The 922,746-nt window shown below is 71.6% G+C and carries 806 protein-coding genes, 9 tRNA genes, 3 rRNA genes, 3 pseudogenes and 4 riboswitches (1 of these 825 only partly in view); of the genes and pseudogenes, 304 read left to right on the forward strand and 517 right to left on the reverse strand.

The genetic code is table 11. The annotated features are described in order from the left end of the window. Positions 1-111: 111 nt before the first annotated feature. The 5 genes from OG357_RS09385 to OG357_RS09405 form a co-directional block, all read right to left on the reverse strand. Positions 112-807: a GntR family transcriptional regulator gene (locus tag OG357_RS09385; protein WP_329620727.1), complete on the reverse strand. Its 696-nt coding sequence runs from the start codon at positions 805-807 to the stop codon at positions 112-114. Between the two features lie 61 nt (positions 808-868). Next, on the reverse strand, positions 869-1,873 hold the full coding sequence (locus OG357_RS09390) for a proline racemase family protein (RefSeq protein ID WP_329620728.1): 1,005 nt from the start codon (positions 1,871-1,873) through the stop codon (positions 869-871). A 48-nt stretch (positions 1,874-1,921) separates the two neighbouring features. After that, complete coding sequence (locus OG357_RS09395; protein ID WP_329620729.1) at positions 1,922-2,836, reverse strand: dihydrodipicolinate synthase family protein; 915 nt, start codon at positions 2,834-2,836, stop codon at positions 1,922-1,924. 133 nt (positions 2,837-2,969) lie between these two features. Further along, a complete protein-coding gene (locus OG357_RS09400; RefSeq protein WP_329620730.1) occupies positions 2,970-3,818 on the reverse strand; it encodes a metallophosphoesterase family protein in 849 nt (282 codons plus the stop codon). Between the two features lie 80 nt (positions 3,819-3,898). Beyond that, positions 3,899-4,696 (reverse strand): putative protein N(5)-glutamine methyltransferase, encoded by a 798-nt coding sequence (locus OG357_RS09405; protein WP_329620731.1) that lies wholly within the window; start codon positions 4,694-4,696, stop codon positions 3,899-3,901. Positions 4,697-4,895: 199 nt separating this feature from the next. On the opposite strand from OG357_RS09405, the gene OG357_RS09410 reads away from it, so the two are divergent. After that, positions 4,896-6,716 (forward strand): hypothetical protein, encoded by a 1,821-nt coding sequence (locus OG357_RS09410; RefSeq protein ID WP_329620732.1) that lies wholly within the window; start codon positions 4,896-4,898, stop codon positions 6,714-6,716. Here the strand turns inward: OG357_RS09410 and OG357_RS09415 are convergent. The 4 genes from OG357_RS09415 to OG357_RS38835 all read right to left on the reverse strand — a co-directional run bounded on the left by OG357_RS09415 (position 6,643) and on the right by OG357_RS38835 (position 11,363). Continuing rightward, positions 6,643-8,778 carry an ATP-binding protein gene (locus OG357_RS09415; RefSeq protein WP_329620733.1) on the reverse strand — a complete coding sequence of 712 codons (2,136 nt, stop codon included), beginning with the start codon at positions 8,776-8,778 and terminating at the stop codon, positions 6,643-6,645. The genes OG357_RS09410 and OG357_RS09415 overlap by 74 nt on opposite strands. 216 nt (positions 8,779-8,994) lie before the next feature. Next, on the reverse strand, positions 8,995-10,284 hold the full coding sequence (locus OG357_RS09420; RefSeq protein ID WP_329620734.1) for an MAB_1171c family putative transporter: 1,290 nt from the start codon (positions 10,282-10,284) through the stop codon (positions 8,995-8,997). Then, positions 10,281-10,820, reverse strand: a complete 540-nt coding sequence (locus tag OG357_RS09425) for a hypothetical protein (RefSeq protein WP_329620735.1) — start codon at positions 10,818-10,820, stop codon at positions 10,281-10,283. The genes OG357_RS09420 and OG357_RS09425 overlap by 4 nt, the downstream gene beginning before the upstream one ends. Positions 10,821-10,904: 84 nt before the next feature. Continuing rightward, the gene (locus OG357_RS38835; RefSeq protein ID WP_443066650.1) at positions 10,905-11,363 is read right to left on the reverse strand and encodes a helix-turn-helix domain-containing protein; all 459 of its coding nucleotides are present in this window, start codon (positions 11,361-11,363) and stop codon (positions 10,905-10,907) included. Positions 11,364-11,724: 361 nt separating this feature from the next. Here OG357_RS38835 and OG357_RS09440 point away from each other — a divergent pair, with 361 nt between their 5' ends. Then, positions 11,725-12,201, forward strand: coding sequence for a helix-turn-helix domain-containing protein (locus OG357_RS09440; protein ID WP_329620736.1), 477 nt, complete (start codon positions 11,725-11,727; stop codon positions 12,199-12,201). 70 nt (positions 12,202-12,271) lie between these two features. Here the strand turns inward: OG357_RS09440 and OG357_RS09445 are convergent, their stop codons facing one another. Next, positions 12,272-13,282, reverse strand: a complete 1,011-nt coding sequence (locus tag OG357_RS09445; RefSeq protein WP_329620737.1) for a beta-ketoacyl-ACP synthase III — start codon at positions 13,280-13,282, stop codon at positions 12,272-12,274. Positions 13,283-13,484: 202 nt separating this feature from the next. Between OG357_RS09445 and OG357_RS09450 the strand changes: the two genes are divergently transcribed. Together OG357_RS09450 and OG357_RS09455 are read left to right on the forward strand one after the other, a co-directional pair. Further along, positions 13,485-14,033 (forward strand): PaaI family thioesterase, encoded by a 549-nt coding sequence (locus OG357_RS09450; RefSeq protein ID WP_329620738.1) that lies wholly within the window; start codon positions 13,485-13,487, stop codon positions 14,031-14,033. Beyond that, entirely contained in the window at positions 14,030-14,434 is a 405-nt protein-coding gene (locus OG357_RS09455) for a hypothetical protein (RefSeq protein ID WP_329620739.1), read from the forward strand. Before OG357_RS09450 ends, OG357_RS09455 begins: the two co-directional genes overlap by 4 nt. A 123-nt stretch (positions 14,435-14,557) precedes the next feature. Here the strand turns inward: OG357_RS09455 and OG357_RS09460 are convergent, their stop codons facing one another. The 8 genes from OG357_RS09460 to OG357_RS09495 form a co-directional block, all read right to left on the reverse strand. Next, positions 14,558-15,316 (reverse strand): 4'-phosphopantetheinyl transferase family protein, encoded by a 759-nt coding sequence (locus OG357_RS09460; RefSeq protein WP_329620740.1) that lies wholly within the window; start codon positions 15,314-15,316, stop codon positions 14,558-14,560. A 13-nt stretch (positions 15,317-15,329) separates the two neighbouring features. Next, positions 15,330-16,181, reverse strand: a complete 852-nt coding sequence (locus tag OG357_RS09465; RefSeq protein WP_329620741.1) for an acyl-ACP desaturase — start codon at positions 16,179-16,181, stop codon at positions 15,330-15,332. Position 16,182: 1 nt separating this feature from the next. Further along, positions 16,183-17,109, reverse strand: coding sequence for an SAM-dependent methyltransferase (locus tag OG357_RS09470; protein ID WP_329620742.1), 927 nt, complete (start codon positions 17,107-17,109; stop codon positions 16,183-16,185). A gap of 1 nt (position 17,110) precedes the next feature. Beyond that, the gene (locus OG357_RS09475; protein WP_329620743.1) at positions 17,111-17,401 is read right to left on the reverse strand and encodes an acyl carrier protein; all 291 of its coding nucleotides are present in this window, start codon (positions 17,399-17,401) and stop codon (positions 17,111-17,113) included. Then, on the reverse strand, positions 17,398-17,913 hold the full coding sequence (locus tag OG357_RS09480; RefSeq protein WP_329620744.1) for a PaaI family thioesterase: 516 nt from the start codon (positions 17,911-17,913) through the stop codon (positions 17,398-17,400). Before OG357_RS09480 ends, OG357_RS09475 begins: the two co-directional genes overlap by 4 nt. Continuing rightward, the gene (locus OG357_RS09485) at positions 17,910-18,767 is read right to left on the reverse strand and encodes a ferritin-like domain-containing protein (RefSeq protein WP_329620745.1); all 858 of its coding nucleotides are present in this window, start codon (positions 18,765-18,767) and stop codon (positions 17,910-17,912) included. Before OG357_RS09485 ends, OG357_RS09480 begins: the two co-directional genes overlap by 4 nt. After that, positions 18,764-20,473: an AMP-binding protein gene (locus tag OG357_RS09490; RefSeq protein ID WP_329620746.1), complete on the reverse strand. Its 1,710-nt coding sequence runs from the start codon at positions 20,471-20,473 to the stop codon at positions 18,764-18,766. The genes OG357_RS09485 and OG357_RS09490 overlap by 4 nt, the downstream gene beginning before the upstream one ends. A 91-nt stretch (positions 20,474-20,564) precedes the next feature. After that, positions 20,565-21,779 (reverse strand): cytochrome P450, encoded by a 1,215-nt coding sequence (locus OG357_RS09495; RefSeq protein WP_329620747.1) that lies wholly within the window; start codon positions 21,777-21,779, stop codon positions 20,565-20,567. 294 nt (positions 21,780-22,073) lie between these two features. Here OG357_RS09495 and OG357_RS09500 point away from each other — a divergent pair, with 294 nt between their 5' ends. The 3 genes from OG357_RS09500 (at position 22,074) to solA (ending at position 24,492) form a co-directional block, all read left to right on the forward strand. Next, positions 22,074-22,433: a GNAT family N-acetyltransferase gene (locus tag OG357_RS09500; protein ID WP_329620748.1), complete on the forward strand. Its 360-nt coding sequence runs from the start codon at positions 22,074-22,076 to the stop codon at positions 22,431-22,433. Next, on the forward strand, positions 22,420-23,262 hold the full coding sequence (locus tag OG357_RS09505; protein WP_329620749.1) for a TauD/TfdA dioxygenase family protein: 843 nt from the start codon (positions 22,420-22,422) through the stop codon (positions 23,260-23,262). Before OG357_RS09500 ends, OG357_RS09505 begins: the two co-directional genes overlap by 14 nt. An 84-nt stretch (positions 23,263-23,346) precedes the next feature. Then, positions 23,347-24,492 carry an N-methyl-L-tryptophan oxidase gene (gene solA, locus OG357_RS09510; RefSeq protein WP_329620750.1) on the forward strand — a complete coding sequence of 382 codons (1,146 nt, stop codon included), beginning with the start codon at positions 23,347-23,349 and terminating at the stop codon, positions 24,490-24,492. A 137-nt stretch (positions 24,493-24,629) separates the two neighbouring features. On the opposite strand, the gene OG357_RS09515 is transcribed toward solA, so the two are convergent. Next, positions 24,630-25,163 carry a TetR-like C-terminal domain-containing protein gene (locus OG357_RS09515; protein WP_329620751.1) on the reverse strand — a complete coding sequence of 178 codons (534 nt, stop codon included), beginning with the start codon at positions 25,161-25,163 and terminating at the stop codon, positions 24,630-24,632. A 26-nt stretch (positions 25,164-25,189) separates the two neighbouring features. Between OG357_RS09515 and OG357_RS09520 the strand changes: the two genes are divergently transcribed. After that, positions 25,190-25,882 carry an alpha/beta hydrolase gene (locus OG357_RS09520; protein ID WP_329620752.1) on the forward strand — a complete coding sequence of 231 codons (693 nt, stop codon included), beginning with the start codon at positions 25,190-25,192 and terminating at the stop codon, positions 25,880-25,882. Positions 25,883-26,172: 290 nt separating this feature from the next. Here OG357_RS09520 and OG357_RS09525 read toward each other — a convergent pair whose 3' ends face one another. Continuing rightward, positions 26,173-27,501 carry a class I SAM-dependent RNA methyltransferase gene (locus tag OG357_RS09525; RefSeq protein WP_329620753.1) on the reverse strand — a complete coding sequence of 443 codons (1,329 nt, stop codon included), beginning with the start codon at positions 27,499-27,501 and terminating at the stop codon, positions 26,173-26,175. Between the two features lie 105 nt (positions 27,502-27,606). Then, positions 27,607-29,664 carry an APC family permease gene (locus OG357_RS09530; RefSeq protein WP_329620754.1) on the reverse strand — a complete coding sequence of 686 codons (2,058 nt, stop codon included), beginning with the start codon at positions 29,662-29,664 and terminating at the stop codon, positions 27,607-27,609. Between the two features lie 234 nt (positions 29,665-29,898). Between OG357_RS09530 and OG357_RS09535 the strand changes: the two genes are divergently transcribed. Next, positions 29,899-30,567, forward strand: coding sequence for a potassium channel family protein (locus OG357_RS09535; RefSeq protein WP_317599953.1), 669 nt, complete (start codon positions 29,899-29,901; stop codon positions 30,565-30,567). Beyond that, positions 30,567-31,244 carry a potassium channel family protein gene (locus tag OG357_RS09540; RefSeq protein ID WP_329620755.1) on the forward strand — a complete coding sequence of 226 codons (678 nt, stop codon included), beginning with the start codon at positions 30,567-30,569 and terminating at the stop codon, positions 31,242-31,244. The genes OG357_RS09535 and OG357_RS09540 overlap by 1 nt, the downstream gene beginning before the upstream one ends. A gap of 64 nt (positions 31,245-31,308) precedes the next feature. Here the strand turns inward: OG357_RS09540 and OG357_RS09545 are convergent, their stop codons facing one another. From OG357_RS09545 to OG357_RS09580, 8 genes are all read right to left on the reverse strand, one after another. Then, positions 31,309-32,061, reverse strand: a complete 753-nt coding sequence (locus tag OG357_RS09545; protein WP_329620756.1) for a DUF3159 domain-containing protein — start codon at positions 32,059-32,061, stop codon at positions 31,309-31,311. 3 nt (positions 32,062-32,064) lie between these two features. After that, on the reverse strand, positions 32,065-32,463 hold the full coding sequence (locus OG357_RS09550) for an OB-fold nucleic acid binding domain-containing protein (RefSeq protein WP_078627107.1): 399 nt from the start codon (positions 32,461-32,463) through the stop codon (positions 32,065-32,067). A gap of 58 nt (positions 32,464-32,521) precedes the next feature. Continuing rightward, entirely contained in the window at positions 32,522-33,208 is a 687-nt protein-coding gene (locus OG357_RS09555; RefSeq protein WP_329620757.1) for a response regulator, read from the reverse strand. Positions 33,209-33,332: 124 nt separating this feature from the next. Then, positions 33,333-35,879, reverse strand: a complete 2,547-nt coding sequence (locus OG357_RS09560; protein ID WP_329620758.1) for a sensor histidine kinase KdpD — start codon at positions 35,877-35,879, stop codon at positions 33,333-33,335. A 124-nt stretch (positions 35,880-36,003) separates the two neighbouring features. Beyond that, positions 36,004-36,756 carry an ABC transporter ATP-binding protein gene (locus tag OG357_RS09565; protein WP_443066651.1) on the reverse strand — a complete coding sequence of 251 codons (753 nt, stop codon included), beginning with the start codon at positions 36,754-36,756 and terminating at the stop codon, positions 36,004-36,006. A gap of 237 nt (positions 36,757-36,993) precedes the next feature. Next, positions 36,994-37,755, reverse strand: coding sequence for a DUF3710 domain-containing protein (locus OG357_RS09570; protein ID WP_329620759.1), 762 nt, complete (start codon positions 37,753-37,755; stop codon positions 36,994-36,996). Between the two features lies 1 nt (position 37,756). Further along, positions 37,757-38,269 carry a dUTP diphosphatase gene (gene dut, locus OG357_RS09575; protein WP_024758522.1) on the reverse strand — a complete coding sequence of 171 codons (513 nt, stop codon included), beginning with the start codon at positions 38,267-38,269 and terminating at the stop codon, positions 37,757-37,759. Further along, positions 38,269-38,853 (reverse strand): PaaI family thioesterase, encoded by a 585-nt coding sequence (locus OG357_RS09580; protein ID WP_317599941.1) that lies wholly within the window; start codon positions 38,851-38,853, stop codon positions 38,269-38,271. The genes dut and OG357_RS09580 overlap by 1 nt, the downstream gene beginning before the upstream one ends. 58 nt (positions 38,854-38,911) lie before the next feature. Between OG357_RS09580 and OG357_RS09585 the strand changes: the two genes are divergently transcribed. Next, positions 38,912-39,478: a DUF3093 domain-containing protein gene (locus OG357_RS09585; RefSeq protein ID WP_329620760.1), complete on the forward strand. Its 567-nt coding sequence runs from the start codon at positions 38,912-38,914 to the stop codon at positions 39,476-39,478. 58 nt (positions 39,479-39,536) lie between these two features. Here the strand turns inward: OG357_RS09585 and OG357_RS09590 are convergent, their stop codons facing one another. The 4 genes from OG357_RS09590 to OG357_RS09605 form a co-directional block, all read right to left on the reverse strand. Continuing rightward, entirely contained in the window at positions 39,537-40,613 is a 1,077-nt protein-coding gene (locus OG357_RS09590) for a hypothetical protein (RefSeq protein WP_329620761.1), read from the reverse strand. Positions 40,614-40,625: 12 nt separating this feature from the next. Further along, on the reverse strand, positions 40,626-40,922 hold the full coding sequence (locus OG357_RS09595) for a DUF4193 domain-containing protein (protein WP_003955561.1): 297 nt from the start codon (positions 40,920-40,922) through the stop codon (positions 40,626-40,628). A 395-nt stretch (positions 40,923-41,317) separates the two neighbouring features. Continuing rightward, positions 41,318-42,556 carry a sensor histidine kinase gene (locus OG357_RS09600; protein WP_329620762.1) on the reverse strand — a complete coding sequence of 413 codons (1,239 nt, stop codon included), beginning with the start codon at positions 42,554-42,556 and terminating at the stop codon, positions 41,318-41,320. A 4-nt stretch (positions 42,557-42,560) separates the two neighbouring features. Then, complete coding sequence (locus tag OG357_RS09605; protein WP_024758527.1) at positions 42,561-43,214, reverse strand: response regulator transcription factor; 654 nt, start codon at positions 43,212-43,214, stop codon at positions 42,561-42,563. Between the two features lie 384 nt (positions 43,215-43,598). Between OG357_RS09605 and OG357_RS09610 the strand changes: the two genes are divergently transcribed. Beyond that, positions 43,599-43,772, forward strand: coding sequence for a hypothetical protein (locus OG357_RS09610; protein WP_329620763.1), 174 nt, complete (start codon positions 43,599-43,601; stop codon positions 43,770-43,772). Between the two features lie 77 nt (positions 43,773-43,849). On the opposite strand, the gene OG357_RS09615 is transcribed toward OG357_RS09610, so the two are convergent. Beyond that, positions 43,850-44,650, reverse strand: coding sequence for an inositol monophosphatase family protein (locus OG357_RS09615; RefSeq protein WP_329625542.1), 801 nt, complete (start codon positions 44,648-44,650; stop codon positions 43,850-43,852). A 37-nt stretch (positions 44,651-44,687) separates the two neighbouring features. Next, positions 44,688-45,815, reverse strand: a complete 1,128-nt coding sequence (locus OG357_RS09620; RefSeq protein ID WP_329620764.1) for a ferrochelatase — start codon at positions 45,813-45,815, stop codon at positions 44,688-44,690. Between the two features lie 207 nt (positions 45,816-46,022). On the opposite strand from OG357_RS09620, the gene OG357_RS09625 reads away from it, so the two are divergent. Both OG357_RS09625 and OG357_RS09630 read left to right on the forward strand, forming a co-directional pair. After that, the gene (locus tag OG357_RS09625; RefSeq protein WP_329620765.1) at positions 46,023-47,288 is read left to right on the forward strand and encodes an MFS transporter; all 1,266 of its coding nucleotides are present in this window, start codon (positions 46,023-46,025) and stop codon (positions 47,286-47,288) included. Continuing rightward, positions 47,227-48,567 carry a D-arabinono-1,4-lactone oxidase gene (locus OG357_RS09630; protein ID WP_329620766.1) on the forward strand — a complete coding sequence of 447 codons (1,341 nt, stop codon included), beginning with the start codon at positions 47,227-47,229 and terminating at the stop codon, positions 48,565-48,567. The genes OG357_RS09625 and OG357_RS09630 overlap by 62 nt, the downstream gene beginning before the upstream one ends. A gap of 3 nt (positions 48,568-48,570) precedes the next feature. Here OG357_RS09630 and OG357_RS09635 read toward each other — a convergent pair whose 3' ends face one another. After that, complete coding sequence (locus OG357_RS09635) at positions 48,571-49,584, reverse strand: hypothetical protein (protein WP_329620767.1); 1,014 nt, start codon at positions 49,582-49,584, stop codon at positions 48,571-48,573. 450 nt (positions 49,585-50,034) lie between these two features. Here OG357_RS09635 and sepH point away from each other — a divergent pair, with 450 nt between their 5' ends. Next, positions 50,035-51,099 carry a septation protein SepH gene (sepH, locus tag OG357_RS09640; protein WP_329620768.1) on the forward strand — a complete coding sequence of 355 codons (1,065 nt, stop codon included), beginning with the start codon at positions 50,035-50,037 and terminating at the stop codon, positions 51,097-51,099. Between the two features lie 133 nt (positions 51,100-51,232). Here sepH and OG357_RS09645 read toward each other — a convergent pair whose 3' ends face one another. Then, positions 51,233-52,060 carry a sulfurtransferase gene (locus OG357_RS09645; RefSeq protein WP_329620769.1) on the reverse strand — a complete coding sequence of 276 codons (828 nt, stop codon included), beginning with the start codon at positions 52,058-52,060 and terminating at the stop codon, positions 51,233-51,235. A 175-nt stretch (positions 52,061-52,235) separates the two neighbouring features. Here OG357_RS09645 and OG357_RS09650 point away from each other — a divergent pair, with 175 nt between their 5' ends. After that, positions 52,236-53,015: a VOC family protein gene (locus OG357_RS09650; protein ID WP_329620770.1), complete on the forward strand. Its 780-nt coding sequence runs from the start codon at positions 52,236-52,238 to the stop codon at positions 53,013-53,015. 9 nt (positions 53,016-53,024) lie between these two features. Here the strand turns inward: OG357_RS09650 and OG357_RS09655 are convergent, their stop codons facing one another. From OG357_RS09655 to OG357_RS09675, 5 genes are all read right to left on the reverse strand, one after another. Next, entirely contained in the window at positions 53,025-54,473 is a 1,449-nt protein-coding gene (locus OG357_RS09655; RefSeq protein WP_329620771.1) for a polysialyltransferase family glycosyltransferase, read from the reverse strand. Between the two features lie 3 nt (positions 54,474-54,476). Beyond that, entirely contained in the window at positions 54,477-55,442 is a 966-nt protein-coding gene (locus tag OG357_RS09660; protein ID WP_329620772.1) for a glycosyltransferase family 2 protein, read from the reverse strand. A 128-nt stretch (positions 55,443-55,570) separates the two neighbouring features. Continuing rightward, positions 55,571-58,156, reverse strand: a complete 2,586-nt coding sequence (locus OG357_RS09665) for a YfhO family protein (RefSeq protein ID WP_329620773.1) — start codon at positions 58,154-58,156, stop codon at positions 55,571-55,573. Positions 58,157-58,311: 155 nt separating this feature from the next. Beyond that, the gene (locus tag OG357_RS09670) at positions 58,312-58,935 is read right to left on the reverse strand and encodes an isochorismatase family protein (RefSeq protein WP_329620774.1); all 624 of its coding nucleotides are present in this window, start codon (positions 58,933-58,935) and stop codon (positions 58,312-58,314) included. A 44-nt stretch (positions 58,936-58,979) separates the two neighbouring features. Further along, on the reverse strand, positions 58,980-59,894 hold the full coding sequence (locus OG357_RS09675; protein WP_329620775.1) for an MBL fold metallo-hydrolase: 915 nt from the start codon (positions 59,892-59,894) through the stop codon (positions 58,980-58,982). A gap of 181 nt (positions 59,895-60,075) precedes the next feature. On the opposite strand from OG357_RS09675, the gene OG357_RS09680 reads away from it, so the two are divergent. After that, entirely contained in the window at positions 60,076-60,765 is a 690-nt protein-coding gene (locus OG357_RS09680) for a TetR/AcrR family transcriptional regulator (protein WP_329620776.1), read from the forward strand. Here OG357_RS09680 and OG357_RS09685 read toward each other — a convergent pair. Beyond that, entirely contained in the window at positions 60,743-61,732 is a 990-nt protein-coding gene (locus OG357_RS09685; RefSeq protein ID WP_329620777.1) for a helix-turn-helix domain-containing protein, read from the reverse strand. The two genes, OG357_RS09680 and OG357_RS09685, sit on opposite strands and share 23 nt — an antisense overlap. Positions 61,733-61,835: 103 nt before the next feature. Here OG357_RS09685 and OG357_RS09690 point away from each other — a divergent pair, with 103 nt between their 5' ends. Continuing rightward, a complete protein-coding gene (locus OG357_RS09690; RefSeq protein ID WP_329620778.1) occupies positions 61,836-62,873 on the forward strand; it encodes a saccharopine dehydrogenase family protein in 1,038 nt (345 codons plus the stop codon). An 8-nt stretch (positions 62,874-62,881) separates the two neighbouring features. On the opposite strand, the gene OG357_RS09695 is transcribed toward OG357_RS09690, so the two are convergent. The 8 genes from OG357_RS09695 to OG357_RS09730 form a co-directional block, all read right to left on the reverse strand. Continuing rightward, positions 62,882-63,073: a Trm112 family protein gene (locus OG357_RS09695; protein WP_443066652.1), complete on the reverse strand. Its 192-nt coding sequence runs from the start codon at positions 63,071-63,073 to the stop codon at positions 62,882-62,884. Further along, entirely contained in the window at positions 63,070-63,975 is a 906-nt protein-coding gene (locus tag OG357_RS09700) for a DMT family transporter (protein ID WP_329620779.1), read from the reverse strand. The genes OG357_RS09695 and OG357_RS09700 overlap by 4 nt, the downstream gene beginning before the upstream one ends. 3 nt (positions 63,976-63,978) lie before the next feature. After that, positions 63,979-64,773: a class I SAM-dependent methyltransferase gene (locus tag OG357_RS09705; RefSeq protein WP_329620780.1), complete on the reverse strand. Its 795-nt coding sequence runs from the start codon at positions 64,771-64,773 to the stop codon at positions 63,979-63,981. After that, complete coding sequence (locus OG357_RS09710) at positions 64,770-66,287, reverse strand: condensation protein (protein WP_443066653.1); 1,518 nt, start codon at positions 66,285-66,287, stop codon at positions 64,770-64,772. Before OG357_RS09710 ends, OG357_RS09705 begins: the two co-directional genes overlap by 4 nt. Then, positions 66,284-70,621 carry an alpha-(1->3)-arabinofuranosyltransferase domain-containing protein gene (locus OG357_RS09715; protein WP_329620782.1) on the reverse strand — a complete coding sequence of 1,446 codons (4,338 nt, stop codon included), beginning with the start codon at positions 70,619-70,621 and terminating at the stop codon, positions 66,284-66,286. Before OG357_RS09715 ends, OG357_RS09710 begins: the two co-directional genes overlap by 4 nt. Before the next feature lie 22 nt (positions 70,622-70,643). Continuing rightward, the gene (locus OG357_RS09720) at positions 70,644-71,399 is read right to left on the reverse strand and encodes a class I SAM-dependent methyltransferase (protein ID WP_443066654.1); all 756 of its coding nucleotides are present in this window, start codon (positions 71,397-71,399) and stop codon (positions 70,644-70,646) included. Next, positions 71,386-72,612 (reverse strand): glycosyltransferase family 4 protein, encoded by a 1,227-nt coding sequence (locus OG357_RS09725; protein ID WP_329620783.1) that lies wholly within the window; start codon positions 72,610-72,612, stop codon positions 71,386-71,388. Before OG357_RS09725 ends, OG357_RS09720 begins: the two co-directional genes overlap by 14 nt. A gap of 261 nt (positions 72,613-72,873) precedes the next feature. Continuing rightward, positions 72,874-73,830: a DUF3068 domain-containing protein gene (locus OG357_RS09730; RefSeq protein ID WP_329620784.1), complete on the reverse strand. Its 957-nt coding sequence runs from the start codon at positions 73,828-73,830 to the stop codon at positions 72,874-72,876. A gap of 213 nt (positions 73,831-74,043) precedes the next feature. On the opposite strand from OG357_RS09730, the gene OG357_RS09735 reads away from it, so the two are divergent. Together OG357_RS09735 and OG357_RS09740 are read left to right on the forward strand one after the other, a co-directional pair. Then, complete coding sequence (locus tag OG357_RS09735; RefSeq protein ID WP_443066655.1) at positions 74,044-74,250, forward strand: hypothetical protein; 207 nt, start codon at positions 74,044-74,046, stop codon at positions 74,248-74,250. Between the two features lie 86 nt (positions 74,251-74,336). After that, the gene (locus OG357_RS09740) at positions 74,337-75,524 is read left to right on the forward strand and encodes a PucR family transcriptional regulator (protein ID WP_329620785.1); all 1,188 of its coding nucleotides are present in this window, start codon (positions 74,337-74,339) and stop codon (positions 75,522-75,524) included. Between the two features lie 7 nt (positions 75,525-75,531). Here the strand turns inward: OG357_RS09740 and OG357_RS09745 are convergent, their stop codons facing one another. The 4 genes from OG357_RS09745 to OG357_RS09760 are packed head-to-tail and all read right to left on the reverse strand — an operon-like array spanning position 75,532 to position 81,095. After that, positions 75,532-76,182 (reverse strand): thymidine kinase, encoded by a 651-nt coding sequence (locus OG357_RS09745; RefSeq protein WP_329620786.1) that lies wholly within the window; start codon positions 76,180-76,182, stop codon positions 75,532-75,534. Positions 76,183-76,231: 49 nt separating this feature from the next. Next, positions 76,232-77,437, reverse strand: a complete 1,206-nt coding sequence (locus tag OG357_RS09750; RefSeq protein ID WP_329620787.1) for an alkaline phosphatase family protein — start codon at positions 77,435-77,437, stop codon at positions 76,232-76,234. Then, positions 77,437-78,033, reverse strand: coding sequence for a DUF5998 family protein (locus OG357_RS09755; protein WP_329620788.1), 597 nt, complete (start codon positions 78,031-78,033; stop codon positions 77,437-77,439). The genes OG357_RS09750 and OG357_RS09755 overlap by 1 nt, the downstream gene beginning before the upstream one ends. A gap of 38 nt (positions 78,034-78,071) precedes the next feature. Beyond that, positions 78,072-81,095 carry a bifunctional acetate--CoA ligase family protein/GNAT family N-acetyltransferase gene (locus OG357_RS09760; protein WP_329620789.1) on the reverse strand — a complete coding sequence of 1,008 codons (3,024 nt, stop codon included), beginning with the start codon at positions 81,093-81,095 and terminating at the stop codon, positions 78,072-78,074. A 175-nt stretch (positions 81,096-81,270) separates the two neighbouring features. Here OG357_RS09760 and OG357_RS09765 point away from each other — a divergent pair, with 175 nt between their 5' ends. Next, on the forward strand, positions 81,271-81,552 hold the full coding sequence (locus tag OG357_RS09765) for an HPr family phosphocarrier protein (RefSeq protein WP_267046286.1): 282 nt from the start codon (positions 81,271-81,273) through the stop codon (positions 81,550-81,552). A gap of 168 nt (positions 81,553-81,720) precedes the next feature. On the opposite strand, the gene OG357_RS09770 is transcribed toward OG357_RS09765, so the two are convergent. The 4 genes from OG357_RS09770 to OG357_RS09785 all read right to left on the reverse strand — a co-directional run bounded on the left by OG357_RS09770 (position 81,721) and on the right by OG357_RS09785 (position 86,506). Beyond that, positions 81,721-82,404, reverse strand: coding sequence for a GntR family transcriptional regulator (locus OG357_RS09770; RefSeq protein WP_317599879.1), 684 nt, complete (start codon positions 82,402-82,404; stop codon positions 81,721-81,723). 195 nt (positions 82,405-82,599) lie between these two features. Then, a complete protein-coding gene (locus tag OG357_RS09775; protein ID WP_329620790.1) occupies positions 82,600-83,382 on the reverse strand; it encodes a M23 family metallopeptidase in 783 nt (260 codons plus the stop codon). Between the two features lie 12 nt (positions 83,383-83,394). Continuing rightward, positions 83,395-83,558: riboswitch (cyclic di-AMP (ydaO/yuaA leader) on the reverse strand. 201 nt (positions 83,559-83,759) lie between these two features. Next, positions 83,760-85,127: a M16 family metallopeptidase gene (locus OG357_RS09780; protein ID WP_329625546.1), complete on the reverse strand. Its 1,368-nt coding sequence runs from the start codon at positions 85,125-85,127 to the stop codon at positions 83,760-83,762. A gap of 26 nt (positions 85,128-85,153) precedes the next feature. Further along, entirely contained in the window at positions 85,154-86,506 is a 1,353-nt protein-coding gene (locus OG357_RS09785) for a M16 family metallopeptidase (protein ID WP_329620791.1), read from the reverse strand. A 181-nt stretch (positions 86,507-86,687) separates the two neighbouring features. On the opposite strand from OG357_RS09785, the gene OG357_RS09790 reads away from it, so the two are divergent. Beyond that, entirely contained in the window at positions 86,688-89,144 is a 2,457-nt protein-coding gene (locus tag OG357_RS09790) for a DNA gyrase/topoisomerase IV subunit A (protein ID WP_329620792.1), read from the forward strand. Positions 89,145-89,284: 140 nt separating this feature from the next. Here the strand turns inward: OG357_RS09790 and OG357_RS09795 are convergent, their stop codons facing one another. Next, positions 89,285-90,349, reverse strand: coding sequence for a CobW family GTP-binding protein (locus OG357_RS09795; protein WP_329620793.1), 1,065 nt, complete (start codon positions 90,347-90,349; stop codon positions 89,285-89,287). 195 nt (positions 90,350-90,544) lie between these two features. On the opposite strand from OG357_RS09795, the gene OG357_RS09800 reads away from it, so the two are divergent. Both OG357_RS09800 and OG357_RS09805 read left to right on the forward strand, forming a co-directional pair. After that, positions 90,545-92,224 carry a sensor histidine kinase gene (locus OG357_RS09800; protein ID WP_329620794.1) on the forward strand — a complete coding sequence of 560 codons (1,680 nt, stop codon included), beginning with the start codon at positions 90,545-90,547 and terminating at the stop codon, positions 92,222-92,224. Then, positions 92,221-92,910: a DUF7342 family protein gene (locus OG357_RS09805; RefSeq protein WP_329620795.1), complete on the forward strand. Its 690-nt coding sequence runs from the start codon at positions 92,221-92,223 to the stop codon at positions 92,908-92,910. The genes OG357_RS09800 and OG357_RS09805 overlap by 4 nt, the downstream gene beginning before the upstream one ends. Positions 92,911-92,943: 33 nt before the next feature. Here the strand turns inward: OG357_RS09805 and OG357_RS09810 are convergent, their stop codons facing one another. From OG357_RS09810 to OG357_RS09820, 3 genes are all read right to left on the reverse strand, one after another. Further along, positions 92,944-94,539 carry a solute symporter family protein gene (locus OG357_RS09810; RefSeq protein ID WP_329620796.1) on the reverse strand — a complete coding sequence of 532 codons (1,596 nt, stop codon included), beginning with the start codon at positions 94,537-94,539 and terminating at the stop codon, positions 92,944-92,946. Continuing rightward, the gene (locus OG357_RS09815) at positions 94,536-94,925 is read right to left on the reverse strand and encodes a DUF485 domain-containing protein (protein WP_329625547.1); all 390 of its coding nucleotides are present in this window, start codon (positions 94,923-94,925) and stop codon (positions 94,536-94,538) included. The genes OG357_RS09810 and OG357_RS09815 overlap by 4 nt, the downstream gene beginning before the upstream one ends. Before the next feature lie 160 nt (positions 94,926-95,085). Continuing rightward, the gene (locus OG357_RS09820) at positions 95,086-97,203 is read right to left on the reverse strand and encodes a DNA gyrase/topoisomerase IV subunit B (RefSeq protein ID WP_329620797.1); all 2,118 of its coding nucleotides are present in this window, start codon (positions 97,201-97,203) and stop codon (positions 95,086-95,088) included. Between the two features lie 433 nt (positions 97,204-97,636). On the opposite strand from OG357_RS09820, the gene OG357_RS09825 reads away from it, so the two are divergent. Continuing rightward, positions 97,637-97,867, forward strand: a complete 231-nt coding sequence (locus tag OG357_RS09825; RefSeq protein ID WP_024754955.1) for a DUF7455 domain-containing protein — start codon at positions 97,637-97,639, stop codon at positions 97,865-97,867. Between the two features lie 231 nt (positions 97,868-98,098). On the opposite strand, the gene OG357_RS09830 is transcribed toward OG357_RS09825, so the two are convergent. The 8 genes from OG357_RS09830 to OG357_RS09865 all read right to left on the reverse strand — a co-directional run bounded on the left by OG357_RS09830 (position 98,099) and on the right by OG357_RS09865 (position 110,698). Continuing rightward, on the reverse strand, positions 98,099-98,917 hold the full coding sequence (locus OG357_RS09830; protein WP_329620798.1) for a S1 family serine peptidase: 819 nt from the start codon (positions 98,915-98,917) through the stop codon (positions 98,099-98,101). 144 nt (positions 98,918-99,061) lie between these two features. Then, the gene (locus OG357_RS09835; protein WP_329620799.1) at positions 99,062-100,606 is read right to left on the reverse strand and encodes an RNA polymerase sigma factor; all 1,545 of its coding nucleotides are present in this window, start codon (positions 100,604-100,606) and stop codon (positions 99,062-99,064) included. Between the two features lie 377 nt (positions 100,607-100,983). Beyond that, positions 100,984-101,871, reverse strand: a complete 888-nt coding sequence (locus OG357_RS09840; protein ID WP_317599857.1) for a FadR/GntR family transcriptional regulator — start codon at positions 101,869-101,871, stop codon at positions 100,984-100,986. Between the two features lie 160 nt (positions 101,872-102,031). After that, positions 102,032-103,789, reverse strand: a complete 1,758-nt coding sequence (locus tag OG357_RS09845) for an ABC transporter ATP-binding protein (RefSeq protein WP_329620800.1) — start codon at positions 103,787-103,789, stop codon at positions 102,032-102,034. Positions 103,790-103,910: 121 nt separating this feature from the next. Next, positions 103,911-104,705, reverse strand: a complete 795-nt coding sequence (locus tag OG357_RS09850) for an NUDIX hydrolase (RefSeq protein WP_329620801.1) — start codon at positions 104,703-104,705, stop codon at positions 103,911-103,913. 109 nt (positions 104,706-104,814) lie between these two features. Beyond that, entirely contained in the window at positions 104,815-106,890 is a 2,076-nt protein-coding gene (locus tag OG357_RS09855) for a glycogen debranching N-terminal domain-containing protein (protein ID WP_329620802.1), read from the reverse strand. A 112-nt stretch (positions 106,891-107,002) separates the two neighbouring features. After that, positions 107,003-108,376 carry a DUF4192 domain-containing protein gene (locus OG357_RS09860; RefSeq protein WP_329620803.1) on the reverse strand — a complete coding sequence of 458 codons (1,374 nt, stop codon included), beginning with the start codon at positions 108,374-108,376 and terminating at the stop codon, positions 107,003-107,005. Between the two features lie 162 nt (positions 108,377-108,538). After that, positions 108,539-110,698, reverse strand: a complete 2,160-nt coding sequence (locus OG357_RS09865; protein WP_329620804.1) for a RecQ family ATP-dependent DNA helicase — start codon at positions 110,696-110,698, stop codon at positions 108,539-108,541. 392 nt (positions 110,699-111,090) lie between these two features. Between OG357_RS09865 and OG357_RS09870 the strand changes: the two genes are divergently transcribed. Continuing rightward, positions 111,091-111,720 (forward strand): hypothetical protein, encoded by a 630-nt coding sequence (locus OG357_RS09870; RefSeq protein WP_329620805.1) that lies wholly within the window; start codon positions 111,091-111,093, stop codon positions 111,718-111,720. Positions 111,721-111,848: 128 nt separating this feature from the next. Here OG357_RS09870 and OG357_RS09875 read toward each other — a convergent pair whose 3' ends face one another. The 3 genes from OG357_RS09875 to OG357_RS09885 form a co-directional block, all read right to left on the reverse strand. Then, positions 111,849-112,481, reverse strand: a complete 633-nt coding sequence (locus OG357_RS09875) for a hypothetical protein (RefSeq protein WP_329620806.1) — start codon at positions 112,479-112,481, stop codon at positions 111,849-111,851. Positions 112,482-112,587: 106 nt separating this feature from the next. Then, complete coding sequence (locus OG357_RS09880) at positions 112,588-113,298, reverse strand: ribonuclease HII (protein WP_317599844.1); 711 nt, start codon at positions 113,296-113,298, stop codon at positions 112,588-112,590. A gap of 96 nt (positions 113,299-113,394) precedes the next feature. After that, the gene (locus OG357_RS09885) at positions 113,395-114,021 is read right to left on the reverse strand and encodes a TetR/AcrR family transcriptional regulator (protein ID WP_329620807.1); all 627 of its coding nucleotides are present in this window, start codon (positions 114,019-114,021) and stop codon (positions 113,395-113,397) included. Between the two features lie 144 nt (positions 114,022-114,165). Here OG357_RS09885 and OG357_RS09890 point away from each other — a divergent pair, with 144 nt between their 5' ends. Further along, positions 114,166-115,719 (forward strand): MFS transporter, encoded by a 1,554-nt coding sequence (locus OG357_RS09890; RefSeq protein WP_329620808.1) that lies wholly within the window; start codon positions 114,166-114,168, stop codon positions 115,717-115,719. 146 nt (positions 115,720-115,865) lie between these two features. Here OG357_RS09890 and OG357_RS09895 read toward each other — a convergent pair whose 3' ends face one another. The 4 genes from OG357_RS09895 to OG357_RS09910 form a co-directional block, all read right to left on the reverse strand. Then, the gene (locus OG357_RS09895) at positions 115,866-116,777 is read right to left on the reverse strand and encodes an ADP-ribosylglycohydrolase family protein (protein ID WP_329620809.1); all 912 of its coding nucleotides are present in this window, start codon (positions 116,775-116,777) and stop codon (positions 115,866-115,868) included. Between the two features lie 12 nt (positions 116,778-116,789). Beyond that, on the reverse strand, positions 116,790-117,449 hold the full coding sequence (locus OG357_RS09900) for a histidine phosphatase family protein (protein ID WP_329620810.1): 660 nt from the start codon (positions 117,447-117,449) through the stop codon (positions 116,790-116,792). A gap of 103 nt (positions 117,450-117,552) precedes the next feature. Then, positions 117,553-118,158, reverse strand: a complete 606-nt coding sequence (locus OG357_RS09905) for a YdbC family protein (protein WP_329620811.1) — start codon at positions 118,156-118,158, stop codon at positions 117,553-117,555. Between the two features lie 42 nt (positions 118,159-118,200). Then, complete coding sequence (locus OG357_RS09910) at positions 118,201-119,067, reverse strand: arylamine N-acetyltransferase family protein (RefSeq protein ID WP_329620812.1); 867 nt, start codon at positions 119,065-119,067, stop codon at positions 118,201-118,203. 110 nt (positions 119,068-119,177) lie between these two features. Between OG357_RS09910 and OG357_RS09915 the strand changes: the two genes are divergently transcribed. Next, positions 119,178-119,708, forward strand: a complete 531-nt coding sequence (locus tag OG357_RS09915; RefSeq protein WP_329620813.1) for a TerD family protein — start codon at positions 119,178-119,180, stop codon at positions 119,706-119,708. Positions 119,709-119,792: 84 nt separating this feature from the next. On the opposite strand, the gene OG357_RS09920 is transcribed toward OG357_RS09915, so the two are convergent. Further along, complete coding sequence (locus OG357_RS09920) at positions 119,793-122,693, reverse strand: vitamin B12-dependent ribonucleotide reductase (RefSeq protein WP_329620814.1); 2,901 nt, start codon at positions 122,691-122,693, stop codon at positions 119,793-119,795. A 174-nt stretch (positions 122,694-122,867) separates the two neighbouring features. Continuing rightward, the gene (nrdR, locus tag OG357_RS09925; RefSeq protein WP_329620815.1) at positions 122,868-123,377 is read right to left on the reverse strand and encodes a transcriptional regulator NrdR; all 510 of its coding nucleotides are present in this window, start codon (positions 123,375-123,377) and stop codon (positions 122,868-122,870) included. A 449-nt stretch (positions 123,378-123,826) separates the two neighbouring features. On the opposite strand from nrdR, the gene lexA reads away from it, so the two are divergent. Then, positions 123,827-124,615 carry a transcriptional repressor LexA gene (lexA, locus tag OG357_RS09930; RefSeq protein ID WP_024754934.1) on the forward strand — a complete coding sequence of 263 codons (789 nt, stop codon included), beginning with the start codon at positions 123,827-123,829 and terminating at the stop codon, positions 124,613-124,615. Positions 124,616-124,699: 84 nt separating this feature from the next. Here lexA and OG357_RS09935 read toward each other — a convergent pair whose 3' ends face one another. The 5 genes from OG357_RS09935 to OG357_RS09955 form a co-directional block, all read right to left on the reverse strand. Then, a complete protein-coding gene (locus OG357_RS09935; RefSeq protein ID WP_329620816.1) occupies positions 124,700-126,688 on the reverse strand; it encodes an ATP-dependent DNA helicase in 1,989 nt (662 codons plus the stop codon). A 50-nt stretch (positions 126,689-126,738) separates the two neighbouring features. After that, a complete protein-coding gene (locus OG357_RS09940; protein ID WP_443066656.1) occupies positions 126,739-128,568 on the reverse strand; it encodes an IucA/IucC family protein in 1,830 nt (609 codons plus the stop codon). 61 nt (positions 128,569-128,629) lie between these two features. Further along, entirely contained in the window at positions 128,630-129,355 is a 726-nt protein-coding gene (locus OG357_RS09945) for a GNAT family N-acetyltransferase (protein WP_329620817.1), read from the reverse strand. A gap of 55 nt (positions 129,356-129,410) precedes the next feature. Further along, positions 129,411-131,264, reverse strand: a complete 1,854-nt coding sequence (locus OG357_RS09950) for an IucA/IucC family protein (protein ID WP_329620818.1) — start codon at positions 131,262-131,264, stop codon at positions 129,411-129,413. Positions 131,265-131,302: 38 nt separating this feature from the next. Beyond that, positions 131,303-132,739 (reverse strand): diaminobutyrate--2-oxoglutarate transaminase family protein, encoded by a 1,437-nt coding sequence (locus OG357_RS09955; protein ID WP_329620819.1) that lies wholly within the window; start codon positions 132,737-132,739, stop codon positions 131,303-131,305. Between the two features lie 322 nt (positions 132,740-133,061). On the opposite strand from OG357_RS09955, the gene OG357_RS09960 reads away from it, so the two are divergent. Further along, positions 133,062-134,237, forward strand: coding sequence for a trypsin-like serine peptidase (locus tag OG357_RS09960; RefSeq protein ID WP_329620820.1), 1,176 nt, complete (start codon positions 133,062-133,064; stop codon positions 134,235-134,237). Between the two features lie 100 nt (positions 134,238-134,337). Next, the gene (locus OG357_RS09965) at positions 134,338-135,510 is read left to right on the forward strand and encodes a trypsin-like serine peptidase (RefSeq protein ID WP_329620821.1); all 1,173 of its coding nucleotides are present in this window, start codon (positions 134,338-134,340) and stop codon (positions 135,508-135,510) included. 99 nt (positions 135,511-135,609) lie between these two features. Here OG357_RS09965 and hflX read toward each other — a convergent pair whose 3' ends face one another. From hflX to miaA, 6 genes are all read right to left on the reverse strand, one after another. Beyond that, positions 135,610-137,103, reverse strand: a complete 1,494-nt coding sequence (hflX, locus tag OG357_RS09970) for a GTPase HflX (RefSeq protein ID WP_329620822.1) — start codon at positions 137,101-137,103, stop codon at positions 135,610-135,612. A 140-nt stretch (positions 137,104-137,243) separates the two neighbouring features. Next, complete coding sequence (locus tag OG357_RS09975) at positions 137,244-138,734, reverse strand: M1 family metallopeptidase (RefSeq protein ID WP_329620823.1); 1,491 nt, start codon at positions 138,732-138,734, stop codon at positions 137,244-137,246. A 111-nt stretch (positions 138,735-138,845) separates the two neighbouring features. After that, the gene (locus OG357_RS09980) at positions 138,846-141,050 is read right to left on the reverse strand and encodes a RelA/SpoT family protein (protein WP_329620824.1); all 2,205 of its coding nucleotides are present in this window, start codon (positions 141,048-141,050) and stop codon (positions 138,846-138,848) included. 140 nt (positions 141,051-141,190) lie between these two features. Continuing rightward, entirely contained in the window at positions 141,191-142,129 is a 939-nt protein-coding gene (dapF, locus tag OG357_RS09985) for a diaminopimelate epimerase (protein ID WP_329620825.1), read from the reverse strand. Positions 142,130-142,195: 66 nt separating this feature from the next. Then, positions 142,196-142,672, reverse strand: a complete 477-nt coding sequence (locus OG357_RS09990; protein ID WP_329625549.1) for a hypothetical protein — start codon at positions 142,670-142,672, stop codon at positions 142,196-142,198. 108 nt (positions 142,673-142,780) lie between these two features. Further along, positions 142,781-143,719: a tRNA (adenosine(37)-N6)-dimethylallyltransferase MiaA gene (miaA, locus tag OG357_RS09995; RefSeq protein ID WP_329620826.1), complete on the reverse strand. Its 939-nt coding sequence runs from the start codon at positions 143,717-143,719 to the stop codon at positions 142,781-142,783. A 139-nt stretch (positions 143,720-143,858) separates the two neighbouring features. Between miaA and OG357_RS10000 the strand changes: the two genes are divergently transcribed. Both OG357_RS10000 and OG357_RS10005 read left to right on the forward strand, forming a co-directional pair. After that, positions 143,859-144,248: a hypothetical protein gene (locus tag OG357_RS10000; protein WP_329620827.1), complete on the forward strand. Its 390-nt coding sequence runs from the start codon at positions 143,859-143,861 to the stop codon at positions 144,246-144,248. Between the two features lie 77 nt (positions 144,249-144,325). Then, complete coding sequence (locus OG357_RS10005) at positions 144,326-144,583, forward strand: antitoxin (protein ID WP_329620828.1); 258 nt, start codon at positions 144,326-144,328, stop codon at positions 144,581-144,583. A 113-nt stretch (positions 144,584-144,696) separates the two neighbouring features. Here the strand turns inward: OG357_RS10005 and OG357_RS10010 are convergent, their stop codons facing one another. After that, the gene (locus OG357_RS10010; protein ID WP_329620829.1) at positions 144,697-145,404 is read right to left on the reverse strand and encodes a class III extradiol dioxygenase subunit B-like domain-containing protein; all 708 of its coding nucleotides are present in this window, start codon (positions 145,402-145,404) and stop codon (positions 144,697-144,699) included. 178 nt (positions 145,405-145,582) lie between these two features. Continuing rightward, on the reverse strand, positions 145,583-147,112 hold the full coding sequence (miaB, locus tag OG357_RS10015; RefSeq protein ID WP_329620830.1) for a tRNA (N6-isopentenyl adenosine(37)-C2)-methylthiotransferase MiaB: 1,530 nt from the start codon (positions 147,110-147,112) through the stop codon (positions 145,583-145,585). Between the two features lie 103 nt (positions 147,113-147,215). Between miaB and OG357_RS10020 the strand changes: the two genes are divergently transcribed. From OG357_RS10020 to OG357_RS10045, 6 genes are all read left to right on the forward strand, one after another. Continuing rightward, a complete protein-coding gene (locus OG357_RS10020) occupies positions 147,216-148,001 on the forward strand; it encodes a DeoR/GlpR family DNA-binding transcription regulator (RefSeq protein WP_329620831.1) in 786 nt (261 codons plus the stop codon). Between the two features lie 133 nt (positions 148,002-148,134). After that, positions 148,135-148,503 (forward strand): DUF4406 domain-containing protein, encoded by a 369-nt coding sequence (locus tag OG357_RS10025; protein WP_329625550.1) that lies wholly within the window; start codon positions 148,135-148,137, stop codon positions 148,501-148,503. After that, positions 148,500-149,159, forward strand: coding sequence for an NUDIX domain-containing protein (locus OG357_RS10030; protein WP_329620832.1), 660 nt, complete (start codon positions 148,500-148,502; stop codon positions 149,157-149,159). The genes OG357_RS10025 and OG357_RS10030 overlap by 4 nt, the downstream gene beginning before the upstream one ends. 127 nt (positions 149,160-149,286) lie before the next feature. Then, a complete protein-coding gene (locus tag OG357_RS10035) occupies positions 149,287-149,961 on the forward strand; it encodes a DedA family protein (RefSeq protein WP_329620833.1) in 675 nt (224 codons plus the stop codon). 71 nt (positions 149,962-150,032) lie between these two features. Then, positions 150,033-151,220 (forward strand): sensor histidine kinase, encoded by a 1,188-nt coding sequence (locus OG357_RS10040; RefSeq protein ID WP_329620834.1) that lies wholly within the window; start codon positions 150,033-150,035, stop codon positions 151,218-151,220. Further along, positions 151,211-151,855 carry a response regulator transcription factor gene (locus OG357_RS10045; protein WP_329620835.1) on the forward strand — a complete coding sequence of 215 codons (645 nt, stop codon included), beginning with the start codon at positions 151,211-151,213 and terminating at the stop codon, positions 151,853-151,855. The genes OG357_RS10040 and OG357_RS10045 overlap by 10 nt, the downstream gene beginning before the upstream one ends. Before the next feature lie 91 nt (positions 151,856-151,946). Here the strand turns inward: OG357_RS10045 and OG357_RS10050 are convergent, their stop codons facing one another. The 6 genes from OG357_RS10050 to OG357_RS10075 all read right to left on the reverse strand — a co-directional run bounded on the left by OG357_RS10050 (position 151,947) and on the right by OG357_RS10075 (position 157,536). Next, positions 151,947-152,459 (reverse strand): LuxR C-terminal-related transcriptional regulator, encoded by a 513-nt coding sequence (locus OG357_RS10050; RefSeq protein ID WP_329620836.1) that lies wholly within the window; start codon positions 152,457-152,459, stop codon positions 151,947-151,949. Next, a complete protein-coding gene (locus OG357_RS10055) occupies positions 152,422-153,408 on the reverse strand; it encodes a DMT family transporter (RefSeq protein WP_329620837.1) in 987 nt (328 codons plus the stop codon). Before OG357_RS10055 ends, OG357_RS10050 begins: the two co-directional genes overlap by 38 nt. 171 nt (positions 153,409-153,579) lie before the next feature. After that, entirely contained in the window at positions 153,580-154,512 is a 933-nt protein-coding gene (locus tag OG357_RS10060; protein WP_329620838.1) for a LysR family transcriptional regulator, read from the reverse strand. A gap of 126 nt (positions 154,513-154,638) precedes the next feature. Next, positions 154,639-156,015: a hypothetical protein gene (locus OG357_RS10065; RefSeq protein ID WP_329620839.1), complete on the reverse strand. Its 1,377-nt coding sequence runs from the start codon at positions 156,013-156,015 to the stop codon at positions 154,639-154,641. Between the two features lie 20 nt (positions 156,016-156,035). Further along, positions 156,036-156,998: a hypothetical protein gene (locus OG357_RS10070; RefSeq protein ID WP_329620840.1), complete on the reverse strand. Its 963-nt coding sequence runs from the start codon at positions 156,996-156,998 to the stop codon at positions 156,036-156,038. 55 nt (positions 156,999-157,053) lie between these two features. Continuing rightward, positions 157,054-157,536, reverse strand: a complete 483-nt coding sequence (locus tag OG357_RS10075; RefSeq protein ID WP_329620841.1) for a hypothetical protein — start codon at positions 157,534-157,536, stop codon at positions 157,054-157,056. A 670-nt stretch (positions 157,537-158,206) separates the two neighbouring features. Here OG357_RS10075 and OG357_RS10080 point away from each other — a divergent pair. From OG357_RS10080 to OG357_RS10095, 4 genes are all read left to right on the forward strand, one after another. Further along, a complete protein-coding gene (locus tag OG357_RS10080; RefSeq protein ID WP_329620842.1) occupies positions 158,207-159,466 on the forward strand; it encodes an RCC1-like domain-containing protein in 1,260 nt (419 codons plus the stop codon). Between the two features lie 16 nt (positions 159,467-159,482). After that, positions 159,483-160,664 carry an RCC1 domain-containing protein gene (locus tag OG357_RS10085; protein ID WP_329620843.1) on the forward strand — a complete coding sequence of 394 codons (1,182 nt, stop codon included), beginning with the start codon at positions 159,483-159,485 and terminating at the stop codon, positions 160,662-160,664. 14 nt (positions 160,665-160,678) lie between these two features. Next, a complete protein-coding gene (locus OG357_RS10090; RefSeq protein ID WP_329620844.1) occupies positions 160,679-161,872 on the forward strand; it encodes an RCC1 domain-containing protein in 1,194 nt (397 codons plus the stop codon). 104 nt (positions 161,873-161,976) lie between these two features. Next, positions 161,977-162,975, forward strand: coding sequence for a TAXI family TRAP transporter solute-binding subunit (locus tag OG357_RS10095; protein ID WP_329620845.1), 999 nt, complete (start codon positions 161,977-161,979; stop codon positions 162,973-162,975). A gap of 75 nt (positions 162,976-163,050) precedes the next feature. Here the strand turns inward: OG357_RS10095 and OG357_RS10100 are convergent, their stop codons facing one another. Together OG357_RS10100 and OG357_RS10105 are read right to left on the reverse strand one after the other, a co-directional pair. After that, a complete protein-coding gene (locus OG357_RS10100; RefSeq protein ID WP_329620846.1) occupies positions 163,051-164,451 on the reverse strand; it encodes a sensor histidine kinase in 1,401 nt (466 codons plus the stop codon). Positions 164,452-164,469: 18 nt separating this feature from the next. After that, entirely contained in the window at positions 164,470-165,186 is a 717-nt protein-coding gene (locus OG357_RS10105; RefSeq protein ID WP_329620847.1) for a response regulator transcription factor, read from the reverse strand. Between the two features lie 305 nt (positions 165,187-165,491). Between OG357_RS10105 and OG357_RS10110 the strand changes: the two genes are divergently transcribed. The 8 genes from OG357_RS10110 (at position 165,492) to OG357_RS10145 (ending at position 171,987) form a co-directional block, all read left to right on the forward strand. Then, the gene (locus OG357_RS10110; RefSeq protein WP_329620848.1) at positions 165,492-166,277 is read left to right on the forward strand and encodes an amino acid ABC transporter ATP-binding protein; all 786 of its coding nucleotides are present in this window, start codon (positions 165,492-165,494) and stop codon (positions 166,275-166,277) included. A gap of 53 nt (positions 166,278-166,330) precedes the next feature. After that, positions 166,331-167,152, forward strand: coding sequence for a glutamate ABC transporter substrate-binding protein (locus OG357_RS10115; RefSeq protein WP_329620849.1), 822 nt, complete (start codon positions 166,331-166,333; stop codon positions 167,150-167,152). 120 nt (positions 167,153-167,272) lie between these two features. After that, positions 167,273-167,947 (forward strand): amino acid ABC transporter permease, encoded by a 675-nt coding sequence (locus tag OG357_RS10120; RefSeq protein ID WP_329620850.1) that lies wholly within the window; start codon positions 167,273-167,275, stop codon positions 167,945-167,947. Continuing rightward, positions 167,944-168,834: an amino acid ABC transporter permease gene (locus OG357_RS10125; protein WP_329620851.1), complete on the forward strand. Its 891-nt coding sequence runs from the start codon at positions 167,944-167,946 to the stop codon at positions 168,832-168,834. The genes OG357_RS10120 and OG357_RS10125 overlap by 4 nt, the downstream gene beginning before the upstream one ends. A gap of 192 nt (positions 168,835-169,026) precedes the next feature. Continuing rightward, positions 169,027-170,823 (forward strand): FAD-dependent monooxygenase, encoded by a 1,797-nt coding sequence (locus tag OG357_RS10130; protein WP_329620852.1) that lies wholly within the window; start codon positions 169,027-169,029, stop codon positions 170,821-170,823. A gap of 48 nt (positions 170,824-170,871) precedes the next feature. Continuing rightward, a complete protein-coding gene (locus OG357_RS10135) occupies positions 170,872-170,943 on the forward strand; it encodes a putative leader peptide (RefSeq protein WP_317852217.1) in 72 nt (23 codons plus the stop codon). A 127-nt stretch (positions 170,944-171,070) separates the two neighbouring features. Continuing rightward, a complete protein-coding gene (locus OG357_RS10140) occupies positions 171,071-171,583 on the forward strand; it encodes a cysteine dioxygenase (RefSeq protein ID WP_443066657.1) in 513 nt (170 codons plus the stop codon). Then, the gene (locus OG357_RS10145) at positions 171,580-171,987 is read left to right on the forward strand and encodes a rhodanese-like domain-containing protein (RefSeq protein ID WP_329620854.1); all 408 of its coding nucleotides are present in this window, start codon (positions 171,580-171,582) and stop codon (positions 171,985-171,987) included. Before OG357_RS10140 ends, OG357_RS10145 begins: the two co-directional genes overlap by 4 nt. A gap of 60 nt (positions 171,988-172,047) precedes the next feature. Here OG357_RS10145 and recX read toward each other — a convergent pair whose 3' ends face one another. From recX to OG357_RS10165, 4 genes are all read right to left on the reverse strand, one after another. Then, on the reverse strand, positions 172,048-172,614 hold the full coding sequence (gene recX, locus OG357_RS10150; RefSeq protein WP_317599767.1) for a recombination regulator RecX: 567 nt from the start codon (positions 172,612-172,614) through the stop codon (positions 172,048-172,050). A gap of 4 nt (positions 172,615-172,618) precedes the next feature. Next, the gene (gene recA / locus OG357_RS10155) at positions 172,619-173,755 is read right to left on the reverse strand and encodes a recombinase RecA (protein ID WP_317599766.1); all 1,137 of its coding nucleotides are present in this window, start codon (positions 173,753-173,755) and stop codon (positions 172,619-172,621) included. A gap of 288 nt (positions 173,756-174,043) precedes the next feature. After that, positions 174,044-174,739: a hypothetical protein gene (locus OG357_RS10160; RefSeq protein ID WP_329620855.1), complete on the reverse strand. Its 696-nt coding sequence runs from the start codon at positions 174,737-174,739 to the stop codon at positions 174,044-174,046. Between the two features lie 102 nt (positions 174,740-174,841). Continuing rightward, positions 174,842-175,663: an SGNH/GDSL hydrolase family protein gene (locus OG357_RS10165; RefSeq protein WP_329620856.1), complete on the reverse strand. Its 822-nt coding sequence runs from the start codon at positions 175,661-175,663 to the stop codon at positions 174,842-174,844. 127 nt (positions 175,664-175,790) lie between these two features. On the opposite strand from OG357_RS10165, the gene OG357_RS10170 reads away from it, so the two are divergent. The 4 genes from OG357_RS10170 to OG357_RS10185 all read left to right on the forward strand — a co-directional run bounded on the left by OG357_RS10170 (position 175,791) and on the right by OG357_RS10185 (position 180,133). After that, the gene (locus OG357_RS10170) at positions 175,791-177,107 is read left to right on the forward strand and encodes a sensor histidine kinase (protein WP_329620857.1); all 1,317 of its coding nucleotides are present in this window, start codon (positions 175,791-175,793) and stop codon (positions 177,105-177,107) included. Further along, entirely contained in the window at positions 177,104-177,781 is a 678-nt protein-coding gene (locus OG357_RS10175) for a response regulator transcription factor (protein ID WP_329620858.1), read from the forward strand. Before OG357_RS10170 ends, OG357_RS10175 begins: the two co-directional genes overlap by 4 nt. A gap of 131 nt (positions 177,782-177,912) precedes the next feature. After that, on the forward strand, positions 177,913-179,274 hold the full coding sequence (locus OG357_RS10180; protein WP_329620859.1) for a cytochrome ubiquinol oxidase subunit I: 1,362 nt from the start codon (positions 177,913-177,915) through the stop codon (positions 179,272-179,274). A gap of 79 nt (positions 179,275-179,353) precedes the next feature. Next, complete coding sequence (locus OG357_RS10185; RefSeq protein ID WP_329620860.1) at positions 179,354-180,133, forward strand: cytochrome d ubiquinol oxidase subunit II; 780 nt, start codon at positions 179,354-179,356, stop codon at positions 180,131-180,133. Between the two features lie 76 nt (positions 180,134-180,209). On the opposite strand, the gene OG357_RS10190 is transcribed toward OG357_RS10185, so the two are convergent. Together OG357_RS10190 and OG357_RS10195 are read right to left on the reverse strand one after the other, a co-directional pair. Next, positions 180,210-181,340: an AI-2E family transporter gene (locus OG357_RS10190; RefSeq protein ID WP_329625551.1), complete on the reverse strand. Its 1,131-nt coding sequence runs from the start codon at positions 181,338-181,340 to the stop codon at positions 180,210-180,212. A gap of 218 nt (positions 181,341-181,558) precedes the next feature. Then, entirely contained in the window at positions 181,559-181,753 is a 195-nt protein-coding gene (locus tag OG357_RS10195) for a DUF3046 domain-containing protein (protein ID WP_189511946.1), read from the reverse strand. Positions 181,754-181,832: 79 nt separating this feature from the next. Between OG357_RS10195 and OG357_RS10200 the strand changes: the two genes are divergently transcribed. Then, on the forward strand, positions 181,833-182,762 hold the full coding sequence (locus OG357_RS10200; RefSeq protein ID WP_329620861.1) for a hypothetical protein: 930 nt from the start codon (positions 181,833-181,835) through the stop codon (positions 182,760-182,762). Positions 182,763-182,774: 12 nt separating this feature from the next. Here the strand turns inward: OG357_RS10200 and OG357_RS10205 are convergent, their stop codons facing one another. Further along, a complete protein-coding gene (locus OG357_RS10205; protein ID WP_329620862.1) occupies positions 182,775-183,989 on the reverse strand; it encodes a PucR family transcriptional regulator in 1,215 nt (404 codons plus the stop codon). A 137-nt stretch (positions 183,990-184,126) separates the two neighbouring features. Between OG357_RS10205 and OG357_RS10210 the strand changes: the two genes are divergently transcribed. Next, positions 184,127-185,491, forward strand: coding sequence for an alkyl sulfatase dimerization domain-containing protein (locus tag OG357_RS10210; protein ID WP_329620863.1), 1,365 nt, complete (start codon positions 184,127-184,129; stop codon positions 185,489-185,491). Then, the gene (locus OG357_RS10215) at positions 185,488-186,828 is read left to right on the forward strand and encodes an MFS transporter (protein WP_329620864.1); all 1,341 of its coding nucleotides are present in this window, start codon (positions 185,488-185,490) and stop codon (positions 186,826-186,828) included. Before OG357_RS10210 ends, OG357_RS10215 begins: the two co-directional genes overlap by 4 nt. Before the next feature lie 97 nt (positions 186,829-186,925). Here OG357_RS10215 and OG357_RS10220 read toward each other — a convergent pair whose 3' ends face one another. From OG357_RS10220 to OG357_RS10230, 3 genes are read right to left on the reverse strand one after another with little or no spacing between them, the layout of a single operon-like run. Continuing rightward, positions 186,926-187,243, reverse strand: a complete 318-nt coding sequence (locus OG357_RS10220) for an AzlD domain-containing protein (protein ID WP_329620865.1) — start codon at positions 187,241-187,243, stop codon at positions 186,926-186,928. After that, positions 187,240-187,983, reverse strand: a complete 744-nt coding sequence (locus tag OG357_RS10225) for an AzlC family ABC transporter permease (protein WP_329620866.1) — start codon at positions 187,981-187,983, stop codon at positions 187,240-187,242. Before OG357_RS10225 ends, OG357_RS10220 begins: the two co-directional genes overlap by 4 nt. Positions 187,984-187,993: 10 nt before the next feature. Then, positions 187,994-188,905 (reverse strand): AraC family transcriptional regulator, encoded by a 912-nt coding sequence (locus OG357_RS10230; protein WP_329620867.1) that lies wholly within the window; start codon positions 188,903-188,905, stop codon positions 187,994-187,996. A 109-nt stretch (positions 188,906-189,014) separates the two neighbouring features. Between OG357_RS10230 and OG357_RS10235 the strand changes: the two genes are divergently transcribed. From OG357_RS10235 to OG357_RS10245, 3 genes are read left to right on the forward strand one after another with little or no spacing between them, the layout of a single operon-like run. After that, on the forward strand, positions 189,015-193,664 hold the full coding sequence (locus tag OG357_RS10235) for an Lhr family ATP-dependent helicase (RefSeq protein ID WP_329620868.1): 4,650 nt from the start codon (positions 189,015-189,017) through the stop codon (positions 193,662-193,664). A gap of 39 nt (positions 193,665-193,703) precedes the next feature. After that, complete coding sequence (locus OG357_RS10240) at positions 193,704-194,492, forward strand: Fpg/Nei family DNA glycosylase (RefSeq protein WP_329620869.1); 789 nt, start codon at positions 193,704-193,706, stop codon at positions 194,490-194,492. Positions 194,493-194,524: 32 nt separating this feature from the next. Next, a complete protein-coding gene (locus OG357_RS10245; RefSeq protein ID WP_329620870.1) occupies positions 194,525-195,289 on the forward strand; it encodes an SDR family NAD(P)-dependent oxidoreductase in 765 nt (254 codons plus the stop codon). On the opposite strand, the gene OG357_RS10250 is transcribed toward OG357_RS10245, so the two are convergent. The 10 genes from OG357_RS10250 to OG357_RS10295 form a co-directional block, all read right to left on the reverse strand. Next, the gene (locus OG357_RS10250; protein WP_329620871.1) at positions 195,237-195,506 is read right to left on the reverse strand and encodes a hypothetical protein; all 270 of its coding nucleotides are present in this window, start codon (positions 195,504-195,506) and stop codon (positions 195,237-195,239) included. The genes OG357_RS10245 and OG357_RS10250 overlap by 53 nt on opposite strands. Positions 195,507-195,602: 96 nt before the next feature. Continuing rightward, the gene (locus OG357_RS10255) at positions 195,603-196,073 is read right to left on the reverse strand and encodes a Dps family protein (RefSeq protein WP_317599731.1); all 471 of its coding nucleotides are present in this window, start codon (positions 196,071-196,073) and stop codon (positions 195,603-195,605) included. Between the two features lie 164 nt (positions 196,074-196,237). Next, positions 196,238-196,621, reverse strand: coding sequence for a helix-turn-helix domain-containing protein (locus OG357_RS10260; protein ID WP_056648474.1), 384 nt, complete (start codon positions 196,619-196,621; stop codon positions 196,238-196,240). A gap of 109 nt (positions 196,622-196,730) precedes the next feature. Beyond that, a complete protein-coding gene (locus tag OG357_RS10265) occupies positions 196,731-197,252 on the reverse strand; it encodes a CinA family protein (RefSeq protein ID WP_329620872.1) in 522 nt (173 codons plus the stop codon). Further along, positions 197,249-197,923, reverse strand: coding sequence for a CDP-diacylglycerol--glycerol-3-phosphate 3-phosphatidyltransferase (gene pgsA, locus OG357_RS10270; protein ID WP_329620873.1), 675 nt, complete (start codon positions 197,921-197,923; stop codon positions 197,249-197,251). Before pgsA ends, OG357_RS10265 begins: the two co-directional genes overlap by 4 nt. Beyond that, positions 197,920-199,413, reverse strand: a complete 1,494-nt coding sequence (gene rimO, locus OG357_RS10275) for a 30S ribosomal protein S12 methylthiotransferase RimO (protein ID WP_329620874.1) — start codon at positions 199,411-199,413, stop codon at positions 197,920-197,922. Before rimO ends, pgsA begins: the two co-directional genes overlap by 4 nt. Positions 199,414-199,509: 96 nt before the next feature. After that, positions 199,510-200,334 carry a helix-turn-helix domain-containing protein gene (locus OG357_RS10280; RefSeq protein ID WP_329620875.1) on the reverse strand — a complete coding sequence of 275 codons (825 nt, stop codon included), beginning with the start codon at positions 200,332-200,334 and terminating at the stop codon, positions 199,510-199,512. Between the two features lie 258 nt (positions 200,335-200,592). After that, a complete protein-coding gene (locus tag OG357_RS10285) occupies positions 200,593-203,409 on the reverse strand; it encodes a DNA translocase FtsK (protein ID WP_329620876.1) in 2,817 nt (938 codons plus the stop codon). A 207-nt stretch (positions 203,410-203,616) separates the two neighbouring features. Then, a complete protein-coding gene (locus OG357_RS10290; RefSeq protein WP_317599720.1) occupies positions 203,617-204,291 on the reverse strand; it encodes a response regulator in 675 nt (224 codons plus the stop codon). 294 nt (positions 204,292-204,585) lie between these two features. Next, positions 204,586-210,063 carry a HAMP domain-containing protein gene (locus OG357_RS10295; RefSeq protein ID WP_443066658.1) on the reverse strand — a complete coding sequence of 1,826 codons (5,478 nt, stop codon included), beginning with the start codon at positions 210,061-210,063 and terminating at the stop codon, positions 204,586-204,588. A gap of 269 nt (positions 210,064-210,332) precedes the next feature. On the opposite strand from OG357_RS10295, the gene OG357_RS10300 reads away from it, so the two are divergent. Further along, positions 210,333-212,975, forward strand: coding sequence for a SpoIIE family protein phosphatase (locus OG357_RS10300; RefSeq protein WP_329620877.1), 2,643 nt, complete (start codon positions 210,333-210,335; stop codon positions 212,973-212,975). 98 nt (positions 212,976-213,073) lie between these two features. On the opposite strand, the gene OG357_RS10305 is transcribed toward OG357_RS10300, so the two are convergent. From OG357_RS10305 to thyX, 7 genes are all read right to left on the reverse strand, one after another. Then, a tRNA-Thr gene (locus OG357_RS10305) sits at positions 213,074-213,149 on the reverse strand. Between the two features lie 5 nt (positions 213,150-213,154). Continuing rightward, positions 213,155-213,271 (reverse strand): 5S ribosomal RNA (gene rrf / locus OG357_RS10310). An 83-nt stretch (positions 213,272-213,354) separates the two neighbouring features. Next, positions 213,355-216,475 (reverse strand): 23S ribosomal RNA (locus OG357_RS10315). A gap of 289 nt (positions 216,476-216,764) precedes the next feature. Beyond that, a 16S ribosomal RNA gene (locus tag OG357_RS10320) occupies positions 216,765-218,290 on the reverse strand. The 16S, 23S and 5S rRNA genes sit together here with 1 tRNA gene alongside, the layout of an rRNA operon. Positions 218,291-218,811: 521 nt before the next feature. Next, entirely contained in the window at positions 218,812-220,497 is a 1,686-nt protein-coding gene (locus tag OG357_RS10325; RefSeq protein ID WP_317599716.1) for a ribonuclease J, read from the reverse strand. 100 nt (positions 220,498-220,597) lie between these two features. Continuing rightward, positions 220,598-221,497 carry a 4-hydroxy-tetrahydrodipicolinate synthase gene (gene dapA, locus OG357_RS10330; protein WP_329620878.1) on the reverse strand — a complete coding sequence of 300 codons (900 nt, stop codon included), beginning with the start codon at positions 221,495-221,497 and terminating at the stop codon, positions 220,598-220,600. Between the two features lie 180 nt (positions 221,498-221,677). Continuing rightward, entirely contained in the window at positions 221,678-222,418 is a 741-nt protein-coding gene (gene thyX, locus OG357_RS10335) for an FAD-dependent thymidylate synthase (protein WP_317599712.1), read from the reverse strand. A gap of 176 nt (positions 222,419-222,594) precedes the next feature. Between thyX and OG357_RS10340 the strand changes: the two genes are divergently transcribed. Together OG357_RS10340 and OG357_RS10345 are read left to right on the forward strand one after the other, a co-directional pair. Beyond that, on the forward strand, positions 222,595-222,834 hold the full coding sequence (locus tag OG357_RS10340) for a hypothetical protein (protein WP_317599711.1): 240 nt from the start codon (positions 222,595-222,597) through the stop codon (positions 222,832-222,834). Between the two features lie 54 nt (positions 222,835-222,888). Further along, entirely contained in the window at positions 222,889-223,449 is a 561-nt protein-coding gene (locus OG357_RS10345) for a hypothetical protein (RefSeq protein WP_329620879.1), read from the forward strand. Here the strand turns inward: OG357_RS10345 and OG357_RS10350 are convergent. From OG357_RS10350 to eccD, 6 genes are all read right to left on the reverse strand, one after another. Continuing rightward, positions 223,439-223,891: a hypothetical protein gene (locus OG357_RS10350; RefSeq protein ID WP_267046171.1), complete on the reverse strand. Its 453-nt coding sequence runs from the start codon at positions 223,889-223,891 to the stop codon at positions 223,439-223,441. The two genes, OG357_RS10345 and OG357_RS10350, sit on opposite strands and share 11 nt — an antisense overlap. A gap of 5 nt (positions 223,892-223,896) precedes the next feature. Continuing rightward, positions 223,897-224,649 carry a 4-hydroxy-tetrahydrodipicolinate reductase gene (gene dapB, locus OG357_RS10355; protein ID WP_329620880.1) on the reverse strand — a complete coding sequence of 251 codons (753 nt, stop codon included), beginning with the start codon at positions 224,647-224,649 and terminating at the stop codon, positions 223,897-223,899. A 29-nt stretch (positions 224,650-224,678) separates the two neighbouring features. Further along, on the reverse strand, positions 224,679-226,058 hold the full coding sequence (locus OG357_RS10360) for a M16 family metallopeptidase (protein ID WP_329620881.1): 1,380 nt from the start codon (positions 226,056-226,058) through the stop codon (positions 224,679-224,681). Next, complete coding sequence (locus OG357_RS10365) at positions 226,055-228,271, reverse strand: polyribonucleotide nucleotidyltransferase (protein WP_329620882.1); 2,217 nt, start codon at positions 228,269-228,271, stop codon at positions 226,055-226,057. The genes OG357_RS10360 and OG357_RS10365 overlap by 4 nt, the downstream gene beginning before the upstream one ends. 281 nt (positions 228,272-228,552) lie before the next feature. Further along, positions 228,553-228,843 (reverse strand): 30S ribosomal protein S15, encoded by a 291-nt coding sequence (gene rpsO / locus OG357_RS10370; protein ID WP_024758243.1) that lies wholly within the window; start codon positions 228,841-228,843, stop codon positions 228,553-228,555. Positions 228,844-229,046: 203 nt separating this feature from the next. After that, positions 229,047-230,525 (reverse strand): type VII secretion integral membrane protein EccD, encoded by a 1,479-nt coding sequence (eccD, locus tag OG357_RS10375; RefSeq protein WP_329620883.1) that lies wholly within the window; start codon positions 230,523-230,525, stop codon positions 229,047-229,049. A 184-nt stretch (positions 230,526-230,709) separates the two neighbouring features. On the opposite strand from eccD, the gene eccCa reads away from it, so the two are divergent. Then, positions 230,710-234,663: a type VII secretion protein EccCa gene (gene eccCa, locus OG357_RS10380; protein WP_329620884.1), complete on the forward strand. Its 3,954-nt coding sequence runs from the start codon at positions 230,710-230,712 to the stop codon at positions 234,661-234,663. A gap of 78 nt (positions 234,664-234,741) precedes the next feature. Beyond that, entirely contained in the window at positions 234,742-235,041 is a 300-nt protein-coding gene (locus OG357_RS10385; RefSeq protein ID WP_443066659.1) for a DUF397 domain-containing protein, read from the forward strand. Positions 235,042-235,107: 66 nt separating this feature from the next. Here the strand turns inward: OG357_RS10385 and OG357_RS10390 are convergent, their stop codons facing one another. The 4 genes from OG357_RS10390 to eccB form a co-directional block, all read right to left on the reverse strand. Continuing rightward, positions 235,108-235,395: a WXG100 family type VII secretion target gene (locus tag OG357_RS10390; protein ID WP_317599698.1), complete on the reverse strand. Its 288-nt coding sequence runs from the start codon at positions 235,393-235,395 to the stop codon at positions 235,108-235,110. Positions 235,396-235,442: 47 nt separating this feature from the next. Next, positions 235,443-235,790 (reverse strand): WXG100 family type VII secretion target, encoded by a 348-nt coding sequence (locus OG357_RS10395; RefSeq protein WP_329620885.1) that lies wholly within the window; start codon positions 235,788-235,790, stop codon positions 235,443-235,445. A gap of 190 nt (positions 235,791-235,980) precedes the next feature. Next, positions 235,981-237,240 carry a type VII secretion-associated serine protease mycosin gene (gene mycP / locus OG357_RS10400; RefSeq protein ID WP_329620886.1) on the reverse strand — a complete coding sequence of 420 codons (1,260 nt, stop codon included), beginning with the start codon at positions 237,238-237,240 and terminating at the stop codon, positions 235,981-235,983. A gap of 12 nt (positions 237,241-237,252) precedes the next feature. Next, positions 237,253-238,809, reverse strand: a complete 1,557-nt coding sequence (gene eccB / locus OG357_RS10405; RefSeq protein WP_329620887.1) for a type VII secretion protein EccB — start codon at positions 238,807-238,809, stop codon at positions 237,253-237,255. Positions 238,810-238,999: 190 nt separating this feature from the next. On the opposite strand from eccB, the gene eccE reads away from it, so the two are divergent. The 8 genes from eccE to OG357_RS10445 all read left to right on the forward strand — a co-directional run bounded on the left by eccE (position 239,000) and on the right by OG357_RS10445 (position 250,620). Then, positions 239,000-240,304 carry a type VII secretion protein EccE gene (eccE, locus tag OG357_RS10410; RefSeq protein ID WP_329625554.1) on the forward strand — a complete coding sequence of 435 codons (1,305 nt, stop codon included), beginning with the start codon at positions 239,000-239,002 and terminating at the stop codon, positions 240,302-240,304. Further along, entirely contained in the window at positions 240,304-241,110 is an 807-nt protein-coding gene (locus OG357_RS10415; protein ID WP_329620888.1) for a hypothetical protein, read from the forward strand. The genes eccE and OG357_RS10415 overlap by 1 nt, the downstream gene beginning before the upstream one ends. A gap of 216 nt (positions 241,111-241,326) precedes the next feature. Beyond that, a complete protein-coding gene (locus OG357_RS10420; protein WP_329620889.1) occupies positions 241,327-244,572 on the forward strand; it encodes an SCO5717 family growth-regulating ATPase in 3,246 nt (1,081 codons plus the stop codon). Positions 244,573-244,752: 180 nt separating this feature from the next. Next, positions 244,753-246,609 carry an ABC transporter substrate-binding protein gene (locus tag OG357_RS10425; protein WP_329620890.1) on the forward strand — a complete coding sequence of 619 codons (1,857 nt, stop codon included), beginning with the start codon at positions 244,753-244,755 and terminating at the stop codon, positions 246,607-246,609. Between the two features lie 3 nt (positions 246,610-246,612). After that, complete coding sequence (locus OG357_RS10430) at positions 246,613-247,674, forward strand: ABC transporter permease (protein ID WP_329620891.1); 1,062 nt, start codon at positions 246,613-246,615, stop codon at positions 247,672-247,674. Then, positions 247,671-248,645: an ABC transporter permease gene (locus tag OG357_RS10435; RefSeq protein WP_329620892.1), complete on the forward strand. Its 975-nt coding sequence runs from the start codon at positions 247,671-247,673 to the stop codon at positions 248,643-248,645. The genes OG357_RS10430 and OG357_RS10435 overlap by 4 nt, the downstream gene beginning before the upstream one ends. Next, positions 248,642-249,607 (forward strand): ABC transporter ATP-binding protein, encoded by a 966-nt coding sequence (locus OG357_RS10440; RefSeq protein WP_329620893.1) that lies wholly within the window; start codon positions 248,642-248,644, stop codon positions 249,605-249,607. The genes OG357_RS10435 and OG357_RS10440 overlap by 4 nt, the downstream gene beginning before the upstream one ends. Beyond that, on the forward strand, positions 249,604-250,620 hold the full coding sequence (locus OG357_RS10445; RefSeq protein WP_329620894.1) for an ABC transporter ATP-binding protein: 1,017 nt from the start codon (positions 249,604-249,606) through the stop codon (positions 250,618-250,620). The genes OG357_RS10440 and OG357_RS10445 overlap by 4 nt, the downstream gene beginning before the upstream one ends. Positions 250,621-250,687: 67 nt before the next feature. On the opposite strand, the gene OG357_RS10450 is transcribed toward OG357_RS10445, so the two are convergent. Further along, positions 250,688-251,566: a hypothetical protein gene (locus OG357_RS10450; RefSeq protein WP_329620895.1), complete on the reverse strand. Its 879-nt coding sequence runs from the start codon at positions 251,564-251,566 to the stop codon at positions 250,688-250,690. Between the two features lie 131 nt (positions 251,567-251,697). Here OG357_RS10450 and OG357_RS10455 point away from each other — a divergent pair, with 131 nt between their 5' ends. Next, positions 251,698-252,447 (forward strand): cytochrome P450, encoded by a 750-nt coding sequence (locus OG357_RS10455; RefSeq protein ID WP_329620896.1) that lies wholly within the window; start codon positions 251,698-251,700, stop codon positions 252,445-252,447. A 19-nt stretch (positions 252,448-252,466) separates the two neighbouring features. Here the strand turns inward: OG357_RS10455 and OG357_RS10460 are convergent, their stop codons facing one another. The 9 genes from OG357_RS10460 to rimP form a co-directional block, all read right to left on the reverse strand. Further along, positions 252,467-253,432 (reverse strand): bifunctional riboflavin kinase/FAD synthetase, encoded by a 966-nt coding sequence (locus OG357_RS10460; RefSeq protein WP_329620897.1) that lies wholly within the window; start codon positions 253,430-253,432, stop codon positions 252,467-252,469. Between the two features lie 31 nt (positions 253,433-253,463). Beyond that, entirely contained in the window at positions 253,464-257,429 is a 3,966-nt protein-coding gene (locus tag OG357_RS10465) for a trypsin-like peptidase domain-containing protein (protein ID WP_329620898.1), read from the reverse strand. A 185-nt stretch (positions 257,430-257,614) separates the two neighbouring features. Further along, positions 257,615-258,514, reverse strand: coding sequence for a tRNA pseudouridine(55) synthase TruB (truB, locus tag OG357_RS10470; RefSeq protein WP_329620899.1), 900 nt, complete (start codon positions 258,512-258,514; stop codon positions 257,615-257,617). After that, positions 258,511-258,951 (reverse strand): 30S ribosome-binding factor RbfA, encoded by a 441-nt coding sequence (gene rbfA / locus OG357_RS10475; RefSeq protein ID WP_024759616.1) that lies wholly within the window; start codon positions 258,949-258,951, stop codon positions 258,511-258,513. The genes truB and rbfA overlap by 4 nt, the downstream gene beginning before the upstream one ends. Positions 258,952-258,980: 29 nt before the next feature. Then, positions 258,981-259,274: a DUF503 domain-containing protein gene (locus OG357_RS10480; RefSeq protein ID WP_317599667.1), complete on the reverse strand. Its 294-nt coding sequence runs from the start codon at positions 259,272-259,274 to the stop codon at positions 258,981-258,983. Between the two features lie 150 nt (positions 259,275-259,424). Continuing rightward, on the reverse strand, positions 259,425-262,532 hold the full coding sequence (infB, locus tag OG357_RS10485) for a translation initiation factor IF-2 (RefSeq protein ID WP_329620900.1): 3,108 nt from the start codon (positions 262,530-262,532) through the stop codon (positions 259,425-259,427). A gap of 145 nt (positions 262,533-262,677) precedes the next feature. Next, positions 262,678-262,959, reverse strand: coding sequence for a YlxR family protein (locus OG357_RS10490; RefSeq protein ID WP_329620901.1), 282 nt, complete (start codon positions 262,957-262,959; stop codon positions 262,678-262,680). A gap of 75 nt (positions 262,960-263,034) precedes the next feature. Continuing rightward, positions 263,035-264,030 carry a transcription termination factor NusA gene (gene nusA, locus OG357_RS10495; RefSeq protein WP_329620902.1) on the reverse strand — a complete coding sequence of 332 codons (996 nt, stop codon included), beginning with the start codon at positions 264,028-264,030 and terminating at the stop codon, positions 263,035-263,037. A gap of 2 nt (positions 264,031-264,032) precedes the next feature. Further along, a complete protein-coding gene (rimP, locus tag OG357_RS10500) occupies positions 264,033-264,530 on the reverse strand; it encodes a ribosome maturation factor RimP (protein ID WP_317599660.1) in 498 nt (165 codons plus the stop codon). Positions 264,531-264,708: 178 nt separating this feature from the next. Between rimP and OG357_RS10505 the strand changes: the two genes are divergently transcribed. From OG357_RS10505 to OG357_RS10520, 4 genes are all read left to right on the forward strand, one after another. Continuing rightward, a complete protein-coding gene (locus OG357_RS10505) occupies positions 264,709-265,278 on the forward strand; it encodes a hypothetical protein (protein ID WP_329620903.1) in 570 nt (189 codons plus the stop codon). Then, positions 265,275-265,691, forward strand: coding sequence for a ferritin-like domain-containing protein (locus tag OG357_RS10510; protein WP_329620904.1), 417 nt, complete (start codon positions 265,275-265,277; stop codon positions 265,689-265,691). Before OG357_RS10505 ends, OG357_RS10510 begins: the two co-directional genes overlap by 4 nt. A gap of 59 nt (positions 265,692-265,750) precedes the next feature. Beyond that, on the forward strand, positions 265,751-266,650 hold the full coding sequence (locus OG357_RS10515) for an aminoglycoside phosphotransferase family protein (protein WP_329620905.1): 900 nt from the start codon (positions 265,751-265,753) through the stop codon (positions 266,648-266,650). 67 nt (positions 266,651-266,717) lie between these two features. Then, positions 266,718-267,638, forward strand: a complete 921-nt coding sequence (locus tag OG357_RS10520; RefSeq protein WP_329620906.1) for a slipin family protein — start codon at positions 266,718-266,720, stop codon at positions 267,636-267,638. An 81-nt stretch (positions 267,639-267,719) separates the two neighbouring features. Here the strand turns inward: OG357_RS10520 and OG357_RS10525 are convergent, their stop codons facing one another. The 8 genes from OG357_RS10525 to OG357_RS10560 all read right to left on the reverse strand — a co-directional run bounded on the left by OG357_RS10525 (position 267,720) and on the right by OG357_RS10560 (position 278,156). Next, positions 267,720-269,420, reverse strand: a complete 1,701-nt coding sequence (locus OG357_RS10525) for a proline--tRNA ligase (RefSeq protein ID WP_329620907.1) — start codon at positions 269,418-269,420, stop codon at positions 267,720-267,722. 69 nt (positions 269,421-269,489) lie between these two features. Next, entirely contained in the window at positions 269,490-270,035 is a 546-nt protein-coding gene (locus tag OG357_RS10530) for a GNAT family N-acetyltransferase (RefSeq protein WP_329620908.1), read from the reverse strand. A gap of 21 nt (positions 270,036-270,056) precedes the next feature. Beyond that, positions 270,057-270,902, reverse strand: a complete 846-nt coding sequence (locus OG357_RS10535; protein WP_329620909.1) for a GNAT family N-acetyltransferase — start codon at positions 270,900-270,902, stop codon at positions 270,057-270,059. Between the two features lie 129 nt (positions 270,903-271,031). Then, a complete protein-coding gene (ispG, locus tag OG357_RS10540; protein WP_317599647.1) occupies positions 271,032-272,189 on the reverse strand; it encodes a flavodoxin-dependent (E)-4-hydroxy-3-methylbut-2-enyl-diphosphate synthase in 1,158 nt (385 codons plus the stop codon). A gap of 115 nt (positions 272,190-272,304) precedes the next feature. Beyond that, entirely contained in the window at positions 272,305-273,612 is a 1,308-nt protein-coding gene (locus OG357_RS10545) for a M50 family metallopeptidase (protein WP_329620910.1), read from the reverse strand. Continuing rightward, positions 273,609-274,859 (reverse strand): 1-deoxy-D-xylulose-5-phosphate reductoisomerase, encoded by a 1,251-nt coding sequence (dxr, locus tag OG357_RS10550; protein ID WP_329620911.1) that lies wholly within the window; start codon positions 274,857-274,859, stop codon positions 273,609-273,611. Before dxr ends, OG357_RS10545 begins: the two co-directional genes overlap by 4 nt. Positions 274,860-274,893: 34 nt before the next feature. Then, positions 274,894-276,129: a 3-phosphoshikimate 1-carboxyvinyltransferase gene (aroA, locus tag OG357_RS10555; RefSeq protein ID WP_329620912.1), complete on the reverse strand. Its 1,236-nt coding sequence runs from the start codon at positions 276,127-276,129 to the stop codon at positions 274,894-274,896. 92 nt (positions 276,130-276,221) lie between these two features. Beyond that, positions 276,222-278,156, reverse strand: coding sequence for an acyl-CoA dehydrogenase family protein (locus tag OG357_RS10560; protein ID WP_329620913.1), 1,935 nt, complete (start codon positions 278,154-278,156; stop codon positions 276,222-276,224). 135 nt (positions 278,157-278,291) lie between these two features. Here OG357_RS10560 and OG357_RS10565 point away from each other — a divergent pair, with 135 nt between their 5' ends. Then, positions 278,292-278,594, forward strand: coding sequence for a putative quinol monooxygenase (locus tag OG357_RS10565; RefSeq protein ID WP_329620914.1), 303 nt, complete (start codon positions 278,292-278,294; stop codon positions 278,592-278,594). A gap of 61 nt (positions 278,595-278,655) precedes the next feature. Here OG357_RS10565 and OG357_RS10570 read toward each other — a convergent pair whose 3' ends face one another. Next, the gene (locus OG357_RS10570; protein WP_329620915.1) at positions 278,656-280,101 is read right to left on the reverse strand and encodes an aldehyde dehydrogenase family protein; all 1,446 of its coding nucleotides are present in this window, start codon (positions 280,099-280,101) and stop codon (positions 278,656-278,658) included. Between the two features lie 193 nt (positions 280,102-280,294). Next, entirely contained in the window at positions 280,295-281,281 is a 987-nt protein-coding gene (locus tag OG357_RS10575) for an EamA family transporter (RefSeq protein ID WP_329620916.1), read from the reverse strand. Positions 281,282-281,446: 165 nt separating this feature from the next. On the opposite strand from OG357_RS10575, the gene OG357_RS10580 reads away from it, so the two are divergent. Continuing rightward, a complete protein-coding gene (locus OG357_RS10580; protein ID WP_329620917.1) occupies positions 281,447-281,641 on the forward strand; it encodes a hypothetical protein in 195 nt (64 codons plus the stop codon). Between the two features lie 25 nt (positions 281,642-281,666). Here the strand turns inward: OG357_RS10580 and OG357_RS10585 are convergent, their stop codons facing one another. Both OG357_RS10585 and OG357_RS10590 read right to left on the reverse strand, forming a co-directional pair. Next, complete coding sequence (locus OG357_RS10585) at positions 281,667-283,220, reverse strand: PucR family transcriptional regulator (RefSeq protein ID WP_329620918.1); 1,554 nt, start codon at positions 283,218-283,220, stop codon at positions 281,667-281,669. 83 nt (positions 283,221-283,303) lie between these two features. Further along, on the reverse strand, positions 283,304-285,799 hold the full coding sequence (locus OG357_RS10590; RefSeq protein ID WP_329620919.1) for an ATP/GTP-binding protein: 2,496 nt from the start codon (positions 285,797-285,799) through the stop codon (positions 283,304-283,306). A 278-nt stretch (positions 285,800-286,077) separates the two neighbouring features. On the opposite strand from OG357_RS10590, the gene gabT reads away from it, so the two are divergent. Together gabT and OG357_RS10600 are read left to right on the forward strand one after the other, a co-directional pair. After that, a complete protein-coding gene (gabT, locus tag OG357_RS10595) occupies positions 286,078-287,412 on the forward strand; it encodes a 4-aminobutyrate--2-oxoglutarate transaminase (RefSeq protein WP_329620920.1) in 1,335 nt (444 codons plus the stop codon). A 124-nt stretch (positions 287,413-287,536) separates the two neighbouring features. Continuing rightward, the gene (locus OG357_RS10600; RefSeq protein ID WP_329620921.1) at positions 287,537-288,301 is read left to right on the forward strand and encodes a phosphatase PAP2 family protein; all 765 of its coding nucleotides are present in this window, start codon (positions 287,537-287,539) and stop codon (positions 288,299-288,301) included. Here OG357_RS10600 and OG357_RS10605 read toward each other — a convergent pair. Next, positions 288,237-289,982: a chitinase gene (locus tag OG357_RS10605; RefSeq protein ID WP_329625555.1), complete on the reverse strand. Its 1,746-nt coding sequence runs from the start codon at positions 289,980-289,982 to the stop codon at positions 288,237-288,239. The two genes, OG357_RS10600 and OG357_RS10605, sit on opposite strands and share 65 nt — an antisense overlap. 168 nt (positions 289,983-290,150) lie before the next feature. Beyond that, positions 290,151-290,630 carry a hypothetical protein gene (locus OG357_RS10610; RefSeq protein ID WP_329620922.1) on the reverse strand — a complete coding sequence of 160 codons (480 nt, stop codon included), beginning with the start codon at positions 290,628-290,630 and terminating at the stop codon, positions 290,151-290,153. A gap of 228 nt (positions 290,631-290,858) precedes the next feature. On the opposite strand from OG357_RS10610, the gene OG357_RS10615 reads away from it, so the two are divergent. Next, positions 290,859-293,171, forward strand: a complete 2,313-nt coding sequence (locus OG357_RS10615; RefSeq protein WP_329620923.1) for an MMPL family transporter — start codon at positions 290,859-290,861, stop codon at positions 293,169-293,171. Between the two features lie 33 nt (positions 293,172-293,204). On the opposite strand, the gene OG357_RS10620 is transcribed toward OG357_RS10615, so the two are convergent. From OG357_RS10620 to OG357_RS10645, 6 genes are read right to left on the reverse strand one after another with little or no spacing between them, the layout of a single operon-like run. Next, positions 293,205-294,623, reverse strand: coding sequence for an NAD(P)/FAD-dependent oxidoreductase (locus OG357_RS10620; RefSeq protein WP_329620924.1), 1,419 nt, complete (start codon positions 294,621-294,623; stop codon positions 293,205-293,207). Positions 294,624-294,660: 37 nt separating this feature from the next. Beyond that, a complete protein-coding gene (locus OG357_RS10625; RefSeq protein ID WP_329620925.1) occupies positions 294,661-295,464 on the reverse strand; it encodes an ABC transporter permease in 804 nt (267 codons plus the stop codon). Then, a complete protein-coding gene (locus OG357_RS10630) occupies positions 295,464-296,399 on the reverse strand; it encodes an ABC transporter permease (protein ID WP_329620926.1) in 936 nt (311 codons plus the stop codon). Before OG357_RS10630 ends, OG357_RS10625 begins: the two co-directional genes overlap by 1 nt. Continuing rightward, the gene (locus OG357_RS10635) at positions 296,396-297,568 is read right to left on the reverse strand and encodes an ABC transporter ATP-binding protein (protein WP_329620927.1); all 1,173 of its coding nucleotides are present in this window, start codon (positions 297,566-297,568) and stop codon (positions 296,396-296,398) included. The genes OG357_RS10630 and OG357_RS10635 overlap by 4 nt, the downstream gene beginning before the upstream one ends. A gap of 44 nt (positions 297,569-297,612) precedes the next feature. Beyond that, a complete protein-coding gene (locus OG357_RS10640; RefSeq protein WP_329620928.1) occupies positions 297,613-298,860 on the reverse strand; it encodes a polyamine ABC transporter substrate-binding protein in 1,248 nt (415 codons plus the stop codon). A 50-nt stretch (positions 298,861-298,910) separates the two neighbouring features. Next, positions 298,911-300,425, reverse strand: coding sequence for a gamma-aminobutyraldehyde dehydrogenase (locus OG357_RS10645; protein ID WP_329620929.1), 1,515 nt, complete (start codon positions 300,423-300,425; stop codon positions 298,911-298,913). Between the two features lie 175 nt (positions 300,426-300,600). Here OG357_RS10645 and OG357_RS10650 point away from each other — a divergent pair, with 175 nt between their 5' ends. Further along, positions 300,601-301,149 (forward strand): NADAR family protein, encoded by a 549-nt coding sequence (locus OG357_RS10650; RefSeq protein WP_329620930.1) that lies wholly within the window; start codon positions 300,601-300,603, stop codon positions 301,147-301,149. Between the two features lie 125 nt (positions 301,150-301,274). Here OG357_RS10650 and OG357_RS10655 read toward each other — a convergent pair whose 3' ends face one another. Continuing rightward, positions 301,275-301,961 carry a DUF4190 domain-containing protein gene (locus OG357_RS10655; RefSeq protein WP_329620931.1) on the reverse strand — a complete coding sequence of 229 codons (687 nt, stop codon included), beginning with the start codon at positions 301,959-301,961 and terminating at the stop codon, positions 301,275-301,277. Positions 301,962-302,036: 75 nt separating this feature from the next. Here OG357_RS10655 and OG357_RS10660 point away from each other — a divergent pair, with 75 nt between their 5' ends. The 6 genes from OG357_RS10660 to OG357_RS10685 all read left to right on the forward strand — a co-directional run bounded on the left by OG357_RS10660 (position 302,037) and on the right by OG357_RS10685 (position 307,722). Further along, on the forward strand, positions 302,037-303,068 hold the full coding sequence (locus tag OG357_RS10660; protein WP_329620932.1) for an adenosine deaminase: 1,032 nt from the start codon (positions 302,037-302,039) through the stop codon (positions 303,066-303,068). A gap of 19 nt (positions 303,069-303,087) precedes the next feature. Beyond that, complete coding sequence (locus OG357_RS10665) at positions 303,088-303,777, forward strand: glycerophosphodiester phosphodiesterase (RefSeq protein ID WP_329620933.1); 690 nt, start codon at positions 303,088-303,090, stop codon at positions 303,775-303,777. Then, complete coding sequence (locus tag OG357_RS10670; protein WP_329620934.1) at positions 303,774-304,553, forward strand: SAM-dependent methyltransferase; 780 nt, start codon at positions 303,774-303,776, stop codon at positions 304,551-304,553. The genes OG357_RS10665 and OG357_RS10670 overlap by 4 nt, the downstream gene beginning before the upstream one ends. Further along, on the forward strand, positions 304,553-305,737 hold the full coding sequence (locus OG357_RS10675) for a sensor histidine kinase (RefSeq protein ID WP_329620935.1): 1,185 nt from the start codon (positions 304,553-304,555) through the stop codon (positions 305,735-305,737). Before OG357_RS10670 ends, OG357_RS10675 begins: the two co-directional genes overlap by 1 nt. Then, complete coding sequence (locus OG357_RS10680) at positions 305,734-306,450, forward strand: response regulator transcription factor (RefSeq protein ID WP_329620936.1); 717 nt, start codon at positions 305,734-305,736, stop codon at positions 306,448-306,450. The genes OG357_RS10675 and OG357_RS10680 overlap by 4 nt, the downstream gene beginning before the upstream one ends. 96 nt (positions 306,451-306,546) lie before the next feature. Beyond that, on the forward strand, positions 306,547-307,722 hold the full coding sequence (locus tag OG357_RS10685) for a serine hydrolase domain-containing protein (RefSeq protein ID WP_329620937.1): 1,176 nt from the start codon (positions 306,547-306,549) through the stop codon (positions 307,720-307,722). Here OG357_RS10685 and OG357_RS10690 read toward each other — a convergent pair whose 3' ends face one another. Beyond that, a complete protein-coding gene (locus OG357_RS10690) occupies positions 307,723-308,373 on the reverse strand; it encodes a nitroreductase family protein (protein WP_329620938.1) in 651 nt (216 codons plus the stop codon). Positions 308,374-308,446: 73 nt separating this feature from the next. Here OG357_RS10690 and OG357_RS10695 point away from each other — a divergent pair, with 73 nt between their 5' ends. Continuing rightward, entirely contained in the window at positions 308,447-309,124 is a 678-nt protein-coding gene (locus OG357_RS10695; RefSeq protein WP_329620939.1) for an IclR family transcriptional regulator, read from the forward strand. Here OG357_RS10695 and OG357_RS10700 read toward each other — a convergent pair. The 3 genes from OG357_RS10700 to OG357_RS10710 all read right to left on the reverse strand — a co-directional run bounded on the left by OG357_RS10700 (position 309,096) and on the right by OG357_RS10710 (position 312,458). Beyond that, positions 309,096-309,632, reverse strand: a complete 537-nt coding sequence (locus OG357_RS10700; RefSeq protein ID WP_329620940.1) for a hypothetical protein — start codon at positions 309,630-309,632, stop codon at positions 309,096-309,098. The two genes, OG357_RS10695 and OG357_RS10700, sit on opposite strands and share 29 nt — an antisense overlap. An 80-nt stretch (positions 309,633-309,712) precedes the next feature. Further along, positions 309,713-310,876 (reverse strand): polyamine ABC transporter substrate-binding protein, encoded by a 1,164-nt coding sequence (locus OG357_RS10705; protein WP_329620941.1) that lies wholly within the window; start codon positions 310,874-310,876, stop codon positions 309,713-309,715. Between the two features lie 145 nt (positions 310,877-311,021). Further along, positions 311,022-312,458 carry a gamma-aminobutyraldehyde dehydrogenase gene (locus OG357_RS10710; protein ID WP_329620942.1) on the reverse strand — a complete coding sequence of 479 codons (1,437 nt, stop codon included), beginning with the start codon at positions 312,456-312,458 and terminating at the stop codon, positions 311,022-311,024. A 190-nt stretch (positions 312,459-312,648) separates the two neighbouring features. Here OG357_RS10710 and OG357_RS10715 point away from each other — a divergent pair, with 190 nt between their 5' ends. The 6 genes from OG357_RS10715 to OG357_RS10740 all read left to right on the forward strand — a co-directional run bounded on the left by OG357_RS10715 (position 312,649) and on the right by OG357_RS10740 (position 318,978). After that, positions 312,649-313,155, forward strand: a complete 507-nt coding sequence (locus OG357_RS10715) for an Lrp/AsnC family transcriptional regulator (protein ID WP_037641878.1) — start codon at positions 312,649-312,651, stop codon at positions 313,153-313,155. Then, positions 313,140-314,519: an aspartate aminotransferase family protein gene (locus tag OG357_RS10720; RefSeq protein WP_024755662.1), complete on the forward strand. Its 1,380-nt coding sequence runs from the start codon at positions 313,140-313,142 to the stop codon at positions 314,517-314,519. The genes OG357_RS10715 and OG357_RS10720 overlap by 16 nt, the downstream gene beginning before the upstream one ends. Positions 314,520-314,780: 261 nt before the next feature. Further along, positions 314,781-315,509 carry an ABC transporter ATP-binding protein gene (locus OG357_RS10725; RefSeq protein WP_329620943.1) on the forward strand — a complete coding sequence of 243 codons (729 nt, stop codon included), beginning with the start codon at positions 314,781-314,783 and terminating at the stop codon, positions 315,507-315,509. Further along, positions 315,491-316,642, forward strand: a complete 1,152-nt coding sequence (locus OG357_RS10730) for a hypothetical protein (RefSeq protein WP_329620944.1) — start codon at positions 315,491-315,493, stop codon at positions 316,640-316,642. The genes OG357_RS10725 and OG357_RS10730 overlap by 19 nt, the downstream gene beginning before the upstream one ends. Positions 316,643-316,690: 48 nt before the next feature. After that, complete coding sequence (locus OG357_RS10735; RefSeq protein WP_329620945.1) at positions 316,691-317,830, forward strand: LOG family protein; 1,140 nt, start codon at positions 316,691-316,693, stop codon at positions 317,828-317,830. Positions 317,831-317,925: 95 nt separating this feature from the next. Beyond that, positions 317,926-318,978, forward strand: coding sequence for a hypothetical protein (locus OG357_RS10740; protein WP_329620946.1), 1,053 nt, complete (start codon positions 317,926-317,928; stop codon positions 318,976-318,978). A gap of 6 nt (positions 318,979-318,984) precedes the next feature. Here OG357_RS10740 and OG357_RS10745 read toward each other — a convergent pair whose 3' ends face one another. The 9 genes from OG357_RS10745 to rpsB form a co-directional block, all read right to left on the reverse strand. Continuing rightward, positions 318,985-320,001 (reverse strand): ABC transporter ATP-binding protein, encoded by a 1,017-nt coding sequence (locus tag OG357_RS10745; RefSeq protein ID WP_329620947.1) that lies wholly within the window; start codon positions 319,999-320,001, stop codon positions 318,985-318,987. Then, complete coding sequence (locus OG357_RS10750) at positions 320,001-321,614, reverse strand: ABC transporter permease (RefSeq protein WP_329625556.1); 1,614 nt, start codon at positions 321,612-321,614, stop codon at positions 320,001-320,003. The genes OG357_RS10745 and OG357_RS10750 overlap by 1 nt, the downstream gene beginning before the upstream one ends. A 44-nt stretch (positions 321,615-321,658) precedes the next feature. Beyond that, on the reverse strand, positions 321,659-322,741 hold the full coding sequence (locus tag OG357_RS10755; protein WP_329625557.1) for a thiamine ABC transporter substrate-binding protein: 1,083 nt from the start codon (positions 322,739-322,741) through the stop codon (positions 321,659-321,661). A gap of 257 nt (positions 322,742-322,998) precedes the next feature. Beyond that, positions 322,999-324,111, reverse strand: a complete 1,113-nt coding sequence (gene rlmN, locus OG357_RS10760) for a 23S rRNA (adenine(2503)-C(2))-methyltransferase RlmN (RefSeq protein WP_329620948.1) — start codon at positions 324,109-324,111, stop codon at positions 322,999-323,001. A gap of 209 nt (positions 324,112-324,320) precedes the next feature. Further along, positions 324,321-325,424 carry a phosphatidate cytidylyltransferase gene (locus OG357_RS10765; protein ID WP_329620949.1) on the reverse strand — a complete coding sequence of 368 codons (1,104 nt, stop codon included), beginning with the start codon at positions 325,422-325,424 and terminating at the stop codon, positions 324,321-324,323. After that, positions 325,424-325,981: a ribosome recycling factor gene (frr, locus tag OG357_RS10770; RefSeq protein WP_317599582.1), complete on the reverse strand. Its 558-nt coding sequence runs from the start codon at positions 325,979-325,981 to the stop codon at positions 325,424-325,426. Before frr ends, OG357_RS10765 begins: the two co-directional genes overlap by 1 nt. A gap of 97 nt (positions 325,982-326,078) precedes the next feature. Beyond that, on the reverse strand, positions 326,079-326,843 hold the full coding sequence (pyrH, locus tag OG357_RS10775; RefSeq protein ID WP_024755673.1) for a UMP kinase: 765 nt from the start codon (positions 326,841-326,843) through the stop codon (positions 326,079-326,081). A 163-nt stretch (positions 326,844-327,006) separates the two neighbouring features. Next, a complete protein-coding gene (gene tsf / locus OG357_RS10780) occupies positions 327,007-327,843 on the reverse strand; it encodes a translation elongation factor Ts (RefSeq protein WP_329620950.1) in 837 nt (278 codons plus the stop codon). A 102-nt stretch (positions 327,844-327,945) separates the two neighbouring features. Beyond that, the gene (gene rpsB / locus OG357_RS10785; protein ID WP_329620951.1) at positions 327,946-328,899 is read right to left on the reverse strand and encodes a 30S ribosomal protein S2; all 954 of its coding nucleotides are present in this window, start codon (positions 328,897-328,899) and stop codon (positions 327,946-327,948) included. A gap of 255 nt (positions 328,900-329,154) precedes the next feature. Between rpsB and OG357_RS10790 the strand changes: the two genes are divergently transcribed. Beyond that, a complete protein-coding gene (locus OG357_RS10790) occupies positions 329,155-329,604 on the forward strand; it encodes a murein hydrolase activator EnvC family protein (protein WP_329620952.1) in 450 nt (149 codons plus the stop codon). Positions 329,605-329,614: 10 nt separating this feature from the next. On the opposite strand, the gene OG357_RS10795 is transcribed toward OG357_RS10790, so the two are convergent. From OG357_RS10795 to OG357_RS10875, 17 genes are all read right to left on the reverse strand, one after another. Continuing rightward, positions 329,615-330,181 carry a TetR/AcrR family transcriptional regulator gene (locus tag OG357_RS10795; protein ID WP_329625558.1) on the reverse strand — a complete coding sequence of 189 codons (567 nt, stop codon included), beginning with the start codon at positions 330,179-330,181 and terminating at the stop codon, positions 329,615-329,617. Positions 330,182-330,235: 54 nt separating this feature from the next. Next, positions 330,236-331,072 carry an RNA polymerase sigma factor WhiG gene (whiG, locus tag OG357_RS10800; RefSeq protein WP_329620953.1) on the reverse strand — a complete coding sequence of 279 codons (837 nt, stop codon included), beginning with the start codon at positions 331,070-331,072 and terminating at the stop codon, positions 330,236-330,238. A 251-nt stretch (positions 331,073-331,323) separates the two neighbouring features. Further along, positions 331,324-332,502 carry a DNA-processing protein DprA gene (gene dprA / locus OG357_RS10805; RefSeq protein WP_329620954.1) on the reverse strand — a complete coding sequence of 393 codons (1,179 nt, stop codon included), beginning with the start codon at positions 332,500-332,502 and terminating at the stop codon, positions 331,324-331,326. Then, on the reverse strand, positions 332,499-334,112 hold the full coding sequence (locus OG357_RS10810) for a YifB family Mg chelatase-like AAA ATPase (RefSeq protein WP_329620955.1): 1,614 nt from the start codon (positions 334,110-334,112) through the stop codon (positions 332,499-332,501). Before OG357_RS10810 ends, dprA begins: the two co-directional genes overlap by 4 nt. After that, positions 334,112-334,477, reverse strand: a complete 366-nt coding sequence (locus tag OG357_RS10815; RefSeq protein ID WP_317599566.1) for a YraN family protein — start codon at positions 334,475-334,477, stop codon at positions 334,112-334,114. Before OG357_RS10815 ends, OG357_RS10810 begins: the two co-directional genes overlap by 1 nt. A 140-nt stretch (positions 334,478-334,617) precedes the next feature. After that, positions 334,618-334,926 (reverse strand): DUF2469 domain-containing protein, encoded by a 309-nt coding sequence (locus OG357_RS10820; RefSeq protein ID WP_005311352.1) that lies wholly within the window; start codon positions 334,924-334,926, stop codon positions 334,618-334,620. Positions 334,927-334,981: 55 nt separating this feature from the next. Beyond that, complete coding sequence (locus tag OG357_RS10825; protein WP_329620956.1) at positions 334,982-335,509, reverse strand: NUDIX hydrolase; 528 nt, start codon at positions 335,507-335,509, stop codon at positions 334,982-334,984. After that, on the reverse strand, positions 335,506-336,288 hold the full coding sequence (lepB, locus tag OG357_RS10830) for a signal peptidase I (protein WP_329620957.1): 783 nt from the start codon (positions 336,286-336,288) through the stop codon (positions 335,506-335,508). Before lepB (OG357_RS10830) ends, OG357_RS10825 begins: the two co-directional genes overlap by 4 nt. A 53-nt stretch (positions 336,289-336,341) precedes the next feature. Beyond that, positions 336,342-337,253 carry a signal peptidase I gene (lepB, locus tag OG357_RS10835; RefSeq protein WP_329625559.1) on the reverse strand — a complete coding sequence of 304 codons (912 nt, stop codon included), beginning with the start codon at positions 337,251-337,253 and terminating at the stop codon, positions 336,342-336,344. A 10-nt stretch (positions 337,254-337,263) separates the two neighbouring features. Beyond that, entirely contained in the window at positions 337,264-338,214 is a 951-nt protein-coding gene (lepB, locus tag OG357_RS10840) for a signal peptidase I (protein WP_443066660.1), read from the reverse strand. After that, positions 338,207-338,962 carry a signal peptidase I gene (gene lepB / locus OG357_RS10845; RefSeq protein WP_329620959.1) on the reverse strand — a complete coding sequence of 252 codons (756 nt, stop codon included), beginning with the start codon at positions 338,960-338,962 and terminating at the stop codon, positions 338,207-338,209. Before lepB (OG357_RS10845) ends, lepB (OG357_RS10840) begins: the two co-directional genes overlap by 8 nt. 68 nt (positions 338,963-339,030) lie before the next feature. Then, positions 339,031-339,381 carry a 50S ribosomal protein L19 gene (rplS, locus tag OG357_RS10850; RefSeq protein ID WP_189510914.1) on the reverse strand — a complete coding sequence of 117 codons (351 nt, stop codon included), beginning with the start codon at positions 339,379-339,381 and terminating at the stop codon, positions 339,031-339,033. Between the two features lie 127 nt (positions 339,382-339,508). Beyond that, positions 339,509-340,330 (reverse strand): tRNA (guanosine(37)-N1)-methyltransferase TrmD, encoded by an 822-nt coding sequence (trmD, locus tag OG357_RS10855; RefSeq protein ID WP_329620960.1) that lies wholly within the window; start codon positions 340,328-340,330, stop codon positions 339,509-339,511. Beyond that, positions 340,327-340,902 carry a ribosome maturation factor RimM gene (rimM, locus tag OG357_RS10860; protein ID WP_329620961.1) on the reverse strand — a complete coding sequence of 192 codons (576 nt, stop codon included), beginning with the start codon at positions 340,900-340,902 and terminating at the stop codon, positions 340,327-340,329. The genes trmD and rimM overlap by 4 nt, the downstream gene beginning before the upstream one ends. A gap of 116 nt (positions 340,903-341,018) precedes the next feature. Continuing rightward, on the reverse strand, positions 341,019-341,258 hold the full coding sequence (locus OG357_RS10865) for an RNA-binding protein (RefSeq protein ID WP_005311361.1): 240 nt from the start codon (positions 341,256-341,258) through the stop codon (positions 341,019-341,021). Positions 341,259-341,260: 2 nt separating this feature from the next. Continuing rightward, on the reverse strand, positions 341,261-341,704 hold the full coding sequence (rpsP, locus tag OG357_RS10870) for a 30S ribosomal protein S16 (RefSeq protein ID WP_329620962.1): 444 nt from the start codon (positions 341,702-341,704) through the stop codon (positions 341,261-341,263). 178 nt (positions 341,705-341,882) lie between these two features. After that, entirely contained in the window at positions 341,883-342,476 is a 594-nt protein-coding gene (locus OG357_RS10875) for a hypothetical protein (protein ID WP_024755886.1), read from the reverse strand. A gap of 389 nt (positions 342,477-342,865) precedes the next feature. Between OG357_RS10875 and OG357_RS10880 the strand changes: the two genes are divergently transcribed. Next, entirely contained in the window at positions 342,866-343,603 is a 738-nt protein-coding gene (locus tag OG357_RS10880; RefSeq protein WP_329620963.1) for a methyltransferase domain-containing protein, read from the forward strand. A gap of 63 nt (positions 343,604-343,666) precedes the next feature. Here the strand turns inward: OG357_RS10880 and ftsH are convergent, their stop codons facing one another. From ftsH to nsdA, 6 genes are all read right to left on the reverse strand, one after another. Then, complete coding sequence (gene ftsH / locus OG357_RS10885; protein ID WP_329620964.1) at positions 343,667-345,616, reverse strand: ATP-dependent zinc metalloprotease FtsH; 1,950 nt, start codon at positions 345,614-345,616, stop codon at positions 343,667-343,669. A 132-nt stretch (positions 345,617-345,748) separates the two neighbouring features. Continuing rightward, positions 345,749-347,302 (reverse strand): signal recognition particle protein, encoded by a 1,554-nt coding sequence (gene ffh, locus OG357_RS10890; RefSeq protein ID WP_317599552.1) that lies wholly within the window; start codon positions 347,300-347,302, stop codon positions 345,749-345,751. A gap of 120 nt (positions 347,303-347,422) precedes the next feature. Then, positions 347,423-349,912, reverse strand: coding sequence for a [protein-PII] uridylyltransferase (locus tag OG357_RS10895; RefSeq protein ID WP_329620965.1), 2,490 nt, complete (start codon positions 349,910-349,912; stop codon positions 347,423-347,425). 20 nt (positions 349,913-349,932) lie between these two features. Then, complete coding sequence (locus OG357_RS10900; RefSeq protein ID WP_015036464.1) at positions 349,933-350,271, reverse strand: P-II family nitrogen regulator; 339 nt, start codon at positions 350,269-350,271, stop codon at positions 349,933-349,935. After that, positions 350,268-351,614, reverse strand: a complete 1,347-nt coding sequence (locus tag OG357_RS10905) for an ammonium transporter (RefSeq protein ID WP_329620966.1) — start codon at positions 351,612-351,614, stop codon at positions 350,268-350,270. The genes OG357_RS10900 and OG357_RS10905 overlap by 4 nt, the downstream gene beginning before the upstream one ends. Before the next feature lie 344 nt (positions 351,615-351,958). Then, entirely contained in the window at positions 351,959-353,434 is a 1,476-nt protein-coding gene (nsdA, locus tag OG357_RS10910) for a transcriptional repressor NsdA (protein WP_329625560.1), read from the reverse strand. Between the two features lie 428 nt (positions 353,435-353,862). On the opposite strand from nsdA, the gene OG357_RS10915 reads away from it, so the two are divergent. Further along, on the forward strand, positions 353,863-354,516 hold the full coding sequence (locus tag OG357_RS10915; RefSeq protein ID WP_329620967.1) for a bifunctional DNA primase/polymerase: 654 nt from the start codon (positions 353,863-353,865) through the stop codon (positions 354,514-354,516). A gap of 69 nt (positions 354,517-354,585) precedes the next feature. Here the strand turns inward: OG357_RS10915 and ftsY are convergent, their stop codons facing one another. Further along, complete coding sequence (ftsY, locus tag OG357_RS10920; protein ID WP_317599542.1) at positions 354,586-355,812, reverse strand: signal recognition particle-docking protein FtsY; 1,227 nt, start codon at positions 355,810-355,812, stop codon at positions 354,586-354,588. A gap of 85 nt (positions 355,813-355,897) precedes the next feature. Here ftsY and OG357_RS10925 point away from each other — a divergent pair, with 85 nt between their 5' ends. Beyond that, positions 355,898-357,355: a cytosine permease gene (locus OG357_RS10925; protein ID WP_329620968.1), complete on the forward strand. Its 1,458-nt coding sequence runs from the start codon at positions 355,898-355,900 to the stop codon at positions 357,353-357,355. A gap of 57 nt (positions 357,356-357,412) precedes the next feature. Then, positions 357,413-358,384 carry an LLM class flavin-dependent oxidoreductase gene (locus tag OG357_RS10930; RefSeq protein ID WP_329620969.1) on the forward strand — a complete coding sequence of 324 codons (972 nt, stop codon included), beginning with the start codon at positions 357,413-357,415 and terminating at the stop codon, positions 358,382-358,384. A 48-nt stretch (positions 358,385-358,432) separates the two neighbouring features. Here the strand turns inward: OG357_RS10930 and OG357_RS10935 are convergent, their stop codons facing one another. The 4 genes from OG357_RS10935 to OG357_RS10950 form a co-directional block, all read right to left on the reverse strand. After that, on the reverse strand, positions 358,433-359,866 hold the full coding sequence (locus OG357_RS10935; protein WP_329620970.1) for a sugar porter family MFS transporter: 1,434 nt from the start codon (positions 359,864-359,866) through the stop codon (positions 358,433-358,435). Between the two features lie 181 nt (positions 359,867-360,047). Beyond that, on the reverse strand, positions 360,048-363,626 hold the full coding sequence (gene smc, locus OG357_RS10940) for a chromosome segregation protein SMC (protein ID WP_329620971.1): 3,579 nt from the start codon (positions 363,624-363,626) through the stop codon (positions 360,048-360,050). 243 nt (positions 363,627-363,869) lie between these two features. Continuing rightward, positions 363,870-364,088, reverse strand: a complete 219-nt coding sequence (locus OG357_RS10945; protein WP_024755899.1) for a hypothetical protein — start codon at positions 364,086-364,088, stop codon at positions 363,870-363,872. A 386-nt stretch (positions 364,089-364,474) separates the two neighbouring features. Then, positions 364,475-364,756, reverse strand: coding sequence for an acylphosphatase (locus OG357_RS10950; RefSeq protein WP_329620972.1), 282 nt, complete (start codon positions 364,754-364,756; stop codon positions 364,475-364,477). A 203-nt stretch (positions 364,757-364,959) separates the two neighbouring features. Between OG357_RS10950 and OG357_RS10955 the strand changes: the two genes are divergently transcribed. From OG357_RS10955 to OG357_RS10965, 3 genes are all read left to right on the forward strand, one after another. Then, on the forward strand, positions 364,960-365,964 hold the full coding sequence (locus OG357_RS10955; protein WP_329620973.1) for a CAP domain-containing protein: 1,005 nt from the start codon (positions 364,960-364,962) through the stop codon (positions 365,962-365,964). Positions 365,965-366,146: 182 nt separating this feature from the next. Continuing rightward, positions 366,147-367,763 carry an MFS transporter gene (locus OG357_RS10960; protein ID WP_329620974.1) on the forward strand — a complete coding sequence of 539 codons (1,617 nt, stop codon included), beginning with the start codon at positions 366,147-366,149 and terminating at the stop codon, positions 367,761-367,763. An 82-nt stretch (positions 367,764-367,845) separates the two neighbouring features. After that, on the forward strand, positions 367,846-368,232 hold the full coding sequence (locus OG357_RS10965; RefSeq protein ID WP_329620975.1) for a winged helix-turn-helix transcriptional regulator: 387 nt from the start codon (positions 367,846-367,848) through the stop codon (positions 368,230-368,232). 62 nt (positions 368,233-368,294) lie between these two features. On the opposite strand, the gene mutM is transcribed toward OG357_RS10965, so the two are convergent. The 9 genes from mutM to OG357_RS11010 form a co-directional block, all read right to left on the reverse strand. Continuing rightward, positions 368,295-369,155, reverse strand: a complete 861-nt coding sequence (gene mutM / locus OG357_RS10970) for a bifunctional DNA-formamidopyrimidine glycosylase/DNA-(apurinic or apyrimidinic site) lyase (RefSeq protein ID WP_329620976.1) — start codon at positions 369,153-369,155, stop codon at positions 368,295-368,297. 119 nt (positions 369,156-369,274) lie between these two features. Further along, on the reverse strand, positions 369,275-370,087 hold the full coding sequence (gene rnc, locus OG357_RS10975; RefSeq protein ID WP_329620977.1) for a ribonuclease III: 813 nt from the start codon (positions 370,085-370,087) through the stop codon (positions 369,275-369,277). A 20-nt stretch (positions 370,088-370,107) separates the two neighbouring features. Then, positions 370,108-370,281, reverse strand: a complete 174-nt coding sequence (gene rpmF, locus OG357_RS10980; RefSeq protein WP_015036448.1) for a 50S ribosomal protein L32 — start codon at positions 370,279-370,281, stop codon at positions 370,108-370,110. Positions 370,282-370,283: 2 nt separating this feature from the next. After that, positions 370,284-370,991: a YceD family protein gene (locus OG357_RS10985; RefSeq protein ID WP_443066801.1), complete on the reverse strand. Its 708-nt coding sequence runs from the start codon at positions 370,989-370,991 to the stop codon at positions 370,284-370,286. 73 nt (positions 370,992-371,064) lie between these two features. Then, positions 371,065-372,114 carry an ATP synthase F0 subunit B gene (locus tag OG357_RS10990; RefSeq protein WP_329620978.1) on the reverse strand — a complete coding sequence of 350 codons (1,050 nt, stop codon included), beginning with the start codon at positions 372,112-372,114 and terminating at the stop codon, positions 371,065-371,067. 110 nt (positions 372,115-372,224) lie between these two features. Further along, positions 372,225-372,704 (reverse strand): pantetheine-phosphate adenylyltransferase, encoded by a 480-nt coding sequence (gene coaD, locus OG357_RS10995; RefSeq protein WP_314620756.1) that lies wholly within the window; start codon positions 372,702-372,704, stop codon positions 372,225-372,227. A 26-nt stretch (positions 372,705-372,730) separates the two neighbouring features. Further along, complete coding sequence (rsmD, locus tag OG357_RS11000; protein ID WP_329620979.1) at positions 372,731-373,315, reverse strand: 16S rRNA (guanine(966)-N(2))-methyltransferase RsmD; 585 nt, start codon at positions 373,313-373,315, stop codon at positions 372,731-372,733. A gap of 67 nt (positions 373,316-373,382) precedes the next feature. After that, the gene (recG, locus tag OG357_RS11005; RefSeq protein ID WP_329620980.1) at positions 373,383-375,614 is read right to left on the reverse strand and encodes an ATP-dependent DNA helicase RecG; all 2,232 of its coding nucleotides are present in this window, start codon (positions 375,612-375,614) and stop codon (positions 373,383-373,385) included. A gap of 242 nt (positions 375,615-375,856) precedes the next feature. After that, positions 375,857-377,491, reverse strand: coding sequence for a DAK2 domain-containing protein (locus tag OG357_RS11010; RefSeq protein ID WP_329620981.1), 1,635 nt, complete (start codon positions 377,489-377,491; stop codon positions 375,857-375,859). Between the two features lie 236 nt (positions 377,492-377,727). Here OG357_RS11010 and rpmB point away from each other — a divergent pair, with 236 nt between their 5' ends. After that, positions 377,728-377,913, forward strand: coding sequence for a 50S ribosomal protein L28 (gene rpmB / locus OG357_RS11015; protein WP_003957616.1), 186 nt, complete (start codon positions 377,728-377,730; stop codon positions 377,911-377,913). Between the two features lie 105 nt (positions 377,914-378,018). Here the strand turns inward: rpmB and thiD are convergent, their stop codons facing one another. Both thiD and OG357_RS11025 read right to left on the reverse strand, forming a co-directional pair. Then, entirely contained in the window at positions 378,019-378,822 is an 804-nt protein-coding gene (gene thiD / locus OG357_RS11020) for a bifunctional hydroxymethylpyrimidine kinase/phosphomethylpyrimidine kinase (RefSeq protein WP_329620982.1), read from the reverse strand. A 23-nt stretch (positions 378,823-378,845) separates the two neighbouring features. After that, the gene (locus OG357_RS11025; RefSeq protein WP_317599510.1) at positions 378,846-379,808 is read right to left on the reverse strand and encodes a thiamine-phosphate kinase; all 963 of its coding nucleotides are present in this window, start codon (positions 379,806-379,808) and stop codon (positions 378,846-378,848) included. Positions 379,809-380,041: 233 nt separating this feature from the next. Between OG357_RS11025 and OG357_RS11030 the strand changes: the two genes are divergently transcribed. Continuing rightward, entirely contained in the window at positions 380,042-380,275 is a 234-nt protein-coding gene (locus tag OG357_RS11030) for an Lrp/AsnC family transcriptional regulator (RefSeq protein ID WP_015036438.1), read from the forward strand. Positions 380,276-380,295: 20 nt separating this feature from the next. After that, positions 380,296-380,793, forward strand: coding sequence for a DUF3515 domain-containing protein (locus OG357_RS11035; RefSeq protein ID WP_329620983.1), 498 nt, complete (start codon positions 380,296-380,298; stop codon positions 380,791-380,793). A 63-nt stretch (positions 380,794-380,856) separates the two neighbouring features. On the opposite strand, the gene OG357_RS11040 is transcribed toward OG357_RS11035, so the two are convergent. The 3 genes from OG357_RS11040 to OG357_RS11050 all read right to left on the reverse strand — a co-directional run bounded on the left by OG357_RS11040 (position 380,857) and on the right by OG357_RS11050 (position 383,822). Next, on the reverse strand, positions 380,857-381,996 hold the full coding sequence (locus tag OG357_RS11040) for a D-alanine--D-alanine ligase family protein (protein WP_329620984.1): 1,140 nt from the start codon (positions 381,994-381,996) through the stop codon (positions 380,857-380,859). Positions 381,997-382,071: 75 nt separating this feature from the next. Next, positions 382,072-383,073, reverse strand: coding sequence for an NAD(P)H-dependent glycerol-3-phosphate dehydrogenase (locus OG357_RS11045; protein ID WP_329620985.1), 1,002 nt, complete (start codon positions 383,071-383,073; stop codon positions 382,072-382,074). Next, positions 383,070-383,822, reverse strand: coding sequence for a lysophospholipid acyltransferase family protein (locus tag OG357_RS11050; RefSeq protein WP_329620986.1), 753 nt, complete (start codon positions 383,820-383,822; stop codon positions 383,070-383,072). The genes OG357_RS11045 and OG357_RS11050 overlap by 4 nt, the downstream gene beginning before the upstream one ends. A gap of 126 nt (positions 383,823-383,948) precedes the next feature. Here OG357_RS11050 and cofC point away from each other — a divergent pair, with 126 nt between their 5' ends. Next, positions 383,949-384,596 (forward strand): 2-phospho-L-lactate guanylyltransferase, encoded by a 648-nt coding sequence (gene cofC / locus OG357_RS11055; RefSeq protein ID WP_329620987.1) that lies wholly within the window; start codon positions 383,949-383,951, stop codon positions 384,594-384,596. Between the two features lie 10 nt (positions 384,597-384,606). Continuing rightward, complete coding sequence (locus tag OG357_RS11060; RefSeq protein ID WP_329620988.1) at positions 384,607-384,816, forward strand: hypothetical protein; 210 nt, start codon at positions 384,607-384,609, stop codon at positions 384,814-384,816. Positions 384,817-384,888: 72 nt separating this feature from the next. Here the strand turns inward: OG357_RS11060 and OG357_RS11065 are convergent, their stop codons facing one another. The 4 genes from OG357_RS11065 to leuC all read right to left on the reverse strand — a co-directional run bounded on the left by OG357_RS11065 (position 384,889) and on the right by leuC (position 388,096). Beyond that, positions 384,889-385,596: an HU family DNA-binding protein gene (locus OG357_RS11065; protein ID WP_329620989.1), complete on the reverse strand. Its 708-nt coding sequence runs from the start codon at positions 385,594-385,596 to the stop codon at positions 384,889-384,891. Between the two features lie 143 nt (positions 385,597-385,739). Next, complete coding sequence (locus OG357_RS11070; protein WP_030325570.1) at positions 385,740-385,967, reverse strand: hypothetical protein; 228 nt, start codon at positions 385,965-385,967, stop codon at positions 385,740-385,742. Positions 385,968-386,071: 104 nt separating this feature from the next. Next, positions 386,072-386,665, reverse strand: a complete 594-nt coding sequence (leuD, locus tag OG357_RS11075; protein ID WP_030206236.1) for a 3-isopropylmalate dehydratase small subunit — start codon at positions 386,663-386,665, stop codon at positions 386,072-386,074. 6 nt (positions 386,666-386,671) lie between these two features. After that, entirely contained in the window at positions 386,672-388,096 is a 1,425-nt protein-coding gene (gene leuC / locus OG357_RS11080; protein ID WP_317599486.1) for a 3-isopropylmalate dehydratase large subunit, read from the reverse strand. Positions 388,097-388,236: 140 nt separating this feature from the next. Between leuC and ndgR the strand changes: the two genes are divergently transcribed. Continuing rightward, a complete protein-coding gene (gene ndgR, locus OG357_RS11085) occupies positions 388,237-388,953 on the forward strand; it encodes an IclR family transcriptional regulator NdgR (protein ID WP_017235973.1) in 717 nt (238 codons plus the stop codon). A gap of 167 nt (positions 388,954-389,120) precedes the next feature. Here the strand turns inward: ndgR and OG357_RS11090 are convergent. From OG357_RS11090 to OG357_RS11130, 9 genes are all read right to left on the reverse strand, one after another. Continuing rightward, positions 389,121-389,193 (reverse strand) — tRNA-Glu (locus OG357_RS11090). A 41-nt stretch (positions 389,194-389,234) separates the two neighbouring features. Next, positions 389,235-389,306 (reverse strand) — tRNA-Gln (locus OG357_RS11095). A 14-nt stretch (positions 389,307-389,320) separates the two neighbouring features. After that, a tRNA-Glu gene (locus OG357_RS11100) sits at positions 389,321-389,393 on the reverse strand. A gap of 84 nt (positions 389,394-389,477) precedes the next feature. Continuing rightward, positions 389,478-389,550: transfer RNA gene (locus tag OG357_RS11105), tRNA-Glu, on the reverse strand. Positions 389,551-389,591: 41 nt separating this feature from the next. Next, positions 389,592-389,663: transfer RNA gene (locus OG357_RS11110), tRNA-Gln, on the reverse strand. Positions 389,664-389,756: 93 nt separating this feature from the next. After that, on the reverse strand, positions 389,757-390,479 hold the full coding sequence (locus OG357_RS11115) for an HAD family hydrolase (protein ID WP_329620990.1): 723 nt from the start codon (positions 390,477-390,479) through the stop codon (positions 389,757-389,759). 117 nt (positions 390,480-390,596) lie between these two features. Beyond that, a complete protein-coding gene (gene gltX / locus OG357_RS11120; protein WP_329620991.1) occupies positions 390,597-392,072 on the reverse strand; it encodes a glutamate--tRNA ligase in 1,476 nt (491 codons plus the stop codon). Continuing rightward, positions 392,065-392,859: a fumarylacetoacetate hydrolase family protein gene (locus tag OG357_RS11125; protein WP_329620992.1), complete on the reverse strand. Its 795-nt coding sequence runs from the start codon at positions 392,857-392,859 to the stop codon at positions 392,065-392,067. Before OG357_RS11125 ends, gltX begins: the two co-directional genes overlap by 8 nt. 90 nt (positions 392,860-392,949) lie before the next feature. Beyond that, positions 392,950-393,162, reverse strand: a complete 213-nt coding sequence (locus OG357_RS11130) for a hypothetical protein (protein WP_329620993.1) — start codon at positions 393,160-393,162, stop codon at positions 392,950-392,952. Between the two features lie 571 nt (positions 393,163-393,733). Between OG357_RS11130 and OG357_RS11135 the strand changes: the two genes are divergently transcribed. The 8 genes from OG357_RS11135 to OG357_RS11170 all read left to right on the forward strand — a co-directional run bounded on the left by OG357_RS11135 (position 393,734) and on the right by OG357_RS11170 (position 404,400). After that, positions 393,734-397,561 carry a sensor histidine kinase gene (locus tag OG357_RS11135; RefSeq protein ID WP_329620994.1) on the forward strand — a complete coding sequence of 1,276 codons (3,828 nt, stop codon included), beginning with the start codon at positions 393,734-393,736 and terminating at the stop codon, positions 397,559-397,561. 9 nt (positions 397,562-397,570) lie between these two features. Next, positions 397,571-397,984, forward strand: a complete 414-nt coding sequence (locus tag OG357_RS11140) for a roadblock/LC7 domain-containing protein (protein WP_015036421.1) — start codon at positions 397,571-397,573, stop codon at positions 397,982-397,984. A 132-nt stretch (positions 397,985-398,116) separates the two neighbouring features. Further along, entirely contained in the window at positions 398,117-398,521 is a 405-nt protein-coding gene (locus OG357_RS11145) for a DUF742 domain-containing protein (RefSeq protein ID WP_024756254.1), read from the forward strand. Beyond that, entirely contained in the window at positions 398,502-399,092 is a 591-nt protein-coding gene (locus OG357_RS11150; protein WP_317599476.1) for a GTP-binding protein, read from the forward strand. Before OG357_RS11145 ends, OG357_RS11150 begins: the two co-directional genes overlap by 20 nt. Before the next feature lie 371 nt (positions 399,093-399,463). Continuing rightward, a complete protein-coding gene (locus OG357_RS11155; protein ID WP_329620995.1) occupies positions 399,464-402,775 on the forward strand; it encodes a sensor histidine kinase in 3,312 nt (1,103 codons plus the stop codon). Positions 402,776-402,782: 7 nt separating this feature from the next. Continuing rightward, on the forward strand, positions 402,783-403,196 hold the full coding sequence (locus tag OG357_RS11160; RefSeq protein WP_053725133.1) for a roadblock/LC7 domain-containing protein: 414 nt from the start codon (positions 402,783-402,785) through the stop codon (positions 403,194-403,196). 93 nt (positions 403,197-403,289) lie between these two features. Next, positions 403,290-403,838: a DUF742 domain-containing protein gene (locus tag OG357_RS11165; RefSeq protein WP_329620996.1), complete on the forward strand. Its 549-nt coding sequence runs from the start codon at positions 403,290-403,292 to the stop codon at positions 403,836-403,838. Beyond that, the gene (locus OG357_RS11170; RefSeq protein ID WP_024756258.1) at positions 403,819-404,400 is read left to right on the forward strand and encodes a GTP-binding protein; all 582 of its coding nucleotides are present in this window, start codon (positions 403,819-403,821) and stop codon (positions 404,398-404,400) included. Before OG357_RS11165 ends, OG357_RS11170 begins: the two co-directional genes overlap by 20 nt. A gap of 199 nt (positions 404,401-404,599) precedes the next feature. Here the strand turns inward: OG357_RS11170 and OG357_RS11175 are convergent, their stop codons facing one another. From OG357_RS11175 to OG357_RS11195, 5 genes are all read right to left on the reverse strand, one after another. Beyond that, complete coding sequence (locus tag OG357_RS11175; RefSeq protein ID WP_329620997.1) at positions 404,600-404,803, reverse strand: acyl-CoA carboxylase subunit epsilon; 204 nt, start codon at positions 404,801-404,803, stop codon at positions 404,600-404,602. Positions 404,804-404,818: 15 nt separating this feature from the next. Continuing rightward, the gene (locus OG357_RS11180; RefSeq protein ID WP_317599469.1) at positions 404,819-406,402 is read right to left on the reverse strand and encodes an acyl-CoA carboxylase subunit beta; all 1,584 of its coding nucleotides are present in this window, start codon (positions 406,400-406,402) and stop codon (positions 404,819-404,821) included. Positions 406,403-406,565: 163 nt separating this feature from the next. Further along, on the reverse strand, positions 406,566-408,887 hold the full coding sequence (locus OG357_RS11185; RefSeq protein ID WP_329620998.1) for a polysaccharide lyase 8 family protein: 2,322 nt from the start codon (positions 408,885-408,887) through the stop codon (positions 406,566-406,568). A 151-nt stretch (positions 408,888-409,038) separates the two neighbouring features. Then, positions 409,039-412,899 carry an endo-alpha-N-acetylgalactosaminidase family protein gene (locus OG357_RS11190; RefSeq protein ID WP_329620999.1) on the reverse strand — a complete coding sequence of 1,287 codons (3,861 nt, stop codon included), beginning with the start codon at positions 412,897-412,899 and terminating at the stop codon, positions 409,039-409,041. A 131-nt stretch (positions 412,900-413,030) separates the two neighbouring features. Next, entirely contained in the window at positions 413,031-413,540 is a 510-nt protein-coding gene (locus OG357_RS11195; protein ID WP_329621000.1) for a hypothetical protein, read from the reverse strand. Positions 413,541-413,833: 293 nt separating this feature from the next. Between OG357_RS11195 and OG357_RS11200 the strand changes: the two genes are divergently transcribed. Continuing rightward, the gene (locus tag OG357_RS11200; protein WP_329625562.1) at positions 413,834-414,445 is read left to right on the forward strand and encodes a YceI family protein; all 612 of its coding nucleotides are present in this window, start codon (positions 413,834-413,836) and stop codon (positions 414,443-414,445) included. A gap of 86 nt (positions 414,446-414,531) precedes the next feature. Here OG357_RS11200 and OG357_RS11205 read toward each other — a convergent pair whose 3' ends face one another. Together OG357_RS11205 and OG357_RS11210 are read right to left on the reverse strand one after the other, a co-directional pair. Beyond that, positions 414,532-415,689 carry a serine hydrolase domain-containing protein gene (locus tag OG357_RS11205; protein WP_329621001.1) on the reverse strand — a complete coding sequence of 386 codons (1,158 nt, stop codon included), beginning with the start codon at positions 415,687-415,689 and terminating at the stop codon, positions 414,532-414,534. A gap of 43 nt (positions 415,690-415,732) precedes the next feature. Beyond that, positions 415,733-416,179: a DUF4267 domain-containing protein gene (locus tag OG357_RS11210; protein ID WP_329621002.1), complete on the reverse strand. Its 447-nt coding sequence runs from the start codon at positions 416,177-416,179 to the stop codon at positions 415,733-415,735. A 209-nt stretch (positions 416,180-416,388) separates the two neighbouring features. Here OG357_RS11210 and OG357_RS11215 point away from each other — a divergent pair, with 209 nt between their 5' ends. Then, the gene (locus tag OG357_RS11215) at positions 416,389-416,640 is read left to right on the forward strand and encodes a DUF7660 family protein (protein WP_329619722.1); all 252 of its coding nucleotides are present in this window, start codon (positions 416,389-416,391) and stop codon (positions 416,638-416,640) included. A gap of 17 nt (positions 416,641-416,657) precedes the next feature. Here the strand turns inward: OG357_RS11215 and OG357_RS11220 are convergent, their stop codons facing one another. Then, complete coding sequence (locus tag OG357_RS11220; protein ID WP_329619721.1) at positions 416,658-417,872, reverse strand: IS110 family transposase; 1,215 nt, start codon at positions 417,870-417,872, stop codon at positions 416,658-416,660. 245 nt (positions 417,873-418,117) lie between these two features. On the opposite strand from OG357_RS11220, the gene dnaN reads away from it, so the two are divergent. Beyond that, positions 418,118-419,257 (forward strand): DNA polymerase III subunit beta, encoded by a 1,140-nt coding sequence (gene dnaN / locus OG357_RS11225; RefSeq protein ID WP_329621003.1) that lies wholly within the window; start codon positions 418,118-418,120, stop codon positions 419,255-419,257. Between the two features lie 134 nt (positions 419,258-419,391). Here dnaN and OG357_RS11230 read toward each other — a convergent pair whose 3' ends face one another. The 8 genes from OG357_RS11230 to sigJ all read right to left on the reverse strand — a co-directional run bounded on the left by OG357_RS11230 (position 419,392) and on the right by sigJ (position 429,273). Beyond that, positions 419,392-420,756, reverse strand: a complete 1,365-nt coding sequence (locus tag OG357_RS11230) for a hypothetical protein (protein WP_329621004.1) — start codon at positions 420,754-420,756, stop codon at positions 419,392-419,394. Between the two features lie 49 nt (positions 420,757-420,805). Then, positions 420,806-421,810, reverse strand: coding sequence for a beta-ketoacyl-ACP synthase 3 (locus OG357_RS11235; protein WP_329621005.1), 1,005 nt, complete (start codon positions 421,808-421,810; stop codon positions 420,806-420,808). A gap of 2 nt (positions 421,811-421,812) precedes the next feature. Next, a complete protein-coding gene (locus tag OG357_RS11240; RefSeq protein WP_329621006.1) occupies positions 421,813-422,766 on the reverse strand; it encodes a hypothetical protein in 954 nt (317 codons plus the stop codon). Positions 422,767-422,903: 137 nt separating this feature from the next. Continuing rightward, a complete protein-coding gene (locus OG357_RS11245) occupies positions 422,904-424,256 on the reverse strand; it encodes a hypothetical protein (RefSeq protein WP_329621007.1) in 1,353 nt (450 codons plus the stop codon). 96 nt (positions 424,257-424,352) lie between these two features. Then, positions 424,353-425,984, reverse strand: coding sequence for a citramalate synthase (gene cimA / locus OG357_RS11250; protein ID WP_329621008.1), 1,632 nt, complete (start codon positions 425,982-425,984; stop codon positions 424,353-424,355). A 283-nt stretch (positions 425,985-426,267) separates the two neighbouring features. Then, positions 426,268-427,608, reverse strand: coding sequence for an MFS transporter (locus OG357_RS11255; RefSeq protein WP_329621009.1), 1,341 nt, complete (start codon positions 427,606-427,608; stop codon positions 426,268-426,270). 75 nt (positions 427,609-427,683) lie between these two features. Further along, a complete protein-coding gene (locus tag OG357_RS11260) occupies positions 427,684-428,229 on the reverse strand; it encodes a TetR/AcrR family transcriptional regulator (protein ID WP_329625563.1) in 546 nt (181 codons plus the stop codon). A gap of 96 nt (positions 428,230-428,325) precedes the next feature. After that, positions 428,326-429,273 carry an RNA polymerase sigma factor SigJ gene (gene sigJ / locus OG357_RS11265; protein ID WP_329621010.1) on the reverse strand — a complete coding sequence of 316 codons (948 nt, stop codon included), beginning with the start codon at positions 429,271-429,273 and terminating at the stop codon, positions 428,326-428,328. Positions 429,274-429,397: 124 nt separating this feature from the next. On the opposite strand from sigJ, the gene OG357_RS11270 reads away from it, so the two are divergent. Beyond that, positions 429,398-429,793: a hypothetical protein gene (locus tag OG357_RS11270; RefSeq protein WP_329621011.1), complete on the forward strand. Its 396-nt coding sequence runs from the start codon at positions 429,398-429,400 to the stop codon at positions 429,791-429,793. Here the strand turns inward: OG357_RS11270 and OG357_RS11275 are convergent. From OG357_RS11275 to ureA, 3 genes are read right to left on the reverse strand one after another with little or no spacing between them, the layout of a single operon-like run. Next, the gene (locus tag OG357_RS11275; RefSeq protein ID WP_329621012.1) at positions 429,768-430,784 is read right to left on the reverse strand and encodes an agmatine deiminase family protein; all 1,017 of its coding nucleotides are present in this window, start codon (positions 430,782-430,784) and stop codon (positions 429,768-429,770) included. The two genes, OG357_RS11270 and OG357_RS11275, sit on opposite strands and share 26 nt — an antisense overlap. 9 nt (positions 430,785-430,793) lie before the next feature. Beyond that, complete coding sequence (locus OG357_RS11280; protein ID WP_329621013.1) at positions 430,794-432,476, reverse strand: urease subunit alpha; 1,683 nt, start codon at positions 432,474-432,476, stop codon at positions 430,794-430,796. After that, entirely contained in the window at positions 432,476-433,162 is a 687-nt protein-coding gene (gene ureA / locus OG357_RS11285; RefSeq protein ID WP_329621014.1) for an urease subunit gamma, read from the reverse strand. The genes OG357_RS11280 and ureA overlap by 1 nt, the downstream gene beginning before the upstream one ends. Positions 433,163-433,305: 143 nt before the next feature. Here ureA and OG357_RS11290 point away from each other — a divergent pair, with 143 nt between their 5' ends. After that, positions 433,306-434,730, forward strand: coding sequence for a cytosine permease (locus tag OG357_RS11290; RefSeq protein ID WP_329621015.1), 1,425 nt, complete (start codon positions 433,306-433,308; stop codon positions 434,728-434,730). A gap of 3 nt (positions 434,731-434,733) precedes the next feature. Here the strand turns inward: OG357_RS11290 and OG357_RS11295 are convergent, their stop codons facing one another. From OG357_RS11295 to OG357_RS11310, 4 genes are all read right to left on the reverse strand, one after another. Next, entirely contained in the window at positions 434,734-435,822 is a 1,089-nt protein-coding gene (locus OG357_RS11295; RefSeq protein ID WP_329621016.1) for a branched-chain amino acid aminotransferase, read from the reverse strand. Between the two features lie 259 nt (positions 435,823-436,081). Then, positions 436,082-437,122: a 3-isopropylmalate dehydrogenase gene (locus tag OG357_RS11300; RefSeq protein WP_317599419.1), complete on the reverse strand. Its 1,041-nt coding sequence runs from the start codon at positions 437,120-437,122 to the stop codon at positions 436,082-436,084. A gap of 80 nt (positions 437,123-437,202) precedes the next feature. Beyond that, a complete protein-coding gene (locus tag OG357_RS11305; RefSeq protein WP_329621017.1) occupies positions 437,203-437,334 on the reverse strand; it encodes a hypothetical protein in 132 nt (43 codons plus the stop codon). Between the two features lie 252 nt (positions 437,335-437,586). Further along, the gene (locus OG357_RS11310; protein ID WP_329621018.1) at positions 437,587-438,507 is read right to left on the reverse strand and encodes a LysR family transcriptional regulator; all 921 of its coding nucleotides are present in this window, start codon (positions 438,505-438,507) and stop codon (positions 437,587-437,589) included. A gap of 101 nt (positions 438,508-438,608) precedes the next feature. Here OG357_RS11310 and OG357_RS11315 point away from each other — a divergent pair, with 101 nt between their 5' ends. Genes OG357_RS11315 through OG357_RS11325 form a run of 3 tightly spaced genes read left to right on the forward strand, consistent with a single transcriptional unit; the run spans position 438,609 to position 440,750 of the window. Continuing rightward, a complete protein-coding gene (locus OG357_RS11315; RefSeq protein WP_329621019.1) occupies positions 438,609-439,610 on the forward strand; it encodes an NADP-dependent oxidoreductase in 1,002 nt (333 codons plus the stop codon). Between the two features lie 55 nt (positions 439,611-439,665). Continuing rightward, entirely contained in the window at positions 439,666-440,007 is a 342-nt protein-coding gene (locus OG357_RS11320) for a PadR family transcriptional regulator (RefSeq protein WP_317599414.1), read from the forward strand. Next, positions 440,004-440,750: a hypothetical protein gene (locus OG357_RS11325; RefSeq protein ID WP_329621020.1), complete on the forward strand. Its 747-nt coding sequence runs from the start codon at positions 440,004-440,006 to the stop codon at positions 440,748-440,750. Before OG357_RS11320 ends, OG357_RS11325 begins: the two co-directional genes overlap by 4 nt. A 16-nt stretch (positions 440,751-440,766) precedes the next feature. On the opposite strand, the gene OG357_RS11330 is transcribed toward OG357_RS11325, so the two are convergent. Further along, positions 440,767-441,306, reverse strand: a complete 540-nt coding sequence (locus tag OG357_RS11330; RefSeq protein ID WP_329621021.1) for a GNAT family N-acetyltransferase — start codon at positions 441,304-441,306, stop codon at positions 440,767-440,769. Positions 441,307-441,426: 120 nt separating this feature from the next. Between OG357_RS11330 and OG357_RS11335 the strand changes: the two genes are divergently transcribed. Continuing rightward, positions 441,427-442,308: an alpha/beta fold hydrolase gene (locus OG357_RS11335; RefSeq protein WP_329621022.1), complete on the forward strand. Its 882-nt coding sequence runs from the start codon at positions 441,427-441,429 to the stop codon at positions 442,306-442,308. Between the two features lie 78 nt (positions 442,309-442,386). Here the strand turns inward: OG357_RS11335 and pruA are convergent, their stop codons facing one another. Both pruA and OG357_RS11345 read right to left on the reverse strand, forming a co-directional pair. Further along, positions 442,387-444,018, reverse strand: coding sequence for an L-glutamate gamma-semialdehyde dehydrogenase (pruA, locus tag OG357_RS11340; RefSeq protein WP_329621023.1), 1,632 nt, complete (start codon positions 444,016-444,018; stop codon positions 442,387-442,389). A gap of 33 nt (positions 444,019-444,051) precedes the next feature. Further along, positions 444,052-444,978, reverse strand: coding sequence for a proline dehydrogenase family protein (locus OG357_RS11345; RefSeq protein WP_329621024.1), 927 nt, complete (start codon positions 444,976-444,978; stop codon positions 444,052-444,054). 184 nt (positions 444,979-445,162) lie between these two features. Between OG357_RS11345 and OG357_RS11350 the strand changes: the two genes are divergently transcribed. Further along, complete coding sequence (locus OG357_RS11350) at positions 445,163-446,275, forward strand: PucR family transcriptional regulator (protein ID WP_329621025.1); 1,113 nt, start codon at positions 445,163-445,165, stop codon at positions 446,273-446,275. A gap of 15 nt (positions 446,276-446,290) precedes the next feature. Here OG357_RS11350 and OG357_RS11355 read toward each other — a convergent pair whose 3' ends face one another. The 7 genes from OG357_RS11355 to OG357_RS11385 all read right to left on the reverse strand — a co-directional run bounded on the left by OG357_RS11355 (position 446,291) and on the right by OG357_RS11385 (position 456,849). Then, positions 446,291-446,872: a TetR/AcrR family transcriptional regulator gene (locus OG357_RS11355; RefSeq protein WP_329621026.1), complete on the reverse strand. Its 582-nt coding sequence runs from the start codon at positions 446,870-446,872 to the stop codon at positions 446,291-446,293. A gap of 88 nt (positions 446,873-446,960) precedes the next feature. Then, positions 446,961-448,550 carry a phosphoglycerate dehydrogenase gene (gene serA, locus OG357_RS11360; protein WP_329621027.1) on the reverse strand — a complete coding sequence of 530 codons (1,590 nt, stop codon included), beginning with the start codon at positions 448,548-448,550 and terminating at the stop codon, positions 446,961-446,963. A 237-nt stretch (positions 448,551-448,787) separates the two neighbouring features. Beyond that, entirely contained in the window at positions 448,788-449,789 is a 1,002-nt protein-coding gene (ilvC, locus tag OG357_RS11365) for a ketol-acid reductoisomerase (RefSeq protein WP_317599396.1), read from the reverse strand. Positions 449,790-449,908: 119 nt separating this feature from the next. Then, positions 449,909-450,436, reverse strand: coding sequence for an acetolactate synthase small subunit (gene ilvN, locus OG357_RS11370; RefSeq protein WP_121833425.1), 528 nt, complete (start codon positions 450,434-450,436; stop codon positions 449,909-449,911). Between the two features lie 31 nt (positions 450,437-450,467). Then, on the reverse strand, positions 450,468-452,318 hold the full coding sequence (locus tag OG357_RS11375) for an acetolactate synthase large subunit (RefSeq protein ID WP_329621028.1): 1,851 nt from the start codon (positions 452,316-452,318) through the stop codon (positions 450,468-450,470). A gap of 229 nt (positions 452,319-452,547) precedes the next feature. Beyond that, the gene (locus OG357_RS11380) at positions 452,548-455,442 is read right to left on the reverse strand and encodes a putative bifunctional diguanylate cyclase/phosphodiesterase (protein WP_443066661.1); all 2,895 of its coding nucleotides are present in this window, start codon (positions 455,440-455,442) and stop codon (positions 452,548-452,550) included. A 441-nt stretch (positions 455,443-455,883) separates the two neighbouring features. Then, positions 455,884-456,849 carry a 2-hydroxyacid dehydrogenase gene (locus tag OG357_RS11385; protein WP_329621029.1) on the reverse strand — a complete coding sequence of 322 codons (966 nt, stop codon included), beginning with the start codon at positions 456,847-456,849 and terminating at the stop codon, positions 455,884-455,886. A 75-nt stretch (positions 456,850-456,924) separates the two neighbouring features. On the opposite strand from OG357_RS11385, the gene OG357_RS11390 reads away from it, so the two are divergent. The 3 genes from OG357_RS11390 to OG357_RS11400 all read left to right on the forward strand — a co-directional run bounded on the left by OG357_RS11390 (position 456,925) and on the right by OG357_RS11400 (position 459,524). Further along, positions 456,925-457,947, forward strand: a complete 1,023-nt coding sequence (locus tag OG357_RS11390) for an aldo/keto reductase (protein ID WP_329621030.1) — start codon at positions 456,925-456,927, stop codon at positions 457,945-457,947. A 102-nt stretch (positions 457,948-458,049) separates the two neighbouring features. Further along, a complete protein-coding gene (locus tag OG357_RS11395) occupies positions 458,050-459,204 on the forward strand; it encodes a PQQ-dependent sugar dehydrogenase (protein WP_329621031.1) in 1,155 nt (384 codons plus the stop codon). A 14-nt stretch (positions 459,205-459,218) separates the two neighbouring features. Further along, positions 459,219-459,524 carry a DUF6191 domain-containing protein gene (locus OG357_RS11400; RefSeq protein ID WP_329621032.1) on the forward strand — a complete coding sequence of 102 codons (306 nt, stop codon included), beginning with the start codon at positions 459,219-459,221 and terminating at the stop codon, positions 459,522-459,524. Here OG357_RS11400 and OG357_RS11405 read toward each other — a convergent pair. The 6 genes from OG357_RS11405 to OG357_RS11430 form a co-directional block, all read right to left on the reverse strand. Then, positions 459,408-462,464: a helix-turn-helix transcriptional regulator gene (locus OG357_RS11405; protein WP_329621033.1), complete on the reverse strand. Its 3,057-nt coding sequence runs from the start codon at positions 462,462-462,464 to the stop codon at positions 459,408-459,410. The genes OG357_RS11400 and OG357_RS11405 overlap by 117 nt on opposite strands. A gap of 7 nt (positions 462,465-462,471) precedes the next feature. Further along, entirely contained in the window at positions 462,472-462,669 is a 198-nt protein-coding gene (locus OG357_RS11410) for a hypothetical protein (RefSeq protein WP_329621034.1), read from the reverse strand. Positions 462,670-462,830: 161 nt separating this feature from the next. Next, entirely contained in the window at positions 462,831-463,436 is a 606-nt protein-coding gene (locus OG357_RS11415) for a hypothetical protein (RefSeq protein WP_329621035.1), read from the reverse strand. A 35-nt stretch (positions 463,437-463,471) separates the two neighbouring features. After that, entirely contained in the window at positions 463,472-464,047 is a 576-nt protein-coding gene (locus OG357_RS11420; RefSeq protein WP_329621036.1) for a GNAT family N-acetyltransferase, read from the reverse strand. Further along, a complete protein-coding gene (locus OG357_RS11425) occupies positions 464,025-466,262 on the reverse strand; it encodes an MMPL family transporter (protein WP_329621037.1) in 2,238 nt (745 codons plus the stop codon). The genes OG357_RS11420 and OG357_RS11425 overlap by 23 nt, the downstream gene beginning before the upstream one ends. A gap of 201 nt (positions 466,263-466,463) precedes the next feature. Beyond that, a complete protein-coding gene (locus OG357_RS11430; protein WP_329621038.1) occupies positions 466,464-468,566 on the reverse strand; it encodes a phosphocholine-specific phospholipase C in 2,103 nt (700 codons plus the stop codon). A gap of 280 nt (positions 468,567-468,846) precedes the next feature. Here OG357_RS11430 and OG357_RS11435 point away from each other — a divergent pair, with 280 nt between their 5' ends. Next, positions 468,847-470,796, forward strand: coding sequence for a protein kinase domain-containing protein (locus tag OG357_RS11435; RefSeq protein ID WP_329621039.1), 1,950 nt, complete (start codon positions 468,847-468,849; stop codon positions 470,794-470,796). 74 nt (positions 470,797-470,870) lie between these two features. Here OG357_RS11435 and gatB read toward each other — a convergent pair whose 3' ends face one another. The 10 genes from gatB to mnmA all read right to left on the reverse strand — a co-directional run bounded on the left by gatB (position 470,871) and on the right by mnmA (position 482,659). After that, positions 470,871-472,382, reverse strand: a complete 1,512-nt coding sequence (gatB, locus tag OG357_RS11440) for an Asp-tRNA(Asn)/Glu-tRNA(Gln) amidotransferase subunit GatB (RefSeq protein ID WP_329621040.1) — start codon at positions 472,380-472,382, stop codon at positions 470,871-470,873. A 28-nt stretch (positions 472,383-472,410) separates the two neighbouring features. Continuing rightward, complete coding sequence (locus OG357_RS11445) at positions 472,411-472,656, reverse strand: hypothetical protein (RefSeq protein WP_267045990.1); 246 nt, start codon at positions 472,654-472,656, stop codon at positions 472,411-472,413. Then, a complete protein-coding gene (gene gatA / locus OG357_RS11450) occupies positions 472,653-474,152 on the reverse strand; it encodes an Asp-tRNA(Asn)/Glu-tRNA(Gln) amidotransferase subunit GatA (protein ID WP_329621041.1) in 1,500 nt (499 codons plus the stop codon). The genes OG357_RS11445 and gatA overlap by 4 nt, the downstream gene beginning before the upstream one ends. Before the next feature lie 6 nt (positions 474,153-474,158). After that, complete coding sequence (gene gatC, locus OG357_RS11455) at positions 474,159-474,455, reverse strand: Asp-tRNA(Asn)/Glu-tRNA(Gln) amidotransferase subunit GatC (protein WP_015036350.1); 297 nt, start codon at positions 474,453-474,455, stop codon at positions 474,159-474,161. Positions 474,456-474,549: 94 nt separating this feature from the next. Further along, entirely contained in the window at positions 474,550-476,760 is a 2,211-nt protein-coding gene (locus tag OG357_RS11460; protein ID WP_443066662.1) for a putative bifunctional diguanylate cyclase/phosphodiesterase, read from the reverse strand. Positions 476,761-476,988: 228 nt separating this feature from the next. Then, positions 476,989-479,208 (reverse strand): NAD-dependent DNA ligase LigA, encoded by a 2,220-nt coding sequence (ligA, locus tag OG357_RS11465; protein ID WP_329621043.1) that lies wholly within the window; start codon positions 479,206-479,208, stop codon positions 476,989-476,991. A 32-nt stretch (positions 479,209-479,240) separates the two neighbouring features. Next, on the reverse strand, positions 479,241-480,239 hold the full coding sequence (locus tag OG357_RS11470) for a methionine synthase (RefSeq protein ID WP_329621044.1): 999 nt from the start codon (positions 480,237-480,239) through the stop codon (positions 479,241-479,243). A 10-nt stretch (positions 480,240-480,249) separates the two neighbouring features. Beyond that, on the reverse strand, positions 480,250-480,948 hold the full coding sequence (locus OG357_RS11475; RefSeq protein ID WP_329621045.1) for an SDR family oxidoreductase: 699 nt from the start codon (positions 480,946-480,948) through the stop codon (positions 480,250-480,252). Positions 480,949-480,955: 7 nt separating this feature from the next. Continuing rightward, positions 480,956-481,495, reverse strand: coding sequence for a TIGR00730 family Rossman fold protein (locus tag OG357_RS11480; RefSeq protein ID WP_329621046.1), 540 nt, complete (start codon positions 481,493-481,495; stop codon positions 480,956-480,958). 30 nt (positions 481,496-481,525) lie between these two features. Beyond that, positions 481,526-482,659: a tRNA 2-thiouridine(34) synthase MnmA gene (gene mnmA / locus OG357_RS11485; protein WP_329621047.1), complete on the reverse strand. Its 1,134-nt coding sequence runs from the start codon at positions 482,657-482,659 to the stop codon at positions 481,526-481,528. A 60-nt stretch (positions 482,660-482,719) separates the two neighbouring features. Here mnmA and OG357_RS11490 point away from each other — a divergent pair, with 60 nt between their 5' ends. Continuing rightward, positions 482,720-483,379 (forward strand): N-acetylmuramoyl-L-alanine amidase, encoded by a 660-nt coding sequence (locus OG357_RS11490; RefSeq protein ID WP_329621048.1) that lies wholly within the window; start codon positions 482,720-482,722, stop codon positions 483,377-483,379. 15 nt (positions 483,380-483,394) lie between these two features. On the opposite strand, the gene OG357_RS11495 is transcribed toward OG357_RS11490, so the two are convergent. The 11 genes from OG357_RS11495 to OG357_RS11545 form a co-directional block, all read right to left on the reverse strand. Next, positions 483,395-484,558, reverse strand: coding sequence for a cysteine desulfurase family protein (locus OG357_RS11495; protein ID WP_329621049.1), 1,164 nt, complete (start codon positions 484,556-484,558; stop codon positions 483,395-483,397). Positions 484,559-484,699: 141 nt separating this feature from the next. Then, a complete protein-coding gene (locus OG357_RS11500; RefSeq protein ID WP_329621050.1) occupies positions 484,700-485,569 on the reverse strand; it encodes a thioesterase family protein in 870 nt (289 codons plus the stop codon). Positions 485,570-485,592: 23 nt separating this feature from the next. Continuing rightward, complete coding sequence (locus tag OG357_RS11505; protein WP_329621051.1) at positions 485,593-486,270, reverse strand: trimeric intracellular cation channel family protein; 678 nt, start codon at positions 486,268-486,270, stop codon at positions 485,593-485,595. A gap of 75 nt (positions 486,271-486,345) precedes the next feature. Further along, the gene (locus OG357_RS11510; RefSeq protein ID WP_329625565.1) at positions 486,346-487,509 is read right to left on the reverse strand and encodes an ABC transporter ATP-binding protein; all 1,164 of its coding nucleotides are present in this window, start codon (positions 487,507-487,509) and stop codon (positions 486,346-486,348) included. A gap of 8 nt (positions 487,510-487,517) precedes the next feature. After that, positions 487,518-488,624 (reverse strand): ABC transporter ATP-binding protein, encoded by a 1,107-nt coding sequence (locus OG357_RS11515; protein ID WP_329621052.1) that lies wholly within the window; start codon positions 488,622-488,624, stop codon positions 487,518-487,520. Further along, positions 488,621-489,619, reverse strand: coding sequence for an ABC transporter permease (locus tag OG357_RS11520; protein ID WP_329621053.1), 999 nt, complete (start codon positions 489,617-489,619; stop codon positions 488,621-488,623). Before OG357_RS11520 ends, OG357_RS11515 begins: the two co-directional genes overlap by 4 nt. A 114-nt stretch (positions 489,620-489,733) precedes the next feature. Then, the gene (locus OG357_RS11525) at positions 489,734-491,509 is read right to left on the reverse strand and encodes an ABC transporter substrate-binding protein (protein WP_329621054.1); all 1,776 of its coding nucleotides are present in this window, start codon (positions 491,507-491,509) and stop codon (positions 489,734-489,736) included. A 119-nt stretch (positions 491,510-491,628) separates the two neighbouring features. Next, positions 491,629-492,666 (reverse strand): ABC transporter permease, encoded by a 1,038-nt coding sequence (locus tag OG357_RS11530; RefSeq protein ID WP_329621055.1) that lies wholly within the window; start codon positions 492,664-492,666, stop codon positions 491,629-491,631. A gap of 363 nt (positions 492,667-493,029) precedes the next feature. Continuing rightward, positions 493,030-493,821 (reverse strand): enhanced serine sensitivity protein SseB C-terminal domain-containing protein, encoded by a 792-nt coding sequence (locus OG357_RS11535; protein WP_329621056.1) that lies wholly within the window; start codon positions 493,819-493,821, stop codon positions 493,030-493,032. An 89-nt stretch (positions 493,822-493,910) separates the two neighbouring features. Beyond that, a complete protein-coding gene (locus tag OG357_RS11540; protein WP_329621057.1) occupies positions 493,911-494,651 on the reverse strand; it encodes an enhanced serine sensitivity protein SseB in 741 nt (246 codons plus the stop codon). A 140-nt stretch (positions 494,652-494,791) separates the two neighbouring features. Further along, a complete protein-coding gene (locus OG357_RS11545) occupies positions 494,792-495,466 on the reverse strand; it encodes an AAA family ATPase (protein WP_329621058.1) in 675 nt (224 codons plus the stop codon). A gap of 151 nt (positions 495,467-495,617) precedes the next feature. Continuing rightward, positions 495,618-495,716, forward strand: a riboswitch (glycine riboswitch). 1 nt (position 495,717) lies between these two features. Further along, positions 495,718-495,830, forward strand: a riboswitch (glycine riboswitch). 59 nt (positions 495,831-495,889) lie between these two features. On the opposite strand from OG357_RS11545, the gene gcvT reads away from it, so the two are divergent. The 5 genes from gcvT (at position 495,890) to OG357_RS11570 (ending at position 500,951) form a co-directional block, all read left to right on the forward strand. Further along, positions 495,890-497,014 carry a glycine cleavage system aminomethyltransferase GcvT gene (gcvT, locus tag OG357_RS11550; protein ID WP_329621059.1) on the forward strand — a complete coding sequence of 375 codons (1,125 nt, stop codon included), beginning with the start codon at positions 495,890-495,892 and terminating at the stop codon, positions 497,012-497,014. Between the two features lie 77 nt (positions 497,015-497,091). Then, positions 497,092-497,469, forward strand: coding sequence for a glycine cleavage system protein GcvH (gene gcvH, locus OG357_RS11555; RefSeq protein WP_329621060.1), 378 nt, complete (start codon positions 497,092-497,094; stop codon positions 497,467-497,469). Between the two features lie 31 nt (positions 497,470-497,500). Then, positions 497,501-498,769, forward strand: coding sequence for a serine hydroxymethyltransferase (gene glyA / locus OG357_RS11560; RefSeq protein ID WP_329621061.1), 1,269 nt, complete (start codon positions 497,501-497,503; stop codon positions 498,767-498,769). A 158-nt stretch (positions 498,770-498,927) separates the two neighbouring features. Beyond that, on the forward strand, positions 498,928-500,298 hold the full coding sequence (locus tag OG357_RS11565) for an L-serine ammonia-lyase (protein WP_329621062.1): 1,371 nt from the start codon (positions 498,928-498,930) through the stop codon (positions 500,296-500,298). A gap of 77 nt (positions 500,299-500,375) precedes the next feature. Then, positions 500,376-500,951: a DUF7010 family protein gene (locus OG357_RS11570; protein ID WP_329621063.1), complete on the forward strand. Its 576-nt coding sequence runs from the start codon at positions 500,376-500,378 to the stop codon at positions 500,949-500,951. A 15-nt stretch (positions 500,952-500,966) separates the two neighbouring features. Here the strand turns inward: OG357_RS11570 and OG357_RS11575 are convergent, their stop codons facing one another. The 8 genes from OG357_RS11575 to OG357_RS11610 form a co-directional block, all read right to left on the reverse strand. After that, positions 500,967-501,884: a CopD family protein gene (locus OG357_RS11575; RefSeq protein ID WP_329621064.1), complete on the reverse strand. Its 918-nt coding sequence runs from the start codon at positions 501,882-501,884 to the stop codon at positions 500,967-500,969. 68 nt (positions 501,885-501,952) lie between these two features. Beyond that, positions 501,953-502,168, reverse strand: a complete 216-nt coding sequence (locus tag OG357_RS11580; RefSeq protein ID WP_329621065.1) for an EF-hand domain-containing protein — start codon at positions 502,166-502,168, stop codon at positions 501,953-501,955. Positions 502,169-502,258: 90 nt separating this feature from the next. Continuing rightward, positions 502,259-503,443 (reverse strand): YncE family protein, encoded by a 1,185-nt coding sequence (locus OG357_RS11585; protein WP_329621066.1) that lies wholly within the window; start codon positions 503,441-503,443, stop codon positions 502,259-502,261. Continuing rightward, complete coding sequence (locus OG357_RS11590; RefSeq protein ID WP_329621067.1) at positions 503,443-504,240, reverse strand: polysaccharide deacetylase family protein; 798 nt, start codon at positions 504,238-504,240, stop codon at positions 503,443-503,445. The genes OG357_RS11585 and OG357_RS11590 overlap by 1 nt, the downstream gene beginning before the upstream one ends. A 371-nt stretch (positions 504,241-504,611) precedes the next feature. Further along, positions 504,612-505,118 carry an ATP-binding protein gene (locus OG357_RS11595; protein ID WP_329621068.1) on the reverse strand — a complete coding sequence of 169 codons (507 nt, stop codon included), beginning with the start codon at positions 505,116-505,118 and terminating at the stop codon, positions 504,612-504,614. Between the two features lie 81 nt (positions 505,119-505,199). Next, positions 505,200-505,967: an enoyl-CoA hydratase/isomerase family protein gene (locus tag OG357_RS11600; protein WP_329621069.1), complete on the reverse strand. Its 768-nt coding sequence runs from the start codon at positions 505,965-505,967 to the stop codon at positions 505,200-505,202. Between the two features lie 76 nt (positions 505,968-506,043). Next, entirely contained in the window at positions 506,044-507,312 is a 1,269-nt protein-coding gene (locus tag OG357_RS11605) for a L,D-transpeptidase (RefSeq protein WP_329621070.1), read from the reverse strand. A gap of 234 nt (positions 507,313-507,546) precedes the next feature. Beyond that, complete coding sequence (locus OG357_RS11610; RefSeq protein WP_329621071.1) at positions 507,547-508,764, reverse strand: L,D-transpeptidase; 1,218 nt, start codon at positions 508,762-508,764, stop codon at positions 507,547-507,549. 175 nt (positions 508,765-508,939) lie between these two features. Between OG357_RS11610 and glgX the strand changes: the two genes are divergently transcribed. Next, complete coding sequence (glgX, locus tag OG357_RS11615) at positions 508,940-511,165, forward strand: glycogen debranching protein GlgX (protein ID WP_329621072.1); 2,226 nt, start codon at positions 508,940-508,942, stop codon at positions 511,163-511,165. Between the two features lie 9 nt (positions 511,166-511,174). Here the strand turns inward: glgX and OG357_RS11620 are convergent, their stop codons facing one another. From OG357_RS11620 to OG357_RS11635, 4 genes are all read right to left on the reverse strand, one after another. Then, on the reverse strand, positions 511,175-511,834 hold the full coding sequence (locus OG357_RS11620) for a response regulator transcription factor (RefSeq protein ID WP_329621073.1): 660 nt from the start codon (positions 511,832-511,834) through the stop codon (positions 511,175-511,177). After that, positions 511,831-513,162: a sensor histidine kinase gene (locus OG357_RS11625; protein ID WP_329621074.1), complete on the reverse strand. Its 1,332-nt coding sequence runs from the start codon at positions 513,160-513,162 to the stop codon at positions 511,831-511,833. The genes OG357_RS11620 and OG357_RS11625 overlap by 4 nt, the downstream gene beginning before the upstream one ends. A 79-nt stretch (positions 513,163-513,241) precedes the next feature. Further along, a complete protein-coding gene (locus OG357_RS11630) occupies positions 513,242-513,994 on the reverse strand; it encodes an ABC transporter permease (RefSeq protein ID WP_329621075.1) in 753 nt (250 codons plus the stop codon). Beyond that, complete coding sequence (locus OG357_RS11635) at positions 513,991-514,896, reverse strand: ABC transporter ATP-binding protein (RefSeq protein WP_329621076.1); 906 nt, start codon at positions 514,894-514,896, stop codon at positions 513,991-513,993. Before OG357_RS11635 ends, OG357_RS11630 begins: the two co-directional genes overlap by 4 nt. A gap of 155 nt (positions 514,897-515,051) precedes the next feature. Here OG357_RS11635 and OG357_RS38840 point away from each other — a divergent pair. Next, positions 515,052-518,692, forward strand: a pseudogene (locus OG357_RS38840) (ATP-binding cassette domain-containing protein); the annotation flags it as partial. Positions 518,693-518,878: 186 nt separating this feature from the next. Here the strand turns inward: OG357_RS38840 and OG357_RS11650 are convergent. Next, positions 518,879-520,372 (reverse strand): MFS transporter, encoded by a 1,494-nt coding sequence (locus OG357_RS11650; RefSeq protein ID WP_329621079.1) that lies wholly within the window; start codon positions 520,370-520,372, stop codon positions 518,879-518,881. A gap of 124 nt (positions 520,373-520,496) precedes the next feature. Between OG357_RS11650 and OG357_RS11655 the strand changes: the two genes are divergently transcribed. From OG357_RS11655 to OG357_RS11670, 4 genes are all read left to right on the forward strand, one after another. Beyond that, entirely contained in the window at positions 520,497-521,405 is a 909-nt protein-coding gene (locus tag OG357_RS11655) for a TetR/AcrR family transcriptional regulator C-terminal domain-containing protein (RefSeq protein ID WP_329621080.1), read from the forward strand. A 259-nt stretch (positions 521,406-521,664) separates the two neighbouring features. Beyond that, positions 521,665-523,704 (forward strand): M4 family metallopeptidase, encoded by a 2,040-nt coding sequence (locus tag OG357_RS11660; RefSeq protein WP_329621081.1) that lies wholly within the window; start codon positions 521,665-521,667, stop codon positions 523,702-523,704. A gap of 119 nt (positions 523,705-523,823) precedes the next feature. After that, the gene (locus OG357_RS11665) at positions 523,824-524,480 is read left to right on the forward strand and encodes a response regulator transcription factor (RefSeq protein WP_329621082.1); all 657 of its coding nucleotides are present in this window, start codon (positions 523,824-523,826) and stop codon (positions 524,478-524,480) included. Beyond that, positions 524,473-525,993 carry a sensor histidine kinase gene (locus tag OG357_RS11670; protein WP_329621083.1) on the forward strand — a complete coding sequence of 507 codons (1,521 nt, stop codon included), beginning with the start codon at positions 524,473-524,475 and terminating at the stop codon, positions 525,991-525,993. Before OG357_RS11665 ends, OG357_RS11670 begins: the two co-directional genes overlap by 8 nt. 6 nt (positions 525,994-525,999) lie before the next feature. On the opposite strand, the gene glgP is transcribed toward OG357_RS11670, so the two are convergent. From glgP to OG357_RS11700, 6 genes are all read right to left on the reverse strand, one after another. Continuing rightward, entirely contained in the window at positions 526,000-528,555 is a 2,556-nt protein-coding gene (gene glgP / locus OG357_RS11675) for an alpha-glucan family phosphorylase (protein ID WP_329621084.1), read from the reverse strand. Between the two features lie 133 nt (positions 528,556-528,688). Further along, positions 528,689-530,050, reverse strand: a complete 1,362-nt coding sequence (locus tag OG357_RS11680; protein WP_329621085.1) for an FAD-dependent monooxygenase — start codon at positions 530,048-530,050, stop codon at positions 528,689-528,691. A gap of 22 nt (positions 530,051-530,072) precedes the next feature. Further along, a complete protein-coding gene (locus OG357_RS11685) occupies positions 530,073-531,182 on the reverse strand; it encodes a monodechloroaminopyrrolnitrin synthase PrnB family protein (protein ID WP_329621086.1) in 1,110 nt (369 codons plus the stop codon). A 92-nt stretch (positions 531,183-531,274) separates the two neighbouring features. After that, on the reverse strand, positions 531,275-532,708 hold the full coding sequence (locus tag OG357_RS11690; RefSeq protein ID WP_329621087.1) for an MFS transporter: 1,434 nt from the start codon (positions 532,706-532,708) through the stop codon (positions 531,275-531,277). Further along, positions 532,705-534,135 (reverse strand): 4-hydroxyphenylacetate 3-hydroxylase family protein, encoded by a 1,431-nt coding sequence (locus OG357_RS11695; RefSeq protein WP_329621088.1) that lies wholly within the window; start codon positions 534,133-534,135, stop codon positions 532,705-532,707. The genes OG357_RS11690 and OG357_RS11695 overlap by 4 nt, the downstream gene beginning before the upstream one ends. Positions 534,136-534,288: 153 nt before the next feature. Further along, on the reverse strand, positions 534,289-535,290 hold the full coding sequence (locus tag OG357_RS11700; protein WP_329621089.1) for an AraC family transcriptional regulator: 1,002 nt from the start codon (positions 535,288-535,290) through the stop codon (positions 534,289-534,291). Between the two features lie 118 nt (positions 535,291-535,408). Here OG357_RS11700 and OG357_RS11705 point away from each other — a divergent pair, with 118 nt between their 5' ends. The 5 genes from OG357_RS11705 to glgB all read left to right on the forward strand — a co-directional run bounded on the left by OG357_RS11705 (position 535,409) and on the right by glgB (position 544,636). Continuing rightward, the gene (locus OG357_RS11705; RefSeq protein WP_329621090.1) at positions 535,409-536,365 is read left to right on the forward strand and encodes an SDR family oxidoreductase; all 957 of its coding nucleotides are present in this window, start codon (positions 535,409-535,411) and stop codon (positions 536,363-536,365) included. 314 nt (positions 536,366-536,679) lie between these two features. Continuing rightward, positions 536,680-538,665, forward strand: a complete 1,986-nt coding sequence (locus OG357_RS11710; RefSeq protein ID WP_329621091.1) for an alpha-1,4-glucan--maltose-1-phosphate maltosyltransferase — start codon at positions 536,680-536,682, stop codon at positions 538,663-538,665. Continuing rightward, positions 538,662-540,356 (forward strand): maltose alpha-D-glucosyltransferase, encoded by a 1,695-nt coding sequence (treS, locus tag OG357_RS11715; RefSeq protein WP_329621092.1) that lies wholly within the window; start codon positions 538,662-538,664, stop codon positions 540,354-540,356. Before OG357_RS11710 ends, treS begins: the two co-directional genes overlap by 4 nt. A 233-nt stretch (positions 540,357-540,589) precedes the next feature. Then, positions 540,590-541,939, forward strand: coding sequence for a maltokinase N-terminal cap-like domain-containing protein (locus OG357_RS11720; RefSeq protein WP_329621093.1), 1,350 nt, complete (start codon positions 540,590-540,592; stop codon positions 541,937-541,939). A 429-nt stretch (positions 541,940-542,368) separates the two neighbouring features. After that, positions 542,369-544,636, forward strand: coding sequence for a 1,4-alpha-glucan branching enzyme (gene glgB / locus OG357_RS11725; RefSeq protein WP_329621094.1), 2,268 nt, complete (start codon positions 542,369-542,371; stop codon positions 544,634-544,636). Here the strand turns inward: glgB and OG357_RS11730 are convergent. Continuing rightward, positions 544,623-546,857, reverse strand: a complete 2,235-nt coding sequence (locus tag OG357_RS11730; protein WP_329621095.1) for a HelD family protein — start codon at positions 546,855-546,857, stop codon at positions 544,623-544,625. The two genes, glgB and OG357_RS11730, sit on opposite strands and share 14 nt — an antisense overlap. 108 nt (positions 546,858-546,965) lie before the next feature. Next, positions 546,966-547,634 carry a DUF4386 domain-containing protein gene (locus OG357_RS11735; protein WP_329621096.1) on the reverse strand — a complete coding sequence of 223 codons (669 nt, stop codon included), beginning with the start codon at positions 547,632-547,634 and terminating at the stop codon, positions 546,966-546,968. Positions 547,635-547,718: 84 nt separating this feature from the next. On the opposite strand from OG357_RS11735, the gene OG357_RS11740 reads away from it, so the two are divergent. Further along, complete coding sequence (locus OG357_RS11740) at positions 547,719-548,420, forward strand: TetR/AcrR family transcriptional regulator (RefSeq protein ID WP_329621097.1); 702 nt, start codon at positions 547,719-547,721, stop codon at positions 548,418-548,420. A 13-nt stretch (positions 548,421-548,433) separates the two neighbouring features. On the opposite strand, the gene OG357_RS11745 is transcribed toward OG357_RS11740, so the two are convergent. Genes OG357_RS11745 through OG357_RS11755 form a run of 3 tightly spaced genes read right to left on the reverse strand, consistent with a single transcriptional unit; the run spans position 548,434 to position 549,796 of the window. Next, positions 548,434-548,775, reverse strand: a complete 342-nt coding sequence (locus OG357_RS11745; protein ID WP_329621098.1) for a thioredoxin family protein — start codon at positions 548,773-548,775, stop codon at positions 548,434-548,436. A 5-nt stretch (positions 548,776-548,780) separates the two neighbouring features. After that, positions 548,781-549,200 (reverse strand): MerR family transcriptional regulator, encoded by a 420-nt coding sequence (locus tag OG357_RS11750; protein WP_329621099.1) that lies wholly within the window; start codon positions 549,198-549,200, stop codon positions 548,781-548,783. A 53-nt stretch (positions 549,201-549,253) separates the two neighbouring features. Further along, positions 549,254-549,796: an Lrp/AsnC family transcriptional regulator gene (locus tag OG357_RS11755; protein WP_329621100.1), complete on the reverse strand. Its 543-nt coding sequence runs from the start codon at positions 549,794-549,796 to the stop codon at positions 549,254-549,256. A gap of 67 nt (positions 549,797-549,863) precedes the next feature. Between OG357_RS11755 and OG357_RS11760 the strand changes: the two genes are divergently transcribed. From OG357_RS11760 to OG357_RS11775, 4 genes are all read left to right on the forward strand, one after another. Beyond that, positions 549,864-550,766 carry an NAD-dependent epimerase/dehydratase family protein gene (locus OG357_RS11760; protein WP_329621101.1) on the forward strand — a complete coding sequence of 301 codons (903 nt, stop codon included), beginning with the start codon at positions 549,864-549,866 and terminating at the stop codon, positions 550,764-550,766. Continuing rightward, positions 550,766-551,647: an aldo/keto reductase gene (locus tag OG357_RS11765; protein WP_329621102.1), complete on the forward strand. Its 882-nt coding sequence runs from the start codon at positions 550,766-550,768 to the stop codon at positions 551,645-551,647. Before OG357_RS11760 ends, OG357_RS11765 begins: the two co-directional genes overlap by 1 nt. Before the next feature lie 129 nt (positions 551,648-551,776). Next, positions 551,777-553,288, forward strand: coding sequence for a glycoside hydrolase family 16 protein (locus tag OG357_RS11770; RefSeq protein WP_329621103.1), 1,512 nt, complete (start codon positions 551,777-551,779; stop codon positions 553,286-553,288). A 14-nt stretch (positions 553,289-553,302) separates the two neighbouring features. Then, complete coding sequence (locus tag OG357_RS11775) at positions 553,303-554,235, forward strand: DUF1996 domain-containing protein (protein ID WP_329621104.1); 933 nt, start codon at positions 553,303-553,305, stop codon at positions 554,233-554,235. Positions 554,236-554,345: 110 nt separating this feature from the next. Here the strand turns inward: OG357_RS11775 and OG357_RS11780 are convergent, their stop codons facing one another. Beyond that, entirely contained in the window at positions 554,346-555,758 is a 1,413-nt protein-coding gene (locus tag OG357_RS11780; RefSeq protein WP_443066663.1) for a cation:dicarboxylate symporter family transporter, read from the reverse strand. A gap of 128 nt (positions 555,759-555,886) precedes the next feature. Here OG357_RS11780 and OG357_RS11785 point away from each other — a divergent pair, with 128 nt between their 5' ends. The 4 genes from OG357_RS11785 to OG357_RS11800 all read left to right on the forward strand — a co-directional run bounded on the left by OG357_RS11785 (position 555,887) and on the right by OG357_RS11800 (position 559,887). Continuing rightward, positions 555,887-557,614, forward strand: coding sequence for a sensor histidine kinase (locus tag OG357_RS11785; protein WP_329621106.1), 1,728 nt, complete (start codon positions 555,887-555,889; stop codon positions 557,612-557,614). Beyond that, positions 557,611-558,306, forward strand: coding sequence for a response regulator (locus OG357_RS11790; protein ID WP_329621107.1), 696 nt, complete (start codon positions 557,611-557,613; stop codon positions 558,304-558,306). Before OG357_RS11785 ends, OG357_RS11790 begins: the two co-directional genes overlap by 4 nt. Positions 558,307-558,451: 145 nt before the next feature. Then, positions 558,452-559,060: a helix-turn-helix domain-containing protein gene (locus OG357_RS11795; protein ID WP_443066802.1), complete on the forward strand. Its 609-nt coding sequence runs from the start codon at positions 558,452-558,454 to the stop codon at positions 559,058-559,060. 86 nt (positions 559,061-559,146) lie between these two features. Further along, positions 559,147-559,887, forward strand: coding sequence for a tyrosine-protein phosphatase (locus tag OG357_RS11800; protein ID WP_329621109.1), 741 nt, complete (start codon positions 559,147-559,149; stop codon positions 559,885-559,887). On the opposite strand, the gene OG357_RS11805 is transcribed toward OG357_RS11800, so the two are convergent. The 7 genes from OG357_RS11805 to OG357_RS11835 all read right to left on the reverse strand — a co-directional run bounded on the left by OG357_RS11805 (position 559,884) and on the right by OG357_RS11835 (position 568,120). Then, positions 559,884-561,182, reverse strand: a complete 1,299-nt coding sequence (locus OG357_RS11805; protein WP_329621110.1) for a benzoate/H(+) symporter BenE family transporter — start codon at positions 561,180-561,182, stop codon at positions 559,884-559,886. The genes OG357_RS11800 and OG357_RS11805 overlap by 4 nt on opposite strands. Before the next feature lie 59 nt (positions 561,183-561,241). Beyond that, positions 561,242-562,366 (reverse strand): aminotransferase-like domain-containing protein, encoded by a 1,125-nt coding sequence (locus tag OG357_RS11810; protein ID WP_329621111.1) that lies wholly within the window; start codon positions 562,364-562,366, stop codon positions 561,242-561,244. A gap of 33 nt (positions 562,367-562,399) precedes the next feature. Then, positions 562,400-563,473: an alpha-hydroxy acid oxidase gene (locus OG357_RS11815; RefSeq protein WP_329621112.1), complete on the reverse strand. Its 1,074-nt coding sequence runs from the start codon at positions 563,471-563,473 to the stop codon at positions 562,400-562,402. A gap of 32 nt (positions 563,474-563,505) precedes the next feature. Beyond that, positions 563,506-564,273 (reverse strand): sulfite exporter TauE/SafE family protein, encoded by a 768-nt coding sequence (locus tag OG357_RS11820; RefSeq protein WP_317599253.1) that lies wholly within the window; start codon positions 564,271-564,273, stop codon positions 563,506-563,508. A gap of 68 nt (positions 564,274-564,341) precedes the next feature. Further along, positions 564,342-565,151 carry a TauD/TfdA family dioxygenase gene (locus OG357_RS11825; RefSeq protein ID WP_329621113.1) on the reverse strand — a complete coding sequence of 270 codons (810 nt, stop codon included), beginning with the start codon at positions 565,149-565,151 and terminating at the stop codon, positions 564,342-564,344. 608 nt (positions 565,152-565,759) lie between these two features. Then, complete coding sequence (locus OG357_RS11830; protein WP_329621114.1) at positions 565,760-566,818, reverse strand: helix-turn-helix domain-containing protein; 1,059 nt, start codon at positions 566,816-566,818, stop codon at positions 565,760-565,762. Positions 566,819-567,094: 276 nt separating this feature from the next. After that, positions 567,095-568,120, reverse strand: a complete 1,026-nt coding sequence (locus OG357_RS11835) for an ATP-dependent 6-phosphofructokinase (RefSeq protein WP_329621115.1) — start codon at positions 568,118-568,120, stop codon at positions 567,095-567,097. 331 nt (positions 568,121-568,451) lie between these two features. Here OG357_RS11835 and pta point away from each other — a divergent pair, with 331 nt between their 5' ends. The 4 genes from pta (at position 568,452) to OG357_RS11855 (ending at position 573,912) form a co-directional block, all read left to right on the forward strand. Continuing rightward, on the forward strand, positions 568,452-570,545 hold the full coding sequence (pta, locus tag OG357_RS11840) for a phosphate acetyltransferase (protein ID WP_329621116.1): 2,094 nt from the start codon (positions 568,452-568,454) through the stop codon (positions 570,543-570,545). Then, on the forward strand, positions 570,542-571,786 hold the full coding sequence (locus OG357_RS11845) for an acetate kinase (RefSeq protein ID WP_329621117.1): 1,245 nt from the start codon (positions 570,542-570,544) through the stop codon (positions 571,784-571,786). Before pta ends, OG357_RS11845 begins: the two co-directional genes overlap by 4 nt. 82 nt (positions 571,787-571,868) lie before the next feature. Beyond that, the gene (gene pyk, locus OG357_RS11850; RefSeq protein ID WP_125745870.1) at positions 571,869-573,299 is read left to right on the forward strand and encodes a pyruvate kinase; all 1,431 of its coding nucleotides are present in this window, start codon (positions 571,869-571,871) and stop codon (positions 573,297-573,299) included. Between the two features lie 133 nt (positions 573,300-573,432). Continuing rightward, the gene (locus OG357_RS11855; protein WP_329621118.1) at positions 573,433-573,912 is read left to right on the forward strand and encodes a hypothetical protein; all 480 of its coding nucleotides are present in this window, start codon (positions 573,433-573,435) and stop codon (positions 573,910-573,912) included. A gap of 78 nt (positions 573,913-573,990) precedes the next feature. Here the strand turns inward: OG357_RS11855 and OG357_RS11860 are convergent, their stop codons facing one another. The 4 genes from OG357_RS11860 to OG357_RS11875 all read right to left on the reverse strand — a co-directional run bounded on the left by OG357_RS11860 (position 573,991) and on the right by OG357_RS11875 (position 578,299). After that, positions 573,991-575,358: a hypothetical protein gene (locus OG357_RS11860; protein WP_443066664.1), complete on the reverse strand. Its 1,368-nt coding sequence runs from the start codon at positions 575,356-575,358 to the stop codon at positions 573,991-573,993. After that, positions 575,348-575,923: a DUF6114 domain-containing protein gene (locus OG357_RS11865; protein WP_329621120.1), complete on the reverse strand. Its 576-nt coding sequence runs from the start codon at positions 575,921-575,923 to the stop codon at positions 575,348-575,350. The genes OG357_RS11860 and OG357_RS11865 overlap by 11 nt, the downstream gene beginning before the upstream one ends. Positions 575,924-576,038: 115 nt before the next feature. Continuing rightward, positions 576,039-576,716 carry a DUF6230 family protein gene (locus OG357_RS11870; RefSeq protein WP_329621121.1) on the reverse strand — a complete coding sequence of 226 codons (678 nt, stop codon included), beginning with the start codon at positions 576,714-576,716 and terminating at the stop codon, positions 576,039-576,041. Between the two features lie 605 nt (positions 576,717-577,321). Continuing rightward, a complete protein-coding gene (locus OG357_RS11875) occupies positions 577,322-578,299 on the reverse strand; it encodes a tetratricopeptide repeat protein (protein ID WP_329621122.1) in 978 nt (325 codons plus the stop codon). 321 nt (positions 578,300-578,620) lie between these two features. Between OG357_RS11875 and OG357_RS11880 the strand changes: the two genes are divergently transcribed. The 3 genes from OG357_RS11880 (at position 578,621) to OG357_RS11890 (ending at position 582,019) form a co-directional block, all read left to right on the forward strand. Further along, positions 578,621-579,250: a TetR/AcrR family transcriptional regulator gene (locus tag OG357_RS11880; RefSeq protein WP_329621123.1), complete on the forward strand. Its 630-nt coding sequence runs from the start codon at positions 578,621-578,623 to the stop codon at positions 579,248-579,250. A 44-nt stretch (positions 579,251-579,294) separates the two neighbouring features. Continuing rightward, positions 579,295-579,705, forward strand: coding sequence for a PPOX class F420-dependent oxidoreductase (locus OG357_RS11885; RefSeq protein ID WP_329621124.1), 411 nt, complete (start codon positions 579,295-579,297; stop codon positions 579,703-579,705). 283 nt (positions 579,706-579,988) lie between these two features. Further along, a complete protein-coding gene (locus OG357_RS11890) occupies positions 579,989-582,019 on the forward strand; it encodes a zinc ribbon domain-containing protein (RefSeq protein WP_329621125.1) in 2,031 nt (676 codons plus the stop codon). On the opposite strand, the gene OG357_RS11895 is transcribed toward OG357_RS11890, so the two are convergent. The 4 genes from OG357_RS11895 to OG357_RS11910 all read right to left on the reverse strand — a co-directional run bounded on the left by OG357_RS11895 (position 582,016) and on the right by OG357_RS11910 (position 585,945). Further along, positions 582,016-583,716 carry an acyl-CoA mutase large subunit family protein gene (locus OG357_RS11895; RefSeq protein WP_329621126.1) on the reverse strand — a complete coding sequence of 567 codons (1,701 nt, stop codon included), beginning with the start codon at positions 583,714-583,716 and terminating at the stop codon, positions 582,016-582,018. The genes OG357_RS11890 and OG357_RS11895 overlap by 4 nt on opposite strands. An 84-nt stretch (positions 583,717-583,800) precedes the next feature. Next, entirely contained in the window at positions 583,801-584,133 is a 333-nt protein-coding gene (locus tag OG357_RS11900) for a DUF3817 domain-containing protein (protein WP_329621127.1), read from the reverse strand. A gap of 87 nt (positions 584,134-584,220) precedes the next feature. Then, positions 584,221-584,730: a MarR family winged helix-turn-helix transcriptional regulator gene (locus OG357_RS11905; protein WP_317599229.1), complete on the reverse strand. Its 510-nt coding sequence runs from the start codon at positions 584,728-584,730 to the stop codon at positions 584,221-584,223. A 42-nt stretch (positions 584,731-584,772) separates the two neighbouring features. Continuing rightward, positions 584,773-585,945: an MFS transporter gene (locus OG357_RS11910; RefSeq protein ID WP_443066803.1), complete on the reverse strand. Its 1,173-nt coding sequence runs from the start codon at positions 585,943-585,945 to the stop codon at positions 584,773-584,775. A gap of 285 nt (positions 585,946-586,230) precedes the next feature. Between OG357_RS11910 and OG357_RS11915 the strand changes: the two genes are divergently transcribed. After that, positions 586,231-587,223 carry an ArsR/SmtB family transcription factor gene (locus OG357_RS11915; protein WP_329621129.1) on the forward strand — a complete coding sequence of 331 codons (993 nt, stop codon included), beginning with the start codon at positions 586,231-586,233 and terminating at the stop codon, positions 587,221-587,223. A 13-nt stretch (positions 587,224-587,236) separates the two neighbouring features. After that, the gene (locus OG357_RS11920; RefSeq protein WP_443066665.1) at positions 587,237-588,328 is read left to right on the forward strand and encodes a glycoside hydrolase family 6 protein; all 1,092 of its coding nucleotides are present in this window, start codon (positions 587,237-587,239) and stop codon (positions 588,326-588,328) included. Positions 588,329-588,340: 12 nt separating this feature from the next. Here OG357_RS11920 and OG357_RS11925 read toward each other — a convergent pair whose 3' ends face one another. The 7 genes and pseudogenes from OG357_RS11925 to OG357_RS11955 form a co-directional block, all read right to left on the reverse strand. Continuing rightward, positions 588,341-590,302, reverse strand: a complete 1,962-nt coding sequence (locus tag OG357_RS11925) for a kelch motif-containing protein (protein ID WP_329621130.1) — start codon at positions 590,300-590,302, stop codon at positions 588,341-588,343. Between the two features lie 3 nt (positions 590,303-590,305). Then, on the reverse strand, positions 590,306-592,171 hold the full coding sequence (locus OG357_RS11930) for a glycosyltransferase family 2 protein (protein WP_443066666.1): 1,866 nt from the start codon (positions 592,169-592,171) through the stop codon (positions 590,306-590,308). A 39-nt stretch (positions 592,172-592,210) separates the two neighbouring features. Next, positions 592,211-592,891 (reverse strand): TetR/AcrR family transcriptional regulator, encoded by a 681-nt coding sequence (locus OG357_RS11935; RefSeq protein WP_329625567.1) that lies wholly within the window; start codon positions 592,889-592,891, stop codon positions 592,211-592,213. Between the two features lie 11 nt (positions 592,892-592,902). Beyond that, a complete protein-coding gene (locus OG357_RS11940) occupies positions 592,903-593,562 on the reverse strand; it encodes a DUF4166 domain-containing protein (protein ID WP_329625568.1) in 660 nt (219 codons plus the stop codon). A 32-nt stretch (positions 593,563-593,594) separates the two neighbouring features. After that, positions 593,595-594,317 carry a hypothetical protein gene (locus OG357_RS11945; RefSeq protein WP_329621132.1) on the reverse strand — a complete coding sequence of 241 codons (723 nt, stop codon included), beginning with the start codon at positions 594,315-594,317 and terminating at the stop codon, positions 593,595-593,597. Between the two features lie 154 nt (positions 594,318-594,471). Next, positions 594,472-594,728: pseudogene (locus tag OG357_RS11950) on the reverse strand (thiamine-binding protein); the annotation flags it as partial. Positions 594,729-594,806: 78 nt separating this feature from the next. Continuing rightward, complete coding sequence (locus OG357_RS11955; protein ID WP_329621133.1) at positions 594,807-595,619, reverse strand: class I SAM-dependent methyltransferase; 813 nt, start codon at positions 595,617-595,619, stop codon at positions 594,807-594,809. A gap of 87 nt (positions 595,620-595,706) precedes the next feature. Here OG357_RS11955 and OG357_RS11960 point away from each other — a divergent pair, with 87 nt between their 5' ends. Together OG357_RS11960 and OG357_RS11965 are read left to right on the forward strand one after the other, a co-directional pair. Next, positions 595,707-596,435, forward strand: a complete 729-nt coding sequence (locus OG357_RS11960) for a GntR family transcriptional regulator (protein ID WP_329621134.1) — start codon at positions 595,707-595,709, stop codon at positions 596,433-596,435. A gap of 82 nt (positions 596,436-596,517) precedes the next feature. Further along, positions 596,518-596,868, forward strand: a complete 351-nt coding sequence (locus OG357_RS11965) for a hypothetical protein (protein ID WP_329621135.1) — start codon at positions 596,518-596,520, stop codon at positions 596,866-596,868. A 9-nt stretch (positions 596,869-596,877) separates the two neighbouring features. Here OG357_RS11965 and OG357_RS11970 read toward each other — a convergent pair whose 3' ends face one another. After that, the gene (locus tag OG357_RS11970) at positions 596,878-597,174 is read right to left on the reverse strand and encodes an MTH1187 family thiamine-binding protein (protein WP_329621136.1); all 297 of its coding nucleotides are present in this window, start codon (positions 597,172-597,174) and stop codon (positions 596,878-596,880) included. Then, complete coding sequence (locus OG357_RS11975) at positions 597,171-597,515, reverse strand: DUF3817 domain-containing protein (protein ID WP_329621137.1); 345 nt, start codon at positions 597,513-597,515, stop codon at positions 597,171-597,173. The genes OG357_RS11970 and OG357_RS11975 overlap by 4 nt, the downstream gene beginning before the upstream one ends. Positions 597,516-597,665: 150 nt before the next feature. Between OG357_RS11975 and OG357_RS11980 the strand changes: the two genes are divergently transcribed. The 5 genes from OG357_RS11980 to OG357_RS12000 all read left to right on the forward strand — a co-directional run bounded on the left by OG357_RS11980 (position 597,666) and on the right by OG357_RS12000 (position 601,647). After that, positions 597,666-598,874 (forward strand): RNA-guided endonuclease InsQ/TnpB family protein, encoded by a 1,209-nt coding sequence (locus OG357_RS11980; RefSeq protein ID WP_329621138.1) that lies wholly within the window; start codon positions 597,666-597,668, stop codon positions 598,872-598,874. 97 nt (positions 598,875-598,971) lie between these two features. Then, a complete protein-coding gene (locus OG357_RS11985) occupies positions 598,972-599,610 on the forward strand; it encodes an AIM24 family protein (RefSeq protein ID WP_317599220.1) in 639 nt (212 codons plus the stop codon). After that, positions 599,610-600,260, forward strand: coding sequence for an AIM24 family protein (locus OG357_RS11990; RefSeq protein ID WP_329621139.1), 651 nt, complete (start codon positions 599,610-599,612; stop codon positions 600,258-600,260). The genes OG357_RS11985 and OG357_RS11990 overlap by 1 nt, the downstream gene beginning before the upstream one ends. Further along, positions 600,257-601,042, forward strand: a complete 786-nt coding sequence (locus tag OG357_RS11995; protein ID WP_317599216.1) for an AIM24 family protein — start codon at positions 600,257-600,259, stop codon at positions 601,040-601,042. Before OG357_RS11990 ends, OG357_RS11995 begins: the two co-directional genes overlap by 4 nt. 128 nt (positions 601,043-601,170) lie before the next feature. Then, positions 601,171-601,647, forward strand: coding sequence for a MarR family winged helix-turn-helix transcriptional regulator (locus OG357_RS12000; protein ID WP_329621140.1), 477 nt, complete (start codon positions 601,171-601,173; stop codon positions 601,645-601,647). 62 nt (positions 601,648-601,709) lie between these two features. Here OG357_RS12000 and meaB read toward each other — a convergent pair whose 3' ends face one another. Then, positions 601,710-602,666, reverse strand: coding sequence for a methylmalonyl Co-A mutase-associated GTPase MeaB (gene meaB, locus OG357_RS12005; RefSeq protein WP_329621141.1), 957 nt, complete (start codon positions 602,664-602,666; stop codon positions 601,710-601,712). A 50-nt stretch (positions 602,667-602,716) separates the two neighbouring features. After that, complete coding sequence (locus OG357_RS12010) at positions 602,717-603,919, reverse strand: acetyl-CoA C-acetyltransferase (protein ID WP_329621142.1); 1,203 nt, start codon at positions 603,917-603,919, stop codon at positions 602,717-602,719. Positions 603,920-604,057: 138 nt separating this feature from the next. Between OG357_RS12010 and mce the strand changes: the two genes are divergently transcribed. From mce to OG357_RS12045, 7 genes are all read left to right on the forward strand, one after another. Further along, positions 604,058-604,510, forward strand: a complete 453-nt coding sequence (gene mce / locus OG357_RS12015) for a methylmalonyl-CoA epimerase (RefSeq protein WP_189509294.1) — start codon at positions 604,058-604,060, stop codon at positions 604,508-604,510. Positions 604,511-604,723: 213 nt separating this feature from the next. Further along, positions 604,724-609,256: a polarized growth protein Scy gene (gene scy / locus OG357_RS12020; RefSeq protein ID WP_443066804.1), complete on the forward strand. Its 4,533-nt coding sequence runs from the start codon at positions 604,724-604,726 to the stop codon at positions 609,254-609,256. A gap of 114 nt (positions 609,257-609,370) precedes the next feature. Beyond that, a complete protein-coding gene (locus OG357_RS12025) occupies positions 609,371-610,306 on the forward strand; it encodes a cellulose-binding protein (protein WP_329621144.1) in 936 nt (311 codons plus the stop codon). Positions 610,307-610,395: 89 nt separating this feature from the next. Next, entirely contained in the window at positions 610,396-611,364 is a 969-nt protein-coding gene (locus OG357_RS12030; protein WP_329621145.1) for an ABC transporter ATP-binding protein, read from the forward strand. Between the two features lie 3 nt (positions 611,365-611,367). Beyond that, entirely contained in the window at positions 611,368-612,147 is a 780-nt protein-coding gene (locus OG357_RS12035) for an ABC transporter permease (protein WP_329621146.1), read from the forward strand. Between the two features lie 132 nt (positions 612,148-612,279). Beyond that, the gene (locus OG357_RS12040) at positions 612,280-613,434 is read left to right on the forward strand and encodes an ABC transporter ATP-binding protein (RefSeq protein ID WP_329621147.1); all 1,155 of its coding nucleotides are present in this window, start codon (positions 612,280-612,282) and stop codon (positions 613,432-613,434) included. After that, the gene (locus OG357_RS12045; RefSeq protein ID WP_329621148.1) at positions 613,431-614,264 is read left to right on the forward strand and encodes an ABC transporter permease; all 834 of its coding nucleotides are present in this window, start codon (positions 613,431-613,433) and stop codon (positions 614,262-614,264) included. The genes OG357_RS12040 and OG357_RS12045 overlap by 4 nt, the downstream gene beginning before the upstream one ends. A gap of 36 nt (positions 614,265-614,300) precedes the next feature. On the opposite strand, the gene OG357_RS12050 is transcribed toward OG357_RS12045, so the two are convergent. Further along, complete coding sequence (locus tag OG357_RS12050) at positions 614,301-614,633, reverse strand: ATP/GTP-binding protein (RefSeq protein ID WP_317599198.1); 333 nt, start codon at positions 614,631-614,633, stop codon at positions 614,301-614,303. A gap of 199 nt (positions 614,634-614,832) precedes the next feature. On the opposite strand from OG357_RS12050, the gene OG357_RS12055 reads away from it, so the two are divergent. Continuing rightward, positions 614,833-615,867: an LLM class flavin-dependent oxidoreductase gene (locus tag OG357_RS12055; protein ID WP_329621149.1), complete on the forward strand. Its 1,035-nt coding sequence runs from the start codon at positions 614,833-614,835 to the stop codon at positions 615,865-615,867. 106 nt (positions 615,868-615,973) lie between these two features. Here the strand turns inward: OG357_RS12055 and OG357_RS12060 are convergent, their stop codons facing one another. Next, positions 615,974-616,366, reverse strand: coding sequence for an SCO5389 family protein (locus OG357_RS12060; RefSeq protein ID WP_329621150.1), 393 nt, complete (start codon positions 616,364-616,366; stop codon positions 615,974-615,976). Between the two features lie 228 nt (positions 616,367-616,594). On the opposite strand from OG357_RS12060, the gene nucS reads away from it, so the two are divergent. Beyond that, positions 616,595-617,266, forward strand: a complete 672-nt coding sequence (gene nucS, locus OG357_RS12065; protein ID WP_329621151.1) for an endonuclease NucS — start codon at positions 616,595-616,597, stop codon at positions 617,264-617,266. Positions 617,267-617,365: 99 nt separating this feature from the next. Here the strand turns inward: nucS and OG357_RS12070 are convergent, their stop codons facing one another. The 4 genes from OG357_RS12070 to OG357_RS12085 all read right to left on the reverse strand — a co-directional run bounded on the left by OG357_RS12070 (position 617,366) and on the right by OG357_RS12085 (position 622,517). Beyond that, entirely contained in the window at positions 617,366-620,083 is a 2,718-nt protein-coding gene (locus OG357_RS12070) for an ATP-binding protein (RefSeq protein ID WP_329621152.1), read from the reverse strand. Positions 620,084-620,440: 357 nt separating this feature from the next. Continuing rightward, on the reverse strand, positions 620,441-620,764 hold the full coding sequence (locus OG357_RS12075; RefSeq protein ID WP_024761898.1) for an STAS domain-containing protein: 324 nt from the start codon (positions 620,762-620,764) through the stop codon (positions 620,441-620,443). 126 nt (positions 620,765-620,890) lie between these two features. Continuing rightward, a complete protein-coding gene (locus OG357_RS12080; RefSeq protein WP_317599187.1) occupies positions 620,891-621,739 on the reverse strand; it encodes a 3-hydroxyacyl-CoA dehydrogenase family protein in 849 nt (282 codons plus the stop codon). A gap of 139 nt (positions 621,740-621,878) precedes the next feature. After that, positions 621,879-622,517 (reverse strand): TetR/AcrR family transcriptional regulator, encoded by a 639-nt coding sequence (locus OG357_RS12085; RefSeq protein ID WP_329621153.1) that lies wholly within the window; start codon positions 622,515-622,517, stop codon positions 621,879-621,881. 88 nt (positions 622,518-622,605) lie between these two features. Here OG357_RS12085 and OG357_RS12090 point away from each other — a divergent pair, with 88 nt between their 5' ends. The 3 genes from OG357_RS12090 to OG357_RS12100 are packed head-to-tail and all read left to right on the forward strand — an operon-like array spanning position 622,606 to position 624,723. Further along, positions 622,606-623,379 (forward strand): ABC transporter ATP-binding protein, encoded by a 774-nt coding sequence (locus OG357_RS12090; protein WP_329621154.1) that lies wholly within the window; start codon positions 622,606-622,608, stop codon positions 623,377-623,379. An 8-nt stretch (positions 623,380-623,387) separates the two neighbouring features. Beyond that, positions 623,388-624,137, forward strand: coding sequence for an ABC transporter permease (locus OG357_RS12095; protein ID WP_329621155.1), 750 nt, complete (start codon positions 623,388-623,390; stop codon positions 624,135-624,137). A gap of 13 nt (positions 624,138-624,150) precedes the next feature. Beyond that, the gene (locus tag OG357_RS12100; RefSeq protein ID WP_329621156.1) at positions 624,151-624,723 is read left to right on the forward strand and encodes a cob(I)yrinic acid a,c-diamide adenosyltransferase; all 573 of its coding nucleotides are present in this window, start codon (positions 624,151-624,153) and stop codon (positions 624,721-624,723) included. Here the strand turns inward: OG357_RS12100 and OG357_RS12105 are convergent. Then, entirely contained in the window at positions 624,720-625,394 is a 675-nt protein-coding gene (locus OG357_RS12105; protein ID WP_329621157.1) for a hypothetical protein, read from the reverse strand. The two genes, OG357_RS12100 and OG357_RS12105, sit on opposite strands and share 4 nt — an antisense overlap. A 151-nt stretch (positions 625,395-625,545) precedes the next feature. Here OG357_RS12105 and OG357_RS12110 point away from each other — a divergent pair, with 151 nt between their 5' ends. The 3 genes from OG357_RS12110 (at position 625,546) to OG357_RS12120 (ending at position 629,360) form a co-directional block, all read left to right on the forward strand. Further along, a complete protein-coding gene (locus OG357_RS12110) occupies positions 625,546-626,742 on the forward strand; it encodes a sensor histidine kinase (protein WP_329621158.1) in 1,197 nt (398 codons plus the stop codon). Continuing rightward, entirely contained in the window at positions 626,739-627,392 is a 654-nt protein-coding gene (locus OG357_RS12115) for a response regulator transcription factor (RefSeq protein ID WP_329621159.1), read from the forward strand. The genes OG357_RS12110 and OG357_RS12115 overlap by 4 nt, the downstream gene beginning before the upstream one ends. A 123-nt stretch (positions 627,393-627,515) precedes the next feature. Beyond that, positions 627,516-629,360: a glycosyl hydrolase family 18 protein gene (locus OG357_RS12120; protein ID WP_443066667.1), complete on the forward strand. Its 1,845-nt coding sequence runs from the start codon at positions 627,516-627,518 to the stop codon at positions 629,358-629,360. A 61-nt stretch (positions 629,361-629,421) separates the two neighbouring features. On the opposite strand, the gene OG357_RS12125 is transcribed toward OG357_RS12120, so the two are convergent. The 25 genes from OG357_RS12125 to OG357_RS12245 form a co-directional block, all read right to left on the reverse strand. Further along, positions 629,422-629,868, reverse strand: a complete 447-nt coding sequence (locus tag OG357_RS12125; RefSeq protein ID WP_317599173.1) for a DUF2550 domain-containing protein — start codon at positions 629,866-629,868, stop codon at positions 629,422-629,424. 146 nt (positions 629,869-630,014) lie between these two features. Then, positions 630,015-630,389 carry a F0F1 ATP synthase subunit epsilon gene (locus OG357_RS12130; protein ID WP_024761909.1) on the reverse strand — a complete coding sequence of 125 codons (375 nt, stop codon included), beginning with the start codon at positions 630,387-630,389 and terminating at the stop codon, positions 630,015-630,017. A gap of 110 nt (positions 630,390-630,499) precedes the next feature. Then, positions 630,500-631,942, reverse strand: a complete 1,443-nt coding sequence (gene atpD / locus OG357_RS12135) for a F0F1 ATP synthase subunit beta (protein ID WP_317599169.1) — start codon at positions 631,940-631,942, stop codon at positions 630,500-630,502. Then, positions 631,942-632,859, reverse strand: coding sequence for a F0F1 ATP synthase subunit gamma (locus OG357_RS12140; RefSeq protein WP_329621160.1), 918 nt, complete (start codon positions 632,857-632,859; stop codon positions 631,942-631,944). The genes atpD and OG357_RS12140 overlap by 1 nt, the downstream gene beginning before the upstream one ends. 20 nt (positions 632,860-632,879) lie before the next feature. Beyond that, positions 632,880-634,478, reverse strand: a complete 1,599-nt coding sequence (gene atpA / locus OG357_RS12145; protein ID WP_024761912.1) for a F0F1 ATP synthase subunit alpha — start codon at positions 634,476-634,478, stop codon at positions 632,880-632,882. Between the two features lie 143 nt (positions 634,479-634,621). Continuing rightward, positions 634,622-635,437 (reverse strand): F0F1 ATP synthase subunit delta, encoded by an 816-nt coding sequence (locus OG357_RS12150; RefSeq protein WP_317599164.1) that lies wholly within the window; start codon positions 635,435-635,437, stop codon positions 634,622-634,624. Continuing rightward, a complete protein-coding gene (locus OG357_RS12155; protein ID WP_329621161.1) occupies positions 635,434-635,979 on the reverse strand; it encodes a F0F1 ATP synthase subunit B in 546 nt (181 codons plus the stop codon). The genes OG357_RS12150 and OG357_RS12155 overlap by 4 nt, the downstream gene beginning before the upstream one ends. 40 nt (positions 635,980-636,019) lie before the next feature. Beyond that, positions 636,020-636,286: an ATP synthase F0 subunit C gene (gene atpE / locus OG357_RS12160; RefSeq protein ID WP_055599282.1), complete on the reverse strand. Its 267-nt coding sequence runs from the start codon at positions 636,284-636,286 to the stop codon at positions 636,020-636,022. A 93-nt stretch (positions 636,287-636,379) separates the two neighbouring features. Further along, positions 636,380-637,189: a F0F1 ATP synthase subunit A gene (gene atpB / locus OG357_RS12165; protein WP_055641315.1), complete on the reverse strand. Its 810-nt coding sequence runs from the start codon at positions 637,187-637,189 to the stop codon at positions 636,380-636,382. A gap of 222 nt (positions 637,190-637,411) precedes the next feature. Next, positions 637,412-637,825 (reverse strand): hypothetical protein, encoded by a 414-nt coding sequence (locus OG357_RS12170; protein ID WP_329621162.1) that lies wholly within the window; start codon positions 637,823-637,825, stop codon positions 637,412-637,414. Positions 637,826-638,087: 262 nt separating this feature from the next. Continuing rightward, positions 638,088-639,416: an MraY family glycosyltransferase gene (locus tag OG357_RS12175; RefSeq protein WP_329621163.1), complete on the reverse strand. Its 1,329-nt coding sequence runs from the start codon at positions 639,414-639,416 to the stop codon at positions 638,088-638,090. A gap of 107 nt (positions 639,417-639,523) precedes the next feature. Then, positions 639,524-640,771 carry a serine hydroxymethyltransferase gene (gene glyA, locus OG357_RS12180; protein ID WP_329621164.1) on the reverse strand — a complete coding sequence of 416 codons (1,248 nt, stop codon included), beginning with the start codon at positions 640,769-640,771 and terminating at the stop codon, positions 639,524-639,526. Between the two features lie 223 nt (positions 640,772-640,994). Then, the gene (locus tag OG357_RS12185; RefSeq protein ID WP_189509319.1) at positions 640,995-641,642 is read right to left on the reverse strand and encodes an arsenate reductase/protein-tyrosine-phosphatase family protein; all 648 of its coding nucleotides are present in this window, start codon (positions 641,640-641,642) and stop codon (positions 640,995-640,997) included. Next, complete coding sequence (locus OG357_RS12190; RefSeq protein ID WP_024761921.1) at positions 641,639-642,286, reverse strand: L-threonylcarbamoyladenylate synthase; 648 nt, start codon at positions 642,284-642,286, stop codon at positions 641,639-641,641. Before OG357_RS12190 ends, OG357_RS12185 begins: the two co-directional genes overlap by 4 nt. Before the next feature lie 49 nt (positions 642,287-642,335). Next, positions 642,336-643,181, reverse strand: coding sequence for a peptide chain release factor N(5)-glutamine methyltransferase (gene prmC / locus OG357_RS12195; protein WP_024761922.1), 846 nt, complete (start codon positions 643,179-643,181; stop codon positions 642,336-642,338). Positions 643,182-643,218: 37 nt separating this feature from the next. Next, positions 643,219-644,295 carry a peptide chain release factor 1 gene (gene prfA / locus OG357_RS12200; RefSeq protein ID WP_329621165.1) on the reverse strand — a complete coding sequence of 359 codons (1,077 nt, stop codon included), beginning with the start codon at positions 644,293-644,295 and terminating at the stop codon, positions 643,219-643,221. Between the two features lie 96 nt (positions 644,296-644,391). Next, positions 644,392-644,613, reverse strand: coding sequence for a 50S ribosomal protein L31 (gene rpmE / locus OG357_RS12205; RefSeq protein WP_317599147.1), 222 nt, complete (start codon positions 644,611-644,613; stop codon positions 644,392-644,394). 146 nt (positions 644,614-644,759) lie between these two features. Next, entirely contained in the window at positions 644,760-645,857 is a 1,098-nt protein-coding gene (locus tag OG357_RS12210; protein ID WP_329621166.1) for an LCP family glycopolymer transferase, read from the reverse strand. A 206-nt stretch (positions 645,858-646,063) separates the two neighbouring features. Beyond that, a complete protein-coding gene (gene rho / locus OG357_RS12215) occupies positions 646,064-648,115 on the reverse strand; it encodes a transcription termination factor Rho (RefSeq protein WP_443066668.1) in 2,052 nt (683 codons plus the stop codon). A gap of 428 nt (positions 648,116-648,543) precedes the next feature. Beyond that, complete coding sequence (thrB, locus tag OG357_RS12220; protein WP_150502986.1) at positions 648,544-649,461, reverse strand: homoserine kinase; 918 nt, start codon at positions 649,459-649,461, stop codon at positions 648,544-648,546. A 358-nt stretch (positions 649,462-649,819) separates the two neighbouring features. After that, a complete protein-coding gene (gene thrC, locus OG357_RS12225) occupies positions 649,820-650,890 on the reverse strand; it encodes a threonine synthase (RefSeq protein WP_329621168.1) in 1,071 nt (356 codons plus the stop codon). A gap of 7 nt (positions 650,891-650,897) precedes the next feature. Continuing rightward, positions 650,898-652,190, reverse strand: a complete 1,293-nt coding sequence (locus OG357_RS12230) for a homoserine dehydrogenase (protein WP_317599141.1) — start codon at positions 652,188-652,190, stop codon at positions 650,898-650,900. 147 nt (positions 652,191-652,337) lie between these two features. Continuing rightward, on the reverse strand, positions 652,338-653,729 hold the full coding sequence (gene lysA / locus OG357_RS12235) for a diaminopimelate decarboxylase (RefSeq protein ID WP_329621169.1): 1,392 nt from the start codon (positions 653,727-653,729) through the stop codon (positions 652,338-652,340). Positions 653,730-653,747: 18 nt separating this feature from the next. Further along, positions 653,748-654,710, reverse strand: coding sequence for an ArgS-related anticodon-binding protein NrtL (gene nrtL, locus OG357_RS12240; protein ID WP_329621170.1), 963 nt, complete (start codon positions 654,708-654,710; stop codon positions 653,748-653,750). An 81-nt stretch (positions 654,711-654,791) separates the two neighbouring features. Next, positions 654,792-655,322 (reverse strand): response regulator, encoded by a 531-nt coding sequence (locus OG357_RS12245; protein ID WP_329621171.1) that lies wholly within the window; start codon positions 655,320-655,322, stop codon positions 654,792-654,794. 160 nt (positions 655,323-655,482) lie between these two features. Here OG357_RS12245 and OG357_RS12250 point away from each other — a divergent pair. Further along, positions 655,483-655,554: transfer RNA gene (locus OG357_RS12250), tRNA-Arg, on the forward strand. Positions 655,555-655,783: 229 nt separating this feature from the next. Next, positions 655,784-657,286: a restriction endonuclease gene (locus tag OG357_RS12255; protein WP_329621172.1), complete on the forward strand. Its 1,503-nt coding sequence runs from the start codon at positions 655,784-655,786 to the stop codon at positions 657,284-657,286. Between the two features lie 303 nt (positions 657,287-657,589). Here the strand turns inward: OG357_RS12255 and OG357_RS12260 are convergent, their stop codons facing one another. Continuing rightward, positions 657,590-659,089 carry a M4 family metallopeptidase gene (locus OG357_RS12260; protein ID WP_329625570.1) on the reverse strand — a complete coding sequence of 500 codons (1,500 nt, stop codon included), beginning with the start codon at positions 659,087-659,089 and terminating at the stop codon, positions 657,590-657,592. Between the two features lie 311 nt (positions 659,090-659,400). Further along, a complete protein-coding gene (gene ku, locus OG357_RS12265) occupies positions 659,401-660,348 on the reverse strand; it encodes a non-homologous end joining protein Ku (protein WP_329621173.1) in 948 nt (315 codons plus the stop codon). A 53-nt stretch (positions 660,349-660,401) separates the two neighbouring features. Here ku and ligD point away from each other — a divergent pair, with 53 nt between their 5' ends. From ligD to OG357_RS12280, 3 genes are all read left to right on the forward strand, one after another. Then, complete coding sequence (gene ligD, locus OG357_RS12270; RefSeq protein WP_329621174.1) at positions 660,402-661,298, forward strand: non-homologous end-joining DNA ligase; 897 nt, start codon at positions 660,402-660,404, stop codon at positions 661,296-661,298. Then, a complete protein-coding gene (locus tag OG357_RS12275) occupies positions 661,295-662,224 on the forward strand; it encodes an ATP-dependent DNA ligase (protein WP_329621175.1) in 930 nt (309 codons plus the stop codon). Before ligD ends, OG357_RS12275 begins: the two co-directional genes overlap by 4 nt. A gap of 176 nt (positions 662,225-662,400) precedes the next feature. Beyond that, on the forward strand, positions 662,401-664,617 hold the full coding sequence (locus tag OG357_RS12280; RefSeq protein WP_329621176.1) for a PBS lyase: 2,217 nt from the start codon (positions 662,401-662,403) through the stop codon (positions 664,615-664,617). A 22-nt stretch (positions 664,618-664,639) separates the two neighbouring features. On the opposite strand, the gene OG357_RS12285 is transcribed toward OG357_RS12280, so the two are convergent. Beyond that, positions 664,640-665,176: a CPBP family intramembrane glutamic endopeptidase gene (locus OG357_RS12285; protein ID WP_329621177.1), complete on the reverse strand. Its 537-nt coding sequence runs from the start codon at positions 665,174-665,176 to the stop codon at positions 664,640-664,642. A 175-nt stretch (positions 665,177-665,351) separates the two neighbouring features. On the opposite strand from OG357_RS12285, the gene OG357_RS12290 reads away from it, so the two are divergent. From OG357_RS12290 to OG357_RS12305, 4 genes are all read left to right on the forward strand, one after another. Next, a complete protein-coding gene (locus OG357_RS12290; protein ID WP_443066669.1) occupies positions 665,352-666,155 on the forward strand; it encodes a hypothetical protein in 804 nt (267 codons plus the stop codon). After that, positions 666,152-667,438, forward strand: a complete 1,287-nt coding sequence (locus tag OG357_RS12295; protein ID WP_329621178.1) for a HAMP domain-containing sensor histidine kinase — start codon at positions 666,152-666,154, stop codon at positions 667,436-667,438. Before OG357_RS12290 ends, OG357_RS12295 begins: the two co-directional genes overlap by 4 nt. A gap of 67 nt (positions 667,439-667,505) precedes the next feature. Continuing rightward, the gene (locus OG357_RS12300; RefSeq protein WP_329621179.1) at positions 667,506-668,906 is read left to right on the forward strand and encodes an FtsW/RodA/SpoVE family cell cycle protein; all 1,401 of its coding nucleotides are present in this window, start codon (positions 667,506-667,508) and stop codon (positions 668,904-668,906) included. Positions 668,907-668,931: 25 nt separating this feature from the next. Next, the gene (locus OG357_RS12305; protein ID WP_329621180.1) at positions 668,932-670,407 is read left to right on the forward strand and encodes a penicillin-binding transpeptidase domain-containing protein; all 1,476 of its coding nucleotides are present in this window, start codon (positions 668,932-668,934) and stop codon (positions 670,405-670,407) included. A 16-nt stretch (positions 670,408-670,423) separates the two neighbouring features. Here OG357_RS12305 and OG357_RS12310 read toward each other — a convergent pair whose 3' ends face one another. The 4 genes from OG357_RS12310 to OG357_RS12325 all read right to left on the reverse strand — a co-directional run bounded on the left by OG357_RS12310 (position 670,424) and on the right by OG357_RS12325 (position 672,932). Next, positions 670,424-671,533 (reverse strand): ferritin-like domain-containing protein, encoded by a 1,110-nt coding sequence (locus OG357_RS12310; protein WP_329621181.1) that lies wholly within the window; start codon positions 671,531-671,533, stop codon positions 670,424-670,426. Positions 671,534-671,781: 248 nt separating this feature from the next. Next, the gene (locus OG357_RS12315; RefSeq protein ID WP_329621182.1) at positions 671,782-672,375 is read right to left on the reverse strand and encodes a hypothetical protein; all 594 of its coding nucleotides are present in this window, start codon (positions 672,373-672,375) and stop codon (positions 671,782-671,784) included. A 103-nt stretch (positions 672,376-672,478) separates the two neighbouring features. Further along, positions 672,479-672,709 carry a mycothiol transferase gene (locus OG357_RS12320; protein WP_443066670.1) on the reverse strand — a complete coding sequence of 77 codons (231 nt, stop codon included), beginning with the start codon at positions 672,707-672,709 and terminating at the stop codon, positions 672,479-672,481. A 55-nt stretch (positions 672,710-672,764) separates the two neighbouring features. Next, entirely contained in the window at positions 672,765-672,932 is a 168-nt protein-coding gene (locus OG357_RS12325) for a hypothetical protein (RefSeq protein WP_329621183.1), read from the reverse strand. A 428-nt stretch (positions 672,933-673,360) separates the two neighbouring features. Between OG357_RS12325 and OG357_RS12330 the strand changes: the two genes are divergently transcribed. From OG357_RS12330 to OG357_RS12345, 4 genes and pseudogenes are all read left to right on the forward strand, one after another. Continuing rightward, positions 673,361-674,083 carry a TetR/AcrR family transcriptional regulator gene (locus tag OG357_RS12330; protein WP_329625573.1) on the forward strand — a complete coding sequence of 241 codons (723 nt, stop codon included), beginning with the start codon at positions 673,361-673,363 and terminating at the stop codon, positions 674,081-674,083. A gap of 27 nt (positions 674,084-674,110) precedes the next feature. Next, positions 674,111-674,437, forward strand: a complete 327-nt coding sequence (locus OG357_RS12335) for a hypothetical protein (RefSeq protein WP_329621184.1) — start codon at positions 674,111-674,113, stop codon at positions 674,435-674,437. A gap of 74 nt (positions 674,438-674,511) precedes the next feature. Continuing rightward, positions 674,512-675,885, forward strand: a complete 1,374-nt coding sequence (locus OG357_RS12340; protein WP_329621185.1) for a C40 family peptidase — start codon at positions 674,512-674,514, stop codon at positions 675,883-675,885. A 95-nt stretch (positions 675,886-675,980) separates the two neighbouring features. After that, a pseudogene (locus tag OG357_RS12345) lies at positions 675,981-676,889 on the forward strand (MFS transporter); the annotation flags it as partial. 293 nt (positions 676,890-677,182) lie between these two features. Here OG357_RS12345 and OG357_RS12350 read toward each other — a convergent pair. Further along, the gene (locus tag OG357_RS12350) at positions 677,183-677,707 is read right to left on the reverse strand and encodes a DUF6584 family protein (protein ID WP_329621186.1); all 525 of its coding nucleotides are present in this window, start codon (positions 677,705-677,707) and stop codon (positions 677,183-677,185) included. 137 nt (positions 677,708-677,844) lie between these two features. Between OG357_RS12350 and OG357_RS12355 the strand changes: the two genes are divergently transcribed. Further along, a complete protein-coding gene (locus OG357_RS12355) occupies positions 677,845-678,822 on the forward strand; it encodes a hypothetical protein (protein WP_329621187.1) in 978 nt (325 codons plus the stop codon). A 24-nt stretch (positions 678,823-678,846) separates the two neighbouring features. On the opposite strand, the gene OG357_RS12360 is transcribed toward OG357_RS12355, so the two are convergent. From OG357_RS12360 to OG357_RS12380, 5 genes are read right to left on the reverse strand one after another with little or no spacing between them, the layout of a single operon-like run. Beyond that, positions 678,847-680,082, reverse strand: a complete 1,236-nt coding sequence (locus OG357_RS12360; protein WP_329621188.1) for a styrene monooxygenase/indole monooxygenase family protein — start codon at positions 680,080-680,082, stop codon at positions 678,847-678,849. A 34-nt stretch (positions 680,083-680,116) separates the two neighbouring features. Then, entirely contained in the window at positions 680,117-680,749 is a 633-nt protein-coding gene (locus OG357_RS12365; protein WP_443066805.1) for a GTP-binding protein, read from the reverse strand. Positions 680,750-680,798: 49 nt separating this feature from the next. Continuing rightward, the gene (locus OG357_RS12370) at positions 680,799-681,221 is read right to left on the reverse strand and encodes a DUF742 domain-containing protein (RefSeq protein WP_317599112.1); all 423 of its coding nucleotides are present in this window, start codon (positions 681,219-681,221) and stop codon (positions 680,799-680,801) included. 13 nt (positions 681,222-681,234) lie between these two features. Beyond that, the gene (locus OG357_RS12375) at positions 681,235-681,726 is read right to left on the reverse strand and encodes a roadblock/LC7 domain-containing protein (RefSeq protein ID WP_329621190.1); all 492 of its coding nucleotides are present in this window, start codon (positions 681,724-681,726) and stop codon (positions 681,235-681,237) included. After that, complete coding sequence (locus OG357_RS12380) at positions 681,723-684,689, reverse strand: sensor histidine kinase (RefSeq protein ID WP_329621191.1); 2,967 nt, start codon at positions 684,687-684,689, stop codon at positions 681,723-681,725. Before OG357_RS12380 ends, OG357_RS12375 begins: the two co-directional genes overlap by 4 nt. A gap of 358 nt (positions 684,690-685,047) precedes the next feature. Between OG357_RS12380 and OG357_RS12385 the strand changes: the two genes are divergently transcribed. Continuing rightward, a complete protein-coding gene (locus tag OG357_RS12385; protein ID WP_329621192.1) occupies positions 685,048-685,830 on the forward strand; it encodes a hypothetical protein in 783 nt (260 codons plus the stop codon). Between the two features lie 138 nt (positions 685,831-685,968). Here the strand turns inward: OG357_RS12385 and OG357_RS12390 are convergent, their stop codons facing one another. Then, the gene (locus OG357_RS12390) at positions 685,969-686,451 is read right to left on the reverse strand and encodes a MarR family winged helix-turn-helix transcriptional regulator (RefSeq protein WP_329621193.1); all 483 of its coding nucleotides are present in this window, start codon (positions 686,449-686,451) and stop codon (positions 685,969-685,971) included. A 259-nt stretch (positions 686,452-686,710) separates the two neighbouring features. On the opposite strand from OG357_RS12390, the gene OG357_RS12395 reads away from it, so the two are divergent. After that, the gene (locus tag OG357_RS12395) at positions 686,711-687,541 is read left to right on the forward strand and encodes a lysozyme (protein WP_329621194.1); all 831 of its coding nucleotides are present in this window, start codon (positions 686,711-686,713) and stop codon (positions 687,539-687,541) included. A gap of 200 nt (positions 687,542-687,741) precedes the next feature. Further along, the gene (locus tag OG357_RS12400) at positions 687,742-688,626 is read left to right on the forward strand and encodes a lytic polysaccharide monooxygenase auxiliary activity family 9 protein (RefSeq protein WP_329621195.1); all 885 of its coding nucleotides are present in this window, start codon (positions 687,742-687,744) and stop codon (positions 688,624-688,626) included. Here the strand turns inward: OG357_RS12400 and OG357_RS12405 are convergent. Beyond that, complete coding sequence (locus OG357_RS12405; RefSeq protein ID WP_329621196.1) at positions 688,623-689,216, reverse strand: DUF4240 domain-containing protein; 594 nt, start codon at positions 689,214-689,216, stop codon at positions 688,623-688,625. The genes OG357_RS12400 and OG357_RS12405 overlap by 4 nt on opposite strands. A 121-nt stretch (positions 689,217-689,337) precedes the next feature. Next, entirely contained in the window at positions 689,338-691,755 is a 2,418-nt protein-coding gene (gene lon / locus OG357_RS12410; protein ID WP_329621197.1) for an endopeptidase La, read from the reverse strand. Positions 691,756-691,886: 131 nt separating this feature from the next. On the opposite strand from lon, the gene OG357_RS12415 reads away from it, so the two are divergent. The 8 genes from OG357_RS12415 to OG357_RS12450 are packed head-to-tail and all read left to right on the forward strand — an operon-like array spanning position 691,887 to position 697,634. Further along, the gene (locus OG357_RS12415; RefSeq protein ID WP_329621198.1) at positions 691,887-692,525 is read left to right on the forward strand and encodes a GNAT family N-acetyltransferase; all 639 of its coding nucleotides are present in this window, start codon (positions 691,887-691,889) and stop codon (positions 692,523-692,525) included. Positions 692,526-692,569: 44 nt separating this feature from the next. Next, positions 692,570-693,157, forward strand: coding sequence for a hypothetical protein (locus OG357_RS12420; RefSeq protein WP_329621199.1), 588 nt, complete (start codon positions 692,570-692,572; stop codon positions 693,155-693,157). A gap of 57 nt (positions 693,158-693,214) precedes the next feature. Further along, positions 693,215-693,826 carry an RNA polymerase sigma factor gene (locus OG357_RS12425; RefSeq protein ID WP_329621200.1) on the forward strand — a complete coding sequence of 204 codons (612 nt, stop codon included), beginning with the start codon at positions 693,215-693,217 and terminating at the stop codon, positions 693,824-693,826. After that, on the forward strand, positions 693,823-694,743 hold the full coding sequence (locus OG357_RS12430; RefSeq protein ID WP_329621201.1) for a zf-HC2 domain-containing protein: 921 nt from the start codon (positions 693,823-693,825) through the stop codon (positions 694,741-694,743). The genes OG357_RS12425 and OG357_RS12430 overlap by 4 nt, the downstream gene beginning before the upstream one ends. Continuing rightward, positions 694,740-695,555: an ATP-binding cassette domain-containing protein gene (locus OG357_RS12435; RefSeq protein WP_329621202.1), complete on the forward strand. Its 816-nt coding sequence runs from the start codon at positions 694,740-694,742 to the stop codon at positions 695,553-695,555. The genes OG357_RS12430 and OG357_RS12435 overlap by 4 nt, the downstream gene beginning before the upstream one ends. Further along, a complete protein-coding gene (locus tag OG357_RS12440) occupies positions 695,552-695,716 on the forward strand; it encodes a hypothetical protein (protein WP_329621203.1) in 165 nt (54 codons plus the stop codon). The genes OG357_RS12435 and OG357_RS12440 overlap by 4 nt, the downstream gene beginning before the upstream one ends. Beyond that, positions 695,713-697,038 carry a hypothetical protein gene (locus OG357_RS12445; RefSeq protein ID WP_329621204.1) on the forward strand — a complete coding sequence of 442 codons (1,326 nt, stop codon included), beginning with the start codon at positions 695,713-695,715 and terminating at the stop codon, positions 697,036-697,038. The genes OG357_RS12440 and OG357_RS12445 overlap by 4 nt, the downstream gene beginning before the upstream one ends. After that, a complete protein-coding gene (locus tag OG357_RS12450) occupies positions 697,035-697,634 on the forward strand; it encodes a hypothetical protein (protein WP_329621205.1) in 600 nt (199 codons plus the stop codon). The genes OG357_RS12445 and OG357_RS12450 overlap by 4 nt, the downstream gene beginning before the upstream one ends. Before the next feature lie 20 nt (positions 697,635-697,654). On the opposite strand, the gene OG357_RS12455 is transcribed toward OG357_RS12450, so the two are convergent. Beyond that, entirely contained in the window at positions 697,655-698,215 is a 561-nt protein-coding gene (locus OG357_RS12455; RefSeq protein WP_329621206.1) for a TetR/AcrR family transcriptional regulator, read from the reverse strand. A 134-nt stretch (positions 698,216-698,349) separates the two neighbouring features. Between OG357_RS12455 and OG357_RS12460 the strand changes: the two genes are divergently transcribed. Next, a complete protein-coding gene (locus OG357_RS12460; RefSeq protein WP_329621207.1) occupies positions 698,350-698,958 on the forward strand; it encodes a DUF2867 domain-containing protein in 609 nt (202 codons plus the stop codon). Positions 698,959-699,009: 51 nt separating this feature from the next. Here OG357_RS12460 and OG357_RS12465 read toward each other — a convergent pair whose 3' ends face one another. Continuing rightward, positions 699,010-699,651 (reverse strand): TetR/AcrR family transcriptional regulator, encoded by a 642-nt coding sequence (locus OG357_RS12465; protein WP_329621208.1) that lies wholly within the window; start codon positions 699,649-699,651, stop codon positions 699,010-699,012. Between the two features lie 161 nt (positions 699,652-699,812). Here OG357_RS12465 and OG357_RS12470 point away from each other — a divergent pair, with 161 nt between their 5' ends. From OG357_RS12470 to OG357_RS12505, 8 genes are all read left to right on the forward strand, one after another. Then, complete coding sequence (locus OG357_RS12470) at positions 699,813-701,099, forward strand: MFS transporter (RefSeq protein WP_329621209.1); 1,287 nt, start codon at positions 699,813-699,815, stop codon at positions 701,097-701,099. A gap of 49 nt (positions 701,100-701,148) precedes the next feature. Continuing rightward, positions 701,149-702,894 carry a glycoside hydrolase family 3 protein gene (locus OG357_RS12475; RefSeq protein WP_329621210.1) on the forward strand — a complete coding sequence of 582 codons (1,746 nt, stop codon included), beginning with the start codon at positions 701,149-701,151 and terminating at the stop codon, positions 702,892-702,894. Positions 702,895-703,020: 126 nt separating this feature from the next. Then, on the forward strand, positions 703,021-704,082 hold the full coding sequence (surE, locus tag OG357_RS12480) for a 5'/3'-nucleotidase SurE (RefSeq protein WP_329621211.1): 1,062 nt from the start codon (positions 703,021-703,023) through the stop codon (positions 704,080-704,082). Positions 704,083-704,193: 111 nt separating this feature from the next. After that, positions 704,194-704,865 carry a spermidine synthase gene (locus OG357_RS12485; protein WP_329621212.1) on the forward strand — a complete coding sequence of 224 codons (672 nt, stop codon included), beginning with the start codon at positions 704,194-704,196 and terminating at the stop codon, positions 704,863-704,865. A 71-nt stretch (positions 704,866-704,936) separates the two neighbouring features. After that, positions 704,937-705,674 (forward strand): response regulator transcription factor, encoded by a 738-nt coding sequence (locus OG357_RS12490; RefSeq protein ID WP_056644011.1) that lies wholly within the window; start codon positions 704,937-704,939, stop codon positions 705,672-705,674. Then, positions 705,671-706,747: a HAMP domain-containing sensor histidine kinase gene (locus tag OG357_RS12495; protein ID WP_329621213.1), complete on the forward strand. Its 1,077-nt coding sequence runs from the start codon at positions 705,671-705,673 to the stop codon at positions 706,745-706,747. Before OG357_RS12490 ends, OG357_RS12495 begins: the two co-directional genes overlap by 4 nt. Positions 706,748-707,037: 290 nt before the next feature. After that, positions 707,038-710,874, forward strand: a complete 3,837-nt coding sequence (locus tag OG357_RS12500) for a multifunctional oxoglutarate decarboxylase/oxoglutarate dehydrogenase thiamine pyrophosphate-binding subunit/dihydrolipoyllysine-residue succinyltransferase subunit (RefSeq protein WP_329621214.1) — start codon at positions 707,038-707,040, stop codon at positions 710,872-710,874. 105 nt (positions 710,875-710,979) lie between these two features. Beyond that, positions 710,980-711,165, forward strand: a complete 186-nt coding sequence (locus OG357_RS12505) for a DUF6104 family protein (protein ID WP_007266501.1) — start codon at positions 710,980-710,982, stop codon at positions 711,163-711,165. 33 nt (positions 711,166-711,198) lie between these two features. On the opposite strand, the gene OG357_RS12510 is transcribed toward OG357_RS12505, so the two are convergent. Next, positions 711,199-712,014, reverse strand: coding sequence for a hypothetical protein (locus OG357_RS12510; protein WP_329621215.1), 816 nt, complete (start codon positions 712,012-712,014; stop codon positions 711,199-711,201). 148 nt (positions 712,015-712,162) lie between these two features. Between OG357_RS12510 and OG357_RS12515 the strand changes: the two genes are divergently transcribed. Both OG357_RS12515 and OG357_RS12520 read left to right on the forward strand, forming a co-directional pair. Continuing rightward, a complete protein-coding gene (locus OG357_RS12515) occupies positions 712,163-713,023 on the forward strand; it encodes a DUF4097 family beta strand repeat-containing protein (protein WP_329621216.1) in 861 nt (286 codons plus the stop codon). 1 nt (position 713,024) lies between these two features. Then, positions 713,025-713,978: a helix-turn-helix transcriptional regulator gene (locus OG357_RS12520; RefSeq protein ID WP_329621217.1), complete on the forward strand. Its 954-nt coding sequence runs from the start codon at positions 713,025-713,027 to the stop codon at positions 713,976-713,978. A 13-nt stretch (positions 713,979-713,991) separates the two neighbouring features. On the opposite strand, the gene OG357_RS12525 is transcribed toward OG357_RS12520, so the two are convergent. The 3 genes from OG357_RS12525 to OG357_RS12535 all read right to left on the reverse strand — a co-directional run bounded on the left by OG357_RS12525 (position 713,992) and on the right by OG357_RS12535 (position 717,800). Beyond that, positions 713,992-715,368 (reverse strand): cellulase family glycosylhydrolase, encoded by a 1,377-nt coding sequence (locus OG357_RS12525; RefSeq protein ID WP_443066671.1) that lies wholly within the window; start codon positions 715,366-715,368, stop codon positions 713,992-713,994. An 82-nt stretch (positions 715,369-715,450) separates the two neighbouring features. Continuing rightward, entirely contained in the window at positions 715,451-716,416 is a 966-nt protein-coding gene (locus OG357_RS12530) for a zinc-binding dehydrogenase (protein ID WP_317599072.1), read from the reverse strand. 175 nt (positions 716,417-716,591) lie between these two features. Further along, entirely contained in the window at positions 716,592-717,800 is a 1,209-nt protein-coding gene (locus tag OG357_RS12535; protein ID WP_329621218.1) for an NAD(P)-dependent malic enzyme, read from the reverse strand. 537 nt (positions 717,801-718,337) lie between these two features. Between OG357_RS12535 and OG357_RS12540 the strand changes: the two genes are divergently transcribed. From OG357_RS12540 to OG357_RS12550, 3 genes are read left to right on the forward strand one after another with little or no spacing between them, the layout of a single operon-like run. Then, the gene (locus OG357_RS12540; protein ID WP_329621219.1) at positions 718,338-719,312 is read left to right on the forward strand and encodes an ABC transporter substrate-binding protein; all 975 of its coding nucleotides are present in this window, start codon (positions 718,338-718,340) and stop codon (positions 719,310-719,312) included. 31 nt (positions 719,313-719,343) lie between these two features. Then, entirely contained in the window at positions 719,344-720,282 is a 939-nt protein-coding gene (locus OG357_RS12545) for an amino acid ABC transporter permease (RefSeq protein WP_329621220.1), read from the forward strand. Further along, positions 720,279-721,040: an amino acid ABC transporter ATP-binding protein gene (locus OG357_RS12550; protein ID WP_329621221.1), complete on the forward strand. Its 762-nt coding sequence runs from the start codon at positions 720,279-720,281 to the stop codon at positions 721,038-721,040. Before OG357_RS12545 ends, OG357_RS12550 begins: the two co-directional genes overlap by 4 nt. 65 nt (positions 721,041-721,105) lie before the next feature. Here OG357_RS12550 and OG357_RS12555 read toward each other — a convergent pair whose 3' ends face one another. Continuing rightward, entirely contained in the window at positions 721,106-721,855 is a 750-nt protein-coding gene (locus OG357_RS12555) for a class I SAM-dependent methyltransferase (protein ID WP_329621222.1), read from the reverse strand. Positions 721,856-721,949: 94 nt separating this feature from the next. On the opposite strand from OG357_RS12555, the gene OG357_RS12560 reads away from it, so the two are divergent. Then, positions 721,950-722,579 (forward strand): CGNR zinc finger domain-containing protein, encoded by a 630-nt coding sequence (locus OG357_RS12560; protein ID WP_329621223.1) that lies wholly within the window; start codon positions 721,950-721,952, stop codon positions 722,577-722,579. On the opposite strand, the gene sodX is transcribed toward OG357_RS12560, so the two are convergent. Further along, on the reverse strand, positions 722,483-722,917 hold the full coding sequence (gene sodX, locus OG357_RS12565; RefSeq protein ID WP_329621224.1) for a nickel-type superoxide dismutase maturation protease: 435 nt from the start codon (positions 722,915-722,917) through the stop codon (positions 722,483-722,485). The two genes, OG357_RS12560 and sodX, sit on opposite strands and share 97 nt — an antisense overlap. Before the next feature lie 174 nt (positions 722,918-723,091). Here sodX and sodN point away from each other — a divergent pair, with 174 nt between their 5' ends. Both sodN and OG357_RS12575 read left to right on the forward strand, forming a co-directional pair. Then, positions 723,092-723,487: a superoxide dismutase, Ni gene (sodN, locus tag OG357_RS12570; protein WP_015036129.1), complete on the forward strand. Its 396-nt coding sequence runs from the start codon at positions 723,092-723,094 to the stop codon at positions 723,485-723,487. A gap of 174 nt (positions 723,488-723,661) precedes the next feature. After that, on the forward strand, positions 723,662-724,117 hold the full coding sequence (locus tag OG357_RS12575; protein ID WP_329621225.1) for a hypothetical protein: 456 nt from the start codon (positions 723,662-723,664) through the stop codon (positions 724,115-724,117). Between the two features lie 52 nt (positions 724,118-724,169). On the opposite strand, the gene OG357_RS12580 is transcribed toward OG357_RS12575, so the two are convergent. After that, a complete protein-coding gene (locus tag OG357_RS12580; RefSeq protein ID WP_329621226.1) occupies positions 724,170-724,697 on the reverse strand; it encodes a GNAT family N-acetyltransferase in 528 nt (175 codons plus the stop codon). After that, the gene (locus OG357_RS12585; protein ID WP_329621227.1) at positions 724,694-725,662 is read right to left on the reverse strand and encodes a LysR family transcriptional regulator; all 969 of its coding nucleotides are present in this window, start codon (positions 725,660-725,662) and stop codon (positions 724,694-724,696) included. The genes OG357_RS12580 and OG357_RS12585 overlap by 4 nt, the downstream gene beginning before the upstream one ends. A 185-nt stretch (positions 725,663-725,847) precedes the next feature. Between OG357_RS12585 and snpA the strand changes: the two genes are divergently transcribed. Further along, positions 725,848-726,498: a snapalysin gene (gene snpA, locus OG357_RS12590; protein ID WP_329621228.1), complete on the forward strand. Its 651-nt coding sequence runs from the start codon at positions 725,848-725,850 to the stop codon at positions 726,496-726,498. A 111-nt stretch (positions 726,499-726,609) separates the two neighbouring features. Here the strand turns inward: snpA and OG357_RS12595 are convergent, their stop codons facing one another. From OG357_RS12595 to OG357_RS12605, 3 genes are read right to left on the reverse strand one after another with little or no spacing between them, the layout of a single operon-like run. Continuing rightward, positions 726,610-727,029 (reverse strand): DUF6304 family protein, encoded by a 420-nt coding sequence (locus OG357_RS12595; protein ID WP_317599024.1) that lies wholly within the window; start codon positions 727,027-727,029, stop codon positions 726,610-726,612. Between the two features lie 42 nt (positions 727,030-727,071). Next, entirely contained in the window at positions 727,072-727,347 is a 276-nt protein-coding gene (locus OG357_RS12600; RefSeq protein ID WP_329621229.1) for a hypothetical protein, read from the reverse strand. A gap of 42 nt (positions 727,348-727,389) precedes the next feature. Next, a complete protein-coding gene (locus tag OG357_RS12605) occupies positions 727,390-727,971 on the reverse strand; it encodes a dihydrofolate reductase family protein (RefSeq protein ID WP_329625575.1) in 582 nt (193 codons plus the stop codon). 112 nt (positions 727,972-728,083) lie between these two features. On the opposite strand from OG357_RS12605, the gene OG357_RS12610 reads away from it, so the two are divergent. Further along, positions 728,084-728,659, forward strand: coding sequence for a TetR/AcrR family transcriptional regulator (locus tag OG357_RS12610; protein WP_329621230.1), 576 nt, complete (start codon positions 728,084-728,086; stop codon positions 728,657-728,659). A 45-nt stretch (positions 728,660-728,704) separates the two neighbouring features. On the opposite strand, the gene OG357_RS12615 is transcribed toward OG357_RS12610, so the two are convergent. Next, the gene (locus tag OG357_RS12615; RefSeq protein ID WP_329625576.1) at positions 728,705-729,748 is read right to left on the reverse strand and encodes a family 2 encapsulin nanocompartment cargo protein polyprenyl transferase; all 1,044 of its coding nucleotides are present in this window, start codon (positions 729,746-729,748) and stop codon (positions 728,705-728,707) included. Between the two features lie 94 nt (positions 729,749-729,842). Beyond that, a complete protein-coding gene (locus tag OG357_RS12620) occupies positions 729,843-731,255 on the reverse strand; it encodes a family 2B encapsulin nanocompartment shell protein (RefSeq protein WP_329621231.1) in 1,413 nt (470 codons plus the stop codon). Positions 731,256-731,509: 254 nt separating this feature from the next. Here OG357_RS12620 and OG357_RS12625 point away from each other — a divergent pair, with 254 nt between their 5' ends. Both OG357_RS12625 and OG357_RS12630 read left to right on the forward strand, forming a co-directional pair. After that, positions 731,510-732,100: an N-acetylmuramoyl-L-alanine amidase gene (locus OG357_RS12625; RefSeq protein WP_329621232.1), complete on the forward strand. Its 591-nt coding sequence runs from the start codon at positions 731,510-731,512 to the stop codon at positions 732,098-732,100. 34 nt (positions 732,101-732,134) lie between these two features. Further along, positions 732,135-733,043 carry a 1-aminocyclopropane-1-carboxylate deaminase/D-cysteine desulfhydrase gene (locus OG357_RS12630; protein ID WP_329621233.1) on the forward strand — a complete coding sequence of 303 codons (909 nt, stop codon included), beginning with the start codon at positions 732,135-732,137 and terminating at the stop codon, positions 733,041-733,043. On the opposite strand, the gene OG357_RS12635 is transcribed toward OG357_RS12630, so the two are convergent. Beyond that, positions 733,040-734,638 (reverse strand): Na+/H+ antiporter, encoded by a 1,599-nt coding sequence (locus tag OG357_RS12635; RefSeq protein ID WP_329621234.1) that lies wholly within the window; start codon positions 734,636-734,638, stop codon positions 733,040-733,042. The genes OG357_RS12630 and OG357_RS12635 overlap by 4 nt on opposite strands. A 47-nt stretch (positions 734,639-734,685) precedes the next feature. On the opposite strand from OG357_RS12635, the gene OG357_RS12640 reads away from it, so the two are divergent. The 3 genes from OG357_RS12640 (at position 734,686) to OG357_RS12650 (ending at position 736,722) form a co-directional block, all read left to right on the forward strand. Further along, positions 734,686-734,946 (forward strand): UBP-type zinc finger domain-containing protein, encoded by a 261-nt coding sequence (locus OG357_RS12640; RefSeq protein WP_329621235.1) that lies wholly within the window; start codon positions 734,686-734,688, stop codon positions 734,944-734,946. A 295-nt stretch (positions 734,947-735,241) separates the two neighbouring features. Next, positions 735,242-735,655, forward strand: a complete 414-nt coding sequence (locus OG357_RS12645) for an anti-sigma regulatory factor (protein ID WP_024761155.1) — start codon at positions 735,242-735,244, stop codon at positions 735,653-735,655. Then, entirely contained in the window at positions 735,652-736,722 is a 1,071-nt protein-coding gene (locus OG357_RS12650; protein ID WP_443066672.1) for an RNA polymerase sigma factor SigF, read from the forward strand. The genes OG357_RS12645 and OG357_RS12650 overlap by 4 nt, the downstream gene beginning before the upstream one ends. An 11-nt stretch (positions 736,723-736,733) precedes the next feature. On the opposite strand, the gene OG357_RS12655 is transcribed toward OG357_RS12650, so the two are convergent. Next, positions 736,734-737,156: a hypothetical protein gene (locus OG357_RS12655; RefSeq protein ID WP_329621237.1), complete on the reverse strand. Its 423-nt coding sequence runs from the start codon at positions 737,154-737,156 to the stop codon at positions 736,734-736,736. 122 nt (positions 737,157-737,278) lie between these two features. Here OG357_RS12655 and OG357_RS12660 point away from each other — a divergent pair, with 122 nt between their 5' ends. Together OG357_RS12660 and OG357_RS12665 are read left to right on the forward strand one after the other, a co-directional pair. Next, positions 737,279-738,247: a diacylglycerol/lipid kinase family protein gene (locus OG357_RS12660; protein ID WP_329621238.1), complete on the forward strand. Its 969-nt coding sequence runs from the start codon at positions 737,279-737,281 to the stop codon at positions 738,245-738,247. A gap of 318 nt (positions 738,248-738,565) precedes the next feature. Continuing rightward, positions 738,566-738,823, forward strand: coding sequence for a WhiB family transcriptional regulator (locus tag OG357_RS12665; protein ID WP_004937597.1), 258 nt, complete (start codon positions 738,566-738,568; stop codon positions 738,821-738,823). Positions 738,824-738,974: 151 nt separating this feature from the next. Here OG357_RS12665 and OG357_RS12670 read toward each other — a convergent pair whose 3' ends face one another. Both OG357_RS12670 and OG357_RS12675 read right to left on the reverse strand, forming a co-directional pair. Further along, complete coding sequence (locus OG357_RS12670; protein WP_317599001.1) at positions 738,975-740,441, reverse strand: sensor histidine kinase; 1,467 nt, start codon at positions 740,439-740,441, stop codon at positions 738,975-738,977. A 292-nt stretch (positions 740,442-740,733) separates the two neighbouring features. Further along, on the reverse strand, positions 740,734-741,399 hold the full coding sequence (locus OG357_RS12675; protein WP_329621239.1) for a TetR/AcrR family transcriptional regulator: 666 nt from the start codon (positions 741,397-741,399) through the stop codon (positions 740,734-740,736). A gap of 84 nt (positions 741,400-741,483) precedes the next feature. On the opposite strand from OG357_RS12675, the gene OG357_RS12680 reads away from it, so the two are divergent. Both OG357_RS12680 and nagB read left to right on the forward strand, forming a co-directional pair. Further along, the gene (locus OG357_RS12680) at positions 741,484-742,236 is read left to right on the forward strand and encodes an SDR family oxidoreductase (protein ID WP_329621240.1); all 753 of its coding nucleotides are present in this window, start codon (positions 741,484-741,486) and stop codon (positions 742,234-742,236) included. 231 nt (positions 742,237-742,467) lie between these two features. After that, positions 742,468-743,253, forward strand: a complete 786-nt coding sequence (gene nagB / locus OG357_RS12685) for a glucosamine-6-phosphate deaminase (protein WP_317602051.1) — start codon at positions 742,468-742,470, stop codon at positions 743,251-743,253. A 73-nt stretch (positions 743,254-743,326) separates the two neighbouring features. Here nagB and OG357_RS12690 read toward each other — a convergent pair whose 3' ends face one another. The 6 genes from OG357_RS12690 to OG357_RS12715 all read right to left on the reverse strand — a co-directional run bounded on the left by OG357_RS12690 (position 743,327) and on the right by OG357_RS12715 (position 749,024). Continuing rightward, on the reverse strand, positions 743,327-744,850 hold the full coding sequence (locus tag OG357_RS12690) for a glycoside hydrolase family 3 protein (RefSeq protein WP_329621241.1): 1,524 nt from the start codon (positions 744,848-744,850) through the stop codon (positions 743,327-743,329). 8 nt (positions 744,851-744,858) lie between these two features. Beyond that, positions 744,859-745,740 carry a carbohydrate ABC transporter permease gene (locus OG357_RS12695; RefSeq protein WP_329621242.1) on the reverse strand — a complete coding sequence of 294 codons (882 nt, stop codon included), beginning with the start codon at positions 745,738-745,740 and terminating at the stop codon, positions 744,859-744,861. Next, entirely contained in the window at positions 745,737-746,729 is a 993-nt protein-coding gene (locus tag OG357_RS12700; protein WP_329621243.1) for a carbohydrate ABC transporter permease, read from the reverse strand. Before OG357_RS12700 ends, OG357_RS12695 begins: the two co-directional genes overlap by 4 nt. A 75-nt stretch (positions 746,730-746,804) precedes the next feature. Then, positions 746,805-748,082 carry an extracellular solute-binding protein gene (locus tag OG357_RS12705; RefSeq protein ID WP_329621244.1) on the reverse strand — a complete coding sequence of 426 codons (1,278 nt, stop codon included), beginning with the start codon at positions 748,080-748,082 and terminating at the stop codon, positions 746,805-746,807. A 284-nt stretch (positions 748,083-748,366) separates the two neighbouring features. Next, the gene (locus tag OG357_RS12710) at positions 748,367-748,690 is read right to left on the reverse strand and encodes a hypothetical protein (RefSeq protein ID WP_329621245.1); all 324 of its coding nucleotides are present in this window, start codon (positions 748,688-748,690) and stop codon (positions 748,367-748,369) included. 70 nt (positions 748,691-748,760) lie between these two features. Then, complete coding sequence (locus OG357_RS12715; protein ID WP_329621246.1) at positions 748,761-749,024, reverse strand: hypothetical protein; 264 nt, start codon at positions 749,022-749,024, stop codon at positions 748,761-748,763. Between the two features lie 395 nt (positions 749,025-749,419). On the opposite strand from OG357_RS12715, the gene OG357_RS12720 reads away from it, so the two are divergent. The 7 genes from OG357_RS12720 (at position 749,420) to OG357_RS12750 (ending at position 757,020) form a co-directional block, all read left to right on the forward strand. Beyond that, positions 749,420-750,184: a GntR family transcriptional regulator gene (locus OG357_RS12720; RefSeq protein ID WP_317602049.1), complete on the forward strand. Its 765-nt coding sequence runs from the start codon at positions 749,420-749,422 to the stop codon at positions 750,182-750,184. A 169-nt stretch (positions 750,185-750,353) separates the two neighbouring features. After that, entirely contained in the window at positions 750,354-750,635 is a 282-nt protein-coding gene (locus OG357_RS12725) for a DUF3311 domain-containing protein (RefSeq protein WP_329621247.1), read from the forward strand. Then, complete coding sequence (mctP, locus tag OG357_RS12730; protein ID WP_329621248.1) at positions 750,632-752,278, forward strand: monocarboxylate uptake permease MctP; 1,647 nt, start codon at positions 750,632-750,634, stop codon at positions 752,276-752,278. The genes OG357_RS12725 and mctP overlap by 4 nt, the downstream gene beginning before the upstream one ends. An 83-nt stretch (positions 752,279-752,361) precedes the next feature. Continuing rightward, complete coding sequence (locus tag OG357_RS12735) at positions 752,362-752,862, forward strand: GNAT family N-acetyltransferase (RefSeq protein WP_329621249.1); 501 nt, start codon at positions 752,362-752,364, stop codon at positions 752,860-752,862. Between the two features lie 64 nt (positions 752,863-752,926). Then, positions 752,927-753,053: riboswitch (cobalamin riboswitch) on the forward strand. 132 nt (positions 753,054-753,185) lie between these two features. Then, positions 753,186-755,552 carry a ribonucleoside-diphosphate reductase subunit alpha gene (locus OG357_RS12740; protein ID WP_329621250.1) on the forward strand — a complete coding sequence of 789 codons (2,367 nt, stop codon included), beginning with the start codon at positions 753,186-753,188 and terminating at the stop codon, positions 755,550-755,552. After that, on the forward strand, positions 755,552-756,565 hold the full coding sequence (locus tag OG357_RS12745) for a ribonucleotide-diphosphate reductase subunit beta (RefSeq protein WP_267045766.1): 1,014 nt from the start codon (positions 755,552-755,554) through the stop codon (positions 756,563-756,565). Before OG357_RS12740 ends, OG357_RS12745 begins: the two co-directional genes overlap by 1 nt. Positions 756,566-756,615: 50 nt before the next feature. After that, complete coding sequence (locus tag OG357_RS12750; RefSeq protein WP_329621251.1) at positions 756,616-757,020, forward strand: ribosomal maturation YjgA family protein; 405 nt, start codon at positions 756,616-756,618, stop codon at positions 757,018-757,020. Here the strand turns inward: OG357_RS12750 and def are convergent. The 8 genes from def to OG357_RS12790 all read right to left on the reverse strand — a co-directional run bounded on the left by def (position 756,996) and on the right by OG357_RS12790 (position 764,339). After that, a complete protein-coding gene (gene def, locus OG357_RS12755) occupies positions 756,996-757,634 on the reverse strand; it encodes a peptide deformylase (RefSeq protein ID WP_329621252.1) in 639 nt (212 codons plus the stop codon). The genes OG357_RS12750 and def overlap by 25 nt on opposite strands. A 61-nt stretch (positions 757,635-757,695) precedes the next feature. Further along, positions 757,696-758,676, reverse strand: a complete 981-nt coding sequence (locus tag OG357_RS12760) for a tetratricopeptide repeat protein (RefSeq protein ID WP_329621253.1) — start codon at positions 758,674-758,676, stop codon at positions 757,696-757,698. 80 nt (positions 758,677-758,756) lie between these two features. After that, positions 758,757-760,046, reverse strand: a complete 1,290-nt coding sequence (locus OG357_RS12765; RefSeq protein ID WP_329621254.1) for an HD-GYP domain-containing protein — start codon at positions 760,044-760,046, stop codon at positions 758,757-758,759. Beyond that, positions 760,043-761,479 (reverse strand): HD-GYP domain-containing protein, encoded by a 1,437-nt coding sequence (locus tag OG357_RS12770; protein WP_329621255.1) that lies wholly within the window; start codon positions 761,477-761,479, stop codon positions 760,043-760,045. The genes OG357_RS12765 and OG357_RS12770 overlap by 4 nt, the downstream gene beginning before the upstream one ends. Before the next feature lie 152 nt (positions 761,480-761,631). Continuing rightward, entirely contained in the window at positions 761,632-761,943 is a 312-nt protein-coding gene (rsrA, locus tag OG357_RS12775) for a mycothiol system anti-sigma-R factor (RefSeq protein ID WP_317598973.1), read from the reverse strand. Continuing rightward, positions 761,940-762,596, reverse strand: a complete 657-nt coding sequence (locus tag OG357_RS12780; RefSeq protein WP_055641410.1) for a sigma-70 family RNA polymerase sigma factor — start codon at positions 762,594-762,596, stop codon at positions 761,940-761,942. Before OG357_RS12780 ends, rsrA begins: the two co-directional genes overlap by 4 nt. A 252-nt stretch (positions 762,597-762,848) precedes the next feature. Further along, entirely contained in the window at positions 762,849-763,481 is a 633-nt protein-coding gene (locus OG357_RS12785) for an alpha/beta hydrolase family protein (RefSeq protein WP_329625577.1), read from the reverse strand. 42 nt (positions 763,482-763,523) lie between these two features. Continuing rightward, positions 763,524-764,339 carry an SOS response-associated peptidase gene (locus tag OG357_RS12790; RefSeq protein ID WP_329621256.1) on the reverse strand — a complete coding sequence of 272 codons (816 nt, stop codon included), beginning with the start codon at positions 764,337-764,339 and terminating at the stop codon, positions 763,524-763,526. A 49-nt stretch (positions 764,340-764,388) separates the two neighbouring features. Here OG357_RS12790 and OG357_RS12795 point away from each other — a divergent pair, with 49 nt between their 5' ends. The 4 genes from OG357_RS12795 to OG357_RS12810 all read left to right on the forward strand — a co-directional run bounded on the left by OG357_RS12795 (position 764,389) and on the right by OG357_RS12810 (position 767,857). Continuing rightward, a complete protein-coding gene (locus OG357_RS12795; RefSeq protein WP_329621257.1) occupies positions 764,389-765,072 on the forward strand; it encodes a M50 family metallopeptidase in 684 nt (227 codons plus the stop codon). Positions 765,073-765,092: 20 nt separating this feature from the next. Then, on the forward strand, positions 765,093-766,424 hold the full coding sequence (aroA, locus tag OG357_RS12800; protein ID WP_329621258.1) for a 3-phosphoshikimate 1-carboxyvinyltransferase: 1,332 nt from the start codon (positions 765,093-765,095) through the stop codon (positions 766,422-766,424). A 3-nt stretch (positions 766,425-766,427) separates the two neighbouring features. Beyond that, positions 766,428-767,441, forward strand: coding sequence for a ribosome small subunit-dependent GTPase A (gene rsgA / locus OG357_RS12805; RefSeq protein WP_329621259.1), 1,014 nt, complete (start codon positions 766,428-766,430; stop codon positions 767,439-767,441). Between the two features lie 92 nt (positions 767,442-767,533). Continuing rightward, complete coding sequence (locus tag OG357_RS12810) at positions 767,534-767,857, forward strand: DMT family transporter (RefSeq protein ID WP_329621260.1); 324 nt, start codon at positions 767,534-767,536, stop codon at positions 767,855-767,857. Here OG357_RS12810 and OG357_RS12815 read toward each other — a convergent pair. Further along, positions 767,749-768,411, reverse strand: a complete 663-nt coding sequence (locus OG357_RS12815; protein ID WP_329621261.1) for a TetR/AcrR family transcriptional regulator — start codon at positions 768,409-768,411, stop codon at positions 767,749-767,751. The two genes, OG357_RS12810 and OG357_RS12815, sit on opposite strands and share 109 nt — an antisense overlap. Before the next feature lie 165 nt (positions 768,412-768,576). Here OG357_RS12815 and hisN point away from each other — a divergent pair, with 165 nt between their 5' ends. Together hisN and OG357_RS12825 are read left to right on the forward strand one after the other, a co-directional pair. Further along, a complete protein-coding gene (hisN, locus tag OG357_RS12820; RefSeq protein WP_329621262.1) occupies positions 768,577-769,386 on the forward strand; it encodes a histidinol-phosphatase in 810 nt (269 codons plus the stop codon). A 166-nt stretch (positions 769,387-769,552) separates the two neighbouring features. Then, entirely contained in the window at positions 769,553-769,945 is a 393-nt protein-coding gene (locus OG357_RS12825; RefSeq protein ID WP_055641419.1) for a CBS domain-containing protein, read from the forward strand. A 60-nt stretch (positions 769,946-770,005) separates the two neighbouring features. On the opposite strand, the gene OG357_RS12830 is transcribed toward OG357_RS12825, so the two are convergent. Further along, a complete protein-coding gene (locus tag OG357_RS12830; RefSeq protein WP_329625578.1) occupies positions 770,006-771,475 on the reverse strand; it encodes a catalase in 1,470 nt (489 codons plus the stop codon). A 152-nt stretch (positions 771,476-771,627) separates the two neighbouring features. On the opposite strand from OG357_RS12830, the gene OG357_RS12835 reads away from it, so the two are divergent. After that, entirely contained in the window at positions 771,628-772,047 is a 420-nt protein-coding gene (locus OG357_RS12835; protein WP_056643907.1) for a Fur family transcriptional regulator, read from the forward strand. Positions 772,048-772,174: 127 nt separating this feature from the next. Here the strand turns inward: OG357_RS12835 and OG357_RS12840 are convergent. The 4 genes from OG357_RS12840 to OG357_RS12855 all read right to left on the reverse strand — a co-directional run bounded on the left by OG357_RS12840 (position 772,175) and on the right by OG357_RS12855 (position 777,554). Then, positions 772,175-772,248 (reverse strand) — tRNA-Met (locus OG357_RS12840). A gap of 83 nt (positions 772,249-772,331) precedes the next feature. Further along, positions 772,332-774,341, reverse strand: coding sequence for a tetratricopeptide repeat protein (locus OG357_RS12845; RefSeq protein WP_329621263.1), 2,010 nt, complete (start codon positions 774,339-774,341; stop codon positions 772,332-772,334). A gap of 202 nt (positions 774,342-774,543) precedes the next feature. Then, positions 774,544-774,617, reverse strand: a tRNA-Met gene (locus OG357_RS12850). 45 nt (positions 774,618-774,662) lie between these two features. Beyond that, entirely contained in the window at positions 774,663-777,554 is a 2,892-nt protein-coding gene (locus OG357_RS12855; RefSeq protein ID WP_329625579.1) for a UPF0182 family membrane protein, read from the reverse strand. A gap of 135 nt (positions 777,555-777,689) precedes the next feature. Here OG357_RS12855 and OG357_RS12860 point away from each other — a divergent pair, with 135 nt between their 5' ends. After that, complete coding sequence (locus OG357_RS12860; RefSeq protein WP_329621264.1) at positions 777,690-778,241, forward strand: PPA1309 family protein; 552 nt, start codon at positions 777,690-777,692, stop codon at positions 778,239-778,241. 107 nt (positions 778,242-778,348) lie between these two features. Here the strand turns inward: OG357_RS12860 and OG357_RS12865 are convergent, their stop codons facing one another. The 4 genes from OG357_RS12865 to OG357_RS12880 form a co-directional block, all read right to left on the reverse strand. Continuing rightward, positions 778,349-779,437 carry a YlbL family protein gene (locus OG357_RS12865; protein ID WP_329621265.1) on the reverse strand — a complete coding sequence of 363 codons (1,089 nt, stop codon included), beginning with the start codon at positions 779,435-779,437 and terminating at the stop codon, positions 778,349-778,351. A gap of 72 nt (positions 779,438-779,509) precedes the next feature. Next, positions 779,510-779,641 carry a hypothetical protein gene (locus tag OG357_RS12870; protein ID WP_329625834.1) on the reverse strand — a complete coding sequence of 44 codons (132 nt, stop codon included), beginning with the start codon at positions 779,639-779,641 and terminating at the stop codon, positions 779,510-779,512. Positions 779,642-779,886: 245 nt separating this feature from the next. Further along, complete coding sequence (locus tag OG357_RS12875; RefSeq protein ID WP_329621266.1) at positions 779,887-780,348, reverse strand: molybdenum cofactor biosynthesis protein MoaE; 462 nt, start codon at positions 780,346-780,348, stop codon at positions 779,887-779,889. Between the two features lie 115 nt (positions 780,349-780,463). Beyond that, a complete protein-coding gene (locus OG357_RS12880) occupies positions 780,464-781,573 on the reverse strand; it encodes an SDR family oxidoreductase (RefSeq protein WP_329621267.1) in 1,110 nt (369 codons plus the stop codon). Positions 781,574-781,785: 212 nt separating this feature from the next. Here OG357_RS12880 and OG357_RS12885 point away from each other — a divergent pair, with 212 nt between their 5' ends. Both OG357_RS12885 and OG357_RS12890 read left to right on the forward strand, forming a co-directional pair. After that, positions 781,786-783,228, forward strand: coding sequence for a zinc-dependent metalloprotease (locus OG357_RS12885; protein ID WP_317598944.1), 1,443 nt, complete (start codon positions 781,786-781,788; stop codon positions 783,226-783,228). Beyond that, complete coding sequence (locus OG357_RS12890) at positions 783,225-783,746, forward strand: NUDIX hydrolase (protein WP_329621268.1); 522 nt, start codon at positions 783,225-783,227, stop codon at positions 783,744-783,746. Before OG357_RS12885 ends, OG357_RS12890 begins: the two co-directional genes overlap by 4 nt. A gap of 57 nt (positions 783,747-783,803) precedes the next feature. On the opposite strand, the gene OG357_RS12895 is transcribed toward OG357_RS12890, so the two are convergent. The 4 genes from OG357_RS12895 to OG357_RS12910 form a co-directional block, all read right to left on the reverse strand. Further along, a complete protein-coding gene (locus OG357_RS12895) occupies positions 783,804-784,559 on the reverse strand; it encodes an AIM24 family protein (RefSeq protein ID WP_329621269.1) in 756 nt (251 codons plus the stop codon). A gap of 19 nt (positions 784,560-784,578) precedes the next feature. Then, complete coding sequence (locus tag OG357_RS12900; RefSeq protein ID WP_329621270.1) at positions 784,579-785,259, reverse strand: AIM24 family protein; 681 nt, start codon at positions 785,257-785,259, stop codon at positions 784,579-784,581. A 14-nt stretch (positions 785,260-785,273) separates the two neighbouring features. After that, the gene (locus tag OG357_RS12905) at positions 785,274-786,971 is read right to left on the reverse strand and encodes a TerD family protein (protein ID WP_329621271.1); all 1,698 of its coding nucleotides are present in this window, start codon (positions 786,969-786,971) and stop codon (positions 785,274-785,276) included. Positions 786,972-787,102: 131 nt separating this feature from the next. Next, complete coding sequence (locus OG357_RS12910) at positions 787,103-787,678, reverse strand: M48 metallopeptidase family protein (protein WP_329621272.1); 576 nt, start codon at positions 787,676-787,678, stop codon at positions 787,103-787,105. 221 nt (positions 787,679-787,899) lie between these two features. Here OG357_RS12910 and OG357_RS12915 point away from each other — a divergent pair, with 221 nt between their 5' ends. After that, on the forward strand, positions 787,900-789,051 hold the full coding sequence (locus OG357_RS12915; protein WP_329621273.1) for a TOMM precursor leader peptide-binding protein: 1,152 nt from the start codon (positions 787,900-787,902) through the stop codon (positions 789,049-789,051). Positions 789,052-789,092: 41 nt separating this feature from the next. After that, positions 789,093-790,442 (forward strand): ABC1 kinase family protein, encoded by a 1,350-nt coding sequence (locus OG357_RS12920; protein ID WP_329621274.1) that lies wholly within the window; start codon positions 789,093-789,095, stop codon positions 790,440-790,442. 19 nt (positions 790,443-790,461) lie between these two features. On the opposite strand, the gene OG357_RS12925 is transcribed toward OG357_RS12920, so the two are convergent. The 5 genes from OG357_RS12925 to OG357_RS12945 form a co-directional block, all read right to left on the reverse strand. Beyond that, positions 790,462-790,644, reverse strand: a complete 183-nt coding sequence (locus tag OG357_RS12925) for a hypothetical protein (RefSeq protein ID WP_024758716.1) — start codon at positions 790,642-790,644, stop codon at positions 790,462-790,464. Positions 790,645-790,758: 114 nt separating this feature from the next. Next, positions 790,759-791,082 carry a hypothetical protein gene (locus tag OG357_RS12930; RefSeq protein ID WP_329621275.1) on the reverse strand — a complete coding sequence of 108 codons (324 nt, stop codon included), beginning with the start codon at positions 791,080-791,082 and terminating at the stop codon, positions 790,759-790,761. Next, entirely contained in the window at positions 791,079-791,447 is a 369-nt protein-coding gene (locus tag OG357_RS12935) for a WhiB family transcriptional regulator (RefSeq protein WP_317598925.1), read from the reverse strand. The genes OG357_RS12930 and OG357_RS12935 overlap by 4 nt, the downstream gene beginning before the upstream one ends. A 172-nt stretch (positions 791,448-791,619) precedes the next feature. Further along, positions 791,620-791,949 (reverse strand): hypothetical protein, encoded by a 330-nt coding sequence (locus OG357_RS12940; protein WP_443066673.1) that lies wholly within the window; start codon positions 791,947-791,949, stop codon positions 791,620-791,622. 171 nt (positions 791,950-792,120) lie between these two features. Then, positions 792,121-794,301 carry an ATP-dependent DNA helicase UvrD2 gene (locus OG357_RS12945; RefSeq protein WP_329621276.1) on the reverse strand — a complete coding sequence of 727 codons (2,181 nt, stop codon included), beginning with the start codon at positions 794,299-794,301 and terminating at the stop codon, positions 792,121-792,123. 162 nt (positions 794,302-794,463) lie between these two features. Here OG357_RS12945 and OG357_RS12950 point away from each other — a divergent pair, with 162 nt between their 5' ends. Beyond that, positions 794,464-794,721: a mycoredoxin gene (locus tag OG357_RS12950; RefSeq protein ID WP_317598921.1), complete on the forward strand. Its 258-nt coding sequence runs from the start codon at positions 794,464-794,466 to the stop codon at positions 794,719-794,721. 108 nt (positions 794,722-794,829) lie between these two features. On the opposite strand, the gene nudC is transcribed toward OG357_RS12950, so the two are convergent. From nudC to OG357_RS12985, 7 genes are all read right to left on the reverse strand, one after another. Next, positions 794,830-795,786: an NAD(+) diphosphatase gene (gene nudC / locus OG357_RS12955; protein ID WP_329621277.1), complete on the reverse strand. Its 957-nt coding sequence runs from the start codon at positions 795,784-795,786 to the stop codon at positions 794,830-794,832. Between the two features lie 68 nt (positions 795,787-795,854). Continuing rightward, on the reverse strand, positions 795,855-797,273 hold the full coding sequence (locus tag OG357_RS12960) for a dipeptidase (RefSeq protein ID WP_329621278.1): 1,419 nt from the start codon (positions 797,271-797,273) through the stop codon (positions 795,855-795,857). A 10-nt stretch (positions 797,274-797,283) separates the two neighbouring features. Further along, positions 797,284-800,706, reverse strand: coding sequence for an ATP-dependent DNA helicase (locus OG357_RS12965; protein ID WP_329621279.1), 3,423 nt, complete (start codon positions 800,704-800,706; stop codon positions 797,284-797,286). Positions 800,707-800,778: 72 nt separating this feature from the next. Continuing rightward, complete coding sequence (locus OG357_RS12970) at positions 800,779-801,615, reverse strand: hypothetical protein (protein ID WP_329621280.1); 837 nt, start codon at positions 801,613-801,615, stop codon at positions 800,779-800,781. A 111-nt stretch (positions 801,616-801,726) separates the two neighbouring features. Continuing rightward, positions 801,727-802,485 carry a hypothetical protein gene (locus tag OG357_RS12975; RefSeq protein WP_329621281.1) on the reverse strand — a complete coding sequence of 253 codons (759 nt, stop codon included), beginning with the start codon at positions 802,483-802,485 and terminating at the stop codon, positions 801,727-801,729. Between the two features lie 138 nt (positions 802,486-802,623). Further along, positions 802,624-806,097, reverse strand: a complete 3,474-nt coding sequence (locus tag OG357_RS12980) for an ATP-dependent helicase (RefSeq protein ID WP_329621282.1) — start codon at positions 806,095-806,097, stop codon at positions 802,624-802,626. A 224-nt stretch (positions 806,098-806,321) separates the two neighbouring features. Next, complete coding sequence (locus tag OG357_RS12985; protein WP_317598911.1) at positions 806,322-806,687, reverse strand: MGMT family protein; 366 nt, start codon at positions 806,685-806,687, stop codon at positions 806,322-806,324. Between the two features lie 168 nt (positions 806,688-806,855). Between OG357_RS12985 and OG357_RS12990 the strand changes: the two genes are divergently transcribed. The 3 genes from OG357_RS12990 to OG357_RS13000 all read left to right on the forward strand — a co-directional run bounded on the left by OG357_RS12990 (position 806,856) and on the right by OG357_RS13000 (position 812,801). Further along, positions 806,856-809,522, forward strand: a complete 2,667-nt coding sequence (locus tag OG357_RS12990; protein WP_443066674.1) for a lysylphosphatidylglycerol synthase domain-containing protein — start codon at positions 806,856-806,858, stop codon at positions 809,520-809,522. A 70-nt stretch (positions 809,523-809,592) separates the two neighbouring features. After that, on the forward strand, positions 809,593-811,167 hold the full coding sequence (locus OG357_RS12995; protein WP_329621284.1) for an alpha/beta hydrolase: 1,575 nt from the start codon (positions 809,593-809,595) through the stop codon (positions 811,165-811,167). A gap of 59 nt (positions 811,168-811,226) precedes the next feature. Beyond that, positions 811,227-812,801: an alpha/beta hydrolase gene (locus OG357_RS13000; RefSeq protein ID WP_329621285.1), complete on the forward strand. Its 1,575-nt coding sequence runs from the start codon at positions 811,227-811,229 to the stop codon at positions 812,799-812,801. Between the two features lie 53 nt (positions 812,802-812,854). Here the strand turns inward: OG357_RS13000 and moeZ are convergent, their stop codons facing one another. From moeZ to OG357_RS13060, 12 genes are all read right to left on the reverse strand, one after another. Beyond that, positions 812,855-814,033, reverse strand: coding sequence for an adenylyltransferase/sulfurtransferase MoeZ (gene moeZ, locus OG357_RS13005; protein WP_329621286.1), 1,179 nt, complete (start codon positions 814,031-814,033; stop codon positions 812,855-812,857). Between the two features lie 63 nt (positions 814,034-814,096). Then, positions 814,097-814,843: a spherulation-specific family 4 protein gene (locus OG357_RS13010; protein ID WP_329621287.1), complete on the reverse strand. Its 747-nt coding sequence runs from the start codon at positions 814,841-814,843 to the stop codon at positions 814,097-814,099. Then, complete coding sequence (locus OG357_RS13015; protein WP_329621288.1) at positions 814,831-815,802, reverse strand: NAD-dependent epimerase/dehydratase family protein; 972 nt, start codon at positions 815,800-815,802, stop codon at positions 814,831-814,833. Before OG357_RS13015 ends, OG357_RS13010 begins: the two co-directional genes overlap by 13 nt. A 130-nt stretch (positions 815,803-815,932) precedes the next feature. Then, a complete protein-coding gene (locus OG357_RS13020) occupies positions 815,933-817,384 on the reverse strand; it encodes a hypothetical protein (RefSeq protein WP_329621289.1) in 1,452 nt (483 codons plus the stop codon). Then, positions 817,377-819,023, reverse strand: coding sequence for a glycosyltransferase (locus tag OG357_RS13025; RefSeq protein ID WP_329621290.1), 1,647 nt, complete (start codon positions 819,021-819,023; stop codon positions 817,377-817,379). Before OG357_RS13025 ends, OG357_RS13020 begins: the two co-directional genes overlap by 8 nt. Positions 819,024-819,213: 190 nt before the next feature. Continuing rightward, a complete protein-coding gene (locus OG357_RS13030) occupies positions 819,214-820,866 on the reverse strand; it encodes an ABC transporter ATP-binding protein (RefSeq protein WP_329621291.1) in 1,653 nt (550 codons plus the stop codon). Further along, the gene (locus OG357_RS13035; protein WP_329621292.1) at positions 820,863-821,852 is read right to left on the reverse strand and encodes an ABC transporter permease; all 990 of its coding nucleotides are present in this window, start codon (positions 821,850-821,852) and stop codon (positions 820,863-820,865) included. Before OG357_RS13035 ends, OG357_RS13030 begins: the two co-directional genes overlap by 4 nt. Next, positions 821,849-822,841, reverse strand: coding sequence for an ABC transporter permease (locus OG357_RS13040; protein ID WP_443066675.1), 993 nt, complete (start codon positions 822,839-822,841; stop codon positions 821,849-821,851). The genes OG357_RS13035 and OG357_RS13040 overlap by 4 nt, the downstream gene beginning before the upstream one ends. After that, positions 822,838-824,571 (reverse strand): ABC transporter substrate-binding protein, encoded by a 1,734-nt coding sequence (locus OG357_RS13045; protein WP_329621293.1) that lies wholly within the window; start codon positions 824,569-824,571, stop codon positions 822,838-822,840. The genes OG357_RS13040 and OG357_RS13045 overlap by 4 nt, the downstream gene beginning before the upstream one ends. Before the next feature lie 201 nt (positions 824,572-824,772). After that, positions 824,773-824,868 carry an Ms4533A family Cys-rich leader peptide gene (locus tag OG357_RS13050; protein WP_317598890.1) on the reverse strand — a complete coding sequence of 32 codons (96 nt, stop codon included), beginning with the start codon at positions 824,866-824,868 and terminating at the stop codon, positions 824,773-824,775. Positions 824,869-824,969: 101 nt separating this feature from the next. Further along, positions 824,970-826,517, reverse strand: coding sequence for a DUF3152 domain-containing protein (locus OG357_RS13055; RefSeq protein WP_329621294.1), 1,548 nt, complete (start codon positions 826,515-826,517; stop codon positions 824,970-824,972). An 8-nt stretch (positions 826,518-826,525) separates the two neighbouring features. Further along, entirely contained in the window at positions 826,526-827,491 is a 966-nt protein-coding gene (locus OG357_RS13060; protein ID WP_329621295.1) for an alpha/beta fold hydrolase, read from the reverse strand. Positions 827,492-827,633: 142 nt separating this feature from the next. Between OG357_RS13060 and OG357_RS13065 the strand changes: the two genes are divergently transcribed. The 4 genes from OG357_RS13065 to OG357_RS13080 all read left to right on the forward strand — a co-directional run bounded on the left by OG357_RS13065 (position 827,634) and on the right by OG357_RS13080 (position 829,455). Next, positions 827,634-827,849 carry a hypothetical protein gene (locus OG357_RS13065; protein WP_329621296.1) on the forward strand — a complete coding sequence of 72 codons (216 nt, stop codon included), beginning with the start codon at positions 827,634-827,636 and terminating at the stop codon, positions 827,847-827,849. 146 nt (positions 827,850-827,995) lie between these two features. Further along, positions 827,996-828,655: a TetR/AcrR family transcriptional regulator gene (locus tag OG357_RS13070; protein WP_329621297.1), complete on the forward strand. Its 660-nt coding sequence runs from the start codon at positions 827,996-827,998 to the stop codon at positions 828,653-828,655. Between the two features lie 137 nt (positions 828,656-828,792). Continuing rightward, entirely contained in the window at positions 828,793-829,020 is a 228-nt protein-coding gene (locus OG357_RS13075; protein ID WP_329621298.1) for a DUF3107 domain-containing protein, read from the forward strand. A gap of 165 nt (positions 829,021-829,185) precedes the next feature. Continuing rightward, positions 829,186-829,455 carry a hypothetical protein gene (locus OG357_RS13080; protein ID WP_317598880.1) on the forward strand — a complete coding sequence of 90 codons (270 nt, stop codon included), beginning with the start codon at positions 829,186-829,188 and terminating at the stop codon, positions 829,453-829,455. A 46-nt stretch (positions 829,456-829,501) separates the two neighbouring features. Here OG357_RS13080 and OG357_RS13085 read toward each other — a convergent pair whose 3' ends face one another. Beyond that, positions 829,502-830,215 (reverse strand): ferritin-like fold-containing protein, encoded by a 714-nt coding sequence (locus tag OG357_RS13085; protein ID WP_329621299.1) that lies wholly within the window; start codon positions 830,213-830,215, stop codon positions 829,502-829,504. A gap of 622 nt (positions 830,216-830,837) precedes the next feature. On the opposite strand from OG357_RS13085, the gene OG357_RS13090 reads away from it, so the two are divergent. Both OG357_RS13090 and OG357_RS13095 read left to right on the forward strand, forming a co-directional pair. Beyond that, complete coding sequence (locus OG357_RS13090) at positions 830,838-833,477, forward strand: DEAD/DEAH box helicase (RefSeq protein ID WP_329621300.1); 2,640 nt, start codon at positions 830,838-830,840, stop codon at positions 833,475-833,477. 113 nt (positions 833,478-833,590) lie between these two features. After that, positions 833,591-834,481 (forward strand): alpha/beta fold hydrolase, encoded by an 891-nt coding sequence (locus OG357_RS13095; RefSeq protein WP_329621301.1) that lies wholly within the window; start codon positions 833,591-833,593, stop codon positions 834,479-834,481. A gap of 5 nt (positions 834,482-834,486) precedes the next feature. On the opposite strand, the gene OG357_RS13100 is transcribed toward OG357_RS13095, so the two are convergent. Beyond that, entirely contained in the window at positions 834,487-835,440 is a 954-nt protein-coding gene (locus tag OG357_RS13100; protein ID WP_329621302.1) for an NYN domain-containing protein, read from the reverse strand. A gap of 174 nt (positions 835,441-835,614) precedes the next feature. Between OG357_RS13100 and OG357_RS13105 the strand changes: the two genes are divergently transcribed. Continuing rightward, complete coding sequence (locus OG357_RS13105; protein WP_099054331.1) at positions 835,615-835,767, forward strand: hypothetical protein; 153 nt, start codon at positions 835,615-835,617, stop codon at positions 835,765-835,767. Between the two features lie 102 nt (positions 835,768-835,869). On the opposite strand, the gene OG357_RS13110 is transcribed toward OG357_RS13105, so the two are convergent. The 4 genes from OG357_RS13110 to OG357_RS13125 all read right to left on the reverse strand — a co-directional run bounded on the left by OG357_RS13110 (position 835,870) and on the right by OG357_RS13125 (position 839,171). Further along, on the reverse strand, positions 835,870-836,475 hold the full coding sequence (locus OG357_RS13110) for a MarC family protein (protein WP_329621303.1): 606 nt from the start codon (positions 836,473-836,475) through the stop codon (positions 835,870-835,872). 369 nt (positions 836,476-836,844) lie between these two features. Next, positions 836,845-837,705, reverse strand: a complete 861-nt coding sequence (locus tag OG357_RS13115) for a PHP domain-containing protein (protein WP_329621304.1) — start codon at positions 837,703-837,705, stop codon at positions 836,845-836,847. 96 nt (positions 837,706-837,801) lie between these two features. Beyond that, positions 837,802-838,440, reverse strand: a complete 639-nt coding sequence (locus OG357_RS13120) for a DUF6758 family protein (RefSeq protein ID WP_329621305.1) — start codon at positions 838,438-838,440, stop codon at positions 837,802-837,804. A gap of 146 nt (positions 838,441-838,586) precedes the next feature. Next, complete coding sequence (locus OG357_RS13125) at positions 838,587-839,171, reverse strand: suppressor of fused domain protein (RefSeq protein ID WP_329621306.1); 585 nt, start codon at positions 839,169-839,171, stop codon at positions 838,587-838,589. A gap of 441 nt (positions 839,172-839,612) precedes the next feature. Here OG357_RS13125 and OG357_RS13130 point away from each other — a divergent pair, with 441 nt between their 5' ends. Both OG357_RS13130 and OG357_RS13135 read left to right on the forward strand, forming a co-directional pair. Beyond that, positions 839,613-840,740 (forward strand): magnesium and cobalt transport protein CorA, encoded by a 1,128-nt coding sequence (locus tag OG357_RS13130; RefSeq protein ID WP_329621307.1) that lies wholly within the window; start codon positions 839,613-839,615, stop codon positions 840,738-840,740. 25 nt (positions 840,741-840,765) lie between these two features. After that, the gene (locus OG357_RS13135; RefSeq protein WP_329621308.1) at positions 840,766-841,272 is read left to right on the forward strand and encodes a hypothetical protein; all 507 of its coding nucleotides are present in this window, start codon (positions 840,766-840,768) and stop codon (positions 841,270-841,272) included. On the opposite strand, the gene OG357_RS13140 is transcribed toward OG357_RS13135, so the two are convergent. Continuing rightward, positions 841,273-842,031, reverse strand: coding sequence for a hypothetical protein (locus OG357_RS13140; protein ID WP_329621309.1), 759 nt, complete (start codon positions 842,029-842,031; stop codon positions 841,273-841,275). 293 nt (positions 842,032-842,324) lie between these two features. Here OG357_RS13140 and OG357_RS13145 point away from each other — a divergent pair, with 293 nt between their 5' ends. The 3 genes from OG357_RS13145 to OG357_RS13155 are packed head-to-tail and all read left to right on the forward strand — an operon-like array spanning position 842,325 to position 845,354. Next, positions 842,325-843,608 (forward strand): magnesium transporter MgtE N-terminal domain-containing protein, encoded by a 1,284-nt coding sequence (locus tag OG357_RS13145; protein ID WP_329621310.1) that lies wholly within the window; start codon positions 842,325-842,327, stop codon positions 843,606-843,608. Continuing rightward, positions 843,598-844,176: a DUF1003 domain-containing protein gene (locus OG357_RS13150; RefSeq protein WP_329621311.1), complete on the forward strand. Its 579-nt coding sequence runs from the start codon at positions 843,598-843,600 to the stop codon at positions 844,174-844,176. The genes OG357_RS13145 and OG357_RS13150 overlap by 11 nt, the downstream gene beginning before the upstream one ends. Before the next feature lie 44 nt (positions 844,177-844,220). Continuing rightward, positions 844,221-845,354 (forward strand): Mrp/NBP35 family ATP-binding protein, encoded by a 1,134-nt coding sequence (locus OG357_RS13155; protein ID WP_267045698.1) that lies wholly within the window; start codon positions 844,221-844,223, stop codon positions 845,352-845,354. A gap of 58 nt (positions 845,355-845,412) precedes the next feature. Here the strand turns inward: OG357_RS13155 and OG357_RS13160 are convergent, their stop codons facing one another. From OG357_RS13160 to sigE, 5 genes are all read right to left on the reverse strand, one after another. Continuing rightward, positions 845,413-846,039 (reverse strand): hypothetical protein, encoded by a 627-nt coding sequence (locus OG357_RS13160; RefSeq protein WP_329621312.1) that lies wholly within the window; start codon positions 846,037-846,039, stop codon positions 845,413-845,415. A 74-nt stretch (positions 846,040-846,113) separates the two neighbouring features. Continuing rightward, positions 846,114-846,569 (reverse strand): sec-independent translocase, encoded by a 456-nt coding sequence (locus OG357_RS13165; RefSeq protein WP_329621313.1) that lies wholly within the window; start codon positions 846,567-846,569, stop codon positions 846,114-846,116. 91 nt (positions 846,570-846,660) lie between these two features. Continuing rightward, on the reverse strand, positions 846,661-848,400 hold the full coding sequence (locus OG357_RS13170) for a trypsin-like peptidase domain-containing protein (protein WP_329621314.1): 1,740 nt from the start codon (positions 848,398-848,400) through the stop codon (positions 846,661-846,663). Between the two features lie 75 nt (positions 848,401-848,475). Further along, the gene (locus OG357_RS13175) at positions 848,476-849,396 is read right to left on the reverse strand and encodes an anti-sigma factor family protein (protein WP_329621315.1); all 921 of its coding nucleotides are present in this window, start codon (positions 849,394-849,396) and stop codon (positions 848,476-848,478) included. Further along, positions 849,393-850,151 (reverse strand): RNA polymerase sigma factor SigE, encoded by a 759-nt coding sequence (gene sigE / locus OG357_RS13180; protein WP_329621316.1) that lies wholly within the window; start codon positions 850,149-850,151, stop codon positions 849,393-849,395. The genes OG357_RS13175 and sigE overlap by 4 nt, the downstream gene beginning before the upstream one ends. Before the next feature lie 143 nt (positions 850,152-850,294). Between sigE and OG357_RS13185 the strand changes: the two genes are divergently transcribed. After that, positions 850,295-850,960, forward strand: coding sequence for an O-methyltransferase (locus tag OG357_RS13185; RefSeq protein WP_024759307.1), 666 nt, complete (start codon positions 850,295-850,297; stop codon positions 850,958-850,960). Between the two features lie 196 nt (positions 850,961-851,156). On the opposite strand, the gene OG357_RS13190 is transcribed toward OG357_RS13185, so the two are convergent. Further along, positions 851,157-851,324: a DUF3117 domain-containing protein gene (locus OG357_RS13190; protein WP_017239934.1), complete on the reverse strand. Its 168-nt coding sequence runs from the start codon at positions 851,322-851,324 to the stop codon at positions 851,157-851,159. Between the two features lie 312 nt (positions 851,325-851,636). Here OG357_RS13190 and OG357_RS13195 point away from each other — a divergent pair, with 312 nt between their 5' ends. Next, positions 851,637-852,440: an enoyl-CoA hydratase/isomerase family protein gene (locus OG357_RS13195; protein WP_329621317.1), complete on the forward strand. Its 804-nt coding sequence runs from the start codon at positions 851,637-851,639 to the stop codon at positions 852,438-852,440. A gap of 20 nt (positions 852,441-852,460) precedes the next feature. On the opposite strand, the gene OG357_RS13200 is transcribed toward OG357_RS13195, so the two are convergent. Together OG357_RS13200 and OG357_RS13205 are read right to left on the reverse strand one after the other, a co-directional pair. Beyond that, positions 852,461-853,048, reverse strand: a complete 588-nt coding sequence (locus OG357_RS13200; protein WP_329621318.1) for a DNA-3-methyladenine glycosylase I — start codon at positions 853,046-853,048, stop codon at positions 852,461-852,463. Further along, positions 853,045-853,368, reverse strand: coding sequence for a hypothetical protein (locus OG357_RS13205; RefSeq protein WP_317598843.1), 324 nt, complete (start codon positions 853,366-853,368; stop codon positions 853,045-853,047). Before OG357_RS13205 ends, OG357_RS13200 begins: the two co-directional genes overlap by 4 nt. A 102-nt stretch (positions 853,369-853,470) precedes the next feature. On the opposite strand from OG357_RS13205, the gene folP reads away from it, so the two are divergent. Next, positions 853,471-854,331: a dihydropteroate synthase gene (gene folP / locus OG357_RS13210; protein ID WP_329621319.1), complete on the forward strand. Its 861-nt coding sequence runs from the start codon at positions 853,471-853,473 to the stop codon at positions 854,329-854,331. 46 nt (positions 854,332-854,377) lie between these two features. On the opposite strand, the gene OG357_RS13215 is transcribed toward folP, so the two are convergent. Together OG357_RS13215 and dapE are read right to left on the reverse strand one after the other, a co-directional pair. Further along, positions 854,378-855,127, reverse strand: coding sequence for a TIGR00730 family Rossman fold protein (locus OG357_RS13215; RefSeq protein ID WP_329621320.1), 750 nt, complete (start codon positions 855,125-855,127; stop codon positions 854,378-854,380). An 84-nt stretch (positions 855,128-855,211) separates the two neighbouring features. Next, positions 855,212-856,306, reverse strand: coding sequence for a succinyl-diaminopimelate desuccinylase (gene dapE, locus OG357_RS13220; RefSeq protein ID WP_329621321.1), 1,095 nt, complete (start codon positions 856,304-856,306; stop codon positions 855,212-855,214). A 29-nt stretch (positions 856,307-856,335) separates the two neighbouring features. Here dapE and OG357_RS13225 point away from each other — a divergent pair, with 29 nt between their 5' ends. Together OG357_RS13225 and OG357_RS13230 are read left to right on the forward strand one after the other, a co-directional pair. Continuing rightward, a complete protein-coding gene (locus OG357_RS13225) occupies positions 856,336-857,334 on the forward strand; it encodes a hypothetical protein (protein WP_443066676.1) in 999 nt (332 codons plus the stop codon). Between the two features lie 303 nt (positions 857,335-857,637). Beyond that, on the forward strand, positions 857,638-858,087 hold the full coding sequence (locus OG357_RS13230) for an ATP-binding protein (protein WP_329621323.1): 450 nt from the start codon (positions 857,638-857,640) through the stop codon (positions 858,085-858,087). 66 nt (positions 858,088-858,153) lie between these two features. Here OG357_RS13230 and OG357_RS13235 read toward each other — a convergent pair whose 3' ends face one another. Together OG357_RS13235 and fdxA are read right to left on the reverse strand one after the other, a co-directional pair. Beyond that, on the reverse strand, positions 858,154-859,248 hold the full coding sequence (locus OG357_RS13235) for a bifunctional succinyldiaminopimelate transaminase/glutamate-prephenate aminotransferase (protein ID WP_329621324.1): 1,095 nt from the start codon (positions 859,246-859,248) through the stop codon (positions 858,154-858,156). Between the two features lie 84 nt (positions 859,249-859,332). Beyond that, positions 859,333-859,653 carry a ferredoxin gene (gene fdxA, locus OG357_RS13240; RefSeq protein ID WP_015035968.1) on the reverse strand — a complete coding sequence of 107 codons (321 nt, stop codon included), beginning with the start codon at positions 859,651-859,653 and terminating at the stop codon, positions 859,333-859,335. Between the two features lie 112 nt (positions 859,654-859,765). On the opposite strand from fdxA, the gene OG357_RS13245 reads away from it, so the two are divergent. The 4 genes from OG357_RS13245 to OG357_RS13260 all read left to right on the forward strand — a co-directional run bounded on the left by OG357_RS13245 (position 859,766) and on the right by OG357_RS13260 (position 864,893). Then, the gene (locus OG357_RS13245) at positions 859,766-860,767 is read left to right on the forward strand and encodes a GNAT family N-acetyltransferase (protein WP_329621325.1); all 1,002 of its coding nucleotides are present in this window, start codon (positions 859,766-859,768) and stop codon (positions 860,765-860,767) included. A gap of 73 nt (positions 860,768-860,840) precedes the next feature. Continuing rightward, positions 860,841-861,659: a transglutaminase-like domain-containing protein gene (locus OG357_RS13250; RefSeq protein WP_329625582.1), complete on the forward strand. Its 819-nt coding sequence runs from the start codon at positions 860,841-860,843 to the stop codon at positions 861,657-861,659. Positions 861,660-861,759: 100 nt separating this feature from the next. Then, on the forward strand, positions 861,760-863,325 hold the full coding sequence (locus OG357_RS13255) for a serine/threonine-protein kinase (RefSeq protein WP_329621326.1): 1,566 nt from the start codon (positions 861,760-861,762) through the stop codon (positions 863,323-863,325). After that, positions 863,322-864,893, forward strand: a complete 1,572-nt coding sequence (locus OG357_RS13260; RefSeq protein ID WP_329621327.1) for a serine/threonine-protein kinase — start codon at positions 863,322-863,324, stop codon at positions 864,891-864,893. The genes OG357_RS13255 and OG357_RS13260 overlap by 4 nt, the downstream gene beginning before the upstream one ends. Positions 864,894-865,482: 589 nt before the next feature. Here the strand turns inward: OG357_RS13260 and OG357_RS13265 are convergent. The 5 genes from OG357_RS13265 to OG357_RS13285 all read right to left on the reverse strand — a co-directional run bounded on the left by OG357_RS13265 (position 865,483) and on the right by OG357_RS13285 (position 870,067). Continuing rightward, complete coding sequence (locus OG357_RS13265; RefSeq protein WP_329621328.1) at positions 865,483-866,019, reverse strand: GNAT family N-acetyltransferase; 537 nt, start codon at positions 866,017-866,019, stop codon at positions 865,483-865,485. Between the two features lie 129 nt (positions 866,020-866,148). Further along, a complete protein-coding gene (locus tag OG357_RS13270) occupies positions 866,149-868,332 on the reverse strand; it encodes a hypothetical protein (RefSeq protein WP_443066677.1) in 2,184 nt (727 codons plus the stop codon). A 175-nt stretch (positions 868,333-868,507) separates the two neighbouring features. Then, complete coding sequence (locus OG357_RS13275) at positions 868,508-868,933, reverse strand: DUF6113 family protein (protein WP_329621330.1); 426 nt, start codon at positions 868,931-868,933, stop codon at positions 868,508-868,510. Beyond that, the gene (gene mshB, locus OG357_RS13280; RefSeq protein WP_329621331.1) at positions 868,930-869,820 is read right to left on the reverse strand and encodes an N-acetyl-1-D-myo-inositol-2-amino-2-deoxy-alpha-D-glucopyranoside deacetylase; all 891 of its coding nucleotides are present in this window, start codon (positions 869,818-869,820) and stop codon (positions 868,930-868,932) included. Before mshB ends, OG357_RS13275 begins: the two co-directional genes overlap by 4 nt. 52 nt (positions 869,821-869,872) lie before the next feature. Then, positions 869,873-870,067: a hypothetical protein gene (locus OG357_RS13285; protein ID WP_317598810.1), complete on the reverse strand. Its 195-nt coding sequence runs from the start codon at positions 870,065-870,067 to the stop codon at positions 869,873-869,875. 169 nt (positions 870,068-870,236) lie between these two features. On the opposite strand from OG357_RS13285, the gene OG357_RS13290 reads away from it, so the two are divergent. Continuing rightward, positions 870,237-872,420 (forward strand): S9 family peptidase, encoded by a 2,184-nt coding sequence (locus OG357_RS13290; protein WP_329621332.1) that lies wholly within the window; start codon positions 870,237-870,239, stop codon positions 872,418-872,420. Position 872,421: 1 nt separating this feature from the next. Here the strand turns inward: OG357_RS13290 and OG357_RS13295 are convergent, their stop codons facing one another. From OG357_RS13295 to OG357_RS13345, 11 genes are all read right to left on the reverse strand, one after another. Beyond that, complete coding sequence (locus tag OG357_RS13295) at positions 872,422-873,297, reverse strand: hypothetical protein (RefSeq protein ID WP_329621333.1); 876 nt, start codon at positions 873,295-873,297, stop codon at positions 872,422-872,424. Positions 873,298-873,559: 262 nt separating this feature from the next. Then, positions 873,560-874,645, reverse strand: coding sequence for an ABC transporter ATP-binding protein (locus OG357_RS13300; protein WP_329621334.1), 1,086 nt, complete (start codon positions 874,643-874,645; stop codon positions 873,560-873,562). Continuing rightward, a complete protein-coding gene (locus tag OG357_RS13305) occupies positions 874,638-875,621 on the reverse strand; it encodes an ABC transporter ATP-binding protein (protein WP_329621335.1) in 984 nt (327 codons plus the stop codon). The genes OG357_RS13300 and OG357_RS13305 overlap by 8 nt, the downstream gene beginning before the upstream one ends. Positions 875,622-875,627: 6 nt before the next feature. Beyond that, on the reverse strand, positions 875,628-876,614 hold the full coding sequence (locus OG357_RS13310) for an ABC transporter permease (RefSeq protein ID WP_329621336.1): 987 nt from the start codon (positions 876,612-876,614) through the stop codon (positions 875,628-875,630). Beyond that, positions 876,607-877,530: an ABC transporter permease gene (locus tag OG357_RS13315; RefSeq protein WP_317598801.1), complete on the reverse strand. Its 924-nt coding sequence runs from the start codon at positions 877,528-877,530 to the stop codon at positions 876,607-876,609. The genes OG357_RS13310 and OG357_RS13315 overlap by 8 nt, the downstream gene beginning before the upstream one ends. A 103-nt stretch (positions 877,531-877,633) precedes the next feature. Beyond that, positions 877,634-879,259 (reverse strand): peptide ABC transporter substrate-binding protein, encoded by a 1,626-nt coding sequence (locus OG357_RS13320; protein ID WP_329621337.1) that lies wholly within the window; start codon positions 879,257-879,259, stop codon positions 877,634-877,636. Between the two features lie 248 nt (positions 879,260-879,507). Beyond that, positions 879,508-880,617, reverse strand: coding sequence for an ABC transporter ATP-binding protein (locus OG357_RS13325; protein WP_329621338.1), 1,110 nt, complete (start codon positions 880,615-880,617; stop codon positions 879,508-879,510). After that, complete coding sequence (locus tag OG357_RS13330) at positions 880,610-881,668, reverse strand: ABC transporter ATP-binding protein (RefSeq protein ID WP_329621339.1); 1,059 nt, start codon at positions 881,666-881,668, stop codon at positions 880,610-880,612. The genes OG357_RS13325 and OG357_RS13330 overlap by 8 nt, the downstream gene beginning before the upstream one ends. Before the next feature lie 17 nt (positions 881,669-881,685). Further along, the gene (locus OG357_RS13335; RefSeq protein WP_329621340.1) at positions 881,686-882,636 is read right to left on the reverse strand and encodes an ABC transporter permease; all 951 of its coding nucleotides are present in this window, start codon (positions 882,634-882,636) and stop codon (positions 881,686-881,688) included. Then, on the reverse strand, positions 882,629-883,555 hold the full coding sequence (locus tag OG357_RS13340; RefSeq protein WP_329621341.1) for an ABC transporter permease: 927 nt from the start codon (positions 883,553-883,555) through the stop codon (positions 882,629-882,631). The genes OG357_RS13335 and OG357_RS13340 overlap by 8 nt, the downstream gene beginning before the upstream one ends. 89 nt (positions 883,556-883,644) lie before the next feature. Continuing rightward, on the reverse strand, positions 883,645-885,288 hold the full coding sequence (locus OG357_RS13345; protein WP_329621342.1) for a peptide ABC transporter substrate-binding protein: 1,644 nt from the start codon (positions 885,286-885,288) through the stop codon (positions 883,645-883,647). A 578-nt stretch (positions 885,289-885,866) separates the two neighbouring features. Between OG357_RS13345 and OG357_RS13350 the strand changes: the two genes are divergently transcribed. Next, positions 885,867-886,451, forward strand: a complete 585-nt coding sequence (locus tag OG357_RS13350; RefSeq protein WP_329621343.1) for a hypothetical protein — start codon at positions 885,867-885,869, stop codon at positions 886,449-886,451. Positions 886,452-886,684: 233 nt separating this feature from the next. On the opposite strand, the gene typA is transcribed toward OG357_RS13350, so the two are convergent. Together typA and OG357_RS13360 are read right to left on the reverse strand one after the other, a co-directional pair. Next, the gene (typA, locus tag OG357_RS13355) at positions 886,685-888,586 is read right to left on the reverse strand and encodes a translational GTPase TypA (protein WP_329621344.1); all 1,902 of its coding nucleotides are present in this window, start codon (positions 888,584-888,586) and stop codon (positions 886,685-886,687) included. A gap of 343 nt (positions 888,587-888,929) precedes the next feature. Beyond that, complete coding sequence (locus OG357_RS13360; RefSeq protein WP_329621345.1) at positions 888,930-891,374, reverse strand: ABC transporter family substrate-binding protein; 2,445 nt, start codon at positions 891,372-891,374, stop codon at positions 888,930-888,932. Between the two features lie 248 nt (positions 891,375-891,622). Between OG357_RS13360 and OG357_RS13365 the strand changes: the two genes are divergently transcribed. From OG357_RS13365 to OG357_RS13380, 4 genes are all read left to right on the forward strand, one after another. Then, positions 891,623-891,850 (forward strand): hypothetical protein, encoded by a 228-nt coding sequence (locus tag OG357_RS13365; protein ID WP_329621346.1) that lies wholly within the window; start codon positions 891,623-891,625, stop codon positions 891,848-891,850. A gap of 64 nt (positions 891,851-891,914) precedes the next feature. After that, positions 891,915-892,736 carry a hypothetical protein gene (locus OG357_RS13370; protein WP_329621347.1) on the forward strand — a complete coding sequence of 274 codons (822 nt, stop codon included), beginning with the start codon at positions 891,915-891,917 and terminating at the stop codon, positions 892,734-892,736. A 17-nt stretch (positions 892,737-892,753) separates the two neighbouring features. Then, positions 892,754-894,667 carry a fumarate reductase/succinate dehydrogenase flavoprotein subunit gene (locus OG357_RS13375; protein ID WP_329621348.1) on the forward strand — a complete coding sequence of 638 codons (1,914 nt, stop codon included), beginning with the start codon at positions 892,754-892,756 and terminating at the stop codon, positions 894,665-894,667. Beyond that, the gene (locus OG357_RS13380) at positions 894,664-895,434 is read left to right on the forward strand and encodes a succinate dehydrogenase/fumarate reductase iron-sulfur subunit (RefSeq protein WP_329621349.1); all 771 of its coding nucleotides are present in this window, start codon (positions 894,664-894,666) and stop codon (positions 895,432-895,434) included. The genes OG357_RS13375 and OG357_RS13380 overlap by 4 nt, the downstream gene beginning before the upstream one ends. A gap of 34 nt (positions 895,435-895,468) precedes the next feature. On the opposite strand, the gene OG357_RS13385 is transcribed toward OG357_RS13380, so the two are convergent. Next, complete coding sequence (locus OG357_RS13385; protein ID WP_329621350.1) at positions 895,469-896,257, reverse strand: transglutaminase domain-containing protein; 789 nt, start codon at positions 896,255-896,257, stop codon at positions 895,469-895,471. A gap of 164 nt (positions 896,258-896,421) precedes the next feature. On the opposite strand from OG357_RS13385, the gene OG357_RS13390 reads away from it, so the two are divergent. Next, the gene (locus OG357_RS13390; protein ID WP_329621351.1) at positions 896,422-897,471 is read left to right on the forward strand and encodes a LacI family DNA-binding transcriptional regulator; all 1,050 of its coding nucleotides are present in this window, start codon (positions 896,422-896,424) and stop codon (positions 897,469-897,471) included. A 54-nt stretch (positions 897,472-897,525) separates the two neighbouring features. Here the strand turns inward: OG357_RS13390 and OG357_RS13395 are convergent, their stop codons facing one another. Beyond that, positions 897,526-898,527 (reverse strand): acetylxylan esterase, encoded by a 1,002-nt coding sequence (locus tag OG357_RS13395; RefSeq protein ID WP_329621352.1) that lies wholly within the window; start codon positions 898,525-898,527, stop codon positions 897,526-897,528. Positions 898,528-898,751: 224 nt separating this feature from the next. Here OG357_RS13395 and OG357_RS13400 point away from each other — a divergent pair, with 224 nt between their 5' ends. The 5 genes from OG357_RS13400 (at position 898,752) to OG357_RS13420 (ending at position 904,707) form a co-directional block, all read left to right on the forward strand. Further along, positions 898,752-899,996 (forward strand): sugar ABC transporter substrate-binding protein, encoded by a 1,245-nt coding sequence (locus OG357_RS13400; RefSeq protein ID WP_329621353.1) that lies wholly within the window; start codon positions 898,752-898,754, stop codon positions 899,994-899,996. Positions 899,997-900,001: 5 nt separating this feature from the next. Next, complete coding sequence (locus tag OG357_RS13405) at positions 900,002-901,015, forward strand: carbohydrate ABC transporter permease (protein ID WP_329621354.1); 1,014 nt, start codon at positions 900,002-900,004, stop codon at positions 901,013-901,015. Then, positions 901,012-901,857 carry a carbohydrate ABC transporter permease gene (locus tag OG357_RS13410; protein WP_329621355.1) on the forward strand — a complete coding sequence of 282 codons (846 nt, stop codon included), beginning with the start codon at positions 901,012-901,014 and terminating at the stop codon, positions 901,855-901,857. Before OG357_RS13405 ends, OG357_RS13410 begins: the two co-directional genes overlap by 4 nt. A 57-nt stretch (positions 901,858-901,914) precedes the next feature. Continuing rightward, positions 901,915-903,123, forward strand: a complete 1,209-nt coding sequence (locus OG357_RS13415) for a glycoside hydrolase family 1 protein (RefSeq protein WP_329621356.1) — start codon at positions 901,915-901,917, stop codon at positions 903,121-903,123. A 153-nt stretch (positions 903,124-903,276) separates the two neighbouring features. Continuing rightward, positions 903,277-904,707, forward strand: coding sequence for a glucoamylase family protein (locus OG357_RS13420; RefSeq protein WP_329621357.1), 1,431 nt, complete (start codon positions 903,277-903,279; stop codon positions 904,705-904,707). A gap of 26 nt (positions 904,708-904,733) precedes the next feature. Here the strand turns inward: OG357_RS13420 and OG357_RS13425 are convergent, their stop codons facing one another. Further along, positions 904,734-905,741 (reverse strand): hypothetical protein, encoded by a 1,008-nt coding sequence (locus OG357_RS13425; protein ID WP_329621358.1) that lies wholly within the window; start codon positions 905,739-905,741, stop codon positions 904,734-904,736. Between the two features lie 151 nt (positions 905,742-905,892). Here OG357_RS13425 and OG357_RS13430 point away from each other — a divergent pair, with 151 nt between their 5' ends. Further along, complete coding sequence (locus OG357_RS13430) at positions 905,893-908,001, forward strand: TPM domain-containing protein (protein ID WP_329621359.1); 2,109 nt, start codon at positions 905,893-905,895, stop codon at positions 907,999-908,001. 50 nt (positions 908,002-908,051) lie between these two features. Beyond that, on the forward strand, positions 908,052-908,759 hold the full coding sequence (locus tag OG357_RS13435) for a PspA/IM30 family protein (protein ID WP_329621360.1): 708 nt from the start codon (positions 908,052-908,054) through the stop codon (positions 908,757-908,759). 56 nt (positions 908,760-908,815) lie between these two features. Here OG357_RS13435 and OG357_RS13440 read toward each other — a convergent pair whose 3' ends face one another. The 6 genes from OG357_RS13440 to OG357_RS13465 form a co-directional block, all read right to left on the reverse strand. Then, a complete protein-coding gene (locus tag OG357_RS13440) occupies positions 908,816-911,383 on the reverse strand; it encodes a SpoIIE family protein phosphatase (protein ID WP_329621361.1) in 2,568 nt (855 codons plus the stop codon). A 144-nt stretch (positions 911,384-911,527) separates the two neighbouring features. Then, complete coding sequence (locus tag OG357_RS13445; RefSeq protein WP_329621362.1) at positions 911,528-911,950, reverse strand: ATP-binding protein; 423 nt, start codon at positions 911,948-911,950, stop codon at positions 911,528-911,530. Positions 911,951-912,093: 143 nt separating this feature from the next. After that, entirely contained in the window at positions 912,094-912,567 is a 474-nt protein-coding gene (locus OG357_RS13450; protein WP_329621363.1) for a (deoxy)nucleoside triphosphate pyrophosphohydrolase, read from the reverse strand. A gap of 40 nt (positions 912,568-912,607) precedes the next feature. Then, positions 912,608-912,787 carry an SPOR domain-containing protein gene (locus OG357_RS13455; protein WP_329621364.1) on the reverse strand — a complete coding sequence of 60 codons (180 nt, stop codon included), beginning with the start codon at positions 912,785-912,787 and terminating at the stop codon, positions 912,608-912,610. Between the two features lie 155 nt (positions 912,788-912,942). Beyond that, positions 912,943-914,700 (reverse strand): purine-cytosine permease family protein, encoded by a 1,758-nt coding sequence (locus OG357_RS13460; RefSeq protein ID WP_329621365.1) that lies wholly within the window; start codon positions 914,698-914,700, stop codon positions 912,943-912,945. A 205-nt stretch (positions 914,701-914,905) separates the two neighbouring features. Continuing rightward, positions 914,906-915,658 (reverse strand): GntR family transcriptional regulator, encoded by a 753-nt coding sequence (locus tag OG357_RS13465; protein ID WP_329621366.1) that lies wholly within the window; start codon positions 915,656-915,658, stop codon positions 914,906-914,908. 276 nt (positions 915,659-915,934) lie between these two features. Here OG357_RS13465 and OG357_RS13470 point away from each other — a divergent pair, with 276 nt between their 5' ends. After that, a complete protein-coding gene (locus OG357_RS13470) occupies positions 915,935-917,266 on the forward strand; it encodes a glycoside hydrolase family 18 protein (protein ID WP_329621367.1) in 1,332 nt (443 codons plus the stop codon). A gap of 77 nt (positions 917,267-917,343) precedes the next feature. Here the strand turns inward: OG357_RS13470 and OG357_RS13475 are convergent, their stop codons facing one another. Together OG357_RS13475 and OG357_RS13480 are read right to left on the reverse strand one after the other, a co-directional pair. After that, positions 917,344-918,405, reverse strand: a complete 1,062-nt coding sequence (locus OG357_RS13475) for a DUF4190 domain-containing protein (protein ID WP_329621368.1) — start codon at positions 918,403-918,405, stop codon at positions 917,344-917,346. 344 nt (positions 918,406-918,749) lie between these two features. After that, positions 918,750-920,324 (reverse strand): S8 family peptidase, encoded by a 1,575-nt coding sequence (locus tag OG357_RS13480; protein ID WP_329621369.1) that lies wholly within the window; start codon positions 920,322-920,324, stop codon positions 918,750-918,752. Positions 920,325-920,512: 188 nt separating this feature from the next. On the opposite strand from OG357_RS13480, the gene OG357_RS13485 reads away from it, so the two are divergent. Then, complete coding sequence (locus OG357_RS13485) at positions 920,513-921,634, forward strand: pyridoxal-phosphate dependent enzyme (RefSeq protein ID WP_329621370.1); 1,122 nt, start codon at positions 920,513-920,515, stop codon at positions 921,632-921,634. A 25-nt stretch (positions 921,635-921,659) separates the two neighbouring features. Here the strand turns inward: OG357_RS13485 and OG357_RS13490 are convergent, their stop codons facing one another. Both OG357_RS13490 and OG357_RS13495 read right to left on the reverse strand, forming a co-directional pair. Then, positions 921,660-922,496: a DUF4232 domain-containing protein gene (locus OG357_RS13490; protein WP_329621371.1), complete on the reverse strand. Its 837-nt coding sequence runs from the start codon at positions 922,494-922,496 to the stop codon at positions 921,660-921,662. A gap of 102 nt (positions 922,497-922,598) precedes the next feature. Further along, positions 922,599-922,746, reverse strand: partial view of an AfsR/SARP family transcriptional regulator gene (locus OG357_RS13495; protein ID WP_329621372.1) — the final stretch only. The gene runs 2,513 nt beyond the window's last position; only the last 148 of its 2,661 coding nucleotides appear in the window; its start codon lies off the right edge, out of view; its stop codon occupies positions 922,599-922,601.

Consider the following 922,746-nt stretch of genomic DNA (forward strand, 5'->3'; position numbering starts at 1 on the left):
AGACAGCCCGCACGCTGTCCAGATGCTTCGGAATCCCTCTGGACGCACCCGAGTTGGCACTCTCCCCCACGCTCTTCGACGAGCCGGATCACGCCACCCCGCCGCCCCTCCCTACCGAACCGCGGCCCGCCCGGCCGGTACGTCGCGGCCGTCGGCCCAGAGGGAGCGCACATGGCCGAGGTGGCGGCGCATGCAGGCCTCGGCGCCCCGGGCGTCACCGGCCAGCATCAGGTCGAGGAGTTCGAGGTGTTCCTCGGCGGAGGAGACGAGCTTGCCCGCCTCGTCCAGGCCGGTCAGGCCGTAGAGGCGGGAGCGCTTGCGCAGTTCCCCCACCGTCTCGACGAGTCGCTCGTTTCCGGACAGCGAGAGCAGGGCGAGATGGAAGCGTCGGTCGGCCTCCAGGTAGCCGATGAGGTCGTGTTCCCTGGCGCGGGAGACGATCTCCTCGGCCACCGGCCGGAGTTCCTCCAGCTCGTCCCGGGAGGCCTTCCGTGTGACGCGGCCGATGGTGGGGACCTCGATGAGGGTCCGCAGTTCGGTGAACTGGTCGAGGTCCCGTTCGCTGACCTCGGTGATACGGAATCCCTTGTTGCGTACGGGCTCGACCAGGCCCTCGCGGGCCAGGTCGAGCATCGCCTCGCGGACCGGGGTCGCGGAGACGCCGAGGTCGGCGGCGAGCCCGGGGGCCGAGTAGACCTGACCGGGGCGGAGTTCGCCGGCGATCAGGGCGGCCCGGAGGGCGTGCCCGACCTGGTCGCGGAGCCGTTCCTGCGCTCTCACGAGGCCGTACTGTTTCAGGTCACCCATCGTGCGCCCTCCGAGAAGTCACGGAGGAGCATCGTACAATGTCACGTTTCCCTGGCGCGTCTCAGAGGAGGAACCCGGCGGGGAAGGGGTCGTCGGGGTCGAGGAAGTACTGCGCGGTGCCGGTGATCCAGGCGCGTCCCGTGACCGTCGGGATGACCGCGGACACCCCGCCCACCTCGGTCTCGCCGACGAGCCGCCCGGTGAACTCCGTACCGATGAAGGATTCGTTGACGAAGTCGGTGTCGAGCGGAAGCCTGCCCCGGGCGTGCAGCTGGGCCATGCGGGCGCTGGTCCCGGTGCCGCAGGGGGAACGGTCGAACCAGCCCGGGTGGATGGCCATGGCGTGCCGCGAGCGGGTCGCGTCCGAGCCGGGCGCGGCCAGGTAGACGTGCTTCACACCGGCGAAGGCCGGGTCGAGGGGGTGGACCGGCCGGTCGGGGCCCGAGTTGATCGAGTCCATGACGGCGAGGCCGGCCGCGAGGAGGTCGTCCTTGCGGTCGCGGTCGAACGGCAGGCTCAGGGAGTCGAGTTCGACGAACGCGTAGAAGTTGCCGCCGTAGGCGAGGTCGTAGGTGACGGTGCCGAGGCCGGGCACCTCCGTCTTGAGGTCGAGCCCGACGGAGAACGCGGGCACGTTGGTGAAGGTGACGGAGCACGCCCGGCCGTCCTCGACGCGGACGTCGACGCTGACGAGTCCGGCGGGGGTGTCGAGGCGGACGGTGGTGACGGGCTCGACGACCGGCACCATCCCGGTCTCGACGAGGACGGTCGCGACACCGATCGTGCCGTGACCGCACATCGGAAGCAGCCCGGACACCTCGATGTAGAGCACGCCGTAGTCCGCGTCCGGCCGGGTGGGCGGCTGGAGGATCGCACCGCTCATCGCCGCGTGACCGCGCGGCTCGAACATGAGCAGGGTACGGAGATGGTCCAGGTGCTCGATGAAGTGCAGCCGGCGGTCGGCCATCGTGGCGCCGGGAATGACCCCGACACCACCGGTGATCACGCGCGTGGGCATGCCCTCGGTGTGCGAGTCGACGGCGTGGAAGACGTGACGCGTACGCATGGAGTCCCTTTCAGACGTACGGACGGATGGAGGGTCGTGCGTCGGAGCTCACGCGTGCCCCTCGGCGAGGGCCTTCTCGGTCGCGGCGCGCACGGCGGCGTCCTGCGCGGGCGCCAGCGGCGGACGGGGCGCCCGGGTGGCTCCCCCATGACGTCCGGCGAGGTCCATGGAGAGCTTGATCGCCTGGACGAACTCGACCTTGGAGTCCCAGCGCAGGAGCGGGTGAAGGGACTTGTAGAGCGGGAGCGCGACGCCGAGATCGCCGGCGACGGCGGCCCGGTAGAGCGTGGCGCAACTGCGGGGCAGGGCGTTCGGATAGCCGGCGATCCAGCCGACCGCACCGGCGAGCGCCAGCTCCAGGAGGACGTCGTCGGCACCGATCAGCAGGTCGAGTTCCGGGGCGAGTTCGGCGATCTCGTACGCCCTGCGGACGTCACCGCTGAACTCCTTGACCGCGACGATGCTGCCGTCGCCGTGCAGGCGCGCCAGCACGTCGGGCGTGAGGTCGACCTTGGTGTCGAGCGGGTTGTTGTACGCGACGACGGGCAGGCCGACGGCGGCGACCTCGGCGAAGTGGGCGCGTACGGCCCGTTCGTCGGCGCGGTACGCGTTCGGCGGCAGGAGCAGAACCGACGCGGCCCCGGCCTCGGCGGCCTGCTCGGCCCAGCGACGGGACTCGGCACTCCCGTACGCGGAGACGCCGGGCATGACCCGCGCCCCGTCACCCGCGGCCTCGACGGCGGTACGGACGACCCGGCCGCGCTCCTCGTCGGTCAGGGTCTGGTACTCACCGAGGGAGCCGTTCGGGACGACGCCGTCGCACCCGTTGGCGATCAGCCAGGCCACATGCTCGGCGTACGCGTCGTAGTCGACGGAACGGTCGTCACGCAGGGGGAGGGCGGTGGCGACCATGATGCCGCGCCATGGGTGGGCACGGTGCGCCGGGGCATGCTCGTGGGCCATGAAGAGACTCCCTTAAATGGTGTGTGACATTTTACCGATCTGCGGTAGCGCCACAAGGGGGTGACTGCCATGGTCAGACGGGCGTGCCCTCAGGGAATGGTCGGCCCGTTCACGGACCGATGCGCGCACCGACTCACGGCGTGAGGACCGGGCGCGGCACGTTCCTGGGGTGGCCCGGGCGCTTCCACTCCCTCGGGTAGCCGACCGACACCTCCTCGAAGCGCACGCCGTCGTGCACGGTGGTCCGGGGGATGTGGAGGTGGCCGTAGACGGCCACCGCGGTGTTGAACCGGCGGTGCCAGTCCGCCGTCCGCTCCGTCCCGCACCACTGGGCGAACTCCGGATAGTGCAGGATCCGCGTGGGTTCACGAAGCAGGGGCCAGTGGTTGACCAGGACAAGCGGGACGTCGGGGTCGCACTCCGCGAGGCGCCGCTCGGTGAGGGCCACCCGCGCCGCGCACCAGTCCTCGCGGCCCGCGTACGGGTCAGGGTGCAGGTAGAACTCGTCGGTGCACACCACCCCCGCCTCGTAGGCCTGCTCGAGCGACTCCGTCTTGTTCGCGGCCGTCGGCGTGCGGAAGGTGTAGTCGTACAGCAGGAAGAGGGGCGCGACGCGGACCGGGCCGCCGTCGCCCTCCCACAGCGCGTACGGATCCTCCGGGGTGAGCACGCCCAGGCCGCGGCAGACGTCCACCAGGTACTCGTACCGCTCGACGCCCCGCAGCTGGACCGGATCCTCGTTCGGCGTCCACAGCTCGTGGTTGCCCGGACTCCAGATCACCCGGGCGAACCGCTCACTGAGCGTCCGCAGGGCCCAGATGATCTGCTCGGACATCTCGCCCACGTCACCGGCGACGATCAGCCAGTCGCCGTCCGACGAGGGGCGGAGCTCTTCGACGATCCGCCGGTTCTCCTCGTGGGCGACGTGCAGGTCGCTGATGGCGAGGAGCTGCGGCCGGCGATGAGAAGAGTTGCTCTCCATGGATGACCTCTTTCCCTTTTCACTCAGGCGGTGACAGGCGGCTACAGGCGGTGCCGGGCGATGTGCGGTGTCGAGCGATGTCAGGCGGTGTCGGGGCGGCTCGCGATGATCACGGTGGCGTCCAGCTCGTCGTCGGTGGCCACCCGCGCGACCAGACCGGCGGCGGAGACCGCGGCCACGGCCTCGCCGGCCTGCCGCTCGCTCGCCTCGAACAGCAGGACACCGCCCGGAGCCAGCCACTCGGCCGCCTCGGCGACGACCCGCCGAAGGACCTCCAGACCGTCCGCACCCCCGTCGAGAGCCACGCGCGCCTCGTAGTCGCGGGCCTCGGCCGGCAGGAGCTCGATCTCCACGGTGGGCACGTACGGGACGTTGGACAGCAGGACGTCGACCCGGCCCTTCAGCCCGGCGGGGAGCGGCTCGAAGAGGTCACCCTCGTAGACCTCGCCCCCGGCCGGAGTCACATTGCGCCGGGCGCAGCGGACGGCGGCCGGGTCGACGTCGGCTGCGTACAGCTCGACCTCGTCCAGGGCCGCGGCAAGGGCGACTCCCAGCGCACCGGAGCCGCAGCACAGGTCGACGACGACCGCACGCGCCGGAGCGAGCTCCGCCGCCTGCCGGACGAGCGCCTCCGTACGCCGCCGGGGCACGAAGACCTCGGCGTCGACCTGGATCCGCAGGCCGCAGAATTCCGCGTAGCCGACGACGTGCTCCAGCGGCAGACCGACGACGCGCCGCTCGACCATGTCCTCCAGCTCAGCGACGTCACCGGCCGCGGACATGATCATCTCGGCCTCGTCCTCGGCGAAGACGCACCCCGCGGTCCGGAGCCGGGAGACGATGGCGGATACGGAGTGGTCCAGCGAAGGAATCGACATGTAGGCCTTTCGACGACAGAGATCACGAAGCAAAGGCCTCAACATTATCCGACGGACTCATCTCGCCCTTCGCCCAGACCAGTTGCGGATCGGACGAAACGCACCCGTCGACCGCACGCCAGGCTCCGCTTCCGGGCCGGTCCGCCGCCCACGGCTAAGGTGATCCGCGACGACGCCACGCCCGCCCAGGAGGTCACGAGTGGGGACAGCCCAACCCCTCCCGATACGGGTACCGGTCGGGGAGGGATCCCAGCGATGGACGAGCCGTACCGTCCAGCGCCGGGTGCTGCTGGTCGTCCACAACGTCACCTCGGCCGGACGCCTGTCGGACCTGCTGCCGCTGTTCCACGACGACTTCCGCGTCCAGCTGCTGGTCACGTCGACGGGATCCTCCGCGTTCCAGGGCGGGCTCCGGGAGCTCTTCGCCGACCTGGAGCTTCCCGTGCTGCCGTGGGAACAGGCGCTTTCGACGCCGGTCGACCTCGCGATCTCCGCCAGCTTCGGTGGCGAACTCGCCCAGATCCCAGGCAATTTGTCCGTGATGTCACATGGTGTCGGATACACTAAGAGGCTGCACGAGCCACGAGCCACGAGCCACGAGCCACGAGCCACGAGCCACGAGCCGACGTTCGGACTGTCGCCGGAGTGGCTTCTGGCCGAGGGCAAACCGTTCGTCGACGGCCTCGTCCTGTCCCACCCGGAACAACTGGAGCGGCTGACCCGGGTATGTCCCGAGGCCGTGCCCTCGGCCGTACTCGCCGGTGACCCCTGCTTCGACCGCATGCTCGCCGCCCGTCCCCACAGGGACCGGTTCAGGCGCGCCCTGGGCGTACGCCGCGGGCAGCGGCTCGTCGTCCTGAACTCCACCTGGAACCCGGAGGGTCTCTTCGGGAGCGGCGGAGGACAGGACGTCCTGCCCGGCCTGCTCCCCCGGCTCGCCGCCGAACTCCCCGCCGATGAGTACCGGCTGGCCGCCGTGCTCCACCCGAACGTCTGGCACGGGCACGGACCCGGCCAGATCCGGGCCTGGCTGGACCGGGCCCGTCGCGGCGGGCTGAACCTGATCGACCCCGTCCACGCGTGGCGGCAGGCGCTCCTCGCCGCGGACCTGGTCCTCGGGGACTTCGGAGCGGTGACCTACTACGCCGCCGCGCTCGGAACCCCCGTGCTGCTGGCGGCGGACGGCAAGGGGAAACTCGACCCCGAGGCGCCGCTCGCGGGGTTCGTCCGGCACGCACCCCGGCTCGATCCGAACGCCCCCCTGCGCCCCCGGATGGAGCAGGTCCTGAGCGCTCATCGTCCGGACGCCGCCGCCGCGGACTTCGTCACCTCGGACCCGGGCCGCTCGGCCGCGCTGCTGCGCCGGCACTTCTACACGCTGATGGAACTCCCCGAGCCCGAAGCGCCCGCGTCCCTGGAGCCGCTGCCGCTCCCGCCGTACGACCCCCCGAAGCTGACGGCCCCCTTGCGCGTACGGACGCGGGTCCAGGGACCGGAGATCGCGATCGAGCGTTCCGCGGAGCACCCCTACGACCACTCCGGTACGTACGCGTCGCACCTCGCCGTGCACGAGGACACCCGCCACGCCGGAGATCTGGAACTGGCGGATGTGATCACGCGCGACGGCCGACCGGACGATCCGCGCCTGGGCGGTCCCGACCGGTGGACCGAGGAGGTCCTGCGGCTCCATCCGCACTGCGCGGCAGCCGTGTACGTGACGGGGCCGGACACCTGCACCGTACGCACCCGGGAGCACGGCGTGTTCCGGCTGACCGGCGACGTCGGCGCCGGGGCGGACGCGGATCCGGCGGCGTACGCGTCGTCGCTGTACACCTGGCTGGCGCACGGCGGGACGGTCCCCGAGCGAGGCGTCACCCTCCGGATGCGTACGGCAGCCGGGACGCACCCGTTCACCGCCACCGCCTCGTCGGGCCGTACCGGGAGTCTCACCGAACGGCGGCCTCACAACGCCGCCGCAGACCCGCCAGGTATGTCAGGTGCGGACGCGCGGCAGGGCTGAGCAGAGCCTCCGCCGCGGCGATCCTCGTCAGCGCCGCCGCGTCGTCACCGCTGTCGTGAAGCGTCTCCGCGAGGTCCGTGAGCGCACGGGCCTGGTTGTACGCCTCGGCCGGCCGCTCCCCTGTCCCGGCGAAGAAGTCCACGGCGCCCTCCAGCCGGCGGCGGGACTCGTCCAGCCGTCCCAGGCCGCGCAGGGCCCGGCCCTGGTGGCGCTCGGCGAGCGCCAGGGCGCGCGGCACGTCCGCCGCGCCCTCCTGTCCCGGAGCGATCCTCCGGTAGAGGTGCTCGGCTTCGACGAACCGCTCGAGCGCCTCCTCGTACAGCCACCGGTTCAGGCTCAACAGACCGAGCAGCTCCACGGACGACGCCTCGCCCCTGAGGTGCTCCGCCGCTCGTTCGCACGCGACGGCGGACCGCGCCGCACGGTCGGCCTGCTCCCAGCGGCCCAGCTCGCCCAGGCAGTGGGCCAGTTGGAAGTACAGCGCCCCGGCCGTCCGGGAGTCCGCGTGGTTCTCCTCGGCGCACCGGGTCGCGTCGCGCAGCGCCGGGAGCACCTCGTCCCCGTACCCGGCCTTCAGCTGGAGCGGCCAGAGGGCTCGGGCCAGACGCAGCGCGGTGGTGAACTGTCGATGCTCCTCGGCCACGGATACGGCGCGGACCACATTGGCCACCTCGGCCGCCAGCACCGCGACACCGTCGGACTCGTTCCGTCGAGCGCCCGAGGGGTCCGGTGCCCGCTCCGTCCGCCAGCTCTGCGGCAGGGCGGCGTCCGCCGCGTGCAGTACGCGCTTCAGGAGAGCGTCGAGCACCCGCCCCACGGCGTCCGAACACTCCCGGACGCCGTACTCCGACGCCGCGGCGTCGGCCAACTGCCGCCTGACCTCGGGCCGGAAGCGATAGCGCGAGCCGGGAAGGGACTCCATCAGCCCCACGTCCGCGGCTTCGGCAAGCATCCGAGTAGCCCGGTCCTCGTCGTCGCCGAACCCCGCGGCGGCTGCGGCGAGTTCGGCGCTGACGGCCGGCCACCCGCCCAACGCCGTGAGCCGGCAGAGCCGAACGGCCTCCGAACCGATCCGAAGGGAAGCGTGCTGCACGGTGCCACGCACCGGATCCTGCCGCCACGCCTCGGCCCCTGACCCCGGAGCGACCGCCTCCCCGGCCAGCAGACGCGCCTCGGTGTGGAGGGCGTAGGCGTTGCCCTGGCAACGGTCGAGCAGCCCCGGCAACTGCGCCGAGACCCGCGCCGCGTGTTCCGGCCCGGCCACCTTCCGGACGAGCTTCTTCGCGTACCGGTCGCTCAACGGCGGCACGGCGACACGCTCCGCTTCCAGGAGAAGGGGCGGGCCGGACACGACAACGAGCAGAAAGACATCGGGGGTGGCCGGTACGAGGTTTCGGACCTGGGCAAGCGAGGTGACGTGGTCGATCACCACGAGCGCCTTGCGACCCACGGTGAGCCGCCGGTAGAGCCGCTCCCGCTCCGCCTCGGTGGTGGGCATCTGCTCGGGGTCGACGTCCATCTCGCGCAGCAACCGCAGCAGCACCGCGGCCGGTTCGGGCCCGTTCTCCCCGGCCGCGTCGCGCAGATCGACATAGAACTGCCCGTCGGGAAACCGGTCACGGCATTCGGCTCCGAGCCGGAGGGCCACCGAGGTCGTACCGCTCCCGGGGGCCCCGGAGAGCAACGAGACCCGAGGCCGCCCGCCCCAAGGACGGGTCGCTTCCCGCGTCAGCCGCTTCAGCACTTTCTGCCGGTTGGTGAACGCCCACGGGGCAGGAGGCATGCCACCGCCGGCCGGCGCCGCGTCCTGATCCGGCCCGCTCTCCATGAGGAGGGCCCACTCCCCGGCCTCCCGCGGATCACGACTCAGCCGCGCGTACACCCGCCCCGCCAGCGCCTGCCTGTCCTCCGCACCGGCAGGCAGAGGCGTCTCCCGCCCAAGGGCCCGTCTCACCAGAGCGCCTGTCGAGAGGGTCATCGCCTTGCCGATCTCCCCCGCGGCACCGTTCCCCACGCCCAACAGGAACGTGGTGAGCGCACTGAGCGCCACAACCTCCAACACGCCTGTCCCCCTGGTTCCCCATCCGACTCTGGCCGGACTGTATCCCCGCGACTGCGGATCAAGAAAACACCCGGATCTCCGTAACTGCCCTGCCTGGCGCGATACATGCACCAGCCGGAATATCCCCAGCTGCCAGCCGTCGCGGATCGCATGGTGAAGGACGGTCAGCAGCGTCCAGCGATCCGGTCCGAACCGTGCGAGCCGGAAACGGTGAGGTCAGGTCACTGAGGTCGGTGGCGTCGAGGAGCCCGCCGCCGGCCGAAGGCGCGGCGCCAGTGTGCAGCCGCAGTCGTGGACGTCGGGCAGGAGGTCACGGTCCGCCGAGGCGCGCGTATACGCCTCCGCCACCTGCCGCAGCCAGGTCAGTTCGTCGCCGAACTCACTGCCGGACTGGCGCGATCCGAGGCCGGACGGCTGTCCGGAGGGCTCTCGGCCCGCCCGTCTGCGCCGTATCGCCAGGGAGAGGATCGCCGCCTCCAGAAGGAGATCGGCGTTGTCGCCCCGCATCGAGGCCGACTTCCTCAGCCCGGCCCGCAGCCGCGCCTCACAGGCGTCGCACACATAAGGGCGCAGCAGCCGCTGGCCGTCCCTGATCTCGATGACCGTCCGGTAGAGCCGGGTGTGCAGGTCCCTCGTGCAGAGAGCGAGGCCCGGGGAGCGGGGCTTGAAGAGGGCGATGCCGGGGACGGCCTCGCAGAGAGCGGCCCAGAGGGGGTGGAGGGTGCGGTAGGAGCGGTGATGGTCGAGGCGGGTGGAGAGTGCCGCGCCCCAGCCCGGCAGGGTGTAGCCCACGACGATGACCAGGGAGCCGGCACTGGCCATGAGCGGGCTCCACAGGATGGCGGCCTGGTCCCAGCCGGTCTGCCCGCACCAGCGGCCCACGACTCCGATCAGCTTTCCCGCGATGAACCCCAGGACGAAGACGGACCCCAGGGCGGCGAGCCGCAGCGACTGTCCGAGCCACGGCCTGCCCACGTGGCGGGAGGACGGCCAGGCGTGCCGCGCCGTGTTGGCGAGATTCAGGCCGTAGATGACGAGGAAGACGACCACGTAGGCTCCCGCGGTCGGATGGGTGGCGAAGTGGACCTCGAAGTCGACGGGGTGAGCGCCGGGCAGTGGGGCCGCGAAGAAGAGGGCGGCCATGACGGCGATGGCCAGGAAGTAGGGTGCGGCCACCTTCGGGAGGCGGCGTCTGGCCACGTCCGGCGAGCTGAACCAGCCCGTCACCATCACGTGTGCCGACAGGGCCGCCAGCACGATGGAGGTGTGGCCGAGGAGTGTGCCGAGGTTGGGGATCCCGGTCAGCTGCCCGATCCAGAGGTACGTCATCGGTGCGAGGGCCAGATAGGCGAGGCCGTTGAAGAGGCGTGTGGCACACAGCGCGCGCAGAGCGAGGTTGTCCGGATCGCGCCTGAGATCACGCCACTTGTATCCGAAGGCGCTCAGGCTGACGAGTCCGGAGAGCGTGTGGGTGATGGTGAAGACGTCCTCGAGGGTCGCGGTCACTTCCGGGGACCGCCACCGTGCTGCAGCGAGCGTTCGAGCCGGGTCACGAGGTCGCCCATGCCGAGCGGGACGGCGGCGGTGTCGAGGGGTGGGCCGCTGACCAGCCGGAGCACCCGGGTCGCGAAATACTCGGCGGCGTACTCCTCGGGCCTGCTGTATTGGGTGCGTCCCAGCATGTGCTCGATGAGGGCGGGGTCGATGTCGTCGGGGATGAGGGAGCTTCCCTGGCCGTGGCGGTCGTCCTCGCCGGGGCCGAGGGAGGAGTGCCCCCACAGGAGGTGGCCCAGCTCGTGGACGACGACATGGGTCTGATGGGTGGTCGTGGTGTGCGCCTCGTAGAACACGTAGTCGACGGCGGCGGTGGAGACGAGGAGGCCGGCGGGCCCACTGGCGGGGAACGCCAATGGCGCCAGCCGGATTCCGCGCTGCCGTCGCTCGGCGATCTGCCGACAGAGGTCCTCCACGGAGAAGGGAACGGTCAGATGGAGGCCCTGTATCAGGTCGCCGCATTTTCGCCGTATGTGACGACGCTTCATGGCTCCCCCTCTGCATGGAACTGCCTCAGGGATCCATCATGTGGCAGGGATGTCCGCAGAGAAAGATCCCCGCGCCACAGCCGCTCACGCGGCGAGGCCCACGCGCTGGGCGTAGAGCGCGGCCTGCGTACGATCAGCCGCGCCGATCTTGGGATATATGCCGCTCAGATGGTTCTTGACGGTCTTCTCGGAGATCTCGAGCCGACGGGCGATGAGCCGGTTGCTCAACCCCCGGGCCAGCAGGCGCAGTACACCCCGCTCGCGCGCGGTGAGGGCCGGGTCGGTGGGAGGCGCCGCACGGGTGGCGACGGCGGAGGGCGTCGCCTCGTAGGGCTCGGTCAGACCCACGCGCTGGGCGTAGAGCGCGGCCTGCGTACGATCAGCCGCGCCGATCTTGGGATATATGCCGCTCAGATGGTTCTTGACGGTCTTTTCGGAGATCTCGAGCCGACGGGCGATGAGCCGGTTGCTCAACCCCCGGGCCAGCAGGCGCAGTACACCTAACTCCCGGCAGGTGAGTTTCACGGCCGGCGCTTCTTCCACGTCTTATCTCTCCTTTCCTCTTGCGAAGGGAACGAGAAAACAGCTGCCCAGCGAATGCGCGTGAACGAAGAGAGCTCCCGCGAACAACAGCATGAGCGCCGGTCGAAAGTCGCACGGTTCCTCGGGGATTCACCTGCCGACCATCCCGGCCACAGGACTCGTGCACGCTCAACGAGAAGTGCGAGCACGGACATTGAGGGAGCAGATGCGTTGCAGTAACCTCGGTGCCCTGGCACCTTGAAAGGTCCATCAACCCCTTGTGGACACTACGTTGCCGCCACAGCCCCGTCAACTGGCGTGGTCGCCACCGCCCCCCCGAGCATGCCTCCAGTTGTCAGCAAGATCAGAGGAGTAGGGAAATATGGGGACACAACCACCCGGATTGCTTGCCCAGCGGCTGAACCGGCTGTTCGAGACCGTCCACCCGCGTGGGCGCGGACCGTTCAGCAACGAGGAGGTCGCCGGAGCCGTACGGGATCAGGGCGGTGACATTTCCAAGCAGTACATCGCCTACCTCCGCAAAGGCGAGCGAGGAAACCCGCGCCTCCATCACCTCGAAGCCCTCGCCAAATTCTTCGGCGTACCGACCTCATATTTTTTCGACGACGCGTCGGCCGCACACACAGAGAAAAGACTCGAAGAGCTCGCGGCCTGGCGCGACGCCGGTCTGACACGGCAGGATCTGCAATCCCTTGAGCACGCGGGTGTCACGAGTGTGGCCATGCGCGCGGTGGGACTGTCCCCCAAGGGCCTGGAATTCGCGAAGGCGATACTCGACCAGCTCCGTGAGATGGAGGGGCTCGGCCCCGGGCCGGACGGGCCGCGGCCGAGCCCCTGACGCCACCCACGAGCACGCGTACGGGCCGGCCCCTCCGGAGAGGGAGCCGGCCCTCGTGGTCTGCCCGGTGTCAGGGAGCGACGACGACCTGCGCCGAGTAGCTGAGGCCCGAACCGAAGCCAGCCGTCAGGACGAGCGCCCCGGGCCTGACCCGGCCGGACGCGATCAGTGCGTCGAGCGCGAGCGGGATCGAGGCGCCGGACACGTTCCCGTCCTCCCGGACCGTCCGCGCCACCTCGACCGAGGACGGCAGCCCCATCGACTTCACTGCCGCGTCGATGATGCGCAGATTGGCCTGATGCGGCACGAACGCCTCGATGTCGTCCACCGTGACACCGGCCGCCCGCAAGGCCTGTCCGCACACCTCGGCGACCGCGCCGATGGCCCACCGGAAGATCTCCGGACCAGCCATCTCCAGGAAGGGCCAGCGCCCCATGGGGTCGCGCCGCAGTTCCGCGAACGACCGGCTCTGCTCGATGGCTCGCAGGTGCTCCGTGTCGGTCCCCCACACGGCGCGCCCGATACCGGGCTCGTCCGACGGGCCGACCACGGCCGCACCCGCCCCGTCTCCGAAGATGAAGGCCGTCGAACGGTCGTGGGGGTCGACGATGTCGCTCATCCGCTCCGCCCCGACGACCAGGACATGCTCCGCCTGACGGCCCGCCACCAGACTGCTTGCCACGGCCAGGCCGTGCGAGAACCCGGCACACGCAGCGCCGAGATCGAAGGCGGCTGCCCCGCGGGCGCCCAGCTCGGCGGCGCAGGCCGCCGCGGCCGGCGGCGCCTGATGCAGGTAGGACATCGTGGAGAGGATCACGCAGGAGACGTCCGCGGGGGTCAGGCCGGCCGCGCTCAGCGCCTTCTCCGCGGCCCTCGCCCCCATCACGGGAATGGTCTCCTCGGCATCGGCGAAATGCCGTGTCAGAATTCCCGACCGTGCCTCTATCCATGCGCTGTCGGAATCGATGAACCTGCATATCTCTTCGTTGCCGACCACTCGCCCAGGGCGATACGAACCCACCCCCAGAAGGCGGGCGAACCGGTAGGGCGAGGATTGAATTTCAGTTGCCATCGACGTCATCAACCCAATCGCGGATCAGTGCACCCGGATGATATTCAATCAAACGGCCACCGGTCGCAGACTGTCAAGGAAGCAACCACTAGGACGTTTGGCCCATTGATCGAAGAATCGTCAACTAGCAGTGAGACAACGCATGTTGCGGCTGGTCGGGGGTGCTGCCAGACTGACGTCCTCATGTCCGGCGCCCACATGGAGGAGCGAAGTGTCAGAGGTCCATGTCCCCAGCACGCACACCGCCACGCTCGAATGGCGGGACCAGGGGCCACTTTTCGCCACCCAGGCCGACGCAACGGGTCTGACATATCTGCGAGGGCTGATCTCCGGAGATATCGTCGCGCCCCCTGTCGCACAGGTTCTCGGTATCGCCGTCGTCAAAGCCGACCCGGGCACTGTGCAGTTCACGATGCCGGTCAAGAACTTCTTCACGAATCACCTCGGCCTGCTCGCCGGGGGCATCCTGTCGACGCTCATCGACTCCGCCCTCGGGTGTGCGATCCTCTCCGCGATCCCCGAGGACAAGGACATCGTCACCCTCGATCTGAACGTGGACTTCCTGCGTCCGGTGCGCGAGGCGTCGGGTCTGATCACGGTCGACGCCGAGGTCGTGCACATCGGGCGCAATCGCGGCCTGGCGAGCTGTCAGGTCGTGGACTCGGAAGGCAGGCTCTGCGCCGTGGGCAAGAGCAGCTGCCTGGTGCGGAGCAAGGCACCCACCGCACCCTCCCCGGCGGCCACGGCGGCATCCCGATGAGCGGGACGCCCGACGACGGGCCCACGCCGCCCGACCTCGCGGTCGGCCAGGTGCTGCGCGAGCGGCGCGTCATCACCGCCGAGGACATCACCGCCTTCGCCGACCTCGCCGGGGACCGCGGCCGGCACCATCTGCCCGACCAGGGCCGGGCCATGGCCCATGGACTGCTCACCGCCTCGCTCGCCACGAAGATCGGCGGCCGGCTGAACTTCATCGCACGCCGCATGGGCTGGGAGTTCCTCCGTCCCGTCTGGTCGGGCGACACCATCACCGCCGAGGTGACCGTGCGCGCCCTGCATGAAGTCCGCTCGGGCACGGGCGTGGAGTTCGACATCGAGATCCTCAACCAGGACGGGGAGACGGTGCTGCGCGGCGACAGCTCGGGCGTGATCCGCGGCTAGCTCGGGCGTCCCGTCAGCCGCCGTCGACGTGACCACTCGTCCTGGCCCGGTGGGCCCAGAGGCGTACGAGCACCGAGACGGCGGCGCCCACCCACAGGCCGGTGAGCGCCATGACCGCGATGGTCACCGGTCATTCCTTGAAGTCGCTCGTGCTGCGGTTCGGTCGGGGTCACCGACCAGCGCCGCGATGACGCGGTCGGCGGCGACGGTTCGGTGCTCCGGCGACCGTCGGCCGGTACCGCAGACAGCGATCACGCGGCCCGCTCGGCAGGACCACCACACGCGCAGTTCGCCGTGGGGGGTGTCCACGGCCCGTACCCGGAGCCCGCCGTCGGGACCCCGGTGCAGCCGGTAGTCCCGCAGGGCCGGCGAGGGACGCCGGTACGCCTTGAGGGCGGCCTCCTTGCAGGCCACCAGCACCGTGGCGAGGAATCCGGGCGGCAGCGGCTCCCGCCGGGATCCCGGACCGGCGCGGGACGGTCCGACGCAGGGCGGTTCGTCCGGGCCGAGCAGCCTCGGCAGCAGGATGTCGTTGCGGGCGTCGACGGGTTCGACGTCCACTCCGAGCGGGTGGGCGGGTGCCCCGCCCGTGACCGCGCCGACGGCGAACTCCCGGCTGTGGGCGAGGGAGACAGCCGCCCCGGAGAACGTGTCCCAGACCCGTGGCGCGCCGTCGGGCTCCGGCAGGATCTGGGCTCCTCGGTCCCCGGTGGCCCAGTGGACCGCGGCCTTGGCCGTGAGCCGGGTGCGGACCCATTCGGCCCGCCGGGGCCCGGTCAGGCCCCCGGCGTAGGCCTGTTCGCGCGAACCGAGGAGTTCCGCGGGCGCGGACCGTCCGGACCAGTCGCAGCTGACGACCAGGACGCGGGCGCCCTCGCTCAATGCTCGCCCCGGCTCACCGTACGCGCCGGATGGCCTGGACGAAGGCGCCGAGGTCCTCGACGCTTGGCTCGCCCGGGGTGTCGACGAAGCCCCGGACCAGGCGCACCACCGCGTCGTACGCCTCGGTGTGGTCGTAGGAGGTGTCGTCGGCGACCTTCAGGGACCAGCGCCAGTATCCCTTCATGGTGTCGGCGAGCGGCATCCGGAAGGTCGCGATGACGTCCTTGAGGCCGGGGACGGCCGCGGCGCCGTCCCGGGCGACGTAGGCGCCGACGAGATTGCTGTAGAAGGCGAAGTGGCGGGCCTCGTCACGGGCGAGCCGGCCGAGCAGCTCCTTGAGGAAGGGTTCGCTGACCGTCTCTCGGAAGCGCTGGTAGAACAGCTGTGTCGCCTTCTCCTGGACCAGGGTGTACGTGAAGGACTGGACGGGGTGCTCGTAGGGCAGCACGAACTCCTTGCGTCCCTCCTCGGCCAGGTCGGCGAGCAGTTGCTCCCGGGTCGCCATGCCGGTCTCGACCTGGTAGCGGGCGAGGGCCGAGGCATGCCGCTCCTCGTCGCCGGCCCAGGCGACCAGGAAGCGGAAGTACTCGCGGTTGAACCCGAAGCGCTCCAGCTCCTGTTCGGCGTCGGCGACCGGGAACGCCTCCAGGAAGTGGGAGAGGTAGCCGGGGATGTGGTCCTCGACGAAGGTGATGAACCGCACCGCGGAGCGGTCCGCCTCGGTGAGCCGCTCGGGGCGCAGAGAGTCCCAGTCCAACTCGGCGAGGGTCCAGGAACGCTCCCCCGCGCGGGTCACCGCCTGGTCGACGAGCTCGTGCATCGCGAGGGCGGGCAGCAGGGGGTCGAGGGCGGCTGTCTCGGTCATGTCAGCCCACCGTCTTGGGGCCGAGCCGCGACTTGGCGGCCGTGAGGGCGTAATGCTTGGAGGTGTAGCCCCAGCCGGCGTTGGCGGTGCGCAGATACCGTACGAGCGGCTCGGCCATGCCGGGGGCGACGGACTCGATCCGGTCGCGGTTGGCCTCGGCCCTGCGCTCCCACTCCTCGATGGTGCGGTGGTAGTGGGCGGTGAGGTCGTCGAGCCGGTCCAGGCTGAAGCCGGCCGACTCGGTGGCCTCGACGAGGTGGGAGAAGGGCACCATGTCGGCGAAGCCGAAGATGGTCTCGGTGACGTGCCTGGTGCCGGGCCGGGCGGCGAACTCCCGGTAGACCTCGACGCTGCGGAAGCAGCTCTCGGAGAGGTAGAGGCGGCCCTGGCGGCGCAGCGACGCGTACACCTTGCGCAGCACGGCCACCCGGTCCGGCATGTGGATGACGGAACCGAGCATCGTGGCCGCGTCGTAGCGTCCGTCGATCTCCAGGTCGCTGTAGGAGCCGACCCGGATGTCGACCCGGTCGGCCACCTTGAGCCGGAGCGCCTGCTCCCTGATGTACTCGGCCTGTGGGGCGGAGGGGGTGACGCCGGTGACCTCGCAGCCGTACTCCTGTGCCATGAACAGCGTGAGGCTGCCCCAGCCGCAGCCGATGTCGAGCAGACACTCGCCGCCGCGCAGGGCGAGGCGTTCGGCGACGAAGTGCAGTTTGGCCGTCTGCGCCTCCTCAAGCGTGGCGTCCGGGGTGCGGTAGAGGGCGGAGCTGTATTTGACGCGCTCGTCGAGGAAGGCCCGGAAGACCTCCGGGGGCAGCTCGTAATGCTCGTTGGTGGCGCGCCTCGCCTCTTCCGGAGGCAGTGCGAGGTCGCCGTCGCGCCCGGCGTGCAGCTCCGGGCCGGTGTCCGCCTGTGCGTGGGTGGTCATCTCAGCCCTCCACGCGGGCCTGGGCGAGAACGAGGTCGGCGAGCTGGCGCGGGGTACTGACGTCGAAGATGTCCTCGTCCTCGAACTCGACGTCGTAGACGCGCTCGATCTGCGCGACGATCCGCAGCAGACGCACCGAGTCCGCGCCGGACAGCTGCTTGAGTACGGTGTCCTCGGCGATCTCGCCGACGTCGATGCCGAGCTCCTTCGCGGTCTGAGCGCGGACCTCGTCGAGGACGGCAGACTCCTGGAGGGACGAGGAGCGCGGGTCGGTCTGCTGGGACATGGTCATCCAATCGCGTGGTCGAAGTAGTGTGCGAGGCGGTCGCGGTCGGCACCGATCAGGCCCATATGGCCCTCGGCCTGCTCCGAACTGATGGGCTGATAGGCGGAGTTCGCCATGACGTGCGGCGTACCGTCGAGGTCGAGGACATCGGCTTCCGCGTGCACGACGCCGCCGCCCTGCCGGGTGACACGGGCCACGGCCCGGTAGGGCGTGCCGGTCCGCAGCGGGCGCAGGAACTTGGTGCGCAGGGTGACGGAGAAGGCCAGCAGACCGTGGTCGAGGGCGATCAGATCGCCCATCAGCTCGTCCACGAGCACGCTGACGATGCCTCCGTGGACGACCCCGGGGTAGGAGGCGTACTCGTCGGAGAAGGTGATGTCGGTGGCGAGCCGGCCGTCGGCGAGGCGGAACATCTGCAGGGCCAGGCCGATCTTGTTCCGGGGTGAGCAGCCGAAGCAGTGGAAGCGGGGTTCGTCGAGCCACGGCAGGTCGACCGGGGTGCCGTCCTCGGTCGTCATGCGCCGGCCTCGGGTCGGGGCAGCTCGGCGAGGATGCGACGGATGTCGCGGAGCTTCTCCACGGGGCGGCCGGTGAGTTCGGCGAGCGTGTTGAACAGCTGCCGGTGAATGCGGTCCCACTCGGTGCCGTCGTCGACCTCGCCGAAGTGGCGGAAGACCTCGTCGATGGTGACGTGGCCGTCGAGCTCGGGGAGGTTGCCCTTGAACTTGCTCACCGGATGGTTGTAACGGCCCTTGGGGTCGGCCATGTAGACGTAGAAGGTCTCCAGGACCGAGGACAGCTCCTCGGGGTGGGTGACCAGCCGACGGGCGGTGTAGTGGATGAACTCCCTTGCGTGGCGGGCTTCGTCGCCGCTCGCCCGTTTCATGATCTTGGCGATCACCGGTTCCTCGGTAACCCTGCTCACGCACTTGTACATGTGGTTGGTGGCGATCTCGGAGATGATGTTGGTGGCGAGGGTCGCCGACGGGGTGATGCCCGGCGGGTACGGCGCTCGCATCGCGTTGATCTGGTCGTAGCCGACGTCGGTACCGGCGAGCCGCAGCCATTTCTTGAACGCCAGGTGGTGCTGGAGTTCCTGGTAGCCCCACAGGCAGACGAAGGCCGAGAAGTCGTAGTCGTCGACGAACTCGTTGAAGAAGCCGTGCTGCGCGGCGATCGAGTTGGACTCGCCCATGACGGCGCCCATGGCGAAGGCGATGTGCTCGGGGCGCACCAGGTCGGGGCGGAACTCGTCCCACGGGATGTCGCTCATCTCCCACGAGGCGTTCTGGTACACGGCGAAGACGTCGTAGCTGTGCAGGGGCTCCGCGCCGGTGTCGCGTGCGGTCTCCAGCTTGTGCGGGGTGGTCACGGGGTGTCCTCCGGTTCGGTTCGGTCGGCGGCCCGGGGGCCGGCTGCGGTGGCGTCGGCGAGCTCCGCCAGCAGGTCGCGGGTGCGGGAGCGCTGCCACTTGCCGCTGGTGGTACGCGGAATCCAGCGCGGCTTGACCAGGTGCACACGCAGGTCGGTGAAGTCCATCTCCCGGACGACCCGGGCGGCGATCTCGGCCTCGAGGCCGGCGTCGGCCTTCTTCGGGTCCGCCTCGGCCACCACCCGGACCACCTCGCGGCCGTCCTCGGTCACGTCGGAGAAGGCGACGCAGCGCTTGCGGTAGACGCCGGGCACCTCGCGGGCGACGGCCTCGATGTCGTCGGGGAAGTAGTTCTGTCCCCGGACGATGACCATGTCCTTGGTGCGGCCGGTGACGAACAGGTCACCGTCGTGGCGGAACCCGACGTCGCCGGTGCGGAACCAGCGTCCGTCGAAGGCGGCCGCCGTGGCTTCGGGGGCGTTGTAGTAGCCCGAGGTCACGGCCGGTCCCGCGATCTGCACCTCGCCCAGCTCGCCCGGCCCGCAGCGCCGGCCGCCGTCGGCGACCAGCCGCATCTCGATGCCGTGCACGGGGCCGCCGAGCGCCACCACGTCCTTGGAGCCACGGGTGCCGCGCGCCACGGGGACGACCCGTCCGGTGGCGGCCAGTTCGGCCCGGTCGAGGGAGAGGGTCCGTACCGGGCTGCCGGGCGTGGGGAAGGTGATGCCGAGGGTCGCCTCGGCCATGCCGTACACCGGGTACATCACGGTGTCCCGCAGGCCCGCGGGTGCCAGGTGGGCGCTGAAGCGTTCGACGGTCTCGGCGCTCACCGGCTCCGCCCCGTTGAAGGCGAGCCGCCAGGCCGAGAGGTCGAGCTCCTTGACGAGCTCCGGAGGGGTGGCGTCCACGAACTGGTCGTACGAGAAGTTCGGTCCGGTGATGACGGTGCCGCGGTGCTCGGCGAAGTACTCCAGGAGCTTGGCGGGGCGGCGCAGGAACGCGGTCGGCGTGAACACATGCACGTCGGCGCCGTTGAGCAGGTGCGAGAAGAGTCCGACCAGGCCCATGTCGTGGAAGGTCGGCACCCACTGCATGAAGACGTCGTCCGGGCTGAACTCCCCGGAGACCACACAGGCCCGCACGCCGGCGGCCATCGCGCTCTGGGTGAGCATCACGCCCTTGGGGGCACTGGTGCTGCCGGAGGTGAACTGCACGACGGACAGGGCGTCCGGGTCGACGGAGGGCAGCCGGTGCGCACCGCCGGCGGCGGACACCGCGGAGTCGATGAGGACGAGGCCCGGGATCTGCTCGGCGAGGAGGGCGCCCAGGCTCTCGAAGGCGGTGCCGAGGACCAGGTGGCGGATGCCGGCGACGCGCAGGATGCGGGCCAGCCTGCGGGCGGTGCCCTGCTCGTCGCCGAAGCCGGCGGGCAGGGGCAGGACGCTGCACGCGGCCCCGGTGCGCTGCGCCCCGAAGAACAGGCTCAGAAAGCGGGCGTCGGTGGGGACGAGGAGGCCGACAACGGCACCGGGGCCGACGCCGTGCTCCATCAGTCCGAGCGCGCAGCGCAGCGAGGACTCGGCGAGCTGGGCGCCCGTCATGCGCTCCTCGCTGCCGGGGAAGACGGTCACGGCGTCCGGTGCGACCTGGGTGTGGTGAAGGAAACACTCGGTGAGGGTGTCACCGGACAACAGGGGGCTACGCAAGGGATCGGGTCCTTTCATCGCCTTCTCACGGTCTGTGCCGCAATGACAATGCGCGGGCCGCTCGGCGTGCTGCCGATAAATCTGATCGAGGTCACGGAACCAGGTTGACCCGCAACTCACTCAGCCCGCGGAAATTCACATGCGGGCGCCACACGACGTTCTCCGTGGTGAGCGAGATGTCCCGATAACGCCGCAACAGCTCGTCGAACACGAGCCGGCCCTCGATCTTGCCGAGCAGCGCGCCGATGCAGTAATGCGGTCCACCGCCGAAGGCCAATGGCTTGATATCGGTGCGCGTCATGTCCAGCGTGTCCGGATGTGCGTACCGGCGCGGATCCCGGTTGGCGGCTCCGAGCAGGATCATGAGTTTCGATCCGGCCGGAATGATCTTTCCACCGACCTCGACATCCGCGGTGGTGATACGGGCGACGAGTTGTACCGGGGCGTCGTACCTGACGAATTCGTCGACGCCTTCTTCGATCAGTCCCGGATTCTCCCGCAGGGCCCGAAGCTGGTCCGGGTGGCGCAGCAGGGCCAGCATGCCGTTGCCGATGAGGTTGACCGTCGTCTCGTGTCCGGCGTTGAAAAGCAGGAGGACGTTGGCGATGATCTCGTCGTCGGAGAGTCGCTCACCGTCCACCTCCGCGAGCATCAGCCGCGACAGAATGTCGTCCTGCGGTTCGCTCCGCCGCTTGGCCAGGTGCTCCCCGATGTAGGCGCGGAACTCCACCACCGAGCTGTTCATCGCCTGTTGGGTCGCGTCGTCCAGGGCGGGGTCGACCACGTGCCCGATGGCCTCGGTCCACTGCCGGCACTGGTCCCGGTCCTCGACCGGGAGGCCGACGAGACCGCAGATCACCGTCACCGGCAGGGGCAGCGCGAGGGCGTCGATGAGGTCGATTCCCTCCCCCTCCCCCATGTCGTCAAGGACTCTTTCCAAGATCTTGGAAATGCGGGGACGCATGTCCTGCACGGAACGCGCGTTGAACACAGGGTTGACCAGGCCGCGGATACGACGGTGGGCACTGCCGTCCAACATGAGCATCCACAGCCGGGTGTCGTCCACCACCGGGCTGTTCCAGCCACCCCGGTGCTCCGCCCACTTCGCATCCCGGTGGAATTCGCTGGTGAGCCGGGGGTCCCGGAGAAGCTGTGCGGCCTCTTCATATCCGGAAACAACCCAGAAGCCGAATGGCGTCCGGTGGACCGGTTCTGTCTCACGCAGTCGTGCGTAGAAGGGATACGGGTCGCTGCGCATCTTCGGATCACGGGGGTTGTAGAGAATTTCCGGTTTCGCTGCGTCCATGGTGGGACAGCGTGTCAGGGCCGCTCGTTCCCGATCAATAGGACCAAGGTCCCACGCCGGCCCTGCTGATATCCGGCGGATGCTGCGGTGTAATGCATCGGTGCCGGGCTCGACGGGAGGGACGTCATGGTAAGGAATGCGTCAGATGGCGAATTCGACGCGTTCGCGGTACGGCCCGTGACCCCGGCCGACGGGCCCGTCCTCCGTCTCATGTACGGCCGGTGTACACCGCTCACGCGCTATCACCGATTCCTGACCACGCGCCCGGAGCTCCCGGCGGACCATCTCCGCGCGGTGCTGTCGCGGACCGCGGGCACGGACGCCCTGCTGGTCACCCCCGCCGCCGAGCCGGAGCGTGCGATCGCGCTGGGCAGCACCCATCCGCACAGCCCCGGCGTGGCGGAGATCGGGGTACTGGTGGAGGACACATGGCAGCGCAGAGGAGTGGGCCGGCTCCTGCTTCGCCGGCTCACGGAACGGTGCAGGCTGCAGGGCGTGGCCGCACTGACCGCCCAGACCCTGTCCGGACGGCGCGCCCTCCTGGGTGTGGTGCGTGAGGAGGCGGCCGGGCCCTTGGAGTACGGGCCCCTGTCCGACACGGTACGGATGACGGCGACACTGGCGGCGAGGAGCTCCGCGGATGCTCAGCTGTAAACCCCTGAACGGGTCGTTCGGCGTGGAGGTGTTCGACGTCGCCCTCGGCACCCCGGAGGCCGAGGAGTGCGCCGCGGAACTCGTCGAGGCCCTGCACAGCCACCAGTTGCTGCTCTTCTCCGGCCAGGACCTGCCGGTAGCCGCCCAGTTGTGGGTCACCTCCCTCTTCGGAAGGCCCGTGGCGCCGTGGGACCCGACGCACGCGCACCCCCGCAGTCCGTACGTGGAGGTGTTCCGCGAGTCGCCGCCCCGCGCGTACAAGCGGCCCGCCGAGCACTGGCACAGCGACGCCTCCTTCCGGGCAGAGCCCACCGACGCCACCCTCCTGTACGGGGTGACGGTGCCGGCGGAGGGTGGGCGCACCCACTTCAACGACACGCGCGGGCCGCTGGCCGCGCTGCCGGAGAGTCTGCGGGAGCGCATAGCCCCGCTGCGCGCCGTACACGACTTCGGGCGGAACTTCTCGACCCTGCGGCGGGCCTCGTCGCGGATATCGGATGAGGAGGCGCGGGCCGAGCTCGTGGCCTTCCCGCCGGTGACACACCCGCTGGTCCGCCTCCACCCGGTCACCGGGGAACCGGCCCTGTACCTCAACGAGATGTGTCTGGACCGGATCGACGGTCTGCCCGAGGTCGAGAGCCGCGCCCTGGCCGAGGAGCTGTACGCGCACACCCTGCACCCCCGATGGCAGTACGTGCACCTCTGGCGCCCCGGCGACCTCCTCGTGTGGGACAACCCCTCGCTGCTCCACCGCGGCGAGGGCGTCCCGCCGGGGCAGCGCCGGCTCGTCCACCGGACAACCGCCCGGTACACGGGACGGACTCGTTGAGCAAGATTGCGCGATGGCGCGGTTCGGCGCCGATGAAGGATCCACGGGCGAATCCGAAGGCACATCCGAGGGAGGAACCGACTGATGGAACGCTACGACGTCGCTGTCGTGGGCCTGGGTGGGCTCGGCAGCGCCGCCTGCCACTCACTGGCCGCGGCCGGACTGCGGGTACTCGGCCTGGAACGCTTCGGTCCCGTTCACGACCAGGGAGCAAGTCATGGCGAGTCCCGCGGAGTCTGGCAGGCCTACTTCATGGGTCCCTCCTATGTGCCGTACCTGCGCCGCTCCTACACCTTGTGGTCCGATCTGGAGGAGGCGTGCGGCGAGACCTTGTTCCACCGGACGGGGGGACTGTGCATCGGGCCGGTCGACGGCGCGCTGGTCCCGGCGGCCCGGAACAGTGCCGAGCAATGCGGGCTCGAACACGAGTATCTGACGGCCGACGAGGTGCGCTACCGCTACCCGCAGTTCACCCCTGACGAGGAGTGCGCGGCCGTATTCGACCCCGGTTCCGGCTACGTCCAGCCGGAGCAGACCGTCCGCGTCCAGTTGGAGCTCGCCCGGAAACACTCCGCGGAGCTGCGCTTCGACGAGGAGGTGCGTGAGATCGCGGAGAGCGCGGGTGGGGTGCGTGTGCTCACCTCTCGCGCGACCTACGAGGTCGGGCATGTCGTGGTCACGGCGGGTTGCTGGACGCCGGGGCTGCTGCCGGCACTCGACCTGCCGGTGCAGGTGCTGCGCAAGGTGATGCTCTGGTTCGAACCGACGGGCGGCGCCGACGACTTCCAGCCGGGTCGCTTCCCGTACTGGATCTGGGAGGGCGACGGCATGGTCGGATACGGCCATCCGGCGGCGAACGGCAGGCACGGCGGGGTGAAGGCGGGCGTACACAGCGGCGGCACCCCTACCGACCCCGACCGGGTGGACCGCCTCGTGCGTCCGGAGGAGATCGCGGAGGTTCAGGACTTCCTGCGGACCCGCATCCCACGGCTCGGGGTGGGCGGCCGCTACCGCAAGAGCTCGGTGTGCCTCTACGACAACACCCCGGACCAGGCGTTCGTCATCGGCCGAGCCTCGGAGCACGGCCGGATCACCGTTGCCGCCGGCACCTCGGGCCACGCCTTCAAGTTCGTCCCGGCCATCGGAGAGTCGCTGCGGGAGCTGGTCACCGAGGGAGTGGCGAGCCAGGACCTTTCACTGTTCTCGCCCGACCGGTTCGGTGCCGCGTAGCCGAGCCGGAACGACCCGAGCGGTGGATGCGCTACGGGCGCCCGCACGTATGACGGCGGGCCGAGCCGTGCCCCGGGGAGGTACCGGGATCAGGGCCATCACTCGGCTCCCCCGGGGTTGCCGCACTCGACCGTGGGTCAGGCGCGTGCGCCGTCGAGGATCAGGTCGACCAGGCGGGGGACCAGGGTGTCCTCCAATGGTTCGCCGGTGAGCAGTACGCGGGCGAGGAGGGGGCCTGTGACGGCCTCGACCAGGAGATGGGGGTCGGTTTCGGCCGGCAGTTCTCCTCGGTCGATGCCGCGCCGGACGAGTGCTTCGGCGCGCTCCAGGCGGGCGTTCCAGTAGGAGCGCCTCCCCTCCTCCAGGTCGTTCTCGCCGCGCACCGTGCCGAGGTGCAGCAGTGCGGCGCCGGCCGGCGTCGAGAGGTACCGGGCGAGCGCCGTGAACAGCTGGGACAGGTCCTCGCGGACGTCTCCTGTGTCCGGAGCCGGGAGTGCCGTGTCGGAATGGGTGGCCAGCGCGTCGAAGACCAGATTCTCGCGGGTCTTCCAGCGCCGGTACACGGAGGTCTCGTGGACGCCGGCCGCGCGCGCGACTGCGGCCACGGTGGTCGCGGCCAGCCCTTCCGAGGTGAGCAGGTCGACGGTGGCGGCCAGGACCGCCTGCCGCATCCGCTCACCGCGACGCCTGAGCGGCGGTGCTTCACGGCGGCGGCTGGCTCACCGGCGACCTCGACACCCATGACGATGTCACCCGGCGGATGTGCCGCGACGTGAACGCCGTGGTCGTGGCCGTCGACTACCGCCTGGCCCCCGAGCATCCCTTCCCCGCCGCCTACGACGACTGCCTCGCCGCCGCCCACCAGGTGGCCGACCGCATCGACGACTACGGCGGCCGCCGCGACCGCCTCGCCGTGGCCGGCGACAGCGCCGGAGGCAACCTGGCCGCCGCCGTCGCCCTCACCTTCCGCGACGAAGGCCGACCGCTCGCCGCCCAACTCCTGGTCTACCCCGCCACCGACTTCGTCGGCGACCACCCCTCACGCACCGAGAACGCCACGGGCTACGTCCTCGGCACCCAGGACGTCCTGGACCTCCAACACCTCTACGCAGGCGACGACCCCGCCGTCCGCGGCTCCTTCCAGGTCTCCCCGCTGCGCGCCGAGAAGTTCACCGGCCTCGCCCCCGCGGTCATCGGCACCGCCCAGTACGACCCCCTCCGCGACGAGGGCAACGCCTACGCCGAAGCCCTCACCGACGCCGGCGTGGACGTCTTCGCCCGCACCTACGACGGCCTGATCCACACCTTCCTCAACCTCTTCCCCATCTCCCCGGCCGCCGACGCCGCCGTCACCGAGCTGTACGCCCGACTCGAGGAACGACTCGGCTGACCTCGCCCGCACCGGTGGGGATCGCGCACCCGGTGCACACGGCGCCAACGGCGAGAACGTACCGGCCCTGACGCCCGGCCGGTCGGCTGCCGACAAGGAGTGCGTTCCGCGCTCCCTGCCGGTGGGATGGCTGTTACCTCCGCAGTGGGATGCGGCGCCCTCGGCGCAGGCGCTCTCGACCGCGCCTCGTGGTCGCCGGGGACCCGAACAGTCCGAGGAGACGCGAACCGGGCACGACGGGCACGACCATTGGCCGTAGGGCCGTCACCGGCATCCGCGACGACCGGAGGTCAGGCGTCCTTCTTCACCGGCTCCAGGATCGCCACGCACTCCACGTGGTGCGTCATCGGGAAGAGGTCGAAGGCGCGGAGGGTGCGGACGCGGTAGCCGCGGTCGGCGAAGTAGGAGATGTCGCGGGCCAGGGCCGCCGGGTCGCAGGCGACGTAGGCGATGCGGCGGGCGCCGAGGCCGGCCAGGTGGTGGACGGTCTGCTTGCCCGCGCCGGCGCGGGGCGGGTCCAGGACGATGAGGTCGACCTCCGTGATGCCCGTGCGCGGGAGGACCGACTCGACCTTGCCCTGCTCGATGCGGACGCGCGGGAACCCGGCCAGGTTGTGGCGGGCGTCCTCGACGGCGCGCTTGCCCGACTCGATGCCGAGGACCGCGCCCCGCTCGCCGACGCGGTCGGCGATGGCGCCCGCGAAGAGGCCGACGCCGCAGTAGAGGTCGAGGGCGCTGTCGCCCTTGCGGGGGGTGAGGCCCTGCATGACGGCGAGCATGAGGGTCTGGGCGGCCTGCGGGTGGACCTGCCAGAAGCCGCCGTTGCCGACGCGGTAGGTGCGCTCGTCGGCCCGCTCGCGCACGAAGGCGCGGCCGTGGACGCGGTGGACTCCGCCGTCCTTCTCGTCGACGCGGAGGACGGAGACCGGCTTGTCGAGTTCCACGAGCGGGAGGCGGCCGCCGGGCTTCGGGGTCAGGATGACCTGGCGGTCGTTCGAGCCGGAGGCGGCGATGGCCTCGACCGTGGCCATGCCTTCCCAGGTGCGCTTCTCGACGCCGAGTTCCGAGACGCCCTCGGCGGCGATCATGCAGTGGTCGATGATCTCGACCTCGTGCGAGCGGTGCTTGCGGAGGCCCGCGTGGCCTTCGGCGTCGACCGCGTACTGGACGCGGGTGCGCCACTGCGGGACCTCGCCCGGCGGCAGCTTGTCGCCCTCGGCCGGCATGACGGTGCCGTCCCAGCCGGCTTCCTCCGGGGTGAGCCCGGCGAGCCGCAGGAGCTGCTCGGCGATGACCTCGCCCTTGAGGCGGCGCTGGGCGCCGGGCTTGGCGTGCTGCCAGTCGCAGCCGCCGCACTTGCCGGGGCCCGCGAAGGGGCAGGGGGCCTCGACGCGGTCCTTGGACGGGTCGAGGATCGTGACCGCGTCGGCGCGCAGGAAGCGGGAGGTCTCCTCGCCCTCGGTGACGCGGGCGACGACCTTCTCACCGGGCAGCGCGTGGCGGACGAAGAGGACGCGGCCCTCTTCGGTGCGGGCGATGCAGTGCCCGCCGTGGGCCACCGGGCCGACCTCGACCTCGTACTCTTCCCCGACCAACGACGAAACAGGGGTGTTCTGCATGGCGGGGGGACTCCAAGAGGAAGTGACGGTGGGCCGTCGTCCGGATACTTCGGACGGCAGCCCACCAGTCTAGTTGTTCTTTTCCGGTTGTTCTTTGCGACCGGTTCAGGTCTGGGTGTTCTTCGCGGCCGATTCCTTCTGGCGCTTCTCGACCGGGCCGCGGCGCACCGAGCCCGGCGCGTTCCAGTCCTGGCGCTTCCTGGCCCGCTTCCTCGCGGCCTCGGAGGACTGGAGCTGGTACGGGACGGAGGTCACCATGACGCCCGGGGTGAAGAGCAGCCTGCCCTTGAGCCGCAGGGCGCTCTGGTTGTGGAGCAGGTGCTCGTACCAGTGGCCGACGACGTACTCGGGGATGTAGACGGAGACGGCCTCGCGGGGGCTCTCGCGGCGGATGCTCTTGACGTACTCGATCACCGGGCGGGTGATCTCGCGGTACGGCGAGTCGAGGATCTTGAGCGGGACGTTGATGCCGCGCCGCTCCCACTCCTCCCTGAGCGCCTTCGTCTCGACCGGGTCGACGTTGACGGTCAGCGCCTCCAGCTCGTGCGCGTGCATGAGCTTGGCGTAGGCCAGGGCGCGGAGGGTGGGCTTGTGGAGCTTGGAGACGAGGACGATGGAGCGGACCCGGGAGGGGCGTACGTACTCGTCGGGGCGTTCCTCGGCGGCGGCGATCTCCGCGGAGACGGAGTCGTAGTGCCGGCGGATCGCGCTCATCGTCCCGTAGAAGATCACCATGCCGAGCAGGGCGACCCACGCGCCGTGGGTGAACTTGGTGGCGAGGACGACGACGAGGACGAGGCCGGTGAAGAAGGCGCCGAACGTGTTGATCGCGCGGGAGCGGAACATGTGGCGGCGCTTGGCCTGGTCCTTCTCCGTCTTCAGGTGCCGGTTCCAGTGCCGGACCATGCCGATCTGGCTCAGCGTGAAGGAGACGAAGACGCCGACGATGTAGAGCTGGATGAGCTTCGTCGAGTCGGCCCCGTAGACCCAGACGAGGAGTGCGGCGGCGCCCGCGAGGAGCACGATGCCGTTGGAGAAGGTGAGGCGGTCGCCGCGGGTGTGCAGCTGGCGCGGCAGGTACCGGTCCTGGGCGAGGATCGAGCCGAGGAGCGGGAAGCCGTTGTAGGCGGTGTTGGCCGCCAGGAAGAGGACGAGCGCGGTGGCGGCGGCGAGCACGATGAAGAGGAACGTCCCGTCGCCGAAGACGGCGGCCGCGACCTGCGAGATGACCGGGTCCTGGACGTAGCCCTCGCCGACCGGCTCGCCGTTGAGCAGCAGGTCCTGGGCGGGCTTCTCGGCCATTCGCACGTCGGTGGCCATGGCCAGGAAGATGATGCCGCAGAACATGGTGACGGCCAGGCCGCCCATGAGGGCGAGCGTCGTGGCGGCGTTCTTCGACTTCGGCTTCCGGAAGGCGGGAACGCCGTTGGAGATGGCCTCGACGCCGGTGAGCGCGGCACAGCCGGAGGAGAAGGCGCGGAGCAGCAGGAAGACCAGTGCGAAACCGGCGAGTCCCTCGTGCTCGGGCTTGATCTCGAAGTCGGCGGTGGGGGCCTTCATGGGCTCGTCGAGGACGATCCCCTTGTACGCGCCCCAGGCGATCATGATGAAGACGCCGGCGACGAAGACGTACGTCGGGATGGCGAAGAGGCTGCCCGACTCCTTGACCCCGCGCAGGTTCATCAGCGTCAGGAGCACGATGACGGCGACCGCGCAGGCCACCTTGTGCTCGACGACGAACGGGATCGCGGATCCCAGGTTCTCGATGCCCGAGGAGATCGACACGGCCACGGTGAGGACGTAGTCGACGAGCAGGGCGCTCGCCACGGTGAGTCCGGCCTTCGGCCCGAGGTTGGTGTTGGCGACCTCGTAGTCGCCGCCGCCGCTCGGGTACGCGTGCACGTTCTGGCGGTACGAGGCGACGACCGTGAACATCAGGACGACGACCGCGAGCGCGATCCACGGGCTGAAGTGGTAGGCCGACAGTCCCGCGACGGAGAGGACGAGCAGTACCTCGCCTGGCGCGTACGCCACCGAGGACAGCGGGTCGGAGGCGAAGACGGGGAGGGCGATCCGCTTCGGGAGAAGGGTTTCCCCGAGCTTGTCGCTGCGCAGGGCCCGCCCGATCAGGATCCGTTTGGGCACGTCGGTCAGTTTGGACACGGAGAGGATCGTAAGCGTTCGAAATCCGCCATGCTCACCGGCACCCCCGATCGGCACGGAATCTCCCTGAGTACCACCTCGGATGCGGTCCCCGCCAGCGTTGCCGCATAAGCTCGGACCGGGCAACCCGGCAGGGCGTTGTCCGCCGCGGCCCGGGCGGATCGGGCGAGGAAAGTTGTGGGCAGGGTGTTTTCGCAGGTCAGTAGGGCGATCAGGAGTGCGGGGTAAGGGGACGTGCACATCGTCATCATGGGCTGCGGGCGAGTGGGAGCCGCTCTCGCGCAGACCCTCGAACAGCAGGGGCACACCGTCGCGGTCGTCGACCAGGACCCGACGGCTTTCCGTCGTCTGGGGTCCGGTTTCGGCGGACGGCGCGTCACGGGTGTGGGCTTCGACCAGGACACGCTGCGCGAGGCCGGGATCGAGGACGCCGGTGCCTTCGCCGCGGTGAGCAGCGGCGACAACTCGAACATCATCGCGGCGCGCGTCGCCCGCGAGATGTTCGGCATCGAGAACGTGGCGGCGCGGATCTACGACCCGCGCCGTGCCGAGGTCTACCAGCGCCTCGGGATCCCGACGGTCGCGACGGTCCGCTGGACCGCCGACCAGATGCTGCGGCGGCTGCTGCCCTCCGGCGCGGAGCCGCTGTGGAGGGACCCGAGCGGCGGCGTGCAGCTCGCGGAGGTGCACACCTCCCCCGCCTGGATCGGCCACAAGGTGAGCCGTCTCCAGGAGGAGACCGGCGTCCGTGTCGCCTTCCTCACCCGCCTGGGCGAAGCGATTCTGCCGACCTCGCAGACGGTGCTCCAGGAGGGTGACCTGGTGCACGTGATGATGCGTACGGACGACATCGCGAATGTCGAGGAGGCCTTCGCCGAGGGTCCTGAGGAGGGCGGTCACTGATGCGTGTCGCTATTGCGGGCGCGGGTGCGGTGGGCCGTTCCATCGCGGGCGAGCTCCTGGAGAACGGGCACGAGGTCCTGCTGATCGACAAGGCGCCGACCGCCATCTCGGTGGAGCGGGTGCCGCAGGCGGAGTGGCTGCTCGCCGACGCCTGCGAGATCACGTCCCTCGACGAGGCGGCGCTCCAGCGCTGCAACGTGGTGATCGCGGCGACCGGCGACGACAAGGTGAACCTGGTCGTCTCGCTCCTCGCCAAGACCGAGTACGGCGTGCCGCGGGTCGTCGCCCGGGTGAACAACCCGAAGAACGAGTGGCTGTTCAACGAGGCGTGGGGCGTGGACGTCGCCGTCTCGACGCCGCGCCTCATGTCGGCCCTGGTCGAGGAGGCGGTGAGCGTCGGCGACCTCGTCCGGCTGCTCCGCTTCAGCCACGGCGACGCGAACCTCGTCGAGCTGACGCTCCCGCCGGAGTCTGCGGTCGCCGGCACCTCGGTCGGGGACGTGGCCTGGCCCGAGGACACCTCGCTGGTGACGATCATCCGCGGTTCGCGGGTGCTGACGCCGAGCCCGGAGGAGACTCTGGAGGCCGGCGACGAGCTGCTGTTCGTTGCCGCGCAGGCCCGCGAGGAGCAGCTGGAGGACCTGTTGCAGGTCCGCCGCGAGGCCACCGAGTCCTGATCACGCGTGGTACGCGGGAGGGCCCGGACCTGTACGTCAGGTCCGGGCCCTCCTCCGTGCCGCCTCAGGCCTCCGGGTGGCTCTGCGCGGCGGCGGCCGCCTTGCGCTCCTTCTCGGCGCGCTCCTCGGCCTCCATCTCGGCGAAGACGTCGATCGGCGGCGGCGCCTTCGCGAGGAACATCCAGGTGAGGTAGACCGCGAGCAGGAACGGCGGGATCTTCAGGGCGACGAGGACCCAGCCGAACTTGGTGGTGTCGGCCCACCAGTACATGGGGAAGAGGATCGCGCACTTGGCGAGCAGGATGAAACCCCAGGCCAGGCTGGCCTTCGCGTAGGCCTTCTTGCGGCCGGGGTTGCGGGTGCGCCAGGAGAGGTTCTCCTTGAACACCGGGCCGAGGATCAGGCCGATCAGCGGGACGCCCGCGACCGTGGTGATGATGTACGCGAGGGCGAGGCCCAGCGTGTAGAGCATGCCCGGCAGGTAGAAGTCCTTGGCGTTGCCCGTCATCATCGCGAAGACGACACCGAAGGCGACACCGAAGACGCCGCTGAAGGCGTGCTTGACGGTGTCGCGGCGGATCAGCCGGACGGCGACCAGGACCAGCGAGACCGCGAGCGCGGCGATCGCCGAGATGTGCAGGTCCTTGTTGATCGTGAAGATCGTGACGAACAGCAGGCCGGGCACGACCGTCTCGATCATGCCCCGCAGGCCGCCGAAGGCCTCGAACAGCGCGGCCTCGGTGACCTCCTTCGAGGCCTGGGCGTCCTGCGGGGCCTGGGCGCCCTGATCCGTGGTCGGCTTGTCGAGGGACGTCACCGGCTACTCCTGTCCGAGCGGTCGGAGCTCGTATTTGGGGTTGAAGAGGACCCGTCGGCCGTGGCTCATGGAGATCCGGCCGGAGGCGATCAGCTTGCGGCCCGGTTCGATGCCCACGATGGAGCGGCGGCCCAGCCAGACGACGTCCAGCGGTGCCGTGCCGTCGAAGAGCTCGGCCTCCAGCGCGGGCACACCGGCCCTGGGACGCAGCGTGACCGTGCGCAAGGTACCAGTCACCTTGACTATCTGGCGGTCGGAGCAGTCACAGATGCGGGTGCACCCCGTGGCCTCGGCGTCCTCCTGGAGCTCCTCCGACTCCAGGTCCTCCGGGGTGGAGGAGAGCCGGTCGAGCATCCGGCGGAACCTACCGGCCGGCTTCTCTGTACGCGGTGCAGCACTCATACAGAAAGCGTACCGGCCTCCACTGCCACCAGGACCGGCTGTACACACGACGTTCGCTTCACCGTTCGAAGCGGTAGCCCATGCCCGGTTCGGTGACGAAATGGCGGGGGTGCGAGGGGTCGGCCTCCAGCTTGCGCCGCAGTTGCGCCATGTACACGCGGAGGTAGTTGGTCTCCGTGCCGTACGAGGGCCCCCAGACCTCCTGGAGCAGCTGCTTCTGGCTGACCAGCCGGCCGCCGTTGCGGACGAGGACCTCCAGGAGGTGCCATTCGGTGGGGGTGAGCCGGACGTCCCGGCCGTCGCGGTGGACCTTCTTCGCCGCCAGGTCGACGGTGAAGCCCTCGGTCGCGACGACCACCACACCGTCCTCGGCACCGCCGACCGGCTCGGCGCGGCGCACGGCCGCGCGCAGCCGCGCGAGCAGCTCGTCCATGCCGAAGGGCTTGGTGACGTAGTCGTCGGCGCCGGCGTCGAGCGCCTCGACCTTCTCGTCGGAGGTCTGGCGGGCGGAGAGGACCAGGATCGGCACCCTCGTCCAGCCGCGCAGGCCCTTGATGACCTCGACGCCGTCCATGTCGGGCAGGCCGAGGTCGAGGACGACGACGTCGGGGTGGCGCTCGGCGGCCAGCCGGAGGGCGCTGGCACCGTCGGGTGCGGCATCGACCTCGTACTTCCGCGCCTTGAGGTTGATCACCAGGGCGCGGACGATCTGTGGCTCGTCGTCGACCACGAGGACCCGGGTCATGGAGGGGGACCTACCTTCTTCGGTGCCCGTTGCGGGCGGCTTGGGTGAGTGGGGTGACTCTTGCTGATGTGTACGAGAGCGGGCGCGGTACGCGAGCGCACGCGGGACGAAAGCCGCCGCCCGCTCAGCTCACGGCATGCGCCGGAAGCTCCACGGCCGGATCCGGGGGCCCGCCCTGCACGGCCCTGAGGGTGAGCACCATGGTCAGCCCGCCGCCCGGGGTGTCCTCGGCGGCGAGGGTGCCGCCCATGGCCTCGACGAAGCCGCGGGCGACCGCGAGGCCGAGCCCGACACCGGCGCCGCGGGGGGCGTCGCCGAAGCGCTGGAACGGCTCGAAGATGCCGTCCTTGCTCTCGTCGGGCACTCCGGGGCCGTGGTCCACGACGCGCAGTTCGACGCGTTCTCCCAGGGTGCTGGCCGCGACCCAGACGGGTTCGCCGTCGGGGCTGTACTTCACGGCGTTCTCGACGATGTTGGCGACGGCCCGCTCCAACAGGCCCTTGTCGACCTCGACCATCGGCAGCGTCTCGGGGATGTCGAGTTCGGCGCTGCCGTCGGGCACTCCCCCAAGGGCCATCGGCACGACCTCGTCGAGGTCCACGACGCGGATCAGCGGCGTGACGGTCCCGGTCTGGAGGCGGGACATGTCGAGGAGGTTGCCGACGAGGTGGTCGAGCCGGTCGGCGCCCGCCTCGATGCCTTCGAGGAGTTCGGCGCGGTCCTCCTCGGACCATTCGACGTCGTCGGAGCGGAGGGAGGAGACGGAGGCCTTGATGCTCGCGAGCGGGGTCCGCAGGTCGTGGCTGACGGCGGCGAGCAGGGACGTACGGATCTTGTTGCCCTCGGCCTGCTTCCTGGCCTCCTCGGCCTCGCCGACGAGCCGCTGCCGGTCCAGGACGACCGCCGCCTGCGCGGCGAAGGCACCGAGGACGCGCCGGTCCTCGGCGGGCAGGACCCGGCCGGTCAGCGCCAGCGCCAAGCGGTCGCCGACCGGCATGTCCACGTCCGCGTCCTCCGGCCGTGCGACCGGGTGGGGGCCCACGCTCGCCGCCCGGGTCCAGGGCTCGACCTCGTCCGCCCGCTCCAGCAGGGTCACCGACTCCATCGAGAAGGTCTCGCGGACCCGTTCGAGGAGTGCGTCCAGGCTGGTCTCGCCGCGCAGCACGCTGCCCGCGAGGTACGAGAGCACCTCGGACTCGGCGCGGAGCCGGGCCGCCTGGTGGGTGCGCCGGGCCGCCAGGTCCACCACCGAGGCGACGGCCATCGCGACGCCGAGGAAGACGGCGAGGGCGACGATGTTCTTGGGGTCGGCGATGGTGATCCGGTGGACGGGCGGGGTGAAGAACCAGTTCAGGAGGAAGGAGCCGACCGCCGCCGACGCGAGCGCGGGCAGGAACCCGCCGAGCATCGCGGCGGCGACGGTCAGCGCGAGGAACAGCAGCATGTCGTTGGCGAGGCCGAGGTCGGCGTCGACATGGGTGAGGAGCAGGGCCAGGGCTGCGGGTCCGCCGACGCCGACCAGCCAGCCGCCGAGGATCCGGGACCGGCCGAGCCGCGCCCCGCGCGCGACGGGCAGCCCCCGCCCCTTGGCGACCTCGCTGTGGGTGACGATGTGGACGTCGAGGTCGGGACCGGACTCGCGGGCCACGGTCTGGCCGACGCCGGGGCCGAACACGTACTGCCAGGTGCGGCGGCGGCTGGAGCCGAGGACGATCTGGGACGCGTTGACCCCGCGGGCGAACTCCAGGAGCGCGGAGGGAACGTCGTCGCCGATGACGTGGTGGAACGTTCCGCCGAGGTCCTCGACGAGGGTCCGCTGGACGGCCAGTTCCTTCGGCGAGGCGGCGGTGAGGCCGTCGCTGCGGGCGATGTACACGGCGAGGACCTCGCCGCCCGCGCCCTTCTCGGCCAGCCGGGTGGCCCGCCGTATGAGCGTGCGGCCCTCGGGGCCGCCGGTCAGGCCCACGACGATGCGCTCACGGGCCTGCCAGGTGGAGCGGATGTTGTGCTCGCCGCGGTACTGCTGGAGGTACTCGTCGACCCGGTCGGCCGTCCACAGCAGCGCGAGCTCGCGCAGGGCGGTGAGGTTGCCGGGGCGGAAGTAGTTGGAGAGGGCCGCGTCGACCTTGTCGGACGTGTAGATGTTGCCGTGGGCCATGCGGCGGCGCAGGGCCTGGGGCGACATGTCGACCAGTTCGATCTGGTCGGCGCGGCGGACGATCTCGTCGGGGACGGTCTCGCGCTGCCGTACCCCGGTGATCGACTCGACGACGTCGCCCAGCGACTCCAGGTGCTGGATGTTGACCGTCGACACGACGTCGATTCCGGCCGCGAGGAGCTCGGCGACGTCCTGCCAGCGCTTGGGGTTCCGGGAGCCGGGGACGTTCGTGTGGGCGAGCTCGTCGACGAGGGCGACGGCCGGCTTCCTGGCCAGGACCGCGTCGACGTCCATCTCGGTGAAGGTGGCGCCCCGGTAGTCCAGGGTCCGGCGCGGGACCTGCTCCAGGCCGTGCAGCATCACCTCCGTACGCGGCCGTCCGTGGTGCTCCACGAAGGCGACGACGCAGTCCGTACCGCGCTCGATGCGGCGGTGTCCCTCGGAGAGCATCGCGTACGTCTTGCCGACGCCCGGCGCAGCGCCGAGGTAGATCCGAAGCTTGCCGCGTCCCATGGCACGACCATACGTCCAGCCAATCGGACATTCCGCACGCGAGCGGAGCCCGCGGTGCGGTATTGACGTGATTCTGATGTCGGGACGGCTGTCGGGGCGGCACCGCAGGAAACCGCCCCGGCCCTCAGTGCTCGATGATCTCGCCGTCGCTGAGCTCCAGGACCCGGTCCGCCAGGCCAAGGAGCTGGGGGTCGTGCGTGGCGACCAGGGCCGTGCAGCCCTCGCTGCGCACCACCGCGCGCAGCAGCTCCATGACGGCGAGCCCGGTCTCCGCGTCCAGCTGGCCGGTCGGCTCGTCGGCGATCAGCAGGGCCGGCTTGTTGGCGAGGGCGCGGGCGATGGCGACCCGCTGCTGCTGGCCGCCGGAGAGCTCGCCGGGTCGCTGGGCCGCGTGGTCGGCGAGGCCCACGAGGGAGAGCATCAGCGCGACCCGCTCCTCGCGCTCCTTCGGGTCGGCCTTCCGCAGCCGGAGGGGCACGCCGACGTTCTCGGCGGCGGAGAGGATCGGGAGCAGCCCGAAGGACTGGAAGATGAAGCCGATCCGGTCGCGGCGCAGCTCCAGCAGCCCGTTCTCGCCGAGCGTGGAGAGGTCGGTGCCGTCGATGACGATCCGGCCCCCGTCGGCGCTGTCGAGTCCGCCCACGAGGTTGAGCAGGGTCGTCTTGCCGGAGCCCGAGCGGCCCTTGAGGGCGACGAGCTCGCCGCGCGGGATGTCGAAGGAGACCCCGCGCAGGGCGTGGACCGCGGCCTCGCCCGTGCCGTACGAACGCCGGAGGCCCTCGACCCGGACCATCGGCAGGCCGGCCGGGTCCTCGGCGACGGCCGTTGCGGACCGCGTGCTGCTCTCACTCACCGTGTGCTCCCCCTCCTCGAACATGTGCGCCCGCCAGTATGGTCCGCCGCCGGATCCCAGGGCCAGAGCCCGCGACCGTACTGGGGGGTGTCCTGCCGATCAAGCCGGACACCCCCCGGGGCCTGTCCGACCCTGATCCGCCGGGCAGGCCCGGACCCCGGCCATGATCCGCCGGGCAGGCCCTAGGGGAAAACGGCCGGTGGGCCGCTCCCCGTACATCGCGTACGGGGAGCGGCCCACCGCTCGTGTCTCGATCGCGGCTCAGCGGATCTCGGTGACCTCCGGGCCGCGCTGGAGCTGGCCCATGCCGCCGGAGAAGCGCGACTCCGCCTGCTCCTCCTGCTGGACACCGTCCGGCACCATCTGCGCGTCGTTCGGCAGCTTGAGGACGATCGGGTCGCGCGGGGCCATCGGGCCCTCGCCGCGGACGACCACGGTGTCCCGCACGATCTGCTCCAGGAGCCCGGCCGCGTCCGGCTGCACCGCGCCCTGCCCGGAGATCACTCCGCGCAGGAACCAGCGGGGTCCGTCGACGCCCACGAAGCGCACGAGCTGCACGCCGCGGTTGCCGTCGGGCAGCTGTACGGGGACCTGGGCCCGCAGCTCCCAGCCGAGGGGGCCCTCGACCTCGTCGATGACACCGCCCTGCTGGATGATGCCCGTGGCGATCTCGTCACGGACCTCGCCCCAGATGCCCTCGTTCTTGGGGGCGGCGAAGGCCTGCAGCTGCACGGCGCTGTCGCGCAGCACGACGGTGGCCGCGACGATCGCGTCGCCCGCCACCTCGACCCGCAGCTCCATGCCCTCGACTCCGGGCACGAAAACGCCCCCGAGGTCGACGCGGCCGTCCTCCGGCGTGGTGACCTCGGAGAGGTCCCACGGTCCGTCGGGCCGGGGCGCCGGCGGAAGGTTCACCCGACGCGGCGCGTCGGCCGATTCGTCGGTGCCGACCTCGTCGACGACCTGCTCGGCCTCGCCCGCTGCGTCCTCAGCGGCACCGCTCTTCTTGCGACGTCCGAACACGTCACTGTCCTTCCCGGTCGGATACGACCGAAGCGTATCGATTCCCACCCGTTGAGCCGTCCACGGCGGCATGGCCGCCGGTGGACCCGAAGCCCCCCTCGGCCCGCGCCGAGCCGGGAAGCTCCGCCACCTCGTGGAAGCGAACCTTCTCGACCTGCTGGACGACCAGTTGGGCAATCCGGTCGAACCGCTCGAACCGCACGCTCTCGCGCGGGTCGAGATTGACCACGATCACTTTGATCTCTCCACGGTACCCGGCATCCACCGTCCCCGGGGCATTCACGAGGGCGACTCCGCAGCGGGCGGCCAGGCCGGAGCGCGGGTGCACGAAGGCCGCGTACCCGTCCGGCAGCGCGATGGAGACGCCGGTGGGCAGCACGGCGCGCTCCCCGGGGGCGAGGACGGCGGCCTCGGTGGTCACGAGGTCGGCGCCGGCGTCGCCGGGGTGCCCGTAGGCCGGGATCGGCACCTCCGGGTCCACTCGCCGGATCAGTACGTCGACAGGGTTGCGCATCAGGGGTTCACCTCGAAGGCGCGGGCGCGCCGGACCTGGTCGGGGTCGGACATGGCTGCCTGGATCTCCTCCGGGCGGCCGTTGTCGATGAAATGGTCGACCTTGACCTCTATGAAGAGTGCCTCGGCGCGGACGGCGACGGGGCCCTCGGGCCCGCCGATCCGGCCGACGGCGGTCGAGAAGATCTTGCGGCCGTGTACGGCGGTGACCGCGGCCTCCAGGTGGAGCACGGTGCCGACCGGGACGGGCCGGGCGAAGTCGGTCTCCAGTCTGCCGGTCACGGCGATGACCCGCAGCAGCCAGTTCAGGGAGCCGAGGGTCTCGTCGAGCGCGGTGGCGAGGACGCCGCCGTGCGCGAGGCCGGGGGCGCCCTGGTGGTCGGGGGTCACCGTGAACTCGGCGGTGACGGTCACGCCCTCGCCCGCCCGCGCCTCCAGGTGCAGGCCGTGGGGCTGCCCGCCGCCGCACCCGAAGCAGTACGCGTAGTGCGAACCGAGCAGCTCGCCGGGGGCCGGGGCGTCGGGGTGGCGTACCGGCGGTATGGCGTCGGCCGGCGGGGTGAGGGCGGCAGATGTTGCAGTCACAGGCGCAGACCTTACCCGCGCGGCCGGGCGCGGGTCGCGCCGTGCCAAGCTTGGACGCATGCAGCCTTCCGTGCCGTCCCCCGCCCCCTCCTCCGAGCCTTCGCCCGTGCCGTCCGCCGAGTCGCCCACCGGGACGCCCGTCGCGTCTTCCCCGGTGACGGCCTCGGCGGCGACCGCGCCACGCTTCGACGAGCGGCTGACGGCGCCCCGCTCGTGGTGGGTCATCGCGGGCCTGCTCGGCGTCTCCGGCGGCCTGGTCATGTTCCCGCTGGGGAACGTCCCGATGCTGGGCGGTCTGATCGTGGCGGCGGTGCTCGCCGGCGCGGCGGTCTCCTCGTACGGCTCCGCCCGGGTCCGGGTGGTCGCCGGTTCACTGGTGGCGGGCGACGCGCGGATCCCGGTCTCGGCGCTCGGGGCGGCCGAGGTGCTGGACGCGGAGGAGGCGCGCGCCTGGCGCACCTACAAGGCCGACCCGCGCGCCTTCATGCTGATGCGCAGCTATGTGCCGCGGGCGGTACGGGTCGAGGTCACGGACGCGGCAGACCCGACGCCCTACGTGTACCTGTCCAGCCGCGAGCCGGAGGCCCTGGTGGCCGCCCTGGAGTCCGTACGCGCCGAGGCCTGACCCCGCGCCGCCGCGCCGGGCGGCCGGGTCTCCTCGTCCGGCCCGGCCAGGGGCACGGCTAGAAGCCGAGCTCCTTGGGGTTCTCGGGCTGGTCCAGTGGGGGCAGCCCGCGGAGGGCGTCCCAGGGGACCTGGCGGGCGCGCAGGTCCTTGCGGATGTGTGCGGCGAGCTTCTTGGTGTCGCGCCGGTTCATGACCGCTCCGACGGCGGCGCCGACCATGAAGGGCGTGAGGTTCGGCAGGTTGCGCACCATGCGCTTCATGATCTGCTGGCGCAGTTCGCGCTTGAGCTGACCTCCGAGCGCCGCGTTGACCGTGGTGGGCTTGGAGGGGTCGATGCCCCGCTCCTCGGCCCAGGAGGTCAGATAGGCCATCGAGCGCTGGGTGATCCGGCCCGGTGGGCGCAGTCCGTACACCTCGTGCAGTTCGGCGATGAGTTTGAGTTCCACGGCGGCGACGCCGGTGATCTCGGCCGCCAGTTCGGCCGGCATGGCCGGCGGTACGGGAAGCATGGCGGCGGCGCCGACGCCCGCGCCGACGGTCGAGCTCGCGTTCGCCGCGCCCGTGACGAGCTTGTCGGCGATCTGCTCGGGTCCGAGCCCGGGGAACTGTTTGCGCAGGGTCGCCAGGTCGCGGACCGGGATCCGCGGGGCGAGATCGATCAGCCGGTCGGCCAGATGACCGATGCCGGCCTTGGCGCTGTCGCCGCCGCGCTTCACGCCGTCCTTGACGCTCTGCGCGACGCCGCGCCGGACGGCGTCGATCCGGTCGCTGTCGATCTTGATCTTGTCGAGTTGTGCCCGCGCCGGGTTGGCCAGCCGCCTGACGGCGTCCAGACGCCCGTGGCGTGCTTCGCCACGGCCCTCGCTCAGCTCGGCGGGGAGCCGTGTCGCATCCGGCCCGGCGGCCGGTTCGACGCGCACACCGGTCACCGCCTCGATGTCCGCGACGACGGCTTCGAGCGAGGCCGAAGGGCCCCGCTCGTCGTCACGCGCACCGAGGGAGGGCAGGGAAGCGGCCTGCTCGGCGTCAGGGGCCGTCTGGGCACCCTCCGCCGGGCTCATGCCGCCCTTGTACGTCTCCGAGCTCCCAGGGAGCCGGAGACGCCGCTTCCGGGACGGTGTCTCGCCTGCCACGGCCGGGCGATCTCAGTCGCAGTCGCGGCAGATCGGCTGGCCGTTCTTCTCCCGGGCCAGCTGGCTGCGGTGGTGCACGAGGAAGCAGCTCATGCACGTGAACTCGTCGGCCTGCTTCGGCAGGACCCGGACGGCCAGCTCTTCGTTCGAGAGGTCCGCGCCGGGCAGTTCCAGGCCTTCGGCGGCCTCGAACTCGTCGACGTCGACGGTCGAGGTCGACTTGTCGTTCCGGCGGGCCTTCAGTTCTTCAAGGCTGTCCGAGTCGACGTCGTCGTCGGTCTTGCGTGGGGTGTCGTAATCCGTTGCCATGTCGCTCTCCCCCTCTGGGTAGTTGCGGTGTCTCCAGCGCACGTAACGCGTGAGAGGTCGGACTTGTGCCCGACCTGAGGCGGAGATTTTGCCTCACATCAAGGTCTGTTACTCAATCGACACCCGTCGAGCGCTCTCACGAGTGATCGGCTTGGGGTGGCGAACCGGACCGTACACGGTCCTACGGGTGCCCTTCACAGGCGCCACCCCGTGTACTTCCCGTCATTCCGGGCCCCGGAAACCCGGACTTTTCCTGGTTTTCCGAGGGATTTCTCGGTCACGGAGAGTGGAGGTCCGGACACCCTCTCCTGTGATCGATCACACATGAGCGTCTCAGAATCGGGGCCCGAGAATTCCGCGCAAAGCGAACGGAACCGGTCGGCTCGTGCAGTGTGTCAGATCGGCAGAGTGACACGCATCACGAGACCACCGCCCTCGCGGGGCTCCGCGATGATACGGCCGCCATGGGCGCGAGCCACGGACCGGGCGATCGACAGGCCGAGACCGACCCCCTTGTCGCTGCCGGTGCGCTCCTGCCGGAGTCTCCGGAACGGCTCGAAGAGGTTGTCGATCTCGTACGCGGGGACCACCGGTCCCGTGTTCGAGACGACCAGGACAGCCTGGCCGTGCTGGACCTCCGTGGTGACCTCCACCCAGCCTCCTTCCGGCACGTTGTACCGCACGGCGTTCTGGAGCAGGTTCAGTGCGATCCGCTCCAGCAGGACGCCGTTGCCCTGGACCACCGCCGGAGCGCGCTCGCCCCGGATCTCGACGCCCTTGGCCACGGCCTCCGCGTGCGTCTGGTCGACCGCCCGGGAGGCGACCTCGGCGAGGTCGACGGCCTTGCGCTCGATGATCTGATTGTCGCTCCTGGCGAGCAGCAGCAGGCCCTCGACGAGCTGCTCGCTGCGCTCGTTGGTGGCGAGCAGGGTCTTGCCCAGCTGCTGGAGCGCCAGCGGGGCCTCGGGGTCCGAGGCGTGGATCTCCAGGAGCGTGCGGTTGATCGCGAGCGGGGTCCGCAGCTCGTGCGAGGCGTTCGCGACGAACCGCTGCTGGGCGGTGAAGGCCCGCTCCAGGCGCTCCAGCATCTCGTCGAAGGTGTCGGCGAGCTCCTTGAGCTCGTCGTCGGGGCCGTCCAGCTCGATCCGCCGGGACAGGTCGGAACCGGCCACCTGGCGGGCGGTCCGGGTGATGCGACCGAGCGGGGAGAGCACCCGCCCCGCCATGGCGTAGCCGAAGGCGAAGGCGATGATGCTCAGGCCGAGCAGGGCGAAGAGCGAGCGCCGCAGGAGGTCCTCCAGGGCCTGGTCGCTCTGGTATCGCAGACAGACCGACACGGCGTCGTTGAACTGCTTGCCACTGCCCTGGACGGGCAGCTCGCACCAGGAGGTGGTGGGCTGCACCTTGCCCTCGACGATCTCGAACGGCAGTTTGGCCGCGCTCTCGCCCAGCGTCTGCGCCGTGAAGAGGTAGATGATCGAGAGCAGCAGTACACCGGCGATCAGGAACATCCCGCCGTACAGCAGTGTGAGCCGTATCCGGATGGTCGGGCGCAGCAGCGGCCGGACGGGGTCCCTGGGGTCCCAGGTCGGCTTCGGCGGCGCCTGGGGGTGCGGCACTGAGGTGGTGGGCATCGGGTCAGATCCGGTACCCGGAGCCGGGCACGGTGACGATGACCGGGGGCTCGCCGAGCTTGCGGCGCAGGGTCATGACGGTGACGCGCACGACGTTGGTGAAGGGGTCGGTGTTCTCGTCCCAGGCCTTCTCCAGGAGCTGCTCGGCCGAGACGACGGCGCCCTCGCTGCGCATGAGGACCTCCAGGACGGCGAACTCCTTCGGCGCGAGCTGGACCTCCTTGCCCTCGCGGAAGACCTCGCGGCGGTTCGGGTCGAGCTTGATGCCGGCGCGCTCCAGGACGGGCGGCAGCGGCACCGTGGTGCGCCGGCCGAGCGCGCGCACGCGGGCGGTGAGCTCGGTGAAGGCGAACGGCTTGGGGAGGTAGTCGTCCGCGCCGAGCTCCAGGCCCTCGACGCGGTCGCTGACGTCGCCGGACGCGGTGAGCATCAGCACGCGCGTGGGCATGCCGAGCTCGACGATCTTGCGGCAGACATCGTCGCCGTGGACGAGCGGGAGGTCGCGGTCGAGGACGACGACGTCGTAGTCGTTCACCCCGATGCGCTCCAGCGCCGCGGCGCCGTCGTACACGACGTCGACGGCCATGGCCTCCCGGCGCAGTCCGGTGGCCACCGCATCGGCGAGCAGCTGCTCGTCCTCGACGACGAGTACGCGCACGTCGTAGTCCTTCCCTTGAGCCGCGGCCCGAAGGCGGACCGGCTGAAACCTGAGCACTGACTGTGCGTGTCCATCCTGCCCCGAACGCGCGTAAACCGGCTGTAAGACGGGTGTGCAAGGGCCGGGGCGCGGGGGTGGTGCGGAGGGGGCGTGCGGTGGGGCGCGTGACTCCGTCCGCGGTGGCCCGCGAAGAATTCACCTGATTCACGGGCCAGTTGAGGTTTCTATGAGGAAGGGGGTGGGGAGGACGTCTGCACACCCCGTGATCACGCCCTGTATGTGGCGCGCCACCTACCGCCTTCTGTCCCCCAGAGGCAGCAGTGTGTGATCCATCCACCCTCGGCACACCCCCGTGCCACCGGACCCACGACGAGGGGGCGCACGATGGACGCTTTCACCGCAGGACTGCTGCACCGGATCAGGGCCGCGCAAACCGACCTCACGCGTGCTCGTGAGACGGGCGACGACTTCCTCGCGGACGTCGAGCAGGCCGAGCTGGACGACCTGCACCGCCTGGCCGCCGAGCACGGCGTGGAGGTCGCGGTGCCGGGCGTCTGACCGGCCCGGCCCGTACGTACACGCGTCGAGGGCCCCGGAGCCGTACCGGCTCCGGGGCCCTCGCACGTCCGGTCTCGCTAGTCGTGCCAGGCTCCGAGCTCCTCCAGGAGCTCCTGGAGGGGCGCGAAGACGCCCGCGGAGGCCGCCAGGGTCAGCTCACCGGACTCCGGCTCCCCGGGTCGGCCGCCGGTCAGCGCGCCCGCCTCGCGGGCGATGAGCGCCCCCGCGGCGAGGTCCCAGGGATTGAGTCCGCGCTCGTAGTACGCGTCGAGGCGGCCCGCCGCGACGTCGCAGAGGTCGATCGCGGCCGAACCGCCCCGGCGGATGTCGCGGACGCGCGGGATCACGCGCTGGGCGACGTCGGCCTGATGGGCGCGACGGGACTGCACGTATCCGAAGCCCGTGCCCACGAGGGCCTGGTCGAGCTCGGGCGACGGGCGGACGGCGAGGCGCCGCTCCCCCGCGTACGCGCCGCCGCCGAGGACCGCCCGGTACGTCTCGCCGCGCATCGGCGCCTCGACCACGCCGACCACGGTCTCGCCGTCCCGCTCGGCGGCGATCGAGACCGCCCAGGTGGGCAGGCCGTAGAGGTAGTTCACGGTGCCGTCGAGCGGGTCGATCACCCAGCGGATCCCGCTCGTGCCGGGGCTCGACGCGCCCTCCTCGCCGAGGAAGCCGTCCTGCGGGCGGTGCTCGGAGAGGAAGCCGGTGATCAGCTTCTCGGCGGCGATGTCCATCTCGGTGACGACGTCGATGGGGCTCGACTTGGTCATCGCCACGGCCAGGTCGTCCGGCCGGCCGTCGCGCAGCAGCGCGCCGGCCCGCCGTGCGGCCTCCAGGCCGAGGTCGAGCAGTTCGGCGAGTAGCGGGTCGCTCACGTCGTTCACGCCGTTCAGGTCGGTCACAGGGGGCTCCTTACGCGTACGGGCTGTCGGCACCGGCCGCCGCCGGCCGCTCCGCCCTGGCCGGGCAGCAACCGATCGGGCACAGGTCGTGGGAGGCGCCGAGAGCGCCCAGGGCACACCGCTCCACCCGGGTGCCCCGCTCGCCCGCGGCACGCTCCAGGACGAGGTCGCGGACGGCCGCGGCGAAGCGCGGGTCGGCCCCGACGGTCGCCGAGCGCCGGACGGGCAGGACGAGCTCGGCCGCCTTGGCCGTGGCCTCCGTGTCGAGGTCGTAGAGGACCTCCATGTGGTCGGAGACGAAGCCGATGGGGACCATCACGGCCGCGGGCACCCCGGCGCCGTGCAGCTCCTCCAGGTGGTCGCAGATGTCGGGCTCCAGCCACGGGATGTGCGGTGCGCCGCTGCGGGACTGGTAGACGAGCTTCCAGGGGTACGCGACGCCGGTCGCCTCACGGACCGCCTCGACGATCACCCGTGCCACGTCGAGGTGCTGCCGCACGTAGGCACCGCCCTCGCCGTGCTCGGCGACCGGCCCGGAGCTGTCGGCGGCGGAGTCGGGGATGGAGTGCGTGGTGAGGGCGAGGTGGGCCCCGTCGCGCACGGACGGGTCGAGGTCGGCGAGGGAGGCGAGGACGCCCTCGACCATGGGCTCGACGAAGCCGGGGTGGTTGAAGTAGTGCCGGAGCTTGTCGACGCGGGGCAGCGGGAGCCCCTCCGCCTCCAGGGTGGCGAGCGCGTCGGCGAGGTTCTCGCGGTACTGGCGGCAGCCGGAGTAGGAGGCGTACGCGCTGGTGGTGAGGACGGCGATGTGGCGCCGGCCGTCGGTGATCATCTCGCGGAGCGTGTCGGTGAGGTACGGCGCCCAGTTCCGGTTTCCCCAGTAGACCGGGAGGCCGAGGCCGGCCTCCGCGAAGTCCGTCCGCAGCGCGTCGAGCAGCGCGCGGTTCTGGTCGTTGATCGGGCTGACGCCGCCGAACAGGAAGTAGTGCTGCCCCACTTCCTTGAGCCGTTCCTTCGGAATGCCGCGGCCGCGCGTCACGTTCTCCAGGAACGGGACCACGTCGTCCGGGCCCTCGGGGCCGCCGAACGAGAGCAGCAGCAGGGCGTCGTACGGGGCGGGATCGTGCTGATCGGACATGGCACCGATCCTCCCACCCGCCTCCGGCGGTGGGGGGCTCGGCCCGACCGACGGCGTCCGGCGGCGGGTACTCGTCCTGATTCAGGGTGCTCGTCCGAAAAAGGGGGATGACCGATCGACTTCAACACCGTAGGCTTTAGCTATTAATTACACGTGTTGAGTCGTCGCGCGGAGCCCGCTCCGGAGCACGGAGATCCGGAGAGCCTCTTGCCCAGCCCCTACCGCGCGATCTTCGCAGCGCCCGGAACGACCTCGTTCTCCGTCGCCGGTCTCCTCGGCCGCATGCCGCTGTCCATGATGGGCATCGGCGTCGTCACCATGATTTCCCAGGTCACCGGCAGGTACGGCCTCGCCGGCGCGCTCTCGGCGATGCTCGCGATGTCCGCCGCCGTCCTCGGCCCCCTGGTCTCGCGGCTGGTCGACCGCCACGGACAGCGCAAGGTGCTCCGCCCTGTGACGCTGATCTCGCTCGCCGGTGCCGCCGGACTCCTCGTCTGCGTCCAGCAGAAGAGCCCGGACTGGACGCTCTTCGTCTTCACGGCCGTCATCGGCGTCGTGCCGAGCATCGGGGCGATGACCCGGTCCCGGTGGGCGGAGATCTACCGGGGCGACGAGCGGCGCCTGCACACCGCGTACTCGTGGGAGTCGATCGTCGACGAGGTGTGCTTCATCTTCGGTCCGATCATCTCCATCGGCCTTTCGACGACCTGGTTCCCCGAGGCCGGCCCGCTGTTCGCCGGGGTGTTCCTGGCCATCGGCGTCTTCTGGCTGACCTCGCAGCGCGCGACGGAGCCCGTGCCGCACCCGCGGGAGAGCGGCGAGAAGAGCGTGTCCGCGCTCCGTTCCCCCGGCCTCCAGGTCCTGGCCCTCGCCTTCGTCGCCACCGGAGCCATCTTCGGCTCCGTGGACGTGGTGACCGTGGCCTTCGCCGAGGAGCAGGGGCACAAGGCGGCCGCGAGCCTCGTCCTGGCCGTCTACGCGCTGGGCTCCTGCCTCGCCGGCGCCGTCTTCGGCCTCCTGCACCTCAAGGGCGAGCCGTCCCGGCGCTGGCTCCTGGGCGTCTGCGCGATGGCCGTGAGTATGATCCCCCTCCTACTGGCCGGGAACTTGCCGTTGCTGGCCGTGGCGCTCTTTGTCGCGGGCCTGTCCATCGCACCGACGATGGTGACCACGATGGCCCTCGTCGAAGCGCACGTACCGCGCACCAAGCTGACCGAGGGCATGACCTGGACGGGTACCGGGCTCGCGGTCGGCGTGGCGCTCGGCTCCTCGGCCGCCGGCTGGGTGGTCGACGCGTCCGGGGCCGAAGCGGGGTACGTGGTGCCCGTCGTCTCGGGTGCGGTCGCGGTCGCGGTGGGTCTCCTCGGACACCGCCGGCTGCGCAAGCCGGCACCGGACCGGGAGGGGAAGCGTGAGCGGGACGACAACAGCGGGCTCGGGGAGCACCAGGACGGCGAGCAGCCCGTGGCGTAACTGGGCGGGGAACGTCACCTCCCGTCCGGTACGGGAGGTGAGCCCGGCCTCGGCCGAGGAGCTCGCCGAGGTGGTGCGCAAGGCGGCCGCGGACGGCCTGCGCGTGAAGACGGTCGGTACCGGCCATTCCTTCACCTCGATCGCGGCCACCGACGGCGTGCTGATCCGGCCGGGGCTGCTGACCGGGATCCGGCGGCTCGACCGCGAGGCGATGACCGTCACGGTCGAATCGGGCACTCCGCTCAAGCGGCTCAACGTGGCGCTGGCCCGGGAGGGCCTGTCGCTCACGAACATGGGCGACATCATGGAGCAGACCGTCGCCGGGGCCACCTCCACGGGCACGCACGGCACGGGCCGCGACTCCGCCTCGATAGCGGCGCAGATCCGCGAGCTGGAGCTGGTCACGGCGGACGGGCAGCTGCTGACGTGCTCGGAGAAGGAGAATCCGGAGGTCTTCGCGGCCGCCCGGATCGGGCTCGGCGCCCTCGGTGTGGTCACGGCGATCACCTTCGCGGTGGAGCCGGTCTTCCTGCTCACCGCGCGCGAGGAGCCGATGACCTTCGACCGGGTCGCCTCGGAGTTCGACGCGCTGCACGCGGAGAACGAGCACTTCGAGTTCTACTGGTTCCCTCACACGGACAACTGCAACACCAAGCGCAACAACCGCAGCGCGGGCCCCGCCGCCCCTCCCGGGAAGGTGAGCGGCTGGATCGAGGACGAGCTCCTCTCCAACGGGCTGTTCCAGGTGGCCTGCTCGGTGGGCCGCGCGGTCCCGCCGGTCATCCCGTCGATCGCCAAGGTCTCCAGCCGGGCCCTGTCGGCCCGTACCTACACCGACATCCCGTACAAGGTCTTCACCTCGCCGCGCCGGGTGCGCTTCCTGGAGATGGAGTACGCGCTGCCGCGTGAGGCCGCGGTCGACGCGCTGCGCGAGGTCAAGGAGATGGTCGAGCGCTCACCGCTCAAGGTGAGCTTCCCGGTGGAGGTGCGCACCGCCCCCTCGGACGACATCGCGCTGTCCACGGCCTCCGGGCGGGAGACCGCCTACATCGCCGTGCACCTCTACAAGGGGACGCCCCACCGCGCGTACTTCACCGCGGTGGAGCGCATCATGACGGCGCACGGGGGGCGTCCCCACTGGGGCAAGGTCCACACCCGTGACGCCGCCTACTTCTCCGAGGTCTACCCGCGCTTCGCCGAGTTCACGGCGCTGCGCGACCGGCTGGACCCGGACCGGCTCTTCGCCAACGACTATCTGCGCCGGGTCCTGGGCGACTGACGGTCACCCGGCGGCGCCCGTGGCGGGCGCCGACGGCGTCCCCGGATCGGCGGCGCCGGTGGTCGGGGCCTCGGTCGGCGCGGTCGGCGGCGCGGCAGGATCCGTGGGCTCCGTCGGGGCCGTGGGCTCGGCCGGCTCCGTCGGGTCGGTCGGGTCGGTCGTGGGGCCGGTCGGCGTCGGGGTGGGCGTCGACCCGCCGTCGGTGGAGCCCCCGGTCGTCGACTCCGGGTCGGGCGTCGCGGTGCCGGTCCCGCCGGTGCCCGGGTCGCCCGGGTCCGGTGTGGCGCCCGTCGCGGGGGTGCCGTCGCCGCCCTCCCGCTGTCCGGTGTCGCCGGCGGATCCGGACGGCGTCGGCGCGGGGTTCTCGTCCCGGTCCGGCGCGTCCTGCCCGGAGCTCCCGCCACGGCTGACGACGGAGCCGAAGGTGGTGGTCCCCTGGGTGCCGCTGAAGTCCTGGCCGGAGACCAGCTCGTAGGCCGTGATGCCGCCCATGGTGACGCCGAAGACCAGGGCCGCGGCGATCATCGGGCGCTTCCAGCCGCGGACGCGGGTGCCGTGCGTGGTCGCCGCGCCGAACTCCTCGTCGGCCTGCTCGCCGCCCGGGACCGCGTACGCCCCGGGGCGCGTGATCGTGCCGAGCATCATCGTCTGCCGGTCCCCGTCCCCCGCCGTACGCGCGGCCGGGAACGGCACCTGACGGGCCTTGGGCTTGGCGGCGGCGGTCGCGTCGCGCACCTGCTCGCCCGTGCGCTTGAACAGGTGCTGGAACAGCGGACCGCCGCAGGTGGCGATGATGCTGATCATGCCGGCGCCGACGATCGTGCCGTACACGCCGAGGGTGGAGGCGAGCTTGGCGGCGATGACCGCGGCCAGGGCACTGCCCGAGACCTGGGCCACGCTCAGGTCGATCCTTCTCCTGCCGCGATCGCTCTCCCCCGTGATGCTCGTCCCCTGTCCCACCTCCGTCTTCTCCGGATTCTCCGGCTCGTCCGTGTCGGTCTCCGGCCTGTGACGCATCTCCGACCCCTGATGACTCATCCGTTCGCCTTGCACTCAGAAGGGACAAATGGGCGGAGGTAATAGTTCCGCTTCTGCCGGTTCTGTGAAGAGGGACACGTAAGGGGGAAGATCGCGGAGACTCAACTCCCGTACCGCCCGAGAAGTTGGGCGGCGCGCCGGTCCACCCAAGTGGCCCGAATGGAGTACATTGGCGAACCCTGGGTCCGGACGCCTTCACGGGTGCCCGGGATCGGGGAGGGGGCCGAACGCGGCACTCGAACCGGCGGCGTCGCGCACCGCACGGAGACCCGCTGCACAGCGTGACCGTCAGTCACTCTGAGTGGCGAACAGGTAACCGTGCCATAACGACGCCCCAGGGTCCATGCCCGACACGCCGGGCAACTCGGCAAGGTAGTGGCAGGCTGCACCCGGGCAGGCCACACTCGACTAGCGGAAGCAGCGACGCACGTGACGTCGGCAGGCACCACCCGGGAGGTCCCCATGCCCGAACTGCGTGTCGTGGCCGTCTCCAACGACGGCACACGACTGGTGCTGAAGGCTGCTGACAGCACGGAGTACACACTTCCGATCGACGAGCGGCTCCGCGCCGCCGTGCGCAACGACCGCGCGCGTCTCGGTCAGATCGAGATCGAGGTGGAGAGCCACCTCCGCCCCCGTGACATCCAGGCGCGGATACGTGCCGGTGCCTCCGCCGAGGAGGTCGCCCAGATGGCCGGCATCCCCGTCGACCGCGTACGCCGCTTCGAGGGCCCCGTCCTCGCGGAGCGCGCCTTCATGGCGGAGCGGGCCCGCAAGACCCCGGTCCGCAGGCCCGGCGAGAACAGCGGCCCGCAGCTCGGCGAGGCGGTGCAGGAGCGGCTGCTCCTGCGCGGCGCCGACAAGGACACCGTGCAGTGGGACTCGTGGCGGCGTGACGACGGCACCTGGGAGGTGCTGCTTGTCTACCGCGTCGCGGGCGAGGTCCACACGGCCAGCTGGACGTACGACCCGCCCAGGCGGCTCGTCCAGGCCGTGGACGACGAGGCACGGGCGCTGATCGGCGAGACGGACGACACGATCGCCGCCGCGCCGGAGCCGAGCTTCCCCTTCGTGCCGCGCATCGCCCGGCTGCCCCGGGACAGGCCCCTGGACCGGGCGCTCGACCGCCAGATGGACCGGCTGGAGCGGACGCCCGCCCCGGCGCCCGAGCCGGAGGAGGAGCGCGACACGCTGACGAGCCTCCTGGAGGCCGTCCCGAGCTTCCGCGGCGACATGGTCGTGCCCGAGCCTCCGGACACGGAGCCCTCGGAGGAGCCGGAGGCGGAGGAGCCGCCGGCCCCGGCCGCCTCGGCGGGCGCGGGTTCCGCGTACGCCGACGTCCTCATGCCGCGCGCCGTATCGGGTCACCGTGACCGCCTCACCGGCACCACCGACCGCCAGGCCGAGGCCGACGGCGTCCGCCCCGGCCGCCGCGCCGCCGTGCCCAGCTGGGACGAGATCGTCTTCGGCACCCGGCGCAAGAAGCAGGAGTGACCGGCGTACGCGCCGGTACGTGAAAGGCCCGCGCCGGGCAGATCGCCGGCGCGGGCCTTTCGCGTGGGGCTTCCGCGTGGAGCGCGGCCCGGTGCTCGTGGGGCGCGCGGTCCTCGTGGGGCGCGGCCCGGTGTTACTGCGGGTCCGGTCCGGTGGCCACCGGACGGGCGGGGTCCCCCGACCACTCCGACCAGGAGCCGGCGTAGAGCGCCGCGGGGATGCCCGCGATCTCCAGGGCCAGGACCTCATGGGCACCGGAGACACCGGAGCCGCAGTAGACCGCGACCGGGGTGCCCTCGGTCGCGCCCAGGGCGGTGAAACGGTCCCGCAGGGCGTCGGCACCCAGGAACCGGCCGTCCGCGTCCACGTTCTCCGTCGTCGGGGCCGAGACCGCGCCCGGGATGTGCCCGCCGACCCGGTCGATCGGCTCCACGTCGCCCCGGTAGCGCTCCGCCGCCCGGGCGTCCAGGAGCAGCCCTGCGCGGGCCAGCTCCGCCGCCGCGTCGGCGTCGAGCAGTCCGAGCGCGCCCGGCTCGGGCCGGAAGTCCCCCGGCTCCGGCTCGGGGGTCTTCTCGGAGAGCTCCCCCGTCCAGGCCGCGAGGCCGCCGTCCAGGACCCGCACGTCCGGGTGCCCCGACCAGCGGAGCAGCCACCAGGCGCGGGCCGCGCCCCAGCCGAGACCGCCGTCGTAGACGACGACGGGCCGTCCCGCCGAGACACCCGCTCGGCGCATCGCGGCCCCGAAGGCCGCCACGTCGGGCAGCGGGTGCCGCCCGCCACTCCCGGGCGGTCCGGCGAGTTCCGTGTCCAGGTCGACGTAGACCGCGCCGGGGAGGTGACCAGCGTCGTACGCGGGCCGTCCGGGCGGGCCGCCGAGCGTCCAGCGGACGTCCAGGAGGACCGGCGGCCGCGCTCCGGCCGACTCGCTCAGAAGTTCGCTTGCGGAGATGATGGGCTTCATGGGTGCCATCCTCGCGCAGCCGGCATGGCCGCGGAGGGACACCCCGGCGTCATCGCGCGCCAACGCGCCCCCCGAATGGCGGTGCGGCCGGGACGCGCCGCCCGCCCGTCGGTGCGACCATCGGCCACAAGGCCACGCGGCACGGCCACGACGATGGTCCGAGGAGAGAGTGACGATGACCGAGGCGACTCGGCGCACCCCCGGCACGCCCTGCTGGGTGAGCCTGATGGTGCACGGGCTTGACGGGACGCAGGAGTTCTACAACGCGCTCTTCGGCTGGGAGTTCGTGCCCGGCCCGCAGCACCTCGGCCCGTACGTCCGGGCACTGCTGGACGGCAAGGAGGTGGCGGGCATCGGCCAGCTGCCGCCCGACCGGCACCTGCCCATCGCCTGGACCACCTATCTGGCGACCGACGACGCCGACGAGACCGCCGAGACGATCCGCTGCTGCGGCGGCACGGTCGCGGTCGGCCCGCTGGACGCGGGCGAGGCCGGCCGTCTGGCGATCTGCTCCGACCCCGTCGGCGCGGTCTTCGGCGTCTGGCAGGCGGAGGCGCACCACGGCACGGCGACCGCGGGGCCGCCGGGGACCCCGGTGTGGAACGAGCTCCTCACGTACGAGACGTCCTCGGTCGGCAAGTTCTACCGGTCGATCTTCGGCTACGAGGTGGAGCCGGTCGTCTCCGCCGACTTCGACTTCGCCACGCTCCACCTGGACGGACGCCCGGTGGCCTCCCTGCACGGCGTCGGGAACGCGCTGCCCAGGGACCGGGGCGCGCACTGGATGACGTACTTCGAGGTCGAGGACACGGACGGCGCCGCCCGGCTCGTCGCGGAGCTCGGCGGGCATGTGCTGAGGCCGCCGAGGAACGGCACGGCGGGGCGGCAGGCCCTGGTGACGGACCCGGAGGGCGCGGTGTTCACGCTCGTCAGGTCCGTCGACCACGGGTCCTGATCGGACGGATCAGGCCTTGCGGGCCCTGGCGAGGCCGCGGCGGAACCGCGACGTGCCGGTGGCGGCGACGGCCGGCTCCGGGAGGGCGGCCTCCGCCGCGCCCGGCAGGCCGAGCTGGGTCAGCCGCAGCCCCGTGAAGTGGTGCGCGATGCCCGGCTCCGCGTGGTGCTCGGCCAGGAAGCGGGTGGCCTCCTCGCGGAGCCCCGGGTGGCTCTTGTGCCGCATGCAGTAGCCGACGGCCCGTACCAGGGGTGCGAGAGAGTCCGGGGCCACTCCGGGGACCGCGGGCTCCTCTCCCTCTTCCAGGTCCGCGACCAGGTGGTCGACGACGGTGAGCGGGATCCGGTTGCTGTTCTCGAAGGGGGTGAGCCGTTCGAGGACCTCGACCGTGCCCACGCGGGCGATCGGGATGCCGTAGTAGACGGCGGCGGTGAGCATCGCCGTGGAGAAGCAGCCGACGACGAGCCGCGGCCTGCACCGCTCGTAGAAGGTCTCGGCGAGCAGCGGACCGTCGAGGACCGTCAGCCGTACGCCGAGCTCCGCCGCCTCCTCGTCGAGGGCCTGGGAGTAGCGGACGGGTGCGGTCGGGTGCGGCTTGAAGACCACCGAGGTGTGACCGGCCGCGGCCGCTCCGCGCAGCATCCGGACGTGCAGCTCCTCTTCCTCCTCGGCGGTGAGGAGGTTGAGGGCGGCGAGGTACTGGCCGAGCAGGAGGGCCGTCGGCTCGGCGGCCACGGCCCGCGCGATCGGCGAACCCCCGTCCGCGTCCGCCCGCTCGTCCGTCCGCTCGTCGGCACGCTCGTCGGCACGGGAGGCTTCGGCGATCTCGGCGAGCACCGCGCGGAAGGCGCTGTCGGGGACGAGCTCGGGCTCGACCCCGTACTCGCTCAAGAGCAGGGGCCGCAGTCCCGGCACCAGGTCGAGGTGGAGGACCCGGCGGATGCGGATGGCGATCGACTGGGCGAGGTCGGAGCGCGTCGGGCCGTAGCTCATCAGGCCGTCCGCGTAGACGTCGACCGAGCTCTCGGGGAATGCGGCGGCGAGGGCCTTGGCCGGGTTGACCTGGATGGATTCGACGATCAGCTCGACCCGGGCGGTGCCGAGGTCCCAGGCGCTCCGCAGCACGCGCTGCCAGAGCGGGGACTCCTCGGGTCGGGGCGCCCAGGCGGCGGGGTGGTACGGGTGGATCGTCTCGTTCCAGTCGAGGGTGCCGTCGAAGCGGGCGGCGATCCGCTCGTAGCCGGTCATCGTCTCCAGGCGCAGCGCCGTCTCCGGGATCTCGGCGTTGTGCGAGATCAGCAGGAGCCGGCGGGCGTCCTCGCGGGGGCCGAACTGTCCGGCGTCCAGCGCGGCCGCGAGGGTGGCCGCGCCGTAGAGGGTGGACACCTGGAAGATCTGCACCGGGCGGGGGTCGTGGGCCGTGCCGGAGGCCATGGCGGAGTGCGTGTCGTGAGCCATGGGTCAGGCGGTCCTTCCGGTTTCGCGCAGGCTCCGGAGGAGGGTACTGCGCGGGGTGTCCATGGTGGTGAGGGTCTCGTCGAGGACCTGCTGCGGCATGCGGCGCAGGGCATCGCCGACGTCGGTGCGCAGCCGTGCGGCGACCTCGGGCTCGTACTTCCCGACCTTGCCCATGTGAAAGGCGATCATCGCGCAGTAGGTGCGGACGGCCTTCGGCAGGAAGCGGTCCGCCTCGGCGTCCCGGGAGACGTCGTCGAGCAGGAGGTCGTACGAGGTGATGAAGTCCAGCTGCCGGTTGTCGGTGATCTGGGTGAGCGAGGTGGTGACGCCCCGGCGGTAGAAGACACCGTGCAGGGAAAGCGCCGCGAACGTCCGGGCCTTGAGGTGGAGGCGCCAGATCCAGAGGCGGTCCTCGGCTGTTTTCAGTGAGGTCTCGAAACGCGAGGCACCGTTCTCGAAGAGCCGTCCGCTGTAAATGCCGAAGGGGACGAAGGGATAGTCGACCATCGTCACCATGCTGGCGGGCGAGATGCCGTCCCTGGGGTCCATCACCGCGTCGCGGACCTTGGCGGGGGCGTACTTGATCTGTCGCTTCCGGCCTTCCGCGAGGACGTGGTCGGTACGGGCGAAATCGCAGTCCAGGGCGGAGATTCCGGCCACGGCGGCGCTCAGGTGGCCGGGCGCGTACCAGTCGTCGCCGTCCAGGAAGGTGAGGTAGTCGCCCTTCGCCGCGTCGATTCCGGTGTTTCGTGCCTGGGCTACGCCGAGATTCGTCTCGTGCCGGATGACGGTGGCGTTCGGCAGGCGGTCGCGCCAGCGGTCGAGGATTTCCGGGGTGTCGTCCGTCGAGCAGTCGTCGATCAGCAGGAACTCGAATTCCGGGTTCGCGTTGTTCGCGAGACTGCGCAGGGTGTCGGGCGCATAGGGCCCGACATTGTGGAACGGGACGACGACGGACAGCTTTGGCACTCGGAATCCCCACACTGAATCGAACAATTAAACGCCGGTACGGCGGGCACAGTAGCCGTCCACATTTCCGCCCGAACGATCCACGGGTGCACTCCGGGTGAACTCTTGTCTTCCCTGAGGGAAACCCGTCAGGTCCGGGCGCGGAGGGTCCTGCGCTGCGACCGGCGGTGCAGGAGCGCCGTCGCGGCCAGGGCGAGGAGCGCGCCCCCTCCGACGGCGCCGCCGAGACGGAGACCAGGTGGCCGGAAGGAGCAGCCGACCGTGGTCGCCCGCCCGTCGAGGGGGACGGCGACGAGGCCCTGGTAGGCGCGGGCCGGAGCGGCTTCCGCGGCGCCGGCGGCGCAGCGCCAGCCGGAGACGCGCGGTACGGCGAGCACGGCGACGCCCGTGCTGCCCGGGGGCAGTTCGGCCGAGACGCTGTGGCCCCCGGCGCTGACGCGGGTGGCGCCGGTGGCGGTGAGCTGTCGTACGGCGGCGTCGAGCCGCGCCCGGTCGAGGCAGCCGACGGGTTGTCCGGGCAGCCGGATCCCGGCCTTGGGCAGCAGGTCGATCCGCACCTCACCGGAGGCGGGCACGGTCCCGAGGGCCCGCATGGGGGCGCGTACGGCGGGCGGCTTGCCCTCGAACTCGACGGCGCCCTCCCCCGCCAAGGCCGCCGAGCCCTTGTACTCGGGCGCCCAGAACCAGACGTCGGAGCCCGCCGGGCAGCGGGCGGTGAGGGTGCGTCCGGTGCGGCGCGTGTCCCGCGGCAGCTCGTACACCGAGGAGCCGAGGAGGAGTTCCTGTCGGACGAAGGCGGAGTCCCCCGGGCGCGGGGCACGTGCCGCGCGCGGACGGACGGTCACCAGGGGCGGCACGGGGGTCGTGGTGACGGTGACCGTGGCCCGGGGCAGGGCGTCCTGACGTACCGGCTCCGTGGGCTCCGAACGGATCCGGGCACCGATGGAGAACAGGGCGTCGGTCACGGGGTTGTCGAGGGTGACCGGGTGCCGGCCCTTGGCATACGAGCCGAAGCCCAGCGCGGAGAGGGTGGAGGACGTCACCTCGGCGGTGAGGCTGCTGTAGACCTCGGCGCCCTGGCCGCCGACGATCAGGACGTCGTTGCCGCCGGGCACCTCGCCGGGGTCCGTGCGGTAGCGGGGCCAGGCGTCGACGCGGGCCGCCTCGCGGGCGGCGGCGGTGTGCCAGGGGCCGATCCGGGGCGACCAGGCGACCTCGCTCCGCTGCTGCTCCTCGATCCGCTTGCCGGCGACGGCCGTCTCGCCCGCCTGGGCGCCGACGAAGAGGGCCAGGGCGAGGACGGGCAGGACGCGGGCGGACAGGGCGCCGGCCGGGTTCGGTCGGGTGCCCTGCCAGGCCAGGAGGGCCGCCACGAGTGCCACGGCCGCGGCGGCGAGGAAGGCGGGGAAGGTCCATGCGTCGATCTCGACGCTCCCCCGGGCCGCCCAGGCCAGGGCGGCGAGCAGCGCGCCGCCCGCGAGGAGCGCACTCGGCCGGGGCACGCCCTGGGCGACGGAGAACCAGGCGGCGATGAGCAACAGCCCGCACAGGACGAAGGTCTGACGGTACGGAGCGCCGTTGGGCGAGGCCCCCGCGTGCCAGAGCAGATGGGTGGGGTCCCACTGGAGGGAGAGTGTCACCAGGACGACCGCCGCCGTCCAGCCGGCCCGGACGCGCGGGGCGACGGCCCCGTTGAACGGCAGCGTCAGGGCGAGCGCGAGGGCGGGCGTACCGATGAAGAGGGCGGGGCTCGTGACGCTCGCCGTGCCGGGCAGGAACCGGGCGAGGACGTCCGTCCAGGGGACGGGCGCGAAGGTGGTCACGGGGGTCGGGTCGGCGACCTTGGTGGCGAGGAAGACGATCACGACGAGCGGCGCGGCGAGCCCGATGCCGATGAGCACGCCGCGGGCGGCGCGGAGCGCGCCGGCGATCCGCTGCCGGGCGGTCGCGCTCTCCTCGGCGGTGAGGAGCCGGACGGCGAGGAAGACGGCCGCGCCGAGGGTGGCCATGTAGGCGGTGTAGAAGTTGGCGATCCAGGCCAGGGCGACGACGACGGGGCCGAGGACGGGACGGCGGCCGGTGCGGGCCCACTCGCCGACCAGGCAGAGCAGCGGGAAGGCGACGAGCCCGTCGAGCCACATCGGGACGGTGGCGCCGAGGTTGAGGGTCCAGCCGCAGAGCGCGTACGCGGTGCCGAGCGCGGCGGCGACCGGCCAGGGACCGGGGCGCAGCCGCAGGAGCAGCAGCGCCGCCGCGCCTCCCGCGGCGCTGATCTTGACGGCCGTGACGACGTAGAGGGCGAGCTCGATCCGGTCCGCCGGGAAGAGGACGACGAGCAGGTCGAAGGGGCTGCTCAGGTAGGTGCCGATGTCGCCGAGGAACGGGGAGCCGAAGCCGGAGTTCCAGTTGAGGAAGGCGTCGCCGTGCGTCTCGCCGAGGAGGAGGGCGCGCCAGTAGGCGTGGTACGGCAGGTACTGCTGGCCGAGATCGACGACGTTCCTGGTCACGGGCCCGAAGGGGTACGTACGGGACAGCGCGGTCGCGAGGCAGAACAGCGCGGCGGAGAGCAGGGAGGCGGCGAGCGGGGCGGCGGCGGCCGGGGCGAGCGGGCCCCGCAGCCGGAGAACCGACCGCAGACCCGACCGGCGCCGGGTCCCGCCGCCCCCCTCCTCGCCGTCGACCTCGTCGAGCACGGTCTCGGCGGCGGGGGGCACACGTCCTCCAGGGGGCGCACGGAGCGGGAACGCCCGGAGGTGGAGTCGTCACGGGCCGACCGCCATTACCGCCGAGGCGGGCGACCCGTAACCGATCATCAGGCGGTGTTCCGGTACACCCCGGGTGAACACCCGGTGCCGTGAGGGTGGGTGGCTCAGCCGTTCGAGGCCACGAGCTCGTCGACCGTGCGGGCGACGGTGCCGAACAGATCGGAGACCGTCGTCAGGCTCGCGACCTGGAGCGCGTCCGACGCGACGACCGTGCCCGTGCCGTCCGGCGCCGCCAGGGGGCGGGTGGCGGTGGCCTCGGCGACCACGCTCGGGCGGTAGCCGAGGTTGAAGGCGCCCTGCGCGGTGAAGAGGACGCACATGTGCGTCATGAACCCGGCGATGACGAGGTCGCCGCCGGCGCCGCCGGCGAGGCCCTTGAGGGTCTCCTCCAGGTCCGTGCCGTGGAAGGCGTTCGGGACCTGCTTGACGACGACCTTCTCGCCCGCGATCGGGGCGACTTCGGCACTGATCGAGCCGATCTCGGCCCGGATGTCGTACGGAGTGCCCTCGCCGCCGTCGTTCACGACGTGCACGACGGGCGCGCCGGCGGCACGGGCGGCCGCGAGCAGGCGCGCGCCGGCGGCCACGGCCTCCTCGGCCCCGTCGAGCCGCATGACGCCGGTGCGGTAGGTGTTCTGGAAGTCGATCATGATCAGGGTGGACTCGCCCAGGCGCGGGAGCTCCTGGGGCAGGCCGATCACATCGCGCAGGGTGGTGGACGCGGTCATGGTGGTTCCTTTCGATGCGTTACGGGGCGGGGGGCGTCGCGCGCCTAGGAGAGGTCCTTCTTGGCGCCGTCGGGCGCGAGGTCGACGAGCTTCCCGTCGATGCCCTGCTCCTTGAACGCCGTCACCAGGGACTTCAGGTCTTCGGAGTAGATGTTCCAGCTGTCGGTGTGGACCGGGACGACCTTGCGGGGGTCGAGGTCCTTCGCCACCAGGGCCGCGTTCTTCGAGGTGAGGGTCAGCGGCGCGTTGTCGAGGATCGCGGGGGTGCGGGCGGCGCCGGCGAAGAGGACGGCCGTGTCGATGGGGCCGATCTCCTTCCTGACGCGGTCCCCTACCTGCTTCGCGACCTTGACCGAGGCGTTGTCGCCGGAGATGTAGGTGGTGGGGACGCCGTCGCCGCTGAGGACGAAGCCGGTGACCTCGCCGTCCGCCCCGCGGTCCACTCCGTCCGGCCCGTGCAGGGCGGGCACCGCGGTGACGGTGACGCTGCCGCCGGAGGTCTTCAGCTCGTGGGTGGCCCAGGCCTTCATGCCCGTGACGTGGTCGCCGAGGCGCTGCCGCGCGCCGGGCGTGGAGAGGACGACGGGCACGGTCTTGAGCAGCTCGCGGCCCTTGTCGTCGAGGTTGTCGTCGTGCTGGTCGTGCGAGAGCAGGACGGCGTCGATCTCGCCGACCGCGCCGGCGTCGACCGCCGGGGCCTGGATCTTCTCCAGGCCGCTCTTGTACTTCTTCGGCGCGTCGAAGGTCGGGTCGAGCAGGATGCGCAGGCCGGCGATCTCCAGGATCGTGGTCGGCCCGCCGACGTGCGTGGCGGTGAACGCGGGCTTGTCGCCCTCGGGCGTGGCCGATGCCTTCGCGCCGTCGGCGGTGTCCTTGCCGCCACAGGCGGCGAGGAGGGCCACGCCCGTGGTGGCTGCGACGGCGCCGGTGGCGACACGGAGGACAGTCGAACGGTTCATCGGGGATTACCAGCTCTCTCGTTGCGAACGAGCGACGTCCCGGAGGACGGATCGGAGGACGTCTCGGAGGACGTCTCGGAGGACGTCTCGGAGGCGGCCACCCCCCGGGGACGTTCATCACGCTAACACATCACGTAATCATCGATAACACCGTCTTGTTAGCGCTGTTATCGTGGGAGCCATGTCGACGGCACGAGAGCGCATCCTGGAAGCCACCGAGGAACTGCTCGCCACCAAGGACGCCCTGGCGATCTCGACCCGGGCCATCTGCGACCGGGCGAAGGTCGGCATGCCCGAGATCTATCGCCAGTTCGGCGACAAGCAGGGGCTGCTCACCGCGGTCGCCGACATCGGCTTCGAGCGGTTCCTCGCGGCCAAGAGGCGCAATCCGCTCACCGGCGATCCCGTGGCGGACCTGCGGACGGCCTGGGACAGCCACGTCGCGTTCGCGCTGCGCAACCCGTACCTGTACCGCTTGATGTTCACGCCGACGGGCGACGCCAAGCCGCAGGCGATCAAGGAGGCGCAGGCCATCCTCCTGACGGCCGTGGAGCGCTGCCGGGACGCCGGGCGGCTGCGCATGACCCCCGAGCTGGCCGGGCAGTCGATCCTCTCCGCCAACGTGGGCGTGTGCATGATGGCGCTGTCGTTCCCCGAACTGTTCGCGGGCGACGAGATCTCCTACGCGGTGCGCGACGCCGTCATCGGCAAGGCCACCGGGGACGAGCGCGAGGACTCCAGGATCGGCACGGCGACGGTCCTCGCCCAGGCGTTGGTCGGCACCCTCACGGGCACGTCACCCGTCAGCGGCGCCGCCCTCGACCACCTGACTCGCTCGCTCCGCCCGCCTACCGCGCCCCCGGAGGCGTAACGGCTTCGCGGCCGGGCCCTTCGGGGCGGGACCGCGAGCGGAAGGTGCGGCGGTACGCGTCCGGGGGCACGCCGACCGTGCGATGGAAGTGCCGGCGCAGCGTCGTGGCGGTGCCCATGCCGGTCGCCGTCGCGATGGCCTCGACGCTGTCGTCGGTGGCTTCCAGCAACTCCTGGGCGCGGCGGATGCGTTGCGTCAGCAGCCACTGGAGCGGGGTCGTGCCGGTCGCCGCCCTGAAATGGCGGCCCAGGTGGCGCGAGCTCATCCGCGCCTGACGGGCCAGGTCCTCCACGGTCAGCGGCCGGTCGAGGCGTTCGACGATCCAGGGGAGCAGGCCGGTGAGCGGGTGGTCGTCCTGGGCGGGTACCGGGGCGGTGACGAACTGGGCCTGGCCACCGGCCCGGTGCGGGGGCACCACCAGGCGGCGGGCGACCGTGTTGGCGATCGCCGGACCGTGGTCGAGGCGGACCAGATGCAGGCACAGGTCCATCGCTGCGGCCTTGCCGGCGGAGGTGAGCACGCTGCCGTTGTCCACGTAGAGCACGTCCGGATCGACCTCGACCCCGGGGTAGCGGTCGGCCAGGACCCGCGTGTGCGCCCAGTGCGTGGTCGCGCGCCGCCCGTCGAGGAGCCCTGCGGCGGCCAGGACGAACGCGCCCGTGCACAGGGAGACCACCCGCGCGCCCGCCTCGTGGGCCGCGCGCACGGCGTCGACCAGCTCGGCGGGCGGGTCCACGTCGACGTCGGCCCAGCCGGGGACGATCACCGTGTCGGCGTACGGGAGCCGGTCGAGCCCGTGGTCGGGCTCCAGGTGGAACCTGCCGACCCGCACGGCGCCGGGCCCGTGGACGGCGAACTCGTACCAGGGGTCGACCAGGTGGGTCAGGTCGGCGCCGAAAACCTCGTACGCCACGGAGAGTTCGAAGTGCAGCATTCCGTCGGTGACGGCCAACGCGACTGTCTTCATGTCCGAAATTGTACGCACCACGTCGTTCCAGACACTCACGTCGCTCGATCACCACCCCGCAAGATGTTCATAGTTGAACAACTCGGAGCGACAGGAGAAGTCGATGACTGCAGGTCAGGCGGTAGCGGTGTTCGGTGCTTACGGGCACACCGGGCGGTTCGTGGTGGCGGAGCTGCTGAACCGGGGCTTCGCGCCGGTCCTGACCGGACGCGACACGGACAAGCTGGAGGCGCTCGGCGCGTCCCACCCGGGGCTCGCCGTCCGGCCGGCCACGGTCGACGACGCGGCCTCGCTGGACCGCGCCCTGGCCGGCGTGGCCGCCGTGATCAACGTCGCCGGACCCTTCGCCTCGACGGCCGCCCCGGTGATCGAGGCGGCGCTGCGCGCCGGGATCCCGTACGTGGACGTGGCCGCCGAGCTGGAGGCCAACGCCGACACCTTCGAGCGGTTCGCGGACCGCGCCGCCGACGCAGGAACGGTCGTGATCCCGGCGATGGCCTTCTTCGGCGGCCTCGGCGACCTGCTGGTCACCGCGGCGATGGGCGACTGGACCTCGGCCGACGAGGCCCATGTCGCGTACGCGCTGAGCAGCTGGCACCCCACCGCCGGAACCCGGAGCGCGGGCACCGTCTCCCGGGAGCGCAGGGAGGGCCGGCGCGTCGTGTTCAGCGAGGGCCGGATGCAGTACCGCGACGACGCTCCGCCGACGACGAAGTGGTCCTTCCCCGACCCGACCGGCGTCCGGTCCGTCATCGGCGAGTTCACGATGGCCGACGTCGTCACCGTCCCGAGCCACCTGGCCATCCCCGAGGTGCGCACCTACATGACGGTGGAGGCGGCCAGGGACGTGGTGGCGCCGGAGACGCCGGCGCCGACCGCGGTCGACGAAAGCGGTCGCTCGGACCAGACCTTCGTCGTCGACGTCGTCGTGCGCTCCGGCGACGAGGAACGGCGTGCCACGGCGAGCGGCCAGGACATCTACGCCTTCAGCGCGCCGCTCGCGGTGGAAGCGGTCCACCGCGTCCTCACGGGGCAGGTCAGGACGGTCGGCGTCGCCTCCGCCGGTGCGATCTTCGACGCACCGGACTTCCTCCGCGCGCTGTCCGAGCGGACGTCGCTGTCCGTCGGACCGCGTGGGTGAGGAGCTCGTCAGCGGGCGGCGGGTTCGTCGGCGACGGCGGGCTCACCCGAGGAGGGAAGCAGTTGCGGGACGCCGTCGACGATCGGATAGCGCCGGCGCAGGCGCGGGTTGTAGAGAGCGCCCCGGAGCTCGTCCAGGATCAGCGGCCCCTTGTCGAGCGGGCAGGCGAGAATCTTCAGCAGCGGGCTGTCGGGCTTCATGACCGGGTTCCTTCGGGTGTGGGGGTGTTCGTCTCGTGTCGCGGCAGGGTGAGCAGGACCGTCAGCGCCAGTACGGTGCCGCCGAGACGCAGTAACAGCCGCAACGGGTCGTCGGGGAGCGGCTCGTCGAACGCGATCGTGCCGCTCACGATGGAGAACACGCAGCTCACCGTCGAGCACACCGGGACGATCAGGGACGCCCGGCAGCGCTGCAGGGCGGTCTGCGACAGCACCAGTCCGCTGACGCCTGTCAGCAGCAGGAGGTACGGGTACGGGGAGGCCAGCACGGCGGGCACGGAGCCCATGAGGTCCTCGGTGTCCAGGTGCCCGGAGACGCCCTTGATCGCGAGCGAGCTGACGCCGTAGATCAGACCGACGGCGACCGCGTAGGCCACTCCGGTGGTCGGCTGCCGATGCCGTCGGCGGGCACGCCGCTCCGCGGCCGCGTAGAGCACGAGACCGGCCGCGAGGGTCGGCAGGCACAGGGCCAGCAGGATTCCGGTGGGAGCGGTACGGCTGATCTCCTCGCTGGTCTCGTAGAGCGAGGCCACCACCATCACAAGGGCCAGACCGATGACGGCCACCGCACGCCGCTCGCGGCCGGAGGGCCGCTCGCCGAGCACCACCGACGAGAGCACGAGCAGGAGGACGAGACCGGACAGGAACAGACCCTGGGCAGCGGCGATCGGCAGGGTGCGGTACACGGCCAGCTGCGCGGCGAACCCCAGGGCCAGCGCCACCGCCCCGCAGATCCACAAGGGCCGGCCGGCCAGCAGCAGGAGGGCCCGTCCCGGCTGTGCGGCGCTCAACGGCGGCATGCCGGCCAGCGCCCGCTTCTCCAGGACGAAGCCGGTGCTGTACAGGACGTTCGCCACCAGCGCGGCGGCCACACCCCACACCACGGGCTACTCCCTTCTCGCGTGCACGAGGAGGATGGACGCGAGCGACGGCGCCCCGCAGGCCAGCCGGTCCAGCGGGCGGAGCGGGCGCGGGACTCCGTGGAACGGCGCACCGGCGACCTTCACCACCTCGAACCCGGACGCCGCCACGAACTCGCGCAACGCGCGGGCCGTGTACAGCCGCAGATGGCCCACGACCTCGCTGCCCGGCCTGCCGTGGATACGACGCAGGCTCACCTCGGAGAACACCGGCTGGACTCCGGCGAGCAGCAGCGCGCGGTTGTACCAGGCACCGAGGTTCGGAGTGGAGAGCATGAGATGCCCGCCGGGCCGCAGGACCCTCCGCAGTTCGTCGAGGGCACTGTCGGGGTCGACAAGGTGCTCGACGACCTCGCTGAACAGCACGGCGTCGGCACTGCCGGAGGCGAACGGCAGCCCGCTGCCGGTCAGCTCGCCGCGGACGACCTGGCTGAGGCGCGGGGCCGCCCGGCGCAGGGCGTCCTGCGACCAGTCGATTCCCACGATGCGGTGCCCGTCGAGTACGCGGGCCGCGATCGCGCCCGCCGAGCCGTCCCCGCAGCCCACGTCGAGCACGGTCGCGGCCGGGCGGCCGGGCCCCACGGGGCCGAGCGCGTCGGCCAGCATCCGGGCCTGCCGCAGTGTCCGGGCTTCCCCGGAGGCGACGGGAACGGTGGGGTTCTCGTAGAAGTCCCGCAGCCCGGGGGTGCGCGGGCCCGACGAAGTCGCCGCCGTCTCGGGCGGCTTGCCGGTTGCTGCCGAGCCGGTGGCTGAACTGGTCATGACGGCCTCTTGTGGTTGTCCTGGGGGAAGCGGGATCCGGCCGGCGTCGTGTCCGGATGCGGTGTGCCGGGGTGGGACGGCCCGGCCGTGGCGTCCTCCTCGGCTTCCCCGGCCGGAGCGTCCGAGGCCTGGGCATCCTCGGCCTGGGTGAGAGACGTCGTCGACAGCGACTCCGCGAACAGGCCCGCCAGTTCCGCACCTGCCGCGTCGCCGAGCAGCGCCCGCGACCAGCGCAACGTCACATGCAGTCGCCCGCCGGTGGAAGCCGCCGCCACGCTCAGCCCGCGCGGCATCCGCGCCGGTGCGGAGAACCACACGGCCGTCGCCCGGCCCGCGTCGCCGAAGTCCAGCGCGTACGGCACACGTCCGATGTTGGTGACCAGAGCCGTCGACGTCCAGGAGGCAGCCGCCCGCCGTGCACCACGGGTGAGCACGCCCCGGACACCGACCGGCAGCAGCGGTGCGGTCAGCAGACTCGCCCCGGCGCCCATGGGGGCGCCTTGGGCCGACTTCAGCGCGCGGGTGCGCCGGGCGGTGGTGCGCAGCAGCCGGGCCACGGCCTCCGGGTCCGGCCACGCACCGAGCAGCAGCTCCGTGTCGAGAGGGTCCTCGGAGGTCATGGCCACCTCGACGAGCCGGGTTCCGTTGCCCATCGGCATCTCCGTGCCGCGCGGACGGTCGTCCACGGGCATCGTGAGCCGTACCGGACCGGCCGACCGGCCTTGCGAGACGTTCCAGCGACCCACCATCAGTGACGTGGCGACAAGCAGTTGGTCGTTGACGGTCCAGGGCGGAAGACGTCCGTTCCGCCCTGCGCGCCGCGGAACGGGCAGGTCCACCTGCACCATGCCGTTGCCCACGGCACGGGCGCGTGCCGGCCCGGGGCGGGAGTCCGGCGCGACCCGTACGGGCCGCTCCCGTACGGTGCGGCCGGTGGCGCGGGCCCCGCTCGGAGCCGAACCCGAGCGCCCGGGCCGGACCCGCCCGGGAACCGGGAGGGCTGCCGTGCCGCCGTACTGTTCGGCGGTCGTGGCGAGCACCCGCAGCCCCGACCCTGCGTCGAGGGCCGTGTGATGCATCGTCAGCAGCAATACGGTCGCGCTCTCTTCCACCTGGACGACTTCCAGGCGCATCGGCGGCGCCAGGGTGAGCGGCGGGCATTCCGTCAGGGCCCGGGTCCGGGCCCGGGCCAGGGCGTCAGGGCCCCGCCCCGCGAAACTCACCGGATCGCTGTCCGGCCGACCGGTCAGTTCCCACGCGAAGGACCGCCGGTGCCCACGGTCGGGCACTTCCCGGGCCAGCACCCTGGGGTGTGTCAGCAGCGCCCGCTGGAACGCGGCCCGCAGCCGTACCGGGTCCGGCCTTCCGGGCAGATGGACCTCGATGTGCACGCTCTCCGGCTCGTCGTCACTGAGGCAGTGCCGCGACACCTCGTCGACGGTCGGAAAGGGAATCCGAACCCTGCCGGGAGGGGTGGCGGTACCCCTCCCGGCGGCGGTCCACGGCGCGGTCACGAGGGGCCACCGCCTTCCGGCCGCCAGAGGGGCGGCTCGGGCCGGCGCCCGTCGCCGGTGCTTCGCGGCCTGGCCGTGACCACCGGTCCTGCTTCCGGCGCGCCGGAACCGTCGTCGTCGTGCCCGTCGCCGTCCTCCCACCCGGCGTCTCCTCCGTGCCCGGCGTCTCCTCCGTGCCCGGCGTCATCACCGCGCTCGGCGGCCGCGGACGTCGGCCTCACCGCCGTCACCAGCGCGGCGGACAGGGCCACCAGCGTGAGCACCTGCGCCAAACCGCTGAACGCGCCGGTCCCGTCGGCGACCGGATCCCCGGCGCCCAGGGCCGTGACAAGCCCGGCGCCGGCCATCGCCGCCGCCGCTGTCGGCACCAGCACGCCCGGCCGGAACCGCGCCGCCACGGCGAGTACGGGCACGACCAGGGCCAGCGGCCCCGCCACCACCGCGACGACCGCGGTCAGCGCGAGCGTTCCGAGCAGCATCCCCGGGGCCGCCGGTTCGGGCAGCTGCTCGTCGGTGCCGTCGTCGTCGCGCCGGCGGCCGGCGAAGGCCAGGGCGGCCAGTGCGACGAGCGCGAGCGCACCGCCGATCAGGGCTGTCCGGTACGTCCCGGAGGGCTCGAACTCCATGGTCACCGTGCCGGACGCCCCGGCCGGGATCACCCAGGCCTGCTGCCAGCCGTCGAGGCGCACCGCCTCCAGCTCCGTGCCGTCCAGGGTCGCTTTCCAGCCGTCGTTGGCGTTCTCGTAGGTCCGCAGGTAGGCGGCCTCGCCGTCGCCCGCCGACACCGAGACGGTCCGGCTGTCGTCGGTCCACCTGGTGACGGTGGCCTCACGACCCGCCGCTCCCTCCAGGGCCCGCGGGGTGCCGCGGGTCAGCGTGACGTCGGTGATCGCCAGCGGGCCCGCGTCGGCCGCCTCCACCTCGTGATCGCCGGACGGGAGCTCCAGGGTGCCGTCCTTCTCCTCGCCCGCGCAGAGGGTGACGGTGACGGGACGCCGCTCGGTGAGGTCCCGGACGAGTCCGGAGGCCTTCGTCTTGTGCAGGACACCGCCCACGGCGAGGTCCGGGCCCTCACCGCACGGCAGCGAGAAGCGCGCGGACGCCTTCGGTCGCGGCACCAGCAGATCGGCCAGTGCGGGGACGTGCACCTCGCTCAGCCCGACGGGCAGCTGCAACTGCGCGTCCGCCACCGGGTTGTGGACGGTGAGCGGCGCGACCCGGGTGATGGTGATGTCGAGCCGGTTCGTCTCGATCTCCGGGAAGCGGACCCGCCCGTTCTCGTCCACGTCGGCCACCGCGGCGCCGTGCGGGGAGCTGATCATCACCTGCTCCGGCCGGGTGGACACCCCGCCCGCCGGCGCGAGGATGATCTCGTCGATCTTCTTCATGCCGGGCCAGCTCAGGTGGACGACCGGCCGGTCACCCGCGATCCAGGCGGTCGTCAGATCGCCGTCGACCAGGTTGCGGGCGCCGAGCGACGTGCCGTTGCGGCTGGTGGAGTCCACGGCGGCCGTCAGCCGGTTCTTCGGTCCGGAGGCCGAACGGTCGAGCAGTTCGTCCAGGGCGCCCCCGGGTACGGCGACGGCTCGCGCCGACACCTGGTACTCGCCCGATTCCTCGGTGCTGAACCGCCGGTGCAGTCCCACCTCGGCCGACGCGGGCGACAAGCCGCCCGCGTCGGTACCGCGGTGCAGGGAGTACACGGTCGCCGCCGCGTCGGTGCGCGCCGCGTCGGCGGGCAGCACCAGCATGCGCGTCACCTGCACGTCCGGAACCGACACCTCGGAGAATCCGGCACCGGAGAGGCCCGGGCGCGCCTGTTGCGCGGCAAGGACGGTGATCTTCATCCAGGAGGCCTCGCCGACGGGAGCCTTGACGGTCTGCGGCAGGCCGTTCGTCTTCAAAGGGCTGTCGGCCGAACCTCGGTCGGTCTCGATCCGCACCTGTGTGGGCGCCGCGCGCATGGCGTCGCCCGGCAGGGGCGTCAGCTGGAGGGAGGCCGGGATGTCGGTCGGCTGGGAGAAGTCCACTCGGAGCCACTGTCCGACCGGCTCGCCGGGGCTGCCCTCGGCCCACGCGGTGTCCGGGTTGCCGTCGAAGGCGTTCACCGGGTCGTACTGCGGCAGGTGGAACAGCCAGTTGCCACTGCTGGAAGCCGTCACGGACGCGGCGCCGCGCAGCACCGCCGTCGTCTGGTGCTCGGTGCCCTCCGACGGCAGGATCTGCTTGGGCTTCTCACCCGGGTTCTGCAGGCTGCCGGAGTGATTGCGCTCGTCCGCGGTGTAGGTGTACGAGGTGTTGTTGTTGACCAGGCCGAACCGGGTGTCGGCTCGGCGCAGCCCGTCCGCGACCGCCTTCACCGGTGCGACGACGCCCTTGGGAAGCGTGTCCCCGGCCAGTACGGCCGGCCGCCCGGCCATCGAGGGATCGGCGGACAGCTGGAGCAGCGCCTCCGGTCCGCCACTGACCACGGCCGTGTCGGCCACGGCCGAGACACCGACCCGGCCGGGCTTCCCGTCGCTGTCCTGCGGCTGGTAGATCTCCACGGCCTGGAGCCGCGGATAGAGCCCCTGCACCTGGAGCGGGGTGTCGGCGGCGATGCGTCCACCGGTCACCAGCGGGCCGAACCCGGTGACCTTGCGGTAGCCGGACGCTTCCAGGGTCCGTTTCACCGTCTGCGGCGGGACGTAGCCGATCTGGTCGGGGTCGAGGTCGTTGCGGACGACGACCTCGTGCATGCCGGCCCGGGCGAGGTACGCGCGAAGGCCCGGAACCTCGGCGCCGGACAGCAGCGCCTGCTCGACGGCGTCCGTCATGCGGCGTGCTCCGGGAGTGCCGAAGGGGACGAAGTCCCGCTGCGCCCAGGGGGTTTCGGCCAGCACGTCGAACGGCTGGTCGATGGGGGAACCCCAGGTGTAGATGCCGTGCGCCGTCGCCGGGACGACCAGGGCCCGGCTGTGCCGGGCGTGGTCCTTGAGCCAGCCGGCGGCCTTCTCCCAGTGGGTGGGCAGCTTGGTGAACGCCCCGGGCTGGAGGATCGAGCCGTTGACGTACGGGAGCAGCAGACCGGGCAGTACCAGCACCGCCGCGGTCGCGGGCACCCAGCGGCGACCGCGGAGTGCGCGAGAACCTCTGTTCTCGGACAGCACGGCTGTCAGATGGGTCAGTCCGAGGACGAGCGCGAGGGCCAGTCCCGGCTGGAACTTGTAGATGTTGCGGAACGGCTTCAACGGACCGTTCAGCCAGTCCTGGACGGCACCGTGGAACGGACCGCCGAAGGCTCCGCCGTACCCGGCGAGCGCGATCAGGACGACGGCCAGCACGGTCAGGAGCAGCCAGCGGCGCTCCGGCAGGTCCCGCCGGGCAAGGCCCGCGAGGCCCAGCGCCGCGGCGAACGCCGAACCGAGAACGGTGATGACGGAGGTCGCGACGGTCCAGCCGGCCGGCAGCCACGCCTCGCCGAAGTGCAGATAGGCCACCCAGTTGCCGGCGCCGCGCAGCAGCTCGGCCGCGGACATGGTGGCGGTGGTGGTGTCGGCCTGCTCGACGTACGGCATGAAGTTCTCGCCGTACGTGCCGAGCAGGAGCAGCGGCACCACCCACCACACGGTGGCGAGGACGACGCCCGGTATCCACCAGCCGAGGAGCGCGCGTCGGCGCCGGCCGGGCGGGCGGCTGAGGAGGTACAAGCCCACGGGCAGCAGCGCGGCCAGTGTCGAGGCGGCGTTCACGCCGCCCATGAAGGGGATCAGCAGGGCCGAACGGGCGGCGGCCTTCCGGGGGCTCGACGCCGAGGAGGTCAGCGGCAGCAGCACCCAGGGCAGCAGGGCGCCGGGCAGCGCGGCGGCGGAAGTCGATCCGATGACGATCGTGAAGGTGGGCCACAGCGCGTAGACCACGGCGCCGAGGACCCGGGACGCGGGCGTACCCACGCGCAGCCGCTCGGCGAGCCTGAGCGCGCCCCAGAAGGCGGCGGTCACGATGACCGAGAGCCAGAGGCGTTCGGCCAGCCAGACCGGCACCTGCAGCAGGTCCATGAACGCGTAGTAGGGAAGTGCCGGGAAGGCGTAGCCGACGTACTGGTTGGCTATGCCGCCGAGGCCGACGTTCCCGTTCCAGAGCGAACCGAGGTCGCCGAGGAAACGCCAGGGGTCGAGGGCGACGCCGAGTTTGGTCTCGAACGTCATCTTCCCGGGTGACACCGCGAGGAACGCCGCCAGGACGACGGCCCAGAAGCCGAACAGCAGGCGTCGTCCGCGCGGTTCGCCGGACGCCGCCGACGGCGTCGGGCCGGGCTGCGGCACCCAGGTGGGCGCCTGGACCGTAGTGGTCATGACCGTTCCTCGCTTCGCATGCTCATGGGCTTCGCCTGAGAATCAGCAGCAGATTCCAGGTGGCGATCTCGCGGAGTCCCGGCACCCGGGTGATCGTGCTCGCGAGGAACGGCCAGTAGCGGGACCGCGCTGTCACGACCTGCACGTCGTCGCGACCGCGGACGTGCCGCAGGGTGGAACCGATGTGGACGGGGAAGAGGTTCTCCCCGAGCGTGTGCTTGGCCGCGCGGCCGGTGCGCCGTTCGTAGCGCGCGCGGGCCCGGTCGGCCCCGAGGTAGTGCCACGGCGCGGTCTCATGACCGCCCCAGGGCGAGAGCCAGTTGGTGAACGACAGGTAGATCAGCCCGCCGGGGCGGGTGACCCGTGCCATTTCGCTGATGAACGTCTGCGGGTCCGACACGTGCTCGAGCACGTTGGACGAGAAGCACACGTCCGCGGCGCCGTCGGCGAGCGGCAGGAGATACCCGTCGGCGAGGACCGCGTCCTCGGCGGTACGGCCGCGGGCGTTCAGCTCCCGCGGGTCGGGCTCGAACAGGTAGCTCTGCGCGCCACGGCGGCGGAACTCCTCGGTGAAGTGGCCGCTGCCGCCGCCGACATCGACGACGATCTTGTCGGTCAGGTCGACATGGCGTGCCACCTGTGCGACCGAGTCACGCGCCAGCAAGGTGTAGCACCGCTCGGGATCGCTGGGTTCGCGCATGAACGCCCGGAAGAGGGCGGCCGATCGCCTCAGCGACGGATCCTTGAATCCGTGTTCGGTGGTCTCAGCCACGGACATTCCTCCCGCGTCCCGGGGGCGCGGTGCGGGCCACGGCCTCGGCGGCGACCGCCTGGAACTGACGGACCGTCGCGCTCCAGCGGAAGCGCTCGGCGCGCTGCGCGGCGGAACGCCCCATGGCCGCGCGCCGGTCGGCACTGAGGGACAGGGCGCACCACGCGGCGGCGAACGAACTCTCGCCCCGGGCGAGCACCCCGGTCTCCCCGTCCTCGATGGAGTCGCGCAGGCCGGGTATGTCGAATCCGATCGCGGGGGTGGCCCGCGCGGCCGCCTCGGTGACGACCAGCCCCCAGCCTTCGACGAGGGAGGGGTGCAGCAGCAGCCACGCCTCGCACATCAGCCGGTGCTTCTCGGCTTCCGACACCCGGCCGGCGAACGTCACGGAGGGGCCGGCCATCGCTTCGAGCCGCTCCCGTTCGGGGCCGTCACCCACGATGACGAGGCGGCCGCCGGTGACGGGGCGCACCCGCTCCCACAGCCGGAGGAGCAGGTCGACGCGCTTGTACTCCACCAGTCGTCCGACGGCCAGGAACAGCGGTTCCTTCGCCTCCGGCAGCAGGGGGCCGGGTTCCTCGACACCGTTGTTGACGATCCGGATGCGGTCCGCGGCCACGCCGATGGCGCGCAGCTCGGAGGCGGTCGACTCGGAGACGGCCACCATCAGGTTGTCGCGGTGGATCCCGGTCAGTGCCCAGTGCTCCAGCCTGCGTCCGAGGCGTGCCGCCGGGCCCGGGTAGCGCATCTGCCACAGATCGGTGTGTACGTGGTTGACCAGGCACAACGTCGCTCCGCGGTGCCACAGCGGCGCCAGGTACGGCATGCCGTTGCACACTTCGACCAACAGGTCGCAGGTGCCGACCTCGCGGGCGAAGGTCGCCTTGGCGCGCGGGAAGTGACTTGCGTCGCCTCCCGCGGAGACCACCCGGTAGTCGCGTGCGGCGGCCGGGCCGCCGCACACGAGCGTGACCTCATGACCGTCGGCGGTCAGACCGTCGGCTATCCGGTCGATGAGCAGTTCTGAGCCGCCAGCGGCCTGGTTGGCCAGATCGCGGCGGGCGAGGAAGGTGATCCGACGCGGCACGGGCGCCCCGGAGGACGCGACGTGCGGGTCGAGAGCGAGCGGGTCGGTGAGATGGCTGCCGGTGCGGGCTTGAGCGGGGACGGAACGTGAGTCCTTCTGGCCCGGGGCCAGAGCGGACGAGCGCTGGGGCATAGAGGTGCTCCAACTCGGCGGCTGCGGGTGGGATGCGCATGGGGATGCGCATGTCGGTCTGCCGGGCTTCCGGGGATGAAGCGCTGGGCTGGCTCGTACGGGGGTACTGCGGGCGCTGCGGTGGGCGGGCTGCCGAGGGCGGCAGCCGGTACGAACGGAAACGTTGGCCTTACCGCGGGGTAACATCAGTGTTCGTTCAAGCATTCGTTCCGGCTACTCACACCGATGACAATTTCGGGACTTCGGGCGACCCCGTTTTCCTCACTCCGGTGAGTGCTCGCCCCGCCGGGAGCCGCGGATCAGCAGCACGGCGCCGGCGATGGCCAGCAGACCGCCCGCGACGCCGCCCGCGAGGGGCGCGGTCTCGCCGAGCAGCTTCAGTCGGCCGCTGTCCTCGGAGGCCAGCTCGACCTGCTCGCGCCGGGTCGCGTCCGTGAACTCCAGCCGCTCGCTGGCCAGCAGGGTGACCGCGTCCTTCTCGGAACCCGGGGCCCGCAGCGTCTTCCTCGGCGCGATCAGCGCGTTCATGATCCGCCCCGTGCGCTGGTCCACGGTCAGCTCGATCCTCGCGTTCGAGTACCACTCCTCCGCCGCCACCTGGCCCGGCTTCGAGCTGCCCACCAGCACCCCGGGCACCAGACGGGTGCCGGTCGGGGTGGCCTTGACGCTGCCGACGAAGCGGTAGCCCTCGCGCCCGCCGACCCTGGCGACCTCCTGGAACTCCAGCGGCACGGTGGCGCCCAGGGTGCTGTCCCACCAGGAGTAGGAGCGCTTCTCGACGTCGAACGGGAACTTCAGGTAGGCCTCGCCCTCGAACGCGGGCTTCTCGTCGCAGCAGCGCACCGGCAGGTTCGTCCGGCGGTCGGTCACCCAGCGCTCGGTGGTCCACTGCAGGGATTTCCGCGGGTCGCCCAGCGCAAGCGTCTTCGGCGAGTCGATCTGCGTCGAAACGTCCCAGATCGCGTTTCCGCTGCGCTCGCCGCCCGCGACGTCCCCCAGCACCCGGCGGGTGATCGTGATCGTCTGGCCGTCCACCGTGGAGACGGACCCGGTGTCGAAGTAGCTGCCCCGACCGCTGAAGACCGTCGTGGAATCCACATCGGTCGGTGTGCGCTTGGCGCGCGGCTCCACGTACCAGACCAGCAGTTGGGTGAGCACCAGCAGGAAGACACCGACACCCAGCAGAATCAGGGACAAAGGTGATATTGAACGACGCATACGGGTACTCCAATACGGGCGCGGCGTGCGGGGGGCTCGTGGGCCGTGCGGGAAGGAGGCGCACACACGGGGTGCAGCCTGTCCGGGGCGAGAGTGCGTACCCGGGAGTAACAGTCCTGTGGCGGCGAAATTAGGCGGCTCTTGACCACCTGTCAATGCGCCTCCCATACTGGCGGCGCCGGACCGGGCCGGCGCGCTGGGTGACAGACCTCGATGACCGAGAGGCCGATCATCCTCATGTCCAGACTGCTCGCCGCCTTCCTGACCTGCGCCGCCTCCGCCCTCCTGGCCGCCGGCGCCGCCTTCGGAATCGTCACCGCTCTCGACGCCACACCCGAGCAGCCGAATGTGCCGCTCGTCACGTTCCCCGAACCGCCCGCGGACGGCACGTCCGGCACGGCGGGCTCCGGCGCGGGCTAGGTTGGGACATGAAGCCCGCAGACCGAGCGCGTACGGACCGGACACCCAGGAGCGGTGCGGTGGAAGCCTCGTCAGCGTGGCACGACGTGCCACGACAACGGATTCAGCAGTTCGCCGACCGCGCCTTGGAGCAGGTCCCCGAACTGGCCCAGGACATCCTCGCCGAGATCCGGCGGGAGTATCCGAGCCTGGTGCTCCTCCCCGACGAGTCCGGGGAGCCGAAGGCTCTGGTGGCGATCCGGCACGCCCTCGAGCTCTTCGTGGAACAGATGACCACGGGGTCGAACCGGCCGCGCGCCCTCCCGGAGCTGTTCCGGGACTTCGGGCGCGGCGAGGTCTCGCAAGGGCGCAGCCTGGACTCCCTGCAGGGGATCTACCGGCTGGGCGTCCGCCTCTCTTGGCGGCGGATGGCGGAGATCGGCCAGCAGGTCGACATCCCGCCTTCGGCCATGTACGAACTCGCCGAGTCCGCGTTCGAGTACCTCGACGTCATGGTGGCCCAGTCGGTACGCGGCTACGCCGAGGCCGTCGCCCGCCAGGCCGGGGAGCGCCTGCGCCTGCAACGGCTGCTCGTCGATCTCCTGCTCACCGAACACCGCACGGATCCGACCGCCTTGCTCGCCGACCGCGCGGCCGACCTGGGATGGCAGCTGCCCGGGAGGGTGGCGGTGGCGGTGCTGCTCCGTCCCGCCCAGGAGGCCGTCGCCCCTGCCGTGGGCGACGAGATGCTGCTCGACATGGAGGGCGTGCGGCCGCGCCTGGTCGTACCGGACCCGGACGCCCCCGGACGCGCGGAGTTGCTGGACCGGGCGGTGGCCGGCTGGTCCGGGGCGCTCGGCCCGTCGGTTCCCCTGGCGGAGGCTGCCACGTCGCTGCGCTGGGCGGAGGCCGCCGTCGGAATGATCGAGCAGGGTCTGCTGCCGCGAGGGCGGCTCCTGCACTGCGGCGAGCACGTCGAAGCCTTGGTGCTGCTGCCCGCGGGTGAGCTGATCGACGATCTGGCGCGGCGGCGGCTGGCGCGGCTCGACGAGGCCGGCGGCCCGGCACACGCCAACCGACTCGCCGAGACACTGCTGGCCTGGCTGGAGACGCGAGGTGGTGCTCCGGAGGTGGCCGCCCGGCTCGGAGTCCACCCCCAGACCGTGCGCTACCGGCTGAGACAGCTCCGTGAGTTGTGGGGCGACGACCTGGACGACCCGGACCGCCGCTTCGAACTGGAGCTGGCGCTTCGCACCCGGCGGCTGCGGGGAGATCTCTCCCCACCGCCTGACTGACCCCGGGTCAGGCGTTGTTGACCGGAAGGACGTCCGGCGAGAGCGCGCCCGCGTGGGCCGCGGCCGAGGTCATGAGGCGGCGGTGGTGACGGCGGCAGAGGACCTCGTAACCGACCTCCCCCGCCGGCCGGTTCACGTCCCCGACCACCACCTGGGCGCCCTCGACGACCATCTGGCCGCCCACCGTACGGGCGTTGTGCGTCGCCCGGGCCCCGCACCAGCACAGCGCCTCGACCTGGAGCTGCTCGATCCGGTCCGCCAGTTCGATCAGCCGCTGCGAGCCGGGGAACAGCTTGGTCCGGAAGTCGGTGGTGATGCCGAAGGCGAAGACGTCCAGGCCGAGGTCGTCGACGATACGGGCGAGCTGGTCGATCTGTTCCGGCGCGAGGAACTGCGCCTCGTCGACGATCACGTAGTCGGCCTTGCCGCCCTGGGACAGCTGGGTGACGAGGTACGCGTACAGGTCCATGCCCTGCGGAGCCTCGACCGCCTCCGTCACCAGGCCGAGCCGGGAGGACAGCTTGCCCTCGCCCGCCCGGTCGTCACGGGTGAAGATCACGCCCTGGAGCCCGCGCGCGTCGCGGTTGTGGGCGATCTGGAGGGCCAGGGTGCTCTTCCCGCAATCCATGGTTCCGGAGAAGAAGACCAGCTCGGGCATGACGGGTCAGGGACCTTTCAGGTCGTGAGGGGGTGTGCGGCGCGTAGGTTCAGGAACGGACTTCGAGCAGCGGGACGAGCTGCTCGGCGGGGGTCATGGACCCGTGCATGCCGGCCATCGCCGACTCGTGGGGCTCGTTGACCGACGCGGTGATCGCGACGTCGTCGTGGGCCGCGGCGACCACGTCGCCGATCCTGCCGTACACGCGCTCGTCGATCTCGTCGCCGAACCAGCCGAGGGCGATGGCCTCGTCCCGGCTCGCCACCCAGAACTGCTCGCCGATCACCTCGCGCCAGCAGGTGAGGACGTCCGCCTCGGCGCCGGGGACGGCGTACACATGACGGGCCCGGCCTTCGCCGCCGAGCAGGGCCACGCCCGCGCGCAGCTCCCAGTCCTCGTCGAAGTCGATGCGGTGCTGCTCGTCGAAGGGGATGTCGACCATGCCGTGGTCGGCCGTGACGTACAGCGCGGAGCGGGGCGGGAGCTGCTCGGCGAGACGCTGCACGAGCCGGTCGACGAACATCAGCTGTCCGCGCCAGGCGTCGGAGTCGATGCCGAAGCGGTGTCCCGCGCCGTCGAGTTCGCTGTAGTACGTGTAGACGAGCGAGCGGTCGCCGGCGGCGAGCTGCTCGGCGGCGAAGTCCATGCGCTCCTCGCCGGTCAGACGCCCGTGAAACGTTCCGCCGCTGAGCGCGACCTGGGTGAGGGGGGTCTGCTCGAAGATCGGGGAGGACACCTGGGCGGTGTGGATCCCGGCCGCGTGCGCGAGCTGGAAGACGGTGGGGTACGGCTGCCAGACACGCGGTTCGGTCCACGGCCTCCAGCGCAGCTGGTTCATCAGCTCGCCGGTGTCGGGGTTGCGCACGGTGTAGCCGGGCAGCCCGTGCGTACCGGGGTAGCGGCCGGTGCCGACGGAGGCGAGCGAGGTCGCGGTGGTGGCGGGGAAGCCGGCGGTGACGGGGCGGCCCGTGCCGCCGCGCGAGGTGCCGAGGAGCGAGGTCAGGTACGGGGCCTCGTCCGGATGGGCCTTGATCTGCTCCCAGCCGAGTCCGTCGATCAGGAAGACGCAGTTCCGGTCGGCCGGGGTCAGCTCGGCGATCCTCGCGTCGAAGCCGGGCACGCCCTGGCCCGCGACGAGCGTCGGGAGCAGGTCGCCGAGGGAGCCGAAGGTGTACTCGGGCACCGGCGCGGTGTCCAGGGACAGCGGGACCGGGTCGTCGGGCCAGCCGTGGGACACGGCGGTGGGCTGGACCATCAGCGCGTGGTGGCGGCGGTGGCCGCGATGGATTCGGAGAGCGCCTGGGCGAAGGCGAGGGTCTGCCGGACGGTGTCCGGGCCGTCGCCGGCCTCGCTCACCCGCAGGCTGAGGTCGTCGGCGGTGGCGTTGCCCGTGTAGCCGTGGTCGGCGTCGCAGTTGGCGTCGCCGCAGGCGGCGGGCTCCAGGTCGATGCGGGAGACGGCGCCCCAGCCGATGGTGAGCACCACCTCGCGGGGCAGCGTGCCCGGGGTGTACGACTCGGGGTTGGCGACGACACGGCTGACGACGACCGAGGAGATCCGGTCGAGCTTCACGGACTCGGTGGACGTCGTGGCGTACGGCGTCGGGGAGCTGGTGTCGGCGGCCTGCTCGTCGGTGTGGCTCACGATGAAGCGGTGGGCCGTCAGGACGAGGACGGTGACGTGGCGCCGGACCTCGTTCGCGTCGAACGTGGTCTCCTGGTGCACCACGTACGACGCCACGGCCTCGCCGCCGACGGCGGCCTCCACCGCCTCGGCCACGAGGGCCGGGTAGTAGCCGCTGCGCTCGATCGCCGCGCGCAGCCCCTGGGTCGTCGTACCGCTCTTCGCCATGGACTCCATCCTACGGGGCCCTGGGCCCCCTCAGAGCCTCAGTAACTCGGCAGGCGGCGCGGGCCGAGGTCGGTCCGGGGCGGGGGCGGGGCCAGCCGGACGGTTGCTCCGAGGACGGACAGTCCGCCGGGGGCCACGACCACCGGCTCCAGGGAGACCGCCACCACCTCCGGGTGGTCGTCGACGAGCCGGGAGACCCTGAGCAGGAGTTCCTCCAGGGCAGGGGTGTCGACCGGGGCGGATCCGCGCCAGCCGAAGAGCAGCGGGGCGGTGCGGATGGAACGGACGAGTTCGGCGGCGTCCCGGTCGGTGGCCGGGACCAGCCGGTGGGCCGTGTCGCCGAGGAGCTCGGAGGCCGCGCCGGAGAGCCCGAAGGAGAGGACGGCTCCGACGGCGGGGTCGATGGCGGAGCGGACGAGGGTGTCGACGCCCCGGGGCACCATCGCCTGGACGACGGGCTGGAGCTCCTCGGGCTTGCCGAGGACCTCGGTCAGCTCGGCGTAGGCGGTACGGAGCTGCTCCTCGGTGGCCAGGTCCAGCCGGACACCGCCGAGGTCGGGGCGGTGACGCAGGTGGGGCGCGGTCGTCTTGAGCGCGACGGGGTAGCCGAGCCGGCGGGCGGCGGCGACGGCCTCGTCGGGGGTGGGCGCGGGGAGGGTGGGCAGGACGGTGATCCCGTACCGCGAGAGCAGCTCCCCCGCGTCCGCGGTGTCGAGGGTCACACCTCGCGTGTCCGTTTCGCCGCCGTCGCCGCCGTCGCCGAGCACCCGCTCGATGAGCGCGGCGGCCCCTGGCTCGTCGATGTCCTCGTACTCGGGCACCCGTCCGGGCTCGGCGGCCTGCCGCCGCCACTGCCCGTACCGCACGGCCTCGGCCAGGGCCCGCACGGCGCGCTCGGCGGCGGGATAGGCGGGGATGGTGGCCTGCCGGCCGGGGGCCGCGTCGGCGGCGACGGCAGCGGTCTCGGCGGCGGCAGGGTCGGTGGCGGCGGGATCGGTGCTCGGGGCGGAGCCCCGGGCGGCGGTCTCCCCGGCGGCCGGGTCGGCGGCGGGACCGGCGACCGGGGCGGCGGTCCCCGTGATGGCTGCCGCCGCGGGCCGGACCGGAGCCGATGCCGTACGGGTCCCCGCCGGCGCCGGCCTCGTGCTCGTCGCGACCGCGAGGGCCTCCGCGAGGCCGCCCATCTCGACGTGGACGACGACGACGGGCTTCGCCGGGGCGGGTACGGACGCGACGGCCTCGCGCAGGGAGGCCGCGAGGACCTCCCCGTCGCCGGACTCGGTGGCGCCGTTCTCCCCGACCCAGGGGATCGCGGTCACCACGACCGCGTCGGACGTCTCGTCCGCGAGCGCCGCGGCCAGCGCGTCCCGGAAGTCCGCCGGGCCCGCCGCGGTCGTCAGGTCGAGCGGCCGCAGCGGGCGCAGTCCCTCGGTCAGGCAGGCGTCGTACGTGAGGAGGCCGAGCGACTCGGAGTTGCCGAGGATCGCGACCCTGGGCCCGGCGGGAAGCGGCTGGGCGGCGAGGAGCAGTCCGGCGTCCACGAGTTCGGTGACGGTGTCGACGCGGATCACCCCGGCCTGGCGCAGCAGCGCGGAGACCGTGGCGTGCGGGATGCGGGTGACGGGCACCCGGTGGCCGGGCGGCGCGCTGCCGCTGTGCCGGGCGCCCTTGACGACCACGACCGGTTTGACCGCGGCGGTGCGGCGGGCCAGCCGGGTGAACTTCCTGGGGTTGCCGATCGACTCCAGATAGAGGAGGACGACGTCCGTACCCGGGTCGTCGTACCAGTGCTGGAGGAAGTCGTTCCCGGACACGTCGGCGCGGTTGCCGGCCGAGATGAAGGAGGAGAGCCCCGCGCCGTGCCGGTGGAGGCCGGCGAGGAGCGCGATCCCGATCGCGCCGGACTGGGTGAAGAGCCCGATCCGCCCGGCGGCCGGCATGTGGGGGGCGAGCGAGGCGTTGAGCCGGACGTCCTCGGCGGTGTTGATGATCCCGAACGCGTTCGGCCCGATGATCCGCATCCCGTACGAGCGGGCCTGTCGTACGAGCTGGCGCTGCCGCTCCCGGCCGGCCGGACCGCTCTCCGCGTATCCGGCGGAAAGGACGACGAGGCCCAGCACTCCGTGCTCGCCGCAGTCGGCGACGACCTCCGGCACGCGCTCGGCGGGGACGGCGACGATCGCCAGGTCCACGGGCTCGCCGATGGCCGCGACGGAGGGGTGGGCGGGGACTCCGTCGAGCTCCGCCGGACCGTCGGTGAGCGCGGCGTTCACCGCGTGGACGCGGCCGGTGAAGCCGGAGCCGAGGAGATTGCGGAGGACGGTCCGGCCGACGCCGCCGGGTGCGCGCCCGGCGCCGACGACGGCGACGGAGCGGGGCGTGAGGAGCCGCTGGACGGATCGCGCCTCTGCCCGCTGCTCCCGCGCGCGCTGGACGGCGAGGGAGCGGACGGTCGGTTCGAGGTCGAGGTGGAGCCGGACGGAGCCGTCCTCGAAGCTCCGCTTCTGGGTGTAGCCCGCGTCCGTGAAGACCTTGATCATCTTGTTGTTGGCGGGGAGCACCTCCGCGGCGAAGCGCCGGATGTCCCGCTCGCGCGCGACCGCCGCGATGTGTTCGAGGAGGGCGGAGGCGACGCCGCGCCCCTGGTGCGCGTCCTGGACGAGGAAGGCGACCTCGGCCTCGTCGGCCGGTCCAGAGGCGGGCATGCCGCGGTCGTCGATGCGGTCGTAGCGGACGGTGGCGATGAACTCGCCGCCCACGGTCGCGGCGAGGCCCACCCGGTCGACGAAGTCGTGGTGGGTGAACCGGTGGACGTCCTTCGCGGAGAGCCGTGGGTACGGCGCGAAGAAGCGGTAGTACTTCGACTCGTCCGACACCTGCTCGTAGAAGCTGACCAGCCGGTCGGCGTCGTCGGCCGTGATGGGCCTGATGCGCGCGGTGCCGCCGTCCCGGAGCACCACGTCGGCCTCCCAGTGATCGGGATAGGCGTGCTCCGGCGATGAGGCAGGTGCCGGTGGTGCCGGTCGATCCGCCGCTTCCGACTGCTCCGACGCGCTCTGCATGGGGCCAGCCTACGGCCGGTGTACGACACCGGCACCGGTCGCGCGGCGGATGCCTGCCGTGCAAGGTGGGGAGGACCGAAAGTCGGTCCGGTCCGGGTCGAACGTCGGCACGAGCACCGCGCATCACATGAGAGACTGGTCTAGACAACCCGCTTGAGACTTGAAGGGCAACACCATGGCTGAGCGCCGCGTCAACGTCGGCTGGGCCGAGGGCCTCCACGCCCGCCCCGCGTCCATCTTCGTCCGTGCCGCCACGGCTTCCGGCGTTCCGGTGACGATCGCCAAGTCCGACGGCACCCCCGTGAACGCCGCCTCGATGCTCGCGGTGCTCGGCCTGGGCGCGCAGGGCGGCGAGGAGATCGTCCTCGCTTCGGAGGCCGACGGCGCCGAGATCGCGCTCGACCGTCTCGCCAAGCTGGTCGCCGAGGGTCTCGACGAGCTCCCCGAGACCGTCTGACCCCGCATTCCCCGCACGACGCGTTCCCCGCACGACGCGTTCCCCGTACGACGAAACCGCGACTCCCGGAATTCCGGCGGTCGCGGTTTTCGCTTTTCCGGAGCCGGCGTTTCCGGGCAGCACAAATCAGCTCCGTCGAATTCCTATTCTTTGTATACGGTGCGCGCGTTAATTCCGGCCGCTCGCCGTGTTGACGACATGTTGCGAAACCCTCACACGGCCGCGCTCCGGCCTTTTGAGCCGGTGCAGCCCCAGCGAGCGCTCCGCGTGCAGCGCCGTCAGCGCCCTGGCCCTCTCGGCGTCGCCGCGCGCGACGGCGTCCACGATGGCGCCGTGCTCGGACCAGGCCTCCACGGGGTGGGCGGGCTGGTCGACCGCGTACATCCAGGCGATCTTGTGGCGTAGCTGGGTGAGCAGCGCGGTCAGGGCCGGACTGCCGGAGGCCTGCGCCAGCGTCTCGTGGAACCAGCCCCCGAGCGAGCGCAGATCCTCGCCCTGGCCGCGCCTGGCCCGCTCCTGCCCCAGCCTGACCAGGCCGCGCAGGACCTTCAGATGCGCCTCGGTACGCCGCTGCGCGGCGCGGGCGGCGCCCAGCGGTTCGAGCAGGGCCCGCATGTCGAGCAGATCGGCCGCCTCCTGCTCGGTGGGCTCGGCGACATGGGCGCCGGCGTGGCGGCGGGTGACGACGAAGCCCTCGGACTCCAGGGTGCGCAGGGCCTCACGGACCGGGACACGGGAGACCCCGTAGCGGCGCGCGAGCTGCTCCTCGGTCAGCCGCCCGCCCCGCTCGAAGACACCGGAGACGATGTCGTCCCGGATCGCCGTGCATACCGATTGCGCGGGTACGCGCATGTCCGACCTCCGCCTTGGTCCGCGAGAGACAATTCGAGCGACGCCTGTTCTGCGTCCCTTCTGCGTCTGTTCCGCGACTCTATTGCAGCAGGCCGGAATTTCCGATGCCCCCGTGGAATCCAGCGATATGTTTCGGTCAGCGAAAAGCCCCGGCTCAGTACGAGCCGGGGCTTTTGCGACGCGATCCGCGTGGTGTCAGAGGCTGACGCCGCGAGCGCGGAGGTAGGAGATGGGGTTCAGGTCCGAGCCGTAGTCGGAGCCCGTCCGCGCCTCGAAGTGGAGGTGCGGGCCGGTCGAGTTGCCCGACGAGCCCGAGATGCCTATCTGCTGGCCCGGCTCGACGGTCTGGCCGACGTAGACCCCGATGGACGAGAGGTGACCGTACTGGGTGTACGTGCCGTCGTTCATCTGGATCACGATGTTGTTGCCGTACGCGCCGCCCCAGCCGGCCTCGACGACGGTGCCGGAGCCGACGGAGACGACCGAGCTGCCGTAGGAGGCGTGGAAGTCGATGCCGGAGTGGCTGCCGGAGGACCAGAGCGAGCCGCCGGTCTTGTAGCCGGTGGTGACGTACGAGCCGGCCACGGGGAGCTGGAAGGAGGCGAGGCGGCGGCGCTCGGCCTCGCGGGCGGCGCGCTCGCGCTCCTCGCGGACCTCCTTGGCGCGGGCCTCGGCCTTGCGCTTCGCCTCGGCGCGGGCCTCGGCCTGGGCCTTCGCCTTGACGATGGCCTCGAAGGCCTCCTGCTCCTGGGCGGCGGCCTGGGCGTCGATCCGGTCCGCGAGGGAGTCCTCGGTGATCACCTGCGTGAGGCCGGTGTCCTCGGGGGAGCGGTTGTCCGTGTCGGTGGCGAGCGCCGGGGAGGCGAAGCCTCCGATGACGCCGGTGGTGGCGAGCGTCGCCACGCCGGCGATGCCCACGCTGCGGCGCGCCATCCGGCTCGGACCACGATGCTTCCCGGTGGCACGGGTGAACGCCATGTAGGGGCTGATCCTTTCCTTCCTTCTCGCCTACCGGGTTAGCTGACGGGTTCGGAGCAGGAAGGTCTCCTACGAGCCCCTCCGTACGTGACGAAGGCGCCCGATTCACCCCAGGGACTGTGTGGGTCCCCGGCTCCCCAGGCTCGCGCCTGACGGGGACTCGGCGATGACTGTCCGTTGCCGCGAATGCGGCACGTGCAACTGACGAACAGCCGCACCGACGCTATGGGATCGTCTGTCAATCACCAAACAGACACGCCCGTTTGTAAGACATGCCACAGGGCAGACAGCCACTCTTGCCCTCAATTCGGGCAAAGCGGAAGGCCTCGACGAAATCATGACGTCGAGGCCTTCCGTCGCCGGGTCGGCGCGTGCGATCAGCCGGTCACCACGGTGACTTCGCCGATGCCGAGTGCGCGCACCGGCTCCGCGATCTGTGCCGCGTCGCCCACGAGCACGGTCACGAGCCGGTCCACGGGGAAGGCGTTGACGACGGCCGCGGTCGCCTCGACCGTGCCCGTCTCGGCCAGCCGCGCGTACAACTGGGCCTGGTAGTCGTCCGGGAGGTGCTGCTCGACCTGGTCGGCGAGCGTCCCGGCGACCGAGGCGGCCGTCTCGTACTTGAGCGGTGCCACGCCCACCAGGTTCTGCACGGCCGTCTCGCGCTCGGCGTCGGTGAGACCCTCGGCGGCGAGGGTCCGCAGCACCTTCCACAGGTCGTCAAGTGCGGGGCCGGTGTTCGGGGTGTCGATCGAGCCGCTGATGGCGAGCATCGAGGCGCCGTTCCCCTCGGCGTCGGAGCGGAGCACCTGCCCGAAGGCCCGCACGCCGTACGTGTAGCCCTTCTCCTCGCGCAGGACCCGGTCGAGCCGCGAGGTCAGCGTCCCACCGAGGCAGTACGTGCCCAGGGCCTGGGCCGCCCAGACATTGTCGTGCCGGTCGGCGCCGATCCGGCCGATCAGCAACTGGGTCTGGACCGCGCCGGGGCGGTCGACGATGACGACCCGTCCGGTGTCGTCGGCGGTGATCGGCGGCATCGGGAGCGGCTCGGCCGACTCGCCGGTCCAGGCGCCCAGGGTCTCGGCGAGGACCTTGTCCAGGTCGACGCCGGTCAGGTCGCCGACGACCACGGCGGTGGCCGTGGCGGGCCGGACGTACGCCTCGTAGAAGGCGCGGACCGCGGCGGCGTCGATGGCCTCGACGGTCTCCTCGGTGCCCTGACGCGGCCGGGACATCCGGACCTCGGCCGGGAAGAGCTCCTTGGAGAGCTGCTTGGCGGCGCGGCGGGCCGGGTTGGCCGTCTCGTGCGGGATCTCGTCGAGGCGGTTGCGCACGAGGCGCTCGATCTCGGTGTCCAGGAAGGCCGGCGCGATCAGCGCTTCGGAGAGCAGCCCGAGTGCCTTGGGCAGCCGGGAGACGGGCACCTCGAGGGAGACCCGTACGCCCGGGTGGTCCGCGTGCGCGTCGAGCGTGGCGCCGCAGCGCTCCAGCTCGGCCGCGAACTCCTCGGCGTCGCGCTGGTCCGTGCCCTCGGAGAGCGCGCGGGCCATGATCGTGGCGACGCCGTCGAGCCCGGCCGGCTCGGCGTCCAGCGGGGCCGGCAGGAAGAGCTCCACGGCCACGACCTGCTGGCCGGGGCGGTGGCTGGTCAGCAGGGTCAGGCCGTTGGCCAGGGAGCCGCGGTCCGGGGCCGGGAACGCCCAGGGCCTGGCGACGCCCGGCTCGGGCTGCGGGTGGAAGTCCATGCTCGTCAAAGACACGGCAGCGTCGGTCACTGGTCCGCTCCCTCTTCCTCGTCGCTGTCGCTCTCGCTCTGTTCGGTGGCCACCGGCTCGTAGACGAGCACCGCGCGGTTGTCGGGGCGCAGCTTGGCCTTCGCGGCCGCCTGCACCTCCTCGGCGGTGATGTCGAGGACCCGGTCGACGGCCGTGAGGGCGAGCTGCGGGTCGCCGAACAGCACGGCGAACCGGCACAGTTCGTCGGCGCGGCCCGCGACGGTGCCGAGCCGGTCGAGCCACTCGCGCTCCAACTGGGCCTGCGCGCGCTCCATCTCCTCGGGCGTCGGGCCCTCGGCGGCGAAGCGGGCGAGCTCCTCGTCGACGGCGGCCTCGATCTGCGGGACCTCGACACCGCCGGAGGTCTTGACGTCCAGCCAGCCCAGCGAGGGCGCCCCGGCGAGCCGCAGCAGGCCGAAACCGGCGGCGACGGCCGTCCGGTCCCGGCGGACCAGGCGGTTGTGCAGCCGGGAGGACTCGCCACCGCCGAGGACCGTCAGGGCCAGGTCGGCGGCGTCGCACTCGCGCGTGCCGTCGTGCGGCAGCCGGTAGGCGGCCATCAGCGCGCGCGCCGGGACCTCCTCGACGAGGACCACACGCTGCTCGGAGCCCATGACGTCGGGCAGCGAGCCGTCGCGCGGGGGCCGCTTGCCGTCGTGGGAGGGGATGGAGCCGAAGTACTTCTCGACCCAGGCGAGGGTCTCCGCCGGGTCGATGTCGCCGACGACCGACAGCACCGCGTTGTTCGGCGCGTAGTACGTGCGGAAGAAGTTCCGCGCGTCCTCCAGCGTGGCGGCGTCCAGGTCCGCCATGGAGCCGATCGGCGTGTGGTGGTACGGGTGGCCCTCCGGGTAGGCCAGCGCGGTCAGCTTCTCGAAGGCCGTGCCGTACGGCACGTTGTCGTACCGCTGGCGGCGCTCGTTCTTGACGACGTCCCGCTGGTTCTCCATGGACTCGTCGTCCAGGGCCGCGAGCAGCGAGCCCATGCGGTCGGCCTCCAGCCAGAGCGCGAGCTCCACCTGGTGGGTGGGCATGGTCTCGAAGTAGTTGGTGCGCTCGAAGCTCGTCGTGCCGTTGAGCGAGCCGCCCGCACCCTGCACCAGCTCGAAGTGCCCGTTCCCGTGGACCTGCTTCGAGCCCTGGAACATCAGGTGCTCGAAGAGGTGGGCGAGGCCCGTGCGGCCCTCGACCTCGTGACGCGAACCGACGTCGTACCAGAGGCAGACCGCGGCGACCGGGGTCAGGTGGTCCTCCGAGAGCACCACGCGCAGGCCGTTCGCCAACCGGTGCTCGGTCGCTGTCAGGCCGCCGGAGCCGGCCTCGGCCGTGGCCGTGTGACCCATGGGCATGTACGTCCCTTCGATCGCGATGTGAAAAAGTCCTGCCACTGTATGCAAGCGCGCCGACACCTCGCGAAGTTCCCGCCCCTTCCGGATGTCCCTCTTCCGGGTCGCGGTCGGCGTTGTCGGTGGCACAGTCCACAATGGTCCGCGTCAGATCAACCTTGTTGGTGAAGGAGCCGCAGCCGCGATGGCCCGCCGCAGCACGAAGACACCGCCGCCGGACGACGCGTACGAGGAGAGGATCCTCGACATCGACGTCGTCGACGAGATGCAGGGCTCCTTCCTCGAGTACGCGTACTCGGTGATCTACTCGCGCGCTCTCCCCGACGCCCGCGACGGCATGAAGCCCGTCCAGCGCCGCATCGTCTACCAGATGGGCGAGATGGGGCTCCGGCCCGATCGCGGGTTCGTGAAGTGCGCCCGTGTCGTCGGCGAGGTGATGGGCAAGCTCCACCCGCACGGCGACGCGTCGATCTACGACGCCATGGTCCGCATGGCACAGCCCTTCTCCATGCGGCTGCCCCTCGTCGACGGTCACGGCAACTTCGGCTCCCTCGGCAACGACGACCCGCCCGCCGCCATGCGGTACACGGAGTCGCGGATGGCGCCGGCCGCGCTGCTGATGACCGATTCCATCGACGAGGACACGGTCGACTTCACGCCGAACTACGACGGCCAGGAGCAGGAGCCGGTGGCACTGCCCGCCGCCTATCCGAACCTGCTGGTCAACGGCGCGTCGGGGATCGCGGTCGGCATGGCGACCAACATGCCGCCGCACAACCTCGGCGAGGTGATCGCGGCGGCCCGCCACCTGATCCGCCACCCGGGCGCCGACCTCGAGACGCTGATGCGCTTCGTGCCCGGCCCCGACCTGCCGACCGGCGGCCGGATCGTCGGCCTGTCCGGCATCAAGGACGCGTACGAGAACGGCCGCGGCACGTTCAAGATCCGCGCCACGGCCACCGTGGACAACGTGACGGCACGCCGCAAGGGCATCGTCGTGACCGAGCTGCCCTTCACGGTCGGCCCCGAGAAGGTCATCTCCAAGATCAAGGACCTCGTCGGCTCCAAGAAGCTCCAGGGCATCGCGGACGTCAAGGACCTCACCGACCGCAGCCACGGCCTGCGTCTGGTCATCGAGATCAAGAACGGCTTCGTGCCGGAGGCGGTCCTGGAGCAGCTCTACAAACTGACGCCGATGGAGGAGTCCTTCGGCATCAACAACGTGGCGCTGGTGGACGGTCAGCCGCTGACGCTCGGCCTGAAGGAGCTCCTGGAGGTCTACCTCGACCACCGCTTCGAGGTCGTCCGCCGCCGCTCCGAGTTCCGCCGGACCAAGAAGCGCGACCGGCTGCACCTCGTGGAGGGCCTGCTCGTCGCGCTCCTCGACATCGACGAGGTCATCCGGATCATCCGGGAGAGCGACAACTCCGCTCAGGCCAAGGAGCGCCTGATGGAGCGCTTCTCGCTGAGCGAGATCCAGACGCAGTACATCCTGGACACCCCGCTGCGCCGCCTCACCAAGTTCGACCGCATCGAGCTGGAGACCGAGCGCGACCGGCTCACCGGCGAGATCGACGAGCTGACCGGGATCCTCGACTCCGACGCGGAGCTGCGGAAGCTGGTCTCGGCGGAACTGGCCGCGGTCGCCAAGAAGTTCGCCACCGACCGGCGGACGGTCCTGCTCGAATCGGCGGGCGCGCCCGTCGCGGCCGTCCCCCTCGAGGTCGCGGACGACCCGTGCCGCGTGCTGCTCTCCTCGACGGGTCTGCTGGCCCGTACGGCGACGGCGGAGCTGCCGCCCGCCGACCCGGACGCGCCGCGCACCAAGCACGACCTGATCGTGTCCGCGGTGGCCGCCACCCAGCGCGGTGACGTCGGCGCGGTGACCTCGGACGGCCGGCTGCTGCGGATCGCGGTCATCGACCTGCCGCAGCTCCCGGACACCCACGCCACGCCCAATCTCGCGGGCGGCGCGCAGCTCTCGGAGTTCCTGTCCCTGGAGGCGGACGAGTCGGTGGTCTGCCTGACCACGCTCGACGAGTCGTCGCCGGGTCTCGCGATCGGCACGCTGCAGGGCGTGGTGAAGCGCGTGGTGCCGGACTACCCGGCGAACAAGGACGAGCTGGAGGTCATCACCCTCAAGGACGGTGACCGGATCGTCGGCGCGACCGAGCTGCGGACGGGTGAGGAGGACCTGGTCTTCATCACCTCCGACGCCCAGCTGCTCCGCTACCCGGCCGCGCAGGTACGGCCCCAGGGCCGGCCGGCCGGCGGCATGGCGGGCGTCAAGCTGACCGCGGGCGCCGAGGTGCTCTCGTTCACGGCCGTGGACCCGGCGGCGGAAGCCGTGGTCTTCACCGTCGCGAGCTCCACCGGCACCCTCGACGCCTCGGCGGGTACGTCGGCGAAGCTGACCCCCTTCGACCAGTACCCGCGCAAGGGCCGCGCGACGGGCGGTGTCCGCTGCCAGCGGTTCCTGAAGGGCGAGGACGTCCTGATCCTGGCCTGGGCGGGTGCCACCCCGGCACGGGCCGCGCAGAAGAACGGCACCCCGGTGCCACTGCCGGACGTGGACCCGCGCCGCGACGGCTCGGGCGTCCCGCTGGCCCAGCCGGTCGACGCACTGGCCGGCCCCGCCTGACCGTCCGGACGTCACGAAGGGACCCCCTTGGGGCCGGCCGCAAGGCCGGCCCCAAGGGGGTCTTCCCCTACCCACGGGTCTCGGTCCACGAGCTCGCCGGACCCGCCCGAAGCCGGCCGGCCGGCCGGGCCGGCGGGAGGTCAGGAGAGTGTGGCGTCCTGGTCCGGGCTCTCGTCGGCGCGCGGCACGTACCGCAGGACGCCCCACATGCTGTGCTCGTCGGGGGCGTCCTGCGGACCGTTCTGCTCGCACGCGGCGAGCTCCTTGCGCAGGGCGGCGGCGTCGATGCCGGAGCCGATCAGGACGAGCTGGGTGAGCCGCTCCTCGCCGGCGGGCCAGGGCTCGGGGTAGAAGCGCAGGAAGCGGCCGACCGCGTGCACGGCGTAACGGTTGTCCGGGTCGGCGGCGCCGAAGTCGACGAACCCCTTGATCCGGTAGAGCCCCTCGGGCCTGGAGTCCAGGAAGGTCATCAGCCGGCGCGGGTGCAGCGGGACGGAGGCCGTCAGCGAGAGCGTCTCGTAGGCCGCGTGCGGGTGGACGTGGGTGTCGTCGCCGGGGCCGTACAGGATGTCCTCGATCGACATCTGGCCCTCGATCTCGTCCTCGGGGACGACCCGGTCGAAGAGCAGCTCCGGCTCGATCCGGCCGTGGGAGGCCTCGACCACGGCGGCGCGCCCCGCGAGGCCGGCCACGGTGTCCCGGACGGCCCGGAGGCGGTCCTCCGGGACCCGGTCGGCCTTGTTGACGACCACGAGGTCGGCGAGGGCGAGGTGCCGGTCGGTCTCGGGGTGGAACCGCCGGGTGGCGTCGAACTCGGCCGCGTCGACGAGCTGGACGAGCCCTCCGTAGACGATCCGCCCGTTCTCGCTGGCCAGCACCATGCGGACCAGTTCCTGCGGCTCGGCGAGGCCGCTCGCCTCGATGACGATCACGTCGAGCCGGGACTCGGGCCGGGTCAGGACCTCCAGGTACTCGTCGAGCTCGCTCGCGTCGACCGCGCAGCACAGGCAGCCGTTGCCGAGGGAGACGGTGGAGCCCACCTGTCCGGCGACGGTCATCGCGTCGATGCCGATGTCCCCGAAATCGTTGACCATGACCCCGATACGGGTACCCCGGGCGCTGCGCAGCAGATGGTTGAGGAGCGTCGTCTTCCCTGCCCCGAGAAACCCGGCGAGGACGACGACGGGAATCTGCTGCGTGCTCAAGGGTCGTGCCTCCGGTCGCGGGTTCCTTCCCACAGCGGTGGGAAGGCCCCAGGATAGGCGTGATCGTCCGAGGACGACCGAAACCACCGGCCGATCCGCCGCAGGGACACCGGGACAGCCCGGCGATACGGGCCCAGCGGGGGAACCGGGGCCGGCATTTCCGGTCGTGGGGCTCGGACGCTTACCTTTTCTGGCATGAGCCCCGCACAGACCAGCCCCGCGCGGCCCCTCGCGCGCCGTCGGCGGTTCGGGTGGCCCCGGCGGGTGTTCGCGCAGGTCCTGCTGATGCAGCTGGCCATCGCGACCGGTGTGACCGTCCTCGCCACCGGTCTCTTCCTCGCCCCCCTCAGCGCACAGCTCGACGACCAGGCCATGCGGCGGGCCCTGGCCATCGCCGAGACCACCGCCTCCCCGGGGCTCGCCGCCGGCCTCGTCGGCACCCCGCCCTCGGCGCGGGGCCCCGTGCAGACGGAGGCCGAACGGATCCGGGTGTCCACGGGCGCCGAGTACGTCGTCGTCATGGACACCCGCGGGGTGCGCTGGTCGCACACCGACCCCGCCCAGATCGGCCGGCGCGTCTCCACCGACCCGAGCGCCGTCCTCGCGGGGCGGGAGGTGATGGAGATCGACAGCGGCACGCTCGGCCGCTCGGCACGCGGCAAGGCTCCGCTGCGCGACGCGGACGGCCGGATCATCGGCGCGGTCTCCGTCGGCATCGAGTACGACAGCGTCCGCGACCGGCTCCTCGCCGCGATCCCGGGCCTCCTCGCTTATGCGGGCGGGGCGCTCGCGGTCGGGGCCCTCGCCGCGTACCTGATCTCCCGACGGCTCCAGCGCCAGACACACGACCTGGCCTTCTCCGACATCTCCGCGCTGCTCGCCGAGCGCGAGGCCATGCTGCACGGCATCCGGGAGGGTGTCGTGGCCATCGACCGCACCGGCTCCGTACGGCTCGTGAACGACGAGGCACAGCGCCTGCTCGGCGTCGGCCCCGAGGCCGCGGGCCGGCCCGTGGACGAGGTCCTCGGCCAGGGCCGTACCGCCGACGTCCTCACGGGCCGGGTCACGGGCGAGGATCTCGTCACCGTCCAGGGCCACCGGGTCCTGATCGCCAACCGGATGCCCACGGACGACGGCGGCGCCGTCGCTACCTTGCGCGACCGCACCGAGCTGGAGCGCCTCGGGCGCGAGCTCGACTCGACGCGGGGCCTGATCGACGCCCTCCGCGCTCAGGACCACGAGCACGCCAACCGGCTGCACACGCTCCTCGGCCTCCTGGAGCTGGACATGCACGAGGAGGCGGTCGAGTTCGTCACCGAGGTGGTCGGAGTGCACCGGGCGACCGCAGAGCAGGTCACGGAGAAGGTCCACGACCCGCTGCTCGCCGCGCTCCTGGTCGGCAAGGCGACCGTCGCCGCCGAGCGCGGCGTATCACTGCGGATCTCCCCGGAGTCCCTGCTGCCGGACCGGCTCGTCGACCCTCGTGAGCTGGTCACGGTCGTCGGCAATCTGGTCGACAACGCCCTGGACGCCGTCGCGGGCACGCCGGGCGCCCGGATCGAGGTCGCGTTCCGCACCGACGGCCGTACGGTCGTGCTGCGGGTCACGGACAGCGGCCCCGGCGTCCCCGAGGAGCGCCGCGAGCTGATCTTCACCGAGGGCTGGTCGACGAAGGAGCCGCCGCCCCACGGCAGGCGCGGGCTCGGTCTCGCCTTCGTGCGCCGGCTGGCCGAGCGCCGGGGCGGCACGGCCCGTGTGGCCGGGGCCGCGGACGGGGGCGCGGAGTTCACCGTCGTCCTCCCCGACGCCCTGACCGAACCGGAGCCCGGCGGAGCCGCCCTCTCGCCGGAGCCCGCCGGGGAGGCGGCGCGATGATCGACGTGCTCGTGGTGGACGACGACGTACTGGTGGCGCGGATCAACGCCGCGTACGTCGCCAAGGTCCCCGGCTTCCGGGTGTCCGCCACCGCCCACTCGACCGCCGAGGCGCTGACCGCCCTGGCCGAGCACCCCGTGGACCTGATCCTCCTCGACCACTACTTGCCGGACGAGAACGGCCTCGCCGCCGTACGGGAGCTCCGCGCGCGCGGCCACCAGTGCGACGTGATCATGGTGACCGCCGCCCGGGACGTGGCCACCGTGCAGGCGGCGATGCGCCACGGCGCGCTCCAGTACCTGGTCAAGCCGTTCAACTTCGCCGGGCTGCGCTCCAAGCTGGAGGCGTACGCGGCACTCCGGCGCGCCCTGGGAGCGGGCGGCGAGGCGGAGCAGGCCGAGGTGGACCGGATCTTCGGGGTCCTGGCGGCGGGCACCGTCTCCCCTGACTTGCCGAAGGGGCACTCCCCCACCACGGCCGAGCTGGTCCGGCAGGTCCTGCTCGCCGCCGGCGGCCCGCTCTCCGCTCAGGAGATCGCCGAGCGGTCCGGCGTGAGCCGCCAGACCGCCCAGCGCTACCTCAAACTCCTCGAACGCACCGGCCGGGTGAGCCTCTCCCTCCGGTACGGCGAGACGGGCCGTCCCGAGCACCGGTACGCCTGGGCGTCCTCACCGCCCGCTCCCTGAGGCGCGCTCCCGCTCGCAGGGGGGCTCTCCCCCTCAGACGGCCCCGGCCCCGGTCAGCGCCCGGACCTCGGCCTCGGCGTGCCGTGCCTCGTCGGGCGGCTCGGTCGAGGTGACCGTACCGATCCAGCCCGCGAGGAACCCGAGCGGGATGGAGACCACGCCGGGGTTCTGCAGCGGGAAGACGTGGAAGTCGACACCGGGGAACAGCGCCTCCGGGCTGCCCGAGACGACCGGCGACAGCAGGACGAGCAGAACCGCGGGGACCAGCCCGCCGTACACCGACCAGACCGCGCCCCGGGTGGTGAACTTCCGCCAGAACAGCGAGTAGAGCAGGACGGGCAGGTTGGCCGAGGCGGCGACCGCGAAGGCGAGGCCGACGAGGAAGGCCACGTTGAGATCGCGGGCGAGCAGGCCGAGTCCGATGGCGGCGGCGCCGATCCCGGCGGCCGCGAACCGCGCCACGGTCACCTCGCTGTACTGCTTCTTCGCGTGCCGGCGGCGCAGCGAGCTGTACAGGTCGTGGGCGACGGAGGCCGAGGAGGCGAGGGTGATCCCGGCGACGACGGCGAGGATGGTCGCGAAGGCGACGGCGGCCACGATAGCGAAGAGCACGGTGCCGCCGGTGGACCCCGCGCCGCCGCCGAGGTCGAGGGCGAGCAGCGGGATGGCGGTGTTCCCCGACGCGCTGGAGGCGCGGACCTCGGCGGGTCCGATCAGGGCGGCGGCGCCGAAGCCGAGCACGATGGTCATCAGGTAGAAGCTGCCGATGAGGCCGATGGACCAGACGACGGACCGGCGGGCGGCGCGGGCGGTGGGCACGGTGTAGAAGCGCGACAGGATGTGCGGCAGTCCCGCGGTGCCCAGGACCAGGGCGATGCCGAGGCTGATGAAGTCGAGGCGTGCGGTCCAGTCGCCGCCGTAACGCAGCCCCGGGGCGAGGAAGTCCCGTCCGTGGCCGCTGCGGTCGGCCGCGGTGGCCAGGAGGCTGTTCACGTCGCCGTGGAAGCGGAGCACGACGAGGACGGTGAGCGCGATCGTGCCCGCCATGAGCAGGACCGCCTTGACGATCTGGATCCAGGTGGTGGCCCGCATGCCGCCGAGCGACACGTAGATGACCATCAGCGCCCCCACGCCGATCACGGTCCAGGAGCGGGCCGCCTCGCTCGTGCCGCCGAGCAGGAGCGCGACCAGGCTTCCGGCGCCGACCATCTGGGCCACGAGGTAGAGCACGGAGACGGCCACGGAGGAGGTTCCGGCGGCGATCCGCACCGGCCGCTCGGACATCCGCGCGGCGACGACGTCCGCGAGCGTGAACCGCCCGCAGTTGCGGACGAGTTCCGCGACGAGCAGGAGGACGACCAGCCAGGCGACGAGGAAGCCGACGGAGTACAGCATGCCGTCGTAGCCGTAGAGCGCGATCAGCCCGGAGATGCCGAGGAAGGAGGCCGCGGACATGTAGTCGCCGGCGATGGCGAAACCGTTCTCCATGGGCGAGAACAGCCTGCCCCCGGCGTAGAACTCCTCCGCCGATCCGTGCCGGTTGCGGCTCACCCAGGTGGTGATCCCCAGGGTGACGGCGATGAAGACGCTGAAGAGCACGAGCGCCAGGGTCTGATGGTCTCCGGTCACCGCTGCGCCACCCCTCTGGTCATCTCCTGCGTGTCCCAGCGGAGTTCGAGGGCCGCCCGGTCCCGGCGCAGCCGCGCGTGGCGCGCGTAGGCCCAGGTCAGCAGGAAGGTGGTGAGGAACTGGCCGAGCCCCGCGACCATGGCCACGTTCACCGCGCCGGCGACGGGCCGTGCCATGAGCCCGGGCGCCGCGGTCGCCGCGACGACGTAGGCGAGGTACCAGAGCAGGAACGCGAGGGCGGCCGGGAAGACGAACCGGCGGTAGCGGCGGCGCACTTCCTGGAACGCGGGGCTCCGCTGGACCTCCAGGTAGACCTCCGCCGCGCTGGGATCGCGCTGTCGCGGCACTGCCGAGTCGTACTGCTCCACCGGCCAACTCCTTGTCAGCGAACCGTTTCGGTCGCGTGCCCAAGGATGGACAGAGCGGGAAGATCCCGGACTCTTCTCCTCCCCCTCTTCACCCCATCAGGTGACAGATGCCCCCTGTGGCCTGACCGGGCCGTGCTGATATGCGTACCGCACGGCCCGGTCCTGTCCGTGGCCTCTGTCAGGCGTCGATGCGCGAGCGGTCGAGCGTCGCCGCCGAGCTGGTGATGAACTCCTTGCGGGGCGCCACGTCGTTGCCCATGAGGAGGTCGAAGACCTGCTCCGCCGAGTCCAGGTCGCCGATGTTGATCCGGCGCAGGGTGCGGTGGCGCGGGTCCATCGTGGTCTCCGCGAGCTGGTCGGCGTCCATCTCGCCGAGACCCTTGTAGCGCTGGATGGAGTCCTTGTAGCGGACCCCCTTGCGCTGGAACTCCAGCAGGGTCTGCCGCAGCTCGCCGTCCGAGTACGTGTAGACGTACTTGTCCTGGCCCTTCTTGGGCTGGACGAGCTCGATCCGGTGCAGCGGAGGCACGGCGGCGAAGACGCGTCCGGCCTCGACCATGGGCCGCATGTAGCGCTGGAAGAGCGTCAGCAGCAGACAGCGGATGTGCGCGCCGTCGACATCGGCGTCGACCAGCAGGACGATCTTCCCGTAGCGGGCCGCGTCGATGTCGAAGGTGCGGCCCGAGCCCGCTCCTATGACCTGGATGATCGCCCCGCACTCGGCGTTCTTGAGCATGTCCGAGACCGAGGACTTCTGGACGTTGAGGATCTTGCCGCGGATCGGCAGCAGGGCCTGGAACTCGCTGTTGCGCGCGAGCTTGGCCGTACCGAGGGCGGAGTCCCCCTCGACGATGAAGAGCTCGCTGCGCTCCACGTCGTCGCTGCGGCAGTCGGCGAGCTTGGCCGGCAGGGAGGACGACTCGAGCGCGGTCTTCCTGCGCTGCGCGTCCTTGTGCTGACGGGCCGCGATCCGGGTCCTGGCGGCGGCGACGGCCTTGTCCAGGACGGCGCGGGCCTGCGCCTTCGCGTCGCGCTTGGTGGAGGTCAGGAAGGCCTTGAGCTCCTTGGCGACCACGTTCGCCACGATCCGGCGGGCGGCGGAGGTGCCCAGGACCTCCTTCGTCTGCCCCTCGAACTGCGGCTCGGCGAGGCGGACCGTCACGACGGCCGTGAGCCCCTCCAGGGCGTCGTCCTTGACGATGTCGTCCTCGGCGACGCGCAGCATCTTGGCCGAGCGGAGCACTTCGTTCACCGTCTTGGTGATGGCCTGCTCGAAGCCGGAGACGTGGGTGCCGCCCTTGGGGGTGGCGATGATGTTGACGAAGGACTTGACCGTGCTGTCGTAGCCGGTGCCCCAGCGCAGCGCGACGTCGACGGCGAGCTCGCGGGTGACCTCGGTCGGGGTCATGTGGCCGCGCTCGTCGAGGACCGGGACGGTCTCCTTGAAGGTCCCCGTGCCGGTGAGGCGCTGGATGTCGCAGACGGCCTTGTCCTGCGCGAGGTACTCGCAGAACTCGCTGATGCCTCCGTCGAAGCGGAAGGTCTCCTCGCTCTTGCCGATCCCGGCCAGGTCCCGCTCGTCGCGGACGACGATCGTGAGGCCGGGCACGAGGAAGGCGGTCTGCCGGGCGCGCTGGTGGAGCGTCTCCAGCGAGAGCTTGGCGTCCTTGAGGAAGATCTGCCGGTCCGCCCAGTAGCGGACCCGCGTGCCCGTGCGCGTCTTGGGGACGCGCTTGCCCTTCCGCAGGCCGTTGCCCGGGTCGAAGGGGCTGTCGGGGCCCTGCTCCGTGAAGATGCCGGGCACGCCGCGGCGGAAGCTGATGGAGTGCGTGGAGCTGTTCCGGTCGACCTCGACGTCGAGGCGGGCCGACAGGGCGTTGACCACGGAGGCGCCGACGCCGTGCAGACCGCCGGAGGCGGCGTACGAGCCGCCGCCGAACTTTCCGCCGGCGTGCAGCTTGGTCATGACGACCTCGACGCCGGAGAGCCCGGTCTTCGGCTCGACGTCGACCGGGATGCCCCGGCCGTTGTCCCGGACCTCGACGGAGCCGTCGTCGTGGAGGATGACGTCGATGTGGTCGCAGTAGCCACCGAGGGCCTCGTCGACCGAGTTGTCGATGATCTCCCAGATGCAGTGCATCAGGCCGCGGCTGTCGGTGGACCCGATGTACATACCGGGGCGCTTGCGGACCGCTTCGAGCCCTTCGAGTACGAGCAGGTGCCGCGCGGTGTAGTTGGAAGCGTCACGGTCTGCGGTCAGCAGCGCACTGGACGGCACGGACGTTTCGGCGGTCACGCGGTTCGCTCCTCGCTGAATTTGAAAACTGGCCCGGTGGGGTAAGGCCCGGCGTCGTTCACCGGTCAGAGGGTACCGATGCCTGGTAGAGCCGTTGTCACGCCACCCTCCCCGTTTCCTCATGCTAGTCCAGAGTCGTATGGATGTTCGATCCCTCGAAGGGGTGACGCGAACATCACGTTCCCTTCCAGGCATGAACCATTTAGGCTCCGGGCACGTCCTCATCAACAACCGGCAACCACGCCGGGAGGACGCACCGACACAAGCAACGCGAAATCCGTAGAGCGATGCAATACGGCTCATTCGCCGCCAACCGGCAGCAGACAGCCACCTTGGGAAAAAGTTTCGAGGAAAAGCCACGAGCGGGAACGTTTCCGGCCTGGTTGGATGTTGACCCTGGTACGACAGCTCGTCGAGCTAGAGAAGAGGCGACGTGACTACTGTTCTGACCCCCGCGAGCCCCCTGACGGCCGCTGACCGCTGCGACCGCTGCGGCGCCCAGGCGTACCTGCGCGTCGTCCTGACCAGCGGAGGTGACTTGCTCTTCTGCGCCCACCACGGCCGCAAGTTCGAGCCGGAACTCAAGAAGATCGCCGCTGAGATACAGGATGAGACGGACCGGCTCACCGACGTGCCGGCGCGCACGACGGGCGACGAGCACTGACGCCTCGCACACCCGACGAGCCCAGAGCCGGTCGCTGACCGGACGGCGGGCGGCCACCCCCGCAAGCCAGGGGGGTGGCCGCCCGTTCTCGTACGCGCTCCCAGCCGCCCGTAGCCGGCCCAGGCCCGCCCGGTAGCCGACCCAGGCCCCGCCCATGGCCGCCCGGACCCGGCTCCGTGCCCGCCCACGCCGCCCGTACCAGCTCGTAGCCACGGGCGCCGGGCGCACTCGTCAGATCCGCTCCGGCAGCACCGCCGAGACCCTCGTGTAGACCCCCGGGTTCTCCGCCTGCCCGCAGCCGCTCCCCCAGGACACCAGGCCGACGAGAAGCCCCTCGGCCACCAGGGGTCCGCCACTGTCCCCCTGGCACGCGTCCCTGCCGCCCTGCGGGTCGCCCGCGCACAGCATCGTGTCGCTGCGGTACGGGACGCCGAAACCGCCCGGGTACGCCCGCTCGCACGCCGTGTCCGGCAGCACCTGGACGCGGGCCGTCCGCAGCGTGGAGGCGTAGGTCCCGTTGCCGGTCGTGTCACCCCAGCCGTAGACGTCCGCCTCCGTACCGGGCGTGTACGCCGGATCCCCCGCGCGGGCGACGCCGATCACATACGACTGCGGCAGCGCGCTCGCCAGTGTCAGCACCGCGAGATCGCCCGAGTTCGTCGTCGGGTCGTAGTCGGGATTGATCCAGGTGTCCGCGATCCCGACCTCCTGCCCGCCCTGCCCTCGCAGCGCGGCACGGCCGGCGATGACCACGAAGTCGCGCACCTCCCACGGCTCGCCCCCGAGGACCTCTCGGCCCAGGCAGTGGGCCGCCGTGAGCACCTTGGTCGGCGCGACGACGACGCCGCCGCAGAACTGCCCCGCCCGGGTACCCCCGAACCGGTCACGACTGGACAGCGCCACGACCCACGGCGCGTCCGCGATCAGGGCCTGCCGGCCGCCCACGACGACACTGTCGGCGGCCGCGGGGGCGGCGGTGGCGACCTGCCCCGCCGCCGCCGTGATCAGGCCCAGGGCACCCGTCAAGGCACGGGTGAAGGGACCATGCATGGAGCCTCCTGACTCTCCGGTGATGTCGGTTCACCCAGCGTCCTGCACGCGTCCGTCCCGTGCACCCGCGCACACGCGAAGGGCCCGGTTCCTCCCTTTCGGGGAACCGGGCCCTTCGTGTGTCGCTCTGTGCCTCGAAACGGATCAGTCGAGGTAGTCGCGCAGGACCTGCGAACGCGACGGGTGGCGCAGCTTCGACATCGTCTTCGACTCGATCTGACGGATCCGCTCGCGCGTCACGCCGTAGACCTTGCCGATCTCGTCCAGCGTCTTCGGCTGGCCGTCGGTGAGGCCGAAGCGCATCGAGACGACACCCGCCTCACGCTCGGAGAGCGTGTCGAGCACGGAGTGCAGCTGCTCCTGGAGGAGCGTGAAGCTCACCGCATCGGCCGGCACGACCGCCTCGGAGTCCTCGATGAGGTCACCGAACTCGCTGTCTCCGTCCTCACCCAGCGGGGTGTGGAGGGAGATCGGCTCACGGCCGTACTTCTGGACCTCGATGACCTTCTCAGGGGTCATGTCGAGCTCCTTGGCCAGCTCCTCCGGGGTGGGCTCACGGCCCAGGTCCTGGAGCATCTGGCGCTGCACGCGCGCGAGCTTGTTGATGACCTCGACCATGTGCACCGGGATACGGATGGTGCGGGCCTGGTCGGCCATGGCGCGGGTGATCGCCTGACGGATCCACCAGGTGGCGTACGTGGAGAACTTGTAGCCCTTGGTGTAGTCGAACTTCTCGACCGCACGGATCAGACCCAGGTTGCCCTCCTGGATCAGGTCCAGGAACAGCATGCCGCGGCCGGTGTAGCGCTTGGCCAGCGAGACCACCAGACGGAGGTTGGCCTCCAGGAGGTGGTTCTTGGCCCGACGGCCGTCCTCGGCGATGATCTCCAGCTCGCGCTTGAGCTTCGGAGCGAGCTTGTCCGAGTTCGCCAGCTTGTCCTCGGCGAACAGACCGGCCTCGATGCGCTTGGCGAGCTCGACCTCCTGCTCGGCGTTGAGCAGCGGGACCTTGCCGATCTGCTTGAGGTAGTCCTTGACCGGGTCGGCGGTGGCACCGGCGACGGCGACCTGCTGCGCCGGAGCGTCGTCCTCGTCCTCATCGGACAGGACGAAGCCCTTGCTCTCGCCCTCGGTCTCTTCCTCCTCGCCCTTGCCGGGCGCGGCGTCGTCGAGCAGCTCCTCGCCCTCGGCGTCGTCGGCGTCCTTCTTGGACGTGGCCTTCTTGGCCGTCGTCTTCTTGGCGACGGTCTTCTTGGCCGTCGTCTTCTTGGCGACGGTCTTCTTCGCGGCCGCCTTCTTGGCGGGCGATCCGGCCTCGTCGGCCAGGTCGTCACTGTCCGCCGCAGGAGCCGTTGCGGCCGAGACGGTGGTCTTCGTCACGGTCGTCCTGGCAGTGACGGTCTTGGTGGCGGTGCGCTTGGCCGGGCTCTTCGCAGCGACGCTCTTGCGGGCGCGCTTCGGCGACTCCGCTGCACTGACCATCAGCGTCACACCCTCTTCCTCGAGGATCTGATTGAGGCTGCGCAGAACATTCTTCCACTGGGTTGGCGGAATCTGGTCGGCTTCGAAGGCCCGACGCACGTCATCGCCGGCGATCTGCCCATCAGCCTTTCCCCGCTCGATGAGCGCCATCACAGACTCGGACTCGGCGATCTCCGGCGGGAGCGTACGGGATGTGCTGGCCGACACGAACAACCTCTCGGAACGATGGAAACGGCTTCCGGCCCCGCCCTGGATAGGGCCGGAGCCGACGACCGTCGACGGGGAATGTGCCGACGGCGCGGGCTGGGCCGGGGAACTGCACAGCGCCTCGAACGGCTGCTGTATTCCTTCCTCGGCTGTCACCTCTTAGGTCATCGCACGGCTCGGAGGAGTGTTACGCCCAATCTTCGTGGCCCGAGTCACACCTCATATGCGGCGAAACAGCCGAAGCGGTAGATGATGGCACATTCGCGCCGCCGGAACCCTGGCGCCATCCGGGGAGACCCGACCGGGCTCCCCGGAACGCGCTCGGACCCGGCGGCGCGCGATGCGTGCGCCTCCGTGCTCCCGGCCACGACCCGCGGTCAGTGTTCGCGGGGGGCGGGAACGACGCGCTCCACCTCGGGGTGGACGGTCAGCAGCTGCCGCATGGCGGCTTCGGCGCCCTGCGCGTCCCCCTCGGCCAGGGCGTCGACGATCCGGGCGTGGTGCCCGAGGCACGCCTCGCTCGGGCGGTCGCAGCCCGTGACGGGACCCCCGGAGACCTGGAGCGCCGAGCCGACGATGCCGGAGAGGTGCTCCAGCATGCGGTTCCCTGCGAGCTGGATGAGCAGGGAGTGGAACTCGGTGTCCGCGCGGGAGAAGGTGATCGCGTCGCCCTGGGCGTACGCGTGCCCCATGATCTCGACCATGTCGGAGAGGCGCTGCTGGACGTCCTCGCGGCCGTGTCCGGCGGCGAGGCGGGCGGCCAGGGGCTCGATGGTCCAGCGCAGCTCGTTCAGCTCGCGGCGCTGGTCGTCGCGCTGCGGGCCGAAGGCGCGCCACTCGATGATGTCGGGGTCGAGGAGGTTCCAGTCGCTGACGGGCCTGACGCGCGTGCCGACGTTGGGGCGGGCGCTGACGAGACCCTTGGCCTCCAGCACGCGCAGCGACTCGCGCACGACGGTGCGTGAGACCTCGAAGCGCTGGCCGATCTCCTCGGGGACGAGGGGGCGGTCGGCCCCGAGGTCGCCGGAGACGATCATCTGGCCGAGCTGCTGGACGAGCTGGCCATGGAGCCCCCGGCCCCGGCTGCCGGTGCTGCGGCGGCCGACGCGGCCCAGGTCGGTGTCCACGCCCTCCCAGGAGGGCGGACCCACGCGGCCGGCGCCGGGCGCCTCCGCGTAGGGGTAGCGGTCGAGATCGCCCGGGGCGCCGAGGCCGGACTCGACGGGACGGGCGGCGGTCATCATGGTGTGCGCAAGGGTACTCACGCATCCTTTGTCGGCGTTGCTTCCGTGACCCTTGAGGTCTTTGGTGAAAAGCACACGAAAGGGTGATCGGCACCCCCTACACAATTGACGATTATTCGGACATAGAGGGCAATTTTTAAGGGAGTTGCCCGAAAACCGGAATCTTTCGATCCGCAAGTGATCACCAACGGGCCCTCCGGCGAAGCCCGGTGAACACATAGGCGCACAGCAAGCCGGTCAACATCAGCGAGAGCCCCACCCCTGCGGGCTGTCCGACCACCCGCACCACCCCCGCCAACCACCGGTCCACACCCGGGGACCACTGCGGACCGGCGATCTCGCGCAACCGCGCCGGCAGCCCGGCGACCGAACGCACCGACGGGCCCGTGAGCACCAGCTGCAGGAGCGGAACGAAAGCGACGGGTACGGCGAGGACCGCGGCCACACCTGCGGCGGCGGCCCGGAACACCCCGGCGCCCAGCACCCCCGCCCAGGCGCATCCGACGAGCAGCCCCAGCCAACTCGCGCAGAGCGAAGACCAGTTCTCCGGAACGGGGATCAACTCGCCTCCGTAGACGAGCCTCAGGGCCCCCAGGTCGGCCGCCACGACGAGCGCACCGAGGCCGAGGGCCACGGCCGCCGCCACGACGAGTTTGGCGAGCAGCAGACCGAGCCGCCGGGGCACGGCGCCGCGGCCCGCGGTGAGCGCGGGGTAGCGGTACTCCTCACCGAAGGAGAAGGCGCCGATCAGCCCGGCCCCGAGGGCGGCGGGCGGCAGCGGGGAGATCGCGGGCCACCCGGCGAGGACGACGGGCAGCGCGGTCGAACCCCCGCGCGCGAGGAGCAGGGCGAGGGTCACGGAGACGAGCAGGACCACCGCCACGACGAGCGAGGTACTCGGCACGCCGACAAGCCGGCGGAGCTCGTACCGCAGCGGGCGGGAGGGCGAGCGGGCCGGCCTCCGGGCGCGGGGCCTCTCCTCGGTCGAGTCGCCACGAGCGGGGGTACCCGACACCGGCTCGGCGTCCCGCCCGGGCGCACCGCCTTCCGTCGTTCGGGGCGCGGGCGCCGTGTCGCCGGTCTCGTCGGCGAGCCGGTGGACGACCACGCCGTGCCGGAACGCGGTGTCTCCGACGGCGGCGCAGTCACTGCCGTAGACCGACAGCAGGTTGCCGTCCTCCGCGACCACCTCGACCGGCCGGCGGGCGGCTCGGGCCTCCTGGGTCACCGCGGCGGCCAGTCGCGCTACGTGCGGGGTGCGGACCGCGACGCGGGGCCGCAGCCGGGTGCGCGCGAACTCGGTCGCGTCCTGGTCGGCGACGACGCGGCCGCCGTCGAGGGTGACGACCCGGTCGGCGTTGCGGGCCGCGTCCTTGGGGTCCTGGGTCGTGTAGAGCACCGTCCCCCCGCCGGCCGCGTGTGCACGCAGGAGCTCGTACACCCCCGCGCTCTCGGTGACGGAGAGACCGGCACCCGGTTCGTCGAGCAGCAGGGCGTGCGGGGTGCCCAACAGGGCGCATGCCAGGCCGAGTCGGCGCTCCGCACCGAGCGGAAGGGTGCCGATCCGTCGCCCGTCGAGGCCCGCCAGACCGACGGACCGCAGCACTTCACCGGCCCGGGCGACGGGAGTTCCGGAAGCGGCGCAGAGCATCCGCAGCTGCCCGCGGACCGTGCGGGAGGGGTGCCCGGGGACGTCGCCGAGGAACACGCCGACCTCGCGCGACGGATGGGCCACGCCGTGCAGAGGGCGGCCCCGGAAGTACGTGATCCCGCGGCCCGGATCGAGGTCGAGCATGAGCCGGAGCGTGGTGGTCTTGCCGGAGCCCGGGGGACCGAGGAGCGCGGTCACGGCACCGGGCCGCGCCTCGAAGGTCAGATCGTCCACGGCGGGCGGGCGATCGCGGCGGGGAGTGCTGGTCAGTCCGATTGCCTGGAGCATCGCTTCTCTCGCGGTAGGTGACACCGCTCCGCGGCAGGGCGGCGCTACCGCAGCAAGATAACGCTACATTTCGGACTTTCGGTGCAGGGTGGGCGCCCTGGGGGCCGGACAGCCGGGTCGATCAGACCTCGGGGCGCAGCATCGGCGGGTTGAGGAGAGTGGCTCCACCTGCCCTGAAGAGCTGGGCGGGACGGCCTCCCTGACGGGTCGTGGTGCCGCCTGCGGGAACCAGGAAGCCGGGCGTGCCGGTCACCTTGCGGTGGAAGTTCCGCGGGTCGAGGGCGACGCCCCAGACGGCCTCGTACACGCGCCGCAGCTCTCCGACGGTGAACTCCGGCGGACAGAACGCCGTGGCCAGGGAGGAGTACTCGATCTTGGAGCGGGCCCGCTCCACCCCGTCGGCGAGGATCTGCGCATGGTCGAAGGCGAGGGGCTCGGCTCCGCCACCCGGGACTCCCCTGCCCGCCGCTCCCGCGTCCCCGGCCGGCACGTCCTCGCCGAGCAGCTCCCCGACCGGCTCCCAGCGGGCGCTGTTCGCGTCGCCGCCCGCCCGCGGCGCGGGAAGGTCGGGTGCCAGCGCCAGGTGTGCGACGCTGACCACCCGCATCCGCGGGTCGCGGTCGGGAGCCCCGTACGTGGCCAGCTGCTCCAGGTGCGCACCGTTGCCCGGTACGGGCGGCGGGTCGCCCGGGTCGTGGGCGTGGAGTCCGGTCTCCTCGACCAGCTCACGGGCGGCCGCGGCACCGAGGTCCTCCCCCTCCCGGACGAAGCCGCCGGGGAGCGCCCACCGTCCCTGGAACGGCGGTTCCCCTCTTCTCACGATCAAGGTGCACAGCGCGTGGCGCCGCACGGTGAGCACGACCAGATCGACGGTGACAGCGAAAGGCGGAAAGGCCGACGGGTCGTAGGGAGACATGCCGCGATCATAGTCGTCTCCCTGACGATAAACACGCGTCGCGGAAGGATCGGCGACGACTTCTTCGCCGCGCCGCGAAGCTTCCGTCGTGTCTGCGCCCGACATCCCGTCACACCCCCAGTTGAAGGCCCTCTGCGGCCTCCTCGACCATACCGAGACCGAGCCGGCCGACCCGCACGGCGAAGGGCTCGCCCGCCACCACGAGTCCCGAAAGGCGGATCGCTCCCAGCGGGGCCGACGGCATCGGGTGCACCGCCACCGAGCGCCCCGGCGCGTCGGGGCGGATCCCGGCGAGGGCGACGAGCGCCTGGACCGCTCCGGCCGCCGCGACGGCCGCCGGTCTGCACGCGGCCGGGTGCGGCACCGGGCGCCCTCCCGCCGTCCGCTGCTCCCCCGCGTACATCTCGGGGAGTCGGTAGTCGAAGGCCGCCGCGGCGTCGAGCAGCCCGCGGAGCAGGGACGCGGCCTCCTTCTCGTGGCCGGCGGCGGCGAGGCCGGCCACGGCGACCGACGTCTCGTGCACCCGGACCGCGCCGGCCCGGTGGCCGAAGGGGTTGTGGCCGGGTTCCTTGGTGCCCAGGCCACGCAGCCCCCAGCCGGAGTCGAGGGCCGGGGTGGCGAGCAGTCGGGCCACCTGCTCCGTCTCCGCCCGGTCGAGCATGCCGTGCGCGTACCGGCCGCCGCCCAGCAGTCCGGTGTCGAGCAGGTGTGCGGCCCAGCCACCCAGCTGGGACCAGGTCCGGCCGTCCGGCGCGCGGGCGACGGCGGGCCGGCCACCCGCCCGGTCGTCGAGCCAGAACTCGCGCCGGAACCCCTCGCGCAGTGTCCGTGCCCCCTCGCGCAGGTCGTCGCCCCCGGGCCTCCCACAGGCGTCGAGCAGGTCGGCGCCGAGCAGGGCCGCACGGTGCGCGTGGGCCTGCGTCTCCGCCCGCCAGGGCCCGGCGGGCCCCGGGTCGGGCACGAAGCCGCTGTGGCCGAGCCTGCGGCGCAGCCAGCCCAGGCATCGCTCCGCCACCGGAAGAAGCTCCTCCAGGTCCGCGGCGGGAAGCCCCCAGCGACGGGCCTCCGCGAGCACGACGGGAAAGGCGAGCGTGGCCTCGATGCCCGTGCAGCGGGGCGGAAGGTGCGGGCCGGCGTCCCTGAGGGGGCCGGGGAGGCGGCCGGACTCGCTCCCTGTTCCCTGGAGTTGGGCGCGGCCCAGCGCGCGGAGCGTGGTCGCGGCAAGCCGGGTCCCGAGAGGCAGGACCATGCGGGCTGCCCAGAGTGCCTCGGCGGTGACCGGTCCGCAGCGCCAGGGGACGCCGGCCGCGAGATGGACGTCGGCGGGGTGGGCGGGGTCCCGCTGGAGCAGGGCCCGCAGATCCTCGACGGAAGCGCGCAGCAGCTCCCCCGGACGCGGGTCGTCGCCCTCGGCCCACGCCTCGGCGATGAGGTGACCGCCGGGTCGCCCTCCGCCGGATCCCGTGGAGGCCGCGGGCCCGGCAGCCCGGTCGCCGCGCACCTGAAGCCGGATGGTGAACGGCGCTCCGGGAGCCAGTTCGGCCTCCCATCGCAGGACGCCCGCCGCCGCCAGGGAATCCATGGGAGGCGGGTCCGCGGTGACGGCGACGGACCGTCCGTCGCCCGCGGTCCAGCGCAGTCCGGTGCCGTGGACGCTCGCGGCGAGTTCGGGTCCCGTCCTGCCGGACGCCACCGCGCCCAGGTCCGCGAGATCCGTGCCCAGAGCGATCTCCACGGGGAGTCGGAGGAGGCGGGCGGTCGCGTTGCGCAGGGTGATGCGCTCGGCTCCGTCGGCGCCTCGCGAGCGCTCGACGCCGAGCCCGGGATCGGGCCCCGCGTCCCCGGGGACGCGCAGGACTCCGAGGAAGACGGCCCGGTCGGCGGTCGCCATCCGCCCCTGGAGCGGGAGGGGTTCGCGCCCCGCCACCCGCAGGACGCAGCGGGACAGGAGCCGTCGGCCCGCCGCGTACACGCCCTCGGGTCCGTCTCCGGTGAGCTGGCCGTGCTCGGCGCAGACGGCGAGGGCGGGCAGGGCGACGCAGAGGAGCGCGCCGTGCACCGAGGGCAGTTCGCCCGGCCGCGTCGCGGGCGGGGGCGCGGCGCCCACGCCGGACGCGGGTCCGTGCGCGGGTCCCTTCGGGTGTCCTGCGGGGCGTCCGGGGGCCGGGACGGGGCTGAGGGCCATGGCGGGTGTGGGGTGCTCTCTGTGCGGTCCGGGCGGCCGGCGGGGCGTCGGCGGCACGGTGCGTCCGCCGCCAGAGAGCTGAACGCGCGCGCGGGCGGCCGGGTCACGGTCGTCATCGGCCGCTCCTGCTGCCGCGCTGCCCGCCGTGGCGCGGGGCGCTGGTCCTCGGCCTGCCCGTGGCCGGGCCGCTCGGCCGGACTCCGGCCGGTGCCCCGCGGTCCCCTCCGGTCTGCCGGCCGGGCTTCCTGAGGCTCTGCCGGGCGCTCTGGGGGCGGGCGGCGGTCCGGGTCCTGACCCGCCGGGTGGACGCGGGAACGGCCTGCTCCGTCGCGGCGCGGGTGTCCCGCTCGCTCCTCAGGCAGGAGCGCAGCGACTCGGGGTCCAGTCCTTCGTTACACGCCTGGTGCAGCAGTCGGGCGAAGACGTACTCGGGATCGGCGTCGAGGGCGAGCCCCAGGGCGACCCGGGCGGTCGGTTCGTCGCCGGTGGACCAGGCCGCCCAGCCCGCGAGGGTGAGCGGCGCGGCGGCGTGCTCCTGGTACGGGGTGACGCAGCGGCGGGCCAGGACGCGCCAGAGCCGTAGGGCGGCGGTGCCCTCCCAACCCTCCATCCATTCGGCCGCGCGGTCCCGGGTGGCCCGGTCCTGGAGGCCCAGGATGAGCGCGGCCGCCTCCTCCGTACCGATCAGGGCGTCGTCGGCCGCGTCGGCCGCCGCCACCCCGTCGGAAGGCTGCGTGCGGGCGGCCGGGTCGGCGAACCGCCGGAGGATCTCGCGGGCGGTGCGCAGCGTCGTCTCGCGCACCTCTTCACGTCCCTGGCCGGGCGGACCTTCGAGGATCCGGGGCACGATCGCAGCGGCGGCCGCGTCGAGGGCGGCACGCTGCGGTTCGTCTCCGGGCGTGCCGTGCGGCTTGAGCCGGGCCTCCATGTCCCGGAGCGAGCCGCGGACCCGGATTCCGGCGTAGGCGGCGGTCGCCGCCGTCACCGAGGTGCCGGTGAGCCCCATGGGCGTGCCGCCGGGCGGGCAGCACCGGTCGTTCGGGCAGCAGTAGGAGAAGTAGAGCCCGTCGGAGATGCAGAGGGCTTCGAAGACGGGGATGTCGAGGGCGCCGCAGGCGGTGCGCAGCCGCTGCGCGAAGGGGCGCAGCCGCTCCATGACCCTGCTGCCCGTCTCGCCGGGCTCCGGGTCCTGGCACAGGAAGACGACGATCCCGTCCGGTCGGTCGCCGTTCCGGTCGCCGCTCTCGACGAGGCATTCGGCGAGGTGTTCCGCGGTGGACGCCCATTCGTGGGGTGAGCGCGGGATACCGAGCCTGACCCGGCCGCCGAAGCGGCCGCGCTCGCCGTGGAGGCCGACCAGGACGACGGAGTCGGTGGGGTGGAAGCCCAGCATGTAGGGCAGGGCGTCGGCCAGTTCCGCCGGGCCGCGCAGGGTGATCCGCTGGGGACGGGAGGGGACGCTGGATTCGTGGTGATTCGCGTTCATGGTCACGACGGTCTCGTGATCTCCCGAATCCCGAAACCCCTGTGGATAACTCCGGAGCGTGACGCCCGCGGCCCCGTGGAGTTGTCCACAGGGCCGACGTCGTGGCGGCTCCGAAACCCCTATGCTCGTGACCGTTTGACGGTGCGTGAGGGGTTCGCGGGGTCAGCCCGAGGCGGCGAGGACCAGCGGGAGCACCTGTTCGGCGCCGGCCTGGCGGAGCAGGCGGGCGGCGACCGCGAGGGTCCAGCCGGAGTCGGTGCAGTCGTCCACGAGCAGGACGGGGCCGGGAGTTGCCGCCAGCGCGCCCGCCAGGTCCTCCGGGACGGCGAGGGCGCCGGAGAGTGCCCTGAGGCGTTGGGCCGAGTTGCTGCGGCGTGCCGCGTGCGCGCCGTCCGGCCCGGTGTACGTCAGGGTGCCCAGGAGGGGGAGCCGCCCGATGGTCGCGATGCCCTGCGCGAGGGAGCCGACCAGCTGCGGGCGGGTCAGGGACGGCAGGGCGACGACGCCCACCGGCCGGGCGGAGGCGTCCGGGACGTTCGGCGCCCAGCCGCCCGGGGAGCGCGCCCAGTCGGCGAGGACGGCCACCGCGGCCTTGAGGACGTCATCGGGGACCGGACCGTCGGGTGTGGCGTCGGCGAGCAGCGGGCGCAGCCGGTTGCCCCAGCCGATGTCCGAGAGCCGCCCCAGGGCGCGGCCGGTGGAGCACTGCTCTCCGGCGGGGATGCGCCCCTTGAGGTTGACGCCCAGCGCGGGCATGCCCGTCGGCCACATCCGGCGCGGCTCGACCTCCACGCCCGGGCGGTCCAGCTCCTTCGCCGCTCCGGTCAGCGTCTCGGCGGAGACGGAGGAATCCGCCCACGGCCCCGCGCAGTTGTCGCAGCGGCCGCACGGGACGGCCCCTTCGTCGTCCAGCTGGCGGCGCAGGAACTCCATCCGGCACCCGGAGGTGCTCACGTAGTCACGCATGGCCTGCTGCTCGGCTGCCCGCTGCCGGGCCACCCACGCGTACCGCTCGGCGTCGTAGGTCCACTGCCGGCCGGTGGAGGTCCAGCCGCCCTTCACCCGCTTGACGGCCCCGTCCACGTCCAGGACCTTCAGCATGGTCTCCAGCCGGGTGCGGCGAAGATCCACCGCCGCCTCCAGAGCCGGTACGGACAGCGGCCGTCCGGCGTCGGCGAGGGCCGAGAGGGTCTGCCGGACCTGGGCCTCGGGCGGGAAGGCGGTATCGGCGAAGTAGCGCCAGATGGCCTCGTCCTCCTTGCCCGGCAGCAGGAGGACGTCGGCGTGCTCGACACCGCGTCCCGCTCGGCCGACCTGCTGGTAGTAGGCGATGGGGGACGACGGCGACCCCAGGTGCACCACGAATCCGAGGTCGGGCTTGTCGAAGCCCATGCCCAGCGCCGAGGTCGCAACCAGTGCCTTGACCCGGTTCTCCTGGAGGTCGACCTCGGCCTGCAGCCGGTCGGCGTTCTCCGTCCGCCCCGTGTAGGAGGCCACCGTGAAGCCGCGCTGGCGCAGGAAGGCGGTCGCCTCCTCGGCGGCGGCCACGGTGAGGGCGTAGATGATCCCCGACCCCTGGAGCTCGTCCAGGTGCTCGGCGAGCCAGGCCAGGCGGTGCGCGGCGTCGGGGAGCCGGACCACGCCCAGGCGCAGGCTCTCCCGGTCCAGCGGACCGCGCAGCACGAGGGCCTCGCCGGCACCGGTGCCCAGCTGCTCGGCCACGTCCGCGGTCACGCGCGCGTTGGCCGTCGCGGTGGTGGCGAGTACCGGCACTCCGGGGGCGAGCTCGGCGAGCATCGCCCGCAGCCGGCGGTAGTCGGGCCGGAAATCGTGCCCCCAGTCCGAGATGCAGTGCGCCTCGTCGACCACGAGGAGACCCGTCGTGGCCGCGAGCTTGGGCAGCACCTGCTCCCGGAAGTCCACGGAGTTGAGGCGCTCCGGGCTGACGAGGAGAACGTCGGTCTCGCCGCGCTCGACCTCCTCGTAGATGGTGTCCCACTCCTCCGGGTTGGCCGAGTTGATCGTGCGCGCCTGGATGCCGGCACGCGCCGCCGACTCGACCTGGTTGCGCATCAGGGCCAGCAGTGGCGAGATGATCACCGTGGGGCCCGAACCGCGCCGCCGCAGCAGAGCGGTGGCGACGAAGTACACCGCCGACTTGCCCCAGCCGGTCCGCTGCACCACCAGCGCCCGCCGGCGCTCCTCCACCAGGGCCGCCACCGCCTGCCACTGGTCTTCCCGCAGCCGCGCCGAGCTCCCCGGCGCACCGACGAGCTCAGCGAGGATGGCATCGGCTTCGGCACGGAGCTCCTGGTTGTCCATGCCCCCATGCAACCCGATGGCACGGACAATCGCCCAACTCACTCAGCGTGATACTCCGCTCGCACGCTGCTCGACCGCCGTGCGAGCGGTCGGGGGCAGTCTTCGTGGGCGGCTCCAGAGACGGAAGGAACGTTTCCGCCGAGGCTCTCGCCCCCGGGTGTGAAACAGGAGGGGAAACGGGGAGTGAACAATGGGCAACTGGGCAGGGATATGAAAGGCATACCGTCGCATTCCCGTCAGTGACCTCAATTGCTCATTGCCGCTCGCGCACGGGCCAAGCAAGAATTGGGAAACCGCCCCGCACGGCCCGTCAGCGGCCTGGAAGGACCGTGCCGTGGTGCGCCCTCACCCGACCTTGCCCGCCGCGCGGGCGCGTATCCGAAGGGAGGACCGTGACCCTCGGATTCGCTCCGTCCACAGCCGCCTCGACCACATCGTCGTCCGGGTCCGCCAGCCGCCTCTCACGGACGCTCGAACCGGCCGAGTGGGCCGCGGCGGGAATCCCCCTGCTCGGCAACCCGCGTGAGGTCGTCAGCGGCCTGCACTCACGCCACACCCCCACGCCCTCGACGGCGGTCGTGGCGGTCCTGGACCACGAGGAGCGGCTCACCGCCAGCGCCTCGTTCGTCCGCCGTGCCATGCCCGCCGACGGCTGGGAGTTCCGCAACGCGCTCCTGGCGCACCTGCGGCGCGTCCTTCCGCACGATCTCCGTCGCCGGGCCCCGGTGCGGACAGCGGTCCTGCTGTACTGCCGCGAGGGCGACGAGCGCTGGACGGAGGAGGACGGAGCCTGGATGTGGGGGCTCCGGGACGCCTGCACGTTGCACGGACTCCGCTGCGGCGCGTACATCACGCTGACCCGCGGGGGCTGGCAGGTGCTGGGCGAAGGCCGGGGGGGCCGTCGGCCCAGCTCCGACTCGCGCCCGGTGCCTCTCGGGAGCGAGTCGGCCGAACTGGGCCATCTCACGCCGAGAACGGCGAGCGGCGCGTCCGAACCTCTGCGCCGGGCCGCCGCACGCTGACGACCTCGCACGTCGCCGTACGACGAGGTACGACGACGTACGGCGACGTACAACGCCGTAGTGGACGCCTGCCCGCCGGGCCGGTGTTCGGTCCGGCGGCAGGGGTGGTCGGGCAGCGGACGGGACGGTCAGACGCCGGCGCCGACGATCGCCGCGACGCGCTCCGGATCGCCACAGACGATCAGCAGCGCACCCGCACGGACCATGGCCGACGGCAGCGCCTGGGCAGCGATCTCGTCGCTGTCGCCGTTGACGGCGACGATCACCACGGGCCGGACGGCAGCCCGCTCGACGGCGGCCGCGTCCGCGAAGAACACGTCGTCGCCGGTGTCCTGCTGGGCCCAGTAGGCGGCCTCGCCGAAGGACAGCTCGTGCGCCGCCCACGGGTGCTGGTCGCCGGTGGTCAGCACCAGGACGTCACCGGGCGCCCGGCCGCTCTCCAGGAGCATGTCCAGGGCCTCCTCGGCGGCGTCCAGCGCACCGTCGGCCGGGGCCGGGATCACCTGGAGCTGCGGAGTGGACCGCTGGTCGGAACGATTCTCCGGACCGGTGGCCGGGGACTGCCCGGCACCGGGGTGCGGACGCGGGGCCGGCGGAGCGGGCCTGGCCGGGCCGGGGCCCGGGTGTCCGGGACGCGGAGAGGCCGCGGAACGCGGGCCGGGTACGGGACGGGGGGTCGACGCGGGACGGCCGGCGGCCGTGGTGGCGCGGGGACCCTGGGCGCTCTCGTGAATCTGAGGCTCCTCGGGGGTGAGAGGCATGGGTGGATGTCTATCAAACGCCGCTGCGCGGGGCATCGGCGGGTGGGCACACAGGTGCGCCCCGGCTGCTCGGACGGCCATGGAGAAGCGTTCGGCAGCCGGAAGTTCAGAAGTCGAAGCCGAGTTGGCCCCCGCTTTCCAGCGCGGCCGCCTCCGCGGAGAGACGGACCTTTTTGAGGTGGCGCCACTGCGGCAACGCGTCCAGGTACGACCAGGAGAGACGGTGGTACGGGGTGGGCCCCAGCTCCTCCAGCGCGGCCTTGTGGACCGGCGAAGGGTAGCCCGCGTTCGCCGCGAAGCCGAACGCGGCGCAGCCCTCGGCTCCGGTCTCGAGCTCCGCCATGACGGTGTCCCGCCGGACCTTGGCGATGACGGAGGCGGCGGCCACGGCGACACAGGACTGGTCGCCCTTGATCACCGTGCGGACCTGCCAAGGGCTGCCGAGGTAGTCGTGCTTGCCGTCGAGGATCACGGCATCCGGCCTGACGGGAAGCCCTTCGAGGGCCCGGACCGCCGCGAGCCGGAGCGCCGCGGTCATCCCGAGTTCGTCGATCTCTTCCGGGGAGGCGTCGCCGAGCGCGTACGCCGTGACCCACTGCTCCAGCTCCGCGGCCAGCGCGGTACGGCGCTTGGGGGTGATCAGCTTGGAGTCGGTGAGTCCGGTGGGCGGCCGGCGCAGCCCTGTGACGGCGGCGCACACCGTGACGGGACCGGCCCACGCCCCGCGCCCGACCTCGTCGACTCCGGCGACGATCCTGGCGCCGGTGGTCGCTCGGAGCGATCGCTCGACAGTGTGGGTGGGAGGTTCGTACGGCATGGCGCCAGCCAGGTTACGCCGCCTGGTGCCGCCCGCGATACCCGGATTCCCCTCAGGCCGACCCCGGGCCGAACTCAGGCCGACCTCGGGCCGATCTCAGACCGCCCCGAGGCGGAGCAGCGGCACCATGACCCGGTCGATCATGTCGGCGATCTCGCGGTCCGACCATTCGCTCCCGCACACCTTGGAGCGGTACATCATCAGGGCGGGGACCACATCGAGCACCAGGTCGTCGATCGCGTCGGCCCGCACGTCACCGCGCTCGATTCCGCGCCGCAGCACGTCCTTGAAGAGCCGGGTCGAGGGCTCGGTCACCCCCGCGACGATCAGCTCGTGGAACCTCCCAGCGGATTCCGCGTCGCATTCGTGAAGGACCGCGCGCAGGGCGAGGCCGGGCTTGGAGAACATCACGTCGCGGACCCGGAGACACAGCGCGTACAGGTCCTCGCGGACGCTCCCGCGGTCCGGCGCCTCGTCGAGCGTCGGCAGCCCGGCCTGGAGGGCGTCCGCGACGAGGTCTTCTTTCGACGGCCAGCGCCGGTACACCGCGGCTTTGCCCGTCTGCGCGCCGACCGCGACACCCTCCATCGTCAGACCGTTCCAGCCGACGCTGCCCAGCTGTTCGAGCGTGGCCTCCAGAATGGCCCGTTCCAGCACGGGGCCACGGCGTCGCAGAGACGCCCCCTCCGGCCGGGCGGCGGCCGCGGAGCGCGAAGTAACCATCAGGATCTCTCCGTTGAGCAAGTCGATCGGGGCGAGTCGGGACGTGGCAGTGCCCAGTGAACGGTTGCGTTCACTGAGGGGGACTCACTACCGTGGAGAACAGTGAACGGGCGCGTTCACTAATTCTTCCGTGGGGGATCCATAGTGACAACTTCTCCGGTGGACACACAGTCCAAGAACGGCCCTGCTCGCGCCGGAGGCCGGCCGGGCATCGCCCTGGCCGTCATCGCCGCCTGCCAGCTCATGGTCGTTCTCGACGCCACCATCGTGAACATCGCGCTGCCGCACATCCAGGACGCGCTCTCCTTCTCGACCACCGACCTCTCCTGGGTGCTCAGTGCCTACACGCTCACCTTCGGCGGGCTGCTGCTCCTCGGCGGGCGCGCGGGAGACATCCTGGGGCGCCGCCGGGTGTTCATGGCCGGCATCCTCGTCTTCACCTTCGCCTCGCTGCTCGGCGGCTTCGCCCAGGAGCCCTGGCAGCTGCTCGCCGCACGCGCCCTGCAGGGTGTCGGCGGCGCCATCGCCTCGCCGACCTCGCTCGCGCTGATCACCACGACGTTCCCCGAAGGGCCGGAGCGCAACCGCGCGTTCGGCGTGTTCGCCGCCGTGTCCGCCGGTGGTGGCGCGATCGGGCTGCTCGCCGGCGGCATGCTCACCGAGTGGCTCGACTGGCGCTGGGTCCTCTTCGTCAATGTCCCGATCGGCCTGCTGATCGCCTACCTCGCCCCGCGCTACATCGCGGAGTCCGAGCGTCACCCAGGCCGTTTCGACATCGCGGGCGCCATGACCTCGACGCTCGGCATGGCGGCCCTGGTCTACGGGTTCATCAGCGCGTCCGAGAAGGGCTGGAAGGACTCGCTGACCGTCGGCTCCTTCGTCGCGGCCGTGGTCCTGCTCGTGGCCTTCGGTGTCGTGGAGTCGAGGGCCAAGGAGCCGATCACCCCGCTCAGGATGTTCGCCGAGCGCAACCGCTCGGGCACGTACGTCATCATGCTCAGCCTGTCGGCCGCCATGTTCGGCATGTTCTTCTTCATCGTCCTGTGGGTCCAGGACGTCCTCGGGTACAGCCCGATCCAGTCCGGACTCGCCTTCCTGCCGGTGACGGTCGCGATCGTCACGGGCGCGGGGCTCGCGCAGCGGCTGCTGCCGGTCCTCGGGCCGAAACCGTTCATGGTGGGCGGCTCGGCGATCACCGGCATCGGCCTCTTCTGGCTGACGTTCATCACCTCGGACAGCAGTTACGCCGGCGCCGTCCTCGGCCCGATGGCCCTGTTCGGCTTCGGCATGGGCCTCAACTTCGTGACGCTCACACTCACGGCCGTCTCCGGGGTGGCCCCGTACGAGGCGGGCGCCGCGTCGGGCCTGCTCAACGCCACCCAGCAGGTCGGCGGTTCGCTCGGCCTGTCCATCCTGGTCACGGTCTTCGGCACGGCGAGCCGCGAGGAGGGCGAGAAGCAGGCGCCGGGCTTCCTGGCGAACGCGACGCCCGAGCAGCAGGCGGAGTTCGCGAAGACGCACGAGCTCCCCGCGCCCTGGGGCCATGAGGTGCTGACCTCGGGCATCGCCTCGGCCTTCACCGCCGCCGTCGCGATGGTGCTGATCGCGCTGGTCACGGCAGTCCTGGTGATCAGGGTCCGCAAGAGCGACCTGGAGGCGCTGAGCGGCCGGGCCGAGGCGGCCGGACCAATGGCCTGAGCCGGCGCCGTACGCCCGCCCGACCCAGGCCGTACGCCCGCCCGCCCATGGCCGCACGCCCGCCCAAGCGGGGTCCGTACGCCTCCGAGTACGCCGATGTCCCCCGGGCCCCGCCACGGGGCCCGGGGGACATCCCACCTCACACGTCAGACAGCCGTCCCGTCCGGGACCCACCCCGGAAGGTCCTCGGTCTGCCGCAGCCACTCGGCAGGCGGAGCCCCGTGCGCCGCGGAGGCCACGACGCCGCCGGCGATGGCGCAGGTCGTGTCGACGTCGCCGCCGACCTGCGCGGTCGTCCAGAACATCCGCTCGAAGTCGCCCAGGGCTCGCGCCGCCGACCAGAGGGCGAAGGGCACGGTGTCGTGCGCGCTGGTCCGCCGGCCGCTGCCGAGCACCGCGGCGACCGTGCCCGCGTCCCCGTAGTCGAGCATGTCGCGCGCCCGGCGCAGGCCCGCCCCCACCGCGCTGCGCGGCACCAGCGCGACGACGCCGTCGAGCAGCGCCTCGGGTGTGGGCGGTCCTGCCGGGGCGGCGGCGAGGGCTGCGGCGGCCGCCACGGCCATCGCGCCCACGACGGCCTCGCGGTGCTGGTGTGTCGTGTACGCGGAAATCTCGGCCTGGTGCGTCGCCTGCTCCGGGTCGTCCGCGTACCAGGCGCCGAGCGGGGCGATCCGCATCGCGGCGCCGTTGCCCCAGGAGCCCTGCCCGTTGAAGAGCGCGGCGGACAGCTCCCGCCAGTCTCCGCCCTCCCTGATGAGCCGGAGCATCCGGTTGACCGCCGGACCGTAGCCCCGGTCGAAGTCGTGGTGGTTCGCGAAGGACAGGGCGAGGGCGTCCTGGTCGATGCGGTCATGGCCGACGAGGACGGCGAGGACGGAGCAGGCCATCTCGGTGTCGTCGGTCCACTGCCAGGGGCCGGGCGGCAGCTCGCGCCGCTTCAGCAGGGGGTAGTGGGCGGGTACGAAGAACTGGGAGCCCAGGGCGTCTCCCACGGACAGCCCGCGCAGGCTGGCCAGGGCGCGGTCGAAGCGCCGGTCGAGTGAGGAGTCAGCGGTCATCGCTCAACCACTCTATCCGGTGTGCCCGTACGGTTCCGGGGTACGCCAGCGTGCGAACGGCCTGTCCAGCCGGTATCTCCCGTCCTCGCCCAGCAGGAGCGTGCGGGTCTCGGCGTTGCCGGGGTTCGACAGGGACTCGAAGTCCGCGACCGTCCAGTGGAACCAGCGCATGCAGAACAGCCGCATGGTCAGTCCATGGGTGACGAGGAGGACGTTCGGCGGGTGGTCGGGGGCCTCGAAGCTGCGGTAGAGGCTCTCCAGGAAGGCCCCGACCCGGTCGTAGACGTCCGCCCCGGACTCGCCCTGGGCGAAGCGGTAGAAGAAGTGCCCGTACGCGTCCCGGTACGCCTTCTGCAGGCGTACGTCCTCCCGCTCCTGCCAGTTGCCCCAGTCCTGCTCCCGCAGGCGCGGCTCCTCCCGCACCCTCATCTGCTCCCTGGGCAGCCTGAAGGCCCGGAGGGTCTCATGGGTGCGGCGGTACGGCGACACGTAGACGCTGACCTGTTCGTCCCCGAACAGCTCCCGCAGCCCCTCCCCCGTCTCCTCCGCCTGCCGCCACCCGGTCTCCGTGAGCCGGAGCGCGTGATCGGGCTCGCGTTCGTACACCGTGTCATCGGCATTGCCCTCGGACTCTCCGTGCCGTACGAGAACGATGCGCCGCGGTCGTGCCATACCCCGACCCTAGATCGAGGGCCCGTGGCGGGCTCGGCCGAGTCCCCTGTCGGAGCCCATCCGGCGTAGGTCCGACGTGCGGATCCGACGGAACAGCCCGCCCTCAGACCGTCCAGGCCGCGTCGAGCTGCACCACGTCGCCGGTCAGCGCCGCCACGTCGGCATCGGTCTTGGCACGCAGACCGAGCCGCTCGATGCGCTCCACCCGGTACTTGCCGTGCTCCGCGGCGGACCTCCACATCGAAAGCACCAGGAACTCACTGCCCGGCGCCTCGCCGAACAGGCCCCGCAGCATGCCGGGGGACCCGGCCATCGCCGGGTTCCACACCTTCTCCTGCATGAGCGCGAAGTGCTCGGCACGCTCCTCGTGGACGCGGCAGTGCGCCACCCGCGCCACGTCGGCGTCGCCGAACTTCGGCTCGAACCCCGTCTTCACGTCGAAGCGGTGGTCGAACAGCTTGACCTGGATGTCCTTGTACGTGCCCACCTGCGAGGCCGCCAGGCGATCGTGCGACCGCGCCATGAACGAGTCGTAGAACGCCCGGCTCTCCCAGAACGCGAAGATGTGGGCGACGTCCGGCCGAGCCCGGCTCCACCCGCCGCCCTGGCCCCGGAATCCCGGCTCACCGAGCAGCCCCGCCCATTTCCGCTGTCCCCGCTCGAACCCTCGACGGTCCACCACGGTGCAGCGAATCCACTTGACCAGCACCGCGCCATCGTACGGGCCCGGGGAGTGCCCCGGCAGTGCGCGTCAGACACCCACCGGGTGCAGTCGCTCCAGCCCGGCGCGCTCCTCGTCGTCGATCTCGATGCCGAAGTCGTCCTCCAAGGTCGCCGCCAACTCTCCGACGGTCACCACCCGTTCCTCGGTGACACCGTCCGTACGGACGCTCGTCAGCGTCTCGCGCACGAGCGCCCTCCGCACCTCGGCCCCGGGCCGCTGCGCCACGACCTGGCCGAGAAAGCGCGACTCGGGATGGCTGGAGCTGAAGTGGTTCATGACCGTGAAGTCACCCGGGTACAGGGTCTGCGGAGAGAACGCGTACAGATCGGTCCAGCCGTGCGGACGCAGGGAACGCAGTACGTGGATGCCCTCGCCCTCGGTCCCGATCCCGAACGTCCAGCCGTCCTGCTCCACGCGCGCGCCGTCCCGCAGGGGAACCGGCTCCAACGGCCCCTGCCAGCCGAACCCCACGTCGGCGAGCCACTGTTCGCCCTCCGCCTCGACGACCAGCAACGCGTGGGTGACGGGCAGCAGCGCCCCGCCGCGCGTACGGTTGCGGGCCCCGCGCCCGGCCACCCGGAAGCCGATCCGCTCCAGTGCGGCCGCGAGGAGCGAGTTCTGTTCGTAGCAGTAGCCACCCCTGCGGCGGCGGACGAGCTTGGCCTGAAGGCTCTTCAGGTCCAGAGGGACCTGCCGCCCGAGGGCCACATCGAGGTTCTCGAACGGAATGGACCGGACATGCGCCCGGTGTACCGCGGTCAACGTCCGGCGATCGGCGGCGAGTTCCCCGTCCCGTCCGATGTCGTAGCCGATTCGAGCCAGATAAGCGTCGAGATCCAGCTCGTCACCACTCCACAAACCGCTCTCCCCCTCCACCGTCGGGTCCACTGTCACAGGCCCATGACACCATGAGCAATCTCCCCGCGACCACGGGCTTTTGAGGGTGGCGGGGCGACGGTCGAGGCGAGGCGTACGCGGGGGCGTGCGTGGAGAGGGGAAGCACCGTGAGCGGACTCAACAAGGGCGTGGCGAGGGTCGAGGTGACGCTCAAGTGGGACCCTGCCCCGAGCGGTGCGCCGGCCCACGACCTGGATCTCGTCGCCGGCGTCTTCGCGGCCGACGACCCTCACGGGTCCCCGGTCTACCTGGTGCACTTCGGCAGCCGCTCCCCCGACGGCACGATCACGCTCCACCGTGACAGCCGTACGGGGCAGGGCTTCGGCTACGACGAGGCGATGACGCTGGAGCTGGACCGACTGGCACCCCGCTACGCGCGCGTGGTGGTGGGCGTGACCGTGCAACAGACCGGCGGCAGGCTGACTTTCGGCGCCATAGCGAACACCGGCATACGGGTCCGCGAGGGGTACACCGACCTCCTGACCCACGACTTCGCGGACGTACCGGGCGCCCTGTCGGCGACGGTCGTGGAGTTCACCCGGGACGGCGCGGACGGCTGGTCGTACCGCGCGATCAGCCGAGGCTTCGACGCCGACCCTGGATCCTTCGCGACGGTGCTCGGCTCCACACCGGTCTGACGTCACAAACGCCGAGGGCGGTGGCTCCGGGAAACCGGAACCACCGCCCTGACCGGGGATGTCACCCCTGGGTTATGCCGTGGATCAGCTGCAGCCGCTGGTGGAGCCGCAGCCCTCGCAGATGTAGCAGGAGCCGGCGCGCTGCATCTTCGTCCCGCAGGAGAAGCAGAGCGGGGCGTCGGCGCTGATGCCGAGCTGCATCTCGACGAGCTCCGCCGAGGTGTGCGCCGTCTTCGGGGCCGGGATCTCGGCCTGCGGGGCCGGGACCGGGGCCGGGACGGCCTTCAGTTCCTGGGCGCGGGGCGCGGACTGGGCCAGGGCCTCGACGTCGACCTCGTCGTCCTCGGCCTGCTCGTACGAGCCGGTGTCGAGGTGGCGCTGACGCTCCTCGGCCGAGTGGATGCCGAGGGCGGAACGCGTCTCGAAGGGCAGGAAGTCGAGCGCCAGGCGGCGGAAGATGTAGTCGACGATCGACTGCGCCATCCGCACGTCCGGGTCGTCCGTCATGCCGGCCGGCTCGAAGCGCATGTTCGTGAACTTCGAGACGTAGGTCTCCAGCGGCACGCCGTACTGCAGACCGACGGAGACGGCGATGGAGAAGGCGTCCATCATGCCGGCGAGGGTCGAGCCCTGCTTGGACATCTTGAGGAAGACCTCGCCGAGACCGTCGTCCGGGTAGGAGTTGGCGGTCATGTAGCCCTCGGCGCCACCCACGGTGAAGGAGGTGGTGATCCCCGGACGGCCCTTGGGCAGACGCTTGCGGACCGGACGGTACTCGACGACCTTCTCGACGGCCTCGCGGATCGTCGCCTCGGACTTCGCGGTGACCTCGACCTTCTCCGCTTCCTTCTTCTTGGCGGAGAGGGGCTGGCCTACCTTGCAGTTGTCGCGGTAGATCGCGAGCGCCTTGACGCCCATCTTCCAGGCCTCGTAGTAGACCTCCTCGACGTCCTCGACCGTGGCCGTCTCCGGCAGGTTCACGGTCTTGGAGAGGGCGCCCGAGATCCACGGCTGGATGGCGGCCATCATGCGGACGTGGCCCATCGCGGAGATGGAGCGCTCACCCATCGCGCAGTCGAAGACCTCGTAGTGCTCGGCCTTCAGGCCGGGGGCGTCGATCACATTGCCGTGCTCGGCGATGTGGGCGACGATCGCCTCGATCTGCTCCTCCTGGTAGCCCAGGCGGCGCAGGGCCTGCGGGACGGTGCCGTTGACGATCTGCATCGAGCCGCCGCCGACCAGCTTCTTGAACTTGACCAGGGCGAGGTCGGGCTCGAGGCCGGTGGTGTCGCAGGACATCGCGAGACCGATGGTGCCGGTCGGGGCGATGACCGACGCCTGGGCGTTGCGGAAGCCGTTCTTGGCGCCGAGGCGGACGACGTCCTGCCAGGCCTCCGTCGCGGCGGCCCAGATCGGCGAGTCCAGGTCGTCGAAGCGGACGGCCTTGGTGTTCTCGTCGGCGTGCTGCTGCATGACGCGCTGGTGCGGCTCGGCGTTGCGGGCGTAGCCGTCGTACGCGCCGACGACCGCGGCGAGCTCGGCGGAGCGCTTGTACGAGGTGCCGGTCATCAGGGAGGTGATCGCACCGGCGAGGGCGCGGCCGCCGTCGGAGTCGTACGCGTGGCCGGTCGCCATCAGCAGGGCGCCGAGGTTGGCGTAGCCGATGCCGAGCTGGCGGTAGGCGCGGGTGTTCTCGCCGATCTTCTCCGTGGGGAAGTCGGCGAAGCAGATGGAGATGTCCATCGCGGTGATGACGAGCTCGACGACCTTGGCGAAGCGGTCGATCTCGAAGGACTGGTTGCCCTTGCCGTCGTCCTTGAGGAACTTCATGAGGTTCAGCGAGGCGAGGTTGCAGGACGTGTTGTCCAGGTGCATGTACTCGCTGCACGGGTTCGAGCCGTTGATGCGGCCGGACTCGGGGCAGGTGTGCCAGTGGTTGATCGTGTCGTCGTACTGGATGCCCGGGTCGGCGCAGGCCCAGGCGGCCTCGGCCATCTTGCGGAAGAGCGACTTGGCGTCGACCTCCTCGATGACCTCGCCGGTCATGCGGGACGTGAGGCCGAAGGTGCCACCGGACTCGACGGCCTTCATGAACGTGTCGTTCACGCGGACGGAGTTGTTGGCGTTCTGGTACTGGACGGACGTGATGTCGTCGCCGCCCAGGTCCATGTCGAAGCCCGCGTCACGGAGGGCGCGGATCTTCTCCTCCTCCTTGACCTTGGTCTCGATGAAGTCCTCGATGTCGGGGTGGTCGACGTCGAGGATGACCATCTTGGCCGCGCGACGGGTCGCACCGCCCGACTTGATCGTTCCCGCGGAGGCGTCGGCGCCGCGCATGAAGGAGACCGGGCCGGAGGCGTTGCCTCCGGAGGAGAGCAGCTCCTTGGAGGAGCGGATGCGGGAGAGGTTCAGGCCGGCGCCGGAGCCGCCCTTGAAGATCATGCCCTCTTCCTTGTACCAGTCGAGGATGGACTCCATGGAGTCGTCGACGGCCAGGATGAAGCAGGCGGAGACCTGCTGGGGCTGCGGGGTGCCGACGTTGAACCAGACCGGCGAGTTGAAGCTGAAGATCTGGTGCAGGAGGGCGTAGGCCAGCTCGTGCTCGAAGATCTCGGCGTCGGCGGGGGACGCGAAGTAGCCGTACTCCTCACCGGCCTTGGTGTACGTCTTCACGATCCGGTCGATGAGCTGCTTGAGACCGGTCTCGCGCTGCGGGGTGCCGACGGCCCCGCGGAAGTACTTGCTGGTGACGATGTTGACCGCGTTCACCGACCAGAAGTCGGGGAACTCGACGCCACGCTGCTCGAAGTTGATCGAGCCGTCGCGCCAGTTGGTCATGACGACGTCACGACGCTCCCAGGACACCTCGTCGTACGGATGCACGCCAGGGGTGGTGTGGATGCGCTCGATACGCAGGCCCTTGCTCGCCGACTTGGCTCCCTTGTTGCGGGAACCACGTGCCGGGCCGCTCGCCGTCTCTGTCATGCCGCCTCCCATATACGGGCAAAACACACTTTGGCACCCAGAAAGTCCCAGGGCACCGTCTTCTGTACGTCTTTCGGTACTACTGCCACGAGGACCGGAAACAGGTCACCCGGGGCACGTCTGTCAGGCCGCTCGGCGGCCGATCGCCGGGCCGTGGTCGGCCCGGACCGCCGATCAGTCGGCGGCGGTGGCGGGAACGGGGACCTCAGGGGTCGCACCGATCCCGCGGTTCTCAGCGGGAGACCGCTCGCGGAGTTCCGCGATGGCGGCCTCGAAGTCTTCGAGGCTGTCGAAGGCCTTGTACACGGACGCGAAGCGCAGGTACGCGACGAGGTCGAGCTCCTGCAAGGGGCCGAGGATGGCCAGACCCACGTCATGGGTGGTCAGCTCGGCGCTCCCGGTGGCGCGCACCGCCTCCTCGACCCGCTGGCCGAGCTTGGCGAGGGCGTCCTCGGTGACCGGTCGCCCCTGGCACGCCTTGCGCACACCGGAGATGACCTTGGTACGGCTGAAGGGCTCGGTGACACCGGACCGCTTCACCACCATGAGCGAACACGTCTCCACCGTGGTGAAACGGCGGGAGCAGTCGGGGCACTGGCGACGGCGTCGGATCGACGTCCCGTCGTCGGTGGTGCGACTGTCGACGACACGGCTGTCGGGGTGCCTGCAGAAGGGGCAGTGCATAGCTTCCGACCCTCCCTCACGGCACGACTGATGAGCCTCGCCCGGCCGTCAAGACCCTGCGAAGCGACCTCCAGCATAGGCGATGCGAACGCCCCCGGCAGACCGGGGACCACTACCCCTGGGCGGTCGATGCCATCCAACCACTAGATCTTGGGTTGGGGGCGATTCTGCCCCTTGCGCGTGTCGCGGATCGCCCGCTCCCGCGCTTCCGCCCTCCCGGGTGCGACACTGGGAGGGCACACCCGATGCCCGCGGCCCAGCGGCGAAGGCTACCGTAATGACCGAATTGGGTTCGCGGGGTGCTGCGGAGTGACGGTACTCATACACCCCCATGCGTACCCACGTAAGGCAATCTGCGAATTTTCACTCGAACGTGTGTTTGGCGCAACCTTTCGAAAGCCACTACCGTTGTGCCAGCCAGGGAGACAAATTCGAGAGGGGCCGACGACGTGACCACCACCGCAGACAGTGCCACCATCACCGCCCAGGACCGCTCCCAGGGCCGACTCGAGCCGGTGCATGCCATGAATGACGCAGCCATGAACGGCGAGGAGCCCGGGCGCCCCGCCCGAGCCCTTCCCGGGCGACCTCCAGGCATCAGGGCCGACAGTTCCGGCCTCACCGACCGGCAGCGCCGGGTGATCGAGGTCATCCGCGACTCGGTCCAGCGGCGCGGCTACCCGCCGTCGATGCGCGAGATCGGCCAGGCCGTGGGGCTGTCCAGCACGTCGTCGGTGGCTCACCAGCTCATGGCCCTGGAGCGCAAGGGCTTCCTCCGCCGCGACCCGCACCGCCCCCGGGCGTACGAGGTGCGCGGCTCGGACCAGCCGAGCACGCAGCCGACGGACACCACGGGCAAGCCCGCCGCGTCGTACGTTCCCCTGGTCGGCCGGATCGCGGCCGGTGGCCCGATCCTGGCCGAGGAGTCCGTCGAGGACGTCTTCCCGCTGCCCCGGCAGCTGGTCGGCGACGGCGAGCTGTTCGTCCTGAAGGTCGTCGGCGACTCGATGATCGAGGCCGCCATCTGTGACGGCGACTGGGTCACCGTCCGCCGCCAGCCCGTCGCGGAGAACGGCGACATCGTCGCCGCCATGCTCGACGGCGAGGCCACGGTCAAGCGCTTCAAGCGCGAGGACGGGCACGTCTGGCTCCTCCCGCACAACGCGGCGTACCAGCCCATCCCCGGCGACGAGGCCACCATCCTCGGCAAGGTCGTGGCGGTGCTCCGGCGGGTGTGACACTCACCGCCGGCTCTGACCGGGCCCCGGGACCCACTGCGCCGGTCCCGGGGCCTGCCGTGCGTCGAGACGCACGGCAGGGGGTCAGCCGCTCGCCGCCGCCTTCGCCGCCGCCTTCGACGCCGCGTCGATCGCCGCCAGCGACTTCCGCACCTGGTTGCGGTCCGTGGTGTACCAGAAGTCGGGCAGCGAGGCCTTGAGGTAGCTGCCGTACCGCGCCGTGGCCAGTCGGGGGTCGAGCACCGCGACGACACCCCGGTCGCCCGTCGCCCGCACGAGCCGACCGGCGCCCTGGGCCATCAGCAGAGCCGCGTGCGTGGCCGCGACCGCCATGAAGCCGTTGCCTCCGGCCTCCTCGACCGCCTTCTGGCGCGCGCTCATCAGCGGGTCGTCCGGCCGCGGGAACGGGATCTTGTCCATGACCACCAGCTGGCAGCTGGCACCCGGAACGTCCACGCCCTGCCAGAGCGACAGCGTGCCGAAGAGGCAGGTCTTCGGATCGGCGGCGAAGTTCTTGATCAGCTCGCCGAGGGTGTCCTCGCCCTGGAGCAGGATCGGCAGCTCGGGATTCCTGCTCCGCAGCTCCTCCGCCGCCTGCTGCGCCGCCCGCATCGAGGAGAAGAGGCCGAGCGTACGACCGCCGGCCGCCTCCATCAGCTCGGCGAGCTCGTCGAGCATGTCGCCCCGCTCACCGTCCCGCGCGGGACGGGACAGGTGCTTGGCGACGTACAGGATGCCCTGCTTCGGGTAGTCGAACGGGGAGCCGACGTCGAGGCCCTTCCAGACGGGCAGGTCGTCCCCCGTGGTGCCCTCGGGCGCGAGGCCGAGCGAGGCTCCGACCCCGTTGAAGTCGCCGCCGAGCTTGAGGGTGGCCGAGGCCAGGACCACGGACCGCTCGGTGAAGAGCTTCTCCCGGAGGAGGCCGGAGACGCTCAGGGGCGCGACCCGCAGCGAGGCACCGAAGCGGTCGTGCCGCTCGTACCAGACGACGTCCCACTCCGATCCCTGGGTGATCCGCTCCGCCACGCCGTGCACGGTCTCCACGGAGGCCATGGCCTGCTTGCGGACGGCGTCCTCGTCCTGCACGGACCGGTCCCGGGTCGAGCCCAGGGCCGTGATCACCGCGCGGGCCGCGTCGCGCAGCGCCATCAGCGCGTAGGCGAGATCCTCCGGGATCGTCTCCAGGCGGCCCGGCAGCGCGAGCTCCATGACCCGCTCGAAGCCCTCGGCGGCGGTCTGCAGCTGGTCGGCGACCTTCTCGTCGACGAGCTTCGCGGACCGGCGCACGGCGCGGTTGACCTGCCCGGGGGTGAGCTCGCCAGTGGCGACACCGGTGACCCGGGAGACCAGCTCATGGGCCTCGTCGACGATCAGCACCTCGTGCTGCGGGAGCACCGGGGCGCCCTCGATGGCGTCGATGGCGAGCAGGGCGTGGTTGGTGACGACGACATCGGCGAGCTTGGCGCGCTCGCGGGCCGCCTCGGCGAAGCACTCCGCCCCGTACGCGCACTTGCTCGCGCCCAGGCACTCCCGGGAGGAGACGGAGACCTGGGCCCAGGCCTTGTCGGAGACGCCCGGGGTCAGGTCGTCCCGGTCGCCGGTCTCGGTCTCGTCGGACCAGTCGCGGAGGCGCAGCAGGTCCTGGCCCAGCTTGCTGGTGGGCGCGGCCGCCTCGAAGGGGTCGAAGAGGCCGTCCTCCTCGTCCTGCGGGACGCCTTCGTGGAGCCGGTGCAGGCAGAGGTAGTTCGACCGGCCCTTGAGCATGGCGAACTGCGGGCGGCGGCGCAGCTGCGGATGCAGCGCGTCGACCGTCCGGGGAAGGTCGCGCTCGACGAGCTGGCGCTGGAGCGCCAGGGTGGCGGTGGCGACCACGACCCGCTCCCCCTGGGCCAGCGCCGGCACGAGATAGCCGAGCGACTTGCCCGTGCCGGTTCCGGCCTGGACGAGGAGGTGGGAATTGTCGTCGATGGCCTCGGCCACGGCCTCGGCCATGGCGACCTGGCCGGGGCGCTCCGTGCCGCCGACGGCGGAGACGGCGGCGTGGAGGAGGTCGGGGAGGGATGGCTTCGTCATAGCGCTTCCAGCCTACGGGGCGACACTGACAGCCCGGTCACACGCACGCCTCACGCGAGCGGGTTGGGGACGGTCCCGTGGACGGCGGCGTGCGGGCGCTCGGGCCGGTCGCGGTAACCGTCCAGGTGCAGACGGTTGCGGTTGAGGCAGAGCCGCTCGATCCGGGGCGTGAGGAGGTCGAAGAGCTCGAACCGTTCCTTCAGCTCGGGGAAGCGGGCCTGGTGGCGCAGGATCTCCGCACGGACCAGGGCCCAGAATTCCGTCTCGGGGACGCCGAGTTGTTCCTCGCAGAGCGGTGCCAGATAGCGGAAGACGCCGATGAAGAGCCCCGAATGGATGAACTGGGTGAGGAAGTCGGGCTCCTCGGTGAGCAGCACCGAGCGGACGTCGGCCGGCATCGTGTCGTGCTCGGGAAGCGGCAGGGCGCTGATGTTCACGTCGTCGACGAAGTCCTTGATCGCCAGACGTACGGGCACGTCCTCGTCGTCGTAGACGACGATCGCGTTCTCGCCGTGCGGCGAGAAGACCGTGCCGTACCGGTAGAGGAAGTGCAGCAGCGGGGGCAGCAGGGCGCCGAAGAGGTGCCGGAGCCAGACGGCGGGGGCGAGTCCGGACCGCTCGACGAGCTCCGCGACGAAGGCCCGCCCGTTCGGGTCGGTGTGGAGCAGCGAGGCGAGGGTGCGGGCGCGCTCGCCGGGGGGCAGCCGGAGCGGCTCGCGCCAGATCGCGCCGAGGAGTTCCTTGTACTGGTACGGGACTTCGGGCAGCCGGTCGTACAGGGGGTGCTCGACGGTGACGGAGGCGACCTCGCCGAGGAGGATCACTCCGCACTCGTCCCGCAGGAACGCGTCGCCGTCGCGGAGCCCGTGGACCCAGGCGGTCACGGCGGGGGCGGCGACGGTCCGTTCGGTCGGCAGTCCGCGCCAGACGAGGGTGTTGAGGACCGACAGCGGGAGTTTGACGGTGCGCCGGTCGGGGCGGCTGGTGTTGAGGAACGTACGGACGGACTGTTGCGGCAGGCGGAGGTCGCCGTCGGCGGAGAGTGGGACGACGGTGCCGGCGGCCACGGCCGGGGCGTAGAGCGGGAGCAGGACCTCGTCCCACTGCCAGGGGTGGACGGGCAGCAGGAGGTAGCCGTCGGGTTCGTGGCCGCGGGCGGTGAGTTCGGCGCGGAAGGCGGCGTGGACCTCGGGGTCCAGCTCCTGGTCGTAGAGGCGGTCGGGGGTTTGGAGGCCGGCGACGCCCCGGTAGGCGGCGATGCGGTTGCTGACGGCGATCCACGGCAGTCGGGTGGCGCGGCGTGCCTCGGGGGCCCAGCGGGCGGCGTCGGTGGCGGAGAAGCCGATGCGGCCCTTGTTGAGGACGAGCCAGGGGTGGCCGGTCTGGTGGCCTTCGAGTTCGGCGTAGGAGAGCTCGGCGAGCCGGTCGGCGGTGAGGGCCGTGCGGTCGAGGCGGGCGTCGGCGGCGAGGGTGGCGGAGAGTTCGCGGATGAGGTGGCCGAGAGTGGCGCCGTCGAGCCGGAGGAGGCTCCGGGCGCGGACCAGGAAGTCGAGGGGGTCGGTCATGGGCCGGCCCTCGTGGGCGATCGAGTCGGCGGCGACCCGCCAGCCGCCGTAGGCGCCGCGGCGGGCACGGAAGGTGAGTGTGGTGCCGTCGTCGAGCCGGAGTGCGTGGTGGTCGGGCTCGCCGTCGTCGGCCGGGACGGGTTCGACGATCTCCTCGTAGGCGAACTCGGCGAGTGCCTTGGCGAGGAGGCGGGAGGAGACCCGGGTCCAGGTGTCGGAGGTCAGCTCGGGGGGCGCGAGCAGTTCGGGTTCCGGGGTGGTGGCGAGGGGCGTGGCGGGCTGTGCGGAGTCGTGGGGTGCAGGGGACGTCGACACGAGGACTCCTCGGGGTGGGAACCGCTGTGGGTCGAGCGGTGTATGTAAGGCAGAGGGGTGTTCACAGGGCGTGACGCAGGGAGCGGTCGCGGATCATGAGCGCGGCTCGTTTGTCGGGGAGGTCGAGTTCCGCCGCGTAGCGGAAGCCGGCTCCGAGGAAGGCCGAGACGGAAGGAGTGTTGCGGATGTCGGGTTCGGCGACGACCCGGGTGCATCGGGGGCGGTGGTCGAGGACGAGCTCGGCGACGGCGTGCAGGAGGGCCGTGCCGACACCCCGGCCTCGGTCGGTGACGCCTCCGACGAGGAGATGGATACCGGTGTCGTGGGGGCGGGCCGGATAGTGCCGGGCGAGCGGGTCGAGGTCGGCGCGGTAGAGCTCGAAGTAGCTCATGGGCACGTCGTCGAGGACGCCTAGGCAGGGGACGCTCCGGCCGTCGCCCTGGAGCTGGGCGCGGAGGTGCTCGGCGGTCACGGTCTCGGGGCCGGCGAGTTCCCAGAAGGCGGCGACCGCTGGGTCGTTCATCCACCGGGTGAGGAGTGGCAGGTCGCGGTCGAGGTGTACGGGGAGGAGCTGGAAGGCGCCGAATCGGGTGGTGGCCGGTTCCCAGTCGGCGACGGAGTCGAGGAGGTCTCCGCCGGAGGAGCCGCCGCCCGGGACGGCGGGTGTCGGGGCGGATGACGGGGCGGATGACGGGGCTCCGGCGGCGAGGAGGGCGACGAGGTCGTCGACCCTGAGGTCGAGGGTGTCGTCCCCGGGCGGTTCTACCGGGGGTCTGGTGGGTGGCACGGTGTCGCTCTCCTCTCGGCGGTGCGCTCGGGGCGTGGGTGCTCCGGCGACGGGTTCAGGTGCGGAGGGGGTTGGTGACGGTGACGTAGACGGACTGGGTGTCGACCGGCCCGACGAGTTCGTCGAGGCCGTGCAGGCGGGTGAGGAGGTTGGCCTTGCTGCGCAGGGTCGCGGCCTCCAGGAGCCGGTGCGGAAGGGGTGAGCCCAGGCTCGTGGCGGAGGTGAGGAAGCTGCGGAGGGCGGCGAGGAGGACGCGCTCGTCGGCGAGGTACTGGGCGCCGAAGGCGCCGATCAGACCGAGGATGTTGTTGATGCCGAGGTAGTAGGCGAAGCGCTCGTCGGTGACCTGGTCGGAGACGAAGGTGTCGCTGTGGGCGCCGATGCCGGGCAGCCGGTTCTCCAGCTCGCCGCGGTGGGATTCGCGGAAGTAGTAGCCCTGGTTGTCGCGGTAGCGGCCGCCGACGGGCCAGCCTTCGGGGTCCAGGAGCACCAGGGTGTTCTGCTGGTGGGCCTCCAGAGCGATGCCGGCGTGTCCGTCGAGCCAGAGGATGGGCCGGACGACCTGGTCGAGGTAGCGCAGGAACCACTCGGCGGCGACGGCCGTGGTGGGGCGGCCGGTGCGGGCGGAAAGCCTGCCGATGACGTCGGCGAGCCGGGAGCGCATGGTGGTGGCCCCGGGCCAGGGGCGGGGGGTGGTGAGGGAGGCGATGCAGACGGCGTCGTCGCCGGACCCGAAGGGGTTGTGGCGGATCATGACGTCGAGTCCGGGGACGGGGGTGCCGTCCGCCGTGTCCACGGCGAGCCAGGCGGGGTCGCGGACGATGTCGAAGCCGGGGTGGGCCGCCTGCCACTCGTCGACGAGGCCGGTGCGCAGGAGCCGGTGGACCTCGACGCCGCGGTGGAGTTCCTTGCGGAGGTTCTCGCGGCGGGAGTTGGTGATGCGCAGGCCGAGGGAGAGCTTGAGCATCGCCCGTGCGCCGGGGCGGTGGACGGTGCGGACGGACGAGGTGGGGTGCCAGGGGCTGCCGTGGAGACCGAGGTCGTGGAGGAGGCCGGCGTCGAGGAGTTCGCGGACCTCGGGGCGGTGCAGGAGTTCGCGGGCCTGCCAGGGGTGCAGGGGCAGGGGTGCGGTGCCGGCGGGGAGGGTGAGCCCCTCGGCGAGGCCGGAGGTGAGCTGTTCCGCGGTGACGTGGCGGCCCTGCTCGGTCCAGGCGGAGTCGGCGGCCAGGACCGTGGGGTCGACGGCGACCCAGTGGAGGGGGAAGGAGCCGTGGAGTTCGGGTGAGTAGAGCCGTGCTTCGGCCTCGGAGAGTCCTTCGCGGCTCTTGGGGGTGGGGTGCAGGGGGTGGCCGAGCAGCAGGGCCTGTTCTGCGGCGAGGAAGAGGTCGGCGTCCGGATGGGGGTGGGGGCTGCGGCGGCGTTCGGTGAGGAAGTCGGCGGTGCGCCGGGCGGAGTCGGCGACCCGGCCGACGAGTTCGGTGCCCTCGGGGCGGCCGGTCTCGCGGCTGAGCAGGGCGGCGACCGTGACGGCGTCGACGGTCGGAGCGGAGGCCGGGAGGCCTTCGAGCGAGGGGGCGCCGAAGCGGTGCCAGCCGGTGGCCGACCAGTAGCGGACGGGGACGAGGAGGGCGGTGCCGCTGGCGTCGAGGGGGACGCGCAGGGTGGTGGAGTCGGGGGCGGGCAGGTTCTTCTCCCGGATCCAGCAGCGGAGCAGGTTCTCGATGGTCGCCACGTCGGCGGCGCGCTGCGGGTCGGGGTCGTCGAGGGGGTCGGGCGCGGTGGCTCCGGCGGCGGCCGGGCGGGTCGGCCGCGGGTCGTACGGTCCGGCGTGCTGGCGCGGGACGGTGGGCTCCTCGACGGCGACGGGCGCTGCGGTCTCGGTCGCCTGGGAGGTGGGGGTGGCGTTCACGGGGCTTCCTTGGGGTGGGGCCGGGGGCGGGTCCGGGGTCAGTGGGACGGTCCGGGGGTGGTCCGGGGTGCGCCCGTCGTGGGGGTGTGGGCCCGTTCGGCCGCGGCCAGGGCGTCGGCGAAGCGGTCGAGGACCGCGGTGGCCTGCTCGTCGGTGAGGGTGAGCGGGGGCAGGAGCCGGACCACTGCGGAGTGGCGGCCGCCGAGTTCGACGATGAGTCCGCGGGCGAGGCACTCCTGCTGGACGGCGCGGGCCAGGGCGGGGGCGGCGGGCGGGACGAGGTCGTCCGGGCCGGCCGCGTCGGGGTCGACGAGTTCGACGCCGATCATCAGGCCCCGGCCGCGGACGTCGCCGACGCAGGGGTGGGCGGCGGCGAGGCCCTGGAGCCGACCGAGGATACGGGCGCCGAGGATGCCGGCCCGTTCGGCGAGCTTGTTCTCGCGGACGTACGCGAGGGTGGCCGTTCCGGCGGCCATGGCGAGCTGGTTGCCGCGGAACGTGCCGGCGTGTGCGCCGGGTTCCCAGGCGTCGAGCTCGGACCTGTAGACGATGACGGCGAGCGGGAGGGAGCCGCCGATGGCCTTGGAGAGGACCATCACGTCGGGCACGACACCGCTGTGCTCGACGGCCCAGAACGCGCCGGTGCGGCCGACGCCGGTCTGGACCTCGTCGACGACGAGCGGGACGGAGCGGTCGGCGGTGATCCGGCGCATCCGGCGCATCCAGTCGTCGGGGGCGGGGATGACACCGCCCTCGCCCTGGACGGCCTCGACGATCATTCCGGCGGGGGTGGTGACCCCGCTCTTGGGGTCGTCGAGGAGGTTCTCGGTCCAGCGGGCGGCGAGTTCGGCGCCGCGGTCGCCGCCGACGCCGAAGGGGCAGCGGTAGTGCTGCGGGTAGGGAAGCCGGGTCACGCGGACATCGGTCGCTCCGCCGGAGGCGGAGAGGGCACCGGCCGTCATGCCGTGGTAGGCACCGGTGAAGGCGAGGAGGCCGTCGCGGCCGGTGGCGGTGCGGACGAGTTTGAGGGCCGCTTCGACGGCGTCCGTGCCGGCCGGTCCGCAGAACTGGATGCGGGCGTTGTCGGCGAGTTCGCCCGGCAGGGTGGCGAACAGCTCCGAGGTGAAGGCGTCCTTGAGGGGGGTGGCGAGGTCGAGGACGTGGAGCGGTGCGCCCGAGTCGAGGACCTTCCTGATCGCTTCCAGGACCACGGGGTGGTTGTGTCCCAGGGCGAGGGTCCCGGCACCGGAGAGGCAGTCCAGGTAACGGCGGCCGTCCGCACCCTCGATGGTCAGGCCGCGGGCCCGCACGGGGACGATCGGCAGGGACCGGGCGTAGGTGCGGGCGGCGGACTCGCGCTGCGCCTGGCGACGCAGGATCGCCTCGTGCCCGCCCCCTTGGTCCGTCGCGTCGCCCGTCGGGTTCCGCACCTGCGCCGCCGGTGCGACGGCAGGAGCTGATTCGGTCACGGCCACGGCTCGGTGTCCTCCCGCTGTAACGGTTGCGTTGCACATCGGGGCGTCGCGGAGCCGCCGCAAGGGCCGTCCTGAACGCCGCCGTTGTGTCCCCCGTACGTACCAACGACGGGAACTGCCGGGGATCACGGGCCGGGTGACAACAACTTGGCGTGTCCCGGATCACGGCACGGCAACGGCTGAACGGCATCCGGAACCGGCGGCGGGGCAGGTACCGTCCCCTCCGGCACCGGCATAGTTGGGGGCCGTCGGTCGCCGTCCGCGAGGACGCGGCCGCCGTTCGCCCATGCACACATTGATGTAGTCCCAGGGGGATCACGAGATGCGATCGATTCGTCCGCTGCTGATGGCGGCTTCCGCCGTCGCGGCGCTGACGCTCACCGCGACGGCCTGCGGCCCGACCGAGGAGAACGCGGGAGACAAGCCCAGCGCGCCCGCGAGCCAGAACCCGGCCGACAAGATCCAGATTCCGGAGGACCTGAAGGACCGTCTGAAGGAACACGGGATCGACCTCGACAAGTGGCGCGACGGCGAGTGGAAGAACTGGGACCGCGACAAGTGGCTCCGTGAGGCCAAGGACTTCGTCAATCCGATCATCGAGGACCTCTGGGACCCGGACCGGATGCGGGAGGCCGAACGCCCCGACAAGCCGGTCGAGGAGGAGGACATCTCGGGTGACGAGGGTGTCACCGACCCGACTCCCGCCGCGGTGAAGGCGAAGGCCGTCGCCCCGAAGTACCACGGCAACGCGCCGGAGGCCGGGAAGGTCTTCTTCGACGGCCCCGAGGGCTCGCTGGTCTGCTCGGCCACCGTGGTGCAGGACCCGGCCCACCCGGGCAAGTCCAACCTGGTCTGGACGGCCGGGCACTGCGTGCACAAGGGCAAGCAGGGCGGCTGGTACCGCAACATCGCCTTCGTGCCCTCGTACAACGACTCCGCGCTGCCGACCTCCGCCCTGGAGAACGCGACGCGGGAGCAGATCGCGCCGTACGGCGTGTGGTGGGCGGACTGGGTCAAGACCTCCGACCAGTGGATCGCCCAGGGCGCGTCCACGGGCGGCGCCGGCGCCCCGTACGACTTCGCGGTCATCCAGGTGACCCCGGAGAAGGGCGGGTCGGGCAAGTCGCTGGAGGAGACGGTCGGTTCGGCCCTCCCGGTCGAGTTCAACGCGCCTGCCGTGCCGAAGATCGCGAGCCTGACGGCGACCGGTTACCCGGCGGCGCCGCCGTTCGACGGCCAGAAGATGTTCCAGTGCCAGGACAAGCCGGGCCGGCTGTCGCTGAAGGCGGAGCAGCCGACGATGTACCGGATCGGCTGCACCATGACCGGTGGTTCGTCCGGCGGTGGCTGGGTGGCCGACGGCAGTGACGGCAAGCCGGCGCTGGTGTCGAACACCTCGATCGGCCCGGCGACGGCCGGCTGGCTCGCGGGTCCGCGTCTCGGACCCGAGGCCAAGGCCATCTTCGACGAGGTCAGCAAGAAGTACGCCGGGCAGTAGGCACGGCACGGAGGCGGGGCCCTGGGGTCCCGCCTCCACCCATGTCCGGTCGACGGCCCGCGTCCCGGACGCGGAACACATCACAGGGGGAATGCACATCATGCGTTCTGTACGACTCATACCCGCCGTCCTCGGCCTGGCCACGGCGCTCGCGCTGACCGCCACGGCCTGCGGCCCCACCGAGACCCCGGCCGCCGACAAGCCGGCCGCGGGGGCGAGCAGCTCCACGCCCGCCGCCGACGGCGCCGGTGGCGGCGATGATCTCGCCAAAGACCTCGCCGACAAGCTCAAGAAGCACGGCGTCGACCTGGACAAGTGGAAGGACGGCGAGTGGAAGAACTGGGATGAGGCGACCTGGCTCCGTGAGGCCGAGGACTTCGTCAATCCGGTGATCGACGGCCTCTGGGACCCGACGCGTATGCAGTCGGCGAAGAGCCCGGACCAGACGATCACCGCGCAGGCCGGCACGGGAGGCACGGATCCGACGCCCCGGCCCGTCAAGGCGCAGCGCGAGAAGACGCCGTACCACCGCAACGCGGCCCCGGTCGGGAAGATCTTCTTCGACTCGCCCGAGGGTCACATGGTCTGCTCCGGCACCATCGTGAAGGACCCGCGCCGGCCCGGGAAGTCCAACATGGTCTGGACGGCCGGGCACTGCGTCCACGCGGGCAAGCGCGGCGGCTGGTACCGCAACATCACCTTCGTGCCGGCCTACAACGACCTCGGCAAGTCGCCCTCCGCCCTGCGCAACGCGCAGCCGCACGAGGTCGCGCCCTACGGCCAGTACTGGGCCGACTGGGCGGTGACCTCGGGCGACTGGATCCAGCGCGGTGGTACGAACCAGGCCTGGCCGTACGACTACGCCGTCCTGCACGTGCAGCCCGAGCGGGGCCGCAAGTCGCTGGAGGAGACCGTCGGTGCCGCGCTGCCGGTCGACTTCTCCGCGCCGACGGCCGCGCAGGCCGGGACGATGGGCGCCTGGGGCTACCCGCAGGCGGCGCCGTACAACGGGCTGATCATGCACAAGTGCCTCGACCGCGCGACGCGGCTCACCACGGCCCCGGCCACGCCGACGATGTACCGGATCGGCTGCACGATGACGGCCGGTTCCTCGGGCGGCGGCTGGTTCCGTGTGCTGCCGAACGGGAAGACGGCGCTCGTGTCGAACACCTCGATCGGCCCCGCCGGCAGCAACGGCTGGCTCGCCGGACCGCAGCTGGGCAAGGGGGCCAAGGCGGCCCACGAGATGGTCAGCAAGAAGTTCGCGCGCTGATCCGAGCCGTCGCACGGCACCGCACCGCATCACGACGGAGGGCGCTGTCCTCCTCCCCGAACGGGAGGAGGACAGCGCCCTCCGTGGTCGTGCCGTGGATCAGTGCGCGGCGGGAACGTACGGCGCGAGCACCGCCGCCAGTTCCTCGTGCACCCGGGCCTTGAGCAGGGTGCCCTCCGGGGTGTGCTCCTCGGACTGCACCTCGCCCTCGGCGTGCACCCGCGAGACGAGACCGCCCTGCGTGTACGGCACGAGGGCTTCGAGCTCGACCTCGGGGCGCGGCAGTTCGGCGTCGATGAGCGCGAGCAGCTGCTCGATGCCCTGGCCCGAACGGGCCGAGACCGCGATGGAGTGCTTCTCCATCCGCAGCAGGCGCTGGAGGACCAGCGGGTCCGCCGCGTCCGCCTTGTTGACGACGACGATCTCCTTGACGTTCACCGCGCCGACGTCCCGGAAGACCTCGCGCACGGCGGCCAGCTGCTCCTCCGGAGCCGGGTGGGAGCCGTCCACCACGTGCAGGATGAGGTCGGAGTCACCGACCTCCTCCATGGTGGAGCGGAACGCCTCGACCAGGTGGTGCGGCAGGTGCCGGACGAAGCCGACGGTGTCGGCCAGGGTGTAGACCCGGCCGGTGGGCGTCTCGGCCCGGCGCACGGTCGGGTCGAGGGTGGCGAACAGGGCGTTCTCCACGAGGACGCCCGCGCCGGTGAGGCGGTTGAGCAGGGAGGACTTGCCCGCGTTGGTGTATCCGGCGATGGCGACCGACGGCACCTTGTTGCGGCGGCGCTCCTGCCGCTTGATGTCGCGGCCGGTCTTCATCTCCGCGATCTCCCGGCGCATCTTCGCCATCTTCTCGCGGATGCGGCGCCGGTCGGTCTCGATCTTGGTCTCACCGGGACCGCGGGTGGCCATGCCGCCACCGCCGCCGCCACCCATCTGACGGGACAGCGACTGACCCCAGCCTCGCAGCCGCGGCAGCATGTACTGCATCTGCGCGAGTGCGACCTGCGCCTTGCCCTCTCGGGACTTGGCGTGCTGGGCGAAGATGTCGAGGATGAGGGCGGTCCGGTCGACCACCTTCACCTTGACGACGTCTTCGAGGGCGATGAGCTGGCCGGGGCTGAGCTCGCCGTCGCAGACGACGGTGTCGGCGCCGGTCTCGACCACGATGTCGCGCAGTTCGCGCGCCTTGCCGGAACCGATGAAGGTCGCCGGGTCCGGCTTGTCACGGCGCTGGATCACGCCGTCGAGCACGAGGGCGCCCGCCGTCTCGGCGAGGGCCGCGAGCTCCGCCAGGGAGTTCTCCGCGTCCTGCACGGTCCCCGAGGTCCAGACGCCGACCAGCACGACGCGCTCCAGGCGCAGCTGGCGGTACTCGACCTCGGTGACGTCCTCGAGCTCGGTGGAGAGGCCGGCGACGCGCCGCAGGGCCGCGCGCTCGGAGCGGTCGAACTGCTCGCCGTCCCGCTCTCCGTCGATGTCGTGGCTCCAGGCGACGTCCTCTTCCATCAGGGCATCGGCCCGAAGGCTCTCGGTACGGTTCGTCTCCGCGAAGCGCTGCTCGTCCTGGGAAGGGGAAGAAGAGGAGGTCATTGGGTCCTTACGTCGAATGACGTCGCCTGACAGCGACGAAGCTGGTTCTGTATCCGTCGCAACGCGTGACGGCACCGGAAGATTCCCGGTTCCGGCCGCGTCGCCGACCTGACGATGGTGGCACGGCCCGGCCGGGCCCGTCACCCGGATTTCGGCGCGGTCCCGGCGGCCTCGGCCGGGCGGGTGCGCCAGTCGGGGTGCCCGGGCATGGGCGGGGTCTTCGCCGCGTACAGCCACTCGCGGAAGAAGGCGGTGAGGTCCCGTCCCGCGATCTCGCCGGCCAGGGCCGTGAAGTCGGCGGTGGTGGCGGTGGAGTCCCGGTGGTCGGCGACCCAGCGGCGCTCCAGGTGCCGGAAGGCCTCGGTGCCGATCTCCTGCCGGAGGGCGTAGAGGACGAGGGCGCTGCCGTCGTAGACGACGGGCCGGAAGAGGCTGATCTTGTGGCCGGGCGAGGGCGGCTCGGGCGCGGCGGGCGGGCCGCCGTCGGCCCGCCACTCGTCGGAGGCCGCGTAGGCCGCCTTCATGCGCCGCTCCAGGGACTTGCCGGCCTTCTCCTCCGCGTACAGCGCCTCGTACCAGCTCGCGTGGCCCTCGTTGAGCCAGAGGTCGGACCACCTGCGGGGCGTGACGCTGTCGCCGAACCACTGGTGGGCCAGCTCGTGCACCATGATCGAGTCGACGTACCACTCGGGGTAGCCGGGCTCCGTGAAGAGACCCCGCTCGAAGAGGGAGAGGGTCTGCGTCTCCAGCTCGAAGCCCGTTTCGGCGTCGGCGACGAGCACGCCGTACGTCTCGAAGGGGTACGGGCCGACCTGCCGCTCCATCCACTCCAGCTGGCCGGGGGTCTTGCGGAGCCAGGGCTCCATCAGCTCCCGGTCGGCGGTCCGCACCACGTCCCGTACGGGCAGGCCTCCGGGGCCGCTCCGGTGCACGACGGTGGAGCTGCCGATGGAGACCTGGGCGAGCTCCGTGGCCATGGGGTGGCGCGTGCGGTAGGTCCAGGTGGTGGTGGCGCCGTGGTCGACGCGTCCGGCGGGCAGGCCGTTGGCGACGGCGGTGAGCGCGCTGGGGGCGGTGATCCGGAAGGTGAAGTGCGCCTTGTCGGCGGGGTGGTCGTTGGAGGGGAAGACGCGGTGGGCGGCGTCCGCCTGGTTGGCCATGGCGAGGCCGTCGCCGGTCCGGACCCAGCCGCCGGTGTCGGCGGGGCCTGTGGGGTCGCTGGTGTGCGTGACGGTGATCTCGACGGGTTCGCCGGCGTCGATCGGCACGGCGGGGGTGACGATCAGGTCCTCGCCGCTGCTCGTGTACGAGGCCGGCAGGTCGTCGACGGTCACGGCGGAGACGGTCCCGTGGGTGAAGTCGAGGTTGAGCCGCTCCAGGTCCTCGGTGGCGAGGGCGTCGATCCGGGTCACGGCGGCGAGCGGCTTCGTGTTGACCCCCGGGTAGGTGAGGTCGAGGTCGTACGCGAGGACGTCGTAGCCGGGGTTGCCGAGGTGCGGGAAGAGCGGGTCGCCGATGCCGAGCGGCGCCGGTGCGGGCAGCGCGGCGGCGACGAGCCCGGTCGAGGCGGCGACGAGGACGGCTGCGCGCAGCCACCGCGCGCGGGGCAGGGGGTTTCGGACGAGCGGCATGGGCCAGGCCTTTCCGGAGGACTGGCCCTACGGCTACCAGGGGTTTCCCCGCTCCTCCGGGCGGCGCGCTCGCCCGCCACCCGAAGGGGGGTCATGTCGGGTCGCGTCGGTTCACGCCGTGCCGTGCCCTGTCCTGCCGCTGCGGCGGGCGCGGGTCACGTCGTACACCCCCGGTACGTCCCGCATGGCCCGCATCAGGGCGGGGAGCCCGGCCGCGTCGGGGAGGTGGAGCGTGTACGTGTGGCGGACGCGCTGTTCGCTGGGCGGCTCGACGGTCGCGGAGACGACGGCTGCCCCGGCGGTGGCGATGGCCTCGGTGAGGTCGGCGAGGAGGCGCGGCCTGCCGAAGGACTCGGCGACGAGGGTGACCCGGCACTGGGCGGTGTCGCCCCAGCGGACGGTGACGGGCTCGCGGCCCACCCCGCGCATGGTCTCGACGGCCGCGCAGCCGGCCCGGTGGACGGTGACCGAGCCGCCGCGGACACGGAATCCGGTGATCTCGTCGGGCGGTACGGGGGTGCAGCAGCCGGCGGGGCGGACGGCGGTGGGCGGCTCGCCGTCCAGGTCGGCGTGGAGCACGGCGCCGGACCGCCGGTCGGCGGGGACGTTGACCTGGGGCCGGGGGCCTGCGTCGGCGGGGGCGGTGGCCGCTTCGGGGTGGGCCTGGAGCCAGCCGGTGATCGCGATCCGCGCGGCGGCGGTACGGGCGTGGTCGAGCCACTCGGGAGAGGGCCCGGACACGGTGTCCTGGGCGAGCAGCAGCTGGACGGTGTCCCCGTCGCCGAGGACGGTGCTCAGGGGGGCGAGGCGGCCGTTGACCCGGGCGCCGAGGCAGCCGTGGGCGGCCTCGCCGTGCTGGGCGTAGGCGGCGTCGACGCAGCTGGCTCCGGCGGGCAGGCTGAGGGTGCCGGGCGCGCTGCCGTCGGCGCTGAAGACGGTGATCTCGTCGTCCTCGGCGAGGTGGGCGCGGAGCGAGCTCCAGAACGTGTCGGGGTCGGGGGCGGACTGCTGCCAGTCGAGGAGCCGGGAGAGCCAGCCGGGGCGGGTCGGGTCGACGCGCTCGCCGTCCTCGGGCTGCGGGTCGGGGGTGAGGGCGGGGGCGGGCTGCCCCGGGGGCGGCGTCGGGCCTGGGCAGGGTTCCTGGCCCGTGTACGGATTGCCGAGGGCGACGACTCCGGCCTCGGCGACCGTGTGCATCCGGTGGGTCCTGATGAGGATCTCGGCCACGGCCCCGTCGGGGGCGGCGATCGCGGTGTGCAGGGACTGGTACAGGTTGAACTTGGGGGTCGCGATGAAGTCCTTGAACTCGGAGATCACCGGGGTGAAGCAGGTGTGGAGCTCGCCGAGGACCCCGTAACAGTCGGCGTCCTCGGCGACGAGGACGAGGAGCCGCCCGAAGTCACAGCCGCGCAGCTCGCCGCGCTTGAGGCGGACGCGGTGCACGGAGACGAAGTGCCGGGGCCGGACGAGGACCTCGGCGCCGATGCCGGCCTCGCGGAGGACCGCGCCGAGCTGTTCGGCCACGGCGTCGAGGGCATCGCCCGCGTGGGAGTTCTCGGCGATGAGGGCGCGGGTGTTCTCGTACTCCTCGGGGTGGAGGATCGCGAAGACGAGGTCCTCCAGCTCGGTCTTGAGGGCCTGGACCCCGAGCCGTTCGGCGAGGGGGATGAGGAAGTCCCGGGTGACCTTGGCGATCCTGGCCTGTTTCTCGGGCCGCATCACGCCGAGGGTGCGCATGTTGTGGAGGCGGTCGGCGAGTTTGATCGACATGACCCGGACGTCGTTGCCGGTGGCGACGAGCATCTTGCGGAAGGTCTCGGGTTCGGCGGCGGCGCCGTAGTCGATCTTCTCCACCTTGGTGACGCCGTCGACGAGGTAGGCGACCTCGTCGCCGAACTCCCGGCGCACTTGGTCGAGCGTCACCTCGGTGTCCTCGACGGTGTCGTGGAGGAGCGAGGCGGTCAGGGTGGTGGTCTCCGCGCCGAGTTCGGCGAGGATGAGCGTGACCGCGAGCGGGTGCGTGATGTACGGCTCGCCGCTCTTGCGGAACTGGCCGCGGTGCGAGGACTCGGCGAGGACGTAGGCCCGGCGGAGCACCGCGAGGTCGGCGTCGGGGTGGTGGGCCCGGTGCGCCTCGGCGACATGGCTGATGGCGTCGGGCAGCCGGTCACGGGGGGCGGGTCCCGCGGTGGCACCCAGCAGGGCGGCGCGGCCGAGGCGGCGCAGGTCGATCCGGGCGCGTCCGCGTCTGCGGACGGTCGTGTCGGTGACGGCGGCGTCGGCCGCGCTCACAGGGTTGGTGGCCTCTGCGCTCATGGGGCACCTCCGGCAACATCGACCGGCGGTGGGCGGGCCAGGCGTGCCCTGGGGGCCGGTGCTTGATGCTACCGACCCCACCACGTGGCGCAGTCACGCTCTCGCTCAGCGTGAATCGGATCACCCATTCGAGCGACAAATCAGTCGTTGACTGTTTCGATTCCCTGGATTCCCGTGGGATTCGACCCCGTGGGAACGGCCCCCGTGGGAACGGACAGCCACGCCGGGTCGACGGTGCCCTCGGCGACGATGACGGCGGGTCCGGTCATCTCGATCTCGCCGTCGGGGTGCTCGGTGATGACGAGGGTCCCGCCGAGGACGTCGACGGTGTACGTGACGGGGGTGCCGCTCACGGTCGGGTCGGCGCCGTCGCGGCGGGCCGTGGCGACGGCGACGGCGCACGCGCCCGTGCCGCAGGAGCGGGTCTCGGCGGCGCCGCGCTCGTGGACCCGCATGGCGACGTGCCGGGGGCCGCGGTCGGCGACGAACTCGATGTTCACCCCGTCCGGGTAGACCGCGGCGGGCTCGTAGGGCGGCTCCGTGAAGAGGTTGCCCGCGTGGCCGAGGTCCTCGACGAAGGCGACCGCGTGCGGATTGCCCATGTTCACGTTCCGCGCGGGCCAGCTGCGGCCGTCGACGGTGACGGTGACTCCGGCCTCGGACAGGACCGCGCGCCCCATGGAGACGGTGACGGAGCCGTCCTTGTCGAGGTGGACGCGCTTGACCCCGCCGCGGGTGGCGACGGCGACCTCGCCCGCGGTGACGTGCCCGGCGTGCTGGAGGTAGCGCGCGAAGACCCGGACGCCGTTGCCGCACATCTCGGCGACCGAGCCGTCGGCGTTCCGGTAGTCCATGAACCATTCGGCCTCGTCGGCCAGGTGCCGCGCCTCGGGGTGGGCCGCGCTGCGCACGACGTGCAGCAGCCCGTCCCCGCCGACGCCGGCCCGTCGGTCGCAGAGCCGGGCGACGGAGGCCGGGCTCAGCTCGACGGTGTTGTCCGCGTCGGGGACGATCACGAAGTCGTTCTCGGTGCCGTGGCCCTTGAGGAAGGGGAGCGGGGAGGTCTGCGTGCTGGTCACGAGATCAACTGTACGGGGCGGGTCCGGCAGCCGGCGCGGCCGTCCGTCACGAGACGTACGGAGAGATCAGCGGAGGCGGGCGACGCGCCAGACGGCCAGGGCGACCAGGACCGCGATCGTCGCCACGTACAGGGCGAGGACGCGCCAGTCGGGGCGCTCGCCCGAGCCGCGCTGCGGAAGGCCGGGCCACGTGTAGCCGACCTTGCGGGCGGCCATCATGCCCCAGCCCGCCGCGCAGGAACTGATGAGCAGTCCGAGCATGGCGAGGACGGCGCCGCCGTCGCCCGAACCGAAGGCGAGCGGGAACGCGAACATCAGGGAGCCGACGGCGGCGAGGCAGACGATCGGGGCGAGCTGCCAGATCCGCAGGCGCCGCTGCGGCCTGAGCTCGACCTCCACCTCGTCGGCGTCCACCTCGACGGCGGTACCTTCCGCGTCGTCAGGACCGTCCGGTGTCAGGCCCGGGGCCCCGACCGGGGCATCGCCCGTCGAGTCGCCCAGGACCGCTTCCTGCGGTTCTCTGTCGCGAGGGCCGGCCTCCATCGCCACGCGCCCTCCCCACTCGGACTCCACTTGGTCGATCGATGCTCGATGATGGCACGCTCCTGACCGCCGAACTGACGGGCAGGGCGTCCCGATGCCATCACGTGATCAGGCTGTAACCGCTCGTTCGACCAACGACAGCGCCTCTCGCGGGAGTTCCCCGCGGTGATCGGCGGCTCCGCTGAGCCAGTGGACGCGCGGGTCGCGGCGGAACCAGGAGTCCTGGCGACGGGCGAAGCGCTTGGTGGCGCGTACGGTCTCCGCGCGCGCCTCGTCCTCGGTGCACTCCCCCGCCAGCGCGGCGAGGACCTGCTGGTAGCCGAGGGCGCGGGCGGCGGTGCGGCCCTCGCGCAGGCCCCGCGCCTCCAGGGTGCGCACCTCGTCGACGAGGCCGGCCTCCCACATCCGGTCCACGCGCGTGGCGATCCGCTCGTCCAGTTCGGGGCGGGCGACGTCGACGCCGATCTGGACGGTGTCGTAGACGGAGTCGTGTCCGGGCAGGTTGGCGGTGAAGGGCTTGCCTGTGATCTCGATGACTTCGAGCGCGCGGACGATGCGGCGTCCGTTGCTGGGCAGGATCGCGCGGGCCGCTTCGGGGTCGGCCTCGGCGAGCCGGGCGTGCAGGACGCCGGAGCCCCGCTCTTCCAGCTCGGCTTCCAGCCGGGCCCGGACGGCGGGGTCGGTGCCGGGGAACTCCAGGGCGTCGACGGCCCCCCGTACGTACAGGCCGGAACCGCCGACGAGGACGGGGGTGCGGCCGGCCGCGAGCAGCCGGTCGATCTCGGCGCGGGCCAGCCGCTGGTACTCGGCGACGCTGGCGGCCTCGGTCACGTCCCAGATGTCGAGGAGGTGGTGCGGGACGCCGTCCCGTTCCTCCAGCGTCAGTTTGGCGGTCCCGATGTCCATCCCCCGGTAGAGCTGCATCGAGTCGGCGTTGACGACCTCGCCGCCGAGCTGCTGGGCCAGAAATACACCCAGATCGGACTTTCCGGCCGCAGTGGGACCGACGACGGCGATGACCCGCGGGGCGGGAGCTGCGCTTCTCACTGGACCAGTCTCGCAAACCTCAGGGCCCGTCCCCGAACGAGCTACGTGACGACCCCCATCCGGGTTCGTTGCCTGTTGCGAGGTTCCGGCCGTCGATCACCGCCGAGCCCCTCCCATCCGAGTACGCTATGGAGTGAATATGGGCGTTTTTGCAGTCTTTCGCCGTAAGAAGAAGGATGTGGTCGAGGCCTCGCCGGAGGAGACCGGGGCCGTCGTGGCGTCGCAGGACGACGAGGTGACGGAGGCGAAGTCGAAGGCTGGGACGGAGACGGAGACGACGGAGGCCGCGGAGATCCGCGCGGGAATCGACGCTGATGCCCACGCCGACACCGATGTCGAGGAAGACGTCGATGGCGGTGCCGGTGCCGGTGTCGATGCCGATGCCCGCGTCGACGTGGATGTCGACGCCGATGCCGATCTCGATGTCGCCGACAAGGCCGAGGGTGCCTCCGACGTCGTGGAGATCCCGAAGCAGCAGTCGGCCGAGGCCGCCGCGGACAACGAGGCAGGCGAAGGCGCCCGCAAGTAGGCCCCCGGGGTTCCTGGGGGCGATACATCGCATACGGAACACGGATCCCCCGGGGGTCCGCGGAGGGAAGGTGCCCCATGGGTCTCCTGGATTCGCTGAAGGCCAAGCTCGCCCCTGCCAAGGACAAGGTGGCCGACCTCGCGCAGCAGCACGGGGGCAAGATCGACCACGGTCTCGACAAGGCGGCGAAACTGGTCGACGAGAAGACCAAGGGCAAGTACAGCGACAAGATCCAGTCCGGTACGGGCAAGGCCAAGGACGTAGTGGACCGGATCGGCCACAAGGACGACGGCACGCCCGGGAGCGGCGGCGCGACCCCGCCGCCGGCCGCCTGACGACCGGCGTCACCCGCAGACGACAGTTCCCCTCCGCACGGCGGACGGCCGCGGAGCATCATGCTCCGCGGCCGTCCGCCGTTCTCGCGTCACGCGTCTCGCGTGTCGTCCTGTCAGGACCAGGCGGCGACGATGTACTCCACGCCGTACGGGGCGTCCTCGTGGAGGAGCCGGCCTTCCAGCCCCGCTCCCTCGGCGGCGCCCGCCAGGACCTGCCACGGCGCGCGGCCGGCCGCCTTCAGCTCGTACGCGAGGTCCTCGTCCAGCGCGAGCAGCGCGGCCACGTCGGCCGTGCCCAGCGCGCGGGCGGCCCCGGCGTCGAAACCGGCCGCCCGCTCGTCCAGGTAGCCGGGCGCCTTCACGGTCCGGCAGGCGCTGCCGTCACCCATCACGAGGAGCGCGACCCGCCCGGCGGAGGCGGCGAGTTCACGGCCGGTCGCGGCGCAGGCCTCCGCCGTCTCCCGCTCGCCCACGCCCCGGCCCTCGACGGGCGCGTCGGCCCAGTCGGCGCGGCCGAGCAGCCAGGCGCCGACGGCGAGGCTCGCGGGCAGGGGACGGTCGGCGGCGGGCCCGTCACCGAGCCGTACGGAGAGGTCGACGCCGAAGCCGGCGAAGGAACCCGTCGAACCGGCCGGGAAGACGCCGGCGGTGTCCGCGGCGGCGGGGCCGACGACGTACAGCCGGTCGGGGCGCGAGGCGGCGAGCAGTCCGACGGCGTCGGCGCAGGCGGTGCGCGCGGCGTCCAGCTCGGGGACGGCGCCGGTCGCGACCTCGGGCAGGAGGAGCGGCGGACAGGGGCAGACGGCTGCGGCGACAAGCATGATCCGCACCCTACTGCGCGGCCACGCCCGCTCCCCCGCCGACGCCGGGCGCCGTGCCCTCACGGTCACCGGGCGCCGCACCCCATGGCCGCCGGGCGCCGCGCCGTGATGGCCGGCCCCGGAGTGCCGCGCCCTCGACGTCCCTGGACGCGCGCGCCCTCACGCGCGCGCCCTCGTGTCAGTGGCTCCCGCAGGCCGGGGCGTCGGCTGCCGGGAGCGGCTCCGGGACGCCGATCTTCGGGAGGCCGAGGAGCACGCCCGCCGGCTTCGCGGCGGCCGCCGTGGTGCGCTTCTCCCAGGCGTCACCGGCGCGGGTACGGCGTACCGACTCCGTCGGGCCCTCGGCGAGCAGGTGGTGCGGGGCGGCGTAGGTGATCTCGACGGTCACGACGTCGCCGGGCCGGACGTCCTGCTCCGGCTTGGTGAAGTGGACGAGCCGGTTGTCGGGGGCGCGGCCGGAGAGGCGGTGCGTGGCGCCGTCCTTGCGGCCCTCGCCCTCGGCGACCATGACCTCCAGGGTGCGGCCGACCTGCTTCTTGTTCTCCTCCCAGGAGATCTCCTCCTGGAGCGCGACGAGGCGCATGTAGCGCTCCTGCACGACGTCCTTGGGGATCTGGCCGTCCATCTCGGCGGCCGGAGTGCCGGGGCGCTTGGAGTACTGGAAGGTGAAGGCGTTCGCGAAGCGGGCCTCGCGGACGGCGTGCATCGTCTGCTCGAAGTCCTCCTCGGTCTCGCCGGGGAAGCCCACGATGATGTCGGTGGAGATGGCGGCGTGCGGAATGGCCGCGCGGACCTTCTCGATGATCCCGAGGAAACGCTCCTGCCGGTACGAGCGGCGCATCGCCTTGAGGATCGAGTCCGAGCCGGACTGCATCGGCATGTGCAGCTGCGGCATCACGTTCGGCGTCTCGGCCATCGCCGCGATCACGTCGTCGGTGAAGTCCCGGGGGTGCGGGGAGGTGAAGCGGACCCGCTCCAGGCCCTCGATCTGGCCGCAGGCCCGCAGCAGCTTGGAGAAGGCCTCGCGGTCGCCCAGGTCCGATCCGTACGCGTTGACGTTCTGGCCGAGCAGGGTGATCTCGGAGACGCCCTCGGCGACCAGGGCCTCGATCTCGGCGAGGATGTCGCCGGGACGGCGGTCCTCCTCCTTGCCGCGCAGCGCCGGGACGATGCAGAAGGTGCAGGTGTTGTTGCAGCCGACGGAGATCGAGACCCAGGCGGCGTAGGCGGACTCGCGCCGGGTCGGCAGCGTGGAGGGGAAGGCCTCCAGCGACTCGGCGATCTCGATCTGCGCCTCCTCCTGGATGCGGGCGCGCTCCAGGAGCACCGGCAGCTTGCCGATGTTGTGCGTACCGAAGACCACGTCGACCCAGGGGGCCCTCTTGACGATGGTGTCGCGGTCCTTCTGGGCGAGGCAGCCGCCGACGGCGATCTGCATGCCCGGGCGCGTGGTCTTCATCGGGGCGAGCCGGCCGAGGTTGCCGTACAGCTTGTTGTCGGCGTTCTCCCGCACCGCGCAGGTGTTGAAGACCACGACGTCGGCGTCGCCGTCGGACCCGCGGGGGGCCTTGACGTAGCCCGCCTCTTCCAGCAGACCGGAGAGCCGCTCGGAGTCGTGCACGTTCATCTGGCACCCGTAGGTACGAATCTCGTAGGTCTTGGATCCTTCAACGCTCACTGCGGGACTCCGGTCGCTGCTGCTGGTCATGAGTCACCAGGGTAGGCGGTCCGGGGAGTGCCCCCGCTGGTTCTCGTCGACCCGTTCACACACAGGCATGTTCGTTCGAACATCATCGTGATAGAAATGGGTCATGGGTGTCGCCAATCGTCTGGACCTGACCCTGCGATTGGTGCAGGGCTCCGACCGGGTTTCCGTGTCGGAGCTCTCCCGTCGACTGGGCGTATCGGAGATGACCGTCCGCAGGGACCTCGACGCGCTGGAGCGTCAGGGCCTCGTGCGCCGGGTGCACGGCGGCGCCGTCGCCACCCGCGTACGCGACGAACACGCCGGCTTCTCGGCGCGCGAGCCGTGGCAGGCCGCCACCAAGGACCGCCTGGGCGCGGCAGCGGCCGCGCTGGTCGAGCCGGGGTCACGCGTCCTCCTGGACGCGGGGACCACGACCGTGCACGTGGCCGAGCACCTGGCCGCCCGGGGCCCGCTGACGGTCGCCGTGCTCAGCATCCAGGCGGCGGTGGTCCTGGCCGACAGACCGGGGATCGACCTCCTGCTCGTCGGCGGCCGGTCGCGTCCCGGCGAGCGGTCCCTCGTCGGCCCGCTCGCGCTGCGCACGCTGGAATCGCTGGCCTTCGACTGCTTCCTGATGTCCATCGGCGGGGTGCACGCCGAACACGGCTGGTCGGAGTTCTCCCTGGACGACGCGGCCGTCAAGCAGGCCGGACTCGCCCGGGCCGACCGTACGGTCGCGGTGGCGGACGCCACCAAGCTCGGCGTGCGGGCGTTCAGCCGGGTCGCCGAGCTGGACGTGGCGCACCACTTCGTCACCGACCGGGCCGCCGAGGACGCCGCCACGCACCCCGGTGGCCCCCAGACGCTGGACGCGCTGCGGGACGCGGGCGTCGACGTACACCTGGCCTGAAACAGCCCACCGCACCGGCGCCTGGGCCCGTACCTGGGCCGGTGCTGCGCACTCCGTGCTCGTACCCCGTGCTTCGTACCCCGTGCTCGTACCGAGGAGTGATCCGCTCGTGACCACCGTTCCCCGCCCGCTGATGATCCTCGTCGCCGGCCCCTACCGCTCGGGCACCGGCGACGACCCCCTCAAGCTCGAAGCCAACGTGCGGGCGATGAACGAGGTCGCTCTCGTCCTCTTCCGCGCCGGGCACCTGCCCGTCACCGGCGAGGCCCTCGCCCTCCCGCTCCTGGAGACGGCCGGCGGCGCCCGCCCCGGCGACGCGCTCTTCGACGAGATCTTCCACCCGGTCGCCGAGCGGCTGCTCTCCCGCTGCGACGCGGTCCTGCGGATCGGCGGGCCCTCCGCGGGGGCGGACATGATGGTCGACCAGGCCCGCGCGCAGGGCAAGGACGTCTACGGTTCCGTGGCAGCGATCCCGTCCGTCGTCCCGGCCGACGCCCGATGACCGCCGGCGTCGACACCCCCGACCGCCGCGGCCGCACCGGCCTCGACCGGCAGGGCCGCGACCTGACCGGCAACCCGCGCGTGCGGATCCGTGACGTGGAGGTGCTCTCCTGCGACTGGTACGTGCTGCGCAAGACGACCTTCGACTACCGGCACAGCGACGGGCACTGGAGCCGCGAGCAGCGCGAGACCCACGACCGCGGCGACGGCGCGACCGTCCTCCTCCACAACAGCGCACGCCGTACGGTGCTGCTGACCCGTCAGTTCCGCCTCCCCGCCTACGTCAACGGGCACCCCGACGGCATGCTGCTCGAAACCGCCGCCGGACTCCTGGACGACGAGAGCCCGGAGGAGGCGATCCGGCGGGAGGCCGCCGAGGAGACCGGGCACACCATCGGGGCCGCCGAGCACGTCTTCGACGTCTACATGAGCCCCGGCTCGGTCACCGAGCGGCTGCACTTCTTCGCCGCCCCCTACGACGCGGCGGAGTTCGCCGGCGGTGGCGGCGGAATCGCCGCCGAGGGCGAGGACATCACGACCGTGGAGCTCCCCTTCGCCGAGGCGCTCGCCATGGTCCGTGACGGCCGGATCGCCGACGCCAAGACCATCATGCTGCTCCAGTGGGCGGCGCTCGACGGACCGTTCCGGCCGGAGTGACGACCCTGCGGTTTTCCGCAGGAAGCCGGGTGGGAAGCCCCATACCGGGGCTGAGCTGGGATTTCTAGGTTGGAGGTGTGCCGGGGAGATCGCCCCGGCGCCTCCCTCGCCGCTTGGAGACCCCGTCATGCCGCTCGCCCACCAGCTCCTTCCGGCCCAGGCCGCCCAGGAACCCGCCGGCGGTGTCGCCGGGTGGGCCGCCGGCCTCGTCGAGACGATGGGCGGGCCCGGGGCCGGGCTCGCCATCGCGCTGGAGAACCTGTTCCCGCCGCTGCCCAGCGAGGTGATCCTGCCGCTGACCGGCTTCGCCGCCGGGCAGGGGGTGATCAGCCTGGCCTCGGCGCTGTTCTGGACGACCCTGGGCTCGGTCGTCGGGGCGGTGGCCCTCTACTGGATCGGTGCGCTGTTCGGGCGGCGGCGCATGCACGCGCTCTGGGCGCGGCTGCCCCTCGTGAAGGTCTCCGATCTGGAGCGCACCGAGGAGTGGTTCGCGCGGCACGGCACCAAGGCGGTGCTCCTGGGGCGGATGGTGCCGATCTTCCGCAGTCTGATCTCCGTGCCGGCCGGCGTCGAGCGGATGCCGGTGCCTCTCTTCCTCCTCCTCACGACGGTCGGCAGCCTCGTCTGGAACAGCGTGCTCGTGATGGCCGGTTACTGGCTCGGGGACCGCTGGGACCTGGTCGAGGGGTACGTCGGCGTGCTGTCCAAGGCCGTCCTCGTACTGGCGCTCGTGGCCCTGGCCGCGTATCTGGCCGTACGGCTCCGGGGGCGCGGGCGCGCCCAGCACCGCCGCACCTCGTGACCGGCGGGCGCGGACACGTACCCTCCGGACGATCTTGTACGGCCCCGGGGCCGGCACTAGCCTCGGGAACCGTGCGAGGGGACGAACGGAAGGACGGGCAGGGCGACACGCTGCCCGGATCGGCGCGCCGTCTGGCCGGGTCTCTCCTCGGCTGCCCGACCGCCCTGCTCGGCGTCCTGTTCTTCCTGGTCTCCGCGGTCGCCCTCGGGCCCTTCCTGCTGTGGCCCCGCACCCGGCCACGGGCCGGTGAGGTCCTGACGGCCGGCGCGCGGCGCCTCGCGGCACTGGAGCGGAGCCGCCGCTCCGTCTTCTTCGGGGACCGCTTCCCCGGCCCGTACACCGTCTCCGACCGGCGGCTCCTGCGCTATCTCGCGGCCCGTACCTGGGCGGGCGTGGTGTACGGGATCGTCCTCGGGCTCCTCGGCTTCGGCGCCGTCCTGGCCGGGCTGCTCGTCGGGGGCGTCGTGCGCGGCACGCTCGGCTGGGCCGAACTGTCCGCGCAACTGCTCCTCGGCGGTGTCCTGCTCTTCCTCGACGTGCAGGGCCTGTACGCGCTCGCCGCCCTGGACGCCCGGCTCGCCCGTGCGTGCTTCGGGCCCTCCGAGAGCGAGCTGCTGCGGCGCCGGATCGACGAACTCGCCGTCAGCCGGGCGGCCGTCGTGCAGGCCGTGGACGCCGAGCGCCGGCGCATCGAGCGCGATCTCCACGACGGCGTGCAGCAGCGGCTCGTGGCGCTCGCGATGCTGCTCGGGCGGGCGCGCCGGAGCCGGGACCGCGACCCGGAGCAGGCGGAGGCTCTGCTCCTCCAGGCGCACGAGGAGGCCGGCGACGTGCTGGCCGAGCTGCGGGACGTGGCCTGGCGGGTGTACCCCTCCGCGCTGGACAGCCTGGGTCTCGAAGAGGCGCTGGGCGGGGTGGCGCAGCGGTGCTCCGTCCCGCTGCGCATCCGGTTCGAGGTCGCCGGGCCGCTGCCCCGGCCCGTGGAGACGGCCGCCTACTTCGTGGTCTCCGAAGCCGTCACGAACGCCGCCAAGCATGCCTCGGCCTCCGCCGTCTCCGTCCACGTCTCGCTCGGCGGCCCGCCCGGAGGACCGCTGCTCACGCTGCGGATCGAGGACGACGGGCGGGGCGGCGCCGACCCGGCCGGCAGCGGGCTGACCGGCCTGCGGAGCCGGGTCGCCGCGCTCGACGGCGTCCTGCGTGTCGACAGCCCCCTCGGGGGACCCACCACTCTTGTCGCGGAGCTGCCGTGCGCGTGATCCTTGCCGAGGACTCGACCCTGCTGAGGGAGGGGCTCGTCCGCCTGCTCACCGAGGAGGGCCACGAGGTCGTGGCCGCGCTCGGCGACGCCGTGACCCTGGTCGCGGAGGTCGGGGCCCTGCGCCCGGACGTCGCGGTCGTCGACATCCGGATGCCTCCGACGCATACCGACGAGGGGTTGCGGGCCGCCGTGGAGATCCGCGAGCGGTGGCCGGAGACGGGTGTCCTCGTCCTCTCGCAGCACGTCGAGCGGAGCTACGCGGCCCGGCTGCTCGCCGCCGGGGCGGAGCGGGTCGGCTATCTGCTCAAGGACCGGGTGGCGCAGGTCGAGGAGTTCCTCGACGCGCTGGAGCGGGTCCACGCGGGCGGGGCGGCGATCGACCCGGAGGTCGTACGGCAGTTGGTCGTCCGCAGCACGCACGGCGATCCGCTGGCCGGGCTGACCCCGCGCGAGCGCGAGGTCCTGGAGGTGCTGGCCCAGGGATACACGAACGCCGCCATCGCGCGGCAACTGCACCTCTCCCTCAGTGCGGTGGAGAAGTACCTCAACGCCGTCTTCGACAAACTGGAGCTGCGCAGGGCCGACGGCTACAGTCGCCGGATCCTCGCCGTGCTGCGCTATCTGGAGTCCTGATGCCCGTCGCCCGGATTCCTGATGCCCGCCATCCGGATTCCTGATGCTCGCCGTCGGGAGTCCTGTTGCCCGCCATCGGGAGTCCTGTTGCTCATTTCACCGATCCGCGCGGAGCTCCGCGGCCGATGACGGCGGCCAGTTGGGCCCGTCGGCGAATGTCGAGCTTGCGGTAGATGCGGGTGATGTGCAATTCCACGGCGCGGGTCGACACCGTGAAGGATTCGGCTATCTGCTTGTTGGTGAGGCCGTCCAGCATCATCGTGGCGATGCGCCGCTCGTGCGCGGTCAGGACGGCGACGGAGGCAGGAAGGGACCGCTCGGGACGGGCGGGCGCCATGTGGCCCGGCAGTGCGTTCCATTCCCGGATCCGCGGCTCCTCGACGACCTGCGCCTGCGCGTACGGATCTGCCTGGAGCACCCGTAAGAGCGTCCGGCGGTCGTGGGCCTCGCAGAGGAGGAGTTCTCCGGTGCCGTCCCGCCACGGGCCGCCTCCGAGGAGAATTCCGCGCGCCGCCATTCTCTTCCAGTACGTGCGGTGCGCCTCTCCGAAACGCGACCGGTCCGACTCATTTCCGCGGAAGACGAGTTCGACCACGAAAGCCACGCGCGCCTCCCCCATGAGTCCCGGGCGTTTCCGCTTTCGACGCTACCACCGGCCCACCGCCCGTTGAATGAACGGCATGTTGCGGCCGGCGCCGGAGGAGGCCGGTGGCGACGAGCACCGCGACCGCCCCGAGCCACACCGGCGGGCCGAGCGGTTCGCGGAGCGCCACGGCGCCCAGGGCGACGGCCACCGCGGTCATCAGGTACGTCACGGTCGAGGCCACCGTGGGACCGTCCTTGGCGATCAGCTCGAAGTTGAGCAACGCGGCGAAGCCGGTGCAGACCACGCCGAGGACGAGCACCGCGATCACCGAGTCGGCACGCCAGGTGACGGCCTGGAGACCCAGGAAGGGGAAGGCGGCGAGCAGCAGGACGGTGGCCGCGCTCAGCTGTCCGCCCGCCAGGACGAGCGGCGGAATGCCCCTGCCGACAAGGAACTTGCCCGCGTAAGCGAAGCTCGCGCCGAAGCTGATCGAGCCGAGGACGAAGCAGAGGATGCTCCAACCCGTCCCGGCTGAGGCGGAGTTCCACGGGGACGCGATGAGTGCCGTGCCTCCGAGGCCGAGGAGCACACCGCCCGCGGTGAAGCGGGAGACCCGCTTCACCTGACCGAGCAGCAGGGCCGCGGCCAGGGTCCAGATCGGCGCGCTGCCGTTGACGACGGCGGCGACGCCGCTGGAGCCGGCGACCTCGCCCTCGGCGTACAGGGTCCACGGCACGGCGTTGCCGAGCAGCGCGGCGACGGTCAAGTGCCCCCAGATCGCGGGATCCCTGGGCAGCCGGAGCCCCTTCGCGTACACGAGGGCGAGGATCACGACGGCGCCGAGCGCGAGCCGGATCAGGACCATCTGCACGGGGGAGAATCCGTAACCCGCGATCTTGATCCACAGGAAGACGGAGCCCCAGACGAGACTCAGCGCGGCCAGCCGTGTGGAGGTGGCTCTGGACATGGGTGTTCCCGCTCTGCAGAGGTGGCGTGCGGAGCTCTCCGGCAGGGGCGTGCGGAGCACTCCGCGGTACGGGAACGAGCCTCGCGGCAGCGTCCGGGCCGGTCCATCAACGTCTGCTGGACGGTACCGTCCACGAGCCGTGACGCTTCGGGAAGCGGGGTACGCGGTCGCTCAGCCGGCGACGGCCGCCCCGGCCACCGTGCGCAGCGCGTCCAGGACGGCGGCGATCTCCGGCGAGGTCTGGCTGCCCTCCCGTACGGCGGCGAAGACCGTGCGCGAGGGCGCCCCTTCACTGAACGCGCGCACCGTCACCTCGGGCCTCGGCGCCGGTCCGGCCGTCCGCGGGACCAGCGCGACCCCCAGGCCGAGCCGGACCGCCGCGAGCGTGGCGTCCCAGTCGCCGATGGCGTGGGAGGCCCGCGGGGTGAACCCGGCCGCCTTGCACGCGGCGACGCCGATGTCGTGGCACATCCCCGTCGTGGCGAAGATCCATGTCTCCCGCGCCAGGTCGGCGAGGACGAGGCGGCGGCTGTCGAGGAGCCGGTGCCCGTCGGGCAGGGCGACGTCGAAGGGGTCCTCGCAGAGCGGGACCCGGTGGAAGCGCGCGTCGAACCGGCCGTCCTCGTCCGCCGGTCCCGGGTGCAGCGGGGTGTCCGCGGAGATGACGACGTCGGTCTCACCGCGATGCAGGAGGGAGAAGCTCTCCGGCGGGTCGACCTCGGCCACCGAGGTCCGCAGCAGCGGCCGGGTCTCCCGCAGCCGCGCCACGGCGGGCAGGATCAGCGCCGAGAGGGTGGTGGAGAAGCCGGCCACCGCCACCTCGCCCCGCTCGCCGCTCCCGTGCGCGGCGAGTTCCGCGCGCATCCGCTCGACCTGGGTGAAGACGGCGTCGGCGTGCCGGAGCACGATCCGCGCCGCCCCGGTGAGCCGCAGCCTGCGTCCGGACGGTTCGGTGAGCGGGACGCCCAACTCCCGCCCCAGCGCGCTGATCTGCTGCGAGACGGCCTGTGGGGTGAGGTGGAGCGCCCGGGCGGCCGCGCTGACGGTGCCGCGTTCGCTGAGTTCCCTCAGCACCCGCAGCTTCCGCAGATCCGGATCGGCCACGGCCCGTACCCCCTCCCGCCTCGGTCATCGTACGCAGCCGTCGCCCACGGCACGTCGATGACCTCCTCGGTCAGGGGTACGGGATCAAACGTCACGGATCACGGATCACGGGTCATGGATCACGGGTCACCCCAGCGGCACGCTCCGGTCCACGGACCGCGCCCCGGGGGCCGCGGGCGCCGAGGTCCTGAGGAGGCCCTTGTCGCTGGTGCTCGCGGGTGCGTCCGCGCCCACCGGCGTGGTGGTCATCGGCCGGGCGGCGGCACAACGCTGCTTCTCCGCCTCGGACATGGGCCCGGTGCGCTGGAGCAGCCGGTCGGGGACGGCGCGCGAGGGCCCGTCGATCACGGCGTGCAGCCGGTAGTCGTCCTTCTTGCTGACGAACCAGCCCTCGACCCGCTCGCGGCTCGGCTGGAGCTCGACCCAACTCACCTCGCCGGGCTGGATCTTCTCCACGACGGTCCGCTCATCACTGCTGAACCACTGCCAGGGCCGCTGCCAGCCCTTCTCGTAGGCCAGGGACAGCTGGGTGGCCATTGGCCGCTCCTTCACCCGCTTCTCGTCCTCCACCCGCACCCCCGAAGTGGGCAGTTTGGCCACCTCGTTGAGCGGGAGGTTGGCGGCCGCGTACGTCTGGGCGATGCTGTCGTGCCCGCGCTCGGAGTAGGAGAGCCGCCGGGAGTGCTCCAGTGTGTTGCGGGTGCAGTTGACGTACGCCTCGCCGACGACCCGGGCCCGGTCGTAGTACCGGAAGGACATGCGGGTGTCCGGCCGGAAGGTGCAGGCGTTCTCCCCGTTGCAGGCGGCGGCCGCGTTGTGGAGGGTGCTCTCCCGTTCGTTGCCCTTGTACGCCTCGGAGGTGCCGAGCGCTGTCTTGTCGACGGTCTTGTCGAGGGCCGGCGGCACCTCGACGGCCCGGATGCGGGCGATCATCGGCGAACAGGTCACATGGGTACGGGAGTCGGTGACCCGGGTGGTGAAGGTGAGCAGCGGCTCGTTCTCCCCGGCGGTGAACTCGTAGCTGCGGGCGGTCCACTGACCGGTACCGGGTCTGCCCTTCGCCCGGTCGGGATCTCCCGCGGTGGTGACCTCGCGTACCGGGCCGCCGGAGCCGGTGACCGCGTACGGCTGGCCGTTGACGACCTGTTCGCCGGTGCACTCCTTGGAGACGGCGGGGCTGTCCTCGTAGCTGACGGTGACCCTGGCCCCCGCGCGGACTCCGCGCAGCCGCTGCTGGAGGGTGTTGCCGTCCTTCTGGAGGGCGACGGCGTGGGAGCCGTCGGTGCGGCCCGAAGCAGTGGGCGAGTAGCGCTGGTTGAGGCCTGTCCAGTTGTCGATGCCGACGGTGGTCGGGCCGTCTCCCCGCATGACGGGGTCGGCGAAGTCACCGTTGAGGACGGGGACGGCCTGCGCGGCGGGCGCGGCCGAGGCGGCGAGCGGGGCGACGGGGAGGAGCAGGCCGGCGGCGCCGAGGACGGAGAGAGCGGCGAGTGAGCGGTTCATGGCGGGGAACTCCTCCGGATTCAGGAACCGTGGGACGACAGGACGACTTCGCGCTTCGGTTCGGCTCCCCGGGGCACCGCCCGGGCGGCCGGCACCTCGCGCACGGAGCGCACCATGCCGGGCGGCGGAGTGGTGTTGTCGCCGTCGCCCGCGGTGTCACCCGCGGGGCGCTTGCGGCCGCAGAGCTTGTCGGGAACGGCGTACGTCTGGGCGACGAAGGTGCTGCTGTTGACCATGGAGGGGCTGTCCACGCTCACGTTGAGGATCTTCTGCCCGGTGTCCGTGACGAGGTTGCCGACGACGCGGCGCATGGAGGCGCTGGCGCCGAAGACGAGCATGTCGTACGGCTTGACGGTGGTCTTGTAGACCGTCTCCTCGGTGTTCTCGATCGTCCAGGACTTCGAGTAGGTGGCCTTGAAGGCGGCCTCGAAGGCGAGTTTCGCGCTCAGCGAGCCGGCCACCTTGCCGCCACCGCCGACGGTGGTCTTGGTGCCCGCCTCGGAGGTGGGTCCCTTGCTGAGGTCCGGCGTCTTGTGGGTGCTGCTGATCTCTTGGGAGAGGTTGGTGGTGACCTCGCCGGAGGCGCTGACCGTGCCCTCGGCGGTGATCGTGCCGGAGATCTCGCCGCCGATGTTGTCGGTGCTGCTGGTCTTCAGGGTGACCGTCCGGTCGACCCCCATGTCGCTCGTGGTGCAGTTGACGACCGCGTTGCCGAGGGACTTGACGGCGGTGGCGTACTCGCGGCCGGCCTTGGGGTCGATCGCGAACGAGCAGGCCGTGCGCTTCGTCCCGCAGTGCTTCAGGACGTCGGCGATCTTCGCCGGGCGGCCGTCGGCGGTGACGGCGCGGGCGACAGGAGCGGCGGAGATCTCTCCGGGCGCCTCTTCCGCGACGGCGGGCGGGGCGAGGAGCGCGAGGGGTGCGGTGAGTCCGAGCCCGAGGGCGAGGGCGGACAGGCGGGCGCGGGGACGGCGCGGAGACATGACGAGGGGACCCTTTCGCTGGCGCTTCTGGGGGGGCGGGACGAGCAGGGGCTGGTCAGGAGCCGAGCATCGAGCAGAGCTCAGAGGCCGGGAACGGGGACTGTCCCGGATCGCTCGAACCCTGCGGGAGGGAGGCCGGGAAAGCCGTGCAGGTGGACTCGACGGCCTGGGAGGCGTTGTCGGCGGGCTCCGGCTCGTTCGTGGAGATGGTGGTGCTCATGTCCGTCAGGCCGTCCTCCTCGCGACCGCCCTTGCCGGCCAGCTTCTCCATGCAGGAGCTGGAGCCGGGCGGGCACTCCTCCAGGTCCTTGCCGATCTTCTTGATGTCCTTGTCGGCCTGACCGGCCGCCTCCTTGGTCTTCTTCTGCTGCTCCTCGACCTCCTTCGCCTCCGCGGCGTTGTTCTCCTTGTCCAGGCAGGCCTGGTCCTCCGGCTGGCACTCGGCGCCGTACGCGACGGGGGCCAGGGTGAGGGCGAGGGCGGAGGCGAGGACGGCGGCGCTCAGCGCACGACGCGGCGAAGCCTTGGATACGGGCATGCGAACTCCCTTGGGACAGGGGTGATTTGGTGTGCTCGGAAGGGGACGCCAGGGGCGGACAGGGGACTGTCCTCAAGATCACCGAGCGCTTTCCGACGCTAACCGGCAGGGCCCCGGCGCCACGGCAGGACACACGGCGCGGCGCGCAGCCCGGGGCCCGCTCACCGCTTCGGCGGAGCGCACTCGGGACCTCCCGGCGGGGGTGCCGGCGGGCAGTTCGCGGGCCGCCGGCCGGGCCCGCCGGTCCACCCGTTCGCAGGGAATCCGCGGCGTACACGAGAGGGCATCCGGCCGTACACGACGCGGTCCCTCACTCCCCCGGCCGCCGCCGTTCGGCGGCCCGCCGTGACCCCTCTCCGGCGCCTCCCGCAGAGTGCGCGCCACAGGCGAGTGCGCCCCCGGAACACGACCCCGAACGGGCGTCCGTCAGACGGGTGTTTCAGCCGTTCCGGCTCGCCCCGGTGATCATTCTCGGACAGTCTGCTCATGTGCCCGACGGCCCGTCCCGGTCGTCGCACCGGCCGTGGGCGTCCCATGCCCAAGGGCCCGGCACCCCGTGTTCGCATGACCCGCGCCCGGCCCCCGTACGCCTCCGCCCACCCCCGCGGACGCGGACGGCACCCGCCGGACGCCGCGCTCCCGTATGTCCCCGTCGAAGGAGAGCAGAGCCATGTCCCGTTCACGACGCGATCCCGCGCGCACGCCGCTGCGCGCCCCCCGCTCCGTACCCACCCTGCTGCGCGGCCGGCCGCTCACCGCGGCCGTGCTCACGGCCGCCGCCGCCCTCACCGCCGTACCGGCACTGGCCCCGGCGGCCACCGCCAACGAGGGGAATCCGACCGTACTGAGCTGGGGCGCGGGCCGTACCGGCCAGCTCGGCAACGGCACCCTGAGCGACAGCCTCAGCCCGGCCTCGGTCACCAGTCTCTTCCGAGGCGACGTCGACCAGCTCTCGGCCGGCGGCACCTCCTCGTCCGACTCCTTCGCCCTCGCCCGGACGGACAAGACGGTCAAGTCCTGGGGCCACAACTCCTCGGGCCAGCTCGGCAACGGCGGCAACGCCAACCAGACCGTGCCCACCACCGTCCCGCGCCTGAACAACATCAAGGACGTGGCGGCGGGCGGAAAGCACGCCCTCGCCCTCAACACCTCCGGTCAGGTCTACTCCTGGGGCGACAACTCCTACGGCCAGCTCGGAAACAACCGCACCGGCGACAGCCGCACCGTCCCCGACCGCGTCCAGGGCATGCCCAGGGTCAAGCAGATCTCGGCCGGCTGCGACTTCAGCCTCGCCCTCCTGGAGAACGGCAAGGTGTACGCCTGGGGCCGCGGCATCCACGGCCAGCTCGGCACCGGCAACCGCGCCACCAGCTCCGTGCCCCGGCAGGTGCTGGGTCTGGAGAACATCGTGGAGATCGACGCCGGCTGCCACCACGCCCTCGCGCTGACCGCCGACGACACGGTCAAGTCCTGGGGCTACAACCTCTACGGCCAGCTCGGCAACTCCTCCACCAAGTCCTCCACCCTCCCCGTCGACGTCGACTGGGTGGAAGGCGTCTCCGACATCGAGGCGGGCGCGCACCACAACTACGTGCGGACGAGCGACAGCCACGTCTGGGGCTGGGGCAACAACCAGTACGGCCAGCTCCTGGAGAGCGACGTGGCCTCCGACGCCAACGTCTCCCGCACCAACCGCACGGCCCCCGTCGAGATCCCGCGTCTGGAAGGAGTCCAGCACCTCGCAGCGGGTGCCCGGCACGGCGTCGCGGTCACCGCTGACGACGTCTTCACCTGGGGCCACAACGGCGAGGGCCAGCTCGGCAACGGCACGACGGACTCGCAGTACGAGCTGGTGAGGATCCTCACCGAGGGCTCGGCGATCAAGGCGATGGCCGTCTCATTGGGCGGCAACACGACGTACGCGTACTGAGCGGGGGCGTGCTCCCATGACGTACACGTACGTACGGGCTCACGCTCGCGGTGTCGCCACGATCCTCGCCCTGGCGGCACTCATCGTGCCCCGCGCCGAAACCGCCGTCGCCGCCGAACCCCGGGACCCGTGGGTGCGGGCCTGGGGCGCGAACGCGGGCGGTCAGCTCGGCAACGGCACCACGGCCGACCAGCAGACCCCTGCGGCCGTCCAGGGACTCGCCCGCGCCTCCGTGCGCGAGCTGTCCGGCGGTGGGAACAACAGTGCCAACGCCTTCGCCGTGGCGCTCCTCTCCGACGGCACGGTCCAGTCCTGGGGCGGGAACCTCGCGGGCCAGCTCGGCGACGGCACGACCGTGAACCGGTCGTTCCCCGCCGCCGTGGCCGGACTCTCCGGGGTCACCGAGGTCTCCGCCGGTTTCCAGGCCGGCTACGCCGTCCGCGGCGGGCGGGTCCTCGCCTGGGGCGACAACACCTACGGCCAGCTCGGCGACGGCGGCACGACGTCGGCCACGCGACCCGTGCGGGTCCAGAGCCTGGACAAGGTGAAGGACGTCGCGGCCGGTTGCCAACACGCGGTCGCCCTCCGGGAGGACGGCACCGTCTGGACCTGGGGCCGTGCCAACAACGGCCAGCTCGGCCTGGGCGACACCACCGACCGGAACACCCCGAAACGGGTACCCGGCCTGACGGACGTCGTCGAGATCGCGACCGGCTGCAACCACGTGCTCGCCCGGCTCGCCGACGGCACCCTGCGGGCCTGGGGCTACAACGCCCACGGCCAGCTCGGCAACGGCAGCACCGAGGCCGGACCCTCGCCGGTCGAAGTACACCATCTCGACGACGTGGCCCGGGTCTACGGCTGCGGCCACCACAGCTTCGCCGTGCTCGACGACGGCTCGGTCCGCACCTGGGGCTGGAACGGCCACGGCCAGCTCGGCGACGGCTCCACCACCTCCCGCACCACCCCGGTCCCCGTACCCGGTCTGGACGAGGTCACCGACATGGCCGGCGGCTGGGCGCACACCGTTGCCGCCCGCTCCGACGGCTCCGTCCTCGCCTGGGGCGAGAACGCGGCCGGCCAGCTCGGCGACGCCACCACCACCGGCTCCCCCACCCCGGTCACCGCGCTGCCCCCGGGCAGCGGCGCGACCCGCGTCTCGGCTACCGCCAACGGCAAGTCGAGCTACGCCTACTGACCTGGAAGGTCCCCATGCACCACAGCAAGCGCATCACCCTGCTCACAGCTCTCACGGCGGCCACCGCCCTCGCCGCCCCCTGCCTCTCCGCCCACGCCGCCGCCGGCACCGACCCCTGGGTCCGCGCCTGGGGCGAGAACGCCCAGGGCCAGCTCGGCAACGGCGCCGTCCTCGCCCAGCAGACCCCCACCGCCGTCACCGGCATCACCCGCGACGACGTCCGCGAGCTCTCCGGAGGCGGTGGTGGCGTCGCCGCGGCCGCCAACCCCTTCGCCGTCGCCCTCCTCAAGGACGGCACCGTCAAGAGCTGGGGCTCCAACACCACCGGCCAGCTCGGCAACGGCACCCTCACCGCCCAGAGCTTCCCGGCCACCGTCGCCGGTCTCTCCGGGGTGAGCGAGATCTCCGCCGGCTCCAACCACGTCCTCGCAGTCAAGGGCGGCCGCGTCCTGGCCTGGGGCAGCAACGCCTCGAAGCAGCTGGGCACCGGCCTGGACGCCACCAACCCGTACAGGACACCGATCCCCGTGCAGAGCCTGGACCAGGTCAAGGACGTCGGCGCGGGCTGCGACTTCAGCGTCGCCCTGCGTCAGGACGGCACGGTCTGGACCTGGGGCGCCTTCGCCAACGGGCGGCTCGGCACCGGCAGCACCGCCAACCGCGAGACGCCGCAGAAGGTCGCCGACCTCGAGAACGTCGAAGCGATCGCGGTGGGCTGCGACCACGTCCTCGCGCTGACCGCCGACAACACGATCAAGGCCTGGGGCAAGAACACCGAGGGCCAGGTCGGCAACGACTCCGTCACCGAGGCGCCCAGGCCCGTCGACGTCGCCTACCTGGACGCGGTGGCCCGGATCTTCGCCACCTCGGGGTCCTCCTTCGCCGTCCTCGACGACGGCAGTGTGGCCGGCTGGGGCAAGAACACCGACCGGCAGCTCGGCGACGGCACGAACGCCAACCGCACCACCCCGGTCGTCCTGGACAGCCTCAGGGGCGTGCAGGACATCGCGGGCGGCGCCGACTTCACCCTGGCCGCGCTGGACGACGGTTCGGTGATCGGCTGGGGCGCCAACGCGGCCGCCCAGCTGGGCGACGGCTCCACCACCGCGCCCGCCTCGCCCCCCGGCACCACCGTCGCCCTCCCGCCGGGCAGTGGCATCACCCACGTCACGACGACGAAGACGGGCAAGTCCGGCTTCGCCTACTGACACCGGGTGACACCTCGCGCGGGGGCCCTCGCCGGCCCCCGCGCGAATGCCTCACACCGCCCGTCCCTGGCCAGCGGCGGCGGTGAGCTGGCAGGATCGCCCCCATGCCCGCCTCCCTCTCCCGTGCCGCCCGCCGCCGACTGACGGCGCTCTCGGCCGCACTGCTCGTGGTGTGCGGAGTGCTCGTGTGGTGGCTGGTTCCTTTCGGCTCCCCCGTCCCGAGCGGCTCGGTCACCTTCAGTACGGGTGTCCCCACCGGCGTCTACCAGCAGTACGGAGAGCTCCTCAAGAAGGCCCTCGCGGAGGATCTTCCCGAGGTGTCGATACGGCTCACGGACAGCGAGGGATCCCAGCAGAACCTGGCCCGCGTGGCCTCGGGCGAGGCGGACTTCACGGTCGCGACGGCCGACGCGGTCGCCCAGTACCAGCGCGAGCGCAAGCCCGGCTTCGAGCGGCTGCGTGGCTGCGCCCGGCTGTACGACGACTACGTCCAGCTGGTGGTGCGCGAGGGCTCGACGATCCGGACGGTGCAGGACCTGCGCGGGCTGCGGGTCGGGGTCGGCCAGGACGGGTCCGGCGTGCGACTGATCGCCGACCGGGTCCTCGCGGCGGCCGGCCTCACTCCCGCACGGGACGTCGAAGCGGTCTCGGCGGGCATCGACACGATGCCGGGGCACCTGGAGAGCGGCGACCTGGACGCCTTCTTCTGGTCCGGCGGCCTGCCCACCCATGCCGTGCAGGCTCTGTCCGAGCGCTTCGCGATCCGGCTGATCCCGCTGGACACGGCCCTGGTCGACCGGCTGCACGACGTCGGCGAGTCGACCCGCCACTACCGGTCGGCGGTAATACCGGCCGACGCGTACGCGAAGGCGCAGGACGGTCAGCCGGTCGGGACACTGGCCGTGGCGAACCTCCTGGTCACGACGGTCGAGGCCGATCCGGACCTGGTGGAGGGCTTCACCCGTACGGTGATCAGGAGCCGCGACGTGATCGGCGGCCAGGTCCACCCGGCCCAGCTGGTGGACCTGCGGACCGCCGTCTACACGGAACCCCTGCCCCTCCACGAGGGCGCCCGCCGCTACTACCGCTCGGTGAAACCCTGACCTCGGCAGGCCTCAGGGCTGTCCCGTAAATGGTCTGGGCACCGGACCGTATCCGAAACGCCGGCGCACCATGCTTCAGGCACCGCGAAGGATGCGCGGAACGGTGACCGTCACCCGCAGGCCGTGGGGTTCGTTCGGGGCGAACGCGATGCCGCCGCCGCCCGCTGTGAGCAGGACGCGGGTGATCGAGAGGCCGAGGCCCGATCCCTTGACGTTCTGGTGCCGGCCGGAGCGCCAGAAACGGTCGCCGACCCGGCCGAGCTCTTCCTCCGTGAGGCCGGGCCCGTGGTCGGCGACGACGACGGCGACGCCCTCCCCGCCGGACACGACCGAAACCGTGACCGAGACCTCTTCCCCGGCCGGGGTGAACTTCAGCGCGTTGTCGATCACCGCGTCCAGCGCGCTGGAGAGCGCCACCGGGTCCGCCCAGGCCGTGGCCGCCCCGCACTCCCCGGTCAGCCGGACGCCCTTGTCGTCGGCGACCGGCCGCCAGGACGCGACCCGCTCCGCCGCGAGCGCGCCGACGTCGGTGAGCCGCAGCTCGGCCGCCACGTGCTCGGCGAGCGCCAGGTCGAGGAGGTCGTCGAGGACCTGCGCGAGGCGCTTGCCCTCGGTCCGTACGGAGGCGATCTCCTCGTTGCCCTCGGGGAGTTCGAGGGCGAGGAGCTCGATCCGCAGCAGCAGCGCGGCCAGTGGGTTGCGCAACTGGTGGGAGGCGTCGGCGACGAAGGCCCGCTGCTGTTCGAGCGCCTCCTCGACGTTGTCGGCCATCTCGTTGAACGAGTCGGCGAGACGCCGTAGTTCCGGAGGTCCACCGGCCGCGGCGACCCGCGAGTTCATCCGTCCGGTCGCGATGTCGTGGGTGACGGAGTCGAGGACGCGGACCGGCCGCAGGACCCAGCCGGTGAGCCGGAAGGCGGCGCCGATGGCCACCAGCATCGCCACCGCCTCGCCCGCGAAGATCAGCAGCCAGCCGCGCAGGATGCGGGAGCGGAGCTGCCCGGTGGGCGAGTCGGTGACGACGACGGCGACGACGTCTCCGTCCCGGACGACCGGGGAGGCGATGGTGAGCCGTGCGTCGCCCTGCCAGGGCCAGACCTGCGGCGGGTTGTGACTGCGGCGCCCGAGCAGCGCCTCCCGGAAGGCGCGGCGGCCCTCCCCCTCGTACGGGACGACCCAGTCCTCGGGGGCGGCGGCCATGGAGCGGTCGTCGCGGTAGAAGATGCCGGCACGGATGCCGTACACGTCGTGGTAGCTGGCGAGTTCGCCGTTGAGGGTGGTGCGCCGCTCGTCGGTGCCGGGGCTGCTCTCGCTGACGAACTGGGCGAGGGCGGCGAAGCGGGCGGCGTCGTCGAGCCGGTCGACGACGACCCGCTGCTGCTCGGAGGCGGCGAGGCTGGCGGCGAGCGGGAAGCCGAGAGCGAGCAGGACCCCGGCCATCAGGATGATGAGGAGCGGAAGGAGTCGGGTGCGCACGGGTGGACCGGCCGGGGGTTACGCGGCGGGGGCGACCAGGCGGTAGCCGACGCCCCGCACGGTCTCGATCAGGGCGGGCATCCGCAGCTTGGAGCGCAGGGAGGCGACGTGCACCTCCAGGGTGCGGCCGGTCCCCTCCCAGCTGGTGCGCCAGACCTCGCTGATGATCTGCTCGCGGCGGAAGACGACCCCGGGACGCTGGGCGAGGAGCGCGAGCAGATCGAACTCCTTGCGGGTCAGGGGGACGGCCTCGCCCTCGACGCTGACCCGTCGGGTGGGCAGCTCGATGGTGACGGAGCCGAGCCGCAGCAGGGTCCCCTCGGCGGCTCCGGCGCCGCTCGCCGCCGTCTCCTCGGTTCCGGCGTTGCGGCGGCTTACGGCATGGATGCGGGCGAGGAGTTCGCCGGTGTCGTAGGGCTTGACGACGTAGTCGTCGGCGCCGAGGTTGAGGCCGTGGATCCGGGAACGCACGTCGCCGCGGGCCGTCACCATGATCACCGGGGTGGTGGTGAGCTTCCGGATGCGGCCGCAGACCTGGTAGCCGTCCTGGTCGGGGAGGCCGAGGTCGAGCAGGATCACCCCGAACGAGGGCCGCTCGCCCTGCGCGGTGGGCAGGACGGCCTGGAGCGCCTCCTCGCCGTTGCGGGCATGGGTGACGGTGAAGCCGTGCCGGGCCAGGATGGCGGAGAGGGCGGCGGCGACGTGGTCGTCGTCCTCCACGAGCAGCAGTCGCATGCGTACCTCCTCCGTGATCTTCTTCCGGGATCTTCATCCGCGATCTTCTTGCGCGCCTCGGCGGCGGCTCTCTGTGTACCAGGTGGTACCAGGGCATGAACGCCGATCACCGGTGTCACAGTCAAGTCTCCCCCTGTTACACCGACGTTTCTGTTATCCACCCGGTACGCCCGGGGCGTCGCGTTCACACGGTGTGTCCGTTTGCGACCGGATCGTTATCCTCAATTTCCGCTCAGATGTGATGACGGTCGTCTCATCGGGTCTCTAGTGTCCTCCCCAACCGAGCAGGACGGAGCAAGAGGCCCATGAGCGGAGTGTCAGTGTCCAAGGGTCCCGAGGACGCCCCGCGCAACGCGGACGACCTGGTCGTCCTGTCCGAGGTCAACAAGCACTTCGGCGCGTTGCACGTCCTCCAGGACATCGACCTGACGATCACCCGCGGCGAAGTCGTGGTCGTCATCGGACCTTCCGGGTCCGGCAAGTCGACGCTGTGCCGAACGATCAACCGGCTGGAGAGCATCGACTCCGGCACCATCACCATCGACGGCAAGCCGCTGCCCGCGGAGGGCAAGGAGCTCGCCCGACTGCGTTCCGATGTCGGCATGGTCTTCCAGTCGTTCAACCTCTTCGCGCACAAGACGGTGCTCGAGAACGTGATGCTGGGACAGATCAAGGTCCGGAAGACGGAGAAGAAGGCCGCAGAGACCAAGGCCCGCGCCCTGCTCGACCGTGTCGGGGTGGGCACCCAGGCGGACAAGTACCCGGCGCAGCTCTCCGGTGGCCAGCAGCAGCGCGTGGCGATCGCCCGTGCGCTCGCGATGGGCCCGAAGGTCATGCTGTTCGACGAGCCGACCTCCGCCCTCGACCCCGAGATGATCAACGAGGTCCTGGAGGTCATGCAGCAACTGGCCCAGGAGGGAATGACGATGGTCGTCGTCACCCACGAGATGGGCTTCGCCCGTTCCGCGGCGAACCGGGTCGTCTTCATGGCCGACGGACGCATCGTCGAGGAGGCGTCACCCGAGGAGTTCTTCAGCAACCCGCGCAGCGACCGGGCCAAGGATTTCCTCTCCAAGATCCTTCACCACTGAGCGAGTTCGGACCTATTCTTCCCAACTCACGCCTACTCAAGGGACGTTCCACCATGAAGCTTCGCACCACCTCCGCCGCCGCCGCGGCCGCCGTCGTCCTCGCCCTGACCGCCACCGCCTGTGGCACCGGTTCCGACTCCGGCAGCAACGGCGACAAGATCAACGTCGGCATCAAGTTCGACCAGCCCGGCCTCGGCCTGAAGACCCCGGACGGCAAGTACGCCGGCTTCGACGTCGACGTCGCCCGCTACGTCGCCAAGGAGCTCGGCTACGCCGAGGACAAGATCAACTTCAAGCAGTCGCCGAGTGCCGAGCGCGAGAACCTGATCAAGAACGGTGACGTCAAGTTCATCGTCGCCAGCTACTCGATCAACGACAAGCGCAAGAAGGAGGTCGACTTCGCCGGCCCGTACTTCCTGGCCCACCAGGACCTGCTCGTGCGCTCCGACGACAGCTCGATCACCAAGGTCGGGGACCTCAACGCCAAGAAGCTCTGCTCGGTCACCGGCTCGACCTCCGCGCAGAACGTCAAGGAGAAGCTCGCTCCGAAGGCCGACCTCAAGCAGCTCGGCGGCTACTCCGAGTGCCTGACGGGCCTTGAGAACAAGTCCGTCGACGCCCTGACCACCGACGACTCCATCCTCGCGGGCTACGCCTCGCAGAAGGAGCACGCGGGCAAGTTCAAGCTCGCCGGTCTCCGGATGACTGACGAGAAGTACGGCATCGGCCTCAAGAAGGGCGACGACGAGCTGCGCGGCAAGATCAACAAGGCGCTGGAGAAGATGGTCTCCGACGGCACCTGGGAGAAGCTCGTCAAGGAGCACTTCGGGCCGTCCGGCTACAAGTACGAGCCCGCGCCCGCGGTCGAGAACTGACCTGACCCGCTCCGGCCGTGACGGCCGACCCCGCACAGGGGCGGCCGTCACACCGGCACCGGCCGCTGCCCACGCACCGGCCTTCACACCGACCGACCACCAGGGGAGAGCGCGGGCATCGTGTTCGACTTTCTTGATTCCGGGCAGTACGACCTGCTCGGCGCCTTCTGGGTGACGGCGAAGCTCGCCCTCTACTCGGCGATCGGCTCACTGATCTGGGGCACCGCCCTGGTCGGCATGCGGGTCAGCCCGGTCCCCATGATGCGCGCCTTCGGCACCGCGTACGTCAACCTCGTCCGCAACACCCCGCTGACCGTGGTCCTCGTGGCGTGCTCGTTCGTCCTCAACCAGACGCTCGGCGTCACGCTCGGCGGCGGGCGCTCCGAAGACGTCGGCTTCCGCCTCGCGGTGCTCGGACTCGTCGCGTACACGGGCACGTTCGTCTGCGAGGCGCTGCGCTCGGGCATCAACACCGTCCCGCCGGGCCAGGCCGAGGCCGCCCGCGCCCTGGGCCTGAGCTTCACTCAGGTCCTCACCCTGGTGGTGCTCCCGCAGGCCTTCCGCGCGGTGGTGACCCCGCTCGCGAACGTCCTCATCGCCCTCACCAAGAACACCACGGTGGCCTCGGCCATCAGCGCCGCCGAGGCGGCCCTCCTGATGAAGGAGATGGTCGAGAACGAGGCCGACGCGCTCTTCGCCGTCTTCGCCGTCTTCGCGTTCGGCTTCATCCTCCTCACCCTCCCCACCGGCCTGTTCCTGGGCTGGGCGGCCAAGCGTCTGGCGGTGAAGCGATGAGTTCCGTCCTGTACGACACTCCCGGGCCCCGCGCCAAGCGGCGGAACGTCCTCTACACGATCGGCTTCCTGGCCGTCCTCGGCCTGGTGGCGTGGTGGGTCCTGTCCGCCATGGCCGACAAGAACCAACTGGCAGCCGAGAAGTGGAGCCCGTTCGTCACGGACTCCCAGGTCTGGACGACGTACCTGCTGCCCGGCCTGATGGAGACCCTCAAGGCCGCCGCGCTCTCGATCGTGATCGCGCTGCCGCTCGGCGCCCTCCTCGGCATCGGCCGGCTCTCCGACCACCGCTGGGTACGGGTACCCGCCGGCACGGTCGTGGAGTTCTTCCGCGCCATCCCGGTTCTGCTCCTGATGATGTTCGCGGCCGCCCTGTACCGGGAGTTCACGACCATCAGCTCGGACTTCCGCCCGCTGTACGCGGTCGTCACCGCCCTGGTGCTCTACAACGCCTCGGTGATCGCCGAGGTCGTCCGGGCCGGGGTGCTCTCGCTGCCCCGGGGTCAGGGCGACGCGGCCGAGGCGCTCGGCATGCGCAAGAGCCAGACCATGACGTACGTCCTGCTGCCGCAGGCCGTGACCGTCATGCTCCCGGCCCTGGTCAGCCAGCTCGTCGTGATCGTCAAGGACACCGCGCTCGGCGGCGCCATGCTCGGCTACGCGGAGCTGCTCAGCCAGAACCGGCAGATCACGGCCAACTACGGCGCCAACACGATCGCCACCTTCACGGTCATCGCGCTGATCTACATCGTCATCAACGCGATCCTCACCAGCCTCGCCGGACGCCTGGAGAAGCGTCTGCGGCGGGGCAAGAAGTCCGGCGCGGTGATCGTCCCGGCCCAGGGGGGCGCCCCCGCCATGGAGACGGCGACGGTCAACGAATCCTGACCCGACAGGGTCCCACGGGACAACAGGGGTGGGCCGGAGCGGTACTGACTTCATGTCAACCGCACCGCGCCCACCCCGTCGCTTGACGCAAGCACCCTCAGTGGGTTGCATACGGTCTGTGATCAACCACCGGGCTCGTGCCACACTCAGCTGTGCTGCCCTCATGACCGTCCGGCCTTCAGGAGCCGCGCCATGGACCCGGTGATCATCGTGGGCGCTGGGCCGGTCGGCCTCGCGCTCTCCCTCGCGCTCGCCGCGCAGGGCGTACCCAGCGTCGTCCTCGACGAGGGCTCCGGCAAGGAGGAACCGCGCCCCGCGCGGACCGCCGTCCTGCGCGCCGACATGGCCGCCATGGTCGAGCGCCTCGGCTGCACCACCCTCCGCGACGAGGGCGTGCGCTGGGTCGGCTGGCGCAGCATGCGCCGCCGTCAGCTGACCCGCCACACCCCGCTCGACCTGGGACTCAGCGGTACGGAGGAGTGGTCCGAGGACCCCGACGCCCCCTCCGAACCGGCCGCCCCCCTCCACATCCCCCAGCACGCCCTGGCACGCGGGCTGCGCGACGCGATCGCCCACCAGAAGCTCGTCCGGCTCGTCACCGACGCCCGGCTCGACACGATCGAGCAGGACCGGGACGGGGTCGTCGCCCACACCAGGGGCCCGGAGGGCACGTGGTGGCGCGGCAGCCACCTCGTCGGCTGCGACGGGGCCCGGTCCACCGTGCGCAAGCTGCTCGGCATCCGTTTCCCCGGCCGTACGGCGGTGGAGCGGCACGCGGTCGCCGCGCTGCGCACCGAACTTCCCTGGCCCGGCGAGGCCCTGCTGCACCGTCAGCCCCCGTGGCGGGGCGCCGGTGAGGAGATCGCCGCCCGCCCGCTGCCCGACGGGGTGTGGCGGATCGACTGGCTGCTGCCGCCCCGCGGCGAGCTCGTCACCCCGGACGCGCTGGTCACCCGCATCCGCGAGACCCTGGCCGGCTGGTGCGACGGGGTGACACCCCCGTACGAACTCATCGACACCGGCGTCCACACTCTGCACCACCGGCTCGCCCGCCGCTGGCGCGTGGACCGGGTGCTGCTCGCCGGCGACGCGGCGCATCTGCTCGGCGCGGTCGGCACCCAGGGCCTCGACGAGGGGCTCAGGGACGTGGACAACCTCGCCTGGAAACTCGCCCATACCTGGCACCACGGCGCCTCGGAGCGACTGCTCGACAGCTACCAGAGCGAGCGGCGGACGGCGATCGCCTCCCGACTGCGCGCGGCGGACCAGTCGCTGCCCGCGCTGCGCGGCGGCGGTGGCCTGCGGACGTACCTCCTCGGGGCCGCCCGCGTCCACGACACCCTGCTGACCGACGGCCATGTGGGGCGAGGCCCGCTCGGCGCGCCCCCCGCGTACCCGCACTCCCCCCTCGCACCTCCGAGCGCCGACGGGCAGACCCCGGTGGGCACTCCGACCGGCGCCCCGGTCGAGGACGTCCGTGTGACCGCCCCGGACGGCACGACCGTACGGCTCCGGGACCGGCTCGGTCAGGGCCGGCTCCTGGTCCTCCTCGTCGCCCCCGGAACCGGCGTGTGGGACCGCCGTCACTGGCGGAGCGCCGGCATGATGCCCCGGCTCGAAGAGGCCGTCCGCGCCCTCCCGGCGAAGGCCGAGGTTCTGGTGACCGAGGCGTATCCGGGTGCTCCGGCCCACGCCGTCCTGCTCGTCCGGCCCGACGGGCACCTCGTCGCCTCCTTCGCGGGGGTCCGCCCGGAGGAGCTGTACGCGGCGGCCGACGCGGCCCGCGGCGGGTCCGCCACCGCGGACGCGCCGTCCGAGGAGCCCGCAGGGGGGTCCGCCGCTATCTCCGCCAAGGTTCCGGCCAAGGTGCCGACCAAGCTCCCTGCCGACGTTCCTGTCGGGGTTCCTGTGGAGGTTGCCGCCGAGTTGTCCGTCGAGATCTCCGTCGAGATGCCTGCCGACAGTGACCACACGGTGGACATCCATTGATTCCGCGCGGGCGCGCATGGTGTACTCCGGAGCGTGACCGACACCGATGTGCGCCTGTGGCGGAGGGTCCATATGGACCTCGTCCGCTATGCGGGCTGCATGTGTCGCCCGTCCTGCTGACTTCGCCCCCTTCCCCGCGCGCGCCCCGCCACTGACGTCCGTCCGTGTGCCCGGTGCCGTCGCGCGCTCGTCGCGAACCTCAGGACGGTCATCCGTGCCCCAGCGTGTCCCCGCTCCCTCCCCTGTCGTGTCCACGCCCCCCGCCGCCGCCCCGACGGCGGCCGAACTCCTCGACTTCGTCCGCCGGACGGCCGCCGACCGGGACCTCGTCGACTCCCTGCCGCTCGACCCCGAGGGCCGTACGTGGGTACGGCTCGACGGCCCCGGCGGCAGCGAGGCCTGGCTCATCGGCTGGCCGCCCGGGACGGGCACCGGCTGGCACGACCACGCCGAGTCGCTGGGCGCCTTCGCCACCGCGCGCGGGGCCCTGACCGAGAACGCCCTCGCGGTCCGGCTGCCGGCGAGCGGCTGGAAGACCCTGGAGCTGGCCGACGGCCTCGATCGCTCCCGCCGGCTGGCGGACGGGGACGGCCGGGCCTTCGGCCGCCACCACGTGCACGAGGTGCTCAACGAATCCCCGGACACCCACGCGGTGTCGGTGCACGCGTACTATCCGCCGCTCCCCCTGATCCGGCGGTTCAGCCGAGCGGGCGCGGTACTCCGCCTGGAGCAGGTCGAGCGCCCGGAGGACTGGCAGTGAGCACGGAACGAGTGGGCATCGACGAACTGCTCGAGCGGGTCAGGGCGGGCATCGACCGCATCGAGCCCCGCGCCGCCCACGAGGCGTACGAGGCGGGTGACGCCCTCCTGGTGGACACCCGCTACGCGGCCCTGCGGCAACGGGACGGGCTGATCCCGGGCGCGCTGGTCGTGGAGCGCAACGAGCTGGAATGGCGGCTCGACCCCCTGGGCAGCCACCGCGCCCCGGAGGCGGACAGCCATGACCTGCGGGTGGTCGTGCTCTGCAACGAGGGATACGCCTCCTCCCTCGCGGTCGAGTCCCTCCGCCGCCTGGGGCTGCACCGCGCGACCGACCTCGTCGGCGGCTTCCAGGCCTGGAAGGCAGCGGGCCTCCCGGTCCTGCTCCCGACTCCCCGCGCCTGACCGAGACGGACGGACGAGTCCTTCTGACGGACGGACGAGTCCTTCTCTCCCCCCCCAGGGTCAGAAGGACTCGTCCAGCCCGTCCGTGGACTCGCCCTCGGCCTCCAGCGCCTGGCGGACGACGCGGAGGGCCATGCCCTCGGGGTACCCCTTGCGGGCGAGCATCCCGGCGAGGCGGCGCAGGCGCCGGTCTCTCTCCAGGCCTCGGGTGGCGCGCAGCTTGCGGTCGACGAGCTCGCGCGCCCTGGCCTCCTCCTGCTCGGAGTCGAGCTGGTCGACCGCCTCCTGGATCAGCGCCGGTTCGACGCCCTTGGTCCGCAGCTCGCGGGCGAGGGCCCGGCGGGCGAGGCCCCGGCCGTGGTGGCGGGACTCCACCCAGGCCCCCGCGAAGGCGGCGTCGTCGATGAGCCCGACGTCCTCGAAGCGGGAGAGGATCTCCTCCGCCACGTCGTCGGGGATCTCCCGCTTGCGCAGGGCGTCGGCCAGCTGCTTGCGCGTGCGGGGGGTCCCGGTGAGCAGGCGCAGGCAGATCGCGCGCGCCCGCTCAGCCGGATCCTGGGGTGACGGCTCCTTCTCGGCCCTCGACGAGTCGGGGCCGTCACCCGGCCATTCGGTGCGACCGGTCACCGGTTCAGCTCTTGGCCGCGGTGGCCTTGGTCGCCTTCGCGGTCTTGGTCGCGGGCGCCGGGACGGTCTTGGCGGCGTCGTCCGCGCCGGCCGCGTCGGCACTGGTCGCCGCGTCCGCACCGGGCTCGGCCGTCGGAGCCTGGGGCTTGACGCCGACGCCCAGCTTCTCCTTGATCTTCTTCTCGATCTCGTCGGCGAGGTCGGGGTTGTCCTTCAGGAAGTTACGGGCGTTCTCCTTGCCCTGGCCGAGCTGGTCGCCCTCGTACGTGTACCAGGCACCCGCCTTGCGCACGAAGCCGTGCTCCACGCCCATGTCGATCAGGCCGCCCTCACGGCTGATGCCCTGGCCGTAGAGGATGTCGAACTCGGCCTGCTTGAACGGCGGCGCGACCTTGTTCTTGACGACCTTGACGCGGGTGCGGTTGCCGACCGCGTCCGTGCCGTCCTTGAGGGTCTCGATGCGACGGATGTCGAGGCGCACCGAGGCGTAGAACTTCAGGGCGCGGCCACCGGTCGTGGTCTCCGGCGAGCCGAACATCACGCCGATCTTCTCGCGGAGCTGGTTGATGAAGATCGCGGTGGTCTTGGACTGGTTGAGCGCACCGGTGATCTTCCGGAGCGCCTGGCTCATCAGACGGGCCTGCAGACCGACGTGCGAGTCGCCCATCTCGCCCTCGATCTCCGCACGCGGGACGAGCGCGGCGACGGAGTCGATGACGATCAGGTCGAGGGCGCCGGAGCGGACCAGCATGTCGACGATCTCGAGGGCCTGCTCGCCGCTGTCCGGCTGGGACAGGATGAGGTTGTCGATGTCGACGCCGAGCTTCTTGGCGTACTCGGGGTCGAGGGCGTGTTCGGCGTCCACGAAGGCGACCTGGCCGCCGGCCTTCTGCGCGTTGGCCACGGCGTGCAGCGTCAGGGTCGTCTTACCGGAGGACTCCGGTCCGTAGACCTCCACGACACGGCCGCGAGGCAGGCCGCCGACACCGAGCGCGATGTCGAGCGCGGTCGATCCGGTGGAGATCACCTCGATCGGCTCCTGGACGCGGTCACCCATGCGCATCACGGCGCCCTTGCCGAATTGGCGTTCAATCTGTGCGAGCGCGGCGTCGAGCGCCTTCTCGCGGTCGGTTCCTGCCATGGGTTCCACCCGGTTTGCTTGAGTCGATCGCTTCATGTGAAAGACGCTAACCCCTGCCACTGACAATGGGCCCCGGCGTCCCCTCCGACCTGTGGACAACTCGCCGACAAGCCCGCGATTCCTGGGGCCGGACCTCCATCAGAATGGATGTTCGATTTCAATGTCAAGCGTGCCACGCGAGCCGACACACCCCTCCCCGTCCACGCCTTCGAGGAGGGTGACCTCCCCCGCCGCCTGTGGCGCGTCACCCGGACCCTGCCCCGCCGAGCGGCGGGCCGACACCGGGGATCACGGCCACGGGCGGCGGAGGCGCTCTCCCAGTTCGGCCGCCTCGGACTCGTACGTGCCGTCGTCCCGCTCGGACGCGAGGGCGAGAGCCGCGGTGAGCAGCTCGGGCGTGGCGCGGCGGTCCGCGAGGACCGCCCGGAGGAGTGCCGGCACGGGCATCGGCGTCAGCCGGTACTTCCAGGCCAGGTGGCCGTGGGCCGCCGCGTACCGGGCCGTCAGGAGCTCCGCGGGGGCGAGCGGGACCCGCATGCGCTTCAGGAACCACGCGAGGCCCGGCGTGGCCACCAGGTCACAGATCCGGGCGTCCGCGACCCGGTTGGCGCGCGCGTTGTCGTGGGCCTCGTAGACCACCGCGTAGACCAGCGCGCGCTCCCGCTCGGTGGAGGGCCGCGGGGACGGCACGTCGTACCAGAGCCGTTCCACTGCCTCGGGGGTGATCCGCGGCCGGACGCCCGGCGCGCCCTCCGTCGCCAGCCGTACGGCGCCGAGGGCGACGGTCTCTTCCGAGAGCAGACGCCGGCAGCGCGCCCCCTCCCCCTCCGGTCCGAGCTCTCTCAGCACCTGCTCGACCGTCGGTCCGTCGGTCCACACCAGCGTCCACGCGTGGTCGTCCGCGCCGCGCTCGGCCCGGCACGGCCCGTGCCCGTCGACGTCGAGTCCGAACCGCTCGGTGACCACCCGGGCGAGCGCGCCCACACGAGCCTCTCGGCCGTCACCCGGTTCCCGGTTCGTCCCGCTCACCCGCCACCCCCGGTCACTCACGCCTCACCGGCCGGAACTCACCGACGACGCCCGAACCTACTGACGACCGCCCTCCACCGGCAACGACCGGCCTCCGGCCGCCGTCACCGGCGACAGCTCCGGGCGCTTGGCCCGGCGGCCGTCGCCGGACGAGCGGCCACGGAGGCGCCGGCCCAGCCAGGGACCGAGGAAGGCCCCGGCCCAGCGCAGTTCGGCGCCCGCCGCACGCACACCCGTGCGCGCGGGGAGCGGGGGTCCGGACAGCGGCCGGGTCCAGGAGTCGTCGCTGCCGGGCAGGTCGAGCGCCTGGGCGACCGCGGCGGCGATCCGCGCGTGGCCGAGCGGGCCGGCGTGCAGCCGGTCCGCACTCCACAGCCGGGGGTCGGTGACGACCGGGTGGTGCGAGGTCTCGACGACCGTGACGCCATGCCGGCCTCCGGCCTCCCGGATGCGCTCGTTGAGGTCCCGCACCCGGGACGCGACCGGGCGGGCCGCCGGGATCAGCCGACCGATGTCGGGGAACGTGAGGGTCGCGACCCGGGCCCCCTGGCCGGCCAGGGCGGCGAACATCGCCTCCAGGTGCCCGGCCGTCTCGTCCGCGTCGAAGCCGGGACGCAGCAGGTCGTTGACCCCCGCGACGACCGTGGCCAGGTCGGGCCGCAGCGCGAGCGCCGGGGCCAGCTGCTCGGCGCGCACCTGGCCCGCGAGGCGTCCGCGCACGGCCAGGTTGGCGTACCGCGCGTCCGGGGCGTCGCGGGCGAGCAGCTCGGCGAGCCGGTCCGCCCAGCCGCGCAGGCCGACGGTGTCGTCGCCGTCGCCGACCCCTTCGGTCTGACTGTCGCCCAGGGCGACGTACCGCAGAAACGTGCCGTCCGACATGTGGCCTCCACCTTCCCCCCACTTACTCACTTTTTTGACTATACAACTCAACCCCCATCGCGCGGCTGAAGGGCGCCGGGACGGCGAGCACGGGCCCCGCGACCGCCCGCCGCCTATCCTTCGACGCATGCCCGTCCCCCTCCGCGCCCGCCCCGGCGGCCGCCTGCCGCCGCGGACCGCCGACGCGCTCGTGGCATGCGTCGTCCTGGTCGTCGTGGCGATCTGGACGCTCGTCTCCGGGCGGTACGCGAGTGAACCGGCGCTCCGCACGGTGCTCGGCTGGGCGCTCGTCCTGATCGGCTGCGGGTCCCTCTACTTCCGGCGACGGCAGCCGGTCGCCGTCGCCGTCGTCACGCTGCTCGCCTGCGTCGTCTACTACCCGCTGTCCGCCCAGGACGGCCCCCTCATGATCGCCTTCGCGCTCGCGCTCTACACGACCGCCGCCGAGGGCCGGTTCGCCGCCGCCGTCGCGCTCGCCGCCGTCACCCTCCTCGCGGTCGGCCTCGGCGAGATCCGGCAGCAGCCGGGGCACCGGCAGATCGACGACACCTCGCTCGCCATGCTGGCCGGCTGGCTGATCAGCCTCGTCGCCGTGGGCCGCGCCCAGCGCACCCGGCTCGCGTATCTGCACGAGGTCGAGCAGCGCGCGCTCGCCGCGGAGCGGGAGCAGGAGGCCCGGGCCCGGCAGAGCGCCACCGAGGAGCGGCTGCGGATCGCCCGGGAGCTGCACGACATCCTCGGCCACAGCGTCTCGCTCATCAACGTCCAGTCCGGCGCCGCGCTGCACCGGCTGAGCAAGAATCCGGCCCCCGAGGCCGGGCTCGCCACCGCCGCCGAGGCGCTGGAGGCGGTGAAGTCCACGAGCAAGGACGCGCTGCGCGAGCTCCGGGCCACGCTCGGCGTGCTGCGCCGGGCCGACGAGGCCACGCCCACCTCCCCCGCCTCCGGCCTCGCTCTCCTGGGCGATCTCACGGAGCGGGCCCGGAGCGCGGGACTCGACGTCCGTACGAGCATCACGGGCACGCCCGTACCGCTCCCGCCGCCGGTCGACCTCGCCGCGTACCGGATCGTGCAGGAGTCGCTGACGAACGTGACCCGGCACGCCGGGGCCCGTACGGTACGGATCACCCTCGTCTGGGACGCGGAACCGGACGTGGCCTCGGACGACTCCGACGACCTCGACGACTCCGCCGCCCTCGACACGGCCACGCGTACGCGCGCGGGCACGCGCGTGCTGCGGTTGCGCATCGCCGACGACGGCGGGGGCGCGCCCGAGGGCGGACCCGCGGGCAGCGGCATCCAGGGCATGGCGGAACGGGCCCGCGCGCTCGGCGGCGAGCTCACCGCCCGGAACACGGACGACGGCTTCCTCGTGGACGCCCGACTCCCGCTCACCGCCCCCACCGCACCCACAACACCCGCTCCCGAAGGGGACCCCCGATGATCCGTGTCGTGCTCGCCGACGACCAGACCCTGGTCCGGGCCGGCTTCCGGTCGATCCTGTCCGACGAGGACGACATCGAGGTCGTCGGCGAGGCCGGGGACGGCGAGCAGGCCATCGCCCTCGCCCGCGAACTCCTCCCGGACGTGGTCCTGATGGACATCCGCATGCCGGTGCTCGACGGTCTTGAGGCCACGCGGCGGATCTCTTCCGACGAGCGACTCGAAGGCGTCCGGGTGGTCGTCCTGACCACGTTCGACGCCGACGACCACGTGTACGGGGCGCTGCGCGCGGGCGCGTCGGGTTTCCTGGTCAAGGACACCGAGCCGATGGAACTCCTGCACGCCGTACGGGTGGTGGCGCGCGGTGACGCCCTGATCGCCCCCGCCGTGACCCGCCGGCTCATCGCCGAGTTCGCCGAACGCGCCGGTGGCGCCGGGCGGCAGCCGGACCCGAGCCCCCGCCTGACCGCCCTCACCGAGCGGGAGCGCGAGGTGCTCGGCCTCGTGGGCGCGGGGCTCTCCAACGACGAGATCGCCGGCCGCCTCGTCCTCTCTCCCGCCACCGCCAAGACCCACGTCAGCCGGATCATGACCAAGCTGGCCGTACGCGACCGCGCGCAGCTGGTCGTCCTGGCGTACGAGTCGGGGATGATCACCCCGGGCTGGCTGGCCTGACCCTTAGGGGTCAGGGGCCGGAGCCACAACTCCCGGGGTACGCGCGCGTGGGCCGGCACAACCCGTGGGGTACGCCAGGTGTCCTCCCCGGGCCGACGCCAAGCTCGTGACCGTACACGGACACTGGCGGGGTGAATCAGGACGTACTCGATCTCGCACGGCTGCAGTTCGCGCTCACCGCCGGCGGCCACTTCCTCTTCGTCGCCCTCACCCTGGGCCTCGTCACCGTGGTGGCCGCGCTCCAGACCCGGGCCACGATCAGCGGCAAGCCGCAGGACGCCCGGATGGTGCGCTTCTGGGGCCAGCTGTACGTGATCAATTACGCGGTGGGGATCGTCACCGGTCTGGTGATGGAGTTCCAGTTCGGCATGGCCTGGAGCGGGCTCACCCACGAGGCGGGCAACATCCTCGGCGCCTCGCTCGCGGTGGAGACCATCGTGGCCTTCTTCGTCGAGTCGACCTTCCTCGGCCTGTGGATCTTCGGCTGGCACCGGCTCAACCGCTGGGCCCATCTGGCGGCCATCTGGATCGTCGCCCTCACCGCCTACCTCTCGGCGTACTGGATCCTCGTCTCCAACGGCTTCCTGAACCATCCCGTGGGGTACTCCTCCGAGAACGGCGAGCTCGTCCTGGACGACCCGGTCGCGGTCCTCACGAACCCCTCGGCGCTCCTCGCCTTCGGGCACGTCCTCGCGGGGGCGCTGCTCACCGCAGGGTTCTTCATGGCCGGGGTGAGCGCGTACCACCTCTTCCGCCGCAGCCCCGAGTGGGAGTTCTTCGGGCGCAGTCTGCGGATCGGGGTGTTCGTCTCCGTGCCCGCGCTGATGGCCGCCGCGGTCTTCGGCGGGATCCAGTTCGCCACCCTCACCACCTTCCAGCCGATGAAGTCGGCCGTCTTCAGCGGAAAGGCGGCCGAGATCGCACGGCTCCAGGCGGAGCTGTCGGCCCGGTTCGGGCCTGGTGACTACGTGCCGTCGGAGGCCTGGACCCGGGGCGGCGGTCTGGTGATGCTGATCAGCTTCGCCCTGATGATGTACCTGTGCTTCGCCGGCGCGATCCTGGCCTGCTTCAAGAAGGTCGTCTTCCGGTTCAGGTTGTGGCATCTCGTCCTGATGGCCGCCGTACCGCTGCCGTACCTCGCGATGATCAGTGGCTGGGTCTTCCGGGAGTCCGGCCGGCAGCCCTGGGTCGTCTACGGGCTGCTGAAGACGGAGGACGCCGTCTCGGACCTCTCCCCCGGCACCATGCGGCTCTCCCTCACCGTCTTCACCACGGTCTTCGTCCTGCTCGCCCTCCTCAACGCCTGGCTCCTCGCCCGGCACGCCCGCCGCGGTCCCGTGGAATCCGGGCTCGGCCACGACGAACGGCCGGAACGCGACGGCCCGGAACCGGACGGCGCCGACGAGGGGAAGGGGCCGCCGCCGTCATCGTCGGACCCGTCGGCCGACCCGCCGTCCGACCCCGCGGACGCCCTGCCGGCCCCCCGCTACTGAGCCCCCGCCGCAGCCCCGCGCTACAGACCGATCACCGCCAGACCGACCACCGCCGCCGCCGCCGACCCGAGGAGCCCCCGTGGAGACCCTGGCCATCGTCCTGCTCGCCTTCTTCGCCGCGGGCTGGTTCGTGCTCGCCGGGGCGGACATCGGCACCGGCATGCTCACCCCCTGGCTCGGCCGCGGGGACCGTGAGCGGCGCCTCGTCCTCACCTCCTTCGCGCCCTTCTTCCTCGGCAACGAGGTCTGGCTCGTCGCCACCGCGGGCGTGCTCGTCGGCTGTTTCCCCGCCCTCGAAGGGGAGCTTCTGAGCGGCCAGGCCCCGGTGCTCGTCGCCCTGCTGACCAGCTGGATCGTCCGGGACACCGGGCTCTGGTCGCGCGGCCGGGGCCCGGGGCCGCGCTGGCGGGCCGGCTGCGACACCGCCGTGACGTGCGGGAGCTGGGCAGTCGCCCTCTCCTGGGGCTGGCTGCTCGCGGCCCTGCTCACCGGGCGGCCTTACGCACCGGCGACCGGCGCGACGGCCGTACTCACCGCCCTGGCCGTGGCCGCCCTGTTCGCCGCGCACGGGCTGGGGTTCGCCACGCTCCGGCTCACGGGACTCCCGTACGAGCGGGCCCGCAGGCTCGTCGGACGCGCCGGACGCCCGTGGCAGTCCTTCGCCCTCACCGGCGTCCTCCTCGGCGGGCTGCCGCTCTGGGCGGGCACGGCCCTCCCGCTGGCCGACAAGGCCGCCTCCCCCGCCACGCTGACCCTGCTCGTCCCCGCCCTCCTCGTCGTCACCCCGCTCCTCGTGGCGGTCCAGGCCTGGACGTGGCATGCCTTCCGGCACCGGGTCACCCGCCCGTCGTACCTCTGAGCCAGGGCGACTCACTGAGCCAGGGCGACGCTCTGAGCCAGGGCGACCCTCTGAGCCAGGGCGACGCTCCCCTGGGTCAGGAGTCCTCCGGCGAGGCCTCCTTCTTGTGGTGCAGGGCCTTCTGCAGCCGGGCCACCACCGCCTCGCCGTACCTCCGGTGGCCGTGGACGCGCGGGTCGTCCGTCACGTCGTACCGCTTCACATAGGCACCGAGGAAGGCCTGCAAGGTGGCCACGGCCGGAATCGCGATCAGCGCGCCGACGGCGCCGAGCAGCGCAGTCCCCGCGATCACCGAACCGAAGGCCACCGCCGGGTGGATGTCCACCGTCTTCGAGGTGAGCTTCGGCTGGAGTACGTAGTTCTCGAACTGCTGGTAGATCACGACGAAGCCGAGCACCCACAGCGCGTACCAGGGGTTGACGGTGAAGGCGATGAGCATCGGCAGGGCGCCGGCCAGGTAGGTGCCGATGGTCGGGATGAACTGCGACACAAGCCCGACCCAGACCGCGAGCGCCGGCGCGTACGGCACGTCCAGGATCTCGAAGAGGACGAAGTGGGCGACGCCGGAGATGAGGGCCATCAGGCCGCGCGAGTAGAGGTAGCCGCCGGTCTTGTCGACCGCGATCTCCCAGGCACGCAGTACCTCGGTCTGCCGGGCGGGCGGCAGGACGGAGCAGAGCGCGCGCCGCAGCCGGGGCCCGTCGGCCGCGAAGTAGAACGCGAAGAGGAAGATCATCAGGAGTCGGAACAGACCGCCGAGGACGGTGGCCGAGACGTCGAGCACGCCGGACGCGCTGTTCTGTACGTACTTCTGCAGCCAGTCGGAGCTCAGGATGTTGTCCTGGACCTCGACCCGCGACAGCTCCGTGTGGAAGGTCTGGTTGATCCAGTTGATCACCGAGTCGAGGTACTTGGGGAAGTTCTCGACCATGTCCACGATCTGCCCGGCGAGCATCGAGCCGAGGAGGACGACGAAGCCGACGCTGAAGACCAGGACGCCGAAGAAGACGAGGAAGGTCGCGAGACCTCGGCGCATCCCGCGCGCCGCCATGCGCCCGACCGCCGGTTCGATGGCGAGGGCGAGGAAGAACGCGAGCAGGATGTTGACGAGCAGGCCGACGAGCTGGTGGAAGGCCCAGCTGCCCAGCAGGAAACAGGCGTAGAGCGCGAGGGCCAGGACGATCGCACGGGGCAGCCAGCGGGGCATCCGCGCGGCGGCCTGCCATAGAGCCGCCGGGGGGACGGTCGAGTCCCCGGACCCGGACGCCGCGGTGCGGTCGGTCGGCTGGGTCGGCGCGGTCGGCTGGGTCAGGTCTGTCTTTTCGGTGTCGTCAGTCGGGGCCACCCCGCCAGTCTCGCGCACCGCACGGACATTCCACCCGGGACCCCGTACATCCTCCGCCGGCCCCGTCGGTTACCGGCCGCTCACCGCTTGTCGGCCGGTACGTCGACGGCGGCGCAGACGGCCCGCCACACGTCCTTGGCCTCCCAGCCGGCGTCCAGGGCGTCCTGCACCGTCCGCCCGCCGAGCTCCGCCATCACATGGTCACGCGCGAAGGAATCCGCGTAGGACGCACCGAAGTGGTCCGCCATCCGCTCCCAGAAAATCGTCAACCGCATGACGCCAGTATCCCGCTCCCAAGAGTGCAGCCCGCTCCGCAGGCCTTGTCACCGCGACTTTCCGCCCTACGGTCGGAGCATGGCCGAAAAACCCCTCTCCTCGCCGCCCCCGACTCCGCTGGCCCGTGCCGAGCGCTTCGTCTGGCTGACGGCCCGTGTCCTCGAACAGCGCCGGTTCGCCTACCACTTCCTGCGCGGTGGCGCGGACCAGGTGGAAACGGCTCTCACGGCGTACCTGAACGCGGACGGCGGCTACGGGCACGCCCTCGAACCCGATCTGCGCGGACCGGTCAGCCAGCCCCTCCACACCGCGCACGCCCTCCGGGTCCTGGAGTCGATCGGCCGCTGCGGCGGCATGCGCGTGGAACGGATCTGCCGCTACCTCACCGACATCTCGACGCACGAGGGCGCCCTCCCGGCGATCCACCCGTCCCAGCGGGGCTACCCCTCGGCGCCGTTCGTCCCGGTCGTCGACTCCCCGCCGAGCGCGCTGCTCACGACCGGCCCGATCGTCGGGCTGCTCCACCGCAACCAGGTGTGGCACGCGTGGCTGTTCCGGGCCACCGAGTACTGCTGGGCCGCCGTGGAGGCGCTGGAGAAGTCCCATCCGTACGAGGTCCAGGCCGCTGTCGCCTTCCTGGACGGGGCCCCGGACCGCCCGCGCGCGGAGGCGGCCGCCGACCGGCTGGGGAGGCTGGTGCGCGAGCAGGGGCTCGCCGTCCTGGATCCGGACCGGCCGGACGACTACCCGGTCCCGGACGGGTACGCGCCCGGCGAGCACCACTTCCCGCACGACTACGCGCGCGTGCCGCATTCGCTGGCGGCCGGCTGGTTCACGGACGAGGAGATGGCCCGTTCGCTGGACCGGCTCGCGGCCGACCAGGAGGAGGACGGCGGCTGGCCGATCCGCTGGCGGGCCTGGGCCCCGGGGTCGGCCCTGGAATGGCGGCCGATCGTCACCGTCGAGGCACTGCGCACCCTCCGCGCGCACGGCCGCCCGGTCGACTGACCGTGCCCTCTGCTACCCCTCCGGCGCCTCGCGCAGCAGCAGAGCCGCGAGGGCCGTCGCCGTGCCCCTCGGCGTCGCCAGGTCGATGCCGGTGCGCTCGGCGATCCGGGCGAGCCGGTTGTCGACGGTGTTGGGGTGCAGCCCGAGCGCGGTGGCCGTGGCGCGCCGGTCCTGCCCGTGGGCGAGGTGGGCGCGGAGGGTGTCGAGAAGCTCCGGCCGGTCGGCGACGGGGTCGAGGAGGGCCGCGATCCGCCGGCCGCTCTCCCCGGGCCGTGACAGGTGGTACTCCAGGAGTACGTCGTCGAGCCGGTGCAGCCCGGGCGGCAGTCCGCATCCGGCGGCGACCCGAAGGACCTCCCCCGCCGTACGGGACGCCTCCGGCACCTCCCCCGGGCCCTCGGCGGGCACGACGGCGACCCGCAGCGTGGCGCCCGCGGCCCGGGAGAGCCGCCGCGCCAGATCCTCCGGTGGTTCGGGTGCGCCGGGGACGATCGCCCGCCCCGGCTCCGTACCGACGTCGAGGAGGGCGGGCACCTCCACGCCGAAGCAGTGGTCCAAGGCCGTCTGGACGCGGCGCAGCCGTCTGCGGGCCGCCACGTCCCCCTCGCCGGGATCGGCCACGGGAGCAGGGGCGCCCGCTCCGTCGACGCCGACGGCGAGCACGAGGCAGGGCCCGTCGATCCCGAAGGGCGCCGCCGCGAGCCGGTCCGGGGGCAGCGTCCCGTCGAGGAGCCCGCGAAGCAGGGAGCGGCGCTGGGCCCGCCGCTCGGTCTCCAGGGCGGAGCGTTCGTCGAGGTAGGTCTCGGCGACGGCGCCGACGATGCCCTGCTGGGCCTCCAGGAGCAGGTCGGCGAGCTCGACGAGGGCGGCCTCGTCACCGGGCCGCGCGACCTCGCGCAGCGCCTGCCACAACACGTACATGCCGAGGGCGTGACTGCGTAGCAGGAGGTGGAGCGGCATGCCCTCCTCGGCGCGCTGCGCGGCCCGCTCGCGGAACAGCCGCATGGCGCCGCGCTCCCCGGGCTCCGGAGCGAGGGCGCGGCGGAGGAAGAGCCGTACGCCGTGGCGGACGGTCGCCGCGATCTCGACGTCCTTCATCTCGTCGGGGAGGCGGTCGTAGCCGGGCAGCCGTGCGAAGGAGTCCCTGGTCATTCGGCGGGCCAGTTCGTTGACCCGGGCTTCGCAGCGCAGGGCGAGCGCGCGGGCGCCTTCGGAGATCTCCGGCACGACGGTCCTCCTCGACTGTGATCGGTCACAGTACACACGCACGAAAGCTGTGACACCGCAGGATGTCGCGGCGCACGTGACAGGCCGAAACTCGGTGCCCAGGCGTTCCGCCGCACCGCACCGAAGGAGCCGCTGGTATGACCGAGCACAACCCGCATACGTACATCGACTACGCCGACCGCGTCTGGCGGGGCGAGGAGAGCCTGCTTCCGCACCTCACGGGCGCGTTCACGTCCGGAGAGCTGATCCCGGTCCGTGACCGGATCGGCTTCTTCCCGGCCTTCGCCAACGTGGCCGCGTTCGACACGGGCGCGGGCCTCGTCCTGGTCGACTCCGGCGACCTCCGCACCGCCGGGTTGCTGCACACGGCGGTCCGCGCCTTCAGTCCGGACCCGGTCCGTGCCGTCGTCTACACGCACGGCCACGTCGACCACGTCTTCGGGGTCGCTCCCTTCGACGCCGAGCCCGTACGGCCGGAGGTGATCGCCCACGAGGCGGTGGCCGCCCGCTTCGACCGGTACGTGGAGACCTCGGGCTACAACTCCTGGATCAACCGGCGCCAGTTCGGCGTGCCGGGCCTCGAATGGCCGACGGAGTACCGCTACCCGGACACGACGTACCGGGACCGGCTGACCGTCCGTCACGGCGAGTTGACGTTCGAGCTGTTCCACGCGCGCGGGGAGACGGACGACCACACCTATGTGTGGGTGCCGGAGCTCAAAACCCTCTGCACGGGTGATCTCTTCATCTGGAACTCCCCCAACGCCGGCAACCCGCAGAAGGTGCAGCGCTACCCGGAGGAGTGGGCGCGGGCGCTGCGCGCCATGGGCGAGCTGGGCGCCGAGGTCCTGCTGCCAGGCCACGGCATCCCGATCGTCGGCGCGGACCGTGTGGCGACGGCCCTCGACGATACGGCGACCCTGCTCGAATCGCTCTGCTCGCAGACCCGTGACCTGATGAACGCGGGGCTGCGGCTCGACGCGGTCATCCACGGCGTGAAGGTCCCCGCCGAGCTGCTCGCGAAGCCGTACCTCCACCCCGCCTACGACGAGCCGGAGTTCGTCGTCCGGAACCTGTGGCGGCTGTGGGGCGGCTGGTACGACCAGAACCCGGCGAACCTGAAGCCGGCGCCGGAGGCCGCGGTCGCCGCCGAGCTGGCCGACGCGGCGGGCGGGGCGCGCGCCCTCGCCGAGCGGGCGGCCCGGCTCCTGGACGAGGGCGATCCGCGGCTGGCCTCGCACCTGGCGGAGACGGCCGCGCTCGCGGCCCCCGAGGACGTCGAGGTGGCCCGGATCCGGGCCCGGGTGTACGAGGCGCGGGCCGGCCACGAGACATCGACGATGGCGCGCGGGGTCTTCCACTGGGCGGCGGCGGAGTCCGCGGCGGTGGCCGAGGGCACGGACGTGACGACGGAGCTGACCCGGTCGGCGGCCGGGCGCGAGCGGGCCGCCGGCGCGATCAGCGTGGGTGTGGTCGCGGACGAGGACCTGTGCTGCGGATGAGCGGGCCTCTGCGAGGCGCCGGAGCCGCGAAGCGCGTGACGGCGCAGGTCAGCCCCTGGGGGACCACCTGGCTGCTGCTCGGGTTCATGCTGGTCAATTTCGCGGACAAGGCCGTCCTCGGGCTCGCCGGGCCGGACATCATGCGCGAGTTCGGCATCACCCGGCAGGAGTTCGGGGCGGCACAGGCGGCGTTCTTCGCGCTCTTCTCGGTCTCGGCGCTCGCCGTGTCGGCCCTGACGAAGAAGGTGCGGACCTCGGTCCTGCTGCTCGGGATGGCCCTGCTGTGGTCGGCGGCCCAACTGCCGATGGTGTGGGCCGCCGCCGGGTTCGGGACGCTGGTCCTCACGCGCGTGCTGCTCGGCGCGGCGGAGGGTCCGGCGGCCCCGGTCGCGGTCCACCATCTGCACGGCTGGTTCGGGCAGCGGGACCGGAACCTCCCGACGGCCGTCCTGATGGTGGGCGCGGCCGCCGGGGTCGCGGTCGCCGCGCCCGTCCTGTCCGCGGTGATCTCGGGGTGGGGCTGGCGCTGGGCCTTCGGCACGGTCGGCGTCATCGGCCTGGTCTGGGCGGTGTTGTGGCGCCGGTACGGCTCCGAGGGGCCGCTCGCGCCGCCGGTCGGTCCGGCCGCGCTGCGCACCGACGGGGAGGAGGCCGCGACGCGGGAGGTGCCGCTGCGCAGGATCCTGCTGAGCGGCACGTTCCTGACCGCGAGCGTGGGGTCGTTCGCCGCGTACTGGCTGATGAGCTCGAAGCTGACCTGGCTGCCGGACTACCTGGAGACGGTCCTCGGCTGGGACGCGCACCGTGCCGGTCTGATGGTGGGCGCGGGAGCCGTCGCCAACGGCGTCGTCCTGCTGGTGCACGGCGTGGTCGCGCAGCGGTCGGCCCGGCGCGGACGCCCCGGGCGCCTCCCCGCGGGGGCGGGCGCCGGGGTGCTGCTCCTGCTCTCGGCCGCGGCGGTGACGGTCTTCGCGACGGCGGGAGCGGACTGGCTGCGGGTGCCGATGATGTTCGGCCCGATGGCCCTCGCGCTGCCGATGATGACCGTGAGCCAGACGGCGGTCGCCCGGATCACCCCGCCCGCGCAGCGCGGGGTGGTGCTCGGCGCCGTGGTGTGCGTCTTCGCACTGGGCGGGGTCCTGGCGCCGCTGGTCCTCGGCGGGATCGTCGACGCGGGCGCGACGACGGCCCAGGGGTACGAGAACGGCTGGCTGTTCACGGCCGGTCTGCTCGCGGTGGCGGGCGCCCTGACGGCCCTGTTCCTCCGCCCGGAGCGGGACGCGGACCGGCTGGGGGTCCCGGAGACTCCGTCGTTGGGGGTCCCGGTGGCGCACTGACAGGGGGTCCCGGTGGCCCACTGATGAGTGGCCCTGGTGGCCCGGGGACGAGGGACCCCGATGGCCCAGGGACGAGGGCTCCGTACGGGCCCGGGGCTCACCAGCCCAGGGCCCGTACCCCCGCTGTGACGGCGACGGCCACACCCACGACGACCAGGAACGGGGCGCGCAGGACGAGCGCGAGGGCGGCGGCCGCGAGTCCGGCGGCCCGGGCATCCAGGACGAGGGAGGCGCCCGTGGCGAACGTCTGCTGCGCGGTGAGCGCGGCCAGGAGGGCGACGGGGAGCAGCGCCGCCAGCCGTTGGACGAGCGGTCGTTCCAGTGCGCCCGCGGGGACGAGCAGGCCGAGGAGCTTGACCAGGTAGCACCCGACGGCGGTCAGGCCGATCGCGATCCACACGTGCGTCGTGTTCATCGGGGGGCTTCCTCTCGTCCGGTCGGGGACATACGACGGCCCTGGAACCACAGCACCAGGGGCGCGGCGAGCGCCGCCGCGAGGACCGGGACGCCGGCGGGCAGGACGGGGAGCAGTCCGAGGCCGAGCAGGACGGCGATGCCGGCGGTGGCACGCTCGGTCGCCGACTTCAGCATGGGGGCGAGCAGGGCCAGGAAGACGGCGGGTCCGGCGGCGTCCAGGCCCCAGGCGGCGGTGTCGCCGATCGCCTCGGCGCCGAGCGCCCCGAGGAACGTGGTGAGGTTCCACAGGGCGTACAGCGTGAGACCGGTGAGGGTGAAGCCGAGGCGCGCGGCCCGCCGGGACGGCTGGGCGAGCGCGACCGCCGTGGTCTCGTCGATCACCCAGTGCGCGGCGAACGGCCTGACGGCCTTCGGCAGGGCGAGGAGCTGGGAGAGCCGCAGCCCGTAGAAGGCGTTGCGCGTGCCCAGGAAGAAGGCCCCGGCGGCGGCCGTGAAGGGGTTGCCGCCCGCGGCCAGCGCGCCGACGAGGGCGAACTGCGAGGCGCCCGTGAAGACGAGCAGGCTGAGCACGCAGGTCTGCAGGAGGGTGAGGCCGGCGCCGGCCGAGGTCACGCCGAAGGCGAAGCCGGAGAGTCCGACGGCGACGCCGACGCCGAGGGCGTCGCGGACGACGGCCGCGTCGGGCTTCGCCCGTGCGCCGTCGTCCCGTATGACGGGAGGTGCTGTCTGTTCTGCCACGTCAGGGACGTTACGTACGCGGCGGCTGCCCGGTCTTGTACGTTCTTGCACCGCCACCCGCAGCGCCACCGGAACCGCCGCCCTCACCGCCACCGGAACCGCCGGTGCCCCGCGCGCGCTGGTAGGCCCCCGGCGGCACCCCGACGCTCCGCGTGAAGTGCCGGTTGAGGTGTGGCTGGTCGGTGAAGCCGACGGCGACGGCGGCGTCCGCCGGGGGCGTCCCCGCGTCGAGCAGCCGCCTGGCCCGCCGCACGCGCGCGTCGGTGAGCCAGGTGTGCGGCGGCATCCCGTACGCCTCTCTGAAGGCCCGCAGAAGGGCGAAGGGGCTGGTGCCGAGGTCGGCGGCGAGCCGTTCCAGGGTCGGCGGATCGGCCATCCGCTCCTCCAGGACGGCACGCGCGCGTGCCGCGTTCCGCGCGCCGGCGGAGCGGGGCGGGAGCGGGGTGATCAGCCCGCCGTGACTGCGCAGCATCCGTGCCGTGACAAGCCGGAGCAGGCTGTCGGCGGCGAGCGCGTTGCCCTCCTCCGCCGCCCGGTGGACGCCCACGACAAGCTGTGCGGCGTACGGGTCGTCGATGACGGGCGCGGTGAATCCGACCGAGCCGCGCAGCGCGAGGGTGTCGGCGGCGATCGACCGGACGAGCCCGGCGTCCGGGTAGATCGTGCGGTAGGTCCAGCCCTCGGGCACGCCCGCGTGCCCGGTGTGCGGGGTGTCGGGGTTGACCAGGGCGATCTGCCCGGGCCCGGCGTGGACCAGTTCGTCGCGGTAGTGGAACGCCTCGACGCCCTCGGTGATCGCGGCGAAGACGAAGCTCTCGTGGGTGTGCCGGGCGAAGGCCTTGTGGATGTAGTGGGCGTGCAGCAGGTCGACGCCGGGCAGCTCGGAGTACTGCCAGTACCGTGCCCGCTCCCCGCTCGCCATGCCTCCATTCTGCGCCAGGCACTCGCCGTGCCGCCCGCTCCGCCTCCTGCCACGAGCGGGTTTCCCCAGGTCCGGGCGGTTGTCAGTGGGCGGGTGCACGATGGGGGACATGGTCAGGTCCGCGCTCGACTCGTTCTCCCCCGCGACCCGTGGTTGGTTCACCGGGGCCTTCACCGCGCCCACGGCGGCACAGGAAGGCGCCTGGAAGGCCATCGGCGAGGGCTCCGACGTGCTCGTCGTCGCACCGACGGGCTCGGGCAAGACGCTGGCCTCCTTCCTGGCCTCCCTGGACCGCCTGGCGTCCACTCCTCCGCCCGCCGAGGCGAAGAAGCGGTGCCGCGTGCTCTACGTGTCGCCGCTGAAGGCGCTCGCCGTGGACGTCGAGCGGAATCTGCGCTCCCCGCTGACCGGCATCCGGCAGGAGTCGGTCCGGCTCGGGCTGCCCGAGCCGGACATCCGGGTCGGCATCCGTTCCGGCGACACTCCGCCCGCCGAGCGCCGGAGCCTCGTGACCCGGCCGCCGGACATCCTGATCACCACCCCCGAGTCGCTGTTCCTGATGCTGACCTCCGCCGCCCGGGAGGCCCTGTCCGGGGTGGAGACGGTCATCCTGGACGAGGTCCACGCGGTCGCGGGCACCAAGCGCGGCGCGCACCTGGCGCTCTCCCTGGAGCGGCTCGACGAGCTGCTGCCTCGCCCCGCGCGCCGGATCGGCCTGTCGGCCACGGTCCGCCCGGTGGACGAGGTGGCCCGCTATCTGTCCCCCGGCCGCGCGGTGGAGATCGTGCAGCCGCCGTCGGGGAAGGAGTTCGACCTCTCCGTCGTCGTCCCCGTCGAGGACATGGGCGAGCTCGGAGGCTCCCCGGCCTCCGAGGGCAAGGACGGCGGCGACAAGCCGTCGATCTGGCCGCACGTCGAGGAGCGGATCGCCGACCTCGTCCAGTCCCACCGCTCCACGATCGTCTTCGCGAACTCCCGCCGGCTGGCCGAGCGGCTGTGCAACCGGCTCAACGAGATCGCGTACGAGCGCGCGACCGGCAAGCCACTCCCCGACGGTGCTCCCCCGGCGGAGATCATGGCTCAGTCCGGGGCGGCGCAGGGCGCTCCGCCACTGCTCGCCCGGGCCCATCACGGCTCGGTGTCGAAGGAGCAGCGCGCCCAGGTGGAGGAGGACCTGAAGGCGGGACGGCTGCCCGCCGTGGTGGCCACCTCCAGCCTGGAGCTGGGCATCGACATGGGCGCGGTCGACCTCGTCGTGCAGGTCGAGTCGCCGCCCTCGGTCGCCTCCGGGCTCCAGCGCGTGGGGCGCGCCGGGCACCAGGTCGGCGCGGTCTCCACGGGCGTGGTCTTCCCCAAGTACCGGGGCGACCTGGTGCAGGCGGCCGTGGTCACGGAGCGGATGCGGTCGGGCTCGATCGAGTCGATGCGGATCCCGGCCAATCCGCTGGACGTGCTGGCCCAGCAGCTGGTCGCGATGGTCGCGCTCGACACCTGGCAGGTGGACGACCTGCTCGCCGTGGTGCGCCGTGCGGCGCCCTTCTCCTCGCTGCCGGATTCGGCGTTCACGGGCGTGCTCGACATGCTCGCCGGGCGCTACCCGTCGGACGCGTTCGCCGAGCTGCGCCCGCGTGTGGTCTGGGACCGGGTCGCCGGGACGGTCACGGGGCGGCCGGGCGCGCAGCGGCTCGCCGTCACCTCCGGCGGCACGATCCCCGACCGGGGCCTGTTCGGTGTGTTCCTCGCGGGCGCGGACCCGAAGAAGGGCGGGGGCCGGGTCGGCGAGCTCGACGAGGAGATGGTGTACGAGTCGCGGGTCGGCGACGTCTTCACGCTGGGCACCACGTCCTGGCGGATCGTGGACATCACCCGGGACCGCGTGCTCGTCACCCCCGCGCCCGGCGTGCCGGGCCGGCTGCCGTTCTGGAAGGGCGACCAGCTGGGCCGCCCGCTCGAACTGGGGCGCGCGGTGGGCGCGTTCCTGAGGGAGCTCGGCGCCCTCGGGGCGGAGGACGCGCGGCTGCGGCTGATCGCCGCGGGCCTGGACGCCTGGGCCGCGGACAACGTCCTCGCGTACCTGTCCGAGCAGCGCGAGGCCTGCGGCCACGTGCCCGACGACCGGACGATCCTGGTCGAGCGGTTCCGGGACGAGCTCGGGGACTGGCGGGTCGTCATCCACTCCCCGTTCGGCGCGCAGGTGCACGCCCCGTGGGCGCTGGCGCTCGGTGCCCGGCTCGCCGAGCGGTACGGCATGGACGCCCAGGTGATGCACGCGGACGACGGCATCGTGCTGCGGCTCCCGGACGCGGACCTGATGGGTCTGGACATGGGCCTGGACCTCCTCGACCACGAACCGATCGACCCGGGCCGGCACCTGGACACGACGTACGACGCGGACAAGGCGCCCATCGGCGCGGCCGACGCCCTCTTCGACCAGGGCGAGATCGGGCAGATCGTCACCGACCAGGTGGGCGGCTCCGCGCTGTTCGCCTCCCGGTTCCGCGAGTGCGCCGCGCGCGCCCTGCTGCTGCCCAAGCGGAACCCCGGCAAGCGCACACCGCTCTGGCAGCAGCGGCAGCGCGCGTCCCAGCTGCTCCAGGTGGCAAGCGAGTTCGGCTCCTTCCCGATCGTCCTGGAGGCCGTCCGCGAGTGCCTCCAGGACGTCTTCGACGTCCCCGGTCTGACCGAGCTGATGGGCGACATCGAGGCCCGCCGGGTCCGGCTCGTCGAGGTCACCACCCCCGAGCCGTCCCCGTTCGCCCGCTCGCTCCTCTTCGGCTATGTGGCGCAGTTCCTGTACGAGGGCGACTCGCCGCTCGCCGAGCGGCGGGCGGCCGCGCTCTCCCTCGACTCCCGGCTCCTGGCGGAGCTGCTCGGCCAGGCCGAGCTGCGCGAGCTCCTCGACCCGGAGGTCCTCACCGAGCTGGAGCGGGAGCTCCAGTGGCTCACGGAGGACCGGCGGATCAAGGACGTGGAGGGCGTCGCCGACCTGCTGCGGGTCCTCGGCCCGCTCACCGACGCCGAGCTCGGCGAGCGCGGCGCGGAGGCGGGCTGGGCGCCCGACCTCGCCCGGTCCCGGCGCGCGATCCGGGTCAGGATCGGAGGAGCCGACCACTGGGCGGCGATCGAGGACGCGGGACGGCTCCGTGACGCCCTGGGCACGGCCCTGCCGGTCGGTGTGCCCGAGGCCTTCACCGAGCCGGTCAAGGACCCGTTGGGCGACCTCCTCGCCCGCTTCGCGCGCACGCACGGCCCCTTCACCTCCTCGCAGGCCGCCGCCCGCTTCGGGCTCGGCGCCGCCGTCACGGACGGCGCGCTCCAGCGGCTCGCCGCCGGCGGCCGCGTCGTCCAGGGCGAGTTCCATCCCTCCGGCATCGGACAGGAGTGGTGCGACGCGGCCGTGCTGCGCCGCCTGCGCCGCCGTTCCCTCGCGGCCCTGCGCCACGAGCTGGAACCGGTGCCCCCGGCCGCGCTCGCCACCTTCCTGCCCCAGTGGCAGCACGTCGGCGGCGGCGGTCTGCGCGGTATCGACGGCCTCGCCCGTGCGATCGAGCAGCTCCAGGGCGCGCCCGTGCCCGCCTCCGCGCTGGAGAAGCTGATCCTGCCGTCCCGCGTCCGGGACTACTCCCCGACGCTGCTCGACGAGCTGACGACCACGGGCGAGGTGGTCTGGGCCGGAGCCGGATCGCTGCCCGGCAAGGACGGCTGGATCTCGCTCTACCTCGCGGACGCGGCGCCCTTGCTCCTCCCGCCGGCGCACCCGCTGGAGCTGTCCGCGCTGCACGAGTCGGTCCTCACCATCCTCTCCGGCGGGTACGGGCTGTTCTTCCGGCAGATCGCCGACCAGGTCCGGGCCACCACCCACCCGGACGCGACCGACCCGCAGCTCGCCGACGCGCTCTGGGACCTGGCCTGGTCGGGCCGGCTCACCAACGACACGCTCGCCCCGCTCCGCTCGCTCCTCGGTTCGGGCCGGACGGCCGGGTCGACCGCCCACCGCGCGCGCCGGACGGTGCCGCGCGGCCGGTACGGCACGCTGGGCGCCGCCGCCCGCCCGGCCTCGCGCACGGGCCCGCCGACGGTCTCCGGCCGCTGGGCGCTGCTGCCGCCCGCCGAGCCGGAGCCGACCCACAGGGCACACGCCCTCGCCCGCACGCTCCTGGACCGGCACGGCGTGGTGACCCGGGGCGCGGTGGCAGCCGAGGGCGTGGAGGGGGGGTTCTCGGCCACGTACCGCATCCTGTCCGCGTTCGAGGACAGCGGTCAGGCCAGGCGGGGCTATGTGGTGGAGGGCCTCGGCGCGGCCCAGTTCGCGATGGACGGGGCCGTGGACCGGCTGCGGGCGGCGGCGACGGCCCGCGACCGGGGCGCGGAGGCCGCGGCCGGCCCGCGCGCACTGGTCCTGGCCGCGGCCGACCCGGCGAACGCGTACGGGGCGGCCCTGTCCTGGCCGGAGCCGCCGACCGGCGCCGGGCACAAGCCCGGCCGCAAGGCGGGCGCGATGGTCGTCCTCGTCGACGGCGAGTTGACGCTGTACGTGGAGCGGGGCGGCAAGACGCTTCTCTCCTGGCCGGCCGAACCGGACGATCCCGCCCTGACGGCGGCGGCCGAGGCCCTGGCCGCGTCGGCGCGGGCGGGCTCGCTGGGCACGGTCACGGTGGAGCGGATCAACGGCGCAACGGCCCTGACCTCCCCGCTCGCCCGCCCCCTGGAGGCGGCGGGCTTCCTCGCCACCCCAAGAGGCCTCCGCCTCCGCGCCTGAACCACGCCAGCTCCCCACACGACCCGGCATCATGGAACGGTGCCCGAAGGAGACACCGTCTGGCAGGTGGCCCACCGCCTGCACACCGCGCTGGCCGGGCGGGTCCTGACCCGCTCGGACCTTCGCGTGCCCCGGTTCGCGACCGTCGACCTCACCGGCCGCACGCTCCTCGACGTCAGCCCGCGCGGCAAGCATCTGCTCGCCCGGATCGAGGGCGGGCTCACGCTCCACTCCCACCTGCGGATGGACGGCGCCTGGCGGGTGTACGCCACCGGGGAGCGCCCGCACGGCGGCCCCGAGCACCAGATCCGGGCGATCCTCGGGAACGCCGAGTCCACGGCGTACGGCTACCGGCTCCCCGTCCTGGAACTGATCCGCACCGCAGAGGAGGCCCACGCGGTCGGCCATCTCGGCCCGGACCTCCTGGGGCCGGACTGGGACGCGGAAGAGGCCGTACGACGTCTCCTCGCCGCCCCGGACCGTCCGCTCGGCGAGGCGCTGCTCGACCAGCGCAACCTGGCCGGCATCGGCAACGTGTACAAGTCGGAGCTCGCCTTCCTGGCAGCCGTCACCCCGTGGCTCCCGGTCGGCGCTCTCGGCCCGGACGTCCCGGCCCGCCTGGTGGCCACCGCCCACCGCCTCCTGGAGGCGAACAAGAACCGCCCCGACCGGCGCACCACCACCACGCGCCGCCCAGGCACCCCGCTCCACGTCTACGGCCGCGAGGGACAGCCCTGTCTGCGCTGCGGCACTTGGATCCGGAAGGCGGAACTCGGCGACCGGATCACGTACTGGTGCCCGGGCTGCCAACAGGGCCCCACCAATTGACGATCCGTCAGATCCAGTCGTACGGTCCGGACATGACCCTCTCGGCGTACGACCTCACCGGCCGCTCCGCGTTCGTCACCGGCGCCGCGAGCGGCATCGGACGCGCCACCGCCCTGCTCCTCGCCCAGGCGGGCGCGGCCGTGCACTGCGCGGACCGCGACGAGCACGGACTCAAGGAGACAGCGGCCCTCGTCACCACCGAGGGAGGAACCGCGCACACGCACGAGCTGGACGTCACCGACCGGACCGCCCTCGCCGCCGCCGTCCGCTCCGCGGGCCCCCTCCACGTCATGGCGGCCGTCGCCGGGATCATGCACACGAGCACCGTCCTGGAGACCCGCGACGAGGACCTCGACCGCGTCCTCGCCGTGAACTTCAAGGGAGTCCTGTACGCCTGCCAGGAAGCGGCCCGCTCGATGATCGCCTCCGGCACCGCCGGCTCGATCGTCACGATGGCCTCGGGCGCGATGGACACCGCGAGCCCGGGCCTGCTCTGTTACAGCGTCACCAAGGCGGCGGTCGTCCAGCTCACGAAGACCCTGGCGGTGGAGGTGGGCCCGCACGGCATCCGGGTCAACGCGGTCGCCCCGGGCTGGATCCGCACCCCCATGACGGACCGCCACGAGCCGGCGGCCCAGGAGCAGGCCGAGGCCGCGATGGTCCGTCACTCACCGCTCCGCCGGGTCGGCGAGGCGGAGGACATCGCACACGCGGTCCTCCATCTCGCCTCCGACGCCTCGTCGTTCACGACGGGCCAGATCCTGCGCCCCAATGGCGGCGTCGCGATGCCCTGGTGACGGCCACACCACCGGCCTGCCTCCGCACCGAGGCAGCCACATGCACCGGCAACAGGCTCAGCCCCCAGCCGCCCGCGGCCACCGCCCCCTCGATGATCCCGGCGCCCCCGGGCACAAGGAGCAGGCGCAGCACCGCCCACCACCAGAGCCCCCCGGCCACCAGCCCGACCGCGACCAGCGCGAGCGTCGCCGGCGGCGGAACACGTCGCCGTACCATGGCCGCCTCCTGGGGTCGACGCTAGACCGGCAGGATCACCCAGCGGGAGGGCGCACCGGAGGCAAACCCGGCGCACACCGCACGTATCGCCACGCCCTACACACTCTCCGCTTGGAACATCCATGCGTGCTTCTCGAGGTCTCCCGTCAGTCCGATCAGGATGTCCTGGCTGATCGGGTCGGGATCACCGGTCACATCGATCCGTTCCCGCATCCGGGTGATGACGGCCCCGAGCGCGGCCACCAGGATCCGGACCGCCTCCACATCCTTGATCCACCCCTCCGGGACCGACCCGATCGCACTGGAGGAGGCCACGGTCGCCGACCGCCCGTCCGGGTTGACGCCGAGCGCGGAGGCGCGCTCCGCCACGGTGTCGGAGTGCAGCCGAGCGGTGTCCACCACCTCGTCGAGCTGCAGATGGACGGAGCGGAATCGCGGCCCGACGACGTTCCAGTGCACCTGCTTGGCGACCAGGGCGAGGTCGACCAGATCGACCAGCGCCCCCTGGAGCGCGGTGCCGACCGCCTTGAGGTCGGCCTCGGACAGCGGGCTCTTCACGACAGACATGCGGGATCTCCAACCAGTCGTACGTCCCCCCACCATGGCACGCACCACCCGAACCCGGCATCTCAAACAAATCACCATGAAAGGTCGACAAAAACGACGAAAGCCCCGCCCGGCACCCCACAGGGCACCACGCGGGGCTTTCGCCCACTGATACTCAGGTCGACTCAGGCAGCGACGACATCCACCGCTTCCGCGGGCGCCTTGATGGTCACCCGCCCGGTGGACACACCGGCCACCGACGTCACCGACACCGAGTTGAGCATCGGGCGTACCGGCGTCGGCACCGGTTCGCTCGCCGCTGCCGACTCGGCCAGTTCGGCCAGTGACAGCTCGTCGCTCACTTCACGCATGAGCTCGGACATCCGTACGTCCAGCGCGTCGCAGATCGCGGAGAGCAGCTCGGAGGATGCCTCCTTCTGCCCCCGCTCCACCTCGGAGAGATAGCCGAGCGAGACTCGGGCGGACGAGGAGACTTCGCGCAGAGTACGGCCTTGGCGCTGGCGCTGCCGACGCAGCACGTCACCCAACAGGCGACGGAGCAGAATCATCGGTGGCTCCCTCCTCGGACCGCGTAGCCGCATCCTTCACGCACCACCGTACCGCCTCGCGCCGCGGCCGTGCGGGGAGCGATGTCGTGTTCACTCAGGGCTGCAAACATCAATTCCCCCCGTTGTGTTCCGTATCCTGTGCCCGCGCATTTCCCGAGAGTTCCTCATGGAGCAGTTCCAGCACGCTCCGTACGCTCTCTCTACGGATGTCCGCGCGGTCACCGTTCAACCTCAACGAGACCACTTTCCCGGCGCGGGCGCCCGTCGCGGCCGGTCCCGCGACCGCCACGTAAACGGTTCCGACGGCCTGCCCGTCCTGGGGTTCGGGCCCCGCGACCCCCGTCGTGGAGATTCCCCAGTCGGCGCCGAGCCGGGCCCGGACACCGGCCGCCATCTGCAGCGCGACCTCCGGATCCACCGCGCCGCGCTCCGCGAGGAGGGCCCTGTCGACCCCCAGGAGCTCCTGCTTGAGGACCGTGGCGTAGGCCGTGACCGAGCCCCGGAAGGACTTCGAGGCCCCTGCCACACCGGTGAGCTCGGCGGCCACCAGACCACCCGTGAGCGACTCCGCGGCGGCCAGCGTGTGACCACGCTCCGCGAGCAGCGCCAGCACCCGGGCGGCCTCGGTCATCGCGTCGCCGCCTCCGACCGCGCGGCCGCCCGCTCCTCCGCGAGGCCCTCGCGGCGCAGGACGATCGCCTGCCGCACGTAGTCCAGACCGGTGACGACCGTCAGCACGACGGCCACCGCCATCACCCAGAAGCGCAGGGTGGCCAGCGGACCGGTGAGCATGAGCACGTACATGCCGACCGCCGTGCCCTGCGCGAGCGTCTTCATCTTGCCGCCGCGGCTCGCCGGGATGACCCCGTGCCGGATCACCCAGAACCGCATCAGGGTGATCCCCAGCTCGCGGGCCAGGATGACCCCGGTCACCCACCAGGGCAGGTCACCCAGCAAGGAGAGGCTGATGAGCCCGCCAGCCATGATCGCCTTGTCGGCGATCGGGTCGGCGATCTTCCCGAAGTCGGTGACGAGGTTGTACGTACGGGCCAGGTGCCCGTCGAAGACGTCCGTGATCATGGCCACGGCGAACGCCGCCCACGCCCAGGCGCGCCAGGCGGGGTCGTGACCGCCGTCCTGGAACAGGAGCACCACGAAGGCCGGCACGAGCACGAGCCGGATCATGGTGAGGATGTTGGCGATGTTCCACAGGCTGGCCTGGTTGACGGCCGCAGTGCCCAGCTTTCCGCGGGGCGCCGGCCTACCGGTCCCGCCCGTCGCGGATGCCGGGACTCCGGTCATCTGGCTGCCTCCTCGAAAAGACACTCGGCCACCAGGTCGACGCCCTCCGTGCCGACGACCTTCGCCCTGACCATACGGCCCGGAGCCAGGTCGGGGCTCGTACCGTCGGCCGTGGTGAGGACCACCTGACCGTCGGTCTCGGGCGCCTGGTGGGCGGCGCGGCCGATCCAGCCGTCCTCCTCGTCGACGGACTCGACGAGTACTTCCAGGGTCTCTCCGATCCGCTCCTCCGCGCGCTGGGCGGTGAGCTCCTCGGCGAGCCGGGAGAGGTGGGCGAGCCGCTCGTCGACGACGTCCTGGTCGAGCTTGTGGTCGTACGTGGCGGCCTCGGTGCCGTCCTCGTCGGAGTAGCCGAAGACGCCGACGGCGTCGAGCCGCGCGTGGGTGACGAAGCGTTCCAGCTCGGCGAAGTCCGCCTCGGTCTCGCCGGGGAAGCCGACGATGAAGTTGGAGCGGGCACCGGCCGTCGGGGCCTTGGACCGGATGGTCTCCAGGAGCTCCAGGAAGCGGTCGGTGTCGCCGAAGCGGCGCATGGCCCGCAGCACGTCCGGGGCGCTGTGCTGGAAGGACAGGTCGAAGTAGGGCGCGATCTTCTCGGTCGAGGTGAGGACGTCGATCAGACCGGGGCGCATCTCGGCGGGCTGGAGGTAGCTGACCCGGACGCGCTCGATGCCGTCGACCGAGGCCAGCTCGGGCAGCAGGCTCTCCAGGAGCCGGATGTCGCCGAGGTCCTTGCCGTACGAGGTGTTGTTCTCGGAGACCAGCATGACCTCCTTCACCCCCTGCTCGGCGAGCCAGCGCGTCTCGTTCAGCACGTCCGAGGGACGGCGCGAGACGAAGGAGCCCCGGAAGGACGGGATGGCGCAGAAGGAGCAGCGGCGGTCGCAGCCGGAGGCGAGCTTCACCGAGGCCACGGGGCTGGTGTCCAGCCGGCGGCGGAGCGGGGCACGGGGCCCGGAGGCGGGCGCGAGCCCCTCGGGAAGGTCGGCCGGCGCGTCGACGGGCATCTCGGCGGTGTCGCCGTGTCCCGGCAGTGCCACGGCCGCGGCGGCCTCCTGGCGCTCCACGGGCGACAGCGGCAGCAGCTTGCGCCGGTCACGCGGGGTGTGGGCCTCGACACTGCCACCGTTGAGGATGGTCTGGAGGCGGTTGGAGATGTCGGCGTAGTCGTCGAAGCCCAGGACGCCGTCGGCCTCCGGGAGGGCTTCGGCGAGCTCCTTGCCGTACCGCTCGGCCATGCAGCCGACGGCGACGACGGCCTGGGTCTTGCCGTGATCCTTCAGATCATTGGCTTCGAGGAGGGCGTCGACGGAGTCCTTCTTGGCGGCTTCGACGAATCCGCAAGTGTTGACGACGGCGACGTCCGCTTCCTCGGCGTTCTCGACGAGCTCCCAGCCGTCCGCTGCCAAGCGGCCTGCGAGCTCCTCCGAGTCCACCTCGTTACGGGCGCAGCCAAGAGTGACAAGGGCGACGGTACGGCGTTCGGGCATGAGCTCAAGACTACTTCGTCCCGGCCGTTCCCCCGTCGCGCAGGGTTCACCTGCGCGACAGAGGTCACATCACGGGGTCAGACGGCCCCGGGTGGATCATCCGGCCTCGGGGTCGCCCTTGGTGTAGGTGAGCCGCTCGACCTGACCGGATTCGAACTTCTCTTCGACCTTCTTGCCGTTGACGTAGAGCTCGATGGCGCCGGCGTTGCCGAGGACCAGGTCGACGCGCTCGTCGTCCTGGAAGGTCTTGGACTCGCCCTCCAGGAGAAGGCCGTCGAAGAGCAGCTTCCCGTCCTTGGCCTTGGCCGAGATCCAGCTCTTGCCGTCGACGGCGGTGAGCTTGACCGTGACCTTGTCCTGCGGGACCGCGGCGATCGCGCTCTCACTGGGCTTCGGGGCGGGCTTGACCGGCTTCGGCTTGGCGGCGGCGGTCGCCTTCTCCGGCGCGGGGGCCGGACCGCCCTCGGCGGTCACGGTGCCCTTGGGGGCCTCGTTCCCGTCGAACATCGTGAAGCCGACGAAGCCGACGACGGCGACGATCGCCGCGACCATCGCGGCGGTCCAGTTGGGCCGCCGCGGCTCGGGGCGGATACGTTCCGCCTCGAAGAGCGGGGCGGCGGGGGTGGGCGCGGGACGACCGCCATGGGCGGCGTCGTACTGCTCGATCAGATCGGCCGGATCGAGACCGACGGCGCGCGCGAGGGTACGGATGTGCCCGCGGGCGTAGACGTCGCCGCCGCAGCGCGAGAAGTCGTCCTCCTCGATCGCGTGCACGATCGGGATCCGGACACGGGTGGAGGCACTGACCTCTTCGACGGTGAGACCGGCGGCGATTCGGGCCTGCTGGAGAGCGCGACCGATCGAGTCCCGGTCGTCTGCCGGGAACGTCCGGTCGTCTTCGGGGGAGTTGCCGATGGACACGTGAGCGCCTTTCGAGCGTGTAGCCACCTGCTGGACGTTCAGTCTATGGGTGGTACGAAAGGGTGGGGCAACCGGGCGGGTGCTGTTTGTACGCCATGAGGCTGGGACATCCATCTGTCCCACCGTCCAACTTGACGTACGGCCAGGGGAAACGGTTGCCCCCGTTCCCTTACGAGTGAGTCTCGGCCCGGTCTCGATCGGGTACGCCGGCCAGGACCGGCCACGCCGACGCCGATCGGGTACCCGGTCCCCCCGCCGCTACTCCCCCGACTCGCCCCGGATCACGGCGAGCACCGCGTCCAACTCGTCGGGCTTCACCAGCACGTCACGCGCCTTGGAGCCCTCGCTCGGTCCGACGATGTTCCGCGACTCCATCAGGTCCATCAGCCGGCCGGCCTTCGCGAAGCCCACACGCAGCTTGCGCTGGAGCATCGACGTGGAGCCGAACTGCGTCGAGACGACCAGTTCGGCGGCCTGGCACAGCAGGTCGAGGTCGTCGCCGATGTCCTCGTCGATCTCCTTCCGCTGCTTGGTGCCGACGGTGACGTCCTCCCGGAAGACGGGCGTCATCTGGTCCTTGCAGTGCTGCACGATGGCCGCGACCTCGTCCTCGGTGACGAAGGCGCCCTGCATACGGACCGGCTTGTTCGCACCCATCGGCAGGAACAGTCCATCGCCCTTGCCGATCAGCTTCTCGGCACCGGGCTGGTCCAGGATGACCCGGCTGTCGGCGAGCGAGGAGGTGGCGAAGGCGAGCCGCGAAGGCACGTTCGCCTTGATGAGGCCGGTGACGACGTCCACGGACGGCCGCTGGGTGGCGAGGACGAGATGGATGCCGGCGGCGCGGGCCAACTGGGTGATGCGGACGATCGAGTCCTCGACGTCCCTCGGCGCGACCATCATCAGGTCGGCGAGCTCGTCGACGATCACCAGGAGGTACGGGTAGGGGTTGAGCTCGCGCTGGCTGCCCTCGGGCAGCTTGATCTTCCCGTCCCGGATGGCCTGGTTGAAGTCGTCGATGTGCCGGTAACCGAAGGCGGCCAGGTCGTCGTAGCGGAGGTCCATCTCCTTCACCACCCACTGCAGGGCCTCGGCGGCCCGCTTCGGGTTGGTGATGATCGGGGTGATCAGGTGCGGGATGCCCTCGTAGGCGGTGAGCTCGACCCGCTTGGGGTCGACGAGCACCATCCGGACGTCCTCGGGGGTCGCTCTTATCATCACCGAGGTGATGAGGCAGTTGATGCAGGAGGACTTGCCGGAGCCGGTGGCACCGGCGACCAGGACGTGCGGCATCTTCGCGAGGTTGGCCATCACATAGCCGCCCTCGACGTCCTTGCCGAGCGCGACCAGCATCGGATGGTCGTCGCCCGCCGCGTCCGCGAGCCGCAGCACGTCCCCGAGGTTGACCATCTCGCGGTCGCTGTTCGGGATCTCGATGCCGACGGCGGACTTGCCGGGAATCGGCGAGATGATCCGGACGTCCGGCGAGGCCACGGCGTACGCGATGTTCTTCGTCAGGGCCGTGATCTTCTCGACCTTCACGGCGGGGCCGAGCTCGACCTCGTACCGCGTGACCGTCGGACCGCGGGTGAAGCCGGTGACGGCCGCGTCGACCTTGAACTCGGTGAAGACGTTGGAGAGCGACTCCACGACGAGGTCGTTCGCGGCGCTCCGCGTCTTGCCGGGCCCGCCGCGCTCCAGCAGGTCCATCGACGGCAGCGAGTACGTGATGTCACCGGAGAGCTGGAGCTGCTCGGCCCGCGGCGGCAGTTCCGTCGGCTCGGGCGCGGGCTTCGTCAGGTCGGGTACGCCCCCACCGGCCCGCGCGCCACCGCGCGCCGGCGGTACGGGCGCGGCCGGGGCCACGGGCCCTGAGGCCTCCGCGGCCGCGGCCAGGGCGGCGTCGCGCTCGGCGGTGACGTCCCTGGTCAGGTCGGCGACGATCGGGGAGGGCGGCATGCCGTTGAGCACGGCGCCGTCGAGGGCCGCGGCCGCGGCCGCGGCGATGTCCACCGGATCCAGGCCGTGGTCGAAGGCCTCGGGCGCGGAGCTGCGCGGGGCACGGCCGGCACGCCGCTCCAGGAGCTCGGCCTCGGCCCGGTCCACGTCGTACGGCTCCGCCGGGCCGGCCGCCCGGCGCCGGGCGGGGCGGGCGGCCCGGGGAGCGGCCTCGCGCCACTCCTCGTCGTACCCCTCGTGCCGCTCGTACCCCTCGGCCTCCGCCGGGTCGTCGGCGGGCTCGACGATGCCGAGCCGGGCGCCGAGGGCGCGCAGTCGCTGCGGGATGGCGTTGACCGGGGTGGCGGTGACGACGAGCAGGCCGAAGAGCGTGAGCAGTACCAGCATCGGTACGGCGAGGACCTCGCCCATCATGAAGACGAGGGGCTGGGAAGCGGCCCAGCCGATGAGCCCGCCGGCGTCCTGCATGGCCTCGGTCCCGTCGCCGCGGCCCGGTGAGCCGCAGGCGATGTGGACCTGGCCGAGGACGCCGATGACGAGGGCGGAGAGCCCGATGCTGATCCGGCCGTTGGCCTCGGGCTTCTCCGGATAGAGGATCAGCCGCACGCCGACGACTCCGAGGAGCAGCGGTACGAGCAGGTCGAGCCGGCCGAAGGCCCCGGTCACCAGCATCTCGACGAGGTCGCCGACCGGACCCCTCAGATTCGACCAGGTGCCCGCGGCGACGATCAGCGCGACGCCCAGCAGCAGCAGCGCGAGCCCGTCCTTGCGGTGGGCCGGGTCGAGGCCCTTGGCGCCACGCCCTATCCCCCGGAACATCGCTCCCACCGCGTGGGCCAGGCCCAGCCAGACTCCCCGGGCGAGCCGGTAGACGCCCCCCGTGGGGGACGGTGCCGGGCGGGGCGCGGCCCTCTTCGCGGCGGTCTTCCGGGCGGGCGCGCGCTTGGCGGGCGCGGCCTTCTTGGCCGTCGCCTTCTTGGCGGCGGGTTTCGCGGGTGGCTTGGCGGGCGACTTCAGGGGCGCCGCTTTCTTCGCGGCGGCCGTCGTCCGGCCGGCGCGCGGCTTTGCGGCGCCCGCCGTGCCCTGGGAACCCTTGCCGGACGTACGTGAAGCCATGATGCTGAGGTTACCGGTGAGGGGACGGGCTGTCCGCTCTCACCCGCCGGTAGGCGGACGGGTGTCCGCCTCACTCGATCGTGTCAACCGCACCGGGGCGCGGAACTGACGTCGAGTCACGGCACACCACCCCGAGTGACGGACCTTCAGACCTGGGCGGGCGCCATCAGGCCTGAGCGGGGTCACGTCAGGCCTGGGCCGGATGCGTCAGGTCTGGGCGGGCAGCGTGGGCGTGGCGCCCGTACCCGGCTCCAGTGCGTCCAGCGCGCGCCGCAGCCCGGTGAGCTTGCGCTCCAGATGGGCGGCGGTGGCGACCGCCGCCGCGTCAGCGGAGTCGTCGTCGAGCTGCTTCGACAGCGCCTCCGCCTGCTCCTCGACGGCGGCGAGGCGAGCGGAGAGCTCGGCGAGCAGTCCGGCGGACTCCTTGCCGTGACCGCCCTCGCCGCTGCCCTCCAACTGCAGCCGCAGCAGAGCTGCCTGCTCGCGCAGCTTGCAGTTCTTCATGTAGAGCTCGACGAAGACGGAGACCTTGGCGCGCAGCACCCACGGGTCGAACGGCTTCGAGATGTAGTCGACCGCCCCGGCCGCGTACCCGCGGAAGGTGTGGTGGGGGCCGTGGTTGATGGCGGTGAGAAAGATGATCGGGATGTCCCGGGTCCGCTCACGCCGCTTGATGTGCGCGGCCGTCTCGAAGCCGTCCATACCCGGCATCTGCACGTCCAGCAGGATGACCGCGAAGTCGTCCGTCAGCAGCGCCTTGAGCGCTTCCTCCCCGGACGATGCCCGCACCAGCGTCTGATCGAGCGCGGAGAGAATGGCCTCCAGCGCCAGCAGATTCTCCGGCCGGTCATCGACCAGGAGGATCTTGGCCTTCTGCACCATGCCCCGTCCTCCTCGTCCCGGCAACGGCTCTCCCCGGCTCCCGTAACCGGGGGAAGCACCGGGCGCCGCCCCAGAAGACGACTCCCTAGCGCCGTCCGTCCTTGTGCCGGTCATCGTAGCCGCACCCCGCCCGTCGCCACACCCTGTCACCGCGATGTCACTGTGCACGTAGCAGAAACGCGGTGGGAGACCAGAAGGTTCCCCGTATCCCGCCCTCTCACACCCCCGTGGCGACAGCCCGTCAGCGGAGCCCGGGGGCCCGCGCGGAGTTCCCCGCGGGCCCCCGGCCCGGAGTCACTCCCCTCGCATCCACTGCTCCATGACGGACAGCAGGTGGTCGGGGTCGACCGGCTTCGTCACATAGTCCGAGGCACCCGACTCGATCGCCTTCTCCCGGTCGCCCTTCATGGCCTTCGCCGTCAGAGCGATGATCGGCAGCCCCGCGAACTGCGGCATCCGCCGGATCGCGGTCGTCGTCGCGTACCCGTCCATCTCCGGCATCATGATGTCCATCAGCACGACCGTCACGTCGTCGTGCTGCTCCAGGACTTCGATGCCCTCGCGCCCGTTCTCCGCGTACAGCACCGCGAGCCCGTGCTGCTCCAGGACGCTCGTGAGCGCGAAGACGTTACGGATGTCGTCGTCGACGATGAGCACCTTCTCGCCCGAGAAGTTGAACGTACGCCTCGGCTCGACCTCCGGCTCCGCCCGGTCCGCGGCGCCCTGCTGACCGAACTGGCCCGGTACCGCGGTCCGCGCCCCGGTCGCCTCCGCCGCGGCCTTCCGCCGGTGCCGGAACAGCGCCCCGGCCCCCGACCGCGCCTCGGTCCGTACGGGCGGCGGCGGGAAGTGCGGGAACGTGTGCACGCCCCCGGCCGCCCCCTCGTCCACCCCGTGCTGCGCGTCATCGGCGTCCGACGCCCCCTGCCCGTACCCGTGCGACGGCAGCTCCGTCGGGCTCAGCGGCAGATAGAGCGTGAACGTCGAACCGCGGCCCGGCTCGCTCGCCGCGAAGATCTCGCCGCCGAGCAGCCGCGCGATCTCCCGGCTGATCGAGAGCCCCAGACCCGTACCGCCGTACTTCCGGCTGGTCGTGCCGTCGGCCTGCTTGAACGCCTCGAAGATGACCCGCATCTTGCTCGCGGCGATCCCGATCCCGGTGTCCGTGACCGAGAACGCGATCAGATCGGCCTCCGGATCGCGCAGCGAACCGGCCTCCAGAAGCTGCTCGCGGATCGACTGCGGCACGTCCGCGTTGGCCGGCCGGATCACCAGCTCCACCGCGCCGGAGTCGGTGAACTTCACCGCGTTGGACAGGAGGTTGCGCAGCACCTGGAGCAGCCGCTGCTCGTCGGTGTGGAGCGTGGCCGGCAGCTCGGGCGAGACCCGCACCGAGAAGTCGAGCCCCTTCTCCGCCGTGAGCGGCCGGAAGGTCGCCTCCACGTAGTCGACGAGCTGGACGAGCGCGATCCGCGTCGGCGAGACGTCCATCTTGCCCGCCTCGACCTTGGACAGGTCGAGGATGTCGTTGATCAGCTGGAGCAGGTCCGAACCGGCGCCGTGGATGGTCTCCGCGAACTCGACCTGCTTCGGCGTCAGGTTGGTCTCGGCGTTGTCCGCGAGCAACTTGGCAAGGATCAGCAGCGAGTTGAGCGGCGTACGCAGTTCGTGCGACATGTTGGCGAGGAACTCGGACTTGTAGCGCATGGAGACGGCGAGCTGTTCGGCCCGCTCCTCCAGGACCTGCCGCGCCTCCTCGATCTCGGTGTTCTTCACCTCGATGTCGCGGTTCTGCCGGGCGAGCAGCTCGGCCTTCTCCTCCAGCTCCAGGTTGGAGCCCTGGAGCTCCTTCTGCCGGTGCTCCAGCTCGGCCGAGCGCTCCTTGAGCTGCTCGGTGAGCTCCTGCGACTGCTGGAGCAGCACCTCCGTCTTGGTGTTGACGCTGATGGTGTTGACGGTGGTCGCGATCAGCTCGGCGATCTGGTTGAGGAAGTCCCGCTGGATCTGCGCGAACGGCTGGAACGAGGCCAGCTCGATCACCCCGAGGACCTTCCCCTCGAAGAGCACCGGCAGCACGATCACATGCGCGGGCGAGGCCTCCCCGAGCCCCGAGGAGATCTTCAGATAGCCCGGCGGCACGTTGACCTGGATGGTCCGCTTCTCCTCGGCGGCCGTCCCGATGAGCGTCTCCCCCGGCCGGAACGAGGTCGGCATGGAACCGGTGGAGTATCCGTAACTCCCGCGCATCCGCAGCTCGTACGCGCCATCGCCCTCACCGACGAGTTCGGCGTCGCTGTGGGCGGAGCCCGTGGGCATGGCCACGAAGAAGGCGCCGTGCTGGGCCGAGACCACCGGCGTCAGCTCGCTCATGATGAGCGAGGCGACGTCGTCCAGGTCCCGCCGGCCCTGCATGAGGCCGGAGATCCGGGCCAGGTTGCTCTTGAGCCAGTCCTGCTCGTCGTTGGCGAGGGTGGTGTCGCGCAGGTTGGCGATCATCGTGTTGATGTTGTCCTGGAGCGCCTGGATCTCGCCGGCCGCGTCCACACCGTCGATCTTGACGTTCAGGTCGCCGCGGGTCACCGCGGTGGCGACGGCCGCGATGGCCCGCACCTGCCGGGTGAGGTTCCCGGCCATCTCGTTCACGGACTCGGTGAGGTCGCTCCAGGTGCCCTCCACGTCCCGGACGCGGGCCTGGCCGCCGAGCTGCCCGTCGGTGCCCACCTCACGGGCCACCCGCGTGACCTCCTCGGCGAAGTTCGACAGCTGGTCCACCATCGTGTTGATGGTGTTCTTCAGCTCCTGGATCTCACCGCGCGCGTCGATGTCGATCTTCTTGGTGAGGTCGCCCTTCGCGATGGCGGTGGTGACGGCGGCGATCTGCCGCACCTGACCGGTGAGGTTGTCGGCCATCGAGTTCACCGACTCGGTCAGGTCCTTCCACGTGCCGGAGACACCCGGCACCCGCGCCTGACCGCCCAGTTCGCCCTCGGTGCCCACCTCACGGGCCACCCGTGTGACCTCGTCGGCGAAGGACGACAGGGTCGTCACCATGGTGTTGACGGTCTCGGCGAGCTCGGCGACCTCGCCCCGCGCCTCGACCGTCACCTTCTTCGTCAGATCGCCGTTGGCGACGGCCGCCGAGACCCGGGAGATGTTCCGCACCTGACTCGTCAGGTTGTTGGCCATCAGGTTGACGTTGTCGCTCAGGTCCTTCCAGGTACCGGTGACCCCGCGCACCCGCGCCTGGCCGCCGAGGATGCCCTCCGTACCCACCTCACGGGCCACGCGCGTGACCTCGTCCGCGAAGTTCGACAGCTGGTCGACCATCGTGTTGACGGTCGTGACCAGCTCCAGGATCTCGCCCCGGGCGTCGACTGTGATCTTCTTGGAGAGGTCGCCCATGGCGACCGCCGTCGTGACCTCGGCGATGTTGCGCACCTGAATGGTCAGGTTGTTCGCCATGAAGTTCACCGACTGGGTGAGGTCTTTCCAGGTGCCGGAGACCCCCTGCACCTCGGCCTGACCACCCAGGATCCCCTCGGTGCCCACCTCACGGGCCACCCGGGTCACCTGCTCCGCGAAGTTCGAGAGCTGGTCCACCATCGTGTTGAGGGTGTTCTTCAGCTCCAGGATCTCGCCGCGAGCGTCCACGTCGATCTTCTGCGACAGATCACCCCGGGCGACCGCCGTGGCGACCTGCGCGATGTTACGGACCTGGGTCGTCAGGTTCCCGGCCATGCCGTTCACGGAATCCGTCAGATCCCGCCACACCCCGGCCACGCCCGGCACCTGCGCCTGCCCGCCGAGCCGGCCGTCGGTCCCCACCTCACGGGCCACCCGGGTCACCTGGTCGGCGAAGGCGGAGAGCTGGTCGACCATCGTGTTGATGGTGTTCTTCAGCTCCAGGATCTCGCCCCGGGCGTCCACGTCGATCTTCTGCGACAGATCACCGCGGGCCACGGCGGTCGTCACCTGCGCGATCTGCCGCACCTGCGACGTCAGGTTGCCGGCCATGAAGTTCACGGAGTCGGTGAGCTCGCGCCAGCGGCCGGAGACACCGTCCACCCGCGCCTGTCCGCCGAGCCGCCCCTCGGTGCCCACGTCCCGCGCCATCCGCGTCACCTGGTCAGCGAAGGACGACAGCTGCGACACCATGGTGTTGACGGTGTTCTTCAGCTCCAGCATCTCGCCGGCCACGTCGACCGTGACCTTCTGCGACAGGTCACCATTGGCGACCGCCGTCGTCACCTGCGCGATGTCCCGCACCTGACCGGTCAGGTTCCGGAAAGCGGTGTTGACCGAGTCGGTCAGGTCCTTCCACGTCCCCGCCGCACCCGGCACCTCGGCCTGACCACCGAGCAGACCCTCGACGCCGACCTCCCGGGCCACCCGGGTCACCTCGGAACCGAAGGCCGACAGCTGGTCCACCATGGTGTTGACGGTGTTCTTCAGCTCCAGCATCTCGCCGGCCACGTCGACCGTGACCTTCTGCGACAGGTCACCGTTGGCCACGGCCGTCGTCACCTGCGCGATGTCCCGCACCTGCGTGGTGATGTTCCGGAAGACGGTGTTGACCGAGTCGGTCAGGTCCTTCCACGTCCCCGCCGCACCCGGCACCTGCGCCTGACCACCGAGCAGACCCTGCGCGCCGACCTCGCCCGACACCCGGGTCACCTCGTCGGCGAACGTCCGCAGCGTCTCGGTCATCTGGTTGATCGTGTCCGCGAGTTGCGCGATCTCACCGCGTGCGGAGACCCGCACCTTCTGCGACAGATCGCCGTTGGCGACCGCCGTCGTCACCTCGGCGATCCCTCTCACCTGATTGGTGAGATTTCCCGCCATCGTGTTGACGGAATCAGTGAGGTCCTTCCATACACCGGCGACCCCGGCCACCTCGGCCTGACCGCCGAGCTCGCCCTCCGTACCCACCTCACGCGCCACCCGCGTGACCTCGGAGGAGAACGACGACAGCTGGTCCACCATCCGGTTGACGGTGTTCTTCAGCTCCAGCATCTCGCCGGCGACGTTCGCCGTGACCTTCTGCGACAGATCACCGTCCGCCACCGCCGTCGTCACGAGCGCGATGTCCCGCACCTGGGCCGTCAGCCGGTTCGCCATCGTGTTGACCGAGTCCGTGAGGTCCTTCCACGAACCGGACACCCCACGCACCTGAGCCTGCCCGCCCAGCTTGCCGTCCGTACCCACCTCGACGGCGACCCTCGTCACCTCGGAGGCGAACACCGACAACTGGTCGACGAGGTTGTTCGCGGTACGCGCGACCTTCAGGAACTCCCCGCGCAGCGGCCGTACGGCCCCGTCGGAACCCTCCGAACGCAGGTCCATCCGCTGGTCGAGATCGCCCTCGGCCACCGCCGAGAGGACCCGTCCCACCTCGGACACGGGCCGGGCGAGATCGTCGACCAGCGCGTTCGCGGCCTCGATCGCCGCCGCCCACGCCCCCTCGGTGGGCCCCGCCTCAAGCCGCTCGGACAGCTTGCCCTCACGCCCCACGACCCGCCGCACCCGCGACAGCTCGCCCGTCACGTGCATCTGGCGGTCCGCGACCTCGTTGAACACGGCGGAGATCTCCGCCATGACCCCGTCACCGGAGACCGTCAGCCGTTTACGGAAGTTCCCGTCCCGCATCGACACCAGCGCGGCCAGCAACCGCTCCAGCGCCGCCGCGTCCACCTGCACCGTCCCCCCACGGGAACGCCCGCCCCTCGCGCGCGCACCACTGCCGCCACGTCGCGCCGCCGTGCCAGACTCCACCGTGTCCCTCCCGAAAGGGGTCGACCGTACGCTTCCGGCTCTCGCCGATAGCCTGCCCAGTGTTTCACCGCGACCGAACCAGGCGATAACAGTTCGGCAGCTTCGCACAAGGTCCCCACCCCCGTGGGACGGAAACTGCGGCGACCGGCATCCGCGCGGACAGCGAAGGTAAGTAACCTGGCATCCGGCTGTCCAACCACCCCGGTCCGCCCGGCGGGGGCGGTCTGGTGCGCACACGACCACCGGGCAGTGGGAGGGGCATACCGAGCATGGCAGAGCCGGGCGTCGAAACGCGTACGAGGAGTGCTGTGATCACCGCGCGGGCGACTGCCAGCTTCGAGCCCGTCGGGCGGTCCGTCGCGGCCGCCCGCGCGTTCGTGAGGGACACCCTCCAGGGCTGGGGCCACTCCGAGCTCGTCGACGACGCCGTCGTCCTGACCAGCGAGCTCGTCACCAACGCCGTCATCCACGCCGGCACTTCCGCCGAGGTCCTCTGCCTCCGTTCCGAGGACAGCATCCGCGTCGAGGTCTCCGACCGCTATCCCGAGCGCGAGATCCCCGTCCAGAGCGGCCGCACGCTGGGCAGCCCGGACCGCGAGAACGGCCGGGGACTGCTGCTCTGCGCCGCCCTCGCGCACCGCTGGGGCGTCGACTACTCCCCCACTCGCAAGCATGTCTGGTTCCACCTCGACCTCCCCCAGCGCCCGGTGGGCACCCGCTCCGCGGGCCCCGTCCTCCCCGACGCGCTCCTCCCGGCCGCCGAAAGCCGCGTCCGCGTCGCCGTCGCCCAGATCGACCGCGGCGGAGCGGTCACCGCATGGAACGAGGACGCCCAGGAGCTCTTCGGCTACGACGCCGACCAGGTCACCGGCAAGCCCCTCGGCGACCTCGCCGCCTGGCCGCACACCCCCGGCATCGGCACCGGCCTCGCCGAGGCCCTCCGCCTCTCCCGCTGGGAGGGCAGCTACGGCATCCGCTGCGCCGACGGCCGCGTCATCCCCGTCTACGCCTCGCACCTCCGGGTCCGCGACTCCCAGGGCGAGCCCTCCACCGTCTGTCTCCTCGTACGGGAGCACGAGCGGGCCGTCCTCCAGACCCCGCAGCGCCCCGCCGCGGAACCGGGCGAGAACCGCACGGCGGACCCCTTCGAGGTCTTCATCGGCTCCCCGGCCCCCGACGACCTCGACGGCCTCCTCCAGCGCACGGTCGAGCGCGCCCGCGACATGCTCGACGGCGACGCCGCCTTCCTCCTCCTCGCCACGGACGACGAGACCGAACTCGAGGTACGGGCGACCACCGGCCTCCCGGCGGCCCGCCAGCGCTTCGCCCGCGTCCCGGTCGAGACCGGCGCGAGCCGCTACGGCTCCGCCCGGATGCCCGCGGTCCACGAGGACCTGGCCGCGGTCCCCGGCGCCGTCCCCCTCCTCGAAGGCACCGGCATGCGCTCGGTGGTCACCGTCCCGCTCAAGGTCGAGGGCCGGCTCACCGGTTCCCTGGGCGTGGCCGCTGAGTCCGCGAACCGCTACTCCAACGAGGAGGCCCTCCGCCTCCAGTTCGCCGCCGACCGCATCGCCCTCGCCGTCGAGTCGGCCCGCCTCGGCGAGCTGGAACGCCTCCGCCGCGGCTCCCTGAGCTTCCTCGTCGAGGCCTCCGACCTCCTCGCCGGCACCTTGGACCGCGACCAGACGCTGGCCCTGATGGCCCAGATGACGGTCCCGACCCTCGCCACCTGGTGCGCGGTCTACACGATCGCCGACCAGGCCTCCGACCCGTACCTCTCGTACGTGCTCCACGAGGACGAGGACCGCATCGACGGCCTCAAGGACCTGTTGTCCTCGATCGCCCCGCCCGACCCGGTGCCGACGCCCGGCGCCCGGGTCTGGACGGCCCCCGGCGACGCCGCGCACCGAGCGGCGCTCACCGCCTCGGTCCGCGCCCTCGACCACCCCACGAGCCCGCTCTCCTCCGGCATCGACACCACCCTGGCCACCGCGACCGCGGTCGCGGGCGAGACGGTCGTCCTGCCCCTGGTCGCCCGTAACCGGGTCATCGGCATGCTGACCCTGGGTCGGCCCTCCGAGGACCACTTCCGCCAGGAGATCCTGGAGCTCGCCGAGGACCTCTCTCGCCGGGCTGCCCTGGCCCTGGACAACGCCCGCCTGTACTCGGAGCGCGTGGCGATCAGCCAGTCCCTCCAGCGCAGCCTCCTCCCGCCCGGCCTCCCGGTGATCCCCGGCGTCGAGGTAGACGTCATCTACCGCGCGGCCGGCGAGGGCAACGAGGTCGGCGGCGACTTCTACGACCTCTTCCCGATCCGCGACGGCGCGTACGGTTTCGCCATCGGCGACGTCTGCGGTACGGGACCGGAGGCCGCGGCCGTCACCGGCCTGGCCCGCCACGCTCTGCGTCTCCTGGCCCGCGAGGGCTTCGGTGGCCCGGCCGTCCTGGAGCGGCTCAACGCCGCGATCCTCGACGAGGGCGCCCGCAGCCGCTTCCTCACCCTGCTCTACGGCGAGATGCACCCGCAGCCGGACGGCTCCGCGATCCTGAAGGTCGTCTGCGCCGGCCACCCCCTGCCCCTGCGCCTCCGCCAGGACGGCACGGTGAGCCCCGCCGCCGAACCTCAGCCCCTCCTCGGCGTGATGGAAGACCTCGAACTGTACGAGGAGACCATCACGCTCGACCCGGGCGACGTCCTCCTCTGCGTCACGGACGGAGTGACCGAGCGCCGCGAAGGCACCCGCATGCTGGGCGACGACGGCCTCGCCGAGGTCCTCAAGACGTGTACGGGCCTGACGGCCGGCGCGGTCGCCTCCCGAGTCCTCCGCGCGGTCGAACGCTTCGCCCAGGCCCCCGCCTCCGACGACATGGCCATCCTCGCGATGCGCCTTCGAGAGCCGGAACCCAGCTGATCCACCAAGGGCGGCCCCAGAAAGGGGCCGCCTTCCCCTGCCCGCCCCGCCACGACAACGCAAAAAAGGCCCCGCCAATGGCGGGGCCTTTCTCTTTTTGGAGCCCTTTAACGGAATCGAACCGTTGACCTTCTCCTTACCATGGAGACGCTCTACCGACTGAGCTAAAAGGGCGGGTTGTTCGGCGGCGTCCTACTCTCCCACAGGGTCCCCCCTGCAGTACCATCGGCGCTGAAAGGCTTAGCTTCCGGGTTCGGAATGTAACCGGGCGTTTCCCTAACGCTATGACCACCGAAACTCTATGAAGATATGAACCGCCGCACCACCCAAAGGGGGCGTGTTCGTTACTTCAGAACTAACACAGTGGACGCGAGCAACTGAGGACAAGCCCTCGGCCTATTAGTACCGGTCAGCTCCACCCATTACTGGGCTTCCACATCCGGCCTATCAACCCAGTGGTCTACTGGGAGCCTTACCCTCTCAAGGAGGTGGGAATACTCATCTTGAAGCAGGCTTCCCGCTTAGATGCTTTCAGCGGTTATCCCTCCCGAACGTAGCCAACCAGCCATGCCCTTGGCAGGACAACTGGCACACCAGAGGTTCGTCCGTCCCGGTCCTCTCGTACTAGGGACAGCCCTTCTCAATATTCCTACGCGCACAGCGGATAGAGACCGAACTGTCTCACGACGTTCTAAACCCAGCTCGCGTACCGCTTTAATGGGCGAACAGCCCAACCCTTGGGACCGACTCCAGCCCCAGGATGCGACGAGCCGACATCGAGGTGCCAAACCATCCCGTCGATATGGACTCTTGGGGAAGATCAGCCTGTTATCCCCGGGGTACCTTTTATCCGTTGAGCGACGGCGCTTCCACAAGCCACCGCCGGATCACTAGTCCCGACTTTCGTCCCTGCTCGACCCGTCGGTCTCACAGTCAAGCTCCCTTGTGCACTTACACTCAACACCTGATTGCCAACCAGGCTGAGGGAACCTTTGGGCGCCTCCGTTACCCTTTGGGAGGCAACCGCCCCAGTTAAACTACCCATCAGACACTGTCCCTGATCCGGATCACGGACCGAGGTTAGACATCCAGCACGACCAGAGTGGTATTTCAACGGCGACTCCACCATGACTGGCGTCACGGCTTCAAAGTCTCCCACCTATCCTACACAAGCCGAACCGAACACCAATATCAAACTGTAGTAAAGGTCCCGGGGTCTTTTCGTCCTGCTGCGCGAAACGAGCATCTTTACTCGTAGTGCAATTTCACCGGGCCTATGGTTGAGACAGTCGAGAAGTCGTTACGCCATTCGTGCAGGTCGGAACTTACCCGACAAGGAATTTCGCTACCTTAGGATGGTTATAGTTACCACCGCCGTTTACTGGCGCTTAAGTTCTCAGCTTCGCCACACCGAAATGTGACTAACCGGTCCCCTTAACGTTCCAGCACCGGGCAGGCGTCAGTCCGTATACATCGCCTTACGGCTTCGCACGGACCTGTGTTTTTAGTAAACAGTCGCTTCTCGCTGGTCTCTGCGGCCACCCCCAGCTCACGGAGTAAATCCGATCACCAGTGATGGCCCCCCTTCTCCCGAAGTTACGGGGGCATTTTGCCGAGTTCCTTAACCATAGTTCACCCGAACGCCTCGGTATTCTCTACCTGACTACCTGAGTCGGTTTAGGGTACGGGCCGCCATGAAACTCGCTAGAGGCTTTTCTCGACAGCATAGGATCATCCACTTCACCACAATCGGCTCGGCATCAGGTCTCAGGCTTAATGTGTGACGGATTTGCCTATCACACGCCCTACACCCTTACCCCGGGACTACCACCGCCCGGGCTGGACTACCTTCCTGCGTCACCCCATCGCTTACCTACTACCACCTTGGGTCGACGGCTCCACCACTTTCCTTTCCCCGAAGGGTCCGGAACGGCTTCACGGCCTTAGCATTAATGGGCTCGATATTGGGCGTTTCAAAGCGGGTACCGGAATATCAACCGGTTGTCCATCGACTACGCCTGTCGGCCTCGCCTTAGGTCCCGACTTACCCTGGGCAGATCAGCTTGACCCAGGAACCCTTAGTCAATCGGCGCACACGTTTCTCACGTGTGTATCGCTACTCATGCCTGCATTCTCACTCGTGAACCGTCCACAACTAGCTTCCGCTGCTGCTTCACCCGGCACACGACGCTCCCCTACCCATCACAGCGGGCGTTGGCCCTATAGCTGCAATGACACGACTTCGGCGGTACGCTTGAGCCCCGCTACATTGTCGGCGCGGAATCACTTGACCAGTGAGCTATTACGCACTCTTTCAAGGGTGGCTGCTTCTAAGCCAACCTCCTGGTTGTCTCTGCGACTCCACATCCTTTCCCACTTAGCGTACGCTTAGGGGCCTTAGTCGATGCTCTGGGCTGTTTCCCTCTCGACCATGGAGCTTATCCCCCACAGTCTCACTGCCGTGCTCTCACTTACCGGCATTCGGAGTTTGGCTAAGGTCAGTAACCCGGTAGGGCCCATCGCCTATCCAGTGCTCTACCTCCGGCAAGAAACACACGACGCTGCACCTAAATGCATTTCGGGGAGAACCAGCTATCACGGAGTTTGATTGGCCTTTCACCCCTAACCACAGGTCATCCCCCAGGTTTTCAACCCTGGTGGGTTCGGTCCTCCACGAAGTCTTACCTCCGCTTCAACCTGCCCATGGCTAGATCACTCCGCTTCGGGTCTTGAGCGCGCTACTAAATCGCCCTATTCGGACTCGCTTTCGCTACGGCTTCCCCACACGGGTTAACCTCGCAACACACCGCAAACTCGCAGGCTCATTCTTCAAAAGGCACGCAGTCACGAGAAACAAGCAAGCTTGTTTCCGACGCTCCCACGGCTTGTAGGCACACGGTTTCAGGTACTATTTCACTCCGCTCCCGCGGTACTTTTCACCATTCCCTCACGGTACTATCCGCTATCGGTCACCAGGGAATATTTAGGCTTAGCGGGTGGTCCCGCCAGATTCACACGGGATTTCTCGGGCCCCGTGCTACTTGGGTGTCTCTCAAACGAGCCGTTAATGTTTCAGCTACGGGGGTCTTACCCTCTACGCCGGACCTTTCGCATGTCCTTCGCCTACATCAACGGTTTCTGACTCGTCTCACAGCCGGCAGACTGTGAAAGAGAGATCCCACAACCCCGCATGCGCAACCCCTGCCGGGTATCACACGCATACGGTTTGGCCTCATCCGGTTTCGCTCGCCACTACTCCCGGAATCACGGTTGTTTTCTCTTCCTGAGGGTACTGAGATGTTTCACTTCCCCTCGTTCCCTCCACATGCCCTATGTGTTCAGGCATGGGTGACAGCCCATGACGACTGCCGGGTTTCCCCATTCGGAAACCCCCGGATCAAAGCCTGGTTGACGGCTCCCCGGGGACTATCGTGGCCTCCCACGTCCTTCATCGGTTCCTGGTGCCAAGGCATCCACCGTGCGCCCTTAAAAACTTGGCCACAGATGCTCGCGTCCACTGTGTAGTTCTCAAACAACGACCAGCCACCCATCACCCCACCGGACAAGCCGATGAGTTCACTGGGGCCGGCATCACGAAGGCAACGACCATGACGGCCGTACCCTCAGATACCCAACAACGTGCCAGGCACGATCCTCCGCATCCCCGTCACTTTCCACGCCGAAGCAGTACTTGTGAGGAGATCCTTGAGACCGTGCCAACTAATCAACGTTCCACCCATGAGCTGACCGTGCAGAACGTTTGTCTGCAATCGGTACTGTGCTCCTTAGAAAGGAGGTGATCCAGCCGCACCTTCCGGTACGGCTACCTTGTTACGACTTCGTCCCAATCGCCAGTCCCACCTTCGACAGCTCCCTCCCACAAGGGGTTGGGCCACCGGCTTCGGGTGTTACCGACTTTCGTGACGTGACGGGCGGTGTGTACAAGGCCCGGGAACGTATTCACCGCAGCAATGCTGATCTGCGATTACTAGCAACTCCGACTTCATGGGGTCGAGTTGCAGACCCCAATCCGAACTGAGACCGGCTTTTTGAGATTCGCTCCGCCTCGCGGCATCGCAGCTCTTTGTACCGGCCATTGTAGCACGTGTGCAGCCCAAGACATAAGGGGCATGATGACTTGACGTCGTCCCCACCTTCCTCCGAGTTGACCCCGGCGGTCTCCTGTGAGTCCCCATCACCCCGAAGGGCATGCTGGCAACACAGGACAAGGGTTGCGCTCGTTGCGGGACTTAACCCAACATCTCACGACACGAGCTGACGACAGCCATGCACCACCTGTATACCGACCACAAGGGGGGCACTATCTCTAATGCTTTCCGGTATATGTCAAGCCTTGGTAAGGTTCTTCGCGTTGCGTCGAATTAAGCCACATGCTCCGCTGCTTGTGCGGGCCCCCGTCAATTCCTTTGAGTTTTAGCCTTGCGGCCGTACTCCCCAGGCGGGGAACTTAATGCGTTAGCTGCGGCACCGACGACGTGGAATGTCGCCAACACCTAGTTCCCAACGTTTACGGCGTGGACTACCAGGGTATCTAATCCTGTTCGCTCCCCACGCTTTCGCTCCTCAGCGTCAGTAATGGCCCAGAGATCCGCCTTCGCCACCGGTGTTCCTCCTGATATCTGCGCATTTCACCGCTACACCAGGAATTCCGATCTCCCCTACCACACTCTAGCCTGCCCGTATCGGATGCAGACCCGGGGTTAAGCCCCGGGCTTTCACACCCGACGTGACAAGCCGCCTACGAGCTCTTTACGCCCAATAATTCCGGACAACGCTTGCGCCCTACGTATTACCGCGGCTGCTGGCACGTAGTTAGCCGGCGCTTCTTCTGCAGGTACCGTCACTTTCGCTTCTTCCCTGCTGAAAGAGGTTTACAACCCGAAGGCCGTCATCCCTCACGCGGCGTCGCTGCATCAGGCTTTCGCCCATTGTGCAATATTCCCCACTGCTGCCTCCCGTAGGAGTCTGGGCCGTGTCTCAGTCCCAGTGTGGCCGGTCGCCCTCTCAGGCCGGCTACCCGTCGTCGCCTTGGTAGGCCATTACCCCACCAACAAGCTGATAGGCCGCGGGCTCATCCTTCACCGCCGGAGCTTTTAACCAGCTCCCATGCGGAAGCCGGTGTTATCCGGTATTAGACCCCGTTTCCAGGGCTTGTCCCAGAGTGAAGGGCAGATTGCCCACGTGTTACTCACCCGTTCGCCACTAATCCACCCCGAAGGGCTTCATCGTTCGACTTGCATGTGTTAAGCACGCCGCCAGCGTTCGTCCTGAGCCAGGATCAAACTCTCCGTGAATGTTTGCCGGTAATCCGGCGATACACTCGCGTTGAGCGGAACGATCGAGTCGGAATAAGACCGATCGTTCACAGCGTCCTCGCTGTGTGCCACCCGGCTAGGGGTGGACTTTTTCAAAGGAACCTCGACCATCCGAAGATGGACGGGGTATCAACTAATCTGGCGTTGATTTTTGGCACGCTGTTGAGTTCTCAAGGAACGGACGCTTCCTTCGTACTCACCCTCTCGGGCTTTCCTCCGGGCTTCCCTTCGGTACTTCGTGTTCTTGCGTTTCCGACTCTATCAGATCTTTTCGATCCGATTTCCTCGGTGCTTTCCGGTCCCTTTTGTTTTCACTCCGGGGGCCTTTCGGCGGTTCCGACTTTATCAGAAGTTCTGAGTCGGTATTTCCGCCTCCCGTTCACCCGTACTGGCGCACGACGGCGCCGTGGCTTCCCGGTCTGGCGGAGCCGTAAACGTACTGGAGCGGGGCGCCTCGATGCAAATCGAGGGGCCCCGCTCCGGTGTGGCGCTGGTCAGGCTCAGACCTCTACGACGACCGGGAGGATCATCGGGCGCCGGCGGTAGGTGTCGGAGACCCACTTGCCGACGGTGCGGCGGATCAGCTGCTGGAGCTGGTGGGGTTCGACGACGCCGTCCTGGGCCGACTTGTTCAGGACCTGGTCGACCTTGGGGATCACGGCGTCGAACGCCGAGTCCTCGATGCCGGAGCCGCGGGCGTGGATGTTCGGGCCGCTCACGATCTTGCCGGTCGAGGAGTCCACGACCACGAAGACCGAGATGATGCCCTCGTCGCCGAGGATCCGGCGGTCCTTCAGGTGGGCCTCGGTGACGTCGCCGACCGAGAGGCCGTCGACGTACACGTAACCCGCCTGGACCTTGCCGACGATCTTGGCCTTGCCGTCGATCAGGTCGACGACGACGCCGTCCTCGGCGATGACGATGTGGTCCTTGGGGATACCCGTCATCGCGCCGAGCTCGGCGTTGGCGCGCAGGTGGCGCCACTCGCCGTGGACCGGCATGAGGTTCTTCGGTCGGCAGATGTTGTAGAAGTACAGCAGCTCGCCGGCCGAGGCGTGGCCCGAGACGTGGACCTTGGCGTTGCCCTTGTGGACGACGTTCGCGCCCCAGCGGGTCAGGCCGTTGATCACGCGGTAGACCGCGTTCTCGTTGCCCGGGATGAGGGACGAGGCCAGGATGACCGTGTCGCCGGGGACGATCCGGATCTGGTGGTCGCGGTTCGCCATGCGGGACAGGGCCGCCATGGGCTCGCCCTGGGAGCCGGTGCAGACCAGCACGACCTCGTCGTCCGGGAGGTCGTCGAGGGTCTTGACGTCGACGACCAGGCCGGCCGGGACCTTCAGGTAGCCCAGGTCACGGGCGATGCCCATGTTGCGGACCATGGAGCGGCCGACGAAGGCGACGCGGCGGCCGTACTCGTGGGCGGCGTCCAGGATCTGCTGGATGCGGTGGACGTGGCTGGCGAAGCTGGCCACGATGATGCGCTTCTGGGCGTTCGCGAAGACCGTGCGCAGGACGTTGGAGATGTCCTTCTCCGGCGGGACGAAGCCCGGGACCTCGGCGTTCGTGGAGTCCGAGAGGAGGAGGTCGATGCCCTCCTCGCTCAGACGCGCGAACGCGTGGAGGTCCGTGAGGCGGCCGTCCAGCGGAAGCTGGTCCATCTTGAAGTCGCCGGTGGCGACGGCCATGCCCGCGGGGGTGCGGATGGCCACCGCGAGCGCGTCCGGGATGGAGTGGTTGACCGCGATGAACTCGCAGTCGAACGAACCCAGGATCTCCCGGTCGCCCTCCTTCACCTCAAGGGTGTAGGGGCGGATGCGGTGCTCCTGGAGCTTGGCCTCGATCAGCGCGAGGGTCAGCTTGGAGCCGATGAGCGGGATGTCCGGCTTGAGCCGGAGCAGGTAGGGGACGGCGCCGATGTGGTCCTCGTGGCCGTGCGTGAGCACGATGCCTTCGACGTCGTCGAGACGGTCCCGGATGATGGTGAAGTCGGGCAGGATCAGGTCGACGCCCGGCTGCTCCTCTTCGGGGAAGAGGACGCCGCAGTCGACGATGAGCAGACGGCCGTCGAACTCGAAGACCGTCATGTTCCGGCCGATCTCGCCGAGCCCGCCGAGCGGGGTGACGCGCAAGGCGCCCTTCGCGAGCTTCGGCGGGGCACCGAGTTCAGGATGCGGATGACTCAAAAGACTCTCCTCACCACGCGCGCCACGTGCCGTTCTGGCACGTGGCGCGCATGACATTCGTGCACTTGCTGTTGTCAGTGTTCAGTTGTGAAGTCCGTTGTCAGAGTTCTACCCCGCCGGCGGCCAGGTCGACCTTGAGCTGCTCGGTCTCCTCGGCGGAGAGCTCCACGAGCGGAAGGCGCAGCGGGCCGGCCGGGAGGCCCTGGAGGGCGAGGGCGGCCTTGGTGGTCATGACGCCCTGGGTGCGGAACATGCCGGTGTAGATCGGCAGGAGTCGCTGGTGGATCTCGGTGGCCTTCTGCGCCTCGCCGCCCAGGTGGGCTTCGAGGAGGGCGCGGAGCTCCGGGGTGACGATGTGGCCGACGACCGAGACGAAGCCGCACGCGCCCACCGAGAGCAGCGGCAGGTTGAGCATGTCGTCGCCGGAGTACCAGGCGAGGCCGGAGCGGGCGATGGCCCAGCTGGCGCGGCCGAGGTCGCCCTTGGCGTCCTTGTTGGCGACGATGCGCGGGTGGTCGGCGAGCCGGACGAGCGTCTCGGTGTCGATCGGGACGCCGCTGCGGCCGGGGATGTCGTAGAGCATCACCGGGAGCTCGGTGGCGTCGGCGATGGCCGAGAAGTGCCGGTAGAGGCCCTCCTGCGAGGGCTTGTTGTAATACGGCGTCACGGCGAGCAGGCCGTGGGCGCCGTCGCGCTCGGCGGTGCGGGCGAGCTCGAGGGTGTGGTGGGTGTCGTTGGTGCCGATGCCGGCCACGACGTGGGCGCGGTCTCCGACCGCCTCCAGCACAGCTCGTACCAGCTCCGATTTCTCCGCGTCGCTGGTGGTGGGGGACTCGCCGGTGGTGCCGTTGATGACAAGACCGTCGTTGCCTGCGTCCACCAGATGGGTGGCCAGTCGCTGCGCACCGTCGAGGTCGAGTGCGCCGTCCGCCGTGAAGGGCGTGACCATGGCGGTGAGGACCCGCCCGAAGGGGGTCTGCGGAGTGGAGATCGGAGCCATGGGTAACACGCTACTCGCTGCTCAGCGCCGGGTGTCCCCCTGGGGGGACAGGAAGAAGAGGAGCCCGGCACTGCCTGCTCGGGGGTTCAGGCAGTGCCGGGTCCGTTTGATCAGCCTAGATGAACTTCGTGAAACGTCGCAATACGGACACTTCGCACGAGTGGCTCGGACATGTGTGCCCTACGGGGCCACACGGCCGTTCTTGTTGAAGGCGGCGTGGGTCAGCGGCATCAGCCGGGCCCAGTGCTCCTCCATCTTCTCGCCGACCATCTCGATCTCCCGCTGCGGGAAGGAGGGGACCGCGGCCAGCTCGTGCTGGGTGCGCAGGCCCAGGAAGTGCATGAGCGAGCGCGCGTTGCACGTGGCGTACATCGAGGAGAAGAGGCCGACGGGAAGGACCGAGCGGGCGACCTCGCGGGCGACGCCGGCGGCCAGCATCTCCTGGTACGTGGCGTAGGCCGTCCGGTACGACTCCTCCATCGTGCGGCTGACGACGTCGTGCTGTTCCTGGGTGCCCTCGACGAAGACGTACTTGCCGGGGCGGCCCTCCTGGACCAGCTTGCGGGAGGTGTCCGGGACGTAGAAGACCGGCTGGAGCTCCCTGTAGCGGCCCGATTCCTCGTTGTACGACCAGCCCACGCGGTGCCGCATGAACTCGCGGAACACGAAGATCGGGGCGCTGATGAAGAACGTCATCGAGTTGTGCTCGAAGGGGCTGCCGTGGCGGTCCCGCATCAGGTAGTTGATCAGGCCCTTGGAACGCTCCGGGTCCTTCTGGAGCTCTTCGAGGGACTGCTCCCCCGCCGTGGACACACGCGCCGCCCAGAGGACGTCGGAGTCGCTCGCGGCGCTCTTGACCAGATCAACGGTGACGTCGCTCCGGAAGTCGATCTTCACGTTCTCGGTGGGGGTGTCGGTCACCAGCGGTCCTTCCAGTCGGGGTGTTGCAGCGCCCACTTTAACGACGTCCTCACGTCCTCCTTGCGACGTCCTACCCGAGGATGAGATTCGGCCGCTTTGGTGAAATAGGGCACCAAAGTGTCCGTTCTCTCGTCTGTACCGGTGAAGCACGACGACGACAGAGGAGAGTGGCGCTGATGTTCCGCCGGAGAGAGGCCGTACCGTTCGCGTTCGTCGCGGAGGCCGACCACTTCCGCAGTAACGTCACTCCGCCACCCCGGGAGCGTCTCAGCGCCTCGCAGATCGTGGGTCGTACGCTGATCGGGCTGACCGTCGTCGCGGGCCTCGTCGGTTCGGTGATCTTCGGTATGCCCTCCCTCCAGTCGGGGGAAGCCGCCACTCATCAGCAGCAGTCCGAAGCCTCCGACAACCGCTGAGGTAGCCTCACCGGGCACTGCCCCTTCGAGCGTGCTTGTGAGTGAGGACCTGTCGTGCCCCTGCCCTTCCTGACGGCCGACCGTGCTTTTGACACGACCGACCACGTCGCCCTGCCGTTCGACGACCACGATCAGTGGCGTCGTCCGTACCGGCCGGGGTCGTGGCGTGTCGGAGCCGCGGCGCTCTCGCTGCTGCTCGCCTCGTTCGTGCTGCTCGCCGCCGTGATCATCGTCGCCGCCGGGGGCTTCGGCGCCGCCGGTGTGACCCTCGCGCTCGCCGTGCTCGTCATCCTCGCCGCCCTGCGGATGCTCCGCGTCGGCACATGGGTGAGCCGCGCCGGGGTGCGGCGCGTGGGCTTCCTCAGGACCGTCACCGTGCCGTGGGCGAAGGTGACCTTCGTACGGACCGTGCAGCAGCCGGTGCGCTGGCTGGGGCTCCCCCGCACGGTCCAGGGCCAGGCCCTGGTGCTCGGCCGGCAGGGTGGTGAGCAGCTGCTGCTGCTCACCGACCACAATGCCGACTTCCTCTCCCGGGTCGAGGCCTTCGACCGCGCGGCCGACACGGTCGAGGCCTGGAACGCCGAGTACGGCGTCGTCCCGGCCGCTACGCGCTGACCGTACGTCCCTCGTGGAGGGCGATGGCCCGCTGCATCGCCTTGCGGGCCCTGGGGGTGTCGCGGGCGTCGTGGTAGGCGACCGCGAGCCGGAACCAGCAGCGCCAGTCCCCCGGGGAGTCCTCCGTCTCGGCCTTGCGCCGGGCGAAGACCTCGTCGGCCGAGTCCCGGTCGATCCGGCCGCCCTCCGTCCGCTTCAGCTCGTCGACGGGCAGACCGCCCTCGGCCTCCAGCTCGGTGGCGAGGCGGCCGGCCTGCCGGGCGAACCGGGTGTTCTTCCAGAGGAACCAGCCGCCGACGGCCGGCAGCAGGAACGCCACCGCGCCCATGCCCATGGCGGCGGGTTCGCCGGTGAGCAGGAGCAGCACGCCCTCCATCGCCACCACGCCGAAGACGAGGACGAGGACGGTGGCGAGGAAGACGTACGTGATCTTTCCGCCCATGGCCGTCAGCCCAGGTCCAGGAAGTGCTCCAGGCCGAAGGTGAGGCCCGGGGCGGTGGTCACGCGGCGGGCGCCCAGGAGGATGCCCGGCATGAAGCTGGAGTGGTGCAGCGAGTCGTGGCGGACGGTGAGGGTCTCGCCCTCGCCGCCGAGCAGGACCTCCTGGTGGGCGAGGAGGCCCGCCAGGCGTACGGAGTGGACGCGGACGCCGTCGACGTCGGCGCCGCGCGCTCCCTCCAGGGCCGTCGCGGTGGCGTCCGGCTGGGCGCCGAGGCCGGCCTCGGCGCGGGCCGCGGCGATCAGCTGAGCCGTACGGGTGGCGGTGCCCGAGGGGGCGTCCACCTTGTGCGGGTGGTGCAGCTCGACGACCTCGACCGACTCGAAGTACGGGGCCGCGATCTGGGCGAACTTCATGGTGAGGACCGCACCGATGGAGAAGTTCGGCGCGATGAGGACGCCGGTCTCCGGGGAGCCCGCGAGCCAGGTCCGCAGCTGCGCGAGGCGCTCCTCGGTCCAGCCGGTGGTGCCGACCACCGCGTGGATGCCGTGGCGCACGCAGAAGTCGAGGTTGTCCATCACCGAGGCAGGGGTGGTCAGCTCGACGACGACCTGGGCGCCCGCCTCGACGAGCGTCTCCAGCTTGTCGCCCCGGCCGAGGGCGGCGACCAGTTCCATGTCCTCGGCGGCTTCGACGGCCCTGACCGCCTCGGAGCCGATACGGCCCTGGGCTCCGAGGACCGCCACGCGCAGCTTGCTCATTGCTCTGATTCCTTAAGAGGGCTCGGGGGTCAGGAGACCGCTTGGTGGAGGCGGTCCGCCTGCTTGTCCTTCAGCGGTCCTATCACCGACAGGGAGGGCCGCTGGTCCAGTACATCGCGGGCGACCGCCCGGACGTCGTCCGGGGTGACCTCGGCGATCCGGGTGAGCATGTCGTCGACCGACATCTGGGTGCCCCAGCACAGCTCGCTCTTGCCGATGCGGTTCATGAGCGCGCCGGTGTCCTCGAGACCGAGGACGGTCGAGCCGCGGAGCTGGCCGACGGCGCGGACGATCTCCTCGTCCGTGAGTCCCTCGGACGCGACCTTGTCGAGCTCGTCCCGGCAGATCCTCAGCACGTCGTGGACCTGGTTCGGGCGGCAGCCCGCGTACACCCCGAAGAGGCCGCAGTCGGCGAAGCCCGAGGTGTACGAGTACACGCTGTAGGCCAGGCCGCGCTTCTCGCGGACCTCCTGGAAGAGGCGGGAGGACATGCCGCCGCCGAGGGCGGTGTTCAGCACGCCGAGGGCCCAGCGGCGCTCGTCGGTGCGGGCCAGGCCCGGCATGCCGAGGACCACGTGGGCCTGCTCGGTCCTGCGGTTCAGGTGCTCGACGCGGCCCGCCGTACGGATGACGCGCCGGCCGTCGCGGGGGGCGACGGGGACGGCGTCGGTACGGGTCAGGGCGCCGGCCTTCTCGAAGGCGCGGCGGACCTGGCGGACCACCGTGGCGTGGTCGACGTTGCCCGCGGCGGCGACGACCAGGTGGGTCGGGTCGTAGTGCTTCTTGTAGAAGCGGGCGATCTGGCCGCGGGTGAGGGCGTTGACCGTGTCGACGGTGCCGAGGACCGGGCGGCCCAGCGGGGTGTCGCCGAACATCGTCTGCGCGAACAGGTCGTGCACGACGTCGCCGGGGTCGTCCTCGGTCATCGCGATCTCTTCGAGGATGACTCCCCGCTCGGCGTTCACGTCCTCTTCGAGGACGAGCGCGCCGGTGAGCATGTCGCAGACGACGTCGATCGCCAGCGGCAGGTCGGTGTCGAGGACCCGGGCGTAGTAGCAGGTGTACTCCTTCGCCGTGAAGGCGTTCATCTCGCCGCCGACCGCGTCGATCGCGGCGGAGATGTCGAGGGCGGACCGCTTGTGGGTGCCCTTGAAGAGGAGGTGTTCCAGGTAGTGGGTGGCGCCGTTGAGGCTCGGCGTCTCGTCGCGGGAGCCGACGTGCGCCCAGATGCCGAAGGTGGCGGAGCGCACGGAGGGCAGGGTCTCCGTGACGATCCGCAGGCCGCCGGGGAGGGTCGTGCGACGGACCGTGCCGATGCCGTCCTTGCCCGGGAGAAGCGTTTGGGTACGGGCGACGGCCCGCCCCTCCGAAGAGGGGCGGGCCGTCGTCACGGAACTACGGGACGTCACTGGTCGGTGTCGTCCTTCGCGTCAGCAGCGTCCTCGTCCGCGATCACGGGGATCAGGGAGAGCTTGCCGCGCTGGTCGATCTCGGCGATCTCGACCTGGACCTTGGAGCCGATCGCGAGCACGTCCTCGACGTTCTCCACGCGCTTGCCACCGGCGAGCTTGCGGATCTGCGAGATGTGCAGCAGACCGTCCTTGCCGGGCATCAGGGAGACGAACGCACCGAAGGTGGTGGTCTTGACGACCGTACCCAGGTAGCGCTCGCCGACCTCCGGCATGGTCGGGTTGGCGATCGCGTTGATCGTGGCGCGGGCGGCCTCGGCCTGCGAGCCCTGCTGGGCACCGATGTAGATGGTGCCGTCGTCCTCGATCGTGATGTCGGCGCCGGTGTCCTCCTGGATCTGGTTGATCATCTTGCCCTTGGGGCCGATGACCTCACCGATCTTGTCCACCGGGATCTTGACGGTGATGATGCGCGGCGCGTTCGGGGACATCTCGTCCGGAACGTCGATCGCCTCGTTCATCACGTCGAGGATGTGCAGACGCGCGTCACGGGCCTGCTTCAGCGCGGCGGCCAGGACCGAGGCGGGGATGCCGTCGAGCTTGGTGTCGAGCTGGAGCGCGGTCACGAACTGCTTCGTACCGGCGACCTTGAAGTCCATGTCGCCGAACGCGTCCTCGGCACCGAGGATGTCCGTGAGGGCGACGTAGTGCGTCTTGCCGTCGATCTCCTCGGAGATCAGACCCATGGCGATACCGGCGACGGCGGCCTTGAGGGGCACACCGGCGTTCAGCAGGGACATGGTGGAGGCGCAGACCGAGCCCATGGACGTCGAGCCGTTGGAGCCGAGGGCCTCGGACACCTGACGGATCGCGTAGGGGAACTCCTCGCGGGTCGGGAGGACCGGCACGATGGCGCGCTCGGCGAGCGCGCCGTGGCCGATCTCGCGGCGCTTGGGCGAGCCCACGCGGCCGGTCTCGCCGACGGAGTACGGCGGGAAGTTGTAGTTGTGCATGTAGCGCTTGCGGGTCACCGGGGAGAGGGTGTCCAGCTGCTGCTCCATGCGGAGCATGTTGAGGGTGGTGACGCCCAGGATCTGGGTCTCGCCACGCTCGAACAGCGCCGAGCCGTGCACGCGCGGGATGGCCTCGACCTCGGCCGCGAGCGTACGGATGTCCGTGAGGCCACGGCCGTCGATGCGGACCTTGTCCTTGATGACGCGCTCGCGGACCAGCTTCTTGGTCAGCGCGCGGTAGGCACCGGCGATCTCCTTCTCGCGGCCCTCGAAGGCCGGGAGAAGCTTCTCGGCGGCGAGCTCCTTGATGCGGTCGAGCTCGGCCTCGCGGTCCTGCTTGCCGGCGATGGTGAGCGCCTTGGTGAGCTCACCCTTGACGGCGGCGGTGAGCGCCTCCAGGACGTCGTCCTGGTAGTCCAGGAAGACCGGGAACTCGCCGGTGGGCTTGGCGGCCTTGGCGGCGAGGTCCGACTGGGCCTTGCAGAGCGTCTTGATGAAGGGCTTCGCGGCTTCGAGGCCGGCGGCGACGATCTCCTCGGTGGGAGCCTCCGCGCCGTCCGCGACGAGCTGGATGGTCTTCTCGGTGGCCTCGGCCTCGACCATCATGATCGCGACGTCGCCGTCCTCCAGGACGCGACCGGCGACCACCATGTCGAAGACCGCGTCCTCGAGCTCGGTGTGCGTCGGGAAGGCGACCCACTGGCCCTTGATCAGGGCGACGCGGGTGGCGCCGATGGGGCCGGAGAAGGGCAGGCCCGCCAGGATCGTGGAAGCGGAGGCGGCGTTGATCGCGACCACGTCGTAGAGGTGGTCGGGGTTGAGCGCCATGATCGTCTCGACGATCTGGATCTCGTTGCGCAGGCCCTTCTTGAAGGAAGGGCGCAGCGGGCGGTCGATCAGGCGGCAGGTGAGGATCGCGTCCTCGGAGGGGCGGCCCTCCCGGCGGAAGAAGGAGCCGGGGATCTTGCCGGCCGCGTACTGCCGCTCCTCGACGTCCACCGTGAGAGGGAAGAAGTCGAGCTGGTCCTTGGGGCGCTTCGAGGCGGTGGTCGCCGAGAGGACCATCGTGTCGTCGTCCAGGTAGGCGACGGCGGAGCCGGCGGCCTGCTTGGCGAGACGGCCCGTCTCGAAGCGGATGGTGCGGGTACCGAAGGTGCCGTTGTCGATGACGGCCTCGGCGTAGTGGGTCTCGTTCTCCACTAGTGGTTTCTCCTACGTGTTCGTCTTTGCGTCCGGGGCCCGTGTGGCCGGGGACGGTGTCGACGGGGCGGAGAGACGCGCCTTGGGTGCGGGCCGGTCTTCGATCGAAGCACCCGGCATCTTCCGGGGGCCACTACCGAGGACCGGCGGCGAGCCGGCGGCTCCTCGCTCGTCCGTCGTATGGGGTTGTGCGACCAGACTAAGTGCCTGTGTGCACTTTGTGCACGTACAGCAAAGGGAGCGGCCCCCTGAAAGTGGGAACCGCTCCCTTCACGGCGTCCTTACTTGGCGCCGCCGGCCGCACCGCGGCGGATGCCGAGGCGGTCGACCAGGGCACGGAAGCGCTGGATGTCCTTCTTGGCCAAGTACTGCAGCAGGCGGCGGCGCTGGCCGACCAGGATCAGCAGACCACGACGGGAGTGGTGGTCGTGCTTGTGCTGCTTGAGGTGCTCGGTCAGGTCCGAGATGCGACGGGAGAGCATGGCGACCTGGACCTCGGGAGAGCCGGTGTCGCCCTCCTTCTGGCCGAACTCGGTCATGATCTGCTTCTTGACAGCGGCGTCGAGAGCCACGCTGATCTCCTCTTAGGTGTTCGTGCGTCCGCGAGTGCCCCTGGTCTAGATCTCAGGGGAAGCTTCCGTGACTCGGCGGGCGAAGGTCCGATGGGCGCAGCTTCCAGAGGCTTTCCCGACCAGGTCGGGGGTCTTCCGGGAGCGCGTACACAAACGGCCGTCACACAGCGTACCAGTTCGGCGGAGCCCGACCGCGCGCGGTGCTATTTGCTGGTGAGGGAGCGGACCGCCATGAAGACGTCGAGCACGGCGAGACAGAGGGGGACGAGGGAGAGGAGGACGAAGCCCTCGGCGAGGTCGAGGAGGCGGCCCCAGAAGGGCGAGAGGCCCTTCTTCGGGATGATCAGGCCGATGGCGGTGATCAGCGCGGCGCCGGCGGCGACGGCGACGGTGAGCCAGATCGTACGGATGTCGAGGCCGCCGCGGTCCCCGTACATGAGGAGGTCCTTGACCAGGTCGAGCGGCGGGTTGAGGGAGAGGCCGAGGACGAGCAGCGCGATGGCGGCGATGCCGGCGACCAGGACGCAGGCGACCTGCGAGGTGTAGCGGAAGAGGCGGGCGCGGAGCAGCATCGCCAGGCCCGAGGCGAGGGCGAGGAACTGGCCCCAGAGGTTTCCGGCGAAGCCGAGGACCGCGGCGGAGCCGACGACGACGGCCGCGCAGCCGCCGACCAGGCCGAGGAGCATCTCGTGGCCGCGGCGGGCCTGGAGCGCGATGCGCTCGCCGTCGACGGCGCGGTCCTCGTCGTTGTTCTGCTGCTGCGATTCGCCGAGGAACTCGTCGTCGGCGGCGCTGCGCGGGGCGGCGTAGCCGATGGGGAGCCGGGCGAAGCGGGCGGAGAGGCCGGGCAGGAAGGCGACCATGCCGATGGCGACGGGGGCGCAGACGGCGGCGGTCTCCGTCGCGGTGCTCTCGGTGAGGATCATCACGAAGGTGGCGAGGGTGCCGACGGTCGCGAGGAAGGTCGCCGCGACGAAGGGGGCGTCTCCGCTCGGGGTGAGCGCGACGAGGGCCACGGAGGCGACGAGGACGGTGACGCAGCCCAGCAGGAACTGGAGGCGGCCGGGGCCCTCCGTCGCGCCGGGGGCGACGATGCCGGAGCCCGCGATGAGCAGCAGCGGCAGGGCGCCGAGGCCCAGGGCGACGGCGGTCGCCCGGTCCGCGTAGACGCGGGCCCGGACGCCTGCGAAGGCGGTGAGGAGGAAGCCCGCGGCGCCCGCGATGATCCCGGGCAGGCTGTGCATGTCGTGGCGGATCGGGTCCGCGAACCAGAGCACGAAGCCCATGAGCACGAGCAGCAGGACGCCGCCGACGAGACCGGCGCCGCGCAGCAGCTCGTCGCCCCAGAGGTGCCGGTCGCGGGTGACGGCGGAGGCGACGGCGTCGGAGACGTCGTCGTAGACCGCCGGCGGCAGGGACTGCGCGAAGGGGCGCAGGGAGAGCACCTCGCCGTCGAGGACCTGCTGGGCGGCGAGGGTGCGGGCGCCGTCGAGGACGGACCCGTCGCGGCGCACCAGGTGGTAGCCGGTCGGGGTGCCCGCCGTTTGCGTCTGCCCGGTGAGCCGCAGGATCTCCGGGTAGACGTCGGCGACGGCGATGTCCTCCGGGAGCGCGACGTCGATGCGGCTGTCCGGCGCCACGACGGTGACGCGGCAGAAACCGGTCGCTGCGGTCGTACTCACGTGTCTGGACCCCCTGATTCGCGGTTGCGCACGATGCGCGCGCCACCCTACCGGGGACGGCCGGTGGGGGCTGCAAGTAGGATCGCCGTCCCATGGGGGAAGTCCGCGCGCCCGGCCGCCGACCGGGGTGCCGGCGCGGAAGCTCCCGCCACGAGCCCGCCTCCTACGAGGGATTGATGCGCCGGTGAGCCAGATCGTCGTCAAACGCCCGCCGAGGGCGCTTCCGCCGGAAGTGCCCGGTGAGGAACTCGTCCTGGAGTCTCCGCCGGAACTTCCGCGGGGGCAGCAGGAGTCGGCGTTGATGCAGCTCCTGCCGATGCTCGGCATGGGTTCCTCGGTGGTCTTCTTCTTCATGACGCCGTCGGCGATCATGAAGATCATGGGCACGCTGATGCTGGTGTCGACGATCGCGATGGCCGTCGCCCAGTTCGTCAGATTCCGTCGCGGTACGCAGGGGCAAATGGCCGATGTCCGCCGCGACTACCTCAAATACCTCGCGCAGACCCGTCGTACGGTCCGGCGCACGGCGCGCAAGCAGCGGGACGCGCAGCTGTATCTGCACCCCTCCCCCGAGCAGTTGTGGTCGGTCGTGGCCGAGGGCTCGCGGGTGTGGGAGCGCCGGGTGGGCGACCACGACTTCGGGCAGGCGCGGATCGGGCTCGGGGCGCAGCAGTTGGCGACGGCGCTCGTGGCGCCGGACACGGCTCCGGTGGACGAGCTGGAGCCGCTGTGCGCGGGTGCGATGCAGCAGTTCCTCGCGGTGCACGGCACGTTGGACGGGCTGCCGATGGCGGTCTCGATGCGGGCGTTCTACCACGTGACGGTGTCGGGTGAGCCCGAGTCGGCGCAGGCGGCGGCGCGTGCTCTCGTGGCGCAGCTGGTGACGCTGCACTCCCCCGACGACCTGATGCTCGCGGTGGTCGCTGCGCGGGCTTCGCAGGAGCGGTGGGACTGGACGAAGTGGCTGCCGCACACGCAGGTGCCCGGGCAGGTCGACGGGGCCGGTACGAAGCGGCTGTTCGGTGACGACCTGGGCGAACTGGAGAACCTGGTCCGGTCGAAGCTGGACGGGCGGCCCCGGTTCTCCCGGGACAACCAGCCGGTCCTGGACCAGCCGCACGTGGTCGTGGTCCTGGACGGCGGGATGGTGCCGCCGGACTCGCTGCTCGCGGCGGCCGAGGGTCTTCAGGGCGTGACGATCGTGGAGGTCGTCTCGGGCGAGCTCGACGAGCCGCGCGGTGGTCTTTCGGTGGTGGTACGGCCGGGGCGGCTGAGTCTGGAGTTCGGCGGCGGCTTCGCGTACGAGGGGGTGCCGGACGGCATCTCGCTGCCGGCGGCCGAGGCGCTGGCCCGGCAGCTGGCTCCGCTGCGAATGGGCGGCGGGGACGACGACGAGCCGCTGCTCGCCAATCTGGACTTCACCGACCTGCTGAACCTCGGGGACGCGGAGTCGGTGGACGTGGCACGGACGTGGCGGCCGCGGACGGTCGCCGAGCGGCTCCGGGTGCCGATCGGTGTCGGCGAGGACGGCCAGCCGGTCATGCTGGACCTTAAGGAGGCCGCGCAGGAGGGCATGGGCCCGCACGGTCTGTGCGTGGGCGCGACGGGTTCCGGCAAGTCGGAGCTGCTGCGGACGCTCGTCCTCGGTCTCGCGGTGACGCACTCCTCGGAGACGCTGAACTTCGTCCTCGCGGACTTCAAGGGTGGTGCGACCTTCGCGGGTATGTCCCAGATGCCGCACGTGGCGGCGGTCATCACCAACCTGTCGGACGACCTGACGCTGGTCGACCGCATGGGCGACGCGATCCGCGGCGAGCTGCAGCGCCGTCAGGAGCTGCTGCGGTCGGCGGGCAACTACGCCAACATCCACGACTACGAGAAGGCGCGGGCGGCGGGTGCTCCGCTGGAGCCGCTGGCCTCGCTGGTCCTGGTGATCGACGAGTTCTCGGAACTCCTCACCGCCAAGCCGGACTTCATCGACATGTTCATCCAGATCGGCCGGATCGGCCGTTCGCTGGGTGTGCATCTGCTGCTCGCCTCGCAGCGCCTGGAGGAGGGCAAGCTGCGGGGCCTCGACACGTACCTCTCGTACCGGATCGGTCTGCGGACCTTCTCGGCGGCGGAGTCGCGGACGGCTATCGGTGTGCCGGACGCGTACCACCTGCCGTCGGTGCCCGGTTCGGGCTATCTGAAGTTCGGTACGGACGAGATGACCCGCTTCAAGGCGGCGTACGTCTCGGGGACGCACCGGTCGGGCGGGCCTCGTCTGGAGATCGGGCAGCTGCCGGTGGAGCGGCGGCCCGCGCTGTTCACGGCGTCGCCGGTGCCCGTGGTGTACGCGGCCCCGGACCCGGCCTACCTCACGGCGCAGCGTGCCGAGGAGGACGACGCGCTCGCGGACACGGTCCTCGACGTGATCGTGCGGCGTCTGGAGGGTCAGGGCGTGCCGGCGCACCAGGTGTGGCTGCCGCCGCTCGACCAGGCGCCCTCGCTCGACCAGCTGCTTCCCGGGCTCGCGCAGACGGCGGACCGGGGGCTCACGGCGACGGAGTACACGCGTCAGGGCGGGCTCACGGTGCCGCTCGGGCTCATCGACAAGCCGTTCGAGCAGCGGCGTGAGGTGCTGTACCGGGACTTCTCCGGCGCGGCCGGTCACATGATGGTGGTCGGCGGTCCGCAGTCCGGCAAGTCGACGCTGATGCGGACGCTCGTCTCGTCGTTCGCGCTCACCCACACCCCGGCCGAAGTGCAGTTCTACTGCCTGGACTTCGGCGGTGGCGGCATGATCTCGCTCGCCGATCTGCCGCATGTCGGCGGGGTGGCGTCGCGACTCGACCCGGAGCGGGTGCGGCGTACGGTCGCGGAGGTCCTGGGGGTCCTCAACCGCCGTGAGGAGTTCTTCCGTTCGCACTCCATCGACTCGATGACGACCTACCGGCGCAAGCGGGCCGCGGGTGAACTGCCGGGCGAGGCCTGGGGCGACGTCTTCCTGGTCGTGGACGGCTGGGGCGGCTTCCGCAACGACTACGACACGCTGGAGCCGATCGTCTCCGACATCGCCGCGCGCGGTCTGGGCTACGGCATCCACGTGGTGATCACCGCCTCCCGGTACATGGAGGTGCGGGCGGCGCTCAAGGACCAGATGCTGGGCCGGCTCGAACTGCGGCTCGGTGACGTCATGGACTCCGAGTTCGACCGCAAGGTCGCGGCGAACGTGCCGCCCGGGGTGCCGGGGCGCGGCCAGGTGGCGGAGAAGCTGCACTTCATGGGCGCGCTGCCGCGGATCGACGGATCGAGCTCGGGTGCCGATCTCTCGGAGGGCACGGCGGCGTTCGTCCAGGCCGTGCGGGCGAGCTGGACCGGGGCTCCGGCCCCGGCGGTGCGGCTCCTGCCGCGCAGGCTGCCGGCGGAGCAGTTGCCGAAGGGCTTCGAGTACCCGCAGCACGGCATCGCGATCGGCATCGACGAGACGAACCTGGAACCGGTGTTCGTCGACTTCGAGTCGGATCCGTTCTTCCTGGTCTTCGGTGAGAGCGAGTCCGGCAAGACGGGGCTGCTCCGGCTGATCGCCAAGCAGCTGTGCGAGCGGTACACGCCGGAGCAGGCGCGGATCGTGGTGGGCGACTACCGGCGGACGATGCTGGAGGCGGTCGCGCCCTCGCACCTCCTGGAGTACGCGCCGATGGCGTCGGCCATGCAGATGCACATGGAGGCCATCAACACGGTGATGACGAAGCGGGCGCCCAAGCCGGACATCACGCCGCAGCAGCTGCGCGACCGGAGCTGGTGGACGGGGCCTCAGCTGTTCGTGCTGATCGACGACTTCGAGCTGGTGGCCACCAACTCGGGCAACCCGCTGGCGGTCCTCGTCGAGAACCTGCCGTTCGCGCGGGACGTCGGCATCCGGTTCATCGTGGCGCGCAACCAGGCCGGTGCCTCACGGGCGATGTACGAGCCGTTCATGCAGCGCATGAGGGAGCTGGGCGCGCAGGGCGTGATCCTCTCCGGCGATCCGCAGGAGGGCGACATCCTCGGCAGTGTCCGGGCGCGGCCGATGCCTCCGGGCCGGGCCACGTTCGTCTCGCGCAAGCGGGGGACGCCGCTGGTGCAGCTGGGCTGGCTGCCGGAACAGCACTGAGTGATTTCCCGCCGTTCGGGTGCGGCGGTCCCACTACTGTGGAAGGGACCGCCGTACCACCGCGAAGGGAAAGCGCCGATGACCGACGCACAGGCCACCACCACCGACGACTCCCCGGTGAGCGCCGCCGACAGCGCCCGTGCCGCCGAGAAGCAGCGGCAGAAGGACGAGCTGTACGCGCTCGACATCTCCGGCGTCGAGTGGGAGGGCGCTCCGGGGACCAGTCCGGACGAGGAGCGGGTGGAGATCGCGCGGCTGCCCGAGGGGGCGGTGGCGATGCGTTCGTCGCTCGACAAGGAGACGGTGCTGCGCTACACGAAGGCCGAGTGGGACGCGTTCGTCCTCGGCGCCAGGGACGGCGAGTTCGACCTGCGGTAGCCAGGGATACGCGTGAGGGGGTGGCCCGTCGGAACGGGCCACCCCCTCACGTGCGTCCGCGGGATGTCACATGCGGAACCGGGCGGCGTTGCCCCGGTCGGTGTCCTGGTAGCCGGCGACCGACTCGTCCAGGAGCTGGGCGATGCGCGCCAGGTCCTGGTTCATGCCGGCCATGTCGCGGGTCAGGCGGTCCTGCGTCTCGCGGTACGCGATCTTGGCCTCACCCTCCCAGTTGTTGGCGACGCGGTTGACCTCGGCCATGAGGTCGTCCAGCTTCTGGGTGAGCGTGGTGGAGGTCAGGCGGGTGTCGGCCGCCGCCTGCGTCACGGTGTCGTAATTGACCGCAGTGGTCATGGTGTTGACTCCTGAAGTGAGAGTGGCGCGGAGGACTGGTGAGTGGCTCAGACGCCGAGGATGGCGCTCTGGCCGCCGCCGCCCGCGCCGCCGCTTTCGTCCATCGTGCGGAAGGACCGCAGGCGGTCCTCCTCCTCGCGCGAGAACCCGTCGGCGCTCATGCGCATCATCTCTTCGAGCTTGGAGAGCTCGGCGCGCATGCTGCGCAGACGCTGGTTCAGGTCGTTCTGAACCCGGTCGTACTCCTTGCTCGCAGCGCCCTGCCAGCCCGCCTGGACGCGGTCGACCACGCCATTGAGGTTGGTGATGCGGGACTGGAGCTCGTCGGAGAAGTCCTGGATCCGGCCTGCGAGCCGAACTTGTTCGGCACTGGTTACGTTCAGGTCTTTCGACATCTTGCCCCTTCTTCCTTCGGTGGCTTCGACGGCCGGGCCGTCGGGCCTTCCGCTCGTGATGCGGACGGGAATCTTCTGATGCCGCCCCCGTGCTGGGTTCGCACTGCCGTGCCCCCGACGGTCACTTTAGCCATTGACGGCGGCAGTTCCAACTGCAAAGGAGGGACCGGATACTTGGCCGGTGGGCCTTTCAACGAACCCCCCTTCTGCGGCGGCTGTCGCGGATCACGGTGGCGGTCCCGGCGACCACGGCCACCAGCACACCTCCGATCCCCAACGCATAGGTGGCGAGCCGTTCGGAGCGCTCCTGGGGAGTCTCCGACAGCGCCAGGCGGGCAGGCTCGGGCGCCGGCGGTTTGGGCGGGCCGGGATCGGGCGTGGGCGCGGAGGGCGGCGTCCCCGGCGGTGCGTCGGCGAGCGCCTTGACCGGGTCGACCACCCCCCAACCGACGTAGTCGTCACGGCCGTTGACGGAACGGACGGCGGTCTGCTCGATCCGGGCGACGATCTGGGCGGCGGACCATTCCGGGTACCTGGCCTTGAGGAGGGCGGCGACGCCGGCGACGTACGGGGCGGAGAAGCTCGTACCGTTGTCGACGCACTGACCGCCGCCGGGGACGGTGGAGACCATGTCGACGCCGGGGGCGGCGATGCCCACCATGGGGCCGGCCTGGGAGAAGTCGGCCCGTTCGTTGTTCCGGTCGGAGGAGGCGACGGCCAGGACCCCGGGGAAGGCGGCCGGGTAGGTCTTCTTGCGCTTGCCGTCCATGCCGTCGTTGCCGGCGGAGGCGACGACCACGATCTTCTTCTCGATCGCCTTGGCGATGGCGACGGCCATGGGCGAGTCGGCTTCGAGGGACCGGCTGGTGTCCTGCGAGATGTTGATGACGTTCGCGCCCTTGGCGACGGCCCAGTCGATCGCCTTGGCCATCGTGTCGGACTTGCCGCTGTTCTTCTCGTCGTTCTGGCGGATCGGGATGATCGTCGCCTCGGGTGCGAGGCCGACGAATCCGGTGCCCTTGCCGGGGCGGGCCGCGATGATGCCGGCGACCTTGGTGCCGTGGCCGACGTCGTCGACGGTGCCGTCGGTCTTGCCGCGCTTCTCGTCGCCGAAGCCGGGGTTCTTCGGGTCGGGCTTGAGAAAGTCCTTGCCCGCCTTGGCGTCGACGGCGTCGCGCAGCTGTGGGTTGACGTCGTCGACCCCGGTGTCGATGACGGCGACCCTGACGCCCTTGCCCTTGGTGTGCTGCCAGAGCTCGTCGAGGAGGACCCGCTGGAGCGGCCAGGGGGTGCCCTCGATCTGCTTCTTCATGGGGAAGGTGCACTCGCCGCTGCCGTCGAGGGCCCAGGGATCCGGTCCGGGCGCCACCGCCGCCGCGGGCGCCGCGAGCAGGCCCGTCAGGGTGGCGGCGGTCAGCAGGGCGGCCGCCGTGCGATACGTCGTCGTCACCGGTGCCACCCCCTAGGAACCCTGCGGCTGACGCGCGCTGTTGGTGTCGAGTCGCGGACCCTTCGACAGGAACTCCGACCATTCGATCGGGACGAGGACCGGCATGACCTTCTCGTAGCCCAGACGCTTCTGGGCCTCGGAGGGTTCCGGGCGTCCGTCGGCCTGCTTCTCCTGGTCCCCGGTGCCGATCTCGGAACGGGCGGCGTCGCTGTCGCCGTTGGCCTGGACGGCATAGCGCAGGCCGGTGTCGGTGACGAGGAAGAGGGAGCCGTCGGGCGTCTTCTGCTGCCCCTGGCCCTGGAACTGGGTGTAGAGCAGGCCGCTGCCCGGGGTGACGTACGTGCTGGTGCCGCCGGCCGTGATCTCGGCGGGGTACTCGGGGCCCGCCCAGGTGACGAGGGTCGTCCCGCCCTTCTCGTCGACGTCGGTGAGGACGCTGCAGACGGTGTCGCGGGCGCCCTCGCCGGTGGCGGTGTTGACCTGCTTCGCCTGCTTCTGCGGCCAGCGCGCCTTGCCGTTGAAGACGGTCGGGTCGGGCACGAAGGACGAGGAGTCGACGGTGGCGGCCTTGCCGTCCATGTCGAGGACGCCGGTCTCCGGGGAGCTGATGAGGAGCGAGGCGGTGAACGCGGAGACGGGCTGGACCCTGCCGGGCAGCACGACGTAGTGCTGGGGCCCGGAGCCGGTCTGGCCGAGGAGCACCATCCCGACCCGGTTCTCGCTCCCGATGAGGTTGGCACCCGGGATGTCGGCGGCGTCGCCGACCTTGCCGCCGATGCCCGCGAGGCTCGGGAAGTCGATCGCGTCGCCGGTCTTCAGGGTGGCGAGCCAGTCGTCGGTGACGGGCTGCGGCTTGCCGAGGCCGACGAGGACGGTGAGCAGTCCGGCGCGCTCGGCCTTCACCGGGTACTTGGTTCCGGTGTGGTCGACGAGGAACTGGGCGGCGCCCTTCTGGCCCTTGACGTACAGGACGTCCCCGTCGCCGAGCTTGTTCGCGCCCTCGGTGCGCTTGAGGTCGCGCTTGGCGAAGAGGAAGGTCGCCTTCTGGACGCTGGCGCCCTTGCCGCCGCCGGGCTGCTCGCAGACGGCCCAGCGCTTCTCCGTGCCCGCGTCGTCCGCGGCGGGCAGCCGGTCGGGGGCGTAGGGGATGCCGAGGATCGGGCCGCGCTGCTTGTCCTCGTCGAGCTTCTTGTCGCTGACCTGTACGACCTGGAACTGGTCGGGGTTGAGCAGGAGCCGGGCGGAGGCGAGGTTGAGGACGGGGTGCAGGAGCGTCTTGGCGTCCTTGCCCTTGCCCGTCTCCAGGACGACGTACCGGGTCGTCGACTGCTTGCCGACGATCACCCGGGTGCCGGGGACGTCCCAGCCCTTCGGTGCCTGCGGGCTGAACATGCCCCAGGCGCCGAAGCCGGCCATGACCAGCGCACCGACGATGAGGCCGGGGATGATGGCGCGCAGCGGCCTCGGTGCCCCCTCCTCCGTGCCGGAGGGCGAGGGTTGGAGGAATGCCGCCACCGTGCGCTTCTTCGCAAAGGTGTACGCGTTGAGCTCGTCCCGGCGCGATGCCATGAGTCCCCATTCTCGTCAGGCGCAGTCTTCGCGCGGGGTCCGGGGGATGTGACACCCGGGCCCCGGCTGTCGGACCGGCCCCCTACTATGCCTGCTGTCCCGTGGTGTTCGTGGGGCGGGTAGGGTGATCCGGCCGCCAAAGCCCTGGCGGGCCAGGGCGATCGGGACGAATTGAGGGGGATTCTCCATGATGGCTTCCGCCACGCGGACGCGGCCCGGCGCGGCCACACCTTCCGCACCCCCTTCCACGGGATCCGTTTCCTCGGTCTCACCGAGGCTCCAGGCACGTCCCGGACACTTCGGTTCGTTCCGATTGCAACAGCTCGTACTGATAGAGGTGGCGGCGGCGTTGCTCGCCGTCGCCTGGGTCGTGGACCAGCTGATGCTGGTGCCCGCGGGCGTGGTCGCCCTCGTGCTCGTCCTGCTGGCGCTCGTACGCCGGCACCGGCGGTCGCTGCCCGAGTGGCTCGGCACCTTCCTCGCGCTGCGCGCCCGGTCGCGCCGGGCGGCCTCCTTCGCCGTGCCGGAGGGCACGGAGCCGGGGCTCGCGCCGGTCGTGGAGTGCGACCCGGCGCTGCGGACGTACGCGTACAGCGACCGTGACCGGCGGCCGGTCGGGATGATCGGCGACGGCACCTTCCTGACCGCCGTGCTGCGGGTCGAGTCGGACGGCACGGCGCTGCGGCCGGACCGCGGGGCGCGACCGCTGCCCGTCGGGCTCGTGCGGGACGTGCTGAGCGTGGACGGCATCCGGCTGGAGTCGGCGCAGATCGTGCAGCACACGCAGCCCGCTCCCGCGCCGCATCTGCCGGCGCAGTCGATGGCCGCGCGCAACTACGGCCCGCTCCAGGCACAGACGGGTTCGCCCGCGGTGCGGATCACCTGGATCGCGCTCAAGCTCGACCCCGAGCTGTGCCCGGAGGCGGTCGCCGCGCGCGGCGGCGGCATGACGGGCGCGCAGAAGTGCGTGGTGCGGGCGGCCGACCAGCTGGCGAGCCGCCTCGCGGGCGCCGGATTCCGGGCGAGCGTGCTGACCGAGCAGGAGCTGACCTCGGCGATCGCGACCTCGACCTGTGCGAGCCCGATGGCGATCGCGCAGGCGGGCCGCGGGCAGGCGCAGGCGCGGCGGACGCAGGAGACCGCGCGGACCTGGCGGGTCGACGACCGGCGCCACACGACGTACTGGGTGGGGCGCTGGCCCCAGTTGGGCGGTCCCGGCGGCAGCGCGGGCGCCTCGATGCCGCAGCTGGTGGCCCTGCTGACCTCGCTGCCCGCGCTCGCGACGACGTTCAGCCTGACGCTCAGCGGCGGGGACCGGCAGGAGGTGACGGTGACCGGACACGTGCGGATCACCGGGCGCAGCGACGAGGAACTGGTCGCCGCGCGGCACGAACTGGAGCGCGCGGCGCGCGGAGTGCGGACGGGCCTGGTGCGGCTCGACCGGGAACAGGTGCCGGGCATGCTCGCGACGCTGCCGCTGGGGGGTGCGCGCTGATGTCCCACGCCTCTCCTTTCGGTACGTCGTCGGGTTCCGGTGCGCCGTCCTCCCGCCGTGACTCCCGCTCCTCGCGCGCTTCCGGGCGTACGGGGCGGGACGCGCGGCCCCGGTTCGGTTTCGGGCTCGTCGGGCCGCGCCGCGACCGGCACTCCGTACCCCTCGATCAGCTCGACGCGCTGGCCCTGCCCGTCGGGGACGACGGCGTGGTGATCGGGGTGGACGCCGAGAGCCGGCCCGCCGTCCTCGGCATCAACCGGCCCGTCCCGTACGACATCACGCTCATCGGCGGTCTGTGGACCGCCCAGGTGCTCGCGCTGCGCGCGGCCGCCACCGGCGCTCGCGTGGCCGTCGAGACCGGCCGCGCCCAGGCGTGGACCCCCCTCGCGCAGGCGGCGGGCGGCGGCCAGCCGTGCGTCTCGCTGCACGACGTGGGCCGGGTGCCGCCGCAGGGCGCCTCGGCGGGCAGCCCGGTGGTCGTGGTGCGCGACTGCGGCATGCGGCCGCCGCGCGGCCGTGTCGTGTCGGCGCCCTGGCAGTCGGTCGTGACGCTGCTCCCGTATCTGAGCCCGGTCGCGCCCCGTCTCCTGGAGAAGTCCTCGCTGGTCGGCGTCCAGCGGGTCTCCCCGGACGAGGCCACGCAGATCGGCCGCATCATGGGCCTCCCGCGCCACGAGTACGAGGCGCTGTCGACGCTCGCGGACGGGGTGACCCTGTGGTGCACGCCGGGCGACCGGCAGTTCGTGATGACACAGGCGACGGACGCCGAGACCGGATTGTTGGGCGGGGCGCGCAGAATGGACTGAGCGGCACGAAGTCGTTCAAGTACGTCCGTTTTTGCATGGATTTGAACGGTCGGGGTTCTCACTCTGCGACGCGACCGGGTCACTTGGGGGCTTGACCCGGTCGGAACGGCTGTCGCCGAGCGGCTGCCGGGCCTGCCCGCGGGATGCCGCGCCGATTAGGCTGGAAGAGCCCCGCCCACAACGGCACAAGGGTGCTCGACCACACCAGGAGGCAAAGTGAACGGCGATCGCGACGAGATCCACGGGGGTTGGAATCCACCCGCCGACGATCAGTCCGACGCGGATCCCGCCGAGATGACGGGTGAGTTCACCATCGACTACACCCCGCCCGCCTGGTACACGCAGAACGCGTCGGGCGGTGCGGCGGCGGGCGGTGCCACTCCCCCGCCGCCGAGCGGGGCGCCGGTCGCGGTGCCCGGTCTCCCGGCGGGCAGCGGCTTCGAGCCCGGGTGGGGCGGCGCGCAGCAGCCGGTGGCGCCGGTGAGCCCTGTGGCTCCGGTGGCTCCTGTCGCTCCGGTGACTCCGGTGGCTCCGATGACGCCCGTGGCGCCGGTGGCGCCGGTGGCGCCGGTGGCGCCGGTGGCGCCTGTCATGGGTACGCCGGAGCTGCCGGTCGCGGTGTCGCCCGCGCCCCTGCCCGTACCTGCACCCGCGCCCGCGCCTCTGCCGATTCCCGCCCCCGCGCCCGAGACGCCCGCGGCGGCGAGCGCCGGGGCCGGTGAGCCGTTCGGCGGTGGCGACGTGGAGAGCGGCGCGACCATGCGCTTCTCTCCCGGCTCGCTCAAGCGCGAGATGGCCGAGCGCTCGGCCGCGGCGAAGGCCGCGCGGGGCGAGGCCGCCGGCGGGGAAGCTTCCGGTACGGATGGTGCCGAGGCGCCGGGAGCCGTCGAGGTCGACGCCTCCGCCGGTGGGACGACGGCCGACGTGGCCGCGACGGTGGACGCGACGAGCTCGGACGACGTGGTGACGGCCGCGCCCGACGCCGACGGCGAGACGACGGACACCCCGTCGGCCCCCGCGGCGGCCGAGACCGACACCGACGCTGATGCTGCTGCTGTGGCCGACGCGGACAGCGGTACGGAGCACGGCATCGTCGCCGCACCGGCCGTGAACCCCGAGGCCACCGACGCCCCGGCTCCGGGAGCCTTCCCGGACGCCGCGCCCCAGCCCGACGCCGCTCCGGCGCCCTTCCCCGGCGCCGCGCAGCCCGACTTCGCCCCCGCGGCCCCCGGACCGCTCCCGGGTGCCGTGCCCCAGGCCGAGCAGGCTCACGGGGCCTACCCGCCCGCCGCCCCGCAGGGCGGGGCGGGTCTGCCGCCGCTGCCGCCGTCGTTCCAGCCGGCCGCGCCCGCGCCCGCGCAGCAGTGGCCCGCGCCGCCGGTTCCGGGTGCCCAGCCGGTGCCCCAGGCCGCGCCGCTGCCGCCCACCGCCGAGTGGTCCGCCCCGGTGGCGCCCGCCGCCCCCGCTCCCGTACCGCCGCAGGCTCCCGTGGCACCGCAGGCTCCGGGTGCGTACGGATATCCGCAGCCCGGCGCCGTCCCCCCGCAGGCCCATCAGGGCGGCGGCTACGGCTTCCCGCACCCCGGTACTCCTCCGCAGGCGCCGCAGGGTGGCTACGGCTTCCCGCAGCAGCAGCCCGGCACTCCCCCGCAGCCGCCGCAGGGCGGTTACGGCTACCCGCAGCAGCAGCCCGGTGGTGTGCCGCCGCAGGCTCAGGCCGCAGACGGGTACGGCTACCCGCACCCCGGCGCCGTACCGCCGCAGGAGGCGCAGCCGCCCGTCGACCCGCGGACCGGGGCCGCCTGGCCCTCGCCCGTGATGCACGATCAGCGCGAGCGGTCCGTGCCGGGCGCCCCCCTCGGTTACAACGCGGCCGTGGAGCTGTCCTCCGACCGTCTCCTTCGGAACAACAAGCAGAAGCCGAAGTCGAGCCGTAACCCCAGCGGCGCGGCCGCCCGCTTCAAGCTCGGCGGCAAGAAGGAAGAAGCGGAGCGGCAGCGGAAGCTGGAGCTGATCCGTACGCCCGTCCTCTCCTGCTACCGGATCGCGGTCATCTCGCTCAAGGGCGGTGTCGGCAAGACCACGACGACGACCGCGCTCGGCGCGACCCTGGCGACCGAGCGGCAGGACAAGATCCTGGCGATCGACGCCAACCCGGACGCCGGCACCCTCGGCCGCCGCGTGCGGCGCGAGACCGGGGCGACCATCCGCGACCTGGTGCAGGCGATCCCGTACCTGAACTCGTACATGGACATCCGCCGGTTCACCTCGCAGGCGCCGTCCGGTCTGGAGATCCTCGCCAACGACGTGGACCCGGCCGTCTCGACGACGTTCAACGACGAGGACTACCGGCGGGCGATCGACGTCCTCGGCAAGCAGTACCCGATCATCCTCACGGACTCGGGTACGGGTCTGCTGTACAGCGCCATGCGGGGCGTGCTCGACCTCGCCGATCAGCTGATCATCATCTCCACGCCCTCCGTGGACGGCGCGTCCAGCGCGTCGACGACGCTGGACTGGCTCTCCGCGCACGGTTACGCGGACCTGGTGCAGCGCTCGATCACGGTCATCTCGGGTGTCCGCGAGACCGGCAAGATGATCAAGGTCGAGGACATCGTGCAGCACTTCCAGACCCGCTGCCGCGGTGTCGTGGTCGTGCCCTTCGACGAGCACCTGTCGGCCGGCGCCGAGGTGGACCTCGACATGATGCGGCCGAAGACGCGCGAGGCGTACTTCCACCTGTCGGCGATGGTGGCCGAGGACTTCGTCCGCGCGCAGCAGGTGCAGGGGCTGTGGACCGGCGACGGCCAGGGCGGGCTGCCTCCGCACATGGCCCCGCCGATGCCGGGCCAGCCGGGGCAGGAGCAGTACGCGCCGGGGCAGCCCGCGCCCGGACAGTTCCCGCCCGGCCAGCCGATGCCCGGTCAGCCCATGCCCGGACAGTTCCCGCCCGGCCAGCCGATGCCGGGGCAGCCCGCGCCCGGACAGTACGCACCCGGGCAGCCGATGCCGGGTCAGGCCACCCCGGGTCAGCCCATGCCGGGGCAGTACGCGCCCGGGCAGCCCGCGCCGGGTCAGCCGTACGCGCCCCAGGCGCCGCAGCCCGGACAGCCGTACCCGGCGCAGCCGCAGCAGCCGTACGCCCCGCAGGCGTACCCCCAGCCGGGTCAGCCGATGCCGGGTCAGCCGATGCCCGGGCAGTACGCGCCGGGCCAGTACGCGCCGGGGCAGCCGGCACCCGGTCAGCCGTACCCGGCCCAGGCCCCGCAGCCCTATCCGCAGCAGCCCGGCCAGCCGGGACAGCCGGGGCAGGCAGGCCGGACAGGTCAGGCCGGCGTGCCGCAGGCCTGGCAACAGCAGCAGCCGCCGCAGGATCCGGCACAGCCCCAGGCCGGGCAGCCGCTGCCCCCGCAGGCCGACCCCCAGGGGCCTCCGCAGGCTCCGCCAGCCCCTCAGCAGTAAGGCGTCACAGGCTTAGACCAATGAGGCTCCGTATCGGCCGTCCGATACGGGGCCTCTTGGCATTCCCGCAGTCCACAAGGGGTTTGAGGCATCGTTGACGCGGTCGGCCCCCGCTGATAGACCTTCGCTTCACCAGTTGGCGCCCCCAAGATCCACGACACGAGGTCACGTCCTATGGTCATGGTCACGAAGGTCCCTTCCCGTCCGGCCGCCCCCCGAAGACTCCTCCGGCTGTTTCTCGCCACGGGCGTCGCCGCCACCGCGCTCGCGGCCGTCCCCCAGGCCGCTCAGGCGGCGCCCTCCGCGGACGGCGACTCCAAGAGCGGCGGCGCCACCCTCACGGTGGCCGTCTCGCAGAGCATCGACTCGCTGAGCCCGTTCCTCGCCCAGAAGCTCACCTCGACCAGCATCCACCGGCTGGCGTACGAGTACCTCACCAACTACGACGCCAAGGACGCCCGGACGGTCCCGGGCCTGGCGACCGCGTGGTCGCCGTCGGCCGACAAGCTGACGTGGACGTACACGATCCGCGAGGACTCAAAGTGGTCCGACGGGAAGCCGGCCACGGCCGAGGACGCGGCCTGGACCTTCAACAAGATGATGACCGACCCGAACGCCGCCACCGCGAACGGCAGCTTCACGGCCAACTTCAAGAAGGTCACCGCCACCGACCCGAAGACGCTCGTCATCGAGCTCAAGAAGCCGCAGGCGACGATGACGGCGCTCGACGTGCCGATCGTGCCGAAGCACGTCTGGGAGAAGGTCGGCGACTTCTCGAAGTTCAACAACGACCAGCAGTTCCCGATCGTCGGCAACGGCCCCTTCGTCATCACCGACTTCAAGGTCGACCAGTACATCAAGCTCAAGCCGAACAAGACGTTCTGGCGGGGCGCACCCAAGTTCGACGAGCTGGTGTTCAAGTACTACAAGGACGGTGACGCCGCCGTCGCCGCGCTCCAGAAGGGCGAGGTGTCCTTCGTCCCGAATCTGACGCCCGCCCAGGCGGCGGCGCTGAAGACGCAGAAGGACATCAAGGTGAACGACGCGCCCGGCCGGCGCTTCTTCGCCATCGCCACCAACCCGGGCGCCCGCTCCCAGGACGGCAAGACCTTCGGCAACGGCCACAAGGCGCTGCTCGACCCGGCCGTGCGCAAGGCGCTCTTCCTCGCGGTCGACCGGACGACCATCGTCGACAAGGTCTTCCAGGGACACGCCGTCGAGGGCGAGGGGTACATCCCGCCGCGCTTCGGCTCGTACTTCTGGAAGCCGGAGGCCACGCAGAAGCGGGCGTACGACCCGGCCGCGGCTTCGACGGTCCTCGACGCCGCCGGGTACAGGAAGAACGCCGACGGCAAGCGGGTCGGCAAGGACGGCAAGGCGCTGGACTTCCGCATCCTCTGTCACGCCACCGACCCGAACGACAAGGCGATCGGCAAGTACCTCCAGGAGTGGTGGGGCGAGCTCGGCATCGGGCTGAAGGTCGAATGCCTGGACAGCGTCTCCGACCCGTGGGTCAAGGGCGACTACGACCTCGCCTTCGACGGCTGGTCGGTCAACCCCGACCCGGACTACGTCCTGTCGATCCACACCTGCGGCACGCTGCCGGCGACGCCGAAGGACAGCGGCGCCACCGACAACTTCATCTGCGACAAGGAGTTCGACACGCTCTACGCGCAGCAGGCGGTGGAGTACGACGCCGCCAAGCGGGCGGATCTGGTCAAGCGGATGCAGTCCCGGCTGTACGACACGGGGTACATGAACATCATGGCCTACCCGAACGCCCTGGAGGCGTACCGCACGGACCAGATCAAGTCCATCACGACCATGCCGGAGGCCGCCGGCAACCTGTGGGGACAGGACGGCTACTGGAGCTGGTGGTCGGCCGTGCCCACCGCCTCGGCCTCGGCGTCCGGTGACGAGGACGGCGGCTCGTCCACCGGACTGATCATCGGCATCGGCGCGGCCGCGATCGTCATCGTCGGCGTGGGCGTCTGGGCCGCCCGGCGCCGCCGCACCACCGCCGACGACCGCGAGTAGTCCGTGACGACGGCAAGCACCCCCGCCGACGTGGCGCGGGCCGAAGAGGCCCGCGCCACGGACGGCGCACCCCGCACCGGTTCCTCCCTCGGCTATCTCCGCCACGCGGCGGGAAAGCTGGGCGGCGCGCTCGTCTCGCTCCTCGCCGTCCTGGTCACCAGCTTCTTCCTCTTCCGGATCATCCCCGGTGACCCGGTGAAGGCGATGACCCACGGCGTGCCCACCACGGCGGAGCAACTCGCGACACTCCGCCGCCAGTTCGGGCTCGACCTGCCGCTCTGGCAGCAGTTCACCGACTACTGCGCCAAGGCGCTGAGCGGCGATCTCGGCACCTCGTTCCAGTTCCGTGCCCCCGTCGGGGAGCTGATCGCGGAGAAGCTGCCCGCGACGCTGCTGCTCACCGGGGTCGCCGTGGTGATCTACTCGGCGCTCGGGCTCTGGCTCGGCACCCGCTCGGCCTGGCGCCACGGCGGTCTCGGCGACAAGCTGAACACCGGGATCGCGCTGACCCTGTGGTCGGTGCCCTCGTTCTGGCTCGGGCTGCTGCTCATCATCGTGTTCTCGGTCGGCATGGGGCCGATCCCGGGGCTCTTCCCGACCGGCGGCATGGAGTCGGGGACCGGCGAGACCGGCTTCGCGTACGTCCTCGACGTCGCCCATCACCTGGTCCTGCCGGTCGTCACGCTCGTGGCCGTCGGCTACGCGCAGACGCTGCTCGTGATGCGCTCCTCGCTCCTCGACGAGATGGGCGGCGACTACCTGACGACGGCACGGGCGAAAGGGCTGCGCGACGACGTCGTGCGGCGCCGGCACGCCGTACCGAACGCGCTGCTCCCGACCGTCACCATGATCTTCATCAATCTGGGTCACGTGGCGGCCGGTTCGATCCTGGTGGAGACGGTGTTCTCCTGGCCCGGCCTGGGCGGCCTCTTCTACCAGGCGCTCAGCGTGCCCGACCTGCCGCTCGTCCAGGGCCTGTTCGTGGTCTTCGCCGGGGCGATGATCCTGATGAACCTGATCGCCGACCTGCTCTATCCGCTGCTCGATCCCCGGGTGGGCCGATGACGACCGCGAAGAAGACCGAGAAGAAGACCGACACGCCTGCCGAGACGGCTACCGAGACAACGGCCGCGAAGGCGCCGCCCTCCACCACGACGTCCCTGGTGTGGCAGCGCCGCAAGGCCTCCGTGGCCCGCTTCTGGAAGCAGTACCGCACCCACCGCGCCGGGCTCTACGGCCTCGCCGGCCTCGCCCTCATCGCACTGCTCGCCCTCACCGCCCCGCTGACCGTCGGCGCGGACGTCCAGTCGGTGACCCAGGCGCCGGGTACGGCGCTGGAGTCGCCGAGCGCCGAATTCCCGCTCGGTACGGACCAGTTCGGGCGCTCGCTGCTCGGGCTGCTGATCTGGGGAGCCCGGATCTCGCTGCTCGTGGGGCTGCTCGCGGCGGGCCTCTCGGTCGCCATCGGCACCCTGGTGGGGATCATCGCCGGGCACTACGGCGGCTGGTTCTCGACGGTCATCATGCGGGTCACCGACTGGTTCCTGGTGATGCCGGCCCTGGTCCTCGCGATCGTGCTCGCCACCGTCATGTCCCGGTCGATGTGGACGGTGGTCCTCGCGATCGGCGTGACCTGCTGGCCGACGACGGCCCGCCTCGTGCGGGCGCAGACGATCGCGGTCGAGTCCCGCCCGTACATCGAGCGGGCGACCGCGCTCGGCGGCGGTCACCGGCACGTCATGAGCAAGCACGTCCTGCCGAACGTGATGCCGCTGGTGCTCGCGCAGACCACGCTCGGCATCTCGTCGGCCATCCTCACCGAGGCGACCCTCGCCTTCCTCGGGCTCGGCGACCCGACGGTGGTCTCCTGGGGCGGAATGCTCCAGGACGCCCGGGAGGCGGGCGCGGTCTCGTCCGGCCACTGGTGGTACCTGGCCCCGCCCGGCATCGCGATCGCGCTGGTCGCGCTCGCGTTCACCCTCTGCGGCCGGACCGTCGAGACCGTTCTCAACCCGAAGCTGGGGGTGGGGCGTTGAGCCTGCTCGAGATCAAGGACCTGCGGGTGACGTACGGCTCCGGGGCCGCCGCCGTGCCCGCCGTACGCGGGGTCGACCTGACCCTGGAGGCGGGGAGCAAACTGGGCGTGGCGGGCGAGTCCGGCTGCGGCAAGTCGACGCTCGCGCTCGCCCTGCTGCGGCTGCTCCCGGCCTCGGCGCGGATCGAGGGCGAAGTCCTCCTCGACGGCGAGGACGTCCTCGCCATGTCGTGGGGCCGGCTGCGGGCCGTGCGGTGGGCGGGCGCGTCGATCGTCTTCCAGGGCGCGATGCACTCGCTCAACGCCGTCCACCGGATCGGGGACCAGATCGCCGAGCCGCTGCTCGTGCACGGCCGGTCGACCCCGGCGGCGGCCCGCAGACGTGTGGGCGAGCTGCTCGAACACGTCGGGCTGCCCGCCGCCCGCGCGGCCGCCTACCCGCACGAGCTGTCCGGCGGCCAGCGGCAGCGCGTGATGATCGCGATGGCGCTCGCCTGCGACCCGCGGCTGATCGTCGCGGACGAGCCGACGACCGCGCTCGACGTGATGATCCAGGCGCAGATCCTGCGGCTGATCGAGGGACTCGTCGCCGAGCAGTCCATCAGCCTCCTGATGATCAGCCACGACCTGGCCGTCCTCGCCGACACCTGCGACCGGCTGGCCGTGATGTACGCGGGGCGGGTCGTCGAGGAGGGCCCGGCGCGGGCCGTGTACGAGGCCGCCGAGCACCCGTACGGGCGGGCGCTGTCCTCGGCGTTCCCCCGGATCGGCGATCTCGCCTCCCGGCGGGCGCCGCGCGGCCTGCCGGGCGATCCGCCGGACCCGGCGGACCTGCCGGGCGGCTGCGCCTTCCATCCGCGCTGCGCGGTGGCCGTGGACGCCTGCGCGGCCGAGGACCAGGAACTGCGGGAGGCGGGCGCCGGACGCCGGGCCGCCTGCGTACACGTGGGGAGTACGTCATGAGTACCGTCGCGAGCGCCGTCCGGGACGCGGACGCCCCCACGGCGCCACTGCTCGCGGCCAGCGGGCTGCACGTCGTCTTCCCGGGGCGGCGGGGCGCCCCGCCCGCCCGCGCGGTGGACGGCGTGGACCTGGACATCGGCGCCGGCGAGATCGTCGCGCTCGTCGGCGAATCGGGGTGCGGCAAGACGACACTGGCCCGCTCGCTCCTGGGCCTGGTGCGGCCCACGTCGGGCACGGTCTCCTTCGACGGGAAGCCGCTCGCGTACTCCTCCGGGGCCCTCAAGGCCTACCGGAAACGGGCCCAGCTGGTCCTCCAGGACCCGAGCGGTTCGCTGAACCCCCGGCACACGGTGTACGACGCGGTGGCGGAGGGGCTGCGGATCCACGGCTACGCGGGGGACGAGCGGGAGGCGGTCGCCGGTGCCCTCGCACGGGCCGGGCTCCGGCCGCCGGAGCGCTTCTTCCTGCGCTACCCGCACGAGCTGTCCGGCGGCCAGCGGCAGCGCGTGGTCATCGCGGGCGCGCTCGTCCTGGAGCCCGAACTGATCGTCGCCGACGAGCCGGTGGCGTCGCTCGACGCCTCCGTACGGGGCGAGATCCTGGCGCTGCTGCTGCGCCTGCGGGACGAACTCGGGCTCTCGGCCCTGGTGGTGACGCACGACCTGGGACTCGCCTGGAACATCGCGGACCGGGTGGCGGTGATGTACCTGGGCCGGGTCGTGGAGACGGGCCCTGTGGAGTCCGTACTGACGGCTCCACAACACCCGTACACGCGCGCACTGTTGTCGGTGCTGCCCGAATCCGGGGGCGCTCCGGTCGTCCTGACCGGCGAGCCGCCGGATCCGTCCCGCATCCCGTCCGGCTGCCGCTTCCACGCCCGTTGCCAGGTCCTCGCCTCGGGCGAGGCCGCCGCGGTCGCGGACCGCTGCCGGGGCGAGAGCCTGCCGGTCCTCGACGGCGGCGGGGCACGGGCGGTGGCGTGCCACTGGGTGGCGCGGGAGGCGACGGGCTGAGCCCGCCGCGGCCGGGACGGCCGGGCGGGCTCAGGGTCTCAGGGTCTCAGGGTCTCAGGGTCCCCCCTCAGAGCACGGGCTTCGCCTCGGGCTTCGCCCCCGCACCCGTGGGCGGCTGGGGCCGCCCCGGGGGCTTCACCGCCGCGTCCGCGGGAGCCGCGGGCTTGGCCGGGGCGACCTCGGGCTTCGCCGGGGTGGCACCGGGCTCGGCGGCCGTGCCCGCCGGATCGGCCGTCCCGGTCGTCGGCGCCGCCTTCGGCAGGACCTCGCAGGAGCTGATCGATGCCCGGGTGGAGACCGACCGCACCGTGCAGGTGTCCTTGCCGACACCCGCGTCCACCGACCCCCAGTGCTCCCCGACGATGAGCACCGCGCCGGCGGGGCCGCTGATCATGTCGTCGCCGGGTCCGGCCTGGATGAGTCCGCCGGACTCGGGGCCGAGGGCCTCCGCCTCGATGACGTCGGCCTCGCTGCCGCCGAGGACGCGGCCGGAGAAGTCGATGGTGCCGACCTTGATGGTGTCGGCGCCGTCGTTGCCGGTGACGATGCCGCCGCCGCGGTTGAACTTGCCGGGCGCACCGGTGACCGAGCCGGTGGTGATCTTGTCGTCGCCGTCGTCGCCGTGGACGACGGCGCCGTGCGCCGCCCCGTCGCCGGAGACGGTGGCGACCTTGATGACGTCGTTGCCGCGGTTGCCGCGGACCATGCTGGAGGCGTTCTGGGGCACCAGGTGCTTGGCGCGGATGACGTCGTCGCCCTCGCCGCCCATGACGGCCGAGTCGATGACGAGGCCGCGCACCTCGATCATGTCGTTCCCTCCACCACCCCACACGGTGACGTTCTCCAGGTCGCTGTCGCAGAAGATGTGGTCGTCGCCGCTGGTGCCGCTGACGATGTCGCCGGGAGGCGCCGCGACGTCGTTCACCCAGCACTGGTGCATCGGCACCCGGACGCCCTGCGGGGCGGACGCCTGGGCGGGCGCGCCGGCGAGCGAGGCGGCGGCCGCTCCGGCGAGCAGCGCGGTGAGCGCGGCCGGACCGCGCAGGGGCTTGCGACGGTTCCGGGGGCGGGAGGGTGGTGTGCGATCTGCTCGGCATCCCGGACGAGGACCGGGCGGAACTGGCCTCCGGGCCCGACCTCATCCTGTCCTCCGGGCCCGGGCCGGAGAACAGCCGCGCGGCCAAGGCCCAGATCCACGGCTACATCACCCGGCTGCTCGACCGGCGGCGCGCGGAGCCCTCCGACGACCTGGCGGGGGTGCTCGCGGAGTCCCTCGCCGAGGGCCACGTCACCACCGACGAGGCCGTCTCGCTGGCCATGGCGATCCTGATCAGCGGCGCCCACGCCGTACGGAACAACAGCGCCAACATGGTCTACACGCTGCTCACCCGCCCGGAGCTGCTCGCCCGGCTGCGCGCCGAGCCGGAGCTGCTCCCGCAGGCCGTGGACGAACTGCTGCGCTGGATCCCGCACCGGAACGGCGTGGGGCTGCCGCGGATCGCCACGGAGGACGTCGAGGTCGGCGGGGTGCTGATCCGGGCGGGTGAGGCGGTCTACGCCTCCTACCTCGCCGCCAACCGGGACCCGGAGGCCTTCGACGACCCGCACACCCTCGACTTCGACCGCGAGGGCATCGGCCACGTCTCCTTCGGCCACGGCCCCCACCACTGCATGGGCGCGATGCTCACCCGCATGGAGTCCGAGGTGATGCTGTCGACGCTGCTCCGCCGCTATCCGGAGCTGCGGCTCGCGGGCCGCCCCGAGGACGTGGTGTTCCAGTCGAAGGGGCTGATCCGCGGCCCGAAGGAACTCCTCGTCACGTGGTGACGAACGCCTGGGACAGGCCCTAGACGGCGGGGTTCTCCCGGTCGTACGCCTCCGTCAGCTCACGGCTCCGCTTCACGTCCGCCGCCATCGCGAGCAGCAGGTCGTCGAGGGTGTCGAACTTGAGCATGCCGCGCACGTACGCCAGGAAGTCCACGGCCACGTGGAGCCCGTACAGGTCGAGGCCCTCACGGTCGATCGCGTACGCCTCGACCGTCCGCTCCGTGCCGTCGAACTGCGGGTTCGTGCCGACGGAGATCGCCGCCGGCATGCGCTCGCCGGCGGCGGTCAGCCAGCCGGCGTAGACGCCGTCCGCCGGGATCGCCGTGTGCGGCAGGGTCTCCACGTTGGCCGTCGGGAAGCCGAGCTCGCGGCCGCGCTGCGCGCCGCGGACCACGATGCCCTCGACGCGGTGCGGGCGGCCGAGGATCTCGGCCGCGCCGGCCATGTCGCCCTCGGCGACGAGCCGGCGGGTGAGGGTGGAGGAGAACGGCTGACCGCCGCCGGCGGTGCCGCTGACGTACAGGTCGATGACCTCGACCTCGTAGTCGTAGGTCTCGCCGAGCTCGGCGAGGAACGCGACGTTCCCGGCGGCCCGGTGGCCGAAGCGGAAGTTGGGGCCCTCGATGACGGCCCTGGCGTGCAGCTTGTCGACGAGCACCTTGACGATGAAGTCCGCCGGGGAGAGCTGGGAGAACTCGGCGGTGAACGGCAGCACGAGCACCGCGTCGACGCCGAGGCCCGCGATCAGCTCGGCGCGCCGGTGGTGCGGGGCGAGCAGCGGCGGGTGGCTGCCGGGCCGCACGACCTCGGAGGGGTGCGGGTCGAAGGTGACCACGACCGAGGGGACGCCGAGTTCCCGGGCGCGCTCGACGGCGCGCCCGATGATCAGCTGGTGCCCGCGGTGCACCCCGTCGTAGGAGCCGATGGTGACAACACTGCGCCCCCAGTCCTGGGGGATGTCCTCCAAGCCACGCCAGCGCTGCACTGTGACCGCTCCTCGTCCGCCTGTTCGCCGATTACGCAGGTCTAAGACTGCCATGCCCACGCCCGTCGGTCCGCATCGGCATGGAAGTGCCGGGGCTCCGCAGCACCCGGAGGGTCTCGGGACCGAGCAGCGGGGCCCACTCCCCCGGTACGGCGACGGTCCATCCGATGAGGAGATCGGCGAAGCCGGGACTCTCACGGGCGACCCCGGCCAGGGCCCGGTCGAGCCGTCCGGCGCCTTCGGGCGTACGGGTGTACAGGGCGGCGGCCCGGTGCACGAGCTCCCGGGTGCGGGGCTCGCTGCGCAGGCCGACGCCCTCGGCGGCGGCAGCCAGGAGGGCGTCCAGGACGGAGAGCTCGCCGGACTCGGCCTCGTACCGCTCGTGTTCCAGGAGTACGTCGAGCAGCTCGGCCCGCAGATGGCGGGAGGCGCCCGTGCCGGGGGCGGCGAGCACCGGGGCGAGGGCGCGGCGGACGGTGGCGGGGCGGCCCCGGATCAGCCCCGAGACCAGGGGGAAGAGGACGGCCCGGCCGGCCGGGCCGTCCTCGAACCGCCGGTCGACGTAGCGGGCCACGTGCACGGCACCCTCGGGGAGGCGGGCCACGTAGTCGCGGACGAGGGCGGCGACGCGCCGGGTGAGGGCGGGCGTGTCGATCTCGGCGAGGGCGCGCAGCGTGGCGGCGGCCTCCTCTCCCGTGCCGTGCAGCCGGGACCGGAAGGCGGTGAGGACCGGCCCGGGGTGGGTCGCGAGGGCCTCGGCGAGGGCGGACGCGGGCACCCGGGGCTCGGCGATGGCGCGGGGCAGGTGGCGGGCGCGGGTGTGCGGGTCGCGGACGAGCAGGCCGAGGGCGGGGCCGTGGAGGGCCTGGTCGGCGGGGCGGGCGAGCAGGGCGAGGGCGGCGTAGCGGAGGAGTTCACGGTCGGCGGGGACGGTGAGGCGGCCGGCGACGAGGTGGCCGTACGCGGCGGCGGCGACCCGGCGCTCGGGGCGGCCGTCGTCGTGGGCCCAGCGGTCGACGGCCCGGCAGAGCGCGGAGGGCTCGTCCTCGGCGAGGGCGGCGAGCAGCCCGTCGGCGAGCGGGTGGGCGGTGGAGACGAGCGCCTCGCAGAGGTCGTCGACGGCGAGCCCGCGATGGGTGTGCAGGAGGGCCTGGGCGGCGGTGGCGACGGTGGCGTGCGGGGCGGCGGGCAGCGGGCGTTCGTCGCCGAACCAGCGGCACAGCAGCGGCTGTACGCCCCGGGGATCGGCGACGAGCAGCCCGGCGACGGTGTCGAGGCACCGCTCGCCGGTCGCGTCCTCGCCCGCCGGCGGGTCGGCGGGCACGAGCCGCCGGAGCAGGTCGATCCGCTCGTCCTCGCCGAGCGGGAGTCCCTGCCAGAAGGCCGCGCCGAAGGCGGCGAAGACCGGCTGGGGCGCGGGACGGCCGCCGATCCGGTCGGCGAGGAGGCGGAGGACGGGCAGGTACGGCCGGGGGTCGGCCACCCGGCGCACGGTCTCCCCGAACAGGCGGACCGCCCACCAGACGGCGTCGGCGTACGGGTGGGGGGCGGCGGGCTCGTCGGACCGGGCGCCGCCGGACGTCGCGCGGGGATCGGCGGGCGCCGCTCCCCCGTCCGCGAACCGGTCGAGCGACTCCAGGAGCGCGGCGAGGCGCGGGGCGAGGGCGCCGGGCCCGTGCTCGTGGTGGAGGCGCAGCAGCGCCTGGAGGACGGGGCCGATGCGGTGGCGGGGCACGGGAAGCTGATCCGCCGCGGGGGCGCTCCGCTGCCGGGGCACTTCGGCGTCGGCGCTCGCCGAGGCGGCGGGGTCCCGGTCGAGCGGGCGGCCGGCGGGCGGCACCGCCGTCCGGCCGGCCGGACGAGTGGGAGACACGGAGCCGGCCGGACCTGCCAGGGGGACGAGCACCCCGTCCCGCCCACGCGGCAGGGAAACGGCCCAGGGACCCGCCACGGCCGCCCAACCGGACGCGGGAGCGACACCACGGGCGGGCGCGACGCTGTGCCCAACGGCTCCGGCACGGGGACCGGGATCGGAGGCACGGCCAAGAGCCGCGGGGTACCCGGGGACAGGACCGACCCCCGAGGCGGAACCGCCCCCCGGGCCGGGATCGTGTCCCGCCGCAGCTCCGGGTCCCGTCACGGCATCGCGCCCCTGGGCCTCTTCGGCGCCCGAAGCCACCTCGGCGCCCGGAGCCGTACCGCAGCCCGCCCCCTCTCCCCGCGGAGGCGTCACCCCGCCCCGGCTGTGGACCAGTGCGTGCAGGGCCGCGTCGAGGTCGAGGTGCGCGGACTGGAGCCAGTCGGCGAGCTCCTCGTGGGCGAAGCGGTAGCCGTTGCCCGCGGGGACGAGGAGGCCCTCGGTGAGGACGGCCGAGGCCCAGCCCTCCCGCCACGGGAACAGCTCCTCGAAGGAGGCCCGGTCGAGGACGCCGTGGCCCGGGCCGAGACAGCGGCGGGCTGCCTCGTGGACCTGCCCGGCGACCCGGGCGGCGAGCAGCCGCACGGCGGTCCCCCGTACTAGGGGCCGGGAACCCGCCGCCACCCGGACGGCGACGCGCAGGCACATCAGGTCCAGATGGGCCGTGAAGATCTCCTCGCGGCCCGGCCGCCCCGGCACGTCGCCGGGGAGCGCCGCCCGTACCTCCGCGAGCAGCCGCAGGGCGAGCGGGTGGCGGGCGTCCGCCTCGGCGAGTTCGGTCTCCCCGATCCCGTACCCCTGGCGGACCGCCCGTGCCTCCGTCTCGGTGTACGGGCCGAGCACAAGGGCGGCGGGCAGGCCTTCCCCGTTCCCGCAAGCAGGCCGGTGCAGGGTTCCCGGGCCGTAGAGGGCGCCGGCCAGGTCCCAGTGCTCGGGGCGGCAGGCCGTGACCAGGCGTACTCCGTGGGCGCGCAGCCACCGCTCGGTGGCGGCCGTCCAGTCCGCGAGGCGGTGGGCGAGGAGCGGTGGCATCTCCTCCGGTCCGTCGAGGACGACGAGGAGGGGGCGGCCCGCGTCCCGGGCAAGGGCGGCGGCCCGCTCCGGGGTGGCGGTCGCGGTGTCGCCGAGCGCCCCGGAGGCGGCGACGATCCGGCCCGCCTGGCGCAGGGCCCGGCCGACGGCGTCGGCGAGAGAGGGGTCCTCGGCCCGCAGGTCGGCGCCGCGCAGCCGGACCGTCGGGGCGGGCGCGACGCCCTGGGCACGGCGGGCGCAGAGCGCGGCGAGGGCGGTGGTGCGGCCGGTGCCGGGGGCGCCGACCACCGCGAGGACGAGCGCCTCCCCGGCCGTGAAGCGGGCGAACTCCCGGACGCACTCGGGGCGTTCGACGGGCTCCGGCCATGGGTCGGGTTCCCTCGCCGGGCCGGTGGAGGTGGCGGTGAGCTCCAGGATTCCGGCGAGGTTGAGGTCCGGCCCGTAGGCGGGGACGGTGGCCGCGTTGCGCCGCAGGAGGGCGGCGAGCGGGCCGTCGGGCCGGAGTGGCACCGCGTACCCGGCGGCCGGGCGCTCGCCGTGCAGGGCGGTGCCGAGGACGGCGACGACGGTGCCGGTGGCGGTGTCGAGGACGGGGCCGCCGGCGGCCCGGCCACCGCGGCGGAGCGCCTCGGCGCCCTCGGTGCCGATGGCGAGTTCGAGGGCGTCGGCGAGTACGTGGAAGCGGTCGGCGGCGGTGTACGTGACGGTGGCGGGGCCGAGGACCCGTGCCTCGCGCCAGCCGTGGGCGGCGATCCGTACGTACGTGCCGGGTTCGATCTCGGGGCGGGTCGCGAGCGCGACGGGGCGGACGCCGAGCCCTTCGGTCCGTACGAGCGCGAGGCCGCGCTCCGGCAGGCGGGTGACGGCCTCGGCCTCGGCGAGCCAGGTCAGGTCGCCGGGGGCGTGCAGGACCACGCGCGCGAGCCCGTCGACTGCTTCGTGGCTGGTCACGACCGTGCCGTGATGATCGGCGAGGAATCCGGTACCGCGCGGCCGGCCCGCCGGATCACAGATTTCCACCAGCGTCGCCAGGTCCCCGCGTCCCATGGTGTCGACGGTAGGTCGACGGTGATCACCCGGAAAACCAAGTCGGGAAACGCGCCCCCCGGCGCTCCCCGTTTCACTCCGAGCGCCTCCCTGATGGGGTGAATCTCACGGAAGACGCTTGTGGGGCGGGCACGTGTGCGTGCCCGCCCCACAAGCGACGTTCCGGTCGTCCCGGGGATGGGTCCTCAGCCGAAGATGGCGAGGCTCTTGGCCTTCCCCCGCTGGTCCTCGACCAGCGCGAGCAGGGTCCCCTCGGGTCCGAAGACCGCGACCGCACCCGGCGGGTACGCCGGCATCTCCAGCCGGACACCGTTCAGGAGCAGCTTGGCCCGCTTCTCGTCGACGTCCCAGCGCGGGAACGCCGCCGCGGCCGCCTCGGCGACCGGCATGACCGTGAGCTCCTCCTGGAGCTGGTCCAGCGTCTTGGCCGCGTCCAGCTTGTACGGACCGACGCGGGTGCGGCGCAGCGCGGTCAGATGACCGCCCACCCCGAGCCCGGCACCGAGGTCCCGGGCGAGCGCCCGGACGTACGTACCGGAGGAGACGACGACGGAGACGACGAGGTCGACGACGGCCGTGCCGTCCTCCGCCTCCGCGTCGCGGACGTCGTACACCTGGAAGGAGGAGACGGTCACCGGGCGGGCCGGGATCTCGAACTCCTCGCCGCCGCGCACCCGCGCGTACGACCGCTTGCCGTCGATCTTGATCGCGGAGACCTTCGACGGCACCTGCATGATGGCGCCGGTCAGCTCGGCCACGCCCGCGTCGATCTGCTCCCGGGTGACCTTCGAAGCGTCGACCGACGCCGTGATCTCGCCCTCGGCGTCGTCGGTGATCGTGGTCTGGCCCAGGCGGATGGTGCCCAGGTACTCCTTCTCGGTCAGCGCGAGGTGACCGAGGAGCTTGGTAGCCCGCTCCACGCCGAGGACGAGAACGCCCGTGGCCATGGGGTCGAGCGTGCCCGCGTGGCCGACCCGGCGGGTCTTGGCGATCCCGCGCATCTTGGCCACGACGTCATGCGAAGTGAAGCCCGACGGCTTGTCGACGATGACAAGGCCGTCGGGCGTCTTTGCTGCGTTGCTCATTCGGCGGCTTCGTCCTCGCCCGGCTTCTTGTAGGGGTCGGCCTCGCCCGCGAAGGCGGCGCCCGAGGACGCCTCCCGCACCTGGGCGTCCGAGGCCCGCGCCTTGTCGAGGAGGTCCTCGATCGTCTTGGCGTTCTCGGGGAGGGCGTCGGCGATGAACGTCAGCGTGGGGGTGAACTTGGTCCCCGCCGCGCGGCCGACGGCCGAACGGAGGACGCCCTTGGCGCTCTCCAGGCCGGCCGCGGCGCTCGCACGGTCCTCGTCGTCGCCGTAGACCGTGTAGAAGACCGTGGCCTCCCGCAGGTCACCGGTGACACGGGTGTCCGTGATGGTCACGTGCGTGCCCAGGCGGGGGTCCTTGACGCCACGCTGCAGCTTCTCGGCGACCACCTCCCGGATGAGGTCTGCCAGCTTCTTCGCCCGCGCGTTGTCGGCCACTGGTCCTTCTCCTTCTTTGCCTTGCTCATTCAGTCTTCATCAGTGTGGAGCCTTCGGCGCACCGAAAGCAGCTCCACCTCGGGACGCGCGGCGACGAGCCGCTCACAGCGGTCGAGCACGTCCGATACGAACCCCGGGTCCCCGGACACCAGCGAGACGCCCAGCCGGGCCCTGCGGTGGAGGTCCTGGTCGCCTACCTCGGCCGCGCTCACAGAGAACTTGCGCTGGAGCTCGGCGACGATGGGGCGGACCACGGAGCGTTTCTCCTTGAGCGAGTGAACGTCGCCGAGGAGCAGATCGAAGGACAGAGTCCCCACGTACATGTGGTGCCGGATGTCCCGCCGGTTCGGGTTCGGTGGCCTGCCGGGCCGTCGCTCGGCAGGAACACCAGAACCGTACACGCAACGGCCGGGGCCGATCGACGGAATATCTTCCACCGACCGGCCCCGGCTCGCTACTGCGATCGGACGCGATCAGGCGCGGGGCTTCTCGCGCATCTCGTACGTCGCGATGACGTCGTCGATCTTGATGTCGTTGAAGTTTCCGAGGTTGATACCGCCCTCGAAGCCTTCGCGGATCTCGGTGACGTCGTCCTTGAAGCGGCGCAGACCGTGGATCGTGAGGTCCTCGGCGATGACCTTGCCGTCGCGGACGAGGCGCGCCTTGGTGTTGCGCTTGACCTCGCCGGAGCGGATGAGGACACCGGCGATGTTGCCCAGCTTGGACGAGCGGAAGACCTCGCGGATCTCCGCCGTACCGAGCTCGACCTCTTCGTACTCCGGCTTGAGGAGACCCTTCAGGGCCGCCTCGATCTCCTCGATGGCCTGGTAGATCACCGAGTAGTACCGGACGTCGACGCCTTCGCGCTCCGCCATCTGCGCCGCGCGGCCCGCAGCGCGGACGTTGTAGCCGATGACGATGGCGTCGGAGCCCATGGCCAGGTCGATGTCCGACTCGGTGACCGCACCCACACCGCGGTGCAGGACACGGATGTCGACCTCTTCGCCGACGTCGAGCTGGAGCAGCGAAGCCTCGAGGGCCTCGACCGCACCGGACGCGTCGCCCTTGATGATGAGGTTGAGTTCCTGGACGAGACCGGCCTTGAGCACCTTGTCGAGGTCCTCGAGGGACACCCGGCGAACGCGCTTGGCGAAGGCGGCGTTGCGCTCACGCGCAGCACGCTTCTCGGCGATCTGACGCGCCGTACGGTCCTCGTCGACCACCAGGAGGTTGTCGCCGGCACCCGGCACGTTGGTGAGACCGAGCACCAGGACGGGAGTCGACGGGGTCGCCTCCTCGACGTTGTTGCCCTTGTCGTCGAGCATCGCCCGGACGCGGCCGTACGCGTCGCCGACCACCACGGTGTCGCCGATGCGCAGCGTTCCGCGCTGGACCAGGACGGTCGAGACGGCACCACGACCACGGTCGAGGTGGGACTCGATCGCAATACCCTGCGCGTCCTGGTTCGGGTTGGCCCGCAGGTCGAGCGAGGCGTCGGCGGTGAGGACGACGGCCTCCAGCAGGGAGTCGATGTGCAGACCCTGCTTGGCGGAGATGTCGACGAACATCGTGTCGCCGCCGTACTCCTCGGCCACCAGACCGAACTCGGTCAGCTGACCGCGGACCTTGGTCGGGTCCGCACCCTCGACGTCGATCTTGTTCACCGCGACGACGATCGGGACGCCGGCGGCCTTGGCGTGGTTGAGCGCCTCGATCGTCTGCGGCATGACGCCGTCGTTGGCCGCGACCACGAGGATCGCGATGTCGGTCGACTTCGCACCACGGGCACGCATGGCGGTGAACGCCTCGTGACCCGGGGTGTCGATGAAGGTGATGCGACGCTCTTCGCCGTTGACCTCGGTACCCACCTGGTAGGCACCGATGTGCTGGGTGATGCCACCGGCCTCGCCCGCGACGACGTTCGTCTTGCGGATCGCGTCGAGAAGTCGGGTCTTACCGTGGTCGACGTGACCCATGACGGTGACGACCGGCGGACGGGAGACCAGAGCCTCTTCGCCACCCTCGTCCTCGCCGAACTCGATGTCGAAGGACTCGAGGAGCTCGCGGTCCTCTTCCTCCGGCGAGACGATCTGAACGGTGTAGTTCATCTCCTCGCCGAGCATCGTCAGCGTGTCGTCGGAGACCGACTGCGTCGCCGTGACCATCTCGCCGAGGTTCATCATCACCGCGACGAGCGACGCCGGGTTGGCGCCGATCTTCTCGGCGAAGTCGGTGAGGGACGCACCGCGCGACAGGCGAATGACCTCGCCGCCACCGCGGGGAAGCATCACGCCGCCCACGGACGGGGCCTGCATGGCCTCGTACTCCTGGCGCCTCTGACGCTTCGACTTGCGACCACGACGCGCGGGACCGCCGGGGCGACCGAAGGCGCCCTGCGTGCCACCACGTCCACCCGGACCGCCGGGACGGCCACCGAAGCCACCGGGACGACCGCCGAAGCCGCCGCCACCGCCGCCGGGACCACCCGGACGACCGCCGCCGCCGCCACCGGGACCACCGGGACGACCGGCGAAGCCGCCGCCGCCACCGCCGGGACCGGCCGGACGACCGGCGAAGCCGGGACGAGCGCCGCCGCCACCGCCGGGACCACCCGGACGACCGCCGGGGCCACCGGGACCACGGCCGCCACCGCCGGGACCGGGGCGCGGGCCGGCAGCGGGACGCTGCGGCATCATGCCCGGGTTCGGACGGTTACCGCCGGGCGCGCCGCCCGGACGGGGAGCCTGGGGACGCGGCATGCCACCGGGGGTGGGACGCGCGCCGCCCTGGCCCTGCGGACGCGGGGCGCCACCGGGGCCACCCTGCGGACGCGGAGCGCCCGGAGCGGCGCCGGGGCCGCCCTGCGGACGCGGGGCGCCGCCACCGGGACGGGGCGCCTGCGGGCGCGCCATGCCGGTGGAGCCACCCGAGGTGAACGGGTTGTTGCCCGGACGCGGACCGGCCGGACGGGCACCGCCCGGACGCGGGGCACCCTGGCCCTGCGGACGCGGGGCACCCTGGCCCTGACCCTGCTGGCGCGGGGCCTGCTGGGCGGGGCGGGCAGCCGCCGGGCGGGGGCCCGGGGTCGCGCCGGAGGGACGCTGTGCGGCGGCCGGGGCCGCCGGAGGCGCGGTGAACTCCGGAGTCGTCGGAGCCGGGGAGGCCGGCGCCGGCTTGGGCGCGGCCGGGGGCTTCGGACCCGGGGTGGGACGCGAGCCCGAGGTGGGCGCCGCGGCGGGCTTCTCCGCGACCACGGGCTTGGGCGCCGCCGGGGCGGGCGCTCCAGGCTTCGGGGCCGAGGGACGTACAGCCTGCGCCGGGGACGGCGCGGGGGATGCCGCAGCCGGCTTCGGCGCGGCGGGGGAGGGCGCTGCCTTGCGGGGCGCGCCGGGCTTGGCAGCGGTCTTGCCGGCGTTGCCGCCGGGACCCTGCAAAGCGTCAGTCAACTTGCGCACGACCGGCGCCTCGATAGTCGAGGACGCCGAACGGACGAATTCACCGAGTTCTTGGAGCTTGGCCATGACGACCTTGCTCTCTACGCCGAACTCCTTGGCGAGTTCGTATACCCGGACCTTAGCCACTTCGCTCCTTTTAGGTCCGGTTACCGCCGGACCGTCGCTACTTCATGGGCGTACTCATCGCGTACTCATCGAGTGCTCATCGCAATCTCGACCTACTTCCAACTCGCGAGGTACCTGACCGCACGGTGATCCGTGCCGTACTTCTTCACTGCGGTGCCGGCCTCTCGACGTGGTGACGGAGTTCCGCGGTGTCGAGTGGGCCCTGGACCTTGAAGGCCCTCGGGAACGCTCGGCGGCGGACCGCCAGGTCGAGACAGACCACGGCGGGGTGCAGGTACGCACCCCGGCCGGGCAGCGTACCGCGATGATCCGGAACACACTCTTCCTTTTTCACCACGATCCGCAGTAGATCGCTCTTGGCCGCTCGCTCCCGACATCCCACACAGGTTCGTTCAGGGCATACGCGGGCTTGCGTCCGGCCAGACACGATTAAGTCTACCTCCCCGTACCGACCTCACCCGTTCGGGGCAAGAATCGAACAGCTGTTGGCCAAAAAGCGGTCTCAGTCCTGCGGACCGGTCGGCTCCGTGTCCGGACGGATGTCGATCCGCCAGCCGGTGAGGCGCGCGGCCAGGCGGGCGTTCTGGCCCTCCTTGCCGATCGCCAGCGACAGCTGGTAGTCGGGCACCGTCACCCGGGCGGACCGGGCGGCCAGGTCCACGACCTCGACCCTGGAGACCCGCGCCGGGGAGAGCGCGTTCGCCACCATCTCGGCCGGGTCGTCCGACCAGTCGACGATGTCGATCTTCTCGCCGAGCAGCTCCGCCATCACGTTGCGGACGCGGCTGCCCATCGGGCCGATGCAGGCGCCCTTGGCGTTCAGGCCCGAACGGGTGGAACGCACGGCGATCTTGGTGCGGTGACCGGCCTCACGCGCGATGGCCGAGATCTCGACGGAACCGTCGGCGATCTCCGGCACCTCCAGGGCGAAGAGCTTCTTCACCAGATTGGGGTGCGTGCGCGAGAGGGTGACGGACGGACCGCGGACACCGCGGGCCACCCGGACGACGTACGTCCGCAGCCGCAGACCGTGCGAGTAGTCCTCGCCCGGCACCTGCTCCTGCACCGGAAGGATGGCCTCCAGCTTGTCGTCCAGACGGACCAGGACGTTCTTCGGGTCCTTGCCCTGCTGCACCACACCGGCGACGACGTCGCCCTCGCGGCGCGCGTACTCGCCGAACGTCACGTCGTTCTCGGCGTCCCGCAGACGCTGCTGGATCACCTGGCGAGCCGTGCTCGCCGCGATCCGGCCGAAGTCCGACGGGGTGTCGTCGAAGTCCTTGGGCTCCTGGCCCTCCTCCAGCTCGGAGGGGTCTTCCTTCGCCCACACCGTCACGTGACCGGTCTGCCGGTTCAGCTCCACGCGCGCGTGGCGGCGGGCGTCGGGGGTGCGGTGGTAGGCGATGAGGAGGGCCGACTCGATCGCCTCGACCAGCAGTTCGAAGGAGATCTCCTTCTCGGTCGCCAAGCCCTTGAGCAGCTTCACGTCGATGTCCACGGCTACGCCTCCTCTTCCTTCTTGTCCTTGCGGTTGAACTCGATCTCGACACGCGCCTTGGCGATGTCGGCGAACTCGACCCGGCGGGCGGTGGGCTTGCGCCCCTTCACGCCCGGCACTTCGAGGTCGAGGCCGTCCTCGTCCACGGCGAGGATCCGGGCGACGAGTTCGTCGCCCTCGACGAGCTGGAGCTTGGCCAGCCGACCGGTCGCCCGGACGTAGTGGCGGTGCTCGGTCAGGGGGCGGTCGGCGCCGGGGGAGCTGACTTCGAGGACGTACTCGCCCTCGCCCATCACGTCGGTCTCGTCGAGCTTCTCGGAGATCTCACGGCTCAGCTCGGCGCAGACGTCCAGCTCCACGCCCTCTTCCGAGTCGACGACCACCCGCAGCAGTCCGCGACGGCCGGCCCGGGACACCTCGATCTCTTCCAGATCCAGGTCCTTCGCGTGGACGAGCGGCTCAAGGAGTCCGCGCAGCCTGTCGCTCTGGGTGGTGCTCATCCGGGTGACTCCTCGGCCGCGTGTGCTGTTGTGGGTTCGTCGCGTGTCGTCGCGTGTCAGACCAAAGGGTATCCGGTCCCGGAGGGTGTTGCCGTCCACCGCCCCGGGGCCCGCGGGTACGCTCGCCTGCGGTGATCTCGACGATCTTCGACGACGGACGACGGACGAGGGAGAGAGCGTGACGACGACGGGCAGGCGCGCACTCCTCAGGGCGGGCGCGGCGGCGGGCGCGACGGCCCTCGTGGGCTGCACCTCCTCCGGTGACGGCGAGAACGCGCGGCGGCCGAGCGCCGCCGAGCTGGAGGCCGAACGGGTGGCGCGCGCCGAGGCGGCGCTGCGGCTCCGCTCGGTGACCGCCGCGCGGAACCTGCTGGAACGTTACGACGCGGTGCTCGCCGCCCATCCCGCCCTCGCGCCCCGGCTGACCCCGCTGCGGCGCTCGGTGGCGGCGCACGCGAAGGCCCTGGGCGAGGGCGGGACGACGGTGAAGCCCGTGACCGCCTCCCCTTCGACATCGACATCGACATCGACATCGCCATCCGCATCGGCGGCGGCACCCGCCCCCGTACCGGTCCCGGCCGACCCCCGCGCGGCCCTCAAGGAACTCGCGGCGGCCGTGCGCAAGGCCTCCGACGGACACACGAACGCCCTGCTCACGGCCCCGCCCGAGTACGCCAGGCTGCTCGCCTCCGTGGCGGCGGCCGGCGCCGCGCACGCCTACCTGCTGACCGAAGGAGCACCGGCATGAGCGCCCTCGACGCCGCCCGGGCGGCCCTGGCCGCCGAGCACGCGGCGGTGTACGGGTACGGGGTCGTCGGCGGCCGGATCGGCACGGCACGCCGGGCGGAGGCCACCGCCGCGTACGAGGCCCACCGGGCCCGCCGGGACGCGCTGCGCCGCACCGTGCGTGACCTCGGCGGCGCGCCGGTGGTCGCGGCCGCCGCGTACGAGCTGCCGTTCCGGGTCGCCGACGCGGCCGGCGCCGTGCGGCTGGCGGCCGTCCTGGAGGACCGGGTGGCCGGGGTCTACTCCGACCTCGTCAGGGCCTCCGAGGGCCCGCTGCGGCGCGACGCGGCCGCCGCGCTGCGGGAGGCGGCGGTACGCGCCGTCCGCTGGCGCGGCAGCGACGTAACCTTTCCTGGGCTCGCCGAGCGGGTGTGAGTCCGCCCCCGACCGGGGACCGACCGGGACCGACCGAACGTCAGAAGGACAACGCACGCATGGCTTTCGAACCGCCGCAGCGACTCGTACGGGCGCTCGGCGAGACGTACGGGGACACCGCGGCGGCCGAGTGGCTCGGGCCGCTGCCGGAGCACACGCGGACCATGCTCGACCGGGCGTCCCTCGACGCCGAGCGGGTGATGGCCCCCGGCGGGCGGAGCAGTCTGGTCCTCCTCGTCCGGCGCTCCGACGACTCCCCCGCCGCCCTCAAGATCGCGCCGCCGGCCGCCCGGCCGGAGCTGGAGCGGGACGCGCTGGCGCACTGGAACGGCTGGGGCGCCGTCCGGCTGCTCGACGAGACGGCCGAGGGCGGCCTCGTCCTCGAACGGCTGCATCCCGAGGTGTCGCTGCGCTCCCTGCCGGAGGCCAAGGCGCTCCTGGAGGCCGCGGGGACCGTACGGAAGCTGTGGGTCGAGCCGCCGGCGGGGCACGGCTTCGAGTCGGTGGCCGAGCGGACGGCGCGGCAGGCCGCGGCGATGGAGCCGTACCGCGCGGACCCGGCGGCCGGTGAGCTGACCGCGGCGGCGCTCGCCGCCCGCGAGGAGCTGGTGGCGGCCCCGGACGAGTCGTTGCTGCTGCACGGCTGCTTCCGCCAGGGCAAGGTGCTGGGCGGCGACCGGGCCCCCTGGCTCGCCGTCGGGCCCGAGCCGCTCGTCGGCGAGCGCGCCTACGACCTGGCGCGGCTCGTCCGCGACCGGGTGGAGGACCTGGTGGGCGCCTCGGCGGGCGCCTCTACCGCCCGGCGGCGGGTGAACAAGCTGGCGGACTCCCTGGACATGGACCGGGAGCGGCTGCGCGGCTGGACGCTGTTCCGCGCGGTCGAGTCGGGGACGCGGGCGTTCACGGCGGGGCGGCGGCAGGACGCCGAGCTGCTCATGGAGTTCGCGAGCTGGCTGTAGGGGAATACCCTTTTTGTAACGTTCGCCGGTCCTCGGCGTGCGACCGGCTCGGCTCCAGGGGGCCGTGATGATCGAAGAGCTGCTGGTGGCGGTGGCCGGCACGGCCGCGGCGGTCGCGGTGTACGCGGGTGCGGCGGCGCGGGTGGTGAAGCAGTACGAGCGCGGGGTCGTCTTCCGCTTCGGACGGCTGCGCGAGGAGATCCGTGCGCCCGGCTTCACGATGATCGTTCCGGTCGTCGACCGCCTCCACAAGGTCAACATGCAGATCGTCACGATGCCGGTGCCCGCGCAGGAGGGCATCACCCGGGACAACGTCACGGTGCGGGTGGACGCGGTCGTGTACTTCAAAGTGGTCGACGCGGCGGACGCGCTGGTCCGGGTGGAGGACTACAAGTTCGCGGTCTCGCAAATGGCGCAGACCTCGCTGCGGTCGATCATCGGCAAGAGCGACCTGGACGATCTGCTGTCCAACCGGGAGAAGCTCAACCAGGGCCTCGAGCTGATGCTCGACAGCCCGGCGATGGGCTGGGGCGTCGCCATCGACCGGGTCGAGATCAAGGACGTCTCGCTGCCGGAGACGATGAAGCGCTCGATGGCACGGCAGGCGGAGGCGGACCGGGAGCGGCGGGCGCGGGTGATCAACGCGGACGCGGAGCTCCAGGCGTCGAAGAAGCTGGCCGCGGCGGCGGGGGTGATGTCGGCGCAGCCGGCGGCGCTCCAGCTGCGACTGCTGCAGACGGTGATGGCGGTGTCGGCGGAGAAGAACTCGACGCTGGTCCTGCCGATCCCGGTGGAACTGCTGAGGTTCCTGGAGCGTGCGGCGCCGGCGCCCGGGGCGGTCGAGGCGGTGGCGGGCGGCCCGGAGCCGGTGACCGCGCCGCTGAGCGAGGCGTACCTGAAGGGGCGGGTGGACGCGGCGGAGGCGGTGGAGGACCTGACGGGTGCGTCGGTGGAGCCGTCCCCGCGGGAGGACGGCGTCCCCGAGTGAGCCCCACGCGGCCGAGCCGCACGCGGCACGGCGGAGGGGCCGGGCCACGCGGGCCCGGCCCCTCCGTCGCGTGTGCGGCCGTCAGGCCGTCAGGCGGGCGATCGCCTCGTCGACCGTGAGCTCCTCGCGCTCGCCAGTGCGGCGGTCCTTCAGCTCCACGACGCCCTCGCCGGAGCGGCGGCCCGCGACCAGGATCTTCGGGACGCCGATGAGCTCCGCGTCGGTGAACTTGACGCCCGGGGAGACGCCCGCGCGGTCGTCGACCAGGACGCGGAGGCCGGCGGCGGCCAGCTTGTCGGAGACCTCCAGGGCCAGCTCGGTCTGGAGGGCCTTGCCGGCGGCGACGACGTGGACGTCGGCCGGGGCGACCTCGGCGGACCAGCACAGGCCCTTCTCGTCGGCGGTCTGCTCGGCAAGGGCGGCCACGGCGCGCGTGACGCCGATGCCGTACGAGCCCATGGTCACGCGGACCGGCTTGCCCTGCCGGCCGAGGACGTCGAGCTTGAGGGCGTCGGCGTACTTGCGGCCCAGCTGGAAGATGTGGCCGATCTCGATGGCGCGGTCCAGCTTCAGGCCGGTGCCGCACTTCGGGCACGGGTCGCCCTCCAGCACGACCACGACGTCGACGTACTCGTCGACCTCGAAGTCACGGCCCGCGACCACGTTCTTCGCGTGCATGCCGTCCTTGTTGGCGCCGGTGATCCACGCCGTGCCCGGCGCGACGCGCGGGTCGGCGATGTAGGTCACCTTCTCCAGGCCCTGCGGGCCGACGTAGCCGCGCACCAGGTCCGCGCGCGCGGCGAAGTCCGACTCCGTGACCATCTCTACGGTCGCCGGCGCGAAGTGCTCCTCGACCTTGCCCAGGTCGACCTCGCGGTCGCCGGGGACGCCCACGGCGACGATCTCGCCGTCGACCTTGACCAGGAGGTTCTTGAGCGTGGCGGAGGCCGGCACGCCGAGCGAGGCGGCGAGCGTCTCGATGGTCGGGGTGTCGGGGGTGGGGATCTCCTCGGCGGCCGGGACGGCGGAGCCGTCGACCGGCGCGAGCTCGTAGGAGATCGCCTCGGTGTTGGCCGCGAAGTCGCAGTTCGGGCAGTCGGCGAAGGTGTCCTCGCCGGCCTCGGCCGGGGCCAGGAACTCCTCGGACTTCGAGCCGCCCATCGCGCCGGCGGTGGCCGCGACGATGCGGTAGTCGAGGCCGAGGCGCTCGAAGATCCGCTGGTAGGCCTGGCGGTGCAGACCGTACGACTCGGCGAGGCCCTCGTCCTCGGTGTCGAAGGAGTACGAGTCCTTCATGAGGAACTCGCGGCCGCGCAGGACGCCGGCGCGGGGGCGGGCCTCGTCGCGGTACTTGTTCTGGATCTGGTAGAGGATGACCGGCAGGTCCTTGTAGGACGAGCACTGGTCCTTCACCAGGAGGGTGAAGATCTCCTCGTGGGTCGGGCCCAGGAGGTAGTCGGTGCCCTTGCGGTCCTGGAGGCGGAAGAGCTCGGCGCCGTACTCCTCCCAGCGGCCGGTCGCCTCGTAGGGCTCGCGGGGCAGCAGAGCGGGCAGCAGGACCTCCTGCGCGCCGATGGCGTCCATCTCCTCGCGGACGACGCGCTCGACGTTGGCGAGCACCTTCAGGCCGAGGGGCAGCCAGCTCCAGATGCCGGCGGCGGTACGGCGGACGTAGCCGGCGCGGACGAGGAGCTTGTGGCTGAGGACCTCGGCGTCCGCCGGGTCGTCGCGCAGCGTCTTCGCCATCAACTTCGACATGCGCTGGACCGGAACGTTGGCCATGGTTCTCGTACTCCTGCCGGGGGAAGGGTGATGGCCCGAGGTTAGCCGGGCCGCCCCTCCTCGGAGAAATCAGTTACGGCGCTTGAGCGGCAGCGCGGCTCCCATCACCGCGTACGGGCGGGCGGCGCTCGGAAAGTGCACCTGGCGGGCGAGGTCGTCGTATCCGAGGGCGCGGTAGAGACCGCGGGCCGGGGAATCGGTGTCGATGGCGGAGAGGATCGAACGCGACTCGTCGGCCTTGTCCGTGATCGTGGTGATCAGCTCGCTGCCCACGCCCCGCCCCTGGAAGTCGGGGTGGACGTGGAGTTCGGTGATGACGAAGGAGCCGTCGAGCCAGTCGGCGGTGCCCGTGGCGCGCAGGTACGGCTCCACGACCGTGGACCACCAGTGCGTACGGTCGTTGGGCATGCCGTACACGAAGCCGACGAGCCGCCCGTCGGGCGTGGTGGCGCCGTAGGAGCAGGCGCCGGGGCTCATGAGGTGGCGCAGGACGATGTGGCGGCGCACGGCGACCTCGTCCTGGTCCAGGCCGAAGGCGACCGCCTGCACGGCGAGGGCCTCGTCCACCCGGGCGGCGAGATTGACCGGTCCGATCACGACGTCTGCGTCATCCATGCGGCGCACCCTACAAGCCCCCTAGAACAGCACGCTCATGAAGGCGCCGGTCTCCCGGAAGCCGACGCGGCGGTACGAGGCCCTGGCGGGGGTGTTGTAGTCGTTGACGTACAGGCTGACCACGGGGGCGACGTCGGTGAGGGCGTACTGGAGGACGGCGGCCATGCCCGTCTCCGACAGGCCCTTGCCGCGGTGCTCGGGGGCGACCCAGACGCCCTGGATCTGGCAGGCCTGGCGGGTCGCGGCGCCGATCTCGGCCTTGAAGACGACCTTGCCGTCCTCGATCCGGGCGAAGGAGCGGCCCGCACCGACGAGCTCGGCGACCCGGGCCTGGTAGAGCAGTCCGCCGTCGTTCGCGAGCGGGGAGACGCCGACCTCTTCGGTGAACATGGCGACGCAGGCTGGCATGATCGCGTCCATCTCGTCCTTGCGGACGCGGCGGACCAGCGGATCGGCGGCGACCGTCGTCGAGGGCTCCTCGGCGATCATCAGCGGCTGGCGGGCGCGGATGTCCCTCGCCGGGCCCCAGCTGGGCTCCAGGAGCCGCCACAGGTCGGTGGTGGGCTCGACGGGGCCGACGATCGAGGAGCAGCGGCGGCCGATCCTGCGGGCCCGGTCGGCGAAGGCGCGGACGGCCTCGGGGGTGGCGCAGATGGGGACGAGGTTGGCGCCGGAGTAGCAGAGCGAGCGCAGCCGCCCCTCGGCGTACCAGCCCCACATCTCGCCGCCGAGCCGCCAGGGATCGAGCCCGGCGACCTGGACGCGGGCGGTCACGAAGGCGTTCTCGACGGGGGCGCTCTCCAGGACGGCCAGGGCGGCGCCGAGGTCGGCGGGTTCGAGGACCCGGGTGGTGGTCTCTGTCAGCACGAGGGGGCCTCACGGTACGGATCTGCTGGTCTCCGCACTTTACCCCTGCGCCCTGTGGAGAAGCCTGTCACGCACACGAAACCCCTCCACCCGGTGGGGTGGAGGGGCTTCGTGTGAAGATCCCGCCTGCTAGCCGGCGACGGCGACGAACGGCTCGCCGCTGGCGACCCCGTCCTTCTCCATCTGCTCGGCGATCTTGAGCGCCTCTTCGATGAGGGTCTCGACGATCTTCGACTCGGGGACGGTCTTGATGACCTCGCCCTTCACGAAGATCTGGCCCTTGCCGTTGCCGGAGGCGACGCCGAGGTCGGCCTCGCGGGCCTCGCCGGGGCCGTTGACGACGCAGCCCATGACGGCGACGCGCAGCGGGACGGTCATGCCGTCGAGGCCGGCGGTGACCTCCTCCGCGAGCTTGTAGACGTCGACCTGGGCGCGGCCGCAGGACGGGCAGGAGACGATCTCCAGGCGGCGCTGGCGCAGGTTCAGCGACTCCAGGATCTGGATGCCGACCTTGATCTCCTCGACCGGCGGCGCGGAGAGCGAGACGCGGATGGTGTCGCCGATGCCCTGGGAGAGCAGGGCGCCGAAGGCGACGGCCGACTTGATGGTGCCCTGGAAGGCCGGGCCCGCCTCGGTGACGCCGAGGTGCAGCGGATAGTCGGACTGGGCGGCGAGCTGACGGTAGGCCTCAACCATGACCACCGGGTCGTTGTGCTTGACCGAGATCTTGATGTCGCGGAAGCCGTGCTCCTCGAAGAGGCCGGCCTCCCAGAGGGCGGACTCGACGAGCGCCTCGGGGGTGGCCTTGCCGTACTTCTTCAGGAGGCGCGCGTCGAGCGATCCGGCGTTGACGCCGATCCGGATCGGGGTGCCGGCGTCGCCGGCCGCCTTGGCGATCTCCTTGACCTTGTCGTCGAACTGCTTGATGTTGCCCGGGTTGACGCGGACGGCCGCGCAGCCCGCGTCGATCGCGGCGAAGACGTACTTCGGCTGGAAGTGGATGTCGGCGATCACCGGGATCGACGACTTCCGGGCGATCGTGGCGAGCGCGTCGGCGTCGTCCTGCGTCGGGCAGGCCACGCGCACGATCTGGCAGCCGGAGGCGGTCAGCTCGGCGATCTGCTGGAGCGTGGCGCCGATGTCGGAGGTGCGGGTCGTCGTCATCGACTGCACGGAGACGGGGGCGTCACCGCCGACGGCCACGCTGCCGACCTGGATCTGGCGGCTCTTGCGCCGCTCGGCGAGCCGGGTCGGGACGGTCGGGATACCGAGAGAAATCGCGGTCATCTTTTGTGCAACCTCAAGGTTGTGCGTCGGCGGGCTCAGGTCTCCGAGGTTACCGCCCCGGGGGCGGGGGCCCCGACACCAGCGGGTCGGGCCCCCTGGGGAGCTGGGACAGGCGCTACGTCAGTCTCACCGGGTTGACGATGTCGGCGGCGAGAACGAGCAGCGTGAAGCAGACGAAGACGCCGGCCACCACGTACGCGGCGGGCATCAGTTTGGCCACGTCGAACGGGCCCGGGTCGGGTCGCTTGAAGATCCGGGCCGTGTGGCGGCGTACGGACTCCCACAGCGCGCCCGCGATGTGGCCGCCGTCGAGCGGCAGCAGCGGAAGCATGTTGAACAGGAACAACGAGACGTTGAAGAACACCAGGAGGTTCATGAACATCACGAGGATCGTCGTCGGCGGCGCCTCGACGTTCATGAGTTCACCGGTGAGCCGGGCCGCGCCGACGACGCCGACCGGGGAGTCCTTGGCGCGCTCTCCGTCGCCGAAGGTGGCGTCCCAGAGGCCGGGGATCTTGCCGGGGAGGGCGATGACCGACTGGACACCGTTCTCCAGCAGGTCGGACATCCGTTCGGTGGTCTCGCCGAAGCTGAGGGCGGCGACCTCGGTCTTCGAGGCGAAGCCGAGGTAGCCGGCGTCGATGTACTGGAGCGGCTGGACGACCTGGCCGTCCTCGTCCTTCATCGGCACCTTGTTGGAGACGAGCGTCGGGTGCAGGTCGACGCGCTGCCCGTCCCGCTCGACGGTGATCGTCGCCGCGCCGATGGTGTCGCGGATGCGGTCCGAGAGCGTGTCCCAGTCCCCCACCGGCGCGCCGTTGAAGGCGACGATCTGGTCGCCCTCCTTCAGGCCCGCCCGGAAGGCCGGGGAGACGGGGTCACTCGCAGCGCACTTCTCGCGGTTCTCGCTCTGCTTGATGACGCACTTCTGGACGCCGGCGACCTTGGTCGTCTGGCCCTCGATGCCCAGCGTCATCATCGAACCGAAGAACAGCGCCGCCGCCAGGACCAGGTTCATGAACGGTCCGGCGAACATCACGATCACGCGCTTCCACGGCTTGCGCGTGTAGAAGAGCCGGGACTCGTCGCCGGGCTTCAGCTCCTCGTAGGAGGCCTCGCGGGCGTCCTCGATCATCGAGCGCCAGGGCGAGGTGGAGCGGGCCTCGATCTTGCCGTCCTCGCCCGGCGGGAACATGCCGATCATGCGGATGTAGCCGCCGGCGGGGATGGCCTTGATGCCGTACTCGGTCTCGCCCCGCTTCTTCGACCAGATCGTGGGGCCGAAGCCGACCATGTACTGCGGCACGCGGATGCCGAAGAGCTTGGCGGTGGAGAGGTGGCCCAGCTCGTGCCACGCGATGGAGACGAGCAGTCCAAGCGCGAACAGCACGATGCCGAGGATGTACAAGAGCACTTCGGTCATGCGCGCGCCTCCGCCGTTGCCTTCGCCGCCAGTTCACGGGCCCGGGCCCGTGCCCAGGTCTCCGCTTCGAGGACGTCCGGGACGGTGAGGGAGGTTCCCGTACCGGGAACGCCGTGCTCCGCGACGACCGCTGTGACCGTATCCATGATTCCGTTGAACGGCAGCCGCCCGGCGAGAAACGCCTCGACGCACTCCTCGTTCGCCGCGTTGAAGACGGCGGGGGCCGTGCCGCCCAGCTCGCCGACGTGCCGCGCCAGGCCGACCGACGGGAAGGCCTCCGTGTCGAGCGGGAAGAACTCCCAGGTGGAGGCCTTGGTCCAGTCGAAGGCCGGGGCCGCGTCCGGGACGCGCTCGGGCCAGCCGATGCCGATGGCGATGGGGCCGCGCATGTCGGGCGGGGTCGCCTGGGCGAGCGTGGAGCCGTCCGTGAACTCCACCATCGAGTGGACGTACGACTGGGGGTGCACGACGACCTCGATGCGGTCGAAGGGGATGTCGTACAGCAGGTGTGCCTCGATGACTTCGAGGCCCTTGTTCACCAGGGTGGCGCTGTTCACCGTGATCACCGGGCCCATGGCCCAGGTCGGGTGGGCGAGCGCGTCCTCGCGGGTGACGTCGGCCAGCTGCTCGCGCGTACGGCCGCGGAAGGGGCCGCCGGAGGCCGTGACGACCAGCTTGCGGACGTCGGCGCGGGTGCCGGCGGCGAGCGCCTGGAAGAGGGCCGCGTGCTCGGAGTCGACCGGGATGATCTGCCCCGGTTTCGCGAGTGCCTTGACCAGCGGGCCGCCGACGATCAGCGACTCCTTGTTGGCGAGGGCGAGGGTGCGGCCGGCTTCGAGGGCGGCGAGCGTGGGCGCGAGGCCGATGGAGCCGGTGATGCCGTTGAGCACGGTGTGGCACGGGGAGGCGGCCAGCTGGGTGGCGGCGTCGGGGCCCGCCAGGAGCTCGGGCAGCGGCTCGGAACCGTACAGCGCCTTCAGCGCGTCGCGCAGCTCGGGCAGCACCTCCTCACGGGCGACCGCGACCGCGGCGACCTTCAGCCGGTGCGCCTGCTCGGCGAGCAGGGCGACCCGGCCGCCGGAGGCGGCCAGGGCGGTGACCCGGAAGCGGTCGGGGTTGCGCAGCACCAGGTCGATGGCCTGGGTGCCGATGGACCCGGTCGAGCCGAGGACGACGATGTCCCGGCGTCCTTCGGAGACGTCGAAGGCGATGTGGGGATCGGCGAGAGGAGAGGGGCGGTCGCTCATGCCCCCCATTCTTGCCGCAAACGCTGTGCGGTCTTCACGGGGTGTGGACAAACGCGTCGAAGACCCGGTGGAAGTCGGGGAAGGTCTTCTTCACACAGCCGGGGTCGTCGAAGGTGATCCCGGGGGTGCGCAGGGCCGTGACCGCGAAGGACATGACGATCCGGTGGTCGCCGTGGGTGGCGATCTCGACGGGTCCGGTGGGGGTGCCGGGGTGGATCTCGATCCAGTCGGGGCCGGTGCGGACGGTGATGCCGAGGCGGCGCAGGTTGTCGGCGCAGGCGTCGAGGCGGTCGCACTCCTTGACCCGGGTGTTGGCGACGTCCTCGATGCGGACGGGTCCTTCGGCGAAGGGCGCGAGCGCGGCGAGGGTCGGCATGGTGTCGGAGATGTCCCGCATGTTGACGGTGAGTCCGCGCAGGGTGCCGGTGGAGCGGACGGTCGTCCCGGAGTCGGTGATCTCGACGTCGGCGCCCATGCGGCGCAGGACGTCGACGAAGGCCAGGTCGCCCTGGAGGGCGCCGGTGCCGAGGCCGGGGACGGTGACGGAGCGGCCCGGTTCGAGGGCGGCCGCGGCGAAGAAGTAGCTGGCGGTGGAGGCGTCGGGCTCGACGCCGTAGGTCCTCGCCCGGTAGCCGGTGGGGGCGACCCGGTACGTACGGCCCTCCTGGCGTACGTCGGCCCCGAAGGCCCGCATCATCGCGAGGGTGATCTCGACGTACGGCTCCGAGACCAGGTCGGTGACGGTGATGTCGAGGCCCTCGGCGGTGAGCGGGCCCAGCATGAGCAGGGCCGTCAGGTACTGGGAGGACTGCCCGGCGTCGAGGGTGAGCGCGCCGCCCTTCACGCCGTGGGCGTGGACGGCGAGCGGGTGGTGGCCCTCCTTCTCCAGGTGCCGCAGATCGACACCGAGAGTACGCAGAGCCGTCGACAAGGGTCCGAGAGGACGGCCTCGCATCTGCGCGGAGGCGTCGAAGCGGTACGCGCCGCGGCCCGCGGCCACGAGGGTGGGCAGGAAGCGGGCGGTGGTGGCGCCGTCGCGGCAGTAGACCTCGGCCGTGTCCGCGCCGGGGCCGTCGGGCCGACCCTCGATGTGCCAGGCGCCGGGCTCGCGGCGGACCTCGTAGCCGAGCGCGGCGAGACCTTCGGCGAAGCCCTCGGTGTCGTCGGAGACGAGCGGCCTGAGGAGGGTCGTGGTGCCCTCCGCGGCGGCGGCGAGGAAAAGCGCGCGGGCGGTGACGGACTTGGAGCCGGGGATGTCGATGACGGTCACGGGCGTCATCCTGCCGTGTGGGCGGGGCGGGCGGCCCCGCGTTCCGCATGGCGGAACGGGGGCGGGCGGAGGGCGGTCACCGGGCGGGCGCCTCAGGGGATCCTGCGGTGGACGTTCTCCTCGGTCGACGGCCCCGGGGTGGCGTCCGCGATCCACGGACCGTCGTCGCCGGGGTCGACGATGCCGGCCTCCAGCCAGGTGTACCGGCCGTCGAGGACGCCCTCGACGATCCGCCTGTCGAGGTCGTCGGTGTTGGACCAGAGGCGTCCGAAGAGTTCCTCGGTCCGCAGCCGGGACTGGCGGCAGAAGACGTCCGCGAGCTCGTGCGCCTCCCGGCCGTGGTCGCCGGTGGTGCGGAGGAGTTCGGCCCGTACGCAGGCGGCGCTCATCGCGAAGAGTTCGGCGCCGATGTCGACGATCCGCCCGAGGAAGGCCTGCTTGAGCTCCATGCGGCCCTGCCAGCGGGACATCGCGTAGAAGGTCGAGCGGGCGAGCTTGCGGGAGGTCCGCTCGACGTACCGGAGGTGACCGGCGAGGTCGCCGAACTCCCCGTACGCCCGGGGCAGTTGCCCGGGCCCGGCGACGAGTCCGGGCAGCCAGCGGGCGTAGAAGCCGCCGGCCTTGGCGCCGGCCCGCGCCTTGTCGGCGAGGGACTTCCCGGGGTCGATGAGGTCGCCGGCGACGGAGAGGTGGGCGTCGACGGCCTCGCGGGCGATCAGCAGGTGCATGATCTCCGTCGAGCCCTCGAAGATCCGGTTGATCCGCAGGTCGCGCAGGACCTGCTCGGCGGGGACGGCGCGTTCGCCGCGGGCGGCGAGGGAGTCGGCTGTCTCGTAGCCGCGGCCGCCGCGGATCTGGACCAGTTCGTCGGCGATCAGCCACGCCATCTCGGAGGCGTACAGCTTGGCGAGGGCGGCCTCGATGCGGATGTCGTTGCGGTCCTCGTCGGCCAGCTGCGAGGCGAGGTCGACGACGGCCTCCAGGGCGAAGGTGGTGGCCGCGATGAAGGAGATCTTGGTGCCGACGGCCTCGTGGCGGGCGACGGGCCCGCCCCACTGCTCGCGGACCCCCGACCATTCACGGGCGATCTTCAGGCACCACTTGCCGGCGCCCGCGCACGCGGCGGGGAGCGAGAGACGACCGGTGTTGAGGGTGGTGAGGGCGATCTTCAGTCCGCTGCCCTCGGGGCCGATGCGGTTGCCGGCCGGGACGCGGACGCGGTGGAAGCGGGTGAGGCCGTTCTCCAGGCCGCGCAGGCCCATGAAGGCGTTGCGGTGCTCGACGGTGATGCCGGGCGAGTCGGCCTCGACGACGAAGGCGGTGATGCCGCCGCGGTGGCCCTCGGATGCGGGCACGCGGGCCATGACGACCAGCAGGTCGGCGACGACGCCGTTGGTGGTCCACAGCTTCACCCCGTCGAGGACGTACGTGTCGTCCCCGTCGCCGTCCTCCGGCACGGCGGTGGTGGCGAGGCGGGCCGGGTCGGAGCCGACGTCGGGCTCGGTGAGGAGGAAGGCGGAGAGGTCCGTACGGGCGAGGCGGGGCAGGAAGGCGTCCTTCTGGGCCTGCGTGCCGAAGAGTTTCAGCGGCTGCGGTACGCCGATCGACTGATGCGCGGAGAGCAGGGCGCCGACGGCGGGGCTCGCGGAGCCGACGAGGGCCAGGGCACGGTTGTAGTACAGCTGGGTGAGGCCGAGACCGCCGTACGCCGGGTCGATCTTCATCCCGAGCGCGCCGATCTCCTTGAGGCCGGTGATCGTCTCGTCGGGGATGCGGGCCTCGCGCTCGATGCGGGCGCCGTCGATCCGGGTCTCGCAGAACGTCCGGAGGGTCGCGAGGAAGGCCTCCCCGCGCCGGACGTCCTCGTCGGCGGGGAGCGGGTGGGGGTGGATGAGGTCCAGGCGGAACCGGCCGAGGAAGAGTTCCTTGGCGAAGCTCGGCTTGTGCCAGTCCTGCTCGCGCGCGGCCTCGGCGGTCTGCCGGGCTTCGCGTGCCGTGACCTTGGGCCGCTGGGTGGGGGCGGACATGAACACCTCCTCGGGCTGTCTGTCCGTCGTACCCGATTTCCACGGGTTCGGAAAGACGAGAGGGAGCGTTCGCGCCGTGTCCTCCTGACGAGACGCCCCGGCCGCCGGGGCGTGGCGACGCGTAGGGTCCCCGCCATGTCGCAGCCGATCAAGCTCATCATCCACATCGCCACACTGCCCGGCAGGGGCGCGGACCAGGTCGCCGCCTTCGAGGCGCTCGCACCGCTCGTACGGGCGGAGGAGGGCTGCCTGCGGTACGACCTCCACCGGGTGGCCGACGACCCCGACCGCTTCGTCCTGATCGAGCGCTGGGCCTCGGCCGAGGCGCTCGCCGCGCACGACGTCGCCCCGCACATGACGGCGGCGGACGCGGCGAACAAGGCCTTCCGCGCGAAGCCGGCCGAGGTCGTCCGCCTCGTCGACGCGCCCGTGGCATGACGAAAGACGGCCCGAGCCCCCGCACAGTGGGCTCGGGCCGCCTGGCCTCGTGGCGTACGACTTACAGCGCGAGGCCCGTCAGGACCAGGACGCGCTCGTACGTGTAGTCGTCCATCGCGAACTTGACGCCCTCGCGGCCGACGCCGGAGCGCTTGGCACCGCCGTACGGCATCTGGTCGGCGCGGTAGGACGGGACGTCGCCGACGATCACGCCGCCGACCTCCAGTGCGCGGTGGGCGCGGAAGGCGGTCTGCAGGTCGCGCGTGAAGACGCCCGCCTGGAGGCCGAAGTCGGAGTCGTTGACCGCGGCGAAGGCCTCGGCCTCGCCGTCGACCTTGGCGATCGTGAGGACCGGGCCGAAGACCTCGGCGCGGGCCAGGGTGACGCCCTCGGGGAGCTCGGCGAGGACGGTCGGGGCGTAGGTGGCACCCTCGCGCTTGCCGCCGGTGAGGAGCTTGGCGCCCGCGGCGACGGCCTCGTCGACCCAGGACTCGACGCGCTGCGCGGCGGCCTCGTCGACCAGCGGGCCGACGTCGGTGGCGGCGTCGGACGGGTCACCGGTGACCTGGGCCTCGACGGCGGCGACGATCTTCGGCACCAGGCGGTCGTAGACCGAGGCGTCGGCGATCACGCGCTGCACGGAGATGCAGGACTGGCCGCCCTGGTAGTTGGAGAAGGTGGCGATACGGCTCGCCGCCCAGTCCAGGTCGGCCTCGGAGGACCAGTCGGGCAGGACGACGGCCGCGGCGTTGCCGCCGAGCTCCAGGGTGCAGTGCTTGTGCGGCACCGACTCCTGGATGGCGTAGCCGACCTTGTCCGACCCGGTGAAGGAGATCACCGGGAGGCGCTCGTCCTTGACGAGGGCGGGCATGCGGTCGTTCGGCACGGTCAGGATCGACCAGGAGCCGGCCGGCAGCTCGGTCTCGGCCAGGATCTCGCCCAGGATCAGGGAGGAGATCGGGGTCGACGGGGCCGGCTTGAGGATGATCGGGGCGCCGACGGCGATGGCCGGGGCGACCTTGTGGGCGCTGAGGTTCAGCGGGAAGTTGAACGGCGCGATGCCGAGGACGACGCCCTTGGGGATCCGGCGGGTGAGGGCGAGGCGGCCCGCGCCGCCGGCCTCGGTGTCCAGGCGCTGGGCCTCGCCGGCGTTCCAGCGGCGGGCCTCCTCGGCGGCGAAACGGAAGACGGAGACGGCACGGCCGACCTCGCCGCGGGCCCACTTGATGGGCTTGCCGTTCTCGGCGGAGATCAGGAGAGCGATCTCCTCGGTGCGCTCGGCGAGCCGCTTCGACACGTGGTCGAGGGCGGCGGCGCGGACGTGCGCCGGGGTCGCGGCGAACTCGTCGACGACGGCGTGCGCGGCGGCGACGGCCTCCTCGACCTGGGCCTCGGTGGGCACGCTGACCTTGCCGACCAGACGTCCGTCGAAGGAGTTCGTGACGTCGAAGGTGGCCTCGCCGGTGGCCTCGCGGCCGGCGAGCCAGAAGGCGTGGGTGGTCGTCATTGCGTCCCGGCCCTTTCCGTTTCGGTGGTGCGAGCGATCGCTCTCCTCACACGGTAGGGCCGGGGCGGCGGGGGCGGGCTTGTCCGGTATGGAGTAGTGGGGTGACGGCTCTGTCCGCTTCGGCCGAAGAACTCCCCCGCCCCGCCCTCAGGCGAGACCGTCCGCACCGGCGCCGGTTCTCACCCGGCCCGCCTCACCTGCGTCGTTCGGTCGACACGATCAGCCAGACGCCGGCCACGACGATCGCGCCGCCGAGGAGGAGCGGCCAGGTGAGGGCCTCGTTCAGAACGAGCGCGCCGAGGGCGACGGCGACCACGGGATTGACGTACGCGTAGGTGGCGACCAGGGAGATCGGGGCGGCCTGGAGGAGCCAGGCGTACGCGGTGAAGGCGATCAGCGAGCCGAAGACGACCAGGTAGGCGAGGGCGGCCCAGGAGCGGGTGGAGACCTCGGCGAGGTCGAAGCCGTGCTGCTCGCCGCGGATCAGGCCGACCGCGAGGCCCGCGAGACCGCCGGCGATCATCTCGTACGCGCTGGCGGTGAACGGGTTGGCCGGCATCGGCAGGCGCGAGGAGGAGAAGGAGCCCACGGACCAGCAGAGGGTCGCGACGACGACGAGGAGGACGCCGCCGATCCGCACGTCGCCGCTGAGTCCGGGGAGGGTCAGGACGGCGAGGCCCGCGAGGCCGAGGAGCACGCCGGCGGTGCCGCCGAGGGTGGGCCGGTCGCCGGAGACGGCCTTGAGGACGACGACCCAGGCGGGGACGACGGCGATGAGGAGCGCGGCGAGGCCGGACGGGATGGAGGTCTCGGCGAGGACGACGAGGCCGTTTCCGCCGAGGATGAGGAGCAGGCCGACGAGGACGGCCGAGGCGAGCTGCCGGCGGGTCACCTTGAGGGCGGCGGGGCCCTGCCGCCAGGCGATGATCCCGGTCAGGAGCAGTCCGGCGGTGACGAAGCGGGCGCCGCCGGAGAGGAAGGGCGGGACCGTCTCCACGACGATCCGGATGCCGAGGTAGGTCGACCCCCAGACGACGTACACGATGCCGAGCGCGGCCCATACGGCGCCGGTGATCCGGCGGGCCTGGACGGTGGCGGTGCCGGCGGCGGTGGTCGTACGGGGTTCGGGGGTGGTGGTCTGCTGCACCTCGGGGGCCGGGTCGACGGCGGGGCTTGTCATGTGCAGGAGAGTAAGGAGTCCAGGCGGCGAAGGCCAAGAAATTTGCCCGCCTTCGGGCAGGGAAGCCGGAATCCGGGCGGATGAAACGGGGGTAAGGGCCTGTCGGTGCGGGTGGTGACAGGATGACCCCGACCGCGACAGCGAATGAGCGCATGGGGGAAAAGCATGATCCTGATGGTCCTGATCGGCGTCCTGGTGCTCGCCGTAGGCGGGTGCGTCTGCGTCGTGTGGGCGGCGCGGGGCGGCCCGCGCTGGGTCCGCGGAGTGGCCAAGGTGACCCTGCTCGGCGGCGAGGTGGTCCGCGACCACCAGCGGCGGAGCCGTAAGCAGCAGGGCGACGGCGGCGCGATCGGCGAGTAGGGGGAGGCCGTACGGGACACCGCCGTCAGGGCGTGTCCTCGCCGGTCGCCTTCAGCGCCAGCCACAGCTCCATCCGTACGTCCGCGTCGTCCAGCGAACGACCCAGGATCTCCTCCACGCGCCGCATCCGGTAGCGCAGGGTGTGCCGGTGGACGCCCAGGTCCGCCGCCGCCGCGTCCCACTGGCCGTGCCGGGAGAGCCACGCGCGCAGGGAGGCGACCAGGTCGCCGCGGCCCGTCGCGTCGTGCTCCCGCAGCGCGCGGAGCATGCCGTCGGCGAAGGCGCGGACGGCGTCGTCGGCGAGGAGCGGCAGCACCGAACCGGCGGCCAGCTCCTCGTGCTCGACGAGCGCACGGCCCCGCCGGCGGGCGACCGCGAGGGCCTGCTCCGCCTGCTTGTACGCGGCCGCCGCGGCGACCGGACCGGCCGGGGCCGAGAGCCCGACGACGACGCCGGCCTCCTCCGCCTCCCGCTCCGTGTACCCGTGGCACTCCGATACGACGGCGCCCCCGTCCCCGGCGAGGACGACGAGCCGCCCCTCGCTCTCCGGGACCGTGAGCACAGCCTCGCCGGCCCGGGCGGCGGCCGTCTCCAGGGTCTCGGCGAGGGCCGGCAGCGAGGCCTCGCCCGCCGGCTCGCCCCCGGCGGGTTCGGCGACGATCAGCCGGAAGGGGGCGTCGAGCAGCCCGCCGTACACGTCCCCCGCGACCGCGCGGGCGTGGTCCGGCTGCCCCGAGAGCAACATCCGCAGGACGGCCGCGCCGAGCCGGTGCTCCGCGGCCTGGAGCGAGCGTGAACGTTCCGTCGTGAGGGTGAGCAGGGCGATCGCCGAGTGCACCGCGTACCGCTCGGCCGTCCCGAGGGGCGCGCCCGTGCCGACCGCGAGCGCGCCCCGCACGCGCCGACCGGTGCCGAGCGACTGGAGTTCGACGCGGTCGTCCGTACCGCCCACCACGGCGCTCGCGGGCGCGGGCCGGTCGCGCAGCCGCTCCACGTCGGGGGTGAGCCGGGCGGCCCGGCGGGCGGCCCACTCGGGCGAGACGGCGACGACCGTGCCGGAGGTGTCGTACAGCGCGGCCCAGCCGTCGACATGCGCGGCGAGCCGGGCGACGACGGCTTCCGGGCCTTCGGCGAGCGCGGCGCGGGTCAGCTCGCGCTGGGCCTCGAAACCGGCCGTGACGGCGCGGTACTGGTCGGCGGAGATGGCCGCCGAGACCGCCTTGCTGATCGCCAGGAACGGGGTCCTGCGCGGCACCTCCAGGAGCGGCAGGTGTTCCTCACGCGCCGCGTCGAGCAGGGCCGGCGGGATCGCCTCGTAGTTGACGCCGACGGCGAACCCGAGCCCGACGACACCCGCGCCGAGCAGCCGCCGCACGTATCGGCGCATCGCGTCCAGGTCCTCCGCGTCCAGCGTGAGCGCGGTGGTGAGCAGGAGCTCGCCGCCCTCCATGTACGGGACGGGGTCGGCCAGCTCGCTGACGTGGGCCCAGCGGACGGGGGTGTCGAGGCGGTCCTCACCCGCGCGGACGATCAGCTTGAGGGCGGAGTGCTGCACGAGCGAGGCGAGGGTGGGCGGCATTGGGGACCGTCGGACCTTTGGGCGAGGGGGCGCCGCTCAGCCGAGCGGCGCCCCCGATTGTGCCAGGGCGTAAAGACCCCCGCTCAGCCGCGGAGCTCGACGAGGAGCGGTGGGGTGTGTTCGCCGCGCACATGGGTGAGGGAGAGGACGGCGTGCCCGGGGGGCACGGCATGAGCGAGATCGGACGCGGACCACCGCTGCCGCTCCACTTCCCGGACGGTGACGGCCTCGGTGGTCACGGCCTTGCCCGTCACCAGCTTGCGCAGGGCGTGGAACGCCCTGGTCATCGGCTGGTCGGCGAAGACGGTGTGGTGGGCCACCTCGGTCGTCTCCACCCGTTCGGTACCCCACGCCTCGGCGAAGGCGCGGCCGTCCCAGGTGGGGAGCCCGGCGAAGGCCATCCGGCAGCCGACGCCGGCGAGGAGCGGTCCGTGCAGCGCCTCGGGCACCTCCGCGAGGGTACGGAGGGCCAGGACGACGCCCGCGTTCTGCGGGCGCAGCCGTTGAAGGCCCCGCACGGTCCCCGGCGTGAGCGCGCCCGCCGCGTCGTCGAGCACCAGGCAGGCGAAGTGCCCGCTCCCGGCACGGTCCCGGGTCACCTGCTGGAACTGGGCGAGCAGCAGCCGGTTGAGCAGGCGCGCGGCTTCCTCGTGGCCGCCTTCCGGCAGGGTGACCCGCACGCGCATCGGGTGCTGGGCGACGGCCCTGAGGGAGAACGGCCGCACGTCGCGGCCGCCGCCGAAGAACTCGGCGAAGACGGGTCGGTCGAGGGCGGTGAGCCGGTCGGCGAGCACGGGGCCCACATCGGTCGCGGTGCCGACCTGGCGCATCCGGGATTCCAGCTCACGGCGCATCGCCTGCGCTCCGTCGGCCGGCAGCAGGTCGAGCAGTGCCCCCAGGACCTCGGGGCGGGCTTCGAGCAGTTCCCGCAGGACCGGGACGGTCGGGAAGCGCCCGTACGCGGCCCGGTAGGGGCCGATGAGCTGGGCGAGCACCGTGGCGGCGCGCCGGGTCTCCACGCCTTCCATGTCGCCGACGAGCCCTTCGGCGAGGAAGCCCGCGGCCTCGTCCGGGTCGGTGGCCCCCGCGTACAGGTCCAGGTCGTACCGGGAGGAGGCGTCTCCGATGCGGACCACGACGTCGTACGCCTCGTCGGGGCCGAGCGGCGCCCCGGCCGCGCCGACGGCGACGACGGCGACGGCTCCGGTGAGCGCCTGGAGGGTGAGCGACTCGACGACGGGCGCGACGAGTGAGCGGGTCTTGCCCGCGCCGGAGGGGCCCACAGCGAGGAGGGAGGTGCCGAGGAGCCCGGGATCGAGCGCGAGACCGGCACCGTGGTAGGCGCGCGGGGTGCGCTCGGCGGCCGCCCAGCGTCCCACCCGGACCTGTCCCAGGAGCAGGTCGTGGGGGGCGGAACGGCTCGGCAGGTCACGGTCGCCCGACGGGTGCGCGTCCGCCGCGGCGCCCTGACGGAGGAGGGCGTCGACGAGGGCGGCACGGCGCTTGGCGTCCTGGTCGGTGTTCTGCCAGCCGCGGCGGACCCGTGCGCAGTCGACGTCGTTCATCCGCCCGGTGGCCAGTTCGCCGGCGAGCAGGTCGGCGGCGCGGTGCTGGCCCGCTTCCCTGAGCTCGGGCCATTGGGAGCGGGGGGGTTCGGGGGTGGCCGGGGCGGTGGGGGCCGGGGCAGCGCCGGGGGCGGACCGGGCGCGCCATGCGCGGAAGAGACCCGACCACTCGCCGACGCGGGCGAAGGGCCAGACGACCGCCGCCGTGATCAGCACGCGCATGGGGTAGACGAAGAGCGGCGACTTGGGGACGTCCCAGCCGCCCGTGACCAGGGCGGCCAGGCAGGCGACCGGGTCGACGAGGGGCAGCGGGGGCCACCCGAGGCCGAGGTTCTCGGAGAAGACGAATCCCAGGACGATCAGCGCCCCCGCTCCCGTGAGCGCGGCGCGCACGGGCGGACGGCACCATCCGAGGTAGTAGCGGGGGACCTTGCCCCAGGAGCCGAGAGTGCCGATCCCCCACACGAGAAGGAGGAAGAGGACACCGTCGGCGACGCTGTGCGCCGCGGCGCCCTCCCAGTCCCTCGGCGCGGTGCTGAGTTCGTACCACCAGTCGTTCGGAGTGAAGGCGCGCAGCAGGAAGTCCGCGTACGGGAGGGCATTGTTCTGCCAGGCCGACCAGATGACCAGTCCGATGGCCACGGGGATCAGCATCCCGACGAAGGTGACCGGTGCGAGCCGCGCGGGTCCCTCGGGCGGCGGGACGTGCCGGAAACGCCAGATGCCGAGTCCGGCCTTGGGGCGCGGGGCGTCGAGCCACTCGACGGCGGGCGAGGAGCCCGGCGCTCCCGTCGCTCCCGGCGCCCCGGGAGCGACGGACGGCAAGGGCGGGACGCTCGGCGCGGCCGGATACGTGGGGGCGGCGGGGCGAACCTCGTAGGCCGGCGGCGCCGGAGGGACCTGCGGGGCTGTCGAGGGCACCTGGTGGGACTGGGCACCCGTCGGCGGTCCCGCCGGGCGGGGTACCGCGCCTCCCCTGGTGTCGCGTGACTCGTACGTGCCGTCGGTCTCCATGTACCCCTGCCCCCTGACCAGCCAGGTCGCCGCGTCTGTGCCCCCGTCAATCTAGTGGGCCGGGAGCGCCCCGGAGGGGTTTCGCCCACCCGTACGGGCGATCGCCGCCGAGTGGCGGAAACGGTCACCCTTGGAGGTGGAAACGGAGCCGCCATGTCCATCCCGGACAACGGCACACCCGCGATCACTCCCGATCGGCGCATGCCGCACCCCCTCCCCCGCGCCTAGCCTGCGGAGGAAACCCGCAAGTGCGTCCAGAACACCCCCAGGAGCCCCGCATGAACGCTGTCCCGCAGGAGCGGCGCGTCGTCACCGCCATCCCCGGTCCGAAGTCGCTGGAGCTTCAGGCCCGTCGTCTCGACACGGTCGCCGGTGGCGTCGGCTCCACGCTCCCCGTCTTCACGAAGCGGGCCGGTGGCGGCATCATCGAGGACGTCGACGGCAACCGTCTGATCGACTTCGGCTCCGGCATCGCCGTGACCTCCGTCGGCGCCTCCGCCGAGGCCGTCGTCCGCCGCGCCTCCGCGCAGCTCCAGGACTTCACGCACACCTGCTTCATGGTGACGCCGTACGAGGGTTACGTGGAGGTCTGCGAGGCGCTCGCCGAGCTGACCCCGGGCGACCACGCCAAGAAGTCCGCGCTCTTCAACTCGGGCGCCGAGGCCGTCGAGAACGCGGTGAAGATCGCCCGCTCGTACACCAAGCGCCAGGCCGTCGTCGTCTTCGACCACGGCTACCACGGCCGTACGAACCTCACGATGGCGCTGACGTCGAAGAACATGCCGTACAAGCAGGGCTTCGGTCCGTTCGCCCCCGAGGTCTACCGCGTGCCGGTGGCCTACGGCTACCGCTGGCTCACCGGTGCCGAGAACTGCGGCCCCGAGGCCGCCGCCCAGGCGATCGACCAGATCAGCAAGCAGATCGGCGCCGACAACGTCGCCGCGATCATCATCGAGCCGGTCCTCGGCGAGGGCGGCTTCATCGAGCCGGCCAAGGGCTTCCTGCCGGCGATCGTGAAGTTCGCCAACGACAACGGCATCGTCTTCGTCGCCGACGAGATCCAGTCCGGCTTCTGCCGCACGGGCCAGTGGTTCGCGTGTGAGGACGAGGGCATCGTCCCGGACCTCATCACCACCGCCAAGGGCATCGCGGGCGGTCTGCCGCTCGCCGCCGTCACCGGTCGCGCCGAGATCATGGACTCCGTCCACGGCGGCGGTCTGGGCGGCACCTACGGTGGCAACCCGGTCGCCTGCGCCGGTGCGCTCGGCTCCATCGAGACGATGAAGGAGCTGGACCTCAACGGCAAGGCGCAGCGCATCGAGGAGGTCATGAAGGCCCGCCTCACCGCCATGCAGGAGAAGTTCCCGATCATCGGCGACATCCGCGGCCGCGGCGCCATGATCGCCATCGAGCTCGTCAAGGACCCGGCGACCAAGGAGCCGTTCGCGGAGGCCGCGGGCGCCCTGGCGAAGGCCTGCCACGCCGAGGGCGTGCTGGTCCTGACCTGTGGCACCTACGGCAACGTGCTGCGCTTCCTGCCGCCGCTGGTCATCGGCGAGGACCTGCTCAACGAGGGCCTCGACGTCATCGAGAACGCGTTCGCCCAGATCTGAGTCGAACGGACCCTGTTCTCACACACGGTGTTCTCACACACGGTGTGAAGACTCTGTGGGGGGCCGATGGCGGGATGCCCTTCCCGCTGTCGGCCCCCTCTTCTCTGACGTACGGTTTCTGCAGATGAGAGAAACACCCCGGGCGGAGCCTCCCCAGCCCCGCCCACACCGCGCCTCGGCGCACACCGCTGGAGCCTCGTGCTCCGGGACTCCTCACCGATCGGATGGCCGCCCGCCCCAAACCCCCCGGGGCGCGCGGCAGCCCGATCCCCTCGGCCGCCCTGGAACCACCCCCCCTGTTCCAGGGCGGCCGGCTCTCTTCTCGGCGCTCGTCGCCCTCGTCGTCGTGACCTGGCAGGTGCTCGTCCACGGCCCCTTGGCCAGGCTCGACGAGCGGGTGTCCCGTTCGCTGGTGGACTCGGTCCCCCGCACGCTGAGCGAACTCGCCTCCGACCTCGGCAACATGACGGTCGCCCTGCCGGTCCTCGTCTGCGCGATGGCGTACGCGGTGTGGCGCGGCCGCCGGCTCGCCGCCCTGTACGCGGGGCTCGCGATGGCCCTCGTACCTCTCCTGGTGATTCCGCTGAAGGAGTGGACGGCCCGGCCCGGCCCGCTGGAGCCGTGGGCTCAGGGCTACTACCCCTCCGGCCACACGGCCACCGCGATGGTCGCCTACTTCGGCGCGGCCTTCCTCGTCTCGAACCGGCTGATCCCCGTCGCCGCCGTGCTGACGGCGGTGACGGGGACCGGACTGATCCTGCGCGGCTACCACTGGCCCCTGGACGTGCTGGCCAGTCTGTGCCTGGGGGTGCTGATCCTGGCGGTCAGCTCCACGTGTACGAATCGAAGTTCTTCGAGAACGCCCACTGGTTGTAGCGGTCCCAGTTGATCGACCAGGTCATCAGGCCGCGCAGCGCCGGCCAGGTGCCGTGGGTCTGGTAGGTGCCGCAGTCCGTCTTCTTCGTCAGGCAGTTGAGGGCCTTGTTCACCTCGGCCGGTGCCGTGTGGCCGTTGCCCGCCTGGGTGGAGGCCGGGAGGCCGATGGCCACCTGTTCGGGGCGGAGTGCCGGGAAGACGCGGTCGGTGTTGCCCGCGACCGGGAAGCCGGTGAGCAGCATGTCGGTCATGGCGATGTGGAAGTCGGCGCCGCCCATCGAGTGGTACTGGTTGTCCAGCCCCATGATGGAGCCCGAGTTGTAGTCCTGGACGTGGAGCAGAGTGAGGTCGTCGCGCAGGGCGTGGATGACCGGGAGGTAGGCGCCCGCGCGCGGGTCCTGGCCGCCCCAGGGGCCGGAGCCGTAGTACTGGTAGCCGAGCTGGACGAAGAAGGTCTCCGGGGCCATCGTCAGGACGAAGCCGGAGCCGTACTTGGCCTTGAGGGTCTTGACCGCCTGGATCAGGTTGACGATGACGGGGCTCGTCGGGTTCCGGAAGTCGGTGTCGCCGGTCTGGAGCGAGAGGGAGTGGCCCTCGAAGTCGATGTCGAGGCCGTCGAGGCCGTACTCGTCGATGATCTTCGAGACGGAGGAGACGAAGGTGTCGCGGGCGGCGGTGGTGGAGAGCTGGACCTGGCCGTTCTGGCCGCCGATGGAGATGAGGACCTTCTTGCCGGCGGCCTGCTTGGCCTTGATCGCCGCCTTGAAGTCCGCGACGGATTCGACGTTCGGGCATTCGGTGGCGGGGCAGAGGGAGAAGCGGATGTCGCCCGAGGTCACCGAGGTGGGTTCGCCGAAGGCGAGGTTGATGACGTCCCAGGAGTCGGGGACGTCGGCCATGCGGGTGTAGCCGGAGCCGTTGGCGAAGCTGGCGTGCAGGTAGCCGACGAGGGCGTGCGCGGGCAGGCCGGGGTTGTCGCCCCCGCCGCCGCTGGTCGTCGTGGCGGTGACGGCGGCCGACTTCGGGGACTCTCCCGCGCTGTTCACCGCGGCGACCTGGAAGGTGTACGGGGTGGAGGCCGTCAGCCCGGTCGCGGTGGCCGAGGTGCCGGTGACCGTCTGGATCTTCGTGGTGCCCCGGTAGACGTTGTACGAGGTGGCCCCGGAGACCGCGGTCCAGGTCAGCGGCACCGTGGTGGAGGTCGGGGAGCCCGCGGCGAGTCCGGTGGGGGCGGCCGGGAGCTGGACCGGGTCACCGCCGGGGCCGAAGAGGGAGAGGTCGTCGGCCTGGTAGGCGGGGGTGCCGTACCAGCCGTGGGTGTAGATCGTGACCGAGGTGGTCGAGGCGCCCGTCGTGAACCTGGTCGAGAGCCGCTGCCAGTCGGGGGCGGAGCCCGTCCAGGTGGAGACGTCGGTGGTGCCGGTGCCGGAGGCGCCGAGGTAGACGTAACTGCCGCGGACCCAGCCGCTCAGCTCGTACGAGGAGTTGGGTTTGACGGTGACGGTCTGGGAGCACTTGGCGTTGTCGCTGCCGGCCGGGGTGGCCTGGAGCGCCTTCGTCCCGCCGTGTACGGGCGACGAGACGACGGCACCGCTGCCCGCCGTGCAGTTCCAGCCGTCGAGGCCGGCCTCGAAGCCGCCGTTGCGGGCGAGTTCGGCGTCGGCGGCCAGGGCGGCCGCGGGGGTGAGTGCCATGAGTCCGCCGGCGGCGAGGGCGCCCGCCAGCAGCAGGGTGAGGGGTCTGGTGCGGTCCACAACTGCCTCCGGGGGTGGGGGAATCGAGGTGGAGCGCGCCACAGCATGGTCCAGACCAATCAAGTGGTCAAGACCTCTGTCTCGCGCGGGACTTGCCCGCGACTCGCGTCAGGCGCCGGGCGTTCCCCCGTCACCCCTGGCCAGTCGGCCCGCCGCCTCGTGCATCGCCAGTTCGAGCAGCGAGGTGTCGTTGAGGGTGCCCATCCCGTCCGGCGCCACCAGCCAGCGGACACCACCGGTCGCCCGCCCCGGGTACGGGACGACGATCCAGGCGCCGGCGCCCACGCCGCGCACCCCGGTGCCGAGCCAGCGGGCGGCGGTGCCCGGCGGGACGAAGAAGCCGATCCGGGCGTCGCCGAAGTCGGCGAGGACCGGTCCCGGCCGGTCCACCAGGCGGCTCAGCACGTCGAGGGCGGGATAGCCGAGCTCCCCCGGCAGGATCAGCACGTCCCAGCGCCTGCCGGCGGGCAGCAGCGCGACCCCGTGAGGGTTGCGCTCCCACTCCCACCGGCAGGCGTCGGGATCCGGCGCCACCGATGCCAGCCACTCCACGGCACTCCTGGCGCCAGTGGCCCCCGTACCAGTCATCGCAACGGTCTCCTTCCGTGTGGACACGGTGTCCACCCGGAGAGAGCGGGGTCGACGCCTTCTCTTACGCGACTTCACGTCATCAGGAGGCAGTGATCTGCGTCACATGGCAAGGGTCCGATCGGGTGGACGGCGCCGGGCCTGGTCGACAGCTTCCCTCGCTCGCCCTTCCCCACGTGTTCGTATGGGCCTCCGCCCGGTATCGCCGCCCTCGCCACGGGAGTACCCATGCCGTATCCGCAGTCATCGGGTGGTGCCGGAGCGCCTGCACCGAACGGCGCACGTCGCTCGGGCAAGGGGCTGCTGCGGCGTCTCGGCGAGTGGTCGGCCCGTCACTTCGTCGTCGTCCTTGTCGCCTGGGTCGTGGCGCTTGGCGCCCTGGTGGGGCTGAACCACGCGTACGGCGGCGAGTACTCCGACAACTACTCGCTGCCGGGCACCCAGTCCCAGGAGGGGCTCGACGTCCTGCGTGCGCACGAGCCCGCCGCCGGCGGCTACAGCGCCCAGGTGGTGCTCTACGACGGCGCGAAGCCGCTGACCGACGTCGGCGATCAGGTCTCGTCCGCCGTGGACTCGCTGAAGAAGCTCCCGCACGTCCTGAACGCCACGAGCCCGCTGCCGGCGTCCGGCACCCCGCCGCCCTCCCCTCCCCCGGGCACCCCGAACGTCGGCCCGCTGTCCACCGACGGGAAGACCGGCTACATCACCGTCCGTTTCGACGTGCAGCCCGGCACCCTCGGCGACGACTACCTGACCGGTGTGGACAGCGCCGTGGAGCCCCTGCGCGCCGCCGGGGTCCAGGTCGAGTACGGCGGGTCGCTGGGTGAACTGGCCCGGCCCGAGGCGGACGACCGGACGAGCGAGGCGATCGGGTTCGGCGTCGCGATCATCGTGCTGATCATCGGCTTCGGCAGCCTGATCGCCGCCGTGCTCCCCCTGGTCACCGCCCTGGTGGCGGCCGTCTGCGGCCTCGCGATCCTCGGCCTCCTCGCCGCGGTGTGGAACTTCGCGACCGTCTCCCCCACCCTGGCCACGATGATCGGCATCGGCGTCGGCATCGACTACGCGCTCTTCCTGATCACCCGGCACCGGCAGCTCCTGATGAACGGCCGAGATCCGGTCGAGGCGGCCGGCCTCGCCACCGCGACCAGCGGGCGGGCCGTCCTCGTCTCGGGCTGCACCGTCGTCATCGCGCTCGGCGGACTGTGGGTCTCCGGACTGAGCTTCATCGGACTGCTCGGCCTCGCCGCGACCTCCACCGTCGTCACGGCCGTCGCCGGAGCCCTCACGCTCGTTCCGGCGATGCTCGGGCTCATCGGCCGCCACATCGACCGGCTGCATCTGCGCGCTCCCGTCGCCGAGACCGACGAGACGACCGGCGAGGCGCACGGCACCTGGCACCGCTACGCCCTGCGCGTGGAGCGCCGCCCCTGGTGGTTCCTGACCTCGGGCGTCGTCGTCCTCGTCGTGCTGGCCATCCCCCTGTTCTCCATCCAGCTCGGGCACATCGGCGACGGCGCGGACCCGAAGTCCTTCACCGACCGGCGCGCCTTCGATCTGATGTCCACCGCCTTCGGACCCGGCTCCAACGGGCCGCTGACGTTGGTGATCGACCAGACCTCCGTCCCCGCGGCCGACCGCTCCGCGCTCGCGAGCCAGGCCCAGAAGGCGCTCACCGGCGTGCCCGACGCCGTCCTGATCACCCCGCTCACACCGACCTCGGACGGCGACGTCCTGATCGCCACGGCCTACTCGGTCGCCGCCCCGCAGGACGAGAAGACCACGTCGCTGACCAACCACCTGGCCGACGACGTCCTCCCCCAGGCGGTCGACGGCACCACCGCGGCCACGTACGTCACCGGCACCACCGCCGCGCAGGTGGACTTCCTCGACATCGTCTCCAGCCGGCTGCTGCTCATCATCGCCGTGGTCGTCGCGCTGGCGTTCCTCGTCATCCTGGTCGTCTTCCGCGGCCCGATCGTCGCCGCCAAGGCGGCGGTGCTCAACCTGCTGTCCATCGCCGCCTCGTACGGCGTCGTCGTCGCCGTCTTCCAGTGGGGCTGGGGCGGCCCGGCGCTCGGCGTCTCCGGCGACGTGCCCATCGAGAGCTACGTGCCGATGATGATGTTCGCCATCGTCTTCGGCCTGAGCATGGACTACGAGATCTTCCTGCTGTCCCGGGTCCACGAGGCGTGGCTGCGCACCGGCGACGCGAAGGCGAGCGTGGCCCACGCCCTGGAGATCACCGCGCGCGTCATCACCTGCGCGGCGCTCATCATGGTGAGCGTCTTCGCGGCCTTCATCCTCAACGACAGCATCGTGGTGAAGATGATGGGGCTCGGTCTGGCCGCGAGCGTACTCATCGACGCGACGGTCGCGCGGCTGCTGCTCGTGCCCGCGGTGATGACCCTGCTCGGGAAGTGGGCCTGGTGGACCCCGCGCTGGCTGGACAGGATCCTGCCGCACGTCGACACGGAGGGCGAGGGCGAGATGGCCACGGCGGGCGGGAACGGCGAGACGGGGCCGCGGCAGAAGCCGTGACCCCGCCCCCGTACCGAAGCGACCGATCCGTGACTAGCTGTCGAAGCCGAGCCCCAGCTTGTCCATCGTCTTCAGCCAGAGGTTGCGCCGGCCGCCGTTCTCGTCGGCGCGGGCCATCGACCACTTGGTGATGCCGATGCCGGCCCAGGCGATCGGCTCGGGCGGGAACGGCAGCGGCTTCGAGCGGACCATGTCCAGCTCCGTGCGCTCGGTGCGCTCCCCGGCGAGCAGGTCGAGCATGACGTCCCCGCCGAAGCGGGTCGCGCCGACGCCGAGGCCGGTGAACCCGGCCGCGTACGCGACCTTGCCCTGGTACGCCGTACCGAAGAAGGCCGAGAAGCGCGAGCAGGTGTCGATCGCGCCGCCCCAGGCGTGGCTGAAGCGCAGGCCCTCCAGCTGCGGGAAGCAGCGGAAGAAGTGCTCGGCGAGCTTGAGGTACGTCTCCGGGCGCTGGTCCATCTCGGCGTCGAGCTTGCCGCCGTAGGGGTAGATCGCGTCGTAGCCGCCCCACAGGATGCGGTTGTCGGCCGTGATCCGGAAGTAGTGGAACTGGTTGGCGGAGTCGCCCAGGCCCTGCCGGTTCTTCCAGCCGACGGAGGCGAGCTGCTCGGGGCTGAGCGGCTCGGTCATGAGGGCGTAGTCGTACACCGGGACGGTGTACGGCCGGACCCGCTTGACCAGCGACGGGAACACGTTGGTGCCGAGCGCGACCCGGCGGGCGAGGACCCGGCCGTACGGCGTGCGCACGCCCATGCCGGCGCCGACGGAGACCAGCTCCAGGCCGGGGGTGTTCTCGAAGATCCGGACGCCCAGGTCGAGGCACGCCTTCTTCAGGCCCCAGGCCAGCTTGGCCGGGTTGAGCATGGCCACGCCGCGGCGGTCCCAGAGGCCGCCGAGGAAAGTCGGCGAGTCGACCTCGGCCCGGACGGCGTCCCGGTCGAGGAGTTCGAGGCCGTCCGCGAGACCGAGGCGCTCGATCTCCTCGTACATCTCGTGGAGTTCCTCGACCTGGTACGGCTCGGTGGCCACGTCGATCTCGCCGGTGCGCTCGAAGTCGCAGTCCAGCGAGTAGCGGGCGACCGCCTCCTCGATCCCGTCGAGGTTGCGCTCGCCGAGCTCCTCCAGCTTCGGCAGCTCGCCCGGCCAGCGGGCGAGCCCGTTGCCGAAGCCGTGGGTGAGGGAGGCGGCGCAGAAGCCTCCGTTGCGGCCCGAGGCGGCCCAGCCCACCTCGCGCCCTTCGATCAGTACGACGTCCCTGGAGGGTTCGCGCTCCTTGGCGAGGAGCGCGGTCCACAGTCCGCTGTAGCCGCCGCCGACGACGAGGAGATCGCACTTCTCGGTGCCGGTGAGGGCGGGCAGGGCTCCGGGCTTGCCGGGATCTTCCAGCCAGAAGGGGACGGGCTGGGCGTCGGAGAGAGATTGTGCAGCGAGACGCATGGCAGCTGGGGCCATGGTTTCCAACTCCTTCGGTGCCTGAGCTGCCTATTGCTCAGGCTGTTGCTGTTTTCTTGCGCCGGTTCGTAATGATTTGCCCGGCCACCACCATCAGTACCGCGAGGACGAACATCGCGGTGCCGATGACGTTGATCTGAACGGGGGTTCCACGCTGCGCCGAGCCCCAGACGAACATGGGGAAGGTGACGGTGGAGCCCGCGTTGAAGTTGGTGATGATGAAGTCGTCGAACGAGAGCGCGAAGGCGAGCAGCGCGCCGGCGGCGATGCCGGGTGCGGCGATCGGGAGCGTCACGCGCAGGAAGGTCTGCACGGGGCCCGCGTAGAGGTCGCGGGCGGCCTCCTCGAGGCGCGGGTCCATGGACATGACCCGGGCCTTGACCGCCGTCACGACGAACGACAGACAGAACATGATGTGGGCGATCAGGACCGTCCAGAAGCCCAGCTCGATCCCCATGTTGAGGAAGAGCGTGAGCAGCGAGGCGGCCATGACGACCTCGGGCATCGCCATCGGCAGGAAGATGAGCGAGTTGATCGCGCCGCGCGCCCGGAAGCGGTAGCGGACGAGCGCGAAGGCGATCATCGTGCCGAGGACGAGGGCGCCGACGGTGGCCCAGGCGGCGAGCTGGAGCGAGAGGGAGAGCGACTCGCACATGTCGGCGACGCCGCACGGGTCCTTCCAGGCGTCCAGGGAGAAGCGCTGCCAGGAGTAGTTGAAGCGCCCGTTCGGCTTGTTGAACGAGAACACCATCACGACGATGTTCGGCAGGATCATGTACGCGAGCGTGAGCAGGCCCGCGATGACGACGAGGTTCCGGCGGATCCAACGCATCATCCCCATCAGACCAAGTCCTCCGTTCCGGCCTTGCGGATGTAGACGGTGACCATGACCAGCACGATCGCCATGAGGATGAAGGAGAGCGCGGCCGCCGTCGGGTAGTCGAGGACCCGCAGGAACTGCGACTGGATGACGTTGCCGACCATCTTGGTGTCCGTCGAGCCGAGCAGTTCGGCGTTGACGTAGTCGCCGCTGGCCGGGATGAAGGTGAGCAGGGTGCCGGAGACGACGCCGGGCATCGACAGCGGGAAGGTCACCTTGCGGAAGGTCGTCGCCGGGGAGGCGTACAGGTCCTGCGCGGCCTCGTGCAGCCGGCCGTCGATCCGCTCCAGGGAGGTGTACAGGGGCAGGATCATGAACGGCAGGAAGTTGTACGTGAGACCGCAGACCACGGCCATCGGCGTGGCGAGCACGCGCTCGCCCTCGGTCCAGCCGAGCCAGCTGGTCACGTCGAGGACGTGCAGCGCGTTCAGCACGTCGACGACGACGCTGTCGTCCGCCAGGATCGTCTTCCACGCGAGCGTCCGGATCAGGAAGCTGGTGAAGAACGGGGCGATGACGAGGACCAGGAGCAGGTTGCGCCAGCGGCCGGCCTTGAAGGCGATCAGGTACGCCAGCGGGTAGCCGAGCAGCAGGCACAGCAGGGTCGCGGTCCCGGCGTACAGCAGGGAGCGGACGAACTGCGGCCAGTACTCGGTGAAGGCGTCCCAGTAGGTCTGGAAGTGCCAGGTGACCTGGAAGCCCTGCTCCAGGGAGCCGGTCTGGATCGAGGTCGACGCCTGGTAGACCAGCGGCAGCGCGAAGAAGACGACCAGCCAGATGATGCCGGGCAGCAGCAGCCAGTACGGGACGAGCCGCTTGCGGGTGGAGGGCTTGCGCGGCACCGGAGCCTTGACCGGCTGCGGCGCCTCCTCCTTCGTCAGGGTGGACGTACTCATCCGGCGTCCTCCACCGTCTCCACACCCGCGTCGATGTCCTGCGCCGCGTCGAGCCCGAAGGTGTGCGCCGGGTTCCAGTGCAGGACGACCTCGGCGCCGGGGACGAGGCGCGTGTCACGCTCGATGTTCTGCTCGTACACCTGGAGCTCCGCGCCCGCCGGCGAGTTCACCACGTACTGCGTGGAGACGCCGATGAAGGAGGAGTCGGCGATCCGGCCGGTGACCCGGTTGCGGCCGTCGGCTATCGAGCCCGCGTCGTCGGCGTGCGCGAGCGAGATCTTCTCGGGGCGGACGCCGACGAGCACCTTGCCGCCCTGGCGGACGGCGGAGGTACAGCGGTCGCCGGGGACCCGGAGCTTGCCGCCGCCTGCGGTGACGAGGACGTCGGCGCCGCCGGTCTCCAGGACCTCGGCCTCGATGAGGTTCGAGGTGCCGAGGAAGTTGGCGACGAAGGTGGTCTGCGGGTTCTCGTACAGGTCGGCGGGGGCGCCGAGCTGCTCGACCCGGCCGCCGTTCATCACCGCGACCTGGTCGGCCATGGTCATGGCCTCCTCCTGGTCGTGGGTGACGTGGACGAAGGTGATGCCGACCTCGGTCTGGATCCGCTTGAGCTCCAGCTGCATCTGGCGGCGCAGCTTGAGGTCGAGCGCGCCGAGCGGCTCGTCGAGAAGGAGGACCTGCGGGTGGTTGATGAGCGCGCGGGCCACGGCGACGCGCTGCTGCTGGCCGCCGGAGAGCTGGTGCGGCTTGTGGCGGGCCTTGTCGCCGAGCTGGACGAGCTCCAGCATGTCGTCGACCTGCTTCTTCACCGACTTGATGCCGCGCCGGCGCAGACCGAAGGCGATGTTCTCGGTGATGTCCATGTGCGGGAAGAGCGCGTAGGACTGGAAGACGGTGTTGACCGGCCGCTTGTACGGCGGGAGGTCCGTGACGTCCTTGTCGCCGAGGAAGATGGTGCCGGTGCTCGGGTCCTCCAGGCCGGCGATCATGCGCAGCGTGGTGGTCTTGCCGCAGCCGGAGGCGCCGAGCAGGGCGAAGAAGGAGCCCTGCGGGACGGTCAGGTCGAGCGGGTGGACGGCGGTGAAGGAGCCGTACGCCTTGCTGATCCCGGTGAGACGGACGTCGCCGCCGCCAGTGTTCTTTCCGGTGTGAGCAGTCTTGTCAGTCATGGGTTGCTGTCCCAGGGAGTTGAGAGAGGTGGACGACGTCGGGCTCAGGCGCCGATGAGCTTGGCGAACTTCTCCTCGTACGCCGTCTCCTCCGCGCTGGTGAGCGAACGGAAGGCGCGCGACTTCTTGGCCATGGCCTTGTCCGGGAGGATCAGCGTGTTGTTCGCGAGCTCGGGGTCGATCTTGGCGAGCTCGTCCTTGACCCCGTCGACGGGGCAGACGTAGTTGATGTACGCGGCGAGCTGCGCGGCGACGGGAAGCTCGTAGTAGTAGTCGATGAGCTTCTCGGCGTTGGTCTTGTGCGTGGCCTGGGCGGGGACCATCAGGTTGTCGCTGGAGGTGATGTATCCGGCGGACGGGATGGCGAACTTGATGTCCGGGTTGTCCGCCTGGAGCTGGATGACGTCACCGGCCCAGGCGAGGCAGGCCGCCAGGTCGCCCTTGTCCAGGTCGGAGGTGTAGTCGTTGCCGGTGAAGCGGCGGATCTGCTTCTTGTCGACGCCCTTCTGGAGCCGGCCTATCGCCTCGTCGTACTCGGCGTCGGTGAACTTCCCCGGGTCCTTGCCCATGTCGAGCAGGGTCATGCCGACGGTGTCGCGCATCTCGGTGAGGAAGCCGACCCGGCCCTTGAGGGAGGGGTCGTCCAGGAGCTGGGTGACCGAGTCGACCTTCTTGCCGCCGGTCGCCTTCGCGTTGTACGCGATGACGGTGGAGATGCCCGTCCACGGGTACGAGTAGGCGCGGCCCGGGTCCCAGTCGGGGCGCCGGAACTGGGCGGAGAGGTTCGCGTACGCGTTGGGCAGGTTCGCCGGGTCGAGCTTCTGCGCCCAGCCGAGCCGGATCATCCGGGCGGCGAGCCAGTCGGTGACGCAGATCAGGTCGCGGCCGGTGTTCTGACCGGCCGCGAGCTGCGGCTTGATCTTGCCGAAGAACTCGACGTTGTCGTTGATGTCCTCGGTGTACTTGACCTTGATCCCGGTGCGTTTCGCGAACGCCTCCAGCGTCGGACGGGACTTCTCGTCCTCGCTGATGTCCATGTACTCGGTCCAGTTGGAGAAGGCGAGGCTCTTCTCCTTGACCGAGACGTCGGTGGAGGCGGGGCCCTGTCCCTCCCGCTTGGCGGGCGGGATGCCACAGGCGCTCAGACCGGCGAGACCGCCGATCGTGAGCGCGCCGACGCCGCCCGCCCGCAGCATCGAACGACGGCTGAGGGCACCCCGGCCACTCGTCAGACTGCGCTGTACCGCCGCCAGCTGCGCGGCGGACAGGTGTTCGGGCTCGTACTGCTCCATGCGCTGTGCCCTTTCGGGAGGGTGTGGGCCGCTGGTCGGGCGGCGAAGTGCTATCGGTCCCCGAAGATCGTGCGGTGCCAGTCCTTCGCGGCCACCGCGGTGTTGTCGAACATCACGTGCTTGACCTGCGTGTACTCCTCGAAGGAGTACACCGACATGTCCTTTCCGTATCCCGAAGCCTTGGTGCCGCCGTGCGGCATCTCGCTGATGATCGGGATGTGGTCGTTGACCCAGACGCAACCCGCCCGGAGCTCCCGCGTGGCGCGGTTCGCCCGGAAGACGTCACGGCTCCAGGCGGAGGCGGCGAGGCCGTACGGGGTGTCGTTGGCGAGCCGGATACCCTCGTCGTCGCTGTCGAAGGGCAGGGCCACCAGGACCGGGCCGAAGATCTCCGACTGCACGACCTCGCTGTCCTGCGCGGCGCCGGTGATCAGAGTCGGACGATAGTACGCACCGTCCTTCAGGTCACCCCCCGGGATCTCGCCGCCCGCCACGACGGTGGCGTAGCCGCGGGCGCGCTCGACGAAGCCGGCGACGCTGTCGCGCTGGGCGTGGCTGACCAGCGGGCCGAGGTCGGTGGCGGCGTCGAAGGGGTCGCCGACGCGGACCGTCTCCATCAGCTCGGCGACGCGGGCGACGAAGGCGTCGAAGAGCGGGCGCTGGACGTAGGCGCGGGTGGCGGCGGTGCAGTCCTGGCCGGTGTTGATGAGGGAGGCGGCGACGGCCCCGTTCGCGGCGGCCTCCAGGTCGGCGTCGTCGAAGACGACGAAGGGGGCCTTGCCGCCCAGTTCGAGGTGGAGCCGCTTCACGGTCGCGGTGGCGACCTCGGCAACGCGCTTGCCGACCGGGGTGGAGCCGGTGAAGGAGGTCATGACGACGTCGGGGTGACCGACGAGGTGCTCGCCGACGACCCGCCCGGAGCCGCTGACGATGTTGATGACGCCGTCGGGGATACCGGCCTCGGTCGCCGCCTGCGCGAACATCAGCGAGGTCAGCGGGGTGATCTCGGCGGGCTTCAGGACGATCGTGTTGCCGGCGGCGATCGCCGGGAGGATCTTCCAGGCCGCCATCTGGAGCGGGTAGTTCCAGGGGGCGATGGAGCCGATGACGCCGATCGCCTCGCGCCGGATGTACGAGGTGTGGTCGCCGCTGTACTCGGCGGCCGCCTGGCCCTGGAGGTGGCGGGCGGCGCCCGCGAAGAAGGCGGTGTTGTCGATGGTGCCCGGTACGTCGAACTCGGTGGTGAGCCGGAGCGGCTTGCCCGCCTGGAGCGACTCGACCCGCGCGATGTCCTCGGCCCAGTCGGCGAGGACTCCGGCGAAGCGGTGGAGGGCGTCGGAGCGCTCGCCCGGGGTGGCGCCCGACCAGCCGGGGAAGGCGGCCTTCGCGGCGGCGACGGCCTCGTCCACGTCGGCGACGGAGGCGAGCCGGTAGGTGTAGATGCCCTCGCCGGTCGCGGGGTTGATGATCGTGTGTTCTCGATCGGAGGTTCCGGCCCGGAGCCGTCCGCCGATGTACTGTGCGCCGTCCGCGAAGCGGTCCGTCACCTGGAAGCGGTTGCCCATGACGCTCTCCGTTGTCCCAGCTCGAATTGAGTGCCGATCCTGACATGAGGATGCCACCCCAACAAGTGATTCCGTTGTTGCCTTTTGGTTACGCAACGGAATCGGTCGACCATGTGTCGAGGTGGCCGGAAAATCTCCGTACGGAGTGTCCGTGGCGGATGCCACACTCGCGTGCATGAACACGGTCGGCGAGCTGACGCAGCAGGTCAACGCGGGTGAGAGGGTCAAGTGGCTGCTCTTCTGGGGCCACCGCCCGCACCCCGACGGGCGGCTATCGGCGAGCTGCCTGAGCCAGTGGTGGCCCGCACCCTTCGTGGTCGACGGCGTGTCGTACGCGACCGCCGAGCACTGGATGATGGCGGCCAAGGCCCGCCTCTTCGGGGACGCGGAGGCCGAGCGCGCTGCCCTGGCCGCCCGGACCCCGGCGGAGGCGAAGAATGCCGGCCGGCTGGTGCGCGGCTTCGACGAGACGGTGTGGGAGCGGGAGCGCCTCGGGATCGTCGTCGAGGGCAGCGTCCACAAGTTCTCCTCGAACGCGGCCCTGCGCGCGTACCTCCTCGGCACGGGCACGCGTGTCCTCGTGGAGGCCAGCCCCGTGGACCGCGTCTGGGGGATCGGCCTCGCGGCCGACGACCCCCGCGCCCACGACCCGGCCCGCTGGCGCGGCCTGAACCTGCTGGGCTTCGCCCTGATGGAGGCCCGGGACCGGCTGCGCGACGGCTGAGCAGCGGCTGAGAAGTAGCGGCTGAGCAGCGGCTGAGCAGTAGCGGCTGAGCACGACGCAGGGCCCCGCACCTCGTGAGGTGCGGGGCCCTGCGTCGTCGGCAGCGCCGCGGTAGCGCGCGCCGCTCAGCGGGGAGCGCTGAGGAAGGTCCCGGTCGACGACCAGGGGTCGTCGCCGGAATCGCTCCACTCGTCCGCGTGCGTCGCGATGTAGATGATGAGCCCGATGCCCGCGAGGCCGAGGGCGATGCCGATGGAACCGAGCGCGATGCCCGCGACGGCCTGCCCCTTGTTGCCCGCCTCGCCCCGCAGGAACCGCTTGCGCGCCACGATGCCGAGGGGCAGCGCGACCCCGCCCAGGATCAGGCCGAGGATGCCGTACGAGCAGAACGCGAGCACGACGCCGCAGATGCCCAGCACCATCGAGGCGATGGCCATTCCGTTGTTCTGCGGCTGCTGCCAGCCGGGCTGGCCGTATCCCGGGTATGCGTACCCGGGAGCGGCCGGGGGCGTCGGCGCCGCCGGGTAGCCGTACGCGCCGCCGGAGGTGTTCGCCGCCGGGTAGCCGTACGCGCCGGCCGGCGGCGTGGCCGCCGGGTAGCCGTAGCCGGGCGCGGCCGCCGGGCCGCCCGGGGCGACCGGCGGCGGCGGGACGTCGCTCGCGGCCGGCATGGACGTGACCGTCATCTGGTCGTGTACGGGCGGGGTCGACGGCGTCACGGGCTTGCTCAGCTCCACACCGTCGCGGTTCGGCGGAGCCCACGGGTCCGCCGGGTCGTACCCGCCCTGCGGCTGGTCTCGGTTGTCAGACATGGGCCTCCCCCATCGTGGTCACGCCATGTTACGACCTCCCCCCTGAGGGGGAACCGCCCGGCCTACGATGACCCGATGAGCGATCTCCATCCCTTCATCGCGGGTCTGCCCAAGGCCGAGCTCCACGTCCACCATGTCGGCTCCGCCTCGCCCCGCATCGTCGCCGAGCTCGCGGCCCGGCACCCGGACTCCAAGGTCCCCACCGACCCCGAGGCCCTCACCGACTACTTCACGTTCACGGACTTCGCGCACTTCATCGACGTCTACCTGTCGGTCGTCGATCTGGTCCGCACCCCCGAGGACGTCCGGCTGCTGACGTTCGAGATCGCCCGGGACATGGCCCGGCAGAACATCCGGTACGCCGAGCTGACCATCACCCCGTACTCCTCCACCCGTCGTGGCATCGACGAGCGCGCCTTCATGGCGGCGATCGAGGACGCCCGCAAGTCGGCCGAGGCCGAGTTCGGCACGATCCTGCGCTGGTGCTTCGACATCCCCGGCGAGGCCGGCCTCGCCTCCGCCGAGGAGACCGCGCGGCTCGCCACGACCGACGGGATCCGCCCCGAGGGCCTGGTCTCCTTCGGTCTCGGCGGCCCGGAGGTGGGTGTTCCGCGCCCGCAGTTCAAGCCGTACTTCGACCTGGCGCGCGCCGCCGGTCTGCACTCCGTCCCGCACGCGGGCGAGACGACCGGCCCGCAGACGATCTGGGACGCGATCAACGACCTGGGCGCCGAGCGCATCGGCCACGGCACCAGCTCGGTCCAGGACCCGGCGCTCCTCGCCCACCTGGCCGAGCACCGCATCGCCCTGGAGGTCTGCCCGACCTCCAACATCGCCACGCGGGCCGTCGCCACGCTCGACGAGCACCCGATCCGGCAGATGGTGGACGCCGGGGTCCTCGTCACGGTCAACAGCGACGACCCGCCGATGTTCGGCACGGACCTCAACACCGAGTACGCGGTCGCCGCCCGGCTCCTCGGCCTCGACGAGCGCGGTGTCGCCGCCCTCGCGAAGAACGCGGTGGAGGCCTCCTTCCTCGACGCGGCCGGCAAGGCGCGGATCGCCGCCGAGATCGACACGTACACGGACGGCTGGCTGGCTCGCTGACGACGGTGAGAATGGGGCCATGCGCCCTGTCACTGCCGTAGCTCACCGCGGCGACCCGTACCGCGTCCGCGAGAACACGCTCCCCTCGATCGCCTCGGCGATCGAGCGGGGGGCTGACGCCATCGAGGTCGACGTCCGGCTCACCAAGGACGGCGTGCCCGTCCTCCTCCACGACGACACCCTCAAGCGGCTCTGGGGCCACGACCGGCCGCTGTCCCGGCTCTCGTACGAGCAGCTGCGCGAGCTGACGTACGACGACGTGCCGACCCTGCGCGAGGCGCTGATCACCGCGGGGACGCACCGTCTGATGCTGGACCTGCCCGGCGGGAACGAGGACTCGGTCCGCACGATCGTCGGTACGGTGCGGGAGTGCGGCGCCGGGGAGCGCGTGTACTACTGCGCGGGGGGCGTGGCCATGCTCCAGGTGCGGGCGGCCGACCCGTCCGCCGAGATCGCCCTGACCTGGACCTCGCTCGCCCCGCCCCGGCGGGTGCTGCTCGACGCGGTGCGGCCGAAATGGCTCAACTACCGCTTCGGCCTGGTGAGTCGGGAGCTGACCGAGCGGGTGCACCGGGACGGTCTGCTCGTTTCGGCCTGGACGGCGGACACCACCCGCACGATGCGTAAGCTGATCTTCAACGGGGTCGACTCGATCACCACGAACCGGGTCGACGCACTCGCCGCCGCTCTGCGAAAGGCTCGCGCATGAACGACCGGATCCGCACCGACATCGCCCACAACGCCCGGGTGTGGAACTACTGGCTGGGCGGCAAGGACAACTACCCGGTGGACCGCGCGGTCGGCGACCAGGTCACCGCCTTCTACCCGAGCATCGGCGAAGTCGCCCGCGCGGACCGGGCGTTCCTCGGCCGGGCGGTGACCCATCTGGCCGCCGACGCGGGCGTGCGCCAGTTCCTGGACATCGGTACGGGCCTGCCGACCGCCGACAACACCCACGAGGTGGCGCAGCGGGTGGCCGCCGACGCGCGGATCGTCTACGTCGACAACGACCCGATCGTCCTCACCCACGCCCGCGCGCTCCTGACGAGCGCGCCGGAGGGGGTCACCGAGTACGTGGACGCGGACGCTCAGGACCCGGAGAAGATCCTGGCGGCCGCCGGCACGACGCTCGACCTGTCCCGTCCGGTCGCGGTGCTGATGCTCGGCATCCTCAACTTCGTCCTGGACACCGGCGAGGCCCGGTCGATCGTGAAGACCCTGATGGACGCCGTCCCCTCCGGCAGTTATCTGGTCCTGACCCACCCGACGCTGGAGCCGGAGCTCGGCGGCGAGGGCAACAAGGCCGCCATGGCGTTCTGGAACGAGAACGCGACCCCGCCGATCACCGCCCGCAGCCGGGCCGAGTTCGCCTCCTTCCTCGACGGGCTCGACCTGCTGGAGCCGGGCATCGTGTCCTGCGCGCGCTGGCGCTCCGAAGGGGCGGCCGAGGTCGCGCAGTTCGGCGCGGTGGGCCGCAAGCCGTAATGACCGCACGGGGAGACACGTCCGGGGACATACCGGGGGCGATACGCGGCGGGTGGCAGCGGGCGCGGAGCTGGGGCGCGGCGAACCCGTGGGGCGTGGACATCGGGATCGCGCTCCTCGTGCAGGCGGCGATGACGATGCCGTTCGTGGTACCGCGCCCGCCCGAGCTGGAGCCGGCGAGCTGGCCCGCGTACGGGCTGACGACCCTCATGGTGCTGCCGCTGGTCTGGCGGCGGCGCGCGCCGCTCGCCGTCCTGCTCGCGGTCCTGGTGGCGAGCGCGCTGTACCGGCTGGCCGTGGAGGGGCCGGGGCAGCCGCTGCCGTACACCGGGCTCGTCGTCGTCTACACGATCGCCGCGCTCTCCCCGTCGTGGAAGCGGCTGACGACGGCGGCGCTGCTGGTGGTCGCGGTGCCGGTCTCGGTCTGGCTCAACACCCGGTCGATGCGTGAACTCACCTTCTCCCTCTTCGTGTTCGGTGCCGCGTACGTCTTCGGGCGGCTCCAGGACGCGCGGCAGCGCGAGCACCGTGTCGAGGCCGAGCGGGCCGCCGCCCGTGAGCGGGCCCGGATCGCACGGGAGATGCACGACATCCTGTCGCACGCGGTGAGCCTGATGGTCGTACAGGCGGAGGCGGGACCGGTGGCGGTACGGGCGGCCCCGGAGCGCGCCGAGGCCGCCTTCGAGGCGATCTCGGCGACCGGCCGCGACGCGATGGCCCAACTGCGGCAGATGCTGGGGGTGCTGCGCGAGGGTTCCGAGGGCGGGACCGCCCCGCGCGAGCCGCAGCCCGACCTCGGAGGCATCGCCGAGCTGGTGGAACGGGTCCGGGTCGGTGGCCTGACCGTCACCTACGCGACGGAGGGCGGAGTCCGCTCCCTCCCCCCGGCGACCGGCGCGAGCGCCTACCGGATCGTCCAGGAGGCCCTGACGAACGTGGTCAAGCACGCGCGCGCCCGCACGGCCGAGGTCCGGCTGACGCATGAGGAGGGGGTGTTGCGTGTGACGGTGACGGACGATGGGCGCGGCCCGCAGGCGGGATCCGGCGGCCACGGCCTGGTCGGCATCCGGGAGCGGGCAGCCGCACACGGCGGCACGGCGGCGATGGGCCCGGGCCCCGGCGGCCGGGGCTTCGAGGTGCGGGTGCAGCTCCCCGTACCCTCCACCACGGGGGTGAGGACATGACGATCCGCGTGGTGGTCGCCGACGACCAGGAGCTGGTCCGCAGCGGCTTCGCGATGATCCTGGACGCGCAGCCGGACATCGAGGTGGTGGCGGAGGCCGGCGACGGCGCGGAGGCGGTGGACGCGGTGCGCCGCCTCAGCCCCGACGTGGCGCTGCTCGACATCCGGATGCCCCGGACGGACGGCATCGAGGCCTGCCGGACGATCAGCGCGGAGTCGGACTGCCGGACGGTGATCCTGACGACCTTCGACACCGACGCGTACGTGTACGAGGCGCTGCACGCGGGGGCGAGCGGTTTCCTCCTCAAGGACGTGCGCAGGGACGACCTGGTGCACGCGGTCCGGGTGGTGGCGGCGGGCGACTCGCTGCTTGCGCCGTCCGTGGCGCGACGCCTCGTGGAGGAGTACACCGCGGGCGGACCGCGCCGGACCGCCGCCGGCCCTGACCCCCGGCTCGATGTGCTGACGGGCCGCGAGCGGGAGACGCTGCTGCTGCTCGCGCGCGGCCTGTCGAACGCGGAGATCGCGGCGGAGCTGGTGGTCAGCGACCACACGGTGAAGACCCATGTGGGGAACGTGCTGGCCAAGCTGGGGCTGCGGGACCGGATCCAGGCGGTGATCTGCGCGTACGAGACGGGCCTGGTCGCGGCGGGTTCTCCCCCGCCCGGGGGAGGTACGGGCCCCGGCCCCTCCCCCGTGTCGGCGAGGAACTGACCCCCGCAAGACCGCCGGTGCGGGCGATCCGCGGATCTCGGCTGGTCAGCAGGATGGAGCCATTGAGAACAACGGCTCACACCACGGGAGTTGACCATGAAGAAGTCCACCCGCACCCTGCTCGCCGCCGCCCTGGTCCTGGGGGTGGCCGCGGGACCGGCGATCGTCCCGGCCGCGGCCGCCGCCCCGGCCGCCGCCGCACCTCAGAGTTCGGCCCCCTCCCTGGAGGCGGCGATGTCGGCCGCGATCGCCGGTCTGCCCCGGGCCGACGCCACGGCCGCGCTGGTCAGGGTCGGCGGCACGGAGGGTTCCTGGCAGGGCAGTTCGGGCGTCCACGACCTGGAGAGCGGCGCCCCGGCCGACCCGGCCGCCCGCTTCCGGGCCGGTTCGGTGACGAAGGTCTTCACGGCGGCGACCGTCCTCCAGCTCGCCGCCGAGGGCCGGATCGACCTGGACCGGCCGGCCCGCTCGTACCTGCCCGACCTGATCCCCGGCCGGTACGCCAGGGTGACCGTCCGCCAGCTCCTGAACCACACGCACGGCATCCCGGCCCCCGACTTCGCGGGCACGACCGTGGAGGAGTGGTACGCGAACCGCTTCCAGGTCCACACCCCCGAGGCGATGGTCCGTTCGGCGACGGCGAAGCCGCGCGAGTTCCGGCCGGGCACGAAGCAGCACTACCTCAACATCGGGTACACCATCGCCGGTCTGATCGTGGAGCGGGTCACGGGCGACACGTACGAGCGGCAGGTGGAGCGGCGGATCCTGCGCCCGCTCGGCCTCCGTGACACGTACTTCCCCGGCAAGGACCCCCGGATCGCCGGTCCGTACAACCACGGCTACCAGACGATGCGGCTCGACGACGGGACGACCGGGCTGCGGGACGTCTCCGTGTGGGGGACGACGGACGGCTGGGCGGCCGGCGACCTCGTGTCGACCACCGCCGACCTGGAGCGGTTCACGCGGGCACTGTTCGCGGGCCGGGTGGTGCGCGGGCCGCTCCTGGAGGAGATGTTCACCCTGCCGAAGGTCCCTGACCTGCAGTCGGGCGACCCGGCCGCGTACGCCGCCGGTCTGGCGATGAAGCGGCTCGGCGGGCGCGAGGTGTGGGGCAAGACGGGCGGCCGCTGGGGCTACAACGCGGCCATCGCGTCGACCCGCGGCGGCGGCCGCACGCTCGTCTACAGCGTCAACGCCACGATCGCCAAGGGCCAGGACATGAACCGGACGGCGCTGACCGTCATGGTGGCGGCGTACGGGATGCCCGGCTGATCACCACGCGTCCCAGTGGAGCACCTGCTCGCGCGGGATGCGCCGGGCCGGCCGGAAGTCGGTCCCGATCGTGTACGCGACGGGGATGAAGGCGGCCTGCATCACCTGCTCGTACGGGATGCCGAGGAAGCGCGCGAACTCCCGCTCCATCGGCAGGTTCCCCGTCGTCCACACCGTGCCGAGCCCCCGCTCGCGGGCGGCGAGCATGAAGCTCCAGGCGGCGGGCAGGATCGACCCCCAGGTGCCGGCCTGATGGGTGACGGAGGCGCCCTCGGTCCGCCCTTCGACGCAGGGGATGACGTACGCGGGGACCTCGTGCAGGTGCCGGTGCAGGTGCCCGACGCCGGAGTAGACGCGGTCCATCACCCCGGGCGCGACCTCGGCCCGGCGCACGTCCCGGTCGGGCAGCGGCTGGTGGGCGCCGGGCGCGGCGAGGGAGGCGCGCCACAGATCGGCGAGGACGGCCCGCCGCTCCGGGTCGGTGACGATGACGAAGTGCCAGCGCTGCCGGTTGCGGCCGGTGGGCGCCTGGACGGCGAGGTCCACGCACTCCTCCAGGAGCGCGCGGGGCACGGGCCGGGTGAGGTCGAGGCGGTGCCGGACGGCCCGGGTGGTGGAGAGCAGGGTGTCGGAAGCGAGACCGAGGTTCATGCGTTGAGCCTCGTACGGGCCGGGCGGGGCGGGAAGTCCGGGCTTCCACTGAGTGAAAGGCACGGTCGGCGACATGGGCGAGAGCGTGGCGGGGCGGCTCTTCTCGGTACTGGACGCCTTCGACGCCCCACGGGGCGGACCGGCGGCGCTGCGGCTCACCGACATCGCGGCGCGGACGGGACTCCCGGCGCCGACGGCCCTGCGCATGGTGCGGGAACTGGTCGCCTGGGGCGGTCTGGAGCGGGGCGCGGACGGCACGTACCGGCTGGGGCTGCGGCTGCGGGCGCTCGGCGCGGCGGCGCCCTGCCCGCGTGGCCTCCTCGACGCGGCGCTGCCCGCGCTGCGGGCGCTCGGCGCCAGGACGGGCGGCCACGCGGACGTGGCGGTCCTGTCCGGCCCCGCCGACGGGGGCGTGCTGTGCCTGGTGAGCGGGGAGCGGCTGCCGGGCCATGCGACGGCGTACGGCAAGGTCCTGCTCACCGCTCCCCCGGCGGAACTCCCCCGCCTCACCCGCCACACGGTGGTCTCGCCGGGGCCGCTGGCCGCCCAACTGGCCCGGATCCGCGCGGAGGGCCTCGCGGTCTGCGCCGAGGAGCACCGGCTGGGCGAGATCACGGTGGCGGCCCCGGTGCGGGGCCCGGCCGGGCCGGTCGCCGCCCTCGGCGTGACCGTCACCGCCGGCGTACCCCTGGAGCGCGTGACGGCGGCGGTCCGGGAGGCCGCTAGGCGGGTACGGCCGCCGGCGCCGTGACCGTCGCGGCCTCCAGGCGCTTGATCATCCGGCGCACGACGAGCAGCGGCAGGATCCCGATGACGCCGAAGGACATGTCGATGACCGACCACCAGAAGGGAATGCCCCTGATGGGCCCGCAGATCAGGGCGAGCGGGACGATGCCGGCGCAGGCGATCATCCCGAACTCGACGACCCAGATGTTGCGGACGGGGTCGCGGTACACGCCGTAGAAGGCGACCGCGATGACGAGGTGCGCGAAGGCCAGCCAGTCGGTCCCGTAGAGGAGGTACGGCGCCTGCTCGTCGGCGAGGGTGAGCCCGCCCCGCACCCGGGCGATCCACTCGGCGAGCCCGGGGAAGAGCTCGGCCACGGGAGCGGCCCAGGACTCCAACGCCTCGTCGAGGAAACGGACTTCGGTGACGAGCGGGAAGGCGGTGACCCCGCTCAGGACCAGGCAGATCACGAAGAGGACCAGCCAGTAACGGATGCGCGTGAGAAGGGCTCTCGGCCCGTTCGAGTCGCTCATGACGGCAGCGTACGCCCCTCATGAACGTGTTCAAAAACGGGGGTCGGCTCTCCTCGCGGCCGCTTGCTCACAGCCGTTGCTCACAGCCCCACGATCGCGTTCCACTTCTTCGCGAACTCCTGCCGCTCGTCGGCGCGGATGTCGCGGGCGATGGCGAGACGGCTCCGCATGTCGGCGTCCGGGAAGATCAGCGGATCCTCGGCGAGGGCGACCAGTTCCTCGTCGCCGGAGTCCGCGAGGACGCTCTGCGCGGCCGGCACGGGGCAGACGTAGTTGACCCAGGCGGCCAGTTCGGCGGCGACCTCGGGCTCGTAGTAGTAGTCGATCAGCTTCTCGGCGTTGGTCTTGTGCTGGGCGCGGTTGGGGATCATGAGGGACTCGGCCCACAGTTCGCCGCCCTCCTCGGGGACGACGAACTCGATGTCGGGGTTGTCGGCCTGGAGCTGGATGACGTCGCCGGAGTACGCCTGACAGGCGAGCACGTCGCCGGTGGACAGGTCCTTGATGTAGTCGTTTCCGGTGAAGCGGCGGATGTGCTTCTTCCGGACGAGCCCCTCGATCTGCTCGCACAGGGCGAGGAAGTCGTCGCGCGTCCACCGGGTCACGTCGACGCCGTTGCCCTGGAGGAGCAGGGACATGGACTCGTCGAGCCCGGAGAGCAGGGTGACCTTGCCGCGCAGGTCGTCGGCCCACAGCTCCTTCGTGGAGCGGAGTTCGCGGCCGAGCTTCTTCCGGTTGTACGCGATGCCGGTGATCCCGGACTGCCAGGGCACGCTGTGGAGTCGGCCCGCGTCGAACGCGGGCGCACGCAGCTGCGGGTTGAGGTGCTTCGCGACGTGGGGCTGGGCCGCGCGGTCCATCTCCTGGACCCAGCCGAGGCGGACGAAGCGGGCGGCCATCCAGTCGCTGACGACGATCAGGTCGCGGCCGGTCTCCTGATGGTTCATCAGGGACGGGCCGATCTTGCCGAAGAACTCGTCGTTGTCGTTGATCTCCTCCGTGTAGCGGACGGAGATCCCGGTGCGCTCGCGGAAGGCGTTCAGGGTCGGGCGCTTCGACGTGTCGTCGTCATCGGTGTCGATGTAGAGCGGCCAGTTGGCGAAGTCGAGCGTCCGGTCGCGCGCGGACAGATCGCGGCCGGCCCGGTCGCGCTCGTCGACGTAGGCGGCGGGCACCCCGCACCCGGCGAGCGCCGCGGCCGCCCCGACACCGCCGATCCCGCGCAGCAGGGACCGGCGGGACATCGTGTTCCTGGCTATCGCTCTCACCGCCCCAGCATCCCCACCGGCGGCCACCTGCGGCAATGGACGCTCCGTCGAGCGACAGAGCACGGCCCCGACACCCTGTCGACCAGGATGCCGGGGCCGCGTGTGACGCGCCGGGGTGCGATCAGCCCAGGGAGGTCATCACGTGCTTGATGCGCGTGTAGTCCTCGAAGCCGTACGCGGAGAGGTCCTTGCCGTAGCCGGACTTCTTGTAGCCGCCGTGGGGCATCTCGGCGACGAGCGGGATGTGGGTGTTGATCCACACACAGCCGAAGTCGAGGGCCTTGGACATGCGCATCGCGCGCGCGTGGTCCTTGGTCCAGACGGAGGAGGCCAGGGCGTACTCGACGTCGTTGGCGTACGCGAGGGCCTGGGCCTCGTCCGTGAAGGACTGCACGGTGATGACCGGGCCGAAGACCTCGTTCTGGACGATCTCGTCGTCCTGCTTGAGGCCGGAGACGACGGTCGGGGCGTAGAAGTAGCCCTTGTCGCCGACGCGGTGACCGCCGGCCTCGACCTTGGCGTGGGCCGGGAGGCGCTCGATGAAGCCGGTGACCTGCTTCAGCTGGTTGGCGTTGTTGAGCGGGCCGTAGAGCACGTCCTCGTCGTCCGGCTGGCCGGTCTTCGTCTCGGCGGCGGCCTTGGCGAGGGCGGCGACGAACTCGTCGTGGATGGACTCGTGGACGAGGACGCGGGTGGCGGCCGTACAGTCCTGGCCGGCGTTGAAGAAGCCCGCGACCGCGATGTCCCCGACGGCCGACTCGATGTCGGTGTCCTCGAAGACGACGACCGGGGCCTTGCCGCCCAGCTCCAGGTGGACGCGCTTGACGTCCTTGGCCGCCGACTCGGCGACCTGCATGCCGGCGCGGACCGAGCCGGTGATGGAGGCCATCGCCGGGGTCGGGTGCTCGACCATGGCCTTGCCCGTCTCGCGGTCACCGCAGATGACGTTGAAGACGCCCTTGGGGACGATCTGCCCGATGATCTCGGCCATCAGGACGGTCGACGCGGGGGTCGTGTCCGAGGGCTTGAGGACGACGGTGTTTCCCGCCGCGAGGGCCGGGGCGAACTTCCACACGGCCATCATCATCGGGTAGTTCCACGGCGCGACCTGAGCGCAGACGCCCACGGGCTCGCGGCGGACGATCGAGGTCATGCCCTCCATGTACTCGCCGGCCGAACGGCCCTCGAGCATGCGGGCGGCACCGGCGAAGAAGCGGATCTGGTCCACCATCGGCGGTACCTCCTCGCTCCCGACAAGGGCGGTCGGCTTGCCGGTGTTCAGCACCTCGGCGGCGATGAGGTCCTCGGCGCGCTCCTCGAAGGCGTCGGCGATCTTGAGGAGCACCTTCTGGCGCTCGGCCGGGATGCTGTCGCGCCACGCGGGGAAGGCCGCCGCGGCGGCCTCCATCGCGGCGTCGACGTCGGCCTGGCCGGAGAGCGGGGAGGTGGCGTACACCTCGCCGGTGGCCGGGTTGACCACCTCGATGGTGCGGCCGTCGGCCGCGTCCCGGAACTCCCCGTTGATGTAGTTACGCAGCCGGCGCAGCTCGGTGGTCACTTGCCACCCCTCCTGTCAGGTTCTGACATCGCACGTCCTCGTGCGGCGTCCCGATGGGTGAGACACCTCAGCCTAGTCGCTCGACTGACGCTTTCAACAGCCCCGACCCCCTGCAACTTCGGATTCAGTCAGATCCAGAGCTCCTCACAACGAATTTCATCACTTCGGGCTTGCATGACTGCCCATCTCGGTGCACAGTGAAGCCGTGGCCAGTCGAAGCACAGACTCCAGAACCGGAACCGGTTCGTCCCCGACGATCGATGCCGTCTCCCTGGCAATCATCGAACAGCTCCAGCAGGACGGTCGCCGTCCCTACGCGGCGATAGGCAAGGCCGTCGGCCTCTCCGAAGCCGCGGTGCGCCAACGCGTACAGAAGCTGCTCGACCAGGGCGTCATGCAGATCGTCGCCGTCACCGACCCGCTCACCGTGGGATTCCGGCGCCAGGCGATGGTCGGCATCAACGTCGAGGGTGACCTCGATCCGGTTGCGGAGGCGCTGACGGCCATGGCCGAATGCGAGTACGTGGTGATGACCGCGGGCTCGTTCGACCTGATGGTGGAAGTCGTCTGCGAGGACGACGACCACCTGCTGGATGTGATCAACAAGCGCATCCGCACCCTCCCCGGCGTGCGCTCCACCGAGAGCTTCGTCTACCTCAAACTCAAGAAGCAGACCTATATGTGGGGAACTCGATAATCGTGACCCAGGACCTGTCCAAGACCGCGTACGACCACCTGTGGATGCACTTCACCCGCATGTCGTCGTACGAGAACTCGCCCGTTCCCACCATCGTGCGTGGTGAGGGCACCTACATCTTCGACGACAAGGGCAAGCGCTACCTCGACGGTCTCGCGGGTCTGTTCGTCGTCAACGCCGGACACGGCCGCGAGGAACTGGCCGAGGTCGCGTACAAGCAGGCCAAGGAACTCGCGTTCTTCCCCGTGTGGTCGTACGCCCACCCCAAGGCCGTCGAGCTCGCCGAGCGTCTCGCGGACTACGCCCCGGGCGACCTGAACAAGGTGTTCTTCACCACCGGTGGCGGCGAGGCCGTCGAGACCGCGTGGAAGCTCGCCAAGCAGTACTTCAAGCTGCAGGGCAAGCACACCAAGTACAAGGTCATCTCGCGTGCGGTCGCCTACCACGGCACCCCGCAGGGCGCCCTGTCCATCACGGGTCTGCCGGCCCTGAAGGCCCCCTTCGAGCCGCTGGTCCCCGGCGCGCACAAGGTGCCGAACACCAACATCTACCGCGCCCCGATCCACGGCGACGACCCGGAGGCCTTCGGCCGCTGGGCCGCCGACCAGATCGAGCAGGAGATCCTCTTCGAGGGCGCCGACACCGTCGCGGCCGTCTTCCTGGAGCCCGTGCAGAACGCCGGTGGCTGCTTCCCGCCGCCGCCCGGCTACTTCCAGCGCGTCCGCGAGATCTGCGACCAGTACGACGTGCTGCTCGTCTCCGACGAGACGATCTGCGCCTTCGGCCGCCTCGGCACGATGTTCGCCTGTGACAAGTTCGGCTACGTGCCGGACATGATCACCTGCGCCAAGGGCATGACCTCGGGCTACTCCCCGATCGGCGCCTGCATCGTCTCGGACCGCATCGCGGAGCCGTTCTACAAGGGCGACAACACCTTCCTCCACGGCTACACCTTCGGTGGCCACCCGGTGTCGTCGGCGGTCGCGATCGCCAACCTCGACATCTTCGACAAGGAAGGCCTGAACCAGCACGTCCTCGACCAGGAGGGCAACTTCTTCAACACCCTGAAGAAGCTGCACGACCTCCCGATCGTCGGCGACGTCCGCGGCAACGGCTTCTTCTACGGCATCGAGCTCGTCAAGGACAAGGTCACCAAGGAGTCCTTCACGGACGAGGAGACGGAGCGCGTGCTCTACGGCTTCCTCTCCAAGGCGCTCTTCGAGAACGGCCTGTATTGCCGGGCCGACGACCGTGGCGACCCGGTCATCCAGCTGGCCCCGCCGCTCATCGCCGACCAGGGCACCTTCGACGAGATCGAAGGCATCCTGCGCTCGGTGCTGACGGAGGCGTGGACCAAGCTCTGATCCTCACCTCGCCGCAGGGCGCAGCCCCGCGAGGCACAGGACCTCACGCCGCCCTCACGGCGTGACAACGGCCCGGGCATGCCGCCATCCGAGTGGATGGTGACATGCCCGGGCCGCGTGCTGTCCGTACAAACCGATCTGAATCCTTACGGTGCATCCCTGGCCGCTCCCTGATTCCTCCCGGCGCCAGTGACCGAAAGGCCCGTCTCTTCGTTCCCCCGGACGGGGGAACACAGATCGGACGACATCGAGGTGTACGCGATGGCCCCACCGGACAACGACGTGCTCTGGGCGCGTTCCCTGCACTGCGCCCTGGGCGGTTCGGACGCCCTCAGCGGCGTCTCCCTCGGCGTCCGCGAAGGCGAGATCCTCGCCCTCGTCGGCCCCCGGGGCAGCGGCAAGACGACCCTCATGCGCTGCCTTTCAGGGCAGCTCGTCGCCCAGCAGGGCGAGGTCTGGTTCAACAGCAGCCCCGTCCACACCCTCGGCCAGGCCCAGCGCGAACGGCTCCGCCGCGACCGCTTCGGCTGGATCGACCCCGAGCCGGGCCTCGTCCCCGAGCTCACCGGCTGGGAGAACGTCGCCCTCCCCCTGCTGCTCCGCGGCGCCTCCCACCGGGCCGCGAAGACCGCCGCCGTCGAATGGCTGGAGCGCCTCGACATCGGCGTCTGCGCCCGCAAGCGCCCGCACGCGCTCACCCACTCCCAGCGCCAGCGGATCGCGATCGCCCGCGCCCTCGTCACCACCCCGTCGGTGCTCTTCGCCGACGAACCCACCGCCGCGCTGCACCGGGCCGACGGGGCGCAGGTCCTGCGCACCCTGACCGCCGCGGCCCGCTCGCACGGCATCACGGTGCTCCTCGCCACCCACGACAGCGAGGTGGCGGCGCTCGCCGACCGTACGGTCGCCCTCCTCGACGGACGCCGGGTCGGCACCGTCCCGCCGGCGTCAGGGGCGGAGGGCGTCACCGCGTGCTCGCTCTCCGTCTAGCCCGTGGGACCCATCCCCTCGTCCTGACGCGGCGGCTCCTCGTCGCCGCCGCGGCCGCGGGGGTGGGCTTCCTGCTGCTCTGCACCCTCGGATACGCCGTCGGGCACCCGGCCCAGTCGTCGGCCTCCGTGCTGCGCCTGTTGTGGTGCGCCCTGCCGCTCGCCGCCACGGTCCAGTTCGCCGTGGCCGTGGCCCGCACCGACCCCAGCACCCGGCCGCGCCCCGGACTCTCGGCCGTCGGGCTCGGCCCCGTCCGGCTCACCGCCGTCGCGGCCGCGTCGACGGCCGTCGCCTGCACGCTCGGCTCGATGGTCGCGCTCCTGTTCTACCTGCACCTGCGCGGCGACATCACGGGGCTGCCCTTCGACGGGGCGGCGGCCGAGCTGCTCGCCGCCGACCAGCCGATGCCGCTCGCCGCCGCCCTCACCCTGCTCGCGATCCTGCCGGTCGTCGCCGCCACGGCGGCGGGCCTCGCGCTGCGCCCGCGCTCCGCTCCCGCCGAGCCGGAGGGCTTCGAGAAGCCGGTGCCGTCCGGCCTGCCGTGGGGCGTCGCCCTGGTCGCGGTCGGCCTCGCCATCGAGACGTACGCGGGCCGCAGCGGCGCCGGGGACGACCTCCCCCTGCCGGGCCGGTTCGACGGCAGCCCGGCGGGCGTCCTCGCCGGCTGGGTGCTCACCGCCTTCGGCCTCGCGCTCGCGGGCCCCGGACTCACGTACGGCTGCGGCCGGCTCCTCCAGGCCGTCCGGCCGGGCGCCACCCGGCTGCTCGCCGGCCGTGTCCTCATGGACGAGTCCCGCCGTATCGGCCGCCCGCTCGGGGTGGTCTCCGCGGTGCTCTCCGGGACGCTCGCGGCGGCCGCGCTGTACGCGTCGGGCACGGGCCCCACCGCCTTCGGGCCGCTCACCGGTCTCGGCGCGGCCCTGGTCATGGCCTGCACCACGGCGACGCTCCTCACGGCGGCCCTCGAGTCCAAGCAGTGCCGCGCCCACACCGCCGAGGCGCTCCTCCGCCTCGGCGCCCCGCCGACGGTGCTGCGCACGGCGGCCCTCATGCGAGCGGGCGCCCTCGTCGCCGTCTTCCTGCCGCTCACCTGGATCGTGGCGGAGCTGGCAGCCCTCCCCCTGACGGCCTGACGGGCGGCCCGTCAGGCCCGATCGGCAGGCGCCCCCTATCGTGGGCCCATGGCGACGCCTCCTCCTGCCCACCGGCCGCCCGGTCCGCGCGGGCACGGACGCGAGATCCACACGCTCGGCGAGTTCGACGCAGCGCTCACCCGGCCCGGCGCACTCGCCGGGCTCCGCGTGCAGTCCGTCGACCTGACCGACCGGACGTTCGCCCTGCTCACCGCCTCCGCCGTCGGCGCCGTCTTCCTCGGCTGCCCCATGGAGCCGGAGGCCGCCGCCAAGGTGCGTGCCGACGGGGCGCTCGTCTTCCCGCCCGTCCCCGACCTGCCGTTCGACCCGTACCGCTCGGGGCTCTACACCGCGGAGGAGCTCTACGTCGGCATCACCACCGCCGGATACGAGTCGACGCCCGACGCCCTCGCGTACGCGTGGTTCGAACGGACCAGGGCCGACGGCGACATCTTCTCCTCGATGCTCCGCTCGGTCCACGACGACGCCGTCTCCGACGCCCTCGACGAACTCCTCGAAGGGACGCGCGTCGTCGGCGTGATGGGCGGGCACGCGATGGGCCGGGGCACCGAGGCGTACGCGGGCGCCGCCCGGCTCGGCAGGTCGCTGGCCCGCTCCGGCCTCACCGTCGCGACCGGCGGCGGACCGGGCGCGATGGAGGCGGCGAACCTCGGCGCGTACCTGGCCCCGTTCCCCGACGGGACGCTCCCGGAGGCCCTCGCCGTCCTGTCCGCCGCCCCGTCCTTCACCCCCTCGGTGACGGAGTGGGCCCGCGCCGCGTTCGAGGTACGGGCCCGGTGGCCGCGGGGCGGCGACTCGGTCGGCATCCCCACCTGGTTCTACGGCCACGAGCCGCCGAACCCGTTCGCCGGGCACATCGCCAAGTACTTCGCCAACGCCCTCCGAGAGGACGGCCTGCTCGCCCGCTCCACGGCGGGCGTCGTCTTCCTGCCGGGCGCGGCGGGCACGGTCCAGGAGATCTTCGCGAACGCCACCCCGAACTACTACGGCTCCCTGGGCGCGCCCACGCCGATGGTCCTGGTCGACCGCGCCCACTGGACCGGACACCTCCCTGCCTGGCCCCTCCTGGAAGCCCTGGCCGCCGGCCGCCCGATGGCCTCCCGCATCGCCCTGGTGGACTCGACCGACGACGCCCCGGCGGCACTGGAACGGCTCCGGAAGGCGTAGCGAGCGGGACGGGGCCGGTCCGGGCGGAAATCCGTTGGCCGCCGGTACCCCGCGCAGAGAGAATCCGCAGGGTACGGCGGCCGGGGGGAGAGTACGTGGACGTGTTCGTGTGCAGGGGGTGCGGCACCGCGCTGACCGCACCCTTGTCCCCCGTCGCGCTCCCCGCCCACGCCCATCAATCGGTCGGACACGTGATGCTCCCGCCACTGATGGAGCCCGGGACGTACGCCGTCGATCCGGCGCCTTCCGGGGCTCCGTGGCGCTGGGAGGGGATCGGGGAGGCCGAGGCCGAGGCCCAGGGCGTCTTCGCTCCGATGGGCTCGGTCTCCTTCGGAGCCCGGGGCCGGACCGTCGTCGCACCGGGCGACACACGTGGCACCGTCCTGATTCCCGAGAAGTGCGACGGCGACTGCTTCGGCCCGGACGGCCGGGACGGCCCCAATCTCGCGTGCGAGCGGTGCGGCCTCCCGGTCGCGACCCGCATCGACGACTGCTCTCAATGGCAGGCGGTGTGGCTCGAACCGGACGCCGTGCGCCCTGAGCCCGCCGGAGAGCCGGCTCCCCCGCCGCTCGGCTGGGAGAGCATGACGCGGAACTCGTACAGCACACCTCCCTTCGCACCGGAGGACACCTGGCACTACCGGTGGCAGGCGGCGGCCGGATCGGCACTCGCCCATCTCCTGGTGGCCTCCGACGGCCGGCCGCTGACGCTCCCCGACGGCCCCGTCATGGATCTGCTCGGCCGCGCGGTCGCCAGGCTGCTGCCCCCGGGGCCCGCCGCGAAGTCCGTGGCCCTGGCGGGTCCCGGCCTGCGTGCCTCCGACGCTGCCGTAGCAGTGCCCGACATCGCCCTCGTACCCCGGCATCCGCGCACGGGCGAGCCCTGGAAGCCGCCGTCCGACGCCACGGTGGCCGTGCCGCTGGCCACCGAGGTCTGGGCACACCTCGCCCTCCCCCGCGAGACGTCACCGCGTCCGATGTCAGGCAGGCTCCCGGACGGTGTCCTCCGCGACGACTACCCGCTGCCCGACCGTCCGTGGAGACTGTTCGAGCCGGACCAGAAGGTGTTCCGCCGCACGCTGGCGCGGCTGCCCGCCGTCCGGCAGCCCTGGCTGCGCGCGCTCTACGACGGGCGCACCACGCCCTGACACGGGTCAGTCGCCGAGCACCACGACGTCCTCCACCGCGAACCGCACGTCCACCCCGGCCCCCTCCGCCGGCGCCTCGCTCAGCGGGAACTCCGCCTCCAGCGGCGGCCCGTCCGCCGGCCGGAGCCGTACCACGACGCGGTCGCCGCGGAAGGTCCGCGACTCGACGGTCCACGCGTCCGATGCCCCCGGGACGACACGCACCCCGCCCGGCCGGACGAGGAGCCGCCGCTCCCCCTGCGGCGAACCCTCCGGCACCGGGACCTTCCCCCACACCGTCTCCGCGACCGTCCCGGCGACCCGCGCCGCCACCACGTTGTCGAAGCCGAGGAAGCGGGCCACGAACTCCGAGGCCGGCCGCGACCACACCTCGACGGGCGCACCCGACTGGGCGATCCGCCCGTCCCGCATCACCACGACCCGGTCGGCGAGCGCGAAGGCCTCGCCCTGGTCGTGGGTGACGGCGAGGACCGTCGTCCCGAGCCGCCCGAAGAGCTGCCGCAGCTCGACGACGAGCCGCTCCCGCAGCCCCCGGTCGAGCTGCCCGAGCGGCTCGTCCAGCATGAGCAGCCGGGGTCGCGGCGCCAACGCCCTGGCCAGCGCCACCCGCTGCTGCTCGCCGCCGGAGAGCGCGGACACCGAGCGCCGCTCGGCGCCCGGCAGCCCGACGAGGTCGAGCAGCTCCCGTACGCGCTCCGCCTGCTCGGCCTTCGCGGCCCCGCGCATCCGGGGCCCGAAGGCGATGTTCCCGCCGACGTCCCGCTGCGGGAAGAGCTGGTGGTCCTGGAACATCAGCCCGACGCCGCGCCGGTGCACCGGCACACCCGCCTGGTCGGCGCCCCCGAGCAGCACCCGGCCGCCGTCGAGCGCCTGGAGTCCGGCGACGACCCGGAGCAGTGTGGACTTGCCGCTGCCGCTGGGACCGAGCACGCACACGATCTCGTGCTCGGCGACCTCCAGGTCCACGGCGTCGAGCGCGGCCCGTTCCCCGAACCGTACGGTCGCGTCCTGGATCGAAAGCATCAGAACTCCCCGGAGGTCCGCTCGGTGCGCAGCCGTTCCAGCAGGAGCAGGGACACCGCGCACACCACCATCAGAATCGTCGAGAGGGCCATCGCCTGGCCGTAGTTGAGCTCGCCCGGCCGCCCGAGCAGCCGGGCCACCGCCACCGGCAGCGTCGGGCTGTCCGGGCGGGCGATGAAGACGGTCGCGCCGAACTCCCCGAGCGAGACGGCGAAGGCGAACCCGGCAGCGATGAGGAGCGCCCGCCGCACCAGCGGCAGATCCACCTCCCGCCAGGCCCGCCACGGTGACGCGCCGAGCACAGCCGCCGCCTCCCGCAGCCGCTCGTCGACCGCCCGCAGCACCGGCAGCATCGTCCGTACGACGAAGGGGACGCCGACCAGGGCCTGGGCGAGCGGTACGAGGATCCAGCTGGCCCGCAGGTCGAACGGCGGCTCGTCGAGCGTGATGAGGAACCCGAAGCCGACGGTGACGGCCGAGACCCCGAGCGGCAGCATGAGCAGCGCGTCGAAGCCCCGCACGAGCCGCCCGGCCCTCCTCGTGAGCGCGGCCGCCGCGAGACCGCCGATCAGCACCGCGATGCCCGTGGCGGCCGCCGCGTACCGCAGCGAGTTCCCGATCGCCTCCAGCGGCGGCACCAGGAATGTGCCGGCCTCGTCGAGCGACCCGAGCGCCCGGTAGTAGCCGAGCCCGTACCCCTGCGGCCCGGCGAAGGAGCGCTCCACGAGCACGCCCAGCGGCAGCAGGATCAGCAGCGCCACCGAGACGAGGACGCCCGCGAGCAGCGCCCACTGTCCGAATCCGCGCGGCCGGCGCGCGGTCGTCTCCGGCGGGACGAGCCGCAGCGCGGTCTCCCGCCGCCGTACCGTCCGGGCGTGCACGGCCAGGATCGCCCCGACCGCGGCGAACTGGACGAGGGTGAGGACGGCGGCCGTCGGCAGGTCGAGCAGCCGGGCGGTCTGCCGGTAGATCTCGGCCTCCAGGGTGGAGTACCCGTCCCCGCCGAGGATCTGTACGACACCGAAGGAGGTGAACGTGAAGAGGAAGACCATCAGGGCGGCCGCCGACACCGCCGGCACGAGCGCCGGCAGGGTCACCGTCCGCCAGGCCGTCCAGCGCGAGGCGCCGAGGACCCGGGCGGCCTCCTCCTGGCGCGGGTCGAGCTGGGACCAGAGGCCGCCGACGGTCCGTACGACCACCGCGTAGTTGAAGAAGACGTGCGCGAGGAGGATCGCCCAGACGCTGGTGTCGAGCCGCAGCCCCCACAGCTCGTCCGTCAGACCGCCCCGGCCGACGACCGCCAGGAAGGCCGTGCCGACGAGGACGGTCGGCAGCACGAACGGGACCGTGACCACGGCCCGCAGCACGCTCTTCCCGGGGAAGTCGAAGCGGGCGAAGACGTACGCGCCGGGCAGCGCCACGAGCAGTGTCAGACCGGTGGAGGCGGCCGCCTGCCACACGGTGAAGCCGAGCACGTCGAGGATGTCCGGCCGGCTCAGCGTCTCGCCGACCCGGCCGAACCGCCAGACGCCGTCGGGCCGCAGCCCGCGTTCGACGATCGACGCGACGGGCCAGGCGAAGAAGACCCCGAAGAACGCGACGGGCAGGGCCATCAGCCCCAGCCGCGTCGCGCTCCCCCGCAGGTCGCGGACCGGCCCTACTTCAGAACGAGCGACGACCACTGCTGGATCCACGCGTCACGCTTCTCGGCGATCTTCTCGGGCGCCATGGTCTCCGGCTCGTCGACGACCACACCGTGCTTCGTGAACAGCTCCGGCAGCGTCGCGTCCTTCGCGACCGGGTTGACGAACATCTGGAGCGGCATGTCGTCCTGGAACTTCTTCGAGATCAGGAAGTCGATCAGCGCCTTGCCGCCCTCGGGGTTCTTCGCGCCGTTCAGCAGGCCCGCGAACTCGATCTGCCGGAAGCAGGTGCCGGTGGAGACCCCGGTCGGAGCCACCTTCGGCTGCGGCTCGCCGTACAGCACCTCGACCGGCGGGCTGGAGGCGTACGACACGACGAGCGGCCGGTCGCCCTTGGCCTGCTTGCCGCCGGCCGAACCGGAGAACTCCTGGTTGTAGGCGAGCTCCCAGCTGTCGACGGTCTTCACGCCGTTGTCCTTCAGCTTCTTCCAGTAGTCCTGCCAGCCCTCGTCGCCGTACTTCGCGGCCGTACCGAGGAGGAAGCCGAGGCCCGGGGAGGACCGCTCGGGGTTCTCGACGACGAGCAGGTCCTTGTACGCCGGCTTCGCCAGGTCGTCGAAGGTCTGCGGCGGCGCCAGCTTCTTGTCGGCGAAGTACTTCTTGTCGTAGTTGACGCAGATGTCGCCGGAGTCGACCGGGGTGACCCGCTGCTCCTTGTCGAGGCGGTACGCGGCCGGGATCCGGTCCACGCCCTTCGCCTCGTACGGGACGAAGATCCCGTTGTCGAGGGCGCGGGAGAGCAGGGTGTTGTCGACGCCGAAGAAGACGTCGCCCTGCGGGGAGCCCTTGGTCAGGATCTCCTTGTTGACGGCCTCGCCTGCGTCGCCTGCCTTGAGGACCTTGACCGTGTATCCGGTCTCCTTCTTGAACTCCGCCAGCACCTCCTTGGAGGCGTTGAAGGAGTCGTGACTCACGAGGGTCACGGTCTTCGACACGGGCTTGCCGGACGTGTCCGCCTCACCCTTGGCACCGGACTCGGTGCCGCAGGCGGCGAGGGTGGTGACGCCCAGCGCCGCGACGAGCGCGACGGCAGCCATCTTCTTGGTGCTCGCCGAAATGGTGGTGCTCACTGAGATTCCTCCTGGGTATGACCAGGAAGAGACGCGGCCCTGCCCACGTCCGGCGGAACCCGGACGCGGGCAGGGCGCAACAGCTTGAGTTAACGACCGAACTTCCTACCCAGAATGACCTGGGCAAGGTTCAGAGGGTCTGCGGTCCTACGGTGACCGCACTCTCAGCGCTGTGGCGCTCCCCTGTCGGAATATGGAGATGTGTTCGAGCTCAGAGTACAAGGTCAGCGCTCGGAGGCCGCCAGCTGTCCACAGGCACCGTCGATCTCCTGGCCTCGGGTGTCCCGGACGGTCACCGGAACGCCGTGGCGGGCGATGGCGTCGACGAAGGCCCGCTCGTCCTCCGGACGGGACGCCGTCCACTTCGAACCGGGCGTCGGGTTCAGCGGGATCAGGTTGACGTGCACCCGCTTGTTCTTCAGCAGCTTGCCGAGGAGGTCTCCGCGCCACGCCTGGTCGTTGATGTCGCGGATGAGCGCGTACTCGATGGAGATCCGGCGGCCCGACTTCTCCGCGTACTCCCAGGCGGCGTCGAGGACCTCGCGGACCTTCCAGCGGGTGTTCACCGGCACGAGGGTGTCGCGCAGCTCGTCGTCGGGGGCGTGCAGCGAGACCGCGAGGCGGCACTTGAAGCCCTCGTCGGCGAAGCGCTGCATCGCCGGCACGAGACCGACCGTGGACACGGTGATCCCGCGCTGCGAGAGTCCCAGGCCGTCCGGCTCGGGGTCGGTGAGCCGCCGGATCGCGCCGACGACCCGCTTGTAGTTGGCGAGCGGCTCGCCCATGCCCATGAACACGATGTTCGAGAGGCGCGCCGGCCCACCGGGCACCTCGCCGTCCCGCAGGGACCGCATGCCGTCCACGATCTGGTGCACGATCTCGGCGGTCGACAGGTTCCGGTCGAGCCCCGCCTGCCCGGTCGCGCAGAACGGGCAGTTCATGCCGCAGCCGGCCTGCGAGGAGATGCACATGGTCACCCGCTCCGGGTAGCGCATGAGCACCGACTCCACGAGCGTGCCGTCGTGCAGCCGCCACAGGGTCTTACGGGTGGTGTCGTCGTCGCACGAGATGTGCCGCACGACGGACATCAGGTCGGGCAGCAGCTCGCCGGCCAGCTTCTCCCGCGAGGCCGCCGGGATGTCGGTCCACTGCGCGGGGTCGTGCGTGTACCGAGCGAAGTAGTGCTGCGAGAGCTGCTTGGCGCGGAACGGCTTCTCGCCGATCGCGGCGACGGCTTCCTTGCGCTCGGCGGGCGTCAGGTCGGCCAGGTGCCGCGGCGGCTTCTTGGCTCCCTTGGGGGCGATGAAAGTGAGTTCTCCGGGCACTGGACGGGCCACGATCGGGTGTCTCCTCAGACGGCACGAGGTCCGGACAGCCCCGCGTCGGCGGGAAGCGCGGCATGACGATGCCGAAGCCAGGAGACCTCACTGGAGCGCCCTCGCGGCGGCGAGGACGGCGGAAGGGCCCGCGGCGCACGCGCCACGAGCCCTTCCAGAGTACCCGCTGTCCGTCAACCGTCTCCGACGGCCGGAAATCGACCGGCCGGTCAGCCCGTCCCCACGAACAGCGCGAGCAGCAGCCACACCACCGGCGCCGTCGGCAGCAACGAGTCCAGCCGGTCCATGATGCCCCCGTGGCCCGGGAGCAGCGTGCCCATGTCCTTGATGCCGAGATCGCGCTTGATCATCGACTCGCCGAGGTCACCGAGCGTCGCGCTCGCCGCCACCGCCAGACCGAGGACCAGACCCTGCCACCAGGTCCCGTCGTCGATCATGAACTCCATGCACAGCGCGCCCGCCGCCATCGCGAAGGCCACCGCGCCGCCGAGACCCTCGCGGGTCTTGCCGGGGCTGATCCTCGGCGCCAGCTTGTGCTTGCCGAAGCGCCAGCCGACCGCGTACGCACCGGTGTCGCTGACCACCGTCAGGATCAGGAAGGTCAGCACCCGCTGCGGACCGTCGTCCGCGGTGAGCAGCATCGCCACGAACGTCGCCAGGAACGGCACGTAGAACGCGGCGAAGACACCCGCCGTGACGTCCTTCAGGTAGCCCTCGGGGGGCTCCGTCATCCGCCAGACGAGTACCGCGAGCGCCGTCAGCGCCATCGCCACCCAGGCGCCCTCGGGGCCCCGGACGTAGCCGGCGACGACCATCGCCGCACCGCCGACCGCGAGCGGCACCAGCGGAGCCTTGATGGCCTTGCGCTCCTGCAGTCGGGACGTCAGCTCCCACAGCCCGACGACCACGGCGACCGCGATCACCCCGACGAACGCCGGCTTCCAGATGAACAGCGACGCGACGATGACCGCGCCGAGACCGACCCCGACCCCTATGGCCGCGCCCAGGTCACGCCCCGCGCTCTTTTTCGGCCGGGGCGCCGTCGGCGCGGGCGGCGGAGGCGGGGTGGGGCTGGACATGGGCTCCTGCGGGTGCTCGTGCGGCGTCTCGTCACGGAACAGGGGACCGCTCTGGTGAGCGGCCCCCCGGCCGTGACCGTCCTGGAATCCGCCGGCGGGAACGTCGGGCACGATGGGCATGGGCCGAGTCTGCGCCGCCTGATGCCGATCGTATGCGGGACCCGCCGGGGCAGGCCCCTGGTCGGGTCCCCGGCGGCCGCTGCCGCCCGGGGCCCCCCAGGAAGAGTCGTTCATCAGACCTCGAGCAGCTCGGCTTCCTTGTGCTTGAGCAGCTCGTCCACCTGCGCGACGTACTTCGCGGTGGTGTCGTCGAGCTCCTTCTCGGCGCGACGGCCGTCGTCCTCGCCGACCTCGCCGTCCTTGACGAGCTTGTCGATGGACTCCTTGGCCTTGCGGCGCACGGCGCGGATCGAGATCTTCGAGTCCTCGGCCTTGCTCTTGGCCACCTTGATGTACTCCCGGCGGCGCTCCTCGGTCAGCTCGGGGAACACCACCCGGATGATGTTGCCGTCGTTGCTCGGGTTGACACCGAGGTCCGAGTCGCGGATCGCCTGCTCGATGTTGCGCAGCGCGCTCTTGTCGAACGGGGTCACCACGGCCATGCGCGGCTCCGGAACGGAGAACGACGCCAGCTGGTTGATGGGGGTGATGGCACCGTAGTAGTCCGCCACGATCTTGTTGAACATCGCCGGGTGCGCACGGCCGGTGCGGATCGCGGCGAAGTCCTCCTTGGCGACCACGACGGCCTTCTCCATCTTCTCCTCGGCCTCGAGGAGGGTCTCTTCGATCACCACATGCTCCTGCGTGTCGTCGCGTTGTGTCCTGCACGGTGGGTACGACCGGCAGGGCTCTGTCCATCCCCTTGCGGGGCGGTTCCCGGTTCGGGTGTCAGGCCCGGGTGCCCTGGTCGCTCACGAGCGTGCCGATCTTCTCACCCTTCACCGCGCGAGCGATATTGCCCTCGGTGAGCAGTTCGAAGACGAGGATCGGGAGCTTGTTGTCCCGGCACAGGGTGATGGCGGTGGCGTCGGCGACCTTGAGGTCGCGGGAGAGCACCTCGCCGTACTCCAGCGCGTCGAACTTGACCGCGTTGGGGTTGGCCTTCGGGTCGGAGTCGTAGACCCCGTCCACGCCGTTCTTGCCCATGAGCAGGGCCTCGGCGTCGATCTCCAGGGCCCGCTGGGCCGCGGTGGTGTCGGTGGAGAAGTAGGGCATGCCCATGCCCGCGCCGAAGATGACCACGCGGCCCTTCTCCAGGTGGCGCACGGCGCGCAGCGGAATGTACGGCTCGGCGACCTGGCCCATGGTGATGGCGGTCTGGACGCGCGAGTCGATGCCTTCCTTCTCCAGGAAGTCCTGGAGGGCGAGGCAGTTCATCACGGTGCCGAGCATGCCCATGTAGTCGGAGCGGGCCCGGTCCATGCCGCGCTGCTGGAGCTCGGCGCCACGGAAGAAGTTGCCGCCGCCGATCACCACCGCGATCTCCGCGCCGTCGCGTACGACCGCCGCGATCTCACGCGCGATGGCGTGCACGACGTTGGGGTCGACGCCCAGGCCCGTACCGCCGGAGAAGGCTTCTCCGGACAGCTTCAGCATGTAGCGGCCGGCCTTTTTGCCGTTGTTGTCGTCGCCCTGTACGGCGCCCTGGTTCATGGAGATCTCCTCGTGCACATACGAAGGAGGCCATTGCCTTGGGTCCTCGCGGTATCCCGTACGGCAATGGCCTCCTCGTCAGATCTGCGGTCGTCCTGCGCGGGGGCGGACGACTGCCTCAGACCCTACCGGGGTCCGGTGTCCGTCGCGTTCGCGGACGGACTCAGATGCCGACCTTGATGCGGGTGAAACGCTTCAGGGTGACACCGGCCTCGTCCAGGACCTGCTGGACGGACTTCTTGTTGTCAAGGGCGTACGGCTGACCGAGCAGCGTCGCGTCCTTGAAGAAGCCGTTCACGCGACCCTCGACGATCTTCGGGAGCGCGGCCTCGGGCTTGCCCTCGGCGCGGGTGGTCTCCTCGGCGACGCGACGCTCGGTCTCGATGACCTCGGCCGGGACGTCCTCACGGGTGAGGTACTTCGGCGCGAAGGCGGCGATGTGCTGGGCGACACCCTTGGCGACGGCGGCGTCGGCCTTGTCGAACTCGACGAGGACACCGATCTGCGGCGGGAGGTCCGGCATCGTGCGGTGCATGTACGCGAAGACGAAGCCGTCGGCGTACTGCGCGAAGCGGTCCAGGACGATCTTCTCGCCGAGGTTGGCGTTGGCCTCGTCGACGAACGCCTGCACGGTCTTGCCGGCCTCGATCTCGGAGGCGAGCAGCGCCTCCAGGTCGGCCGGGGCGGTCTTCGCGACGTGCTCGGCGAGCTCGGCGGCGACGGCCTGGAACTTGTCACCCTTGGCGACGAAGTCCGTCTCGCACTTCAGCTCGACGAGGACACCGGAGGTGTTGTCGTCGGCGATGAGGGAGACCACGGCGCCGTTCTCGGCAGAGCGGCCCTCGCGCTTGGCGACACCCTTCTGGCCCTTGATGCGCAGCGCCTCGACGGCCTTGTCGACGTTGCCGTCGGCCTCGTCCAGGGCCTTCTTGCAGTCCATCATGCCGGCGCCGGTGAGCTCGCGGAGCTTCTTGACGTCAGCGGCGGTGTAGTTCGCCATGAGTCTGTTTCTCTCTCGAAGTCTGAAAGATCGGGCGGGTCCACGGGTGGACGGCGGGGGCTTCGTGAGCCCCCGCCGTCATCACCCGAAGGTCCTGAAGGGTCAGGCCTGCTCGGCGTCCGCGGCCGGAGCCTCGGCCTCGGCCTCGGCGGCCGGAGCCTCGGCGGCCGGAGCCTCGGCGACGGCCTCGGCGACAACCTCGGCGGCGTCGGCAGCCTCGGCGTCCGCGACCTTCTCGGTCTCGGCGGAGGTCTGGACCTCGGCGTCGTCGGCCTTCTTCTCACCCTCGAGCAGGTCGCGCTCCCACTCGGCGAGGGGCTCGCCGGCGGCCTTCTCGCCCGGCTTCGAGTCACCGGTCGCGGCACCGGAGCGGGCGATGAGGCCCTCGGCGACGGCGTCGGCGATCACGCGGGTGAGCAGGGTGACGGAGCGGATCGCGTCGTCGTTGCCCGGGATCTTGTAGTCGACCTCGTCGGGGTCGCAGTTGGTGTCGAGGATCGCGACGACCGGGATCTTGAGCTTGCGAGCCTCGCCGACGGCGATGTGCTCCTTCTTGGTGTCCACGATCCAGACGGCGCTGGGCACCTTGGACATCTCGCGGATACCGCCAAGGGTCTTCTCCAGCTTGCCCTTCTCACGCGAGAGGACCAGGAGCTCCTTCTTGGTGAGGCCGGACGCGGCCACATCCTCGAAGTCGATCTGCTCGAGCTCCTTGAGGCGCTGCAGACGCTTGTAGACGGTGGAGAAGTTGGTGAGCATGCCACCGAGCCAACGCTGGTTGACGTACGGCATGCCGACACGCGTCGCCTGCTCGGCGATGGCCTCCTGGGCCTGCTTCTTCGTACCGACGAACATGATGGAGCCGCCGTGCGCGACGGTCTCCTTGACGAACTCGTAGGCGCGGTCGATGTACGACAGCGACTGGAGCAGGTCGATGATGTAGATGCCGTTGCGCTCCGTGAAGATGAAGCGACGCATCTTCGGGTTCCAACGACGGGTCTGGTGACCGAAGTGGACGCCGCTTTCCAGCAGCTCCCGCATCGTGACGACGGCCATGGCCGTATCTCCTTGGGTTTCTCGGTTGTTTTCCTGACGCCCCGACGCGCCATGCCCACAAGGGACCGAAAGGCGCTGCCACGACCGGTGAGGGCTATGGCGGGGCGTGCGAAGTCGACCCGGTGTCCCGAGTCGCCATAGGAAGTGTACGGGACCCCGGGAGCGGCGGGTGACGGCGCTGTCCACAACCGGCGGGCAGTCCACAGAAACCGTCCCCGAACCCCGCGAACCGCTCCCCCGGGGCAGCCTTCCCCCATGCGCCTCACGACCTTGCTCCTGGCCCTGGGCCTCCTCTGGCCGGTGGGCCCGCCCCCGCCCGAGATCCTCCGCGGCTGGCAACCCCCGGCGGGCCCGTACGGCCCCGGTCACCGCGGCGTCGACCTGGCGGCCGCACCCGACGCCCCGGTCCTCGCCGCGGCGGCGGGCACGGTCTCGTTCGCGGGCCCGGTCGGCGGCCGCGGGGTCCTCACCCTCACCCTCCCGGGCACGGGCACTCCCCCGCTGCGCACGACCTTCTCCCCGGTGATCCCCCTGGTGACAGCGGGCACCCGGGTCACCGCCGGCACCCCCGTGGCCCGCGTCGCACCGAGCACCCACTGCCCACGGACCTGCCTCCACTGGGGCCTGCTCCGCGGCGACACCTACGTGAACCCCATGCACTTGACCCGGAGAGCCCCGTCACGGCTGCTGCCGACGGGCGGTTGACCGGGGAGGCTCAGGCCGAGGAGCCGGTGACGCCGTGGAGGGCCATCGTGACCGCCGCTTCCGCGATGGCCGTGGGTTCCTCGGCAGCGCCGAGTTCGATGCGGCGGACGGCCGCGTCGACGACGCCCTGGAGGAGCATCGCGCCCAGGCGGGGCTCGGGCTGGCCCAGGGCGGCGAGGGCTTCCACGATCATGGTGACGAGGCCGCCGTGGGCCGCGCGGATCTTCTCGCGGGCCCCGTCGTCCAGCTCGCTCGCCGAGATCGCGACGACCGCCCGGTGGCGCCGGTCCCCGACCAGGGTCAGCTGCGTGCGGACGTACGCCTCGACCTTGCCCTCGGGCGTCTCGGCGCCGGCCATGGCGGTCTCGACCTCGGCGGCCCATACGGGGAAGTCGACGGCGCACAGCTCTTCGACCACGGCCGCGCGCGAGCGGAAGTACTCGTACACCGAGGACCGGGCCAGGCCCGTGCGCTCGGCGAGTGCGGGGAAGGTCAACGCCTCCGTACCGCCCTCGGACAGCAGGGAACGCGCGGCGTCCAACAGGGCGCCTCGCTGCATCGTCCGGTGCTCGGCCACGGAGGCCGCTCGAATCCTGGGCACGGCTCCACTGTACGACCGGCCCCGGGCGGCTCAGCGTCCGACGTCGGCCAGTTTGGCGCGGAGCTGGAGGACCGACTTGGTGTGGATCTGGCTGACACGGCTCTCGGTGACGCCGAGGACGTGGCCGATCTCGGCCAGCGTGAGGCCCTCGTAGTAGTAGAGCGTGACGACGGTCTTCTCGCGCTCGGGGAGCGTGTTGATGGCCCGGGCGAGCAGTCGGCGCAGCTCGCGGTCCTCCGCGACCTCGACGGGGTTGTCCGCCGCCGTGTCCTCCAGCGTGTCCATCAGGGAGAGGCGGTCGCCGCCCTCGCCGCCGACGTGCAGCAGCTCTTCCAGGGCGACCACGTTCGCCAGGGACAACTGGCTGAAAACCGCGTGCAGTTCCTCCAGCGTGACGCCCATCTCCGCGGCGACCTCACTCTCGGAGGGGGTGCGCCGGAGCTGGGCTTCGAGGGTCGCGTAGGCGCGTTCGACGTTGCGCGCCTTCTGGCGGACGGAGCGGGGGATCCAATCGAGGGCGCGGAGTTCGTCGATCATGGCGCCGCGGATGCGGGTGATCGCGTACGTCTCGAACTTGATGGCGCGCTCGACGTCGAACTTCTCGATGGCGTCGATGAGGCCGAAGACCCCGGAGGAGACGAAGTCGGCCTGTTCCACGTTGGACGGCAGCCCCACGCTGACGCGTCCGGCGACGTACTTGACGAGCGGCGAGTAGTGCAGGATCAGCTGCTCCCGCAGCCGCTCGTCGCCCGAGTCCTTGTACGAGCGCCACAGTTCGTCGAGCGAGGTCGGTGCGGGTGGTCGCACGGCGCCCCGGGCTGCTGGGGGCACCGCAGCGCGGTCAGACCCGGAGGTGTGCTGGGGCATGCGTTGCCTTGAGCCGTTCTGCTGTCGGGTGCGTCGGTGGGGGTGTCCTGTGGGGTGTCCTGTCGGGAATCCTGGTGAGCGTAGCGTGAGTGCGCTGTCGCGGTGCGCGAACATCGGCGGATCGCGCCGGTCCGGGTGGACACCATCGGCCACATCTTCGAACCCGGGCCGTGGCGCGTGTCGACCCCTCGGTTCCGGCCGAGAGAACTCGATTGTTCATCGGCTTCACCCTGTCACCCGAATGCTCCAGGTCAAGTATCGCCTCGCCGCGCGTTCGACTCGTGAGTGGCCGTGTTCGTCAACTGCCAGCCCTCTCCGTACCGTTCGACGAAGCCGAGGGCGTGCAGTTCGTACAGCTTCGCGAGGGTGTCGTCGGGGGTGGTTCCGGCCCGGCGGGCGATGGCGGTCGTGGGGGTGGGGCCGCGGGCGGGGACGGCTTCGAGGATGTGCGCGGTGGCGGGCGCGAGCAGGTCGCGCGGCAGGACGGGACCGCGGCGGGCGGGCGCGAGTTCCCCCATGTCGCCGACGAGTTCGACGATCTCCTGGGCGTCGGTGACGAGGGTGGCGTCGCCCCGGAGGAGCTCGTGGACGCCGGCGGAGAGGGCGCTGGTGACGGGGCCGGGGACGCCCATGGTGTGGCGGCCGAGGCGGGCGGCGGCGCGGGCGGTGACGAGGGAGCCGCTGCGGTGCTGGGCCTCGATGACGACGGTGCCGCGGGTGAGGGCGGCGATCACGCGGTTCCGGAGGATGAAGCGGCTGGGTGTGGGGTGGCTGTCGGGCGGCAGTTCCCCGACGACGAGGCCTTGTTCGGCGATGCGGCCGATGAGCCCGGCGTGGCCGCGGGGGTACGGGGTGTCGACGCCGCAGGCGAGGACGGCGACGGTGGCTCCGCCGGCGGCGAGGGCGCCGCGGTGGGCCGCGCCGTCGATGCCGTAGGCGGCGCCGGAGACGACGACCCAGCCCTGTCGGGCGAGGCCGGTGGCGAAGTCGGCCGCGATGTGGGCGCCGTACGGGGTGCAGGCGCGGGCGCCGACGAGGGCGACGGAGCGCAGGGCCCAGGTCCGCAGGTCGGCGGGGCCCCGGATCCAGAGGCCGAGCGGGCGGGCGTGGCCGAGGTCGTCGAGTTGCCGGGGCCATTCGATGTCGCCGGGGACGAGGAAGCGTCCGCCGAGCCGGTGCACGGTGTCGAGGTCGCGGGCGGGGTCGGCGGCGGCGGCGCGTCGTCGCCAGCTGTCGACGCGTGTGGCTCCGGTGCCGGGGAAGGGGTCGTCGCCGGGGTGGAGGAGCCGGTCGAGGAAGCCGACGGCTCCGTGGTGGCGGAGCCAGCGGCCGGCGTGTTCGTCGCCGGGTTCGACGGCCCGGGTGAGGGTGGCGCGGGCGAGTCGCTCGTCCATGGCCTCGGCAGTGCCCGGGGTCTGGGAGCCGGTCATGTGCGCTCCCCCGCTCCGACGGGCACGCCGCGGGCGATGCCGGTGCGCATTTCGAGGGCGAGGGCGATGTCCTCGCTGTCGGGCCGGTCGTGTCCGGCGAGGTCGGCGACGGTCCAGGCGACGCGGAGGACGCGGTCGAGGCCGCGGGCGGTGAGGAGTCCGCGCTCGATGTCGCGTTCGGCTGCGGCGAGGGCGCCGGGTGCGGCGAGGTAGCGCGTACGGAGTTCGTGCCCGGGGATCTCGCTGTTGACGCTCCAGGGGGTGTCGGACAGGCGTGTGGTGGCGCGGGCTCTGGCCTCGTGGACGCGGGCGGCGACCACGGCGGTGGTCTCACCGCGCCCGCCGTGTCCGAGGAGGTCGGAACGGGTGACGGGTTCGACTTCGACGCGCAGGTCGACGCGGTCGAGGAGGGGGCCGGAGAGGCGGGCCTGGTAGCGGCGGATGAGCGAGGCGGGGCATTCGCAGCCGGCGCCGAGGAGGGTGTGCCTCCCGCAGGGGCAGGGGTTGGCCGCGAGGGCGAGGAGGAAGCGGGCGGGGAGGCGGACGACGCCCGCGGCGCGGGCGATGACGACGTGTCCGGATTCGAGCGGCTGGCGGAGTGCGTCGAGGACCTTGCCGGAGAACTCGGGGGCCTCGTCCAGAAAGAGGATGCCGCGGTGTGCCAGGGAGACGGCGCCCGGCCTCGGGAGGCCGTTGCCGCCGCCGACGAGGGACTGCATCGTGGCGGAGTGGTGGGGCGCGCAGTAGGGGGCGCGGCGGACGAGGGGTTCGCCGGGCGGGAGGATGCCGGCGACGGAGTGGACGGCGGTGACTTCGAGGGATTCCTGCCGGGTGAGCGGCGGGAGGATGCCGGGGAGTCGCTCGGCGAGCATGGTCTTCCCCGCGCCCGGAGGGCCGGAGAGCAGGAGGTGGTGACTTCCGGCGGCGGCGATCTCCAGGGCGTGGCGTGCCCGGTGCTGGCCGGCGACGTCGGCGAGATCGGGTCCTTCGGTGGGGTCGGCGGCGAGTCCGGTGCCGATGCCGGCGCCGGGGACGAGGAGTCCGGCGAGCATGGCGTCGGGTCGCCCTTCCTCCACGGGTTCCTCGTCGGGGACGGGTTCGTCGGTGAGGACGGCGATCAGCTGTCGGAGGGTGCGGACGCCGAGGACGGAGACGCCGGGGACGAGTGAGGCTTCGTTGGCGGTCTGTTCGGGGACAACGACCTGGCGGTATCCGGCGTCGGCGGCGGCGAGGACGGCGGGCAGGACACCTCGGACGGGGCGGACGCGTCCGTCGAGTCCGAGTTCGCCGATGAGGACGAGGTCGGCGATGGCGCGGGGGTCGATGCGCTCGGCGGCGCCGAGTACGGCTGCCGCGACGGCCAGGTCGAAGCCGCTGCCGCTCTTGGGGACGGACGCGGGGCTGAGTCCGACGGTGAGTTTCTTCTGGGGCCATTCGGCGCCGGAGTTGACGACGGCGGCGCGGACGCGGTCGCGGCTCTCGCTGAGGCTCTTGTCGGGGAGGCCGACGAGGGTGAAGGCGGCGACGCCGGGTTCGAGGTCGGCCTGGACCTCGACGACGACGCCTTCGACGCCGACGAGGGCGACGGAGCACGTGCGGGCGAATCCCATCAGGCCACCCCCTGGGCGTGGGTGAGGACGGGGGCGCCCTTGCGGGGGAGGACGATGCCGACGAGGTCGATGCGGACGCCGCCCGTGGGGGCGGGGGTGCCGCTGCGGTCGAGCCAGCAGGCGGCGAGGCGGCGGAGCCGCTCGGCCTTGGTCGGGGTGACGGCGGCCATCGGGTGTTCGTAGGCGCCGTGGCGCCGGGTCTTGACCTCGCAGATGACGAGGGTGTCGCCGTCGCGGGCGACGATGTCGATCTCTCCGGCCCGGCCGCAGCGCCAGTTGCGGGCGAGGATGTGCATGCCGGTCGCGGTGAGCCGGCGGGTCGCCAGCTCTTCTCCGTACCGTCCGAGGGCTTGGGTCCTGTTCATGCGGTACCACCTCCGTCACCGACTGTGACGGAGTGGACCGGACCGCGTGCGGGCCTGTGGAGGACCGGGGTGCTGTGGAGAACTCGCTCACCCCTGAGGGTGATTCAGGAGGGGCGGTTCAATGGCGGTTCAAGGGTGGGTCAGCTGCCGGGGAGTTCGAGGTCGCTCTTGTTGAGCTCCTCGATGTTCACGTCCTTGAATGTGAGGACCCGGACCTGCTTGACGAACCTGGCCGGCCTGTACATGTCCCAGACCCAGGCATCAGCCATGCTGACCTCGAAGAAGACCTCACCTTGCACCGAGTGCACCTGCATCTCGTAGTCATTGGTGAGATAGAAACGTCGCTCTGTCTCGATCACGTATTTGAACAGCCCGACGACGTCGCGGTACTCCCGGTAGAGCTTCAGCTCCATCTCGGTCTCGTACTTCTCGAGGTCCTCGGCGCTCATGGCATGTTCCCCTTCAGCCGTGCGTCCACCTATTGTGCGCCAGCCGGCCGCACCCCTAAACGATTTCCGGGGCGAGAACGACCGGTGCACTCGGAGGTCCCTCGTCGAGCAGCGTGCGCAGCAGCTCGGCGAGTCTGGTCGGGTACACCGTCTCACGGGCCGCCGACAGTTCGGCGGAGGTCCACCATCTGAGGCCCGCGAGGCTGCGGGTCTCCAGCTCCGTGAGGGCCTGGGGGCGGGGTTCGGTACCGATCCGGGGGACGCGGGCCAGGTAGTACCACTCGTCCTGGTCCCAGCGGCGCCCGTCGAAGGGAAAGGAGCAGTACCGCTGCCACAGGACCGGTCCGAGCTCGGCGTCGGTGATGCCGGTCTCCTCGGCGAGTTCGCGCAGCGCGGCCTCCGCCCGGGTCTCGTCGCCCTCCAGGCCTCCGCCGGGGGTGAACCACCAGGTGTCGGCGGGGTCGTCCGGTTCGTACCCGTGCATGAGCAGGATGCGGTCGTCGGGGTCGAGGAGCACGACCCGCGCCACCTGTCGCACGGCGGGCTTCGGTTCGCCGGAGAGAGCGGGATCCGGATCCGTCATGTCCCCACCTTCTCTCCCGACCGCGCCCCGGGCCGTGTCCCGGAGCCCGTCCCGCCGGGTCGCCGCGCCAGGAGGCGGGCCACCGGCCCGTACGCGGCCCCCACCAGGATCAGTACGCAGCCGGCCACGATCGCGGCGAAGAGGGCCGTGAAGGGCCCCGGCGTCGAGATCCCGCCGGGAAGGGCGGCGAACCCCGTCGCGGGCTTCAGGAGGCCCTCGGCGGGCCAGACGACGGCGTCGACCCTGGCGACGACCGCGGAGCGGGGCACGGACCCCTGCCCGGCGTCCTCCATGTGCGAGCGGGAGTCGAGCGAGGTGTGGCGGTCGTCGCCGAGGAGGAAGAGGTTCCCTTCGGGAACGGTCACGGAGAACTCCTGGCCGGACGCGACGACCTTGCCTCCCGGCCCGGGGCGCAGATAGGGCTCGTCGACGGCCTCGCCGTTGACGGTGAGCCTGCCGTCTCCGTCGCAGCAGGCGACGGTGTCGCCGCCGACCGCGACGACCCGCTTGACCATCGGGGAGGAGCTCCACAGGGCGTCGATGAAGACGACGACGTCACCGCGCCGCACCTCGTCGCCGTCGATGCGCTCGGCGAGGACCCGGGAGCCGACGGCGATGGTGGGGGTCATGGAGTCGGAGGGGACGGTGTAAGGCCGGTAGACCAGCGCTCCCCAGACGAACCCTCCGAGGAAGAGCACACAGCCGACGGCCACGGTCAGCCCCGACAGCACGCTGCCGAGGCGACCGTGGCCGCCCACTGCTTTTCTGTTTCCGCTCATGCGCACCCCAGAGGTCTGTCGACGGTCCGGGACGGCAATCTACCCGCGGGTCACTACTCGGCGGTATGCCCTGCCGTGCGCTTCTTCCGACGCCACAGCACCAGCGGGAGCGCTCCGGCCAGACCGGCCGCGCCCAGCGGGGCGGCGGCCACGGCCTGGTCGAGGCCGGGCTGGTCGAAGACCTCGGGCACCGGGAGGGTGGCCCAGCGGGTGACGGGCCAGGCGATCACGACGGCACGGCCCACGACCAGGTCGTTCGCGACGGTGCCGGCGCCGGGGAGCTGCTGGTGGAAGCGGGAGTCCAGCGAGTTCTGCCGGTTGTCGCCCATGACCCAGATGCGGCCCTCGGGGACCTTGACCGGGCCGAAGGAGTCCTGGCAGGGCACGGAGCCGGGGTAGAGATAGGCGCTCTCGTCCAGGGCCTTGCCGTTGAGGACGACCTTGCCGCCCTCCTTGCAGGAGACCGTGTCGCCGCCGACCGCGATGACCCGCTTGATGAGGTCCTTCTCCTCGGCGGACGGCATGAGGCCGATGAAGCTGAGGAACTTCTGGACGACGTTCGGCTCGGGTGTGGTCTGGCCTTCCAGCCAGCCGCCCGGGTCGTGGAAGACGACGACCTCGCCGCGCTCCGGCTCGGAGCCGAACCACGGGGTGAGCTTGTCGACGAGGACGCGGTCACCGCGCTGGAGGGTGTTCATCATCGATTCCGAGGGAATCGAGAACGCCTGCACCAGGAAGGTCTTGATCAGGAGCGCGAGCACCAGGGCGATGCCGATGAGGAGGGGCAGTTCCTTCCAGAAGGAACGCGGCTTCTTCGGGCTCCTGCCCGACCCGCCCGGCGGCTCGCCGTCGTCGTCGTGCGCCCGCTCGTCATCCGTCACATCGTCACCCGTCACGTCGTCGCCGATGGCCTCGTCGGCCCTCTTCTCGGGCTCATCGTGTCCGGATCGTGCGCCGACGGCCAAATCCCCCACATCAACTCCTCACTCCGTGCGATCGCCTGCCCCGGAACAGGGACAGGCCCACCACTCCCATAACGAGCAGAAGTTCCGCAGGGGTCGGGAGCCCGGGCAATCCGTTCAGATTGCGCGGGGCCACACTATGCGACAGACCGAGCGCGGACTCGGAACTCGCACGCCCGTCCGGTACGGCGGCGAAGGTCTCGCGCTCCTCCAGGCTCCGCCAGTTCCCGACGGGCCAGGCGATCACGACGGCACGTCCCACGACCTGCTCCTCGGAGACGGTTCCGTGGTCCTTCTCGTCGAGGTGGTAGCGGGAGTCCGCCGAGTTGGAGCGGTGGTCGCCGAGGACGAAGATCCGGCCCTCCGGGACCTTCACCTCGAAGGGGATCGTGGACGGCTTGTTCCCCGGGTGCAGGTACGGCTCGTCCAGCGGTACGCCGTTGACGGTAAGCCGCCCGTCCTTGTCGCAGCAGCGGACGGTGTCGCCTCCGACGGCGACGACCCGCTTGATGAGGTCGCGGTCGTCGGCCGAGGGCAGCAGTCCGATGAAGGTCAGGGCCTGCTTGACCTGCTTGATGCCGATCGGGTCCTCGGAGGCCGGCGCGGCCTCCTTCTGGAGCCAGTTGCCGGGGTCCTTGAAGACGACGACGTCGCCGCGCTGGGGGCGGGAGCCGAACCAGGGGGTGAGCTTGTCGACGAGTACCCGGTCGTCGATGCGGATCGTCTGCTCCATGGAGCCGGAGGGGATGACGAACGCCTGGACCAGGAACGTCTTGAGGACGAGCGCGATGAGCACGGCCACGGTGACGAGGATCGGGATCTCGCGGATCGCGGAGCGCTGCCGGCGGCGCTTGACCTTGCGGGCGAGTCTGCGCCGCTCGGCCCGTCCCGGCAACGGCGCGGGGCCTGGGGCGTGTGCGGGGCCGTGTGCGGGCCCGCCCGGCGGTCGGCCGCGGCTACCCATGGGGGCGGCCCGTGCCGTGCCCACCGGCCGGCGGGGCAGGTACGGCGTCGAAGGCGCCCGTCCCGGGCACGGTGGACCAGCGGTCGAAGGGCCAGGCGATCCAGTCGGCGCGTCCGACGACCTTGTCGACGGGGACCATGCCGCCGCCGGGGCTGCCGAGGTGGTCGCGGGAGTCGCTGGACTGGCTCCGGTGGTCCCCCATCACCCAGAGCTTGCCCTCGGGGACGACGATGTCGAAGGGGACGCTGGACGGCTGGTCGCCGAGCATCACGTACCGCTCCTCGACGGGGACGCCGTTGACGGTGAGCCGCCCGTCCTTGTCGCAGCAGACCACCCGGTCGCCGCCGACGCCGACGACCCGCTTCACGAAGTCGGTCTCGTCGGGTTCCGCGAACCCGAGGGCGGCCGCGGCGTCGTGCAGGAGCCCGCTGACCGGATTGCCGTCGAGATCCTCCCGTACGAAGGAGCCGGTGCCGTCGAAGACGACGACGTCGCCCCGGCGCGGCTCGCTGCCGAAACGGTACGCCAGCTTGTTCACAAGGATCCGGTCGCCGATCCGGAGCGTCGGCTCCATCGAGCTGCTGGGGATCAGGAACGGCTGGATCACGAAGTGGCTCAGGAGCAGCAGGAAGAGCACACAGGCGACGCCGAGGAAGCCCGTACGCCGCCAGGAAACGCGCGCGGAGCGCGACCCGTCCTCCGTGTCGGTGGAGGGGTCGCGCTCCGTGTGCTGTGCTTCGGTGTCCATCGGGGACAGAGCCTATCCGGCCCGTCTGTGCGAGGACCTCAAGCGTCGCGTGAGCGGTGAGCCGGGGCTCAGCGGTCGCGCTTCTCCTTGATCTTGGCAGCCTTGCCGCGCAGCTCACGCAGGTAGTAGAGCTTGGCGCGACGGACGTCACCGCGGGTGACGAGCTCGATCTTCTCGAAGATCGGGCTGTTCACCGGGAAGGTGCGCTCGACGCCGACGGAGAACGAGACCTTGCGGACCGTGAAGGACTCGCTGACGCCCGCGCCCTGGCGGCGGATGACGACGCCCTTGAACTGCTGGATACGGGAGCGGTTGCCTTCGATGACGCGCACGTGGACGTTCACGGTGTCGCCGGCGCGGAAGGCGGGGAGGTCGGAGCGGATGGAAGCCGCGTTGACCTGGTCGAGCAGGGAGGCCATGGAGGTCTCTTTCCTCGCTGATGCCACAGGTCATCAGCGGTACGTTCGGATGTCTGGGGTGCCGTTCGTCCCAGGCGGGCGTCGTTCCCCCTGTGGCAGGGGCGCGCGCCGGACGGACGACAGCGGCCTATTCTTCCACGTCGGGGAGCTTGCGCCAAAATCGGCCACCCGGCTCGGGCGCCCACCCCATCATCGAGAGGATCTCGCGGTCCTTCTTGTCGAAGGCGGCCGGATCGCAGCGCTCGATGAGATCGGGGCGGTTGGCGACCGTACGCCGGAAGGCCTCGTCCCGCCGCCAGCGCGCGATCTTCCCGTGGTGCCCGCTGAGCAGGACGTCGGGGATGCCCCGGCCGCGCCACTCGGGGGGCTTGGTGTAGACGGGCCCCTCCAGGAGGTTGGCCATGGCGCCGGGGGCGAAGGAGTCGTCGCGGTGGGACTCGGCGTTGCCGAGGACGCCGGGCAGGAGGCGGGCGACGGCCTCGGTGACGACGAGGACGGCGGCCTCTCCGCCGGCGAGGACGTAGTCGCCGATGGAGACCTCGTAGACCGGCATGCGGGTCGCGTACTCGTCCATGACGCGGCGGTCGATGCCCTCGTAGCGGGCCGGCGTGAAGATCAGCCAGGGCCGCTCGGAGAGCTCGACGGCCAGCTCCTGGGTGAAGGGCCGGCCGCTGGGGGTCGGGACGACGAGGACCGGGCCGTGGGCGCCGGCCTCGTAGCCGTCGGCGAGCGCCTCGTCGAGCGCGTCGCCCCAGGGCTCGGTCTTCATGACCATGCCGGGGCCGCCGCCGTACGGGGTGTCGTCGACCGTGTTGTGCCGGTCGTAGGTCCAGTCGCGCAGGTGGTGGACGTGGACGTCGAGCTGTCCCCGCGCGCGGGCCTTGCCCACGAGGGAGACGTTCAGCGGTTCGAGGTACTCGGGGAAGATCGTGACGACGTCGAGCCTCATTCCCCTGCCTCCTCGGACTCCTCGGACTCGTCGGAGTCCTCGCGGGAGGAGGCGATCACGGCGCGGTCGTCGATCAGGCCGGGCGGCGGGTCGATGACGGCCCGCTGCTCCTCCAGGTCGATCTCGGTGACGATCGACGACACGAAGGGGATCATCAGCTCGGTGCCGTCGGGCCGCTCGACGATGAAGAGGTCCTGGGACGGCAGGTGGGAGATCTCGGTGATCCGGCCGATCTCGGTGCCGTCGGCGAGGACGACGTCGAGGTCCATGAGCTGGTGGTCGTAGTACTCGTCCTCCTCCTCCGGCATCTCCTCGGGGTCGACCTCGGCGATGAGGAGGGTGTTGCGCAGGGCCTCGGCGGCGTTGCGGTCGCGGACGCCCTCGAAGCGCAGCAACAGCTTGCCGCTGTGGACCTTGCCGGACTCGATGGTCAGCGGCCCGGCGGAGGCCGGGTCCGTGAGCAGGACGGCTCCGGGGCCGAGCCTGAGCTCGGGCTCGTCGGTCCGCACCTCGACGGTGACCTCGCCCTTGATGCCGTGGGCGCGGCCGATCCGCGCGACTACCAACTGCACTGCTCCACACTCTCCTGTCACACAGCTCGTACGACACAAACGACAACGGGCCGGGGTGGGCGTAAGCCCTCCCCGGCCCGTGCCGGCACATCATTCAACCGATGCGGCCGACTTGTTCAGCGGACCTGGTCCACGTCGACGAGGTCGACTCGGATCCCACGGCCGCCGATGGCGCCCACGACGGTACGCAGCGCACGCGCGGTGCGGCCGTTGCGGCCGATCACCTTGCCGAGGTCGTCGGGGTGTACCCGGACCTCCAGCACGCGGCCACGGCGCAGGTTGCGCGAGGCGACCTGCACATCGTCGGGGTTGTCGACGATGCCCTTCACGAGGTGCTCGAGAGCCTCCTCGAGCATGCTCAGGCCTCGGTCGACTCGGTCGACGCGGCCTCGGCCTCGTCAGCCTTCTTGTCGGCCTTCTTGGCCTTCTGGGTGATGGCCTCACCCTTGTCGTCGCCGGCCTCGAGGGTCTTCGCGAACTCGTCGAACGAGGCGCGCTTCGCCTCCTTCGTCGCGGGGACGAGCAGGGCCTTCTCGGGGGCCGGGAGGCCCTTGGCCTTCTGCCAGTCGCCCGTGAGCTTCAGGATGGCGAGGACGGGCTCGGTCGGCTGGGCGCCGACGGACAGCCAGTACTGCGCACGCTCGGAGTCGACCTCGATACGCGACGGGTTGTACGTCGGGTGGTAGAGGCCGATCTCCTCGATCGCGCGACCGTCCCGGCGGGTGCGGGAGTCGGCGACGACGATGCGGTAGTGCGGCTGGCGGATCTTACCGAGGCGCTTGAGCTTGATCTTGACTGCCACTGGAGTGGTGTCTCCTGGTCTTGACGTGGTTGGGCACTTTGAGATGCCACGTGGGGTTGCGGTACTCGGATGCCCGATGGACGCGTCAGCCGGAGGAGAGAGGGGTCCTATGCGACTGTCGAGTACAGCTGTCCATTGTGCCACACGCCGAGGGGGTGCCTTGGGCACCCCCTGAGGGTCAGCTGGCGGCGCCCACCGTCTCCGGGATACGGAAGGGCTTGCCGCAGCCGCCGCAGACGATCGGGGCCTGGGCCAGCACGGACGGCACCACGCGGACGTTCCGCCCGCAGTCGCAGACGGCCTTGACGCGGACGCCGCCGCCGGAGGAGCCGTGCCGGGCGGCCGGTCCCCGGAAGGAGCGCTTCGTGTCGGCCGCGGTCGCGACGGTGTGGGCCTTGAGGGCCCGCTGGAGGCGCTCGATGGTGGGGCGGTATCGCCGCCGCGCCTCCGGGTTGAGCGTGACCAGGGAGAAGCCGCTGCTCGCGTGTGGCTCCTCGGGGTGGTCGAGCCCCATCTCCTCGGCGATCGCGAGGAATCTGCGGTTGTGGTAGCGGCCGGCGCGGGAGGTGTCGCGGACCCCTCGGGCGGCGGCGATGCCGTGGACTGCCTCGTGGAGCAGTCGCTCGAAGGAGAGCTCGGCGCCGCAGGCGGACGAGGACTCTCCGATCAGGGACTCGGGCGCGGCTAGATCGGGCAGCTCGGGGTGGTGCCGCTGAATGTCGGCCCACGCCTGTGCCAGCTCTGCGGCGAGAACAGGTGGTGTCGTGCTCACGTCGTGTACAACGAGCCGATGTGCCCCCGGGTTCCATTCCGGGGCATCCCAAATATTTTGCACTTACCCGTCAGTTGCCGTTGATGCGTCCTGACGAGGGCCAGTGCGCCGATCTGCGGAGAAGCCGCGCAGGGAGCGTCAAGCCGGTGCGTAGTGACGCATACGCCCCGGCGCGTAGCCGTGGTGCGCACGCCCCCGTGAGGGGCTCCCGCAGCGTCCCGGGACGGGGGCGGGAAGTGTTGCAGGGACATTACCGGGTCGGCGTGCGCGGGCGCGCACCGCCCCTCCCCCGGGCGAATCGGTGCGGCGCCAGCACTGGACGCGGCCGGTGTTGCGCAGTTCCCTGACTACGGGGGGCTGTCGTCCAGGCACGGATTGGGGCTCTTTCCATGACACCTACGCTCGTCCCGCACCACCCCGCGCGTGACTGGGCCGAGATCCAGGAACGCATGCTCGTCCCGCTCTACGAGGCGGTGTACGACCGCGTCGGCGTGGGTGCGCGGTCCCGGCTGCTCGGCCTCGGCTCGGGCACCGGACTTGCCCTGCTGATGGCGGCGGCGCGGGGCGCGCGGGTGGTCGGCGTGGACCGGGACCACGCGCGCGTGGAGCTGGCAAGGGAGCGTCTCCCGGAGGACGTGACGGTCGCGGAGGAAGCGGCGGACGTGCCGACGGGAGACGGTCCGTACGACGTGATCACGGCGTTCCACGCGACGGCCGGGCTGCTCCCCGAGCTCACGGCACTCACCCGTTCGGCGCAATCGGGCGCGGTCGTCGTCCTCGCGGGGTGGGGGCCGCCGGAGCGGTGCGCCACGGAGCCGGTGCTGCGGGTCGCGGACCGGCTCGCGGACCGGGCGCCGTCGGTGCGGGCCGACCTGGACGGTCTGGTGGCCCGGGCGGGGCTCCGGCCGGCCGGTTCGGGGCGGGTCGCGTGCCCCTTCGGGTACGCCGACGGGGCCAGTGCCGTGCGCGGCCTGCTGTCGACGGGAGCGTTCGACGAGGCCGTGCGGGCGACCGAGCTCTCGCAGGTGGAGAAGGAGATCGAGGAGGCGCTCGCCCCGTACGTCCGGGCGGACGGGACGGTGTGGATGCCGAACGTCTTCCGGTACGTGCTCGCCGGCGTGCGGTGAGGCCTCGCGGCGGGGCCGGTCGTCGTTCCCGGCGCGGCAGCAGGCCTCCTGCCGGGCCGGGCCTCAGGCCTCCTGTCCGGCGCCGGGCAGGTCGTCCTTGCCCGCGCGGGTGACGCCGGCCGCGCGGTAGGCCGCGTCCTCCTCCAGGGTCTCGTTCGCGAGGAGGGCGGCGGCCAGGGCGTCCAGCTGGGGGCGGTGGTCACGGAGCAGCCGTACGGCGCTCTCGTAGCACTCGTCGACGATGCGGCGCATCTCGGCGTCGACGGTGTCAAGGGTGGCGGGGGCGGCGGAGAGGCCGTACGCCTGCTGGGCGTCGCTCGGGATGGCGGTGAGGCGGCCGACGCGCTCGCTCATGCCCCAGCGGCCGACCATGCCCCGGGCGATGCCGGTGACCTGCTCCAGGTCGCTCTCCGCGCCGGTCGTGACGACGCCGAAGACGACCTGCTCGGCCGCCATGCCGCCGAGGGCGCCGATGATCCGGCCGCGCAGGTACTCCTCCGTGTAGGCGTACCTGTCGGCGTCGGGGGTCGACAGGGTGACGCCGAGGGCCCGGCCGCGCGGCACGATGGTGATCTTGCGGACCGGGTCGGCGCCGGGCTGGAGCATGCCGAGCAGCGCGTGCCCGCTCTCGTGGTACGCGGTGCGGCGCCGCTCCTCCTCCGGCATCACCAGGGGCCGTTCGGCGCCGAGCTGGACCTTCTCCAGGGCGTCGGAGAGGTCGGACCGGGTGACGGCCTTCTGCTCACGCTTGACCGCGAGGAGGGCGGCCTCGTTGGCGAGGTTGGCGAGTTCGGCGCCGGTCATGCCCGGGGTCGTCTTGGCCACGTGCTCCAGGTCGACGTCCTTGGCGAGGGGGATCTCCCGGGTGTGGATCCTCAGGATGGCCTCGCGTCCGCCCCGGTCGGGCGGGTTGACGTGGACGATCCGGTCGAAGCGGCCCGGCCGGGTGAGGGCGGGGTCGAGGACGTCGGCGCGGTTGGTGGCGGCGAGGACGATGACGCCTTCGGAGCCGGTGAAGCCGTCCATCTCGGTGAGGATCTGGTTGAGGGTCTGCTCGCGCTCGTCGTGGCCGCCCATGCCCGAGCCGCCGCCCCGGGCGCGGCCGATGGTGTCGATCTCATCGATGAAGATGATCGCCGGGGCGACCTTGCGGGCCTCGGCGAAGAGTTCCCGTACCCGGGAGGCGCCCACGCCCACGATCATCTCGATGAACTCGGAGGCGGAGGCGGAGAAGAAGGGCACTCCGGCCTCGCCGGCGACGGCCCGGGCGAGGAGGGTCTTGCCGGTGCCGGGAGGGCCGGCGAGGAGGACGCCGCGGGGCATCCTGGCGCCCATCTCGCGGTAGGAGTCGGGGTTCTTCAGGAAGTCGACGACGTCGTTGAGCTCGCCCTCGACCTCGTCGATGCCGGCGACGTCCGCGAACGTGGTGCGCTTGCCGCCCTCCAGTTCGACGGGCTTGGGCGGGGTCTTGCGGCCGAGCATGCCGCCCGCGCCGCCCATGCCGGAGCTCATCCGGCGGGCGATGAACACCCACAGCACGACGAGCAGCAGCATCGGGGCGAGCGAGATGAGGAGGTTGACGAGGAAGCTGCGTTCCTTGACGACGGGTTCGGCGGTGACGGTGACGTTCTGCTTGGTCAGCTGCGCCCACAGGTCGTCGTCGGCGAAGGCCGGCCGCTGGGTCGTGAACTTGGTGTAGTCGCCCTTGCCGTCCGGGACGGGCCGCTTGTCCTTCAGCTGCCCCTGGATCGCGTCGCCCTTGGAGTAGATCTTCGTGACGTTCCCGGCGGCGACCTGCTTGTCGAACTCGGTGTACGAGATCGTCGGCCCGTCGCCCTCGTTGAAGAACGACAGGACGATGTTGGCGAGCAGGTACACGACGAGTGCGGTGAGGATGAGCCCGCCCCAGCCGCCCGGCATCTTCTTCTTCTTCTTCGCCGGCGGGGGCGGCGGGGCCCCTTCCGAGCGCCAGGGCTGATCGGTCCGGTCGCGCGGGGGGACGGGGTTGGCCACGTGACTCTCCTCGGGGCGGCAGTGGCCCCAGTATCGAAGAGCAGGGCAAACCCGGCATCGCGGGCGGGCCGGAGGAGTGAAAAGGGGCCCTGGGCGGTTTCGTACCGCCCAGGGCCCCTCTCATGGCTTCGCTCAGCCCATGAACTTCTTGAACTCGTCCGGGAGCTCGAAGTCCTTCGGGCTCTGGGCCGCCGCCGGGAGGCCGAAGGCGCCGCCCTGCTGCGCCTGCTCGCGGCGCTCGGCCTCGGCCTGCTCCTCGGCCTTCCGCTTCATCGGGTTGCCGCTCTTGCGCTTGCCCTTGGCCTGCTTGACCTGCTTCTTCTGCCGGCCGGGGCCACCACCCATGCCGGGCATGCCGGGCATCCCCGGCATGCCGCCGCCCTGGGCCATGCGGGACATCATCTTGCGGGCCTCGAAGAACCGCTCGACCAGGCCCTTCACCGCGCTGACCTCGACGCCCGAGCCCTTGGCGATACGGGCGCGGCGGGAGCCGTTGATGATGGTCGGGTCGTGGCGCTCGCCCGGGGTCATCGACTTGATGATGGCGGCCGTGCGGTCGACGTCCCGCTCGTCGATGTTGGCGATCTGCTCCTTCATCTGGCCCATGCCGGGCAGCATGCCGAGCAGCTTCGAGATGGAGCCCATCTTGCGGACCTGCTCCATCTGCGCCAGGAAGTCGTCGAGCGTGAAGTCCTGGCCCTTCTTCGACGCGAGCTTCGAGGCCATCTTGGCGGCCTCGTCCTCGTCGAAGGTCTGCTGGGCCTTCTCGATGAGGGAGAGCATGTCGCCCATGCCGAGGATGCGCGACGCCATGCGGTCCGGGTGGAACGCGTCGAAGTCGTCGAGCTTCTCGCCGTTGGAGGCGAACATGATCTGCTTGCCGGTGACGTGCGCGATGGAGAGCGCGGCACCACCGCGGGCGTCGCCGTCGAGCTTGGAGAGCACGACGCCGTCGAAGCCGACGCCGTCGCGGAAGGCCTCGGCGGTGTTGACCGCGTCCTGGCCGATCATGGCGTCGACGACGAAGAGGACCTCGTCGGGGCTGACGGCGTCGCGGATGTCCGCGGCCTGCTGCATCAGCTCCTGGTCGATGCCGAGGCGGCCGGCGGTGTCGACGATGACGACGTCGTACATCTTGGTCCGCGCGAACTCGATGGAGTCCTTGGCGACCTGGACCGGGTCGCCGACGCCGTTGCCCGGCTGCGGGCCGTAGAACGCCACGCCCGCGCGCTCGGCGACGACGCCGAGCTGGGTGACGGCGTTGGGGCGCTGGAGGTCGCAGGCGACGAGCAGCGGGGAGTGGCCCTGGCTCTTGAGCCAGACGCCGAGCTTTCCGGCGAGGGTGGTCTTACCGGCACCCTGGAGACCGGCGAGCATGATCACGGTCGGCGCGGTCTTCGCGAACCGCAGGCGCCGGGTCTCGCCACCGAGGATGGCGATGAGCTCCTCGTTGACGATCTTGATGACCTGCTGGGCCGGGTTCAGGGCCTGCGAGACCTCGAGCCCGAGGGCGCGCTCCTTGACCTGCTTGATGAAGGACCGGACGACCGGCAGGGCGACATCCGCTTCGAGCAGCGCGATACGGATCTCGCGCGCGGTGGCGTCGATGTCCGCCTCGGACAGACGGCCCTTGCCGCGGAGGTTCTTGAAGGTCGCTGCAAGGCGGTCGGAGAGGGTATCGAACACGGCGGTCGCGGATCCTCAGGTGTCGGGGGCGGTCGGATTGCCCTCCAGGGTATCGGGCCGCTCGGAGGATGTGCTCCCGCCCACCGGATCCGGTGGGCGGGAGCGGGTCGGTTCGCGGGGTCAGCGCAGCGCCGACTCCAGGGCGCGGGCCAGGTCCACGGCCTCCTCGTCGGGGAGGAGGGAGCCGTCGGGGCGGGTCACGTACAGGGTGTCGACGGCGTTCGCGCCCAGGGTGGAGACATGGGCGCTGCGGACACGGACCTCGGCGCCCTCCAGGGCGCGGCCGATGCGGTGGAGGAGGCCGGGGGCGTCCTGGGCGCGGACCTCGATGACGGTGGCGAGCCGGGAGTGGGCGGCGGCGACGGTGACGCGGGGCGGCGGGGCGGTGAGGCCGCGCCGGCGCGGGTAGGCGGCCTCGCGTTCGGCGAGGCGGGCGGGGATGTCGAGGGAGCCGTCGAGGGCGCGGACGAGGTCGGCGCGGAGGCGGGCGGCCTCGGGCAGGGAGCCGTACTCGGCGGCGACGCGCCAGTCCAGTACGAGGACGGCTCCGGCGCCGATCCCGGTGGGGAGTTCGACGGCGCGGAGGTCGGCGGCGCGGACGGTGAGCCGGTGGAGGGCGAGGACGCCGGCGACGGCGGGGAGGACGCCTGGCTGCTCGGGCAGCGCGATGAGGAGTTCGACGCCGACGGGTTCGGGTTCCTCGGGTTCCGCCACGACCGGTTCGGTGTGGAGGGTGAGGACGGGTTCGCCGGTGCGCAGGGCCTCGATCGCGAGGCGTTCCTGTTCGGCGCTGGGGGCGGCGGCCTCGGGGTCGGGGAGGGGCTCGCCCGCGAGGACGCCGGCGACCCGTTTGACCAGGTCGGCGACGAGCGACGCGCGCCAGGAGGACCAGGCGGCGGGGCCCGTGGCGAGCGCGTCGGCCTCGGTGAGGGCGTGCAGCAGTTCCAGCGTGCCGAGGGTGCCGACGGCGTCGGCGACGGACCGGACGGTGGCGGGGTCGTCGAGGTCGCGCCGGGTGGCGGTCTCGACGAGGAGGAGGTGGTGGCGGACGGCGGTGGCGATGACGCCGGTGTCCGTGCGGTCGAAGCCGATGCGGGTGGCGAGGTCGCGGGCGATGGTCTCGCCGGCGACGGAGTGGTCGCCGGGCCAGCCCTTGCCGATGTCGTGGAGGAGGGCGGCGACGAGGAGGAGGTCGGGGCGGCCGACGCGGCGGGTGAGGGAGGCGGCGCGTACGGCGGTCTCGACGAGGTGCCGGTCGACGGTCCAGGTGTGGACGGGGTTGCGCTGGGGGCGGCACCGCACGCGCTCCCAGTCGGGGAGCAGCCGGGTGATCAGCCCTTCGGCCTCCAGGGCCTCCCAGACGGGCACGGTCGACTCCCCCGCGCCGAGGAGCGTGACGAGCTCCTCGCGGGCCTCGGCGGGCCACGGTACGGGCAGGGGTTTGGCGGCGGCCGCGAGGCGGCGTACGGCGTGCAGGGAGATCGGCAGGCCGGACTGCGCGGCGGCCGCGGCGGCCCGCAGCGGGAGGACGGGGTCGCGGTCGGGTTTGGCCGAGAGGGCGAGGACGACCTCGCCGTCCATCTCGACGACGCCTTCGGCGAGGGGCGTGCGCTCGACGGGCGGCTTCGCGCCACCCACCCGTGCCCCGCCCGTCCGGCCGGCCGCCCTGCCGCCACCGGCGCGTCCGCCGAGGAGGGCGCGCAGTCGGGGCCGTGCCGAGCGGGCCTTGAGGACGCGGTTGACCTCGCGCCAGGTGACGTCGGTGGCGTACGAGATGACTCGCGCGGCCTCGTACACCTCGCGGAGCAGGGTGTCGGCGTCGAGGAGGCCGAGTTCCTCGGCGACCGCGTCCTGTTCCTGAAGGGCGAGCCGGTCGGTGGCCCGGCCGGTCGCGAGGTGCAGGGCGTCGCGGGCGTCGAGGAGGCGGCGCCTGGCGGCGTCGAGGCCTTCGCGGGGGGCGTCGGCGAGCCAGGAGGCGGCGACAGCCCGGAGCACCTGGGCGTCGCGCAGTCCGCCCCGCGCCTCCTTGAGGTCGGGTTCGAGGAGGAACTGGAGCTCCCCCATGCGGTCGGCGCGCTCGCGGCAGAGTTCGTCGAGTTCGGGGAGGCGTTTGGGTGCCTGGTTGCGCCAGTCGGCGAGGACGGTGGTGCGGAGGGCGGCGACGAGGCCGGTGTCCCCGGCGACGTGCCGGGCGTCGAGGAGGCCGAGCTGGACCTTGAGGTCCTCGCCGGCGGTGGTGCGGGCCTCGGCGGGGGTGCGGACGGAGTGGTCGAGGGCCATGCCCAGGTCCCAGACGGGGTACCAGATCCGGTCGGCGAGGGCGGCGACGGCGGCCTTGTCGGCGCTGCCGTCGTGGAGCAGGAGGAGGTCGAGGTCGCTGCGGGGGGAGAGTTCGGCGCGCCCGTAGCCGCCGACGGCGACGAGGGCGGTCCCGCGGGGCGGTGCGGCGGCGGCGAAGAGCGCGGCCAGCCAGTCGTCGGTGAGCCGGGCGAGGGCGGCACGGCGCGGCGGCCCGGACCGCTCCTTCTCGTGGAGGAGGAGCAGCCGGGCCGCCGCGTAACCGCCGGGTCCCGAATCTTCGTTCTGCGTACGCGCTTCGAGGCTCGTCACCCGGCGGCTCCTTCGTGTGCTTACAGTGCGTCCGGACCGCGTTCGCCGGTGCGGACCCGTACGGCGGTCTCGACCGGCACGCTCCACACCTTGCCGTCTCCGATCTTGCCGGTTCGGGCGGCCTTCACGACGACGTCGATGAGCTGTTCGGCGTCCTCGTCCTCGACGAGGACCTCGATGCGGATCTTGGGGACGAGGTCGACGGTGTACTCGGCGCCGCGGTAGACCTCGGTGTGGCCGCGCTGGCGTCCGTATCCGCTGGCCTCGGTGACGGTGAGGCCGTGGACGCCGAAGGCCTGGAGGGCCTCCTTGATCTCGTCGAGCCGGTGCGGCTTGACGACCGCGGTGATGAGCTTCATGCGTCCACCTTCTTGTTCTCCGTGACGGCCGGGGCGGGGGCGGCGGTGGAGCGCGAGGACGCGCCGCCACCGGCTCCGCTGAAGTCGTACGCGGTCTCGGCGTGCTCGACCTGGTCGATGCCGGAGACCTCGTCGTCCTCGCTGACCCGCATCCCCATCGTCTTGTCGATGATCAGGGCGAGGACCGCGGAGGCGATCAGAGAGTAGGCGAGGACGGCGAAGACTCCGACGGCCTGCTTGCCGAGCTGGTCGAGTCCGCCGCCGTAGAAGAGGCCCTTGACGTCGGACTGGACGCCGCCGGTGGCGAAGAGGCCGACGAGGAGGGAGCCGATGACGCCGCCGACGAGGTGGACGCCGATGACGTCGAGGGAGTCGTCGTAGCCGAACTTGTACTTGAGGCCGACGGCCATGGCGCAGAGGAGACCGGCGATGGCGCCGACGGCGATCGCGCCGAGCGGGCTGACGGCGCCGCCCGCCGGGGTGATGGCGACCAGGCCGGCGACGGCACCGGAGGCGGCACCGAGGGTGGTGAAGGAGCCGTGGCGGATCTTCTCGTACGCGAGCCAGGCGAGCATGGCGGCGGCGGTGGCCACCTGGGTGTTGACGAACATCACGGCGCCGACGCCGTCGTCGTTGCCGAGCCAGGAGCCGGCGTTGAAGCCGAACCAGCCGAACCAGAGGAGACCGGCGCCCAGCATGACCAGCGGGAGGCTGTGCGGGCGCATCGGGTCCTTCTTGAAGCCGACGCGCTTGCCGATGACGAGGATCACGCCGAGGGCCGCGGCACCGGCGTTGATGTGGACGGCGGTGCCGCCGGCGAAGTCGATGACGCCCATCTCGAAGAGCCAGCCGCCGGAGCCCCAGACCCAGTGGGCGACGGGGAAGTAGACGACGGTGACCCAGAGGGTGATGAAGAGGGCCCAGGCGGTGAACTTGACGCGGTCGGCGAGGGCGCCGCTGATCAGGGCGGGCGTGAGGATCGCGAACATCAGCTGGAAGACGGCGAAGACGTACACCGGGATGGTGTAGCCGTCCCACAGCTCGGTGACGCCGATGCCGCTGAGGCCGACGTACTCGGAGGACCAGCCGATGATCGATCCGGAGTCGGTGCCGAAGGCGAGGCTGAAGCCGTAGAGCACCCAGAGGATCGTGACGATCCCCAGGCTGATGAAGCTCATCATCAGCATGTTGAGGGTGGACTTGACGCGGACCATGCCTCCGTAGAAGAAGGCGAGAGCCGGGGTCATCAGCATGACCAGGGCGGAGCAGATGAGCATGAACCCGGTGTTGGCTGCAGACAGCTCGGGGGCGTCTGCGGCCAGGGTCGTGATGGCTGGTGCCATCGGCGTCTCCTCGTCGTCGGTACGGCCTGTGCGGGGCGGGGCCGGAGAGAGCGGCGGCCGTGAGGGTGGCCGGTTATGGGCCAGAGATTCGCGCAGCGCGGTTTCCGCCGATGCCGCACGATGTTTCGCACCGGTGACGAAGGGGTGGGGCGTGTTACGCGGCCGTGAACGGCCGGATCACGGGTGGGTGCCGTGCGTACCCTCCCGGGATCGCGCGCAGGACACCCCCCGGAACACAAAACCGGCCGCGTCGGGCGTCCGTGTGACCTTGCGGCGGGGGAGCCGAGTCGGGCAGTACGGGACGTCCGGCGCGGCCGGGGTCTTGAGGGACCGTCCTGGGGCCGTCAGACCGCTTCGGCCGCCTCGGGCAGGAGCTGGGTGAGCCGGTCGGTGAGCTGCACGACCTCGGCGACGTCGCTGTAGTTGCGGGCGGCGTGGTCGACGGTCTTGCGGAGCCGGGTGTTGACGCGCTCGGAGCGGATGCTCCGCGCGACGCCCAGGGCCTTCTCGGCGAGGACGACGGACTGCTCGGGCTCGCGCTTGAGGAGGTGGACGGTGGCCATGCCGATCAGGTTGAGCGCGTACGACCGCTGGTGGTCGGGGTCCTTCTCGAAGAGCTCGACGGCCCGCTCCATGACGGGTTCGGCGAGGGACGCGTAGGTCGGTGAGCGGCCCGCGACGTAGGCGAGGTCGCGGTAGGAGTGGGAGTTCTCGCCGTTGAGTTCGGCCTCGGAGAAGAAGCCGATCCAGTCGGGCTCGGGCTCGCCGTCGAGACCGACGTCGGCGAAGGTGTCCTCGGCCATCCGGACGGCCCGCTTGCACTTGGAGGGCTGGCCCATGTTGGCGTAGGCGCGGGCCTCCATCGCATACAGCATGGCCTGGGTGCGGGCGGTGGCGCAGTCGCGACTGCCGTACTGGGCGAGGTGGATGAGTTCGAGGGCGTCGTCGGGCCGGCCGAGGTGGATCATCTGGCGGCTCATGGAGGACAGGATGTACGAGCCGAGGGGCTTGTCCCCGGCCTCCTTGGCGGCGTGCAGCGCGAGCACGAAGTACTTCTGGGCGGTGGGCTGGAGGCCCACGTCGTAGCTCATCCAGCCGGCGAGCTCGGCGAGCTCGGCGGCGCAGGTGAAGAGGCGCTTGGCGGTGGCGGCGGGCTGGGGCTCCTGGAGGAGGTCGGTGACCTCGTGGAGCTGTCCGACGACGGCCTTGCGGCGCAGTCCCCCGCCGCACTGGGCGTCCCACTTGCGGAACATGGCGGTGGTGGATTCGAGGAGGTCGAGCTCGATGTCGGAGAGCCGGTTGGAGCGGCGGCTGTCGGCGAGGGACTCGGGGCGCTCGATGTCGGTGACCGGGGTGGGGACGAGCCAGCGCTGCATCGGCTCGATGAGGGCGGGTCCCGCGGCGAGCGACAGCGAGGAGCCGAGGAAACCGCGCCGGGCGAGCATGAGGTCGCTGCGGGAGAACTCGCTCAGCAGGGCGACGGTCTGGGGCCCGGCCCAGGGCAGGTCCACTCCGGAGACGGACGGGGACTGGTGGGCGGTGCGCAGGCCGAGGTCCTCGACGGCGACGACGGAGCCGAAGCGCTCGGAGAACAGCTCGGAGAGGATCCGCGGGATGGGCTCGCGGGGCTGCTCGCCGTCGAGCCAGCGGCGGACGCGCGAGGTGTCCGTCGAGATGTGGTGCGCGCCCATCTGGCGCGCCCTGCGGTTCACTTGCCGTGCCAGTTCGCCCTTGGACCAGCCGCTGCGCACGAACCACGAGCCCAGCTGCTCGTTCGGGCGCTTGCCGGCAGTCGTACCGTCTGCGCCGTTGCCGCCCACTGGAACGCCCCCATCCACCTGATTGCCTGTCATGCGAACCCCTATCAGAATGCCGCCTCGCACGGCCGCTCGTCCGGGGTTCTCACTCCTTCGAACTGGAAACCGGGTTGCCTCCGGCATACCCGTGCGCGCAAGCGGCCCCGGGGTTCGAGTACCGAAAGTAATCCTACGATCACCCCTCCCGTGAGGGCGATTCAAGAAACGCCACCATTCGCCACCCCTTCGAATGAACTCGCCACGCGTCGGACGCGATTCACTTGACATGCGACGAACCCGGAGTCGGCGGACGGATGCGCGGAGAGGCGCGCGCGACGGCCCGCACCACCCCGCCCACGACCGCACGCCACAAACGGCGACGGACCGTGACCAAAGGTGACGACGACGCTCCGGGTCGTAACCACCGGCGCGTTCGACCCGTTGGAGGGGGCATGGGCTTCACGATCGGCGGCATTCGTGAGATGCGGTCCGGCGCGCGCCGCCGCGTGCGCACCACGGAGTGCACAGCGGTGGCCGAGTACACAGGACTGTGGGGCTGGGACGTGGCCCCCGGGGCACGCGCGGCCTCCGGCCAGTGCTCCTGCGGGGATCCGGCGTGTACGGCTCCGGGGGCGCATCCGCTCTCCTTCGCCGAACCGGTGCCGGCGGGCGCCGGTCTCGACGACGCGACGAAGGCGTGGGCGGAGTACCCGGGCGCGGCGCTGATGCTTCCCGTGGGCCGGGCCTTCGACGTCATCGAGGTCGCGGAGGCGGCGGGCCGCCTGGCGCTCGTCCGGCTGGAGCGCATGGGGCTGCCGCTGGGCCCGGTGTGCGCGACCCCGACCGGCCGGGCGCGGTTCTTCGTGGCGCCTGGCGCGGCGGCCGAGCTGCCGCAGCTGCTGTACCGGATGGGCTGGGACGACGCCGATCTGGACCTGCACTGTCTGGGGCCCGGCGCCCACATCACCGCTCCCCCGTCGGATCTGGGCGGGCTCGGGCCGGTGCGCTGGCTGCGGCCGCCGACGCTGGACACGGCGGGCGCTCCGCCGGAGGCGCGGCTGCTGCTCGGGACGCTGGCGTACATCTGTCACCGGACCCAGTTCTAGCCGCCGTACATACGTGAGGGCCCCCGCCGGTTCGTGGCGGGGGCCCTCGCGTGTGTTCCCGTACGGCCGTCAGTCGCCGATCAGGGCGTCGACGAAGGCGCCCGGCTCGAACGGCGCCAGGTCGTCCGGGCCCTCACCCAGGCCGATCAGCTTGACCGGGACGCCCAGCTCGCGCTGGACGGCGACGACGATGCCGCCCTTGGCGGTGCCGTCGAGCTTGGTCAGGACGATGCCGGTGATGTCGACGACCTCGGCGAAGACGCGGGCCTGGATGAGGCCGTTCTGGCCGGTGGTGGCGTCGAGGACGAGGAGGATCTCGTCGAGCGGACCGTGCTTCTCGACGACGCGCTTGACCTTGCCGAGCTCGTCCATGAGGCCGGTCTTGGTGTGGAGGCGGCCGGCGGTGTCGATGAGGACGACGTCGGCGCCCTCGGCGATGCCCTCCTTGACCGCGTCGAAGGCGATCGACGCCGGGTCGCCGCCCTCGGGTCCGCGCACGGTGCGGGCGCCGACGCGCTCGCCCCAGGTCTGGAGCTGGTCGGCGGCGGCGGCACGGAAGGTGTCGGCGGCGCCGAGGACGACGGACTTGCCGTCGGCGACCAGGACACGGGCCAGCTTGCCGGTGGTGGTGGTCTTGCCGGTGCCGTTGACGCCGACGACCATGACCACGCCCGGCACGTCGGCGGGGCTCTCGGTGTGCACCGTGCGGTCGAGGTCGGGGCCGAGGAGGGCGATCAGCTCCTCGCGGAGCAGGCCGCGCAGCTCGTCGGGGGTGCGGGTGCCGAGCACCCTGACCCGCTCGCGGAGCCGCTCGACGAGCTCCTGCGTGGGAGCGACGCCGACGTCGGCCGTGAGAAGGGTCTCCTCGATCTCCTCCCAGGTGTCCTCGTCGAGGTGCTCGCGGGACAGGAGCGTCAGGAGCCCCTTGCCGAGCGAGTTCTGGGAGCGGGCGAGCCGGGCACGGAGCCGTACGAGACGGCCGGCGGTCGGCTCGGGCACCTCGATCTCGGGCGCCGGGGGCGCGCTGACGAGGGGGTCCTCGACGGCGGCGGGCGTCTCGACGGCCTCATCGGCCGTCGGGAGCTCGACCTCCTCGACCGTGCGGCGTGGTTCCTCCCGCGGCGTCTCCGCCTCCTCGCCGACGTGCGGTTCGGCGGGCGGAGCGGTGATGGTCGGCGTGGTGGACGGCGGCTCGGCCGGCGGCAGCTGCTTCTTCTTGCGGCCACTGATCACGAGCCCGCTCGTCACGGCGACCGCGACGACCAGAGCGATGACTACAGCAAGGATGAGTTCCATAACGCTGACCAGTATCGGCCACGAGGGGCACAAAGGCGGAGCACGTAACCTAGATGGCTCCCCCACCTTTTTACGGAGTACCCCCATGTCCCACGACGCCTCCGAAGGCGCAGGCGCGACGCACGACGGCGCGATGGAGACCCGCGGTCTCGAGCCCGTCCCCGACGCCGAGCGGACCGGTCGGGTCCGCGAGCTGTTCCCGACCTGGGTCGCGGCCAACATCAGTGTGCTTCTGCTCACGATGGGCGCCGGTCTGATCGTCTTCAACGGCCTGAACTTCTGGCAGGTACTGACCGTGGCGATCGCCGCGCCGGTCCTCTCGTACGGGATCGTCGGCCTGATCTCGATCGCGGGCAAGCGCGGTGGTGCGCCGGGCATGGCGCTGTCGCGGGCCGTGTTCGGCCAGCGCGGAAACCTTTTTCCCGGTGCGCTGATCTGGGTCGCCCGCTGGGGCTGGGAGACCATCAACGCGGTGACCGGCGCCTACGCGGTGCTGACCGTGCTCGACCTGCTCTTCGGCGTGAAGTCGAACACGCTGCTCATCGTGGTGACGCTGCTGCTCTTCGTCACCTGCACCTTCCTCGTGTCGGGCCTGGGGATCAACGCACTGCGGGTGTGCAGCAAGTGGTCCACGTACCTCTTCGGCGCCTTCTCGGTCCTCGTCCTGGTCTATCTGGTGGCGAACACCGACTGGTCCGCGGTCTTCGACAAGCCGGCGGGTTCGACCGCGATGATGGTCGCGGGCATCGGCACGATCGCGGCCGGCGGCATCAGCTGGGTCCCGTCGGGGCCGGACTTCACCCGCTACCTGCCCCGTACGGCCTCCTCGAAGGCGATGGTCGGCTCGACGGTCGGCGGCGCCGGGATCGTGGTCCTGCCGATGGTGCTGATGGGCGCGGTCATGGCGGTGTCGACTCCGGACCTGGCCTCGGCGCAGGACCCGGTCTCCTTCATCGGTGAGCTGCTCCCGATGTGGATCTCCGTGCCGTACCTGGTCATCGCGCTGCTCGGGATGCTGCTGATCAACTCGATGTCGATGTACTCGGCCGGCTTCACCGCGCAGACGCTGGGCATCAAGGTGTCGCGCGCGGCGGCGGTCAGCGTGAACGCGGTGATCAGCCTGATCTTCGGCTTCCTGCTGATGGTGGTGGCGACCAGCTTCATCGGTTCGTTCATCTCCTTCCTCACCCTGCTCGCGGTGGCGTTCTCGGCGTGGATCGGCGTCTTCGGCGTGGACATGCTGCGCCGGAAGACGTACGACGCGGTGGCGCTGATGGACACCACCCGGACCAGTGCCTACTGGTACCGGGGCGGTTACGCCTGGCAGGCGATGACGGCGTGGGCCGTGGCACTGCTCGTGGGCCTGCTGTTCACGAAGGTCGACTGGTTCTCGGGTCCGCTCGCCTCGTCGTGGATCGGTGAGAACGGCCTGGGCTGGGCAGCGACGATCGTGGTGGCGGGCGTGCTGTACGCCGTGCTGCCGCGGACTCCCCGGCAGGCGCCGGCGGAGCCCGCCGAGGTGCGCGAGACCGTTTCCATCTGACGTCACGTCATATAGCGTCCCCCTTCGCCGGATCCCACGAGCGGAGGGGGACTTCCCATGCCCTTCACAGTCGTACGGTTCAACCTCGTCGACCCGCGGGCGACCCCCGTCTCCCTCGCGGCCCGCTACCGGGCCGCCGTCGAGATGGCCGCCCACGCCGACGCGCACGGGGTCGACACGGTCCAGACCGAGGAGCACCACGGCGTCGCGAACAACTGGCTGCCCTCCCCCTTCGCCTTCGCGGGCGCGGTCTTCGGGGCGACGAAGAGGATCGCGGTGACCGTCTCGGCGATCATCGGGCCGCTGCACGACCCGCTGCGCCTCGCGGAGGACATCGCGGTCCTGGACCTGCTGAGCGGCGGCCGTCTGGTGACGGTGGCGGGGATCGGCTACCGGCCGGAGGAGTACGAGGAGCGCGGGGTCGACTGGGGCCGGCGCGGGAAGCTCCAGGACCTGCTCCTGGAGACCCTGCTGACGGCCTGGAAGGGTGAGCCGTTCACGTATCAGGGCCGTACGGTACGGGTCACCCCGCGGCCGCTCACCCAGCCGCACCCGATGCTGCTGGTCGGTGGCTCGTCGCGGGCGGCGGCGCGGCGGGCGGCCCGGCTCGGGCTGCCGTTCTTCCCGAGCGCGCACCTGCCGGACCTCGAGGCGTACTACCAGGAGCGGTGTGCCGAGTACGGCACGGAGGGCTGGACGATGATGCCGGCCGAGGAGACGCCGCTGCTGCACCTGTCGGAGGATCCGGACCGGACCTGGGCGGAGTACGGGGAGCACTTCCTGCACGAGGCGCGGACGTACGCCTCCTGGCAGTCGAAGGACATCCGCTCGGCGGTGCGGTCGACGGCGACGACGGTGGAGGAGCTGCGTGCGGAGGGCGTGTACCGGGTGGTGACGCCGGACGCCTGCGTGGCGCTCGGCCTGGAGAGCCTGGTGCTGCATCCGCTGTGCGGCGGGATGCCGGTCGAGGAAGGGTGGCGGAGCCTGCGGCTGTTCTGCGACGGCGTACTGCCCCGGCTCAAGGCATAGGACCTCGGGCCGGGGCAGTTCCGTGGGTGAGGAGAGGGGCAGCGGGGATTAGCCCATCTCCTCCAACGCCTTGCCCTTGGTCTCCTTGACGTACCTGAGCACGAAGGGGATCGAGAGCACGGCGAAGAACGTGTAGATCATGTAGGTGCCGGAGAGGTTCCAGTCCGCGAGGGACGGGAAGCTCGCGGTGATGGCCCAGTTGGCGATCCACTGGGCGGAGGCGGCGACGCCCAGGGCGGCGGCGCGGATCCGGTTGGGGAACATCTCGCCGAGGAAGACCCAGACCACGACGCCCCAGGAGAGGGCGAAGAAGAGGACGAAGACGTGGGCGGCGACGAGCGCCACGACGCCCTGGGTCTCGGGGAGCTTGCCGTCGACGAGGTCGGCGGAGAAGGCCCAGGCCTCGAAGGCGAGGGCGATCGCCATGCCGACGGAGCCGACGAGGGCGAGCGGCTTGCGGCCGACCCGGTCGACCAGGACCATCGCGATCACGGTGCCGATGATGTTGATGATCGACGTGGTGAACGAGTAGAAGAACGAGCTCGACGGGTCGATGCCGACGGACTGCCAGAGCGTCGAGGAGTAGTAGAACGCGACGTTGATGCCGACGAGCTGCTGGAAGACGGAGAGTCCGATGCCGACCCAGACGATGGGCAGCAGCTTGAAGCGGCCGCCGGCGACGAGCAGGTCCTTGAAGGTGGACTTGTGCTCGCTGCGCATGGCCCGGTCGATCTCCTCGACGCGTGCGTCGAGGTCGATGCCGTGACCCTCGACCTCGGCGAGGACCTCCTTGGCCCGGTCGGTCTTCCCGACGGAGATGAGGAAGCGCGGGGACTCGGGGATGGCGAAGGAGAGCATGCCGTAGAGCACCGCGGGGACGACCATCACGCCGAGCATCCACTGCCAGGCCTCAAGGCCGCCGATCTCGCCGCGCTGGTCGCCGTCGGCGAGCTGGAGGATGCCGTAGTTGACCAGCTGGGAGATGGCGATGCCGATGACGATCGCGGCCTGCTGGAAGGAGCCGAGGCGGCCGCGGTACGCGGCGGGGGCGACCTCGGCGATGTACGCGGGGCCGATGACCGAGGCCATGCCGATGGCGAAGCCGCCGATGACCCGCCACATGGCCAGGTCCCAGAGGGCGAAGGGGAGCGCGGAGCCCACGGCGCTGACGGCGAAGAGGACCGCGGAGATCTGCATGCAGCGGATGCGGCCGATGCGGTCGGCGATCCGGCCGGCGGTCGCGGCGCCGATGGCGCAGCCGATCAGGGCGATGGCGATGACCTGGGCGAGCGTGCCGGAGCCGATGTCGTAGCGGTCGCGGATCGCCTCGACGGCGCCGTTGATCACGGAGCTGTCGTAGCCGAAGAGGAAGCCGCCCATCGCGGCGGAGGCCGTGATGAAGATGACGTGGCCGAGGTGGTCAGGATGGGCCGCTCGGCCTTCGGACGGCGGCGGCGTGGGCGCCTGCGCGGTACTGGTCACATGGACTCCTGGGTGGGGGGCAAGCCCTTCCAGTGGCGCACAACTTCACGCCGCTCACCACGTGAAGGTAAAAGCAACGTTGCAGAGACTATGCCTTCAAGTTTCGAAGTCAATAGTCGATGTCGTATGACTTTAAGAACTCCAGGGATGGCCATAGGTTCAACACTTGAAGAGATGTACGTCAGCGGAGCCGCTGGCTGATCACCTTCGAGACGCCGTCGCCCTGCATGGAGACCCCGTACAGCGCGTCCGCGACCTCCATCGTCCGCTTCTGGTGCGTGATCACGATCAGCTGCGAGGACTCCTGGAGCTCCTCCATGATCCGGATCAGCCGCTGGAGGTTGGTGTCGTCGAGCGCCGCCTCGACCTCGTCCATCACGTAGAACGGGCTGGGCCGGGCCTTGAAGATCGAGACGAGCAGCGCCACGGCGGTGAGCGAGCGCTCGCCGCCGGAGAGCAGCGAGAGCCGCTTGACCTTCTTGCCCGGCGGACGGGCCTCCACGTCGACGCCGGTGGTGAGCATGTCGTCCGGGTCGGTGAGGATCAGCCGGCCCTCGCCGCCGGGGAAGAGCCGCGAGAAGACACCCTCGAACTCCCGGGCCGTGTCCCGGTACGCCTCCGTGAAGACCTGCTCGACCCGCACGTCGACCTCCTTCACGACCTGAAGGAGGTCGGTCCGGGTCTTCTTCAGGTCCTCCAGCTGCTCGGAGAGGAACCGGTGCCGCTCCTCCAGCGCCGCGAACTCCTCCAGGGCCAGCGGATTGACCTTGCCGAGCTGGTGGTACGCCCGTTCGGCGGCCTTGAGCCGCTTCTCCTGCTCCGAACGGACGAACGGCCGCGGCCCGGTCTCCGGGTTCTCGGGGTCCTCTTCGGCGGCCGGCTCGCCGTCCACGGACGGCGACGGGGGTACGGGCTGGTCGGGGCCGTACTCGGCGACCAGCGCGGCCGCCTCCACCCCGAACTCCTCCAGGGCCTTCGCCTCCAGCTGTTCGATCCGCAGCCGCTTCTCCGCGCCGAGCACCTCGCCGCGGTGGACCGAGTCGGTCAGCTTGTCGAGCTCGGCCTTGAGGTCCCGGGCGCGGGCGCGGGCCACCGTGAGCCCCTGCTCACGATCGGCCCTCGCCGCCTGGGCCGCCACTCGCTCCCGCTCGGCGCGGACGAGCGAGACCTCCACATGGGCCAGGAGCCCGCGGGCCCCGGCGGCCACCGCGCCCGCGACCCGCCGCTCGTGCCGGAGCCGGGCCCGGCGCTGCTCGGCACGCGCGCGTGCCTCGCGTTCGGCGCGGGCGGCCCGGTCGAGGGAGTCGGCGCGCCCGGCGAGCCCCTTGACCCGTTCCTCATGGGTACGGACCTGGAGCCGCGCCTCCATCTCGGTCTGGCGCGCGTTGGAGCCGTCGATCGAGAGCCGGTCGCGGACGGAGGTGTCGGGCTCGTCTTCACCGCCTCCGGAGAGGGTGGCCTCCTGGGCGACGAGGAGCCGTTCCGCCAGCTCCTCCGCCTCGGCGACGGCGTTCTCCAGGGCGTCCTGGGCGCGGGCGACGGCCGCCGCGGTCCGCTCGGCCTCCCCCGCCGCTCCCCTGGCCTGGCCGGCGAGCCGCCCCAGTTCCTTGGCGACGGCCGACTTCTCCCGCTCGGCGGCCCGGCGGGTCGCGTCCAGCTCCTCGACGAGCGCTCCCGCGGTCCGGCGGCGCTCGTCGGCCTCGCGCTGCGCGGTGGTCAAGTTCTCGCAGCGTACGGTCAGTTCGTCGAGCTCGGCGGCGGCTTCGGCCACCGCGGCCTGGACTTCAAGCAGGCTGGGCGCACCGGCGGAGCCGCCGTGCGCGAAGTGCCCGCCGAGCAGGTCCCCTTCGGCGGTCACCGCGGTCAGTCCCGGCCGTGACCGGACCAGCCGCTCGGCCTCGTCGAGGCCGTCGACGACGACCACCCCGGCCAGCAGGCGGCGGACGGCGGGCAGGAGTTCGGCGGGGCCGCGCACCAGGTCGGCGGCGCTAGGGGGTGTCATGTCGATCAGGCCGGGCTCGGCCCCGGGGTCGGGGGACGGCTCCGGGGCGCCGGTCAGGAGGAGGGAGGCGCGGCCCGCGTCCTGCTTGCGGAGCAGGCGGAGCGCTTCGGCCGCGGCGGCCGGTCCGGTGGCGGCGACCGCGTCGGCGGCGGCGCCGAGGGCCGCGGCCACGGGGATCTCGTATCCCGGGGTGACGGTGAGGAGTTCGGCGGCCGGGCCGAGGAGTCCGGTGACGCCGGCGGAGAGCAGTACGCCCGTGCCGTCCTTGCGGCGCAGGCCGAGGGCGAGCGTGTCGTGCCGGGCCCGGGTCGCGGCCCGGCTCCGTTCGGCGGTGCCGAGCGCGTCGCGGGCGGCGCTCAGCGCGGCCTCCGCCTCGGCCAGTTCGCGGCGGGCCGCCTCGTACCGTTCGCCGTGCGCGCCGTCGGCGGCGTCGAGGCCCTCGACCTCCGCCGTGAGCTGCTCGTACTCCTCCTGGGCGGCGACCGCCCGCTCCCCCGCCTCGTCGCGGGCGGCGGCCAGCCGGTCGATCTCGGCCTGGGCGGCGGCGGCGCGCGAACGGGCCGCGTTGACCTGGCCGTTCAGGCGGGCGAGGCCTTCGCGCCGGTCGGCGATGGCCCGGGCCGCGTCCTTGAGGCGGCGCTCCTCCGCCGTCAGCGCGCGTTCGAGCTCGGCGCGGTGGGCGACGGTGTCCTCCAGGGCGCGTTCGGCCGCCTCCAGGGCGGCTTCCAGCTCGGCCTCCTGCTCGCGGACGCGGGCGGCCTCCCGCTCCAGGTCCTCGGGGTCGCGGCCGCGTCGCTCCTCGGCGGGGGCGTCGTCGGCGCTCTTCACGCGCGCGTCGGCGAGGGAGATCGTGCCGCGGACGCGTTCGGCGAGCTGCGAGAGGGCGTACCAGCTCTGCTGGGCGCGTTCGAGCCGCGGCGCGAGGGCGCCGGCCTCCGCTTCGAGTTCCGCCTCGCGGGCGAGGGCGGCGCGCAGCTCGGTCTCGGTGGCCTCCTTGCGGGCGAGGAGCGCGGCCTCGTCGGCGACCTCGGCGGTGAGCGCCCGCTGGAGCCGGACCAGGTCGTCGGCGAGGAGCCGGAGGCGGGCGTCGCGGAGGTCGGCCTGGATGACGACGGCGCGGCGGGCGACGGCGGCCTGCCGGCCGAGGGGCTTGAGCTGGCGGCGCAGTTCGTCGGTGAGGTCCTGCACGCGCGCGAGGTTGGCCTGCATCGCGTCCAGCTTCCGCAGCGCCTTCTCTTTCCGCTTGCGGTGCTTGAGGACGCCGGAGGCCTCCTCGATGAAGGCGCGGCGGCCCATCGGATCGGCGTGCAGGACGGAGTCGAGCTGTCCCTGTCCGACGATGACGTGCATCTCGCGCCCGATGCCGGAGTCGGAGAGCAGGTCCTGGATGTCGAGGAGCCGGCAGGTGTCGCCGTTGATCTGGTACTCGCTGCTGCCGCCCCGGAACATGATCCGGGTGATGGTGACCTCGGCGTAGTCGATGGGCAGCGCGCCGTCGGAGTTGTCGATGGTCAGCGAGACCTCGGCGCGGCCGAGCGGAGGGCGCCCGGTCGTGCCGGCGAAGATGACGTCCTCCATCTTGCCGCCGCGCAGCGACTTGGCGCCCTGCTCTCCCATGACCCAGGACAGGGCGTCCACGACATTGGACTTGCCCGATCCGTTGGGGCCCACGACACAGGTGATGCCGGGTTCGAACCGCAGGGTCGTGGCCGAGGCGAACGACTTGAATCCGCGGAGGGTCAGGGCCTTGAGGTGCACCCCGGGGACTCTACCGGGGCCTGCGCGTTTCACTCGCGAAGGTGCAGGGCAGATCACCGGGTGAGGAGGGGTGGGCCAGGGGTGGGCCGTGGGGGAAACGGCGGGTGAAAGAAAGAAGGGACGCCGAAGCGCCCCTTGCATATCCAGCTGTGCCGTGTCCGGCCCGGCTATGCCGGCGTGAACTTTCCCGGTCGGCGATGCCGGACGGAGTGTTTCCCACCTGCCGCCCCTGGGGGCGGGTTGTCAGGTGAGCGCAGGCTCCGCCTGGGGTACGTCGAGATCGATGCTGTCGAGCAGCGACTCGCCCTGGTGATGAGCGGCGGCAGCCGCGAGCGTGTCGTTCTCGGACTGGATCCGTACCAGCTCGGATTCCAGGTCCTGGACACGCTGCTGAAGCCGTCGCATCTCGGCGAGGAGTCGCGGGTCGGAGCCGCCGACGTAACCGAGAAGCGCCTTTGCCATGATGGATGGTCCTCCACACTGAGTGACCGACCGATTGCGGTGTGGGTCGTGAGGGATTCGCACCCGCGGTGCTCGGCAGTGCATCGTGCCGGTTCTTACTGCCAAACAGCTAAGGTGCGCGGGGATTCCAGCGTCTCACCAAAAAGTTTGACGGTCAACACGATCACGCCCCGTTTGAAGGGGCGACCGGGGAGTGGGCGGCCGCTCAGCACGCGGCGGCACCTCTCGACCCGGGTCCTCGGGGCGTGGCGATCATCCTTCACGGGCAGCCTTCCACGGCGCGCACTTCTTGGCAACCACCAGGCAGTTCTCCCGCCACGTGCTCGTCACCGCGCGTCCCCGCGACGCCCCTCCCCGTCACCGACGAGGGACCGCCGTCGCGAACGTCAGCGGATCACGAAGCCGTCATAGCCTCCGCGCGGGGTGCCCCATATCTCTGTCACGCCGTCCACGCGGCCGGGCGTGTCGCCCGTGCGGAGCCAGTCGAGAAGACGGTGGCAATTCTCACTCGGCCCCTCGGCCACCACCTGGACCCGGCCGTCATCGAGGTTCAGGGCGAAGCCCGCGAGGCCGCCGATCTCCAGTGCGTTTGCCCTGGTGAACCAGCGGAAGCCCACTCCCTGTACCCGGCCGCGCACCCAGGCGGTCATCCGTACGTCGTCACTCATGGCTGCACGCTAACCGGCGAATTGGCCGATGAGCACGTCGCCCCGGCTTCTCATCGCGTACAGTCCCGACGGAATGCGCCTCACCCGTTCGGGTGCGCGCCATTCGACAGTCGGCCCGAAGCGCGCCGACAGCAAAGATCAGCAAACGCCAGCAAAGATCCGCAGCGAACGGCGGAGCTCCGTAGAGGAAGGCAGGGCAGCAGATGGGACGCCACCGTCGCTCCGGCGCCGCACCCGCCGCAGAAGACTACGCGGCCGGTACGGACCACCGGCACCGGGGTGAGCGCCGCAAGCGGCTCACCCCCGTGCGCACCGGACTCCTCGGCGCCTCCGCGGCGGTCGCGGTGGGAGCCGTGGCCGTCGCCTCGGGTCTGCTGCCCGGCGGTGACACCTTCACCATGGGCACAGCCGGTACGGGCGAGCGCCAGGTCCAGTCCCGGCAGGCCCCGGAGCTGACGACGCAGGGCGGGGCGACCCAGACCCCGGCCGACGGCGAGTCGGGCGGCACGGGCAGCGGCACGGCCGCCAAGTCGGGCTCCGGGTCGGGTACGAGCCCGAGCGCGAGCGCGAGCGCGAGCAAGAGTGCGAGCAAGACCGCTTCGCCCTCGGCCGCCCCGTCCACCTCCGCGAAGCCCAGCCCGAAGCCGACCCCGCCGAAGCCCACGCCGGCGAAGCAGACCCCGTCGAAGTCGCCGAGCAGCGCCAAGCCCGTGACCCCTAAGGCCGCGCCCACGACGAAGCCGGTCACGACGAAGCCGGCCGTGCCGCGGCCGGCCCCGACCACCGAGGCGCCGGTCGAGACCTCGGCCGCTCCCTCCACGGCCGACCGCGACGAGGCGGCCGAGGCGGAGGTCCTCCGGCTGGTCAACGTCGAGCGCACCAAGGTGGGCTGCACCCCGGTCCGTGCCGGCGCTCAGCTCGCGGCGCTGGCCGGGGCGTTCAGCGCGGACATGGCGGAGCGCGGCTTCTTCGACCACACGGACCCGGACGGTGCCACGCCGTGGGCGCGCGCCGAGCAGGCGGGCGTCACGAGCCTGGGCGGCGAGAACATCGCCCGCGGTCAGGCGGACGCAGCGGCCGTGATGGACTCCTGGATGAACAGCGACGGCCACCGCGCCAACATATTGAACTGCGACTTCACGACGCTGGGCGTCGGCGTCCAGTTCGGCGACGGCGGCCCCTGGTGGACCCAGGACTTCGGCCGCTGAGCTCTCCCCGGGTCGTGATCTGTCCCTAGGTCGTGGCCTGTCGGCTCCCCCGGGCCGTCTCGGCATCCGCATCGGCGACCGAGGCGGCCCGTCCCCCTTTCGTGCCGGCCCCGCTGCGCCAACCGGCCGAACTCCGGGGCGATTCGCCGACCGCCTTCCGGCCCGGCTGGAACGATCCCCCTATGAAGCCGGGGGCAGGTACCACCAAGAGTTCGGCCTCGACTCGACTCGTCCTGCTGACGCTCGCGGCCGGTCAGTTCCTCATGGCCCTCGACAGCTCCGTCATGAACGTCGCGATCGCGACCGTGGCCGACGACGTGGGCACGACGGTGACGGGCATCCAGGGGGCCATCACGGCCTACACCCTGGTGATGGCCATGTTCATGATCCCCGGAGGCAAGGTCGGGGGGCTGATCGGCCGCCGGCGCGCGTTCATGATCGGTTGCTGTGTCTACGGCTGCGGCTCCCTCGTCACGGCGCTCGCGCCGAACCTGCCGGTGCTGCTGTTCGGCTGGGCGTTCCTCGAAGGGATCGGCGCGTCGCTCATCCTGCCCGCGATCGTGGCGCTCGTGGCCGGCAACTTCTCCGTGGAGCGCCGTCCGGCCGCCTACGGACTCGTCGCGGCCGCGGGGGCCGTGGCGATCGCGCTCGGGCCGCTCATCGGCGGCGTCGCGACGACGTACTTCTCCTGGCGATGGGTCTTCGCCGGTGAGGTGCTGGTGGTGCTCGTCATCCTGGTGTTCGCTCGCCGCATCGCCGACGCCCCGAGCGCCGAACGCCCCCGCATCGACCTCGTCGGCGTCGTGCTCTCCGCCCTGGGGCTCGGGATCTTCGTCTTCGGCGTCCTGCGCTCGGACGAATGGGGCTGGCTCCGGCCGAAGCCCGACGCGCCGTCGTGGCTCGGGGTCTCCGCGGTCGTCTGGCTGATGCTCGTGGGCCTGCTGCTCGTCTGGATCTTCCTCCGCTGGGAGGCCCGGCTGGTGGCGCGGCACCGGGAGCCGCTCGTCGACCCGGCGATGCTGCGCAACAAGCAGCTCACCGGCGGTCTGACGATGTTCTTCTTCCAGTACCTCGTACAGATGGGCGTGTTCTTCGTCGTCCCGCTCTACCTGTCGGTCGCGCTGGGCCTGTCCGCGCTCAACACCGGCGCCCGGCTCCTGCCGCTCTCGCTCACTCTGCTGGCGGCCGCGGTGCTGATCCCCCGCTTGCTCCCGGACGTCTCCCCGCGACGGGTGGTGCGGTTCGGGATCCTCTCGTTGCTCGTCGGCGCGGTGGTCATGATGGGCGCGCTCGACGCGGGCGCCGGTGCGGAGATCGTCACCGTCCCCCTCCTGTTGATCGGGCTCGGCATGGGCTCCCTGGCGTCCCAGCTCGGGTCGGTCACCGTGTCCGCAGTGCCGCAGGAACAGAGCGCGGAGGTCGGGGGCGTGCAGAACGCCGTCACCAATCTCGGTGCCTCGATCGGCACGGCACTCGCCGGATCGATCATGATCGCCGCGCTCACCTCGTCGTTCCTGGCCAACGTGGAGCAGAATCCGGCGGTACCGGCCGAGGTCAAGAGCCAGGCGACCGTCGAGCTCAGCAGTGGTGCGCCCTTCCTGTCGGACGCCCAGCTCACGACCGCCCTCGAGGAAGCCGGCACGAGCCCGGAGGTGACCCAGGCCGTGCTGGACGCCAACGACGACGCCCGGCTCGACGGCCTGAAGGCCGCACTCGCCGTCCTCGCCTTCGCCGCAACCCTCGCGCTCTTCTTCACCCAGCGGATCCCGACGACCCAGCCCCGAGCGCCGGCGGCGTAGCGACCGGCACGTCGCGACCGAGAACTAACTTCTGGAAAGCGCCAGCGGATGGTTAGCGCTGCATGCGAGTACGGTAGAGGGCATGACTGACGACCTCGCCTACGACGTGTTCGCCCGGGCCTGCCCGTCGCGCGGCACGCTGGAGCATGTGACGGGCCGCTGGGGCAGCCTGACCCTCGGCGCCCTGTACGACGGGACGTTCCGCTTCAACGAGCTGCGGCGGCGGGTCGACGGCGTGAGCGAGAAGATGCTGTCCCAGACGCTCCACGCGCTGGAGCGCGACGGTCTCGTCCACCGGGACGCGCAGCCCACGAACCCGCCGCGGGTCGACTACCGGCTCACCCCGCTCGGCCGTGAGATCGCGGAGCGGCTGATCGGGCTGATCCAGCTGGTCGAGGGCCGCATGCCGCAGGTCGAGGCGGCCCGCGAGAGTTACGACGCGGAGCGCGCGGGCCCCGTCACGGCCTGACGGTCACGGCCTGACGGGTCACGGCCTGACGGGTCACGGCCTGACCGCCAGGATCCGCCCCGTCACGCGCTCGGGCGCGGCGGGCGCTGGCAGCGCGGGCAGAAGTAGCTGGAACGGTTCATCCAGGGGCGCCGGCGCATCGGCGTACCGCAGCGGTGACACGGCTCGTCCTCGCGCCCGTAGGCGTCGAGCGAGCGGTCGAAGTAGCCGGACTCGCCGTTGACGTTCACGTAGAGGCTGTCGAAGCTGGTGCCGCCGACCGCGAGGGCCTCGTTCATCACGTCCCGGGCGTGCCCGAGGAGCTCGGCCGCGCGCGGCCGGGTGAGCGTGGCGGTGGGGCGGTCGTAGTGCAGCCTGGACCGCCAGAGCGCCTCGTCCGCGTAGATGTTGCCGACGCCGCTGATCAGCGACTGGTCGAGCAGAGCCCGCTTGACGGTCGTACGGCGCTGCCGCAGCGCGCGGTGGAACGCGTCCTCGTCGAACTCGGGGTCCAGCGGGTCCCGGGCGATGTGCGCGATGACGTCCGGCAGCCCGTCGGGGGTCTGGTCGTGCAGCGAGAGCCCGCCGAAGGTGCGCTGGTCGACGAAGCGGAGCTCGGTGCCGTCCGTATCGTCGAAACGGACCCGGATGCGGAGGTGCTTCTCGTCCGCGGCGTCCTCCGGCTGGACGAGCAGCTGGCCGCTCATGCCGAGGTGCCCGAGCACGGAGGTACCGGTGTCGGCCAGCGGCAGCCACAGGTACTTGCCGCGCCGCCGCGCCACCTCGAACCGCTGCCCCTTCAGCCGCGCGGCGAAGTCCGCGCCGCCCGCCGGATGGCGCCGTACGGCCCTCGGGTGCAGCACCTCGACCTCGGTCACGGTCCGCCCGGCGACCCAGCGCTCCAGTCCGCGCCGTACGACCTCGACCTCGGGCAGCTCGGGCACGGGGACTCCTCCGGACGACGTCGATCGACAGCGCTTCAACCCTACCGGCGTACTCACGGGGGAAAAGACGAGAACCCCGCCCTGGGGCGGGGTTCTCGGGAAGCGGTGGACGAAGGCCGTCAGGCCTCCGCGCCGTTCGTGGACGGAGAGGGGTCGGCGACCTCTCCCGTGCCGGCTTCGGCAGCGGCCTTGGCCGCCGCCACGCGCTCGTCCGCGGCGGCGCGAATCTCGCGCCACGCGGACTCCGCCGCCTGCTGTTCCGCTTCCTTCTTGCTGCGGCCGGTGCCGGTGCCGTACGAGACACCACCGACGCGGGCGGCAGCAGTGAAGACCTTCTCGTGGTCCGGGCCCTCTTCGGAGACGAGGTACTCCGGCACACCCAGGCCCTCGGCCGCGGTGAGCTCCTGGAGACTGGTCTTCCAGTCCAGGCCGGCACCGAGGTTCGAGGACTTCTCGATCAGCGGGTCGAAGAGCCGGTGAACCAGCTCGGCCGCCGCGTCGAGGCCCTGGTCGAGATAGACCGCGCCGATCACCGCTTCAAGGGTGTCGGCGAGGATGGACGCCTTGTCCCGGCCACCCGTGCCCTCTTCGCCCCGGCCGAGCCGGATGAAGGAGCCGAGTTCGAGGCCGCGACTGACCTCCGCAAGTGCACGTGAGTTGACCACCGCGGCCCGCAGTTTGGCCAGCTGGCCTTCGGGCAGGTCGGGGTGGGTGCGGTACAGCGTGTCCGTGACCACCAGGCCGAGCACGGAGTCCCCGAGGAACTCCAGCCGCTCGTTGGTGGGCAGACCGCCGTTCTCGTACGCGAACGAACGGTGGGTCAGTGCACGCACCAGAAGGGCGGACTCGAGCCGATAGCCGAGCCGCCCTTCCAGAAGCGTGTGGGACGAGGCATGGTCCGTCTTGTCGTCCGTCTTGCGGGACTCAGACATTGCGCCTCTCACCAGCCCAATCAGACCGAGAGGACCTGGCGCTTGTTGTAGGTGCCGCAGCTCGGGCACGCGATGTGCTGCAGCTTCGGCTCCTGGCAACGCTCACACGAAACCAGGGTGGGGACCGCAGCCTTCCACTGCGACCGGCGGTGGCGCGTGTTGCTGCGCGACATCTTCCGCTTCGGAACAGCCACGGCTACTTCTCCTGCTTCTCGGCGGCGCTTCGGACGTCCCCGTCAGAGGCCTTGCCGCTCATGTTGTCCTTCTCATCGGTTCCCAGCGAACCGGCGAGTCCCTGCAATGCCGCCCAACGGGCGTCGACGGCATCATGGTGGTGGTCCGGGTTCTCGTTCAGGTTGGCTCCACACTCGGAGCACAGACCCGCACAGTCATCCCGGCACACCGGCTGCATCGGCAGTGCGAGCACCACCGCATCAAGCAGCAAAGGTTCGAGGTCGAACATGCCGTCCTCGAGGGGGGTCATGCTCTCGTCTTCCTCGGCTTCGTCGTCCGCGGCCGCCTTGGAGCGGCCCCGGTCGTCGGAGTCGGGGTACGAGAACATCTCCTGGAAGTCCACGTCGAGCTCCAGCTCGACAGGCTCCAGACACCTTACGCACTCCCCCTCGGCCGATGCACGGGCGGTGCCTGTGACAAGCACCCCTTCCATGACCGACTCAAGACGGAGATCGATTTCCACGGGAGCGCCCTCGGGCACTCCGATGACCCCTTCGACGCCGAGGGCCGTGGGGGCCTCGACGGAACGCGAGAGCCGCTGGAGGGAGCCAGGACGCCGCCCCAGCTCGTGTGTGTCGAACACGAGGGGGTTGCGGTGGTCGAGGCGCGTGCTCAGGGCTCTTCCTGCTTTCGATTCGTGAGGGGGCTGCCAGAAGTGGGCAGCGAGGATCGCGGAATACGCGCGACCGAAGAGCCAGGATACTGGACGCTTCGCTCAGGGCCCAATCCGGGCCCCGCGCCCCTTACTGCCCCTGTTCGTACCGGCGCAACTGCTCCAGGTCGATCATGCTCGTGTCGAAGAAACTGGTCTCGTCGAGCGCGGCGGCCGGCTGCTGCTGCGGGGCCTGGGGCTGGTACTGGTGCTGCTGCTCGTAGCCGTACTGACCCTGGTACGCGTACGGGTCGGCCTGCTGCTGCTGGTACCCGTACGGGTCCGGCTGCTGCTGGTAGCCGTACGCCGGGTCCTGCTGCGGCTGCTGATGCTGCTGGTACGCGTACGGGTCGGGCTGCTGCTGGGCCGGGATCTGCGCGGGGGCCTGTGCGGGGACCGGGACCGGCTGGGGGTCGGCGAGCTCCGCGAGCCCGGCGAGGTAGTCGGCGTCGCTCGTGTGCACCGTGCCGCCGAGGCCGTCCTGTGCGGCCATGTGCTCGCCGAGGTCGTCGGAGGCGATCCGGCCGTGCAGCTTCTGCCGGCCGCGGCCGACGGCCTCCAGGGTCTTGCTGAGGACCGCCTCGAAGGCGCCCAGCTTGGCGTCCACGTACTCGTCGGCCCGGCTGATCAGGGTCTGCGGGTCCGCGCTGTACTCGGGGGCGTCCTCGTCCGCGTAACCGTCCTGGTCGAGGCCCGGGCCGCGGCCGAGGAGCTTCTCGCGGCCCCGGTCGACGGAGCCGATCGTCTTGTTGAGGACGACCTCGAAGTTCGCGAGCTTGGAGTCGACGTAGTCGTCGGCCTCGGCGCGGACCTCCTCGGCCTCGCGGCGGGCCTCGGCGAGGATCCGGTCGGCCTCGCCCTGCGACTCCCGGGCGACCTGCGTGTCGGAGACGATCGAGCCGCGCTCGGCGTGGGCGGCCTCGATGATCCGCTCGGCCTCCTGGCGGGCCTGCTCGACCAGCTGCTCACGGCCGCCGATCAGCTCCTGGGCCTGGGCGAGGGAGCCGGGCAGCGCGTCCCGTACCTCTTCGAGCAGGGAGAGCAGCTCGGCGCGGTTGACCACGCAGGATGCCGACATGGGCATGGAACGGGCGCCCTGAACGGTCGCGACGATCTCGTCGAGCTTCTTCTGCACGTCCACCGGGTGCTCGCCACTCTCTACAGCTGGATGGAGACGGACGGGACGACTGTAAGGGCAGTCGGCTCCCGTCCGACACCAGGTGACGGAGCGTCAGCGAAGGTGGCCGCGTGTCACTTCCGCGCGAGGCGCTCGGTCAGCCGGCCGAGGACCTGCGGCGGGACCAGGTGGGAGACGTCGCCGCCCCAGGCCGCCACCTCCTTGACCAGCGAGGAGGAGAGGAAGCTGTACGTCGGGTTGGTGGGGACGAAAAGGGTCTCCACGCCCGAGAGCCCGATGTTCATCTGCGCCATCTGCAACTCGTAGTCGAAGTCGCTGACCGCGCGCAGGCCCTTGACGATGGCGGGGATGTCCCGCTGCTTGCAGAAGTCGACGAGCAGTCCGTGGAAGGACTCCACCTCGACGTTGCCGAAGTCGGCGGTGACCTCGCGGATCAGCTCGATCCGCTCGTCGACCGTGAACAGTCCCTGCTTGGACTGGTTGATCATCACCGCGACGTGTACGACGTCGTACAGCTTGGAGGCGCGGGCGATGATGTCGAGATGTCCGTTGGTGATGGGGTCGAATGACCCCGGACAGACGGCGCGGCGCAACGTGAGTCCCTCGCTCTCCGGTCCGGTCATGGTGCGTCTTCGCACGTAGAGGCGGCGCGACCGTACCAAAACGTTCCCTCGCCGTAACGACGGGCCCGCAGTGGCTCGAATCCGTCCGGCCAGCCGAACTCCCCGCCTCGGGTGCTGCGCTCCACGGTGACGAGGGCATCGTCCGTGAGCCAGCCCTCCGAGCGGAGTGTGAGGAGGATCTCCCGAAGATCGTCGTCCGCGACGGCGTACGGGGGGTCGAGGAAGACCAGGTCGTACGGGTCGGCGGGGGCCGGTCCCGTGACGATCTGCTCCGCCTTGCCGGTCCGGAGCTCGGCGCCGGGCAGGCCCAGTGTCCTGATGTTCTCGCGGATCGTCTTCGCGGCGCGGGGCTCGGCCTCGACGAGGAGCGCGTGGACCGCGCCCCGGGAGAGCGCTTCGAGCCCGACGGCGCCGGAGCCCGCGTACAGGTCGGCGACCCGGGTCCCGTCGAGGGTGCCGAGGAACGCCTCCCAGGTGGAGAAGAGGCCTTCGCGCGCCCGGTCGGAGGTGGGGCGGGTGCCGGTGCCGGGGGGCACGGCAAGTCGGCGTCCGCCGGCGGTGCCGGCGATCACGCGGGTCATCGGTGTCCTCGTTCTCCGTAAGCCATTGCGTTCGCAACAGCTTATGGCGGTTGCCGCCGCCCCGGGGTCAGCCCTTCTCCAGGTATTCCTCCCGGTCCTTGTCGAGCAGGGCTTCGAGGGCGGTGCGCAGCCCGGGGTGGGCGGTGAGGTCCGGGTCGGCGAGGACGAGGGTGGTGGCCTCCTCGCGGGCGGCGGCGATGACCTCCTCGTCGTCGATGACGGTGAGCACCTTCAGGGAGGAGCGGACGCCGGACTGGGCCTGGCCGAGGACGTCTCCCTCGCGGCGCTGTTCGAGGTCGATGCGGGAGAGCTCGAAGCCGTCGAGGGTGGCGGCGACGGCGCCGAGGCGCTGCCGGGCGGGGCTGGCCTCGGGCATCTCGGTGACGAGGAGGCAGAGGCCGGGGGCGGACCCTCGGCCGACGCGGCCGCGGAGCTGGTGGAGCTGGGAGACGCCGAAGCGGTCGCCGTCCATGATCACCATGGCGGTGGCGTTGGGGACGTTGACGCCGACCTCGATGACGGTGGTGGCGACGAGGACGTCGAGGTCGCCGGCGGCGAAGCGCCGCATGACGTCGTCCTTGTCGTCGGGATGCATGCGGCCGTGCAGGACGGCGATCCGCAGGCCCGCGAGGGGGCCGGTACGGAGCTTCTCTGCGACCTCCAGGACGGCGAGCGGCGGACGCTTCTCGGCCTCGTCCTCGGCGGACGCCTTGGACTTCTTCTTCTGGTCCTCCTCGTCGCCGATCCGGGGGCAGACGACGTACGCCTGGTGGCCGTTCTCGACCTCCTCGCGCACCCGCTCCCAGGCGCGGGCGAGGAAGTGCGGCTTGTCGGCGGCGGGGACGACGTGGGTGGCGATCGGGGAGCGTCCGGCGGGCAGCTGGTCGAGGACGGAGGTCTCCAGGTCGCCGAAGACGGTCATGGCGACCGTGCGCGGGATGGGGGTGGCGGTCATCACGAGCAGGTGGGGCGGCTGCTTGCCCTTGCCGCGCAGGGCGTCGCGCTGTTCGACACCGAAGCGGTGCTGCTCGTCGACGACGACCAGACCGAGGTCGTGGAACTGGACCTTGTCCTCGATCAGCGCGTGGGTGCCGATGACGATCCCCGCCTCGCCGGTGACGAGGTCGAGGAGGGCCTGCCGGCGGGCGGCGGTGCCCATGGAGCCGGTGAGCAGGACGACCTTGGTGGCCCGGTCGGCGCCGCCGAGCATGCCTCCCTCGGCGAGCTCGCCCATCATCTCGGTGATCGAGCGGTGGTGCTGCTGGGCGAGGACCTCGGTGGGGGCGAGCATCGCGGCCTGTCCCCCGGCGTCGACGACGGCGAGCATGGCGCGCAGGGCCACCATGGTCTTGCCCGATCCGACTTCTCCCTGGAGGAGGCGGTGCATGGGGTGTTCGGTGGCGAGGTCGTCGAAGATCTCGCGGGAGACCTTCTGCTGGCCGTCGGTGAGGGTGAAGGGCAGCTTGGCGTCGAAGGCGTCGAGGATGGCGCCGGGGACGGGGCGCCGGGCGACGGCGGGGAGTTGGGTGTCGGCGTGCCGCCGACGGGCGAGGGCGACCTGGAGGACGAAGGCCTCGTCCCACTTGAGCCGGTCGCGGGCGTCGGCGACGTCCGCCTTGGTACGGGGGCGGTGGATCTTCCTCAGGGCTTCGGGCAGCTCGGCGAGGCCGCGGCCCTCGCGCAGGGCGGGCGGCAGGGGGTCGGCGGCGTCCTCGGCGTGCGGGAGGACGGCGTCGACGGCCTTGGCGATCTTCCAGGACTCCAGTTTGGTGGTGGCCGGGTAGATCGGGATGAGGGCCCCGGCCCAGCCGGCCACGGTGTCGGCGCTCGCGGTGGCCTCGTCGCCGTCGCCGCGGAGGAGTTCGTACGCGGGATGGGCGAGCTGGAGACGGCGGTTGAAGAGCGAGACCTTGCCGGAGAACATCGCGCGGGTGCCGGGCAGCAGGTCCTTGTGCGGCTTGTGCACACCCTTGCCGAAGAAGACCAGTTGGAGGCGGCCGCTGCCGTCCGTGATGGTCACTTCGAGGCGCTGGCCGCGTCCCTTGGAGCCGTTGAAGGTGAGCACGCGGGCGTCGGCGACCTGCGCGACGACCGTGACGTGCTCGTCGAGCGGCAGGTCGGAGAGTGTGGTCAGCTCCCCCCGCTCGGCGTACCGGCGGGGGTAGTGGTGGAGCAGGTCACCGACCGTGTGCAGGTCGAGTGCCTCGGCCATGACCTTGGCGGTGGCGGGGCCGAGGGACTTCTTGAGTGGTTCGTCGAGCGCGGGCACGACTCCTATTGCACACCACCGCTCTGACATTTCGCCCCTCCGCGTGTTTCTGGAACTCGGGGACACTCGTGTCGCCGGGGCGCTAGATTCGCGGCATGCCGTTGGGCATCGGGCAGGGCTTGTCCGTCATGAGTTCGCGTCAGCGGGCATGTGAGGAGCCACCGCATCACGCACCGGCGGAGTCACTGCACACCACGGCACCGACCGACACCGTGTGCCAAAGCGCCTGGGCTTTGGGGCCGCGATCTCGCGAGCCCAAAGTCCGGGCGCTCTCACTCCACTCCGATGAGCAGCGGCGGGGCTCCTTCGCCCGCGTGGTACGTGGTCGTGTCGACGGCCAGGTAGCCGCTGCGGACGTGGCGTTCGAGGGTGGCGGCGAGGTCGGGCGGGGTGTCGTCGGCGACGATCAGGGTGACGAGTTCGCCGCCCGCCGACAGCATGCGGTCGAGGACCGTGCGGGCCGTCTCGGTGAGGTCGTCGCCGATGACGGCGACGTCGCCCTCGATGAGGCCGAGGATGTCGCCGGCCTGGCAGACGCCGGCCGAGGTGAAGGACTGGCGCTCGGCGACGGCGAGTTCGGCGTAGCGGGTGGCGCCGGCGGCGGCGGTCATGGCGACGACGTCCTCGTCGAAGCGGCGGTCCGGTTCGTGGACGGCGAGGGCGGCGATGCCCTGGACGGCGGCCCGGGTCGGGATGAGGGCGACGCGGATGCCCTCCGCCCGGGCCCGTTCGGCCGCGGCGGCGGCGGTCTGGCGCAGGTCGGTGTCGTTGGGCAGGAGGACGACCTCGCGGGCGTGGGCCCGGCGGATCGCGTCGACGAGTTCGTCCCCTGCGGGCTGTTCGCCGGGGCGTGTCTGGACGGTGGTCGCGCCCGCCTCGGCGCACAGTCCGGCCAGGCCCGCGCCGGGGACGACGGCGACCACCGCGCGCTGGGCCCGCGCCCCGCGCGCGTCCGGCTCCGTCTCCGCCACGGGGCTCGCGAAGTGGGTGATGCGGATCCGGTGGGGCCGCCCGGCATCGATGCCGGCCTCGACGGCGGCTCCCGCGTCGTCGACGTGCACGTGGACGTTCCACAGCCCGTCGCCGCCGACGACGACCAGGGACTCCCCCAGCGCGTCGAGGCGGGACCGCAGCAGGTCCACGGCCGCGTCCTCGGCCTCCAGGAGGTAGATCACCTCGTACGCGGGTCCGTCCTCGGTGCCGCATTCCTCGGGCGCGGCGGGCCGGGCCGGTACGACCACGCCGTGCGGCGCCGTCTCCGGGCGGTCCGGCGTCCGGCCGGTCACGGTCTCCACGAGCGCTCCGAGGACGGTCACCAGGCCCTGTCCGCCGGCGTCCACGACCCCGGCGCGGGTGAGGACGTCCAGCTGGCCCCGGGTGGTCGCCAGGGCGGTCGTGGCGCCCTCGTAGGCGCTTCCGGCCACGTCCGCGAGTCCGCCGCCCCCATTGCAGGCCCGTGCGGCGGCGGAGGCCACCGTGAGGATCGTGCCCTCGACGGGGTGGGCGACGGCCCGGCGGGCCGCGTCGGCGGCCTCCGCCAGGGCGCGGGCGAGGTGATCACCGTCACGTCCCTCGGCGAGGACGGCCGCCATGCCGCGCAGCAGCTGGGCGAGGATGGTCCCGGAGTTGCCGCGGGCACCGAGCAGGGCCCCGTGCGCCATGGCCCGTACGGTCTCGGCGGCGTCGGGTTCGGCGGCGGCGAAGACGGCTTCGACGGCCTGGTGGGCGGCTTCCGCCGTCAGGTACAGGTTGGTGCCGGTGTCCCCGTCCGCGACCGGGTAGACGTTGATCGCGTCGATCTCCTCGCGCTCCCGCCCGAGGGCGTCAAGCGCCCGCGCGGACCAGGTCCGGAGCGCTTCGGCGTCGAGCTCGACGAGCTCCTCGGAAGGCGGAAGGGCTCGCGACAACAGGGGGCCTCCTTCGGCGGTGAGCTCACCGCAGGGTAGACCCGGGGTGTCCTGCCCGTGACCTGGGCCCGGGGCGAGGTCGGCGCAGACCATGGTAGTTTCGTTCCACCGAAGCAGGCGTTGTATGCTGCTTCGGTTGCCCGGTTCACACCGGGCCATCCCCCGGCAAGCCACTTCAGACTCCTGATTCCGGTGCGCCGGATTTCACTGTAAATCTGAAGTCTTTGGAGTGACCCGTGGCTGCCAACTGCGACGTCTGCGGCAAGGGGCCGGGCTTCGGCAACAACATTTCGCACTCGCACCGCCGTACGTCCCGTCGCTGGAACCCGAACATCCAGCGCGTGCGTGCCGTGGTCGGTCGGACGCCGAAGCGGCTCAACGTCTGCACCTCGTGCATCAAGGCCGGCAAGGTCTCGCGCTAATTGCGACGTTCCGTCGTAGCGCAGCCCCTGCGGTTGCCTTGAGAGGCCGGTTCACCTAGGTGAACCGGCCTCTTGCCGTACCCGGAATCTTTTCCGGAGAACCGGCTACTTCCTGAACCGCCAGCCGTGGTCGACCGGGCCTATGCCCGTGCCCAGGGCGAATCCGGCGGCGATGGCCCCGGTCACGTACTCCTTGGCCTGCCGTACCGCCTCCGGCACCGCCAGGCCCTTGGCGAGCCCGGAGGCCACCGCCGAGGCGAGCGTGCAGCCCGTGCCGTGCGTGTGCCGGTTGTCGTGCCGGGGCGCGCGCAGCCAGTGCTCCTCGGTGCCGTCCGTGAGCAGGTCCACGGCCTCCTGGCCCGTGGGCAGGTGCCCGCCCTTGATCAGGGCCCAGTCCGCCCCGTACGACAGGATCGCCTCGGCGGCCACCCGCATGTCGCTCTCGTGCACGACGTGGACGCCTGTGAGCTGCGCCACCTCGTCCAGGTTGGGCGTGGCGACGGTCGCGACCGGCAGCAGTTTCGTCCGGACGGATTCCAGGGCCGAGGCGGCGAGCAGCGAGTCCCCGTGCTTGGAGACGCCGACCGGGTCCACGACCACGGGCGCCGCCGTCCCGGCGAGGAGCTCGGCCACCGTCTCGACGAGCCCGGCGGAGGCCAGCATGCCCGTCTTCACGGCCTGGACGCCGATGTCGTCGACGACGGCCCGGTACTGGGCCCTGACGGCCTCCTCGGGAAGTTCCCACGCGCCCTGGACGCCCCGCGAGTTCTGGGCGGTGACGGCGGTGAGCACGCTCATGCCGTGGACGCCGAGCGCGAGCATCGTCTTCAGGTCGGCCTGGATGCCTGCGCCGCCGCCGGAGTCGGATCCGGCGACGGTGAGGACGAGCGGAGGCACGAGTGGAGGCACGAGCGGAGGCTGCCCGGAGGGCGTCACTCCGTCTCCCCGAAGTGGTCCCAGCCGCCCGTGCTGTGCCAGGGGGCTCCGTCCACGGTGACCTGCGGCAGCGCCGAGGGGTTCAGGACCTCGCCGATGACCTTCCAGCGGGCGGGGAGCTTCACGTCCGGCGGGAAGGTGGCCACGATGGCGTGGTCCTCTCCCCCGGTGAGCACCCACTGCATGGGGTCGACACCGACGGCCTGGCCGATGTCGTTCATCTGGGTGGGGATGTCGATGAGCCCGGAGCGCAGGTCGATGCGGACCTTGCTGGCCTCGGCGATGTGGCCGAGGTCGGCGATGAGGCCGTCGCTGACGTCGCACATGGCGGTGGCGCCGAGTCCCGCGGCGGCGGGGCCCGCGTGGTACGGCGGCTCGGGCCTGCGGTGGGCCTCGACGAAGGCGCGGGGCGAGCGGAAGCCTCGGGAGAGGACGGCGTATCCGGCGGCGGACCAGCCGAGCCAGCCCGTGTAGGCGACGACGTCGCCGGGCTGGGCCCCGCCCCGGGTCACCGGGTCGTGGTTGCGGAGGTCGCCGAGGGCGGTGATGGCGATGGTGATGGTGTCGCCCCGGACGACGTCGCCGCCGACGACGGCCGCGCCCGCGACCTGACATTCGTCGCGCAATCCGTCCATGAGTTCGACGGGCCAGGTGGCGGGCAGTTCGGCGGGGACGACGAGGCCGAGGAGGAGCGCGGTGGGGACCGCGCCCATGGCGGCGATGTCCGCGAGGTTCTGCGCGGCGGCCTTGCGGCCGACGTCGTACGCCGTCGACCAGTCGCGGCGGAAGTGACGTCCTTCGAGGAGGATGTCCGTGCTGGCCACCACGCGCCGGTCGGGTGCGGAGACGACCGCGGCGTCGTCGCCGGGCCCGATCCGTACCGCCGGGGTGGAGGTGAGCCGGGACGTGAGCTCTCTGATGAGCCCGAACTCGCCCAGCTCTCCGACTGTGCCCTTCACCGCGTCTCACCTCGTGTCTTCGTGCCGGCCGGCGGGCGGGGGCGTGCCTGGGCGCGCCGCGGGTCGCGGGCCGTCACCGTGCTGGGTACCGTCAAGTAGACCGTCAACTTCTGTCGTGCGTACGCCACAACGCGAGTGCCCCGGGACGCGGGGGTCTCCCCGTGGCCCGCGGCGACGCGGTACCGTGGCGTCCCTTTCTCCCACAAGATCCTCGTGGTCGCCCTGGAGGTTCCGTGGTACAGGCGTACATCCTCATCCAGACCGAGGTGGGCAAGGCGTCGACCGTCGCCGACACCATCTCCAAGATCCCGGGGGTGCTCCAGGCCGAAGACGTGACCGGACCCTACGACGTGATCGTGCGCGCGCAGGCGGACACGGTGGACGAGTTGGGCCGCATGGTGGTCGCCAAGGTCCAGCAAGTGGACGGCATCACGCGCACCCTCACCTGCCCGGTCGTTCATCTGTAGCCCCCGTCTACGCTTGGCCGGTGAAGTCATCCCACCGGCCCTTCGGCCTGCCCGCCGCCGTCACGGCAGCCGTCCTGCTGCTGGCCGCCACCGGCTGCTCCTGGACGGACGCCGGGGCGTCCGTGGCGGTTCCCCACCCCCCGGCGGCGGAGGCGGACCTCTGCCGGGCGCTGGAGAAGGAGCTGCCCGACACCGTGGCGGGTCTTGAGCGGAGCGATCCTGAGCCGGGCTCCGAGCTGACCGCCGGGTGGGGTGACGGTGCGATCGTACTGCGCTGCGGGGTCCCCCGGCCCGAAAAGATGAGCGATCCGAACTCCCAGGCCGTCGAGGCGAACGGCGTGAACTGGATGCTGGAGCGTCCGGAGGGCAGCGGACCCCGTTTCACGTCGGTGTACCGGGAGACGTACGTCGAGGTGACGCTGGACGAGCGGTACCGGCACGACGCCACACCGCTCGCCGATCTCGCCGCCCCCGTGGAGAAGACGATCCCCTGCGGCCTTGATCCGGAGTGCGTCTAGGCGCACCCCGGATCTCACGGTCCGGTCCGAACCGGGATCGGCTTCGGTCCGGCCCCGGTCCGGCTAGCGCAGGCCCGTGGAGCGGGTCAGCGCGGCCTGGATCAGCCGGTCGACGAGCTCGGGGTAGCTCACGCCGCTCTCCTGCCACATCCGCGGGTACATGGAGATGGGAGTGAAGCCGGGCATCGTGTTGATCTCGTTGATCACGAACTCGCCGTCCTCGGTGAGGAAGAAGTCGGCGCGGACCAGGCCCTCGCAGGAGACGGCCTCGTAGGCGGCGACGGCCAGGCGCTGGATCTCGGCGGTGGCCTCGTCACCGATCGGCGCGGGCACGATGCCGGAGGCCGAGTCGATGTACTTGGCCTCGAAGTCGTAGAAGTCGTGGTTCGTGACCGGCGGGATCTCGGCCGGGACGCTGGCGCGCGGGCCGTCCTCGAACTCCAGGACGCCGCACTCGATCTCGCGGCCGCGCAGGAGCGACTCGACGAGGATTTTGGGGTCGTGGCGGCGGGCCTCCTCGATGGCCTCGTCCAGGCCCGAGAGGTCGTCGACCTTGGTGATGCCCATGGACGAGCCGCCGCGGGCCGGCTTCACGAAGAGCGGCCAGCCGTGGTCGGCGGCGAACTCGACGATCTTCTTGCGGGCGGCGGCCGGGTTCTGCTCCCACTCGCGCGGGCGGATGACCTCGTACGGGCCGACGGGCAGTCCGAAGGAGACGAAGACGCGCTTCATGTACTCCTTGTCCTGGCCGACGGCGGAGGCGAGGACGCCCGCGCCGACGTAGGGGACGCCGGAGAGCTCCAGGAGGCCCTGGAGGGTGCCGTCCTCGCCGTACGGGCCGTGCAGCATCGGGAAGACCACGTCTACCTCGCCGAGGGCCCGCGGGACGGAGCCGGGCTCGCTGAGGACGACCTCGCGGTTCGCGGGGTCGACGGAGAGGACGACACCGCCCTCCGCGGACTCGGCCAGGTCGGCGACGTTCGGCAGGGCGCGGTCGGCGATGGCCATGCGCTCGGGGGCGTCGGCGGTGAGCGCCCAGCGCCCGTCCGTCGTGATGCCGATGGGCAGCACGTCGTACTTGTCCCGGTCGATGGCGCTCAGGACGGCGCCCGCCGTGACGACGGAGATGGCGTGCTCGGAGCTGCGACCGCCGAAGACGACGGCCACGCGCGGCTTGCGGGGGCTCTGGGTGTTCTCGCTCATATCGCGATGAGCGTACCTTGCGGCTCCCGAACGGCTGAGCGCCCCGCTCCCCCGCGCGCGTCCGTCACCCGTCCGTCAGCGGCGCTCGGACTTCGCGCTGCGGGACATCAGCTCCTTGAGGGCGACGACCGGCGGCTTGCCCTCGTGGACGATCGAGACGACGGTCTCGGTGATCGGCATGTCGACGCCGTGGCGGCGGGCCAGATCGAGCACGGACTCGCAGGACTTGACGCCCTCGGCGGTCTGCTTGGTGGCCGCGATGGTCTCCTGGAGGGTCATCCCGCGGCCCAGGTTGGTGCCGAAGGTGTTGTTCCGGGAGAGCGGCGAGGAGCAGGTGGCGACCAGGTCGCCGAGGCCGGCGAGGCCGGAGAAGGTGAGCGGGTCGGCGCCCATGGCGAGGCCGAGGCGGGTGGTCTCGGCGAGGCCGCGGGTGATGAGCGTGGCCTTCGAGTTGTCGCCGAGTCCCATGCCGTTGGCGATGCCGACGGCGAGCCCGATGACGTTCTTGACCGCGCCGCCGAGCTCGCAGCCGACGACGTCGGTGTGCGTGTACGGGCGGAAGTACGGGGTCATGCAGGCCGCCTGGAACCGCTGCGCGACCGACTCGTCGACGCAGGCGACGACGGCGGCGGCGGGCTGCCGGGAGGCGATCTCCAGGGCCAGGTTGGGTCCGGTGAGGACGGCCACGCGGTCGGCGGGCACGTCCGCGACCTCCATGACGACCTCGCTCATCCGCTCGGCGGTGCCGAGTTCGACGCCCTTCATGAGGGAGACGAGGACGGTGTCGGGGGCGAGCAGCGGCTTCCAGGCGGCGAGGTTGCCGCGCAGGGTCTGCGAGGGGACGACGAGGACGGTGAAGTCGGCGTCGTGGGCGGCCTCGGCCGGGTCCGCGGTGGCCGTGATCGCCCTCGGGAGTTCGATGCCGGGAAGGTAGTCGGGGTTGACCCGGGTGGCGTTGATCTCCTTCGCGAGCTCCGCGCGGCGGCCCCAGAGGCTCACCTCGCAGCCCGCGTCGGCGAGCACCATGGCGAATGCGGTGCCCCAGGATCCGTTGCCGAAGACGGCTGCCTTGGTCACTTGATGCCTCCTTCGGCGGCCTTGCGCCGCTGTTCGAGGCGGGCCTTGCGGTGGTCGTACGGTTCGTCGGGCGCCTTCTCGCCGCGGACCTCCTCCAGGAGGGCGGTGATGGCGGCCATGATGACCTCGGTGGCCTCGCGGAGCACCTCGGGCGTCGCCTCCAGGCCGTCGAAACGGGAGAGGTCGACGGGCGGACCGGCCTGCACGGTCAGCGTCTTGCGGGGGAACAGGCTGAGCTTCTTGTCCTTGGCGTACGGCGGCATCGCGAGGTTGGCGCCCCACTGGGCCACCGGGATGACCGGGACCTTGGTGAGGAGCGCGACACGGGCGGCGCCGGTCTTGCCCGCCATGGGCCACATGTCGGGGTCCCGGGTCAGGGTGCCCTCGGGATAGAAGGCGACGCACTCGCCGCGCTCGATCGCGTCGACGGCGGCCCGGAAGGCGTCCAGCGCGTTCGTGGTCTCGCGGTAGACGGGGATCTGGCCGGTGTTGCGCAGCATCATGCCGACGAAGGGGCTCTTGAAAAGGCCCGCCTTGGCGAGAAGGCGCGGGACCCGGCCGGTGTTGTACTGGTAGTGCGCGTACGACAGCGGGTCCAGGTACGAGTTGTGGTTGACCACGGTGATGAATCCGCCGTCGGCCGGAATGTGCTCCATACCGCGCCAGTCCCGCTTGAACAGAACCACCAGGGGGGGTTTGGCGATGACCGCCGCGAGGCGGTACCAGAAGCCGATTCTGCGGCGGGGCACTCGGACACCTTTCTCCGGGACTGGCTGGCAGGGGGTCAAGTGTCGCCCCATGCTCCTGGTCTGTCGAGGACACGGTACGCCCCGGGGCCTCCGCCGGACCGCGCGGGCGGGACAGAATGGGCCCCGATGAACAGTGACGCGGACGACGACTGGTGCCTCGTCTTACCCCTGAAACCCCTTGCCCTGGCGAAGAGCAGACTGGCCGCGGCGACGGGAGCCCTACTGCGCCCCCGGCTCGCCCTGGCGTTCGCCCAGGACACGGTGGGGGCGGCGCTGAACTGCGCGCGCGTACGGGATGTGGTGGTCGTCACGGACGATCCGACGGCCGGGACCGCCCTCGCGGCCCTGGGGGCGCGGATCGTGCCGGACCTTCCGGCGGCGGGGCTCAACGCGGCGCTGGAGCACGGGGTCGGCGCGATACGGGAGCGGCGGCCGCACGCGCGGGTGGCGGCGCTCAACGCCGATCTGCCGGCGCTGCGGACCGCGGAGCTGGCCCGGGTCCTGGACACCGCCCGAAAATTTCCGAGGGCATTTCTCGCGGATGCCGCCGAAATAGGTACGACATTCCTCTCGGCGGGTCCGGGGGTGGAATTGGAACCGGCATTCGGGGGCGCGTCGAGGCTGCGCCATTTGTCGTCGGGTGCGGTGGAAATCCGGCTGACCGGGGTGGATTCCGTACGCCGGGACGTGGACACCGGCGAGGATCTGGCGGAGGCCCGGGCGCTGGGGCTCGGCCCGCGGACGGCCGCCCAGTGGCTGCCGGCGGCCGGATAGGCTGCGGTCCATGCAGGCGACCGCGTACACGTACGACTCCGAGACCCGCAGCGGAAGTGTGCTGCTCGACGACGGCACCCCGGTGGACTTCGGGGCGGAGGCCTTCGACGCGGGCGGGCTGCGGCTGCTCCGGCCGGGGCAGCGGGTGCGGATCGAGGCGGAGCCGGGGACGTCCGGGGCCGGCCTGCGGATCACCCTGGTGACGCTCCAGACGTTCTGACCTTCCACACGGACGCGCCGCGGGCCGGGCTCCTGGATGGGGAGCCCGGCCCGGCGGGTGGTACCGCTCGTCCTACTTCTTGGCGGCAGCCTTCTTGGCGGTCGTCTTGCGCGCCGTGGTCTTCTTCGCGGGCGCCTTCGTCGCCGTGGCCTTCTTCGCGGCCGGCGCGGTCTTCTTGGCCGTGGCCTTGACGGCCTTCTTCGCCGCGGCCGTGGTGGTCTTCTTCGCGGCGGCGGTCGTGGTCTTCTTCGCCGCCGTCGAGGCCTTCTTCGCCGCAGCGGTCGTCTTCTTCGCCGCCGCGGTGGTGGTCTTCTTGGCCGGGGTCGCCTTCTTCGCGGCGGCCGTCGTGGCCTTCTTCGCCGGGGCCGCCTTCTTCGCGGCGGCCTTCTTGGCGGTGGTGGCCTTCTTCGCCGCGGCCTTCTTCACGGTCGCGGCGGCGGCACCACCGGTGAGGCTGCCCTTGGGGGCCTTCTTGACGGAGACCTCGCCACCCTTGGGGAGCTTCTTCGAGCCGCTGACCAGGTCCTTGAAGCCCTGACCCGCACGGAAGCGCGGAACCGAGGTCTTCTTGACCCGGACGCGCTCGCCCGTCTGCGGGTTGCGGGCGTAGCGGGCCGGACGGTCGACCTTCTCGAACGAGCCGAAGCCCGTGACCGAGACCCGGTCGCCCGCGACCACGGCACGCACGATGGCGTCGAGCACGTGGTCGACGGCTTCGGCGGCCTGCTGGCGACCGCCCATCTTGTCGGCAATCGCTTCTACGAGCTGCGCCTTGTTCACGTCTTCCCCTTCGGAGACATTGCCAGAACGAAAGTGTTCAAGCTTTTTCGCACGTTAGGCATGTATATACCGCAAATCAAACACGAAACGGGCTAATCACCCTAGTGCCGCAACGCAAAAGACCCGTCGCGGAGTTCCTGGTGTCAGTCGTCCTCTGGGAATCGGCCCTCGTCGAGGTCCTTCATCAACCGGTCCAGACGCGTTGCCGCGTCCTTGAGATCGTGCTTCGCCGCGGCCGTCACGACCAGCAGCTTCCGGGACAGCGCCATCCTTACGCCCTCCGGGACTTGCAGTGAGCGCACTCTTGTGTGCGCTTCCTTCAATCGGGCGGCGACTGACTCGTAGAGCTCGAGTTGGCTGTCGCGTTCCATGCACCGATTGTGCCATCTAGGGCGAGTTGTCGCCCGACAGGGTCCCAACAAGCGACTGCGCCCCCCACCAGGCGGTGGGGGGCGCAGTCTTGGAAAAGCGCTGCTCAGACCGTAATTGTACGGGGCTTATGGGCCGGTCGTGCCGCCTCGTAGGCCGCGATGTCGGCTTCGTTCTGAAGGGTGAGGCTGATGTCGTCGAGTCCGTTCAGCAGACGCCAGCGGGCGTTCTCGTCGAGCTCGAAGTCCGCGTCGATCCCGGCGGCCAGGACCTTGCGCTGCTCCAGGTCGACCGTGATCTCGGCGGTCGGGTCGGCCTCGGTCAGCTCCCAGAGGGCGTCCACCGTCTCCTGCGGCAGGACGACGGTGAGCAGGCCGTTCTTCAGCGAGTTGCCTCGGAAGATGTCGGCGAAGCGGGCGGAGATGACCGTCTGGAAGCCGTAGTTCTGGAGCGCCCAGACGGCGTGCTCACGGGAGGAGCCGGTGCCGAAGTCGGGGCCGGCGACCAGGACGGAGGCGCCCTGCCGCTCGGGGCGGTTGAGGATGAACTCGGAGTCCTTGCGCCAGGCCTCGAAGAGGCCGTCCTCGAAGCCGTCGCGGGTGACCTTCTTGAGCCAGTGCGCCGGGATGATCTGGTCGGTGTCGACGTTGCTGCGGCGCAGCGGGACGGCCCGGCCGGTGTGCGTGGTGAAAGCTTCCATGGTTCCTCAGACCCCCGCGGTGGTGGTGGCGTCGGACAGATCGGCCGGGGAGGCCAGGTGGCCCAGGACGGCTGTGGCGGCGGCGACCTGGGGCGAGACCAGGTGGGTCCGGCCGCCCTTGCCCTGCCGGCCCTCGAAGTTGCGGTTGGAGGTGGACGCGGAGCGCTCACCGGGGGCCAGTTGGTCGGGGTTCATGCCCAGACACATCGAGCAGCCCGCGTGCCGCCATTCGGCGCCGGCCTCCTTGAAGACCTTGTCCAGGCCCTCCTCCACGGCCTGCAGGGCGACCCGGACGGAGCCGGGGACGACCAGCATGCGGACACCGTCGGCGACCTGGCGGCCCTGGAGCAGTCCGGCGGCGTTGCGCAGGTCCTCGATGCGGCCATTGGTGCAGGAGCCTACGAAGACGGTGTCGACCTTGATGTCGCGCAGCGGCTGCCCGGCGGTCAACCCCATGTACTCCAGGGCCTTTTCGGCGGCGAGGCGCTCCGAAGCGTCTTCGTACGAAGCCGGGTCGGGGACGTTCGCCGAAAGCGGCGCACCCTGGCCCGGGTTGGTGCCCCAGGTGACGAACGGCGCCAGCGAGGCGGCGTCGATGACGACCTCGGCGTCGAAGACGGCGTCCTCGTCGGACTTCAGCGTCTTCCAGTACGCGACGGCGGCGTCCCAGTCCTCGCCCTCGGGGGCGTGGGCACGGCCCTCCAGGTAGGCGAAGGTGGTCTCGTCGGGGGCGATCATGCCCGCGCGGGCGCCGGCCTCGATCGACATGTTGCAGATGGTCATCCGGGCCTCCATCGAGAGCTTCTCGATGGCGGAGCCGCGGTACTCCAGGATGTAGCCCTGGCCGCCGCCGGTGCCGATCTTCGCGATGATCGCGAGGATCAGGTCCTTGGCGGTGACGTCCTCGGGCAGTTCGCCGTCGATCGTGATGGCCATGGTCTTCGGGCGGGCCAGCGGCAGCGTCTGGGTGGCGAGCACGTGCTCGACCTGGCTGGTGCCGATGCCGAACGCCAGCGCGCCGAAGGCGCCGTGCGTGGAGGTGTGCGAGTCGCCGCAGACCACGGTCGTGCCCGGCTGGGTCAGGCCCAGCTGCGGTCCGACGACGTGGACGACGCCCTGCTCGACGTCGCCCAGCGGGTGCAGCCGGACGCCGAACTCGGCGCAGTTCTTCCGCAGGGTCTCCAGCTGGGCGCGGGAGACGGGGTCCGCGATGGGCTTGTCGATGTCGAGGGTCGGGGTGTTGTGGTCCTCGGTGGCGATGGTGAGGTCGAGGCGCCGCACCTGCCGGCCGTTCTGGCGGAGGCCGTCGAAGGCCTGCGGGCTGGTCACCTCGTGCAGCAGGTGCAGATCGATGAAGAGGAGGTCGGGCTCGCCCTCGGCGCGCCGGACGACATGGTCGTCCCAGACCTTCTCCGCGAGTGTCCTACCCATCGCTTTCCCTCCGGCCGACGTCTACGCCGACACAACTAGAGACCCGTTTCGCGGGCCGTTGTGCGGCCGCATCACCAGAGTGCCAAGGTCCTCGGAAAATTGAACTTGCGTTTCACAGAGTGAGACGCGAATATCGTTGCATGGACAACTCTAGCGGCGTAGGCGTTCTCGACAAGGCAGCCCTTGTCCTGAGCGCCCTGGAGTCCGGTCCGGCCACCCTCGCAGGACTGGTCGCGGCGACGGGACTCGCACGACCCACGGCACATCGTCTCGCCGTGGCACTGGAACACCACCGGATGGTGGCGCGTGACATGCAGGGCCGGTTCATCCTCGGACCGCGCCTCTCGGAGCTCGCGGCCGCGGCCGGCGAGGACCGCCTGCTCGCGACCGCCGGCCCCGTGCTGACGCATCTGCGCGACGTCACCGGCGAGAGCGCGCAGCTCTACCGGCGCCAGGGCGACATGCGCATCTGCGTGGCGGCGGCCGAGCGGCTCTCGGGCCTGCGGGACACCGTCCCGGTCGGCTCGACGCTGACGATGAAGGCCGGGTCCTCGGCGCAGATCCTGATGGCCTGGGAGGAGCCCGAGCGGCTGCACCGCGGCCTCCAGGGCGCCCGCTTCACCGCGACGGCCCTGTCGGGCGTACGGCGCCGCGGCTGGGCCCAGTCGATCGGTGAGCGGGAGCCGGGCGTCGCGTCCGTCTCCGCGCCCGTACGCGGCCCTTCGAACCGCGTCGTGGCCGCCGTGTCGGTCTCGGGTCCGATCGAGCGTCTGACGCGCCACCCGGGCCGTATGCACGCCCAGGCGGTCATCGACGCCGCCGCCCGTCTCTCCGAGGCGCTCCGCCGCAACGGCTGACGCCTCCGTTCCTCCTGGCAGCCTTCTCCTGCCGACCCGTCCGAATCCTCGGCCCACCGCTTCAACGCCGCAGCGGTGGGCCGGAGTTGTACCTGCTTCTCCTGCGTGACAGCCGCGCACGAACAGCGAAGAAGCCCTCCCCCGAAGGGAAGGGCTTCCTCGTTCTGTACCCCCGACCGGATTCGAACCGGCGCTACCGCCTTGAGAGGGCGGCGTGCTAGGCCGCTACACAACGGGGGCCTTTGCGGATCAGATCCGCGGGTGCAGATGAGCTCTGCGAGCTGGCCTACCTGGACTCGAACCAAGAATGACGGTACCAGAAACCGTAGTGTTGCCAATTACACCATAGGCCATGGTGGTTACACCGTACCCCCGACCGGATTCGAACCGGCGCTACCGCCTTGAGAGGGCGGCGTGCTAGGCCGCTACACAACGGGGGCCCTAGCGATCCCACCCGGCATGAGCCGGGTGATGTCACCGCGGATTCACCGGGAGCTACCCAAGTGTTCCGCAGGATGGATCTGTACCCCCGACCGGATTCGAACCGGCGCTACCGCCTTGAGAGGGCGGCGTGCTAGGCCGCTACACAACGGGGGCTTTGTGGATGCCATCCACGAGTTGCAGATGAGCTCTGCGAGCTGGCCTACCTGGACTCGAACCAAGACTAACGGAACCAGAAACCGTCGTGCTGCCAATTACACCATAGGCCACCGGGGCAACGTCCCCACCAGGGAGGACCTTACTCGGCTTGCGCTTTCCGGGTTCTTGCCTTTCGGCTTGTTCCCCTCGGCGCAGAAAGAACATTACCCGAAGGTGGACGGTGCTCCAAAACGGGTATCCCCGCCGAGCAGGGCGGGGAGCTGGCGGAGGTCGGTGATCCGTCGCAGCTCGGGCCGGCCGCCGGTGTCCGCGCGGTCCAGCCAGATGCCCAGGAGCCCCGCCTCCACCGCGCCCCGCGCGTCGGTGTCGGGCTGGTCCCCGACGTACGCGATCTCCTCCGGGGCCAGGCCGAGGGCCGTGCAGGCGGCGTGGAAGGCCTCGGGGGCCGGTTTGGCGACACCGAGCTCGGCGGCGCACAGGACGGCCTCGAAACGGTCGTGGACGCCCAGGGCACGGAGCTTGGGTTCCTGGGCGTGGATGCTGGAGTTCGACAGGACCGCGTGCCGGTACTCGTCCGCGAGCAGGTCGAGGACGGGCAGGGCGTCGGGGAAGAGCTCCCAGGCCGCCTGGTAGTGGACGACGTACCGGTCGAACCAGTCGTCGGCCCCGGCGGCGGTGAGCTCCGGCGCCCCGAGGAAGTCCCGGACCCGGGCCCGCCGCTGGTCCTGGAAGTCGCCGCCCTCGATCTCGAAGCGGCGCCAGTGGAGTTCCGTGAGCTCCTTCCAGCGCTCCAGGGCCTGGTCGACGGAGTCGTACCCGTCGAGCAGGCCTTCGGCCGCCAGGTGCCCGCGCATGCCGGCGCGGTCGGCACCCTCGTAGTCGAAGATCGTGTCGTCCACGTCCCACAGGACGGCGCGGATGCTCATGCCACGACCGTACCGCCGCGCCCCGTCCCGCGCGGCTGTTTCGTCCGGGCCGGGAAACGCCCTGGGGGCGGCGACCGGAACTCCGGTCGCCGCCCCCAGGGACGGGATGGGCGCGGCTCAGCCGGCGAGCTTCGCCAGCGCGGCGTCGATGCGCGCCAGGGACTTCTCCTTGCCCAGGATCTCCAGGGACTCGAAGAGGGGAAGGCCGACCGTGCGGCCGGTGACGGCGACGCGGACCGGGGCCTGGGCCTTGCCGAGCTTGAGGCCGTGGGCCTCGCCGGCGGCCAGGACCGCGTTCTTGAGGGACTCGGGGTCGCTCCAGTCGGCGTCCACGAGCTTCTCGCGGGCCGTGGTGAGCAGCGCGGCCGGCTCGCCCTTCATCGCCTTGTCCCACGAGGGCTGGTCGAAGACCGGCTCCTGGAGGAAGAGGAAGTCGACGTTGGCCGTGATGTCCGAGAGGACGGTGATACGGGTCTGGGCGTGCGGCGCGATGGCCTCCCAGGCGGCGCGGTCGAAGTCCTCGGGCGCCCAGTTGGCGTGCGGGGCCTGGAGCCAGGGCTCGCAGGCCTCGGCGAAGGCCTTCACGTCGAGCATGCGGATGTGGTCCGCGTTGATCGACTCGGCCTTCTTGAGGTCGAAGCGCGCCGGGTTGGCGTTGACGTCGGCGATGTCGAACTTCGACACCATCTGCTCGATGGTGAAGATGTCCTGGTCCGCCGAGAACGACCAGCCCAGGAGGGACAGGTAGTTGAGCAGGCCCTCGCGGAGGAAGCCGCGCTCCCGGTAGAGGTTGAGGGAGGCCTCCGGGTCGCGCTTGGAGAGCTTCTTGTTGCCCTCGCCCATGACGTACGGCAGGTGGCCGAAGGCGGGGATCTCCTTGGCGACGCCCAGCTCGATCAGCGCCTTGTAGAGCGCGATCTGGCGCGGGGTGGAGGAGAGCAGGTCCTCGCCGCGCAGGACGTGGGTGATCTCCATCAGCGCGTCGTCGACCGGGTTGACCAGGGTGTACAGCGGGGCGCCGTTGGCGCGCACGATGCCGTAGTCCGGGACGTTGTCCGGGGTGAAGGTGAGCTCGCCGCGGACGAGGTCGGTGAAGGTGATCGGCTCGTCGGGCATCTTGAAGCGGACGATCGCGTCGCGGCCCTCGGCGCGGTAGCGCTCGATGCGCTCGGCGCTCAGGTTGCGGCAGGTGCCGTCGTAGCCGGACGGCTTGCCGGCCAGGCGGGCGGCGTCACGACGGGCCTCCAGCTCCACGGCGGTGCAGAAGCAGTGGTACGCGTAACCGCCGGCGAGCAGCTTCTCCGCGACGTCCTTGTAGATGTCCATCCGCTGCGACTGGCGGTACGGCGCGTGCGGGCCGCCGATCTCCGGGCCCTCGTCCCAGTCGAGCCCGAGCCACTTCAGGGAGTCGAGCAGCTGGTCGTACGACTCCTCGGAGTCGCGCGCAGCGTCGGTGTCCTCGATGCGGAAGACCATGGTGCCCTCGTTGTGCCGGGCGAAGGCCCAGTTGAAGAGAGCGGTGCGGACCAGGCCCACGTGGGGGTTGCCGGTCGGCGAGGGACAGAAACGGACGCGGATGTTCGCGTTAGCCACGCTTGATCACCTTATTGGTGAGAGTGCCGATGCCTTCGATGGTGACGGCGACCTCGTCGCCGACGTTGAGGGGGCCGACCCCGGCGGGGGTGCCGGTGAGGATGACGTCGCCCGGGAGCAGCGTCATGGCCTCGGTGATGTGGACGACCAGGTCCTCGATGGAGCGGATCATGTCGCTCGTCCGACCCAGCTGGCGCTGTTCGCCGTTGACCGTGGCCTGGATGGCCAGGTCGCTCGCGTCAGCGATGGTCATGTCCGTCTCCACCCAGGGGCCCAGCGGACAGGAGGTGTCGAAGCCCTTCGCGCGGGCCCACTGCTTCTCGCGCTGCTGGGCGTCGCGGGCGGTGACGTCGTTGGCGCAGGTGTAGCCGAAGATGACGTCCTTGACGCGCTCGCGCGGAACCTCCCGGCACATGCGGCCGATGACCACGGCCAGCTCGGCCTCGTGGTGCAGCTCGTTGGAGAAGGAGGGGTACTCGATGGCGTCGCCGGAGCCGATCACCGAGGTGGTGGGCTTGAAGAAGGCGACGGGTACGTCGGGGACCTCGTTGCCGAGTTCGGCGGCGTGCTCCGCGTAGTTGCGGCCGATGGCCACGACCTTGTTGGGGAGCACGGGCGGCAGGAGCCGTACCTTGCCGAGCGGGACCTTGGTGCCGCTGAGCTCGAAGTCGGTGTACGGGATGCCCTTGATGATGTCGAGGACGAGGCCGCCGGACTCGACGGTTCCCTCGCCCTCGACGGCGCCGAAGGCCACATTGCCGTCGATGGAGAATCTGGCGATGCGCACGAGTGCTGTCGCCCCTCACTTGGTACTGGCTGGAGTCTGACGCTCCAGGCTAACGCGGCGAGGGGTGGCCGACCGGCGGTGCCGGTGGTGTCAGCGGGACGCGGCGGCGTACGGGGCCGGCTCGTAGGGCGCGGGGGCGGTCATGAGGACGGTGCGGCGCGGGTTGGCCGTCTGCCCGGGGAGTTCGGTGGCGTACTCCGGCAGGGCGGGCCGGCCGAGCTGCGCGGCGTCCTCGAGGTGCGCGAGGGTGGAGCGGCGGGGGTTGGCCGTGGACTGGAGCGTCGCGGTGTTCGTGGGGTTCATGGTGTTGATCAGACCCTGTCCCGGGAGGGGCGCCCGTGCGGGCGCGAGCATCGTGTAAAGCGTCAGGCTAAACATGCGATTCCCTTCGAATGCATGGCTAAGACATCGATCATCGTGTGAGTTTGCTCACCAATCACTTCACATTCCAGGCATTACGGACTGCCGCGACCCGTCACGGAAACGGGCATTCCGGCACTGAATGCTCTATTCCGCTCCTGATCATCGCGACTGGGACACACGGACACCTGGACCTTTTCGAGGAGAAACGCCCGAATCCTCCGTGATCATCTTCTACATGGGGTGACACATCGGGTACGGGTTGTCATCCCGCTCCGGGTCCGACACGGGGCCCTTGTTGGAGGTCCGGCACTGTGCTGGAATTCCACGCACCGTCGCGGGTTTCAAGCCGGCGCGCAGGGGGCGCAACGCAGCGCCGGTTCCGAGTGGCGGGGAAGGGGGAACTGCGCCGGTCACCGACGACCACCTTGGGGCGCATCCTGCGTCCCCACGACGCCGACACCGTCCTCTCCGTTCACCCGGAAGGACGCCTGGTCCAGAGGTTGCGACGCTAGTGCAGGGACGTTTCAAGAGGGATGGCTCGGGGTCTCCCCAGGCCCGTCAGGGCCGAGCCGAAGCTCCGGCGGAGCAGGAACCGCGTGCCGGGACCGACCGCGGTCCCTCGGCCTCGCACACCCCCAACCAGGGCCAGGGACCGTCCGGCGACGGCGGTGACGGCAGGCGCGCGAGCACCAAGGCCGCACCGGCCGAGCCCGCCGCGGCTCCCGCCAAGCCCAAGGCCGCGAACGAGGTCGGCCCCCGAATAGCCCTGCGCAACTGGCGCATCTCCACGCGTCTGGTCGCCCTGCTGACCCTGCCCGTGGTCGCGGCCACCTCCCTGGGCGGTATCCGCATCAGCGAGTCGCTCCAGGACATCGAGCAGCTCGACCACATGCAGCTGCTGACCAAGCTGACCCGTGAGGCGACCGACCTCGCCCAGGCCCTCCAGGCCGAGCGTGACCTCTCCGCCGGCCCGCTGGCCAACGACAGGCCCATCACCGACTACCAGGTCGCGAACCCGCGCAAGCGGACCGACCGCGAGTACAAGGCCTTCCTCGACGCCACCAACGAGATCCCGAACGCCGAGGAGGACGACGCGCTGCGGAGCATCCGCCAGAACGTCAACCAGATCGCCTCGCAGGTCATCGGGCTCCACACGATCCGCGGCAACGCCTACGAGAAGGGCGTCTCCCACTCGGTGACGGTCGAGGCGTACAGCCGTCTCATCCGTTCGCTGCTCAGCCTGTCCCAGGACATGGCGCAGGCGACCAGCAACCCCGAGATGATCAAGCGGACCCGGGCGCTCGCCGCCTTCTCGTCCGCCAAGGAGTACGCCTCCATCGAGCAGGCGATCATCGCCGGCGCGCTCCCCCCGAGCGACAGGAGCTCCGGAAAGATCCAGCAGGGCGACCGCCTCTACGGCGAGGCCGCCTTCAACTCCGAGGGCGTCGAGCTCAAGTCCTTCCGGGCCATCTACGAGGACACCGGCGGCGACGCCGAGGACCTGACCGCCGCCCTCAACAACGGCGACCCGTCGATCACCGCCGCCGAGAAGTACGCCGAGCGCGTGCTGAAGTCGGACGAGGCGATGCCCGGCGGCACCAAGCGCGGTTACCTGAACTTCACCGACGAGTACGGCACCAAGATCACCGCCATGAACCGCATCGAGAGCATCCTGCTCGGCGACATGGAGAGCATGGCGCGTGAGCTGCGGCAGGAAGCCCAGCGCGACGCCATCATCAACGGTGCGCTGATCCTCCTCGTCCTCGGTGTCTCGCTCATCGGCGCCTTCATCGTGGCCCGGTCCATGATCCGCTCGCTGCGCCGGCTCCAGGACACCGCGACCAAGGTCGCCCAGGAGCGCCTGCCCGAGCTCGTCAAGCAGCTCTCCGAGTCGGACCCGCAGGACGTCGACACCTCCGTCGAGTCCGTCGGTGTGCACTCCCGGGACGAGATCGGCCAGGTGGCCGCGGCCTTCGACGACGTGCACCGCGAGGCCGTCCGCCTCGCCGCCGAGCAGGCCCTCCTCCGGGGCAACGTCAACGCGATGTTCACCAACCTCTCGCGCCGCTCCCAGGGCCTCATCCAGCGTCAGCTCTCGCTCATCTCCGAGCTGGAGTCCCGCGAGGCCGACCCGGACCAGCTGTCCTCGCTGTTCAAGCTGGACCACCTCGCGACCCGTATGCGCCGGAACGGCGAGAACCTCCTCGTCCTCGCCGGTGAGGAGCCGGGCCGTCGCTGGACCCGCCCCGTCCCGCTGGTCGACGTGCTCCGCGCCGCCGCCTCCGAGGTGGAGCAGTACGAGCGCATCGAGCTGGCCGCGGTCCCGGCGACCGAGGTCGCCGGCCGGGTCGTCAACGACCTCGTGCACCTCCTCGCCGAGCTGCTGGAGAACGCCACCTCGTTCTCCTCCCCGCAGACCAAGGTCCGTGTGACCGGTCACGCGCTGCCCGACGGCCGGGTGCTCGTCGAGATCCACGACACCGGCATCGGCCTCTCCCCCGAGGACCTCGCCGCGATCAACGAGCGGCTCGCCTCGCCGCCCACCGTGGACGTCTCGGTCTCCCGCCGCATGGGTCTCTTCGTGGTCGGCCGCCTGTCCCTGCGACACGGCATCCGGATCCAGCTGCGCCCCTCCGACTCGGGCGGCACCACCGCGCTCGTCATGCTTCCGGTCGACGTCGCCCAGGGCGGCAGGAAGCCCATGCCCAAGCCGAACGGCGCCGGCCAGGGCGCGATGCCCCCGGGTGCCTCGGCCCCCGGCGGCCGGCTCCCCGGCGGTCCCGGCGCGGCCGGTGGCCCCGGCGGCGGACGTCCGGGCGGTCCGGGCGGTCCGGGCGGTGCCCCCTCGTCGGCAGCCGGCCGGATCGGTGCCGGTGCCACCCGCGGCCAGGTCGGTACGAGCGCTCCGCGCGCCGCGCTGCCGGGTCGTGACGGCGCCCCGCTCACCGGTGGCCCCCAGCCGTCCCGTACGCAGCAGCCGCAGCACGCGCAGGACCAGACCGGGCAGCTTCCGCAGGCCCCGCAGGCGCCCCAGGCCCCGCAGCAGGACCCGCTGCGTCCGGCCCCCGGCGCTGGCGGTCTCATCGGCGGTGCCGCGAGCGCCATCCCGTCCCGTACGGACGTGTGGGGCAACCAGGGCGGCCGGCAGGCCGGACCGGGTGCCCAGCCGCAGGCCCCGCAGGGCGAGCAGCCCGCCGGTTACGGCGCCCCGCGCGCCGAGCTCCCGGGCGGCAACCCTCAGGCGCAGCGTCCGCAGGCCGCGAGCTGGGGCAACGACCCGGCGCAGCAGCCGGTCCGGCGCCCGCAGCAGGAGATGACCCCGCTGGACGCCCCGCGCGGTCACGAGGACCCGGAGACGACGGGCCGGTACGCGGCTCCGGCGGCCCCCCAGGGCCCCGGTTCCACGGGCCAGTTCCCGCGCCCCGACTTCGGTGCGCCGCAGCAGGCCCCGCAGGGTCAGCAGGCGCCCCAGGCCCCGCAGATCCAGACGTACCAGGGCGGTGTGCAGGACCCGGCGTCGACGGCGCAGTTCCCGCGCCCGGACTTCGGCGCGGCGCAGGGTCCCGGTTCCACGGGCCAGTTCGCGCGGCCGGACTTCGGCGCACCGCAGCAGGCGCCCCAGCAGCCGCAGCACGCACAGCAGCAGCCGCAGGGCTACCAGGGCGGCCAGCAGCAGCAGTTCGGTCAGCAGCCTTACGTACCGCAGGCCCAGCAGGGCCAGCAGGCCCAGCAGCAGGCTCCGGCCCCGCGGCAGCGGACCGGCGGCCCCGACTTCGGTGCCCCGCGTCCGGCGAACGAGCAGGCCGAGCAGCCGCGTCAGCCGCAGCTCCAGCAGCCCCGCCGTCCGGAGGCCCTGCCGCCGGCCGGCGCGGGCGACGGTCGTACCCCGCTGTACGACACGCTGGAGACCAACTGGTTCCACCAGGAGCAGGGCCAGCAGCAGGCCGCCCCGCAGGGTCAGGCCCCGGCCGCTCCGGTGGCACAGCGTCCGGCCGGAGGCCCGGCCGGTGCCGGTGTCGTCGACGGCCGGCAGAACGGCGGGGCCGCCTGGCGGACCTCGCCCAACGACGAGCTGGTGCGTCAGGCCGAGCGGGTGCGCAAGCCCGCGGCCGGCGGCGTCACCACCTCCGGTCTTCCCCGGCGCGTGCCGAAGGCCAACCTCGTACCCGGGACCGCACAGGAGCAGGCGCACACGGCCGGCCCCCAGGTCTCGCGTGCACCCGACGACGTCCGCGGCAGGCTCACCAATCTGCGCCGCGGCATCCAGCAGGGCCGACAGGCGGGCAACTCGACCACGGGTAACCACCAGCTCGGTCCGAACCACCAGCAGGAGCGCTAGTTGAACGCGATGAGCCAGGCGGCGCAGAATCTGAACTGGTTGATCACCAACTTCGTGGACAACACCCCTGGGGTGTCCCACACAGTGGTGGTCTCCGCCGACGGACTCCTGCTGGCCATGTCCGAAGGATTCCCCCGCGACCGCGCCGACCAGCTCGCGGCGGTCGCATCCGGACTGACCTCGCTGACCGCGGGCGCGTCCCGGATCTTCGAGGGGGGCCCCGTCGCGCAGACCGTGGTGGAGATGGAGCGCGGCTTCCTCTTCCTCATGCAGGTCTCCGACGGTTCCTCGCTGGCCGTGCTCGCCCACCCCGAGTGCGACATCGGCCTCGTGGGCTACGAGATGGCGCTGCTGGTCGACCGGGCCGGTAGCGTGCTCACCCCGGATCTCCGTGCGGAGCTCCAGGGCAGCCTGCTCCACTAGCGGGTTTTTCGCACCGACAGGGCGGTACGCCCCTCCGTACCGCCCTGAACATGTTCATCGTCCGGCCGCCCCACCCGGCCCCCCACCGGCCCCATCAGACGGCGGAAGCTCGCTGTCACGCCCGGAGGATTCATGACCCCGCCCCCCGCCTCTCACGATCCGTACGGCGCCTCAGTCGACGAGTACGGATACGAGGGCGACCAGCCGCTGGTGCGTCCGTACGCGATGACCGGCGGCCGGACCCGGCCGCGCTACCAGCTCGCCATCGAGGCGCTGGTCAGCACCACGGCCGACCCGGCGCACCTCGCCACCCTGCTGCCGGAGCACCAGCGCATCTGCCACCTGTGCCGTGAGGTCAAGTCGGTGGCCGAGGTGTCGGCGCTCCTTTCGATGCCGCTCGGTGTCGCCCGGATCCTCGTCGCCGACCTGGCAGAGGCCGGCATGGTGGCGATCCACCAGCCGGGCAACGGAGAGACCGGCGGCACGCCGGACGTGACACTGCTCGAAAGGGTGCTCAGTGGACTTCGCAAGCTCTAGCGGCGGCGCCGGCTCTCCCAGCCGGTCGACCACCAGCGCGAAGATCGTCGTGGCGGGCGGCTTCGGCGTGGGCAAGACCACGTTCGTCGGCGCCGTCTCGGAGATCAACCCGCTGCGTACCGAGGCCGTCATGACCTCCGCCTCGGCGGGGATCGACGACCTGACCCACACCGGGGGCAAGACCACCACCACGGTGGCCATGGACTTCGGTCGTATCACCCTCGACCAGGACCTGATCCTGTACCTCTTCGGTACGCCGGGCCAGGACCGCTTCTGGTTCATGTGGGACGACCTGGTCCGCGGCGCCATCGGCGCCGTCGTCCTCGTCGACACCCGCCGTCTCGCCGACTGCTTCCCCGCCGTCGACTACTTCGAGAACAGCGGCCTCCCCTTCGTCATCGCCCTCAACGGCTTCGACGGAAGCCAGCCGTACCAGCCCGAGGAAGTCCGCGAGGCCCTGCAGATCGGCCCGGACACCCCGATCATCACCACCGACGCCCGCCACCGCGCGGACGCCAAGAGCGCGCTCATCACCCTCGTCGAGCACGCCCTCATGGCCCGCCTGAAGTAACGGGCCGCAGGATCGGACGGCCCGTCGGACCGTGGACGGGCCCGTGCGTTTGTCATATGCCTCCGCGCGGGGTGATCTGTGTCCTTCGACACGGACGCCCCCGCGTTCATAACGTTTCGACAGAGAATTGGGGCGCCTCGGACACCCGACGCATCCGACCGGTGTCACTGCGCTCACATGAGCCCCGCCATTTGGCGGGGCTCGCTCTTTATGCCCGTTTTATGTCGGGCCTGGACCACGGAAAGCGGTCGCTTCCCACTGTTTGGAACGGAACCCCTTCACGTGCTGCAATTCATGAACTCCCGAGTAGTACGGCCCTGAACGAAACACCGGCACAACGTAGGTGCCGACGCCGAGAGGTTGTTGGTCGAGTGAGGCGCAGCAAGGAAAGCTCCGCGGAGCAGGAGACGCGGGGCAACTTCACCCCGCCGTCGCGCACAGCGGTGTCGCCCGCGGACGTGCCCGTGACACCGCCCCCGGCGGCGGTCCCGGGCAACTCCAGCAAGCTGTCGCCGCGCAACTGGCGGGTGCCCACCCGTCTGAACGCGATCCTCCTGATACCCGTGCTGGTCGGCCTCGTCATGGGCGGCTTCCAGGTCAAGGGAGCGATCGACACCTGGCAGGAGGCGCAGGACGCCGAGAAGACGGCCCTCATCGTGCGGGCCGCCTCGGAGTACAGCACCGCGCTCCTCAACGAGCGCGACCTCACGGCCGCTCCCCTGCTCGCCGCGAAGACCCCCGAGGACCGCAAGGCCGACGCGGTCGAGCAGGCGTACGCCGCGACCGATGCCGCTCGTCTGAAGTTCGACGAGGCCGCCAAGAACCTTCCCTCGGGCCAGGGTCTGGAGCGCCGTCTGCGGCTCTTCAAGGACGAGGAGCCGAAGCTCGACGCGCTCCGCAAGGCCGCGTACAGCCGCTCGCTCGACCCGGTGAACACCCAGCTCGGGTACACCGGCGTCCAGCACTACCTCACCGAGTTCTCCAACGAGCTCGGTCTCGGCACCGGCAACGTCACCACCTACGGCCGCAGCGTCTACGCGGTCCAGCTGGCCAAGGGCGCCGAGTCGCTCCAGCGCTCCATCGGCACGCAGCTCCTGGTCCGGCCCAGCCGGACGGAGGCGGTCTTCGCCCAGCAGTCCGTGGCGTTCAACTCGTACAACTACCTGGAGCAGATCGCCCTCGGCGAGTACAGCTCCGGCGCCCTGCCCGAGGACGTCGAGTTCCTCAAGAAGGTCATGGCCCGCAAGGCCGCCGACGGCGCGAAGCAGATGCAGGCCGCCGACGTCGAGCTACCCAAGGGCAAGGACGGCTCCGTCTACTCCGGCGTCGCCTCCGCGATCGGCACCGCCAAGAGCCCCGAGGCGCTGGCGGCCCTGAAGTCGAAGGGCATCACGACCGAGACCTGGATGGCCGTCGCGACCGCCAAGTTCGAGGGCTACTCCGAGGCCGAGAAGGCGCTCGTCGACAAGGCCGTGACCGAGGCCGTCAAGATCTCCGACGAGGCCAAGACGGACGCCTGGGTCATCGGTGGCATCGTCGTGGTCGCCCTGCTCGCCGCCTTCATCCTGGCCGGGATGATGGCCCGCCAGATGAGCCGCTCGATGCAGCAGCTGCGCACCGCCGCCTTCGGCATCGCCGAGCAGCGCCTGCCGATGCTCGTCGACCAGCTCTCCCGTACCGAGCCCGGCCGGGTCGACACCCGCGTACAGCCGATCCCGATCGACTCGCAGGACGAGATCGGCGAGGTCGCCCGCGCCTTCGACCAGGTCCACCGCGAGGCCGTCCGGCTCGCCGCCGAGCAGGCCATGCTCCGTGGCAACGTCAACGCGATCTTCACCAACCTCTCGCGCCGCAACCAGTCTCTGATCGAGGGCCAGCTGACCCTCATCACCGACCTGGAGAACAACGAGGCCGACCCGGACCAGCTGGAGAACCTCTTCAAGCTGGACCACCTGGCGACCCGTATGCGCCGCAACGGCGAGAACCTCCTGGTCCTCGCCGGCGAGGAGCCGGGCCGTCGCTGGGACCAGCCGGTGCCGCTGGTCGACGTCATGCGCGCCGCCTCCTCCGAGGTGGAGCAGTACGAGCGCATCGAGCTGGCCGGCGTGCCCGAGGCCGAGATCCACGGCCAGGCCGTGACCGACCTCGTCCACCTGCTCGCCGAGCTCCTGGAGAACGCCACCACGTTCTCCTCCCCGCAGACCAAGGTGCGCGTCACCGCGACCCGTCTCCCCGACGGCCGCGTGATGGTCGAGATCCACGACAAGGGCATCGGCCTCACCGCCGAGGACTTCGCGGACATCAACCACAAGCTGGCCAACCCGCCGACCGTGGACGCCGCCGTCTCGCAGCGCATGGGCCTCTTCGTGGTCGGCCGCCTCGCCGACCGGCACGGCATCCGGGTCCAGCTCCGCCCCTCGGGCGAGCAGGCCGGGACGACCTCGCTGGTCATGCTGCCGGACGCGATCACGCACGGTGGTGGCGGCGAGCAGCCGGTCCACGACGACTTCACCGTCTCGCAGATCATTCCCCAGCAGCAGCAGAACGCCTTCGAGGCTCCGGCTCCGCAGGCGATGCTGACCGCCGCGGACCTGGGCTTCGACGACTCGCGCTACGAGGAGCAGGGCGACGGCGAGCGCGAGCTCGACCCGGTCAACCGCTCGCTGACACGCGAGGAGCGGCGTGCGGCCCTGGGCGCCCAGGTGCAGGGCGGCGACCGTCCGCTCTTCCGCGACGAGGCGGAGCCCGCGGCGCAGGAGTACGGCCAGGGACAGCAGGAGTACGGCCAGGGCCAGGAGTACGCGCAGCCCGAGGCGTACGGCCAGGAGTACGCGGGCGAGTACGCGCAGCACCAGGAGCAGCCGCAGGAGTACGGGCAGCACCAGGAGTACGCGCAGCAGCAGTACGGCCAGGCCCAGGGCCAGGCTGGGGAGTACGCCGGCGAGTACCCGCAGCAGGGCTACGAGGCGTACCCGCAGCAGGGCTATGCGGAACCCACGTACGAGGCTCCGGCAGTCGAACAGCAGCAGTACGGCAATGCGTTCGATACCCAGCCCCACCAGGGTGAGTGGCAGGATCAGAGCGCTTACCAGGGTGGCTACGGACAGCAGTACGGGGCGGAATCGGAATCTGCTCCGGCCGCTCCCGAACAGGCCCCCGACCGCGTAGGCTTCGACCGTCCGGGTCCCACTTCGAACCCCGCCCCGGACGCCGGCCACGCGCTGACCGACGCAGGTCTGCCGCGCCGCGGCAGCGTCGCCCCGCAGACGCAGCAGGCGCCGCGACAGGCACCGCCCGCGCAGACCCAGCAGCCCGCGCAGGCGCAGCAGCCGGTGCAGGCCGAGCAGCCGGCGGGGTCGGTAGAGCAGCAGCAGGAAGCCGATGGCCCCGAGGCCTGGCGCTCGGCCAACGACGAGCGCTGGCAGCGGGCCGGGAAGCTGAAGGACCCGAAGGCGGGCGGGGTCACCTCGTCCGGTCTTCCCCGGCGGGTCCCGAAGGCCAACCTGGTCGAGGGCACGGCTGAGCAGACGCCGCAGGGCGGCCCCCAGGTCTCCCGCGCACCCGAGGACGTACGGGGCAGGTTGAGCAACCTGCGCCGCGGCGTCCAGCAGGGACGCAACGCGGGAACGGACACGAACGGATCGGGCCTCGGCCCGGGCAGTACCTACAACCAGGAGCGTTAGTGTGAGCATGAGCCAGGCGGCGCAGAATCTGAACTGGTTGATCACCAACTTCGTGGACAACACCCCTGGGGTGTCCCACACCGTGGTGGTCTCCGCCGACGGACTCCTGCTGGCGATGTCCGAGGGTTTCCCTCGTGACCGAGCCGACCAGCTGGCGGCCGTCGCCTCCGGACTGACCTCGCTGACCGCGGGCGCGTCCCGGATCTTCGAGGGTGGTGCGGTCAACCAGACCGTGGTGGAGATGGAGCGCGGCTTCCTCTTCATCATGTCGGTCTCGGACGGCTCCTCGCTGGCCGTGCTGGCGCACCCGGAGGCCGACATCGGCCTCGTGGGCTACGAGATGGCACTGCTCGTGGACCGCGCGGGATCCGTCCTGACTCCTGACCTCCGGGCGGAGCTTCAGGGAAGTCTTCTCAACTAACAGACAGACAGTGCGTTTCACGTCACCGCACCGTAAGGTGCGGTGGCGCGGCTCCAAGGGACATGGAACCGCGAGGCAGTCGGAGGAGGAGACGTGGGAACACCCCCGGGCGCAAGCCACTACAACGGATACGACGCGTACCAGACGCCGCAGGGCGACACCGCGCAGAACCGGTTCAACTTTCCCTCCGCCCCGAGCAGACAGGGCGTTTCGCAGCCCTATCGGCAGCCTCAGGCCCAGCACACGCCCGCGGGTTCGCCGAGCGCCCCGCGCGCTTCGTCCTCGGGCGGTTCGGGCGGGCACAACCCGCTCGTGCGTCCTTACGCGATGACCGGCGGCCGGACCCGGCCGCGCTACCAGCTCGCCATCGAGGCGCTGGTCAGCACCACGGCCGATCTGTCCAGGCTGCAGGGGCAGTTGCCCGAGCACCAGCGGATCTGCCAGCTGTGCATCGAGATCAAGTCGGTCGCCGAGATCTCGGCCCTGCTCTCCATTCCTCTCGGCGTCGCCCGGATCCTTGTCGCCGACCTGGCGGAGGCCGGACTTGTCGCCATCCACCAGCCAGGCGGCGACGAGGCCGCCGGCGGCCAGCCAGCCGTGACACTGCTCGAAAGGGTGCTCAGTGGACTTCGCAAGCTCTAGCGGCGGTGCAGCCCGCTCAACCACCAGCGCGAAGATCGTGGTGGCGGGCGGCTTCGGCGTGGGCAAGACCACGTTCGTCGGCGCCGTCTCGGAGATCAACCCGCTGCGTACCGAGGCCGTCATGACGTCTGCGTCCGCGGGCATCGACGACCTCACGCACACCGGCGACAAGACGACGACGACTGTCGCCATGGACTTCGGCCGTATCACCCTGGACCAGGACCTGATCCTGTACCTCTTCGGTACGCCCGGTCAGGACCGCTTCTGGTTCATGTGGGACGACCTGGTCCGCGGCGCCATCGGCGCCGTCGTCCTCGTCGACACCCGCCGTCTCGCCGACTGCTTCCCCGCCGTCGACTACTTCGAGAACAGCGGCCTGCCGTTCGTCATCGCCCTCAACGGCTTCGACGGGCACCAGCCGTACCAGCCCGAGGAAGTCCGCGAGGCCCTGCAGATCGGCCCGGACACCCCGATCATCATCACCGACGCCCGCCACCGCGCGGACGCCAAGAGCGCGCTCATCACCCTCGTCGAGCACGCCCTCATGGCCCGCCTGCGGTAGTCCCGACGGACGTCCCTACGGATCTACGAAGGAGGCCCCGCGCACCGGTCGGTGCGCGGGGCCTCCTTCGTGCGTCCGGGGGGCGTCCGGGGGGGGGGCGTCCGGCGGGCCTCCGACGGGCCTCCGACGGGCGTACCGCCGGCGGTACGCCGAAGGCCCCCGCTCCGGGTGGGAGCGGGGGCCTTCGGTGCGGCGGGGGTCAGCCCTGCCAGGAGTGGGAGGGGCGGAAGCCCGACTGGCGCTCCAGGCGGCGCCAGCCGGCCGTGGAGCGGCCGTCGTGCGCCGCCGCGAGCTCATCGGGGCGGGCGGACGCGCGGGCGAGCAGGACCGCCGTGATGGCGGCGAGCTCCTCGGGGTCGGCGTGGCCCTTCTCTACACGGAGAAGATTGGCAGGGGTGGTCACGTTGGGTGGCTCCTCTTACTGAGGCGGGTTGCCGTGCTTGCGGGACGGCAGGTCGGCGTGCTTGGTGCGGAGCATCGCGAGGGACCGGGCGAGCACCTGGCGGGTCTCGGCGGGGTCGATGACGTCGTCGACCAGGCCGCGCTCCGCCGCGTAGTACGGGTGCATCAGCTCGGCCTTGTACTCCTTGACCATGCGGGCACGCATGGCCTCGGAGTCCTCGGCCTCGGCGATCTGCTTGCGGAAGATCACGTTGGCGGCGCCCTCGGCGCCCATGACCGCGATTTCGTTGGTGGGCCAGGCGTACGTCAGGTCGGCGCCGATGGACTGGGAGTCCATGACGATGTAGGCGCCGCCGTAGGCCTTGCGCAGGATCAGGCTGATCCGGGGCACGGTCGCGTTGCAGTACGCGTAGAGCAGCTTCGCGCCGTGGCGGATGATTCCACCATGCTCCTGGTCGACGCCCGGCAGGAAGCCGGGTACGTCCAGAAGGGTGATGATCGGGATGTTGAAGGCGTCGCACATCTGTACGAAGCGGGCGGCCTTCTCGGAGGCCTCGATGTCCAGGACACCGGCCAGCGACTGGGGCTGGTTGGCGACGATGCCCACGACCTGGCCGTCGATCCGGGCCAGGGCGCAGATGATGTTGCGCGCCCAGCGCTCGTGGATCTCCAGGTAGTCGCCCTCGTCGACGAGCTCCTCGATGACCTTGTGCATGTCGTACGGGCGGTTGCCGTCGGCGGGCACCAGGTCGAGCAGGACGTCGGAGCGGCGGTCCGCCGGGTCCTCGGAGGCGACGGTCGGCGGGTTCTCGCGGTTGTTCTGCGGAAGCATCGACAGGAGGTAGCGGACCTCCGCGATGCAGGTCTCCTCGTCGTCGTACGCGAAGTGCGCGACGCCCGAGGTCTCGGCGTGCACGTCGGCGCCGCCGAGGCCGTTCTGGGTGATCTCCTCGCCGGTGACCGCCTTGACGACGTCCGGGCCCGTGATGAACATCTGCGAGGTCTCGCGGACCATGAACACGAAGTCGGTCAGGGCGGGGCTGTAGGCCGCGCCGCCGGCGCACGGGCCGAGCATCACGGAGATCTGCGGGATGACTCCCGAGGCCTTGGTGTTGCGCTGGAAGATGCCGCCGTAGCCGGCGAGCGCCGAGACGCCCTCCTGGATACGGGCGCCGGCGCCGTCGTTCAGGGAGACCAGCGGGGCACCGGCCGCGATGGCCATGTCCATGATCTTGTGGATCTTCGTCGCGTGGGCCTCGCCCAGCGCGCCGCCGAAGATCCGGAAGTCGTGCGCGTAGACGAAGACCGTGCGGCCCTCGACCGTGCCCCAGCCGGTGATGACACCGTCGGTGTACGGCTTCTTCGCCTCCAGGCCGAAGCCCGTCGCCCGGTGGCGGCGCAGCTGCTCGACCTCGCTGAAGGAACCCGCGTCGAGCAGCAGCTCGATGCGCTCGCGAGCGGTCAGCTTGCCCTTCGCGTGCTGGGCCTCGGTGGCGCGGTCACTCGGGCCGCGGAGCGCCTGCTCGCGCAGGACGTGCAGCTCGGCCACTCGGCCACGGGCGTCAGCGGGCTCGCTCGGGATCTGGTCCACAACGGTCATGTACCGACCCTACGAAGTCGGACAAGAAAACCCCGCCGTCGACTCCGTACAGTCTCCCGTGTCGATTCCTGGTGGGGCTGGACAGAACCGTGGCCCGTCCAGCCCGAGTCAACAGCCAGGCACCCCCCGTGTTTGTGGGGTTCTCACATAGACGAGCGAGGCTCTAGACGAGGACCTCGCAACGGTGCGTGGCTCCCGCCGTACCGGGGGTGATCCGCAGACGGAGCGAACCGCCGGTGCCGAGCACCTCCACCGAGGGGTCGTTCGCCAGTACCCGGCGGACCGGGCGGTCCCAGACCAGCTCCAGCGGCTGTCCCGTGCGGGGCGGTTCGGCGACCCTCAGGTCGAGCACCGAGCGCCGCCGGCGGACGAGGACGCTCGCCGGGGCGGTGACCGTGAGCGGCCCCACCGTACCGGCCTGCCAGAAGTTCGCCGCGGTCAGTCCGAGGGACGGGACGGCGACCGCCTGCCGCTCGGCGGTGTTGTCGAGAACGTGCAGCCAGCCGGGGTCGGCGGCGCGGGCGGCGATCCGGCGCCGGGAGGCACCGGGCATCAGGAGATACGCGTACGAGGCGGCGACCGGGTCCGTGCCGTGGTCGAGCCAGAGCGTCCGGTACCGGCGGGTGCGGCGCTCGGTCGAGCTGGTGGTGTTGATGTCGCTCCAGGCGCCCGTGCGGTCGTCGAGGAGCGTGTGGAGGTTCCCCGTGCCCGCGGGGAACACCCAGCCGCCGTGGCCGTCCAGGTGCGCCCAGCGCTCGCCGGTGGTGAAGGCCTGGGTGCCGGCCTCGCCGAGCAGGCGGTTGTCGACGATCGTCTCGACGGGCACGCCGTCGGTCGCGGCGATCCCCGCGCCGAGGCAGATGACGGCGTCCGCCGCGCAGAACCAGGACTTCCGGGCCTCCAGGGTGGAGCCGAGGCCCTTGAGGTGCTGGCCGACGGCCGCGTACTCGCCGTCGGTGGCGCCGCCGACCCACCGTACGGCCGGCTTGGGCGCGCCCCACTCGCCGCCGGCCCGGTCGGCGAGGCGCCGGGTGGAGACGGTGGCGCCGGGGAGGCGGTACGGGTCGACGGTGGGCCAGAACCAGTCGGTGTACTGGTCGCCGAGGTCCGGGGTCCACCAGGAGAGCATCCCGGCGCCGGTGTGCCAGCCGCGCGGGTTCTCGCCGTTGCCGCACTCGTAGTACGAGATCCGCTGCGAGGCCATGGCGATGTTGGCGGCCCAGCCGGGGCGGCGGTGCACGGCCCGGTCCATGGCGGTGAAGAGCCGGTGTCCGGTGGGCTCGGGCGCGGCGGGGACGGGGGCGGCGGCCACGGCGTGCAGCCGGGCGAGGTCGGCGACGCCGAACTGGCGGGCGGCGAGGATCGGGGAGACGGTGTCGCGGCGGATCCACCCCTTCACGCGCGCGTGCCAGCGGTCGCGCTCGGCGGGAGAGGCCCCGCCGGCGAGGAGGGCCATCGCGGCGATCACGCCCTGACCGTGGAAGTGGTCGGAGCGCATGATCTGCCGGTCGTCGTTCTTGAGGTACCCGCGGCTGATGGCACGGCCGTTGACGCTGTCCATCATCAGGCCGTCGTAGATGAGGGGCGCGTAGGCCTTCTCGACGCTGTCGAGGACGATCTGCCGGTTCGGGTCGGTGACGGCCCAGGTGGAGCCGGCGAGGAGCGAGAAGAGCCGGCCGAGGCCGTCGAGCATGACCTGCCCGTACGTGCCCGAGTAGGCGACCCAGGTGTGCTGGACGAAGGAGCCGTCGGCGTAGAGGCCGTCGCCCTGGGTCACGTACGGGAAGACGGGCGAGAGGGCGTCGCGGGCGAGGGCGATCTTGGCGGGGTTCGCGCCGAGGACCCCGCGCAGGGCGACCGAGCGGCACAGGTCGACGCGGTTGGCGCCGGTGGAGGTGCCGCTGTAGTTCGCGAGCACCGAGTCCGGGACGAAGTGGTCGACGGCGGCGCAGGCGGCGGCGATCCGTTCGGCGCCGAGGTGGGGGTGGAGCGCGGCGACGATGTCCATGAGGAGGCGGGGGCTGCCGATCTGCCACTCCCACCAGTTGCCGTAACGGGGAGCGCCCGCGCGGTAGACCGTGGCGGAGAGGTGGTCGAGGCCGGTCAGGACGTCGGCGAGCAGGGCCGGGTCGCCGGTGAGGCCGGTGCCGGGCTGCGCGTACGCCTGGGTCATGGTCCACAGGCGGCTGTAGCTCTGGGTGATGCCGGCCGGCGGGTCGAAGGTGACGCCGGGCCAGAGGGACGTGGGCGCGGGGGCCATGGAGGCGCGGAAGGCACGGGCGAGGGTGCCCGTCTCGGCGAGCTTGGAGGCGTAGGGCTCGGCCCCGGCGTCGAAGCCGGAGCCGAGCGCGAGGTCGAGCCAGCGGAGCCGCAGCTCCTCGAACTCGCTCTCCGCCGCGGAGGCGGGGAGCGGGAGTCCGAGGGCCGCGGCCGTGGCGGAGGCGGTGATCAGGAACGTACGGCGGGACCAGGCGGGGACGGGCACGGGAGCCTCCCGGGGGAAGTGGTGGAGACCGTTCGGCGCCTGGTGTAACACCGGTTTTCCGACGCAATCAATGAGCACGGCACGGGCGGGCGCCGGTTCGGCGAAAGCGCTTACCGCCCGGTGCCGGCTGCTCAGGCCCCGTCAGCTCCCGTCAGCTCCCGCAGTGGAAGCGGGCGTTCCCCCAGTCCGCGTGGTCGTTGCCGTTGCTGTCGCCGCCGTCTCCGACCACCAGGTCGACATAGGTGGCGCCGGTGAGGTCGGCGGTCAGCGACCAGGCGGTGTCCGTGGCCTTGAGGACCGGGGACTTCACCTTCTCGGTGCCGTCCGCGAGCACGCTGAACTGGACGGTGCCGCGGCTGGTCTGGACGTCGTCGACGCCGACCTCTGCGGTGAGGGAGGTGCACCGGCCGCCCAGGTAGTAGCGGACCTTGGCGGGGGCGTGGCTGCCGAGTCCCTTGGCGTACGTCACTCCCCCGATCCGCAGCGGGGAGCCGTCCCCGGTGCCGGTCTCGCCGTTGGAGAGGTCGCGCTCGACGGGTCCCCAGCCGTTGGCGGACGAGGTCCAGTCGAGGTCGCTCGCCCAGCTGTCGGCGGTGGGCGGCGGGGGCAGGGTGCGGACGGAGGTGGCGGCGGTGAGCTTCCGCGCGCCGCCCCCGAGGGTGTACGTGACCTCGGCGCCGAGCGTGTACGGCCGGTAGGCGGCGTCCACGGGCGGGGTGATCCGCCAGGCGACGGTGGTGCTGCCGCCCGCCGCGACGGGGTCGAGGGCGACGGGCGCGGCCGGTTCCGCGGTCCAGCCCTCGGGGAGGGTGAGCGCGGCCTTGGCGCCGGTGATCGCGGCGGCCTCGTCGTTGGTGAGGGTCGCCGTGACCTCGTTGGCGCGGCCGGGCTCCAGGGTCTCCGGGGCGGCGACGGCGAGGGTGCCGCAGGCGGCCCGCTCGGCGGCCGGGCCGAGGTCGGTGACGGTGAAGGAGTCGAGGACGAAGTCGGCACCGTCGGGGGCGTCGCCGCGCTTGCGGAGCCCGGTCCAGGTGTCGCCGCAGCCGGCCGTCACGGTCTCGGAGAAGTGCCCGGTCGTGCGCTGCTGCCCGATCGGGGTGCGGCGGGTCTCGACGGCCGGCCCGGTGCCGGTCGTCCGGTCGTAGCCGGTGACCCACTCGTACGCGCCCGCGTGGCTGGACTGGTAGTCGTACGCGACGCGGTAGGTGTGGCCGTCCTTCATCGGGACGGTCCAGGGCGCGGTGCGGTAGACGAGGCCGCTGTTCTCGTCGTGCGACTTGAGGGACTCGGCGCCGCCGATGACGTCGTCGATCAGCTTGCCGTTCCAGCCGGCCTGCGTGTAAGGGGCGTGCAGCTGGGAGATGTGGGTGCGCGGGTCGGTCGTCCCGCCGGAGTCGCCCTTGAGGAAGGGGCCCCAGCCCTGGTCGACGGCCTCGAAGTCCTCGTACGCGGCCGCGCCGGCCTTCGTCGCCGGTGCGTTGGCCACGATCCGGACGTCGTCGATCCGGACGGTCGCCGGGCTGCCGCTCGCGGCCTCGATGCGCAGCGGGGTGGAGCCTTCGGCGGGCGCGGTGAAGGTGACCTTGGCGCGCTGGAAGCGGGTGCCGTTCCAGTCGGAGGCGGCGACCCGGTCGTCGAGGGCGGAGCGCTCGACGGTGACGGAACGCCCGCCGATGGAGAGGGTGGTGGGGCGCGTCGTGCCGGGTTCGACCTCGATGAGGGCGGAGGCGGTGTAGCGCGTGCCGGGGGTGAGGCCGGTGATCTGCTGGCGTACGGACGCCGTGGCCGAGCCGCTGAGCTTCGCGCTGTTGCGGCCCTGCGCGTCGGTGTCACGGGCGACGGCGCCCGCCGTGGCCCAGGAGCCGAGCCTGGCGTCGTTGAAGCCGGGGTCCTTCACCGGGGTGCCCTGGCCCCACTTCGGGGCGGGCTGTGCGGGGGCGCGGTCGGGGTGGAGGACGTAGGGCTGTCCGGCGACGGCGTCGAGGGTGATCTTCCCGTCGACGGGCCGCACGGTCGCGGTCTTCACGCGGCCGTTGTCGGTGAGCTTGTGGACGGAGTACGAGCGGGTCCCGGCGGGGACGGCCCAACTGGTCGTGCCGCCGGTCTTGTTGTAGTGGTAGAGCTTCTTGCCTCCGTCCCACGGCAGCAGGTAGTTCTCGCCGTCGAGGACCTTGCGGCCGTTCTCGTAGAAGGTGCGACGGCCGTCCTCGACGGTGCCGCGGACACCGCCGGTGAAGGTGATGTCGTTGCCGTTCCAGCGGGTGATCCTCTGCTGCTGGAGGTACTTGGCGGGGAGGTTCCGCTGCCAGATGTTGGCGGTGAAGTCGTTCCAGTCGGTCTCGCCTGTCCAGCCCTCGAAGTCGACGAGCGCGGTCTGGCCGAGGACCGGGTGGTTGTTCCAGACGTCCTTCTCGCCGTTGCGGATGAAGCGGACGATCTGGGAGTTGAGGCCCTTGTTGGTGGCGCCGCCGTAGTCGAGGTCGTTGGCCCAGTGGGACCAGAGGGAGGCGCGCTCGAACTTCTCGGACCACTCGGTGGCGACGTTCCAGCCCTGCTTCTGGACGGCCTGGACGGTCTTGTCGGCGATCCAGCCGTGTGTGTAGTAGACGTCGATGTAGAGGGCCGAGAGGTTGGGGTCGGTCTCGTCGCGCAGCTGCTGGAAGCGGCGGGCGAGGTCGCCGCTGTTGATGTCCCGGCGCTGGTCGATGTAGTAGCTCTGGTTGAGCCAGTTCCAGCCGGGCTTGGTCTTGTCGACCAGGGTCTCGCTGAAGTTCTTCGCCTCGGGGTACGACTCGGTGGCGTTGACGTGGACGCCGAAGCCCGCGCCCCACTTCCTGCCCTCCCTGAGGAGGGTGTTGAGGTCGGCGAGGCCGCCGGCGCGCTTGTTGTAGTTGCCGCCGTAGTCGGGGTGGGCGGAGTCGTGGCCCTCGGAGCCGTACCCCTTGAGCAGCGCGAACTGGCCGAGTCCGTCGGTGGCGAGCGAGATCCGCTTGACGTCGTCCAGGGTGCGCAGGAAGGGGTGTGTGGCCTGCGAGGCGAAGTTGAACGGGATGTGGGCGACCACCCGGTCGGGGGTCTGCTCGCTGCCGGGCGCCTTGATCCCGATCGTACGGAAGGCGAGGGCGCCGTCCTGCCAGTCGGTGGCGCCGTCGGCGTTGGCGTCGGGGGTGACGACGACCTTGGCCCAGGGCAGGCCGTCGCCGCTCTCGGGCTGCGGGGCGCCGGCGCCCCGGTAGGTCCACTGGCCGGACCAGACGCCGACGCGGGTCTCGGTCGCGGTCGTCCTGGCCTGGTGCCAGAAGCGGGCGCCGTCGCGGGCCGAGGCGCCGGCGGGCTTGTCGTAGCTGGAGTTGGACTCGACGGCGGCGGCCAGCCGGCCGGTGTTGACGAGCGCGTAGCTCGCGCCGACCGGGTTCGGTTCGGCGGCGGTGGCTGCGGTGACCTGGGCGAAGACGTCGGCGGTGCGGGTGGAGTCCGGGTCGAGGCGGGTGAAGGCGGTGGCGGCGCCGCCGTCCGACGATCCCACGGAGACCAGGTCGTGGCCGGGGATGTCGAGGGTGCCGACGCGGAAGGTGTCGGTGTCGCGGACGGCGGTGACCCGGAAGGTGGTGGTCCGGCCTGCGACGCTCAGGCTCGCGTCGATCTCGACGCCGGGCAGCGCGGGGAAGGCAAGGGTGTACGCGGCGGAGGCGGCGGTCAGGACGGGGGCGCCCTTGGCCTGGACGGCGTAGGGCGTGCCGTTGAGGACGACCTGCGTCACCGGCGCCGTACTGCCGAGGAGGCGGGCGCCGCCGGCCCGGTCGGTGTACGAGAGGACGCGGGGGAAGTCCTCGGCGACGGCGACGGAGAGCCGGTCGGAGGCGATGACGGCCGAGGCGGTGTCCTCGGCCCTGGTGTCCGCGACGGTGGTCCGGCTCTCGGCGAGGGCGGGTCCCGCCAGGGCGAACACGGCCGACGAGGCGGCGGCGAGTGCGCAGGCCGCACGGATTCTTCGCGACTTGGGGAGGGGCATGCGCACTAGTTGGCCCCGCCCCGGCGGCACCGTCAACGAGATCGCGCCGCGCGGGCCCCTCCAGTCCAAGAACCCCCTCCGGTTAGTCCAAGTGGCCACCGGAGGGGGTTCTTTACGGGCGGGGCGTGCGGTCAGCAGCCGCCGCAGTTGTAGAAGGTCACGTCCCAGTGGTTGCCCTCGTCGGCGTAGACGTTGCCCGCGCCGGACTTCCACTGCGGGGCTCCGTCACCGCGTACACCGATGTACGTGAAGGTGTTCTTGATGTAGTTCCCGACGCACGTGTACTTGCTGAAGTCGAGCTTGTAGCCGTTCCAGTGGGAGTACGTGCCGCTCGCGTGGCCGGTCTCAGTGCCGCCGGTGATGTTGAGGGCGCAGCCGCTGGCGCTCTTGAGGGTCTGGGCGCCCTGGGCGGTGGCGAGGTTGAGCTGCTCGAAGGACGTACAGGTCGAGACGTTCCGGTTGGAGCAGTTGCCGGACGACGACCAGGTGATCCCGGAGGACCGGAACATCGAGGTCGCGGTGGCGTGGCTGATCTTGGTGACCGCGTGGGCCTCGCCTGCGGAGGTGAGGACGCCGACGCCGGGGGCGAAGAGTGCCCCGAGGACGAGGGCGAGGGCGGTGAGGACGGAGCGGAGTTTCATCGGGAGTGCCTCCTGCTGGTGACCGTGACGGTTGGGGACGGCGGTGCAGGTGGTGCCGGCAGTACGGGTGGAGCCGGTGGTGCGAGTGGAGCCGGTGGCGCGAGTGGAGCCGGTGAATCCGGTGGCGCATGGGAGATGGTGCCGCAGTTCTACGCGCGTCCGAAAGAGGGCCTCGGGCGTCTTTCGGCGCCGTGCGGGTGAACATCCTCCGGAGATGTTGAAAGTTGAACGGAATGGAGTTACAGTCATTCTCGTTGAAGGTTAAACCAATCCCGATCAAGGAGCTGTCCGCCATGGGTCTCTTCGGCCGCAAGAACACCGAGTCCGCCACTGCCACCGCCACCCTCCCCGTCGACCCGGCGCTCGCCGCCCTGACCGGTGACTACAGCATCGACCCGGCCCACAGCAGCATCGGCTTCACCGTCCGCCACGCCATGGTCACCAACGTCCGCGGCACGTTCGCCGAGCACGAGGGCGCGCTGAAGCTGGACGGCTCGAACCCGGGCGCCTCCTCCGCCTCGATCGACGTCAAGATCGCCTCCATCGACACGGGCATCAACGACCGCGACGGCCACCTGCGCAGCGGCGACTTCTTCGACGCCGAGCAGTTCCCGCTGATGAGCTTCCGCTCCACGCGCGCCGAGCAGCTGGGCGGCGAGAAGTACCGGGTCACCGGCGACCTGACGATCAAGGACGTCACGAAGCCGCTCGCCATCGACCTGGAGTTCAACGGCACGGCCACCGACGTCTACGGCAATGAGCGCGTCGGCTTCGAGGGTTCGGCCGAGATCCTGCGCTCCGAGTGGGGCCTGACCTGGAACGCGGCCCTGGAGACCGGCGGCGTGATGGTCAGCGACAAGGTCAAGCTGAACTTCGACATCTCCGCGATCAAGAACGCCGCCTGACCGGCTGGACGTCCTGCCGGACACACGAGCGCGCCCGTCCTCCGCTGCTGCGGAAGGCGGGCGCTCGGCGTTCGCGGGGGGGGCGGTCAGACCGCCTTCGCCGCCGCCTCGACGACGGCCGGAACCAGCCGGGTGTTCTCGGCCGCGCCCGGGCCTCCGGCGAAGGCGAAGCGGCGGCGCGCGTAGCCGTAGGCCAGGCCGGTCGCCGGGTCGGCGAAGGCCTGGGAGCCGGGGGCCCCGCTGTGGCCGACGGCGGCCGCGCTCAGGGACGGGTAGCGGATGGCGAGCGGGACCAGGCCGAGCGCGAAGGCGTTCTCCATCCCGGTGACGAGGTCGGTGCCCTTCGAGTGGATCCGGGCGAACTCGGCGAGCGTCTCGGGCGCGAGGAGCGGGGGCCGGCCGTCGAGCTCGCCGGCGAACGCCGCGTACATCCGGGAGAGGCCGCGCGCGGAGCCGACACCGCCGCCGGAAAGCGGCGCCCGCTCCCGTACCGCCCGGGAGTTGGCGTAGTCGACCAAGTCGAGGGGTGTGGCGGCGTGGAAGTTGAACGCGATGGCCATGAGGCTGTCCGGCGCGATCGGGTTCTCCGCGAGGAACGCCTGCTCGGCGGGGGTGGGCAGCATCGGCAGAGCCGTACGGAAGCGGGGCTCCAGCTCCTCGGGCAGGCCGAGGTGGTACTCGATGCCGTACGGAGCGCGGACCCGCTCCTCGTACAGATCCTGGACCGTCCGGCCGGTGGCCCGCAGGACCACCTCGCCGACCAGGGCGCCGATGACCACGGCGTGGTAGCCGTGCCCGGCGTCCGGCTCCCAGTAGGGGCGCTGCCCCGCGAGGCGGGCGGCGATCAGCCGGTCGTCGGCGAGCTCCTCGGGCGAGAGGCCGCCGTCGGCGCCGATCACTCCGGAGCGGTGGGCGAGCAGCTGGCGGAGGGTGATCCGCCCCTTGCCCTCGGCCGCGAACTCGGGCCACCAGGAGGAGACTTCCCGGTCCAGGTCGAGGGCCCCCTCCTGGACGAGGAGGGCGGTGACCAGCGCCATGGCGCCCTTGGAGCAGGAGTAGAGCCCGAGCAGGGAGTCCCCGTCGACGCCGTCACCGCCCCACAGGTCGACGACGAGACGGCCGCGGTGGTGGACGGCGAGCTGCGCGCCGCCGTCCCGCGCCTCGTTCGCGGCGACCTCCGCGAACACCTCGCGTACGGACTCGAACCCGGGCTCCACCGTGCCGTGGACGCGGACGTCGCTCATCGCGTGCTCTCCCCCATGCCTGCCGCTGTCGTGAACCACTTAATCAAACACTAGTACGGTCGAGGGTGCGATCGCCTTCCCGCACGCCCGAGTTCACGGCCGCTCCGTCCCGGGAGGTCGCGAAGAGCAGGCCCGCCGCGAGGAGGACCACGGCGCCGGTCGCCGCGTGGATGCCGAGCGCGGCGGCGTATCCGCCTCCGTGGGTGAGGACGGCGAGGCAGTCCCCGAAGGGGACGATCGCGAGGAGCAGCATCACCCAGGCCAGCGGGCGGCGCTTGCCGAGGGCGAGCAGGGTGAGCACGATCGCGCCGTTGGCGAGGTCGCGGCCCGCCTTGACCGTGAAGTATCCGGCGGCGTCGCCCTGGGGCCAGGCGGGGATGCCGAAGCCGGTGGCCGCCCACTCCGGGGCGAACAGGAAGTTGATCCCGAACCAGAGGCAGGCGAGGCCGAGCAGGACGGACAGGACGGTGGCGAGGCGGTGCGCCTTCATGATTCCCCCAGAGGTTCGATCTAGCGTTGCTAGGACTGACGGCAACGCTAGACCTATCAATGCCCTCATGTCTAGCGGCGCTAGCACTCGGCTAGGGCCGTGCACCGGCACCGAGAGCCGAGGGGCGCCTGAATCTGCTGGTCAACGGCATTGATGCTCCTATTGATCGTCAAGCGCTCTGCGGACGAGGTGGAGGGTAGGTTCGCTCTATGTCACTGATTCCCGACGATGAAGTCCGCAGCCGCGACGAACTGGTCTCCTTTGTTCGAGGACTGCATGAGGACTATCTCCGAAGGGGAGACGAGTGGGAGAACCAGACCCTCGATCGATTCCTTGAGGCCCTTGCGGCATGGATGCATGACTCGCCGGGCTGGTATCAGAACGTGGGTCAAGAGCTCCCCGAAGGCGGGAACTGGGCTTTCCTGGCGAAAGCGCTTCAGGCCGCCACTGGCTATGAGTGAACCTCCGCGTCAGAGGGTCAAGCTGCGATGAGCCAGTCGCGGTAGGCGCCTGCGAGGTAGTCGTCGCGGCGGGTGCCGCGTTCGACGCAGGAGATGACGGCGGGCCAGACGCCGAAGTGCTCGGCCACGGTGGTGAGGGTGATGTTCTTGGACCGCCGCAGAGGTCGTAGGTCGGCGATGTCGGGGACGGTGACCGTGGTGGTGAGGTAGCGGAACACCTCGCGGGCGATGGCCCGCTTGAGGAGACGGATGATCTCCTTCTTCGTCCGGCCGGCCGCGGTCTGCCGTGCCACGTATTCGCGTGTGCGCCGGTCGCTGGCCATGCGGACGAGGGATATGCGGTAGAGGGCCGCGTTGGCGGCCCGGTCACCGCCTCGGGAGAGGCGGTGACGGCTGGTCTTGCCACTGGAGGCCGGCACGGGTGCGACGCCGCATAGAGCGGCGAAGGACGCCTCGGTGCGGAGGCGGTCGGGGTTGCCGCCGGCGGTGATCAGGAGCTGGGCCGCGGTGTCGGGACCGACGCCGTAGGCAGCTCGCAGGCCCGGATTGTGGGTGCTGACCACGCCGTCGAGTGCGGCTGTGAGCTCGTCGTGCTCGCCGGTGAGGGCCTGGACCCGCCTGGCCAGGCTCTTCAGGGCGGTCAGGACGGCAGTATGGACCGCGTCCCCGTGGGGTCGCTGGCGGGCGAGGGTGTCGATCAGCACCTTGCCGCGTAGGGCCCGGTAGCGGTCGCGGATAGCGTCGGGGGCACTGACCAGGATGTGACCGATCTGGTTGATGGCGGCGGTGCGGGCTTTGACCGTGGACCGGGCGGCGTTGTGGAGGGCACGTATGCCGGTGACGGCGTCGTCCTTGGGCGCGCTGGACGCGCGTCCGGACAGTGCGGCGCGGGCGGCGGCGTAGGCGTCGATGGGGTCGGACTTGCCGTTGCGGCGGCGTTCGGCGCGGTCGGGGCGGTTGACCTCGACCACGGTCAAACCGGTGGCCCGGGCCGCGCGGGTGAAGCCGGTTCCGTAGGACGCGGTGCCTTCCACGCCGATCGCGATCACGTCCCCATGGGCGCCCAGGAACGCGAGGGCCGCGGTGTATCCGGCCGTGGTGGTGGGGAACTCGGCGTCGGCAACGTGACCGCCGTTGTCGGTGACGACCGCGACGTGGATGGTGTCGGCATGAGAATCCACGCCGCCGAACACCCACTGCTGATCCATGTCCACCGTGCCCGCTGACGTCATGCTGGGGGTGCCTTCCTAGCCGGAGGTGACACCGGCCAGGTGGCGCAGACAGGACATTGATGGGGCTTCTGACCAAGCTCCTATCAGGTCATGTTCCACCTGGCCGGAGCCATGAAGAACGGGTCCCGGCGGCCGGACGGTACAACGCGAAGACAGCCCAGCAGGGCGTCAGTCAGTGGGAGAGCCACGGCCCCCGGAACCCGCTACGAGTATCAATGTCAGTGGGGGTCGCTAGCGTCGGCGGCATGGAATTCCGTATCGACAGCAGCGTGTTGACCGACGCCGTGGCCTGGGCGGCGCGCGTCCTGCCGGCCCGCTCCCCGATGCCCGTCCTCGGCGGTCTGCTTCTGGAGACGGCCGAGGGCCGGCTACGGGTCTCCGGCCTCGACCACGAGGCCTCCGCCCGCGTCGAGGTCGAGGCCGACACGGTCGCCGAGGGCAGGGCCCTGGTGCTCGGCCGCCGACTCCTCGACATCTGCAAGGTGCTGCCGCACGGTCCCGCGGAGCTCGCGGTGGAGGGCGCCCGCCTCACGGTGACCTCGGGCGGCGCCCGCTTCGGCCTCTCCCTGCTGCCGCTCGACGACTACCCGGCCCCACCCGTGCTGCCCGAGGTCCGGGGCCTGGTGGACGGGGACGCCTTCGCCGCGGCGGTCGGCCAGGTGGCCGTGGCGGCCGGCCGGGACGACTCCCTGCCTGTCCTCACCGGGATACGGCTCGCGCTGGACGGTTCGACGATGACGGTGGCGGCGACCGACCGCTACCGGTACGCGGTCCGCACCCTGGAGTGGCACCCGGACGCCGGGACTCCCGCCGGGGTGTCCGGAGCGTTCGAGGCGTCCACGGCGCCCGAGCCCGCCGACGTGGTCGTCCCGGCCCGCCGGCTGACCGAGATCGCCCGCTCCCTCGCGGGCGGCGGCCCGGCCCGCCTCGCGCTCGACGCCGGCTCGATCGGCTTCGAGAGCGCGGGCATGCGCACCACCACCCGACTGCTCGACGGCCGGCTCCCCCGCCACGACAAGCTCTTCGCCCTCGGCGACCACGCCCTGGCGGTCACGGAGCGGGCCACACTGACCGCGGCCGTCAAGCGGGTGGCGGTGGTCGCCGAGGGCGACAGTCCGGTCCAACTGACCTTCACCGCCTCGGGAGTCCACCTCCAGGCGGGGTACGAGGACGACGTGGCCTCCCAGCACCTCCCGGGCACCCTCACCGGGACGGACTCCATGACGGTCGCCTTCAACCCCGGTTACCTCCTGGACGCGCTGACCTCCCTGGACGCCCCGGCGGTCCGCTTCCATCTCGTCGGCCCCGGCCAGCGGGCCCTGCTCACCGACGCCGAGGAGCCGGCCCACCGACACCTGCTGATGTCGGTGAAGCCACTGGTCTGACCTGAATTCCGGCCGTTCTCCGACCATTTCAGATGCTCATAAAATCGCACGACTCCCCCCAGCGCCCGCCTGCCGCGCCCCCGCCGCGCCACGTGATACCCCTGCCTCATGGACGATCCCTTTTACCCCATTTGTCACTCCTCTGACGTGCGCCGGGTCCGCGCCATCGCGCTGGCCCGCGCCCTGAGCGCCGCCCCGTCGGCCTGGTGGGGCACGGTGCTCAGGCCATAGCTCAGGCGGGCGAGGGCCTGTTCGGCGCGGGCCGACCGGATGTGCGGGTAGTGGTCGAGGAAGAGACTCCAGTGGCCGAAGGCCTCCTCCGTCTCCCCGTCGCCGAACAGGACCTCGGCGAGCCGCGCCTGGGTGAGCGCGTGCGCGCGGTGCTGCCCCGGCGGACGCAGGGCGACGGCCTGACGCAGCGCCCCCACCGCCTCCTTCCGCTGCCCCAGGGCGTGGAAGACCTCCGCCCGCTGGTAGTCGAGGCCCGACCGCGGATAGGCGGTGAAGGGGCCGGGCCGGCCGGTGGCCCGGTCGTGCAGCCGCTCCGCGGCGGCCATGTCGGCCCGCGCCGCCCGCTCCTCCCGCTTGAGGGCGTACGTGAGCGAGCGCTGGACCAGCGCGAAGGAGACGGTGACGTCGTCCCCGGTGGCCCGCGCCGCGCGCACGGCCTCGTCCGCGTAGGCCGCCGCGCTCCCCCGGTGCCCGAGCCGGGCGGCCTGGGCGCTCAGCGAGCGCAGCACGATCGCGCGCATCCGCAGGTCCTCCGCCTCGGCGGCGAGCCCCAGCGCCAGCCGGTAGTAGCGCTGGGCGAGCCCCGACCGCCCCGCGTCGTCCGTCGACGCGGCCAGGACATGGGTCAACTGCGCCGCGCTGGTGAACAGTTCGGCGCGCAGCCCGGGCGGGGCGGTGGACCGGAGCGCCCTGGCCACGTCGTCGCCGAGGTAGGCGGCGAGAGCGGTCCGAGCGTGCCCGCCGCCGTGCGACGCGGCGAGATCGCTGAAGACCTGGGTCAGCCGCCGCATCAGCTCGACGTCTCCGGCGCCCGCCCGGTGGGTCATGCGGGGCGCCGGCCGGCCCGTACCGCCGCGGCGTCCGGGCGGGGGGACGTAGGCCGCGTCGTACACGATCTCGGCGAGCAGGCCGCGGCGGGTGGGGCTCGCGTCGCTCCGGCAGAGCGCCATCAGCTCCCGCACGGGGTCGGCCCGGGCCGGCGGCGCGGCCACATCGGACCCGGCGCCGCCTCCGGCCCTGACGAGCCCGGTCTCCTCGGGCGTCACCACCCGGTCGAGGCGCTGGCTCAGCGCCTGCGCCGCCAGTTCGCCCGCCGGCGGGCGGGGGAAGGAGCCCGCCATCCAGTGCGCCACCGCCGAGCGGTCGTACCGCAGGGGGATGCCCTGCCGGGTGCCGAGGGCGTTCACGGCCCGGGCCAGGTCGCCGGCGCTCCACCGCGCCTCGGCGAGCAGCCCGTTCAGCAGATGACCGGTACGTCGAGTGGTCACGGCACTGTCCTCCTTCTCATGCGCGTCCGTCCTCCTGTCCATGGTCCCCTCACGGCAGCCTCACCACTTGGGCGGCGTAGGCGACGCCGGCCCCGAACCCCGACAGGAGGGCGAGCCCGCCGGAGAGTTCGGGCCGTTCGCCCAGCAGGGACTCCATGGCCAGCGGGATGGAGGCCGCGGAGGTGTTGCCGCGCCGGACCACGTCCCTGGCCACGGCCACGGTCGGGGGCAGCCCGAGCGCCTTGGCCAGACCGGTGATCATGCGGTCGTTGGCCTGGTGCGGGATGAAGGCGTCGAGCTCCCCGGCCGCGATCCCGGCGCGCTTCAGGGCCTGGCGCGCGTTCTCCGGCACGTGGGCCATGACCCAGCGGTACAGCTCGGGACCCCGCATCCGCAGGTACGGAGGCCGGGTCTCGCCCTCCGGTGGGTGCCGCGGGTCGCCGGGCGCCCGGCTGAGGAGGTCGCCCTGAGTGCCGTCGCTGCCCCACGCGGCGGCGGAGATCCCGGGCTCGCCGGAGCCCTCGACGACGACCGCGCCCGCGCCGTCGCCGAAGATGACGCTGGTGGTCCGGTCGGCGGCCTCGACGATGTCGGACATCCGCTCGGCCCCGACGAGCAGGACGCGGCGGAACACGCCTCCGGAGACGAGGCAGCGGGCCAGTTCGAGACCGGTGGCGAAGCCGGCGCAGGCGGCGGAGACGTCCAGGGCCGCGCGTGGCGCCGGGTCCAGCCGGTCGGCGATCTCCCGGGCGAGCGAGGTGCCGCCCGCGAGGTGGCTCATCGTGGCGGCGAGGACGCAGTCGATGTCGCCCGCCCCCAGGCCCGCCCGCCGCACGGCCCGTTCGGCCGCGTGCGCCCCCATGAGGGCGAGGGTCTCGTGCGGGGCCGCGAGGCCGCGCGCGCCGATGCCGGTGCGGGCGCGGATCCACGCGTCGGTGGAGTCGAGACGGTAGGTGTCGATGAGTTCGGCGTTGCCGACGGAGCGGACCGGGTGGTACGCCGCGACCGAAACGATCCGCGCGTGGCGGCGCGTCGTGCTGCTCGCCGGGCGCACGGTCAGGAGTGCGGAGCCGGTCGGGAGGCGGGCAGCGGTGCGGGGCGCGCCGGCCCGTGGGCGCCGTCGTCGACGAGGACGAGCTCGACACCGGCATCCGCGACGGTCTCGGAGCCGACCCGCGCGGTGCCGCGGAACGAGACGGCGGCGCCGGCAGCCCCCAGGGCTCCCTTCGGATCCTCGGCGGCACTGGTGACCTCGCCCTCGAAGACGACGGTCTCCCCCGCGTGCACGAGCTTGTCGGCGCTGAGGAACCAGCTGACCGGCAGCCACCGCAGGTGCCCGCCGCGCGCGGCGACGGCGTGGTCGATGAGCGAGGTCATGCCGACGGAGAGGGTGGCGACTGGGAGCACCGGGTGGCCGGCGAAGTGGCCGGGGCACATCTCGGGGGTGACGGTCAGTGTGGCGGTGCCGTGCCCGCCCCGGATCTCCACCCCCTCCAGGGGCATGGGCAGGGAGTACGGGTTGACCGTGACCGGGGCGTCGGGGACCCGGTCGCCGAGGACCCGTTCGAAGACGGGCTGCGCCAGCACGTCGTACTCGACGTCGAGGGTGGCGAGCAGGCTGCCGTCCCGGTCGGTGAGACGAGTGGCCGCCGCCGCGCGCCGCGGGGAGGCGAAGAAGGCGCTGGCGCTGCCGGTCAGCCCGTCGGCGACGGGTGCGCCCTGCGGCGTGGCGGGGGCGTGCCAGCTGCCCCGGGCGGCGCGGGCCAGGTAGAAGTGGCGGCCCTCGCGGGGGTTGACGGTGGCGGCGGCGCAGAGTCCGGCGATCGCGAGGTGGCGGCCGATCTCGGAGATGCCGAGGGGGGTGGCCTGGCGGCCGCCGTCGGCCTCGGCGGCTATCTCGGCGGTGACCTCGCCGGGTGCCTCCCTGCGCAGGTCGCGGAGGGCGAAGTAGGGGGGTTCGACGCAGATCAGACCGTCGACGTCCAGCGGTGCGGTGGTGCTGTTCGGCACGGTGGTGCGACCTTTCGGTGTGTTCGCGGCGGCGCGGGCCGCGCCGCCGCGAGCACTGTCACCGATCACCGTTCGTGCGAGCACGTTTACTCAACGCGTTCAACGCGTGGGGGCCGCCGGGCCCGCAGAAGCTGCGGTCAGAACCCGCCGCCGCCGTCGAATCCGCCGCCTCCGCCGAAGTCGCCGCCGCCGAAGCCGCCACCCGAGCCGAAGTCGCCGCCGGAGAAGTCGCCGCTGGAGAAGTCGCCACCGGAGAAGTCGCCGCCCTCGAATTCGCCGCCGCCGTACTCGGAGGCGTACGCCGGGGTGGCGAGCGCGGAGCCGAGCATGGTGCCCACGAGGAGGCCGGGGAGGAGGCCGCCGCCGAAGTAGCCGCCGGCCCAGGGGCCGTAGGCGGGGCCCGCCTCCCAGTAGGGGCGGCGGCCCGAGTCCGTGTCGACCGTGCGGGCGAGGGGGTCGAGCCCGTCGTCGAGGCGCGCGGCGTCGGCGGCGCAGACCGGGACCTGGCGGGCGGCGCTGCCGGCGGGCCTCCACTCACGGTCCTCGGTGGAGAGCCCGTGGCGCGGGTCGAAGAAGCAGGGGGGCCGCCGCTCGGGCAGCGGGCGGGACTCGCGGCGGGCGGCCAGGAGGGCGAGGGAGAAGCGGCCGTCGTCCAGGGCCTGGGTGACCGGGCGGACGTCGTGCGGGTGAGCCGCGGAGCCCATCAGGGACTTGGCTTTGTCGTACGAGTCGAGGGCGCGTTCGTAGTCGTCTCGCTTGGCGTCGTCGGCGCCGGGCTCGGCGGGGTGGAAGTCGAGGCGTTCGAGCTCCTCGCCGAAGGCGGTGATGTCCTCGTCGACGACGACCCGCAGCTTGTCGAGGGCCGCCCGCTCCTCGGCCTCCTTGCGGAGCCTCTTGCGGCGGACGACGGCGTAGGCGGCTCCGCCGCTCACGGCGACGACCGCGCCGAGGGTGACGAGTCCGGCGACGGGGACCCCGGAGTCAGCGCCGACGGCGCCCCAGGTGGAGGGGGCGGAGCCGCGGATGGTGGGGAGGGCCTGGTCGGCGAAGTTGTTGAGCTCGGTGGCCGCGTCGACGCCGGGCTGGCGGACGGAGGTGACGAGGTTCTGCACGGCCCGCTCCGAGATGACGGAGGCGTCGGCCTTCGCGTCGAAGCCGTCGCCGAGGCGGATCGCGTACAGGCCGCTGACGCCGGTCTGGGTGCGCAGGATCTGGAAGAGGTCCTCCGGCGGGTACTCGGCGGTCGCCGGCAGGACGGCCATGAAGAGCGGCTTGTCCGCGTCCTTGATCTTCTGGGCGAGGGCGTCCGCGTCGGCCTGCGAGAGCTGGTCGGCGGCGCCCGGGTCGACGTACACCGGGCCCTGCTTCAGGGCGGCGGCCGCGTCGGGTATCCCCGCGGCCCTGGCGCCCACGGAGGGGGCCAGGGCCAGGAGCAGCAGGAGTATCAGCCCGGCGAGGGCCGACAGTGCGGAAAGCGACCTGGTCCTCATGTATCGAAGTTACCCGAATGGCCCCAAACAAGACATAGGTGGCCGATTCGGTTTGCCAGGTGGACGGCCCGGTCTGCTCGGCGGGGTCGGTCCGGTCTACTCGGCGGGGTCGATCCCGGCCCGCAGCAGCCCGTACGTGAAGGCGTCCTCCAGGGCCTGCCAGGAGGCCGCGATCACGTTCTCGCCGACGCCGACCGTGGCCCACTCGCCGTTGCCGTCGCTGGTCGTGATCAGGACCCGGGTCGTGGACTCGGTGCCGTGGCGGCCCTCCAGGATGCGGACCTTGTAGTCGACCAGCTCGAACTTGGCGAGCTGCGGGTAGATCCGCTCCAGGGCCACCCGCATCGCCAGGTCGAGGGCGTTGACCGGGCCGTTGCCCTCGGCGGTGGCGACGATCCGCTCGCCCTTGGCCCAGAGCTTCACGGTGGCCTCGTTGGCGTGGATGCCGTCGGGGCGGTCCTCGACGATCGCGCGCCAGGACTCCGTACGGAAGTAGCGGCGGGCCCGGCCCTCGGCCTCCTCGCGGAGCAGCAGCTCGAAGGAGGCGTCGGCGGCCTCGTACGTGTAGCCCTGGAGCTCGCGCTCCTTGACCCGCTCGACGACGCGGGCGACGAGCGCGCGGTCGTCGCCCAGGTCGACGCCGAGCTCCTTGCCCTTGAGCTCGATCGAGGCGCGGCCGGCCATGTCGGAGACGAGCATCCGCATGGTGTTGCCGACGAGCTCGGGGTCGATGTGCTGGTAGAGGTCGGGGTCGACCTTGATGGCGGAGGCGTGGAGCCCGGCCTTGTGCGCGAAGGCGGAGACGCCGACGTACGGCTGGTGCGTGGAGGGCGTGAGGTTGACGACCTCGGCGATGGCGTGCGAGATCCGGGTCATCTCGGCGAGGGCGCCCTCGGGGAGGACCTTCTTGCCGTACTTGAGCTCCAGGGCCGCGACGACGGGGAAGAGGTTGGCGTTGCCGACCCGCTCGCCGTAGCCGTTGGCGGTGCACTGCACGTGGGTGGCGCCCGCGTCGACGGCGGCGAGGGTGTTGGCGACGGCGCAGCCGGTGTCGTCCTGGGCGTGGATGCCGAGGCGGGCGCCGGTGTCGGCGAGGACGGTGGAGACCACGGCCTGGATCTGGGCAGGGAGCATGCCGCCGTTGGTGTCGCAGAGGATGACGACGTCGGCGCCGGACTCGTGCGCGGCGCGGACCACGGCCTTGGCGTAGTCGGGGTTGGCCTTGTAGCCGTCGAAGAAGTGCTCGCAGTCGACGAAGACGCGGCGGCCCTGGGCGGTCAGGTAGGAGACGGTGTCGCGGACCATCTCCAGGTTCTCGTCGAGGGTGGTGCGCAGGGCGAGCTCGACGTGCCGGTCGTGGGACTTGGCGACGAGGGTGATCACCGGGGCGCCGGAGTCGAGCAGCGCCTTGACCTGCGGGTCCTCGGCGGCGTTGCCGCCGGCCCGGCGGGTCGCGCCGAAGGCCACGAGCTGCGCGTTCTTGAACGCGATCTCCTGGCGGGCGCGGGCGAAGAACTCCGTGTCGCGCGGGTTGGCGCCGGGCCAGCCGCCCTCGATGAAGCCCACGCCGAAGTCGTCGAGGTGGCGCGCGATGGTCAGCTTGTCGGCGACGGTGAGGTTGATGCCCTCCCGCTGCGCTCCGTCGCGCAGCGTGGTGTCGAAGACGTGGAAGCTGTCGTCGACATGGCGGTCGTCGAGGCGCGGGCTCTCGCCGTTCTCCGTGGTCATGACTGTGATGGCTCCTGTCGGATGTGGCTCCGGAAGGTCTGGATCCACTTGCCCCCATTCTCACGCGCTGTCCGCTTCCGGCGTGGGTGGGGCCGGAAAACGAAAAAACCCCTCGCGGGTGCGAGAGGTCTGCGCGCGGGTCTGAGGCACGGTGTCCACTGCCGCGGGGGATGTGCCGCGGAATCAGTGGCCACTGCGGACCGGCGCGCTGCTGCCGATAATCATCGTGGTAGCAAGCACGCCGGAAGTCTGACACAGGTGTGGGGCCGCCGGGACGGCGGTCTCACGATACGGGCAGCTGATCTCGTTTCTGGCCGGGCAGGGTGCCGGGGCCGCCGGAGCCGGAGGCGCCGACCCGGCCCAGGTCGATGTCGCGGGTCTCCCGCATGACGAGATAGACGACCAGCGAGACGGCCGCGCAGCCCGCCACGTACCAGGAGAAGCCGGACTCGATCCCCGCGTTCTTGAACCACAGCGCCACGTACTCGGCGGTGCCGCCGAAGAGGGCGTTGGCGACGGCGTACGGGAGGGCGACGCCGAGGGCACGGATGCCGGTCGGGAAGAGCTCGGCCTTCACACAGGCGTTGATGGAGGTGTAGCCGGTGACGACGAGCAGCGCGAGCAGGGAGAGGCCGAGGGCCGGCCAGAAGGAGCCCGCGTGCTTGAGCATCGCCAGGATCGGCACGCTGAGGAGGGTGGAGCCGATCGCGAAGGTGATGAGGAGCGGGCGGCGGCCGATCCGGTCGGACAGCGCGCCGGCCAGCGGCTGGAGGCAGGCGAAGACGATGAGGGCGCAGAAGGAGACCAGGGTCGCGGTCTGCTTGGGCAGCCCTGCGGAGTTGGAGAGGTACTTGGTGAGGTACGTGGTGTACGTGTAGTAGGCCACGGTCCCGCCCATGGTGAGGGCGACGACGAGGAAGGCCTCGCGCCGGTGCCCCCAGAGCGCCTTGAGGGTGCCCTGCTCGCCGGCGGCCACCCCGTCGCCCGCGCTCTCCTCGTACACGTCCGTCTCCAGCATCGTGCGGCGCAGGTAGAAGACGACGGCCGCACCGAGGGCGCCGATGACGAACGGGATGCGCCAGCCCCAGCTGTGCAGGGCCTCGCTGGACATCGTCTGCTGGAGCACGATCAGCAGGCCGAGGCCGAGGACCTGGCCCGCGGTCATCGACACGTACTGGAAGCTGGAGGCGAAGCCGCGGTGCTCCGGCGCGGAGGCCTCCGTGAGGTAGGTGGCGCTGGCGGCGTACTCGCCGCCGACGGAGAGCCCCTGGAGGAGGCGGGCGATCAGGAGGACCGCCGCGCCGCCGTAGCCGGCGACGGCGTAGGTGGGGGCCACGGCGATCAGGAGCGCCGAGGCGGACATGAGGGTGACGGTGAGGGTGAGCGCCGCCTTGCGGCCCTTGCGGTCGCCGACCCGGCCGAGGAGCCAGCCGCCGACGGGCCGCATGAAGAAGCCGACGGCGAAGATGCCGGCGGTGTTCATGAGTTTCGCGGTGTCGTTCCCCTCGGGGAAGAAGGATCCCGCGAAGTAGGTGGCGAAGCTCGCGTACACGAACCAGTCGAACCATTCGACCATGTTGCCGGCGGAGCCGACCCAGATCTTCTTCCAGTGCTCTCGTCCCATGGACCGGAACCGTGCCGGAGGTCACGCACGCCCAACAAGGCTGTAGCGCACAACGATCCTGTGTACTTGCGTGCGTTACGGTCGCGGCAGCAGGTCCTGCTCGATGAACTCCCGTACGTGGGCGAGGACTTGCTCCCGGCCCGTGCCCGGGATCCCGACGGCCACATGCACACTGAAGCCGTCGAGCAAAGCCCTCGTACGGGTGGCGAACCGGTCCGGGTCGACCGCCCGGAACTCCCCCCGCGAGACCCCTTCGGCGAGGATCGCGACCAGGTCCCGGTGCCAGGCCCACTCGATGGCGGCCTGCCGGGCGCGGGCGTCGTCGTCGGCGTTCGGCGAGCGGTTCCAGACCTCCAGCCACAGGGTCCAGTGCGGGTCGCGCGGGCCCTTGGGCACGTACACGTCGACGTACCCGTCGAGCCGCTCGCGCGCGGTCCCGGGCCGGGCGAGCAGCGCGCTCCGCGCGGCGCCGAGCCGCCCCTCGCTCCACTCCAGGGTCTGGAGCAGCAGCTCGTCCTTGGTGCGGAAGTAGTAGAGCAGGTGCCCGCTGCTCATCCCGACCTGCCGCCCGAGCCCGGCCATGGTGAGCCCGTCGAGCCCGCGCTCGGCGATGGTGTCCATCGCCGCGGCGAGCACGTCCTCGCGGGGCGGGGCGGCCTGGTTGCGGCGGCGGGGAGGGGGTGGGGTCGGGTCGCTGCTCTGACTCACCCGTATGTTCTACAGGATGGCCCCGTCGGGGCCGGTCCGGGCCCTGTCGGGTCGGCTCCCGGTCCACGCGCGGAGCTTCTCCGGGTTGCGGACCGCCCAGATGCGGGTGACGCGGTCGCCGTCGAGCTCGAACGCGGCCACGGTCACGGTCACCCCGGTGTGCTGGGCGACGAGCCCGGGCAGGCCGTTGACCGTCCGCTCCAGGAGCCTCAGCCCCGGGGCCTTGTCGGCGATGTGGATCAGGTACGCGGCGATCTGCTCGGCGCCCTCGACCGGGTGCAGGACGGTGCCGACCAGGCCGCCGCCGTCGGAGACCATCGCGGCGTCGGGGTCGAGGAGGCCGACGAGGGCCTCGATGTCCCGGGCCTCCCACGCCTCCTTGAAGTGCCGCACCAGACCGGCCTGCCCCGGCGAAGGAGCCGTCGGCGCCGCCGGGACCCGCGCGGCGCCGACGCGCCGACGGGCCGAGGTCGCCAGCTGGCGGCAGGCGGCGGGCGTCCGCCCGATGATCTCGGCGATCTCCGCGAAGGGGTAGCGGAAGACGTCGTGGAGGACGAACGCCACGCGCTCGGCCGGCGTCATCGACTCCAGGACGACGAGGAAGGCCATGCTCACCGACTCGTCCAGGGTGATCCGGTCGGCCGGGTCGCCCCCGCCCGCCCACTCCGCGCGGTCGGGCAGCGGCTCGGGTATCCACGCCCCGACATAGCGCTCGCGCCGGGCCCGCGCCGAGCCGAGCACGTCGAGGCAGATGCGGCCGGCCACGGTCGTCAGCCAGGCGCCGGGCGACGCGATGGCCGCCTGCTCCCGCCGCGACATCGCGTACCAGCGGGTGTACGTCTCCTGTACGGCGTCCTCGGCCTCGGCCAGTGAACCGAGCAGCCGGTAGGCGAGGTTGGTGAGGTGGCGCCGCTCGCCGACGACGGCGTCCGGTTCCACCTCGGGCTGTGTGCTCATGGTGCCGACCGCTCCCTGTTCCCCCGTGGGTCCGACACCTCGCCTCACATTTCGCGGGGCTGCGTCGTCGGACTGTCGAGAGAGTACCGATCCACCGCCGCGAGGCAGAAGAAGGGACCACATCATGGCCGTACAGACGACTCCGGCACCGGGCAGGTTCACGTTCTCGCAGGTCGCGGTCGCCCTGCAGACCCTGGCCCTGTTCTTCCAGGCGGTCACCGCCGGCATGCTGCTGTCCGGGTCCCTCGGCACGACGCTGCACGACGCCGGCTCGAAGGTGATGTACGGCGCGTCGATGCTGTACCTCGTGGCCGCGATACTGGCGTGGCGGCGGGGCGGGGGCTCCCCTCGCCCGGCCCTGTACGCCACCGGCTTCCTCGTGCTCGCCTCGGCGCAGGTGGTGCTCGGCGTCATGCACGTGCCGTCGGTCCACGTCCCCCTGGGCATCGTGATGTTCGCCCTGAGCGTCCTGGCGCTGGCCGCCACGGTGCGGACTACACGCGGGGCTGCTGCTGCGTGATGCAGTGGATGCCGCCGCCGCCCGCGAAGATCGCCCGTGCGTCGACCAGGGTCACCGTGCGGTCCGGGAAGAGCCGGCGGAAGATCTCGGCGGCGAGTTCGTCGTGCGGGTCGTCGAAGGCGCACAGGACCACGCCGTCGTTGCACAGGTAGTGGTTGATGTAGGAGTAGTCGACCCAGTCGCCCTCCTCGTCCTTGAGGACGGTGGGGGCCGGGATCTCCACGACCTCCAGGGGGCGGCCCTGCGCGTCCGTCTGACCGCGGAGGATGCTCACGTACATCCGCGAGCGCTCGTAGTCCGGGTGGGCCGGGTCCTGCTGGCTGTGGACGAGGATCGTGCCGGGGCGGGCGAAGGCGGCGACGATGTCGACGTGGCCCTGGGTGCCGTACAGGCCGTAGTCGCCGCTGAGGCCGTGCGGGAGCCAGATGGCCTTCGTGGTGCCGAGCTTGGCGTGGATCTCGGCCTCGACCTGTGCGCGGGTCCACTCCGGATTGCGGCCCGAGCCGAGCTGGACGGTGTCGGTCAGCAGGACCGTGCCCTCGCCGTCGACGTGGATCGCGCCGCCCTCGTTGACCAGCGGGGAGGAGAGTACGGGGATCCCGGCGGCGTCCGCGACATGGCGGGCGATCTTGGAGTCGTGCTCCCAGCGGGCCCAGTCCTGGGCGCCCCAGCCGTTGAACACCCAGTCCACGGCCGCCAGTTCGGTGCCGTTCGTGACGAAGGTCGGGCCGATGTCCCGCATCCAGGCGTCGTCGAGGTCGCGCTCGACCAGCTCGATCTCCGGGCCGAGGAGTTCGGCGGCCGACTCCGTGTCGCCGGGGGCGACGACCATCGTCACCGGCTCGTAGCCGCGTACGGCCCGGGCCACGGACGCCCAGGCGGCGCGCGCCTCGGCGAGCTCCTCCTCGTTGGTGAAGGTGGGGTTGGTGCTGGGCCAGGCCATCCAGGTGCGCTCGTGCGGCATCCACTCGGCGGGCATACGGAACGTCATCGAAGAGTCCTAGAGGAAGTAGAGGCGGTTGAGGGAGACGGACTCGGCCGCTTCGGAGCGGATCGGGGAGCCGTCGAGCGAGACGAGGCCCGTATCGCCGTCGACCTGCACGTCTCCGGTACGGGAGTTGAAGACCAGGTCCGCGGGGCCGATGCCGCGCGTGCCGCGCACGGGGACGCGGCGGCGGCGGGTCGGCAGCGCGTCGGAGCCGAGGTCGACGGCGGCCCGCGCCACGAACGCGACGGAGAGGTCGGCGGCCGTGGCGCCGTGCGCGCCGAACAGCGGTCCGAGGACGAGCGGTTCACAGGTGTCCGTGGCGGCGTTCGGATCGCCCACGACCCCCCACGCGGGGAAGCCGGACTTCAGCACCATCTGCGGCTTGGCTCCGAAGAACTCCGGCCGCCACAGCACGATGTCGGCCAGCTTGCCGACCTCGATCGAGCCGATCTCGTGTGCGAGGCCGTGGGCGATCGCCGGGTTGATGGTGAGCTTGGCCATGTACCGCAGGACGCGCGCGTTGTCGTCGTGCGCGCCGTCGCCCTCCAGCGGGCCCAGCTCGGCCTTCATCTTCCCGGCCATGGCGAAGGTCCGGCGTACGGTCTCGCCGGCCCTTCCCATCCCCTGCGCGTCGGATGAGGTGATCCCGATCGCGCCGAGGTCGTGCAGGACGTCCTCCGCGCCCATCGTCCCGGCCCGGATCCGGTCGCGCGCCATGGCGGCGTCGCCCGGGAGGTCGGTCTTCAGGTCGTGGACGGAGACGATCATCCCGTAGTGCTCGGCGACCGCGTCGCGGCCGAAGGGCAGGGTGGGGTTGGTGGAGGAGCCGATGACGTTCGGCACGCCCGCCATCTTCAGGACGTTGGGGACGTGTCCGCCGCCGCAGCCCTCGATGTGGAAGGCGTGGATGGTCCGGCCGTCCAGGACGCGGAGGGTGTCCTCCACCGAAAGGCATTCGTTGAGGCCGTCGCTGTGCAGGGCGACCTGGACGTCGTGCTCCTCGGCGACCCGCAGGGCGGTGTCGAGGGCCCGGGTGTGGGCGCCCATGTCCTCGTGCACCTTGAAGCCGGACGCCCCGCCCTCCGCCAGCGCCTCCACGAGCGGCGCCGGGTCCGAGGACGAGCCGCGGGCCAGGAAGCCGATGTTCACCGGCCAGGCGTCGAAGGCGTTGAAGGCGTGGCGCAGCGCCCAGGGCGAGTTGACGCCGACGCCCCAGACGGGGCCGAACTCCTGGCCGATGATCGTGGTGACGCCGCTCGCGAGCGAGGCCTCCATGATCCGGGGGGAGAGCAGGTGGACGTGGGTGTCGACGGCTCCGGCGGTGGCGATGAGGCCCTCGCCGGAGACGATCGAGGTGCCGGTGCCGACGACGACGTCGACGCCGTCGAGGGTGTCGGGGTTGCCGGCCCGGCCGATGGCGTGGATCCGGCCCTCGCGGATGCCGATGGACACCTTGCGGATGCCCTGCACGGCGTCGATGACGAGGACGTTGCTGATGACGACGTCGCAGGTCTCGCGGACGGCGGCGGCCTTGAGGTGGAGGCCGTCGCGGGCGGTCTTGCCGAATCCGGCGAGGAACTCGTCGCCGTGCTTCTGGGAGTCGGACTCGACGCGGACGACGAGCCCGGAGTCGCCCAGGACGACGCGGTCGCCGGCCCGGGGGCCGTGTACGGAGGCGTACTCGTACGGGTCCATCAGTTGCCCTCGATTCCCAGGTAGCCGCACGCCCGCGCCCTGCGCAGGGCTTCTTCCTTCGCGCCGGGCGCGTCCAGCGGGCCGTCGACCAGGCCCGCGAAGCCGATGGCGACGCGCGCGCCGCCGATCGGCACGAGGCCGACCTCGGCCTCGCCGCCCGGGTCGAAGCGGAAGGAGGCGCCGGCCGGGATGGCGAGCCGCATGCCGTAGGAGGCGGCCCGGTCGAAGTCGAGGCGGGGGTTGGCCTCGAAGAAGTGGAAGTGGGAGGTGACGCTCACGGGCACGGTCGCCGTGTTCCGTACGTGGACGGTGACCGCGGGCGCGGGCTCCGGGTGCTCGGGGCCGGGCAGCAGGGCGCCCGGCGCCTCCGCCCCCAGCCGTCCTCCGCCGATCGGGTCGGAGACGACCGCGAGCCGGGAACCGTCGTCGAAGACGGCCTCCACATGGACCTCGGTGACCACGTCGGCGACGCCGGGGAGGACGTCGTCGGGGCCGAGGACCGAGCGGGCCTGGGCGATCGCCTCGGCGAGTCGCTTGCCGTCGCGGGCCGCCTCGCAGACGGTGTCCGCGATGAGCGCGGTCGCCTCGGGGACATTGAGCCGCAGGCCCCGGGCCCGGCGGGCACGGGCGAGCTCGGCGGCGCCGAAGAGCAGCAGCCGGTCGCGTTCCGTGGGGGTCAGTCGCACGTCCGAAACACCTCCTGTTTGAGCGCCACTCTAAATGTTGAGACGCCGGGAGCCAAGCATTGACGTGGCCGACGACGTAAGTCACATTGAGCGTCACTCTAAAAGTGAGCCCGTTCCCGTCCCCCAGGCCCCCAGGAGTCCTCATGCCGATAGAACAGCGCGGAGTCGACACCGTCCCCGAGGCCGAACGCACCAGCGGCCCCCGTGATCTCTTCTCGATCCTGCTCGGCTCCAACCTGTGTCTGGGCGTGATCGTCTTCGGCTGGCTCCCCGTCTCCTTCGGCCTCGACCTCTGGGGCTCGGTCACCTCGGTGGTCGCCGGGACCGTCGTCGGCGTCGCCGTCACCGCCCCGCTCGCGCTCGTCTCCCTCCGTACCGCCACCAACCTCTCCACCTCCTCCGGCGCCTTCTTCGGCGTCCGCGGCCGGCTCGTCGGCTCGGTGGTCGGACTGCTGCTGTCGCTCGGCTACACCGCGCTGACGCTGTGGATCGGCGGGGACGTCATCGTGGGGACGCTGGCCCGGCTGACGGGCCTGCCGACCGGCGGCGCCTCGCACGCCGTCGTCTACGCCCTGCTCGCCGCCGGCACGGTCGTCGCCGCGGTCTACGGCTACCGGCTCCTGCTCGCGCTGAGCAAGGCCCTCGCGGTCGGCATGACCGTGCTCCTCGCGCTCGGCCTGGTCGCGTACGCCGGGGACTTCACGGCGGCCGCCGTACCGGAGACCCCGTACCTGCTCGGCTCGTTCTGGCCGACCTGGCTGCTCTCCGCGGTCGCCGCCGGGCTCAGCGGGCCCGTCGCCTTCATCACCCTGCTCGGCGACTACACCCGGTACGTCTCACCCGAACGGCACGGCGCGAAGAAGGTCTGGCGCGCCACCTGCCTCGGCCTGCTCGTCGGCCTCCTGATCCCCCAGCTCTTCGGCACGTTCACCGCTCTCGCGTCCCGCGGTGCCCTCGACTACGCGGGGCCGCTCGTCGCCGCCTCCCCCGCCTGGTACCTGGTGCCGCTGCTGCTCGCGGCCACGGCCGGGTCCGTCGGCAACGCCGGGCTGATGCTGTACTCGATGGGGCTCGACCTCGACGCGATCCTGCCCAGGGCCACCCGGGCGCGCGCCACACTCGTCGTCGCGGCGGTGGCGACGGCCTTCGTGTTCCTGGGCCACTTCGCCTCGGACGCCCAGACGGCGATGACCTCGTTCGTCCTGCTGCTCACCGCGATCGGCACCCCGTGGGCCGTGATCACCCTGATCGGGCACGCGCGCTGCGGGGGGACGTACGACCCGGAGGCCCTCCAGGTCTACAACCGCCGCTCGCGCGGCGGGATCTACTGGTTCTCGGCGGGCTGGCACCCGCGCGCCACCGCCTCCTGGGCGATCGGCGCGGCGGTCGGCCTGGCCGGGGTGTCGACGCCGCTCTACGAGGGGCCGCTGCTCGCCCTGACGGGCGGGATCGACTGCAGCTTCATGCTGTCGGGGCTGGTGGGCGGCGCGCTGTACGCCGTACTGACGCCGACGAGGGCCCCCGAGACGGTTCCTGCCGTCTCCGAGGCCCTCGCGGAAGTGGAGTAGCGACTAGCCGAGCTCGTGCATCCAGCCGTGGGCGTCCTCGGCCTTGCCGGTCTGGACGGCGAGCAGCGCGTCGCGCAGCTTCATCGTGACCTCGCCGGGCTCGCCGCCCGACTGCTGCCACTCGCCCCGCTCGGACTTGACCGTGCCGACCGGGGTGATCACGGCGGCGGTGCCGCAGGCGAAGACCTCGGTGAGGGTGCCGTTCGCGGAGTCGGCCTGCCACTGGTCGATGGAGACGCGGCCCTCCTCCGGCTTCAGACCGAGGTCCGCCGCCAGCTTGAGCAGCGAGTCACGGGTGATGCCGGCGAGGAGCGAACCGGTGAGGGTCGGGGTGACGAGCTTGTCGCCGTACACGAAGTACAGGTTCATGCCGCCGAGTTCCTCGACCCACTTGTGCTCCACGGCGTCGAGGTAGGCGACCTGGTCGCAGCCCTTCTCCGCCGCCTCGGCCTGCGCGAGCAGGGAGGCCGCGTAGTTGCCGCCGGTCTTGGCGTCGCCGACGCCGCCGGGGACGGCGCGGACGCGGTTCTCGGAGAGCCAGATGGAGACGGGCTTCACGCCACCGGGGAAGTACGGGCCGGCCGGCGAGGCGATGACGACGAAGAGGTACTCGTTGGCCGGGCGGACGCCCAGGCCCACCTCGGTCGCGATCATGAACGGGCGCAGGTAGAGCGAGGCCTCGCCGCCGTGCGCCGGAACCCACGCCTTGTCCTGCCGGACGAGCAGGTCACAGGCCTCGACGAACGTCTCGACGGGCAGCTCCGGCATGGCCAGACGGCGGGCGGAGGCCTGGAAGCGGCGGGCGTTGGCGTCCGGGCGGAAGCTGGCGACGGAGCCGTCGGGGCGGCGGTAGGCCTTCAGGCCCTCGAAGATCTCCTGCGCGTAGTGCAGGACGTTCGTCGCCGGGTCCAGGTGCAGCGGGCCGTACGGCACGAGCTGGCCGTCGTGCCAGCCTCGACCCTCGGTCCACCGGATGGTGACCATGTGGTCGGTGAAGTGGCGGCCGAATCCCGGGTTGGCCAGGATCGCCTCGCGCTCCGCGTCGGACAGCGGGCTGGAGGAGGGCTTGAGCTCGATCGTGGGCGTCGTCATGAGTGCGTGTCCTTCACCGGTTGTGTGTGTCGGACCGCGCTCACGCCTCAGTCATCGGCTGATGTCCATGACTGCTTGGACGTCCGAGCATGCCCGCATGCCGCGGCCCCACGTTCGATTATCGCTCGCGGGGACCGGTGGAGGAAACGGGTGAACGCGGTCCAGGGTTCGATGGTGGCACCCTTCGGCCGCACAGGTACAGCCGCCGGGTGCAGGTGCGACCCGGCGGCTGCTGTCAGATGTCAGTCGGCTGCGCGGGTCAGCTCGCTACTCGCGCGGCGAGCGCGTCGCCGATCTCGGCCGTCGTACGGACGGCAGCGCCCCGCTCCGTGAGGTCGGCGGCGACGGCCTTCTCGACCCGGACGGCCTCGGCCTCGTAGCCGAGGTGGCGCAGCAGGAGGGCGACGGAGAGGACGGTGGCCGTGGGGTCGGCCTTGCCCTGGCCCGCGATGTCCGGCGCGGAGCCGTGGACCGGCTCGAACATGGACGGGAACTCGCCGCTCGGGTTGATGTTGCCCGAGGCGGCGACGCCGATGCCGCCGGAGACGGCCGCCGCGAGGTCGGTGATGATGTCGCCGAAGAGGTTGTCGGTGACGATGACGTCGAAGCGGGCCGGGTCGGTGACGAGGAAGATCGTCGCGGCGTCGACGTGCAGGTAGTCGGTAGTGACCTCGGGGAACTCGGCCGCGACCTTGGTGAAGATGTTCGTCCACAGGTGACCGGCGAAGGTCAGCACGTTGTTCTTGTGGACCAGCGTGAGCTTCTTGCGCGGGCGGGCCTGGGCGCGGGCGAAGGCGTCCCGGACGACACGCTCGACACCGAACGCGGTGTTGACCGAGACCTCGGTGGCGACCTCGTGCGGGGTGCCCTTGCGGATGGTGCCGCCGTTGCCGGTGTACGGGCCCTCGGTGCCCTCGCGGACCACGACGAAGTCGATCTCGGGCTGCCCGGCGAGCGGGGTGGCGACGCCGGGGAGCAGCTTCGAGGGACGCAGGTTCACGTGGTGGTCGAAGGCGAAGCGGAGCTTCAGCAGGAAGCCGCGCTCCAGGACACCGGACGGCACCGACGGGTCGCCGATGGCGCCGAGCAGGATGGCGTCGTGCTTCTTGAGGGAGTCGAGATCGGCGTCGGTGAGGGTCTCACCGGTGGCGTGGTAGCGCTTGGCGCCGAAGTCGTACTCCTCGGTCTCCAGCTTCACGTCCTGGGGAAGGACGGCCGAGAGGATCTTGAGACCCTCGGCCACGACCTCCTGGCCGATGCCGTCGCCGGGAATGACTGCGAGATTGATGCTGTGAGACATGTCGGCACCCTACTCTTCGTCCCATCGTCTGACACGTTCCGTCCATCATGTGGACGAACGGACAGTCCGAACGGGGGACGTCAGTGGCCGGTGGAGCCGCCGTTGTCACGGCGGTCGAGGGCGCGCTGGAGGGCGGCGGCGGCGTTCTGGCGAGCCTCGTCGCTGGAACGGCCGGCGGAGTGGCGGACACGGCGGGTGGTCTGAGATGCCATGAGGGATCGACTCCTTGAGATCAGTGATGATCCGAAAGTGCGGAGATCAGTGGTGATCGAAGGTGCCGGCAGGGGCGGGGAGCGCCGCCGCAGGGGTTGCCTGCACAGGGGCGTCGCGCTCTCGACCGCCATTCGCTGATGTAGCGAGACGTTCGGCTTCTACAAAGCTAGGGCAGGCCGCCGCATCTGTCTCCACAATTACTCGGACTTCCTACTATCTGAGACGGCGTGGGACCGAGGGTGGACGGGAAGTCACCCGGCGACGGCCCGCAGCTCGCGGATGAGCGCCCGTACGGCGAGGGACGAGGCCAGTTCGGGGGTGGTGACGTACCCCACCGAACGTGTCGGGCGCTCCGGTCCGAGATCGGTGATCTCGACCGTGGACGGTGCTCCGACCAGCGAGAGTTCCGGCATCACGGCCATGCCGTAACCGGTGCTCACCATCGAGAGCACCGCTCCGTCGTCCTCGGCCTGCACCGTCGCCGGCGGCAGCCACTCCTGCCCGGCCCACCATTCCCGGGTGTACGAGGTGCAGTTCTCCGTCCAGTCGACCAGCGGCAGCGAGCGCGGCGCCGGGTGCCCGGCCGGATGCACCAGCGCATACCCCTCCTCCACCAGTACGCCCCCGACCAGCTCCGGCGGCACGGGCGAGGTGGTCCCGAGGGTCGCGATCCCCAGGTCCGCCCGCCCGTCGAGGACTTCGCCCGCCGTGCCGCGCCCGATCTCCCGCACGATCCGCACCTCCGGCACGATCTCGGGGTGCCGCGCCGTCAACCGCCCCAGGGCACGCGGCAGCAGATGCAGCGCCGCACTACGGAAGGCCGCGATCCGCAGCGGCCCGGCGAGGGTGCCCGACGCACCGTCCTGCGCCGCGCCGCGCACCTCGGCGGCCATCACATCGAGGAGCCGGAGCACGCGCCGGGCGTGCGCGAGGGCCCGCTCACCGGCCGCCGTCGGAGTGGCGCCGGTCCGCCCCCGGTCGAAGAGGACGGCACCCAGCTTGCGTTCGGTGGTACGCACCGAGTGCGAGACGGCGGACTGGGTCATCCCGAGGGCGACGGCGGCGGCCGAGAAGCCGCGCTCGCGGCCGACGGCCACCAGGACGCGCAGTTCGCGCGGGGCGATGTCGTCGGTCCTCGCGGTTCCGTCGGTCCTCGCGGTTCCGTCGGCCATCAGGGCTCCCACCTGCCTGTATGAGCGGCATTCATGGATCGGCCGCGGCCATCGACGCTACCCCCTGCCCAGGCCGCGGATCCCCTCCTACCGTCACCTCCATGACGACCGACACCATGATCACCGTCCAGCAGGCCGCCCGTCCCACCGGCTTCCCCACCCCCGACCTGTTCTCCTTCGTCGAGTCCCCCGTCCCGGCACCGGAGCCGGGCACCGCCCTCGTCGAGAACCTCCAGTGGTCCGTCGACCCGTACCACCGCGAGGCGATGGACACGGACGAGATCTGGACGCTGGACTCCCCCATGGAGGGCCGCACCCTGGGCCGTGTGGTCGACTCCCGCGACCCGGCCCTGCGCCCCGGCGACCTCGTCCTGCACCGCAAGGGCTGGCGCACCCACGCCCTGGTCACGAAGGACGAGGCCCGCCCGGTGCCGGACTTCGAGGGCGTCCCGCTCGCCGCGCATCTGAGCCTGCTCGGCGGTACGGGCCTGTCGGCCTACGTGGGCCTCACCCGGATCGCACGGCTCCAGCCGGGCGAGGACCTCTTCGTGTCCGCCGCGGCGGGCGGCGTGGGCACGGCAGCGGGACGGCTCGCCCGGCTGCTGGGCGTGGGGCGGCTCGTGGGCAGCGCGGGTTCGGCGCGCAAGGTGGCGTACCTGACGGAGGAGATCGGCTTCGACGCGGCCTTCGACTACCACGAGGGCCCGGTCCCGGAGCTGCTCGCGAAGGCGGCCCCGGCCGGGCTCGACGCGGTCCTGGACGGGGTGGGCGGCGAGCATCTGGAGGCCGCGATCGCCTCGCTGCGCCCGTTCGGCCGGATCGCCTGGGTCGGCGCGGTGGGCCAGTACCACGCGCTCTCCGCTCCCCCGCCGGCCCCGCGCAACCTCTTCGACGTGGTCGGCAAGAGCATCCGGCTCGAAGGCTTCCTCGTACGCGACCACGCGGACGCGCTGGAGGAGCTGTACGACCTGACCGTCCCGCACCTGCGCGGCGGGACGCTGCCCCTGGATGTGACGGTGGTGGAGGGCTTCGAGCACATCGTGAGCGCGTTCCTGGGGATGCTGCGCGGCGAGAACCTCGGAAAAATGCTGGTCGCCGCCTAGGCCCGACACTCCTATCTAGTTTGCATTCCTACCTAGCTGGTGCTCCAATACACCCATGGCCGCAGACCGCAGATCCAGCTGGCTCAAGGGAGTCCTCGACCTGCTCGTCCTCTCCCGCCTGACCGACGGCGAGAGCTACGGGTACGAGATCGCCAAGGCGCTCGCCGAGGCGGGACTCGGCGAGATCAAGGGCGGGACGCTCTATCCCGTGCTGAACCGCCTGGAGGAAGCCGGTCTGGTGGAGGCCGAGTTCCGCGCCGCCGAGCGCGGACCGGGCCGCCGCTACTACCGGCTCACCGAGCGGGGGCGCGAGCACCTCGCCGCCGAGAGCCGGGACTGGCTGCGGTTCCACCGCGCCGTCGAGACCACGCTGCACCCAGGGGGAACCACGACATGAGCACGACCACGGACACCGACCGGTACTTCACCGAGCTGACCGACGCCCTGCGGACCGCGGGCGTGCCGGACGAGCAGATCACCGCCACCGTCGAGGACCTCCGCGGACACCTCGCCGAGACCGGGACGCGCCCGGAGGAGGAGTTCGGCCCGGCCGCCGACTTCGCGGCGCAGCTCGGCGGGCTGGCCCCGCGCCCCGCCGAGCCGGACGAGCAGGCGGAGAACTGGACCTGGACGGCCGACATCTTCAACGACCGCCGGATGCTTGCCGCGCACGGCGACCAGGGCTGGGAGGTGGAGTCCCTGGACTCCCTCGGCCGGTTCGTCTGCCGCCGCTCCGCGACGGCGGCACTGCGCTGGGAGTACCGCCGTGAGGTCATCGGCGCCCGGCGCCGCGCCAAGGTGCTGGCCGAGCTGGAGCCCGAGGGCTGGGAGCTGTGCGGCGAGTGGCTGGTGTACGGCTACTTCAAGCGGCCGCGCGCGGCGACGGCGGGCCCGGCGGGCGCCCTGGAGGCCCGGCCGGCCGCCCCGCTCCGGTGGCTGTTCCTGAGCCGGCGCGGCAAGGTGGCGCTCGCGGTGTGGCTCGTGCTGGTCGGCGGCGCGATGGCGGCCTGCTTCATGGGGACGCTCGGCACGGGCGGGCTCGCGATCACCATCGCCCTCGTCTCCATGTTCTCCGCCCTGTTCACCTCCCACCTGGAGACGACCAAGGGGCGGGTGGATCAGGGCCGCTCCACGTCCTGACCGTCCCTGCCCTCCCTCACATCACGTCCCCGTCGCGCCAGTCGAAGACGAGCGGGTCGGCGGGGTCCGGCAGGGCCCGGCCACCCGCCGCCGGACGCAGGAAGGCGGACCCCTCCTCCTCCGTGAGCCGGACGATCCCCTCGGGCCCGAGGACCTCGATCCGCCCCTCCCAGACCCGCCAGCCGCGCGCCCGGTAGAGCGCGGCCCCGTCGTCCGACGCGCTGAGCGCCCCGAAGGCGTACGCGCCGTCGATCACCTGCTCCAGGCCGTCCATCACGGCCCCGCCGAGCCCCCGCCGCCGGAGGTCGCTCCGGACGCCGACCCCTTCGACGTACCCGACGCGGTACGAACGCCCCCGGTGGAGCACGCGCCGCATGACGACGGCCCCGTGGGCGGCGATGCCCCGCCCGTCCTCGATCCAGGCATGGACGCCGCCGAGGGCGTGGTCCCAGTCCTCGTCGGCGAAGTCGCCGTCGAAGGCGGAATCCAGCATCGCGCGGACGGAGCGAAGCCGCCCGGCCCCGAGTTCATGGGTGGGCGCGATCCTCAAGGTCATGCGCTCACCCTCCCACAATCCAAGCTAACCCCTTAAAGGCAATTGACAGGTTAGCTCGGGCCTGATTGAGTCAAGCCCGTCAAGCCGTAACCAGCGAGATGCACTTAAGGGGTTAGAACGATGACCGTGCTGCCGATCCACCACCGCACCGCCACCGTCCGCGGCCACGAGATCGCCTACCGCGAGGCCGGGCCGGCCGACGCCCCGGTCCTGCTCCTGCTGCACGGCTTCCCCACCAGCTCGCACATGTTCCGCGATCTGATCCCGCTGCTCGCCGACGACTACCGGCTGATCGCCCCCGACCACCTGGGCTTCGGCCGCAGCGCGGCCCCCTCCGCCGCCGACTTCGACTACACGTTTGCCGAACTGGCAGCGCTCACCGACGAGTTCACCCAGACCCTGGGCCTGGACCGGTACGCCCTCTACATCCAGGACTACGGCTCCCCCATCGGCCTGCGCCTCGCGCTCGCCCACCCCGAGCGCGTCACCGCGATCATCAGCCAGAACGGCAACGCCTACGACGAGGGCCTCGGCGCCGAGGCCTGGGCCCCGGTCCTCGCGCTCATCGAGAACCGCACCCCCGAGACGGAGGAGCCGGTCCGCGGCATCCGCTCCCTCGACGGCATCAAGTGGCAGTACGAGACCGGCGTCCCCGCCGAGTACCGCGACCTGCTCAGCCCCGACGCCTGGCACCACGACGCCACCCTCATGGCCCGCGAAGGCCAGGACGAGATCCAGCTCGGCCTGATCGCCGACTACGGCTCCAACTTCGCCCTCTACCCCGCCTTCCAGGAGTACTTCCGCACCTCCCGGGTCCCCCTCCTCGCGGTCTGGGGCGAGGGCGACCAGGTCTTCGTCCCGGCGGGCGCCGAAGCCTTCCGCCGCGACCTCCCGGACGCGGAGATCCACCTGCTCCCCACGGGCCACTTCGCCCTGGAGACCCACGCGCCGGCGATCGCGGGGCTCATCGGCGACTTCCTCAAGCGCCGCGCCGGGGAATGAGAACCGCCCCCGTCCTCAATTGGGGGTAGAGGAGGGGGGCGGTGTCAGGGGCGGGCCTCGGCGAGGCCCGGAGGGGCGTCAGCCCATGTGCGGGTAGCCGTACTCGGTCGGCGGAACCAGCGTCTCCTTGATGGCGCGGGTCAGCGTCCAGCGCATCAGGTTCTGCGGGGCACCGGCCTTGTCGTTCGTACCCGAGGCACGGCCGCCGCCGAAGGGCTGCTGGCCGACGACGGCGCCGGTCGACTTGTCGTTGATGTAGAAGTTGCCCGCGGCGAAGCGCAGCTTCTCCATCGTGTACGCGGCGGCCGCACGGTCACCGGAGATGACCGCGCCGGTGAGGGCGTAGTCCGAGACCGACTCCATCTGGGTCAGCATCTCGTCGTACTTCTCGTCCTCGTAGACGTGGATCGCGAGGATCGGGCCGAAGTACTCGGCCTTGAAGACCTCGTTCTCCGGGTCGGTGCACGCGATGACGGTCGGCCGGACGAAGTAGCCCACCGAGTCGTCGTACGTGCCACCGGCGACGATCGTGCAGGTCGGGTCGGCCGCGGCACGGTCGATCGCGGCCTTGTTCTTGGCGAACGAGCGCTCGTCGATGACGGCGCCGATGAAGTTCGACAGGTCGGTGACGTCACCCATGGTGATGCCGTCGACCTCGGCCGCGAACTCCTCCTTGAAGCCGTCGTTCCAGATGGAGGCCGGGACGTACGCACGCGAGGACGCGGAGCACTTCTGGCCCTGGAACTCGAAGGAGCCACGGGTCAGCGCGGTCTTCAGGATGGCGCGGTCGGCGCTGGGGTGCGCGACGACGAAGTCCTTGCCGCCGGTCTCGCCGACGATCCGCGGGTACGAGCGGTACTTCTCGATGTTGGTGCCGACCGTCTTCCACAGGTGCTGGAAGGTCTTGGTCGAACCGGTGAAGTGGATACCGGCAAGGTCGGGGTGGTTCAGGGCCACCTCGGAGACGGCGATGCCGTCGCCGGTCACCAGGTTGATGACGCCCTTCGGCAGGCCGGCCTCCTCCAGGAGCTCCATGAGGAGCACGGCGGAGTGCGTCTGCGTCGGGGACGGCTTCCAGACCACCACGTTGCCCATGAGGGCGGGGGCGGTGGGCAGGTTGCCCGCGATGGCCGTGAAGTTGAACGGCGTGATCGCGTAGACGAAGCCCTCCAGCGGGCGGTGGTCCAGACGGTTCCACACACCCGGGGAGTTGGCCGGCGGCTGCTCGGCCAGGATCTGGCGGGCGTACGCCACGTTGAAGCGCCAGAAGTCGACGAGCTCGCACGGGGTGTCGATCTCGGCCTGCTGGGCGGTCTTCGACTGGCCGAGCATGGTGGACGCGGCCAGCGTCTCGCGCCACGGGCCGGCGAGCAGCTCGGCGGCGCGCAGGATGATCGCGGCGCGGTCGTCGAAGGCCATCGCGCGCCAGGCCGGAGCCGCGGCGAGGGCCGCGTCGACGGCGTCCTGGGCGTCCTGCGTGGTGGCGCCGCGGAAGGTGCCGATGACAGCCTGGTGGTTGTGCGGCTGGACGACCTTGAACTCCTCGCCGCCGCCGAGGCGCTTCACGCCGCCGATGGTCATCGGCAGCTCGCGCGGGTTCTCGGCCAGCTCCTTGAGCTTGGTCTCGAGGCGGGAGCGCTCGGCGGAGCCGGGGGCGTAGCTGTGCACCGGCTCGTTGACCGGAGCGGGGACCTGGGTGACAGCGTCCATGAGTCGCAGTACTCCTTGTGAGAGGTGGTGGGCTCAGCCCTTGGTGAGGATGGAGCGGACGAAGAACAGCAGGTTGGCCGGCTTCTCCGCGAGACGGCGCATGAAGTAGCCGTACCAGTCGGTGCCGTAGGCGGTGTACACGCGCATGCGGTGGCCCTCGGCGGCGAGACGGTTCTGCTCCTCGCTGCGGATGCCGTACAGCATCTGGAACTCGTACTCGTCCAGCTTGCGCCCGGCGCGGCGGGCCAGCTCCTGGCCGATGGAGATCAGGCGCGGGTCGTGGGAGCCGATCATCGGGTAGCCCTCGCCGTCCATCAGGATCTTCATGATCCGGACGTACGCCTTGTCGATCTCGGGCTTGTCCTGGATGGCGACGGAGGCGGGCTCCTTGTAGGCGCCCTTCACGATCCGGACGCGCGAGCCGTTGTCCGCGAGGCGGCGGGCGTCGTCCTCGGTGCGGAAGAGGTACGCCTGGATGACGCAGCCGGTCTGCGGGAACTTCTTCCGCAGCTCGTCGTGGATGGCGAACATCGAGTCGAGGGTCGTGTGGTCCTCGGCGTCCAGGGTGACGGTGGTGCCGATCTCGGCGGCGGCCTCGACGACCGGGCGGACGTTCGCGAGGGCGAGCTCGTGGCCGCCCTCCAGGGACTGGCCGAACATCGACAGCTTGACGGACATCTCGGCGCGGGCGCCGAGGCCCAGCTCCTTGAGACGGCCGATGAGCTCCAGGTAGGCGTCCCGGGCGGCGTAGGACTGCTCGACGGTGGTGATGTCCTCACCGACGACGTCGAGGGTGACCTCCAGGCCGCGGTCGCTCAGCTCCTGGACGATCGGGACGACGTCGCCGACCGACTCACCGGCTATGAAGCGGGCGACGACCTGCTTGGTCCCGGGGGCGGCCGACACGAGACGGCGCATCTTGTCGCTGCGCGACGCGGCGAGAATCACGGGACCCAGCACGGGGCACCTCCAGAAGGACAGGGTGACGAATAGTGCTGTACCCGGTCTTTCGCAAGAAACCGGTAACAGCACGGAGAACCACCGTGAAACCTATGGATCGCTCCGATCCTCTGCCATCGACAGCTGTCACGCATCCGTGCGCGGCATCTCATACACATGTCTGAAGGGGTGCGAGAATGGCGCTGTGAAGGGCGATTACCAAGAACTGGTCGACGAGATCTCCGCGCTCCTGGGCGCCCCTGCGACACTGGAGAACCGCGATTTCGGGCTGATCGCCTTCGGGGCGCACGACAGCGACGACGACGCGGCGATGGACCCCGTCCGTACGCGATCGATCCTGACCCGGAAGTCGACCCCGGCGGTCCGCGCCTGGTTCGAGGGCTTCGGCATCACCCGGGCGACGGGCCCGGTCCGCATCCCGGCCGCCCCGGACGCCGGAGTGTTCCGGGACCGGATCTGCCTCCCCGTACGTCATCGGGGCGTCGTCCTCGGATACGTCTGGCTCCTGGACGCCGAGCCCGGCCCCGCGCCCGCCCAGCTCGCGGCCGCGATGGAGGTCGCCACCCGGATCGGCGGGCTCCTCGCCGACGAGGAGCGCGCGGACTCCGACCTCTCCCGCGAGTTCGTCGCGGTCCTGACCGCCGGGCGCGGCTGGCAGAGCGACATGGCCGTCGCGGCGCTCCGGGCGGCCCTGGGCCCCAGCGCGGACGGTCTGCACACCGTCGTCTGCGTGACCCCCTGGCAGGGCGACGCCCCGTCGATCCGGGCGGTCCCCGGCGCGGCGGCGGTCGCCACGCTCCCGGAGGGCGAGTCCCTCGCCGTTCTCGTACGGCTGCGCACGGCCGAGGACCTCTCCCCCGCCCACACGGCCGCGGACCGGCTGCGCGCCGCCGCACCGGCCGGCATCGCCACGCCCCGCCGGGGTCTCACGGAGCTTCCGGCGGCCTGGCGCGAAGCCAGCACGGCGGCCCGCGCCGCCACGGCACAGCCGACGCTCGGCCCGGTCGCGGAGTGGGCCGGGATCGGCCCGTACCGCCTGCTCGCGGCGCTCTACCACCCCGAGATCGACCCCGCCGTCGCGCCGCTGCTCGCCCCCGCCCACGCCGAACTGGCGCGCACGGCCGAGGTGTTCCTCGACAACGCGGGCCAGGCGGGCCGCACGGCGGCGGCCCTGGGCATCCACCGGCAGACCCTCTACTACCGGCTGTCCCGGGTCGAACAGCTCACGGGCCTGGACCTGGACGACGGCGAGGACCGGCTGCTGCTCCACATGTCCCTGAAGTCCGCGAAGCTGTAGGCCCCTGACGGGAACTCAGTCCCGCTCCCCCATCAGGACCTTGAGCCCCTCCGTGAGGTCCTCCGCGCTCGGCGCGGTCTCCGGGTCGACCATCCACTGGATCATCACGCCGGTGGCGAGGGCCTGGCAGAGCAGTCCGGCGACCCGGGCCTTCTCCGGGTCGGCCTCCGGGTCGATGCCGAGGAAGCCCTCGGCCATGCCGAGGCGCCCCTCCCGCTGGGGCTCCTTGATGGCGTCGCGCAGCTTCTCGTCGTCGTCGAGCCGCGTGACGATCTCGGTCTGGAGCTTCCAGACGGGCCGGCTGGCCTCGGCCGCCCCGATCACCTGCTCCCAGACGGCGTGGAAGCGCGCGTACGGGTCGGCCGGCAGCTCCCGCTTGTCCTCGCCGGTGCCCGCGGGGCCGACCTGATGGCCCCACTCCTCGGTGAGGGCCAGGAAGGCCTGCTGGAGCAGGGCGTCCTTGGAGCCGTAGTGGTAGCCGATGGAGGCGAGGTTGGTGCCCGAGGCGGCGACGATGTCGCGGGCCGTGGTGCGCCCGTACCCCTTCTCCAGGAGGCAGCGCTTGGCACCGTCGAGCAGGTCTTCCTTGTGTCCCATGACAGCACTGTACCCGGCCTCTAGACAATCGTGTAAGACGAATGTCTAGAAACCGGGTACGCGTACGTGTGTACGGAGGGGCTTCGCGTCAGATCAGGTTGACCGAGCGGGCCGAGGCGGCGCCGATCTCCTCGGCGATCTCCGCCAGGACGGCCGCCGGCAGCGTGTCGTCCACGGTGAGGACGACGAGCGCCTCGCCACCCTCCTCCGCGCGGGAGACCTGCATGCCCGCGATGTTCAGACCGGCCTCGCCGAGGATCCGGCCGACGGTGCCGACGACACCGGGGCGGTCCTCGTAGCGCAGCACGACCATGTGGTCGGCGAGCGCCAGGTCCACGTCGTAGTCGCCGACCGCGACGAGCTTCTGGAGGTGCTTGGGGCCCGCCAGCGTGCCGGAGACCGCGACCTCCTCGCCGTTCGCCAGCGTGCCGCGCACGGTGACGACGTTGCGGTGGTCGGGCGACTCGGAGCTCGTCGTCAGACGGACCTCGACACCGCGCTCCTGCGCGAACAGCGGGGCGTTGACGTACGACACGGTCTCGTCGACCACGTCCTCGAACACGCCCTTGAGCGCGGAGAGTTCGAGCACCTTCACGTCGTGCTGGGTGATCTCGCCGTAGACCTCGACGTCGAGACGGGCCGCGACCTCGCCCGCGAGGGCGGTGAAGATCCGGCCGAGCTTCTCGGCGAGCGGCAGACCCGGCTTCACGTCCTCGGCGATGACACCGCCCTGGACGTTGACCGCGTCCGGGACCAGCTCGCCCGCGAGCGCCAGGCGCACCGACTTGGCGACCGCGACGCCGGCCTTCTCCTGGGCCTCGTCCGTGGACGCGCCGAGGTGCGGGGTGCAGACGACCTGGTCGAGCTCGAAGAGCGGGGAGTCCGTGCAGGGCTCCTTCGCGTACACGTCGAGGCCCGCGCCGGCGACCCGGCCCTCCTTGAGGGCGGTGTAGAGCGCCGCCTCGTCCACGATCCCGCCGCGCGCGGCGTTGACGATCCGGACGGAGGGCTTGACCTTGTGCAGCGCCTCGTCACCGATGAGACCGAGGGTCTCCGGGGTCTTCGGCAGGTGGACGGTGATGAAGTCCGCGACCTCCAGGAGCTCGTCCAGGGCCAGCAGCTTCACCCCCATCTGGGCGGCGCGGGCCGGCTGCACGTAGGGGTCGTACGCGACGATCTTCATGCCGAAGGCGGACATGCGCTGGGCGACCAGGACGCCGATGCGGCCGAGGCCGACGACACCGAGGGTCTTCTCGCTCAGCTCGACGCCGGTGTACTTGTTGCGCTTCCACTCGCCGTTCTTCAGCGCGGTGTTGGCCTGCGGGATGTTGCGCGCGGTGGCGACCAGCAGACCGCACGCGAGCTCGGCGGCGGTGACGATGTTCGAGGTCGGGGCGTTGACGACCATCACGCCGGCCTTGGTGGCGGCGGAGACGTCGACGTTGTCCAGACCGACACCGGCACGGGCGACGACCCGGAGCTTCTTCGCGGCGGCAATGGCCTCGGCGTCGACCTTGGTCGCGGAACGGACCAGGATCGCGTCCACATCGGCGATGGCGGGGATCAGCTCGGCGCGGTCGGCGCCGTTGCAGTGCCGGATCTCGAAGTCCGGGCCCAGCGCGTCGACGGTGGCGGGCGACAGCTCTTCAGCGATGAGTACGACAGGTTTCGAGCTCACGTGAGTCCTCACAGATCCAGTGCGGACGGCCGTCCCGACGGCCGCAGGCGGTGGAGGGGGCTTGCCGCGTGAAAGCGCACGACGCTGTGGGCCTGACGCGTATGTTGTTGAGAAGTGTAGTGGTGCATCGGCGCAGCTCATACGCCTTGGTGGAAGGATCACCCGTCCGTGGTTGGACGAGGTGTCCAACGATGCGGGAAGGGGCCGGACACAGTGTCCGGCCCCCTCCCTGAAGGCTTACGCCTCCTCGTCGTTCACCCAGCTCATGAGCTTCCGCAGCTCCTTGCCGGTGGTCTCCAGGAGGTGGTTGGCGTCCTGGGTCTTGTACTCGTTGTACTTCTTCAGGCCGCCGTGGTACTCGGCCATCCACTCCTTGGCGAAGGTGCCGTCCTGGATCTCCGCGAGGACCTTCTTCATCTCGGCCTTGGTGGCGTCGGTGATGATCCGCGGGCCGGTGACGTAGTCGCCCCACTCGGCGGTCTCGGAGACCGACCAGCGCATCTTCTCCAGGCCGCCCTCGTACATGAGGTCGACGATGAGCTTCAGCTCGTGGAGGCACTCGAAGTAGGCGATCTCCGGCTGGTAGCCGGCCTCGGTCAGGGTCTCGAAGCCCGCCTTGACCAGCGCCGCGGTACCACCGCAGAGGACGGCCTGCTCACCGAACAGGTCGGTCTCGGTCTCTTCCTTGAAGGTCGTCTTGATGACGCCCGCGCGGGTGCCGCCGATGCCCTTGGCGTACGAGAGCGCCAGCGCGAAGGCGTTGCCGGTCGCGTCCTGCTCGACGGCGGCGATGCACGGAACGCCGCGGCCTTCCTCGTACTGACGACGGACCAGGTGGCCCGGGCCCTTCGGGGCGACCAGGGCGACGTCGATGCCCTCGGGGACCTCGATGAAGCCGTAGCGGACGTTCAGGCCGTGGCCGAAGAAGAGGGCGTCGCCCGCCTTCAGGTTGTCCTTGATGGACTCCTCGTAGACCTTGGCCTGGATCGGGTCCGGGGTCAGGATCATGATGAGGTCGGCCTCGGCCGCGGCCTCGGCGACGGAGACGACGCGCAGGCCCTGCTCCTCGGCCTTGGCCTTGGACTTGGAGCCCTCCTGGAGACCGACGCGGACGTCGACACCGGAGTCACGGAGCGACAGCGCGTGGGCGTGTCCCTGGCTGCCGTAGCCGATCACCGCGACCTTGCGGCCCTGGATGATGGACAGGTCGGCGTCGTCGTCGTAGAACAGCTCGGCCACTGGAAATCTCCTTGAGGTGCTGGTGTTGCGTCCCACCGTACGGGGGAGCGCTTGAGGGAAGCTTTGGGGTCTCGTCAGTCGGACCGCCGGATGGACCGGCGGTTGACCTCCGATGACTCTCAGGCGCTGCGGTCGAGGGCCCGCAGGGACCGGTCCGTGATGGACCGGGAACCACGCCCTATGGCGATCGTGCCGGACTGGACGAGCTCCTTGACGCCGAACTGCTCCAGCATCTTGAGCATCGCGTCGAGCTTGTCACTCGAACCGGTGGCCTCGATGGTGACCGCCTCGGGCGAGACGTCCACGGTCTTGGCGCGGAACAGCTGCACGATCTCGACGATCTGGGAGCGGGTCTCGTTGTCGGCGCGGACCTTCACCAGGACGAGCTCGCGCTGGATCGCGGCGCTGGGCTCGAGTTCGACGATCTTCAGGACGTTGACCAGCTTGTTGAGCTGCTTGGTCACCTGCTCCAGGGGCAGTCCCTCGACATTGACCACGATGGTGATGCGGGAGATGTCGGGGTGCTCGGTGACACCGACGGCGAGCGAGTCGATGTTGAAGCCGCGGCGGGAGAAGAGCGCGGCGATCCGGGCGAGGATGCCGGGCGTGTTCTCGACGAGAACGGAGAGCGTGTGCTTGGTGGACATGTCTGGGTCTCTTCCTTTTCGCTCTTCGCTATCAGTCGTCTTCGCCGTCGCCGAAGTCGGGGCGCACGCCCCGCGCGGCCATGACCTCGTCGTTCGAGGTGCCCGCGGCGACCATCGGCCAGACCTGGGCGTCCTCGTGGACGATGAAGTCGACGACGACCGGACGGTCGTTGATGGCGTTCGCCTCGGCGATGACCTTGTCCAGGTCCGCCGGGTCCTCACAGCGCAGGGCGACACAGCCCATGGCCTCGGAGAGCTTGACGAAGTCGGGGACGCGGGTGCCCTTGTTCGCCTGGACGTCGTCCGGGCCGGAGTGCAGGACCGTGTTGGAGTAGCGCTGGTTGTAGAACAGGGTCTGCCACTGGCGGACCATGCCGAGGGCGCCGTTGTTGATGATGGCGACCTTGATCGGGATGTTGTTCAGCGCGCAGGTGGTGAGTTCCTGATTGGTCATCTGGAAGCAGCCGTCGCCGTCGACCGCCCAGACCGTGCGGTCCGGCATGCCGGCCTTGGCGCCCATCGCGGCGGGGACCGCGTATCCCATCGTCCCGAGGCCGCCGGAGTTCAGCCAGGTGGCCGGCTGCTCGTAGTCGATGAAGTGGGCGGCCCACATCTGGTGCTGGCCGACGCCCGCGGTGAAGATCGTGCCCTCGGGGGCGAGCGCGCCGATGCGCTGGATGACCTGCTGCGGCGAGAGGCTGCCGTCCTCCGGCAGGTCGTAGCCGAGCGGGTAGGTCTCGCGCCAGCGGCTCAGGTCGCTCCACCAGGCGGTGTAGTCGCCCTTGTTGCCCTCGCTGTGCTCGGCCTGGACGGCCTGGACCAGGTCGGCGATGACCTCGCGGGCGTCACCGACGATCGGCACGTCGGCGGCGCGGTTCTTGCCGATCTCGGCCGGGTCGATGTCCGCGTGGACGATCTTGGCGTACGGGGCGAAGCTGTCGAGCTTGCCGGTGACGCGGTCGTCGAAGCGGGCGCCGAGGGCGACGATCAGGTCGGCCTTCTGGAGCGCGGTGACGGCGGTGACCGCGCCGTGCATGCCCGGCATGCCGACGTGCAGCGGGTGGCTGTCGGGGAAGGCGCCGAGGGCCATCAGGGTGGTGGTGACCGGGGCGCCGGTGAGCTCGGCAAGGATCTTCAGCTCGGCGGTGGCGCCGGCCTTGATGACGCCGCCGCCGACGTACAGGACGGGCCGCTTGGCGGCGGAGATCAGCTTCGCGGCCTCGCGGATCTGCTTGGCGTGCGGCTTGGTCACCGGGCGGTAGCCGGGCAGGTCGGTCTGCGGCGGCCAGCTGAAGGTGGTCTTCGCCTGGAGGGCGTCCTTCGCGATGTCGACCAGGACCGGGCCGGGGCGGCCGGAGGAGGCGATGTGGAAGGCCTCGGCGATCGTCCGCGGGATGTCCTCGGCCTTGGTGACCAGGAAGTTGTGCTTGGTGATCGGCATCGTGATGCCGCAGATGTCCGCCTCCTGGAAGGCGTCCGTGCCGATGGCCTTCGAGGCGACCTGGCCGGTGATCGCGACGAGGGGGACGGAGTCCATGTGCGCGTCGGCGATCGGGGTGACGAGGTTGGTCGCACCGGGACCGGAGGTCGCCATGCAGACGCCGACCTTGCCGGTGGCCTGCGCGTAGCCGGTGGCAGCGTGGCCCGCGCCCTGCTCGTGACGGACCAGGATGTGGCGCACCTTCTCCGAGTCCATCATCGGGTCGTACGCCGGGAGGATGCAGCCGCCCGGAATGCCGAAGACGGTGTCGGCGCCGACTTCCTCGAGAGAACGGATGAGGGCCTGCGCGCCCGTGACGTGCTCGACGGTGGTGGCGGGCTGCGCGCCGCCGCGGGGACGCGGCTGCGGATGGTGCCCGGTGGCCTGGTCGGTCATCAGCATCTCTTCTCGAAGCAGAGGGTGTTTGCGAGGCGTTTTGCGAGGGTTTGCGTCGCCCTGGGGGTGATCCAGTGCAACAAAAAACCCCTCGTGCCGTGAGGCAAGCGAGGGGAGCGCGTCGGGTGCTTTCTCAGCCGGGCCTATTGGTGGCCCCGCTTCAGCCGACGCGCTTTCCAAGTACGAGAATTCGGGTGCGCATGGCACTGACCCTCCCTCTCCCACCTCACCGGTGTCAAGTGGGTGGGACGGGCGTCTCAGTATTTGAGCGGAACGGGGGACGGTTTCCGGCCCGTACGGGGACCGCTCCGGGGAGCGGGTACTCGTCCCGTACGAGGGCCCTGCGCAGGCGGTACTCGTCGAGCGGGCCCGAGAAGGCCATGCCCTGGGCGTGACTGCAGCCCATGGCGCGCAGGGCGAGCACCTGCTCCGGTACGTCGACACCCTCGGCGACGGTCTGCATGCCGAGTTCGCCGGCGATGCGGAGCACGCCTCTGGTGATCTTGCGGAGCCGGGCGGACTCGACCACGCCCTCGACGAGGGCTCGGTCCAGCTTCAGTATGTCGACGGGAAGCCGCCGGAGGGCGTCGATCGCCACATGTCCGCTGCCGAATCCGTCGAGCGCGATCCGCACTCCGAGACGGCGCAGGGTCACGAGGCGCTGTTCCAGCTCGTCGAGCGAGGTCCGGGGGTCGCTGTCGGCGAGCTCGATGATCAGCGAGCCGGACGGCAGCCCGTGCCGGGTGAGCAGCGACTCGACCGAGCCGAGCGGAAGCGAGCGGTCCAAAAGGCGGCCGGCGGAGAGCCGGATGGACACGGGCGCGCGGTGGCCGATGCCCGCCCGCTCGGCGGCCTGCTCCACCGCCTCTTCGAGGAGCCAGCGGCCGAGCTCGGCGGTGCGCTCGCCGTCGTCGGTGACGCGAAGGTACTCGGCGGGGGTGAAGAGGATGCCCTGGGCCGAGCGCCAGCGGGCCTGGGCACTGACGGCGGAGATCCGGCCGGTGGCGAGGTCGACGACCGGCTGGTGGAGCAGGGCGAACTCGCCGTCGTGGAGTGCGGTGCGCAGCCGGGCGGCCAGCTCGGTCCGGCGTACGACCTCGGCCTGCATCTGGGGCGCGTACAGCTCGACACGGTCCTTGCCGGCGGCCTTGGCGCGGTACATCGCGAGGTCGGCGTTGCGCAGGAGGTCGCCCGCCTCCATGCCGGGCTCGGCGAAGGCGACGCCGATGGAGGCGGCGACCCGGACCTCGTTGCCGCCGTCGACGCGGTACGGCCGGGAGAGCGTGAGCCGGAGCCTGTCGGCGATCTCCTGGACCTGGGTCTCCCGGGCGTCCTGTTCGCGGCCGCCGTCGCCGAGGATGAGGGCGGCGAACTCGTCGCCGCCGAGCCGGGCGGCGGTGTCCCCGGCCCGGACGGACTCCTGGAGGCGGCGGGCGGCCTGGACGAGGAGGTCGTCGCCCGCCTGGTGGCCGAGGCGGTCGTTGACCCCCTTGAAGCCGTCGAGGTCGATGAAGAGCACGGCGGTGCCGGGGTCGGAGCATCTACGGCCGCTGAGCGCCTGCCGGACCCGACGGGTGAAGAGCGCCCGGTTGGGCAGGTCGGTCAGCGGGTCGTGCTCCGCGTTGTGCTGCAACTGGGCCTGGAGCCGGACCCGTTCGGTCACGTCCCGGCTGTTGAAGATGAGGCCGCCCTGGTGGCGGTTGACGGTCGACTCGACGTTGAGCCAGTCTCCCCCATTCTCGGTTTCTCCCCCAGCCTCCGGCCGGAAGGTGCCCCCAGAGCGGGAGGTACCCCCATGGCCCGAGCGGAAACGGCACTCGATCCGGGTGGTGGGCTCCTCGGCGGGCGAGGCCGCGAGGAACCGGCGCACCTCGTGGACGACGGCGCCGAGGTCCTCGGGGTGGATGAGGGAGGCGAGCTCGGAGCCGATGAGCTCCTCGGCCTCGCGTCCGTACACGCCGGCGGCGGCCGGGCTGACGTAGCGGAGTATCCCGGTCGGCGCGGCGATCATGATGACGTCGCTGGAGCCCTGCACGAGCGACCGGAAGTGGTTCTCCTTCTGGGCCAGTTCGTGGGTCAGCGCGATGTTGTCGAGGAGCATGATGCCCTGCCGGACGACGAGGGCGAGCACGACCGCGCAGCCGGTGAGGACGACGACCCGGTCGACCCGGCGGCCCTCGACGACGTTGTACAGGATGCCGAGGGTGCAGACGGCCGCGGCGAGGTACGGGGTGAGGGCGGCGAGCGAGCCCGCGACCGGACGGCTGTGCAGCCACGGACCGCGGGCGGCGGCCGTGGTGTCGGGCAGGCGCCGCACCCCCCAGGGGGCGTACGCGAGGAGCAGGGAGCCGGCGAACCAGCCGGCGTCGAGGAGCTGGCCGGACGCGTAGTTCTCGCGGAGCAGCGGCGAGGTGAACAGGGCGTCGCACAGGACGGTCAGGGCGAGCGCGGCGATCGCGGTGTTGGTCGCCGAGCGGTTCGCCTGGGAGCGCCGGAAGTGCAGCGCGAGGACCATGCTGACCAGGACGATGTCGAGCAGCGGGTACGCGAGCGACAGCGCGGCCTGGGCGACGGACTCGCCGTCGAAGTGCGCGGTACGGGCGAGGGCGAGGCTCCAGGAGAGCGTGAGCAGGGAGCCGCCGATGAGCCAGGCGTCGAGCGCGAGGCAGACCCAGCCGGCCCGGGTGACGGGCTTCTTGGCCAGGACGAGGAGCCCGACGACGGCGGGCGGCGCGAAGAGTAAGAAGAAGAGGTCGGCGACGGAGGAGTCGGGCACCTGCGTCCGCAGGACGACCTCGTACCACCCCCACACCGCGTTCCCCGCGGCGGCCATGAAGGAGGAGAAGGCGAAGAGCAGCCAGGCGGGTCGGTCGCTGCCGCGGTGGGCGCGGGCGTAGAGGAAGCAGGAGACCGCGGCGGTGAGCGCGGCGGCGCTGAGTCCGAAGTCGCCCATGAAGAGGGCGAGTTCCGGCGAACCCCAGCCGAGCGACGCGCCGGTCGTGTAGCCCGCGCAGAGGAGCCCCAGGGCGACCTGAGCGAGAATCGAGCCGATTCCGGGACGGTCACGGCCGGGGTTCCCGGCTTCGCCGCCGACGGTACTGCGCGCGACGACCGCCCCGGGCGTGCTCACCGGCCCCTCCGGCGTCGCGCCGGCGCACCCGGCCGGCTGGTGCGGACGCGCGGGCGGCTCCTCGGCACCCCCGGGGGCGTGCCCGTCGCAGTCGTGCGGCCCGGCGGCGCGTGGCGCGCGGGGCGGCGTGGCCTGGCCCGGCACCGAACGCGCGAGGCCGGCAACGAGGCGCGGGAGGCTTGCCGGCGGCGCCGCCGCCGCGTCGGATCGTCGGTCCTCCGGCCGTGCTTCACCCGTCGCCCCCCTCGAAATCTGATGACCCGTCACTTCGCTCCCCAGCGTCAACCCGTCATCGACGCAGCCCCCCGCTCCGGGACGATACACCAGGACCGTCACTCAGGGACAGGGCCGCAGTACTCTCCGTGACTACCTGGGGGCTTGTGAGCGGCGCGCGTCGGGGGCGCACACCGCCCGCCCCGGCCGACCAATTCCCGTACGGGCTCAGTCGGTGGTGAGGATGACGTTCGCCAGCCCCTCCCCCGCCGCGAACCTCCGCAGCTGCCCCGCGATCAGCCGCTTCGCACGCGGCATGAACGCCGAAGTGGAACCGCCCACATGGGGACTGATCAGGACACCGGGAGCGTGCCACAAAGGATGCCCGGCCGGCAGCGGTTCCGGGTCGGTGACGTCGAGCGCGGCCGTGATCCGCCCGCTCTCGACCTCCTTGAGCAGCGCGGCCGTGTCCACGACCGGACCCCGGGCGACGTTCACGAGCAGCGCCCCGTCCTTCATCCTGGCCAGGAAGCCGGCGTCGGCGAGGTGGTGGGTCGCGGGCGTGAGCGGAGTGGACAGCACGACCACGTCGGCCTCCGGGAGCAGGGCGGGCAGCTCCGCGAGAGCGTGGACCGGCCCGCGCTCGGTGGCGCGCGCGGAGCGTGCGACGCGCGCCACCCGCGCGCACTCGAACGGCGCGAGCCGGTCCTCGATGGCGGCGCCGATCGACCCGTACCCGACGATCAGCACGGACTTGTCGGCGAGCGCCGGGTAGAAGCCCTCCCGCCACTCCTCCGCGTCCTGGCCGCGCACGAACCCCGGGATGCCGCGCAACGAGGCCAGGATCAGCGCGAGCGTGAGCTCGGCGGTGCTGGCCTCGTGCACGCCCTTCGCGTTGCAGAGGGCGACCCCGGGCCGCAGCGAGGGGATGCCGGGCATGACGTGGTCGATGCCCGCGGACAGCGTCTGCACGGCCCGGACGGAGGTCATCGCCGCCAGCGGCCGTACAGCGATCTCCGACCCCTTCATGTACGGGACGACGTAGAAGGCGCAGCGTGCGGGATCGGCGGGGAATTCCGGTCCGCCGTCCCAGAAGCGGTAGTTCAGGCCCGACCCGCCCGGCGCGGGGAGTCCTTCGATCTCGTCCGCGGGAACCGGAAGCCACACGTCTGCGGTGCTGTCTTCGAAAGTCATGACCGGGAGGCTATGCGAAGAATCCCGCGCGCCATTGGTTACTTTGGGGGACGGCACAGGGAGGGGTACCGGCAGGTGGAGCGCAGGACTATCGGGGCGACGGCGCTCGGCGTGGGTGCGATCGGCCTGGGGTGCATGCCGATGAACTGGGCGTACAGCCGTTCGCAACAACGGGGGGACCGCTCGCTGCGGACGGTGCACACGGCACTTGACGCCGGCATGAGCCTGCTCGACACCGCCGACATGTACGGGCCGTTCACCAACGAGCTGCTGGTGGGGCGGGTGTTGAAGGAGCGGCGGGCGGAGGCCTTCGTCTCGACGAAGTGCGGCCTGCTCGTCGGCGACGGCGGCGAGCGGCGGCACGTGGTCGCCAACGGCAGGCCGGGGTACGTGCGTCGGGCGTGCGACGCCTCGCTGCGGCGGCTCCAGACCGAGGTGATCGACCTCTACCAGCTCCATCGCGCGGACCCCGAGGTGCCTGTCGAGGAGACCTGGGGCGCGATGGCCGAGCTGGTGTCGGCGGGCAAGGTGCGAGCGCTCGGGCTGTGCGCGGTCGGCGCGCGGTCGGCCCGCAGGGGCGCGACGGGCGTCAGCCGCGACGGTTACGAAGGAACGATCCGCCAACTGGAGCGGATCCAGCAGGTCTTCCCGGTGGCGGCCGTCGAGGCCGAGCTGTCGGTGTGGTCGCCGGAGGCACTGGTCCGGCTGCTGCCGTGGTGCGCGGCCCGCGGGGTGGGGTTCCTGGCGGCGATGCCGCTGGGGAACGGTTTCCTCACGGGGACGCTGACCCCGGGCGGCGGCTTCGAGCCGGACGATCCGCGCGCCCGGCACCCCCGGTTCACGGCCGAGATGATGGCGGCGAACCAGCCGCTGGTGGCGGGGTTGCGGCGGGTCGCCGCGCGGCACGGGGCGGATGTCACCCCGGCGCAGGTCGCGCTGGCGTGGGTGCTCGGCCACGGGCCGCACGTCGTGCCGGTGCCGGGCGCGAAGCGGGAGCGGTGGGTCGTGGAGAACGCGCGGGCGGCCGGACTGCGCCTGACGGAGGGGGACCTCGCGGAGATCGCGGGGCTGCCGGCGCCCCGGGGGTCGTGGGACTGAGCGCCACGTCGGAATGGGTGTTCGTGGGCGGGAACCTGATCGGGTCGAGCGGTGTATCAAGGGTGTGAGGATGCCGCTCGACTCGTCGAAGGGGACCGGACCATGAGCCGTCCTGTTGTGCTGAAGGCCCTGTGGGGCGCCGCCGTGCTGGTGCTGGTGGCGGGCTGCTCCTCGGGCGGTACCGAGGATCGGCCGGGTACGGCTCCGCCGACGTCGGCCTCGGCGCCCGCGTCCGATCCGCCGGCCTCGGCGTCCGCGACGGCATCCGGAAGCGCGTCCCCGGGTGGCGAGCGGGTGTCGGTGGCGGGCACCCTCACCGAGGGGCTGAAGTCGCCCTGGGGGCTCGCCGAGCTGCCGGGAGGCGACCTGCTGGTCTCCTCGCGGGACGAGCGGACGATCACCCGGGTCGACGGCGAAAGCGGCGCGAAGACCTCGCTCGGCGAGGTCCCGGGGGTGGTGCCGGGCGGTGAGGGCGGGCTCATGGGCCTGGCCGTCCGCGACGGCTGGGTCTACGCGTATCTGACGGCCGCCTCGGACAACCGCATCGTGCGCATGCGGTACGGCGGCGGGGACGGCGACCGGCTCGGGGCGCCGGAGCCGGTGCTGACCGGCATCCCGAAGGGTGTCGTGCACGACGGCGGGCGGATCGCGTTCGGTCCGGACGGGATGCTGTACGCGGGCACGGGCGAGACCGGCGAGACCGGCCTGGCCCAGGACCGGTCCTCGCTCGGCGGGAAGATCCTGCGGATGACGCCGGAGGGCAGACCCGCGCCGGGCAATCCCTTCACCGACTCGGTGGTCTATTCGTACGGGCACCGCAATGTGCAGGGGATCGCCTGGGACGTTGCAGGGCGGCTGTGGGCGGCCGAGTTCGGGCAGAACACCTGGGACGAGCTGAACCTGATCAAGCCCGGGAAGAACTACGGCTGGCCCGAGGCCGAGGGGCAGGCGGGCCGGGAGGGGTTCGTGGACCCGGTGGCCCAGTGGCCGACGTCGGAGGCCTCCCCGAGCGGCATCGCGTACGCGCGGGGCGCGATCTGGATGGCCGGGCTCAGGGGCGAGCGACTGTGGCGCGTTCCGCTCTCCGGAGAGGAACGGTCCGGGGACCCCGAGGCGTTCCTGTCAGGTGAGTACGGCCGCCTGCGCACGGTTCTCGCCGGGGGCGACGGCCGGCTCTGGCTGGTGACCAGCGAGACCGACACCCGGGGCACGCCCGAGCCCGGGGACGACAGGATCCTCCGGCTGGAGGTGAGGTGAGGGAGGCGGTGACCGTGTTCGATCCGATCGCGGAGCTCTTCGCGCCGGGGCGGCGGCACGCCGAGGAGGAGCTGCGCCGGCAGGCCCTCACGCGGGAGGACCCGGGAGACGGGGACCCGGGGCGCGGCCCGATAGACCTGACGTCGGGCCGGGTGACGATACGGATCCCCCGCCCCGGGGCGGAATCGGACCCTCGCTCGGGGTCAGAGGGTCGTGTCGAGGAGGTGGAGTCGATGGGCGAGGGCGGCGGCCTCTCCTCGGCCGGCGACGCCGAGCTTGGCGAGGATGTTGGAGACGTGGACGCTCGCCGTCTTCGGTGAGATGAAGAGCTCCTCGGCGATCTGCCGATTGGTGCGGCCGACGGCGACCAGGCGCAGCACGTCCTGTTCGCGCGGGGTCAGGCCGAAGCCGTCGTCCCCGGGCTCCGCGGGTGCCGGGAGCTGCTTCTCGGGCGCCAGGGAGAGGCGGGCCCGGGCGGCGAGGAGTTCCACGTCCTCGCGGAGCGGGCGGGCCCCGAGGCGGACGGCGGTGGTGTGGGCCTCGCGGAGCAGGGCCGTGGCCTCCTCCCGCCGGCCGCCTTCGACGAGCAGGGCGTCGGCGAGGCGGTGGCGGGCGCGGGCGAGCTGGGCCGGGCGGTCCAGCGGCTCGTAGGCGGCGACGACCTCGGTCCAGCGGGTGACGGACTCGCTGCCCTCGGCGCGGGCCAGCTCCTGGGAGACCTGGAGGGAGTGGGCGGCCCAGACGGGGGCCGGGGCGGCGAGGGCGCGGACGCAGCGGCGGATCACGGCCAGCGCCTCGGCGCGGCCCTCGTCGGCGGTGGGCAGTCCCCGGCTGTCGGCCTCCGCGGCGGCTGCGGTGAGGACGAGCGGCCAGCCGTAGCGGTGGGTGCCGGGCGGGAATCCGGCCTCCGCGGCGGCGACGAGCTGGGCCCGCACGTCCTGGACGCGGCCCTCGGCGGCCGCCACGGCGATCGCGACCTGGGCCATGGGCAGGGTGTACTGCGGGATCGGGTCGCGGGTGCCGTAGACGGCGGAGGCGTCGGCGAGGTGGCGAGTGGCCGCCTCCAGCTCGCCCCGCGCCGCGGCGAGCTGGGCCAGGCGGAGGGAGGCCGAGCCGCGGGGCTTGGTGCTGGTCGCGGAGCGCTGGAGCCGTTCGGCCGCTTCCCGTACCTCGTCCCATCGGCCCAGGGAGAAGAGGGACTCGGCGCGGTTGGCCTCGACCCAGCCGACGCTGTCGACGAGTCCGTACGAGCGGGCGAGGCGGATGCCGGAGTCGGCGATCTCGACGGCCTCGTGGGAGCGGCCGAGGGCCTCGAGGGAGGAGGCGATGTTGATGTGGGCGCGCGAGGCCTCGGCGAACTGGCCGAGGACCGTGGTCCGCTCCCGTACCTCGTGCATCTCGGCGAGACCGACCTCGACGTCCCCGGCTGCGGTCATGATGGTGCCGAGGGTGAGCCGGGCGTTGAGTTCGATCGACTCGGCCTTGACGTGCCGGGCGTACTCGACGGCGCGTTCGGCGGCGGTGAGGGCCTCGGGGCCGGGGTCGCGGAGCATGCCCCAGCCGGCGGCGCCGACGAGGACGACGGCGTGGACGGCGGACGGCGGGAGGCCCTTGACGAGCTCCTGGGCGCGGGCGATCTCCTCCGAGCCGTCACCGCGGCCGAGGTTGGACTGGAGGCGGGCCTTCTCGGTCCAGAACCAGGCGGCGCGCAGGGGGTCCTTCGCGTCCTCGCTGTCGAGGAGGCGGAGCGCCATCCGGCCGATCTTCAGGGCGCGCTCGCGTTCGCCGCTGAGCCGGGCGGCGACGGCAGCCTCGGCGAGGAGGTCGAGGTAACGGAGCGGGGTGGTCTCGGGGTCGCAGCCGCAGGGCGGGTAGGCCTCGGCGTAGTCCATGGGCCGGAGCTCGCGGCGGATCTCTGCGGGGGCCTCGTCCCAGAGCTCCATGGCCCGCTCCAGGAGCCGGAGCTGCTCGGCGTACGCGTGGCGCTTGCGGGTGGCGACGGAGGCGCGGAGGACGGCCGGGAGGGCCTTGGCCGGGTCGTGCGCGTGGTACCAGTACGTGGCGAGGCGGGTGGCCCGCTCGTCGGGCCGGACGAGCGCGGGGTCGGTCTCCAGGGCCTCGGCGTAGCGGCGGTTGATGCGGGAGCGTTCGCCGGGGAGCAGGTCGTCGCTGACGGCCTCGCGGACGAGGGAGTGGCGGAAGCGGTAGCCGTCGCCGTCGGGGACGGCGAGCAGGATGTTGGCACCGACGCAGGCCCGCAGCGCCTCGATGAGTTCGTCCTCGGTGAGCCGGGCGACGGCGGCGAGCAGGCCGTACTCGACGGTGGAGCCGCCCTCGGCGACGATCCTGGCGACCCGCTGGGCGTCCTCGGGGAGCGCCTCGACCCGGACGAGCAGGAGGTCGCGCAGGGAGTCGCTGAGCTGGCCGGGGGCGCAGCCTGCCTCGTGGGAGACGACGAGCTCCTCGACGAAGAAGGCGTTGCCGTCGGAGCGTTCGAAGACCTCCTCGACGAGCCCGGGGGCGGGTTCGGCGGCGAGGATGCCGGTGAGCTGGCGGTGCACCTCGGTGCGGGTGAAGCGGGAGAGCTCGATGCGGCGGATGGTGCGGAGCCGGTCGAGTTCGGCGAGGAGGGGGCGCAGCGGATGGCGGCGGTGGATGTCGTCGGCGCGGTAGCTGGCGACGACCACGATCCGGCCGCGGCGCAGGGTGCGGAGGAGGTAGGTGAGCAGGTGCCGGGTGGAGGTGTCGGACCAGTGCAGGTCCTCCAGGACGAGCACGACCGTGCGGTCGGCGGCGAGCCGCTCCAGGAGCCGTACGGTGAGTTCGAAGAGGCGGGCGGTGGAGTCCTCGTCGGAGGGCTCGTGGCTGCCGGGCTCGCCCAGCTCGGGCAGCAGGCGGGCGAGCTCGCCCTCCTGGCCGTCGGCGGCGGCGGTCAGTTCGTCGGGCAGCTTGCGTCGGAGCGAGCGCAGGGCGGTGGCGAAAGGCGCGAAGGGCAGGCCGTCGGCGCCCAGTTCCACGCAGCCGCCGACGGCGACGACGGCGCCCCGGTCGCAGGCCGTGTCGAGGAACTCCTCGATGAGCCGCGTCTTGCCGACCCCCGCCTCACCGCCGACGAGCAGCGCCTGGGGCTCTCCCGCGGTCGCGCGGGAGAGCGCCTCGGTGAGGGCGGTGAGTTCGCCGGCGCGGCCGACGAAGACGGGGCTGACTGACCTGGTCTCCACGGCGCCGAGCATCGCACAGCCATCCGTACGGTCGCTCATACGGGGGTCACGCGGCCCGGACGAAGTGACCGCGTCCGGCGCCGCTCACCGGCCCCTCCGTGTCGTGGCCCCCACTGCGGCGGCCGAAGCGGCGCAGGCCGCGGGCGGAACCGGTGGACCCGGCGGCCTCGTGGGCCAGGCGCTGGGCGGCGGCCTCGCGGACGAGCTGGGCGTGGTTCATGCGGTGGAGTTCGTACGCGAACATCGGGTGCTCCCTGGTCTCTTCGGGTTTCGGTATCGCTCCTTGCGATGCCTCTACTCTCGGTTCCCAGGGGGTGCGGTCACATCGGGCGAGTGCCGCATGTTCGGGGTACGGGGGGCCTTAGGCGGACCTCAGGGGGTCCTTAGACGGGGTGGGTACCCGGCTCAGGACCCCGTGGTGGGCAGGCTCAGGAAGAGGTCGAAGTAGGTACCGACCGACAGGAGCAGCCCGAGTCCGCCCAGGACGGCGCCGGCGATGGCGACCGCCCGGACCCAGACGGGGCGGTCGGGGCGGGCGAGGACCAGGACGAGGACGGCGGTGACGAGCGCGAGCAGCGCGAAGACGCCGTTGACCAGGGCGGTGCTGTGCCAGGCGTCGCCGTAGATCTCGGAGATCTGCTGGGCCGGGGCGGCGGACTGGCTGTTGATCTGCCCGATGAGCGTCTCGCGTTCGGAGACGACCTTGCCGGTCCAGGTGCCGGTGAGCGCGACGGCGCCGAGGGCGGCGGAGACGACGGCCGCGCCGCCGGCGCCGACGCCGGAGGAGGCGGCGGCCTCCTCGGCCAGGAGCTCGTCGTCGGCCGGCTCGTCGTCAGCCGGCTCGTGGTCGTCGGACGCGTCCGACGCGGCCGGCTCGTCGTCCTGCGCGGCGAGCGGCTCGACGGAGGCCTCGGCCGCGACGGAGTCCTCGGTGGCGGCCTCGGCCGCCGGCTCCGTCGCCGGCTCTGCGGTCTTCTCGTCGATCTTCGCGTCGGTCTTCGTGATGTCCATGCGGCGCACGCTAGGCGGCCCACATGAGAACCGTCTTAAGACGCGATCGTCTCCGCCGCGGCCTTGGCGGCGCGCCACTCGGGCGCGAGGACGGCCCAGACCTCCGTGTCGGCGCGGACCCCGCGGTACGGGTAGTTCTCGCGCAGGACGCCTTCCCGCGTCATGCCGAGGCGGCGGGCGACGGCGATGCTCGGTCCGTTCTTCGCGGAGGCGTGCCATTCGACGCGGTGGATGCCGCGCTCCTCGATCGCCCAGTCGATGATGACCCGGCAGGCCCGGGTGATGAGGCCCTTCCCGGCGGCCGAGGGCTCCAGCCAGCAGCCCGCCTCCGCGGAGCCGTACGCGACGTCCATGGTCCGGAAGAGGACGCCGCCGACGAGCGTGCCGCCGGTCCAGATGCCGTAGATGCGTCCGGTGTCGTTCGCGGCCTTCTCGGCGTACGAGCGGAGGTAGGAGCGGGCGGAGTCGAGGTCCGCGACGACGTCCGGGAGCCCGATGTGCTGCCCGACGAACTCCCGGCCCCGGTCCATGTGGGCGAGGAACTCGTCCGCCTGCCAGGGCTCCAGGGGCCGCAGCTCGGCACCGTCGTCACCCAGCGATATCGCGAACATCGTCGTTCTCCTCGACCGTCGAAACCGTCACACGTTGCCCCGGGATCTTCGCACGGGCGTCCGCCGCGGCGCGGCTCTCGGGCGGCTCGATGCTGATCCGGGGCAGGATCCGGTCGAGCCGCTTCGGCAGCCACCAGTTCGCTCCGCCGAGCATGTGCATGAGGGCCGGGACGAGCAGGGTGCGCAGGACGAAGGCGTCGAGGGCGACGGCCGCGGCGAGCGCGATGCCGAACATCGCGATGACCCGGTCGCCGGAGAGGACGAAGGCGAGGAAGACCGCGATCATGATGACGGCGGCGGAGTTGATCACGCGGCTGGTCTCGGCGAGGCCGACCCGGACCGCCCGCCGGTTGTCGCCGGTCTCCAGCCACTCCTCGTACATCCGGCTGACCAGGAAGACCTGGTAGTCCATGGAGAGTCCGAAGAGGACGGAGACCATGATCACGGGAAGGAAGGGTTCGATCGGTCCGGCGCTGCCGAGGCCGAGGAGTTCGCTCCCCCAGCCCCACTGGAAGATCGCCACGACGATGCCGAACGCGGCGGCGACGGCCGCGACGTTCATGGCGGCGGCCTTGAGCGGGATGCCGATCGAGCGGAAGGCGAGCAGGAGCAGCAGACAGCCGAGCGCGATGACGACGCCGACGAAGAGCGGCAGCTTGCCGACGATGATCTCGGCGAAGTCGTCGTAGGAGGCGGTGACGCCGCCGACGTGCACGTCCAGGGAGGTGCCGGCCTCGGCCTTCGGGAGGACGTCCGTGCGGAGCCGGTCGACGAGCTCGCTGGTCTGCTTGGACTGCGGCGAGGAGTCGGGGACGACGGTGAGGACGGCGGTGTCGCCGGAGCTGTTGTACGTGACCGGGGAGACGGACGCGACCCCGCGGGTGGCGGAGAGCGCGGCCGGCAGCTGGTCGAGGGCGACCCGGTCGTCGGCGCCGTCGAGCCCGGCGACGAGCGTGAGCGGCCCGTTGACCCCTGACCCGAAGCCGTCGGCGATCAGGTCGTACGCCTGCCGGGTGGTCGCGGTGGCCGGGCCGTTGCCCTGGTCGGAGGTGCCGAGGTGGAGCGAGAGGGTGGGCAGCGCGAGCACGCCCATGACGACGGCGGCGACGGCCCCGAGGAGCTTCGGGTGGCGCTCGACGAAGGCGGACCAGCGGGCGGCGAAGCCCGTGGGGAGCTCGGGCTGCGGCCCGCGCTCGGCGAGAATCCGCCGTTCGCGCCGGGACAGGGCGCGCATGCCGATGAGCGAGAGCAGCGCGGGCAGCAGGGTGATGGAGGCGGCGACCGTGAGGACGACGGTGAGGGAGGCGGCGATGGCGACGCCGTTGAGGAAGCTGAGCCGCAGGATCAGCATGCCGAGGAGGGCGATGCAGACGGTGGCGCCGGCGAAGACGACGGCGCGGCCGGTGGTGGCGACGGCGATCTCGGCGGCCTCGGGGACGGACAGCCCGCGTTTCAGGCCCTTCCGGTGCCGGGTGACGATGAAGAGCGCGTAGTCGATGCCGACGCCCAGGCCGACGAGCATGCCCAGCATGGGCGCGAAGTCGGCGACGGTCATCAGATGGCCGAGCAGGACGATCCCGGAGTAGGCGATGCCGACGCTGACCAGGGCGGTCGCGATGGGGAGCACGGAGGCGGCTAGGGAGCCGAAGGCGAGGAAGAGGACGACGGCCGCGACGGCGACGCCGACGACCTCGGCGATGTGACCGCCGGGGGCCTCGGTGAGGGCGACGGCGGTGCCGCCGAGCTCGACCTGGAGGTCGTCGGAGGTGACGGCCTTCGCGGTGTCGACGAGGGCCTGGGCCTGGGCCTCGGGGATGTCGTCGGCCTGCGCGTCGAAGGTGACCGTGGCGTAGGCGGTGTGCCCGTCCTCGCTGATCTGGCCGGCCGTGTCCCCGTACGGGGAGGTGACGGTGGCGATCCCGGGGAGTTCGGCGACCTCGTCGAGCATCGTGGTCATGCGCTTCTCGACGGCGTCGGCGCGGACGCTGCCCTGCTCGGTGTGCCAGACGATGGTGCCGCTGTCGCCGCCGAGACCGTGGAAGCCGCGGTCGAGGAGGGCGGTGGCGCGGCCCGATTCGGTGCCGGGGACCTCGTAGTCGTTGGAGTACGCGCTGCCGGCGAGTACCGCGCCGGTGCCGATCCCGCCGAGGGCGAGGAGCCAGAGGAGAACGACGACGAGACGGTGCCGAATGCACCATCGGGCGATGGATGCCAAAGGACGTGCTCCCTGGGTGGTTCGTGGATCTTGCACGGGAGCGGCCCGAGAAGAACGCATGACCTAATTGCGCCCACTCTTGCAGCCAAACGTGATCGTTTGCCCCTTTCGTGTCGATGCTCACAGCCGTGTGCGGGGGCTCGGGACCGAGGTCCCGGCCCCCGCACACGGAGGGGAGCCATCCGGAGTCGGCCGGTGGGGTCACCCGGAGACGCTGGGGCGTCCGTTCTCGATGTGGCCCATGAGGCGGCGGCGGAAGCCACCGGGCGCGGTGACCTCGACGTCGTACCAGCCGTGCGCGTCGGCGGCCGAGTGCACGACCGTACGGGTCTTCCCGGGCTTCACGGTGACCGTGCGGGTCCAGTCGGCGAGGTCGCGCTCGTCGACGTACCCGAGCGGCCGGACCGTGAAGGCGAGCGGGGCCGTGCCCGTGTTCCGTACGGTCAGGTGCAGGTCACGGTCGTGATGATCGATACGGGAGGTCAGCTCGGCGCCGCCCGCCGCGGGGCCCTCGAACTCACGGCGGAAGCCGTTCGGGCCGGTGATCGTGAAGCGGTAATGATCACCCGTAACGGGGACGGTCCACTCCCCCTTCCCCCTGACGTCCCGGTGCTGCGGGACGGCGAACTCGCCCGCGTACGGATAGAGGGCGAAGTGCGCGCTCGCCCGGCCGGTGTTGCGCAGGGCCACGGTCACGGCCCCGGGCGCGACGGTCGCGGAGGCGTCCGGCTGGTACGGCAGGGGGCGGGCCGGGCGGACGCCGGGCTCCTGGACGGGCATCCGCTGGACGGCCGGGGGCTGGGGCCGCCAGCGGCCGGTGAACGGCGGGATCGGTCCGGGCTGCTCGACGGGCGGCTGCCGGCGGCCGCGCTTGAAGTCGAAGGCGGAGGTGAGGTCGCCGGTGACGGCCCGGCGCCAGGGCGTGATGTTGGGCTCGGCGATGCCGGTCAGCTTCTCCAGGAAGCGGATCACGGAGGTGTGGTCGAAGGTCTCGGAGCAGACGTAGCCGCCGACCGTCCAGGGGGAGACGACGAGCAGCGGGACGCGGATGCCGAGACCCGTGGGCTGGCCCTTCCAGCGCTCGTCCGTGTTGTCGGCCGGCGGGACGGGCGGCGGCACGTGGTCGAAGAAGCCGTCGTTCTCGTCGTAGTTGATCAGCACGACGGTGTGGCGCCAGACGTCCGGGTGCGAGCCGAGGGCGTCGAGCACCTTGTAGACGAGGCCGGCGGAGGCGATCGGCGAGGAGGAGCCGGGGTGCTCGGAGTCGATCGCGGAGGGCACGAGGTAGGAGACCTCGGGGAGCGTGCCGGCGGCGATGTCGGCGCGGAAGGCGTCGGCGAGGGTGCCGCTCTCGACGCGGCGCAGTCCGCGCTCGAAGAGGGAGCGCTCGGCCTCGGTGAGACCCGCGACGCCCTCCTCCAGGAGACCGAGGAGCCGGGTCCGCTCCGCGGCGTCGTCGGTGTCGCGGACGGCCGCGTAGAAGGACTCCATGAAGGTGTGCCCGCCGGTCCCGGCGAGTGCCTTCCGGGCGATCTTCTTGAAGGTGGTGAAGAACTCGATGTTGTTGTCGGTGAAGTTCTCCCACTCCGTGTACGTCTTCCAGCTCCGCCCGGCGGCTTCGAGCCGCTCGGCGTAGGTGGGCCAGCCGTAGCCGGGGTGGGTGCCCTCGGCGTAGGCGGCGTTGGTGACGGCCCGGCTGCCGTCGGCCTCGAAGCCGGTCCAGCCGGACCAGAGGTGGTTGCGGTTGGGGCTCGTCGAGGTGTGGATGGACGAGTGGTACGCGTCGCAGATGGTGAACGTGTCGGCGAGCTCGTAGTGCAGGGGGATGTCGCGCCGGTCGTAGTACGCCATGGTGGCGGCCGTCTTGGCCGAGACCCAGCCGTCCATCCAGCCGCCGCGCCAGGCCTTGCCGCCGCCGCTCCAGGAGTGGTCGAGGTCGCCGATGTACTGGAGGTCCTTCTGCTGCGTCTCGGCGGCGCCGCGGATCGGGAACGGCAGCACCGTCCGGCCGAGCGCGGCGGGCTGCTCGAACACGGGCTTGCCGGAGGGCAGCTCGATGGCGTTGCGGTCGGAGAATCCGCGGACACCGCGCAGAGTCCCGAAGTAGTGATCGAAGGAACGGTTCTCCTGCATCAGGATCACCACGTGCCGCACCGCCCCCATCCCGCCGGCCGGGGGCTCCGCGGCCATCGCCGCCTGCAGCGACGGCGGCAGCAACGAGCCGGCCGCGGCGACACCGAGGGCGCCGCCGCCCAGTGCGAGGAGCCTTCTGCGGGACAGCTCGGGGGACTTCTCGGATGACAAGACCGACCTCCAGTCGACGGCCAATGGTTCGCCTTCGAGCCATTGGGTGGTACGTCGGGGACGGTAGTGAGGCGGGATGACGGCGAGAAGACCCGACGGGGGCGCGGTGGTGAACGTCCAAGAGGCCGTGCCGGGAATCCAAGCGATTTCCGGCCATCTTCGCCCCGCGCCGGAAAGACCCCGAGCACCGGATCCGTGTGCGGGACCGCTCCCGCGTTGACCTCCGACGCACCGGAACGGCAAGCTGACCCTCTGTCAATCACTGTGCCTTGGGGGAAACTTGAGCAACACGGCACACCACATCGGGCCCGACACCACTCCTGACCGGTACCGGCTCCTCCGGTCCATCGGGCGGGGCGGCGAGGCCGTGCTCTATCTCGCGGAGATCGAGCTGGCCGGCGGCACGGAGCCCGTCGTCGTCAAGATCCTCGACTCGAAGACGACGATCACGCCCGAGGTCTTCGAGCGGATCAGCCAGAAGTGGAACGAACAGGCGGAGCTGCTGCGCTTCGTCCACCGCCCGGGCGTGGTCGGCGTACGGGAGCACTTCCAAGGCCCGCCGATCCACCGCCCCGGCGAGTCCGGGACCATCACCGGCCGGGCCCTGGTCCTCGTGATGAACCACGTCGACGGCCTCGACCTGCGCGACTGGCGGGCCGAGCGCACGCTCACCACGCCGGCCGAACGGCGCGAGGTGATGCGGACCCTGGAGCAGCTCGCGGACGTCCTGGACTGGCTGCACTCCGGGAAGGCCACGCCCTCCGGGCGGACGGTCGTCCACGGCGACCTGTCGCCGGGCAACGTCATGGTCGACGAGCACGGCCAGGCCACCCTGGTCGACTTCGGTCTGAGCAAACTGACCGCCGACCACCAGACCGCCGAGGTGTGGTTCACCCCCGGCTACGCGGCACCGGAGATCTTCGCGGGCAAGCGCACCCCGAGCACCGACCGCTACGCCTTCGGAGCCATCGCGTACTTCCTGCTCAGCGGGGAGTCCCCGCCGGCCGCGCCCGAACAGCTGGTGTCCGCGCTCGGCGCGCTGCCGCAGATCGCGGGGCTGCCGCCGGAGCAGCGCGAGCGGGTCCTGAGCATCGCGGCCGCCGACGCGGACCGCCGCCCGCTCTCCCTGTCGTCCTGGGTGAAGGACGTCCGGCACGGGATGGTGTCCACGACGACGTCCCGCCCGGCGACGGTCCAGGACGCGGTCCCGCCGATCCCGACCGCCCGGCCGGTGGCAGCGCCCGCGGCGCCGCCGGTGGCGCCTCCCCTGGCCCCGCCGCCGCCGGCGACCCCGCCGGCCACGCCGGTGACCGAACAGCCCCTGACCCCACCGCCACTCGCGGCCCCGCAGCCGGTCGTGGGCCCGCAGCCCGCGGTGGCCCCGCAGCCGGTCGTGGCCCCACAGCCCGCCGTGGCGGCCCCGCAGCCCGTCGTGTCGCAGCCGTCCGCCGAGCCGCCCACCGAGCACTCACCCGGCTTCGGTCCACCCGCGCGCGGCGGGTCCGGGCCGGGCACCGCCGCGGCACCCCCGCGCGGGCGGAAGCGGCGCAACGCGGTGCTGGCCGCGGTCCTCGCCGCCGCCGTGCTGACCAGCGGCATCGTCATCGGAGCACGCTTCCTGGGCGACAGGCCGTCCGGAGGGAACGGCGGCGCGAACGGTGCCAAGCCGGGCAGCTCCACGACCCCCGCCACCACGTCCGGCACGCCCACCACGTCCAGCACGCCCGGAGACGGCACCGGGTCCGCGTCCGGGTCCGGAGAGACCTCCGCCACCGCGTCTCCGACGGACAGCGCGTCCCCCTCCGGGCACACACCCGGCCCCGGCCCGAGCTCGGTCTCCCTCACCACTCTCGACACCGTGGCCAGGGGCCAGTACGCCTCGCTGGAGGTCGGCAACGGCACGGTGAAGGCCACCTACTACGAGACGGCGCTGGTGCCCACGGGCATCGACGAGGAGTGCTCGGGCTCCGCCGAGTACAACCTGAGCACCGAGTGGAAGACGCTCACCCTCCTCGCCGGGGTCGACGACGCCTCCGAGAACACCGCCGCCCGGCTCACCATCAGTGTCGACGGCAAGGCCGTCCACACCGGTGTGGTCAACCTGGGCTCACCCGAGAAGCTGACGCTCGACCTCGACCACGGACTGCGCCTGCGCATCGCGTACCGGGACCCGGGAGACTCCTGCGACATGGGCCGGCTGGTGCTCGGCGAACCGACGCTGAGCAAGTAGCGGCACGGGCATACGAACGGCCCCGCACCGGAACTCCGGTGCGGGGCCGCTCACATGTCCGTACGAGAAGAGGCTCAGCCCTCGCTGACGCCCAGCTTCTCCAGGATCAGGTCCTTGACCTTCGCCGCGTCCGCCTGGCCGCGGGTGGCCTTCATGACCGCGCCCACCAGGGCGCCGACCGCCGCGACCTTGCCGCCGCGGATCTTGTCCGCGATGGCCGCATTGCCCGCGATGGCCTCGTCGACCGCCGTACCGAGCGCGCCGTCGTCGGAGACGACCTTCAGACCGCGCTTCTCGACGACCGCGTCCGGGGTGCCCTCGCCGGCGAGAACACCCTCGATGACCTGGCGGGCCAGCTTGTCGTTCAGGTCGCCGGAGGCGACCAGGGCGGAGACCCGGGCCACGTCCGACGGGGTGATCGCCAGCTCCTCCAGCGAGACGCCCTGCTCGTTGGCGTTACGGGCGAGCTCGCCCATCCACCACTTGCGGGCCGACGTCGCGTCCGCGCCCGCCTCGATCGTGGCGACGATCGAGTCGACCGCGCCCGCGTTGAGGATGGACTGCATGTCCAGCTCGGACACGCCCCACTCCTCGCGCAGCCGGTTGCGGCGCAGGCGCGGCAGCTCGGGCAGCCCGCCCCGCAGCTCCTCGACCCAGGCACGGGCCGGGGCGACGGGGACGAGGTCGGGCTCCGGGAAGTACCGGTAGTCCTCGGCGTTGTCCTTGATCCGGCCGGAGGTGGTGGAGCCGTCGTCCTCGTGGAAGTGACGGGTCTCCTGGATGATCGTGCCACCGGCGGTGAGCACGGCCGCGTGGCGCTGGATCTCGAAGCGCGCCGCACGCTCCACCGAACGGAGCGAGTTGACGTTCTTCGTCTCCGAGCGGGTGCCGAACTTCTCGACGCCGTGCGGACGCAGCGACAGGTTCACGTCGCAGCGCATCTGGCCCTTGTCCATGCGCGCCTCGGAGACACCGAGGGCGCGGATCAGCTCGCGCAGCTCGGCGACGTACGCCTTGGCGACCTCGGGGGCCCGCTCGCCCGCGCCCTCGATCGGCTTGGTGACGATCTCGATGAGCGGGATGCCGGCGCGGTTGTAGTCCAGCAGGGAGTGGGACGCTCCGTGGATACGGCCGGTGGCGCCGCCGACGTGCAGCGACTTGCCGGTGTCCTCCTCCATGTGGGCGCGCTCGATCTCCACGCGGAAGATCTCGCCGTCCTCCAGCTGGACGTCCAGGTAGCCGTTGAAGGCGATCGGCTCGTCGTACTGGGAGGTCTGGAAGTTCTTCGGCATGTCCGGATAGAAGTAGTTCTTCCGGGCGAAGCGGCACCACTCGGCGATCTCGCAGTTCAGCGCGAGACCGATCTTGATGGCCGACTCGACGCCGATCGCGTTGACCACCGGCAGCGAGCCGGGCATGCCAAGGCAGGTCGGGCACGTCTGCGAGTTCGGCTCCGCGCCCAGCTCGGTCGAGCAGCCGCAGAACATCTTCGTCTTGGTGCCGAGCTCGACATGGACCTCCAGGCCCATGACGGGGTCGAACGCCGCGAGGGCCGCGTCGTACGACAGCAGTTCAGTGACAGTCACGGTGAGAATTCCTCTGATGCCTTCGGCCTCAGCCGAACAGGACGTCGTCGTCACCGATGCGCTTGAGCTCGCGCACGAGGAGAGCGACGCCGGTGGCGATGGCGGCGGCGGACACGACGGCGTCGAGCAGCTTGAGCGTGTCGTGCTCGCTACGGGCCGCACGGCCCCGCTTGACCACGCCCAGCAGGCCGAACGCGGTGGTGCCGATGGACAGGTACGTGCCGGTCTTGGACTTCTTGAAGCCCTTGGCCTTCTGCAGTGCACTGGTACTCACAGCGACGGAGCCTCCTCAAGCAGCGGATGCCCCCACTTTTCCACGAACGCGGCCTCGACGGCGGCGCCGACCTTGTACAGCCGGTCGTCCTTCAGGGCGGGAGCGATGATCTGCAGACCGACCGGCAGCCCGTCCTCGGGAGCGAGACCGCAGGGCAGCGACATCGCGGCGTTGCCGGCCAGGTTGGTCGGGATGGTGCACAGGTCCGCGAGGTACATCGCCATCGGGTCGTCGGCGCGCTCGCCGATCGGGAAGGCGGTGGTCGGGGTCGTCGGGGAGACGATCACGTCCACCTCCTCGAAGGCCTGCTCGAACTCGCGGGTGATGAGGGTACGGACCTTCTGGGCCGAGCCGTAGTACGCGTCGTAGTAGCCGGAGCTCAGCGCGTACGTACCCAGGATGATGCGGCGCTTGACCTCGTCGCCGAAGCCGGCCTCACGGGTGAGGGCGGTGACTTCCTCGGCGGACCGCGTGCCGTCGTCGCCGACCCGCAGGCCGTAGCGCATGGCGTCGAAGCGGGCCAGGTTCGAGGAGCACTCGGACGGCGCGATCAGGTAGTACGCCGACAGGGCGAGGTCGAAGGTCGGGCAGTCCAGCTCGACGATCTCGGCGCCCAGCGACTTGAGCAGCTCGACGGACTCGTCGAAGCGCTGCACGACACCGGCCTGGTAGCCCTCGCCGCGGAACTGCTTGACGACGCCGACGCGCATGCCGGCGACCGAGCCGTTCCGGGCGGCCTCGACGACCGGCGGGACCGGGGCGTCGATGGAGGTCGAGTCGAGCGGGTCGTGCCCGGCGATCGCCTCGTGCAGGAGGGCCGCGTCCAGGACCGTACGGGCGCAGGGGCCGCCCTGGTCGAGGGAGGAGGAGAAGGCGACCATGCCGTAGCGGGAGACCGCGCCGTAGGTCGGCTTGACGCCGACCGTGCCGGTGACGGCGGCGGGCTGGCGGATCGAGCCGCCGGTGTCCGTGCCGATGGCGAGCGGGGCCTCGTACGCGGCGAGGGCGGCCGAGGAGCCACCGCCGGAGCCGCCGGGGATCCGGGTCAGGTCCCAGGGGTTGCCGGTCGGACCGTAGGCGCTGTTCTCCGTGGAGGAGCCCATCGCGAACTCGTCCATGTTGGTCTTGCCGAGGATGACGACGTCGGCGGCCTTGAGGTTCTTGACCAGGGTCGCGTCGTACGGCGGGATCCAGCCCTCCAGCATCTTCGAACCGACGGTCGTCGGAATGCCGACCGTGGTGAAGATGTCCTTGAGGGCGAGCGGGACGCCGGCCAGCGGGCCGAGCTTCTCGCCGCGGGCGCGCTTCTCGTCGACGGCGCGCGCCTGCGCGAGGGCGCCCTCGCGGTCGACGTGCAGGAAGGCGTGGACCTTCTCGTCGACGGCCTCGATGCGGGCGAGGTGGGCCTCGGTGACCTGGACCGCGGTGAGCTCGCCGGCGGCGATCTTCCCGGCGATCTCGGCGGCCGTGAGCTTGATGATGATGTTGTCCGTCATGACGTGTTAGTCCTCCCCCAGGATCTGCGGCACCTTGAAACGCTGCTGCTCCTGGGCCGGGGCGCCGGAGAGCGCCTGCTCGGGGGTGAGCGACGGACGGACCTCGTCCGCGCGCATGACATTGGTCAGCGGCAGCGGGTGGGAGGTCGGCGGTACGTCTTGGTCGGCGACCTCGGAGACGCGGGCGACCGCGCCGATGATGTCGTCGAGCTGGCCGGCGAAGTGATCGAGTTCTTCGCCCTTCAGCTCCAGACGCGCCAGCCGTGCGAGGTGGGCGACCTCCTCGCGCGTGATGCCAGGCATGCGGATCCTCACGGGGTGAGCTTGATGGTGTTGGCCCATCCTATGGGGCCGGTGCCACTCCCCGTGAAACGGTCGGGCCGGGGCGCGACACCCTCTACTGGACGACCTGGCCGGAGGGATGGTCGACGTCGACCTCGGCGGCGAGTTCGGCGGCGATGTCGACGGGGCGGCGCCAGCCGCGCTCGCCGCGGGCCAGCAGCCAGGCGGTCGCCTCGGCGGGCGGCATCGCGGCGGCGACCAGCCAGCCCTGGACGGCGTCGCAGCCCAGGTCGCGGAGGCGCTCCCAGGTCTCGTCGTCCTCCACGCCCTCGGCGACGACGAGGAGGCCGAGCGAGTGGGCGAGGTCGAGGGTGCAGCGGACGATCTCGGCGTCCTCGGTGTCGACGGCGAGCCGGGCGACGAAAGAGCGGTCGATCTTCAGTTCGCTGACGGGCAGCCGGCGCAGATGGACGAGGGAGGAGTAGCCGGTGCCGAAGTCGTCGAGGGACATCTTGACGCCGTGGCCGGTGAGGCCGTTGAGGGTATCGGCGGCCCGCTGGGGGTCCTCCAGGAGCACGTGCTCCGTTATCTCCAGCTGGAGGGCGCCGGCCGGGACGCCGTGGCGGGCGAGGCGGGCGGCGACGGCGCCCGCGAAGCCGGGGGTGTGGACGTCGCGCGGCGAGACGTTGACCGCGACCGGGACGTTGAGGCCCTGGGCGCGCCAGCGGGCGACCTGGGCGAGGGCGGTCTCCAGGACGTACTCGGTGAGGTGGGGCATCAGGCCGGAGGACTCGGCGATGGCGATGAACTCGTCCGGCGGGACCTTCCCGCGCTCCGGGTGGACCCAGCGGACGAGCGCCTCCAGACCGGCGACCTGGCCGTCGAAGCGGACCTTGGGCTGGTAGTGGAGTTCGACCTCGCCGGCGTCGAGCGCGCGGCGCAGGTCGCCGAGCAGGCCGAGCCGGTCGGGGGTGTTGGAGTCGCGCTTGGACTCGTAGACCTCGACACCCGTGCGGTCCCGCTTGGCCTGGTACATGGCGACGTCGGCGCGGCGCAGCAGGCCCTCGGCGTCGAGGGCGTGGTCGGGGAAGACGGCGACGCCGGCGCTGGCCTCCAGGACGAGGGTGAGTCCGTCGAGGTCGAGCGGGGAGGAGAGTTCCGCGACGAGATGGCGGGCGACGCGCTGGGCGCTGGTGGTGGAGTCGGCGGTGGGCAGCAGGACGGCGAACTCGTCGCCGCCGAGCCGGGCGGCCTCGGCGCCGCGGGGCAGGGCGAGGCGGAGCCGGTCGGCGATCTGGAGGAGCAGCCGGTCGCCCGCGAGGTGTCCGAGGGTGTCGTTGACCGACCGGAACCGGTCGAGGTCGATCAGGACGAGGGCGGCTCGGGCGCCTTCGCCCTCGGCCTCCTCCAGGGCCGTCCAGGCCCGCTCCAGGAGCCACTGGCGGTTGGGGAGCCCGGTCAGCGGGTCGCGCAGCTGTTCCTCGGCGCGGGCCCGGGCGATCCAGAGGGTGGAGTCGAGGGCGATGAGGGGGACGGCGAAGAGGGGCAGGAGGACGGGCCGGGTGGCGGCGACGACGCAGATGAGCGGGGCGATGCCGAGCAGGGCGACGGCGACGAGCCCCTGCCGGAGGAGGGCGGTGCGGGCGATGGTGGGCAGTCCGCGGCCCTGGGGCGCGAGCGTGTACCACAGCAGGATCCGGGTCACCACGAGGTAGGCGGCCGCGGCGAGGACGACTTCCGGGAGGTCCCCGATCGCCCAGTCGAGGGGCTGCCAGGGCTCCTCGACGGTCGGTACGTCTCCGAAGAGGGCGAGGACGAGGGCGGCGGCGCCGACCCCGAGGACGTCGGCGGCGCCGTGCAGCAGGCCCTGCCTCCAGCGGTGCCGGCGGGCGGCGCCGACGAGGGCGACGACGGTCAGCGAGACGAGTCCGGCGGGCACCCAGCCGTACAGCAGGAGCACGGCGAGGGTGAGGGCGGCGCCGGAGCCCGTACCGCCCCACCAGCGGTCGCGGCCGAGCGCGACCAGGTGACCGACGATGAGGCCGGTGAGGACGGCGAGGGACCAGCCGGCGGCCCCGCCGGGGAAGAGTCCGTGTCCGGTGCTCAGGGCCCGCTGGAGGCCGGCGACGAGCACGACGGCGGCGATGCCCACCACGGCTGCGGGCAGCCGGGAGGTCAGGCCCGTGGGGACCACACGGCCGTACGGCCGTGGGGCCGGGGCGGCGCTCTCGGTCGGTTCCATTCCCGTCCCTCTCACAGGCGGCGGTGCCGTCGGTGTGCGATGGGCCGCGCTCGCGCGGCCGTCCGTCGTCCGGCCGTCCGCCATGCGGCCGCCACCGGGCGGCCGTTCCTCATGCCACTGGGCCGTTCGTCCTGGCGCGCACGACCGGCACAGCCCTCGCGCGGACGTGCGGGACAGGACGCACGGTCACCACAGTAGGCCGCCGAGGGCTCCGACGGGCAGCGCTCTCCCTGTCTTGCCCGAATGCGACCCGGCCACCCGTAACGATCTGGTATGCGCCGAACGGGTGAACGCCCGGGCGGCCGGCGGCGGCTATTCGGCGACCGGCACCGCGGCCTCGCGAGCGGCTTCGGGACCTTGTTCGAGCAGGACGGAGAAGCCTTCCTCGTCCAGAACCGGAACCTTCAGCTGCATCGCCTTGTCGTACTTCGAACCAGGGTTTTCGCCCACGACCACAAAGGCGGTCTTCTTCGAAACGGAACCGGTCACCTTCGCTCCGAGCGCTTGGAGGGACTCTTTTGCGCCATCCCTGGTGAACTTCTCCAGAGTGCCGGTGACGACGACCGTGAGACCTTCCAGCGGACGCGGTCCGACGTCCTCCCCGGCGCCCTCGTCCTCCAGCGACACTCCGGCGGCGCGCCACTTGCGCACGATCTCGCGGTGCCACTCCTCGGCGAACCACTGCTTCACGGCGGTCGCGATGATCCCGCCGACGCCGTCGACGGCCGCCAGCTCCTCCTCGCTCGCCTGCTCGATCCGCTCCAGGGAGCGGAACTCACGGGCCAGCGCCTCGGCCGCGACCGGACCCACGTGCCGGATCGACAGGCCGTTGATGAAGCGGGCGAGCGGCCGCTCCTTGGCCGCCGCGATGTTCTCCAGCATCGACAGGGCGTTCTTCTTCGGCTCGCCCTTCTGGTTGGCGAAGACCGTGACGATCTTCTCCTCGCCGGTCTTCGGGTCCCGCTTGGGCAGCCCGCTGTCCGGGTCGAGGACGTACGCCTTGATCGGAAGCAGCTGCTCGATGGTGAGGTCGAAGAGGTCGCCCTCGTCGACGAGCGGCGGCGATGGGGGTGCCCCCTGCTCGAGCGAAGCCGAGAGCTTGGGGGACGGTGGAAGGGGGTTGGTCAGCGCCGCCGCCGCCACCGAACCGAAGTTCTCGATGTCCAGGCACTGGCGCCCGGCGAGGAAGAAGAGCCGCTCGCGCAGCTGGGCCGGGCAGGTCTGCGCGTTCGGGCAGCGGAGGTCGATGTCGCCCTCCTTCATCGCCTTCAGCGGCGTCCCGCACTCCGGGCACTCGGCGGGCATCACGAACTCCCGCTCGCTGCCGTCCCGCAGGTCGGCGACCGGCCCGAGGATCTCGGGGATCACGTCACCGGCCTTGCGCAGCACGACCGTGTCGCCGATGAGCACGCCCTTGGCCTTCACCACCTCCTGGTTGTGGAGGGTGGCGAACTCGACCTCGGAGCCGGCCACGGTCACCGGCTCCACCTGCGCGTACGGCGTGACGCGCCCGGTCCTGCCCACGCCGACCTTGATGTCGACCAGCTTGGTGTTGACCTCCTCCGGCGCGTACTTCCAGGCGATGGCCCAGCGAGGGGCGCGCGCCGTGGAGCCGAGCCGGCCCTGGAGCGGGATCTCGTCGAGCTTGACGACGACCCCGTCGATCTCGTGCTCGACGGAGTGGCGGTTCTCGCCGAAGTACGCGATGAACTCCCGCACGCCGGCGAGCGAGTCGACCACCCGGTTGTGCCGGGCGGTGGGCAGGCCCCACTCGTGGAGCAGTGCGTACGTCTCCGAGAGCCGGGTGATCTCGAAGCCCTCGCGGGCGCCGATGCCGTGGACCACCATGTGGAGCGGGCGGGAGGCGGTGACCTTGGGGTCCTTCTGGCGGAGCGAACCGGCGGCCGCGTTGCGCGGGTTGGCGAAGGGCTTGTCCCCCGCCTCCACCAGGCGGGCGTTGAGCCCCTCGAAGGCCTCCATCGGGAAGTAGACCTCGCCACGGATCTCGACGAGGTCCGGGATCCGCTCGCCGTGCAGCCGCTCCGGGATGTCGGCGATCGTCCGCACGTTGGGCGTGATGTCCTCGCCGGTCCGGCCGTCGCCGCGGGTCGCGGCCCGGGTCAGCCGCCCGTGCTCGTACGTGAGGTTCACGGCGAGGCCGTCGACCTTGAGCTCGCACAGGTAGTGGTAGTCGGGGGTGCCGACGTCCCGCGCGATCCGCTCGGCCCAGGCGGCCAGTTCCTCGTCGTCGAAGGCGTTGTCCAGGGAGAGCATGCGCTCCCGGTGCTCGACGGAGGTGAAGTCGGTCTCGTACTGCCCGGCGACCTTCTGGGTCGGCGAGTCCGGCGTCCGGAGCTCCGGGTACTCCTCCTCCAGTGCCTCCAGGGCGCGCAGGAGTTTGTCGAAGTCGCCGTCGCTGATGACCGGCTGGTCCTTCACGTAGTACCGGAAGCGGTGCTCCTCGACCTGCTCCGCCAGCTCGGCGTGCTTCTCCCGTGCCTCGGCGGGCAGGGCCCCCTGTTCGACTGCCACCTTCGTCCGTCCTCCCGTGCCTCGAAACCCGGTCACTCTGGGTTGTCCGCGAGCGATCTCGCCGCCCGGGCGCAGTGGGCGAGCGCCGCGCGGGCATAGGCGGGCGAAGCGCCTGCGAGCCCGCACGTGGGAGTGATGACCACGGACTCCGCGAGAGTCCCCGGATTCAGCCCCAACCTGCGCCACAGCGTCCTGACACCCATGACGCTACCGCCCGGGTCCGACAACGGGCCGTCGGTGGACGGCACCACACCGGTGAAGAGCTTCGTGCCGGCCTCCACGGCCTCGCCGATCGACTCCTCGTCACGTTCGGTGAGAAGCCCGAAGTCGAACGAGACCCCGGCGACGCCGGCCCGGCGCAGCAGCGCGAAGGGGACGTCGGGGGCACAGGAGTGGACGACGACCGGCCCGTCGTGGACCGCGACGACCTCCCGCAGGGCGCTTTCGGCGACCTGCCGGTCGACGGCCCGGTAGGTGCGGTAGCCGCTGGCGGTACGGACGCGTCCGCCCAGGACGGCCGTGAGCGAGGGCTCGTCGAGCTGGAGGACGATCCGGGCCCCGGGGATCCGCTTGGCCAGCTCCGCGAGGTGGGTGCGGAGCCCCTCCGTGAGGGAGCCGACCAGGTCGCGGCAGGCGCCCGGGTCGCGGAGGGCCGCCTCGCCCCCGCGCAGCTCCAGGGCGGCGGCGAGCGTCCACGGGCCCACCGCCTGCACCTTGAGGGGGCCCTCGTACCCCTGGGTGAACTCCTCCAGGGCGTCCAGGTCCTCGCCGAGCCAGGAGCGGGCCCGCTTGGTGTCCCGGCCGGGCCGGTCGCTGATCCGCCAGCCGCTCGGCTCGACGTGCGCGTAGAGGTCGACGAGCATCCCGATGGTCCGGCCGATCATGTCGGCGCCGGGCCCGCGGGCGGGCAGCTCCGCGAGGAAGGGGAAGTCCTCGAAGGAGCCGGTGACCGTCTTCGCGGCCTCGCGGGCGTCGCCGCCGGGCAGGGACCCGACGCCGGTGGCCGGGCCGAAGAGCCTCGTGTCGCTCATGTCCACCGTCCTACCGTCCCGGACGGACGGTCAGGTCGTTGATCTCGGCGTCGCGCGGCAGGTCGATCGCGGTGAGGATCGCCGTCGCGACCGACTCCGGGTCGATCCACTTCGACGCGTCGTACTCCTTGCCCTCCTGCTGGTGCACCTTGGCCTGCATGGGGCTCGCGGTGCGGCCCGGGTAGACCGAGGTCACCCGCACGCCGTTGGCGTGCTCCTCGTGGCGCAGGGAGTCCGCGAGGGCCTTGAGGCCGTGCTTGGAGGCGGCGTACGCGCTCCACTCGGCGTGCGCGGCGAGCCCGGCGCCCGAGTTCACGAAGACGACGTGGCCCTGGGAGACCCGCAGCTGGGGCAGGAGGTGCCGGGTCAGCTCGGCCGGGGCGATCAGGTTGACGTTGAGCTGGTGGTGCCAGGTCTTCGGGGTGAGGTCCCCGACCGGCCCGAGGTCGACGACGCCCGCGATGTGCAGCAGGCTGTCCACCTGCTCCGGCATGGTCTGGTGCGAGAAGGCCCAGGACAGCCGGTCCGGGTCGGCCAGGTCCCCGACGAGCGTCCGCGCGCCCGGGAACCGCGTGGCGAGCTCCTTGGCCCGTCCCGCGTCGCGCGCGTGCAGCACGAGTTCGTCCCCGCGCGCGTGGAGGCGGCGCGCGACGGCCGCGCCGATGCCGGAACCGGCTCCGGTGATCACATGTGTAGCCATGGGCACCATGCTCGCATCAGCGGGAGGCGATGTTCCCCTCCAGGTGGGCGAGGGCCGTCGGGCCGTCCTCCGCGAAGAAGACGAGGTCGGTGAGCGGGATCGGCAGGAAGCCCTCGTCCTCCATGCGGCGGAGCTGGGTCTTCAGGCCGTCGTAGAAGCCCGCCGTGTTGAGCAGGACCACCGGCTTGGTGTGCTTGCCGTGCTTCTTCAGCTCCAGGATCTCGGTGGCCTCGTCGAGGGTGCCGATGCCGCCGACCATGACGACGATGGCGTCGGACTTGGCGAGGAGGAGCGCCTTGCGCTCGGCCAGGTCACGGGCGACGACCATCTCGTCCGTGCCCGGGCGGGCCTTGGCCTGGAGGAAGTCGACGGAGACGCCGACGAGCCGGCCGCCCGCCTCCTCGGCGCCGTCCGCGACGACCTTCATCAGGCCCGTGTCGGAGCCACCCCAGACGAGGGTGTGGCCGGCCTTGCCGAGGAGGCCGGCGAACTCGCGCGCCGGAGCCGTGTAGCGCTCGTCGAGGTCGGCGGCGGAGAGGAAGACGCAGATGTTCATGCGCTCCACCGTAGGGGGTGACGCGCGGGGTTACACCGGGGTGGGCTCCGTCGTGCGGCGGGTCGTCGTGGCGATGGTGGCCGAGCCGACGACGCGCGTGCCGTCGTAGAGCACGATCGCCTGGCCGGGCGCCACGCCGCGGACCGGCTCGGCGAAGGCGACCGTGAGCTCGCCGTCCGCCAGGACGGCCGTCACCTCGGTCTCGCCGCCGTGGGCGCGGAGCTGGGCGGTGTAGCGGCCGGAGCCCTCGGGGGCCGTGCCGCACCAGCGGGGCTTGATCGCGGTGAGGGCGGTGACGTCCAGGGCCTCGACCGGGCCGACCGTGACCGTGTTGTTCACGGGCGAGATGTCGAGGACGTAGCGGGGCTTGCCGTCCGCGGCCGGGTGGCCGATCCGCAGGCCCTTGCGCTGGCCGATGGTGAAGCCGTACGCGCCCTCGTGGCTGCCGACCTTCGTGCCCGCCTCGTCGACGATGTCGCCCTCCGCCTTGCCCAGGCGGGAGGCGAGGAAGCCCTGGGTGTCGCCGTCGGCGATGAAGCAGATGTCGTGGCTGTCGGGCTTCTTCGCGACCGCGAGCCCGCGCCGCTCGGCCTCCGCCCGGATCTCGTCCTTGGTGGTGAGGGTGTCGCCGAGCGGGAACATCGCATGGGCGAGCTGCTTCTCGTCGAGCACGCCGAGGACGTACGACTGGTCCTTCGCCATGTCGGAGGCGCGGTGCAGCTCGCGCGTGCCGTCGTCGTTGAGGACGACCGTGGCGTAGTGACCGGTGCAGACCGCGTCGAAGCCGAGGGCGAGGGCCTTGTCGAGGAGCGCCGCGAACTTGATCTTCTCGTTGCAGCGGAGGCAGGGGTTGGGCGTGCGGCCCGCCTCGTACTCGGCGACGAAGTCGTCGACGACGTCCTCGCGGAACCGCTCGGCGAGGTCCCACACGTAGAACGGGATGCCGATGACGTCGGCGGCCCGGCGCGCGTCGCGCGAGTCCTCGATCGTGCAGCAGCCGCGCGCTCCGGTACGGAACGACTGCGGGTTCGCGGAGAGCGCGAGGTGCACGCCGGTGACGTCGTGGCCTGCTTCGGCGGCACGGGCGGCGGCGACGGCGGAGTCCACACCGCCGGACATGGCGGCGAGGACACGAAGGGGGCGCGGGCGCGGGGTCTCAGTCATAGCCCTACCAGGGTACGGGGCCCGGGAACCATGGTCGCGGGAGTAAACGTTCTCTTGGGCATGGGGAGCAAGGGGAGCGGTACGGACAGGCGGGTGGGGCGGCGGGCCGTCCTGCTCGGCGGCGGGGTCGCCGTGCTGGGCACGGCCGCGCTGGCCAGGGACGAGCTGGCGCGCGCGTGGTGGCGGCTGCCGGGCATGGAGAAGAAGCGGGTCGAGGGCGCGCTCGACCACCGGGGCGCCGAGTGGACCTCGGCGGCGCGGGCGAACTGGCGGCGGGCCGACCGGCCGGACGACTACGGGATAGACCGGGTCGTGATCCATGTCGTGCAGGGCAGTTACGCGACCGCGCTGAAGGTCTTCAAGAACCCGGGGCACGGGGCCGCCGCGCACTACGTCGTCCGCAAGGACGGCCATGTGGCGCAGATGATCCGGGAGCTCGACGTCGCGTTCCACGCCGGGAACCGCGACATGAACGAGCGGAGCATCGGCATCGAGCACGAGGGCTTCGTCGACCGGCCGCAGGACTTCACGGCGGCGATGTACGCGGGGTCGGCGCGGCTGACGGCCGACATCTGCGCCCGGTACGGGATACCTGTGGACCGGGAGCACATCATCGGGCACGTGGAGGTCGAGGGCACCGACCACACCGACCCCGGGCCGCACTGGGACTGGGACCGCTATCTGCGACTCGTGCGCGAGGCGTCGAAGAAGCCCGTGTGACGGCCCTTCCGGGCCTCAGCTGAGGCCGGCGGTCCTCGCGCGTTCCACGGCCGGGCCGATCGCCTCGGCGACGGCCGTCACGTCCTCCTCGGTGGAGGTGTGGCCCAGGGAGAAGCGCAGGGTGCCCCGGGCCAGGTCCGGGTCGGTGCCCGTGGCGAGCAGGACGTGGCTGGGCTGGGCGATGCCGGCGGTGCAGGCGGAGCCGGTGGAGCAGGCGATGCCGGCGGCGTCGAGCAGCAGGAGCAGGGAGTCGCCCTCGCAGCCCGGGAAGGTGAAGTGGGCGTTGGCGGGGAGCCGCTCGACGGGGTCGCCGCCGAGGATCGCGTCGGGGACGAGCGTACGGACGGCGGTGACGAGCTCGTCGCGCAGGGCGCCGACCTCGCGGGCGAACTCCTCGCGGCGCTCGGTGGCGAGCCGGGCGGCGACGGCGAAGGCGGCGACGGCGGGCACGTCGAGGGTGCCGGAGCGGACGTGCCGCTCCTGGCCGCCGCCGTGCAGGACGGGCACGGGGGTGTACTCGCGGCCGAGGAGCAGGGCGCCGATCCCGTACGGGCCGCCGATCTTGTGGCCGGAGACGGTCATCGCGGCGAGGCCGGAGGCGGCGAAGTCGACGGGGACCTGGCCGACCGCCTGGACGGCGTCGGCGTGCAGGGGTACGCCGAACTCGGCGGCGACGTCGGCGAGTCCGCGGACCGGCATGACGGTGCCGATCTCGTTGTTCGCCCACATGACGGTGGCGAGGGCGACGGATCCGGGGTCGCGGGCGATCGCCTCGCGCAGGGCCTCGGGGTGGACCCGGCCGTAGCGGTCGACGGGCAGGTACTCGACGTCGGCGCCCTCGTGGCCGGCGAGCCAGTCGACGGCGTCGAGGACGGCGTGGTGCTCGACCGGGCTGGCGAGGACGCGGGTACGGCGCGGGTCGGCGTCGCGGCGGGCCCAGTAGAGGCCCTTCACGGCGAGGTTGTCGGCCTCGGTGCCGCCGGAGGTGAGGACGACCTCGCTGGGCCGCGCGCCGAGCGCGGCGGCGAGCGTCTCGCGCCCTTCCTCGACGGTCCGCCGGGCGCGCCGGCCGGCGGCGTGCAGGGAGGAGGCGTTGCCCGTGACGGCGAGGTGGGCGGTCATCGCCTCGATCGCCTCGGGCAGCATGGGCGTGGTCGCGGCGTGGTCGAGGTAAGCCATGGTGGGTCGATTCTACGAGCCCACCGCGGCAGCCTCGGCGGCTGGCCTGTTTACGTCCCTGCCCACTCCGTCACGCGGGTCGCCCGGGGCGTCGGCCGCCCCGGGTTTCAGCCGCGCGGGAGCTTCAGCCGCGCGGGGGTTTCAGCCGCGCGGGGCGCGGGCCAGTTGGCGGGACTGGGCGACCAGGCGGTCGGCGCTGTCCCAGACCTCGGCGTCCTCCTCCAGGAAGCCGCCGGCGAGGTTGCGGGTCGTGATGGAGACCCGCAGGGGGCCGGGGGCCGGGCGGCAGCGGACGTGGGTGGTGAGCTCCACGGTCGGGGTCCAGCCCTTGAGGCCGAGCTCGAAGGAGGTCGGCGGCAGCGCGTCGACCGTGAGCAGCAGGGAGAGCGCGTCCGGCGCGCGGCCGTCGGCGAGGCCGAACCAGGCCCGCATCTCGCCCTTGCCGGACGGGGCGCCGACCGCCCAGCCCACGCAGGCCGGGTCGAGGCGGAGGTCCAGGCGGTCGGCGATGGCGGAGGAGCCGGGGATCCTCGGGGCCGGGTTGTCGGCGGCGCTGAAGCAGTTCTCGATCGGGGCGAACGCGGGCGGCGTCGCGGTGGTGCGGACGTCGTCGGCGAGGGCGTCGAGGTCGCCGTACGAGGCGAGGACGCGGATGCGCTCGACCTCGGTGCCGTCCTCGGCGTACTGGAAGAGCGAGGCCTGCCCGGTGGAGAGGGTCCGGCCGGTGCGGACGGTCTCGGTCCGGATCACCGCGGGCCCGGGCACGGACGGCGTGAGGTAGTGCGCCGAGATCGTGAACGGGTCCGGGTGCGGGAGGTGGTCGCCGAGGGCGCGGCCGAGCAGGGCGAGGAGATAGCCGCCGTTGACGGCCTGGATGATCGTCCAGCCGGCGGAGAGGTCGGCGTCGTAGACGCCGGGGGCCCGGAGGGTGACGGCGGTGTCGCGGTCGAACTCGCTCGCGGTCTCGACGGCGGTCGTCGCGGCGGCGGTCGTCTCGGTGCTCGTGCTCATGGCTCCGACGGTACACCGGCTCATTACTGAGCGGTAGCTTTTTGCGGTTCCTCGCGTGCGGAGGAGCGGCGGTTCCAGGCGCGGGGCGCGCGCCAGTGGTAGTGCATCGCGAGGAGGCGGAGGACGAAGGCCGTGAGGACGGCGGCGCCGCTGGTGAAGGCGTTGAGCATGTCGAAGCGGATGCAGAGCACGACCATCGTCGCTCCGACGATCGCGGGGACGGCGTACAGGTCGCGGTCCCAGCGCAGCAGGGACGGCACCTCGTTGGCGAGCACGTCCCGCAGGACGCCGCCGCCGACGGCGGTCGCCAGCCCGAGCGCGGCGGAGGAGGTGAGGCCGAGGCCGTAGTCGTACGCCTTCGTCGTGCCGGTCACGCAGAACAGCCCGAGGCCGGCCGCGTCGAAGACGTTGACGGCGCGCTGGGTCCGCTCGACCTCCGGGTGGAGGAAGAAGACGAGGACGGTCGCGACCAGCGGCATGACGAAGTAGCCGAGATCGGTGAAGGCGGCCGGAGGTACGGCGCCGATGATCAGGTCGCGGAGGAGACCGCCGCCGAGGGCGGTGACCTCGGCGAGGACCGCTATGCCGAAGACGTCGAAGTTCTTGCGGACGGCGAGGAGCGCGCCGGAGATGGCGAAGACGAAGATGCCGACGAGGTCCAGGGCGTGCTGGACGTCGGGGCTGAACAGATCGTGGAGCACCGCCCCATTGTCCCGGTTGTGTCCGCGGGACGACGGAGGCCCCTGCCGCATCGGTGCGGCAGGGGCCTCCGGGTGTCACGCCTTGGGCGCTTCGCCCTCGGTCGACGGCTCCGAGTCGGACTCGGGCGCCGCCGCGGACTCGGCCTCAGCCGAGGCCTCAGCCGAGGCCTCGGTCGCGGACTCCGCCTCGGCCTCCGTCGCCTTCTCCTCGGTCTTCGTGATCTCGACCGACTCCCGGGCCCCCGGGATCGTCAGGCCCTCCGTGTTCTCCGGGTGGTGGCAGGCCACACGCTGGCCCGGCCGGAGTTCCAGGAGCGGGGGCTCCTGGGTCTTGCAGAGGTCCGTCGCCTTCCAGCACCGGGTGTGGAAGCGGCAGCCCGGCGGCGGGGCGATCGGGGACGGGACGTCGCCGGTGAGCAGGATGCGGTCGCTCTTGGCGCCCCGGCGGCGCGGGTCCGGGATCGGGACCGCGGACATCAGGGCCCGGGTGTACGGGTGCATCGGGTTCTCGTACAGGGACTTGCGGTCCGCGAGCTCGACGACCTTGCCGAGGTACATCACCGCGATGCGGTCCGAGACGTGCCGGATGACCGAGAGGTCGTGCGCGATGATCACGTACGTGAGGCCGAGCTCCTGCTGGAGGTCGTCCAGCAGGTTGACCACCTGGGCCTGGATGGAGACGTCCAGGGCCGACACCGGCTCGTCCGCCACCACCAGCTTCGGCTTCAGGGCCAGGGCCCGGGCGATGCCGATGCGCTGGCGCTGACCGCCCGAGAACTCGTGCGGGTAGCGGTTGTAGTGCTCGGGGTTGAGGCCCACGAGACCCAGGAGGCGCTGGACCTCCTTCCGCACACCGCCCTCGGGCTCGACGCCCTGGAGCTTGAAGGGCGCGGAGACGATCGTGCCGACCGTGTGGCGCGGGTTCAGCGAGCCGTACGGGTCCTGGAAGATCATCTGGATGTCCCGGCGGAACGGGCGCATCCCGCCGACTCCCAGGTGGGAGATGTCCTTGCCCTGGAACTCGACCGTGCCGTCGGTCGGTTCGAGGAGCCGGGTGATGAGCCGGCCCATCGTGGACTTGCCGCAGCCGGACTCGCCGACGACGCCGAGGGTCTCACCGGGCAGGACCTCGAAGTCGATCCCGTCGACCGCCTTGACCGCACCGGTCTGGCGCTGGAGAAGCCCCTTCTTGATGGGGAAGTGCTTCTTCAGGCCGGTGACCTTGAGGAGGGGTTCCATGGTCTCGCTCACAGTTTCGGCGCAATCTCTTCGGTCCAGATCCGGGTGCGCTCCTCCTGCGGCATGTGGCAGGCCGAGAAGTGGCGGTCGCCGGCCGGCGCCAGCTCGGGCCGCTGGGTGCGCGTGATGCCGCCCTTGGGGACGTCCGCGTACGGGCAGCGGGGGTTGAAGGCACAGCCGCTCGGGATGTTGATGAGGCTGGGCGGGTTGCCCTTGACCGGGATGAGCCGCTCGGTCTGCTCGCGGTCGATCCTCGGCATCGAGCCGAGCAGACCCCAGGTGTAGGGGTGCTGCGGCTCGTAGAAGACGGATTCGGCCGGTCCGCGCTCGACACAGCGCCCGCCGTACATCACGAGGATGTCGTCGGCGAGCTCGGCGACGACGCCGAGGTCGTGGGTGATGATGACGACCGCCGAGCCGAACTCCTTCTGGAGGTCCCGCATCAGGTCGAGGATCTGCGCCTGCACGGTCACGTCGAGCGCGGTGGTCGGCTCGTCCGCGATGAGCAGTTCGGGGTTGTTGACGAGCGCCATGGCGATCATCGCGCGCTGGCGCATGCCGCCGGAGAACTCGTGCGGGTAGTTCTCGAACCGCTTGGCGGGCTCGGGGATGCCGACCCGGTCGAGGAGTTCGACGGCCCGCCGGCGCGCCGTCTTCTTGTCCACGTTGTTGTGGACGCGGTACGCCTCCACGATCTGGTGGCCGATCGTGTAGTACGGGTGCATCGCGGACAGCGGATCCTGGAAGATCATCGCCATCTCGCGGCCGCGCATCTTGCGGACCTCGTCGGGGTCCGCGGAGAGCAGCTCGCGGCCGTTGAGCCAGATCTCGCCGGAGATCCTCGCCTTCTGGCGGCCGTACTGGCCGACCGTGTGCAGGCCCATGATGCCGAGCGACGTGACCGACTTGCCGGAGCCGGACTCGCCCACGATGCCGAGGGTCTTGCCCTTCTCCAGCTGGAAGCTGAGGCCGTCGACCGACTTGACCAGACCGTCGTCGGTCGGGAAGTGGATCTTCAGGTCGCGTACGTCGAGGAAGGCGTCCGACGGGGCGTCCTTCGAGCGGGCGACGGGCTCTCCGAGCGCCGCGCCCGTCTTCGTCAGCTTGTCGGTCATGCGAGCCTCACTCGGGGGTCGATCACCGCGTACAGAAGGTCCACCACGAGGTTGGCGACGACCACGCAGGCGGCGGTGATGAGGGTGACCGCCAGGATCAGCGGCAGGTCACGCTCGCTCACGCCCTTGATGGCCAGGCCGCCGAGGCCGTGGAGGCTGAACGCGGTCTCCGTCAGGATCGCGCCGCCGACGAGGGCGCCGAGGTCCATGCCGAAGATGGTCAGGATGGGGGTCATGGTGGAGCGCATCGCGTGCTTGCCGAGCACGACCGGCTCCGGCAGACCCTTGGCCCGCGCCGTACGGATGTAGTCCTCGCCGAGGACCTCCAGCATGGTGGCGCGGGTGAGCCGCGCGTACATCGCCGCGTACAGGAAGGCGAGGGTGACCCAGGGCAGGAGCAGCCCGCCGAACCAGCCGCCGAACGACTCGGTGATCGGCGTGTACGTGGCGTCGACCCAGCCGAGCTCCGTACGGAAGACGAGCATCGCCAGCATGGCGGTGAAGAAGATGGGGAGCGAGACGCCCGCGAGCGCGGTGATCATCGCCGCGCGGTCGATGATCGTGCCGCGCTTGAGCGCGGAGATCACACCCGTGGACACACCGAGGACCAGCCACAGCACGGCGGCGCCGAGGACCATGGAGAGGGTCACGGGGAAGGCGTCGACGATCATCGTCCACACCTCCTGCTCGGTGCGGAACGAGTAGCCGAAACAGGGCATCGCGCAGTGGATGGTTTCGCCACCGCCCGTGTAGTCCCGGCCGACGAAGATGCCGGAGACGAAGTGCCAGAACTGAACCAGGATCGGCTCGTCCAGGCCCAGCTTCTGACGGATGCCCTCAATGGATGCCGGATCCGCCTGCTTGCCGACGAACATCGCGGCAGGGTCGCTGCCGGTCATCTTGGGGATGAGGAAGAAGATGCTGAGCGTCACGAGCGTGACGACGAGCAGCATCGCGACGACTGCGAAGAGCCGTCGGACTATGTATGCAAGCATGCGGTCGGCCGGTCGGCGGCAGGGGGACCCGATCGGATCCCCCTGCCGCCGCCCTCGGCCATCACCTGCCCTTCGGACCTGGCGGCGGGTGGTGCGCCGGTGAAGCGGGTCGGATTACTTGACGACGCCGAGCGACGCGTAGTCGTAGCGGCCGTTGTAGGCGTCCGCCGTGTAGACGTTGGTCAGCCTGGAGCTGCGCCAGATGATGTTCTTCTCGTGGGTGAAGGGCAGGTAGACCGCGGCCTCCGAGACCTTCGTGTTGATCTGCTTGTAGAGCTCGCCGGCCTTGTCGGGGTCGGTCTCCTTCAGTGCCTGGTCGAACAGGCCGTTGATGGCCTTGTCGTTCAGCTGGGAGAAGTTGTTGTTACCGCTCTGGAGGATGAAGCGGCCGTCGACCAGCGGCTGGAGGAAGCCCTGCCCGGTCGGGAAGTCGGCGCCCCAGCCCATGATGATGATGCCGTAGCCCTTGTCCTTGACGACCTTCGGCGAACCGATGATGCCGGACGTCTGGGCGCCGTCGAACAGGTCGATCTGGGCGTCGATGCCGACGGCCTTCAGCGAGTTCTGGAGGGACTCGGCGGTCGCGATCTCGACCTTCTTGTTGTTGCGGACCGCGATCGTGGTCTTGAAGCCGTCCGGCTTGCCGCACTTCTTGAGCGCGTCCTTCGCCTTGGCGAGGTCCGGCGCGCCGCCGAGCTTGCCGTACGGGTCGGCCTTCGCGTCGGCACCCTTGAGCGCCGGCGGCAGCATGTTGGTGGCGATGTCGCCACCGCCCTGCGGGCCGCCACGGGCGGTCTGGAGGGACTTGGAGTCGGCCGCGTAGATGATGGCCTTGCGGCACTCGATGTTGGGGATCACCGTCTGCGGGAAGACCGCGTAGCGGATGAAGCCCGTCTGCGGGTTGTCGACGTTGCCCTTGTGCTGCTGGAGCACCTTCTGGCGCGCGGCGGCACCGACACCCGTCGCGTTGATGTCGAGGTCGTACTCGCCCTCGACCAGACGGTTGTCCATGTCGTCGGCGTTCGTGGTGAACGTGACGCTGATCTTGTCCGGCAGGGCCTTGCGGATGGTGTCCGTCTTGGAGTCCCACTTGTCGTTGCGGACAAGCTTGATGGACTTGTTCGGCGTGTACGACTCCCACTTGTACGGACCGGAGGAGAAGGGCTTCAGCTGGTACTTGGCCTTGGTGTCCTTGTCCTGGCGGACCGGGGACGCGGCGGGCATGGCCAGCATCTGCAGGAAGTCACCGTTGGCGACCGGCAGCTTGAAGATGATGGTCTTGTCGTCCGGGGTCTCGATCGCCTTGAGGCCGAGCTTGTCCGCGGAGGTGTCCTTGTACGGGCCCTTGTACTCGCCCTTGGGGTCCAGGACCTGCTGGAGGTAGATCGGGCCGCCGGAGATGACGTCCTGGGCCCAGATGCGCTCGATGCCGTACTTGATGTCCTTGGAGGTGATCGGCTTGCCGTCCTCCCAGGTGACCCCGTCCTTCAGCGTGAAGGTGTAGGTCAGGCCGTCGGCCGAGACCTTGCCGGCGTCGGTGGCGAGGTCCGGGACGAGCTCGGTGGAGGCGGCGCCCGGCTCGGCCTTGAAGGTGACCAGCTGGCGGGTGTAGTAGCGGGCGAAGTCCCACACGAAGCCGTAGTAGCCGCGCTGCGGGTCCCACGAGTCGGCCTCCTGCGAGCCGATGAACTTCAGCTCGCCGCCCTTCTTGTCCGAGGGGTTGGCGACCTTGTTCACGGCGGCGTTGAAGCCGGCCGTGCCCGCCTTGTTGCCGTCCTTGCCGTCCGTCTTGCCGCCGTCGCCGCCGCACGCGGTGGTGACGACCATCGTGGCCGCTGCCAGCAGCGCGCCCGCGGCGATTCTGCGCCTCTGAGAGCTCATCAGAGTCATGGGTCTCGCAACCTCCGGAGTAGTGGCGGCCGTCATGTCGGTCCGCCGTTGGGGGATGAGCCTCCTGTCGCCAGCGGCAGGGGCGGGGCTTGTGTCGTCTTGGGTCCGTCGACGAGCGGTCAGCGGGAGCCCTTCGGGTCGAGCGCGTCACGCACGCCGTCGCCGAAGAGGTTGAACGCCAGGACGGTGATGAAGATCGCGAGGCCCGGGATCACCATGAAGACGGGGTCCGCCTCGTACGTGGTGATGGCCGTCGACAGCATCTGCCCCCAGGAAGCGGTGGGAGGCTTCACACCCGCGCCGAGGAAGCTGAGCGCCGCTTCGGTGAGGATGTTGGTGGGGATCATGAGGGTCGCGTAGACCATGATCGGGGCGATCAGGTTGGGGAGCAGCTCGCGGCGCAGGATGTAGAGGCGGCCGGCGCCCAGGCTCTGGGCGGCCTCGACGTACTCGCGGTTGCGCAGCGAGAGGGTCTGGCCGCGGACGATGCGGCCCACGTACGGCCAGCCGAAGAAGCCGATGACGACCACCAGCGCGGCGATGCGCACGCCGGAGCCGTCGAGGCCGAGGAGCTCGTTGGGCAGCACCGAGACCAGGGCGATCGTGAAGAGCAGCTGCGGGAAGGCGAGCATGACGTCCATGACCCGGCTGAGGACCGCGTCGATCCAGCCGCCGAAGTAGCCCGCGACGATGCCGAGGACCGTGCCGAGGACGACGGCGAAGACCGCCGCGAGGAAGGCGACGAGCAGCGAGATCCGGGCGCCGTAGACGATGCGGCTGAAGACGTCGCGGCCGTTGACCGGCTCGACGCCCAGGAGGAAGTCGGAGCTGATGCCGCCCCAGGACCCGATCGGCGTGCCGAAGAGCGGGTCGATCTGGTCCTCGTGGAAGTCGTTCGGCGGGTGGCCGAGGAGACCGACGATGACCGGGGCGAAGATCGCGACCAGGATGAGGAAGACGACGACGAAGGCGCCCGCGAGGGCGAGTTTGTCGCGCTTCAGGCGCGTCCAGGCGATCTGCCAGGGCGAGCGGCCCTGGATCGCCTTGGCGGAGGCGTCTGAGCTGCCGGAGTTGTCCGGAGTGCCGGGAGCGTCGGGCGCGCCGACGACGGTGGCGGTCGACTCGCCCGCACTCGTCTCGTGCAGTGGTGCCGTCATCGTGGTGAGGACCCCTCTCGGCCGCCGGTAGCCGGCCCTTGCCCTGCCGCGGGTAGCGGCTCGGTGGAACAACCTGCGGGGCTTCGATTCGAAGGGAGCCGAACGCCCGGTGTTCCGGGGAGTCTTCAATGCCTCCGCGATCACCCGCCAGCCCTGACGAGGAATGTTTGCTCAAACGTGATGCGGTGCTGCGACTTCCGTTATCCGGACGTCGCGATCACCTGAGCGGACCATCTCGGGTCCTCTTCACCGCAATCGGACATGTCACACAACTAGGCGTTCGAGGTGCGGTATTGGGGCGAACAACGGCCTCCGGAGAGGACTCCGGAGGCCGTTGGGGCAGGAAGGGGAAAGAGTGACGTCTCAGTATCCGGACTGGGCCGGCGGCGGGTAGCCGTATCCCGGCACGGCGGCGGATCCGCGTCCGGCGTGCGCCTCCCGGTCGTAGAAGGGCCGCGCGTTGGCACTCAGCCAGAGGGCCACCGGGTCGTACGCGTCGGAGAGCGCGACCGTCGAGACGGGCAGCCCGTCGGGCACGGCGGAGATCGACTGGCGCATCATCGCGCGGACGGAGTCGACGGCGGCCGCGGACGTGTCGTACAGGTCGAGTCCGACGGCGAGGTACGGGGAGCCGAGCGCGGGCTGCACCCAGCCGCGGCGCAGCGACCGGACGGCCGGCGTGCGGTGCGCGTTCTGCGTGAGCAGGGCGTAGAACTGCGGGATCTCCAGTGCCGGCTCGCTGACGCGCAGCGGCCCGGCGGGCATCCGGTCGAGGCCGGTGGCGATCCGGCGCAGGTCGGCCCACGGGATGCCGACGCCGCCGCCGGGGGCGTGCGGATTCAGCCAGATGCCCCAGCGGTCGGGGTAGAGGGCGCGGGCCATCTCACGGCCGGTGACGAGCTCGTGGGCGCGGTTCCAGCCGGAGGCGGCGAGCTCCTGCGCGGAGGTCACGCAGGGCGCGTAGCCGAAGCCGTCGACCTCCATGTTCCCGTACTGGGCGTCGGACGAGCCGGCCGAACCCTGCCAGAGCAGCATCCAGACCTCGCCGTCGGCCAGGGCGTGCAGCAGCCGCTCGTACGCGTCGTAGCGTCCGGGTGCCACCTGGCGCAGCATGTGCTCGACCTGACCGGTCGCAGCGGTGCCTGACGCGCTCACCCTGGGTCCCGCCCCTCTTCCGTTCACCACGTCCGCCCGGACGTCGTCTGTCCGGCTACCGATTCAGTTCAGCTTAAACAGGGTGCCGCTCACCCGGCGGCGCGCTGGTAGAAGGGGCGTACCCGCTCCAGCATCCAGTCGCCGACCGGGTCCTGCGCCATGTCGAGCAGGATGAGGTTGACCGGCCAGGCGACCTCGACGCGGCCGAGGGCGCGGCCGAGGGCGTCCAGGGGGGCGTTGCGGTCGACGCCGTCCCAGGCGGCGAGCTGGACGCCGATGAAGAGGGCGGGTTCGGTGCCCTCGACGCTCGCGAGGGCGCGGCGGGCGGTGGCGACGACGCCCGTGGCCTCGAACTCGGCGGACGCGGCGGCGAGGAAGTCGACGGGGTCGTCCTGCCAGTCGGGCTCGAAGAGCCGGACGCGGCCGCCGGTGGCCGGGCCGTCGAGCGGGGTGCGGCCGGTCCGGCAGAGTTCCGCCACGGCGGGCGGGGGCAGCGGGACGCCGACGGTGCCGCCGGGGTTCACGGCGATGCCCAGCTGCGGGGGCAGGCCGCGGGCGAAGTCGCGGGCGGGGGCGACGGTGTAGGACATGTGCGTGCCGACACAGGCGACGAACTGCTGCTCGGAGCTGAAGACGGGGACGAAGGCCGCGCCGTCGATCTCCATCGTGGCGAGGTCCAGGTCGGGACTGTCGGGACCGCCGCCGTTGGGCAGCGGGATCCAGACCGGGCTGCGGCCCAGCACCTCGACCAGTCGGCCCCCTGCGCCGGGGTTGCCGAGCGAGGCGGCCAGCACCTCTTCGAGCTCATTGCCCGGCCACGTCACGTCCACGGTCCCACTTCCCCTGTTCTCGCGCGGGCGCACCCTCCCGCGCCGCCCCGCAGCACCCTAACGCCGCCCCGGAGCCGCCGTGGCCAAAAGCAGGGGGTACGAGCAAGAGGGACGGCCCTCGGGCCGCGTCGGGGGCGCCCTCAGGCCGCGTCGCGGAAGCCGATCCTCCGCAGGGCGTCCGCGGCGTCCCGGTCCAGGAGCGTCGCGGACGCGCAGCCGTGCGGCAGGGCGCCGGACTCGGCGGCCCGCAGGAGCCGGCCGACGGCCCGCCGGTGCCGGGCGAAGGCGTAGGCGGAGACACCGCGGCCCCGGGCGCGCTGGCCGTCGCGCGCGATGTCCGGGCCGACGTCGAGCAGGACCAGGTGCAGGGCGCCGCCGCGGCGCCGCGCCTCGCGGGCGAGCCAGCGCCGCACCCAGGACTGGGTGCCGCAGTCGTGCACGACGACGCTCGCGCCGGAGCGCAGGGCGCGGCGCAGTCCGGCGTAGTGCGCGAGCCGGACCAGGGGGCGGTAGACCGCGTACGGCAGGAGGCGCGGCATGCGGGCCTCCCAGCGCTCGCGGACGTCCTGGGAGTCGATGCCCCGGCCTTCGGCGGCGCGTCTCATGAGGGTGGACTTGCCGCTGCCGGGCAGCCCGGAGACGACGACGAGGTCGCCGGCGGCGAAGGTGAGGGCACGGGGCCCCCGGCCGCCGCGCTCGCGCAGGTCCCGCAGGAGCCGGCCTCGGCGGCCGGTTCTGGCCCTGGTCCGGGCCCGGGCACGCTGGGACGGTATGCCGGTACTGGTCCCGTATGCGCCGGTGTGCTGAATCCTCATCGTTGCTCCCCCTGCCGGGCCTCAGGAGACCCTTGCCCACAAAGTGTAAAGAAGCGGTAATGAGATACAAGTGATGTGCCGCGCGGAGCACGCGTGCAATGATGTGCGCGCCAGGCGCGCTCAGTCGCCATACAACCTCATACCGGCCGCTCGAATCCGCGCGGGAGAGTTCCGGAACGCCTCGGCGTCCGGACGCCGAAGGAGCAAGACCCTCCCTTGAATCTCTCAGGCCCCGTACCGCGTGGATGAGGCAGATCTGAAAAGCGGGACACCCTGCCGTGTCCCCACCCAAGGTGCAAGCCGACCTCTCGTGTGACGAGATGCTCTCGGTGAACCTCTCAGGTTCCATGACAGATGGGGAGGACGTCCTCGCCCGTCATGTGTTTCGTCACCGAACCGCCCTTGGGATCCGGGAGCCACCCCATGAGCACTGCCCCCCGTCTGACCGCCCTCGATGCGCTGCATCGTTCGCTGGGCGCGACCATGACCGACTTCGCGGGCTGGGACATGCCCCTGCGCTACGCCAGCGAGCGGGACGAGCACATCGCCGTCCGGACCAAGGCGGGCCTCTTCGACCTCTCCCACATGGGCGAGATCACCGTCACCGGGCCGCAGGCCGTCGAGCTCCTCGACCACGCCCTCGTCGGCAACATCTCCACGGTGGGCGTGGGCCGCGCCCGCTACACGATGATCTGCCAGGAGGACGGCGGCATCCTCGACGACCTGATCGTCTACCGCCTCGGCGAGACCGAGTACATGGTCGTCGCGAACGCCTCGAACGCGCAGATCGTCCTGGACGCGCTGACCGAGCGCGCGGCCGGCTTCGACGCCGAGGTCCGCGACGACCGTGACGCGTACGCCCTGATCGCGGTCCAGGGCCCGGAGTCCCCCGGCATCCTGAAGTCGCTCACCGACGCCGACCTGGACGGGCTGAAGTACTACGCCGGTCTGCCCGGCACGGTCGCCGGCGTGCCCGCGCTGATCGCCCGTACCGGCTACACCGGCGAGGACGGCTTCGAGCTGTTCCTGAAGCCCGAGCACGCCGAGGGCGTGTGGAAGGCGCTGACCGAGGCGGGTACCCCGGTCGGCCTCATCCCCTGCGGCCTGTCCTGCCGCGACACGCTCCGCCTGGAGGCGGGCATGCCGCTGTACGGCCACGAGCTGACGACCGCCCTCACCCCCTTCGACGCCGGTCTCGGCCGGGTCGTCAAGTTCGAGAAGACGACCAACGACGGCCGCTTCGTCGGCCGTGAGGCGCTCGAGAAGGCCGCCGAGCGCGCCGAGACCGCCCCGCCGCGCAAGCTCGTCGGCCTGGTCGCCGAGGGCCGCCGGGTCCCGCGCGCCGGGTTCTCCGTCGTCAAGGACGGCGTGGTGATCGGCGAGGTGACCTCGGGCGCCCCGTCCCCGACCCTCGGGAAGCCGATCGCGATCGCCTACGTGGACGCGGCGCACGCCACGCCCGGCACCGAGGGTGTAGGTGTGGACATCCGCGGCACCCACGAGGCGTACGAGGTCGTGGCGCTGCCGTTCTACAAGCGCCAGAAGTGACGCAGTCGTCTCATCCCGGGTCTCATCCCGCGAGACCCACGTTCATCAGTACTCCCCCGATCCAGGAGAATCAGGTCATGAGCAACCCCCAGCAGCTGCGCTACACCAAGGAGCACGAGTGGCTGACGGCCGCCGAGGACGGCGTCGCGACGGTCGGCATCACGGAGTTCGCGGCCAACGCGCTCGGTGACGTCGTCTACGCCGACCTCCCCGAGGTCGGCGCGACCGTCACCGCGGGCGAGACCTGTGGCGAGCTGGAGTCGACGAAGTCCGTGAGCGACCTGTACTCCCCCGTCACGGGTGAGGTCGTCGCCAGGAACCAGGACGTGGTGGACGACCCGTCGCTGGTGAACTCGGCTCCGTTCGAGGGTGGCTGGCTGTTCAAGGTACGTGTCGCGGGCGAGCCGGACGAGCTGCTCTCCGCCGACGAGTACACCGCGTTCTCCGCCGGCTGAGACCGGGCCCGAGACCCCTAGGGATCGATTCATGTCGCTTCTGAACACTCCCCTCCACGAGCTGGACCCCGACGTCGCCGCCGCCGTCGACGCCGAGCTCCTTCGTCAGCAGTCCACCCTCGAGATGATCGCCTCGGAGAACTTCGCTCCGGTCGCGGTCATGGAGGCCCAGGGCTCCGTCCTCACCAACAAGTACGCCGAGGGCTACCCGGGCCGCCGCTACTACGGCGGCTGCGAGCACGTCGACGTGGCCGAGCAGATCGCGATCGACCGGGTCAAGGACCTGTTCGGCGCCGAGTACGCCAACGTCCAGCCGCACTCCGGCGCCTCCGCGAACCAGGCCGCCCTCTTCGCGATCGCCCAGCCCGGCGACACGATCCTGGGTCTGGACCTGGCGCACGGCGGCCACCTCACCCACGGCATGCGCCTGAACTTCTCCGGCAAGCAGTTCAACGTGGTCGCGTACCACGTGGACGAGGCCGGTCTGGTCGACATGGCCGAGGTCGAGCGCCTCGCCAAGGAGCACCGCCCCAAGGTCATCATCGCGGGATGGTCCGCCTACCCGCGTCAGCTGGACTTCGCGGAGTTCCGCCGGATCGCCGACGAGGTCGAGGCGTTCCTGTGGGTCGACATGGCCCACTTCGCGGGCCTGGTCGCGGCCGGTCTGCACCCGAACCCGGTCCCGTACGCGGACGTGGTGACCTCCACCACGCACAAGACGCTCGGCGGCCCCCGCGGCGGCATCATCCTCGCGAAGAAGGCGTTCGCGAAGAAGCTGAACTCCTCGGTCTTCCCCGGCTTCCAGGGCGGCCCGCTGGAGCACGTGATCGCGGCCAAGGCCGTCTCCTTCAAGGTCGCGGCCTCGGAGGACTTCAAGGAGCGCCAGCAGCGCACCCTGGACGGCGCCCGCATCCTCGCCGAGCGCCTGGTCCAGGACGACGTCACCGCGCACGGTGTCTCGGTCCTGTCCGGCGGTACGGACGTGCACCTGGTCCTGGTCGACCTGCGGAACTCCGAGCTCGACGGCCAGCAGGCCGAGGACCGGCTCCACGAGGTCGGCATCACGGTCAACCGGAACGCCGTTCCGAACGACCCGCGGCCGCCGATGGTCACCTCGGGTCTGCGCATCGGCACGCCGGCGCTCGCGACCCGCGGCTTCGGGACCGAGGACTTCACCGAGGTCGCCGACATCATCGCGGAGACCCTGAAGCCGGGCTTCGACGGCGAGAAGGCCGAGGCCCTCAAGGCCCGGGTGACCGCGCTGGCCGACAAGCACCCGCTGTACCCCGGCCTGAAGTAATTTCGTACCCTTTTGTTCGTACGAACGTTTGGGGCATCGCGCACACTGAAGGGTGAGCGCGGTGCCCCACCCCGTGTCGTGCCCCGTTTCGATCTTCCTGCTCCGTTCTGCACCACCCCGGCAGACAACGGCGTCTAGCCCCCACAAGGAGTCCCTCCGTGGCCATCTCGGTCTTCGACCTGTTCTCGATCGGTATCGGCCCGTCGAGCTCCCACACGGTGGGCCCGATGCGCGCGGCCCGGATGTTCGCCCGCCGGCTCAAGAACGAGGGCCTGCTCGCCCACACCGCGGCCATACGCGCGGAGCTGTACGGCTCGCTGGGCGCGACCGGCCACGGCCACGGCACCCCCAAGGCGGTGCTCCTCGGCCTGGAGGGCAGCTCGCCCCGCACGGTGAACGTCGAGACCGCGGACGACGAGGTCGAGCGGATCAAGTCGAGCGGCCGGATCAACCTCCTCGGCGCGCACGAGATCCCCTTCGACTTCGACGCCGACCTGATCCTGCACCGCCGCAAGGCGCTCCCGTACCACGCCAACGGGATGACGATCTTCGCGTACGACGCCGAGGGCGCGCTGGTCCTGGAGAAGACGTACTACTCGGTCGGCGGCGGCTTCGTCGTCGACGAGGACGCCGTCGCGGGCGAGAACCCGATCGTCCCCGACGACACCGTCCTGAAGTACCCCTTCCGCACCGGTGACGAACTGCTGCGGCTCGCCAAGGAGACCGGCCTCTCGATCTCCTCGATGATGCTGGAGAACGAGAAGGCCTGGCGCACCGAGGAGGAGATCCGCGCGGGTCTCCTGGAGATCTGGCGGGTCATGCAGGCCTGCGTCTCGCGCGGCATGTCCCGCGAGGGCATCCTGCCCGGCGGCCTGAAGGTGCGCCGCCGCGCCGCGAACACGGCCCGCAAGCTGCGCTCCGAGGGCGACCCCGCGGCACTCGCGATGGAGTGGATCACCCTCTACGCGATGGCCGTGAACGAGGAGAACGCGGCGGGCGGCCGGGTGGTCACCGCCCCGACGAACGGCGCGGCCGGCATCATCCCGGCGGTCCTGCACTACTACATGAACTTCGTGCCCGGCGCGGATGAGGACGGCATCGTCCGCTTCATGCTGGCGGCCGGCGCGGTCGGCATGCTCTTCAAGGAGAACGCCTCCATCTCCGGCGCCGAGGTCGGCTGCCAGGGCGAGGTCGGCTCGGCCTGCTCGATGGCGGCCGGCGCGCTCGCCGAGGTCCTCGGCGGCACCCCCGAGCAGGTGGAGAACGCGGCCGAGATCGGCATGGAGCACAACCTGGGCCTGACCTGCGACCCGGTCGGCGGCCTCGTGCAGATCCCGTGCATCGAGCGGAACGGCATGGCGGCGGTCAAGGCGGTCACGGCCGCGAAGATGGCGATGCGCGGCGACGGCAGCCACCTGGTCTCCCTCGACAAGGTCATCAAGACCATGAAGGAGACGGGCGCGGACATGAGCGTCAAGTACAAGGAGACCGCGCGCGGCGGTCTCGCGGTGAACATCATCGAGTGCTGAACCGTTTCACCGCACGGCCTGGCGCCGGTGCTCCGGAAGAGGCACCTCCGCCGGGCCGTCGCTGTAGTGTCCGCGTCATGACGACGCAGACTCAGACGGAGACCGCCGACGCGGAATGTCTTGCCCTCACCCGCAGCCTGAGGCGCCGCGGCGCGATCGTCCTCGCCGTGTTCGGCCTCGTCTGGGCCTTCGCGGGAGGTTCCGGGATCGCGGCGGCTCCGGCGTCGGTCGCCGTCGGCGTGGTCGCGGCCGTCGTGACCGCCGGCGCGGTCGTGATCGCCTTCCGGGGCACCAGGGGCCCGGTGAACCGCCCGGTCCGGCTGCCGGAGAAGTGGAACCGCGGGGTCGGCCTGGTCAACGCCGCCGAGCTCGTGGCGATCTTCGCAGTGATCGCCGCGTCGAACGCCTCGGGCCACCCGGAGTTCATCCCGGTCGGGATCGGTCTCGTCGTCGGACTGCACTTCTTCCCCCTGGCGCGCCTCTTCGACCAGCGGCAGTACACGGGGACGGCGGTCGCCCTGACGGCGGTCGCCCTGGTGGGTCTCGCTGTCCTCGCGGCCGGCTCCTCGGCGGAGACGATCCGCGCGGTGGTGGGCCTGGGCGCGGCGGTCGTGCTGTGGGCCTCGTCCTTCCACGTGGCCCTGAAGGGCTGAGCGGCTTTCTCGGGTTCAGGGCGCGATCCAGTGCGGGTCGGGCACGACCGTGAGGAGTGCCGAGACGACGACGATCACCCCGAGCGCGGCCACTTCGATCCGCGCCGGGGCCTCGGCGTCGCCGCCGGACAGCATCCGGCTCCTGGCCGCCACGGCCAGCAGGCTCACCCCGCCGAACAGCAGCAGCTTGACCAGCAGGATCCGGCCGTAGGCCGTGGTCAGGACGGCGTCCGACGGCAGCCTCCGAAGGGTGGAGGCCGTGCCGGTGACGACGAGGGCCGCGTAGACGCAGGCGGCCATCCGGGCGTAGCGGACGAGGACCTCGCGGCCGCCGCGCCGCAGCCGCATGGTGCGCAGCACGTACAGGAGCGTGCCGAGCCACAGTGAGGCGCCCGTGAGGTGGACGACGGTGAGTCCGATGCCCACGAGCGGGGTGTACGTCTCGGTGTGGGCCCGCACCGCCTCGGTCACGACCGCGACGGCGAGCGGGGCGGCGGCGAGGCCCGGGCGGCGGGAGGCGGCGCACACGGCGGCCAGGGCGAAGGCGTTGGCGGTGACGAGCAGCAGGCGGCCCTCGCGCAGCCCGTAGACGACGGGCAGGCTCAGCCCGCTGACGACGGCGAGGAGCAGCAGGAGTCCGGCGGAGGCGGCCGCGGCGAGCAGGGCGGCGGGCACGGACAGGGCGCGGGGCCGGGGCCCGTCCCCGGCGAGGCGGCGTCCAACAAATTCGCCGACGTGGACGGCGAGGCCCGTGAGGACGAGGAAGCGCAGGAGCGCGGTGGTGCCGGCGGCGGGTATCCGGAGCTCGCCGGTGCCCGTCTGGGCGAGGCCGGCCCCCAGCAGGGCGAGGCCGATGACGGCGATGGCGGCGACCGCGGCGAGGACCGCCGCCGTAGGACGGCTCGGGGTGCCGAAGGGTCCGGGAAGCGTCACCGGACGATCGTCACCGAGCCCCGGACGGGCGGCAACTCAGCGTTGCGCCGCCCGCCCGGGCGGGCGGATCAGGCCTTGCTGTAGTGGGCCCAGAACTCGTCCCAGGACAGGACGCCGTCGCCGTTGCTGTCACGCTGCTTGATGAGCACCTCGGCGACCGTCTCGGTGACGTTGAAGTCGCCGAACTGCGCCATGAGGCTCTTGTACTCCGCGGCGGTGATGAAGCCGTCCCCGTCCGCGTCGAACTTGTTGAATGCCGTGCGTGCCGACTCGATGTCCGCCACTGCTTCCGCCCCTTCTCGGTGCTTATCTGACGGTGGTCAGATTAGCGGGCCCGCCGCTGCCGGATGAGGGCGGTACGACGGCGGGGACGCCTAGCGGAAGATGCCCGTGTGGCCGAGGGAGTAGCGGCCGGGCTGGGGGTAGACCGCGAGGCCGTGGGGGCCGCCGCCCACGGGGATGCGGGCGAGCTGCTTGCCGCTCGTGGTGTCGATCGCGTAGACCTCGGAGTCGTAGCGGCCCGACAGCCACAGCACCTTGCCGTCGGCGGAGACGCCGCCCATGTCGGGGGAGCCGCCGTCCGGGAGCCACCACTTCTTGGTGAGCTTGTTCTTGCCGAAGTCGAAGACGGAGACCGAGCCCTCGCCGCGGTTGGGGACGTACATCTCGCGCGAGTCCCGGCTGACGTAGAGGCCGTGGGCGCCCTTGCCGGTGGCCAGCAGGGTCGGGGTGGTGAACTTCTCGCCGTCGAGGACCCACATGCCGTGGGCCATCATGTCGGCGACGTAGAAGGTCTTCCCGTCCGGGGAGATCTTCACGTCCTGGGGCATGGCGCCCTCGAAGGGCAGTTTCTGCTGGCCGATCACCTCCATCTTCTCCGTGTCGACCTTGAGGAGTTCGCCGGAGAACTCGCAGGAGACGACGAAGTACCGTCCGTCGGCGGAGAAGTCGGCGTGGTTGACGCCGTAGCAGCTCACCGGGACGGTCTTCTTCCGTTCCATGGTGTGCGGGTCGCGGAAGACGAGTTCGCGGTCGAGCGAGGCCATCACGATGGCGTACTTGCCGTTGGGCGTGAAGTAGAGGTTGTACGGGTCGTGGACCTCGACCGGCTTGCCCGCGACTCCGGTGGCGGGGTCGATGGGGGTGAGGGTGTGGCCCCGGTTGTTGTTGACCCAGAGGGTCTTCATGTCCCAGGAGGGCACGACGTGCTGGGGCTGGATGCCGACCGGGATCGTCTCGACGACCCGGTAGGTCGCGGGGTCGATGACCGAGACGGTGTTGGAGTTGGTGTTGGGGACGTAGACCCGGGAGGGGAAGTCCTTGACCACCGGGGAGAGCTTGTTCGGCCGGTCGGCGGCGTAGACGTCGTTCGGGTCGAGGAGCGGCGGCATGCCGGGGAGCCCGGCGGGCGCCGCGGCCGGCTTGGGTACGGCGGGCGCGGCGGCCTTCTTGACCCCGGCAGTGCCCTTCTCGGGCTGGTTCGCGCCGCCGCAGCCCGCGAGGGTGACGAGCAGGGCCGCGGCGAGGAGGGCTCCGCTTCGCCCGGTGAGGTGTGCCATCAGGTCAGCAGCTCCGTGGTGGTGACCGCGCGCAGTCCGCGGCGGTCGAGGTCGGCGAGGAGGAAGGGCAGCGCGGCGGCGGTGTCCGGGTAGCCGAAGTGCAGGCTGACGACGGATCCGGGCCGGACGGGGTCGGTGACGTTGCGGACGATCGCGGCGGCGCCGGGTGAGGTGAAGTCGAGGGAGTCGACGTCGTACGAGAGGGTGTGCGGGTATCCGGCGCGGTGGGCGGCGCGCAGGACGGCGGGGGTGGCCTGCCGGGTCCTGGAGGGCCGGAACCAGGTGCCGACGGAGCCGGTGAGGCGGCGCAGGCGGGTGGCGCAGGCCTCGATCTCGGCGTGGGCCTCGGTCTCGGTCATGGCGTTGATGTCGGTGTGGTGCTGGGTGTGGTTGCCGAGGTCGTGTCCGCCGTCGAGGATGCGGCGGGCCATGCCGGGGTGTTCGTCGAGCCAGCTGCCGACGGCGAGGACGGTGACGCGGGCGCCGGCCTGCTCCGCCTGGTCGAGGAGGGTGCGGGCGAGGGCGGGGTCGCCCTGGCCGTGGAAGGTGAGGGCGACCCGGGGCCGGTCGCGGGGGCCGTGGTCGATCTCGGCGGGGAGGCCGGGAAAGCGGTGCGGGGCGGGGGCGGCGGCGGGCGCGGTTCCGGGCTCGGCTCCGGGCGTGGCTCCGGGCGTGGCCCCGGGGCTGCGGGAGGCGGGGTCGGGGCGGGGCTCCGTACCGCAGGCGGTGGCGAGGGCTCCCGCGAGGGCGGCGGTCGCGCCCGCCCGGAGGGCACCGCGGCGGTCGGTGGGCTTCACGCGACCAGTAAAGAAGGATGTCGACCGAATCGTGATGATTAGGCCGATTCAGGACGTTTGCGGGCCACTCCTGGGTGTCCACTATGCGGACGAGCCGGGGAAACAAGCGATGAACCGCATAGTCATTCAATGTTTGCAAGGCGAGTGCCGCAAGTCACCAATGATTCATAGACGATCGATCCCCATTTGCCCGTTTCTGTACCGGTAGGGACTTTTGGCGGCAAGGCTGTCTGTCTGCCATAGTCGGAGACACGACCCCCATTGACCCGGGCCAGGTCGACATAGCAGCCGTGGATACACCCCCCCCGTCCACGGCGCACCACACGAGAGCCCCCAGGCGCCCTACTATGGCGGACGGGGGCTTTCGTGCGTCAGGCGCGGTCGGCGACCCGCATCTCGAACCAGGTCGTCTTGCCGCGCGGCGCGAGGTCCACGCCCCAGCGGTCGGAGAGCTTGTCGACGAGGAAGAGCCCCCGGCCGCTCGTGTCGAGCTCGCTCACGGGCATCAGGCAGGGCAGCCCGCGCGAGGGGTCGCGGACCTCGATCCGGATCCAGCCGCGCCGCCGGTGCAGCCGTAGCGCGAAGGACCGGGCGCCGGTGTGCCGGACGGCGTTGCCGACGAGTTCCGAGACGAGCAGCACCGCGTGCTCGGCGATCTGCGGGCCGAGCCCCCACTGGCGCAGGACCACGCCCTGGGTGAGCCGGCGGGCCACCCATGCGGACTCGGGCCGGGACGGCAGCGTCACGTCCTCCTCGGCCGGGTTGCCGTACAACTCCAGTACGCCGGCGCCCTGTTCGTCGTCCACGGCCGGTGACCACCGTGCGGCGGCGGCGCTGCCGCGCTGCCACGGTTGCTCCGTACCCTCCAGGCCCGCCATGCCCCCATCATGGCCGCACGGAGCCCTCCGCGGGGGCCGTTCCGGCGGAATCGGCCCCCGCGGAGACGGTCAGGGCCTGGCTTAGGCGAACTTCGCCTTGCCCGGGCCCTCCTCGACGAAGCTGCGCATCCCGGTCTCGCGGTCCGCGGTCGCGAACAGCCCCGCGAACCAGGTGCGTTCGATGGCGAGACCGGTGTCGATGTCGGCCTCCAGACCCTGGTCGACCGCCTCCTTCGCGGCCCGCAGGGCGACCGCCGGACCCTGCGCCAGCTTCGCGGCCCAGGCGTGCGCCTGCTCGTACACCTCGGCGGCCGGGACGACCCGGTCGACCAGGCCGAGGGTGAGGGCCTCGTCCGCCTTCACCATGCGGCCGGTGAAGATGAGGTCCTTGGCGCGGGAGGGGCCGATCAGCCGGGAGAGCCGCTGGGTGCCGCCGGCGCCGGGGATCAGACCGAGCAGGATCTCGGGCTGGCCCAGCTTCGCGTTGTCGGCGGCGATCCGGTAGTCGGCGCAGAGCGCGAGCTCGCAGCCGCCCCCGAGGGCGTAGCCGGTGATCGCGGCGACGACGGGCTTGGGGATGCGGGCGATCGCCGTGAAGGAGTCCTGGAGGGCGCGCGAGCGCTTGACCATGGCCACGTGGTCCATGACCTGCATCTCCTTGATGTCCGCGCCGGCCGCGAACACCTTCTCGCCGCCGTAGAGGATCACGGCCCGCACGTCGTCGCGGTCGGTCGCCTCCTGGGCCAGCTCGCGCAGCCGGTCCTGGACGGCGATGTCGAGGGCGTTCATCGGGGGGCGGTCGAGGCGGATCGTGCCGACACCATCGGCGACTTCGAGGTTCACAGTCATGGGAGGAAGGTTAGTCCGCGTTAACGCCGAGGGGCCCGGTGCTGTTGCTCACAGCACCGGGCCCCTCGGGAGTGTCTTAAGCGGTCCACTCCGACCACGGCATGTTCCAGCCGTTGAGGCCGTTCTCCGGCTGGATCTGCTTGTCCTTGGAGTTCTTCACGACGATCACGTCACCGATGATCGAACGGTCGAAGAACCAGGCCGCGGGGGTCGAACTGTCGCCCGCGCCGCGCGTGTCCGACAGACCGACGCAGCCGTGGCTGACGTTGGAGGAACCGAAGGTGCTCTTCGGGGCCCAGTAGTTGCCGTGCACGAAGGTGCCCGAGGTGGAGAGCCGCATCGCGTGCGGGACGTCCTTGATGTCGTACTCGCCGCCGAAGCCGACCGTGGCCCCGTTCATGCGGGTCACCTTGTACTTCTCGCTGATGACCATCTGGCCGTTGTACGTGGTCGTCGACGGGGCGCCCGCGGTGATCGGCAGCGTCTTGATGATCGCGCCGTCCCGCTCGATCTTCATCGTCTTGGCACTCGCGTCGACGGTGGAGACCTGGCGACGGCCGATGGTGAAGGTGATGGTCTTCTTCTGCTTGCCGTAGACGCCCGGGCGTCCCTCGACGCCGTCCAGGTTGAGGTCGACGGTGACCTTGGTGCCCGCGGCCCAGTACTCCTCCGGGCGGAAGTCGAGGCGGTCGTTGCCGAACCAGTGCCCCTCGATCTCCACGGCCGGCTCGGCCGTCACCTTGATGGCCTTCTCGACGGCCTCCGGGTCGGTGATGCCCCGGGTGAAGTTGACGGAGACCGGCATGCCGACGCCGACGGTCGAACCGTCCTCCGGCGTGTAGTGGCCGATGAAGGTGTTCTTCGGGACCAGGGTGGTGAAGGTGGTGTCCTTCGCCGACTCACGGCCCTCGGCGTCCTTCGCGATCGCGTGGACCTTGTACTGCGTCCCCGCCGAAAGGTGGGCGCTGGGCGCCCAGCTGGCCCCGTCCGCCGCGATCTTGCCCTCGACCGCGGCACCCTTGGAGTCGGCGACCGTGACCGTGGTCAGCTTGCCCTGCGCCGCGGTGACCTTGAGGGCCCCGCTGGTGGCGACCGAGTCGGCGCCGTCCTTCGGAAGGATCGTCACGACCGCCTGGGAGGCGGCGTTCTCCGGCTTGCCGCTCCCCTGCGACGCCGGGTCCTGGCCCCCCTTGCCGCCGCCGGTGGCGGTCTCGCCGCCGCCGCAGGCGGTGAGGACGATGAGCAGCGCCCCCGCGGCCAGCGCCTGCAGACGGACGCCCCCGCGTCGTCGGCCGCGCCGGCCGTTCGCTCCTACCGATGCCCCCGATATCGGCTGCCCGTTCACTGTGGTCGTCTCCCCTCACGCGGCCTGGCAACGCCACGGCCCCACCCCCGTGCGCATCCACTCGCGCACACGGCGCTAGATAATCACACCGCAGGACACGAAAGATCCTCGCGAATGTCACCGTTCCGTCCCGATCGACGTGCTAGGGCGAAAGGGCGATGACCTGGTGACGAAAGGGACGCAAGGGGGGACGCGAGAGGGACCCGCGAGGGACCCGCGAGGGACCCGAGAGGCTCAGCGCAGCGCCGAACCGGCCTTCCACTGGACCCAGTCCATGTTCCATCCACCGAGCCCGTTGTCGGGAGCGACCTTCCGGTCACGCGAGTTGACGACCTCCACCACGTCGCCGATGAGCGTCCGGTCGAAGAACCAGCCCGCCGGGGAGTCCGCGCTGCCGCCCTTCTCGTCCCGCAGCCCCACACAGCCGTGGCTGACGTTCGCGGTGCCGAACGTACCGGGCGAGGCCCAGTAGTTGCCGTGCAGGAAGGTCCCCGACTCGGTGAGCCGCATCGCGTGCGGGACGTCCTTGATGTCGTACTCGCCGCCGAAGCCGACCGTCCGCCCGTCCATCCGCGTCACGTCGTACAGCTCCGTGACGACCATCTTCCCGTTGTACGTGGTGGTCTTCGGCGCGCCCGCGGTGATCGGCACGGTGGTCAGGACCTCGCCGTTCCTGCGGACCTCCATGGTGTGCGCGGCGGCGTCGACCAGGGAGACCTGGGAGCGGCCGACGGTGAAGCCGACCTTCTTGCGCTGGATGCCGTACACCCCGGGCGCCCCCTCGACGTCGCGGAGCGCGAGCTCGACGGTGACCTTCGTCCCGGGCTGCCAGTACGCGGCGGGGCGGAAGTCGAGCCGCTCCTTGCCGAACCAGTGGCCGACGACCTCGACCGGCGGGTCCGAGGTGATCCGGACGGCGCGCTCGACGGCGTCCCGGTTCTCGATGGGCCGGTTGAAGGAGAAGGAGACGATCATGCCGGTGCCGACAGTGGAACGGTTCTCCGGCTTGAAGTAGCCGATGAACCGGCTCTCCGGCACCACCGTCGTGAAGGTGGTGTGCCGGGCCGAGCGGCGGCCGTGCGCGTCGAGCGCGACGGCGTCCACGCTGTACTTGGCGGCCAGCGCCAGCCGGGCGTCGGCCCGGGGCCGCCAGCGCAGCCCGTCGGCGGAGATCTCGCCGGCGACCCGGGTCCGCTGGGCGTCCTCGACCTGGACGACCGTCACCCGTTCGAGCCGCCCGCTGTCCACCCGTACCTCGACGGGTCCCTCGGCAGGCACCCCCCGGCTGCCGTCCTCCGGATTCACCCGGATGACGTCCCCGGGGGCCCGCGCCTTGCCCGGCAGGGAGATGTCGATGCCCCCCTGGCCGTCCGTTCCTGTGCAGCCCACGAGGCCCGCCATCAGTCCCGCCACCGCGAGGGCGTACCCCGCCCGCTTCCATACACGATTCACGCTCGGCCCAACGACAGCCCCCCTCCAGGGGAAACGTGCGTGCGGGCCATGTTGGGAGCACGGCCGTGCGGGCAGAACAGGGAGGACGACGGGAAAGAGCGACGCGTGGGAGTGGCGGCCGGGACGCCGCCGCTCCCGCGGGTGCGGGCCCCACGAGCCGCGGGAGGCCGGGACGGTGTCGAGCGCAGCCGAGCAGGAGGCGGTACAGGAGCATGCCCTGGAGCGGGCCGGGCCGGAGGGGGCGAGCAGGACACCCCCTCCGGTGTGGCCGGGGGCGCCGACGCCCCTCGGTGCCCGCTGCCGGGTCGGGCCCGGTGGGGTGACGGGCACCAACTTCGCCCTGTGGGCGGGGGGCGCGGAGGCCGTGGAGCTGTGCCTCTTCGACGCGGACGGCACGGAGCGGCGGCTGCCGCTGACCGAGCTGACCCATGAGATCTGGCACGGCTTCGTGCCCGGGGTCGGCGCCGGGCAGCGGTACGGCTACCGGGTGCACGGCCGCTGGGACCCGTGGACGGGTGCCCGCTGGAACCCGGCGAAGCTGCTCCTCGACCCGTACGCGCGAGCCGTCGAGGGAGACTTCGCGCTCCCTCCCGAGGTGTACGGACACGTACGGGACTGGCCTCAGCAGCATGTCGCCGACACCGTCCGCGACGACCGGGACTCCGCTCCGTACGTTCCGAAGGGGGTCGTCGTCCACGACGACGACGACTGGTCGGACGACCGCAGGCCCAAGACGCCCTGGCAGGACTCCGTCATCTACGAGCTGCACGTGAAGGGCTTCACCCAGCAGCACCCCGGCATCCCGGAGCGGCTCCGCGGCACGTACGCGGGGCTCGCGCACCCGGCGGCGATCGAGCACCTCGTACGGCTGGGAGTGACGGCCGTGGAACTGCTCCCGGTCCACCAGTTCGCGCACGAGGACCACCTCCTCCGGCGCGGGCTGAAGAACTACTGGGGCTACAACTCCCTCGGCTACTTCGCCCCGCACGCCGCCTACTCGTCCTCCGGGACGACCGGGCAGCAGGTCGGCGAGTTCAAGCGGATGGTGCGGGCGCTGCACGCGGCCGGGATCGAGGTCATCCTCGACGTCGTCTACAACCACACGGCGGAGGCGGGCGAGCTGGGCCCCACCCTCTCCCTCAAGGGCATCGACAACCGCGGCTACTACCGGCTCCAGTCCGACGCCCGCCGGTACGCCGACTACACGGGCTGCGGCAACACGCTGCACGTCGTCCAGCCGCAGGTGCTGCGCCTCATCACCGACTCGCTGCGCTACTGGGTGACGGAGATGGGCGTCGACGGCTTCCGCTTCGACCTGGCGGCGGCCCTGGCCCGCTCGATGCACGACGTCGACATGCTGTCCCCGTTCCTGGCGGTCATCGCCCAGGACCCGGTCCTGCGCCGGGTCAAACTGATCGCCGAGCCCTGGGACGTCGGCAACGGCGGCTACCAGGTAGGGGCCTTCCCTCCTCTCTGGACCGAGTGGAACGACCGCTACCGGGACGCCGTACGGGACTTCTGGCGGGGCGCCCTGCCCGACGTGCGGGACCTCGGCTACCGGCTCTCCGGCTCCAGCGACCTGTACGCCTGGGGCGGGCGGCGGCCGTACGCCTCCGTCAACTTCGTCACCGCGCACGACGGTTTCACGCTCCGGGACCTCGTCACGTACGAGCGGAAGCACAACGAGGCCAACGGCGAGGGGAACCGGGACGGCACCCACGACAACCGCTCCTGGAACTGCGGAACGGAGGGCGAGACGGACGACCCGGAGATCCAGGCCCTGCGCCTCCGCCAGCTCCGCAACCTCCTCACCACCCTGCTCCTCTCCACCGGCGTCCCGATGCTCGTCGCCGGCGACGAGATGGGCCGCACCCAGGGCGGCAACAACAACGCGTACTGCCAGGACAACGAGATCGGCTGGCTCGACTGGTCGCTGCCGGACGACCCGGGGCGGGCCCAGCTCCTCGCCCTGACCCGCCGGCTGCTCGCCCTGCGCCACCGCCACCCGGTGCTGCGCCGCCGGGCCTTCTTCTCGGGGCGGCCGCAGGGCGCGGACGGGCTGCGGGACCTGGCCTGGTTCGGCGCGGACGGCGGCGAGATGACGGAGCGGGACTGGTACGCGCCGACGGCGACGCTCGGCCTCTACCTCTCGGGCCGGGACATCCCCGGCCGGGACGAGCGCGGGGAGCAGATCACCGACGACAGCTTCCTCGCCGTCCTGCACGCCGGATCGGGGCCGCTGGAGTTCCGGCTGCCGGGACCGCCGTGGGCGGAGTCGTACGAGCTCGTCGTGGACACCACCCTGGAGGACCAGTCGGGTGCGCCGGGGACGGAGTACCGCGGCGGGGGCACGATCACGGTGGGCGGGCGCTCGACGGTGCTGCTGCGGGTGAAGGCCTGAGGCGGCCGGTCAGGCGCGGCCCAGGATCCCGCGGTCGTAGCCGGCGGCGACGGCGGCCGCGCGGTCCTTGACGCCCAGCTTGCCGTAGATGTGGGTGAGATGGGTCTTGACGGTGGCCTCGCTGATGAAGAGCTCGGCGGCGATGGCGCGATTGGCGGTGCCCTTCGCGACGAGGCCGAGGATCTCGCTCTCGCGGGCGGACAGGGTGGTGTCGGCGACGGCGGGCGTACGGACGGCGGTGACCAGGCGGGTGGCGACGGCCGGGGAGAGGACGGTGCGGCCCTCGGCCGCGGACCGCACGGCCGCGAACAGCTCCTCGCGCGGCGCGTCCTTGAGGAGGTAGCCGGTGGCGCCCGCCTCGATCGCCGGGAGGGTGTCCGTGTCGGTGTCGTACGTGGTGAGGACGAGGACCCGGGAGCGGGCGCCGCGGCGGGTGAGCTCGGCGATGGCGTCGACGCCGTTGCCGCCGGGCATGCGCAGGTCCATGAGGACGACGTCCGGGTCGAGGCTCAGGGCGAGGGCGACGCCCTCGACGCCGTCGGAGGCCTCGCCGAGGACACGGAAGCCGGATCCGGAGCCGGAACCGGAGCCGGCCGCGGTGAACATGCCGCGCAGGCCGTCCCGTACGACGGGGTGGTCGTCGACGATCAGGAGGGTGATGTCAGTCATGGCGCGCCCAACGGTACGCGAGCGGAGATCGCCGTGCCCTCGCCCGGGGCCGCCTCCACGGTGACGGAGCCGGTGAGCCGTTCGGCGCGGGCGCGCATGCCGTCGAGGCCGAACCCACCTCCCGAGCCGTCGCGTTCGGTCCGGGCGCGCGGGTCGAAGCCGCGGCCGTCGTCCCGTACGTCGAGGGCGATCTCGTCGCCCATGTAGGAGAGGGTGACGCCGGCCCGGGAGGCGCCGGAGTGGCGGGCGGCGTTGGACAGGGCCTCCTGGGCGATCCGCAGGAGGGTGGCGGCGACCTCGTCGTGGAGGGGCAGTTCGGTGCCGGTGACGGTGAACCGGGTGTCGACGCCGGTGCGTTCGGCCCAGTCGGCGACGGTCTTGCGCAGGGCCTGGGGCAGGGCGTCGTGCTCCAGGGCGACCGGGCTCAGGTTCCGCACGGAGCGGCGGGCCTCGCCGAGGCTGTCCCGGGCGAGGCCGGCGGCCCGCCGGAGGTGGGTGTCGGCGCGCTCGCGGTCGGGGGTGGCGGTCGCGGCCTGGAGCTGGGCGATGACGCCGGTGAGGCCCTGGGCGATGGTGTCGTGGATCTCGGCGGCGAGCCGGCGGCGCTCGTCGGCGACCCCGGCCTCCCGGGCCTGGAGGAGGAGTTGGGCCTGGAGGGTGGCGTTCTCGGCGAGGGCCCGTTCGAGGCGGGCGTTGGTGCGGCCGAGTTCGGCGATGGTCTCGGCGCGTTCGGCGGCGCGCTCGGCCTCTCTGGTGCCGAGGTGGGAGAAGACGACGGCGAGCCCGGCGTTGAGGGCGAAGAGACCGCCGAAGGCCAGCCACTGGACGAGGCTCTTGGGCGGCAGCCCGCCGGACTGGGCGCCGGCCATGGTGACGGCGGTGACGAGGAGTCCGGCGCGGGAGACGCGGCGGGGCAGGACGTGCTCGGCGTCGAAGGAGCCGATGGAGGCGTAGATCGCGAAGAAGGGGTTGAGCCAGCAGAGAGCGAAGGCGAGGGCGGTCCGGAGGGCGAAGTAGGCGACGGAGGCGGGCCCGGGCGCCCCGGCCACGAGCACGGGCCCCGCGGCACAGGGCGGTTCGCCGCCGGGGCCGGACTCCGGGCCCGGGCGGGCGTCGGCGGCGAGTCGCGCGCGGACGCGGACGCAGCGGCGGTCCCACCCCACCTGGAGGGCGAGCGCAGCGAGCAGCAGGGCTCCGGCCATGGCTTGCTGCTCGCCGTTCATGAACGCGCCCGCCGACGCGGCGGCGATGACAGTGGCGAGGGCGAGCAGCCCGTACGGCCCCCAGCGGAAGAACTGGTGCCAGCGGTCCTCGATGGTGATGGGCATCGACCCCTCCCTCGCACACGGGCTCACTGCCCGGTCGTCACTGTCCGGTCGTCACTGCCCGGTCGTCACTGTCCGGTCGTCACTGCCAGCGGAACCAGCGCACCGAAGCGGCGGTCAGCACGACCGTCCAACCACCCATCACGGCGAGCGCTGCCCAGTCGGGCCAGCCACCGGACATGGCCGTGTCCAGTGCCTGGGAGGCGGCACCGTACGGGGTGAGCTGGACGATCTGCTGGAGAGTATCCGGCATGGCCTGGACGGGCACCCAGACGCCCGCGGTGAACATGGTCGGGAAGAAGACGACCGAGCCGACGGCGGTGGCGATCTTCTGGGTGCGGGAGACCGCGCAGACGGCGCCACCCAGCGCGAGGCCGCACGCGACGGCGAGGAGCAGGGCGAGGGCGTAGCCGGGGAGGTTCTCCGGCAGGGCGACGCCGAAGGCGAGCCGGCCGACCGTGATCACGAGCAGCGAGGAGACGAGCGCGGCGACGGCGTGCAGGGCGAGCTGGGCGGTCAGCAGCGCTCCGGGGCGTACGGGCGTGGTGGACATCCGGCGCAGGATGCCGCGTTCGCGGTAGCCGGCGAGGACCGGGGGCATGGCCTGGAGTCCGGACATGATCAGGGCGAAGAGCACGGAGACGGGGACGTACAGGTCGATGACCCGGCGCCCGCCGAGGTCGTCGGAGGCCTCCCGGAAGGAGGGGATCAGGCCGAGGATCACGAGCAGGACGGTCGGCGAGACCATCATCCAGAACAGGGAGCCGGGCTCCCGGGCGAAGAGCCGGGCCTCGGTGCGCAGCACGGCACGGGTGGCGGTGGTGGTGGCGCTCATCGGGGGTCGGCTCCTGTCAGGTCGAGGAAGGCGTCGTCGAGGGTGGCGTCGGTGACGCGGAGCTGCCCGGCCGTGGCGCCCCGGCGGGCGAGAAGCGAGACGAAGGCGGCGACGGTCTCGTCGGTACCGCGGACGACGGTCCGGCCGTCCGTCGTCTCCACGCCCACGGCCCCGGGCAGCGCGCCGAGTTCCGCGGGGTCGAGCGGAGTGGACGCGGCGAAGGAGATCTCCTTGGCGGCGGACGACCGCCCGATCAGCCCCTCCGGAGTGTCGAGGGCGGCGATCCGCCCCTGGTCGATGACGGCGATCCGGTCGCAGAGGCGCTGCGCCTCCTCCATGAAGTGGGTGACGAGCAGGACGGTCACACCGCCCGCCCGGACGGACTCGACGAGCGCCCAGGCCTCCCGGCGGGCGCGCGGGTCGAGGCCCGTGGTGAGTTCGTCGAGGACGACGACCCGGGGATCGCCGATCAGCGCGAGGGCGATGAAGAGCCGCTGCTTCTGCCCGCCCGAGAGCTTCCCGAACCGGGTCCGCAGATGCGGCAGCAGCCCGAGCCGCTCCGCGAGCTCCTGCCGGTCGGCGGGCCGCTCGTAGAAGGAGGCGTACAGGTCGAGCGCCTCACGGACGGTCAGCTTGGGCTGGAGTTCGCTCTCCTGGAGCTGGACGCCGAGGACCCGGGTGACCTCGTCGCGCTGCGTCGCGGGGTCGTACCCGCAGACGCGCACCCGTCCCTCGTCGGGGGTCCGCAGTCCCCCGACGCACTCCACTGTGGTGGTCTTGCCGGCGCCGTTGGGCCCGAGGATCCCGAAGATCTCGCCCTCGCCGACCTCGAAGGACACCCCGTCGACGACCTTCCGGTCGCCGTACGCCTTGTGCAGTCCCTGCACCTCGATCGCTGTCATGACCTCAGCCTGGCGATCCGGCCGGACCGCCGGTATCGGCCATCGCGCTCGAAGCCGTATCAACCGATCGGTTGATGGCCGGTACGACCCCGGGGGCGAGCCCGGCGGGAAAACCGGATGAGACGTGTCAGTGGTGAACCGTATGGTCGGGCCTGATGCCCGAGAAACCCTTGCCCCCAGAGCCCTCCCCCGACCGTTCGGCGATACGCGTGCTGCTGCGGCTGTGGCCGTACGTCCGGCCCGTGCGGGTCCGGTTGTTCACCGCCGCGATCGTCGCGATCGTCGCCTCCTGCCTGTCGCTCGTCATCCCGCTCGTCCTGAAATGGATGGTCGACGGCCCCATCACCGACCGCGATCCGGGCGGCGTGTGGCTGGGGGCGCTCTACCTCTTCCTGCTCGGCATCGCCGAGGCCGTCCTCTTCGGGTACCGGCGCTGGCTGGTCGCGCGGCCGCTCTCCGGGGTCGAGGCGCGGATGCGGGCCGATCTGTACCGCAGGCTCCAGCGGCTGCCGATCGCCTTCCACGACCGGTGGGCGTCGGGGCAGCTGCTCTCGCGCGGCACGACCGACCTGATGCTGGTCCGGATGTTCCTGGCCTTCCCCTTGACCTTCCTGCTGGTCAACGGTGTGACGATCCTCGCCGGTTACGTGCTGCTGCTCGCCCAGGACTGGTCCCTCGGCCTGGTGCTGCTCACGCCCGTCGTGCCGCTGGTGATCGTCTGCTCGCTCTTCGAGGGCCGGTACGGGGTCGTGGCGCGTCGCGCCCAGGACCAGGTCGGCGACCTGACGACGGTCGTCGAGGAGAGCGTCCTCGGCATCCGGATCGTCAAGGGCTTCGGCCGGCACCGCAGCCAGGCCCGGGCCTTCCGGGCGCTCGCGGAGCTGCTGCGGGGCACCGAACTGACGAAGGCCCGGCTGCTCGCCATGATCTGGGCGGTCATCACCGTCGTACCCGAGCTGGCCATCGGGGCGGCGCTGGTCCTCGGCACCGTGCAGGTCGCGGACGGGGACCTGTCGGCGGGCACGCTCGTCGCGTTCCTGTCGACGGCGCTCGCGCTGCGCTGGCCGGTCGAGTCGATCGGCTTCCTCCTGGCGATGAGCCAGGAGGCGGCAACCGCGACGGAACGGTACTTCGAGGTGATGGACGCGGAGGAGGAGCGGGAATCACCCCCCTCCCCCACCCCACCGACAAACGCCCCCGACGGGGTGCGGTTCGAGGGCGTGTCGTTCCGCTACCCGGACGCACCAAGGGAGTCACCGCCCGTCCTGGACGGCATCGACCTGCACATCCGCCCCGGCGAGACACTGGCCCTCGTCGGCGGTACAGGCTCCGGCAAGACGACGCTCACCGCGCTCGTACCGCGGCTGCACGAGGCGACCGGCGGGCGGATCCTGCTGGACGGCGAGGACATCGCCCTGATGGACCGGGAACGGCTGCGGACCCTGGTGTCGGTGGCCTTCGAGGAGCCGACGCTGTTCTCGGCGAGCGTCGGGGAGAACGTCCTGATGGGCGCCGCGGCCGAGGCCGGCGAGCCGGAACTGCGGCGCGCCCTGGGCGTGGCCCAGGCCGACGGCTTCGTCGACCGCCTGCCGGAAGGAACGGCGACGCAGGTCGGCGAACAGGGCCTGAGCCTCTCGGGCGGCCAGCGGCAGCGGCTCGCGCTGGCGCGCGCGGTGGTCGGCAAGCCCCGCTTCCTGGTCCTCGACGACCCCCTCTCGGCGCTCGACGTGCACACGGAGGCACGCGTGGAGGCGGCCCTGCGGGAGGTGCTGCGCGAGACGACGGCACTGGTCGTGGCGCACCGCCCGTCGACCGTGATGCTGGCCGACCGGGTCGCGCTGCTCTCGGAGGGACGGATCACCGCGGTCGGCACCCACCAGGAACTGCTGCGCAGCAGCGAGGAGTACGCCTGGCTGATGTCCGGCGACGAGGGGAACGAACACCGATGACGGACACCATCGTCACGACCGAGAACAACACCCCGGCACCCCCCGGGACACCGCCCACGGACCCCTTCGACCGGGACGACCTGCCGACCCCCCAGGGGGCGACGGGCACACTCCTGCGTTCCCTCCTCGCCACCCACCGCCTGCGGGTGACGGCCGCCGCGCTGATCCTCCTCGTCAAGGAGGGGGCGGTCCAGGCGGGCCCGCTGCTCGTGGCGTACGCGATCGACCGGGGCGTCCCGGCCTTCCGCGCGGGAGACCACGGCCCGGTGGTGGCGGTGGCACTCGGCTACCTGCTGTGCGCCGCACTCTCGGGACTCCTCCAGTACGCCTTCGTACGGGTGGCGGCCCGCGTGAACCAGGACGTTCTCCTGGACCTCCGGGGCCGGATCTTCCGTCACGCCCAGGTCCTGAGCGTGGACTTCCACGAGCGCTACACCTCGGGTCGCCTGATCTCCCGCTCCACGACGGACGTCGAGTCACTCCGCGAACTGCTCTCGGAGGGCCTCCAGGAACTGATCGGCGTAGTCCTCTCCTTCGTGTCGATCGCCGTCATCCTGCTCTGGCTGGACCTGGGCATAGGAGCGATGGCCGTAGCGTCGTTCCTCCCGCTCTACCTCCTCGTCCGGCTCTACCGGCGACGCGCGGGCAAGGTGTACGCCGAGCGGTCCACGGCGATCGCGGGCGTGATCGTGAAGTTCGCGGAGACGATGAACGGCATCCGCCCGGTCCGGGCGTTCCGCCGCGAACGAACGAACGACGCCGAGTTCGCGGTGCTCAACCACCGCCACGAACGCAGCAACGGCGACGCGCTCCTGGAGATGGCCCGCTACGTGGTCGGTTCGCGACTGGTGGCGAACACGGCGGTGGCGGGCATGTGCCTGTGGGGCGCGTACAGAGTCGCGGACGGCACCCTCGCCCTGGGCATCCTCGCTGCGGCGGTGCTGTACATGCGACGCCTGTACGACCCGATCGACCGCCTGGGCATGTTCCTCAACTCGTACGAGTCGGCGGCAGCCAGCCTCGCCAAGATCGCGGGCCTCCTGGCACAGGAGCCGGGAGTCCCGGAAGCAACGGCACCACGGAAGCTCCCCGAACGCCCGGGCACACCGGGCCGAGAGGTGGTCTTCGACAAGGTCCGTTTCGCCTACCGAACGGGCGGCGAGGTCCTGCCCACCTTCGACCTGACGATCCCACCGGGCCAGACGGTGGCAGTGGTAGGCGCCACAGGCGCAGGCAAATCAACTCTCGCCAAACTCCTCTCCCGCTTCTACGACCCCACGGACGGCCGGGTACTCCTGGACGGAGTCGACCTCCGGGACCTCACCACTCCGGACCTCCGGCGAGGTGTCGTGATGGTCACGCAGGAGGCGTTCCTCTTCTCCGGAACGGTGGCGGAGAACATCGCGATAGGACGCCCGGACGCGACCCGGGAAGAGATCGAGAAGGCCGCCAGAGCAATCGGAGCGCACGAGTTCATCACGTGCCTCCCGGACGGCTACGACACGGACGTACGCAAGCGAGGCGGCCGCATCTCGGCCGGCCAGCGCCAACTGGTGGCGTTCGCGAGGGCGCTGCTCGCGGACCCGGCGGTCCTGATCCTGGACGAGGCGACGAGCTCGCTGGACGTGCCGGGCGAACGCGCGGTGCAGCGGGCGATGGACACGGTCCTGGCGGGCCGTACGGCGGTGGTCATCGCCCACCGCCTGTCCACGGTCGAGGTGGCGGACCGGGTCCTGGTGATGGAGAACGGCCGGGTGGTCGAGGACGGCACGCCCGAGATCCTGGTGAGGGGCGAGGGCCGCTACGCGAGCCTGCACCAGGCATGGCGGGACAGTCTGGTGGGCTGAGACAAGCCGACCACCGGGGTCGGCGGCGCACCGAACAGGAGTGGGGGACGTGGAGGGGGTCGTGTTCGGGACGTAGAGCGTGATTTGTGGCGCACGAGAAAGGATCAGCAGATCCGGGACCCGCAAGCGCCGTAAATCATGCAGTCCCGAATACGACCCCCGGAACGTCCCCCACGGAACCACTACTCAGGACCGCCCCCGCAACAAACCGACCGCCACCCCAGCGGCCACAAGCATCAACAAAGCAGCGCCCAAGGCCGCACCCCCCATGGCGTCGACAAAGGCGCCGCGGGCAGCGTCAAGCACAGCCGCCGACCCCCCGAGCGCACCCCCCAGAGTCTCCCGGGCGGCGGCGGGAGCCGAAGCGGGCATGGCCGCGGTGTAGACGGCCGCACCGATCGACCCGAGGATCGCCATCCCGAGCGCGCCACCCAGCTCCTGCCCCGATTCGAGGACGGCGGCGGCCGATCCCGCGCGCTCGGGCGGGGCGGCGCCGAGGGCGAGTTCGTTGGCGAGGGTCATGGCGGAGACGAGCCCGGCGGCGTAGAGGGCGGAGGCCACGAGGACCGCCCAGAAGGGCGTGGTGCGGTCGATCGCGGCGAGCCAGGCGAAGCCGCCGGCGGCGACGAGGAACCCGCCGCCCATGACGTACGCGCGGTCGACCCGACGGGCGAGCACCGCGGCCACCGGAGCGGAGACGAGGACGCCGACCGCGGGGACGAGGCTCCACAGGGCGGCCTCGAAGGGGCTCTGGCCGAGGACGGACTGCAGGTACTGGGTGAGGAAGACGGCGAAGCCGACGGTCGCGACCATGGCGAGCAGATTGACGAGGACGGAGCCGCCGTAGGCCCGGGTACGAAGGAGCCCGAGGTCGACGACGGGATGGACGAGCCGGGCCTGCCGACGGACGAACACCAGGCACAGCACCAGCCCACCGGTCACACCGAGAGCAGGCAGCGGCGCCCATCCACCCTTGGCGAGCTCCTTGATCCCGTAGATGAGGGGCAGCAGGGCGGCGAGCGAGAGCCCCGCGCTCACCAGATCGAACGGCCCGCCACGGACCGCCGCCTTGGACTCGGGAAGGAGCAGGGGCCCGAGGACGAGGAGAAGGGCCATCGCGGGCAGGTTGATGAGGAAGACGGACCCCCACCAGAAGTGCTCGACGAGGGCGCCGCTGACGACGGGCCCGAGGGAGATGCCGCTGGCCATGACGGAGGTCCACGCGGTGACGGCCTTGGCGCGCTGGGCCGGGTCCTGGAAGAGGTTGCGAATCAGGGCGAGGGTGGCGGGCATGAGGCAGGCGCCGGCGAGCCCGAGGAGGGCGCGGGCGGCGATCAGGGCGCCGGGACTCTGCGCGTACGCGGCGGCGACGGAGGCGACGCCGAAGAGGGCGGCGCCGCCGAGGAGGAGCCTGCGGCGCCCGACGCGGTCGCCGAGGGCGCCCATGGTGACGAGGAGTCCGGCGAGGACGAAGCCGTAGGTGTCGAGGATCCAGAGCTGTTCGGTGGCGCCGGGGTTCAGGTCGGCGCTGATGGAGGGGATGGCGAAGTAGAGGACGGAGACGTCCATGGAGACGAGGAGGAGGGGCAGCATGAGGACGCCGAGGGCGGCCCATTCGCGCCGTCCGGCGCGGGCAGGCCCGGGTCCGGCGGTGTGGCCGGGGCTTGCGGTGAGTGTCATACGGGCAAGGAAGCAGCCCCAGGCGTACGGGGCCACTCCCGCCCTAGTGCACACCGGAAGGAACCCCCAACTCCCCACTTCAACAGGGCGTACACCGTCCCTACCGCACTAGTACACTCGCCCGATGACGACCGAACCGCCCTACCTGGCGATCGCCTCCGAGCTCCGCCGCCGCATCCGGTCCGGCGAGCTGTCACCGGGCGACCGGGTGCCGTCGACGCGGGCGGTCACGCGCGAGTGGGGCGTGGCGATGGCGACGGCCACGAAGGCGCTGGGGGTGCTGCGCCAGGAGGGCTTGGTGCGGCCCGAGCCGGGGGTGGGCACGGTGGTGGTCGCGCAAGGAAAACAGAACGCGACGCCGGACGCGGAGCCTCTGTCCCGGGAGCGACTGGTCGACGCGGCGCTGGAACTGGCGGACGCCGAGGGGCTGAACGCGCTGACGATGCGCCGGGTGGCGACGGTGCTCGGGGTGTCGACGATGACGCTGTACCGCCATGTGCCGGGCAAGGCGGAGCTGGTGCGGCTGATGTCGAACGCGGCCTGCGGCGAGGTGCCGTTGGGGCCGGTGCCGACGGAGTGGCGGGTGGGCCTGGAGCGGGGAGCGCGGTGGCTGCGCGAGGTGTACGCCCGGCACCGGTGGATGGCGCACGCGATGGCCTCGTTCACGCGGCCGATCGCGAGCCCGAACGCGATGGCGTACCTGGAGTGGGTGCTGCGGTCGCTGCGGGGCACTCCGCTGACGGACACGGAGAAGCTCCACGCGCATCTGCTGGTCTTCGCCTACGTCCAGGGGCTGTCGATGGCGGCGGATCTGGAGGAGCAGGCGCGGCAGGACACGGGGATCTCCGACGGCGAGTGGATGGAACAGAATGAGCCACGCTTCGACGCGATCCAGGCGGGTGGGTCGTACCTCGAGCTGAACTCGGTCACGGCCGACGGGGCCTACGGTCTGGACCTCGACGCGCTCTTCGAATTCGGGCTTCAGCGAACGCTGGACGGCATCGCGTCCATGATCGACGAAACGTCCGGTTAACGAACACGGACGTACGGGCAGCGGACGAGTTCCGGCCAACTTCCTGACGCACTCATGACAGGTACCCGTCAGTCCTGTCACTCTCTCCCCGGTTGTTCGTATCGCTGTTCGCCGCTTCACCCGAACGTGCCGCACAGCTCCGTACGCGCTCCACAGCTCGGTACGCGCTCCACAGCTTCGAACGTGCTCCACAGCTCTCCTTGCTCTGCCCGGACGGCCCACCCAGTCCGCCGGTACCCCCCTCGCAAAAGGAGTCTGCGTGAGATCCACGCCCAGCCGTCGCGCCACCGCGACCGGCGCTCTGATCGCTGCCGCCGCCATGCTCGCCGTGAGCGTCCAGACGGGGTCCGCCACCGCGGCCAACGCCCCCGCCGATGGAGCGTCCATCGCCCCCAAGGCCCAGCAGGGCACGTCGGCGAACCCCGGCAAGCTCCCGGCCGACCTCACCCCCGCCGAGCGCACCGCGCTCATCAAGGCGGCCGACGCCGACAAGGCCGCCACGGCCAAGTCCCTCGGCCTCGGCGCCCAGGAGAAGCTGGTCGTCCGTGACGTCGTGCAGGACCGCGACGGCACGACCCACACGCGCTACGAGCGCACCTACGCCGGACTGCCCGTCCTGGGCGGTGACCTGATCGTCGCCGAGTCCAAGGCCGGCGCCACCACCGGTGTCACCAAGTCCTCCGGCGCGGAGCTGAAGAACGTCGACCTCGCGGCCACCCTCGCCCCGGCCGCCGCCGAGAAGCAGGCCATCGGCGCCGCCGCTGCGGACGGCTCCAAGAAGACCGAGGCCGAGCGCGCCCCGCGCAAGGTCGTCTGGATGGCCAAGGGCGCCCCCGTCCTCGCGTACGAGACCGTCGTCGGCGGCCTCCAGCACGACGGCACCCCGAACGAGCTGCACGTCGTGACCGACGCGAAGAGCGGCGCGAAGCTGTACGAGTGGCAGGCGGTGCACACCGGCACCGGCAACACCCAGTACAGCGGCTCGGTGACGCTCGGCACCGCGCCCTCGTACACGCTCACGGACACGACCCGCGGCAACCACAAGACGTACAACCTCAACCGGGGTACGTCCGGCACCGGGACGCTCTTCTCCGGCTCGGACGACGTCTGGGGCGACGGCACCCCGCAGAACCTGGAGACCGCCGGCGCCGACGCGCACTTCGGCGCGGCGCTCACCTGGGACTACTACAAGAACGTGCACGGCCGCTCCGGTATCCGGGGCGACGGCGTCGGCGCGTACTCCCGGGTCCACTACGGCAACGCGTACGTCAACGCCTTCTGGCAGGACTCCTGCTTCTGCATGACGTACGGCGACGGCGCGGCCAACGCCAAGCCGCTCACGTCCATCGACGTGGCCGCGCACGAGATGACGCACGGCCTCACCTCCGTCACCGCCGGCCTGGTCTACAGCGGCGAGTCCGGCGGCCTCAACGAGGCGACCTCGGACATCTTCGCGGCGGCCGTCGAGTTCTACGCCAACAACGCCCAGGACAAGGGCGACTACCTCGTCGGCGAGAAGATCGACATCCGCGGCAACGGCACCCCGCTGCGCTACATGGACAAGCCGAGCAAGGACGGCTCGTCCAAGGACTACTGGTACTCCGGTATCGGCAACGTCGACGTCCACTACTCCTCGGGCCCGGCGAACCACTGGTACTACCTGCTCTCCGAGGGCAGCGGCACCAAGACCGTCAACGGCGTGACCTACGACTCGCCGACCTCCGACGGCCTGCCCGTGACCGGCATAGGCCGGGACAAGGCCTCGCTGATCTGGTTCAAGGCGCTCACCACCAAGTTCAACTCCTCCACCAACTACGCCGGCGCCCGCACGGGCACGGTCGCGGTGGCCACAGAGCTGTACGGCGCCGGCAGCCCCGAGGTTCTCGCCGTCCAGCACGCCTGGGCCGGTGTCAACGTCGGTACCCGCCCCGGCGGCACCGAGCCGCCCACGGGCACGGTCTTCGAGAACGCGGCCGACGTCTCCATCCCGGACAACGGCGCCGCGGTCACCTCGACGGTCAACGTCACCGGCATCGCCGGGAACGCGCCCGCCACCCTCAAGGTGGACGTGGACATCGTCCACACCTACCGCGGTGACCTCGTCGTCGACCTCGTCGCCCCCGACGGCTCGGCCTACAGCCTGAGCAACCGGTCCGGCGGCAGCGCCGACAACATCGTCCAGACCTTCACCGTGAACGCCTCCTCCGAGGTCGCGAACGGCGCCTGGAAGCTCCGCGTCCAGGACAAGGCCTCGATCGACACCGGCTACATCAACAACTTCAAGCTGACGTTCCCGTAACCCGGGACCGTACGGACTGAAGTACCGCGCAGCCTGAAATGACGTGACGGACGCCCGGAGGGAACCTTCCCTCCGGGCGTCCGCGCGTCCGCGTCGCGCGTCTGCCTACCCTGGGGCGCATGATCAGGGTGCTGCTGGCGGACGACGAGACGATGATCAGGGCCGGGGTCCGGGCCATCCTCACCACCGACCCCGGGATCGAGGTGGTCGCCGAGGCCGGCGACGGCCACGAGGCCGTCGAACTCGCGCGCGTGCACCGGCCCGACGTCGCCCTGCTCGACATCCGGATGCCCCGGCTCGACGGGCTCGGCGCCGCCGACGAGCTGCGCAGGACCGTCCCGGACACGGCCGCCGTCATGCTCACCACCTTCTCCGAGGACGCCTACATCGCGCGGGCGCTCGCCCTCGGCATCGGCGGCTTCCTGCTCAAGTCCGGGGACCCGCGCGAACTCATCGCCGGGGTCCGGGCCGTGGCAGGGGGCGGCGCCGCCCTCTCCCCCGCCGTCGCCCGCCGGGTCATCGACACCCTCGGCGGCGAGCGCCTCGGCCGGGCCGCCGCGGCGCGGGCCCGCCTGGAGCCGCTCACCGGCCGCGAGCGGGAGGTCGTCGCCCTCCTCGGCGCCGGGCTCTCCAACCAGGAGATCGCGGACCGCATGTACGTCGTCGAGGGCACCGTCAAGGCGCATGTGAGCGCCGTCCTGGGCCGCCTGGGGCTCCGCAACCGCGTCCAGCTCGCGGTCCTCGCGTACGAGGCGGGTGTGGTCCCCGATGCGTGAGCGGCTCTTCGACCTGGGCCTTTGGCTGCTGCTGTGCGTCCCCGTCCTGCTGAGGTCGGACCCCAACGACGGCGGGAGCTGGCCGCAGGTCGCCGTCGGCGTCGTGGTGCTCGGCGGCTGCGTCGCGATCAGCAGGAGGTGGCCGCTGGCGCCGATCGCCGTCACGGTCGCGGCGAGCCTGCCCGCCACCCTGGAGCTGTTCACCCCCTCGTACAGCCTGGCGCTCATCGCCTTCGGCTATCTCGCGGGGCGCCGCCAGGAGCACACCCGGAGCGCGCTGTGGCTGTTCGGCGCGGTGGCCGCGGTCGGGCTGCTCCTCACCCGGATCACCGCCACCTCGCTCGGCCAGTGGTTCACGCTGCTGCTCGCGCTGGCCCTGGCGATCGTCGCGCCGTGGCTGATCGGCCGGTACGTCCGCCAGTACGACCGGCTCGTGCACAGCGGCTGGGAGCTCGCCGACCGGATGGAGCGCGAGCAGGCGGCCGTCGCCGACCGGGAGCGGCTGCGGGAACGCTCCCGGATCGCGGGCGACATGCACGACTCCCTCGGCCACGACCTGGCCCTGATCGCCGTGCGCGCCGGCGCCCTTGAGGTCGACCCGGCGCTCGGCCCCGACCAGCAGCACGCGGCCGGCGAACTGCGCCGTGCGGCGGCCGACGCGACGGCCCGCCTCCGGGACGTCATCGGCGTCCTGCGCCAGCCCGACGAGGACCCGGCGCCCACGGCCCCGGGCGGCGCACCGGTGGAGGAGCTCGTCTCCCACGCCCGCGCCTCGGGCCTCGCGGTCGCCCTGACGGTGACCGGGAAGGGCCACGAGCCGGACGGGATGGCCGGCTGGGCGCTGCACCGGGTCGTCCAGGAGGCGCTCACCAACGCCGCCAAGCACGCGCCGGGCGGCGCCGTGGACGTCCGGGTCGAGGCCGCTCCAGAGCGCGTCACCGTGAACGTCGAGAGCGGCCCCGGCGCGGCCGGGTCACCGCTCGCCTCGGGCGGCACCGGACTCGTCGGCCTCGACGAGCGCGTCCGGCTCGCGGGCGGGGTCCTCACCCACGGGCCCACGCCCGACGGGGGCTTCGCGGTCCGCGCGACCCTGCCGCGCCGCACGCCCGCCGGCCCTCCGACGTCCTCCCCCGCCGCGCCCACCTCGGCCCGGGAGCTGGACCGTGTCCGCCGCCAGGTCCGCAAGGGTCTCGCCCAGGCCATCTGGATCCCGCTCGCGCTGCTCGCCGCGCTCGGCCTCCTCATGGCCGGGGTCGCCCTGTGGACCCAGCACCAGTCGTATCTGGAACCGGACGACTACGACCACATGCGGATCGGCCAGACCCTCACCGCCATCACCGACGCCGAGGACCTGCCCGACCACCCGCTGGACGGCCCGCCGAAGGGAGTTCCGACGGAGCCGCCCGGCATGGACGAGTGCCGGTACTACCGCTCCACGCTGCTCGCCGCGGTCCCGGTGTACCGGCTCTGCTTCGTCGACGGGCACCTCGCCGACAAGGCCGAGGTGCGCTGACACCGCCTACCGCAGCAGCACGCCCGCGCCCTCCCCCGCCGTCTCCTCCGGCAGGGCCACGAGCCCCGGTTCGGCCGGGTGGGCGAGGAGCGGGTGGGCGGGCAGGACGCGGACCGTGCAGCCGAAGGAGCCGGTCCGGTCGAGCTCCAGGGTGCCCGCGTACGGCTGCCGTCCGTCCAGGTCCGGGCCGCCGGCCGGCTTCAGGGTGGCGGTACGGGTGTCCGCGAGGGTGTCGTCGGCGTCGACCCGTCCCGTGACGGCCTGCACCTCGACGTCGTCGGGGCTCAGCGCACCGAGGGCCACGCGGACGCGGACGACCGGGGTCGAGCCGAGCTCCGCGTCCGCCAGGTCGTCCGCGAGCCCGTCGCCGACCTCGACGTGGTCGACGGACACCTTGGGCCAGGCCTCCCTGGCCCGGGCCTTCCAGGCGGCGAGGTCCCGTGCCCGGTCCGGGGTGAGCGCCCGGCGGGCGTCGGCGGCGGGGACGTAGAGCCGCTCGACGTACTCGCGGACCATCCGGTCGGCAAGCACCTTCGGGCCGAGGTCGGCGAGGGTGCGCCGGACCATCGCCGTCCAGCCGGCCGGCACTCCGTCGGGGCCCCGGTCGTAGAAGCGGGGGGCGACCCGGCGTTCGATCAGCTCGTAGAGGGCGGCGGCCTCCAGGTCGTCGCGGCGGTCCTCGTCGGCGGCGGCCGCGCCGTCGGCGGTGGGGATGGCCCAGCCGAAGTCGGGCTCGAACCACTCGTCCCACCAGCCGTCGAGGACGGAGAGGTTGAGGCAGCCGTTGAGGGCGGCCTTCATGCCGCTGGTGCCACAGGCCTCCAGGGGGCGCAGGGGGTTGTTGAGCCAGACGTCGCAGCCGGGGTAGAGGCCGCGGGCCATCTCCATGCCGTAGTCGGGCAGGAAGACGATCCGGTGCCGGACCCGGGGGTCGTCGGCGAAGCGGACCAGCTCCTGCACGAGCCGCTTCCCGCCGTCGTCGGCGGGGTGCGCCTTGCCGGCGACGACGAGCTGCACGGGCCGCTCGGGGTGGAGCAGCAGGGCGCGCAGCCGGTCCTTGTCCCGGAGCATGAGCGTGAGCCGCTTGTACGAGGGGACGCGGCGGGCGAAGCCGATGGTGAGGACGTCGGGGTCGAGGACGGAGTCGGTCCAGCCGAGTTCGGCGGCTGCCGCGCCCCGCTGCCGCCAGGAGGCCCGGAGCCGTTCCCGCACGTCGGTCACGAGCCGTTCGCGCAGGGTGCGGCGCAGCTCCCACAGTTCCCGGTCGTCGGCGTCGGGGCCGAGCCGGCCGACCTCGGGGGCGACCCAGGTGGGGGCGTGGACGCCGTTGGTGATGGAGGTGATCGGCACCTCGTCGGCGTCGAAGCCCGGCCAGAGCCCGGCGAACATGGCCCGGCTGACGGCCCCGTGGAGGGTGGAGACGCCGTTGGCGCGCTGGGCGAGGCGCAGCCCCATGGCGGCCATGTTGAAGACGCCGGGGTCGCCGCCGAGCGGGGTCTCGTCGCCGAGGGCGAGGACGCGCCCGGTGTCGACGCCGGGGAGCGCGCCGTCCTGGCCGAGGTGGCGGGCGATCAGGCTCCGGTCGAAGCGGTCGATGCCGGCCGGGACGGGGGTGTGGGTGGTGAAGACGGTGCCGGCCCTGACGGTCTCCAGGGCGCTGTCGAAGTCGAGCCCCTCCCCCTGGAGTTCGCGGATGCGTTCGAGGCCGAGGAGACCGGCGTGGCCCTCGTTGGTGTGGAAGACCTCGGGGTCGGGGGTGCCGGTGAGGCGGGTGTACGTACGGACGGCGCGGACGCCGCCGATGCCGAGGAGCATCTCCTGGAGGAGCCGGTGCTCGCTGCCGCCGCCGTACAGCCGGTCGGTGACGCTCCGTTCGCCGGGGGCGTTCTCCTCGACGTCGGAGTCGAGCATGAGCAGCGGGACGCGACCGACCTGGGCGATCCAGATGTGGGCGTGCAGGCTGCGCCCGCCGGGCAGCGCGAGGGTGACCCGGGCGGGGGCGCCGTCGGCCTCGCGGAGGAGGGTGACCGGCAGCTCGCCGGGGTCGAGGACGGGGTACTGCTCCTGCTGCCAGCCGTCGCGGCCGAGGGACTGCCGGAAGTAGCCATGGCGGTAGAGCAGGCCGACGCCGACGAGAGGGACGCCGAGGTCGCTGGCGGACTTGAGGTGGTCCCCGGCGAGGATGCCGAGGCCGCCGGAGTACTGGGGCAGGGCCGCGGCGACGCCGAACTCGGGCGAGAAGTACGCGACGGCCGCCGGTGGCCGGCCCGGCTGCCCCTGGTACCAGCGGGGGGCGCGCAGATAGGTGTCGAGGTCCTCGGCGGCGGCGGTCAGCCGGGCCAGGAAGTCCCGGTCGGCGGCGAGCGCGGCGAGCCGGGGGGCTTCGAGGGCGCCGAGGATCCTGACGGGGTCGGTGCCGGTCCGGCTCTCCGGGGCGAGGGAGTCGAAGAGCGCGCGGGTGGGTTCGTGCCAGGACCAGCGCAGGTTGTGCGCGAGGTCGGCGAGGGGTCGAAGGGTGTCGGGGAGGACGGGACGCACGGTGAATCGACGGATTGCCTTCACGTTGTCCACCTTCGCAGGCGAGTACGGAGCGGAGCGGACGCACCACGCTGTGCGTCCGGCGTGCCGCTCCGACGTTAGGACACGGCGGCGCGCCGGACCACGGCGCACGGGGGGCGGGTCGGCGCGGCGCGCGTCAGCCGATGACGGGGAGCGGTACCTCGTACGGGGAACCCTGGTTGACCGTGTCCGGGTCGAAGGCGCCCGTGGCGGCGTACCGCCGGGCGACGGCGGCGAGTTCCTCGGCCGGGACGACGTCGTGGATGTCGGTGAAGCCGTGCGGGGCGCGCTCGTGGGCGAGCTTGATGACGGCCTCGGGGCCGAGCCGGCGGTTGGCGCGCTGGAGCGCGGTCATGGCGGGCCGGCGTTCGCGCTCGTACGCGGCGAGGCCCTCGGCCGGGTCGTCGTGGCGGGCCAGCGCGTGGGCGAGGGCGCGGGCGTCGACGATCGACTGGGTGGCTCCGTTGGAGCCGGTCGGGTACATGGCGTGGGCCGCGTCGCCGACGAGGGTGGTACGGCCGTGGGTCCAGCGGTCCAGGGGCTCGCGGTCGACCATCGGGTACTCGTGCGCGGAGTCGGCGGCCCGCAGGATGTCGGGGACGCTGACGCCGTCGAACTCCCAGCCCTCGTAGAAGCGGAGAAACGTTTCCACGGGGACGGAACGGTCCCAGTCGCCCCGCTTCCCCTCCCCCTCGCAGTCCGACCCGCGGCCGGCCTCCGCCGGGCGGGCCAGCGCCCAGTTCACGAGGACCTCCCGCCCCGGCCCCGTCGGCCGGCTCATCGGGTACACCACGGCCTTCTGCCGGTCGTCGCCCGCGATGAGCATGAACGACCCCACCGCCCGCGCCGGCATCCGGGACACCCCCCGCCACACCAGCATCCCGTTCCACGGCGGCCCGCCCTCACCCGGATACAGCGCCGCCCGCACCGCCGACCTGATGCCGTCCGCGCCCACCAGCACGTCCGGTTCGAGCGAGGCCCGGCCCCGGACGGCCCCCGACCGGTGCTCCAGGCGCAGCCGCGGCCGCCCGTCCGGCAGCGGCTCCACGCCGCTCACCCGGACCCCGGTCACCAGTGCCGCCGCGCCGAGCCGGGCCCGGACCGCGCCGGCGAGGACCTGCTGGAGGTGCCCGCGGTGCACGGACAGCTGCGGCCAGCGGTAGCCCGCGCCCAGGCCGCGCGGCTCGCGGGATATCAGCCCGCCCGAGCGGTGGTAGTAGCGCAGCTCGCGGGTGCGCAGGGCGCCCGGTTCCAGCGCGTCGAGCAGGCCGAGGGCGTCCAGTTCGCGGACCGCGTTCGGCAGCAGGTTGAGCCCGGCACCCACCGGGCGGATCGCGGCCGCCGCCTCGACGACCGTGACCCGCTCGAATCCGGCGGCGTGCAGGGAGAGGGCGGTGGTGAGCCCGGCGATGCCACCGCCGGCGATCACGACGTGCGGGCTCCGCCCGTAAAGGGAGGAAGCCAGGGAGGAAGCCAGGGAGGGGGCATGGAGGTTCATCGACTGCTCCTTCGCGTCGCCGCTACGCGACCGCGGGCCCGACAGGGGCCCCGGCGGGACGGCGCCGCACGGTCGCGCGGCGCACCATGGTCTCGTTCTCCCTGGTCAGGTCCAGGATCGCGCGCAGCAGCACGATCGGGGCGCCGCCGCTGCCCTCCTCGTACAGGCGCACGTCGTCGCTGTAGGCCTTGCGGGCGATGCCGAGGTGGCGGGCCCGGAACGTCTTGAGGATCCGTAACACCCGCCCGAGCGCGGCCGCCGAGGCCACGAGTTCGGGCGGCAGCCGGTCCGCCCTCTCCCAGCTCACCGCGGCCGACAGCTTGCTCACCGCCGACACCCCGCCCCGGTGGACGGCATGGAACTCCCGCCAGGACGGCAGCGCGTACGGCAGGGACTCGGCCAGGAAGTGTTCGTAGGCGGCGTCGGAGCGGTCGCACTGCCACAGCGTCAGATCGACGAGCCACAGCGGGACCTGCGCGGCGGCCGGCCCCAGGTAGTCGCGGCCCCCGACCTCGACCTCTTCGAAGTACGGCCGCAGGGTCACCGCGAAGTACTCCGGCGAGACCTGCGCGACCGTGAGGTCGATCGCTTCCACCATCGCCCGTACGTGGCAGGCGATCCGGTCCAGGGCGGCGGCGAAACCGGGGTCGTACGGTTCGAGCCGGGCGACCCGGGAGCAGTCGTCGACCGCCGCGACAAGACCCGGGAAGACCATGCGGACCGCCTCCTGGAGCCGGGCCTCGGCCGGATGGCCGGTGTACGAGCGGCGGCGGCGCCCGAGCGGGTTCCAGGTCGTGTAGTGGTGGACGGTGTCCCGGGGCACCATGTCCGTCCGGCGGCCGAGGAGTTCGAGGACCGGAAGCACCTCGGGGACGGCGACGAGGGGCTGCACCCCGTGGCGTTTCAGCGAGCCGAGCAGGATGCCGAGGTCCCGCATCGCGGCCAGCGCGGCCCCGACGCACCACTGCGCGGCCCGGTCCGGATCGGGGACCAGGGCGCGCAGGGCGACGGTCAGGGCGGCGGTGTCGGCCCGGGCGTTCATCGCGGGCACCGCGGCGAGCAGGGCGTCGGCGCCCAGCGGGTCGGCGGCACGTATGTCCTCGGTCCGATGGCGCGGGTCGTCGCCAAGCACAGAACTGTCCCTTCTTCGGGGCTCGGTCAGCCGGAGGAACACGGCTCACCCGCCAGGTGGTCGTGGGCATCGTTCACGTCAGACACGGGTCGTCAGCGAGGGTCCGGCACCCGGGCGTCCTTCCGAGACGGGGCCGGCTCCGGAAGGTGGAGGCGTACGGAGAGCAGGGCGGCCAGGGCGGCGAAGGCGGCGCCGGTGAGCAGCGCGGCCCGGAAGCCCGCCGTCTCCGCGACGGCGCGGGCGGCATCGTGGGCCTCGGTATGGGAGGTGGCGACGGCCACCAGGACGGCGAGGCCGAGGACGGAGCCGAACTGCTGGCTGGTGTTGACGAGTCCGGAGGCGAGTCCGGTCTCCTCGGGGGCGGCCTCGGCCGTGGCGGCCACGTTGGTGGTGACGATGACGAGCGGCAGGGCGGCGCCGATCAGCAGGCTGGGCGCGAGGACCGTGGTCGCGAAGGTGCCGTCGGCGGTGAGCGCGAGGGCCAGCCAGAGGGTCCCGGCGCAGAGCAGGACGAAGCCGAGGGTCATGGCCCGGTGCAGGCCGAGCCGGAAGATGAGCCGGCCGGTCTGCGGGGCGACCGCGACGACGACGAGCGAGAGCGGCAGCAGGCCGAGGCCGCCGCCGAGGGGCGCGTACCCGAGGACGCTCTGGAGGTAGAGGCTGACCAGGAAGAACATCGGGAACAGGGTGGTCTGGGCGAGCGCGGCCAGGATGTTGGCGAGGCGGAGCGCGGGGCGGCCGAGGACCTGGGGCGGGACGAGCGGGGCGGCGGCGCGGGTCTCGACGGCGGCGAAGGCGAGCAGCAGCGCGAGTCCGGCTCCGCCGGCTGCGAGGGTACGGGCGGAGGTCCAGCCGGACTCGGCCCCGCCGACGAGCGCGTAGGCGACGAGTCCGAGCCCGGCGGTCGCGGTGAACGCCCCGGCGAGGTCGAAGCCGCCGGTCCGGAAGCGGCCGGCGCGGTCGTCGAGGAGCCGGAGCGCGAGGCCGGCGAGGACGGCCGCGAGGAGGACGTTCAGCCAGAACGTGGAGCGCCAGCCGAGGAGGTCGGTGAGGGCGCCGCCGAGGACCGTGCCGAGGACGCCGCCGAGGCCGCCCATCGCGGCGAAGGCGCCGAGCGCCTTGTGCCGGGCGGGGCCGTCGGGGAAGAGCAGGAGCAGCAGGGCGAAGGCGGAGGCCGCGGCGAGGGCGGCGCCGACGCCCTGGGCGGCGCGGGCGGCGACGAGCGCGGCGGCGCCGGGCGCGAGCCCGCCGGCGGCGGAGGCGGCGGCGAGGAGGGCGAGTCCGGCGAGGAAGACCCGCCGGTGGCCGAGGAGGTCGGCGACGCGTCCGCCGAGCAGGAGGAGTCCGCCGAAGGTGATCAGGTAGGCGTTGGCGACCCAGGAGAGGCCGGCGGAGCCGGAGCCGAGGTCCGCGCCGACGGAGGGCAGGGCGACGTTGACGATCGCGGTGTCCATGATCAGGAGCAGCTGGGTGGAGGCGAGCAGCGCGAGTGCCCCGCGCCGCGGCCCCGGTGGTGGTGTCGTCACCGGGTCGTCCCCAGGTCGTAGCCGTCCAGGCAGTCCTGGGCGAGCCGCTCGCACTGCTCGGCGGCGCCGGCCCAGGTCTGCATGGTCAGGTAGACGTGCGGGGCTCCGTGGTAGAAGCGCTCGTACTGCTCGTGGCGGCCGGCGAACTCGGAACCGAGCGCGTCCCAGGCGAGCTTGAGGAGTTTGAGGCGGTCCTCGGCGGGGTGGCCCGGGGCGCGGAAGTACTGCCGGACCAGCGGGCCGAGTTCGGGGTGGAGGAGGTCCCGGCCGCTCGCGGGGAGCTGGACGAGGGCGCCGCCCGCGAGGAGCTTGATGTCCTGGAGGGCCCGCGGGTAGAGCTCACCGGCCATGATCCGCTGGGCGAAGGAGATCTCCTGGCCCGGCCGGACGCCGCCGCGGCCCTCGTCGACCTCCTCGTACGAGGCTTCGGCGGCGAGGACGAAGGCCTTGGCCTGGGCGACCATGCCGAGGAGCCGGCCGAGGGCCTGGGTGACGGGCGGCAGCTTCTCCGTGCCGTGGGAGCGGGCGACGAGGATCGCGAGGCCGGTGAGGAACTCCAGCTTCGTCCAGAAGCGGGTGGCGGACTGGTGGACGAAGTTCAGGTAGGCGGGGGTCCGCCACCAGATGGCGCCGGTGGCGGCCGGGTCCCGGTAGGTGAGGACCCGTTCCCAGGGCACGAACACGTCCTCGCAGACGAGCATCGCGTCGTTCTCGTCGTACCGGGAGGAGAGCGGGTGGTCGAACACGGAGCGGGAGCGCGCCTCGTAGGAGGTGCGGGAGATCAGTTTGAGGCCGGGGGTGTCGAGCCGTAAGGAGAACGTCACGGCGTGCTCGGTGTCGTCGTCGGCCAGCGGTTCGATGGTGCCGACGAGGATCTCGTCGGCGAAGACGGCGCCGGTGCCGATGGTCTTGGCGCCGCGGACGACGATCCCGCCGTCCCGCTCCCCGACGATCCGGAGCGTGAGGTCGTCCTCGCCGCGGCCCGAGGCCGGGTTGGTGAGGGTGAAGGCGGCATGGAGGTCGCCCTCGGCGAGCCGGCGGTGGAAGGCGAGGGCGTGCTCCGCGCCGTCGAAGGTGTCGCCGGTGAAGACGGCGGGCGCGGCGGCGAACCCGGCCGCGCCGGCGGCCATGTAGTCGGGGGTGCGGCCGAGGAAGCCGTAGCTCGCCTCGGCCGTCGTCCGGAAGGCCCGGCGGCGGGCCACCAGGTCCTCGTAGGAGCGGGGCACGGCGTAGGCGCGCCGCACCCCGCCCTGGACGAGGACGGGGTGGTGCACGGGATCGTCGGCGAGGTCGTACAGACCGGCGAAGGAGGCCGCGGAGGCCCGGAACGCGGGGTGCGCGGTGACGTCCTTGACGCGCTCCCCGTCGAGCCAGATCTCGCGCCCGTCCCGCAGCGCCTCCAGATACTCCTGCCCGGACCTCGTCACCGGTCGCTCGCCTCTCCTCGGGGTGTCACGGCTCTGCCGTCCCGAGCCTGTCCGGCGAGGAGCGTCCGGGCAATGAACGTCCGTCCAGGGGTCCTTATGAACCGTCCAGGCCCGGCGCGCCGCCTGGACAGCTCTCGGGACGACCCGCCCGGATCAGGCGGCGCTGACGGCCCCCGCGCGGTACTCGCCCGGCGTCACCCCGAACCACTTGCGGAAGGCGAGGTGGAAGCCGACGGCGCTCTGGTAGCCGATGCGGGCGGGCAGCGCCGACTGCGGGAGCGACGTCTCGGAGAGGAGCCGTACGGCCTCCTGCATGCGGCGGGCGGCGAGGTAGCGGGCCGGGGACTCGCCGACGAGCTCGCGGAAGGCGGCGGTGAACGCGGAGCGGGACATGCCGACCTCCCGGGCGAGGGAGTCGATCGTCCAGGGCTCGGCGAACCGGGTCGCCATCATCACCACCGCCCGGCTGATGCCGGGGTGCCGCAGCAGGGGCAGCGAGGCGGGGTTGCCGGCGAGTTCGCGCAGCAGCGGGCGGAGCGCGAGGACGAGCGCCATCTCGAAGGCCCGCAGGGTGATGAGCCGGTCGCCGGGGCCGACGGGCCGGTCGGGTGCGGCGAGCAGCCGGAGGGTGTCGCGGAGCAGCGGCTCGCGGTCGACCTGGGCGCCGTCGAGGACGAGGGCCCAGGGCAGCGAGGTGTAGAGGCCGGTGGCGGCGCTGGCGTCGTAGTGGAGTCCGGCGCAGAGCAGCCGGGCCTCGGGGCCCGTGCCCTCGATGACGATCTCGCCGGAGGTGCCGGGCTGCCGTTCGGGCAGGACGGCCTTGAGCGGGACGCCTTGGCGCTCGGGCCGGTCGGAGAGGCGGTGCGCGGTGCCGGTGGGGAAGACGACGAGATCTCCGGCGTGCAGTTCGAGGGAGGCCTCCCCGTCGGTGGTGATCCAGCAGTCGCCCTCGACGACGTAGTGGAGGACGGCGCAGCTGCGCTCGGCGTCGCCCTCGATGGCCCAGGGGGCGCGGACGTGCCAGCGGCTGTCGAAGACTCCGGTGAGCCGGAGGGGTTTCAGTAATTCGCTCAGCAGGTCCTCGTGCTCGGCACCGCGCGAGTGCTGGTCGCGCTGATCGCGGTGGTCGTGACGGTCGGTTCCCACGGTATCCATGGACGATCCTTCAACTTCCGCCCCGGTTTGTTAATTGAACAGCCGAAGCCGCCGCGACGAGCCTGGAAGGCAGCCGACACGACAGCAGCGACAGCCTATCGAAGGGCCTCAGAAACACATGTCCAGTGAGATTCCGATGCGGGTGGCGGTCGTGGGCGCGACCGGTTTCCAGGGCGGTGCGGTGGCCCGTCTGCTGGCCGAGCGGCACCACCGGGTCCGTGCCCTGACGCGGCGCCCGGAGGCGGACCGGCCGCCGCTTCCCGGCGCCTTCTTCCTCGCCGGCGACCTGGGGCGGCCGGGCGACGTGCGGCGGCTCTTCGAGGGGACGACGCACGCGTTCGTCACGATGCCGCTGGTGTACGACCCCGAGCGGGTGGAGGCGTACGCGCGGAACATCGCCGAGGCGGCCCTGGAGGCGGGCACGCTCCGGCTCGTCTTCAACACCAACACCCGTGTCCCGCACGGCCCGACGGAGTTCGCCGCCTTCGAGACGCGGCGCCTCGCGGAGCAGGTGCTGCGGGACAGCGGGGTGCCGCTCGTGGTCATCCGGCCGCCGGTCTACCTCGACAACCTCTTCTCGCCGTGGAACGGTCCCGCCCTCGTCGACGAGGGCGTGCTCGCCTATCCGCTGCCGGAGTCGGCGCGGACGGCGTGGATCTCGCACCGGGGCCTGGCGGAGGCGGCGCTCGCTGCGCTGACCCGGGAGGACCTGGAGGGGCGGACGTTCGACATCGGCGGTGCGGCGGAGCTGACGGGCGGCGAGCTCGCGGCCGCCTTCGGCCGCGGCCTGGGCCGGACGGTCCGCTACCAGGAGCTGGATCCGGTCGACTTCGAGCACGGGCTCGCCGGGCTCCTCGGTCCCGCGGCGGCGGCCGGGGTGGCCGGGATCTACCACTACATGGCGAGCGACGCGGATCCGCTGCTCATGGCGGGCGACGACGGGGTGTCGGCGGAGGCACTCGCGCTCGAACCGGCCCCGGTGGAGGAGTGGGTGGCCCGCCAGCCCTGGCAGGTCTGGGCGGCGGACCCGGAGGAGACGGACGCCGAGGAGACGGACACGTCCCCGCACCGCTGACCCGCGCACCCGAGAAGAGCCCCGCCTCCGTGAGGCGGGGCTTTTCACGTCGTTCGCGCTCTTGCCCGCGCGCCTACGCCCGAGTAGTTAACAAAGCGCCGGATTGCCCACCCGACAACCGGGGGAAGGCTCCTCCGGTACACCCCCGGACCCCAAGAGATCCCGTAGATCCCGTACTCCCTGTGCACCCGCCATTCGAGTGAACGCGGACAGGAGCCGTCATGCCCGCAACCCGCCGGCCGTCGACGGAGCTAGAAAGAGCGCACCACCACCCGCACCCCCGTAACCCGTCAGGTGATGCTGTGAATCCGCTCATGGGACGCATTCCCGTACTGGACGTACGCCCGCTGGTCGACTGTGGCCGGCGCCCCGCGAAAGCGGTGGCAGGAGAGACCTTCGAGGTGACGGCGACCGTCTTCCGCGAGGGTCACGACGCGGTCGCCGCCAATGTCGTGCTGCGCGGCCCGTCCGGCCGCCCCGGCCCGTGGACCCCGATGCGCGAACTGGCCCCCGGTACCGACCGGTGGGGCGCCGAGGTCACCCCGGACGCCGAGGGCCTGTGGACGTACACCGTGGAGGCCTGGAGCGACCCGATGGCCACCTGGCGCCATACGGCCAGGATCAAGATCCCGGCCGGGATCGACTCCGAACTGGTCCTCGCCGAGGGGGCCGAGCTGCACGAGCGGGCCGCGAAGGGCGTCCCGAAGAAGGGCGGCGGCCGGGAGGCCGTGCTCGCCGCCGCGGACGCGCTGCGCGACGTCTCCCGCCCGGCGGCCGTCCGGCTCGCGGCGGCGCTCGCACCGCGCGTCGTCGAGTCCCTCGACCGCCACCCGCTGCGCGAACTCCTCTCCTCCTCCCCCGCGTTGCCGCTCCAGGTGGAGCGCGAGCGGGCCCTGTTCGGTTCCTGGTACGAGTTCTTCCCGCGCTCGGAGGGCGTGCGGAAGGTCAAGGGCCGTACGGTCCCGGGGAACTTCCACACCGCGGCCGAACGCCTCCCGGCGGTCGCGGCGATGGGCTTCGACGTGGTCTACCTCCCGCCGGTCCACCCGATCGGCGAGACCCACCGCAAAGGCCCGAACAACTCCCTGTCGGCGTCCCCGAGCGACGTGGGCGTGCCGTGGGCGATCGGCTCCCCGGAGGGCGGGCACGACGCGCTCCACCCGGACCTGGGCACCTTCGAGGACTTCGACGCCTTCGTGGCGCGCGCCCGGGAGCTGCGTCTGGAGATCGCCCTGGACTTCGCGCTCCAGTGCTCGCCGGACCACCCGTGGGTGGAGAAGCACCCGGAGTGGTTCCACCACCGGCCGGACGGTTCGATCGCGTACGCGGAGAACCCGCCGAAGAAGTACCAGGACATCTATCCGATCGCGTTCGACACCGACATGGACGGGATCGTCGCGGAGACCGTGCGGGTGCTGCGGCACTGGATGGACCACGGTGTGCGGATCTTCCGCGTCGACAATCCGCACACCAAGCCGGTGGTGTTCTGGGAGCGGGTGATCGGCGAGATCAACCGGGCCGACCCGGACGTCATCTTCCTGGCGGAGGCGTTCACGCGGCCCGCGATGATGCGGACGCTCGGCGCGATCGGCTTCCAGCAGTCGTACACGTACTTCACCTGGCGCAACACCAAGGAGGAGCTGACGGAGTACCTCACCGAGCTGTCCGGGGAGACGGCCGCGCAGATGCGGCCGAACTTCTTCGTGAACACCCCCGACATCCTGCACGCCTACCTCCAGGAGGGCGGCCGGCCCGCGTTCGAGGCGCGGGCGGTGCTCGCGGCCACCCTCTCGCCGTCCTGGGGCATGTACGCCGGGTACGAGCTGTGCGAGGGCACCGCGCTGCGGGACGGCAGTGAGGAGTACCTGGACTCGGAGAAGTACGAACTGCGGCCGCGCGACTGGGAGTCGGAGGAGCGGGCCGGGAGGACGATCACCCCGCTGATCACCACCCTGAACCGGATCAGGCGCCGTCACCCGGCGCTCCGCAGGCTGCGGAACATCACCTTCCACGAGACCGACAACCCGCAGGTGATCGCGTACAGCAAGCGGTCGGGTTCGAACACCGTTCTGATGGTCGTCAACCTCGACCCGCACCACACCCAGGAGGCGACGGTCTCGTTGGACATGCCGGAACTCGGCCTCGACTGGCACGAGACCGTGCCGGTGCGCGACGAGCTCACCGGCGAGACCTATCACTGGGGCAGGGCCAGCTACGTGCGCCTAGAGCCGGGTGTCACACCCGCGCACGTCCTCGTCCTGCGACCGTCCCCGCAGACCGGAGGGTCACCCACATCATGACTGTCAACGAGCCCGTCCCCGACACCTTCGAGGACACCCCCGCCAAGGACCGCGATCCCGACTGGTTCAAGCGGGCGGTCTTCTACGAGGTCCTCGTCCGTTCCTTCCAGGACAGCAACGGCGACGGCGTCGGCGACCTGAAGGGCATCACGGCCAAGCTGGACTACCTCCAGTGGCTCGGCGTGGACTGCCTCTGGCTTCCGCCGTTCTTCAAGTCCCCCCTGAGGGACGGCGGATACGACGTCGCGGACTACACCTCGGTGCTCCCCGAGTTCGGCGACCTGGCCGACTTCGTCGAGTTCGTCGACGCGGCCCACCAGCGCGGGATGCGCGTGGTCATCGACTTCGTCATGAACCACACGAGCGACCAGCACGAGTGGTTCCAGGAGTCCCGGCGCGACCCCGAAGGGCCGTACGGCGACTACTACGTCTGGGCCGACGACGACAAGCAGTACGCGGACGCCCGGATCATCTTCGTCGACACGGAGTCCTCCAACTGGACCTTCGACCCGGTCCGCAAGCAGTACTACTGGCACCGGTTCTTCTCGCACCAGCCGGACCTCAACTACGAGAACCCGGCGGTGCAGGAGGAGATCCTCTCCGCGCTGAAGTTCTGGCTGGACCTGGGGATCGACGGCTTCCGGCTCGACGCGGTGCCGTACCTGTACCAGCAGGAGGGCACCAACTGCGAGAACCTCCCGGCCACCCACGGCTTCCTCAAGCGGGTCCGCAAGGAGATCGACGACCACTACCCGGACACGGTGCTGCTCGCCGAGGCGAACCAGTGGCCTGAGGACGTCGTCGACTACTTCGGCGACTTCCGCTCGGGCGGCGACGAGTGCCACATGGCCTTCCACTTCCCGGTCATGCCCCGCATCTTCATGGCCGTGCGGCGCGAGTCCCGCTACCCGGTCTCGGAAATCCTCGCGAAGACGCCGGAGATCCCGTCCGGCTGTCAGTGGGGCATCTTCCTGCGCAACCACGACGAGCTCACGCTCGAAATGGTCACGGACGAAGAGCGGGACTACATGTACGCCGAGTACGCCAAGGACCCGCGGATGCGGGCCAACATCGGCATCCGGCGCCGCCTCGCCCCGCTCCTCGACAACGACCGCAAGCAGATGGAGCTCTTCACCGGGCTGCTCTTCTCGCTGCCCGGTTCGCCGGTGCTCTACTACGGCGACGAGATCGGCATGGGCGACAACATCTGGCTGGGCGACCGGGACGGGGTGCGGACCCCGATGCAGTGGACGCCCGACCGGAACGCGGGCTTCTCCTCCTGCGACCCGGGGCGGCTCTACCTGCCGGCCATCATGGACCCGGTCCACGGCTACCAGGTGACGAACGTCGAGGCAGGGATGGCCTCCCCGTCCTCCCTGCTGCACTGGACGAAGCGGATGATCGAGATCCGTAAGCAGAACCGGGCCTTCGGCACGGGGACGTACACGGAACTCCCGGCGTCCAACCCGGCGGTGCTCGCCTTCCTGAGGGAGGACGGCGACGACCTGGTCCTCTGCGTGAACAACTTCTCGCGGTTCGCGCAGCCGACCGAGCTGGACCTGCGGCGCTTCGCCGGCAGCCAGCCGGTGGAGCTGATCGGCGGAGTGACGTTCCCGGCCATCGGCGAACTGCCCTACCTCCTGACCCTTGCGGGACACGGCTTCTACTGGTTCCGTCTCAAGAGGGGCTGACCGACGGTCAGTTCGGATTCGTCCGGGGTGGGACGGTTTCCCCCGTCCCCCTCTGGGCACTGTGTCACACACACGATTCAGGTCCATACGGGCCTTCTTGCCGGGCCCATACGGATCTTCCCCTTCCGACACGTCCCGCACTTCCGGACAGTCCAAGCCGCCATCCGGGACACTCTGCGCATTTGAACGCATACGACGCCCACTTGCGCGCCCCGGGGAAAGGACGCGATGCCATGCAGGAGACCGCATCCACCACCCGGGCCCCGGACGCCCTCCTTCCGTGCCTCGCTCCCCTGCTCCACGAATGGCTGCCCCGGCAGCGCTGGTTCGCGGGCAAGGGCCGCCGGGTCATCGGATTCACGCTGGACACGGCCACCGAGCTGCTGCCCCTGGACGGCGCGGGACCCGGTCTCCTCCATCTGCTCGTACGGGTCGACCAGCCCGGCCGCCCGGCCGGCACGCCCGCCGACTGCTACCAACTGCTCCTGGGCGTACGGACCCAGCTCCCGCCCCGCCTCGCCCCCGCCCTGATCGGGCGGATCCGGCAGGGCCCGCTCGCCGGACGCGCGGTCTACGAAGGGCTGCGCGACCCGCGGCTCGCGGGACTCCTCTACGAGCGGCTGCGCACCCCGGGCCGGACCGGCCCCCTGCGCTTCCACGCCACGACGCCCCTGCCGCCCGCCCTGGCCCCCCGCATGCTGGACGCCGAGCAATCCAACTCCTCCCTCGTATACGGGGATTCGTACATCCTGAAGATCTTCCGGCGGGTCAGCCCGGGCGCGAACCCCGACCTCGAACTGCCCCTCGCCCTGAGCCGGGCCGGCTGCGCACGCGTGCCGGCCCCGGTCGCCTGGTTCGAGTCGGGGGCCGCGACCCTCGGCGTCCTCCAGCCCTTCCTCCGGGACTCCCGGGACGGCTGGCGGCTCGCGCTCGACGCGCTGGCCGACGGGCGGGAGTTCGCCACCGAGGCGCGGGCCCTCGGCCGGGCCACGGCCGAGGTCCACCTCGCGCTCGCCGACGCGCTGCCGACCCGGCGGCTGCGGCGGTCCGAGACCGAGCACCTCGCCGCCGCGATGGACCGGCGGCTGCACGCGGCGGCGCAGGCGGTGCCGGCGCTCCTGCCGTACGTACCGGGGCTGCGGGCCGTCTTCGCGGCGGCCGGCGGGGCGCCCGGCGCGGGGGCGCTCCAGCGCATCCACGGCGACCTGCACCTGGGGCAGACCCTGCGGGGCTCCGACGGCGGCTGGGCCGTCATCGACTTCGAGGGCGAACCGGCGAAGCCGCTCGACGAGCGGCGGAGCCCGCAGCCCACGGTCCGCGACGTCGCGGGAATGCTCCGCTCCTTCGACTACGCGGCCCGCACCCACCGCCCGTGGAACGCGGACTGGGCGGCGCGCTGCCGGGCCGCGTACTGCACGGGCTACGCCGAGGCGGCGGGCACGGACCCCCGTGCGGACCCCGCCCTTCTCCGCGCCTACGAGACCGACAAGGCGGTCTACGAGGTCGTCTACGAGGCCCGCCACCGCCCGGACTGGCTCCCGGTCCCGATGTCCGCGATCGAACGCCTGGCGGCCTCACGGTGAATCACACCCGTCGCGGGTGGCCGTACCGCCGAGCGTCTTCGTTGTGGGCAGTCGTTCCGCTGGGGCGGAACGGGTGGGCACAACGGGACGGCGCCCTCCGCGGGCGCCTCCGCCCCCTGTTCCCCACCCCCACGGACGGGGCCCTGGACGGTGCGGATCCCGGTGGTGCGGGTCGGCGCAGGGGGCGGAGGCGCCGCCAAGGGCGCCGTCCCGTGTGCCCACCCGTCCCGCCCTGCGGGACGCCTGCCCACACGGCGGGTGCTGGCCCCGCGCAGGCCAGGTACCCGTTCGGCCCAGCCGCGGGCGGCCCCGTACCGCTCTCGCCTGCGGTGACCTCCACGCGCCCCGTTCGGCCGAGTGTCCCGCGTACGCGCGATGCCGTTTCCTACCCCGTACACCCGTACCCCTCGCCCTCCAGGAGGCACCCCCGTGACCGCCCGATCCGCAGGCAAGACGTCCCGCGCAAGGAAGACGCCCGCACCGGACCGGACCGCCGTGCGGAAGGCGCCACCCCTCGATCCGGGTGACCGCGCCCGGCTGCTCGCGGGCGAGCACCACGACCCGCACGGCGTGCTGGGGGCCCACCCGGTGCGCGGTGGGGTCGTGGTGCGGGTGCTGCGCCCGTGGGCGAAGGAGGTGGCCGTCCTCGCCAAGGGGCGTCGCGTCGTGCTGGACGACGACGGCGACGGGCTCTTCTCCTGCCTGCTGCCGCTCCTTCGCAAGGTGCCCGCGTACGAGCTGCGCGTGCGGTACGAGGAGGGGGGTGACGAGCTCGCCGTCGTCGACCCGTACCGCTTCCTGCCCGCCCTCGGCGAGCTCGATCTGCACCTCATCGGCGAGGGACGGCACGAGGAGCTGTGGACGGCGCTCGGCTCCCACCCCCTGACCCACGAGGGTGTCGCCGGCACCCGATTCGCCGTCTGGGCACCGAACGCCCGCGGGGTCCGCGTCACCGGCGACTTCACGCACTGGGACGGCACGGCGCTGCCGATGCGCTCGCTGGGTTCGACGGGCGTGTGGGAGCTGTTCGTGCCGGGCGTCGGCGAGGGAGCCGTCTACAAGTACGACATCGCCCGGCCCGACGGTTCGCACACCGTGCGCGCGGACCCGATGGCCCGCCGCACCGAGTGCCCGCCGAACACCGCGTCCATCGTCACCGCCTCGCACTACACGTGGGACGACGCCGAGTGGATGGACCGGCGCGGCGCCCGACCGCACCACGAGTCCCCGCTGTCCGTGTACGAGCTCCATCTGCCGTCGTGGCGGCCCGGGCTGACGTACCGCGAGCTCGCCGAGCAGCTGCCCGGCTACGTCCGCGACCTCGGTTTCACGCACGTGGAGTTCATGGCCGTCGCCGAGCACCCGTTCAGCGGCTCCTGGGGTTACCAGGTCACCGGCTTCTACGCGCCGACGGCCCGGATGGGCACCCCCGACGACTTCAAGCACCTGGTCGACGCCCTGCACCGGGCCGGGATCGGGGTCCTGATGGACTGGGTCCCGGCGCACTTCCCGAAGGACGACTGGGCGCTCGCCGAGTTCGACGGGCGTCCGCTGTACGAGCACGAGGACCCGCGCCGCTCGCACCACCCCGACTGGGGGACCCTGGAGTTCGACTACGGGCGCAAGGAGGTGCGGAACTTCCTCGTCGCCAACGCCGTGTACTGGTGCCAGGAGTTCCACCTCGACGGGCTCCGGGTCGACGCGGTGGCGTCGATGCTCTACCTCGACTACTCGCGCGAGCACGGCGAGTGGCTGCCGAACGAGTTCGGCGGCCGGGAGAACCTGGACGCGGTGGCCTTCCTCCAGGAGATGAACGCCACCGTCTACCGCCGATGCCCGGGGATCGTCACCTTCGCCGAGGAGTCCACGGCCTGGGACGGCGTGACGCGGGCGACGGACCAGGTGGGCCCCGGCGGCTTCGGCGGTCTGGGCTTCGGCATGAAGTGGAACATGGGCTGGATGCACGACTCGCTGGGGTACGCGGAGAAGGAGCCGGTGCACCGCAAGTACCACCACCACGAGATGACCTTCTCGATGGTGTACGCGTACAGCGAGAACTACATCCTGCCGATCTCCCACGACGAGGTCGTGCACGGCAAGCGGTCGCTGGTGTCGAAGATGCCGGGCGACTGGTGGCAGCAGCGGGCCAACCACCGGGCCTACCTGGGCTTCATGTGGGCCCACCCGGGCAAGCAACTCCTCTTCATGGGGCAGGAGTTCGCCCAGGGTGCGGAGTGGTCGGCGGAGCACGGTCCCGACTGGTGGCTGCTCGATCCGGCGTACGGGGCGGAGCCGGACCACCGGGGCGTGCGGGATCTCGTACGGGACCTGAACACCGTGTACGCGGCGAACCCGTCGCTCTGGGAGCGGGACACCGTCCCGGACGGCTTCCAGTGGGTGGTCGGGGACGCCGCCGAGGACAACGTCTTCGCGTTCCTGCGCTTCGACGGCTTCGGCTCCCCGCTGCTCGCCGTCTGCAACTTCTCGCCGGTCGTGCGGCACGACTACCGGATCGGTGTGCCGGACACCTTCGCCGCCTGGGCGGAGGTCCTGAACACGGACGCCGCCCGGTACGGCGGCGGGGACGTGGTGGGCACCGACCCGGTGAAGACCGAGTCGGTGCCGTGGCACGGCCGTTCGGCGAGCGTACGGATGACGCTGCCGCCGCTGGCGACGGTCTGGCTCAGGCCGGCCTGATCACGCCCAGCCGCTGGGTCGCCCGGGTCAGCGCCACGTACAGGTCGTTGATCCCGTGCGGGGCGCCGGCCACGATGCCGTCCGGGTCGACGACCAGGACCGTGTCGAACTCCAGGCCCTTCGCCTGCCGGGGGTCGAGCAGGACCACCGGCAGGGTGAGGTCGGGCGTCGCTCCGTGGGCGGCGTCCGGCAGGGCCTCGACCAGGCCGGGGAGCAGGCCCTCCGGGGCGATCACGGCGAGCCGGCCCTCGGTCCGCAACTCGGCGGCGACGGCGTCGGCGGCCTCCTTCACCGGGTCGTCGACCGTCCGGTCCCAGGGCGCCGCACCGGTGGAGCGGACGGACCGGGGCGGTTCGAAGCCCGGGTCGGCGGCCCGCCGCACCTCGGCGGCGACCTCCATGATCTCGGCGGGCGTGCGGTAGTTGACCCCGAGGCGTACGTGCTCCCAGCGGTCCTGCACGTACGGGGTGAGGATCCGCTCCCAGGCGCCGACGCCGGCGGGGTCGCCGGTCTGGGCGGGGTCGCCGACCAGGGTCATGGAGCGGGTCGGGCTGCGGCGCATGAGGAGCCGCCAGGCCATCGCGGAGAGCTCCTGGGCCTCGTCCACGATGATGTGGCCGAAGGCCCAGGTGCGGTCGGCGGCGGCGCGCTCGGCGGCGGTGCGGTGGTCGGCCTCCTCGTGCCGCTCGGCGAACCGCTCGGCGTCGATGATGTCGTGGGCGGAGAGGACCTCGGAGGCGTCCTCGTCCAGCTCCTCCTTGTCCTCGAACTCGTAGGTGCGCGAGGCGTACGAGACGTCGAGGACGCCCTGCGCGTACTGGATCTGGCGCTGCCGCTCGGCCTCCTGGGCGGCGCGGGCGGCCGAGTCGTCCTCGCCGAGGAGTTCGGCGGCCTCGTCGAGGAGCGGCACGTCGCCGGGGGTCCACTCCCCGCTGTCGCGGCGGATCGCCGCCGCGTCCGCGTCGTCGAGGTGGGTGGGCTCGGTGAGGTAGTCGGCCAGGAACTCCTGGGGCGTGAGGGCCGGCCAGAGGGTGTCGACGGCGGCGTGCACGTCGGGGTTGGCGGCGATGCCCTTGGCGAGCAGCGCCCGGTCGTCGGCGCCGAGGAAGTTGGGGCCGCCGTAGGGGTCGGCGCCGATGCGGTCGGCGAGCTGCTCCGCGAGGGCGTCCAGGATCCGGAAGACGAAGTAGGGGCGGGCGAGGTTGTGCGGGAGGACGGTCTCGCGGGCCTTGTGGCGGGCCTCCAGGGCCATGTCCCAGTCGATGACCAGGTCCCCGTCATCGTGCGGGACGACGAGGGGCGCGCCGCGCTCGGGGACCTGCTGGCGGTCGCGTACGGCCGCGGCGAGGGCGTCGGCCATGGCGGCGGAGCCCTTGACGGCGGCGGCGCGCGGGGTGTCGGTGCCGGTGGCGCGGACACCGGGGAAGAGTTCGGCGGGGGTGGCGAGCAGGACGCCGGTCTCGCCGAGGGAGGGCAGGACGTTCCCGATGTAGCCGAGGAAGGCGGGGTTGGGGCCGACGATGAGGACGGCCCGCTTGGCGAGCTGCTCCCGGTGGGCGTAGAGAAGGTACGCGGCCCGGTGCAGCGCGACGGCGGTCTTGCCGGTGCCGGGGCCGCCCTCGACGACGAGGACGCCGTGGTGCGGGGAGCGGATGATGCCGTCCTGCTCGGCCTGGATGGTCTGCACGATGTCGTGCATGCGGCCGGTACGGGCGGCGTCGAGCGCGGCGAGCAGCACCTCGTCGGCGTCACGGCTCTCGTGCCCGGTGCGGGTGGCGTCGGCGAGGTCGAGGACCTCGTCGTGGAGGGTGGTGACCTCGCGGCCCCGGGTGCCGATGTGCCGGCGGCGGGAGAGCCCCATGGGCTCGTAGCCGGTGGCGAGGTAGAAGGGCCTGGCGATCTCGGCACGCCAGTCGACGACGAGCGGCGTGCGGTTCGGGTCGTCCCTGCGGATGCCGATCCGCCCGATGTGGTGGTCGCGGCCGTCGCGGAAGACGAGCCGGCCGAAGCAGAGCCCGCTCTCCCCCGCGTCGAAGGCGGCGAGCAGCCCGGACTGTTCGGCGACGGTCACGTCCCGTTCGAGGCGGCCCTGGTTGCTGCCGACCCCGGGGGTGCGCAGGGCCTGGGCGACGGCGGCCTCGGCCCGGTCCCTCAGGTCGTCGAGCCGTGCGTACAGATCGGTGATGAATTGCTGTTCATTCCGAAATTCCTCGGTTGACAATTCGACTCCCGGCGCGATACAGTGCGTTTATTGAACTCCTCCGTGCCTTTTCTTTTTCCGGGCACGGAATCCATTAATATACGCGATGCAATACCCCGGCTGTCAATTCTAGTCGGGGTATTTCTGTGTCACCTGGAAGCCGCGGGTCAGGAGCCGGACGGCGAGGGTGACCTCCCAGGCGAAGACCGGGAGCGCGGCGAGGGTTCCGGGGACGGACACCTGCGCGTACAGGCCGAAGAGCACGGCCACCGCCGAGGCGCAGACGAGTGCGCCGCCCGCCAGGCCGAGCAGGGCGATCCAGGCCGGCACGAGGCCCGTGCGGCGCATCACGTACGCGAGGATCAGGGTGTTCGCCCCGAGGGCGACGTTGGGGCCGAGCAGGAACGTCCAGTCGTGCACCGCGACCAGCGCGCTCGCGGCCGCCCGGCCGCTCTCGCCGAGCAGGTCCTGCCGCAGGGTCACCACCGCGAGGACGCTGACGATGCCGACGGCGATCACGGCCGCTTCGAGCAGCCGGCCGCACACGTAGCCGACCGCCAGGGCCTCGTGCCGCCGCCTGATGACGGGGTAGAGCGCGACCCCGGTCCCGATCACGGCGACGAGCAGCACCATCTCGCACAGCGCCCCCGCCCGCACACGGGCGTCCGCGCCCGGCCCGAGGACGTACGCGGCGCCGTCGAGCACGGGGCCGTACAGCGCGAGTCCCGCGATCGCCGCGACCTCGGTGACCAGGAACAGCACTCCGGTCACCACGGCGGTCCTCCGTGTCGTGTCCACGAGCTTCCCCTTTCCCCCCAGGGGTGTACGGCGTACACCCACCTGTCGAGGGACACGGTAGGTGTACGGCGTACACTCGTCAACATGACTCAGCACCGCGGAGCGGGCGACCGCGCCCCCCTGAGCAGGCAGCGAATCCTGCGCGCCGCTGTCGCGCTGGCCGACGAGACCGGCGCCGAGGCGTTCAGCATGCGCCGCCTCGCCCAGGAGCTCGGCGTGGTCCCGATGGCGCTCTACAAGCACGTGGCCGGCAAGGACGAGCTCCTCGACGGCATGGTGGACGTCGTCGTCGGAGACATCGCCCCGCCGGAGCCCGGAGCGCCGTGGAAGACGGCCGTACGGCAGCAGATCCTCGCCGCCCGGGACGTGCTGCTGCGCCACCGCTGGGCCGCGTCCGTCATCGAGTCGCGTCCCGGTCCGACACCCGCCGTCCTCGGCCACCTCGACTCGGTGATCGGCACGTTCCGGGACGGCGGTCTCTCCGCGGACCTCACGCACCACGCGATGCACGCGCTGGGCACCCGCCTGCTGGGCTTCTCCCCCGAGCTGTTCGCCACCGGCGGGGCGGAACCGTCGCCCGGCGAGGCGGGCGAGGCCGCCGCGAAGGCGGCCGCCGCGGCCTATCCCCGGGTCGCGGAGATCGCCGCGGCCGCCGCCCACGACGCGGGCTCGACGGTCGGCGGAGGCTGCGACGACCTGTTCGAGTTCGTGTTCGCCCTCGACCTCCTCCTGGACGGCATCGAACGCCTCCACGGCCAGGGCTGGAGCTCCAGCCGCACCCCTTAGGGCCGGACAGGCCTCAGGGCGCCAGGACGTCCTCCAGTTCCTCCAGGAGGCGGCGCTTCGGGCGGGCCCCGACCAGCGACTTCACCGGCTCGCCCGCCCGGAAGACCATGAGCGTCGGGGTCCCGAGCACCCCGTACTTCACCGTGGTCTCCGGGTTCCGGTCGACGTCGATCTCGACGATCCGCAGCCGCGTCGCCTCTTCCACGGCGATCGCGGCGAGCACCGGCTTCAGTTGCCGGCACGGCCCGCACCACTCCGCCGTGAACTTCACCAGGACCGGCAGGTCGGCCCCCAGCACCTCCGTGCCGAAGTCCGCGTCCGTGACCTCGCCCACGCCCTCCGTGTACGTCGTCATCCCCGTCACCCCTCCGTCGTGTCCGTGTCCCGCTCCGTACCGAGCTCACACCGGGGTTCCGGGCCGCGCGGCAGCTCCGCCTCGGCCCGCAGCAGCTGGGCGCCCATCTGGGCGCGTACCGCCTGGAGCTGTTCGATCAGGCCGTCCAGTTCGGCGACCTTCCGCCGGTAGACGGCGATCGACGCGGGGCAGGCGTCCCCCGTCGGGTGCCCCTCGCGCAGGCAGTCGACGAACGGCCGCGTGTCCTCCAGCTCGAACCCGAAGTCCTGAAGGGTCCTGATCTGCTGGAGGAGCCGCAGGTCGTCCTCGTCGTACGTGCGGTACCCCTGCTCCGTGCGCCGCGCGGTCAGGAGGCCCCGGGACTCGTAGTACCGCAGAGTCCGCGTGGTGGTTCCCGCCCGCTCGGCCAGCTCTCCGATGCGCATGTCCCCGAACGTAAGCCTTGACGCCGACGTCAAGGCAAGCAGGGGCGGGGGCGTCAAGGACGGTGCGGGCCGGACGGCAGCAGCGGCTTCCGCTCCACCGGGGACGACAGCACGACCGAGGTCGTGGTCCGGCCGAGCGCCGACGTCTGCTCCAGGACGTCTTCCAGATGGACGGTGTCGGTGACGGCGACCTTGAGGATCCAGCAGTCCTCGCCCACCACGTGGTGGACCTCCAGGACCTCGGGGCGCGCGGTCAGTTCCAGGGTCCGCGGGTGCTTCAGGGTGTAACCGCCGTGCGGGTTCACCCGGATGAACGCCTGGATGCCGTAGCCGAGCCGGGCCGGGGACACATGGGCTCCGTAGCCGGTGACCGCCCCGCTCGCCTCCAGGCGGCGGACCCGCTCGGTGACGGCCGCGGGGCTGAGCCGGACGCGGCGGCCGAGCTCGCTGAGCTTGATCCGGCCGTCGGTCTGCAGGAGGTCCAGGATCTGCCGGTCGATGGGGTCGAAAGCGGCTGCCGAAGCGGCTGCCGAGGAATCGTCGGCGGCGGGGCGCGAAGGCCGAGGTTCCTTCGGTGCGGCGGCCGGAAATCCCATGAATCCCCCTTCAGATGGCGGAGGCACAACGTAACACTTGTCCTGTGACGCAAGGGAGTTGGGATTGATGGACATTCTGGTCATCGGCGGAAATCGCTATTTCGGAAAGCGGCTCATCGCTCTCCTGACGGAATCCGGGCACCGGATCACCGTGCTCAACCGGGGCTCTTCCGCCGCCCCCGCGGGAATCGAGCAGCTCGTGGCCGACCGTGACGACGAGGCCGCCCTGGAATCCGTTCTGGCGGACCGTTCGTTCGATGTCGTCGTGGACCAGGTCTGCTACACGCCGCGCCAGGCGGAGATCGCCCTGCGGGTGTTCGCGGCACGCACCGGGCGCTATGTGATGACGTCGACGGTGGAGGTGTACGAGTACGAGGACTCCGCCCCGGGCGTCCCGGTCGCCGAGTCCGTTCTCGACCTGGCCGCGGTGACCGTCGACACGGGCCTGGCCTGGGACGACCCGGAGTTCCGCGACGAGCACTACGGGGAGGGGAAGCGGCAGGCGGAGGCGGTGTTCGCGGCCGGGTCGCCGTTCGCCTGGACCTCGGTGCGGGTCGCCCATGTGCTGGGCGGCGACGACGACTTCACGGGCCGGCTCGACCACTACGTCGAGCGCGTCCGGGCCGGCGAACCGATCGCCGTCCCCGTCGTGAACCGTCCGGCGACCTATGTGTACGTGGAGGAGATCGCCGCGTTCCTCGCCTGGACGGTCGAGGCGGAATTCACCGGGCCGGTCAACGCCCATTCCCACGGCCCGCTCACCACGGCCGACATCTGCGCGGAGATCGAGAAGCAGGTGGGCGGCCGGACGGTGTTCCGGGAGGTCGAGGTCGGCGAGGTCTCGCCGTTCTCCTTCGCCCGCTCGTACGGGATGGACAACTCCCGTGCCACAGAGCTTGGTTACTCCTTCGGCCATGCGGCGGAATGGCTTTCGCGTGCCATCGCCGAGACGGTCGGGGCGATGCGCTGATGCTGACGAGAACGCTGGGGGACGTACGGGTCGGGGCGGTCGGCTTCGGCACGATGCCGCTCTCCATCGAGGGCCGCCCCGACGAGGCCCGGGCCATCGCGACCGTGCACGCGGCCCTGGACGCGGGCGTGACGCTGCTCGACACCGCCGACTCCTACCACCCGCCGGACGGCGCGCCCGGCGAGGGCGAGCTGCTCGTGTCGCGGGCCCTGGCCGCGTACGGGGGCCGCACGGACGACGTCCTCGTGGCGACGAAGGGCGGGCGCGGCCGGACGGCGGAAGGCGGCTGGACGGTGGACGGGCGGCCCGCGCACCTGCGGCGGGCGGCGGAGGACTCGGCCCGGCGACTGGGCGGGACGCCGATCGGGCTGTACCAGCTGCACAAGCCGGACCCGGCCGTCCCGTACGGCGAATCACTGGGCGCCCTACGGGAGTTGCTCGACGCGGGGACGGTCCGGCTGGCCGGGATCTCGAACGTGGACACGGAGCAGATCCTGCTGGCGCGCGAGATCCTGGGCGACCGGCTGGTCTCCGTGCAGAACCGCTACTCGCCGGCGGTCCGGGAGAGCGAGGCGGAGCTGCGGCTCTGCGCGGAGCTCGGGCTCGCCTTCATGCCGTGGAGCCCCCTGGGCGGGATCTCGCGCAGCTCACTCGACGGGGCGTCCGCCCTGGAGGAGGACCCGGAGTTCGGGGGGTTCCACCGGGTGGCGCGGGAGCGGGGGGTCAGTCCGCAGCGGGTGGCGCTCGCGTGGCTGCTCACGCGGTCGGAGACGGTGCTGCCGATCCCGGGCGCGAGCCGGCCGGAGACGGTGCGGGACTCGGCGGCGGCAGCCGAACTCCGGCTCTCGCCGGAGGAGTTGTCCCGACTGGGCGTTCAGTAACCGAAGACACCGGCCCCATTGACGGGGCCGGTGTCTCCAACTACAAAAGCTTCCTGAGAGCGCTCTGAGAGCGCTCTCAGGACCAGAACCCGTGCACACCCCGCGTACCGTCCCCCGGAGGTGTTCCCCTTGAGTTCCCCGAGCCGCGCCAGACGCACGTCCCGCACCCCCCGCGCATCCCGCGTCCCCCGCACCCCTCTGCTCGCCTCGCTCCTCGCCGGCGCCCTCGCCGCCGGCGCCCTCCTCGGCCTGGGCGGAGCAGGCAGCGCCAACGGCGCCGTGCCGCCCGCCCCCGGCTGGTCGCTCCAGTGGAGCGACGACTTCAACGGCCCCGACCGCGCCCTGCCGAACGGCGCCGACTGGCAGATCGACACCGGCCACGCGTACCCCGGCGGCCCCGGCAACTGGGGCACCGGAGAGATCCAGAACTACACGTCGAGCCCCGACAACCTGCGCCTCGACGGCACCGGCAACCTACGGATCACCCCGCTCCGGGACGGCGCCGGAAACTGGACCTCCGGCCGGATCGAGACCCGGCGCGCCGACTTCAAGGCCCCCGCGGGCGGGACCCTGCGCATCGAGGGCCGTATCCAGATGCCGAACGTCACCGGTGACGCGGCCCTCGGCTACTGGCCCGCCTTCTGGGCGCTCGGCTCCCCCTACCGTGGCAACTACTGGAACTGGCCCGGCATCGGCGAGTTCGACATCATGGAGAACGTCAACGGTCTCAACTCCGTCTGGGGCGTGCTGCACTGCGGCGTCAACCCGGGCGGCCCCTGCGGTGAGACCACGGGCATCGGCGCCAGCCGCGCCTGCCCCGGCGCGAGCTGCCAGTCGGCCTTCCACACGTACCGCTTCGAGTGGGACCGCTCGACCTCCCCGAACGAGCTGCGCTGGTACGTGGACGACCAGCTCTTCCACAGCGTGAACGAGGCCAGGGTCGGCGCCCAGACCTGGGCCGACATGACAAGCCACGCCGGGTACTTCCTGCTGCTCAACGTGGCGATGGGCGGGGCGTTCCCGGACGCGCTCGCCGGGCGGACCCCGACCGCCGCGACCGTCCCCGGGCGGCCGATGCTGGTCGACTACGTCGCGGTGTGGACGAAGGGCGGCGGCTCGACGACGCCGCCGACCACCCCGCCCACGACGCCGCCGACCACTCCCCCGCCGTCCGGCTCCGCGCAGCTGTACCTGCGCACGGGTGGTGGCGCCGGGGACGCGACCACGGCGTCGACGGTGTCGCTCGCCTCGGCGGGCGGCGCCAACCACGACGGGACTCCGGCCAACCCTCAGGTCTTCACCTCGGGGCCGATCACCCGGACGTACAACGGCGGCGCGACCCAGTTCGACCTGTTCGTGGACGCCGGCACGGCCGTCGCCAACGGGCAGCAGGTACGGGTCAGTTACGACCGTACGGGCGACGGTAGCTGGGAGCGGACGGAGACGTACCAGTACTTCGCGACCGATCCCGTACCGGGCTACGAGCACTACACCCAGGCGCGCGGGCTCAAGTCGGCCACCGGCAGCCACGGGAACCTGGTGAACGGCAAGGTCCGCGTCGAGGTGTGGAACGCCATCGGGAACGGACCGAGCACGCTCGGGACCGGCAACCAGTCCGCCGTCCGCATCCCCTTCGGCTGAGCGGGGGCGGCGAGATGAACCGGTTCCGCAGACTGCTGGCGGGCGCGGGCGCCGTCCTGGTCCTGGCCACCGCCGGGTGCACGACCGCCGCCCGGCCGGACCACTCGGGCCACGCGGCCCACCAGTACACGTACACGAAGGCCCAGCAGGCGGCGATCGTCGCCCAGGCCGCGGCCCCGCTGCGCGGCTCGGAGTTCCGCGCGGACTGCTTCTCCAGCCACCGGCGGGGCGACGACCCGATCGTCTTCCCCGGGCAGGCGGGCCGCTCCCACATCCACGAGTTCTACGGGAACAGGACGGCGAACGCCTCCTCGACGCTCCAGTCGCTGGCGGCCGGAACCACCAACTGCACCCCGCAGACGGACCTCTCCTCCTACTGGACCCCGACCCTGTACCAGAACGGCGTGCCCGTCGCCCCGGAGCGCGTCACCGTCTACTACCAGGGCATCACCGACCCCACCCGCGCCGTCGCGCACCCGCGCGGACTGCGCTACGTCGTCGGCAACGCCCTGGCCACCGGGCCCGAGCAGAACCCGGCCGCGCGCTGGTCCTGCGTGGGCCGGACCGAGTCCGGGCGGGACTTCCTGACCTGCCCGCCGGGGACCAAGCTGGAGAACTACCTGGACTTCCCGACCTGCTGGGACGGGAGGAACCTGGACAGTCCCAACCACCGCGACCACATGACGTACGCGGCGGGGCCGACCTGCCCGGCCAGTCATCCCGTCCCGGTGCCACGCCTGGAACTGCTGATCACCTGGCCGGTGAACGGCGGAGGACTGAGCCTGGCGGGCACCCGGAACGGAACGAACGTGACCGACGCGCCCGGCTACACCTTCCACGGCGACTTCTTCAACGCCTGGGACGAGGGCGAGCTGAGGCGCAGGGTCACCGACTGCGTCAACGCGGGCTACGTCTGCGGCACGGACGGACGCCCGATCCAGCAGTAGCGGGTCCCCGTACGGCGAGCACGAGAGGGACGGTCCCGGGCCGCGTTCGCGACCGGGACCGTCCCTCTCCCGGGGCCCGGATCCGGCTCAAGGCCCGGGACCCGGGGTTCTCAGACGCCCGCGCGGGCCTTCTCCACGCCGCCGTCCTCGGCCCGCTGGTCCGGGACCGGCGCCGGGGCGTGGTCGTCGACGAGGGTCTTCTCGTCGAAGGGGATGTGCCCGGCGAGGACCTCCGCGACCCGCGCTTTGTCGATCTCCTTCGTCCAGGTGCCGACGAGGACAGTGGCGACGGCGTTGCCCGCGAAGTTGGTCAGGGCGCGGGCCTCGCTCATGAAGCGGTCGATGCCGACGATCAGGCCGACCCCGTCGACCAGTTCGGGCCGGTGGGACTGGAGCCCGCCCGCGAGGGTCGCGAGGCCCGCGCCGGTGACGCCCGCCGCACCCTTCGAGGCGATGATCATGAAGACGAGGAGCGAGATCTGCTCGCCGAGCGACAGCGGGTCGCCCATCGCCTCGGCGACGAAGAGCGAGGCCATCGTGAGGTAGATGGCGGTGCCGTCGAGGTTGAAGGAGTAGCCGGTCGGGACGGTGATGCCGACGACCGGCTTGCTGACGCCCAGGTGCTCCATCTTCGCGATGAGCCGCGGCAGCGCGGACTCCGAGGAGGAGGTGGAGAGGATCAGCAGGAACTCGCGGCCCAGGTACTTCAGCAGGGTCCAGATGTTGATCCCGGCGACCAGGCGCAGGATCGCGCCGAGCACGACGAAGACGAAGAGCCCGCAGGTCAGATAGAAGCCGATCATGATGACGGCGAGGGACTTGAGGGCGTCGATGCCGGTCGCGCCGACGACGGCGGCGATCGCGCCGAACGCGCCGACCGGGGCGACCCACATGATCATCGCGAGGATGCGGAAGACGAGCCGCTGGATGTGGCCGATCCCGCGCAGCACCGGCTCGCCGGCCGAGCCCATCGCCTGGAGCGCGAAGCCCGCGAGCAGCGCGACGAGGAGCGTCTGGAGGACCTCGCCCTCGGTGAAGGCGGAGACGAGGGTGGTCGGGATGATCCCGAGCAGGAAGTCCGGCGTGGACTCGCTCGCGCCCTCGGCCTGCTTGGCGCCGGCCTCGGCGATCTCCTTGGTGAGGTGGAGGCCGGAACCGGGCTCCAGGAGGTTGCCGACGAGCAGGCCGATCGCGAGTGCGACGGTCGACATCACGAGGAAGTAGCCGAGGGCGAGCCCGCCGACGGCGCCGACCTTCGCGGCCTTCCGGACCGATCCGACGCCGAGGACGATCGTGCAGAAGATGATCGGCGAGATCATCATCTTGATCAGATTGACGAAGCCGGTGCCGAGCGGCTTGAGCTCGACGGCGACGCCCGGCGCCAGGAAGCCGACCGCGATGCCGAGCAGTACGGCGCCGATGACGGCCAGATACAGATAGTGGGTACGGTCCCGTCGTGCGGCCACGGGGTCCTCCTCGCGCTGATGGGTGTCCACGTCCCGGTGGACTCCGCGACTATCCATCAGCCTGTGACCGGGGTCACGGTTGCGTACGTTTCGTTCACGACCGAAACATCCGGCGGGGTCGGCGGAAGGGAACGATTCGGGAACGCAATGACCAGGCGCAAATTCCGCCGTGCACACTTACCCGCATGCGTTTCCCCCGTCCCCGCCCCCGCAGCCTGGCCGGTCAGCTCTTCGCGATGCAGGTCGTGCTCGTGGCCGTCGTCGTGGCGGGCTGCGCGGTCTTCGCGTACGTCACGGACCTGGCCCAGGCCGAGGAGACCGCGCGGCGGCAGTCCACGGCGACCGCCGCGGCCGTCGCCCACTCCCCCTCCGTGGTGGCCGCGGCCCGCTCGGCCGACCCGGCGGCGGTGCTCCAGCCGTACACGGAGTCGCTGCGCCGGCACGCGGACGTCGCCTTCGTGGTGATCATGGCGCCGGACGGGACCCGCTGGACGCATCCGGAGCCGGACCAGATCGGCCGGACGTACCTCGGTCACATCGAGGAGGCGGTGCGGGGGCGGACCTTCTCCGAGACGCACCTCGGGGTGCTCGGCCCGTCCGTGCGGACGGTGGCGCCCGTGTACGACGAGGACGGCCGGGTCGTCGCCCTCGTCAGCGCGGGCATCACGATCGAGAGGATCAGCGAGCAGGTACGGGAGCAGGTGACCGCGCTCCTCGGCATGGCGGGCGCGGCGCTCGCGCTGGGCGGCGCGGGGACGTACGTCGTCAACGCCCGGCTGCGCCGCCACACGCACGGCATGAACGCGGCCGAGCTGAGCCGGATGCACGACTACCACGAGGCCGCGCTGCACGCCGTACGCGAAGGGCTCGTGATGCTCGACGGACGGCGGCGGATCGCCCTCATCAACGACGGGGCACGGGAGTTGCTCGGCCTGGACGAAGGGGTCGTCGGCCGCCCGGCCGCCGAACTCGGCCTGCCCGCACCGCTCACGGGCGCGCTGCTCTCCTCCGAGCCGCGGGTGGACGAGACGCACCTCACGGCCGACCGGGTGCTCGTGGTCAGCACCCGACCGGTGGTGGGCGGGGAGCGGCGCGGCACTGTCGTCACACTCCGGGACCGCACGGAACTCCAGGCGCTGTCCGGGGAGTTGGACTCCGAGCGGGGGTTCACGCAGGCGCTCCGCTCCCAGGCCCACGAGGCGGCGAACCGGCTGCACACCGTGGTCTCGCTCATCGAGCTGGGGCGGGTGGCCGAGGCGGTGGAGTTCGCGACGGCGGAGCTGGAGCTCGCGCAGGCGCTCACCGACCGGGTCGTCGACGCGGTCGGCGAGCCCGTCCTCGCGGCGCTGCTGCTCGGCAAGGCGGCGCAGGCCAACGAGCGGGGCGTGGAGCTGGTGCTGACCGAGGACAGCCGGATCGACGACGGCCTGGTGCCGGCGGCCCTGCCCTCCCGTGACCTGGTCACGATCCTGGGCAACCTCATCGACAACGCCGTGGAGGCGGTGGGCGGGACGCCGCAGGCGCGCGTGACGGTCACGGTCGCCGCCCGGGCGGGCGACGGCGAGCTGCTGCTGCGGGTCGGGGACAGCGGCCCCGGCGTCCGCCCGGCCGACCGGGAGGCGGTCCTCGGCCGCGGCTGGTCGACCCGCGGTCCGGGCCGCGGCCTCGGCCTGGCCCTCGTGGGCCAGGCGGTCTCCCGCGCCGCCGGCACCCTGGAGCTGGCGGACGCGGAGGAGGGCGGCGCGGAGTTCACCGTACGGCTGCCGCTGCCCCGGGAAGGCGAGCCGGCTGCGCCCACCGGCGCGCGGCGGGAGGCGGCCGGGGCCGCCGCCGGCGCCCTGACGGACCGCGACACGAGCGCCACCGGCAGTGCCACCGCCACCGCCCCGATCGGACCCGAGGTGACCCCGTGAGTACGCAGCCCCTCCGCGTCCTCGTCGTCGAGGACGACCCCGTCGCCGCCGACGCCCACGCGCTCTACGCCGGGCGGGTCGACGGCTTCACCGTCGTCGGGGTCGCCCACTCCCGGGCCGCCGCCGTGCGGGTGCTCGACCGGACGCCGGTCGACCTGATCCTGCTCGACCTCTACCTGCCCGACGGCCACGGCCTCCACCTGCTGCGCGCGCTCCGCGCCGCCGGGCACTCCGCCGACGTGATCGCCGTGACCTCCGCCCGCGATCTGGCGGTCGTCCGCGAGGGCGTGTCCCTCGGCGTCGTCCAGTACGTCCTGAAGCCGTTCGCCTTCGCCACGCTCCGGGACCGGCTCGCGCGGTACGCGGAATTCCGGGCGTCCGCCGGAGAGGCCTCGGGGCAGGACGAGGTGGACCGGGCGCTCGCCACGCTCCGGGCCCCGCACCCCGCCACGCTGCCGAAGGGGCTCAGCGCCCCGACCCTGGAGGCGGTCACCCGTACCCTCAGGGACACCCCGGCCGGGGTCACCGCCGCCGAGGCGGGCACGGCGGTCGGGATCTCGCGGATCACCGCCCGCCGCTACCTGGAGCACCTGGTGACCGAGGGCCGGGCCGTGCGCGCCCCGCAGTACGGTCAGATCGGGCGGCCCGAGCTCCAGTACCGCTGGCTCGACGGCCGGGCCCGGCGTTACTGACCGGTTCCGACGTTCCTACGACGTCGCAGGTTGGGGGAACGCACCGTAGCCAGATGTCACCCTCCGCACCTACGGTGACCGGGTGCACCAACCCTCTCCCCCCTTCAATGCCCTGGCCGCGCGCCGTCTGCGCGAAGGCCTCGGCATGGCCCCGGGACACGTCGCGTACGGCCTCCGCGCCCAGTACGGCCTGTTCGTCGACCCCGACACCGTCGTCGCCTGGGAACGCGGCCGCCTCCTCCCGACCGAACAGGAGCTCACCGCCCTCGCGGGCGTCCTCTGGTGCGCCCCGGCCGAGCTCATCGCCGCCGCCACGACCCTGCGCGAGCACCGGATGGCCCGCGGGCTCCCGGCGGAGGAGCTGGCCCGACGGGTCGGTGTGACGGCCCATGCGTACCAGCGGATGGAGGACGAAGGCCGCTGGCGCGGCACCGAACGCCAGACGGCCACCCTCGCGGAGGTCCTCGGCCTCGGCCCGCGCGCGCTGATCACGGCGACCGGCGGCGACGACAGCCTCGCCGAGCTGCTGCGGGACGCCGCCACCACCCGCTGGCAGGCGTACGTGAAGCCGACCGTGAAGATGGTGCCGCTGCCCAAGCGGGCCGTGGAGTCGGCGCTCCAGCAGCTGCACACGGAGTACCACGGGCGGATGGCGGCGACCAGCAGCTGGGGAGCCTCGGGGGCGACGGGCGACGAGGGGCGCGCGTACCTGGAGGAGATCACCGGGCACTTCTGGGCGGCGGTGGGCCAGTAGCGTCGGGCGGCCCGGCACGGCGGCGGACCGCCGGCGGACCGCCGGCGGCCGTCGGCCCGGCACGGCAGGGCCGTAGATTGGCCTCCGTGAGACGACACATACCCTTCGAACGACTCCACAACTTCCGTGACCTGGGCGGCTATCGGACCGCCGACGGCGGGACCGTGCGGTGGGAGACCCTCTACCGCTCCGACTCCCTGGCCAAGCTCGCGGGAGCCGGACCCGACGACCTCGCCCGCTTCCGCGCGCTGCGCGTGGCCACCGTGATCGACCTGCGCTACCCGTGGGAGATCGACGCCAAGGGCCGCCTGCCGGAGACCGAGGAAGCCGCCTGGCACAACCTGTCCATCGAGCACCGGCCGTACGACCAGGCGGAGATCGACCCGGACCTCGATCCGTGGCGCTACCTGGCCGACCGGTTCGCCGAGGTCGCCGAGGACGGTGCGGAGGAGATCCGTACCGCCCTTGAGGTCATCGCCTCGGCCGACGGCCCGCTGGTCTTCCACTGCGCCTCCGGCAAGGACCGCACGGGAATCGTCGCGGCCCTCGTCCTCGCGCTCGTCGACGTCCCCGACGAGGAGATCCTCGCGGACTTCGCGCTCACGGAACTGGCCACGGAGCGGTTGATCGCCGACTGGCGGGCCGCGCACCCGGGCCGCGAGCTCCGCTGGCCCGGGTACGGCCGGGCGCCGGCCGAGATCATCCGGCTGTTCCTCGCGGACCTGCGCGAGCGGTACGGCTCCGTGTACGGGTACGTCACCGGCCCCGTCGGGCTCGACCCGGCGGTGGTCACGGCGCTGAGGACCCGGCTGGTGGACCCCGCCTAGGGGCTCCTGGTACTCGCGGTACTCGCCCCTCCGTCGAGCGCGTCCGGCTTCTCCGCCGGCGTTCCGCGCCGCCTGCGGGCGGTGAGGGCCGCGTGCGTCGCCAGTCCCAGGACCAGGCCCCAGCACGCGGACCCGATGCCGCCGAGGGTGACGCCGGACGCCGTGGTGAGGAAGGTGACCACCGACGCGTCCCGGCCCTGTTCGTCGGCCATCGCCTGCGCGAGGCTCGTGGAGAACGTGCCGAGGAGCGCCGTCCCGGCGATGACGGCGACGAGTTCGGAGGGCAGCGCGGCGAAGAGGCCCACGAGGGCGGCTCCGCAGGCACCGGTCAGCAGGTAGAAGAAGCCGCACGCCAGGCCGGCCACATAGCGGCGTCGCGGGTCCCGGTGGGCCTCTTCGCCCGTGCTGATCGCGGCCGTGATCGCCGCCAGGTTCACGGCGTGTCCGCCGAGCGGGGCGAGCGCCGTGGAGGCGAGTCCGGTGGCGGTGACGATCAGCCGGTCGTTCGGGCGGTACCCGCAGGCGGCCAGCACGCCGAGGCCGGGCGCGTTCTGCGAGGCCATCGTGACCACGGCCAGCGGGAGGGCGATCCCCACGAGCGCCGAACCGCTGAACTCCGGTGCCGTGAACACGGGCAGGGTCCAGCTGATGTCGACGGACGAGGCGTGGATGCCCGGCACGACGGCGGTGGCGAGCACGGCCGCGAGAAGCGCCCAGGCCACCGCGTATCTCGGGGACCTCTGCTTGACGGCCAGGAAGGTGGCGAGGGACGCGAAGACCGGGAGAGGGGCGCCGTCCAGGGCCGAGAACAAACCGGCCCCGAAGGAGAACAGGATCCCAGCGAGCATGCCCGCCGTGATCCCGGGCGGTACGCGCCGCATGGCCCACCCGAAGACGCCGGTCACACCGACCAGGGCCATGAGGAGGCCGCTGACCAGGAAGGCGCCGACGGCCTCGGGGTAGGAGTAGTCCCCGAGGCTGCCGACGAGGACCGCGGCGCCCGGTGTCGAGAACGCGGTGATCACCGGCATGCGGGTCCACCAGCTCAGCACGGCGCAGGTCAGGCCGCTGCCCACGCACGCCGCCCACACCCAGGACGCGGTCTGCGCGTCGCTGAGGTGACCGGCGGCCGCTGCCGCCAGGACGACGAGCAGGGGGCCGGAGCACGAGACCACGACGGTGATGAGCCCCGCGAGGACGGCGGAGAGCGAGGCGTCCCGGAGGATTCCCCGGTGTCCTGCCGCCCCGGCCTCCTCCTCGGTGTCGCCCCCGGCGCTCTGCTCGGCCGTGGTCATCGTGCCCTTTCCCCGCCTCGTACTTCTCGCCGCGCCCCTCGCACCTCTCGTCGGCCCCGCTACTCCGCGCGTTGCGCCACGGCGGCGAGCCGCTCGATGCCCTCGGTGAACTCCTCGGCGCCGAGCGACATGAACGGGAGCCGGAGGAACACGGTGCCGGCGGGGGGCGCCGACTCGGCGGGGTAGAAGGCCGAGCCTCGCGTGAGGGCGAGGCCCTCACCGGCCGCCGCGGCGAGAAACTTCTCCTCCGTGGTCCGGACCGGAAGGTGCACGCTGAGGTAGTAGCCGCCCTCGGGCACGCACAGCGCGACGTCGCCGAGGGCCTTCCGCACCGCTTCGACGGCGGTGTCGTGGCGCGGCCGCAGCAGCTTCCGGACGTCCTCGATGTTCTGGCGCACCAGGCCGCTCGCGAAGGCCCGCGCGGCCACCGTCTGGAGCAGGGGGGCCGGTGACAGGTACGTGCTCTCGGCGAGCGCCGCCAGGGCCCTCGGGACGCCGGGCGGGGCGATGACGTAGCCGACCCGCAGTCCGGGGCTCAGCATCTTGCTGAGCGAGCCCATGGTCAGCACGCGGGCGCCGGGGACGGATTCCGCGAGTTCGCTGAGGAGCGTGGGGGCGTCGCCGTCGAAGCGGAGTTCCCGGTACGGGATGTCCTCCAGGATGGTGAACCCGAACTCGGCGGAGAGCCCCACGAGTTCGCGCCGCTTCTCCTCGCTCGTGGTCACACCGCTGGGGTTCTGGAAGTCGGGGATCACATAGACGAACGCGGGCACCTCCGTGCGCAGTCGGTCCCGCAGGATGTCCAGGTCGAGTCCGTCGTGCCGCAGCGGCACCCCGGACACCTGGCCTCCGTGCCGCTCGAATATCTGCACCGCGCGGTCGTACGTCGGCGCTTCGGCCAGCACCGACTTGTTCGGGGCGTCCTTGAGGAGGTGGGCCGCGAGCAGGTCGAGGGCTTGGAGGGAGCCGTTGGTGACGAAGATCCGGTCGGGGTCGACGGAGTGGAACGCGCCGAGCTCGTCGCGGAGTTCACGATCGCCGATGTGATGGCCGATGGGCGCGTACTGGAAGACCCGGTCGGATTCCGAGCTGAGGATCTCCCGGGTCAGCTCGGCGATGGCGGCGGAGGGGATCGCTTCGAGCGGAGGGATGCCGCGCGAGAAGTGGACGGTCTGGACGGTCACAGATGGTTCTCCTTGCGTGGGGGGGGTGGATGCTCAGCGGGCGTTGACCGCGAAGTCGGCGCCCAGATCGGCGATGGAGTCCGAGCCGACCTGGAGCAGCGTGTCCTCGATCTCGCTCTTGAGGAGATCGAGAACCGCTTCGACGCCCTGCTGGCCGGCGAGGCCGAGACCCCACAGGTAGGGGCGGCCGATGCACACCGCGTCCGCGCCGAGCGCGAGGGCCTTGACGACGTGGACCCCGGAGCGGATGCCCCCGTCCATGAGGACCACGGCGCGGCCGGAGACCGCTGCCGCCACCTGCTCCAGGGCGACCAGGCTGGGCATCGCGCCGTCGAGCTGACGGCCGCCGTGGTTGGAGACGATGACGCCGTCCACGCCGAGGCCGACGCACCGTTCGGCGTCCTCGGCCCGCAGGATGCCCTTGACCACGAGCGGGAGGCGCGTGAGGGTCCGGATCCATGCGAGGTCGTCCCAGGTCAGCGGGTACCGCTCGATGCGGGCGCCGTCCGGGATCTCACCGGTGAGCACGCCCAGCGCGCGCAGGTTGCCGAAGTCGACGTGGGCGGGGGTGCGGAAGCCCGCTCGCTTGGTGCTGATGCGGCGGGCCGCGTAGCTGGCGTCGACCGTGACCACGAGCGCGGTCGCGCCGGCCTCCTCCGCCAGGGCGATCGTCGCGGCGATGTCGTCCCGGGAGCGGTAGGCGTAGAGCTGGAACCAGGAGCCGTTCTTGACGGAGCCGGCGATCTCGGGGAACGCGTGGTGGCTGTCGGTGCTGACGATCGCGACGGTGCCCGCGGACTCGGCCGCTCGGGCGGTGGCGATCTCGGCGTCGTCGTGGAGGAGCCGCTGGGGGCTGGTCGGGGCGAGCAGGACCGGCAGCGCGAGCTGCTGCCCGAACACGGTCACCGTGGTGTCGGGCTGTACACCCGTCCCGCCGAGGGCCCGCGGGCGCAGCCAGACCTGGTCGAAGGCCTCGGTGTTGCCACGGACCGTGAGCTGGGTGTCGGCGCCGCCCGCCACGTACGCCCAGGAAGCGGCGTCGAGTACGGATTCGGCGGCGTGCTCGAAGTCGGTCAGCGTCAGCAGCCCGGATAATTCCCTTGCCATGATTCCTCTTCCGTCTTCGAAGGTGTTTCTCTTTATGCGAACTGGTCGAATCCCATCTTGATCACCATTCCGGTGACCACGACGACCAGCACGATCCGGACGAATCCGGATCCTCTCTTCATTGCGGTGCGCGATCCGATCATCGCGCCGGTGATGTTTCCCAGGGCCATTCCCAGTCCGAGGGCCCACAGGACGTTTCCCTGCCAGGCGAAGACCGCGAGGGCGCCCAGATTGGAGGACGCGTTGATGACCTTCGCCATGGCCGCGCTCTCCAGGAACTGCGTCGCGAGGAGCGTGGTGAACGAGATGATGAGGAAGGTGCCCACGCCGGGCCCGAAGACTCCGTCGTAGAAACCGATTCCGACGCCCGCGAGGAGAATCGCCACGAGGCGACGGCGAGGGGTGACGACGATATTCCGCTGCTGCACCCCGAAACCGGGCCTGAAGGCCACGAAGAGCGCCACCGTGATGAGCAGGCCCATGATGACGGGCCGGAAATAGCTCGCGGGAACACTCGACGCGGACAGGGCGCCGACGGCGCCGAAGGGGACCGCGAGCCCGGCGGCCGGCAACAGCACCGAGCGGTCCAGCTTCGTGCGCCGCTGGTACATGTACGCGGCGGTCGCGGTGCCCATGACCGCCGCGATCTTGTTCGTGCCCAGCGCCACCGCAGGCGAATACTGGGGGAAGGACAACAGGAGTACCGGGATGAGCAGTACCCCGCCACCGCCGACGACAGCATCCACCCAGCCGGCTGCCGTCGCGGCGACGAGCAGGCCGAGCACCTCGTACAGTTCCACTCTTCCTCATTCACGTGGGACGGCCCCGGTTCCCGGGACCACAGGCCTGCCGGCCGGTACCCGCCGGGTCAGACGACCCCGCGGATCTCCGTCATCGCGGGCAGCACTCGCGGGTGTCGCATCATGCGCTGGGCCCACAAGGGGGTGCTGCGCAGGGAGTAGAACCGGCGCAGCCAGCGGTCGCGCCCGTCGTAGCGGGGCGTGAAGGCGGTACGGCCGTGCACCACGACGTGGTTGTCCAGGACGACGAGATCGCCCGGCTCGAGCACCAGGTCGCGGCCGACCTCCTCCAGCGCCGCGGCGAGCGCCGACAGCGCATCCCGCGCCTCCGGCCGGTCGCTCTGGGTGTTGTGCGAGTTGAAGCGCATGAACGGCCGGTCCGCCGGGCCGAAGATCACCGGGTGGGGGCCCGCAGTGGGGCGGGGCCCCGCGATGTCCCGTGTGAACGAGGTCGGGTACAGGCTGTGGAACTGCGGCTTCCGCAGCTCCTCCACCTGGCCGTCCGTCAGCAGGGGCAGCGCGTTCCGGACGGACGAGACGCGCGTCGCGGCGACCTGCTCGTGGTCCTGCCGCAGGCAGAGCAGGCCCAGGTAGTCCGGGCGGAGCGGGTGGTGCACGTTCTCCGTGTGCCAATCGAAGGCGACCGACCCGCTGTTCTCGATCCGGCCCTCCTCGCCGCGCACGGGATGCACGTCGTGGAAGAGCGCCCCCGACTTCTCGTCCTGATAGCCGGTCAGCGAACCCAGGAGGTCCGCGACGAGCATGAGGGTTCCGTTGGTCGCGTGCTCGTCGAGGATGTGGGGGTCATGGGACTGCGGCGTGTTCGGCAACTCCCCGATGGGGACTCCCCGAAGCAGGAAGTATCCATGGGATTCCACGTCCGCACCGAAGTCGAGAAACGTTCTGCGCATCCCGTCGGGAAGATCAAGGAGGAGGCCGGACAGAACGATGGGTATCGAGTCCGACAATCGTGCGGCGACTCCCGACAACTCGCCGACTTTCACTGCCTCCGACTCGCTTAACCGGTATTCATTGAGATCCTGGGCAATTATTCCCATAATTCCTCGCCGATTTAACCTGCGGGTTTTGGCATTACGGCGAAAAACGTATCCCGCTGACGATCTTTCCGTCAACAATCGATTTCGGACAGCGACTCCCCCGGTTAACAGGTCCGACATTCAGGGAGATGCATCGGGAATCTCGCTTGAGTGGAGAAATCACCACAATCCATACCGCCCGGTAAGGGGCGTGAGCGAGGTTGATCCTGCCGATCCACGCACGTGAGCTGCCTCTATGGCGCCAGGTGTCCGGAAGGTGAACGTCCGGATTGTCCTGCTACGGGTCTGTGAGGTGCACGCGCCGGCACTCGCGTGAGCCCCTCGATGGTCATTTCGCGCCACCGAACCAGGGGGGATCAGGGTGTTTTAGGGGTTGTGACGACGGCCACAGGGCGACATCGCCCGACCACACCTTCGGCCGGAAACCTCTAGGGGCTTCTGCGGTCGAAGCTGAAGAGCTGGCCCGCCGCGTCCGGCGCGCAGGGGGCCTGGGCCAGTCGTGCCCAGGCCGCCGAGCGGTCACCGACGACGGTCACACAGCTGCCGGACGTGGCGGAGCCGGCCGGGACGATCCGGTAGCCCTCGACGGGGGTGCCGTACGGCTCCAGGGCGAACTCCTCCACCCGGCTCGGGTCGCCGCACTCGGAGTCCTCGTACGCCGCGTCGGGTATCCGGCCGCCGGAGGGTATGCCGGAGCAGCCGGGGCCGTAGTCCGGGTGGTCCGAAACGATCCTCCACCGGTCGCCGCCCGTCTCCTTCAGCGAGTAGAGCGGCACCTTCGCGTCGGCGCACGGCACCTGGTGGATCTGCCCGGAGCGCGAGCCGCGCCGCTCGCCGAGGCACAGGTCCTGGCCGATCACCCGGATGCGTACGTCCCCGGCGGCGGGCGCGGTGAGGGTACGGGGCGGGTGGGCGCCGTGCCCGTCCCGCAGGACGGCGACGACACTGACGCCGGCGAGCACGAGGCCGGTCAGCGCGACCGTCGCGACGAGGGCGCGCCGTATCCGGGACCGGGGTCCCGGCCGCCGCGCGTCGGGGGCGCCGTCCGGGGACTCCGCCGGGCCCGCGGGCCAGACGACCGAGGGCCCGGCGGCGGGGGCGGAGTCGGCTCCTTCGACCGGTTCGGCTCCGTCCACCGGATCGGCTCCCTCCACCGGATCGGCTCCCTCCACGGGATCGGCGGCGACGGGCTCGTACACCCCCCGTACCGCGAGCTCCTTCCGTACCGCCTGCCACTCCTCAAGGCCGCCCGGCTCCACCCCGCACGCGCGGACGAAGGTGACCAGGAGCTCCTCGCGGGGGACGGTGGCGCGGGCCAGCATGTTGGCGACGGTGGAGCGGGGCAGGACCTCGCCGCGCGCCTCGGCCCGGGCCGCGAGTTCGCGGTACGTCAGGCCGGACCAGTCCTTGAGCGCCTGGAGGCACGCGACGAACTCCGCGGCGTTCCGTACCTCCCGCGGGTCGGGTGCCCGTTCCGCCGGCCTCATCCGCGTCTCCCCTCCCGCCGGACAGGGTTGGGACATGTCCGGGACAAGCCTCAAGCCTTGTTGATCTCGCGCTCCGGCTCAAGAGTGGAACTCGGCATTTCCGGTGGTGATGCCGGTCACGGACGAGTGGCCCCGACCCTCCACGGGGGGAGGGTCGGGGCCACTCGGGTGTGTCCGGGTCCCGGAGCGGATCCGGGACAGGTCGGGACGGAGGTCCCGGCCGGAAGGACGTTCGGAAGGGCGTCCGGAAGACCGGCAGATCCGGAAGGCGACCGGTCAGAAGACCGACTCGGCCTCGCGGATGCGGTCGTCGGGAACCGTCTTGAGCCGCGTCACGGCCTCGGCCAGCGGCACCATCTCGACGTTCGTGCCGCGCAGCGCCGTCATCCGGCCGAAGTCGCCGCGGTGCGCCGCCTCCACCGCGTGCCAGCCGAAGCGGGTGGCGAGCACCCGGTCGTACGCGGTCGGCGTGCCGCCGCGCTGGACGTGACCGAGGATGACCGGGCGGGCCTCCTTGCCGAGGCGCCGCTCCAGCTCGACGGCGAGCTGGTTGCCGATGCCCTGGAAGCGCTCGTGACCGAACTGGTCGATCTCGCCCTTCTTGTACTCCATCGAGCCCTCGGCCGGATGGGCGCCCTCGGCGACGCAGATGACGGCGAACTTCTTGCCGCGCGCGAAGCGCTCCTCGACCATCTTGACGAGGTCGTCGACCTGGAAGGGGCGCTCGGGGAGGCAGATGCCGTGCGCGCCGCCGGCCATGCCGGACTCCAGCGCGATCCAGCCGGCGTGGCGGCCCATCACCTCGACGACCATCACCCGCTGGTGGGACTCGGCGGTGGTCTTCAGCCGGTCCATGGCCTCGGTGGCGACGCCGACGGCGGTGTCGAAGCCGAAGGTGCGGTCCGTGGAGGAGATGTCGTTGTCGATGGTCTTCGGGACGCCGACGACGGGCATGCCCGCGTCGGAGAGCATCCGGGCGGCGGTCAGGGTGCCCTCGCCGCCGATCGGGATGAGGACGTCGATGCCGTACTGCCTGGCCAGGTCGGGGGCCGACTCGGCGGCCTCGGCCAGCCGGTTGCGCTCCAGTCGCGCGGAGCCGAGGATCGTGCCGCCACGGGCGAGGATGCCGCTGACATTGTTGAGGTCGAGGGGTCGGTAGTGGCCGTCGAGCAGGCCCTTGAACCCGTCCTCGAAGCCGATGACTTCGTCGTCGTGGCCGGTCAGCGCCCGGTGCACGACCGACCGGATCACTGCGTTCAGGCCGGGGCAGTCGCCGCCTGCGGTGAGAACTCCGATGCGCATCGTGCTGTGTCTCCTGCTCGGTCGCGGTCCAGATGAGCCACGGCAATTCTCACACGGCGGACCTGACGGGGAGGCTCGCCGCTGCTCCGCGCGTCCCTCGCGGAGCCCTCCCGGAGCCCTCCCGGAGGCCTTTCGTCCCGGGGTTCCGGGCCCTTCGCCCGGCGGGCGACGTAACCACTGGCGGGGGTATTGTCAAGGGGGTAATGCCGCCCTTTCGGGGCTTTCCGAGGACCGCAGATTGACGCACGGGCCGCGCCGGTGCCGTGGGGCAACGCCCACCGCGGTCCCCTCGGAGCGCCCCGTTCCGCAGGACTGGACAGGAGACCACGGCGTGACGCGCAGCGTGTACGTGACCGGGATCGACCGCGGTGACGGCCGCCAGGTCGTCGAGCTGGGAGTCATGGAGCTCCTCACGCGTCAGGTGGACCGGGTGGGGGTGTTCCGCCCGCTGGTGCACGACGGCCCCGACCGGCTCTTCGACCTGCTGCGGGCCCGCTACCGGCTCTCGCAGGACCCCTCGACGGTCTACGGCATGGACTACCACGAGGCCTCGGACCTCCAGGCCGAGCGGGGCACCGACGAACTGGTCTCGCAGCTCGTCGACCGCTTCCACGCCGTCGCCCGCGACTACGAGGTCGTCCTCGTCCTCGGCACCGACTTCGCGGCCACGCAGCTCCCCGACGAGCTCGCGCTCAACGCCCGCCTCGCCAACGAGTTCGGCGCCTCCGTCATCCCGGTGGTCGGCGGCAAGGGCCAGCCCTCGGAGTCCGTACGGGCCGAGGCCCGCAACGCCTTCCGGGCCTACGACGGACTCGGCTGCGACGTGCTGGCGATGGTCGTCAACCGGGTCGCGGGCGAGGACCGGGAGGCCATCGCCGAGCGGCTCTCCGCCCGGCTGCCCGTGCCCTGTTACGTCCTGCCGGACGAGCCGGCGCTCGCCGCGCCCACCGTCTCCCAGATCACCCACGCGCTCGGCGCCTCCGTGGTCCTCGGCGACGACCAGGGCCTCGCGCGGGACGCCCTGGACTTCGTCTTCGGCGGCGCGATGCTGCCGAACGTCCTCAACGCGCTGACCCCGGGCTGTCTCGTCGTCACCCCCGGGGACCGGGCCGACGTGGTCGTCGGCGTGCTCGCCGCGCACTCGGCCGGCACCCCACCCATCGCCGGCGTGCTGCTCACCCTCGACGAGCGGCCCGGCGAGGAGATCCTGACCCTGGCGGCCCGGCTCGCGCCCGGCACCCCGGTCATCTCCGTGGCCGACAACAGCTTCCCCACCGCGGCCGAACTCTTCTCCCTGGAAGGCAAGCTGAACGCCGCCACCCCGCGCAAGGCGGAGACCGCCCTCGGCCTCTTCGAGCGGCACGTGGACACCGCCGACCTGCTCAAGCGGATCTCGGTCGCCCGGAGCGGCCGCGTCACCCCGATGATGTTCGAGCACGAACTGCTCGAACAGGCGCGCGCCGACCGGCGCCGGGTCGTGCTTCCCGAAGGCACCGAGGAGCGTGTGCTGCGCGCCGCCGACGTCCTGATACGCCGTGACGTCTGCGACCTGACGCTGCTCGGCGACGTCGAGACGATCCGCAAGAAGGCCGCCGACCTGAGCGTGAACCTGGGTGACACGCAGCTGATCGACCCGCAGACCTCGGAGCTGCGCGACTCGTTCGCCGAGAAGTACGCGGCGCTCCGCGCCCACAAGGGCGTCACGGTCGAGCTCGCGTACGACGTCGTCTCGGACGTGAACTACTTCGGCACGCTGATGGTGCAGGAGGGTCTGGCCGACGGCATGGTCTCCGGCTCCGTGCACTCCACGGCGGCGACGATCCGCCCGGCCTTCGAGATCATCAAGACGAAGCCCGAGGCGTCGATCGTCTCCTCGGTCTTCTTCATGTGCCTCGCCGACAAGGTGCTCGTCTACGGCGACTGCGCGGTGAACCCCGACCCGAACGCCGAGCAGCTCGCGGACATCGCCGCCCAGTCGGCTGCCACCGCGGCCCGCTTCGGCGTGGACCCGCGGATCGCGATGCTCTCGTACTCCACCGGCACCTCGGGCTCCGGCGCGGACGTCGACAAGGTGCGCGAGGCGACGAAGCTGGTCCGCGAGGCCCACCCGGAGCTGCGGATCGAGGGCCCGATCCAGTACGACGCGGCGGTGGAGCCCTCCGTCGCCGCCACCAAGCTGCCGGAGTCGGAGGTGGCCGGGCAGGCGACCGTGCTGATCTTCCCCGACCTCAACACCGGCAACAACACCTACAAGGCCGTGCAGCGTTCGGCCGGCGCCGTGGCCGTCGGCCCGGTGCTCCAGGGCCTGCGCAAGCCGGTGAACGACCTCTCGCGCGGCGCGCTCGTCAGCGACATCGTCAACACGGTCGCCATCACGGCGATCCAGTCCCAGGTCCCCTCCCAGGGTCAGGAGCTCGAAGCATGACCGCCACCCCCACGCACACCCCCACCCGTGTCCTCGTCCTCAACTCCGGCTCGTCGTCGGTCAAATACCAGCTCCTCGACATGGCGGACGGCAGCCGGCTCGCGGTCGGCCTGGTGGAGCGGATCGGCGAGGAGACCTCCCGTCTGGTGCACACCCCGCTCCAGGGCGGCGGAGGCGAGAAGCGCGAGAAGAACGGTCCGATCCCCGACCACGCGGCGGCGCTGAAGGCGGTCGCCGAGGAACTGGCGGCGGACGGCCTCGGCCTGGACTCCCCCGAACTGGCCGCGATCGGCCACCGGGTGGTGCACGGCGGGCTGCGGTTCAGCGCCCCGACGGTCGTCGACGACGAGGTGCTGGCGGAGATCGAGCGGCTTGTGCCGGTCGCCCCGCTGCACAACCCGGCGAACCTCACCGGCATCCGTACGGCGATGTCCCTGCGCCCCGACCTGCCGCAGGTGGCGGTCTTCGACACGGCCTTCCACACGACGATGCCGGAGTCGGCGGCGCGGTACGCGATCGACGTGGCGACGGCCGACGAATACCGGATCCGGCGGTACGGCTTCCACGGCACCTCGCACGCGTACGTCTCGCGCGAGACGGCGAAGCTGCTCGGCAGGGCGCCCGAGGAGGTGAACGTGATCGTGCTGCACCTGGGCAACGGCGCTTCCGCCTCGGCGGTGGCGGGCGGCCGGTGCGTGGACACGTCGATGGGTCTGACGCCGCTGGAGGGCCTGGTCATGGGCACCCGCTCGGGCGACATCGACCCGGCGGTCACCTTCCACCTCAAGCGGGTGGCGGGCATGTCGGCCGATGACATCGACGTCCTCCTCAACAAGAAGTCCGGCCTCGTCGGGCTCTGCGGCGACAACGACATGCGGGAGATCCGGCGCCGCGTCGACGAGGGCGACCAGGCGGCGACCCTGGCCTTCGACATCTACATCCACCGCCTGAAGAAGTACATCGGCGCCTACTACGCGGTGCTCGGCCGGGTGGACGCGGTGGTGTTCACGGCGGGGGTCGGCGAGAACGCGGCCCCGGTGCGGGAGGCTGCGATCGCGGGCCTGGAGGAGCTGGGTCTCGCCGTGGACGCGGACCTCAACGCCGTACGTTCCGACGAGGCGCGGCTCATCTCTCCGGACTACGCGCGGGTGGCGGTCGCCGTGGTGCCGACGGACGAGGAGCTGGAGATCGCGCGGCAGAGTTTCGCGCTCGTTCAGAGCTCGGTGAGCTCGAACGAGTGAACGCTTGAGCGGGCCCGCGCCCATTTGTACTTTCCGCCAGTCGGAATATTCCGCAGTGAAACAAACCGATAGGATCCGCCTCATGCGCCGTTCCAAAATCGTCTGCACGCTGGGCCCCGCCGTCGACTCGTATGAGCAGCTGAAGGCTCTCATCGAGGCCGGTATGAACGTGGCCCGATTCAACTTCAGCCACGGCTCCCAGGCAGAACACCAGGAGCGGTACGACCGCGTCCGGCAGGTCTCCGCGGACACCGGGCACGCCGTCGGCGTCCTCGCCGACCTCCAGGGCCCCAAGATCCGTCTGGAGACCTTCGCCGAGGGCCCGGTCGAGCTGGTGCGCGGTGACGAGTTCACCATCACCACCGACGACGTCCCCGGTGACAAGTCCATCTGCGGCACCACCTACAAGGGTCTGCCCGGCGACGTCTCCAAGGGCGACCAGGTCCTGATCAACGACGGCAACGTCGAGCTGCGGGTCGTCGAGGTCGACGGTCCCCGGGTCAAGACCGTGGTCATCGAGGGCGGTGTCATCTCCGACCACAAGGGCATCAACCTGCCCGGCGCGGCCGTCAACGTCCCCGCCCTGTCGGAGAAGGACGTCGACGACCTCCGCTTCGCGCTCCGCATGGGCTGCGACATGGTCGCCCTCTCCTTCGTCCGCGACGCCGACGACGTCAAGGACGTCCACAAGGTGATGGACGAGGAGGGCCGCCGGGTCCCCGTCATCGCCAAGGTCGAGAAGCCGCAGGCCGTCGAGAACATGGAGGCCGTCGTCGCGGCCTTCGACGCGGTCATGGTGGCCCGTGGCGACCTGGCCGTCGAGTACCCGCTGGAGCGGGTCCCGATGGTGCAGAAGCGCCTGGTGGAGATGTGTCGCCGCAACGCCAAGCCGGTCATCGTCGCGACCCAGATGATGGAGTCGATGATCACCAACTCGCGGCCGACCCGCGCCGAGGCGAGCGACGTCGCCAACGCGATCCTGGACGGCGCGGACGCGGTCATGCTGTCGGCCGAGTCCTCGGTCGGCGCCTACCCGATCGAGACCGTGAAGACGATGTCGAAGATCGTCACCGCGGCCGAGGAGGAGCTGCTCTCCAAGGGCCTCCAGCCCCTGGTCCCGGGCAAGAAGCCGCGCACCCAGGGCGGCTCCGTCGCCCGCGCGGCCTGCGAGATCGCCGACTTCCTGGGCGGCAAGGCGCTGATCGCCTTCACCCAGTCCGGCGACACGGCCCGCCGCCTCTCCCGCTACCGGGTGCAGCAGCCGATCCTCGCCTTCACGACGGACGAGAACACCCGCAACCAGCTCACCCTGAGCTGGGGCGTCGAGTCCTTCCTCGTCCCGTTCGTGGAGACCACGGACGCGATGGTCGACCTCGTGGACGCCGAGCTCCTGAAGCTCCAGCGCTACAACGAGGGCGACACCATGGTCATCACGGCCGGCTCGCCCCCCGGCGTCCCCGGCACGACGAACATGGTCCGCGTCCACCACCTCGGCGGCGGCGAGCACGCCTGACGTCCCGCTTGATTCGCATACGGCTGTGGGCCGCACCCTGGGAAAAGGGGTGCGGCCCACAGCTGTTTCCGTAGCATCGGGGCGAACGTCCGGGTTGTCGTGGAAGGGTTCAAGGCCGATGGCGCATGCGGAGGTGTCTCCCGAACTTCGGGACGCCGTACGGCGGCTGGAGGCCCTGACCGGCAGGACCGTCGCCGACGTGGCCGACGGCCACGCCCGTTGGGAGCTGTACCGGGCCGCCCTCGCGTCCGATGCGGCTCGGCCCGGCCTGCCGGCCGCTGTCATGGCGGAGGCGGACGCCGTTCTCGCCTCGGGCGTCGTCGGCGAGGCCCTGGCGCGGGTGCCCCGTGCCGACCGGGAGACCTGGGTCCGGTCGCTCGCCCCGTCGGTGCGCGCGTTCAGCGAGCGCCGAGCGTGTGAGCTGGGGACCCTGGAGGACCTCCGGTCCGGGGCGGAGGTGCAGGCGCTCGGCCCCGAGCTGGTCGACGGTTGGAGCGACTGGCTCCAGCTGCGGATCGCCGCCGAGGTGTCCGACGTGTCGGTGCTGCGGCTCCTGGCCGACTCGGGCCGCACCAAGCGCATCCGTCGCACGGCGGCCGAGGCACTCGGCTGACGGTGCCGAACGACGACGACCTCCCCTCCCGTGCGGGAGAGGAGGCCGTCGCGTGCGGCTCCCGGAGGAGTACGGAGATCAGCTGGGCTCGACCGTGTTGCGGAGGCCCGGGACCTTGAGGGTGCCGCCGAACTGGCCCGCCTGCTTGAGCTTCACCTGGGTGAAGAAGGCGAAGGGGACGTCCAGCGGGGGCGGGGACTCCGGGCCGAAGGTGATCGGGATGAGGCCGAAGAGGTTGCCCTTCAGCTCCTCCGTGTACATCGTCACCGTGCCGTCGGTGATGGTCGACGTCGAGCCCCTGTCGGAGCGGACGTGACCCGTATAGCCCTCGGAGTGGACCGTCAGCTGGTGGAGGTCCTTGATGTCGATGCCGGAAGCGGTGAACTTCAGGACCTTCTTGATCTTGCCGCTGCCGGTCTTCACCTCGACGATGCCGTGGTACTTGAGGCCCTTGAGGGTGAGGAGCGTGCTCTCCAGCCGCCACGGGTCGTCCGGGAGCAGCGGGATGCCCGGCTCCAGTTCGGCCGCCGCGAGCGCCTCGGGGTCGAGCTCGGGGCACGGGAAGCGCGGCTTGGCGCCGTCGGGTATGGACTCGTCCTTCTTGGGGTCGAGGCCCTGGGCGCTCTCCGGGAGCTCCTTGACGGTGACGCCGGCCTTGTCGGCCGCCTTCTCGATCGCCTTCTTGGCCGCGTCGGCGGCCGCGTCGACGGTCGCCTTCGGCTTGGCGGGGGCGGTCGCGGTCGCCTTGGCGGTGGGGGTCGCCTTCGCGGTGGCGGTGGCGGTCGCGGTCGCCGTCGGCTTCGATGAGGCGGTCGCCGTCGGCTCGTCGGCGGTCGCGGGCTTCTGGACCGGCGCGGCCGTCGTGGCCGTCGGCGTCGGGTCCGGGCCGTCGAAGAGGTCCTTGATCGCGTCGCCCACGCCCAGCGGGTCGAGCGGGTTCGTCGACTTCGTGGGGGTGGGTGTGGCCGTGGGGCTCGCGGTCGCCGCCAGCTCCCGCGTCTGCTGCGTGGCCGCCTGGCCGGTCTCCGTCGCGGTCGGCGTCGGGGTCGCGGTGGCGGTCGCGGAAGCACTGGCCGTGGCCGTCGGGCCGGTCGTCGCCGTGGCGCTCGGGGTCGCGGTCGGTGAACCCGTCGCGGTCGCCGAGGGGGTGGCCGTCGGCTTCGCGCTCTCCGTGGGCTTCGCCGAAGGCGTCGCCGTCGCCGTCTCCTCCGGAGTCGGCTCGTCCGAGCGGGTCACACACGGGCCGGGCGCGAAGGGGATGTCCTTCTCGTCGGCGAGGGCGATCTTGGGCGTGAGGCCCATGCCCACGAACACCGCGGTCGGCATGGCGGCCAGCGCCATCGCCTTGCCCGCGGGGCCCTGGATCCTGTTCAGCAGCGACTTGCGCGGGGCCGCGTGCCGCGGGCCCTCCTTCGCGAGCGCCGACTGAGTCTCGTCACCCCGCACTGTTCCTCCCGCCATTGGCGTCGGTCGTCGTCGTTTCGGTCGCCGACTCGTACGTGTCGCGCTGCTCCGGGACACCGGCCGCCACCACGGCCTCGGTCTCGGAGTCGTACCTGTACGTGGCCTCCTCGGAGGCCTCCGGCTCACTGTCGTGCTCCGCTTCGGGTGTCTTCTCGATGGGCGGGGCGGGTGCCCAGGCGATGGACATGCCGCCGCCGATGAGGGCGAACAGGAACCCGACGACCAGGCCGCCGAAGTTCGACACCGGGATGGAGACCAGCGCCAGGACGATCGACGCGACACCCGCGAAGACCCGCACGATGGGCTGGTACCACATCGTCAGGCCGAGCGTGATGAGCAGGACGCCGATGATCAGGGCGGCGGATCCGGCGGTCGTCTTCATGGCGAGGGTGACGTTGCCGAGCCGCATGTCCCCGTAAGGGAGGTAGGCGATCGGCAGGCCGCCGATCATGGTGAACAGTCCCGCCCAGAAGGGCCGGGTCTGCCGCCAGACCTTGAACCGGTTCTCCTTGGGGACTTCGCGGGAGGCAGGGGTCTCGGCGCTCATGGAAACAGCTCCCTGGAAGCGGTGTTGCTGAGAAAAAGGTGGAGAAGAGAGGGTTGCCGGGCAGGGCCGCGTACAGCGGCCCCGCCCTTGGGGCGATCCGGTCCTGGTGGGCCGGTCAGCCCGGGTAGCACTCCGCGTCCGTGCCCCGGTGCAGGGACAGGTTGAGGTCGGGGAGCTTGAAGGTGCCGGCCGTGGTGGCCCACGCCTTCTGCCTCACGTTGGAGAGCGTGGCCTCGTCCGCGCGCTGGGCGAACCCGGCGGTCTTGGCCTCGGTGCCGGGCTGAATGCCCTGCCAGCCGTCGGGCTTGCCCTGGCCGAGGGAGCCGGCCGCGATGCCGATGTCGATGTTCTTGAACGAGGCGTCGGCCTTGAGCGAGGAGACGTCGAGGTAGAGGTCCTTGCCGTAGACCTTGTCCTCGGTCTTGCCGGTCTTGGCGGCCTCGGTGCCGGCCTCCAGACGGAGGGTGACGTCGCCGATGAACGGGATGTCCGGCGTCACGACCGACTGGCACATGTTCGTGATCCAGGCCTGGTCGAAGCCGGAGACCGCGACCGGAGCACCGAACGGCTTGCCGTCCAGCGTCGTGCCCTTGGCGACGCTGCCGTACTGCACGAACTGCGTGCCGTACAGCTCATCGGTCTTGACCTTGAACTCCTGGCCGGAGATCGCGAAGGACGCAGCCAGCGCACCCTGGGCCAGGCCGACGCCGATCGCGGCCGTCGCGGCCACGCTCGGGACCATGACGACGGCGAACCGCTTCCATCTGGTACCGCCACGAACCTGGGACTTCATGAGAATTCCTCCTTCTCGGACGTACATCTCCGGAAGGGCCGGGGGCCCGTCCCGGGATGGGAGAAGAGCTACGTCCTCGGGAAGGGAAGCACCGAGGCATCAGGCGGCGCGCTGCGCGTCCGAATCACCGGCGATCACCCCCGAGCGACAACCATGAGCCACGCTGTGCGCGTGGCCGGGTTGGACAGGCCCCGTTCGGTGAGATCGGGAACCCCCCTGTCCACGGCCGGCGCCTGGGGCACCGGCCCGCCCGGTGGGGACCCTCGCCGTGTTCCCGGTTGGTTGCCGGGGGTGTGCGGTTCGGACCGAGCGTCGCCGATCGTGGTCGATTCCGGGCCGTCGCACAAGGGGGTTCGTTACTGGCTAGTAACGGGTGGATAACCGGGGCATGGCGGGGCGGGGCCGAGCGAGCACGCAGGGTGCGGTCGGGTGATACCGAATATCGGCAGATAACCTGATGAAGACGGGCAGAATCCTCGGTTCGACTTACTGCAAGTAACAGCGGCCGCGATTACCAAGTTTTGGTAAAGCACGGCCGCTGTTTGTCGCTGTGTCGCCAAATCGTCGGTCGATCCGGCGGGTCGGGAACGCCCCGGGGCGAGGTCTTAGAAAAGGACCCGGGCGAGGGCCTGGCGGGCCGCCGTCACGCGCGGGTCGTCGACACCGATGACCTCGAAGAGCTCCAGGAGCCGCAGCCGCGCCGCGTCCCTGTCCTCGCCCGCCGTGCGACGCACGGTCTCCACGAGGCGCCCGAAGGCGTCCTCGACATGGCCGCCCACCAGGTCGAGGTCGGCGGCGGCGATCTGCGCGGCGACGTCGGCCTGGTTGTCCGCCGCGTTCTTGCGTACGACGGCGGGGTCGAGGTCCTGCACCCGGGCGAGGAGCTCGGCCTGCGCCAGGCCCAGCTTGGCCTCCGGGTGGGCCGGGTCGTCGGCGAGCACGTTCTTGTACGCCTGGACGGCGCCGGCCAGGTCACCCGCGTCGAGCGCGGACATGGCCGCTTCGAGGAGGGCGTCGTACGGGCCGGCCGGACGCTCGGCGGCGGCGGAGCCATCGGCGTCACCGTCCGCGTCGCCGGCCACGGCGATGCCCGTGAGACCGAAGCGCTCCTCGCCGACCTGGATCAGCTGGTCGAGGGTCTCCCGGATCTGGGCCTCGGGCACGGCACCCTGGAAGAGCGGCAGCGCCTGGCCGGCGACCACCGCGAAAACGGCCGGAATTCCCTGGATGCCGAACTGCTGCATCAGCATCTGGTTGGCGTCGACGTCGATCTTCGCGAGCAGGAAGCGGCCGTTGTACTCGACGGCCAGGCGCTCCAGGAGGGGGCCGAGCTGCTTGCACGGCTCGCACCACTCGGCCCAGAAGTCGAGGACGACCGGGACCTCGGCGGAGCGCTGGATGACATCGCGCTCGAAGCCGGCCTCGTCGACGTCGATCACCAGGGCGGAGGGGGGCACCGCGGCGGGGCCACCCTGCCGGGCGGCCTCGGCCCGGACCTGCTCCGCCTTGGCCTTGGCCTCTCCGGCCGCCTTCACCGCGGCGAGGTCGACGACGCCGCTCATGGACATGTTTCGGGGCTGCATGCGTACATCCTCCCCCTTCCGCGCGCGTAACCGGTAAGTCATGGCTGAACCGTGCCGCCCGGGGGTCTCCCGCCGGTGTGCGAGACGCCCGGGCAACACGGTTCTTCGTCTTCGTTCCGCACCGGATCCCCACCCGGTGCTCCGCCGGGTCCCCACCCGGCACATGGTTGTCGCTAGGGCCGCTCAAAGCCTTTCGCTACAGGTCGTAGCGTAACTCTCCGGGGCGATCGGCGGGGAGGGCGCGGGAGCGATCCGCCCGGTGAACTGGCTCACATCACGCGCCTCTGGCGCCGTACCTACCGACGGGTATGGTCGACGTCCATGTGCAGCAGTACCCCCCGCAACAGCCGAACCGGACGACCTCGCTCCACCGAGGCCGACACCGCCATCCTGGAGGCGACCCGCGCCGCCCTGGTCGACCTCGGCTGGTCCAAGCTCACGATGGGGGACGTCGCCGGCCGGGCCGGGGTTGCGAAGACGACCCTCTACCGTCGCTGGGCCAACAAGAACGAGCTCGTGGTGGACGCCGTCGCCGTCCTCTTCGACGAACTCGAACTGCCCGACCTGGGTTCCCTCCAGGCCGACATCGAGCATGTCGTCCTCCAGTTCGCGGCGCTCCTCGAACTCCCGGAGACCAAGACGGCCCTGATGGCCGTGGTGGCCGAGTCGACCCGCGACGCACCGCTGCGCGAGCGTATCCGCGCCTCGATAGTCGACCGCCAGAAGCGGCTCGTCCTGACGGGCCGCCGGCGGGCGCAGCAGCGCGGCGAGCTCCCCGCGGACCGCGATCCGATGGCCGTGGACGCCACGGACGACCTGATCTTCGACGTCATCGCGGGCGCGGTCGTCCACCGCGCCCTGGTGAGCGCCGAACCGGTCGACGGGGCCTGGGTGGCCCGCCTCTCGGCCCTCCTCGTGGGCGGCCTGGGCGCGGTGGCGACCCTCGGCTGAAAGTGGGAGGCACGGCCGGCCGGTCACCCCCTACCCTGACCGCCGTGACGACTCACCTCACGGACTCCGTCCGCGCCCTGCTCGACGACGTCAACCCGGCCGTACTGGCCACGATCCAGCCCGATGGCTCCCCGCAGACCTCGGTCGTGTGGGTCGGCCGTGACGGCGACGACCTCCCGATCTCCAGCCAGGACGGCCGCCGCAAGATCAAGAACATCCGGGCCGACGCCCGGGTCAGCCTCACCGTCCACGACCGCCGCGATCCGCTGCTCTACGCGGAGATACGGGGCACGGCGACGGTCGCCGAGGACACCGGCCGCGCGCTGGCCGTGGCACTCGCGGAGAGTTACGAGGGCGAGAGCGCCGGCCGGAAGTACCTGGAGCTGCCGCCGGAGGAGGTCCGGGTGGCGGTCCGGATCACCCCGACGAAGGTCCTGGGCACGGCCGCGAAGTAAGTCAGGTCGTGATCCGTCCGCACAGCGCGTCCCCGCAGTAGGTCCGCGCGCGACAGGCCGTACGGAAAGTCCCCGTACCGCCCCTGCTGTCGCGTGCTCGCGTCCTAGGACACGGAGTGGTTGACGTGCGGACGGCGGCCCAGAGACATGCCTCCACCCATCAGGCGTACATGCGTGCGACGTGTCGCGAGTGCTGGTGAATGCGTGCGTGATTCGCCTGTGCGTGCGGGGATGGTCTCTAGGTTGGGTCTGAGGCCGGGGTGATGCCGAGGGGGTGACCGTCATGTGGGCTGCCCAGACGCAGCGGAGGTTCCGGGGGAAGAACAAGGCCCCGAAGTGGAAGAAGCCCGACGACGGGCAGGTATCGGTCATGGTGCTACCGCTGGCCGTCACCGGACCTGCCGAACTGGCCCGGCTGGATGAGCTGTTCAGCTCGATGTGGTCGATCAAGCGAGCCGTCCAGCGCGACGCCCGCGCCAGGGTCGATGCGTACTGGGCCGCGTTCCACGAGCGCGACGAGCACGGGGCGAAGGCCGTGCGGCAGCGCCTCGGGCTGTCCCGTGAGGCCCTGGAACGCTGTGCGTACAAGCACCTCGAAGCCTCCGGGCACCTCAAGCACCACGTCCCCAAGGCCCTGGCCATGCACATGGCCGACGAGGTGTGGAACGGCGTTCAACGCCACCTGTTCCCCGACAACACCGGCCGCCGATACGGCCCTCCGAGGACGGGCCGTTGGCACGGCTTCACCCGCATTCCCGGTCGCGCCCGTTCCCACACCATCGAACGCAAGTGGGAGACCTTCCGCCTCGTCGGCTCGTTGCACGGCCACACCATCGCCTACACCGCCAACGGCCGGCACACACTGATGCAGCCGAGCCGTATGCCAGTGCCGGCGACGTCGTCCGGCGTCGTGCCCACCGGAAAGACCACCGCGTCGGGGAAGCCGGGCACGCGGAAGGCGACGTGGTGGGACCACGCGGGCCCGCTCGCTGTGGTGTTTGCGGGCGGCCCCGACGGGAGCCGGGGTGACCTCGTACTCCCGGTGCGTATCCCGCAGCAGCCGGGCCAGTGGGCACGCGTCGAGCACTTCCTATCGAATCCCGGCCGCTGGCACAAAGTCGATCTCGTGCGCCGCCGTAAGGCATCCGCGCCGGGCGGCTGGGTGCACGAGGCGCACCTGATGATCCTCGGCCCCGGCTACGCCGCCCCCGCCGTACAGCGGATGCGCGAGCAGGCCGCCGCCCTGGACCGGATCGGCGGGGTGGACGGCAACGTCTCCAACGTCTCGGTCGTCTCCCTGCCCGCCAGCCTCGACCCTGCCCAGGGTGCCCCGGCCTCCACCGAGATCACCCTCAGCCCGCAGGAACGGGCACTTTTGGAGCAGGAGGCGAAGAAGCGACGCGGCCGTGCGCGGGCCTTGGAGCGCTCCCGCCGGGCCACGAACACCGCACAGTACGGACTGTCGAAGAAGCAGACCCGGCGCGCCGAGCAGCGGGCGGCCAGGGGCCTGACGCCCAAGGCCGTCACCGTGCCCGGTGGTACCCGTGCTGCCCGCGTCGATGGGGTACCGAAGCAGGCGTTCCGCCGCGACCGGCTGTCGGTGAACTACCGGGAGCAGCGCGCCCGCCAGGCCGAAACGGCTGCCTCGACCGCCGAGCACCGCCGTTTCCGTGCCCGCCAAGTCGCCCGGCAGATCATCGCCGCCCACGGCCCCGTGCTGGTCGTAGAGGACTGCGATATCCGTACCTGGTACCGCCTGTGGGGCAAGCGACTTTCCCAGACGACCCCCGGTCGGCTCATCGCTGCCCTTGAGCGTGAGTGTCAGGCTGCGGGAGGCCGCCTCGTACGGGCCTCCACCTGGTCCACCGCCCTGTCCCAGCACTGCCTGTGCGGCGAGCGGGTCAACAAGTCGCTTCGCGACCGGGAACACAAGTGCATCGCCTGCGGCCTCGTCGGGAAACGTGACCTCGTATCCGCCGCACTGGCTGCCTTCGTCAACTTCACCGACGCGGACAACCCCACCACCGCGCGCCTGGACACCACCGCGTCCAGTCACGCACAGATCATCTTCGCCGAAGGGCTGGAAGAAGCCCTGCGGGAGTCAACCACACCGTGCCAGACCGCCCCTCGGGGTGCTGGTCGCGTGGCAGTCCCACGGCAACGCCGTGGGACCTCTGCTCCCCGAACCGCCGGACAGCGGTCCCGAGCGACCCCGGATGAGACACGCCAGTGCGTGACCACGCCGGAAAGCCCGGACACCGCCCCGGCCGCAACCCGCAACTCACCCTCTGGTGAATTGCGGATCAAGTCTTAGAAGCCCGGGGGCTCCGTGTAGATGCCCCACTCGTCGCGCAGGGCGTCGCAGATCTCGCCGAGGGTGGCCTCCGCGCGTACGGCCTCCAGCATCGGGACGATCATGTTCGAGCCGTCCCGGGCCGCCGCGAGCATCGCGTCGAGCGAGGCGCGGACCTTGGCGTCGTCACGGCGCGCCTTGCGCTCGCCGAGGACCCGGACCTGCTCCCACTCGACCTCGTGGCTGACCCGCAGGATCTCCAGGTCGCCGGTGACGGAGCCGTGGGCGCAATTGACGCCGACGACCCGCTTGTCGCCCTTCTCCAGGGACTGCTGGTACTGGAAGGCGGACTCGGCGATCTCGCCGGTGAACCAGCCGTCCTCGATCCCGCGCAGGATGCCCGAGGTGATCGGCCCGATCGGGTGCTGCCCGTCCGGGTGGGCGCGCCAGCCGCGCTCCTTGATCTGGTCGAAGATCCGCTCGGCGTCGGCCTCGATGCGGTCGGTGAGCTGCTCGACGTACCAGGAGCCGCCCAGCGGGTCGGCCACGTTGGCCACGCCCGTCTCCTCCATCAGCACCTGCTGTGTGCGGAGTGCGATCTCGGCGGCCTGCGCGCTGGGCAGCGCGAGCGTCTCGTCGAGGGCGTTGGTGTGGAGGGAGTTGGTGCCGCCGAGGACGGCGGAGAGGGCCTCGACCGCCGTACGGACGACGTTGTTGTACGGCTGCTGGGCGGTGAGGGAGACACCGGCGGTCTGGGTGTGGAAGCGGAGCCACTGCGCCTTGTCGGTCTTGGCGCCGTAGACCTCCTTCATCCAGCGCGCCCAGATCCGGCGGGCGGCGCGGAACTTGGCGATCTCCTCGAAGAAGTCGAGGTGGGCGTCGAAGAAGAAGGAGAGGCCGGGGGCGAAGACGTCGACGTCGAGGCCGCGCGAGAGGCCCAGCTCCACGTAGCCGAAGCCGTCGGCGAGGGTGTACGCGAGCTCCTGCGCGGCCGTCGCCCCGGCCTCGCGGATGTGGTAGCCGGAGACGGAGAGCGGCTTGTACGCGGGGATGCCCTCCGCGCAGTGCTCCATCAGGTCGCCGATGAGGCGCAGATGGGGCTCGGGCTCGAAGAGCCACTCCTTCTGCGCGATGTACTCCTTGAAGATGTCGGTCTGGAGCGTGCCGTTGAGCACGGCCGGGTCGACGCCCTGGCGCTCGGCGGCGACCAGGTACATGCAGAAGACGGGCACGGCGGGCCCGGAGATGGTCATCGAGGTGGTGACGTCGCCGAGCGGGATGTCCTTGAAGAGGACCTCCATGTCGGCGGCGGAGTCGATGGCGACACCGCAGTGGCCGACCTCGCCGAGCGCCTTCGGGTCGTCGGAGTCGCGGCCCATGAGGGTCGGCATGTCGAAGGCGACGGAGAGGCCGCCGCCGCCGGCCTCCAGGATCATCTTGTACCGCTCGTTGGTCTGCTCGGCGTTGCCGAAGCCCGCGAACTGGCGGATGGTCCAGGTCCGGCCCCGGTAGCCGGTCGCGTGGAGTCCCCGGGTGTAGGGGTACTCGCCGGGCCAGCCGATGCGCTCGAACCCCTCGTAGGTGTCGCCGGGCCGGGGCCCGTAGACGGGCTCCACGGCGTCGCCGGAGAGCGTGGTGAAGTCCGCGTCCCGCTTGCGGGCCTTGTCGTAACGGGCCTGCCAGCGACGGCGGCCTTCCTCGATGCCGTGAGCGTCCATGCACTCGAATTTACTAGGACGTCCTAGTAAATGTCGATGGGAGACCGCCGTACGCATCCGTACGGCGGTATCCGGCGGTCCGCGTCAGGCCTTGACGGCGGCCGGGGAAGCGTCCGTGACCAGCGGCAACGTCTCGCGGACGACCTTGCGCTCGACGAAGAAGGCGGCGAAGGGAATCGTCCCGGAGAGCAGCACCCACAGGAGCTTGCCGAACGGCCACTTGGCCTTGGAGCCCAGGTCGAAGGCGAAGACGAGGTAGATGATGTAGAGGACGCCGTGGGCCTGGGAGACCGCGAAGGTCACGTCCTCGCCCATGTCGAACCCGTACTTGAAGATCATGCAGGTGCACAGCACGAGCAGCATGACGGCGGTCACGTAGGCCATGACGCGGTAACGGGTCAGCACGCTGGATTTCATGCCGTCGAGCGTAACGGCACGTTCCGGGCGATCTTCGCGCGGGTCGGCTCTCGCCGGACGCGCGGGTCGGCTCTCGCCGGACGCGGGTCAGCTCTCGTCGAAATCGTGCGCGCTCACCCGCAGCGGGCGGAGCATCGCGAAGATCTCGCCGCATTCCTCGGCGTCGTACGCACCGAGCCCGAACTCCATGTCCATCAGGTCGCGGGTCGCGGACTCGACCACCTCGCGCCCCTTCTCGGTGATGGTCGCGAGGGTGCCCCGGCCGTCGTTGGGGTTCGGGCGCTTGGCGACGAGACCGGACTTCACGAGCCGGTCCACCGTGTTCGTCACCGAGGTGGGGTGCACCATCAGCCGCTCGCCGATCTTGGACATCGGCAGCTCGCCCGCCTTGGAGAAGGTGAGCAGGACCAGGGCCTCGTACCGCGCGAAGGTCAGCCCGTACGGCTTGACGACGGCGTCGACCTCCGCGAGCAGGATCTGCTGGGCGCGCATGATCGAGGTGATCGCGGCCATCGAGGGGACCGGGCCCCAGCGCTTCTGCCAGAGTTCGTCGGCGCGGGCGATGGGGTCGAAGGGGAGACTGAGCGGCTTCGGCACGCGTCGACCTTACCCATGCGCCACTGGGCGGTCAGCCCCGTCTCATTTCTCGGTCGCCCCGGAGGACTTGAGCTCCGCCGCCGCGGCGAGGAGGCAGAGTGTGCCGACGACGCCCGTGCCCGCGACGACCGTGTGCACGGGGGCGAACTCGGCCGCGATCCCGGCTCCCGCCATGCCGATCCCCTGGACGGTCATCATCCCCGCCGTCATCAGGGTCATGGCCCTCCCCCGCTGCGCCTCGGGGACGGCGGCGACGAACCAGGCGTCGAGACCGAGCGTGTACGCGCCGGTGGCGCCCGCCAGGAAAAGCGCGACGACCGCGAGGGCGACGCCGGGCTCGGGGGCGTACAGGAGATACGGGAGGACGCCCGTCACCGCGAGCGGGAGCACGATCCGGGAGCGGGTCGCGGCGGAGAGGAACGAACCGGCGAACAGCTCGCCCGCGATCGTGCCGACCGGCAGCGCGCACATCAGCAGACCGAGGGCGGCCGTCGAGACGCCGATCTCGTCGGCGTAGGGGGCTGCAAGCGCCTCCGGTACGACGGCGAAGAGCGGCGGCACCCAGAACATCACCATCAGGGCGCGCACGCGCCGGTTCCGCAGGACGGCCAAGGTGCCGGAGAGCCCGCTCGCGGCCGCCTTCCCGGCGGCGCGGGCCGGACGGCGGACGGTGCCGAGCCGGAGCAGCAGCGCCGAGGCGAGGAAGGTGACGGCGGTGACGGCGAGGGCGCCGCGCGGCGGGACGACGGTGAGGAGGACGCCGCCGACGGCGAAGCCGGTGAGCAGGGCGCTCTGCGAGACGATCCGCAGGAGCGAGCGGCCGAGGACGAAGAGGTCGCCCTCGCCGAGGATGTCGGCGAGGGTCGCCATCCGGGTGCCGTTGAAGACCGGCGAGACGACGGCGATGGCGCAGCGCAGGGCGAGCAGGACGGCGACGGGGGTCGCGGGGACGACCATCACGGCGACGCAGGCGGCGCAGACGAGGTCGCAGACGACGAGGATCCGGCGGGGCGGGAGGCGGTCGGTGAGGCCGGCGAGGAGGGTGCCGCCGAGGAGGTAGGGGAGGAAGCCGAGGGCGAAGGTGAGGGAGGAGAGGAGCGGGGAGCGGGTGAGGTCGTAGACGAGCACGGTGAGGGCCAGCTCGCTGACGACGACCCCGAGGAGCGAGAAGAGGTGCGCCACGAAGACGAACCGGAACTCCCGCACCCGGAACACGGCCCGGTACCCGGGGCTGCCGGTGGGGGCGGAGGGCGCGGGCGTGGCGGGCACGGCGGTGACGGACGCAGGGGTGACGGACGCAGGGGTGACGGACGCAGGGGTGACGGACGCAGGGGTGACGGACGCAGGGGTGCCCTGCGAGGCGGGCGCAGGGGTGACGGGCACAGGGGTGCCCTGCGAGGCGGGCTTCGGCATGGTCGCAGCGTGCCGCCGACCGGCGTCCCGCCCTAGACTTTCGGCTCCACACGAATGTTCCGAGTCCGGCGAGAGCCAGAGGTCCCCGTGCCGTACCACCTGCGCTTCGGCGAGGCCGACCCGCTGCGGATCCGGTTCGCGATCTCGCCGCTCTGGGAGACGCACTCCGCCGTGCGGGTCCTCGCGCGGCCCGGGAAGCAGAGCTACCACCTTCCGTGGATGCGGCGGATCGCGGGCGCCGCGCGGGATCTCGACCTCGGGCCGCTCCAGCTCCTCATGCCGCTCCGCGGGCACAGCCCGGACTTCCTCTATCCGCCGCCGATCGGGCCCGTCGCCACCTTCGACGAGGAGATCGCCGCGGTACGGGAGACCGACCCGGCCCTCGCGCTCGTCGACTTCGAGCGGGCGCTCGCCGAGACCCCGGGGGCAGCCGGTACGGAGGAGGGCCGGCGGCTGCTCGCCGATCCGGCCGACGGGGTGCGGCGGCTGACCGTCCTCCTGGAGGCGGCCTGGGCGGTGCTGATCGCTCCCGAGTGGCCCCGGCTGCGGGCGCTCCTGGAGGCGGACGTGGCGTACCACTCGCGCCGGCTCGCGGAGGGCGGGCTCGAACGGCTCCTGGGCGAGCTGCACCCGGCCTTCGCCTGGGCCGCCGAGACCGCCACCCTCCAGGTCGCCTACGCCGGGGAGCACGACCGTCCGCTGGACGGGCAGGGGCTCGTCCTCATGCCGTCGGTCTTCACCTGGCCCGATGTGGTGAGCGGCTTCGATCCGCCGTGGCAGCCGACCGTGGTGTATCCGGCGCGCGGGATCGGCGGGCTGTGGGCCGAGCCCCGGGAGCGTACGCCCGAGGTGCTGGCCCGGCTGCTCGGCCGCGCCCGGGCGGACGTCCTGTGCGCCCTGGACGAGCCGACGGGGACGACGGCGCTCGCGCACCGGCTGGGCCTCGCGCCCTCCACCGTCTCCTCGCACTTGTCGGTGCTGCGGGACGCGGGGCTGCTCGCCTCCCGGCGGTACGGCCACCAGGTGCTGTACGAGCGGACGCCCCTCGGGATCGCGGTGTCGCAGCCCGGAACCGACTGACCGTCATGTCACGATGGCGCCGATTGTCCTGAACCCCGTACCCGTACGCCCCGCCGTACCCGACCCTGGGGGCCGGTTGTCCCGCCGCACCGTCACCGCCGCCGCCCTGACCCTCGTCTCCGCGCTGCTTCTGACCGGATGCTCCGGCGACGAGCCCCCGAAGACTCCCGTCGGCCCGCCCTCCGCGGCCGGTGAGGCCTCGGGCGAGGCGCCGGCGCCCTCCGCCGGTTCGCCGTTCTGGGTCGACCCGGAGAGCGACGCGGCGAAGCAGGTCAGGACGTACGAGGCGCAGGGCAGGACCGAGGACGCCGAGGTCCTGAAGCGGATCGCGGAGCGGCCGGTCGCGGACTGGCCGGCGGGGGACGACCCCGTCCCCGAGGTCACGCGCGCGGTCAGGGGCGCGGCGGCCGAGGGCCGGACCCCGGTCTTCGTCGCGTACAACATCCCCCACCGTGACTGCGGGATGTACTCGGCGGGCGGCTCGCACGACGCGCGGGCCTACCGGAACTGGGTCGACTCCTTCGCCTCCGCGATCGGCGACTCCCCCGCGATCGTCGTCCTGGAGCCGGACGCGGTGCCGCACATCGTGGACGGCTGCACCCCGGCCCAGTACCACGACGAGCGCTACGGGCTGCTCGCCGAGGCGATCGAGCGGCTCAAGCGGCAGCCGCGCACCCGGGTCTACCTGGACGCGGGCAATCCGGCGTGGATCGACGACCCGGGCAAGCTGGTGGAGCCGCTGCGCCGGGCGGGCGTCGCCCGCGCCGACGGCTTCTCGCTCAACGTCTCCAACTTCCAGACGAACGACACGGTGAAGGGCTTCGGCTCGACGCTGTCGGGGCTGCTCGGCGGCGCCCACTTCACGGTGGACACCAGCCGCAACGGCGACGGCCCCCTCCCGGGTGACCGGGCGGAGGCCTGGTGCAATCCGCCGGGCCGGGCCCTCGGCGTACCGCCGACGGACCGGACCGGGGACGAGCTGGTCGACGCCTATCTGTGGATCAAGCGCCCCGGCGACTCGGACGGTCAGTGCCGGGGCGGCCCGGCCGCCGGGACGTGGTGGCCGGAGTACGCCCTGGGCCTCGCCCGCCGCGCCAAGGCCTGAGGGACCGCAGGCTCACCCCACCTGGATCCACTTCGCCTCGCTCGGGATGCCGTCCGCGTCCGTCACGAAGAGCATGTACCAGCCGGGCGGCACGAGCGTGCGGTCCTGCGGTACGTCGACGGTGACCGACTTCCCGTCCTGCCCCTTCGTCAGGCCGACCTCCACCGAGCGCTGTTCGACGTCCGTCGTGTGGGTGACGGCGCTGGGCCGCATCAGCCGGGCCTTGACGATCCGCCCGGCGTCGGCGGTCCTGAAGGTGGCGCGGCCGTTCTGGTCGAGCTCCCGCGGGCCCTCGCCCAGGGCGGGCCGGTCGGTGCCCGCCTGGTGGAGGTAGGGCGGGGTGAAGACCTCGATGCGCTGCTCGAACGTACCGAGCTTGGTGTTGTCCTTGTCGTCGAAGAGCGGGTCGGAGCCGAAGGTCGCGACCCGGCCGTCGGGGAGCAGCAGCGCCTCGGAGTGGTAGTTGCGGCCGACGGTGGGTTCCGCGGCCTCGGCGAAGGCGTTGGCCTTCGGGTCGTAGAACTGCGCCTTGAGGATGTCGCTGCCGCTGCGGCCCCGGTACTGCTCGGATCCGCCGCTGGTGAAGACGGTGTCGTCGGGCAGCAGGACGCTGCTGAGGTAGCGGGTGCCCTGCGGGAGCGCGGGCCCGTCGGTGAAGACGGGACTGTCCTGGGAGAGGTCGACGATCGAGGTGCGGGCAGTGGACTTCGGGGACTCGCCGACCCCGCCGCCGCCGAGGACCATGACCTTCTGGCTCTGGACGGGCGGCAGCATCAGGGAGGCGGAGGTCTCCAGCTGGTCGGGGTCGGTGAGCCCGCCGAGCTTGGTGAAGGAGTTCTTCTTCAGGTCCCACAGTCCGGGTTCGCGGCCCTTCTCGGCGGGGCCGTAGCCGGCGTTGGAGCCGGTGTAGAGGACCTTGCCGCCCTTGGTGAGGAAGAGGGAGGGGTAGGTGGGGAAGTAGCGGAAGGGGCCCTTGGACCACTTCTTGGTCTTCGGGTCGTAGATCTCGTTGTCGCCGGGGACGACGTCGCCGACGTCGTTGAGCCCGGAGACGGCGAGGACCTTGCCGTCGGCGAGGGTGAGGAGGGTGGGGTACCAGCGGGCGTCCTTCATGGGGTCCACCGGGATGTACTTCTCGGCCCGGGGGTCGAACTCGTAGGCGCCCTTGATGCCCTGGAAGTCCTGCTTCTCGGTGGTGAGCTTCTGCGCGAGCCCGTAGACGTTGTCGGCCGCCTCGCCCTTGAGGCCGACGACCTCGTACTGCGCGGCCTCGGTGGTGAGGGCCTGCGGACCGGCCTTCCGCGCCTCGACGAAGACCCGCGCCTCCGCCGCCGTGACCTTGGTCTTCCACGGCTTCATCTGGCCGCTCTTGAAGTACGAGACCTCGAACTCGCGCTTGGCCTTGGGGACGGTGACGTCGAACTTGGAGACGTACTCGACCCCGGACGGGGAGCGGAAGACGGTGCCCTTCTTCAGGGTGACCGCCTTGTCGGGGCTCTCGTTCTTGACCCGCATGCCGCCGCCGGCCTTCTCGACGCCGCCGTCGAGGACCTCGTACCGGGCGGTGCCGCCGGCGACGAGCAGCCGCCCGTCGGGGAGCTGGGTGTGGCCGGAGCAGAAGAAGTCCACCGGGGTGGGGATCTTCTTGAAGGTGTTCTTCGCGGGGTCCCAGAGGACGGTCTCGAAGGTCCCGGCGTCGAAGTTCTTCTGGTCGTTGCCCGAGCCGGCGATCAGCAGCACCTTCCCGGTGTGCAGGAGGGCCGCGTGGATGGCGTTGACGCGGTACTCGTCGGGGACCTCCACCTCCGCCCAGGAGCCGAACTGCTTCTTGTAGCCGGGCTGGGCGATCTTGTACGCGTGGTACTTCTCCTCCGCGAAGGAGACGGCGGCGGGGGCGTTGAGCGCGGCGAGAAGCACGACGGCCCCGCTGCCAAGCAGGGTCTTCTTGAACTTCTTCGACGGCCGGTGGGCCATGGGTCAATTCCCTCCGGTCGTCGTCGGAGCCGGTGCGGCCGGCGTGGGCGGGACGGCGGCCGGGAGGACCGTGACCGCTTCGCGGGCGTCGGCGAGGCCGCGGCTGCGGGCGCGGGCCCTCGCGCGGTCCCGGACGCGCTGCACGCGCCGGGCCCGTACCGTCGTCCACGCCCAGAGGGTGACCGGGGCCAGGGCGACGACGAGGGCGAGGGACGCCCAGGTGCGCATGGCCGCGTGGGTGTGGCCGTAGTGGACGGAGGCCACGAGCGAGGCGACGAGGATCGCCGCCCAGTAGAGGTGGATACGGAAGGTGGCGATCCGGTCGGGGCTGGCCTCGCCGCCCTTGGGGGTCACGACGAAGCGGCCGCGGGTGCGCAGGACCGCCGAGCCGAGGGACTTGAGGTAGATGGGCGCGGAGAGCGCGGACATCGCCATGCCGGCGAGGCCGCCGGAGCCCTCGGGCTCGTGGGGCGAGACGTTGTGCCGCCGGTTCCACAGGTAGAGCCCGATCTGGAGGGCGACGGCGTCGCTGTAGATCATCAGCCACACCGAGGTGGAGACCTGGGTGCCGGAGGCGCCGAACCAGAGGTAGAGGACACCGCTGAGGATGCCCACGAACCAGTTGACGGCCGTCATCGGGTAGTAGACGAGCATCAGCGTGTAGTTGAGGAAGCGGCCCGGCGGAGTGCGGAAGGGCGCCTTCCAGAACTGCTTGACGATCGTCTCGTACGTGCCCCGGGACCACCGCAGCTGCTGGGTGAAGAAGTCGGACCATGAGGCGGGGCCCTCGCCGACGGCGAGCACGTCGGGGGTGTAGACGGAGCGCCAGAAGTGGCCGGTGCGCGGGTTCTTCCTGCGGTGCAGTTCGAAGCCGGTGGCCATGTCCTCGGTGATGGAGTCGTACAGGCCGCCGATCTGCTTGAGGGCGGAGATCCGGACGACGTTGTTCGTGCCGACGAACATGGGCGCGCGGTAGCGGTTCCCGGCCCGCTGGATGAGGGCGTGGAAGAGGAACTGCTGCGACTCGGCGGCCTTGGTGACGATGTTGGTGTAGTTGCCGTACACCTGCGGTCCGACGACGAAGGCGATGTCGGGGTCGCGGAAGTAGCCGAGCATCCGCTCCAGGAAGTTGGGGAGCGGGACGTGGTCGGTGTCGACGGAGGCGAAGAAGTCGTAGGCGTCTCCGTGCATGGCGAGCCAGGCGTTGTAGTTGCCGTGCTTGGTCTTCGCCTTGTGCACGCCCTTCTTGCGGTTCCACTCGGGGACGCCGGCGCGGGTGAAGTGGCGTACGCCGAGCTCGGCGCAGAGCGCCTTGGCCTCGGCGGAGTCGCCCTCGTCGAGGAGCCAGACGTCAAGGGGTCCGTCGTGCCGCAGCCGGACGGCGCCTTCGAGGGTGGCGCGGACCATGGAGAGCGGTTCCTTGCCCGGGACGTACGTGGTGAGGAAGGCGACGCGGGTGCCCGGCTCGGCGCGGACGGGTATCGGGTCGCGGGCGACCATGGTGGCGTGGGCGATCGACGTGACGTTCACCAGCATGAAGAAGCAGATGAGGCCGATCGACACGAGCATCACGGTGTCGAGGTGGACGAGCCAGCGGTCGCCGCCCTCGCGGACGGTCCAGTGGCTCGGCCAGACGAGATAGGCGAGGAGCAGCGCCGACAGGAGCGGTGCGAGGCACATGAGCAGGACGGCTCGTATTCGGTGCGGCTCCTTCGCGAGCAGACTTCGGTACTGCACCGTGTAGGCCGCCGGGTCCGGTTCCGTCAGCGGACCGGCGAGTCGGCTGTAGGTGTCGTAGTCGTAGCCTCCCGGCCGCACGGTGCCTCCAGCTGTCGTCGAACGGGTCGATATCACAACAAAAGGGGACATCGTTCGGCGTGTCGACTGGAGTAGTCCGAGTGGGCGTCCTTACCGGCTGCGAGCGCCCTGTCGACGCAGGGTGTACGTGACGGCCTTCCGGGCGACCGGGTTCAGCTCCTCGACGGCGGCCATCAGGGCGCCGAGCTGCTCCAGGGCGGCGAGCGCCGCCTCCGCGCCGGCCGGGTCGACGCCCTCGTAGAGTTCGAGGCCGACGAAGGAGGCGGCGACCGCGCGGGCGAGCCCGGCGGGGTCCGTGAACCCGTCGAGCGGGGTCCCGGCGAGGACCCGGACGAGGACCTGCTCGATCTCGGCGATCCACAGGTCGAGCCCGGCGGCGGTGGCCGGGGCGAGCCGGGGGTGCGTCTGGGCCCCGGCGAGCAGCTGGCCGAGGACGGCCACGTGCCCGGCGTCCCGCTCCTCGGCATGCATCTCGCGCCCGAAGGCGAGCAGCTCGGAGAGGCTGCCGACGGAGCGGAGCCGCTCGCGGTGGCGGGCGACCCGCAGTTCCGCGCCGTGCCGGCAGGCGGCGGAGAGCAGCTCGTCGACAGAACCGAAGTGGTAGAAGACCAGGGCCTGGTTGACTCCGGCGGTGGTCGCGATGGCCCGCGCGGAGGCCTTGGCGATGCCCTGCTCGACGAGGGTGCGCAGGGCGCCTTCGAGCAGCTTGTCCCGGGTCTCCTGGCTCCGCGCGTCCTGGCCTTTCGGCCCGCCGGCGACCTTCCCGCTCACGGTCTCCGCACTCACGCCCGTACCTCCTCGCGCACCGGGCGCAGCCCCGCGCGCACCCCGTGGGAGCCTACGTCGGCGTACTCGGCGGTGAAGGACCCCTCGTAGCCGAAGAGCGGTCCGAAGTACCGGTTGACCACCCGGACGTTGATGCGGAAGCGGCCGGTGCGCTCGTCGAAGGACTCGCGGACCTCGGCCCGTCCACCGACCAGTTCGGGGACCCGCACGTCCAACGGACCCTCGCGGAAGCGGTGTTCGCCGGAGACGATGAGCAGCGAGCCGTCGGGCTCGGCGGTCGCGTGCAGATCGCTGGCGAGGTGCTGGTGGGTGCCGAGGTAGTCGAGGACGCAGCCCCGCTCGGGGCTGTGGACCATGGTGGCGTCGAAGCGCCGGGGGCCGCCGGGCAGGGCGAAGGTCCGCACGAAGGTGACGGTCTCCCGTCCGAACGAGTCGGCGTACGGCACGTTCTCGATGGTGAAGGGGACGTCGCGGCCGGTGCGGGGCAGCAGGATGTTCCTCAGTCCGCCGACCGCGAGGAACGGTTTCACGAAGGCCCGGCCGTGCCAGACGCGGTCCATGACGCCCCGTCCGACGCACAGCTCCCCGCTCGCGAGCCCCACCGAGAAGCGCCGCTGGAGCTCCGGGTGGAGCCGCTCGAAGGCGGCGCCCCCCATGGCGGTGCGGAAGATCGAAGGGTGGCTCGCGGTCACGGCTGCTCCAGGGTGGCGAGGAGCCGGGGCTCCCGGCTGTGGGCGGGCGGGGTGCGCAGACAGCGCCGGGCCGCGGGGGTCCTGGACGAGGGCGGTACGAGGACGGCGGCGGCGAGCCCGAGGACGGTGAGCGGCACGGCGGCGAGCGACAGCGCGCCGAGCGGCAGGGAGGCGACCGCGCAGGGCACGGCCACGAGCAGGATCCGGGCGGCGACTTCGAGCAGCCAGCGGTTGCGGGAGCGCTCCGGGGTGATGCCCCGCTCGCACCAGAGCCGCAGCCGGTCGAAGGACCAGGCGGTGGCCCAGCCCATGAGGGGCCGGAAGACGAGCCGGTCGGCGACGCGGCCGAGGCGGCCCCAGCGAGGCCGGTAGTCGTAGCCGGTGAGGAAGCGGACGCCGTCGGGCGTGGGGACGTAGCGCCAGTAGCCGCTGCCCTCGGCGAGGAGCGAGAGCGGGTGCGGCGAGGAGAAGCGGAGGGCGGAGACCCGGTCGCCGCCGGCCCGGTGGCGCTCCCCCGCGGAGACACCGGTGCCGGCGACGGCCAGGAAGGGCAGGACGCGGGTCGCGTACCGGAAGTGCTGCGGCTCGCCCTCGACGGGCGGGAGGTAGGAGATCTCCGTGAACCTCAGGTCCCAGCGCTGGTGTCGGCCGGGTTCCTGCGTGCGCTCCCAGAGCGTCTCCAGGTCCGCGCGCACCCGCGTCTCGATGTAGAGACCCATCGGTGTTCCCCCAGCTCATCCGACATCTTGAGCAACCGCTCAAAACTGCCCGCGAGTGAAGGTAGCCGATTTTGAGCACTCGCTCAACCACGTGACGACAAGAAACCCCCGGCCCTGGATCAGGACCGGGGGTCTCGTCTGTTCCGCTTCGGCGTCAGGCGCCGAGGTGGCGCTCCACCGTGTCGACCTTCGAGGTCAGGCCGTCCGTGACACCCGGACGGATGTCGGCCTTCATGACCACGGAGACACGCGGCGCCCGCGCCTCGACGGCGGCGACGGCACGCTTCACGACATCCATGACCTCGTCCCACTCGCCCTCGATGGACGTGGCTGCATCTTCTAGAAGCGGGCGTCGGTACGGTTCGGAAGCCCGGATTCGCGGACGACCCGAACGGCGTCGGCGACGTACTCGCTTTGCGCGAGCCCGGCCGCTCAGGAGCCGCTGGACATGCGGACGTCCGTCGAGGTGGCAGGCCAACAGCCGCTGCGTCAGACCCTGGCGACCGCGAGCATGTGGGAGCTCGCCGCGAGCAGGTCCGGGTGGGGTTCAGCAAGACGGGCGGCCGTCAGCGCCGCCTCGAACATCGGCGAGTCGATCAGGCTCTCGCGGGTGTACTGCTCCGTTGCTTTGAGAGCGGCCCACACCGGCCCCTCGATCCCGTACACCACCGGGTCCCGCAGACCAGCCTCGCTCAGTTCCGTGACCAGCCCATCCCCCGTATGGAAGTACGAGCTGGTGAATCCCTTGCGGCCCGGCGCGTGGATGCCCGTGACGAGGATGTCGGCCACGGCGTCACGCACTCGGTCGACAGTGAGCATGGTGGTGGCGACGTGCTCGAAGAGCGAGGCGTAACGGCCGATGGCCGCAGCGGCGACGAAGCCGCCGGGGCGGACGACACGGCCAGCCTCACGCAAGGCCTGGATGCGGTCGCCGTGATCCAGCAGGTGATACAGCGGCCCGAGGACGAGAGCCACGTCGTACGTGGCGTCGGGCGCACTCAGCGCCCGCGCGTCCCCCAGTTCGGCACGGAAGCCCGCCGCCACCGCCGCCTCCACGTGGCGCGGCACAGGATCGATGAGATCGACCTCGTACCCGTCCTTGGCGAGCCACCGGGCGTGCGCGCCGGGACCGCCGCCGATGTCGACGATCCGGGCAGGCGCGGGAGGCAGATACCTCCGCAGCAACTCTTGCGTGCGGACCATCTCCAGGACGCCGTCGGCACTGCCTGTCAGCCGCTCGGACTCGTCGATGGTCTCGCTGTAGAAAGCGATGATCTCGGGACCTACGGAGGGTGTTGGCATGGTTGCGATTGTGACCGCTGGTGGCGCGAGGTGGTAGCCCTTAGCCTGACCGGTCAACCGGTCAGGCCAACAGATGAAGGAACGCACATGCCCCTTTTGAAATACGAGCAGATCGCGGAGAGCCTGCGACGCCGCATCGCCGACGGAGAGTTCGGTTCCGGCTCGCTCCTGCCGTCCAGCCGAGACCTGTGCGAGCAGTGGGGCGTTTCACGCGCAACCGCGATCAAGGCCATGGAGGCGCTGCGCGCCGACGGGCTCGTGATGCCGCATCAGGGTCGAGGATTCACCGTGGTCGAGGCTCCGGTGGCACGGCCGGCCGGTGGACGTGGCGCGGGGACCAGCAGGACTCAAGGAGGGATGCCGTTCAAGCGACTGGGTGCACCGGAGCTGCTCGTACCGCCCTCCCATATCGCCGAGGCCTTGGGCCTGGAGAGCGGCGTACGAGCGCTACACCGGGCCCGGTTGGCGCTCATGGACGACAACCGGCCGCACTCCTACACCGTGGCGTGGTTCCCGCCGGACATCGCCGACGCGTGCCCTCGCCTGCACCAGGGTGGCCCGATCGCGGAAGGAACCACTCACTACGTCCGACGCACCACCGGACGCGGGCCGGTTCGGGGCGCGGACATCACCTCGGTCCGCCTGGCAACCAGCGCCGAGGCGGAACACCTTCGAGTGAAACGACCCTGCGCTGTGGCGGTCGTACTGCACACCGCGTACGACCACGAAGAGAGGCCTCTGGTCTGCGAAGAAGGCGTCACGCCGGAGGGCACATGGGAGCGAACGGACAACTATCCGATGAGCCAAGCGGATTAACTGGACCGGTCCACCGGTCCAGTCTGCATCCGACAGCAGGCACACCTACCGTGTGCCTCGTCATGCCGGAGGGAGTACCCGCATGCCCACACCACCCGAGAAACCCCGCCCCGGCGAGCCGAGCCGGGCCCTGCGCTTACGGGCCGCCGACGGATGGGAGCGGTTCATGCGCCGCGATCAGGAGCAAGCCGGACGGGAGGACGCCCTTCATGTGGTCGGCCCCGACGGCTACGAGCAGCACCCGCTCCTGAACACGCTGGTCCGCGATGTCGCCTCGCGCGGCGTGGGTCGCCTCACCGCCGTCACCCACGAGCTTCAGGAGAGCGGCCGCCCGGTTCGCCTGGCGCACATCCGGCCTGCGTCCGGTGTCGAGTGGACCACGGCGGCGGACAACATCCGCCCCGCGCCGACCGAGCGCAACGCCCCTTCATGACCGTCGGCGTCAGCCGGCCAGGTACCGCTCCACCGTCTCGACCTTCGAGGTCAGGCCACCTGTGACACCCGGACGGATGTCGACCTTCATGACCACCGAGACACGCGGCGCCCGTGCCTCGACGGCGGCGACCGCACGCTTCACGACGTCCATGACCTGGTCCCAGTCGTCACCTTCGACGGACGTGAACATGGCGTCGGTACGGTTCGGGAGCCCGGACTCGCGGACGACCCGGACGGCGTCGGCGACGTACTCGCCGACCTCCTCCCCCACGCCCAGGGGAGTCACCGAGAACGCGACGATCACGCCTTCACCGCGTCCCCGGCGCCGGCGCGGGAGGCGGCGACCGCGTCGGTGGCCTCGCGCTTCAGCTTCCGCTCGGCGTAGAAGCCGCCGAAGGGCAGCACCGAGAGGACGAAGTAGAGCGCGGCGGTGCCGAAGCTCCACTTGGTGCGGTTCCAGGCGTCCAGCCAGAAGAGGACGTACAGGATGAACAGCACGCCGTGGACCGCGCCCATGACCGGCACCGCGTTGAAGTCCGTCGTCCTCTTGAGCACCGAGCAGACGAGCAGCAGCAGGAACGACACCGCCTCCGGCGCGGAGACGAGCCGAAGCCGGTGCAGGGAGGATGCAGTCTTGATGTCCACGACAGGGGTCACCTTCGTTCGATCTTGTGAACGGATACACAAGGGCCCGTCCATCATGACGCAGCCAGGGAACGACCCGCGCTGGCGGGGTGGGGTTCACCTGGACACCCGGGGGAAGCGCTCCCGACAGAAGAACAAGGAGACGGGGGATTGATACGTGTCTACAAGTTCCGCCTTCGCCCCACCCTCCGGCAGGCCCGGGCCCTGGGCGAGATGCTGCGGGACCACTGCTCGCTCTACAACGGCGCGTTACAGGAGCGTCGGGACGCCTACCGGCACGCCTCGAAAACGAACATCAAGTACGCCGACCAGTCCGCTCAGCTCAAGGAGATCCCGGCGTTCGACCCGGATCGTCAGGGCCGGTGGTCGTTCAGCTCTCAGCAGGCAACGCTGCGCCGCCTGGACAAGGCGTTCGATGCGTTCTTCCGCCGGGTGAAGGCGGGTCTCACCCCCGGCTATCCCAGATTCAAGGGCGTGGGGCACTTCGACACGGTCCTGTTCCCGAAGGACGGGGACGGCTGCCGCTGGGACTCCACACCGCGTGACCGGCAGACCCGCGTGCGCTTGCAAGGCATCGGACACGTGCGGACACACCAGCACCGGCCGGTACGCGGGCGGGTCAAGACGATCAGCGTGAAGCGTGAGGGCAAACACTGGTTCGTGGTCCTCGCCTGCGATGAAGTGCCGACCGAGCCGCTTCCCGCCAGCGGGTCGATCATCGGTATCGACATGGGCGTGACGCACTTCCTCACCACATCGAACGGCGAGCATTTAGAGAATCCGCGCTACCTCGAAGCATCCGCTGAAGCGTTGACCGTCGCACAGCAGCACCTCTCGACGTTCCCCAAGCGCACCAGGATGAGGTCGAAGAAGCACCGGGCCGCAGTCCGCAAGATCGCCAAGCTGCACGGCAGAATTCGGCGTCAGCGACGTGACCATCACCACAAGACCGCGAAGGGGCTGATCTGCGGCCACGATGTGATCGCCCACGAGCGGCTGAACATCGCGGGTATGACCCGCGCTCCAAAGGCCAAGCCCGATCCCGATCAGCCCGGCGCGTTCTTGCCGAACGGCGCCGCCGCGAAAGCGGGCTTGAACCGCAGCATCCTCGACGTGGGTTGGGGACAGTTCCTGTCGATCCTGGCGCAGAAGGCTGAAAGTGCCGCTCGCCGCGTGATCGCAGTGGACGCCCGCAACACCTCCCGTACCTGCCCACGCTGTGGGCACGTCGCCAGGGAGAACCGCGTCACCCAAGCGACGTTCGAGTGCACGGCGTGCGGCTTCCTCGCGAACGCCGACCACGTCGGCGCGCTGAACGTACTCAGCAGGGCCGGGCTGGTCCTCTACGCGGAGGCATAGCCTCCACACAGGAAGCCCGCCGCCGCAGCGGTGGGTGGAGTCACTGTGCACGCCGACTTTGCTGTCTCTTTATCCGGGTCCCCAGTACCTTCAACGGGTGGCAACGTTCCGACTCCAAGGCAGCAAGGTGCTCGCGGTCTCCATGACCGGCGACTCCGTCAAGGCGAAGAACGGCTCGATGGTCGCCTACGACGGCCAGATGGCGTTCAAGAAGATGAGCGGTGGCGGTGAGGGCCTGCGCGGCATGGTCACCCGCCGGCTCACGGGTGAGCAGATGGAGATGATGGAGGTACGCGGGCAAGGCACCTGCTGGTTCGCCGACCGGGCCTCCGAGATCAACCTCGTGTCCCTGCACGGCGAGAAGCTCTGGGTCGAGGCGAGCAATCTGCTCTGCACCGACGCGGGGCTGCGCACCGGCACCACCTTCACGGGGATGCGCGGCGGCGCGACCGGCAACGGTCTCTTCACGACGACCGTCGAGGGCACCGGGCAGGCGGCGATCATGTCCGACGGCCCGGCGGTCGTGCTGCGGGTGACCCCGCAGTACCCGCTCCAGGTCGACCCGGGTGCGTACATCGCCCACCAGGGCAACCTCCAGCAGCACTTCCAGTCCGGTGTGACCTTCCGCACCCTCATGGGCGAGGGCGGCGGCGAGGCCTTCCAGATCCGCTTCGAGGGGGACGGCCTCGTGTACGTCCAGCCGAGCGAGCGGAACACGATCGGGGGCGACGTCTGATGCCGTTCCGCGAGATCAACGCGAAGATGGTCGAGGCGACCGTCATCCCCGGGCAGCGGATGTTCAGTCAGCGCGGGGCGATGCTCGCGTACCGCGGCGACGTCACTTTCACGCCGAACATGGCGGGCGGCCAGGGCGGCGTGATGTCGATGATCGGCCGCCGCGTGGCCGGCGAGGCGACGCCGCTGATGAGCGTCGAGGGCAACGGCACGGTGATGTTCGGGCACGGCGGCCACCACATCCAGGTGATCGCGCTGACGGGCGACACCCTGTACGTCGAGGCCGACCGGCTCCTCGCCTTCGACGGCACCCTGGAGCAGGGCACGATGTTCATGGGCTCGCAGGGCGGGGTCATGGGCATGGTCCGCGGCCAGGTGACCGGCCAGGGCCTCTTCACCACCACCCTCAAGGGCCACGGCTCGGTGGCCGTCATGGCGCACGGCGGGGTCATCGAGCTGCCCATCACCCCGGGCCGCCCGGTCCACGTGGACCCGCAGGCGTACGTGGCACACCACGGCGACGTACGGAACAAGCTCTCCACGGCGCTGGGCTGGCGCGACATGGTGGGGCGCGGCTCGGGCGAGGCGTTCCAGCTGGAGCTGAGCGGCAGCGGCGCGGTGTACGTCCAGGCCTCGGAGGAGAAGCTGTGAGCACCCCGGTGATCCACGACCCGACGACGCTTCCGTCGGACGACAACGTGAACGCGTACACCTTCTGCGTGGAGCTCAAGGGCTCCCAGTGGTTCCTGCAGAAGGGCAAGATGATCGCCTACTACGGGCGGATCGAGTTCAACGGCATCGGGCACGGGCGGCTCGACCGACTGGTCCGTACGTCGTTCCACTCGCCGCTGCACGCGAGCGACTGGGTGGTCGCGGAGGGCAGCGGCAAGATGCTGCTCGCGGACCGGGCCTTCGACGTGAACTCGTTCGACCTGGACCAGGGCAATCTGACGATCCGTTCGGGCAACCTCCTCGCCTATCAGCCCACGCTGGCGCTGAAGCAGTCGATCGTGCCGGGCTTCGTGACGCTGATCGGCACGGGGAAGTTCGTGGCCGCGTCGAACGGTCCGGTGGTCTTCATGGAGCCGCCGATGCGGGTGGACCCGCAGGCCCTTGTCGGCTGGGCGGACTGCCCGTCGCCGTGCCACCACTACGACCACGGCTACATGACGGGCGTGATGGGCGGCGTACGGGCCCTGACGGGGATCGGCGGCACCTCGGGCGAGGAGCACCAGTTCGAGTTCGTGGGCGCGGGCACGGTCCTGCTCCAGTCGACGGAGCTGCTCATGCCGGAGCGGTCGATCGGCGGGCCGCCCGCGCAGGCGGGTGTGCCGGGCGGACACGGAGCACACGGTTCCGGCCAGGCCGTGCCCGGCTCGGTACCGCGCCTTCCCGGCCAGCTCGGCGACCTCCAGCGGCGCTTCGGCCTGTGAGCGGTAGTCTGCGGAGTGTGACGCCCTCGAACGTCTGCGCCGGTGCTCGGCGCGATCGTCTGCGCCGGTGCCGGGCGTCACACACCCAGACATCGTCAAGTATTCAACTTCTTAGGTAGAATCCATATATGGAGACCGAGACGGCCACCCCGTGGCTCACCGACGGCGAGCAGTGCGCGTGGCGCACGTTCCTGGACGTCAACAGGATGTTGATGCACCAGCTGGAGAGGGATCTCCAGCCCTTCGGCCTGACGATGAACGACTACGAGATCCTGGTGAACCTCTCGGAGTCGGCGGACCGCCGGCTGCGCATGAGCGACCTCGCCACGGCCACCCTCCAGTCGAAGAGCCGGCTCTCCCACCAGATCACCCGGATGGAGAACGCGGGACTCGTCCGGCGCGAGAACTGCGAGTCCGACCGGCGCGGGCTGTACGCCGTCCTCACGGACGACGGCATGGAGACCATGCGCAAGGTCGCCCCGCACCACGTCGACTCGGTGCGCAGGCACTTCATCGACCAGATGGGCTCCGAGGCCCTCGGTGACCTCCACGAGTCCCTGAAGCCGATCGCGGAGCAGCTGCGCGGGCGCCGCGGCAAGCCGTAGCCCGTACGCGTACGAAGAGGGCCTCCCCGGATCGCCGGGGAGGCCCTCTCGCGTACGGGGACTCAGTTGCCCGTCAGGCTCGCGACCAGCTCGTCGGAGGCCGCGTACGGGTCGAGCTCGCCCGCGACGATCCGCTCCGCCAGCGCGTCCAGGCGCCGGTCGCCGTGCAGGTCGCCGATGCGCTCGCGCAGGGCCGTGATGGTGATGGTCTCGACCTCGCGGGCGGCACGGGCCCGGCGGCGGTCCGCCAGCACCCCGTGCTCCTCCATCCACGCTCGGTGCTTCTCCAGGGCCTCCACGACCTCGTCGATGCCCTCGCCGCGCGCCGCGACCGTCTTGACGATCGGCGGCCGCCAGTCACCGGCGGACCGCGCCTCGCCCAGGCCCAGCATGTGGTTGAGCTCCCGGGCGGTGGCGTCCGCGCCGTCCCGGTCGGCCTTGTTCACCACGTACAGGTCGCCGATCTCCAGGATGCCCGCCTTCGCGGCCTGGATCCCGTCGCCCATGCCCGGCGCGAGGAGGACGACCGATGTGTCGGCCTGGGAGGCGATCTCGACCTCGGACTGCCCGACGCCGACCGTCTCCACGAGGATCACCTCGCAGCCCGCCGCGTCCAGGACGCGGATGGCCTGCGGCGCGGACCAGGCGAGACCGCCCAGGTGGCCACGGGTGGCCATGGAGCGGATGTAGACGCCCGGGTCGGAGGCGTGCTCGGACATCCGGACCCGGTCGCCGAGCAGCGCTCCTCCGCTGAAGGGGGAGGACGGGTCGACGGCCAGGACGCCGACCCGCTTGCCCGCCTTCCGGTACGCGGAGACGAGCGCGGAGGTCGACGTGGACTTGCCGACGCCGGGCGAGCCCGTCAGGCCCACCACGTAGGCGTTGCCGGTCAGCGGCGCGAGCGCCGCCATCACCTCGCGCAGATGCGGGGACGCCCCCTCCACGAGCGAGATCAGCCGGGCCACGGCCCGCGGCCTGCCCTCGCGCGCCTGGGCGACGAGTGCGGGGACGTCCACCATCTGCACTGCTCCTTAGGTGCCGGATTACTTGCCGGTTGCTTGCCGGCGACTTACTTGCCGGCGACGCGGACGATCAGCGCGTCGCCCTGGCCGCCGCCGCCGCAGAGGGCCGCCGCGCCGATGCCGCCGCCGCGCCGCTTGAGCTCCAGGGCGAGGTGCAGCACCACACGGGCGCCGGACATGCCGATGGGGTGGCCCAGGGCGATGGCGCCGCCGTTGACGTTCACCTTCTCGGGGGTAACGCCGAGGTCCTTCATTGACTGGACGGCGACCGCGGCGAAGGCCTCGTTGATCTCGACCAGGTCGAGGTCCTCGACGGTCAGGCCGTCCTTCTTCAGGGCGTGGAGGATCGCGTTGGACGGCTGCGACTGGAGCGAGTTGTCCGGGCCGGCCACGTTGCCGTGGGCGCCGATCTCGGCGATCCAGTCCAGGCCCAGCTCCTCGGCCTTGGCCTTGCTCATCACGACGACGGCGGCGGCGCCGTCGGAGATCTGCGAGGAGGTGCCGGCGGTGATGGTGCCGTCCTTCGCGAAGGCCGGGCGGAGCTTGCCGAGGGACTCGGCGGTGGTCTCGGCGCGGATGCCCTCGTCCTTGGAGAAGACGACCGGCTCGCCCTTGCGCTGCGGGATCTCGACCGGGGTGATCTCGGCCTCGAAGATGCCGTTCTTCTGCGCGGCGGCGGCGCGCTGGTGCGAGAGGGCGGCGATCTCGTCCTGCTCGGGGCGCTTGATGCCGAGGCGGGTGTTGTGCTTCTCCGTGGACTCGCCCATGGCGATGTTCTCGAAGGCGTCGGTGAGGCCGTCGTACGCCATCGCGTCGAGCATCTCGATCGCGCCGTACTTGAAGCCCTCGCGGGACTTCGGCAGCAGGTGCGGGGCGTTGGTCATCGACTCCTGGCCACCGGCGACGACGATGTCGAACTCGCCCGCGCGGATCAGCTGGTCGGCGAGGGCGATCGCGTCGAGACCCGACAGACACACCTTGTTGATGGTGAGGGCCGGGACGTTCATCGGGATGCCGGCCTTGACGGCGGCCTGGCGTGCGGGGATCTGCCCGGCGCCCGCCTGGAGCACCTGGCCCATGATCACGTACTGCACCTGGTCGCCGCCGATGCCCGCACGGTCGAGGGCGGCCTTGATCGCGAAGCCGCCGAGGTCCGCGCCCGAGAAGGACTTGAGCGAGCCGAGGAGGCGACCCATGGGCGTGCGGGCGCCCGCGACGATCACTGAGGTGGTACCGGTCGTTCCAGACATGAGGCACGGCCCCTAGGGATGAGGAGTGAACGAGGGTTTACCGCCAATGTACTGAGGCGCGCGCTGCCCGGTCACCGGCCAGCCGGTGTGATCGCGCGCACGTTGCGTAACCGCCTTCCTGGCGATGGACTAGGGGGCATGCTGACGCGAATCGACCACATCGGGATCGCCTGTTTCGACCTCGACAAGACTGTCGAGTTCTACCGTGCGACGTACGGATTCGAGGTGTTCCACACCGAGGTCAACGAGGAGCAGGGCGTCCGCGAGGCCATGCTCAAGATCAACGAGACCTCGGACGGCGGGGCCTCCTACCTCCAGCTCCTGGAGCCGACCCGGGAGGACTCGGCGGTGGGCAAGTGGCTCGCCAAGAACGGGGAGGGCGTGCACCACATCGCCTTCGGCACGGCAGACGTCGACGGTGACGCCGCGGACATCCGCTCCAAGGGCGTCCGCGTCCTCTACGACGAGCCCCGCATCGGCTCGATGGGCTCCCGCATCACCTTCCTCCACCCCAAGGACTGCCATGGCGTCCTCACGGAACTGGTCACCTCGGCGAAGCCGTCCGCTGACCACTCCTCAGCGGAGCACTGACCTCCGGATTCCTGGCCCGGTAGAGTGGGCGGCTCCGGGCCGGGGCCGGTCGGGGCTGCTCCGCGTGGCACCGAAGTCGGGATGTCGGGGTCGTCCGATCTGCCACGATTCCCCGGGGGTCCGTCCTCGTCGGTGAGGACGGTGCTCGTTGGAGTTGCGAACAGGGTTGGGGTATCCCCTGCTCGGAGAGCTCGGGGAAGGATGGACCGCGCAGTGCGGGGCTACGAACGCCAGGAGAGCCACCGAGCTGAAGACGACCATCTCGCCAGGTTCGAAGCCGAGATGGACCGGCTGAAGACCGAGCGCGAGAAGGCCGTCCAGCACGCCGAGGACCTCGGTTACCAGGTCGAGGTCTTGCGGGCCAAGCTCCACGAGGCGCGCCGCACCATCGCGTCCCGGCCCGCGTACGACAGCGCGGACATCGGGTACCAGGCCGAGCAGCTGCTGCGCAACGCGCAGGCGCAGGCCGAGCAGCTCCGTCAGGACGCCGAGCGCGAGCTGCGCGAGGCCCGCGCCCAGACGCAGCGCATCCTCCAGGAGCACGCCGAGCACCAGTCCCGGCTTCAGGCCGAGCTGCACAACGAAGCCGTCCAGCGCCGCCAGCAGCTCGACCAGGAACTCAACGAGCGCCGGCAGACCGTCGAGGCGCACGTCAACGAGAACGTCGCCTGGGCCGAGCAGCTGCGCGCCCGTACGGAGTCCCAGGCCCGCCGCCTGATGGAGGAGTCCCGCGCCGAGGCCGAGCAGTCGCTCGCCACGGCCCGCGCCGAGGCCACCCGGCTCGCCGAGGAGACCAGCCGCCGCGTCGGCACCGAGGCCGAGTCCGCCCGCGCCGAGGCCGAAGCGATCCTGCTGCGCGCCCGCAAGGACGCCGAGCGGCTCCTCGGCGCCGCCTCCAGCCAGGCCCAGGAGGCCACGAGCCACGCCGAGCAGCTCCGCTCGACGACCACCGCCGAGACGGACCAGGCCCGCCGCCAGGCCACCGAGCTCTCCCGCGCCGCCGAGCAGCGCATGCAGGAGGCCGAGGAGAAGCTCCGGCTGGCCCGCGCCGAGGCCGAGAAGGCCCTCACGGAGGCCAAGGACGCCGCCGCCAAGCAGCTCGCCTCCGCGGAGTCCGTCAACGAGCAGCGCACCCGCACGGCCAAGGCGGAGATCGCCCGGCTCGTCGGCGAGGCCACGAAGGACGCCGAGGCCCTCAAGGCCGAGGCCGAGGAGAAGCTCCGCGAGGCGACCGCCGAGGCCGAGAAGCTCGTCACGGAGGCCTCGGAGAAGGCCCGTACGGCCGTGGCCGAGGACTCCGCCGCCGCGCTCGCCAAGGCCGCGCGCAACGCCGAGGAGATCCTCACCAAGGCGTCCGAGGACGCCCGCGAGACCACCCGCAAGGCCGCCGAGGAAGCCGAGCGGGTCCGCCGCGAGGCCGAGGCCGAGATGGACCGGCTGCGGGCCCGGGTCGAGGAGCAGGCCGACGAGCTGCTCGGTTCGGCGAAGGACGACACCAAGGAGTACCGCGCCAAGACGGTCGAGCTCCAGGAGGAGGCCCGCCGGCTGCGCGGCGAGGCCGAGCAGCTGCGCGCCGAGGCCGTCGCGGAGGGCGAGCGGATCCGCGGCGAGGCCCGGCGCGAGGCCCTCCAGCAGATCGAGGAGGCGGCCGGCACCGCCGAGGAGCTGCTCACCAAGGCCCGTACGGACGCCGAGGAGCTCCGCACCAAGGCCGGCGCGGAGAGCGAGCGGGTCAAGTCGGAGGCCGTGGAGCGCGCCCAGACGCTCCGCGCGCAGGCCGAGGAGACCCTGGAGCGCACCCGCGCCGAGGCCGAGCGGCTGCGCGCCGAATCCGAGGAGCAGGCCGAGTCGGTCAAGGACGCGGCCGAGAAGGCCGCCGCCGGGCTGCGCGCGGACGCCGAGCGGGCCGCCGAGGCCCGCCGCGCCGAGGCCGCCGAGGAGCTGACCCGGCTGCACACCGACGCCGAGTCGAAGGTGGCGGCCGCCGGGCAGGAGCTGACCGACGCCCGCGCCGAGAGCGAGCGGATCCGGCGCGAGACCGCCGAGGAGACGGAGCGGCTCCGCACGGAGGCCGCCGAGCGCATCCGTACGCTCCAGGAGCAGGCCGAGCAGGAGGCCGAGCGGCTGCGGACCGAGGCGTCGGCCGACGCCTCCACCGTCCGTACCGAGGCCGAGACCGCCGCCGTACGGCTCCGCACGGAGGCCGGCGCGGAGGCCGAGCGCCTGAAGTCGGAGGCGCAGGAGACCGCCGACCGGGTGCGGGCGGAGGCCGCGGCCGCCGCCGAGCGGGTCGCCGCCGAGGCCGCCGAGGCACTGGCCGCCGCGCAGGAGGAGGCCAACCGGCGCCGCCGGGAGGCCGAGGAGACGCTGGAGTCGGCCCGCTCCGAGGCCGGCCGCGAGCGCGAGCACGCCCGCGAGCAGTCCGAGGAGCTCCTCGCCGCCGCCCGCAAGCGGGTCGAGGACGCCCAGACCGAGGCGCAGCGCCTGGTCGAGGAGGCGGACGCGCGGGCGACCGAGATGGTCACCGCCGCCTCGCGAGCCGCCCAGGAGGTGCGGGACTCGGTGGCCGGGCTGCGCGAGCAGGCCGAGGAGGAGATCGCCGGCCTTCGCAGCGCCGCCGAGCACGCGGCCGACCGGACGCGTACCGAGGCGCAGGAGGAGGCGGACCGGGTCCGGGCTGACGCGTACGAGGAGCGGGAGCGGGCGTCCGAGGACGCCTCCCGCACCCGGGCGCGCGCCCAGGAGGAGTCGGAGGCCGCGAAGGCGCTGGCCGAGCGGACGGTCGGGGACGCGATCGCCGAGTCGGAGAAGCTGCGGGCGGACACCGCGGAGTACGCGCAGCGGGTACGGACCGAGGTGACGGACTCGCTCGCCTCGGCGGAGCAGGACGCGGCCCGTACGCGGGCGGACGCCCGGGACGACGCGAACCGGATCCGTTCGGAGGCCGCCGAGAAGGCCGAGACGGTGGTCGGCGGGGCGCGCGCGGAGGCGGACCGGATCGGCGCCGAGGCCGAGCAGGTCCTCGACGAGGCCCGCAAGGCCGCCGACAAGCGCCGCTCCGACGCCGCCGAGCAGGCCGACAGCCTGGTGGGCGAGGCGACGAGCGAAGCCGAGCGGCTCACCGCCGAGGCACTCGCGGAGGCCGAGCGCGTCACCGCCGAGGCGACGGCGGAGGCCGAGCGGCTCACCACCGAGGCCGCCGAACTCCTGGAGAGCACCGAGCAGGACGCGCGGCGGCTCCGTACCGAGGCCGAGCAGGTCAAGGCCGACGGGGAGGCGCACGCGGAGGCGCTGCGGACCGCGGCCCTCGCGGACGGCGAGAAGGTCCTCGACGAGGCCCGCAAGGCCGCCGACAAGCGGCGTTCCGACGCCGCCGAGCAGGCCGACGCGCTCATGGCCGAGGCGACGAGCGAGGCCGAGCGGCTCACCGCCGAGGCGATCGAGCTCATGGAGACGACCGAGCAGGACGCTCATCGGCTCCGCGCCGAGGCCGAGCAGGTCAAGATCGACGGGGAGGCGCACGCCCAGGCCCTGCGGACGGCGGCCCTCGCCGACGGCGAGAAGGTCCTCGACGACGCCCGCAAGGCCGCCGACAAGCGGCGTTCCGACGCCGCCGAGCAGGCCGACGCGCTCATCGCCGAGGCGACGAGCGAGGCCGAGCGGATCACCCGTGAGGCGGGCGAGCTGTCCGACGCGGTCACGGCGGACGCGCGCGCCGACGCCGAGCGGGTCGCGGCGGAGGCCGCCGAGCAGGCGGGCCGGACCGTCGCGGAGGCCGAGCGTCACAAGGCCGGGGCGGAGGCCGAGGCGACCGCGACGGTGGGCGCCGCGCAGCAGGACGCCGAGCGGATCCGCGCGGAGTCGAAGCAGGTGAAGGCGGACGCCGAGGCGGCGGCCGAGCAGATGCGGTCGGAGGCCCGCGAGGAGGCGGACCGGACTCTGGACGACGCCCGGGACGCCGCCGCGCGGAAGCGTTCGGACGCGGCCGAGCAGGCGGACCAGCTCATCGCCAAGGCCCAGGAGGAGGCGCTGCGCGCCACCACCGAGGCCGAGACGCAGGCGGACACCATGGTCGGCGCGGCCCGCAAGGAGGCCGAGCGGATCGTCGCCGAGGCGACCGTCGACGGCAACTCGCTGGTGGAGAAGGCCCGTACGGACGCCGACGAACTGCTCGTCGGGGCGCGCAGCGACGCGACGGCCATAAGGGACCGGTCCGAGGAGCTGCGGGGCCGCGTCGAGGGCGAGATCGAGGAACTGCACGACCGGGCGCGGCGCGAGACGGCCGAGCAGATGAAGACGGCCGGCGAGCGCGTCGACAAGCTGGTCAAGGCCGCCACGGAGCAGCGCACCGAGGCGGAGGAGAAGGCGAAGGAGCTCGTCTCCGAGGCGAGTTCCGAGGCGAGCAAGGTCCGTATCGCGGCGGTGCGGAAGGCGGAGGCGCTCCTCAAGGAGGCCGAGCAGAAGAAGGCATCGCTCGTCGCGGAGGCCGAGGGCATCAAGGCGGAGGCCGAGCAGCTGCGGGCCGACGCGGAGGCCGAGGCCGCGCGGACCGTCGCGGAGGGCAAGCGGGAGCTGGAGGTGCTCGTGCGCCGACGCGAGGACATCAATGCCGAGATCTCCCGTGTCCAGGACGTGCTGGAGGCGTTGGAGTCTTTCGAGACGCCGTCGGCGGGGGCGAAGGACGGGCTCAAGGCGGGTGCGTCGACGGGGGCCACTCGTTCGAGTGGCAAGTCCCAGGACGGCTAGCCACTCAAAAGGCTGGACATTCTCCAGATCAAACGGGCATACGCTCGATGACACGCCGCTTCGGCCCCTAGGATTCCCTCTAACACCTCACCGGTCTCATTCGACAGGAAACCCATGAGCGACACTTCCTCCCCCTTCGGCTTCGAGCTCGTGCGGCGCGGTTACGACCGCGGTCAGGTGGACGACCGCATTACCAAGCTCGTTTCCGACCGTGACAGCGCGCTGTCCCGCATCACCTCCCTGGAGAAGCGCATCGAGGAACTCCACCTCGAAACGCAGAACGCCCAGGCGCAGGTCACCGACGCGGAGCCGTCGTACGCCGGCCTCGGTGCCCGTGTCGAGAAGATCCTCCGGCTCGCCGAGGAGGAGGCGAAGGATCTCCGCGAGGAGGCCCGTCGCGCGGCCGAGCAGCACCGCGAGCTGGCCGAGTCGGCCGCCCAGCAGGTGCGCAACGACGCGGAGTCCTTCGCGGCCGAGCGGAAGTCGAAGGCCGAGGACGAGGGCGTCCGGATCGTCGAGAAGGCGCAGGGCGAGGCCAACTCGCTGCGTGGCGAGGCGCAGAAGGACGCGCAGTCGAAGCGCGAGGAGGCGGACGCCCTCTTCGAGGAGACCCGCGCCAAGGCCGCCCAGGCCGCCGCGGACTTCGAGACCAACCTGGCGAAGCGCCGCGAGCAGTCGGAGCGGGACCTGGCCTCGCGTCAGGCGAAGGCCGAGAAGCGCCTCGCCGAGATCGAGCACCGCGCCGAGCAGCTCCGCCTGGAGGCCGAGAAGCTGCGTACGGACGCGGAGCGCCGCGCCCGTCAGACGGTGGAGACCGCGCAGCGCCAGGCCGAGGACATCGTGGCCGACGCGAACGCGAAGGCCGACCGGATCCGCAGCGAATCGGAGCGCGAGCTCGCGGCGCTGACGAACCGCCGGGACTCGATCAACGCCCAGCTGACCAACGTCCGCGAGATGCTGGCGACGCTGACGGGTGCCGCGGTCGCGGCGGCCGGCTCCCCGATCGACGACGAGCGCGCGGCCGGCGTCCCGGCCCAGCAGACCCGGTAACACCGGCGCTGACATCCAGCGCCGGCACCGCGCAAAACCCTCCGTCATTCCGGTGGCGGAGGGTTTTGTGCGCCCTTAGGTTGGTACGCATGATCGAGCTTGAGGGCCTGACCAAGCGCTACGGGACGAAGACAGCGGTCGACCATCTCTCCTTCCAGGTCCGGCCGGGCGTCATCACCGGCTTCCTCGGGCCGAACGGGGCGGGCAAGTCGACGACGATGCGGATGATGCTCGATCTGGACAATCCGACCAGCGGTACGGTCCGGATCGACGGCAAGCACTACCGGGACCTCGAAGAGCCGCTCAAGTACATCGGCGCACTGCTCGACGCCAAGGCGATGAACGGCGGGCGTTCCGCGTACAACAACCTCCTGTGCCTCGCGCAGTCGAACCGGATCCCGCAGAGCCGGGTGGGCGAGGTGCTCGATCTGGTGGGTCTGACGCCGGTCGCGCGGAAGAAGTCGAAGGGTTTCTCCCTCGGCATGGGGCAGCGGCTCGGTATCGCCTCGGCGCTGCTCGGCGATCCCGAGATCCTGATGTTCGACGAACCCGTCAATGGTCTGGACCCCGAGGGAATTCACTGGATCCGCAATCTGATGAAGGCCCTGGCCGGCGAGGGCCGGACGATCTTCGTCTCCAGCCATCTGATGAGTGAAATGGCGCTGACGGCCGATCATCTGATCGTGATCGGGCAGGGAAAGCTGCTGGCCGACACGTCGATGGCGGATTTCATCCAGCAGAATTCGCGGAGTTATGCGCGGCTGCGTTCACCGCAGCAGGAGCGCCTGCGGGACCTCCTCCACGCCAACGGGTTCGTGGCGGTCGAGGCGGGCAACGGCACCCTTGAGGTGGACGGGGCGACCACCGAGAAGCTGGGCGAGCTGGCGGCCGCGAACCAGCTCGTCCTGCACGAGCTGAGCTCGCAGCGCGCCTCCCTCGAAGAAGCGTTCATGCAGATGACGGCCGGTGCGGTGGAGTACCACGCGCACGGCACCGACGTACACAGCGCCGTGCCGGCGCCCGGCCCCCGGTGGGGCTCGACCTCCGAGGGAGTCTGAACCATGGCAGCGGCAACCGCGGTCCTCCAGTCCGAGTGGACCAAGATCCGGACGGTGTCGTCGACGGTCTGGACGCTGGCGAGCGCCCTCCTCGTCACCGTGGCGATGAGCGCGGCGCTGTGCGCGCTCCTCAACTCCACCTTCGACGATCTGAACCAGGCCGAGCAGCTCACCTTCGACCCGACGTTCGTCAGCTTCTCCGGGATGATCCTCGGTCAGCTGGCCATGGTCGTCTTCGGCGTCCTGGTGGTGGGCACCGAGTACTCCTCCGGCATGATCCGCACCTCGCTCGCCGCCGTACCGCAGCGCGCGACCTTCCTCTTCTCGAAGATCGCGGTGGCCGGTGGTCTGGCGCTGCTCGTGGGCCTCGTGACGAGCTTCCTCTCCTTCTTCCTGGGGCAGGCCCTGCTCGGCGAGCACCGGGCCTCGATCGGCGACGACAACGTGCTGCGGGCGGTGATCGGCGCCGGTCTTTACATGTGCCTGATCGCGCTGTTCTCCATGGGCGTGGCCGCGATGCTGCGCTCCTCGATGCTCTCGCTCGGCATCCTGGTGCCCTTCTTCTTCCTGATCTCCCAGATCCTGTCGGCGGTACCGAAGGCGAAGGAGGTCGCCAAGTACTTCCCCGACCAGGCCGGCGCGAAGATCATGCAGGTCGTCCCGGACGCCATGAACACCGAAGAGGCCCCGTACGGGCCGTGGGGCGGGCTCGGGATCATGCTGATCTGGGTGGTGGCGGCGCTCCTCGGCGGCTACCTGGTGATGAAGAAGCGCGACGCCTGAGTCGCTTTCGCTTCTCTTCCGCTTCGCCGGAACCGTCAACGGCTGGATAAGCTCCTCATTCATACGGGGGGCTCCGGCCGACGGCCGCCACGCCCCGACATGGATGCGACGACCTGTCGATGGGGCTGGAGAATGATCGAGGCAGTCGGCCTGACGAAGCGCTACGGCGCCAAGACGGCCGTGTACAACCTTTCCTTCCAGGTGAGGCCCGGTGTGGTCACCGGCTTCCTGGGCCCCAACGGGTCCGGGAAGTCGACGACCATGCGCATGATCCTCGGGCTCGACCGGCCCAGCGCGGGCCATGTGACCATCGGCGGCCACTCCTTCCGGCAGCTGCCGAACGCGCCCCGGCAGGTCGGCGCGCTGCTCGACGCCAAGGCCGTGCACGGCGGCCGGAGCGCGCGCAGCCATCTGCTGTCGCTCGCCCAGCTGGCCGGCATCCCGGCGCAGCGGGTCGACGAGGTCCTCGGCGTCGTCGGCCTCCAGGACGTGGCGAAGCGGCGCTCGAACGGCTTCTCGCTCGGCATGGGCCAGCGGCTCGGCATCGCGGCGGCTCTCCTCGGCGACCCGCAGGTGCTGCTCTTCGACGAGCCGGTCAACGGCCTGGACCCGGAGGGCATCCTCTGGGTCCGTAACCTGATGAAGAAGCTGGCCTCCGAGGGCCGGACCGTCTTCGTCTCCAGCCACCTCATGAGCGAGATGGCGCTGACGGCGGACCACCTGATCGTGATCGGCCGGGGGCAGCTGCTCGCGGACATGAGCGTCACGGACTTCATCTCGGCGAACTCCGCCGACTTCGCCCGGGTGCGGACGCCGCAGACCGAGCCCGCGCAGCGGGAGAAGCTGACGGCGGCGCTCATGGAGGCCGGCGGCCAGGTGCTGTCCGAGCCGGACGGCGCGCTGCGCGTCACGGGTCTGCCCCTGCCGAGGATCAGCGACCTGGCGCACGACGCGGACGTACGGCTCTGGGAGCTGTCCCCGCACCAGGCCTCCCTTGAGGAGGCGTACATGCGGATGACGCAGGGTGCGGTGGACTACCGCTCCACCGACGACCGCCTCGCCCACCTCCAGGCGCCGCTTCAGCCCGGACAGCCGGGGTACGGGATGCCGCCGCAGCAGCCGGCGGCCCCCGAGGTGTCGCAGCAGGGCTGGTACGCCCCGCCGCCGCCCGGACAGAACCCGTACGCCGGGCCTCCGCAGGCGCCCGCGCCCGGTGCTCCGCAGGCGCCCGCGCCCAGCCCGTACGCCACACCGCAGCCGAGCGACACCACCAAGGACGCCCGATGACCGCCCCCACCCACCACCACGCTCCGGCGCCGCACGCCTACGTCTCCCCCATCCCGATGCGCAGGGCGCACCTCGGTGACGCCCTCGCCTCCGAGTGGACGAAGATCCGCTCGGTCCGGTCGACGCTGTGGACGCTCGGCGTCATGATCCTGCTGATGCTGGCCATCGGCCTGGGCGTGGCGGCGATCGCCTCGGCCTCCGAGGCGCCGATGGGTGAGGAGTCCGCGCTCGGCTTCGGCTTCTTCGGGATGCTGCCCGCGTCGATCTGCGTGATCACGCTCGGCGTCCTGACGATCGCCTCCGAGTACGGCACCGGCATGATCCGCACGACGCTGACCGCCTGCCCGACCCGTGCGCGGGTGCTGACGGCGAAGGCGATCGTCTTCTTCCTGCTGGTCTTCACGGTCACCACCGTCTTCGCGACGCTGGTGGCGGTGGCCCAGGTCGCCATGGTCGACGCGCGGGAACCCACGTCCGCCGAGTGGCTGCGGGCGACGGTCGGGGCGGGCGCCTACCTGGCCCTGCTCGGTCTGCTGTCGCTGGCGCTCGGGACGCTCATCCGGCACTCGGCCGGCGCGATCACCGTCATGATCGGTCTGCTGCTGCTCCCGCTGGTGGCGGCGCTGTTCATGTTCTCCGAGGCGCTCAGGTCCGTGCAGGAGGCACTCTTCACCTACGCGATCCCCTCGCAGATGATCGCGCTGTACAGCGCGCGCCCGCCGTTCGGCGACAGCGGCCCGGCGGGCTGGGAGCCGCTGCTGATCATGTGCGGCGTCGCGGCCGCGGCGCTGGCCGGCGCCTACGCCCTGCTGAACAGCCGCGACGTGTAACGACGGCTCCCTGGTACGTCAGTACCTCGGCGTACGTCAGTACCTCGGCGCGTTCCGGGACCGCTGCACCCTGCTGGTGCGGCGGTCCTTCGCGTTCCAGCAGGCCTTGTGCCAGTGGCGCCGGTCGTCCACGCCCCCGTACTCGGGCCACGCGACGACGTGCGGGGCGCCGGGCGGGATCTCCTGGTCGCAGCCGGGGCAGCGGTAGCGCTTGCCGGGCGAGCTCGCTCCGGCGACGAGGCGGACGTACCACTCCTCGCCCTGCCAGGTCTCGCTGCGCTGCGCACCGCCGTACCGGTCGCCGGGTTCGCCCGGCTGCTGCTGTTCGGGCTTATCGCCGCCTCGGGAACGGTTGTGGCGCGGGGACACGGGCACACCTCACGGGGTCTGGGAACACGGACCGTTCTCTCCAGCCTACGGGCCGCGACGCGGTGCCCCGGGCCCCGTCCGCGGCGGCTTAGCCGAAAATCGCAAGAACTTCATGAAGGGCCGTTGCCTTTGGCACGTGTCAGACGTTGTTGCCAGTGCGAGGGGAGATACGCGTCGGCCGCAAAGGAGGCAGAAGGCGATGCGCGTGGGTACGTTCGTTCTGGCCGCCCAGTTCCCGGGCCAGGGACAAGGGGAGGCGTTGCACCGGGCGGTGCGGACCGCCGAGGTCGCCGAGGAGGCGGGGCTCGACTCCGTCTGGCTCGCCGAGCACCACTTCGTGCCGTACGGGGTCTGCCCCTCGGCCGTGACGCTCGCCGCGCTGCTCCTCGGGCGCACCCGGCGACTGAGGGTGGGCACAGCGGTGAGTGTGCTGCCGACCGTCCACCCGGTCGCCCTGGGCGAGCAGGCGGCGCTGCTGCACCTCACGTCGGGCGGCAGGTTCACCCTGGGGGTGGGCCGGGGCGGGCCCTGGGTCGACCTGGAGGTGTTCGGCGCGGGGCTCGCGGCATACGAGGGGGGCTTCCGCGAATCGCTCGACCTGCTGCTGCGGTGGCTGGGTGAGCCCCGGGTCGGCGCCGAGGGGGAACGATTCGCTTTCCGTGAGGTGGCGGTGGTGCCCCGCGCCGACGAGCTGATCGGCGGTGAGGCGGGTCCCGAGGTGGTGGTGGCCTGCACCTCGCCGAAGAGCGTGCGGCTCGCCGCGGAGCGCGGGCTTCCGATGTTGCTCGGGATGCACTGCGGCGACGAGGACAAGGCCGAGATGGTCGCGGCCTGGGCGCGCTGTGCGCGGGAGGCCGGGCGGGACCCGGACGAGATCGCGCGGATCGGCGCCGGGCACGTCTCGGCGGGGGTGGTCCAGCTCGCGGACCGGGGCGCGGACGCGGCAGAGGCGCTGGTGAAGGCGATGCCGGGCTGGCTGAAGCAGGGGCTCGACGCGCATGTGACGGTCGACGGCCGGCACCGGGCGATGCGGGACCCCGTGGCGTACACGGAGCTGCTGTGCCGGCTGCACCCGGTGGGCAGCCCCCGGCTGGCGGCGGACCGGCTCGCGGCGACGGCGGAGCGTACGGGCATCACGCGGTTCGCCCTGCTGGCGGAAGGCTCGGGCGACCTCGCGGCGACCGAGGAGAACGTCCGGCGGCTCGGCGCCGAGGTCCTCCCGCTGCTTGCCTGAGGCCCGGCGGAGAGCTTGTGCTGCCGCTCCGGCATCTCCGCGTGGTCGACGCGCGTCGGCACGCGTCGACCACGTCTCCCGCGATGCGGAGCGGCAGCACCATGTCTCAGCAGTCGCGCAGTTCCGGCGACTGGTTGAGCAGCTGCCCCCGTACGGACGTGAAGCGGGCGAGCCGCTCGTCCACCGACGGGTCCAGCGGGAACACCGCCAGGCGGTGGCAGTTCTGGAAGGCGAGACGCACCCCGAAGTGCCGCTGCAGGGCGCCACGAATGGCATCGCTCGCGAGCGCGCGCAGCAGCTGACCACGTGCCTGCTCATTCGGCGGCGGCGTCTGGTTGTCGGCGAACTCTCCGCCGTCGACCTTCAGCTGAGCCACCAGAGAACTGATCATCTCCCATGCGTAGGGCAGGGAGGTCCGGACGCAGTCGACGAAGTCGGCTTCGTCGACCTCGCCTCGCTCGGCCTGTTCCAACAGTGCCGGTGAGACGTCGAGCGACATGGGTTCTCCTCTCGCGACCCCGCGGACGGGGTCTTGCGGGCAGGGGCGAAGGCCGGGCCGTGCGCCACGCAGCGTGCACGGACGACGACCTCCAGCTTCCACGGTAAGCGCGCAGACCTGGTCGCACCAGAAGATTGGGAACACAACAGGCTGATAACCGACGGGTGTTCGGCTAAGGATGATGCCCGAATCGCGCGGAAGAGCGCCCGTCTTGTAGCGTTGCGGACCATGCGTCTCGTCATTGCCCGTTGCTCCGTGGACTACGCGGGTCGGCTCACGGCCCACCTGCCCTCCGCGCCCCGTCTGATCCTGATCAAGGCCGATGGGAGCGTCTCGATCCACGCGGACGACCGGGCGTACAAACCGCTCAACTGGATGTCCCCGCCGTGCACGCTCAAGGAGGGTGCGGACGGCGACGCGGGCATCTGGACCGTGATCAACAAAGCGGGCGAGAAACTGATCATCACGATGGAGGAAATCCTCCACGATTCCTCGCACGAGCTCGGTGTGGACCCCGGTCTCATCAAGGACGGCGTGGAGGCCCACCTCCAGGAGCTGCTCGCCGACCGCATCGAGATCCTCGGCGAGGGGTACACCCTGATCCGCCGCGAGTACCCGACGGCGATCGGCCCGGTCGACATCCTGTGCCGCGACGCGGACGGCGGGACGGTCGCGGTGGAGATCAAGCGGCGCGGTGAGATCGACGGCGTCGAGCAGCTGACCCGCTACCTGGAGCTGCTCAACCGCGATCCGCACCTGGCCCCCGTGAAGGGCGTCTTCGCGGCGCAGGAGATCAAGCCGCAGGCGAAGGTGCTCGCGACGGACCGCGGCATCGGCTGCGTGGTCCTCGACTACAACGCGATGCGCGGCATCGAGGACGACAAGCTCCGCCTCTTCTAGAGCCCGGTACGAGCGGTCCGAAGCGGTACGAGTACGGGGACGGCCCCGGGTGCGGCGAGCGCGCCCGGGGCCGTCCCCGTCTCCGTATCCGTACGCGGGTCAGGCGGTCGTCGTCTCCGAGGACGCGGGGCTGTCGGAGACCGACGGGCCGCCGCCGAGGGTCGCCGAGGCGGAGTTGCTCGGGGAGTTCTCCTCCGCCGGAGGACTGGTCGTCGGCGGCGGCGTGGTCGTCGGGGGCGTGGTCGTCGGCGGCGGGGTGGTCGTCGGGGGCGGCGTCGTCGTGGTCGGCGGGGCCGGCGTCGACGTCGTCGGACGCGGTCCGCCGGTGGTGGCCGACGGGCTCGACGGCGGCCGGGTCGTGGTGGGGGCGGTGGTGCCCGACGGGCTGTCCGACGGAGACGGCGGCGGGGACGCCGGATCCGACGACGAACCCGGCGAGTCCGATGCGCTCGGGGAACCGGTGCTGCCCGGGCTCGTCGGCGCGTTCGACGGCGAGGTGCCGTCGGAGCCCGAGGGGCTCGGGGATCCGGAGTGCGTGGGCTCGCCCGTCTCGCCGGGGGCGCCGGTCTCGCCGCCCTCGCCCTCTTCGCCGTCGGCCGGTGGCTCGTCATCGTCGAGGCCGTCGTCGGTGCCGCCGCTGTCCTCGGTCGCCGTGCTGTCGGAGGTGACGCGGTTCGTGGCGGGGTCCTCGCCGTTGCCGGAGGTGGCGCCGAGGGTGACGACGGTGCCGAGGACGGCCACCAGGAGCGCGCCCGCGCCGACGGCGGCGAGGTTGCGGCGGGCGCCGGTGAGGATGCCCCCCTTGAGGCCCGGGCGGCCGCCGCCCTGGACGGTGTCGGGGCGGGTGATGAGCGTCGGGCCCTCGTCGGCGAAGTCCGGGAACGCGGGAATCGCGGAGGCCGGGGGAACCGCCGGGCCCCGCACGGGACCGCCGGGCAGCGGGGCCGTGGGCGGCTCCGGCAGCGGGACCGGCGGCCGGGCGGTGGCGCGCCGCACGGCCGGCGTGCCGCGCGGCGGCGAGACGGGCTCCTCGGCGCGGGCCGCGACCGGGGTGCCGTGCTCTCCGGAGAGGTCGGCGACGAGGGCGAGCGCCCGGCGGCCGGCGACGGTGCCGCGCTTGTCGGCGAGCACCCCGCGCATCCCGATGGAGGCTTCCAGCTCGGCGCGGGCCCGCTCCAGGTTTCCGGCGCAGATCGCGAGGACGCCGAGCTCGTGGTGGAAGTACGCCTCCTCGGCGACGTCCCCGGTGAGCCGGGCGGCCTCCTGCCCGACGCGCAGGGCCCGCTCCCAGGCGCCCCAGTGCAGTCCGGCGGCGAAGGCGGGCGCGGCGGCGCGGGCGAGGAGGACGGCGGTGGCCCGGCGCTCTCCGTCGGTGCCGGCCTCGCTGCCGGGAACGAGCGCGGCCAGGGCGGCGAGGAGGGCGTCGGACTCGGCGGCGGCGCGTTCGGGCGTGACGGAGGGGTGACCGGCCCACCAGGCGTAGTGCTGGGCGGTGGCGTGGACGCGGTCGGCGGCCTCGTGCGCGTACCCGTGGGCGAGGAGCTGGGTCAGGACCCCGGCGGCGAGCCGGTAGCGGGTGCCGACCGGGGAGAGCAGCCCGCAGGCGACGAGCTCGCCGAGGGCGGCGTCGGCGTGGGTGTCGCCGACGAGGGCCGGCAGGTGGGCCTGATGCGGGACCTCGCCGCCGAGGGCCACGGCGAAGCGCAGGGCGGCCTGGGCGGAGCGGCTGAGGCGCGAGGCGAGCAGCGCGGCGGGGGCAGCGCCCTCGCCGAGGCTGGGCAGGGGTATCTCGCGGAGTTCGACGTCGGCGTCCTCGACGCCGTCGAACGCGGCGGCTGCGGCAACGGCGGCCGCCGCGGGGTCGGTCGGCCCGAAGGCCTCTTCGAGGGCGCCGAAGGCGTCGAACTCGGCCGGGGTGACGCGCAGCCGGTCGCGCTGGCGCAGCAGCGCCCCGGCCTGGACGAAGCGCAGGGGCAGTCCCTCGGACTCGAACCACAGGTCGCCGGCCCAGTTGGCCTCCTCGTCGGTGAGGGTGCGGCCGACGGCGCTCTCCAGGAGCTTGAGGGAGGCGCCGCGACCGAGGCCCGCGAGGGCGACCTCCTCGACGTGGGCGCCGGCCGAGGGGGCGGGCGCGTCGGGGGCGGCGGCGAGGAGGAAGGCGCACTCGGGGGCGGCGGCGAGGAGTTCGTCGAGGGCGGCGCCGCCGAACTCCAGGTCGTCGACCACGACGACGGCGCCGATGTCGCGGAGCCGGTCGAGGAGCTCGGGCCGGTCGGGCCGGTGGTTCGGGGCGTACCGGACGGTGGCGAACAGTTCGTGGAGGAGCTCGGTGGACGTGCGGTGGTGGCCGGAGAGGCGGACGACGCCGTCGGGGGCGAGCTCCGCGCAGTCGGCGGCGACCGCGTCGAGGAGCGCGGTGCGGCCGGATCCGGCGGGGCCGGTCAGGCGGGCGGAGCGGCCGCGGGCGAGGATCTCGGCGAGCCGCTCGCGCTGCTCCTGGCGTTCGAGAAGGGGCAGCGCGGGGGCGGCGGGACCGGGCGGTACGGGCGGGGCCGCGGCGCGGGCGGCCTCGGCGCGCTCCTCGGGGGTGCGGCGGCGGGGGGCCGCGGGCGCCTGGCCCGGCGGGCAGGGTTCTATCTCGCTGCCGTCGACGGGGTTGACGGTGAGGAGCAGCTCGCCGGAGACGAGCCGGACGACGCGGGCGCGCGCGGGGGCCGCGGGCGAGCGCTCGGGCAGGGCGGAGCCGAGCGCGGGGCGGGCGTCCTCGCCCTCGGTGTCGTGACCGTACTGCTCCGACCCAGGGTTGATCGGGTCCATGGTCCAAGCCCCCAAGAAGCGGTGTCAGGTGCCCGCCGGGTGGGTCCGTCAATGTGCAGGCGACCGAACCCTAGACCGTGGTCAGGCGCTCGGGAACAGCCGGGGTGCTCCGGAGACCAAGACGTCACGGTCTTGTGAGGATTGAGCGTGACGCCGGGTTCACACAGCTGCTTCACAGGGCCGTGTCCCCCCTGTCACCTGGGCCCGCCGGGTCCCACCCGCACCGCATCACGCCCGCTGGTCCACCCGCACCGCGTCACACCCGCCGGTCACACCCGCGCCATGTCCGCCCGCCGGGTCCCGCCCGCGCCGCGTCACACCCGCCGGTCCCGCCCGCGCCGGTGACACCCGCCCCCCTCACACCCGGGGCAGTGACTCCGCGGCGAGGCCGCCCTCGATGGCGAGGATGCGGTGGAGCCGGGTGGCCACGAGCAGCCGCTGCATCTGGGGCGGCACCCCGCGCAGCACGAGGCGCCGGCCGCAGCGGCCGGCCCTCCGGTGAGCGCCCATGATCACGCCGAGCCCGGTCGCGTCCCAGGAGTCGAGGCCGGTCAGGTCGAGCACCAGATCGCCGACTCCGTCGTCGACGGCCGAGTGCAGGACCGTACGGGCGTCCGCCGCGCTGCGGACGTCGAGGCGGCCCCCGACGACCAGCTCGACGTGGTCGCCCCTGATGTGCATATGCGCTCCCCGAGAGTGCTCCGTCTTCGCAACAACTGACTGCCGCAGCAGCAGAAGCGTTGCGCCTTGTCAGCGAACCGGTACCGAAATTCACCCCACGGAGTGAGGCGGGGTGGCGGGCCGGGCTCAGTGCTTGTAGAAGCCCTGCCCGCTCTTGCGCCCGATGTCACCCGCGTCCACCATCCGGCGCATCAGCTCCGGGGGTGCGAACTTCTCGTCCTGGGACTCGGTGTAGATGTTGTTGGCCGCGTTCACCAGGATGTCGATGCCGGTGAGGTCGGCGGTGGCGAGCGGGCCCATGGCGTGGCCGAAGCCGAGCTTGCAGGCGATGTCGATGTCCTCGGCGGTGGCGACGCCCGACTCGTAGAGCTTGGCGGCCTCGACGACGAGGGCCGAGATGAGGCGGGTGGTGACGAAGCCGGCCACGTCGCGGTTGACGACGATGCAGGTCTTGCCGACGGACTCGGCGAACTCCCGGGCGGCGGCCAGGGTGGCGTCGCTGGTCTTGTAGCCGCGGACCAGCTCGACGAGCTGCATCATCGGGACCGGCGAGAAGAAGTGGACGCCGACGACGGCCTCGGGGCGCTCGGTGACCGCGGCGATCTTGGTGATCGGGATCGCGGAGGTGTTGGAGGCGAGGACGGCGCCGTCCTTGGCGATCTTGTCGAGCGAGCGGAAGATCTCGTGCTTGACGTCGAGGTTCTCGAAGACGGCCTCGACGACGATGTCGGCGTCGGCGACGGCCTCGAGGTCGGTGGTGGCGGTGATCCGGCCGAGGGCGGCCTCGGCGTCGGCGGCGCTCAGCTTGCCCTTCGCGACGAACCGGTCGTACGACGCCTTGATGCCGTCGGTGCCACGGGTCAGGGCGGCGTCGGTGACGTCACGCAGGACGACGTCCCAGCCCGCCTGTGCCGAGACCTGCGCGATGCCGGATCCCATGAGTCCGGCCCCGATGACGGCGAGCTTCCTGGCCACGATGTTCCACCCCTTAACGCCTGTTCACTTCTGACTCTCCGGCGGAGATTAGCGGTCGCGGGGCGCCATGTGACCGCTAAGTAATGCGCGTCACGCCCTCTTTGACGGACGTCACACTCACGACACCTCCTCCGCCCGCTCAGCCCTCGCGTACGGCGTACGTCAGGACCCTCTCGCTCAGCAGCTCCTCGATCTCGTCGAGGAGGACGAGGGCCTCGCGGGAGACGGTCGTCGCCTTGCGTCCCGCGGTCATCTCCCGGGTGATGTAGGCGACGACGGTGCTCTCGATCCAGGCGAGCTGGCCGCCGACGAGCAGCGGCAGCGGGTCGTCCCCGGCGGCCCCGGTCTCCTCGCGGAGGGTGGCGACGACGGCGTCGTGGACCTGCTGCTGGAGGTGGAAGAGCCGGGCCTTGAGGGTGGGGGCGTGCTCGATGACGTGCATGAAGGCGTCGAAGCCGTCCATGAGTCCGTACGCGGGCGAGACCGCGCCGATGTCCTGGCGCAGCTCGCGCAGGACGGCCGCGGCGGCGGACTCGCCCCGGTCGCGGCCGCGGATCATCCGGGCGAGGCGCTGGGTGACGCCGTCCATGCGGTCGAGGAAGAGGTCCTCTTTGGCCGGAAAGTAGTTGTAGACGGTGTTCACGGAGACGTCCGCCGCCTCGGCGACGTCGGCGACGGTCACGGCCACGAAGCCGTGTTCCAGGAAGAGTCCGGTCGCGATGTCCGAGATCCGCTGCTTCGTCTCGCGCTTCTTGCGTTCCCTGAGTCCCTCGGCCATGCCCACATCCTAGGCTCCCTGAAATTTTGGACCACCCGAAAACTTGGTGGCATTGCAAAATTGTAGTGACTCTGTTTTTGTAGTCGCCATGCCCATCATCAGTACGGCCGGGCTCGCCCGGACCTTCCCCGGCAAGAACGGCCCCGTGGAGGCCGTCCGCGGAATCGACCTGACCGTCCGGCCAGGCGAGATCCTCGGACTCCTCGGCCCCAACGGCGCCGGCAAGACGACCACCCTGCGGATGCTCACGACTCTGCTCCCGCCCACCGGCGGCGCCGCCACCGTCGCCGGCCACGACCTCGTCAAGGACCCCGCGGCCGTCCGCCGACGCATCGGGTACGTGGCCCAGTCCGGCGGCCTGGACCCCCAGGAGACGGTCCGCTCCGAGCTCGTCCTCCAGGGCAGGCTCTACGGCCTCGACCGCACCCGCGCGACCGCCCGCGCCGAGGAACTCGCGGTGGACCTCCACCTCACGGAACTCCTCGACCGGCCGACCCCGGCGCTCTCCGGCGGCCAGCGCCGGAGACTCGACCTCGCGATGGGGCTCACCCACCGGCCGGAGATCCTCCTCCTCGACGAGCCGACGACCGGCCTCGACCCCGGCAGCCGCGCCGACCTGTGGGCCCTCGTGCGGCGGCTGCGCGACGAGTACGGCACGACCGTCGTCCTCACCACGCACTACCTGGACGAGGCCGACGCGCTCGCCGACCGGCTCGTGATCGTGGACAGGGGCACGGTCGTCGCCGAGGGCAGCCCCGCCGCCCTCAAGGCCGCGCACGGCGCGACCACCCTCCAGGACGCCTTCCTCGCCATCACCGGGCGCGGCCCGGCCCCCGTCGACACCACTCCCGTAGCGGTCTAGGACCCCTGATGCTTCTCCACGACACCGCGCTGCTCTTCGGGCGGTACGCCCGCCAGACCCTGCGCTCCCCGTTCCAGATCTTCTTCGGCGCGCTGATGCCGCTGCTCTACCTGTTCTTCTTCGGGCCGCTGCTCACCGGTCTCCCGCTGGGCCGCGAGGGCGACTCCTGGCAGATCCTCGTCCCGGGCCTGCTGCTCCAACTCGGCCTCTTCGGCGCCTCGTTCGCCGGGTTCTCGATCATCATGGAGAAGAACTGGGGCGTGTTCGACCGGATGCGGGTCACTCCGGTGAGCCGACTGGCGCTGCTGCTCGGCCGGGTCCTGCGGGACGCCGCGCTCTTCGTCTTCCAGGCGGTGCTGCTCGTCCTGGTGGCCGTCCCGATGGGCCTCAGGGCGCCGCTCCCCGGGATCCTGATCGGCTTCGGCTTCGTCGCCCTGCTCTCGGCGGCGCTCGCCTCGCTCTCGTACGCGCTGGCCCTGAAGCTGCCGAGCCCGCAGGAGTTCGGCCCCGCGATCAACACGCTCGCGATGCCGTCGATGCTGCTGTCGGGCCTGATGCTGCCGATGGCCCTCGCCCCCGGCTGGCTGGACGTGCTGTCGCACCTGATGCCGTTCCGCTATCTGGTGGACGCGGTCCGGGAGGTGTACATCGGCCACTACACGACACCGGCCGTGCTGTACGGGGTGCTCGTCGCCCTCGCGCTGACGACGCTCGCCGTGACGGTCGGCACACGGACGTTCCGGAGCGCCGGTGTCTAACTAGGCTGGGCCCATGGTCAATCTGACGCGCATCTACACCCGTACCGGCGACCAGGGCACCACGGCCCTCGGTGACATGAGCCGGACCGCCAAGACGGATCTGCGGATCTCGGCCTACGCCGACGCCAACGAGGCGAACGCCGTCATCGGCACGGCCGTCGCCCTCGGGCAGCTGGACGAGGAGGTCGTGAAGGTCCTCGTCCGCGTCCAGAACGACCTGTTCGACGTGGGGGCCGACCTCTGCACGCCCGTGGTGGAGGACCCCAAGTACCCGCCGCTCCGCGTCGAGCAGGCGTACGTCGACAAGCTGGAGGCCGACTGCGACCGCTTCCTGGAGGAGCTCGAGAAGCTGCGCTCCTTCATCCTGCCGGGCGGCACGCCCGGTGCGGCACTGCTGCACCAGGCGTGCACGGTGGTCCGGCGGGCGGAGCGCTCCACATGGGCGGCCCTCGAAGTGCACGGCGAGTCGATGAACGCACTGACCGCCACGTACCTCAACCGCCTCTCAGACCTGCTCTTCATCCTTGCGCGAGCCGCGAACAAGGAGGTCGGGGACGTGCTCTGGGTCCCCGGCGGAGACCGCTAGTCCGACTGCCGCCCCATGCCGGGGGTCCGGGGGTCGCCCCCGGGGGATGCAGCATCCTTGCGCGAGCCGCGAACAAGGAGGTCGGGGACGTGCTCTGGGTCCCCGGCGGAGACCGCTGAGCCGTCTTCCGAGATCCCTTCCGGGGCCTTCTTCGGCCAGATCGCGTAGCTGAGCGCGATCAGGCCGTGGATGCCCGCCGCCCGCCAGGCGCCGAAGATCCAGCTCCGCAGCCCGTCGGTGTTCCCGTCGCCGCCGACGTACCAGATCGCCAGGAGCAGCAGCACGGAGGCGACGGACGCGGCGACCACCGAGCCGAGCCAGATGCTGCCCTCGTGGCGGGCGCGCGCCATGCCGTACTGCGGCGGCTTCGGGGGCGGCGGGGCGCCGCCGAGGCGGTGGGCGGCGTGGCCGTCGAGCCACTTCACGGTCCGGTGGCCGTGGCCGACGGTGTAGCCGATGTAGACGGCGGCGAGCCCGTGCCGCCAGCTCGGTTCGGCCCCGTTCTTGAGATCGATCACGGTGACGACCAGGAGCAGGACCTCGAGGAGCGGCTCGCACAGCAGCAGCGCCATGCCCGCCCGGGGCATCTTCAGGAGGTAGCGGGTGGCGAGGCCGGCGGCCAGCAGGACCCAGAAGCCCACCTCGCAGATCACGATCAGCGTGACGATCACGGTGTTCCCCTTTCGGTTCCCCCTCAGCGTCCCGTGGGATCGGACACGGTTCGTCGTCGCCGGTGACGAAGTCCGCCTACATCCTTCGACGGAGGGACGGATCGGCCCGGACGAGGACGTCCGCGCACGTGGGGGCGTGTTGGATGGGTACGTGACGCTCCCCCGCCCGCACCGCATCGACGTGTTCATCGCCGCCACCGGACTGGTCGGCGGCCTGATCCTGTGGTCGTTCGGTCTGTACGTGACCGGGGACCACGTCTTCGGTCAGCGCTGGGCGACACTGATCCCGCTGACGGTGATGGCCGGCATGGAGGCCGTACGCCGTACCGCTCCCCGGACCGCCCTGATCGTCGGCACCCTGGCGATCGTCGGCGACCAGTTCACCAACGGCAATCTCGCCACGGTCCTGATGTTCACCGACGTGGTCTACGCGGCCGTGGTGTACGGCACGCCTGCCCAGGCCCGGCGCGTCCCCTACACCACCGGACTGATCACCGTCGCGACCACGGTGGGGTTCCTCGTCTGGTGGCAGAACGCGATCGCGCTCCTCGTCGGTGTGCTCACGGGCATGATCTCCTTCCTGCCGGCGGTGACGGGCGCGATCGTCCGCAACCACCGGGAGGCGGCGGACGCCGCCCGGCTGCGGGCCGAGCAGACCGCGCTCCTCGCCGAGATGGACCGGGCGCAGGCCGTGGTGGCCGAGCGGTCCCGGATGGCGCGCGAGCTGCACGACATGGTGGCCAACCACCTCTCCGCGATCGCGATCCACTCCACGGCCGCGCTCTCGCTCGACGAGCCGGCCACCACGCGGCAGGCACTGACCGTGATCCGGGAGAACAGCGTGGCGGGTCTCGCCGAGATGCGGCGGCTGATCGGGCTGCTGCGGGACGGCAGCGGGGACGCGGAGCCGGCCGCCGCGCCCACGCTCGCGGGTCTGGACGCGCTGGTGGCCCAGTCCGCGGCCAACGCGGAGCCGAGCGGTCTCGTCCTCGTCCTCGACGACACACGGAAGAGCCCGGCGGGCCTCCCGGCGCCGGTGGAGCTGGCCGCGTACCGGATCGTGCAGGAGTCCCTGACGAACGCGCTCAAGCACGCGGCGCCCGGCGAGGTGCGGGTGACCCTGGGCCAGGATCCGGGCGCGCTGTGGGTCCGGGTGACGAGTCCGTTCGGGGCACGGTCCGGGCCGACCGCGCCCGGTTCGGGGGCCGGTCTGGTGGGGATGCGGGAGCGGGTGGCCCTGCTCGACGGGGTCTTCGAGGCGGGTCCGGTCACGGACGACGAGGGACGCAGAAGGTGGCGGGTCCGGGCGGAACTGCCCGTGCGCGAGAACGACGAGGAGCGGGCATGACGGTACGGGTGGTGGTCGCCGAGGACCAGAGCGCGGTACGGGCGGGACTCGTCCTGATCCTGGGCAGCGCACCGGACATCGAGGTCGTCGGGGAGGCGGCGGACGGGGAGCGCGCGGTGGAGCTGGCCCGCGAGCTGCGCCCCGACCTGGTCCTGATGGACGTGCAGATGCCGCGGATGGACGGGGTGACGGCGACCGGGATCGTGGTCTCGGAGGGGCTGGCGGACGTGCTCGTCCTGACGACCTTCGACCTGGACACGTACGTCTTCGGGGCGCTGCGGGCGGGCGCAGCGGGCTTCCTGCTGAAGAACGCGGAGGCGCGGGAGCTGATCGAGGCGGTGCGGACGGTGGCGCGCGGCGAGGGGCTCATCGCGCCGGCGGTGACCCGGCGGCTGATCGCCGAGTTCGCCGCGACGGGCCGCCCGGCGCGTGCGACGTCCGGGACGGACCCGGCGGTGCTCGACGCCCTGACCCCCCGCGAGCGCGAGGTGCTGTCGGCGCTGGGCGGCGGTCTGTCGAACGCGGAGATCGCGGTACGCCTCGACATGGCGGAGGCGACGGTGAAGACGCACGTCAGCAAGGTGCTGGGGAAGCTGGAGCTGCGCAGCAGGGTCCAAGCGGCCGTCCTAGCACAGGAGTTGGGCGTCTAGAGGGACATCGGCAACGTTGGTCTGGACCTCTTGACGATTGGTCCAGACCTTCCTACGCTCGCGGGGCGCGCGCATCTTCACGGACCACCCCCACCTTGTCCGTCCGCAACTTGAGGAGCACCGTTGAGCACTCAAGCACCGACGCGCAGAACAGGGTTCAGACGCCGGGCCGCCGCCGGTCTGACCGCCCTGATACTGCCGCTGGCCGCCATGGTCGGCCTCGCCACCCCCGCCGAAGCGGCCACCTCGGCCACGGCGACCTACACCAAGACCCAGGACTGGGGCACCGGTTTCGGCGCCAACTGGACCGTCAAGAACACCGGCACCACCACCATCAGCTCCTGGACCGTCGAGTGGGACTACCCCGCCGGCACCGCGGTCACCTCCGCCTGGGACGCCACCGTCACCAGCTCCGGAAACCACTGGACCGCCAAGAACGTCGGCTGGAACGGGACCCTCGCGCCCGGCGCCTCCGTCTCCTTCGGCTACAACGGCACCGGCCCGGGCGCGCCCACCGGTTGTAAGATCAACGGCGCCGCCTGCGACGGCACCTCCCAGCCGGGCGACAACCCGCCCTCGGCCCCCGGCACCCCGGTCGCCTCCAACATCACCGACACCTCGGTGAAGCTGACCTGGACCGCCGCGACCGACGACAAGGGCGTCAAGAACTACGACGTCCTGCGCGACGGCACGAAGGTCACCACGCTCACCGGTCTGACGTACACCGACCAGGGCCTGTCCGCCGGCACCGACTACAGCTACACGGTCGTCGCCCGCGACACCATCGACCAGACCGGCCCCGCCGCCGGCCCGGTCCCCGTCCGCACCACCGGCGGAGGCGGCACCCCGCCCCCGAACGTGGTGAAGATGGGTTACTTCACGAACTGGGGCGTCTACGGCCGCAATTACCACGTGAAGAACATCGTGACCTCGGGCTCCGCGTCCAAGATCACCCACATCAACTACGCCTTCGGCAACGTCACGGGCGGCAAGTGCACCATCGGTGACGCCTACGCCGACTACGACAAGGCCTACACCGCCGACCAGTCCGTCGACGGCGTCGCCGACACCTGGGACCAGCCGCTGCGTGGCAACTTCAACCAGCTGCGCAAGCTGAAGAAGGCCTACCCGAACATCAAGATCCTCTGGTCCTTCGGCGGCTGGACCTGGTCCGGCGGCTTCGGCCAGGCCGTGCAGAACCCGACCGCCTTCGCCCAGTCCTGCTACGACCTGGTCGAGGACCCGCGCTGGGCCGACGTCTTCGACGGCATCGACCTGGACTGGGAGTACCCGAACGCCTGCGGTCTGTCCTGTGACACCAGCGGCGCCGCCTCCTTCAAGAACATGATGCAGGCCATGCGCGCCAAGTTCGGCGCCAACAACCTGGTCACCGCGGCCGTCACGGCCGACGCCTCCCCCGGCGGCAAGATCGACGCCGCCGACTACGCGGGCGCCGCGCAGTACATGAACTGGTTCAACGTCATGACGTACGACTTCTTCGGCGCCTGGGCGGCGCAGGGTCCGACGGCCCCGCACTCCCCGCTCACCTCGTACGCCGGCATCCCGCAGGCGGGCTTCAACTCCGCCGAGGCGATCGCCAAGTTCAAGGCGAAGGGCGTCCCCGCCTCCAAGCTCCTCCTCGGCATCGGCTTCTACGGCCGCGGCTGGACCGGCGTCACCCAGGCCGCCCCGGGCGGCACGGCGACCGGTCCCGCGACGGGCACCTACGAGCCGGGCATCGAGGACTACAAGGTCCTCAAGACGTCCTGCCCGGCCACCGGAACCGTCGCGGGCACGGCGTACGCCAAGTGCGGTACCAACTGGTGGAGCTACGACACCCCGGCCACGGTCACGTCCAAGATGAGCTGGGCGAAGAACCAGGGCCTGGGCGGCGCGTTCTTCTGGGAGTTCAGCGGTGACACCGGCAACGGCGAACTCGTCGGCGCCATCAACACCGGCCTGAACTAGCACGCACGACGAAGCGGGGGCCGGCGCAGCACGCCGACCCCCGCTTCTTCACGTACACGTCTTACGCCACGTTCACCCTCTGGCCGGGAGGCGCCGCCTCCAGCCAGGCCATGAAACCGGTCCGGGCGTCCTCGCTCATCGCGAGCTCCAGCCGGATCCCGTCGTACGTACAGGCCTGGATCACCGCGTCGGAGAGCAGCGCGAGCTCTTCCTCGCCCTCCGGCATCCGGCGCTCCAGGGCCACGATGGCCGAGCGCTCCAGGACGCGGCGCGGGCGGGGCGCGTACGAGAAGACCCGGAACCAGGCGATCTCGTCACCGCTGTAGCGGGCGACGCCGTACACCCAGCCCTTGCCGGTCGGGTCCGGCTCGTCGGGGATATCCCAGCGCAGGGAGCAGTCGAAGGTGCCGCCGGCGCGCTGGATCAGCCTCCTGCGCAAGCCGAAGACGAAGAGCCCGATCACCACCAGTGCGACGACCAGGCCGCACACGAGCAGAGCGAGGAACATCTTCACCGACCTCCTCGCTGTGTCCCGTAGCCGGCACAGCCGGCCGAACCGAAATACACGTGCATCTGCATCGCCTCAGCCGCGGCACGGTCCGGAATCATCCGGACCGTGCCGCGGCTGAGGGCACTTCTACTCGGCGCGGACCGTCAGCGGACCGCTACCGCGCGCAGCCGGACATCGGCGCGCCGCTCGGCGGCGGCGTCGGAGTCCGACTTCGCACGCTCCAGCGCGCGCTCGGCGCGCTGGGCGTCGATCTCGTCCGCCAGCTCGCAGATCTCCGCGAGCAGAGACAGCTTGTCGTCGGCGAAGGAGATGAATCCGCCGTGGACGGCGGCGACGACGGTCGCGCCCTCACTGGTACGGATGGTCACCGGGCCCGACTCCAGCACACCGAGCAGCGGCTGGTGGCCGGGCATGACGCCGATGTCGCCGGAGGTGGTACGCGCGATGACCAAGGTGGCCTCGCCGGACCAGACACTCCGGTCCGCGGCGACCAGCTCGACGTGCAGCTCAGCAGCCAAGGGTGGCTCCTCGGGTCACCACCCGGCGGTCGTGCCGGGTGTTGGGGTCAATTCTAATGGGCGTGGTGAGGGGGGCGGGACCGGATCCCGCCCCCCTCGGAGCACGGGGCTCAGGAGACGCCAAGCTCCTTGGCGTTCTTCCGGAGGTCCTCGATGCCACCACACATGAAGAAGGCCTGCTCGGGGAAGTGGTCGTACTCACCGTCGCAGATCGCGTTGAACGCGGCGATCGACTCGTCGAGCGGAACGTCCGAACCGTCCACACCGGTGAACTGCTTCGCCGCGTGGGTGTTCTGGGACAGGAAGCGCTCGACACGGCGGGCGCGGTGGACAACGAGCTTGTCCTCCTCGCTCAGCTCGTCGATACCGAGAATCGCGATGATGTCCTGGAGGTCCTTGTACTTCTGCAGGATTCCCTTGACGCGCGTGGCGGCGTCGTAGTGGTCCTGCGCGATGTAGCGCGGGTCCAGGATCCGGGACGTGGAGTCCAGCGGGTCCACGGCCGGGTAGATGCCCTTCTCGGAGATCGGACGGGAAAGAACCGTCGTCGCGTCGAGGTGGGCGAAGGTGGTGGCCGGAGCCGGGTCGGTCAGGTCGTCCGCGGGGACGTAGATCGCCTGCATCGAGGTGATCGAGTGACCACGGGTCGAGGTGATGCGCTCCTGGAGGAGACCCATCTCGTCGGCCAGGTTCGGCTGGTAACCCACCGCGGAGGGCATACGGCCGAGCAGGGTCGACACCTCGGAACCGGCCTGGGTGAAGCGGAAGATGTTGTCGATGAAGAAGAGAACATCCTGCTTCTGCACATCGCGGAAGTACTCCGCCATGGTCAGACCGGCAAGGGCGACGCGGAGACGCGTGCCCGGCGGCTCGTCCATCTGGCCGAAGACAAGCGCGGTCTTGTCCAGAACGCCCGCTTCTTCCATCTCGACCATGAGGTCGTTGCCCTCACGGGTGCGCTCGCCGACGCCCGCGAAGACCGAGACACCGTCGTGCAGCTTGGCCACACGGACGATCATTTCCTGGATCAGAACGGTCTTGCCGACACCGGCACCACCGAACAGACCGATCTTTCCACCCTTGACGTACGGGGTGAGAAGGTCGACGACCTTCAGGCCGGTCTCGAACATCTCGGTCTTGGACTCGAGCTGGTCGAAGGCCGGGGCCTTGCGGTGGATCGTCCAGCGCGGCGCGTCGGCCACGGTGGAGGCATCGTCGTTCAGCACCTCACCGAGCGTGTTGAACACACGGCCCTTGGTGACGTCACCGACGGGGACGGTGATGCCCGTGCCCGTGTCGGTCACCGGGGCCTGGCGGACCAGGCCGTCGGTGGGCTGCATGGAGATGGCGCGGACGACGCCGTCACCGAGGTGCTGGGCGACCTCGAGGGTCAGCGTCTTGGTCGCGCCCTCCTCGGTCGGGTCCATGACCTCGACGTGCAGCGCGTTGTAGATCGCCGGCATCGCGTCGACGGGGAACTCCACGTCGACGACCGGGCCGATGACCCGGGCGACGCGGCCCGTGGCGGCGGCCGTCTCAACAGTGGTCGTCATTACTTGTCACTCCCCGCGGTCGCGTCGGCCAGGGCTGCGGTGCCACCGACGATCTCGCTGATTTCCTGGGTGATTTCGGCCTGGCGGGCCGCGTTGGCAAGTCGGGAGAGATTGTTGATCAAGTCTCCCGCGTTGTCGGTAGCCGACTTCATCGCGCGGCGCGTGGCGGCGTGCTTGGAAGCAGCCGACTGGAGCAGCGCGTTGTAGATACGGCTCTCGACGTACCGGGGCAGCAGGGCGTCGAGGACGTCCTCCGCCGACGGCTCGAAGTCGTACAGCGGGCGGAGCGTGTCCGACTCGCCGGCCTCCTTCGCCACCTCGTCGAGGCTGAGGGGCAGCAGCCGGGCCTCGACCGCCGTCTGCGTCATCATCGAGACGAACTCGGTGTAGATGATGTGGAGCTCGTCCACACCGCCGTCGGCCGTGTCCTTCTCGATCGCCTCGATCAGCGGTGCCGCGATCGTCTTGGCGTCGCCGTACGACGGCTGGTCCGTGAACCCGGTCCACGTACCGGCCAGCTTCCGCTCGCGGAAGTTGTAGTGCGCGATGCCACGACGGCCGACGACGTAGACGGTGACCTCGCGGCCCTCGCCTTCCAGCTTCGCCGTCAGCTTTTCCGCCGCCTTGATGGCGTTGGAGTTGAAGGCGCCGGCCAGACCGCGGTCGCTCGAGAGGAGCAGGACCGCGGCACGGATCGGGTTCTCCGCCTCGGTGGTCAGCGGGTGCTTGTCATTCGCACCCGTGGCCACCGCCGTGACCGCGCGGGTCAGCTCGGTCGCGTACGGAGTCGACGCCTGTACCTTGCGCTGCGCCTTGACGACACGCGAGGCGGCGATCATCTCCATCGCCTTGGTGATCTTCTTCGTCGCGGTGACGGATTTGATGCGACGCTTGTAGACCCGGAGCTGCGCTCCCATGAGTCAGGTCCCTTCCGTCGTCACTTCGAGACGTTGACGGCGGCAGGAGCGTCCTCGCCCAGCAGCTTGCCGTCAGAGGTCTCGAACTGCTTCTTGAACTCCGCGATGGCGTCACCGACGGACTGCAGGGTGTCGTCGGACATCTTGCCGCCCTCACGGATGGAGGTCATGAGACCCGAGTGGTTCTGGCGGAGGTACGCCAGGAGCTCGGCCTCGAAGCGACGGATGTCGACGACCGGGACGTCGTCCATCTTGCCGGTGGTGCCGGCCCAGACGGAGACGACCTGGTTCTCGGTGGGCATCGGCTGGTACTGAGCCTGCTTGAGCAGCTCGACCATGCGCTGTCCACGCTCCAGCTGCGCCTTGGAGGCGGCGTCCAGGTCCGAACCGAAGGCGGCGAACGCCTCGAGCTCACGGAACTGGGCCAGGTCCACGCGGAGGCGGCCGGAGATCTGCTTCATCGCCTTGTGCTGGGCGGAGCCACCGACACGGGAGACCGAGATACCGACGTTCAGGGCCGGGCGCTGGCCGGCGTTGAACAGGTCGGACTCCAGGAAGCACTGGCCGTCGGTGATGGAGATGACGTTGGTCGGGATGAACGCCGACACGTCGTTCGCCTTGGTCTCGACGATCGGCAGACCGGTCATCGAACCGGCACCGAGCTCGTCCGAGAGCTTCGCGCAGCGCTCGAGCAGACGCGAGTGCAGGTAGAAGACGTCACCCGGGTAGGCCTCACGGCCCGGCGGGCGGCGCAGCAGCAGCGACACGGCGCGGTAGGCGTCGGCCTGCTTCGACAGGTCGTCGAAGACGATCAGGACGTGCTTGCCCTGGTACATCCAGTGCTGACCGATGGCGGAACCGGTGTACGGCGCCAGGTACTTGAAGCCGGCCGGGTCGGACGCCGGGGCGGCGACGATCGTCGTGTACTCGAGCGCACCGGCCTCTTCCAGGGCGCCGCGAACGGACGCGATGGTCGAGCCCTTCTGGCCGACGGCGACGTAGATGCAGCGAACCTGCTTGTTCACGTCGCCCGAGCGCCAGTTGTCGCGCTGGTTGATGATCGTGTCGACGCACAGAGCGGTCTTGCCGGTCTGACGGTCACCGATGATCAGCTGACGCTGACCACGGCCGACCGGCGTCATGGCGTCGACGGCCTTGTAGCCGGTCTCCATCGGCTCGTGCACCGACTTACGGGCCATAACGCCCGGGGCCTGCAGCTCGAGGGCGCGGCGGCCCTCGGTCGCGATCTCGCCGAGGCCGTCGATCGGGTTGCCGAGCGGGTCGACAACGCGGCCGAGGTAGCCCTCACCGACACCGACGGAGAGGACCTCGCCGGTGCGCTGCACCGACTGTCCCTCCTCGATGCCGCTGAATTCGCCGAGGACGATCGCACCGATCTCGCGCTCTTCGAGGTTCAGCGCGAGGCCGAGGGTGCCGTCCTCGAACTTCAGCAGCTCGTTCGCCATGGCCGAGGGAAGACCCTCGACCTTCGCGATGCCGTCGCCGGCCAGGCTGACCGTGCCGACCTCCTCGCGCGAGGCCGCGTCCGGCTGGTACGACTGGACAAAGTTCTCCAGTGCGTCCCGGATCTCCTCCGGCCGGATCGTGAGCTCCGCCATCTGGGTTCCCTGCTCTCCTTGTTGGGCCCGAAGTTTCTTAAGGGGTCTGGGGGCCGACCCCCAGGAATCTTCTGCAATCTCTGCACGGCCCAACCGGGCCGCTGGTGATGCTGTGATGCTTGTTGCTTTGGTGGCCGCAGCCGTCAGCCGGCCAGTCGCCGGGTCGCCTCGCCGAGGCGCTCCGCGATGGTCCCGTTGATGACCTCGTCGCCGACCTGCACCGTGATCCCGCCGAGGACCGCCGGGTCCACGTCGAGGTTCAGGTGCATCTCCCGGCCGTACAGCTTGGCCAGGACGGCACCGAGGCGCTGCTTCTGCTGGTCGGACAGCGGCACCGCCGTGGTGACGACGGCGACCATCCGGTTCCGGCGCGCCGCGGCGAGCTTGGAGAGGGACTCGAGTCCCGCTTCCAGGCTACGTCCCCGGGGCTGGGTCACCAGACGGACGACCAGACGCTCGGTGGTCGCGTGGGCCTTGCCGCCGAGCAGGCTGCGGAGCAGCGCGCCCTTGGCGGTGGCCGTGGCGGCCTTGTCCGTCAGCGCCGAGCGGAGCTCGGGGCTGGAGGACACGATCCGGCCGAACCGGAACAGCTCGTCCTCGACGTCGTCGAGCGCGCCCGCCTTCTGCGCCGCGGTGAGGTCGGCGATGTTCGCCAGCTCCTCCGCGACGTCGACGAGGTCACGCGAACGCGACCAGCGGTTGCGCACCATGCCCGAGACCAGGTCGACGGTCTCGCCGCCCACCTGACCGCTCAGGAGTCGCTGCGCGAGCTCGGCCTTGGCCTCGCCCGACTGTGCGGGGTCGGTCAGGACCCGGCGCAGCGACACCTCGCGGTCGAGGAGCGCGGTGACGGCGGTCAGCTCGTCCGAGAGCTTCGTCGCGTCGGCCGACGTGTTGTCGGTCAGTGCGTCGAGGGACTCGCGGGCGGCGGACAGTGCCTCGCGGCTCGCTCCGTTCATCGGACGGCCTCTGCCTTCTCCTCGAGCTCATCGAGGAAGCGGTCGATCGTCCGGCTCTGGCGGGCGGTGTCCTCGAGGGACTCGCCGACCAGCTTGCCGGCCAGGTCGGTGGCGAGCTTGCCCACGTCCTGACGCAGCGACGCGGACGCGGCCTTGCGGTCGGCCTCGATCTGCGAGTGGCCGGCCGCGATGATCTCCTCGCGCTGGCGCTGGCCTTCCGCCTTCATCTCCTGGATGATCGCGGTGCCCTGCTCCGTCGCCTCCTGGCGAAGACGCGCGGCCTCGTGGCGGGCCTCGGCGAGCTGGGCCTTGTACTGCTCCAGCACGCTCTGGGCCTCGATCTGGGCCGACTCGGCCTTCTCGATGCCACCCTCGATGGCCTCGCGACGCTCGTCCAGAACCTTGTTGATGTTCGGGAGGAGCTTCTTGGCGAGGAAGCCGAAGACGATGACGAAGGCGATCAGGCCGATGACGAGCTCGTCAAGATGCGGCAGCAGAGGAGGCTGGGGCTCCTCCGCCTGCGCAAGAAGAAGCGCGTTCACATCAGTGCCTTCCGTAAAAGAATCGGGCTGTCGGTCCGGCTTACTGGTAGACGAAGCCCATGACGATGCCGATGAGGGCGAGCGCCTCACAGAACGCGAAGCCCATGATCTGGTTGGTGCGGATCAGACCGGCAGCCTCGGGCTGGCGGGCGAGGGCCTGCGTACCGTTACCGAAGATGATGCCGACGCCGACGCCGGGGCCGATCGCGGCGAGGCCGTAGCCGATGGACGCGACGTTGCCGACGAGGGTGGTCTTGGCGGAGTCACCGGGGGCGGCGAGGTTGACCAGTTCGAGAGCAGCGGACATGCCGTTACTTCCTTCTCTTTCAATGACCCGGTGGGGGTTGGCCACCGGACGACTGTTGGATTGGGGGTGAAGCTACGATCCGGGACGGATCGCTCAGTGGTGCTCGGAGAGCGCGCCCTGGATGTAGCTGCAGGCCAGGAGGACGAAGACGTACGCCTGGACGGCCTGGATGAAGAGCTCGAAGGCGGTCATCACGAGGACCATCACGAACGAGGCGCCGGCGTAGACGAAGCCGAGGCCGTTCATGAGGTACCAGGTGGCCAGCGAGAACATCACGATCAGCAGGTGACCGGCGAACATGTTCGCGAACAGTCGCACCGCGTGCGTGAAGGGCCGGATCAGGAGGTTCGAGAAGAACTCGAGGACGACGACCATCGGGAGAATGGCACCGAGGGACTTGTCGTAACCGACGATGTTCTTCCAGCCGCCCACGAAGCCGTGCTTCTTGAAGGTGAGCGAGATCCACATGACGTACACGATCAGCGCGAGACCGGCCGGGAAGGCGATCAGCGAGGTGACCGGGAACTGGGCGAGCGGAATGATCGACCAGAGGTTCATGATCCAGACGAAGAAGAACAACGACACCATGAAGGGGACGTACTTCTCGCCGTCCTTCTTGCCGATGATCTCGTAGACGATGCCGCGGCGCACGAAGTCGTAACCGGCCTCGCCGACCATCTGCATCTTGCCGGGGATCAGCTTGGGCTTGTTGAAGGCGGCCCAGAAGAACCCGACGACCACGATCGACCCGAGCACGGCGAGCAGCATCGGCTTCGTGATCTCGATGCCGGCCACCGTGGCGATGGGCTCGTACATGAACGTGTGCAGGCCCGGAGCCGGGAAGCCGCATCCACTGAAGATGTGGCAATCCGGGTCGAAGGCAAGCGTCTGGTCAGCACTCACCGCGGGCTCCTTCAGCGTGGCGCATAGGTACGGCAACCTCGTTGTGTCGGCGCGGCACGCAGCCGCGGGTCGGCACTGGACTGGTCTTACGGATAAGGGGGCGGCGGTTCGGCATCGAGCCTCGCGCTGGGACAGGCGTCTCGGATGCCCGCGCCCGCAGTGCCGCAGTTGGCACCGGACGATAGCAGGAAGCCGAACGTGGCTTTATCCCGGCCCTACCCTTCACGACTTCGACCCCGTGTTTCCGGGGTCGATGTACGTGATCTTGGCCTTCATGTAGGCACGGGCCTGCGCGGCGACCCACACCACGGTCGTCGCGAGCAGCGTGAAGGCGAAGGCCTTGAAGTCGAACAGCGTGGTGTTCTTGAGCAAGGCAAGGAAGATGAAGAGCACCAGCAGCTGGGCCGTGTAGAGCATCAGCCCCATGGCCTGGAAGAGGTGCGGAAGCGACTTCGCCGTCCGCTGCAGAACCACCTGCCCGATACCCATGAAGAGGATCACGACCAGAGTGCCGACGACGGCGCCGATCGCCCCCTTGCCACCCGCGAGCACGCCGCTGATGACCGTGGCGACAACGCCGACGACAGCGGTGGGAACGATGGTGTGCAGAAGGATGCGTGCGTCGTTGGACGGCATGGCGGTGTCTCCGCTTGCTGGAGGGGGCGATGGTGTCGTCATGGACGAGCGTAAGCCCGGTCCGAGGTGGGTCTCGGGGCCAACGGACCGTCGCACTACGGTCTTTCGGCACTGTCGCCGGGTCTCGTGAACGGTATCACAAACTATTTGAGTAGTTCTTTACCCGTAAGGTGTGCCAACTGTCACACATGAGGGTTAGTCCGCGCGTGTGTGCACGGCACGAGGGCGAGTTGTCTGCTAATGGCCGCCGAAGCGGCTTTCGTCAACTCGGCGTTCCGGCCTTCCGTCGATCGGAGAAGCGCCCGCGGTTGCCGATGGCGGTGGCCCCGTGGAGCCCCGCGGGCACCGGAACCCGCTCCTCCGCCACGTCCGCGCCCTCGTCGACCTCGACGCTCGCGGCGACCTCCGGTACGGGGGCCGGCTTGCGGCGCCGGTAGCGCGGCGGGACGACGGCCTGCGCCCAGCGCGGAGCGCGCGGTGTGAAGCGCGGCAGCAGGAGCAGCACCAGACCGATCGCGCTGAGCACGGTGATGCCGAGGACGATCCACATCGAGGCCGAGTGGACCGAGTACGCCAGCGTCCCGAAGGCGATCAGCGCCGACCAGAAGTACATGATCAGCACCGCGCGGCTGTGCGAGTGCCCGATCTCCAGGAGCCGGTGGTGCAGGTGCCCGCGGTCGGCCGCGAACGGCGACTGGCCCTTCCACGTACGGCGCACGATCGCGAGGACCAGGTCGGCCATCGGGATCGCGATGATCGTGAGCGGCAGCACCAGCGGGATGAAGACGGGCAGGGCGGCGTGGGTGGCCTGCCGGGTCGAGCCCTCGAAGATCTTCAGCGCGTCCGGGTCGACCTGGCCGGTGATCGAGATCGCCGAGGCGGCCAGGATCAGACCGATCAGCATCGAGCCCGAGTCGCCCATGAAGATGCGCGCCGGGTGCATGTTGTGCGGCAGGAAGCCCAGGCACATGCCCATGAGGATGGCGGTGAAGAGCGTCGCGGGGGCGGCGGCCTCGATCGTGTACCCGTACCAGAGCCGGTAGGCGTACAGGAAGAAGGCCGCGGCGGCGATGCAGACCATGCCGGCGGCGAGGCCGTCGAGACCGTCGACGAAGTTCACGGCGTTGATGGTGACGACGACCAGGGCGACCGTCAGGAGCGTGCCCTGCCCAGGGGTCAGGGAGACGACGCCGACGCCGGGGATCGGCAGCCACAGGATCGTCAGACCCTGCGCGACCATCACGCCCGCCGAGATCATCTGCGCGCCCAGCTTGATGAGCGCGTCCAGCTCGAACTTGTCGTCGAGGACGCCGATCAGCCAGATCAGCGCGGCACCGGAGAGCAGCGCGCGCGGCTCGTTGGACAGCTCGAAGACGCTGCTCAGGTTCTGCAGGTGGTCGGCGACGAGCAAGCCCGTGCACAGCCCGAAGAACATGGCGATGCCACCGAGCCGCGGAGTCGGTTCTCGGTGTACGTCGCGGGCGCGGATCTCCGGCATCGCCCCGGTCGCGATGGCGAACTTCCGCACCGGACCGGTGAGGAGGTACGTCACCGCGGCCGTGACACAGAGCGTCAGCAGGTAATCACGCACGGGCTGCCCCACAGGAATCGCTGGCCATCTCAGCCCCACACCCTAGCCGTGCCGTCCATGTGCTTGGAGACACGCGGGCCGCCCGAACGGTTGCGCTCGGGTTTTCCTCAGCGTCCGAACGGGGGAAATCGGCCGGTCAGGGCACGTACTTCCGCCCTGACACGGGCGGTCTCGGCGGGATCATCCCGTAGCGCGGCGGTGAACAGTGCGGCAACTCTCGCCATCTCCGGGGCACCCATGCCCTGCGTGGTGACGGCGGCCGTACCGAGTCGGATGCCGCGCCCTTCCCCGTAGGGCAGGGCGCAGGTGTCGAGCACCATGCCGGCGGCGGCGAGCCGGGCGCGTGCGGTCCGGCCGTCGACGCCGAGGGGCGCGGGGTCGGCGGTGATGAGGTGGGTGTCGGTCCCGCCGGTGGTGAGCGCGAAGCCCTCGGCGGCGAGTGCGGCGGCGAGGACCCGTGCGTGTTCCACCACCTGATGGGCGTACGTGGCGAACGCCGGAGTGGACGCCTCGCCGAACGCCACCGCCTTGGCCGCGATCGTGTGCATCTGGGCGCCGCCCTGGGTGAACGGGAACACGGCCCGGTCGATCCGCCCCGCGAGCTCGGCGCCGCACAGGATCATTCCGCCGCGCGGACCGCGCAGGACCTTGTGGGTGGTGGCGCAGACGACGTCGGCGTACGGGACGGGGCTGGGTGCCGCTCCCCCGGCGACCAGGCCGATCGGGTGGGCCGCGTCGGCGATGAGATACGCCCCGACCTCGTCGGCGATCTCCCGGAAGATCCGGTAGTCGAGGTGGCGCGGGTAGGAGATCGAACCGCAGACGATCGCCTTGGGGCGGTGGTGCCGGGCGAGGGCGGCGACCTGCTCGTAGTCGACGAGGCCGGTCTCGGCGTCGACTCCGTACGGGACGAAGTCGAACCACCGGCCGGAGAAGTTGGCGGGCGAACCGTGGGTGAGGTGCCCGCCGTGCTCAAGACCCATGGCCAGGACCGTGTCACCGGGCCTGAGAAGCGCCGCGTACGCCGCCAGGACGGCCGAGGAGCCCGAGTGCGCCTGGACGTTCGCGTGCTCGGCTCCGAAGAGCGCGGTGGCCCGTTCCACGGCGATCCGCTCGGCGGCGTCGGCGTACTCGCAGCCGCCGTGATGGCGGGCGCCGGGGTAGCCCTCGGCGTACTTGTTGGCGAGCGGGGAACCGAGGGCGGCGAGGACGGCGGGCGAGGCGAAGTTCTCCGCGGCGATCAGCTGCAGACTGTCGCTCTGCCGCCGCACCTCGCCGAGCAGCACGTCGGCGATCTCCGGGTCCTGCCGGCGCAGGACGTCGAGATCCTCATCGGGGGGCGCGGTGACCGGCATGCCACCAATGTAGACACGCACCCCCGTCGGCGCGCGGCGACGGCGCCCCACCCGCACTCAGTCGCGCGCGGCCACACCCGTCAGCGCCGTCACCACGGGATCCAGCGCTTGGTTGAGCCCCTCTTCCCGACGCGCCCCTCGCACCGCTCTGCCCCAAGGGGGCCTCCCGGGCATCGGGACGCTGCGGCGGCCTCCGACCGCCGGACCTGGCACCCGGCAGACGTCAGTCGCGCGCCGAGACGCCCGTCAGCGCCGTCACCACGGGATCCAGCGCCTGGTTGATCTCGTCGCCGATCGAGCGGAAGAACGTGATGGGGGCGCCGTACGGGTCGTTGACCTCGTCCGCGTCGACCGAGGGGGCGAGGAGCCACCCGCGTAGAGCCGCGGCAGCGCGGACCAGGGCGCGGGCGCGTTCGACCATGCCCTCGTCGTGTGCGTCCGGGAGCGTCGCGGGGTCGATCGCGCGGACCAGGCGGGTGAACTCCTTCAGGGTGAAGGTGCGCAGCCCCGCCGAGTGGCCCATCGAGATGACCTGCGCGCGGTGGTCACGGGTCGCCGTGAGGACCAGGTCCGCGCGGATGACGTGCTCGTCGAGGAGTTCGCGCCCCACGAAGCCGCTGTAGTCCGCGCCGAAGTCGGCGAGGACCAGTTCGGCGTTGGCCTCCATGGGGGCGCCCTCGTGGCCCCAGGTGCCCGCGCTCTCCACGATCAGGCCGCCGCCGAGAGGGTCGCCGAGGCGGTCGCACAGGGCATGGCGGGTCAGCCGCTCGGTGATCGGCGAGCGGCAGACGTTGCCGGTGCTGACGTGGAGGATGCGGAAGGTGCTGCTGTCGTCGAACCCCGCTATGCCACGCCCCTCAGGGGCGGTCAATGTGCCACCTCGAGGTCGGGTACGACCTTCCGGAGCTCCTCCGGGGACAGCGCGCCCTCGCGCAGCAGCACCGGCACCTTGCCCGTGACGTCGACGATGGAGGACGGGACGATGCCGGGCGTCGGGCCGCCGTCCAGGTAGACGGAGACGGAGTCGCCGAGCATCTGCTGGGCCGCGTCGCAGTCCTCCGGGGACGGGTGGCCGGTGAGGTTCGCCGACGAGACGGCCATCGGGCCGACCTCGGTGAGCAGTTCGATCGCGACCGGGTGCAGCGGCATGCGGATGGCGACGGTGCCCCGGGTGTCGCCCAGGTCCCACTGGAGGGACGGCTGGTGCTTGGCGACGAGGGTCAGCGCGCCGGGCCAGAACGCGTCGACGAGCTCCCAGGCGTGCTCGGAGAAGTCCGTGACCAGGCCGTGCAGGGTGTTCGGGGAACCGATGAGCACGGGCGTGGGCATGTTGCGGCCCCGGCCCTTGGCGGCCAGCAGGTCCGCGACGGCCTCGCTGCTGAAGGCGTCCGCCCCGATCCCGTACACGGTGTCGGTGGGCAGCACGACCAGCTCGCCCCGGCGGACGGCGGACGCGGCCTCGCGCAGACCGGTCACACGATCGGTGGCCTCGTTGCAGTCGTATCGCCGTGCCATCAGTTCCCGGCCTCCTCGTACGCGTGGTTCGTCATGGCAGTCGTGCCGGTCATGGCATCGCCTTGCGGGCGGTCGCGAAGCGCGGCCGGTTGTTCAGGTCCGGGTGGTCGGCGGCGTCGGCCCAGCCGGCCTCTTCGTTGAAGATCCACGGCACCTGCCCGCCCTGGGTGTCCGCGTGCTCGATGACGACGAGGCCGCCGGGGCGGAGGAGCCGGTGGGCGGTGCGCTCGATGCCGCGGATGGTGTCGAGGCCGTCCTCGCCGGAGAAGAGGGCCATCTCCGGGTCGTGGTCGCGGGCCTCGGGCGCCACGTACTCCCACTCGGTGAGCGGGATGTACGGCGGGTTGGAGATGACCAGGTCGACCTGGCCGTCCAGCTCCGGGAGGGCGGTCAGCGCGTTGCCCTGGTGGACGGTGACGCGGGAGCCCTCGGCGTTCTTCCGGGTCCAGACGAGGGCGTCGTCGGAGAGCTCCACCGCGTGCACGCGCGAGCGCGGGACCTCCTGCGCCATGGCGAGGGCGATGGCCCCGGAGCCGGTGCAGAGGTCGACGATGAGCGGTTCGACGACGTCCATGGCGCGTACGGCGTCTATGGCCCAGCCGACGACCGACTCGGTCTCGGGGCGGGGCACGAAGACGCCGGGCCCCACCTGGAGCTCCAGGTAGCGGAAGAACGCCCGGCCGGTGATGTGCTGGAGCGGCTCGCGGGCCTCGCGGCGGGCGATCGTCTCCCAGTAGCGGGCGTCGAAGTCCGCGTCCTTGACGTTGTGCAGCTCCCCCCGCTTGACGCCGTGCACGAACGCGGCGAGCTCCTCCGCGTCGAAACGCGGTGAGGGCACGCCGGCGTCGGCCAGCCGCTGGGTGGCCTGGGCCACCTCGGCAAGCAGCAGGTTCACGCTGGTCCTCCGTGGTGCGGGGTGGGGCTTACGGAACTTACGCCGCGGCCAGCTTTGCGGCCGAGTCGGCGTCGACACACGCCTGGATCATCGTGTCCAGATCGCCGTCGAGCACCTGGTCCAAGTTGTACGCCTTGAAGCCGACGCGGTGGTCCGAGATGCGGTTCTCCGGGAAGTTGTACGTCCGGATCTTCTCGGAGCGGTCGACGGTACGGACCTGGCTGCGACGGGCGTCGGCGGCCTTGGACTCGGCCTCCTCCTGCGCGGCGGCGAGCAGCCGGGAACGCAGGATACGCATGGCCTGCTCCTTGTTCTGGAGCTGGCTCTTCTCGTTCTGGCAGGAGGCGACGATGCCGGTCGGCAGGTGGGTGATGCGGACGGCGGAGTCGGTGGTGTTGACCGACTGGCCGCCGGGGCCCGACGAGCGGTAGACGTCGATGCGCAGGTCGTTGGCGACGATCTCGACCTCGACCTCCTCGGCCTCGGGCGTGACGAGCACGCCGGCGGCGGAGGTGTGGATGCGGCCGGCGGACTCGGTCGCGGGCACGCGCTGCACGCGGTGGACGCCGCCCTCGTACTTCAGGCGCGCCCAGACACCCTGGCCGGGCTCGGTGGCGCCGTTGCCGCCCTTGGTCTTCACGGCGACCTGGACGTCCTTGTAGCCGCCGAGCTCGGACTCCGTGGCGTCGATGATCTCGGTCTTCCAGCCGACGCGCTCGGCGTACCGGAGGTACATGCGGAGCAGGTCGCCGGCGAAGAGGGCGGACTCGTCGCCGCCGGCGCCCGCCTTGATCTCCAGGATGACGTCCTTGTCGTCGCTGGGGTCACGCGGGACGAGCAGGAGGCGGAGCTTCTCGGTGAGCTCCTCCCGCTGCTTGTCCAGCAGCTTGACCTCGGCGGCGAAGTCGGGATCGTCGTGCGCGAACTCGCGGGCGGTCTCGATGTCGTCACCGGTCTGCTTCCAGGAGCGGTAGGTGGCGACGATCGGGGTCAGCTCGGCGTAGCGCTTGTTCAGCTTGCGCGCGTTCGCCTGATCGGCGTGGACCGAAGGGTCCGCGAGCTTCGTCTCGAGATCGGCGTGTTCGCCGACCAGTTCCTCGACCGCCTCGAACATCGGGGGCTCCTGGGTTTTCGTCAGTTGCTACGGGGACGGCAAAGCGCCGGTCCCGGCCACCCGCGCGGGGCGACCGTGGACCGGCGCAGGGGCTCGCTACTTCGCGGCGGAGCCGGCCTTGCCGAAGCGGGCCTCGAAGCGGGCCACGCGGCCGCCGGTGTCGAGGATCTTCTGCTTGCCCGTGTAGAACGGGTGGCACTCGGAGCAGACCTCGGCACGGATGGTGCCCTCGGTCAGCGTGCTCCGGGTGGTGAACGACGCGCCACAGGTGCAGCTGACCTGGGTCTCGACGTACTGGGGGTGAATCTCGCGCTTCAAGGTGTCTCCTAGTTTCGGGAGGGCACCGGGTCGCCGCCGCGGGTTGCGGGCAACGTGAACCGGGGCCGACGTACCAGTCTGCCAGGACCGGCCGCATCTCCCCAAACCGGGGTCCGGCCGAAAGTATTCCTCGGATGTCCGGGGAGCTACTTCACGAGGCCGTCCGCCTTGCCCGTGGCGGCGTCCTTCGTCGCCGACGCGGGGATCGGCCTGTCGGTCTTGAGGGCGGTCCAGACCTGCTGGGACTGGGCTTCCAGCGGGATGACGCGGTTGGGGTCGGCAGGGTCGTACTCGACCGGCAGCGTGACCATGTGGACGTTCTGGGGGCCGATTCCGGAGAGGCCCTGGGCGAAGCCCATGAGCTCCTGGACGGAGTCGAGGTCGGAGTCCGGGGTGATGGCCTTGGTGGCCGCGTCGGCGAGGTCGAGGAGCTTCGCCGGGTTGGTGAGGACGCCGACGTCCTTGACCTGGTCGATGAAGGCCTTCATGAAGGCCTGCTGGAGCTGGATGCGGCCGAGGTCGCTGCCGTCGCCGACGCTCTTGCGGGTGCGGACGAGGCCGAGGGACTGCTCGCCGTCGAGGGTGTGGGTGCCCGGGGCGAGGTCGAGGTGGCTCTTGGAGTCCTGGATCGGCTGGGTGGTGGTGATCTCCACGCCGCCGAGTTCGTCGATGAGCTTCTTGAAGCCGGTGAAGTCGACCTCGATGTAGTGGTCCATGCGGATGCCGGACATCGCCTCGACGGTCTTGACGGCGCAGGCGGGGCCGCCGACCTCGTACGCGGTGTTGAACATCGCGCGCTGCTCGCCGGGGACGGACGTGCCCTTGCCGTCGGTGCACCGCGGCCGGTCGACGAGGGTGTCGCGGGGGACGGAGACGACACTGGCCTTCTTGTGGCCCTCGTAGACGTGGACGACCATCGCGGTGTCGGAGCGGGCGCCGCCCTCGTCCTCGCCGTACGCGGCGTTGTCGCCGGAGCGGGAGTCGGAGCCGAGGACGAGGATGTCCATGGAGCCGTTGTCGACGTCGTCGGGGCGCTCGGTGCCGAGCTGGGCGTTGATGTCGACGCCCTTGATGTTGCCGTCGAGCTTCACGTACACGTAGCCCAGACCGGCCCCGCCCAGGACGAGGACCGCGGCGGCCCCCGACAGGAGGATCGTCAGGCGGCGGCGCCCCTTGGCGGGCGGCTTGCGGCGGCGGCCGCTTCCCGCGCCTGGTATTCGGCCGCTGTTGTTCTGCTCGGTCATCGTCTTCCCTCGGGCCTTCGGTTCACCATGTGTGACGGCGAAGCGCCCAAAAGGGTTGCATACGGACCTGTGAGGTTTCGGTGGGCAACGCACTGCGCCCACCGTGCGGGGCACGGTGGGCGCAGTGGTTTACGCAGGTCACGACTGGGTTACGAGGCCGGGGTCTCACCCTTGTCGCGCGACCGACATGTGACGTAGGTCACATGTCAGTCGTCGTTCTTGCCGCCAGGCGTCGTCTTCTGGATCTGGAGCAGGAACTCGCCGTTCGACTTCGTCTGCTTCATCTTGTCGAGGAGCAGCTCGATCGCCTGCTGCTGGTCGAGCGCGTGCAGCACACGGCGCAGCTTCCAGGTGACGGCGAGCTCGTCGGCGCCGAGCAGGATCTCTTCCTTACGGGTACCGGACGCGTCGACGTCCACCGCGGGGAAGATGCGCTTGTCGGCGAGCTTCCGGTCGAGCTTGAGCTCCATGTTGCCGGTGCCCTTGAACTCCTCGAAGATCACCTCGTCCATGCGCGAACCGGTGTCGACGAGCGCGGTGGCGAGGATGGTCAGCGAGCCGCCGTCCTCGATGTTGCGCGCGGCACCGAAGAAGCGCTTCGGCGGGTAGAGCGCGGTCGAGTCGACACCACCGGACAGGATGCGGCCGGAGGCCGGCGCCGCGAGGTTGTACGCGCGGCCCAGGCGGGTGATCGAGTCGAGCAGGACGACGACGTCGTGACCCAGCTCCACGAGACGCTTGGCGCGCTCGATGGCCAGCTCGGCGACGGTCGTGTGGTCCTCGGCCGGACGGTCGAAGGTCGAGGAGATGACCTCGCCCTTGACCGACCGCTGCATGTCGGTGACCTCTTCCGGACGCTCGTCGACCAGGACGACCATCAGGTGGCACTCGGGGTTGTTGTGCGTGATCGCGTTGGCGATGGCCTGCATGATCATGGTCTTGCCGGTCTTCGGCGGGGCCACGATCAGACCGCGCTGGCCCTTGCCGATCGGCGACACGAGGTCGATGATCCGCGTGGTCAGCACGCCCGGGTCGGTCTCCAGACGGAGCCGGTCCTGCGGGTAGAGCGGGGTCAGCTTGTTGAACTCCGGGCGGCCGCGGCCGGAGTCGGCCGCCATGCCGTTCGCGGAGTCCAGGCGGACCAGCGCGTTGAACTTCTCGCGGCGCTCGCCGTCCTTCGGCTGACGCACGGCACCGGTGACGTGGTCACCCTTGCGCAGGCCGTTCTTGCGGACCTGGGCGAGGGAGACGTACACGTCGTTCGGGCCGGGCAGGTAGCCGGAGGTCCGGATGAACGCGTAGTTGTCGAGGATGTCGAGGATGCCCGCGACGGGGATCAGGACGTCGTCGTCGGAGACCTGCGGCTCGCCGGCCTGGAAGTCGTCACGGCCACGACGGCCACGACGGTCGCGGTAGCGACCGCGACGGCCACGACGGCTACCGTCCTCGTCGAAGTCGTCCTGGGGGCCGGACTGCTGGCCACCCTGCTGACCCTGACCCTGCTGGCCCTGGCCCTGCTGGCCCTGGCCGCCCTGACGCTGGCGCTGGCCGCCCTGGCCACCGCCCTGCTGCTCGTCACCCTTGCCGCGGTCGCGCTGACGGTCACGGCGGTCGCGGCGCTCGCCACGCTCCCCGCGCTCGCCGCGGTCACGACGGCCCCGGCCCTCGGCGCCGTCGACGGCGGCCTCGGCCTTGGCGTCGGCCTGCGTGTCGGTCTTGACCTCGGTACGGGTCTCGGCGCGGGCCTCGGTCTTGACGACCTGGGCCTCGGCCTTGGCCTCGCCCTCCGGCGAACCGGCGGGGGCGGTGGCGCGACGACGACGGCGCTCACCGGCCGGCTGGTCGTCACTGGCAGGCTGACCCGGGATGTCGATCTGCTGCTGGGCGACGGCCTTCTCGGCCTTCTCCGCCTGGGGCGCGGCGGCCTCGGCCGCGGTCTCGCCCGTACGGGTCTTGGCGGTGGCGCGGCGCTTCGGCTTGGTCTCAGCGGCCTCGGCGGTCTTGGCGGGGGCGGCGGAACCGCCACCGGCCTGCGCCTCCTTGATGACCTCGATCAGCTGGCTCTTGCGCATGCGCGCGGTGCCCCTGATGCCGAGGCCGGACGCGACCTGCTGCAGCTCGGCCAGGACCATGCCGTCGAGGCCGGTGCCGGAGCGGCGGCGCCGTGCGGTGCCGCCGGTGGCAGCACCTGCGGCGGGCGCGGCGGTGTCGACACTGTTGTCGGCAGTCACGCCCATCAGATCGGTGGTGTCGCTCACGAAGGGTCCTTCCCTGGAGCGGACGTCGGCCATCTGGCTCGGCGACCGGTTGTGCTGTCCGGCAGGGTCCTGGCTTGTGGACCGTGTCCGGGGCGGTGGTCCCGCCGGGTACGGCGGAGAGAGAAACGTGCTGTGGGTCCGGCCCGAGCGCCCCCTGCTCGGCCCTCACTGCGAAAGAGCGAGGGGTGTCGTGCCGGTTCCGGAGCGTGCTCGAAACTGCTCAGGCAGGCTGCTCAGGCAGTTGGGGAGGCTCCCGGAAGAATCGGTGGTCCCTGATGGGGACACTCAGCACCGCGCCACAAAGGCGCCGGGTGCTGACTTGAGGTTAACACTACCGGCTCCGACAAACATTCCCCCTCTCCCTCACCGGCAATCTCGTGTCCGGAGCACTGCGGGGGGCGCTGCCCGGCGCCCCCCGCCGCCGCGCCCTAGGGCGCCAGCGGCAGCACGCTCGCTCCGGACGCGTCGAGGTCGAGCCGGTTCGCGGCCCAGCCCTCGCCCGCCAGTCGGGCGACCTTGTCGGCCGTCCCGTGTTCGGCCAGCGCGAGCACCGTGGGGCCCGCGCCGGAGATGACCGCGGGGACGCCGTCCGCGCGCAGTCGGTTCACAAGGGCGATGCTCTCCGGCATCGCGGGGGCCCGGTACTCCTGGTGCAGCCGGTCCTCGGTGGCCGCGAGCAGCAGCTCGGGGCGACGGGTCAGGGCCTCGACGAGGAGCGCGGCCCGCCCGGCGTTGGCCGCGGCGTCCACATGCGGGACGGTGCGCGGCAGAAGTCCGCGGGCGGTCTCGGTCAGTACGGGCTTTCCGGGAACGAAAACCACCGGAACGATGGAATCCGAGGGATCCATCCTGATCGCCCGCGCGGCTCCGGACTCGGTCCAGGCGAGCGTGAATCCGCCGAGCAGACAGGCGGCGACGTTGTCGGGGTGGCCCTCGATCTCGGTGGCCAGTTCGAGCAGGGCCGCCTCGTCGAGCTTCGCGTCCCCGCCTATGGTCACGGCGCGGGCGGCGACGATGCCGGCGCAGATGGCGGCGGAGGAGGAGCCGAGGCCGCGGCCGTGCGGGATGCGGTTGGCGCAGACGACCTCGAGGCCGCGCGGCTGCCCGCCGAGCAGGTCGAAGGCCGTGCGCAGGGACCGTACGAGCAGGTGGCTCTCGTCGCGCGGGAGGGTCTCCGCACCCTCGCCGGCGATGTCGACGTGCAGCCCCGAGTCGGCGACACGGACGACGACGTCGTCGTAGAGGCCCAGCGACAGGCCGAAGGCGTCGAAGCCCGGGCCGAGATTGGCGCTGGTGGCGGGGACGCGCACCCGTACGGCGGCGGCGCGGAACGCTGGACCGGCCATCGCTCGATGACTCTCCTTGATTGCGACAACGGTGTTTCGGACAGCAGGTGTTGCAGACAAAAGACGGTGCGGACCGAAGGTGGTGCGGACTGCGGGTGTTTCGGACAGCGGGTATTCACGACAGGTACACGGGGACCCGGGGTCCGTTTCGGCCTGGGGGGCGACAACGGCAACAACACCGCGCATATGCGTCGGGGCGGGTTCGGTACAGCCTATCGAAGGAAGGTTCTGTCGCGACATAGGGCGCACAGGAGGCGCACGATGCGTGTCGCGAGCCAACCTGTGCGCCTATGTACGTTCCTGATCGGGTTTCGATCAGTGCTTCACCCCGCGCGAGGGGCGGGGTGAAGCGGTGGGATCAGGCCAGACCGAGACGCTCGGCGGCGGCCGCGGCGTCGACCGGGACGGTCACCGGCTGCGGCGCGCCGGCCACGGCCCAGTCGGGGTCCTTCAGGCCATTACCCGTGACGGTGCAGACGATCGTCTGGCCCGGGTCGACCTTGCCCTGCTCGGCGGCCTTCAGCAGACCGGCGACCGAGGCGGCCGAGGCGGGCTCGACGAAGACGCCTTCCTGGGCGGCCAACAGACGGTAGGCGCGCAGGATCTCACGGTCCGTCACCTCGTCGATGAAGCCGCCGGACTCGTCGCGCGCGGCGATCGCGTAGTCCCAGGAGGCCGGGTTGCCGATGCGGATCGCGGTGGCGATCGTCGACGGGTCCTTGACGATCTCGCCGCGCACGAGCGGCGCGGAGCCGGAGGCCTGGAAGCCCCACATACGCGGCCGGCGCGTGGACATGGCGTCGGCGGCGTACTCGGAGTACCCCTTCCAGTACGCCGTGATGTTGCCGGCGTTGCCCACGGGAAGGACGTGGATGTCGGGCGCGTCGCCCAGCATGTCCACGATCTCGAACGCGGCGGTCTTCTGGCCCTCGATGCGGACCGGGTTGACCGAATTGACCAGCGCCACCGGGTAGTTCTCGGAGAGGCTGCGGGCCAGCGTCAGGCAGTCGTCGAAGTTGCCGTCGACCTGGAGGATCTTCGCTCCGTGGATGAGCGCCTGGCCCATCTTGCCGAGCGCGATCTTGCCCTGGGGCACGAGGACGGCCGACACCATGCCGGCCCGTACCGCGTAGGCCGCGGCCGAGGCGGAGGTGTTGCCGGTGGACGCGCAGATGACGGCCTGCGCGCCCTCCTCCTTGGCCTTGGAGATGGCCATGGTCATGCCCCGGTCCTTGAAGGAGCCGGTGGGGTTGGCGCCCTCGACCTTGAGGTGCACCTCGCAGCCCGTGCGCTCGGAGAGGACCTGAGCGGGGACGAGCGGCGTACCACCCTCACGAAGCGTGACGACCGGCGTCGTGTCCGTGACCGGAAGGCGGTCCCGGTACTCCTCGATGATGCCGCGCCACTGGTGGGTGCCCTTGCTGGTCATGGGTCCTTTACTCCCCTTCAACACGCATGATGCTGGCGACACCGCGGACGGTGTCGAGCTTCCGCAGCGCGTCGACGGTCCCGGAGAGGGCTGCGTCGTGCGCGCGGTGGGTGACGACGACGAGAGAGGCCTCGCCGTCCTTTCCCTGCTGGCGGACCGTGTCGATCGACACGCCGTGCTCGGCGAAGACCGTCGCGACCTGGGCGAGGACGCCCGGCTTGTCGGCCACGTCGAGGCTGATGTGGTACCGCGTCACCACGTCGCCCATGGGGCTCACGGGCAGCTGGGTGTACGCGGACTCGCCGGGGCCGGTGGCCTCGTTGAGCTTGTTGCGGCACACGGCGACGAGGTCGCCGAGGACAGCCGAGGCCGTCGGGGCGCCGCCGGCGCCGGGGCCGTAGAACATGAGCTGCCCGGCGGCGTCGGCCTCGACGAAGACCGCGTTGTACGCCTCGCGGACGGAGGCCAGCGGGTGGCTCAGCGGGATCATCGCCGGGTGCACGCGCGCGGTGACGGACTCGCCGTCGGCGGCCCGCTCGCAGATCGCGAGCAGCTTGACCGTGCAGCCCATCTGCTTCGCCGAGGCGAAGTCGGCGGCGGTGACCTCGGTCATGCCCTCGCGGTAGACGTCGTCGAGACGCACGCGCGTGTGGAAGGCGATCCCGGCGAGGATGGCGGCCTTGGCGGCGGCGTCGAAGCCCTCGACGTCGGCGGTCGGGTCGGCCTCGGCGTACCCAAGGGCGGTGGCCTCGTCGAGCGCCTCGCTGTACCCGGCGCCCGACGTGTCCATCTTGTCGAGGATGAAGTTCGTCGTGCCGTTGACGATGCCCATCACGCGGTTGATCTTGTCGCCGGCGAGGGACTCGCGGAGCGGCCGGATCAGCGGGATGGCGCCGGCGACGGCGGCTTCGTAGTACAGGTCCTGCCCGTGCTGCTGGGCGGCGGCGTAGAGCGTCGCGCCGTCCTGTGCGAGGAGCGCCTTGTTCGCGGAGACCACGGAGGCGCCGTGCTCGAAGGCGGTGGTGATGAGGGTGCGGGCCGGCTCGATCCCGCCGATGACCTCGACGACGACGTCGATGTCGCCCCGTTTGACGAGGGCGGTCGCGTCGGTGGTGATCAGCTCGGCCGGGACGCCCCCGCGGACCTTGTCCGGGCGGCGGACGGCCACGCCGGCGAGCTCGACCGGGGCGCCGATGCGCGCGGCGAGGTCGTCGGCGTGCGTCGTCATGATGCGCGCCACCTCTGAGCCGACCACTCCACAGCCCAGCAGCGCCACCTTCAGCGGACGCGTACGCATCATCCGACCTCTTTCTCGTACTTCTGCTTCGTATCTCTACGTTCGTATTTCTACGGTGGAACCAGTCTCACTCACCGGACGGGGGTTTCCGCCCCCTGTCCGGATTATGAGACATCTATTTCATCACTCGGCTATTACTCGACTATTTCATCACCCGACGTCGAGGCGCAGGAGATCTTCCTCCGTCTCGCGCCGGACGATCACACGGGCCTCGCCGTCGCGGACGGCGACGACGGGCGGCCGGAGCGCGTGGTTGTAGTTGCTGGCCATGGAGCGGCAGTACGCGCCGGTGGCGGGCACGGCGATGAGGTCGCCGGGCGCCAGGTCGGCCGGCAGGAACGCGTCCCGTACGACGATGTCACCGCTCTCGCAGTGCTTGCCGACGACCCGGGAGAGCATCGGCTCGGCGTCGCTGGTCCGCGAGACGAGGCTGACGCTGTACTCGGCGTCGTACAGGGCGGTGCGGATGTTGTCCGACATGCCGCCGTCGACGCTCACGTACGTGCGCAGCCCTTCGAGGGGCTTGATGGTGCCGACCCGGTAGAGGGTGAAGGCGGTCGGCCCGACGATGGCGCGCCCGGGCTCGACGGAGATGCGGGGCGTGGCGAGCCCGGCGGCCTCGCACTCCCGCGTGACGATCTCGCCGAGCGCCTTGGCGATCTCGTGCGGCTCGCGCGGGTCGTCGTCGGAGGTGTACGCGATGCCGAGGCCGCCGCCGAGGTCGATCTCGGGCAGCTCGACGCCATGCTCGTCGCGCACCTCGGCGAGCAGCTGGACGACACGCCGTGCGGACACTTCGAAGCCGGCCATGTCGAAGATCTGCGACCCGATGTGCGAGTGAATGCCGATGAGCTCGAGCCCGTCGAGCTTCAGCGCGCGGCGCACGGCCTCGGCGGCCTGCCCGCCGGCGAGCGCGATGCCGAACTTCTGGTCCTCGTGCGCGGTGGCGATGAACTCGTGCGTGTGGGCCTCGACGCCGACGGTGACCCGGATCTGCACCCGCTGCCGCTTGTCGAGCGACTGGGCGATGTGCGCGACCCGCACGATCTCCTGGAAGGAGTCGAGCACGATGCGCCCGACACCGGCCTCGACGGCCGTGCGGATCTCGTCCTCGCTCTTGTTGTTGCCGTGGAAGGCGATGCGCTCGGCGGGCATACCGGCCGACAGCGCGGTGGTCAGCTCGCCCCCCGAACACACATCAAGATTCAACCCCTCCTCCTTCAGCCATCGCACGATGGCCCGGGAGAGGAACGCCTTGCCGGCGTAGAACACGTCGGCGTCCGTGCCGAAGGCGTCGGCCCAGGCGCGGCAGCGGGCGCGGAAGTCGGTCTCGTCGAGGAAGTAGGCGGGCGTGCCGAACTCCTCGGCGAGCGCGTCGACCCCGATCCCGCCGATGGTGACGACCCCCCGCTCGTCCCTGCTGACGGTCCTGGCCCAGACCTTCGGGTCGAGGACGTTGAGGTCGGCGGGCGGCGCGGAGTAGTGGCCCTCGGTGAGGACGTCTGCGTGGCGGGGCCCTGCGGGGTGGGCGGAACGGCTCATGTCTGTTCTTCTGCTCTTTCAGATCCGGTCGGGTGCGCTGATGCCGAGCACGGAGAGGCCACCGGCGAGCACCGTCCCGGCGGCTTCGGCGAGCGCCAGCCGGGAGCGATGGGCGGCCGAGGGTTTCTCGTCGCCGAGCGGCAGAACGGTGTGCTGGAACGCGAGCAGCGCGTCGGCGATGGCTTCCAGGTGCCGGGCGACCCGGTCGGGGGCGCGGTGGCGGGCGGCGGCGAGGAGGACGACGGGATGGTCGCCGAGGACGCCGAGAAGTTCGGGTGCGTGGAGAGGTACCTCGTACGCAGGTGTGACACCGAGCTGCTCCCCGTTGACGAGGAGCCGCCGCACCCGGGAGTACGCGTACCGCACCCGGAAGAGGGAGTTGCGCTCGTGCTGGGCGAGGAGGGGCGCGCCGTCGAGGGGCCGGTCGTGCGAAGCGGCGCGCAGGAGGGCCCAGCGGGCGGCGTCGCGCCCGAGCGTCTCCTCTTCGTACGCCCCGGGCACCACGTACACGCGCTCACTGCCACCGACCCCGGCATCGGCCCCCTGGGAACGCAGCAGCCGCACCACGACCTCGGTCACGAGAACGGCCCGCGACTCTGTCACCTCGGCGAAGCGGACGGTGGTGCCGGCGAGGGCGTCGCCGTACCCGTACGCGGCTCCGCCGGAGAGGATCGTGCGAACGAGCTCACTCCCGGCATCGCCGCGGAGGCTGAAGTTCAGGAACCCGGGCCCGGTGATCTCGACACCGCGGAGCCCGGGTGCGTCACGGAGGCGTTCCTCGATGATGACGGCAACTTCACGCGCACTGCGCCCGGCGGACCTGGCAAGGGTGAGCGCGACGTTACTGGCGTACTCCCCGGCGCCGCCGGGCCGTGCCCGCTCGACCTTGACCCGCGGGGGCACCTCGACCCGCAGCGCACCATCGTCGACCGCACGGCGCACGGCGTGCAGCACGGTGAGGGAGAGGTCCGCGGGGGTCACGGCACAAGCGTAGGGGAGGAGGGGGGTCCGAACGCGAACCGGTTTCGCCATGCGGGCACCCGGGTCCCGCGCACGCACTCCTCAGTGAGCGCCGGGCGCGCTCCCGAGGCGCCGGGATTGATCCCGGGTGTCCTGCCGAGCGGAGTCCTGCCGGGTGTTCTGCCGCGCGTCCTGCCGCCCCTCATCTGCGGGCGGCTCCTCTCCCCCGTCCGGCCCGGTGGCCTCCCGGCGCTCCCTGCGCTCGTGGTGCATCAACTGACGCACGACACGGACGAGCTCGGAGGGCTCGAAGGGCTTGGCGAGAAAGGCGTCGACGCCGGAACCGACCCCGCCGGCCTCGTGCTCACCGCAGGCACTGATGATCGCCACCGGCAGATGTCTGGTCCGCGGATCGGCACGCAGCCGCTCGGCCGTCTTGATCCCGTCCAAGCGGGGCATGACGACGTCCAGGGTGACGACATCAGGACAGACCTGATGTACGACATCCAGACACTCGGCACCATCGGCCGCGGTCACGACCTCGAACCCCTCGAGTTCGAGATTGACCCTGATCAACTGCCGGATCACCTTGTTGTCATCGACAACGAGCACCCGACCGGACACGCCTGACACACGAATGAGAGTAGGACGCCCCGAGGGGCTGCGTCCGGGTTTTGCCCACTTCCGACCCGTGCGAGGGACCCAGCCCCTGGTGACGCCCCGGAAATACCTGTTCACAGGCACGCCCGACGAGCTGGTAGGGTTCTACCCGTCGCCGCCGAACGCGGCGGACGCCCCCGTAGCTCAGGGGATAGAGCAACGGCCTCCGGAGCCGTGTGCGCAGGTTCGAATCCTGCCGGGGGCACTTCGCAAGAAGTGCCACATAGACCCCGTTCACAGCGGAAACGCTGAGGACGGGGTTTTTGCTTATGGGCTCGAGGAGATCCAGCAGCTCCGATGCCACCGATCCGGTGCGAGATACTGCCGACGACTCCGACAGGCGATCATGCAGTGAGCCGGGGGTAACAGTGGCGGGCCGGAACGATCCTTTCGCACGGGAGTTAGCGCGGCAGGCCAGGGAGCGAGAGCGGGCTGTGAAGGCCGCCGCGGCCGAGGCCAAGCGGATGGCTCGCGAGGAGAAGCTCGCCTACGAAGCAGCCCGTGCGCAGGAGGCCGTTGATCGGACCAGCGTTGCCGAGAACGATGCCGAGCGACTCTCCCAACTGTTGCGGGCGGCTGTGCTGGACGGTCAGCCACTGACGTTCTACCGGCTGGAACAGAAGTTCGTTCCTTCCCCGTTCGTGCCGCCGAAGGGGCGCGCCAAGGCAGCGCCCCTTCCGGTCTGGTCGGAGTACGAGCCGGCGGCACCGGGTGGCCTGCTCGGCGCTCTCGGATTCGGACGCCGCGGCTATGAGGCGGAAGTCGAAGTCGCCCGCAAGCGTTTCGACAGGGCACTGCGAGATCATGCGCGCGAAGAGATGAAGCGCGTCGAGAAGCTGGAGAAGGCTCGCACTCGGCACGAGGAACTCAACCAGGAGGAGGCCGGGCGAGTCGCGGCTTGGAACAGCGACGTCGACGAGCGGCGCAGCGCCTATCGGGACCGGGAGGTGGAGGCGGTCGAGTGGTTCGCCGACCAGGTCCTGGCCGCCTCCGTGTACCCGCACGGCTTCCCTCGTGCCCATCAGGTCTCGTACCAGGCGGACACGGGTGATCTGCTCGTCCAGATCGACCTGCCGCTGGAGGACGTGGTACCTGCGGCCCGTGCGTACCGGTACGTGAAGACGCGTGACGAGATCACCACCGTGCCGCGTCCGGAGAAAGAGCGCAGGGAACTGTACGCAACGGTCCTGGCTCAAACGGCCCTTCGCACGGTGCACGAACTCTTCGCCGCCGACACCGAGGAGGTGGTCCGGTCCATCGCCCTGAACGGGCATGTGGCCACCATCGACCGCGCCACCGGACGGAACGTCCGGCCATGCTTGATCACGCTTCAGACCAGTCGGGACGAGTTCGGTGAGCTGGTGCTGACCCAGGTGGATCCGAGGGCCTGCCTCAAACGACTCCGGTCACTGATCTCGCCCAATCCGTATGAGCTGGAGCCGGTACGGCCTCTCGTCACGTTCGACCTGTCCAAATTCCGCCTCATGGACAGCCTGGATGTCGTAGCGGGCCTGGACAGCCGCCCCGTCCTCATGGACCTGACTCCCACAGAGTTCGAGCACCTCATTCGCCAACTGTTCGAGGCCATCGGGTTGGACAGCGTCAACACCCAGCCGTCGAAAGACGAAGGCGTCGACGCGATCGCGATGAACACCGACCCGGTGATGAAGGGGTTGTGCATCATCCAGGCGAAACGCACCAAGAACGTCGTCCCGTTCGAGACCGTCTCCGCCCTGGCCGGCGTCGTGGAGCACAAGCGGGCCGCCAAGGGCATTCTGGTCACGACCTCCTGGTTCGGCCGGGCCAGCGAGGCATTCGCGAACGAACACGGGCGCCTCGAACTGCTGGACGGCGCCAATCTGGTGCACCTGTTCAAGGAGCACATGGACCTGGATGTCATCCCCGGGCCCGTGCCCCCGAAGCGGAAACCCCGGTAGGCATCGTCGCCGCGTCTGTTCGTATGCACGGTGGAGAGCCCCTCGGCGAGCAGGGAGCCGAGACTCGCGGTCTCGATCGGCGGCAGAGGGCCGTGGCCGCTGATGAACGTGCGCAGATCCGGGCCGGGCACGTACTCGACGGCGAGCCAGGGGTGATCGGCGTGCGCGTCGGCCGCGACGAAGGCGGCGACGAAGGACCCGTAGCCCCGCGGGCCAGGTCGGCGCCACTCCAAAGGGCTGACGAGGGCCGACAGGGGCCGCCCGGCGGTTTCGTCGGGCGGCCCCTGGGGGTGCAGCCGAGGGCTACTTCACGTTGATCGCGGTCCAGGCGTTGGCGACCGCCGTGTACTCCGGGCTGCCTGCGCCGTAGAGATCCGTGGCTGCCGAGAGGGTGGCCGTGCGGGCGCCGGCGTAGTTCGTCGAGGAGGTCATGTAGGTGGAGAGGGCCTTGTACCAGATCTTGTAGGCCTTCTGGCGGCCGATGCCCGCGAGGGTGGAGCCGTCGTAGGTCGCGGAGGAGTGGACCACTCCGTTGATCGTCTTCGTGCCGCTGCCTTCGGCGAGCAGGTAGAAGAAGTGGTTCGCCGGGCCCGAGGAGTAGTGGACGTCGAGGCGGGCGACCTTGGTGGACCAGTAGTCGGCGGAGTTGCCGTCCTTGCTGGGCGTGTCCATGTAGCGGAGCGGGGTGCCGTTGCCGCGGATGTCGATCTTCTCGCCGACGAGGTAGTCGCCGGCGTCGGTGGCGTTGGCCGCGTAGAACTCGACCGAGGTGCCCAGGATGTCGGAGGTGGCCTCGTTGAGGCCGCCCGACTCCTTGCTGTAGCGGAGGTTCGCGGTGGCGGCGGTCAGGCCGTGGGTCATCTCGTGGCCCGCGACGTCGAGGGAGGTGAGGGGCTTGAGGTTGCCCGCGCCGTCGCCGTACGTCATGCAGAAGCAGGAGTCCGACCAGAAGGCGTTGACGTACGCGTTGCCGTAGTGGACGCGCGAGTAGGCAGCGACGCCGTCGCCGCGGATGCCGTTGCGGCCCAGTTCGTTCTTGTAGAAGTCCCAGGTGACGGCCGCGCCGTAGTGGGCGTCCGCGGCGGCGGTCTCCCGGTTCGTCGCCAGGCCGTTGCCCCAGGTGTCCGAGGTGTTGGTGAAGAGGGAGCCGGTGCCGTTGGTGCCGCCGTTGAGGTCGTACGTCTTGTGGCCGCCGCGCGTCGCGTCCGTGAGGGTGTACGAGGGCGCCGTGCCGAGCGTGACCTGGCCGCTGTACTGGGTGTTGCCGGTGCCCGTCTCGATCGCCTCGTAGGAGTAGAGCTCCTTGCCCGTGGCGGCGTCGGTGATCACGTGGCGCTCGCTCGGGGTGCCGTCCGCCTGGGTGCCCGTGACGGTCGTCTCCCAGGCGAGCGTCGGCTTTCCGGTGGCTGCCCAGATCACCTTGCGGGCCGTGCTCCTCGCCGTCGCCGCCGGGGCCTTGGCCTCGGTCGTCGGCACCGATATTCGGGCGCCGGTGGCCTTCGTCGTCGCGCGCGAGCCGTTCTTCATCTGGTGGACGACCAGGTCGCCGCCCAGGACCGGCAGGCCTTCGTACGTGCGCTCGTAGCGCGTGTGGACCGTGCCGTCGGCATCCTTGACGACGTCCCGGACGAGCAGCTTCTCGCGGTCGGCGAGGCCGATCGCCTTGGCGGTGGCGGCGGCTCCCGCCTGCGCCTCCTGGACGGCCGCGGCGCGCTGCGGTCCGGTGAGGACGAGTGCGGTGGCGCCCGCCTCGCGCTGGGCGTCGGCGCTGGCGGATCCGGTCTGGACTCCTACGACGAGCATGGCCGCCGAGGCGATGAGGGCGGTCGAGACGACGGTACGGCGGTGCGAGGACTGCTGGCGGGTCACGCGGGCTCCTTCGCTGAAGCACGTGGGGGTCGTGGGGGGGGGTGGCGCGGCTGTGAGCGTGCCAGCGAAGGCGATTTCCTGACAGGTCTGCGACAAGAATTTGACCATCTGTTGTCCGAACGCCGGTCACGCCCGTCCGGATTGCGGGGAGTTGACGACCTGCCCCGGACACGGACACAGCTCAGAGGCCCCCGGCGCTGTGTCCGGGGGCCTCTGGGGGGGTGCGGGAGTGCGGTGCGGGTGGTTCAGGCCGGGCGTTTGCGTGAGGTCTTCTTCGCCGGGGATTTCGTTGGCGTCTTCGCCGTCGTCTTCTTCGCGGTCGTCTTCTTCGCCGTCTTCTTCGCCGCCGCCGTCGTCGTCTTCTTCGCCGCTCTCGCCCGTGGCTTGAGTTCCGTGACCTCCGCGTCCTCGCCGCGGGCCTCCTTTGCCGCTCGTACGCTGTTCTCCAGGGCCGCCATCAGGTCGATGACCTGGCCGCCGCCCTCCTCGCCCGGTGTCGGGGGTGCCACCGCCTCGCCGCCTTCCGCCTTGGCCGCGATCATCTCCTCCACCGCCGTGCGGTAGTCGTCGTGGAGGGTGTCGAGGTCGACCTCGCCGAGGGTGGCCATCAGGGCGTCCGCCAGGTCCAGTTCGGCGTCGCGTACCGTCACCGGGGTCTCCGGGGCCACGCCCTCCGGTGCTCTGATCTCGTCCGGCCAGAGCAGGCCGTGCATCGCGATCACGTCGTCCACGACCCGGAGCATGCCGAGCCGCTCCCGCCCCCGTAGGGCGAACTTCGCCACCGCCACCTTGTCGCTGCGCTTCAGGGCTTCGCGGAGCAGGGTGTAGGGCTTCGCGGCGGGTACGCCGTTCGCCGAGAGGTAGTACGCCGCCTCCATCTGGAGCGGGTCGATCTCCCCGGCCGCCACGAAGGCCACGATCTCGATCGTCTTCGCCGTCGGGAGCGGCAGCGCGGCCAGGTCCTCGTCGGTGATCGGGATCATGGTCCCGTCGGCCTCCTCGTACGCCTTGCCGATCTCCGCCGCGGCGACCTCCTGGCCGTCGAGTTCGCACACCTTCTTGTAGCGGACCCGGCCGCCGTCCTCGGTGTGGATCTGGCGGAACGAGACGGACCGGCTCTCGGTGGCGTTCACCAGCTTGATCGGGATGCTGACCAGCCCGAAGGAAATGGCGCCGTTCCAGATGGATCGCACGGTTTTCTTCACTTTCGCCGAGAGATGTCCGGTAGACGTGGGATTCTCATCGTATGACGCCCATCACAGAGGTGGAGGGGCGGCGCCTGGCGCTCAGCAACCTGGACAAGGTGCTCCACCCGCTCACCGGCACGACCAAGGGCGAGGTGCTGCACTACTACGCCACCGTCGGGGCCGCGATCCTGCCGCATCTGCGCGATCGGCCCGTCTCCTTCCTGCGCTATCCGGACGGTCCCGACGGGCAGCTCTTCTTCACCAAGAATCCGCCGCCCGGCACACCCTCATGGGTGAGCACCACCTCCGTTCCCCGCTCCGACGACCCGCGGGCGCGGCAGGTCGTCATCCAGGACCTGGCCTCCCTGATGTGGGCCGCGAACCTCGTCGTCGAGTTCCACACGCCCCAGTGGCGGACCTCCTCCCCCGCCGTCGCCGACCGGCTCGTGTTCGACCTCGACCCCGGGCCGCCCGCGACGGTCGTCGACTGCTGCCGGGTCGCGCTCCACCTGCGCGAGCGGCTCGCCGCCGACGGTCTGGAGGCCTTCGCCAAGACCTCCGGGGCCAAAGGGCTCCACCTCCTCGTTCCCGTCGTGCCGACTCCCTCCGAGCACGTCTCGGCGTACGCGCGACGGCTCGCCGTCGAGGCGGAGGCCGAGCTGCCTCGGCTCGTCGTGCACCGGATGGCGCGGGCCCTGCGCCCCGGCAAGGTCTTCGTCGACCACAGCCAGAACGCCGCCGCCAAGACCACCGCCACCCCCTACACCCTGCGGGCCCGCGCCCTGCCCGCCGTCTCGGCGCCCGTCACCTGGGAGGAGGTCGCGGACTGCGCCGCGCCCGCGGCGGACCCGGAAAAACTCGTTCTCCTGATGGATGACATCGCGCCACGTCTGGAGCGGTACGGGGAGCTCCTGGCGCCCCTTTTCGCGCCCGGGCGCGCCGGGATCGTGCCGTGAACGCGGGGCGTGCGAGCCGTGCGGAGGGTGGGGGCGACGGGGGCGTGGCGCTGCCGCCGCCCGTCGACGTCATGCGGCCCCGGTCCGCCGACGACATCCCCGCCCAGGCGGAGCCGCCCCGGGAGCTCCAGTACTCCCTCAAGCTGGACGGGTTCCGCGCCCTCGCCTTCGTCCTCGGCGACGGGAGGGTGGTCCTCCAGTCCCGCTCGCGTCGCGACCTCGCACCCGAGTTCCCCGAGATCGCCGCCCACCTGCGCGAACAGCTCCCGCCCGGGATCGTGCTCGACGGCGAACTGTGCGCCTACCGGGACGGGCGGATCAGCTTCACCGACCTGCTCCGCTCGCACGGCGACCGGGTACGGACCGGGGTGCCCGTCTCGTACATCGCCTTCGACCTCCTCGCCGTGCCGGGGCGGGACGTGCGCGGACTGCCCCTCCGCGACCGGTGGGAGCTGCTCGGGGCGGCCCTGCGGGAGACGGAGCCGCCCCTCCAGCGCGTCCTCGCCACGCTGGACGAGGAGATCGCCCGGGGCTGGTTCCGCGACCTGCGGGACTCCGGCGTCGAGGGGATCGTGGCGAAGTCGCTCGGCTCCGTCTACCGGGCCGGCAGCACCTGGGACTGGCGCAAGATCCGGCACGCCGAGACGAGCGACGGCCTGCTGCTGGGCGTGATCGGCCCGCCCGAGCGGCCCCGTGACCTGCTCGTACGGCTCCCCGACGGCCGTACCGTGACGACCTCGCCCCGGCTGACCCCCGCGCAGTCCCGCCAGGTCGGCGCGCTGGTCGCCGACCGCGTCGGCGCCCTCGCCGAGGACCCGGAGCACGGGCCGGTGCGGTGGGTGGAGCCACCCCTTCCCGTGGAGCTGCGCCGGCTCGCGGGGCGGCACGAGAACGAGGCGTTCGTCCGCGTCCGATCGGAGGGGTGAGAGGCGGGCGAGAGGCGGATACCCAGAGCAACCACCCTGCTCCGCCCCGTACATGGCGCAAAGAGACCGCAACCAGGGCCTCGCGCGCGGCCGGTGGCGTCGGCACGGCGTTGTTGCCCTTCCTGTGGTGCACACTTGCTCACTGGTACAGCGCTCACGGGGAAGGCGGCCTGGCAATGCTGACGGGGATCGAGGAGGTCGACTGGGCCTCGCTGGGGCACGCCTACGGCCCCGCGGACGACGTGCCGGCACTGCTCCGCGGACTCGCCTCCGCCGATTCCGCGGAGCGTGAGACCGCCCTCGACGGCATGTACGGCGCGGTGCACCACCAGGGCGACGTCTACGACTCGACCCTCGCCTGCATCCCCTTCCTCATCGAGCTCGTCGCCGACCCCGCCGTCCAGGACCGGGGCGGCATCGTCGAGTTGCTCACCAGCATCGGCGGGATCGAGCTCGACGACGACGAGGAACTGGACGAATTCGACCCGGACGACGAGGAGTTCATACCGGCGGCCAACTACGCGATGGCCGCCGCCGCCATCGCCGCCGGGGCCGACGTGTTCCTCGGGCTCGTCGGGGACCCCGACCCCGAGGTACGGCTCGCCGCGCCCTGCGCGCTCGCCTCGCTGCACCCCGAGCCCGCGCGCGTCCTGACCCTGCTGCGGGAGAGCCTCACCGTCGAACGGGACACCGAGGTACGGCTCGCCCTGGTGGCCGCGGTCGGGCGGATCGCCCTGCGGCACGCGTCGCTGCGCGCCGAGACCGTCGAGTGGCTCGACTGGCTCGCCCGCGCCGCGCAGGACCCCGGGCTCCGGCTGGCTTCCCTCGCCCAGCTGGCCCGCTGCGCGCCGGGCGAGATCCCCGACGACATCGTGGGGTGGGTGACGGAGCTCCTGGAGGAGATCAGGACGGGCGCGCTCAGGGCCGGGGGCGGGGGCGGGGGCGGAGGCGGGGGCTTTTCCAGTGCCGGGGGCGGCGCCGGGGCCGGGGCAGAGGGCGGTGTCGGGGCCGAGGGGGGCGCCCGGGCCGACGGCGTCTGGCTCGGCGAAGGCGGGTGGCCCGGTGCGCCGACGCTCGCCGGGCAGGTCCGGGAGCTCCTGGAGGAGCACGCGGCCGGTCGGCCCGCGCCCTGGACCGAGGAGCTGCTCCGGACCCTGCACGCCGCGCTCGACGACCGCGTCGACGACCGGATCGCGCTGATCCTCGCCCAGCTGCGCAGCCCCGACCGGTGGCAGCGGTCGGACGCGATCTGGCTGTGCGGCGGGTTGATACGCGTGTGGCGCGGGCGGTACGAGGAGATCGTCCGGCTCGTCGGCGCGCAGCTCCACGATCCGGAGCCGCGGCTCCGGGAGGCCGCCACCTCGTTCCTGGAGCGGCTCTTCGAGCTGGGCGGGCCCGCCGCGGACGCGCTCGCGGTCCGGCTGACGGACGACCCGGACCTGCCCGGTGCCTCGCGGGACGGCTCCTGCGGGCTCGTCGGGCGGTCCGGTCGGGACGGGGCGCTCCTCGCGCTGGCGCGTGCCGGGGACACCCGCGCGGTCCCGCTGCTCGCCCGCGTCCTGGAGGAGCCCGACGTGCGGCGCGAGCTGCTGTACGCCATGGACGGCCTCGGGCCGGCCGCGGCGGGCCTCGCCCCGCTGCTGCGGCGCCGGCTCGCCGAGGTCGAGCTCGACGAGGGGCTGTTCGACCGGGCGGCGCCCTTGCTCTACGCCCTCGCGGCGGTACGGGGCGGACAGGCGGTCCCCGAGGTCCTGCGGGTGCTGCGCGGTGCGCCGGAACACCGGCGCGACTGGGTGCGGGAGGCGGCCCTGCGGACCCTGGCGGCCTTCGGCCCCGCGGCCCGGGAGGCCGTACCGGACCTGCGCGGGCTGCTGGACGCCGACTCGGCCGCGGTCTCCACGATGGCGGCGCGGGCGCTGTGGGCCGCCGAGGGTGACCGGGGGGACGTGCTGCCGGCCCTGGAGCGGTGGCTGCGGCCCGGCTCCTCGGCCCCGGACTGGTGTTGCGCGGCCCTGGCCCTCGCGGCGATCGGCCCGGCGGCGGCCGGTTCGGCGGCCTCGCTCCGGCCGGGTCTCGCCTCGCGGGACCTGTGGGTACGGGTCCGCAGCGCGACGGCCCTGTGGCGGGTCTCCGGCCGCGCCGACCAGGCGCTTCCCGTGCTGCTCGCGGTCTGGGAGGAGAACCGGCACGCGCGCGTGGACATCGCGGAGTGTCTGGCGGAGATGGGCCCGGCGGCGTCGGACGCCCAGCTGACGATCCTCACCGAGCTCACCCGAAGACGCCGTCACAACGCCCGCGAGGGCGGCTCCGGCAGCCATGACATCCATCAGGACGAGAAGCTTCTGACCTTGTGCAGGGCGGCCCTGGCGCGGATGGAGCGGGGCGCTTTCTGAGCCCCGCGCACGGCGTGCACCCTCAGTCCCCGGGCGCCTTCGGGCGGTCGTCGCGGACCAGGAAGACCGCGACCGGCGCGAAGACGATCATGAGGATGGTGGCCGACGCGGCCAGGAGCGACCAGCCGCCGGACTGGCCGGTGACCGCCTCGTCGACCCCGCCGGAGGCCAGGAACGTCGTCGGGTCGGTCAGCGCGTGCAGCACGATCGCGGTCCAGATCGTGCCGGTCACCAGCATCGACAGGTACATGCAGGTGCCGAAGGCGAAGGTGTAGACGACGGTCAGCAGGACCGTGCTCGGCTCCATGCCGGACAGCAGGTTGACGACGTGCATCAGGGCGAAGAGCGCGGACGACACCACCATCACGAAGCGCTCGGGGTGCCCGGCGCCCCGGAGCATCCTCACCGCGATGCCCCGCGTCGCGAGCTCCTCCGCCACGCCCACGCAGACGCCGAGCAGCAGCATCAGGGCGATGCGGTCCGGGTCCCAGGCGCTCCAGTCGGTGGCGCCGACGTGTCCGGCGACGGCGAGGAGGACCAGCGCGGGCGCGATCCACATCCGTCGCATAAACGCGGCCAATCGTTCCCTCGCACCATAGGCCGACCGTGATGCGGGCCGGAGCCCCGCCCCACGGCTCCCCCACCGAGAGGCAAAAGGAATATCTCTCCGCATATGGTCGACGGGACACGGGCCCCACTGGACCGCCGTGCCCGAGGAGCAGGAGGAACAGCGCGTGAGACCGCACGCCGCAGCCGCCCGGGGAGTGGCCGGAGTCCTGTGCGTGCTCGCCGCGGCGACCGGCTGCGGCGGCGGGGAGGGCGGGCTCCGGAGCGCCGGACCCACGCCCACCGCCGTCGGGCCCGTACGGCTCTGGCCGGATCTGCCGCCCGCCACCGATCCGCCGATCGACTACGGCGAGTCGGACACCCAGCGCGTCCCCGGCGTGAAGGTGCCGGACAACGACGTCCGGCACGTCGCCCCCGCCGAGGTCGTCCGCGCCGAGGTGCGCGCGCACCCCGACACGTACTCCGGCGCCGACGGCCTGTACGAGGAGACCGCCCGGGCGATCGAGGCCTGCGCCGCGAAGCCCGACGGGTGTCCCGTCCTGCGGCCGTACTACCACGACCTCACCGGCAACGGCCGGGACGAGCTCATCGTCGGGATCCGGATGCCGGACCAGCAGGTCGGGGTACGCGTCTACCTCGCCGAGAACGGCGGGCTCACCCGGATCATGTCCACCGTCGACCAGGTCATCAGCGTGGAGCTGGCCGGCCGGGACCTGATCATGCGGGTGAGTTCGGCCGGCATTCCCGGCTACGAGTACCGCACGGCCTGGTCCTGGGACGAGCAGCAGCACAGCATGCTGCCCACCCGGGACGAGATCCTCCGCGTGGCGCCCCCTGGCGCCCGGGCGTCGGCCGTGCCGCCCGCGCCCGATCTCGTGAGCCCGTCGCCCACGCCCGCGCTGCCGGCGCCCGTACCCACGCCCGCGCCCGTACCGGCCCCCGTACCCCTGTCCGAGGAGCCGGGCCCGTGAGAACGCCCCGGCTGCCCGCCTGGACCGCGACCCTCACCTGGAAGGCCGCGGTCTTCATCGCGGTCATGTGCTGCGCCCTCGCCGCGCTCCTCGGCGTCCTCGTCCACGTCTCGGTGACCGGCCAGACCGTGCACGACGCACGGGAGAAGGCCCTCACGCGGCTCACCGAGGTCAGCCGCCTCTACGAGGCGGGCGAGCCCCTCCCCCGGTTCTCCGGCCTCGACCCGGAGGGGCTTCCGGCGCCGCTGCGTGCGCTCGCCGTCCGGGGCGAGCACGGCACGATGGTCGCGGACCACGACGGCCGGCCGACGATGTGGGCGGCGGGGCCCGCGGACGGCCGCGCGCTCGCCGTCCGGTTCGACTACTCGCAGAGCGCCGAGACGATCGACGCGCTCGACCGGTCGATCGTCGGCTCCTCCGTCCTCGCGATCGGGGCGACGCTGCTCGTCGGCGCCTTCGCCGTCACCCGGGTCACGCGCCGGCTGCACCTCACCGCCCAGGTGGCCCGCCGGATCAGCGCCGGGGACCTGGACGCACGCGTCAACGACCCCCGCACCGAAGACCCTTCGCGCTCCCAGGACGAGGTGGCGACGGTCTCCGGGGCGCTCGACACGATGGCCTCCTCGCTCCAGCGGAAGCTGCAGAGTGAGCAGCGGTTCACCGCCGATGTGGCGCACGAGCTGCGGACCCCGCTGACCGGGCTCTCGGCCGCCGCCGAACTGCTGCCGGACGGACGGCCCTCGGAGCTCGTCCAGGACCGGGTGAAGGCGATGCGCGACCTCACCGAGGACCTCCTGGAGATCTCGCGGCTCGACGCCCGCAACGAGGCCGTGGACCTCGCGGTGCACGAGCTCGGCCCGCTCGCCGCGCGGGTGGTCCGCGCCTCGGGCACGCCGACGGAGGTACGGGTCGTCCGGGACGCCACCGTGGAGACGGACCGGCGGCGCCTGGAGCGGGTCCTCGGCAATCTGATCGCCAACGCGCACAAGCACGGCGCGCCTCCGGTGGTGGTGACGGTGGACGGGCCGACGGTGACCGTGCGGGACCACGGGCCCGGCTATCCCGGGTACCTGCTGGAGTCGGGGCCGCAGCGGTTCCGCACCGAGAGCGGGGGCAAGGGGCACGGTCTGGGGCTGACGATCGCGGTGGGGCAGGCGGAGGTGATCGGCGCCGAGCTGGTGTTCGCCGACGCCGACGAAGGAAGCGGTGCCGTCGCCCGGCTCCGGCTGCCGGAGTACGTCCGCCTCACGGAACCCGGCCCCGACTCCGTACCGGGAGACTGAACAGCACCACACGGCACACCGTCACACAAAAGGGACATAGGGCATACCGCTTGCTACGTTGCGGACCATGACCGCCACTCCGCGCACGGACGCTCCCCCGCCCGGGGTACGCATCCCGAAGCGCCGCGGCGTGGAACTCTCCCTCCTCGTCGGCGCCGTCCTCATCTCCGTCTCCGGTTACGCGGCCGTCGGCCTCGCCCGCAGCGGCGCCGTGCCGCCGGACGCCGCCCGCTACGGCGCCGGGCTCGGGCTGCTCGCGCTCGTCGCCCATCTCGCGGTCCGCTTCCGCGCCCCGTACGCCGACCCGCTGCTGCTGCCGATCGCGGTCCTGCTCAACGGCCTCGGCCTGGTGCTGATCTACCGCCTCGACCTGGAGACGCCGAGGGACCAGGCGGCGGCGACGCAGCTCGTCTGGTCGACGCTCGGGGTCGCGCTCTTCATCGTGGTCGTCCTGCTCCTGCGCGACCACCGCACGCTCCAGGGGTACGCATACGTCTCCGTGGCCGCCGCGCTCGCCCTGATGATCCTGCCGATCTTCTTCCCCGCCGTGAACGGCGCCAAGATCTGGATCAGGATCGGCGGGCTCTCCTTCCAGCCCGGCGAGTTCGCGAAGATCCTGCTCGCCGTCTTCTTCGCCGCGTACCTCTCCGCCAACCGCAACGCCCTCGCGTACACCGGCCGCCGGATCTGGAAGCTCCAGTTCCCCACGGGCCGGGTGCTCGGGCCGATCGTGGCGATCTGGCTGCTGAGCGTCGGCGTCCTCGTCCTGGAGCGGGACCTCGGCACCTCGCTGCTCTTCTTCGGCCTCTTCGTGATCATGCTGTACGTGGCGACCGGCCGGACCGGCTGGATCGCGGTCGGGCTCGTCCTGGCCTCCGCCGGGGCCTTCCTCGTCGGCTCGCTCGAACCGCACGTGCACAGCAGGGTGGAGGACTGGCTCGACCCGTTCGCCTCGATCCGGGCGGGCGAGGGGCCGGGGCAGCTCGCGCAGTCGCTGTTCGCCTTCGCCGCCGGCGGGATGCTCGGCACGGGGCTCGGTCTCGGCCATTCCGTCCTCATCGGCTTCGCCGTGAAGTCGGACTTCATCCTGGCGACGGCGGGCGAGGAGCTCGGACTCGTCGGCCTCACCGCGCTCTTCCTCCTGTACGCGCTCCTCGTCGCCCGCGGCTACCGCGCCGGCCTCGCGCTGCGCGACCCCTTCGGGCGGCTGCTCGCGATCGGGCTCGCCTCGATCGTGGCGCTCCAGGTCTTCGTGATCGCGGGCGGGGTGATGGGGCTCATCCCGCTCACCGGCATGGCGATGCCGTTCCTGGCCCAGGGAGGCTCGTCGGTGGTCACCAACTGGGTGATCGTGGCGCTCCTCATCCGGGTCAGCGACTCGGCCCGTGCGCCGCAGCCCGACTCCGCCGACACCGGGACGCTCGCCCCGGTCAGGGAGGACACCCCCTTCCGGGAGGACGCCCCGTGACCCCGCACCTCCAGGAGGGCGCCCCGTGATCCGGTACATCCGGCGGGCCGCCGCCCTCTGCCTCGTCCTCCTCGTCGCCCTCCTCGTCAACGCGGCCCGCGTGATGGTCTTCGAGGCCGAGGAGCTCGACGACAACCCGGCGAACCGGCGGATCGCCATCGACCGGTACGCGGAGCCGCGCGGCGAGATCGTCGTCGACGGGAAGCCGGTGACCGGCTCCCGGGACAGCGGACAGCAGCTGCGCTGGGAACGGACCTACCGGCAGGGGCCGTTGTACGCGCCGGTGACCGGCTTCGCCTCCCAGACGTACGGCACGACGCTCGTCGAGCACGCCGAGGACGCGGTCCTCGGCGGGACGGACCCGATGCTCGCGCCACTGCCGCTCTGGAACGACCTCACCCGGGGCCGGCAGCCCGGCGGCGACGTCCTGACGACGATCCGCGCCCCGATGCAGGAGGCGGCCTACCGGGGGCTCGACGGGAAGCGGGGCGCGGTCGTCGCGGTCGAGCCGTCCAGCGGCCGGATCCTGGCGCTCGTCAGCTCGCCCTCGTACGACCCGGGGGTCCTCTCGGGGACCGGCAAGGAGGTCAAGGACTCCTGGAAGCGGCTCGTCTCCTCGCCGAACCAGCCGATGCTGAACCGGGCGCTGCGCCAGACGTACCCACCCGGCTCCACCTTCAAGATCGTGACGGCCGCGGCGGCCCTCGACGCGGGCGTGGTGCGGGACGTGGACGCGCCGACCGACACCCCGGACCCGTTCGTCCTCCCGGGCACCCGGCAGGTGCTGCCGAACGAGGCGAAGGGCTGCGCGGACGCGTCCCTCGCGTACGCGATCCAGTGGTCGTGCAACACGGTGATGGCCGGGCTCGGGGTGGAGGTCGAGCTCACCGGGATGGTCGACGCGGTCGAGGGCTTCGGCTTCAACGACACGGGCCTCCAGGTGCCGTCCTGGGTCGCGAAGTCGAACTTCGACCGGGAGATGAGCCCGGACCAGCTGGCGCTCTCGTCGATCGGGCAGTTCGACACGACGGCGACCCCGCTCCAGATGGCGCTGGTCGCGGCGGCCGTGGCCAACAACGGCGAGATCGCCCACCCGTACCTCGTCGACCGCACCACGACCTCCGGCGGGACGACGGTGGACCGTACGGGCCGGCGCAGCTACCGGCAGGCGATGAACCCCTCGACGGCGATCCAGCTCCAGCGGCTGATGGTGAAGGCGGTCGAGGAGGGCACGGGCACGAACGCGGCGATCCCCGGGGCGCGGGTCGGCGGCAAGACGGGCACCGCGCAGCACGGGTTCGGCAACACGGGCACCCCGTACGCCTGGTTCATCGCCTGGGCGCAGGCGGAGGGCACGGCCCAGCCGGCGGTCGCGGTGGCGGTCGTCGTCGAGGACGCCGAGGCGTCCCGTACGGACATCAGCGGGGGCGGGAGCGCGGCGCCGATCGCGCGGGCGGTGATGGAGGAGGCGCTGCGGCTGGAGGCGAAGGCACGGGGGTAGGCCCCCGCCCGTGGTCCTATTCCGCGGCCGCCCCGTCCGCGATCGCGTCCGCCACCTCCGTCACCCGCGCCCGCTCCTCCGCCGCGAAGCGCTCCGCGTCGAGCCGCTCCGCGATCTCCTCGTCCTGGGTCATCAGCAGATCGAGGTTGGAGTCGCCGAGGTCGAAGACCCCCATGTCGAGGTAGGCCTTCTGGAGGCGTTCGCCCCAGAGGCCGATGTCCTTCACGCAGGGGACGATCCGGCTGAAGAGGAGCTTGCGGAAGAGCTGGAGGAACTCGCTGCGCTCACTCAGCTCCTCGGCCTCCTTCCGGGGGATGCCGAAGTTCTCCAGGACCTCGACCCCGCGCAGCCGGTCGCGCATCAGGTAGCAGCCCTCGATGACGAACTCCTCGCGCTCGCGGAGCTCCGCGTCCGACAGCTGCCGGTAGTAGTCGCGCAGGGCCATCCGGCCGAAGGCCACGTGACGGGCCTCGTCCTGCATCACGTACGCGAGGATCTGCTTGGGCAGCGGCTTGTCGGTGGTGTCGCGGATCATGCCGAAGGCGGCGAGTGCGAGCCCTTCGATGAGGACCTGCATGCCGAGGTAGGGCATGTCCCAGCGGGAGTCGCGCAGGGTGTCGTCGAGGAGGCTCTTGAGGTTGTCGTTGATCGGGTAGAGCATCCCGATCTTCTCGTGAAGGAAGCGGCCGTAGATCTCGGCGTGCCGGGCCTCGTCCATGGTCTGGGTGGCCGAGTAGAACTTGGCGTCCAGGTCGGGGACGGCCTCGACGATCCGGGCGGCGCAGATCATGGCGCCCTGCTCGCCGTGGAGGAACTGGCTGAACTGCCAGGAGGCGTAGTGCCGGCGCAGGTCGCCCTTGTCCTTCTCGGTCATCTTCACCCAGTGGCGGGTGCCGTAGAGGTTCAGGACCTCGTCGGGGGTGCCGAGCGGGTCGTACGGGTCGACGTCGAGGTCCCAGGCGATGCGGGTGGAACTGTCCCACTGCTTGTCCTTGCCCTTCTGGTAGAGGGCGAGGAGCCGCTCGCGGCCTTCCTCGTACTCCCAGGAGAAGCGGGCGGCGCCGGTGGCCGGCACCTGCCAGGAGAGGGTGGGCTGGGCCGTGGTGTAGAGGTCGCGCGTCGACACTGACGCCTCCTTCGGGGGTCGGATGGCCGTTCCCGTGGTGCGGTTCCTTCGTGCGGTTCCTTCGTGCGGTTCCTTCGATTTCCTCGTACGAGTCCACCGGTCAGTTCACACGGTGGTAGACGGATCGTCAACAAGTCGCGCGCAAGGGATTGACGGCGTTACTGACGGGCCGCCTCACAAGGGTGACCCCTGGTAACGCGACGGCGTAGGCGGGATGGCAAAGCACCCGAACGCGCTCCGGTGGCCGTTCAGTCCTCGATGGGGAACCGGGGGCGGGTCCAGAGGGTGAGGTCGCTGCTGGTCGCGATTGCCAGGGTGCGACCGGCCGGGGAGAAACCGGCAGTGCGCAGTTCTGAGTGTTCGGAGTGGAAGACGTGCCACCAGGTGCCTCCCGCCGCTCCGTTGTTCGCTCCGCCGTCGACGGAGAGGATGACGCGGTCGTGGGGCCAGTCGGGGCTGACGACATCCACCGTCCAGCCGTCCCGTGTGGTGCTGCGCAGACCGCCGCCGAAGAGGCCGGCGATGCGGATCCCGGTGCCTGCGACGGGACCGAGTCCGGGGCAGGTGAGGTCCGGGTGTGCGTCGGGGGTGCTGGTGGCGGGGTCGGGATCCCGGTCGCGTGCGACCTTCTCGCCGGTGACCGCGTCGAAGAGTCCGTGTCCGTCGTGGGATACGACCATGACGAGGTCGTGTCCGGTGTCCGGATCGACCGCGAAACCGATGCCGAGCAGGCCGCCGATGGGGGTCCTGTGATCCAGGACCAGCTGCCAGGGCGCCGGGGCCGCCATGACGGGGGCAGCGAGGTAGCGGTCGCGTAGGCGCTGCTGGTACTCCGTGATCAACCTGTCTCCTCGGTTCGGCCCGTGTCGAGAATCTCCCGCACAGCGTGCCAAGTCGACTTGAATGCACCGAGGACAGCCTGGACCGATGGGGATTCGCTGAGCTTCACAACATGGAGTCGTAGGAACCAGCGTGATCGGGTGTGGTGGCGGCTGCTTTGGCGGCTCGCTCGATCTTCGCGCACTGGGCTTCCCAGAAGGTCGCGTCGCGATGTGGAGTCGCGCACTGGGTTGTTGCGCCTGCGCTCTCGTCGAGTTGTTCGCGCAGGATGTCGGCGCGTCCAGCGTGCCGGCTCGTCTCGGTGAGCATATGGACCAGGATGCTGAACAGCTTCACGTCGGGGCGTGGCCACCGGGGCAGACGCTCAGTGCCGGTCCTGGGACGGTTCCTCCTAGGAACTCTCCATGATCGCGACCGTGACCGCGGCGCCGATCAGGCACGTGACGATGGTGACGATCATGCAGCCTGAGCAGCCGAGTCGCTCACGAATCATGGCCGGGCCCAGAAAGAGCAGAGCGAACGCGGCTAAGCACAGAAACAGCAAGATGATGATGATCATGGTGTCCCCCCATGGCAGCTGTGAGTCGAGGTTTGCAGTCCCGGCCACACGAGGCAACGGTTTCGTTCAAGTCGGCTCGCATCAAGCTCCCCGAGCGCGTCCGGTCGCCGGTGCCCGGTGGTGGGAGGCTGCGCGGATGACGATGCGCAGGATGCTGGGTGAGGGGCCGGTCCGGGCGGAGTCGGGGCTTGCGGGATGTGCGTGGGGGTACGGCTGCCGAGCGTGCGGCAGACGGTGTCCGGACGGTCCACCAGGAGCAGCTGGACGGGACACCGGAGACCGAGCCCGACTGGGGCGCCCCCTTCGAGGACGGCAAGTGGTTCCGGCCGCCCGAGCTCGTCTCCCAGCGGGCCGGGGACGTCCCGCCCGGCCGGAACCGGTTCGGGACCGCGCCCCTGACCGGTGCGTTCCACGGTTACGCTGCGGGCATGACAGGCGCCGCCACACCCGCGTACCGCAGGCTCAGTGTCGAGGAGCGGCGCGGGCAGCTCCTCGACGCCGCCCTGGGGCTCTTCGCCCACCGGACGCCCGAGGACGTCTCGCTCGACGACGTCGCCGAGGCCGCCGGCGTCTCGCGGCCCCTCGTCTACCGCTACTTCCCCGGCGGCAAGCAGCAGTTGTACGAGGCCGCCCTGCGGTCCTCGGCCGACGCCCTGAACCGCTGCTTCAGCGAGCCCCCGGTCGGGGCGCCGACCGAGCGGCTCGGCCGGGTGCTCGACCGGTATCTGACCTTCGTCGACGAGCACGACGCCGGGTTCAGCGCCCTGCTGCGGGGCGGCAGCGTCGCCGAGACCTCCCGGACCACCGCGATCGTGGACGAGGTCCGGCGGGCCGCCGCCGAGCAGATCCTCGTCCACCTCGGGGCGGCACGGCCGGGCCCCCGGCTCTCCATGCTGGTGCGGACGTGGATCGCGGCCGTGGAGGCCGCCTCGCTCATCTGGCTCGACGAGGAGAAGCAGCCCCCGGCGCGCGAACTGCGGGAGTGGCTGGTCGACCATCTCGTCGCCCTCCTCGCGGCGACCACGGCCAGCGACGAGGAGACGGCGGCGGTCGTCGGCCGGCTCCTCGCGCAGGAGACGCCGGAGGGGCCGGTGGCGACGCTCGCCCGCAAGGTCATCCCGGTGGTGGGCGAGGCGGCCCACCTGCTGTGAGCGGGGCAGGCGGGAGAGACTGGAGGGGTGAGAAGCGAGAACACGCCCTTCCGCGGCGGCCCCCTCGACGGCCGGGTCCTGCCGATCCTGCTCGGTCCGACCGGCCACCCGCCGAAGTGGTACGAGGTGCCGGTCCCGGCCCATGACGGACGCCCGCCGATGCTGCACGCGTACCGCCGCGAACCGGCGGGGCACACGAAACGGCTCGGCATCCAGCGCGGCTGGGTCTACGAGTACGTCCCCGAGGGCCGCGAGCGGCGCGAGCTCAAGTGGCCGTGGTCCAAGCCGGGCGGCGGGGCGGGCGGCGGGACGCGTGGCGGCGCACGGCCGACGGATGCTGAGCCGAACGGGTGAGCATGCCGAGAGCCTCCCGATTCGTACACTAATCAGATGAAGTGACGCGTCATCATCCTTCTGGAGGTGGTGACGTGTCGCGAAGGCTGCTGCGCACGGTGTGCACGGCGGCGCTGGCCGCTGCGACGGCCCTCACGGGGGTGGTCCCGGCGGCCGGCGCGAGGCCGGCGGACCCGCCCGTGGACCCCTCGGCGGAGGCCCCGATCGCCTGGGCGGACCCGGCGGCGGAACCGGTCGGACCGGTGGATCCGGAGGCGGAACCGGTCGGACCGGTGGATCCGGAGGTGGATCCGACCGCAGGGGTGGATCCGGAGGCGGATCCGACCGAACAGGTGGTCCCGGGCTCGACTGACGCCCCCGGCGCTCCCGACTCCCCTGACTCGCAGCTCGAACCCGTCGACGACGCCGCCGCTCTCCCACCGCCCGGCGGCGACTCCGTCGCCGGGCTCCTCGGCCGGCTGCGGACGCTCTACCGGCAGGCCGAGGAGGCCACCGAGCGGTTCAACGCCGCCGAGGAGGCGCTCAAGCTCCAGGCCGCCGACACCAAGAAGGTCTCGGCCCGGCTCACCGCCGCCCGGACCGACCTGGACCTGGGCCGGGCCGAGGCCGGGCGGCTCGCCAGGGAGCAGTACCAGGGCAAGACCGAGGCCAACTCCTACCTCCGGGTGCTCTTCGCGCAGGACCCCCAGTCGGCCCTGGACCAGGGGCGCCTGCTGGCCCGCGCGGCCCGCGACCGGGCCGGCACCGTCTCGCGGCTCGAAGGCGCCGAGCGGCGCGCCGACGCGCTCGCGAGCGCGTCCCGCAAGGCCCTCGACCGGCAGCAGTCCCTCGCCGCCGCGCAACGCACCCGGCGCGACGAGGTGACGGCGAAGCTGCGCGAGGTCGAGAAGCTGCTCGCGTCCCTCTCGCCCGAGCAGCTCACCCGGCTCACCGAACTGGAGCGCGTCCAGACCGCGGGCGCCCAGCGCGAACTCCTCGACTCCGGCGTCCTGGACGGCCTCCGCGCCCCGTCCCGTGCGGGCGCCGCGGCCCTGCGCTTCGCCGTGGGACAGATCGGCAAGCCGTACGTGTGGGGGGCCGAGGGCCCGGAGTCGTACGACTGCTCGGGGCTGACCCAGCAGGCGTGGGCGGCGGCGGGGCGGGAGATCCCGCGGACGAGCCAGGAGCAGTGGGCGACGCTGCCCCGGGTGCCGCTGTCCGAGCTCCGCCCGGGCGACCTGGTGGTGTACTTCCCGGGCGCCACCCATGTGGCGCTCTATCTCGGCGAGGGGCTGGTGGTGCAGGCCCCGCGGCCCGGCGGGAAGGTGAAGGTCTCCCCCGTCGCGGCGAACCCGCTGCTCGGGGCGGTCCGCCCCGATCCGGGCGGGCAGGCCCTGGAGACGTACGCGCCGCCGGCGCTTCCGGCGGGGGCCACGGACGGCGGGGACGAGGGGTACGACCGGCCGTGAACTCCCCTTCGCCGACCGCCCCTTGCCATCAGAAGTAATAAGCGCCAAGCTTCACGGGTCCTTACAGTCGCCTGCCCCGGACTGGGAGCCCCGTCATGCCCAAGCTGCTGCCGGACACCGGACCACAGCGCACCCTCGCCGCCTCGAACTTCGTCTACACCGTCGGCAGCGGCCTCTTCCTGACCGCCGGGGTCCTGTACTTCACCCAGGCCGTGCACCTCCCGGCCGCCACCGTCGGGCTCGGGCTCGGCATCGCCGGGCTCCTCTCGCTGGCCGTGGGCATCGCCGTCGGCCATCTCGCGGACCGGCACGGAGCACGCACCGTCTACGCGGCGACCCTGGTGGTCCAGGCGGTTGCCACGGCGGGCTTCGTCCTCGCGGACGGGTTCTGGCCGTTCGTCCTCGCCGTCTCGACGGCCACCGGGGCCAAGGCCGCCGGGCTCGCCGCCCGCGCGCCGCTGATCCGGCACTACGGCGGCGACCGGCCACAGGAGTTCCGCTCCTACCTGCGGGCCGTGACCAACGTCGGCATCTCCCTCGGGGCGCTGCTCGCGGGCTGGGCCGTCCAGGTCGGCACCCTCGACGCGTACCGGATCCTGGTCGCCGGCAACGCCCTCGCGTTCGCGGCCGCCGCAGCCGTCCTGCTCCTCCTGCCGCCCGTCGCGCCGGCACCGGCCACCGAAGGGCCCCGCTGGCTCGCGCTGCGGGACCGGCCGTACCTGGTGCTCACGGCGCTCGACGGCGTCATGGCCATCCAGTTCAAGGTGCTCACGGTGGCCATCCCGCTCTGGCTGGTCGGATCCACCACCGCCCCGCACTGGCTGGTCTCGGGCGCGATGCTCGCCAACACCGTCCTGGTCGTCGGACTCCAGGTCCGGGCGAGCCGCGGCATCGACTCGCCCCGGGCCGGCGGCCGCGCCTACCGTCGCGCCGGAGCGGCCTTCCTCGCCTCCTGCGGCCTGGTCTCGCTCTCCGCGGGCGTCCCGGAGTGGGCCGCCGTCGCCCTGCTCCTGACCGCAGTGGTGGTCCACACGGTCGGCGAACTCTGGCATTCGGCGGGCGGCTTCGAGGTGTCCTTCGCCCTCGCCCCACGCCACGCCACCGGCCAGTACCTGGGCGTCTTCGGCCTCGGTGCGGGCCTCTCCGAGGCCCTCGGCCCCGGGCTCCTGATCGCCCTCTGCATCACCTGGGGGCGCCCCGGCTGGTTCGTCGTCGGCGCGCTCTTCGCGATCGCCGGGCTCCTGACCCCGCTCGCGGTGCGCCGGGCCGAGGCCGCGGCCGACAGGACCGGAGCCGGTCAGCCGAAGAGGGAGATGACGCCGAGCACCCAGACCGTCATGAAGGCGAGGAACCCCACGACACAGCCGATGCCCACGAGGATCTCGCCGATCGACAGCGGCGCGGCGGGCACCTCGTACCGCTCGCCCTCCTCCTCGTAGGACTCCGGGTCGTCCCAGTCGACCGGGTGCCCCAGCTCCTCGGCGCAGGCCGTCCGCACCGCCACCAGCCGCTCCTCGGCCACGGCGGTGGCGGCCAGGGCCTCGGGGCCGCGCCACGCGAGGGCCTTCATGCGCCACCCGGGAGACCCGTACCGCGCCTCGAAGGCGGCGGTCTCGTCCGCGTCCCGGTCCTCTTCGAGGTACATCCAGCGCCCCGCCTCCGCCGCGTCGCCGTACAGCCGGTACACCTCGGCCAGGCGGCGGCGGAGGGTCAGGTCGTACGGGAAGGACGCGACGAGGCCGCGCAGGCGCTGGCGTGCCATCGGCACGCGGCCGGCGGCCAGGTCCGCGTCCACGCGGGCCAGGGTGTTCGAGAGGGGCATGCCCACATCATCGAGCACCGCGGCCGGGCAGTTCGAACCCTTTACGACGGAGGCTTCGAGCCTCCGGAGCCCTGTCCTCCGTACCGGACGGTACCTACGCTTGTCCGCACGACGTGGGCCCGGGGGGAGCTGAGGCAATGTCAGGGGCATGGCAGCAGTACCCGGGCGGGGTCCCGCCCCGCCCCCACCCCGGTTGGCAACCGGCCCCGCCGCCGCCGTACTTCGTCCCACCACCGCTGCCACCACGCCCGGGTCCGGGTGCGCTGCTCGGCGGCGCCTTCCGGGTCCTGGGCAGGACCTGGCGCTCCCTCCTGGGGGCGCTGTTCGTGGCGGAACTGGTCGTGCTGGCGACGCCCGTGGGCGTCGGATTCGGCATGTACGCGCTCAGGGGCGGTTCCGACCTGGGCACGGGCTCGACCGATCCGAGCGTGCTGGTGGACTTCGCCCTGATCTACGCCCTTCCCCTCTTCCTGCTCCTCTACCTGATCCAGGGCGTGACCGGCGCCCTGGCCGCCACGCTGGCCGCGCAGGACGCGACGGGAACGCGGGTCACCGTGCGCGGGCTGCTGAGAGCGAGCGCGCCCCGCGTGCCCGGCACGGTCGGCGGGTACCTGCTCAGCAGCGTGGTGCTCCTGCCCCTGCTGGTCACCCCCCTCGCACCGCTCGCGGTCTGGCTGTGGGTGGTGTTCGCGCTCATCCCGGCGGTCATGGCCCACCAAGAAGTCGGCCTGTTCGAGGCCATAGGCCGGACGGTGGACCTGCTCAAGGGCAGCTGGTGGTGGACGTTCTTGAACATGGTGCTCGCAACGGTGATCGCGTTCGGAGCGGACTTCATCGGAGGCTTCCTCCTGTCCGTCCCCGAATCGGCGATCCAGGCGGCCAACGACCGCAGCGAGCCGACGCTCGAAGACGTCGCCTCGCTCCTGGGAGCCACCGTGGGGGGCTTGACCCTGATCATCGGCATCCTGATGTTCCAGCTCGCCTTCACCCACCTGGTCGGCGCCCAGATCTACAAGGCGCTGAGCGCCCGCCACAACGCCCTGGCCCCGCCGTCCCCACTGCCCTATCCGCCCCCGCCCGGCGCCATTCCGCCGCCGAGACGGCCCGGATGGTGAGCTCCCACCCGGGCCATCGGCCTGTCAGCTTCCGGAGAGCGACGCCAGGTACGCGTTCGTCTTCTCCGGGTCGAAGAAGAAGTTCTCGAAGTCGGCAGGGTCGTTGAAGCCGTTCGCGAAGCGGTCGGCGGCCGGCTGGAGCTGGCCCGCCGCGCCGATCAGGTTGAGGACGTGCTCCGGCGGGACGCCCAGCATCGCGTTCGTCCACTTGGTGACGTGCTGCGCGGTGTCCCAGTAACGGTCGAAGGCGGACTGCATCCAGGCCTCGTCGAAGGGCTTGTCGCCGTGCTCGACGATCGCCGCGAGGTACGCGGCGGCGCACTTGGACGCCGAGTTGGAGCCCTGGCCCGTGATCGGGTCGTTGGCGACGACCACGTCGGCGACACCGAGGACCAGGCCGCCGCCGGGCAGCCGGCCGATGGGGTTGCGGACGGTCGGCGCGTACCGGCCGGCGAGGGTGCCGCCCGCGTCGGTCAGCTCGACCTTGGTGGCCCGCGCGTACTCCCAGGGCGTGAACTTCTCCATCAGCTCCAGCGTCAGCGCCAGGTGCTCCGACGGGTCCTTGATGCCCTGGAAGACGTCGAGCGGGCCGCCGGGGATCCCCTCCCAGAAGAGGATGTCGGCGCGGCCGCCGGTCGTCAGGGTCGGCATGACGAAGAGCTCGCCGACGCCCGGGACCAGGTTGCAGCGGACCGCGTCGAAGTCCGGGTGCTCCGGGCGCGGGCCGAGACCGTGGACGTACGCGACGGCCAGCGCCCGCTGCGGCTCCGCGTACGGCGAACGGGACGCGTCCCGGCCGAACATGGAGACCAGCTCGCCCTTGCCCGCGGCGACGAGCACCAGGTCGTAGTTGCGGGAGAAGTAGTCCAGGTCGCCGACGGCCGCGCCGTGTATGACGAGCTGGCCGCCGCGCTGGGCGAAGGTCTCCATCCAGCCGGCCATCTTCACGCGCTGGTCGACGGACTGCGCGTAGCCGTCGAGCCTGCCGACCCAGTCGATCGCCCGGCCGGCGTCGGGGGCGGCGACGGAGACGCCGAGGCCCTCGATCCGGGGGGCCTGGGACTCCCAGAAGTTGAGGCCGAGGTCCCGCTCGTGCTGGAGGGCCGTGTCGAACATGCACTGCGTGGACATGACGCGCCCGGCGCGGATCTCGTCCGCCGTCCGGTTCGACATGAGGGTGACCTCGTACCCCTGCGTCTGAAGTCCGAGGGCGAGCTGCAGACCGGACTGGCCGGCGCCGACTATGAGTATCTTCCGCATGGGTGGTGCTCCTGGCGCGTGAGAGAACTGTTCGCTATTCGGGGGTTGCTTCGAGCGCGTGCGCGACCATGGAGAGCAGGGTCTCGACGACGCTGTAGCGCTTGCGCGCGTCCATGATCACCACCGGCACGTCCGGGGAGACCGTCAGGGCCTCCCTGACGTCCTCCGGCTCGAAGCGCTCGGTGCCCTCGAAGTGGTTGACGGCCACGATGTACGGGAGGCCGCAGCTCTCGAAGTAGTCCAGGGCCGGGAAGCAGTCCGTCAGCCGGCGCGTGTCGGCGAGCACGATCGCCCCGATCGCCCCGCGCACCAGGTCGTCCCACATGAACCAGAAGCGCTGCTGTCCCGGCGTGCCGAACACGTACAGCACGAGGTCGTTGTCGAGGGTGATCCGGCCGAAGTCCATCGCCACCGTGGTGGTGAGCTTGTCCGGCGTGGACGTGAGGTCGTCCGTGTCCTCGCTCGCCCGGGTCATCAGCGCCTCGGTCTGGAGCGGGGTGATCTCCGAGACCGCGCGGACGAAGGTGGTCTTGCCGACGCCGAAGCCGCCCGCGACCACGATCTTCGTCGCGATCGGGGCCCGGGTGTGGTCGAGCTGCCAGTCCTGGGCGCCGTCGTCGGCGCCCGGTTCCGGTTCGTACGGACCGGCCTGGGGCTGTGCGGGGATTCCGGCGGCCGCCGGAGCTTCCACCGGTGATTCGGAGACGGCGGTGGCGTCAGAGACGACGGAGTCCACTCAGCACCCTTTCGAGGAGCGCGCGGTCGGGCTGGCCGGTGCCGTGACCGGTCCCGTACACACGGATCTTTCCCTGGTCGGCCAGGTCGCTGAGCAGCACCCGGACGACTCCCAACGGCATCTTCAGGAGCGCCGAGATCTCCGCGACCGTCCGCATGCGGCGGCAGATCTCGACTATGGCCCGCATCTCCGGCATCAGACCGCGGGCTCCGGGCCCGCCGTCCGTCAGGACCTTGCGCGCGGGGGCCGCTTCGAGCGCGGCCACGAAGGTCTCGACGAGCAGGACGTGACCGAACCGGGTACGGCCTCCGGTCAGCGAGTACGGGCGTACGCGTGAGGGGCGCCGCCCGTCCCCGCGTACCGGCAGTTTGTGGTCGTGAAAGGCCGCGGACGCAGACGTCACTGGGTGCTCTCCATCACTGGGTGCTCTCCATCGATTTGCGCAGCTCACTGCGGACTTCGGGGGTGAGTACGTGTCCGGCGCGGCCCACGAAGAGCGCCATGTGGTACGCCACGACGCTCATGTCGCAGTCGGGGGTGGCGTGCACGCCGAGCAGCGAGCCGTCGCTGATCGACATCACGAAGACGCTGCCCTCCTCCATCGCCACCATGGTCTGCTTGACCCCGCCGCCGTCCATCAGCCGGGCCGCGCCGATGGTGAGGCTGCCGATGCCCGAGACGATGGTGGCCAGGTCGGCGCTGGAGCCGCGCGGCCCGTCGGGACGGACGGCGTCGGCGGCGGCCGTGGCCGCCTGCTGGGTGGCCGGGTCGGACGAGAGCAGCATCAGCCCGTCGGAGGAGACGACGGCGACCGAGCGGACTCCCGGTACCTCCTCCACGAGATTGCCCAGCAGCCATTGCAGGTTGCGGGCCTCCGTGCTCAGTCCGAACGTTCCCGTCGCAGTCAACTGCGTGCCTCCTCGACTGTGTCCCCCGTCATCTCCTCTGTACGTGCAGGCCTTACGGCGTCTATCCGCGGCGTTTCCGTCTCCATCTCCGCCTCCACGTCCCGGCGTCCGGCCTTGGCGCCCTGGTGGAAGCCGCCGAGCCGGCGGCGCAGGGCCTCGGCGTCCACGCCTCCCTTGCGGGGAGTGGTGGAGTCCTCGGCCTTGCGGACCACTTGCGGGGTGCGCTTGGGGAGTCCCTTGTCGGTGACCCGCTCCCACTGGGCTGTACGCGGGCCGGGAACCGTCTGGTCGGAGAGCGGTTCGGGGGCCGCGGGCGCGGCCGGGGCCGACGGCGCTGCCGGGACGGGCAGGGCCGGGGGCTCGACGTGGTCGGCGGCGAGCGGGTCCCCGTCGGCGGCGCGCTCGTGGGCGTCCGGCTCGGGCTGCGGGTCGGGCAGGCGGACCTGGAGCGTGGTCTCGGAGACGGACTCCACGAATCCGGCGGGTTCGTACGTGTCCACGGGCTCGGACGCCTGCGTGGGCGCCTGCTGCTGCGGCTGCGGCTCCTGCTGCGGCGCCGGCTCCGGCTGCTGCTGCGGCTCCTCGGCCTCCGCCTCCGCCGCGAGGAACGCGCGCTCCGCGGCCTCCACCAGCGGGTCGCGGTTCCGGGACGGCAGCGTGTTGGAGTTGGCCTCCGCCGCCGAGCCCGGCAGGTGGAGCGTGGGCGCCGCGCCCGCCACCCGTACCGGCTCCGACACCACGGTCGGCGGCGTCGTGGGCAGCAGGGGCAGCGGCAGGACGACGACGGCCGCGATGCCGCCCGGCTTCTGCTCGCGCAGCTGGACGCGGACCCCGTGGCGGGCGGCGAGCAGGGCGGTCACGCGCATGCCGAGCCCCTCGCCCTCGAAGCCGTCCGGATCGGCCTCGGCGAGGCGCGCGTTGAGCTCGGTGAGCCGGGAGTCGGTCATGCCGATGCCCGCGTCCTGGACGGAGAGCATGACCTCGCCGGTCTCCAGGAGCCAGCCGGAGAGCTGGACCTCGGCGTCGGGCGGCGAGAACGACGTGGCGTTCTCCAGGAGTTCCGCGATCAGGTGGCTCAGGTCGTCGGCGGCGAAGCCGGCGATCTGGGCGTGCGGCGGCAGGGACTGGATGGTGACCCGCTCGTACCGCTCGATCTCGCTGACGGCGGCGCGCAGCACGTCGACGAGCGGGACGGGCCCGGCGTGGCCGTGGACGTGCTCGTGGCCGGCGAGGACGAGGAGGTTCTCGCTGTGGCGGCGCATGACGGTCGCCAGGTGGTCGAGCTTGAAGAGCGTCGCGAGACGGTCCGGGTCCTGCTCGCGCTCCTCCAGCTTCTCGATGACGCCGAGCTGCCGCTCGACGAGCCCGAGGCTGCGCAGCGAGAGGTTGACGAAGGTGTGGTGGACCGTGTCCTTGAGGCGTTCCAGGTCGGCGGTGACGAGGGCGACCCGGCCCTGGAGGTCGGCGCGCTGGGCGGCGAGCTCCGCGCCGAGCGCCTCCTTGGCGGCGGCGGTCTCGGCGTGCTCGCCGGTGAGCCGCTCGCTGTGGGCGGCGAGGCCGGAGAGCTTGCCGTGCAGGGTGTTGAGGGAGCGGACGGCCTGGGCGAACTCGTCGTTGCGGCCGGTGAAGCGGACCGGCTCCTCGCGGTGCGGCTCGGCCGCCCCGGCGAGCCGGGCGGCGCCGAGGCGGAGCACGGCGAGCGGCCGGGTGAGGGTGCGGGCGACGTACGTGGAGATGCCGATCGCGACCAGGAGGCAGCCGCCGAGGTAGGCGATGCGCAGTTCGAGGGCGGTGACGTCGTCGTCCCGGAGCGCGACGAAGTGCTCGACCCGCTCGGCGGCGAGCCGGGACTCGACGCCGCGCATCTGCTCGATACGGGCGGACAGCGCGGCCTCCAGGCCGGCCTGGTCGGTCTCGCGCTCGGACTCGGTCAGCCGGGGCTGGTCGGTGAGGGTGGCGAGGGAGCGCTCGGCGCTCTTGACGTCGGGTCCCGCGACGGTCGCGGCGATCGCGTCGCGGGCGGCGGCGCCGGCGGCCTGGTCGAAGTCGCCGAGGGCGGCCAGTTCGCGGACGCGGGCCTGCTGGGCGGCGGCGGTGAGGGCGTCGCGGGCGTGCTCGGCCTCTTCGGTGCCCTCGGGGACGTCGGGGACGTAGGTGCCGGTGCCGGGGTCGTAGTGGACGTCGCCGGTGGGCTCGGGCTGCGGCACGGCGAGGGCGGCGAGGAGCAGGCCGCGGGCGGCGGAGGCCTGCTCGACGGCGCGGCCGAGGGCGGCCGGGGCGCGGGTGGTCTCGGTGAGCGCGGAGCCGGCGGCGCGGGGCGGGGTCTCCTCGGCGAGTTCGTCGGAGAGGGCCTGGAGCTTGGTGATGACGTCCGAGTAGGCCTTGTGGGCCTCCAGGGCCGTGCCCTTGCCGGTGAGGGCGGCGCGGCGGATGGAGGGGACCCCGGCGAGGTCGCGGCGGAGCTCGGTCGCGGCGGCGGGCCGGATCTCGTCGATCTGGCGGTCGACGCGGGTGGAGCGGGTGTCGGTGATCTGGCGCTTGTCCTTGGCGTCGCCGGTCTGCGCGTCGCGGCCCGCGGCGATGTACGCGACGACCTCGTCGCGCTCGTCCGCGAGGGAGTGCGCGAGGGTGACGGCCTGCCGGTCGAGCTCGGCGAGGGTGACCAGGCGCTGGGAGTCGGTCAGGTCGGCGGAGGCCGTGAGGATCGCGGGGGCGCCGGCGGCGAGGACGGTCACGCCCACGAGGGCGACACCGGCGACCAGGCGGTTACGGACGCGCTTGGAGCGTCCGGCCGGGGGCTGGGCCTGCGGCTGCGGCTGCGCGGGGTGCGTCGCGGCGGGCTCCGCGGGGTGGCCGCCGGTGGGCGCCGTGACGGTGCCGACCGGGGTCGGCGGTACACCGGGGGTCTGGCTCCGCGCGCCGTTCTTGCTCCGAGGCCGCTTCTTCTCCACCGGTGCTCGCATTCTTGACTCGTCCGCCCACAAAGCAGAGGTGACGACCGGTCACGTGGAGCGCCCCCACCCCTGGTACGGCTTCCGACCATTCCAGCGGTTCTGGGAAGGGGGCGCGCATCGGCCGCTCCGCCACCCGAACGAGTGAACAACACTCATGAGTTGGCGAACAACTCCCCGGGGTGGGGGTCCAGGCCCTCCACTGACCTCCGGTTGGATCTTCCGCGCGGGCTTTGGCAGGATGCCCGCCCGCAGCTCGGCGGAGGTCCCGATTCCGCCTCTCGCGCCGCCTCCGGCGGGTTGGTACAGGCCTTTCCGGCCGTTTGGAGGTGCCGTGAAGGAGTGCGGCGGGGCGGGCACACTGGGCCTCATGCGCAGCGACGTCGCCACCCTCCCCGGCAGCCCCGAACGCCCCAACGAGGACTGGGCAGCCGCAGCTCTGCCCGCATCGGGCGGCGGGGGGACGGTCGTCCTCCTCGACGGCGTCACGCCACCGGCCGGCGATGACGGTTGTGTGCACACGGTGCCGTGGTTCACCGCTCGCCTTGGCGGGGCTTTGACCGAACTGTCCGCTTCTCGCCCGGACATGCCCCTGTTCGAGATCCTGTCCGTGGCAATCCGGCGCACCGCGGACGCCCACCGGGACACCTGTGACCTTTCTCACGTGCGTACGCCCCAGGCGACCGTGGTCCTCGCGCGCTGGGACGAGGCCTCGGTCGAGCATCTCGTCCTCTCCGACTCCGCTCTCCTCCTGGAGGCGCCGGACGGGTCGGTCCGGGCGGTGCTCGACGACCGGCTCGACCGGGTCCCGGACGAGGTCCTGCGATCCCTGGCGGCGACGGACCGGCTGCGGAACCGGGAGGGCGGCTTCTTCACGGCGGCGGCCGACCCGTCGGTCGCGGCGCGGGCCGTGACGGGAACGACCCCGCGCGCGGAGGTACGGGCCCTGGCGGCGCTCACGGACGGGGCGAGCCGCTGGGTGGAGCTGTTCGGCGCGGGCGACTGGACGGAGTGCTTCGGCGTCCTGCGCGAGGAGGGGCCGTCGGGCCTGCTGCGGCAGGTGCGGGCGCTGGAGGCGGCGGACGCGGAGGCGGGCGGGGTGCGCCGCTGGAAGCTCCACGACGACGCGACGGCGGTGTACGCGGAACTGTGAGGTCCGGGACCGGGCTCAGGGGGCGTCCTGCCCCGGCCGTGATCCGCCGGACAGGCCCTAGGGGGTGTCTTGCCGATCATGCCGGGCTCGCGGCGCCTGGCACCGCGCCCTGATCCGGCCTGATCGGCAAGACACCCCCTAGCCCTCGGAGCGGACGTTGAAGTGGTGGAGCAGTCGTGCCAGTTCGGCCACCTCGGTGCGGTCCCAGTCGACGAGCTTGCGGACGTACCGCTCGCGCCGGGCGTCCCGGACGTGCCGGAAGCGGTCCCGGCCCTCCTCGGTGAGGCGGACCAGCGAGGCGCGCCCGTCGGCGGGGTCGGGGTCGCGGACGACGAGCCCGAGCATTTCGAGCGCGCGCAGCTGGCGGCTCATGGTCGCCTTGCCGACGCCGAAGTACGCGGCGAGTTCGGTGGCCCGCTGGGGGCCGGCGTCGTCGAGGCGTACGAAGAGTCCGTAGGCGGCGGGCTCCAGTTCGGGGTGGACCTCGCGGGCCATCTCGCCGGACTGCGCGCGGGCGCGCCGCAGGAAGACCGCCAGTTCCCGTTCGAGCGCGAGGAATTCCGGGTCCACTCCGGCGGGCGGGACGGCCCGGCCGTCACTTCCCGTACCGCTTCCGTGCACGTCAGCACCTCCCACACGTTCTCCGGCGGCCTCCCGGCGGCCCTTCACGGCTCCCCGGCGGTTTTCCGGCCGCTGAAAGTTTCTTCCCGTCGCGGCGATCGCCGCAGCTCCTTCAGTATTTCGCAGGATTAGACCAACGGCGGTAACCGGGCCCCCTTCCGCCGGGCAGGTCTACGTGCGTAGCGTCTCTCTCGACTCAGTGACATGTCCACACCAGGATGTGTCGACATCGGTCCCCCACCGCCTTTCGGAGGCACGCATGCGTGTGCACAGATCCGGAACGACCCTCGCCGGGGCCGCCCTCGCGGCGCTGGCCCTCCTTCTCCCCCTCGCCGGCTCCGCCGGTGCCGCCCAGGACCCGGGCACCCGGCAGGTGCCCGCCCGCGGCTCCGCCTCCATGGGCATGGGCGTCCTCAAGCACGACGGGCGCGACGGTGCGCCCGGTGGCATCTCGGTCCAGGCCGTCCAGACGGAAGGCGTGGACGTCTCCGGACACCAGGGGAACGTCGCCTGGTCCACGCTGTGGAACAGCGGGGTCAAGTGGGCCTACGTCAAGGCGACGGAAGGCACGTACTACAAGAACACCTACTTCACCCAGCAGTACAACGGCTCGTACAACATCGGCATGATCCGGGGCACGTACCACTTCGCCACCCCGGACACGACGACCGGCGCCGCCCAGGCCGACTACTTCGTCAACAACGGCGGCGGCTGGTCGAAGGACGGCAGGACCCTGCCGGGCGTCCTCGACATCGAGTGGAACCCGTACGGCGCGACCTGCTACGGCAAGACCCAGTCCGGGATGGTCGCCTGGATCCAGGACTTCGTGAACCGGTACAAGTACCGGACCGGGCGGGACGCCGTCATCTACACGGCGACGAGCTGGTGGAAGCAGTGCACCGGCAACTACGGGGGCTTCGCCTCCACCAACCCGCTGTGGATCGCTCGGTACGCCTCGACCGTCGGCGAACTCCCGGCCGGCTGGCAGTACTACACGATGTGGCAGTACACGTCCTCCGGCCCGACGGTCGGCGACCACAACCACTTCAACGGCGACCTCTCGCGCGTACAGGCGCTCGCCAACGGCTGACCTCCCCTCGCTCTCTGCTTCATGGCGGCTCTCCGGGTGCACGGCACCCCGGGGGCCGCTTCGGCTTTTTCCGCCCACCCCCTTGCCCATTGGTATGGACCAATGCGACGCTCTACGGCGGTCGCACGGAATTCAACTTCCGCGTACCCAGCGCGCGTTGCTCGTCCCGTTCTCCCCCACGCACGAGAGAGAGCCCCCGCATGCCCTCGTACCGCCGCACCTCGGCCGTCGCCGCCTCCGCCCTGTCCGCCGCCGCCCTCGTCGGCCTCACCCCCGCCACGGCCGGCGCCCACGGCGCCGTCTTCAACCCCGTGAGCCGGGTGGCGGCCTGTTACGCCGAAGGCCCCGAGACGCCCAAGTCGCAGGTGTGCAAGGACCTCGTCGCCGACTCCGGCACCCAGCCGCTCTACGACTGGAACGAGGTCAACATCGCCAACGCCGACGGGCAGCACCAGGCCCTCATCCCGGACGGCAAGCTCTGCTCGGCGAACCGCGCCAAGTACCGGGCCCTCGACTGGGCGCGCACCGACTGGCCGGCGACGGCGGTCGCGGCGGGCTCCTTCGACTTCAAGGTCCGGGCGACGGCGGCCCACTCCGGCACGATGACGGTCTACATCACCAAGGCGGGCTTCGACCCGACGCAGCCCCTGAAGTGGTCGGACCTGGACGCGGCCCCGGTCGCCGTCTACAACACCACCCGCACGGCGACGGACGGCTACTACAACTTCACGGGCACCTTGCCGGCCCGCACCGGCCGCCACATCGTCTACAAGGTGTGGCAGCGCAACGACAGCCCCGAGGCCTTCTACAGCTGCTCGGACGTCACCTTCGGCGGTACGACCGCGCAGGCGGCCACGACGAAGGCCCAGGCCCCGACCGAAGCGAAGATCGCCGCGGGCGCCGACCTGTCCACCGTCAGCCACGCCGGCCACGGCGGCGACGAGCAGGCCCCGGCGCTCTCCGCCGAGACCGCCGGCGCCCCCTCCTCGCCGCTCCCGCTCGCCCTCGCCGGCGCGGGCGCCCTCGCCGCCTTCGCGGGGGGCACCCTGCTCCTGGGCCGGCGCCGGAACTCCTCCGCCTCCTAGGAGCCGGAGGTACCGAGTGGGAAGAGGGCGGTGAGCCGGGGCAGCGCCATCCCCTCCGGCCGAGCCCCCGCGAGTTCCTCGTCCTCTTCCCACTCCCCCGCCGCCTCGGCGGCGTCCTCCGCCTCCTCGACGGCGTCGAGGAACTCCTCGCCGTCGTCGTCCTCCTGGCCGGTCAGCTCGTCGTACGCGTCCTGGGCGACATAGTCGAGCTCCTCCCACTCGGGCCACTCGGCGTCGTCCCACTCGTCACGGTGCCGCCCCACGAGGGCCCGGATCCCCGGCACGTCGGCCAGGGCGTCCGGGTCGGCGACGACCGACTCGTACACCTTCCGCCCCTGCCCCACCAGCCAGAGCGTGAAGTAGTGGAAGCCGTCGTCCGTGCAGCCGCCGCCCTCGACGCGGTTCGCCGCCGCCCACACCGCGCGGGTGTCGGCTCTCTCGCACGCCTTCTCCAGGCGCACCTGGAACGCCACACTCTCGGTCTCCGGGCTCCGCACCAGCTCCGCCCGCAGCCACTCCAGCCGCTCGTCCCGGTCACCGGGCCGGCGGCTCAACTCGTCGATGAGAGCCCAGAAGGCGTCGTCGTTCATGCGTACGAGCATGACAGCCTCGACTGACATCCGGTGACATCCGGGTGCCGACATCCGCGCACGCCGGAGCGGGGTGCCCCCGAGGGGGACACCCCGCTCGCCGCAGGGGGGTTCGGCCCGGTCAGGCGGCGACGGCCACCGGCACCGCCGCCGGTGCCAGCGCGATCTCCAGGACCTGCCGGACGTCGGTCACCGGGTGGACCTCCAGCTTCTCCAGGATCTCGGCCGGGACGTCGTCCAGATCGGCCTCGTTCCGCTTGGGGATCACGACCGTCGTGATGCCCGCCCGGTGCGCCGCGAGCAGCTTCTGCTTCACGCCGCCGATCGGGAGGACCCGGCCGGTGAGGGAGACCTCGCCGGTCATGGCCACGTCCGTGCGGACCTGCCGGCCGCTCAGCAGGGACGCGAGGGCGGTCGTCATCGTGACGCCCGCGCTCGGCCCGTCCTTGGGGACCGCGCCGGCCGGGAAGTGGATGTGCACGCCCCGGTCCTTGAGTCCGGTGACGGGCAGCTCCAGCTCCGCGCCGTGCGAGCGGAGGAAGGAGAGCGCGATCTGCGCGGACTCCTTCATCACGTCGCCCAGCTGGCCGGTGAGGGTCAGCCCGGCGGCGCCGGTCTCCGGGTCGGCGAGGGACGCCTCCACGAAGAGGACGTCACCGCCCGCGCCGGTCACCGCGAGTCCGGTGGCGACGCCGGGCACCGCCGTGCGGCGCTCCGCCGGGTCCTGCGCCGACTCCGGCACGTGGTGGGGCCGCCCGATGAGGTCCCGCAGGTCGTCCGGGGTGACGGTGAACGGCAGCTCGCGGTCGCCCAGTTCGTGCTGGGCCGTGACCTTGCGGAGCAGCCGCGCGACGGCGCGCTCCAGGGTGCGGACGCCGGCCTCCCGGGTGTACTCCCCGGCGAGCTTCCGCAGGGAGGCGTCCTCCAGGACGACCTCGCCGGGCTCCAGGCCGGCCCGCTCCAGCTGGCGCGGGAGCAGGTGGTCGCGGGCGATGACGACCTTCTCGTCCTCGGTGTACCCGTCGAGCCTGACCAGCTCCATGCGGTCGAGGAGGGCTTCCGGGATGGCTTCGAGGACGTTGGCGGTGGCGAGGAAGACGACGTCGGAGAGGTCGAGTTCGACCTCCAGGTAGTGGTCGCGGAAGGTGTGGTTCTGCGCGGGGTCGAGGACTTCGAGGAGGGCGGCCGCCGGGTCGCCGCGGAAGTCGGAGCCGACCTTGTCGATCTCGTCGAGGAGGACCACCGGGTTCATGGACCCGGCCTCCTTGATCGCCCGGACGATCCGGCCGGGCAGGGCGCCGACGTACGTACGCCGGTGGCCGCGGATCTCCGCCTCGTCCCGCACGCCGCCGAGGGCGACGCGGACGAACTTCCGGCCCATGGCGTGCGCGACGGACTCGCCGAGCGAGGTCTTGCCGACGCCGGGTGGGCCGACGAGGGCGAGGACGGCTCCGCCGCGGCGGCCGCCGACGACGCCGAGGCCGCGCTCGGCCCGCCGCTTTCGCACGGCGAGGTACTCGGTGATGCGCTCCTTCACGTCCTCCAGGCCCGCGTGCTCGGCATCGAGGATCGCCTGGGCGCCCTGGATGTCGTACTGGTCCTCGGTCCTTTCGCTCCAGGGCAGTTCGAGGACGGTGTCGAGCCAGGTGCGGATCCAGGAGCCCTCCGGGGACTGGTCGCTGGACCGCTCCAGCTTGTCGACCTCCTTGAGGGCCGCCTCGCGGACCTTCTCGGGCAGGTCGGCGGCCTCGACGCGGGCGCGGTAGTCGTCGGACTCGTCGGCCGGCGAGTCGGTGCCGTCGCCGAGCTCGCGGAGCTCCTTGCGGACGGCTTCGAGCTGGCGGCGGAGGAGGAACTCGCGCTGCTGCTTGTCGACGCCCTCCTGGACGTCCTTGGCGATGGTCTCGGCGACGTCCTGCTCGGCGAGGTGCTCGCGGAGCTGGGCGGTGGCGAGCCTGAGGCGGGCGACCGGGTCGGCGGTCTCCAGGAGCTCGACCTTCTGCTCGACGGTGAGGAAGGGCGAGTAGCCGGCGTTGTCGGCGAGGGCGCCGACGCCGTCGATCTGCTGGACGCGGTCGACGACCTGCCAGGCGCCGCGCTTCTTGAGCCAGCTGGTGGCCAGCGCCTTGTACTCCCTGACCAGCTCGGTCACGGAGCCGGGCAGCGGATCGGGCAGGGTCTCCTCGACGGCGCTGCCCTCGACCCACAGGGCGCCGCCGGGTCCGGTCGTACCGGCGCCGATGCGTACGCGGCCGAGGGCGCGGATCAGCGCACCGGGGTCGCCGTCGGACAGGCGCCCCACCTGCTCGACGGTGCCGAGGACACCGGTCCCGGCGTAAGTCCCGTCGACGCGGGGCACGAGCAGCACCCGCGGTTTGCCGCCACCGGGGCGGGCGGCGGCCTGGGCGGCCTCGACGGCGGCCCGTACGTCGTTGTCGGACAGGTCCAGCGGCACCACCATTCCGGGCAGCACGACCTCGTCGTCGAGCGGCAGCACAGGCAGAGTGAGCGGCGCGGACGCCGTGGACGCAGAAGCCATGATCTCCCCTTCGGCAGTCAAGTTGAGCTGTACGGACTCAATGCACATGAGCCCGGGAATGTTCCCCGACGGCAGTTCGCTCTGAGCGATCACTCTCGCGCGGGGCCGCGAGCTGCCGGTGTAATACCTCCATGGATATGGGAGCTATTACCTCTGCCTGGGTGGCCGGCTGGACCGTCTCCCGGGAGACGCCACCCGCCGTCGCCGAGCCCTGGGGCTACCGGATCGACGTCGGCCTGCCCCGGCACGTCGTACGCCACGTGCTGCCCGCCCCCGACGCGGCCTCGGTCGGCGCGCTCTGCGAGCGGCTCACCGAGCCGTACAGCTGGCTCAAGGTGATGGCGACCCCGGAGGAGGTGGCGCCGTGGATCACCGAAGGGTGGACGGTCCCCGACGACCCGGGCTTCATGATGGTCAAGCCGCTGGACGCGGGTGCCCGCCCCGCGCCGCCCGAGGGGTACGCGCGGACGACCGAGGTACGGGACGGGGTCATCCGGGTCCGCGTCCTCGCCGCGGACGGCACCCTCGCCGCGCGCGGCCAGATCGCCCCGACCGGCTCCACCGCCGTCGCCGACCAGATCGAGACCGACCCCGCGCACCGGCGGCGGGGCCTCGGCGCGAACGTCATGCGCACCCTGGAGGCGGCCGCCGCGCAGGCCGGCGCCGAGACCGGCGTCCTGGCCGCGACCACGGACGGCCTCGCGCTGTACGACTCCCTCGACTGGCGCTACCGCGGGCCCCTCACCGGGATCGTCCGGTCGGGAACCTGACCGTCCGGCTGCGCGGGCCGCCCTCTACGGGGCATGCTCGATCCATGGTGCGAGGCCGAGGCGTACGGGGGAAGTGGTGCGGGGCCCTGCTGCTGGCGGCGGTCCTGGCCGGCGGCGCGAGCGCCTGCGGGCCGGAGACGCCGCCTGCGTCGGGCGGACCGGCGTCGGGGGTGAGCGCCTCCCCTACGGCCGAGCCGACCCGTACGGCTGACGCGAGCGCGAGCGCGACCGCGGCCACGGCCACGAGCGCGGCCACGACCACGCCCGCTCCCCGGGACGAGCCCCAGCCCGGTGAGGTCCTCGTCGAGGTGGTCGTCAACGGCGGTCTCGCCGGGGTCCGCAACCAGCTCGTCGTCCACTACGACGGCAGCTGGACCAGCCGCTCCGGCACGAAGCCGCCGCGGACCGGGCAGCAGACGCCCGCCGAGGTCGCCGAACTGCGGGCCGCCCTGGAGGACCCGGCGTACGCGCGGGTCCCGAACCGGCCCACCGGCAGCCCGATCGCCGACGGGTTCCAGTACTTCATCACGTACCGCCACCACCTCGTCGTCTCGGGCGACGGCGAACGCCCGCCGGCCCTCCAGCGCGTCTTCGCCGCCCTGCCGGAGGGCGGGCCGCCGACGAACCCCTGAACCAGGGCGTCGGACCCGCCGTGAACCGAACCGGGGTCCGTACGCGATAGAGAGGGCGTGAGACTGTTGCGCCCCTCAGGGGCAGGCCCCACAGGGGGAGACGACGACGCGGCTCTGCTGCGTGCCGTCGCCCGCGGGGACACCGAGGCACTCGCCGTCCTCTACGACCGGCACGCGGGCTGGCTGCACGCCCGGCTCGCCCGCCGCTGCCCGGACGAGGAGACCGTACGGGAGGTCCTCCAGGACACCTTCGTCACGGTCTGGCGCTCGGCCGGCGGCCACCGCGGCCGGGGCGAGGCCGGCGGCTGGCTCTGGGTGATCGCCGCCCGGCGGCTCGTCGACGCCCAGCGCGCCCGGGCCCGTACCGAACGCACCGAACGGGCCGCCGTCGCGGCCGCGCCGCCCGAACCCGCCGCCCCCGCGCCCTCCGCCGAGGACCGCGTGCTCGCGGGCCTGGAGTACGGGGAGGTGGGCGCCGCCCTCGACCGGATCTCGCCCGAGCTCGCCGAGGTCCTGCGGGCGACCGTCGTCGACGGTCTGACGACCCGCGAGACCGCCCGGCTGCTCGGCATCCCCGAGGGCACCGTCAAGACCCGCGCCCTGCGCGCCCGCCGCGAACTGCGCGCCGCCCTAGGCGCCGGCCCGTACCCCCTGGGAGGCACCGCATGACGTCCCCCCGACCCGCGTCCGACCGACCCGCGTCCGACCGGCACGTCACCGACTGGCACGTCACCGACGCGCTGGCCCTCCGGTACGCGGAGGGCTCGGCCCCGGAGACGGACGCCTGGTCCCTGGAGAAGCACGTCGAGTCCTGCTCCCCCTGCGCGGGCCGCGTCTCGGCCGCCGTCCGCGCCGGAGCGGCGGGGCCCGCCCTGGCCGCCGTACGGGCGGAGCTCCTGACGGCCGTGGGGCACCGGCCGGCCGTCGCACCGGCGGCCACGGCGAGCCCCCTCGGACGCGGGGCGCGGCTCTGGTGGGCCGCCGGGCCCGCCCTGCGCGGATCCTGGGTCGTGGCCGTGGCGCTCGTCCTGGGCGGCGCCTTCGCCCTGGCCTACGGCGCCGGGTTCCAGGGCGCGCGGTCCTTGCTGCTCGCCCTCTCCCCGGTCCTCCCGCTCGGCGGGGTCGCCGTCTCGTACGGACGCCACGCGGACCCCCTGTACGAGATCACCGCCGCCACCCCGTCCGGCGGGCTGCGGCTGCTCCTCACCCGTACCGCCGCCGTGCTCGCCGTCTGTGTGCCGCTGCTGACAGTGGGCGGGGCGCTGCTGCCGCCGGTGGCCGGCTTCCCGGGGGTGGCCGCCTGGCTGCTGCCGGGGCTCGCGCTGACCCTGGCGACCCTCGCACTCGGTTCCTTCGTCGGCTGCCGGGCGGCGGCCGCGACCCTCGCCGGCGGGTGGCTGCTCGCCGTGACGGGCCCGCTCCTCGGGCCGCCGGACCTGGGGGTCGGCGGGACGGCCGGCGCCGACGCACTCGCCCTGTACTTCTCCGGCCCTGTGGCACAAGGGAGCTGGGCCGCCGCGGCACTCGCCTGCGCGGCTCTCCTCGTGCTGCGGCGCCGTTCCTTCGACCACTTGGAGACCCGGTGAACCAGCCCGCCACGGTCACGGTGACCGGACTGACCGTCCGGCACCGCCGTACCGTCGCCCTCGACGCGCTCGACCTGTCCTTCGCCCCCGGCGTCCACGGCCTGCTCGGCCCGAACGGCGCCGGGAAGACCTCCCTCATCCGGGTCCTCGCGACCGTCGCCGCGCCCGCCTCCGGGCGGGTGGAGCTCCTCGGCGGGGACGTCGGGAGCCACCGCGAACGCACCGCGATCCGGCGCCGGCTCGGCTACCTGCCGCAGGAGTTCGGCTACTACCCGGGGTTCACGGTCCGGGAGTTCGTCGCGTACGTGGCCTGGCTGAAGGAGGTGCCGGCGGACCGGGCCGCGGCCGCCGTGGAGCGGGCCGTCGAGCGCGTCGGGCTCGCCGACCGGATCGACGCGCTGATGAAGACGCTCTCGGGCGGCATGGTCCGGCGGGCGGGCATCGCCCAGGCCGTCGTGAACGAACCGGAGCTGCTGCTGCTCGACGAACCGACGGCCGGCCTCGACCCGGAGCAGCGGGTCGACTTCCGGGCGCTGCTGCGCGAGCTCGGCACGGAGGCGACGGTGGTGGTCTCCACGCACCTGGTGGAGGACGTCGCCGCGGCGTGCACCGAGGTCGCCCTGATCGAGGCGGGGCGGCTCGCCTTCCGCGGCTCGACCACCGAACTCGCCGCGCTCGGCGGCGAGTCGGCCGACCCGGGCGACACGACGACGAACGCGATCGAGCGCGGCTACACGGCCGCCCTCCGCGCCCACCGCGAGCGCACCGGCGCGCCCGGCACCGGGCAGCGCGTGAAGGAGCGGCTCCGATGACCACGGCACCCGTCCCGGGCCCGTACGAGGACGCCTCCCCGGCCCCGGCACCCGCCCCCGGCCCCGGCCCCGGCCCCGGCCCGCACGCAAGCGCCTCCCCGACCGCCGCAGCCCCCGCCGCAGCCCCCGCCCCGGCCCTCCCGAAGGAGCCGCTCCGATGACCGCGACCCTCACTCCGCCGCGCGCGGAGGGGCCGGCGCCCGTGCGCGCGCCCGCCCCGCTCCGTTCCGAGCTGCGCCGCGGCCTCGGTCCCTGGGCCGGTGCCGCCGTCGCGCTCACCGTCCTGGTGACGATGTACGGCAAGGCGCCCGAATGGCAGGGCCGTTGGGCCGATGCGACCAACCTGCTCCACGTCGCCGCCGGACTCCTCTGCGGACCCCTCGCACTCGCGGCGGGCTGCTGGCAGGGCGGCCGGGACCGGCGGCGCGGGACGACGGAGCTGTGGGATTCCGTCCCCCGCTCCCCGCTGCGCCGCCTCCTGGTCGCGGTCGCCCCGTCCGCGTTCTGGCCCGCCGCCGGGCTGCTGCTCGCCGACGCCGTCTGCCTCCTCGCCACCTGGCCGTACGTCTCCGCGGGGCGCCCCTACCTCGAACTCCTCGCCGCCGACGCGGTCGCCGTCGCCGCCCTCGGCGCGGTCGGTCATCTCGCCGGGCGGGTCATCCGGTGGCGGCTGACGGCCCCGCTGCTCGGGATCGTCGGGTACGTCGTCCTCGGGCTCGGCGCCTACACGGAGGGCGCCGCGCGCTGGCTCTCCCCGGCGGGCGAGCATCAGGGCATCTGGGACCGGCCGGTGTGGTGGTTCGGCCCGGTGTCGATGGCGTGGACGGCGGGGCTCGCGCTCGCCGCGCTCCTCGCGTACGGGCTGCGCCCGGCGCGCCTCCGGGTGATCGCCCTGGTCCCGCTGGCGGTCGCGGTCGGCGCCGCCGGCCAGATCCAGCGGCTGCCGGCGGATGTCGGCCCGTGGCGCCCGGACCCGGCCCTGTCGCGGCAGGTCTGCGACGACGGCTCGCCGCAGGTCTGCCTGACGGCGGTGGACGAGGGACTGCTGCCCGACATCTCAGCTGCTCTCGCCCCGCTGAGCGCGCGCCTCAAGGGGGTGCCCGGCGCCCCGGTCCGCTGGGTGAGCGGCCTGGGCGGACCCGCGCGCCCCGGAGACGTCGCGCTGCCCGCCGCCGGGCAGGACGCGGTACGCGGCCGGCTCGCCCACCCCGATCTGTACCTCAACGCTGCCGTGAACTGGCTGTTCTCGGACTCCTGCGAGTCCGGCGACGGCGCAGGTCCGAACGCCGAGCGGGCGAGTCAGGTCAACCTCGCCGTGATCGAGTGGCTGGCCCCGACCCCCGCCGACTACGGCCCCGACACCACCGGCGCCCAGCCCTACATCGACCGGCTGGAAGCCAAGTCCCCGGCCGAGCAGCGCGCTTACCTCACCCGCTTCCTGGCCGCGAACACCTGCCACCCGGACGAGGTGCCGATCCCGTGAGGCACTACGTACGCTCCCGTGGCCTGCCCGGCGCGCTGGCCGCGCTGCTCGGCACGGCGGCGGCCGCCGCCTGGGCGGCCTGGTGGCTGGTGTCGCTGCCGGACTTCGACCACACGGCGCGGCTGCCGGTCGTGGTTTTCGGCCCGCTGCTCGCGGCGGGGGTGATCGGGACGAGTCTGCACACGCCGAGCGACGAGCTGGACCGTACGGCGGTACGGGCCTGGTGGCCCCTCCGTCTCGCGCACGTCCTCGCGCCGACCGCGCTGGCCGTGGTCCTGCTCGCGCTCGGGGTGCCGGGGCACGCGGAGGAGTTCGGCGCGCCCGCCGCCGTACGCAACACCCTGGGCATGGTGGGCCTGGCAGCGGCCGCCGCCACCGTCGTCGGTGCCCGGCTGAGCTGGCTGCCGCCGACCTTCTACGCCGGAGCGGTCTATCTGGCGGCCCCCTCCGGCACGGACGGCGGCGCGGCCTGGTGGGCCTGGGTGATGCGCCCCGGCCCGGAGGGCGAGGCGTGGGCGGTGGCCGCCGTCGCCTTCGCGGCGGGTACGGCGCTGTACGCGTGGCGGGGCTCCCGCCGTACGACCGGCGAGTCCTGACCCCCAGGGCGACAGCGCGCCTACCTGAGCAGCCAGTCCCTCGTCAGTTCCGTCATCTCCGCGGGTGTGCGCCCGCCGTGGTCGACCGCCATGAAGCGGTCGGCCACGCGCAGGGAGAAGACGATCAGACAGCGCACCTCGACGTCGTCCTCGTCGGCGCAGAAGTCCCGGAAGAGCGAACGCAGGTACTCCATGCGCCGGTTGTCGGTGCGGCGGAGGCGTTCGGCGACGGTCTCGTCGCGCCGGGCCCAGTCGCGGACGGCGAGGTCGACGGTGAGCCCGGTCACCGGTCCGTCGGCGACGTGGTGGACGAAGTCGAAGAGCCGGGCGAGTTTGGCGCGACCCTCTCCCCCGCCGCTCTCGATCCGCTCGATGACCGCGTCCGCGACCTCGCGCTCCCAGGTGTCGAGCATCTCGGCGAGCAGGGCGTCGCGGTTGGCGAAGTACCCGTAGAAGCCGCCCTTGCTGACGCCGAGGGCCTGGGCCAGCGGTTCGATCCGTACGGCCTCCGGGCCGCCCTCGGCGAGCGCGCGGAGGCCCTCCTCGATCCACCGGCCCCGCGGTGTGCGGATCGCGCCCATGGTGTGTCCCTCCTCACCTCGCCACTCCTCCACCCGACTATACGGTGCCGTACAGACGCGTCTACGCTTGATCTATACGCCACCGTATACACATGGACAGGCGTAGGAATCGACGGAGGAACAGGGGTACGACCATGAAGCTTCCCCGCACCGCGCACACCTCCCGCCCGTGGCGGATCCACGAGGTCGCCCGGGACTTCCGGATCGAGGACGTGTGGGAGCTGCCCGTCACGGGCGACCCGGACGAACTCGACCGCCTGGTACGACAGTTCACGAACAGCGACGACACCGCCCTCTCGGCGCCCGTGGTCCGCACACTCTTCGCAATCCGCTGGAAACTGGGGGCGCTGCTCGGCTGGGACAAGGCCGACGCCGGTCTCGACGGGCGCGCGGGCTCCCTCCGAGAGCGGCTGCCGGAGGACCTGCGCGCGGGGGCACGCGGGCCCGATCTCCGGGCCGTGCCGTTCACGTCCGTCTACCAGACGCACGACGAGTGGGTGGCGGAGAGCGCCAACCGGACCGTGCACGCGGTGATGCACATCGGCTGGGTCGCGGACCCCGCCCCCGGCGAGCCGGACCGCCACCGCGCGCGGATGGCCGTCCTGGTGAAGCCCAACGGCTTGCTCGGCGCCGTCTACATGGTGGGAATCAAGCCCTTCCGGTACCTGGGCGTGTATCCGAGGGTGCTGGGCGCGATCGGCCGCGAGTGGGAGGCAGGCAAGGCCAAGGAGGCTGCTGCCTGACAGGAAGGAGGCAACCGGACAGGAAGGCGGCGACCCGACCCGACGGCCCCGTCACCCCCGCGGCGCCGCCATCTCCGCGTACTGCCGCGCCAGGAAGGACCGGACGCGCGCGGGCATGTCCATCGACTCCGGGTCCAGCGCCCACTGGATCTGCAGGCCGTCCATGACGGCGATGTGCTCCTGGCCGACGGCCCGGCAGTCGATGCCGGCGCGCAGCTCGCCGCGCCGCACGGCCTCCTCCAGGAGGTCGACCGTGTGCTGGAGCACGCGCGCGTAGCGCTCCTTGAAGTACTGGTGGGCGGGGTGGCCGACATTGCCGGACTCGCCCACCAGGACGTTGTACATCCGGACGATGCCGGGGCGCCGGGTGTTCTCCTCGATCAGCGCGACCACGGTGTCCAGGTAGGCCGCGTACGAGTCAGGCGTGACGCTGAACAGGCGCTCTATGTCGTGCTGTTCGCTCTGCCCGAGGACCGACAGGAGCAGGTCCTCCTTGCTGCGGAAGTGGTGCAGCAGTCCGCCCTGGGTGATCCCGCAGTCGTTGGCGATCCGGGCGAGCGAGGAGGCGTGGAAGCCGTACCGCCCGAAGTGCTCGACGGCGGTGTCCAGGATCTTCTGACGGCGCGCGTCCCCGACCGCGTAGCTACCCCGGCCTGCGGTTTTGCGGGGCGTCGGTTCCTTCTTCTCCGGCATGGGTCCCACCCTAGCCGGGGCCGAATCCCCTCCCGGAGAAGGTCTTTGGGCCTGTGATCCAGGACACATTCCAGAAACCTAGTGGTCACTCGGTTTTCACGCTTAGCCTGACGTCGCCGAAGGCCGACACCGCTGTCGGCCCGTGAACGACGGAGTCCCTCATGGCCATCACCCACGACCCGGCGGCCGTCACCACCACCGCCCCCGAGGTCACCGCCCCGCCGCCCGCCAAGGCCCCCGGCACCCTGATATTCGGCCTCGCCTTCGCCCAGCTCGGGCTGATGGTCGCCGTCCTCACCCCGGTGATGGTCACCCTCGCCCTCCGCGTCGCCCAGATCGCCCCGGAGGCCGAGCGCGGCAGCGCCCTCGGCAAGGTGCTCTCCCTCGGCGCGGTCCTCGCGATGATCGGCAACCCGGTCTTCGGCGCCCTCTCCGACCGCACGACCAGCCGCTTCGGCCGGCGCCGCCCCTGGCTCGTCGGCGGCATGACGGTCGGCCTCGCCGGACTCGCGATCGTCGGCACCGGCGGCAGCGTCCCGGTCCTGATGCTCGGCTGGGCCGTCGCCCAGCTCGGCTGCAACGCCGCGATGGCCGCCCTGGTCTCCTGCATCCCCGACCTCGTACCGCCCCGGCAGCAGGCCCGGGTCTCCGGCATCGTCGGCATGATGACGTCGATCGCGATGATCCTCGGCACCTTCCTCGCGAACGCCTTCGACACCTCCCTGGCCCTGGCCTTCCTCGTCCCGGCCGTCATCGGCCTCGCCTCGGTGGTCTACCTCTCCGCCGTGATGAAGGACCGCCCGGCGCGGGCCGGGGCCTTCGCGCCGTACGGCTTCCGCGAGTTCCTGCGCAGCTTCTGGGTCTCCCCGCGCGAGCACCCCGACTTCGCCTGGAACTTCGTCGGCCGCTTCCTGGTCTTCGTCGGCATCTCCTGCGTCACCAGCTACCAGGTGTACTTCCTGATGGACCGGCTCGGGTACGGCCAGGACGAGGTCTCGGGGAAGCTCTTCACCGGCACGGTCGCCATGGTGGTCGCGGTGATCGCCGGCTCCCTCCTCGGCGGCGTCCTCTCCGACGGCTCCGGCCGCCGCAAGCCGTACGTCCTCGCCTCCTCGGTCGTCATCGGCGCCGGCCTCGCCCTGATCGCGACCGCCCACTCCTTCGGGATGTTCGTCCTCGCGCTGGTCGTCTTCGGCTTCGGCGAGGGGCTCTACCTCTCCGTGGACGTGGCCCTCGCGGCGGCCGTCCTGCCGAACCCCGAGGAGTCCGCCAAGGACATGGGCGTCCTCAACATCGGCAATGCCCTCCCGCAGTCGCTCGTGCCGATCGCGGCCCCCGCGATCCTCGCGATCGGGGGCGGCGGCAACTACGGCGCGCTCTTCCTCTTCGGCGGCGTGGCCTGTGTCCTCGGCGCGATCGCCGTCCAGTTCATCCGCTCGGTCAAGTAATCCGGCAAGTAATCCGGCAATCCGGTCACGCAAGCAGGGACGTACGAACATGCACCCCTACCAGGACGCCACCCGCCCCGTCGACGAGCGCGTGGAGGATCTCCTCGCCCGGATGACCCCGGAGGAGAAGGCCGGCCAGCTCTTCCACTCCATGCTGATGATGAACCCCGACGGCACCCCGGTGACCGACACGGACGGTTCGATGCTGCCGCTCACCACCCCCGAGCTCATCGAGGACCGGCAGCTCACCCACTTCAACCTCCTCGGCACCTACGGCGCCCGCGAGATGGCGCTCTGGCACAACGCGATCCAGGAGATGGCCGCGGGCACCCGCCTCGGCATCCCGGTCTCGCTCTCCACCGACCCGCGCCACGCCTTCACCGACAACATCGGCGCCTCCTTCAACGCCGGCGCGTTCTCCGCCTGGCCCGAGGCGCTCGGCCTCGCCGCCATCGGCGACCCCGAGCTGGTCTTCGCCTTCGCCGACACCGTCCGCCGCGAGTACCTCTCCGTCGGCTTCCGTACGGCGCTCCACCCGCAGATCGACCTCGCGACCGAGCCCCGCTGGTCCCGCCAGTCCGGCACCTTCGGCTCCGACGCGAAGCTGACGGGCGAGCTGGTGGAGGCGTACGTCCGCGGTCTCCAGGGCGAGCGCCTCGGCAAGGACTCGGTGGCCGCGATGGTCAAGCACTTCCCCGGCGGCGGCCCGCAGAAGGACGGCGAGGACCCGCACTTCCCGCACGGCAAGGAGCAGGTCTACCCGGGCGGGATGCGGGAGCACCACCTGGAGCCGTTCAAGCACGCGATAGCGGCCGGCTGCGCGCAGATGATGCCGTACTACGGCCAGCCGGTAGGCACCGACTGGGAAGAGGTCGGCTTCGGCTTCAACAAGGGCGTCATCACGGGCCTGCTCCGCGAGGAGCTCGGCTACACCGGCATCGTCTGCACCGACTGGGGCCTGCTCACGGACGCGGCGATCTTCGGCGAGACGCACGAGGCGCGGGCCTGGGGCGTCGAGCACCTGAGCGTGGCCGAGCGGACGGCGAAGGCCCTGGACGCGGGCGTGGACCAGTTCGGCGGCGAGCAGTGCCCCGAGGTGATCGTGGACCTGATGGCCTCGGGCCGGATCTCCGAGGCCCGTGTCGACGCGTCCGTACGACGCCTGCTGCGCGAGAAGTTCGTCCTCGGGCTCTTCGACGAGCGCCGGTACGTCGACCCCGACGAGGCCGCGGAGACCGTCGGCCGCGCCGACTTCACGGCCGCGGGCGCCGCCGCCCAGCGCCGCTCCCTCACCGTCCTCACCGACGGCCCGCTCCCCGTGTCGGGACGGCCGAAGCTGTACGTGGAGAACGTCGACCCGGCAGTCGCCGCGGAGTACGGGGACGTCGTCGCCGACCCGGCCGAGGCCGACCTCGCGGTGCTGCGGCTGCGCACCCCGTACGAGGAGCGGCCCAACATCTTCGAGTCGTTCTTCCACTCCGGCTCGCTCGCCTTCGCCGAGCCCGAGCTGACCCGGATCCTGGGTCTGCTCGCCGCCGTGCCGACGGTCGTCTGCGTCAACCTGGAGCGGCCGGCGGTCCTGCCGGAGATCGCCGAGCGGGCGGCGGCGCTGATCGCCGACTTCGGTGCGAGCGACGAGGCCCTGCTCGACGTGGCCTTCGGGCGGGCGAAGGCCGAGGGACGGCTGCCCTTCGAGCTGCCGCGCTCGATGGCGGCGGTGGAGGCGGCCCGTCCTGACGTGCCGAACGACACGGCGGACCCGGTGTTCGCCCACGGCCACGGGCTCTCCCTGTAGGCCGCATCACCCACAGACCGCGGGGGACCTGAACGACCCCGCGTAATGATCCGGGGCCTCCCCGTGGGGGGCGAGGCCCCGGATCTCTTCTCCCTGCCCGCATGTCATGCACCTGAAGGGTTCTCCATGCGCAAGTACGTCGCACTGTCCGCGGCCTCCGTCATGCTCGTCAGCCTGGGCGCCACCGCCTACGCCACCACGGACACCACCTCCGGCCCCCGGCCGCTCGCCGGGATGCGGATCCTGATCTCCAACGACGACTCGATGCAGGCCGCGAAGGCGAGCAACTCCGACGGCCTCGGCCTGTACGAGCTGCGCCGCGCGATGTGCGCCGCCGGCGCCGACGTCGTCGTGATGGCCCCCTGGCAGGTGCAGTCCGGCAAGGGCACCGCCGTCACCAACGGCGGCGCCGTCACCGCCCAGCGCCGCACCGCCCTGCCCGCCGGGTACGAGAACGACTGCGCGGGCGCCCCCGCGCAGGGCGCGGTCTACGGCGTCTGCCTCTCCGACGGCCCCTGCACCAAGGACTCCGCGAGCGCCACCCCCGCCGACACCGTCAAGCTCGCACTGCGCGGCGGCCTCAGAGCCAAGGCCGGCTGGACCGAGGCCCCCGACCTCGTCCTCACCGGCATCAACTCCGGCCCCAACATCTCCGCCAGCGTCAACGACTCCGGCACCGTCGGCGCCGCCGTCGCCGCCATCGACCAGGAGGTCCCGGCCCTCGCCTTCTCCTCCTCCGGCGACGCCACCAACACCTCCTTCCCGCGCGTCAACTACCGCGCCCACGCCGAGTTCGGCGCCCGTCTCGTCGCCGGTCTGAAGCAGCGCGGGCTGCTCACCTCGAAGTTCGCCCTCAAGGTCGACTACCCCGACGTCAGCGCCGGCGTGCCGGCCAAGGCCCCGGTCTGGACGCGCGTCGGCGACGGGGCGGTCGTCTTCCACGCGTTCGAGCAGCGCGGGAACAGCGACGCCTTCGACATCGCGCTCGGCCTCTGCCCGTTCGACGGCAGCGGCGAGGGCGAGTGCGCCGAGGGCCGGAAGGACGCCGACTCCACCTGGCTCCTCGACAAGGGCCACGTCACGATCGCCCCGATCACCTGGGACCGCACGTACGGCACCCCGGTCGACGCCCGCCGCGAGCTGAACCGGATCGAGCGGTTCGTCGAGCACGAGGCTCCGCGCCCGTAACCCCGTAACCCCGTGACCGCGCGACTCCGTTAAGTGTTTGTCCCGGCCGTCCCCGCCCCGCGAGGATGGCCGGGACCACCCACTGCCGAGCCGAGAGCGGAGTGACCGACGTTGACCAGCCCCGTGACACTCGACCGCCGGGACGGGCCGTACGGAGAAGTCGTGCTGCGCCGTCGGGCCGAGCACTTCGAGATCATCGCCAACGGCACCTTCCTGATGGACACCTCCGACGGGCGCTCCGAGCGGCTCCTCGTCGACGCGGCCCTGGCCGCCCTCCCCGAGGAGTCCCGCTCCGGGGCCTCCGTCCTCGTCGGCGGCCTCGGCGTCGGCTTCTCCCTCGCGCACGCGGCGGCCGACCCGCGCTGGGGCCGGATCGTCGTCGCCGAGCGTGAGGGGGCGATCATCGACTGGCACCGGGAAGGGCCGCTCTCCGCGATCTCCGGGAGCGCGCTGGCCGATCCGAGGACCGTGATCCTGCACACGGACCTGGTGACCTACCTCCGCACCTCCTCCGACACCTACGACGCCCTCTGTCTGGACATCGACAACGGGCCGGACTGGACGGTCACCGAGGACAACGAAACCCTGTACTCGGCCGAGGGGTTGGCGGCCTGCGCGGCCCGCCTGAACCCCGGCGGCATCCTCGCCGTATGGTCCGCGCGACCCTCGGTCGATTTCGAAGACTCGTTGCGGAATGCCGGATTCAGCGGGGTACGGACCGAAGAGATCCCCGTTGCCCGGGGCGTCCCCGATGCGGTGCACCTCGCCGCCCGCCCCCGATAACTCCTGGATAGCCGGGACACCACCCGTACCTCTAGGCTGCTGCACCGACATCGGCGACGCGAGGCGGGGCAATGGAGCAGACACACACCACTCACCACGGTGCGGCGGCCACTCCCGGGGCCCAGCGGCGGGTGCTCGTGGTCGAGGACGACGCGACGATCGTCGAGGCGATCTCCGCGCGGCTGCGCGCCGAGGGCTTCCTCGTGCAGACAGCGACGGACGGCCCGGCGGCCGTCGACGCCGCCGAGGCCTGGCAACCGGACCTGATGGTCCTGGACGTGATGCTCCCGGGCTTCGACGGCCTGGAGGTGTGCCGCCGGGTCCAGGCGCAGCGCCCGGTGCCCGTCCTCATGCTCACGGCCCGGGACGACGAGACCGACATGCTGGTCGGGCTCGGCGTCGGCGCGGACGACTACATGACGAAGCCGTTCTCGATGCGCGAGCTCGCCGCCCGGGTGCACGTCCTGCTGCGCCGGGTCGAGCGGGCCGCGCTGGCGGCCGTCACCCCGCGCAGCGGGATCCTGCGCCTCGGCGAGCTGGAGATCGACCACGCGCAGCGCCGGGTCCGGGTGCGTTCCGAGGACGTGCACCTGACGCCGACCGAGTTCGACCTGCTGGTCTGTCTGGCGAGCACCCCGAGGGCGGTCCTCTCGCGCGAGCAGCTTCTCGCGGAGGTGTGGGACTGGGCGGACGCCTCCGGCACCCGGACCGTGGACAGCCACATCAAGGCGCTGCGCCGGAAGATCGGGGCCGAGCGCATCCGTACGGTCCATGGCGTGGGGTACGCGCTGGAGACCCCGGCGCCGTGACACGGCGGCCGGGGAGGCGGATCGTCATCTCGATCAAGACCAAGCTGGGGGCCCTGGTCGTCGGCGCGGTCCTGCTGACCTCGTGTCTCGCCCTGGTGGCGATCCGCACCTCCACCGAGTTCCGGTACATCACGATCTTCGCGATGATCGCGACACTGCTGATCACCCAGTTCGTGGCGCAGTCCCTGACGGCTCCGCTCGACGAGATGACCACGGTGGCCGGGTCGATCTCGCGCGGCGACTTCAGCCGCCGGGTGCGGGGCGCGGACCGGCGGGACGAGCTGGGCGACCTCGCCTCGACGATCAACCGCATGGCGGACGACCTGGAGGCCGTCGACCGGCACCGCAAGGAGCTGGTCGCCAATGTCTCGCACGAGCTGCGCACCCCGATCGCCGCGCTCCGGGCCGTCCTGGAGAACGTCGTGGACGGGGTGTCCGAGGCCGATCCGGAGACGATGCGCTCGGCGCTGAAGCAGACGGAGCGGCTGGGCCGGCTGGTGGAGACGCTGTTGGACCTGTCACGTCTTGACAACGGTGTCGTCACGCTGAAGGCAAGCCGTTTCGAGGTCTGGCCGTACCTCTCGGGCGTGCTGAGGGAGGCGAACCTCGCCGCGTCCCAGCGCGGCCTGTTCTCCACGTCGGGGCTGCACAACCGTACGGACGTGCATCTGCACCTGGACGTGTCGCCGCCCGAGCTGGTCGCCCACGCGGACGCGGAGCGGCTCCACCAGGTGATGGCCAATCTGATCGACAACGCGGTGAAGCACTCGCCGCCGCACGGCCGGGTCACGGTCCGGGCCCGGCGCGGCCCGTATCCGGACTCGCTGGAGCTGGAGGTCGAGGACGAGGGCCCCGGCATCCCGGAGTCGGAGCGGCACAAGGTCTTCGAGCGGTTCAACCGCGGCACGGCGGCGCACCGGCAGGGTCCGGGCAGCGACGGCGGCACCGGGCTGGGGCTCGCGATCGCCCGCTGGGCCGTGGATCTGCACGGTGGCGGGATCGGCGTGGCCGAATCGTCACGCGGCTGCCGCATCCGGGTCACTCTTCCGGGCAGCCTTCCACCAAGAGATTGACGTAGGGTTCGAACCGGAAGAGCACGTTCTGCGTGTACGTGAGCGGGACCTGCGTGCACGTGAACGGGGTGCGATCAGGGATGCGGTCGAAGAGGGCCGTGCCCCCGCTTTTCCGTACCCTCACACGTACGGAACCCCGCTTGTTTCCCGCCATTCATGGTCCCGAAACACCTCGTCAAGTGTGACTTGCGCGACGTTGGAGTGCCTGGCCTGCACCTCCCGGCCGGGTAGGCGTAGCCTTTATTTCCGCTGTCCATCACCTTGTGAAGCGGAAGAGGGCGGTTGCCGCCGTGTCGTCTCAGTCCCCCAGTACCCCGAGCTCCCCGACCGACCAAGACGGGCAGGGTCAGAACCCTGCAGCCGCCTTCGGTGCCAATGAGTGGCTCGTCGACGAGATCTACCAGCAGTACCTCCAGGACCCGAATTCGGTCGATCGTGCCTGGTGGGACTTCTTCGCCGACTACAAGCCGGGAGCGTCGGCGACCCCGACCGCCCCGGCCCCCACCACGACCACTCAGAGCGCGCCCGCCGCGCCGCAGGCGGGCCCCGCACAGGCCGCACCTGCCGCTCCGGCGGCCGCTCAGGCCTCCGTGCCCGCTCCGGCCCCGGCTCCCGCCGCGGCTCCGGCGCCGGCTCCGGCCAAGCCCGTCGCGGCCCCTGCCGCTCCGGTCGCCCCGGTCGCCGCCAGGCCCGCCGCCGCTCCGGCGCCGGTCGTCAAGGCCAAGGAGGCCACCACGGCCCCCGTCGGCCCGGAGCTGATCACGCTGCGCGGCCCCGCCGCCGCGGTCGCGAAGAACATGAACGCCTCGCTGGAGGTGCCGACGGCCACGTCCGTCCGCGCCGTCCCGGTGAAGCTGCTCTTCGACAACCGGATCGTGATCAACAACCACCTGAAGCGTGCCCGGGGCGGGAAGATCTCCTTCACGCACCTCATCGGCTACGCGATGGTGCAGGCGATCAAGGCCATGCCGTCGATGAACTACTCCTTCGCGGAGAAGGACGGCAAGCCGACCCTGGTCAAGCCGGAGCACGTCAACTTCGGTCTCGCGATCGACCTGGTGAAGCCCAACGGCGACCGCCAGCTCGTCGTCGCGGGCATCAAGAAGGCCGAGACGCTCAACTTCTTCGAGTTCTGGCAGGCGTACGAGGACATCGTCAAGCGGGCCCGCGTGGGCAAGCTGACGATGGAGGACTTCACCGGCGTCACGGTCTCCCTGACCAACCCCGGCGGCCTCGGCACCGTCCACTCCGTGCCGCGTCTGATGCCCGGACAGTCGGTCATCATGGGCGTCGGCTCGATGGACTACCCGGCCGAGTTCCAGGGCACGTCCCAGGACACCCTGAACAAGCTGGGCATCTCGAAGGTCATGACCCTGACCTCGACCTACGACCACCGGGTCATCCAGGGTGCCGCCTCCGGCGAGTTCCTGCGCGTCGTCGCGAACTACCTCCTCGGCGAGCAGGGCTTCTACGACGACATCTTCAAGGCGCTGCGCATCCCCTACGAGCCGGTCCGCTGGCTCAAGGACATCGACGCGTCGCACGACGACGACGTCACCAAGGCCGCGCGCGTCTTCGAGCTCATCCACTCCTACCGGGTCCGCGGCCACGTCATGGCCGACACCGACCCGCTGGAGTACAAGCAGCGCAAGCACCCCGACCTGGACATCACCGAGCACGGCCTCACCCTGTGGGACCTCGAGCGGGAGTTCGCGGTCGGCGGCTTCGCCGGCAAGTCGATGATGAAGCTCCGCGACATCCTCGGCGTCCTGCGCGACTCGTACTGCCGCACCACGGGCGTCGAGTTCATGCACATCCAGGACCCGAAGCAGCGCAAGTGGATCCAGGACCGCGTCGAGCGCCCCCACGCCCGTGTGGAGCGCGAGGAGCAGCTGCGGATCCTGCGCCGTCTGAACGCCGCCGAGGCCTTCGAGACCTTCCTGCAGACGAAGTACGTCGGCCAGAAGCGCTTCTCCCTGGAGGGCGGCGAGTCCGTCATCCCGCTGCTCGACGCGGTCATCGACTCGGCCGCCGAGTCGCGCCTCGACGAGGTCGTCATCGGCATGGCCCACCGCGGCCGTCTGAACGTCCTCGCGAACATCGTGGGCAAGTCGTACGCGCAGATCTTCCGCGAGTTCGAGGGCAACCTCGACCCGAAGTCGATGCACGGCTCCGGCGACGTCAAGTACCACCTGGGCGCCCAGGGCACCTTCACCGGTCTCGACGGCGAGGAGATCACGGTCTCCCTGGCCGCCAACCCCTCGCACCTCGAGGCGGTCGACCCGGTCCTGGAAGGCATCGTCCGCGCCAAGCAGGACGTCATCAACAAGGGCGGCACGGACTTCACCGTCCTGCCGATCGCCCTCCACGGTGACGCGGCCTTCGCCGGCCAGGGCGTCGTGGCCGAGACCCTGAACATGTCCCAGCTGCGGGGCTACCGCACCGGCGGCACGGTCCACATCGTCATCAACAACCAGGTGGGCTTCACCGCCGCCCCGGAGTCCTCGCGCTCCTCGATGTACGCGACCGACGTGGCCCGCATGATCGAGGCGCCGATCTTCCACGTGAACGGCGACGACCCGGAGGCCGTGGTCCGCGTGGCGCGGCTCGCCTTCGAGTTCCGCCAGACGTTCAACAAGGACGTGGTGATCGACCTCATCTGCTACCGCCGCCGCGGTCACAACGAGGGCGACAACCCGCAGTTCACCAACCCGCAGATGTACAACCTGATCGACAAGAAGCGTTCGGTGCGCAAGCTGTACACCGAGTCGCTGATCGGTCGCGGCGACATCACCCTCGAGGAGGCGGAGCAGGCGCTCCAGGACTTCCAGGGCCAGCTGGAGAAGGTGTTCGCGGAGGTCCGCGAGGCCACCGCGGCGCCGACCCCGGCGCACGTCCCGGACGCCCGCGCCGAGTTCCCGGTCTCCGTCACCACGGCGGTCTCCGCCGAGGTCGTGAAGCGGATCGCCGAGTCGCAGGTCACCATCCCGGAGCGGATCACGGTCCACCCGCGACTGATGCCGCAGATGCAGCGCCGCGCCGCCTCCATCGACGACGGCACCATCGACTGGGGCTTCGGCGAGACCCTCGCCATCGGCTCCCTGCTGATGGAGGGCACCCCGGTCCGGCTCTCCGGCCAGGACTCCCGTCGCGGCACCTTCGGCCAGCGCCACGCGGTGCTGGTGGACCAGGAGACCGGCGAGGACTTCACCCCGCTGCTCTACCTGGCCGACGACCAGGCCCACTACAACGTCTACGACTCGCTGCTCAGCGAGTACGCGGCGATGGGCTTCGAGTACGGCTACTCGCTGGAGCGCCCGGACGCCCTGGTCGTCTGGGAGGCCCAGTTCGGTGACTTCGTCAACGGCGCGCAGACCGTCGTCGACGAGTTCATCTCCTCGGCCGAGCAGAAGTGGGGCCAGACCTCCGGCGTCACGCTGCTCCTGCCGCACGGCTACGAGGGCCAGGGCCCGGACCACTCGTCCGCTCGCCCGGAGCGCTTCCTCCAGATGTGCGCCCAGGACAACATGACGGTCGCCATGCCGACGCTGCCGTCGAACTACTTCCACCTGCTGCGCTGGCAGGTCCACAACCCGCACCACAAGCCGCTCATCGTCTTCACCCCGAAGTCGATGCTGCGTCTGAAGGCCGCGGCGTCGAAGGTGGAGGAGTTCACCACCGGCGGCTTCCGCCCGGTGATCGGCGACACGCTCATCTCCTCCGGAGCCGGCAACGCGGCGGACGTCCGCAAGGTCGTCTTCTGCGCGGGCAAGGTCTACTACGACCTGGAGGCCGAGCGTCAGAAGCGGGGCGACACGGAGACCGCGATCATCCGTCTCGAGCGTCTGTACCCGCTGCCGGGTGCCGAGCTCCAGGCCGAGATCGCCAAGTACCCGAACGCCGCGAAGTACATCTGGGCGCAGGAGGAGCCGGCGAACCAGGGTGCCTGGCCGTTCATCGCGCTCAACCTGATCGACCACCTGGACCTGGCGGTCGGCGCGGACATCCCGGCGGGCGAGCGCCTGCGCCGGATCTCGCGTCCGCACTCCTCCTCCCCGGCGGTCGGCTCGGCCAAGCGCCACCAGGCGGAGCAGCAGCAGCTGGTCAACGAGGTCTTCGACGCCTGATCGACCGGAGTACGTCCCGGAGTACGTACGGAGGCCCGGCACCCCTGGTGGGTGCCGGGCCTCCGGCGTTCCGTGGACCTCGGGGACACGGCCTATCCTTGGCGCATGTACTTCACCGACCGTGGCATCGAGGAACTGGAGAAGCGGCGAGGCGAGGAGGAAGTCACCTTCGAGTGGCTCGCCGAGCAGCTGCGCACGTTCGTCGACCTCAACCCCGACTTCGAGGTGCCGGTCGAGCGCCTCGCGACCTGGCTGGCCCGTCTGGACGACGAGGACGAGGACGACGAGTAGGAAGCGTTCCCGGCCGCGCCGTCAGCCGTGGAGTCAGCGGTCCCGCAGCCGGTCGTAGGCCAGTCCGAGCGCGCCGTGCGCGACGAGCAGCGCCCCCGCCGTCGTCCAGCCGCCGCTGCGCCGTCCGATCCCCCAGACCAGCAGCGGCACGCCCGCCGCGAGTTGCGCCCCGCCCAGGACCCGCGCCCTGGGGCCGCGCAGGTACGGGCCGAGGGGCCCTTCCTCCACCACGTCCAGCTCGGCCCGCACGGCATCGCGCCAGCCGGGCCATTCGAGCTGCTCGGCGCCCTGCGCGAGGGCGACGGAGCGGAGCCGGTCGGCGCTGTCGCCGGGGACGAGTCCGGTCGGCAGGGCGAGGCCGGTGCGGGCGAGAACCGCGACGACACCGACGAGCCGGCGGTGGGCGTCGGCCTCCGGGTCGGGTTCGGTGAGCGGTTCCAGGGCCTGCACGTCCAGGACGGGGTCGAGGGCGAGCCGGGCGGCGAAGGTACGCATGGCCTCGTCCTCGCCGACGGGCGTGCCGTCCGCGAGCCAGGTGTAGCCGACGGTGCGGCGGAAGCCCGCGGCGAGCGTGATCCCGGCCCGGTCGCGGTCCCACCACAGGGCGAGGACGGGCCAGGTCGCGGCGGAGACGGCCAGGGCGGTGGCCCAGCCGGTGACGACCTGTTCGACGGGCTCCCCGCCGTGGAGCCAGGGCTTCCCCTCCGGTACGAGCACGCTCCAGTCGTCGCCCGCGGGGGCGAGGAGCAGCTGTTCCCGCAGGAGCTGGGCCGGCGGTCTGACCGCCGTCGGGTCGGCACGGCAGAGCAGCAGTGCCCCTGAGGGACTCGATCCGGATGTCGCGTTCATTCCCCCACGCTAGCCACTTTGTCCGTGTACGGCGGTGATTGCCCCCTGCATATCGGGGAAGAGTCAGGGTTGACTTCCCCCAACCGCGACATATCGTGTCTATCGAGAGTCGCGATATGTTGCGTTGTCGAAACGGGAGGCCAGCACCATGACAGAGTGGACCGTCACCAAGCCGACGAGGCTCGCCCCGGCCGATCCCGTCACGCGCCTGCAGGTCCGCATCGTCAGCGGCACGGTGAACGTGGTGGGGACGGAAGAGAGTTCCACCCACGTCGAGATCTCCGAGATCGAGGGCCCGCCGCTGATCGTGTCGCAGGACGGTTCCACCCTGACCGTGACCTACGAGGACCTGCACTGGAAGAACCTCCACAAGTGGTTCGACCGCAAGGGCCACCGGCGCCGCGCCGTCGTCTCCGTCGCCGTCCCCGCGGGCGTCGACGTCGAGGTGGGCGCGGTCGACGCCGAAGCGGTCGTCTCCGGCATCAGAGGACGTACGGAAGTGCGCGGCGTCACGGGCGACACGACCCTCCTCGGGCTCTCCGGTCCGGTCCACGCCGAGAGCGTCTCCGGAAGCCTGGAGGCCCAGTCGGTCACGGGCGCTCTGCGGATCAGCTCGGCGACGGGCGCCGTCACCGTGATCGAGGGCGCGGGCGGCTCCGTGAAGGCCGAGACCATCAGCGGTGACATGGTCATCGACCTCGACCCGGGCGAGCTCGACGGGCCGCCCGTCGACATCCAGCTCAGCAGCGTCTCCGGTCAGGTCGCCATCCGGCTGCCGCACCCGACCGACGCCAGGGTGGAGGCGAGCACGACGATCGGCTCCGTGTCGAACGCCTTCGAGGATCTGCGGGTGACCGGAGAGTGGGGCACCAAGTCCGTCACCGGCACACTGGGTTCCGGGCGGGGCACGCTCACGGCGACCACCGTCTCCGGCTCCATCGCCCTCCTCCGCCGCCCCGAGGCGGCCTCCCCCTCGGCTTCCCCCTCCGCGACCGGAAAGGTGCTCTGACATGCCGCCCGTCTTCGCCCATGGCCGCCTCCGCCTCTACCTCCTCAAGCTCCTCGACGAGGCCCCCCGCCACGGCTATGAGGTGATCCGGCTCCTGGAGGAGCGCTTCCAGGGGCTCTACGCGCCCTCGGCCGGCACGGTCTACCCGAGGCTCGCCAAGCTGGAGGCCGAAGGCCTCGTCACCCACGCCAGCGCGGGCGGCCGGAAGGTCTACTCGATCACCGACGCGGGCCGGGCCGAGCTGGCCGGCCGCGGGGCCGAACTGACCGATCTGGAGCGGGAGATCCGCGACTCGGTGTCGGAGCTGGCGGCGGAGATCCGCGACGACGTACGCGGCGCGGCCGGCCGGGTGCGCAGCGAGATGCGCGCGGCGGCGGGGCAGGCGCGGGCGGCGGAGAGCGCGTCGTTCGCCGACGCCAAGGAGGAGCTGCGCCGGGCCAAGCAGGAGTGGAAGGAACAGGCCCGCCAGGCCAAGGCGGAGGCCCAGTCGGCCCGCCACCAGGCGAAGGAGTTCCAGCGCATCGCCCAGCAGGTCCAGGAGGAGGTCCAGGACCGGTTCTCGCACGGTGACTGGCCCACGGGGGTCTGGGAGGGCCTCTCGGACATCACGGCACAGCTCGGCGGTCTGGTGGCGGGCACGGCCCATCCGAAGGCGACGGCCAGGGCGACCGGAGCCGCAGGTTCGTCCGGAGCCGCAGAGGAAGCCGTGGTGTCCGACTCCGCCGACGAGGCGGAGTGGGCGCCGGACCGCGCGCCGGAGTGGGCGCGTGACACGGAAGGTTCGGGCGACCCGGGCCGTGATCTCGACCGGCTGCTCGACCGCTTCCGGGACGAGATCCGGGACGCGGCCCGGGACCACGGAGTGAGCGGGGAGCAGCTGACCGAGACCCGCCGCCATCTGTCGACGGCGGCGGTCCGGATCACGGACCTGCTGAACGGGCAGCGCACGAGCTGACGAGCGGGCCGGGTCAGCCCCGGGTGGCGGTGACCGTCACCCGGGCGCCCGGGGCCGCGAGGATCCAGGCCCTCCCCCGGTCCTTGCGGAGTACGAGCGCCCCGCCCCGGGCCGTCACCCGCCAGTCGCCGGGCGGGAGCGAGAGCTCGGTGACGCGGGGGCCGCGACGCCCCGCGGAGTCGTACGACAGGCGGTAGACCCCCGTCGCCGCGTCGTAGGCCGCGGAGCGGACCGTGCCCGCGACGGCCTCCGCGTACGGCTCGGCGGTCAGTTCCTTGTTCGTGCGGAAGGCGCCGGTGCCGTCCACCGCGCAGTACCCGCCGCCGTAGCACCACTCCCAGCCCGCCCAGCCCGAGCTGTAGCGGCCGAGGGAGGACATCGCCTCGCGGTAGAAGCGGTTCATGTTCGGCAGGGAGTTGTTGAGCGGGCCCCACTCCCCCACCACGACAGGCACCTTGTACTCCTTGGGGTACAGCGTGACGGCCTGCTCGTAGTTCTCGACCCAGCGGGCGTCGGGGTCGTAGTCGGTGCCCGCCTCCATGCCGGCGTTGTAGAAGTGCGGAGCGTAGACGATCCGGGGGTCGTCGATCCGTCCGAGTCCGGTGGGCACCCCCTCGCCGACGATGGGGGTCGGCTCGACGAAGATCCAGGTGTCCGGGTCGACCGAACGGATCGTGTCCGCCATCCGGTTGTACATCGGGGTCAGCTGCTCGCGTTCGATGCGGCGGGCCGCCGTCGCCAGGTCCTCGCCCTCCCCCATCTCGCCCATCGGCTCGTTGATCAGGTCGTAGCCGAGGACGGCGGGGTGGTCCTCGAAGCGGTCGGCGAGCACCCGCCACATGCGGGCCTGGGCGAGCCGGAGGTCCTCGTCCTCGTACAGGTGGGTGAAGGCCCGCTGGACGGCCGGCTCGAAGTACTCGGAGAACCAGTCGTCGGGGTGCGGGGTGAAGGGCAGTCCGTCGGTCCTGGTCGCCCACTCGGGGATGCCCCGATGGCCGAAGGCCGGGCCGAAGACGTCCTGGTGGGCGTCGAGGACCACGGTGACGTCGTGCTTCTCGGCCCAGCCCAGGATGCGCTCGATCTTGCGCAGATAGGCCTGGCTGTACTGGCCGGGGCGGGGCTCCAGGTCGTCCCAGAAGACGAGGAGTCGGGCGAAGTTGAAGCCCTTGGCGCGCATGTCGCGGATGTGCTTCTCGGTGATCGCGGAGAGGGCGGCGTCGCCGCTGTTCGCCTTGTCCGCGAGGTTCCAGCCGCGCAGGGTGAGGGTGCGGCCGTACGCGTCGGTGAGGGCGGGGATGCCGTCACCGCCCGCGCCCCCGGTCTCGGCATGGGCGGCCGTCGGGGTGAGCAGCGCGGCGACGACGGCACTCGCCACAAGGGTGGTTCGCAACAAGGAAGACCTCCGGCACGAGGATGTGAGAGATGTTCATGTTTCGTGTGCCGGAGATCCCATCAGTATTACTGACGAGTCATCAAGAGGTCGTCAGGACGATCTTTCCGAAGAGTTCGCCGGACGCCATCTTCTCGAAGCCCTCGCGGGCCCGGTCCAGCGGCAGGACCTCGTCGACGACCGGCCGGACGCCCGTGGCCGCGCAGAACGACAGCAGGTCCTCCAGCTCGTCCTTGGAGCCCATGGTCGAGCCGACGACCTTCAGTTCCAGGAAGAAGATCCGGGTCAGCTCGGCGTGCGCGGGCCGGTCCCCGCTCGTGGCGCCCGAGATGACCAGGGTGCCGCCCGGCCGCAGCGACTTGACCGAGTGCGACCAGGTCGCGGCGCCGACGGTCTCGATGACCGCGTCCACGCGCTGCGGCAGCCGCGCCCCCGGCTCGTACGCCTCGACGGCGCCGAGCTCGACGGCGCGCTTGCGCTTGGCCTCGTCGCGGCTGGTGGCGAAGACCCGCAGGCCCGCCGCCTTGCCGAGGGCGATCGCGGCGGTGGCCACGCCGCCGCCCGCGCCCTGCACGAGCACCGAGTCCCCGGGCCGTACACCCGCGTTGGTGAAGAGCATGCGGTACGCGGTGAGCCAGGCGGTGGGCAGGCAGGCGGCCTCCTCGAAGGAGAGCTCCTTCGGCTTGGGCAGCACGTTCCAGCGGGGCACGGTCACCCGCTCGGCGAACGTTCCCTGGTACCGCTCGGTGAGGATGGAGCGGGGCTCGTCCGGCCCGACGCCGTGGCCGGTCTGGCCGATCACGGAGTGCAGGACGACCTCGTTGCCGTCCTCGTCGATGCCGGCGGCGTCGCAGCCGAGGATCATCGGCAGCTTCTCCTCGGGCAGTCCGACCCCGCGCAGCGACCACAGGTCGTGGTGGTTGAGCGAGGCGGCCTTGACGGTGACGGTGGTCCAGCCGGGCCGGACCTCGGGCTCGGGGCGTTCGCCCAATTCGAGCCCGTTCAGGGGCTGGTCGCGGTCGATTCGGGCAGCGTAGGCAGCGAACATGGCCCCGACCCTAGGGTCGGACGGGCGCGTGGCGGAACCACGCACCCGTGTGACACATACCTCCGCCGTACGCGACGAGGCCCCGGCCCCGCCCACGCGACGAGGCCCCGCCCACGCGACAGGGCCCCGTCCCGGTGGTCCGGAACGGGGCCCTGTCGGGGGCTCAGGTGCGAGCTCAGCGGCGCGCGATGCCCTCCGCACGGGCGGCGGCGGCCACTGCGGCCGCGACGGCCGGGGCGACCCGCTCGTCGAACGGCGACGGGATCACGCAGTCGGCGGCGAGCTGGTCGCCGACCACGTCCGCGATGGCGTTGGCCGCGGCGATCTTCATGCCCTCGGTGATCCGGGAGGCCCGGACCTGGAGCGCGCCGGCGAAGATGCCGGGGAACGCGAGGACGTTGTTGATCTGGTTCGGGTAGTCCGAACGCCCGGTCGCCACGACGGCCGCGTACTTGTGCGCGACGTCGGGGTGGACCTCGGGGTTCGGGTTGGCCATGGCGAACACGAAGGCGTTCGGGGCCATGGAGGCGACGGCCGCCTCGGGGACCGTACCGCCGGAGACGCCGATGAAGACGTCGGCGCCGGCGAGGGCGGTCTCCAGGGAGCCGGTCAGGCCCGCCTTGTTCGTGATCTCGGCGAGCTCGCGCTTGACGTCGGTGAGGTCCTCGCGGTCCCGGCTCACGATGCCCTTGCGGTCGGCGACGGCGACGTCACCGAGGCCGGCCTCCAGCAGGAACTTGGCGATGGCGACACCGGCCGCACCGGCGCCGGAGATGACCGCGCGCAGGTCGCCGAGGGTCCGGTCGGTCAGCTTCGCCGCGTTGCGGAGGGCGGCGAGGGTGACGATCGCGGTGCCGTGCTGGTCGTCGTGGAAGACGGGGATGTCGAGGCGCTCCTGGAGCTTGCGCTCGATCTCGAAGCACCGCGGCGCCGAGATGTCCTCCAGGTTCACTCCGCCGAAGGACGGGGCGAGCCGGACGACCGTCTCGACGATCTCGTCGGCGTCGGTGGTGGCGAGGGCGATCGGGACCGCGTCCACGCCGCCGAACTGCTTGAAGAGGATGGCCTTCCCCTCCATGACCGGGAGGGAGGCCTCCGGGCCGATGTCGCCGAGGCCGAGCACCGCCGTACCGTCGGTCACGACGGCCACGACCTGGGACTTCCAGGTGTAGTCGTTGACCAGCTCGGGCTGCTCGGCGATCGCGGTGCACACCTTGGCGACGCCGGGCGTGTACGCGAGGGACAGGTCGTCCTTGTCCCGGAGGGGAACGGTGGCCTGCACGGCCATCTTGCCGCCCCGGTGAAGGGCGAAGACAGGATCGAAGGGCTCGGGAGCCCCGTCCGTACCACTGTCATTGCGAGGATTGACGATCTCCGCTGCCATTGGGAAGACCCCTTAAGTCTGTTTCATTTGAGGGTGGCCACTCCTGGTTGAGGAGGGGTGGGGAGGCACCGCGGCCGCCTTGTCTGGCAGCCGCTCGGGCGCGCCGCACAACGCGCCCTGAGCCCCGGATGAGGGGTGTAAGGATCCTTCTTACCGGACGGACGGCACCGCAGACGAGTCCATATGCGCTCGGTGACGCGACTCATACCGAGTGCATCCGGACACGGACGGAGCACGACACGTCACCCCATGTCCCTATAGATGCCTACGGCACCCGAATGGCCGCTTTCAGCTCGTCCGAATGGCGAGATCTACCGGAGATTTTCCGGTAACGGGGAAGAGATCCCGAAGAAGGTCCGGCCTTGATGTACCGGCCTGTCGTGATTCGGGGGTCACCCGTTACCCGATTTTGACATCCATGGCCGTCGGTTTGAGGCAGTCCGAATGGCAAGATGCCGTAATCACACGAGGTCGCGACACTCGAAGACGCGTACGTGACCTGCTGGCAAGCCCCTCACACGCCGGAGGAACCCGACCATGACCGCACGCTCCACGCGCTGTACGACCGCCGCCAAGACCCGCACGTCCCGTCTTGCCGCGGTCGCCGCCATCGCGGTCGCCGGCTCGATGCTGCTGACCGCCTGTGGCGACCAGACCGCGGGCGGCTCCGCGACCCCGACGAAGGACGGCGCCTCCGCCAACACCGCGCCGCTGTTCTCGAAGCTCCCGGCCGACATCCAGAAGGCCGGCGTCATCAAGGTCGGCACGGATGCCACGTACGCCCCGATGGAGTTCAAGAAGGGCGCGGAGATCGTCGGCATCGACCCCGATGTCGCCGCCGCCCTGTCCAAGCAGCTCGGCGTGAAGTTCGAGTTCGAGAGCGGCACCTTCGACACCCTGCTCACCTCGATGACGACCGGCCGCACCAACGTCGTCATGTCCTCGATGACGGACACCAAGGCCCGCCAAGAGGGCCTGGACGACAAGGGCAAGAAGACCGGCGCCGGCGTCGACTTCGTCGACTACTTCTCCGCCTCCACCGGCATCCTGGTGAAGAAGGGCAACCCGGAGAACATCAAGTCCCTCGACGACCTGTGCGGCAAGAAGCTCGCGGTGCAGCGCGGCACGACGTACGAGCAGGCCGCCAAGGACCAGGCCGCCAAGTGCGAGAAGGACGGCAAGCCGAAGCTGACCTTCGAGTCGTACCCGACCGACGCCGAGGCGCAGACCCGCGTCAAGGCCGGCGGCGCGGTGGCCGACCTCAACGACTCGCCGGTCGCCGCCTACATCGCCCAGACGGCCGGTGGCGGCAACGACTTCGAGGCGATCGCCAACAAGACGGACGCGGGCCTCTTCGGCATCGCCGTCGACAAGAAGAACGTCCAGCTGCGGGACGCGCTCAAGGAAGCCCTCGACGCGGCCATCAAGGACGGCAGCTACAAGGCCGCCCTCGACAAGTGGAACGCCGGCGACGGCGCCATCCCCGCGGCCAAGATCAACGGCGGCTCCTGACCCTCTCCCGCAAGACTGAAGGGCAGTCGCTGTGACTGACAAGATCGACAAGGTTCCGGCCGGGGCTCCCGCCCCGGCGGGAGTCCCGCCGGAGGCCATCAAGGCCATTCCGGTCCGCCACTACGGGCGCTGGGTCGCCGGCGTCCTGGTGGTGGCCCTGCTGGTACTCCTCGGGTACGCCTTCTCCCAGGGCAACGTGCGCTGGGCGACCGTGCCGGAGAAGCTGTTCGACTCCACCATCCTGAGCGGCCTCTGGCACACCATCCTGATCAGCGTGGCCTCGATGGCCCTCGGTCTGGTGCTCGGCGTGCTGTTCGCCGTGATGCGCCTGTCGAAGAACCCGGTGACCAGTTCGGTCGCCTGGCTCTACATCTGGATCTTCCGCGGCACGCCGGTCTACGTGCAGCTGCTCATCTGGTTCAGCCTCGCCCTGATCTTCCCGGTGTTCAACATCGGGTTCTACAAGGACGAGATGACCGATGTCATGACCCCCTTCCTGGCCGCCCTGCTGGGCCTCGGCCTGAACGAGGGCGCGTACATGGCGGAGATCGTCCGGGCCGGCATCCAGTCGGTCGACGAGGGTCAGACGGAGGCCTCGCACGCCCTGGGCATGAGCCAGGCGAAGACCATGCGGCGTGTGGTGCTCCCGCAGTCGATGCGGGTGATCATCCCGCCGACCGGCAACGAGTTCATCAACATGCTGAAGACCTCTTCGCTGGTCGTGGCCGTGCAGTACCCGGATCTGCTGCGCGCCGCGCAGGACATCGCCTCGACCTCGTTCGCGGTCATGGAGATGTTCTTCGTCGCTTCGATCTGGTACCTGATCCTGACCTCGGTGTTCAGCGTGGGCCAGTACTACCTGGAGCGGCACTACGCCCGCGGCTCCCTGCGGTCGCTGCCGCCCACGCCGTGGCAGAAGATCAAGGCGAACCTCTCCCGATTCTCCAACCGTGAGGCGGTGGCCAAGTGACCGCGATGGTGAAGGCCGAGGGCGTCCACAAGTCCTACGGCGCCGCGCACATCCTCAAGGGCATCGACCTGGAGGTGCAGAACGGCGAGGTGTTCTGCCTGATCGGCCCGTCCGGTTCCGGCAAGTCCACCTTCCTGCGCTGCATCAACCACCTGGAGAAGATCAACTCCGGGCGCCTCTCGGTCGACGGCCAGCTGGTCGGGTACCGCCAGAAGGGCGACAAGCTCTACGAGCTGAAGGACAGCGAGGTCGCGACCCAGCGCCGGGACATCGGCATGGTCTTCCAGCGCTTCAACCTGTTCCCGCACATGACGGCCCTGGGCAATGTCATGGAAGCGCCGATCCAGGTCAAGGGCGAGTCCAAGGCCGTGGCCCGCGAGCGGGCCGAGCGGCTGCTGGACCGGGTCGGCCTGGCCGACAAGGCCGGGAACTACCCCACGCAGCTCTCCGGCGGCCAGCAGCAGCGCGTCGCCATCGCCCGCGCGCTGGCGATGGAGCCGAAGCTGATGCTCTTCGACGAGCCCACCTCGGCTCTCGACCCCGAGCTGGTCGGTGACGTCCTCGACGTCATGCGCGACCTGGCCGAGTCGGGCATGACCATGGTCGTCGTCACCCACGAGATGGGCTTCGCCCGCGAGGTGGGCGACTCGCTGGTCTTCATGGACGGCGGCGTGGTGGTCGAGTCGGGCCACCCGCGGGACGTCCTGGGCAACCCGCAGCACGACCGGACGAAGGCGTTCCTGTCCAAGGTGCTCTGAGACGCACGAGGGAAGGGGCGGTACGGGGTCACCCGTACCGCCCCTTCCCTCTTTCGGGTTACCGGCTACTTCACCGCGAGGAGCAGGGTGTCGGAGGGCGACGCCCACACCGGGCGGGCCTCGCCGAAACCGGCGGCGCGGAGGGTCTCCGCGTGCCAGCGTGCGGAGGGCATGTCGCCGTCGGCGTGCTCGCCGTAGATCTCGAAGCGGCGGGCGGTGGGCTCGGCGAGGGCCGGGTCCTTCGCGGCCTCGGCCCACCAGGCGGCCCAGTCCAGGGCGCCGTCGGCCTTGGCCCGGTCCATGACGGCGTGCCGGTGCGCCCGCTCGGCGGCGTTGATGCGGGGCGTGCTCTCGTCGATCATGTGGTCGGCGTTCATGAAGACGCCGCCGTCGCGGACGAGACCGGCGACCTGCCCGTAGAGGGCGGTCAGGGGCTCGGTGTGGAGCCAGTGGAGCGCGGTGGCGGTGAGGACGGCGTCGTACGAGTCGTGGGGCAGCCGCGCGGTCCAGGCGGGGTCCTTGAGGTCGGCGGTCACGAAGGTGACGCGCTCGTCGCCGGAGAAGTACCCCTCGGCGATGGCCAGGAGAGCGGGATCCAGATCGACACCGGTACTGGTCGCCTCCGGGAACCTCCGGAGGAGCCGATCCGTGATACTTCCCGTACCGCACGCGAGGTCGAGCACGCGGGGCTTCGGTCCCACCACGGCCTCGACCATGTCGAGCATCACCCGGAACCGCTCCTCACGGTCCGGCATGTACCACTCCTGCTGACGGTCCCAGCTCTGCTGCCAGCCCGCCCAGTCGGTTCCGGTCATCGCCGTACCCTCCCCGCTTCGTAATACCCTCATAGGGGACACAGGCGTTACCCCTTCCGACCGAGACACTAGACCGCCGGAGTAAGGACTACAAGTGGAACTGGCCTATTACTCGGATTACGCCGTTCGTCTCGTCAACACCGAGGAGCCGGCCCGCAACAAGGACGCCCTGACCTCCGTCGAGGTGATCCGGGAGCTCTTCGGCCCGGCCACCCAGATGGCCCGGCGGGCGACCGACTCCGACGTGACCCGCTTCCGGTCGGTGCGCACCCGCCTGCGGGCCGTCTTCACCGCGGCCGACGAGGGCGACCACACCGGGGCCGTGGACCTGCTGAACTCCCTGCTCCTGGAGTTCCCGGTCAGCCCGCAGATCTCGGGCCACGACACCCTCGACGAGGACGGCCGGCCCCGCTGGCACATGCACCTCGCCGACCACCCCTCGAACGCGACCGCGGGCTACGCGGCGATCGCGGCGATGGGGCTCGCCTTCCACCTGACGGAGTTCGGCGCGGACCGGCTCGGCCTGTGCCAGGCGCCGCCCTGCCGCAACGCCTACCTCGACACCTCCACCAACCGCTCCCGCCGCTACTGCTCGGACCGCTGCGCGACCCGGGCCAACGTGGCCGCCTACCGGGCCCGCAAGCGCCTGGAGGCCGAGCGGTCCGACCACACGGGCCTGACCGAGGAGAAGAGCCAGGAGAGCACCACCCAGGCCGACCGCTGACGCCCCGGCGTCACCGGCCGGTACCGCGCCCGCACCCGCCCGAGAACCAGCTCGGGCGGTACGGCCCCGAAGACCCGACTGTCCCCCTCGGCGTCCGGATTGTCGCCCAGCACCCACCAGCCGCCGTCACGTCGCTCGATCAGCCGCTTCACGATGAGCAGATCCTGCTGGAGCGGATGCCGCAGCACGGCGACGGCGCCGGGCCGCAACCGGGCGCCGTAGCGCACGAGCAGCTGATCGCCGTGGAGCAGCGTGGGCACCATCGACACCCCCGTGACCTCGGCGATCCCGAACGGCGCCCCGGCCGCACCCACGCGCTCCGGTCCCGCTTCCCTCATCCGCACTCCCGACCCACGCGCCGACGCGCCTCGTCGACCCGTCTCGTCCACTCGTACACGAGTCCCATGGTGACCCTGGACTTTTGACCTAAGCCCCAGGGGGCGCCCGCGAAAACGCCCTTCTCACCGAGTAATGTCCCACCTGAGAAGACGATCACGAGGAAGGACGGCTCAATGCTCTCCCGCCTGTTTGCCCCCAAGGTGAAGGTCAGCGCCCACTGCGACCTCCCGTGCGGCGTGTACGACCCGGCCCAGGCCCGCATCGAGGCCGAGTCGGTCAAGGCTGTTCAGGAGAAGTACCTGGCGAACGAGGACGCGCACTTCCGTGCCCGTGCCACGGTCATCAAGGAGCAGCGCGCGGAGCTCGCGAAGCACCACGTCTCGGTGCTCTGGAGCGACTACTTCAAGGCCCCGCACTTCGAGAAGTACCCCGAGCTCAACCAGCTGGTCAACGACACCCTGAAGGCCCTCTCGGCCGCCAAGGCGTCGACCGACCCGAAGACGGGCGAGAAGGCGCTGGAGCTCATCGCCGAGATCGACCGCATTTTCTGGGAGACGAAGAAGGCCTGACCCCTGGTCACGCCTCAGGGCCGGCGGGTCTTCCCGCTCGCCCGGCTTCCCGGTCCGCACCCGGTCCGCAGGCCGCCGTACACGGCGTCCATGGCGGTCCGGGTGCGGTCTTTTCCGGCCAGTCTTCTTGCCGGAAGGCGGCCACCGGGGAGACCGCCCCCGATACTTCGGGTCATGACGGTGGAGAGAGCAATGCGCTGGGCGGTGGCCGCGGCGACGTCGGCGGCCGTGGTGACGGCCGCAGGGTGCGGCCAAGAGCGGCCGGTGTGCACCTTGATCGGTGCGGAATCCCAGGTGCATGTCGTCTGGGATACGGCGCACTTCCCCGTCGACGCCCGGTACCGGCTCTGCGCCGACGAGGTCTGCCGGGACGGACAGGGGCAGCAGGGCGGCCCCCTCGGGACGTTCAACCTGCTCCTGCCCGAGGCCACGGGAGAGCAGCGGGTGGCCGTGCGCTTCCGGGCCACCGACCCGGCCGATGGCCGACGCCTCTACGACCGCACCGCCCAGGTCACGCTGCGGAAGGTCACACCCAACGGCGAGCGGTGCGGGCCCGTGGTCTGGCAGGCCGGCCTCCGGGCCGATCCGGAGCGGGGTCTGGTCGACGCCCGCCCGGCCGACACCCGCTGAGCGTCCTAGGGCCTGTCCGCCGCGACCCCGGCCATGATCCGCCGGACAGGCCCTAGGCCGGGTCCACCGGAAGGGTGTAGCGGCGCTTCTCCTTGGACGTCGCGCCCAGGCGGTCGTAGAAGCGGATCGCCCCCTCGTTCCAGGCGGGGGTCTGCCACTGGATCTCCGTCAGGCCCAGGGCGCGTGCCTCCGCGTGGACGGCGTCGACCAGGAGCGGGCCGAGGCCGTGGCCCCGGGCCGTGGACGTGAGGTAGAGGCAGTCCATGTGGAGGTACGCGACGCCGTCCCAGGTGGAGAGTTCGGGCGCGCAGGTGGCGTAGCCCGCGAGGCTCCCGTCCGGGAGTTCGGCGACCAGGCAGCGGAGGCGGGGCACCTCGCCGCCGGGCCCCGCCGGTCCGTGCGACGCGCCGCCGGGCCCGTCGAAGAGGAGGCCCGCCAGGCGGGTCGCGAGGCCCGGGGCCGGGGGTGCCGCCTTCTCGTACTCGGCGTGTTCGGCGACGAGTTCGACGACCCGCCCCAGGTCTTCCGCGCGGGCGCGGCGCACCGCGGCCCTTCCGCCTTCACCGTCACGATCGCTCATACGGCCATCATGCACGGCCCCACCGACGCTCCGGCGGCCGCGCCCTGGCGCCGTAGCCATTCGCGGTACGGGGTGGCGCGCAGGGCCGCTTCGCGATAGGCGGCGGCGAGCTCCGCGTACAGCGTGTCCAGGGCCGTCCCCGGGCGCGCGTACAGCAGCAGCCGGACCGCCAGCGGGTCGCCGCGCAGCGGCCGGATCGCCATGTCCTCGCGGGGGACCGAGGTCGGCTGGCAGGGGGCGACGGCCTCGCCGAGGACGATGAGGGAGGCGGCCGTGTGGTAGTCGCCGTGGAGCAGCGGCGGGTCGATGCCGGCGGCGGCGAGGACCCGCCGGAGGCCGTCCCATTCGCCGTCCACGGTCGGATCGACCATCCAGTGGTCGCGGGCGAGGTCGGCGAGGTCGACGACGGGGCTCGCGGCGGCGGGGTGGTCGCGGGCCATGGAGACGAACTGCGGTTCGCGGGCGACCAGGACCCGCCGCTGAAGCCCCTCGGGGACCCGTAGGGGGCAGCCCTCGACCTCGTGGACGAAGGCCACGTCGAGCTGGCCCGCGGCGACCGTGTTCAGCAGCGTGTGGGCGGAGACGTCCATGCGGAGGCCGACGTCCGTGCCGGGCAGGCGCTGGCGGAGTCGGCGCAGCCAGCCGGGGAGCGCACGGCTGGCGGTGGAGCCGACGCGGAGTCCGGGGCCCTCGGTGCGGGCGACCGCGGCCCGGGTCTCGGTGACCAGCGCGGCCATGTCCGCGACCAGGGGGCGGGCCCGGCTGAGCACGGAGCGGCCGAGCGGGGTGGGCAGGCAGCCGGTGCGGCCGCGGGAGAAGAGCTCGGCGCCCAGGGAGTTCTCGATCCGGCGCAGTTGGGTGGTCAACGAGGGCTGGCTCATGCCCAGTTGCCGCGCCGCCTTGTGCAGGCTGCCCGCGTCCGCGATGGCGCAGAGCGCGCGCAGATGTCTCACCTCCAGCTCCATGCCCCGAGGGTAGGGCGGCGACCTGTGTCGCACCAGACAGCCGGAGCGCGTCAAATACCTTGCTTTGCAAGGCAGTTGGCGTCATCGAGCAGGGTGATGTGGGCGGGCTATCGGCAGTTGACATCATCCCCACGCGCCCCGGCTTCCCCGAGACTCTCTCCGACCCCCTACAGGAGGAGCCCCCCATGCGTCACCCCAAGGTCCTCAACTCCGTACTGACCGCCGCCCTCGGCCTCGGTCTCGCCGCCTCGCTCGGTACGGCTCCGGCGGCGGCTGTCGGTACGGCTCCGGCGGCCGCTCCCGCAGCCGTGGCGTACGCCGGTTCGGCCGAGGACGCCAAGGCCAACAAGGCGTTCTTCGAGGCCGTCGTGAAGTCGGTGGCGAAGAAGCGGGCCGCCAACCCGGGCGCGGCCGCCGTCACCGTCGTCTACAGCGCGTCCAACGCGCCGAGCTTCCGTACCCAGATCGCCCGCTCCACCCAGATATGGAACAGCTCGGTGGTGAACGTCCGGCTCGTCGAGGGCAGCAACCCGGACTTCCGGTACTACGAGGGCAACGACTCCCGTGGCTCGTACGCGAGCACCGACGGCCACGGCAGCGGCTACATCTTCCTCGACTACCGGCAGAACCAGCAGTACAACTCCACCCGGGTGACCGCCCACGAGACCGGGCACGTCCTCGGTCTGCCGGACCACTACAGCGGGCCGTGCAGCGAGCTGATGTCGGGCGGCGGCCCCGGCACGTCCTGCCAGAACGCCCAGCCGAACGCCCAGGAGCGCTCCCGCGTCGACCAGCTGTGGCGGAACGGGCTCGCCACCGCGTTCAAGGCTTCCTGACCCCAGGAGGCGCGTCCGTACGCGCACGAATCCGCACGCGTACGAAGAGGACGGCGGCGCCCGCGAGGGGCGCCGCCGTCCGGCGTTCGGGTGGGGTTCGGGACCCGGGTGTCAGGCCGCCTGCAGCAGACGGCGGCCGAAGTCGGCGCCGGGCGGGAGCTGGCGCCGGACCCGGTCGAGCGCCCCGTCGAAGTCACCTCCGGCGACGCACGATTCGAAGGCGGCGCCACCGTAGTGGAGCGTCAGGCTCAGGTCCGAGCGCTCACCGAGCGTCAGCAGACAGCTCAGGGTGGCCTGCTGGGCCACGCCGTCCATGACGACGGGGAGCGGCAGGTCCCACTCCAGGACGCAGCCGCCGAGGGCCTGCCCGCCGCTCTCGGCGGCGCTGAGCGCGGCGAAGGTCGCGCCCGTGTACTCGACCCCCCTGATCCGGGTGGCGACGTGCCGCCCGGTGGCCGTGATGACGATCGCTTCCGCGCCGCTGCGGTCCCGGTACCAGCCGGTCCAGACTTCTGTCGACTCCGATGACATGCGCGGACTGTAGCGGTATGACCGGCTCCGGCGCGCGGCCGGTCACCCGGTGGCCGGACTTCTCCCGTTCTCGCCGTTCTTGCCGGTCACCTGCGCGCTAGTGGCTTCCGCGCCGGTGTCCGGAGCGTCTTCGGCGGCCGTCTCCGCGCCCTCGTGGAGGGGGCAGTCCGGGTTGCGGCAGGGCTGCACTTCCCACTCCGGCACCCAGGCCCCGAGGACCTTGTGCCGGGTGGCCAGCTTGGCGCGCGGTCGGCCGCAGGCCGGACATCTGCTCTCGGCCAGCGGGTCCCGCGTCGTGCGAGGCACCTCGTCACCCATGCTTCCAGGGTAGGACGCCTCGCACGGACCCGCCCTCCGCCACTACCGCTTCCTGGAGTACGTACGGACGAGCACGCCGTTGTCGAAGGTGCGCACCTCGCCCAGCACGAAGTCGCGGGGCTCGAAGCCGGCGCCGAACATCGGCATGCCGGAGCCGTAGACCTGCGGGTACGTCTTGATGACCAGCTCGTCGATCTCCTCGATGAGCTCGCCCGCGATGGTGGAGCCGCCGCAGAGCCAGACGCCCAGGGGGCTGTCCTCGGCCTTGAGCTCGCGGACGCGTCCGACGAGGTCGTCGGCGATCAGCTCGACATCGGGGTCGGGCGACTCGGCCAGCGACCGGGTGGCGACGAACTCGCGCAGGTGGCTGTACGGGCTGGTGACGCCGACGTCCAGGGCGAGCCGGTACGACCCCAGCCCCTGGATGACGGTGTCGAAGTGCTTGTTGTCGCCGTCGATCCCGAGCGTCTCCCGAGCCTGCGTCGGGATCGTCTCCGGGTACTCGGCGCCCATGAACTGCAGGTACGGCGCGTCCAGGAACGTGAACATGGACGTGGCATCGCCCTCGGGGTCACCGATGAAGCCGTCGATGGTGCAGGCGATGTAGTAGGTGAGCTTGCGCAAACCGGTCCTCTTCGTCTTCGGGAAGTGGGCTGCAGCCGCAACCACGACGGCTATAGTGCTTCACTTGTAGTGGTTACGCAAGCCCCCATGTCCGAAACGAAGGGAGCCGCACGTGGCGAGGAACCCGGAACGCCGTACGGCGCTGCTCGACGCAGCGATCGAGGCCCTGGCCGACGAAGGTGCCCGCGGGCTGACCTTCCGGGCCGTCGACGCCCGGGCGGGGGTCCCCACGGGCACCTCGTCCAACTACTTCAGCGACCGAGACCGGTTGCTCTCCGAGGTCGCCGACCGGATCTTCGTCCGGCTGACGCCCGAGCCCGGCGCCATCGACACCGCGCTGCTCGCGAAGCCCAGCCGCGCCCTCGTCGTCGAGCTGATGCGCTGGCTCGCCCGGCGCATGATCGCCGAGCGCACCTGCTACCTGGGCCTTTTCGAGCTGCGCCTGGAGGCCGCGCGCCGGCCCGAGCTCCAGAGCCGGTTCACCCAGGTGCTCCGCGACGACCTCGCCTTCAACATCCGGCTGCACGTCGAATCGGGGATGCCCGGGGACGCGGACACGGTCCGGGTTCTCTACTTCGCCCTCACCGGGCTGCTCCTCGACCACTTCACCGTGCCCGGCCTCCACGCCGAACGGGACCTGGACGACCTGGTCGAGACCGTGGTCGCCCGGATCGTCCCGGAGTCCTGACCCGGCTCTCGGACCCGGCTCTCGGACCCCGCTCTCCTCTTCGCCTCAGCGCGTACGCCGGGTGACGAACTCCGCGAGGGCGAGCAGGTCTCCCGCCGCCGCCAGGTCCGGCACCGCCTGCGCCAGGTACTCGACGGCACGGCCCATGCGCTCGGCCGCCTGGGCCTGCGCCCAGTCCCGGCCGCCGGCCCGCTCGACCGCGTCCGCCGCGGCCCGTACCGCCGCCGCGTCGAGGGCCGGACGGGCGTAGAGCTCGGCCAGTTCGTCCCCCGCCGGGGTCCCCGAGGCGAGCGCCGCCACCACGGGCAGCGACTTCTTGTGGGCGACGAGGTCGGCGCCGGCCGGCTTGCCCGTCCGGTCCGGGTCGCCCCAGATCCCGATGAGGTCGTCGATCAGCTGGAACGCGAGTCCGGCCTCGCGGCCGAAGGAGTCCATCGCCGCGACCTCCTCCTCGCCCGCGCCCGCGTAGAGCGCGCCGATGGCACAGGAAGCGCCGAGCAGGGCCCCGGTCTTGGCGGTGGCCATGGCCAGGCACTCGTCGAGCGAGACGTCGCGGGGCGCGCGCTGCTCGAAGGCGCAGTCCGCGGCCTGGCCCGCGCAGAGCTCGATGATGCAGGCGGCGAGACGGGCGGAGGCGGCCCCGGACGCGGGGTGCGGGTCCTCGGCGAGCAGCCGCAGGGCGAGCGCGCTCATCGCGTCACCGGCGATCAGCGCCTCCGGGATGCCGAAGACGGTCCAGGCGGTGGGCCGGTGCCGCCGGGTCGGGTCCTCGTCCACGATGTCGTCGTGGAGCAGGGTGAAGTTGTGCGCGAGCTCGACCGCCGCGGCGGCCTTGACGGCCGGGGCGGACTCGGCTCCGAGGGCGCGGGCCGCCGCGAGGACCAGGGCCGGCCGGATCGCCTTGCCCGCCTGGCCGGCGGCCGGGGTGCCGTCGGCGTGCTCCCAGCCGAAGTGGTACATCGCGACCCGCCGTATGGAGCCCGGCAGGGACTCGACGGTGGAGCGGAGTTGGGGATTGACAGCGGTCCGTGTCTGGTCCAGGAGCATCACGGCCCCCTGACCGTCGCCGACGGCATCCGTGCTGGTCATGGTCACGGTCACTTCCTTCGTCTCCTTCGCGGCGCGAGCGCTGGGGAACGCCCGGGGGCGGGAGGTTCGGGCCCCGCCCCCGGGCGTCGCCGGCTCAGCGCCAGCGGCTGACCTCGACGTTCTCCAGGACGCCGAGCGCGTCCGGGACGAGGATGGCCGCCGAGTAGTAGGCCGTGACGAGGTAGGAGATGATCGCCTGCTCGTCGATGCCCATGAAGCGGACCGAGAGGCTGGGCTCGATCTCGTCGGGGAGGCCGGTCTGGTGCAGACCGATCACGCCCTGGTCGGCCTCGCCCGTACGCATGCAGATGATCGAGGTGGTCCGGGCGTCCGACACCGGGATCTTGTTGCACGGGTAGATCGGCACGCCGCGCCAGGTCGGGATGCGGTTGCCGTTGACGTCGATCGTCTCCGGCACGAGGCCGCGCTTGTTGAGCTCGCGGCCGAAGGCGGCGATGGCGCGCGGGTGGGCGAGGAAGAGCTTCGAGCCCCGGCGGCGGGAGAGCAGCTCGTCCATGTCGTCGGGGCTGGGGGCGCCGTCGTGGGGCTGGATCCGCTGCCCGTAGTCGCAGTTGGAGAGGAGACCGAACTCCTTGTTGTTGATGAGCTCGTGCTCCTGGCGCTCGCGGAGCGCCTCGACCGTCAGCCGCAACTGCTGCTCGGTCTGGTTCATCGGCTGGTTGTAGAGGTCGGCGACGCGGCTGTGGACCTTCAGCACGGTCTGGGCGACGCTCAGCTCGTACTCGCGGGGAGAGGCGTCGTAGTCGACGTACGTGTGCGGGACGACCGCCTCGCCGACGTGGCCGGCGGAGAGGTCGATGGCGGCCTCGCCGTAGCCGTTGGTGCGCTGGTCGGGCAGGGCGGCCATGCCCGCGAGGTGCGCGGCGAGCGAGCCGACCCGGTCCGCGAGGTTCCGCACGTCGTCGCGGGTGAGCTCCAGGACCGTACAGGCGGTGGCGGCCCGGGCGGTCCAGCCCCAGACGGCGTCGCCGCTGATCAGCGCGGACTCGCCGAGGTAGGAGCCGTCGGCGAGGACGCCGAGGACGGCCTCGTCCCCGTAGGGTCCCTCGCCGATCTGCTCGATCCGGCCGTGCGCAAGGAGGTACACGCGGTCGGTGGCGGCGCCCGCGGTCGCGATGATCTCGCCCGCCGCGTACTCCCGCTGCGAGCAACGGGACGCGAGCTCGGTCAGGGCGTCCTCGTCCTCGTATCCGCGCAGGGCCGGAAGCTCGCCGAGCTCGGCGGGGATGACCGCTACCCGCTGCCCCGTCTGGACGAAGGTGACGCGGCCGTCACCCACGGAGTAGCTGAGCCTGCGGTTCACCCGGTACGTACCGCCCTGCACCTGCACCCACGGCATCATCCGCAGGAGCCACCGAGAGGTGATCTCCTGCATCTGCGGCGCGGACTTGGTGGTCGTGGCGAGGTTCCGCGCGGCGGCGGTACCGAGACTCTGCTGCGGTGCCTGGTCCGTACGGACCTCGTCGCCAACCGAACCAACGGACATGGAACTCCCTCTCGTATACGTGAGTTGCGAGAGAAGCCTTTCAGCACGGAACGTGTCGGCGCCATTACACATTCGAGTGGGACTGTTCGACGATCTTCGGGGCATGTCACGCGATTTCCCCTCCGAACAGCGGCGCATCAGGGCCCCGCACCGCCGTGTCCGGATCAGCTCGCACATCACTCGAACGGATGGCCGTGGAGTAGCGGACTCCGGTACTCCGGAAGTTCACCCCGTTCCCCCGAAGGGAGTCGGTCATGGCCTCACCCATGTCCGCGAGCAGGTTCCTCGACGCGCTGCGCGACGAGGGCCTCGCGGTCGTCCAGGTCGGCGACTGGTCCACCCACAACCGCAACCACAAGGGCCCCTGGGGCCCCGTGCACGGCGTGATGATCCACCACACCGTGACCCGGGGCACCGCGAGCACCGTCCGGATCTGCAAGGACGGTTACGAGGGCCTGCCGGGTCCGCTCTGCCACGGCGTGATCGCCAAGGACGGCACGGTCCACCTCGTCGGCTACGGCCGCGCCAACCACGCGGGCCTCGGGGACGACGAGGTGCTCAGGGCGGTCGTCGCCGAGCAGGGGCTGCCGCCGGACGACGAGGCCTCGACGGACGGCAACCGGCACTTCTACGGCTTCGAGTGCGAGAACCTCGGCGACGGCGAGGACCCGTGGCCGAAGGTCCAGCTGGAGGCCATCGCGAAGGCGACGGCCGCCGTGTGCCGGGTGCACGGCTGGACCCAGCGCTCGGTCATCGGGCACCGGGAGTGGCAGCCGGGGAAGGTGGACCCGCGCGGGTTCACGATGGCCTCGATGCGCGAACGGGTCGCCGACCTGCTGCGCTGACCGTCGATCCCGGACCGGCCGGGACAATGGCCGGGTGAACGCCTTCGACCTCTCCCGGCTGCGGCCCCGGCTCCCCTCGCCCCTGGAGCCGGTGGAGGACGAGCGCTTCGCCCGGCGCGGTCTCACGTTGCTGCTCAAGCGCGACGACCTCATCCACCCCGACCTGCCGGGCAACAAGTGGCGCAAGCTCGCGCTCAACCTGCGCGCGGCGGACGGCCGGCCCGTGCTCACCTTCGGCGGCGCGTACTCGAACCACCTGCGTGCCACGGCCGCCGCCGGGCGGCTCTTCGGCTTCCCGACGATCGGCGTCGTCCGCGGCGACGAGCTGGCCGGGCGCCCGCTCAACCCGTCCCTCGCGCGGTGCGCGGCGGACGGGATGCGGCTGGAGTTCGTCGACCGGGCCACGTACCGCGCGAAGAGCGAACCCGCCACGCTCGCCGCGCTCCTGGAGCGGGCCCCCGCGGAGACGTACGTGGTCCCGGAGGGCGGCAGCAACGCGCTCGCCGTGCGGGGGTGTGTGGAGCTCGGCCGCGAACTCGCCGGGGCGGCGGACGTGGTCGCCGTCGCCTGCGGCACGGGCGGCACCCTCGCGGGCCTCGCGGCCGGCCTCGCGCCCGGGCAGAGGGCCCTGGGGGTTCCGGTCCTCAAGGGCGGCTTCCTGGGCGCGGAGGTCCGCGCCCTCCAGGAGGCGGCTTTCGGCGGCCCGCGCGGCGACTGGGCCCTCGACGAGCGGTTCCACTGCGGCGGTTACGCCCGTACCGGCCCGGTCCTTGAGGCGTTCGCACGGGACTTCGAGGCGCGGCACGGACTCGCCATCGAGCGGCTGTATGTCGCCAAAATGCTGTACGGACTCGTCACCCTCGCGGAGGAGGGCGCGTTCCCGGCGGGTACCCGGCTCGCGGCAGTGGTGACAGGCGCCCCGGAGCCACGTCCGGGGAACTAGTCGGCCGCCTCCTCGCGGTACGCGGCGGCCTCCTCCAGGTCGAGGCGGCGGAGCAGCGTACGCATCATCTCGTCGTCGATCCGGCGCGCGTCGCGCAGCCGCACGAAGACCTCGCGCTCGGCTTCGATCATCTCGCGGGAGAGCCGCCGGTACGTGTCGTCCGCCGTCTCCCCGGTGGCTTCGTTGACCGCCCCGAGCCGCTCCCACACGGAGTTCCGGCGCCGCTCCAGGACCGTGCGGAGCCGGTCGGCGAGGGGCTTCGGGAGAGCGTTGTGCTCGTCGGCGAGGAGGGCGTCGAGGCGTTCCTCGGCGGCCCGGGAGGCCTCGCTCTGGGCCTGTGCCTCGGCGAGGGTCTCGGCGTACCGGTCGCGTCCGGGGAGCTTCAGGAACCGGATGAGCGGGGGCAGGGTGAGGCCCTGCACCACCAGCGTGCCGATGACGGTGGTGAAGGTGAGGAAGAGGACGAGGTTGCGGGCCGGGAACTCCACCCCGTCCGTGACGACGGGGATGGAGAAGGCGATGGCGAGGGAGACCACTCCGCGCATGCCGGCCCAGCCGACGACGAGCGGGGCCTTCCAGTCCACTCCCGGCTCGCGTTCGCGTACGCGCGCGGAGAGCCGGCGGGGCAGGAAGGTCGCCGGGTAGACCCACACGAACCGGACGACGACGACGGCCACGAAGACCCCGACCGCGTACCAGACCGCCTCCCCGATGCCGTACTGGCCGAGGCCCTGGACGACGTACGGCAGTTGGAGCCCGATCAGGGCGAAGACTGCGGATTCCAGGACGAAGGCGACCATCTTCCAGACGGCCTCCTCCTGGAGCCGGGTCGCGAAGTCGACCTGCCAGGCGCGGTGGCCGAGGAAGAGGCCGACCACGACGACGGCGAGGACGCCGGAGGCGTGCACCTCCTCGGCGGCCGCGTAGGCGACGAAGGGGATGAGGAGGGAGAGGGTGTTCTGGAGGAGGGAGTCGCCGAGGCCGCGGCGGAGCCAGTGGATGGGGACCATGAGGACCAGGCCGACGCCGATCCCGCCGAGGGACGCGAGCGCGAACTCCCCGATGCCGCCGGCCCAGCTGATGCCCTCGCCGACCGCCGCCGCGAGGGCCACCTTGTAGGCGGTGATGGCGGTGGCGTCGTTCACCAGGGACTCGCCCTGGAGGATCGTGGTGATCCGGTGGGGCAGACCGAGCTTGCGGGCGATGGCGGTGGCGGCGACCGCGTCCGGCGGGGCGACCACCGCGCCGAGCACGAGCGCGGCGGTCAGCGGCAGGTCGGGGACGAGGACGTACGCGAGCCAGCCGACGGCCACGGTGGCGAAGAGGACGTAACCGACGGAAAGCAGGGCGACGGGCCGGATGTTGGCCCGCAGGTCGAGGTAGGAGGAGTCGAGGGCCGCCGTGTAGAGGAGCGGGGGCAGGATCAGCGGCAGCACGATGTGCGGGTCGAGCGTGTAGTCCGGTACTCCGGGGACGTACGAGGCGGCGAGACCGGCGGCGACCAGGAGCAGCGGGGCCGGCACCGGGGTCCTGCGCGCGAGCCCCGCGATCGCGGCGCTCGCCGCCACCAGTGCCACCAGCTGCAGTGCGTCCATGCCCTTGTGCCCGTCCCTGTCCGGTGTCGCAACGTAACCTGGCCATCATGAGCGAGTGCCCGCACGTTGCCGAAATGCCGCGCCCCGAACCGGCGCCGCTGGCCGACACCTGCCCGGAGTGCCTGGCGGACGGGACGCACCCGGTCCAGCTGCGGCTCTGCCTGAGCTGCGGGCATGTCGGCTGCTGCGACTCGTCGGCGGGGCGGCACGCGACGGGGCATTTCTCCAGCACGGGGCATCCGGTGATGCGGACCTTCGAGCCGGGCGAGGCCTGGCGCTGGTGCTTCGTGGACAGTTCGATCGTCTGACGGCCGGGCCCCTCGGTACGACGCGGCCCTTCCGACGGTTCGACGGCTTCCCGGTTGGGTACGTCATCCCTCCGCCAGTCGCTCGTTTTCGCCCCCCGCAGGCCTCTACCCACCGTCCGCATCCATGGGCCTACCATGGGTGACGAGCGCGATCGGGGGCCGGGGGGGCTCACGGCGACACGGCGGGACGGATCGCGATAGCGTCACGGCGGACTGCGCAGCCCCCTGCGCACCGCCCGGTTCGGGGCCTCTCCCCCCGGACCCCGAATGAGCTTGTGCCACCTTGGAGGTGAGGGTGTCCCAGATCACAGGCGAGCCCGGGACCCAGGACTTCGTGGAAGTCCGGCTGCCCGCTGCGGGTGCCTATCTGTCCGTGCTGCGTACGGCCACGGCCGGCCTCGCGGCGCGCTTGGACTTCACCCTCGACGAGATCGAGGACTTGCGGATCGCGGTCGACGAGGCCTGCGCGATCCTGCTCCAGCAGGCCGTGCCGGGGTCCGTCCTCAGCTGTGTCTTCCGGCTGGTCGACGACTCGCTGGACGTGACGGTCTCCGCCCCGACGACCGACGGCCGGGCGCCGGAGCGGGACACCTTCGCCTGGACGGTGCTGTCGGCACTGGCCGGGAAGGTGGAGTCGTCGGTGGCCGACGACCGTACGGTCTCGATCAGCCTGTACAAACAGCGCGGCGCGGGGCCAGGCCCGGCGTGAGGAGCGGGGACGCGACGGCCGGCATCCCTGAGCAGCAGGCGCGGCCGCACGAGGTCGCTACGGAGCAGGCGGACCAGATGAGCGAGCACGAGCAGCACCACCAGGTTCCCGAGACACCCGGCCTCCCGGAGGCCTCGACGACCCCCGGGACCTCCGGGACCTCCGAGGTCGCCGGGGTCTCCGAAGTCTCCGAGGTCGCCGGGGACTCTTCGGGCATGCCGAGCGCCGAAGAGGCCAAGGCCGCCGAGGAAGCCAAGGCCGCCGAGGCGGAGCAGCGCGACGAGGTCCCGGAGCCTCCCACCGTCCCCGCCCCGACCGACCGGAGCGGCGCCCGCGCCCTCTTCGTCGAGCTGCGCGGGCTGCCGGAGGGTTCCCCGGAGAAGGCGGAGCTGCGCAACCGGCTGGTCCGGATGCACCTGCCCCTGGTGGAACACCTGGCCCGGCGCTTCCGCAACCGCGGCGAGCCGCTGGACGACCTGACGCAGGTGGCGACCATCGGCCTGATCAAGTCGGTGGACCGGTTCGACCCGGAGCGTGGCGTCGAGTTCTCGACGTACGCGACCCCGACGGTCGTCGGCGAGATCAAGCGCCACTTCCGTGACAAGGGGTGGGCCGTCCGCGTGCCGCGCCGCCTCCAGGAGCTGCGGCTCTCGCTGACCACGGCGACGGCGGAGCTCTCCCAGCAGCACGGCCGCTCCCCGACGGTGCACGAGCTGGCCGAGCGGCTCGGGATCTCGGAGGAGGAGGTCCTGGAGGGGCTGGAGTCGGCGAACGCCTACTCGACGCTCTCCCTGGACGTCCCGGACACGGACGACGAGTCGCCGGCCGTGGCGGACACCCTGGGCGCCGAGGACGAGGCCCTGGAGGGGGTCGAGTACCGCGAGTCGCTCAAGCCGCTCCTGGAGGACCTGCCGCCGCGGGAGAAGCGGATCCTGCTGCTGCGGTTCTTCGGGAACATGACCCAGTCGCAGATCGCGCAGGAGGTCGGCATCTCGCAGATGCACGTTTCTCGGCTGCTGGCTCGGACCCTGGCGTCGCTTCGGGAGAAGCTTTTGGTGGAGGAGTAGGGGCTAAGGCCCTACGGAGTGTTCTGGCCGGGGCGCCGGATGCCGAGCGCCTCGGTCGTGGCCGGGTTCACCAGGAGGACGAGCCCGGTGACGGCGAGGACGCCGAGGGCGATGCCGGCCGGGATCATCGCGCTGTTCGCCTGGAGCATCTGCCAGGCGACCGGCAGGGCCAGGATCTGGGTGATGACGGCCGGGCCCCGGCTCCAGGAGCGGCACAGCCACAGGCCGCGGGCGGCGACGAGCGGGATCAGGCCGAGCGCGACGAGCGTCACCGCGCCGGTCAGGGCGCCGGTGAGGTCGCCCGTCCCGTCCGTGAGGGATCTCACCAGCATGAACACGCCGCCGGCGATGAGCCCGAGGGCCTCGATGCCGGCCACGGCCGCCGCGGCGGCGAGGCGAGTGGGGCGGGAGGTCTGCTCCGTACTGCTGCTCATACAGGGCAGGGTAGCCGGGGCGCCCGCCGGGCCGGGCAGGCCGGGGCGGACCGGGCCGTGCGGGGTGTCCGACGGGTGGCCTGGACTGGGCCAGGTACCGCCGGGTAGGTACCCTGGCGCTCATGCGCGCACTTCTCGTGGTCAATCCGGCAGCCACCACCACCAGTGCCCGCACCCGTGACGTGCTCATCCACGCACTGGCGAGCGAGATGAAGCTGGAGGCGGTCACCACCGAGTACCGCGGCCACGCGCGCGACCTGGGACGGCGCGCCGCCGACTCGGGCAACATCGATCTGGTCGTGGCCCTCGGCGGCGACGGCACGGTCAACGAGGTCGTCAACGGACTGCTGCACGGCGGGCCCGATCCGGACCGGCTTCCGGGTCTCGCGGTCGTCCCCGGCGGCTCGACCAATGTCTTCGCCCGCGCGCTCGGACTGCCGAACGACGCCGTGGAGGCGACCGGCGCCCTGCTCGACGCCCTGCGTGAGCGGCGGGCACGCACAGTGAGCCTCGGGCTTGCGGCCGGCACGCCGGGCACCGAGGACGAAGCGGTCCCTTCGCGCTGGTTCACTTTCTGCGCCGGCCTCGGATTCGACGCGAGCGTCATCGGCCGGGTCGAACAGCAGAGGGAGCGCGGGAAGAGATCCACGCACGCCCTCTATCTGCGCCAGGTGTTCCGCCAGTTCCTGGACGAGCCGCACCGGCGGCACGGCACGATCACCCTGGAGCGCCCCGGCTTCGAGCCGGTCGAGGACCTCGTCCTCTCCATAATCTGCAACACCTCCCCCTGGACCTACCTGGGCAATCGTCCGGTGTACGCGTCCCCGGAGGCGTCCTTCGAGACCGCTCTCGACGTGCTCGGACTGAGCCGTCTCTCCACCCCGGCGGTGGCCCGGTACGCCACTCAGCTGCTCACCTCCACGCCGGAGCGGGGTCCCCGCGGCAAGCACGCCGTGACTCTGCACGACCTGACCGACTTCACCTTGCATTCGAAGGTCCCCCTCCCCCTCCAGATGGACGGTGACCACCTGGGACTGCGTACGAGCGTGACGTTCACAGGCGTACGCCGTGCACTGCGTGTGATTGTGTGAGTGGAAGGGCCCAAAGTCCTTTCACTCGAACGTTTAGGCGCGCATCCACCCCTTAGAAGTACGGCTGTGACCTAGCCGACACCGAGGAATCAAAAAAAACTTTCCGGAAGGGGTTGTATCCCCCGTCGAGGTTTGCGAGTCTCTTCTTGGCGATCGGGACGGCCCGCAACACCGGCCTCCACTGAGAGCCAGAACCCCTCCTCAACACCTGGACCACACCAGTTCATCTGGCAGTCGGCCCTTCCCTTGCGGGGGGATTCGTGAAAGCGTTCACATTCACAAGCAACCAGCTTGTAACACCCTAGAGAGGTAGCAGCCATGGACTGGCGTCACAACGCCGTTTGTCGTGAGGAAGACCCCGAGCTGTTCTTCCCCATCGGCAACACCGGTCCTGCGCTGCTGCAGATCGAGGAAGCCAAGGCCGTCTGCCGCCGCTGCCCCGTCATGGAGCAGTGCCTGCAGTGGGCGCTCGAGTCCGGCCAGGACTCCGGCGTCTGGGGTGGCCTCAGCGAGGACGAGCGCCGCGCGATGAAGCGCCGTGCCGCTCGCAACCGGGCGCGTAACGCCACCGCCTGACACCCCGCCGAAAGCCTGAGGCCAGCGGCGCATACATCGCGTATGCAATCACCGCCCTCGAGTCGCAGCGCGCAGCAGTAACCCACAGCATTCGAGCCCCGGACCGATCTCCTCGGTCCGGGGCTCGCTGCTGTGTCCGCCTCGCTTCTGCTTACTTCTGCGCCAGTACGGGGATGTCGAGGATCACCTTCGTGCCGCGCTCGGCACCGGGGACCATGTCGAACGTTCCGCCCAACTCCCCTTCCACCAGCGTCCGTACGATCTGGAGTCCGAGGTTGCCGGCCCGCTGCGGGTCGAAGCCCTCGGGCAGACCGCGGCCGTCGTCCTGGACCGTGATCAGGAGCCGGGCGTCGACGCGGGGCTCGCCGCGGACGGCGGTGACCTCGACGGTGCCCTGCTCGCCCTGGGTGAAGGCGTGCTCCAGGGCGTTCTGGAGGATCTCCGTGAGGACCATGGAGAGCGGGGTCGCGACCTCGGCGTCGAGAATGCCGAAGCGGCCGTTGCGCCGGCAGGTGACCTTGCCCGGGGAGATCTCGGCGACCATCGCGATCACCCGGTCGGCGATCTCGTCGAACTCGACACGTTCATCCAGGTTCTGAGACAGCGTCTCATGGACGATCGCGATCGAACCGACGCGCCGCACCGCCTCGTTGAGCGCCTCGCGGCCGCGGTCGGAGTCCATCCGGCGGGCCTGGAGACGCAACAGGGCGGCCACGGTCTGGAGGTTGTTCTTCACCCGGTGGTGGATCTCCCGGATGGTCGCGTCCTTGGTGATCAACTCGCGCTCGCGGCGGCGGAGTTCGGTGACGTCACGGAGCAGGACGAGCGAACCGATCCGGGTGCCCTTGGGGCTGAGCGGGATCGCCCGCAGCTGGATCACCCCGCCGTTGCCCTCGACCTCGAACTCGCGCGGCGCGTAGCCCGAGGCGACCTTGACCAGGGCCTCGTCCACGGGGCCGCGGGAGGGGGCGAACTCGGCCGTGATCTGGCCGAGGTGCTGGCCGACGAGGTCGGCGGCGAGGCCGAGCCGGTGGTAGGCGGAGAGCGCGTTGGGCGAGGCGTACTGGACGACGCCTTCCGCGTCCAGGCGGACCAGGCCGTCGCCCGCGCGGGGCGAGGAGTCCATGTCGACCTGCTCGCCCGGGAAGGGAAACGTTCCGGCCGCGATCATCTGGGCGAGGTCGGAGGCCGACTGGAGGTAGGTGAGCTCCAGCCGGGAGGGCGTACGGACGGTGAGCAGGTTGGTGTTGCGGGCGATGACACCGAGGACCCGGCCCTCGCGGCGTACGGGGATCGACTCGACCCGCACCGGGACCTCCTCGCGCCACTCGGGGTCGCCCTCGCGGACGATCCGGCCCTCGTCGAGGGCGGCGTCGAGCAGGGGGCGGCGGCCGCGCGGCACCAGGTGGCCGACCATGTCGTCCTGGTACGAGGTGGGGCCCGTGTTGGGCCGCATCTGGGCGACGGAGACGTATCGCGTGCCGTCGAGGGTCGGAACCCACAGGACGAGGTCCGCGAAGGAGAGGTCGGAGAGCAGCTGCCACTCCGACACCAGCAAGTGGAGCCACTCGAGGTCGGAGTCGCTCAGGGCTGTGTGCTGGCGCACGAGGTCGTTCATGGAGGGCACGCTGCGAGGGTACCTGCGGAATTGCAGGGGCGGTGAACCTGGATCTCCGGGCGTCCGTGTTGGAGGATGGGCCGGGAAGGACCGCGCTCCTGTGGATGGACAGACAAGAATGGTCTAGTCCACAATGGCGCTACAAGCCTCCATCCTCCCCGCACAGGAGGATGGAACGAGGTACCCGACGCTCTCTGCCCTGACTGCGTCGAGACCTCCCACACGGCCGAGGGACCGCACACCCCCGGCCGAGCAACTCCGGGCTGCGGTGCCGGACGGGCTGAGGGTCCCGTCAGGCGCCGCGGCCCGCGGGTGCTTCCGGGGCCGTTTCCGGGACTGATTCCGAGCCCGCTTCCGAAGCCGTTTCCGCAGGCCAGGCCTGCATCGCCCACTCCGCCACCGCCGCGAGGTCCTCCCGCGTCGCCCCGTCGCGGGCCTGCTGGGACATGCCCTGGAGCACGGCGCCGCTGAAGCGGGCGAGCGCGCGGGCGTCGGTGCCGGGTGACAGCTCCCCCGCCTCGACGTCCCGGCGGATCCGGGCCTCGAAGGAGGTCAGATTGGCCTCGCGGCGCGCCCGCAGGGCCTCCTCGACCTCGGGTGTCGAGCAGTTGATCGCCGCGGAGATCATCAGACAGCCGCGCGGATGACCCGACTCCGTGAAGAGCTCCGCCGCCTCCCGCAGGACGCGTCCGACGGCGCCGCGGGCCGTCGGCTCCTCGGCGAAGGCGCGGCCGCCGTACGCGCCGTACGACCCCGCGTACGCCTCGACGACCTCCTCGAAGAGCGTCCGCTTGTCGCCGAAGGCCGAGTAGAGGCTGGGTGCGCTGATGCCCATGGCGCGGGTGAGGTCGGCGACGGAGGTCGTCTCGTAGCCGTGCTCCCAGAAGGCCATCGTGGCCTGCTCCAGGGCCGTGAGCCGGTCGAAGGAGCGGGGGCGGCCGCGCTGTCTCGTCACCATGGAGTGAATTCTATAGCGCGCGCTAGGAAAAGTGGGGTACGGTTCTTTTCGTAACGACCACTACACAAACAGGGGGGCGTCGCCATGGGCGTGCTCGCAGGGAAGACGGCACTGGTCACGGGTGGCAGCCGGGGCATCGGGCGCGGGATCGCGGAGCGGCTCGGCCGGGAAGGCGCCCGGGTCGCGGTGCACTACGGAAGCAACGAGACGGCGGCGAAGGAGACGGTCACGGCGATCGAGGCGGCCGGCGGCGAGGCCTTCGCGATCGGGCGGGAGCTGGGGACGCCGGGGGACGCGGCGGCGCTCTGGGCGGCCTTCGACGAGCGCGCGGACGGCCTCGACATCCTCGTGAACAATGCCGGGATCGGGGCGAGCCGGCCCTTCGAGGCGATCGGCGAGGAGGAGTACGACCGGATCTTCGCGGTCAACACGAAGGCGCCGTTCTTCCTGGCACAGCTGGGCGCCGAGCGACTGCGGGACGGCGGACGGATCGTCAACGTCTCGACGGGCCTGAGCAAGGCGGCGCTGATGCCGGAGACGATCGCGTACGCGATGTCGAAGGGCGCCCTGGACGTCTTCACCCGCTATCTGTCGAAGGTCCTCGGGCCGCGGCGGATCACGGTCAACGCGGTGGCGCCGGGAATCGTGGACACGGACATCAACGCCGGCTGGCTGCGGGGCAACGACCAGGCCTGGGCCGGGGCGGCGGCGATGTCGGCGCTCGGCGGGGTCGGCACCCCGGCGGAGATAGCGGACGTGGTGGCCTTCCTGGCCTCCGAGGACGCGCGCTGGGTGACGGGCCACTGGATCGACGCCACGGGCGGCTCGCTGGCCTGAGCCGGGCGCGCAAAAGGGTGCACTGAGGGCGCGTGGAGGGGCGCATGGAGGGCGCCGTCCAGGGGCGGATTCGAGTGGCTGGTGGGGCGGGCGCGGCAGACGATGGTGACGGTGCCGTCCGCACGTCGGAACGGCATGAGGAGACGGCCTCCCCTCTGCTAGATTTGGCTTTGATTGGTCTATACCACATGGCCCCTCTCCTAGCCCCTCCACCAGATCGGCAGGCACAGCGTGGAAGTTGTCATCGTCAAGGACGCCAAGGCGGGCGGCGAGCTCATCGCGGACGGCATCGCCGGCCTCCTGCGCCGCAAGCCCGACGCGCTGCTCGGCGTGGCCACGGGTTCGACTCCGATCCCCATCTACGACGCCCTGACCGCCCAGGTCGCGGCCGGTTCCGTGGACGCCTCCCGCGCCCGGATCGCCCAGCTGGACGAGTACGTCGGACTGCCGTCCGGGCACCCCGAGTCGTACCGCTCCACCGTGCTCCGTCAGGTCGTCGAGCCCCTCGGGCTCTCCCAGGACGCCTTCATGGGCCCCGACGGCTCCGCCGAGGACGTCCAGGCGGCCTGCGAGGCGTACGACAGGGCGCTGGCCGAGGCCGGCGGTGTGGACCTGCAGATCCTGGGCATCGGCACCGACGGGCACATCGGGTTCAACGAGCCGTGCTCCTCGCTCGCCTCGCGCACCCGGATCAAGACGCTGACCCAGCAGACCCGCGTGGACAACGCCCGCTTCTTCGACAACGACATCGCGCAGGTGCCGCACCACGTCATCACCCAGGGCATCGGCACCATCCTGGAGGCCCGCCACCTGGTGCTGCTCGCCACCGGCGAGGGCAAGGCCGAGGCCGTGGCGCAGACCGTCGAGGGCCCGGTCGCCGCGCTCGTGCCGGCCTCCGCGCTCCAGCTGCACCCGCACGCCACGGTCGTCGTGGACGAGGCCGCGGCCTCCAAGCTGAAGCTCGCGGACTACTTCCGCCACACCTTCGCCGACAAGCCCGCCTGGCAGGGCATCTAAAGACGTCCAGGGGACACGACGAAGGGGCCCGGCACCTGATTCAGGTGCCGGGCCCCTTCGCGTACGAGTGCGCTCAGCTGCCGGTGCCGACCACGGCCTCGGCGGCCGCGCGGCCGCAGACGCGGGCCGCGCCGTGCGTGGCGATGTGCAGGGCCCCGCGGGGCTCCGCCTCGTTGAGGCCCATCTCGACCACGACGGTGTCGGGGCGGGCCGCGAGGAGACCGTCCAGGGCCTGAGTCATCCACGGGTGACGGTGGGCGTCACGGACGACCGCGACGATCCGGCGCTCCCCCGCGGCGGCGAGGATCGGGTCCACCGAGGCCTCGTCGTACGAGCCGGTCTCCGTGCCGGGCAGCAGGCGCTCCAGCTCCGCCGCGATGCCCCAGGGCGTCTCGTCGCCGACGGCGAAGTTCGCGACCGGGGTGAAGGAGGCCACGTAGGGAGCGCTGCTCACCGGGGTGTACGGCCGCTCCCCCCGGGTCACCTTCAGGGCCCGGCGGGCCGCGACGAGTCCGATGTCGGCGCCGGGCGCGGTCCCCTCCTGCACTGCCGCGCCCGGCACCGATTCAGCCCCCCTGGCCCGGTGCGACTGGGTCCAGGCCGCCAGGGCGCGCACGCGCGCCGCGGCGTCGGCCAGCCGCTCCTCGGGCAGTTCACCGGTCCGTACCGCGTCGACCAGCGCGTCGCGCAGCCGCAGTACGGTGTCCTCGTCGCACAGCCCGCCGCCGACGCAGATGGCGTCGGCGCCCGCGGCGATCGCGAGGACGGATCCGCGCTCGATGCCGTACGTCGCCGCGACGGCCTGCATCTCCATGCCGTCGGTGACGATCAGCCCCTCGAAGCCCAGCTCCTGGCGCAGCAGACCGGTGAGGATCTGCGGGCTCAGGGTGGCCGGACGGTGCGGGTCGAGCGCGGACAGAAGAATATGCGCGCTCATGACCGCTTTGGTACCCGCGGCGATGGCGGCGCGGAAAGGTACCAGCTCACGGGCGTGCAGTGTGGCGAGGTCCACATCGATCCGGGGCAGCGCGTCGTGCGAGTCGACGTTGGTGTCGCCGTGTCCCGGGAAGTGCTTCGTGCAGGCCGCGACCCCGACGCCCTGGAGGCCGTCGACGTACGCCACGGTGTGCCGGGCGACCAGGTCCGGGTCCGGCCCGAAGGACCGGACGCCGATGACCGGGTTCTCGGCGTTGGAGTTGACGTCCGCCGAGGGCGCCCAGTTGAGATCGACGCCGCACTGGGCGAGCCGGCGGCCGAGCTCGCGGGCCACGGCCCGGGTGAGCTCGACGTCGTCGACACTGCCCAGCGCGTAGCTGCCGGGGAAGGAGGAGCCCTGCTTGACCTCCAGGCGGGTGACGTCCCCGCCCTCCTCGTCGATGGCGACGAGGACGTCGTCCCGCTCCGCGCGCAGCTGCGCGGTGAGCGCGGCGAGCTGCTCGGGGCTGACGATGTTCCGGCCGAAGAGGCCGACGGAGGACAGGCCCTCGCCGATGTGACGGCGCAGCCAGTCAGGGGCGGTGGTGCCGACGAATCCGGGCTGGAGGACCGTGAGCGCGTCTCGGGTCAGGGTGTCCGAGCCGTGTACGAGAGTGGTCATGGGAGCCGTTATCCCTTCACCGCGCCGGCGGTCAACCCCGCGGCCATCTTGCGCTGGACAAGGAGGAAGAGGATCACGATGGGGACGGCCATCATCGTCGAGCCCGCCATCATCGGTGCGTACTCAGTGCCGTTCTTGGTGATGAAGTTGCTGAGCCAGACGGTGGCCGTCTGGTTCTGCTGGCTCATCAGCATGAGGGCGTACAGGTACTCGTTCCACGCCTGGATGAAGCCGTATACGGAGGTGGCGACCATGCCCGGTGCGAGCAGCGGGAAGACGACCCGGACGAAGGCGCCGGTGCGGGTGCAGCCGTCGACCTGCGCGGCCTCCTCCAGCTCCTTGGGGATGTTCACGATGAAACCGCGCAGGGTCCACACGGTGAACGGGAGGATGAAGGTCAGATACGTGAGAATCAAGCCGCTGAGCTTGTCGTACTGACCGAGGTCGTTGAGCATCAGGAAGACCGGGATGATCATGGCGACGAGCGGGATCATCTGGACCGCGAGGATGCCGACGATCACGATCTTGCGGCCCCGGAAGGCGAAGCGGGAGATCGCGAGGGCGGCGAGCAGGCCGACCGCGATGCCGATGACGACCACGACGAGCGAGACGACCAGGCTGCGGAGGACCGGTCCCCAGAAGTCCGCGATGTCGAGGGCGCGCGAGAAGTTCTCGAGCGTGAAGGTCGACGGGAAGAACTGCGGGTTCGGATCGATGGCGTCCTTGGCCGGCTTGAATGCCGTGTTGATCATCCAGTAGACCGGGAATCCGGCCGTGAGGACGACGAAGAGACCAAGGAGGTTCCAGCCGAGCTTGGACTTGCGGCGGCGGCTGGGCGCGGGGGCAGAGGCCTTGACGGCCGAGCCCGCGGAGGCGTTGGCGGCGCTCACTCCACATCTCCGATCTTGAGCATCTGGCGCATGTAGACGGCGACGACGCCGAGCAGCAGGAGGACCGTGACAAGCGCGATCGCCGAGCCGGTGCCGTAGTCGTTGACGACGAACGCCCTGTCGAAGGAGTACGTGGTGAGGAGCTGGAACTCGGGCTCGGGGTGGCCGTTGCGCATCACGTAGACCTGCGGGAAGACGCCCATGTCCCAGATCACCGAGAGCGTGGTCAGCATGACGATGATGGGCTTGAGGATGGGCAGGGTGACGAAACGGAAGACGCCCCAGGCGCCCGCTCCGTCGAGCCTGGCAGCCTCTTCGAGCTCCTTGGGCACCTGCGTGAGGCCGGCGCTCAGGGTGATCACCACGAAGGGGACGGCGCCCCAGACGACGAGCAGCATGATCACGGCGAGGCCCTGCGGGCCGCTGGCGAACCAGTTGTGGCCGATCATGTCGACGCCGGGGATGCGGCTGAGCAGCCAGTTGAGTACGCCGTAGTCGGCGTCGAAGAGCCACTTGAAGATGGCGGTCGCGACGATGATGGGCATGCCCCAGCTCGCCACGAGCACGATGTTGATGAGCGCCTTGACCCAGCCCGAGACCTTCTGCAGCAGCAGCGCGATCATCATGCCGAGGACCATGGTGGCGATCACCGCGCCGCCTGCGAAGAGGATCGTGCGCAGGACGACGGCCCAGAACTCGCCGTCGGTGAGGATCCTGGTGAAGTTCTCGAACCCGGCGGACTCGGCTTCCTGGAAGCCCCACAGCTGGGGCTGTCCGAACTTCTGGAACGACAGGGTGACCAGGCGCGTGAGGGGGTAGCCCAGCACCAGGAGGAGGACGAGGAGGCATGGCGCGAGAAGCAGCCATGGGACACCTGGCCCGCCGTTCGACTTCTTGCCGGGCTTCCCCGGGCCACCGGCTGTGGAGCCGGAGGGTGGCGATTGCCGCACCGGCGGCACCTTCGCGGTGGTTGTGTCTGCGGCACTCATCCCGTGCTCCTCAGCGATCCCTCTCGTGGTACGGGCGGCAGGGCCCCGTCGGAGTGACGGGGCCCTGCCCATAGGTCACTTGGTGTTGATGACCTTGTCGATCGCGGCGTCGGCAGCCTTGGCTGCCTCCTCGACCGACTTGCCCTTGGCAATGTCGATGAGCATCGTCTTGAGGGTCTGGGCCTTCTCGACCTGACCCCAGCCGGGGGCGGTCGGGACGAACCAGCTGGACTCGGCAGCGGTCGCCGGGACTGCGGTGGCCGGATCGTTCTTCAGCGGAGCGAGAGCCGCCTTGTTGTTGGGCAGGTTGCCCTTGGAGACGAGGCCCTTCTGGCCCTCGGCGCCGGTGAAGGCGGCGATCCACTCGGCGGCGGCGCCCTGCGCCTTGGACTTGACCGGGATGGCCAGGTCCGAACCGCCGAGGAAGACCGGAAGGTTCTTGCCGTTCGGGCCGGGCATCACGAAGTTCTCGAGCTTGTCCTTCAGCCCGCCGACCTTGTCGGACTTCGGGTCGGCGGCGGTGGCGCCCTCCCAGCCGGCGGCGAAGATCGTCGCGGACTTGCCCTGGCCGAAGACGACCGGACGGTCGGACTCGTCCTTCGTCTTGTCACCGTGCATGTACTTGTCGAGGACGCCCTTGTACGCGGTGAGGCCCTTGAGGGACTCGGCCGAGGACAGGTTCGCCTTCCAGGTCTCGCCGTCCTGCTTGGCGATGGAGCCGCCCGCGTCGTAGACGAAGGCCATCGCGCCGTACCAGTCCGGCGACGGCTGGTACCAGGCGCTGAACTTGTCGCCCTTCTTCTTCTGGATGGCGTCGAGAGCGGCGGTCAGCTCGGCCCAGGTCTTCGGGGCGGCCTTCACGCCGACCTCGGCGGCGATGTCCTTGCGCCAGGTGCCTACGCGACCACCGGCGTAGTAGGGGACACCGTAGGTCTTGCCGTTGTAGGTGACCGAGGCCTTCAGGGCGTCGAGCCACTGGTCGGAGTTCTCGAACTTCGACGCGTCGACCTCGGCGAAGGCGCCCTTGGCCATGTAGCTGATCATCTCGGAGTTGCCCATCTCGACAACGTCCGGGGCCTTGTCCGTGGCGAGCACCGCGTCGAGCTTGGTGTTCTTGTCCGGCCAGCCGTAGTACTCGTGCTTGATCTTGATGCCCGGGTGCTTCTTGGCCACCGCGTCGTCAGCGGCCTTGACGAGCTCGGGCCAGTTGTTCTGAGCGTCGACGGTCAGCCAGACGGTGAGCTCCTTGACGTCGCCGCCGGCCTTGTCACCGCTCTTGTCGGATCCCCCGCACGCCGCGATTGAGACCATCATGCCCGCGACACCGATCGCCGCGATGAGCTTGCGCTTCACGCCACCCTCCTCAGGGATGCCTGCAACCCCTGCCCACCGCGCGAAGACATACGTCGGGTAGTGCTTGTGGGGCTGGGACCTGGCCGTTAATGGTTTAGACCAGTACCGGGAGCTTGGCCTAGACCTTTTGGGGTGTCAAGGGTGTGCAAGAGGGGTAACGGCGTCCGTTATCGGACCGACACCGAACCCTCGCCCAGCCCCGGCGGACGGCGCGCAAACGCGGGCGGCGGCACCCAGGAGGGGTACCGCCGCCCATCGTCCGACCCGCGGAGCCTCCGCGGGGGTCAGCCGATCTCGAACTCCGGCGTTCCGTAGACCCCGGCGGTCTGGTTGCTGGAGCAGGTCGCCCGGGACACCCCCGTCTTCACCCACGGCCCCACCAGCTCCCAGGTCCTCCCGGACGGCCCGATGCAGAATGTGGTGACCCGGTACTTCGCCGTGCCCACATTCACGCAGCCGGCGGCGGCCGTGTACGGACTCTCCTTCTTGACCCAGCACTCGGGGTAGGCCGCGGAGGCGGCTGACGCGGGCTGGGCCAGGACGACCCCCGCCCCGGCCATGACCGCCGAACTCACGAACACGGCCGCACTTCTGGCGATCCTGAGCATGCTTCCCTCCAGATTCCCGACGACGGGTCGACCGTCGAAGCGATGATCGAATTGACGGTCGAATCGACGGTCAGACACGGAACTGCACGGTCACCGACAGGACGCGAGCCCCACAGTCCACCGTGGAGACATCCGGCAGGCCGACACCCTTCCACGGGCCGTACTTCACGAAGGTGTAGGTGTTGTTGCCCGCGATGCACACCGCCTTCACCCGGTACGTCTCCTCGCGGGCCGTCCCTCGGCAGACAGCGGACGCCTTGGTGCCGCTGACCCAGTGGTCGCACGCGATACCCGGCACGTCAGCGGTCACGACGGCGGCGTTCGCAGGCGCCATGGAGGCGCCACCCAACAACGCGCCCGCAGCCATGGCCACGGCTCCGACAGCAGACCTCTTGCGCATGGACACAAGATCCCCTTCGCTCTTCGCATACTCTGACTCCGACGGCGAAAGGTATAGACCTTCCCCTCGGGAGCGACTACGGGGAACGGAATACTCCGTCACGTCTCCCCCCGGAGGGGCCCGCGCGAGAGCTCCGCACATCCCGCCGGAATGGCCTAGACCAACAGGGGATCTCTCGGTGTATAAGAAGCAGGGGACGACTCCTCCTCGCCGAACCGGCACATATCGGCAGGAGAAACCGTGGTGGCACATGAACCGTGCCACCATGTGAGCCGCTACAGACGGAGGAGCCGGTGACGGCAGCAGCACAGGAGTCGGGAAGGCAGGCCATGGCCAGGGACGCGGGCAGCACGGAACCGGAGGCCGGGGTCGCCACTCGCACCGCGCGCGTGCCCAAGTACTACCGACTGAAGCGGCACTTGCTCGACATGACGGAGACCCTGCCGCCCGGCACGCCGGTCCCGCCGGAGCGCACGCTCGCCGCCGAGTTCGACACCTCGCGCACCACCGTGCGCCAGGCGCTCCAGGAGCTGGTCGTCGAGGGCCGCCTGGAGCGCATCCAGGGCAAGGGCACCTTCGTGGCGAAGCCCAAGGTCTCTCAGGCCCTGCAGCTCACCTCGTACACGGAGGACATGCGCGCCCAGGGCCTCGAGCCCACCTCGCAGCTCCTCGACATCGGGTACGTCACGGCCGACGACACACTCGCCGGACTGCTCGACATCTCGGCCGGCGGCCGGGTGCTGCGCATCGAGCGGCTGCGCCTGGCGAGCGGCGAACCGATGGCGATCGAGACCACACACCTTTCGGCCAAGCGCTTCCCCGCGCTGCGCCGCTCGCTGGTGAAGTACACCTCGCTGTACACGGCGCTCGCCGAGGTCTACGACGTGCACCTTGCCGAGGCCGAGGAGACCATCGAGACCTCCCTCGCCACCCCGCGCGAGGCCGGTCTGCTCGGTACGGACGTGGGCCTGCCGATGCTGATGCTTTCCCGCCATTCCCTGGACGCCCAGGGCGAGCCGGTGGAGTGGGTACGGTCCGTCTACCGCGGCGACCGGTACAAGTTCGTGGCGCGCCTCAAGCGGCCCAACGGCTGAGCGGATCCGCACGCCTGAGGAGGAGGGTCGCCGAAGTCCCGGCGGCCCTCCTCCTTTTCGTGTTCCAGGGGATTCGCTTCCGTTATGCGGACAGGGGTTCCGCGGAGCGTAGGCGTCCCCTAGATTTCCCCAGCATTACCGAGGTGATCAGCGAGGGGACGAAATCGCCATGTCAGAGGCGTCAGAGGTGCCGGAAACGGCAGAAACGACACAAGGGAAACAACCCGTCATCACCCCCCTGCGGGTGGTGATAGCGCTCTGCCTGTTCGCGCCGTTCGTGGCGATGCTCTGGGTGAGCTCCTACGCGAAGACCGAACCGCTCTTCGCCGGCATCCCGTTCTTCTACTGGTACCAGATGCTCTGGGTGCTCGTCTCCACCGCACTCACCATGATCGCGTACAAGCTGTGGCAGCTGGACCAGCGAGGCCGCAAGGGAGGTGACGTGCGATGAAGGACGTGACCGGCGTGAACGGCGTCGCGCTCGCCGTATTCATCTTCTTCTTCCTGGCCGTCACGGTCATGGGATTCCTCGCCTCGCGCTGGCGCAGGGCCGAGAACGAGAACAGCCTCGACGAATGGGGCCTGGGCGGCCGGTCGTTCGGCACCTGGGTGACGTGGTTCCTGCTCGGCGGCGACCTCTACACCGCGTACACCTTCGTCGCCGTCCCGGCGGCCATCTACGCGGCGGGCGCGGCCGGCTTCTTCGCCGTCCCGTACACGATCCTGGTGTACCCGCTGATCTTCACCTTCCTGCCGCGCCTCTGGTCGGTCTCGCACAAGCACGGATACGTCACCACCTCCGACTTCGTGCGCGGCCGCTTCGGCTCCAAGGGCCTGTCGCTCGCGGTCGCCGTCACCGGCATCCTCGCGACCATGCCGTACATCGCGCTCCAGCTCGTCGGCATCCAGGCCGTCCTGGACGTGATGGGCGTCGGCGGCGGCGAGACCACGCACTGGTTCATCAAGGACCTGCCGCTGCTCATCGCCTTCGGTGTCCTCGCGGCGTACACGTACTCCTCGGGCCTGCGCGCCCCGGCGCTCATCGCCTTCGTCAAGGACACCCTGATCTACATCGTCATCGCCGTGGCGATCATCTACATCCCGATCAAGCTCGGCGGCTTCGACGAGATCTTCGCCAAGGCCGGCGAGGCGTACGCGCAGACCAACGAGGCGACCGGCAAGCCGCGCGGCACGCTCGTCCCCGGCGAGGCCGGCCAGTGGACGTACGCGACGCTGGCGCTCGGCTCGGCGCTCGCGCTCTTCATGTACCCGCACTCCATCACGGCGACGCTGTCCTCGCGGAGCCGTGAGGTGATCCGCCGCAACACCACGATCCTGCCGCTGTACTCGCTGATGCTGGGCCTGCTCGCGCTGCTCGGCTTCATGGCGATCGCCGCCGGGATCCAGGTCAAGAACGGCCAGCTCGCCATCCCGCAGCTCTTCGAGACCATGTTCCCGGACTGGTTCGCGGGCGTCGCCTTCGCCGCGATCGGCATCGGCGCGCTCGTCCCGGCCGCGATCATGTCGATCGCCGCGGCCAACCTCTTCACCCGCAACATCTACAAGGACTTCATCAAACCGGACGCGACCCCGGCCCAGGAGACCAAGGTCTCCAAGCTCGTCTCGCTCCTGGTGAAGGTCGGCGCGCTCGCCTTCGTCCTCACCATGGACAAGACGGTCGCGATCAACTTCCAGCTCCTCGGCGGCATCTGGATCCTCCAGACCTTCCCGGCGCTGGTCGGCGGCCTCTTCACCCGCTGGTTCCACCGCTGGGCGCTGCTCGCCGGCTGGGCCGTCGGCATGGTCTACGGCACGGTCGCCGCGTACGGCGTCGCCAGCCCGACGCAGAAGCACTTCGGCGGTTCCTCCGCCGAGATCCCGGGCATCGGCGAGATCGGCTACATCGGTCTCACCGCCTTCGTCCTCAACCTCGTCGTCACGGTCGTCCTGACCTTCGTCCTCAAGGCCGTGAAGGCCCCCGAGGGCATCGACGAGACGTCCCCGTCGGACTACACGGCCGACGCGCCGGCCCGCACGGCGAAGCCGGACACGGACCCGACGCCGGACGCGAAGGTCGGCGCCGGAGTGCACTGACCTCGCGGTACGGCCACGGGGCCCGGGATCTCCGCCAGGAGGTCCCGGGCCCCTGCGCGTGCCTCGCGAGGCAGACTGGCCCCATGGACTTCACGATCAGGGCGGTACGGCCCGAGGAGTACGAGGAGCTCGGGGATCTCACCGGGCTGACCTATCTGAACGACGGGCTGCTGCTCCACGGCGAGGACGACTTCTATCTGGCCGTGCTGCGCGACACGGCCCGCCGGGCCCGCGAGGCCGAGGTGCTCGTCGCCGTCGACGCGGACGAGCGGATCATCGGCGGCGTGACCTACGCCCAGGGCGACACCACCTGGGCGGACATAGCCGTCGTCGGCGAGGCCGAGTTCCGGATGCTCGTGGTCGCGCCGGAGGCCCGCGGCAGGGGCGTCGGAGAGTCGCTCGTACGCCACTGCGCGGACCGCGCGCGGGCCGTGCCGGAGTGCGCGCGGCTCGTGCTCTCCACGGACGCGAAGATGGTCTCCGCGCACCGGATCTACGAGCGGATGGGCTTCGTCCGCACCCCGGAGCGGGACTGGGAGCCGGTTCCCGGCCACCGGCTGCGGACCTACGCCCTGGAGTTCTGACACCCAAAGCAACCGAGGGCGACACAACATGTGGGGGGTGCCGCAAGCGGCGCCCCCCACATGTATGCTCATGCTCGCTGTCGACGCAGGGAAATCCGGCGCGAATCCGGAACTGTCCCGCAACGGTGTGCTTCGTACCCATACGCGCGTACGAGGCGAGTCCGAGGACCTGCCGACAGCGCGCCCGGTCCGACCGTTCCGGGTGTCACTGACGTCCGGGCCTCGCGGAGTGGGCCGGTGGACGCGGCGCATCCGGCGTACGGATGCCCGCCTGCCCGCCTTCCCCCGCCCGCGGCCCCGAGCCGAGCGAGGGAGAGCCCCACGTGACCATCGCGCCCGCCGATCCGGCCACGGCGATCGAGAGCGACGGACCCGGCACCGTGCTGCTGCGGACCCTGACCGATCTCACCGCCGACCTGCCCGACACCGACCCCGGCAAGGTCGCCGCCGCCGCGCTCCGCGGCCGCAGCGCCACGGCGGACGAGGCGGAACTGCGCGAGCTGGCCACCGAGGCGGCCGCCGGCCTGATCTCCGAGGACCCGGCCTACTCCCGGCTCGCCGCCCGGCTCCTGACGATCACCATCGCCGACGAGGCCGCGAGCCAGGGCGCGGTGTGCTTCTCCGCCTCCGTGGCCGTCGGTCACCACGAGGGTCTGATCGCCGACCGCACCGCCGACTTCGTCGCGCTGCACGCGGACCGGCTCGACGCGACCGTCGACCAGGCCGCCGACGACCGCTTCGGCTACTTCGGTCTGCGCACCCTCTTCTCGCGCTACCTGCTGCGCCACCCGATCACCCGCAAGGTGATCGAGACCCCGCAGCACTTCATGCTCCGCGTCGCCTGCGGCCTCGCCGAGGACGACAGCGTCCGCGCGCTCGACGAAGTGGCCGCCCTGTACGGCCTGATGAGCCGCCTGGACTACCTCCCGTCCTCCCCCACGCTCTTCAACTCCGGCACCCGCCACCCGCAGATGTCCTCCTGCTACCTCCTCGACTCCCCGCAGGACGAACTGGACTCCATCTACGACCGCTACCACCAGGTCGCGCGCCTCTCGAAGCACGCGGGCGGCATCGGCCTCTCCTACTCCCGCATCCGCGCCCGCGGTTCCCTCATCCGCGGCACCAACGGGCACTCCAACGGCATCGTGCCGTTCCTCAAGACCCTCGACGCCTCCGTCGCCGCCGTGAACCAGGGCGGCCGCCGCAAGGGCGCCGCCGCCGTCTACCTGGAGACCTGGCACGCGGACATCGAGGAGTTCCTGGAGCTCCGCGACAACACGGGCGAGGACCAGCGCCGTACGCACAACCTCAACCTGGCGCACTGGATCCCGGACGAGTTCATGCGCCGGGTCAACGCGGACGCCGAGTGGTCGCTGTTCTCCCCGGCCGACGTGCCCGAGCTCGTCGACCTGTGGGGCGAGGAGTTCGACGCCGCCTACCGCGCCGCCGAGGCCAAGGGCCTGGCCCGCAAGACCATGCCGGCCCGTGACCTGTACGGCCGGATGATGCGGACCCTGGCCCAGACCGGCAACGGCTGGATGACCTTCAAGGACGCCTCGAACCGGACGGCCAACCAGACCGCCGAGCCCGGCCACACCGTCCACTCCTCCAACCTCTGCACGGAGATCCTGGAGGTCACGGACGACGGCGAGACCGCGGTCTGCAACCTGGGCTCGGTCAACCTCGGCGCGTTCGTGGACGCTTCGACCCAGGACATCGACTGGGAGCGGCTCGACGCGACCGTCCGCACGGCCGTCACCTTCCTCGACCGGGTCGTCGACATCAACTTCTACCCGACCGAGCAGGCCGGGCGTTCCAACGCCCGCTGGCGGCCGGTGGGCCTGGGCGCGATGGGCCTCCAGGACGTCTTCTTCCAGCTGAAGCTGCCCTTCGACTCCCCCGAGGCGCGCGCGCTGTCGACCCGTATCGCCGAGCGGATCATGCTCGCCGCGTACGAGGCCTCCGCCGACCTCGCCGAGCGCAGCGGCCCGGTCCCCGCCTGGGACAAGACCCGCACGGCCCGTGGTGTCCTGCACCCCGACCACTACGACGTGGAGCTCAACTGGCCCGAGCGCTGGGCCGCGCTGCGCGAGCGGATCGCCGCGGTCGGCATGCGCAACAGCCTGCTCCTGGCGATCGCGCCGACGGCGACCATCGCCTCGATCGCGGGCGTCTACGAGTGCATCGAGCCGCAGGTCTCCAACCTCTTCAAGCGCGAGACGCTGTCGGGCGAGTTCCTCCAGGTCAACTCGTACCTCGTCGACGAGCTGAAGCGGCTCGGCGTGTGGGACGCCCAGACCCGGGACGCGCTGCGCGACGCCAGCGGCTCGGTCGCGGGCTTCACCTGGATCCCGGCCGAGGTGCGCGAGCTGTACCGCACGGCCTGGGAGATCCCGCAGCGCGGCCTGATCGACATGGCCGCCGCCCGCACCCCGTTCCTCGACCAGTCGCAGTCCCTGAACCTGTTCCTGGAGACGCCGACGATCGGCAAGCTGTCGTCGATGTACGCGTACGCCTGGAAGCAGGGGCTGAAGACGACGTACTACCTGCGCTCGCGCCCGGCGACCCGGATCGCCCGCGCCGCCCAGGCGTCGACGACGGCCGCCGCGCCCATCCCCGTACAGGCGACCCCCGAAGAGGCCCTCGCCTGCTCTCTCGAAAACCCCGAGTCCTGCGAGGCCTGCCAGTAATGTCCAGCGACAACAAGAACCTGCTCGACCCGGGCTTCGAACTGACCCTCCGTCCGATGCGCTACCCGGACTTCTACGAGCGCTACCGCGACGCGATCAAGAACACGTGGACCGTGGAGGAGGTCGACCTCCACTCGGACGTCGCCGACCTCGCGAAGCTCACCCCCGGTGAGCAGCACATGATCGGCCGGCTCGTCGCGTTCTTCGCGACCGGCGACTCGATCGTGTCGAACAACCTCGTGCTGACGCTGTACAAGCACATCAACTCCCCCGAGGCGCGGCTGTACCTCTCGCGCCAGCTGTTCGAGGAGGCCGTGCACGTCCAGTTCTATCTGACGCTGCTCGACACCTACCTGCCCGACCCGGACGACCGCGCCGCCGCGTTCGACGCGGTCGAGGAGATCCCGTCCATCCGCGAGAAGGCGCAGTTCTGCTTCCGCTGGATGGACTCGGTGGAGAAGATCGACCGCCTGGAGACCCAGGCCGACCGCCGCCGCTTCCTGCTGAACCTGATCTGCTTCGCGGCGTGCATCGAGGGCCTGTTCTTCTACGGCGCCTTCGCGTACGTGTACTGGTTCCGGTCCCGCGGCCTGCTGCACGGCCTGGCCACCGGCACCAACTGGGTGTTCCGCGACGAGACGATGCACATGAACTTCGCCTTCGAGGTCGTGGACACCGTCCGCAAGGAGGAGCCGGAGCTCTTCGACGACGCCCTCCAGCAGCAGGTCACCGACATGCTGAAGGAGGCCGTGGAGGCGGAGCTGCAGTTCGGCCGCGACCTGTGCGGCGACGGCCTGCCCGGCATGAACACCGAGTCGATGCGCGAGTACCTCCAGTGCGTCGCCGACCAGCGCCTCCAGCGCCTCGGCTTCGCCCCGGTGTACGGCTCGGAGAACCCGTTCGCGTTCATGGAGCTCCAGGGCGTCCAGGAGCTCACCAACTTCTTCGAGCGCCGCCCGTCCGCCTACCAGGTGGCGGTCGAGGGCTCGGTGGACCTGGACGAGGACTTCTGACCCTGCACCGCCGCGCAGTCACCCATGCCGTGCACCTTAGGGTGCACGGCATGGGTGATCTCGCACGTACGCGCCTCGTGGCAGGCGCCGCCGCTCTGCTCACCGTCGTCGCCGGCCTGGGCATCAGGTCCGCGGCGACGGGGGTCGTGGCGAAGTACGCCGGTGACGCCCTCTACACAGTGCTGATCCTGACCCTGGTGGTGCTGCTGGCACCCCGGGTGCGGCCGCCGGTCGCGGCGGGGGTCGCGCTGGGCGTCAGCTGGGCCGTGGAGCTGTTCCAGCTGACCGGCGTACCGGCGGAACTGGCCGCGCACAGCACGCTCGCCCGGCTGGTGCTCGGCACGTCGTTCAACGCGCCGGACCTGTTCTGGTACGCGATCGGCGCGGCGGTCGGCTGGGCCGTCCACCGCGCCGCACGTGTACGTCCGCGTCAGGCGTTCGGCACCGTCTCGTAGCGCGGGGTGCCCTCTTCCATCTGGCGCAGGGCGTCCTTGCGGTCGCGCTTGGAGAGCCGGTCGATGTACAGGTAGCCGTACAGGTGGTCCGTCTCGTGCTGGAGGCAGCGGGCGAAGTAGCCGGTGCCGCGCACCTTGATCGGGTTGCCCTGGGCGTCCTGGCCGCTGACCACCGCGTAGTCGGGGCGGCCCAGCTCGGCGTAGGCGGTGGGCACGGACAGGCAGCCCTCGTTGGACTCGTCCAGGTGGCGCTGGTCGGCCGGCAGCTCCTCCAGGACCGGGTTGACCACGACACCGGTGTGCCGGGCGCCCTCGTCGTCCGGGCAGTCGTAGACGAAGACCTTGAGGTCCACACCGATCTGGTTCGCGGCCAGGCCCACACCCTCGGCGGCCTTCTGGCTGGCGAACATGTCGTCGATCAGCGCCGCGAGCTTGTCGTCGAACTCGGTGACGTCCTTGCACTCCTTGTGGAGCACGGGGTTGCCGACGACGGTGATCGGGCGGGCCGTGCCGCGCTCCCGGTAGGCGAGCTCACGCGCCTCGCAGTCCTCCGTGTCCACGACGAAGCCGTCGTTCACGTCGTTGATCTGCTCGTCAGTGTCCTGCTGCGTCATGACCGGCGCGTGCCTTCCTCGGAACCCCAGTAAAACGATCCCGTACAGCCTACGGGCAGCGTCAGCAGACCTCTTCCAGATCCCGCCACTCACGGCTGTCGGGGCTGTCCGCGACCCACCCGTCGAGGAGTCCGCGCACCAGGCCCGCCGGGGCCGCGATGCCGCACTCCCGCTCCGGGACCCACAGCTCGCCGGGCGAGCGGTGGCCGAGCGGCCCGGGGTGCCCCGGCTCGCTGTGGTCGTGCGGGTCGGAGTGCTCGCCCTCGCCCTCGGCGCTCGGCATGGTCGACTCCGAACAGGCGCGGCAGAGCAGCCGCACGGAGGACGACCAGTCCTCGGCGGCGAAGCCGGCCTCGGCGGCGAGCTGCTCCAGGGCGTCCCGGTCGGCCTCGGTGGCGGCCTCCAGGAGGACCACCCAGGTGGGGACGGGGGACGGCGCCCACAGCTCGATCTCGTCGAAGACCGGGTAGGAGGGGCCCGCGGTGGTGGTGCGCTCGCCGTTCGGCACGCCGTCGTGGAGGACGACCTCGCCCCAGCGGCGCCCCGAGGACGGCAGCGGGATGGAGAGGACCTCGATACGGGCCGGGTCGAGCCTGCGGCCCCACACGACCTCGGCCTCGCCCTCGGGCGAGAGCCGGACGGCGGCGCTGCCCAGCTCCATGCCGGCGGGCTCGCCGGTGCCCGCGGCGGCCCCGGGCACCTTCAGCCCGTACGCCTGCCAGGCGCGGCGGGCCAGCGGCCAGTCCTGGAGCGCGGTCGCCGCGATGCCGACGTTCCACCAGTCGGGGGCGCCGGACTCCTTGTCGAGCAGCGCGACCGCGCGCAGCCCGGCCGCCCTGGCCTGCTCCCAGTCGTGCCGGAACTTGTGCAGCAGGGCGAGGTTGAACCAGGACTCCGAGAGCCAGGGCTCCAGATCCGCCGCACGTGTCAGCAGCGCGCCCGCGTCCTCGTACCGCCCGTCGCCGATCAGCGTGAACGCGCGGTCGGTGGCCTGCCGCCACGAGGCGGAGGGCCGATGCCGTACCTTCCCGAAGATCCTCACGATTCCCGCCTGCCGGTCGCTTTCACCCTCTTGTTCGCATCCAACCATGCCCGGTCGGACGCGCGCTCATTACCCATGGGTTACCCAGCGACGGCCGAGGTCACCCCAGCCGCTCCGCCCCGCGCCAGGACCCTGGCCAGGCATTCGACGACGTCCGGGTGATAGTCGCGTGCGGTGCCGAGGCGGAGCCGCTCCAGGGCTTCGAGGGCGGCGCCCGCGCCGTCGCCCGCCAGGTCGTCGTAGGCGTTCACGGTCCGGACGATCCGGGCGGGCAGCGGCTGCTCGCGGTACGGGTCGGCCTGCCGCTCGACGACGACGGCGACGGCCGCGGGGACCCCGGTCCTGCGGACGACCTCGCCGCCCAGGAGGGCGATTCGGCGCTGCTCCTCGGCCGGCAGGACGGCGGTGGCGCCGCCCTCGACGGGGTCGACGAGGGAGAGCTGTCCGATGTCGTGCATGAGCGCCGCGTACTCCAGGACGGTCAGCTCGGCCCCGGAGAGGCCCAGCTCACGCCCGACGGCCGCGCTGAGGGCGGCGACCCGGCGGGCGTGGCCGGGCGGGGTGCAGCCGGCGATCTCGGTGGCCCGGGCGAGCGAGGCGATGGTCTGCCGGTTGACGGTCCGCACGGCCGCGTACCGCCGGAAGGACACCTGGGTGAGCAGCAGCGGTACGGCGAGCACGGGCAGCGCCCAGAGCCCGGCCGCGGCCACGCCGAGCGCCATGACGGCGCCCGTGGCGCAGACGGCCGAACCGATGCCGAGGAGGGCGCGCAGCTCGTCGCGGAGGAGGGGGCCGTACGGGAATCCGGTGCGGGCCCGGAGCACGAGGGCGGCGAGCACGGCGTCGCAGAGGGCGGTCAGGACGAGCAGGAGCAGCAGGAAGAAGGCGTACGCCGGGCCCTCGCCGAGGTGGGCGACGACGGCGCCGGAGTTGTAGAGGGGCTGGAAGCAGAGGGCGGCGAAGGCGACGGTGAGGACGCGGCGGGCGAGGTGGTCGGCGTCGGGGCCGTGGCCCCTGGCCAGGTGGGGGACGATCCCGGCGAGTCCGGCGGCGACGACGACGGCGACGATCTGGAGGACGCCGTGGGTGGTGGCGGTGCCGGCGTCCGTCCCGAGCAGGGCGTACGCGAGGGCTCCCGCGGCGGCGAGCGGCGCGGGCTCGCTCCCCCGTGGCTCTTCGAGCACGGGAGGTGCCCCCATGTTTCGTGGAGCGCCCCAGCGGGCGAGCTCGCCGAGGACGATGAGCGTGCCGAAGGCGAGGGCGTTGCCCGGTTCCGCGACGCCGTACCAGAGGGTGGTGCCGAAGGCGGTGAGGCTCAGCAGCAGGGCGGCCGTGTACACGGCCCCGACGGTGAGGGCCCCGGGCCTCATGCGCGCTCCTTCGGCCGGGTGGTGAGGGGGGCGTCCGACGCGCGCGGCGGGGGCAGGGTCCCGTCGGCCGGGTCCGGCGGGGGTGTCTGCGGGGGCGCCTGGACCGGGGCCGGCGGGAGCGGCGGGGGCGTCTCGTCGGCGGTGACGTCGGTCTGCCAGCCGTGCCGGTCGAGGGCGCTGACCAGGGCGGCGACCATCCGAGGGTCGAACTGGCTGCCCGCGCAGCGCTCCAGTTCGGCGACGGCGGTCGGGACGGGGCGGGCCCGGCTGTAGGAGCGGGTGGAGGTCATGGCGTCGAAGGCGTCGGCGACGGCGACCACCCGGGCGAACTCGGGGATCTGCTCGCCGTGGAGCCCGTACGGGTAGCCGCTGCCGTCCATGCGTTCGTGGTGGTGGAGGATCGCGGACCGGGCCTCGCCGAGGAAGCCGATGCCCCGGACCATCTCGTGCCCGTACTCCGGGTGCAGTTCGATGACCTGGCGCTCCTCCGGTGTCAGCGGCCCGTCCTTGCGCAGCAGGCGCGTGGGCACGCCCAGCTTCCCGACGTCGTGGAGGATGCCGGCGAACCGCACGACGTCGAGCCGGTCCTCCGCCATGCCGAGCTCACGGGCGATCAGGACGGAGGCGTGGCCCACCCGTTCGCTGTGGCCGCGGGTGTACCGGTCCTTGATGTCGACGGCCTGGACGAGGGCGCGGATGGTGGCCTGGTGCGCGGCCCGCTCGCGGTGGTACTGGGCGAAGACCCAGCAGGAGATGTACATCGGCAGCAGGACGAAGAGCCCGGCGGTCGGTCCGTACGAGCTGCGCCAGAGCACGGCCATCATCAGTCCGGCGAGCCCGTGCACGGCGTGCGGGGCGAGGGCGCGGCCGAGGAGCCCGCGCCAGGCGGCGCCGGCCGGCAGGCCGTCGGCGGTGGCCCGGATGCCGCCGTCGAGGGCGGTCAGGACCAGGCAGAAGGTGAGCGCGGCGGCGCCCGCGGGCACCAGCGCGTACGGCAAGTCGGGGGCGTCGGGGCCGTTTCCGAGGGCGGTGGAGCCGCCGAGGGCGCCGGCGGCGAGGGAAGCGGCCCAGACGGCGAGGGCGGTGGCGGCGGCCCGCCAGGCGCGGCGCGGTCCGGCGGGCGGCTCCTCGACCCGGGCGAGGAGGCTGCCGGGCAGCGCGGTGAGCGCGGCGGCCGCGGGCGGCAGGAGCAGCGCGGAGGCGAGCAGGACGGGGAAGAAGGAGCCGGTGCCCATGGGGACGGAGCCGCCGAGCGTGCGGCCGAGGAGCCGGCAGCGGGCGGGCAGCTCGCAGAGCGCGTACAGGGCGGCGAGGAGCGCGACGGTGCCCCAGGGGGTGGCCGCTCCGGGGCGCAGCGCGGGCAGGGCGCACGCTCCGGCGGCGAGCAGGGCGCAGCCGATGTAGACGGCTGCCGCCCGCGGAATGACCTTCACGCCCATCACATGTGTCACGCTAGCGAGTTGGACGGTCCGAGAGGTGGTGCTGCGGCCGATTCGCACCATCGGGTGATACAAGCTGATATATGCGCGGGGCCGCCGCGATCGCTTCGCGGCGGCCTACGGGTCCTGTCGTGCCCTTGTTCCGCCTACTCCTGCGGAGCCGGAGCGGGCGTGGCCGTGATGTCCTGCTCGGGCACCAGCTGTCCCGAGCGGATCAGGTCGATCCGGCCCATGACCTTGGACCGCAGGTCGGTGGGGACGTCGTCACTGCCGCAGCAGCGCTTGACGAGCTTCTTCACCGCTTGCTCCAGGCCGTACTTCTCCAGGCACGGGGAGCACTCCTCGAAGTGCACCTCGAACTTGGTGCAGTCGCTGTCGGGCATCTCTTTGTCGAGAAACTCGTAGAGATGATCCAGGACCTCTGAGCAATCCGTCTCGTGCGGCTCTCCGCAGCTCATGAGCCCGAGCCTTTCAGATCGTTCGACGACTCTCCGGCGCCCGCGGGAACCAGCCCGCGGTCGCGGGCGTAGTCCTCGAGCATGCCGCGCAGCTGGCGGCGGCCCCGGTGCAGTCGGGACATCACCGTACCGATGGGTGTCCCCATGATGTCCGCGATCTCCTTGTACGCAAAGCCCTCGACATCCGCGAGATAGACCGCGATGCGGAACTCCTCGGGAATCGCCTGGAGGGCTTCCTTCACGTCGGAGTCGGGAAGGTGGTCGAGGGCCTGCGACTCGGCGGAGCGCAGACCGGTCGACATGTGCGACTCGGCGCGGGCGAGCTGCCAGTCCTCGATCTCCTCGGCAGCACTGCGCTGGGGCTCACGCTGCTTCTTGCGGTACGAGTTGATGAAGGTGTTCGTGAGGATGCGGTACAGCCACGCCTTGAGGTTCGTGCCCTCACGGAACTGGTGGAAGGATCCGTACGCCTTCGCGTAGGTCTCCTGCACCAGGTCCTCCGCGTCCGCGGGGTTGCGCGTCATGCGCAGGGCGGCGGAGTACATCTGGTCGAGGAATCCGAGGGCGTCCCGCTCGAAGCGCGCGTTGCGCTCCGCGGTCGTCTCCTCGGGGCCGTCGTCGGTCCCTGTGTCGGTCCCAGTGACCGGACCCACCTCCTCCAGCGTGGTGGCGAGCCCGAAGGCGGACCCACTCGTTTCGGAGGATAGACGAGGAACCGCTCCGCCCGCCGCCCGAATAGGGGCGATCTTGGGCGCGGGCAGCACTGTCCAGTCGAGGTCAGCGGCCTGCGCGCGCTCGGGGCAGATGGTCGAACCCATGCGACGGACTCCCTCTTCCTTGCTCTCACACCGACGCTCTCCACAACAGAGGTCCCCCGCTCAACATTCCCGGTACGGGGGCCGGTGTCAGCGCAGTGTGACGAGCCACTCGGTGACGCCGTGCACGAGGACGTCGAGGGCCTCGTCCTGGGTGAGCGGCGCGCGCTTGGGCACGGCGAAGCCGTGGTCGCCGTAGGGCACCTCGACGAGGGAGTGCGGGCCCGCCGGGAACTCCTCGGGGCGCCCGAAGGGGTCGTTGCCGCCCTGGACGACGAGGGTGGGCAGGCCGGCGCCGAGGAGCTCGTCGGCACGGGAGCGCTCGGGCTTCCCCGGCGGGTGGAGGGGGAAGCTCAGCGCGAGGACGGCGAGCGCGCCCAGCTCCCGCCCGGTCCGGCAGGCGACCCGGGCGCCGGCGCTGCGGCCGCCCGCGATCACGGGCAGGCCGGGCTTCGCGAGAGCCGGCCAGAGGCCGCGCCAGCCGGTGTCGAGGGTCTTGGGCGCGGGGGCGACCTTCTTGCCGGCGACCCGCCAGGGCTGCTCGACGAGGGCCGTGGTCACGCCGTGGGCGGGCAGCGCGCCTGCCAGGGCCCGGAGGTCACGGGCCTCGATCCCGCCGCCGGCGCCGTGGCCGAGGGCGAGGACGGCCCACGGCTCCGTCCCCTCGTACCAGGTGATGCGCGCCTCACCGGCGTCGGTGGAAACGGTCTCGTACTGTGTCACGTCGGTCACGCCTCCATCCTGCCGTCCGTTCGTCCCGAACGGTCAGAAGAGCGTGCCCTCCTCGGGGCCCTCCAGCTCCGTCAGGAGTTCGGGGCCGTTGTTGCGGACGTTGCTGACCGCCGTCGACACCGGGTAGGCCCGCATCAGCCCCTCCGGCGGGGCGGTGAGCAGCCCGCGCAGCTCGTCCTCGCCGGTGCGCGCCGGGTCGAGCCAGGCGTCCCACCGGTCCTCCGTCAGCATCAGCGGCATCCGGGGGTGGATGTCGGCGAGCGAGTGCGGCCCCTCGGCCGGGGCCACGCCCAGCGGGCCCGTCTCGGCCTCGGTGGTGACGATCGAGCAGGTCACCCACCACGCGGAGGGGTGCTCGTCGGGCAGGGTGCGGTCGCGCCAGAACTCGTAGAGACCGGCCATCGCGAAGACCGAGCCGTCCGCCGGGGTCACGAAGTACGGCTGCTTCCGCGGCCGCTTCTTCTTCCCCTCGACCTCCAGGTCCCGCTCCCCGGCGGCGGTCACCCATTCGTAGTAGCCGTCCGCGGGGAGGATGCAGCGGCGGGCGGCGAACGCGCGTTTGAAGGAGGGCTTCTCGTGCACGGTCTCCGCGCGCGCGTTGATCATCCGGGCGGCGCCCTCGGGCGTCTTCGCCCAGGACGGGACGAGGCCCCACTTCAGCGCGCGCAGCTGGCGAACCGGCCGGCGCGTTTCCGCGTCTTTCAGAGGACGCTCCAGAACGGCCCAGACCTCTTTGGTGGGTGCCACGTTCCAGTCGGGGGCCAGGGTCTCCTCCGGCTCCCACTTCTCGATCCCGAAGGTGTCGACGAGGTCCTCGGGCCGCCGACTCGCTGCATACCGTCCGCACATACGTGCCACACTGCCACGATCCCCGACCTCCCGAGGAGCGGCCCGGACCATGGACCTCTTCAGCCCGAAGGCCGCCCCGGCCGAATGGCTGGTGATCGCCACCGCGGTCGCCGCCCTCGCCGTCACCGTGCCCCGCCGCGTCTGGCTCCTCGCCCGCAACGCGATCACCATCGCCCACGAGGGCGGCCACGGAATCGTCGCCCTCGCGACCGGCCGCCGCCTCGAAGCGATCCGGCTGCACTCGGACACCAGCGGACTGACCGTGACCCGCGGCCGCCCGACGGGCATCGGCGTGGTCCTCACCCTGGCCGCCGGATACACGGCCGCCCCGCTGCTGGGCCTCGGCGGCGCCGCCCTGCTCGGCGCCGGCCTGGTCACCCTGCTCCTCTGGATCGCGACCGGCCTGCTGCTCGCGATGCTGGTGATGGTCCGCAACGCGTACGGGATGCTCACCGTCCTCCTGACGAGTGCCGCCTTCCTCCTCGTCTCCTGGCTGACCGGCCCGGAGGTCCAGTCGCTGTTCGCCTACGCGGTGGTGTGGTTCCTGCTCCTCGGCGGTGTCCGCCCGGCCTTCGAGCTCCAGGCGAAACGGCGCCACGGCGGCACTCCCGACTCGGACGCGGACCAGCTCGCGCGCCTCACCCACGTGCACCCGGGGGTGTGGCTCTTCTTCTTCCACGCGGTCTCGATCTGCGCCCTGATCGGCGGCGGGCGCTGGCTCCTCGGCTTCTGACTCACCCGTACAGTGATTCCATGACCGCAGCAGCTTCCGTGCGCCCCGATCCGTCCACCGACCTCTGGCCCGCCCCGTATGCCGGCGGCGCCGTCGACGCGACCGTCACCGTGCCCGGATCGAAGTCGGTCACCAACCGCGGCCTGGTCCTCGCCGCGCTCGCCGCCGAGCCCGGCTGGCTGCGCCGCCCGCTGCGTTCCCGCGACACCCTCCTGATGGCCGAGGCGCTGCGTACCCTCGGCGTGAAGATCGAGGAAGGGGTCGGTCCCGACGGCACAGGCGAGGCCTGGCGGATCATCCCGTCCCCGCTGCGCGGCCCGGCCGCCGTCGACGTCGGCAACGCGGGCACGGTCATGCGCTTCCTGCCGCCCGTCGCGGCGCTCGCCGACGGCGCCGTCCGCTTCGACGGCGACCCCCGCTCCCACGAGCGTCCGCTGCACGGCGTCATCGACGCCCTGCGCGCGCTCGGCGCCCGCATCGACGACGACGGCCGGGGCGCGCTGCCCCTGACCGTGCACGGCGCCGGGGGCCTGGACGGCGGCACCGTCGAGATCGACGCCTCCTCTTCCTCGCAGTTCGTCAGCGCCCTGCTGCTCTCCGCGCCCCGCTTCAATCAGGGCGTCGAGGTCCGGCACGTGGGCACGAAGCTGCCCTCGCTCCCGCACATCCGGATGACGGTCGACATGCTGCGCGCGGTCGGCGCCCAGGTCGACGAGCCGGAGCACGGCGGCGAGCCGAACGTGTGGCGGGTCGCACCCTCCGCGCTGCGCGGCCGGGACCTGGTCGTCGAGCCCGACCTGTCGAACGCGCAGCCGTTCCTGGCGGCGGCGCTGGTGACCGGCGGCCGCGTGACCGTCCCGGACTGGCCCGAGCGGACCACCCAGCCCGGTGACGCGCTGCGGCAGATCTTCACCGAGATGGGTGGCTCCTGCGAGCTGACCGAGGCCGGTCTGACCTTCACCGGTACGGGCCGGATCCACGGCATCGACGTGGACCTCGGCGAGGTCGGGGAGCTGACCCCCGGCATCGCGGCGGTCGCGGCACTCGCCGACTCCCCCTCCACCCTGCGCGGGGTCGCCCACCTGCGGCTCCACGAGACGGACCGGCTGGCGGCCCTGACCAAGGAGATCAACGAGCTGGGCGGCGATGTGACGGAGACCGAGGACGGTCTGCACATCCGCCCGCGCCCGCTGCACGGCGGCGTCTTCCACACGTACCACGACCACCGCATGGCGACGGCGGGCGCGATCATCGGCCTGGCGGTCGAGGGCGTGGAGATCGAGGACGTGGCGACGACGGCGAAGACCTTGCCGGACTTCCCGAGGATGTGGACCGAAATGCTCGGGGTCTGAGCCATGCGTCGCTACGGCAAGAACACCGACGAGGACGACATCCGCCAGCGGCCCAACCGCAAGGGCACCCGTCCCCGTACGTCCATCCGCCCGAAGCACGAGGACGCCGTCGAGGGCATGGTCCTCACCGTCGACCGGGGCCGGCTGACGTGCCTGGTCGACGACCGGATCGTGACGGCGATGAAGGCCCGCGAGCTGGGCCGCAAGGCCGCCGTGGTCGGCGACCGGGTCCAGATCGTCGGCGACCTCACCGGCGAGAAGGACACCCTGGCCCGGATCGTCCGGATCGGCGAGCGCAGCTCGGTGCTCCGGCGCACGGCCGACGACGACGACCCGTTCGAGCGGGTGGTCGTCGCCAACGCCGACCAGCTGGCGATCGTCACCGCGCTCGCCGACCCCGAGCCGCGCCCCCGGCTGATCGACCGCTGTCTGGTCGCCGCGTACGACGGCGGGCTCTCCCCTCTCCTCGTCCTGACCAAGTCGGACCTGGCGTCGCCGGACGAGCTCCTGGAGATGTACGGGGCGCTCGGCGTCCCGCACGTGGTCACCACCCGCGACGAGTTCGTCGACGGCGTCGCCGCCGATCGGGTCCACGAGCACCTCAAGGGCCGCACGACCGCCTTCGTCGGGCACTCGGGTGTCGGCAAGACGACGCTGGTCAACGCCCTGGTCCCGGCGGACCGGCGGCGGACCACGGGTGTGGTCAACGCGGTCACGGGCCGCGGCCGGCACACGACGACCTCGGCGCTCGCCCTGCCGCTCGACGACAAGGAGGGCGGCTGGGTCATCGACACGCCCGGCGTGCGCTCCTTCGGACTGCACCACGTCGACCCGTCCCGGGTGATCCTCGCCTTCCCCGACCTCGTGCCGGGGACGGAGAACTGCCCGCGCGCGTGCAGCCACGACGAGCCGGACTGCGCGCTCGACGCCTTCGTGGCGGAGGGGCACGCGGACCCCGCGCGGCTCTACTCGCTGCGGCGGCTGCTCTCGACCCGCGAACGACGCGAGGGCGACTGACCCGTCGGCGTTTACGGTCGACCGTCACCGGTAAGGGCATAATCGCACCAAGTGCGACGAAGCAGTCACCGACGGCGTGGGAGGCACTGACGATGGCGTGGCTGCTGGTGGTGGTGGCCGGTGTCCTGGAGACGGGTTTCGCGGTCTGCCTGAAGCTCTCGCACGGGTTCACCCGGCTCTGGCCGACGATCGCCTTCGCGGCCTTCGCCCTGGGCAGCTTCGGACTGCTCACCCTCGCGCTGCGGAAGCTGGACGTGGGTCCGGCGTACGCGGTGTGGACGGGGATCGGCGCGGCCGGGACGGCGATCTACGGAATGGTCTTCCTCGGGGACGTCGTCTCCACCCTCAAGATCATCTCGATCACGCTGGTCATCGCGGGGGTCATCGGACTCCAGCTCTCCGGCTCCTCGCACTGATCCGCCGGGCCACCGGACGACACAGCGCGGCCGGTCGGTAGCGGCGGCGCCACGACGTGGCTGAGGGCCAGCCGGACGGCCAGCTCGCAGCCGGCCGCCCACCGCTCGCCCGCGCAGGCCGCGGTCGCCGCGACCAGCTCGCCCGGCGCGGGCGGCCCTTCGTCGGCGCGCCGCTGGGCGGGTACGGGGGCGGGGCGCGCGCCCGGCCGGACGGGCCGGGGCACGGGCAGCCGCTCGTTCCAGGCGCCGGTGAGCAGGGCCCGCAGTATCGGGCGGGCGGCCGCCCGGGCGACGGTCCACTCGGCGACGGCGACGAGGTTCCGCTCGACCGGGTCCGGGGCACCGAGCAGCCCCCGGACGCCCTGGAGATAGGCGTCGGCCTCCCGGCGCACGAGGGCGCGGGCGAGCCCCTCCTTGCTGCCGAACTCGTTGTAGAGGGACTGCCGGGACACCCGGGCGGCGGTGGCGAGGTCGACCATCCGGACGGCGGACCAGGACCGGTCGGCGAGCGCGGCGAGCGCGGCGTCGAGCAGGGCCTCGCGGGCAGTCGGCATCCTCGCCTCCCCGGACCGACCGAAACGTTTCCGTGCTCAGCGTCGACAGGGGCCCCCGCGCTGTCAAGGGGTCACCGCAGGAGCACCGCACCGTCGGGAGCCCGCCACCGAAGGCCCCGTGGACGGTTCGCCGCGCGGGGATCACCCGGGGATAGAGTGCCGACCATGGCCGATTACCACGATGATCTGCGTCTCGCCCACGTCCTCGCGGATGCCGCCGACGCGGCCACCATGGACCGATTCCAGGCGCTCGACCTCAAGGTCGAGACGAAGCCGGACATGACCCCGGTGAGCGAGGCCGACAAGGCCGCGGAGGAGCTGATCCGCGGCCAGCTCCAGCGCGCCAGGCCGCGTGACGCGATCCTGGGCGAGGAGTACGGCGTGGAGGGCTCGGGCCCGCGCCGCTGGGTGATCGACCCGATCGACGGCACCAAGAACTACGTGCGCGGAGTGCCCGTCTGGGCGACCCTGATCGCGCTGATGGAGGCCGGCGAGACCGGCTTCCAGCCGGTGGTGGGCGTGGTGTCGGCCCCGGCGCTCGGCCGCCGCTGGTGGGCGGCGAAGGGCCTGGGGGCGTACACGGGCCGCAGCCTGGCCTCGGCGACCCGGCTCGGGGTGTCGAAGGTGGCCACCCTGGAGGACGCCTCCTTCGCGTACTCCTCGATCAGCGGCTGGGAGGAGCAGGGGCGGCTCGACGGCTTCCTCGACCTCACGCGCGCGTGCTGGCGGACGCGCGCGTACGGCGACTTCTGGCCGTACATGATGGTCGCCGAGGGCTCCGTGGACATCTGCGCCGAGCCGGAGCTGTCCCTGTGGGACATGGCGGCGGTGGCGATCGTCGTCCAGGAGGCGGGCGGCACGTACACGGGCCTGGACGGCCGGCACGGCCCGCACAGCGGCAACGCGGCGGCGTCCAACGGCCTGCTCCACGGCGAGCTGCTGAGCTACCTGAACCAGGAGAACGCGGAGGCCTGAGCACACGGGAGGGACGAGAGGGCCCGAGCGCCGTCGTCACTCCCCGGGGGCGCCTCGCGCGCCCCCTTGTCGGGCCCCTCCCCCGGTGTCACCCTGAGAGTCCCCCCACTTGTGAACTTGTGAATTCCTTCTCTTTGAAGGGTTCACGAAGGAGGTGGCTCCGCCCATGCTCGTCCGTGACGCCATGAGCACGGTGGTCCTCACCATCGGCCCCGCCCACACCCTCCGACAGGCAGCCCGGCTGATGTCGGCGCGCCGCGTCGGCGCGGCCGTCGTCCTCGACTCCGACGCCGGCGGACTCGGCATCCTCACCGAGCGCGACATCCTCAACTCCCTCGCCCGGGACCAGGACCCCGACGTGGAGACCGCGGGCTCCCACACCACCCACGACGTCGTCTTCGCCGCGCCCACCTGGACCCTGGCGGAGGCGGCCGAGGCGATGACGCACGGCGGCTTCCGTCACCTCGTCGTCCTCGACGACCGGGGACCCGTCGGCATCGTCTCCGTACGGGACATCATCCGCTGCTGGATCCCGGTGCACAGCGTCGCCGGCCGATGAACGAGACCGGGCCGGACTCCGTGCGGAGTCCGGCCCGGCCCTTACCTACGACAAGCGCCCTCAGCCACGCAGGGCCTGGACCGCGGCGTCGAGCCGCTTGCCGAAGTCACCGTCCGCCTGGCGGAAGTTGCCGATCGCCCGCTCGGCGATGTCGTCCCGCGAGACCTTGGCGATGAAGCCCGCCAGGTTATCGACGAGACGGCCCTTCTCGTCCTCCGACATCAGGCGGTAGAGGTTGCCCGCCTGGACGAAGTCGCTGTCCTCGGCGTGCGAGGGGGCGGCGTGGTCACCGGTGAGGCCGGTGACGGGGAGCGGCTGCCAGAGCGGCCGGTCCGTCTGGTGCGGGCCGCCGAAGCTGTTCGGCTCGTAGTTCTTCGCGCCCTTGTGGCGGCCGTCGTAGAGGTGGCCGTCGCGGGAGTTGGTGCGCGCCTCGGTGGCGTGCGGGCGGTTCACCGGCAGGTGGTCGGCGTTGATGCCGACGCGGTAGCGGTGGGCGTCGCCGTAGGCGAAGAGACGGCCCTGGAGCATCTTGTCCGGGGACGGGCCGATGCCGGGCACGAAGTGCGCCGGGCTGAAGATCGACTGCTCGACCTCGGCGAAGACGTTCTCCGGGTTGCGGTTGAGCTCCAGCTTGCCGATCTCGATCGGCGGGTAGTCCTCGTGCGGCCACACCTTGGTGAGGTCGAACGGGTTGAAGCGGTACTCGGCCGCCTCGGCCGCGGGCATGATCTGCACCTGCACGGTCCAGGTCGGGAAGTCGCCGCGCTCGATGGACTCGCGCAGGTCGCGCTGGTGCGAGTCCGGGTCCTCACCGGCGAGGCGGTTGGCCTCGGCCTGGGTGAGGTTCTTGATGCCCTGGTCGGTCTTGAAGTGGTACTTGACCCAGAAGACCTCGCCGGCCTCGTTGTTCCACTGGAACGTGTGCGAGCCGTAGCCGTTCATGTGGCGGTACGAGGCGGGGATGCCGCGGTCGCCGAACAGCCAGGTGACCTGGTGGGTCGACTCCGGGGAGAGGCCCCAGAAGTCCCAGACGTTGTCCGCCTCCTGCGAGCCCGAGTACGGGTCGCGCTTCTGGGTGTGGATGAAGTCGGGGAACTTGATGGCGTCCTTGATGAAGAACACCGGGGTGTTGTTGCCGACGAGGTCGTAGTTGCCCTCTTCGGTGTAGAACTTCAGCGCCCAGCCGCGGGGGTCGCGGACCGCGTCGGCCGCACCGAGGTTGCCCGCGACGGTGGAGAAGCGCAGGAACGTCTCGGTCTCCTTGCCGACCTCGGAGAGGAACGCGGCACGCGTCCACTGCGAGACGTCACGGGTGAGCGTGAAGGTGCCGTAGGCGCCCGCACCGCGCGCGTGGACCACGCGCTCCGGGATGCGCTCACGGTTGAAGTGGGCGAGCTTCTCCAGGAGGAGCTGGTCCTGTACGAGGACCGGTCCGCCGACGCCCGCCGTCTCGCTGTTCTGGTTGTCGGCGACCGGCGCGCCGGCCTCCGTGGTGAGCGGTCCCTGCGTCACGTGCGCCTCCTGCGTGATGTCCTGCGAGTCCTGTCCGTCGGCCCGGCCCCTTCTCCGGGACCTTGGCCAATGCCGGTTTTGATCCTACAATAGACATTGTCTAAGTCAAGCAGGCTTCCAAAGTCACACCCGTTCAGGATCAGGTTCCCCCGACTGTTAGGCTGGCGCCCATGAGCGACCTGTTGGAACGACTGCGCGGACGCGGCTGGCGGATGACCGCGCAGCGGCGCGTCGTGGCCGAGGTCCTCGACGGGGATCACGTACACCTGACCGCCGACGAGGTCCACGCCCGCGCTGTGTCGAGGCTGCCCGAGATCTCGCGCGCGACCGTGTACAACACGCTGGGCGAGATGGTCACGCTCGGCGAGGTCATGGAGGTCGCGACGGACGGCCGCGCCAAGCGGTACGACCCCAACGCCCACCGCCCGCACCAGCACCTGGTCTGCGGCCGCTGCGGCGCCATCCGCGACGTCCACCCGGCGGGCGACCCGATGGCGGACCTGCCGGACACCGAGCGCTTCGGTTTCACCATCTCGAACGTCGAGGTCACGTACCGCGGCATCTGCCCGAGCTGCGCCACGACGGCCTGACACCGCGACGAGAAAGGCCCCCGCTCCGGCGGGGGCCTTTCTCGTTTCCGTCGTCGCCCCCCTCGGGGAACACGACGAAGGCCCGGATCCGATCGAAACCGGATCCGGGCCTTCGTTTGCTACTGAGTAGCGGGGACAGGATTTGAACCTGCGACCTCTGGGTTATGAGCCCAGCGAGCTACCGAGCTGCTCCACCCCGCGTCGGTAAACACGACTGTACGGGACGCCCCCCGACCAGCGCAAATTCGTTAACGCACGGCCATCACGCGGTTCTCGACCGGCCCTCACGCGGTCAGTTCCTGGTGCAGTGCCTCGCTCAGCCGGGCCGCGCGCTCGGCGACCTCCGCCGGGCCCAGCTCCACCGCGCGGGCGCACCAGTGCCGCCCCTCGGTGAGCTCGCCCCGGCGCGCCGCGAGCAGCGCGAGCCGGAGCGCGGCGCGGCCGTGGCCGGCCCGGGCGGCCCGGGTCCACCAGAGCGCGGCCTCGCGCTCGCTGCCCTCGCGGGCGAGGAGCAGCCCGAGGTTGAAGGCGCCGTTGCGGCTGCCCGCCTCCGCCGCCTCGCGGTACCAGCGGTCGGCCTCGGCGAGGTCGCCGCGGCCCGCGGCGAGCATCCCGACGCGCACCTGGGCGCGCCGGTGGCCCTGCTGGGCGGCCCGCTCGTACCACTCCTCGCACTCGGTCTTCTCGTCCCGGGGCGCGCCGAGCACGGCGGGGCCGGGGTCGGGGCGGCGCGCGTCGAGGACCGTGGCCAGCCGGAAGGCGGCCTCGGCGCTGCCGCCGCCGGCCGCGCACCGCAGATGCCGCTCGGCGGTCCGCTCGTCGCCGTCGCGCAGGGCGGCGATGCCGACCTGGAGGGCGGCCTCGGTGTGCCCGGCGGCGGCGGCCCGCTCGTACCAGACCAGGGCCGTCCGGTCGTCGTCGCGGCCCGCGTGGAGGATGCCCAGGTTGAAGGCGGCGTCCACGCTGCCGGCCTCGGCGGCCTTGGAGAACCACGGCTCGGCGCCGTTGGCGTCGCCGGCCTGGAGGAGCAGCACGGCGAGCGCGTTGGCGGCCTCGCGGTGGCCCGCGTAGGCGGCGCGGCGGTACCACTGCTCGGCCTGCGGGATCCGGTCCTGGGCGGCGCAGAGCAGCCCGAGGTTGTACGCCCCGTTCACGTCGCCCGCGTCCATGGCGGCGCGGTACCAGCGCTCGGCGGTCTGCTGCTCGCCCCGGGCCGCGTGCAGCGCCCCGAGGGCGTTGGCCGCGTTGCCGTCGCCGTCCTGGGCGGCGCGCAGCCACCACACGGCGGCGCTCTCCTGGTCGCCCGCGTCGCGGAGGAGGAAGCCGAGGGCGCAGGCGGCCTTGGCCTCGCCCTCCTTGGCGGAGCTCAGGTACCAGCGGCCGGCCTCCTTGAGGTCGCCGCGCTTCTCCAGGATCGCGCCGAGGTGCAGCGCGGCGCGCCGGTGCCCGCGGGCGGCGGCCTGTCGGAACCACTGCTCGGCCTCGGTGAGCTCGCCCTTCGGCGGGGTGGGGTCCGTGACGCCGCCGGGCGCCGCGCCCGCCGGAGGGGCCGCGCTCGCGGTGCCGCCGGGCACGCGCAGCCGGGAGCCGGTGTCGTGCGGCCCACGGCCGGTGTCGTGGGGTCCGCGGCCGGTCTCGTGGGGCCCGAGGCCCGGCTCGGTCGCGCGGCGCTCCAGGGCCAGGGCGAGGCGGTAGGCGGCCTCGCGGTGGCCCTGCTCGGCGGCGGCGCGCAGCCAGCGCTCGGCGCCGACGTCGCTGCGATGCTCCAGGAGGTCGGCGAGGGCGTAGGCGCCGAGGGCGTGGCCCTGCTCGGCGGCCTGGCGCAGCCAGTACTCGGCGGCCGGCTCGTCCCCGCGCTCGCGGTGGTGGCGGCCCAGGGCGTGGGCGGCGGGCGCGGAGCCGGCGACGGCGGCGACCCGCCACCAGCCGGCGGCCTCGTCGGCGTATCCCCGCTGGTGGAGCAGGACGCCCAGGTTGTTCGCCGCGGCCCGGTCCCCCTCGGCGGTGGCGCCGCGCAGGTAGGGCTCGGCGCCGTCGAGGTCACCGCGGCGCAGCAGCAGCGCGCCGAGCGCGCTCATCGAGGCGAGGTCTCCGCGCTCGGCCGCACGCCGGTGGCGCGCCTCGCTCTCGGTTTCCGTCTCGTTCTCGGTGTCGGCATCGGTCTCGGCGGTGGTGTCGACGGCCGCATCGACGGCCCCTACTGCCTCGATGATCTCGTCCGCGGCGTTTCTGGCGTGCCGCTGCACAAACCGCCCTGTCTCCAACAGAGTTGCCCTGTCCCCCATAAATACCATCGTCGCACCACCCGCAACCCGAGCACACCTGGTATACCGCAGCCAGTGAGGTCACTCAGCGTTTTGTCGACATGCCCACAGAGAGACAAGTCAAACACGCCTCACACCAACTCGCCCCCTCCGTACCGCTCTTCGGTGCCCTCCGTCATCTCGACACACGACGAAGGCCCGGATCCTTATGGATCCGGGCCCTCGTTCTGAGTAGCGGGGACAGGATTTGAACCTGCGACCTCTGGGTTATGAGCCCAGCGAGCTACCGAGCTGCTCCACCCCGCGTCGGTGAAACCACAGTATCACGACGCGGGGATGGAAAACCTCAGGTCAGCCGCCTGATCCCGTGCTCTTGAGCTTCGCTCCGGCGTCCGCCGCACGCACGAGGGCCGCCTGGAGGTCCTCCTGCGCCTTGCCGTACGCCACCCAGTCGCCCTTCTGGAGCGCCGCCTCACCCGCGTCGTACGCCTTCTGGGCGTCGGCGATCGCCGCCTTCAGAGCGGCGTCGTTCGACGTCGGCGGCGGGGGTGTGGTGCCCGGCGGCGGGGTCGTGGGCGGCGTCGGTGCCTCCACCCCGAAGACCGCGTTCAGCGCGTTGGTGAGGTTGTCCTCGAACACGGTGGTGTCCTTGGTCGTGTCACCGTCCGGCTGGTCCGCGTCCACGTAGGACACCGCGACCTTCTTCAGGAGCGGGTAGAGCGCGTTGCGGCCCTGGGCGTACACCGGCTCCACGTACAGGAACCCGCCGTCGAGCGGCACGGTCAGCAGGTTGCCGTACTGGATGTCGGAGTCGGCGCCCTTCATGTCCCGGACGAACTGGGCGACGTCGGGCAGACCGTTGAGCTTGCTCTGCACCTGGGCCGGGCCCGGCACGTCCTCGGTGACCCGCAGCAGTCTCAGCCGGCCGTACTCCTTGCTGGTGGCGTCGGCGTCGACCGCCATGAAGCCGCCCAGGTTGGGCCGGCCGTTCGGCGTGAACGTCGTCGTCAGCGAGAAGCGCTGCGCCGCGTCCCCGGGCATCTTCATGCTCAGGTAGTACGGCGGGACCGCGTTGCCGTCCTTGTTGGTCGGGTCGTCCGGCACCTGCCAGGCGTCCGAGCCGCTGTAGAACTGCGCGGGGTCGGTGACGTGATAGCGGGTCAGCAGCTCGCGCTGGACCTTGAACATGTCCTGCGGGTAGCGCAGGTGCTCCATCAGGTCGCCGTTGATCTCGGACTTCGCCTTCACCGTGCCCGGGAAGGCCTTCATCCAGGTCTGGAGGACCGGGTCCTGCGTGTCCCACTGGTAGAGGTTCACCGTGCCGTCGTAGGCGTCGACGGTGGCCTTCACCGAGTTGCGGATGTAGTTGACCTGGTTCTGCTGGGCGACGACCGTGCGCTGCTGGTTGCCGACGGTCAGCGAGTCGGCCGTGGTGTCGCCGAGCGTGGTGCGCGAGGCGTACGGGTAGCCGTTGGTCGTCGTGTAGGCGTCGACGATCCACTGGATCCGCCCGTTGACGACCGCCGGGTAGGCGTCGCCGTCGATGGTCAGCCAGGGTGCGACGGCCTCGACGCGCTCCTTGGGGGTGCGGTTGTAGAGGATCCGCGAGCCCTCGCCGATGGCCCCCGAGTAGAGGATCTGCGGCTCGCTGAAGGCCACCGCGTAGGCGGCGCGGTTGAACGCGCCGGAGAGGCTGACGCCGCTCTTCTCCTTGTAGCTGGTGGTCTTCTCGCCGTTCTCCTCGTAGTCCAGCTCCTTCTGCGGGCCGCCCACGATCGAGTACTGGTCGGTCTTCTCGCCGTAGTAGATCCGCTGCTGGTACTCGCCGATGTCACCGGTCGTCGGCAGTCCGGACTCGGTGAAGACCGGGGAGCCGTTGGCGTCCGTCGTCGTGCCCGTGGCCATGATCGCGCCGTAGCCGTGGGTGTAGGTGAAGTGGTCGTTGATCCAGTTCCGCTTCGGGATGCCCTTGATGTTGAGCTCCCGCAGACCGACGACCGTGTCCTTGCCCTGGTAGCGGTCCACGTCCAGGGTCGTCGGGAACTGGTAGTACTTCCGCTTCTGCTCCAGCTGCTGGAACGTCGGCGAGACGATGTTCGGGTCGAGGACGCGGTACTTGGCCGCCGAGTCGGCGTCCGTGCGGAGCTGGTCCTTGGCCTTGACCGTCGACTTGCCCGAGTAGTTCTCGGGTTTCGTCGAGTCGATCGCATACGCCTTGCGGGTCGCGTCGATGTTCTTCTGGATGTACGGCGCTTCCTTGGCCTGCTCGTTCGGCTGGACCTGGAACTTCTGCACGATGGCCGGGTACAGGCCGCCGATCAGGATCGCGGAGAGCACCATCAGGCCGAAGCCGATCACCGGCAGCTGCCAGGTCCGGCGCCAGAGCGTCGCGAAGAACAGCACGGCGCAGATCGCGGCGATGCAGAACAGGATGGTCTTCGCCGGCAGGTACGCGTTGGCGTCGACGTACCGCAGACCCGTCCAGTTGCCGGTGGCCTTGAAGTCGCTGGACTTCACGGCCAGGCCGTACCGGTCGAGCCAGTACGCCACGGCCTTGAGCGAGACGAAGACGCCGAGCAGCACCGAGAGGTGACCGGTCGCGGCGGCGGTCGCGCGGGCGCCCGGGCTGGTGATCCGCAGTCCGCCGTACAGGTAGTGCGTGAGCGCGGCGGCGATCAGCGACAGGACCGTGGCGGCGAAGCCGAAGGCGAGGAGGAAGCGGTACCAGGGCAGGTCGAACGCGTAGAACGACACGTCGAGCCCGAACTGCGGGTCCTTCTGGCCGAACTTCACGCCGTTGATCCACATGAGCCAGGTACGCCACTGGCCCGAGGCGGAGGCTCCGGCGATCAGCCCCACCAGGACCGTGACCGCGAGGAGGACCCACTTCTTGAAGGGGGCGACCCCCATCCGGTACCGGTCGAGGCTCTGCTGCTCCAGCGACATCGCGCTGAGCGGCGGGCGCAGTCGGTACGCCAGCCAGATGTTGAGGCCGACGGCGAGCCCCATGAGGAGACCGAAGACGGCGAAGAGGCCGATCTTGGTCCACAGGGTGGTGGTGAACACGGACGAGTACTTGACCGAGCGATACCAGAGCCAGTCCGTCCAGAACCCGGCGAACATCACGAACGCCATGGCCAGGACGGCCAGCACCCCGAGTGTCATGAGCAGGGTGCGGGCCCGCCGGGACGGCCGGCCGACTCTCATCCTCGGCCCGGACGGGCTACCGCCGCGGTCCGGCATCTGGAAAGCCAACGTGCGCCCCTCGATGTTGATGCGTCTGAAAGCAGGCCCCGCGATCGTAGAGCCCACTGGTGCAACTTACTGAGGCTTTACCTAGTTCCCGTCTTCGGGGGAAGAGGAGGCAGGATATTGGTCATGTCCAACGTTTCCCCCTCAGGCCCGGCGATGGCCGCGAGCCCCCTCACCCGCGCGGTACTCGAGATCGACGAGTACGCGTCGGGTCTCGGCTGGAACCAGCCGGCCCGTCTGTTCGCCCTCGTCGACACCGCACGGCTCCGCGCCAAGGAGCCCGCCCTCGCCTCCCAGCTCGGCCTGGGCGACGACGCCACCGCCTTCACCCCCATCGAGCAGGACAAGCTGCCGCGCGGGAAGCCGCTCGACGACTTCCTCGGCACGATCGCCTGGCCCGCCTCCGTGGCGGGCTGCGCCCTGACGGTGGAGCGGCTGATGCTGCCGCCGTCGGCGGAGTCCCAGGTGCCGCAGGGGCTGAGCGAGAAGCAGCTCGCCAAGTGGGTGGCCGCCCACCCGGACCGCCAGGAGGTCCGGATGACCGTGGCCGTGCTGCGCGGCGGCGCCCGCGAGGCGGCGATCCGGCTGCGCGAGAAGGACACGACCACCGAGGTCCTGACCGGCCCCGACCTGGTGCCCGGCCTCGCCGAGGCGCTGGCGGCGACCTTCGAGTCCTAGGGCCGGACAGGCCCTGGCCGGCCCGCAGCCGCGCCGGTCCACGGCGGCGGTACGAGAAGGGGCGCCCGGTCGGATGACCGGGCGCCCCTCGTGCGTGTCCGGGCCGGTCAGCCCTTGGAGCAGCTCGGCAGGTTCGCCGTGTCGCCCTTGCGGAGCTTCTCCAGCGACTTCGTGGCGTCGTCGATGGTGTCCACCTTGATCAGGGTCAGTCCGTCGGGCGTGTCGGAGGCGGCGGACGCGCAGTTGTCGGCGGGGGTGAGGAAGTACGTCGCGCCCGCCTTGCGCGCGCCGACGAGCTTCATGTCGATGCCGCCGATCGGGCCGACCTTCCCCTTGTCGTCGATGGTGCCCGTGCCGGCGACGAAAGCGCCGCCGGTGAGGCTCTCCGGGGTGAGCTTGTCGACGATGCCGAGGGCGAACATCAGACCGGCGCTGGGGCCGCCGACGTCGGCGAGGTTGATGTCGATGGTGAACGGGAAGACGTGGTCGGTCCCGGCCTGGATGCCGACGATGGCCCGGTCGCCCTCCTCGGAGGTGGCGGTCTTGATGACCACCTTCCGGGTGACGGTGGGCTCCTTGCCGGCCTTCTCGGCCTCGGCCGCCTCCTTGGCGGGGACGATCGTGAACACGACGTCCTGGCCGGGCTTGCGCTTCGTGACCTGCTCGGCGACATCGCCCGGCTCGGTGACGGTCACGCCGTCGACGGCCCTGATGACGTCACCGGCGTGCAGCTTGCCCTCCGCCGGGGAGTCCTTGACGACGGTGGCGACGATGACCCGGCTGGTCACCGGGATGCCCAGCTCCCCGAGGGCGGCCACCTTGGCGCTCTCCTGGGACTGGCTGAACTCCTCGGCGTTCTCCTGGCTCGACTGCTCCTCGGTCTTGCCGTCCGGGTAGAGCGTGTCGTGCGGCACCACCACGTTGTCGTGGGCGAGCCAGCCGTAGACCGCCTCGACGGCGTTCATCTTGTAGTCCGCGCTGGTGACACGGACCGTCGTCATGTTGAGGTGGCCGTCGGTCGGGTAGGTCTTGCGTCCGGAGATCGAGAGGACGGGCTCTCCCCTGGCCTCTCCGAGGGTGTTGACCGTGGGGCCGGGACTCATCTCCGCGTAGGGCACCGGGATCAGGACGCCTGCGATGAGCAGACAGATCAACACCAGGGTGGAGGCGAGCATCGTCGCGGTGCGGCGTGGCATGGAACGACAGTACGGGACTCGCCTGTGGGTGCACCCCTGGGGCGGTCCGTACGGGGCGGCCCGCGAGCCGCGTCAGCTGGACGGCGTGGAGACGGGGGCGACCGTGCCGGCCGTCTCGCGCTCCTGGACGACGGAGTCGGCCGTCGTGATGTGGGATCGCTCCATCGCGTCCCGGAATCGGGCGTAGCCGGCGAGCTCGGCCACGTCACCTATCGTCTTGTTCCTCGAAGCCCAGCTTCCCCATATCGCCGCGCCGACGACTGCGAAAAGCGGAATCAGCAACCAGGCCAGCGCTGCCATCCCGACCTCCCATCCCCAGTGAGTTGACCAGCAGACTATTCATCTGTGGCATCAACGCTGCTGCCTGGGGGCCGGTTACGCAAATCGGGCGTTCGGCTACGCGCTGTCGGCGCGTCGCCTTGCGGTCCCGAGCCGTGTCAGGACCGCCCTCAGCAGGCCCCGACCCACTCTTCTGTGCCGTCGGAGAAGGTCTGGTGCTTCCAGATCGGGACCTCGTGCTTGAGGTCGTCGATCAGCTTGCGGCAGGCCTCGAAGGCCTCGCCGCGGTGGGGGCAGGAGACGGCGACGACGACCGCGATGTCGCCGATCCGGAGGTCGCCGACGCGGTGGACGGCGGCCAGCGCGCGGACCGGGTAGTTGGCCACGACCTTCTCCGCGACGCGGCGCAGCTCCGCCTCGGCGGTGGGGTGGCAGGAGTAGCCGAGCCCGTCGACGTCCGCCCCTCCGTCGTGGTTGCGCACGGTGCCGACGAAGAGCGTCGTGCCGCCGGAGGCGTCGTCACCGACGGCCCGGAAGACCTCGTCCACGGAGAGCGGGGTCTCCCGGATCGCGAGGAGCTTGATCGGGTCGGCGGCGGTCTGCTCGCCGGGGTGATCGTGGGTGCGTGGCATGCACCCATGGTGCCGTACGCCCCCGACATCCCGGAATAGCGGTTTCGACCGGTCGTCCGAACCCTCCGTAGGAGGGTTCTACAGGCCGCTCGTCCGGGCCCGCCCCCGGCGCGGGTCAGATCCCGCGCCGCTTCCGCATCTGCCGGACGAGCGCCGCCGTGCCGAGCAGTGCCACCGTCGCACCGGCCGCGCCCGCCGCCGTCGCGTCCTTGCGGCCCAGCCGGCGGCCGGCGACCGTGTGACGACCCTCGACCTCCTCCAGGAGGGCGGCGAGGACCTCCTCGTTGGTCCACTTCGGCCGCCAGCCGGCGTCGTGCAGCCGCCCGACGCTCACCACCCAGGGGTGCATGGTGTACGCGAGGTCGCCCGCCGGGGACGGGGTGAGCCCGATCCGGTGGAGGCGGGCCGCCGCGCCGAGGGCGACTGCCGAGGGGAGCTCCATGCGCCGGATACCGGAGAGCTCCTCGACCTCCTCCTGTTCCAGCCAGCCCTCGCAGCCGACCGCGAACTCGCCGTCGACCTTCTCCAGGGCCGCGTACTCCAGCGCGCTCACCAGGTCCTCGACGTGGCAGAACTGCCAGGTGGGGCGGGAGCCGGCGACGACGAGCAGCCGGGGCGACTCGAAGTAGCGGGTCAGCGCCGTGTCCGTACCACCGACGAGGACGGCGGGGCGGACCACGGTGACGTTGAGTCCGGGGTGCGCGCGGGGGGCCCGGCGGCCGAGGCGCTCGATCTCCAGCATGTCGCCGACGCCGGTGGCCTCCGCCGTCGCCCTGAGCTCGGCGTCCTCGGAGAGCGGGATGTCGTTGTCGGGCAGGGCGCCGTAGACCATCGCGGAGGTGCAGAGCACCACGCGGTGCACGCCGGCGGCCGCGGCGGCCGTCAGGACGGTCTGCGTGCCGCGCACGTTGTAGGCCGTTCGGGCGGCGGGGTCGGTCTCCAGGTCGAGATCGACGGCGAGGTGCACGACGACGTCCGCGCCGCGCAGCTTCTCCGCGATGGCCGGATCCCGCACGTCGAGGATGTGCCAGCGCGCTTCGGCGACGTCGCCGCGGCGCTCGTCGATCGCGACGACCTGCTTGATCTCGTCGGAGGCGGCAAGGCGCCTGGTCAGCAGGTCACCCACGCCGGAAGCGGCGCCGGTGACCGCGACGACGGGGCCGCGCGCGGCGGACCGGGTTGAGTGGTTTCGCGCTCCGCGAACCTGAGGATCTGGGGAACTCACCGGGCGTCTCCAGCGGTTGTCTTCAGTACGTACACGCATGACGCGTACGGACCAGGTGGCGTCCATCCTGCCGCAGGGCACGGCCCGGCGGAGCACCGAGCCCATTTCCGGCCCGGATGTCTACGCTGGTGGTGTGCGGGGCCTGTTCTCAGGCCCTGGTCGGGCAGTCGCCGTCGGCAGGAGGCCGGCGGCCCTACGAGCCGAGGAAACCTGTGAGTGACACCCCATTCGGATTCGGCCTTCCGCCGGAGGAGCCGGAGAACGGCGACGAGGGCAAGAAGAAGGACCCCGCCGGAGGTGGCCAGGGCTCCGGCGGCCAGGGCGGCAACCCGTTCGGGGCGAACCCGTTCGGCTTCGGCGGGCTGCCCGGCATGGGCGGCCCCGGCGGCGCGGACAACCCGTTCGCGGCGATGTTCGGCTCGCTGAACCCCAACGATCTGGGCGCGGCCTTCCAGCAGCTCGGGCAGATGCTGAGCTACGAGGGCGGTCCCGTGAACTGGGACATGGCCAAGCAGATCGCCCGCCAGGTGGTCGCCCAGGGCACCGCCGACGGCACCAAGGACGCCAGTGTGGGCCCCGCCGAGAAGGCGGCGGTCGAGGAGGCCGTGCGCCTGGCCGACCTGTGGCTGGACGGCGTGACCTCGCTGCCCTCGGGCGCGAGCACGGCGGTGGCGTGGAGCCGCGCGGAGTGGGTCGAGGCGACGCTGCCGGCGTGGCAGCAGCTCGTGGACCCGGTCGCCGAGCGGGTCGGCGCGGCGATGGGCGACGTCCTGCCGGAGGAGATGCAGGCCATGGCCGGCCCGCTGATCGGCATGATGCGCTCCATGGGCGGCGCCATGTTCGGCCAGCAGATCGGGCAGGCCGTGGGCGCGCTCGCCGGTGAGGTCGTCGGCTCGACCGACGTCGGTCTGCCGCTCGGCCCGGCCGGGCGCGCGGCGCTGCTCCCGCTGAACGTGGAGGCGTTCGGCAAGGACCTGGGCGTGCCCTCGGACGAGGTGCGGCTCTACCTGGCGCTGCGCGAGGCCGCCCACCAGCGGCTCTTCGCGCACGTGCCGTGGCTGCGGGCGCATCTGTTCGGCGCGGTCGAGGGGTACGCGCGCGGGATCAAGGTCGACACCTCGAAGCTGGAGGAGGCGGTGGGCCAGCTCGACCCGACGCACCCCGAGCAACTTCAGGAGGCACTCCAGCAGGGCATGTTCCAGCCGGAGGACACCCCGGAGCAGAAGGCGGCCCTGGCCCGTCTGGAGACGGCGCTCGCGCTGGTCGAGGGCTGGGTGGACGCGGTGGTCCACGAGGCCGCCAAGTCGCGGCTGACCTCGGCGGACGCGCTGCGCGAGACGCTGCGCCGGCGCCGGGCGTCGGGTGGTCCCGCCGAGCAGACCTTCGCGACGCTGATCGGTCTGGAGCTGCGTCCGCGGCGGCTGCGGGACGCGGCGCGCCTGTGGGCCTCCCTCACGGACGCGCGCGGGGTCGACGGCCGGGACGGTCTGTGGGAGCACCCGGACATGCTGCCGACGGCGACCGACCTGGACGACCCGGACGGCTTCGTCCACCGCGAGCACCTCGACTTCTCGGAGCTGGACAAGATGCTCGGCGAGGCGGCGAAGGGCGACCCCGGCAAGGGCGACGCGGAGGACGGGGACGACAAGGCGTGAGTCTGCACGATGACGCGGTCCTCGTACTGAAGGAGTACGAGGACCAGCCGGAGCTGCGGGACGTCTACCTGGAGCACCTCGCGGCCCACCCGGACGGCATGTACAAGCCGTGCGGGGCCGGTCACCTCACGGGGAGCGCGCTGGTGATCGACCCGTCGCGGGGTCAGGTGCTGCTGACCCTGCACAAGAAGCTGGGCATGTGGCTGCAGATGGGCGGTCACTGCGAGCCGGACGACGTGACGCTGGAGGCGGCCGCGCTGCGCGAGGCGACGGAGGAGTCCGGGATCGCGGGCCTGACCCTGCTGCCGGGCGGTCCCGTGCGGCTCGACCGGCATCCGATTCCGGCGCCGTGCCACTGGCACCTGGACGTGCAGTACGCGGCGCTCGCTCCGGCGGGAGCGGCGGCGGAGATCAGCGAGGAGTCGCTGGACCTTCGCTGGTTCCCGTACGAGCAGGTGGCCGGCGTGGCGGACACGTCGGTGGTGCGGCTGGTCGAGAGCACCCTCGCCCGTCTGTGACGGGACATGGGTAAGGGGCGGTCGCCTGGGCGACCGCCCCTTACCTGCGTGCCGTGCTCAGTTCCAGGCGTTGTTCTGGTTCTGCGCGTGGGCGCCCTGCTGGCCGGCGCCGAACTGGGCGGCGATGCCCTGGCCGATGGCCGCGTTCTGCGGGGGCATGACCTCGCTGGGCTGGACGAGGGCGAAGCCCTGGCCGAGGAAGCTGAGCTCCCAGCCCTCGCCCGTGTCACCGCGGCGGCGGCGGACGCTGGAATTGTGCGTCTGCGCCTGCATCTGGACGCGCAGCCCGGTCGACCAGGCGACGATCGCGTCCGCGTCGACGCTCACGTACTTCTCGGGCGTGACCTGCATCATCAGCGGCTGGCCCGAGGTCATCAAAGCGACCTTGCCGCGGCCGGAGATGTTGAGCTGGTACTTGCCGGAGCCGGAGATGCCGTACTGGCTGTCGACGGCGATGACCTCGGTGTGGAGGGTCGAGTCGAGCGCCAGGACGTAGGCGCTGTCGACGGTCAGCCCTTCCTGGTCGACCTCCACCACGTGGACGTTCTGGGCGAGGTTGGCGAAGTAGACCGTGCCCTGGCCGGAACAGCGCATCAGGTCGAGACCCTCGCCTGTGCGGGCGCGGGCCCGGCGCTGGTTCGGGGTCTGGTACTCGCCGTCGAAGTCGACGAGCCCCTGGTACGCGACCATGGCGCCCTTGCGGGCGAGGATGTCGTCCTGCCCGGTCAGGCTGACCCGCAGGAGCTGCGGGTTCTGGATGACGTACCGCTCCTGGCTCTGCTGTTCGGCGTGGTTGAAAAGCGGGCTCTGCATGGTGTGTTCTCGCTCCCCCTCAGCCCCGGACCCGGAGGCGGTCGGTGCTGTCCTCGCTCGGCTGTACGACGACGATGCCCTGGCCCGAGAAGGCCATCTGCATGGCCTCGCCGCTGCCCCGCCCGATGAGGGAGGAGGCCTTGAAGCTGCGCTTGCCCTTGACCTTGAGCGACGGCGACCAGGCGACGAGCGCGTCGGGGTCGACGTACGTCTCGTCCTCGCCGCGACCGCAGTCGACGACGATCGGCGTGCCGCGCGAGGTGAGCGCGACCCAGCCCGTACCGGCGATCTCCACGTTGAACAGGCCCTGGCCGGCGAACTTGGCGAGTCCCTTGACCCGCTCGACGCCCCACTGGAGGTGCGCGTCGAAGGCGAGGAGGTTGGTGCCGTTGACGGACAGGGAGTCGTTCTGGAGGTTGATCACGACGACGTCCGCGCCGTAGTCGGCGAGGTAGAGCAGTCCGTCGCCGGAGCACTTCATGATCGGCGTGCCCTCGCCCGTGGCCCACTCCTTGGCGACCTGGCGGACGGCGGGCGGGTTGGGCTCGTAGGTGATGAAGCCCTCGTAGGCGACCATCGAGCCGGTCCGCGCGTACAGCTCCTGGCCGGAGGCCATGGCGACCTTCAGCATGGTGCGGCCGTGGTTTTCCATCCGGGCCGTTACGGGGGTCGGGACGTAGCCCGCGAGTTGCTGGTTCATGACTTCGGGCTCCCTCAGACCTCGTAGGGCTGGACGACGATGAAATTGCCGGGGGCGCCCCGGAACTGGAGGTTCACGGTCTCTCCGCTGTGGCCCGGGTAGGCGTTGCGGCGGAGCCGCACCTGGCTGGAGAGGATGACCTGGGACGCGGACGACCAGGCCACCACGGCGTTGCAGTCGGCGAAGGTGGTCGGCGTGACGGGCAGGACCACGGGGATGCCGTGGGTCTTCACGACGACGGTGCCGGTGCCCTGGAACTGCATGGTGAACAGGGCTCCGCCGGGGATGCCGTGCCCCTCGATGCGGCGGACCTCGTACTGGAGGGACTCGTCGAACGCGAGGACGTTCTCCGCGGAGACGCAGATGCCGTCGCCCTGGAGCTCGATCGGGTGCAGATGGGCGCCTTCCTCGGCGAGGAAGACCTGGCCGCGGCCGGAGCACCGCATCAGCTGCATCTCCTGGCCGGTGGCGTTGCCGACGATCCGGCCCGCGAAGCCCGCGCCCTTGTGGGAGAAGTCGACCTTGCCCTGGTACATGACCATGGAGCCCTGCCGGGCGAGGACGGGGGTGCCGCCCATGGCGAGGTCGACCCGCATGAGCTGCTGGTTCTGCGGGGTCCACCGGGCGCCGGTGGCGGTCTCCTTGAACGGCGCGAGCGCGGCGGCGAGCCCCGCGCCGGTGGCCGGGACGCCCTGCGGGACGCCCGCGGGCTGCTGCCCGAACTGCGGCTGCTGGCCGTACGGGCCGGGAGCCGGCTGCCCGTAGGGGGGCTGCTGCGGCGGCTGGCCCTGGCCCGGGTACGGGCCGGGGGCCTGCCCCGGGATCTGGCCGGGGTACTGCCCCGGGGCCTGACCCGGGACCTGGCCGGGGTACTGCCCTGGGGCCTGACCCGGGACCTGGCCGTACTGCGGCGGCTGCGGAGGCTGTCCGTACGGGGCGGGGGCCGGCGCGGGCGGCGGGACCTGTGCGGGCGCCATCGGCGCCACCATCGTGGGCGCCGTGTGGACCGGCTGCGCCGGCGCGACGGGCGCGGGCGGGGCCGGCGGGGCACCGAACGCGGGCGCCGGGACGGGCGGCTGGGGCGCGGCCGGTGCAGGCGCGCCGAAGGCCGGGGGTGCGGCCGCCTGCTGCGGCGGGGCGAAGCCGGGTGCCGGGGCCTGCGCCTGCGGCGCCGCGGGCTCCTCCTCGGCGACCTCGCCGCCGAAGTTCCGCAGGAGCGCGTCCAGGCCTCCGTCGAAGCCCTGGCCGACGGCGGCGAACCGCCAGACGTCCTTGAGGTAGAAGTCGCCGAGCATCACCGCGCGCTCGGTGGAGAACTCCGCGCCCGTGAAGGCGTACCGGGCGACTTCCTCACCGCCCGCCACGATCCGCAGGTGGCCGGGGCCGACCTGGGACATCTGGCCGGCGCCGTCGATCGTCGCGGTGAACGACAGCTTGTGGATGTTCGCCGGGATGCGGTCGAGGGTGACGCGGAAGGACTCGGTGTCACCGGACTGGGCACCGAGCAGCTGGATGGACTCCTCAGGCGACTTCGGCTGGTTGAAGAAGACGAAGTAGCGGTCGTCCGAGAGCCTCTCGTCCGCGTCGAGTCCGAAGCAGCTGATGTCGAAGCTGAGTCCGGGCGCCGCGATCTGCACACCCACGTACAGATCGGTTCCCGCGGTCAGATCGCTGATCTTGGCCTTGTGGCCGCGTTGGAATTCCCTGGCCATGCGTAACGACCGTCCCCCATCCCGAATGGCGAATGCTCGCGCCAGGCTAACCGCTGAGTGCGACATTGAGACAGGGCAGGTCGTTTTCGGTACGGAATCGGGAAACACGCGCGCAGCCGGTATCGGCCGTGTCACTCCTCGCGAGCGCCCGGGAGGTGCGGGAGCCGGTCGGCGGCGACCACGCCCTCCAGGTAGCCGCGGGCCCGCTCGGTGCGCGGGTACGCCTCCAGGAGCCGCCAGAACCTGGGGCCGTGGCCAGGGACGAGCAGATGGGCCAGCTCGTGCAGGAGGACGTAGTCGACGACGTACTCGGGCATGCCCTGGAGCCGGTGGGAGAGCCGGATGCTTCCCTCGGACGGGGTGCAGGAGCCCCAGCGGGTGTTCTGGTTGGTGACCCAGCGGACGGAGCCGGGGCGCGCCCGGCCGCCGTAGTACTGGTCGGACAGGCGCAGGGCCCGCTCGGTGAGCTCGCGGTCGCCGAGGACGCTCCGGCTCTCCTGGGCGGCGAGCTTGTCCAGCATCACGGTGACCCAGCGCTGCTCCTCCGCCTCCGACATGCGGGCGGGGATGAGCACGATGGTCCGGTCGCCCTCGCGGTAGGCGGAGACGGTTCTGCTGCGCCGGGCGCTTCTGCGGACCTCGACCGCACTCGTCCCCGAGCCGCGGGGCGGCTTGCTGGTCACGCTGCGCTGTGGGTCGGCGGGCACGGCCCCGACGTTACCCGCTGACCGTGGGGGAAGTCCTCCCTCCGGAGTCGTTTCGGGAAGGATCCGACCCTGCCGTTTCGGCACCGCGCACCATTCGAATGACTAATCCCCTGGCCTGTGGACAACTTTCGGCGGCCTTCGCGGCTGCGGGGCATTCTCGCTTCAGGGCGACGGAAGAGCCGTTGTCGATCTTGAATGCGGTCATGGGCGGGGGCGGGGAAATGCATCCGATGGTGAAACCGGCGCTGCGACGCGCCTGGCGCAGTCTCCAGTGCGTCCAGTTCGGGATCACCCCCGCGCACGCGGTGGTGCTGAGCCCGGTCGACACGGGCACCGGGGAGCTCCTCGCGCTGCTCGACGGCACCCGGGGGACGGAGCTGCTGCGGGCCGAGGCGCGGGCCCGCGGTCTGCCGGACGGACATCTGGAGGCGCTCCTCGGCCGGCTGGCGGCGGCCGGGCTCCTCGCGGACGCCTCGAACGGGCGGCCGGGGAAGGCGGGTCCGGGCGCCGGCGCGGTGGACCCGGCACTCGATCCGCTCCGCGCCGACCTGGCCTCGCTCTCCGTCGTCCACCGCGAGCCCGACCGGGCGGTGCGGACCCTGACCGCCCGGCGGGCCCTGCGCGTCCAGGTCCGCGGGGCGGGGCGGGTGGGGGCGATGGTGGCGGCCCTGCTGTCCGCGGCGGGCGTGGGCACGGTCGAGGTGCTGGACTCCGGCCGGGTCGAGCCATGGGAGACCGCCCCGGGCGGACTGCCGGCCGAGGCCGCCGGCGAGCGCCGGGCGACGGCGGCCCGGCGCCTGGTGAGCCGCTGGGCACGGGGTGGCGCCGGCAGAGCCGGAGCGCCCCCACCGGGTGACGGCCGGGGCACGCCCGGCCTTTCACTCGTCGTGGTGACACCGCGCGACGGTCTCGGCGCGTACGTCCCCGACCCGCTGCCGGCCGGACCGTGGATCGCGACGGGCACGCCCCACCTGTACGCGGGGGTGCTGGAGGCGACGGGGACGGTCGGGCCGCTCGTCCTGCCGGGTGGGACGGCCTGCGCCCGCTGCCTCCAGGAGGAGCTGACGGACCGGGAGCCCGTCCGGCCCCGGCTCCTCGCCCAGTGGCGCTCGGGCGCACCGCATCCGCTGCCCGCCTGCGATCTGGCGCTGGCGACGGCCGTGGCGGGGCTCGCCGCCGCGCACGCGCTCGCGTTCCTGGACGGGGATTTGCCGGCCTCGACGGGCGCGCGCTGGGAGGTGTCACTGCCGCTGTTGGAGTGGCGGACGGAGCGTCTGCGGCCGCGCCCTGACTGCCCGTGCGGGGCGGCGCGCGACGGAGAAGGGGAGCGCACCTCGGCAGCCGGAAGCGCGCAGGACACAATGGCGGGGTAACGGCCCTGCGCGACACGGCAGTCTGGGAATTGGAGGGGCGCATGTCTGATCTTCCCCGGAAGGCGGTCACCCGGACCGCCAAGTTGGCCGCGTTGCCGCTCGGCTTCGCCGGGCGGGCCACGTGGGGCCTGGGCAAACGGATCGGCGGCAAGTCCGCCGAGCTGGTCGCCCGCGAGCTCCAGCAGCGCACGGCCGAGCAGCTGTTCAAGGTGCTCGGCGAGCTGAAGGGCGGGGCCATGAAACTGGGTCAGGCGCTGTCCGTCTTCGAGTCGGCCCTCCCGGAGGAGGTCGCCGGACCGTACCGGGCGGCGCTGACGAAGCTTCAGGACGCGGCGCCGCCGATGCCGACGTCCACCGTCCACGCGGTCCTCGGCGAGCGGCTCGGGGAGAACTGGCGTGAGCTGTTCCTGGAGTTCGAGGACAAGCCGGCGGCGGCTGCCTCGATCGGGCAGGTGCACCGGGCGGTCTGGCACGACGGCCGCGAGGTCGCGGTGAAGGTGCAGTACCCGGGCGCCGGGGAGGCACTGCTCTCGGACCTGACCCAGTTGAGCCGCTTCGCCCGGCTCCTCGGGCCGCTCGTGCCGGGGATGGACATCAAGCCGCTGATCACCGAGATGCGGGACCGGGTCTCCGAGGAGCTGGACTACGCCCTGGAGGCGACGTCCCAGCGGGAGCACGCGGAGGTGTTCGCGGACGATCCCGACGTGGTCGTACCGGCGGTGGTGCACCAGTCGGAGCAGGTCCTCGTGACCGAGTGGATGGACGGGATCCCGCTCTCGGAGGTGATCGCGGACGGCACGGAGGCCCAGCGGGACCGGGCGGGGCAGCTGCTGGCCCGCTTCCTCTTCTCCGGCCCCGCGCGCACCGGCCTGCTCCATGCCGACCCGCACCCGGGGAACTTCCGGCTGCTGCCGGGCGCCGAGGGGGACGAGGATCCGGCGAGCTGGCGCCTCGGCGTCCTCGACTTCGGCACCGTGGACCGGCTCCCGGGCGGGCTGCCGGAGACGATCGGCGTGTGTCTGCGGATGACGCTCGCCGGTGAGGCCGAGACCGTCTACGAACTGCTCCGCGCGGAGGGGTTCGTCAAGGATTCCGTCGCCCTCGACCCGGACGCGGTCCTCGCGTACCTGCTGCCGATCATCGAACCGGCCGAGGCGGAGACGTTCCTGTTCACCCGCGGCTGGCTCCGCGCCCAGGCCGCCCGGATCGCCGACCCCCGCTCCCCCGCCCACCAGCTGGGCAAGCAGCTCAACCTGCCGCCCTCGTACCTGTTGATACACCGTGTGACGTTGAGCACCATCGGGGTGCTGTGCCAGCTCAACGCGACGGTACGGCTCCGGGACGAGCTGGAGGAGTGGCTGCCCGGCTTCGTCGCGCCGGACACCGACTGAGGCCGGCCGAGAGGGCCGGTCACCACCAGGCGGAGTCGAGCCGGCCCTCGATCGCGCGGATGTTGGCGCGGGCGCAGTCCTCGCAGAAGTACTCGCGCCGGCCGTTCTCCACCGAACACGTCCAGGTCAGCGGAAGGGTGTCGGTGGTCTTGCCGCAGCGCGCGCAGGCGAGGGGTGCCTCGGGAGTACGGGCGTCGTTCACCCTCGTGACGATAGCCCGGCGAAGGCGCCTCGGCCCGGGCAACGCACCGCGGGGGCCGGTCCGTTCGGACCGGCCCCCGCGGGCGCGCCCCTGAGGGCGCGGGGTGGAAACCCCTTAGTTCATGACGGCCATGGCCAGCGCGCGGCGGGCGCGCAGCGAGACGCGCTCGGCGCGGCGCTGCATGCGCCGGGCGGCGACCAGGCGCAGGGCCTGACGTTCCGCCTCGGCCTCACGCTGCAGCTCGTGCATATGGGCACGAGCCAAGGCTTCTGGGATGAGTTGCATTTCGCGGATCCTGTTCTGACGCGCGGTGTGCGCGGCGGTGGTGGAGAAGTCGGGGGTCGCGGAGCCGATGGGCTCGATGGCGGAAGAGATCATCGGGGCCTGCTTCTGGGGATCGTGCGTGTAAGGGCGGTCGATGGTTCCGGTGGCGCTCATGCCGCGACCGGGTTCTTGCGCGGACGGCCACGGGGCCGCTTCCGGGCGACGACCACGCCCTGGACGAAGAGCTCGCCACCCCAGACACCCCAGGGCTCGCGGCGCTCCTGGGCGCCGGCGAGACAGGCGGCCATGAGCGGGCAGGTCCGGCAGAGGGACTTCGCGTACTCGACGTCGGCCGGGGACTCCGCGAAGAAGACCTCGGGGTCGTAGGCGCGACAGGGGACGGGGACGCCGAGGTTCTCGATGGCGTCGTCGAGCGCGGTGAGCGCGGTGAGGGGGGTCAAAGTGGGGTCCTCCGTGGAGCCGGGCAGGGGGATCGAATCGGAAGGCGGTACGGACGGGGCGTGCGCTTCGAGTTGCACGGTGGTCTTTCCTCGTCTGGTCGTTCCGGCCTGTTTGGCCGGGGTTTCGGCTGGTACCGGGTGTTTCTGCCCGAGGCCCCTTCGCTCCGTCATCCCCGTTCGGGGACAAACAGAAGGGCCGCGGATCCCGGGTGGGGTTCCGCGGCCCTGAAGGCGCCGGTCCGATCATGGATCAGACTGGATCACTCCAGGGTTCGAGCCCACGGAAGGCCCACATCATGTGGTGGTGCGTCGTCGTCTGCCGCTGCTGGATTCCGGCACCGGTCGCGGCGAAGGCATAGGCCGTGGCCTTGCCTGCTACTGCTGCTTCCAGTGCCTTGGTCGGTCGCTCATTGCGCTCGATGGCGGCCACGCCGAGACCGGACAGACCGGTGACAGGCAGACCGCTGCCAAGGAACGCAGCGCCGGAGAGGCCGAGCGAGCAGGCGGAGACGATCGCGCGATCGGTCATTTTGGCGGTGCTGACGAAGCCGACGGTGCTGGGCTTGATGTTGCTGATCACGGGTAATCGCCTCCTCTCGGCGTCTCGGAGGGCTCGGGCGCGAGCCCTGACCCTCGTATGTATTTGGACAAGTACAGCACGAAGACAGGGCTTCTAAGAAGCCGCTGTGTCCGTGGTTAAGAACCTATGGCGCTTGACGGGGCAGGCGCAAACTATTTTCGCGACGAGTTTTCACGAGACTTCGTCCTCCCCCGTCCTTCCCTCCCCACCTGCGCAGATGGCCAGGACGTCGGCTCCGAAGCGGTCGAGCTTGCGGATGCCGACGCCGGAGATCGAGGAGAGCTCGCCGTCGGTGGTCGGGACGCGTTCGGCGATGGCCATGAGCGTCTTGTCGGTGAAGACGCAGTAGGCGGGCTGGGCCAGCTCCTTCGCCTGCTCGGCGCGCCAGTCGCGGAGCCGCTCGTAGAGCCCCTCGTCCATGTCCGAGGGGCAGTCCTCGCAGCGCATGAGCTTCATGGCACCGGCCTCGGTGAGCGTCGCCCCGCAGACCCGGCACAGGACGGGGCCGCGCGGCTTGCGCCGGCCGGCGGTGATGCCCCGCTCGATGCCTCCGGCCCCGGCGACGGTGGCGGAGCCGAGGGAGCCGGAGCCGGGTCGCAGCCCCTTGAGGAAGCGGGTGGGGCGCCGGGAGGCGCGGCCACCCGGGGCGCGGGACAGCGCCCAGGAGAGCGAGAGGTGGAGGCGGGCCCGGGTGACGCCGACGTACAGCAGGCGGCGCTCCTCCTCGACCTGCTCGTCGGTCTTGGCGTACGTGATGGGCATCATGCCCTCGGTGAGGCCGACCAGGAACACGGCGTCCCATTCGAGGCCCTTGGCCGCGTGCAGCGAGGCGAGGGTGACGCCCTGGACGGTCGGCGCGTGCTGGGCGGCGGCCCGCTCGTCGAGCTCGGCGACCAGGTCGGAGAGGGTGGCGCCGGACTTGGCGCGGGCGAAGTCCTCGGCGAGCCGGACGAGAGCGGCGAGCGACTCCCAGCGGTCGCGGACCGCGCCGGAGCCGGAGGGCGGCTTGGTGGTCCAGCCCTTGGTGGAGAGGACGGCCCTGACCTGCGAGGGCAGGTCCTCGGCGTCGTCGAGGAGGGAGTCGTTGCCACCGGCGCGGGCCGCGCCGCGCAGGGCGATGCCGGCTTCCCGTACCTCCTGGCGCTCGAAGAAGCGCTCGGCGCCGCGGAGCTGGTAGGGCACTCCGGCGTCGGCGAGGGCCTGCTCGTAGACCTCGGACTGGGCGTTGATCCGGTAGAGGACGGCGATCTCGCCGGCCGGGACGCCGGCGGCGATCAGGTCCCGGATGCGGCGGGCGGTGCCCTCGGCCTCGGCCGGTTCGTCGGCGTACTCCGTGTAGGCGGGCTCGGGGCCCGGGTCGCGCTGGGAGATCAGCTCCAGGCGGTGCTCGGCGGCCCGGCCGCGGGCCTGGCTCAGCAGGCCGTTGGCGAGGTGGACGACCTGCGGGGTGGAGCGGTAGTCGCGGACGAGCTTGACCACCGTGGCGTTCGGGTGACGGTTGCGGAAGTTCAGCAGGTGGTCGGGGGTGGCGCCGGTGAACGAGTAGATGGTCTGGCTGGCGTCGCCGACCACGCAGAGGTTGTCGCGGTCGCCGAGCCACAGGTCGAGCAGGCGCTGCTGGAGCGGGGAGACGTCCTGGTACTCGTCCACGACGAAGTGCTGGTACTGGCGGCGGATCTGCTCGGCGATGTCGTGCCGGTCCTGGAGGATGCCGACGGTGAGCAGCAGCACGTCCTCGAAGTCGATCACCGAGCGGTCGCGCTTGAGCTGCTCGTACAGCGCGTAGATCTGACTGATCTCGGCCGGATCGCGCGGGGCGTCCCTGACGGACTTGGCGACCGCGGCCGGATAGTCGGCGGGGACCGTCTGGGTGACCTTGGCCCATTCGATCTCGCCCGTGACGTCGCGCAGCTCGTTCCGGTCGAGCCGGATGCGGCAGCGGGCCGCGGCGTCGGCGACGAGCTGGATCTTCCGGTCCAGGAGCCGGGGCATGTCGCCGCCGACGGCCTTCGGCCAGAAGAACTGGAGCTGACGGAGGGCCGCGGAGTGGAACGTGCGGGCCTGGACTCCGCCCGCCCCGAGCTCCCGGAGCCGGCCGCGCATCTCGCCGGCTGCGCGGTTGGTGAACGTGACGGCCAGCACACTGGCGGGCTGGAGTATCCCCGCCCGCACCCCGTATGCGATCCGGTGGGTGATGGCGCGCGTCTTGCCCGTGCCGGCTCCCGCCAGCACGCACACCGGGCCGCTCAGGGCCCGTGCGACCTCGCGCTGCTCGGGGTCGAGCCCGTCGAGCACCGCGTCGGCCGTCTCCGGGACCTGCGGGAAGAGAGTGGAGTGCGTTGCTGCTGTCACCTGTCCATGCTGCCAGGTCCGGCGAGCTCGGTGCGGCGGCTTGTCCACAGGCGGGAGGCGTCGGTCATACGAATGCCTGTCACACGAATGTCGGGAATGGGACGGCGGGGGCGTACGTTCTTCTTCTCGGCACCCGTCAGCGAACAAGAGGAGCGCCAGGCCATGCAGGGCACTGTGACGATGTACAGCACCACGTGGTGCGGCTACTGCCGTCGGCTGAAGAGCCAGATGGACCGCGAGGGCATCGCGTACTCGGAGATCAACATCGAGCAGGACCCGGAGTCGGCGGCGTACGTCGAGAAGGCCAACGGGGGCAACCAGACCGTCCCGACCGTCCGCATCGTTCCCGTCGCCGGCGGCGACGAGGTCGTCATGACGAACCCCAGCCTCGCGCAGGTGAAGCAGGCGCTCGGCGCCTGACCCCGCCCCGCAGCTCACGAACCCCGACCGGGAAGGCCTCCGGTCGGGGTTCCGTGTTTCCCGGACGACGTCCTTCCCGGACGACGTCCGTCCCGGACGACGTCTTTCTCAGACCACGTCGCCCGGCTTCGGGAGCGGCTTGCCGTACCAGAGCTCGATCAGGCGGGAGGCGATCGAGATGCCGTACGGGGGCAGCACCTCGCCGGACTCGAAGCCGGCCGCGAGGTCCTCGCGGGAGAACCAGCGGGCCTCGTGGATCTCCTCGCCGTCCACGTTTATCTCCGAGGAGGTGGCGCGGGCGAAGAAGCCCAGCATGAGGCTGGACGGGAAGGGCCAGGGCTGGCTGGCGATGTACTCGACCTCGCCGACCGTGACACCGGCCTCCTCGAAGACCTCGCGGGCCACCGACTGCTCGATGGACTCGCCGGGCTCGACGAAGCCCGCGAGGGTCGAGAAGCGGCCCTCCGGCCAGTGCACCTGGCGGCCCAGCAGGGCCCGGTCCTGGTCGTCCGTGACCAGCATGATGACCGCCGGGTCGGTACGCGGGTAGTGCTCGGCGCCGCATGCCTGGCAGCGCCGGATGTGCCCGGCGGCGGCGATGACGGTGCGGTCGCCGCAGCGCGAGCAGAAGCGGTGGAGGCGCTGCCAGTTCTCCAGGGCCACGGCGTGCACCATGAGGCCCGCGTCGCGGTCGGAGAGCAGCAGCCCGGCCTCGCGCAGCCCCGCGGGCCGGGCGGACTGGTCCATGCGACCGGGCAGGGAGTCCTTCTGGAGCGCGAAGTAGGACACCCCGTCGGCGTCCGTGCCCAGGAAGTAGCGGTGGGTCTCGGTGACGGGTGCCTCGAAGGCCGGGGTCATGACGAGCTCGGTGGTGCCGTCGGGCCGGTCGTCGATCAGCACCTGCCCCCCGGAGACCACGAAGACGCGGGTCGTGGGGTGGCTCCAGGCGGCCGCCAGCCACGCCTCGTCGAGGCGGTGGTGTGCGGCCCGGTCGATGCCGCTCGGTGCGGTGAGCGAGATCGGGCGGTCCGGTCGGTCCGTTGACGCGTGCTTCAAGGTGCTCACAGGTGCTTCCAGCTCCCCCGGATCGGTGTGTGGGTTCAGCGCGCGGTGGCGTGGGCCTGTCCTGCGGATCAGGGTCGGACGGGCCCGAGGGCGGCGGGCAGGTCGCCCCACAGGTGAGCCGTGGTCTCGACGCCCTTCATGAGGAGGTCGAGCTCGATCTTCTCGTTCGGGGCGTGCCAGCCGTCGGACGGGACGGAGATGCCCAGGAACAGCACGGGTGCCTCCAGGACGTCCTGGAGGTCGGCGGCCGGCCCGGAACCGCCCTCGCGGGTGTAGCGGACCTTGGCGCCGTCGAAGGCCCTGCTCATGGCCCCGGCCACCGCCTTGAGGGCGGGGTGGTCGAGGGGAGTGAGGCAGGGGCGGGTCGGGGCGCCGAAGACGATCTCGTACCGGATGCCGGCGGGGACGAGCCCGGCGAGCCAGTCCCGGACGGCGAGCTCGATCTTGGCCGGGTCCTGGCCGGCGACGAGCCGGAACGACAGCTTGAGCTGGGCGGACGCGGGGACGATCGTCTTGCCGCCGGGGCCCTGGTAGCCGCCGCCGATGCCGTTGACCTCGGCGGTGGGGCGGGCCCAGACCCGCTCCAGGGTGGAGAAGCCGGCCTCGCCGTGCGTGCCGTGGGACTTGGCCGTACGCAGCCAGGCCGCCTCGTCGAAGGGGAGCTCGGCGACCAGGGCGCGCTCGGCGTCGGAGAGTTCGGTGACGCCCTCGTAGAACCCGGGGATCGCGACGCGCTCGGTCTCGTCGTGCAGCGCGGCGACGATCCGGCCGGCGGCGGTGGCCGGGTTCGGTACGGCGCCGCCGAAGGAGCCGGAGTGGATGTCCTGGTCGGGGCCGTACAGCTCGATCTCGCAGTCGGCGACCCCGCGCATCCCGGTGCACACGGTGGGGGTCGTCTCGGACCACATGCCGGTGTCGGAGACGATCACGGCGTCGGCGGCGAGCCGCTCGGCGTGGGTCTCGACGAGCTCGCGGAAGTGCGGCGAGCCCGACTCCTCCTCGCCCTCCACGATCAGCTTCAGGTTGACGGCGGGGGCGGTGCGGCCGGTGGCGGCGAGGTGGGCGCGGACCCCGAGTGTGTGGAAGAACACCTGGCCCTTGTCGTCGGCGGCGCCCCGCGCGTACATCCGGCCGTCGATCACGGTCGGCTCGAAGGGCTCCGTGTGCCAGCCGTCCTCCCGGGCCGCGGGCTGCACGTCGTGGTGGCCGTAGACGAGGACCGTCGGGGCGTCCGGGTCCCCGGAGGGCCACTCGGCGAAGACCGCCGGGGCGCCGTCCGTCTCCCACACCTCGACCGTGGCGAAGCCGGTCTCCGTGAGCTTCGCGGCGAGCCATTCGGCGCTGCGCCGGACGTCCCCTGCGCGGTCCGGCTGCGCCGACACGGAGGGGATGCGCAGCCACTCGGCCAGGTCGCCGAGGAAGGCGGCGCGGTGCTGCTCGATGTACGTACGCACGGCGTGGACGGCGCTGTCCGGGGTCTCGCTCATGCCTCCGAGCCTATCCGGCGCCGGAGGGTGCCCCGCCCAGCAGGATGGCCTCCAGCTCGGCCCGGCCGGGCAGGCGGGCGGGGCGGGCGACCTCGCCGGTACGGACGTAGACGAAGGCGGCCGTGACCTCGTCGGGCGCGAGGTCGTGCTGCTCGGCCCAGGCGAGCCGGTAGATCGCGAGCTGGAGGGGGTCGGCGGTGCGGTGGTGGCTGGTCTTCCAGTCGACGATCTCGTACGCGCCGGTGTCCGGGTCCCGGTAGACGGCGTCGATCCGGCCCCGGACGACCCGGCCCGCGAGGGTGAGGTGGACGGGGACCTCGACGCGGTACGGGGAGCGGTGGGCGTACGGCGTGCGGGCGAAGGCCTCCTTGAGGTCGTCGAGGTCCCGCTCGTCGAGGATCTCGGGCTCCCCCGCGAAGTCCTCGCCGCCGGGCAGGTCCTCGGGGCCGAGGAACGGCAGCGGCAGCTCCTCGAAGCGGGACTCCACCCACGCGTGGAAGCGGGTGCCCCGGCGGGCCGCGGGCTGCGGCGGCTTGGGCATGGGGCGGGCCAGGTCCTGCGCGAAGCCGTCGGGGTCGGCGGCGAGGCGGAGCACCTGGGAGGCGGAGAGGTACGGGGGGAGGAGGACGTCGCGGGTGGTGGCGCGGGCGCGGCGGAGTTCGGTGGTGAGGGCGGTGAGATCGCGGTCCCAGGAGGCGATGGTCCTGGCGTCCTCGGGGGTGAGTTCCGTGTACGGCTCCGAGGGCGGGGCCTCGGGCTGCCTCGGTGCGGGTACCGCGTCCGCGTGGGTGTCCTCGGGGAGGGTTTCCTCGTCCCAGACGGGTTCCTCGTCGTCGGACCAGAGGTCCTCGGGGGCGGGGTCCAAGCGGTCGGGCGCTGCGCTGGGGGGGTTGTGCCCACCCTCCCCCAGAGCTTCGCCTGGGAGGTGCCCCCAGCTCGGCGGAACGTATGCCCACAGCCTGGTCCTCACGGCCTCCGCCGCAGCGCGGCGCCGCGTCAGCGCCTCCGCGTCCAGCGGGAGCGGCCAGGCCTCGTCCTTCGTGTTCTCCGTCAGGGACGGGTTCTCCGCGTCGGGTTCCGGGGTTTCCGCCCAGGACTCGATGTCGCCGTGGCCGGCCTCGCAGTGGTCGTAGAGGGCCTGGAGGAAGTCCGAGGGGCCGCGGGGCTTCTTCTGGGACGGGCCCCACCAGTGGGCCGAGCCGAGGAGGAGGGAGCGGGGGCGCGTGAAGGTGACGTAGCCGAGGCGGAGCTCCTCCGTGTGCTGGTGGTCGCGCATGGCGTTCTTGAACGACGTGAGGGACTTCGCGTCCCAGGTGTCGATCCCCGGCAGCGTGTCCGCGTCGCCGCGCAGGGCGTGCGGGAGCACCTGGGGCTGGGACGTCCACGCCTCGCGGGCGCGGGCGCTCGGGAACGCTCCGGCGACCAGGCCGGGGACGGCGACGACGTCCCACTCCAGGCCCTTGGACTTGTGGGCGGTGAGGACCTTCACCGTGTTCTCGCCGCCCGGGAGGGCGTTGTCGAGGCCCTTCTCGAACTGGACGGCCGTGCGGAGGAAGCCGAGGAAGGCGAGCAGGCTCGCCTCGCCGTCGAGGGAGGCGAATCCCGCGGCGATGTCCAGGAAGTTCGAGAGGGTCTCGCGGCGGCGGGCGGCCAGCGCGTGCGGGGAGGCCGAGAGCTCGACCTCCAGGCCGGTCGCGCCGAGGATCCGGTGCAGCACGTCCATGAGCGGGTCGGCGAGCGAGGTGCGCAGGGAACGCAGCTCGGCGGCGAGGCGCGCGAAGCGGACCCTGGCCTCGGTGGAGAAGGGCAGTCCGTCGTCGGTGGCGCCGCCGGAGTCCAGGAAGGTGTCGAGCGCGTCGGCGAGCGAGATCACCTCCGCCGGGTCGACGCCCTCGACGGCGGCGGCGAGCCGCTGCTCGGGGTCGGGGTCGTCGCCGCCCCGGTGGACGAGGAGGCGGGCGCGGCGGCCGAGGAGGGCCAGGTCGCGGGGGCCGATCCGCCAGCGGGGGCCGGTGAGGAGGCGGACGAGGGAGGCGTTGGCCCCCGGGTCCTGGAGGACCTCGCAGACGGCGACGAGGTCGGCGATCTCGGGCAGGTGGAGGAGGCCGGAGAGGCCGACGACCTCGACGGGCACGTCACGGGCGACGAGGGCGGCGTGGATCGCGGGGAAGTCGGTGGCGGTCCGGCACAGGACGGCGATCTCGCCGGGCTCGCGGCCGGTGCGGACGAGGTGGGCGAGGGAGTCGGCGAGCCAGTCGATCTCCTCGGCGTGGGTGGGCAGCAGGGCGATGCGGACGCTGCCGTCCTTCTCCGCGCCCGGGGCGGGGCGCAGCGCCTCCACGCCCGCGTGCATGGCCCGCAGGGGGGCGGCGAGTCGGTTGGCGAGGTCCAGGAGGCGGCCGCCGCTGCGCCGGTTCTCGGAGAGGGAGTAGCGGCTCGCGGGGCTGCCGTCGGCGCCCGGGAAGTGCTCGGGGAAGTCGTCCAGGTTGGCGACGGAGGCGCCGCGCCAGCCGTAGATGGCCTGGCAGGGGTCGCCGACGGCGGTCACCGCGTGTCCGGTGCCCTGGCCGAAGAGACCGGAGAGCAGCAGCCGCTGGGCGACGGAGGTGTCCTGGTACTCGTCGAGCAGGACGACCCGGAACTCCTCGCGCAGCAGGCCCCCGACCTCGGGGCGGGTGGTGGCCAGTTCGGCGGAGAGGGCGATCTGGTCGCCGAAGTCGAGCAGATCGCGGGAGCGCTTCGCGGCGCGGTAGCGGACGACGAGGTCGAGCAGCTCGCGGCGGGCGGCCGTGGCCTCGGGGATCTTGCGCAGCTCGGCGTTGCTGAGCTTGGCGCCGGCGAGGGCGGTGAGGAGCTCGGAGTCGTACGCCGTGAGGTCCCGGGGCCGTACGAGGTGCTCGGCGAGCTCGCCGTCGAGGGCGAGCAGGTCGGTGATCAGGGTCGGGAACGACTTGGTCAGCGCCGGGTACGGGCCGGGGGCCTCGCGCAGCACGCGCGCGGCGAGCTGGTAACGGGTGGCGTCGGCGAGGAGCCGGGCGGTGGGCTCCAGGCCGATGCGGAGGCCGTGGTCGGTGAGGAGCTGCCCGGCGAAAGCGTGGTACGTGGAGATGCGGGGCTCGCCGGGGGGATCGTCCGGGTCGATGACGTCGGGGTCGGTGACGCCGGCGCGGACGAGGGCGGTGCGGACGCGCTCGGCGAGCTCGCCCGCGGCCTTGTTGGTGAAGGTGAGACCGAGGACCTGCTCGGGGGCGACCTGCCCCGTCCCGACCAGCCAGACCACGCGGGCGGCCATCACCGTCGTCTTGCCGGAGCCGGCTCCGGCCACGACGACCTGCGGGGCGAGCGGCGCGGTGATGCAGGCCGTCTGCTCCGGGGTGAACGGGATGCCGAGGAGCTCCTTGAGCTGCTCGGGGTCGGTGAGGTGTGCGGTCACCTCAAAGAGGCTAACGCGACCGACTGACAGTGCGGCCCGGCCCGCCTCTCACCAGGGCCTCCCGCGAGCGGCTCAGGCGGGCTGGCCGGGGTCCAGCTTCGACAGGTCCACCGTCTCGTCGGCGGGCGGGACGACCACGTCGACCGGCTTGTCGTAGTCGGAGAGCATCACGGAGCCGGGTTCGTCACCGCCCGTCTTGACCATCTTGAGGATGTAGGGCTTGCCCTCCCGGGAGACGGAGACGGTGGACGTCTCGCCGCCGGTCTTCTTCTTCACCAGCGTCGCGACGGGGGTGTCGTCCACCTCGCCGTCAGGCCCGCGCACCAGACCGCTGCGCTCCGCCTTGTCCTTGTCGAGGTCGGCGAGGAGCCCCTTCAGGTCGCAGACGCCGCCGAGGTCGTCGCTGCCCGCCTGTCCCGGGGCGATCTTCAGCCAGCGGCCCTTGACGAGCTCGATCGTGGCGTCGATCTGTGGCTCGGGCATTCCCTGGGAGGCCATGGAGACGCGCCAGAAGGCCTCGTCGCCCTTCATGTACGTGATGTCGTCGACGCGGCGCAGTTCGGCGGTGCCGCCGTCGATCTTCATCACGCCGGTGCATTCGTCGCGGTCGTTGACGGCGAAGTCGATGTCGAGCGGCTGCCCGTCGGCGGCGACCCGGCCCTTCATGCGGAGCGAGGTCGCGGACTGGGTGGCGGTGACCGCCCGCTCGGCGATCTCGTCGGGGGTGAGGTCCGCGAAGGGGTCGGGGGACGGCGTCGGGGCCGGGGCCCGGACCGCCGCCGGGGCCTGGACCGCCGCCGGGGCCACCGCTGCCGGTGCCGGCGCCGCCCAGGCCGCCGCCGGCGCGGGACCCACGAGGGCGGCGGCGCAGACGACGGCCGCGGCGCGAAGCTTTCGGTGGGACGCCATGCGAGCCTCCTCGCGGATTCCCCGAGTCCCCCGACCCTTGTCCACCAGGGTCGCCCCACACGCGCGTGCCCGCGACCGGGCGCGGCGGGTGGGGCGGATGGGGCGGGTGGGTCAGGAGGCGCCGGCGAGCTCCGCCATGTCGACGACCTCGTCGGCCGGGGGCGCGGTGACGGTGACCGGCTTGTCGTACTCGGTGAAGGTGACCGTGCCGGGCTCCTTGCCGCCGGCCTCCACGACACGGAGGATGTACGGCTTGGCGGAGTCCTTGGCCACGTAGAAGGTCGTGGTCTCGTCCTTCGCGCCCTTCTTCGTGAGGGTGGCGGCGGGCGTGCCGTCGACGTCGGCGTCGGCGCCGCGGGTCAGGCCCTTGCGCGGGGTGTCCTCGTCCATGTCCTTGACGATGGTCTTGAGGTCACAGAAGGCGTCGGGGCCTTCGTCCCCGGCAGGCATCTTCATCCAGCGGCCCTTGAGCAGCGTGGCCATGGCGCCGGCCTCCTCCGCCGAGCCGCCCTCATCGCCGGCGGTGGAGCTCCAGAAGGCGTCGTCGCCCTTCATGTAGCTGACGCCGCCGGTGCCGATCATCTCGGCCTTGCCGCCCTTGCCGCCCGCCTGCATCGACCCCTTGCAGGAGCCCTTGTCGTCGACGGAGAAGTCGACCGTCATCTCCTGGCCGTCGGTCTTGCCCTTGCCGTTCATGTGGAAGGAGGTGGCCGCCTTCGTGGTCGCGACCGCCTTGTCGGCGATGGCGTCGGCCGTGAGTCCCGCGAAGGGGTCGGCGGCCTTGTCGTCGCCCTGGGAACAGCCCGTGACACCCGCGACCACGGCCACACAGACCGTCGCCGCAACCCAGAGCTTCCGATTGGCCTTCATCCACGTACTCCTCAGCGTTTTTCACAGCTTGTCTTCACAGCGCCCTTATGCGGGACGCCGTGAAGAGTGACGTGCGAAAGCGAACAAAGGATGTACGAAACGGAACGTGATGCTCCGCACAGCGTGTCGCTCGACTCGTCACTCGACGATCTGGCGGCCCTCCGGCTGGGCGCTGCACGAGGCGCGGAAGGCGCAGTTCGCGCAGTGCTGGCCGGTGGTGGGGGTGAAGCGCTCGTCGAGGACCCGGCCGGCGGCGGTGGCGAGCAGGTCGCCGACCCACTCCCCTTCCAGGGGTTCCTGGGCCTGGACCTTCGGCAGGGCGTCGCCGCCCTCCTTCTTCGGGGCGGCCTGCCGCAGCTGTACGAGTTCGGCGCCGCCCGGCTCCGGCCGTTGCCCGTCGAAGACCTCGTCGAGGGCTCCCTCCCGGACCGCGAGCTGGTAGACGGCGAGCTGTGGGTGGTGGGCGACCTCGTCCCGGGTGGGGGCCGCCTTGCCGGTCTTGAAGTCGACGACGTACGCGCGGCCGTGCTCGTCGGTCTCGACGCGGTCCATGGAGCCGCGGATGCGGACCTCGTACTCCCCCGCCTCCAGGGTCACGTCGAAGCCGTGCTCGGAGGCGGCGGGGGTGCGGCCGCCGCGGTCCATGACATGCCACTGCAGGAAGCGTTCGAGCGCCACGCGCGCGTGGGCCTTCTCCTGGGCCGACTTCCAGGGGGCGTCGAAGGCGAGGGCGTCCCAGACGGAGTCCAGGCGGGCCATGAGGACGTCGAGGTCGGCCGGGGTGCGGCCGGAGGCGACCTCGTCGGCGAGGACGTGCACGACGTTGCCGAAGCCCTGGGCGGCGGTGGCGGGGGCCGCGGCCTTGACCTCGCGGCCCAGGAACCACTGGAGGGAGCAGGTGGTGGCGAGGTTCTCCAGGGCGCTCGGCGAGAGGGCGACGGGCAGGTCGCGGTCGCGCAGCGGCACCGTGCTGTGCGTCGGCTCGAACAGGCCCCACCAGCGGTCCGGGTGCGCGGCGGGCACCAGCGGCTGGCCGTCCTCGTCGGCGAGCGCGGCGAGGGAGGCGAGGCGGTGGGCGGCGGCGTCGCGGAGCTCGGGCGAGGCGGCCGGGTCGACGGTCGTCGCCCGGAGCTCGGCGACCAGGGCGGAGACGGCGAGGGGGCGGCGGGGGCGGCCGGGCACCTCCGTCGGCTCGACGCCGAACTCGGTGAGGAAACGGGAGGGCTGGTCGCCGTCCTCCGCCGGTGCCTTCACGGCGGTGACGACGAGGCGGTCGCGGGCGCGGGTGGCGGCCACGTAGAACAGGCGGCGCTCCTCGGCGAGGAGGGCGCCCGGGGTGAGGGGCTCGGCGAGGCCGTCGCGGCCGATGCGGTCGGCTTCGAGGAGGGAGCCGCGGCGGCGCAGGTCCGGCCAGAGGCCTTCCTGGACGCCGGCGACGACGACGAATCCCCATTCGAGGCCCTTGGAACGGTGGGCGGTCATGAGGCGGACGGCGTCGGGGCGGGTGTGGCGGCGGGTGAGGGTGTCGGCGGCGATGTCCTGGGCGTCGAGCTCTTCGAGGAAGTTGAGGACACCGCGGCCGCCGACGCGCTCCTCGGCGCGGGCGGCGGTCTCGAAGAGGGCGCACACGGCGTCGAGGTCCCGGTCGGCGTTCCGCCCGGCGGGCCCGCCGCGCAGGGCGGCGCGCTCCAGGCGCCCCGGCCAGGGGGTGCCGTTCCAGAGGACCCAGAGGGCTTCCTCGGCGGTGCCGCCGGCGCCGAGGAGGGTGCGGGTCTCGCGGAGGAGCTCGCCGAGGCGGCGGGCGCCGCGGGCGTACGAGGGGTCGTGGGCGACGAGGCGCTCGGGCTCGGCGAGCGCGCGGGCGAGGAGGACGTCGGAGGGGGGCGGGAGCTTGTTCCCGCCGGCTCGCTCCTCGTCGCGGAGGGCGCGGCCCAGGCGCCTCAGGTCGGCCGGGTCCACCCCTGCGAGGGGGGAGGCGAGCAGTTCGAGCGCGGTCTCGACGGTGAGCCAGCCGGCGGTGTCGGCCGGCCCGGCAGCCTCCTCCGCGGCCGCGGGGCCGTCGGGGGAAAGGTCCGAAAGGTGCGCCGCCGGTGCGGCGCCGTCGTGGGTTGTGCCCACCCTCCCCCAGAGCTCCGCCTGGGAGGTACCTCCAGCCCCGGCGGGGCGCATGCCCGCAACCGGGTCCGGCGTAGGCGCGGGCTCGCCCGCGACCAGGGCCTGCGGGGGCGGGCCGCCCGGCCTCGCCACCGCGCGCAGCGCGAGCAGCAGTGGGGCGACGGCGGGTTCGTGGCGGAGGGGGGTGTCCGCGGCGTCCGTCTCGACCGGGACGCCCGCCGAGGTGAGCGCCCGGCGGAGGGACGGGAGCGCCGCGGCGGCGCGGGTGAGGACGGCCATGTCCTGCCAGGGGACGCCGTCCTCCAGGTGCGCCCGGCGCAGCAGGTCGGCGATGTTCTCGGCCTCCGCCGAGGCCGTGGGGTACGTGTACGCCTCCGCCCGGCCCCCGTCCCGCGCCGCCGCGAGCTCGCGGTGCGCCCGGACCTTGGCGGCGGGGAGGCGGGTCAGCGGCATCCGCTGGGTGAGGAGCCGGGTCGCCCCGAGGAGCTCCGCGCCCGCGCGGCGGGAGGTGCGCAGGACGCGCACGTCGTTGCCGCCGAATGCGGCCGGGAAGTCGAGGATGCCGTTCACGTCGGCGCCCCGGAAGGCGTAGATGGACTGGTCCGGGTCGCCGAAGGCGACGACCGTGCTCCGCCCGCCGCCCGTGAGGGCGTGCAGGAGCCGGACCTGCGCCGGGTCGGTGTCCTGGTACTCGTCGACGTACACCGCGTCGTACGCGGGCAGCGTGACGCTCCCGGCGAGCAGCACCGCCCGGTGGACGAGTTCCGTGTAGTCGAGGACGCCCTGGAGGTCGAGGACGTCGAGGTACTCGGCGAGGAAGCCGGCCGCCGCCTTCCAGTCCGGGCGGCCGACGCGCTCGGCGAAGCGGGCGAGCGCGTCCGGTCCGAGGCCCAGCTCGCGCGAGCGCGCGAGGACGGCCCGCACCTCGTCGGCGAAGCCGCGGGTGGTGAGGCAGGCGCGCAGTTCGTCGGGCCAGCCGACCCGCCCGAGGCCGGCCTTCTCCAGGTCGATCTGGCCGGCGAGCAGCTCGCGCACGGCGAGGTCCTGCTCGGGTCCCGAGAGCAGCCGCAGCGGTTCGGCGAAGAGCTCGGCGTCCTGGTGGGCGCGGATCAGGGCGTAGCAGTACGAGTGGAAGGTCGTCGCCTGCGGCGGGCGGCGACCGCCGAGCCGGGTGGCCATCCGGTCGCGGAGTTCGACGGCGGCCTTGCGGCTGAAGGTGAGGACGAGGAGCCGTTCGGGGTCGGCGCCCCGTTCCATCCGGGCCGCGACGGCCTCGACCAGCGTCGTCGTCTTTCCGGTGCCGGGTCCGGCGAGGACGAGGAGCGGTCCGCCGGTGTGGTCAACCACTTCCCGCTGGGCTGCGTCCAGCTGAGGGGGATCCAGCGGGGCCGGCGCGGTACGCACCAGTCGGTACGCGCCCGGGGTCCGCTGCCGGCCCGGACCCGGGTACGGCTGTCCCTGGTGCGGCGTGTGCCGGGTGGTGGAGGAGGAGCTCACGTGGTTCGCCGGTCCTGGGGGATGTGGTGGTGCGGGTGAGGCGCCCATGCGCGGCGGCCGTCGCCGCGGAAGACGCGAACGTCGACGTTACGCGAAACGGACCGCCGCCGAGCCGTACTCCGTCGCGGATCCCGAGCCGTACCCCGTACCGGCGCCGGCGCCGTACGCCGTGCCGCGTCCGCTCCACCGGGCCCGCGCGGCCCGTACCCCCCGGGGCTCCGGTCTCAGGTGTGAGTTCCGTCCCAGCGGGCCCGCCGCATGTCGATCCGCGGTACGTGTCCCTCGGCCGCCGGGCCCGCCTCGCGCAGCGGGGTGCCCTCCTCGCGGTAGTGGCCGAGGGCCCGCAGCTCGTGCCCGGGGAGCAGCGTCCCGTCCGCGCGGACCACGCGCCACCACGGCGCCGTCCCGCCGTACAGGGCCATCACGCGGCCGACCTGACGCGGCCCTCCCTCGCCCAGCCATTCGGCCACGTCGCCATAGGTCATCACGCGGCCGGGCGGGATCCCGTCGGCGACGTCGAGCACCCGCTCCGCGTACTCGGGCAGTTCTCCGGTGTCCCCCACGGGTTCCTCCAGGCTCATCCGTCTCATCCTGCCTCACCCCACCGACATGGCCCTGATGCCTCCACGCGGCGGCTCTTCGTGCCACCATCGTCCGGGCGGTGACTGGTGATACGAGATCAAGAGCGACAAATACAAGAACAAGAACGAGAACAAGAGCAAGACCGGGAACGACACGACGCGCATGCAGAGACGGACATGGTGATGGGGCAGGACACGCAGCCTCCCGAGGAGGGCGAGGCCGGCCTGCCCGAACGGGTCTCCGGGGACGAGCCCCTGCTCGCGGCCCGCGTCCACCGGCCCTCCGACCTGATGCGGCTGCTCGCCGGTCTCCTCGCCATCGGCCTCGTCATCGCCGTCGCCGCCTTCGCGCACGCCACGACGTCGGGCCTCGAAGAGGACATCAACAAGGGGGCGGGCGGCGCCCCCGACGTCTTCGTCAAGATCGCCGGTCTCGTCTCCTCCATCGCCGTCCTGCTGGTCCCGGTCGCCTTCGCCATCGAGCGCCTGATCAAACGGGACGGACTGCGCATCGCCGACGGCGTCCTCGCCGCCGTCCTCGCGCACGGCGTCACCCTCGCCACCGATCTCTGGGTCGCCCAGGCGGCGCCCGGCACCATCCAGGACGCGCTCACCCAGCCGCAGTCCGGCGGCGGGCTCACCGACCCGGTGCACAACTACCTCGCCCCGGTCATCGCGTACATGACCGCCGTCGGCATGGCCCGAAGACCTCGCTGGCGGGTGGCGCTGTGGGCGGTGCTGCTGCTCGACGCGTTCACGATGCTGGTGGCCGGCTACACCACGGCGCTCTCGATCATCCTGACCGTGCTGATCGGCTGGACCGTGGCCTACGGCACGCTGTACGCCGTCGGCTCCCCGAACGTCCGGCCCACCGGCCAGACCCTCCTCGCCGGCCTGCGCCGCGTCGGCTTCCGCCCCGTGACGGCGCTGCGCGCCGAGGGCGTGCCGGACGCGTCGGACATCGGCGACAGGGGCCGCCGGTACATCGTGACCCTGGAGGAGGGGGCGCCGCTCGACGTCACCGTCGTCGACCGCGAGCAGCAGGCCCACGGCTTCTTCTACCGGATGTGGCGGCGGATCACGCTGCGGACGATCACCACCCGCCGGTCGATCGTCTCGCTGCGGCAGGCTCTGGAGCAGGAGGCCCTCCTCGCCTACGCTGCCATCGCCGCCGGGGCGAACGCGCCGAAGCTGATCGCCACCTCGGAGCTCGGCCCGGACGCCGTCATGCTCGTGTACGAGCACATCGGCGGCCGGAGCCTGGACTCGCTCGACGACCACGAGATCACCGACGAGCTGGTACGGGGCGCCTGGCGGCAGGTGCGGGCGCTCCAGTCCCGCCGGATCGCCCACCGCAGGCTCGCGGGCGACGCGATTCTGGTGGATCGTTCCGGCAGGGTGGTCCTGACCGACCTGCGCGGGGGCGAGATCGCGGCCGGGGACCTGATCCTGCGGATGGACATCGCGCAGCTGCTCACCACCCTCGGCCTGCGGGTCGGGGCGGAGCGGGCGGTCGCCGCGGCCGTGGAGGTCCTCGGTCCTGACAGCGTCGCGAACTGCATGCCGCTGCTCCAGCCGATCGCGCTGAGCCGCTCCACGCGCGCGACGCTGCGGAGACTGGCGCGGGAGCGGTCGCAGCGCGAGCGCGAGGCCGTGCTCGCGGGCTCCGAGGCGGCCAAGCGCGAGCGGGAGCTGGCGAAGGCGGAGGCCGCGGCGGACAAGACGGCGGACAGGACGGCGGACAAGACCGTCGTACGGTCCGAGACGAAGGCCGAGAAGAAGGCGGACAGGAAGGCCGAGAAGCGGGCCCTGGACACGGCGCTCGACGAGGCCCGCGAGGAGGACCTGCTGGCCCAGATCCGGCAGCAGGTCCTGCTGATCCGTCCGCAGGCGCCGGTGGAACCGGTCCGCCTCGAGCGGATCAAGCCGCGGACGCTGATCAGCATGATCGCGGGCGCGGTCGCCGCGTACTTCCTGCTGTCGCAGATCGCCCGTACGCCGCTGTCGACGGTCAGCGAGGCGGACTGGCGGTGGGTGGCGGCGGCGGTCCTGTTCTCGGCGCTCAGCTACCTGGCGGCGGCGATGAGCCTGCTCGGCTTCGTGCCGGAGCGGGTCGGGTTCTGGCGGACGGTGGTGGCGCAGGTCGCCGGCTCGTTCGTGAAGATCGTCGCCCCCGCGGCGGTCGGCGGTGTCGCCCTGAACACCCGTTTCCTCCAGCGCGCGGGCGTCCGGCCCGGGCTCGCGGTGGCGAGCGTCGGCGCCTCGCAGCTCTTCGGGCTCGGGGCGCACATCCTGCTCCTGCTCCTCTTCGGCTATCTGACGGGGACGGAGAAGACGCAGTCGTTCAGCCCGTCGAGGACGGTCATCGCCGGTCTGCTGACGGTCGCGGTGCTGGTCCTGGTGGTGACCGCCATCCCGTTCATGCGCAAGTTCGTGTCGACGCGGCTGCGCTCGCTCTTCGCGGGTGTGGTGCCGCGCATGCTGGACGTGCTCCAGCGGCCGATGAAGCTGCTGACCGGCATCGGCGGGATGCTGCTCCTGACCGGCGCGTTCGTGTTCTGCCTGGACGCCTCGATCCGGGCCTTCGGCCACGGCAACCACACGGTCAGCTACGCGAGCGTGGCCGTCGTCTTCCTCGCGGGCAACGCGCTCGGTTCGGCGGCGCCGACCCCGGGCGGTGTCGGCGCGGTCGAGGGCGCGCTCACCTTCGGTCTGGTGGCGGTCGGCCTGCCCCTGGAGGTCGCCACGCCGGCGGTGCTGCTGTACCGCCTGCTGACCCTGTGGATCCCGGTGCTCCCCGGCTGGATCTGCTTCAACTGGCTGACGAAACGCGAAGCGCTGTAGCGAGGAGGCCTGCCACCCGTCCGGCCCTCCGCCCCGCGCGGAGGCCCGGACGGCGGCCCACCATGGGCCTATGCCGATCTCCGCCGCCCAGCGCGCCGCCCTGATCACCGCCACGACCGTGCTGCTCGCCGCCGGGTGCTCGGACGGGTCGGACGACGGGACCGACACGACGAAGCCGACCGGATCGGCCGGACTCTCGGCGCTGACGGAGCAGAAACTGGTCTGGGCCCCCTGCCCGCCGCCGTCCGCGGCCGAGGGCGGCGGGACCGCGCCCTCGCCGCTCCCCGGCGGCACCGCCTGGGAGTGCTCGTTCCTCCAGGCACCGCTGGACTGGTCGGCACCGGCCGGCGAGACCATCGAGCTGGCCCTCATCCGGGCCAAGGCCCGCGACGCCGACGCCCGCATCGGCTCACTGATCTTCAACTTCGGCGGGCCCGGCGGCTCCGGCATCACCGGCCTGCCGGGCTTCGCCAACGAGTACGAGTCCCTCCGCTCCCGCTACGACCTCGTCTCCTTCGACCCGCGCGGGGTGGGCCGCAGCGAACCCGTCGAGTGCGCCACCGACAAGGAGCTCGACGCGTACTACGCCCTGGACTTCACGCCCGACGACGCGGCCGAGGAGCGGACCCTGTCGGACGCGCAGAAGACGTACGCGGCCGGGTGCGAGAGGGAGGCGGGACCGGCCCTGCCGCACGTCGGCACCGAGAACGCCGCCCGGGACATGGACCTGATGCGCCAGGTCCTCGGCGACGACAAGCTCCACTACTTCGGCATCTCGTACGGCACGGAACTCGGCGGCGTCTACGCCCACCTCTTCCCGGAGAACGTGGGCCGGGCCGTCCTGGACGCCGTCGTCGACCCCGACGCGGGCGTCGAGGAAGGAGCTCTCGCCCAGGCGAAGGGCTTCCAGCTCGCCCTCGACAACTTCGCCCAGGACTGCGTGGACCGCGGCGACGAGTGCACCCTGCCCGGTACGAGCGTCGCCGAGGTCGAGTCCTTCATCACCGACCTCCTGGCCGAGCTCGACGCGAAGCCGATCCCGGGCATCGGCGACCGCGAGCTGACCCAGACGCAGGCCACCAACGGCATCGCGCAGTCCCTGTACTCCAAGGAGTACTGGCCCTATCTGGAGCAGGGGCTCGACGCGGCCGACGGCGGCGACGGCGCACTGCTCCTCTCGCTCTCCGACTCGCTGAACGGACGCGGCCAGAACGGCACCTACAGCAACATCCAGGCCGCCAACGCCGCCATCAACTGCGTGGACTTCAAGGAGCGCTACACCCTCGGCCAGGCGAAGGAGCGGCTCGGCGAGTTCCGCGAGGCCTCCCCCGTCTTCGGCGACTTCATGGGTTGGGCCCTCGCGAACTGCTCGCAGTGGCCGGTGCCGGGCGCCTGGGAGCACCCGGACGTCTCCGCGTCCGGTGCGGACCCGATCCTGGTCGTCGGCACCACCGGGGACCCGGCCACGCCGTACGAGGGCACGCGCGCGATGGTGAACGCGCTCGGCAAGGGCGTCGGCATCGAGGTGACGTACGAGGGCGAGGGCCACGGCGCCTACAACAGCGGCAACGCGTGCGTGAAGAAGGCCGTGGACGCGTACCTCCTGGACGGCAAGCTGCCGGCCTCCGGGACCGTCTGCAAGTGACGCGCCTCCATGTGACGCACCTCTAGGATGGCCGCCTTGCCGGGATCCTGGGGGAACACATGTCCATACGTGTACGCATGACGGTGCTTGCCGTGACCGGGCTGCTCGTCGCGGGCTGTTCGAGCGGCGGGAACGACGGGAGCGGCGGGACCACGACGGCGGCCCCGTCCGCCACCACCCCGACGCCGCGGCCGACCACCGACGCCAAGGCCTCGGAGCCCGCCGCGACCCCCGCGCTCCCCGCCTCCCTCACCGGCCAGCGCCTCGACTGGAAGCGCTGCGAGGCCCCGGAGAACGGGCAGCGGCCCGGCGCCGAATGGCGCTGCGCGACGGTCGAGGTCCCGCTCGACCACGCGAAGCCCGAAGGCGCCACGACCCCCGTCGCGCTGATCCGCAAGGAGGCCGGCGACAAGCGCGGCCGGATCGGCTCGCTCCTCTTCAACTTCGGCGGCCCGGGCGCCTCCGGTGTCGAGATCCTGCCGCAGGCTGCCCAGGAGTACGCGAAGCTGGGCGAGCGCTACGACCTCGTCGGCTTCGATCCGAGGGGCGTGGGCGGCAGCGCCGGTGTGGTCTGCCGGGACGACGCCGAACAGGCCGCCGCCGAGGCCTCGGTGGACCTCACCCCGGACACGGCCGCCGAGGAGGCCGCGTACATCGAGGACAACACCGCCTTCGGCGCCGGCTGCGCCCGCCGCTCCGGCACGGTCCTCCCGCACACCACGACCACCGCCACCGCCCGCGACCTGGACCTGGCCCGGCAGGTCCTCGGGGACGACAAGCTCCACTACTTCGGCATGTCGTACGGGACGCAGCTCGGCGGCACGTACGCCCACCTCTTCCCGGCGAACGTGGGACGGCTCGTCCTCGACGCGGTCGTCGACCCGACCGCCGACACCACCGGACACGCCCGCCACCAGACGATCGGCTTCCAGCGGGCCCTGGACAACTACCTGAAGAGCACCGGCGAGGACCCGAAGGCCGGGTCGGAGCGGATCGCCCGCCTGCTGCGGAAGCTGGACCGCGAACCGCTGACCGTCGGCGACCGCCGGCTGACCGAGGGCCTCGCGCTCACGGGCATCGCGATCACGCTGTACGGGCAGGCGAACTGGCCCCTGCTCACCCGGGCCCTGGCCGACGCCGAACAGGGCCGCGGCGCCGCTCTCCTCGCACTCGCCGACGCCTACAACGACCGTGACGAGAAGGGCCACTACGCGACCCAGTCGCACTCCCAGCGGGCGATCTCCTGCGCCGACTCCAGCGAGCGCCCGACCGCCGCGCGGGCGAAGGCGCTGATCCCCGAGTTCCGCGGGCTCTCCCCCGTCTTCGGGGCGTTCCTCGCCTGGGACACGGCCGGCTGGTGCGCGAACTGGCCGGTGAAGGGCGAGCGGACGACCCCGGAGGCGAGCGCCCCGGGCGCGGCCCCGATCCTCGTCGTCGGCACGACCGGCGACCCGGCGACCCCGTACGAGGGCGCGGAGAAGATGGCGAAGGAGCTCGGGGACGGCGTCGGTGTCCTGGTCACGAACAAGGGCGAGGGCCACGGCGCCTACGGCACCTCGCCGTGCGTGACGAAGAAGGTCGACGCCTACTTCCTGAAGGGCACGGTCCCGGCGTACGGCACGACCTGCGGGTGAGCACGGGAAAGGGCCCGGACCTCGTGACGAGGTCCGGGCCCTCTCCGTACGGTCTAGTAGACCGGCTTCTCGGGCTCGATCTGGTGGACCCAGCCGATCACGCCGCCGCCGACGTGCACCGCGTCGGCGAAGCCCGCGGCCTTGAGCACCGCGAGGACTTCCGCACTGCGGACACCCGTCTTGCAGTGCAGGACGATCCGCTTGTCCTGCGGGAGGTCCTGGAGGGCGGTGCCCATCAGGAACTCGCCCTTGGGGATCAGGCGCGCGCCGGGGATCGAGACGATCTCGTACTCGTTGACCTCGCGGACATCGATGATGTCGATGTTCTCGCCCTCGTCGATCCACTCCTTGAGCTGCTTGGGAGTGATCGTCGAGCCGAGCGCCGCCTCCTGGGCCTCCTCGGACACGACGCCGCAGAAGGCCTCGTAGTCGATGAGCTCGGTGACGGTGGGGTTCTCGCCGCAGACCGCGCAGTCGGGGTCCTTGCGGACCTTGACCTGGCGGTACTGCATCTCCAGGGCGTCGTAGATCATCAGGCGGCCGACCAGCGGGTCGCCCACGCCGGCGAGCACCTTGATGGCCTCGGTGACCTGGATGGAGCCGATGGACGCGCACAGCACGCCCAGGACGCCGCCCTCGGCGCAGGACGGGACCATGCCCGGCGGCGGGGGCTCCGGGTAGAGGCAGCGGTAGCACGGGCCGTACTCGGACCAGAAGACCGAGGCCTGGCCGTCGAAGCGGTAGATCGAACCCCAGACGTACGGCTTGTTCAGCAGCACGCAGGCGTCGTTCACCAGGTAGCGCGTGGCGAAGTTGTCCGTGCCGTCGACGATCAGGTCGTACTGGCCGAAGATCTCCATCACGTTGTCGGCCTCGAGCCGCTCCTCGTGAAGGATCACGTTCACGTACGGGTTGATGCCGAGCACGCTGTCGCGTGCCGAGGCGGCCTTGGAACGGCCGATGTCGGCCTGGCTGTGGATGATCTGGCGCTGGAGGTTCGACTCGTCGACCTCGTCGAACTCCACGATGCCGAGCGTGCCCACGCCGGCGGCGGCCAGGTACATCAGCGCCGGCGAGCCGAGACCGCCGGCGCCGACACACAGCACCTTGGCGTTCTTCAGCCGCTTCTGCCCGTCCATCCCGACGTCCGGGATGATCAGGTGGCGGGAGTACCTGCGGACCTCGTCTACGGTGAGCTCGGCAGCCGGCTCGACCAGGGGTGGCAGCGACACGGGGACTCCGGTTGTCGGTATGTCAGTACGGTTGTTCTCCCCGTAACACTGCCACGCCCCTCCTCATTCCGAGACACCCGGTCCGATCCGCGAGACGATTTCGTCCCAGTAGCCGGGCAGCGAGTGAAATGGCGTGCTTTGTTCCCGACCCCCTGGCCGGTCGGTGAAGAAGATCGTCCCGGCCCCCTGCCAGCGGGCGACCCGCAGCGCCTCGTCGAGGTGGGTGCGCGGGACCCCGTGGACGAGGTGGACGAACTTCGCCTCCGCGTAGTCGGCGGTCCACTCCGCCACCTGTGACCAGCGGTAGTCCGTCCAGGCACCGGAGAACGTGACCAGCTGGTCGGCGGTCTCCGCGTACCCCGGATGGGGGTGGGTGCCGTGGCCGAGGACGAGGTGCGCCTCGCCGCCGAGGACGGCCTCCAGGGTCGCCGTGAGCCGCCGCGTCCCGGGCAGATCGGCCCGGTCGGAGGGGGCGCGATCCAGGTAGAAGCCGTCCACCTTGTACCAGTCGAGGAAGCGGTGGGCGTCCGAGACCAGCTCCCCGAAGGGCCGGGAGCCGTAGGCGAGGTCCAGGTGTCCGAGGACCCGGACCCCGGCGTTACGGAGCTTCCCGGCGGCCTCCAGGCAGTGCGGGTCGGGACGGCTCCCCGGGCCGTCCGCGACGTTGAGCACGGCCCAGTGCAGCGGGGTCCCGGGGCGGGTCAGCTCGGCCCACTCGACGGGGGCGAGCAGCGGGTGGGCGTAGCCGGGGACGCCCACCCCCAGCGCCTGGACCGCGCCCGTGGCGGTGGGCGTCGTCAGATGCGACACGCCGCCTCCATCCAGATGTCGGCGAGGGACTCCTCCAGGTTGATCTGGGGCCGCCAGCCGAGCCGGTCGCGGGCGGTGCGGACGTCTGCCTGCTGCCAGGGGCCGCAGCCGTCGGGGTACGGGTAGGGGGCGGCGGCCAGCTGGTCGGCGATGGTCCCCTCGGTGCGGGGCGCGCCGATCATCGGGCGCTGCGGCATGCCGTGCGGGGCGTCCAGCTCGTGGAGGTTGCCGGTGTAGCCGGCGACCCGGGCGAGCACGGCGGCGGCGTCGCGGAGCCGGACCGCGCGGCCGGTGCCGATGTTGACGACGCCCTGGGCGGCGGAGAGCGAGGCCGCGTGGACGGCCCTGGCCACGTCCCGTACGTCGACGAAGTCCCGCTGCACGCCGAGTCCGCTGAGCTTGAGCTCGCCGTCCCCGGCCTGCATCGCGCGGCGCATCGCCTCGGCGAGGCGGCCGAGCGGGGAGCCGGCGGGGGTGCCGGGGCCGACGGGCGAGAACACCCGCAGGACGACGGCGTCGAGGCCTGAGCCGAGGACGAGTTCGGTCGCGGCCAGCTTGGACACCCCGTACGGGCCGCCGGGGCGGGGTACGGCGTCCTCGGCCGTGGAGGAGCCGGGCTGGCTGGGCCCGTACTCCGAGGCGCAGCCGACCTGCACGAGCCGGGCGCCACAGCCGCTGCGGCGCAGGGCCTCGCAGACGGTGGCGACGGCGATGGTGTTGTGCCGGGTCAGTTCGCGGGCGCCGCCGCGGGTGGCGCCCGCGCAGTTGACGACGACCCCGGGGTGGACGGCGTCGAGGAAGCGGGTCAGCGCGCCCGGGCTGCCGGAGGCGAGGTCGAAACGCACGTCGGCGTCGTCGCCGCGGCCGAGGGCGGTGAGGTGGACGGCCGGGTCGGCGAGCAGCCGGTCGGCGACGAAACGGCCGATGAAGCCATTGGCTCCGAGCAGTAGCACCCTCATCGCGCGGCCCCTACGTGCCGACCGGCCGGTCCTTGGGAGTGAGGGGTCATGGTCTTCGGTCTCCTTGCGGGGTGATGAGAGAGGTGGCGGGGCACGCCCGCGGCGTCGGCTCCGCGGGTGAGCGGGGGATTCACGGGGTGGCGGTATGGGCGGAGGCCCGGGCGAGGGCGCCGGTCGCGTGGGCCAGCAGGCCGAGCGCGGCGGCGCCGCAGACGAGGGTGGGTACGGCCCCGGGTCCCGCGGTGGCGACGACGGCGCGCACGGGGGCGGCGAGCTCGTCGAAGCCGGGGACGGGGATACGGGCGGCGAGGACGCTCGCGAGGGCGAGGGCCTCGGCGGCGCAGGCGGCGGCGAGCGCGGCGGAGGCCGTCTCGGGGAAGCCGTGGACGGTGAGGAGCCGGGCCAGCAGCAGGAGCGCGCCGAGGGCGAAGGCGCCCGGGCTGAATCCGGTGAGGGCGAGGAGGGCGGTGAGGGCGAGGAGCTGGAGCGTCACCGTGCCGAGGAGCAGGGGCCTGGCTCCGGCGGCGAAGTCCGCAAGTCCCCGGCTGTCGGCGATCCGGCGTCGGGCCCGGCTCGCGAAGACGTGGGCGCCCCAGGCGGCGGGGGCGACGGCGAGGGCGAGGGCGAGGAGGGGGCCGGGGTGGAGGTCCCAGGGCCCGTCGGGGCCGCCCGCCAGCACCTGCGCCAGGAGTCCGTCGCCGGCGAGCGCGTACGCGAGGAGCCAGACGGTCCAGAGGCGGGCGGCGGGCACGGTCCGGCTGCCGGGGGCGCGGAGGGGTCCGCGCCGGACGGCGAGGAGGAGCGCGCCGGTGAGCGCGACGGCTCCGGCGGCGCCGACGGCGAGGCGGACGGATCCCTGGGTGAGGGTGAGCCCGAGCCCGGCGAGCGCGGCGGCGGCGCCGGGCGCGAGGGCGGCGAGCATCCAGTCGGCGCGGGCCCGGTCGCCCGGCGCCGGGGCAGGGGTCGTGCCGGTGGCGCGCGGCACGCGGACGTACAGCTCCTCGGCGAGCGCGAAGACGTCTCGGTGCCGGAAGCGGGCGGCGGTCCGGTCGGTGAACCCCTGCGCTTCGAGCCCGGCGGCGATCTCCAGCGGGTCGACGGCACGCTCGCACAACTCCCGGTGCCGGTGCATGAGCACCTTGACGGGATCGGCGTTGCCGCGCCGCGGCCGGGGAGGCGAGACCGAGGGGCCGGGCGACGGCGCATCCGCGCGCTCGTCCGACACGGGCCCCTCTGCGGGGGCGAGGACGTCCGCCGGGGCGGGTGCCTCCGGTGCGTCCGGCGAGGTGGGTGTCTTCGTCCCGCCCATCCAGGCGAGGCCGCGCTCCGGGGCGTCGAAGGGGGCGGCGGCTTCGGACGCCGGGACGTCGGCTTCGGAGGCCGGGACGTCGGCCGGGGCTATCCCGGACGGCGCGGTGTCCGCGGCGTCCCACGCGTCCGGCGCGTCCGCCGGGAGGTCGCTCGTCTCGGCGCCGGCCGGAGTCAGGGCCGGGGTGCCGAGGAGGGCTTCGGAGCGGGCGTCCCACGCTCCGGGGCTCGTGGGGGCGGCGGGGCCGCGCATGGGGGTGTCTCCTTCAGGCATCGGGGGCTCCTGTGCCCGCAGTCACGGCCTGGTGCGTCCAGCTGCCGGGCACGTGGGCCTCGGCCGGGTGGGCGAAGGGCACGCCGTCCCCGGGGCGGTGGCGCACCGGCGCGTGGGAGAGAAGCTCCAGGTAGATGCCGCGGAACGCGGCGAGGTTCTGTTCGACGGTGAAGAGTTCGAGCGCGCGGGCGCGGGCGGCGGCGCCCAGCCGGTAGCGGCGCTCGGGCTCCCGGAGCAGCGCGAGGCACGCGTCGGCGAGCGCGCGCGGGTTGCGCGGCGGGACGACGAGGCCGGTGCCGCCGATCACCTCGACGACCGCGCCGACGTCGGTCGAGACGGTGGCGCGGGCGCAGAACATCGCCTCGACGAGGCTGGTCGGGAAGCCCTCGACGACGCTGGAGAGGACGACGACCGCCGCAGAGGCGTACGTGTCCTCCAGCGTGGGCGCCTCGGGTCCGCCGAGCTCCTCGAAGCTGACGGGGTTCTCGCCGACGGCGTGCGCCCCCGGGGCCTCGTCGGGGAAGAGCTGCGCCGCGAACCCCTTGCAGTGCGTGAGGTACGCGTCGGCGTCGGGCTCGCCGGTCGGCACGGCGACGATCCGCAGCCGGACGTCGGGCTGCCGGGCCCGGATCTCGGCGAAGGCGTGGAGCAGGGCGACGAGGTCCTTGGCGGGTTCGACGCGGCCGACCCAGACGAGGGTGGTCGGGTCGCCGCTCTCCTCGTCCTCGCCGACCTCGGCGAAGCGGTCGGCGGCCAGGCCGGGGTGGACGGTGCGGATACGGGCGCGGTCGGCGCCGCACTTCTCCTGCCAGCGGCGGGCGTGGGCGTTGCCGGGGGTGAGGAGCGCGGCCTGCCGGTAGGTCTCGGCGGCGATCCGGCCGTGGAGCGAGGCGAGGAGGCCGCGCAGGGGGACGGAGCGGTCGGCGACGGCCGGCGAGAGGTAGTGGGCGCGAAGCTGGACGCCGTACTCGGTGACCAGGAGCGGCGTCCCGAAGAAGCGTTTGGCCAGGAGGCCGGGGAGCGCGGTCGTGCCGCCGGCGGTGGCGTGGCAGACGTCGACGGCGCCGAGCACCTCCTCCTCGTACCAGTCGAGGGAGAGCGGGCGCAGGGCGCGCTCCAGGTGGTCGACGAAGGCGAGGTGGTCGGGGAGGCCTGCCGCCGCCGCGGTCCGGCGTGCGCCGGGGGCGCGGCAGGCGGCTTCGAGGGCGCGGACGGCGTCGTCGGAGCGGAGCGCGCCCGGCAGTCCGCCGCGCTCGCGGGCGAGGTCGGCGAGGGCGTGGAGCCCGGTGGCGAAGGACGTCTCGTCGTGTTCGGCGCAGAGGCCGGTGGCGAGGGCGTGGAAGCCCTCGGTGAAGCGGCGGCGCTCGCGCCGTCCGTAGGCGCGGCGGGAGGCGCGGTCGTCGCCGAAGGCGGCCCGCTCGACGCGGCTCCCCGGGGTGGTGTCGGCGTCGGGGCCGCTCACGTCGCCCGTGCGGACGGTCCGGGCGTTCGGGGGCAGCGGGGCGGCGGTGCCGGTGGGTCCGAGGGCGTAGACATCGAACTGGTGCTGCCCGAGCCCGTGTACGAGCCGTTCGCACCAGAGTCCGGCCTCACCGGCGGCGTACGGGTAGCCACCCTCCGTGAGCAGTGCGATCCGCACGAGTGCACCCCCGATCTCCCTTGACGTCGGCCACCGTTTGTCCGGCGACTCGCAGCGGGAAGAACGTAAGCGGAGATACCGGTGGTGCGATGGACGGTTGTCCGTCGCACCACCGGAAGGGGTGAATGCACGTAACTTTCCCACCCCGGTCGCGTTCGGTCGCGGTACGCGGCGGATCGGTTACGGATTGTCAGGCCGGGGCCAGTTCCCGGCGCCGCCCCCGGCGCTCGGCCGCGAGGACCGGGTCGAGGGACGGAACGGCGGCGAGCAGCCGGCGCGTGTACGGATCCTGGGGTGCGCCGTACACCTCCTCGACCGTGCCCTGCTCGACGATCCTGCCTTCGCGCATGACGGCGACCCGGTCGCTGACCTGCCGGACGACGGCGAGGTCGTGGGCGATGAAGACGAGCCCGAGGCCGAGTTCGGCCTGGAGCTCGGCGAGCAGCGCGGTCACCTGGGCCTGGGTGGTGACGTCGAGCGCGGAGACCGGTTCGTCGCAGACGACGACCCGGGGCTCGGCGGCGAGCGCGCGGGCGATGCCGACGCGCTGCCGCTGGCCGCCGCTGAACTCGTGCGGGTAGGCGTCGTGGCGGTCGGGTTCGAGCCCCACCCGGTCGAGCAGCTCCCGTACCCGGGAGCGGATCCGGGTCTCGTCGCGCTCCCCCGCCGCGCGCAGCGGGTCGGCGATCGACTCGCCCACGGAACGGCGCGGGTTGAGGGAGGCGACGGGGTCCTGGAAGACCATCTGGAGTTCGCGGCGGTACGGGCGCAGCTCCCGGTCCGACAGGGTGCCGATCTCCGTACCCCCGTAACGGAGCCGGCCCCCTGTCGGGTCGAGGAGCCGCACCAACATCCGGCCGAGGGTGGTCTTGCCGCTGCCGGACTCCCCGACGACGCCGAGGGTTTCACCGGCGTGGACGGTGAGGGAGACGCCGTCGACGGCGGTCACCGCGCTCTTGCCGCGTCCGAACTCCCGCCGCAGGTCGAGTGCTTCGAGGAGCGGTTCGCCGGCGGGCGCGGGGGCGGCGGGCCGCACCGGTCCGTCGAGCCGGGGCACGGCGCCGAGCAGCCTGCGCGTGTACGGCTCCGAGGGGGCGCCCAAGACCCCGGCGACGGGCCCGCGTTCGACCTCGCGGCCGCCACGCATGACGAGCACGTCGTCGACGCTCTCGGCGGCGACGCCCACGTCGTGGGTGACGAGGAGCAGTGCGGTGCCCGTCTCGCGCCGGAGCTCGTGCAGCAGGTCGAGGATCTGGGCCTGCACGGTGACGTCGAGGGCGGTGGTCGGTTCGTCGGCGACGATGATCCGGGGTGCGCAGGCGAGGGCCATCGCGAGGAGGGCGCGCTGGCGCATGCCGCCGCTGAACTCGTGGGGGCGGGAGCGGGAGCGGCGGGCCGCGTCGGGGATGCCGACCCGGTCGAGGACCTCCACGGCGCGGGTGCGGGCGTCCCGGCGGGAGCCTCCGGCGTGGATCCGGTGGACCTCGGCGATCTGGTCGCCGACGGCGTAGTAGGGGTCGAGGGCGGACAGCGGGTCCTGGAAGACCATCGCGGCGACTCCGCCGCGCAGTCTCCGCAGCTCGGCCGGGCCGGCGGTGCCGACGTCGATGCCGCCGACCCGTACGGAGCCGGTGACCCGCGCGCCCGTCCCCCGGTGGAGGCCGAGGAGGGCGGCGGCGACGGTGGACTTGCCGCTGCCGGACTCGCCGACGAGGGCCAGGGCGCGGCCTTCGCCGAGGGTGAAGGAGAGCCCGTCCACGGCCCGTACGGGGTCGTCGGCACGGCCGAACTCGACGGTGAGGTCCCGGACTTCCACCAGGGGGCCTTCGCTGTGCGGGGTCACGTCAGGACCACCCTTCGGTCGGCGGCGGCGTACAGGAGGTCGGCGACGACGCCGGCGAGGACGACGACCACGCCCATCACCATGACCACGCCGACCACCACCGGCAGGTCGATCGAGCGCACCCCGTCGAGGAGGGTCTTGCCGAGGCCGGGGATGCCGAAGAGGGACTCGGTGAGGACCGCCCCGCCGAACACGTAGCCGAGGTCGACGGCGCTGACCGCGACGACCGGCGGGATGGCGCCGCGCAGCGCGTGGCGGGTGACGACGGTCCGCTCCCCCACGCCGTAGGCGCGGAAGGTGCGGATGTGGTCCTCGGCGAGCGTCTCCAGGGTGGAACTCCTGGTGAGACGCGCGTATTTGGCGGATTCGAAGAAGCCGAGGGTCAGCCAGGGCAGCAGCATGTTCCACGCCCACTGCTCGGGGTCCTCGCCGAGGGGGACGTAGCTCGGGAAGGGCAGCCACTGGAGGTAGGCGCAGACGACCATGAGGAGCAGCAGCCCGAGGATGAAGACGGGCGTGCCGGTCGCGGCGAGGGTGAGCACGGTCAGGACGCGTTCGGTGGGGCCGCCCCGGCGCAGCGCCGAGAGCAGTCCGGTGCCGACGCCGACGACGAGCCAGACGACGAGCGCGCCGAGGGCGAGCGAGGCGGTGGCCGGGAGCCGCTCCAGGATGAGCCGGGTGACCTGCTGGTCGTTCTGGTACGAGAGTCCGAGGCAGGGCGCGTCGCAGTGCACGACGGAGGTGCCGGTGGAGTAGTCGCGGCCGGCGAAGACGCCCTGGAGGAAGTGCAGGTACTGAGCGACGACGCTCTCGTTCAGGCCTAGCCGCTCGCGCACCTGGGCGATCTGCTGGGGGTTGCAGCGCTCCCCGCAGGCGAGCCGGGCGGGGTCGCCGGGCGCCACGTAGAAGAGGGCGTACACGAGGACCGAGAGCGCCAGGAGGACGAGCGCGGCACCCGCGAGCCGCTTGAGGACGTAGCGGGTCATCGGGAGTTCTCCTTACGGGTTCCCACGCGCAGCCGGCTCGCCTCGCGCGGGTCGAGGGCCGTGCGGACGGCGTCGCCGAGGACGGTGAAGGCGAGCACGGTGACGAAGAGCAGTCCGGCGGGCAGCAGGACGTACGCGGGGTCGGCGCGGAACCAGGTCTGCGCGGTCGACAGCATCTGTCCCCAGGACGGGGTGGGCGGGGTGACGCCCACGCCGAGGAAGGAGAGGGAGGCCTCCACGACCATGTTGGTGGGGACGAGGATCGCCGCGTAGGTGATGACGGGCGCGGCGAGCGCGGGCAGCAGTTCGCGGCGGGCGGTCCGCCACCGTCCGGAGCCCGCGAGGCGGGACGCGGCGACGTAGTCGAGGCTCTTGAGGGTGAGCGTCTGGGCGCGCACGATCCGGGAGGTGCCCGCCCAGCCGAGCAGGCCGATGACGAGGATCAGCAGCAGCGGGCGGGGGAAGTCCCGGGGGACGACGGCGGTCAGCGCGATGGCGAGGACCAGCATGGGCAGGGCGACGAGCACGTCGGTGATCCGGCCGAGGAGGCCGTCGACCCAGCGGCTGCCGAGCCCGGCGGCGAGGCCGATGGCGACACCGAGGGCGACCTGGACGGCGGTGGCGCCGACGGCGACGAGGAGCGAGATCCGGGCTCCGTACAGGAGGCGGACGAAGAGGTCGCGGCCGGTGCCGGGTTCGACGCCGAGCCAGTGGTCGGCGCTCGCTCCGCCGAAGGAGCCGTACGGGACGCCGCCGCGGGCCGAGTCGACGAGGTCGTCGTGGTACGCGTACGGGTCCTGGCCCTCGAGCGCGGCGAGCAGCGGCGCGGCGAGGGCGAGGAGGACGAGCAGGAGGAGGACTCCGGCGGAGACGAGGGCGGCGGGGCGGGTGCGGATCCGCCGCCAGGCCTGCCGGGCGGCGCCCGTGGCGGGGGTGCCCGCCACGGGCGCCGTCGGAGCGGCGAGCGGTGTGTCGGTCGGTGCGGTCACTTGACCGCGACCTGCGAGATGTCGAGGACGCCGGTCCAGTCGCTGATGACGACGTTCTTGATGTCCTTGCCGACGAGCCGCTTGTAGACCGGGTGGAAGAGGGGCACGTCGAGCGCCTGCTCGCCGATCTTCTTGTCGAGGGCGCCCCAGCGGGCGGCGGCGGCCTGGAGGTCGGTGAGCTTGTTGATCTCGTCGATCTCCTTGTTCACCGCCGGGTCGTTCAGCTGGGCGTGGTTGTAGTTGGAGCCGTCGGCGACGATCTGGCGGCCGTCGAAGATCGGCGCGAGGAACGGGCCGCCGGCCGGCCAGTCGGCGCCCCAGCGGGAGAGGAAGAGGCCGGGCGCGTCCTTGACGCTCCAGCGCTTCTCGTTGAAGGAGTTGGGCTCCTGGCCGTCGAGCTTCACCGTGATGCCGGCCTTGCCGAGGGCCTCCTGCACGGCGGTGGCGATCTCGGGGCTGGTGGCGCGGTTCTGGGCGGTGGAGTGCAGGAGGGTGACGGTCAGCCCGTCCGGGAACCCGGCTTCCTTGAGGAGCTGCTTGGCCTTCTCCGGGTCGCCCGTCTTGCCGGCCGGGAAGTGGTCGTACGGCGTGAAGCCGAAGGACTTCTGCTCCGGCAGGAAGGTGGTGGCGGGCTCGGCGAGGGCGGAGCCGCCTGCGGCGTTGACGACGCTGGTGCGGTTGACCGCGTACGAGATGGCCTGGCGCACCTTCGGGTTGTCGAAGGGCTTCACCTTGGGGTTGAAGGCCAGGTAGTTGGTGAAGCCGAAGTGGCCGGTGCCGACGCGGGCGGCGAGCGCCTTGTCGGAGCCGATCTGGGCGAGTTCGGCCGGGCCGAGGTTGGTGTCGGTGGTGACGGCGGCGGAGTCGGCCCCGGTGGAGGTGGCGAGGCGCTGGTTGATGACGGCCTCGTCGAGCCCGGAGCGGACGTCGACGCGGTCCGGGTAGGCCTTGCGCTCCTCGTCGGTCTTCGGGTCCCAGTGCTCGTTGCGCTCCAGGACGAGCCGCTCGCCGTCGTTCTCGTTCTTCACGACCTTGTACGGGCCGGAGGAGACGGGGTGCTCCTCGTACGTGGCGCCGGTGTCCTTGGCCTGGGGGACGGGGGCGAACTGGGTCTGCGTGGCGACGAAGGGGAACTCACCCTCGGGCTTCCTCAGTTTGAAGACGATGGTCCGGTCGTCGGGCGTGACGACGGAAGCGAGCCCCTTCTTGTCTTTGTACGGGCCCTCGTACGTGTCGCCGCCGACGAGCCAGTCACGCAGGTAGGGGGCGCCGCCGGAGAGTTCGGCGGCGAAGGAGCGCTCGATGCCGTACTTGACGTCGGCGCTGGTGATGGGCGTGCCGTCCTCGAACTTCAGCCCCTCCTTGAGGGTGTACGTCCACTCCGTGGCGTCCTTGTTGGGGCGGCCGAGGTCGGTGGCGAGGTCGGGGACGACCTTGCTGCCCGCCGCGCCCGCCTCGCGGTTGCGGGTGGTGAGCGTACGGAAGACGAGGGAGGGGACGTTGCCGCCGCCGGAGGTGTAGAGGCGGGCGGGGTCGAAGTCGGTCTGGGCCTCGCTGTTGAGGACGGTGAGCGTGCCGCCCTTCTGCGGGGTGCCCGCCGCCGCCTTGCCGGCCGAGCCTCCCTTGGCGCCGGTGTCCTCGGGTCCCGCGCAGGCGGCGGCGCCCGAGGCCAGGACGAGACTGACGGCGGCCGCTGCCACGCGGCGCGAAATGACGGACGATTGACGCATCGGAGAAGACCTCTCGGAGAACTGCGGGCGGGGAAAAGGGAATTCCGCGCAGGCAGCGGCGAGCGGTCGGCTCTCCGGGAAGAATGCGGAGAGCCGGAACGGCACATACGAAAAGCCGCGCCTGCGGGAGGGAAACACCCGGGCGCGGAAAGGCGTCGGCGGTACGAAGGAAAAAGGGGCCGACGGGCGCTCGGGCTGGCGTCAGCTACAGAGAATGTCGGCCACGGCGTGCCGGGTCACGCCGATGAGCGCCAGCTCAATGGCGGCGCGATCGAAGGCGACGTGACGGTGCGACATGCCGAGAAATATGAACGAACGCACGAGCGATGTCAACGCGCATTCAGGGTTTCCCGAGACGCATGTCTCACCATGTGATCATCACCGGATCGGACGGAACATCAACTTCCGGGATACACCCAGGGGTTGGGACGGCAAGCGATTCCGCCGACCCGCAGCGACTTCGTCTGCTGCTGCATCACGGGCGCGAGCGCTCCGGGCGTGCTGCAGCTCACATGACCGTGCCCGAGCCGGTGCCCGACCTCGTGATTGATGAGCATCTGGCGATACGCGTGCATGGCCTTGGGTCCGAAGGTCTCCGAGCCCTGCGCCCAGCGGTACGCGTTGATCATCACGCGCTCGGTGTTGGCGGAATCGCAGGACACGTTGTCGACGGTCGTGTCGAGTCCGGACTTGTCGCACCACTCCCCGGTGGTGCCGGGGCTCGCGAGCGTGATGACGAACTCGGGCTCTCCTGTGGAGATCCGCTCGAAGGTCATCGCCCCCTGACCGGCCCAGCTGCGTTCGTCGTTGAGCGTCTTGTGCACGGCCGAGGCGAAGAGCTCGGGGTCGAGTCCGATCCCCTTCTCGACGTCAATCCGGTAGCGGACGAGCCGCCCCTTGCCCGGCGCCTTCTGGAAGCCGGGCACGGCCTCGAACTCCCCGGAGCCGTCCAGCTTCGGGTCGATCGGGAACTGGCGGGTCATCAGCTGCTCGTACGTCGGCGCCGGGGCCGCCGAGGGCGCGGAGGGCTGGGCGGGCTTGGCGGTCGCCGGACGCGAGGGGGTGATCCGGTCGTCGGAGCGGGAGGCGGAGGTGTCGCCCGAGGCGCGCTCGGCCGGGCCGTCGGCAGCGCGCGTGGTGCTCGGCGCGTCCCCCCGGTCGGCGACCTGTCCGGCGACGACGACGGCGAGGACGGTGGTGACGGCGGCGGCCGCGATGCCGGTGAGGGTGCGGCCCTTGAAGGTCCGGCCGGCCGGCCCGTCGGCCGGGTTCTCGGCTTCGCCTTCCGCGTCGGTCAGGCTCTCGCGCCGGGGCCCGGGGATGAACGGCCCCTGGGGATCGGCCTGTTCGGACGGGGGCGCGTCCTGCTCGGGCGCGGCGGCCCGGTGCGAGCCGCGCCGGCGGCCGTACCCCTCGGGCCCCGGTCCGGTGCCCTCGTCGTGCTGCGGATGCCCGCCGCGTACGGGAGCGGGAGTGGTCCCGTAGGCGGGGATGCCGTACGCGGGCGTGCCCGGGGTCCCGTGCGCCGGGGTGTCGTAGGCCCCGCCGCCGTAACCCTGATTGCCGTAACCCTGCCCGCCGTACCCCTGGCCGCCGGACGTCTGCGGCCCGGACGTCTGCGGCCCGTATGTCTGCGGCCCGTACGGAGACGACCCGTACTGCGGGGCTCCGTACTGAGGCGCTCCGCTCTGCTGCGCTCCGTACCGAGGGGTCCCGTGCGCGGGCGTACCGGCGGCGTCCTGGCCGTCGCCCGGCGCCCTGCGGCGGCGCCCCGTCCCCGAGGCCTGCCCGGGTGCTCCCCCGGTCTGCGCGGTCCCGGCTGTCCGGGGCTGCCCGGCCGCGCCCTGCGGCGCCGTCCCCGTCGTCCCCGTCGTCCGTCCGGCCGCCGCACGCTGCTCGGTGCCCGGCACCGAGGGCGCGGGGCCCTTGCGACTATGTCGTCCCACGCCCCGGCTCAGCTCCCGCCGTCTTCGGCGATCAGTTCCCGCGCGGCCTGGGCGACCGTCTCGGGGTACTCCATCATCGCCACGTGCCCCGCGTCCGGCAGGGTCAGCAGGCGCGAGCCACGGAAGGCGGCGGCCGCCTTCCGGGCCATCCTGTACGCGACGAGCTGATCGCGCCCGCCGTAGACGAGCAGTGTCGGGGCGAGCACGCGCTCGGCCTGCCGCCACAGCCCGTGCTGCCCGCCGAGCGTGTACGCGTCGACGATGCCGCGGGAGGAGCGGGCCATGGCGTCCCAGAAGTACGGGAGCTCCAGGCGCCGCTCCATCTCCTCGACGGCGTGCCGGAGCCCCTCGTCGCTGACCCGGCCGGGGTCTCCGTAACAGAGCGACAGCACCCCGCGGACCCGCTGCTCGGGCGTCCAGTCCCGGGAGAGCCTCGCGAAGAGCGAGGCGACGCCGGGCACCGCGAGCATCACGGTGGGCCAGGCGGTGCGCTGGGCGCGCAGCTCGGGCAGGGCCGGGGCGATCAGGGTGAGGGTGCGGACCAGGTCGGGCCGCACGGCGGCGACGCGGGTGGCGACGGCGCCGCCCAGCGAGTTGCCGAAGAGGTGCACCGGTCCGCGCCCGCCGGCGTCCAGGAGCCGGATGACGGCCCGGGCGTGCCCGGTGACCGAGTAGTTGCCGTCGTCGGGCGGCGGGGAGTCGCCGAAGCCGGGCAGGTCGACGGCCTCGCCGTCGACCTGGTCCGCGAGCAGCGGCATGAGCGCCGACCAGTTCTGCGAGGAGCCGCCCAGACCGTGGACGTACAGCGCGGGCGGCAGACCGGCGCGGATGCCGGGGCGGGCGCGCACGGTGAGGGTGAGTCCGGGCAGGGCGACGGAGCGGAGCTCCTCGCCGTCGGCGACCCGTACGGCGCGGATCCGCGACGCCTGCGGTGCGGCGGCGGTCCGGGTTTCCGGCAGCTCGGTCGAGGACATGGCCGCAATATTACGAGACGATCACGCGGGGGCGCGTGTGGGTGCCGTCACAAGTGCGTGTGCGGCGGGGCGCGTGTGCTCCTACGCTCGAAGGGAGGGCCATCGGAGCGGACCGCGGACCCCGCGCGCCGGAAGGAACCGCATGACTGTCGATCCGACCGAGCCGGACACATTCGCCGAGGAAGAGGCCGCAGTGCTCGACCAGGAAATCCCCGAGGCCGACGCGGCCGAACAGCACACCGAACTGCAGCAGCGCGAGGACGAGCACCCCACACATATCGAGCACGAGTCGGCGAACGAGGCCGACGCGTCCGATCAGACGCGCGTCGTCGCCCTCGACGAGGACGACTACCGCTGATTTGTTCGGTTTAATCTTGAATCGACTGTCGACCAGGGCGTCCGGTCCGTGAAATTCTGCGTTCGCACCGCGCACAGCCGGGTTACCCAAAAGTACGATGGCCGCGCGGCGCGACAGCGCGCATGGATCGATTCTTGGGAGGCCGCGTGAGCGCCATCGAGCAGACAGAGGCCGCACGCCCTCGGGGCACGCGCCTGCCGCGGCGCGCCCGACGGAACCAGCTGCTCGGCGCGGCCCAGGAGGTCTTCGTCGCCCAGGGGTACCACTCGGCGGCGATGGACGACATCGCGGAGCGGGCGGGCGTCAGCAAGCCGGTGCTCTACCAGCACTTCCCCGGAAAGCTGGAGCTCTACCTGGCCCTGCTCGACCAGCACTGCGAGTCCCTCCTGCAGTCGGTGCGCACGGCCCTGGCCTCCACCACGGACAACAAGCTCCGGGTCGCGGCGACGATGGACGCCTACTTCGCGTACGTGGAGGACGAGGGCGGCGCCTTCCGGCTGGTCTTCGAGTCCGATCTGACCAACGAGCCGGCCGTGCGCGAGCGCGTGGACCGGGTCAGCCTCCAGTGCGCCGAGGCGATCTCCGACGTCATCGCCGAGGACACCGGGCTCTCGAAGGACGAGTCGATGCTGCTCGCCGTCGGGCTCGGCGGCGTCTCCCAGGTCGTCGCCCGCTACTGGCTGTCCAGCGAGTCGGTGATCCCCCGCGAGAAGGCGGTGGGGCTGCTGACCTCGCTCGCCTGGCGCGGCATCGCAGGCTTCCCGCTGCACCCGGTCGACGGCCAGCTGAGCGCCGAGGGTCACTGACTCTCCTCGGGGCATTCCCGCGGAGTGTTCGCTCCTGGCGTGCCGCCGCTGAGCCGTGCGCGTCCCCTCACCGGGCTAATGTGTGCAGCGTACGGCGCGGAAGTCGCGCAACGCTGACCGTTCGGAGGGACATAGCCGTGGAGGTCAAGATCGGCGTGCAGCACGCACTGCGGGAGATCGTTCTGGAGAGCGGGCAGTCCGCCGAGGAGGTGGAGCGCGCGGTGGCCGACGCTCTGGCCGGCAAGGCGCAGCTGCTCAGCCTCTCGGACGAGAAGGGCCGCAAGGTCCTCATCCCGGCCGAAAAGATCGCGTACGTGGAGCTCGGCGAGCCCGCCGTGCGTCGGGTGGGCTTCGGCGCCCTCTGAGTCCCGGATCTACGGGAAAGGCCCGGCGGACCGTCACGGTCCGCCGGGCCTTTTCGTCTCGAATGGCCACGTCAGGGGGTACGGGGAGGATTGCCGCCGAGGCGCCTGGGGTAGGAGGGCTACGACCGCACCACCCGCCCCGCAGCACCCGCGAGGTGATCCGCCGTGTTCCTGGAAGCCCTCGGTTCCGCCCTGCTCGGCTTCGCCCTGGCCTGGGCCGCCGTGCAATGGCTGGCCGACCGCCTCCCCTCCCGGGGGACCGTCCTCATGACCGGCGCGGTGGGCGGCGTCTTCGGCGCGCTCGTCACACACGGGGCGCTGGGCCCCGGCCACTTCCTCGCCACGCTCATCGGCGCGGTGGCGGTCGCGGCGGTGCTGCTCTCGCTGCTGATCCGCCCGGCCTCGCGCCGGCTGCGACGATCAGCGGCGGCGTGAACAGCGCCACTCTCCGACGAACGAGCCGTACGACAGGACTCAGGGCCTACGCGGCCAGGCCGAGCGCGGCCATGCGCTTCGTGTGGGCCTCGGTGATCCGGGAGAACATCCGGCCGACCTCGGCGAGGTCGAAGCCGTCCGCGACACCGCCGACCAGCATCGTCGACAGCGCGTCGCGCTCGGCGACCACGCGCTGGGCCTGCGAGAGCGCCTCGCCCATCAGGCGGCGCGCCCAGAGCGCGAGCCGGCCGCCGACGCGGGGGTCGGCGTCGATCGCCGCGCGGACCTTCTCCACGGCGAAGTTGCCGTGGCCGGTGTCGTCGAGCACCGACAGGACGAGACCGCGCGTGTCGGAGTCGAGCCGGGCCGCGACCTCCCGGTAGAAGTCGCTGGCGATCGAGTCGCCGACGTACGCCTTGACGAGGCCCTCCAGCCAGTCCGACGGCGCGGTCTGGCGGTGGAAGTCGTCGAGCGCCTTGGCGAAGGGCTCCATCGCGGCGGTCGGCTCGGCGTCCACGGCCGCGAGCCGGTCCCGCAGCTGCTCGAAGTGGTGGAACTCGGCCGAGGCCATCTTCGCCAGCTCCGCCTTGTCCGCGAGGGTCGGCGCCAGCTTGGCGTCCTCGGCGAGCCGCTCGAAGGCCGCCAGCTCTCCGTAGGCCAGCGCGCCGAGGAGGTCGATCACGGCGGCGCGGTACTGCGGCTCGGTGGATGCCGTGGCCCAGTCCTCGGCGGCGATTCCCTTGTGCTCGCTGTCTGTCACGGCAAACCTTCCGATTCCGCTGCGGCGCACCGCGGCCGGCTGCTAGCGTCCCTGCTACGCGTCACCGCGTCGGGCAGGGCTTGTCCGTCATGAGGCTGCTTCGCAGCCGAGTGAGAAGCCCCTCGCGGGGAGGAGTCACGGAGCGCACAATAGCCCGCGCTCAGCGCATGGGAAGACCCCGTCCGGCACCGCCGGGCGGGGCCCTCGACAATTCGGCCCAGCACGGATGCGCGAATCCGGGGTACAGTGGTAATGCGCCTGCTGAGTATGCGGACATGCTTTCGCACGTTCGGACGTATCCGGTGGGCCGACTCATGAATGAGGATGCCCGGTCGGTGGCCCGATCGGCTCCGGCCCGACAGCCCTTCCGGCGGACCCGCGGAAGGGTCACCTCAGCGGTTCGACGCTCGAGCGACGGCAGTGGTCCCGCGCCACCTGGCTGCGATCTTCACGATCCGGCCGGAAGTATCCCGGCACGGTACGACCCCCTTCGTTCGCCTCGTCCCGCGTCCACAGAAGAGGCAGCACCCTGACTACGACTTTCCGAGAGCTCGGAATCCTTCCCGAGACGGCCGAGGCCCTTGAGGCCGTCGGCATCGTCACCCCCTTCCCCATCCAGGAGATGACCCTTCCGGTCGCCCTCACCGGCACCGATGTCATCGGCCAGGCCAAGACCGGCACGGGCAAGACCCTCGGTTTCGGCCTTCCGATCCTGGAGCGCGTCACCGTTCCCGCGGACGTCGAGGCCGGCCGGGCGAAGCCCGAGCAGCTGACCGACGCCCCGCAGGCGCTCGTCGTCGTTCCGACCCGCGAGCTGTGCCAGCAGGTCACCAACGACCTCCTCACCGCCGGCAAGGTGCGCAACGTCCGCGTACTCGCCATCTACGGCGGCCGCGCGTACGAGCCCCAGGTCGAGGCGCTCAAGAAGGGCGTCGACGTCATCGTCGGCACCCCCGGCCGTCTGCTCGACCTGGCCGGCCAGCGCAAGCTCGACCTCTCGCACGTCAAGGTCCTCGTCCTGGACGAGGCCGACGAGATGCTCGACCTGGGCTTCCTGCCCGACGTCGAGAAGATCATGAACATGCTTCCGGCCAAGCGCCAGACCATGCTGTTCTCGGCGACCATGCCGGGCGCGGTCATCAGCCTGGCCCGCCGCTACATGTCGCAGCCCACGCACATCCGGGCCACCTCGCCCGACGGCGAGGGCGCGACCGTCGCCAACATCAAGCAGCACGTCTACCGCGCGCACAACATGGACAAGCCGGAGATGGTCTCCCGCATCCTCCAGGCCAACGGCCGCGGGCTCGCGATGATCTTCTGCCGTACGAAGCGCACGGCGGCCGACATCGCCGAGCAGCTGGAGCGGCGCGGCTTCGCGTCCGGCGCGGTCCACGGCGACCTCGGCCAGGGCGCCCGCGAGCAGGCGCTGCGCGCCTTCCGCAACGGCAAGGTCGACGTCCTCGTCTGCACCGACGTCGCCGCGCGCGGCATCGACGTCGAGGGTGTCACCCACGTCATCAACTACCAGTCGCCGGAGGACGAGAAGACGTTCCTCCACCGCGTGGGCCGCACCGGCCGCGCGGGTGCGAAGGGTACGGCCGTGACGCTGGTCGACTGGGACGACATCCCGCGCTGGCAGCTCATCAACAAGGCGCTGGAGCTGGACTTCCACGACCCGGCCGAGACGTACTCGTCGTCCCCGCACCTCTACGAGGAGCTGGACATCCCGGCGGGCACCAAGGGCATCCTGCCCCGCACCGAGCGGACCCGTGCGGGTCTGGGCGCGGAGGAGCTGGAGGACCTGGGCGAGCCCGGCGGACGCCGTGGGCGTGCCCCGAAGGCCGACAAGGTCGAGAAGGCCGAGGAGTTCCCGGCCCGTACGCGGACCCCGCGCCAGCGCCGGCGTACCCGTGGCGGCAGCGACGCCGGTGACGCTCCGGTGTCGACGGCTCCGGCCACCGCCGTGTCCGCCGCTCCGGCCGCTCCGGTTTCCGAGGACGCGCCTGCCGAGTCCGGCCCGCGTACCCCGCGTCGCCGTCGCCGTACCCGTCCGGGCAACCCCGGCACCGCGCAGACCGCTCCGGTCACCGCCCAGCCGGTCCAGGCCGCTCCGGTGGTCCAGGCCGCTCCGGCGGCTCCGGTCGTCGAGGCCGCTCCGGCCCCCGTCGCCGAGGAGCCGAAGGCCCCCCGTCGCCGTGCCCGTGCCGCCCGCCCGGAGGCCGTGACGGCCGCGTTCGTCGCCCCGGCTCCCGTGGCCCAGGAGGCCGCCCCGGCCCCGCGTCGTCGCCGTCCCCGCGTCCTGCGGCCGGTCGAGGACACCGTTTCCTTCCAGACGGTCGAGACCGCCGCGGCCGCCCTGCGGAACGCTCCGGTCGCCGAGGCGCCCGCCGCCCCGGTCGTCGAGGCCCCCGTCGAGGCCCCGGCGGAGCCGAAGAAGGCACCGCGCCGCCGCACGGCCAAGAAGGCCGTCGCGGAGCCGGTCGTCGAGGCCGTCGCCGCTCCGGTGGTCGAGGCCGTCACGGTCACCGCCGAGGTCACGGCCGAGGTTCCCGCCCCGCGCCGTCGCCGTGCGGTCCGCAAGGCCACCGGTTCCCCGGTGGCCGCCGAAGCGCCGGTGGCCGAGGCCCCCGTCGCCGAACCGGTCGCCGAGCCGGTCGTCGAGGAAGCCCCCAAGGCTCCCCGCGCCCGCCGCACCGCCCGCAGGCCCGCCGGATCCCCGGTGACCGCCGAAGCGCCGGTGGCCGAGGCCCCGGTCGCCGAGCCGGTCGTCGCGCCGGTCGTCGAGGAGGCCCCCAAGGCTCCCCGCGCCCGCCGCACCGCCCGCAGGCCCGCCGGATCCCCGGTCACCACCGAGGCACCGGTGACCGTGATCGAGGCCCCCGTCGCCGAACCGGCCGCCGTGCCGGTCGTCGAGAAGGTCGCCGAGCCGGTCGTCGAGGAAGCCCCCAAGGCTGCCAAGGCTCCGCGCGCCCGCCGCACGACCAAGAAGGCCGCGGCCGCCGAGGTCGTCGTCGAGGCCGTCGAGGCCCCGGTCGCCGAGGAGGCCCCGAAGGCCCCGCGTCGCCGCGCCACGAAGAAGGCGGTCGCCGCCGAGGCGCCCGACGCCTCGGAGCCGAAGACGCCCACGCGTCGTCGTACGACGAAGAAGGCCGCGGCCGCCGCCGAGGCCCCGGCAGTCGAGGCCGCGGTCGCCGAGGAAGCCCCCAAGGCTCCCCGTCGCCGCACCACGAAGAAGGCGGCGGCGGCTCAGCCCGAGAGCTGATCCCCGCCCCCGTCACGGCCGTGCGGCCCGGTCCCTTCCCAGGGGCCGGGCCGCACGGCCGTTGTGGCAGGCGCCCCCGAGCCCTGCCCCGTTCGCGCCGTTACAGTCCAGATATGAGCAAGCCCCGTTCCCTCGCGCTCCCGCCCCGCACCCGCGCCCGCCGACTGGCGACCGCACGGGGTGACTTCGCCGTCCTCGACGCGATGCCCGAGGGCGAGCGGCGGGGGACGGTGCTGCTGCTGCCCGGGTACACCGGCAGCAAGGAGGACTTCCTGGCGCTGCTCGGGCCGCTGAGCGAGGCCGGGTACCGGGCGGTGGCGGTGGACGGGCGGGGCCAGCACGAGACCCCGGGCCCCCGTGGCCGGGCCGCCTACCGGCGCAGGCCGCTCGCCCTCGACGCGGTCGCGCAGGCCGCCGCCCTCGGCGACGGGCCCGTCCATCTGCTCGGCCACTCCTTCGGCGGCCTCGTGGCCCGCGCCGCCGGCTCCCTCGCGCCCGCCGCGTTCCGCTCGCTCACCCTGCTCTCCTCGGGCCCCGGCCGCGTCGCGCGACCGCAGCGGATCCGGATCCGGGTCCTGCGGGGCGCGCTGGCGCTGCTGCCGAAGGAGCGGGTCTGGCAGGCGATGTGCTGGCTGGACGGCAGGGGCGAGGAGCCGGACACGGGCGACGCCCCGGAGCTCACGGGCTTCCTGCGACGGCGCTGGATGCGGACCCGGATCGCCCAGCTCGCGGGCGCCGGGCGACTGCTCCTGAGCGATCCGGACGGTACGGCGGAGCTGCTGGAGCTGCGGATGCCGCTGCACATCGCGTACGGGGCGGACGAGATGGTCTGGCCCCCGGCGGAGCTGGCCGCGGCGGCGGCCCGCACCGGCGCGCACCACACGGTGGTCGAGGGCGCCGGCCACTCCCCCAACGTGTCGCACCCGCGCGAGCTGACGGACCGGCTCACCGGCTTCTGGGAGCGGGTCGACGCCCGCGCGGCAGCCGGTGCGGCCGCCCCGTAAGCCCCTCAGTACTGCGTCTTGAGGTGCTGCCAGAAGCCGTCCCGCAGGGCCCGACGCAGGGAGGCGTGCCCGCGCAGGGAGCGGCTGAGCAGGCGCTCCGCCTCGACGAGCAGGTCCTGGTCGACGGGGCCCGGGAGGTAGGGGGCGCCGGGCAGGAGCTCCCCGAGGCGGTCCCGGCCGCGCTCGGCGAGCCAGGTCGCGGCGATCTGGGCGCCGACGAAACGGACCTCCTCGCGGGAGGGCGGCGGCTCGCCCTCGTTCTCGTACGTCGTGACGGGGCGGCGGGTGACGTACGGGCGGCAGAAGTCCAGCTCGAAGGTGCGCTGGCTGTCGACCTCCCAGAGGAGCGCCTCGGCCTGGTTGCGGCCCTCGGCGGCCTCGATGCCCCAGAGGTGGACGCGGGCCCCGTATCCCTGGGCGGCCTCGACGGCCGAGACCAGGTCCTCGTCGCCGCCGACGAGGGCGGCGTCGCTGATGGCACGGTGACGGGCGAGGGACTCCAGATCGGTGCGGATCAGGGAGTCGACGCCCTTCTGCTGGTTGTTGGCGTTGAGGTTGCCCAGGCGCACCTTGACGTCGGGCAGCTCGGCGATGGCCTGCTGTTCGGGGGTGTGGATCCGGCGCCGGGCGCCGTCGTACCAGTAGACGCGGAGCAGTCTGCTGTCCGCGAAGATCGTGCGGGCCTTGTCGATGAAGGCCTCGATCAGGCCCTCGGCGTCGAGGTCGAAGGAGCGCCGGTCCTCGGTGCCCGTCACCAGCAACCCGGCCGCAGCATGGACGTAACCTGCGTCGACGAAGATGGCGTGGGTGGAAGGGGTTTTGGCTACCTCGGCCAGCATCCGCTGGAGGAGCTCGTTGGTGCGCTCCACGCGGGCGTCGAGCGCGCTCAGGCGGGCGTCGATCGACTGCGCGTCGGTGGGGGCGTCGGCGGGTGCGTCGGTGGTCTCTGCGTCGTTCATACGGGGCTCATTCTCCGCCGCCGGCGGCCCTGCCGCCACACCCCCTACCCGCTAGTAGTTAGACATCCGAAAATTTTCCTTAGCGTAAGGAATGTTTGCAGGGTGCACTTCGTTGGACACATACGTAACTCAGTTCTCCTTCAGGAGGATCAACTCAGACGAAGGGAGAAGCCCATGCGCTTCGAAATCCTGCGCCTCGACGACATCGACGGCACGCCCGTCGACAGCACGGTCGTGGACGCCGCCTCCGTCAATCGGATCGTGCAGCAGGCCGCCGCGATCGGCCAGCGCATCTGGATCCGCCCCGCCGAGACCTCGGCCTCGTAACAGGCCAGGTCCACACCACGCACCGCGCCCCCGCACGGACTTCGCAGAGCGGAATCCGTACGGGGGCGCAGTGGCGTCCGGAACCGGCCCTGCTGCGGGGTCTCAGGCCCCCTGGATCACCTGGGTGACGCCGTTGATGATCTGCTGCACCGCGATGGCGGAGAGCATCATGCCGGCGAGGCGGGTCACCAGGACCACGCCGCCGTCCTTGATGACGCGGATGATCAGCAGCGAGTAGCGCATGGTCAGCCAGAGCACGACGTGCATGGCGACGATGGCGGCCCAGACGGAGACCTGCGCGGCGGCGCTGTCGGCGTGCTGCACCGCGAGGATGACCGAGACGATCGCGCCCGGCCCGGCGAGCAGCGGCATGCCGAGCGGCACCAGGGCGACGTTCACGTCCTTCGTCTGCTTCGGCTCGTCGGTCTTGCCGGTGAGCAGGTCGAGCGCGATGAGCAGCAGGAGCAGACCGCCCGCGATCATCAGCGCGGGTACGGAGACGTGCAGGTAGTTCAGGATCTGCTGCCCGAGCAGGCCGAAGACGGTGATGACGCCGAACGCCACGGCGACGGCCTGCCAGGCCATCCGGCGCTGGACCTTGGCCGGCCGGCCGGAGGTGAGGGCGAGGAAGATCGGCGTGATCCCGGGGGGATCCATGATCACGAAGAGGGTCAGGAACAGCGAGCCGAAGACGGCGACGTCGAACACGGTGGGGTGCCTTGCGGGAGAGTCGAACGGTGGGGTGTGGGCTCCCACTGCCGGAATGTGGAGTTCCGCCAGCGGGCCGACGTGGGTACGTCCACCGCGGGGCACGGAGCCGCGCAGGGTGACGTGAACGGGTACGGGTGGGGGCGGCCGGGGATCCTCGCGGAGAGGACCGGGAGAGCGGGTGCGGCCGGTGCGACCGGCAGGACACCGCACCCCACGGGACGAGCACGGGCGCGGACGCGACGCGGGCCCGCATCGTGGCGACCGCCGCGGCTCGTCCGCTCCGGACGCTCGCCGAAAGCCGAGAACCGAGAACCGAGAACCGAGCCGGAAACCGACGGCCGTGCGCCTCGGCCCTGCCCCCTGGGGCTAGACCGCTCCCCCCGTGCCGGGGACCGCGAAGGCCCCTGTGGCACGGCGGATGATCTCGCCGAAGATCTCGGGGTCGGTGGTGTAGTCGCCGAGGCGACAGGTCTTGCGACTGCCGTGGTAGTCGCTGGAGCCCGTGGCCAGCAGCCCGAGCTCCTTCGCGAGCCCGCGCAGCCGCGCGCGCGTCGCCTCGTCGTGGTCCATGTGGTCGACCTCGATGCCGTCGAGTCCGGCGTCGGCCAGCCGGGCTATCGCCGCCTCCGGCACGACCTCGCCGCGCTTGACGGCGAGCGGGTGCGCGAAGACGGTGACCCCGCCGGCGGCCTTGACCAGGCGGATCGCCTCGACGGGATCCAGCTCGTGCTTCTCGACGTACGCCCGGCCGCCGTCGGCGAGCCAGTCGAGGGTGAAGGCCCCGGAGACGTCCGGGACGACCCCGTGCTCGACGAGCGCCTCGGCGACGTGCGGGCGGCCGACGGAGCCGTCGCCGGCGATCCGGGCGACCTGCTCCCAGGTGACGGGGACGCCGAGCTCCTGGAGCTTGCCGACCATGGCCTGTGCGCGCGGCACGCGGTCGTCCCGGACGAGTTCGCGCTCGGCGAGGAGCGCGGGCTCCTCCGGGTCGAAGAGGTACGCGAGCATGTGCAGGCCAATGCCGTCGAGCCGGCAGGACAGCTCGGCGCCGGTGACGAGGGTCAGCCCCTCGGGCAGCGCGGCGATCGCCTCGGCGTGGCCGCGGGTGGTGTCGTGGTCCGTCAGCGCGACGACGTCGAGCCCGGCGGCGGCCGCGTTCCTGACGAGTTCGGCCGGCGAGTCCGTACCGTCGGAAGCCGTGGAGTGGGTGTGCAGATCGATGCGCACGACGCGGTACTCCGGGGGCTCGGCACGGACGAGGGACGCTTCAGCATAACGGGCGAATCGAACAGCCGTGTACGGATCCGGTCACCCGGTCGCCCGTTACTTCAGCAGCCTCGGGGTGAGTGCGCCGCACGGCAGGAGCTCGACTTCGGCGCCCGCGTCCCGGAGGTCCGTCAGGACCAGCTCGTCGTACATCAGAAGGCCGGACTGCTCGGGCCAGACGATCGCCCACAGCCAGAGGCCGCGCGCCTCGCCCGCGAAGACCGCGCGGTCCTGCGGGGTGCCGGTGACGTGCCACAGCGGGGTGGGGCGTCCGGCGGCGAGCACCTTCGCCTGGGGCGGCTTGTCGATGGCCATGCCGGAGCCGGGGTCGAGGCCGTCGATGCCGGCGTACCGCGCGCCGAGGCCGACGCCGAGCTCCTCGGCGATCAGGAGCAGCTCGCCGAGCCCGCCGAGCGGGCCGGGACCCGAGCACGCGACGGCTGTCGCGCGTGCGCCGCTGCGATCGTCACCGGCGCACGCGACGCCGGTGTAGAGCCAGCCGACGGGCAGGGGCCACGGCATCCACACCGGTACCTGGGACCGGTGCACCACGACGTCGAGAGCCTCGACGCTGGGTGGGAGCACGGGCTGGAGCGGGTGCACCGAGCCGTGCACGTCACACTGCCAGGAGTCGGCGAAGAGACCGGGCGCTCTGACCCTGCCACCGCACTTCGGACAACTGGGTTCGCCCCTCATAGGGCTCAACGGTCCTACCCCTCGGGCCGCGCGTCAAGGACGGCCCGCGGACGATCACCCGTCCGGCCCGAGCCGTTCACCCGGGGGGTGCGAGCGCGGCACGGGGACGCGGCACGGGTCCGCGACACCGGGGCGCGGCCCGGGCCTCAGTCCAGGCTCACGGACGCGCGCAGCGGGTCGCGCAGATCGGTCCCGCGCGCCAGCCAGCGCTCCTCCAGGGCCTGCGCCCCGTGCACCCGCTTCCACGCCGCCTCGTTCGGGGTCATCGGGAGCAGCGGCAGGAAGCGGACCGGGTCGAGCGGTGCGTCCAGCTCCAGGTCCCCCACCAGGCCGCCGGACTCGGCGACGAGGACCGAGCTGAAGCCGGCGCCCGGCCAGAGGGGATCGCCCACGTCGAGCGAGGCGCCGGGGGCCACGACCACGCCCTCGACCTGCGGGGTGGCGGCGAGCACGGCGAGCGGGCGCAGCACCTTGTCGGTGTCGGCGAGGCCGGCCCGTACGGTGAGGACGAGCTCCGCGCGCGGGCCCTTCACGGGGTCGGCGAGGGCAGCGGTCGGATCGGCCATCGGCGAGGCGGACATCCCGAGGGTCGCGTACCGCACGAGGTCGCCGTCGACGAAGCGCAGCACCTCGATCCGGTCGGTGCCGAGGAACGTCACCGCGGCCCGCGCGTCCGGTTCTCCGAGTGCCGTCCGCAGCCGGGCCTCGACCAGAGCAAGAACTTCTCCCATGACTTGAGCATAAAGCGCGTATGGAACGGGCAAAGTCAAGGATTGACCCTCTGTCGGCTGATAGTCTTGGCCGCTGGTCGGGAGTCACGAACTCCTGATTACTCGTCACACGTCATCCCCCACGGGGGACCGGCCGGAGGAGGTGGGGCTGCGATGGACCGAAGTCGGTCGGGCAGTACCAGTCGCTCTTCCGCCCCGCACCCGAGCCCGGTGCGCTTCACCCTCCGGTGATCCCAGGTCCCGTACGGGACCCGCCTTCTCCGACATCGGGCATCCGGCATCTCGCACGACGGAAGAGCATTTCGCCTTTGCCTGTCTGTAGCGAACGCCGTCACCGCGATCCCCCGGTGCCGCCCGCTTTGTGGACGACGTAGCTCCACGTCCCCATTCCGGGCTGTGCCACGCATCGCACCGACGGCCTCTCCGTGAAGGAGCATGCCCATGTCGATGATCCGTGACCTGCGCGCCGCCGTCCGGCCGAGCCTGCGGCACACCCTGCGCAAGACCCCCACCACGTACACCTCGTACGACCCCACCCGCGACCACTCGGCCTCCAGCGCCGTCGTCGACTGCGCCGTCTACCGCGACGGGAGCCGGGTCGACGACCGCGACTGCCTCACGCCCCGCGGCGCGATGAGCCAGGTACGGGAGAGCGGCGGCTTCGCCTGGATCGGGCTCCACGAGCCGACCGAGGCCGAATTCGCCGGTATCGCCGCCGAGTTCGGGCTGCACCCGCTCGCCGTCGAGGACGCCGTCCACGCCCACCAGCGGCCCAAGCTGGAGCGGTACGACGACACCCTCTTCACCGTCTTCAAGACGATCCACTACGTCGAGCACGCCGAACTCACCGCGACCAGCGAGGTCGTCGAGACCGGCGAGGTCATGTGCTTCACAGGACCCGACTTCGTCATCACCGTCCGGCACGGCGGCCAGGGCTCCCTGCGCAACCTCCGCCACCGTCTCCAGGGCGAGCCCGAACTCCTCGCCAAAGGCCCCTCGGCCGTGCTGCACGCCATCGCCGACCACGTCGTCGACGGCTACATCGCGGTCGCCGACGCCGTCGAGCTGGACATCGACCAGTTGGAGATCGACGTCTTCTCGCCGAGCGCGAAAGGCTCCACCCGCGGTACGGACACGGGCCGGATCTACCAGCTCAAGCGTGAGGTACTGGAGTTCAAGCGGGCCGTCACCCCGCTCCTGCGCCCCCTGACGCTGCTCAGCGAGCGCCCGATGCGGCTGGTCGACCCCGACATCCAGAAGTACTTCCGGGACGTCGCCGACCACCTCGCCCGCGTCCAGGAGCAGGTCGTCGGCTTCGACGAGCTCCTCAACTCGATCCTCCAGGCCAACCTGGCGCAGGCGACCGTCGCGCAGAACGAGGACATGCGCAAGATCACCTCGTGGGCGGCGATCGTCGCCGTCCCCACGGCGGTCTGCGGCGTCTACGGCATGAACTTCGACCACATGCCCGAGCTGCACTGGAAGTACGGCTACCCGATGGTGCTCACCGGCATCATCGTGGTCTGTTTCAGCATCCACCGCATGCTCAAGCGCAACGGCTGGCTCTGAGGACGAAGGCAATAAGCTTCGGGCCATGACTGAAGAGCTGCCCGGGTCCGCCCTCGTCGAGGAGGCCACCAAGAAGTCCGGCCTCGTCTGGGTGCGCGGGACCGGTCCGTCCCGCGCGCTCTGGCACGTCTGGCACGACGGCGCCGCGCACGTCGTCGGCGACGGTCCCGGCGAGCAGCCGCTGCCGGGCCTCGCGGACGGCGGGACGGCCGAGGTCACGGTCCGCAGCAAGGACAAGGGCGGGCGGCTCGTCACCTGGACGGCCGCCGTGCGCGAGCTTCCCCCGGGCACGGAGGAGTGGGACGCCGCGGTCGCCGAGCTGAAGGGCAAGCGGCTGAACGCGACGGACGGCGAGGCCATGACGGGGCGCTGGGCGCGCGAGTGCCGCGTGCTGCGGCTCGACCCCCGCTCCTCGACGACGGAGCTGCCGGACGGCTCCCTGGCCGCCGTACCGCTGCCCTCGGAGGCCACGACCCGCCGGCCGGTGCCGGCGGCGCTCCCGAAGCTGCTGTTCCGGAAGCGCCGCAAGTAATCAGGTCCGGGGCAGCTGCTTGCCGTAGTCGAGGGTCTCTTCCTTCGACGGCTCCGCGAGCGGGAAGTCCTTGTTCCACTCGGAGAGCACCACGACGCCCGCTCCCCCGCCCCGCGCGAACTGCAGCGGGTACGGGGAGCCCTCCAGGGCCACGTCGAGCGTGCCGCCCTCGCCCTCCGCGCCGCCCTTGACCTTGATCGTGCGGACCCCGCCGATCTGGTCGCGGTCGCCCTTGACCTTCTCCCCGTGCAGGCCGATCAGCCCGTCGAGGAGCACGTCCATGTCGGTGAAGCCGCGGAACTGCTTGTACGAGGGGTCGCCCTGCGGCACCTTCACGTACATGTCGTCGAGCTTGTCGGCGGCCTCGGTGTCCGCCTCGGTGGGCTCGTCGTCCGACGTGTCGTCGTGCGCCCAGAAGCCCGCGTCCGCCTTCAGGTAGAGCGCGTCGCCGATCCGCAGCAGCTCGAAGGTGCTGTTCTTCGTCGTCACCGAGCCGGCGGCGCCGTCCTGCTTGAGCCGCATGTTGAGCTTGAAGGTGCCGCCCTTGCTGACGAGCGTGCCCGCGAGCCGTACCGCCTTCGCCGTGTCGGCGGCCGACTGCGCCTCCTTCTCGATCTCGGGCGCGGAGAGCCTCCCGACCCCGTTGGTCCCCTCGTCCGGATCGGCGCCGCAGGCGGTGAGTCCGACCGTCAGCCCGGCGCAGAGCGCCAGGGGCGCGACGGCCCTGCGGATACGCGATGACGGGGTACGAACGGCCATCTGCGCTGCCTCTCGTGTCGTGGGGGTACGCCGGGCCGTGGCCCGTACGGGGTGCCGTGGACGGCCGTCGGCCGGGCCGGGCGGAATGGCCGGGTCCGGTGCCGGGGCCGCGTGGGGGAACGGCAGACCGCAGCGTACCCGGGCCAGGTGACGGGCCCCGCAGCCAGCCGTACGGAGTCGCTGCCGGAGCGGGGCGGAACAGCACGGGCTAGCCTGAACCCGGCAAAGCTCTGCAATCACCGGCAAAGCACTTGCCACGACTCGAATCGTGCGGCACCGAGGAGGCGCGTGGCATGGCGGCAGGCGCCCCCCGGATCTTCGTCTCGCACCTCGCGGGGGTCCCGGTCTTCGACCCCGTCGGCGACCAGGTCGGCCGCGTCAGCGACCTCGTGGCCATGCTCCGCGTCGGCCGCAGACCGCCCCGGCTGCTCGGCATGGTCGTGGAGGTGCTGAGCCGCCGCCGCGTCTTCGTCCCGATGACCCGCATCACGGGCGTCGAGTCCGGCCAGGTCATCACCACCGGCGTCGTCAACATGCGCCGCTTCGAACGGCGCCCCACCGAGCGGCTCGTCCTCGGCGAGCTCCTCGACCGGCGCGTCCGGCTCGTCGGGCCCGGCGGGCAGGAGGGCGAGGAGGTCACCGTCCTCGACGTCGCCATCCAGCAGCTGCCCGCCCGCCGCGACTGGGAGATCGACAAGGTCTTCGTCCGCAAGGGGAAGGGCGGGGTGCTGAGCCGCAAGGGCGAGACGCTGACCGTCGAGTGGTCGGCGGTCACCGGCTTCTCCCTGGAGGAGGAGGGGCAGGGCGCGGAGAGCCTCGTCGCCACCTTCGAGAAGCTGCGCCCCGCCGACCTCGCCAACGTCCTGCACCACCTCTCGCCCAAGCGGCGCGCCGAGGTCGCCGCGGCCCTCGACGACGACCGGCTCGCCGACGTCCTCGAAGAGCTGCCGGACGACGACCAGATCGAGATCCTCGGCAAGCTGAAGGAGGAGCGCGCGGCCGACGTCCTGGAGGCGATGGACCCGGACGACGCGGCCGACCTGCTGTCCGAGCTGCCCGAGGAGGACCAGGAGCGGCTCCTCACCCTGATGCAGCCCGACGAGGCCGCCGACGTGCGCCGGCTCCTCTCGTACGAGGAGCGCACGGCCGGCGGTCTGATGACGACCGAGCCGATCGTGCTGCGGCCGGACGCCACGGTCGCGGACGCACTCGCCCGGGTGCGCCAGCAGGACCTGTCGCCGGCGCTCGCCGCGCAGGTGTACGTGTGCCGGCCGCCGGACGAGACGCCGACCGGGAAGTACCTGGGCACGGTGCACTTCCAGCGGCTGCTGCGGGACCCGCCGTTCACGCTGGTCAGTTCGCTCGTCGACAGCGACCTGCCGCCGCTCGGCCCGGACACGCCGCTGCCCGCCGTCACCAGCTACCTCGCCGCGTACAACATGGTCGCCGCGCCCGTCGTGGACGAGAGCGGTTCGCTGCTCGGCGCGGTCACCGTCGACGACGTGCTCGACCATCTGCTGCCGGAGGACTGGCGGGAGACCGAGTTCCACGAGGAGGGAACCGGGCATGGCCGCTGAGCGGGGGCACGAGAGGGAGCGGGAGAGGGAGAGGGAGCGGGACCGGCCGATGGTGGCCCGGATCCGGCTCGACCTGCCGCGCGAGCGCCGGGCCCGGTTCCTGCCGGAGTACGACCCGGAGGCGTTCGGGCGGATGTCCGAGCGGATCGCCCGCTTCCTGGGGACCGGGCGCTTCCTCGTCTGGATGACCCTGACGATCATCGTCTGGGTCATGTGGAACATCTTCGCCCCGGCGTCGCTGAAGTTCGACGAGTACCCGTTCATCTTCCTGACGCTCGCCCTGTCCCTCCAGGCCTCGTACGCGGCCCCGCTGATCCTGCTCGCGCAGAACCGGCAGGACGACCGGGACCGGGTCAACCTCGAACAGGACCGCAAGCAGAACGAGCGGTCGATCGCGGACACCGAGTACCTGACCCGGGAGATCGCGGCGCTCCGCATGGGCCTCGGCGAGGTCGCCACGCGCGACTGGATCCGCTCGGAGCTCCAGGACCTGATCAAGGAGCTGGAGGAGCGCCGGGATCTATTCCCCTCGGGCGAAGGTCACGGAAGTGACGTACCCGACCGTTGACAGCCCTTTCATGGGCCGGTGGTCGGCGCCGTACCATCGTCGGTATGGCTATGGAAGACGCGGTGCGCGAAGCACTGGCGACGGTGAACGACCCCGAGATCAACAAACCGATCACTGAGCTCGGCATGGTCAAGTCGGTGGAGATCGAACCGGACGGCAGGGTCGCCGTCACGGTCTACCTGACCGTCTCCGGCTGCCCGATGCGCGACACCATCACGCAGCGCGTGACCGAGGCCGTCTCCCGCGTCGAGGGCGTCACCGCCGTCGACGTCACGCTCGACGTGATGAGCGACGAGCAGCGCAAGGAGCTGGCGGCGGCGCTGCGCGGGACCGGCGCGGAGCGCGAGGTGCCCTTCGCGAAGCCGGGCTCGCTGACCCGGGTGTACGCGGTCGCCTCCGGCAAGGGCGGCGTCGGCAAGTCCTCCGTGACCGTGAACCTCGCCGCGGCGATGGCCGCGGACGGCCTGAAGGTCGGTGTCGTCGACGCCGACATCTACGGCCACAGCGTGCCGCGGATGCTGGGCGCGGACGGCCGTCCGACCCAGGTCGAGAACATGATCATGCCGCCGTCGGCGCACGGCGTGAAGGTCATCTCGATCGGCATGTTCACCCCGGGCAACGCGCCGGTGGTGTGGCGCGGCCCGATGCTGCACCGCGCGCTCCAGCAGTTCCTCGCGGACGTGTACTGGGGCGACCTGGACGTCCTCCTGCTCGACCTGCCCCCGGGCACGGGCGACATCGCGATCTCGGTCGCGCAGCTCGTCCCGAACGCGGAGATCCTGGTCGTCACGACCCCGCAGCAGGCCGCTGCCGAGGTCGCCGAGCGGGCCGGCTCGATCGCCGTGCAGACGCACCAGAAGATCGTCGGCGTCGTCGAGAACATGGCGGGCCTGCCGTGCCCGCACTGCGACGAGATGGTCGACGTGTTCGGCACGGGCGGTGGCCAGCGGGTCGCCGACGGTCTGACGCGGACCACGGGCGCGACCGTCCCCGTCCTCGGCTCGATCCCGATCGACGTCCGGCTGCGCGAGGGCGGCGACGAGGGCAAGCCCGTCGTCCTGTCCGACCCGGACTCCCCGGCGGGCGCGGCCCTGCGCGCGATCGCGGGCAAGCTGGGCGGCCGCGCGCGCGGCCTGTCGGGCATGAGCCTGGGCATCACCCCGCGCAACAAGTTCTGAGAACAGGTACGGGAAAAGGGCGCCCCTGGTGAGGGGGCGCCCTTTCACGTACCCGCGTCTACGCGTACGCCTCCAGGTCCTTGATCTGCGAGAACCCGAGCCCGTACGCGCTCATCCCCCGCCCGTACGCCCCCAGGTGCACCCCCGCCGCCGACCCGGCCAGCACCCAGCCGAACTCCGACTCGCGGTAGTGGAAGGGCACCGGCGCCCCGTCCACGGGGAGCGACAGCGTCGACCAGGCGGGCCCGTCGAGGTCGTCGGCGAGCTCGAAGGCCGTCTCCGTCTGCTGGTCCAGCCAGTTGTCGCGCAGCCCGTGGTCGAGCGAGGCGGGCCAGGTGTGGACCAGGAGCCCCGATCCGGCCAGCCAGGCGGCGGAGGAGACCGTGGTGGCGTCGAGGACGCCCGTCCCGTCCCCGGTCCGCCGGACCGGGCTCGCCGCGACCGTCACCACGACGGCGAAACGCTCCTTCTCCGTGCCCCGCGCGTCCGACTTTATGGACGGCTCGTCACCGTGCCCCGTCGAACCGTGCTGCACGCTGCCGTCCGCCGCCGTACCGACCTGCATCAGCCAGCGCGGCCCGGTGAAGGCCTCGTCGAGGCCGTACCAGGCGAAGGGTGCGCGCAGATAGCCCTCAGGGGTACGCCGGGCCGTCGGTACGCCCTCCACCCGACTCGTGGTCTCCAACTCGGCCGCCTCCTCGTTCCGTCAACAGAGGGAGGATAGCCACCAGGACGCGTCGGGTCGGTGACAGCCCGTCGTCAGGTCGCGTCGGAGTCGTACGGCGGACGCTCTCCGGTGTCCGGCTTGTCCTGCTTCTTCAGGAGGTCCGGCGTGCCCGCCGCGGCCCCGTTGACCGGAGCGCCGTTGACTGCGGACGGCTGCGGCTCGCGGTTGTGAACCGCGTCGGCGACGTCGTTCATCTCCTTCTTGAGGTCGAACGATCCGCGCAGCTCCTTGAGCTCCTGGAGGTCCTCGTTCCCCTCCAGCTGCTTGCGGAGGAACGTCTTGGGGTTGAGGTCCTCGAACTCGAAGTCCTTGAACTCCGGTCCCAGCTCGCTGCGGATGTCCTCCTTCGCGCTGTCCGAGAAGTCACGGACCTTCTTCACGAAGCGCGAGACGTCCTGGATGACCTTCGGGAGCTTGTCAGGCCCGAAGACGAGCACGGCGAGGACCACGAGGGCCACCAGCTCGAGTGCGCCTATGTCGCTGAACACCTAGTAGCTCCTTCACGCCGGTCCAGGGCCCGGTCCACGGTACCCGCCGAAACTGTCCGACGGGTACCTCCCGGCATCCACCACATGGCGCTCAGGTGCCCTGCGACGAACCGAGTGTCAATGTCTTGGTCAGCTCTTTGCCGTCGCGGGTGAGGGTGAGCCGCAGCTCGTCGCCGGGGCGGTGGGCGCGGATCTTCACGATCAATTCCTCGCCGTTGTGCACCCGCTGGCCGTCGACCTTGGTGATGACGTCGCCGGGCCGGAGCCCCGCCGCGGCGGCCGGGCCGCCCGGGGTGACCGAGGCGGCGCCGTCCTTGCCCTTCTCGCCGACGCGGGCGCCGTCGCCGTTGAACTGCATGTCGAGGCTCACACCGATGACGGGGTGGGTGGCCTTGCCGGTGTTGATGAGCTCCTCGGCGACCCGCTTGCCCTGGTTGATCGGTATGGCGAAGCCGAGGCCGATGGAGCCGGGCTGGCCGGCGCTGCCGCCGTCACCGTCACCGGAACCGCCGGCGGCGCGGATCGCGCTGTTGATGCCGATGACCCGGCCCTTGGAGTCGAGCAGCGGGCCGCCGGAGTTGCCGGGATTGATCGGGGCGTCGGTCTGGAGGGCGTCGACGTAGCTGATGTCGGTGCCGTCGCCCTTCTCGCCGCCGGCGGTGATCGGGCGCTCCTTGGCGCTGATGATCCCGGAGGTCACCGTGTTGGAGAGGTCGAAGGGCGCGCCGATGGCGACGACGGGGTCGCCGACGCGGACGTTGTCGGAGTTGCCGAGGGGCAGCGCCTTGAGGCCGGAGACGCCGGTGACCTGGACGACGGCGAGGTCGTAGCCGGTGTCCTTGCCGACGATCTTGGCGCGGGCGGTCTCGCCGCTGGAGAAGGTCACGGTGATGTCCCCGGAGGACTCGGCCGCGTCGACCACGTGATTGTTGGTGAGGATGTGGCCCTTGGTGTCCAGGACGAAGCCGGTGCCGGTGCCGGAGGAGCCGCCGCCACTGACGTGCAGGGTGACCACGCCGGGCAGCGCTCCGGCCGCGATGCCGGCCACGCTCTCGGGGGCGCGGTCGGTGTCCCCGCCGTCGGCCTGGGGCAGCTCGACGGTGCCGAGCCCGCCGTTCCGCTCGACGTAGGCGCCGATGCCGCCGCCGATGACGCCGGTGACGAGGGCGAAGATCAGCGCCCCGGCGAGCGCGAGGCCCTTCCGGGACTTCTTCGCGGGCGCCGGTGCGACCCCGACGCCGCCGAGGGGCCCGCCCCAGGGGTCGTACTGCATCCACGGGGCGGTCCCGCCCTGCCGCGGCGGTACGGGCGGCACGGGGGCCTGTGCCTGCGGCGGTACGGGGCTCTGAGGCGGTACGGGGGGCGCCGGGTGCTGCACGGGCGGTGCGGGCGCCCACGGGCCGGGCTCGCCGTACGGCGGCGTCCGGTACTCGTCGGGCGCGTGCAGGGGCTGGGGGGCGGGCTGCGCGGCCGCCGCCGGGGCCTGGGACGCGTCGGCCACGGGAGCCTCGGCGACGGGAGCCTCGGCCGCCGGCGCGTCGGACGGCTCGTCCTTCGTCAGCAGGACGGTGGGCGCGGGCACGGGCTCGGATGCGGTCTCCGGCTCCGGCCGGGGCGCGGTGGGGATCTCCGTGGTGTGGGCCTCGGCCGCGGCGTCGACCGAGACGTCGGCCGGCGCCTCGGCCTCGGTCCCGGCCGGCGGCTGGGGCGCGGGCAGGGGGAAATCACCGTCGCCGTCGTCACCGCCGCCGGTCGGAGACGGCGAGGGTATCCGCGCCGCCTCCGGTGCCGTCGAAGGCCGGCTCCACCAGTTCGGCTTCCCGTCGTCCATGCTCTCCCCGCAACCGCTGACCCGTCCGCGCCCGAGCTCGGGCGCCCCTGTCCCTGGATTCAACCAGGTCGCGGGTCAGCGGTGGGAGCCGAGCGGTGCGTTCGTCGGGCTCGCCGCCGGGCTGGGACCGGGGGCGAGGGCCAGTTCGAGGGCCGGACCCGTCGGTCGTATGAACGGCGAGAGCGCGAAGAACGACCGCATGGCCTGGTTCTGGAGGCGTACGGCCACCAGCGGAGCCGTACCGGAGCGCACCGCATCCGGCGGAACCGCGCCCGAGGGAACGGTGCCGGCGGGGGGTCCGGTCCGGGCCGCGAGCGGGGTGAGGGGCTCTTCGGCGACGGACTGGGCGCCCGCACGCTCTCCGGAGCGCGTACCGCGTACGCCGCCGGTGCCCGGGGCGCCGCCCGAGGCCGTGGCGCGCAGCGGGGTGACCGCGCTGCCTGTGCCCTGCCCGCCGCGTCCGCTCGCACTCACCGAGGTCTCCACCGGCAGCGTGCCGCCGAGGGCGATCGCCGCGAAGGAGACCGCGCTGGCCGCCGCGAAGGCGAAGCGCCGGCCCCGCCCGGACGTGCCGGAGGCGCGGCCCCCGACCTCGTGGATCCGGAAGCCGGTCCCGGGGTGCGGGGAGCGCGGGGTGACGACCGCCGCGGTGGCGAAGCCGTCGGACTTCAGCGCCGCCGCGCCGAGCAGTTCTTCGAGGGGCCCTCGGGGCACTCCGGGCCCGCCGGAGCCGCCCGAAGGCTCACCTGGTCCCCCGGGGAGCCCCTGGAGCCGGGCGAGGAAGCCCTCCGAGGGGGGCGGGGGCGCCGCGGAGGCGAAGACGCTCTTCACCGTGCGCTGGGCGTCGGCCTCGGCCTTACAGCGCGCGCAGGTCGCGAGGTGCGCGAGCACCCGCTCCCGGGCGTCGTGGCCGAGCTCGCCGTCGACGAGCGCCGCGAGCCGGTCCCCGAGGTGGTGTTCCGCGGGGGTCGGCGACGAGGGACGTGTGCCGCTCACGCTGTCCCTGCCTCCCATCCGACGGAGGTGAGCGCGCGCTCCGCCCGGGCCTCGGGCGAGCGGTGCTTGAGCGCCTTGCGCAGGTGGGAGCGGCCGCGGTGGATCCGGCTGCGGACGGTGCCGAGCTTCACGCCGAGGGTCGCGGCGATCTCCTCGTACGACAGTCCTTCGATGTCGCAGAGGACGACCGCGGCGCGGAACTCGGGCGCGAGGGTGTCGAGGGCCTGCTGCACGTCGGCGTCGAAGTGGGTGTCGTTGAACACCTGCTGCGGCGACGGCTCGCGGCTGGGCAGCCGCTCGGCGGCGTCGTCGGCCAGCGCGTCGAAACGGATGCGCTGCTTGCGGCGGACCATGTCGAGGAAGAGATTGGTGGTGATGCGGTGCAGCCAGCCCTCGAAGGTGCCCGGCGTGTACGTCGACAGCGAGCGGAAGACGCGGACGAAGACCTCCTGGGTGAGGTCCTCGGCGTCGTGCTGGTTGCCGGTGAGGCGGTAGGCGAGGCGGTAGACCCGGCCACTGTGCGTGCTGACGATCTCCTCCCAGGTGGGCGGAGTCCACGCCTGCGATTCCGCATCCGATGCGAAGGTCGCGGTGGTGGGAGCGGAGTCGGTGGAGCGGATTCGGTCAGCGGTGTCGGTCACGGATTTCGGCTCACCCGCCGACCTGAGAAGACGCCGAAGCACTCCTCCCCGATCCACAGGCGCAGCCGCACCTCCCCTGTCGGCTCTGGTGGTGTCCAGCGGAGCCCCTACCATAGCCACCTCGCCCGTTAGCTCCGGATAAGAATCTTTACGCGAATTTGGAACCGGCTCGCCCGGCTGCCGCCGGCCGCGTCCTGACCTCCAGTGAACGTGCGGTCCCATCTGCGGGTTCCCGCTGACAGCGGATACAGTCACCGTTGCGTCAACTACGGGGACAGGAGAGGGCCATTACCGCCAACCGGCAGACGAGCTGGTCGTTCGCCGACGCCTTTGTCGCCGAGGACGAAGCTCTGCGCTGGGCCCGGGACCGGGCCCGGGAGGCAGGGCTGCCCTCGGTGTCGCCCGGCACCGGTGGCGCACTGCGCCTGCTCGCGGCGACGGCGGACGCCAAGGCGGTGGCGGAGATCGGTACCGGCACGGGCGTGTCGGGCATCTACCTGCTGCTCGGGATGCGGCCGGACGGCGTCCTGACGACGGTGGACCTCCAGCCGGAGCGCCAGCAGTTCGCGAAGACGGCGTTCCGCGCGGCGGGCTTCGCCGGCAATCGCGCCCGGTTCATCCCGGGCCGCGCCCTCGACGTCCTGCCGCGTCTCGCGGACGGCGGATACGACCTCGTCTTCTGCGACGGCGACCGCCTGGAGTACCTGGACTACCTCGCTGAATCGTTGCGCCTGCTGCGACCTGGCGGTCTCGTCTGCTTCGAGGGAGTCTTCGCGGACGGCCGGACGGTCGACTCGGCGGCCCAGCCGGCGGAGGTCCTGCGGGTCCGCGAGCTGCTGCGCACGGTGCGGGAGAGCCAGGAACTGCTGCCCTCGCTGCTGCCGGTGGGCGACGGCCTGCTCTGCGCCGTACGCCGGGGCTGACCCGACCCTCGCGAGGCCCGGACCCTCCGCAGCCCCTCCCGGAGCCTCCCCGGCCCCTCACCGCTCCCCTGGAGCCTCCCCCGGACCCACGGAACTCTCCGGCCCCCTGGACTCCTCCCGAGGCCCCGGACACACCACTGCCCCGGCACGGTGGAAACCGTCCCGGGGCAGTGGCGAGGAATCGTGGAGGATCAGGTCAGCCGACGACCTTCTTCAGGGCGTCGCCCAGCGCCTCGGCCTCACCCGGGGTCAGCTCGACGACAAGCCGACCGCCGCCTTCGAGCGGAACGCGCATGACGATGCCCCGCCCCTCCTTGGTCACCTCGAGCGGGCCGTCACCCGTCCGCGGCTTCATGGCCGCCATGCTTGTTCCCCTTCCTGAAACCAGCTCATCGTCAGCCGGGCAGCTCTTCGATGCGGAGCACGCTTCACCGGCTTCGAACACATTGCTTCCAGGTCATTATCCCGCATCGCAGGACCCGATGACCAACATCGATCTGCATCGCTTCCGCAACGCGCTCTCTCAAAACCACACATTTCGGCGATCGGGCTGCGATACTGCGCCGCTCTTGATCGTGTCGACGCCCTGATTTCTTTGACGCAGCTCACATGTGCGGTGCGGGTGATCTCCGCCATGCTGGGCAGGTCAACCGCGCAAAGAAGCGAAGGGAACCCCATGGCCGACACGGTGCTGTACGAGGTGAGCGACGGGCTCGCCACCATCACGCTCAACCGGCCGGAGGCCATGAACGCGATGAACGTGGCGGCGAAGGTCGCGCTCCGGGACGCAGCGGAAACGGCCGCAACGGACACCGCCGTACGGGCCGTCCTGCTCACGGCGGCCGGCGACCGGGCGTTCTGCGTCGGCCAGGACCTCAAGGAGCACGTGGGCCTGCTCATGGCGGACCAGGAGTCCGGCACACGCGAGACCATGAACACGGTCCGCGACCACTACAACCCGATCGTCCGGGCCCTCACCGGCATGCGGAAGCCGGTCGTGGCGGCCGTGAACGGCGTCGCGGCGGGCGCGGGCTTCGGCTTCGCGCTGGCGGCGGACTACCGGGTCGTCGCGGACACGGCCGCGTTCAACACGTCCTTCGCGGGCGTCGCGCTCACCTCCGACTCGGGCATGTCCTGGACGCTGCCCCGGCTGATCGGCGCGAGCCGGGCGTCGGACCTGCTGCTCTTCCCGCGCTCGATCACCGCCCAGGAGGCGTACGAGCTCGGCATCGCGAACCGCCTGGTCCCGGCCGCCGACCTGGCCGCCGAGGCCGCGAAGGTGGCCCGCAAGCTGGCGGAGGGCCCGACGGTGGCGTACGCGGCGCTGAAGGAGTCCCTGGCGTACGGCGCGGACCACTCGCTCGCCGAGGCCCTGGAGAAGGAGGACGAGCTGCAGTCCCTCGCGGGCGCCTCGGAGGACCACACCATCGCCGTTCGCGCCTTCATCGCCAAGGAGAAGCCGAAGTACCTGGGCCGCTAGGGCCTGTCGGGCCCGGGGTCCTACCGACCGCCCCGGGCCACGCACCCCTCCACGTGGTCGTCGACCAGGCCGCACGCCTGCATCAGGGCGTAGGCGGTGGTGGGGCCGACGAAGCGGATGCCGCGCTTCTTGAGGGCCTTGGCGAGGGCCGTGGACTCGTCCGTGACCGCCGGGACGTCGGAGACCGAGCGCGGGGTGGGGCGGCCGGCCGGATCCGGGGCGTAGGACCAGATCAGGGCGTCGAGCTCGCCCGGGGACCAGGTGGCGAGCAGTTTGGCGTTGGCGAGGGTCGCGTCGACCTTGGCGCGGTTGCGGATGATGCCCTCGTCGGCGAGGAGCCGCTCCCGGTCGGTCTCGCCGAAGCCGGCGACGGAGGCGATGCGGAAGCCGTCGAAGGCGCGTCGGAAGCCCTCGCGGCGGCGCAGGATCGTGATCCAGGACAGGCCCGACTGGAAGGCCTCCAGGCAGAGCCGTTCGAAGAGCTCGTCGTCGCCGTGGACCGGGCGGCCCCACTCCTCGTCGTGGTAGGCCACGTAGTCCTCGGTCGACAGGCCCCAGGGGCAGCGCAGCCGCCCGTCGGGGCCCGGGACCGGCCCGCCCTCGGTCATGAGCGGTCGTCCTCTCCGTCACCGGCGGACGCGCCCGCGAGCGCCTCCTCCAGCTCGGCGATCCGGGAGTCCCGCTCGGCGAGTTCGGCGCCGAGGCGGACCAGGACGTCGTCCACGTCCGCCATCCGGTAGCCGCGGACGGCGACGGGGAGGCGGAGCGCCTCGACGTCGGCGCGGTCGACCGGGCGGGCCGCCGGGAGGGGGTCGACGAGCTGCTCGGGTGCCACCTCCGGCAGCACCTCGCTGTCGCCTCCGCCGACCACCGCCAGAGTCACCGCGGCCACGACCACGACCATCGTGATGAGCAGAAACCAGAACACCTGCGCGCCTCTTCCCAGAGTGGAATTCGTCCCGTGCCGATCGTGCCATGCGCCACTGACGGTTAGGGTCGCAGCGAACGGACGCGAGGGAGGACAAAAGGGATGCTGCGCTTGGGACGGCGTGAATTCGGGCCGCACGAGCCGGTGATCATGGCGATCGTGAACCGGACCCCGGATTCTTTCTACGACCAGGGCGCCACCTTCCGGGACGAGCCGGCGCTCGCCCGCGTCGAGCAGGCCGTGGCCGAGGGCGCGGCCATCATCGACATCGGCGGGGTGAAGGCGGGCCCCGGCGAGGAGGTCACGGCCGAGGAGGAGGCCCGCCGGACGGTCGGTTTCGTCGCCGAGGTCCGCAGGCGCCACCCCGACGTGGTGATCAGCGTGGACACCTGGCGGGCGGACGTCGGCGCGGCGGTCTGCGAGGCCGGGGCGGACGTCCTGAACGACGCGTGGGGCGGGGTCGACCCCGGGCTCGCGGAGGTGGCCGCGAAGTACGGCGCGGGGCTCGTCTGTACGCACGCGGGCGGCGCGGAGCCGCGGACGCGGCCGCACCGGGTCGAGTACGCGGACGTGATGGCCGACATCCTGCGGGTGACCGTGGGGCTCGCGGAGCGGGCGGTGGCCCTTGGGGTGCGGCGCGACGGGATCATGATCGACCCGGGTCACGACTTCGGGAAGAACACCCGGCACAGCCTGGAGGCGACGCGGCGGCTCGGCGAGATGGCGGAGACGGGCTGGCCGGTGCTGGTGTCTCTTTCCAACAAGGACTTCGTCGGCGAGACGCTCGACCGGCCGGTCAAGGAGCGGGTGCTCGGCACGCTGGCGACGACGGCCGTGTCGGCGTGGCTGGGGGCGCAGGTGTACCGGGTGCACGAGGTCGCCGAGACCCGCCAGGTGCTCGACATGGTGGCGTCGATCGCCGGGCACCGGGCGCCGGCCGTCGCTCGGCGCGGGCTGGCGTAGGGCGGACGAAAGGGGGCGCCGGCACCCGGCGCCCCCGAGGGACGTCCTACTTGCCGGTCTCCTTCGTCACCAGCGCCACCGCCTCCTCCACGTCGTCCGTGACGTGGAAGAGGAGCAGGTCGCGCTCCGACGCCTTGCCGCCCGCGACGACCGAGTCGCGCAGCCAGTCGACGAGGCCCTTCCAGTACTCCGTGCCGAAGAGGACGATCGGGAAGCGGGTGACCTTGCGGGTCTGGACCAGGGTCAGCGCCTCGAACAGCTCGTCGAGGGTGCCGAGGCCGCCGGGCAGGACGACGAAGCCCTGCGCGTACTTCACGAACATCGTCTTGCGGACGAAGAAGTAGCGGAAGTTCACGCCGATGTCGACGTGCTGGTTCAGCCCCTGCTCGAAGGGAAGCTCGATCCCGAGGCCCACGGAGACGCCCTTGGCCTCCCTGGCTCCCTTGTTGGCCGCCTCCATGGCGCCCGGGCCGCCGCCCGTGATGACCGCGAAACCGGCCTCGACGAGCGCCCGGCCGATCCGTACGCCCGCCTCGTACTCGGGCGAGTCCGGCTTCGTGCGGGCCGAGCCGAAGACGCTGATCGCGCTCGGCAGTTCGGCGAGGGCTCCGAAGCCCTCGACGAACTCGGACTGGATGCGCATGACCCTCCAGGGGTCCGTGTGCACCCACTCCGAGTCGCCCTCGGTGTCGAGCAGCCGCTGGTCCGTGGTGCCCGACTGGACCTGATCCCTGCGCCTCAGCACCGGCCCCAGACGCTGCTCCTCGGGCTTCGCCATTCCCTCGGGAATGCCCATGGCCTGCTCCCTCCGCCGATCCACTGATCTTCTGGTCCGGTCAGCGTAGGACGACAGAGGTGACGAAACGCGAAATTACGGAAGTCAGGCAGTCAGCCAGTCGCGGAGGCGTGCCTCGCAGTGGTGGATCTTGTCGACGACGACGTGCTCGTCGCGCTTGTGCGCGTAGAAGGCATCGCCGGGGCCGTAGTTGACGGCCGGCACGCCGAGGGCGCTGAAGCGGGAGACGTCGGTCCAGCCGAACTTGGGCTGCGCGCTGCCGCCGACGGCCTTCATGAAGGCCTCGGCGGCCGGGTGGGAGAGGCCGGGCAGGGCGCCGGGGCTCTCGTCGTCGACGACGAACTCGGCGATGTCGCAGTCGGCGAAGACCTCGCGGACGTGTGCCAGGGCCTCGGCCGGGGAGCGGTCGGGGGCGTACCGGTAGTTGACCGTGACGGTGCAGGCGTCGGGGATGACGTTGGTGGCGACGCCGCCCGCAATCGCGACCGCGTTGAGGCCCTCGTGGTACTCCAGGCCGTCGATGACCGGCTTGCGCGGCTCGTAGGCGGCGAGGCGGGCGAGGATCGGGGCGGCGGTGTGGATGGCGTTGGAGCCCATCCAGGACCGCGCGGAGTGGGCCCGCTCGCCCGCGGTGTGCAGGATGACCCGCAGGGTGCCCTGGCAGCCGCCCTCGACCTGTCCGTCGGAGGGCTCCAGGAGGACCGCGAAATCGCCCTCCAGCCAGTCGGAGTGGGCGGCGGCGACCTTGCCGAGGCCGTTGAGGTCGGCGGCCACCTCTTCGTTGTCGTAGAAGACGAACGTGAGGTCGCGGTTGGGCTCGGGCACCGTGGCGGCGATCCGGAGCTGGACGGCGACGCCCGACTTCATGTCCGTCGTGCCGCAGCCCCACAGGACGCCGTTCTCGTCGAGGCGCGAGGGGAGGTTGTCGGCGATCGGCACGGTGTCGATGTGGCCGGCGAGGACGACCCGCTCGCCGCGGCCGAGGTGCGTACGGGCGACGACGTTGTTGCCGTAGCGGTCGACGGTGAGGTGCGGCAGGGCCCGCAGGGCCTGCTCGATGGCGTCCGCGAGCGGCTGCTCCGTCCCGCTCACGGACGGGAAGTCGACAAGGGCGGCGGTGAGGGCGGCCCCGTCCTGGGAGAGGTCCAGCCGGGTCTCGTACGGAGTGATGTCAGCCATGTGCCGACCCTAACCCGGCCTCCAGTACGGTGGGCCCCGTGTCCGAGCCCACCCGCACCGCCCGTCGCGGCCGCCCCGCCCGCCGCGGCCGTCTCGCCCGCTCCGCGGCTGCCCTCGCCGCGCTCCTCGGCCTGGCCTCGTACGTGGCCTTCCACCAGGTGACGGGGAGCAGAGGCACGCCGCGGTGCAGTGTCGGCACCGGCGAGAACCGGTACGAGTTCACGCCGGACCAGGCGTCGAACGCGGCGACGATCTCGGCGGTCGGCACCTCCCGGGGGCTGCCGGAGCGTGCGGTGACGATCGCGCTCGCGACGGCGCTCCAGGAGTCGGCGCTGCGGAACATCGAGCACGGCGACCGGGACTCGCTCGGTCTGTTCCAGCAGCGGCCCTCGATGGGCTGGGGGACGCCGGCGCAGATCATGGACCCGGTGTACTCGGCGGGGAAGTTCTACGAGGGTCTGGAGAAGGTCCCGGGGTACTCGCGGCTGCCGCTGACGGTGGCGGCGCAGAAGGTGCAGAAGAGCGGTTTCCCGCAGGCGTACGCGAAGCACGAGCCGGACGCCACCCTGCTCTCGGCGGCGCTGACGGGGCGGGCGCCGGCCGCGCTCACGTGTACGGCGAGTGACGTGAAGGGCCCGCCGGGCGATCCGGAGCGGGTGCGCAAGGAGCTGGTGCGGGCCTTCGGCGAGAAGGCGGCGCCGAAGGCGGTCACGGGCGGGTCGAGCGCGGGCCGGTCGGCTTCGGAGCCGCCGGTGCTCGTGGTGCCGGTCCGGGCGGCGACGGACGCGGGCACGGCCCCGGGTGCCGGGTCGGACGAGCGGCGCGGCTGGGAACTGGCGCAGTGGGCGGTGGCGCGGGCGGACGAGCTGCGCGTCACGGAGGTCGCGTACGGGGGCCGGGTGTGGCGTGCGAGCGACGCGTCCGGCGGCTGGGAGAAGTCCGCCTCGGCCTCGGCCGGTGCGGCGTCCGCGGCCGGCTCCGGTGCCGCCTCCGACACGGGATCGGTCCGTATCCGGCTCGCTCAGTAGCCGGTCGCACGTACGGTCGTTCACCCGCCCGTGGCATGCGCCCGGACGGAATCCCGGGAAATTCGCCCGCACTTCGCACGGTCATTTCCAGGTCGCGCTCCGCCGCCCCAACTCCCTTACGGGACAAGGGAAGTGACGGTTCGCCAGACGTTCACACAATGACACGTTCGTCCGTTTTCCTCCCCACCCGACAATACGACGCATTACCAATCCTTTACCTTCGACCGCCGCAACCTCTCCCACCCCGGGGCCGGTTGTCACTGCGTCCGAACACCACTCGTCGCACCCCGTCGAAGGAGCACCATGTCCCTCCCCCTGACCCGTCGGATCGCCCGCGCCGCCCTCCTCATCGCGGCCGGAGCAGCCCCCGTGGTCGGTGCGGCCGGTTCCGCGAGCGCCCTGGACCACAGCATCGCGCCCGCCAACGCCCTCGGTGGCGTCACCGCCCTGGACGCCGCCGGTGCGGGCACCGCTGTCGACAGCGGCGCGCAGGCCGCCACCGGCGTCGTCGGCGCCACCGGCAGCCAGGCCGTCGGCACGGCCGTCCCCGCCGTCGGCAAGACCGCCGGCGCGGCGGGCAAGACCGCCACCCCGGCCGCGCAGAAGGTGGCCGGCGAGGCCGCCGGCAGCACCGGCGAGGTCGTCGGCAAGACGGCCGGCGCCGCCGGCGACAGCGCGCAGGGCCCGGCCGCCGGCGCCCTGGGCGGCGGCCTGCCGGCCGCGCCGTCCCTCGGCGGCCTGCCGATCGGCTGATCCGGCACGGAAACACGGGAGGGCCCGGGGAGCATCAGCTCCCCGGGCCCTCCCCCGTGTGTCGGGCTAGCCGAGCCGCTTGACCGCCGCGTCGACGCGCTCGTCCGTCGCCGTGAACGCCACCCGCACGAACCGCTCCCCGGCCTCGCCGTAGAAGTCGCCGGGCGCCACCAGGATGCCCTTGTCCGCCAGGTACGCCACGGTCTCCCAGCACGGCTCGTCCCGGGTCGCCCACAGGTACAGGCTCGCCTCGCTGTGCTCGATCCGGAAGCCGTGCGCCTCCAGGGCCGCCCGCAGCGCCGCCCGGCGGGCCGCGTACCGCTCCCGCTGTTCGGCCACGTGCGCATCGTCGCCGAGCGCGGCGACCGTCGCCGCCTGGACCGGGGCCGCGGTCATCATGCCGCCGTGCTTGCGGATCAGGAGCAGCTCGCCGAGGACGGCCGCGTCGCCCGCGATGAACGCGGCGCGGTAGCCGGCCAGGTTGGAGCGCTTGGACAGCGAGTGGACGGCGACGATCCCCTCGTACGAACCGCCGCAGACGTCCGGGTGCAGGACGGAGACCGGGTCGGCCTCCCAGCCCAGCTCCAGGTAGCACTCGTCGGAGAAGACGAGGACGCCGTGCTCGCGCGCCCAGGCCACGATCCGGGTCAGCTCGTCCTTGCCCAGGACCTTGCCCGTCGGGTTGGACGGGGAGTTGAGCCAGAGCAGCTTCAGACCGGCGGGGTCGAGCTCCGTGGGGTCGTCGTAGACGACGAGGGTGGCACCGCAGAGCCGCGCGCCGACCTCGTACGTCGGGTACGCGAGACGCGGGTACGCGACCCGGTCGCCGGCGCCGAGGCCCAGCTGCGTCGGCAGCCAGGCGACGAGCTCCTTCGAGCCGACCACCGGCAGCACGTTCTCGTGGGCGAAGTCCACGGCGCCGAGACGGCGTTCGCACCAGCCGGTGAGCGCGTCCCGCAGCTCTTTCGTCCCCCACACCGTGGGATAGCCCGGCGAGTCCGCCGCCGCGACCAGGGCGTCCTGGATCAGCGCGGGGACCGGGTCGACGGGTGTGCCGACCGAGAGGTCCACGATTCCGTCCGGGTGCGCCAGGGCCGTCTTCTTGTACGGCTCCAGCTTGTCCCAGGGGAAGACGGGCAGGCGCGAAGAGACTGCGCTCACGGGTTGGCTCTCACTTCCTGTACGTACGGGAAACGCCTCGGTCCCGTACAGCGACCGACGCCGTACGGGACCGGATGCGGTCGATCAGCCGTTCTGCGGCGGCAGGGCGGCGATGAAGGGGTGGTCGCGCTCGATCTCGCCGAGCTTGGAGGCACCACCGGGCGAACCGAGCTCGTCGAAGAACTCGACGTTCGCCTTGTAGTAGTCCTTCCACTCCTCCGGGGTGTCGTCCTCGTAGAAGATCGCCTCAACCGGGCAGACCGGCTCACAGGCCCCACAGTCGACGCATTCGTCCGGGTGGATGTACAAGGACCGCTTGCCCTCGTAGATGCAGTCGACGGGGCACTCCTCGATGCACGCCTTGTCCTTGACGTCGACACAAGGCTGCGCGATGACGTAGGTCACGCTGTCGTTCCTCCTCGATAGGGCTGGTCTGCGCGGGAGCGCGGCGTCGTCGATGCCCGCACCTAGTATCTCCGTTCTTGGGGGCGATCCGAACAGGAGGGGCGGAGAAGCTGTGGAATTGACCGGAGGAGGACTCCTTGAGGTCCGAATCACCGGCGCTGACGTGGGAAAACGTGTCTCCGTTCGGTACGTGACAGAGTCGGCCGCGCCGGGCGGGAAGTTCACGGATGCGGTAGGGGTTCTCACATCGTGGGACTCCGGTGTGCTGCTGATCACACGAAAGAGCGGTGAAACCGTCCGGATCGCGGAAACCTCCCTGGTCGCGGGGAAGGTCGTACCCCCCGCACCGGCCCGCCGAAGGGGTCCCTCCGCCACCTTCCCGGAGCTGGCCCGGGCCACCGCGCGCGCCTGGCAGCCGGTCGAGAGCGAGCAGCTCGGCGAGTGGACCCTGCGGGCCGCCGACGGATTCACCCGCCGCGCCAACTCCGCGCTGCCGCTCGGCGATCCCGGAATCCCGGTGCCGGAGGCCCTGACCTTCGTACGCGAGTGGTACGCGGCCCGGAAGCTCCCCGCGTACGTCCAGACGGCGACCGGCGCCGAGGGCGCCCAGGAACTGCTGTGCGCGGCGCTCGACCGGCACGGCTGGCGGCGCGAGGTCTCCGCCGAGGTCCGGATCGCGGCGCTCGCCCCGATCGGCGACCTGGACGCCGACATCTCCGCCGTACGGCTCTCGCGCGCGCTCGACCCGTCGTGGCTGCTCCGCTACCAGCGCTTCGGGGAGCCGAGCCCGGCGGTACGGCCGGTCCTCACCTCCGGTCCGCGTGTGTGGTTCGCGTCCGTGGCGGGCACGGGAGAGGTACCGGCGGCGATCGGGCGCTGCGTCGTCGACGGCCGCTGGGCGGGCTTCATGGCCGTCGAGGTCGACCCCGCCCTCCGGCGGCAGGGCCTGGCGACGTCCGTCATGACGGCACTCGCCCGGCAGGCGCTCGACGAGGGCGCGTCGGCGGCCTGGCTCCAGGTGGAGGCGGACAACGACGGCGCCCGGGCGTTGTACGACGGGATGGGCTTCGCGGTCCACCACCACTACCACCACTACCGATGGGCGGAGGCGTGACGGAGGCGTGACCGAGCACGGAGCCGGGTCCGACGGACCGGACGAACGGGCGGGCGAAGAACCGCCGGAGGACATGCCCGACTGGCGTCGGGAGTTCGCGGAGGAGGCCCGGGCCGAGCGGCCCGATCTCGCCAGGCTCTGTCTGCTCGTCGGCGCGGTGGCCGACCCGACCGTCACCCGGCACGTGATCGACGAGGCCGAGATCGAACTCGACCGCCTCGCCGGACTCCTCCCGTACGCCACCCGCACCACCGGCGCCTGGGCCACCGAGCTAGCCGCGCTCCTCGGCGACCGCGAGGGCTTCGAGGGCGTCCCCGCCGACTACCAGCGCCTGGAGTCCTCGCTCCTGCACGAGGTGCTGCGCCGCCGCAGGGGCCTGCCGATCCTGCTCTCCGTCGTGTGGATGGAGGTCGCCCGCCGGGCCGGCGCCCCCGTGTACGGACTCGGGCTCCCCGGCCACTTCGTCGTCGGCTTCGGCGAGCCCGCCGACCTGAACCTCGCCGACCCCTTCTCCGGCGGCCGGCCCCTGACGGGCGCGGACGCGGAACTGCTCGTGGCGAGCGCGACGGGCGAGGCCCTCGACCGTTCCATGCTCCGGCCGGCCGAGCCCGGCGCGATCGTGCTGCGCGTCCTCAACAACATCCGCGCCTGGGCGGCCCCCCGCCCCGAGCGCACCGACGTGGGCCTGTGGGCGGTGGATCTCGCGCTGCTGCTGCCCTCCCACCCGGCGCGGCTGCGCTACGAGCGCGCGGAGCTGCTCGTCCAGCGCGGCGAGTTCCTCGCGGGCGCGGCGGAGATGGAGGCGTACGCGCGCGTGATGGACGCGGTGGACCCGGAGTCGGCGACGACCATCCGCCGCAGGGCCCTGGCGGCGAGGGCCCGCCTGAACTGACCGCACGTGTGGGTGTCTTGTGGATCACGCGGAGTTTCCGGAGTGATCGGCGCCCACCCCTACTAGGATCCTTCCCGCATTCACGGGGGAGGATGATCACATGCGTCCATGGACGCCGAACGACCCGACACAGGTCGGGCCGTTCCGTACGGTCGCGGTGCTCGGGCAGGGGGGCATGGGCCGGGTCCTGCTCGGCGTCGCGCCGAACGGCAGCCTGGTCGCCGTCAAGCAGGTGCACGCCGAGCTGGCCGACGACGAGGGCTTCCGGTCGCGGTTCCGCCGCGAGGTCGACGCCTCCCGACGGGTGTCCGGCGCCTACACGGCACCGGTGATCGACGCCGACCCGGACGCCCCGACACCGTGGCTCGCCTCGCTCTTCCTCCCCGGGCTCCCGCTGAGCGACGTCCTCGCCGACGGCTTCCTGCCCGAAGAGGCGGTACGGCAGCTGGCCGCCGGCCTCGCCCAGGCACTGGCCGACATCCACCGGGTGGGCCTGGTCCACCGGGACCTGAAGCCGTCGAACGTGATGCTCACCGACGACGGCGTCCGCGTGATCGACTTCGGCATCGCCCGCGCGGGCGACCACCTGACGAAACTCACGCACACGGGCGCGCTCATCGGCTCCCCCGCGTTCATGGCGCCGGAGCAGATCACGGGCGGGGCGCCGACCCCCGCCGCCGACGTCTTCGCGCTCGGAGCCACCCTGGTCGTGGCCTGTACGGGGAGGACGCCGTTCAGCGGCGCCTCGGCCCCCGCGCTGATGTACAGCATCGCCCACGAGGAACCCGACCTCGGCGCCGTACCGCCGGGGCTGCGCGGCCTCCTCGCGGCGTGCCTCGCCAAGGACCCGGGGGCGCGCCCCTCCCCGCAGGACGTCCTCGCCCTCATCGGGCCGGTGACGCCGTCGGCACGGCCCTGGCCGGAGGCCGTGCACCGGCGGATCGCGGACCAGTCGGCGGAGACCGCCCGGCTGGTGAGCGCGGCGCCGACGCCGCCCGCACCCACGGCGCCACCCCTCCCCCGGGTACGGAGCCGGGGCCGCCGGCTCCGGACGGTCGCCGCCGTCGTCGCGGGGGTCCTCACGGTCACCGGGGCGCTGGTCGCGGTGAACGGCTGGGCGGACGACGTGTACTACGCGTTCGTGGACGAGCCCGTCCCGACGCCGGGGAACGTCCCGCTGAGCCAGGTGGCCGACACGTACACGGGGACCATCCCCTCCTGCGAGGAACTGCGCCCGAAGGTGAAGGTGCCGGCCGGGTTCACCCAGCAGCGGGTCCAGGACGGCGGGCCCCCGCACACCCAGTACGACGGCGCCACGTCGAACCAGTGCACCTGGAACACCCGCTCCGGCGACCAGATCGTCGTGGTCTGGGACCTGTACCGCAGCAAGCCGGGCGGCCCCACCGGCGCCGAAGGCGCGAAGGCGCGCTACGAGGGCATGTACATACGCGGCGCCACCCAGCGGGTCTCGACGCTCGACTTCGTCGAGGAGGCCCTCTGGTACAAACCCGACGGCCACTGCGTGCTGTACGCCCGGGACGTCAACCTGGAGCTCTTCGTCCAGGTGAAGGGCCCCAATTACCCCCTGGGCACGTGTGAGGCCCTGACCGAGGAGAGCGCGAAGCAGGCCGCCGCGCTCATCAAGAAGAAGGCGGCGGCACAGTGACGAGGCCCCTGCGTCCCACCGACCCCCGCGAGGCCGGCCCCTACCGGCTCCTCGCCGAACTCGGCCGTGGCGGCATGGGCCGCGTCTACCTCGGCGCCGCGCCCGACGGGCGGCTCGCCGCCGTGAAGCAGGTGCACGCCCGGTTCGCCCACGACGAGGACTTCCGCGCCCGGTTCCGGCGCGAGGTCGACGCCTCGCGGAAGGTGTCCGGCGCCTGCACGGCGGCCGTGATGGCCGCCGACGCGGACGCGCCCGTGCCCTGGCTGGCCTCCGTGTTCGTCGCGGGCCCGTCGCTCGGGGCGGCGGTGGAACGGTCCGGCACGCTGCCCGCCGAGACGGTACGGCGCCTGGCCGTACAGCTGGCGACGGCCCTGGACGAGATCCACCGCGCGGGGCTGATCCACCGCGACCTGAAGCCGGAGAACGTACTGCTCTCGGGGGACGGCGCCCGGGTCATCGACTTCGGCATCGCACGGATCGCCGAGGCCGGGAACGTCACCGAGCTGACCGGGACCGGCCTGGTGGTCGGCTCGCCCGCGTTCATGTCGCCCGAGCAGGCCGAGGGGAAGGAACTCACCCCGGCGAGCGACGTGTTCTCGCTCGGCTCGGTCCTGGCGATGGCGGCGACCGGGGCGAGCCCGTTCGCGGGCCCGTCGACCCTCCAGTCGCTCTACAACGTCGTCCACACGGCACCCGACCTCACCGCCGTACCGCCGGAGCTGGCCGGCCTCCTCGCCTGGTGCCTGGCCAAGGACCCGGAGTCCCGCCCGAGCCCGCCGCAGCTCCTCGCCGCGCTGGGCCCGGCGGCCCCGGTAGCCCGGCAGTGGCCGCCCGCCGTCCATGCGATGATCGACGACCAGCAACGGAACATCGACCACCTCCTCAGCCGCCCGGCCGACGACCCGGAACGCACGGTGGTCGTCACGCCCCACCAGGTCCCCGCGGCCCCCACGGCCGTGGTCACCCAGCTCGCCGCCGCCCCCGTCCGCCGCCGGAGGCGCGGCCCGCTCCTCGTCGCCACCGCCGTCGCTCTCTGCGTCCTCGGTGCGGGAGCCTGGTGGTCGCTGAAGGACGGAGGGCTGGGGGCGGGCCCGCCGGACCTGTACCTGACGATGCCGATCTGCGCCGAGGTGGCACGGAAGCTCCCGCTCCCGGAACGACGGCCGGACCAGGACGCGTACACCGAGTACTCGGATTCGGCGACGACCAGCTGCTCCTGGAACAACAAGGACGAGCCGCAGGCGGACGGCTGGAACTACTACTCCCACGCCGTCGTCCGGTGGGACCTGCGCCGCAGCGCGGGCACCGACGAGAACGCCACGGAACGCCAGAAGAGCGAGTTCGCGGACGACGCGGAGGGCGAACGCCCCGAGACGGGCCTCCCCTTCGCCGACGAGGCCTTCTGGAGCGCCCCGAGCAACAGCCAGACGACCTGCACGCTCTACGCCCGCAAGGGAAACCTGGTTGTCTACGTCTCCCTGGGCGGCAAGCCCCACCCGGCGGAGACGTGCGAACAGGAGGCGAAGAACATCGCGCAATCGGCATTCGCAGCGGTACCACGCGCCTGAGAAACCCGGGCAGGTGGCGGGGGCGCTGGGGGTGGGCCGTGGACGGTGGGTCGCGGCCGGTGGTCCTGGATGGTCGGGGTCGGGGGGCAGGCGGCGAGACATTGGTGCACTTTCTTCGACCGATAAGGCCGATGCGCCCCCTTTGGGGGTTATCCCGGGGGCTGTTACTCGGAGTAGCCGCACGTTAGTCACCTCTCCACCCGCCGGGAGTGACCAGCCGGGCCTGAATCCAAGCCGGGCGACGGCGGTCCGCCGCTAAGCCAAGCCCGACTGCCCCATTCGACGGCCGCGCACCCCGAACCGACCCGAGGGGACTCACCCGGCCAAGCCGCTAACCAAGCCCCACCCCACCGGCCTGCCACACGCCCTCCGGCCCCGGCCGCTGCCCGAGGCCCCCGCGTGACCCCGGCCCCCGGACCGCCCTCCGAGAGTCTTTGCGCAGCTTCCGGCGCCGGGTCAAGGGTGGCCGCAGGCCATCGCATCGCGACGCCGAAGGCGCCCTTGACGCGGCGGTGGAAGCTGCGACTCTCGGAAAGAGGGCGGTCCCACCAGAAGGTCTCAAGAACCGTTCACCCCCAGAACCCCGCCCTCACCCCCGGTGCGGCGTCGCCCTGTACAGCACACAGCGGCGGAGTGGGCCTTCGGGGACGCTCGGGTCCTCGAAGTCGTCTGCCGGGTCGCGGGTCATGCCGATCCGGCGCATCACCGCCTGCGAACGAACGTTGTCGACGGTCGTCGATGCCAGCACTTCCCGCAGCCCGAGCGTCTCGAATCCGAAAGCCAGGCAGGCCACGGCCGCCTCGGTCGCGTAACCGTGCCCCCACGCCGAGCGCACCAGCCGCCAGCCGATGTCCACGCCCGGGAACGGCATGTCCTCGCCGATCACGTCCAAGCCGACGCGGCCGACGAACTCGCCGGTCTCCCGTACCTCCAGAGCCCACCACCCGAAGCCACGCTCGTCGAACGCGGCCCGCATCCCCGCCACGACGGCATCGCTCTGCTCCCGCGTCAGCGGCTCACCCAGGTACCTGCGGACCTCGGGATCGGCGTTCATCTCCGCCCACGGTTCGAGGTCGGACTCCCGCCAACGGCGGAGCAGAAGACGGTCCGTACGCAGCTCTGGCATGCCGTCCAGTCAACCCGACCGGCCTCAGGGTGTCGATCGAATACCGGCCGGTCCGGACGCGTGACACCCCCGTCCGACGGTCGTCGGACGGGGGTGCGGGAACGCGGGGCGCCTCGTACGGCTCGGGGGTCAGCCGTTGCCGCTCAGGTCGATGACCTTCGTGCGTTCGGCCTTCGTCTTGCCCATCAGGGCGTCGCGCATCACGAAGGCCACGTCGTCGGCGGAGACCTCGTGCTTGGTGCCGTCGCCCTTGGTGATCATGATCCCGTCGAAGGCGCCGTCGAGGAGCCGCTCGATCGCCTTCTTGTCGTAGACCTCGACCAGACGGCCGTCGATGGCCTTCATGGAGAGGATCTGCGGCAGCGACCGCGCCGGGCCGAACTGGATCTCCTTGCCGCCCGCGACGATCGTGATCCGGTCGGACATGGCGGGCTCGGCGAACTCCTTCATCGCCCGGTCCAGCTCGGCCTTGGTGACCGTCGGACGGAGCGTGGTGACCGGGAGTTCGACGACCTTGTTCTGGCCCGTCTCGACCTGGGCGCGGAAGGCGTCCCTGACGGAGATCATCGAGCGGTGGACGTCCATGCCGGCGCCGGGCTTGCCCTCGATGGGGGTGACCTTGTTCGGCGCGAAGCGGATCGTCGCCTCGGTCGCGGAGGCGGAGGCGCCCGCCAGGTCCCGCAGGGCGACGGCGAGCTTCTCCTCGTCGACCGGGAAGACCGGCTTGGCGATCCGCTCGCCGCCGAAGAGGGAGCCGATGACGGAGACCGGGTTGTAGTCGCTGCCGGCGGCCCCGCGGACGGTCTCCTGGCTGTCGAGGGCCAGGCCCGCCTTCTCGGGCGGCATCTGGACCTTCTTGCCGCCGACGCTGAGCTGGAGCGGCGTGCCGGCGCGCTTGCCGAGCGCGGCCTCCAGCTTGTTGACGGCCTCCTCCTTCGTACCGCCGCCGATGTCCACGCCGAGCACCGTGGTGCCCTTGGGGACGTCGGAGTGGTTGAGGAGCAGTCCTGCGCCGTAGGCGACGCCCGCGAGGCCGACGAGACCCGCGGCGACGAGGACCAGCTTGGAGCGGCCCTTCTTCGCCTGGGCGCGGCTCGGCGCCGGGGCGGGGCGGGGAGCGGCGGGCGCGGGGGCCGGGGCGGGGGTCGCCTCGATGCGCGGAGTGAGGTTCGGGCGGGCCGCCGACGGCGGGACGACCGGGATGCCGCTGGTGAGGGTGTCGCCGGAGACGTGGCCACCGCTGGCGCCGGCCGGCATGCCCTGGCCGGGCGCCTGCGGGCGCATCGGTCCCGGACCCTGGCCCTGGGCGGGCTTCGGGGCGGGCGGCTGCGGGGTCAGGATCGCGGTGTCGTCGGACATGCGCGGGGCGCCGCCCTGCATACGGGGGGCGGGCGCGCCGGGGAACGGCGCGGTCGGTGCCGGGCCGCCGAGCGAGGCGGTGCCGGTGACCGGGCCGGTGGTGGGACCGGTCGGGCCCGCGGCCGGGCCGCGGTACGCGGGGGTGCCGCCCGAGGGCGTGCCGTCGTACCTGGGCGTGCCGGCGGCCGGCGTGCCGTCGTACATCGGCGTGCCCGCCGCCGGGGTTCCGTCGTACGCGGGCGTCCCGCCCGACGGTGTGCCGTCGTACATCGGCGTGGTGTCGTACCCCGGAGTCCCCTCGTACCGGGGCGTGCCGCCCGCCGGGGTGCCGACGTCGTACAGCGGGTTGCCGGCGCCCGGGGTCGCCACCGGGCGGCTCGACGGGGTCGTGCCGACCGTCGGGACGCCGGAGGTCGCGGAGCCCGCGAAGCCCGTGCCGGGGGCGTCGGGCGCCGCGGTGAGCGGGCCGGGCGCCGCCGGAGCGGGCGTCGGGGCCTGGGTCGGGGCGGGGGCCGGCGACGCCTTGCGCGGGGCGAACCAGTCGCTCGTCTCCTTCCCCTTGGGCGCCCCCTCGGCGCTCACGGGCTCCGGAGCCGCGACCGGCTCGGGCACCGGCGCCGGCTCCGCGACGGGCGCGGGTGCGGGCGCGGGTGTCGGCTCCGGTTCCTTCTCCGCAGCGGGCGCCTCGGCGACCGGCGTACGGACCACGACCGGCGGGATCGGACGCGAACCCGGGATGTTGATCCGGATCCGGGTCGTCAGCGTCGTCTCGGTCTTGGGCTCCTCCGGCGGTGCGGGCGCGACGGGGGTCTCCTCCGGCGCGTCCTGCGAGGGGTGGAGCGACGGATACTGGCGGGATCCGTACGGCGGTGTACCCGAGGGGTACGCGGCTCCACCGCGCCCCTGGGCGCCGGAGGACGAACTGTCAGTCTCTCGACCAGTTTCACGACTCAAAGCAGGATCTCCCGGTTGGCTCCACCGCCCGCTCTTGCTGAGGCTCGTGTAACCCGGGCGGTTCGGCGGCGCGCACCACCATACTGGGCAGCGCCGCTCCATACCCGACCCCTGGGTGACGGACGACGGGCAATCCGGCCGAAGTCGGGGCGTCCCCGGTATCAAGTCGTCCTGTTCACCGGGTCGGTCGCGGGAGCCGGGACAGCGTGGCGCACATCACAGCGACCGCCATGCCGCCGAAGAGGAACAGCAGCTCTCCGGGTCCTCCGCCGAACGCCCCGTCGCCCTCCGGGCGTCCGAAGCTGAGCAGGATGACGGCGACGAGCCAGCCGGCGCCGGCGGCGACGACGCCGACCTGGGTGCCGGTGGCGCGGAGCCCTCCGTAGAAGACGGCGGCGCTGGCGAGGAGTGCGAGCAGCAAGCCGCCGGGGAACCAGGCGGCTTGGACGAGGGCTCCGGCGGTCCCGACGAGGGCTCCGAGGACGACCAGGGCGCCGTACCAGGCGTAGCGGGCGCCGCGGGAGGTCGGGAGGGGGGCCGGGGCGGGGGCGGGGGTCCGGGAGGAGGCGCCCGAGGAGGCCCGGGAGGCGGCGGCGCTCACGCGGTCACCCCCGCGAAGAGGTCCGTCTCGCGGACGCCGGCGGGGGCGCCCGGGGTGCCCTGGACCAACTCGTAGTACTCGGTGGTGAAGATCGGCTGGCCGAGGTCGTTGGAGAGGGCGAAGAACGGGCCGTCGACCGCGACTTGGGTGGCGTGGGCGGCCATCGCTGCGGTCTTGCGGGCCGTGTGCTCCGGGCCCGCGTCGATCGCGGTGGTGATCCGGTCCTCGTCGACGACCCCGGGGACGTCGTCGATGGCGGCGACGGCGGGGAAGGCGGAGCCCTCGGCGCGCAGCCGGGCGAATCCGGCCTCGGCGACCGGGCGGGGGACGCGGTTCCAGTAGATCTTGGCGATCGTGTGGGCGGGTCCGAGGTCGGGGCGGTACGCGGGGTCGGCGGCGAGTTCGGCGGCGCGCATGGCGACCCGGTGGGCCTGGATGTGGTCGGGGTGGCCGTAGCCGCCGTCGGGGTCGTAGGTGACGAGGACCTGTGGGCGGGTCTCGCGGATGACCTCGACGAGGTGGGGGGCGGCGGTGTCGACGTCGGTGTTCCAGAACGCGTTCTCGCGCTTGTTCTGCTCGGCGCCCATCATTCCGGAGTCGCGGAAGCGGCCGGGGCCGCCGAGGAAGCGGTGGTCGGTGACGCCCAGCTCGGTCATCGCGGCGGCGAGTTCGCCGACGCGGTGCGGGCCGAGCCGGTCCTCCCGGTCGGGTGCCAGGTGGGCGAGCCCGGGCGGGATGACCTCGCCCTCCTCGCCGAGCGTGCAGGTGACCAGGGTGACAAGGGCGCCCTCGGCCGCGTACCTGGCCATGGTGGCGCCGTTGTTGATCGACTCGTCGTCCGGGTGCGCGTGCACGAGGAGCAGACGACGGGCGGGGAGATCGGTCATGGCCCCACCCTACGAGACCCCTCCCCGCGAGACCCTTCCCGCTACGAAGGGGTCAGAACTTGAGGCCGCCGATCATGCTCGCCACGTTGGTGGTCAGCGTGCTGATGGACGGGGCGATGGACGAGCTCGCCAGGTAGAAGCCCAGGAGCGCACAGATCGCCGCGTGTCCCGCCTTCAGCCCGGATTTCCGGACCAGCAGGAAGACGACGATCGCCAGCAGCACCACCACCGAAATCGAGAGTGCCACGGCGGTCCACCTCCACACTTCTTCGGTCGGATATTCGAGCGGTTCGGGCAGGGAGCATGTGCCAGTCGGGTACATACCCACCTAGCGCTACGGATCATAACTATCCGTGCCATCGCATCGATCGGCGGACGGAGGCACGAGGGGGGCGCACGGCACTAGTTTCAGCCGCATGACCTCGACTCGACAGCCGTCACCGCAGCCGTCCCCAGAGCCGTCGGCCGCGCCCCGGGCCGCGCTCTCCTTCCCCCGCCTGCACGCCCGGACCCAGCGGTTCACGCTGGGCGTTCCGCGCGGTTTCTCGGTCTCTCCCGGCGGGGAGCGCGTCGTGTTCGTCAGATCCGCTTCCGGGACCGACCGTTCGCACAAGCTGTGGGTCCTCGACCTGCCGGCGGAGGGCGCACCGGTGGAGCGGGTGGCCGCCGATCCCGATGCGCTGCTCGCGGGTGCGGCGGAGGAGCTGTCGCCGGAGGAGCGGGCGCGCCGGGAGCGGAGCCGGGAGGGCTCCGGCGGAATCGTGGCGTACGCGGTGGACTCTGCCGTGGAGCTGGCGGCGTTCGCCCTGTCGGGACGGCTGTTCACGGCGGAGCTGCGGGCGGGGACGGCGCGGGAGCTGCCGGTGCCCGGGCCGGTGATCGACCCCCGTCCCTCGCCGGACGGGCGGCTCGTCGCGTATGTGGCGGAGGGTGCGCTGCGGGTGGTCGGAGCGGATGGTTCCGGTGATCGGGAGGTCGCCGTGCCGGAGGACGGGCACGTCTCCTACGGATTGGCCGAATTCATCGCCTCCGAGGAGATGGGCCGGGACCGCGGTTACTGGTGGTCCCCCGATTCCGACCGGCTGCTGGTCGCCCGTGCGGACGACCGGGCCGTACGCCGCTGGTGGATCGCCGATCCGGCGCATCCCGGGCGGGCGCCGCAGGAGGTCGGGTACCCGGCGGCGGGAACGGACAACGCGGAGGTGCGGCTCTTCCTCGTGGGCCTCGACGGGGCGCGTACGGAGGTGGTGTGGGACCGGGAGCGGTATCCGTACCTCGCGCGCGTGCACTGGTCGGCGGCCGGGGCGCCGCTGCTGCTCGTCCAGACGCGGGACCAGCGGGCCGGGCTGAACCTGGCGGTGGACACGGAGTCCGGGACGACCTCGACCGTGCGGGCGGAGGAGGACCCGGCGTGGCTGGAGCTGTTGCCGGGGGTGCCGGCGTGGGCTCCGGACGGGCGGCTCGTCCGTGTCACGGACGAGAGCGGGGCCCGGGCCCTCGCCGTCGGGGAGCGGCTCCTCACGGACGGGGCGCTGCACGTCAGGGCGGTGCTCGGGTTCGGGGAGGACGACGTCCTCGTATCGGCTTCGGCGGGTGAGGCGGCCGCGGCGCCGGAGACCGGCGAGATCCATGTGTACCGGGTGACCGACCGGGGGCCGGAGCGGCTCTCCGAGGGCGCCGGGGTGCACGGGGCCGTGCGCTCGGGGCCGGTGACGGTCCTCGTCTCGGCGCGGCCGGGCGCGCCCGGGAGTGTGGCGCGGGTGCTGCGGGACGGCCGGGAGGTCGCGGTGGTGGGCTCGTACGCGCAGGATCCGATGATCTCCGCGGGGGTTCGGCTCATGGAGGCGGGGCACCGGCGGATCCCGTGCGCGGTGCTGCTGCCCACGGGGTACGCGGAGAAGGACGGGCCGCTTCCGGTGCTCATGGATCCGTACGGCGGTCCGCACGGGCAGCGCGTGCTGGCCGCGCACAACCCGTATCTGACGTCCCAGTGGTTCGCCGACCAGGGCTTCGCGGTGATCGTCGCGGACGGGCGCGGCATGCCGGGCCGCTCCCCCGCCTGGGAGAAGGCGATCCTGCGCGATCTGACGCCGACGCTCGACGACCAGGTGGACGCGCTGCACGCGCTGGCCGGGAGCTTCCCGCTGGACCTGGGGCGGGTGGCGATCCGCGGCTGGTCCTACGGCGGCTACCTCGCCGCCCGGGCGGTGCTCCAGCGGCCGGACGTCTTCCACGCGGCCGTCGTCGGGGCGCCGGTGACGGACTGGCGGCTGTACGACACGCACTACACGGAGCGGTACCTCGGCACCCCGCAGGACGATCCGGAGGTGTACGCGGCGCAGTCGCTGCTCACCGACGACGGCCTGACGGCGCCGGAGGAGCCCGCGCGGCCGATGATGGTCGTGCACGGTCTCGCCGACGACAACGTGGTGTTCGCGCACGCGCTGCGGCTCTCCTCGGCCCTGCTCGCGGCGGGCCGGCCGCACGAGGTGCTGCCGCTGTCCGGGGTCACGCACATGACGCCGCAGGAGCAGGTGGCGGAGAACCTGCTCCTGCTCCAGGTGGACTTCCTGAGGAGGTCGCTCGGCCTCGTCGGGTGAGTCACCAGTGGGGCGGCGGCGGGTACGGCGGGGCCGGGGGCGGTCCGTACGAGCCGTACGGGCCGTAGGAGACGGGCGCGGCGGCCGGGGCGCCGCGCCCGGCCAGGAGGACGAGCACCGCGATGCCGCCGAGCAGCCCGATGACGGAGCTGAGGACGTGTGCCTGCTGGACGGTGGGGAGGTCCATGAGGTGCGTGAGCAGGTCGAGCCTGACGACCCGTACGAACTCGACGAGGCCGTCGGCCGCCAGGAACGCCCCGGCGAGCAGCCCGACGGCCCGGGTGTGGCGGGCGCGGGCGAAGGCGGAGACGGCGGCGGTCCCGTACAGCGCGACGAGGATCACCGCGAGCCAGCCGGGCGGGGGCGCGAGGGCCGGGATGACGAGGGACCGGCCGCCGAGGAACCGGTCGACGGTGATCTCCAGGGGCAGTTCGACGGCCCAGTACGCCTCCCACAGGACGACGGTGAGGGCGCCGAACGCGAGGAGGACCCCGGCGACGACGGCCGGGCCCGTGCGGGGGCGGGTGGGGAGGTGCTCGTGCGGTCCTTCGGCCCGGCGGCGGCCCGCGGCGGCGGTGACGACGAGGCCGGTGGCGAGGGCGAGTTCGAGGAGGGCGGTGACGAGCGCGCCGCTGCCGGGCGCCCAGAGGCCGGGCAGGCGCAGGGCGAGGGTGACGGCGCCGGCGGCGGCGAGCGCGGAGGCCGCGTGGCGGGAGCGCAGGGCGGCGACGGCGGTGGCGGCGTAGACGGCGAGGAGCAGGGGGTCGACGGACGACGTGGCGGTCCGTCCCCTCGCCAGGAAGAGGTGGTCCCCGGTCCAGGACAGGGCGAGGTCGGCGGGCGAGCCGGCCACGGCGACGTCCTTGAGGATCCACACGGCGGCTAAGAGGGCGAGCGCGGCGCAGAGCGCGGCGCCCGTGAGACGTGCCGGTCGTGTCACAGTCACGGACCCGATACTCACGGTCGCGACCCACCGAAACAAGCGGTTCCGCATGGGCTGGGGTGACGAGGGGGACGTGAAAAGCCGGTCAGGGGCGACATGGCGCGCCCCTGACCGGCTCACGGCACCCGCACGGCCGTACGTGGACGATCCTGACGTGTCCGTATATCGGACCCGCGTCGGTCGAGTTGCCTGCGGGTTAAAGCGACTTGGGTTCTTCCCCGCCGTTCGCTTCCCCGTCCTCCCCGCCGTTGCCGCTCTCCGGTGGCACCACCTGCTTCTCCTCCGCGAAGTGGCAGGCCGAGTCGTGCTTCGCCGGGCTGTCCGTGAGGCGGAAGACCGCCGGGACGGCGAGGAGGGGGACTTCCAGCGTGCAGCGTTCCTGGGCCTTCCAGCAGCGGGTGCGGAAGCGGCAGCCCGAGGGGATGTTGGCCGGGGAGGGGACGTCGCCGGTGAGGATGATGCGCTCGCGGTGGGCGCGCGCCTCCGGGTCCGGGACGGGGACGGCCGAGAGCAGGGCCTGTGTGTACGGGTGGGTCGGGTGGTCGTAGATCTGGGCGTCGCTGCCGATCTCGACGATCCGGCCGAGGTACATGACGCCGACCCGGTTGGAGATGTGCCGCACGATCGACAGGTCGTGCGCGATGAAGACGTACGAGAGGGAGAACTCGGACTGGAGGTTCTCCAGGAGGTTGACGACCTGCGCCTGGACGGAGACGTCGAGGGCGGAGACCGGTTCGTCGGCCACGATGATCTCGGGCTGGAGCGCGAGACCGCGGGCGATGCCGATGCGCTGGCGCTGGCCACCGGAGAACTGGTGCGGGTAGCGGTTGATGTACTCGGGGTTGAGGCCGACGACGTCCAGGAGGTCCTGGACCTTCTGGCGGCGGGAGCCCTTGGGGGCGACCTCGGGGTGGATCTCGTACGGCTCGCCGATGATGTCGCCGACCGTCATGCGCGGGTTGAGCGAGGTGTACGGGTCCTGGAAGACCATCTGGATGTTGCGGCGGACGGCCTTGAGGGCGCGGGGGGACAGCTTGGTGATGTCGTCGCCCTTGTAGCGGATCGATCCGGACGTCGGCCGCTCCAGGTTGACCAGCATCTTCGCGACGGTCGACTTGCCGCAGCCGGACTCGCCGACGATGCCGAGTGTCTCGCCGGCGGCGAGGTCGAAGTCGACGCCGTCGACGGCCTTGACCGCGCCGACCTGCTTCTTGAAGAGGATGCCCTGGGTCAGCGGGTAGTGCTTGTGGAGGTCCCGGACTTCGAGAATCGCCTCAGCCATGGAGGCACTCCTTCCAGAAGTGGCAGGCGCTGGCGCGGGGCACCGGGGACTCGGTCACGTCGTACAGCGGGGGTACGTCGGTCCGGCAGATGTCCTGGGCCATGGGGCAGCGGGGGTTGAAGGCGCAGCCGGGCGGGATGTTCAGGAGGTTGGGTGGCAGGCCCTTGATCGCGTACAGCTCCTGGCCCTTCTGGTCCAGGCGCGGGATCGATTCGAGGAGGCCCTTGGTGTAGGGGTGGGCGGGGGCCTTGTAGATCTCGTGGACGGGGGCCTGTTCGACGATCCGGCCCGCGTACATGACCGCGATCTTGTCGGCGACGTCGGCGACGACGCCGAGGTCGTGGGTGATGAGGATCAGGCCCATGTTGAGTTCGCGCTGGAGCTCGGCGAGGAGGTCCATGACCTGGGCCTGGACGGTCACGTCGAGGGCGGTGGTCGGCTCGTCGGCGATGATCAGCTCGGGTTCGAGGGCGAGCGCCATCGCGATCATGATGCGCTGGCGCATGCCGCCGGAGAACTGGTGGGGGTACTGGCCGACGCGTTCCTTGGCGGCGGGGATGCGGACGCGGTCCATCAGCTCGACCGCCTTGGCCCTGGAGTCCTTCCTCGACATCCCCTTGTGGACCTGGAACATCTCGCCGAGCTGGTCGCCGACGCTGACGACGGGGTTGAGGGAGGACAGCGCGTCCTGGAAGACCATCGCCATCTTGGCGCCGCGGATCTTGCGCCGCTCGGACTCCGAGAGCTTCAGGAGGTCCTGGCCCTGGAAGAGGATCTCGCCCTGGGTGATCTTTCCCGGGGGGATGTCGAGGATGCCCATGACGGCCTGGGCGGTGACGGACTTGCCGGAGCCGGACTCGCCGAGGACGGCGAGGGTCTCCCCCGCGTCGACGGAGTAGTCGACGCCGTTGACGGCCTTGGCCACGCCGTCGCGGGTGTGGAACTCCACGTGCAGGTCGCGCACTTCGAGCAGCATGGGTCCCTACCTCAGCTTCGGGTCGAGGGCGTCGCGGACGGCGTCGCCGAGCATGATGAAGGCGAGCACCGTGATGGCGAGCGCGCCGGAGGGCCAGAGGAGCATCTGCGGTGCGTTGCGCACGTAGGGGGCGGCCGAGGAGATGTCGATGCCCCAGGAGACGGTCGGGGGCTTGAGGCCGACGCCGAGGAAGGAGAGCGTCGCCTCCAGCGAGATGTACGTGCCGAGGGCGATGGTCGCGACGACGATGACGGGCGCGAGGGCGTTGGGCGCGATGTGGCGGAGCAGCATCCGGTTGTTGGAGGCGCCGAGCGCGCGGGCGGCCTGGACGTAGTCGTTCTGCTTGGCGGTGATGACGGAGCCGCGGGCGATGCGGGAGAGCTGCGGCCAGCCGAGGAGCACCATGAAGCCGATGACGGGCCAGACGGTGTTGCTGCTGACGACGGAGAGCAGGACGAGGCCGCCGAGGATGACGGGGATCGCGAAGAAGACGTCGGTGACACGGGAGAGGAAGCCGTCCCAGGCGCCGCCGTAGAAGCCGGCGAGTCCGCCGAGGACGGAGCCGAGGAGGGTCACGCCGAGGGTGGCGAAGAGGCCGACCTGGAGGGAGGCCCTGGCTCCGTAGACGGTACGGGTGTAGACGTCGCAGCCCTGGCCGTTGAAGCCGAAGGGGTGGCCGGGCTGGGAGCCCTCCTGGGCCTTGGAGAGGTCGCAGTCGAGCGGGTTGCCGCTGGCGATGAGCTGGGGCCAGATCGAGATGATCACCAGGAAGATGATGATCAGGCCGGAGATGATGAAGATCGGGTTGCGGCGCAGGTCGATCCAGGCGTCGGACCAGAGGGAGCGGGGTTTCTTGTCGGGTCCGGTGCCCTCGGGACCGCCGGGCGTCTTCTCCAGCGTCTCGCCCTCGTCCATCGCGAGGTCGGTGCCGCCGCCGGCGCCGGTGTGGTTGATCGCGCGGCCGTCGTCGAACGGCTGAGGCTGCTCAGGCATAGCGGATCCTCGGGTCAAGGACGGCGTACAGGAGGTCGACGAGCAGGTTCGCCACCAGGAAGACCAGGACGAGGACGGTCACGAAGCCGACCACGGTCTGGGTGTTCTGGCGGAGGATGCCCTGGTAGAGCTGGTAGCCGACACCGTGGATGTTGAAGATCCGCTCGGTGACGATCGCTCCGCCCATGAGCGCGCCGATGTCGGTTCCGATGAAGGTCACCACCGGGATGAGGCTGTTGCGCAGCAGGTGGCGGGTGATGACCCGGTGGCGGGGCAGGCCCTTGGCGACGGCGGTGCGGACGTAGTCGGCCCGCTTGTTCTCGGCGATCGAGGTCCGGGTGAGCCGGGTGACGTACGCGAGGGAGACCGAGGCGAGGACGAGGCCCGGGACGATCAGCTCGTTCAGCGGGGCGTCGCTGGAGACGGCCGGCTTGATCCAGCCCCACTTCACGCCCAGGAGGAGCTGGAGGAGGAGGCCGGTGACGAAGGTCGGGATGGAGATGACGACCAGGGTCAGCAGCAGCACGGTGGTGTCGATGGGGCGGCCGCGCTTGAGGCCGGTGAGGACGCCGAGGCTGATGCCGATGACGATCTCGAAGAAGATGGCGACGAGGGTGAGACGAATGGTGACCGGGAAGGCGCTGGCCATCAGCTCGGTGACTTCCTGGCCGTTGAAGGCCGTGCCGAAGTCGCCGGTGAAGACGTTGCCCATGTAGGTCAGGTATTGCTGCCAGACCGGCTTGTCGAGTCCGAATTCCTTCTCGAGCTGCGCCGCGGTCGCCGGGTCGCACTGGCGGTCGCCGCACAGACCGGCGATGGGGTCGCCCATCACGTTCACCATCAGGAAGATCAGCAGCGTCGCGCCGAAGAAGACCGGGATCATCTGCAGCAGTCGCCGGATCACATAACGACCCATGGGGGGACTCCGGGGGTTGGCTCCGGGTAGGGGTGTGAGGAAGGCGTACGGCCCGGCGCGGGGGTCCGCGGGCCGGGCCGTACGCCTCCGACCTGCTACGAGGTCAGTTGACCTTGATCTGGTCGTAGACCGGGACGCTGAACGGGTTCAGCGTCACGTTGGTGACGCGATCCGAGTAGCCGGCGCTGCCGTTCTGGTACCAGAGCGGGATGGCGCCCATGTCGTCGCGGAGGACTTCCTCGGCCTGCTGGAAGAGTCCGACGGCCTTGGCGATGTCGGTCTCGGCGTTGGCCTGGTTGACCAGCTTGTCGAACTCGGGGTCCGTCCACTTGCCGTCGTTGGACGAGGCGTTGGTGTAGTAGAGCGGCTGGAGGAAGTTCTGGATGAGCGGGTAGTCCATCTGCCAGCCGGCCCGGAAGGGACCCGTGAGCTTCTGCGAGGTGACCTGGTTGCGGTAGTCGGCGAAGGTGCCGACCGGGTTGCCGACGCAGGCCTTGTCGTTGCCGAGGGCGCGGTTGATGGAGTTGCAGACCGCGTCGACCCATTCCTTGTGGGAGCCGGTGTCGGCGTTGTACGAGATCTTCATGGTGCCGCCGGGGATGCCGCCGCCCTCGGCGACGAGCTTCTTCGCCTCGGCCGCGTCGTACTTGCAGAAGTCGCCGCAGATGTCCTTGAAGCCGCCCTCCTCGCCGAGGACCGGGGAGGTCCAGTCGACGGCGGGGGTGCGGGTCTTCTGGAAGATCGTGTTCGTGATCTGTTCGCGGTCGATCGCCATGGAGAGGCCCTGGCGGAGCTTCTCCTGTCCGGGCTTGTTCCAGGCCGGGTCGTAGAACGGGAAGGACAGGGTCTGGATGATGCCGGCGGGGACGTTGATGTACCGGTCGCCGAGGTCGGCCGAGACGTTCTTGAGCTGAGCGGCGGGGATGTCGTCGACGAGGTCGAGGTTTCCGGCCGTCAGGTCGGTGTAGGCGGTGTTGTTGTCGGTGTAGACCTTGAGGGTGATGCCGCCGTTCTGGGCCTTGTCGGCGCCGGGGTAGTCGTCCCAGCGCTTGAGGGCCATCTCGGAGCCCTTGGTGTACGAGTCGACGGTGTACGGGCCGTTGCCGACCGGCTTCGACAGCCAGGCCGCGTGGTCGTCGAAGAAGGCCTTGGGGAGCGGCGCGAAGGCCGCGTAGCCGAGGGTGATGGGCCAGGTGGAGAACTTCTGGGTGAGCTTGACCGTGAAGGTCTGGGGGCCTGTGACCTTGAGGCCGGACATGGTCTCGGCCGTCGGTTCGCCCTTCTCGGGGTGGACCTGGTCGTATCCCTCGATCTGCCCGAAGAAGTAGGCGTTCTTCTGGTTGTTCTTCAGGTGGGCGCCGTAGTTCCAGGCGTCGACGAAGGACTTGGCGGTGACCGCCTCGCCGTTGGAGAAGGTCCAGCCGTCCTTGACCGTGATGGTGAAGTTGGTCGAGTCGGTGGTATCGATCTTCTCGGCGAGCATGTCCTTGGCCTCGCCGGTCTTCGGGTCGTACTGCTTGAGCCCCCGGAAGATCATGGACAGGACCTTGCCGCCCTGCACCTCATTGGTGTTGGCGGGTTCCAGTGGGTTCTGCGGGTCTCCCCACGATGAGGACACGATGCCGTCGGCCCCTCCGCCACCACTGTCGTCGCCGCCGCCACAAGCGGTCGCCGCGAGGGCGACTGCGGTGGCCAGAGCGGCCCACTTGGCGTGCGTGGCTCCGCGCATGGAGTGCCTCCCGTATGTACTGAATCTTACTTAGGCCCCAATATCACCCCCTTTTCTTAGTTACGCACGTTCTGTGCTTCACTCGTGTGACCCTGCCTCAGGAGAACAGGACCGCCCGGAAGGCCGGAACCCGACGGCGTGCTCCTCGCTGCAGCCGGACACGATGAGCCCCGCGACGCGAAGAGGGGCCCGGCCGAAACGGCCGGGCCCCTCTCTCACGCGAGGACATCTAGCAGAGCGTCAGAGCGTCATCCGGAGTGGACGACGTTCTTCTCCTCGGCGAAGTGGCACGCCGAGAAGTGCGCGGCCGGGGTGTCCCGGCCCTGGAAGGGCTCCGGGATCGCGAGGAGCGGAGCCTCCTGGGAGCACTTCTCCTGCGCCTTCCAGCAGCGGGTGCGGAAGCTGCAGCCCGACGGCGGGTTCGCCGGCGAGGGGACGTCACCGGTGAGGATGATCCGCTCGCGGTGGGCGCGGGCCTCCGGGTCCGGCACCGGCACCGCGGAGAGCAGCGCCTGGGTGTAGGGGTGCGTCGGGTGCTCGTAGATCTGCTCGTCCGTACCGATCTCGGCCATCTTGCCGAGGTACATGACGCCGACCCGGTCCGAGATGTGCCGGACGATCGACAGGTCGTGCGCGATGAAGAGGTAGGACAGGTTGAACTCGTCCTGGAGCTTCTCCATCAGGTTGATGACCTGCGCCTGGACGGAGACGTCCAGGGCCGAGACCGGCTCGTCGCAGATGATGATCTCCGGGTTGAGCGCGAGGCCGCGGGCGATGCCGATGCGCTGGCGCTGACCGCCGGAGAACTGGTGCGGGTAGCGGTTGATGTACTCGGGGTTGAGACCGACGACATCGAGGAGCTCCTGCACCTTGCGGCGCCGGTCGCCCTTCGGGGCCACCTCAGGGTGGATGTCGAAGGGCTCGCCGATGATGTCGCCGACCGTCATGCGCGGGTTGAGCGACGTGTACGGGTCCTGGAACACCATCTGGATGTTGCGGCGGACGGCCTTCAGCGCGCGCCCGGACAGCTTGGTGATGTCCTGGCCCTTGTAGAAGACCTCGCCCGCGGTGGCCCGCTCCAGGTTCATCAGGAGCTTGGCGACCGTGGACTTGCCACAGCCGGACTCGCCCACGATGCCGAGGGTCTCGCCCTGGTGGAGGTCGAAGGAGACCCCGTCCACGGCCTTGACCGCGCCGACCTGACGCTTGAACAGGATGCCCTGCGTCAGCGGGAAGTGCTTCTTCAGGTTGCGCACCTGGAGGATCGGCTCACCACGCTCGACCGGAGCCTCGATGGCGGCTACGGCCTCCGCCTCGGACGCGGCCACGGCCTCGTCGTTCTTGCTGAACTCAGCCATGGATCGTCTCCTTCCAGAAGTGGCAGGCACTGCCGCGACCCGGGAGATCCGCGCCGTCCTGCTCGGTGACCGGCACGAGCACCGGCACGTCCGTACGGCAGACGTCGTCCGCCTTCGGGCAGCGCGGGTTGAAGGCGCAGCCCGACGGGATCTTCAGCAGGTTCGGCGGCAGGCCCTTGATCGCGTACAGCTCCTGGCCCTTCTGGTCCAGGCGCGGGATCGATTCGAGGAGCCCCTTGGTGTAGGGGTGGGCCGGGCGCTTGTACAGCTCGTGCACCGGCGCCTGCTCGACGATCCGGCCCGCGTACATCACGGCGATCTTGTCCGCGACGTCGGCGACGACGCCGAGGTCGTGGGTGATCAGGATCAGACCCATGTTGTACTCGCGCTGGAGCTCCGCGAGGAGGTCCATCACCTGGGCCTGAACAGTCACGTCGAGCGCCGTGGTGGGCTCGTCCGCGATGATCAGGTCCGGCTCCAGGGCGAGCGCCATCGCGATCATGATGCGCTGGCGCATACCGCCGGAGAACTGATGCGGGTAGTCGTTCACGCGAGCGGCGGCGGCCGGGATCTTCACCCGGTCCATCAGCCCGATCGCCTTGACCTTGGCCTCCTTCTTGGAGAGGCCCTGGTGCACCCGGAACATCTCGCCGAGCTGATAGCCGACGCTGAGCACGGGGTTGAGCGAGGACAGCGCGTCCTGGAAGATCATCGCGATCTTGCTGCCGCGCACCTGGCGGTGCTCCTCGTCGGACATCTTGAGCATGTCCTGACCGCGGAAGACGATCTCTCCCTTGGTCACGAACCCCGGCGGGGTGTCGAGGATGCCCATGATGGCCTGAGCGGTCACGGACTTGCCGGAACCGGACTCGCCGAGGACGGCGAGGGTCTCGCCCGCCTTCACGGAGTACGAGACACCGTTCACGGCCTTCGCGACGCCCTCACGGGTGCGGAACTCCACATGGAGGTCGCGCACGTCGAGGAGCGGACCGTCGAAGGTCGCGCCGTCACGCGGCGCGGGAACGCTCGCGGTTTTGTCGATGGTGGTCACTGCGTTCGTCCTTACTCTCAGCGCAGCTTCGGGTCGAAGGCGTCACGGACCGCGTCGCCGAGCATGATGAAGGCGAGGACCGTGATGGTGAGCATTCCGGACGGGAACAGCAGCGGGTGCAGACCCGACGAGATGCGCTGCTGGGCCTCGGAGATCATCACGCCCCAGGAGATGGCCGGGGGCCTGATACCGATACCCAGGAAGCTCAGGGTTGCTTCCGCGCCGATGACGGCACCCAGCGAGATCGTGGCGACCACGATGAGCGGGGTGATCGAGTTCGGCAGTACGTGACGGAACATCATCCGCGACGTGGAGGCACCCAGCGAGCGGGCGGCTGCCACGTAGTCGGCCTGCTTGACCTGCATGACGGCGCCGCGCATGACGCGGGCCATGGACATCCAGCCGACCACGGTCAGCGTGAGGACCACGGCCATGACGCCGGCGTTGCGCATGCCCTTGTCGTCACGGAAGTTGTTCAGGATGACGATCGCGGCGAGCAGCAGCGGCAGGCCGAAGAAGACGTTGGTGACGAACGAGAGGAGGGCGTCCGTCCACTTGCCGAAGAAACCGCCGAGCACACCGACGAGGCCGCCGATGACCAGGGAGAAGGCCGTCGTCAGCACACCCACGATGATCGAGTTGCGGGTGCCGTAGATGGTCTGCGAGTAGACGTCGCAACCCTGGAAGTTGTAGCCGAACCAGGCGCTGCCGCTGGGGCCCTCCATCGAGTGCTTCAGGTCGCACGCGAGCGGGTCGACGCTGGTGAAGAGACTCGGGAAGGCCGCGATGACGACGATGCCGAAGATCAGAGCCGCGGAGACGAGGAACATCGGGCGGCGGATCAGGTCCCGGAAGGCGTCCTGCGCGAGACTGCGCGTCTTGTCCTGCTTGGTCGAGGCGGGGGCGGGCGCGGAAGGCCCGGCGTAGTCCTCGACGACCGTGTCGGTCTTCTGTGTCGTGTCACTCATAGCGAATCCTCGGGTCAAGCACGGCGTACAGCATGTCCACGACCAGCGCGGTGATCAGATAGACGAGCACCAGCAGACTGACGAATCCGACGACCGCCGGACCGTCCTCCACGTTCAGGGAGGTGAACAGCTGGTAGCCCACGCCGGGGATGTTGAAGATGCCCTCGGTGACGATCGCGCCGCCCATGAGGGTGCCGAGGTCGGCGCCCAGGTAGGTGACGACCGGGATCAGCGAGTTGCGCAGCACGTGGATGCCGACGACCCGGCTCTTCGGCAGGCCCTTGGCCTTCGCGGTCCGGATGTAGTCGGCGCGGAGGTTCTCCGCGACGGACGCCCGGGCGAGACGCGCGATGTAGGCGAGCGACACCGAGCCGAGCACCAGACCCGGCAGCAGGTAGCTGACGAGTCCGTCGTCGGTGCCGGAGACGGGGAACAGTCCCCACTCCTGTCCGAGGAACGTCTGGCTGACATTGCCGAGCACGAAGATCGGGACGGCGATGACGGTCAGGGTGGAGAGAAGCACCAGGTTGTCGATGAAGCTGCCGCGGCGCATGCCCGCGAGCACACCGGCGACGACGCCGACGACAAGCTCGAAGGCGAAGGCCACACCGGCGACCTTCAGGGTGTGGGGCCAGGCCTCGGCGAGGAGCTCGGCGATGGGCCGGCCCTGCTGGATGGACTCACCGAAGTTGCCCTGGAGCAGCCCCTTGAAGTAGTACCAGTACTGCATCCACCACGGCTCGTTGAGGTGGTACTGAGCGGTGAGCGTCGCTCTGATGTTGTCGGGTACTGGCTTCTCGCCGTACAGGTTCTGGATGGGGTCGCCACCCATCTGCGTGACGAGCAAGTAGACGATCAAGGTGGTGCCGATGAAGACGGGCACCATCTGAAGGATTCGTCGAATGACGAACCGGCCCATGGATCCTCCTCGCGAGAAGCGGCGGGGGCTGGTGTGCCGGCCCCCGCCGCCGTTCTCGACTCTTAAAGTGGGTCAGATACCTGAGGCCGTCAGGCCTTGGAGATCTTGGTGACGTCGACCCGGTTGAAGAGGTCCATCTCGACGTTCGACACGTTCTTGCTGTGCGCGAACACGTTCTTGCCGAAGCGGAGCGGGATCACCGGCATGTCCTGGACGAGCACGTCCTCGGCCTGCTGCCACAGCTTGATGGCCTCGGCGGAGGTCTTCGCGGCGCGGCCGTCCTCGACCAGCTTGTCGAACTTCTTGTTGCTGTAGCCGTAGTAGTTCGAGGAACCACCGGTGGTGAACAGCGGGCCGAGGTAGTTCTCCATGGACGGGTAGTCCATGATCCAGCCCATGCGGAACATGCCGGAGAACTTCTTCTGCTCGACCTGGGTCAGCAGCTCGGCGAACTGCGGGACGGCCTGGCCGACACACTCGACGCCGAGGTTCTTCTTGACCTGGTTGCAGGTGGCGTCCACCCACTCCTTGTGACCGCCATCGCCGTTGTAGCCGATGTTGATCTTGTTGCCCTCGATGCCGCCGACCTTGTCGAGGAGAGCCTTGGCGGCCGCCGGGTCGAACTTGCAGGAGTCACCGCAGGTGTTGTCGCGGTAGCCGCCCACGACCGGGGAGACGAAGGAACGAGCCGGGGCCTGCGAGTCGTTCAGGATCACCTTGGTGATCTCTTCACGGTCGATGGCCATCGAGATCGCCTTGCGGACCTCGGGCTTCGAGTACTTCTTGTCGTACGTCGGGAACGACACGAACTGGAAGGTCGAGGCCGGGGACGACTTGAAGCGCTCGCCGAACTGCTTCGGGGCGTTGGCCAGCTCGGAGCTCGGGACCTGCGGGATGACGTCAAGGGCGCCGGCGACGACGTCCTTATACATCGTCTCCTGCTTCTGGTAGATCTTGTACGTCACCGAGTCCACGTTGGGCTTGTTGGTGCCCGTGTAGTCAGGGTTCTTGACGACCTTGATCGACTTGTTGTGGTCCCACTTGCCCTCGATCTTGAAGGCGCCCTGGCCGATCGGGGCCTGCTCGTAGGCCTTGATGTCCTTGATCGCGGCGTCCGGCAGCGGGTAGAACACCGTGTAGCCGAGGACGGTCTTGTAGTCGGCGAAGGGCTTCGCCAGCTTGACCGTGAAGGTGGTCTCGTCGACGACCTTCAGACCCGAGAGCTCCTTGGCGGTCGGCTCGGGGGCCTTCTTCGGGCCCTCCGCGCCGTCCGGGTCCGCCGGGTTGAGGGCGTCGTAGCCCTCGATGGTGGCGAAGAAGTAGTTGCCGTCGGCCGCGTTCGGGCCGAAGGCGCCCCAGTTCCAGCCCTGGACGTAGCTCTTGGCGGTCACCGGGGTGCCGTCGTGGAACTTCTGGCCCGGCTTGATCTTGACGGTCCAGAGCGAGTTGTCGGTCGAGGTGATCGACTCGGCCGCGTCCTCGACCGGCTGGTTCCCGGCGCCGTAGCTGACGAGCGGACGGAACAGCGCGTCCAGCACCTGCGAGCCCTCGGACTCGGTCGTCGTCTGCGGGACGAGGCGCTTCGGCTCGGAGATGCCGACGCTCACAGAACCGCCGGCCTTGCCCTTGCCCTCACCCTCCTTGCCCTTTTCGTTGCTTCCGCCACAGGCGGTTGCTGCCAGGGCGACGACGATCGCGCCCGCTACCCACTTGGCGCTGTTGGCACCACGCATGGGTTCCTCCTCATGAGTCCACTTGTCACTACGAGAGGGGCTTCTTGGAGAAGGCCGACACCCCTGACGGCCGAGGACTCCAGTGCCCCGAGTGTGCTCGTGAGTCGGCACTCCCCACAGTGCGTGACCCATTGACCCGAGCTCAGTGGAGCCAACTATTGAGTACGTCCGGGCTGTAAACCACACTTAAGTGGTCTCGGTTTGACAACATCACCAAGCCCTGGGTGACCGAAATCCGGACAAACTGAGCCCAGACAGACACACCCGAAACGGACTGTTAACACACGTACCGGAGAGCTACGTTCGAAATGCGGACGTCTCCCAGGGAAATCGGTTTGACTCGACCCGGCGGTCGATCCCGGCCTCCCGGGCATTCGATCCCGACTCCCCGGGCTGTCGATCCCGGCCTCCCCGCGCCCCTCGCCCGACCGCGGCAACTCCCCAACGGGCTTGCCAACCTCAGAAGTTGCTCAAAACTGTGTCCTATGTCTCCGTCGAGCCGCAAGACTCCCATCCGACCCGCTGACCACGGGTCGCCCAGCCGCTCCGACGGAGCGGCTCTACACGAGGGGAACATCATGCGCAACAAGCTCACGGCGGGCCTTGCCACCACCTGCCTGTCGGCGGCCACGCTTGCCCTGCTGCCCGCCGCCAGCGCGGAAGCCGCCGACCCGATGTGCAGGGCGGGGTCCATCAAGTACACCTGGTCCACCGTCAGCAAGTCGCCGGTCGTCACCCACCGCAAGGCCATCGAGCACTACACCGGCGGCGTCGTGACCAAGACCGTCAGCGCCTCGTCCGTCACCAGCATCACGGCCTCCGTCACCGCCACCTCCGGTGTCGAGGTCAGCGGCAGCGTCGCGATGGCCAGCTTCAGCGGCAAGGTCGGCCTCGAGCTGAAGGCCGAGGGGTCGAAGACCAAGACCACGGCCGAGTCCATCACTCACCGGCTGTCCTCCCGCGGCAAGTACGTCCTGTACTCGGGCACCGTCAAGACCCAGGGCTACTACACCCAGTTCCGCTGCGACCGCGGCACCCGCTGGGTGAACACCGGTAACTACGGCAAGGCCATCAGCTTCACCGTAGCCACCGAGGGCGGCCTCAAGTGCGGCACCTCCGTCCCGGCCGGCAGCCTCGCCTCGTACGCCAAGCGCTACTGCTGACCGCGGCGCGCCGGGCTGACCACCCGACGCGTCGAGCCGGACCGACCGTCCGGCGATAGGGGTACGAAGAAGACATCGCAACCAGGGGGAAGCACCGCAAGGTGGGGGACGCCTCGCCGCACGCACGCCGAACGCCCGGCCGGAGACTTCCGGCCGGGCGTTCGGCGTGGACACTTCGGCGCCGCCCCTACGGGAGATCCCGCAGGGGCCGCTTCACCGGCTGGGTGGCCGGATCAGCCGTTCTTGGCGCGGGAGGTCGCACGGCCACGAGCGTTCTGGTCGAGGATGACCTTGCGGATGCGCACGGCCTCCGGGGTCACCTCGACGCACTCGTCGTCGCGGCAGAACTCCAGGGACTGCTCCAGGGAGAGCTTCCGCGGCGGGACGATCGCCTCGAAGGAGTCGGCGGAGGAGGAGCGCATGTTGGTGAGCTTCTTCTCCTTCGTGATGTTCACGTCCATGTCGTCGGAGCGGGAGTTCTCGCCGACGATCATGCCCTCGTACACCTCGGTGCCGGGGTCGGTGAACAGGACGCCGCGCTCCTGGAGGTTCGTCATCGCGAAGGCGGTGACGGCACCGGCGCGGTCGGCGACCAGCGAACCGTTGTTACGGGTCGTCAGCGTGCCGAACCAGGGCTCGTGGCCCTCGTGGATCGAGTGGGCGATGCCCGTACCGCGGGTGTTGGTCAGGAACTCCGTACGGAAGCCGATGAGGCCACGGGACGGAACGACGAACTCCATGCGGACCCAGCCGGAGCCGTGGTTCGACATGTTGTCCATGCGGCCCTTGCGGACGCCCATGAGCTGCGTGACGGCGCCCATGTGCTCCTCGGGCACGTCGACCGTGAGGCGCTCGACGGGCTCGTGGGTCTTGCCGTCGACCTGCTTGGTGACGACCTGCGGCTTGCCGATGGTCAGCTCGAAGCCCTCGCGGCGCATCTGCTCGACCAGGATGGCGAGCGCGAGCTCACCACGGCCCTGGACCTCCCAGGCGTCCGGGCGCTCGGTGTCGAGGACGCGGAGCGAGACGTTACCGATCAGCTCGCGGTCCAGACGGTCCTTGACCTGGCGGGCGGTGACCTTGCGCTGCTTGACCGCGGACTTGGCGTCCGCGCCCTTGCCCGTGCCACCGCGGCCGACGAGCGGCGAGGTGTTGGTGCCGATGGTCATGGAGATGGCCGGCTGGTCGACCGTGATCAGCGGAAGCGCGATCGGGTTCTCCGGGTCGGCCAGGGTCTCGCCGATCATGATGTCGGGGATACCGGCGACGGCGCAGATGTCACCGGGGCCGGCGACCTCGGCGGGCTTGCGGGTGAGCGCCTCGGTCATCATCAGCTCGGTGATGCGGACGTTGGAGATCGTGCCGTCACGCTTGATCCACGCGACCGTCTGGCCCTTGCGCAGCTCGCCCTGCTCGACGCGGAGGAGCGCGATACGGCCGAGGAAGTTGTCGGCGTCCAGGTTGGTGACGTGGGCCTGGAGGGGGGCCTCCTCGTCGTACACCGGGGCCGGGACGTGCTCCAGGATGGCGGAGAAGAACGGCTCCAGGCTGTCGCTGTCCGCGGGAACGGTGCCGTTCTCCGGCTTGGTCAGCGAGGCGATGCCGTCACGGCCGCAGGCGTAGACGATCGGGAACTCGATCTGGTCCTCGTCCGCGTCCAGGTCGAGGAAGAGGTCGTAGGTCTCGTTGACGACCTCGTCGATCCGGGAGTCCGGGCGGTCCGTCTTGTTGATGCAGAGGATGACCGGCTTGCGCTGCTGGAGCGCCTTGCGCAGCACGAAGCGGGTCTGCGGGAGCGGACCCTCGGAGGCGTCCACGAGGAGGACGACCGCGTCCACCATCGACAGACCGCGCTCGACCTCGCCACCGAAGTCGGCGTGACCGGGGGTGTCGATGATGTTGATCGTGATCGGGGCCCCGCCGTCCTTGGGGTGATACTTCACCGCCGTGTTCTTGGCGAGGATCGTGATGCCCTTCTCACGCTCCAGGTCGTTCGAGTCCATCATGCGGTCGTCGAGCTGCTGGTGGGCGGCGAAGGCACCGGCCTGCTTGAGCATGGCGTCGACGATGGTCGTCTTGCCATGGTCGACGTGGGCGACGATGGCGACGTTACGGATGTCGTGGCGCGTGGGCATGGGTGCTTGCGCTTCTCTCGGATCGTGGGATTGGCGTCAGTTCCTCGTACGCCCGCCGGGCGGACGCGCCACGGCTATGTCCTATGGTACGGGGCTGCCGCGCAAGGGGCTTCCCCGCCCGGATCCGAGAGGGTCTACTAGGGGGTTTCGGCGTGTGCCCGGTCGCGCTGGGGACGCTCCGGGCACGCGGGAGATGCGGTGCTGCTGTGGTGCGACTGCGGTGTGACAGCGGACCGGCCGGGTCAAGCGGCCGACGCGATCCTGCCCGCCGGGGTCACCGGCGGGCAAGGAAATTGAGCTGCTTCTGAGGTTGTGACCAGCGGTTTCGTAGACTTTGGAGCTTTCAGCGGTTTCGCTCTGCTCCGTTGGAGGATTCGGGCTTCTTGAAACCGATGTCCTGGTAGCGGGGGACGGCGAGGCCCCAGGCCCCCGCGTTCACGATGTCCGCCTTCGCCGCGACCAGCTGCGGGCGCTGGTAGAGGGGGATGGACCCGGCCGCTGCCCAGATCCGGGCGTCCGCCTGGCGGACGAGCTCACGGGCCTCCTCCGCGTCGAGTGTCCCGGCCGCCTGGTCGAAGAGCTGGTCGATGCGGTCGGTGCCGACCCGCGAGTAGTTCTGCTCGACCAGGAGCGAGCCGTCCGACGCAGGCTCGGGCTTGGCGAAGATGGGCCGGGCGTCGGTCGCCGGGAAGGCGGAGGCCGGCCAGGAGTAGAGGGCCAGGTCGTAGTCGCCCGCGGCGACGTGGTCCTTGAAGAAGCTGTCGTCCGGGACCTTGGTGACCTGGGTACGGATCCCCACCGCGTCGAGCATCCGGACGATCCGGTCCCCGACCGCGCGCAGCGACTCCGAGCCGGGCCCGGACGGCAGGACGAAGCGGAGGCTGAGCGCCTTGCCGTCCTTGCCGAGGACCCGCGTGGCCTCGGGCACGGTCACGGGGGCCGCGGTGCCGCGCGGGGCGTAGGCCCCGGCCACTCCCCGGTCCGGCTTGGCGACCGGGACACCGGCCCGGGCTCCGGAGCCCGTGCCGGTGTCGAGCGCCTCGGCCCGGGCGAGGAGTGCGGCGCTCTGGCGGGCGGCCGCGACGGCCGGGGCGAGGACGTGGGTGCCGTTCTCGGGGCCCGCGGCACCGATGACGGGGGCGGGGAGGGCCCTGGGGTCGCCCGGCTTGTCGTCGCCGACGATGTAGAGGCCCTCGTCGGAGGCGGTGTCGTTCGCCTTCTTCTTGGCGTCGGCGGCGTCGGTGGCGGTGGTGGCGGTGGCGTCGGTGGCGGAGCCGGCGGCCTTGTCGGCGGACTTCGCCTTCTTCTCCCCCTCGGCCTGCTTCGCCTTCTTCTCGGCCTCGCTCCCGGCCTCGGCGCCGTCCTTCGCGCCGGCCGGCTTCCGGAGCGCCCCGCCCGGGACCCAGCCCGCGTCGGCGAGGAGCGCCCGCGCCTCGTTGGTGTCCTGGTCGCCGAGGGCGTCGCTGCTGTCCGCGTACGCCGCCTGGCCGGCGAGGGCCAGGTGGCTGCCGGGGGGCGTAGCGGGGAGGCCGAGGGGCTTGAGTACGGACTCGGCCAGTTCCTGGCGGTTGATGGCGCGGGCCACCGCCCGCCGTACCCGCTCGTCGGCGAGCGCGCCGGACTCGCCGTTCAGCGAGAGCTGGGTGTAGGCGGGCTCCAGGGACTTGCGGACGACGAAGCCGGCGAGGGTGTCCTGCTCGTTCGCGTACAGGGCGACGGCCTGCTGGTTCTTCTGGCGGGCGGCCTGGACCTCCTCCGCCTTCTCCTCGTCGGAGCCGTACGCGAGGGCCCAGGACTTCAGCGCCTTGGAGGGGGTGATCGCCGAGCCGGGGCCGTGGGCGAGGGCCGCCTGCGCGCCGTTCCGGCCGGCGCGGGCGTCCCGGAGCGCGAGGGCGATCCGTTCGGCCGTGGTGCGGTCGATCTCGGCCAGGTCGAGCTTGCCCGCGGCGAGGGACGCGGCGCGGTCGGCCCGGGGGACGGCCTTGAGGACGAGGCTGTCGAGCTTGGCGGACTGCCCCCACCAGCGGGGGTTGCGGGCCAGGGTGACGTCGCCGCTCTTGCGGTCGATCGACTTCAGCAGGAACGGTCCTGCAGTGGCCTTGAGCGTGGTGCGCGCCCCGTCGTTGAAGGAGTTCGGGGACCCCATCACCTGCTTCGGGTAGAGCGGGGTGAAGAGGGACTGCCAGTCGGCGTAGGGCTTGGAGAAGGTGACCCGCACCTCCAGGTCGTTCTTGCCCCGCTCGATCTTCTCGATCCGCTCGTAGCCGGAGTTGCGGGCGGTCCAGTACGCGGTGTCGCGGCCGCTCAGCGCCCGCCACTGGGCCACGAAGTCGGGGGCCCCGATCTCGCGTCCGTCGCTCCACACCGCCTGCTGGTGGAGCTTGTAGAGGACGACCTGCTTCGGCTCGGTCTCGACGACCTGCGCGGACTCCAGGTAGTCCGGGTTCAGCTGCGGCCGGCCCCGCTCGTCGATCGTGTAGAGGGAGGGGAGGACGGCCCCGGCGATGCGGGCGGTGGTGCCGTCGGCGTCGGCCTGGAAGCTGTTCAGGGTGGTGGGCAGCGCGTCGACGGCCCAGCGCAGGGTGCCGCCGTCGGCCACCTTGTCGCGCGCGGCGGGGGCGTTGTCCTGGGCGGCGGCCGGGGCCTCGTCGGCTTCGTCGCCGGAGCTGCAGCCGGCGAGCACGGTGACGGCGAGGACCGCACTGGTGAGGGTGGCGACGGAGCGGAGCGTGCGGGAGCGGGGGCTCCTGGAGCATGTCCTCCCGCGAGGGGCGCCGAACTGGGACATGACTTGTACCCCTTCGTCCAGATTTATGCCATTTGGAGATGATCAGACCTATTGCTCATACACTGAAAAGGACGGAGCGGATCCGGCCACGGCGACACGGCGGCACGTCCGGGAAACCCCACTCGTGCGGCCCAACGACCCCGACCCGGGGCGCTCCGGACGAGTGGAAACCCGTGCACATGGCTTCCCAAGCGGGATGTGACGCGCGACACTCCTGCGGAAGCCGCTCGCGGAAGTGAGGGCAACCCATGTCCGTTCAGGACGATCTGGCGGCCGTCAAGCGCTGCCTCGAAGAGCTGGTCCGCACCGTCGGCCAGCTGGAGCGGTCCGTCACGGCGGAGCGGGGCCCGGCCCCGGCACCGACCGCCGGCCGCGCCGAAAGCCTGGTGACCATCCCCGACGCCCCGTACGACAGCGAGCTGTGGACGGACACGGACGACGAGGGCCTGGGAGCACGCGACCGCCACGCGCCTTAGCCGTCACGCGCCCGGGCCACCACGCGCCTGAGGACGTACCGGCAACCGACCGGAGGAGGGCCTGTTGGCCACAGGTACGGAACCGCCCGGGTCCGCGACGGGGGTGCGCTCCCCGGGGCGCGCCGCCATCGCCGCCCGCCATCTGCGCACCGACCGGTGGTGGCTCTCCCCCGCCGCCACCGCGGCCGGACTGCTCGCCTTCGTCGCGTACTCGACCTGGCGGGCGTTCGCCGCCGCCGACTACTACGCGGCCCCCTACGTCTCGCCGTTCTACTCGCCCTGTCTGGCGTCGAACTGCGTCCCCATGGAGGGCGGGCCGAACTGGGAGATCTTCGGCAGCTGGTGGGGCCTCTCCCCCGCCCTGCTGATCCTGGTCTTCCCGCTCGGCTTCCGGCTCACCTGCTACTACTACCGCAAGGCGTACTACCGGGGCTTCTGGGCGTCTCCCCCGGCCTGCGCAGTCGCCGAGCCCCACCGGACGTACACGGGCGAGACCCGCTTCCCGCTGCTCCTGCAGAACCTCCACCGGTACTTCTTCTACGCGGCGCTGCCGGTCGCCGGCATCCTCACGTACGACACCGTGCTGACCTTCCGCGACGCCTCGTACGCCTGGGGGCACGCGGGGCTCGGGACGCTGGTCTTCCTCGTGAACATCGCCCTCATCTGGGCGTACACCCTGTCCTGCCACTCCTGCCGGCACATCGTCGGCGGCCGGCTGCGGCACTTCTCGAAGCACCCCGTCCGGTACCGGCTGTGGACCTGGACCGGGCGGCTGAACCGGTGGCACATGCAGCTCGCGTGGGCCTCGCTGATCAGCGTCGCCGTGTGCGACCTGTACGTGTACCTGCTCGCGACCGGCACCTTCGACGACCCGAGGTTCTTCTGACGTGAGGTTCTTCTGAGATGGCAGTGGTGGAGCGACAGCAGTGGGACGTGATCGTGGTCGGTGCCGGCGGGGCCGGACTGCGGGCCGCGATCGAGGCGCGCCGGGCGGGCGCCCGTACCGCCGTGATCTGCAAGTCCCTCTTCGGCAAGGCCCACACCGTCATGGCCGAGGGCGGAATCGCCGCTTCCATGGCCAATGCCAACGAGCACGACGACTGGAAGACGCACTTCCGCGACACCATGCGGGGCGGCAAGTTCCTCAACCAGTGGCGGATGGCCGAATTGCACGCCCAGGAGGCCCCGGACCGGGTCTGGGAGCTGGAGACCTGGGGCGCACTCTTCGACCGGACCGCGGACGGCCGGATCTCGCAGCGCAACTTCGGCGGGCACGAGTACCCGCGCCTCGCGCACGTCGGCGACCGGACCGGGCTCGAACTCATCCGGACCCTCCAGCAGCGGATCGTCGGCCTCCAGCAGGAGGACCACCGCGAGACCGGCGACCACGAGGCGCGGCTGAAGGTCTTCCAGGAGTTCACCGTCACCCGGATCCTGAAGGGCGCGAACGGCCAGGTCGCCGGGGTCTTCTGCTACGAGCGGGAGAGCGGGCGCTTCCTCGTCCTGGAGGCACCCGCGGTCGTCCTCGCGACCGGCGGCATCGGCAAGTCCTTCAAGGTCACCTCGAACTCCTGGGAGTACACGGGCGACGGGCACGCGCTCGCTCTGCTCGCGGGCGCGCCGCTGGTGAACATGGAGTTCGTGCAGTTCCATCCGACCGGGATGGTCTGGCCGCCCTCGGTGAAGGGCATCCTCGTCACCGAGTCCGTGCGCGGCGACGGCGGCGTGCTGCGGAACTCCGAGGGCGAGCGGTTCATGTTCGACTACGTCCCCGACGTCTTCAAGGAGAAGTACGCGCAGACGGAGGAGGAGGGCGACCGCTGGTACGAGGACCCCGACCACAACCGGCGCCCGCCCGAGCTGCTGCCGCGCGACGAGGTGGCGCGGGCCATCAACGCCGAGGTGAAGGCGGGGCGCGGCTCCCCGCACGGCGGGGTGTTCCTCGACGTGTCGACGCGGATGCCGGCGGAGGTGATCAAGCGGCGGCTCCCCTCGATGTACCACCAGTTCAAGGAGCTGGCCGATGTCGACATCACGGCGGAGGCCATGGAGGTCGGGCCGACCTGCCACTACGTGATGGGCGGCGTGGCCGTCGACTCCGAGACGGCGGCCACCGTCGGCGTGCCGGGGCTCTTCGCGGCCGGCGAGGTGGCGGGCGGCATGCACGGCTCCAACCGGCTCGGCGGCAACTCCCTCTCCGACCTGCTCGTCTTCGGCCGGCGGGCCGGGCTCTACGCGGCGCAGTACGCGATGTCCGGGGCGGGGGGCGCGGTCGTGGCGGACGACATCGAGACGGCGGAGGCGGAGGCGCTGGCGCCGTTCGGCGGGGTGTCGGGGGGCAGGGCGCCGTCGGTCGGCGCGTCGGAGAACCCGTACACGCTCCACCAGGAACTCCAGCAGACGATGAACGACCTCGTCGGGATCATCCGGCGGGAGGGCGAGATGGCCGAGGCCCTGGAGCGGATCGCCGCCCTGCGGGAGCGGGCCCGCCGGATCGGCGTCGAGGGACACCGGCAGTTCAACCCGGGCTGGCACCTCGCCCTCGACCTGCGAAACATGCTCCTCGTCGGCGAGTGCGTGGCCCGGGCGGCCCTGGAGCGCACCGAGTCCAGGGGCGGGCACACCCGGGAGGACCACCCCGCGATGGTGCGGGAGTGGCGGCCCGTGAACCTGCTGTGCCATGCCGACGGCGACGGCATCGGGCTCGAACGGATCCGTACCGAGCCGATCCGTCCGGACCTGCTCGCCCTCTTCGAGCAGGAGGAACTGGCCAAGTACCTCGCCGACGGTGAGCTGGAAGGGGAGCTGGGGGCATGAGTACGTACGACGCGCGGTTCCGGGTGTGGCGCGGCGACACCGACGGCGGCGAACTGACCGACTACACGGTCGAGGTGCACGACGGGGAGGTCGTCCTCGACGTCGTCCACCGGCTCCAGGCCACCCAGGCACCGGATCTCGCCGTGCGCTGGAACTGCAAGGCGGGCAAGTGCGGTTCGTGCTCGGCCGAGATCAACGGACGGCCCCGGCTGCTCTGCATGACCCGGATGTCGGTCTTCGCGCGGGACGACGTGATCACCGTGACCCCGATGCGCGCCTTCCCGGTCGTCCGCGACCTGGTCACGGACGTCTCCTTCAACTACAAGAAGGCCCGGGAGATCCCGGCCTTCGTCCCGCCGCCCGGGGTCGGCCCCGGCGAGTACCGGATGCGGCAGGAGGACGTGGACCGCTCGCAGGAGTTCAGGAAGTGCATCGAGTGCTTCCTGTGCCAGGACACCTGCCATGTGGTGCGCGACCACGAGGAGAACAAGGAGGCCTTCGCCGGGCCCCGCTTCCTCATGCGGGTCGCGGAGCTCGACATGCACCCGCTGGACGCGGCGGAGGAGGCCGGAATCGACCGGCGGCGGAGCGCGCAGGAGGAGCACGGGCTCGGCTACTGCAACATCACCAAGTGCTGTACGGAGGTGTGCCCGGAGTCCATCCGGATCACCGACAACGCGCTGATCCCGCTGAAGGAGCGGGTCGTGGACCGGAAGTACGACCCGCTGGTGTGGCTCGGCAACACGATCAGGCGGCGGAAGGGGTAGCGGACTCCGGCCGCTCGGCGGGTGCCGCAGGCCGTCAGGCTGCCGCGCCCGCGCTCCACCGGCCGAGGACGGGCTCGGCGAGGGTGCGGGCGGGGCGGCACAGCGTCTGGCCGTGGCGGGCGAACAGCTCGTCGCGCGAGCCGAACCGGCCGAGGTCCGTGCGGAGGTGGGCGGAGAGGTCGCAGGGGGCGGTGGAGCCCGCGCACGCGGCCGGCGCGTCCCAGTCCACCGGGGTCCGGGCCACGGCCTCGAAGAGGGTCTCCGGACCGTGATTGGTGAAACCCGCTGTCGTACGCGTGCCCTGGGCCTCGAAGAGCTCCGCCACCGGCACCCAGGCGTCGTCGAGCAGGAACTCGGGCCAGGTCAGCAGGACTTCCTCGGGCACGAAGGGGCGCACCTTCGGGAAGCGCGGGTACCAGAACGCGCCGTCGACCAGCAGGCCCCGCACCCGGGTCGGCACTCCGAGCGAGCGGGCCACCGCCTCCAGGACCGCCATGCGTTGGCTGCACGAGCCGCGGCCGAGCCGCAGCGTCCGGGACACGCGGCGCCGGTCCTCCACGGAGTACACCGGCCGGACGGTCGGGACGATGATCCCGTGGGCCGTCCGGAGCCGGTCGCGCGCCGTCACCGCGCCCCGCTCGTCCGCCTCCCGCAGGACCCTCGCGACGAACGCGACGACCCGCGGGTGCTCCAGGTCCAGGATCGGCGTGGGGCGGGTGGACCCGGCGGCCGCGTTGCCCGCGGTCCTGCCTGCGGTCCTGCCAGGGGTCCTGCTTGCGTTCCTGTTCGCGTTCCGGACGGGCATCAGCAGACGACTGGTCATGGCGTACTCCCCCTCGGTGCGGCGGCATCGGGCCGACGACCTCATCCTCCTCCGGGCCGCGGAGCACCCCGCACGCAGGGGCGTAGTTGGCGCTCGGGCGCACGCCGCCCTACTGTGAATGCGCTTTCACACTGCTCCACACAACGAGGACGGATGGTCGGCCGGTGAGTGCCCCCACGGTGTACGACGTCGCCGAGCGCGCGGGCGTCTCCATTGCCACGGTGTCGCGGGTGTACCGCAACCCCGACTCGGTACGCGAACAGACCCGCGACCGCGTCCTGGAGGCCGCCCGCGGGCTCGGCTACGTGCCGAGCGGCAGCGCGCGCGGCCTGGCCAGCCGGACCACGGGCGTGCTCGGGCTCTGCTTCCCCGACTACTCCGACCCGGACACGATCGGGATCGAGGACGGCGTCGAGGACGACGACGCCGCCATGCTCTACAGCGACCAGATCATCCGGGGCATGGAGCGGGCGGCCAGGCGACACGGGTACGCGCTGCTGATCGCCGCCTCCCTGGAGGGCGGGCCGCAGACCCTCGTCAACCAGGTCGCGGGGCGGGTCGACGGCTTCGCCGTCCTCGCGCGGACCGTGCCGACCGAGGAGCTGGAGGTCATCTCGCGCCGCCTTCCGGTCGTGATGCTGGCGGGCCCCCGGGAGATCGACCACCTCGACCACATCGAGGTCGCCAACGCCGACGGGCAGCGCGCCCTCACCCGGCACCTGATCGAGGACCACGGGCTGCGGCGCCTGGTCTTCGTCGGCGCCGCCGAGGAGTCGCCGGACGTCGAGGCGCGGTTCGCGGGATACGCCGCCGCCTGTCGCGACGCCGGGCTCCCGGTGCCGGACGCCCCTGACGTACGGGCGCCCCTGATGACCCAGGCCGAGGGCGCCCGCGCGGCCGAGGCGCTGCTCGACCGGAGCGGCGAGCCACCGCAGGCGATGGTCTTCGCCAACGACCAGATGGCGGTCGGCGCGCTCCAGGCCCTGGAGCGGCGGGGCCTGCGGGTTCCCGCCGACGTCGCCGTGACCGGCTTCGACGGCATCCCGCTGAGCCGCCTGGTCCGCCCGACGCTCACCACGGTCCGCCAGCCGATGCGCCGCCTGGGCGAAGAGGCCGTCGAGCTCCTCGTCCAGCGCCTGGGCGACCGCGAACGCACCCCGGAGTCCCTGATGCTGCCGGTGACACTCGCGAAGCGGCAGAGCTGCGGCTGCTGAACGACCGCGAGGGGACACGGGGGGCCGGGGAGGCCCGGGAGGGGACGCTCGGGGCTACGCCACCGGCGTCCGCCCGAAGAACGCCGTCGTCGCCTCGCCCAGTGCCGCCGTCTCCTCCGCGAGGCCCGCGTGCTCGAAGTGCCCCGCCGTCAGGACGTGCAGCTCCTTCGGTCCGCCCAGCGCGTTGTACACCGCGAACTGGCCCGGCGGCGGCACCGCCGGGTCGAACAGCGCCCCGGCGACGAGCACCGGCACCCGGATCCGCCGCGCCGCTGTCGCCGCGTCGGCGTACGCCAGGACCTCGGCCACCTCGGGGTGGCGGGCCGCGTACCCGCGTACCGACTCCCCGCTGCCCACGCTCTCCAGGGTCAGCCGGAGAGGGTGGTTGCCGAAGGTCGGCACGGTCAGCCGGGCGGCGCCGAAGCGCGCGTCCCAGGGCAGGGCGAGCGCGCCGAGCCCACCGCCGAAGCTCTCGCCGAGGTAGCCGAGCGGCCGCTCCGCCACCTCGGGGACCAGTGTGCGCAGCGCCGTCGCCGCGCACCACAGATCCGCCGCGCAGTCCGCGATGACGTACGTGTCCCGGCTCGCGATGCCCTCCAGGACGTGCCGGAAGGCGACATCGGGGATCCCTGGCACCCGGCCCCGCTCACCCATGCCCCGCACGCACGGGAGGATCGCGGCCGAACGGGGCAGCGGCAGGGGGACGTCCGGCCCGACCCGGTCGCGGCCCCCGTAGCCGTGCCCGATCACGAAGCCCCGCTCCGCCGGGCCCGCCTCGGGGAGGGCCAGCCAGCCGCCGAGCCGTACGCCGCCGACGGAGCTGAAGGTCATCCCGTGGATCCGGACGCCGTCCCGCACCTCCTCGACCGCCCCGATCTCGGGTGCGGGATCGACGGCGAGCGCGGCCTCGTACCGCTCGCGCCAGTACGCCTCGAACCCCGCCGGCTCCGGTGGCGCGGGCACCCGGAGAAGCCGGTCGAGCCCGTATCCGTGGCCCGGGTCGAAGGGGAAGTCGTGCGCGAGCGCCACCGCGCCCGGGGTCTCTGCGATGTCCACGGGCGACGAACCTAGCCGACGACGAATGGATCACAAATACTTTCATAGGGCACACAACTCGCTTACGGTGCGGATGGCGACGGGGACGGCACACCCGGGTGTCGCGCATGTTGCAGGAATGTGACCCCAGCCCCTCTTGCAAAGCCCAGGGACGCCGCAGCACAGTGATGTATGCGCTTACAGACAGCGCATACATCCGGTCGGAGCTCAAGGAGGAGCCGTCCATGCATCGCGCCGCCAGAACCCTCACGGCAGCCATCGCCCTCGCGACGGCCTTCGGCATCACCGCCTGCGGATCCTCGTCGGGCGGCGGGGTCGCCGCCGACGAGAAGCAGACGCTCACCGTCTGGGCGATGGGCGCCGAGGGCGAGAAGCTGGGCGACGTGGCGAAGGAGTACCAGAAGACCCACCCGAACGTGACCGTCCAGGTCACCCCGGTCGGCTGGGACGTCGCCCACCAGAAGCTGGTCTCCGCCGCAGCGGCCGGCACCCTCCCCGACGTGGCCCAGATGGGCGGCTCCTACATGGGCGAGTTCGCCGAGCTCGGCGTCCTCGAACCCGTCGACACCCAGACCTTCCGCAAGGCCGACTTCTTCCCGGCCGGCTGGGAGCAGGGCGAGATCGACGGCACCGCCTACGGCGTCCCCTGGTACGTCGACACCCGCGTGCTCTACTACCGCACCGACCTCGCCAAGCAGGCCGGCGTCACCAAGGCCCCGGCCACCTGGACCGACCTCCAGGCCGCCGCCACCGGCTACCAGAAGAAGGCCGGCACCAAGTGGGGCCTCTACGTCCAGGGCAACGGCCTCGACACCGTCCAGAGCTTCTACCCCTTCCTCTACTCCGCCGGCGGCGAGATCGTCGACAAGGACGGCAAGGCGGTCCTCGACAGCCCCGCCTCGGTCCGCGCTCTCAAGGAGTACGGCTCCTACTTCGACAAGGGCCTCACCAAGAAGAGCGTCCAGCCCGGCTACGACGTCCTGAAGGACTTCAACACCGGTGACGTCCCGATGTTCTTCTCCGGCCCCTGGATCATGTCGATCCTCAAGGAGCAGTACCCGCAGCTCGACGGCAAGTGGGCCGTCGGCCCCGTCCCCTCCGACAAGACCTCCGTCTCCATGGCCGGCGGGTCCAGCCTGGTGATCTCCAAGGACAGCGAACACAAGGCCTCCGCCAAGGAGTTCATCCGCTACCTGACCGACGCCAAGGGCCAGGCCGACTGGTACGAGCGGACCAGCGACCTCCCCGCCAACACCGCCGCCTGGAAGACCGGCGCACTGGCGGAGGACGCCGGCCTCCAGGTCTTCCGCAAGCAGATGGAGACGGCCAAGGTCTCCCCCGCCCTGCCCAAGTGGTCCGAGATCACCTCCAAGGTCGACGCGGCCATCGAGTCCGTCACCCAGGGCAAGGCTTCCGCCGAGGACGCCGCCAAGAAGGCGCAGTCCGAGGTCGAAGGCCTCGTGAAGTAGGAGACATGGGCACCACGACCGGACCGGCCGCACGCACGGCCAAGGGACACAAGACCCCGGCGCACGCCGGGCCGGGGGCCGCGACGCCCCCGGCCGGCGGGCCGGCCGCCTCCGGCCGCCCCGGGCGCGGGAAGACCTCGCTCGGCCGGCAGAACCTCGCCGGCTGGCTGTTCTCCACCCCCTTCCTCACGCTCTTCGCGGTCTTCATGGCGTTCCCGATCATCGCCACGCTGGCGATGAGCTTCACCGACTTCGGGCTCCGCAACGTCACCCGCCCGTTCGAGGCGAACTTCGTCGGCTTCGAGAACTACGCCAAGCTCTTCGGCGACGAGAAGTTCCTCACGTCGCTCTTCAACACGGCGTACTTCGTGGTGATCGGCGTCCCGCTGACCCTGCTGCTCGGTCTGGCCGTCGCCGTCCTCCTCAACAACGGCATAGACCGGGCGAGGACCTTCTTCCGGGTCGGCTTCTACGCCCCCGTGGTCACCACGATCGTCGCGGTGGCCGTGGTCTGGCGCTTCGTCCTGGACCCCTCCGACGGCCTGGTCGCCGGACTCCTCAGCGAAGTGGGGCTCACCTCCCCCGACTTCCTCGGCTCCGAGACACTCGCCATGCCGTCGATGATCGCGATGGCCGTATGGCGGAACACGGGCACGGTCATGGTGCTGCTCATCGCCGGGCTCCAGGCCATCCCGACCGAGGTCAGGGAGGCCGCCCGGCTCGACGGCGCCGGCGGCTGGCGGGAGTTCCGCCACATCACCGTCCCGCTGCTGCGGCCGACCCTGCTCTACGCCACGGTGATCACCACCATCGGCTACCTCAACGTCTTCGAGGAGCCCTTCGTGATGACGCAGGGCGGCCCGTCGGACTCCACCCTCACCGTCTCGCTCCACATGTACCGCGAGGGCTTCAACTTCTTCCACATGGGCTACGCGAGCGCGATGGCGTACGTGCTCTTCGTCGTGATCATGGCCGTCACGGTGCTCCAGCTCCGTCTGCTGAAGGACAACACCGAATGAGCCTCACCCACGCCTCCGCCTCCCGGCTCAGGAAGTCCCTCGTCTATCTGCTGCTCTCCCTCGGACTGCTGGTCTTCTCCGCCCCGTTCCTGTGGATGGCCCTCTCGGCCTTCAAGACCAGCAGCGAGCTGACGGCCAGTCCCCCGGTGTGGATCCCCACCGAGTGGACCCTCGACAACTTCTCGCGGCTGCTCGACAAGCTGGACCTGCCGCTCTACTTCATGAACTCGCTGATCGTGGCCGTGCTCGTCACCGTCGCGAACCTCGTCTTCTGCTCGATGCTCGGCTACGCCCTGGCCAAGCTGAGGTTCGCCGGCCGCAACAAGCTCTTCGGACTCGTCCTCGGCGCCCTCATGGTGCCGGGCAACCTGATGCTGCTGCCGCTCTTCGTCCTGATGAGCAAGCTCCGGCTGATCGACACCTACGCCGGTCTCGTGCTGCCCTTCGCCGCGGGGGCCTTCGGGGTCTTCCTCATGCGCCAGTTCATGCAGTCGATCCCCGACGAGCTCATCGAAGCGGCCCGGATGGACGGGGCCCGCGAGTGGTACATCTTCTGGCGGATCGTGATGCCCCTGGTGAAACCGGCACTCGCGACCCTCTCGATCTTCACGTTCCTCGGGTCGTGGAACAACTTCGTCTGGCCGTTGATCGCGACCAACGACCCCGACAAGTACACCCTTCCGGTGGCGCTGGCGACCTTCGCCACGGACCCCAACAAGTCGGCGGGATCCAACGGCATGCTCATGGCCGGGTCGCTCCTGGTCGTCCTGCCGGTCCTGCTGCTCTTCCTCGTGATGCAGCGCCACTTCACCCAGGGCATCGCCACAGCCGGCATGAAGTAGCCGCCCGAACGGACGCCCCCTTCCGACGTACGCACATCCCCTCAGAGAGACACGCCGATGACGCACACCCCGTACCCGTTCCCCGAGGGCTTTCTGTGGGGCGCCTCCACCGCGGCCCACCAGATCGAGGGCAACAACACCAACAGCGACTGGTGGGTGAAGGAGCACACCGACGGCACCCACATCCAGGAGCCGAGCCTCGACGCCGCCGACAGCTACCACCGCTGGCGCGAGGACATGGACGTGCTGGCCGGGCTCGGCTTCACCGACTACCGCTTCTCCATCGAGTGGGCCCGCATCGAACCCGCACCCGGCCGCTTCTCCCGGGCCGAACTGGCCCACTACCGCCGCATGGTGGAAGGCGCCCTGGAACGCGGTCTGCGCCCGATGGTCACCCTGCACCACTTCACCGTGCCCCAGTGGTTCGAGGAGCGCGGCAGCTGGACCGCCGAGGGTGCCGTCGAGCTCTTCGCCCGCTACGTCGCGGCGACCGCGCCCGTCATCGCCGAGGGCGTCGGTCATGTCTGCACCATCAACGAGCCCAACATGATCGCCGTGATGGCGGGGGCCGCCAAGGCCGGCGACATCGGCTTCCCCCCGGCCGGTCTGCCGACCCCCGACGAGGAGACGACCCAGGCCGTCATCGCCGCCCACCACGCGGCCGTGAAGGAGGTCAGGGCGATCAACCCCGACATCCAGGTCGGCTGGTCGATCGCCAACCAGGTCTACCAGGCCCTCCCCGGCGCCCAGGACGTCGCCGCCGCTTACCGCTACCCGCGCGAGGACGTCTTCATCGAGGCGGCCCGGGAGGACGACTGGATCGGTGTCCAGTCGTACACCCGGACCAAGATCGGCCCCGAAGGCCCGATCCCGGCACCGGAGGACTGCGAGCGCACGCTGACGCAGTGGGAGTACTACCCGGCCGCACTCGGCCACGCCCTGCGCCACACCGCCGACGTCGTCGGCGACGTCCCGCTGATCGTCACGGAGAACGGCATCGCCACCGCCGACGACAGCCGCCGCGTCGACTACACGACCGGGGCCCTCTCCGAGGTCGCCGCCGCCCTGGAAGACGGTCTCGACGTCCGCGGCTACCTGCACTGGAGCGCCCTGGACAACTACGAGTGGGGCTCCTACAAGCCGACCTTCGGCCTGATCTCCTTCGACCCGGAGACCTTCGCGCGCACCGCCAAGCCCTCCGCCGTCTGGCTGGGCGGCCTCGGCCGCAGCCGGGAGCTGCCGCGCACGGACCGGCAGGCGGGCTGAGGCCCGGGGCGGCCGGACCGCCCCCGGCAGCCCGGGCGCCCGGAGCCGTCGGAGCGCCCCGAGGACCGGAAGCAACCACCACCAGACCCGGGAGCCGGCGGAACCTGACAGCCGCCGGCTCCCGTCACATCCGCAGTGGGGAGCTGGACCTTCATGGATCGTCGTACGTTTCTGACCGCAGCGGGCACGGGTGCCGCCGCGCTGACCGTCGGCCCGCTCGGGGCCCTGTCCACATCCGCTGCCGCCGCCGAGCGGCCGGTTCGTCGTCCTCATACCTTTGATACACCGCTGCTCCGGAAGTGGTTCCGGGATACGTATCACTCGATCGAGGCAATGACCACGGAACTCGGTCTCGCCACCGACAAGATCGACCTCAGCGGTCCAGGCGCTCCCATGCGGTCGGTGCAGACCTCCCCCACCAACATCGCCTGCGGGCTGTGGTCGACGGTCGCCGCCGCGGGCCTGGGCGTCATCGACCGCGGCACGATGCACCGGCGCCTCGCCCGTACGGTCACGGCGGTGGAAGGGCTCGAGCGCCACCACGGCTTCTGGCTCAACTGGTACGACTCCCGGACCGGTTCGGTGCTCACGTCGTGGCCCGGGACCGGCGACCCGGTCCGCCCGTTCCTGTCCTCTGTCGACAACGCCTGGCTGGTCACCGGCCTCATGATCGCCGCCGACGCGGACCCCGCGCTGCGCGGCCGCGTCGCCCGGCTCCTGGCCGACGCCGACTGGTCGTACTACTACACGCCGTACGACCCGGCGGACCCGGTCAAGGGCCCCGGCCAGCTGCGCGGCGGCTTCTGGCCGGACAAGGAGGAGCCGACCGGCCATCACTACGGCGCCCTCAACACCGAGCCGCGTATGGCCAGCTACCTGGGTATCGGCGACGGCTCGCTGCCGTCCCACCACTACTGGCACCTGCTGCGGACGATGCTGCCCGAGCACGGCCAGGAGCAGGTCCCGGGCGGCGGCTACGAGACGATCGAGGGCGTGCGGGTCTTCAACGGCCACTACACCCACCGGGGCCGCAAGCTCGTGCCGAGCTGGGGCGGTTCGATGTTCGAGGCGCTGATGGTGCCGCTGTTCGTGCCGGAGTCCGAGTGGTCCCCGCGCTCCTGGGGCCGGACGCACCAGCGGTACGTGCGCTCGCAGATCGAGCACGGTCTGGACGAGGCGCGGTACGGCTACTGGGGCTTCTCCCCCGCGAACATCCCGTCCGGCGGATACCGCGAGTACGGCGTCGACGCCATCGGCATGCAGACCGAGGGGTACGAGTCGCTGGGCGTCGTCACCCCGCACGCCTCCTTCCTGGCCCTGCCGTTCGCCCCGGCGGAGGCCATGGCCAATCTGCGGGCCCTGGAGCGGGACTTCGGCGCGTACGACGAGGAGTACGGATTCCGGGACTCGGTGGACGTCACGACGGGCCGGGTCAGCGACTTCGTGCTGGCGCTCGACCAGGGCATGATCGCGGCCGCGCTCGCCCAGGTACTGCTGCCCGGCCTGCTCCAGCGCCCCTTCCGTACGGGCGGCTTCGCCGCGCGGGTGCGGCCGCTGCTCCGGAAGGAACGCTTCAGCATCTAGGGGGTGTCTTGTCGGTCAGCCCCGGCTCAGTGCCAGCCCTCGCGGTAGGCCGCCCAGTCTCCTTCCTCCGCGGCGAAGTCGACGTACAGCGCGACACCGAACCGCTCGCGGTCGTGGTCCGTGCGCCCGAGGCCGAGCCTCGTGCCGCGGATCGCGGCGGCGACGGTCTCCGCGTTCTCGTGGTGGCCGAGGTCGTCCTCGTGGAAGAAGGGGAGCCCCATGAGCAGGTCGGTGGATTCGGGCGTCACTTCGAGGGCGAGGGTCGTCTGCTGGGCGACGTAGCCGCCGTACAGGCCCTCCAGCGGCATCCACGTGTCGTACGACATCACCGCGATCTGGTCGACGCGCCGGGCGACCTGCCCGAAGAACTCCTGCGACCACCACTTCTCCCTGCCGGTGAGCGCGCCGTTCACGGTGTGCGCGGCCGGCACCGGGTCGATCTGGTGGGCGGCGACCGAGAGCGGTACCTTCCGGGCCCGGGTCAGCTCCCCCAGGTCGTCGAGGAGCGACAGGTAGTTCCCGTCGTCGGAGAGCAGCGGCTCCAGGTCGAAGTGGACCCCGTCGAAGCCGGCGTCCAGGATCTGCCGGGCCGAGGTGACCACGGCCGCCCGGGATTCGGCCTTGTCCAGGCGCAGTCCGTCCGGCCCTTCGGTGGCGAGGACGTCGCCCAGCCACGCCTGTACTCGTATCCCGGGCATCGTGCGGTGGACGGCGTCGATCAGCCACTTCGCCCGGGGGTACTTGGCCGCCGGCAGGGTGCCGTCGTGTCGCAGCGGTCCGGCGTGGACGTACAGGTCGCGGATCCCGGTGCCCTTGATCCGCTCCGCGAAGGCTGCGAGGTCGGCGTCCTTCTTCCGTCCGTCGACCCAGGCGTGGCCGAGCCAGATGGCGTCCTTGCCCCGAGTCCGCGCGTCGCCTCTGACGTCTCCCGTGTAGTTGAGGCGCAGCGCGACCGCGCCGGTGAGCAGGGGCACGACGAGCAGCAGGACCAGCCCGAGGGCGAACCATCGTCCCCGCCGCCATATGCCTCTCAACCGTCCGTTCACCCGAGTCCCCCAAGAGCCGTCGTGTCACTGGTGCCACCGTAGAGGCGGCCACAGACAGTGACGCCGAGCGGCCTCGAACGGTTTCCGGATGACATCGGTCCGGTCGCGGAGCCGCATACCCGGACATAACCTCCCATTTGTGACGCGAATAGCCACCCGAGCCCTTCTCGCGGTACTGGTGGCGGCGTGGTGGCTCCTCGTGCCCGCCGTTCACGGTGCCCACGCCGACGACCCCGTCGTCCTGTCCCGCGAGGGGCAGATCACCGACCGGGTGGGAGCCCTCGGCGACCGCCGCGCCTCCGTGACCCAGGCCCTCGACCGGCTCTACGATGACCGGCGGGTGCAGCTCTTCGTCGTGTACGTACGGGACTTCTCCGGGCGCTCGGCGCAGAGCTGGGCCGACGCCACCGCCGAGCGCAACGGCCTCGGAGCAGAGGACCTGCTGCTCGCCGTCGCCACCCACGACCGGCAGTACGGCTACTCCGCCGACCCGGCCTCGCGCTTCACCCAGGAACAGCTGGACGACGTGGCCAGGACCGCGATCGAACCGCCCCTGCGGCAGAACGACTGGGCGGGCGCCGCCATCGGCGCGGCGAACGGCTACGACGCCGTCCTCGCCGGACTGCCCGTCCCCACTCCGGCGATCACCCCCGGGCCCGCCGACCCCGGCTCCCCGGCCGACGACGGCACTTCGGCGACCGACCTGGTCCTGCCGGTGGTGCTGGTCGGCGGCGCGGGGGCCGTCGCGGCCTACGCGTACACCAAGCGGCGCCGGCGGACCGAGACCCGCACCACACCGCAGGGCGGACAGGGCTGGGGCGCGCCGAAGGAGCCCGCGCCGCCGTCCCTGGACGAGCTCGACGGGCAGGCCCGGGTGGCTCTGGTCGCCACCGACGACGCCGTCCGCACCAGCCAGGAGGAGCTCGGCTTCGCGTCCGCCCAGTTCGGCGAGGAGGCGGTGAAGCCCTTCACCGAGGCGGTCGCCTTCGCCAAGGAGCAGCTGACGGCTTCGTTCCGGCTGCGGCAGAAGCTCGACGATTCCTTTCCCGAGGACGACTCGACGCGCAGGGGCATGCTCGACGAGATCCTCCGGCGCTGCGCCGAGGCGGACGCGCGTCTCGATGCCGAGAGCGAGGACTTCGACCGGCTCCGGGCCCTGGAGCGGAACGCTCCCGAGGCGCTGGCCTCGGTCGAGGCCGCCTTCCGCGAGCAGACCGGGCGCATGGGCCTGGCCGAGGCGGCGCTGACCGCGATGCGCGAGCGGTACGCGGACTCCGCCGCGTCCCCCGTCGCGGGCGACATCGAGCAGGCGAAGGACCGGCTCGTGTTCGCGACGACGCACATCAACCAGGCCCGACAGCAGATCGACGCCGGGGACAACGGCGCGGCCGCCGTACACATCCGGGCGGCCGAGGGTGCGGTGGCCCAGGCAGCCCGGCTCGTCGAGGCCGTGGACCGGCGGGCTCAGGAGCTGGCCGAGGCGGTGGGCAAGCTGCCGGGCGCACTCTCCGAGACGGACGCGGACCTCGCGGACGCCCGCGGCCTGTTGAAAGGGACGGCCGAAGGGGTCTCCACCGCCGATCTCCAGGGCCGGATCGCCCGGGCCGAGTCGGTGGTCGCCGAGGTCCGGCAAGGAGTGGAGGCCGGCCGGTACGACCCGATCGACGCGCTGCGCCGGGTCGAGGAGGCCGACGCGGCGCTCGACGAGGCACTGGAGGGCGCACGGGAGCGCGAGTCGGGCACTCGGCGCGCCCGTGCGCTCCTCGATCAGGCGATGCTGACGGCCCGCTCGGCGATCGGAGCGGCCGCGGACTACATCACCACGCATCGGGGAGCCGTGGGCTCCGAGGCCCGTACGCGCCTGGCCGAGGCCCAGCGCCGCTGGGAGAAAGCGCGGGTCCTCGCCGACGCCGAGGACCCGCAGGCTGCCCTCGCAGAGGCCCAGCAGGCGGACGCGCTGGCCCGGCGTGCGCAGGGCCTCGCCGAGCAGGACGTCCGGACGTATGGGAACCCGAACGGCTTGGGCGGTGTAACAGGGGTGGGAGGAAGCGGTGGCGGCGGGCTCGGCGGTGCAGTGCTCGGCGGCATCATCCTCGGCGGACTGTTCGGCGGGGGAAAGGGAGGCGGACATGGGGGGTTCGGTGGAGGTTCGGGTGGGGGTTTCGGGGGCGGAGGTTTCGGCGGCGGGCCCGGCAGCTTCGGCGGCAGCGGCACGCGCGGCCGGCGGGGCGGCGGCGGCCGGTTCTGAGGACCGCGCGTTCCGTGTCCCCTTTTCTGTCCCTCTCAAGGAGAAGAGCCATGAGCAAGCAGACCATTCTCGGCCGGGTCACCCAGCTGGCGAAGGCCAACATCAACGCGCTGCTGGACCAGGCGGAGGATCCGCAGAAGATGCTGGACCAGTTGATCCGCGACTACTCGAGCAACATCACGGAGGCGGAGGAGGCGGTGGCCACGACCATCGGCAACCTCCGGTTGATGGAGCAGGACCACCAGGAGGACGTGGAGGCGGCGAAGGAGTGGGGCGGCAAGGCGCTGGCCGCCAGCCGGAAGGCGGACGAGCTGCGGGCCGGCGGGCAGGCGGCGGAGGCGGACCGGTTCGACAATCTGGCGAAGGTGGCGCTGGGCCGCCAGCTCCAGTCGGAGAAGGAGGCGCGGACGGCGGAGCCGACGATCGCCTCGCAGACCGAGGTGGTGGACAAGCTCAGGACGGGCCTCGACCAGATGAAGGCCAAGCTCGGCGAGCTCCGGGCGAAGCGCGACGAGCTGGTCGCGCGGGCCAAGTCCGCGCAGGCGCAGAACCGCATGATGGACGCGGTGAAGAGCATCGACGTCCTCGACCCGACCAGCGAGCTGAGCCGCTTCGAGGACAAGGTGCGCCGGGAGGAGGCGAAGGCGATGGGCAAGCAGGAGCTCGCCGCCTCCTCGCTGGACGCCCAGTTCGAGCAGTTGGACACGCTCGGCGACAGCGCGGAGATCGAGGCCCGGCTGGCCGCGCTCAAGGGCTGATCCGGTCCTGGCTCGGGCGGGCGGTGCGGTGCGCCGCCCGCCGTGGCCGGCGTCGGTCAGAACATGCTGAGGAGCTGTTCCACCGTGGGTTCCGCCGTCCCGTCACCGTCCGGCAGAGCCAGTTCGAACCAGACGGTCTTACCGCGCGGGGTGCGGCGGGATCCCCACGAGGAGCTGAGCAGCCCGACCAGCTGGAGGCCGCGACCTCCCTCGTCGGTGTCCCGGGCCCGTCGGCGCCGCGGCTGGACCAGGCCCGCGTCCCAGACCTCGCAGACGAGGGTGCGGTCGCGCAGCAGGCGCAGCCGGATCTCTCCCTCGCCGTAGCGCAGCGCGTTGGTGACGAGTTCGCTGACGAGGAGTTCGACGGTGTCGACGAGCGGTTCGAGGTCCCAGGCCTTCAGCTGGGTGCGGGCCAGTTCGCGGGCCCGGCCGACCGAGCGGGGCTCCCTGGGCAGCCGCCAGTCGCCCACGGCTTCGCTGGGCAGGCCCTGGATCCTGGCCATGAGGAGGGCGATGTCGTCCTCGCCGTGCCCGGTGTCGAGGCTGGTGAGGACCCGGTCGCAGACGTCTTCGAGTGGGCGGGTCGCGTCGGTGAGGGCGCGTCGGAAGGCGCTGAGTCCCTCGTCCAGGGGATGGTCGCGGGACTCGACGAGCCCGTCGGTGTAGAGGGCGAGGAGGGCGCCCTCGGGCAGTTCGACCTCGACCTCCTCGAAGGGTTCGCCGCCGACCCCGAGCGGCATCCCTGGGGGTACGTCGAGCAGCAGGGCCTCCTCGCCGGGTTCGACGAGCAGGGGCGGGAGGTGGCCGGCGTTGGCGAAGGTGCAGCGGCGGGTGACCGGGTCGTACACCGCGTAGACGCAGGTGGCGAGGTAGACCTCGGAGAGTTCGGGGCCCCGGGACTTGTGCGTGCGGGACTGCTGGGTGCCGATGGGGGCGCCGAGGCCGCGGGCGATCTCGTCGAGGTGGGAGAGGACTTCTGCGGGCTCCAGGTCGAGCTGGGCGAGAGTCCGGACGGCGGTGCGCAGTTCGCCCATGGCGACGGCGGCGCGCAGGCCGCGGCCCATGACGTCGCCGATGACGAGGGCGGTGCGGTGGCCGGGCAGTTCGATGACGTCGAACCAGTCGCCGCCGACCTCGGTGGCGGTGGTGCCGGGCAGGTAGCGGCAGGCGATGTCGAGTCCCGCGGCCTCGGGGTCGCCGGGCGGGAGCAGGCTGCGCTGGAGGATGAGGGCCCGCTCGTGTTCGCGGCGGTAGAGGCGGGCGTTGTCGATGCAGACGGCGGCGCGGGCCGCGAGTTCGACGGCGAGGGCCCGGTCGCGCTCCCCGAAGGGCTCGCTGCCCTTGGTCCGGGAGAACTGGACGAGGCCGACGACGGTGTCGTGGGCGACCATCGGGACGACGAGCGTGGACTGGACGAGTTCGCCGTCGGCGCCCGGCACGGTCCGGATCCGTCCGGTCCGCAGCGCTCCGGCGCACGGCGAGTTGAACGGGTAGCGGTGGACGGCCCCGACGTCGATCGGTACGGGTCCGCAACAGCCGCTGCCCGGTCCGTGCCCCTCGTCGGCTCTGAGGGGGGTGTCGGCGACGGCGCTGGCGAAGGCGACCCGGCGGAGTTCGGCGCTGCCCGCCCCGTACCCGACGTCGTGGGAGGTGCCCCACCTGCCCGGTGGTGCTTCGTCTCCGGTCAGCAGGCCTTGGTAGAGGTCGACGGAGGCCAGGTCGCAGAAACCGGGGACGGCGACGTCGAGGAGCTCGCGGGCGGTGGCCTCCAGGTCGAGGGAGTTGCCGATGCGGGCGCCGGCCTCGTTGAGGAGGGCGAGGTTGCGGCGGGCGCTGGCGGCCTCGCGGGCGGCGTTGTGGCGGCGGGTGACGTCGATGCCGAGGCCGGCGACGCCGATCGGCCGGCCCGAGCCGCTGTGCACGCGGTAGAGGTTGATGGACCAGTGCCGGCGGTCGCGGGCGCCGGGGGCGGCGCCGACGATCTGGAGGTCGGTGACGGACTCCCCGGTCTCCAGCACCCGCCGGAGGGCGCTGGTCATCCGGTCGGCCTCGGACCGGGCGAGGTAGTCGTGGACGGTCCGGCCGCGATGATCGTCGGCCGAGCCGCCGAAGACGGTGGCGAAGCGCTGGTTGGCCCGCTTCACGGTGAGGTCGGTACCGAAGAGGAGAAAACCGAAGGGGGATTGGCCGAAAATCGCCTGGGAGGCGGCGAGGTCCGTCTCGATGCGGCGGAGGGCGCGCACGTCGACGACGATGCACAGCGCGGCCCGTTCCCCGGACTCGGTCTCGCTCGGCATGACGTACATCTCGGCGATGCCCTGGGGGTGCTCCTCGCCGGGCATACGGAAGGGGACGAGGCCCGTCCACTCCTTGCCGTCGAGGATCTCCTTGACCCGCCGATGACCGCGCTCGCGCAGGTCGGCGGGCATGAAGGCCTCGACCGGGTCCTTGCCCCTGGCCTCCTCGGCGCTGACGCCGAAGAGGTCCACGGCTCGCCTGCTCCACTGCTCGACGAGGCCGTCGGGCCCGATCGAGAAGGACGCGACCCGGATGTAGTCATAGATGGAGCCGGGCGGGCTGCTCTGCCACACGAAGCCGCTCGCCGTCTCGGATATCTCGCTCACGCGACCGTCCCCTCCAGCTCACCGCACCGGACCGGCCATGCCCGCAGTATTCAATACGGCAGGCCCCGACGGCACGACGTTCACGATCACAGGGTGGTCTCGTTCGCTTCGGGCCGAGTGCCGGTGATCGTTGTCCCACCCTGTTTACTCACCAGGGAGAGCCAGCTCGAACCATACGGTTTTGCCCGTGCTTCCTTTACGGGTCCCCCAGCGCCGTGCGGAACAGGCCACCAGACCGAGTCCGCGGCCCCCCTCGTCCTCCGGTCCGGCGGGTCGCTCCGTCGGGGGATCCGGAAGTGGATCCGAAACCTCCACGAGCAGCGCGGGATGCGGGGAGGGTTCGGCTCTGTCGAGTCGGGGGCGGACCAGGCGGACTCCGATGGGCCCGGAGGCGTAGCGCAGGGAGTTGGTCACCAGCTCGCTGACCAGCAGGACGGTCACATCGCCGAGGGCCGCGTCGAGGTCCCAGGCCCGGAGTGTCTCGCGCACCGCGTGGCGGGCGGTGCGCACGGCATTTGCCTCTGCCGGGAAGTTCCACTCGGCACAGTCGCCGTCGGTGTCGATCACACCCGATCACTTCCCCAGCCGTGTGTCAGCAGGAAGGCCCACGTCCCCTTCCAGGGGATCAATCAGGACATACCCGCTATTTGGTGCGGGATATCGTGTCGGGCGCAGCCATGGGCGCACGGTGGCACGAACGGCGTAGAGACTCAGTCGCGCGCTCCGTCGGCGGGAGCCGTCGGGAGCCGCAGCGCGGCCTCGGCGACGGCCGGGCGGTCCTGGTCGAGCCAGTCGACCGAGTCCAGCTCATGCCGGGCGAGCCAGCGCAGCTCGTCATGGTCCTCCAGCGGGCGGGGCTCACCGGAGAGCAGGCGGGCGGTCCAGACCCGCAGGACGTATCCGGGCTTCAGCGGCCACTCGCCGGGGATGCGCTCGCCCGGTTCGGTCTCGACGCCGAGCTCCTCGCGCAACTCCCTGACCAGCGCTTCTTCGGGGCTCTCGCCCGGTTCGAGCTTGCCGCCGGGGAGCTCCCAGCGGCCGGCGAGCTCGGCGGGGGCGCTGCGGCGCGCGGCGAGCAGGCGCCCCCGGTCGTACACGGCCCCCGCGACGACGACCACGACACCGGGGTCGGTGCCGTGGTGGCGCTCGCGGGGAGCGGTGGGGTCGGTGGTGCGTTCCGTCATGGGCGCGAGCGTAGCCCGGGGCGGGCGGCACCCGCCGGGCTCAGAGAGCCGCGGTGCCGATGCGCTCGACCCAGTAGAGCTGCTTGTGACCGCGGTCGTCGAGACTGTCCGCGATCTTCTGGGCTTCGTCCTTGGTCGCGTACCGCCCCACGCGGTAGCGGTTGCCGTTGTCGTCCTGCCGTATGACAAGCCAGGGAAGAACAGCGCCGCTGTCGCTCATCAGGCTTCTCCCTCCACCGGTCCGGGCATCTCCAACGATCTCCGGGAAACCGCAATCCGCATATGCCGGAGCTTACGCCTGACCTTCACACAGCGGATATGAGTTTTCACAAAGAGATACGGATCGGCCGGTAACCGACGGAGGGAGGCCGAAGCTCACGCCCCGGGGGCAGCCCGGGGAACGGTCGGCAGTGGCATCAGGACAGGGGCGCCGGCGCCCTCGGGGTCCTTGCGGCAGACGTCACCGCATTCGGCGTCGAGCGAGCAGCAGAGGGAGCAGACGGGTCCGGACCGCACCGGGCAGTCGGCGATGTCGGGCAGCTCGTACGCCGTCTCGCACTCCGCGCACGTGTGGGTCGCCCGCTCGTCGGCCACCGCCGCCCCCGGTCCGTTCACCGGGTTCGGGCGGGCCAGGTAGTAGCGACCCTTGGTCGCCCAGGCGATCAGCGGGCAGAGGACGAGCGCGAGGCCGGCCGCGATGAACGTGGAGAACGCCTCCGCGTAGGTACCGAAGAGACCGAAGAAGGCGAGGATCGAGACGACCGAGGCGATGACCATGGCCCCGAAGCCGGCCGGGTTCACGGCGTACAGGTAGGCGCGCTTGAACTCGATGTACGGGGGGCTCCAGCCGGCCCGCTTGTTGATGACGAGGTCGGCGGCGACGGCCACGATCCAGGCGATACCGACGTTGGAGTAGAACCCGAGCAGCTTGTTGAGGGCCGCGAACATGCTCATCTCCATCAGCGTCAGCGCGATGGCGAGGTTCAGGAAGATGTACCAGACACGGCCGGGGTGGCGGTGGGTGACGCGGGAGAAGAAGTTCGACCAGGACAGCGAGCCGCTGTAGGCGTTGGTGACGTTGATCTTGATCTGGGAGACGATCACGAAGAGGGCCGCCGCGGGCAGGGCGAACGTACCGAGCCAGGGCTTGAGCGCCTCGATCTGCGGGGCGATCGGCTCCAGGGCATGGGTCTTGCCGACGGCCTCCAGGGCGACGAAGGCGAGGAATGCGCCGCCGAGCTGCTTGGCCGCGCCGATGAGGACCCAGCCGGGTCCGGCGGCGAGCACGGCGAGGTTCCAGCGGCGCTTGGTGGCCTCCGTCTTCGCGGGCATGAAGCGCAGGTAGTCGGCCTGCTCGCCGATCTGGGCGATCAGGGAGAGCGCGACGCCCGTGCCGAGGCCGAAGCCGATCCACGAGAAGCCCGCGCCAGCCCCCTCCGTACCGCCGAAGGAGCCGAAGGCGCCCCAGGCGTCGGGGGCCTCGAAGGCCAGGACGACGAAGGGCAGCACCATGCCGACGAGCCAGACCGGCTGGGTCCAGGCCTGCACCTTGGCCAGCGCTCCCATCCCGCGGAAGACGATCGGGATGACGATCAGCGTCGTGACCAGGTAGCCGATCTCGACCGGGAGGCCGACGGCCTGATGCATGGCCTGGGCCATGATCGATCCTTCGAGCGCGAAGAAGATGAAGGTGAAGGAGGCGTAGATCAGGGAGGTCAGCGTGGAGCCGAAGTACCCGAAGCCGGCACCCCGGGTGATGAGGTCCATGTCCAGGCCGTACTTCGCGCAGGCGCGGGCGATGGGGATGCCGGTGAGGAAGATGATCGCGGCGGCGGTGAGGATCGAGGCGAGGCCGCTGCCGAAGCCGTAGGTGAAGACGATCGAGGCGCCGATCGCGAAGTCGGCGAGGTAGGCGATGCCTCCGAGGGCGGTACCGGCCACGGTGGCGGGCGACCAGCGCCGGAAGGAGTGCGGTGCGTAGCGCAGCGAGTAGTCCTCGCGGCTCTCGTCCGCGGCCAGCTTGGCGTAGCTGCGGCGGGGCCCGGGCGGTGGCGCGACCTCCCCCCGTGCTTGAAGGGCCTGGGAGGTGCCCCCGCCCGGCTCCGGGGTGGGTGTGGTGACCGTGTCCGTCATGAGGGTTCCTGTCGTCCGACCGGTTCGCGGGTACGGAGCAGGAAGGTAGGAGCCGGGCGTGACGACTTGTCGCGGTCCGCGATTGCCGGGCGGTTACACGGCCTGACGCGCCGTTAACTCCCGGTCACACCGCCCGGACAGCCGGACCCGCTCATCGGTCGGCGCGCACCCCCGGGACCCGGGGGCGGGAACACGGCGGGCCGGATCACCGGACCGGCAGGTGGTACGAGATGCGGTAGCGGTCGGCCGGCACCACGACGTCCGCCGTCTCGACGGCCCGCCCCGACGCGTAATACGTCCGCTCGACGACCATCACCACATGGCCAGGGACCCCGCCGAGCGCGAGGAGCTCCTCGGCGAGGCCGGGGCGGGCGCCGACCTCCTCCACCACGTTGTCCACGACCACGTCGATGGCCGCCATCCGCTCGACGACACCGCAGCCGCCCAGCGGGCCCTCCTCGGGCAGCATCACCGGCGACCGGCCCGTGACCGCGAGCGGCTCCCAGGAGGTGGAGACCATCATGGGCTCACCCCCGTCCCGGTACACGTACCGCGTGCGCATCACGCGCTCCCCCGGCTCGATGTCGAGCCGGGCGGCCACCTCGGCGCTCGCCGGCTCCTGCTCGCTGCTCGACTCCCAGGTCCCCCGGGCCCCTTCGGCCGCCTGCTCCTGCCGGAACGGGGTGGGGCCGGACGCCGGGCGGTAGCCGGAGCGGGCGATCCGGCGCGGCACCGGGCGCTCCCGCACGTACGTCCCCGAGCCGGACCGGCCCTCCACGAGCCCCTCGGCCATGAGCACCTTGCGGGCCTCCAGCGCGACGGTGTCCGACACCCCGTACTCCTCGCGGATGCGCGCCTGCGACGGGAGACGGGTGTGCGGCGGAAGCGAGCCGTTGGCGATCTTCTCCCGCAGATCGCTCGCCACGCGCAAGTAGGCGGGCTGCTCACCGAATGTCACTGGACACTCCCCTCAGGTTGACTGACAGCTACAGAGTGACAACCGAGGGTCGCGATCCGCAAGCATGGGCCAAAGTTTCACTCGAAGTGATGACGCGCCGGTCGCAGGCCTTGCTACCCACGGTCACCGCGAGTAGGCGGCACCGCACCCCCGCCGCACCCCTTGACCTTTATTGGTACAGACCAATACGTTCCTGCCTGCACGGCCCCTCTCGCACGCTCCACCTCGCACGCTCCACCTCGCACGCGCCATCCCGCCTCGCACAGGAACGAGCCCATGCGCCCCAGAGCCCTGACCAAGCTGACCTTCGGCGCCGCCGCCGCGGCCACCCTCGGCCTCCTCGCCACCCTGGCCCCCACGGCCGACGCGCACCAGCCCTCCACCCCCACACACTCGCTGAAGCGCATCGGGTACTTCACCCAATGGGGCATCTACGGGCGGGACTTCCAGGTCAAGGACCTGCAGACCAGCGGCACCGCCGCGAAGCTCAGCCACATCAACTACGCCTTCGGCGTCGTCGGTTCGAACGGCAAGTGCCTCATGGGCAACATGCCCGGCTCCGACCCGTGGGCCGACTACGTGCGCCCCGTCGACGCGGCCGACTCGGTGGACGGCGTCGCCGACACCGCCGAGCAGCCCCTCGCCGGCAACTTCCACCAGTTGCGCGAGCTGAAGGCGAAGAACCCCGGCCTCAAGGTCATGATCTCGCTGGGCGGTTGGAGCGGATCGGCCCACTTCTCCGACGCCGTGCGCACCGACGCCGGCCGCAAGACGCTGGTCGCCTCCTGCATCGACACGTACATCAAGGGCAACCTCCCCGCCGACGGCGCCCGCGGCGGCGCCGGAGCCGCCGCCGGCATCTTCGACGGTATCGACCTGGACTGGGAGTGGCCCGGCTCGGACGGCGCCCCCGGGAACGTGATCCGCCCCGAGGACAAGCCCAACTTCACCAAGCTCGTACGGGAGTTCCGCACCCAGCTCGACGCCTACGGGCGCTCACTGCCCCAGCGCAAGCGCTACGACCTCAGCGCGTACGTGCCCACCGCCCCCGCCAAGATCGACGCGGGCTTCGAAGTCGCCAAGATCATGCGGGACTTCGACTTCGTGAACCTCCAGGGCTACGACTTCCACGTCTCCGGCGAGACGACGACCGCCCAGCAGTCCGCGCTCTTCGCCAAGAACGACTGGAGCGTCGACGGGACCGTGAAGTCCTGGCTGCGGCGCGGGGCCCCGGCGCACAAGCTCGTGGTCGGCATGCCCTTCTACGGCCAGGGCTGGACCGGCGTCACCGGCGGCGGCGACGGCCTGGGCCGGCCGGCGACCGGGCCCGCCCCCGCCACCTGGGCCGCCGGCTCCGAGGACTACAAGCACCTCAAGACGCTCGCCGACTCCGGTACGTACACGCTCCACCGCGGCTACCGGAACGGCCACGCCTGGCTCTTCGACGGCACGACCCTCTGGACCTACGACGACCCCACCGTGCTGCGCACCAAGGCGTCCTACGTCCGCCAGCGGGGCCTCGGCGGCGCCATGGTCTGGTCCCTGGACGGCGACACCCCCGACGGTGAGCTGATCACCGCGATCGACCGGGGCCTGACCCGGCGCTGAGACGCACGCGGGGCCGGGCCTCCCGAAGGAGACCCGGCCCCGTACGTGTCCCGTACGCGTACGCCTTCTGCCGCCTGTCAGGCCGAGCTGCTCGCGTCCTCTTCCATCGGCGGCGTGTCCGTCAGGCCGAGCCCGGTCCGCGCCTTCGCGCCGAGGTCCGCGTGCACGGCGTCCCAGGCCGCGTCGTACGCCTCCCAGTAGGCGTCCGCGTCGGCCGCCCCGGCCAGTTTCCGCCACTGCTTCGAGGCCGCGTCGAGCTCCTTGCCGAGCGCCGCGACCGGGGCCGTGGAGGCACCGGGCCAGGAGTGCTTCCCCAGCCCGGCGCGCGCCCCGTCGATCGCCGCAAGCATCTCCCCGGCCCACGCCTTGTTGGCCGCGAAGTCCTCGTCCGGGTCGGCCTCCGGCTCCCGGTAGCCGACCGTCTCGATCGGGTTGACGGTCTTCAGGAAGTGCTCCTGGTCGGCGGTCAGGGTGCTCGCGTCGGACCGCACCGAGCCGCTGAAGGGCTCTTCCTCGCTCGCGAACGCGCAGGTCACGATCCGGTCGCCGAGGCGCCAGCTCTGGCCGCTCGGCATGTAGTAGTACACCCCCACGTCGATGGGGACGGCCCAGGTGTCCAGCGCGTACGCGGAGTTGATCGTCTCGCAGCGCTTCTCCGCCACCTCTTCGATCTCGGACTCGCCGGGCCACTTGTCGTAGCCGGTGAGCTTGAAGCCGCCGGTGACCTCGCCGTCGTGCGGCTTCGCGCAGTCGACGATCTCGACGTCCGTCGCGTACTCCCTCTCCTCCAGCTTGCCGTCGTCGCCGAAGCACTGCCCGGTGCGCAGCGCGAACGGGGACTTGGTGCGCGATGCCTCCTCCACGCCCTCGTTGAAGCCGTCGACGGCCGAGCCGACGGCACCCGTCACGAAGCCGATGAGGAGCAGCAGGCAGCTGACGGTGGAGAGGATGATGCCCGTGACCGCGAGCCCCTTGCCGTCCTGGTCCTTCTTCCTGATCTGCGGGAGGGCGATCAGGCCGAGGATCAGTCCGAGGGGCGGGAGGCAGCAGACGATGCCGGTGACGAGGGAGCCGATCGCGAGCCCGTTGGTGGAGCGCCTGGGCTGCCCGTAGGGCCCGAGGCCGGGGGGACCGGGCATGCCGGGCATGCCAGGCCCGCCGTGCGGCCCGTGCGGCCCGGGCGGGCCGCCGTAGGGACCGGCCGCGTACGGCCCTCCTGGGGAGGTGTACGGGCCGGGGGCGGGCCAGCCCTGCTGCGGCGGGCCCCCTTGGGGCGACGGGGGCTGCTGGGGCGGCTGGGTCGGCTCCACGGCTGACGTGCTCCTGTTGGGGCGGCTTGGGACGGCTCGGGACGACTGATGCGAACAGACGAACGAGCGCGCATCGTACGTGGTCGGCCCCTGCATCCTTCGACCCGGGGGTACGCCGAAGGGGCGGCCGCCCGCAGGCGACCGCCCCTCACCGTTCAGCTACGAAGACGGGCTCAGAACTGCAGGCCCCACGAGTCGATCTTGCCGATGTCGGCGTTCGCGTTGTCCGTGACCCGCAGCTTCCACGTGCCGTTGGCGACCTCCGAGGAGGCGTTCACGCTGTACGTGGTGTTGATGTTGTCCGCACTGCCGCCCGTACCGAAGGCCTTCAGGGTGTACGCCGAGCCGTCGGGGGCGATCAGCTGGACCTGGAGGTCACCGATGTAGGTGTGGACGATGTTCACCGGCACCTGGAGGGTGGAGGGGGCGTTGCCCGCGACGCCGCTGACGGTGACGGGGGACTCCACGGTCGCGTTGTCGGCGATGGCGAAGTCCGCGGTGTTCTCGAACTTCGGACCGGGGGGCGGGGTGGTGCCGCCGCCGCCGACGAAGAGCAGCCGGTTCGGGGAGCCGGTGCCGGGGCTGGTGACGACGTTCGGGGTGGCGGCCGTCGTCAGGGCCGTGGAGACCTGCGCCGGGGTCGCCGTCGGGTTGCCGGCGAGGTAGACGGCCGCGGCGCCCGCGACGTGCGGGGTCGCCATCGACGTACCGGAGATGGTGTTGGTGGCGGTGTCGTTGGTGTTCCAGGCCGACTTGATGGAGGAGCCCGGGGCGAAGATGTCCAGGACCGTGCCGTAGTTGGAGAAGCTGGAGCGGGCGTCGGTGCTGGTCGTGGAGCCGACCGTGATGGCCTCCGCGACGCGCGCCGGCGAGTAGTTGGAGGCGTTGGAGCTGTCGTTGCCCGCGGCGACCGCGTACGTGACGCCGGAGGCGATCGAGTTGCGGACGGCGGCGTCGAGGACGGTGTCGACGCCACCGCCGAGGCTCATGTTGGCGACGGCCGGCTTGACGGCGTTCTGCGTCACCCAGTCGATGCCCGCGACGACCTGCTCGGTCGTGCCGGAGCCGGAGTTGTCGAGGACGCGGACGCCGACGATCTTGGCCTTCTTGGCGACGCCGTAGGCCGTGCCGCCGACGGTGCCGGCGACGTGGGTGCCGTGGCCGTGGCCGTCCTGGGCGGTGTTGTCGTTGTCGATGGCGTCGTAGCCGTTGAAGGCGCGGCCGCCGAAGTCGCTGTGGCTGATGCGGACACCGGTGTCGATGATGTACGCGGTGACGCCCTGGCCGGCGCTGTCCGGGTAGCTGTAGCTCTGGTTCAGAGGGAGAGCCTTCTGGTCGACCCGGTCGAGGCCCCAGGACGGCGGGGAGGGCTGCGTGGCGTCGATCGTGAAGACGCGGTTCTGTACGACGGACTGCACGGCGGGGTCGGCCGCGAGCTTCTTCGCCTGAGCCTCGGAGAGCTCGACGGAGTAGCCGTTGATCGCCGAGGTGTACGTCCGCTTGATCTTCGCGCCGAACTTGGCGGCGACCGCCCGGCCCTTGGCGGTCTCCGCCTGCGCGGACTCGTCGAGGGTGACGATGTAGCTGCCCGCGATGGTGCCTTCGGCTCCGGCGTTCTCGATGACGCCCTCCGCGGCGGCCGGCGAGGCGGCGGCCGGGAAGGTGGAGGCGGAGCCGAGGGCGAGGGCTGCGACGGCGATGGCCGCGGCAGTGGCTATTCGGCGACGTGAGTCACGCATCACTGACATGTGAGGGGTCCTCCTCATTGGTGGTGCGTTGCTGTGGGGGAAGGCATGAACATGACAAGACGACGCGAGATGTCCGCGCCGTTCCGCACGTCCGGCTGCCGAGCGAAAGATTGACGGATCCATAGGAATCACACAAGGGTCATGCCGTACCCGACACACCCGTGTCACACGGCTGACATCCTGGCCGCATGACCGCCTACGTGTGCCCTCGTTGCCACGTCCACTCCCCCACGGACGCGCTCACCTGGTGTTGTCCGGAGTGCCGAGGCCCCTGGGATCTGGAGTTCACGCCTCCACCGGCGTCCCTCCCGCCACTCGCGTCCCTCGCGTCACGTGTGAATTCCTTGTGGCGGTACGCGGAGGCACTGCCGCCGATGCCGTACGGACCCGAGGTGACCCTCGGGGAGGGCCGCACGCCCCTCGTCGCCCTCACGGAGTCGGTTTCGGCCAAACTCGACTTCCTCATGCCGACGCTGTCCTTCAAGGACCGGGGCGCGGTGATGCTCGCCGCGCACGCCCTGCGCCTGGCACGCGCCGGGGGTCTCGACCGGGTCGTGGCCGACAGCAGCGGCAACGCGGGCACGGCGATCGCCGCTTACGGCGCGCGGGCGGGGCTCGACACCCTCGTGTACGTACCCGAGGGCACGTCCCCGAAGAAGCTGGAGCAGATCCGGGCGCACGGAGCCCGCGTCGTCGAGGTGCCCGGCGACCGCGAGGCCACCGCCCGGGCGGCACGCGAGGCCGCCGAAGCGCCCGGCACGTTCTACGCCTCGCACGTGTACAACCCGTACTTCCTGCACGGCACCAAGACCTACGTGTACGAGCTCTGGGAGGAGCTCGGCGGCCGGCTCCCCGACACGATCGTCGTCCCCGTCGGCAACGGCACGCTGCTTCTCGGCGCCGCCCTCGCCCTCGACGAACTGCGCCGGCAGGGCCTTGACGACACCCGGCCGGCCCTCGTCGCCGTCCAGGCCGAGGCCGTCTCCCCCCTGGCGGCCGCCTTCCACGCGGGCGCGGACGACATCACCGGCCCGGCCCCTTCCCGCCCCACCCTCGCCGAGGGCATCGCGATCCCCGCGCCGCCCCGTGCCCGCCAGATCCTCCGGGCGGTACGCGAGACGGGCGGGACCTTCCTGACGGTGACGGAGGACCAGATCCGCCAGGCACAACGGGACCTGGCGGCCCGCGGCCTCTTCGTCGAGGCCACCGGCGTGGCGTGCTGGGCGGCGGTCGCCGCCGCCCCGCCGCGCCCCGGCCTCACGGTGGTGCCGCTGTGCGGGGCGGGCGCGAAGACGGGGCTCGCGCGGTAGGAGAGCCTACGAGCCCGGTGAAGGATCAGAACTCGTCGGCGCCGTTGCGGAGCTCGTACGTCCAGTAGCCCGTCTTGGCGGCGTCCTCGTCGACCGCGATGCCGCCCGCGGGGGCGTTGACGACGAGGCTGCCCTCGGCCGGACCGTCGGCGGCGAAGAGGTTCACGTTGAAGCTCTTCACGACCTTGTTGTCCTCGTCGACGCCGCCGAGCGCGACCCGCACATTCGCGTACGCGGGGACGCCGGGCTTCAGGACGACCGGGGCGGCCGGCTTGCTCTTCGCGACGGCCGGGACGTCCTTGGCCGTCTGGATGTCGCCGAAGGCGATCAGCGGGTACTGGAGGAGGGTGCAGGAGCGGCCGGAGGTGTTGGTGGCGGTGAGGACGATGTGCTCGGCGGGGACCTCGTCGGCCTTCGCCGCGGTGATCTCGATGTCGCCGTGGGCGCAGGCGAGGGCCTTGGCGGAGGCCTTGCCGCCGGTGGAGCCAGTGGTGCCCGTGGAGCCAGTGGTGCCGGTGGAGCCGGTGGAGCCGGTGGAGCCCGTGGAGCCGGTGGAGCTGGTGGAGCTGGTGGAGCCAGTGGTGCCCGTGGTGCCGGTCTTGCTCGTGGTGGAGCCCTTCACCGAGGCCTGGTCCGCCGCACCGGCGGCGGTGTCGCCCGAGCCGGCTTCGCCGCCCCCGGTCGCGCCCGTACCGGTGTCCGCCGTACCGGCGGCCTGCTGCGAGCTGTTCGCGCTCCCCGCGTCCTTGACGCCGGTGCCGGTGCCGCCGCCGCAGGCGGTCAGGCCCAGCGAGAGGGCGGTGACGGCGGCGGCGGCCAGGACGGTGGCCTTGTAGTGGGTGGTACGCGTGGTGGTTCGCATGACGGTCTCCCCCGTGAAGCTGTCGGTCGACGCGGTACGCACCTGCGTACCGCGTGCTGTCCCCAGCTTCCGGCCCGGCGCTGCCGTCCCGCTTGCGTACCGCTAACGATCCGCTGACAGCCGCGAAAGCCGCTCCGCGGCCCGCGCGGAACCCTCGGTGAAGCCGGCCGCGTCGGCCGCGGCGATCGCTCGTTTCAGCTGGTCAGCAGCCTCCTCAAGGCGGCCTATGCCGGCCAGTGCCTCGCCCCGG

The organism is Streptomyces sp. NBC_01255 (genome assembly GCF_036226445.1).
GTDB lineage: Bacteria > Actinomycetota > Actinomycetes > Streptomycetales > Streptomycetaceae > Streptomyces.

Bases quoted from the DNA above. Each gene is read 5' to 3' on its own strand.
- OG357_RS09385 (WP_329620727.1), bottom strand. From the start codon at position 807: ATGGGTGACCTGAAACAGTACGGCCTCGTGAGAGCGCAGGAACGGCTC.
- OG357_RS09390 (WP_329620728.1), bottom strand. From the start codon at position 1,873: ATGCGTACGCGTCACGTCTTCCACGCCGTCGACTCGCACACCGAGGGC.
- OG357_RS09395 (WP_329620729.1), bottom strand. From the start codon at position 2,836: ATGGCCCACGAGCATGCCCCGGCGCACCGTGCCCACCCATGGCGCGGC.
- OG357_RS09400 (WP_329620730.1), bottom strand. From the start codon at position 3,818: ATGGAGAGCAACTCTTCTCATCGCCGGCCGCAGCTCCTCGCCATCAGC.
- OG357_RS09405 (WP_329620731.1), bottom strand. From the start codon at position 4,696: ATGTCGATTCCTTCGCTGGACCACTCCGTATCCGCCATCGTCTCCCGG.
- OG357_RS09425 (WP_329620735.1), bottom strand. From the start codon at position 10,820: ATGAAGCGTCGTCACATACGGCGAAAATGCGGCGACCTGATACAGGGC.
- OG357_RS09440 (WP_329620736.1), top strand. From the start codon at position 11,725: ATGGGGACACAACCACCCGGATTGCTTGCCCAGCGGCTGAACCGGCTG.
- OG357_RS09445 (WP_329620737.1), bottom strand. From the start codon at position 13,282: ATGACGTCGATGGCAACTGAAATTCAATCCTCGCCCTACCGGTTCGCC.
- OG357_RS09455 (WP_329620739.1), top strand. From the start codon at position 14,030: ATGAGCGGGACGCCCGACGACGGGCCCACGCCGCCCGACCTCGCGGTC.
- OG357_RS09465 (WP_329620741.1), bottom strand. From the start codon at position 16,181: ATGACCGAGACAGCCGCCCTCGACCCCCTGCTGCCCGCCCTCGCGATG.
- OG357_RS09470 (WP_329620742.1), bottom strand. From the start codon at position 17,109: ATGACCACCCACGCACAGGCGGACACCGGCCCGGAGCTGCACGCCGGG.
- OG357_RS09475 (WP_329620743.1), bottom strand. From the start codon at position 17,401: ATGACCATGTCCCAGCAGACCGACCCGCGCTCCTCGTCCCTCCAGGAG.
- OG357_RS09480 (WP_329620744.1), bottom strand. From the start codon at position 17,913: ATGACGACCGAGGACGGCACCCCGGTCGACCTGCCGTGGCTCGACGAA.
- OG357_RS09495 (WP_329620747.1), bottom strand. From the start codon at position 21,779: ATGGACGCAGCGAAACCGGAAATTCTCTACAACCCCCGTGATCCGAAG.
- OG357_RS09505 (WP_329620749.1), top strand. From the start codon at position 22,420: ATGCTCAGCTGTAAACCCCTGAACGGGTCGTTCGGCGTGGAGGTGTTC.
- solA (WP_329620750.1), top strand. From the start codon at position 23,347: ATGGAACGCTACGACGTCGCTGTCGTGGGCCTGGGTGGGCTCGGCAGC.
- OG357_RS09515 (WP_329620751.1), bottom strand. From the start codon at position 25,163: ATGCGGCAGGCGGTCCTGGCCGCCACCGTCGACCTGCTCACCTCGGAA.
- OG357_RS09525 (WP_329620753.1), bottom strand. From the start codon at position 27,501: ATGCAGAACACCCCTGTTTCGTCGTTGGTCGGGGAAGAGTACGAGGTC.
- OG357_RS09540 (WP_329620755.1), top strand. From the start codon at position 30,567: ATGCGTGTCGCTATTGCGGGCGCGGGTGCGGTGGGCCGTTCCATCGCG.
- OG357_RS09550 (WP_078627107.1), bottom strand. From the start codon at position 32,463: ATGAGTGCTGCACCGCGTACAGAGAAGCCGGCCGGTAGGTTCCGCCGG.
- OG357_RS09555 (WP_329620757.1), bottom strand. From the start codon at position 33,208: ATGACCCGGGTCCTCGTGGTCGACGACGAGCCACAGATCGTCCGCGCC.
- OG357_RS09560 (WP_329620758.1), bottom strand. From the start codon at position 35,879: ATGGGACGCGGCAAGCTTCGGATCTACCTCGGCGCTGCGCCGGGCGTC.
- OG357_RS09565 (WP_443066651.1), bottom strand. From the start codon at position 36,756: ATGTTCGAGGAGGGGGAGCACACGGTGAGTGAGAGCAGCACGCGGTCC.
- dut (WP_024758522.1), bottom strand. From the start codon at position 38,269: ATGCGCAACCCTGTCGACGTACTGATCCGGCGAGTGGACCCGGAGGTG.
- OG357_RS09585 (WP_329620760.1), top strand. From the start codon at position 38,912: ATGCAGCCTTCCGTGCCGTCCCCCGCCCCCTCCTCCGAGCCTTCGCCC.
- OG357_RS09595 (WP_003955561.1), bottom strand. From the start codon at position 40,922: ATGGCAACGGATTACGACACCCCACGCAAGACCGACGACGACGTCGAC.
- OG357_RS09600 (WP_329620762.1), bottom strand. From the start codon at position 42,556: ATGCCCACCACCTCAGTGCCGCACCCCCAGGCGCCGCCGAAGCCGACC.
- OG357_RS09610 (WP_329620763.1), top strand. From the start codon at position 43,599: ATGGACGCTTTCACCGCAGGACTGCTGCACCGGATCAGGGCCGCGCAA.
- OG357_RS09620 (WP_329620764.1), bottom strand. From the start codon at position 45,815: ATGTCCGATCAGCACGATCCCGCCCCGTACGACGCCCTGCTGCTGCTC.
- OG357_RS09635 (WP_329620767.1), bottom strand. From the start codon at position 49,584: ATGCGTCACAGGCCGGAGACCGACACGGACGAGCCGGAGAATCCGGAG.
- OG357_RS09645 (WP_329620769.1), bottom strand. From the start codon at position 52,060: ATGAAGCCCATCATCTCCGCAAGCGAACTTCTGAGCGAGTCGGCCGGA.
- OG357_RS09650 (WP_329620770.1), top strand. From the start codon at position 52,236: ATGACCGAGGCGACTCGGCGCACCCCCGGCACGCCCTGCTGGGTGAGC.
- OG357_RS09655 (WP_329620771.1), bottom strand. From the start codon at position 54,473: ATGGCTCACGACACGCACTCCGCCATGGCCTCCGGCACGGCCCACGAC.
- OG357_RS09670 (WP_329620774.1), bottom strand. From the start codon at position 58,935: ATGACCGCGTCCACCACCCTGCGCGATGTGATCGGCCTGCCCCAGGAG.
- OG357_RS09675 (WP_329620775.1), bottom strand. From the start codon at position 59,894: ATGAACCGTTCGACTGTCCTCCGTGTCGCCACCGGCGCCGTCGCAGCC.
- OG357_RS09680 (WP_329620776.1), top strand. From the start codon at position 60,076: ATGTCGACGGCACGAGAGCGCATCCTGGAAGCCACCGAGGAACTGCTC.
- OG357_RS09685 (WP_329620777.1), bottom strand. From the start codon at position 61,732: ATGAAGACAGTCGCGTTGGCCGTCACCGACGGAATGCTGCACTTCGAA.
- OG357_RS09690 (WP_329620778.1), top strand. From the start codon at position 61,836: ATGACTGCAGGTCAGGCGGTAGCGGTGTTCGGTGCTTACGGGCACACC.
- OG357_RS09695 (WP_443066652.1), bottom strand. From the start codon at position 63,073: ATGAAGCCCGACAGCCCGCTGCTGAAGATTCTCGCCTGCCCGCTCGAC.
- OG357_RS09705 (WP_329620780.1), bottom strand. From the start codon at position 64,773: ATGACCAGTTCAGCCACCGGCTCGGCAGCAACCGGCAAGCCGCCCGAG.
- OG357_RS09715 (WP_329620782.1), bottom strand. From the start codon at position 70,621: ATGACCACTACGGTCCAGGCGCCCACCTGGGTGCCGCAGCCCGGCCCG.
- OG357_RS09720 (WP_443066654.1), bottom strand. From the start codon at position 71,399: ATGTCCGTGGCTGAGACCACCGAACACGGATTCAAGGATCCGTCGCTG.
- OG357_RS09725 (WP_329620783.1), bottom strand. From the start codon at position 72,612: ATGCCCCAGCGCTCGTCCGCTCTGGCCCCGGGCCAGAAGGACTCACGT.
- OG357_RS09730 (WP_329620784.1), bottom strand. From the start codon at position 73,830: ATGCGTCGTTCAATATCACCTTTGTCCCTGATTCTGCTGGGTGTCGGT.
- OG357_RS09735 (WP_443066655.1), top strand. From the start codon at position 74,044: ATGACCGAGAGGCCGATCATCCTCATGTCCAGACTGCTCGCCGCCTTC.
- OG357_RS09745 (WP_329620786.1), bottom strand. From the start codon at position 76,182: ATGCCCGAGCTGGTCTTCTTCTCCGGAACCATGGATTGCGGGAAGAGC.
- OG357_RS09750 (WP_329620787.1), bottom strand. From the start codon at position 77,437: ATGGTCCAGCCCACCGCCGTGTCCCACGGCTGGCCCGACGACCCGGTC.
- OG357_RS09755 (WP_329620788.1), bottom strand. From the start codon at position 78,033: ATGGCGAAGAGCGGTACGACGACCCAGGGGCTGCGCGCGGCGATCGAG.
- OG357_RS09760 (WP_329620789.1), bottom strand. From the start codon at position 81,095: ATGCAGAGCGCGTCGGAGCAGTCGGAAGCGGCGGATCGACCGGCACCA.
- OG357_RS09765 (WP_267046286.1), top strand. From the start codon at position 81,271: ATGGCTGAGCGCCGCGTCAACGTCGGCTGGGCCGAGGGCCTCCACGCC.
- OG357_RS09770 (WP_317599879.1), bottom strand. From the start codon at position 82,404: ATGCGCGTACCCGCGCAATCGGTATGCACGGCGATCCGGGACGACATC.
- OG357_RS09775 (WP_329620790.1), bottom strand. From the start codon at position 83,382: ATGGCGTTCACCCGTGCCACCGGGAAGCATCGTGGTCCGAGCCGGATG.
- OG357_RS09780 (WP_329625546.1), bottom strand. From the start codon at position 85,127: ATGGACTTCCACCCGCAGCCCGAGCCGGGCGTCGCCAGGCCCTGGGCG.
- OG357_RS09785 (WP_329620791.1), bottom strand. From the start codon at position 86,506: ATGCCCATGGGTCACACGGCCACGGCCGAGGCCGGCTCCGGCGGCCTG.
- OG357_RS09790 (WP_329620792.1), top strand. From the start codon at position 86,688: ATGGCCCGCCGCAGCACGAAGACACCGCCGCCGGACGACGCGTACGAG.
- OG357_RS09800 (WP_329620794.1), top strand. From the start codon at position 90,545: ATGAGCCCCGCACAGACCAGCCCCGCGCGGCCCCTCGCGCGCCGTCGG.
- OG357_RS09805 (WP_329620795.1), top strand. From the start codon at position 92,221: ATGATCGACGTGCTCGTGGTGGACGACGACGTACTGGTGGCGCGGATC.
- OG357_RS09830 (WP_329620798.1), bottom strand. From the start codon at position 98,917: ATGCATGGTCCCTTCACCCGTGCCTTGACGGGTGCCCTGGGCCTGATC.
- OG357_RS09845 (WP_329620800.1), bottom strand. From the start codon at position 103,789: ATGCTCCAGGCAATCGGACTGACCAGCACTCCCCGCCGCGATCGCCCG.
- OG357_RS09850 (WP_329620801.1), bottom strand. From the start codon at position 104,705: ATGTCTCCCTACGACCCGTCGGCCTTTCCGCCTTTCGCTGTCACCGTC.
- OG357_RS09855 (WP_329620802.1), bottom strand. From the start codon at position 106,890: ATGGCCCTCAGCCCCGTCCCGGCCCCCGGACGCCCCGCAGGACACCCG.
- OG357_RS09860 (WP_329620803.1), bottom strand. From the start codon at position 108,376: ATGAACGCGAATCACCACGAATCCAGCGTCCCCTCCCGTCCCCAGCGG.
- OG357_RS09865 (WP_329620804.1), bottom strand. From the start codon at position 110,698: ATGGACAACCAGGAGCTCCGTGCCGAAGCCGATGCCATCCTCGCTGAG.
- OG357_RS09875 (WP_329620806.1), bottom strand. From the start codon at position 112,481: ATGCCTCTCACCCCCGAGGAGCCTCAGATTCACGAGAGCGCCCAGGGT.
- OG357_RS09880 (WP_317599844.1), bottom strand. From the start codon at position 113,298: ATGCCGTACGAACCTCCCACCCACACTGTCGAGCGATCGCTCCGAGCG.
- OG357_RS09885 (WP_329620807.1), bottom strand. From the start codon at position 114,021: ATGGTTACTTCGCGCTCCGCGGCCGCCGCCCGGCCGGAGGGGGCGTCT.
- OG357_RS09895 (WP_329620809.1), bottom strand. From the start codon at position 116,777: ATGACCGCTGACTCCTCACTCGACCGGCGCTTCGACCGCGCCCTGGCC.
- OG357_RS09900 (WP_329620810.1), bottom strand. From the start codon at position 117,449: ATGGCACGACCGCGGCGCATCGTTCTCGTACGGCACGGAGAGTCCGAG.
- OG357_RS09920 (WP_329620814.1), bottom strand. From the start codon at position 122,693: ATGACAGAGACGGCGAGCGGCCCGGCACGTGGTTCCCGCAACAAGGGA.
- nrdR (WP_329620815.1), bottom strand. From the start codon at position 123,377: ATGCACTGCCCCTTCTGCAGGCACCCCGACAGCCGTGTCGTCGACAGT.
- OG357_RS09935 (WP_329620816.1), bottom strand. From the start codon at position 126,688: ATGACGAAGCCATCCCTCCCCGACCTCCTCCACGCCGCCGTCTCCGCC.
- OG357_RS09960 (WP_329620820.1), top strand. From the start codon at position 133,062: ATGCGATCGATTCGTCCGCTGCTGATGGCGGCTTCCGCCGTCGCGGCG.
- OG357_RS09965 (WP_329620821.1), top strand. From the start codon at position 134,338: ATGCGTTCTGTACGACTCATACCCGCCGTCCTCGGCCTGGCCACGGCG.
- hflX (WP_329620822.1), bottom strand. From the start codon at position 137,103: ATGACCTCCTCTTCTTCCCCTTCCCAGGACGAGCAGCGCTTCGCGGAG.
- OG357_RS09975 (WP_329620823.1), bottom strand. From the start codon at position 138,734: ATGCCGCTCGTCCGAAACCCCCTGCCCCGCGCGCGGTGGCTGCGCGCA.
- OG357_RS09980 (WP_329620824.1), bottom strand. From the start codon at position 141,050: ATGAGCGCAGAGGCCACCAACCCTGTGAGCGCGGCCGACGCCGCCGTC.
- OG357_RS09990 (WP_329625549.1), bottom strand. From the start codon at position 142,672: ATGGAGGCCGGCCCTCGCGACAGAGAACCGCAGGAAGCGGTCCTGGGC.
- OG357_RS10000 (WP_329620827.1), top strand. From the start codon at position 143,859: ATGGGCGTTTTTGCAGTCTTTCGCCGTAAGAAGAAGGATGTGGTCGAG.
- OG357_RS10005 (WP_329620828.1), top strand. From the start codon at position 144,326: ATGGGTCTCCTGGATTCGCTGAAGGCCAAGCTCGCCCCTGCCAAGGAC.
- OG357_RS10010 (WP_329620829.1), bottom strand. From the start codon at position 145,404: ATGCTTGTCGCCGCAGCCGTCTGCCCCTGTCCGCCGCTCCTCCTGCCC.
- miaB (WP_329620830.1), bottom strand. From the start codon at position 147,112: ATGACCAGCAGCAGCGACCGGAGTCCCGCAGTGAGCGTTGAAGGATCC.
- OG357_RS10020 (WP_329620831.1), top strand. From the start codon at position 147,216: ATGGGTGTCGCCAATCGTCTGGACCTGACCCTGCGATTGGTGCAGGGC.
- OG357_RS10025 (WP_329625550.1), top strand. From the start codon at position 148,135: ATGATCCTCGTCGCCGGCCCCTACCGCTCGGGCACCGGCGACGACCCC.
- OG357_RS10030 (WP_329620832.1), top strand. From the start codon at position 148,500: ATGACCGCCGGCGTCGACACCCCCGACCGCCGCGGCCGCACCGGCCTC.
- OG357_RS10035 (WP_329620833.1), top strand. From the start codon at position 149,287: ATGCCGCTCGCCCACCAGCTCCTTCCGGCCCAGGCCGCCCAGGAACCC.
- OG357_RS10055 (WP_329620837.1), bottom strand. From the start codon at position 153,408: ATGTCCAGAGCCACCTCCACACGGCTGGCCGCGCTGAGTCTCGTCTGG.
- OG357_RS10065 (WP_329620839.1), bottom strand. From the start codon at position 156,015: ATGAACCGCTCACTCGCCGCTCTCTCCGTCCTCGGCGCCGCCGGCCTG.
- OG357_RS10070 (WP_329620840.1), bottom strand. From the start codon at position 156,998: ATGTCTCCGCGCCGTCCCCGCGCCCGCCTGTCCGCCCTCGCCCTCGGG.
- OG357_RS10075 (WP_329620841.1), bottom strand. From the start codon at position 157,536: ATGCCCGTATCCAAGGCTTCGCCGCGTCGTGCGCTGAGCGCCGCCGTC.
- OG357_RS10080 (WP_329620842.1), top strand. From the start codon at position 158,207: ATGTCCCGTTCACGACGCGATCCCGCGCGCACGCCGCTGCGCGCCCCC.
- OG357_RS10085 (WP_329620843.1), top strand. From the start codon at position 159,483: ATGACGTACACGTACGTACGGGCTCACGCTCGCGGTGTCGCCACGATC.
- OG357_RS10090 (WP_329620844.1), top strand. From the start codon at position 160,679: ATGCACCACAGCAAGCGCATCACCCTGCTCACAGCTCTCACGGCGGCC.
- OG357_RS10095 (WP_329620845.1), top strand. From the start codon at position 161,977: ATGCCCGCCTCCCTCTCCCGTGCCGCCCGCCGCCGACTGACGGCGCTC.
- OG357_RS10105 (WP_329620847.1), bottom strand. From the start codon at position 165,186: ATGCGACTGCTGCTCGTGGAGGACGACGACCACGTCGCCGCCGCCCTC.
- OG357_RS10110 (WP_329620848.1), top strand. From the start codon at position 165,492: ATGAGCGGAGTGTCAGTGTCCAAGGGTCCCGAGGACGCCCCGCGCAAC.
- OG357_RS10115 (WP_329620849.1), top strand. From the start codon at position 166,331: ATGAAGCTTCGCACCACCTCCGCCGCCGCCGCGGCCGCCGTCGTCCTC.
- OG357_RS10125 (WP_329620851.1), top strand. From the start codon at position 167,944: ATGAGTTCCGTCCTGTACGACACTCCCGGGCCCCGCGCCAAGCGGCGG.
- OG357_RS10130 (WP_329620852.1), top strand. From the start codon at position 169,027: ATGGACCCGGTGATCATCGTGGGCGCTGGGCCGGTCGGCCTCGCGCTC.
- recA (WP_317599766.1), bottom strand. From the start codon at position 173,755: ATGGCAGGAACCGACCGCGAGAAGGCGCTCGACGCCGCGCTCGCACAG.
- OG357_RS10165 (WP_329620856.1), bottom strand. From the start codon at position 175,663: ATGTCGGACGGCACGTTTCTGCGGTACGTCGCCCTGGGCGACAGTCAG.
- OG357_RS10170 (WP_329620857.1), top strand. From the start codon at position 175,791: ATGCCCGTCCCCCTCCGCGCCCGCCCCGGCGGCCGCCTGCCGCCGCGG.
- OG357_RS10175 (WP_329620858.1), top strand. From the start codon at position 177,104: ATGATCCGTGTCGTGCTCGCCGACGACCAGACCCTGGTCCGGGCCGGC.
- OG357_RS10190 (WP_329625551.1), bottom strand. From the start codon at position 181,340: ATGCCCCGCTGGCTGCCCCGTGCGATCGTCCTGGCCCTCGCGCTCTAC.
- OG357_RS10195 (WP_189511946.1), bottom strand. From the start codon at position 181,753: ATGCGGTTGACGATTTTCTGGGAGCGGATGGCGGACCACTTCGGTGCG.
- OG357_RS10200 (WP_329620861.1), top strand. From the start codon at position 181,833: ATGGCCGAAAAACCCCTCTCCTCGCCGCCCCCGACTCCGCTGGCCCGT.
- OG357_RS10210 (WP_329620863.1), top strand. From the start codon at position 184,127: ATGACCGAGCACAACCCGCATACGTACATCGACTACGCCGACCGCGTC.
- OG357_RS10215 (WP_329620864.1), top strand. From the start codon at position 185,488: ATGAGCGGGCCTCTGCGAGGCGCCGGAGCCGCGAAGCGCGTGACGGCG.
- OG357_RS10220 (WP_329620865.1), bottom strand. From the start codon at position 187,243: ATGAACACGACGCACGTGTGGATCGCGATCGGCCTGACCGCCGTCGGG.
- OG357_RS10230 (WP_329620867.1), bottom strand. From the start codon at position 188,905: ATGGCGAGCGGGGAGCGGGCACGGTACTGGCAGTACTCCGAGCTGCCC.
- OG357_RS10235 (WP_329620868.1), top strand. From the start codon at position 189,015: ATGGTCAGGTCCGCGCTCGACTCGTTCTCCCCCGCGACCCGTGGTTGG.
- OG357_RS10245 (WP_329620870.1), top strand. From the start codon at position 194,525: ATGACCCTCTCGGCGTACGACCTCACCGGCCGCTCCGCGTTCGTCACC.
- OG357_RS10250 (WP_329620871.1), bottom strand. From the start codon at position 195,506: ATGGTACGGCGACGTGTTCCGCCGCCGGCGACGCTCGCGCTGGTCGCG.
- OG357_RS10255 (WP_317599731.1), bottom strand. From the start codon at position 196,073: ATGTCTGTCGTGAAGAGCCCGCTGTCCGAGGCCGACCTCAAGGCGGTC.
- OG357_RS10260 (WP_056648474.1), bottom strand. From the start codon at position 196,621: ATGATTCTGCTCCGTCGCCTGTTGGGTGACGTGCTGCGTCGGCAGCGC.
- OG357_RS10265 (WP_329620872.1), bottom strand. From the start codon at position 197,252: ATGACCGAGGCCGCCCGGGTGCTGGCGCTGCTCGCGGAGCGTGGTCAC.
- pgsA (WP_329620873.1), bottom strand. From the start codon at position 197,923: ATGACCGGAGTCCCGGCATCCGCGACGGGCGGGACCGGTAGGCCGGCG.
- rimO (WP_329620874.1), bottom strand. From the start codon at position 199,413: ATGCCCGAACGCCGTACCGTCGCCCTTGTCACTCTTGGCTGCGCCCGT.
- OG357_RS10285 (WP_329620876.1), bottom strand. From the start codon at position 203,409: ATGGCTTCACGTACGTCCGGCAAGGGTTCCCAGGGCACGGCGGGCGCC.
- OG357_RS10290 (WP_317599720.1), bottom strand. From the start codon at position 204,291: ATGGTGCAGAAGGCCAAGATCCTCCTGGTCGATGACCGGCCGGAGAAT.
- OG357_RS10300 (WP_329620877.1), top strand. From the start codon at position 210,333: ATGGCAGAGCCGGGCGTCGAAACGCGTACGAGGAGTGCTGTGATCACC.
- dapA (WP_329620878.1), bottom strand. From the start codon at position 221,497: ATGGCTCCGATCTCCACTCCGCAGACCCCCTTCGGGCGGGTCCTCACC.
- OG357_RS10340 (WP_317599711.1), top strand. From the start codon at position 222,595: ATGTTCCGCCGGAGAGAGGCCGTACCGTTCGCGTTCGTCGCGGAGGCC.
- OG357_RS10350 (WP_267046171.1), bottom strand. From the start codon at position 223,891: ATGGGCGGAAAGATCACGTACGTCTTCCTCGCCACCGTCCTCGTCCTC.
- dapB (WP_329620880.1), bottom strand. From the start codon at position 224,649: ATGAGCAAGCTGCGCGTGGCGGTCCTCGGAGCCCAGGGCCGTATCGGC.
- OG357_RS10385 (WP_443066659.1), top strand. From the start codon at position 234,742: ATGACCGACGCACAGGCCACCACCACCGACGACTCCCCGGTGAGCGCC.
- OG357_RS10390 (WP_317599698.1), bottom strand. From the start codon at position 235,395: ATGACCACTGCGGTCAATTACGACACCGTGACGCAGGCGGCGGCCGAC.
- OG357_RS10395 (WP_329620885.1), bottom strand. From the start codon at position 235,790: ATGTCGAAAGACCTGAACGTAACCAGTGCCGAACAAGTTCGGCTCGCA.
- eccB (WP_329620887.1), bottom strand. From the start codon at position 238,809: ATGGCATCGCGCCGGGACGAGCTCAACGCGTACACCTTTGCGAAGAAG.
- eccE (WP_329625554.1), top strand. From the start codon at position 239,000: ATGGCTTCCGCCACGCGGACGCGGCCCGGCGCGGCCACACCTTCCGCA.
- OG357_RS10415 (WP_329620888.1), top strand. From the start codon at position 240,304: ATGTCCCACGCCTCTCCTTTCGGTACGTCGTCGGGTTCCGGTGCGCCG.
- OG357_RS10425 (WP_329620890.1), top strand. From the start codon at position 244,753: ATGGTCACGAAGGTCCCTTCCCGTCCGGCCGCCCCCCGAAGACTCCTC.
- OG357_RS10435 (WP_329620892.1), top strand. From the start codon at position 247,671: ATGACGACCGCGAAGAAGACCGAGAAGAAGACCGACACGCCTGCCGAG.
- OG357_RS10445 (WP_329620894.1), top strand. From the start codon at position 249,604: ATGAGTACCGTCGCGAGCGCCGTCCGGGACGCGGACGCCCCCACGGCG.
- OG357_RS10465 (WP_329620898.1), bottom strand. From the start codon at position 257,429: ATGGGACGCGGGGACCTGGCGACGCTGGTGGAAATCTGTGATCCGGCG.
- truB (WP_329620899.1), bottom strand. From the start codon at position 258,514: ATGAGCAACGCAGCAAAGACGCCCGACGGCCTTGTCATCGTCGACAAG.
- OG357_RS10480 (WP_317599667.1), bottom strand. From the start codon at position 259,274: ATGTACGTGGGGACTCTGTCCTTCGATCTGCTCCTCGGCGACGTTCAC.
- rimP (WP_317599660.1), bottom strand. From the start codon at position 264,530: ATGAGCACCACCCAGAGCGACAGGCTGCGCGGACTCCTTGAGCCGCTC.
- OG357_RS10510 (WP_329620904.1), top strand. From the start codon at position 265,275: ATGAGCGCCCTCGACGCCGCCCGGGCGGCCCTGGCCGCCGAGCACGCG.
- OG357_RS10515 (WP_329620905.1), top strand. From the start codon at position 265,751: ATGGCTTTCGAACCGCCGCAGCGACTCGTACGGGCGCTCGGCGAGACG.
- OG357_RS10520 (WP_329620906.1), top strand. From the start codon at position 266,718: ATGATCGAAGAGCTGCTGGTGGCGGTGGCCGGCACGGCCGCGGCGGTC.
- OG357_RS10525 (WP_329620907.1), bottom strand. From the start codon at position 269,420: ATGGCCAACGTTCCGGTCCAGCGCATGTCGAAGTTGATGGCGAAGACG.
- OG357_RS10530 (WP_329620908.1), bottom strand. From the start codon at position 270,035: ATGGATGACGCAGACGTCGTGATCGGACCGGTCAATCTCGCCGCCCGG.
- ispG (WP_317599647.1), bottom strand. From the start codon at position 272,189: ATGACCGCGATTTCTCTCGGTATCCCGACCGTCCCGACCCGGCTCGCC.
- OG357_RS10545 (WP_329620910.1), bottom strand. From the start codon at position 273,612: ATGACCGAAGTGCTCTTGTACATCCTCGGCATCGTGCTGTTCGCGCTT.
- dxr (WP_329620911.1), bottom strand. From the start codon at position 274,859: ATGAGCGACCGCCCCTCTCCTCTCGCCGATCCCCACATCGCCTTCGAC.
- OG357_RS10560 (WP_329620913.1), bottom strand. From the start codon at position 278,156: ATGTCCGCCCCCACCCAGCGGCCCAAGGTCACGGCACGCGAAGCCCGG.
- OG357_RS10565 (WP_329620914.1), top strand. From the start codon at position 278,292: ATGTCGCAGCCGATCAAGCTCATCATCCACATCGCCACACTGCCCGGC.
- OG357_RS10570 (WP_329620915.1), bottom strand. From the start codon at position 280,101: ATGACGACCACCCACGCCTTCTGGCTCGCCGGCCGCGAGGCCACCGGC.
- OG357_RS10575 (WP_329620916.1), bottom strand. From the start codon at position 281,281: ATGACAAGCCCCGCCGTCGACCCGGCCCCCGAGGTGCAGCAGACCACC.
- OG357_RS10580 (WP_329620917.1), top strand. From the start codon at position 281,447: ATGATCCTGATGGTCCTGATCGGCGTCCTGGTGCTCGCCGTAGGCGGG.
- OG357_RS10585 (WP_329620918.1), bottom strand. From the start codon at position 283,220: ATGCCGCCCACCCTCGCCTCGCTCGTGCAGCACTCCGCCCTCAAGCTG.
- OG357_RS10590 (WP_329620919.1), bottom strand. From the start codon at position 285,799: ATGGAGACCGACGGCACGTACGAGTCACGCGACACCAGGGGAGGCGCG.
- gabT (WP_329620920.1), top strand. From the start codon at position 286,078: ATGAACGCTGTCCCGCAGGAGCGGCGCGTCGTCACCGCCATCCCCGGT.
- OG357_RS10600 (WP_329620921.1), top strand. From the start codon at position 287,537: ATGAGAGAAACACCCCGGGCGGAGCCTCCCCAGCCCCGCCCACACCGC.
- OG357_RS10605 (WP_329625555.1), bottom strand. From the start codon at position 289,982: ATGGCACTCACCCCCGCGGCCGCCCTGGCCGCCGACGCCGAACTCGCC.
- OG357_RS10610 (WP_329620922.1), bottom strand. From the start codon at position 290,630: ATGACTGGTACGGGGGCCACTGGCGCCAGGAGTGCCGTGGAGTGGCTG.
- OG357_RS10615 (WP_329620923.1), top strand. From the start codon at position 290,859: ATGCCGTATCCGCAGTCATCGGGTGGTGCCGGAGCGCCTGCACCGAAC.
- OG357_RS10620 (WP_329620924.1), bottom strand. From the start codon at position 294,623: ATGGCCCCAGCTGCCATGCGTCTCGCTGCACAATCTCTCTCCGACGCC.
- OG357_RS10625 (WP_329620925.1), bottom strand. From the start codon at position 295,464: ATGGGGATGATGCGTTGGATCCGCCGGAACCTCGTCGTCATCGCGGGC.
- OG357_RS10630 (WP_329620926.1), bottom strand. From the start codon at position 296,399: ATGAGTACGTCCACCCTGACGAAGGAGGAGGCGCCGCAGCCGGTCAAG.
- OG357_RS10635 (WP_329620927.1), bottom strand. From the start codon at position 297,568: ATGACTGACAAGACTGCTCACACCGGAAAGAACACTGGCGGCGGCGAC.
- OG357_RS10640 (WP_329620928.1), bottom strand. From the start codon at position 298,860: ATGGAGCAGTACGAGCCCGAACACCTGTCCGCCGCGCAGCTGGCGGCG.
- OG357_RS10645 (WP_329620929.1), bottom strand. From the start codon at position 300,425: ATGGGCAACCGCTTCCAGGTGACGGACCGCTTCGCGGACGGCGCACAG.
- OG357_RS10650 (WP_329620930.1), top strand. From the start codon at position 300,601: ATGAACACGGTCGGCGAGCTGACGCAGCAGGTCAACGCGGGTGAGAGG.
- OG357_RS10655 (WP_329620931.1), bottom strand. From the start codon at position 301,961: ATGTCTGACAACCGAGACCAGCCGCAGGGCGGGTACGACCCGGCGGAC.
- OG357_RS10660 (WP_329620932.1), top strand. From the start codon at position 302,037: ATGAGCGATCTCCATCCCTTCATCGCGGGTCTGCCCAAGGCCGAGCTC.
- OG357_RS10665 (WP_329620933.1), top strand. From the start codon at position 303,088: ATGCGCCCTGTCACTGCCGTAGCTCACCGCGGCGACCCGTACCGCGTC.
- OG357_RS10670 (WP_329620934.1), top strand. From the start codon at position 303,774: ATGAACGACCGGATCCGCACCGACATCGCCCACAACGCCCGGGTGTGG.
- OG357_RS10675 (WP_329620935.1), top strand. From the start codon at position 304,553: ATGACCGCACGGGGAGACACGTCCGGGGACATACCGGGGGCGATACGC.
- OG357_RS10680 (WP_329620936.1), top strand. From the start codon at position 305,734: ATGACGATCCGCGTGGTGGTCGCCGACGACCAGGAGCTGGTCCGCAGC.
- OG357_RS10685 (WP_329620937.1), top strand. From the start codon at position 306,547: ATGAAGAAGTCCACCCGCACCCTGCTCGCCGCCGCCCTGGTCCTGGGG.
- OG357_RS10690 (WP_329620938.1), bottom strand. From the start codon at position 308,373: ATGAACCTCGGTCTCGCTTCCGACACCCTGCTCTCCACCACCCGGGCC.
- OG357_RS10695 (WP_329620939.1), top strand. From the start codon at position 308,447: ATGGGCGAGAGCGTGGCGGGGCGGCTCTTCTCGGTACTGGACGCCTTC.
- OG357_RS10700 (WP_329620940.1), bottom strand. From the start codon at position 309,632: ATGAGCGACTCGAACGGGCCGAGAGCCCTTCTCACGCGCATCCGTTAC.
- OG357_RS10705 (WP_329620941.1), bottom strand. From the start codon at position 310,876: ATGTCCCGCCGGTCCCTGCTGCGCGGGATCGGCGGTGTCGGGGCGGCC.
- OG357_RS10725 (WP_329620943.1), top strand. From the start codon at position 314,781: ATGGCCCCACCGGACAACGACGTGCTCTGGGCGCGTTCCCTGCACTGC.
- OG357_RS10735 (WP_329620945.1), top strand. From the start codon at position 316,691: ATGGCGACGCCTCCTCCTGCCCACCGGCCGCCCGGTCCGCGCGGGCAC.
- OG357_RS10745 (WP_329620947.1), bottom strand. From the start codon at position 320,001: ATGCTTTCGATCCAGGACGCGACCGTACGGTTCGGGGAACGGGCCGCG.
- OG357_RS10750 (WP_329625556.1), bottom strand. From the start codon at position 321,614: ATGGCCCTGCCCGTCGCGTTCTTCGGGGTCTTCTTCGCCTGGCCCGTC.
- OG357_RS10755 (WP_329625557.1), bottom strand. From the start codon at position 322,741: ATGGCTGCCGTCGCGCTCGTCGCGGCGCTGGGCGTCACCACCCTCGCC.
- OG357_RS10765 (WP_329620949.1), bottom strand. From the start codon at position 325,424: ATGAACGACTCTTCCTGGGGGGCCCCGGGCGGCAGCGGCCGCCGGGGA.
- pyrH (WP_024755673.1), bottom strand. From the start codon at position 326,843: ATGAACCAGGGCGCCGTACAGGGCGACGACAACAACGGCAAAAAGGCC.
- tsf (WP_329620950.1), bottom strand. From the start codon at position 327,843: ATGGCGAACTACACCGCCGCTGACGTCAAGAAGCTCCGCGAGCTCACC.
- rpsB (WP_329620951.1), bottom strand. From the start codon at position 328,899: ATGGCCGTCGTCACGATGCGGGAGCTGCTGGAAAGCGGCGTCCACTTC.
- OG357_RS10790 (WP_329620952.1), top strand. From the start codon at position 329,155: ATGCGCCTCACGACCTTGCTCCTGGCCCTGGGCCTCCTCTGGCCGGTG.
- whiG (WP_329620953.1), bottom strand. From the start codon at position 331,072: ATGCCCCAGCACACCTCCGGGTCTGACCGCGCTGCGGTGCCCCCAGCA.
- dprA (WP_329620954.1), bottom strand. From the start codon at position 332,502: ATGACCGGCTCCCAGACCCCGGGCACTGCCGAGGCCATGGACGAGCGA.
- OG357_RS10810 (WP_329620955.1), bottom strand. From the start codon at position 334,112: ATGGGATTCGCCCGCACGTGCTCCGTCGCCCTCGTCGGCGTCGAAGGC.
- OG357_RS10815 (WP_317599566.1), bottom strand. From the start codon at position 334,477: ATGAACAGGACCCAAGCCCTCGGACGGTACGGAGAAGAGCTGGCGACC.
- OG357_RS10820 (WP_005311352.1), bottom strand. From the start codon at position 334,926: ATGAGCGCCGAGGACCTCGAGAAGTACGAGACCGAGATGGAGCTGAAG.
- OG357_RS10825 (WP_329620956.1), bottom strand. From the start codon at position 335,509: ATGACGGATCCGGATCCCGCTCTCTCCGGCGAACCGAAGCCCGCCGTG.
- lepB (WP_329620957.1), bottom strand. From the start codon at position 336,288: ATGAGCGGAAACAGAAAAGCAGTGGGCGGCCACGGTCGCCTCGGCAGC.
- lepB (WP_443066660.1), bottom strand. From the start codon at position 338,214: ATGGGTAGCCGCGGCCGACCGCCGGGCGGGCCCGCACACGGCCCCGCA.
- lepB (WP_329620959.1), bottom strand. From the start codon at position 338,962: ATGGACACCGAAGCACAGCACACGGAGCGCGACCCCTCCACCGACACG.
- rplS (WP_189510914.1), bottom strand. From the start codon at position 339,381: ATGGCCTCCCTGCTCGACCAGGTCAACGCGGCTTCCATCCGCTCCGAC.
- trmD (WP_329620960.1), bottom strand. From the start codon at position 340,330: ATGAGGCTCGACGTCGTCACGATCTTCCCCGAGTACCTCGAACCGCTG.
- OG357_RS10865 (WP_005311361.1), bottom strand. From the start codon at position 341,258: ATGCTCGAGGAGGCTCTCGAGCACCTCGTGAAGGGCATCGTCGACAAC.
- OG357_RS10880 (WP_329620963.1), top strand. From the start codon at position 342,866: ATGACACCTACGCTCGTCCCGCACCACCCCGCGCGTGACTGGGCCGAG.
- OG357_RS10900 (WP_015036464.1), bottom strand. From the start codon at position 350,271: ATGAAGCTCATCACCGCGGTCGTCAAGCCGCACCGGCTCGACGAGATC.
- OG357_RS10905 (WP_329620966.1), bottom strand. From the start codon at position 351,614: ATGGCACCAGCCATCACGACCCTGGCCGCAGACGCCCCCGAGCTGTCT.
- OG357_RS10915 (WP_329620967.1), top strand. From the start codon at position 353,863: ATGGGCTTCACGATCGGCGGCATTCGTGAGATGCGGTCCGGCGCGCGC.
- ftsY (WP_317599542.1), bottom strand. From the start codon at position 355,812: ATGGAACTCATCCTTGCTGTAGTCATCGCTCTGGTCGTCGCGGTCGCC.
- OG357_RS10925 (WP_329620968.1), top strand. From the start codon at position 355,898: ATGTCCCACGACGCCTCCGAAGGCGCAGGCGCGACGCACGACGGCGCG.
- OG357_RS10930 (WP_329620969.1), top strand. From the start codon at position 357,413: ATGCCCTTCACAGTCGTACGGTTCAACCTCGTCGACCCGCGGGCGACC.
- OG357_RS10945 (WP_024755899.1), bottom strand. From the start codon at position 364,088: ATGGCAAAGGCGCTTCTCGGTTACGTCGGCGGCTCCGACCCGCGACTC.
- OG357_RS10950 (WP_329620972.1), bottom strand. From the start codon at position 364,756: ATGAGTGACGACGTACGGATGACCGCCTGGGTGCGCGGCCGGGTACAG.
- OG357_RS10955 (WP_329620973.1), top strand. From the start codon at position 364,960: ATGGGACGCCACCGTCGCTCCGGCGCCGCACCCGCCGCAGAAGACTAC.
- OG357_RS10960 (WP_329620974.1), top strand. From the start codon at position 366,147: ATGAAGCCGGGGGCAGGTACCACCAAGAGTTCGGCCTCGACTCGACTC.
- OG357_RS10965 (WP_329620975.1), top strand. From the start codon at position 367,846: ATGACTGACGACCTCGCCTACGACGTGTTCGCCCGGGCCTGCCCGTCG.
- rnc (WP_329620977.1), bottom strand. From the start codon at position 370,087: ATGTCTGAGTCCCGCAAGACGGACGACAAGACGGACCATGCCTCGTCC.
- rsmD (WP_329620979.1), bottom strand. From the start codon at position 373,315: ATGACCCGCGTGATCGCCGGCACCGCCGGCGGACGCCGACTTGCCGTG.
- recG (WP_329620980.1), bottom strand. From the start codon at position 375,614: ATGTCAGAGCGGTGGTGTGCAATAGGAGTCGTGCCCGCGCTCGACGAA.
- OG357_RS11040 (WP_329620984.1), bottom strand. From the start codon at position 381,996: ATGAGCGAGAACACCCAGAGCCCCCGCAAGCCGCGCGTGGCCGTCGTC.
- cofC (WP_329620987.1), top strand. From the start codon at position 383,949: ATGAACAGTGACGCGGACGACGACTGGTGCCTCGTCTTACCCCTGAAA.
- OG357_RS11060 (WP_329620988.1), top strand. From the start codon at position 384,607: ATGCAGGCGACCGCGTACACGTACGACTCCGAGACCCGCAGCGGAAGT.
- OG357_RS11070 (WP_030325570.1), bottom strand. From the start codon at position 385,967: ATGGAACGCGACAGCCAACTCGAGCTCTACGAGTCAGTCGCCGCCCGA.
- leuD (WP_030206236.1), bottom strand. From the start codon at position 386,665: ATGGAAGCTTTCACCACGCACACCGGCCGGGCCGTCCCGCTGCGCCGC.
- leuC (WP_317599486.1), bottom strand. From the start codon at position 388,096: ATGGGTAGGACACTCGCGGAGAAGGTCTGGGACGACCATGTCGTCCGG.
- ndgR (WP_017235973.1), top strand. From the start codon at position 388,237: ATGGACAACTCTAGCGGCGTAGGCGTTCTCGACAAGGCAGCCCTTGTC.
- OG357_RS11115 (WP_329620990.1), bottom strand. From the start codon at position 390,479: ATGAGCATCCGCGCCGTCCTGTGGGACGTGGACGACACGATCTTCGAC.
- OG357_RS11130 (WP_329620993.1), bottom strand. From the start codon at position 393,162: ATGAACCCCACGAACACCGCGACGCTCCAGTCCACGGCCAACCCCCGC.
- OG357_RS11140 (WP_015036421.1), top strand. From the start codon at position 397,571: ATGAGCCAGGCGGCGCAGAATCTGAACTGGTTGATCACCAACTTCGTG.
- OG357_RS11145 (WP_024756254.1), top strand. From the start codon at position 398,117: ATGACCCCGCCCCCCGCCTCTCACGATCCGTACGGCGCCTCAGTCGAC.
- OG357_RS11160 (WP_053725133.1), top strand. From the start codon at position 402,783: ATGAGCCAGGCGGCGCAGAATCTGAACTGGTTGATCACCAACTTCGTG.
- OG357_RS11180 (WP_317599469.1), bottom strand. From the start codon at position 406,402: ATGACCGTTGTGGACCAGATCCCGAGCGAGCCCGCTGACGCCCGTGGC.
- OG357_RS11190 (WP_329620999.1), bottom strand. From the start codon at position 412,899: ATGCCCCTCCCCAAGTCGCGAAGAATCCGTGCGGCCTGCGCACTCGCC.
- OG357_RS11195 (WP_329621000.1), bottom strand. From the start codon at position 413,540: ATGAAACTCCGCTCCGTCCTCACCGCCCTCGCCCTCGTCCTCGGGGCA.
- OG357_RS11200 (WP_329625562.1), top strand. From the start codon at position 413,834: ATGGGTCTCTTCGGCCGCAAGAACACCGAGTCCGCCACTGCCACCGCC.
- OG357_RS11205 (WP_329621001.1), bottom strand. From the start codon at position 415,689: ATGAGCGACGTCCGCGTCCACGGCACGGTGGAGCCCGGGTTCGAGTCC.
- OG357_RS11210 (WP_329621002.1), bottom strand. From the start codon at position 416,179: ATGAAGGCGCACCGCCTCGCCACCGTCCTGTCCGTCCTGCTCGGCCTC.
- OG357_RS11215 (WP_329619722.1), top strand. From the start codon at position 416,389: ATGTCACTGATTCCCGACGATGAAGTCCGCAGCCGCGACGAACTGGTC.
- OG357_RS11220 (WP_329619721.1), bottom strand. From the start codon at position 417,872: ATGACGTCAGCGGGCACGGTGGACATGGATCAGCAGTGGGTGTTCGGC.
- dnaN (WP_329621003.1), top strand. From the start codon at position 418,118: ATGGAATTCCGTATCGACAGCAGCGTGTTGACCGACGCCGTGGCCTGG.
- OG357_RS11245 (WP_329621007.1), bottom strand. From the start codon at position 424,256: ATGAGGACCAGGTCGCTTTCCGCACTGTCGGCCCTCGCCGGGCTGATA.
- cimA (WP_329621008.1), bottom strand. From the start codon at position 425,984: ATGACCACGGAGAACGGCGAGAGCCCGCGCCTCGACGACCGCCATGTC.
- OG357_RS11255 (WP_329621009.1), bottom strand. From the start codon at position 427,608: ATGGGACGAGAGCACTGGAAGAAGATCTGGGTCGGCTCCGCCGGCAAC.
- OG357_RS11260 (WP_329625563.1), bottom strand. From the start codon at position 428,229: ATGGACACCATCGCCGAGCGCGGGCTCGACGGGCTCACCATGGCCGGG.
- sigJ (WP_329621010.1), bottom strand. From the start codon at position 429,273: ATGAGCACACAGCCCGAGGTGGAACCGGACGCCGTCGTCGGCGAGCGG.
- OG357_RS11270 (WP_329621011.1), top strand. From the start codon at position 429,398: ATGGCCGTACAGACGACTCCGGCACCGGGCAGGTTCACGTTCTCGCAG.
- OG357_RS11275 (WP_329621012.1), bottom strand. From the start codon at position 430,784: ATGACGTTCCGTATGCCCGCCGAGTGGATGCCGCACGAGCGCACCTGG.
- OG357_RS11280 (WP_329621013.1), bottom strand. From the start codon at position 432,476: ATGGACCCGTACGAGTACGCCTCCGTACACGGCCCCCGGGCCGGCGAC.
- OG357_RS11290 (WP_329621015.1), top strand. From the start codon at position 433,306: ATGCCGATAGAACAGCGCGGAGTCGACACCGTCCCCGAGGCCGAACGC.
- OG357_RS11295 (WP_329621016.1), bottom strand. From the start codon at position 435,822: ATGACGACGCCCACGATCGAGCTCAAGCCCTCCTCCAGCCCGCTGTCC.
- OG357_RS11300 (WP_317599419.1), bottom strand. From the start codon at position 437,122: ATGTCTCACAGCATCAATCTCGCAGTCATTCCCGGCGACGGCATCGGC.
- OG357_RS11305 (WP_329621017.1), bottom strand. From the start codon at position 437,334: ATGGCATCTCAGACCACCCGCCGTGTCCGCCACTCCGCCGGCCGTTCC.
- OG357_RS11310 (WP_329621018.1), bottom strand. From the start codon at position 438,507: ATGGCCGACGGAACCGCGAGGACCGACGGAACCGCGAGGACCGACGAC.
- OG357_RS11315 (WP_329621019.1), top strand. From the start codon at position 438,609: ATGACGACCGACACCATGATCACCGTCCAGCAGGCCGCCCGTCCCACC.
- OG357_RS11320 (WP_317599414.1), top strand. From the start codon at position 439,666: ATGGCCGCAGACCGCAGATCCAGCTGGCTCAAGGGAGTCCTCGACCTG.
- OG357_RS11325 (WP_329621020.1), top strand. From the start codon at position 440,004: ATGAGCACGACCACGGACACCGACCGGTACTTCACCGAGCTGACCGAC.
- OG357_RS11330 (WP_329621021.1), bottom strand. From the start codon at position 441,306: ATGACCTTGAGGATCGCGCCCACCCATGAACTCGGGGCCGGGCGGCTT.
- OG357_RS11335 (WP_329621022.1), top strand. From the start codon at position 441,427: ATGACCGTGCTGCCGATCCACCACCGCACCGCCACCGTCCGCGGCCAC.
- pruA (WP_329621023.1), bottom strand. From the start codon at position 444,018: ATGGACGCTGTCACCCAGGTCCCCGCTCCGGTCAACGAGCCGGTGCAC.
- OG357_RS11355 (WP_329621026.1), bottom strand. From the start codon at position 446,872: ATGGGACACAAGGAAGACCTGCTCGACGGTGCCAAGCGCTGCCTCCTG.
- ilvN (WP_121833425.1), bottom strand. From the start codon at position 450,436: ATGTCCACCAAGCACACGCTCTCCGTTCTCGTCGAGAACACGCCCGGC.
- OG357_RS11375 (WP_329621028.1), bottom strand. From the start codon at position 452,318: ATGCTGATGACCGACCAGGCCACCGGGCACCATCCGCAGCCGCGTCCC.
- OG357_RS11385 (WP_329621029.1), bottom strand. From the start codon at position 456,849: ATGACTTTCGAAGACAGCACCGCAGACGTGTGGCTTCCGGTTCCCGCG.
- OG357_RS11395 (WP_329621031.1), top strand. From the start codon at position 458,050: ATGAGCCGTCCTGTTGTGCTGAAGGCCCTGTGGGGCGCCGCCGTGCTG.
- OG357_RS11405 (WP_329621033.1), bottom strand. From the start codon at position 462,464: ATGAGCGACCGTACGGATGGCTGTGCGATGCTCGGCGCCGTGGAGACC.
- OG357_RS11410 (WP_329621034.1), bottom strand. From the start codon at position 462,669: ATGTTCGCGTACGAACTCCACCGCATGAACCACGCCCAGCTCGTCCGC.
- OG357_RS11415 (WP_329621035.1), bottom strand. From the start codon at position 463,436: ATGGACATCACGAAGACCGACGCGAAGATCGACGAGAAGACCGCAGAG.
- OG357_RS11420 (WP_329621036.1), bottom strand. From the start codon at position 464,047: ATGTTCGCGATATCGCTGGGTGACGACGGTGCCGAGCTGCGGCCCCTG.
- gatA (WP_329621041.1), bottom strand. From the start codon at position 474,152: ATGACGGACAACATCATCATCAAGCTCACGGCCGCCGAGATCGCCGGG.
- gatC (WP_015036350.1), bottom strand. From the start codon at position 474,455: ATGCCTGGCATCACGCGCGAGGAGGTCGCCCACCTCGCACGGCTGGCG.
- OG357_RS11460 (WP_443066662.1), bottom strand. From the start codon at position 476,760: ATGGCGGACGGCCGGACGACGGACGGCCGCGCGAGCGCGGCCCATCGC.
- OG357_RS11470 (WP_329621044.1), bottom strand. From the start codon at position 480,239: ATGAGCGACACGAGGCTCTTCGGCCCGGCCACCGGCGTCGGGTCCCTG.
- OG357_RS11475 (WP_329621045.1), bottom strand. From the start codon at position 480,948: ATGGTGCCCATGGCTACACATGTGATCACCGGAGCCGGTTCCGGCATC.
- OG357_RS11480 (WP_329621046.1), bottom strand. From the start codon at position 481,495: ATGAACATCTGCGTCTTCCTCTCCGCCGCCGACCTCGACGAGCGCTAC.
- mnmA (WP_329621047.1), bottom strand. From the start codon at position 482,659: ATGACTGAGACCCCGCGCCCGCGCCCCCTTCGTGTCCTCGCCGCCATG.
- OG357_RS11490 (WP_329621048.1), top strand. From the start codon at position 482,720: ATGGGGAGCAAGGGGAGCGGTACGGACAGGCGGGTGGGGCGGCGGGCC.
- OG357_RS11495 (WP_329621049.1), bottom strand. From the start codon at position 484,558: ATGGCTTACCTCGACCACGCCGCGACCACGCCCATGCTGCCCGAGGCG.
- OG357_RS11500 (WP_329621050.1), bottom strand. From the start codon at position 485,569: ATGAGCACGAGCACCGAGACGACCGCCGCCGCGACGACCGCCGTCGAG.
- OG357_RS11510 (WP_329625565.1), bottom strand. From the start codon at position 487,509: ATGGAACCCCTCCTCAAGGTCACCGGCCTGAAGAAGCACTTCCCCATC.
- OG357_RS11515 (WP_329621052.1), bottom strand. From the start codon at position 488,624: ATGACCGACAAGCTGACGAAGACGGGCGCGGCGCTCGGAGAGCCCGTC.
- OG357_RS11520 (WP_329621053.1), bottom strand. From the start codon at position 489,619: ATGCTTGCATACATAGTCCGACGGCTCTTCGCAGTCGTCGCGATGCTG.
- OG357_RS11525 (WP_329621054.1), bottom strand. From the start codon at position 491,509: ATGACTCTGATGAGCTCTCAGAGGCGCAGAATCGCCGCGGGCGCGCTG.
- OG357_RS11530 (WP_329621055.1), bottom strand. From the start codon at position 492,666: ATGACGGCACCACTGCACGAGACGAGTGCGGGCGAGTCGACCGCCACC.
- OG357_RS11545 (WP_329621058.1), bottom strand. From the start codon at position 495,466: ATGAGGATTCAGCACACCGGCGCATACGGGACCAGTACCGGCATACCG.
- gcvT (WP_329621059.1), top strand. From the start codon at position 495,890: ATGAGCACTGCCCCCCGTCTGACCGCCCTCGATGCGCTGCATCGTTCG.
- gcvH (WP_329621060.1), top strand. From the start codon at position 497,092: ATGAGCAACCCCCAGCAGCTGCGCTACACCAAGGAGCACGAGTGGCTG.
- glyA (WP_329621061.1), top strand. From the start codon at position 497,501: ATGTCGCTTCTGAACACTCCCCTCCACGAGCTGGACCCCGACGTCGCC.
- OG357_RS11570 (WP_329621063.1), top strand. From the start codon at position 500,376: ATGACGACGCAGACTCAGACGGAGACCGCCGACGCGGAATGTCTTGCC.
- OG357_RS11585 (WP_329621066.1), bottom strand. From the start codon at position 503,443: ATGGCACACCTCACCGGGCGAAGCGGAGCCCTCCTCGCCGCGGCCCTG.
- OG357_RS11595 (WP_329621068.1), bottom strand. From the start codon at position 505,118: ATGGCGGGCCTGGAGGGTACGGAGCAACCGTGGCAGCGCGGCAGCGCC.
- OG357_RS11600 (WP_329621069.1), bottom strand. From the start codon at position 505,967: ATGACTGTGAACCTCGAAGTCGCCGATGGTGTCGGCACGATCCGCCTC.
- OG357_RS11620 (WP_329621073.1), bottom strand. From the start codon at position 511,834: ATGACTGACATCACCCTCCTGATCGTCGACGACCACCCCGTCGTACGG.
- OG357_RS11625 (WP_329621074.1), bottom strand. From the start codon at position 513,162: ATGCCCATCACCATCGAGGACCGCTGGCACCAGTTCTTCCGCTGGGGG.
- OG357_RS11630 (WP_329621075.1), bottom strand. From the start codon at position 513,994: ATGAGCGCCACCACCACCGCCACCCGTGCCGTGCTGCGCACCGAGGCC.
- OG357_RS11635 (WP_329621076.1), bottom strand. From the start codon at position 514,896: ATGACAGCGATCGAGGTGCAGGGACTGCACAAGGCGTACGGCGACCGG.
- OG357_RS11650 (WP_329621079.1), bottom strand. From the start codon at position 520,372: ATGACACTCACCGCAAGCCCCGGCCACACCGCCGGACCCGGGCCTGCC.
- OG357_RS11655 (WP_329621080.1), top strand. From the start codon at position 520,497: ATGACGACCGAACCGCCCTACCTGGCGATCGCCTCCGAGCTCCGCCGC.
- OG357_RS11665 (WP_329621082.1), top strand. From the start codon at position 523,824: ATGATCAGGGTGCTGCTGGCGGACGACGAGACGATGATCAGGGCCGGG.
- OG357_RS11670 (WP_329621083.1), top strand. From the start codon at position 524,473: ATGCGTGAGCGGCTCTTCGACCTGGGCCTTTGGCTGCTGCTGTGCGTC.
- OG357_RS11680 (WP_329621085.1), bottom strand. From the start codon at position 530,050: ATGAACCTCCATGCCCCCTCCCTGGCTTCCTCCCTGGCTTCCTCCCTT.
- OG357_RS11700 (WP_329621089.1), bottom strand. From the start codon at position 535,290: ATGGATACCGTGGGAACCGACCGTCACGACCACCGCGATCAGCGCGAC.
- OG357_RS11705 (WP_329621090.1), top strand. From the start codon at position 535,409: ATGTCCAGTGAGATTCCGATGCGGGTGGCGGTCGTGGGCGCGACCGGT.
- OG357_RS11710 (WP_329621091.1), top strand. From the start codon at position 536,680: ATGGGACGCATTCCCGTACTGGACGTACGCCCGCTGGTCGACTGTGGC.
- treS (WP_329621092.1), top strand. From the start codon at position 538,662: ATGACTGTCAACGAGCCCGTCCCCGACACCTTCGAGGACACCCCCGCC.
- OG357_RS11720 (WP_329621093.1), top strand. From the start codon at position 540,590: ATGCAGGAGACCGCATCCACCACCCGGGCCCCGGACGCCCTCCTTCCG.
- OG357_RS11740 (WP_329621097.1), top strand. From the start codon at position 547,719: ATGACTCAGCACCGCGGAGCGGGCGACCGCGCCCCCCTGAGCAGGCAG.
- OG357_RS11745 (WP_329621098.1), bottom strand. From the start codon at position 548,775: ATGACGACGTACACGGAGGGCGTGGGCGAGGTCACGGACGCGGACTTC.
- OG357_RS11750 (WP_329621099.1), bottom strand. From the start codon at position 549,200: ATGCGCATCGGAGAGCTGGCCGAGCGGGCGGGAACCACCACGCGGACT.
- OG357_RS11755 (WP_329621100.1), bottom strand. From the start codon at position 549,796: ATGGGATTTCCGGCCGCCGCACCGAAGGAACCTCGGCCTTCGCGCCCC.
- OG357_RS11760 (WP_329621101.1), top strand. From the start codon at position 549,864: ATGGACATTCTGGTCATCGGCGGAAATCGCTATTTCGGAAAGCGGCTC.
- OG357_RS11765 (WP_329621102.1), top strand. From the start codon at position 550,766: ATGCTGACGAGAACGCTGGGGGACGTACGGGTCGGGGCGGTCGGCTTC.
- OG357_RS11775 (WP_329621104.1), top strand. From the start codon at position 553,303: ATGAACCGGTTCCGCAGACTGCTGGCGGGCGCGGGCGCCGTCCTGGTC.
- OG357_RS11780 (WP_443066663.1), bottom strand. From the start codon at position 555,758: ATGGATAGTCGCGGAGTCCACCGGGACGTGGACACCCATCAGCGCGAG.
- OG357_RS11785 (WP_329621106.1), top strand. From the start codon at position 555,887: ATGCGTTTCCCCCGTCCCCGCCCCCGCAGCCTGGCCGGTCAGCTCTTC.
- OG357_RS11795 (WP_443066802.1), top strand. From the start codon at position 558,452: ATGGCCCCGGGACACGTCGCGTACGGCCTCCGCGCCCAGTACGGCCTG.
- OG357_RS11805 (WP_329621110.1), bottom strand. From the start codon at position 561,182: ATGACCACGGCCGAGCAGAGCGCCGGGGGCGACACCGAGGAGGAGGCC.
- OG357_RS11815 (WP_329621112.1), bottom strand. From the start codon at position 563,473: ATGGCAAGGGAATTATCCGGGCTGCTGACGCTGACCGACTTCGAGCAC.
- OG357_RS11830 (WP_329621114.1), bottom strand. From the start codon at position 566,818: ATGAGGCCGGCGGAACGGGCACCCGACCCGCGGGAGGTACGGAACGCC.
- OG357_RS11835 (WP_329621115.1), bottom strand. From the start codon at position 568,120: ATGCGCATCGGAGTTCTCACCGCAGGCGGCGACTGCCCCGGCCTGAAC.
- OG357_RS11845 (WP_329621117.1), top strand. From the start codon at position 570,542: ATGACCGCCACCCCCACGCACACCCCCACCCGTGTCCTCGTCCTCAAC.
- pyk (WP_125745870.1), top strand. From the start codon at position 571,869: ATGCGCCGTTCCAAAATCGTCTGCACGCTGGGCCCCGCCGTCGACTCG.
- OG357_RS11865 (WP_329621120.1), bottom strand. From the start codon at position 575,923: ATGAGCGCCGAGACCCCTGCCTCCCGCGAAGTCCCCAAGGAGAACCGG.
- OG357_RS11870 (WP_329621121.1), bottom strand. From the start codon at position 576,716: ATGAAGTCCCAGGTTCGTGGCGGTACCAGATGGAAGCGGTTCGCCGTC.
- OG357_RS11875 (WP_329621122.1), bottom strand. From the start codon at position 578,299: ATGCAGCCCCGAAACATGTCCATGAGCGGCGTCGTCGACCTCGCCGCG.
- OG357_RS11880 (WP_329621123.1), top strand. From the start codon at position 578,621: ATGTGCAGCAGTACCCCCCGCAACAGCCGAACCGGACGACCTCGCTCC.
- OG357_RS11890 (WP_329621125.1), top strand. From the start codon at position 579,989: ATGTGGGCTGCCCAGACGCAGCGGAGGTTCCGGGGGAAGAACAAGGCC.
- OG357_RS11895 (WP_329621126.1), bottom strand. From the start codon at position 583,716: ATGGACGCTCACGGCATCGAGGAAGGCCGCCGTCGCTGGCAGGCCCGT.
- OG357_RS11900 (WP_329621127.1), bottom strand. From the start codon at position 584,133: ATGAAATCCAGCGTGCTGACCCGTTACCGCGTCATGGCCTACGTGACC.
- OG357_RS11920 (WP_443066665.1), top strand. From the start codon at position 587,237: ATGGCGCCGATTGTCCTGAACCCCGTACCCGTACGCCCCGCCGTACCC.
- OG357_RS11925 (WP_329621130.1), bottom strand. From the start codon at position 590,302: ATGGCCCACCGGCCGTCGAAGAAGTTCAAGAAGACCCTGCTTGGCAGC.
- OG357_RS11930 (WP_443066666.1), bottom strand. From the start codon at position 592,171: ATGTCCCCTTTTGTTGTGATATCGACCCGTTCGACGACAGCTGGAGGC.
- OG357_RS11940 (WP_329625568.1), bottom strand. From the start codon at position 593,562: ATGGGGGGCGCCGCCTTCGAGCGGCTCCACCCGGAGCTCCAGCGGCGC.
- OG357_RS11945 (WP_329621132.1), bottom strand. From the start codon at position 594,317: ATGGGTCTCTACATCGAGACGCGGGTGCGCGCGGACCTGGAGACGCTC.
- OG357_RS11955 (WP_329621133.1), bottom strand. From the start codon at position 595,619: ATGCCAACACCCTCCGTAGGTCCCGAGATCATCGCTTTCTACAGCGAG.
- OG357_RS11960 (WP_329621134.1), top strand. From the start codon at position 595,707: ATGCCCCTTTTGAAATACGAGCAGATCGCGGAGAGCCTGCGACGCCGC.
- OG357_RS11965 (WP_329621135.1), top strand. From the start codon at position 596,518: ATGCCCACACCACCCGAGAAACCCCGCCCCGGCGAGCCGAGCCGGGCC.
- OG357_RS11990 (WP_329621139.1), top strand. From the start codon at position 599,610: ATGCCGTTCCGCGAGATCAACGCGAAGATGGTCGAGGCGACCGTCATC.
- OG357_RS12000 (WP_329621140.1), top strand. From the start codon at position 601,171: ATGGAGACCGAGACGGCCACCCCGTGGCTCACCGACGGCGAGCAGTGC.
- meaB (WP_329621141.1), bottom strand. From the start codon at position 602,666: ATGGTGGACGTCCCCGCACTCGTCGCCCAGGCGCGCGAGGGCAGGCCG.
- OG357_RS12010 (WP_329621142.1), bottom strand. From the start codon at position 603,919: ATGTCTGGAACGACCGGTACCACCTCAGTGATCGTCGCGGGCGCCCGC.
- mce (WP_189509294.1), top strand. From the start codon at position 604,058: ATGCTGACGCGAATCGACCACATCGGGATCGCCTGTTTCGACCTCGAC.
- OG357_RS12025 (WP_329621144.1), top strand. From the start codon at position 609,371: ATGAGCGACACTTCCTCCCCCTTCGGCTTCGAGCTCGTGCGGCGCGGT.
- OG357_RS12030 (WP_329621145.1), top strand. From the start codon at position 610,396: ATGATCGAGCTTGAGGGCCTGACCAAGCGCTACGGGACGAAGACAGCG.
- OG357_RS12035 (WP_329621146.1), top strand. From the start codon at position 611,368: ATGGCAGCGGCAACCGCGGTCCTCCAGTCCGAGTGGACCAAGATCCGG.
- OG357_RS12040 (WP_329621147.1), top strand. From the start codon at position 612,280: ATGATCGAGGCAGTCGGCCTGACGAAGCGCTACGGCGCCAAGACGGCC.
- OG357_RS12045 (WP_329621148.1), top strand. From the start codon at position 613,431: ATGACCGCCCCCACCCACCACCACGCTCCGGCGCCGCACGCCTACGTC.
- OG357_RS12055 (WP_329621149.1), top strand. From the start codon at position 614,833: ATGCGCGTGGGTACGTTCGTTCTGGCCGCCCAGTTCCCGGGCCAGGGA.
- OG357_RS12060 (WP_329621150.1), bottom strand. From the start codon at position 616,366: ATGTCGCTCGACGTCTCACCGGCACTGTTGGAACAGGCCGAGCGAGGC.
- nucS (WP_329621151.1), top strand. From the start codon at position 616,595: ATGCGTCTCGTCATTGCCCGTTGCTCCGTGGACTACGCGGGTCGGCTC.
- OG357_RS12070 (WP_329621152.1), bottom strand. From the start codon at position 620,083: ATGGACCCGATCAACCCTGGGTCGGAGCAGTACGGTCACGACACCGAG.
- OG357_RS12075 (WP_024761898.1), bottom strand. From the start codon at position 620,764: ATGCACATCAGGGGCGACCACGTCGAGCTGGTCGTCGGGGGCCGCCTC.
- OG357_RS12085 (WP_329621153.1), bottom strand. From the start codon at position 622,517: ATGGCCGAGGGACTCAGGGAACGCAAGAAGCGCGAGACGAAGCAGCGG.
- OG357_RS12090 (WP_329621154.1), top strand. From the start codon at position 622,606: ATGCCCATCATCAGTACGGCCGGGCTCGCCCGGACCTTCCCCGGCAAG.
- OG357_RS12095 (WP_329621155.1), top strand. From the start codon at position 623,388: ATGCTTCTCCACGACACCGCGCTGCTCTTCGGGCGGTACGCCCGCCAG.
- OG357_RS12100 (WP_329621156.1), top strand. From the start codon at position 624,151: ATGGTCAATCTGACGCGCATCTACACCCGTACCGGCGACCAGGGCACC.
- OG357_RS12115 (WP_329621159.1), top strand. From the start codon at position 626,739: ATGACGGTACGGGTGGTGGTCGCCGAGGACCAGAGCGCGGTACGGGCG.
- OG357_RS12125 (WP_317599173.1), bottom strand. From the start codon at position 629,868: ATGTTCCTCGCTCTGCTCGTGTGCGGCCTGGTCGTCGCACTGGTGGTG.
- atpD (WP_317599169.1), bottom strand. From the start codon at position 631,942: ATGACGACCACTGTTGAGACGGCCGCCGCCACGGGCCGCGTCGCCCGG.
- OG357_RS12140 (WP_329621160.1), bottom strand. From the start codon at position 632,859: ATGGGAGCGCAGCTCCGGGTCTACAAGCGTCGCATCAAATCCGTCACC.
- atpA (WP_024761912.1), bottom strand. From the start codon at position 634,478: ATGGCGGAGCTCACGATCCGGCCGGAGGAGATCCGGGACGCACTGGAG.
- OG357_RS12150 (WP_317599164.1), bottom strand. From the start codon at position 635,437: ATGAACGGAGCGAGCCGCGAGGCACTGTCCGCCGCCCGCGAGTCCCTC.
- atpE (WP_055599282.1), bottom strand. From the start codon at position 636,286: ATGTCCGCTGCTCTCGAACTGGTCAACCTCGCCGCCCCCGGTGACTCC.
- OG357_RS12170 (WP_329621162.1), bottom strand. From the start codon at position 637,825: ATGCCGTCCAACGACGCACGCATCCTTCTGCACACCATCGTTCCCACC.
- glyA (WP_329621164.1), bottom strand. From the start codon at position 640,771: ATGCCGGTCACCGCGCCCCCCGATGAGGATCTCGACGTCCTGCGCCGG.
- OG357_RS12190 (WP_024761921.1), bottom strand. From the start codon at position 642,286: ATGGCACGGCGATACGACTGCAACGAGGCCACCGATCGTGTGACCGGT.
- prfA (WP_329621165.1), bottom strand. From the start codon at position 644,295: ATGTTCGAGGCGGTCGAGGAACTGGTCGGCGAACACGCCGATCTCGAG.
- OG357_RS12210 (WP_329621166.1), bottom strand. From the start codon at position 645,857: ATGACCGAGCAGAACAACAGCGGCCGAATACCAGGCGCGGGAAGCGGC.
- thrB (WP_150502986.1), bottom strand. From the start codon at position 649,461: ATGGCCGGTCCAGCGTTCCGCGCCGCCGCCGTACGGGTGCGCGTCCCC.
- thrC (WP_329621168.1), bottom strand. From the start codon at position 650,890: ATGACCAGCAAGGGCACCCACCAGTGGCGCGGCATCATCGAGGAGTAC.
- OG357_RS12230 (WP_317599141.1), bottom strand. From the start codon at position 652,190: ATGATGCGTACGCGTCCGCTGAAGGTGGCGCTGCTGGGCTGTGGAGTG.
- lysA (WP_329621169.1), bottom strand. From the start codon at position 653,729: ATGAGCCGTTCCGCCCACCCCGCAGGGCCCCGCCACGCAGACGTCCTC.
- OG357_RS12260 (WP_329625570.1), bottom strand. From the start codon at position 659,089: ATGCTCGTCGTAGGAGTCCAGACCGGATCCGCCAGCGCCGACGCCCAG.
- ligD (WP_329621174.1), top strand. From the start codon at position 660,402: ATGACGCCCATCACAGAGGTGGAGGGGCGGCGCCTGGCGCTCAGCAAC.
- OG357_RS12280 (WP_329621176.1), top strand. From the start codon at position 662,401: ATGCTGACGGGGATCGAGGAGGTCGACTGGGCCTCGCTGGGGCACGCC.
- OG357_RS12285 (WP_329621177.1), bottom strand. From the start codon at position 665,176: ATGTGGATCGCGCCCGCGCTGGTCCTCCTCGCCGTCGCCGGACACGTC.
- OG357_RS12300 (WP_329621179.1), top strand. From the start codon at position 667,506: ATGACCGCCACTCCGCGCACGGACGCTCCCCCGCCCGGGGTACGCATC.
- OG357_RS12325 (WP_329621183.1), bottom strand. From the start codon at position 672,932: ATGATCATCATCATCTTGCTGTTTCTGTGCTTAGCCGCGTTCGCTCTG.
- OG357_RS12330 (WP_329625573.1), top strand. From the start codon at position 673,361: ATGACAGGCGCCGCCACACCCGCGTACCGCAGGCTCAGTGTCGAGGAG.
- OG357_RS12350 (WP_329621186.1), bottom strand. From the start codon at position 677,707: ATGCCCCTCTCGAACACCCTGGCCCGCGTGGACGCGGACCTGGCCGCC.
- OG357_RS12355 (WP_329621187.1), top strand. From the start codon at position 677,845: ATGTCAGGGGCATGGCAGCAGTACCCGGGCGGGGTCCCGCCCCGCCCC.
- OG357_RS12360 (WP_329621188.1), bottom strand. From the start codon at position 680,082: ATGCGGAAGATACTCATAGTCGGCGCCGGCCAGTCCGGTCTGCAGCTC.
- OG357_RS12380 (WP_329621191.1), bottom strand. From the start codon at position 684,689: ATGCGAGCACCGGTGGAGAAGAAGCGGCCTCGGAGCAAGAACGGCGCG.
- OG357_RS12385 (WP_329621192.1), top strand. From the start codon at position 685,048: ATGCGCAGCGACGTCGCCACCCTCCCCGGCAGCCCCGAACGCCCCAAC.
- OG357_RS12395 (WP_329621194.1), top strand. From the start codon at position 686,711: ATGCGTGTGCACAGATCCGGAACGACCCTCGCCGGGGCCGCCCTCGCG.
- OG357_RS12400 (WP_329621195.1), top strand. From the start codon at position 687,742: ATGCCCTCGTACCGCCGCACCTCGGCCGTCGCCGCCTCCGCCCTGTCC.
- OG357_RS12405 (WP_329621196.1), bottom strand. From the start codon at position 689,216: ATGAACGACGACGCCTTCTGGGCTCTCATCGACGAGTTGAGCCGCCGG.
- lon (WP_329621197.1), bottom strand. From the start codon at position 691,755: ATGGCTTCTGCGTCCACGGCGTCCGCGCCGCTCACTCTGCCTGTGCTG.
- OG357_RS12415 (WP_329621198.1), top strand. From the start codon at position 691,887: ATGGATATGGGAGCTATTACCTCTGCCTGGGTGGCCGGCTGGACCGTC.
- OG357_RS12420 (WP_329621199.1), top strand. From the start codon at position 692,570: ATGGTGCGAGGCCGAGGCGTACGGGGGAAGTGGTGCGGGGCCCTGCTG.
- OG357_RS12430 (WP_329621201.1), top strand. From the start codon at position 693,823: ATGACGTCCCCCCGACCCGCGTCCGACCGACCCGCGTCCGACCGGCAC.
- OG357_RS12440 (WP_329621203.1), top strand. From the start codon at position 695,552: ATGACCACGGCACCCGTCCCGGGCCCGTACGAGGACGCCTCCCCGGCC.
- OG357_RS12445 (WP_329621204.1), top strand. From the start codon at position 695,713: ATGACCGCGACCCTCACTCCGCCGCGCGCGGAGGGGCCGGCGCCCGTG.
- OG357_RS12455 (WP_329621206.1), bottom strand. From the start codon at position 698,215: ATGGGCGCGATCCGCACACCGCGGGGCCGGTGGATCGAGGAGGGCCTC.
- OG357_RS12460 (WP_329621207.1), top strand. From the start codon at position 698,350: ATGAAGCTTCCCCGCACCGCGCACACCTCCCGCCCGTGGCGGATCCAC.
- OG357_RS12465 (WP_329621208.1), bottom strand. From the start codon at position 699,651: ATGCCGGAGAAGAAGGAACCGACGCCCCGCAAAACCGCAGGCCGGGGT.
- OG357_RS12470 (WP_329621209.1), top strand. From the start codon at position 699,813: ATGGCCATCACCCACGACCCGGCGGCCGTCACCACCACCGCCCCCGAG.
- OG357_RS12475 (WP_329621210.1), top strand. From the start codon at position 701,149: ATGCACCCCTACCAGGACGCCACCCGCCCCGTCGACGAGCGCGTGGAG.
- surE (WP_329621211.1), top strand. From the start codon at position 703,021: ATGCGCAAGTACGTCGCACTGTCCGCGGCCTCCGTCATGCTCGTCAGC.
- OG357_RS12490 (WP_056644011.1), top strand. From the start codon at position 704,937: ATGGAGCAGACACACACCACTCACCACGGTGCGGCGGCCACTCCCGGG.
- OG357_RS12505 (WP_007266501.1), top strand. From the start codon at position 710,980: ATGTACTTCACCGACCGTGGCATCGAGGAACTGGAGAAGCGGCGAGGC.
- OG357_RS12510 (WP_329621215.1), bottom strand. From the start codon at position 712,014: ATGAACGCGACATCCGGATCGAGTCCCTCAGGGGCACTGCTGCTCTGC.
- OG357_RS12515 (WP_329621216.1), top strand. From the start codon at position 712,163: ATGACAGAGTGGACCGTCACCAAGCCGACGAGGCTCGCCCCGGCCGAT.
- OG357_RS12520 (WP_329621217.1), top strand. From the start codon at position 713,025: ATGCCGCCCGTCTTCGCCCATGGCCGCCTCCGCCTCTACCTCCTCAAG.
- OG357_RS12530 (WP_317599072.1), bottom strand. From the start codon at position 716,416: ATGTTCGCTGCCTACGCTGCCCGAATCGACCGCGACCAGCCCCTGAAC.
- OG357_RS12535 (WP_329621218.1), bottom strand. From the start codon at position 717,800: ATGGCAGCGGAGATCGTCAATCCTCGCAATGACAGTGGTACGGACGGG.
- OG357_RS12540 (WP_329621219.1), top strand. From the start codon at position 718,338: ATGACCGCACGCTCCACGCGCTGTACGACCGCCGCCAAGACCCGCACG.
- OG357_RS12555 (WP_329621222.1), bottom strand. From the start codon at position 721,855: ATGACCGGAACCGACTGGGCGGGCTGGCAGCAGAGCTGGGACCGTCAG.
- sodX (WP_329621224.1), bottom strand. From the start codon at position 722,917: ATGAGGGAAGCGGGACCGGAGCGCGTGGGTGCGGCCGGGGCGCCGTTC.
- sodN (WP_015036129.1), top strand. From the start codon at position 723,092: ATGCTCTCCCGCCTGTTTGCCCCCAAGGTGAAGGTCAGCGCCCACTGC.
- OG357_RS12575 (WP_329621225.1), top strand. From the start codon at position 723,662: ATGACGGTGGAGAGAGCAATGCGCTGGGCGGTGGCCGCGGCGACGTCG.
- OG357_RS12580 (WP_329621226.1), bottom strand. From the start codon at position 724,697: ATGAGCGATCGTGACGGTGAAGGCGGAAGGGCCGCGGTGCGCCGCGCC.
- OG357_RS12585 (WP_329621227.1), bottom strand. From the start codon at position 725,662: ATGGAGCTGGAGGTGAGACATCTGCGCGCGCTCTGCGCCATCGCGGAC.
- snpA (WP_329621228.1), top strand. From the start codon at position 725,848: ATGCGTCACCCCAAGGTCCTCAACTCCGTACTGACCGCCGCCCTCGGC.
- OG357_RS12595 (WP_317599024.1), bottom strand. From the start codon at position 727,029: ATGTCATCGGAGTCGACAGAAGTCTGGACCGGCTGGTACCGGGACCGC.
- OG357_RS12600 (WP_329621229.1), bottom strand. From the start codon at position 727,347: ATGGGTGACGAGGTGCCTCGCACGACGCGGGACCCGCTGGCCGAGAGC.
- OG357_RS12615 (WP_329625576.1), bottom strand. From the start codon at position 729,748: ATGACCAGCACGGATGCCGTCGGCGACGGTCAGGGGGCCGTGATGCTC.
- OG357_RS12620 (WP_329621231.1), bottom strand. From the start codon at position 731,255: ATGTCCGTTGGTTCGGTTGGCGACGAGGTCCGTACGGACCAGGCACCG.
- OG357_RS12625 (WP_329621232.1), top strand. From the start codon at position 731,510: ATGGCCTCACCCATGTCCGCGAGCAGGTTCCTCGACGCGCTGCGCGAC.
- OG357_RS12635 (WP_329621234.1), bottom strand. From the start codon at position 734,638: ATGGACGCACTGCAGCTGGTGGCACTGGTGGCGGCGAGCGCCGCGATC.
- OG357_RS12640 (WP_329621235.1), top strand. From the start codon at position 734,686: ATGAGCGAGTGCCCGCACGTTGCCGAAATGCCGCGCCCCGAACCGGCG.
- OG357_RS12655 (WP_329621237.1), bottom strand. From the start codon at position 737,156: ATGAGCAGCAGTACGGAGCAGACCTCCCGCCCCACTCGCCTCGCCGCC.
- OG357_RS12660 (WP_329621238.1), top strand. From the start codon at position 737,279: ATGCGCGCACTTCTCGTGGTCAATCCGGCAGCCACCACCACCAGTGCC.
- OG357_RS12665 (WP_004937597.1), top strand. From the start codon at position 738,566: ATGGACTGGCGTCACAACGCCGTTTGTCGTGAGGAAGACCCCGAGCTG.
- OG357_RS12670 (WP_317599001.1), bottom strand. From the start codon at position 740,441: ATGAACGACCTCGTGCGCCAGCACACAGCCCTGAGCGACTCCGACCTC.
- OG357_RS12675 (WP_329621239.1), bottom strand. From the start codon at position 741,399: ATGGTGACGAGACAGCGCGGCCGCCCCCGCTCCTTCGACCGGCTCACG.
- OG357_RS12680 (WP_329621240.1), top strand. From the start codon at position 741,484: ATGGGCGTGCTCGCAGGGAAGACGGCACTGGTCACGGGTGGCAGCCGG.
- OG357_RS12690 (WP_329621241.1), bottom strand. From the start codon at position 744,850: ATGACCACTCTCGTACACGGCTCGGACACCCTGACCCGAGACGCGCTC.
- OG357_RS12700 (WP_329621243.1), bottom strand. From the start codon at position 746,729: ATGAGTGCCGCAGACACAACCACCGCGAAGGTGCCGCCGGTGCGGCAA.
- OG357_RS12710 (WP_329621245.1), bottom strand. From the start codon at position 748,690: ATGCTCAGGATCGCCAGAAGTGCGGCCGTGTTCGTGAGTTCGGCGGTC.
- OG357_RS12715 (WP_329621246.1), bottom strand. From the start codon at position 749,024: ATGGCGCCTGCGAACGCCGCCGTCGTGACCGCTGACGTGCCGGGTATC.
- OG357_RS12720 (WP_317602049.1), top strand. From the start codon at position 749,420: ATGGCCAGGGACGCGGGCAGCACGGAACCGGAGGCCGGGGTCGCCACT.
- OG357_RS12725 (WP_329621247.1), top strand. From the start codon at position 750,354: ATGTCAGAGGCGTCAGAGGTGCCGGAAACGGCAGAAACGACACAAGGG.
- mctP (WP_329621248.1), top strand. From the start codon at position 750,632: ATGAAGGACGTGACCGGCGTGAACGGCGTCGCGCTCGCCGTATTCATC.
- OG357_RS12735 (WP_329621249.1), top strand. From the start codon at position 752,362: ATGGACTTCACGATCAGGGCGGTACGGCCCGAGGAGTACGAGGAGCTC.
- OG357_RS12745 (WP_267045766.1), top strand. From the start codon at position 755,552: ATGTCCAGCGACAACAAGAACCTGCTCGACCCGGGCTTCGAACTGACC.
- OG357_RS12750 (WP_329621251.1), top strand. From the start codon at position 756,616: ATGGGTGATCTCGCACGTACGCGCCTCGTGGCAGGCGCCGCCGCTCTG.
- def (WP_329621252.1), bottom strand. From the start codon at position 757,634: ATGACGCAGCAGGACACTGACGAGCAGATCAACGACGTGAACGACGGC.
- OG357_RS12765 (WP_329621254.1), bottom strand. From the start codon at position 760,046: ATGAGGCCCGGGGCCCTCACCGTCGGGGCCGTGTACACGGCCGCCCTG.
- rsrA (WP_317598973.1), bottom strand. From the start codon at position 761,943: ATGAGCTGCGGAGAGCCGCACGAGACGGATTGCTCAGAGGTCCTGGAT.
- OG357_RS12790 (WP_329621256.1), bottom strand. From the start codon at position 764,339: ATGTGCGGACGGTATGCAGCGAGTCGGCGGCCCGAGGACCTCGTCGAC.
- OG357_RS12795 (WP_329621257.1), top strand. From the start codon at position 764,389: ATGGACCTCTTCAGCCCGAAGGCCGCCCCGGCCGAATGGCTGGTGATC.
- aroA (WP_329621258.1), top strand. From the start codon at position 765,093: ATGACCGCAGCAGCTTCCGTGCGCCCCGATCCGTCCACCGACCTCTGG.
- rsgA (WP_329621259.1), top strand. From the start codon at position 766,428: ATGCGTCGCTACGGCAAGAACACCGACGAGGACGACATCCGCCAGCGG.
- OG357_RS12810 (WP_329621260.1), top strand. From the start codon at position 767,534: ATGGCGTGGCTGCTGGTGGTGGTGGCCGGTGTCCTGGAGACGGGTTTC.
- OG357_RS12815 (WP_329621261.1), bottom strand. From the start codon at position 768,411: ATGCCGACTGCCCGCGAGGCCCTGCTCGACGCCGCGCTCGCCGCGCTC.
- hisN (WP_329621262.1), top strand. From the start codon at position 768,577: ATGGCCGATTACCACGATGATCTGCGTCTCGCCCACGTCCTCGCGGAT.
- OG357_RS12825 (WP_055641419.1), top strand. From the start codon at position 769,553: ATGCTCGTCCGTGACGCCATGAGCACGGTGGTCCTCACCATCGGCCCC.
- OG357_RS12835 (WP_056643907.1), top strand. From the start codon at position 771,628: ATGAGCGACCTGTTGGAACGACTGCGCGGACGCGGCTGGCGGATGACC.
- OG357_RS12845 (WP_329621263.1), bottom strand. From the start codon at position 774,341: ATGGTATTTATGGGGGACAGGGCAACTCTGTTGGAGACAGGGCGGTTT.
- OG357_RS12855 (WP_329625579.1), bottom strand. From the start codon at position 777,554: ATGCCGGACCGCGGCGGTAGCCCGTCCGGGCCGAGGATGAGAGTCGGC.
- OG357_RS12860 (WP_329621264.1), top strand. From the start codon at position 777,690: ATGTCCAACGTTTCCCCCTCAGGCCCGGCGATGGCCGCGAGCCCCCTC.
- OG357_RS12865 (WP_329621265.1), bottom strand. From the start codon at position 779,437: ATGCCACGCCGCACCGCGACGATGCTCGCCTCCACCCTGGTGTTGATC.
- OG357_RS12875 (WP_329621266.1), bottom strand. From the start codon at position 780,348: ATGCCACGCACCCACGATCACCCCGGCGAGCAGACCGCCGCCGACCCG.
- OG357_RS12895 (WP_329621269.1), bottom strand. From the start codon at position 784,559: ATGCAGAGCCCGCTTTTCAACCACGCCGAACAGCAGAGCCAGGAGCGG.
- OG357_RS12900 (WP_329621270.1), bottom strand. From the start codon at position 785,259: ATGAACCAGCAACTCGCGGGCTACGTCCCGACCCCCGTAACGGCCCGG.
- OG357_RS12905 (WP_329621271.1), bottom strand. From the start codon at position 786,971: ATGGCCAGGGAATTCCAACGCGGCCACAAGGCCAAGATCAGCGATCTG.
- OG357_RS12915 (WP_329621273.1), top strand. From the start codon at position 787,900: ATGCATCCGATGGTGAAACCGGCGCTGCGACGCGCCTGGCGCAGTCTC.
- OG357_RS12920 (WP_329621274.1), top strand. From the start codon at position 789,093: ATGTCTGATCTTCCCCGGAAGGCGGTCACCCGGACCGCCAAGTTGGCC.
- OG357_RS12930 (WP_329621275.1), bottom strand. From the start codon at position 791,082: ATGAGCGCCACCGGAACCATCGACCGCCCTTACACGCACGATCCCCAG.
- OG357_RS12950 (WP_317598921.1), top strand. From the start codon at position 794,464: ATGCAGGGCACTGTGACGATGTACAGCACCACGTGGTGCGGCTACTGC.
- OG357_RS12960 (WP_329621278.1), bottom strand. From the start codon at position 797,273: ATGAGCGAGACCCCGGACAGCGCCGTCCACGCCGTGCGTACGTACATC.
- OG357_RS12970 (WP_329621280.1), bottom strand. From the start codon at position 801,615: ATGGCGTCCCACCGAAAGCTTCGCGCCGCGGCCGTCGTCTGCGCCGCC.
- OG357_RS12975 (WP_329621281.1), bottom strand. From the start codon at position 802,485: ATGAAGGCCAATCGGAAGCTCTGGGTTGCGGCGACGGTCTGTGTGGCC.
- OG357_RS12985 (WP_317598911.1), bottom strand. From the start codon at position 806,687: ATGAGACGGATGAGCCTGGAGGAACCCGTGGGGGACACCGGAGAACTG.
- OG357_RS12990 (WP_443066674.1), top strand. From the start codon at position 806,856: ATGGTGATGGGGCAGGACACGCAGCCTCCCGAGGAGGGCGAGGCCGGC.
- OG357_RS12995 (WP_329621284.1), top strand. From the start codon at position 809,593: ATGCCGATCTCCGCCGCCCAGCGCGCCGCCCTGATCACCGCCACGACC.
- OG357_RS13000 (WP_329621285.1), top strand. From the start codon at position 811,227: ATGTCCATACGTGTACGCATGACGGTGCTTGCCGTGACCGGGCTGCTC.
- OG357_RS13015 (WP_329621288.1), bottom strand. From the start codon at position 815,802: ATGAGGGTGCTACTGCTCGGAGCCAATGGCTTCATCGGCCGTTTCGTC.
- OG357_RS13020 (WP_329621289.1), bottom strand. From the start codon at position 817,384: ATGCCTGAAGGAGACACCCCCATGCGCGGCCCCGCCGCCCCCACGAGC.
- OG357_RS13035 (WP_329621292.1), bottom strand. From the start codon at position 821,852: ATGACCCGCTACGTCCTCAAGCGGCTCGCGGGTGCCGCGCTCGTCCTC.
- OG357_RS13045 (WP_329621293.1), bottom strand. From the start codon at position 824,571: ATGCGTCAATCGTCCGTCATTTCGCGCCGCGTGGCAGCGGCCGCCGTC.
- OG357_RS13050 (WP_317598890.1), bottom strand. From the start codon at position 824,868: ATGTCGCACCGTCACGTCGCCTTCGATCGCGCCGCCATTGAGCTGGCG.
- OG357_RS13060 (WP_329621295.1), bottom strand. From the start codon at position 827,491: ATGTCCTCGACCGAGCTGCCGGAAACCCGGACCGCCGCCGCACCGCAG.
- OG357_RS13065 (WP_329621296.1), top strand. From the start codon at position 827,634: ATGACTGTCGATCCGACCGAGCCGGACACATTCGCCGAGGAAGAGGCC.
- OG357_RS13090 (WP_329621300.1), top strand. From the start codon at position 830,838: ATGACCCTTCCGGTCGCCCTCACCGGCACCGATGTCATCGGCCAGGCC.
- OG357_RS13095 (WP_329621301.1), top strand. From the start codon at position 833,591: ATGAGCAAGCCCCGTTCCCTCGCGCTCCCGCCCCGCACCCGCGCCCGC.
- OG357_RS13100 (WP_329621302.1), bottom strand. From the start codon at position 835,440: ATGAACGACGCAGAGACCACCGACGCACCCGCCGACGCCCCCACCGAC.
- OG357_RS13105 (WP_099054331.1), top strand. From the start codon at position 835,615: ATGCGCTTCGAAATCCTGCGCCTCGACGACATCGACGGCACGCCCGTC.
- OG357_RS13120 (WP_329621305.1), bottom strand. From the start codon at position 838,440: ATGAGGGGCGAACCCAGTTGTCCGAAGTGCGGTGGCAGGGTCAGAGCG.
- OG357_RS13125 (WP_329621306.1), bottom strand. From the start codon at position 839,171: ATGGGAGAAGTTCTTGCTCTGGTCGAGGCCCGGCTGCGGACGGCACTC.
- OG357_RS13130 (WP_329621307.1), top strand. From the start codon at position 839,613: ATGTCGATGATCCGTGACCTGCGCGCCGCCGTCCGGCCGAGCCTGCGG.
- OG357_RS13135 (WP_329621308.1), top strand. From the start codon at position 840,766: ATGACTGAAGAGCTGCCCGGGTCCGCCCTCGTCGAGGAGGCCACCAAG.
- OG357_RS13140 (WP_329621309.1), bottom strand. From the start codon at position 842,031: ATGGCCGTTCGTACCCCGTCATCGCGTATCCGCAGGGCCGTCGCGCCC.
- OG357_RS13145 (WP_329621310.1), top strand. From the start codon at position 842,325: ATGGCGGCAGGCGCCCCCCGGATCTTCGTCTCGCACCTCGCGGGGGTC.
- OG357_RS13150 (WP_329621311.1), top strand. From the start codon at position 843,598: ATGGCCGCTGAGCGGGGGCACGAGAGGGAGCGGGAGAGGGAGAGGGAG.
- OG357_RS13155 (WP_267045698.1), top strand. From the start codon at position 844,221: ATGGCTATGGAAGACGCGGTGCGCGAAGCACTGGCGACGGTGAACGAC.
- OG357_RS13170 (WP_329621314.1), bottom strand. From the start codon at position 848,400: ATGGACGACGGGAAGCCGAACTGGTGGAGCCGGCCTTCGACGGCACCG.
- sigE (WP_329621316.1), bottom strand. From the start codon at position 850,151: ATGGTAGGGGCTCCGCTGGACACCACCAGAGCCGACAGGGGAGGTGCG.
- OG357_RS13190 (WP_017239934.1), bottom strand. From the start codon at position 851,324: ATGGCGGCCATGAAGCCGCGGACGGGTGACGGCCCGCTCGAGGTGACC.
- OG357_RS13195 (WP_329621317.1), top strand. From the start codon at position 851,637: ATGGCCGACACGGTGCTGTACGAGGTGAGCGACGGGCTCGCCACCATC.
- OG357_RS13200 (WP_329621318.1), bottom strand. From the start codon at position 853,048: ATGACCGAGGGCGGGCCGGTCCCGGGCCCCGACGGGCGGCTGCGCTGC.
- folP (WP_329621319.1), top strand. From the start codon at position 853,471: ATGCTGCGCTTGGGACGGCGTGAATTCGGGCCGCACGAGCCGGTGATC.
- OG357_RS13215 (WP_329621320.1), bottom strand. From the start codon at position 855,127: ATGGGCATTCCCGAGGGAATGGCGAAGCCCGAGGAGCAGCGTCTGGGG.
- dapE (WP_329621321.1), bottom strand. From the start codon at position 856,306: ATGGCTGACATCACTCCGTACGAGACCCGGCTGGACCTCTCCCAGGAC.
- OG357_RS13230 (WP_329621323.1), top strand. From the start codon at position 857,638: ATGTCCCTCCCCCTGACCCGTCGGATCGCCCGCGCCGCCCTCCTCATC.
- OG357_RS13250 (WP_329625582.1), top strand. From the start codon at position 860,841: ATGCCCGACTGGCGTCGGGAGTTCGCGGAGGAGGCCCGGGCCGAGCGG.
- OG357_RS13255 (WP_329621326.1), top strand. From the start codon at position 861,760: ATGCGTCCATGGACGCCGAACGACCCGACACAGGTCGGGCCGTTCCGT.
- OG357_RS13265 (WP_329621328.1), bottom strand. From the start codon at position 866,019: ATGCCAGAGCTGCGTACGGACCGTCTTCTGCTCCGCCGTTGGCGGGAG.
- mshB (WP_329621331.1), bottom strand. From the start codon at position 869,820: ATGACCGATCTCCCCGCCCGTCGTCTGCTCCTCGTGCACGCGCACCCG.
- OG357_RS13290 (WP_329621332.1), top strand. From the start codon at position 870,237: ATGACCTCGACTCGACAGCCGTCACCGCAGCCGTCCCCAGAGCCGTCG.
- OG357_RS13300 (WP_329621334.1), bottom strand. From the start codon at position 874,645: ATGGCTGAGGCGATTCTCGAAGTCCGGGACCTCCACAAGCACTACCCG.
- OG357_RS13305 (WP_329621335.1), bottom strand. From the start codon at position 875,621: ATGCTGCTCGAAGTGCGCGACCTGCACGTGGAGTTCCACACCCGCGAC.
- OG357_RS13310 (WP_329621336.1), bottom strand. From the start codon at position 876,614: ATGCCTGAGCAGCCTCAGCCGTTCGACGACGGCCGCGCGATCAACCAC.
- OG357_RS13315 (WP_317598801.1), bottom strand. From the start codon at position 877,530: ATGGGTCGTTATGTGATCCGGCGACTGCTGCAGATGATCCCGGTCTTC.
- OG357_RS13320 (WP_329621337.1), bottom strand. From the start codon at position 879,259: ATGCGCGGAGCCACGCACGCCAAGTGGGCCGCTCTGGCCACCGCAGTC.
- OG357_RS13325 (WP_329621338.1), bottom strand. From the start codon at position 880,617: ATGGCTGAGTTCAGCAAGAACGACGAGGCCGTGGCCGCGTCCGAGGCG.
- OG357_RS13335 (WP_329621340.1), bottom strand. From the start codon at position 882,636: ATGAGTGACACGACACAGAAGACCGACACGGTCGTCGAGGACTACGCC.
- OG357_RS13340 (WP_329621341.1), bottom strand. From the start codon at position 883,555: ATGGGCCGGTTCGTCATTCGACGAATCCTTCAGATGGTGCCCGTCTTC.
- OG357_RS13345 (WP_329621342.1), bottom strand. From the start codon at position 885,288: ATGCGTGGTGCCAACAGCGCCAAGTGGGTAGCGGGCGCGATCGTCGTC.
- OG357_RS13350 (WP_329621343.1), top strand. From the start codon at position 885,867: ATGCGCAACAAGCTCACGGCGGGCCTTGCCACCACCTGCCTGTCGGCG.
- typA (WP_329621344.1), bottom strand. From the start codon at position 888,586: ATGCCCACGCGCCACGACATCCGTAACGTCGCCATCGTCGCCCACGTC.
- OG357_RS13360 (WP_329621345.1), bottom strand. From the start codon at position 891,374: ATGTCCCAGTTCGGCGCCCCTCGCGGGAGGACATGCTCCAGGAGCCCC.
- OG357_RS13365 (WP_329621346.1), top strand. From the start codon at position 891,623: ATGTCCGTTCAGGACGATCTGGCGGCCGTCAAGCGCTGCCTCGAAGAG.
- OG357_RS13375 (WP_329621348.1), top strand. From the start codon at position 892,754: ATGGCAGTGGTGGAGCGACAGCAGTGGGACGTGATCGTGGTCGGTGCC.
- OG357_RS13380 (WP_329621349.1), top strand. From the start codon at position 894,664: ATGAGTACGTACGACGCGCGGTTCCGGGTGTGGCGCGGCGACACCGAC.
- OG357_RS13385 (WP_329621350.1), bottom strand. From the start codon at position 896,257: ATGACCAGTCGTCTGCTGATGCCCGTCCGGAACGCGAACAGGAACGCA.
- OG357_RS13400 (WP_329621353.1), top strand. From the start codon at position 898,752: ATGCATCGCGCCGCCAGAACCCTCACGGCAGCCATCGCCCTCGCGACG.
- OG357_RS13405 (WP_329621354.1), top strand. From the start codon at position 900,002: ATGGGCACCACGACCGGACCGGCCGCACGCACGGCCAAGGGACACAAG.
- OG357_RS13410 (WP_329621355.1), top strand. From the start codon at position 901,012: ATGAGCCTCACCCACGCCTCCGCCTCCCGGCTCAGGAAGTCCCTCGTC.
- OG357_RS13415 (WP_329621356.1), top strand. From the start codon at position 901,915: ATGACGCACACCCCGTACCCGTTCCCCGAGGGCTTTCTGTGGGGCGCC.
- OG357_RS13420 (WP_329621357.1), top strand. From the start codon at position 903,277: ATGGATCGTCGTACGTTTCTGACCGCAGCGGGCACGGGTGCCGCCGCG.
- OG357_RS13435 (WP_329621360.1), top strand. From the start codon at position 908,052: ATGAGCAAGCAGACCATTCTCGGCCGGGTCACCCAGCTGGCGAAGGCC.
- OG357_RS13450 (WP_329621363.1), bottom strand. From the start codon at position 912,567: ATGACGGAACGCACCACCGACCCCACCGCTCCCCGCGAGCGCCACCAC.
- OG357_RS13455 (WP_329621364.1), bottom strand. From the start codon at position 912,787: ATGAGCGACAGCGGCGCTGTTCTTCCCTGGCTTGTCATACGGCAGGAC.
- OG357_RS13460 (WP_329621365.1), bottom strand. From the start codon at position 914,700: ATGACGGACACGGTCACCACACCCACCCCGGAGCCGGGCGGGGGCACC.
- OG357_RS13470 (WP_329621367.1), top strand. From the start codon at position 915,935: ATGCGCCCCAGAGCCCTGACCAAGCTGACCTTCGGCGCCGCCGCCGCG.
- OG357_RS13475 (WP_329621368.1), bottom strand. From the start codon at position 918,405: ATGCCCGGTCCCCCCGGCCTCGGGCCCTACGGGCAGCCCAGGCGCTCC.
- OG357_RS13480 (WP_329621369.1), bottom strand. From the start codon at position 920,324: ATGTCAGTGATGCGTGACTCACGTCGCCGAATAGCCACTGCCGCGGCC.
- OG357_RS13485 (WP_329621370.1), top strand. From the start codon at position 920,513: ATGACCGCCTACGTGTGCCCTCGTTGCCACGTCCACTCCCCCACGGAC.
- OG357_RS13490 (WP_329621371.1), bottom strand. From the start codon at position 922,496: ATGCGAACCACCACGCGTACCACCCACTACAAGGCCACCGTCCTGGCC.